Annotated in this window: 846 protein-coding genes, 18 tRNA genes, 3 rRNA genes and 7 pseudogenes (1 of these 874 running past the window's edge); 361 read left to right on the forward strand and 513 right to left on the reverse strand. The window is 59.9% G+C overall.

The features are described from left to right. From AC1RBR_RS15515 to AC1RBR_RS15525, 3 genes and pseudogenes are all read right to left on the reverse strand, one after another. A pseudogene (locus AC1RBR_RS15515) lies at window positions 1-10144 on the reverse strand (two-partner secretion domain-containing protein); its annotated part reaches 579 nt to the left of the window's first position; the annotation flags it as partial. 194 nt (window positions 10145-10338) lie between these two features. Beyond that, window positions 10339-12045: a ShlB/FhaC/HecB family hemolysin secretion/activation protein gene (locus tag AC1RBR_RS15520; protein WP_492565363.1), complete on the reverse strand. Its 1707-nt coding sequence runs from the start codon at window positions 12043-12045 to the stop codon at window positions 10339-10341. Window positions 12046-12199: 154 nt separating this feature from the next. Next, window positions 12200-12649: a winged helix-turn-helix transcriptional regulator gene (locus AC1RBR_RS15525; protein WP_492565364.1), complete on the reverse strand. Its 450-nt coding sequence runs from the start codon at window positions 12647-12649 to the stop codon at window positions 12200-12202. A 187-nt stretch (window positions 12650-12836) separates the two neighbouring features. Here AC1RBR_RS15525 and AC1RBR_RS15530 point away from each other — a divergent pair, with 187 nt between their 5' ends. After that, window positions 12837-13655 carry an alpha/beta fold hydrolase gene (locus AC1RBR_RS15530; protein WP_492565366.1) on the forward strand — a complete coding sequence of 273 codons (819 nt, stop codon included), beginning with the start codon at window positions 12837-12839 and terminating at the stop codon, window positions 13653-13655. 45 nt (window positions 13656-13700) lie between these two features. On the opposite strand, the gene AC1RBR_RS15535 is transcribed toward AC1RBR_RS15530, so the two are convergent. From AC1RBR_RS15535 to AC1RBR_RS15545, 3 genes are all read right to left on the reverse strand, one after another. Beyond that, entirely contained in the window at window positions 13701-14414 is a 714-nt protein-coding gene (locus AC1RBR_RS15535; protein ID WP_492565368.1) for a DUF72 domain-containing protein, read from the reverse strand. A gap of 478 nt (window positions 14415-14892) precedes the next feature. Next, window positions 14893-16680, reverse strand: a complete 1788-nt coding sequence (locus AC1RBR_RS15540; protein ID WP_492565369.1) for a thiamine pyrophosphate-requiring protein — start codon at window positions 16678-16680, stop codon at window positions 14893-14895. Window positions 16681-16878: 198 nt separating this feature from the next. Further along, on the reverse strand, window positions 16879-17154 hold the full coding sequence (locus AC1RBR_RS15545) for a DUF2798 domain-containing protein (protein WP_492565371.1): 276 nt from the start codon (window positions 17152-17154) through the stop codon (window positions 16879-16881). 125 nt (window positions 17155-17279) lie between these two features. Here AC1RBR_RS15545 and AC1RBR_RS15550 point away from each other — a divergent pair, with 125 nt between their 5' ends. Further along, window positions 17280-18209, forward strand: a complete 930-nt coding sequence (locus AC1RBR_RS15550) for a LysR family transcriptional regulator (protein ID WP_492565373.1) — start codon at window positions 17280-17282, stop codon at window positions 18207-18209. A 21-nt stretch (window positions 18210-18230) separates the two neighbouring features. Here the strand turns inward: AC1RBR_RS15550 and AC1RBR_RS15555 are convergent, their stop codons facing one another. Further along, window positions 18231-19124: a LysR substrate-binding domain-containing protein gene (locus AC1RBR_RS15555; protein ID WP_492565374.1), complete on the reverse strand. Its 894-nt coding sequence runs from the start codon at window positions 19122-19124 to the stop codon at window positions 18231-18233. A gap of 177 nt (window positions 19125-19301) precedes the next feature. Here AC1RBR_RS15555 and AC1RBR_RS15560 point away from each other — a divergent pair, with 177 nt between their 5' ends. The 3 genes from AC1RBR_RS15560 to AC1RBR_RS15570 all read left to right on the forward strand — a co-directional run bounded on the left by AC1RBR_RS15560 (window position 19302) and on the right by AC1RBR_RS15570 (window position 21614). Then, a complete protein-coding gene (locus tag AC1RBR_RS15560; RefSeq protein ID WP_492565376.1) occupies window positions 19302-19922 on the forward strand; it encodes a LysE family translocator in 621 nt (206 codons plus the stop codon). A gap of 73 nt (window positions 19923-19995) precedes the next feature. Further along, on the forward strand, window positions 19996-20835 hold the full coding sequence (gene yghU, locus AC1RBR_RS15565; RefSeq protein WP_492565377.1) for a glutathione-dependent disulfide-bond oxidoreductase: 840 nt from the start codon (window positions 19996-19998) through the stop codon (window positions 20833-20835). A 422-nt stretch (window positions 20836-21257) separates the two neighbouring features. Then, a complete protein-coding gene (locus AC1RBR_RS15570; protein ID WP_492565379.1) occupies window positions 21258-21614 on the forward strand; it encodes a hypothetical protein in 357 nt (118 codons plus the stop codon). Window positions 21615-21709: 95 nt separating this feature from the next. Here AC1RBR_RS15570 and AC1RBR_RS15575 read toward each other — a convergent pair whose 3' ends face one another. Then, window positions 21710-22336, reverse strand: coding sequence for a TetR/AcrR family transcriptional regulator (locus AC1RBR_RS15575; RefSeq protein ID WP_492565380.1), 627 nt, complete (start codon window positions 22334-22336; stop codon window positions 21710-21712). Window positions 22337-22440: 104 nt separating this feature from the next. Here AC1RBR_RS15575 and AC1RBR_RS15580 point away from each other — a divergent pair, with 104 nt between their 5' ends. The 4 genes from AC1RBR_RS15580 (at window position 22441) to AC1RBR_RS15595 (ending at window position 26387) form a co-directional block, all read left to right on the forward strand. Further along, the gene (locus AC1RBR_RS15580; protein ID WP_492565382.1) at window positions 22441-23541 is read left to right on the forward strand and encodes an alkene reductase; all 1101 of its coding nucleotides are present in this window, start codon (window positions 22441-22443) and stop codon (window positions 23539-23541) included. A 39-nt stretch (window positions 23542-23580) separates the two neighbouring features. After that, entirely contained in the window at window positions 23581-24369 is a 789-nt protein-coding gene (locus AC1RBR_RS15585) for an SDR family NAD(P)-dependent oxidoreductase (protein ID WP_492565384.1), read from the forward strand. Between the two features lie 82 nt (window positions 24370-24451). Then, the gene (locus tag AC1RBR_RS15590) at window positions 24452-25321 is read left to right on the forward strand and encodes an alpha/beta fold hydrolase (RefSeq protein ID WP_492565386.1); all 870 of its coding nucleotides are present in this window, start codon (window positions 24452-24454) and stop codon (window positions 25319-25321) included. Between the two features lie 67 nt (window positions 25322-25388). Next, window positions 25389-26387 (forward strand): NADP-dependent oxidoreductase, encoded by a 999-nt coding sequence (locus AC1RBR_RS15595; RefSeq protein ID WP_492565388.1) that lies wholly within the window; start codon window positions 25389-25391, stop codon window positions 26385-26387. Window positions 26388-26417: 30 nt separating this feature from the next. Here AC1RBR_RS15595 and AC1RBR_RS15600 read toward each other — a convergent pair whose 3' ends face one another. Next, window positions 26418-27614, reverse strand: coding sequence for an MFS transporter (locus tag AC1RBR_RS15600; protein WP_492565390.1), 1197 nt, complete (start codon window positions 27612-27614; stop codon window positions 26418-26420). 243 nt (window positions 27615-27857) lie between these two features. Between AC1RBR_RS15600 and AC1RBR_RS15605 the strand changes: the two genes are divergently transcribed. The 5 genes from AC1RBR_RS15605 to AC1RBR_RS15625 all read left to right on the forward strand — a co-directional run bounded on the left by AC1RBR_RS15605 (window position 27858) and on the right by AC1RBR_RS15625 (window position 33973). Further along, complete coding sequence (locus AC1RBR_RS15605; RefSeq protein ID WP_492565392.1) at window positions 27858-28766, forward strand: AraC family transcriptional regulator; 909 nt, start codon at window positions 27858-27860, stop codon at window positions 28764-28766. Window positions 28767-28880: 114 nt separating this feature from the next. Beyond that, window positions 28881-29336, forward strand: coding sequence for a (2Fe-2S)-binding protein (locus AC1RBR_RS15610; protein ID WP_011333895.1), 456 nt, complete (start codon window positions 28881-28883; stop codon window positions 29334-29336). After that, a complete protein-coding gene (locus AC1RBR_RS15615) occupies window positions 29336-31588 on the forward strand; it encodes a xanthine dehydrogenase family protein molybdopterin-binding subunit (protein ID WP_492565394.1) in 2253 nt (750 codons plus the stop codon). The genes AC1RBR_RS15610 and AC1RBR_RS15615 overlap by 1 nt, the downstream gene beginning before the upstream one ends. A 17-nt stretch (window positions 31589-31605) precedes the next feature. Beyond that, a complete protein-coding gene (locus AC1RBR_RS15620; protein ID WP_492565396.1) occupies window positions 31606-32958 on the forward strand; it encodes a c-type cytochrome in 1353 nt (450 codons plus the stop codon). A gap of 10 nt (window positions 32959-32968) precedes the next feature. After that, entirely contained in the window at window positions 32969-33973 is a 1005-nt protein-coding gene (locus AC1RBR_RS15625; protein WP_492565398.1) for an XdhC family protein, read from the forward strand. 31 nt (window positions 33974-34004) lie between these two features. Here the strand turns inward: AC1RBR_RS15625 and AC1RBR_RS15630 are convergent, their stop codons facing one another. The 3 genes from AC1RBR_RS15630 to AC1RBR_RS15640 all read right to left on the reverse strand — a co-directional run bounded on the left by AC1RBR_RS15630 (window position 34005) and on the right by AC1RBR_RS15640 (window position 36248). Next, a complete protein-coding gene (locus AC1RBR_RS15630) occupies window positions 34005-34958 on the reverse strand; it encodes a bifunctional helix-turn-helix transcriptional regulator/GNAT family N-acetyltransferase (RefSeq protein WP_492565399.1) in 954 nt (317 codons plus the stop codon). A gap of 217 nt (window positions 34959-35175) precedes the next feature. Then, the gene (locus AC1RBR_RS15635; RefSeq protein WP_492565400.1) at window positions 35176-35517 is read right to left on the reverse strand and encodes a hypothetical protein; all 342 of its coding nucleotides are present in this window, start codon (window positions 35515-35517) and stop codon (window positions 35176-35178) included. Between the two features lie 86 nt (window positions 35518-35603). Then, the gene (locus tag AC1RBR_RS15640; protein ID WP_492565401.1) at window positions 35604-36248 is read right to left on the reverse strand and encodes an ATPase; all 645 of its coding nucleotides are present in this window, start codon (window positions 36246-36248) and stop codon (window positions 35604-35606) included. A 170-nt stretch (window positions 36249-36418) separates the two neighbouring features. Here AC1RBR_RS15640 and AC1RBR_RS15645 point away from each other — a divergent pair, with 170 nt between their 5' ends. From AC1RBR_RS15645 to AC1RBR_RS15665, 5 genes are all read left to right on the forward strand, one after another. Next, window positions 36419-36667: a hypothetical protein gene (locus tag AC1RBR_RS15645; protein ID WP_492565403.1), complete on the forward strand. Its 249-nt coding sequence runs from the start codon at window positions 36419-36421 to the stop codon at window positions 36665-36667. A 103-nt stretch (window positions 36668-36770) separates the two neighbouring features. Further along, window positions 36771-37928: a GGDEF domain-containing protein gene (locus AC1RBR_RS15650; protein WP_492565404.1), complete on the forward strand. Its 1158-nt coding sequence runs from the start codon at window positions 36771-36773 to the stop codon at window positions 37926-37928. Between the two features lie 8 nt (window positions 37929-37936). Next, window positions 37937-38431: a PaaI family thioesterase gene (locus AC1RBR_RS15655; protein ID WP_492565405.1), complete on the forward strand. Its 495-nt coding sequence runs from the start codon at window positions 37937-37939 to the stop codon at window positions 38429-38431. A 290-nt stretch (window positions 38432-38721) separates the two neighbouring features. After that, complete coding sequence (locus tag AC1RBR_RS15660; protein ID WP_492565406.1) at window positions 38722-40266, forward strand: methyltransferase regulatory domain-containing protein; 1545 nt, start codon at window positions 38722-38724, stop codon at window positions 40264-40266. Window positions 40267-40469: 203 nt separating this feature from the next. Then, entirely contained in the window at window positions 40470-42599 is a 2130-nt protein-coding gene (locus tag AC1RBR_RS15665) for a TonB-dependent receptor family protein (protein ID WP_492565407.1), read from the forward strand. Between the two features lie 31 nt (window positions 42600-42630). Here the strand turns inward: AC1RBR_RS15665 and AC1RBR_RS15670 are convergent, their stop codons facing one another. The 3 genes from AC1RBR_RS15670 to AC1RBR_RS15680 form a co-directional block, all read right to left on the reverse strand. Further along, the gene (locus AC1RBR_RS15670) at window positions 42631-43011 is read right to left on the reverse strand and encodes a hypothetical protein (protein WP_492565409.1); all 381 of its coding nucleotides are present in this window, start codon (window positions 43009-43011) and stop codon (window positions 42631-42633) included. Window positions 43012-43061: 50 nt separating this feature from the next. Next, window positions 43062-43358, reverse strand: a complete 297-nt coding sequence (locus AC1RBR_RS15675) for a DUF7660 family protein (RefSeq protein ID WP_097090373.1) — start codon at window positions 43356-43358, stop codon at window positions 43062-43064. Between the two features lie 73 nt (window positions 43359-43431). After that, a complete protein-coding gene (locus AC1RBR_RS15680) occupies window positions 43432-43800 on the reverse strand; it encodes a lysozyme inhibitor LprI family protein (protein ID WP_492565411.1) in 369 nt (122 codons plus the stop codon). A gap of 41 nt (window positions 43801-43841) precedes the next feature. Here AC1RBR_RS15680 and AC1RBR_RS15685 point away from each other — a divergent pair, with 41 nt between their 5' ends. The 5 genes from AC1RBR_RS15685 (at window position 43842) to argE (ending at window position 48062) form a co-directional block, all read left to right on the forward strand. After that, window positions 43842-44072 (forward strand): hypothetical protein, encoded by a 231-nt coding sequence (locus AC1RBR_RS15685; protein ID WP_492565413.1) that lies wholly within the window; start codon window positions 43842-43844, stop codon window positions 44070-44072. Window positions 44073-44323: 251 nt separating this feature from the next. After that, window positions 44324-45643: a flavin-containing monooxygenase gene (locus AC1RBR_RS15690; RefSeq protein ID WP_492565415.1), complete on the forward strand. Its 1320-nt coding sequence runs from the start codon at window positions 44324-44326 to the stop codon at window positions 45641-45643. 58 nt (window positions 45644-45701) lie between these two features. After that, window positions 45702-46118: a RidA family protein gene (locus AC1RBR_RS15695; protein ID WP_003225869.1), complete on the forward strand. Its 417-nt coding sequence runs from the start codon at window positions 45702-45704 to the stop codon at window positions 46116-46118. A 118-nt stretch (window positions 46119-46236) separates the two neighbouring features. Further along, window positions 46237-46914 (forward strand): DUF1028 domain-containing protein, encoded by a 678-nt coding sequence (locus AC1RBR_RS15700; protein ID WP_492565418.1) that lies wholly within the window; start codon window positions 46237-46239, stop codon window positions 46912-46914. Next, the gene (argE, locus tag AC1RBR_RS15705; RefSeq protein WP_492565420.1) at window positions 46911-48062 is read left to right on the forward strand and encodes an acetylornithine deacetylase; all 1152 of its coding nucleotides are present in this window, start codon (window positions 46911-46913) and stop codon (window positions 48060-48062) included. The genes AC1RBR_RS15700 and argE overlap by 4 nt, the downstream gene beginning before the upstream one ends. 24 nt (window positions 48063-48086) lie before the next feature. On the opposite strand, the gene AC1RBR_RS15710 is transcribed toward argE, so the two are convergent. Then, window positions 48087-48998: a LysR family transcriptional regulator gene (locus AC1RBR_RS15710; protein WP_095136462.1), complete on the reverse strand. Its 912-nt coding sequence runs from the start codon at window positions 48996-48998 to the stop codon at window positions 48087-48089. Between the two features lie 360 nt (window positions 48999-49358). Here AC1RBR_RS15710 and AC1RBR_RS15715 point away from each other — a divergent pair, with 360 nt between their 5' ends. After that, window positions 49359-50774 (forward strand): purine-cytosine permease family protein, encoded by a 1416-nt coding sequence (locus tag AC1RBR_RS15715; protein ID WP_492565422.1) that lies wholly within the window; start codon window positions 49359-49361, stop codon window positions 50772-50774. 104 nt (window positions 50775-50878) lie between these two features. Then, a complete protein-coding gene (locus tag AC1RBR_RS15720) occupies window positions 50879-51502 on the forward strand; it encodes a glutathione S-transferase family protein (protein ID WP_492565424.1) in 624 nt (207 codons plus the stop codon). A gap of 47 nt (window positions 51503-51549) precedes the next feature. Here AC1RBR_RS15720 and ptrR read toward each other — a convergent pair whose 3' ends face one another. After that, window positions 51550-52428 carry a putrescine utilization regulator PtrR gene (gene ptrR / locus AC1RBR_RS15725; RefSeq protein ID WP_456020383.1) on the reverse strand — a complete coding sequence of 293 codons (879 nt, stop codon included), beginning with the start codon at window positions 52426-52428 and terminating at the stop codon, window positions 51550-51552. A gap of 103 nt (window positions 52429-52531) precedes the next feature. Between ptrR and AC1RBR_RS15730 the strand changes: the two genes are divergently transcribed. After that, a complete protein-coding gene (locus AC1RBR_RS15730) occupies window positions 52532-53923 on the forward strand; it encodes an aldehyde dehydrogenase family protein (RefSeq protein ID WP_492565425.1) in 1392 nt (463 codons plus the stop codon). Between the two features lie 164 nt (window positions 53924-54087). Here AC1RBR_RS15730 and AC1RBR_RS15735 read toward each other — a convergent pair whose 3' ends face one another. Beyond that, complete coding sequence (locus AC1RBR_RS15735) at window positions 54088-55257, reverse strand: acetyltransferase domain-containing protein (protein WP_492565426.1); 1170 nt, start codon at window positions 55255-55257, stop codon at window positions 54088-54090. Window positions 55258-55436: 179 nt separating this feature from the next. On the opposite strand from AC1RBR_RS15735, the gene AC1RBR_RS15740 reads away from it, so the two are divergent. Both AC1RBR_RS15740 and AC1RBR_RS15745 read left to right on the forward strand, forming a co-directional pair. Further along, window positions 55437-56033, forward strand: a complete 597-nt coding sequence (locus AC1RBR_RS15740) for a paraquat-inducible protein A (protein WP_095136467.1) — start codon at window positions 55437-55439, stop codon at window positions 56031-56033. Beyond that, a complete protein-coding gene (locus tag AC1RBR_RS15745; RefSeq protein WP_247268950.1) occupies window positions 56030-56719 on the forward strand; it encodes a paraquat-inducible protein A in 690 nt (229 codons plus the stop codon). Before AC1RBR_RS15740 ends, AC1RBR_RS15745 begins: the two co-directional genes overlap by 4 nt. On the opposite strand, the gene ydiJ is transcribed toward AC1RBR_RS15745, so the two are convergent. Continuing rightward, window positions 56652-59678, reverse strand: coding sequence for a D-2-hydroxyglutarate dehydrogenase YdiJ (gene ydiJ / locus AC1RBR_RS15750; protein ID WP_492567248.1), 3027 nt, complete (start codon window positions 59676-59678; stop codon window positions 56652-56654). The two genes, AC1RBR_RS15745 and ydiJ, sit on opposite strands and share 68 nt — an antisense overlap. A gap of 158 nt (window positions 59679-59836) precedes the next feature. On the opposite strand from ydiJ, the gene AC1RBR_RS15755 reads away from it, so the two are divergent. Further along, window positions 59837-60721 carry a LysR substrate-binding domain-containing protein gene (locus AC1RBR_RS15755; RefSeq protein WP_492565429.1) on the forward strand — a complete coding sequence of 295 codons (885 nt, stop codon included), beginning with the start codon at window positions 59837-59839 and terminating at the stop codon, window positions 60719-60721. Between the two features lie 191 nt (window positions 60722-60912). On the opposite strand, the gene AC1RBR_RS15760 is transcribed toward AC1RBR_RS15755, so the two are convergent. Together AC1RBR_RS15760 and AC1RBR_RS15765 are read right to left on the reverse strand one after the other, a co-directional pair. Continuing rightward, a complete protein-coding gene (locus tag AC1RBR_RS15760; protein WP_145596858.1) occupies window positions 60913-61518 on the reverse strand; it encodes a DUF6338 family protein in 606 nt (201 codons plus the stop codon). A gap of 184 nt (window positions 61519-61702) precedes the next feature. Next, window positions 61703-62038 carry a hypothetical protein gene (locus AC1RBR_RS15765; RefSeq protein ID WP_047598287.1) on the reverse strand — a complete coding sequence of 112 codons (336 nt, stop codon included), beginning with the start codon at window positions 62036-62038 and terminating at the stop codon, window positions 61703-61705. A gap of 185 nt (window positions 62039-62223) precedes the next feature. Here AC1RBR_RS15765 and AC1RBR_RS15770 point away from each other — a divergent pair, with 185 nt between their 5' ends. Further along, window positions 62224-62463 (forward strand): hypothetical protein, encoded by a 240-nt coding sequence (locus tag AC1RBR_RS15770; RefSeq protein WP_095136471.1) that lies wholly within the window; start codon window positions 62224-62226, stop codon window positions 62461-62463. A 62-nt stretch (window positions 62464-62525) separates the two neighbouring features. On the opposite strand, the gene AC1RBR_RS15775 is transcribed toward AC1RBR_RS15770, so the two are convergent. Further along, window positions 62526-62723, reverse strand: coding sequence for a DUF2188 domain-containing protein (locus tag AC1RBR_RS15775; protein ID WP_096796397.1), 198 nt, complete (start codon window positions 62721-62723; stop codon window positions 62526-62528). 222 nt (window positions 62724-62945) lie between these two features. On the opposite strand from AC1RBR_RS15775, the gene AC1RBR_RS15780 reads away from it, so the two are divergent. Continuing rightward, window positions 62946-63308 (forward strand): NUDIX hydrolase, encoded by a 363-nt coding sequence (locus tag AC1RBR_RS15780; RefSeq protein WP_492565432.1) that lies wholly within the window; start codon window positions 62946-62948, stop codon window positions 63306-63308. A 4-nt stretch (window positions 63309-63312) separates the two neighbouring features. Here the strand turns inward: AC1RBR_RS15780 and AC1RBR_RS15785 are convergent, their stop codons facing one another. From AC1RBR_RS15785 to AC1RBR_RS15795, 3 genes are all read right to left on the reverse strand, one after another. Further along, the gene (locus tag AC1RBR_RS15785; protein WP_095136473.1) at window positions 63313-63555 is read right to left on the reverse strand and encodes a DUF1652 domain-containing protein; all 243 of its coding nucleotides are present in this window, start codon (window positions 63553-63555) and stop codon (window positions 63313-63315) included. Window positions 63556-63664: 109 nt separating this feature from the next. Continuing rightward, a complete protein-coding gene (locus tag AC1RBR_RS15790; RefSeq protein ID WP_492565434.1) occupies window positions 63665-64564 on the reverse strand; it encodes a polysaccharide deacetylase family protein in 900 nt (299 codons plus the stop codon). 131 nt (window positions 64565-64695) lie between these two features. After that, window positions 64696-65643, reverse strand: a complete 948-nt coding sequence (locus AC1RBR_RS15795; RefSeq protein ID WP_492565436.1) for an ABC transporter substrate-binding protein — start codon at window positions 65641-65643, stop codon at window positions 64696-64698. 292 nt (window positions 65644-65935) lie between these two features. On the opposite strand from AC1RBR_RS15795, the gene AC1RBR_RS15800 reads away from it, so the two are divergent. The 4 genes from AC1RBR_RS15800 (at window position 65936) to AC1RBR_RS15815 (ending at window position 69083) form a co-directional block, all read left to right on the forward strand. Further along, window positions 65936-66919, forward strand: a complete 984-nt coding sequence (locus AC1RBR_RS15800; protein WP_492565438.1) for an aliphatic sulfonate ABC transporter substrate-binding protein — start codon at window positions 65936-65938, stop codon at window positions 66917-66919. A gap of 60 nt (window positions 66920-66979) precedes the next feature. After that, window positions 66980-67825 (forward strand): ABC transporter permease, encoded by an 846-nt coding sequence (locus AC1RBR_RS15805; protein WP_492565439.1) that lies wholly within the window; start codon window positions 66980-66982, stop codon window positions 67823-67825. A gap of 48 nt (window positions 67826-67873) precedes the next feature. After that, complete coding sequence (locus AC1RBR_RS15810; RefSeq protein WP_492565441.1) at window positions 67874-68554, forward strand: SOS response-associated peptidase; 681 nt, start codon at window positions 67874-67876, stop codon at window positions 68552-68554. Between the two features lie 256 nt (window positions 68555-68810). Beyond that, window positions 68811-69083 carry a hypothetical protein gene (locus AC1RBR_RS15815; protein ID WP_095136479.1) on the forward strand — a complete coding sequence of 91 codons (273 nt, stop codon included), beginning with the start codon at window positions 68811-68813 and terminating at the stop codon, window positions 69081-69083. Window positions 69084-69126: 43 nt separating this feature from the next. On the opposite strand, the gene AC1RBR_RS15820 is transcribed toward AC1RBR_RS15815, so the two are convergent. From AC1RBR_RS15820 to AC1RBR_RS15830, 3 genes are all read right to left on the reverse strand, one after another. Continuing rightward, window positions 69127-69270, reverse strand: coding sequence for a hypothetical protein (locus AC1RBR_RS15820; RefSeq protein WP_166497409.1), 144 nt, complete (start codon window positions 69268-69270; stop codon window positions 69127-69129). Between the two features lie 62 nt (window positions 69271-69332). Next, window positions 69333-69644, reverse strand: a complete 312-nt coding sequence (locus AC1RBR_RS15825; protein WP_166497451.1) for an AzlD domain-containing protein — start codon at window positions 69642-69644, stop codon at window positions 69333-69335. Continuing rightward, window positions 69644-70342 carry an AzlC family ABC transporter permease gene (locus AC1RBR_RS15830; protein WP_183780536.1) on the reverse strand — a complete coding sequence of 233 codons (699 nt, stop codon included), beginning with the start codon at window positions 70340-70342 and terminating at the stop codon, window positions 69644-69646. The genes AC1RBR_RS15825 and AC1RBR_RS15830 overlap by 1 nt, the downstream gene beginning before the upstream one ends. A gap of 152 nt (window positions 70343-70494) precedes the next feature. Between AC1RBR_RS15830 and AC1RBR_RS15835 the strand changes: the two genes are divergently transcribed. Continuing rightward, a complete protein-coding gene (locus tag AC1RBR_RS15835; RefSeq protein ID WP_166497411.1) occupies window positions 70495-70881 on the forward strand; it encodes a DUF2784 domain-containing protein in 387 nt (128 codons plus the stop codon). Here the strand turns inward: AC1RBR_RS15835 and AC1RBR_RS15840 are convergent. Then, window positions 70878-71405 (reverse strand): DUF3087 domain-containing protein, encoded by a 528-nt coding sequence (locus AC1RBR_RS15840; RefSeq protein ID WP_492565444.1) that lies wholly within the window; start codon window positions 71403-71405, stop codon window positions 70878-70880. The two genes, AC1RBR_RS15835 and AC1RBR_RS15840, sit on opposite strands and share 4 nt — an antisense overlap. Window positions 71406-71627: 222 nt before the next feature. On the opposite strand from AC1RBR_RS15840, the gene ppnN reads away from it, so the two are divergent. Further along, entirely contained in the window at window positions 71628-73001 is a 1374-nt protein-coding gene (gene ppnN, locus AC1RBR_RS15845; RefSeq protein ID WP_027612974.1) for a nucleotide 5'-monophosphate nucleosidase PpnN, read from the forward strand. 190 nt (window positions 73002-73191) lie between these two features. Here ppnN and AC1RBR_RS15850 read toward each other — a convergent pair whose 3' ends face one another. Both AC1RBR_RS15850 and AC1RBR_RS15855 read right to left on the reverse strand, forming a co-directional pair. Further along, window positions 73192-74586, reverse strand: a complete 1395-nt coding sequence (locus AC1RBR_RS15850; RefSeq protein ID WP_492565445.1) for an FAD/NAD(P)-binding protein — start codon at window positions 74584-74586, stop codon at window positions 73192-73194. Continuing rightward, window positions 74587-75150 (reverse strand): helix-turn-helix domain-containing protein, encoded by a 564-nt coding sequence (locus tag AC1RBR_RS15855; RefSeq protein WP_150368875.1) that lies wholly within the window; start codon window positions 75148-75150, stop codon window positions 74587-74589. 85 nt (window positions 75151-75235) lie between these two features. Between AC1RBR_RS15855 and AC1RBR_RS15860 the strand changes: the two genes are divergently transcribed. The 7 genes from AC1RBR_RS15860 (at window position 75236) to AC1RBR_RS15890 (ending at window position 82476) form a co-directional block, all read left to right on the forward strand. Next, the gene (locus tag AC1RBR_RS15860; RefSeq protein ID WP_095136486.1) at window positions 75236-76171 is read left to right on the forward strand and encodes a DMT family transporter; all 936 of its coding nucleotides are present in this window, start codon (window positions 75236-75238) and stop codon (window positions 76169-76171) included. A 247-nt stretch (window positions 76172-76418) separates the two neighbouring features. Further along, window positions 76419-79337, forward strand: a complete 2919-nt coding sequence (locus tag AC1RBR_RS15865; RefSeq protein ID WP_123586729.1) for a monovalent cation/H+ antiporter subunit A — start codon at window positions 76419-76421, stop codon at window positions 79335-79337. Next, entirely contained in the window at window positions 79337-79681 is a 345-nt protein-coding gene (locus AC1RBR_RS15870; protein WP_003225953.1) for a Na+/H+ antiporter subunit C, read from the forward strand. Before AC1RBR_RS15865 ends, AC1RBR_RS15870 begins: the two co-directional genes overlap by 1 nt. Continuing rightward, complete coding sequence (locus tag AC1RBR_RS15875) at window positions 79678-81357, forward strand: monovalent cation/H+ antiporter subunit D (protein ID WP_492565447.1); 1680 nt, start codon at window positions 79678-79680, stop codon at window positions 81355-81357. The genes AC1RBR_RS15870 and AC1RBR_RS15875 overlap by 4 nt, the downstream gene beginning before the upstream one ends. After that, window positions 81354-81842, forward strand: a complete 489-nt coding sequence (locus AC1RBR_RS15880; RefSeq protein WP_492565449.1) for a Na+/H+ antiporter subunit E — start codon at window positions 81354-81356, stop codon at window positions 81840-81842. The genes AC1RBR_RS15875 and AC1RBR_RS15880 overlap by 4 nt, the downstream gene beginning before the upstream one ends. Further along, on the forward strand, window positions 81839-82117 hold the full coding sequence (locus tag AC1RBR_RS15885) for a K+/H+ antiporter subunit F (protein WP_003225959.1): 279 nt from the start codon (window positions 81839-81841) through the stop codon (window positions 82115-82117). Before AC1RBR_RS15880 ends, AC1RBR_RS15885 begins: the two co-directional genes overlap by 4 nt. Further along, on the forward strand, window positions 82114-82476 hold the full coding sequence (locus AC1RBR_RS15890; protein WP_492565451.1) for a Na+/H+ antiporter subunit G: 363 nt from the start codon (window positions 82114-82116) through the stop codon (window positions 82474-82476). Before AC1RBR_RS15885 ends, AC1RBR_RS15890 begins: the two co-directional genes overlap by 4 nt. A 123-nt stretch (window positions 82477-82599) precedes the next feature. Here AC1RBR_RS15890 and AC1RBR_RS15895 read toward each other — a convergent pair whose 3' ends face one another. Beyond that, window positions 82600-83040: a DUF3995 domain-containing protein gene (locus AC1RBR_RS15895; protein WP_098964385.1), complete on the reverse strand. Its 441-nt coding sequence runs from the start codon at window positions 83038-83040 to the stop codon at window positions 82600-82602. A gap of 94 nt (window positions 83041-83134) precedes the next feature. Between AC1RBR_RS15895 and AC1RBR_RS15900 the strand changes: the two genes are divergently transcribed. Both AC1RBR_RS15900 and AC1RBR_RS15905 read left to right on the forward strand, forming a co-directional pair. Beyond that, window positions 83135-83524, forward strand: coding sequence for a DUF2946 domain-containing protein (locus tag AC1RBR_RS15900; RefSeq protein WP_097090306.1), 390 nt, complete (start codon window positions 83135-83137; stop codon window positions 83522-83524). A gap of 92 nt (window positions 83525-83616) precedes the next feature. Beyond that, window positions 83617-85749, forward strand: a complete 2133-nt coding sequence (locus AC1RBR_RS15905) for a TonB-dependent receptor (protein ID WP_492565453.1) — start codon at window positions 83617-83619, stop codon at window positions 85747-85749. Window positions 85750-85928: 179 nt separating this feature from the next. Here the strand turns inward: AC1RBR_RS15905 and AC1RBR_RS15910 are convergent, their stop codons facing one another. From AC1RBR_RS15910 to AC1RBR_RS15920, 3 genes are all read right to left on the reverse strand, one after another. Beyond that, complete coding sequence (locus AC1RBR_RS15910; RefSeq protein WP_253150194.1) at window positions 85929-86945, reverse strand: ABC transporter substrate-binding protein; 1017 nt, start codon at window positions 86943-86945, stop codon at window positions 85929-85931. A gap of 127 nt (window positions 86946-87072) precedes the next feature. Then, complete coding sequence (locus AC1RBR_RS15915) at window positions 87073-87270, reverse strand: hypothetical protein (RefSeq protein WP_492565455.1); 198 nt, start codon at window positions 87268-87270, stop codon at window positions 87073-87075. Between the two features lie 8 nt (window positions 87271-87278). Then, a complete protein-coding gene (locus AC1RBR_RS15920; RefSeq protein WP_007966910.1) occupies window positions 87279-87749 on the reverse strand; it encodes a hypothetical protein in 471 nt (156 codons plus the stop codon). Between the two features lie 402 nt (window positions 87750-88151). Between AC1RBR_RS15920 and AC1RBR_RS15925 the strand changes: the two genes are divergently transcribed. Then, on the forward strand, window positions 88152-88427 hold the full coding sequence (locus tag AC1RBR_RS15925; protein WP_492565456.1) for a hypothetical protein: 276 nt from the start codon (window positions 88152-88154) through the stop codon (window positions 88425-88427). A 46-nt stretch (window positions 88428-88473) separates the two neighbouring features. Continuing rightward, complete coding sequence (locus AC1RBR_RS15930; RefSeq protein ID WP_492565458.1) at window positions 88474-88713, forward strand: DUF2789 family protein; 240 nt, start codon at window positions 88474-88476, stop codon at window positions 88711-88713. Between the two features lie 3 nt (window positions 88714-88716). Here AC1RBR_RS15930 and AC1RBR_RS15935 read toward each other — a convergent pair whose 3' ends face one another. The 3 genes from AC1RBR_RS15935 to AC1RBR_RS15945 all read right to left on the reverse strand — a co-directional run bounded on the left by AC1RBR_RS15935 (window position 88717) and on the right by AC1RBR_RS15945 (window position 91264). Next, window positions 88717-88917, reverse strand: coding sequence for a hypothetical protein (locus tag AC1RBR_RS15935; protein ID WP_003225978.1), 201 nt, complete (start codon window positions 88915-88917; stop codon window positions 88717-88719). A gap of 112 nt (window positions 88918-89029) precedes the next feature. Further along, the gene (locus AC1RBR_RS15940; protein WP_492565460.1) at window positions 89030-90634 is read right to left on the reverse strand and encodes a methyl-accepting chemotaxis protein; all 1605 of its coding nucleotides are present in this window, start codon (window positions 90632-90634) and stop codon (window positions 89030-89032) included. A gap of 225 nt (window positions 90635-90859) precedes the next feature. Continuing rightward, the gene (locus tag AC1RBR_RS15945; RefSeq protein ID WP_003225981.1) at window positions 90860-91264 is read right to left on the reverse strand and encodes a TraR/DksA family transcriptional regulator; all 405 of its coding nucleotides are present in this window, start codon (window positions 91262-91264) and stop codon (window positions 90860-90862) included. 506 nt (window positions 91265-91770) lie between these two features. Between AC1RBR_RS15945 and AC1RBR_RS15950 the strand changes: the two genes are divergently transcribed. The 6 genes from AC1RBR_RS15950 to AC1RBR_RS15975 all read left to right on the forward strand — a co-directional run bounded on the left by AC1RBR_RS15950 (window position 91771) and on the right by AC1RBR_RS15975 (window position 99073). Further along, a complete protein-coding gene (locus AC1RBR_RS15950) occupies window positions 91771-92679 on the forward strand; it encodes a MurR/RpiR family transcriptional regulator (protein WP_492565461.1) in 909 nt (302 codons plus the stop codon). Between the two features lie 61 nt (window positions 92680-92740). Beyond that, complete coding sequence (locus AC1RBR_RS15955) at window positions 92741-93346, forward strand: glutathione S-transferase (RefSeq protein WP_492565462.1); 606 nt, start codon at window positions 92741-92743, stop codon at window positions 93344-93346. A gap of 2 nt (window positions 93347-93348) precedes the next feature. Further along, window positions 93349-94455 (forward strand): DNA alkylation repair protein, encoded by a 1107-nt coding sequence (locus tag AC1RBR_RS15960; protein ID WP_492565464.1) that lies wholly within the window; start codon window positions 93349-93351, stop codon window positions 94453-94455. Window positions 94456-94963: 508 nt separating this feature from the next. Beyond that, window positions 94964-97777: a TrlF family AAA-like ATPase gene (locus AC1RBR_RS15965; RefSeq protein ID WP_492565466.1), complete on the forward strand. Its 2814-nt coding sequence runs from the start codon at window positions 94964-94966 to the stop codon at window positions 97775-97777. Window positions 97778-98178: 401 nt separating this feature from the next. Beyond that, the gene (locus AC1RBR_RS15970; protein ID WP_492565468.1) at window positions 98179-98478 is read left to right on the forward strand and encodes a hypothetical protein; all 300 of its coding nucleotides are present in this window, start codon (window positions 98179-98181) and stop codon (window positions 98476-98478) included. A gap of 154 nt (window positions 98479-98632) precedes the next feature. Beyond that, entirely contained in the window at window positions 98633-99073 is a 441-nt protein-coding gene (locus tag AC1RBR_RS15975; RefSeq protein WP_492565469.1) for a GNAT family N-acetyltransferase, read from the forward strand. A gap of 220 nt (window positions 99074-99293) precedes the next feature. Here the strand turns inward: AC1RBR_RS15975 and AC1RBR_RS15980 are convergent, their stop codons facing one another. The 6 genes from AC1RBR_RS15980 to AC1RBR_RS16005 all read right to left on the reverse strand — a co-directional run bounded on the left by AC1RBR_RS15980 (window position 99294) and on the right by AC1RBR_RS16005 (window position 104017). Beyond that, window positions 99294-99950 (reverse strand): DUF2931 family protein, encoded by a 657-nt coding sequence (locus AC1RBR_RS15980; protein WP_492565470.1) that lies wholly within the window; start codon window positions 99948-99950, stop codon window positions 99294-99296. Between the two features lie 31 nt (window positions 99951-99981). Next, window positions 99982-100641 (reverse strand): DUF2931 family protein, encoded by a 660-nt coding sequence (locus tag AC1RBR_RS15985; protein WP_098964397.1) that lies wholly within the window; start codon window positions 100639-100641, stop codon window positions 99982-99984. 11 nt (window positions 100642-100652) lie between these two features. Next, the gene (locus tag AC1RBR_RS15990) at window positions 100653-101309 is read right to left on the reverse strand and encodes a DUF2931 family protein (protein WP_492565471.1); all 657 of its coding nucleotides are present in this window, start codon (window positions 101307-101309) and stop codon (window positions 100653-100655) included. An 11-nt stretch (window positions 101310-101320) separates the two neighbouring features. Further along, window positions 101321-101974 (reverse strand): DUF2931 family protein, encoded by a 654-nt coding sequence (locus tag AC1RBR_RS15995; protein WP_481394705.1) that lies wholly within the window; start codon window positions 101972-101974, stop codon window positions 101321-101323. Further along, window positions 101974-103515, reverse strand: coding sequence for a T6SS phospholipase effector Tle1-like catalytic domain-containing protein (locus tag AC1RBR_RS16000; protein ID WP_492565473.1), 1542 nt, complete (start codon window positions 103513-103515; stop codon window positions 101974-101976). Before AC1RBR_RS16000 ends, AC1RBR_RS15995 begins: the two co-directional genes overlap by 1 nt. Window positions 103516-103654: 139 nt before the next feature. Then, window positions 103655-104017 carry a DUF6124 family protein gene (locus AC1RBR_RS16005; RefSeq protein WP_098964401.1) on the reverse strand — a complete coding sequence of 121 codons (363 nt, stop codon included), beginning with the start codon at window positions 104015-104017 and terminating at the stop codon, window positions 103655-103657. Window positions 104018-104520: 503 nt separating this feature from the next. Here AC1RBR_RS16005 and AC1RBR_RS16010 point away from each other — a divergent pair. After that, window positions 104521-105060 (forward strand): thioesterase family protein, encoded by a 540-nt coding sequence (locus AC1RBR_RS16010; RefSeq protein WP_095136509.1) that lies wholly within the window; start codon window positions 104521-104523, stop codon window positions 105058-105060. Between the two features lie 111 nt (window positions 105061-105171). On the opposite strand, the gene AC1RBR_RS16015 is transcribed toward AC1RBR_RS16010, so the two are convergent. The 5 genes from AC1RBR_RS16015 to AC1RBR_RS16035 form a co-directional block, all read right to left on the reverse strand. Continuing rightward, a complete protein-coding gene (locus tag AC1RBR_RS16015) occupies window positions 105172-105693 on the reverse strand; it encodes a GNAT family N-acetyltransferase (RefSeq protein ID WP_253150202.1) in 522 nt (173 codons plus the stop codon). Window positions 105694-105744: 51 nt separating this feature from the next. Further along, complete coding sequence (locus AC1RBR_RS16020) at window positions 105745-106344, reverse strand: GIY-YIG nuclease family protein (protein ID WP_095136510.1); 600 nt, start codon at window positions 106342-106344, stop codon at window positions 105745-105747. A 175-nt stretch (window positions 106345-106519) separates the two neighbouring features. Beyond that, window positions 106520-106999: a GNAT family N-acetyltransferase gene (locus AC1RBR_RS16025; protein ID WP_492565476.1), complete on the reverse strand. Its 480-nt coding sequence runs from the start codon at window positions 106997-106999 to the stop codon at window positions 106520-106522. Between the two features lie 13 nt (window positions 107000-107012). Beyond that, complete coding sequence (locus AC1RBR_RS16030; RefSeq protein ID WP_492565478.1) at window positions 107013-107228, reverse strand: DUF4287 domain-containing protein; 216 nt, start codon at window positions 107226-107228, stop codon at window positions 107013-107015. Between the two features lie 228 nt (window positions 107229-107456). Then, window positions 107457-108011, reverse strand: a complete 555-nt coding sequence (locus tag AC1RBR_RS16035; protein WP_492565479.1) for a cytochrome b — start codon at window positions 108009-108011, stop codon at window positions 107457-107459. A gap of 208 nt (window positions 108012-108219) precedes the next feature. Between AC1RBR_RS16035 and AC1RBR_RS16040 the strand changes: the two genes are divergently transcribed. From AC1RBR_RS16040 to AC1RBR_RS16070, 7 genes are read left to right on the forward strand one after another with little or no spacing between them, the layout of a single operon-like run. Further along, entirely contained in the window at window positions 108220-108897 is a 678-nt protein-coding gene (locus AC1RBR_RS16040; protein ID WP_095136515.1) for a thermostable hemolysin, read from the forward strand. Beyond that, window positions 108887-110368, forward strand: coding sequence for an AMP-binding protein (locus AC1RBR_RS16045; RefSeq protein ID WP_492565481.1), 1482 nt, complete (start codon window positions 108887-108889; stop codon window positions 110366-110368). Before AC1RBR_RS16040 ends, AC1RBR_RS16045 begins: the two co-directional genes overlap by 11 nt. Next, a complete protein-coding gene (locus AC1RBR_RS16050) occupies window positions 110365-111039 on the forward strand; it encodes an iron-containing redox enzyme family protein (RefSeq protein ID WP_047597654.1) in 675 nt (224 codons plus the stop codon). Before AC1RBR_RS16045 ends, AC1RBR_RS16050 begins: the two co-directional genes overlap by 4 nt. Beyond that, window positions 111026-111835 (forward strand): SDR family oxidoreductase, encoded by an 810-nt coding sequence (locus tag AC1RBR_RS16055; protein WP_492565483.1) that lies wholly within the window; start codon window positions 111026-111028, stop codon window positions 111833-111835. The genes AC1RBR_RS16050 and AC1RBR_RS16055 overlap by 14 nt, the downstream gene beginning before the upstream one ends. Next, window positions 111832-112476, forward strand: a complete 645-nt coding sequence (locus AC1RBR_RS16060; protein ID WP_492565485.1) for a tetratricopeptide repeat protein — start codon at window positions 111832-111834, stop codon at window positions 112474-112476. The genes AC1RBR_RS16055 and AC1RBR_RS16060 overlap by 4 nt, the downstream gene beginning before the upstream one ends. Before the next feature lie 11 nt (window positions 112477-112487). Further along, complete coding sequence (locus AC1RBR_RS16065; protein WP_492565487.1) at window positions 112488-113150, forward strand: response regulator; 663 nt, start codon at window positions 112488-112490, stop codon at window positions 113148-113150. Next, window positions 113147-114541: a sensor histidine kinase gene (locus AC1RBR_RS16070; protein ID WP_492565488.1), complete on the forward strand. Its 1395-nt coding sequence runs from the start codon at window positions 113147-113149 to the stop codon at window positions 114539-114541. The genes AC1RBR_RS16065 and AC1RBR_RS16070 overlap by 4 nt, the downstream gene beginning before the upstream one ends. Here the strand turns inward: AC1RBR_RS16070 and AC1RBR_RS16075 are convergent. The 6 genes from AC1RBR_RS16075 to AC1RBR_RS16100 form a co-directional block, all read right to left on the reverse strand. Then, window positions 114512-115090 (reverse strand): LysE family translocator, encoded by a 579-nt coding sequence (locus AC1RBR_RS16075; RefSeq protein WP_492565490.1) that lies wholly within the window; start codon window positions 115088-115090, stop codon window positions 114512-114514. The two genes, AC1RBR_RS16070 and AC1RBR_RS16075, sit on opposite strands and share 30 nt — an antisense overlap. Before the next feature lie 68 nt (window positions 115091-115158). Further along, a complete protein-coding gene (locus tag AC1RBR_RS16080) occupies window positions 115159-115998 on the reverse strand; it encodes a helix-turn-helix domain-containing protein (protein WP_492565491.1) in 840 nt (279 codons plus the stop codon). A gap of 72 nt (window positions 115999-116070) precedes the next feature. Beyond that, a complete protein-coding gene (arsH, locus tag AC1RBR_RS16085) occupies window positions 116071-116769 on the reverse strand; it encodes an arsenical resistance protein ArsH (RefSeq protein WP_007966871.1) in 699 nt (232 codons plus the stop codon). A 12-nt stretch (window positions 116770-116781) separates the two neighbouring features. Continuing rightward, window positions 116782-117252 (reverse strand): arsenate reductase ArsC, encoded by a 471-nt coding sequence (locus AC1RBR_RS16090; protein WP_492565493.1) that lies wholly within the window; start codon window positions 117250-117252, stop codon window positions 116782-116784. Between the two features lie 25 nt (window positions 117253-117277). Continuing rightward, window positions 117278-117625, reverse strand: coding sequence for a metalloregulator ArsR/SmtB family transcription factor (locus tag AC1RBR_RS16095; protein ID WP_492565494.1), 348 nt, complete (start codon window positions 117623-117625; stop codon window positions 117278-117280). A 184-nt stretch (window positions 117626-117809) separates the two neighbouring features. Continuing rightward, window positions 117810-118694 carry a LysR family transcriptional regulator gene (locus AC1RBR_RS16100; RefSeq protein ID WP_492565495.1) on the reverse strand — a complete coding sequence of 295 codons (885 nt, stop codon included), beginning with the start codon at window positions 118692-118694 and terminating at the stop codon, window positions 117810-117812. A 133-nt stretch (window positions 118695-118827) separates the two neighbouring features. On the opposite strand from AC1RBR_RS16100, the gene AC1RBR_RS16105 reads away from it, so the two are divergent. After that, complete coding sequence (locus AC1RBR_RS16105; protein WP_492565497.1) at window positions 118828-120480, forward strand: GMC family oxidoreductase; 1653 nt, start codon at window positions 118828-118830, stop codon at window positions 120478-120480. Between the two features lie 136 nt (window positions 120481-120616). Next, window positions 120617-122239: an MFS transporter gene (locus AC1RBR_RS16110; RefSeq protein ID WP_492565499.1), complete on the forward strand. Its 1623-nt coding sequence runs from the start codon at window positions 120617-120619 to the stop codon at window positions 122237-122239. 149 nt (window positions 122240-122388) lie between these two features. Here the strand turns inward: AC1RBR_RS16110 and AC1RBR_RS16115 are convergent, their stop codons facing one another. Together AC1RBR_RS16115 and AC1RBR_RS16120 are read right to left on the reverse strand one after the other, a co-directional pair. Beyond that, complete coding sequence (locus tag AC1RBR_RS16115; RefSeq protein ID WP_103368892.1) at window positions 122389-122757, reverse strand: DUF427 domain-containing protein; 369 nt, start codon at window positions 122755-122757, stop codon at window positions 122389-122391. Window positions 122758-122985: 228 nt separating this feature from the next. After that, the gene (locus AC1RBR_RS16120) at window positions 122986-124392 is read right to left on the reverse strand and encodes a serralysin family metalloprotease (RefSeq protein ID WP_492565501.1); all 1407 of its coding nucleotides are present in this window, start codon (window positions 124390-124392) and stop codon (window positions 122986-122988) included. Between the two features lie 279 nt (window positions 124393-124671). On the opposite strand from AC1RBR_RS16120, the gene AC1RBR_RS16125 reads away from it, so the two are divergent. The 3 genes from AC1RBR_RS16125 to AC1RBR_RS16135 all read left to right on the forward strand — a co-directional run bounded on the left by AC1RBR_RS16125 (window position 124672) and on the right by AC1RBR_RS16135 (window position 128121). Further along, window positions 124672-126603: a DNA topoisomerase III gene (locus tag AC1RBR_RS16125; protein ID WP_492565502.1), complete on the forward strand. Its 1932-nt coding sequence runs from the start codon at window positions 124672-124674 to the stop codon at window positions 126601-126603. 173 nt (window positions 126604-126776) lie between these two features. Then, window positions 126777-127280, forward strand: a complete 504-nt coding sequence (locus AC1RBR_RS16130) for a GNAT family N-acetyltransferase (RefSeq protein WP_443535249.1) — start codon at window positions 126777-126779, stop codon at window positions 127278-127280. Between the two features lie 511 nt (window positions 127281-127791). After that, window positions 127792-128121 carry a hypothetical protein gene (locus AC1RBR_RS16135; protein WP_041073389.1) on the forward strand — a complete coding sequence of 110 codons (330 nt, stop codon included), beginning with the start codon at window positions 127792-127794 and terminating at the stop codon, window positions 128119-128121. 59 nt (window positions 128122-128180) lie between these two features. On the opposite strand, the gene cynR is transcribed toward AC1RBR_RS16135, so the two are convergent. Then, complete coding sequence (cynR, locus tag AC1RBR_RS16140; protein WP_492565505.1) at window positions 128181-129152, reverse strand: transcriptional regulator CynR; 972 nt, start codon at window positions 129150-129152, stop codon at window positions 128181-128183. A 120-nt stretch (window positions 129153-129272) separates the two neighbouring features. Between cynR and cynS the strand changes: the two genes are divergently transcribed. The 3 genes from cynS to AC1RBR_RS16155 all read left to right on the forward strand — a co-directional run bounded on the left by cynS (window position 129273) and on the right by AC1RBR_RS16155 (window position 130731). After that, entirely contained in the window at window positions 129273-129740 is a 468-nt protein-coding gene (gene cynS, locus AC1RBR_RS16145) for a cyanase (protein ID WP_007966850.1), read from the forward strand. An 82-nt stretch (window positions 129741-129822) separates the two neighbouring features. Continuing rightward, window positions 129823-130059: a DUF2790 domain-containing protein gene (locus AC1RBR_RS16150; protein WP_492565507.1), complete on the forward strand. Its 237-nt coding sequence runs from the start codon at window positions 129823-129825 to the stop codon at window positions 130057-130059. Window positions 130060-130071: 12 nt separating this feature from the next. Then, complete coding sequence (locus AC1RBR_RS16155) at window positions 130072-130731, forward strand: carbonic anhydrase (RefSeq protein ID WP_492565509.1); 660 nt, start codon at window positions 130072-130074, stop codon at window positions 130729-130731. A gap of 128 nt (window positions 130732-130859) precedes the next feature. Here AC1RBR_RS16155 and AC1RBR_RS16160 read toward each other — a convergent pair whose 3' ends face one another. From AC1RBR_RS16160 to AC1RBR_RS16170, 3 genes are all read right to left on the reverse strand, one after another. Next, window positions 130860-132362, reverse strand: coding sequence for an aldehyde dehydrogenase family protein (locus AC1RBR_RS16160; protein ID WP_492565511.1), 1503 nt, complete (start codon window positions 132360-132362; stop codon window positions 130860-130862). 179 nt (window positions 132363-132541) lie between these two features. After that, window positions 132542-133450 (reverse strand): glutaminase B, encoded by a 909-nt coding sequence (glsB, locus tag AC1RBR_RS16165; protein WP_492565512.1) that lies wholly within the window; start codon window positions 133448-133450, stop codon window positions 132542-132544. A gap of 196 nt (window positions 133451-133646) precedes the next feature. Further along, window positions 133647-135263, reverse strand: coding sequence for a L,D-transpeptidase family protein (locus AC1RBR_RS16170; protein ID WP_492565514.1), 1617 nt, complete (start codon window positions 135261-135263; stop codon window positions 133647-133649). Window positions 135264-135412: 149 nt separating this feature from the next. On the opposite strand from AC1RBR_RS16170, the gene AC1RBR_RS16175 reads away from it, so the two are divergent. Next, window positions 135413-136126, forward strand: coding sequence for a murein L,D-transpeptidase catalytic domain family protein (locus AC1RBR_RS16175; protein ID WP_492565516.1), 714 nt, complete (start codon window positions 135413-135415; stop codon window positions 136124-136126). Here the strand turns inward: AC1RBR_RS16175 and AC1RBR_RS16180 are convergent. Further along, window positions 136023-137462: an MFS transporter gene (locus AC1RBR_RS16180; protein ID WP_492565517.1), complete on the reverse strand. Its 1440-nt coding sequence runs from the start codon at window positions 137460-137462 to the stop codon at window positions 136023-136025. The genes AC1RBR_RS16175 and AC1RBR_RS16180 overlap by 104 nt on opposite strands. A gap of 103 nt (window positions 137463-137565) precedes the next feature. Between AC1RBR_RS16180 and AC1RBR_RS16185 the strand changes: the two genes are divergently transcribed. Beyond that, the gene (locus AC1RBR_RS16185) at window positions 137566-138453 is read left to right on the forward strand and encodes a LysR family transcriptional regulator (protein WP_166497784.1); all 888 of its coding nucleotides are present in this window, start codon (window positions 137566-137568) and stop codon (window positions 138451-138453) included. Here the strand turns inward: AC1RBR_RS16185 and AC1RBR_RS16190 are convergent. Continuing rightward, window positions 138450-139070 carry a cell wall hydrolase gene (locus AC1RBR_RS16190; protein ID WP_492565519.1) on the reverse strand — a complete coding sequence of 207 codons (621 nt, stop codon included), beginning with the start codon at window positions 139068-139070 and terminating at the stop codon, window positions 138450-138452. The two genes, AC1RBR_RS16185 and AC1RBR_RS16190, sit on opposite strands and share 4 nt — an antisense overlap. Window positions 139071-139269: 199 nt before the next feature. On the opposite strand from AC1RBR_RS16190, the gene AC1RBR_RS16195 reads away from it, so the two are divergent. Continuing rightward, window positions 139270-140121, forward strand: coding sequence for a CAP domain-containing protein (locus AC1RBR_RS16195; protein WP_492565521.1), 852 nt, complete (start codon window positions 139270-139272; stop codon window positions 140119-140121). A gap of 226 nt (window positions 140122-140347) precedes the next feature. Continuing rightward, window positions 140348-140563 carry a hypothetical protein gene (locus AC1RBR_RS16200; RefSeq protein ID WP_492565522.1) on the forward strand — a complete coding sequence of 72 codons (216 nt, stop codon included), beginning with the start codon at window positions 140348-140350 and terminating at the stop codon, window positions 140561-140563. Window positions 140564-140643: 80 nt separating this feature from the next. On the opposite strand, the gene AC1RBR_RS16205 is transcribed toward AC1RBR_RS16200, so the two are convergent. The 5 genes from AC1RBR_RS16205 to AC1RBR_RS16225 form a co-directional block, all read right to left on the reverse strand. Beyond that, the gene (locus tag AC1RBR_RS16205) at window positions 140644-141102 is read right to left on the reverse strand and encodes an REP-associated tyrosine transposase (protein ID WP_204896027.1); all 459 of its coding nucleotides are present in this window, start codon (window positions 141100-141102) and stop codon (window positions 140644-140646) included. A gap of 442 nt (window positions 141103-141544) precedes the next feature. Then, entirely contained in the window at window positions 141545-141700 is a 156-nt protein-coding gene (locus AC1RBR_RS16210; protein WP_081730198.1) for a DUF2474 family protein, read from the reverse strand. After that, a complete protein-coding gene (cydB, locus tag AC1RBR_RS16215) occupies window positions 141687-142703 on the reverse strand; it encodes a cytochrome d ubiquinol oxidase subunit II (RefSeq protein ID WP_492565524.1) in 1017 nt (338 codons plus the stop codon). The genes AC1RBR_RS16210 and cydB overlap by 14 nt, the downstream gene beginning before the upstream one ends. A 3-nt stretch (window positions 142704-142706) precedes the next feature. Further along, on the reverse strand, window positions 142707-144110 hold the full coding sequence (locus AC1RBR_RS16220; RefSeq protein ID WP_183781329.1) for a cytochrome ubiquinol oxidase subunit I: 1404 nt from the start codon (window positions 144108-144110) through the stop codon (window positions 142707-142709). 106 nt (window positions 144111-144216) lie between these two features. Further along, window positions 144217-146541, reverse strand: coding sequence for an FdhF/YdeP family oxidoreductase (locus AC1RBR_RS16225; RefSeq protein ID WP_492565526.1), 2325 nt, complete (start codon window positions 146539-146541; stop codon window positions 144217-144219). Window positions 146542-146898: 357 nt separating this feature from the next. Between AC1RBR_RS16225 and moaA the strand changes: the two genes are divergently transcribed. Further along, window positions 146899-147897: a GTP 3',8-cyclase MoaA gene (gene moaA / locus AC1RBR_RS16230; protein WP_492565528.1), complete on the forward strand. Its 999-nt coding sequence runs from the start codon at window positions 146899-146901 to the stop codon at window positions 147895-147897. Window positions 147898-147932: 35 nt separating this feature from the next. Continuing rightward, entirely contained in the window at window positions 147933-148832 is a 900-nt protein-coding gene (locus AC1RBR_RS16235) for a bestrophin family protein (protein ID WP_492565530.1), read from the forward strand. Window positions 148833-149000: 168 nt separating this feature from the next. Here AC1RBR_RS16235 and AC1RBR_RS16240 read toward each other — a convergent pair whose 3' ends face one another. Further along, window positions 149001-150206, reverse strand: coding sequence for a molybdopterin molybdotransferase MoeA (locus AC1RBR_RS16240; protein WP_492567249.1), 1206 nt, complete (start codon window positions 150204-150206; stop codon window positions 149001-149003). Then, window positions 150203-150742 carry a molybdenum cofactor biosynthesis protein B gene (gene moaB / locus AC1RBR_RS16245; RefSeq protein ID WP_145595369.1) on the reverse strand — a complete coding sequence of 180 codons (540 nt, stop codon included), beginning with the start codon at window positions 150740-150742 and terminating at the stop codon, window positions 150203-150205. Before moaB (AC1RBR_RS16245) ends, AC1RBR_RS16240 begins: the two co-directional genes overlap by 4 nt. A gap of 285 nt (window positions 150743-151027) precedes the next feature. Between moaB (AC1RBR_RS16245) and AC1RBR_RS16250 the strand changes: the two genes are divergently transcribed. The 8 genes from AC1RBR_RS16250 to AC1RBR_RS16285 all read left to right on the forward strand — a co-directional run bounded on the left by AC1RBR_RS16250 (window position 151028) and on the right by AC1RBR_RS16285 (window position 159108). Next, window positions 151028-151927: a LysR family transcriptional regulator gene (locus AC1RBR_RS16250; protein ID WP_095136550.1), complete on the forward strand. Its 900-nt coding sequence runs from the start codon at window positions 151028-151030 to the stop codon at window positions 151925-151927. A gap of 244 nt (window positions 151928-152171) precedes the next feature. Beyond that, on the forward strand, window positions 152172-153005 hold the full coding sequence (fdhD, locus tag AC1RBR_RS16255; protein ID WP_492565533.1) for a formate dehydrogenase accessory sulfurtransferase FdhD: 834 nt from the start codon (window positions 152172-152174) through the stop codon (window positions 153003-153005). Then, window positions 153002-153487, forward strand: a complete 486-nt coding sequence (gene moaC, locus AC1RBR_RS16260; RefSeq protein ID WP_145595365.1) for a cyclic pyranopterin monophosphate synthase MoaC — start codon at window positions 153002-153004, stop codon at window positions 153485-153487. The genes fdhD and moaC overlap by 4 nt, the downstream gene beginning before the upstream one ends. Next, entirely contained in the window at window positions 153484-153735 is a 252-nt protein-coding gene (locus AC1RBR_RS16265; protein WP_095136553.1) for a MoaD/ThiS family protein, read from the forward strand. Before moaC ends, AC1RBR_RS16265 begins: the two co-directional genes overlap by 4 nt. A 2-nt stretch (window positions 153736-153737) precedes the next feature. Beyond that, the gene (moaE, locus tag AC1RBR_RS16270; RefSeq protein ID WP_047601716.1) at window positions 153738-154199 is read left to right on the forward strand and encodes a molybdopterin synthase catalytic subunit MoaE; all 462 of its coding nucleotides are present in this window, start codon (window positions 153738-153740) and stop codon (window positions 154197-154199) included. A 240-nt stretch (window positions 154200-154439) separates the two neighbouring features. Beyond that, on the forward strand, window positions 154440-155783 hold the full coding sequence (chrA, locus tag AC1RBR_RS16275; protein WP_492565535.1) for a chromate efflux transporter: 1344 nt from the start codon (window positions 154440-154442) through the stop codon (window positions 155781-155783). Window positions 155784-156311: 528 nt separating this feature from the next. Further along, window positions 156312-157676 carry a glutamine synthetase family protein gene (locus AC1RBR_RS16280; protein WP_492565536.1) on the forward strand — a complete coding sequence of 455 codons (1365 nt, stop codon included), beginning with the start codon at window positions 156312-156314 and terminating at the stop codon, window positions 157674-157676. A 148-nt stretch (window positions 157677-157824) separates the two neighbouring features. After that, window positions 157825-159108, forward strand: coding sequence for an NAD(P)/FAD-dependent oxidoreductase (locus tag AC1RBR_RS16285; RefSeq protein WP_481394674.1), 1284 nt, complete (start codon window positions 157825-157827; stop codon window positions 159106-159108). Window positions 159109-159213: 105 nt separating this feature from the next. Here the strand turns inward: AC1RBR_RS16285 and AC1RBR_RS16290 are convergent, their stop codons facing one another. Continuing rightward, entirely contained in the window at window positions 159214-159999 is a 786-nt protein-coding gene (locus tag AC1RBR_RS16290; RefSeq protein WP_346651401.1) for a DeoR/GlpR family DNA-binding transcription regulator, read from the reverse strand. 251 nt (window positions 160000-160250) lie between these two features. Continuing rightward, on the reverse strand, window positions 160251-161144 hold the full coding sequence (locus AC1RBR_RS16295; protein ID WP_492565539.1) for a LysR family transcriptional regulator: 894 nt from the start codon (window positions 161142-161144) through the stop codon (window positions 160251-160253). A gap of 84 nt (window positions 161145-161228) precedes the next feature. On the opposite strand from AC1RBR_RS16295, the gene AC1RBR_RS16300 reads away from it, so the two are divergent. Next, window positions 161229-162005 carry an NAD(P)H-dependent oxidoreductase gene (locus tag AC1RBR_RS16300; protein ID WP_115985058.1) on the forward strand — a complete coding sequence of 259 codons (777 nt, stop codon included), beginning with the start codon at window positions 161229-161231 and terminating at the stop codon, window positions 162003-162005. An 89-nt stretch (window positions 162006-162094) separates the two neighbouring features. Here the strand turns inward: AC1RBR_RS16300 and AC1RBR_RS16305 are convergent, their stop codons facing one another. After that, a complete protein-coding gene (locus tag AC1RBR_RS16305; protein WP_095136561.1) occupies window positions 162095-162613 on the reverse strand; it encodes a transporter suffix domain-containing protein in 519 nt (172 codons plus the stop codon). Window positions 162614-162743: 130 nt separating this feature from the next. Between AC1RBR_RS16305 and AC1RBR_RS16310 the strand changes: the two genes are divergently transcribed. From AC1RBR_RS16310 to AC1RBR_RS16320, 3 genes are read left to right on the forward strand one after another with little or no spacing between them, the layout of a single operon-like run. After that, entirely contained in the window at window positions 162744-164297 is a 1554-nt protein-coding gene (locus AC1RBR_RS16310; protein ID WP_492565541.1) for a TolC family protein, read from the forward strand. After that, window positions 164290-165405: an HlyD family secretion protein gene (locus tag AC1RBR_RS16315; protein WP_492565543.1), complete on the forward strand. Its 1116-nt coding sequence runs from the start codon at window positions 164290-164292 to the stop codon at window positions 165403-165405. Before AC1RBR_RS16310 ends, AC1RBR_RS16315 begins: the two co-directional genes overlap by 8 nt. Beyond that, window positions 165395-166414 (forward strand): DUF2955 domain-containing protein, encoded by a 1020-nt coding sequence (locus AC1RBR_RS16320; protein ID WP_492565544.1) that lies wholly within the window; start codon window positions 165395-165397, stop codon window positions 166412-166414. The genes AC1RBR_RS16315 and AC1RBR_RS16320 overlap by 11 nt, the downstream gene beginning before the upstream one ends. Here the strand turns inward: AC1RBR_RS16320 and AC1RBR_RS16325 are convergent, their stop codons facing one another. The 3 genes from AC1RBR_RS16325 to AC1RBR_RS16335 form a co-directional block, all read right to left on the reverse strand. After that, window positions 166415-167434 carry an AbrB family transcriptional regulator gene (locus AC1RBR_RS16325; protein WP_492565545.1) on the reverse strand — a complete coding sequence of 340 codons (1020 nt, stop codon included), beginning with the start codon at window positions 167432-167434 and terminating at the stop codon, window positions 166415-166417. A gap of 146 nt (window positions 167435-167580) precedes the next feature. Then, complete coding sequence (locus tag AC1RBR_RS16330; RefSeq protein ID WP_492565547.1) at window positions 167581-168003, reverse strand: HD domain-containing protein; 423 nt, start codon at window positions 168001-168003, stop codon at window positions 167581-167583. A 15-nt stretch (window positions 168004-168018) separates the two neighbouring features. Then, window positions 168019-168408, reverse strand: a complete 390-nt coding sequence (locus tag AC1RBR_RS16335; protein WP_492565548.1) for a hypothetical protein — start codon at window positions 168406-168408, stop codon at window positions 168019-168021. Between the two features lie 166 nt (window positions 168409-168574). Here AC1RBR_RS16335 and AC1RBR_RS16340 point away from each other — a divergent pair, with 166 nt between their 5' ends. Next, window positions 168575-169006 carry a hypothetical protein gene (locus AC1RBR_RS16340; protein ID WP_492565550.1) on the forward strand — a complete coding sequence of 144 codons (432 nt, stop codon included), beginning with the start codon at window positions 168575-168577 and terminating at the stop codon, window positions 169004-169006. Between the two features lie 67 nt (window positions 169007-169073). Here AC1RBR_RS16340 and AC1RBR_RS16345 read toward each other — a convergent pair whose 3' ends face one another. Further along, complete coding sequence (locus AC1RBR_RS16345; protein ID WP_095136569.1) at window positions 169074-169487, reverse strand: hypothetical protein; 414 nt, start codon at window positions 169485-169487, stop codon at window positions 169074-169076. Between the two features lie 593 nt (window positions 169488-170080). On the opposite strand from AC1RBR_RS16345, the gene AC1RBR_RS16350 reads away from it, so the two are divergent. After that, window positions 170081-170356, forward strand: coding sequence for a fructose-bisphosphate aldolase (locus AC1RBR_RS16350; RefSeq protein ID WP_492565552.1), 276 nt, complete (start codon window positions 170081-170083; stop codon window positions 170354-170356). Window positions 170357-170694: 338 nt separating this feature from the next. Beyond that, window positions 170695-171669, forward strand: a complete 975-nt coding sequence (locus AC1RBR_RS16355) for a DUF4393 domain-containing protein (protein WP_492565554.1) — start codon at window positions 170695-170697, stop codon at window positions 171667-171669. 81 nt (window positions 171670-171750) lie between these two features. On the opposite strand, the gene AC1RBR_RS16360 is transcribed toward AC1RBR_RS16355, so the two are convergent. The 5 genes from AC1RBR_RS16360 to AC1RBR_RS16380 form a co-directional block, all read right to left on the reverse strand. After that, window positions 171751-172179, reverse strand: coding sequence for a hypothetical protein (locus tag AC1RBR_RS16360; RefSeq protein WP_492565556.1), 429 nt, complete (start codon window positions 172177-172179; stop codon window positions 171751-171753). Between the two features lie 68 nt (window positions 172180-172247). Next, window positions 172248-172796: a cupin domain-containing protein gene (locus AC1RBR_RS16365; RefSeq protein WP_007957093.1), complete on the reverse strand. Its 549-nt coding sequence runs from the start codon at window positions 172794-172796 to the stop codon at window positions 172248-172250. A gap of 411 nt (window positions 172797-173207) precedes the next feature. Continuing rightward, window positions 173208-174491 (reverse strand): NAD(P)/FAD-dependent oxidoreductase, encoded by a 1284-nt coding sequence (locus AC1RBR_RS16370; RefSeq protein ID WP_103367713.1) that lies wholly within the window; start codon window positions 174489-174491, stop codon window positions 173208-173210. 51 nt (window positions 174492-174542) lie between these two features. Further along, window positions 174543-176033: an aldehyde dehydrogenase gene (locus AC1RBR_RS16375; RefSeq protein WP_492565558.1), complete on the reverse strand. Its 1491-nt coding sequence runs from the start codon at window positions 176031-176033 to the stop codon at window positions 174543-174545. Between the two features lie 181 nt (window positions 176034-176214). Beyond that, on the reverse strand, window positions 176215-177591 hold the full coding sequence (locus AC1RBR_RS16380; protein ID WP_027611689.1) for a glutamine synthetase family protein: 1377 nt from the start codon (window positions 177589-177591) through the stop codon (window positions 176215-176217). Between the two features lie 282 nt (window positions 177592-177873). Between AC1RBR_RS16380 and AC1RBR_RS16385 the strand changes: the two genes are divergently transcribed. From AC1RBR_RS16385 to AC1RBR_RS16405, 5 genes are all read left to right on the forward strand, one after another. Continuing rightward, window positions 177874-178635 (forward strand): gamma-glutamyl-gamma-aminobutyrate hydrolase family protein, encoded by a 762-nt coding sequence (locus AC1RBR_RS16385; RefSeq protein ID WP_027611688.1) that lies wholly within the window; start codon window positions 177874-177876, stop codon window positions 178633-178635. A gap of 370 nt (window positions 178636-179005) precedes the next feature. Continuing rightward, window positions 179006-180148 (forward strand): polyamine ABC transporter ATP-binding protein, encoded by a 1143-nt coding sequence (gene potA / locus AC1RBR_RS16390; protein WP_041073459.1) that lies wholly within the window; start codon window positions 179006-179008, stop codon window positions 180146-180148. Window positions 180149-180177: 29 nt separating this feature from the next. Beyond that, window positions 180178-181059, forward strand: coding sequence for an ABC transporter permease subunit (locus AC1RBR_RS16395; RefSeq protein WP_492567250.1), 882 nt, complete (start codon window positions 180178-180180; stop codon window positions 181057-181059). Then, on the forward strand, window positions 181056-181931 hold the full coding sequence (locus AC1RBR_RS16400; RefSeq protein ID WP_095136577.1) for an ABC transporter permease subunit: 876 nt from the start codon (window positions 181056-181058) through the stop codon (window positions 181929-181931). Before AC1RBR_RS16395 ends, AC1RBR_RS16400 begins: the two co-directional genes overlap by 4 nt. Before the next feature lie 180 nt (window positions 181932-182111). Beyond that, complete coding sequence (locus AC1RBR_RS16405) at window positions 182112-183209, forward strand: polyamine ABC transporter substrate-binding protein (RefSeq protein WP_027611685.1); 1098 nt, start codon at window positions 182112-182114, stop codon at window positions 183207-183209. A gap of 247 nt (window positions 183210-183456) precedes the next feature. On the opposite strand, the gene thpR is transcribed toward AC1RBR_RS16405, so the two are convergent. Then, window positions 183457-183996 (reverse strand): RNA 2',3'-cyclic phosphodiesterase, encoded by a 540-nt coding sequence (gene thpR, locus AC1RBR_RS16410; RefSeq protein WP_492565561.1) that lies wholly within the window; start codon window positions 183994-183996, stop codon window positions 183457-183459. Between the two features lie 105 nt (window positions 183997-184101). On the opposite strand from thpR, the gene AC1RBR_RS16415 reads away from it, so the two are divergent. Next, window positions 184102-184296, forward strand: coding sequence for a hypothetical protein (locus AC1RBR_RS16415; RefSeq protein WP_492565562.1), 195 nt, complete (start codon window positions 184102-184104; stop codon window positions 184294-184296). 118 nt (window positions 184297-184414) lie between these two features. On the opposite strand, the gene AC1RBR_RS16420 is transcribed toward AC1RBR_RS16415, so the two are convergent. Beyond that, the gene (locus AC1RBR_RS16420) at window positions 184415-184768 is read right to left on the reverse strand and encodes a DUF1428 domain-containing protein (RefSeq protein WP_492565564.1); all 354 of its coding nucleotides are present in this window, start codon (window positions 184766-184768) and stop codon (window positions 184415-184417) included. 2 nt (window positions 184769-184770) lie between these two features. Next, window positions 184771-185850 (reverse strand): hypothetical protein, encoded by a 1080-nt coding sequence (locus AC1RBR_RS16425; RefSeq protein ID WP_492565566.1) that lies wholly within the window; start codon window positions 185848-185850, stop codon window positions 184771-184773. Window positions 185851-186166: 316 nt separating this feature from the next. Between AC1RBR_RS16425 and AC1RBR_RS16430 the strand changes: the two genes are divergently transcribed. Continuing rightward, window positions 186167-186439 carry a hypothetical protein gene (locus AC1RBR_RS16430; protein WP_492565568.1) on the forward strand — a complete coding sequence of 91 codons (273 nt, stop codon included), beginning with the start codon at window positions 186167-186169 and terminating at the stop codon, window positions 186437-186439. Window positions 186440-186484: 45 nt separating this feature from the next. On the opposite strand, the gene AC1RBR_RS16435 is transcribed toward AC1RBR_RS16430, so the two are convergent. Beyond that, window positions 186485-186691, reverse strand: coding sequence for a hypothetical protein (locus AC1RBR_RS16435; protein ID WP_041073476.1), 207 nt, complete (start codon window positions 186689-186691; stop codon window positions 186485-186487). Between the two features lie 242 nt (window positions 186692-186933). Here AC1RBR_RS16435 and AC1RBR_RS16440 point away from each other — a divergent pair, with 242 nt between their 5' ends. The 4 genes from AC1RBR_RS16440 to paoC all read left to right on the forward strand — a co-directional run bounded on the left by AC1RBR_RS16440 (window position 186934) and on the right by paoC (window position 192883). Continuing rightward, window positions 186934-188688 (forward strand): L-lactate permease, encoded by a 1755-nt coding sequence (locus AC1RBR_RS16440; protein ID WP_492567251.1) that lies wholly within the window; start codon window positions 186934-186936, stop codon window positions 188686-188688. A 426-nt stretch (window positions 188689-189114) separates the two neighbouring features. Further along, a complete protein-coding gene (gene paoA, locus AC1RBR_RS16445) occupies window positions 189115-189738 on the forward strand; it encodes an aldehyde dehydrogenase iron-sulfur subunit PaoA (RefSeq protein WP_492565570.1) in 624 nt (207 codons plus the stop codon). After that, window positions 189735-190691, forward strand: a complete 957-nt coding sequence (locus tag AC1RBR_RS16450; RefSeq protein ID WP_492565572.1) for an FAD binding domain-containing protein — start codon at window positions 189735-189737, stop codon at window positions 190689-190691. Before paoA ends, AC1RBR_RS16450 begins: the two co-directional genes overlap by 4 nt. Then, window positions 190688-192883 carry an aldehyde oxidoreductase molybdenum-binding subunit PaoC gene (gene paoC / locus AC1RBR_RS16455; RefSeq protein ID WP_492565574.1) on the forward strand — a complete coding sequence of 732 codons (2196 nt, stop codon included), beginning with the start codon at window positions 190688-190690 and terminating at the stop codon, window positions 192881-192883. The genes AC1RBR_RS16450 and paoC overlap by 4 nt, the downstream gene beginning before the upstream one ends. Before the next feature lie 182 nt (window positions 192884-193065). Here the strand turns inward: paoC and AC1RBR_RS16460 are convergent, their stop codons facing one another. After that, a complete protein-coding gene (locus AC1RBR_RS16460; protein WP_492565575.1) occupies window positions 193066-193488 on the reverse strand; it encodes a (R)-mandelonitrile lyase in 423 nt (140 codons plus the stop codon). 195 nt (window positions 193489-193683) lie between these two features. Between AC1RBR_RS16460 and AC1RBR_RS16465 the strand changes: the two genes are divergently transcribed. Beyond that, window positions 193684-194577, forward strand: a complete 894-nt coding sequence (locus AC1RBR_RS16465; RefSeq protein ID WP_492565577.1) for a LysR family transcriptional regulator — start codon at window positions 193684-193686, stop codon at window positions 194575-194577. Window positions 194578-194581: 4 nt separating this feature from the next. Here the strand turns inward: AC1RBR_RS16465 and AC1RBR_RS16470 are convergent, their stop codons facing one another. Next, a complete protein-coding gene (locus tag AC1RBR_RS16470; protein ID WP_492565578.1) occupies window positions 194582-195541 on the reverse strand; it encodes an aldo/keto reductase in 960 nt (319 codons plus the stop codon). A gap of 112 nt (window positions 195542-195653) precedes the next feature. Here AC1RBR_RS16470 and AC1RBR_RS16475 point away from each other — a divergent pair, with 112 nt between their 5' ends. From AC1RBR_RS16475 to AC1RBR_RS16485, 3 genes are all read left to right on the forward strand, one after another. Continuing rightward, window positions 195654-196427, forward strand: a complete 774-nt coding sequence (locus tag AC1RBR_RS16475) for an alpha/beta hydrolase (RefSeq protein WP_492565580.1) — start codon at window positions 195654-195656, stop codon at window positions 196425-196427. 264 nt (window positions 196428-196691) lie between these two features. Beyond that, the gene (locus AC1RBR_RS16480; RefSeq protein WP_492565582.1) at window positions 196692-197558 is read left to right on the forward strand and encodes a CAP domain-containing protein; all 867 of its coding nucleotides are present in this window, start codon (window positions 196692-196694) and stop codon (window positions 197556-197558) included. 608 nt (window positions 197559-198166) lie between these two features. Further along, on the forward strand, window positions 198167-198598 hold the full coding sequence (locus AC1RBR_RS16485; RefSeq protein ID WP_492565584.1) for a nuclear transport factor 2 family protein: 432 nt from the start codon (window positions 198167-198169) through the stop codon (window positions 198596-198598). A 69-nt stretch (window positions 198599-198667) separates the two neighbouring features. On the opposite strand, the gene mqo is transcribed toward AC1RBR_RS16485, so the two are convergent. From mqo to AC1RBR_RS16500, 3 genes and pseudogenes are all read right to left on the reverse strand, one after another. After that, window positions 198668-200314, reverse strand: a complete 1647-nt coding sequence (gene mqo, locus AC1RBR_RS16490) for a malate dehydrogenase (quinone) (protein ID WP_166497826.1) — start codon at window positions 200312-200314, stop codon at window positions 198668-198670. Window positions 200315-200761: 447 nt separating this feature from the next. Next, window positions 200762-201625 carry a methyl-accepting chemotaxis protein gene (locus AC1RBR_RS16495; RefSeq protein WP_373558112.1) on the reverse strand — a complete coding sequence of 288 codons (864 nt, stop codon included), beginning with the start codon at window positions 201623-201625 and terminating at the stop codon, window positions 200762-200764. Continuing rightward, window positions 201620-202390, reverse strand: a pseudogene (locus tag AC1RBR_RS16500) (HAMP domain-containing protein); the annotation flags it as partial. The pseudogene AC1RBR_RS16500 and the gene AC1RBR_RS16495, both read right to left, overlap by 6 nt. A 171-nt stretch (window positions 202391-202561) precedes the next feature. On the opposite strand from AC1RBR_RS16500, the gene AC1RBR_RS16505 reads away from it, so the two are divergent. Next, the gene (locus AC1RBR_RS16505) at window positions 202562-202876 is read left to right on the forward strand and encodes a DUF2388 domain-containing protein (protein ID WP_492565585.1); all 315 of its coding nucleotides are present in this window, start codon (window positions 202562-202564) and stop codon (window positions 202874-202876) included. Between the two features lie 68 nt (window positions 202877-202944). Then, entirely contained in the window at window positions 202945-203367 is a 423-nt protein-coding gene (locus tag AC1RBR_RS16510) for a hypothetical protein (protein WP_492565587.1), read from the forward strand. Here the strand turns inward: AC1RBR_RS16510 and ligD are convergent, their stop codons facing one another. The 4 genes from ligD to AC1RBR_RS16530 form a co-directional block, all read right to left on the reverse strand. Beyond that, window positions 203368-205986 carry a DNA ligase D gene (ligD, locus tag AC1RBR_RS16515; protein ID WP_492565589.1) on the reverse strand — a complete coding sequence of 873 codons (2619 nt, stop codon included), beginning with the start codon at window positions 205984-205986 and terminating at the stop codon, window positions 203368-203370. Between the two features lie 17 nt (window positions 205987-206003). Further along, on the reverse strand, window positions 206004-206957 hold the full coding sequence (locus AC1RBR_RS16520; protein WP_492565591.1) for a methyltransferase: 954 nt from the start codon (window positions 206955-206957) through the stop codon (window positions 206004-206006). Between the two features lie 10 nt (window positions 206958-206967). Next, window positions 206968-208347 carry an iron-containing redox enzyme family protein gene (locus AC1RBR_RS16525; protein WP_492565593.1) on the reverse strand — a complete coding sequence of 460 codons (1380 nt, stop codon included), beginning with the start codon at window positions 208345-208347 and terminating at the stop codon, window positions 206968-206970. Between the two features lie 165 nt (window positions 208348-208512). Next, a complete protein-coding gene (locus AC1RBR_RS16530; RefSeq protein WP_492565595.1) occupies window positions 208513-209268 on the reverse strand; it encodes a tellurite resistance TerB family protein in 756 nt (251 codons plus the stop codon). Between the two features lie 250 nt (window positions 209269-209518). Here AC1RBR_RS16530 and pcsA point away from each other — a divergent pair, with 250 nt between their 5' ends. After that, window positions 209519-210241: a phosphatidylcholine synthase gene (gene pcsA / locus AC1RBR_RS16535; RefSeq protein WP_115985091.1), complete on the forward strand. Its 723-nt coding sequence runs from the start codon at window positions 209519-209521 to the stop codon at window positions 210239-210241. A gap of 137 nt (window positions 210242-210378) precedes the next feature. Here the strand turns inward: pcsA and AC1RBR_RS16540 are convergent, their stop codons facing one another. From AC1RBR_RS16540 to AC1RBR_RS16555, 4 genes are all read right to left on the reverse strand, one after another. After that, window positions 210379-211191, reverse strand: a complete 813-nt coding sequence (locus tag AC1RBR_RS16540) for a class I SAM-dependent methyltransferase (protein ID WP_492565597.1) — start codon at window positions 211189-211191, stop codon at window positions 210379-210381. 27 nt (window positions 211192-211218) lie between these two features. Further along, window positions 211219-211491: a DUF4242 domain-containing protein gene (locus AC1RBR_RS16545; protein ID WP_492565599.1), complete on the reverse strand. Its 273-nt coding sequence runs from the start codon at window positions 211489-211491 to the stop codon at window positions 211219-211221. A 250-nt stretch (window positions 211492-211741) separates the two neighbouring features. After that, complete coding sequence (locus AC1RBR_RS16550; protein WP_492565601.1) at window positions 211742-212953, reverse strand: cytochrome c biogenesis protein DipZ; 1212 nt, start codon at window positions 212951-212953, stop codon at window positions 211742-211744. Window positions 212954-212979: 26 nt separating this feature from the next. Then, window positions 212980-213243, reverse strand: a complete 264-nt coding sequence (locus AC1RBR_RS16555; RefSeq protein ID WP_204895863.1) for a DUF2790 domain-containing protein — start codon at window positions 213241-213243, stop codon at window positions 212980-212982. A 296-nt stretch (window positions 213244-213539) separates the two neighbouring features. On the opposite strand from AC1RBR_RS16555, the gene AC1RBR_RS16560 reads away from it, so the two are divergent. The 4 genes from AC1RBR_RS16560 to AC1RBR_RS16575 all read left to right on the forward strand — a co-directional run bounded on the left by AC1RBR_RS16560 (window position 213540) and on the right by AC1RBR_RS16575 (window position 217929). Continuing rightward, entirely contained in the window at window positions 213540-214280 is a 741-nt protein-coding gene (locus AC1RBR_RS16560) for a response regulator (protein ID WP_095136604.1), read from the forward strand. Then, window positions 214277-215578: an ATP-binding protein gene (locus AC1RBR_RS16565; RefSeq protein WP_492565603.1), complete on the forward strand. Its 1302-nt coding sequence runs from the start codon at window positions 214277-214279 to the stop codon at window positions 215576-215578. Before AC1RBR_RS16560 ends, AC1RBR_RS16565 begins: the two co-directional genes overlap by 4 nt. Before the next feature lie 310 nt (window positions 215579-215888). After that, on the forward strand, window positions 215889-216935 hold the full coding sequence (locus AC1RBR_RS16570; protein ID WP_492565605.1) for a class I SAM-dependent methyltransferase: 1047 nt from the start codon (window positions 215889-215891) through the stop codon (window positions 216933-216935). A 151-nt stretch (window positions 216936-217086) separates the two neighbouring features. Beyond that, complete coding sequence (locus tag AC1RBR_RS16575) at window positions 217087-217929, forward strand: NAD-dependent protein deacetylase (protein ID WP_492565607.1); 843 nt, start codon at window positions 217087-217089, stop codon at window positions 217927-217929. A gap of 107 nt (window positions 217930-218036) precedes the next feature. Here AC1RBR_RS16575 and AC1RBR_RS16580 read toward each other — a convergent pair whose 3' ends face one another. Beyond that, window positions 218037-218912 carry a LysR family transcriptional regulator gene (locus AC1RBR_RS16580; protein WP_456020077.1) on the reverse strand — a complete coding sequence of 292 codons (876 nt, stop codon included), beginning with the start codon at window positions 218910-218912 and terminating at the stop codon, window positions 218037-218039. Window positions 218913-219283: 371 nt separating this feature from the next. Between AC1RBR_RS16580 and AC1RBR_RS16585 the strand changes: the two genes are divergently transcribed. The 4 genes from AC1RBR_RS16585 (at window position 219284) to AC1RBR_RS16600 (ending at window position 222987) form a co-directional block, all read left to right on the forward strand. Then, a complete protein-coding gene (locus AC1RBR_RS16585) occupies window positions 219284-220255 on the forward strand; it encodes an IS110 family RNA-guided transposase (protein WP_492563214.1) in 972 nt (323 codons plus the stop codon). A gap of 150 nt (window positions 220256-220405) precedes the next feature. Beyond that, entirely contained in the window at window positions 220406-221104 is a 699-nt protein-coding gene (locus AC1RBR_RS16590; protein WP_253151160.1) for a CoA transferase subunit A, read from the forward strand. 24 nt (window positions 221105-221128) lie between these two features. Continuing rightward, window positions 221129-221794 (forward strand): CoA transferase subunit B, encoded by a 666-nt coding sequence (locus tag AC1RBR_RS16595; RefSeq protein WP_003226176.1) that lies wholly within the window; start codon window positions 221129-221131, stop codon window positions 221792-221794. Window positions 221795-221805: 11 nt separating this feature from the next. Beyond that, window positions 221806-222987, forward strand: coding sequence for an acetyl-CoA C-acetyltransferase (locus AC1RBR_RS16600; RefSeq protein WP_481394636.1), 1182 nt, complete (start codon window positions 221806-221808; stop codon window positions 222985-222987). 226 nt (window positions 222988-223213) lie between these two features. Here AC1RBR_RS16600 and AC1RBR_RS16605 read toward each other — a convergent pair whose 3' ends face one another. Together AC1RBR_RS16605 and AC1RBR_RS16610 are read right to left on the reverse strand one after the other, a co-directional pair. Next, window positions 223214-224512 carry an Nramp family divalent metal transporter gene (locus tag AC1RBR_RS16605; RefSeq protein WP_492567252.1) on the reverse strand — a complete coding sequence of 433 codons (1299 nt, stop codon included), beginning with the start codon at window positions 224510-224512 and terminating at the stop codon, window positions 223214-223216. Between the two features lie 164 nt (window positions 224513-224676). Further along, window positions 224677-225213, reverse strand: coding sequence for a chalcone isomerase family protein (locus AC1RBR_RS16610; RefSeq protein ID WP_492565609.1), 537 nt, complete (start codon window positions 225211-225213; stop codon window positions 224677-224679). Between the two features lie 131 nt (window positions 225214-225344). Between AC1RBR_RS16610 and AC1RBR_RS16615 the strand changes: the two genes are divergently transcribed. Together AC1RBR_RS16615 and AC1RBR_RS16620 are read left to right on the forward strand one after the other, a co-directional pair. Further along, window positions 225345-226139: a hypothetical protein gene (locus AC1RBR_RS16615; protein ID WP_492565611.1), complete on the forward strand. Its 795-nt coding sequence runs from the start codon at window positions 225345-225347 to the stop codon at window positions 226137-226139. Between the two features lie 75 nt (window positions 226140-226214). Next, a complete protein-coding gene (locus AC1RBR_RS16620; RefSeq protein ID WP_481394633.1) occupies window positions 226215-226781 on the forward strand; it encodes a DcrB/PsbP domain-containing protein in 567 nt (188 codons plus the stop codon). A 3-nt stretch (window positions 226782-226784) separates the two neighbouring features. On the opposite strand, the gene AC1RBR_RS16625 is transcribed toward AC1RBR_RS16620, so the two are convergent. The 4 genes from AC1RBR_RS16625 to AC1RBR_RS16640 all read right to left on the reverse strand — a co-directional run bounded on the left by AC1RBR_RS16625 (window position 226785) and on the right by AC1RBR_RS16640 (window position 230509). Continuing rightward, window positions 226785-227501 (reverse strand): alpha/beta hydrolase, encoded by a 717-nt coding sequence (locus AC1RBR_RS16625; protein WP_492565613.1) that lies wholly within the window; start codon window positions 227499-227501, stop codon window positions 226785-226787. Between the two features lie 170 nt (window positions 227502-227671). Next, the gene (locus AC1RBR_RS16630; RefSeq protein WP_492565615.1) at window positions 227672-228784 is read right to left on the reverse strand and encodes a succinylglutamate desuccinylase/aspartoacylase family protein; all 1113 of its coding nucleotides are present in this window, start codon (window positions 228782-228784) and stop codon (window positions 227672-227674) included. A 198-nt stretch (window positions 228785-228982) separates the two neighbouring features. Next, complete coding sequence (locus AC1RBR_RS16635; protein ID WP_095136615.1) at window positions 228983-229762, reverse strand: ABC transporter substrate-binding protein; 780 nt, start codon at window positions 229760-229762, stop codon at window positions 228983-228985. A 318-nt stretch (window positions 229763-230080) separates the two neighbouring features. Next, a complete protein-coding gene (locus tag AC1RBR_RS16640; protein WP_247842448.1) occupies window positions 230081-230509 on the reverse strand; it encodes a rhodanese-like domain-containing protein in 429 nt (142 codons plus the stop codon). Window positions 230510-230611: 102 nt separating this feature from the next. On the opposite strand from AC1RBR_RS16640, the gene ftrA reads away from it, so the two are divergent. Then, window positions 230612-231586: a transcriptional regulator FtrA gene (gene ftrA / locus AC1RBR_RS16645; protein ID WP_492565617.1), complete on the forward strand. Its 975-nt coding sequence runs from the start codon at window positions 230612-230614 to the stop codon at window positions 231584-231586. A 108-nt stretch (window positions 231587-231694) separates the two neighbouring features. On the opposite strand, the gene cobF is transcribed toward ftrA, so the two are convergent. Together cobF and AC1RBR_RS16655 are read right to left on the reverse strand one after the other, a co-directional pair. Further along, entirely contained in the window at window positions 231695-232450 is a 756-nt protein-coding gene (cobF, locus tag AC1RBR_RS16650) for a precorrin-6A synthase (deacetylating) (protein WP_492565619.1), read from the reverse strand. Next, complete coding sequence (locus AC1RBR_RS16655) at window positions 232450-233019, reverse strand: histidine phosphatase family protein (protein WP_492565621.1); 570 nt, start codon at window positions 233017-233019, stop codon at window positions 232450-232452. The genes cobF and AC1RBR_RS16655 overlap by 1 nt, the downstream gene beginning before the upstream one ends. 336 nt (window positions 233020-233355) lie before the next feature. On the opposite strand from AC1RBR_RS16655, the gene AC1RBR_RS16660 reads away from it, so the two are divergent. The 8 genes from AC1RBR_RS16660 to AC1RBR_RS16695 all read left to right on the forward strand — a co-directional run bounded on the left by AC1RBR_RS16660 (window position 233356) and on the right by AC1RBR_RS16695 (window position 241644). Continuing rightward, the gene (locus AC1RBR_RS16660) at window positions 233356-234210 is read left to right on the forward strand and encodes a MurR/RpiR family transcriptional regulator (RefSeq protein ID WP_095136620.1); all 855 of its coding nucleotides are present in this window, start codon (window positions 233356-233358) and stop codon (window positions 234208-234210) included. 2 nt (window positions 234211-234212) lie between these two features. After that, entirely contained in the window at window positions 234213-234857 is a 645-nt protein-coding gene (locus AC1RBR_RS16665) for a cysteine hydrolase family protein (protein WP_047601825.1), read from the forward strand. Then, window positions 234854-236185 (forward strand): type I glutamate--ammonia ligase, encoded by a 1332-nt coding sequence (locus AC1RBR_RS16670; RefSeq protein ID WP_492565623.1) that lies wholly within the window; start codon window positions 234854-234856, stop codon window positions 236183-236185. The genes AC1RBR_RS16665 and AC1RBR_RS16670 overlap by 4 nt, the downstream gene beginning before the upstream one ends. Beyond that, window positions 236169-236921 (forward strand): N-formylglutamate amidohydrolase, encoded by a 753-nt coding sequence (locus tag AC1RBR_RS16675; protein ID WP_492565624.1) that lies wholly within the window; start codon window positions 236169-236171, stop codon window positions 236919-236921. Before AC1RBR_RS16670 ends, AC1RBR_RS16675 begins: the two co-directional genes overlap by 17 nt. Window positions 236922-237007: 86 nt before the next feature. Further along, window positions 237008-238357, forward strand: coding sequence for an APC family permease (locus AC1RBR_RS16680; RefSeq protein WP_095136623.1), 1350 nt, complete (start codon window positions 237008-237010; stop codon window positions 238355-238357). A 119-nt stretch (window positions 238358-238476) separates the two neighbouring features. Next, window positions 238477-239493, forward strand: coding sequence for an arginine N-succinyltransferase (locus AC1RBR_RS16685; protein WP_492565626.1), 1017 nt, complete (start codon window positions 238477-238479; stop codon window positions 239491-239493). Between the two features lie 61 nt (window positions 239494-239554). Then, a complete protein-coding gene (gene astA / locus AC1RBR_RS16690) occupies window positions 239555-240589 on the forward strand; it encodes an arginine N-succinyltransferase (protein WP_492565627.1) in 1035 nt (344 codons plus the stop codon). A gap of 185 nt (window positions 240590-240774) precedes the next feature. Continuing rightward, the gene (locus tag AC1RBR_RS16695; RefSeq protein ID WP_007968750.1) at window positions 240775-241644 is read left to right on the forward strand and encodes an isocitrate lyase/PEP mutase family protein; all 870 of its coding nucleotides are present in this window, start codon (window positions 240775-240777) and stop codon (window positions 241642-241644) included. A gap of 553 nt (window positions 241645-242197) precedes the next feature. Here AC1RBR_RS16695 and AC1RBR_RS16700 read toward each other — a convergent pair. Together AC1RBR_RS16700 and AC1RBR_RS16705 are read right to left on the reverse strand one after the other, a co-directional pair. After that, window positions 242198-243433 (reverse strand): M20/M25/M40 family metallo-hydrolase, encoded by a 1236-nt coding sequence (locus tag AC1RBR_RS16700; protein WP_492565628.1) that lies wholly within the window; start codon window positions 243431-243433, stop codon window positions 242198-242200. Window positions 243434-243643: 210 nt separating this feature from the next. After that, window positions 243644-244717, reverse strand: a complete 1074-nt coding sequence (locus tag AC1RBR_RS16705; RefSeq protein ID WP_492565629.1) for a diguanylate cyclase — start codon at window positions 244715-244717, stop codon at window positions 243644-243646. Window positions 244718-244907: 190 nt separating this feature from the next. Here AC1RBR_RS16705 and AC1RBR_RS16710 point away from each other — a divergent pair, with 190 nt between their 5' ends. From AC1RBR_RS16710 to AC1RBR_RS16780, 15 genes and pseudogenes are all read left to right on the forward strand, one after another. Beyond that, window positions 244908-246359 carry a flavin-containing monooxygenase gene (locus AC1RBR_RS16710; RefSeq protein WP_492565630.1) on the forward strand — a complete coding sequence of 484 codons (1452 nt, stop codon included), beginning with the start codon at window positions 244908-244910 and terminating at the stop codon, window positions 246357-246359. 22 nt (window positions 246360-246381) lie between these two features. After that, window positions 246382-247308 (forward strand): alpha/beta fold hydrolase, encoded by a 927-nt coding sequence (locus AC1RBR_RS16715; protein ID WP_456020095.1) that lies wholly within the window; start codon window positions 246382-246384, stop codon window positions 247306-247308. Between the two features lie 184 nt (window positions 247309-247492). Then, entirely contained in the window at window positions 247493-248992 is a 1500-nt protein-coding gene (gene glcD, locus AC1RBR_RS16720) for a glycolate oxidase subunit GlcD (RefSeq protein WP_492565632.1), read from the forward strand. Then, window positions 248992-250041 carry a glycolate oxidase subunit GlcE gene (gene glcE / locus AC1RBR_RS16725; RefSeq protein ID WP_492565633.1) on the forward strand — a complete coding sequence of 350 codons (1050 nt, stop codon included), beginning with the start codon at window positions 248992-248994 and terminating at the stop codon, window positions 250039-250041. Before glcD ends, glcE begins: the two co-directional genes overlap by 1 nt. A gap of 2 nt (window positions 250042-250043) precedes the next feature. Further along, on the forward strand, window positions 250044-251264 hold the full coding sequence (glcF, locus tag AC1RBR_RS16730) for a glycolate oxidase subunit GlcF (RefSeq protein WP_492565634.1): 1221 nt from the start codon (window positions 250044-250046) through the stop codon (window positions 251262-251264). Window positions 251265-251352: 88 nt separating this feature from the next. Then, window positions 251353-252741 carry a 2-oxoadipate dioxygenase/decarboxylase HglS gene (gene hglS / locus AC1RBR_RS16735; RefSeq protein WP_492565636.1) on the forward strand — a complete coding sequence of 463 codons (1389 nt, stop codon included), beginning with the start codon at window positions 251353-251355 and terminating at the stop codon, window positions 252739-252741. Window positions 252742-253198: 457 nt separating this feature from the next. Then, entirely contained in the window at window positions 253199-253714 is a 516-nt protein-coding gene (locus tag AC1RBR_RS16740) for an Hcp family type VI secretion system effector (protein WP_003226246.1), read from the forward strand. A 133-nt stretch (window positions 253715-253847) separates the two neighbouring features. Next, a complete protein-coding gene (locus AC1RBR_RS16745) occupies window positions 253848-255890 on the forward strand; it encodes a type VI secretion system Vgr family protein (protein ID WP_492565638.1) in 2043 nt (680 codons plus the stop codon). Beyond that, complete coding sequence (locus tag AC1RBR_RS16750; protein WP_492565640.1) at window positions 255880-256617, forward strand: DUF4123 domain-containing protein; 738 nt, start codon at window positions 255880-255882, stop codon at window positions 256615-256617. The genes AC1RBR_RS16745 and AC1RBR_RS16750 overlap by 11 nt, the downstream gene beginning before the upstream one ends. Then, window positions 256617-261278, forward strand: a complete 4662-nt coding sequence (locus AC1RBR_RS16755; protein WP_492565641.1) for an RHS repeat-associated core domain-containing protein — start codon at window positions 256617-256619, stop codon at window positions 261276-261278. The genes AC1RBR_RS16750 and AC1RBR_RS16755 overlap by 1 nt, the downstream gene beginning before the upstream one ends. A gap of 3 nt (window positions 261279-261281) precedes the next feature. Continuing rightward, entirely contained in the window at window positions 261282-261590 is a 309-nt protein-coding gene (locus AC1RBR_RS16760; RefSeq protein WP_115987054.1) for a hypothetical protein, read from the forward strand. Window positions 261591-261754: 164 nt separating this feature from the next. Continuing rightward, window positions 261755-263558 (forward strand): annotated as a pseudogene (locus tag AC1RBR_RS16765) (RHS repeat-associated core domain-containing protein); the annotation flags it as partial. A 404-nt stretch (window positions 263559-263962) separates the two neighbouring features. Beyond that, entirely contained in the window at window positions 263963-264349 is a 387-nt protein-coding gene (locus tag AC1RBR_RS16770; RefSeq protein ID WP_492565644.1) for a hypothetical protein, read from the forward strand. A gap of 150 nt (window positions 264350-264499) precedes the next feature. Next, entirely contained in the window at window positions 264500-264784 is a 285-nt protein-coding gene (locus AC1RBR_RS16775) for a barstar family protein (RefSeq protein ID WP_492565646.1), read from the forward strand. Between the two features lie 353 nt (window positions 264785-265137). Then, entirely contained in the window at window positions 265138-265569 is a 432-nt protein-coding gene (locus AC1RBR_RS16780) for a hypothetical protein (RefSeq protein WP_492565648.1), read from the forward strand. Between the two features lie 140 nt (window positions 265570-265709). On the opposite strand, the gene AC1RBR_RS16785 is transcribed toward AC1RBR_RS16780, so the two are convergent. Further along, window positions 265710-266525, reverse strand: coding sequence for a VanW family protein (locus tag AC1RBR_RS16785; protein WP_492565649.1), 816 nt, complete (start codon window positions 266523-266525; stop codon window positions 265710-265712). Window positions 266526-266740: 215 nt separating this feature from the next. On the opposite strand from AC1RBR_RS16785, the gene AC1RBR_RS16790 reads away from it, so the two are divergent. Continuing rightward, the gene (locus tag AC1RBR_RS16790; RefSeq protein ID WP_095136645.1) at window positions 266741-267547 is read left to right on the forward strand and encodes a glycosyltransferase family 2 protein; all 807 of its coding nucleotides are present in this window, start codon (window positions 266741-266743) and stop codon (window positions 267545-267547) included. A gap of 329 nt (window positions 267548-267876) precedes the next feature. On the opposite strand, the gene AC1RBR_RS16795 is transcribed toward AC1RBR_RS16790, so the two are convergent. The 6 genes from AC1RBR_RS16795 to AC1RBR_RS16820 form a co-directional block, all read right to left on the reverse strand. After that, window positions 267877-268461: a hypothetical protein gene (locus AC1RBR_RS16795; RefSeq protein ID WP_492567253.1), complete on the reverse strand. Its 585-nt coding sequence runs from the start codon at window positions 268459-268461 to the stop codon at window positions 267877-267879. 85 nt (window positions 268462-268546) lie between these two features. After that, complete coding sequence (locus AC1RBR_RS16800; RefSeq protein WP_492565651.1) at window positions 268547-268729, reverse strand: hypothetical protein; 183 nt, start codon at window positions 268727-268729, stop codon at window positions 268547-268549. An 11-nt stretch (window positions 268730-268740) separates the two neighbouring features. Further along, a complete protein-coding gene (locus tag AC1RBR_RS16805) occupies window positions 268741-268983 on the reverse strand; it encodes a hypothetical protein (protein WP_095136648.1) in 243 nt (80 codons plus the stop codon). Window positions 268984-269133: 150 nt separating this feature from the next. Then, on the reverse strand, window positions 269134-270204 hold the full coding sequence (locus AC1RBR_RS16810) for a lipocalin-like domain-containing protein (RefSeq protein WP_492565653.1): 1071 nt from the start codon (window positions 270202-270204) through the stop codon (window positions 269134-269136). Beyond that, window positions 270194-272665 carry an ABC transporter permease gene (locus AC1RBR_RS16815; RefSeq protein ID WP_492565654.1) on the reverse strand — a complete coding sequence of 824 codons (2472 nt, stop codon included), beginning with the start codon at window positions 272663-272665 and terminating at the stop codon, window positions 270194-270196. Before AC1RBR_RS16815 ends, AC1RBR_RS16810 begins: the two co-directional genes overlap by 11 nt. Then, the gene (locus AC1RBR_RS16820; protein ID WP_115987044.1) at window positions 272662-273315 is read right to left on the reverse strand and encodes an ABC transporter ATP-binding protein; all 654 of its coding nucleotides are present in this window, start codon (window positions 273313-273315) and stop codon (window positions 272662-272664) included. The genes AC1RBR_RS16815 and AC1RBR_RS16820 overlap by 4 nt, the downstream gene beginning before the upstream one ends. 138 nt (window positions 273316-273453) lie before the next feature. Here AC1RBR_RS16820 and AC1RBR_RS16825 point away from each other — a divergent pair, with 138 nt between their 5' ends. Further along, window positions 273454-275427, forward strand: coding sequence for an alkyl/aryl-sulfatase (locus tag AC1RBR_RS16825; RefSeq protein ID WP_492565656.1), 1974 nt, complete (start codon window positions 273454-273456; stop codon window positions 275425-275427). A 92-nt stretch (window positions 275428-275519) separates the two neighbouring features. On the opposite strand, the gene AC1RBR_RS16830 is transcribed toward AC1RBR_RS16825, so the two are convergent. From AC1RBR_RS16830 to AC1RBR_RS16850, 5 genes are all read right to left on the reverse strand, one after another. After that, window positions 275520-276911, reverse strand: coding sequence for a DUF1254 domain-containing protein (locus AC1RBR_RS16830; protein ID WP_492565658.1), 1392 nt, complete (start codon window positions 276909-276911; stop codon window positions 275520-275522). Then, on the reverse strand, window positions 276908-278257 hold the full coding sequence (locus AC1RBR_RS16835) for a DUF1254 domain-containing protein (protein WP_492565660.1): 1350 nt from the start codon (window positions 278255-278257) through the stop codon (window positions 276908-276910). Before AC1RBR_RS16835 ends, AC1RBR_RS16830 begins: the two co-directional genes overlap by 4 nt. Before the next feature lie 145 nt (window positions 278258-278402). Next, on the reverse strand, window positions 278403-279740 hold the full coding sequence (locus tag AC1RBR_RS16840) for a DUF1329 domain-containing protein (RefSeq protein WP_492565662.1): 1338 nt from the start codon (window positions 279738-279740) through the stop codon (window positions 278403-278405). A gap of 11 nt (window positions 279741-279751) precedes the next feature. After that, the gene (locus AC1RBR_RS16845) at window positions 279752-281578 is read right to left on the reverse strand and encodes a DUF1302 domain-containing protein (protein ID WP_492565664.1); all 1827 of its coding nucleotides are present in this window, start codon (window positions 281576-281578) and stop codon (window positions 279752-279754) included. Between the two features lie 98 nt (window positions 281579-281676). After that, window positions 281677-282519 carry an AraC family transcriptional regulator gene (locus AC1RBR_RS16850; protein ID WP_492565666.1) on the reverse strand — a complete coding sequence of 281 codons (843 nt, stop codon included), beginning with the start codon at window positions 282517-282519 and terminating at the stop codon, window positions 281677-281679. A gap of 98 nt (window positions 282520-282617) precedes the next feature. Between AC1RBR_RS16850 and AC1RBR_RS16855 the strand changes: the two genes are divergently transcribed. Continuing rightward, on the forward strand, window positions 282618-283538 hold the full coding sequence (locus AC1RBR_RS16855) for a LysR family transcriptional regulator (RefSeq protein ID WP_492565668.1): 921 nt from the start codon (window positions 282618-282620) through the stop codon (window positions 283536-283538). 188 nt (window positions 283539-283726) lie between these two features. Here AC1RBR_RS16855 and AC1RBR_RS16860 read toward each other — a convergent pair whose 3' ends face one another. Further along, a complete protein-coding gene (locus AC1RBR_RS16860) occupies window positions 283727-284659 on the reverse strand; it encodes a LysR family transcriptional regulator (RefSeq protein ID WP_492565670.1) in 933 nt (310 codons plus the stop codon). A gap of 71 nt (window positions 284660-284730) precedes the next feature. On the opposite strand from AC1RBR_RS16860, the gene AC1RBR_RS16865 reads away from it, so the two are divergent. Beyond that, window positions 284731-285825 carry a helix-turn-helix transcriptional regulator gene (locus tag AC1RBR_RS16865; RefSeq protein WP_492565671.1) on the forward strand — a complete coding sequence of 365 codons (1095 nt, stop codon included), beginning with the start codon at window positions 284731-284733 and terminating at the stop codon, window positions 285823-285825. On the opposite strand, the gene AC1RBR_RS16870 is transcribed toward AC1RBR_RS16865, so the two are convergent. Then, the gene (locus AC1RBR_RS16870) at window positions 285782-287479 is read right to left on the reverse strand and encodes a sulfatase-like hydrolase/transferase (protein WP_492565673.1); all 1698 of its coding nucleotides are present in this window, start codon (window positions 287477-287479) and stop codon (window positions 285782-285784) included. The genes AC1RBR_RS16865 and AC1RBR_RS16870 overlap by 44 nt on opposite strands. Window positions 287480-287867: 388 nt before the next feature. Between AC1RBR_RS16870 and AC1RBR_RS16875 the strand changes: the two genes are divergently transcribed. The 16 genes from AC1RBR_RS16875 to AC1RBR_RS16950 all read left to right on the forward strand — a co-directional run bounded on the left by AC1RBR_RS16875 (window position 287868) and on the right by AC1RBR_RS16950 (window position 305735). Then, complete coding sequence (locus AC1RBR_RS16875; RefSeq protein ID WP_492565674.1) at window positions 287868-289220, forward strand: UDP-glucose dehydrogenase family protein; 1353 nt, start codon at window positions 287868-287870, stop codon at window positions 289218-289220. After that, window positions 289217-290254 (forward strand): NAD-dependent epimerase, encoded by a 1038-nt coding sequence (locus AC1RBR_RS16880; protein WP_492565676.1) that lies wholly within the window; start codon window positions 289217-289219, stop codon window positions 290252-290254. The genes AC1RBR_RS16875 and AC1RBR_RS16880 overlap by 4 nt, the downstream gene beginning before the upstream one ends. An 18-nt stretch (window positions 290255-290272) precedes the next feature. Next, a complete protein-coding gene (locus AC1RBR_RS16885) occupies window positions 290273-291019 on the forward strand; it encodes a sugar transferase (protein WP_115987032.1) in 747 nt (248 codons plus the stop codon). Beyond that, window positions 291019-291666 (forward strand): CpsD/CapB family tyrosine-protein kinase, encoded by a 648-nt coding sequence (locus AC1RBR_RS16890; RefSeq protein ID WP_047601869.1) that lies wholly within the window; start codon window positions 291019-291021, stop codon window positions 291664-291666. The genes AC1RBR_RS16885 and AC1RBR_RS16890 overlap by 1 nt, the downstream gene beginning before the upstream one ends. A 21-nt stretch (window positions 291667-291687) precedes the next feature. Continuing rightward, window positions 291688-292710 (forward strand): polysaccharide biosynthesis/export family protein, encoded by a 1023-nt coding sequence (locus tag AC1RBR_RS16895; RefSeq protein ID WP_095136665.1) that lies wholly within the window; start codon window positions 291688-291690, stop codon window positions 292708-292710. 16 nt (window positions 292711-292726) lie between these two features. Beyond that, a complete protein-coding gene (locus AC1RBR_RS16900) occupies window positions 292727-294319 on the forward strand; it encodes a GumC family protein (RefSeq protein ID WP_492565678.1) in 1593 nt (530 codons plus the stop codon). Further along, on the forward strand, window positions 294316-295407 hold the full coding sequence (locus AC1RBR_RS16905) for a glycosyltransferase family 4 protein (RefSeq protein WP_456020122.1): 1092 nt from the start codon (window positions 294316-294318) through the stop codon (window positions 295405-295407). The genes AC1RBR_RS16900 and AC1RBR_RS16905 overlap by 4 nt, the downstream gene beginning before the upstream one ends. Next, entirely contained in the window at window positions 295404-296771 is a 1368-nt protein-coding gene (locus tag AC1RBR_RS16910) for an O-antigen ligase family protein (RefSeq protein WP_492565680.1), read from the forward strand. Before AC1RBR_RS16905 ends, AC1RBR_RS16910 begins: the two co-directional genes overlap by 4 nt. Next, the gene (locus AC1RBR_RS16915; RefSeq protein WP_492565681.1) at window positions 296768-297736 is read left to right on the forward strand and encodes a glycosyltransferase family 2 protein; all 969 of its coding nucleotides are present in this window, start codon (window positions 296768-296770) and stop codon (window positions 297734-297736) included. Before AC1RBR_RS16910 ends, AC1RBR_RS16915 begins: the two co-directional genes overlap by 4 nt. Continuing rightward, entirely contained in the window at window positions 297729-298865 is a 1137-nt protein-coding gene (locus tag AC1RBR_RS16920) for a glycosyltransferase (protein ID WP_253150034.1), read from the forward strand. The genes AC1RBR_RS16915 and AC1RBR_RS16920 overlap by 8 nt, the downstream gene beginning before the upstream one ends. A gap of 13 nt (window positions 298866-298878) precedes the next feature. Then, window positions 298879-299880, forward strand: a complete 1002-nt coding sequence (locus AC1RBR_RS16925) for a polysaccharide deacetylase family protein (RefSeq protein ID WP_492565683.1) — start codon at window positions 298879-298881, stop codon at window positions 299878-299880. Beyond that, the gene (locus AC1RBR_RS16930) at window positions 299877-301184 is read left to right on the forward strand and encodes a lipopolysaccharide biosynthesis protein (protein ID WP_492565685.1); all 1308 of its coding nucleotides are present in this window, start codon (window positions 299877-299879) and stop codon (window positions 301182-301184) included. The genes AC1RBR_RS16925 and AC1RBR_RS16930 overlap by 4 nt, the downstream gene beginning before the upstream one ends. Continuing rightward, a complete protein-coding gene (locus AC1RBR_RS16935) occupies window positions 301181-303100 on the forward strand; it encodes a hypothetical protein (protein WP_492565686.1) in 1920 nt (639 codons plus the stop codon). Before AC1RBR_RS16930 ends, AC1RBR_RS16935 begins: the two co-directional genes overlap by 4 nt. Window positions 303101-303161: 61 nt before the next feature. Next, window positions 303162-303851 (forward strand): GNAT family N-acetyltransferase, encoded by a 690-nt coding sequence (locus AC1RBR_RS16940; protein WP_492565688.1) that lies wholly within the window; start codon window positions 303162-303164, stop codon window positions 303849-303851. Between the two features lie 4 nt (window positions 303852-303855). Beyond that, window positions 303856-305046: a GNAT family N-acetyltransferase gene (locus tag AC1RBR_RS16945; protein WP_492565690.1), complete on the forward strand. Its 1191-nt coding sequence runs from the start codon at window positions 303856-303858 to the stop codon at window positions 305044-305046. After that, a complete protein-coding gene (locus AC1RBR_RS16950; RefSeq protein ID WP_095136676.1) occupies window positions 305043-305735 on the forward strand; it encodes a GNAT family N-acetyltransferase in 693 nt (230 codons plus the stop codon). The genes AC1RBR_RS16945 and AC1RBR_RS16950 overlap by 4 nt, the downstream gene beginning before the upstream one ends. A gap of 137 nt (window positions 305736-305872) precedes the next feature. Here AC1RBR_RS16950 and AC1RBR_RS16955 read toward each other — a convergent pair whose 3' ends face one another. Then, complete coding sequence (locus AC1RBR_RS16955; RefSeq protein ID WP_492565692.1) at window positions 305873-306679, reverse strand: class I SAM-dependent methyltransferase; 807 nt, start codon at window positions 306677-306679, stop codon at window positions 305873-305875. A gap of 286 nt (window positions 306680-306965) precedes the next feature. Further along, window positions 306966-307853, reverse strand: coding sequence for a LysR family transcriptional regulator (locus AC1RBR_RS16960; protein WP_492565694.1), 888 nt, complete (start codon window positions 307851-307853; stop codon window positions 306966-306968). Window positions 307854-307982: 129 nt separating this feature from the next. Between AC1RBR_RS16960 and AC1RBR_RS16965 the strand changes: the two genes are divergently transcribed. Beyond that, entirely contained in the window at window positions 307983-308999 is a 1017-nt protein-coding gene (locus AC1RBR_RS16965; protein ID WP_492565695.1) for an alpha/beta hydrolase, read from the forward strand. 177 nt (window positions 309000-309176) lie between these two features. Then, a complete protein-coding gene (locus tag AC1RBR_RS16970) occupies window positions 309177-310604 on the forward strand; it encodes a mechanosensitive ion channel domain-containing protein (protein ID WP_492565697.1) in 1428 nt (475 codons plus the stop codon). A gap of 199 nt (window positions 310605-310803) precedes the next feature. On the opposite strand, the gene ycaC is transcribed toward AC1RBR_RS16970, so the two are convergent. The 5 genes from ycaC to AC1RBR_RS16995 all read right to left on the reverse strand — a co-directional run bounded on the left by ycaC (window position 310804) and on the right by AC1RBR_RS16995 (window position 315524). Then, window positions 310804-311427 carry an isochorismate family cysteine hydrolase YcaC gene (gene ycaC / locus AC1RBR_RS16975; RefSeq protein ID WP_007961287.1) on the reverse strand — a complete coding sequence of 208 codons (624 nt, stop codon included), beginning with the start codon at window positions 311425-311427 and terminating at the stop codon, window positions 310804-310806. Between the two features lie 68 nt (window positions 311428-311495). Beyond that, window positions 311496-313334, reverse strand: a complete 1839-nt coding sequence (locus tag AC1RBR_RS16980; RefSeq protein WP_492565698.1) for an amidohydrolase — start codon at window positions 313332-313334, stop codon at window positions 311496-311498. A gap of 30 nt (window positions 313335-313364) precedes the next feature. Next, window positions 313365-313991, reverse strand: coding sequence for an antibiotic biosynthesis monooxygenase (locus tag AC1RBR_RS16985; RefSeq protein WP_095136682.1), 627 nt, complete (start codon window positions 313989-313991; stop codon window positions 313365-313367). Continuing rightward, window positions 313984-314400, reverse strand: coding sequence for a DoxX family protein (locus AC1RBR_RS16990; RefSeq protein ID WP_443535013.1), 417 nt, complete (start codon window positions 314398-314400; stop codon window positions 313984-313986). The genes AC1RBR_RS16985 and AC1RBR_RS16990 overlap by 8 nt, the downstream gene beginning before the upstream one ends. 200 nt (window positions 314401-314600) lie before the next feature. Next, the gene (locus tag AC1RBR_RS16995; RefSeq protein ID WP_492565700.1) at window positions 314601-315524 is read right to left on the reverse strand and encodes a LysR family transcriptional regulator; all 924 of its coding nucleotides are present in this window, start codon (window positions 315522-315524) and stop codon (window positions 314601-314603) included. A gap of 309 nt (window positions 315525-315833) precedes the next feature. Here AC1RBR_RS16995 and AC1RBR_RS17000 point away from each other — a divergent pair, with 309 nt between their 5' ends. Continuing rightward, window positions 315834-316289 (forward strand): helix-turn-helix domain-containing protein, encoded by a 456-nt coding sequence (locus AC1RBR_RS17000; RefSeq protein ID WP_166497491.1) that lies wholly within the window; start codon window positions 315834-315836, stop codon window positions 316287-316289. A 34-nt stretch (window positions 316290-316323) separates the two neighbouring features. Here the strand turns inward: AC1RBR_RS17000 and AC1RBR_RS17005 are convergent, their stop codons facing one another. Further along, window positions 316324-316893: a flavodoxin family protein gene (locus AC1RBR_RS17005; protein ID WP_166497492.1), complete on the reverse strand. Its 570-nt coding sequence runs from the start codon at window positions 316891-316893 to the stop codon at window positions 316324-316326. 355 nt (window positions 316894-317248) lie between these two features. On the opposite strand from AC1RBR_RS17005, the gene AC1RBR_RS17010 reads away from it, so the two are divergent. Next, window positions 317249-320056, forward strand: a complete 2808-nt coding sequence (locus tag AC1RBR_RS17010) for an ATP-binding protein (protein WP_492565702.1) — start codon at window positions 317249-317251, stop codon at window positions 320054-320056. Here AC1RBR_RS17010 and AC1RBR_RS17015 read toward each other — a convergent pair. Continuing rightward, entirely contained in the window at window positions 320021-321490 is a 1470-nt protein-coding gene (locus AC1RBR_RS17015) for an ATP-binding protein (RefSeq protein WP_492565704.1), read from the reverse strand. The two genes, AC1RBR_RS17010 and AC1RBR_RS17015, sit on opposite strands and share 36 nt — an antisense overlap. Window positions 321491-321580: 90 nt before the next feature. Next, the gene (locus AC1RBR_RS17020) at window positions 321581-322531 is read right to left on the reverse strand and encodes a GlxA family transcriptional regulator (RefSeq protein WP_253149237.1); all 951 of its coding nucleotides are present in this window, start codon (window positions 322529-322531) and stop codon (window positions 321581-321583) included. A 220-nt stretch (window positions 322532-322751) separates the two neighbouring features. On the opposite strand from AC1RBR_RS17020, the gene AC1RBR_RS17025 reads away from it, so the two are divergent. Beyond that, window positions 322752-323474 carry a pirin family protein gene (locus AC1RBR_RS17025; RefSeq protein WP_095136690.1) on the forward strand — a complete coding sequence of 241 codons (723 nt, stop codon included), beginning with the start codon at window positions 322752-322754 and terminating at the stop codon, window positions 323472-323474. A gap of 76 nt (window positions 323475-323550) precedes the next feature. Here AC1RBR_RS17025 and AC1RBR_RS17030 read toward each other — a convergent pair whose 3' ends face one another. Beyond that, a complete protein-coding gene (locus AC1RBR_RS17030; protein ID WP_492565705.1) occupies window positions 323551-324039 on the reverse strand; it encodes a hypothetical protein in 489 nt (162 codons plus the stop codon). A 171-nt stretch (window positions 324040-324210) separates the two neighbouring features. Next, window positions 324211-325086: a LysR family transcriptional regulator gene (locus AC1RBR_RS17035; RefSeq protein WP_492565707.1), complete on the reverse strand. Its 876-nt coding sequence runs from the start codon at window positions 325084-325086 to the stop codon at window positions 324211-324213. Between the two features lie 109 nt (window positions 325087-325195). Here AC1RBR_RS17035 and AC1RBR_RS17040 point away from each other — a divergent pair, with 109 nt between their 5' ends. From AC1RBR_RS17040 to AC1RBR_RS17050, 3 genes are all read left to right on the forward strand, one after another. Further along, complete coding sequence (locus AC1RBR_RS17040; RefSeq protein WP_492565709.1) at window positions 325196-326386, forward strand: YbfB/YjiJ family MFS transporter; 1191 nt, start codon at window positions 325196-325198, stop codon at window positions 326384-326386. Window positions 326387-326447: 61 nt separating this feature from the next. Beyond that, on the forward strand, window positions 326448-327446 hold the full coding sequence (locus AC1RBR_RS17045) for an NAD(P)H-quinone oxidoreductase (RefSeq protein WP_166497499.1): 999 nt from the start codon (window positions 326448-326450) through the stop codon (window positions 327444-327446). Window positions 327447-327555: 109 nt separating this feature from the next. After that, window positions 327556-328500, forward strand: coding sequence for an alpha/beta hydrolase (locus tag AC1RBR_RS17050; protein WP_204896304.1), 945 nt, complete (start codon window positions 327556-327558; stop codon window positions 328498-328500). Here AC1RBR_RS17050 and AC1RBR_RS17055 read toward each other — a convergent pair. The 6 genes from AC1RBR_RS17055 to AC1RBR_RS17080 form a co-directional block, all read right to left on the reverse strand. After that, window positions 328497-330308 (reverse strand): ABC transporter ATP-binding protein, encoded by a 1812-nt coding sequence (locus AC1RBR_RS17055; protein WP_492565710.1) that lies wholly within the window; start codon window positions 330306-330308, stop codon window positions 328497-328499. The genes AC1RBR_RS17050 and AC1RBR_RS17055 overlap by 4 nt on opposite strands. Before the next feature lie 331 nt (window positions 330309-330639). Further along, window positions 330640-330969 (reverse strand): hypothetical protein, encoded by a 330-nt coding sequence (locus AC1RBR_RS17060; protein WP_041066178.1) that lies wholly within the window; start codon window positions 330967-330969, stop codon window positions 330640-330642. Window positions 330970-331075: 106 nt separating this feature from the next. Further along, the gene (gene rtcA / locus AC1RBR_RS17065) at window positions 331076-332104 is read right to left on the reverse strand and encodes an RNA 3'-terminal phosphate cyclase (RefSeq protein ID WP_492565713.1); all 1029 of its coding nucleotides are present in this window, start codon (window positions 332102-332104) and stop codon (window positions 331076-331078) included. A gap of 9 nt (window positions 332105-332113) precedes the next feature. After that, window positions 332114-332902 (reverse strand): nucleotidyltransferase domain-containing protein, encoded by a 789-nt coding sequence (locus AC1RBR_RS17070; RefSeq protein ID WP_123588426.1) that lies wholly within the window; start codon window positions 332900-332902, stop codon window positions 332114-332116. 14 nt (window positions 332903-332916) lie between these two features. After that, window positions 332917-334143: an RtcB family protein gene (locus AC1RBR_RS17075; RefSeq protein ID WP_492565716.1), complete on the reverse strand. Its 1227-nt coding sequence runs from the start codon at window positions 334141-334143 to the stop codon at window positions 332917-332919. 335 nt (window positions 334144-334478) lie between these two features. Further along, window positions 334479-336026, reverse strand: a complete 1548-nt coding sequence (locus tag AC1RBR_RS17080) for an RNA-binding protein (protein WP_492565718.1) — start codon at window positions 336024-336026, stop codon at window positions 334479-334481. Between the two features lie 203 nt (window positions 336027-336229). On the opposite strand from AC1RBR_RS17080, the gene rtcR reads away from it, so the two are divergent. Both rtcR and AC1RBR_RS17090 read left to right on the forward strand, forming a co-directional pair. Continuing rightward, window positions 336230-337837, forward strand: coding sequence for an RNA repair transcriptional activator RtcR (rtcR, locus tag AC1RBR_RS17085; RefSeq protein WP_492565720.1), 1608 nt, complete (start codon window positions 336230-336232; stop codon window positions 337835-337837). A gap of 352 nt (window positions 337838-338189) precedes the next feature. Further along, window positions 338190-338450: a hypothetical protein gene (locus AC1RBR_RS17090; protein WP_115987003.1), complete on the forward strand. Its 261-nt coding sequence runs from the start codon at window positions 338190-338192 to the stop codon at window positions 338448-338450. A gap of 31 nt (window positions 338451-338481) precedes the next feature. On the opposite strand, the gene AC1RBR_RS17095 is transcribed toward AC1RBR_RS17090, so the two are convergent. The 12 genes from AC1RBR_RS17095 to thrS all read right to left on the reverse strand — a co-directional run bounded on the left by AC1RBR_RS17095 (window position 338482) and on the right by thrS (window position 347650). Next, complete coding sequence (locus AC1RBR_RS17095; protein WP_166497506.1) at window positions 338482-338904, reverse strand: RDD family protein; 423 nt, start codon at window positions 338902-338904, stop codon at window positions 338482-338484. Window positions 338905-339003: 99 nt separating this feature from the next. Beyond that, the gene (locus AC1RBR_RS17100; RefSeq protein ID WP_492565722.1) at window positions 339004-339348 is read right to left on the reverse strand and encodes a hypothetical protein; all 345 of its coding nucleotides are present in this window, start codon (window positions 339346-339348) and stop codon (window positions 339004-339006) included. Window positions 339349-339444: 96 nt separating this feature from the next. After that, window positions 339445-340107 carry a DUF2625 domain-containing protein gene (locus AC1RBR_RS17105; RefSeq protein ID WP_492565724.1) on the reverse strand — a complete coding sequence of 221 codons (663 nt, stop codon included), beginning with the start codon at window positions 340105-340107 and terminating at the stop codon, window positions 339445-339447. A gap of 90 nt (window positions 340108-340197) precedes the next feature. Next, window positions 340198-340274: transfer RNA gene (locus tag AC1RBR_RS17110), tRNA-Pro, on the reverse strand. An 88-nt stretch (window positions 340275-340362) separates the two neighbouring features. Then, a complete protein-coding gene (locus AC1RBR_RS17115) occupies window positions 340363-340719 on the reverse strand; it encodes a MerR family transcriptional regulator (RefSeq protein WP_003179985.1) in 357 nt (118 codons plus the stop codon). Continuing rightward, window positions 340700-341002: an integration host factor subunit alpha gene (gene ihfA, locus AC1RBR_RS17120; protein WP_002553164.1), complete on the reverse strand. Its 303-nt coding sequence runs from the start codon at window positions 341000-341002 to the stop codon at window positions 340700-340702. The genes AC1RBR_RS17115 and ihfA overlap by 20 nt, the downstream gene beginning before the upstream one ends. 3 nt (window positions 341003-341005) lie before the next feature. Further along, window positions 341006-343384, reverse strand: coding sequence for a phenylalanine--tRNA ligase subunit beta (gene pheT, locus AC1RBR_RS17125; RefSeq protein ID WP_492565726.1), 2379 nt, complete (start codon window positions 343382-343384; stop codon window positions 341006-341008). A gap of 26 nt (window positions 343385-343410) precedes the next feature. Further along, the gene (pheS, locus tag AC1RBR_RS17130; protein WP_492565727.1) at window positions 343411-344427 is read right to left on the reverse strand and encodes a phenylalanine--tRNA ligase subunit alpha; all 1017 of its coding nucleotides are present in this window, start codon (window positions 344425-344427) and stop codon (window positions 343411-343413) included. Window positions 344428-344536: 109 nt separating this feature from the next. Beyond that, the gene (gene rplT, locus AC1RBR_RS17135; protein WP_002553161.1) at window positions 344537-344893 is read right to left on the reverse strand and encodes a 50S ribosomal protein L20; all 357 of its coding nucleotides are present in this window, start codon (window positions 344891-344893) and stop codon (window positions 344537-344539) included. Between the two features lie 28 nt (window positions 344894-344921). Continuing rightward, a complete protein-coding gene (gene rpmI / locus AC1RBR_RS17140) occupies window positions 344922-345116 on the reverse strand; it encodes a 50S ribosomal protein L35 (RefSeq protein WP_002553160.1) in 195 nt (64 codons plus the stop codon). A gap of 60 nt (window positions 345117-345176) precedes the next feature. Continuing rightward, a complete protein-coding gene (gene infC, locus AC1RBR_RS17145; RefSeq protein WP_170929410.1) occupies window positions 345177-345728 on the reverse strand; it encodes a translation initiation factor IF-3 in 552 nt (183 codons plus the stop codon). After that, window positions 345728-347650: a threonine--tRNA ligase gene (gene thrS, locus AC1RBR_RS17150; protein ID WP_492565728.1), complete on the reverse strand. Its 1923-nt coding sequence runs from the start codon at window positions 347648-347650 to the stop codon at window positions 345728-345730. Before thrS ends, infC begins: the two co-directional genes overlap by 1 nt. Before the next feature lie 372 nt (window positions 347651-348022). Here thrS and AC1RBR_RS17155 point away from each other — a divergent pair, with 372 nt between their 5' ends. Both AC1RBR_RS17155 and AC1RBR_RS17160 read left to right on the forward strand, forming a co-directional pair. Next, complete coding sequence (locus tag AC1RBR_RS17155) at window positions 348023-348325, forward strand: hypothetical protein (protein WP_095136705.1); 303 nt, start codon at window positions 348023-348025, stop codon at window positions 348323-348325. Window positions 348326-348615: 290 nt separating this feature from the next. Beyond that, window positions 348616-348828 (forward strand): cold-shock protein, encoded by a 213-nt coding sequence (locus tag AC1RBR_RS17160; protein ID WP_003179963.1) that lies wholly within the window; start codon window positions 348616-348618, stop codon window positions 348826-348828. A gap of 72 nt (window positions 348829-348900) precedes the next feature. On the opposite strand, the gene AC1RBR_RS17165 is transcribed toward AC1RBR_RS17160, so the two are convergent. Together AC1RBR_RS17165 and AC1RBR_RS17170 are read right to left on the reverse strand one after the other, a co-directional pair. Next, window positions 348901-349218, reverse strand: coding sequence for an I78 family peptidase inhibitor (locus AC1RBR_RS17165; RefSeq protein WP_115986996.1), 318 nt, complete (start codon window positions 349216-349218; stop codon window positions 348901-348903). A 168-nt stretch (window positions 349219-349386) separates the two neighbouring features. Then, entirely contained in the window at window positions 349387-349692 is a 306-nt protein-coding gene (locus AC1RBR_RS17170; protein WP_095136707.1) for a hypothetical protein, read from the reverse strand. 132 nt (window positions 349693-349824) lie between these two features. On the opposite strand from AC1RBR_RS17170, the gene AC1RBR_RS17175 reads away from it, so the two are divergent. Next, window positions 349825-350037, forward strand: a complete 213-nt coding sequence (locus AC1RBR_RS17175) for a hypothetical protein (RefSeq protein ID WP_492565730.1) — start codon at window positions 349825-349827, stop codon at window positions 350035-350037. Window positions 350038-350070: 33 nt separating this feature from the next. Here AC1RBR_RS17175 and AC1RBR_RS17180 read toward each other — a convergent pair whose 3' ends face one another. The 8 genes from AC1RBR_RS17180 to AC1RBR_RS17215 form a co-directional block, all read right to left on the reverse strand. Beyond that, on the reverse strand, window positions 350071-351099 hold the full coding sequence (locus AC1RBR_RS17180) for a nucleoside hydrolase (RefSeq protein WP_003226378.1): 1029 nt from the start codon (window positions 351097-351099) through the stop codon (window positions 350071-350073). Window positions 351100-351144: 45 nt separating this feature from the next. Next, the gene (gene rbsD, locus AC1RBR_RS17185; RefSeq protein ID WP_027611553.1) at window positions 351145-351549 is read right to left on the reverse strand and encodes a D-ribose pyranase; all 405 of its coding nucleotides are present in this window, start codon (window positions 351547-351549) and stop codon (window positions 351145-351147) included. Further along, complete coding sequence (gene rbsK, locus AC1RBR_RS17190; RefSeq protein WP_204896293.1) at window positions 351546-352463, reverse strand: ribokinase; 918 nt, start codon at window positions 352461-352463, stop codon at window positions 351546-351548. The genes rbsD and rbsK overlap by 4 nt, the downstream gene beginning before the upstream one ends. Before the next feature lie 24 nt (window positions 352464-352487). Continuing rightward, complete coding sequence (locus tag AC1RBR_RS17195) at window positions 352488-353507, reverse strand: LacI family DNA-binding transcriptional regulator (RefSeq protein ID WP_443534982.1); 1020 nt, start codon at window positions 353505-353507, stop codon at window positions 352488-352490. Window positions 353508-353510: 3 nt separating this feature from the next. Next, window positions 353511-354488 carry an ABC transporter permease gene (locus tag AC1RBR_RS17200; RefSeq protein WP_095136712.1) on the reverse strand — a complete coding sequence of 326 codons (978 nt, stop codon included), beginning with the start codon at window positions 354486-354488 and terminating at the stop codon, window positions 353511-353513. Beyond that, on the reverse strand, window positions 354485-356038 hold the full coding sequence (locus AC1RBR_RS17205) for a sugar ABC transporter ATP-binding protein (RefSeq protein ID WP_492565733.1): 1554 nt from the start codon (window positions 356036-356038) through the stop codon (window positions 354485-354487). The genes AC1RBR_RS17200 and AC1RBR_RS17205 overlap by 4 nt, the downstream gene beginning before the upstream one ends. A gap of 57 nt (window positions 356039-356095) precedes the next feature. Beyond that, window positions 356096-357052, reverse strand: coding sequence for a sugar ABC transporter substrate-binding protein (locus AC1RBR_RS17210; RefSeq protein WP_115986989.1), 957 nt, complete (start codon window positions 357050-357052; stop codon window positions 356096-356098). A 203-nt stretch (window positions 357053-357255) separates the two neighbouring features. Continuing rightward, complete coding sequence (locus AC1RBR_RS17215; protein ID WP_095136715.1) at window positions 357256-357711, reverse strand: hypothetical protein; 456 nt, start codon at window positions 357709-357711, stop codon at window positions 357256-357258. A gap of 350 nt (window positions 357712-358061) precedes the next feature. On the opposite strand from AC1RBR_RS17215, the gene AC1RBR_RS17220 reads away from it, so the two are divergent. The 3 genes from AC1RBR_RS17220 (at window position 358062) to AC1RBR_RS17230 (ending at window position 360311) form a co-directional block, all read left to right on the forward strand. Beyond that, a complete protein-coding gene (locus tag AC1RBR_RS17220) occupies window positions 358062-359150 on the forward strand; it encodes an asparaginase (protein WP_095136716.1) in 1089 nt (362 codons plus the stop codon). A gap of 197 nt (window positions 359151-359347) precedes the next feature. After that, on the forward strand, window positions 359348-359617 hold the full coding sequence (locus AC1RBR_RS17225) for a DUF1654 domain-containing protein (RefSeq protein WP_492567254.1): 270 nt from the start codon (window positions 359348-359350) through the stop codon (window positions 359615-359617). A gap of 4 nt (window positions 359618-359621) precedes the next feature. Further along, window positions 359622-360311 (forward strand): endonuclease, encoded by a 690-nt coding sequence (locus tag AC1RBR_RS17230; protein ID WP_003226397.1) that lies wholly within the window; start codon window positions 359622-359624, stop codon window positions 360309-360311. A gap of 55 nt (window positions 360312-360366) precedes the next feature. Here the strand turns inward: AC1RBR_RS17230 and AC1RBR_RS17235 are convergent, their stop codons facing one another. Continuing rightward, complete coding sequence (locus AC1RBR_RS17235; RefSeq protein ID WP_492565736.1) at window positions 360367-361278, reverse strand: siderophore-interacting protein; 912 nt, start codon at window positions 361276-361278, stop codon at window positions 360367-360369. A gap of 86 nt (window positions 361279-361364) precedes the next feature. Continuing rightward, complete coding sequence (locus AC1RBR_RS17240; protein WP_492565737.1) at window positions 361365-361733, reverse strand: SPOR domain-containing protein; 369 nt, start codon at window positions 361731-361733, stop codon at window positions 361365-361367. 250 nt (window positions 361734-361983) lie between these two features. On the opposite strand from AC1RBR_RS17240, the gene csrA (AC1RBR_RS17245) reads away from it, so the two are divergent. Continuing rightward, a complete protein-coding gene (gene csrA, locus AC1RBR_RS17245; protein ID WP_003179932.1) occupies window positions 361984-362178 on the forward strand; it encodes a carbon storage regulator CsrA in 195 nt (64 codons plus the stop codon). A 213-nt stretch (window positions 362179-362391) separates the two neighbouring features. Here csrA (AC1RBR_RS17245) and AC1RBR_RS17250 read toward each other — a convergent pair whose 3' ends face one another. From AC1RBR_RS17250 to AC1RBR_RS17260, 3 genes are all read right to left on the reverse strand, one after another. Continuing rightward, window positions 362392-362847, reverse strand: coding sequence for a DUF2214 family protein (locus tag AC1RBR_RS17250; protein WP_492565739.1), 456 nt, complete (start codon window positions 362845-362847; stop codon window positions 362392-362394). A 37-nt stretch (window positions 362848-362884) separates the two neighbouring features. Then, complete coding sequence (locus AC1RBR_RS17255; RefSeq protein ID WP_492565741.1) at window positions 362885-363148, reverse strand: hypothetical protein; 264 nt, start codon at window positions 363146-363148, stop codon at window positions 362885-362887. Window positions 363149-363379: 231 nt separating this feature from the next. Beyond that, window positions 363380-363456, reverse strand: a tRNA-Val gene (locus AC1RBR_RS17260). A 184-nt stretch (window positions 363457-363640) separates the two neighbouring features. On the opposite strand from AC1RBR_RS17260, the gene AC1RBR_RS17265 reads away from it, so the two are divergent. Beyond that, a complete protein-coding gene (locus tag AC1RBR_RS17265) occupies window positions 363641-364924 on the forward strand; it encodes an NAD(P)/FAD-dependent oxidoreductase (RefSeq protein ID WP_492565743.1) in 1284 nt (427 codons plus the stop codon). A 147-nt stretch (window positions 364925-365071) separates the two neighbouring features. On the opposite strand, the gene AC1RBR_RS17270 is transcribed toward AC1RBR_RS17265, so the two are convergent. The 23 genes from AC1RBR_RS17270 to leuC (AC1RBR_RS17380) all read right to left on the reverse strand — a co-directional run bounded on the left by AC1RBR_RS17270 (window position 365072) and on the right by leuC (AC1RBR_RS17380) (window position 390291). Then, window positions 365072-366043, reverse strand: coding sequence for an XdhC family protein (locus AC1RBR_RS17270; RefSeq protein WP_492565745.1), 972 nt, complete (start codon window positions 366041-366043; stop codon window positions 365072-365074). A 1-nt stretch (window position 366044) separates the two neighbouring features. Then, window positions 366045-367280 (reverse strand): c-type cytochrome, encoded by a 1236-nt coding sequence (locus AC1RBR_RS17275; RefSeq protein WP_492565746.1) that lies wholly within the window; start codon window positions 367278-367280, stop codon window positions 366045-366047. A 2-nt stretch (window positions 367281-367282) separates the two neighbouring features. Then, the gene (locus tag AC1RBR_RS17280) at window positions 367283-367822 is read right to left on the reverse strand and encodes a (2Fe-2S)-binding protein (RefSeq protein ID WP_166497523.1); all 540 of its coding nucleotides are present in this window, start codon (window positions 367820-367822) and stop codon (window positions 367283-367285) included. Beyond that, window positions 367815-370646, reverse strand: coding sequence for a xanthine dehydrogenase family protein molybdopterin-binding subunit (locus AC1RBR_RS17285; protein ID WP_492565747.1), 2832 nt, complete (start codon window positions 370644-370646; stop codon window positions 367815-367817). Before AC1RBR_RS17285 ends, AC1RBR_RS17280 begins: the two co-directional genes overlap by 8 nt. 499 nt (window positions 370647-371145) lie before the next feature. Continuing rightward, a tRNA-Asp gene (locus AC1RBR_RS17290) sits at window positions 371146-371222 on the reverse strand. 94 nt (window positions 371223-371316) lie between these two features. Then, window positions 371317-371393, reverse strand: a tRNA-Asp gene (locus tag AC1RBR_RS17295). A 55-nt stretch (window positions 371394-371448) separates the two neighbouring features. Further along, a tRNA-Val gene (locus AC1RBR_RS17300) sits at window positions 371449-371524 on the reverse strand. A gap of 217 nt (window positions 371525-371741) precedes the next feature. After that, the gene (locus tag AC1RBR_RS17305) at window positions 371742-372518 is read right to left on the reverse strand and encodes an SDR family oxidoreductase (protein WP_492565749.1); all 777 of its coding nucleotides are present in this window, start codon (window positions 372516-372518) and stop codon (window positions 371742-371744) included. After that, complete coding sequence (locus AC1RBR_RS17310; protein ID WP_492565751.1) at window positions 372515-373726, reverse strand: O-succinylhomoserine sulfhydrylase; 1212 nt, start codon at window positions 373724-373726, stop codon at window positions 372515-372517. The genes AC1RBR_RS17305 and AC1RBR_RS17310 overlap by 4 nt, the downstream gene beginning before the upstream one ends. 73 nt (window positions 373727-373799) lie before the next feature. Then, window positions 373800-375305 (reverse strand): amidophosphoribosyltransferase, encoded by a 1506-nt coding sequence (gene purF / locus AC1RBR_RS17315; protein ID WP_003226416.1) that lies wholly within the window; start codon window positions 375303-375305, stop codon window positions 373800-373802. A gap of 41 nt (window positions 375306-375346) precedes the next feature. Further along, the gene (locus AC1RBR_RS17320; protein WP_045122548.1) at window positions 375347-375907 is read right to left on the reverse strand and encodes a CvpA family protein; all 561 of its coding nucleotides are present in this window, start codon (window positions 375905-375907) and stop codon (window positions 375347-375349) included. A gap of 98 nt (window positions 375908-376005) precedes the next feature. After that, on the reverse strand, window positions 376006-376659 hold the full coding sequence (locus AC1RBR_RS17325) for an SPOR domain-containing protein (RefSeq protein ID WP_492565754.1): 654 nt from the start codon (window positions 376657-376659) through the stop codon (window positions 376006-376008). Next, window positions 376643-377950, reverse strand: a complete 1308-nt coding sequence (folC, locus tag AC1RBR_RS17330) for a bifunctional tetrahydrofolate synthase/dihydrofolate synthase (RefSeq protein ID WP_492565756.1) — start codon at window positions 377948-377950, stop codon at window positions 376643-376645. Before folC ends, AC1RBR_RS17325 begins: the two co-directional genes overlap by 17 nt. Then, window positions 377947-378867: an acetyl-CoA carboxylase, carboxyltransferase subunit beta gene (accD, locus tag AC1RBR_RS17335; protein WP_027611535.1), complete on the reverse strand. Its 921-nt coding sequence runs from the start codon at window positions 378865-378867 to the stop codon at window positions 377947-377949. The genes folC and accD overlap by 4 nt, the downstream gene beginning before the upstream one ends. Before the next feature lie 200 nt (window positions 378868-379067). Further along, window positions 379068-379712: a phosphoribosylanthranilate isomerase gene (locus AC1RBR_RS17340; RefSeq protein ID WP_456020168.1), complete on the reverse strand. Its 645-nt coding sequence runs from the start codon at window positions 379710-379712 to the stop codon at window positions 379068-379070. Window positions 379713-379776: 64 nt separating this feature from the next. Then, window positions 379777-380601: a tRNA pseudouridine(38-40) synthase TruA gene (gene truA / locus AC1RBR_RS17345; protein ID WP_177439981.1), complete on the reverse strand. Its 825-nt coding sequence runs from the start codon at window positions 380599-380601 to the stop codon at window positions 379777-379779. Window positions 380602-380865: 264 nt separating this feature from the next. Beyond that, window positions 380866-383502 carry a motility hub landmark protein FimV gene (locus AC1RBR_RS17350; RefSeq protein ID WP_492565758.1) on the reverse strand — a complete coding sequence of 879 codons (2637 nt, stop codon included), beginning with the start codon at window positions 383500-383502 and terminating at the stop codon, window positions 380866-380868. 209 nt (window positions 383503-383711) lie between these two features. Beyond that, window positions 383712-384722, reverse strand: coding sequence for an aspartate-semialdehyde dehydrogenase (locus AC1RBR_RS17355; RefSeq protein ID WP_115986976.1), 1011 nt, complete (start codon window positions 384720-384722; stop codon window positions 383712-383714). Window positions 384723-384993: 271 nt separating this feature from the next. Then, window positions 384994-386106: an aspartate-semialdehyde dehydrogenase gene (gene asd, locus AC1RBR_RS17360; RefSeq protein ID WP_003226428.1), complete on the reverse strand. Its 1113-nt coding sequence runs from the start codon at window positions 386104-386106 to the stop codon at window positions 384994-384996. Between the two features lie 66 nt (window positions 386107-386172). Next, window positions 386173-387255, reverse strand: a complete 1083-nt coding sequence (gene leuB / locus AC1RBR_RS17365; RefSeq protein WP_003226430.1) for a 3-isopropylmalate dehydrogenase — start codon at window positions 387253-387255, stop codon at window positions 386173-386175. Between the two features lie 54 nt (window positions 387256-387309). Next, on the reverse strand, window positions 387310-388077 hold the full coding sequence (locus AC1RBR_RS17370) for a class I SAM-dependent methyltransferase (RefSeq protein WP_492565761.1): 768 nt from the start codon (window positions 388075-388077) through the stop codon (window positions 387310-387312). 139 nt (window positions 388078-388216) lie between these two features. Further along, complete coding sequence (gene leuD, locus AC1RBR_RS17375; RefSeq protein WP_274657576.1) at window positions 388217-388861, reverse strand: 3-isopropylmalate dehydratase small subunit; 645 nt, start codon at window positions 388859-388861, stop codon at window positions 388217-388219. A gap of 11 nt (window positions 388862-388872) precedes the next feature. Further along, a complete protein-coding gene (gene leuC, locus AC1RBR_RS17380) occupies window positions 388873-390291 on the reverse strand; it encodes a 3-isopropylmalate dehydratase large subunit (RefSeq protein ID WP_492565763.1) in 1419 nt (472 codons plus the stop codon). 141 nt (window positions 390292-390432) lie between these two features. Here leuC (AC1RBR_RS17380) and AC1RBR_RS17385 point away from each other — a divergent pair, with 141 nt between their 5' ends. Further along, window positions 390433-391323 (forward strand): LysR family transcriptional regulator, encoded by an 891-nt coding sequence (locus tag AC1RBR_RS17385; protein WP_007969232.1) that lies wholly within the window; start codon window positions 390433-390435, stop codon window positions 391321-391323. Window positions 391324-391391: 68 nt separating this feature from the next. Further along, a complete protein-coding gene (locus tag AC1RBR_RS17390; protein WP_166497903.1) occupies window positions 391392-394670 on the forward strand; it encodes a sensor domain-containing protein in 3279 nt (1092 codons plus the stop codon). Window positions 394671-394717: 47 nt separating this feature from the next. On the opposite strand, the gene AC1RBR_RS17395 is transcribed toward AC1RBR_RS17390, so the two are convergent. From AC1RBR_RS17395 to gltX, 10 genes are all read right to left on the reverse strand, one after another. Then, window positions 394718-395161 (reverse strand): Hsp20 family protein, encoded by a 444-nt coding sequence (locus tag AC1RBR_RS17395; RefSeq protein ID WP_492565766.1) that lies wholly within the window; start codon window positions 395159-395161, stop codon window positions 394718-394720. A 121-nt stretch (window positions 395162-395282) separates the two neighbouring features. Continuing rightward, the gene (locus tag AC1RBR_RS17400; RefSeq protein WP_223007821.1) at window positions 395283-396242 is read right to left on the reverse strand and encodes a tRNA dihydrouridine synthase; all 960 of its coding nucleotides are present in this window, start codon (window positions 396240-396242) and stop codon (window positions 395283-395285) included. A 231-nt stretch (window positions 396243-396473) separates the two neighbouring features. Further along, window positions 396474-396923, reverse strand: coding sequence for an acyl-CoA thioesterase (locus AC1RBR_RS17405; protein ID WP_096796150.1), 450 nt, complete (start codon window positions 396921-396923; stop codon window positions 396474-396476). A gap of 46 nt (window positions 396924-396969) precedes the next feature. Beyond that, complete coding sequence (locus tag AC1RBR_RS17410) at window positions 396970-397803, reverse strand: alpha/beta fold hydrolase (protein WP_492565768.1); 834 nt, start codon at window positions 397801-397803, stop codon at window positions 396970-396972. A gap of 30 nt (window positions 397804-397833) precedes the next feature. Continuing rightward, window positions 397834-398373: a TetR/AcrR family transcriptional regulator gene (locus tag AC1RBR_RS17415; RefSeq protein WP_007969225.1), complete on the reverse strand. Its 540-nt coding sequence runs from the start codon at window positions 398371-398373 to the stop codon at window positions 397834-397836. A gap of 181 nt (window positions 398374-398554) precedes the next feature. Continuing rightward, a tRNA-Glu gene (locus AC1RBR_RS17420) sits at window positions 398555-398630 on the reverse strand. A gap of 81 nt (window positions 398631-398711) precedes the next feature. Then, window positions 398712-398787 (reverse strand) — tRNA-Ala (locus AC1RBR_RS17425). Window positions 398788-398840: 53 nt separating this feature from the next. After that, a tRNA-Glu gene (locus AC1RBR_RS17430) sits at window positions 398841-398916 on the reverse strand. 79 nt (window positions 398917-398995) lie between these two features. Further along, window positions 398996-399071, reverse strand: a tRNA-Ala gene (locus AC1RBR_RS17435). A gap of 203 nt (window positions 399072-399274) precedes the next feature. Continuing rightward, entirely contained in the window at window positions 399275-400756 is a 1482-nt protein-coding gene (gltX, locus tag AC1RBR_RS17440; RefSeq protein ID WP_492565770.1) for a glutamate--tRNA ligase, read from the reverse strand. Window positions 400757-400984: 228 nt separating this feature from the next. Between gltX and AC1RBR_RS17445 the strand changes: the two genes are divergently transcribed. Both AC1RBR_RS17445 and AC1RBR_RS17450 read left to right on the forward strand, forming a co-directional pair. Further along, entirely contained in the window at window positions 400985-402034 is a 1050-nt protein-coding gene (locus AC1RBR_RS17445) for an HlyD family secretion protein (protein ID WP_492565772.1), read from the forward strand. Then, window positions 402024-403574, forward strand: a complete 1551-nt coding sequence (locus AC1RBR_RS17450) for an MDR family MFS transporter (RefSeq protein WP_492565774.1) — start codon at window positions 402024-402026, stop codon at window positions 403572-403574. Before AC1RBR_RS17445 ends, AC1RBR_RS17450 begins: the two co-directional genes overlap by 11 nt. Before the next feature lie 123 nt (window positions 403575-403697). On the opposite strand, the gene uvrB is transcribed toward AC1RBR_RS17450, so the two are convergent. Next, entirely contained in the window at window positions 403698-405713 is a 2016-nt protein-coding gene (gene uvrB, locus AC1RBR_RS17455) for an excinuclease ABC subunit UvrB (protein WP_492565775.1), read from the reverse strand. Between the two features lie 337 nt (window positions 405714-406050). On the opposite strand from uvrB, the gene AC1RBR_RS17460 reads away from it, so the two are divergent. Beyond that, window positions 406051-407247: an amino acid aminotransferase gene (locus tag AC1RBR_RS17460; RefSeq protein WP_492565777.1), complete on the forward strand. Its 1197-nt coding sequence runs from the start codon at window positions 406051-406053 to the stop codon at window positions 407245-407247. 225 nt (window positions 407248-407472) lie between these two features. Continuing rightward, window positions 407473-407673 (forward strand): hypothetical protein, encoded by a 201-nt coding sequence (locus tag AC1RBR_RS17465; RefSeq protein ID WP_003226457.1) that lies wholly within the window; start codon window positions 407473-407475, stop codon window positions 407671-407673. On the opposite strand, the gene AC1RBR_RS17470 is transcribed toward AC1RBR_RS17465, so the two are convergent. Further along, window positions 407670-407900 (reverse strand): hypothetical protein, encoded by a 231-nt coding sequence (locus AC1RBR_RS17470; RefSeq protein WP_003226459.1) that lies wholly within the window; start codon window positions 407898-407900, stop codon window positions 407670-407672. The genes AC1RBR_RS17465 and AC1RBR_RS17470 overlap by 4 nt on opposite strands. Window positions 407901-408128: 228 nt before the next feature. Here AC1RBR_RS17470 and AC1RBR_RS17475 point away from each other — a divergent pair. Both AC1RBR_RS17475 and AC1RBR_RS17480 read left to right on the forward strand, forming a co-directional pair. Continuing rightward, window positions 408129-408204, forward strand: a tRNA-Asn gene (locus tag AC1RBR_RS17475). Window positions 408205-408335: 131 nt separating this feature from the next. Next, a complete protein-coding gene (locus AC1RBR_RS17480; protein ID WP_481394558.1) occupies window positions 408336-408695 on the forward strand; it encodes a DUF6124 family protein in 360 nt (119 codons plus the stop codon). A gap of 183 nt (window positions 408696-408878) precedes the next feature. Here the strand turns inward: AC1RBR_RS17480 and AC1RBR_RS17485 are convergent, their stop codons facing one another. The 5 genes from AC1RBR_RS17485 to xth all read right to left on the reverse strand — a co-directional run bounded on the left by AC1RBR_RS17485 (window position 408879) and on the right by xth (window position 416734). Then, window positions 408879-412082 carry a hypothetical protein gene (locus tag AC1RBR_RS17485; protein WP_492565779.1) on the reverse strand — a complete coding sequence of 1068 codons (3204 nt, stop codon included), beginning with the start codon at window positions 412080-412082 and terminating at the stop codon, window positions 408879-408881. Window positions 412083-412436: 354 nt separating this feature from the next. Further along, on the reverse strand, window positions 412437-412955 hold the full coding sequence (locus tag AC1RBR_RS17490) for a hypothetical protein (RefSeq protein ID WP_492565780.1): 519 nt from the start codon (window positions 412953-412955) through the stop codon (window positions 412437-412439). Between the two features lie 293 nt (window positions 412956-413248). Next, complete coding sequence (locus AC1RBR_RS17495) at window positions 413249-414772, reverse strand: nucleobase:cation symporter-2 family protein (RefSeq protein WP_492565782.1); 1524 nt, start codon at window positions 414770-414772, stop codon at window positions 413249-413251. Between the two features lie 239 nt (window positions 414773-415011). Next, on the reverse strand, window positions 415012-415839 hold the full coding sequence (locus tag AC1RBR_RS17500) for an arylamine N-acetyltransferase family protein (protein ID WP_492565784.1): 828 nt from the start codon (window positions 415837-415839) through the stop codon (window positions 415012-415014). 100 nt (window positions 415840-415939) lie between these two features. Further along, entirely contained in the window at window positions 415940-416734 is a 795-nt protein-coding gene (gene xth / locus AC1RBR_RS17505; protein WP_492565786.1) for an exodeoxyribonuclease III, read from the reverse strand. A gap of 127 nt (window positions 416735-416861) precedes the next feature. Between xth and AC1RBR_RS17510 the strand changes: the two genes are divergently transcribed. Both AC1RBR_RS17510 and AC1RBR_RS17515 read left to right on the forward strand, forming a co-directional pair. After that, window positions 416862-417446 carry a GNAT family N-acetyltransferase gene (locus tag AC1RBR_RS17510; protein WP_492565788.1) on the forward strand — a complete coding sequence of 195 codons (585 nt, stop codon included), beginning with the start codon at window positions 416862-416864 and terminating at the stop codon, window positions 417444-417446. Between the two features lie 89 nt (window positions 417447-417535). Beyond that, a complete protein-coding gene (locus AC1RBR_RS17515) occupies window positions 417536-417835 on the forward strand; it encodes a hypothetical protein (protein ID WP_492565790.1) in 300 nt (99 codons plus the stop codon). Window positions 417836-417927: 92 nt separating this feature from the next. Here the strand turns inward: AC1RBR_RS17515 and AC1RBR_RS17520 are convergent, their stop codons facing one another. From AC1RBR_RS17520 to AC1RBR_RS17540, 5 genes are all read right to left on the reverse strand, one after another. After that, window positions 417928-419496, reverse strand: a complete 1569-nt coding sequence (locus AC1RBR_RS17520; protein ID WP_492565791.1) for a sensor domain-containing diguanylate cyclase — start codon at window positions 419494-419496, stop codon at window positions 417928-417930. Between the two features lie 236 nt (window positions 419497-419732). Next, a complete protein-coding gene (locus tag AC1RBR_RS17525) occupies window positions 419733-420257 on the reverse strand; it encodes a hypothetical protein (protein WP_095139954.1) in 525 nt (174 codons plus the stop codon). Continuing rightward, window positions 420254-420982: an alpha/beta hydrolase gene (locus AC1RBR_RS17530; protein ID WP_492565793.1), complete on the reverse strand. Its 729-nt coding sequence runs from the start codon at window positions 420980-420982 to the stop codon at window positions 420254-420256. Before AC1RBR_RS17530 ends, AC1RBR_RS17525 begins: the two co-directional genes overlap by 4 nt. Before the next feature lie 3 nt (window positions 420983-420985). After that, on the reverse strand, window positions 420986-421483 hold the full coding sequence (locus AC1RBR_RS17535) for a PAAR domain-containing protein (RefSeq protein WP_003226482.1): 498 nt from the start codon (window positions 421481-421483) through the stop codon (window positions 420986-420988). A 136-nt stretch (window positions 421484-421619) separates the two neighbouring features. Further along, entirely contained in the window at window positions 421620-422285 is a 666-nt protein-coding gene (locus AC1RBR_RS17540) for a ribonuclease T2 (protein ID WP_492565796.1), read from the reverse strand. 165 nt (window positions 422286-422450) lie between these two features. Between AC1RBR_RS17540 and AC1RBR_RS17545 the strand changes: the two genes are divergently transcribed. From AC1RBR_RS17545 to AC1RBR_RS17575, 7 genes are all read left to right on the forward strand, one after another. Further along, on the forward strand, window positions 422451-422921 hold the full coding sequence (locus tag AC1RBR_RS17545; RefSeq protein ID WP_492565798.1) for a hypothetical protein: 471 nt from the start codon (window positions 422451-422453) through the stop codon (window positions 422919-422921). Between the two features lie 102 nt (window positions 422922-423023). Next, window positions 423024-424730 carry a copper resistance system multicopper oxidase gene (locus AC1RBR_RS17550; RefSeq protein WP_492565800.1) on the forward strand — a complete coding sequence of 569 codons (1707 nt, stop codon included), beginning with the start codon at window positions 423024-423026 and terminating at the stop codon, window positions 424728-424730. A gap of 11 nt (window positions 424731-424741) precedes the next feature. After that, entirely contained in the window at window positions 424742-425608 is an 867-nt protein-coding gene (locus AC1RBR_RS17555) for a copper resistance protein B (RefSeq protein ID WP_492565802.1), read from the forward strand. A gap of 32 nt (window positions 425609-425640) precedes the next feature. After that, window positions 425641-426015, forward strand: a complete 375-nt coding sequence (copC, locus tag AC1RBR_RS17560) for a copper homeostasis periplasmic binding protein CopC (protein ID WP_492565804.1) — start codon at window positions 425641-425643, stop codon at window positions 426013-426015. Window positions 426016-426018: 3 nt separating this feature from the next. Then, window positions 426019-426888: a copper homeostasis membrane protein CopD gene (gene copD / locus AC1RBR_RS17565; RefSeq protein ID WP_492565806.1), complete on the forward strand. Its 870-nt coding sequence runs from the start codon at window positions 426019-426021 to the stop codon at window positions 426886-426888. A gap of 58 nt (window positions 426889-426946) precedes the next feature. Continuing rightward, a complete protein-coding gene (locus AC1RBR_RS17570) occupies window positions 426947-427732 on the forward strand; it encodes a transporter substrate-binding domain-containing protein (protein WP_492565808.1) in 786 nt (261 codons plus the stop codon). A gap of 358 nt (window positions 427733-428090) precedes the next feature. After that, a complete protein-coding gene (locus AC1RBR_RS17575) occupies window positions 428091-428756 on the forward strand; it encodes a TIGR02466 family protein (protein WP_166497887.1) in 666 nt (221 codons plus the stop codon). Window positions 428757-428769: 13 nt separating this feature from the next. Here the strand turns inward: AC1RBR_RS17575 and AC1RBR_RS17580 are convergent, their stop codons facing one another. Continuing rightward, window positions 428770-429270, reverse strand: a complete 501-nt coding sequence (locus tag AC1RBR_RS17580; protein WP_492565810.1) for an Lrp/AsnC family transcriptional regulator — start codon at window positions 429268-429270, stop codon at window positions 428770-428772. A gap of 119 nt (window positions 429271-429389) precedes the next feature. On the opposite strand from AC1RBR_RS17580, the gene AC1RBR_RS17585 reads away from it, so the two are divergent. From AC1RBR_RS17585 to AC1RBR_RS17595, 3 genes are all read left to right on the forward strand, one after another. Beyond that, entirely contained in the window at window positions 429390-430424 is a 1035-nt protein-coding gene (locus AC1RBR_RS17585; RefSeq protein ID WP_492565812.1) for a histone deacetylase family protein, read from the forward strand. Window positions 430425-430474: 50 nt separating this feature from the next. Continuing rightward, window positions 430475-431527 carry an ornithine cyclodeaminase gene (gene ocd, locus AC1RBR_RS17590; RefSeq protein ID WP_492565814.1) on the forward strand — a complete coding sequence of 351 codons (1053 nt, stop codon included), beginning with the start codon at window positions 430475-430477 and terminating at the stop codon, window positions 431525-431527. A gap of 146 nt (window positions 431528-431673) precedes the next feature. Then, the gene (locus tag AC1RBR_RS17595) at window positions 431674-433089 is read left to right on the forward strand and encodes an amino acid permease (RefSeq protein ID WP_095139943.1); all 1416 of its coding nucleotides are present in this window, start codon (window positions 431674-431676) and stop codon (window positions 433087-433089) included. Between the two features lie 59 nt (window positions 433090-433148). On the opposite strand, the gene rimA is transcribed toward AC1RBR_RS17595, so the two are convergent. The 4 genes and pseudogenes from rimA to AC1RBR_RS17615 all read right to left on the reverse strand — a co-directional run bounded on the left by rimA (window position 433149) and on the right by AC1RBR_RS17615 (window position 436808). Beyond that, a complete protein-coding gene (gene rimA, locus AC1RBR_RS17600) occupies window positions 433149-433928 on the reverse strand; it encodes a S6 modification regulatory phosphodiesterase RimA (RefSeq protein WP_492565816.1) in 780 nt (259 codons plus the stop codon). Between the two features lie 135 nt (window positions 433929-434063). Further along, entirely contained in the window at window positions 434064-434936 is an 873-nt protein-coding gene (locus tag AC1RBR_RS17605) for a methyl-accepting chemotaxis protein (RefSeq protein WP_410477721.1), read from the reverse strand. Then, window positions 434922-435998: pseudogene (locus AC1RBR_RS17610) on the reverse strand (methyl-accepting chemotaxis protein); the annotation flags it as partial. The gene AC1RBR_RS17605 and the pseudogene AC1RBR_RS17610, both read right to left, overlap by 15 nt. Window positions 435999-436445: 447 nt before the next feature. Further along, window positions 436446-436808: a DUF6124 family protein gene (locus AC1RBR_RS17615; protein WP_041065943.1), complete on the reverse strand. Its 363-nt coding sequence runs from the start codon at window positions 436806-436808 to the stop codon at window positions 436446-436448. Between the two features lie 578 nt (window positions 436809-437386). On the opposite strand from AC1RBR_RS17615, the pseudogene AC1RBR_RS17620 reads away from it, so the two are divergent. Continuing rightward, a pseudogene (locus AC1RBR_RS17620) lies at window positions 437387-437652 on the forward strand (phage late control D family protein); the annotation flags it as partial. Here AC1RBR_RS17620 and AC1RBR_RS17625 read toward each other — a convergent pair. Next, on the reverse strand, window positions 437630-438220 hold the full coding sequence (locus AC1RBR_RS17625) for an HNH endonuclease (protein WP_492565818.1): 591 nt from the start codon (window positions 438218-438220) through the stop codon (window positions 437630-437632). The pseudogene AC1RBR_RS17620 and the gene AC1RBR_RS17625 sit on opposite strands and share 23 nt — an antisense overlap. Before the next feature lie 655 nt (window positions 438221-438875). Then, window positions 438876-439073: pseudogene (locus tag AC1RBR_RS17630) on the reverse strand (site-specific integrase); the annotation flags it as partial. A 334-nt stretch (window positions 439074-439407) separates the two neighbouring features. Here AC1RBR_RS17630 and AC1RBR_RS17635 point away from each other — a divergent pair. Continuing rightward, window positions 439408-439626 (forward strand): hypothetical protein, encoded by a 219-nt coding sequence (locus AC1RBR_RS17635; protein ID WP_492565820.1) that lies wholly within the window; start codon window positions 439408-439410, stop codon window positions 439624-439626. Between the two features lie 124 nt (window positions 439627-439750). Here the strand turns inward: AC1RBR_RS17635 and AC1RBR_RS17640 are convergent, their stop codons facing one another. The 7 genes from AC1RBR_RS17640 to AC1RBR_RS17670 form a co-directional block, all read right to left on the reverse strand. Continuing rightward, window positions 439751-440182: a hypothetical protein gene (locus AC1RBR_RS17640; RefSeq protein WP_492565821.1), complete on the reverse strand. Its 432-nt coding sequence runs from the start codon at window positions 440180-440182 to the stop codon at window positions 439751-439753. Beyond that, window positions 440175-441488 carry an AAA family ATPase gene (locus AC1RBR_RS17645; RefSeq protein WP_492565823.1) on the reverse strand — a complete coding sequence of 438 codons (1314 nt, stop codon included), beginning with the start codon at window positions 441486-441488 and terminating at the stop codon, window positions 440175-440177. Before AC1RBR_RS17645 ends, AC1RBR_RS17640 begins: the two co-directional genes overlap by 8 nt. 694 nt (window positions 441489-442182) lie before the next feature. Next, window positions 442183-442341 carry a hypothetical protein gene (locus tag AC1RBR_RS17650; RefSeq protein ID WP_492565825.1) on the reverse strand — a complete coding sequence of 53 codons (159 nt, stop codon included), beginning with the start codon at window positions 442339-442341 and terminating at the stop codon, window positions 442183-442185. Window positions 442342-442343: 2 nt separating this feature from the next. Beyond that, a complete protein-coding gene (locus AC1RBR_RS17655; RefSeq protein ID WP_492565826.1) occupies window positions 442344-442865 on the reverse strand; it encodes a hypothetical protein in 522 nt (173 codons plus the stop codon). A 702-nt stretch (window positions 442866-443567) separates the two neighbouring features. Beyond that, window positions 443568-443783: a hypothetical protein gene (locus AC1RBR_RS17660; protein WP_226500362.1), complete on the reverse strand. Its 216-nt coding sequence runs from the start codon at window positions 443781-443783 to the stop codon at window positions 443568-443570. 299 nt (window positions 443784-444082) lie between these two features. Further along, window positions 444083-445360 carry a translesion error-prone DNA polymerase V subunit UmuC gene (gene umuC / locus AC1RBR_RS17665; RefSeq protein ID WP_492565829.1) on the reverse strand — a complete coding sequence of 426 codons (1278 nt, stop codon included), beginning with the start codon at window positions 445358-445360 and terminating at the stop codon, window positions 444083-444085. Then, the gene (locus AC1RBR_RS17670) at window positions 445353-445778 is read right to left on the reverse strand and encodes a LexA family protein (protein WP_083366702.1); all 426 of its coding nucleotides are present in this window, start codon (window positions 445776-445778) and stop codon (window positions 445353-445355) included. Before AC1RBR_RS17670 ends, umuC begins: the two co-directional genes overlap by 8 nt. Window positions 445779-445871: 93 nt before the next feature. On the opposite strand from AC1RBR_RS17670, the gene AC1RBR_RS17675 reads away from it, so the two are divergent. After that, window positions 445872-446555, forward strand: coding sequence for an SOS response-associated peptidase family protein (locus tag AC1RBR_RS17675; protein ID WP_492565831.1), 684 nt, complete (start codon window positions 445872-445874; stop codon window positions 446553-446555). Window positions 446556-447078: 523 nt separating this feature from the next. Here AC1RBR_RS17675 and AC1RBR_RS17680 read toward each other — a convergent pair. The 33 genes from AC1RBR_RS17680 to AC1RBR_RS17840 all read right to left on the reverse strand — a co-directional run bounded on the left by AC1RBR_RS17680 (window position 447079) and on the right by AC1RBR_RS17840 (window position 473739). Continuing rightward, window positions 447079-447873 carry a DNA adenine methylase gene (locus tag AC1RBR_RS17680; RefSeq protein ID WP_492565833.1) on the reverse strand — a complete coding sequence of 265 codons (795 nt, stop codon included), beginning with the start codon at window positions 447871-447873 and terminating at the stop codon, window positions 447079-447081. 150 nt (window positions 447874-448023) lie between these two features. Then, window positions 448024-448566: a lysis system spanin subunit gene (locus AC1RBR_RS17685; protein WP_492565835.1), complete on the reverse strand. Its 543-nt coding sequence runs from the start codon at window positions 448564-448566 to the stop codon at window positions 448024-448026. After that, window positions 448548-449111 carry a glycoside hydrolase family 19 protein gene (locus AC1RBR_RS17690; RefSeq protein WP_492565836.1) on the reverse strand — a complete coding sequence of 188 codons (564 nt, stop codon included), beginning with the start codon at window positions 449109-449111 and terminating at the stop codon, window positions 448548-448550. The genes AC1RBR_RS17685 and AC1RBR_RS17690 overlap by 19 nt, the downstream gene beginning before the upstream one ends. Window positions 449112-449145: 34 nt before the next feature. Beyond that, window positions 449146-450192, reverse strand: a complete 1047-nt coding sequence (locus AC1RBR_RS17695) for a phage late control D family protein (protein ID WP_492567255.1) — start codon at window positions 450190-450192, stop codon at window positions 449146-449148. 70 nt (window positions 450193-450262) lie between these two features. Then, window positions 450263-450469, reverse strand: a complete 207-nt coding sequence (locus AC1RBR_RS17700) for a tail protein X (protein ID WP_096796963.1) — start codon at window positions 450467-450469, stop codon at window positions 450263-450265. Then, on the reverse strand, window positions 450444-451289 hold the full coding sequence (locus AC1RBR_RS17705) for a phage tail protein (RefSeq protein ID WP_492565838.1): 846 nt from the start codon (window positions 451287-451289) through the stop codon (window positions 450444-450446). The genes AC1RBR_RS17700 and AC1RBR_RS17705 overlap by 26 nt, the downstream gene beginning before the upstream one ends. Window positions 451290-451298: 9 nt before the next feature. Beyond that, window positions 451299-453746, reverse strand: coding sequence for a phage tail tape measure protein (locus AC1RBR_RS17710; protein WP_492565840.1), 2448 nt, complete (start codon window positions 453744-453746; stop codon window positions 451299-451301). A gap of 155 nt (window positions 453747-453901) precedes the next feature. Then, entirely contained in the window at window positions 453902-454216 is a 315-nt protein-coding gene (locus AC1RBR_RS17715) for a phage tail assembly protein (protein WP_443526375.1), read from the reverse strand. A gap of 11 nt (window positions 454217-454227) precedes the next feature. Next, window positions 454228-454731 carry a phage major tail tube protein gene (locus AC1RBR_RS17720; protein WP_103368783.1) on the reverse strand — a complete coding sequence of 168 codons (504 nt, stop codon included), beginning with the start codon at window positions 454729-454731 and terminating at the stop codon, window positions 454228-454230. Window positions 454732-454743: 12 nt separating this feature from the next. After that, on the reverse strand, window positions 454744-455910 hold the full coding sequence (locus AC1RBR_RS17725) for a phage tail sheath subtilisin-like domain-containing protein (RefSeq protein WP_492565842.1): 1167 nt from the start codon (window positions 455908-455910) through the stop codon (window positions 454744-454746). A 104-nt stretch (window positions 455911-456014) separates the two neighbouring features. After that, window positions 456015-456410 carry a phage tail assembly chaperone gene (locus tag AC1RBR_RS17730; protein WP_492565844.1) on the reverse strand — a complete coding sequence of 132 codons (396 nt, stop codon included), beginning with the start codon at window positions 456408-456410 and terminating at the stop codon, window positions 456015-456017. An 11-nt stretch (window positions 456411-456421) separates the two neighbouring features. Continuing rightward, complete coding sequence (locus tag AC1RBR_RS17735; RefSeq protein WP_492565846.1) at window positions 456422-457819, reverse strand: phage tail protein; 1398 nt, start codon at window positions 457817-457819, stop codon at window positions 456422-456424. Then, window positions 457812-458423, reverse strand: a complete 612-nt coding sequence (locus AC1RBR_RS17740; protein WP_492565848.1) for a phage tail protein I — start codon at window positions 458421-458423, stop codon at window positions 457812-457814. The genes AC1RBR_RS17735 and AC1RBR_RS17740 overlap by 8 nt, the downstream gene beginning before the upstream one ends. Before the next feature lies 1 nt (window position 458424). Further along, complete coding sequence (locus AC1RBR_RS17745) at window positions 458425-459309, reverse strand: baseplate assembly protein (protein WP_492565850.1); 885 nt, start codon at window positions 459307-459309, stop codon at window positions 458425-458427. Next, window positions 459306-459632, reverse strand: a complete 327-nt coding sequence (locus AC1RBR_RS17750; protein WP_103368789.1) for a GPW/gp25 family protein — start codon at window positions 459630-459632, stop codon at window positions 459306-459308. Before AC1RBR_RS17750 ends, AC1RBR_RS17745 begins: the two co-directional genes overlap by 4 nt. 5 nt (window positions 459633-459637) lie before the next feature. Continuing rightward, a complete protein-coding gene (locus AC1RBR_RS17755) occupies window positions 459638-459868 on the reverse strand; it encodes a hypothetical protein (protein WP_492565851.1) in 231 nt (76 codons plus the stop codon). A 53-nt stretch (window positions 459869-459921) separates the two neighbouring features. Further along, window positions 459922-460509 carry a phage baseplate assembly protein V gene (locus AC1RBR_RS17760; protein ID WP_492565852.1) on the reverse strand — a complete coding sequence of 196 codons (588 nt, stop codon included), beginning with the start codon at window positions 460507-460509 and terminating at the stop codon, window positions 459922-459924. Further along, window positions 460506-461027 (reverse strand): hypothetical protein, encoded by a 522-nt coding sequence (locus AC1RBR_RS17765; protein ID WP_492565853.1) that lies wholly within the window; start codon window positions 461025-461027, stop codon window positions 460506-460508. The genes AC1RBR_RS17760 and AC1RBR_RS17765 overlap by 4 nt, the downstream gene beginning before the upstream one ends. 1 nt (window position 461028) lies before the next feature. Then, window positions 461029-461685, reverse strand: coding sequence for a hypothetical protein (locus AC1RBR_RS17770; RefSeq protein WP_492565855.1), 657 nt, complete (start codon window positions 461683-461685; stop codon window positions 461029-461031). Further along, window positions 461682-462002, reverse strand: a complete 321-nt coding sequence (locus tag AC1RBR_RS17775) for a head-tail joining protein (protein ID WP_103520676.1) — start codon at window positions 462000-462002, stop codon at window positions 461682-461684. The genes AC1RBR_RS17770 and AC1RBR_RS17775 overlap by 4 nt, the downstream gene beginning before the upstream one ends. Before the next feature lie 2 nt (window positions 462003-462004). Beyond that, on the reverse strand, window positions 462005-463000 hold the full coding sequence (locus AC1RBR_RS17780) for a major capsid protein (RefSeq protein ID WP_492565857.1): 996 nt from the start codon (window positions 462998-463000) through the stop codon (window positions 462005-462007). A gap of 62 nt (window positions 463001-463062) precedes the next feature. After that, the gene (locus tag AC1RBR_RS17785) at window positions 463063-463407 is read right to left on the reverse strand and encodes a head decoration protein (RefSeq protein WP_492565859.1); all 345 of its coding nucleotides are present in this window, start codon (window positions 463405-463407) and stop codon (window positions 463063-463065) included. Next, window positions 463404-464546 carry a head maturation protease, ClpP-related gene (locus AC1RBR_RS17790; protein ID WP_492565860.1) on the reverse strand — a complete coding sequence of 381 codons (1143 nt, stop codon included), beginning with the start codon at window positions 464544-464546 and terminating at the stop codon, window positions 463404-463406. Before AC1RBR_RS17790 ends, AC1RBR_RS17785 begins: the two co-directional genes overlap by 4 nt. Further along, window positions 464543-466027 (reverse strand): phage portal protein, encoded by a 1485-nt coding sequence (locus tag AC1RBR_RS17795; RefSeq protein ID WP_492565862.1) that lies wholly within the window; start codon window positions 466025-466027, stop codon window positions 464543-464545. The genes AC1RBR_RS17790 and AC1RBR_RS17795 overlap by 4 nt, the downstream gene beginning before the upstream one ends. Further along, on the reverse strand, window positions 466027-466233 hold the full coding sequence (locus AC1RBR_RS17800; protein WP_098964730.1) for a phage head-tail joining protein: 207 nt from the start codon (window positions 466231-466233) through the stop codon (window positions 466027-466029). The genes AC1RBR_RS17795 and AC1RBR_RS17800 overlap by 1 nt, the downstream gene beginning before the upstream one ends. 1 nt (window position 466234) lies before the next feature. Then, window positions 466235-468259: a phage terminase large subunit family protein gene (locus AC1RBR_RS17805; protein WP_492565864.1), complete on the reverse strand. Its 2025-nt coding sequence runs from the start codon at window positions 468257-468259 to the stop codon at window positions 466235-466237. Between the two features lie 4 nt (window positions 468260-468263). Beyond that, entirely contained in the window at window positions 468264-468866 is a 603-nt protein-coding gene (locus AC1RBR_RS17810; protein WP_492565866.1) for a terminase small subunit, read from the reverse strand. 144 nt (window positions 468867-469010) lie between these two features. After that, window positions 469011-469355 (reverse strand): phage holin family protein, encoded by a 345-nt coding sequence (locus AC1RBR_RS17815; protein ID WP_034156347.1) that lies wholly within the window; start codon window positions 469353-469355, stop codon window positions 469011-469013. A 190-nt stretch (window positions 469356-469545) separates the two neighbouring features. After that, the gene (locus AC1RBR_RS17820) at window positions 469546-470028 is read right to left on the reverse strand and encodes a hypothetical protein (RefSeq protein WP_492565869.1); all 483 of its coding nucleotides are present in this window, start codon (window positions 470026-470028) and stop codon (window positions 469546-469548) included. Beyond that, window positions 470021-470359: a hypothetical protein gene (locus AC1RBR_RS17825; RefSeq protein ID WP_492565871.1), complete on the reverse strand. Its 339-nt coding sequence runs from the start codon at window positions 470357-470359 to the stop codon at window positions 470021-470023. Before AC1RBR_RS17825 ends, AC1RBR_RS17820 begins: the two co-directional genes overlap by 8 nt. Further along, window positions 470356-473055, reverse strand: a complete 2700-nt coding sequence (locus AC1RBR_RS17830) for a DUF5906 domain-containing protein (RefSeq protein ID WP_492565873.1) — start codon at window positions 473053-473055, stop codon at window positions 470356-470358. Before AC1RBR_RS17830 ends, AC1RBR_RS17825 begins: the two co-directional genes overlap by 4 nt. Beyond that, window positions 473052-473258, reverse strand: a complete 207-nt coding sequence (locus AC1RBR_RS17835) for a TraR/DksA C4-type zinc finger protein (RefSeq protein WP_134785633.1) — start codon at window positions 473256-473258, stop codon at window positions 473052-473054. Before AC1RBR_RS17835 ends, AC1RBR_RS17830 begins: the two co-directional genes overlap by 4 nt. Beyond that, entirely contained in the window at window positions 473251-473739 is a 489-nt protein-coding gene (locus AC1RBR_RS17840; protein ID WP_492565875.1) for a phage regulatory CII family protein, read from the reverse strand. The genes AC1RBR_RS17835 and AC1RBR_RS17840 overlap by 8 nt, the downstream gene beginning before the upstream one ends. 418 nt (window positions 473740-474157) lie before the next feature. Between AC1RBR_RS17840 and AC1RBR_RS17845 the strand changes: the two genes are divergently transcribed. From AC1RBR_RS17845 to AC1RBR_RS17870, 6 genes are all read left to right on the forward strand, one after another. Next, the gene (locus AC1RBR_RS17845; protein ID WP_492565876.1) at window positions 474158-474856 is read left to right on the forward strand and encodes a LexA family protein; all 699 of its coding nucleotides are present in this window, start codon (window positions 474158-474160) and stop codon (window positions 474854-474856) included. 331 nt (window positions 474857-475187) lie between these two features. Continuing rightward, window positions 475188-475754, forward strand: coding sequence for a deoxynucleotide monophosphate kinase family protein (locus tag AC1RBR_RS17850; RefSeq protein WP_492565878.1), 567 nt, complete (start codon window positions 475188-475190; stop codon window positions 475752-475754). Window positions 475755-475764: 10 nt separating this feature from the next. Further along, on the forward strand, window positions 475765-476043 hold the full coding sequence (locus tag AC1RBR_RS17855; RefSeq protein ID WP_492565880.1) for a hypothetical protein: 279 nt from the start codon (window positions 475765-475767) through the stop codon (window positions 476041-476043). Beyond that, on the forward strand, window positions 476040-476423 hold the full coding sequence (locus AC1RBR_RS17860; RefSeq protein ID WP_492565882.1) for a hypothetical protein: 384 nt from the start codon (window positions 476040-476042) through the stop codon (window positions 476421-476423). The genes AC1RBR_RS17855 and AC1RBR_RS17860 overlap by 4 nt, the downstream gene beginning before the upstream one ends. Then, window positions 476420-476662 carry a pyocin activator PrtN family protein gene (locus AC1RBR_RS17865; RefSeq protein ID WP_492565884.1) on the forward strand — a complete coding sequence of 81 codons (243 nt, stop codon included), beginning with the start codon at window positions 476420-476422 and terminating at the stop codon, window positions 476660-476662. The genes AC1RBR_RS17860 and AC1RBR_RS17865 overlap by 4 nt, the downstream gene beginning before the upstream one ends. A 95-nt stretch (window positions 476663-476757) precedes the next feature. Beyond that, window positions 476758-477084, forward strand: a complete 327-nt coding sequence (locus tag AC1RBR_RS17870) for a pyocin activator PrtN family protein (protein WP_492565885.1) — start codon at window positions 476758-476760, stop codon at window positions 477082-477084. Window positions 477085-477111: 27 nt separating this feature from the next. On the opposite strand, the gene AC1RBR_RS17875 is transcribed toward AC1RBR_RS17870, so the two are convergent. The 5 genes from AC1RBR_RS17875 to AC1RBR_RS17895 all read right to left on the reverse strand — a co-directional run bounded on the left by AC1RBR_RS17875 (window position 477112) and on the right by AC1RBR_RS17895 (window position 483383). Continuing rightward, on the reverse strand, window positions 477112-478326 hold the full coding sequence (locus AC1RBR_RS17875; protein WP_492565887.1) for a phosphorylase family protein: 1215 nt from the start codon (window positions 478324-478326) through the stop codon (window positions 477112-477114). Window positions 478327-478330: 4 nt separating this feature from the next. Next, window positions 478331-478792: a response regulator gene (locus AC1RBR_RS17880; protein ID WP_492565889.1), complete on the reverse strand. Its 462-nt coding sequence runs from the start codon at window positions 478790-478792 to the stop codon at window positions 478331-478333. Then, a complete protein-coding gene (locus tag AC1RBR_RS17885) occupies window positions 478789-481053 on the reverse strand; it encodes a hypothetical protein (RefSeq protein ID WP_492565890.1) in 2265 nt (754 codons plus the stop codon). The genes AC1RBR_RS17880 and AC1RBR_RS17885 overlap by 4 nt, the downstream gene beginning before the upstream one ends. Window positions 481054-481191: 138 nt before the next feature. After that, on the reverse strand, window positions 481192-482190 hold the full coding sequence (locus AC1RBR_RS17890) for a hypothetical protein (protein WP_492565892.1): 999 nt from the start codon (window positions 482188-482190) through the stop codon (window positions 481192-481194). Window positions 482191-482285: 95 nt separating this feature from the next. After that, entirely contained in the window at window positions 482286-483383 is a 1098-nt protein-coding gene (locus AC1RBR_RS17895; RefSeq protein WP_492565894.1) for a site-specific integrase, read from the reverse strand. A 102-nt stretch (window positions 483384-483485) separates the two neighbouring features. Here AC1RBR_RS17895 and dusA point away from each other — a divergent pair, with 102 nt between their 5' ends. Next, complete coding sequence (gene dusA, locus AC1RBR_RS17900; RefSeq protein ID WP_492565895.1) at window positions 483486-484505, forward strand: tRNA dihydrouridine(20/20a) synthase DusA; 1020 nt, start codon at window positions 483486-483488, stop codon at window positions 484503-484505. A 52-nt stretch (window positions 484506-484557) separates the two neighbouring features. Here the strand turns inward: dusA and AC1RBR_RS17905 are convergent, their stop codons facing one another. After that, on the reverse strand, window positions 484558-485391 hold the full coding sequence (locus AC1RBR_RS17905; RefSeq protein WP_204895928.1) for an undecaprenyl-diphosphate phosphatase: 834 nt from the start codon (window positions 485389-485391) through the stop codon (window positions 484558-484560). Window positions 485392-485898: 507 nt separating this feature from the next. Here AC1RBR_RS17905 and AC1RBR_RS17910 point away from each other — a divergent pair. The 3 genes from AC1RBR_RS17910 (at window position 485899) to AC1RBR_RS17920 (ending at window position 489362) form a co-directional block, all read left to right on the forward strand. After that, entirely contained in the window at window positions 485899-486639 is a 741-nt protein-coding gene (locus AC1RBR_RS17910; RefSeq protein ID WP_492565897.1) for a winged helix-turn-helix domain-containing protein, read from the forward strand. Between the two features lie 278 nt (window positions 486640-486917). Continuing rightward, window positions 486918-487577 (forward strand): winged helix-turn-helix domain-containing protein, encoded by a 660-nt coding sequence (locus tag AC1RBR_RS17915; RefSeq protein ID WP_253149643.1) that lies wholly within the window; start codon window positions 486918-486920, stop codon window positions 487575-487577. 390 nt (window positions 487578-487967) lie between these two features. Then, the gene (locus tag AC1RBR_RS17920; protein ID WP_095139888.1) at window positions 487968-489362 is read left to right on the forward strand and encodes an undecaprenyl-phosphate glucose phosphotransferase; all 1395 of its coding nucleotides are present in this window, start codon (window positions 487968-487970) and stop codon (window positions 489360-489362) included. A 725-nt stretch (window positions 489363-490087) separates the two neighbouring features. Here the strand turns inward: AC1RBR_RS17920 and AC1RBR_RS17925 are convergent. The 6 genes from AC1RBR_RS17925 to galE form a co-directional block, all read right to left on the reverse strand. Continuing rightward, window positions 490088-492166, reverse strand: coding sequence for a YjbH domain-containing protein (locus AC1RBR_RS17925; RefSeq protein WP_027611486.1), 2079 nt, complete (start codon window positions 492164-492166; stop codon window positions 490088-490090). Next, window positions 492163-492909, reverse strand: coding sequence for a capsule biosynthesis GfcC family protein (locus AC1RBR_RS17930; protein ID WP_115989300.1), 747 nt, complete (start codon window positions 492907-492909; stop codon window positions 492163-492165). The genes AC1RBR_RS17925 and AC1RBR_RS17930 overlap by 4 nt, the downstream gene beginning before the upstream one ends. Window positions 492910-492920: 11 nt before the next feature. Further along, entirely contained in the window at window positions 492921-493586 is a 666-nt protein-coding gene (locus AC1RBR_RS17935) for a YjbF family lipoprotein (protein ID WP_492565899.1), read from the reverse strand. Between the two features lie 8 nt (window positions 493587-493594). Beyond that, a complete protein-coding gene (locus tag AC1RBR_RS17940; protein ID WP_178083338.1) occupies window positions 493595-494710 on the reverse strand; it encodes a polysaccharide biosynthesis/export family protein in 1116 nt (371 codons plus the stop codon). A 90-nt stretch (window positions 494711-494800) separates the two neighbouring features. Next, entirely contained in the window at window positions 494801-495037 is a 237-nt protein-coding gene (locus AC1RBR_RS17945; protein ID WP_003226528.1) for a hypothetical protein, read from the reverse strand. Window positions 495038-495268: 231 nt separating this feature from the next. Continuing rightward, the gene (gene galE, locus AC1RBR_RS17950) at window positions 495269-496285 is read right to left on the reverse strand and encodes a UDP-glucose 4-epimerase GalE (protein WP_492565901.1); all 1017 of its coding nucleotides are present in this window, start codon (window positions 496283-496285) and stop codon (window positions 495269-495271) included. A gap of 389 nt (window positions 496286-496674) precedes the next feature. On the opposite strand from galE, the gene galU reads away from it, so the two are divergent. Then, entirely contained in the window at window positions 496675-497508 is an 834-nt protein-coding gene (galU, locus tag AC1RBR_RS17955) for a UTP--glucose-1-phosphate uridylyltransferase GalU (RefSeq protein WP_047600100.1), read from the forward strand. Window positions 497509-497546: 38 nt separating this feature from the next. Then, the gene (locus tag AC1RBR_RS17960; RefSeq protein ID WP_492565902.1) at window positions 497547-497951 is read left to right on the forward strand and encodes a mannose-1-phosphate guanylyltransferase; all 405 of its coding nucleotides are present in this window, start codon (window positions 497547-497549) and stop codon (window positions 497949-497951) included. A gap of 90 nt (window positions 497952-498041) precedes the next feature. Here the strand turns inward: AC1RBR_RS17960 and AC1RBR_RS17965 are convergent, their stop codons facing one another. The 8 genes from AC1RBR_RS17965 to AC1RBR_RS18000 form a co-directional block, all read right to left on the reverse strand. Then, window positions 498042-499169 (reverse strand): SGNH/GDSL hydrolase family protein, encoded by a 1128-nt coding sequence (locus AC1RBR_RS17965; protein ID WP_492565903.1) that lies wholly within the window; start codon window positions 499167-499169, stop codon window positions 498042-498044. Between the two features lie 214 nt (window positions 499170-499383). Beyond that, the gene (locus AC1RBR_RS17970; protein WP_492565905.1) at window positions 499384-500427 is read right to left on the reverse strand and encodes an acyltransferase family protein; all 1044 of its coding nucleotides are present in this window, start codon (window positions 500425-500427) and stop codon (window positions 499384-499386) included. A 12-nt stretch (window positions 500428-500439) separates the two neighbouring features. Beyond that, entirely contained in the window at window positions 500440-501543 is a 1104-nt protein-coding gene (locus AC1RBR_RS17975) for a hypothetical protein (RefSeq protein ID WP_492565906.1), read from the reverse strand. Next, the gene (locus AC1RBR_RS17980; protein ID WP_492565908.1) at window positions 501534-502763 is read right to left on the reverse strand and encodes an MATE family efflux transporter; all 1230 of its coding nucleotides are present in this window, start codon (window positions 502761-502763) and stop codon (window positions 501534-501536) included. The genes AC1RBR_RS17975 and AC1RBR_RS17980 overlap by 10 nt, the downstream gene beginning before the upstream one ends. Beyond that, a complete protein-coding gene (locus AC1RBR_RS17985; protein WP_166497674.1) occupies window positions 502760-503872 on the reverse strand; it encodes a polysaccharide pyruvyl transferase family protein in 1113 nt (370 codons plus the stop codon). The genes AC1RBR_RS17980 and AC1RBR_RS17985 overlap by 4 nt, the downstream gene beginning before the upstream one ends. 14 nt (window positions 503873-503886) lie before the next feature. Next, the gene (locus AC1RBR_RS17990; protein WP_492565910.1) at window positions 503887-504969 is read right to left on the reverse strand and encodes a glycosyltransferase; all 1083 of its coding nucleotides are present in this window, start codon (window positions 504967-504969) and stop codon (window positions 503887-503889) included. A gap of 40 nt (window positions 504970-505009) precedes the next feature. Next, the gene (locus AC1RBR_RS17995; protein ID WP_492565911.1) at window positions 505010-507238 is read right to left on the reverse strand and encodes a polysaccharide biosynthesis tyrosine autokinase; all 2229 of its coding nucleotides are present in this window, start codon (window positions 507236-507238) and stop codon (window positions 505010-505012) included. Between the two features lie 38 nt (window positions 507239-507276). Beyond that, window positions 507277-507717: a low molecular weight protein-tyrosine-phosphatase gene (locus AC1RBR_RS18000; RefSeq protein ID WP_003226547.1), complete on the reverse strand. Its 441-nt coding sequence runs from the start codon at window positions 507715-507717 to the stop codon at window positions 507277-507279. 290 nt (window positions 507718-508007) lie between these two features. Here AC1RBR_RS18000 and AC1RBR_RS18005 point away from each other — a divergent pair, with 290 nt between their 5' ends. Next, window positions 508008-508970, forward strand: coding sequence for a cellulase family glycosylhydrolase (locus AC1RBR_RS18005; RefSeq protein ID WP_095139873.1), 963 nt, complete (start codon window positions 508008-508010; stop codon window positions 508968-508970). A 202-nt stretch (window positions 508971-509172) separates the two neighbouring features. Then, window positions 509173-510099: a transaldolase gene (gene tal, locus AC1RBR_RS18010; protein WP_115986927.1), complete on the forward strand. Its 927-nt coding sequence runs from the start codon at window positions 509173-509175 to the stop codon at window positions 510097-510099. A 215-nt stretch (window positions 510100-510314) separates the two neighbouring features. On the opposite strand, the gene rssC is transcribed toward tal, so the two are convergent. Beyond that, on the reverse strand, window positions 510315-510797 hold the full coding sequence (gene rssC / locus AC1RBR_RS18015) for an anti-sigma factor antagonist RssC (RefSeq protein WP_003226553.1): 483 nt from the start codon (window positions 510795-510797) through the stop codon (window positions 510315-510317). Then, window positions 510794-511978, reverse strand: coding sequence for a two-component system response regulator RssB (gene rssB / locus AC1RBR_RS18020; protein ID WP_492565913.1), 1185 nt, complete (start codon window positions 511976-511978; stop codon window positions 510794-510796). Before rssB ends, rssC begins: the two co-directional genes overlap by 4 nt. Window positions 511979-512252: 274 nt before the next feature. Here rssB and AC1RBR_RS18025 point away from each other — a divergent pair, with 274 nt between their 5' ends. Beyond that, a complete protein-coding gene (locus AC1RBR_RS18025) occupies window positions 512253-512552 on the forward strand; it encodes a PilZ domain-containing protein (RefSeq protein ID WP_492565915.1) in 300 nt (99 codons plus the stop codon). A 52-nt stretch (window positions 512553-512604) separates the two neighbouring features. Here the strand turns inward: AC1RBR_RS18025 and AC1RBR_RS18030 are convergent, their stop codons facing one another. Continuing rightward, the gene (locus tag AC1RBR_RS18030) at window positions 512605-513294 is read right to left on the reverse strand and encodes an MlaA family lipoprotein (RefSeq protein WP_166497676.1); all 690 of its coding nucleotides are present in this window, start codon (window positions 513292-513294) and stop codon (window positions 512605-512607) included. A gap of 198 nt (window positions 513295-513492) precedes the next feature. On the opposite strand from AC1RBR_RS18030, the gene pcrP reads away from it, so the two are divergent. Both pcrP and AC1RBR_RS18040 read left to right on the forward strand, forming a co-directional pair. After that, window positions 513493-514113: an HAD superfamily inactivated hydrolase PcrP gene (pcrP, locus tag AC1RBR_RS18035; RefSeq protein ID WP_492565916.1), complete on the forward strand. Its 621-nt coding sequence runs from the start codon at window positions 513493-513495 to the stop codon at window positions 514111-514113. A gap of 109 nt (window positions 514114-514222) precedes the next feature. Further along, window positions 514223-514486 (forward strand): DUF4404 family protein, encoded by a 264-nt coding sequence (locus AC1RBR_RS18040; RefSeq protein WP_103368827.1) that lies wholly within the window; start codon window positions 514223-514225, stop codon window positions 514484-514486. Between the two features lie 177 nt (window positions 514487-514663). Here AC1RBR_RS18040 and queF read toward each other — a convergent pair whose 3' ends face one another. Both queF and copI read right to left on the reverse strand, forming a co-directional pair. Then, window positions 514664-515494, reverse strand: a complete 831-nt coding sequence (queF, locus tag AC1RBR_RS18045; protein WP_253149813.1) for an NADPH-dependent 7-cyano-7-deazaguanine reductase QueF — start codon at window positions 515492-515494, stop codon at window positions 514664-514666. Window positions 515495-515555: 61 nt separating this feature from the next. Next, window positions 515556-516089 carry a copper-resistant cuproprotein CopI gene (gene copI, locus AC1RBR_RS18050; protein ID WP_492565918.1) on the reverse strand — a complete coding sequence of 178 codons (534 nt, stop codon included), beginning with the start codon at window positions 516087-516089 and terminating at the stop codon, window positions 515556-515558. A gap of 154 nt (window positions 516090-516243) precedes the next feature. On the opposite strand from copI, the gene AC1RBR_RS18055 reads away from it, so the two are divergent. Next, a complete protein-coding gene (locus AC1RBR_RS18055; protein ID WP_095140045.1) occupies window positions 516244-516924 on the forward strand; it encodes a heavy metal response regulator transcription factor in 681 nt (226 codons plus the stop codon). Further along, window positions 516924-518273, forward strand: a complete 1350-nt coding sequence (locus AC1RBR_RS18060; protein ID WP_492565920.1) for a heavy metal sensor histidine kinase — start codon at window positions 516924-516926, stop codon at window positions 518271-518273. Before AC1RBR_RS18055 ends, AC1RBR_RS18060 begins: the two co-directional genes overlap by 1 nt. 98 nt (window positions 518274-518371) lie before the next feature. On the opposite strand, the gene AC1RBR_RS18065 is transcribed toward AC1RBR_RS18060, so the two are convergent. The 3 genes from AC1RBR_RS18065 to AC1RBR_RS18075 form a co-directional block, all read right to left on the reverse strand. Then, window positions 518372-519616 (reverse strand): lipoprotein-releasing ABC transporter permease subunit, encoded by a 1245-nt coding sequence (locus AC1RBR_RS18065; RefSeq protein WP_041068958.1) that lies wholly within the window; start codon window positions 519614-519616, stop codon window positions 518372-518374. A 64-nt stretch (window positions 519617-519680) separates the two neighbouring features. Continuing rightward, entirely contained in the window at window positions 519681-520364 is a 684-nt protein-coding gene (gene lolD, locus AC1RBR_RS18070; protein WP_177327499.1) for a lipoprotein-releasing ABC transporter ATP-binding protein LolD, read from the reverse strand. A 7-nt stretch (window positions 520365-520371) separates the two neighbouring features. Then, window positions 520372-521622: a lipoprotein-releasing ABC transporter permease subunit gene (locus tag AC1RBR_RS18075; protein ID WP_095140043.1), complete on the reverse strand. Its 1251-nt coding sequence runs from the start codon at window positions 521620-521622 to the stop codon at window positions 520372-520374. Between the two features lie 94 nt (window positions 521623-521716). On the opposite strand from AC1RBR_RS18075, the gene AC1RBR_RS18080 reads away from it, so the two are divergent. Together AC1RBR_RS18080 and AC1RBR_RS18085 are read left to right on the forward strand one after the other, a co-directional pair. Then, on the forward strand, window positions 521717-522298 hold the full coding sequence (locus tag AC1RBR_RS18080) for a PilZ domain-containing protein (RefSeq protein ID WP_039772787.1): 582 nt from the start codon (window positions 521717-521719) through the stop codon (window positions 522296-522298). Between the two features lie 14 nt (window positions 522299-522312). Beyond that, window positions 522313-523035 (forward strand): glycerophosphodiester phosphodiesterase, encoded by a 723-nt coding sequence (locus tag AC1RBR_RS18085; RefSeq protein WP_047600122.1) that lies wholly within the window; start codon window positions 522313-522315, stop codon window positions 523033-523035. A 42-nt stretch (window positions 523036-523077) separates the two neighbouring features. On the opposite strand, the gene sthA is transcribed toward AC1RBR_RS18085, so the two are convergent. Both sthA and AC1RBR_RS18095 read right to left on the reverse strand, forming a co-directional pair. Beyond that, window positions 523078-524472, reverse strand: coding sequence for a Si-specific NAD(P)(+) transhydrogenase (sthA, locus tag AC1RBR_RS18090; RefSeq protein ID WP_003226580.1), 1395 nt, complete (start codon window positions 524470-524472; stop codon window positions 523078-523080). 197 nt (window positions 524473-524669) lie between these two features. Continuing rightward, window positions 524670-525719 (reverse strand): FAD:protein FMN transferase, encoded by a 1050-nt coding sequence (locus tag AC1RBR_RS18095; protein WP_492565923.1) that lies wholly within the window; start codon window positions 525717-525719, stop codon window positions 524670-524672. Between the two features lie 72 nt (window positions 525720-525791). Here AC1RBR_RS18095 and AC1RBR_RS18100 point away from each other — a divergent pair, with 72 nt between their 5' ends. After that, window positions 525792-527093, forward strand: coding sequence for an MFS transporter (locus AC1RBR_RS18100; protein WP_047295263.1), 1302 nt, complete (start codon window positions 525792-525794; stop codon window positions 527091-527093). A gap of 181 nt (window positions 527094-527274) precedes the next feature. Here the strand turns inward: AC1RBR_RS18100 and AC1RBR_RS18105 are convergent, their stop codons facing one another. Further along, a complete protein-coding gene (locus tag AC1RBR_RS18105; RefSeq protein WP_095140040.1) occupies window positions 527275-528738 on the reverse strand; it encodes a glyceraldehyde-3-phosphate dehydrogenase in 1464 nt (487 codons plus the stop codon). Between the two features lie 354 nt (window positions 528739-529092). Between AC1RBR_RS18105 and mfd the strand changes: the two genes are divergently transcribed. Genes mfd through AC1RBR_RS18120 form a run of 3 tightly spaced genes read left to right on the forward strand, consistent with a single transcriptional unit; the run spans window position 529093 to window position 535821 of the window. Next, complete coding sequence (gene mfd, locus AC1RBR_RS18110; protein WP_095140039.1) at window positions 529093-532542, forward strand: transcription-repair coupling factor; 3450 nt, start codon at window positions 529093-529095, stop codon at window positions 532540-532542. A 10-nt stretch (window positions 532543-532552) separates the two neighbouring features. Next, complete coding sequence (locus AC1RBR_RS18115; RefSeq protein WP_481395450.1) at window positions 532553-533119, forward strand: CsiV family protein; 567 nt, start codon at window positions 532553-532555, stop codon at window positions 533117-533119. 11 nt (window positions 533120-533130) lie between these two features. Further along, window positions 533131-535821, forward strand: coding sequence for a DEAD/DEAH box helicase (locus tag AC1RBR_RS18120; protein WP_492565925.1), 2691 nt, complete (start codon window positions 533131-533133; stop codon window positions 535819-535821). A 125-nt stretch (window positions 535822-535946) separates the two neighbouring features. Here AC1RBR_RS18120 and AC1RBR_RS18125 read toward each other — a convergent pair whose 3' ends face one another. The 4 genes from AC1RBR_RS18125 to AC1RBR_RS18140 all read right to left on the reverse strand — a co-directional run bounded on the left by AC1RBR_RS18125 (window position 535947) and on the right by AC1RBR_RS18140 (window position 541881). Then, window positions 535947-539240 carry a DEAD/DEAH box helicase gene (locus tag AC1RBR_RS18125; protein WP_492565927.1) on the reverse strand — a complete coding sequence of 1098 codons (3294 nt, stop codon included), beginning with the start codon at window positions 539238-539240 and terminating at the stop codon, window positions 535947-535949. A 15-nt stretch (window positions 539241-539255) separates the two neighbouring features. After that, a complete protein-coding gene (locus tag AC1RBR_RS18130) occupies window positions 539256-539993 on the reverse strand; it encodes an S-methyl-5'-thioinosine phosphorylase (RefSeq protein ID WP_492565929.1) in 738 nt (245 codons plus the stop codon). Between the two features lie 11 nt (window positions 539994-540004). After that, window positions 540005-541015: a beta-N-acetylhexosaminidase gene (gene nagZ / locus AC1RBR_RS18135; RefSeq protein WP_492565931.1), complete on the reverse strand. Its 1011-nt coding sequence runs from the start codon at window positions 541013-541015 to the stop codon at window positions 540005-540007. A gap of 158 nt (window positions 541016-541173) precedes the next feature. After that, on the reverse strand, window positions 541174-541881 hold the full coding sequence (locus tag AC1RBR_RS18140) for a TetR/AcrR family transcriptional regulator (RefSeq protein WP_007961819.1): 708 nt from the start codon (window positions 541879-541881) through the stop codon (window positions 541174-541176). 229 nt (window positions 541882-542110) lie between these two features. On the opposite strand from AC1RBR_RS18140, the gene lexA reads away from it, so the two are divergent. Both lexA and sulA read left to right on the forward strand, forming a co-directional pair. Next, on the forward strand, window positions 542111-542719 hold the full coding sequence (lexA, locus tag AC1RBR_RS18145; RefSeq protein WP_003226590.1) for a transcriptional repressor LexA: 609 nt from the start codon (window positions 542111-542113) through the stop codon (window positions 542717-542719). A 10-nt stretch (window positions 542720-542729) separates the two neighbouring features. Further along, on the forward strand, window positions 542730-543203 hold the full coding sequence (gene sulA, locus AC1RBR_RS18150; RefSeq protein ID WP_095140033.1) for an SOS-induced cell division inhibitor SulA: 474 nt from the start codon (window positions 542730-542732) through the stop codon (window positions 543201-543203). Window positions 543204-543297: 94 nt separating this feature from the next. Here the strand turns inward: sulA and AC1RBR_RS18155 are convergent, their stop codons facing one another. The 7 genes from AC1RBR_RS18155 to AC1RBR_RS18185 all read right to left on the reverse strand — a co-directional run bounded on the left by AC1RBR_RS18155 (window position 543298) and on the right by AC1RBR_RS18185 (window position 551706). Continuing rightward, window positions 543298-543531 carry a hypothetical protein gene (locus tag AC1RBR_RS18155; protein WP_003226592.1) on the reverse strand — a complete coding sequence of 78 codons (234 nt, stop codon included), beginning with the start codon at window positions 543529-543531 and terminating at the stop codon, window positions 543298-543300. 106 nt (window positions 543532-543637) lie between these two features. Further along, window positions 543638-544162: a DUF6586 family protein gene (locus AC1RBR_RS18160; protein WP_166497689.1), complete on the reverse strand. Its 525-nt coding sequence runs from the start codon at window positions 544160-544162 to the stop codon at window positions 543638-543640. 143 nt (window positions 544163-544305) lie between these two features. Then, complete coding sequence (topA, locus tag AC1RBR_RS18165) at window positions 544306-546936, reverse strand: type I DNA topoisomerase (RefSeq protein WP_027611447.1); 2631 nt, start codon at window positions 546934-546936, stop codon at window positions 544306-544308. 114 nt (window positions 546937-547050) lie between these two features. Continuing rightward, a complete protein-coding gene (locus AC1RBR_RS18170) occupies window positions 547051-547287 on the reverse strand; it encodes a DUF1653 domain-containing protein (protein ID WP_041069004.1) in 237 nt (78 codons plus the stop codon). A 99-nt stretch (window positions 547288-547386) separates the two neighbouring features. Continuing rightward, window positions 547387-548562: an acetyl-CoA C-acyltransferase FadA gene (gene fadA, locus AC1RBR_RS18175; protein ID WP_492565934.1), complete on the reverse strand. Its 1176-nt coding sequence runs from the start codon at window positions 548560-548562 to the stop codon at window positions 547387-547389. A gap of 29 nt (window positions 548563-548591) precedes the next feature. Then, window positions 548592-550739, reverse strand: coding sequence for a fatty acid oxidation complex subunit alpha FadB (gene fadB / locus AC1RBR_RS18180; protein ID WP_115986908.1), 2148 nt, complete (start codon window positions 550737-550739; stop codon window positions 548592-548594). 529 nt (window positions 550740-551268) lie between these two features. Further along, complete coding sequence (locus AC1RBR_RS18185) at window positions 551269-551706, reverse strand: hypothetical protein (protein WP_123588514.1); 438 nt, start codon at window positions 551704-551706, stop codon at window positions 551269-551271. Window positions 551707-551809: 103 nt separating this feature from the next. On the opposite strand from AC1RBR_RS18185, the gene AC1RBR_RS18190 reads away from it, so the two are divergent. Then, window positions 551810-552247, forward strand: coding sequence for a universal stress protein (locus tag AC1RBR_RS18190; protein ID WP_096797178.1), 438 nt, complete (start codon window positions 551810-551812; stop codon window positions 552245-552247). A gap of 179 nt (window positions 552248-552426) precedes the next feature. On the opposite strand, the gene AC1RBR_RS18195 is transcribed toward AC1RBR_RS18190, so the two are convergent. Further along, a complete protein-coding gene (locus AC1RBR_RS18195) occupies window positions 552427-554349 on the reverse strand; it encodes an ATP-binding cassette domain-containing protein (protein WP_492565936.1) in 1923 nt (640 codons plus the stop codon). A 214-nt stretch (window positions 554350-554563) separates the two neighbouring features. Between AC1RBR_RS18195 and AC1RBR_RS18200 the strand changes: the two genes are divergently transcribed. Next, the gene (locus AC1RBR_RS18200; protein ID WP_492565938.1) at window positions 554564-556492 is read left to right on the forward strand and encodes a transglycosylase SLT domain-containing protein; all 1929 of its coding nucleotides are present in this window, start codon (window positions 554564-554566) and stop codon (window positions 556490-556492) included. An 84-nt stretch (window positions 556493-556576) separates the two neighbouring features. On the opposite strand, the gene AC1RBR_RS18205 is transcribed toward AC1RBR_RS18200, so the two are convergent. Next, on the reverse strand, window positions 556577-558355 hold the full coding sequence (locus tag AC1RBR_RS18205; protein ID WP_492565939.1) for an ABC transporter transmembrane domain-containing protein: 1779 nt from the start codon (window positions 558353-558355) through the stop codon (window positions 556577-556579). A 257-nt stretch (window positions 558356-558612) separates the two neighbouring features. Between AC1RBR_RS18205 and AC1RBR_RS18210 the strand changes: the two genes are divergently transcribed. Further along, complete coding sequence (locus AC1RBR_RS18210; RefSeq protein ID WP_095140025.1) at window positions 558613-558792, forward strand: PA1571 family protein; 180 nt, start codon at window positions 558613-558615, stop codon at window positions 558790-558792. Window positions 558793-558950: 158 nt separating this feature from the next. Here the strand turns inward: AC1RBR_RS18210 and pdxB are convergent, their stop codons facing one another. Beyond that, window positions 558951-560093, reverse strand: coding sequence for a 4-phosphoerythronate dehydrogenase PdxB (gene pdxB, locus AC1RBR_RS18215; protein WP_492565941.1), 1143 nt, complete (start codon window positions 560091-560093; stop codon window positions 558951-558953). Window positions 560094-560402: 309 nt separating this feature from the next. Between pdxB and AC1RBR_RS18220 the strand changes: the two genes are divergently transcribed. Next, window positions 560403-561812: an MATE family efflux transporter gene (locus AC1RBR_RS18220; RefSeq protein WP_166497694.1), complete on the forward strand. Its 1410-nt coding sequence runs from the start codon at window positions 560403-560405 to the stop codon at window positions 561810-561812. Between the two features lie 136 nt (window positions 561813-561948). Here the strand turns inward: AC1RBR_RS18220 and tusA are convergent, their stop codons facing one another. Then, window positions 561949-562200, reverse strand: coding sequence for a sulfurtransferase TusA (gene tusA, locus AC1RBR_RS18225; RefSeq protein ID WP_003226616.1), 252 nt, complete (start codon window positions 562198-562200; stop codon window positions 561949-561951). Window positions 562201-562378: 178 nt separating this feature from the next. Then, window positions 562379-563452 carry a 23S rRNA (cytidine(2498)-2'-O)-methyltransferase RlmM gene (rlmM, locus tag AC1RBR_RS18230; RefSeq protein ID WP_492565943.1) on the reverse strand — a complete coding sequence of 358 codons (1074 nt, stop codon included), beginning with the start codon at window positions 563450-563452 and terminating at the stop codon, window positions 562379-562381. Between the two features lie 222 nt (window positions 563453-563674). On the opposite strand from rlmM, the gene acnA reads away from it, so the two are divergent. Continuing rightward, window positions 563675-566416: an aconitate hydratase AcnA gene (gene acnA / locus AC1RBR_RS18235; RefSeq protein ID WP_492565945.1), complete on the forward strand. Its 2742-nt coding sequence runs from the start codon at window positions 563675-563677 to the stop codon at window positions 566414-566416. A 341-nt stretch (window positions 566417-566757) separates the two neighbouring features. Here acnA and AC1RBR_RS18240 read toward each other — a convergent pair whose 3' ends face one another. Beyond that, entirely contained in the window at window positions 566758-567576 is an 819-nt protein-coding gene (locus AC1RBR_RS18240) for an aminoglycoside phosphotransferase family protein (protein WP_492567256.1), read from the reverse strand. Beyond that, window positions 567566-568054: an SRPBCC family protein gene (locus AC1RBR_RS18245; RefSeq protein ID WP_492565947.1), complete on the reverse strand. Its 489-nt coding sequence runs from the start codon at window positions 568052-568054 to the stop codon at window positions 567566-567568. Before AC1RBR_RS18245 ends, AC1RBR_RS18240 begins: the two co-directional genes overlap by 11 nt. 197 nt (window positions 568055-568251) lie before the next feature. On the opposite strand from AC1RBR_RS18245, the gene AC1RBR_RS18250 reads away from it, so the two are divergent. The 5 genes from AC1RBR_RS18250 (at window position 568252) to AC1RBR_RS18270 (ending at window position 571425) form a co-directional block, all read left to right on the forward strand. Beyond that, the gene (locus AC1RBR_RS18250) at window positions 568252-569172 is read left to right on the forward strand and encodes an ADP-ribosylglycohydrolase family protein (RefSeq protein ID WP_492565948.1); all 921 of its coding nucleotides are present in this window, start codon (window positions 568252-568254) and stop codon (window positions 569170-569172) included. A gap of 56 nt (window positions 569173-569228) precedes the next feature. After that, window positions 569229-569633, forward strand: a complete 405-nt coding sequence (locus AC1RBR_RS18255) for a lysozyme inhibitor LprI family protein (RefSeq protein ID WP_492565950.1) — start codon at window positions 569229-569231, stop codon at window positions 569631-569633. Between the two features lie 220 nt (window positions 569634-569853). Then, on the forward strand, window positions 569854-570459 hold the full coding sequence (locus AC1RBR_RS18260; RefSeq protein ID WP_095140016.1) for a DUF2975 domain-containing protein: 606 nt from the start codon (window positions 569854-569856) through the stop codon (window positions 570457-570459). Window positions 570460-570468: 9 nt separating this feature from the next. Continuing rightward, entirely contained in the window at window positions 570469-570675 is a 207-nt protein-coding gene (locus AC1RBR_RS18265; protein ID WP_003226632.1) for a helix-turn-helix domain-containing protein, read from the forward strand. Between the two features lie 78 nt (window positions 570676-570753). Continuing rightward, the gene (locus tag AC1RBR_RS18270) at window positions 570754-571425 is read left to right on the forward strand and encodes a hypothetical protein (protein WP_492565952.1); all 672 of its coding nucleotides are present in this window, start codon (window positions 570754-570756) and stop codon (window positions 571423-571425) included. Window positions 571426-571493: 68 nt separating this feature from the next. Here AC1RBR_RS18270 and mrdA read toward each other — a convergent pair whose 3' ends face one another. The 6 genes from mrdA to AC1RBR_RS18300 form a co-directional block, all read right to left on the reverse strand. After that, complete coding sequence (gene mrdA / locus AC1RBR_RS18275) at window positions 571494-573386, reverse strand: penicillin-binding protein 2 (RefSeq protein ID WP_492565953.1); 1893 nt, start codon at window positions 573384-573386, stop codon at window positions 571494-571496. A 236-nt stretch (window positions 573387-573622) separates the two neighbouring features. Further along, window positions 573623-573738 (reverse strand): 5S ribosomal RNA (gene rrf, locus AC1RBR_RS18280). A 153-nt stretch (window positions 573739-573891) separates the two neighbouring features. Next, window positions 573892-576783, reverse strand: a 23S ribosomal RNA gene (locus AC1RBR_RS18285). Between the two features lie 247 nt (window positions 576784-577030). After that, a tRNA-Ala gene (locus AC1RBR_RS18290) sits at window positions 577031-577106 on the reverse strand. A 29-nt stretch (window positions 577107-577135) separates the two neighbouring features. Then, window positions 577136-577212, reverse strand: a tRNA-Ile gene (locus AC1RBR_RS18295). Window positions 577213-577293: 81 nt separating this feature from the next. Then, window positions 577294-578830 (reverse strand): 16S ribosomal RNA (locus AC1RBR_RS18300). The 16S, 23S and 5S rRNA genes sit together here with 2 tRNA genes alongside, the layout of an rRNA operon. A gap of 671 nt (window positions 578831-579501) precedes the next feature. Between AC1RBR_RS18300 and rhtA the strand changes: the two genes are divergently transcribed. After that, a complete protein-coding gene (gene rhtA, locus AC1RBR_RS18305; RefSeq protein WP_095137377.1) occupies window positions 579502-580389 on the forward strand; it encodes a threonine/homoserine exporter RhtA in 888 nt (295 codons plus the stop codon). 169 nt (window positions 580390-580558) lie between these two features. Continuing rightward, the gene (locus AC1RBR_RS18310; RefSeq protein ID WP_095137376.1) at window positions 580559-580840 is read left to right on the forward strand and encodes a hypothetical protein; all 282 of its coding nucleotides are present in this window, start codon (window positions 580559-580561) and stop codon (window positions 580838-580840) included. Between the two features lies 1 nt (window position 580841). Here AC1RBR_RS18310 and AC1RBR_RS18315 read toward each other — a convergent pair whose 3' ends face one another. Further along, on the reverse strand, window positions 580842-581420 hold the full coding sequence (locus AC1RBR_RS18315; RefSeq protein WP_492565955.1) for a TetR/AcrR family transcriptional regulator: 579 nt from the start codon (window positions 581418-581420) through the stop codon (window positions 580842-580844). A gap of 92 nt (window positions 581421-581512) precedes the next feature. Here AC1RBR_RS18315 and AC1RBR_RS18320 point away from each other — a divergent pair, with 92 nt between their 5' ends. Beyond that, window positions 581513-582241, forward strand: coding sequence for an SDR family oxidoreductase (locus AC1RBR_RS18320; protein WP_223009459.1), 729 nt, complete (start codon window positions 581513-581515; stop codon window positions 582239-582241). Window positions 582242-582281: 40 nt separating this feature from the next. Beyond that, window positions 582282-582878, forward strand: coding sequence for a 2-hydroxychromene-2-carboxylate isomerase (locus AC1RBR_RS18325; protein ID WP_492565957.1), 597 nt, complete (start codon window positions 582282-582284; stop codon window positions 582876-582878). A 49-nt stretch (window positions 582879-582927) separates the two neighbouring features. Here the strand turns inward: AC1RBR_RS18325 and AC1RBR_RS18330 are convergent, their stop codons facing one another. The 4 genes from AC1RBR_RS18330 to AC1RBR_RS18345 form a co-directional block, all read right to left on the reverse strand. Beyond that, window positions 582928-584736, reverse strand: coding sequence for an aminopeptidase P family protein (locus AC1RBR_RS18330; protein ID WP_492565959.1), 1809 nt, complete (start codon window positions 584734-584736; stop codon window positions 582928-582930). Window positions 584737-584791: 55 nt separating this feature from the next. Next, window positions 584792-585958, reverse strand: a complete 1167-nt coding sequence (locus tag AC1RBR_RS18335; RefSeq protein WP_166497953.1) for an aminotransferase class V-fold PLP-dependent enzyme — start codon at window positions 585956-585958, stop codon at window positions 584792-584794. A gap of 205 nt (window positions 585959-586163) precedes the next feature. Beyond that, window positions 586164-586778 (reverse strand): LysE family translocator, encoded by a 615-nt coding sequence (locus AC1RBR_RS18340; RefSeq protein ID WP_492565961.1) that lies wholly within the window; start codon window positions 586776-586778, stop codon window positions 586164-586166. Window positions 586779-586877: 99 nt separating this feature from the next. Further along, window positions 586878-587135 carry a hypothetical protein gene (locus AC1RBR_RS18345; protein WP_492565963.1) on the reverse strand — a complete coding sequence of 86 codons (258 nt, stop codon included), beginning with the start codon at window positions 587133-587135 and terminating at the stop codon, window positions 586878-586880. Between the two features lie 392 nt (window positions 587136-587527). Between AC1RBR_RS18345 and msuE the strand changes: the two genes are divergently transcribed. The 4 genes from msuE to AC1RBR_RS18365 all read left to right on the forward strand — a co-directional run bounded on the left by msuE (window position 587528) and on the right by AC1RBR_RS18365 (window position 591694). Further along, a complete protein-coding gene (gene msuE, locus AC1RBR_RS18350) occupies window positions 587528-588091 on the forward strand; it encodes an FMN reductase (RefSeq protein WP_492565965.1) in 564 nt (187 codons plus the stop codon). Between the two features lie 10 nt (window positions 588092-588101). Beyond that, the gene (gene ssuD, locus AC1RBR_RS18355) at window positions 588102-589247 is read left to right on the forward strand and encodes an FMNH2-dependent alkanesulfonate monooxygenase (protein WP_083368361.1); all 1146 of its coding nucleotides are present in this window, start codon (window positions 588102-588104) and stop codon (window positions 589245-589247) included. 130 nt (window positions 589248-589377) lie between these two features. Beyond that, window positions 589378-590565 (forward strand): acyl-CoA dehydrogenase family protein, encoded by a 1188-nt coding sequence (locus tag AC1RBR_RS18360; RefSeq protein ID WP_492565967.1) that lies wholly within the window; start codon window positions 589378-589380, stop codon window positions 590563-590565. 25 nt (window positions 590566-590590) lie between these two features. After that, complete coding sequence (locus AC1RBR_RS18365; protein ID WP_492565969.1) at window positions 590591-591694, forward strand: sigma-54 interaction domain-containing protein; 1104 nt, start codon at window positions 590591-590593, stop codon at window positions 591692-591694. Here the strand turns inward: AC1RBR_RS18365 and AC1RBR_RS18370 are convergent. Beyond that, window positions 591691-592056, reverse strand: coding sequence for an antibiotic biosynthesis monooxygenase (locus AC1RBR_RS18370; protein WP_443536330.1), 366 nt, complete (start codon window positions 592054-592056; stop codon window positions 591691-591693). The genes AC1RBR_RS18365 and AC1RBR_RS18370 overlap by 4 nt on opposite strands. A 95-nt stretch (window positions 592057-592151) precedes the next feature. Between AC1RBR_RS18370 and soxR the strand changes: the two genes are divergently transcribed. The 4 genes from soxR to AC1RBR_RS18390 all read left to right on the forward strand — a co-directional run bounded on the left by soxR (window position 592152) and on the right by AC1RBR_RS18390 (window position 595253). After that, window positions 592152-592601 carry a redox-sensitive transcriptional activator SoxR gene (soxR, locus tag AC1RBR_RS18375; protein ID WP_253150021.1) on the forward strand — a complete coding sequence of 150 codons (450 nt, stop codon included), beginning with the start codon at window positions 592152-592154 and terminating at the stop codon, window positions 592599-592601. Window positions 592602-592704: 103 nt separating this feature from the next. Further along, window positions 592705-593163 (forward strand): VOC family protein, encoded by a 459-nt coding sequence (locus AC1RBR_RS18380; RefSeq protein ID WP_492565971.1) that lies wholly within the window; start codon window positions 592705-592707, stop codon window positions 593161-593163. 239 nt (window positions 593164-593402) lie between these two features. Further along, on the forward strand, window positions 593403-594278 hold the full coding sequence (locus AC1RBR_RS18385) for an alpha/beta fold hydrolase (protein ID WP_492565973.1): 876 nt from the start codon (window positions 593403-593405) through the stop codon (window positions 594276-594278). Window positions 594279-594302: 24 nt separating this feature from the next. Beyond that, window positions 594303-595253, forward strand: coding sequence for a LysR substrate-binding domain-containing protein (locus AC1RBR_RS18390; RefSeq protein ID WP_492565975.1), 951 nt, complete (start codon window positions 594303-594305; stop codon window positions 595251-595253). A gap of 127 nt (window positions 595254-595380) precedes the next feature. Here the strand turns inward: AC1RBR_RS18390 and leuD (AC1RBR_RS18395) are convergent, their stop codons facing one another. Beyond that, complete coding sequence (gene leuD, locus AC1RBR_RS18395) at window positions 595381-595995, reverse strand: 3-isopropylmalate dehydratase small subunit (protein WP_492565977.1); 615 nt, start codon at window positions 595993-595995, stop codon at window positions 595381-595383. Then, window positions 595992-597410, reverse strand: coding sequence for a 3-isopropylmalate dehydratase large subunit (gene leuC, locus AC1RBR_RS18400; RefSeq protein WP_492565979.1), 1419 nt, complete (start codon window positions 597408-597410; stop codon window positions 595992-595994). Before leuC (AC1RBR_RS18400) ends, leuD (AC1RBR_RS18395) begins: the two co-directional genes overlap by 4 nt. 408 nt (window positions 597411-597818) lie before the next feature. Here leuC (AC1RBR_RS18400) and AC1RBR_RS18405 point away from each other — a divergent pair, with 408 nt between their 5' ends. From AC1RBR_RS18405 to AC1RBR_RS18440, 8 genes are read left to right on the forward strand one after another with little or no spacing between them, the layout of a single operon-like run. Further along, entirely contained in the window at window positions 597819-599009 is a 1191-nt protein-coding gene (locus tag AC1RBR_RS18405; RefSeq protein ID WP_492565981.1) for a PepSY-associated TM helix domain-containing protein, read from the forward strand. Then, the gene (locus AC1RBR_RS18410) at window positions 599006-599548 is read left to right on the forward strand and encodes a PA2404 family protein (RefSeq protein WP_492565982.1); all 543 of its coding nucleotides are present in this window, start codon (window positions 599006-599008) and stop codon (window positions 599546-599548) included. The genes AC1RBR_RS18405 and AC1RBR_RS18410 overlap by 4 nt, the downstream gene beginning before the upstream one ends. Further along, window positions 599545-599886: a hypothetical protein gene (locus AC1RBR_RS18415; protein ID WP_492565984.1), complete on the forward strand. Its 342-nt coding sequence runs from the start codon at window positions 599545-599547 to the stop codon at window positions 599884-599886. Before AC1RBR_RS18410 ends, AC1RBR_RS18415 begins: the two co-directional genes overlap by 4 nt. After that, window positions 599883-600458 carry a DUF6162 family protein gene (locus tag AC1RBR_RS18420; protein WP_492565986.1) on the forward strand — a complete coding sequence of 192 codons (576 nt, stop codon included), beginning with the start codon at window positions 599883-599885 and terminating at the stop codon, window positions 600456-600458. The genes AC1RBR_RS18415 and AC1RBR_RS18420 overlap by 4 nt, the downstream gene beginning before the upstream one ends. A gap of 35 nt (window positions 600459-600493) precedes the next feature. Next, entirely contained in the window at window positions 600494-601423 is a 930-nt protein-coding gene (locus AC1RBR_RS18425; protein WP_095137354.1) for a metal ABC transporter substrate-binding protein, read from the forward strand. Then, entirely contained in the window at window positions 601420-602268 is an 849-nt protein-coding gene (locus AC1RBR_RS18430; protein ID WP_492565988.1) for a metal ABC transporter ATP-binding protein, read from the forward strand. The genes AC1RBR_RS18425 and AC1RBR_RS18430 overlap by 4 nt, the downstream gene beginning before the upstream one ends. Next, the gene (locus AC1RBR_RS18435) at window positions 602268-603167 is read left to right on the forward strand and encodes a metal ABC transporter permease (protein WP_492565990.1); all 900 of its coding nucleotides are present in this window, start codon (window positions 602268-602270) and stop codon (window positions 603165-603167) included. Before AC1RBR_RS18430 ends, AC1RBR_RS18435 begins: the two co-directional genes overlap by 1 nt. Next, window positions 603168-604073 carry a metal ABC transporter substrate-binding protein gene (locus tag AC1RBR_RS18440; protein ID WP_492565992.1) on the forward strand — a complete coding sequence of 302 codons (906 nt, stop codon included), beginning with the start codon at window positions 603168-603170 and terminating at the stop codon, window positions 604071-604073. Between the two features lie 185 nt (window positions 604074-604258). Here the strand turns inward: AC1RBR_RS18440 and AC1RBR_RS18445 are convergent, their stop codons facing one another. The 5 genes from AC1RBR_RS18445 to AC1RBR_RS18465 all read right to left on the reverse strand — a co-directional run bounded on the left by AC1RBR_RS18445 (window position 604259) and on the right by AC1RBR_RS18465 (window position 608825). Next, window positions 604259-604483, reverse strand: coding sequence for an MbtH family protein (locus tag AC1RBR_RS18445; RefSeq protein WP_183785470.1), 225 nt, complete (start codon window positions 604481-604483; stop codon window positions 604259-604261). A gap of 83 nt (window positions 604484-604566) precedes the next feature. Then, window positions 604567-605979: an aspartate aminotransferase family protein gene (locus AC1RBR_RS18450; protein ID WP_492565994.1), complete on the reverse strand. Its 1413-nt coding sequence runs from the start codon at window positions 605977-605979 to the stop codon at window positions 604567-604569. Window positions 605980-606122: 143 nt separating this feature from the next. Further along, the gene (locus AC1RBR_RS18455) at window positions 606123-606608 is read right to left on the reverse strand and encodes a GNAT family N-acetyltransferase (protein WP_492565995.1); all 486 of its coding nucleotides are present in this window, start codon (window positions 606606-606608) and stop codon (window positions 606123-606125) included. Window positions 606609-606822: 214 nt separating this feature from the next. Next, entirely contained in the window at window positions 606823-608145 is a 1323-nt protein-coding gene (locus tag AC1RBR_RS18460) for an ATP-binding protein (RefSeq protein WP_098964858.1), read from the reverse strand. Then, on the reverse strand, window positions 608145-608825 hold the full coding sequence (locus AC1RBR_RS18465; protein WP_007969056.1) for a response regulator: 681 nt from the start codon (window positions 608823-608825) through the stop codon (window positions 608145-608147). The genes AC1RBR_RS18460 and AC1RBR_RS18465 overlap by 1 nt, the downstream gene beginning before the upstream one ends. Before the next feature lie 153 nt (window positions 608826-608978). Here AC1RBR_RS18465 and dsbD point away from each other — a divergent pair, with 153 nt between their 5' ends. The 3 genes from dsbD to dsbG are packed head-to-tail and all read left to right on the forward strand — an operon-like array spanning window position 608979 to window position 612328. Beyond that, window positions 608979-610712: a protein-disulfide reductase DsbD gene (gene dsbD, locus AC1RBR_RS18470; RefSeq protein WP_492565997.1), complete on the forward strand. Its 1734-nt coding sequence runs from the start codon at window positions 608979-608981 to the stop codon at window positions 610710-610712. Next, complete coding sequence (locus AC1RBR_RS18475; RefSeq protein WP_492565999.1) at window positions 610713-611582, forward strand: TlpA family protein disulfide reductase; 870 nt, start codon at window positions 610713-610715, stop codon at window positions 611580-611582. It begins immediately after the preceding gene. Next, the gene (gene dsbG / locus AC1RBR_RS18480; protein ID WP_253150010.1) at window positions 611558-612328 is read left to right on the forward strand and encodes a thiol:disulfide interchange protein DsbG; all 771 of its coding nucleotides are present in this window, start codon (window positions 611558-611560) and stop codon (window positions 612326-612328) included. Before AC1RBR_RS18475 ends, dsbG begins: the two co-directional genes overlap by 25 nt. Before the next feature lie 113 nt (window positions 612329-612441). On the opposite strand, the gene AC1RBR_RS18485 is transcribed toward dsbG, so the two are convergent. Then, window positions 612442-613257 (reverse strand): alpha/beta fold hydrolase, encoded by an 816-nt coding sequence (locus AC1RBR_RS18485; RefSeq protein ID WP_492566001.1) that lies wholly within the window; start codon window positions 613255-613257, stop codon window positions 612442-612444. 182 nt (window positions 613258-613439) lie between these two features. Continuing rightward, window positions 613440-626438, reverse strand: coding sequence for a non-ribosomal peptide synthetase (locus AC1RBR_RS18490; RefSeq protein WP_492566003.1), 12999 nt, complete (start codon window positions 626436-626438; stop codon window positions 613440-613442). Window positions 626439-626807: 369 nt separating this feature from the next. Here AC1RBR_RS18490 and AC1RBR_RS18495 point away from each other — a divergent pair, with 369 nt between their 5' ends. Next, window positions 626808-627362 (forward strand): RNA polymerase factor sigma-70, encoded by a 555-nt coding sequence (locus AC1RBR_RS18495; RefSeq protein ID WP_027613402.1) that lies wholly within the window; start codon window positions 626808-626810, stop codon window positions 627360-627362. Window positions 627363-627496: 134 nt separating this feature from the next. Here AC1RBR_RS18495 and AC1RBR_RS18500 read toward each other — a convergent pair whose 3' ends face one another. From AC1RBR_RS18500 to AC1RBR_RS18510, 3 genes are all read right to left on the reverse strand, one after another. Continuing rightward, on the reverse strand, window positions 627497-628510 hold the full coding sequence (locus AC1RBR_RS18500; RefSeq protein WP_492566005.1) for a GNAT family N-acetyltransferase: 1014 nt from the start codon (window positions 628508-628510) through the stop codon (window positions 627497-627499). Window positions 628511-628594: 84 nt separating this feature from the next. Continuing rightward, window positions 628595-629392, reverse strand: coding sequence for a substrate-binding periplasmic protein (locus AC1RBR_RS18505; RefSeq protein ID WP_492566006.1), 798 nt, complete (start codon window positions 629390-629392; stop codon window positions 628595-628597). A gap of 92 nt (window positions 629393-629484) precedes the next feature. After that, complete coding sequence (locus AC1RBR_RS18510; RefSeq protein ID WP_492566008.1) at window positions 629485-630108, reverse strand: TetR/AcrR family transcriptional regulator; 624 nt, start codon at window positions 630106-630108, stop codon at window positions 629485-629487. Between the two features lie 183 nt (window positions 630109-630291). Here AC1RBR_RS18510 and AC1RBR_RS18515 point away from each other — a divergent pair, with 183 nt between their 5' ends. The 8 genes from AC1RBR_RS18515 (at window position 630292) to ppnP (ending at window position 639649) form a co-directional block, all read left to right on the forward strand. Beyond that, a complete protein-coding gene (locus AC1RBR_RS18515; RefSeq protein ID WP_492566009.1) occupies window positions 630292-632082 on the forward strand; it encodes an acyclic terpene utilization AtuA family protein in 1791 nt (596 codons plus the stop codon). A gap of 12 nt (window positions 632083-632094) precedes the next feature. After that, entirely contained in the window at window positions 632095-632964 is an 870-nt protein-coding gene (locus tag AC1RBR_RS18520) for an SDR family oxidoreductase (RefSeq protein ID WP_492566011.1), read from the forward strand. A 3-nt stretch (window positions 632965-632967) separates the two neighbouring features. Further along, window positions 632968-634584, forward strand: coding sequence for a geranyl-CoA carboxylase subunit beta (gene atuC / locus AC1RBR_RS18525; RefSeq protein WP_492566013.1), 1617 nt, complete (start codon window positions 632968-632970; stop codon window positions 634582-634584). A 30-nt stretch (window positions 634585-634614) separates the two neighbouring features. Next, complete coding sequence (gene atuD, locus AC1RBR_RS18530; protein WP_492566015.1) at window positions 634615-635772, forward strand: citronellyl-CoA dehydrogenase; 1158 nt, start codon at window positions 634615-634617, stop codon at window positions 635770-635772. Then, the gene (locus AC1RBR_RS18535; protein ID WP_492566017.1) at window positions 635769-636566 is read left to right on the forward strand and encodes an enoyl-CoA hydratase/isomerase family protein; all 798 of its coding nucleotides are present in this window, start codon (window positions 635769-635771) and stop codon (window positions 636564-636566) included. Before atuD ends, AC1RBR_RS18535 begins: the two co-directional genes overlap by 4 nt. Window positions 636567-636675: 109 nt before the next feature. Then, the gene (locus AC1RBR_RS18540; protein ID WP_492566019.1) at window positions 636676-638637 is read left to right on the forward strand and encodes an acetyl/propionyl/methylcrotonyl-CoA carboxylase subunit alpha; all 1962 of its coding nucleotides are present in this window, start codon (window positions 636676-636678) and stop codon (window positions 638635-638637) included. A 70-nt stretch (window positions 638638-638707) separates the two neighbouring features. Next, window positions 638708-639250 (forward strand): 3'-5' exonuclease, encoded by a 543-nt coding sequence (locus AC1RBR_RS18545; protein ID WP_492566020.1) that lies wholly within the window; start codon window positions 638708-638710, stop codon window positions 639248-639250. Between the two features lie 114 nt (window positions 639251-639364). Next, window positions 639365-639649, forward strand: a complete 285-nt coding sequence (gene ppnP / locus AC1RBR_RS18550; protein ID WP_115983980.1) for a pyrimidine/purine nucleoside phosphorylase — start codon at window positions 639365-639367, stop codon at window positions 639647-639649. A 70-nt stretch (window positions 639650-639719) separates the two neighbouring features. Here the strand turns inward: ppnP and AC1RBR_RS18555 are convergent, their stop codons facing one another. Then, the gene (locus AC1RBR_RS18555; RefSeq protein ID WP_492566022.1) at window positions 639720-640526 is read right to left on the reverse strand and encodes an MOSC domain-containing protein; all 807 of its coding nucleotides are present in this window, start codon (window positions 640524-640526) and stop codon (window positions 639720-639722) included. 198 nt (window positions 640527-640724) lie between these two features. Further along, complete coding sequence (locus AC1RBR_RS18560; RefSeq protein WP_095137331.1) at window positions 640725-641660, reverse strand: chemotaxis protein CheV; 936 nt, start codon at window positions 641658-641660, stop codon at window positions 640725-640727. Between the two features lie 456 nt (window positions 641661-642116). Between AC1RBR_RS18560 and AC1RBR_RS18565 the strand changes: the two genes are divergently transcribed. The 3 genes from AC1RBR_RS18565 (at window position 642117) to AC1RBR_RS18575 (ending at window position 644628) form a co-directional block, all read left to right on the forward strand. Continuing rightward, complete coding sequence (locus AC1RBR_RS18565) at window positions 642117-642587, forward strand: hypothetical protein (protein WP_456020301.1); 471 nt, start codon at window positions 642117-642119, stop codon at window positions 642585-642587. A 491-nt stretch (window positions 642588-643078) separates the two neighbouring features. Beyond that, complete coding sequence (locus AC1RBR_RS18570) at window positions 643079-643972, forward strand: sensor histidine kinase (RefSeq protein ID WP_115983982.1); 894 nt, start codon at window positions 643079-643081, stop codon at window positions 643970-643972. Beyond that, on the forward strand, window positions 643969-644628 hold the full coding sequence (locus tag AC1RBR_RS18575) for a response regulator (protein WP_095137328.1): 660 nt from the start codon (window positions 643969-643971) through the stop codon (window positions 644626-644628). Before AC1RBR_RS18570 ends, AC1RBR_RS18575 begins: the two co-directional genes overlap by 4 nt. Here the strand turns inward: AC1RBR_RS18575 and yegS are convergent. Further along, window positions 644612-645529: a lipid kinase YegS gene (gene yegS / locus AC1RBR_RS18580; RefSeq protein ID WP_492566025.1), complete on the reverse strand. Its 918-nt coding sequence runs from the start codon at window positions 645527-645529 to the stop codon at window positions 644612-644614. The two genes, AC1RBR_RS18575 and yegS, sit on opposite strands and share 17 nt — an antisense overlap. Window positions 645530-645847: 318 nt before the next feature. On the opposite strand from yegS, the gene AC1RBR_RS18585 reads away from it, so the two are divergent. Then, window positions 645848-646156, forward strand: coding sequence for a hypothetical protein (locus AC1RBR_RS18585; protein WP_492567257.1), 309 nt, complete (start codon window positions 645848-645850; stop codon window positions 646154-646156). 57 nt (window positions 646157-646213) lie between these two features. Here the strand turns inward: AC1RBR_RS18585 and AC1RBR_RS18590 are convergent, their stop codons facing one another. Continuing rightward, window positions 646214-647440 (reverse strand): molybdopterin molybdotransferase MoeA, encoded by a 1227-nt coding sequence (locus tag AC1RBR_RS18590; RefSeq protein WP_492566027.1) that lies wholly within the window; start codon window positions 647438-647440, stop codon window positions 646214-646216. After that, window positions 647424-647963, reverse strand: a complete 540-nt coding sequence (gene moaB, locus AC1RBR_RS18595; protein ID WP_003226719.1) for a molybdenum cofactor biosynthesis protein B — start codon at window positions 647961-647963, stop codon at window positions 647424-647426. The genes AC1RBR_RS18590 and moaB (AC1RBR_RS18595) overlap by 17 nt, the downstream gene beginning before the upstream one ends. Before the next feature lie 82 nt (window positions 647964-648045). Between moaB (AC1RBR_RS18595) and mobA the strand changes: the two genes are divergently transcribed. After that, window positions 648046-648648 carry a molybdenum cofactor guanylyltransferase MobA gene (mobA, locus tag AC1RBR_RS18600; RefSeq protein WP_492566029.1) on the forward strand — a complete coding sequence of 201 codons (603 nt, stop codon included), beginning with the start codon at window positions 648046-648048 and terminating at the stop codon, window positions 648646-648648. 78 nt (window positions 648649-648726) lie between these two features. After that, window positions 648727-648948 carry a YgdI/YgdR family lipoprotein gene (locus AC1RBR_RS18605; protein WP_027613420.1) on the forward strand — a complete coding sequence of 74 codons (222 nt, stop codon included), beginning with the start codon at window positions 648727-648729 and terminating at the stop codon, window positions 648946-648948. Window positions 648949-649024: 76 nt separating this feature from the next. Here the strand turns inward: AC1RBR_RS18605 and AC1RBR_RS18610 are convergent, their stop codons facing one another. The 3 genes from AC1RBR_RS18610 to AC1RBR_RS18620 form a co-directional block, all read right to left on the reverse strand. Then, window positions 649025-649915 carry a pseudouridine synthase gene (locus AC1RBR_RS18610; protein WP_166496822.1) on the reverse strand — a complete coding sequence of 297 codons (891 nt, stop codon included), beginning with the start codon at window positions 649913-649915 and terminating at the stop codon, window positions 649025-649027. An 81-nt stretch (window positions 649916-649996) separates the two neighbouring features. Next, a complete protein-coding gene (locus AC1RBR_RS18615; RefSeq protein WP_003226726.1) occupies window positions 649997-650314 on the reverse strand; it encodes a transcriptional regulator in 318 nt (105 codons plus the stop codon). A 164-nt stretch (window positions 650315-650478) separates the two neighbouring features. Further along, on the reverse strand, window positions 650479-650715 hold the full coding sequence (locus AC1RBR_RS18620) for a glutaredoxin family protein (protein ID WP_492566031.1): 237 nt from the start codon (window positions 650713-650715) through the stop codon (window positions 650479-650481). A gap of 201 nt (window positions 650716-650916) precedes the next feature. Between AC1RBR_RS18620 and AC1RBR_RS18625 the strand changes: the two genes are divergently transcribed. After that, window positions 650917-652629: a cation:proton antiporter gene (locus AC1RBR_RS18625; RefSeq protein WP_492566033.1), complete on the forward strand. Its 1713-nt coding sequence runs from the start codon at window positions 650917-650919 to the stop codon at window positions 652627-652629. On the opposite strand, the gene AC1RBR_RS18630 is transcribed toward AC1RBR_RS18625, so the two are convergent. Continuing rightward, window positions 652626-653834 (reverse strand): ammonium transporter, encoded by a 1209-nt coding sequence (locus AC1RBR_RS18630; protein ID WP_492566035.1) that lies wholly within the window; start codon window positions 653832-653834, stop codon window positions 652626-652628. The two genes, AC1RBR_RS18625 and AC1RBR_RS18630, sit on opposite strands and share 4 nt — an antisense overlap. A 305-nt stretch (window positions 653835-654139) precedes the next feature. Between AC1RBR_RS18630 and AC1RBR_RS18635 the strand changes: the two genes are divergently transcribed. The 8 genes from AC1RBR_RS18635 to AC1RBR_RS18670 all read left to right on the forward strand — a co-directional run bounded on the left by AC1RBR_RS18635 (window position 654140) and on the right by AC1RBR_RS18670 (window position 665489). Continuing rightward, window positions 654140-654454, forward strand: coding sequence for an ElaB/YgaM/YqjD family protein (locus AC1RBR_RS18635; protein WP_025113166.1), 315 nt, complete (start codon window positions 654140-654142; stop codon window positions 654452-654454). A gap of 2 nt (window positions 654455-654456) precedes the next feature. Next, window positions 654457-654843 carry a phage holin family protein gene (locus AC1RBR_RS18640; RefSeq protein ID WP_041069617.1) on the forward strand — a complete coding sequence of 129 codons (387 nt, stop codon included), beginning with the start codon at window positions 654457-654459 and terminating at the stop codon, window positions 654841-654843. After that, on the forward strand, window positions 654840-655178 hold the full coding sequence (locus AC1RBR_RS18645) for a hypothetical protein (protein WP_047599863.1): 339 nt from the start codon (window positions 654840-654842) through the stop codon (window positions 655176-655178). Before AC1RBR_RS18640 ends, AC1RBR_RS18645 begins: the two co-directional genes overlap by 4 nt. A gap of 124 nt (window positions 655179-655302) precedes the next feature. After that, complete coding sequence (locus AC1RBR_RS18650; RefSeq protein WP_166496825.1) at window positions 655303-656466, forward strand: EAL domain-containing protein; 1164 nt, start codon at window positions 655303-655305, stop codon at window positions 656464-656466. Between the two features lie 76 nt (window positions 656467-656542). Beyond that, entirely contained in the window at window positions 656543-657871 is a 1329-nt protein-coding gene (locus AC1RBR_RS18655; RefSeq protein WP_492566038.1) for a deoxyguanosinetriphosphate triphosphohydrolase, read from the forward strand. Window positions 657872-658218: 347 nt separating this feature from the next. Further along, complete coding sequence (locus AC1RBR_RS18660) at window positions 658219-658845, forward strand: response regulator transcription factor (protein WP_115983993.1); 627 nt, start codon at window positions 658219-658221, stop codon at window positions 658843-658845. A gap of 8 nt (window positions 658846-658853) precedes the next feature. After that, window positions 658854-662495, forward strand: coding sequence for a transporter substrate-binding domain-containing protein (locus AC1RBR_RS18665; protein ID WP_492566040.1), 3642 nt, complete (start codon window positions 658854-658856; stop codon window positions 662493-662495). 48 nt (window positions 662496-662543) lie between these two features. Further along, entirely contained in the window at window positions 662544-665489 is a 2946-nt protein-coding gene (locus AC1RBR_RS18670; protein WP_492566042.1) for an HD domain-containing phosphohydrolase, read from the forward strand. On the opposite strand, the gene AC1RBR_RS18675 is transcribed toward AC1RBR_RS18670, so the two are convergent. Then, on the reverse strand, window positions 665490-665972 hold the full coding sequence (locus tag AC1RBR_RS18675) for a GAF domain-containing protein (RefSeq protein ID WP_007969095.1): 483 nt from the start codon (window positions 665970-665972) through the stop codon (window positions 665490-665492). It lies immediately after the preceding gene. Beyond that, window positions 665969-666859, reverse strand: a complete 891-nt coding sequence (locus AC1RBR_RS18680; RefSeq protein ID WP_115983997.1) for a DUF815 domain-containing protein — start codon at window positions 666857-666859, stop codon at window positions 665969-665971. The genes AC1RBR_RS18675 and AC1RBR_RS18680 overlap by 4 nt, the downstream gene beginning before the upstream one ends. A 165-nt stretch (window positions 666860-667024) precedes the next feature. Between AC1RBR_RS18680 and AC1RBR_RS18685 the strand changes: the two genes are divergently transcribed. Beyond that, a complete protein-coding gene (locus AC1RBR_RS18685; RefSeq protein WP_492566044.1) occupies window positions 667025-669346 on the forward strand; it encodes a hybrid sensor histidine kinase/response regulator in 2322 nt (773 codons plus the stop codon). Here the strand turns inward: AC1RBR_RS18685 and AC1RBR_RS18690 are convergent. The 3 genes from AC1RBR_RS18690 to msrB all read right to left on the reverse strand — a co-directional run bounded on the left by AC1RBR_RS18690 (window position 669330) and on the right by msrB (window position 670770). Then, complete coding sequence (locus AC1RBR_RS18690; protein WP_253149444.1) at window positions 669330-669791, reverse strand: MarR family winged helix-turn-helix transcriptional regulator; 462 nt, start codon at window positions 669789-669791, stop codon at window positions 669330-669332. The genes AC1RBR_RS18685 and AC1RBR_RS18690 overlap by 17 nt on opposite strands. Beyond that, window positions 669788-670273, reverse strand: a complete 486-nt coding sequence (locus AC1RBR_RS18695) for a glutathione peroxidase (protein WP_095137311.1) — start codon at window positions 670271-670273, stop codon at window positions 669788-669790. Before AC1RBR_RS18695 ends, AC1RBR_RS18690 begins: the two co-directional genes overlap by 4 nt. Before the next feature lie 101 nt (window positions 670274-670374). Next, on the reverse strand, window positions 670375-670770 hold the full coding sequence (msrB, locus tag AC1RBR_RS18700) for a peptide-methionine (R)-S-oxide reductase MsrB (protein WP_115984000.1): 396 nt from the start codon (window positions 670768-670770) through the stop codon (window positions 670375-670377). Between the two features lie 223 nt (window positions 670771-670993). Between msrB and AC1RBR_RS18705 the strand changes: the two genes are divergently transcribed. Further along, entirely contained in the window at window positions 670994-672205 is a 1212-nt protein-coding gene (locus tag AC1RBR_RS18705; RefSeq protein WP_003226761.1) for a pyridoxal phosphate-dependent aminotransferase, read from the forward strand. Between the two features lie 304 nt (window positions 672206-672509). Beyond that, window positions 672510-673397 carry a protease HtpX gene (gene htpX / locus AC1RBR_RS18710; protein WP_007964827.1) on the forward strand — a complete coding sequence of 296 codons (888 nt, stop codon included), beginning with the start codon at window positions 672510-672512 and terminating at the stop codon, window positions 673395-673397. A 200-nt stretch (window positions 673398-673597) separates the two neighbouring features. On the opposite strand, the gene AC1RBR_RS18715 is transcribed toward htpX, so the two are convergent. Then, window positions 673598-674245, reverse strand: a complete 648-nt coding sequence (locus AC1RBR_RS18715) for a thiopurine S-methyltransferase (protein ID WP_492566047.1) — start codon at window positions 674243-674245, stop codon at window positions 673598-673600. A gap of 104 nt (window positions 674246-674349) precedes the next feature. On the opposite strand from AC1RBR_RS18715, the gene AC1RBR_RS18720 reads away from it, so the two are divergent. Then, entirely contained in the window at window positions 674350-675117 is a 768-nt protein-coding gene (locus AC1RBR_RS18720) for a DODA-type extradiol aromatic ring-opening family dioxygenase (protein WP_492566048.1), read from the forward strand. 105 nt (window positions 675118-675222) lie between these two features. On the opposite strand, the gene AC1RBR_RS18725 is transcribed toward AC1RBR_RS18720, so the two are convergent. Continuing rightward, a complete protein-coding gene (locus AC1RBR_RS18725) occupies window positions 675223-676896 on the reverse strand; it encodes a DEAD/DEAH box helicase (RefSeq protein WP_027613439.1) in 1674 nt (557 codons plus the stop codon). A gap of 421 nt (window positions 676897-677317) precedes the next feature. On the opposite strand from AC1RBR_RS18725, the gene AC1RBR_RS18730 reads away from it, so the two are divergent. Next, on the forward strand, window positions 677318-678109 hold the full coding sequence (locus tag AC1RBR_RS18730; RefSeq protein ID WP_492566049.1) for a crotonase/enoyl-CoA hydratase family protein: 792 nt from the start codon (window positions 677318-677320) through the stop codon (window positions 678107-678109). A gap of 126 nt (window positions 678110-678235) precedes the next feature. On the opposite strand, the gene AC1RBR_RS18735 is transcribed toward AC1RBR_RS18730, so the two are convergent. After that, window positions 678236-678991, reverse strand: coding sequence for a spermidine synthase (locus tag AC1RBR_RS18735; protein WP_027613441.1), 756 nt, complete (start codon window positions 678989-678991; stop codon window positions 678236-678238). 153 nt (window positions 678992-679144) lie between these two features. Here AC1RBR_RS18735 and AC1RBR_RS18740 point away from each other — a divergent pair, with 153 nt between their 5' ends. After that, a complete protein-coding gene (locus tag AC1RBR_RS18740; protein WP_492566051.1) occupies window positions 679145-680491 on the forward strand; it encodes a class II 3-deoxy-7-phosphoheptulonate synthase in 1347 nt (448 codons plus the stop codon). Window positions 680492-680608: 117 nt separating this feature from the next. Here AC1RBR_RS18740 and AC1RBR_RS18745 read toward each other — a convergent pair whose 3' ends face one another. Then, on the reverse strand, window positions 680609-681835 hold the full coding sequence (locus AC1RBR_RS18745; RefSeq protein ID WP_492566053.1) for a winged helix-turn-helix domain-containing protein: 1227 nt from the start codon (window positions 681833-681835) through the stop codon (window positions 680609-680611). A 64-nt stretch (window positions 681836-681899) separates the two neighbouring features. Beyond that, entirely contained in the window at window positions 681900-682121 is a 222-nt protein-coding gene (locus AC1RBR_RS18750; RefSeq protein WP_095137304.1) for a DUF1127 domain-containing protein, read from the reverse strand. A gap of 96 nt (window positions 682122-682217) precedes the next feature. Between AC1RBR_RS18750 and AC1RBR_RS18755 the strand changes: the two genes are divergently transcribed. Next, complete coding sequence (locus tag AC1RBR_RS18755) at window positions 682218-683072, forward strand: LysR substrate-binding domain-containing protein (protein WP_025113145.1); 855 nt, start codon at window positions 682218-682220, stop codon at window positions 683070-683072. Here the strand turns inward: AC1RBR_RS18755 and AC1RBR_RS18760 are convergent. After that, a complete protein-coding gene (locus tag AC1RBR_RS18760; RefSeq protein WP_027613445.1) occupies window positions 683062-683811 on the reverse strand; it encodes a sulfite exporter TauE/SafE family protein in 750 nt (249 codons plus the stop codon). The two genes, AC1RBR_RS18755 and AC1RBR_RS18760, sit on opposite strands and share 11 nt — an antisense overlap. A gap of 109 nt (window positions 683812-683920) precedes the next feature. On the opposite strand from AC1RBR_RS18760, the gene AC1RBR_RS18765 reads away from it, so the two are divergent. The 4 genes from AC1RBR_RS18765 to AC1RBR_RS18780 all read left to right on the forward strand — a co-directional run bounded on the left by AC1RBR_RS18765 (window position 683921) and on the right by AC1RBR_RS18780 (window position 687199). Further along, window positions 683921-684877 (forward strand): LysR family transcriptional regulator, encoded by a 957-nt coding sequence (locus tag AC1RBR_RS18765; RefSeq protein ID WP_492566055.1) that lies wholly within the window; start codon window positions 683921-683923, stop codon window positions 684875-684877. Between the two features lie 73 nt (window positions 684878-684950). After that, a complete protein-coding gene (locus tag AC1RBR_RS18770; protein ID WP_443533827.1) occupies window positions 684951-685406 on the forward strand; it encodes a MarR family winged helix-turn-helix transcriptional regulator in 456 nt (151 codons plus the stop codon). A gap of 328 nt (window positions 685407-685734) precedes the next feature. Beyond that, on the forward strand, window positions 685735-686154 hold the full coding sequence (locus AC1RBR_RS18775) for an organic hydroperoxide resistance protein (RefSeq protein ID WP_027613448.1): 420 nt from the start codon (window positions 685735-685737) through the stop codon (window positions 686152-686154). Window positions 686155-686188: 34 nt separating this feature from the next. Beyond that, a complete protein-coding gene (locus AC1RBR_RS18780; protein ID WP_492566057.1) occupies window positions 686189-687199 on the forward strand; it encodes an alpha/beta hydrolase in 1011 nt (336 codons plus the stop codon). A 242-nt stretch (window positions 687200-687441) separates the two neighbouring features. Here the strand turns inward: AC1RBR_RS18780 and AC1RBR_RS18785 are convergent, their stop codons facing one another. Both AC1RBR_RS18785 and earP read right to left on the reverse strand, forming a co-directional pair. Continuing rightward, window positions 687442-688011 carry an elongation factor P gene (locus AC1RBR_RS18785; protein ID WP_003226785.1) on the reverse strand — a complete coding sequence of 190 codons (570 nt, stop codon included), beginning with the start codon at window positions 688009-688011 and terminating at the stop codon, window positions 687442-687444. A gap of 48 nt (window positions 688012-688059) precedes the next feature. Beyond that, entirely contained in the window at window positions 688060-689202 is a 1143-nt protein-coding gene (earP, locus tag AC1RBR_RS18790) for an elongation factor P maturation arginine rhamnosyltransferase EarP (RefSeq protein WP_492566059.1), read from the reverse strand. A gap of 125 nt (window positions 689203-689327) precedes the next feature. Between earP and AC1RBR_RS18795 the strand changes: the two genes are divergently transcribed. Beyond that, a complete protein-coding gene (locus AC1RBR_RS18795) occupies window positions 689328-689738 on the forward strand; it encodes a hypothetical protein (RefSeq protein ID WP_115984010.1) in 411 nt (136 codons plus the stop codon). A 2-nt stretch (window positions 689739-689740) separates the two neighbouring features. Then, entirely contained in the window at window positions 689741-690223 is a 483-nt protein-coding gene (locus tag AC1RBR_RS18800) for a GreA/GreB family elongation factor (RefSeq protein ID WP_492566061.1), read from the forward strand. 9 nt (window positions 690224-690232) lie between these two features. Here AC1RBR_RS18800 and cysB read toward each other — a convergent pair whose 3' ends face one another. The 5 genes from cysB to AC1RBR_RS18825 all read right to left on the reverse strand — a co-directional run bounded on the left by cysB (window position 690233) and on the right by AC1RBR_RS18825 (window position 694201). Then, the gene (cysB, locus tag AC1RBR_RS18805; protein ID WP_007908591.1) at window positions 690233-691207 is read right to left on the reverse strand and encodes an HTH-type transcriptional regulator CysB; all 975 of its coding nucleotides are present in this window, start codon (window positions 691205-691207) and stop codon (window positions 690233-690235) included. 113 nt (window positions 691208-691320) lie between these two features. After that, window positions 691321-691824 (reverse strand): universal stress protein, encoded by a 504-nt coding sequence (locus AC1RBR_RS18810; protein WP_492566063.1) that lies wholly within the window; start codon window positions 691822-691824, stop codon window positions 691321-691323. Between the two features lie 98 nt (window positions 691825-691922). Then, window positions 691923-692828: a 5'-nucleotidase gene (locus AC1RBR_RS18815; RefSeq protein ID WP_027613454.1), complete on the reverse strand. Its 906-nt coding sequence runs from the start codon at window positions 692826-692828 to the stop codon at window positions 691923-691925. A 29-nt stretch (window positions 692829-692857) separates the two neighbouring features. Beyond that, window positions 692858-693814 (reverse strand): putative 2-dehydropantoate 2-reductase, encoded by a 957-nt coding sequence (locus AC1RBR_RS18820; protein ID WP_492566065.1) that lies wholly within the window; start codon window positions 693812-693814, stop codon window positions 692858-692860. Next, window positions 693815-694201 (reverse strand): thioredoxin family protein, encoded by a 387-nt coding sequence (locus AC1RBR_RS18825; protein WP_492566066.1) that lies wholly within the window; start codon window positions 694199-694201, stop codon window positions 693815-693817. Between AC1RBR_RS18825 and AC1RBR_RS18830 the strand changes: the two genes are divergently transcribed. Beyond that, window positions 694200-694643 (forward strand): PilZ domain-containing protein, encoded by a 444-nt coding sequence (locus tag AC1RBR_RS18830; RefSeq protein WP_115984012.1) that lies wholly within the window; start codon window positions 694200-694202, stop codon window positions 694641-694643. The two genes, AC1RBR_RS18825 and AC1RBR_RS18830, sit on opposite strands and share 2 nt — an antisense overlap. 129 nt (window positions 694644-694772) lie before the next feature. Then, window positions 694773-695849 carry a 3-deoxy-7-phosphoheptulonate synthase gene (locus AC1RBR_RS18835; protein ID WP_007908583.1) on the forward strand — a complete coding sequence of 359 codons (1077 nt, stop codon included), beginning with the start codon at window positions 694773-694775 and terminating at the stop codon, window positions 695847-695849. Window positions 695850-695909: 60 nt separating this feature from the next. Here AC1RBR_RS18835 and AC1RBR_RS18840 read toward each other — a convergent pair whose 3' ends face one another. Beyond that, entirely contained in the window at window positions 695910-696191 is a 282-nt protein-coding gene (locus AC1RBR_RS18840; RefSeq protein WP_003226804.1) for a GNAT family N-acetyltransferase, read from the reverse strand. 635 nt (window positions 696192-696826) lie between these two features. On the opposite strand from AC1RBR_RS18840, the gene oprI reads away from it, so the two are divergent. After that, window positions 696827-697078 carry an outer membrane lipoprotei OprI gene (oprI, locus tag AC1RBR_RS18845; protein ID WP_025113130.1) on the forward strand — a complete coding sequence of 84 codons (252 nt, stop codon included), beginning with the start codon at window positions 696827-696829 and terminating at the stop codon, window positions 697076-697078. Between the two features lie 122 nt (window positions 697079-697200). Here the strand turns inward: oprI and AC1RBR_RS18850 are convergent, their stop codons facing one another. From AC1RBR_RS18850 to AC1RBR_RS18860, 3 genes are all read right to left on the reverse strand, one after another. Next, window positions 697201-698172, reverse strand: a complete 972-nt coding sequence (locus AC1RBR_RS18850; RefSeq protein ID WP_095137294.1) for a L,D-transpeptidase family protein — start codon at window positions 698170-698172, stop codon at window positions 697201-697203. 226 nt (window positions 698173-698398) lie between these two features. Beyond that, window positions 698399-698692: a hypothetical protein gene (locus tag AC1RBR_RS18855; RefSeq protein ID WP_003226812.1), complete on the reverse strand. Its 294-nt coding sequence runs from the start codon at window positions 698690-698692 to the stop codon at window positions 698399-698401. 57 nt (window positions 698693-698749) lie between these two features. Further along, window positions 698750-699355, reverse strand: coding sequence for an arylesterase (locus AC1RBR_RS18860; protein ID WP_492566068.1), 606 nt, complete (start codon window positions 699353-699355; stop codon window positions 698750-698752). 10 nt (window positions 699356-699365) lie between these two features. Here AC1RBR_RS18860 and AC1RBR_RS18865 point away from each other — a divergent pair, with 10 nt between their 5' ends. The 3 genes from AC1RBR_RS18865 to greB are packed head-to-tail and all read left to right on the forward strand — an operon-like array spanning window position 699366 to window position 703085. Next, the gene (locus AC1RBR_RS18865; RefSeq protein ID WP_003226816.1) at window positions 699366-700049 is read left to right on the forward strand and encodes an ABC transporter ATP-binding protein; all 684 of its coding nucleotides are present in this window, start codon (window positions 699366-699368) and stop codon (window positions 700047-700049) included. Next, window positions 700049-702553, forward strand: coding sequence for an ABC transporter permease (locus tag AC1RBR_RS18870; RefSeq protein ID WP_492566070.1), 2505 nt, complete (start codon window positions 700049-700051; stop codon window positions 702551-702553). The genes AC1RBR_RS18865 and AC1RBR_RS18870 overlap by 1 nt, the downstream gene beginning before the upstream one ends. Window positions 702554-702587: 34 nt before the next feature. Beyond that, the gene (gene greB / locus AC1RBR_RS18875) at window positions 702588-703085 is read left to right on the forward strand and encodes a transcription elongation factor GreB (RefSeq protein WP_016770885.1); all 498 of its coding nucleotides are present in this window, start codon (window positions 702588-702590) and stop codon (window positions 703083-703085) included. Window positions 703086-703090: 5 nt separating this feature from the next. Here the strand turns inward: greB and AC1RBR_RS18880 are convergent, their stop codons facing one another. The 3 genes from AC1RBR_RS18880 to AC1RBR_RS18890 all read right to left on the reverse strand — a co-directional run bounded on the left by AC1RBR_RS18880 (window position 703091) and on the right by AC1RBR_RS18890 (window position 705612). Then, window positions 703091-703399, reverse strand: coding sequence for a hypothetical protein (locus AC1RBR_RS18880; RefSeq protein WP_016985510.1), 309 nt, complete (start codon window positions 703397-703399; stop codon window positions 703091-703093). 248 nt (window positions 703400-703647) lie between these two features. Further along, complete coding sequence (locus AC1RBR_RS18885) at window positions 703648-704082, reverse strand: DoxX family protein (RefSeq protein ID WP_492566072.1); 435 nt, start codon at window positions 704080-704082, stop codon at window positions 703648-703650. Between the two features lie 108 nt (window positions 704083-704190). Next, window positions 704191-705612 (reverse strand): MltF family protein, encoded by a 1422-nt coding sequence (locus AC1RBR_RS18890; RefSeq protein WP_492566074.1) that lies wholly within the window; start codon window positions 705610-705612, stop codon window positions 704191-704193. 235 nt (window positions 705613-705847) lie between these two features. Here AC1RBR_RS18890 and AC1RBR_RS18895 point away from each other — a divergent pair, with 235 nt between their 5' ends. The 3 genes from AC1RBR_RS18895 (at window position 705848) to AC1RBR_RS18905 (ending at window position 708930) form a co-directional block, all read left to right on the forward strand. After that, window positions 705848-706654 carry a TatD family hydrolase gene (locus AC1RBR_RS18895; RefSeq protein ID WP_492566076.1) on the forward strand — a complete coding sequence of 269 codons (807 nt, stop codon included), beginning with the start codon at window positions 705848-705850 and terminating at the stop codon, window positions 706652-706654. Window positions 706655-706869: 215 nt separating this feature from the next. Continuing rightward, window positions 706870-708351, forward strand: a complete 1482-nt coding sequence (locus AC1RBR_RS18900; RefSeq protein WP_492566077.1) for a methyl-accepting chemotaxis protein — start codon at window positions 706870-706872, stop codon at window positions 708349-708351. A gap of 213 nt (window positions 708352-708564) precedes the next feature. Beyond that, window positions 708565-708930, forward strand: a complete 366-nt coding sequence (locus AC1RBR_RS18905; RefSeq protein ID WP_047295495.1) for an Mpo1-like protein — start codon at window positions 708565-708567, stop codon at window positions 708928-708930. Window positions 708931-708935: 5 nt separating this feature from the next. Here AC1RBR_RS18905 and AC1RBR_RS18910 read toward each other — a convergent pair whose 3' ends face one another. The 3 genes from AC1RBR_RS18910 to AC1RBR_RS18920 all read right to left on the reverse strand — a co-directional run bounded on the left by AC1RBR_RS18910 (window position 708936) and on the right by AC1RBR_RS18920 (window position 711081). Continuing rightward, entirely contained in the window at window positions 708936-709730 is a 795-nt protein-coding gene (locus AC1RBR_RS18910) for an acyl-CoA thioesterase (RefSeq protein ID WP_456020321.1), read from the reverse strand. 225 nt (window positions 709731-709955) lie between these two features. Next, on the reverse strand, window positions 709956-710723 hold the full coding sequence (locus AC1RBR_RS18915) for a CHAD domain-containing protein (RefSeq protein WP_492566079.1): 768 nt from the start codon (window positions 710721-710723) through the stop codon (window positions 709956-709958). A 79-nt stretch (window positions 710724-710802) separates the two neighbouring features. Then, on the reverse strand, window positions 710803-711081 hold the full coding sequence (locus AC1RBR_RS18920) for a hypothetical protein (protein WP_438299317.1): 279 nt from the start codon (window positions 711079-711081) through the stop codon (window positions 710803-710805). Between the two features lie 216 nt (window positions 711082-711297). Here AC1RBR_RS18920 and AC1RBR_RS18925 point away from each other — a divergent pair, with 216 nt between their 5' ends. Beyond that, complete coding sequence (locus AC1RBR_RS18925; RefSeq protein WP_027612455.1) at window positions 711298-712344, forward strand: patatin-like phospholipase family protein; 1047 nt, start codon at window positions 711298-711300, stop codon at window positions 712342-712344. A gap of 142 nt (window positions 712345-712486) precedes the next feature. Here the strand turns inward: AC1RBR_RS18925 and AC1RBR_RS18930 are convergent, their stop codons facing one another. From AC1RBR_RS18930 to kdpF, 6 genes are all read right to left on the reverse strand, one after another. Further along, the gene (locus AC1RBR_RS18930) at window positions 712487-713185 is read right to left on the reverse strand and encodes a response regulator (RefSeq protein ID WP_007963684.1); all 699 of its coding nucleotides are present in this window, start codon (window positions 713183-713185) and stop codon (window positions 712487-712489) included. 48 nt (window positions 713186-713233) lie between these two features. Beyond that, window positions 713234-715885, reverse strand: coding sequence for a DUF4118 domain-containing protein (locus AC1RBR_RS18935; protein ID WP_492566082.1), 2652 nt, complete (start codon window positions 715883-715885; stop codon window positions 713234-713236). 127 nt (window positions 715886-716012) lie between these two features. Next, window positions 716013-716558, reverse strand: coding sequence for a potassium-transporting ATPase subunit KdpC (gene kdpC / locus AC1RBR_RS18940; protein WP_095137285.1), 546 nt, complete (start codon window positions 716556-716558; stop codon window positions 716013-716015). Window positions 716559-716689: 131 nt separating this feature from the next. Next, window positions 716690-718753 carry a potassium-transporting ATPase subunit KdpB gene (gene kdpB / locus AC1RBR_RS18945; RefSeq protein ID WP_492566084.1) on the reverse strand — a complete coding sequence of 688 codons (2064 nt, stop codon included), beginning with the start codon at window positions 718751-718753 and terminating at the stop codon, window positions 716690-716692. 10 nt (window positions 718754-718763) lie between these two features. Continuing rightward, the gene (gene kdpA / locus AC1RBR_RS18950; protein WP_492566086.1) at window positions 718764-720458 is read right to left on the reverse strand and encodes a potassium-transporting ATPase subunit KdpA; all 1695 of its coding nucleotides are present in this window, start codon (window positions 720456-720458) and stop codon (window positions 718764-718766) included. Between the two features lie 8 nt (window positions 720459-720466). After that, window positions 720467-720556, reverse strand: a complete 90-nt coding sequence (gene kdpF / locus AC1RBR_RS18955; RefSeq protein ID WP_007963673.1) for a K(+)-transporting ATPase subunit F — start codon at window positions 720554-720556, stop codon at window positions 720467-720469. 408 nt (window positions 720557-720964) lie between these two features. On the opposite strand from kdpF, the gene eat reads away from it, so the two are divergent. From eat to AC1RBR_RS18970, 3 genes are all read left to right on the forward strand, one after another. Beyond that, complete coding sequence (gene eat, locus AC1RBR_RS18960; protein WP_253150465.1) at window positions 720965-722329, forward strand: ethanolamine permease; 1365 nt, start codon at window positions 720965-720967, stop codon at window positions 722327-722329. A gap of 221 nt (window positions 722330-722550) precedes the next feature. Continuing rightward, window positions 722551-722718 (forward strand): DUF2897 family protein, encoded by a 168-nt coding sequence (locus AC1RBR_RS18965; protein WP_003226857.1) that lies wholly within the window; start codon window positions 722551-722553, stop codon window positions 722716-722718. A gap of 137 nt (window positions 722719-722855) precedes the next feature. Beyond that, entirely contained in the window at window positions 722856-723413 is a 558-nt protein-coding gene (locus AC1RBR_RS18970; protein ID WP_253150463.1) for a TetR/AcrR family transcriptional regulator, read from the forward strand. On the opposite strand, the gene fabF (AC1RBR_RS18975) is transcribed toward AC1RBR_RS18970, so the two are convergent. The 5 genes from fabF (AC1RBR_RS18975) to AC1RBR_RS18995 form a co-directional block, all read right to left on the reverse strand. Continuing rightward, window positions 723410-724684, reverse strand: coding sequence for a beta-ketoacyl-ACP synthase II (gene fabF, locus AC1RBR_RS18975; RefSeq protein WP_492566088.1), 1275 nt, complete (start codon window positions 724682-724684; stop codon window positions 723410-723412). The two genes, AC1RBR_RS18970 and fabF (AC1RBR_RS18975), sit on opposite strands and share 4 nt — an antisense overlap. A 17-nt stretch (window positions 724685-724701) precedes the next feature. Continuing rightward, window positions 724702-725499 (reverse strand): SDR family NAD(P)-dependent oxidoreductase, encoded by a 798-nt coding sequence (locus tag AC1RBR_RS18980; RefSeq protein WP_492566090.1) that lies wholly within the window; start codon window positions 725497-725499, stop codon window positions 724702-724704. 209 nt (window positions 725500-725708) lie between these two features. Beyond that, a complete protein-coding gene (locus AC1RBR_RS18985) occupies window positions 725709-726044 on the reverse strand; it encodes a ComEA family DNA-binding protein (protein WP_492566091.1) in 336 nt (111 codons plus the stop codon). A 110-nt stretch (window positions 726045-726154) separates the two neighbouring features. Further along, window positions 726155-728152, reverse strand: a complete 1998-nt coding sequence (locus AC1RBR_RS18990) for a polysaccharide biosynthesis protein (RefSeq protein WP_492567258.1) — start codon at window positions 728150-728152, stop codon at window positions 726155-726157. A 54-nt stretch (window positions 728153-728206) separates the two neighbouring features. Then, window positions 728207-729223, reverse strand: coding sequence for an MraY family glycosyltransferase (locus AC1RBR_RS18995; RefSeq protein WP_492566093.1), 1017 nt, complete (start codon window positions 729221-729223; stop codon window positions 728207-728209). A 471-nt stretch (window positions 729224-729694) separates the two neighbouring features. Here AC1RBR_RS18995 and AC1RBR_RS19000 point away from each other — a divergent pair, with 471 nt between their 5' ends. Next, window positions 729695-730366: an aspartyl/asparaginyl beta-hydroxylase domain-containing protein gene (locus tag AC1RBR_RS19000; protein WP_492566095.1), complete on the forward strand. Its 672-nt coding sequence runs from the start codon at window positions 729695-729697 to the stop codon at window positions 730364-730366. A 196-nt stretch (window positions 730367-730562) separates the two neighbouring features. Here AC1RBR_RS19000 and AC1RBR_RS19005 read toward each other — a convergent pair whose 3' ends face one another. From AC1RBR_RS19005 to mtnA, 22 genes are all read right to left on the reverse strand, one after another. Further along, complete coding sequence (locus AC1RBR_RS19005) at window positions 730563-731417, reverse strand: 3-hydroxyacyl-CoA dehydrogenase family protein (protein WP_492566097.1); 855 nt, start codon at window positions 731415-731417, stop codon at window positions 730563-730565. Window positions 731418-731432: 15 nt separating this feature from the next. Further along, complete coding sequence (locus AC1RBR_RS19010) at window positions 731433-732089, reverse strand: acetyltransferase (protein WP_492566099.1); 657 nt, start codon at window positions 732087-732089, stop codon at window positions 731433-731435. Between the two features lie 524 nt (window positions 732090-732613). Further along, entirely contained in the window at window positions 732614-733792 is a 1179-nt protein-coding gene (locus AC1RBR_RS19015; RefSeq protein ID WP_492566101.1) for a DegT/DnrJ/EryC1/StrS family aminotransferase, read from the reverse strand. A 261-nt stretch (window positions 733793-734053) separates the two neighbouring features. Beyond that, complete coding sequence (locus tag AC1RBR_RS19020) at window positions 734054-734650, reverse strand: sugar transferase (RefSeq protein ID WP_492566103.1); 597 nt, start codon at window positions 734648-734650, stop codon at window positions 734054-734056. Between the two features lie 49 nt (window positions 734651-734699). After that, on the reverse strand, window positions 734700-735920 hold the full coding sequence (locus tag AC1RBR_RS19025) for a glycosyltransferase family 4 protein (protein WP_492566105.1): 1221 nt from the start codon (window positions 735918-735920) through the stop codon (window positions 734700-734702). A 5-nt stretch (window positions 735921-735925) separates the two neighbouring features. After that, window positions 735926-737056, reverse strand: a complete 1131-nt coding sequence (wecB, locus tag AC1RBR_RS19030; protein WP_492566107.1) for a non-hydrolyzing UDP-N-acetylglucosamine 2-epimerase — start codon at window positions 737054-737056, stop codon at window positions 735926-735928. Between the two features lie 27 nt (window positions 737057-737083). Next, window positions 737084-738196: a UDP-2-acetamido-2,6-beta-L-arabino-hexul-4-ose reductase gene (wbjC, locus tag AC1RBR_RS19035; protein ID WP_492566109.1), complete on the reverse strand. Its 1113-nt coding sequence runs from the start codon at window positions 738194-738196 to the stop codon at window positions 737084-737086. Window positions 738197-738199: 3 nt separating this feature from the next. Next, window positions 738200-739234 carry a polysaccharide biosynthesis protein gene (locus AC1RBR_RS19040; RefSeq protein ID WP_492566110.1) on the reverse strand — a complete coding sequence of 345 codons (1035 nt, stop codon included), beginning with the start codon at window positions 739232-739234 and terminating at the stop codon, window positions 738200-738202. Window positions 739235-739334: 100 nt separating this feature from the next. Then, window positions 739335-740537: a glycosyltransferase family 4 protein gene (locus AC1RBR_RS19045; RefSeq protein WP_492566112.1), complete on the reverse strand. Its 1203-nt coding sequence runs from the start codon at window positions 740535-740537 to the stop codon at window positions 739335-739337. Continuing rightward, complete coding sequence (locus AC1RBR_RS19050; protein ID WP_492566114.1) at window positions 740512-741765, reverse strand: MATE family efflux transporter; 1254 nt, start codon at window positions 741763-741765, stop codon at window positions 740512-740514. Before AC1RBR_RS19050 ends, AC1RBR_RS19045 begins: the two co-directional genes overlap by 26 nt. Then, on the reverse strand, window positions 741762-742949 hold the full coding sequence (locus tag AC1RBR_RS19055) for an EpsG family protein (protein ID WP_492566116.1): 1188 nt from the start codon (window positions 742947-742949) through the stop codon (window positions 741762-741764). Before AC1RBR_RS19055 ends, AC1RBR_RS19050 begins: the two co-directional genes overlap by 4 nt. A 467-nt stretch (window positions 742950-743416) precedes the next feature. Continuing rightward, window positions 743417-744466 carry an LPS O-antigen chain length determinant protein WzzB gene (locus AC1RBR_RS19060; protein WP_492566117.1) on the reverse strand — a complete coding sequence of 350 codons (1050 nt, stop codon included), beginning with the start codon at window positions 744464-744466 and terminating at the stop codon, window positions 743417-743419. Between the two features lie 438 nt (window positions 744467-744904). Continuing rightward, window positions 744905-745195: an integration host factor subunit beta gene (gene ihfB / locus AC1RBR_RS19065; RefSeq protein ID WP_492566119.1), complete on the reverse strand. Its 291-nt coding sequence runs from the start codon at window positions 745193-745195 to the stop codon at window positions 744905-744907. Window positions 745196-745347: 152 nt separating this feature from the next. Continuing rightward, entirely contained in the window at window positions 745348-745626 is a 279-nt protein-coding gene (locus tag AC1RBR_RS19070; RefSeq protein ID WP_492566121.1) for a hypothetical protein, read from the reverse strand. Between the two features lie 202 nt (window positions 745627-745828). After that, window positions 745829-747514: a 30S ribosomal protein S1 gene (rpsA, locus tag AC1RBR_RS19075; protein ID WP_027612422.1), complete on the reverse strand. Its 1686-nt coding sequence runs from the start codon at window positions 747512-747514 to the stop codon at window positions 745829-745831. A 119-nt stretch (window positions 747515-747633) separates the two neighbouring features. Beyond that, window positions 747634-748323 carry a (d)CMP kinase gene (gene cmk / locus AC1RBR_RS19080; protein ID WP_007963625.1) on the reverse strand — a complete coding sequence of 230 codons (690 nt, stop codon included), beginning with the start codon at window positions 748321-748323 and terminating at the stop codon, window positions 747634-747636. Beyond that, entirely contained in the window at window positions 748320-750527 is a 2208-nt protein-coding gene (locus tag AC1RBR_RS19085; protein WP_492566123.1) for a bifunctional prephenate dehydrogenase/3-phosphoshikimate 1-carboxyvinyltransferase, read from the reverse strand. Before AC1RBR_RS19085 ends, cmk begins: the two co-directional genes overlap by 4 nt. 28 nt (window positions 750528-750555) lie before the next feature. Next, window positions 750556-751668, reverse strand: coding sequence for a histidinol-phosphate transaminase (hisC, locus tag AC1RBR_RS19090; protein WP_492566125.1), 1113 nt, complete (start codon window positions 751666-751668; stop codon window positions 750556-750558). Window positions 751669-751681: 13 nt separating this feature from the next. Further along, entirely contained in the window at window positions 751682-752776 is a 1095-nt protein-coding gene (pheA, locus tag AC1RBR_RS19095; RefSeq protein WP_003226907.1) for a prephenate dehydratase, read from the reverse strand. Then, window positions 752776-753861, reverse strand: coding sequence for a 3-phosphoserine/phosphohydroxythreonine transaminase (gene serC, locus AC1RBR_RS19100; protein WP_095137262.1), 1086 nt, complete (start codon window positions 753859-753861; stop codon window positions 752776-752778). The genes pheA and serC overlap by 1 nt, the downstream gene beginning before the upstream one ends. A gap of 232 nt (window positions 753862-754093) precedes the next feature. Continuing rightward, entirely contained in the window at window positions 754094-756748 is a 2655-nt protein-coding gene (gyrA, locus tag AC1RBR_RS19105) for a DNA gyrase subunit A (RefSeq protein WP_115989181.1), read from the reverse strand. A gap of 425 nt (window positions 756749-757173) precedes the next feature. Beyond that, a complete protein-coding gene (mtnA, locus tag AC1RBR_RS19110) occupies window positions 757174-758250 on the reverse strand; it encodes an S-methyl-5-thioribose-1-phosphate isomerase (protein WP_096794920.1) in 1077 nt (358 codons plus the stop codon). Between the two features lie 108 nt (window positions 758251-758358). Here mtnA and AC1RBR_RS19115 point away from each other — a divergent pair, with 108 nt between their 5' ends. The 5 genes from AC1RBR_RS19115 (at window position 758359) to AC1RBR_RS19135 (ending at window position 763323) form a co-directional block, all read left to right on the forward strand. Further along, a complete protein-coding gene (locus AC1RBR_RS19115) occupies window positions 758359-759693 on the forward strand; it encodes a TRZ/ATZ family hydrolase (protein ID WP_492566126.1) in 1335 nt (444 codons plus the stop codon). 58 nt (window positions 759694-759751) lie between these two features. Beyond that, window positions 759752-760450 carry a bifunctional 2-polyprenyl-6-hydroxyphenol methylase/3-demethylubiquinol 3-O-methyltransferase UbiG gene (ubiG, locus tag AC1RBR_RS19120; protein WP_047598712.1) on the forward strand — a complete coding sequence of 233 codons (699 nt, stop codon included), beginning with the start codon at window positions 759752-759754 and terminating at the stop codon, window positions 760448-760450. A gap of 4 nt (window positions 760451-760454) precedes the next feature. Beyond that, on the forward strand, window positions 760455-761126 hold the full coding sequence (gene mupP / locus AC1RBR_RS19125; RefSeq protein ID WP_492566128.1) for an N-acetylmuramic acid 6-phosphate phosphatase MupP: 672 nt from the start codon (window positions 760455-760457) through the stop codon (window positions 761124-761126). A 167-nt stretch (window positions 761127-761293) separates the two neighbouring features. Further along, window positions 761294-762034 carry a YciK family oxidoreductase gene (locus AC1RBR_RS19130; protein ID WP_003226924.1) on the forward strand — a complete coding sequence of 247 codons (741 nt, stop codon included), beginning with the start codon at window positions 761294-761296 and terminating at the stop codon, window positions 762032-762034. Window positions 762035-762396: 362 nt separating this feature from the next. Beyond that, a complete protein-coding gene (locus AC1RBR_RS19135) occupies window positions 762397-763323 on the forward strand; it encodes a GGDEF domain-containing protein (RefSeq protein ID WP_492566131.1) in 927 nt (308 codons plus the stop codon). Between the two features lie 138 nt (window positions 763324-763461). Here AC1RBR_RS19135 and AC1RBR_RS19140 read toward each other — a convergent pair whose 3' ends face one another. Then, on the reverse strand, window positions 763462-764223 hold the full coding sequence (locus AC1RBR_RS19140) for an iron-containing redox enzyme family protein (protein ID WP_492566132.1): 762 nt from the start codon (window positions 764221-764223) through the stop codon (window positions 763462-763464). Between the two features lie 79 nt (window positions 764224-764302). Continuing rightward, window positions 764303-766762: an EAL domain-containing protein gene (locus AC1RBR_RS19145; protein ID WP_492566134.1), complete on the reverse strand. Its 2460-nt coding sequence runs from the start codon at window positions 766760-766762 to the stop codon at window positions 764303-764305. Between the two features lie 173 nt (window positions 766763-766935). On the opposite strand from AC1RBR_RS19145, the gene AC1RBR_RS19150 reads away from it, so the two are divergent. Next, complete coding sequence (locus AC1RBR_RS19150; protein ID WP_492566136.1) at window positions 766936-771552, forward strand: hypothetical protein; 4617 nt, start codon at window positions 766936-766938, stop codon at window positions 771550-771552. Here AC1RBR_RS19150 and AC1RBR_RS19155 read toward each other — a convergent pair whose 3' ends face one another. The 5 genes from AC1RBR_RS19155 to AC1RBR_RS19175 form a co-directional block, all read right to left on the reverse strand. Further along, on the reverse strand, window positions 771553-773370 hold the full coding sequence (locus AC1RBR_RS19155) for an ABC transporter ATP-binding protein (protein WP_492566138.1): 1818 nt from the start codon (window positions 773368-773370) through the stop codon (window positions 771553-771555). After that, entirely contained in the window at window positions 773363-773965 is a 603-nt protein-coding gene (locus tag AC1RBR_RS19160; RefSeq protein ID WP_178083274.1) for a DsbA family protein, read from the reverse strand. The genes AC1RBR_RS19155 and AC1RBR_RS19160 overlap by 8 nt, the downstream gene beginning before the upstream one ends. A gap of 35 nt (window positions 773966-774000) precedes the next feature. Then, window positions 774001-774942 (reverse strand): oxygen-dependent tRNA uridine(34) hydroxylase TrhO, encoded by a 942-nt coding sequence (gene trhO / locus AC1RBR_RS19165; RefSeq protein WP_492566139.1) that lies wholly within the window; start codon window positions 774940-774942, stop codon window positions 774001-774003. A 238-nt stretch (window positions 774943-775180) separates the two neighbouring features. Then, a complete protein-coding gene (locus tag AC1RBR_RS19170; RefSeq protein WP_003226935.1) occupies window positions 775181-775480 on the reverse strand; it encodes a BolA family protein in 300 nt (99 codons plus the stop codon). Between the two features lie 12 nt (window positions 775481-775492). Next, window positions 775493-776008 (reverse strand): DUF2059 domain-containing protein, encoded by a 516-nt coding sequence (locus tag AC1RBR_RS19175; RefSeq protein ID WP_047598727.1) that lies wholly within the window; start codon window positions 776006-776008, stop codon window positions 775493-775495. A gap of 193 nt (window positions 776009-776201) precedes the next feature. On the opposite strand from AC1RBR_RS19175, the gene AC1RBR_RS19180 reads away from it, so the two are divergent. After that, window positions 776202-777596, forward strand: a complete 1395-nt coding sequence (locus AC1RBR_RS19180) for a class II fumarate hydratase (RefSeq protein WP_492566141.1) — start codon at window positions 776202-776204, stop codon at window positions 777594-777596. Window positions 777597-777709: 113 nt separating this feature from the next. Here AC1RBR_RS19180 and AC1RBR_RS19185 read toward each other — a convergent pair whose 3' ends face one another. Beyond that, window positions 777710-778669 (reverse strand): DMT family transporter, encoded by a 960-nt coding sequence (locus AC1RBR_RS19185; protein ID WP_492566143.1) that lies wholly within the window; start codon window positions 778667-778669, stop codon window positions 777710-777712. A 209-nt stretch (window positions 778670-778878) separates the two neighbouring features. Here AC1RBR_RS19185 and AC1RBR_RS19190 point away from each other — a divergent pair, with 209 nt between their 5' ends. After that, window positions 778879-779067, forward strand: coding sequence for a DUF6316 family protein (locus AC1RBR_RS19190; RefSeq protein ID WP_456020352.1), 189 nt, complete (start codon window positions 778879-778881; stop codon window positions 779065-779067). A 132-nt stretch (window positions 779068-779199) separates the two neighbouring features. Here the strand turns inward: AC1RBR_RS19190 and AC1RBR_RS19195 are convergent, their stop codons facing one another. Together AC1RBR_RS19195 and pap are read right to left on the reverse strand one after the other, a co-directional pair. Then, window positions 779200-780384 carry a thiolase family protein gene (locus AC1RBR_RS19195; protein WP_492566145.1) on the reverse strand — a complete coding sequence of 395 codons (1185 nt, stop codon included), beginning with the start codon at window positions 780382-780384 and terminating at the stop codon, window positions 779200-779202. Between the two features lie 103 nt (window positions 780385-780487). Next, a complete protein-coding gene (pap, locus tag AC1RBR_RS19200) occupies window positions 780488-782002 on the reverse strand; it encodes a polyphosphate:AMP phosphotransferase (RefSeq protein ID WP_247268167.1) in 1515 nt (504 codons plus the stop codon). A 337-nt stretch (window positions 782003-782339) separates the two neighbouring features. Between pap and mnmC the strand changes: the two genes are divergently transcribed. The 5 genes from mnmC to AC1RBR_RS19225 all read left to right on the forward strand — a co-directional run bounded on the left by mnmC (window position 782340) and on the right by AC1RBR_RS19225 (window position 789747). Then, complete coding sequence (mnmC, locus tag AC1RBR_RS19205; protein ID WP_492566148.1) at window positions 782340-784319, forward strand: bifunctional tRNA (5-methylaminomethyl-2-thiouridine)(34)-methyltransferase MnmC2/FAD-dependent 5-carboxymethylaminomethyl-2-thiouridine(34) oxidoreductase MnmC1; 1980 nt, start codon at window positions 782340-782342, stop codon at window positions 784317-784319. Between the two features lie 150 nt (window positions 784320-784469). Then, window positions 784470-786242: an N-acetylglutaminylglutamine amidotransferase gene (locus tag AC1RBR_RS19210; protein WP_492566149.1), complete on the forward strand. Its 1773-nt coding sequence runs from the start codon at window positions 784470-784472 to the stop codon at window positions 786240-786242. Window positions 786243-786245: 3 nt separating this feature from the next. Continuing rightward, complete coding sequence (gene ngg, locus AC1RBR_RS19215) at window positions 786246-787994, forward strand: N-acetylglutaminylglutamine synthetase (protein WP_492566151.1); 1749 nt, start codon at window positions 786246-786248, stop codon at window positions 787992-787994. A 164-nt stretch (window positions 787995-788158) separates the two neighbouring features. Next, window positions 788159-789349 carry an osmoprotectant NAGGN system M42 family peptidase gene (locus tag AC1RBR_RS19220; protein WP_150368286.1) on the forward strand — a complete coding sequence of 397 codons (1191 nt, stop codon included), beginning with the start codon at window positions 788159-788161 and terminating at the stop codon, window positions 789347-789349. A gap of 170 nt (window positions 789350-789519) precedes the next feature. Next, window positions 789520-789747 carry a YheU family protein gene (locus tag AC1RBR_RS19225; protein ID WP_003192759.1) on the forward strand — a complete coding sequence of 76 codons (228 nt, stop codon included), beginning with the start codon at window positions 789520-789522 and terminating at the stop codon, window positions 789745-789747. Here AC1RBR_RS19225 and csrA (AC1RBR_RS19230) read toward each other — a convergent pair. The 3 genes from csrA (AC1RBR_RS19230) to AC1RBR_RS19240 form a co-directional block, all read right to left on the reverse strand. Continuing rightward, entirely contained in the window at window positions 789744-789929 is a 186-nt protein-coding gene (gene csrA, locus AC1RBR_RS19230) for a carbon storage regulator CsrA (RefSeq protein ID WP_253149893.1), read from the reverse strand. The genes AC1RBR_RS19225 and csrA (AC1RBR_RS19230) overlap by 4 nt on opposite strands. Before the next feature lie 146 nt (window positions 789930-790075). Further along, window positions 790076-790408, reverse strand: coding sequence for a YnfA family protein (locus AC1RBR_RS19235; protein ID WP_003226957.1), 333 nt, complete (start codon window positions 790406-790408; stop codon window positions 790076-790078). Window positions 790409-790471: 63 nt separating this feature from the next. Beyond that, window positions 790472-791287: an SDR family oxidoreductase gene (locus AC1RBR_RS19240; protein WP_095137244.1), complete on the reverse strand. Its 816-nt coding sequence runs from the start codon at window positions 791285-791287 to the stop codon at window positions 790472-790474. Window positions 791288-791610: 323 nt separating this feature from the next. Here AC1RBR_RS19240 and AC1RBR_RS19245 point away from each other — a divergent pair, with 323 nt between their 5' ends. Beyond that, a complete protein-coding gene (locus AC1RBR_RS19245; protein ID WP_169432680.1) occupies window positions 791611-791769 on the forward strand; it encodes a DUF3309 family protein in 159 nt (52 codons plus the stop codon). A 57-nt stretch (window positions 791770-791826) separates the two neighbouring features. On the opposite strand, the gene AC1RBR_RS19250 is transcribed toward AC1RBR_RS19245, so the two are convergent. The 10 genes from AC1RBR_RS19250 to AC1RBR_RS19295 form a co-directional block, all read right to left on the reverse strand. Further along, window positions 791827-793920, reverse strand: a complete 2094-nt coding sequence (locus tag AC1RBR_RS19250) for an LTA synthase family protein (protein ID WP_095137243.1) — start codon at window positions 793918-793920, stop codon at window positions 791827-791829. A 311-nt stretch (window positions 793921-794231) separates the two neighbouring features. Then, window positions 794232-794837 carry an START domain-containing protein gene (locus AC1RBR_RS19255; protein ID WP_095137242.1) on the reverse strand — a complete coding sequence of 202 codons (606 nt, stop codon included), beginning with the start codon at window positions 794835-794837 and terminating at the stop codon, window positions 794232-794234. 41 nt (window positions 794838-794878) lie between these two features. Continuing rightward, window positions 794879-795133: a YkgJ family cysteine cluster protein gene (locus AC1RBR_RS19260; protein ID WP_027612393.1), complete on the reverse strand. Its 255-nt coding sequence runs from the start codon at window positions 795131-795133 to the stop codon at window positions 794879-794881. A gap of 165 nt (window positions 795134-795298) precedes the next feature. Then, window positions 795299-795790 (reverse strand): translation initiation factor 2, encoded by a 492-nt coding sequence (locus AC1RBR_RS19265; protein ID WP_456017680.1) that lies wholly within the window; start codon window positions 795788-795790, stop codon window positions 795299-795301. 78 nt (window positions 795791-795868) lie between these two features. Then, entirely contained in the window at window positions 795869-797308 is a 1440-nt protein-coding gene (locus tag AC1RBR_RS19270) for an aminotransferase-like domain-containing protein (RefSeq protein WP_064588649.1), read from the reverse strand. A 201-nt stretch (window positions 797309-797509) separates the two neighbouring features. After that, a complete protein-coding gene (locus AC1RBR_RS19275) occupies window positions 797510-798322 on the reverse strand; it encodes an OmpA family protein (protein ID WP_492566155.1) in 813 nt (270 codons plus the stop codon). Then, on the reverse strand, window positions 798319-798675 hold the full coding sequence (locus tag AC1RBR_RS19280) for a DUF4398 domain-containing protein (protein WP_178083262.1): 357 nt from the start codon (window positions 798673-798675) through the stop codon (window positions 798319-798321). Before AC1RBR_RS19280 ends, AC1RBR_RS19275 begins: the two co-directional genes overlap by 4 nt. Before the next feature lie 9 nt (window positions 798676-798684). Further along, complete coding sequence (locus AC1RBR_RS19285; RefSeq protein WP_443535703.1) at window positions 798685-799506, reverse strand: substrate-binding periplasmic protein; 822 nt, start codon at window positions 799504-799506, stop codon at window positions 798685-798687. Window positions 799507-799586: 80 nt separating this feature from the next. Beyond that, window positions 799587-800516 carry an electron transfer flavoprotein subunit alpha/FixB family protein gene (locus AC1RBR_RS19290; RefSeq protein ID WP_041069267.1) on the reverse strand — a complete coding sequence of 310 codons (930 nt, stop codon included), beginning with the start codon at window positions 800514-800516 and terminating at the stop codon, window positions 799587-799589. A gap of 2 nt (window positions 800517-800518) precedes the next feature. Then, the gene (locus tag AC1RBR_RS19295) at window positions 800519-801268 is read right to left on the reverse strand and encodes an electron transfer flavoprotein subunit beta/FixA family protein (protein WP_003226982.1); all 750 of its coding nucleotides are present in this window, start codon (window positions 801266-801268) and stop codon (window positions 800519-800521) included. A gap of 525 nt (window positions 801269-801793) precedes the next feature. On the opposite strand from AC1RBR_RS19295, the gene AC1RBR_RS19300 reads away from it, so the two are divergent. Further along, window positions 801794-803458: an electron transfer flavoprotein-ubiquinone oxidoreductase gene (locus AC1RBR_RS19300; RefSeq protein WP_223007749.1), complete on the forward strand. Its 1665-nt coding sequence runs from the start codon at window positions 801794-801796 to the stop codon at window positions 803456-803458. Between the two features lie 185 nt (window positions 803459-803643). Here AC1RBR_RS19300 and AC1RBR_RS19305 read toward each other — a convergent pair whose 3' ends face one another. Then, complete coding sequence (locus AC1RBR_RS19305; protein ID WP_007961974.1) at window positions 803644-804534, reverse strand: AraC family transcriptional regulator; 891 nt, start codon at window positions 804532-804534, stop codon at window positions 803644-803646. Between the two features lie 190 nt (window positions 804535-804724). Here AC1RBR_RS19305 and AC1RBR_RS19310 point away from each other — a divergent pair, with 190 nt between their 5' ends. Then, window positions 804725-805777: an NAD(P)-dependent alcohol dehydrogenase gene (locus tag AC1RBR_RS19310; RefSeq protein WP_492566158.1), complete on the forward strand. Its 1053-nt coding sequence runs from the start codon at window positions 804725-804727 to the stop codon at window positions 805775-805777. Window positions 805778-805781: 4 nt separating this feature from the next. Here the strand turns inward: AC1RBR_RS19310 and AC1RBR_RS19315 are convergent, their stop codons facing one another. The 5 genes from AC1RBR_RS19315 to AC1RBR_RS19335 form a co-directional block, all read right to left on the reverse strand. Continuing rightward, on the reverse strand, window positions 805782-806585 hold the full coding sequence (locus AC1RBR_RS19315) for an IclR family transcriptional regulator (RefSeq protein ID WP_492566160.1): 804 nt from the start codon (window positions 806583-806585) through the stop codon (window positions 805782-805784). 60 nt (window positions 806586-806645) lie between these two features. Next, window positions 806646-807950, reverse strand: a complete 1305-nt coding sequence (locus tag AC1RBR_RS19320) for an MFS transporter (RefSeq protein ID WP_166496881.1) — start codon at window positions 807948-807950, stop codon at window positions 806646-806648. Between the two features lie 180 nt (window positions 807951-808130). Next, the gene (dgoD, locus tag AC1RBR_RS19325) at window positions 808131-809279 is read right to left on the reverse strand and encodes a galactonate dehydratase (RefSeq protein ID WP_007961968.1); all 1149 of its coding nucleotides are present in this window, start codon (window positions 809277-809279) and stop codon (window positions 808131-808133) included. Window positions 809280-809327: 48 nt separating this feature from the next. Further along, window positions 809328-809948 carry a 2-dehydro-3-deoxy-6-phosphogalactonate aldolase gene (locus AC1RBR_RS19330; protein WP_115984075.1) on the reverse strand — a complete coding sequence of 207 codons (621 nt, stop codon included), beginning with the start codon at window positions 809946-809948 and terminating at the stop codon, window positions 809328-809330. Window positions 809949-809967: 19 nt separating this feature from the next. Beyond that, complete coding sequence (locus AC1RBR_RS19335) at window positions 809968-810957, reverse strand: 2-dehydro-3-deoxygalactonokinase (protein ID WP_492566161.1); 990 nt, start codon at window positions 810955-810957, stop codon at window positions 809968-809970. Between the two features lie 190 nt (window positions 810958-811147). Here AC1RBR_RS19335 and AC1RBR_RS19340 point away from each other — a divergent pair, with 190 nt between their 5' ends. Further along, window positions 811148-811594 (forward strand): hypothetical protein, encoded by a 447-nt coding sequence (locus AC1RBR_RS19340; RefSeq protein WP_492566163.1) that lies wholly within the window; start codon window positions 811148-811150, stop codon window positions 811592-811594. 43 nt (window positions 811595-811637) lie between these two features. On the opposite strand, the gene AC1RBR_RS19345 is transcribed toward AC1RBR_RS19340, so the two are convergent. The 5 genes from AC1RBR_RS19345 to AC1RBR_RS19365 form a co-directional block, all read right to left on the reverse strand. Beyond that, complete coding sequence (locus AC1RBR_RS19345) at window positions 811638-812132, reverse strand: hypothetical protein (RefSeq protein ID WP_095137229.1); 495 nt, start codon at window positions 812130-812132, stop codon at window positions 811638-811640. Continuing rightward, complete coding sequence (locus AC1RBR_RS19350) at window positions 812125-812865, reverse strand: alpha/beta hydrolase (protein WP_492566165.1); 741 nt, start codon at window positions 812863-812865, stop codon at window positions 812125-812127. The genes AC1RBR_RS19345 and AC1RBR_RS19350 overlap by 8 nt, the downstream gene beginning before the upstream one ends. 5 nt (window positions 812866-812870) lie before the next feature. Beyond that, a complete protein-coding gene (locus tag AC1RBR_RS19355; protein WP_108588821.1) occupies window positions 812871-813365 on the reverse strand; it encodes a PAAR domain-containing protein in 495 nt (164 codons plus the stop codon). Beyond that, a complete protein-coding gene (locus AC1RBR_RS19360) occupies window positions 813362-814024 on the reverse strand; it encodes a hypothetical protein (protein WP_492566167.1) in 663 nt (220 codons plus the stop codon). The genes AC1RBR_RS19355 and AC1RBR_RS19360 overlap by 4 nt, the downstream gene beginning before the upstream one ends. A gap of 158 nt (window positions 814025-814182) precedes the next feature. After that, window positions 814183-814662 (reverse strand): GNAT family N-acetyltransferase, encoded by a 480-nt coding sequence (locus tag AC1RBR_RS19365; protein WP_007961964.1) that lies wholly within the window; start codon window positions 814660-814662, stop codon window positions 814183-814185. Between the two features lie 217 nt (window positions 814663-814879). On the opposite strand from AC1RBR_RS19365, the gene AC1RBR_RS19370 reads away from it, so the two are divergent. The 4 genes from AC1RBR_RS19370 (at window position 814880) to AC1RBR_RS19385 (ending at window position 816790) form a co-directional block, all read left to right on the forward strand. Beyond that, window positions 814880-815533, forward strand: a complete 654-nt coding sequence (locus tag AC1RBR_RS19370) for an HD domain-containing protein (protein WP_492566170.1) — start codon at window positions 814880-814882, stop codon at window positions 815531-815533. 97 nt (window positions 815534-815630) lie between these two features. Next, window positions 815631-815975 carry a hypothetical protein gene (locus tag AC1RBR_RS19375; protein WP_047598772.1) on the forward strand — a complete coding sequence of 115 codons (345 nt, stop codon included), beginning with the start codon at window positions 815631-815633 and terminating at the stop codon, window positions 815973-815975. Window positions 815976-816019: 44 nt separating this feature from the next. Next, window positions 816020-816274, forward strand: coding sequence for a hypothetical protein (locus AC1RBR_RS19380; RefSeq protein ID WP_095137223.1), 255 nt, complete (start codon window positions 816020-816022; stop codon window positions 816272-816274). A 135-nt stretch (window positions 816275-816409) separates the two neighbouring features. Next, window positions 816410-816790, forward strand: coding sequence for a Rho termination factor N-terminal domain-containing protein (locus AC1RBR_RS19385; protein ID WP_492566172.1), 381 nt, complete (start codon window positions 816410-816412; stop codon window positions 816788-816790). A gap of 106 nt (window positions 816791-816896) precedes the next feature. Here the strand turns inward: AC1RBR_RS19385 and AC1RBR_RS19390 are convergent, their stop codons facing one another. The 27 genes from AC1RBR_RS19390 to AC1RBR_RS19520 form a co-directional block, all read right to left on the reverse strand. Beyond that, the gene (locus AC1RBR_RS19390) at window positions 816897-817826 is read right to left on the reverse strand and encodes a PfkB family carbohydrate kinase (RefSeq protein WP_492566174.1); all 930 of its coding nucleotides are present in this window, start codon (window positions 817824-817826) and stop codon (window positions 816897-816899) included. Next, window positions 817819-819285, reverse strand: a complete 1467-nt coding sequence (locus tag AC1RBR_RS19395) for a purine-cytosine permease family protein (RefSeq protein ID WP_095137220.1) — start codon at window positions 819283-819285, stop codon at window positions 817819-817821. Before AC1RBR_RS19395 ends, AC1RBR_RS19390 begins: the two co-directional genes overlap by 8 nt. A 202-nt stretch (window positions 819286-819487) precedes the next feature. Continuing rightward, window positions 819488-820486, reverse strand: coding sequence for an ADP-ribosylglycohydrolase family protein (locus AC1RBR_RS19400; protein WP_492566176.1), 999 nt, complete (start codon window positions 820484-820486; stop codon window positions 819488-819490). Next, window positions 820483-821196: a GntR family transcriptional regulator gene (locus tag AC1RBR_RS19405; protein WP_492566178.1), complete on the reverse strand. Its 714-nt coding sequence runs from the start codon at window positions 821194-821196 to the stop codon at window positions 820483-820485. The genes AC1RBR_RS19400 and AC1RBR_RS19405 overlap by 4 nt, the downstream gene beginning before the upstream one ends. 186 nt (window positions 821197-821382) lie before the next feature. Continuing rightward, on the reverse strand, window positions 821383-822351 hold the full coding sequence (gene araH, locus AC1RBR_RS19410) for an L-arabinose ABC transporter permease AraH (RefSeq protein WP_027612371.1): 969 nt from the start codon (window positions 822349-822351) through the stop codon (window positions 821383-821385). A gap of 12 nt (window positions 822352-822363) precedes the next feature. Next, window positions 822364-823908, reverse strand: a complete 1545-nt coding sequence (gene araG / locus AC1RBR_RS19415) for an L-arabinose ABC transporter ATP-binding protein AraG (protein WP_492566180.1) — start codon at window positions 823906-823908, stop codon at window positions 822364-822366. A gap of 33 nt (window positions 823909-823941) precedes the next feature. Then, on the reverse strand, window positions 823942-824946 hold the full coding sequence (locus tag AC1RBR_RS19420) for a substrate-binding domain-containing protein (protein ID WP_027612369.1): 1005 nt from the start codon (window positions 824944-824946) through the stop codon (window positions 823942-823944). Window positions 824947-825082: 136 nt separating this feature from the next. Continuing rightward, entirely contained in the window at window positions 825083-825901 is an 819-nt protein-coding gene (locus tag AC1RBR_RS19425; RefSeq protein ID WP_492566181.1) for an SDR family oxidoreductase, read from the reverse strand. Window positions 825902-826171: 270 nt separating this feature from the next. Continuing rightward, the gene (locus AC1RBR_RS19430) at window positions 826172-827047 is read right to left on the reverse strand and encodes an SMP-30/gluconolactonase/LRE family protein (protein WP_492566183.1); all 876 of its coding nucleotides are present in this window, start codon (window positions 827045-827047) and stop codon (window positions 826172-826174) included. Window positions 827048-827179: 132 nt separating this feature from the next. After that, complete coding sequence (locus AC1RBR_RS19435; protein ID WP_115984084.1) at window positions 827180-827896, reverse strand: FadR/GntR family transcriptional regulator; 717 nt, start codon at window positions 827894-827896, stop codon at window positions 827180-827182. A gap of 101 nt (window positions 827897-827997) precedes the next feature. Next, window positions 827998-828558: a DUF1285 domain-containing protein gene (locus AC1RBR_RS19440; RefSeq protein WP_247840470.1), complete on the reverse strand. Its 561-nt coding sequence runs from the start codon at window positions 828556-828558 to the stop codon at window positions 827998-828000. Between the two features lie 15 nt (window positions 828559-828573). Beyond that, window positions 828574-829179, reverse strand: a complete 606-nt coding sequence (locus AC1RBR_RS19445) for a DUF4823 domain-containing protein (RefSeq protein ID WP_115984085.1) — start codon at window positions 829177-829179, stop codon at window positions 828574-828576. Window positions 829180-829348: 169 nt separating this feature from the next. After that, entirely contained in the window at window positions 829349-830317 is a 969-nt protein-coding gene (locus tag AC1RBR_RS19450; protein ID WP_103484729.1) for a GTP 3',8-cyclase MoaA, read from the reverse strand. 137 nt (window positions 830318-830454) lie between these two features. Next, window positions 830455-831093 carry a TetR/AcrR family transcriptional regulator gene (locus tag AC1RBR_RS19455; RefSeq protein ID WP_007950805.1) on the reverse strand — a complete coding sequence of 213 codons (639 nt, stop codon included), beginning with the start codon at window positions 831091-831093 and terminating at the stop codon, window positions 830455-830457. 352 nt (window positions 831094-831445) lie between these two features. Beyond that, on the reverse strand, window positions 831446-832237 hold the full coding sequence (locus AC1RBR_RS19460; protein ID WP_481395551.1) for a TatD family hydrolase: 792 nt from the start codon (window positions 832235-832237) through the stop codon (window positions 831446-831448). 14 nt (window positions 832238-832251) lie between these two features. Next, entirely contained in the window at window positions 832252-832608 is a 357-nt protein-coding gene (locus AC1RBR_RS19465; protein WP_492566185.1) for a PilZ domain-containing protein, read from the reverse strand. 42 nt (window positions 832609-832650) lie between these two features. After that, window positions 832651-833634, reverse strand: a complete 984-nt coding sequence (locus tag AC1RBR_RS19470) for a DNA polymerase III subunit delta' (protein WP_115984088.1) — start codon at window positions 833632-833634, stop codon at window positions 832651-832653. Continuing rightward, a complete protein-coding gene (gene tmk, locus AC1RBR_RS19475) occupies window positions 833627-834259 on the reverse strand; it encodes a dTMP kinase (RefSeq protein WP_492566187.1) in 633 nt (210 codons plus the stop codon). The genes AC1RBR_RS19470 and tmk overlap by 8 nt, the downstream gene beginning before the upstream one ends. 19 nt (window positions 834260-834278) lie before the next feature. After that, window positions 834279-835466, reverse strand: coding sequence for an endolytic transglycosylase MltG (gene mltG / locus AC1RBR_RS19480; RefSeq protein ID WP_492566189.1), 1188 nt, complete (start codon window positions 835464-835466; stop codon window positions 834279-834281). A 3-nt stretch (window positions 835467-835469) separates the two neighbouring features. Beyond that, complete coding sequence (gene pabC / locus AC1RBR_RS19485; protein ID WP_492566191.1) at window positions 835470-836285, reverse strand: aminodeoxychorismate lyase; 816 nt, start codon at window positions 836283-836285, stop codon at window positions 835470-835472. Then, complete coding sequence (fabF, locus tag AC1RBR_RS19490) at window positions 836285-837529, reverse strand: beta-ketoacyl-ACP synthase II (protein WP_430289922.1); 1245 nt, start codon at window positions 837527-837529, stop codon at window positions 836285-836287. Before fabF (AC1RBR_RS19490) ends, pabC begins: the two co-directional genes overlap by 1 nt. Before the next feature lie 108 nt (window positions 837530-837637). Continuing rightward, window positions 837638-837874, reverse strand: coding sequence for an acyl carrier protein (gene acpP / locus AC1RBR_RS19495; RefSeq protein WP_003175607.1), 237 nt, complete (start codon window positions 837872-837874; stop codon window positions 837638-837640). 196 nt (window positions 837875-838070) lie between these two features. Beyond that, complete coding sequence (gene fabG / locus AC1RBR_RS19500; protein ID WP_027612356.1) at window positions 838071-838811, reverse strand: 3-oxoacyl-ACP reductase FabG; 741 nt, start codon at window positions 838809-838811, stop codon at window positions 838071-838073. A 16-nt stretch (window positions 838812-838827) separates the two neighbouring features. Next, window positions 838828-839766: an ACP S-malonyltransferase gene (gene fabD, locus AC1RBR_RS19505; RefSeq protein ID WP_492566193.1), complete on the reverse strand. Its 939-nt coding sequence runs from the start codon at window positions 839764-839766 to the stop codon at window positions 838828-838830. A gap of 125 nt (window positions 839767-839891) precedes the next feature. Continuing rightward, window positions 839892-840902 carry a phosphate acyltransferase PlsX gene (plsX, locus tag AC1RBR_RS19510; protein ID WP_492566195.1) on the reverse strand — a complete coding sequence of 337 codons (1011 nt, stop codon included), beginning with the start codon at window positions 840900-840902 and terminating at the stop codon, window positions 839892-839894. A 4-nt stretch (window positions 840903-840906) separates the two neighbouring features. Beyond that, entirely contained in the window at window positions 840907-841089 is a 183-nt protein-coding gene (rpmF, locus tag AC1RBR_RS19515) for a 50S ribosomal protein L32 (protein ID WP_003179396.1), read from the reverse strand. Window positions 841090-841102: 13 nt separating this feature from the next. Then, entirely contained in the window at window positions 841103-841630 is a 528-nt protein-coding gene (locus AC1RBR_RS19520) for a YceD family protein (protein WP_003204262.1), read from the reverse strand. 105 nt (window positions 841631-841735) lie between these two features. Here AC1RBR_RS19520 and AC1RBR_RS19525 point away from each other — a divergent pair, with 105 nt between their 5' ends. Then, on the forward strand, window positions 841736-842314 hold the full coding sequence (locus AC1RBR_RS19525) for a Maf family protein (protein ID WP_095137204.1): 579 nt from the start codon (window positions 841736-841738) through the stop codon (window positions 842312-842314). 86 nt (window positions 842315-842400) lie between these two features. Here AC1RBR_RS19525 and sppA read toward each other — a convergent pair whose 3' ends face one another. Genes sppA through rluC form a run of 3 tightly spaced genes read right to left on the reverse strand, consistent with a single transcriptional unit; the run spans window position 842401 to window position 845026 of the window. After that, entirely contained in the window at window positions 842401-843390 is a 990-nt protein-coding gene (gene sppA / locus AC1RBR_RS19530) for a signal peptide peptidase SppA (protein WP_492566197.1), read from the reverse strand. A 24-nt stretch (window positions 843391-843414) separates the two neighbouring features. Beyond that, complete coding sequence (locus tag AC1RBR_RS19535) at window positions 843415-844077, reverse strand: HAD-IA family hydrolase (protein ID WP_095137202.1); 663 nt, start codon at window positions 844075-844077, stop codon at window positions 843415-843417. Then, window positions 844064-845026, reverse strand: coding sequence for a 23S rRNA pseudouridine(955/2504/2580) synthase RluC (gene rluC, locus AC1RBR_RS19540; RefSeq protein ID WP_007950779.1), 963 nt, complete (start codon window positions 845024-845026; stop codon window positions 844064-844066). The genes AC1RBR_RS19535 and rluC overlap by 14 nt, the downstream gene beginning before the upstream one ends. Window positions 845027-845725: 699 nt before the next feature. Here rluC and rne point away from each other — a divergent pair. After that, window positions 845726-848962 carry a ribonuclease E gene (rne, locus tag AC1RBR_RS19545; RefSeq protein ID WP_492566199.1) on the forward strand — a complete coding sequence of 1079 codons (3237 nt, stop codon included), beginning with the start codon at window positions 845726-845728 and terminating at the stop codon, window positions 848960-848962. A gap of 189 nt (window positions 848963-849151) precedes the next feature. Here the strand turns inward: rne and AC1RBR_RS19550 are convergent, their stop codons facing one another. The 12 genes from AC1RBR_RS19550 to AC1RBR_RS19605 all read right to left on the reverse strand — a co-directional run bounded on the left by AC1RBR_RS19550 (window position 849152) and on the right by AC1RBR_RS19605 (window position 860751). After that, window positions 849152-849748 (reverse strand): nucleotidyltransferase family protein, encoded by a 597-nt coding sequence (locus AC1RBR_RS19550; protein WP_492566201.1) that lies wholly within the window; start codon window positions 849746-849748, stop codon window positions 849152-849154. Next, entirely contained in the window at window positions 849745-850725 is a 981-nt protein-coding gene (locus tag AC1RBR_RS19555) for an XdhC family protein (RefSeq protein WP_492566203.1), read from the reverse strand. The genes AC1RBR_RS19550 and AC1RBR_RS19555 overlap by 4 nt, the downstream gene beginning before the upstream one ends. Then, window positions 850725-853046 carry a xanthine dehydrogenase family protein molybdopterin-binding subunit gene (locus tag AC1RBR_RS19560; protein ID WP_492566205.1) on the reverse strand — a complete coding sequence of 774 codons (2322 nt, stop codon included), beginning with the start codon at window positions 853044-853046 and terminating at the stop codon, window positions 850725-850727. Before AC1RBR_RS19560 ends, AC1RBR_RS19555 begins: the two co-directional genes overlap by 1 nt. Next, window positions 853043-853513, reverse strand: coding sequence for a (2Fe-2S)-binding protein (locus AC1RBR_RS19565; RefSeq protein ID WP_095137197.1), 471 nt, complete (start codon window positions 853511-853513; stop codon window positions 853043-853045). Before AC1RBR_RS19565 ends, AC1RBR_RS19560 begins: the two co-directional genes overlap by 4 nt. Before the next feature lie 394 nt (window positions 853514-853907). Continuing rightward, window positions 853908-854927, reverse strand: a complete 1020-nt coding sequence (murB, locus tag AC1RBR_RS19570; RefSeq protein WP_166496909.1) for a UDP-N-acetylmuramate dehydrogenase — start codon at window positions 854925-854927, stop codon at window positions 853908-853910. Next, window positions 854924-855388, reverse strand: a complete 465-nt coding sequence (locus AC1RBR_RS19575) for a low molecular weight protein-tyrosine-phosphatase (RefSeq protein WP_456017705.1) — start codon at window positions 855386-855388, stop codon at window positions 854924-854926. Before AC1RBR_RS19575 ends, murB begins: the two co-directional genes overlap by 4 nt. After that, the gene (kdsB, locus tag AC1RBR_RS19580) at window positions 855388-856152 is read right to left on the reverse strand and encodes a 3-deoxy-manno-octulosonate cytidylyltransferase (RefSeq protein ID WP_095137195.1); all 765 of its coding nucleotides are present in this window, start codon (window positions 856150-856152) and stop codon (window positions 855388-855390) included. The genes AC1RBR_RS19575 and kdsB overlap by 1 nt, the downstream gene beginning before the upstream one ends. Beyond that, complete coding sequence (locus AC1RBR_RS19585) at window positions 856149-856334, reverse strand: Trm112 family protein (RefSeq protein WP_003174668.1); 186 nt, start codon at window positions 856332-856334, stop codon at window positions 856149-856151. The genes kdsB and AC1RBR_RS19585 overlap by 4 nt, the downstream gene beginning before the upstream one ends. A gap of 21 nt (window positions 856335-856355) precedes the next feature. Then, a complete protein-coding gene (gene lpxK / locus AC1RBR_RS19590) occupies window positions 856356-857366 on the reverse strand; it encodes a tetraacyldisaccharide 4'-kinase (protein WP_492566208.1) in 1011 nt (336 codons plus the stop codon). After that, entirely contained in the window at window positions 857366-857794 is a 429-nt protein-coding gene (locus tag AC1RBR_RS19595) for an ExbD/TolR family protein (RefSeq protein ID WP_027612340.1), read from the reverse strand. The genes lpxK and AC1RBR_RS19595 overlap by 1 nt, the downstream gene beginning before the upstream one ends. Further along, on the reverse strand, window positions 857791-858426 hold the full coding sequence (locus tag AC1RBR_RS19600) for a MotA/TolQ/ExbB proton channel family protein (protein WP_095137193.1): 636 nt from the start codon (window positions 858424-858426) through the stop codon (window positions 857791-857793). Before AC1RBR_RS19600 ends, AC1RBR_RS19595 begins: the two co-directional genes overlap by 4 nt. A 111-nt stretch (window positions 858427-858537) precedes the next feature. Next, window positions 858538-860751 carry a DNA internalization-related competence protein ComEC/Rec2 gene (locus AC1RBR_RS19605; protein ID WP_492566209.1) on the reverse strand — a complete coding sequence of 738 codons (2214 nt, stop codon included), beginning with the start codon at window positions 860749-860751 and terminating at the stop codon, window positions 858538-858540. A gap of 136 nt (window positions 860752-860887) precedes the next feature. On the opposite strand from AC1RBR_RS19605, the gene AC1RBR_RS19610 reads away from it, so the two are divergent. Further along, complete coding sequence (locus AC1RBR_RS19610; RefSeq protein WP_183784414.1) at window positions 860888-861406, forward strand: DUF2062 domain-containing protein; 519 nt, start codon at window positions 860888-860890, stop codon at window positions 861404-861406. A 140-nt stretch (window positions 861407-861546) separates the two neighbouring features. Here AC1RBR_RS19610 and AC1RBR_RS19615 read toward each other — a convergent pair whose 3' ends face one another. From AC1RBR_RS19615 to AC1RBR_RS19630, 4 genes are all read right to left on the reverse strand, one after another. Next, entirely contained in the window at window positions 861547-862326 is a 780-nt protein-coding gene (locus AC1RBR_RS19615) for an ABC transporter permease (protein WP_007908200.1), read from the reverse strand. Beyond that, window positions 862323-863255 carry an ABC transporter ATP-binding protein gene (locus AC1RBR_RS19620; protein ID WP_027612335.1) on the reverse strand — a complete coding sequence of 311 codons (933 nt, stop codon included), beginning with the start codon at window positions 863253-863255 and terminating at the stop codon, window positions 862323-862325. The genes AC1RBR_RS19615 and AC1RBR_RS19620 overlap by 4 nt, the downstream gene beginning before the upstream one ends. 133 nt (window positions 863256-863388) lie before the next feature. Next, window positions 863389-864012, reverse strand: a complete 624-nt coding sequence (locus AC1RBR_RS19625; RefSeq protein WP_443535730.1) for a glutathione S-transferase family protein — start codon at window positions 864010-864012, stop codon at window positions 863389-863391. 43 nt (window positions 864013-864055) lie between these two features. Then, entirely contained in the window at window positions 864056-864715 is a 660-nt protein-coding gene (locus AC1RBR_RS19630) for a transglutaminase-like domain-containing protein (RefSeq protein WP_492566212.1), read from the reverse strand. Window positions 864716-864963: 248 nt separating this feature from the next. On the opposite strand from AC1RBR_RS19630, the gene AC1RBR_RS19635 reads away from it, so the two are divergent. Next, complete coding sequence (locus AC1RBR_RS19635) at window positions 864964-867411, forward strand: acyl-CoA dehydrogenase (protein ID WP_492566214.1); 2448 nt, start codon at window positions 864964-864966, stop codon at window positions 867409-867411. An 89-nt stretch (window positions 867412-867500) separates the two neighbouring features. Then, window positions 867501-867908, forward strand: a complete 408-nt coding sequence (locus AC1RBR_RS19640) for a PA2817 family protein (RefSeq protein ID WP_007967565.1) — start codon at window positions 867501-867503, stop codon at window positions 867906-867908. A gap of 100 nt (window positions 867909-868008) precedes the next feature. Here AC1RBR_RS19640 and AC1RBR_RS19645 read toward each other — a convergent pair whose 3' ends face one another. Continuing rightward, on the reverse strand, window positions 868009-869007 hold the full coding sequence (locus AC1RBR_RS19645; RefSeq protein WP_025112989.1) for a LysR family transcriptional regulator: 999 nt from the start codon (window positions 869005-869007) through the stop codon (window positions 868009-868011). A 90-nt stretch (window positions 869008-869097) separates the two neighbouring features. Here AC1RBR_RS19645 and AC1RBR_RS19650 point away from each other — a divergent pair, with 90 nt between their 5' ends. The 4 genes from AC1RBR_RS19650 (at window position 869098) to AC1RBR_RS19665 (ending at window position 873166) form a co-directional block, all read left to right on the forward strand. Further along, window positions 869098-869724 (forward strand): alanyl-tRNA editing protein, encoded by a 627-nt coding sequence (locus tag AC1RBR_RS19650; protein WP_492566216.1) that lies wholly within the window; start codon window positions 869098-869100, stop codon window positions 869722-869724. Window positions 869725-869816: 92 nt separating this feature from the next. Then, window positions 869817-870587 (forward strand): 2OG-Fe(II) oxygenase, encoded by a 771-nt coding sequence (locus tag AC1RBR_RS19655; protein ID WP_095137186.1) that lies wholly within the window; start codon window positions 869817-869819, stop codon window positions 870585-870587. A gap of 1 nt (window position 870588) precedes the next feature. After that, the gene (locus tag AC1RBR_RS19660; protein WP_492566218.1) at window positions 870589-871227 is read left to right on the forward strand and encodes a LysE family translocator; all 639 of its coding nucleotides are present in this window, start codon (window positions 870589-870591) and stop codon (window positions 871225-871227) included. 199 nt (window positions 871228-871426) lie between these two features. Continuing rightward, window positions 871427-873166: a dipeptidase gene (locus tag AC1RBR_RS19665; RefSeq protein WP_481395572.1), complete on the forward strand. Its 1740-nt coding sequence runs from the start codon at window positions 871427-871429 to the stop codon at window positions 873164-873166. 131 nt (window positions 873167-873297) lie between these two features. Here AC1RBR_RS19665 and AC1RBR_RS19670 read toward each other — a convergent pair. The 6 genes from AC1RBR_RS19670 to AC1RBR_RS19695 all read right to left on the reverse strand — a co-directional run bounded on the left by AC1RBR_RS19670 (window position 873298) and on the right by AC1RBR_RS19695 (window position 873919). Beyond that, window positions 873298-873373 (reverse strand) — tRNA-Gly (locus tag AC1RBR_RS19670). A gap of 2 nt (window positions 873374-873375) precedes the next feature. Then, a tRNA-Glu gene (locus tag AC1RBR_RS19675) sits at window positions 873376-873451 on the reverse strand. 55 nt (window positions 873452-873506) lie between these two features. Next, window positions 873507-873582: transfer RNA gene (locus AC1RBR_RS19680), tRNA-Gly, on the reverse strand. A 3-nt stretch (window positions 873583-873585) separates the two neighbouring features. Next, window positions 873586-873661, reverse strand: a tRNA-Glu gene (locus tag AC1RBR_RS19685). A 104-nt stretch (window positions 873662-873765) separates the two neighbouring features. Then, window positions 873766-873841 (reverse strand) — tRNA-Gly (locus AC1RBR_RS19690). Window positions 873842-873843: 2 nt separating this feature from the next. Then, window positions 873844-873919 (reverse strand) — tRNA-Glu (locus AC1RBR_RS19695). A gap of 384 nt (window positions 873920-874303) precedes the next feature. Between AC1RBR_RS19695 and AC1RBR_RS19700 the strand changes: the two genes are divergently transcribed. Continuing rightward, window positions 874304-875062, forward strand: a complete 759-nt coding sequence (locus tag AC1RBR_RS19700) for a hypothetical protein (RefSeq protein ID WP_253151367.1) — start codon at window positions 874304-874306, stop codon at window positions 875060-875062. A gap of 667 nt (window positions 875063-875729) precedes the next feature. Here AC1RBR_RS19700 and AC1RBR_RS19705 read toward each other — a convergent pair. The 4 genes and pseudogenes from AC1RBR_RS19705 to AC1RBR_RS19720 all read right to left on the reverse strand — a co-directional run bounded on the left by AC1RBR_RS19705 (window position 875730) and on the right by AC1RBR_RS19720 (window position 880112). After that, entirely contained in the window at window positions 875730-876611 is an 882-nt protein-coding gene (locus AC1RBR_RS19705; RefSeq protein ID WP_492567259.1) for a methyl-accepting chemotaxis protein, read from the reverse strand. A gap of 27 nt (window positions 876612-876638) precedes the next feature. Then, a pseudogene (locus tag AC1RBR_RS19710) lies at window positions 876639-877697 on the reverse strand (methyl-accepting chemotaxis protein); the annotation flags it as partial. A gap of 108 nt (window positions 877698-877805) precedes the next feature. After that, a complete protein-coding gene (locus tag AC1RBR_RS19715; protein ID WP_492566220.1) occupies window positions 877806-879158 on the reverse strand; it encodes an aminotransferase-like domain-containing protein in 1353 nt (450 codons plus the stop codon). A gap of 192 nt (window positions 879159-879350) precedes the next feature. Continuing rightward, the gene (locus AC1RBR_RS19720) at window positions 879351-880112 is read right to left on the reverse strand and encodes an SDR family oxidoreductase (protein WP_041073750.1); all 762 of its coding nucleotides are present in this window, start codon (window positions 880110-880112) and stop codon (window positions 879351-879353) included. 238 nt (window positions 880113-880350) lie between these two features. On the opposite strand from AC1RBR_RS19720, the gene AC1RBR_RS19725 reads away from it, so the two are divergent. Then, window positions 880351-881355, forward strand: a complete 1005-nt coding sequence (locus tag AC1RBR_RS19725) for an NADP-dependent oxidoreductase (protein WP_492566222.1) — start codon at window positions 880351-880353, stop codon at window positions 881353-881355. A gap of 121 nt (window positions 881356-881476) precedes the next feature. Here the strand turns inward: AC1RBR_RS19725 and pyrF are convergent, their stop codons facing one another. Continuing rightward, complete coding sequence (gene pyrF, locus AC1RBR_RS19730) at window positions 881477-882175, reverse strand: orotidine-5'-phosphate decarboxylase (protein WP_204895128.1); 699 nt, start codon at window positions 882173-882175, stop codon at window positions 881477-881479. A gap of 295 nt (window positions 882176-882470) precedes the next feature. On the opposite strand from pyrF, the gene AC1RBR_RS19735 reads away from it, so the two are divergent. From AC1RBR_RS19735 to xopAW, 3 genes are all read left to right on the forward strand, one after another. Further along, window positions 882471-883220 carry a response regulator gene (locus AC1RBR_RS19735; protein ID WP_041073744.1) on the forward strand — a complete coding sequence of 250 codons (750 nt, stop codon included), beginning with the start codon at window positions 882471-882473 and terminating at the stop codon, window positions 883218-883220. Then, window positions 883220-884269: a sensor histidine kinase gene (locus tag AC1RBR_RS19740; protein ID WP_166497969.1), complete on the forward strand. Its 1050-nt coding sequence runs from the start codon at window positions 883220-883222 to the stop codon at window positions 884267-884269. Before AC1RBR_RS19735 ends, AC1RBR_RS19740 begins: the two co-directional genes overlap by 1 nt. Before the next feature lie 234 nt (window positions 884270-884503). Continuing rightward, window positions 884504-885355: a XopAW family type III secretion system calcium-binding effector gene (gene xopAW / locus AC1RBR_RS19745; RefSeq protein WP_492566224.1), complete on the forward strand. Its 852-nt coding sequence runs from the start codon at window positions 884504-884506 to the stop codon at window positions 885353-885355. Between the two features lie 1001 nt (window positions 885356-886356). On the opposite strand, the gene AC1RBR_RS19750 is transcribed toward xopAW, so the two are convergent. The 9 genes from AC1RBR_RS19750 to AC1RBR_RS19790 form a co-directional block, all read right to left on the reverse strand. After that, window positions 886357-887397 carry an AI-2E family transporter gene (locus AC1RBR_RS19750; protein ID WP_492566225.1) on the reverse strand — a complete coding sequence of 347 codons (1041 nt, stop codon included), beginning with the start codon at window positions 887395-887397 and terminating at the stop codon, window positions 886357-886359. Between the two features lie 69 nt (window positions 887398-887466). After that, window positions 887467-888273 (reverse strand): DUF4892 domain-containing protein, encoded by an 807-nt coding sequence (locus AC1RBR_RS19755; RefSeq protein ID WP_115984147.1) that lies wholly within the window; start codon window positions 888271-888273, stop codon window positions 887467-887469. A gap of 115 nt (window positions 888274-888388) precedes the next feature. Further along, the gene (locus AC1RBR_RS19760; protein WP_204895124.1) at window positions 888389-889243 is read right to left on the reverse strand and encodes an alpha/beta fold hydrolase; all 855 of its coding nucleotides are present in this window, start codon (window positions 889241-889243) and stop codon (window positions 888389-888391) included. Next, window positions 889240-890046 carry an alpha/beta fold hydrolase gene (locus AC1RBR_RS19765; protein ID WP_115984148.1) on the reverse strand — a complete coding sequence of 269 codons (807 nt, stop codon included), beginning with the start codon at window positions 890044-890046 and terminating at the stop codon, window positions 889240-889242. Before AC1RBR_RS19765 ends, AC1RBR_RS19760 begins: the two co-directional genes overlap by 4 nt. 118 nt (window positions 890047-890164) lie before the next feature. Continuing rightward, window positions 890165-890608 carry a hotdog fold thioesterase gene (locus tag AC1RBR_RS19770; RefSeq protein ID WP_007957810.1) on the reverse strand — a complete coding sequence of 148 codons (444 nt, stop codon included), beginning with the start codon at window positions 890606-890608 and terminating at the stop codon, window positions 890165-890167. 31 nt (window positions 890609-890639) lie between these two features. Then, a complete protein-coding gene (locus AC1RBR_RS19775; protein WP_492566228.1) occupies window positions 890640-892295 on the reverse strand; it encodes an AMP-binding protein in 1656 nt (551 codons plus the stop codon). 202 nt (window positions 892296-892497) lie between these two features. Then, window positions 892498-892950 carry a phosphohistidine phosphatase SixA gene (gene sixA, locus AC1RBR_RS19780; protein WP_492566229.1) on the reverse strand — a complete coding sequence of 151 codons (453 nt, stop codon included), beginning with the start codon at window positions 892948-892950 and terminating at the stop codon, window positions 892498-892500. Beyond that, entirely contained in the window at window positions 892947-893294 is a 348-nt protein-coding gene (locus AC1RBR_RS19785; RefSeq protein WP_095137170.1) for a DUF4389 domain-containing protein, read from the reverse strand. The genes sixA and AC1RBR_RS19785 overlap by 4 nt, the downstream gene beginning before the upstream one ends. 18 nt (window positions 893295-893312) lie before the next feature. Continuing rightward, window positions 893313-894338, reverse strand: a complete 1026-nt coding sequence (locus AC1RBR_RS19790) for an NAD(P)H-dependent glycerol-3-phosphate dehydrogenase (protein ID WP_166497762.1) — start codon at window positions 894336-894338, stop codon at window positions 893313-893315. Between the two features lie 196 nt (window positions 894339-894534). On the opposite strand from AC1RBR_RS19790, the gene AC1RBR_RS19795 reads away from it, so the two are divergent. The 6 genes from AC1RBR_RS19795 to AC1RBR_RS19820 all read left to right on the forward strand — a co-directional run bounded on the left by AC1RBR_RS19795 (window position 894535) and on the right by AC1RBR_RS19820 (window position 902069). Further along, a complete protein-coding gene (locus AC1RBR_RS19795; RefSeq protein ID WP_492566231.1) occupies window positions 894535-896658 on the forward strand; it encodes a TonB-dependent receptor plug domain-containing protein in 2124 nt (707 codons plus the stop codon). Window position 896659: 1 nt separating this feature from the next. Then, complete coding sequence (locus tag AC1RBR_RS19800) at window positions 896660-897592, forward strand: ABC transporter substrate-binding protein (protein WP_115984154.1); 933 nt, start codon at window positions 896660-896662, stop codon at window positions 897590-897592. Then, window positions 897589-899493 carry a response regulator gene (locus AC1RBR_RS19805; RefSeq protein ID WP_095137167.1) on the forward strand — a complete coding sequence of 635 codons (1905 nt, stop codon included), beginning with the start codon at window positions 897589-897591 and terminating at the stop codon, window positions 899491-899493. Before AC1RBR_RS19800 ends, AC1RBR_RS19805 begins: the two co-directional genes overlap by 4 nt. A gap of 247 nt (window positions 899494-899740) precedes the next feature. Continuing rightward, window positions 899741-900256 (forward strand): 3-hydroxyacyl-[acyl-carrier-protein] dehydratase FabA, encoded by a 516-nt coding sequence (gene fabA, locus AC1RBR_RS19810; protein ID WP_003227150.1) that lies wholly within the window; start codon window positions 899741-899743, stop codon window positions 900254-900256. Window positions 900257-900267: 11 nt separating this feature from the next. Continuing rightward, window positions 900268-901488, forward strand: a complete 1221-nt coding sequence (gene fabB / locus AC1RBR_RS19815; protein WP_007957797.1) for a beta-ketoacyl-ACP synthase I — start codon at window positions 900268-900270, stop codon at window positions 901486-901488. A 392-nt stretch (window positions 901489-901880) separates the two neighbouring features. Next, on the forward strand, window positions 901881-902069 hold the full coding sequence (locus AC1RBR_RS19820) for a hypothetical protein (RefSeq protein ID WP_095137166.1): 189 nt from the start codon (window positions 901881-901883) through the stop codon (window positions 902067-902069). Between the two features lie 137 nt (window positions 902070-902206). On the opposite strand, the gene AC1RBR_RS19825 is transcribed toward AC1RBR_RS19820, so the two are convergent. From AC1RBR_RS19825 to AC1RBR_RS19855, 7 genes are all read right to left on the reverse strand, one after another. Continuing rightward, entirely contained in the window at window positions 902207-902749 is a 543-nt protein-coding gene (locus AC1RBR_RS19825) for a DUF2058 domain-containing protein (RefSeq protein WP_007968960.1), read from the reverse strand. 26 nt (window positions 902750-902775) lie between these two features. Then, entirely contained in the window at window positions 902776-903609 is an 834-nt protein-coding gene (gene mazG, locus AC1RBR_RS19830) for a nucleoside triphosphate pyrophosphohydrolase (RefSeq protein WP_492566233.1), read from the reverse strand. Window positions 903610-903741: 132 nt separating this feature from the next. After that, window positions 903742-905985 (reverse strand): GTP diphosphokinase, encoded by a 2244-nt coding sequence (gene relA, locus AC1RBR_RS19835; protein ID WP_095137164.1) that lies wholly within the window; start codon window positions 905983-905985, stop codon window positions 903742-903744. A 101-nt stretch (window positions 905986-906086) separates the two neighbouring features. Further along, a complete protein-coding gene (gene rlmD, locus AC1RBR_RS19840) occupies window positions 906087-907463 on the reverse strand; it encodes a 23S rRNA (uracil(1939)-C(5))-methyltransferase RlmD (protein WP_492566235.1) in 1377 nt (458 codons plus the stop codon). Then, complete coding sequence (gene cysM, locus AC1RBR_RS19845) at window positions 907463-908365, reverse strand: cysteine synthase CysM (RefSeq protein WP_026000780.1); 903 nt, start codon at window positions 908363-908365, stop codon at window positions 907463-907465. The genes rlmD and cysM overlap by 1 nt, the downstream gene beginning before the upstream one ends. A 193-nt stretch (window positions 908366-908558) precedes the next feature. Then, the gene (locus tag AC1RBR_RS19850) at window positions 908559-909983 is read right to left on the reverse strand and encodes a histidine kinase sensor domain-containing protein (protein WP_492566237.1); all 1425 of its coding nucleotides are present in this window, start codon (window positions 909981-909983) and stop codon (window positions 908559-908561) included. Continuing rightward, window positions 909970-910692, reverse strand: a complete 723-nt coding sequence (locus AC1RBR_RS19855) for a response regulator transcription factor (RefSeq protein WP_443535784.1) — start codon at window positions 910690-910692, stop codon at window positions 909970-909972. Before AC1RBR_RS19855 ends, AC1RBR_RS19850 begins: the two co-directional genes overlap by 14 nt. A 217-nt stretch (window positions 910693-910909) precedes the next feature. On the opposite strand from AC1RBR_RS19855, the gene AC1RBR_RS19860 reads away from it, so the two are divergent. Both AC1RBR_RS19860 and AC1RBR_RS19865 read left to right on the forward strand, forming a co-directional pair. After that, window positions 910910-913663, forward strand: a complete 2754-nt coding sequence (locus AC1RBR_RS19860; protein WP_492567260.1) for a response regulator — start codon at window positions 910910-910912, stop codon at window positions 913661-913663. 84 nt (window positions 913664-913747) lie between these two features. Then, window positions 913748-914737, forward strand: coding sequence for a 2-hydroxyacid dehydrogenase (locus tag AC1RBR_RS19865; protein ID WP_492566238.1), 990 nt, complete (start codon window positions 913748-913750; stop codon window positions 914735-914737). A 12-nt stretch (window positions 914738-914749) separates the two neighbouring features. Here AC1RBR_RS19865 and AC1RBR_RS19870 read toward each other — a convergent pair whose 3' ends face one another. Continuing rightward, window positions 914750-915190: a hypothetical protein gene (locus AC1RBR_RS19870; RefSeq protein ID WP_095137159.1), complete on the reverse strand. Its 441-nt coding sequence runs from the start codon at window positions 915188-915190 to the stop codon at window positions 914750-914752. A gap of 133 nt (window positions 915191-915323) precedes the next feature. Between AC1RBR_RS19870 and AC1RBR_RS19875 the strand changes: the two genes are divergently transcribed. Both AC1RBR_RS19875 and AC1RBR_RS19880 read left to right on the forward strand, forming a co-directional pair. Then, complete coding sequence (locus AC1RBR_RS19875) at window positions 915324-915758, forward strand: hypothetical protein (protein WP_096796795.1); 435 nt, start codon at window positions 915324-915326, stop codon at window positions 915756-915758. Beyond that, window positions 915758-916162, forward strand: coding sequence for an META domain-containing protein (locus tag AC1RBR_RS19880; protein ID WP_492566241.1), 405 nt, complete (start codon window positions 915758-915760; stop codon window positions 916160-916162). Before AC1RBR_RS19875 ends, AC1RBR_RS19880 begins: the two co-directional genes overlap by 1 nt. Window positions 916163-916169 lie beyond the last annotated feature (7 nt).

The following is a 916169-nucleotide window of genomic DNA, read 5'->3' on the forward strand; positions in this document are numbered from 1 at the left end:
TGCGGTGACACCGGCGAGCACATAACCTTTGAGGTTTTCAGAAGAGAGGACGTCTTTAAAGGCTGCTCCCACATTGCCTTTATTGTTGATCGTGCTGACGGCCGCAGTGCTGGCCATGGAGGTCAACACGGCGGAGGCCATCATGTTCCCCAAACCCGCCCCCACAGTTGAACCGACTGCAGCGCCGCCGGCCACTGCCGAGGCGGATGCCGTACCCGCTGCTGCCATAGCAGTCCCTGAACCCGCCGTCGCGCTGGCTGCGGTCCCCACAGCCGCACTCGCAGCTCCGGCCGTCAGCACAGTGACAATAATGATCACCGCCAGCATGGCTGCCGGCCCCATGCCGGAGTTGCTGTACTTGAACGACTCGTGAGTTTCCTTCACAAGGCGCCAATCCACATCACCGCGCTTCTCGGCGTCCTTGAGCCATGCCAGCCCAGGGTCGGCCTTGACCATGGCATCGATGGTCTGGCTGATCGAACTCTTGTTTATATCCCTGAGGTCGATATTCAAGCCTTCAACCGCATTGATCACGAGATTCCCGTTTGCAACCAGTTCGGTCTGACGCAAGGTCTCGTCGGTATTGCCGCGGCCTTTCGATGAACTCCAGACTGAGCTGGATTTGCTCTTCTCGTGGCTCTCCTGATGCAGGTCTTTGACACCTTCAAACGTAACAGAACCACCACTGGTGATGGTCAGGTCATTGCCACTATCCAGTTTGGCGGCCTGGTAATGTTGATCGCCATTACTCACCAGTACCATGTCACCACCCGAGGTGATCACACTGCCAATGTTGTCGACCTTGGTCACCTCATCACGCTTGGTCTTACTGGAGCCGAAAGAGCCCTTTTTCTTCTTGTCGTACAGCGAGTAATCAGTGTCCTGGGCCGCGAGAATATTTAGGTTGTTACCCGCTACCAGATACGCCTCGTCGCCCGCCGTGACCCGGCTGGAGACAACGGTCAGATCTTCGCCAGAACTAAGCGCCACACTGCCGCCTGCCGTCACCCCCGACATGACCTGGCTGACATGATCTTCCTGAACGGTAAGTTTCTTGCTCTTGGACAAAGAGTGCTGTTCGTCCGCCGCAGAACTGATGATCAAGTTTTCGGCAGCGCTCATCGAGACATCGCGCTTAGCATCAATCTGGCTGGCGATCACTGCCAGGTCGCGACCGGCCTCAGCAGTGAAATCGCGCCCCGCATTGACGTTCGCACCCAGTTGAGTGACATCACTGTTGTTGTGTTTGCTGTCGTGAAATACGCTGTTAGTGACTTGTGTCGCTGCGATATTGAGATCGCGCTCGGCATCGAGATCCATGTCTCGACCGCTTTGCAGCACACCACCGGAAATATTTATGTCGCGGCCGGACATGATGCTCAGGTCATTGGTGGCTTCGATACGTGCAGCGGTATCGGCGAAATCGTGATGCTGAGTACCGAAACGCGTGCTGCTGTCGGATGAAGTAATGCTGCGCTCGTTGATTACATCCCCATTGAGTGTGTTCAGCGACACTTCACGCCCGGTGATGATGCCCCCGGACTTATTGATAATGTCGTTGGTCGCCAACAGATCCAGACGATTCCCAGCCTGAATAAGTCCACTATTTATCAAATTATTACCCGCCGTCGCCGACAGATTATTCGTCGCCTTCAAAGTCCCGACGTTGTCCAGGTTCTCACCGGCAATCAGCGTCACATCATTACCAGCAATCAGCGCCCCGGTAGGACCCAGGCGGCCATTGGCCTGCGCCAGATACACCACCGGCACCAGGACTTTTTCGCCGTTCACTTCGTGCTCCTCGAGCCAGACGATGTCGTGGGTCAGCGCCGCGACTTGCTGCGAGGTGAGGCCGACGCCTACCGACAGGTTGAGGGCGTCCTTGCTGGCGATGGCGTTGTTCATCAGGTACTTGAACATGCCCTCGTTGGAGGTCTGGCCGTCGATGAACGCCTGGCCGGTGCGGGCGGTGACGGCTTGCTGGATCAGGCGTTGCTCGTAGAGGCCGTCGCCGAGACGCTTGGCGCTCTGGTCGGGGTCGTAGCCGAGTTTTTCCAGCAGGTAGTCGGAGCTCATGAACGACTTGAGGTCGGTCAGCACCGGGTTGGTTTCGATCAGGTATTTGTGCGCTTTGGACGGCGCCTTGGTGTCCGGCAGACCGGTGACGCGGGTCACCGGACGGGTGTCGATCGACTCCCTGGCGTCGTTGCCGCGGTCTTTCATGCCCGGGCCGGCGGGTTTGACCGGCACGTTGACGTCGACCGTGCTGGCCACGGCCTGCACGATGCTTGGGGTGCGGTGGAACGTATCCACTGCGCGCGTGCTGTCGGAGACCGCGGGCGGCGCGTCAATGAAAAGGTTACGCGGGCCGCCGCTGCTGCCAGCCACGACGTGAGCTTCCGTGGCCACGGCTTGCCCGCCCACGGTCCAGGTCGGCGCCGGGCCGGTCGCGGCGACTGGCGCGGTATCAGCGGCGCCCTGGCCGCTCAGGCGGAACAGACCGTTATCCCCGGTTGGCAGGGAGAAGCCTGGCAGGGACAGCGGGTTGACCTGCTGCTGGGCGAGGTCCGGTGGCAGTTGGCTGTTGGCTGTTGACGCGGATGATGGCGGTGCTGTTGCTGACTTTGGTATCGGCAACTTTATTAGTGCCACCAGTGGAACCGTAGTCCTGATGGATAACGCTGTTTTCCAGGGTTTTGGCGGCCGTGATCGAGACATTGCCGCCTGCCTGGATAACTGCGTTGCGACCGGTAACGGTGCTTGTGGCACCCGTGCTGTCGAGGGCGACCTCTGTTGTTCTGTCCGGTGTTCGCTGACTCAGTTGGCTCGGCAGTGCTACCAGGTTATTCGGGTCGTATAGCGAATGCGTTGTTTTTTCGAAGCCATACTTGAGCCCCGACAGGCCTGCCCCATACTTGCGCGCACTGACGTCTTCGCCCGTTACGGAGTCTAAAAGCGCGACCCATTCGAAGTATTGTCCAAGTTCTCCACCCTGGGAGAACTCGGTCGATTCGGGTTTCGCTTTGCGGATCTCGTCCTGTGGAGCAACGTAATAAACAGTTGGAAAATCCGGATTGTTCCGTTGGTTGTAAGGCATCACAACGTTGTTGAAAAACCGCTCGGTTCCTCCATCGGTCAAGCCGAAGGAGTAATAGCGGGTAACTTCGATGGTTCCGGTTTTTGCACCAATGTTCTTGAGACTGTCAGCGGTGATATTGATATTGCCACCCGCTGCCACCGTGCTTTTGCTGTTGAGAAACGTACCGCCCTGGAACACGAAGTCCTTACCTGCGTTGATCACCGCAGATTGGGTGCTATCGCTGTCAGTGCTTTGATAGGTCTCGCGAGCAGCGATCAATATGCTGTAGTTATCCCCGACGCAGTCGCCACAGCTGCCGGCGATGAAACCCGAGATCAATTTGCGATCGCCCGACATCACCGGACCTTCAGTACGGTTCTCGAAAACATCGGCGTTGATCGCGAACCCACCACCGCTCTCCATCGAACCGGAGATGTTGTAGACCCCTGCAGCCCGCGCGGCGCCGCCGTAACCCTTGATGGTCACATTCCCCAACCCGTAGAAATCACCATGCTGGTTGGTCAGATTGCCGACACTGAGCGTCATGTCGTTGCCGCTGAAAATCAGCCCGCGATCATTGAGCAACGAAGGCGTGTTGATGCTCAGGTTTTGCGCCGCACCCAAGGTGCCGTAGTTGGTCACACTACCGGCATTGACGGTCAGGTCTTCACTGGAAGTGATGCGCCCGGCGTTGATGAGTGCCCCACCCACACTGATGGTCGAGGTCGCACCCGCAGCAAAACTGCCGCCCGCGCCGATGTTCATCTGTGCTGCAGAGAGGTAAGTGCCGCGCTGACTCGACAGCCGGCCATTGCCGCTGTAGCCGCCGCTCAACTGCATATCGATCAAGCCATCACTGGCGATCAAGCCGTCGTTGCTCCAGTTGCCGCCACGCACCTGCAAAAGATCCGAGGCCAGCAACTTGCCACTGGCAGTCTGGCTGAACTGCCGAACATTGACGTTCAAACGTCCAGCCTGGATGACACTGCTGTTGTTCCAGGTATCAGCATTGAGTTCCAGCAACCCACCGGTGGTGATGCTGCCACCCGCACCGATCACATTGGCCGTGGAAATTTCGAACTTGCCGCGACCGACGTGGTTGAGTTGCCCGCCGTCATTGAGGAAGTTTCCGACGTTGACAGTCATGTCGGTGTTGGCGGTTTCCAGCACGCCGTTACGGTTGTCGAGTTGGCCGCCGATCCGCAAATCGGTCTTGCCCCAGTTGCCCAGCGAACGCAGACGACCAGTCTGGTTGTTGACGCTGGCCGCCCTGACGGCGAGTTGCGTGTTGCTTTCAATGACACCCGCAACGTTGCTCAGTGCGCCGCTGAGGCCGAAGTCGATGCGCTCACCGGCAATCTGCCCGGCACCGTTGTCCAGATTGGTGCCGCTGACGCTCACCAGACCTTTGGCATAAAGCACACCGTTGCGGTTATCGAATCCGGCCGTGGTGATGTTCGCGTCCGTTGCTTGCGCGGAGATGCGTCCGCCATTGTTGTCCAGCCCCGCCAGTGCCGTCAGCTTCAGACCCTGCGCCTGAATGATGCCGCCCTGGCGGTTGTTGTTGAGGTCGTAGCCATTACGCAGCACACCCACCGTCCGCGCTTCGAGTGCGCCTTTGATGCTGGACAGAGTCCCGCCGCGGTTATCGATGTTGGCGGCGTTGACGCTGACATCACCGTTTTGTGCGATGACCTTGCCGCTCTGGTTGTCGAGGTCGCCGCTGACATCCAGGGTCAGGCCGTTTTCGCTTTGCAGCGCACCCTTGCCGTTGTTCAGGCTCGCCGCCTTCAGTTGCAGCGCGGAGTTCTGGCTGTAGATCAAACCATCAGCGTTGTTGCGCACTGCGCCGCTGGCGGTGATCTGTAGCAGATCATTGGCGGCGATGGTGCCCTTGTTGCTGTTGTCCAGCGTGCCGGTCGACAGGTTCAGATTCTTCTGGCTGGCGAGTTGGCCGTTCTGGTTACTCAGGTCGGTCACGCCCTTGATCAGCACGGGGCCCGCGCCAGCCAGTCGGCCACCGTTGTTGTTGAGGTCGCCGCTGAGGTTGAGGGTGATCGCGTCGTTGCTGGCGATCTGGCCGCCACTGTTGTCCAGTCGCGAAACCGTGGCGGTGATCGCTTGCTGCGTATTGATCGCGCCGCCGACGTTGGTCAGCGCCCCGTTCAGCGTGAGAACCTGCCCTGCTCCGCTGCTCAGAATGCCTTTGTTGCTGTTATCGAGGCCGCCGGCCTTGACGGTCAGGCTGCCCTCGGCGACCAGCGCACCGGCACCGCTGTTGAGCAACGCGTCTTTGAGATCGACCGCGACATCGCCGAGCTTGCTGGAGAGTGTGCCGCTGTCGCGGTTGTCGAGGCTGTCGCCGCTGACGCTCAACCCCTGCCAACCGGACAACAAGCCCTTCTGGTTGGTCAGTGTGGTGCCGCGCAGCAAGAGTTTTTCGCCGCTGATCAACTTGCCGGCGTTGTTATTCACGGCACGAGCGATGACGTCGAAACCCAGGTTGCTGGAGATCTCACCGCGCTGGTTGTTCAGGTCGCGTAGACGCTTGAGGGTCAGCGGGCCTTTGGCGGTGAGCAGGCCGTTCTGGTTATCGAGGTCACCGTTGGCCAGGTCCAGCGTGATGGCTTGGTCGCCCAACAGGCGGCCGCCGTTCTGGGTCAACGAAGTCAGGGTCAGACCGACGTCACCCGCGGCGGAGACTTCACCGCCATTGCTGGAGTCGAGACTGGTCGCGGTCAGCTTCAGATCGCCCTTGCTGTTGATCAAACCACTGTCACGGTTGTTCAGCGCCATCGCATTGAGCGTGACCGCGCTGACACCCAGCAACGTGCCACTCTGGTTGTTCAGATCGGCGCTGCCGATGTTCAGCGCCTGCGCGGCACTGATCAGGCCGCTGGCATCGTTGCGCAGCAGGCCATCGACCGTGAGTTCAAGATCGCCACGGCTGACCAGACTGCCACCGCTGTTGTTCAGGCTGCCTGCCCGCGCATCAATCGACGCCGCGCCGATCAGCCCCTTGAAGTTGTCCAGCGCGTTGGCAATGCGCAGGGTCAGGCCCTGATTGCTCAGGAGTTTGCCGTTGCTGTTGTCCAGGCTTTGCGCGGTCAGGGTGAACGCTTCAGTGCTGGAGATCGTGCCGCCCTGGTTGTTGACACCGTTGAGTTGCTTGAGCAGCAGAGTGCCGGGCGCGCTGATCACGCCGTTGATGTTGTTCAACTGGCCGTGGTTCAGGTCCAGGCTCAGGCGCGTGTTGCTGAGCAGCTTGCCGCCCTGTTGATCGAAGCCTGTCACCGACGCGGTGAGTGCGCCCTGGCTGCCGATACTGCCGGCATCGCTGTTGGTGACCTGGCCGGCGACGAGATCGAGCGTGTCGGCGCTGCTCAGCGAACCGCTGCTGTTATCGAAATCACCGGTCGTGACCGTGACCGCGCCTTTGCCGCTGACGGTGCCCTTCTGCCGGTTATCCAGGCCGGTACTTTTCAGCACGAGGAGGCCATCGGTGACGATCCGTCCGCCGTGGTTATCGACCTTGCCAGTGCTGTCGAGAGTGAGGTCTGCAGCGCTGGACAGGCTGCCCTGAGTGTTGCTCAGTTGCGCGGAATTGACGGTCAGCGCACCTTCGCTGCTGACTTTACCGAGGTGGTTGGTGAAGTCGCCGCTGAGGTTCAGCAGTGTGTCCTGCTGGCTGAGCAATTCACCGCCGCTGTTGTCCAGCGTACGACCTTGCAGCTTCAGCAGCGTGCCCGTATCGATCAGGCCTTTGTTGCGGTTGAGCAACTGATCGACCGTGAGCGTCAGTGCGTTGCTGGTGAAGATCTTGCCGCCATCGCTGTTATCGAGTTTTTTACCGGTCAGCAGCAGATCGCTGTTGGTGGTGATTTCGCCGCCACGGTTGTCCAGCTCAGCGACCGTCAGGGTCATCGCCTTGGTCGAACCGAGCAAGCCACCCTGGCGGTTGTCGAGGGTCTCGGCGCTCAGTTTGAGCACACCGGTGGCGATCAGTTGAGCGTCCTGGTTGTTCAGGCTTTTTACCTGAATGGAAGCATCGGACTTGCCGGCAATGCTGCCCTGCTGGTTGACCAGCGTATCGGCGGTCAGCGTCAGTTCACCGTCGGCAATGAGAGTGCCGGACTGGTTGTTCAAGGTCTTGTCGGTGGTCAGCACCAGGGGGCCACGACTGCTGATCAAGCCATCCTGGTTGTCGAGGCTCACGGAATGGCTGTCGAGTGCCGCCGCCGAAATTACGCCTTTGAGGTTATTCAGCGCTGCCGCAATGCGCAGCGTCAGCCCTTGCTGGTTGATCAGCTTGCCGTTGCTGTTGTCCAGGTCATTGGCGGCGAGGGTGAATGCTTGCTGGCTGGAGATCTCGCCGCTCTGGTTGTTCACGCCATTGAGGTTTTTCAGCAGCAGGGTGCCGGGCGCGTTGATCAGACCGGTCTGGTTGTTCAATTGCCCATGGTTCAAATCAAGGCTCAGGTCGGATTTGCTGAACAGTTCGCCACCCTGCTGATCCAGCCCGGTGACCGATACGTTCAACGCTTGCTGGCTGGCAATCCGGCCAGTAGCGTTGTTGACCTGAGCGGCCTTGAGCGTCAGAGACGCTTCACTGGTGAGTTTGCCGCCCAGGCTGTTATCGAAGTCGCCGGTATCGACATGGCTGGCGCCTTTGGCGCTGATCAAACCTTTCTGGCTGTTATCGAGGCTGACACTGGTCAGGGTCAAGGAGCCGTCGGTGCTGATCGAACCCGCCCGATTGAGCACCGCGCCACGACTGGTTACCGACAATACGCCGGCGGTGCTCAGGCTACCGGCGCTGTTGTCGATCCGGCCGACATTAGCCGTCAGCGTGCCCTCGCTGCTGATAGTGCCCTGTGCGTTGATCAAGGCATCGTCGAGGGTAATCACCAGACCGTTGAGACTGTTGAAGCGACCGCCGCTGTTATCCAGGCTGCTGCCGGTCAGCGTGGTTGCGCCCTTGGCGCTGATCAGGCCTTGATTCAGGTTGATCAGTTTCGCCACGGCGAGGCTCAGATCGGTGCCGGCCAGCAGCTTGCCGCCGTCGCTGTTGTCCAGGCGCTGGCCTTTGATGTTGAGCAGCAGACTGCTGGAGATTTCGCCGTTGCGGTTGTCGATGTCGTCGACAGTCAGGGTCAGCGCTTTTGTAGTACCGACCAGACCGCCATTGCGGTTGTCGAGCGTCTTGCCGGTCAGGCTCAGATTGCCCTGAGCGACCAGCGCACCGCCCTGTTGTTGCAACAGGCCGATGGTCGCTGTCAGATCGTTCTGGCTGGAAATTCGGCCTGCGGCGTTTTGCACTTCGCCCGCGTTGAGGCTGACCGGACCGACCGCACTGATGAGTCCGCCGCGGTTGTCCAGACGGTCGACGTTGAGCGTCAGTTGCTGATCAGCCTGGATCACGCCAGCACGGTTATCCGCGCTATCGCTGCGCAGTGCCAGCGTAGTTTTGCCGATGACTTTTCCGTCGCGGTTGTCGAGGCTGCCGGTTTGCGCATCGATGGCGCCCTTGGCGGTGATCTCGCCTTTGTTGCGGTTGTCGAGTGCGCCGCGCAGACGCACGGTCAGGCTGCCGTCGCTGACCAGCACACCGCCATCGCGGTTGTCCAGGCTGGCCGCCTGCAGACTTACCAACTGGCCGGAGCCGAGCACGCCGTCACGGTTGTCCAGCGCGCCGCTGAGGTCGATATTCAGCCCCAGATCGCCGAGGATCTGACCGCTGCGGTTGTTCACCACTGCCGCGTTAAGCCGGGTGACGCCGCTGCTGGAAAACTCGTCGTTGCTGTTGTCCAACTGACCGAAACTACCGGTCAGATTGCCCGAGCTATGGATCACCCCTTGAGTGTTGAATAGCTGATTGGCGGTGACGTTCAGCGTCGCATTGCCGAGCACGCGGCCGCTGTTGCGGTTGTCCAGCGTGCCGGCGCTGATCGTGGTGCTTTGACCGCTCAACGTACCGCCCTGGTTGCTCAGGGTTTGCGCAGTGCTGACGGTGAGATTGTGGCTGGCCACCAGGCTCTTGCCAGTGTTGTCGAGACTCTGCGCACTCAGGTTCAGATCACCGTTGGCGTTACGGATGCCGTCGGCGTTGACCCCGGCTTCGATGACACCGCCGTTGGTCAATTGCCCACCGGCACTCAGAGCAATACTGTCGCGGGCCGCGAGGGTTTGCCGGTTGGTCAGATTGCCTTGGGTCTGCACGTTCAATGTCGTGCCGGCATACACCGGCCCGCGCGCATCGAGGCTGGCCGCCTTGACGTTGACCGCACCGGTCGCCGAGGTATCGGCCAGACTCAACTGCCCGTTGGCATCGAGCTGAATATCGCCACCACTGGCGATCAGTTTGCCGTCGAGTTTCACCCCGACCCCGGCCTCGGTGCCAACCAGTTTGATCGCCCCGGCGTACATCCCGCCGAGTGCCGAGGAGTCGATTGCCAGTTGCGGTTTGGCGCTGCCGTCGTCGGCGCGGGCCGTGGCGTTCAAGGTCTGCGCGTTGACGTCGTTGCGCCCGGCAACAATCGTCAGATTTTGCGCCTGGAGCTCAGCGTTGATTTTGGCGCTGCGGGTGATGATTTCGAAGCGATCGACGTTTGTCGCGTTAAGGCCGGCGCCTTCGATCGCTACAGAGCCCTGATCAACCTGAAAACGATCCAGCCGGCCCGCGCCATCCAGCACCGGTTTGCCAGTCGTCAGCGTTACGCGCGGCGCGTTGATGAAGCCGCAACCGTTGCAAGTGATGCCATACGGGTTGGCCACGATCACTCGCGCCGACTGCCCCGCCACTTCGGTGTAACCGCGCAACTGGCTCGGGTTGCCGCTGATGACTTCGTTGAGAATGGCTTGCGCCGAACCGCTGTTTTTCAGGTGCGGGTTACCGATGATGTGCCCGGCCAACTGGGTGTTCGAGGTTTGCGCCGAGCCGTTGTTGAGGATGACGCCCTGCGCGCCGACGTTGTAATCGTGGAACTGGTTATGCGAGAGGCCGCTGCCGTTGGGCGTGGCGATGTTGATGATCGGCACGCCATTGCCGGCCCGATCCAGCGCGGTGTTCGGGTTGGCCACGACTATGCCGTCGGCCTGCGCCCACATCGGTTGCCAGAACATGACGTTCGCCAGCAGGAACGCCAGCCCGCGCTTGGGCATACCCAGGAACGACTCACGGTTTTTTACGGCCGCAGAAGGCTGGCCCGCAAGAAGGCGAACTGACGAACATCCATGTCGATGGTCTCGAAGAATTTGAATTAGATGAAAAAGTCGAGGCGGAAATAGATCGGCGCTTCACGCTCGGTCAGCACATCCGGGCGTTCGAGGGAATGCGCAAAAGTCACGCTGGCAGCCACATGTTCACCACGGGCGAACAGTTCCAGCGAGTTGCTCGACATGCGCCCGTGCTGATCGCCGTTGTAGCGGTCGCCGCGAATCACGCCCTGGTCGTAACCGAGGCTGGTGCCGTATTCAGCGAACACCGGGCGCAGCCATTCGGCCGTCACCGGTCGGCTCCAGCGCAGGTCGTTGCGCCAGTAGCCGCCGCTGTCGCCGGACAGCGATTGATCCTTGTAGCCACGGATCGATGCTGACCCGCCGAGGCTGGTGCGCTGCGGACTGAACAGCACGTCCTCGCTGCGCTGGCCGGTCATCAGGCTGCTGAAGCTGAAGGATTCGCCCCACACCTTGAACGGCTGCAGGTAGCTCAGGGTCGCGGTGTATTTGCGGTAGCGTGCATCCGGTTCGCCGGGGCCTGGATCGTGGCTGCCCTGCGCATCGAAGGCGCCGATGCCCTCCTGCATGCCGGCGTCGAAGTTGACGAAGGCGCTGCCGATGCGGCGACCGTGGTTGAAGCCGAACTGCGCTTCGCTGATGCGGTTGCTGCTCAGCTTGAGCTTGCTGTCTTCGATGTAGTTGTTGGTGCGCAGGTAGGACAGCCCGGCGCTGAGCGAGGTCTTGCTCACCGAGTCGCGATGGATCACCCGCTCGGCGCGCAGCTGATGGTTTTCGCTGTCGCCGGTCTGCTTGAAGTTGTAGCCGTTGGCGGCGATCTGCGAGCGGTAGTCGCTCTGGCTGTAGGTGTAGCTGAAGTTCCACCAGCCCCACGGCAAGTTGTAATTGAGCATGGCGTTGCTGGAGGTGTGCTGGTGATCGGTCATTGCATCGTGACCGCCGCGCAGGCTCAGCTGATCAGCCAGGCCCAGCGGGCTGTCCCAATCGAAGGTGGTGCCCCACTGCTGTTCGCCGGTGCTGCGCTGGCCGTCGTTGCTGCGCGACAGTCCGGCACGCCATGGCTTCTGCGGCGTGTTGGTGACCAGCACTTCACTGCCGCCGACGTTCTTGCCCGGCGCCAGCTCCATCTTGGCCTGATTGGACGGCAGGCGATTGAGCTGATCGACCATCTGCTCGATCTCGCGCAGGTTGACCAGTTCGCCGGACTTGCCGGGAAATGCCATCGCCAGTTCACGCTGCGAAAGCTTGCTGTTCTCGGCGCCCTTCATGCCTTCGAGTTTGCCTTCGACCACCAGCACTTTCAGGTGCCCGCCGGACAGATCCTGCTGCGGCAGGTAGGCACGGCTGGTGACCAGACCTTTCTCGATGTAATGGTCGGTGATGACCTTGAGCAGCTCGTTAAGTTGCGGCACCCCGAGGCACTGGTCGATGTAGGGCTTGAGCAGGCGGGTCTTGTCGCTGTCGGACAGACTGTCGGCGCCCTTGAGCTCGATGTCCTTGATCGGGAAACAGCGGGTATCGGTGGGCGCTACCGGTTGCGCAGGCTTGGCATCTTTGCCGGGCAAGTCCTTGAGTTCTTCAAGACGCCGCTGCTGCTCTTCGAGCAGGCGATTCTGGCGCTCGCGGATCAGGTCGGTTTCACCGGGGGTGGGTGCAGCGAAGGCAATCTGAAGCGGAGACAGGCACAGCAAAGCTACGCACAACCTCGCCGCGAGGGCGGGTGGGTACATGTTCGATCCCTCGATACGGAATGACATCAAAATAGTGGCGCGATATTAGATGGCCATCATTTTGACGTCAAACAATCGTTTCAACCTTTTGTCGGGTTTGTAACAGGGATTGAACAATCGACGCGGCTGCGGTTTTCCGGGGGGAATCCTGGGTTCAGTGCGCAACACCCAACTTCGTCGTCACGTCCTGAGGTCCCAGTAAGCGGCCATTCGCTGAACGCAATTCCAGCTTCCTGAGCGGCTGGCGCTGCTGCGCATCAACCATCACCGAGCCCGGCTCACCCGGCGCATACATGTGCTCGCCGCCCCACTGCGACAGCGCCACGATCACCGTTTGCAAGGCCTTGCCGCGCTCGGTCAGCACGTATTCCTTGTAGGCTCCGCCATCGGCGGCCGGCACGGTTTGCAGGATCCCCTGTTCGACCAGGGCCTTGAGCCGGGCGCTGAGCATGTTCTTGGCGATGTCCAGATTCTTCTGAAAATCACTGAAGCGGCGGATGCCCTCCAGTGCATCGCGGATGATCAGCAGCGACCACCAGTCGCCGATCAAGTCCAGCGTACGGGCGACCGGGCAGGCGTTGCCGTGCAGGCTTTTGCGCTTCACAGGGTGTTTCTCCATCAAAACCGGCGTGTGGTTGCATCTTACAACTGTGACGCTGGAAAAGAACCACACCCCGCCTTGGCAATTGAGCACTTGCGTACAAGTGACTTCAGCGGTTTGCGTCGATAGTGATGGGCGGCCATTGCGGCATCCGGCCTTCCTGAACGATCGCCCACAGCAAGGAGTTTCCATGAGCACATTCACTACCGATGACGGCACACAGATCTATTTCAAGGATTGGGGCAGCGGCAAACCCGTGCTGTTCAGCCATGGCTGGCCGCTGGATGCCGACATGTGGGAATACCAGATGGAATACCTGAGCAGTCGCGGCTACCGCACGATTGCTTTCGACCGCCGTGGTTTCGGGCGCTCCGATCAACCATGGACCGGCTACGACTACGACACCTTTGCCGATGACATCGCGCAACTGATCAACCACCTCGACCTGCGCGACGTGACGCTGGTGGGCTTCTCCATGGGTGGCGGCGACGTCAGCCGCTACATCGCCCGCCATGGCAGCGAGCGCGTTGCCGGGCTGGTACTGCTCGGTGCGGTGACGCCACTGTTCGGCAAGAAAGCCGACTATCCGCAAGGTGTCGACACCTCGGTGTTCGACGGGATCAAGGCCGGCCTGCTCAAGGATCGCGCGCAATTCATCGCTGATTTCGCCGCGCCGTTCTACGGCACCAATCAGGGCCAGAAAGTCTCCGACGGCGTGCTCACGCAAACCCTGAACGTCGCCCTGCTCGCCTCGCTGAAAGGCACCGTGGATTGCGTTACCGCGTTCTCCGAAACCGACTTCCGCCCGGACATGGCGACGATCGACGTGCCGACCCTGGTGATCCACGGTGACGGCGATCAGATCGTGCCATTCGAAACCACCGGAAAGCAGGCGGCGGCACTGATCAAAGGCGCCGAGTTGAAGGTCTACGCCGGAGCACCGCACGGTTTTGCCGTGACCCACGCCCAGGCGCTGAACGAAGACCTGTTGGGTTTCCTGAACCGCTGATGATCGTCGGCGCGACAAACTTCTGCGACTATTTGTCCGCCTGACTCAATCCGCCATCAACGCTGCCAGTGCCAACGCGTTACCCAGCGCGGCACCACTGGCAGTGTTGTCGAAGATGCACCAGACGGCGGCCCCCTCTGCTGCCGCAGCTTTCAGTTGCTCTGCCAGCGCGTGCAGATAACGCTCATCGTAGGCGCTGTGGTAGATGCGTGGCGAACCGTGTAATCGCCAATAGCGCAAACCCGCCCAGCCCTGCGCCGAACCATCGGTAGTGATCCGCGACGGATCGACCACGACCTGGGCAATCCGATACGCCTGCAACATCGGCGCCGCTGCCACCCATGATTCATGCCGTGGCTCAAGCACCACGGCACCGGCAAAGCGTTGGCGCAACGCCACGAAAAACGCTTCGACAATTTCAGGTGTGAATGTCAGCGACGGTGGCAGTTGCACCAGCAGACAGCCCAACCGGTCAGTCAAGCCCTCGCATTGTCCGAGGAACTCGTCCAGTGCTTGATCACAGTTCTGTAAACGCAATTCATGCGTGATCTGCCTTGGCACCTTCACCGAAAAACGAAAACCCGGCGGTACCGAGTCCGCCCAGCGCGCATAGGTCTGACGCCGATGCGGGCGATAGAACGAGCTGTTGATCTCCACACAGTTGAACTGAGCAGCATAGCGCTGCAGGTGCGTGCCCTCGGGCGGAAACTGCGGCCAATACTCACGCCCCAGACTCCAGCCTGCGCAACCGATGAACATCAGAAAAACACCTTCGTCGCTTCACGCATGAAAATCTCCATGGTCTTCGTTCACAGATTTCGGGGATGGCGAAATGCCTGTGGGAGCTGGCCTGCCAGCGAAGGCGTCGGCACATCTACAATCGCTGCGCCTGACACAGCGCCTTCGCGAGCAAGCCCGCTCCCACAGGGTTCTGCGGCGTTCACAGATTGGGGGCACGACAAAGGACCTGTGGGAGCTGGCTTGCCAGCGAAGGCGTCGGCACATCCACAATCGATGCGCCTGACACAGCGCTTTCGCGAGCAAGCCCGCTCCCACAGTTTCGGCGACGCTCCCAGACCTGGAGCACGACAAAGGACCTGTGGGAGCTGGCTTGCCAGCGAAGGCGTCGGCACATCCACAATCCACTGCGCCTGACACAGCGCTTTCGCGAGCAAGCCCGCTCCCACAGTTTCGGCGGCGTTCACAGATTGGGGGCACGACGAAGCTCCTTCAGGGGTTATTTTTTGCCGGGCAGGACGCTGGCCAGCACCTGCTTGGCGGCTTGCACGATCACGCCCGCTTCGTCGGGGTCGCCCTTGAGCAAGGTCGTGGCAAATTTCTTTGCCTGTTCGAGCTTGATGTGCGGCGGCAATGGCGGCACGTTGGGGTCGGTCTTGAACTCGATCAGCACCGGCACGTCCGAGGCCAATGCCTGCTCCCAAGCGGCGGCGACGTCCTCTTCGCGGTCGACGAAAATCCCTTTCAGGCCGATGGAAATGGCGAACAGGTGATACGGCACATCAGGAATGCTTTGCGAGGCTTCGAACTTCGGATCGCCCTCCATCACCCGCTGCTCCCAGGTGACCTGATTCAGATCCTCGTTGTTGAACACCGCGCAGATCCACTTCGGGCTGTCCCACTGGCGCCAGTATTTGGCGACGGTGATCAGTTCGGCCATGTTGTTCATCTGCATCGCGCCGTCACCCACCAGCGCAATCACCGCGCGCTCCGGATGGGCGAACTTGGCGGCAATCGCATACGGCACGGCAGCGCCCATCGAGGCCAGGCCACCGGACAGTGAACACTGCATGCCCCGGCGAATTTTCAGGTCACGGGCGTACCAGTTGGCGCAGGAACCCGAATCGCTGGTGATGATCGCTTGATCCGGCAGGCGCGGTGACAGTTCATACACCACCCGCTGTGGATTGATCGGATCGGCTTTGGACATCGCGCGTTTTTCCAGGGTTTTCTCCCAGCTGTCGCGCCAGCCTTCAATTTTCTTGCGCCACTTGTGCGAAGTTTTCTGTTCGAGCAACGGTAGCAGTGCAGCGAGGGTTTCGGCGGAGTCGCCGACCAGATTGACCTCCATCGGATACCGCAGGCTCAGCATGTCGGGCTGCAGGTCGATCTGCACGCCACGCGCCTGACCTTCCTTAGGCAGGAACTCGGCATAGGGGAAACCCGAGCCGATCATCAGCAAGGTGTCGCACTCGTGCATCATCTTGTAGCTCGGCTCGGTGCCCAGCAGGCCGATGCTGCCGGTGACCCACGGCAAATCGTCCGGCAACGCAGCCTTGCCGAGTAACGCCTTGGCGACGCCAGCACCGAGCTTTTCCGCAACTGCAATCACTTCATCCGTTGCCTGCAGTGCGCCGGCGCCCACCAGAATCGCGACTTTTTCACCGCTGTTCAGCACATCAGCGGCGCGCTGCAGATCGGCCTCGTAGGGCAGCACTTTCGGCTTGGTGTAACCGACGCCGGAATGCGCGGTGCCGTGTGCCCGCGCCGGAGGTTCATACTCAAGATCCTGCAAATCATTGGGCAGGATGATCGCCGTCACCCGCCGCTCGCCAACCGCCGTACGCACGGCGCGGTCGAGCAAATGCCGAACCTGCGACGGTGCCGACGCCTGCTGCACAAACGCTCCGGCGACATCCTTGAACATCGAGACCAGGTCCAGCTCCTGCTGGTAATGACTGCCGAGCGCCGTCCGCGCCTGCTGGCCGACAATCGCCAGCACCGGTTGGTGATCCATGCGGGCGTCGTATAACCCAGTGATCAGGTGCGAAGCACCCGGCCCCGAAGTGGCAATGCACACGCCCAACTCGCCCGTGAACTTGGCGTGGGCCGACGCCATGAACGCGGCCATTTCTTCGTGCCGGGCCTGAACGAACTCGATCTTGCCATTGGCTCGGGCGAGCGCGCCGAACACGCCGTTGATGCCGTCTCCCGGATAACCAAAAATCCGCGTGACGCCCCATTGGCTGAGCCGCTCAACCAGAAAATCTCCCACTGTTGTCGTCATCTCGTTCCTCGCCTGTCACCGGTGCATGAAGCTCACCCGGCGAGATATCCGCCGGGCGGTACATGGGTCTGGACAGTCGGGTCGCCCGCGAAGTTTCGATTGTTTTTACCTGACGGCATCGCCGAACCGCCCCTGTAGGAGCTGCCGCAGGCTGCGATCTTTTGATGTTGTTTTGAAGACCAAGAGATCGGGGGCTCATCAGCGATGCGGGTGCACCGTCATCGCCACCAGTTTGATCACGATCGGTCGCACCACGAGGATGCAAAGGAAAGCCACCGGCATCGCCAGTTTGTAGGCGTGCAGCGCATTACTCAGGTAGTCGTTATCAATCCCGGAGTTGGCCGCAGTGATCACCAGCGACATCAGGAACGCCATGATCGTCGCCATGTACAACGCAAACACGTAGGGCGTCGCCCGTGACGACAACTTTCGACGCGGTGTATACAAGGCTTCGGTAGTGGTTCTTTGATTCATATGGCTTTTCCATCCATTGACAGGGAGCCGGCACCTTAGCAAAGCCCCCTGCCCTCAACTAGACGGCCCGCCACAGGTACTTTATAAAGCAAAGCTTACGAATCAAACCACGCGGCGGGACACGGATGAATCTGTTGGCGGCGATTGCCAGTTTTATCAAAGTGGTCGAGGCCGGCTCGATTGTCGGCGCCGCCAAGGCTTTGGGCGTCAGTGCGGCAGCGGTCAGCCAGACCCTCAATCGCCTGGAAACGCACCTCGGCGTGCGCCTGCTGCAGCGCACCACCCGCCGCATGGCCCTGACCGAAAATGGCGCGCTTTATTACGAGAAGGTCAGACGTATCGCGGCGGATCTGGAGTCGGCGCAAAGCGCGATCATCGGCGACGAAGGCGAACTGCAAGGCCGCTTGAGCATCGCCTCCACCAGCGCATTCGGCCGCCACGTATTGGCGCCGTTACTCGCCAGTTTCGCCGCACTGCATCCGCGCCTGCTGGTCGAGCTGTCGACCACCAACGGCAAAATCAATCACATCCAGAACGGCATTGATCTGAGTCTGCGGATCAAACCACAACTGGAAGACGGCATCGTTGCGCGCCGGATCGTTTCCCTGCCCTTCATCTTCTGCGCCGCCCCCGCCTACCTTGCGCGCGCCGGCGTGCCGCAATCACCGCAGGACTTGCAACACCACGCCTGCCTGGCGTTCCGCTACCCGTTGGATGGACGTTTTCTGCGTTGGGGTTTCGTCCGTGACGGCCAGCATTACGACGCCCCGATCAACGCCACCGCCATCAGCGACGACATCGATGCCTTGGCGCAAATGGCAGTCAACGGCGCAGGTGTAACGCGCCTGGCCGAATTTGTCGCTGCGCCCTACCTTGAGAGCGGTCAACTGGTGCAACTGTTCGAAGATCTTCAGGGTGAAACCCACGGGTATGTCGAACCGATGGACATTTATGCGTGCGTGCAGGAACGTGCGGCGATAACGCCGAAGGTCAGAGCCTTCATGGATTATTTGACGGAGCACCTGAATAGGCGCTGGCCCGTGCAAGCTGGTTGATCCACAGCAGCTCTTGCACTTTCAGGGCTGCAGATCACCCTCGAGCCATTGGCTGCACGCACTCATCTGCTGGGCAATCCACTCGCGAAAAATCATGGCGTTGGCACTCTGTTCGAAGGGTCGCGGTGACAGCAGGCAATAACTCGAACCGTCGCGAACGAAGCCGAACGGCGCGATCAATTGTCCGGAATTGAGTTCGTCCTGCACCATCAGAAACGACGCCATACCGACGCCCAGCCCGGCCAACGCGGCCTGAATGCACAGGTAGAAATGCTCGTAATCGACCCGACTGACACCCGGCGCGTTCATCCCGGCCAGTCGCATCCAGTTATCCCACGCCTGCGGGCGCGTCTTGCTGTGCAGCAGACAGGCGCCGCGCAAATGGTCGCCGTCAGGACGACTGGACGGCACGCAAACCGGGCCGATCCACTCCTCGCAAATAGTCACGCCGTGCACGGTCTCGTCCCAATGGAAATCGTCGCGGCGGATCGCCAGATCCACGCCTGAACGAGCGAAATCGATCGGCCCTCCGGCCGTCAGCAATTGCACCTGCAACTGCGGATGTGCGCTGTGGAAGTCGGGCAAACGCGGGATCAACCACTTCATGGCGATGGTCGGCTCGCAGGACACCACCAGCACATCGTCGTGGACTTCACGTTGCAGGCGATAAACCGTGCTCTGCAACTGCTCGAACATCGGCGCGGTGACATTGAACAGCATGCGTCCCGCGTGATTGAGAAAAATCGCGCGGTTGCGCCGCTCGAACAATTCGACGCCGATCGCCTCCTCCAGCAAGCGCACCTGGCGGCTGACCGCGCCGTGGGTGACGTGCAGCAGCTCAGCGGCCTTGACGAAACTCTGGGTCTGGGCGGCGGTGTTGAAGAAGCGAAAGGCAGCCAGCGGGGGCACGTTCATATAGGCGATGATTTCTCACAGATTTTCGCGACTATAAATCGTTTTTTTTGCCAAAGACACTTCTCCATCATGTCGCTACTCAGGGCCTGTTACTTCCATCCACGCTGTTGGCGGCGATACCTGCAGGCGCTGTATCTGTGAATTCAAGTAGCGCAAATAACGCGATGGAGCGTATGGATGAATGAATTGTTTTTGATGATCGCCATCACCCTTCTGGCGGTGATCAGTCCCGGCCCGGACTTTGCCATGGTCACTCGCAACAGCTATGCATACGGGCGGCGCAGTGGTTTGCTGGCTGCGCTGGGCATCGCCTGTGGCGTGCAGGTTCATGTGTTCTACACGGTGTTCGGGGTGGCGCTGATCATCACTCAGTCACCGATGCTGTTCTGGATGATGAAGCTGCTGGGCGCCGGCTACCTGGTCTATCTGGGCATCAAATCCTTTACCAATAAATCTGTGCTGACATTTGCCGATGCGAGTGCTTTGGTACCCCGCGCGTGGAAGGTGTTCTGCTCGGGCTTTCTGACCAATGCACTGAATCCGAAAACCATGTTGTTCGTGGTAGCGGCGTACAGTCAGGTGGTGGAGCCAGGCAGTTCGCTGACGATGAACTTCGCCTATGGCCTGTTCATGTCGGTCATTCATTGGCTGTGGTTCAGCCTGGTCGCGCTGTTTTTCTCAACTGAACGGCTACGCCGGCGCCTGCTGGAAAAACAGCGGCTCCTCGACAAGGCCATCGGGATCGCGCTGATGGGTCTGGCGGCGTGTTTGATCATTCCGGGGGTTGCGCAGTCTTGAGCTAGAGCGTTTATGCTGTCATGTCTGATACCCGTAAGATCATTCTCGGCAAGTTCACCATGAGGCCCATTTCATGAGTAAAGCGCCATACGTTCCACCCGCGGTCTGGAAACACGAAGCCCCGTCCGGCGGCCAGTTCGCCAGCATCAACCGCCCGATTGCCGGGCCGACGCATGAAAAGACCCTGCCCGTGGGCAAACACCCGCTGCAGCTGTATTCACTGGCAACACCCAATGGCGTCAAGGTGACCATCCTGCTGGAAGAATTGCTCGCACTAGGCCACACCGAGGCCGAGTACGACGCGTGGCTGATCCGCATCAACGAGGGCGATCAGTTCTCCAGCGGTTTTGTCGAGATCAATCCGAACTCGAAGATTCCGGCGCTGCTCGACCGCAGCGTACAGCCGCCGATCCGGGTGTTCGAATCCGGTTCGATCCTGCTGTATCTGGCAGAGAAATTCGGCGCTTTCCTGCCGAAAGATCCCGCCGGCCGCACGGAAACCCTGAACTGGCTGTTCTGGCAGATGGGCGCCGCGCCTTATCTGGGCGGCGGCTTCGGGCACTTCTACGCGTATGCGCCGGAGAAGCTCGAATACCCGATCAACCGCTTCACCATGGAAGCCAAGCGTCAGCTCGACGTGCTTGATCGACGCCTCAAGGAAAGCCGCTACCTGGCCGGCGACAGTTACACCATCGCCGACATCGCAGTGTGGCCGTGGTACGGCCAACTGGTGCGCAACAACGTGTATGCGGCCGCCGAATTTCTAGCGGCCCACGAATACACCCACGTGCAGCGCTGGGCAGAAGACATCGCCCAACGCCCTGCGGTGATTCGTGGCCAACGCGTCAATCGCACCTGGGGTGACGAGGCGAGCCAGGTTGCGGAGCGGCATCAGGCCAGCGATCTGGACTGAGGCCACATTCCCACAAAGATTTGTGTTGGGCAGGGGCATCCCGGTTCACAGCAACCTCTGTGGGAGCGAGCTTGCTCGCGAAGGCGCCAAGTCAGTCAACACTGACATAACAGACCTACCGCTTTCGCGAGCAAGCTCGCTCCCACGGAGGGTTCGGGTTGGACATGAGGATTTGTGAGCCCCAGAAATTACAGTGGGATTTGTGCTGGACAGGGGCTTTCGCAATCACCACCAATCATTGTGGGAGCGGGCTTGCTCGCGAATACGCCAGGCCTGCGACGTCAGTGTTGACTGACCCGGCGCTTTCGCGAGCAAGCCCGCTCCCACAGCAACACGAGTGCGCGACGCGCAAATGCCCTGCTTCGCCAAGACCCACCGGATAAACCCGTCTCCACACCACCACTGTCGCCAAAGGATGTGCAATGCCCCCTGGAAAACGTGAACTGGCACGGATCGAGCGGCGCTTGATTGCCACGCTCACCGACGCATGTGAAACCGCAAAAGCTGAAATCCAGGGCTTCACCTGGCTGACTCACACCGCTGACCTGAACGCATTGGCGGCGACCCTGAATGTCATTTGGGTGTTCGACACCGAAGCCGACAAAAACCTCGCCCTGACTGACGCCAAGGCACGCCTCTTCGAACTGACGGCCACTGCGCTGAGGGAAGCCGATATCAACCTGTCCCCTTCAGAGCGCAACGTGCGTTTCGACTCCGAGGAGGAATGCCAGCGTACTCACGGTGGCAACTGGCGTGAGCGTCTGAAACGGTACTCCTGACCTTTGCGTTGCCGCTGAGACTGCGGCCCATCTGCTCATAGGCGCTGGTACGCAGCACAACCGGCTGATGAACGAAACGACGAGCGACCGCCGCCTCAGACCACCTCTTCGTCAGCCGGAAACGAAGCCAGCATCTCCGCGCGGCACACCTCAAGGATCTCGTCGGCCAGCGCGGAATCATCCGGACAGGCACGCGACAGCACAATCGCGCCGACAGCCCGCGACAGCAGGTCGATCATTTTCTTTCTCCCCTCGCCCGCCACGGCGTCCGGCCTGGTCGGGTATTTGTCTCCCAGGGTCTGCAAGGTGCGCTCGATCCCTTCGGCAAACGTCGTTTTCACCTCATCCGATTGACGCGCCGCGTCGCCACACAGCGCGGCCATGGTGCAACCGCTGCCACGTCCGTCGCGATGCTCTCTCGTCACATAGACATCGATGAAGCCAGGCACGTCGAGCGCTTCGGCACCTGCCAGCGACTTGGCAAGACTGCAGGACGCGGCTTCAGTCATCAGGTCGGCCTTGGAGCCGAAATGCTTGTAAAAACCACCGTGGGTGAAACCGGCAGCCGCCATGAGATCCGCCACACCGACGCCGTCAAAGCCCCGCTCACGGAACAGCTCGGAAGCGGTCTCGACGATGTGTTCTCGATTGGCCTGCGCCTGGGCCTTGGTCACTCGCACGTGCAGTACCTCGTGTTCATTGGGAATGCTTGCGCCAATCATACATAGATGCCGGTCATAATCAAAACCGTTGACAGTTTAGATTTCGATCATCATCCTAATTGCAGGCACAGCGACTTCTCCAACGGGCACGGAAGAAATACCAGATGAGCAACCAGATTCTGTTCACCCCTTACACACTTGGCGACCTGACGTTGTCGAACCGCGTCGTCCTCGCACCGCTGACTCGCAACCGTGCAGGCGCAGGTTTTGTACCCAGCGAGTTCGCAGCCACCTATTACAGCCAACGGGCCAGCGCTGGCTTGCTGATCAGTGAAGCCACGCAGATTTCCCGACAAGGTCAGGGCTATCAGGACACCCCGGGAATCTACACGCCGGCGCAGATTGACGGCTGGCGCCAGGTGACCGATGCAGTCCATGCCAAGGGCGGAAAAATCTTTCTGCAACTGTGGCATGTCGGCCGCGTGTCGCACGTTGATCTGCAAGAAAACGGCGCCGCCCCCGTGGCCCCTTCTGCGCTGCGCGCCGCCACCAAAGTCTTCGTCAACAATCGCTTTGAAGATGTCTCGGCGCCGCGCGCGCTGGAGACCAGTGAACTGCCGGGCATCATCAACGGTTTTCGCCAAGCTGCGGCAAACGCGATTACCGCCGGGTTTGATGGCGTGGAAATTCACGGTGCGAACGGCTATTTGCTCGATCAATTCCTCAGGGACAGCGCCAATCTGCGAACCGATGCGTATGGCGGCTCGATTGAAAACCGGGCGCGTCTGTTGCTTGAAGTGACGGCGGCCGTGGTTGATGAAATCGGCGCCAATCGCACCGGTGTGCGCCTGTCTCCGGTGTCGCCGGCCAACGGCGTATCGAGCAGCGATCCGCAGGCGCAATTCGATTACGTCGCCGAGCAACTCGATGCCCTCGGCGTGGTTTATCTGCACGTGGTCGAAGGCGCGACCGGTGGCCCGCGCGACGTGGCGCCCTTCGATTTCGGCGCACTGCGCCAGCGCTTCAAAAACACCTACATCGCCAACAACGGCTATGACCTGGAGCTGGCGACTTCGCAGCTCGCCGAAGACCACGCCGACCTGATCGCCTTCGGTCGCCCGTTCATTGGCAATCCGGATCTGGTGGAGCGCCTCAAGCAGGGCGCGCCCTTGTCCGCGTTCGATCCCGCCACCCTCTATGGCGGCGGTGCGGCAGGCTACATCGACTACCCGACGCTGGCTGAATCAAGCGTCAGCGCCAACTGAGCGCGTTCCGTTTCTCACACCCTGAAAGAGAGATCCCCCATGAGCACCCGCCCTACTGTTCTGATCACTGGCGCCTCCACCGGCATTGGTGCGGTCTACGCCGAGCGCTTCGCGCAACGCGGCCATGATCTGGTTCTGGTCGCCCGCGACCAGGCACGCCTGGACGCACTTGCAGCCCGCTTGCGCAGCGAACACGACGTCTCCGTCGATGTGATCCCGGCGGACCTGACCCAACTCGCTGATCTGAGCACCGTTGAAAACCGCCTGCGCGACGACGCCCGTATCGGCATCCTCGTCAACAACGCCGGCGCTGCCCTCTCCGGTAACTTCATCGACCAAAGCACCGACAGCGTTGCGCAACTCGTTGCCCTCAACACTACCGCGCTGGTGCGCCTGGCCAGCGCCATCGCTCCACGTCTGGTCAAGGCCGGTGACGGCGCGATCATCAACGTCGGTTCGGTGGTGGGCCTGGCGCCGGAGTTCGGCATGACCGTCTACGGTGCGACCAAGGCCTTCGTCCTGTTCCTGTCCCAGGGACTGAGCCTGGAGCTGTCACCTCAGGGCGTCTACGTGCAAGCCGTACTCCCCGCCGCCACCCGCACGGAAATCTGGGATCGCTCCGGCATCGACATCAACACCTTGAGCGACATCATGGAAGTCGGCGATCTGGTGGACGCCGCACTGGTCGGTTTCGATCGTCGCGAACCGGTGACCATCCCGCCGCTGCACGAAGCGCAACGCTGGGATGATCTGCAAGGCGCACGTCAGGGCCTGATCGGGCAAATCCGTCAGTCTGCGGTTGCCCAGCGCTACCTGAACCCACAGTGATTGTCTGGTAGCGAGCACGCGCGGCGGATTCGATGCAGGCGCAAGTCACTGCATCGAATCCGGCCCGCGATCCGGAGCAGAAATGAATCAAACCCTGGCAAATAACCACACTGGCGCGTCGACGCCATTCAGCAACGCGGCGAACCAGTCGATCATGGTCAACGGCGTTCGTTTCGCTTACCGCGACATCGGCCCCGCGATCGGCGTGCCGCTGGTGCTGTTCAACCATTGGGGCGCCGTGCTGGACAACTTCGATCCCGCGATCATTGATGGCCTGGCACGAACCCGACGCGTCATTACCACTGACTATCGCGGTATTGGCGGCTCTGGTGGAACCGCGCCACTGACTGTCGGTGAAATGGCAGACGATGCCATTCAACTGATTCGCGCGCTGGGCTTGGAAACCGTTGATGTACTGGGATTCTCGCTCGGCGGCTTCGTTGCTCAGGACATCGCCCTGAAGGCGCCTGATCGGGTGCGTCGCTTGATTCTGACCGGTACCGGTCCGGCTGGTGGCGTCGGCATCGACAGAGTCGGTGCGGTCACCTGGCCATTGATCCTCAAAGGCTTGCTGACCTTGCGCGATCCCAAGGTCTACCTGTTCTTCACCTCGTCAGCCAATGGCCGTCGATCTGCGTCGCAGTATCTGCAACGCCTGAAAGCACGCAAAAACAATCGCGACAAAAGCCCGACACCGAGCGCTTTTCTGCGCCAGTTGAAAGCGATCACCGCGTGGGGCCAACAGCCGCCGCAAGACCTCGGGCGCTTGCGCATACCCACACTGATCGTTAACGGCGACAGCGACATCATGGTGCCCAGCGTCAACTCGATGGTGCTGGCCAAGCGTATTCCCAACGCACAACTGGTGATTTATGAGGATGCCGGCCACGGCGGGATTTTCCAGCACTGCGTTGATTTTGTCGCCAAGGCCCAGGCATTCCTCGACGCCTGACGACACGGCGCAGCAACACCGCAACGCGCCAGCTACCCTCCTTACAACCGCCAAGAGCAGCACTACGATGAAAGCATTTCTGATTGATCGCTATGGAAAGAACAGCGGGCGCATTGGCGAAGCGCCTGTCCCTGTGGTGGGTGTCCGTGATGTCTTGATCGAGGTACATGCCAGCAGCGTCAATGTGCTGGATTCGAAGATCAGCAGTGGCGAGTTCAAGCTGATTCTGCCCTATGCATTACCGCTGATACTGGGCAATGATCTGGCGGGTGTGGTGGTGGAGGTTGGCTCACAGGTGACGCAGTTCAAACCGGGAGACGAGGTCTACGCTCGCCCGCCGGAAACGCGGATCGGAACGTTTGCCGAATTGATCGCCGTGGACGAAAACGCGGTCGCCCGAAAACCCGTCAATACCAGCATGGCGCAAGCCGCATCCCTGCCCTTGGTCGCGTTGACGGCGTGGCAAGTACTGGTCGAAACCGCACAGCTGAAAAAGGGTCAGAAAGTACTGATTCACGCGGGCTCAGGTGGTGTTGGCAGCATTGCCATCCAGTTGGCCAGACACCTCGGCGCCTTCGTCGCCACGACCACCAGCACCGCGAATGTCGAATGGGTCAAGGCACTGGGGGCCGATCTGGTCATCGACTACAAGCAGCAAGACTTCGAAAGCGTCCTGCACGACTACGACGTGGTGTTGAACAGCCTCGGCGCGGACGTATTGCAAAAATCACTCACGGTCCTGAAGCCCGGCGGCCAGCTCATTTCCATCTCGGGACCGCCCACTGCACAGTTCGCACAAGAACAAGGCTTGTCCTGGCCACTGCAACAGGTCATGCGCCTGTTGAGCTTCGGTATCCGGCGCAAGGCGCGCAAGCAGGCGGTCAGCTATACGTTCGTCTTCATGCGGGCCAATGGTGCACAACTGCAAAAAATCGCCACGCTGGTCGAGGAGGCAATCATCAGACCGGTGACTGACCGCAGCTTCTCGTTTGCCTCGACGGCAGAGGCGTTGAAGTACGTCGAGCAGGGGCGCGCCAAGGGCAAGGTCGTCGTTACGCTCAAATGACAACGTTCCCCCGGCGGCCGGCTGACCCCGTCAACCGGCCGCGTTCGACTCGACCAGATGAACTTCAGTTGCACTTCGACCGGCGCACCAGGCGAGCACCGACGCAATCACCAACACCGCCGCGCTGAGTTCGAAGGTGGCTTTATAACCGCTCAGATCAAACGCCAGGCCACCGACGATGGCCCCTGCGGCGATTGCCAGTTGCACGATGGCCACGAGCAAGCCTCCGCCGGCTTCGGCATCCTCCGGAAGCGTCTGCGCCAGCCATGTCCACCAGCCAACGGGAGCCGCCGTGGCGACCAGTCCCCAGAGTCCGAGCAGCACCGCAGTCAACAGCGGCGATGCGCCGAAGTTCACCAGCGCCAGTGCAATGACCGCCATTATCAGCGGGATAACTGTCAGCGTGCGGTACAGGCCGGTGCCGAGGAATCTTTCGATCACAAAGGTCCCGATAAAACCGGCAAGCCCCAGCCCCAGCAGCATCAAGGACAGGGTTGCAACGCTGACCCCGGTGACCCCCTCCAGAAAGGGCCGCAGGTAGGTGAACAGCATGAACTGCCCCATGAAGAAGACGCTGACAGCGACCATCCCCAAGGCGACCGGCCATTGCTTCATCAGCCGTAAGGCGTTGCCGCTACCGGCCTGACGCTCAAGTTTGAAGGACGGCAGGCTGATCAGCAGCCACACGGCCGCCAGCACGGCGACCGGAACCACACAGAAGAACGCGCCGCGCCAGCCTATCAACGCGCCGAGGAAACTCCCCGCCGGAGCGGCGATTACCGTCGCCAGCGCGTTGCCGCCGTTGACGATCGCCAGTGCCCGGGACACTTGGTCAGGCTGCACCAGACGCATCGCGGTTGCCGCCGACAACGACCAGAAACCGCCAATGGCGATGCCGATCAGGGCCCGCCCGAACATGAACGACGGATAGCCCGGCGCGAACGCGACCACCGTACCCGAAACGATCATCAGCAAGGTCAGACCCAGCAACAGCTTCTTGCGCTCGACACGAGCGGCGACCGCTGCAATCACCAGGCTGGTCACCAGGGCGAATGCTCCGGACACGGAAATCCCCTGCCCGGCCTGGCCCTCGGTGATGTGCAGTTCGGCGGCAATCGGCGTCAGCAGGCTGACCGGCATGAATTCTGAAGCGACCAGGGCGAAGGCGGCCAGCGACATGGCCAGCACCGCGCTCCAGCCGCGTTGTTCTGTAGAGAGAGAAGTCATTGAAACTACCTGTATTGCGAGAGGCGTCCGGGCGATTGCCCGGACGCACTGTTTTTCACAGTGCCAGGATCGCATCGTCGAATCGCGTCAATCCCGTAATGGTTTGACACATTCTCCCGGTCGATTTGCCTCTGCCCTAGTGCATTCCTCTTGAATGCTTGCCTGATCCTCTGAGGTTGCAGGGTGGTGTATAGGAAACGCCTGTGCAGCGGATTAGAGTTCGTTCAACAGGAGTTGCCCGACATGATCCCTACCCCGCTGCGCCACGAATCACCTTTGGCGTTGAACATTGACTCGCGCGTGAGCGTAGCGGGCGACTTCGCCACGTCGATAGCCGGCCTGTCGCTGTTTCGTCGCGATCAGCCGGCGCCACCGACCGTGTGCATGATCGAGCCGAGCCTGATTCTGGTGGGCCGTGGGGAAAAGCGCTTGTGGGTCGGCGGTGAGGGTTACCGCTACGACCCTTCGCGGTTTCTGGTCACCTCGCTGGATCTACCCGCCAATTCCGAAGTGCTTGCAGCCAGCCCCGAACAGCCCTGTGTCGGGCTGGTGCTGAAGCTGGACGTTGGCATGCTTGCCGAGATCCTCAGCAAAGGTGGCTTGCCTGCGAAACGGCAGCCGTCGACGAATACCGGCGCTGGTATTGGCAACATGTCTTCCGCTCTGGAAGGCGCGCTCGAACGCCTGCTGGCATTGCTCGACGAGCCTGAGGCGATCCCGGTGTTGGCGCCGCTGATCCTGCGGGAAATCCACTATCGGCTGCTCCATACCGATCAAGGCGCGCGGCTGCGGCAGATCACGGCCGTCGATGGCCAGGGTTATCGCATCGCCAAAGCCATCGACTGGCTCAAGGTCAACTACACCGAGGCGCTGCGCATCGATGAACTGGCGGCGCGGGTGCAGATGAGCGCGCCGACCTTTCACCACCACTTCCGCCAACTCACCGGCATGAGCCCGCTGCAGTACCAGAAATGGCTGCGACTGAACGAGGCCCGTCGGCTGATGTTGATGGAGCGTCTGGACGTTTCGCGAGCGGCGTTTGCGGTCGGTTATGAAAGTCCCTCGCAGTTCAGCCGCGAATACGCGCGCCTGTACGGCACCGCACCCAGTCGTGACATCGCGTTGCTACGTGGCGAACCCTTCACCCCGTAGCAACGCTGGGCAACGCGGCCAGTTGAGCAAAGAACACGCTTTACCGGTGAGGCGCCACGCAGCGTTTCACCGCTTATAAAAATGCACGTCAACCGATGATCGAGCGGGTGAACCATGGAACTACGAATCAACCAGAAAACCTATCAGGTCGATGCCGACGCCGATACGCCCCTGCTGTGGGTGATCCGCGATGATCTGGGCATGACCGGCACCAAGTACGGCTGTGGACTGGCGCAGTGCGGCGCCTGCTCCGTGCTGGTGGACGGCAACGTGGTGCGCTCGTGCGTCACGCCAGTGGCCGGTGTGGTCGGCCGCGAGGTCACCACCATTGAAGCGATCGAGGCCGATGAAGTGGGCAAACGGGTGGTCTCGACCTGGGTTGATCTGCAGGTCGCCCAGTGCGGCTACTGCCAGTCCGGGCAGGTGATGGCGGCCACGGCGCTGCTCAAGCAAAACCCCAAGCCGAGTGACGCGCAAATCGAGGCGGCGATGGTCAACCTGTGCCGCTGCGGCACGTACAACGCCATTCATGCCGCCGTGCATGAGCTGGCCGGCAAGGGAGATGCCTGATGAACGTGCGTATCGATCCTGCTCAGGAAGCATCAGCACTGGCTCTGCATGAACCGATCAATGTGTCGCGCAGACGTTTTCTGACCGGCACCGCCGTCGGCGCACTGGTGCTCGGTTTCGGCCTGCCGCTGGGCACGACGCGCGTGCAAGCGGCAGTGGCGGCCGCGACTGCCGAGCGCGGCACGCAGGTGCCGGCGTTTCTGGAAATTCGCCCGGACAACCGCGTGCGCCTGCTCTGCCCGTTCATGGAAGGCGGGCAAGGTACGTTCACCGCGATGGCGCAGATCGTCGGTGAAGAACTGGATGCCGACCCGTCGACGTTCCTGGTCGAAGCCGCACCGCCCGGCGAAGCCTATGTAGTAATGGAAAACGGCATGCGCATCACCGGCGGCAGCATGTCGGTGCGCATGAGTTACCCGGTGATGCGCCGCCTCGGCGCCCTTGCCCGCGCCATGCTGCTGCAGGCCGGTGCGCAGAAGCTGGGGGTGCCGGTGGGTGAACTGAGCACCGAACCCGGCAAAGTCGTGCACGCCAAATCCGGGCGTTCGGTGGCCTACGGTGAACTGGCCGAGCACGCTATGGATCTGCCGATTCCCGATCCGGCCTCGGTGCAGTTGCGTGATCCGAGCCAGTTCCGCTGGATCGGCAAACCGGTGAAGCGCGTCGATGCCTACGACAAGTCCACGGGCAAAGCGCTGTACAGCATCGACCTGAAGGTCGACGACATGCTGCATGCTGCCGTTCAACATGCCCCGCGTTTGGGCATGACCGTGGGCAACCTGCGCAACGAAGAGCAGGTCAAGGCGATGAAAGGCGTGCATTCCGTGCATCGTCTGCCGGGTGCCGTGGCCGTGGTCGCCGAACGCTGGTGGCACGCCAAACGTGCAGTGGAAGCGATTCAGGTCGACTGGCAGGAACCCACAGCCGACAGCCAGGTACGCTCGATGCCTGCGGACTTTTCCAGTGACGCCTGGCTCAAGCGACTGGCTGACGACAAAGGCCCGGCCAGGGATGATGAAAATGAGGGCGACGTGGCTGCAGTTCTGGCCAGCGCCAAGACCCGGATTGACGCCACTTACCACAACCAGTACCTGAACCATGGCCAGTTGGAGCCGCCGTCGGCGCTGGCCCGGTTCAATCCCGACGGTTCGCTGGAAGTCTGGCTGCCGAATCAGGCGCCGGACATGTTCCGAGCGGACATCGCCAAACGCACCGGGCTGGATCCGTCGCGCATCACCTTGCATTCGCCGTTGCTGGGGGGCTTCTTCGGTCGGCATTTCCTCTACGACGCCGCCAGCCCCTACCCGCAGGCGATCGAGTTGTCCAAGGCGGTTGGCCGCCCGGTCAAACTGATCTGGAGCCGCGAGGAAGAGTTCCTGCGTGACGTGCTGCGTCCGGTGGCAGCGGTGAATTTCCGTGCCGCGCTGGACAATGACGGCTGGCCGCTGGCAATTGAAGCGATCAGCGCCACCGAAGGCCCGACCGAGGCGCTGGCCGGCAAACAGGGTGAGAAGCTCGACCCGACGGCGCTTGAAGGCTTGTCAGGCAAGTCCTATGCGATCCCCAACAAGCGCATCGCGCAGATCTATGCCAAAGGGCCGGCGATGCTGGGTTACTGGCGTTCGGTGGGCAATTCGCTCAACGACTTCTTCTATGAGTCGTTCCTTGACGAACTGGCCGACAAGGGCGGCAAGGACCCGTTCGAATTGCGCCTGCATCTGCTGCGCGACAACCAGCGACTGACCACGTTGCTGCAAGCCGTGGGCGAGCTGTCGGGTGGCTGGAAGCGTGGGCCGTTTACCGCGGCGGACGGCAGCAAACGTGCCCGAGGCGTGGCGATGGCGTCGCCGTTCGGCACCCAGACGGCGGTGATCGCCGAGGTTTCCATCGAGAACGGTCAGGTCAAGGTGCACGACATCTGGCAGGCAATCGACCCCGGCAGCATCGTCAACCCGGCGATTGTCGAAGCGCAGGTCAATGGCGCGGTGGCGCTGGGCCTCTCGCAGACGCTGGTGGAGGAAGCCGTGTGGATTGATGGCAAACCGCGCGCGCGCAACTACGACTTGTATCCGATCCTGCCGCCTGCGCGAATGGCTCGGGTTCACGTGCGTGTTGTCGAGAGCGGGGAAAAAATGGGCGGCATCGGCGAACCACCGTTGCCCGCTGTCGCGCCCGCCGTCGCCAATGCGGTGGCAACGCTGACCGGGCAACGGGTGCGCAGCCTGCCCATGAGCCGCCACACCTTCACTTGATTAGCGCCGGAGCGTCCATGAATAACAGCCGATTCGCAAGAACCGCAGGCTGGCTGGCAGTGCCGTGCCTGGTCGCGGCAGGCCTGCTGGCCTGGTATGTCACCCGCGAGCCTGTCTCGCACCTTGAAAACAACCACACCGCCGTGGCCGATATCGACCCGGCGCTGGTGGCTCGTGGCGAATACGTCGCCCGACTCAGCGATTGCGTGGCATGCCACAGCGTGCCGGGCGGTGCGCCGTTCGCTGGCGGCCTGGAAATGGCCACGCCACTTGGCGCGATCCACGCGACCAACATCACCCCGGAGCCGGAAACCGGCATCGGTCGCTACAGCCTCGCGGACTTTGACCGTGCGGTGCGCCACGGCGTGGCACCTGAAAGCCGTCGTCTGTACCCGGCGATGCCCTACCCGTCCTACGCCAAGCTCAGTGACGACGATGTGCGAGCGCTGTACGCGTTCTTCATGAAAGGCGTGGCACCGGTCAAGCAAGCGAATATCCCGAGTGCGATTCCTTTCCCGTTGAACCTGCGCTGGCCGATTGCGTTGTGGAACGGTGTGTTTGCCGACACCGAACCTTACGTGGCCAAACCGTCGCAGGATGCCGTGTGGAATCGCGGCGCTTATCTCGTTCAAGGCGCCGGGCACTGCGGCAGTTGCCACACGCCGCGCGGTCTGGCGTTCAACGAGAAGGCTCTGGATGAATCCGCCACGCCGTATCTCGCTGGCGCCTTGCTCGATGGCTGGTACGCGCCAAGTCTGCGTGATGATCACAACACCGGTCTGGGCCGCTGGAGCGAGCCGGAGATCGTGCAGTTCCTCAAGACCGGGCGTAACAAACATGCAGTGGTTTACGGTTCGATGACAGAGGCGTTCAACAACTCGACGCAGTTCATGAGCGATGACGATCTGACCGCGATCGCCCGTTATCTCAAGTCATTGCCGGGGGATCCTCAGCGCGACGGCCAGCCCTGGCAGTACCAAGCGGTTTCGGCGACGGAACGTCTGGACGCGCCCGGTGCTCATACCTACGTCACGCGCTGTGCTTCGTGCCACGGCCTCGACGGCAAGGGCCAGTCGGAATGGATGCCGCCGTTGGCCGGCGCCACCTCGGCACTGGCCAAGGAAAGCGCCTCGGCGATCAACATCACCCTCAACGGTTCGCAGCGGGTGGTGGCCGCCGGAGTACCGGACGCCTATCGCATGCCAGCCTTCCGCGAGCAGTTGTCGGATCAAGAGATCGCCGAAGTGCTGACCTTCATGCGCAGCACCTGGGGCAATCAGGGCAGTGCCGTTGAAGCGCAGGCCGTCAACAAGCTGCGTGAACGTACGGATCCGGCCAGCAGCAGCCCGATCATCCTGCAAATGCGTTAGAGGAACTTTGATGGAAAGCATCGACTTGCTGGTCCTGCGCACCGCGCGGGACTGGCTCGCCGCCGGCGAGCGAGTGTTGCTCGCCACGGTGGCGCGCACATGGGGCTCTTCGCCGCGCCCGACAGGCTCGATGATGGCCTTGCGTAACGACGGGCGTGTGGTTGGCAGCGTGTCCGGCGGCTGCATCGAGGACGACCTGATCCATCGCTATACCACCGCGCATGGCGGCAGCGGCCTCAAGGACAGTGCGCCCGAGGTGGTGCGCTACGGCGTCAGCGCCGACGAGGCGCATCGTTTCGGTTTGCCCTGTGGCGGCACGCTTGAGCTGATTCTTGAGTTCAATCCCTCATGGCAGGTGCTGGACGAACTGCTGGTGCAACTGGATGCCGGGCAACTGGTGCGCCGCTGCCTGGCACTGGATAGCGGTCGCGTCACACTGCAAGCCACGGCAACTCCTGAGCAATTCAGTTTCGACGGCCAACAGATGCTCAATACCCTCGGGCCGGGGTATCGGCTGCTGATGATCGGTGCCGGCGCGCTGGCCGAGTATCTGGCGACCATGGCCCTGTTCAACGGCTTCAAGGTCGCGGTGTGCGACCCACGTGCCGAATACATCGAAACCTGGGCGGTGAACGGTGTGGAGCGGATCATCGGCATGCCGGATGACGTGGTGCGCGACTTCGCGGTCGATCTGCGCACCTGCATCGTCGCCTTGAGTCATGATCCGCGACTCGACGATCTGGCACTGCTCGAAGCCCTTCACAGCCCGGCGTTTTACATCGGCGCCATCGGTTCGCGGCGCAACAGCCAACTGCGCCGCGAACGTTTGATCGAGCATTTTGGTGAGACCCAGGCGTCACTCGAACGCCTGCACGGGCCGATCGGCATCTACATTGGCAGCAAGACACCGGCGGAGATCGCCGTCAGCGTGATGGCCGAGATCCTGGCCGCGAAGAATGGCGCCAGCCTGCCGAAGGCGTTTTCAATCGCCAGAGCCAAGGCGCAGGAAGCCTGACTGGCTGGCGGACATGTTAAGCGCTCAACCTTCAACGTGAGGCGGCGGCACGGGTGAACTGCTGTTCCGTCACCACGCTGCCCCACTGACTGCCCTGATCTTCCATGGTCAATTCGAACCCGGCCGCTTCGTACAGTCGGCGCGCGGCGTCGAGGCCTTTGAGGGTCCAGAGCTGGATCGCATCAAAACCCTGCTGATCGCAAAACTCCACCGCCGCGCTCAGCAGTTGCCGGCCGACGCCACTGCCGCGGCAGCCGTCGTCGAGGATGAACCAGCGCAAATGCGCCTGATTGTTGCCCAGATCCTGGCCGTCGATCGCGATCGAGCCGACGATGCGCTCATCAAGCGTGGCTACCCAGATCTGGTTGCAGGGCTGATCGAGGCGTCCGACAAACTCCGCCGTTTCACGGGCGACACGGCTTTCAAAGATCGCGCCGAAACCGGAATGCCGCGAATAATAATCCGCATGCATTTGCGCCACGCGGCCGATCAGCCCGGGGCGATAGCCGGCGCTGATCTGCAGGTTCGGCGTGAGTGGCTGGTCGGCGCCCAGACGGATGGTCTTGAGCGCATGCGCGTAGGTTGAAAGGCCCTGCGCCACGCTCTGTTGCTGCGACGGATTGAGCGTGTTCAATGCGTTGCTGACCTGGGCCTGGCCGTAGGCATGAATATCGGCGACGGTCTGCCGGCCCTTCGCCGTCAGGTGCAGATGCTTGACCCGGGCGTCCTCGGCGGCACGCTCCTCGATCTCCCCGGTCTTGATCAGTTTGCCGACCATGCGGCTGACACTGGATTTTTCCAGGCCAAGGCTTTGCGCCAGTTGCGCAGCGCTGACGCCGTCCCCGGCTTCGATTTCCAGCAAGGCGTGCACGCCGGAGGCGGAATAGTCGGTCGCCGCCAGGGTGGCGCGCAGGAAACCGAATTCACGCACCATAGTGCGCGACGCTGTACGGATTTCTTCGATCAAGGCTGTAGGGATACTCATGACACATCACCGCTGAATTTTAGTTGTACTATACAACCATGTTCCCCTTCGCGGACGCAAGCAGCCGACCACGCCGGGCAAACGTCAGCGAGCCGACATCAACACCGCAGCAAACGTCAGACAAAAAAAGCCCCGCAACCGAATGAGGTGCGGGGCAAAGTATTGGCTGGTTGCGGCCAACCAAAGGAGCTCGGTCAGAACGGTTCGCGCAGCCGGGTCAGATGCAGTCCTGGGCGGCGCGTTCAAAACTGGAAGGCAGGAAATTCGAGGCCAGCAAGTGACGCTCGTAGATGAACACCTTGCCGCCGTTGCCGGCCTTGTAGGCTTCCAGCACGTTGTCGGCCGACACCTTGCTTGGCACCACGATCCGATAGCTGCGCTGGGTCTGCGAGACGGTCGGGTTCAGCGCACTGCCCTGCAGCTTCGGCACCACGCAATCGGCGTATTGCGCCGGAGTCTTGCTGGTCTGCAAGGTCAGCGTCGGGTCGTTCGGTGCGGAGGCGCAACCGGCGAGCAGCAAGGAGGCAACGGCCAGGGTCGGGGCAAACAAAGCATGCATCGGGGTCATCCTGAAAATAAAGGTTCGGTTCAACCGGCAGCGGTTCAGCGTCACGGCACCGCCGCTGCCCTTTTGGTTTTGAATGTTCAGCTGGACGCCACCAGCGCCTTGAGCGATACATCAAACTGCTTCAAGGCATTGAGTTGCAGGTCACGTTGTTGCTCGATCTGCGCGGCAATCTCATGCGCCGCTTTGTCGTGTACCCAGACCGCCGGGATCTGTTTCTCCACCGAGCCTTCAGCCTTGCCGATGTACTGCAGGTCGGCATCGTAGAAACGCGCGATGAAGTGCGCTTCATACAGACTGTTCTGCTGGGTCAGCAGGCGGTTGAAGGTGTCCAGTTTCACCACGATGTCCGGATGCGCCAGAATCAGCGCATCGAGGTTGTCGTAAACGGTCACCGACATGAACTGGCGTTGCAGCGAGCTGAGCAACCAGTCGATCGCCAGTTCCGGGTCGGAGCTGCTGACGAAGGCGGCGCGGATTCGCGAATCCAGGGCATCCTTGGCACCGTGCAGCGCCATGTCGTGGTAACGCGTCAGGTATTGCAGGTTTTCCCGGGTGTTTTCGCTGTACAACACCCCCACGGTCTGTGAATGCTGCAAAGTCGCGCTGCTGCCGGCGATGGGCTGAAGACGACACGCACAGGCACCGTCGGCGTAAGACGGTGCCGTGGCTACCATGCCGCTCATCAGCAGAGCGGTCAGCACCAGTCGGGTCAGGGTCTTCATCGCGCAATTTCCTTGAGCTGCGTTTTCAATGAAGGCAATTTTCCGCCTGTTGCCTGCAAAGCTGAACTTGCGTTTCGTGATGGTCACTATTACTTCTAGCGATAGTTGCGCACGATAAAGACAGGTACACACTCATCCCCAATGACTAAAACAACAGTGAGGAAGCCGATTTGAGAACCTTTGACCTGATCCGCGACGCGGTTTTGCCCGACTTTCGCGAGCGGGTGGCGGAATACCTGGTGCAGTACGAAAAGGTGTTGCTGGACAAGGCCATCACCGATGCGCGGCTCAAGCGCGATACCGCCAATCAGTTGCGCGGCTATCTGCGTGGGTTGAACACTACGCGGGTGCTGGGCATGGCTTATTGGGAAGAACTGGATCGACGGGTCGTCGACACTTGGCTCACGCCTCACGAATGAGCGTGGACGCCGGTCGGTGACGATCGTATGCGGTGCCTGCCAAAACGGCCCCGAACGCTTACAATCGGCGGCCTTACCGACCTTCTGACAGGCTCCCTCGGAAATGCCGCTCGACCCACCAACGATGCTGACCATCTCGATCGCTCTCGCAGCCGCTGCCGCGCTGTATCTGGCGGTCGAGTGGCGCAGCATTCGTGAGCCTTCGCTGCTGTTCTGGAGCGCCGGTTTCGCCACCATCACCATCGGTTCCACCCTGGCCCTGCTGCGCAGCAACGGCTTTTTGCTGATCGGCATCTGGTTCGCCAACGGCTTGCTGGTGACCGCGCACTTCCTGTTTCTGCTGGGGGTGGCGCGCTTCACCCAGATCCGCCTGTCACGCGCCTGGTACCTGATCTTCCTCTGCTGGCTGGTGATGCTGTTGCTGCCGGACGGGCCTCTGTGGTCGAAAGTCATGCTCGCCGCCAACTCGTTGCTGGTCGCCGCCTCGACGCTCAAGGCCAGCCTGCTGCTGCGCCCGCATGGCAAATCGCTGAGCGTCGGTGCGGTGCAATTGCGCTATGTGCTGCTCGGTCACGGCATCTTCTATGTGGCCAAGGCCCTGACCGTGGTGATCCCCGGCACGCTGATCGATCTGGCCGCATTCCGTGGCGTAATCATCCAGATCTCGCTGGTCGAGGGTGCGATGGCGATCATGTTGATCGCGCTGTCGATGACCGGCACCGAACGCTACCGGCGCGAGGAGCAGATCGCCCGACTGGCCGCCCGTGACCCGCTGACCGCCCTCTACAACCGTCGCGCCCTCGACATGCGCGCGCCGGGCCTGCTGCGGGGCGTGTCTGCGGCGCATCCCGGCGCCCTGCTATTGATCGATATCGACAACTTCAAGTCGGTCAACGATCAGTACGGCCACAGCGCCGGCGACCGTTTACTGGTGGCCTTGAGCGAAATGATCCGCGCTGAGACCACCGATGAGGCACTGGCCGCCCGTTTGGGCGGCGACGAGTTCGTGATTTTGCTGAGCAACGCGCCCAGTGATCACATCGTCAGACTGGGCGATGCCCTGCGCGATCAATTTCAGCGCAGCGCCGCGCAAGCCTTCCCGACACCAGAGCCGGTGACACTGAGCATCGGCGCCACGCTGTTCAACCAGCCACCGGCCAGCCTCGCGGCGCTGATCGAGCAAGGCGACGCCGCGCTGTATGAATCCAAGCGCGGCGGCCGCAACCGCTTGCGCCTGACCGGGCTCACCACTTCAGGATGACCAGACCCATGACCCGTTCCCAGACTCCTCTACAAGACCTCGCCGCCCCCGAAGGCGTCTGCTACGGCTGCGGCGGCCGCAACCCCCATGGCTTGCACGTCAAAAGCTACTGGCACGAGGACGGCGTGCACGTCATGGCCGAACACCTGCCGGACGACAAATATTGCGGCTGGCCGGATCTAGTCTATGGCGGACTGCTGGCGATGCTGGTCGACTGCCATTCCAACTGGACCGCGATGGCTTATCACTACCGTGACGAACAACGTGAACCGGGCAGCCTGCCGCGCATCGACTGCGTCACCGGCAACCTCGGCCTCAAGTTCATCAAACCCACACCGATGGGCGTCATCCTGACCTTGCGCGCCAGGGTCGAAGGCGAGGTCGGGCGCAAGACGCGGGTGATCTGCGAGGTGTACGCCGGGGAAGTGCTGACGGCGGTGGGCGATTCGGTGTTCGTGCGGGTCGATACCGGGCAACTGGCGGACGCGGCACACGGCCGCTGACTCCACACGCGCCCCTGTAGGAGCTGCCGCAGGCTGCGATCTTTTGACTTTAAAGATCAACATCAAAAGATCGCAGCCTGCGGCAGCTCCTACAGGGCATGGTGCTCGAATTAACCCGGGCGCAGGCCCGAAAGACTGCATAACCGATTTGCGGCCCACAGCAGCGATGGCAGACAGACGTCTAAACGCCTCGGCAATCGTAAGATTCACTTACATGTTTTTCCGCTTGTGGTGCACGTTGCCAACCCCTTATAAGAGCGGCTCTCACTCGCGAATTGAAGGATGCACCCATGAGCAATGCCTGGAACGAAGGGTATTTTACCGACGAGGGTTACACCTATTCGTACAGCCGGGAAATCAACCCGGTGTTCCAGCGTTTTTGTTTGTTGTTGCGCGGTTTTGCCACCCTGGAAGGCAGCGGCGGCTACCACTGCGAACTGGGCTTTGGTCAGGGTGTGTCGATCAACATCCACGCCGCCGCCAACCCGGGCAACTACGTCGGCACCGACTTCACGCCGTCCCAGGCCGCACATGCCATGGCGCTGGCGAACGACTGGAACAGCCAGGCCCGTCTATATGACGACAGCTTCGAGCAACTGCTGGCCCGCGATGATCTACCGGCCTTCGACAGCATCAGCCTGCATGGCATCTGGTCCTGGGTCAGCCGCGACAATCAGCAACTGATCGTCGAGTTCGCCCGTCGCCACCTCAAGCCCGGCGGCATGTTGTACGTCAGCTACAACTGTTTCCCGGGCTGGTCGCCTTCGGCGCCACTGCGCAATCTGTTCAGCCTGCACAACCGCTTTGCCAGCCAGGCCTCGACCAGCCCGGCCAAACGCATCGATGCCGCGATGGAGTTTTCCGAAGCGCTGTTGGCGGCCAATCCGAAGTACGCCAGAGCGGCGCCGGCCCTGGGTGCCCAGTTGCAGAGCATCAAGGGTCAGAACCGTCAGTACGTGGCCCATGAGTATTTCAATCGCAACTGGGACTGCATGTATTTCATCGACGTGGTTGACGCCATGACCGTGGCCAAACTCGACTACGCCACCACGGCCGTACCGCTGGACACCGTGGCCGCGCTGAACCTGAGCGCAGAAGGCATGGACTTTCTGGAAGGTATCGAGCACCCGATCATGCGCGAACAGGCGCGCGACTACTTCATCAATCAGAATTTCCGCCGGGATCTGTACGTACGCGGCGCCAATCGGCTGTCTGCCGCCGAGCAACGCGATGGCCTGCTGAGAAGCCGTTTTGTCCTGTTGCAAGCCATCGACAGCATTCCCGGCACGGTCTCAGGCCCTGCGGGCGAGGCGTCCTTACAGGCGGACATTTACCGCCCGGTGCTCGCAGCGCTCGCCGCCAATGCCTACGAAGCGAAAACCTTGCAGCAGTTGTCGATGGCCGTCGGCGCCGTGTCTTATGACGACCTGGTGCAGGCTGTTACCGTGCTGATCGGTATGGGCGTCGCCGCGCCGTGCCAGAGTGAATCCGCCGAAAGGCAGGTGCAGGAACGTTGCGACACCCTCAACCTGCAACTGTGCAAGCGCGCCCTGTTCAACAACAACATTCAGGTGCTGGCCAGCCCGGTCACCGGCGGCGGCGTGCCGATCAGCCGCGTGCAGCAGCTGTTCCTGATTTCGATCAAGCAAGGCATGACCGACCCGCAAGACTGGGCGCAGTTGGCGTGGGCCGTCATCGGTGAGCAGGGCGAAGTGCTGCACAAGGGCGACCAGCCGCTGCTCACGGCTGAAGAAAACCTTGCCGAGATGACCGAACAGGCCCGGGCATTTGCCCAGACACCGCTGGACATTCTTATAGCGCTGAAAATTGCTTGATCCAGATATACGCCGGACGACTGGCCGCGATAGAACGCGGCCAGTCACGCGCGTGTATGGCCCTGACGGCCGCCTCCTGAGCCATCCTGCCCCCGCCTGCCACGCAGCGCCCCGTTAAAAAAGCAAAATCGCCATGTGTTTCCGTCGTTCCTTCTTGCGTCGCACTGTTCATTGCCCGTTCCTGTCTGCCTGGAGTTTCTTCGATGCCGTCGCCCAAATCCCTGCCCTCTGCCCTGCTGGGCCTGGCCCTCGCCTGCCCGGTCATGGCCGAGGAACCCAAAAGCATGGAGTTGGGACAGGTGCTGATTTCGGCTGAAGAACAAAGCGGCGCCGATGCCTCCGTCGCCGAGGCCCAAGCGCGTCTGGCGCAGGTGCCCGGCGGCAGCAACGTGGTCGACATGCGCCAGCCGTCGCAGGGCCGAGTGGCGAGTAATCAGGATGTGCTGGCGTATCAGCCCGGGGTCTACGCGCAGTCGGCGGGTAATGAAGGGGTGAAAATCTCGATCCGTGGTTCGGGGATCAACCGCGCACCGGGCGCCCACGCTTCGGGGCTGTACACGATGCTCGACGGCCTGCCGCTGACTGGCCCCGGCGGCACACCCTACGAATTGCTCGAACCGCTGTGGCTCGACCATGTGGAGGTGCTGCGCGGCGCCAACGGCTTTGATCGCGGCGCCCTGGCGCTGGGCGGCGCTGTCGATTACGTCAGCCACACCGGCTACGACGCGCCGAAATTGCAGGTGCGCTATGCCACCGGCAGCCACGGTTATCAGCAGCGTCAGGTGAGTTCCGGGCAGGTGCTGGGCGACTTCGATTACTACGTGTCGCTGACCGACTCGAACGCCGACGGCTACCAGGATCACACCGCCAGCGAGAGCAAAGGCGTGATCGCCAACTTCGGTTATCGCTTCAACCCGAACCTGGAAACCCGCTTCTACTTCCGCTATCGCGAGACAGACAACGACCTCGCCGGCCGCGTGACCAAGCATTCGATCGAGCACACTCCGCGAGCGGCAAACCCGGCCTATGTGGCGCGCGATGACAGCCGCAAACAACCGGGCAGCACCTTCATCGGCAACAAGACCACTTACTACATCGACGACGATTCGAGCATCCAGACCGGGCTGGTCTATCACGACTACCCGATGGACCTGCGCGAAGGTCCGAACCGTCTGAAAGTGGCCTACACCGACGTCAGCGGCACCTTCGACTACAAGCGCCGCGACACCCTGTTCGGCATGGAAAGCCGCAGCACCCTCGGCCTGCGCACCACCAAACACCTGCCCAACGACGGCGCGAGTGAATTCGTGCGCATCCCGTCCGGCAACACCGCCGCGTATGCACCGGGCACCCGCATGCGCAACTTCACCTATCAGGGTTCGGACACCGTCCTGCATGTGGGCAACGATCTGGAAATTGCCGACGACCTGTGGCTGACCACCGGCCTCGCCGCCATCTACACCCGCCGCGAAAGCGCCGTCACCTACCCGCAAAGCGGCGGCAAGACCAGCCTGAACGACTGGGATTACGCGCCACGTCTGGGCCTGCGCTATCAGGTCACGCCGGACCTGCAACTGTTCGGCAACCTCAGCCGTTCGGTCGAAGCACCGCACCCATGGTCGCTGATCTACAGCTCGAACATCCGCTTCCCGGCCGGCAACGGTGCGGCGACCGGCACCCAGAGCGACCCGATCAAACTGCAGAACCAGACCGCGACCACCCTCGAACTCGGCGGTCGCGGCGACAGCGCGCTCGGCCAATGGAGCCTGGCGTGGTACTACGCCCAGGTGCACCACGAATTGCTGTCGGTACTGCCGGACGCCAACGCCGTCACCCCGTACGAACTCAACGCCAGCCCCACCGTGCACCAAGGCGTGGAAGCCAGTCTGCAGAGCACGCTGTGGTCAGCCGAAGACGGACGTAAATTGAGCCTGCGTCAGGCCTACACCTTCAGCGACTTCCACTACCGCGACGACCAGCGTTTCGGCGACAACCGCCTGCCCGGCCTGCCGATGCACTTCTACCAGGGCGAACTGCGCCACGACTGGCCGCAGGGCTTCTTCGCGGCGTTCAACACGCAACTGGTGTCCAAGGTCGCGGTGGATTACGCCAACAGCTACTACGCCGATCCCTACGCACTGTTCGGCGCCACCGTCGGCTACAACGCGCCGAAAAACGACTGGCAAACCTGGCTCGACCTGCGCAACCTGACCAACAAACACTACGCCGCGACGGTCACGCCGGGGTATGACGACAAGGGCCTGGATGCGGCGCGGTCTACGCCGGGTGAAGGGCTGGGGGTTTATGTCGGGGTGTCGTGGAGTCTGCTCTGACGGTTTGCATACTCGGCAACCCGCCGGGTTACTACTCCAACGTAGGCAAATGATTACGCAAAATATGCTCCAGCCCCGGCCGCGTATGTTTTTCCCAAGGGCAAACATCCTGCGCATCGCCTGTGTGCAGATACTCGCCGGCATCAAATGCCTGGTAGATGTCAAAGGCTGGCTGGGGCATTTCTGCGTGCATCGACACATCAACGATGGGGTTGATAAGTGCATTCATCACTTCATCGCCAAACTCAAAATCACGCGTGTTTGACAGGAAATCTCTGGCTACGGCGATCGAGACTTGATTAAGCAGATCGCGACGGTCGACCTGCAGCCGCTCACAAAAGGGTTGCAGATCGATGGTCAAACCTTCTTCAATCGCTTCCAGCATGACCAGATAAAGATCGGCTTCACTCAACGGCCTACTCATCACACATTTTCCTGCTCTGTTCTTGATGCTCGCCCGGTTCATTCATAAAACTTGCCGGCCAGCAAAATGCTCGCGCAGCGCTGCCATACGTTGGCCGAAGATTCCTCTGCTGCCACCTGCCTGGAACTGTCGATTGCCCAGGCACCTGCTGCCTCAAGAAACGCATCCACAGATCCATTTTCCCAACCCAACGCGCCCCGACCATAGGGTAACAGCGGTTCGTTCATCGTCCGCTCACGGGCGAAATCGGCACCCAGTGCCTGAATAAATGTGATGAACGATCGCTCGTCGTTCACACGCTCTAGCAACTCATCAAGATCATCAGAGCCAGACATCGTGGCAATTTCCTGTTGGCGAATGGTTTGCCCGGGATGCTGCTATGCATCGCCCGGAGGGTCAACCAGTCCGTCAAAACGGCCCCTGCGTCATCACCCGCGTCTCGATGATGCTGCGCAGCGCGTTAACCCGCTTCTGATACAAACCAGTCAAACACCCAACCTTCGCGCCACAGGCCTGACGGCTTTTGAGGAAGTCCTGCTGCTCACCGATCAACGCATCGCGCCCGCCCATCGGCAGCAAGCGTTTGTCGAGGCTGAACAGCTCGCCCATGGTGACGTCCAGATCGTTCAGCGTGCGGTTGGCGCAGACGGCTTTTTCGTCTGCGGCTTTGGCCTTGGCGCAGTCGAAACTGGCCGCGTGTGCCGAATTGGCAGCGATCAGCAGCGCACAGCCTAGGGCGGCAGCGGTCACCCGTGAAATTTCTCGAACTCGTGTCATGTCGTCGTATCCAACGTTGTAAGTCAATGGAGGTATGAGAAATGAAAAGCACCGACGACAGCAAGCCTGCAACCCCGCATAACGCGCCACCACTCGATTCCTCGGGCAAACCGGTGGATGTGGTGCGCCGCGATCTGGAGGACCGCGACGACGACACCCGCGCCGTGGATGAGGTCATTACACCGACGTCCATTCGCGAAAAGGAACAGGACGCCGAGGAACTCAAGCGCAAGACCGATGAAATCGAACGCAAGGTCGCCGACGGCAACTGAGGCGACGCTCCCCGTCCTGAAGTAGAGTTTTCTCCTCTCTGTCCCGGGTTTTCCTGCCCGGGACAACTCTCCCCCCTACCCTGAAACCCTCGGTTTTACTGGGCTTTTCCTGTCTGCTTCAGCAATTTGTATTCACAGCCCAGCTTAATAATATTTTACCGATACACCCCTCCTGCCTAGTCTGAACGCAAGCAAAACGGACAAGCCTGAAGCGATCCGAATCCACTTGCCTTGCCAGGAAGGATGTAGAAATGACCACTGAAATAATAAAAACAGACACGCTTGTCGTGGGGGCCGGACAGGCGGGTGTGGCGATGAGCGAGCACCTGAGCAAACTCGGTGTGCCGCACCTGGTGCTGGAGCGCAGCCGCATTGCCGAACGCTGGCGCACCGGGCGCTGGGACTCGTTGGTAGCCAATGGTCCGGCGTGGCACGACCGCTTTCCGGGGCTGGAATTCGATGATGTCGATCCCGATGGTTTCGCCCCCAAGGAGCGCGTCGCGGACTATTTCGAAGCCTATGCGAAGAAATTCAACGCGCCGATCCGCACCGGGGTCGAGGTCAAAAGCGTGGTGCGCAATCTCGGGCGTCCGGGCTTCACCGTCGAGACCTCCGAAGGCGTGATCGAGGCCAGCCGTTTAGTGGCGGCAACCGGCCCGTTCCAGCGCCCGGTGATCCCGCCGATCGCGCCGCAAGACCCACGTCTGTTGCAGATTCACTCCGCCGACTATCGCAACCCGCAGCAACTGCCCGACGGCGCGGTGCTGGTGGTCGGTGCCGGATCGTCCGGCGTGCAGATCGCCGATGAACTGCAGCGTTCCGGCAAGCAGGTTTACCTGTCGGTCGGCGCCCATGACCGTCCGCCGCGTGCCTATCGCAACCGTGATTTCTGCTGGTGGCTGGGGGTGCTCGGCGAGTGGGATCAGGCAGCGATGAAACCCGGCCGCGAGCACGTGACCATTGCGGTCAGCGGTGCGCATGGCGGGCGCACCATCGATTTTCGTGGTCTGGCCCATCGCGGCATGACCCTGGTCGGCGTGACCGAGGCGTTCAACAACGGCGTGGTGACCTTCAAGCAGGACCTGCGTGACAACCTCAAGCGTGGCGATGAGAACTATCTGGCGCTGCTGGATGCCGCAGACGCTTACGTCGAGCGCAATGGGCTCGACTTGCCGCAAGAACCTGAAGCACGCGAAACCTATCCGGATCCCGATTGCGTGAAAAATCCGCTGCTCGATCTGGATCTGGCCAAGGCCGGGATCACCTCGATCATCTGGGCCACCGGGTTCGCCGTGGATTATTCCTGGCTACAGGTCGCGGCGTTTGACGACAAGGGCAAACCGCAGCATCAGCGCGGCGTGTCCACTGAGCCGGGGGTGTATTTCCTCGGGCTGCCATGGCAGTCGCGGCGCGGCTCGTCGTTTATCTGGGGCGTGTGGCACGACGCCAAACACGTGGCCGATCACATCGCCACCCAGCGTAAATACCTTGAATACCAGGATGCCGAGCAGCGTGAAGCCGCCCTGCATGCGCCGAACCACAGCAAAGCCGCCGACCCCGTCGACGCTTGATTTCCCTCTTTCGCAGCGGTGCCCGGTGCGCCGCTGAACACCTAGTCTGGAGCTGTACATGAGCAAGCCAACCCACACTCGCATCCGTATGTTCAACACCAAGGACACCTACCCGAACCAGACCCTGGACAACGATTTGTGCCAGGCCGTGCGCGCCGGCAACACCGTGTATGTCCGGGGTCAGGTCGGCACTGATTTCGACGGCAATCTGGTGGGCCTCGGTGATCCGCGCGCACAGGCCGAACAGGCGATGCGCAACGTCAAACAGTTGCTGGAAGAAGCCGGCAGCGACATGAGCCACATCGTCAAGACCACCACCTACCTGATCGACCCGCGCTACCGCGAGCCGGTGTATCAGGAAGTCGGCAAGTGGCTCAAAGGCGTGTTCCCGATTTCCACCGGACTGGTGGTGTCGGCATTGGGGCAGCCGCAGTGGCTGATGGAGATTGATGTGGTGGCGGTGATTCCCGAGTAAGTCGGCAGACCGAGTCGCGGCTATCGCGAGCAGGCTCACTCCTACAAGGGAACGCATTTCAAGGTAGGAGTGAGCCTGCTCGCGAAGAGGCCGGCCCAGACACACAAGGAGTTAGACCATGACCTTTTCAATCGCAGCCCGTTGCCCCGAAACCGGCCAGTTCGGTGTCGCCATCAGTTCCTCCAGCATCGCCGTCGGCGCACGCTGCCCGTGGCTGCTACCAGGCGTCGGCGCGGTGTCGAGCCAGAACATCACCCTGCCGTCCCTCGGCCCGGAAGTGCTGGCGCTGATGGAACAGGGCCAGGCGCCCGACGCGGCGCTGGACCAGGTGCTGACCCGCAACGGCTACAGCCAGTACCGGCAGATCACCGCGATCAACCACCTCGGCCAGACCGCGCATTTCAGCGGTGCGCAGACCCTCGGCGTGCACAACGCAGTCTGCGGCGAGCAATGCGTGGCCGCCGGCAACATGCTCGCCGGGCGTGCGGTAATCGAGGCGATGGTCCGCGCCTTTGAAGACGGCGAAGGCCAATTGGCCGATCGCCTGCTCAAGGCCCTACATGCCGCACAGGCCCTCGGTGGTGAAGCCGGGCCGGTGCATTCGGCAGCCGTGGTGGTGGTCGGCGAACAGACCTGGCCGATCGTCAATTTGCGCGTCGACTGGGCGGACGCAGACCCGATCGGCCAACTGCAACAGCTCTGGGACGCTTATCAGCCGCAGTTGCAGGACTACATCGACCGCGCGCTCGATCCGGCCAAGGCGCCGGGCTATGGCGTTGCCGGAGACGATCGATGAGCAGCAGCGTCGCGTTGCTCAAGACGCTGGTGGGCTTCGACACCACCAGCCGCGAATCCAACCTGCAGCTGATCGAGTTCGTGCGCGACTACCTCGCTGGCTTCGATGTGCCGTGCGAGCTGATCTACAACGCCGAGCGTAGCAAGGCCAATCTGTTCGCGACGATTGGCCCGGCCGAGCAACCGGGCATCGTGCTCTCGGGGCACACCGATGTGGTGCCGGTCGATGGTCAACCATGGACAGTAGCGCCGTTCGAACTCAGCGAGCGTGACGGCAAGCTGTTCGGGCGCGGCACCGCCGACATGAAGGGCTATATCGCCTGCGTGCTGGCCTTGGTGCCGGCGCTGGTCGCTGCAGACCTGCGCATGCCGGTGCACATCGCCCTGTCCTACGACGAAGAAGTCGGTTGCTTGGGGGTGCGCTCGCTGCTCGCCGAGCTGCGGCAACGCCCGGTCAAACCGCTGCTGTGCATCATCGGTGAACCCACGGAACTGAAACCAGTGCTCGGCCATAAAGGCAAACTGGCGATGCGCTGCGACGTGCACGGGCATCCGTGCCATTCGGCCTACGCACCGCTGGGGGTGAACGCCATCGAGTACGCTGCCGAGCTGATCGGCGAGCTCGGGCGCATCGGCCAACAACTGAAGGCGCCCGAGCAGCACGACGCGCGTTTCGATCCGCCCTACAGCACGGTGCAGACCGGTGTGATCAGCGGCGGCAAGGCCTTGAACATCGTGCCCGCCGATTGCCGCTTCGACTTCGAAATCCGCGCCCTGCCCTCGCAGGATCCAACCCTGGTCGCGCAGCAGTTGCAGGCCTACGCCGAGCAGCAAGTACTGCCGCGCATGCGTGCGGTGAGCGAGCACAGCGCGATTCGTTTCAGTGAGCTGTCGGCCTATCCGGGCCTGGCCACCGATGCGCAGAGTCAGGCCGCGGAGTTGATCGCGGCGTTCTGCGGTTCACGGGAATTCGGCACCGTGGCGTTCGGCACCGAGGGTGGGCTGTTCGATGCAGCGGGTATTCCCACGGTGGTTTGCGGCCCCGGCAGCATGGATCAGGGGCACAAACCCGACGAGTTTGTCAGTCGCGAACAACTCGATGCCTGCGATGCGATGCTGCAACGGATGCTGGCCTCGATTCGCACCTGATCCTTTCGGCCTGACTGCCTGCCTTCAGGCGTGCAGTCGGGCCAATTCCTCGCGGCAATGATCAACGAATAACTGCACCGGTTTGGTCAGTTGCACCCGGCGCAGCCAGGCTGCCGACAAGCCCGAGCCGGTCACGGTTTCCGCCAGCGGCACGCACACCACTTTCTGCCCGTCGTAGGTGTATTCGCCGAACGGCCGGGTCACCAGAATCGAAAAGCCAAAACCGCGCCCGACCATGCCGCGCACCATCTCGATCGACGGTGAGCTGAAGACGATGTGCGGGGTCAGTCCGCGCTCTTCGAAGATGCTCACGAAGTAGGTGCGGCTGGGCACCACGTCGAGCAGGATCATCGGTTCCAGCACCAGATCGTGCAGCGAGACTTTCGCCTGTTGCGCAAAACGGTGGTCGGCCGGCAGCAACGCGTAAGGCTGCTGCGGCGGCATCAGCGGCGTGGTGTCGATGGTGGTGTCGAGGTCATGTTCGAAGAGCATCGCCACATCGATGCTGCCGGCGGTCAGCGCCTGCACCAGTTCCTGTTGTTCGCCATCGCGAATGCGGATTTCCACCCCTGGCCAGCGCTGCTTGAACCCGGCAATCAGGCGCGGCAGGTACAGCGGTGCGACGGTTTCGAAACAGCCGATATCGATCTGTCCGGAGACCACATCGTTGTCCGCCAGGGCGTTCTGCTCGAACTCATGCGCCACCCGCAGCAACTCCAGCGCCTTGCGATAAAACCGCGATCCACTGGGCGTCAGCGACACACCCTGGGCGTGATGGCGGATAAACAGCTGCACACCGAAGCTCTCTTCCAGATGCTTGATCGCGGTGGAAACCGACGGCTGGGCGATATAGAGCTTGCGCGAGGCTTCGGCGACGCTGCCGCAATCGGCGGTGGTGACGAAGTATTTGAGCTGGCGCAGGTTGTAGGCGGCCATATGAACCTCTGCAAGTGAGACGACGCTTTTGTGGTGAGGGAGCTTGCTCCCGCTTGAGTGCGCAGCACTCACAATATCAGGGGACGTGGCGCAATATTTGGGGCCGCTTCGCTGCCCAGCGGGAGCAAGCTCCCTCGCCACAGGAAAGGGTTCGCCCCTGAAAGTTTTGTTGTTGATCACGGTTGAACATACCGGACAGCCCCCAACCCGCGGCATATATTTTTTAAGGTCTGAAGCAACAAACTTACTAATTTATCTATCCCGAGCCTTTGCACATGATCGCTTCAACAAGAAATGCGTCGTCCGTGTCGGCGCTTACCGAAGTACGTCCACGTACTCATCCTTGCCTTGGAGTTCGTCATGTCCACCTCTGCAACAACATCCGCGCCGCTCATTGAAAAACACACGATAGGATACGTGCCCCCCGAAGATCGCCACGGAAAGGTCAGGGATCTGTTCACGCTGTGGTTCGGCGGCAACATCGCGCCGTTGCCCATCGTCACCGGCGCGCTGGGCGTGCAGTTGTTCCACTTGAATCTGGTCTGGGGCATCGTCGCGATTCTGGTCGGCCATCTGATCGGCGGCGTGCTGATGGCGCTGCACTCGGCGCAAGGCCCGCAGATGGGCATTCCGCAGATGATCCAGAGCCGCGCGCAGTTCGGCTCCCTCGGCGCGTTGCTGGTGGTGCTGATTGCCGGGGTCATGTACATCGGCTTCTTCGCCTCCAACATCGTGCTGGCCGGCAAGTCGCTGCACGGCGTGGTCGACAGCGTGCCGGTGCCGGTCGGCATCGTCATCGGTGCCCTCGGCTCGGGGATCATCGGCATCATCGGCTACCGCTTCATCCACGTGCTCAACCGCATCGGCACTTGGGTGCTGGGGATCGGCATCGTCGTCGGGTTCGGCTACATCTTCACCCATATTCAAACCGATGACTTCCTCACCCGCGGCAGCTTCAACCTCTCCGGCTGGCTCGCCACCGTGTCGCTCGCCGCGCTGTGGCAGATCGCGTTTGCGCCTTACGTGTCCGACTATTCGCGTTATTTGCCGGCCGACGTCAAAGTCTCGTCGACGTTCTGGACCACGTATCTGGGGTCGGCGCTGGGTTCGAGTCTGGCGTTCATCTTCGGTGCCGTCGCCGTGCTCGCGACACCCGTGGGCATGGACACCATGGATGCGGTCAAACTCGCCACCGGCTCGATCGGCCCGCTGATGCTGGTGCTGTTCCTGCTCAGTGTGATCAGCCACAACGCCCTCAACCTGTATGGCGCGGTGCTGTCGCTGATCACCCTGGTGCAGACCTTTGCCTATCGCTGGATCCCGACCGCCAAGAGCCGTGCGGTGATCTCGATCATCGTGCTGCTGGCCTGCTGCTTCGCCGCCGTCGGCGCGTCGAAGGACTTCATCGGTCACTTTGTCGACATGGTGCTGGTGCTGTTGGTGGTCCTGGTACCTTGGACCGCGATCAACCTGATCGACTTCTACGCCATCCACAAGGGCCAGTACGACATCCAGTCGATCTTCCAGGTCGACGGCGGTATCTACGGACGCTACAACCCTCAGGCGCTGCTGGCCTACGCGATCGGCATCGCGGTGCAGATCCCGTTCATGAACACCCCGCTGTACGTCGGCCCGGTGTCGGCGCACATCAACGGCGCGGATCTGTCGTGGCTGGTTGGGCTGCTGGTGACGTCGCCGCTGTACTTCTGGCTGGCCAATCGTGACAGCGCTTATCGGCGGCGGATGATGGGCGGGAAACTGGCGGGCAGTCTGTGACGGTGTCCGTATGATAAAAGAAGGCCCGCCATGCGCGGGCCTTCTGCGTTGTTGTGTGGTATTTCTTGATGCCCCGACAGGCACCCACGAGACAGGGAAAACTCATGCTGCGAATTCTGGGCAAGGCGTCATCGATCAACGTGCGCAAAGTGCTGTGGACCTGCGCCGAACTGCAGATCCCGTTCGAGCGTGAGGATTGGGGCTCGGGCTTCAAACCCACCGACACCCCGGAGTTTCTCGCCCTCAACCCCTGCGCCATGGTGCCGGTGCTTCAGGACGGCGATTTCACCCTGTGGGAATCGAACACCATCATTCGTTACCTGGCGGGCAACTATGGCGGCGCAGACCTTTACCCCACCGAGCCGCGAAGCCGGGCGCGGGTCGATCAGTGGATCGACTGGCAGGCGTCGGAGCTAAACCGCTCGTGGTCGTATGCGTTCATGTCGCTGGTGCGCCAGTCAGCGAATTATCAGGACAGCGCCGCGTTAGCCAACGGCGTCGAGCAATGGTCGCAGACCATGGGCATCCTCGATCAACAGTTGCAGAAGACTGGCGCCTACGTCAGCGGCGAGCAGTTTTCCCTCGCCGATATCCCCATCGGGCTGTCGGTCAACCGCTGGTTCGAAACGCCGCTCGCGCATCCGGACTATCCCGCCGTCAAGGCGTATTACGAGCATCTGAGTCAACGCGAAGGCTTCCGTCTCTACGGCAGAAACGGTACGCCGTGAAGCATGACCGTTGCTGCGTTGCGGCATGAGTGAAGTCGTCGACGCAGCTACTCTTCTGCACGCACCACCCCGCGCTCTTCCAGCAAACGCACGAACATGCTCAAGCTGCGCGACACCGTACCCCGGCGCCACACCAGCCAGGTGGTCAGGTAGCGAAAATCCGCCGTCAGCGGCCAGACACTGACCGTGGCGCTGCCGGGCATGCTCTGCAACATTTTGCGCGGCATCAGCGCCAGTCCAGCCCCGGCGCTGACGCAGGCGAGCATGCCGTGGTAGGACTCCATCTCGAAAATCTTGCCCGGCACGGCGGCGTCGGTGCTGAACCATTTTTCGAAGTGATGACGATAGGAGCAGTTGGAGCGAAACGCGTAGATGTTCTCGCCGTTCACATCTGCCGCGCGCTGCACCGGGGCATGATTGAGTGGCGCGATGATGACCATTTCTTCCTCGAACGCCGGCACGCCTTCCAGCGTCGGGTGCAGCACCGGGCCATCGACGAATGCCGCCGCCAAGCGCCCGGCGAGTACGCCGTCGATCATTGTCCCGGACGGGCCGGTGGACAGATCCAGATCGACCTTGGGATGCAACTGGTTGTACGCCGCGAGCAGTTCAGGAATCCGCACCGCTGCGGTGCTTTCCAGTGAACCAAGAGGAAACGCGCCCTGCGGCTCTTCTCCCGCGACCGTGGCTCGCGCCTCCTGCACCAGATCGAGAATGCGCCGCGCATATTCGAGAAAACTCCAGCCGGCGGGCGATAAGCGCAGACGGCTTTTCTCGCGAATGAACAGGTCGACGCCCAAGTCCTGCTCCAGCTGTTTGATCCGCGTGGTCAGGTTCGATGGCACGCGATGAATCTGCGCCGCCGCAGCGCTGATGCTGCCGTGCTCGGCAACGGCCTTGAAGATTTCCAGCTGCACCAGATCCACAGTCATTCTCCAATCGTGAAAGAAACGATCTTTATTATTCAGTTTCCAGAAAACAAACGCCACCCTACTCTAGGCCCATCCACTGAACTCGCAGGAGCCAGCCATGAGCCAGATTTCCAGCCAGACCCACGCCATCTCGATCAACCCCGCCAACGGCGAGCAGATCGCTCACTACGCCTTTGAATCCGCCGAAGCCCTCGACGCCGCGCTGACCCGCGCCGCATTCGGTTTCTCGAAATGGAAACGCAAGCCGCTGCAGGATCGCTCCCGCGCCCTCACCGCCCTCGCTGGCGCCCTACGCGAAACCGCCGAAGCCATGGCCAGCATGATCACCCTGGAAATGGGTAAGCCGATCGCCCAGGCCCGTGGCGAAATCGAGAAATGCGCCAAGCTCTGCGAGTGGTATGCCGAACATGGCCCGGCGATGCTCGACGCCGAACCGACTCAGGTCGAAGGCGGCAAGGCCCGCATCGAGTACCGGCCGCTCGGCCCGATCCTCGCGGTGATGCCGTGGAACTTCCCGATCTGGCAAGTGCTGCGCGGTGCCGTTCCGGCGCTGATCGCCGGCAACACTTACGTGCTCAAGCATGCGCCGAACGTGATGGGCAGCGCCTACCTGCTGCGCGACGCCTTTAAACGCGCCGGTTTTGCCGATGGCGTGTTTGAAGTGATCAACGTCACCCCGGAAGGCGTTTCCACCGCCATCGCCGACCCGCGCATCGCCGCCGTAACCCTGACCGGCAGCGTGCGCGCCGGTATGGCCATCGGTGCTCAGGCCGGTGCCGCGCTGAAGAAATGCGTGCTGGAATTGGGCGGTTCCGACCCGTTCATCGTGCTCAATGACGCTGATCTCGACGAAGCCGTGCAGGCTGCCGTGATTGGCCGCTACCAGAACTCCGGCCAGGTCTGCGCCGCCGCCAAGCGCCTGATCATTGAAGAAGGTGTGGTCGAGGAGTTCACCCGTAAATTCGTCGAGGCCACGCGTCAATTGAAAGTCGGCGATCCGCTGTCCGCCGACACCTACATCGGCCCGATGGCGCGTTTCGATCTGCGTGATGAACTTGATCAGCAAGTGCGTGACACCCTCGAAGAAGGCGCGACCCTGCTGCTCGGCGGTGGCAAGGCCCAAGGCCCGGGCAACTACTACGAGCCGACCGTGCTGGCCGACGTCACCGACCGCATGACCTCGTTCAAACAGGAACTGTTCGGCCCGGTGGCGTCGATCATCACCGCCCGCGATTGCGCCCACGCCCTGGCCCTGGCCAACGACAGCGACTTCGGCCTGACCGCGACGATCTACACCGCCAACGTGCAACTGGCCCAGCAACTGACCAGCGAACTGGACACCGGCGGCGTGTTCATCAACGGCTACTCCGCCAGCGACCCGCGCGTGACCTTCGGTGGCGTGAAGAAAAGCGGTTTCGGTCGCGAACTGTCGCACTTCGGCGTGCGTGAGTTCTGCAATGCGCAGACCGTGTGGCTGGATCGCAAATAACCCGGGACAACATCGTCCCCTGTAGGAGCTGCGGCACGCTGCGATCTTTCGATTTTGATTTTTGAAGATCAAGATCAAAAGATCGCAGCCTCGTTTCACTCGACAGCTCCTACAGCGTGTTAAGTCGCGCATTGATTACGCGCGAGCGCAGTTGCCTTCAGGGCTTACAGATACTTCAGCCAGGCGATGTCGCGACGCCGCGATTTCAGTGCGGAAAACCAGCGTACCGCCGGGTACAGTGCCAGCGCCAACAGCAGTGACACCAGCCAGATCGCCGCGACTGAATCGAAGCCGAAATAGCTACCCTGGTTAAGGCCGAACAGCGACACGGCAATCAGATACAGCACCTTCAGCACGTACAGGTGCAGCAGATAGAAGAACATCGGCGCTGAACCGAAGACCGTCAGCCAGCGAATCCAGCGCCGGGTCTGCAGCCGTTCAAACGCCAGCAACAAGAGCAATCCAATACTCACCGTCAGGGTGATGAACAGCAGCGACGGCGGGTACTTGGTGATGTTGAAAAACGCCATCAGCGTTTGCACGGTCGTGTCTTCAACCGCCCAGGGCTTTTCGCCATAAGCGTTGATCAGCCGCAGTCCCACAAAGCCCAGCAAACCGGCAACACCGCCCAGCAACAGGCCCTGCAGGCGGCTCAAGGCATCAGCCCCGCGGGCGAACCACGGGCCCAGCGCATAACCCAGACCGATCACGCCGATCCACGGCAACAGCGGATACGAAGTGCGCAAACGCAGACTGTCACCGACGTCGATCCAGCCCCGGTCATGCAGGATCGCCCATGGCACATGCAGTGCCGACTCCGGTGCGAAATGCAGGCCATCCAGCAGGTTATGCCCGGCAATGATCACCAGGCTCAGCGTCAGCAGCAGCCAGCGCGGTAACCAGACCAGCAGCGACAAGGCGATCATGCTCAGGCCAATCGCCCAGATCACCTGCAGATAGATCACGCTCGGCGGCAACTGAAACGTCCACGCGAAGTTGACCAAGGTGAATTCCAGCACCACCAGAAACAGTCCACGCTTGAACAGGAAGGCACTGACATCGGCCTTGCCCGCGTACTTCTCGCCAAACAGCCACGCGGACAATCCGGTCAGCAACACGAATACCGGTGCGCACAAGTGCGCCAGGGTGCGACTGAAAAACAACGCCGGCTCGGTGCTGGCGATGTCCATCGGGTCGGACACCTGACGGTGCAGCAGAAACGTCTCGCGCACGTGATCCAGCAACATGAACAGGATCACCAGACCTCGTAGCGCATCAATGGACAGCAAACGGCCGGTCGGCGGCGGGTTGGAACGGGCACACGTAATCGTCATGGACATTTCGCCATCGAGTCAATGAATCGGGGTCGCAACTGCACGTCCCGCCAAAAAATGTCGTTACTCTATAACATAAAAAGTCGTTTCCCAAGCCAAACGACATTTGCCCAATCACGTCAGGCTTCTATAGTGATCAGGCGCCCCCTGCCCTTTGCGCCTGCTGTCGAGCGTTGGCCATGACCTCAACCGAACACCTGATCATCTGCGAGCACTGCGATTGCGTGTACGAAAAAGTCGTGCTCGGCAAACACCAGAAAACCCTCTGCGTGCGGTGCGGCGGCGTGCTGCAGCGCTATAACGGCCTGACCGTCGAGCAGCGGCTGGCCCTGACGTTCACCGCCGCCATGCTGTGGCTGTTCGCCAATTTCTACCCGGTGATGAGCATCAGCATGAAGGGCCTGAAAAACAGCGCGACGCTGTGGGATTCAGTGCTGGCGCTAAGTCAGGGGCCGATCACCTTCATGGCGATGGTCGCGGCGATTTCGATCATCATCGCCCCGGCGTTTCAACTGGTACTGCTGATCTGGGTGCTGGGTTTCGCCCTGTCATCGCGCCGGGCGCCGGGCTTCAAGCTGTGCATGCGCTGGCTGGAAACGCTGCGCCCGTGGAGCATGCTCGAAGTGTGTCTGCTGGGGGCGATGGTCGCGGTGTTCAAACTCGCCGGGCTGCTCGATGTGTTGCCAGGCATCGGCCTGTTCGCCCTGGCGGTGCTGAGCCTGATGATGATCCGCATTGCCGGCCGCGACATTCGTGATCTGTGGGACATTCTATGAAGCGACCCGCGACCGCCAGCGAACTGAATCTGTGCCTGTGCCACAGCTGTGGGCTGGCTTGTGACATGACCGACGAGCCGCACCAGTGCCCGCGCTGCGATGCACCGCTGCATCGGCGCAAGACCAATTCTCTGACGCGCACCTGGGCCTATCTGTTCGCCGCGCTGGCGTTCTACGTGCCGGCCAATCTACTGCCGGTGATGAACACGGTGATGCTCGGCAACGGCGCCGACAGCACGATCATGAGCGGCGTGCTGGAGTTCTGGGAGGGCGGCGCATGGGACATCGCGCTGATCATTTTCATCGCCAGCATCGCGGTGCCGGGGATCAAGTTCGTCGCCCTGTCGCTGCTGCTGATCACCGTGCAACGGGGCAGCGACTGGGCGCGTCGCGAGCGTTCGAAGCTGTACCGTTTCGTCGAGCTGATCGGCTACTGGTCGATGCTCGACGTGCTGGTGGTTGCACTGGTCGCGGCGCTGGTGAAATTCCAGGCGTTGGGCGATATCGAACCACGCCCGGGCATCCTGTTTTTCGGCATGGTGGTGGTGTTCACCATGCTCTCGGCGATGAGTTTCGACCCACGGCTGATCTGGGACAACGCCCCGGACGACGAACCGCTCAGCGACGCACCACCTCAAGCAGCACCTGCAACGGATGGCGCAGCGCCCGATCCGACTGGCGCTTGACCTGACTGCGGCACGAATACCCGGTGGCCAGTGCTTCGCCCTGCTCCGCCGGAGCCTCGACCTGCCGCGCCCACGATTGCTCGTAGATCACTGCCGAAGTTTCGCGGTTGCGCGCTTCATGGCCGTAGGTGCCGGACATGCCGCAGCAACCGGTGGCCTGCGTCGCCAGTTTCAGCCCGACTCGCTCGAACACTTGCTCCCACTGGCGGGTGGCGGCCGGCGCGTTGGTTTTCTCGGTGCAGTGTGCCAGCAGACGGAATGACCGGGACGCGTCGGCAGCGGCCTGCTCCGGCATCACCTTGAGCAACCATTCCTGAACCAGCGCGACTTCCGGGCATTGGTCCATGCCGGGCACTTTCAGGTATTCCTGGCGATAGACCAGCGTCATCGCCGGATCCAGCCCCAGCAGCGGCACGCCAACGTCGGCCAGCTCGCGCAGTTGCCGGGCATTGCGCAATGCCGCGCGGTTGAACGCAGAGAGGAAGCCCTGCACATGCAACGGCTTGCCGTTGGCACTGAATGGCGCCAGATACACCTGATAGCCGAGCCGCGAAATCAGCTCCAGCAGATCCGCCAGCAGCGGCGCCTCGAAGTAACGGGTAAAGGCGTCCTGCACCAACACCACGCTGCGCTCGCGCTGGGTCGGGGTCAGCGCCGACAGATTGGTTACCGTCGCCGGCTGCACGTTCCAGCGGCGCAGCGCAGCGTGGAAATCAAAGCGGCTGAGCAACGGCACATCGACCATGCCACCGAGACGTTCCAACTGTTTGCGCACAAATGTTGCGCCCATCAAACCGTTGTACAGCGCCGGAATCCGCGCCATGTACGGAATGCTGTACTCCAGCGAAGCAATCAGATAATCCCGCGCCGGGCGCAGATAACGACTGTGATACAGCTCAAGAAACCGCGAACGAAACTCCGGCACGTTGACCTTGACCGGGCACTGCCCCGCACAGGACTTGCACGCCAGGCAACCGGCCATGGCGTCATACACCTCGTGGGAAAAGTCTGCGCTCTGCCCACGGCTGTTGCGCCAGCGCGTCCACAGGTTGCGGAAAAACGCCGGACGCCGGATCGCATCGGACAGCACATCAACCCCCGCCTCGCCCTGCAAGCGCAGCCATTCGCGAATCAACGATGCGCGCCCTTTGGGCGATTGCGCACGCTCGCGGGTGGCCTTCCACGACGGGCACATGGCGTCGTCGGGATCGAAGTTGTAGCAGGCGCCGTTGCCGTTGCAATGCAGGGCCGCGCCGTAGCTTTGCCAGACTTTTTCGTCGATCTGCCGATCAAGTTCGCCGCGCAGGGTCACTTCGTCGATCTTCAACAGCTGCGCATCGGTATTGGCCGGGGTGGCGATCTTGCCCGGGTTGAACTGGTTGAACGGGTCGAACGCGGCTTTGAGTGCCTGCAACGCCGGATACAACTCACCGAAAAATGCCGGCGCGTATTCCGAGCGCAGGCCTTTGCCGTGTTCACCCCACAACAGGCCGCCGTAGCGTTGGGTCAGCGCGGCGACACCGTCGGACACCGGACGCACCAACGCCGCTTGCTGCGGATCCTTCATGTCGAGAATCGGCCGTACGTGCAAGACGCCGGCATCGACGTGGCCGAACATGCCGTACTGCAAACCGTGGCTGTCGAGCAGTTCACGCAGTTCAGCGATGTACTCGGCCAGGTGCTGCGGCGGCACCGCGGTGTCTTCGACAAACGGCTGCGGCCGCGCTTCGCCGGCAACGTTACCGAGCAGGCCGACTGCGCGCTTGCGCATGCCATAGACCTTGTTCACTGCCGCTTGGCCGACCGCCAGCGTATGGCCGAGGCGTTCGACGGTGGTGTCGCTGCTCAAGTGTTCGAGGAAAGCTTGAACCCGGCGCTGCAGATCCTCGGGATCATCACCGCAGAATTCCACCAGGTTGATCCCCAGTGTTGGCCGCTCGGCGCTTTCCGGGAAGTACTCGGCGACGCCGTGCCAGACGATGTCCTGCATCGCCAGCAGCAACACCTTGGAGTCCACGGTTTCAATCGACAGCGGCTTGAGCGCCATCAACGCCCGGGCATCGCGCAACGCATCCATGAAACCGGCGTAGCGGATGTTCACCAGCATCGCGTGCTTGGGGATCGGCAGCACGTTGAGCTTCGCCTCGACTACAAACCCCAGCGAGCCTTCAGCGCCGCAGAGCACGCTATTGAGGTTGAAGCGATTGTCGGCCTCGCGCAGGTGCGCCAGGTCGTAGCCGGTCAGGCAGCGATTGAGATCAGGGAACCGTTGTTTGATCAGCTCGCCCTGCTCATCAAAGATCTGCCGCGCGCAGCGATAGACTTCACCCACCCGATCTTCACGGGCACACAACGCTGTCAGGTCGTCTTCCGCCAACGCGGCACCGTGCAGGCGTTCGCCGCCGCGCAGGATCATGTCGAGTTCCAGCACATGGTCGCGCGTCTTGCCATAGGTACAACTGCCCTGGCCGCTGGCGTCGGTGTTGATCATGCCGCCGACGGTGGCGCGGTTGGAGGTCGACAGTTCCGGAGCGAAAAACAGTCCGGCGGATTTCAGTGCGGCATTGAGCTGATCCTTGACCACCCCGGCCTGCACCCGCACCCAGCGCTGCTCGACGTTGATTTCCAGAATACGGTTCATGTGCCGCGACAGGTCAACGACGATGCCATCGGTCAGCGACTGGCCGTTGGTGCCGGTGCCGCCGCCACGCGGAGTGATCACCACTTGCTGATAAGCCGGCTCGGCGATCAGCCGTGCGACCCGCGCCACATCCTCCGCATCCATTGGAAATACCGCTGCTTGCGGCAGACGCTGATAGATCGAGTTATCGGTGGCGAGCACTACGCGACTGGCGTAATCGGCACTGATCTCGCCACGAAAACCACTGGCTTTCAGGGCTTTGAGAAACTGCTGGTAATCGGCGGTCAATGCAGTGGCGGGCGACAGCTGGGCAATCATCGGTCGGGAAATCTCGGTCAAAATCGGGCATGTGGCGGTGAACAGTTGTGCGCAATGAATGATTGCGTCACGCTCCCGCCATCTCATGGTGCTTATGTTCATTGCTTGGCGCCGTCGGGACAAACGTAAAATCGACCCGCAATCCATGACTAAAACGAATGAATCCGCGAACCCTCACCCCTTCCATGTCGCTGTTGCTGGCCTTCGAGGCCGCCGCACGCCATGAAAGCTACACCCGCGCCGCCCACGAACTGTCGCTGACGCAGAGCGCGGTCAGCCGTCAGGTGCAGATTCTGGAAAAGATGCTCGGCATGCGCCTGTTCAGCCGCGAAGGCCGGCAAGTGGTGCTCACCGATGTCGGGCGCATGTATCAGCGCGAACTGGCCGAAGCCCTCGGACAGATTCGCAGCGCGACGTTGCAGGCCATGGCGTTCGGTTCGGGCATCCACAGTTTGCGCCTGGCGACGCTGCCGACCTTCGGCTCGAAATGGCTGCTGCCGCGACTCAAGGACTTCTACACCGCGCACCCGGGCATGACCGTGCACTTGCATTCGCGTATCGAAGCGATCGACTTCGACACCAGCGAAATCGATGCGGCGATCTGTGTCGGTGCGGGGGACTGGCCGGGCCTGAGCGCCCTGCCCCTGCACACTGAAGAACTGGTGGTGATCGCCAGTGCGCAGTTGTCGTTGGCCGAACGCGATGAAGCGGAACAGCACATCGCCGGGCAGTTACTGCTCAATGTCAGCAGCAATGCCCAGGCCTGGGCGGAATGGTTCACCCATCATGGTTTGCCACACCGCAGCATGCGCATCGGGCCGAGCTTTGAAATGACCTCGCACCTGATTCAGGCGGTGCGAGCGAATATTGGCGTGGGTCTGGTGCCGCGGATTCTGGTGGAGGATGAATTGCTTAACGGCGAGCTGCTGCAACTGGGGAAGCCGATCACCAGCCGGCGCAGCTATTACCTGGTGTATCCGCCGCGTAATGAGGCGTTGCCGTCACTGAAAGCGTTCAGGGACTGGTTGTTGGATACGCTCTGACCGCAGCCCCCACAAATGCAAAACATAACGAAACGTCGCTCGATGAGCGGCGTTCAGTCAATCTCGGTACTGGCGCTTTAGCGGTGGCGGCGCACTCGGCCCCTTGACGAGGGGTTTGGCCAGCAGCTTGCCATCCGGGCCATAAAACAGGCGCCTGACGCTGGGCGGCATGGGAGTAGGCTCTTTTGCGCTCATGATGAAACCTCTTCGACAGAACTGAATTCGACCCACTGGACTTTCGAGGAATCTATCACCAATAGTTCGGCGCCAAAAGGCAACGCCACGCCATCCTCCCCCAGCCAGCCTGGATTCAGCATGATGAACTGTCCTTCCAGAGGGCCTGAAGGCCACTCGACGGGCCAGCCGAACAATCGCCTTTCATCCGTCAAATGCAGCGTTACCAGGCGATTATGCCGGGCAAAGGTGCTGTACCACTCGCTGGGGTATGAGTTTTTATTCGTTACATTTTTACTTCGTAACCATTTGTGCAGTTTGTCATTCGAGGCCAGAGCACACGACAACAAGCCGAGCCCCATGGAAACCATGAACGCCCACACAGCCTGGGCTTTGCCATCCCACTTTCCGACAGAAAAGCCTTTCGAGCCTACCCATAGACCAATAGCCCCGATCCCCAAAACCACCCCATGAATCACAAACGTGAAAATCAACGCCTGCACAATCTGCCCAAACGTATCAGGCCGCTTGAATGAAGTGAGCGTGTAGAAAATCCAGGTAGAAACAAATCCGGGAATCAGATACTGCAACAACGGAATAACTTCTTTGACCAGATCATCCATGATCCGTGGCTCCTTGAAAGGCATGCCCCTCCGGTTACCGGGCGACACTCAAAAGCCTAGCGCACAATGAAATACGCCTCGCGCCGATCTGTCACAGCGCATTTCGCAAAGCAAAAAAAAAGCAGAAACCATTGATCCGGTTTCTGCTTTTTTTACGGCTGACTTTTGCTGCTGAGGCTGGGTTTTACAGGCAGTCACGCACCGATTTGCGCAACGACCCGGATTTGGCCCATGGCGGCCCCTGATACAGGGAAACTCGGCTGCCGTCCTTGTATTTGATGATGTCGAGGATCTCGTCGGCGGTGACGAGGCTCGGCGCCTTGATCCGGTAGCCGTTGGAAATGGACGTCTGCGTGGTCTTCGGAACGTCCTGCTGCCACAAAGGCAACAAGCACGCGGCATAGTCTTTAGGCGCTTTGGTGGTGGTTTTGCTGAGATTTGGCTCGCCCGGCACCAGCGACGCTGGCAATGAGCAACCCGCCAGCAATGCCAACGCCAAACTCCCGATCCATATCCGCATGGTGTTTCCCTGATCTGAAAAAACGCGAATGTAACGTGTAACCGGGTGTACATCCAGCGCGGCACGTCGCCCACACGGCAGATTGGACAAATATTTACAGGCATGCGGCCGGTGGCAGACGAGCTGCACATCACCGAAGAAAAATGCGACTACTCTGTTCTACCGAGAATGTTCCGGAGGTGATCATGCGGCTCAATGAATACGAACACGAACTTCAGCGCGACCTGCAAGCCGTTGCATCGGATCTGAGATGGTCGGCGGTCGACCTCAAGCGCATCGCCGAACAGCTGCGCAAGAGCGGCAATGAAGCGGATGCCCAGGCGGTACTCAGGTCCTGCGAGGTGCTGCAAAGTGATGAAGAACGCCTGCAGCTCTATGCCAAGGAAGTGAAGACGCGCTCCATCAGCCGGACAAAGGTCCACTGATACCACCCCCTGCCCTCAACAAAAGCCCCGGTAATCACCGGGGCTCTTTCGTTACATTTGCTTCAACTTGCAGTGTGACTTCGCGCTCGCACCGAGCGTTTTCTGTAACCCGGCAACGCAGCGGCATAGGCCAGCGCTTCCTCTCTGCTACCAAACGACGCAAGCCGGTCGCCTTGAGTACAAACCCGCCATGGGCCGTTGTTCACGCTGAGTACGTCGTAGCCGTTCATGTGCATTTTGTTCAAAACCGGAATGCTCATGGGCACCTCCTTTTTGCTGACAATGGATTCAGCTCTGCCGTTTTAACTTACACCCGGATGCCGCAGTTGTGCCGACCGGATGTCGCCATCGCGAGGCGCCAAGGCTCTGGCACTTTCAGCCACGCCAAACACTCAAAACCCCAAGGGAACCTTTGAATCCGGGCCCGGCTCGAATATTGCAGTTTTATTTCATTTATGTGACAGGCAGTAAACAGGTAACAGATGAAAGTACGCGCAACCGTTATTTGCGAGCAGGATCGACACGTTCTCCTGGTGCGCAAACCCCGCTGCCGCTGGACATTGCCCGGCGGCAAGGTCGAGCCCGGGGAAACCAAAGCCGGAGCGGCGACGCGCGAGCTGCAGGAAGAAACGGCACTGGATGCCGAGCAGATGTTGTATCTGATGGAACTGCACAGTGGCGGCACCCAGCATCATGTCTACGAGGCCTCGGTGCTCGACCTAGAGCAGTTGCGTCCGCAAAACGAGATCATCGAATGCATCTGGCATCCGCTGGACGCGGTGCAGAATCTGCCCACCAGCGACGCGACCTTGCGCATCGTGCAGGCGTTTCAGCGACGCTTGTAAGGAATCAGCCGGCGAATGCCCGGCGCCCGGCGCTCATTTCCGTGCGCAATTCACCGATGAAGTTGGAAATATCGCGGATCGTCACCAGATGTTCCGGCGACACACCATTGAGCAACAACTCGACTCGCCCGGACTGCGGCTCGTACACCTTGATCCGCAGCAGCCCCTGCTCCACTTGAGTGCATTCGCATTCAAGCGACGGAAAGCCGGATTCGACAATCCGGCAGATGTCGGCAATGGCTAGCATGGGCGCACGCCTCGCAGGCGATGAGTCGGTCGACCGATTCAGCATAGATGAGCGATCAATAATCTGCCGCCCCGGCAAGTGCCAACCCGATCACATTTCCAGCGCGGCCTCAGTGGTCGTCATGATCCCAGATCCAGTTCCACATCCCCGGCAACTGCACCGGCTCCGAACTCTGCTGAACCGTGCGCGCCAGCGCCGCTTTCTGCAGCGCCGCGTGATCATCGTAGAAGGGTTTGTCGGCCAGTCTCACGCCCGTGGCGGCGGCGCTGTCGAGCAGGATCTGCAGGTACTCGCGGGTATGCCGCGCGGTGTAGCGGTTGAGATCATGAAAGGTCACCACCACCGGAATCACTCCGTCCACAGTCGGAAATTCGCCGAGGGCAATGCGCTCGCGGACTTCCGATAGCTGGCGCAGCATATTCGCCCGACGTCGGGGACTGGCGTTGAAGCCCCAGATCTTGCCGTCATTGGCGCTCAAATCGGTCAACAACACGTGCAAGCCATGCTGCTGATACGCGGCGAAGGTGCGCTTGTCGTAATTCCAGAATGGCGGGCGCAGCAGGGTCGGCGCAACTCCGGTGATCGCGGCGATATCCGCCGTGCCATTGCTCAACGACTGCTCCAGTGCTTGCGGATCGAGCGAGCGATGGTTGGTGTGCCAATGGGTGGCGGTGTGGAATCCGAGGATGTGCCCTTCGGCGTGCTCGCGCCGCATGATGCCGCGCCCAATGTCACTGTTACCGGCGCGAGGGGCGCGGGTCTGGACGAAGAACACCGCTTTGATGTTCGCTTGCACCGGGTTGACCTTGAGGCTGTCGAGCACTGTCGCCGAAGGGTTCCAGAAACTCGAGGCGCTGGGGCCGTCATCGAAGGTCAGCAGAAAACGCACCGGTGCCTGGGCCTTGAGCCGGGTTTCGGTTTGCGCGGTCATCTCGATCGGCGCGGCAATGCAGCCGGCCAGCCCTAACGCGATGGCCGCTGCACAAAGAAGGTTGAAAGCGTATTTCATGTTTTGCCTTGCGCCTGACCGTTGCGGCCCTGTTTTCGACTGGCAAAACTCCCTCGCCCTGATCCATCCCTGCGCCCGGCTTCGCGAGCCAGGTCTGGATAGGGTACACAGGCTTTGGTTCCGGCGCTCGCTCAGTTAGCCAGTGCCTGTTGAAACGAGGTATCGATGACCCCGGCGGTGGCCAGCGGCGCCGGCAGTGCCTTGACCTTGAACAGGAAGTCCGCGGTGCCTTGCAGGTCGGCTGCCGCCTGTTGGTCCACCGGCCCGACAGTCATGTGCGCCTGACGCAACCAGTGCCGTGAAACCTGCTGATCGAGATTGGCTTTCTTCGCCCATAGATCCGCGTATTCGTCGGTGTGGCTGTCGACCCAGGCCCGCGCCTGTTTCAAACGCCCGAGAAAATCGGCAATCGCTGCACGCTTGCTGTCGATCGACGGCGCCGACGCGGCAATCGCGCTGAGGCCCGGCATCAGGTTTTTCGCGGTGAGAATCGGCCGCGCCCCGGAGAACACGATTTGCTGGGAAATGTACGGCTCCCACACCGGGAAGGCGTCGATGCTGCCCTGTGGCAATGCCGCCGCCGCATCAATCGGCATCAGTTTGACGAAGTCGACGTAGTTTTCCGGCAGACCGCCCTGCTCCAGGGCGCGCAAGGTCAACTGCTGGCTCCAGGCGCCGGGCCAGTAGGCGACTTTCTTGCCCTTCAGATCCGCGATGGTTTTCACCGGCGAATCTTTCGGCACCAGCAAGGCGATGGTGTCCGGGTTCTGCCGCGACACACCGATCAGTTTCACCGGCGCCTGTTTGGCGGCGAGAAACAGAAAACCCGAATCGCCGAGAAAGCCCAGATCCAGCGAGCCGGTCTGCAACGCCTCGGCCAATGGCGCGGCGGCCTGGAAATGCTTCCAGTCGACGCTGTAAGGCGCGTCTTTCAACACGCCGGACGCTTCGATCGAGGCGCGGATGTTGTAGTAGTTCTGATCACCGATGTGCAGGACCAACGGATCCGTAGCGTAGGCAAACGGAGCGGCGAACAATGCGGTCATCAGTGTGTTGCGGAGCAAACGGGAAAGCTTCATGGAAGATCCTGCGACGGGATTTTGCATAGACCATAACGCTGTTGATAAACCGATTTTAAATTCGATTAATGCATAAGCTCAGCGCTCGGAATGCTCACTGTCCGCTGCGCAACAGTGCCTTGCCACAATGTTTCCCGAGCAACAGTTGAAAGGCACTAAAACCGGCGAAAACCCCGTAAACATGGGTCCGCACGTACATGGCACAGAGCCTGCAATATTCCATTCACGCAGGATGCCGTCGATAAAAATATATTTTTGGACATAACAACCAGTGCCTTTGCCGGAGCTCCCCATGACATCGTTACCCTTTACTCGCCTCAAAACACTGCTGCTCGCCAGCGCCATGGCATTGAGCCTGCAACCTCTGGCTCAGGCCGCCGAAGCGCCACCTGCGGAAGTCCATCTGGATTACGCCTACTACTCACCGGTGAGCCTGGTGCTCAAGCATTTCGGTTTTCTTGAAAAGGCCCTGCCACAAACCAAAGTCAGTTGGGTGCTGAGTCAGGGCAGTAACCGTTCGCTGGAATACCTGAACAGTGGCGGCGTCGATTTCGCCTCCAGCGCCAGCCTCGCTGCCGTGCTGAGCCGGGCCAACGGCAGCCCGATCAAATCGGTTTACGTCTACAGCCGTGCCGAATGGACCGCGCTGGTAGTGCGCAAGGATTCGCCGTACCAGAGCGTCGCCGACCTCAAGGGCAAGAAAATCGCCGCCACCAAAGGCACCGATCCGTACCTGTTCACCCTGCGCAGCCTGCAACAGGCCGGGTTGAAGAAAGACGACGTGGAACTGGTGCACCTGCAACATCCGGACGGTCGCACCGCACTGGAAAAAGGCGATGTCGATGCCTGGGCCGGACTCGATCCGCACATGGCTGCCAGCCAGGTGCAGGCCGGTTCGCGTCTGCTGTATCGCAACCCGGCGTTCAACAGCTACGGCGTGGTCAGCGTCACCGAGCAGTACGCCAAGGAGCATCCGCAAACCATCGACACCGTGATCAAAGCCTACGAGCAGGCGCGGGACTGGGCGCAGAAAAATCCCGACGAGTTCGCCGCGCTGCTTGCCAAGGAATCCGGTTTGCCGCTGGACGTGGCCAAACTGCAGTTGTCGCGCACCGACCTGAGCAGCCCGCAACTGACCGCCAACGACGTGCAAGCGTCGAAATCCGCGGCACCGATTCTGGTCTCCGAGGAGTTGGTGCGGCGTGGAGTGAATGTCGATCAAGTCATCGATCAGTTGCTCGACAGCGGAGTGCAGCAAGCCGTCGCCCGCCAGTAATCGACCAGACTCACAGCCCATCCGCGCCCGACGCGGATTCGCTGTGAGCGGAGCCCGCGTATGAGCACTCGCAGTAACGAATTGCCCGCGCCGCCTCGCAGCTTGTCGAGGCCGCGCCCTTCCACCCTCACCCCGACATGGCGCCGGCGCCTGAAAGGTCTGGCCCTGCCACTGCTGATCGTGGTCGCCCTGGAATTCATCGTGCGTCTCGGCTGGCTGCCGTCCTATCAAATGCCGGCGCCCAGCGAGATCGCCCTGACCCTCACCGACCTCGCCGAAGGCGCACTGTGGAAACACATCGGCGCCAGTCTGCTGCGGGTATTGCTCGGGTTTGCAATTGGCGCCAGCCTCGCGCTGGTGTTCGCCGCCTGGGTCGGTTTGAGCCGCGAGGCCGAGGCGTATCTGGAGCCGACGTTCGCCGCCCTGCGCTCAATTCCGAGTCTGGCCTGGGTACCGCTGTTGCTGCTGTGGCTGGGCATCGATGAAACCTCGAAGATCGTGCTGATCGCCATCGGTGCGTTCTTTCCGGTGTACGTCAACGTGGTCGCGGCGATTCGCAACATCGATCGCAAACTGGTCGAGGTCGGGCGCATCTACGGCTTCAGTCGCCTGCAACTGGTGCGGCGGATTCTGCTGCCCGCCGCCCTGCCCGGCCTGTTCACCGGGCTGCGCAGCGGCATGAGTCTGGCGTGGATGTTTCTGGTGGCCGCCGAGCTGATCGCCGCGACCAAGGGCCTGGGTTATCTGCTCAGCGACGGCCGCGAAACCTCGCGACCGGACATCGTGCTGGCGGCGATCATTGTGCTCGCCGTGCTCGGCAAACTCAGCGACGGTTTGCTCGCAGTGCTGGAACGCCGCTGGCTGGTCTGGCGCGACACGTTCACCGGTCAGGAGGCGCAGGATTGATTGGCCAGAGCCAACTATGCTGAAAGCGTCCAACCGGAGATTCGGCGCATGTGCGGAAGACTCTCGCAATACCGCGGCATTCACGACTTTGTCGCGGTGCTGAGCATTCCCGATGCGCTGATCAATCACGTCGGCGACGCCGCGCTGGAACGCTACAACGCGGCGCCGACCACTTCACTCGCAGTCCTTCATCAACATGATCAACGTCTGTATGCCGACAATCTGCGCTGGGGCTGGCGCCCGCACTGGGCCAAGGATCGCGCGGCGCCAATTAACGCCCGCGTGGAGAAAGTCGCCCATGGGCCGTTCTTCCGGGCGATCTGGCGTCATCGGCTGATCGTGCCGGTCGACAACTGGTTCGAATGGGTCGACGGCCCGGATAAAACCCGACAGCCGTGGCTGATCCGGCGTGCCGATCACGGGCCGGTTTTCTGTGCGGCCATCGGACAGTTTCCGACACCCGGCAGCGATGGCCGGGAGGACGATGGATTCGTGATCATCACCGCCGACAGCGTCGGCGGCCTGCTCGATATTCATGATCGAAGACCCGTGGTCTTTCGCGCTGACATGGCTGCCGAGTGGCTCGACAGCGCCACGCCTGTTGAACGCGCCGAACAGATGCTCCTGTTTGAAGGCGAACCCAGTGATGCCTTCGCCTGGCACAAAGTCGGCAAGGCAGTCGGCAATTCACGCAATCAGGGTGCAGGGCTGATTGAAGAAGTGGCTTAAAGATCCACGTTCTCACGCGTCTACCTTGTAGGTGACGCATGATCTTTACAGCTGGTGTTTCATTGTTGAGACAGCCCGAAAAAAACAGTCGTTTGAGCGAACTAACCGCCTGTCTGACATTTCAACCGTCATACATACATTTAGATGCGCTACGGATAGCATGCGCGCCGCATTTCCATTTGGCATACCAGTTGACCAAAGAGTCAGCAAAACCAGGAATCCCCTACAACTTTAACAAGCCTTGCAGAGAACTAAGTTGCGCGACGATTTTGCAATCAAACAGGCCAACGGCCTGGAGTGTATTTATCTGTCCATGACAGAACGCTTTCAACTCGACTGTTTTATCGGCCACTACATCAAGACCCGAAACCTGCGTTCGGTGCCGGACATCGAACGCGTCTTGCGCACGACCCTCCAGAGCTATCCCGGGCACCCACCGGTGATGGTCAACGAACTCAATGCGTGGCTCGACAAGACCCTGGGCTATCGGGCATCACACCCGGACTTCCCGCACCTGGAAGACCTCTGAAAAAAAGAAGCCCCGCTGCTGCGGGGCTTCTTGCAGATGGCTCTCAGAGTTTCACGTCAGGCCCGGTGAGCTCCTTGCCATCGTCGTGCTTCCACGTCTGTTCCTTGCGTTTCTCACGCTCGATTTCTTCTTCGCTGGGCTCGTCTACTTCTTCATCTTCATCCGCACGCTGTTGCTCGGTCGTCATGTGCACCTCGCTTTGTCGCAACTAGTCATCCAACAAGCGTAGAACAGTTTTTTCCCGACAACTTACAACCACCAGCGCAGCAAAAAGAAAAACGCCATGCTCAAGAGCATGCTGAGCAAGGTATTGCGGGTGTACAGCACCAGTCCGATCGCCACCAGCGAACTGAGCAAATACGGATTATCCCACTGCAAATTCAGCTGTTTGTCCGGCATGAACACGATCGGCCCACAGATCGCCGTGAGCATTCCCGGCACGGCAAACCCGAGAAACTGCCGTGCATTGCTGCTCAAGCGCAGCGGCAGGCGCGGTTCGAGAAACACGTAACGGTTGAGGAACACCAGAATCCCCATGCCGAAAATCACTGCCCAGACCATCATGCACGCCCCCGATACAACTTGTTGCAGACAAATCCTGCGGTCATCCCGGCCAGGCCCGACAACACCAGTGCCGAACCCCACTGCCAATAACTGAACAGCACCGAGCAGAACAGCGACACCGCCACACACACCACGGTCGGCACGTTACGCACCACCGGGGTGATCAATGCTATGAAAGTGGCGGCAATCGAGAAATCCAGCCCCAAGTGCTCAAGCCCCGGAATGCTGCTGCCCAAGACAATGCCGGCCAGGGTGAACAGGTTCCAGGCGATATAGAACGTCAGGCCGACGCCCAAGGCGTACCAGCGGTTGAACTGCTGACGATCATGCTGACTGGTCAGGGCGAACAGTTCATCTGTGAGCAAAAAGCCCAGGCCGATGCGCCAGCGCCCGGGCAGCGGCGAAATCACCGAACGCATGCTCATCCCGTACAACAAGTGCTGCGAGGTCAGCAGCAGCGTGGTCAACAGGATCGAGAAAATCCCGGCACCGCCCTTGAGCATGCCGATCGCCACCAGTTGCGCGGCCCCTGCGAACACGATGCTCGACAGGCCCTGCCCCTGTAACGGCGTGAGATTGGCCTCGATCGCCATGGAGCCGGCCAGCAGCCCCCACGGCGCCGTCGCCAGTGATAACGGCATGATCGCCGCAGCGCCGCGAAGAAACGCACGGCGCGGCATAAGTGAGTCAGACATAACGCTCTTCAACCGAGGAAACGGTCGCAGACTCTGCCAGCAAATGCCCCTTCGCGGCTTGAACAATCTTGCGCACTTACACTAAATCGCCGCGCCCGGGGTCCGCTGTCGGCGTACCATGGAGGCCTTCACAACCGCGTCAGGGAGACGACATGCTGTACCGAATCGCAGCCGACGGGCTGGTGCTGTTTCATCTGTGCTTCATTCTGTTCGTGCTGTTCGGCGGGCTGCTGGTGCTCAAATGGCCACGCGTGATGTGGCTGCATTTGCCGGCGGCTGCATGGGGCGTGGCAGTCGAGGTGTTGCACCTGACCTGTCCGCTGACCTACTGGGAAAACCTGATGCGCCACGCCGCCGGGCAGACCGAATACGCCGGCGGCTTCATTGAGCACTACATCTGGCCGATCATCTACCCCGCCGGGCTGACGCCGCAGATCCAGTTGGCGCTGGGCAGCGTAGTGCTGGCGATCAACCTGCTGGTTTATGCACGCCTGATCCGCGCGTGGAAACTGCGCCGCGCCAGCCGTATTCCGTTTTAACGCGCGGCGGGTTTCAAGGCTTGCAGCCAGGCCGGATCCAGGCGTTTCTGGTCGATCTCCAGACCCAACGCCTGCATCCGCGCCTTGTGCGCTTCGACTTCCCGGTGCAATTGCGCGTGATCGCTGGAGTTGCCGTCCAGTTCGTGCATCTGGGTCAGCCCCAGATGATAGAAGCGCAAAACCTTCATCGCCGTCGGATCGCCCTGTTCCACCGCAGCGGTCACCTGATGCATCACGTTGGTCACGCTCATCAGGCTGCGCTTGAGCCGCCAGCTATAAACCGCCGGGGCCATCCACGCCTGCTGCCAGAACTGCCCGCGCATCAGCGCCGCTGTCAGCAGGAAAGCCACGAACACTCCGCCGACATTGAACCGCAGATTATCGCCGCCGGGCTCGCCGAACAGCGCCACTGCCGCCGTCGAAAGCGCCATCGCCAGCACCAGGAACAGCACGGCAATGATCAACGTGCTGCGGCGGGTCTGCTGGCGAAACGTTGCTGGGTCCATCGGCTGGATCTCGAACATCAGGCATGACTTCCTTGAGCGATAAAAAGGGCAACGGAAAAAACTCGCTGCGCATTATCGCCTCTCTCTGCGATTTAGCTATGCTGGGGGCCCTTTTCATCTTTTCAGCGTCCAACGGGGACATGGCGGTACAGCGCAGATCGTGCCATCTTCATTCATGGATACACACTATTCGGATGCCATTTGCTTTCATTGGAATGACATCGTTTTAAGGATCATTGCATGACCCAACGACACGTAATCAACGCCTCGGTCAGCCCGAAAGGCAGCCTGGAAACCCTTTCTCAACGTGAAGTTCAGCAACTGAGCGAAGCCGGCTCCGGCAGCACCTACACCCTCTTCCGCCAGTGCGCCCTGGCCATCCTCAACACCGGCGCGCATGTCGACAACGCCAAGACCATCCTCGAAGCCTACAAGGACTTCGAAATCCGCATTCACCAGCAGGATCGCGGCGTGCGCCTCGAACTGCTGAACGCCCCGGCCGACGCCTTCGTCGACGGCGAAATGATCGCCAGCACCCGCGAGATGCTGTTCAGCGCCCTGCGTGACATCGTCTACACCGAAAACGAACTCGACAGCCAACGCATCGACCTCAGCACCTCGCAAGGCATCAGCGACTACGTGTTCCACCTGCTGCGCAACGCGCGCACCCTGCGTCCGGGTGTGGAGCCGAAAATCGTCGTGTGCTGGGGCGGTCACTCGATCAACACCGAAGAATACAAATACACCAAGAAAGTCGGCCACGAACTGGGCCTGCGCAGCCTCGACATTTGCACCGGTTGCGGCCCCGGCGTGATGAAAGGCCCGATGAAAGGCGCGACCATCGCCCACGCCAAGCAGCGCATCCATGGCGGGCGCTACCTCGGCCTGACCGAGCCGGGGATCATCGCCGCCGAAGCGCCGAACCCGATCGTCAATGAGCTGGTGATCCTGCCGGACATCGAAAAACGTCTGGAAGCGTTCGTGCGTGTCGGCCACGGCATCATCATCTTCCCGGGCGGTGCCGGTACCGCCGAAGAGTTCCTGTACCTGCTGGGCATCCTGATGCACCCGGACAACGCCGGCCTGCCGTTCCCGGTGATCCTGACCGGGCCGAAACATGCCGCGCCGTATCTGGAGCAACTCGATGCGTTCGTCACCGCCACCCTCGGCGATGCGGCGAAACAGCACTACGAGATCATCATCGACGACCCGGCCGAAGTCGCGCGGCAGATGACCGCCGGCCTCAAAGCGGTGAAGCAGTTCCGCCGCGAGCGCAACGACGCGTTCCACTTCAACTGGCTGCTGAAGATCGACGAAAGCTTCCAGCGCCCGTTCGATCCGACCCACGAAAACATGGCCAACCTCAAACTGCACCGCGACCAGCCGCCCCACGAACTGGCGGCCAACCTGCGCCGCGCGTTCTCCGGGATCGTCGCCGGCAACGTCAAGGACAAGGGTATTCGCCTGATCGAAGAACACGGGCCGTACCAGATCCGTGGTGACGCGGCGATCATGCAACCGCTCGATGCGCTGCTCAAAGCCTTCGTCGCCCAGCACCGGATGAAACTGCCGGGCGGCGCGGCGTATGTGCCGTGCTATCGCGTGGTGGCGTAACTCTTCCGGCCCCCTAATGTGGGAGCGGGCTTGCTCGCGAAAGCGCTGTGTCAGGCAACATTGATGTTGACTGACACGGCCTCTTCGCGAGCAAGCCCGCTCCCACAGGATCTGGTGTGTGGCGCGCAGGGTATTTCCAAGCGGAGTCCCCTGTGGGAGCGAACCTGCTCGCGAAAAACCAGCATCAACCTTATCCCACCAATCGCGCCGCCAACGCCTTGGCCTGCAACGCCACATCCGTCACCGCCGTGCTCTCCCACCACATCCCGCGCAACGGTGGCCCCATCGCGAACAATCGGCTGCCGGCCTGCCCTTCAGCGTCCAGCACCGCACCGTCCACCGCCGCTGCAATCCCCAACGCCAACGGCCCCGGCCGCACCAGCCCACGCGCCAGCAACTGCTGCGGCAGCGGTCGCGCGACGCGGCGCCAGTCGTATTCGATGCCGCTGGAATTGATCAGCGCCGCCCCCTGCAGCACACAGCTTTCTGCCTCGCCGCGACGCCGAATGCAAATGCTCACACCCTCGCCCTCCACCGGCTCAAGCCCCTGGAATGACGCCGCCTGAATCCGCAACCGTCCCTCGCTGTGCAAGCGCTCAACCAGCGCCGCACTCAACGGCGGTGACCGGTGATGATGACTCTCCCACCACGGCCGCACATGGCGTACGAATTGTCGACGCTGCAGGTCAGTCGCCTGACTCCACAGCCGTCCGATATGGGCCCGCACCGTGTCCAGCGGCGCCTGCCAATCGATGCCCTGAGCGATCGCCTCGCGGCAATGCCTGCGCAGCTCGCGCAACAACTGTCGAGGTGTGCGAATGCTCTGATCTTCGGCAAGAAAATCCACCCACGCCGGCGGTTGCCGACGCACATGGGGCAACAGTCCGTGACGGGAAAACACTTCGATCGGCCCGCGATGACCGGCCTGCTCCAGTGAAACCACGGCATCGACCATGGTCAGGCCGGAGCCGATGATCAGCACAGTCGACTGCGGATCGAGCTGACGCATGGCGGCGACATCCCACGGATCAAGCGCAGCAGCATTCAGACCGCTGGACTCTTTCTGCGGCGTGCGGGCGGCGGGGAACATGCCCGTAGCGAGCACGGCATAGGCGCCACGCAACCGTCGACCGTCGTTCAAACTCACTTGCACCGAATCGGCCTCGCTTTGCAGATCGACGACTTCGGCACAGATGTGCTCGACGGTCGAACCGTGCCGCGCACCAACGACTCGCGCCTCGGCCAGACGCTGCTGCACATACACGCCAAACAGCCCGCGCGGCGGGAACAGCTCACTGATCGGCACATTCTGCTCGGCAGATTCCGGCCAGCCACCGGCAGCGATGTGCGCGGTGAGCCATTGAGTCAGGTCATCGGGGTTATCGGGGTCGACACTCATGCGCGCCGCATTGCCGTTGAGCGTGTGGCCCAGTTCGACGGCGCTGTAAGCTTCACCGCGACCGAGTTCGGCGCGCGGTTCGATGATCAGGATCCGACGCTGGCCGGGCAGTCGCAGCAATTGCACGGCCAGCATCGTGCCGCTGAGGCCACCGCCGATGATCAGGATGTCTGCGTTCTGACTCATTCAAATCACCACATTGCGCACAAAACGCACCGCTACCGGCCCGTCATTGCGATAGCCATGCGGCTGGTTGCTGGCAAACATGAAAAACTCGCCGGTCGCAATGGTATTGGTCACCTCACCCACCGTTAGCGTCAGGCAACCTTCGAACACATAAATCTGCTCGCTCCAGCCATCGGCATCCGGTTGCGACGGATAGACCTCGCCCGGTTGCAGGCACCATTCCCACTGTTCGACTTCGCGGGTGGCGGTGGCCTTGGACAGCAGCACCGCTTTGCTTCCGGGAATGGAGCCAGCCCATGCTACTTCGTTGATGCGGCTCGGGTCGCGCGCGTCGGGGGCCTGGATCAGGTCACTGAATGCCACATCGAGCGCTTCGGCGACGCGGTCGAGAGTGGTCAGGCTGACATTCTTTTCCCCGGCCTCGATCGCCACCAGCATGCGCCGACTGACGCCGGACTTTTCGGCCAGCGCGGTCTGGCTCATGTCAGCGGCGTGGCGCAGGCGCCGGACGTTGTGGCTGACGTGTTGCAGGACGGACGCCCGTTGGCTGGAATCTTTGTGCACTATATTGCTCACTCGGTGGGGTTGGGCAGTATACTGCGCAACGTTGGACGCATTGTGCGTCCTGCCTTTTATAGTGCGCAAGGACATGACGTCAGTGAACAGCTCCCCCACGCCTCTTCGCTTCTCCCGTTTCAGCAAGGCCGAGTGCGTGCTGGTGCTGATCACCATGGTCTGGGGCGGTACGTTCCTGCTGGTGCAACACGCAATGACCGTCAGCGGCCCGATGTTCTTTGTCGGCCTGCGCTTTGCCGCTGCGGCCGCCATTGTCGCGCTGTTCTCCTGGCGCCACTTGCGTGAACTGACCCTGTTCGAGCTCAAGGCCGGATCCTTCATCGGCGTGGCGATCATGCTCGGTTACGGCTTGCAGACGGTTGGTCTGCAAACGATCCCGAGCAGTCAGTCGGCATTCATCACCGCGCTGTACGTGCCCTTCGTGCCGTTGTTGCAATGGCTGGTGCTGGGCCGTCGACCAGGGTTGATGCCGAGCATTGGCATCATGCTGGCGTTTACCGGTTTGATGTTGTTGTCCGGGCCGTCCGGGGCTGCGCTGAATTTCAGCCCCGGCGAAATCGCCACGCTGATCAGCGCCATCGCGATAGCCGCCGAGATCATTTTGATCAGCACCTATGCCGGTCAAGTCGATGTACGCCGGGTGACCGTGGTGCAACTGGCGGCGACCTCGGTGCTGTCGTTTCTGCTGGTGGTGCCGACCGGCGAAGCGCTTCCGGATTTTTCCTGGACCTTGCTGGTGACCGCATTGGGTCTCGGCGCGGCGAGTGCGGCGATTCAGGTGGCGATGAACTGGGCGCAGAAAAGCGTTTCGCCGACCCGGGCGACCTTGATCTACGCCGGTGAACCAGTGTGGGCCGGGATCGTCGGGCGGATCGCCGGGGAGCGTTTGCCGGCGATTGCCTTGGTTGGCGCCGGGTTGATTGTGGCGGCGGTGATTGTCAGTGAGTTGAAGACCAAGGGGAAGGTTGTCGAAGAAGACGCTGAGCTGGAGCGGGAGACCCAAGGTTAATCCGCAATATCTTTAGTGCCTGAACCGTAGCTATCGCGAGCAGGCTCACTCCTACAATTGAAATGCGTTTCCCCTGTAGGAGTGAGCCTGCTCGCGATGAGGCCATTCCAAGCAATATCCATCTACCTGAAACAATGCCAAACCAAATTTTTCAGACTACTTTGTAGGATTCTGAGACATCCTCGGGTTTGGTAATCAGGGAGCTGGCACGTATGATGCTTCACAAACTTCCGCAGATTAGAAGCCTATGTCCCTGATAGTTCTACTGCTTCTGCCATTCATTGGCAGCTGTCTGGCAGCGGTGCTGCCACACAACGCGCGTAATACCGAATCCCTGTTGGCAGGTCTGGTCGCTCTGATCGGCACCGTGCAGGTCGCGCTGTTGTACCCGCAAATCGCCCATGGCGGGGTGATCCGCGAAGAATTCATGTGGCTGCCCAGCCTCGGTTTGAACTTCGTCCTGCGCATGGACGGCTTCGCCTGGCTGTTCTCGTTGCTGGTGCTGGGCATCGGCGCGCTGGTCTCTTTATATGCGCGTTACTACATGTCGCCGGACGACCCGGTACCGCGCTTCTTCGCCTTCTTCCTGGCGTTCATGGGCGCCATGCTCGGGCTGGTGATCTCCGGCAACCTGATCCAGATCGTGTTCTTCTGGGAGCTGACCAGCCTCTTCTCGTTCCTGTTGATCGGCTACTGGCACCACCGCTCTGATGCCCGACGTGGCGCCTATATGGCGCTGATGGTCACCGGTGCCGGGGGACTATGCCTGCTGGCAGGGGTCATGATCCTCGGCCATGTCGTCGGCAGCTATGACCTGGACAAGGTCCTGGCCGCCGGCGATCAGATTCGCGCACATGCCCTCTACCCTATCCTGCTTCCCCTCATCCTTATCGGCGCCCTCAGCAAAAGCGCGCAGTTTCCCTTCCATTTCTGGCTGCCGCACGCAATGGCGGCGCCCACCCCGGTTTCGGCTTATCTGCACTCGGCGACCATGGTCAAGGCCGGGGTGTTCCTGCTTGCGCGCCTGTGGCCGTCGCTGTCCGGCAGTGAAGAATGGTTTTACATCGTCAGCGGCGCCGGTGCGTGTACGTTGTTGCTCGGCGCCTACTGCGCAATGTTCCAGAACGATCTCAAGGGTCTGCTGGCCTACTCGACCATCAGCCATCTGGGCCTGATCACCCTGCTGCTGGGCCTGAACAGTCCGCTGGCAGCCGTTGCCGCGGTGTTCCACATTCTCAACCACGCGACCTTCAAGGCCTCGCTGTTCATGGCCGCGGGCATCATCGACCACGAAAGCGGTACCCGTGACATCCGCAAACTCAGCGGTCTGATCAAACTGATTCCGTTCACCGCGACATTGGCCATGGTCGCCAGCGCGTCGATGGCCGGCGTGCCGCTGCTCAACGGCTTCCTGTCGAAAGAAATGTTCTTCGCGGAAACCGTGTTCATCAACGCCACTGCGTGGGTCGAAGCAGCGTTGCCGATTGTCGCGACCATCGCCGGTACCTTCAGCGTCGCCTACTCGTTGCGCTTTACCGTCGACGTGTTCTTCGGCCCGACCGCTACCGATCTGCCACACACCCCGCACGAACCGCCGCGCTGGATGCGTGCACCGGTCGAGCTGCTGGTGTTCACCTGTCTGGTCGTCGGGATCTTTCCGGCCCAAGTGGTCGGCCCGCTGCTCGCAGCCGCCGCGCTGCCGGTGGTGGGCGGGACCTTGCCGGAATACAGCCTGGCGATCTGGCATGGGCTGAACGCGCCGATGATCATGAGTCTGATCGCCATGTCCGGTGGCATCGTGGTCTATCTGCTGCTGCGCAATCAGCTCAAGCGTGGTCGCTTCAAATATCCGCCGCTGGTGGGCCGCTTCAACGGCAAGCGCCTGTTCGAGCGCAGCCTGGTGCTGATGATGCGCATGGCCCGTCGGGTCGAACGCCGCCTCGGCACCCGCCGCCTGCAAATGCAACTGTTCCTGATGGTCCTGGCGGCAGTGCTCGCCGGCCTGATCCCGATGTTGCACAGCAGCCTGAGCTGGGGCGACCGGCCGAAGATTCCGGGTTCCATCGTGTTCGTCACCCTGTGGCTGCTGGCGATTGCCTGCGCCCTCGGCGCCGCGTGGCAGGCCAAGTATCACCGTCTCGCCGCCCTGACCATGGTCAGCGTCTGCGGGTTGATGACCTGCGTGACCTTCGTCTGGTTCTCGGCGCCGGATCTGGCCCTGACGCAACTGGCGGTGGAAGTGGTGACCACGGTGCTGATCCTGCTCGGCCTGCGCTGGTTGCCACGGCGGATCGAAGAAGTCTCGCCACTGCCGTCGAGCCTGCGCAAGGCCCGCGTGCGCCGCTTGCGCGACTTGCTGCTGTCGATTGCCGTCGGCGCCGGCATGGCGCTGCTGTCCTACGCGATGCTGACACGGCAGACGCCCAACGACATTTCCTCGTTCTACCTCAGCCGGGCCATGCCCGAGGGCGGTGGCAGCAACGTGGTCAACGTGATGCTGGTGGACTTCCGCGGCTTCGACACCCTCGGTGAAATCACCGTGCTGGTGGCGGTGGCGCTGACCGTGTTCGCCCTGCTGCGCCGCTTCCGCCCGCCGAAAGAAAGCCTGCAGTTGCCGGCCCAGCAACGTCTGCTCGCGCCGGACGTGGTCACCGATCTGGTCAACCCGCGCAGCGCCAGCGACACCGCGCTCGGTTTCATGATGGTGCCGGCGGTGCTGGTGCGCTTGTTGCTGCCGATTGCGCTGGTGGTGTCGTGCTACCTGTTCATGCGCGGTCACAACCAGCCGGGCGGCGGTTTCGTCGCCGGACTGGTGATGTCGGTGGCGTTCATCCTGCAATACATGGTCGCCGGTACGCAGTGGGTCGAAGCGCAAATGAGCCTGCGACCGCTGCGCTGGATGGGCACTGGCCTGCTGTTCGCCACCGCCACCGGTCTCGGCGCGATGGCGGTCGGTTATCCGTTCCTGACCACCCACACCTGGCATTTCGCCTTGCCGCTGCTGGGCGAGATCCATATCGCCAGCGCGCTGTTCTTCGATATCGGCGTGTACGCCGTGGTGGTCGGCTCGACGCTGCTGATCCTCACCGCCCTCGCCCACCAATCGGTGCGTGGTCACAAGACCGCGTCGCTGCCCAAGGCCGTCGCCAGCAAAGGAGCCGTCTGATGGAAGAAGTCATCGCAATCGCCATCGGCGTGCTCGCCGCGTCCGGCGTGTGGCTGGTATTGCGGCCACGGACATTTCAGGTGGTCATGGGCCTGTGCCTGCTGTCCTACGCGGTCAACCTGTTCATCTTCAGCATGGGCAGCCTGTTCATCGGTAAAGAACCGGTGATCAAGGACGGCGTGACACAGGATTTGCTGCACTACACCGATCCGCTGCCGCAGGCACTGGTGCTGACGGCGATCGTCATCAGCTTCGCCATGACTGCGCTGTTCCTGGTGGTGTTGCTGGCGTCGCGGGGCCTGACCGGCACCGACCACGTCGACGGCCGGGAGCCCAAGGAATGATGGCGATGACTCACCTGATCGCGGCACCGATCCTGCTGCCGCTGCTGACCGCCGCCATCATGTTGATGCTCGGCGAAAAGCACCGACCGCTGAAGGCGAAAATCAATCTGTTCTCAAGCCTCGTCGGCCTGTTCATTTCGGTGATGCTGCTGCAGTGGACGCAAACCACTGGTGTACCCGGTTCCATCGGCGTGTACCTGCCGGGCAACTGGCAGGCGCCGTTCGGCATCGTGCTGGTGGTCGATCGCCTGTCGGCATTGATGCTGGTGCTGACCGGGATCATCGGCGTCAGCGCCCTGCTGTTCGCCATGGCGCGTTGGGATGGCGCCGGGTCGAGCTTCCACGCGCTGTTCCAGATTCAACTGATGGGCCTGTACGGCGCCTTCCTTACCGCCGACCTGTTCAACCTGTTCGTGTTCTTCGAAGTGCTGCTCGCGGCCTCTTATGGTCTGTTGCTGCACGGTTCGGGTCGGGCGCGGGTATCGTCGGGGCTGCATTACATCTCGATCAACCTGCTGGCCTCGTCGCTGTTCCTGATTGGCGCGGCGCTGATCTATGGCGTCACCGGTACGCTGAACATGGCCGATCTGGCGCTGAAGATTCCGCTGGTGCCGGAAGCCGACCGGGGCTTGCTGCACGCCGGCGCGGGGATTCTTGCGGTGGCATTCCTGGCCAAGGCCGGCATGTGGCCGCTGAACTTCTGGCTGGTGCCGGCCTATTCTTCGGCCAGCGCACCGGTAGCGGCGATGTTCGCGATCATGACCAAGGTCGGCGTCTACACCCTGCTGCGTCTGTGGACGCTGCTGTTTTCCGGGCAGGCCGGGGGCTCGGCCTTCTTCGGTGGCGAATGGCTGATCTACGGCGGCATGGCGACCATCGCCTGCGCCGCGCTGGCGATTCTGGCCGCGCAACGCCTGGAGCGCATGGCCAGCCTGAGCATTCTGGTGTCGGCCGGGATTCTGCTGTCGGCGGTGGGTTTCGCCCAGCCAAACCTGATCGGCGCGGCGCTGTTCTACCTGGTCAGCTCGACCCTGGCACTGAGTGCGCTGTTCCTGCTGGCGGAGTTGATCGAGCGTTCGCGTTCGGCCAACGAAATCCCGCTGGAGGATGAAAGCGAGTTGCTGCCGCGTCCGCAGGAATCGCTGCAACCGCCCAAAGGTATCAACCTCGATGACGAGCAGAAAGCCGTGGTCGGTCAGGTCATTCCGTGGACCATGGCGTTTCTCGGCCTGAGCTTCATCGCCTGCGCGCTGCTGATCATCGGCATGCCGCCGCTGTCCGGATTCATCGGCAAGCTCAACCTGATCGGTGCGCTGCTCAATCCGTTGGGTCTGGGTACTGATGCGCCGATCTCGAACGCTGCATGGGCGTTGCTGGCGCTGCTGATCCTGTCCGGGCTGGCCTCGTTGATGGCATTCTCGCGCATGGGCATCCAGCGTTTCTGGACGCCCGAGGAGCGCCCTTCGCCGCTGCTGCGCAAGCTCGAATGCGCACCGATCTTCCTGTTGCTGGGACTGAGTATCGCGCTGACCTTCAAGGCCGAACCGCTGCTGCGTTACACCGAGGCCACCGCCGACGCGCTGAACAACCCGCAGCAATACGTGATGGCGGTGCTCGGCACCCGCGCCGTGCCCAGCCCTGAAGCCAAAGCGGCGATGCTGGAGGTGCAGCCATGAAGCGCGTATTTCCGGCACCGTTGCTGTCACTGGCGTTGTGGGTTTTGTGGCTGACGCTGAACCTGTCTGTCAGCCCGGGCAACCTGCTGCTCGGTGCAATCCTCGGGTTCGCCGCACCATTGATGATGCGCAAGCTGCGCCCGAAACAGGTGCGCATCCGCCGTCCGCTGAAGATTTTGCGCCTGTTCGTGATGGTCGGTCGTGACGTGATCCTCTCCAACCTGATCGTCGCCTGGGGCGTGATCAACGCCGGTCGCCGCCCGCCGCGCTCGCGCTTCGTCAAAGTCCCGCTGGACCTGCGCGACGCCAACGGTCTGGCGGCGCTGGCGATGATCTGCACCGTGGTGCCGGGCACCGTGTGGTCGGAGCTGGCGCTGGATCGCAGCATTCTGCTGCTGCATGTTTGGGATCTGGATGACGAGGCGCACTTCATCCACCACTTCAAGACTGCCTACGAGCAGCCGTTGATGGAGATTTTCGAATGAGCCCGTTGCTGTCGAACGCGATTCTGCTGACGCTGTTCCTGTTCTCGCTGGCGATGGTCCTGACCCTGATTCGCCTGTTCAAGGGGCCGTCGGCACAGGATCGGGTACTCGCTCTGGATTACCTGTACATCGTCGCCATGCTGATGATGCTGACGCTGGGCATTCGTTATTCCAGTGACACTTATTTCGAGGCAGCGCTACTGATCGCGCTGTTCGGCTTCGTCGGCTCGTTTGCCCTGGCGAAATTCCTGCTGCGTGGCGAGGTGATCGAATGACTGCTGAATTGTCGCTGTGGGTGGAGATTCCGGTGGCGGTCCTGCTGGTGCTCAGCGGGGTGTTTGCGCTGATTGGCGCGACCGGATTGCTGCGCATGAAGGATTACTTCCAGCGCATGCATCCGCCGGCGCTGGCCTCGACGCTGGGCGCGTGGTGTGTGGCACTGGCGTCGATCATCTGTTTTTCGGCACTCAAGTCCGGGCCGGTGATGCATGCCTGGCTGATTCCGATTCTGCTGGCGATCACCGTGCCGGTGACCACGTTGCTGCTGGCGCGGGCGGCGTTGTTCCGCAAGCGCATGGCGGGGGATGATGTGCCGGCTGAGGTGAGTAGTCGCAGGACCGAGAGTGGTAGCTGAGGTTTTATATTGTCTGCAATGACGCCATCGCGAGCAGGCTCACTCCTACAGGGGAACGCATTCCAAATGTAGGAGTGAGCCTGCTCGCGATAGCAATCTCCAGATCACCTCAAACCTCAAACCTCAGACCCAGGCCACCGCCAACAACCCCGCCCCCAACACCAGACACAGCGGCGAATACACCCAGGTATCCAGCCGCGCAAACCGCGACCCCTTCACTTCCTTGAAAAACCCCACCAGATTCGAATCGCCGATCGCCCGGGCGAACATCAATAACGCAATCGCACTGATCACCCATTGCAACGCCTTGTGATGCACCGCCGGCATGCCCCAGCCGACCCGCATGCACACAAGCGCGGCGATCACCAATAATGCCGCCGCCACCAGCAAGGTGATCCAGCCTGACGGTTTGAATGCCGGTCGCACCGTCGCCACCAATCCTCGCACCGGCACTTGCGGTACCGCCGCCACCGCCGCCCACTGCCCACCCAGCGCCCAATACACGTGTACCAGGGCAATTGCCGCAAATATCGTCACCAGCCATTGAGCCAACACAAAGGTCATGGTCAAGAATCCTTTCGGGGGATTTGAACAAAACATCCTAGTTGGCATTTTTTGAAGTGCACGACCGATCAGCGGTACGGTAAAGTGCCGCCCCATGAAATTCACCCGTTCCGATCGCTCACTGCTGGCCTGGATGCTTTATTGCTGCGTCCTGTTCAACGTGTTCGCCTGCAGCATCGGTCACGGGCAAATGGTCGGGATGCAGCTCAACGGCATCGGCGGGCAGTTCTGTACGGTCGACCCGGCCACCCAAGCGCCACTGACCAGCAATCCCGGCGAAGAACAATTGCCGACCCTGTCCAAGGCGTTCGGCTGCCCGCTGTGCTCGGTCGGCGGCGGCATGGGCCCGGCGTTCAACTCCAGCCTGACCCTCGCGGTTCTGCCCGAGCAACACAGTCCGCCACTGGCGCCCATCGTCAGTGCCGACCTCCCTGCCCGCTTCACCTGGCCTTCGGCCAATCCTCGCGCCCCACCGCTCGCCTGATTGTCCTTGCCTTTTTGATTTTTCAGCTCACTGCGCCAACGCGCGGCGTTCGCCTGTGCGCTGATTCCTAGACAAGCATTCAGGATTCAACGATGAAACATATTCCTTTGCTGGCGAGCCTGTGCGGCTGCCTGTCCCTTAACGCCTGGGCGCAATCCACCGTGGATCTGGCGCCGATCACCATCGACGGCGAATCCACCAGCGAACCGGGCCTGAGCCTCGACCAATCCAGCGGTATGGCTTCGCGCCTCGGCTTGAGCGTGCGCGACACGCCGGCCTCGGTGGCCGTCGCCAACCGCAACGACATCGAACGCCACGGCGCACAGAACTTCCAGGATGCCGCCAACACCCTGCCCGGGGTCAATGCCAGCGCGCCGCCGGGCTTTGGCGGATTCGTCTCCTATCGCGGTTTCACCAGTAGCCAGATTACCCAGATGTTCAACGGCGTCACCGTCTCCGGCGGCCTCGCCCGGCCAGTGGATTCATGGATCTATGATCGAGTCGAACTGGTGGGCGGCCCGTCGTCGCTGATCAACGGCGCCGGCTCTGTCGGCGGCTCGTTGAACTACGTGACCAAACTGGCGACCCGCGAAGAACAAGCCGTCGAAGGTCGGGTCAGCTACGGCAGCTACGACACCACCGAAACCGCGTTCGACCTCAACCACGCGCTGACCGACCCGAGCGCCGACGTGCAGCACTACGCGCGGCTCGATGTCAGCCACAACACCAGCAACGGTTACATCGACCGTCAGGAGCGCGATGCCTGGAGCGTGGCGTTCTCGTTGCTCAGCGACCTCACGCCGGATCTGTCGCACACCCTTGCCCTGGAATATCAGGACGAACACGAAGACAGCCCGTACTGGGGCACGCCGGTACTCAACCCCAAGGCTGGCGAGTTGAAAATCGACAAACACAACCGCTTCAACAACTACAACGTCGAGGACGGGCGCTACGAACAGCGCACGATCTGGGTGCGCTCGATCATCGACTACCGGATCAACGACAGCACCACCCTGCGCAACACGCTGTATCACCTCGACAGCCAACGCGATTACCGCAACCTCGAAACCTATCAGTACAACGCCGACAACACGGCGGTGAACCGCTCCACCGCCTATCAAGTGCGGCATCAGGGCGAGCAGAACGGCGACCAGTTCGAACTGCGTCACGACAACACCTTGTTCGGCCTCGACACCACGTGGTCCGGCGGTTTCGAGTACAAGGTCAACCAGACCACCAACTCGCCGCTGAATATCAAAGGCGCGAGCACGGTCGATCCGAACCACTACCGGCCAGGGCACTTCTACGACATTCCCGGCACCAACCCGGCGCTGATCAGCGACAAGACCAACGAGGTCACCACCAAGGCGCTGTTCGTGGAAAACCGCCTGGCACTGACCGACAAACTGGCGTTGCTCACTGGCCTGCGTTACGACGACATCGACCTCGACGTGACCAACCATCGCACCGTGACGGCCGCCAATCCCAAGCACCTCAAGCGCAGCTGGGAGCCGGTCACCGGGCGCGTCGGTCTGACTTACCAGTTCATTCCATCCGCCAACGTCTACGTGCAGTACAGCACCGCCGCTGAACAACCGAACGGCACGCAGGACTTCGATGTTTCGACCGGCAAGCAATGGGAAATCGGCAGCAAGTTCGACTACCTGAATGGCCGTGGCTCGGCGACAGTTGCCGCGTACACCATCGAGCGCAAGGACTTCGCCGTGACTGACCCGCTGGACCCTACCAGCAGCATTCCGGTAGGTCAGCAAACCTCGAAAGGCATCGAGATCGCCAGCTCCCTGCGGATCACCGACAAGCTGTTGGCCGAAGGCAACTTCGCCTGGGTCGATGCGCAATACGATGACTTCACCGAAAAGAACGCCGCCGGCGTGGTGGTTTCGCGCAAGGGCAACACGCCAACCAACGTTCCGGACCGGGTGGGCAATCTATGGCTGACGTATGATTTTTCGCCGCAATGGCAAGGTGGGGTCGATGCGCGGTATGTGGCGTCGGTGTATGCAGACACAGCGAACACCATGACCGTGCCGTCGTACACGCTGTTCGGCAGCTTCCTCAGCTACAAGGTCGACTCGCACACCACCGTCACCGGCCGGGTGCGCAACCTGACCAACGAGGTATATGCCGAGTTTGCGCATGTTTCGCCGGCTTACTATCTGGGTACGCCGCGTACCTTTGAATTGGCGGTACAGACCAAGTTCTAAAAGCCTGAAAGCTTCGCGAGCAAGCCCGCTCCCACAGGAGAACGCGTTCCAATTGTGGGAGTGAGCCTGCTCCCACAGGAGCGCGCGTTCCAATTGTGGGAGTGAGCCTGCTCCCACAGGAGAGCGCGTTCCAATTGTGGGAGCGGGCTTGCTCGCGAAGGGGCCAGCAGTCTCAACGTTTATTTCAGATCAGCCGCCACCTTCTCCGCCACATCCTTCGGCACCCACGCCTGCCACACCTGCGGATGCGCCTTCATGAAGGCCTCAGCCGCCTGCCGTGGTGCGGTGTGTTTCTCGCTCATCTCGGCCAACGCCTTGTTCAGCGGCTCGATCGGGAAATCCACCTTGCTGAAGAAATCCGCGATCTGCGGATATTGCTTCTGGAACGGCGTAGACACCCCGATCGACAGCTTCGATGCCAGCGAACGGGTCGGTTTCGGATTGGGGTTATCGGCATCGGTCAGGGTCTTCCACGCCTCGGCATCGAACGGTGGCTCTTCCAGCTGCACCAGTTTGAATTTGCCCAGCAATGGCGTCGGCGACCAGTAATAGAACAGCACCGGTTTGCCCCGACGGATCGAAGAGCTGATCTCGGCATCCAGCGCCGCGCCCGAGCCACTGCGGAAATTGGTGTAATCGTCCTGCAGGCCGTAAGCGGTCAGTTTCTGCTTGTTCACCACTTCCGAGGTCCAGCCGATCGGGCTGTTGAGGAACCGACCCTTGCTCGGGTTTTCCGGGTCCTTGAACACGTCCTTGTATTTCTTCAGGTCGCTGACACTGCGCAAGTCCGGCGCCAGTGGCTTGATACCCTTGGCCGGGTCACCCTTGATCACGTACTCCGGCACCCACCAGCCTTCAGTGGCACCCTTGACCGTATCGCCGAGACTGACGACCTTGCCCTCCGCTTCAGCCTTGACCCACACCGGACTGCGCCCGGCCCACTCTTCGCCAATGACCTGAATGTCATTGTTGGCCAGCGCGGTCTCAAGCGTGATGGTGGTGCCCGGCAGCGTATCGGTCGGCAGGCCATAGCCCTTCTCGACGATGATCCGCAGAACATCGGTGATCAGGCTGCCGCTTTCCCAGTTCAGGTCGGCAAAATGAATCGGTGCCTGTGCCGCCGCTGCCGGCTGCGCGGCCGTCAGCACACCGAACGAAACCACGCTGGCGGCCAATAGCCGTCGAATTCCTTTCATGCTTTGCACCTCGTGCTGTTCACAGCAATAACAGGATGGCCTGGCAGAAGACCGCAAGCCTCTGAATACTCAGTCAACTGACTGTAGCCGAGGTTCCTGCTTTTTCCGGGCAGCAGTCCCGGCGAGGTTACGTTTCAGACTTTTCCTGCAAGCTTTGCAGCTCGCGTCTGACCATGCTGGCGTATTCCGCAGGCCGCAAGGTGTAGAGCTGCGCTGCCACCCAGTTCAGCCACGCGCCCTGCAATTCGGCTTTGGCGTTGAACAGGCGCAATGCCTCCTCACGCGCACGGTCGAGGTTCTGCGAATGGAAGTCGGCGCGACTCACACCACCGATCACTCGCTGGCCTTGAACGTGATCAGTTCGCCCTTGCGCCACTTCGCCGCTTTACCGGTAACGGCTTTCAGGGTCTTGGTCAGGCCTTCCTGCAGTTGCTGGTGCGCGGCAAACACCGTCACCACGCTGTGGCCTTCCTTGAACAGGATCGCGTGACCATCCGCTGTATCGACAAAGGCATAGTCGCCGAGGCCGTACACCGTCAGTTTGATTTCGCGAAAGCGGATGTCCATCTTGCCGCCTTCACGGCTGGGCAGAACGGCCGCGCTGAAATGATCGCCGACCTTGAGCTTGAGCCCCGGTTTGTCATCGACCACCAACGCACTTTCGGTGTCGATCTCGGCCACGTAAATGCCTTCGGCGTTCTGTTCGGTGATGTAAACAAAACGCGACTGGAACAGCTTGACCAGCTTTGCACGCAAATCACCCAACACGAACAAAGCATGCATATCGAGGTTACTGACTGCCAAAGAAACATCCCCACATCTGAAAAAGTACCCGGCGCCAAAACGCGCACGGCAAAAAAACGGCCAGGCCGATGCTGTTACCGAATGACTTCAGTACACCTGAAACAAGCGGAGCGCCCATACATCACAAGTTCGCAAGACTACTGGAAAGTCAGGCGAGAAACTTGCCTCGACGTTCGCCAGGCCTTGAAGGAAAAATCTTCATTGAAGCGCAACGAAGACGGACTACAAACTTTAGGGAAAAAACTGACGAAAAAAAGCCCTTTTCCGACATATCGCCGGTAAAAAATTGCTTTAGATAGGCACCTGTCGCCAGCAGACACTGGCGATTCTAGAGCAGCGATGCTCCTTCCGACTACCCGAACCGGCCCTTAAACGTCGGTCAACTCATGAAAAGGACTTCATATGTGCACTCTGACCCACTTTGCCCAGCCTTCCAACCCAGGTCTCGACAAGCCGTTCGTATTGCAAGGCACCCATCTGGCAGAACTTGCGGAGCACGGAGCAGGCAATCACAGACCGCGATTTCAGGTCGTTCCGGCGGGTACCGCGTTCTTTCATATCAAGGAATCTTCCACCGGTCGTGTAAGAGGTTTCCGCGAAGACCACAACGAAGCGTGCGCCCTCGCCCGTTTGCTTGAATCACGGATCGAACTCTTGTCCAACGGCTGCCTCAGATAAAGAGCGAGCGACAGCGCCATTCCGGCACACGCAAAAGGAGTACACGATGGAACTGCCTGCATATGATCTGAAAACCCTGTTCGACCAACTGGGCCTGCCGTCGGAAAACGGGGCAATCGACGATTTCATCGAAGCGCATCCGCTGGATGCCAACACCAAGTTGATCGATGCCGAGTTCTGGACACCGCAACAGGCGCAACTGCTGAAGGAGTGGCTGCGCGCCGACGGCGAAGAAGCGGTGATGGTTGATGAATTGAACCTGCGCCTGCACAAAAAAGATCAATAAATGTCAGTGCAGGCTGTCGCCCGGCTCGGCCATCAATTGCGCGAGCCAGGCAGCCTTGCACTCCTCCGCCTCGTCGCGACTGGCGAACGCGGTGCCACGCCGCTCACCGTTGAGCAATACCACCCAGCACACGCTCCGGCCCATTGCGCGCAATCCGGCGGGCACGCCACTGCCAATCATCACCGCGACATCGACTCTGCACATACTGACCTCTCGATTTCATTAGCTACCTAACTAACGGCCATGTTAATGACTTCGTCGCAGAGGAAACAGCAACGCCCGTGCACAGATTCATTGCGCGAGCGGTAACAATCGATCAGCGCGGATTCTCTGGTTTATAACCCAGGCGCAAACCGCCCCAATGCCGGCCCTTGACCATGATCGGCACCGACAAGTCGTGCATCAGCTCCCCGGTATCGCGGGTGTAAGTCTGCAACAACACCGCCTGTTGATGGCTGCCGCAGCGGATCCCGGTGCGGTCGGCGAATTTGCGTTTGGTGCGGTTGCCCACCGCGTCCACCTGCTGGTCACCGGTCAATGGCTGACTGAACGCCAGGTTGTGCGTCGGCACATAACCCTGCTGCGTGCAGGCGATGGCGAACACCAACCCTTCATGACGCGGCAGCAGGGGCTCCTGAATCGCCGGCAATACCTGATCGGTGTAGCGATCGAAACGGGTCTGAAACTTCGCCGGTTGGGTGCCGGGAATCGGTTGATATTGACGGTCGAACAAATCCTCAAGGCTGATCCGCCCCTGCTCGACATCCGCCTCGAACCGCGCCGCAATCTGACTCGCGCCCTCACGCGCCAGGTCATAGACGCGCTGGTGATAGTCATCCAGACCGACTTCGGCCAGACGCTCGCTGATGGTTTCCGCCTGCCCCTCCATCTGCACAGCGGCCTCGGCCAGACGCCGGGTTTGTTGATCGCTGATCGCCAGATCGCTGCGCATCTGCTCGATGGCCTTGAACAGACTGTCGAGCTGCTCGCGATTGGTTTCCGCGCCACGGGCGATTTCGCCGACCTGACTTTCCACCCCCGCTGCCAGCCGCGCGATGTTTTCCAGATGCTGGCCGGTGTTTTCAACTTGTTCGACACCGATCTGCAGATCGCTGGACAGCTCGCGGATCTGCTCCACCACTTGCGCCGTGCGCTGCTGAATATCGGCGACCATTTCTCCGACCTCGCCGGTCGCGGAGGCCGTGCGGGCTGCCAGACCCCGCACCTCATCCGCCACCACCGCAAAACCACGGCCATGCTCGCCAGCCCGCGCCGCCTCAATCGCGGCGTTGAGGGCCAGCAGATTGGTCTGGCTAGCGATGGACTGAATCACCAGCGTCACCCGTTGAATGTCATCGCTGCGCAGGCTCAGGGCTTCGATCAGCTCACGACTGGCGTTGGCGCGTTGACTGAGTTGATGCATGCGTGCAATCGAATCCACCAGCTCGGTGCGCCCCGCCGCGCTGCTGTGATGCGCCTCGCTGGCGGCGTCCAGCGCTTCACGGCTGAGCTGCGAAGTGGCGTGTTCGGTGGCGATCATCACTTCGGCGTTACTGACAATCTGCGCCGCCGCGTCGAGTTGCGATTCAAGTTTGCTCGCCAGTTGCTTGACGGAAAACGCCACACCGGCGGCTGACAGCGCGTTATGACTGGTGGTGTAGGAAAGATCGCGGGTGAGTTCGGAAATCGCGCTGCCGGCATCGACAGGCGCAGCATCGGGGATGGCACGCGAGCGCAGGCGCGGCAGCCAGACAATCAGCACCACCAGCGGCAGGCCGATGTACAGCGACCATCCACCCAGGGTCATGCCGGCGAGCAACAGCATCAGGGCGATGCTTTGCAGGGTCGGAGCGATCCAGCGGTTTTTCGGCAACAGCACTGGTGCGGGCAAAGCCCCAACCAGAGATCCATCTCTCGTCATATCAACACCCCACGCTTGTTCTCATTGTTGTGACTGCATTAAACGCCACTAGAACGCCATTATCCATGGTCCGTTAGTCGTGGAGTCTGCAGCAGGTCAATGGAACGACGCGCAAAATATCGCAGACGAGCAAAAGCAAAGATCGCAGCCCCGTCAGCTCGTGTAGGAGCTGCCGAAGGCTGCGATCTTTTGCAGGCGCCCCCCATTCAGGGGGCAGCCATGGAATCAGGCCTGACGCTGGTGCTTGTCGATCTGCTCGTGACGCTCTTGAGCTTCGATGCAGTACTTGGTGGTCGGGCTGATCAGCAGGCGTTTCAGGCCGATGGCCTCGCCGCTGTCGTCGCACCAGCCAAAACTGTCTTCCTTGATGCGCTCAAGGGCTTGTTCCAGTTGCGGCAGCATGCGCTGGTCGCGATCGATCGCGTTCACCAGCCAAGTGCGCTCTTCTTCAACCGAAGCCGCGTCCGCCGGGTCGGCCGGAGTGTCCAGGCTTTCGATGGCGATACGGTTTTGCTCAATGCGCTCGTGGGTTTCGACTTTCATGTTCTGCAACAGCTCAGTGAAGAAAGCGTGTTGCTCGGCATTCATGTAGTCATCTGCCGGCATGGCCAGCAACTTGTCCTTTGTCATTGATATCTCTATAAAAAAACGTGCATTAAGGCGAAATAGGGAGCGTTCCGGCGAACCGTGTCCGGTCGACGAAAAGGCATCGTTTATTGCAAACGCCACCCGGCACTCAATTTACGAAGGGGCGGCAGTCTAAGGCCGGTTTGAGGCCTCAGCAACTGTAAATACCGGGAATTTGTCCGACAACAGCCGTAAACAGCTCTGACACAGGCTTCATGGCGGTCATCGGAGTGCGTTTATAGCAAGAAATTCAGTCGAGCGGCTGGATATAGAAGACAAACGGCTAACCGCTGGTGCCTCATCGCGAATTTTTCTTCGCCCGGTGCATCGTTTCAGCCAAGCAGAACCCCAAAAGCCCTCCTAACATCAGCCACTACCCAGCACTTTGTGGCGAGGGAGCTTGCTCCCGCTGGACTGCGCAGCAGGCCCAATAATAGGGGGCCGCTTCGCGACCCAGCGGGAGCAAGCTCCCTCGCCACAGGTTGAACGATCAGCCCGAAGGATAACTTATGCCCCGCCCCGATCTGCCGGCCAACGACGAGCGCCCCCTCGCCAGCCCCCCGATCAATGCCGAGCGTCTGCTGCAACTGATCACCGACGAATACGACACCCTGCCGCGCCAACTCAAACGCATCGCCAGCTACATGAGCCAGCAAAGCGACCGGATCATGGTCGACCGCATCAGCGACATCGCCCGGGAATGCGAGGTGCATCCGTCCGCCATCGTGCGTTTCTCGCAGCGTTTCGGTTTCAGCGGCTTCAGCGAAATGCAGGCGCTGTTCCGCGCCGCCTACACCCACAAAGCCTCGCCGGTGCACAACTACCAGCAACGCATCCGCAGCATGATCGCCAACCAGTCGCAGCAAGCCAGCGACGGCGACCTCGCCCGCGAATGCATCGACGCCACCCGCTCCGGCATCGAACGTCTGGGCCGCGAACTCGACGACGTCGCGTTCGAAAAAGCCGTCGACCTGATCGTCAACGCCGACAACATCTATGTGGTCGGCGTACGTCGCTCCTTTGCCGTCGCCGACTACCTTGTTTACAACTTGCAACACACTCACAAGCGCATTCACCTGGTTTCCGGGCTGGGCGGCAGTTATCGCGAGCAGATGCGCAGCGTGCGTAGCGGTGATTTGGTGATCGCCATCAGCTTCACCCCCTACGCCAAGGAAACCCAACACTGCCTGCGCTACGCCCGCCAGCAACAGGCCAACACCCTGATCCTCACCGACAGCCACCTCTCGCCCTTGGCCAAAAACGCCAACAGCCTGCTGCTGGTGAATGAGGGCAGCGCACTGGCGTTTCGTTCGCTGAGTGCGACCTTGTGTTTGTGTCAGGCGTTGTTCGTGGCGGTGGCGTATCGGCTGGAATTGAATGTGGACGAGATTCACGAACAAGCCGAGTTTGACGACTGACATTTGCCTCAGGCTCGGCTAGGTTATGCCTTCCCACCGGTTCGACTTGAAGGAACGCGTCATGAAACTGATCGGCATGCTGGACTCCCCTTACGTGCGCCGCGTGGCGATCTCCGCCAAACGCCTCGGCATCGACCTCGAACATGAATCGGTCTCGGTGTTCCGCCACTTCGAGCAATTCCAGCAGATCAACCCGGTGGTCAAGGCGCCCACGCTGATCCTCGATGACGGCGTGGTCCTGATGGACTCCACCCTCATCCTCGACTACCTCGAAGCCGCCAGCGGCAAAAGCCTGCTGCCGAGCGACCTCCAACAACGCGCCCACGCCCTGCGCCTGATCGGCCTCAGCCTCGCCGCCTGCGAAAAAGCCGTGCAGCTCTACTACGAACGCAACCTGCGCCCGGCCGACATTCAATACCAGCCGTGGGTCGAACGCGTCGAAGGCCAACTCGCCGCCGCGTTCACCGCCCTCGAACAGGAACTGGAAAAAACCGGCGTGCCCACCGACGGCACCCTCACCCAGGCCGGCATCAGCCTCGCCGTGGCGTGGAGCTTCACCGGCCTCGTCGTCCCCGACCAGATCGACACCCGCCGCTACCCGCACATCGCCCAATACACCGCGTACGCCGAAACCCTCGAAGCGTTCGTCAGCACCCCGATGACCTGACCATGAGCAGCACCGACACTGCCGCCCCGGCGTTAAAGGAAATCTTCAACGCCGAACGCCTGCAACATATCGCCAGCGAGATGAGCGCCGTGTACCCGGCGTTCAAGGCCAAGGCGTTTCTCAAGCACGCCAACCAAGGGCTGGCCGAACTCTCTGTGATGCAACGCATGGCCCGCGTCAGCGAAAGCCTGCACGCCGTGCTGCCACTGGACTACGAAGATTCCCTCGAAGTCCTGCGCGAACTCGCCCCCCGCCTCAACAGCGGATTCGTCAGCATGTGCCTGCCGCACTACGTCGCCAGCTACGGCAGCCACGCCTTCGATACCTCGATGCAAGCACTGAAATACTTCACCACCTTCGGCTCCTCCGAATTCGCCATCCGCCACTTCCTGCGCAGCGACCTCGAACGCGCGCTGGAACTCATGCACGACTGGACCCAAGACCAAAACCACCACGTCCGCCGCCTCGCCAGCGAAGGCACCCGCCCTCGCCTGCCCTGGTCATTTCGCCTGGAAGCCGTGCAAGCCAACCCGCAACTGGCTGCCGGAATCCTCGATCGGTTGAAAGCCGACGAGATTCTGTACGTGCGCAAGTCCGTGGCGAACCATCTGAACGACGTGACCAAAGAGCATCCGGAATGGGTGCTGGACACGATTGAAGGCTGGCCACTGGAGAACAAACACACGGCGTGGATTGCCAAGCATGCGCTGCGCAGCTTGATCAAACAGGCCGATCTGCGTGCGCTGACGGTGATTGGTGCGGGGGCCAAGGCTGAGGTTGAGTTGCTGGATGTGCGGGTTGAGCCGGCGGTGGTGAGGTTGGGTGAGGCGATTACGTTGTCGTTTACGGTGAAGTCGACGGTGACGCATGAACAGCGGTTGGTGATTGATTATGCAATTGACTATGTGAAGGCGAATGGCGGGGTTTCGGGGAAGGTTTTCAAGTTGAAGACAGTGGTGTTGGCGGGGTTTGGGGAAGTGGTTGTGGGGAGGCGGCAGGTGATTCGGGATTTTACGACGCGGAAGCATTTTTTGGGGCGGCATGGGGTGAGGGTTTTGGTGAATGGGGAGGTTTTGGGGAGTGCTGCGTTTGAGATTGTTGCTGATTGATACCACCAACAGATTCCGTTGATCTGGCGGGACTAGGGCTGATAGAGAATTACGGATGGGGGCTGCTTTCGGCCAGAAGCAGACTGTCAGTTACCTCTAAAAAGGGGGGCTTGGTAAAGTTACTCACCAGAGCAGCGTTTCCCAAGGGCAAGCTCCAACAGAGGATGCACGAGAGTCATGAATAGGCGATTTTTCACGGTGAGTACACATCGCTTGCATGCTGCGTGCCTATGCATCATCTGCAATTCAATATCCTTTGTGGATGAGGCTTCGATATGGAAACAGGCCTTAAATCGATAATCACATCGCAACTCTCTCGAATGGCGCAATCATCGCCATGACTGTAGCTATTAATCTGATCGGTGCTGTAAGAAACGAAGGTTTGTCTTAAGCAACCTGTCTATTCCATCCTCGCCTCTCGTTTCAGTCGCACTCGCAGAAATTGAATGATGCCAATAGGCTGCCATACTGAGTTGTCCAACAACAAGGTAATGGTCTTGGGGCGACGATGGGCGACTATAAGGGCATGCGTTGGTTCAAAACGGACTTTCAGGTTCAAACCCCGGAAGATAATCGCCATTGGGTTGACGACGATATGCGTCTGCATGATCGACGCCCATTAGTTGAAGGAAAGGCCTGTGAACTAGGCATCCAGGAAAAAGCCAAGCGCTTTCTGCAACGCTGCCATGAGCTTGAACTTCAGATGGTCGGCATCACTGACCATAATTTTTCAGAGCGATCAGAGCCGCGGGACTGGTTTCTCACCCACCTCGTGGAACAAAACAGATCGGTGGCTAAGGACCTGGAACGCGAACCTCTCGCAATTTTCCCAGGTTTTGAAGTCGACATCGGCTATCACGTTCTTTGCCTGTTCCAGCCGGCAAAAAAACAGCGGGATATTCAACGTCTCAACATGATCCTCAGCAAGCTGGGGCTGGCAGAGCATGAGCGCTTCCGGGCTGGGGCTCCTATGCAGCTGCGCCGTGATGGGCGGACTCTCAGCCTGAAAGAACTGATTGACGTTGTTCAACATCATGATGGAATTGTGATTGCCGCCCATGCAGATCAGGCCGATGGCATTTTGTCCTCCCCTAACAATATCGCGGACTACCAGATACCCCAACTGCTTGCGGTTGAGGTCACCACCTACCCAATGCCGCCAAAGATTCGGTCGATTTTGGATGGAAGTAATCGGGAATGGTCCAGGCGCGGACGCCAGCCGGCCTACGTCCAATCCTCGGACGCCAAATCGTTGAAGTTGGGCGAAGACGGACTACCACTGCCTAATTCACTGGGTTACCGATCGACCTGGGTGAAAGCCTCAAAACCCTCTATCGCGGCGCTTCGTCAAGCCTTTCTAGATGGCGCCTCTCGGCTCCGAATTCAGGACACCCGTCCTTCGGATGAACAGACGCATCCACGCATCGTTTTTTTGAAGTGCTACGGACTAACGTTCCTCGCTGACCAAGACGTGTATTTCTCGCCCAATCTCAATACGATCATTGGTGGCCGCGGTACAGGAAAATCGACGTTGATGGAGTTACTTCGCTTCGCGTTTGCAAGGGATAGCGGCGACCATTTCTCTGCGTCTATTAAGGCGAAGTTTGATCGCCTCCGTCAGACCTTTACCGGTGATGCCGAAATTCAGATCGGTTGGGAAGCGGTCCCAGGTCAAGTGGATGTCATTTCGTTACGTCCTGATGGCCCTCATCAAGTCTTGCAAGGCGAAGTTCTGGACGTCGCAGCGTATCTCAAGCAGATACCCATCCAGTTCTATAGCCAACAACAACTGAGCGATCTCACCAGTGTTGGTGGAGAAAACAGCTTACTGAGTATGCTCGATGAAGCCTGTAGTGCGGAGCTGCAAGCACTCAAAGCCCGCGAAAATACTCTACGAGCTGAAATCGTGCAGGTCTTTGCCGCTTCCGACCAATTAGCCGAGTTGCAAAATGCTGAGAAAGACGTAGCGCAACAGCTGAGCGAGCTCAATCGTCAGTGGCAAGCGCGTAAAGAGATCCAGGCAGAAGCGCTGCAGTTCCAGCGGGCCGAGGCCGGGCGTCAGTACTTTGAAAAGGCGAAGGCTCAATCTGTAAACGATGCTGAAGCAATTAGTGCGCTTGCCGAAACGCTTGCACAGCCCGGGGTATTAAACGATGGCAAGATCGAAATTTGGCCGAAGGCGGTTTGGTTCAATGCCTATACCGAGGGTGCATCATCGTTACGTCTGAGATACTCAGAAAAACTGGCCGCGCTTGCGGATTCCATGCGACGGGAAGCCTCTGAACTAGAACCGCAAATGCAGGGCTGGGAGGCGGTATCCGCTGAGCTGACGGCTATTAAAGACGGCTTCATGCGGGCCTGCCAAGATAGGGGATTGCAGCCTCAGGATGTCGCGCGGCTTCAGGAAATTGACAAGACGCGGCAGATCAAGCAGGGGAATTTGGAGCAGTTGCGCATACAGATCCAAGCCCTAGAGCCTGTTGTGGAAAAGCTCTCCGCTCTAGTAGATGAGCTGCACGTATTGTGGGCAACGCAATTGTCAGTTCGCAGTCAAACCGCTTTGGAGATCTCCGAGAAAGCCAACCATTCGATCAACATCCTCGTGCAGGCCATGGGTGATAAAGCTCACTTTCACCGTGTTTGGGAAGGACTCGCTCCGGACGGACGCGCCCGCATCGGTAGGGCATGGACACAGATTGGCGAGGTGCTGTTTGAAGATTTTCATAGCTACATGGCCGCTAATCGGCCGCCCGCTTACTCGCCTTGGCTGCATATCAAAACTGTCTTGATGGAACAAATTCCTGTGCCACAGCAGTTGGAGGGCCTCACCGGCGATGTTCGTAAGCATCTAGTCGACCATAAGGATAAATGGCGCGCTGCACGGTTAGTTCGCATTGAAGATCAAATTGATCTTGAGCTGTACCGCGCCGATGGCAGTCTTGTCGGAAGCATTCAAAGCCAGGCGCTGTCAGAGGGGCAACGAAATACCGCGGTACTGAAGCTGCTACTGGCGCAAGGTGATGGCCCTATCGTCATCGACCAACCAGAAGACGAGCTTGACTCCAATTTTATCTACCATGAACTAGTGCCTTTGCTACGTAAGATCAAGAATCGTCGGCAACTGATTTTGGCTACTCATAACGCCAACCTTCCTGTCAACGCCGACACCGACTTGGTGTTTGCATTGGATGTTAAAAAGGGCCGCGGAGAGCGACTAGCCGTAGGTGGGCTTGACCAATCAGATACAGCAAATGCGGTACTGAATATCATGGAAGGCTCAGCGGAGGCATTCAAACGGCGGTTCGACAAATACCATTTTTAGATTGAAATCTATTACACATGCACGTGGAATATAAATCTATATAGGAGCGAGACGCGTGTCGCCTAGACTAGCAACAATGATTGAGATCGCCCATTAGGTCTCTTCAGACCAATTCAGGACGCGGTTTAGTTGTGAGAAGCAAGTGTAAAAAAAACAATCCAGATGCTGTGTCTGCGTGCTCTCTGCGGTTGACTGTTAGCTATCGGCACGTGAATGCTAACGGCTAGCAACTTCAGTGCGTCAAAAGCAGCTTTTTGTGAGTGGCTGCTTTTGGCCGTTTTCTGCCTGTCGCGACTGGCTGAAGTCGACACGAAGCAGTCTTTTGCTTTTGCCTGTCTATGAGTTTATATAGCCTCGCGATATTCGTTTCGCACACTCATTGCAATATCCAGGATCCTTATATGCATACTGACCAGACTAGGCTACTCGCCCTCGCCTTCCTTGAGATCAGGGCATTACTTGCTGATTATCTGGGCAGCGATGTCGATGCTCCAATGAGCGTCCGTGTCGCGGCGCATATGGCCTACGCACTCCACAATGAAGCGGAGACTGCATACAGCAACGCTGACTTTCAGCTCGACCAAGCAACCCGGAAAATCGCCGCGATCGATCAGATTCTTGGTGTAACGGATGGTGCCGCCCTGTTACGCAGATTTGAAATCGAGGCCAAAGTCATTCTGGATAGCGCTCAACCTGGATGACCGCTTCTGGCCGGAAGCAGCCACTCATGACGTACTGCTATAACCACTTGCCGTTTGTGACCTTCCGCAAGTGGTTATACCAGACAGCCCATGGCGCTAGAAACGGCACTCGACTTGCATGTCACTCTGTTTCAACGCGACATAAGGGAATGAAATGAGGAAGGAGTGGCGTACAACCGGCAGCATTCAAGAGAAGGATCTGCGTGCTGTATCTGATGGCGTCATACAACACGGGCAGAACTTGTCGCGCGGACATGGCGGAAATGCCGATCCCATAGCCTGCACGCTGATGGATGATGAGACCTTAGTTGGCGGTGTCACAGGCCGAACTGAGTTTGGCCGTCTTTTTATCAATTACCTATGGGTAGATGCTCCATGGCGTGGGAAAGGCATCGGAACCGAGCTATTGCACAGGCTTGAGGCACTTGCTCTGGAGCATGGATGCCATGAAGCGCTCATTGAGACCCTCGATGACAGCGTGGCGCACTGGTACAAGCGGTGCGGCTACCGACTTGTCGCACATCTTCCTCAGTACTGCGGACCTTGGAATCGCCACACGCTTTTGAAAGACTTGAAACCGGATCGCGATTACTGACTAAGGGCTTTCAAGATGTATGAGCCGTCTCAATCCTGCTTTTGGCCGGTAGCGGTCGTTTGTGAGCGTCCGCTAATGGCCGGAAGCAGTCGTTCCCGGTTGAATCCACACCCGAAAGCGCCCCTTCGTTGAGCTCAGCATTGACTCTGTGGCTGTCAAATGTGATTCACTCCAGACAACGCCACTGGAAGCAGGCAAGAGAAGTGACTATTACCTCTCCCTACCAACTTCCATACGGAATGCCGTACTTTTCGACGTATCGTTTAGCCTTCTCACTTACCGGATAGGCGTAACGACCACCATGCTTCCCCTGTTCCGGCCCCAGAGGCTCTATCTCTCCTTGACCGCGAGAAATCTCAACCGGTTTTCGACATGAATCTCTAACCCATGTTTTGAGCACGCCGCCCGGAGCCACCCCCACGTAAAGTGACGCCATAAAGCGAGCAGTTTTCTCCGGTGTTTCCGGGCAACGCTGGTGTGTTGACTTCACCATCAATTGCCTGCCCTCTTCCGGAATCTCGATGAAACCTTTGTAGGTTTTTTGCTCTGTTATGGATTGCCAGCGGACAAAGATCAGTTTTGGAAGATCGGCGCCTGTCACAGGCATCCCGCTCCCCGACACCGTCCCCCAGCCACGGGCAGACTCTGTGCTGATATCGGGTTCTCCGCTGGCTGCAGTGCTCTTGCCAGCTCTAAAGAAGACTCTGTTATTGATGTCTTGGACGGAGCTGTCCTCTACCCAGACCTTCATGTAGTTCGGCTGAACGAACACTAATTCCCACCATGGATATTTGGGGTCATTTTCGCCGGTCTCTGAGCCACTGCTTTGGCAGCCGGACAACAACAATGCGCCCAGCAGTGCAATCGTTGCTTTCATTACAAATGATCCATTCAAGTATTTGTCACGACTACCAACTTCCATATGGAATGCCGTACTTGTCGATATACCGCTTAGCCTTTTCACTCACAGGATAGGCGTACCGTCCTTCGTTCTTACCTTGGCTCGGCCCCAGTGGTTCAATTTCCGCCTGTGCTCGCGCGACCTTGACTGGGTGATGACATGAGTCTCTTACCCAAACCTGCACGACACCGCCGGGAGCCAGGCCGAGATAAACCGATGCCATGAATCTTGCTTGCCGATCGGGAGTTCGCGGGCAGCGCTGATTGACGGACGTCACCATCAACTGCCTGGCCTCTTCCGGAATATCTACCCATGCTTGCCAGGTTTTCTGTTCGACGATTGATTGCCAACGGACCCAGATTCGAACGGGCAGGTCTGCTCCTATCACCCTCCTCCCGCTGCCGCCAACTCCACCAGCCCACCCCCGGGCTGACTCTGTTCCATCTTCAGGCTCTCCCCCGGCAGCGGTGCCGCCGCCGGTTTTGTAGAAAATCCGGTTGTTAACGTCTTGAACAGAACTGTTTTCAACCCAGACCTTCATGTAGTCCGGCTCAATAAACGCTAGCTCCCACCATTCGGACTTCGGGTCATTTTTGGCTGAGAGAGGATCAGTTTCTTGGCACCCTGAGATCAGCAAAACGCAAAGTATCGTTATGAGTTGTTTCATTGGCTTAAGGATTACCAACTCCCGTACGGGATGCCGAATTTATCGATATACCGCCTGGACTTTTCGCTGACGGGATACGCATAGCGCCCTTGGTTCTTTCCTTGGCTAGGCCCCAGCGGCTCAACCTCTGCCTGCGCTCTGGCGACTTTGACAGGACGGTGGCACTCGTCTCGAACGAAAACTTGTACAACGCCCCCTGGGGCCAATCCCAGATAAATAGAGGCGCTGTAGCTGGCCTGTTCCTCGGGTGTTTCCGGGCACCGCTGACTGACCGATTGCACCATCAGTTGCCTCGCCTCTTCAGGCACATCCACCCATCCCTTATAGGTCTGTGGCTCGACAATGGATTGCCAGCGCACGTAAATGCGTTTGGGCAAGCCTGCGCTAATCACTGGTTTCGCAGCTGCGCCTACCGCATGCCAACCGCGCGCGGACTCTTTGCCATTCTCTGGTTCGCCACCAGCGGCTGTGCCTCCTCCCGTCCGCGTGAATAGCTTGCCGTTTATGTCTTCGACGGCACTGTCCTCAACCCAAACCTTCATGTAATAGGGTTCGGTGAACGCAAGCTCCCATGAATCGGCTTTCGGGTCGTTTTTTACGGAAAGCGGAGAGGCAGACTGGCAGCCGCTCAGTAACAACACGCATACCGCCACAATGCATTGCTTCATGGGTTTACCGCTTACCAACTCCCGTAAGGGATGCCGAATTTCTCGATATATCGCTTGGACTTTTCACTGACAGGATAAGCGTAACGCCCTTGGGTTTTACCTTGGCTTGGTCCTAGCGGTTCGATTTCAGCTTGGGCTTTAGCCACTTTGATTGGATGGTGGCAGGAGTCTCTAACCCACACTTGTACGACACCTCCGGGAGCCAATCCCAGGTAGACCGAAGATATATAGGTAGATTTCTGGTCCGGGGTTTTCGCACAGCGCTGGTTGACCGAGGTCAGCATCAATTGTCTGGCTTCTTCGGGTATGTCCACCCATGCGCGATAGGTCTGAGGCTCCACGATGGACTGCCAGCGAACAAAAATTCGTTTTGGGAGATCAGCGCCTACTACTGCTTTGGCAGATGCACCCACTCCGTCCCAACCTCGGGCCGATTCTGTACCGTCTTCAGGCTGCCCGCCCGATGCGATTCCACCGCCAGTGCGTAGAAACGTCTTGCCCTTTATGTCTTCCACGGCGCTGTCTTCAACCCAGACCTTCATGTAGTTAGGTTCGGTAAAACCGAGTTCCCACCATGGAGATTTAGGGTCGTTCTTTGCTGAAAGCGGATCGGCATTACAACCGGCCACAAAAAGCGTGCACAGCAGGGCTGCAAATAACTTCATTACCAAAGCGTCCAGTCAGGTACGTGAGGGTGTTTTACCCGGATTGCATCTTCCGTGGGGGCATTAATGTAAACAGCTCTGAGACCACTTCCATCTCTCCTGCCAAGCGGATGATTCCAGTTGGCAGATGTGTGAATGTACTTGAGCTTGAGCATTTGCTCCTCCTCGGGGGTGGTGCGGTAGTCGCCGGAGACGAAACGATCGCACATAGGCTGGAGTTCTTCAGGAACGAAGAAGCCAGGCGTCTCGGGAATATCTTCGAAGCGAACGCCTTTAGCTTTGGCGAGTTGATGCATCACGCGCAGGCTCACTCTCGACAGCAATCCACTCACCGGACGTTTGAGTTGAACGGCGGCATAGACTCGTTTGACTCGAGGACTCAGTCGATCCTGAGGACTGATCGGCATCAGCAATGGAGCTGGAGTAACTATTTCCAGCATTTCGGAAGGCCAGCCGTTGGCTAACCACTGATTTCTCACATTGACCGCATCCTGATAGATCGATGTGGTGGTGACATCCGCGTAATTGCCGACTTCTAGCGTTTGCATTGGGCTAACGAGCACGCATTCTTCAGCCTCCTCGAGGTAACCCCCGCCCACATCAGAATGCACTCCTGGCAAGACAATTTCCGGATGATCCATCGCTACTCGATTGAGAGCAAAGTTAGCCCTGCATTCGTCCCGCGCAGCCAACTGCACAACGTCGGTGAAATAACGTCGGTCGAGGTAGAGTTTGATCCCCGTTGCGACTGCACTTTTGATGTTGCCTAAATTGGACCATCCAGCAATCGACGGTACAGTGTCGAACAACCCGATGAAGCCCATGTTGATGTCGCTGTTGTATTGATCGACAAAGGTCGAACTGAAGGCATCGGACTTACTGCGGAGAATCTCGCCCAAAGGGCCTTGTTTACCACGCACGATTTCATTGGCGAAATGTCTGGCGGCTGCCGCACCGCGACTGAAGCCAAAAGTGTCGAAGGTCAACGAAGTAATTTCACTATCGGGATTTTTATCCAATACCTCAGTGATACGCTGCTCGATCAACGCGAAAGAAGATTGGACGCGCCCGGCAACACCGGTTTCGCCACGTCCTGTACCGGCGCCGAATTTACTGTCCTCTTCACCTGAAAGGGTGCCTATGCCTTCGACGTAGACCATACCGGAAGCTTTCTTTCGTGGCCCCTCCCCTTCAGCGCGTCGCGGCGCCTCATACAGTTCGCTCAGCTTTTTCACGTTGCTTACATCGTTGCCGTAACTGCTATCCGGATCACTCATATAAGGCATGCAACTCGCAGGAATATCCTGCGGCGCAATCGGATGCTGCGCACCACACAGCAACCCTGCTGCCGTGTTATTCGCATTGTTGCCAGTACCATCAAAGAAAACCCCAATCCTCAACGCAATGCCGATTTTCTCAGGCTCGCGCGCAGGCTCTTTCCCGTGTTTCTCGTACTCAGCCCAACGCTGGGCATGAATGTCGACGGGTTTGGCTTCTTCGTAGCGGTAGTTTTTCGGGGGGTTGGGAACGTAGCCACTCAATCCTTGATTCCTTGTTCTGATCCTTGAAGAACGGGCCGAAGGGTGCCAGCCGAGGCTTGGGTGCGCAAGGCGTGGCCCTGTGCCAGCGCGGTTGAGACCGTGTGGTGCGACGAGGGTTCGGGCTCGTCGCACCGGGTGGTCAGTGGGCGATTTCGACGTTGTCGAGGGCCTGGTTTACGGCGAGTTCGCCGAGCATGACGACCTGGGCGATGCCCAGTGCGGTTTTACGGTGGGAGGTGTCGAGCATGGCGGCGAAGTTGTTGAGCATTTCGCTGGCGGAGCCGAGGGTTTCGCTGGCGTTGGCGAGCAGGGATTCGGTGTCGCACTTCGGGTTGGCGAGGTACATGGGTTCGGGTTTGTGCGGGCTGGCCATGATTTGGCTGGCCGGGGACAGGTAATGGTCGAGGGCGCGTTCGGCGGCTTCGTGGAGTTTTTTCGAATCGAGGGATTCGTAGGGCGATGCGAGGTCGGTTTCTGGCGGGTTGGGTGTTGGTTTGATCATGGTGAAACTCCTAGTTATTGAAGAGGAGCCTTCACCTTCGCTACCAAACGAAGGGTGGCGGCCACACGCGGGTTGGTAGACCGGTAACTAGGACCCGGCACACCCGAAGGTGTCCTGCGCATGGCCACCATTGAGCAGCGACCTGATGAGGTCTGCGAACGGTGCGCGATGCGACTAGTTATGGCGGGCTACCAAACCCGATCACTGTTTTTCAGTGACCGACAGACGATAGAACCCGCGCCCTAGACGCACAAGCCGGCGGATTCTGGCGTACTCGTAGGTGATGGCGCAAGGCGTTGTAGGGCTTCGGTGGTAACCGCAGGCTTCATATAAACATCCCGAATATTTCCTGTTTATCCACCGGTTGAACGGGCTACCGATCCAGCACCCACCCGGCAATGATCGGAATGCACTGTTCCTTTCAAAAAAGTCATTTACGCACCTACCTCGCCGTCGCTCGGGTCGCTAGAGTGCAGCGCTCTTTTCAACTGGCTGACGTACTGATGAATCTGTGGTTTCGATTGCTCTGCATGCTTTTCCGCCGACCGTGGCGCAAGCCGGTCAATGCGCTGGAATCCACCGTTATCCGCATGCGCGTGTGGCCGCTGGATCTCGATTTGAATCGGCACGTCACCAATGGTCGCTACTTCACCATGGCTGACGTCGGGCGCATGGATTTTGTGCTGCGCAGTGGCGCGTTTCGGGTGGCGCTGCGCGCTAAAGCGTTGCCGATCGTTGGCGATACCTGGGGTAAATTTCGGCGTGAGCTGAAGCTGTTTGAAGCGTTTGAAATTCACAGTCGGATGCTTGGCTGGGACGACAAATGGAGCTTCATGGAGCACCGCTTCGTGAGCAAGGGCCGGGTGATCGGCGTGGTGGTCATGCGTGGGCTGTTTCGTTCGGCGAAAGGCACGATTGCGCCGGGTGAGTTCGTCAGGGAGTTGGGGTTGCCTGAACAGTCGCCGGAGATGCCGGAGTGGTTGACGTCGTGGTCGGCGAGTTGTGATCTGATGAGCCGTCAACTTAGAGGTGAGGAGGTTTGAGTGATTGGGTGGTTGATGGCTTTTATGGATAGAGTGCGGTGTCGCTTGTGCGGGCGCCATCGCGAGCAGGCTCACTCCTACAGGGGACGCGTTTCGAATGACGTGCCTTGTTCAAATGTCGTCCCGCTGGATGCGGAATATCAGACTTGGTGCTTTGCCCGGTACGTCGTCTAACTCATCGATACGGCGCATGCCGATTTTCTCAAGAACGCGGATCGAGGCCACATGATCCGGCCTGACCAAGCCGAACACTTCAGGCAACCCGAGATGGTCGAAGGCGTGGGTTAGCGCGGTTTGTGCGGCCTCTGTTGCATAGCCGTGGCCCCATGCTTCGACAGCGAAACGATAGCCGAGATTGGTCACCGTTTTCCTCAGGTAGTCATGAGCGGCGATGCCGGCGAATCCGAGAATTTGCTCAGGGGCTTGTGCGCTGCTGATTGCCCACCATCCGTAGCCGTGGGTTTCCCAGTGTTGCAGCCAGCGATCGAGCAGTGCTTCGGCTTGAGCGATGTCGGTCATAGGGCCGGCGGGGTTGAACAGGTTGGTTTGTGGGTCGCTGAAAATAGCGAATACGGTGGGCAGGTCTGCCGGCTGTGGGGGTCGGTAGGTCAAGCGTGAGGTTGCTTCTGACATCATCAAACCCTTTGAAAAGTCCCAAAAGGGGCAAAAGCCCCTCATCGCAGATTACCGCTCCGAATCAATGTTGAACCAGGGCCGAAGATGCCCGACAAGTTTGTCTTCGGCAAAGAAACGCTCAGCGACCGCGTTATCCGGAAAGTCATCGCACCAGGAAAACCCGATGTTGTCATTTATCAATGTCAGGGGATCAGCTTCCTCGGGAAAAACATGTTCGATGCCAAACCGCAACTGGCAGGAGGTTGTTCGAGGCGTGGCCTTATTGTTTCGGGTTAACGGTGGGTGCGCGCGGCCAGGTGTACCAGGTAAACGGTGTTCCCTCAGCCGACGCTTTAAATCAGTCGCCTTACCGACATACAAACACGGGTACGGTGCGTCTTCCGGCCACCAGTCGTGGTAACGCACATCGACATCAGAGCCTCCCGGGCCCTTCAAAATAATATGCCGATTAGCGCTCATGAGCTGCTTTCGGCACCCCATCCACCAAAATGCATACACTCCTGCACTCGACGGTACGTTGACAGGGTGACTTCTGGAAACCAGATGCTCGATCCGGTGTACCGCTTGCGCGTTGAGCATCTGGTTGGTAAGCGACTGCCAGGCCGCCGCCACCTTAACTGCTCGCGGCTCTTCTTTCAGTGTGTCCATTCTTGTTCGCTTTGTTGTTGATTCATTTACGAGGCCCGGATTAGCACAGCCCTCAACAATTGATGCGTCGCCTGGAGTGCTAGCTCCCACAGGTTCGCGGTCAGGCTCGGGAGGGCGTTTGGCCGGGCGGACGCCATCGCGGGCAAGCCCGGCTCCCACAAGGATTGGGGGATGGCTATTGTCGGTGGCGGGTCATGTTGATCAGCGCCACGCGTCTTCCACCCGGCGCCGCGCGTTCTTCGATGGAGAACGGCACGAAGCCGAGTTTCGGGTAGAGCAGCAACCCAGCGGTGTTTTCGTTGAAGCAGGACAGCTGCACTTCCCTGGCCTGATACTTTTCGAAGCCGACGGCGGTCATGGTTTCGACAATGTAGCGAGCGACACCCTGGCCCCGGGCGTATGGCGCGACGATGACGTTGCCGATACAGCAGACGCCGTCGTGCTCGGCACGGTAGAAGTTGGCGAAGCCGACGAACTCGCCGTTGGCCAGAAAAGCCGTGGAGTCGAAGCGCTGCCTGATCGCGGTGTGCATTTGTTCTTCCGTCAGCGGGTACTGCGCTTTCGGGAACATGAAGTACAACTCTTGAACGCCCTGGGGAAAGCCGCACAGAGTTATGACGTCGTCGGCCGTCACGGGCCGGTGGGAAAAGTTCATCGCTGCCCTGCCCTCACTGTTTGCCTGCGGCCAAATGGTGCGCGACCAGCGCGTTGGCATGGCCGTGGCCCATGCCGTGTTCATCCTTGAGCCACGCCACCAGTTCCATGTGCTTCTTGTCGGTGATGCCGGCGAGCAGGTTCAGCCAGTGATCGATGGGCTGGCCGTACTTTTTTTCGATGGAGGGAAAGTACGACGCCGGGCCTTTTACCTTGTTTTCTTCGCTCATGCTGCAAGCTCCCTTGGGTCACGACGGAGGGTCGGCGACGCTCCTTGTCGGCATGCCATAGAGTGGACGCGAAGTACGATTGCGGCAACTTTCCCGTCCTGTCAGACGCCACAAAAAACTGTGGGAGCGGGCTTGCTCGCGAAGGGGCCGTGTCAGCCGACATCATCCGTGGCTGATACTCCGCCTTCGCGAGCAAGCCCGCTCCCACAGGGATTGAGGTGAATGGGCTTACTGTGAATCGGTGCGGCCCGGCAACATCCGCACCAGCGTGTTATCCCGCACCCAGTAGTGGTGAAACAGCCCCGCCGCCGCGTGCAAGCCGATCAGCCAGTAGCCGGTGCTGCCCAGCGTTTCATGCCAGTACTTGAGTTGTTTGGCGAAGTCCGGGTCGATCGCCACCGGCGCCGGGACGTGGAAGCCGAAGTACGGGAACGGTTTGTCGGCGGCGGCGAGCATCAGCCAGGCGAGGATCGGCGTGGCGATCATCAGCACGTACAGCGCCAGGTGCATCAGGTGCGAGATGCCGGTCTGCCAGGCTGGCGGCTTCGGAGTGATCGGCGGGCGTGGGCTCAGGCGGCCGAACAGGCGCACCCAGACCAGCACGAAAATGCTCGCGCCGAACAGGCCGTGGAAGCCCATCAGCAGGCCGCGCGCTTCGCTGCCCTTGGGCATGAAGCCTTTGATTTCGACACAGGCATACACGCCGACGAACAGCGCCAGCATCAGCCAGTGCAGCGTAATTGACAGTTTTCCATAACGGGTGACGGCGGTGTCGCGGGTCATAAGAAGCGCCTCGTGATTGTCGTGAGCGACGGTCGATTCGTTCGACAGTCTCGATCCGGTAGCAGCGCGAACCGACGGTGCCACCCTGCCCTTGCAGTCTTAAGACAATCTGAAGATTGCCCGTTTGATTAACCTTTTTTCACCTTCAGACTTCGTTAAGAAATGCCTCCGATACTGCGCTCAAATCATTGAGGGAGGCGTTCTGCCCATGCCCGAATTCGACTGGAACATCCCCCTTCCCCTGCGCTTCGGTCAAGCCGAAACGCAGCCGATGACCTTGACCGGCGCCCTGCCCGACGACGCGCAGCGCGAGACCTTCGAAGCCTTCATCCAGCAGCGTTTTCGCAAAGCCCATGGCGCCGACATTCGACACTTTATGCCCGAGCTGTTCGGCATGCACAACGGCGACGGTGAGCTGTGTGCGGTGGCCGGGGTGCGCCGAGCGCATCTGGAGCCACTGTTTCTGGAGCGCTATCTGGATGACCCGATCGAACCGCTGATCAGCGCAGCGGCCGATCGCCCGGTGGATCGCACCGGCATCGTCGAAGTCGGCAATCTTGCCGCCAGCGACACCGGCAGCGCCCGCATGAGCATCATCGCCATCACTTACCTGCTGGCCATGGGCGGCCTGGAATGGGTGACGTTCACCGGCAACATCGGACTGGTCAACAGCTTCCATCGGCTCGGTCTGAAGCCAGTGACATTATGCGCCGCCGACCCGGAGCGCCTGGGTGACGAGCGTCAACACTGGGGCAGTTATTACGAAAGCAAGCCTTGGGTGCACGTCGGCAACATCCGCGCCGGCTTCATCCATTTGCGCAATATCGGCCTGTTCAATCGATTGGGACTGCCGACCTCGATTGAAGGAGCCTGCCATGTCGCTTGAACTGCAACGCTTCCAGGAAACCCTGCGCAACCATGCGCGGCGCAATGACAACAGCACCGCGCTGTGGGGCGATACGCTGAAACTCGATTACGCCACTGTTTACGCGGAGGTGCTGTATCGCCAGGAGCGCCTGCGCGATGAACAGGCGCAGGTGATCGCCTTGGCCCTGGATAACGGCGTCGACGCGATGCTATGGGATCTGGCCGCGCTGTTCGAGGGCTTGACCTGCGTGACGCTGCCGCCGTTTTTCAGCCCCGCGCAACGGGCGCATTGTCTGGAACAGAGCCAGGCCGAACGGGTGATTGCCGAACCGGAGCTGGACGCCGAACTGCTCGCCGCCGGTTACGAGAAGCGCGGCGAGTTCTGGTGCCGCACGTTCGATGGCCCGAGTCGCCTGCCAGCCGGCACCGCCAAACTGACTTTCACCTCCGGCACCACCGGCACACCGAAAGGCGTGTGCCTGAGTGCCGAGAGTCTGCTGCGTGTGGCGCGCGAGCTGGATCAAGCGAGTAAATCCACCGATCCGCAGCATCATCTGGCGTTGTTGCCGCTGGCGATTCTGCTGGAAAACCTCGGTTGCTACGCCGCGCTGTACGCCGGTGCGACGCTGAGTCTGCCGAGCCAGAAAACCCTGGGCATTCAGGGCGCCAGCGGCGTCGATGTGCCGCATCTGCTGGGCTATCTGGCCAGCCGTGCGCCGGAGAGTCTGATTTTGGTGCCGCAACTGTTGCTGATGCTGGTCAGCGCCGCCGAACAGAAAGCCTTCGATCCACAAAAACTGCGTTTCGCCGCCGTCGGCGGTGCGCGGGTCTCGGAGGACTTGCTGCACCGCGCACAGCGTGTCGGCCTGCCGGTTTTCGAAGGTTATGGTTTGTCCGAATGCGCCTCGGTGGTGTGCCTCAATCGCCCCGGCGCACGGCGTCCGGGCAGCGTCGGCCAGCCGCTGCCGCACGTTGAAGTGCGCTTGGCCGAAGACGGCGAAGTACTGATCAAGGGCTCGGCGCTGCTCGGTTATCTGGGGGACGCGCCATACGCTGACGAGTGGTGGCCGAGCGGCGATCTGGGCGAGTTCGACCCCGAAGGTTTCCTCTACCTCAAGGGCCGCAAGAAGCACCAGTTCGTCACCAGTTTCGGGCGCAACGTCAACCCGGAATGGGTCGAGTCCGAACTGACCCAGCGCCGCCATATCGCCCAGGCCTTCGTCTACGGCGAGGCCCTGCCGCACAACCACGCCTTGCTCTGGCCGCACCGTGCCGATTGCAGCGACGCGGAGCTGGCGGCAGCGGTCGCCGAAGCCAACGAAGCCTTGCCCGATTACGCCCAGGTGCACCGCTGGACGCGCCTGCCGCAACCCTTCACCGCCGCCAATGGCCTGCTGACTGCCAATGGTCGCCCGCGCCGCGAGGCGATTGTCGCGCTGTACCACGCCCAGTTGACTGAATCCGCTGTTTCCGAGGAGTCCGCATCATGAGTTTTTTCGACACCCTGCAAGAAGCCACGCAGCAGGAACGTCACGAGCTGTTCAACCTGCCGATCATCCTCGATGCCCTGCAAGGCAAGGTCAGCCTGCAAAGTTATCGGGCATTTCTGGCGCAGGCGTATTACCACGTACGCCACACCGTGCCGTTGATGATGGCCTGCGGCGCGCGCCTGCCGACACGGCTGGAGTGGCTGCGCAAAGCCGTCTGCGAATACATCGAAGACGAATACGGCCATGAACAGTGGGTGCTCAACGATATTGCCGCGTGTGGCGGTGATCGCGACGCCGTGCGCGATGGTCAACCGTCGCTGCCGATCGAATTGATGGTCAGTTTCCTCTACGACCTGATCGCCCGAGGCAATCCGGTGGGCCTGTTCGGCATGGTCAACGTGCTCGAAGGCACCAGCATCGCCCTGGCCACTCATGCGGCGGGCAGTATTCGCGAGCGTCTGGCGTTGCCGGAAACCGCGTTCAGCTACCTGAGCTCCCACGGTTCGCTGGACATCGAGCACATGCAAACCTATCGCCGCTTGATGAATCAGCTGGAAGATCCAGAGGATCAGGCAGCGGTGATCCACGCCTCGAAAGTCGTCTATCGCCTATACACCGACATGTTCCGTGGCCTGCCGCGTGACGCGGAGGCTCACCATGCAGCTGCGTGATGCACGGGTGGTGTTGACCGGTGCCAGTGGCGGCATCGGTATGGCCATCACCGAGGCCTTGTGCGCCGCCGGCGCCCAGGTGTTGGCGGTGGCGCGGCATGAGCAGGCGCTGACGCCGTTGCTTGAGCGCTACCCGAATTCTCTGTGCTGGGTCGCCGCCGACCTGACCTTCCTCAGCGACCGGCGCAAGGTGCTGGCCGCTGCCGAAGCCATCGGCGGCATCAACCTGCTGATCAACGCGGCCGGGGTCAATCATTTCGCCATGCTTGAACAGCTGGATGACAGCGACATCAACGCGATGCTCGCGGTGAACATCAACGCGCCGATGTGCCTGACCAAACTGCTGCTGCCCCTGCTCAAGCGGGCTGACAGTGCGATGGTGGTCAACGTCGGTTCGACCTACGGCTCGATCGGCTACCCCGGTTACGCCAGTTATTGCGCGACCAAGTTCGCCTTGCGCGGATTCTCCGAAGCGCTGCGCCGCGAGCTGGCCGACACCCGGGTCAACGTGCTGTACGTCGCGCCCCGGGCCACGCGCACTTCGATGAACAGCGCCGCGGCGCAAGCCTTGAACGATGCGCTCAAGGCCAACGTCGATGACCCGCAAACCGTCGCCTCGGCGGTGATCCACGCGATCGCCGGCGACCGCCGCGACCTGTATCTGGGCTGGCCGGAGCGCTTCTTCGTACGCCTGAACAATCTGCTGCCACATCTGGTGGATCGAGGCCTGCGCAAACAGTTGCCGCTGATTCGCCGCCTCAGTGAAAAACCTGACAACGAGCCGCCAAAACCATGAAAAGACTTTCCGTATGCCTGTTGCTCGCCGCCCTCAGCCAAAGCGTCTGGGCGCTGGAGCCTGCCGATCAGCAACGCCTCAACGGCATCCAGCAGAGCTGGGCGCACATCCAATATGAAGTGGCAGAAAAACAGCGCGCCGCCGCGTTCGAGCAGCTGTCGTCCGAAGCCACTGCCTTTACCACCCAGCGTCCGGCAGTGGCCGAAGCGTGGATCTGGAAAGGTATCGTCACCAGCAGTTGGGCCGGCGCTCAGGGCGGACTCGGTGCCTTGGGCAAGGCCAAGGACGCCAAGGCCGATCTGGAAAAAGCCCTGACGCTCGACCCCAAAGCCCTGCAAGGCTCGGCCTACACCAGCCTCGCCGCGCTGTATGATCGCGTCCCGGGCTGGCCGATCGGTTTCGGCGACAGCGACAAGGCCGAGCAACTGCTCAAGCAAGCGCTGCAACTGAATCCGGAGGGCATCGACAGTCTGTACTTCTGGGGCGATCACCTCTACCGTCAGAAGCGCTACGCTGAAGCCAGGGTCGCGCTGCTCAAGGCCCAGCAGGCCGCGCCGCGCCCGGGCCGGGAAACCGCTGACGCCGGGCGCCGCAAAGAGATCGCCGCCCTGTTGGTGGACGTGAACCAGAAACTCGACTGACAGGAGTTCGCGTGCGTTTATTACTGATTGAGGATGACGTCGCCCTCGGTGAAGGCATTCATCAGGCATTGGGGCGCGAGGGCTACACCGTCGATTGGTTGAAGGATGGCAGCAGCGCGTTGCATGCGCTGCTCAGTGAAACCTTTGACGTTGCCGTACTCGATCTGGGCCTGCCGCGCATGGACGGCCTCGAAGTGCTGCGCCGCCTGCGCGACAACGGCTCGAACCTGCCGGTGCTGATCCTCACCGCGCGCGATGCCACTGAAGACCGCATCGCCGGGCTGGATGCCGGCGCCGACGACTATCTGGTCAAACCGTTCGATCTCGCCGAACTCAAGGCACGCCTGCGCGCCCTGTTGCGTCGCAGTGCCGGCCGCGCCCAGGCGCTGATCGAACACGCCGGGATCAGCCTCAACCCCGGCACCCAGCAGGTCAGCTATCAGGGTAACCCGGTAGCGCTGACGCCCAAGGAATATCAGTTGCTGCATGAATTGCTTTCGCCGCCGGGCCGGGTGATGACCCGCGATCAACTGATCCAGTTGCTTTATGGCTGGAACGAAGAAGCCGAGAGCAACACCCTGGAAGTACACATCCATCACCTGCGCAAAAAATTCTCCACCGACCTGATCCGCACCATTCGCGGTGTGGGCTATCTGGTGGAGGAGCGTCGATGACCTCGATTCGTCGCCGCACGCTGACGCTGATCATCGGCCTGTTGCTCGCTGGTCTTGCGGTGCTCAGCGTGTTCAACGTGCATGACAGCAACCACGAAATCGCTGAAGTCTACGACGCACAACTGGCGCAAAACGCTCGCCTGCTGCAAGGCGTGATGCGCATGCCGATGGCGAGCAAGGATCACTCGCAGTTGTATCAGGCGTTCAATCAGGCGCTCAGCGAAGCCAAGCCACGCGTCGACGGTCATCCTTACGAAAGCAAGATTGCCTTCCAGGTGTGGAACCCGAAAAACGAGGTGCTGGTGCACACCGCCAGTGCTCCGTCGTTCACCGCGCCGCCAACGAAGCCGGGCTTCAGCGATGTGGTCGACTTGAACAACCGTCACTGGCGCGCCTTCATGCTCGAAGACCCGCAGAACGGTCTGCGCATCTGGGTTGGCGAACGCGATGATGTGCGCGCCGATCTGGTTGATCGCATCGTGCGTCACACGCTGTGGCCGAACGTGCTCGGCAGCCTGATACTCGCGGCGATGGTCTGGCTGGCGATCGGTTGGGGACTCAGGCCGCTGGCGAACATGGCAGAAACCCTGCGCGCCCGGCACAGCGGCTCGCTGGAGCCACTGCAACTGACGCCGCTGCCCAGCGAGCTGGAGCCGATGCAAGCGGCGCTCAACCGCATGCTCACGCAGATTCAGGAGGTACTCGGGCGCGAACGGCGCTTTATCGCCGACGCCGCCCACGAGATGCGCACGCCACTGGCGGTGCTGCGGGTGCATGCGCAGAACCTGCTGGAGGCCGGTACCGAACAGGAGCGCCGCGAGTCGTTGCAGTTTCTGATTTCCGGCGTCGACCGCACCAGCCGTCTGGTCAACCAGTTGCTGACCATGGCCCGCCTCGAACCCAAATCCAACCCGCCGCCGTTGCAGCGCATCGACCTCAGCGAAACCGTGCGCAACAGCCTCGTGCAACTGACGCCGTGGCTGTTGAGCAAACACCTGGAACTGGCCTTCGAGGACGGCGAACAACCGTTCCACGTCATGGCCAGCACCGCCGCGATCGACATTGCCTTGAGCAACCTGATCACCAACGCCGCCAACTTCTCGCCGGAGCACGGCGTGATCACGGTCAAACTGAGCCACGCCGAGGGCTGGTGCCTGCTGAGCGTGGAGGATCAGGGTCCGGGGATAGACGAAGCGGATCGGGCGCGTCTGTTCGAACGCTTTTACAGCCGCGGCAACACACAAGGTGCTGGCCTGGGGCTGACCATCGTCAACACCATCGCATTGCGTCTGGGCGGACGGATCACCTTGGTCAACCGGCCCGAGGGTGGCTTGCGCGCCACCTTGTCGATGCCGCTCAGCTCAGTTGTGCAGCAACGCAGCGGCGGATGAGACCACCAGCAGCACGGCCAGAATCCGGTTCAGCCACTGCAACTGCGTCGGATTACTCAGCCAGCGCGCTGCACCGCGACCGAGCAGCGCCCACAGCGCCAGACACGGCAACGACACCAGAAAGAACGCCAGGCACAACGCGTTCAAGCCCTGCCCTTGCGCGGTAAATACGCTGATCACGGCGATCGCCATCATCCACGACTTGGGGTTGACCCATTGCAACAGCGCGGCGCCGAGCAGGCCCAGTTCGGCTTTTTCCTCGCCGGCGGCGGGATCGATGGCGGTGGCCGGCGCCGTGAAAATCTGCCACGCCAACCACAGCATCCAGCCCATCCCCAGCGCACTGATCACCGGGCGCACGCCGGGCAGCATCAGCGTACTGGCACCAGCGCCGGCCACCCACACCAACGAAGCGGCACCCGCCCCCGCACCGAGAATGATCGGCAGGCACGGCCGCCAGCCGCGTCGGGCGCTGGTGCTGAGCACGATCAGGTTGGTCGGCCCCGGGGTGATCGAGGCAACGAAGGCAAAGAGGATGAACGCAAGCATGGCACGGCCCTGTAGAAAGTCAGGGCCTACTGTGATGGCTGAGCAGCGTGGTGGTCTTGAACGTTTGTTCAGCGTCGAAACGTGCCAATGGCGCGTTGCTGATAGGCGCCCGGGGTGATGCCGTAGGCGCGCACGAACCAGCGGCCCAGATGGCTCTGGTCGGCGAAGCCGAGGCGGCTGGCTACGTCCACTGGCTGCATGCCGGCGGCGAGCATCTGCCGGCCACGGCTCAGACGCAGCTGGATCAGCCACGCGTGTGGCGCCAGACCATAGGCAGCCTTGAACGCGCGCGTCAGGCGAAAGCGGTCGGTGCCGCAGACGTCGGCCAGGGTTTGCAGGCTGATGTCCTGCTCGTGGTAGGCCACCAGGTAATCGCGTGCCTGCCGGGCGATCAATGGCGCGCGGTTGGCAGCGGTCGGTTGCGGTCGCCGGTACAGATGAATCGCCAGTCGTTCGAGCAAGGCATCCAGCGCCACATCGCGCACCATGCGCACGTCCTGCTTATGCAGCGCATTGAAGGCAAACAAGGTGGCGCGAGCCAGTTCGGGATCATCGTTGAGCACACTGCCGATCCCCGGCAAGCCGCTGCCGTAACTGCCCAGATGCAAACCGTCCAGCGCTTGCTCCAGCCACGAAGGTTGCAGGTAGAGCATGCGATAGGTGAAGCCATCCGGGCTCGGCGCATCGCCGTCATGGATGTCGCCGGGCTCAAGCATGAAGACCTTGCCCGGCGTGCTGTCGTGCCGCGCGCGGCGGCTGTTGAAACGCTGCACGCCTTGCTCGGTGAAGCCGATCAGGTAGGTTTCGTGCCAGTGCGGATCGTAGGCGTGCGCGTGCCCGGCGAAATGCGCGTGCAGGGTTTCGATGCCGGTTTCCCGGTCGCGGGCAAGGTCGATCCAGTTGCTCATGGCGTGCGTACAGTGGTGGGCTGGGGCCAGTAATCCACAATTGGCGCGTTGAGGCTAGAACGTTTGTGCATTTCAGATCGAGCGCTGATTGACCCGCGCCATCAACTGCTCGGCGCTTTCCTTGCGCTCGGAATAGCGATCCACCAGAAAATCCTGGCGCTCGCGCAGCAGCACGGTGAACTTCACCAGCTCTTCCATCACATCAACCACGCGGTCATAAAACGCTGACGGTTTCATCCGCCCCGCCTCGTCGAATTCCGTGAACGCCTTGGGCACCGAAGACTGATTGGGGATGGTGAACATGCGCATCCAGCGCCCCAGTACGCGCAGTTGATTGACCACGTTGAACGACTGCGAACCGCCGCAGACCTGCATCACCGCGAGGGTTTTGCCCTGAGTCGGACGCACCGCGCCGAGCTCCAGCGGAATCCAGTCGATCTGCGCCTTGAACACCGCCGACATCGCGCCGTGACGTTCCGGCGAACACCAGACCTGACCTTCCGACCACAGCACCAGCTCGCGCAGTTCCTGGACTTTGGGATGGTCGACCGGGGCGTCATCCGGCAACGGCAAACCGGACGGATTGAAGATGCGCGTCTCGGCGCCAAAGTGCTCCAGCAAGCGCGCTGCTTCCTCCACCAGCAGACGGCTGAAGGAGCGTTCGCGGGTCGAGCCGTAGAGCAGCAGGATGCGTGGTTTGTGTTCGTGCGAAGGTGATGTGATCCGGCCTTCGAACAGCGTGTGATCAAGATTGGGCAGATGCTCTGACATACGTCCTCCGGCTCAGAGGGAGCCGATGCGATCCAGTTCGCGCTGAAGCTCAACGCGGCTGAGTGATTTGAAAGGAAGACCGAGGAAGGTTGCGCAGCGGCGCTCGATGATCGCCAGCGTGGTACGGAACGCCGCATCCACTGCGGCCTCGTCACCCGTCACATCGGAGGGATCTTCCAGCCCCCAATGGCATTTGATCGCCGGGCCGAAGTACACCGGGCAGGTTTCGCCCGCTGCCTTGTCGCAGACAGTGATGACGATGTCCGGCGGGTTGCCTTCAAAGGCGTCGTTGCCTTTGCTGTACAAACCGTCGATCGCGATACCGGCCTGTTGCAGCGTCGTCAGGCTGCGTGGCAACACCTGGCCCTTGGGGAAACTGCCGGCGCTCACCGCCTCGAAGCCCTCGCGCGCCAGATGATTGAACATGGCTTCGGAAAGGATGCTGCGGCAACTGTTGGCCGTGCACATGAACAGGACACGCATGGATAGCTCCGGGGATAGTTGAAATTCAGCAGCACGCGGTCTCGCGGGCGGGACGGCCGTCCATGTTGTGCAGGCGACAGGCATTGTCCTTGAGCCAATCGGCATTGGCCGTCGCGGTAATCTTGAGGACCTGGTGAACCCAATCCGGCAGCTCCGGGTTGAGCCGGTAATAGACCCACTGGCCCTGACGGCGATCGAGCAACAACCCATTGCTGCGCAGTTGCGCGAGGTGGCGGCTGATTTTCGGCTGGCTGTCGTCGAGGGCGCACATCAGCTCGCAGACACACAGCTCACCCTGCTCGGCAATCAGCAAGGTGGCGCGGGCACGGGTTTCATCGGCCAGGCTTTTGAACAGTTCGGTGGGGGTGAGCATGGAGGGCGGGCTCGAACATACGGAAAACCGAATATACGGATATCCATATATTATTCAACCCCAGATGCGATCCCTTGTAGGAGTGAGCCTGCTCGCGATAGCGGTGTATCAGGCGACTTCTGCTTCACAGGCATACCGCTATCGCGAGCAGGCTCACTCCTACAAGGGAATTGTGTGGGCAGGATCAGCCGCGTAACAGGCCTTGCCCCGCCTCGCAAAGGCCGACGACATAATCCCAGACCACCCGCAGCCGCACCGATTTGTGCAACTCGCGCCGGGTGCTGATCCAGTAGCTGCGCTCGATGCTGTCATCCGGCAGCAACGCCACCAGATCCGGGTCCGACGCGGCCATGTAGCAAGGCAGCACGGCAATGCCCAATCCCGAGCGCGCCGCTTCCTGCTGGGCGATGACGCTGGTGCTGTGGAACACCACGCGCGGGCTGCGGCAGAAGCTGTTGAGGAACATCAGTTCCTGACTGAACAGCAGGTCATCGACATACCCGATCCATGCATGCCGCCCGAGGTCTTCGCGGCTGCGCAACGGCGGTGCGTTGTCGAGGTAGCGTTGGCTGGCATAGAGCGCCAACCGATAGTCGGTGAGCTTGCGCGTGACCAGCATGTCGGCCGCCGGGCGCTCCAGATGAATGCTGATTTCCGCCTCGCGGTTGAGGATGCTGACGAAGCGCGGCACGGCGACCAGTTCCACTTCCAGCCCCGGATAGCGTTCGAACAGGCCGATCATCCGGCTGGCGAGAAACTTGATGCCCAGCCCTTCAGTGACGCCAACGCGGATCTTGCCCAGCGGTGCGGTGGACTGGGTGATTTCTTCCTGGGCCAGCAGCGCGACGTTCTCCATGGCTTCGGCGTGCTTGAGCAGCGCCTCCCCCGCCGGGGTCATTTCATAGCCTTGGGCGTGCTGGACGAACAGCGCGGTGCCGAGGCTTTTTTCGATGGCCTCGATGTGTCGGGCCACGGTGGCGTGAGTAGTGTTCAAGCGCCGGGCAGCGGTGAGCAGGCGGCCGCTGCGTTGCAACTCCAGAAAGAACCGCAGGTCATTCCAGTCGAACATGGGGTGTCCTTGTCAGCTATGGTCAATCCGGGCTGTTTGAAAACGCACAGCGGCTGCGCAAAAACTAACATTCTTTTAACGAAAGCTAACAACTAGAGTGTCCGACAATAAAAACAAAAAGCGAGGTCAGGGAATGCAGACTTCCCTTGAAGAATACGACTACATCGTGGTCGGCGCCGGCCCTGCCGGGTGCTTGCTGGCCAATCGACTGTCGGCGGATAAACAGCAGCGGGTGTTGCTGCTCGAAGCCGGCGGACGCGACAACTACGCATGGATTCACATCCCCGTGGGTTACCTGTTCTGCATCGGCAACCCGCGCACTGACTGGTGCTTCAAGACCGAAGCGCAGCCCGGCCTGCAAGGCCGCAGCCTGAGCTACCCACGCGGCAAAGTGCTCGGCGGCTGCTCCTCGATCAACGGCATGATCTACATGCGCGGCCAGGCCGGCGACTATGACGGCTGGGCGGCCGAGGGCAATCCGGGCTGGGCCTGGAACGACGTGCTGCCGCTGTTCAAAAAAAGCGAAAACCATTTTGCCGGCGCCGCTGAATTTCATGGTGCCAAGGGTGAATGGCGGGTCGAGCAACAGCGGCTGTCATGGCCGATTCTCGACGCGTTTCGTAGCGCCGCCGAACAGAGCGGCATCGCCAGCATCGACGACTTCAATGAGGGCGACAACGAGGGTTGCGGCTACTTCCAGGTCAACCAGAAAGCCGGGGTGCGCTGGAACGCGGCCAAGGCTTTTCTCAAACCGATTCGCGAGCGGGCCAATCTGACGGTGCTGACCGGGGTGGAAGTGGATCGCGTGCTGCTGGAAAACGGTCGTGCGTCGAAGGTCAGCGCACGTCACGAAGGCCAGGTGAAAAGCTTCAAGGCGCGCAAGGAAATCATCCTCTGCGCCGGTGCCGTCGGCTCGCCGAGCATTCTGCAGCGCTCCGGAATCGGCCCGCGTCCGTTGCTCGAGCGTCTTGGCATCGGGGTGATTCATGAGCTGCCGGGGGTCGGCGGCAACCTGCAGGATCACCTGCAACTGCGCCTGATCTACAAACTGCAGAACGCCCGCACCCTGAATCAGATCGCAGGCAGCGTGTGGGGCAAGATGGGCATGGGCCTGCGTTATCTGTATGACCGCAGCGGGCCGCTGTCGATGGCGCCGAGTCAGCTCGGAGCGTTTGCCCGATCCGGGCCGGAGCAGACTTCGGCGAACCTTGAGTATCACGTGCAGCCGCTGTCGCTGGAGCGTTTTGGCGAGCCGCTGCACAGCTTTCCGGCGTTCACCGCGTCGGTGTGTGATCTGCGTCCGCAGAGCCGTGGCCGCATCGACATTCGTTCGGCAGACCCGCAGGAAGCACCGCTGATTCAACCCAATTACCTCAGCCACCCCGAAGACCTGCGCGTGGCCGCCGACGCCATTCGCCTGACCCGCCGCATCGTCAGCGCCCCGGCCCTGCAAGCGTTCAAACCGGTCGAGTATTTGCCCGGCGACAGCCTGCAAAGCGAAGAACAACTGCATGAAGCAGCGGCGCGAATCGGCACGACGATTTTCCATCCGGTCGGCACCTGCCGCATGGGCAATGACGCTGAAGCGGTGGTCGATGCGCAACTGCGCGTGCATGGCGTGCCCGGCCTGCGCATCGCCGACGCCTCGATCATGCCGCGCATCACCTCGGGCAACACCTGTTCGCCTACGCTGATGATTGCCGAGAAAGCGGCGCAGCTGATCCTCAACCCAACCGCTCCGAACTCAACCCTTGTAGGAGTGAGCCTGCTCGCGATGACGGAATAAAATTCAACATTTTCGTTGGCTGATACACCGCCATCGCGAGCAGGCTCACTCCTACAGGAACTGCGTCAATTCAAGACTCACCCGGACACGCAACACCAGTGGAACAACAAAAACAATCACTGTGAGGGATACCGATATGTCAGAACACGTTCAGCCGCTGGACGCCGTGCGCAGCGCGGAGACCAGCCCGGATACACGCAAAGTCATCTTCGCCTCGTCCCTGGGGACGGTGTTCGAGTGGTATGACTTTTTCCTCTACGGCGCACTCGCGGCGGTGATCAGCAAGCAGTTTTTCGCCGGGGTCAACGACACCACGGCGTTCATCTTCGCGCTGATGGCCTTCGCCGCCGGGTTTATCGTGCGGCCGTTCGGGGCGCTGGTGTTCGGTCGGTTGGGGGACATGATCGGGCGCAAATACACCTTCCTCGCGACCATCATCCTGATGGGCGTCGCCACGTTCTGCGTCGGCCTGTTGCCGACCTACGCCAGCATCGGCATCGCCGCGCCGATCATTCTGGTGGTGCTGCGCATGCTTCAGGGCCTGGCGCTGGGCGGTGAATACGGCGGCGCCGCGACCTATGTGGCGGAACACGCGCCAATCGGCAAACGCGGTTTCCACACCAGCTGGATTCAGTCCACCGCCACCCTCGGCTTGCTGCTATCGCTGTTGGTGGTGCTCGGTTGCCGCTACTTCACCGGCGATCAGTTTGAAGTCTGGGGCTGGCGTATTCCGTTCCTGCTGTCGATCGTGCTGCTGGGCATTTCCACCTGGATCCGCCTGAGCCTGCACGAGTCGCCGGCGTATCTGAAAATGAAAGAGGAAGGCAAAACGTCCAAGGCGCCGATCCGCGAATCCTTCGGCAAATGGGAGAACCTCAAGGTCGTGCTGATCGCGCTGTTCAGCATCAACGCCGGGCAAGCGGTGACCTTTTACGCTGCGCAGTTCTATGTGCTGTTCTTCCTCACCCAGTTCCTGAAAATGGACCCGGCGGTGGCCAACAGCCTGCTGATCATCAGCGTGGTGATCGGCGCGCCGTTCTTCATCATTTTCGGCTGGCTGTCGGACAAGGTCGGACGCAAACCGGTGCTGATGCTCGGGCTGCTGCTGGCGACCGCGCTGTACTTCCCGATCTTCAAATCCCTGGCGCATTACGCCAACCCGGCAATCGATCAGGCCAGCCGCCAGGCGCCGATCACCGTATTGGCCGATCCGGCCACCTGCACCTTCCAGTTCGACCCGGTGGGCAAGGCCAAATTCGACAGCCCGTGCGACAAGGTCAAGACCTTCCTGGTCAAGCAAGGCCTGCCCTACACCAGCGTCGCCGCCCCGGCCGGCAGCGGCGTGCAGGTGAGCATCGGCGACGTGAAAATCGACGGCTATGACGAATCTGCCCTGCGCGGCGCGGTGACCCTCGCCGGCTACCCGCAACAGGCCGACCTGCAGCAGATCAACAAACCGATGATCGTCGCCCTGATTGTCGCACTGATCATCATCTCGGCCATGTGCTACGGCCCGCTGGCGGCGCTGATGGTCGAACTGTTCCCGACGCGCATCCGCTACACCTCGATGTCCCTGCCGTATCACATCGGCAACGGCTGGTTCGGCGGTTTCCTGCCAACGGTGTCGTTCGCGCTGGTGGTGTACACCGGGGATATTTTCTATGGGCTGTGGTACCCGGTGCTGATTACCGGGGTCAGCCTGGTGGTGGGGATGATTTGTCTGCGTGAGACGAAGAACATCGATCTCGATAAGAACTGAATCTGAAACATGATCCTTTGGTAAAAAAACCTGTGGCGAGGGGATTTATCCCCGATGGGGTGCGTAGCGCCCCCCGTGAAAAAGGGGACTACTACGTAGTCCATCGGGGATGAATCCCCTCGCCACAATTAAATCTCTTCCTCCAGTAACTAAGCGTCAGCCTTGATCACCTCAAACTTCACCTGATCCGGATAAAACGCCACGTAGTCACGAATCGGCGCGACCGAGACTTTCGGATTTTCGTAAGTCCACACCGCATTCGCCCCCTCATGCCCCGGCACTTGCAAGCTGAAGTAATTGGCATCGCCCTTGTACGGGCAGTAACTGGTGTGGTCGGTGCGGGCGAAGTATTTCTCGTCGATGTCTTCGCGGGGCACGTAGTACACCGGCGGGTAGTTGGCTTCATGGAGAACCAGCACGTGAGAGGACGCCGCGACCTGGATGCCGTGGAATTTCACCAGCAGGCAACCGGGGAGTTCTTCGAGGGTGATGACGGGATTGAGGCCGGTGGTGCTCATGGGGGGTTCTCCAGGGACAAATGAACTGTGGCGAGGGAGCTTGTCGAATCGTCGCACCGTCCCGCTGGGCTGCGTAGCAGCCCTAAATCCAGGAATCGCGTGTGTCAGGTATAACGCGATTTCCGAGTTAGCGACGGCTTCGCCGCCGAGCGGGACGGTGCGACGATTCGACAAGCTCCCTCGCCACAGGACGATAGTTGCCCTGAATCGGTGTCAGTCAGGATCAGCTCAAACCACGATATCCGTCGCCAGCGCCTGCCCCACCACACCTACGGCAAAGTCCACCGCACCCTGCCCCGTCAGATCAATCAGCAGCCCGGTCTGACCACTCTGCGCGTAATACGTCAGGATTGCATCGCCCGCATGGCCGGTGAAACTGCTGACGAAGTTCAGCGTGGCCGCACCCGTGGCGAAACCGGCGATGCCCGAGAGGTCGATCTTGTCCAGGCCGCTTTTGAAATCCATGATCCAGTCCGGCTGGTTGTTGGTCGAGTCGCTGGCCGCACCGAACACGAAGGTGTCTGCGCCCTCGCCGCCCCACAGCACATCCGCGCCGCCACCGCCGTAAAGGATGTCGTTGCCAGCTCCGCCGAACAGATGGTTGACGGCCGAGTTGCCGATCAGCAGGTCATTGCCTGAACCGCCAACCGCGTTCTCCACGGTCACGCCATAGGCAATCGACACGTTGCCGACCAGACCGCCAACGTCGGAGAACGAACCTTCATTGAGGTTGATCTTCTGATTCTGGGTGAAACCGGAGAAGTTCAGCGTATCGTTACCGCCACCGTCCCACACTGAGAACACAACTTTCGACGCCGCCGATGTCGCGCTGTAGAAATCGCGGCCGGCGTTGGAGCCGAAACCGTAGGTGGTGTCATCGGCGCGGGTTGCATAGTTGGCGCCGTAGAGTTTCTGCACCGCGACGATATCGTCGAGCAACGGTGCCGAGGCGTAAGCGCCGCTGCCGTCCTTGCTGAAGTTCTGGTCGGTGTTGGCTTCGCTCCAGTAGCTCATCAGGCTGTAGCCACGGGTGTCTTCGGCGTACTTGGCGTCGTTGTAGGTCGGGTTGCCGTTGCCCGCGTTGTAGGCGCCCGGGTGCGACAGGCCGAGGGTGTGGCCGATTTCGTGAGTCAGGGTCTGACGCCCGTAGTTGTTGGTGTCCGGGGTCTTGTTGACCTGATATTGATTGTTGATCAGGTACCACGACTGACCGTCATAGCTGCCGCCGCTCGGCAGGTAGGCGAACGCTGCGCCGCCGGTGCTGACGTCGTAGTTGCCGAAGGTCATGTGGCCGTCGCCGCCCTTGCCCTCGGTGAAGGTCACCTTGGCCACGTCAGCCCAGGATTGCATGGCCAGCACGGCTTGAGCCTTCTGCTGCGCGCTGAACTGGCTGAAGTTGCCGAGGTTGGGGTTGTAGTTCGCCGGTTTCTCGGTGAGGAAGGTGTAGGTCAGGGAAATTTTGCCGTCGCCGTTCTTGTCGTGCCACGACAGGTTTTTGCGCAGGATTTCGTCGGCTGCCTGATCGGCGGTGAACGACGGTTTGCCGTTGACCAGGCCGACGCCACGGTCGTACAAGTGGCTGAAGGCGTTCACTTCGTCATAGGCGCTGCTGGATTTTGCATTGGCTTGAGCCATGGTGGGACTTCCTTGTTTCAGAGTTGGCAGTACGCGTCGAGCACGGCGATCCACTAGCGAGATCGTCCGGTCACTCGCGTTTCTAAGAAGCCCGGTGAACCTGACACGGGCGTCAACTGGCCTGCCAATCGATTTCTCGATAGCCGCTCGCGACGTCCCGGTAATGCCGGTCATCCCCGGCAACGTTTTGATCTGTATATCCATACAGATAAAAGTTGCTCCGGGCGCCAACTGCGGCCATTCTGTGCGCCTCCAGTGAACTGAACGACGACGGTGGTTATGCGGCTGTACCTCTGTGAAAAACCTTCCCAGGCCAAAGACATTGCGGCCGTGCTCGGCGCAAAGCGTCGGGGCGACGGCTGCTGGCTGGGAACGGACGTCACAGTGACCTGGTGCATTGGCCACCTGCTGGAAACCGCGCCGCCGGATGCCTACGACGCCCGCTACAAGCGCTGGGTGCTGGCGGATCTGCCGATCATCCCCGACAAATGGAAAATGACCGTCAAGCCGCGCACCGCCAGCCAGTACAAAGCGGTCAAGCGCCTGCTGGGCGAGGCCAGCGAACTGATCATCGCCACCGACGCCGACCGTGAGGGCGAAATGATCGCCCGGGAACTGGTCGAGCACTGCCGCTATCGCGGGCCGATCCGTCGCTTGTGGCTGTCGGCGCTGGACGAAGCGTCGATTCGCAAGGCTCTGGCCGCGCTGAAGCCGGGGGCGGAAACCTTCAGCCTGTATCACTCGGCGCTGGGGCGCTCGCGGGCGGACTGGCTGATCGGCATGAACATGAGTCGCCTGTTTACGCTATTGGGCCGGCAGTCCGGTTATCAGGGCGTCCTGCCGGTTGGCCGGGTGCAGACGCCGACACTGCGGCTGGTGGTGGATCGCGACCGCAGCATCGCCGATTTCGTGCCGGTGCCGTACTGGGCGATCGATGTGCAACTGCTGCACGACGGCACGCCGTTCACCGCGCAATGGCGTGCACCCTCCGACGTTTGCGACGATCAGGATCGCTGCCTGAATCAGGCGCTGGCCCAGCAGGCAGCCGCCGCTCTGGACAGCGCCGCCAGTGCGCGGGTGGTCAAACTGCGCACTGAACGCATGCGTGAAGTGGCACCGCTGCCATTCGATCTGGGCACCCTGCAGGAGGTCTGCTCGAAGAAACTCGGTCTCGGCGCCCAGGAAACTCTCGACATCGCCCAGGCCCTTTACGAAACCTACAAGGTCATCACCTACCCGCGCAGCGATTGCGGCTTCCTGCCGCTGAGCCAGCACAGCGAAGCCCCGGGAATACTCGCAGCACTGCGTCAGGCCGACCCCAACCTCGACGCGCTGAACGGTCACCTCGACCCGCAGCGCCGCTCACGGGCGTGGAACGACGCCAAGGTCAGCGCCCACCACGGCATCATCCCCACGGCGGCAGCAAAAAATCTCGAGCGTCTGAGCGGCAAGCACCGGGCGGTCTACACCCTGATTCGCGCGCGTTATCTGGCGCAGTTTCTGCCCAACCACGAATACGATCGCACCCAGGCCGATTTCGATTGCGCCGGCGAAGCGTTGCGTGCCGTCGGCAAGCAGATCATCGAACCGGGCTGGAAGCGCGCCTTGCCCGAAGCCCTCGCCCCGGCCAAGGGCCGTGAAGCGCCAGCACCGCAAACCCTCCCGGTGCTGAGCCAGGGTATTGATTGCACCGTGGCCGCTGTGAACCTCAAGGATCTGTGGACCCAGCCGCCGAAGCCCTACACCGAGGGCGATCTGATCAAGGCGATGAAGAACGTCGCCAAACTGGTGGAAGATCCGCTGCTCAAACAGAAGCTCAAGGACACCACCGGCATCGGCACCGAAGCGACACGCGCCTCGATCATTCAGGGCCTGCTTGATCGTGGTTATCTGGTGAAAAACGGCAAGGCGCTGGCCGCGACGCCGGCGGCCTTCAGCCTGATCGACGCCGTACCCCGGGCGATTGCCGACCCCGGCACCACCGCCATCTGGGAACAGGCGCTGGACATGGTGCAGAGCGGCGAGATGAGCCTGGAAGAGTTCGTCACCAAACAGGCGGCGTGGATGAGCAAGCAGGTCACCCGCTGTTCGGCGCTGAGCCTGACCATCAGCGGCCCGCCACCGGCCGGCAAGGCTGCGGCGCCGTGGAAGAAGAAACGCAAATCGACCCGAAGCAAAACTTCTGGCACCACACAACGCAAAACAAAATAGGCTTTTGTGGCGAGGGAGCTTGCTCCCGCTCGGCTGCGTAGCAGTCGCAAAACCTGCAACTATGGTCCATCTGAAACATCGCGATTGCAGGTTTTAGGGCCGCTTCGCGCCCCAGCGGGAGCAAGCTCCCTCGCCACAGGGTTCTTAAGTCTCCCTTTTGGAGTTCATTGACCATGCCCACCATCGAACTGCACCCCGCCCACCGCGACGAACTGCAAACCATCGAAAACCTCATGCAGTTCTACATGTACGACTTCAGCCAATGGCTACCACTGAAACTCGGCGAACATGGCTTCTTCAGCATTCAGCAGAAAGACGATTACTGGCGCAATCCCGCTACCCAACCGTTCCTGATCCGCGTCGACGGTGAACTGGCCGGCTTCGTGACCGTGGATGACGACACCCACACTGAAGGCGCGCAACACAACATCGGCTACTTCTTCCTCACTCGGCGCTTTCGTGGCAAAGGCGTCGCGCAGTTTGTCATCTCTGCCCTCTTGAGCCGTCTGCCCGGTCAATGGCAGATTTTCCACATCGACGCCAACCTGCCTGCGCAGCGCTTCTGGGCCAGGTTGATCCCGCAATTAAGCGGTGGTGAGTTCACTCGCCAGCAGCGCTCGGTAGACGGCTACCCCTGCACCTTCTACGTCTTGCGCGCCCCCACATCCGTTGCCTGAACGGATCTTTTCTCATTCCAAAACCGCTTTGTCCGACAATATGTAGTGAACAAAAATAATCACTACAAAACCGTTGACGGCACCGTTTTGCTTTTGCATGATGAAGACGTTCCCCGATCGGGAACATCGGTAACACGCTTGAGCAAACTCGTCTGACCGCCGAGTTGTTTTTTCCGGATACACGCTGCCCACAAGGCAGATTGAAGAAGCTGACCTGGCCTGAACGTCCAGTACAAGGACGAGAAGCGCTGGCGAAAATTCTCAAGACGCTTGTGGTCGACCCTGAAAACGTCGTCAAGGAGCCTCCCGGTTTTCGCTGCTTCTCCTCGTTGTGACGCTATTGCGTAGCAGTTATTCAACACGACTACATGCAACAGACGCATGACCCCGTACTTCACACGGGCGACCGCTGACGTCCTGGTTTCGGTGCCAGGGATCAACTAACCGATGGGCTACCTGTATTAGCGAATCAACTTTGAAAGATCACCAGACTGGTCAAGGGGCAAACATCATGAATCTGAACAATCAACCTACTATCGAAGAACTGGCTCGTATGTTCGCTGCGCAAAAAGACAGCCACGACAGCCACATTCTCTGGATCAGCAAGTCGGGTCAGGTGCATATCGACTGCCTGTCGCCCCACGCTGGTGAAGAAGAATTCGACCGCAGCAACCAGAACCTGCTGGCCCGCCTGAAGATGTACCGCCGCGGCCACGGTTATGTCGGCAAGAAAGCTGCGGCCGATAAAGACTTCATCGGCAATGTGCTGCAGACGCTGAAGCAGGCGTGGGATTCGATGCAGAACAAGAATGAAGTTCGGGTGATTGACCGGTTCTGCTGATTTACAACTTCAATAAATAAAAGGGCCTGCTTCCAACAGAAGCAGGCCCTTTTTATTTATCAGACATACAACAACCTCTGTAGGAGTGAGCCTGCTCGCGATAGCGGTAGATCAGACACTTCAGTATTGAATGGACTACCGTTATCGCGAGCAGGCGTGGGATTCGATGCAGAACAAGAATGAAGTTCCACCGCCGCCGCACTGTGGTAATTATTCCGGCGCCGCAACAATGCCGCCCCACGCTGCGGGGCTTCGTTCTCGACCCGCAGTCGGCGCAACGCCCGGTCTTCGCTGGCAATCGCCTCGGGCAACATCGTCGCCATCGGCGAGTGCCGCACCACCTCCAGCAACGTACTCACCGAGTTCACCTCGATCCGCACCTGCGGCGTGATCCCCTGCTGACGGAAATATTCATCGATCGATAACCGCGTGATGAAATCCGGTGCCAGCAAGGCGAAATCCAGTTGCGCAAGATCACTCGATGTCAGCACCGCGCTGCTGTCGTACAGCGGATGCTCGCGCCCGACCATGATCCCCAGGGTTTCGGTAAACGCCGGGATGCACTCGATGTCCGGGTGGCGCACCGGAGTAAAGGCAATCGCGATATCCAGCGAATCGTCCGCCAGCCCCGCCTCGATGTCGTCCATCGACAGCTCGAAAATCTGCAGATGGATCCCCGGGTAGCGCGCCGCAAAATCACGCACCAACGGCCCGACCAGATAGGCCATGAAGGTCGGCGTCATGGCCAGGCGCAGGCTGCCACGGGACAGATCCTTCACGTCATGCAACGCCCGCTTGCCCGCCTCCAGCTCCACCAGCACGCGCCGCGCGCATTCGATGTAGGCCTCGCCGGCATCGGTGGGTTTAACGGTGCGCGAGGTGCGGTCGAACAGGTTCACCCCTAGGGATTCTTCCAGCTGGCGGATCTGTTGCGACAGGGTCGGCTGTGACACGTGCAACGCCTCCGCTGCCCGGGTGAAGCCGCCGTGATCGGCCACGGCCAGCAGATATCGCAAATGTCGCAGCAACATGGGATTCACCATCTATAGGCAGGACTTATGCGAAGCATTGTATATCGGTCTTGGACGCTATGGATCAATCGGCAGAAGATGACTCCCACACAGCAAGCCAACCTTGAAAGGAGTGACACCATGCAACAGTCCCACGCCTACAACGATGCCAGCCTGGCCCTGACCACGCGCATTCTCGACATCAAGGCCCGCAAGAATTTGTCCTGGCAGGATCTCGCCGATGGCACCGGCCTGAGCCTGGCCTACGTCACCGCGGCCCTGCTCGGCCAGCACCCGTTGCCGCAAGACGCCGCGCAAGTGGTCGGCGACAAGCTTGAGCTGGACGCCGACGCCATCGCCGCCCTGCAGATCATCCCGCTGCGCGGCAGCCTCAGCGGTGTGCCGACCGACCCGACCATCTACCGCTTCCACGAGATGATCCAGATCTACGGCACCACCCTCAAAGCCCTAGTTCATGAGCAGTTCGGCGACGGCATCATCAGCGCCATCAACTTCAAACTCGACATCAAGAAAGTCGAAGACCCGGAAGGCGGCTCCCGCGCCGTGGTCACCCTCGACGGCAAGTTCCTGCCGCTGCGTCCGTTCTGATCCACCCCGGCCCGCACCCCGCGTGCGGGCCCATCCAAACTGAATTGCCAAGTCGTCACCACATCTGCCTGGAGGCTGCCCCATGCACAAAATTCTGTTGACCCTGGCCCTGCTCGCCGGCCTTGCCGCCCAGGCCCAGGCTGATGAAGAGGCCATTGCCTACCGCTACGGCATGACTCTGGATATTGCTGAAATCGTGAACATCACCCCGGTCGCCGACGTCTGCGGCGTTGTACCGGTCGAGATGACCTACCTCGACAGCCACGGCGCAAAACACATTCTTCAATACAGCGAATTCGGCACCGGCTGTTCGAACTGAGAGGACAACACCATGAAAAACCTGATCGAAGGCTTCCTGAAGTTCCAGAACGAGGCGTTCCCGCAACGCACCGAGCTGTTCAAGCACTTGGCGACCACTCAAACCCCGGGCACCTTGTTTATCACCTGTTCCGACAGCCGCGTGGTGCCGGAACTGCTGACCCAGCAAGAACCCGGCGAGCTGTTCGTGATCCGTAACGCAGGCAATATCGTGCCGTCCTACAGCCCGCATCTGGGCGGGGTGTCGGCAACGGTGGAATACGCGGTGGCGGTGCTTGGAGTGACTGACATCGTGATCTGCGGCCATTCGGATTGCGGCGCGATGACCGCGATTGCCCAGTGCAAATGCATGGATCACCTGCCTGCCGTCAGCGGCTGGCTGCAACATGCCGAGTCGGCAAAAGTGGTTAACGAAGCGCGACAGCATGCCAATGACGCGGCGAAGTTGAGTTCGATGGTGCGGGAAAATGTGATCGCGCAACTGGCGAACATTCAGACCCACCCGAGCGTGCGCCTGGCCCAGGAGAAAGGCCTGCTGAACCTGCATGGCTGGGTGTATGACATCGAGACCGGCTCGATCAATGCGCTGGCGGCGGATCGCCAGACGTTTGTGCCGCTGGCCGAGCAGCCGGCGACGTGCGCCATTCAGGCAAACACCAGTGCAGCCGCCTGAAGGAGAACAGTGCAACCCTGTGGCGAGGGAGCTTGCTCCCGCTGGGGCGCGCAGCGGCCCTCGCTTATTTGGGTCTGCTGCGCAGACCAGCGGGAGCAAGCTCCCTCGCCACAGGTTTGGTGTTCAGATCAGCGCTTTACGCTGAGGTCGATCTGGGTCATGCGACTACGAACCGTGAACACGCCATCCCCCGAAAGAATCGCACTGCGCGCAAACAAGCGCCCGCTTTCCCAGTTCGAAAGCCCCAGCTCCGGCTTGTTCAGTGCGTACTGACCATCGACCCAACGGGTAATCCCGTTGCCCACAAACGGCGCGTTCACCGCGTTGTAAAAACGCTCTTGCGCAGCAGCATCCTCGCTGATCAGCGACACCGTGAACTGTGGGCTGTAACGGTTGAACAGCGCGATCGCCTGATCCAGACCGTCGACGATCATCAGGCTGACTTCCGGGGTTTCTTCCCATTCCCACTCGCGGCCCAGCTCGGATTCCGCCAGCGTTTCGGCCAGGGCTTCGGTCTGATAACCCTCGGCGCGATAGACCTCGACCGTCGCGTTCTGCCACTCGGCCGGCAGGTAACTTTCACTGCAGGCGACGATGTGCAATTTGCAGCCCTGCCCGCGTGCGGTACCGGCCTGCTGCAGCGCATCGAGGAACAGCGGCACCAGCTCGACGGCACGATCACGTTGAATCAGGCAGACGTTCAGCGTGTTGCAGACTTTGCGATCCAGCGAGTTGCGCACCACGGCGGCGAAGCGCGTGGCGTCGGCGTCACGATCCGCAATCAGCCACGCGCCGCCGGTGCCGTGCAGGCTGACCGCCGTGCCCGCCTGCTGGGCGATGCTACCCAACTGGCTGACCGCACGCCCCGAACCCCGGGCCACCGCCAGCGACAGACGCCGGTCGGCGAACATCGCCCAACCGGCGGCGTGATTGACGCTTTCCACCAGCGACACCGCACCCGCCGGCAGACCGGCCTCAGCCAGCGCCGGGTTAAGGGCGTGAGTGACGATTGCTTGCGCGGTGCCCAACGCGTCGCTGCCGATGCGCAGCACTGCGGTGTTGCCGGTGCGCAGTACGCCGGCGGCATCGGCGAACACGTTCGGCCGTCCTTCGAACACGAACGCCACAATGCCCAGCGGCGACACCACTTGCTCGACCTTCCAGCCATCGTGTTCGACGCTGCTGATGACCTTGCCGCGCGTGGCCGGCGCATCCCGCCAGGCGCGCAGACCGGCGATCATGTCGCGGCGCATGCGTTCGTCGGCGAGCAGTCGAGTGGTCGAGCGACCACGGGCCTTGGCGCGTTCGATGTCGGCCAGGTTCGCGGCTTCGATCAGAGTCCAGCATTCCGCGGTTTCGAGACGTTGCGCGAACAGATCGAAGAAGCGGCTGATGGCTTCGTCGCTCACCGCAGACAATGCGCTGAACGCGGTTTCTGCCCGTTCGATCGCCACCGCAGCCGCTTGTTGATCGACCACCGGAATCAGCAACAGCTCGCCACTCACCTGCTCGACCAGCAGGTGGTCACCGGGCTGAAACCGCGCCGCCAGTTCGGGGCTGACCACGGTCACGCGGTTACCAGCGAAAGGGATCGGCGTGCCAGCGACTAGACGTTCGAGCGCAAGAGACATGAAGCGGATTCACCATATGAGGGGCGGCCGGAAAATGTATAGGAACTGCGCTCTCCGAGGCAACACAAAACCCTTGTAGGAGTGAGCCTGCTCGCGATAGCGGAGTGTCAGACGCAGTCATATTGAATGACACACCGCTATCGCGAGCAGGCTCACTCCTACAGTTACTGCGGTGCTTTTTAGAACACCGACCAGCCAATCCGCGAACTGAGCATCTCCAGCGCCGCCATCCCCGCCAGCGAGTTGCCGGCAGCGTTGAGTTCAGGCGACCACACGCACACGCTGAACTGCCCGGGCACCACCGCGACAATCCCGCCACCGACCCCGCTCTTGCCCGGCAGGCCGACGCGATAGGCGAAGTTGCCTGCCTCGTCGTACAGACCGCTGGTGGCCATGATCGAGTTGACCTGCTGGGTCTGGCGTCGGGTCAGGATCTGTTCGCCGCTGTGTTTGCAGAAACCATCGTTGGCAAGAAAGCAGAACGCGCGGGCCAGATCGATGCAGTTCATGCGCAACGCGCAGTGGCTGAAGTAGCTGCGCAGTACCGCTTCGACGTCGTTGTGGAAGTTGCCGAACGATTGCATCAGGTACGCCATGGCCGCGTTGCGGGCGCGATGCTGGTATTCGGATTCGGCGACCTTGCCGTCGACGATCACCTGCGGATTGCCCGAGAGGCGCCGCACGAAGTCACGCATCGACAGGGCCGGCGCGGCGAAGCGCGACTGGTTGATGTCGCAGATCACCAGCGCCCCGGCATTGATGAACGGGTTGCGCGGACGCCCGCGTTCGAACTCCAATTGCACCAGCGAGTTGAACGGCTGGCCGGACGGCTCGTGACCCAGGCGCTCCCAGATCGCCTCGCCGGAATGCTCGATGGCCTGCACCAGGCTGAACACCTTGGAAATACTCTGCACCGAGAACGGCGTCTCGGCGTCGCCGGCGCAATACATTTCGCCGTCGTTGCCAAACACCGCGATGCCCAACTGATTGGCCGGCACAGTGCCGAGGGCGGGAATGTAATCAGCCACTTTGCCCTGCCCGATCAGGGGCCGGACAGCGTCAAGAATCTCGTTCAACAGCGCTTGCATGCCGGGTTCCGAAGTCTCGCCCCATGGGATTGCGGGGACACTGGGGCTAGACGCCGCGCAAGCTTCCCGAATCACACAAACCCCTTTGTAGGAGTGAGCCTGCTCGCGATAGCGGTGTGTTTGTGAAGTTGATTTTTCTGATACACCGCTATCGCGAGCAGGCTCACTCCTACAGGGTTGTATGTATGACTGGGATTCAGTGTGCCCCGTCGAGCCCGGCGAGCAGCGCGCTGTCGCGGCTGTAGATATCCGGCGCATAACGCACCTGCCCATCCTTGCCGACCTGCGCTGTCCAGTAGGTCATCAGGATCGGCACCGGTGCCGACAGGCGGAATTCGTGGGTGCTGCCGGTGGCGAGCAAGGTGTCGGTGCGGGTGCGTTCCGCCGGGGTCAGCAACAGGTCGCGCAGTTGCATCGGGTGCTCGACACGCACACAACCGGAGCTGAAGGCGCGCGGGCCTTTGTCGAACAGAGCCTTGCTCGGCGTATCGTGCAGGTACACGGCGAACGGGTTGGGGAAGCGGATCACCAGTTGCCCCAGCGGGTTACGCGGCCCGGCTTCCTGGCGCAGCATGATGTTGCCGGGGTTATCCCAGTCGATGTCCGCCGCGGCCAACGGCTGGCCATGGGCGTCGAGCACTTGCAGGTTCTGCCGGCTGAGGAAGGTCTGATCCTTGCGGATCGCCGGCAGCTTGTCTTCTTTCCAGATGGTCGGCGGCACGGTCCAGGTCGGATTCAGGGTCAGACGGGTGACTCGGGATTTCAGCAGCGGGGTCTGCCGCTCGGCGCGACCGACCTGAGTACGGGTCTGCCAGACCGGCACGCCGCCCTGATACAAGGTCAGTTCGGCGGCGGCAACGTTGACCAGCAAACCGTCGGGTTCCATGTCCTGCGCCAGCCAGCGGAAACGCTCAAGGTTGACCCGCAACTGCTCGCGACGGGTCAGCGGGCTGATGTTGAGCTCGGCAATCGTCCCCGGCCCGACCACCCCGTCGGCCTGCAACGAATGGTTGGCCTGAAAGCTTTTCACCGCGTCCACCAGCACCCCCTCATAGGCATTGCCGGGCGTGCCGATGGCGTCAGTCAGATAGCCTTCGTTGTACAGCCGCTGGGCCAGTTCCGGCACGCGCTTGTCTTCCATCGCCGGGCGCAGCAACGGGCCGTTGCCCACCGACTGCCAGTGCGGCAAGGCTTGCAATCGTTGGCTGGCGTAGAGGTGGCGCAGGCTCTGGTATTGCGCCAGACGTGGCCGCGCCAGATCGAACGCGGTCTTGATGTCCTGCAGACCGGGCACAGCGATCGCCAGCAATTCCGCCTGACGATCACGCGGGGTGTCATCGGAATGCCACAGCGGCTCGAAATGCGACTGCAACAGGCGCCCGTAATGCAAGTCCTGCAGAGCTTGCAGGTAGTAGCGAGTGATATCGATATCGGCACACAACTCGCCGTCCTGCGGCGGATTAGTGGCGACCGGATAACGTTTGGGATTGAGGCCATCGTCGGCCAACAGCTGCAATTGCCCTTGCAATGCGGGCAATCGCCCGGACTCACTGGCCCACACTGGGAGCCAGTCCTGTTGCTGATAAAACGCTTGCAGTTGCGCCAGCGCCGGGCCACTCAAGTGCCCAGCAATCGCCGGGCACGCCTGGGGTAAACCGATCAGCACCGCTTGCAGCGGACTTTGCGGTTCGACAGGCATTTGCGCCGGCGGCGTCGGCAGGGTCTGCAACGGCGGCAATGGTTCATCGGCGCAAGCGACAAACGGCGCAGCGAGCAAACAAATGCTCAAGTAGCATGCGTACTTTTTGAACAACTGCTTTACTCCAATCCATGGCCGTCTGAATGACGGTCAACCTTACAACAGGTGCGCTGAACAGTCAGGCCCGAATCTGGGGTCTGAGGGTATGACTGGAAGTCAGGAGCCAAAGTGCCAAATAAGTAGCAAGTGAGGACACTTTATAAATGTTGACGTTTTTGCGCCGACTTCTGCTGACCACCACGACCCTCGTCGTCGTGAGCAGCCCAGCTTTCGCCGCCGGCAAACCATCGCCGGTGCTCTTCACCAGCCTCGCGCACGCCGCGCCGGAACTCAATCCCCAAGCGCTGAAAGGTGCCCTGAGCGCCATGCAATGTGCGGTCAACAATGGCGCCAAACCGTCCCGACACCTGGCGATCATCGATTATTCGCAACCCTCCACCGCCCGCCGGCTGTGGATCTTCGACTTGAGCAGACAGAAACTGGTGCTGCGCGACCTGGTCGCCCACGGCTCCAATTCCGGGGAAAATTTCGCCACGCAGTTCTCCAACCGCGAAGGCAGTTACCAGTCCAGCCTCGGTCTGTTCCGCACCCAGGAAAGTTACAAGGGCACTCACGGATATTCGCTGCGCATGGACGGTCTGGAGCCGGGCTTCAATGACCTGGCCCGCGACCGCGCCATCGTGATCCACGCTGCCGACTACGTGAATCCGGTGTGGAGCAAACGCCAGGGCCGCATCGGGCGCAGCCAGGGTTGCCCGGCAGTCCGCCCGCAGGTGGCCAAGCAGGTGATCGACAAACTCAAGGACGGCCAGTTCATGTTCTCCTGGTACCCGGATCAGCGCTGGCTGAAGTCCTCGCCGTATCTAAACTGTCAGCCGCAGCAAGTGGCGAGCATCTTGAATACTCACGCCAGTTGATGATCAGGGCCACGACCATCAACGCCGCGGCAACCCCGAACGTGCTGTGCAAGCCGCTGCCGATGACCTCGGCCGGGGCTTGCGTCGGGTCGCCCGTCGCGAAGGCGAACACCGCGCCCATGACCGCCGCGCCGGTGATCAGTCCGAGATTGCGTGACAGCCCGAGCAGGGCCGACACCACACCGCGCTGATCCTGACTGACCGTGGCCATCAACCCGCTATTGTTGGCCGCCTGAAACAACGCGTAACTGCTGGCAACCACAGCCATCGGCAGCAGATACGCCACCAGTCCGAAACTCATCGGCAACAACGCCAGCAAGCTGCAACCGCCGGCCATCCCGAGCAACGCCCCCGGCACCACCCGCCACGCACCGAAGCGATCCACCAGACGCCCGGCCGGCACCCCGCCGCACGCGGCCAGCAGCGGCCCGACCGACAATGCCAGACCGACCACGCTGCTACCCAGCCCCAAGCCCCGACTCAGGTAAAACGGCCCGACCACCAGCGTGGTCATCATCACCGTCGTCACCAGCAACGTCAGCGCGAGGCTGCTGCTCAGTCGCGCATCGGCAAACAATGACAGGCGAATCAGCGGCGCCGTGGCTTTCATCTCGACCGCGACAAACACCCCTGCCCCGCACAGGCTGACCAGCAGCAACATCAGCGTGTAACCATCGAGCGTCATCGCCAGCGCATAAGCGGCCAGCGTCAACACCAGCACCACGGTGCCGAGGTAATCAAACGCGACTGCCGGTTTCGCCGGGCGATCGGCCGGCAGATAACGATAAACCAGCCACGCATTGAGCAGGCCCAATGGCACGTTGAGGACAAAGATCGACGGCCAGCCGACATGCGCGATCAGCAGACCACCCAGCGATGGCCCGAGGCTGGTGCCGGTGGCCGACATCGTCGCCAGCAAGCCCATCGCACTGCCCGCCCGCGCCTTGGGCACCGCATCGGCCACCAGCGCCACCGTCAAAGCAAACATGATCGCCGCGCCAAGACCTTGCACGGCCCGCGCGCCGATCAACCAGCCAAGCCCCGGAGCCAGTGCGCAACACAACGAAGCGCTGGTAAAAATGCCGATCCCGATCAGCAGCAATCGCCGCCGCCCGAACACATCGCCCAGACGTCCGACGCTGACAATCAACGTGGTGACCGCCAGCAGGTACGCCAGCACGATCCACTGCACCTGTTGAAACGTCGCCTCGAATGCCGTGGCCAACGTCGGCAACCCGGCATTGGCGATGCTGGTGTCCAGCGACGGCATCAGCATCGACAGCGCCAGACTGGTCAGCGCCCAGCGGGCTTGAGGGGGCAAGGGGGATCCGGGCATCGGGCGCTCCTGGTGCAAAGGTCAGACGGCATAGCCTGAGTCTCGACACGGCAAGGCGCAAGACGCATGCTTTGCACTTGATACCTGCATGGAACGCCATGTCATGAGCACACCGGATCTGAACCTGCTGATAACCCTCGACGTGTTGTTGCGCGAAGGCAGCGTCGCCCGCGCCGCACAAATTCTGCGCCTGAGCCCGTCGGCCATGAGCCGTGCCCTGGCGCGTCTGCGCGAAACCACCGGCGATCCGTTGCTGGTGCGCGCCGGGCGTGGCCTGGTGCCGACCCCGCGTGCGCTGGAGTTGCGCGAGCGGGTCAGTGGTCTGGTGCAGGCAGCCGAAGCCGCCTTGCGTCCCGCCGAGATCCTCGACCCCGGTCAATTGCAGCGCACCTTCACCCTGCGCAACACCGACGGCTTTGTTGAAACCTTCGCCGCCGCACTGCTCGCGCGCATCGCAGAAGAAGCGCCCGGCGTGCGCCTGCGTTTTGTGCAGAAAGCCGACAAGGACAGCACCCTGCTACGCGAAGGCCGGGTAGATCTGGAGACCGGTGTGGTCGATGACAGCACCGACCCGGCGCTGCACAGCCGCATCCTGTTTCAGGATCACTGGATCGGTGTGGTTCGTGAGGGCCATCCGTTGAGCTCGGGCAAGATCAGCAGCAAACGCTTTGCCGGCGGCCAGCACATTCTCATCTCACGCCGTGGGCGCAGCAGCGGCCCGGTCGATGAAGCGCTGCTCGCCGCAGGGCTGACGCGGGATATCGTCACGTCATTCGGCGGCTTTTCGGCGGCGCTGACGCTGGTCCGCGAATCGGACCTGATCGCCACGGTTCCGGAGCGTCACACCAGCAAGCTGCGCATGGGCCTGCACAGCTTCGCCCTGCCCTTCAGGATGCCGCCGATCAGCGTATCGATGCTCTGGCACCCGCGCATGGACGCCGACCCGGCACACCGCTGGTTGCGCAATTGCGTACGGGAAGTCTGCGTCTAACGCGCATCGCCACCGGCCGGTCTGTAGAACAGGAATTTGCCGACCGCGGCAGTCTTTCGGTATTCCCTGGCCCAGCTCGGATGCACGTTGCGATCATGGAAGTACAGTGCGCCATCGGTGCGATCCGGCAACTGGCGGTTGAGCGCCTTGCCGGCGATGTCCTTGGCCAGAGTGTATTCGGCGTCTTCCTTGACCTGATCGGGCTTGCCATCGCACCACCAGGAAAACTGGCAGCTCTTGGTTTCCGAGCCTTGCTTGACCACTGCGCACACGGTGTCGGGGAAGCCGTCATGGCCGAGGCGGTTCATCACCACGTTGGCCACCGCCTCCATTTCCAGCGTGTCGCGGCCCTTGGCTTCCCAGTAGATACTGCGCGCCAGGCAGGTGATCGGATCGTCCAGCGGCGCGGTGCCGGCGGGGTCAACCGCCTGCACTTCAGTGGGGGTGATCGCTTCGGATTTGGGTGCTGGCGCCGCGCTGACTTTGTCGGCGGCCTTCTCTTCCAGCACCTGGGCTTTCTCTTCGGCCTTGGCCTTGATCGGCGCCTGTTCAGTGGCGCTTACAACACCGACCATCAGGGTTAATGCGAAACAGCCAGCCAACCATTTCAATCCCATGTCAGTTCTTCCGGCAACGCCCGTTCCGGGCAAGGTGTTTCGTGGGGGAGACGCCCGGTTCCCGGGGCCTTCGGAGAGTGTAGACGGCAAATTTCGGCGCATTGTTCCGCAGAAAAATCCGCACGATGAAGAAAAAGACATTGCACTGACCGGGGGCCTTTCGCGCATCATGAGCGCACTCAGCTCAAGGGAGATTTCCATGCGCTTCATGCCATCCGTTTTGCGTTTTGCCGCGCTGGCCGTAGGGCTGGCCGTGGCCGCCTCGGCCATGGCTGCCGACGAGTCGCAACTGATCGAGTCGATCAATGCCTACCGCAGCCAACCGCAGCGTTGCGGCAGCCAGGCGTCCAGCGAACTGCCACCGCTGTCGGCCGACCCACGGCTGAGACTGCCGGCCGCCGGTGCGGTCGATCTGCAACAGGCCATGGCCAGCGCCAGCTACCCGATGGTCAACGTGCAGGCGATCACCCTCAACGGCCCACGGGATGCGGCGTCGGCGATGAAGGCGATTCAGGAGAGCTTCTGTCAGGTGGTGCTGGATCCGCAGTTCGTCGATGTCGGTGTCAGCCGCGCCGATCGTGACTGGCGAATTGTGCTGGCGCGACCACTGCTGTCGGCGAAGCTCGGCGATGCGCAGAGCGAAGGCCAGAAGTTGCTCGAACAACTCAACGCGGCCCGCGCCCAGCCACGTCAATGCGGCGGCCAGCCCTTCGCCGCCGCCGGGCCACTGACCTGGAACGCCATATTGGGCAGCATTTCCCAGGATCACAGCCGCGACATGGCCAACAACAACTACTTAGATCATAAGGACCGCGACGGCCGCACACCCGGTGACCGCGCCGAACTGGCCGGCTACAGCGGGCAACTGGTCGGCGAAAACATCGCCGCCGGGCAAGACAGCGTGGGCAAGGTCGTCGACGGCTGGCTCGCCAGTCCCGGCCACTGCGCCAACCTGATGAACCCGCAATACAAAGAACTCGGCGCCGCCTACGCGACCGATCCAAAGAGCAGCGCCGGGATTTACTGGACCGCGATGTTTGGGGCGCAGTAACGCCCCTTCAGAAAACACCGCAGATCCAATGTGGGGATTGGTGGTGGATGGAGAATTCAGGGCTGGCCGCGATCAAGGGTGGGAGTGGGCTTGCTCACGAAGAGGTCGGCACATTCAACATCGATGTCGACTGAGCGGACGCCTTCGCGAGCAAGCCCGCTCCCACAAGAGTAGTCAGTGCATCAGGGATTTACGGCTGGCCGAAATCACGGGGGATAGGTGGTGGATGAAGGATTTGCGGCTGGTCGAAATCCAGGGTGGGAGTGGGCTTGCTCACGAAGAGGTCGGCACATTCAACATCGATGTCGACTGGCCTGACGCCTTCGCGAGCAAGCCCGCTCCCACTGGGTGCTGGGTGAAGGATTCGGGGCTGACCGCGATCAAGGGTGGGAGTGGGCTTGCTCACGAAGGGGCCGGCACATTCAACATCGATGGCGACTGAACTGATGCCTTCGCGAGCAAGCCCGCTCCCACAGTAATCGCGTTTATTCTGATGTAACGCGGTGAATGCGCATCCTGAGTTCAAACCCAGACCGCGTCCCATAGTGGGTAGTCACCGAGTTTTTCCACCAGTCCGGCCCGCAGTGGATTAGCCACTACATAGCGGGCCAGTTTCACCAGATCCTCCTCTCGACGTAACGCATGATCATGAAAACCTTGCTGCCAAAGGCCTCCAGATCTACCGCTCGCTGTGTTGACTGAACGAGTACTCAGGGATTTGACCTGGCACATCAATTGGCCAAGTGTTCCTTTTTGCAATTGGATCAGCCAATGAAAATGATCGGGCATAACCACCCATGCCAATGTGTCGGCAAATCCCTCTTCCTGCGCCTGCCTGAACTGATGCACAACCAATCGACCGAGCCCGTAATCCTTGAACACTGGTTCTCGCCCCAAGGTATTGGCGGTTAGTAGGTAGATCTGATTTTCTTCGCAATGACGGCCGGTTCGCAGACGATGTGATGAATAACGTTTGGGCATTCCTTTGCCTTGTCCATGGTTGAATTCAGAAAAAGGCTAGATCAGCCATCACAGTGCGCCGAACATGTTTGTTGGCAGGATGTGTCTGTGCACCAGATCGAGGGTGGGAGTGGGCTTGCTCGCGAAGAGGCCGGCACATTCAGCATCGATGTCGACTGAACGGACGCCTTCGCGAGCAAGCCCGCTCCCACAGGGGATTGCTGCTGGATGAAGAATTTGCGGCTAGCCGAAATCCAGGGTGGGATTGGTGGTGGATGAAGGATTGGGGGCTGGCCGCAATCCAGGGTGGGAGTGGGCTTGCTCACGAAGGGGCCGGCACATTCAGCATCGATGTCGACTGAGCGGACGCCTTCGCGAGCAAGCCCGCTCCCACAGGGGACATCAGTGATGTTCAGAATGCGGGCACAAAAAAACCGGAGTCATGGCTCCGGTTTTTCTGTTGTCAGTGGGTTCTCATCCCCGCTGCATACATCGCCAGTTTCAGCACACTCGCCACCACGGCGAGTGACACGACACTGCCGAACCAGATCAGCAACAACCAGCCCAGGCGCTTGTACCAGCGGCTGGTTTTGACCTCGCGCGAATCAATGGTAGCCATCGCCAATCCTCACTTTGCCGCGGAATACGTAGTAGCTCCAGAAGGTGTACATCAGGATCACCGGCAGGATGAACAGTGCGCCGATCAGGGCGAACAACTGGCTTGAGGGCGGTGATGCCGCCGCCCACAGGCTCACCGAGGGCGGGATGATGTTCGGCCAGATGCTCAGCGCCAGGCCGATGTAACCGAGCAGCATCAACACCAGAGTGAACACGAACGGCCAGTGGGTATGACGCTGACGCAAGGTGCGCAGCAGCCCGAACAACGCCAGCAGCGCCAACACCGTCAACCCGGCGAACACCATCAAGTGCCCGCTGGTCGACCAGCGAGTGGCCAGCTCCGGGTGCAACTTCAGTGTCCACGCACCAATCACCACCACCATCGCCGTCAGCAACCACGCCAGCGGACGGGTGAAAAGACGCATCCGCGACTCAAGCATGCCTTCGGTCTTGACCAGCAACCAGGTGCTGCCCAGCAGCGCATAAGCCACCACCAGACCGACGCCGCACACCAGCGGAAACGGCGCCAGCCAGTCCAGGCCGCCACCGGCAAACTGCCGATCCACCACGGGAATGCCCGATACGTACGCGCCGATCACCACACCCTGGGAGAACGTCGCCAGCAGCGAACCGCCGATAAACGCCTTGTCCCACCAGTGACGCTTTTGCGGCGACGACTTGAAGCGAAACTCGAACGCCACGCCACGGAAAATCAGCCCGCAGAGCATCAGGATCAGCGGCAGGTACAGCGCCTCCAGAATCACCCCGTAGGCCAGTGGAAACGCGCCATACAACGCCGCACCACCGAGCACCAGCCAGGTTTCATTGCCGTCCCAGACCGGGGCGACGGTGTTCATCATCACGTCGCGCTCCTGCTCATCCGGGATCAGCGGAAACAGGATCCCCAGGCCCAGATCGAAGCCGTCCATGATCACGTACATCATCACCCCGAAGGCGATGATCACACCCCAGATCAACGAGAGATCGATACCTTGAATACCCATGACTCAATGCTCCTTCATCGGCGCGGTAGCCGCCGAAATAGGCCGGCGCGGGGTCTGCAACTGATCGCCCTCCGGCGGATGTTCGTGATGGGGCTGCGGGCCCTTCTTCACCAGTTTCATCATGTAGCCGATGCCCACGGTGAACACCGAGCAGTAGATCACCACGAACAGCAACAGCGAGGTGCTCATCTGCGCCACCGAGTGGTGCGACGCGGCGTCATGGGTGCGCATCAAGCCGTAAACCACCCACGGCTGACGCCCGACTTCGGTAGTGATCCAGCCGGCCAGCAACGCGATCAACCCGCTCGGCCCCATCAGCAATACCAGACGCTGGAAGCCGCGATGCTGATAGAGCTTGCCGCCACGGCGCAGGGCCAGACCGAGTACACCGACGAGGATCATCAACATGCCCAGCCCGGCCATCACGCGAAAGCTCCAGAAGATGATGGTCGAGTTCGGCCGATCCTCTTTCGGGAAGCTCTTGAGCGCCGGAATCTGCTTGTCGAGGCTGTGGGTCAGGATCAGGCTGCCGAGGTAAGGGATTTCCAGCGCATATTTGGTCTTCTCCGCCTGCATGTCGGGGATGCCGAACAGCACCAGCGGCGTCGGGCCGTTGTCGGCGTTTTCCCAGTGGCCTTCGATGGCGGCGATTTTTGCCGGTTGATGCTCCAGGGTGTTCAAACCATGGGCGTCACCGACCACTGCCTGGATTGGTGCCACGATCAGCGCCATCCACAACGCCATGGAAAACATCCTGCGCACCGGCGCGGTATTGTTGCCGCGCAGCAAATGCCAGGCCGCCGACGAGCCCACGAAGAAGGCCGTGGCGACGAACGCGGCGATCGCCATGTGCGCCAGACGGAACGGAAACGACGGGTTGAACACGATCGCCAGCCAGTCCAGCGGCATCACCCGCCCATCGACGATTTCAAAGCCCTGCGGCGTCTGCATCCAGCTGTTGGAGGCGAGAATCCAGAAGGTTGAAATCAACGTGCCGATAGCGACCATCACCGTGGCGAAGAAGTGCAAGCCACGACCGACGCGGTTCCAGCCGAACAGCATGACCCCGAGGAAACCCGCCTCAAGGAAGAACGCCGTCAGCACCTCATAGGTCAGCAACGGCCCGGTGATGCTCCCGGCAAAGTCGGAAAACCCGCTCCAGTTGGTGCCGAACTGGTACGCCATGACCAGCCCCGAGACCACGCCCATGCCGAAGTTGACGGCGAAGATCTTCGACCAGAAGTGGTAGAGATCGCGGTAGGTGTCGTCACGGGTTTTCAGCCACAGGCCTTCGAGTACCGCGAGGAAACTCGCCAGGCCGATGGTGATCGCCGGGAAGATAATGTGGAACGAAACCGTGAACGCGAATTGAATTCGCGCCAGGTCCAGTGCCTCCATGTTGAGCATGATGATGTCCTCATCCAGGCTGAAAAGCGGCAGCACGTCGCCGGGCCACCGCCAGGCGCGAACGCCTGCAGCCAGTGAAATTGCCAGTGTTTTTATAAGTTGCGGGTCAGGCCAGCGATGACGGGATCAGATTGCTGACCTTGGCCGCTTCGAGGCGAATCGCGACGAATTTCGAGGTCGGCGTGTAGGTCCGGTCGCCGTAGCTTTCCAGCGGTACCAGCGGGTTGGTTTCCGGGTAGTACGCCGCTGCCTGACCGGGCGGAATGTCGTAGGCGATCAGGGTGAAACCGCTGACCCGACGCTCGCGCTCGTCATCCCACAGCGCCACCAGATCGACCTTCTGCCCCGGTTCGAAACCGAGGCGCTGGATGTCCTGTTCGTTGGCGAAGATCACGTCGCGCATGCCGTAGACCCCGCGATAACGGTCGTCGAGGCCGTACAGCGTGGTGTTGTACTGATCGTGGGAACGCATGGTCTGCAGGATCAGATCCGGTTTGACCGGCAGGTTGCGCACGCCTTCGCTGATCAGGTGTTCCGGCAGCACGCACGGGGTGAACTGGGCTTTGCCCGACTCAGTGTTCCAGACCCGATCCGAGGCATCGTTGCCGAGGTGGAAGCCGCCCGGAGTCAGCAGTTTTTCGTTGAAGTTCTCGAAACCCGGAATCACATCGCCGATCAGGTTGCGGATGCGCCCGTAATCGCCCACGACCCACTCCCAGTCGATTGGATGCTTGCCCAACGTGGCCGCAGCAATCCCGGCAATGATCGCCGGCTCGGACTTCAAATGCGCCGACTTCGGCTTCAGTTGGCCGAACGACAAGTGCACCATGCTGAAGGTGTCTTCCACGGTCACGCCTTGCGGGCCTTCGGCCTGGATGTCGATGTCGGTGCGACCGAGGCACGGCAGGATCAATGCGTCGCGACCGGTGACCAGATGGCTGCGGTTGAGCTTGGTCGAGATGTGCACGGTCAGGTCGAGTTTGCGCATCGCGTCGTGGGTTCGCGGGGTGTCCGGCGTGGCTTGGGCGAAGTTGCCACCCAGACCGATAAACACCTTGGCCTCGCCCCGCTCCATCGCACCGATCGCCATCACCGTGTTGTGGCCGTGCATGCGCGGCACTTTGAAGTTGAAGCGTTTTTCCAGGGCGTCCATCAGCTCCTTCGGCGCCAGTTCATTGATGCCCATGGTGCGGTCGCCCTGCACGTTACTGTGACCACGCACCGGCGACAGACCGGCGCCGGGACGGCCAACGTTGCCGCGCAGCAGTTGCAGGTTGATGACTTCCTGCAGGGTCGGCACCGAGTGCACATGTTGGGTCAGGCCCATGGCCCAGCACATGATCACGCTTTTCGCGCGGCCATACATGCGCGCGGCCAGTTCGATGTCGTGCAGCGGCACGCCGGACTGTTCGAGGATGTGCTCCCAAGTCGTGGCGTCGACTTCTGCCAGGTAGCTGTCCAGACCCGAAGTGTGCTCGGCAATGAACGCATGGTCGAACACCGGTTCGCCACCGCTGGCCTGGGCTTCACGTTCCCACTGCAGAAGGAATTTGACCATGCCGCGAATCATCGCCATGTCGCCACCCAGGGCCGGGCGGAAGTACGCGGTGTTGGTCGCTTCCCAGCCGTTGCTGAGCATCTCGATCGGGTTCTGCGGGTTCTGGAAACGTTCCAGGCCACGCTCTTTCAGCGGGTTGATGCACACCACTTGCGCACCGCGCTTCACCGCCTCACGCAGCGGTTCGAGCATGCGTGGATGGTTGGTGCCGGGGTTCTGGCCGATGACGAAGATCGCGTCGGCGTGGTGCAGATCCTCATAGACCACAGTGCCCTTGCCCACACCCAGCGTCTCGCCCATGCTCACCGCACTGGCTTCGTGGCACATGTTCGAACAGTCGGGGAAGTTGTTGGTGCCATAGGCGCGGACGAACAACTGATAGAGAAACGCCGCTTCATTGCTGGCCCGGCCCGAGGTGTAAAACTCGGCTTCGTGCGGCGATTTCAGGCCCTTGAGGTGTTCGGCGATCAGCGCGAAGGCGTCTTCCCAAGTGGTTTCCACATAGCGGTCGACCCGCGCGTCGTAACGCATCGGGTGGGTCAGGCGGCCCTGATATTCCAGCCAGTAGTCGCTCTGCTCGGCCAGGCTCGATACCGTGTACTTGTTGAAGAACGCCGGGTCGACCAAACGCCCGGTCGCCTCCCAGTTCACCGCTTTGGCGCCGTTCTCGCAGAACTTGAGCATGCTCGCACCGGGCGCTTCACCCCACGCACAGCCCGGGCAGTCGAAGCCGCCGTTCTGGTTGGTCTTGAGCATGGCGCGGATGTTTTTCAGGGCGTTTTCACTGCCCAGCCAGCTTTTGGTCAGGCTGATCACAGCCCCCCAACCGGCAGCGGCACCCTTGTAAGGTTTGTAACGGTCGACTTGTGACATGGGACATCTCCATGACGATGCACACAGGCATGAACCTGATCTTGGTTAAACAGCGACGGCCGACTTTGCACAGCAATAAAGCGGTCGTTTCAGTTGCCGGAGCAAGGATATGAACCGTTACAAAACATTGTCTAATCGCTATTTATGACCACACTATCGAAACCCTCTATCACGGTGAAAAACCCTTTATTTACGGGGCGTTGCGAAACTAAAGCGGTAACTTTCGAGCGAAAATAATTGATCATCGACGCGCTCAATCAAGCGTTCATAAACAGTGATTGGACGAGATCTGAAGTTGCCCATAATCTGCGCTAACCGGTTCCGTCAATGCGGACTTCCCACTCCTGCGAGGCTGTCATGTCAGAGCGTGTCTTGATCGATGGTTACAACCGCCGCGTCGACTATCTGCGCATGTCGGTCACCGACCGCTGCGACTTTCGCTGCGTGTATTGCATGGCCGAGGACATGCAGTTTCTGCCGCGTCAGCAGGTGCTGACCCTGGAAGAGATCTATCAACTGGCGCAGAGCTTCGTGGCGCTGGGCACGCGCAAGATTCGCCTGACCGGCGGCGAGCCGCTGATTCGTCCGGGCGTGGTCAAGCTGTGCGAGCAGATCGCCGCCCTGCCCGGCCTGCGTGAACTGTGCATGACCACCAATGGCTCGCAGCTGGGCAAACTCGCCGCGCCGCTGTTCGACGCCGGGGTCAAGCGACTGAACATCAGCCTCGACAGCCTCGACCCGGTTCGTTTCAAGCAAATGACCCGCACCGGTGATCTGGCACAGGTGATCAGCGGCATCGATGCGGCGCGCAAGGCCGGTTTCACCCGAACCAAACTCAACGTGGTGGTGATGCAGGGGCGCAACGATCAGGAGATCAACGATCTGGTGAGCTTTGCCATCGACCGCCAGCTCGACGTCTCCTTCATCGAGGAAATGCCGCTGGGGATCATCAGCGAACACAGCCGCGCCGAGTCGTTTTTCTCCAGCGCCCAGGTGCGCGAAAAAATCGCCGAGCGCTACACCCTGATCGACTCCGCCGAGTCGACCCAGGGCCCGTCGCGCTACTGGCGGCTGGCCGACGCGCCGGACATTCGTCTGGGCTTTATCTCGCCGCACAGCCACAATTTCTGCGGTACTTGCAACCGGGTGCGGCTGACTGTCGAGGGGCGCCTGCTACTGTGTCTGGGTAACGAGCATTCGATGGATCTCAAAGCCGTGCTGCGCGCTCATCCGGGGCAACCAGAGCGGCTGGAGAAGGCCATTATCGAGGCGATGAAGCTCAAGCCGTATCGACACAATTTCGAAGTGAACGACGACGTTCAGGTCGTGCGCTTCATGAACATGACCGGCGGTTGAGCCGCCCTCACCCTGCGTAACCGGGATCGCCCAGCATGATCATCAGACCCAAGGTCAACCAATTCGCCATCCTCTTCACCCTCAAGGGTTCGATTGCCAAACGCATCGCCCTGCGCACCCTGATGGTCACCCTGCTGGCTTCTGCCATCGTGCTGATTGAAATGCTCCATCCGAGCAACTTCACCAAGGTCAACGCCACGCCGTTTACCTTGCTCGGGCTGTCACTGTCGATCTTCATGAATTTTCGCAACAACGCCTGCTACGACCGCTGGTATGAGGCGCGCAAGGCCTGGGGCGATGTGCTGGTACACATTCGTTCGGTGATTCGCGAAACCCATGTCATCCGTGAATCGGCGCAGCGCAAGCCGTTGCTGCTCAACCTCTGCGGGTTCGCCCATGCGCTGAATGCGCGGTTGCGCCGGGAAAGCGAAGCGGCGGCCAGCACCAAGTGGATCACCCCGCAACACGATGCGCAGGTGCCGGACTACAGCGGACGGATTCTGCAGCAGGTCGGCCAGCAGTGTTCCGACCTGCACCAGAATGGCGAACTGAGCGAGTGGCGCTACATGCTACTGGCCAATCACCTGACCAGCCTGACCCAGGCGCAAGCGGTGTGCGAGCGAATCAAGAACACCCCGCTGCCCTTCCCCTACACCCTGCTGCTGCACCGCACGATCTACCTGTTTTGCATTCTGCTGCCGTTTGCCATGGCCGAACCGCTGGGATGGCTGACACCGCTTTTCACGGCGATTGTCAGCTACACGTTTTTTGGCCTGGATGCGATTGCCGATGAGCTTGAAGACCCGTTCGGCCGCGACGAAAACGATTTGGCGACCGATTCATTGGTGCGCACCATCGAGCGTGACATTCTCAGCGAACTGGGCGTGACCGACCTGCCACCGATGTTGTTGCCGGTGGACTATGTGCTGAGCTGAGCTCGCTCTCCTGACCACACAAATACCCTCTGTAGGAGTGAGCCTGCTCGCGATAGCGGTCTTCCAGTCAGTGAAGATGTTGACTGTGCCGCCGTCATCGCGAGCAGGCTCACTCCTACAGGTTTGAAGTACACCTGCAGAATGGATGAACATCACGGGCTTGATTTGTCAGAACAGTTCACTGAAGGGAATGAAACGCAGCGGATCGCCAATGCCGTGGGTGCTGTTTTCCGACACCTCCACCAGCCCATCGGCCCAGGTCGCACCGAGCAAAACGCCGGAACTCTGGTTCGGATACAACACCGCACTGCCAGCCTCCAGCCGCACCCGCAGATACTCTCGACGGCTGCCAGCCTTGTTCCAGGCGAACCCGGCACTCACCGTAAAGCTCAACGGCATGACCTCTTCCACGCCTTGAATGCGCAGCAGATACGGCCGCGCCAGCAGGCCGAAAGTCACCAGCGCCGAGGTCGGATTGCCCGGCAGGCCAATCACCGGCACGCTGCCGAAATGCCCCACGGTCAGCGGCTTGCCAGGCTTGATCGCCAGTTTCCACAGCAGCGGTTTTCCATTGTCGCGCAGCACCTGCCCGAGGCAATCGGCATCGCCGGCAGACACACCACCAGTGGTGAGAATCAAGTCGGCCGCCACTTGCAGTTGCTCAAGTTTGAGCCGCGTCTGCGCCGGACGATCCGGCAGGATCCCGGCGTCGATCACCTCGCAGCCCAGCTCGCGCAGCCAATGGCCGAGCAACACGCGGTTGCTGTTGTAGATGCTGCCGGGACGCAGCGGCAAGCCCGGCTCGACCAGTTCGTCACCGGTCGACAACAGCGCCACACGCGGGCGTCGCACCACGTGCAACTGTGCCAACCCCTGCCCGGCGGCGACCGCCAGTTCGAACGGCCCGAGGCGCTTGCCGGCACGCAGCAGGATGTCGCCGACGCGGTTTTCCTGACCCTGCGCACGAATGTTCTGCCCTGCTTTCAGCGGCTGTAAAAAGCGTACGCGGCCGTCCTCCAGCACTTCGACGTTCTCCTGCATCTCGACGCAGGTAGCGCCAGGTGGCAACGGTGCGCCGGTAAAGATCCGCGCGCAGGTGCCGGGCAATAGCGCGTCCGGTGCCAGACCGGCGTAGACCCTCTGCGACACCTTCAGCGGCTGACGATGCAGATCGGCCAGGTTCAACGCATAACCGTCCATGGCACTGTTCGGCCATGGCGGCAGGTCGAGTGTCGCCACCAGATCACTGGCCAGCACCCGCCCGCGCGCCTCGTCCAGCGGCAGAGTTTCGCTGTCGGCCAGACGTTGCTCACCGGCCATACCCAGCAATTGGTCGAGGGCGTCCTCGACCGGCATCAACGCTGCCTTGCTCATCCGCGCGGCCCACAGGCGGCGACTGGTTTGAGGTGCGGTACGAAGTTGCATGGGCGATGGCGATTATCCAGTTGCTCGGCGAGGATGCCTTCCCACGCGGTACGGCAGGCACCGGTGGAGCCCGGCAGGCAGCACACCAGCGTGCCGTTGGACAGCCCGGCCAGCGCGCGGCTTTGCACGGTGGAGGTGCCGATATCGAGAATCGAAATGGCGCGGAACAACTCGCCAAACCCGTCGATCTGCTTGTCGAGCAGACAGGCCACCGCTTCCGGCGTGCTGTCGCGCCCGGTGAAACCAGTGCCGCCGGTGATCAGCACCACCTGAATGCTGTCGTCGGCAATCCACTGCGCGACCTGGGCGCGAATCTTGTACAGGTCATCCTTGAGCAGGTTGCGCTCACTCAAGGTGTGCCCGGCCTCCAGCAGACGGCTGACCAGCAATTGGCCGGACGTGTCGCTCGCATAATCGCGGGTATCGCTGACCGTCAATACGGCTATGTTCAGGGGGACAAACAGGGCATCCGCTTTCGCACTCATGGGAATCTCCGGCAGTAGTCAATCAGATTGCCAAGCAGCCTAAGTGCCACTTATGAGTACTGTCTAATCACTCTGGCCAACCACATTATCGAGCTGCTCTATCGGTGCCGTTGACCTTGGCCAACGCCTTTGAAACCATGGGCGATAGAGCTGATCGATAGGCTTTTCAATTCTTCCGATTGGACGCAGATACAGGCAGGTGAGATCGTCGCACCTCGCGTTTTTCGTGCGCTGCGCGCATCTGCGTCAATACTCAATCCAATTTCTCAACGAGCAGGTGCCTGCGTGGACATCAAACAACTCAAGTTCCTGATCGCACTGGACGAAACCCGACACTTCGGCCAGGCCGCCGCCCGCTGCCACATCACCCAGCCGACCCTGTCGATGCGTCTGCGCAATCTGGAAGATGAGCTGGATCTGGTGCTGGTCAATCGCGGTCAGCGCTTCGAGGGTTTCACCCAGGCCGGCGAACGGGTACTGGCCTGGGCGCGCACCCTGCTGGCCGCGCATGACGGCCTGTTCGCCGAAGCGGCGGCCTGCCGCGGGCAACTGGTCGGCAGCTTGCGCCTGGGTCTGGTGCCGCTGAGCAATTTCAACCCGGTCAATTACATTCAGAGTTTGTCCGGGACCTATCCCGAGCTGAAATTCAGCCTGTCGTCGGGGAGTTCCGACGAGATCATCGCCGGTTTGGGCAACAACCAATTGGATCTGGGCGTGTGCTACCTCGACCACGTCAACCCGAACTATTTCGATTTTTTCGAGATCGGCGAAACCCGCGTCGGCCTGCTTTACGACAACCGCCACTTCCATTTCGAAGGCTCGGAAATGAGCTGGGAAGACGCCGCCGAGCTGCCGCTGGGGATGATCACCACCGGCATGCATTACCGCAAATCCATCGACCTGAGCTTCCGCAGTCGCGGGCTCAATCCGCAGCCGATCCTGGAAAGCGATTCGACGTATCAATTGCTGCAGGCGATTCACCAGGGTTTCTGCTGCTCGATCATGCCACTGGACAGCGGGCTGGAAGAGCCGATCGAACACCTGTCGTTCATGCAATTGCCGGATGCCAGCGTGCTGGCGCCGCTGGGGCTGGTGATGCGCAAGACCGAGCCGCGTTCGGCGATTGCGGAAAAGTGTTTTGCCGAGGCGCGCAAGTTGTTCGGGGTTGAGTTGCCGGTTGCTTGAGTGACCTCTCCAGACATTGATGCTGGCTGTCAGACCGTCTTCGCGAGCAAGCCCGCTCCCACAGGTTGAATGCATTTCAAAGGTGGGAGCGGGCTTGCTCGCGAAGAGGCCCGTCCGACCAACACAAAATCCCGAGGTGAATCGGTCATCGACCAGCCCGATCACCAGATCAGAACAAGCGATTGGACGCACTTTTAACACCCCCGTAGCCTGAACCCACTTCAGCGCTTCGGGACTTTTCAAGATGCTCTGCCACGTCGAATCCACCACCGAACCCAACGCCCCCGCACCGCAACCGTCACAGGTGGCGTTTCGCGAATACCTGCCGAACGCCCCGCTTTCGCACGTCGCCCTGGCCGCGGAAATCGCCCTGGCGATCACCTTCAACGGCCTGAGCCAGGCGGTGATGATGGTCTCGCCCGGCAACCTTGAAGACTTTATCCGGGGCTTCAGCCTGAGCAACGCGATCATCGACAGCGTCGACGAGATCTACGACATCCGCCTGAGCCATTTCGATCAGGCCTGCCAGGCCGAGGTGCAGATTTCCAGCCGGGCCTTCTGGGCACTGAAAGATCATCGTCGGCAAATGGCCGGCACCAGCGGCTGCGGCATCTGCGGCGTCGAGGCGCTGGAGCAGGCGTTGCCGCAACTGGACATTCTGCAACCCTGCGCCCTGCCGCCGGCCGCGCATTTCGACGGCATCCGCCAACGCATCGAACAGGCCCAGCAACTGGCCCGCAGCAGCGGCGCCCTGCACGCGGCGCTGTACTTCGATGCCAGCGGTGAGGCGCTGTTGTGTCGTGAAGACATTGGCCGGCACAACGCCCTCGACAAGCTGATCGGCGCGATGCAAATCGCTGACGTCGATGCGCGCCAGGGTTTCGTGATGGTCACCAGCCGTTGCAGCCTGGAGCTGATCCACAAAGCCGTGCGCGCCCGCCTCGGCACCCTCGTCAGCCTGTCCGCCCCCACCGCGTTGACCGTGCGCTGGGCGCTCAAGCATCGGCTCAATCTGATCCACGTGCCGCACCGCAACGCCCCCCGAATCTACAGCCCGATCCAGGAGCTTATGCCATGAGCAACACCCTCACCCACCTCGACGATCAGGGCCGCGCCAACATGGTCGACGTCAGCGACAAAGCCGCGACTCGCCGCGAAGCCACGGCGCAAGCCTGGGTGCAGATGCGCCCGGAAACGCTGCAGATGATCCAGGCCAACGGTCACCCCAAGGGCGACGTCTTCGCCGTGGCGCGCATCGCCGGAATCCAGGCGGCCAAGCGCACCCACGAACTGATCCCGTTGTGCCACGCGCTGTTGCTCAGCTCGATTCACGTTGAACTCAAGGCCTGCGAACCGGACCGCGTGCAGATCACCAGCACCTGCCGCCTGACCGGCCAGACCGGCGTTGAACTCGAGGCCCTGACCGCCGCCAGTGTCGCGGCGCTGACCATCTACGACATGTGCAAAGCGGTGGACCGGGCCATGGTCATCGGCGACATCCGCCTGCTCAGCAAACAGGGCGGCCGCTCCGGACACTTTCACTGGGAGGACGCGCAATGATCCTGATCAACTACTTCGCCAGCTACCGTGATCGCCTCAATCTGGGCGGGGAAAAAATCCCTCTGAGCGACGACCTGACCTGCATCGAGGACGTACGGCAAATGCTCATGGCTCGCGGCGAGGAATGGCGCGAAGTGCTCGGCGCCGGCAACCTGATGTGCGCGTTGAATCAGGAGCTGTGCCAACCGAGCGCGGCCATCGAAGACTTCGACGAGATCGCGTTTTTCCCACCGGTCACCGGGGGCTGAGCATGACGGTTCGAGTCCAGTACAAAAGCTTCGACGTCGGCCAGTTGACCGCCGACCTGCATGCGCGCAATCCAAGGGTCGGCGCAGTGGTGAATTTCATCGGCTATGTGCGCGATCTGAACATCGGGCAGAGCGTGAACGAGCTGTTCCTCGAACATTATCCGGGCATGACCGAAAAGGCCCTCGAACAGATCGCCGACGAGGCGCGCGAGCGCTGGCCGCTGCTGGGGGTGGAGATTGTGCATCGGGTCGGCGCACTGGCGGTCAGCGAGCCGATCGTGTTTGTTGGCGTCAGCAGCAAGCACCGGCACATGGCGTTCGAAGCCTGTGCGTTCATCATGGATGTGCTCAAGACTCGTGCACCGTTCTGGAAGCGTGAGAGCACGGCGCAGGGTTCGCACTGGGTCGAGGCGCGGGAGAGTGACCAGAATGCGGCGCTTCGCTGGAGTCTGGCGCATGCCTGAAGATCAAGAGCCCCTCACCCTAGCCCTCTCCCCGAGGGAGAGGGGACTGATTGGGGGATATTGAAGAAATTCACCGAATTGAAAGATTGGTTCTGAATCCATAATCGACTCGATCTCTCAGGTCGATGGATAACGCCAGACACCTCGGTCGGCCCCCTCTCCCTCTGGGAGAGGGCTGGGGTGAGGGTTGAAAGTCTGATTAGATAGCCACTCCGCCAGGATTAAACTCCGGAGTTTCGTTTGAGCACAGCGCCCAACAACCTGCCCCGCCCCGCTCCCGTCACCCTGCGCCAGGCCTGGCGCTTCTGGTTCAAGCTTGGCTGCATCGGTTTCGGCGGTCCGGCCGGACAGATCGCGATCATGCATCAGGAACTGGTCGAGCGCCGGCGCTGGATCTCCGAGCGGCGCTTTCTGCACGCGCTCAACTACTGCATGTTGCTGCCCGGCCCCGAGGCGCAGCAACTGGCGACCTACATTGGCTGGCTGCTGCATCGTACCTGGGGCGGGGTGATTGCCGGGGCGCTGTTCGTGCTGCCGTCGCTGTTCATCCTGATTGCGCTGTCATGGCTGTACATCGCGTTCGGTGACGTGCCGGTGGTGGCCGGAATTTTCTACGGAATCAAACCGGCGGTGACCGCGATCGTCTTGCACGCGGCGCATCGCATCGGTTCGCGGGCGCTGAAAAACAGTTGGCTGTGGGCGATCGCCGGGGCGTCATTCGTGGCGATTTTTGCCTTCAATCTGCCGTTCCCGCTGATCGTCCTCGGCGCCGCATTGCTCGGCTATTTCGGCGGACGCCTGGCGCCGCAGCGCTTCGACAATGGCGGGCAGCGCGGCAGTGCCAAATCCTTCGGCCCGGCGCTGATCGATGACGACACGCCGACACCTGACCATGCGCGATTCAGCTTGCCCAAGCTCTGGCGTTTGCTGTTGGTTGGCGCGGCGCTGTGGTGTTTGCCGATGGGCCTGCTGACCGCGTTGTTCGGCTGGGACGGTACGTTCACGCAAATGGGCTGGTTCTTCACCAAGGCCGCATTGCTGACCTTCGGCGGTGCTTACGCAGTGTTGCCATACGTCTATCAGGGCGCGGTCGGGCACTATGGCTGGCTGACGCCGACGCAGATGATCGATGGCCTGGCTCTCGGCGAAACCACGCCCGGGCCGCTGATCATGGTGGTGGCGTTTGTCGGTTTCATCGGCGGTTATGTGCAGCCGGCGTTCGGTGCGGAACATGCATTCGCCGCCGGTGCACTGGCGGCGACGCTGGTGACCTGGTTCACCTTCCTGCCCTCGTTCCTGTTCATCCTCGCCGGCGGGCCGCTGGTGGAATCAACGCACAACGAACTGAAGTTCACCGCACCGTTGACTGCGATCACCGCAGCGGTGGTCGGGGTGATTCTGAACTTGGCGTGTTTCTTCGCTTATCACGTGTTCTGGCCCAACGGTTTTGCCGGGCACGCGGATCTGTTTTTGATCGGGCTGGCACTGCTGGCCGCACTGGCGCTGTTTATTTTCAAGCGTGGAGTAATCGAAGTGTTGATCGTTTGCGCCCTTGCCGGGCTGGGCTTGCACCTGCTGCGCTGAGCGGCGGCCAAAGATGCAGGGGCGCAATCAGCGGTTTACACGCCCGCGGATTGCCCCTTACTATCCGGGCACACCGGTCGGCGGGCCTGCCCCGCCACCGACGTTTTCCGCCAACGGAAACACGCGTTATGAGTACGTCACCACAACAACCAGAAAGGTTGAACGTCTCCGCTGTGTGCGCCCTCTGTCACAGGGGCCGCGCATGAATCGCATCGTCAATCTCCCCATGGCCCTGCGCCGCTCCAAGCTGCGTCACTCCGCACGCCCGCCGGATATCGCCTGCTGATTTCTATCAGTCAGAAAAGATCCATTGTGGTGAGGGAGCTTGCTCCCGCTGGGTTGCGTAGTAGTCCCCTGCCTTTGAATCAAAAAGCGAGAGCCGCTTCGCGCCTCAGCGGGAGCAAGCTCCCTCGCCACAGGTTCTGTGTCACGTCTGACTGATCTCCATTTGATATCCCTGCCGGGACGCCTTCAATGCGCCCGGCCCGAATCTGCGCGCCTGTGCGGCGCCATCGTGAGTGATTGACCATGAAATTCGCAGCCATCGAAGACGCACGCCTGTTCCTGGAACAGAACCCCGATATCGACATGATCGAGCTGTTCATCCTCGACGCCAACGGCGTGCCGCGCGGCAAGCTGCTGCACCGCGAAGAACTGCTCGCTGTATACGAAAGCGGTCGCCCACTGCCCAGCACCATTCTCGGTCTGACCGTGCAGGGCGAAGACGTGGAAAACTCGGGGCTGGTGTGGGACGTCGGCGACATCGACTGCCGCGCCTACCCGCTCGAAGGCAGTCTGGTGCGCCTGCCGTGGCGGCAGATTCCGACCGCGGCGGTGCAGGTCAGCATGCACCCGACCGAGGGCCTGCCGGCGAGCATCGCCGACCCTCGTCATCTGTTGATCAAGGTGATCAACGGCCTCAAGGCCGAGGGTTATCACCCGGTGATGGCGTGCGAGCTGGAGTTTTACCTGCTCGACGCCAAACGCGATCACAACGGCCGTCCGCAACCGGCGCTGGACGCCGACGGGGGCCGACCGCGACACACCCAGGTCTACGGTTTGCGTGAACTGGAGCAGATCGAACCGTTCCTCGCCGACCTCTACGGCGCCTGCAAACTGCACGGCATTCCGGCGCGCACGGCGATCTCGGAATATGCGCCAGGCCAGGTGGAAATCACCCTCGAACATGGCGACGCACTGGTCGCGATGGATCAGGCGGTGCGCTACAAACGTCTGGTCAAAGCGGTGGCGCACAAGCACGGCATGCAAGCGACGTTCATGGCCAAGCCGTTCGATGATCTGGCCGGCACCGGCATGCACATGCACGTCAGCCTTGCTGATGGCGAGGGGCGCAATCTGTTCGCCGCCGAGGATCCGGCCGGCACTCCGCTGCTGCGCACCGCGATTGGCGGCATGCTCGCCTCGCTGCTCGATACGCTGCTGCTGTTCTGTCCCAATGCCAACTCCTACCGCCGCTTTCAGGCCAACAGCTATGCGCCATTGGCGCCGACCTGGGGCGTCGACAACCGCACCGTCAGCCTGCGCGTACCGGGCGGTCCGGCCAATACCCGGCATATCGAACACCGCATCTGCGGCGCCGACGCCAACCCGTATCTGGCGGCGGCAGCGATCCTCGCCGGGATCCATCGCGGGATTCGTGAAAACCTCGATCCGGGCGCGCCGGTCGAGGGCAACGGCTATGCGCAGGCCAAGGAACTGCTGCCTACCGACTGGCTGACGTCGCTGCAAGCACTGGAGAATTCGGTGTGGGCACGGGATGCCCTGGGGCAGGAATTTCTCGGGGTGTATCTGGCGGTGAAGCGTGCCGAGTACCGGCAGTTCATGGCCGAGGTGGGTGAGCAGGATTGGCGTTGGTATCTGACCGAAGCCTGAAGCCTCACCACTAACCCCTGTAGGAGTGAGCCTGCTCGCGATAGCGGTGTGTCATTCAGCAATAATGTGTCTGACATGGCCTCATCGCGAGCAGGCTCACTCCTACAGGGGACCGCGTACAACCGAAGAATTTTGTGTGGACACCGACATGACCCAACGCTGCAATTCCTACTACACCGCCACCCTCAACCAGGACACCGACTACCCGACCCTGCAGGGCCGGCACCAGGTTGATGTGGTGATCATCGGCGGCGGTTTCACTGGCGTCGCCACCGCCGTCGAACTCGCCGAAAAAGGCCTGAAAGTCGCCATCGTCGAGAGCCACAAGATCGGCTGGGGCGCCACCGGACGCAATGGCGGACAAGTCACCGGCAGCCTCTCTGGCGACGGCGCGATGCGCAAACAGATGCGCCCGAAGCTCGGCGATGAAGTCGACGATTTCATCTGGCACCTGCGCTGGCGCGGGCATGAAATTATCCAGCAGCGGGTCGAGAAGTACGGCATCCAGTGCGACCTCAAACACGGCCATCTGCACGCCGCCTATAAGCCGAGCCACATGGACGGTTTGCGCAACGATTACGACGAAGCCGTGCGTCGCGGCCTGGGCGATGAAGTCAGTCTGCTCGACCGCAGCCAAGTGCGCGACCTGCTGCAAAGCGACCTCTACCACGGCGCGATCAAGAACACCCGCAACATGCACCTGCACCCGCTCAACCTGTGCATCGGCGAAGCGCGGGCGGCGCAAAGCCTCGGCGCCTTGATCTTCGAAAACAGTGAAGTGCTGGAGATCATTCACGGCAAGAGCCCGGGTGTGCGCACCGCACACGGCCAGATCGATGCCAATCAGGTGATGCTCGCCGGTGACGTTTATCACAAACTCGAACCGGGCCAGCTCAAAGGCAAGATTTTCCCGGCCATGGGTGGCATCGTCACCACCGCGCCGCTGGGTGATCTGGCGCGGCAGATCAACCCCGAAGACCTCGCGGTGTACGACTGCCGTTTCGTTCTCGACTACTACCGCCTCACGGCTGACGGTCGCCTGCTATTCGGTGGCGGCGCCAACTACAGCGGCAAGGATTCACGGGACATCGCCGCCGAACTGCGCCCATGTATCGAGCAGACCTTCCCGGCGCTCAAAGGGGTGCAGATCGACTACCAGTGGAGTTGCGCGATGGGCATCGTGATCAACCGCATCCCGCAACTGGGCAAGCTCTCGGACAATGTCTGGTATTGCCAGGGCTACTCGGGCCACGGCATCGCGACGACGCACATCATGGGTGAAATCATGAGCCGCGCGATCACCGGGCAGATGGAACAGTTCGACACCTTTGCGCAGTGCCAACACATCCGGGTACCGATGGGGGATTGGCTGGGCAATCCGTTGTTGGCGGCGGGGATGTGGTATTACCAGATGCTTGAAAAGTTGCGTTGATCGGACTGGCCCCTTCGCGAGCAAGCTCACTCCTACAAGGGAAACGCGTTCCAACTGTAGGAGTGAGCCTGCTCGCGATGAGGCCATCAGCCTCAGCACAAAATCTCAGTCCGGCAACTGCTCCACCACAATCCCCAGCCGCCGATAATCCTCGACACTCCCCGACGCCAGATGCCGCTCGGTTATCAGCGTATGCAGGCGCGTGCACGACGCCACCACAAACGGCTCCACCGCCCCCAGCTTGTCCGCGGTGGTCACCGCAATCACCCGCGCCGCGCTGTCGAGCAGCGCCTGCTTCACCGGCACTTCGTCGAAGTGCAACGAGGTGATACCCACCTCCGGGTGAATCGCACAGACCCCGGTAAACGCCAGATCGGCCTTGATCCCGGCCAGCATGCGCACCGCCTCGTGTCCACTGGCCGACATCGTGCGCGGGTTCAGTTGCCCACCGGCCAGAATCACTTTCACGCCCTTGTATTCGGACAAGGCAATCGCTGTCATCGGCGCGGCGGTTACCGCAGTGATCTGGATGTCCGCGCGCAACGAGCGCGCCACCTGCAACGCGGTCGAGCCGGAATCGAACAGCACAATCTGCCCATCCTCGACCTTTTGCGCCGCCAACTGCGCCAGACGCACCTTCACCTCATCAGTCTCATCCAGCCGGGTGAAGTAATCCTTGCCGCTGTCCTTGGGCCTTGGCAGCGCCCCGCCATGCACGCGCTGCACCAGCCCGGCGTGGTCCAGCTCGGCGAGGTCGCGGCGAATGGTGTCTTCGGACACGGCGAAGTGCTGGCTCAACTCCGAGGCCATGACCTTGCCGTCGCGTTCGAGGATCAGGAGGATTTTCTGCCGGCGCAGGGACGGGAGTTCGGTGACCGAATGATCATGCATGTTTTTGCCTGTTTGTGCTTGTAGTTGCAGGTTTGCCGAGACTAGCGAAAGCCTCGGGCAAACACAAACCGGCGGCTATCAATTGTTTCGATCATTGGAATCAACATGCCGAATTTTTTCTTTGCATTCAGCCTGTTCAGAATGGCCTCACTTTAAAAAGGCTCAGGATGAACAGCTGATGAATCTCAATTTTGCGTTTGCGTGCATGATCGTGGTGTCTTTTGCGATTGCGCTGGGCCACGCCTGATACGTCACACCGACGCCGCCAGATGCTCGCGAAGCCATTTGTGTGCCGGGTCGCGGTGCGCGCGCTCGCCCCAGAACATCGCCATTTCGTAGCCCGGCACTTGCAACGGCGCATCGACCACCTGCAACGCCGGGTTGTCGCGAACCAAGCGTGACGGCAGCATCGCCACCAGATCGGTACTCGCCAGCACCGACATCACCATCAGAAAGTGCGGCACCGACAGCACCACTTTGCGTGACAAGCCGACGTCGGCCAGCGCCTTGTCGGTCACCCCGAAAAAGCCCCCGCCCTCGCGCGATACCATCACGTGTTCCAGCGCGCAGAACTGTTCGCGCGTCGGTCTACGCTTCAACCCCGGATGCCCGACACGCCCGGCCAACACGTAATGCTCGGTGAACAGCACCCGTTGATGCAGATCCAGCGGCGCCTCTTCGGTGATGTGCAGCGCCAGGTCAAACACGCCCTGCTCCGCTTGCCTGGCCAACTGCGCCGGCATCAGATCGAGCACTGCCAACCGCGTGCCCGGCGCCTGAAGGCGCAAACCACTAAGGGCTGGCAGCACCACCGTCGATTCGCCGTAATCCGTCGCCGCGACTTTCCAGACATGCCTGGCCTGCGCCGGATCGAAGGCACTGGCCGGGGCCACCGCGCGTTCCAGTGCTTCCAGCGCCTCGCGCAACGGCTCGCGCAGTTCATCGGCTCGCGCAGTCGGGCGCATGCCCCGTGGCCCGGGCAGCAACAGCGGATCGCCGAAGATCTCACGCAGCTTGGCCAAGTGCACGCTCACCGACGGCTGCGACAGGCTCAACCGCTCTGCGGCGCGGGTTACGTTGTGTTCTGCCAACAACACGTCTAGGGTCAACAGCAAGTTGATATCCAGACGTCTTAAATTATTCATGGCTATACCTGACATATCAGACATTCATTTCCAATATACCGATCAAGGATTGATCCTGCCTGCATTCAACCAAGGAGTTGCCACATGAATGTGCTACTGGTCTACGCCCACCCCGAACCCACTTCGCTCAACGGCTCGCTCAGGGACTTCACCGTCCAGCGTCTGCAAGCCGCCGGCCACACCGTGCAGGTCTCCGACCTGTATGCGATGAACTGGAAAACCACGATCGACGCCGATGACGCCCCCGGTCGCGATGAAAGCCGGCCATTCCATGCCTCCATTGATTCAAAACTGGCTTACCAACAGGGCCGGCAGTCGGCCGACATCGCCCGCGAGCAGGAAAAACTATTGTGGGCCGACGCGCTGATCCTGCAGTTCCCGCTGTGGTGGTTCACCATGCCGGCCATCCTCAAGGGCTGGGTCGAGCGCGTGTATGCCTACGGGTTTGCCTACGGTGTCGGCGAGCACTCCGATGCGCGCTGGGGCGAGCGCTACGGCGAAGGCAAGATGAAAGGCAAACGCGCGATGCTGCTGGTCACCACCGGAGGCTGGGATTCGCACTACAGCCCGCGCGGAATCAACGGGCCGATTGATGATCTGCTGTTTCCGATTCAGCACGGCGTGCTGTTTTACCCCGGTTTCGACGTGGTGCCGCCCTTCCTGGTGTATCGCGCCAGCCGCATGGATCAAGCGCGGTTTGCCGAGACCTGCGAGGCACTAGGCACGCGTCTGGATGAGTTGTGGAGTACGCGGCCGCTTGCGTATCGGCAGCAGAATGCCGGGGATTACGAGATCCCGGCGTTGACGCTCAAGGATGATATCGCTCCGGGTGAGGAAGGCTTCGCCGCGCATTTGCGTTGATGCCTGGAAAAGATCGCAGCCTTCGGCAGCTCCTACGCAGGAATCAGGCTTTCCCTGTAGGAGCTGCCGAAGGCTGCGATCTTTTGCTTTTAGACAGACACCACCCGTGCCGTGCGCACGAACAGCGCATGCGCCTTGTCCCAGAAATTGCCGCCGAGCACAAAGAAACTGCCGATGAACATCAGGTCGCCAAGCAGTTGCAGCTGCCAAAGATTGGGGCGCAATCCCGGCCAGAAATTATCGAAATACGGTTCCAGAAACGCCGTCACCAGCGGCAGCCAGAACATCACCACGCCGATCCGGTGCCGCATCGGCCCGACCTGATCGACCGGTGTCGGAATGATTCCCGACACATAACTGCCGATCTTGCGCTTGAGTTCGGCAAACCCGGCCTTGCCCATCACCGCGATCACCAACAGCAACAGCACCTTGTTGCTGATAAACAGCACCCCGGTCAGCGCCGCGACTTTCGAGCCGGGTACATCGAGGCTGGCCGCCAGTGGCACCATCAGCCACGAGCCGAGCATCACGCAAATGATTGCCACGCCGGCCTTGAAGCGCCAGGTGGCAGGGGTGCTCGGTACAACCGAATCCTGTGAGGTGTCCATGGTTTCGTACCTTTTGATCGAGGGCGCGGGGGGTTGAGGAGCGCTTGAAAAGCGTAGCAGCAGAATCGCCCGATCAACCCGCCATCTGCCGTCTATGCTCCAGTGATATTTGCGACCCGGGACACGCGCAATGCCTGCAACCACCGCCCTGCTGACGCGGCCCGGCCACCTGTTGTTGCTCGGCGCCTTGAGTTTGAGCGGTTGCGTACGTCTGGGGCCGGACTTCCAGCCGCCGGGCGAGGCCTGGAGCAAGCAGTGGAACAGCGCCGCGCTGGAGCCGGCCAGTGAACGCGCCGACCAACCGGACCTGCGCCAGTGGTGGCACGTGTTCGCCGACCCGGTGCTCGACCGCCTGATCGCCGAAGCCGATGCGCACAACAGCAGCCTGAAAATCGCCGGGCTGCGGGTGCTCGAGGCCCGCGCACAACTGGGCATCGCCGAAAGCGCCCGCTATCCGCAACTGCAGCAGCTGGGCGTCGACAGCCTTTACGTCGACCGACATCAGTCCGGTGGCAACAACCCGCAGAACCGCCAATTCTGGCAACACAGCGCAGCGTTCGATGTCGGCTGGGAGCTGGATTTCTGGGGCCGTTTCAGCCGCGCCATCGAGTCGTCCGATGCCAGTTACTTCGCCGCCCAGGCCAACTACGAAGACGCTCTGGTGTTGCTGCGCGCGCAAGTCGCCGACACCTATTTTCTGTTGCGTACCACCGAAGCGCGGCTGCGGGTCGCCCGGGAAAACGCCGCCCAGCAGAAACGCAATTTCGAGATCACCGAAAAACTGTTCAACAGCGGCCAGACCGCCGAACTCGATCTGCAACAGGCGAAAACCCAGTACCTGGGCACGCTGAGCAGCATTCCGGTGTTCGAAGATCAGGTGCTGCGCACGCGCAACGCGCTGGCGGTGCTGGTCGGTCAGCCGCCCGGTGGCGCGGCGCTGCTGGCTGAGCAAACGGGGTTGATTCCGCTGGTTGATCGCGCGGTGTTGCAAGACGTCCCGGCCAACCTGTTGCTGCGCCGCCCCGATGTACGGGCGGCAGAACTGAACGTGGCTGCGCAATCAGCGCTGGTCGGGGTCGCCGAAACCGATCTGTACCCGTCGCTGACCTTGCTCGGCAGCATCGTCTGGTCCACCGACACCCTCAGCGCCACCCCGCGCAGCCTCGACCTGATCGGCGGCCCGAGCTTGCGCTGGAACCTCTTCGATTACGGGCGGATCCGCAACAACATCCGCGTGCAGGACGCGCGTCTGCAGCAACTGATCGAAGCCTACCGCGACAAGGTGCGCCAAGCCGCGCGCGAGGCCGACGATGCCGCCAGCGGGCTGAGCAAAGCGCTGCAGCGCGAACGCATTCTGCGCGAGGCCGAAGGCGCGGCGCGGCGTTCGCTGGTGCTGGCCAACACGCAATACCGCGAAGGCTATTCGGACTTTCAACGGGTGCTCGACGCCCAGCGTGCGCTGCTGGAGCTGCAAGACAACTATCTGGTCAGCCGCAGCGACGCGGTGAGCAACCTGATCGCCCTGTACAAGGCCCTCGGTGGCGGCTGGCAAAGCAATGCACCCCAAGTCGATGAGCCCACCCGACACCAGATGCAGCAGCGCACCCACTGGGGCGACTTGCTTACCGCACCGCCCGCCCCACCGGCGTATTCCCTTCCACCGCAGGTAAGCCGCCATGACTGACGCCACGCCTCCCGCGCCCGCCCCGGTTCAACCTGACCCGGCAAAAAAAGGCATCCGCTGGGTGCTGCTGTTGATCGTGCTGAGCCTGGCGTGGTACCTGCTGGCCGACCGCTACACGCCCTACACCCAGCAGGCGCGGGTCGGTGCATTCGTGATTCCGGTGGCGGCGGAAGTCGCGGGACGGGTGATCAAGGTCAACGTGCGCAACAATCAGGACGTGAAGGCTGGCGACATCCTGTTTGAACTCGATCCGCAGCCGCTGCAGATTGCCGTCGACCGCGCCCGCGCCGATCTGGAAAACACCCGTCGCACAGTTGGCGCCAGCACCGCAGGCATCGCTTCGGCCCAGGCGTCGCTGCGCGCAGCCCAAGCCGATGAACTCAAGGCGCGCCAGGACAATCGCCGGCTTGAAGGCTTGTACAAAGAAGATCCGGGCACGGTGTCCGTACGACTTCTTGAAGTGTCCCGGGCCAACCATACAGCGGCGGTCAGCAAGGTCGCCGCCGCCCGGGCCGAAGTGCTGCGTGCCCAGGAACAGGAAGGCGGCAATACCGACACCAACGCCAAACTGCTCAGCGCCGCCGCCACGCTGGCCAAGGCTGAACTCGATCTGGCCAACACCCGCATCGGTGCGCGGGCGGGACTGATCACCGACCTGCGCACCGACGTCGGCCAGTTCGCGGCTGCCGGCAGTCCGGTGATGACACTGATCACGATCCAGGACGTCTGGGTCAGCGCCGACCTCACCGAGAACAACCTCGGCCGCGTGCAACCCGGCACCCCGGTGGCGATCGTCCTCGACGCGCTGCCCGGCGAAGTCCTCGACGGCCGCGTGCGCAGCGTCGGCTATGGCGTGAGCGTCGGCCACACGCCTGCGCCCGGCACCTTGCCAAGCATTCAGAACAGTCGCGACTGGCTGCGCCCGGCGCAACGTTTTCCGGTGATCATCGAGTTCAGCGACGAGGCGAAAAAGCGTCTGATCGACAGTCGCGCGATCCGCGCCGGTGGGCAGGCGGAAGTCATGGCCTTCCCCACCGAGGGCAATCTGCTCAACCCACTCGGGCGGGTGTTTGTCTGGTTGATGAGCTGGCTGTCGTATGCCTACTGAGCGCAGCGTGCCGGCGCAACGGGCCTTGCGTCTGGCGTTCGGCACGGCGCTGTGCACCGCTGCCAGTTACGGTTTCGCCTTGCCACTATCGTTTCTGTCGCCGGTGCTCGCGGTGTTGCTGCTCGCCAGCATGCCGCGGCCGTTGCCAGTCAAAATGGCGCTGGTACTGACTTTGGTCGCCGCGTTTACCACCAGTCTCGGACTGTTGCTGGTGCCGTTGCTGCGGTATTACCCGGTGTGCGGCGTGCTGCTGATCGGTGTTGGGCTGTTTCTGGTGTTCACCTACGGTTTGCGCGGCGGCAACGTGCTGATCATGACGTTCCTGGTGATCGGCATGACCATGATCTCTGCCGCCGGCTTCGCCTCATTCGAGCTGGCGATGGCGGTGATCGGCGCACTGGTCAAAGGCCTGTTACTGGCCGTCGTCATCGTTGGCCTGAGCCACGTCCTGTTCCCGGAACCGGCCAACAGCCCCGCGCCCCCACCCGCCCCCGCCCTGCCCGCCGAAGACGTGCCCCGCGTAGCGTTGCGCGCAACGCTGATCGTGCTGCCTACCTTCCTGCTGGTGCTGATCGACCCCGCCAGCTACCTGCCGATCATCCTCAAAGCCGTCAGCCTCGGCCAGCAAAGCACCACCACCCGCACCCACCATGCCGGGCGCGAACTGCTCGGCTCGACCTTGCTCGGCGGACTGCTGGCGGTGCTGTTCTGGTGTGCGTTGAGCCTGTTCGTACACCTGTGGATGTTCTTTTTGTGGATGCTGCTGTTCGGGCTGTTGGTGGCGCGCAAACTCTATCGGATGCACCCGACACAACTCACCCCGGGGTTCTGGCTCAACACCCTGATCACCATGATTATCCTGCTCGGCCAATCGGTGGAAGATAGCGCAGCGGGCAAGGACGTCTACAGCGCATTTGCGGTGCGCATGGGGTTGTTCATTCTGGTGACGCTGTACGGCACGTTGATGATGCATGTGCTGGTCGCGCACCGGTCCGGCGTCAACGCGTAATCAGCTTTGTTCCCGTACTCGCCGCATCTGCACCAACAACGCCGGCGCAAAGTGCAGCAGCACCATCCGCGCCAAGTGGTGAGTGAGGATGAACACCACATTCAGCGCGCCGGCAAACGCGACAATCGCAATCGTCTCGATCGCCCCCGGCATGTACGCCAGCCACAGCGACAGCGGATCACTGCCCAGCCAGCGCGCCGCCACTTCGGCAAATGCCGCCGCCACCACGATCATCAGCCCCACCGACACCAACGCCGTCCGCCCGTGCCGCCCCAGCTCCGCAAGGCCGAGTCCCTGAAAGCGCGAGCCGATCCGCACGCCGAGAATCAGCGCCGCCAGGTTCAGGCTCCAGTCCGGCATGTGAAAGCCGTGCAGCCATCCCGATTTCACAAACACGGCAGTGAGCAGAATCGCCGTCAACATGAATGGCGCAGGCACGCCGATCACCAGCAGCAAGCGCCCGAGCACCACGCTCAGGCCAATCAGAACGAATACGGTCAACGCCATACCCGTGCTCAACGGAGCGCTTTCAACCACTGTCAACGAGGCTTGCCCGGGAATCAAAAAGCTCACCAGCACCGTGATCAGCAACAAGCGCATCAGGTGCACGATGATGACCTTGCTCGAGGCCTTTTCCGACTCCAGCAAATCGAACACTGCCGCCAGTGCGCCGGGGTACACCGCGAGTAGCGCATCGGTGCGATTCCATCCCGCGCCGCGAGTCAGCCACCATCCGGCGAGGGCGATCTGCACCGTCAGACACAGTAGCAACACGCCAAGGCTTGGCAACATCGCCGACGCCGTCGCACTGTCCCACGCTTCAAACATCAACCCGGTGGCAATGCCCAGTGTGACCTGGATGTAGCCCAGACCATAAGGGGTTGCGGGGGCAAAACCGCTGCGCGTGGTGACCAATGCGGTGACGAGGATCGCCCCCAGCAAGAGGCCATGAGGAACACCGCTGACCTGCAGCGCAACACCAACAGCGGCCGCGATCAACAAACACAGAATCGATTTCATATTCTTCGCCTTCCTGGCTATTCAACTGACCCGACATCAATCCCCTGTAGGAGCTGCCGCAGGCTGCGATCTTTTGATCTTGCCTTTAAAGAATCAAAGTCAAAAGATCGCAGCCTTCGGCAGCTCCTACAGGGGGGTATTCGTTCTTACGTGCGCAACCGCCCGATCGCCCGCCGATACTTCTCGACCCGTTCCAGATCTTCCCAACTTGGCGAGGCAATCCGCGACAGGTCGCTGTTCTCTTCCAGATCCGCCAGCTTGACCACCCGACCGATTGGGTTCTGCGCGGCGCGCTCGACAAAATCCTCGTAGGACTCGCCGGGCACTTTGGTCACGGATTCAATAGCGCACAAAACGTCTTCGCTGAAGCCTTCCTTACGCAAATCCTCAAGGCTGATGCCGCAGTCCTCGACCACATCGTGCAGCACGGCGACGATGCGTTCTTCCAGCGTGGTCATGCGCAACATGACTTTCAGCGGATGCAGAATGTACGGCGCACCGCCCTTGTCGACCTGCCCGGCATGGGCGGTGGCAGCGATGGCGATAGCGCGTTCGAGGGTCTGGGTCATGGAAGTCTCCGTGGTTTAAACGCCATAGCGGCCGCCAACGTGGATGTTGCGTCTGAGCCAGTTGCGGATCGCTTTCAGGCGCCCGACTGGCTTTGCTGATCCGGAATGACGCTGAAGGATGATCGACACAAGTGTTGCTTGATCGGCTTTCGGATGGGCATCGATCAACTCGGCAACCCACGCACAATCAGCTTTTCTCAGGTGCTCACGCCACTCGCCCGGCCAAGCGTCCAGCTCATTCAGCGCCAACCACCGCGCACCGCCATGCTCCATATGCCCGCCGGACATCGACTGCTCGAAACAGAAAGGCGAGTCTGGCTTTGCAGGGTCAATGTGAAACAGATAGATGTCGTGGAATGGATGCTGCGAGGGGAGCGCGTTATTGCGGCTGCCAATTTCGATCATGGGCAATGTTCCAATCCTTGGGCGCTGAATGTTTCCGATTGTTTCGCAGTGTACGCCACGGGAGCAAATCAAAAACCCGATGGAACCTCCCTCCTCCACGCCGTCTCGAAACTATAAAGCGCCAACATCATCGATCAGACCCGGCGCCGTTGAAGAGGAAACCCCGATGAACACTCGCTTCCTGCTTCTGATCGCCACCTTCGCCGTCATCCCCACCTGCGTCATGGCCGAAGGCTGCGACGTCCAGACCCAATCCTCCAGCGCCTCGGTCCCCGCCGTGGAAACCCACAGCTGCTACGAATACGAAGGCATGCCCGTCAACTCAATCGACTGGTCGTGCAGCAACGAAAGCAAAGACATGCTCAGCAGCACTAAAACCAAGGTCGAACACTGCGCCGATCACTATCAGGCCACCTGTATCGCCACCCTCACCCAGGAATCCCTGGCCAACCCGCACTCCACCAGCAAAGACAAAAACGCTAAGGCGCTGAACATCCCCGACAACGCCCAAGTGACCACCTATTACTACGACGTGGAGCATCTGCCGCAGGCGCGGATTGATTGCGAGAACGGGGGTGGGCATTGGAAGGCGAAATAACGGCGTTCAAGCGCGCATGAAAAAGGGACACCGATGGGTGTCCCTTTTTGCTCTAAATGGTGGGAAATCAATGCTTCATGGCTTCACACTGATTGCGCAAGTCCGAATTCCGGATGCTCGAACAAGTGCTGCCCTTCTTCGCCTCACAAAATGCACGCTGATCGCTGTCATGGATGCTGGAGCAAGTACTGCCTTTTTCAGCCTCACACGTAGCGCGCAAATCCGAATCACGAATGCTCGAACAGGTGCTGCCCTTTTTCGCCTCGCAGTAAGCGCGCTGGTCGCTGTCGCGAATGCTCGAACAAGTACTGCCCTTCTCCGCTTCGCAGGACGCACGCAAATCACTGTCCCGGATTGAGGAGCAAGTACTGCCTTCCTGCGTGGCCTGGCAATAATTGCGCTGATCGCTGTCACTGATGCTGGAACAACTGGCAAACGTGTAACCGCTGAACATCAACAACATCGCAAAAATCAGTTTCATCTCACACTTCCTTGGCTTGCCAGGAAACAGCCTGGCACTGGTTTATCCGTTTCAAATGAGCGTCGCGACACGCCATCAAATTGACATCGTTTTTGAAGAAAGTTCCGGGGCGGGGATGGGTACTGGATTTTGGGATCTGAAAACCGCGTAGGAAATGACTGCGCGTGGTGAGGGAGCTTGTTCTTACGGGGCTGCGAAGCGGTTCCATACCCTGCGAGTCATTTTCCCCTGACACTCCGCAACCCTTGATTAACGACGGTTGCGCCGCTGACCGGGAGCGAAAGCGCTGGCCACACCTGGTGATTTCACGTCCTACAGGCTGATTGCGACGGTGGGGATCGATGCCTAGAGTGGGTCTGTCGCTAAACGAATTTGGCGATAGGGTTTCGCAGCCCTAAGGAAAATTGACCAACACCGTCGAACTACAATTCTGGCAAAATTCGCCGGCGTTACGTTTTACGGCAGTTGTGTGCGGGAGACTTTCGGGTCTGCCGGGTTTGGTCTCTTCCTCGGTCTGCGAACCCGCATACATCTGCCACCCATTTTGTTTCGCAGCAGAAAGGTGGCTCGCCTTTACCAAGAGACCTTTCCATATGACGACCAAAACACCGCTCCACCGTTACGCGAAAATGTCCCACCCCGCGGCTGACCGCCCTGTCCTTCTCATCGACGCCGACGCCCCACTGAGCGATCTACACGCCTGCCTCAGGGAACGGCTCGATTCTGTACTGAAATACTTGGATTTGATGGCCTGCATCCACCTGCCCGATCATGCCGAACAGGACATCAACACCGTTACCACCATCGCCAGAATCTTGGTTCAGGACGTGAGTGATGTGTTTGGGGTGATAGAGAAGCGGGAGATTTGATGTCCTTAGTTAGGACTCGCTACGTTTCAGCAACAGAGATCGCGCCTCTTTTTTTCGAATTGCTCGCGGCGAATTCCCGGTACGAGTCAGAACCACCTTCTCTTCCAAGAAATGGCTATGGATTTCGCGACATCAATTTGATAGCTTCAACGCCAGCCATTGGCCATCAGCAGTTCGGCTAGCAACAGATGCCGAGTATTTAGTGAATCAAGGCTGTGATTTTTCTAACGAACCTTCAAAAAGTAAGGAAGAAAAAATGACAGATAGACGACCGATTAACCCAAACGTGAATGTCCCTAAGCCAGGTGGCGGTGAACAACCTCGCTCTAGGAATAATGATGGCCAAATCCGCGACAAACGCAGTGACGCGGGCAAGCCAAAGAAAAAATAAAATTAAAGGTGACAGGATCATAAAAAACCTGTCACCTTTTTTTGGACAAAATTTCTGTCGTTTTACTGTCAGAATATTTAAAGCAGAAAGTAACTCGCAAAACAATCTTGGAGCCTTCATGACCGAGCCTGCCAACAGTAAAGACATACTAGATGCAGTTTCCAACCTTGCTAAAGCGGTTCCAATTTACCAAGACGCAATTCAGCCCGCAGCCAAAGAAGTGGGAAAAGGTTTACAAACTATAGCTAAAACCGTAAACCTCGCACTAGAGCCTTTCAACGGGCTCGTTTGGGGTTACGATCAAATCAAAGAATTTATTTCCGCAAAACTAGCCGAAAAGCTAAAAGACACTGATCAAGAAAATATATCCCCACCAAAAGCCAGTATTGCTGGGCCACTACTGGAATCACTCCGATATATTGGTAGTGAAAGCAGCCTTAGCGAACTGTACGCAAACTTGTTAGCAACTGCCATGGACAAATCGACTGCACCTGAAGCGCACCCTGCCTTTGTTGAGCTGATACGACAAATGACTTCAGACGAAGCAAAAATAATGGAATTGTTTCTTAGTAGGGATGCATACCCTTTGATTTCGATCCGAGCAGAACTCAAAAACCAAAGTGGCGGATATGATCACACTGTCTTAATTAACGACTTAGGAGAGTCAGCCCAGTGTGAGCGCCCTGAAATGAGTCCATTCTACATTGACAATCTACGAAGACTTGGGCTCGTCGAATTGCCAAGCAGCTACTTCCTGCACGACGAGAGTGGCTTCAACAAACTTGAAAGCAGCGCAGAAACAAACGAAATATTAGAAAGCATAAAGCTTAACCCAGAGTTCAACCCAAGAATAATTCGTGGAGGTGTAAAGCTTTCACCACTTGGCCATCTATTTATAAAAGCCTGCATAAAAACCAAATAAAGCACTCAGCTCACCTGCCCCTCCAGAAAAATGGCAGATCTATTTAAATGGCCTGCCATTTCCATCGACAATTTCAATTTATCAAGAACCAATACACTGGACACCCTCAGTTCGCTCGAGCATTCTACGAAACTCGTCCGAATATGTTTTGCAGTTTAATGGCTCACCTGAAAGAAACGGCTGCTGGAGTTCCAACATCCAACTAATGGTCTCCTGCCAATTCAAGTTTCCCAGCGTAAGATTTGCTATAGATTCGGTTATACTAAGAAGAGAATTATTACGCCAATAAATCGCCTCTGATCTCAAGTCCAATTTACCCGCCACTTCCGATTCTTTCAGCTCATTAAACTTTATATACAACTCAACAGCCTTAGCCTCTCGCTCCATCTGCAAGGTTTCTTGCGCCAGTGCTTGTGTCTTCTGAAACTGACATGATCCTAATATCAAGGTTGTCACTGTCCCGATAGAGGCAATGACTGTAAAAATATGGGCGAGCGAATCAAGCTTCATCGGAGTACCTTTACCTAAATACTACTTTAATTACGTCAGAGCCTTTAAAAAGAAAAATATTTAAGCTTTCAAAAATTCGCCGGCGTATTCGCACTAATAATTTCCGCCTCATCCGCCCCGATATTCCGAAACTTGTGCGGCAGCGTCGTCGGAAAGTAATACCCATCCCCCGCACTCAACACGCTCACCTGCCCGTCCACCGTCAACTCGACCGTGCCACGGGTGACCAACCCACACTCCTCGCCTTCCGAGTGAACAATCGGCTCTTCCCCCGAACTCGCGCCCGGTGCGTATTGCTCACGCAGCAGGCGCATCTGACGACTCGGCACCGAGGCGCCGATCAGCAGCAGACGCAGGCCGTGACGGCCGAGGTCGGGTTGTTCGTTGGCGCGGAAGACGTATTGGTGTTCGCGCGGGGGTTGGTCGAAGGTGAAGAAGTCGGCCAGGGACATCGGGATGCCTTCGAGCAGCTTTTTCAGCGAGCTGACGGAAGGACTGACACGATTCTGTTCGATCAGGGAGATGGTGGCATTGGTCACGCCGCTACGCCGGGCCAGCTCGCGCTGGGAGAGTTTGTAGCTTTCGCGTACTAGTTTGAGTCGAGAACCCGTATCCATGACAGCCTTATGTGAGAACGACTTAAGGGCGATGGGGGTGGGTGGCGGGTGACGCGCTGAGGGCGCGGATCACGTTGCTCCCGTGTCCCGGAACCGTGAAAGGCGGCTATTAAATCACGTTTGCCGGTGTTGCTCAGCAGGTTCGATGGACGGTGCGGTAAAAGTCCTTCTGGCCTTGGTAATACGGCAACTGTGGGAAGCGGGCTTGCTCGCGAAAGCGGTGTGTCAGGCGACGTGTGTGTTGGCTGACAGGGCCCATTCGCGAGCAAGCCCGCTCCCACAGTTGGATCTCTTTTGTGTCAGTCAACTTGGTAGCGGTTGTCAGGCCGGCTCCCACGTTTGGACATCGGCGGTGTTGCTACAGCATTAAAAAACCGGCGGGGTCCTGGGGACCGCCGCCGGGGAGGTAACTCAGATGCCGAAGCGGTCGCGCAGCGAGTAGTACACGGCGCCGAGGGCGGTCAAGGGGGCGGAGAAGGTGCGGCCGCCGATCATTGGCATGTGCGGCAGCGAGGCGAAGGCGTCGAAGCGTTCGGCGTCGCCACGGATCATTTCCGAGATCAGTTTGCCGGCCAGGTGCGAGCAGGTGACGCCGTGGCCGCTGTAGCCTTGCATGTAATAGGCGTTTTTCTCGATGCGGCCGAATTGCGGCATGCGTGACATGGTCAGCAGGAAGTTGCCGGTCCAGCGATAGTCGATTTTCACGTCCTTGAGCTGCGGGAAGGTCTTGAGGATCTTCGGCCGGATCAGTTGTTCGATGTCATCCGGTTCCCGCGCGCCGTAGACCACGCCGCCGCCGTACAGCAGACGGTTATCGGCCGTCAGGCGGTAGTAATCCAGCAGGTAGTTGCAGTCTTCGACGCAGTAGTTGTTGGTGATCAGGCTGCGTGCCTGCTTCTCGGTCAGCGGTTCGGTGACGACGATCTGCGAGCCGCACGGCATGCTCTTCGCGGTCACGCGGTTGTCCAGACCTTGCGGCAGGTAGGCGTTGCCGGCGATCAGCAGGTACTTGGCGCGCACCTGGCCTTTGGCGGTGCGCACAACGTTCGGCTCGCCGTACTTGATTTCCACGGCAGCCGATTGCTCGTAGATCTTGCCGCCCAGGCGCACGATGGCCGCTGCTTCACCGAGGGCCAGATTCAGCGGATGAACGTGACCGCCCTGCAGGTCCAGCAGGCCGCCAACGTAGGCGTCGGAGCCGATTTCGCGACGAATGTCAGCGGCGTCGAGCATCTTCAGGTTCTTGTTGCCGTAGCGTTCCCAACTGCGCTTCTGCTCGGCCAGACCGTTGAGCTGTTTCTTGTTCATCGCCGCGAAAATGCCGCCCGGGCGGTAGTCGCATTGGATGTCGTAGTCCTTGATCCGCGAACGGATGATGTCGGCGCCTTCGAAGATCATGCTGCCGAGGATTTCCGCCGTCTTGTCGCCGTAGCGCTCTTCGATCACATCGACGTCGCGGCTGTAGGAGTTGACCAGTTGTCCGCCATTGCGGCCACTGGCGCCGTAGCCGACTTTCGCCGCTTCGAGCACAGTGACTTTATAGCCGGCCTCGGTGAGGAACAGCGCCGAGGACAGGCCGGTGTAGCCGGCGCCAATGATGCAGACATCGCACTCGACCGACTCTTCAAGGGTCGGGAAGTCGATGACTTCGTTGCGGGTGGCGGCGTAGTAGCTGTTGACGTGTTGTTGCTTCATTTTATTGTTCTCCGAGGGTCGCTCATCAGAAGCGACCACCGCTGTAGAAAATCAGAGCTTGATCCAGGTCGCTTTCAGCTCGGTGTACTTGTCGAACGCGTGCAGCGATTTGTCGCGACCGTTGCCCGACTGTTTGAAACCACCGAACGGCGCGGTCATGTCGCCGCCGTCGTACTGGTTGACCCAGACGCTGCCGGCACGCAGGCCACGGGCGAAGGTATGCGCCTTGCTCAGGTTGCTGGTCCAGACACCGGCGGCGAGGCCAAAGATGCTGTCGTTGGCGATCTGCAGCGCTTCTTCAACGGTGTCGAAGGTGATCAGCGACAGCACCGGGCCAAAGATTTCTTCGCGGGCGATAGTCATCGCATTGGTCACGCCATCGAAGATCGCCGGTTGCACGTAGAGGCCACCGGTTTCTTCGAGGGTGCGCTGACCGCCGGCAATCAGCTCGGCGCCCTGCTCCCGGCCGATGCGGATGTAGCGCAGCACGTTCTCCAGTTGACCCTGATCGACCACCGCACCGACGGTGGTGGCCGGGTCGAGGGCGTGCCCCGGTTTCCACGCTTGCAGCGCTTCCACCAGCAGCGGGATGAATTGCTCGCGGATCGAACGCTCGACTAGCAAACGCGAACCGGCGGTGCACACTTCGCCCTGATTAAAGGCAATCGCGCCGGCCGCAGCCTGGGCTGCCGCGCGCAAGTCCGGAGCGTCGGCAAACACCACGTTCGGGCTCTTGCCACCGGCTTCGAGCCAGACGCGTTTCATGTTGCTTTGCCCAGCATAAATCATCAGCTGTTTGGCAATCGCCGTGGAGCCGGTGAAGGCCAGCACGTCGACGTCCATGTGCAACGCCAGCGCCTTGCCGACGGTGTGGCCGAAGCCTGGCAGGACGTTGAACACGCCTTTCGGAATGCCAGCGTCCAGCGCCAGTTGCGCGATGCGGATCGCGGTCAGCGGAGATTTTTCCGATGGCTTGAGGATGAACGAGTTACCCGCTGCCAACGCCGGGGCGAATTTCCAGCTGGCCATGATCAGCGGGAAGTTCCACGGCACGATCGCGGCGACTACGCCGGATGGCTCGCGGGTGATGAGGCCGAGTTGGTCGTGTGGGGTGGCGGCGACTTCGTCGTAGATCTTGTCGATGGCTTCGGCACTCCAGCGGATCGCGTTGGCGGTCGCCGGAATGTCGATGCTCATGGAGTCGCTGATCGGTTTGCCCATGTCGAGGGTTTCCAGCAGCGCCAGTTCTTCCTGGTGTTGCAGGATCAGATCAGCGAAGCGGATCAAAATGCGTTTGCGCTCGGCCGGGGCCTTGTGCGCCCACACACCGGAGTTGAACGACTGACGGGCGACTTCGACGGCGAGGTTGGCATCGGCTTCATCGGTGCTGGCCACGGAGGCGAGAAAACGGCCGTCGACGGGGCTCAGGCATTCGAAGGTGGCGCCGCTGATCGCGGGGCGGTATTCACCGTTGATGAACGCGCGGGATTCGATGGTCAGGGACTGGAAGCGTTGTTCCCAGTCGTTGCGGGTGCTGGTCATGGTTGTGGCTCGACAAGGGGTGGATGACGGGCGAACACCCGTCAATCGAATTGGGTAGCCGAATCCCCTGTGGGAGCGGGCTTGCTCGCGAAGGCGTCGTGTCAGCCAACATTAACTTTGAATGACACACCGCATTCGCGAGCAAGCCCGCTCCCACATTGGGTCGGTGTTGGTCTGCAAATCACACCGTATGCAGATACCAGTTGTACTCAAGGTCGGAAATCGAGTTCTCGAACTCGGCCAGCTCGCTTTCCTTGCACGCGACGAACACGTCGATGTACATCGGGTCGATGTATTTGGCCATGACTTCGCTGTCGTCCAGCTCACGCAATGCGTCGCGCAGATTGTTCGGCAGGCTTTGTTCGTTCTGCTCGTAGCTGTTGCCTTCAACCGGCGCGCCTGGCTCGATCTGGTTGGTCAGGCCGTGGTGAATGCCGGCCAGCACCGAAGCCATCAGCAGGTACGGGTTGGCGTCGGCACCGGCCACGCGATGCTCGATGCGCACGGCGTCGGCCGAACCGGTCGGCACACGGACTGCAACGGTGCGGTTGTCGATGCCCCAGCTCGGCGAGTTCGGCACGTAGAACTGCGCGCCGAATCGGCGGTACGAGTTGACGTTCGGGCAGAGGAACGCCATTTGCGCCGGCAGGGTCTCCAGCACACCGCCGATCGCGTGGCGCAGCGCGGCGTTCTGCTCGGGATCCTCGCTGGCGAAGATGTTGTTGCCTTCTTTGTCCAGGATCGAAATGTGCACGTGCAGACCGTTGCCCGCCTGGCCCGGATACGGCTTGGCCATGAAAGTGGTGTCCATCTCGTGGTCGTAGGCGATGTTCTTCACCAGACGCTTGAGCAGCACCGCATAGTCGCAGGCCTTGATCGGGTCGGAGACGTGATGCAGGTTGACTTCGAACTGCGCCGGGGCGCTTTCCTTGACGATGGCGTCAGCCGGGATGCCCTGCTCTTTCGCGCCTTCGAGGATGTCTTGCAGGCAGTCGACGTATTCGTCGAGATCGTCGATCAGGTAGACCTGAGTCGACACCGGGCGCTTGCCGGAGACCGGCGAACGTGGCGACTGCGGACGGCCGTTCACGTTGTCCTGGTCGATCAGATAGAACTCCAGTTCGAACGCGGCGCAGATGGTCAGGCCCAGTTCATCGAACTTGCGCACGACGTTGGCCAGTACTTCACGCGGGTCGGCGAAGAACGGCTCGCCCTCGATCTCGTGCATGGTCATCAGCAACTGTGCGGTTGGGCGCTTCTGCCACGGCTCGATGCTCAGGGTGCCCGGGATCGGGTAGCAGATGCGGTCGGCGTCGCCGATGTCCAGGCCCAGGCCGGTGCTTTCCACCGTGGAGCCATTGATGTCGAGAGCGAAGAGCGAGGCCGGCAGGTTGATGCCTTTCTCGTAAACCTTGTGAAGACTGGTGCGCTCGATGCGCTTGCCGCGCACCACACCGTTCATATCCGCAATCAGAAGGTCGACGTACAAAACCTCAGGATGTTTCTTAAGGAATGCGTTTGCTTCGTTGAGTTGAACGGCACGCAGAGGGACCGACATGATGCACCTATTTAGCTGTTAATTATTATGTTCACCGCTGTTTCGCCGAGCCAGTCAATCCGAAAGGCAAAGTGAAGTCAATAGCGAACACCTGGCCGCTCAGCGTTTATTTTTCGGGCTTTTTTTAACACTCTCGTGCCAATGCAGGCGCCGCAAGGCCTGGAATCGTGAAGATTGGTTGAGCGGCGTTTAGAATTTTTTACATGGCAGTTGTTAATTAAAATCAACGAGGCTAAGCTCCGGAAAAGCTCGTTCAAGTGTCAAACTTCGAGGTGAATAAAAATGGCATTCAAGCCATTGATCGGCGTTACTGCGTGCGTCAAACAGATTGGCCTGCACCCCTATCACATCAGCGGCGACAAGTACGTACGTGCTGTCAGCGTTGGCGCTCAGGGTCTTCCAGTGGTCATTCCTTCCCTTGGCAAACTGACTGAGATCGAAGACCTGCTCGGTCAACTCGACGGTCTGTTGCTGACCGGCTCCCCCTCGAATGTGGAGCCCTTCCACTATCAAGGCCCGGCCAGCGAACCCGGCACGGATCACGATCCGGCGCGGGACGCCACTACCCTTCCTTTATTGCGTGCAGCCATTGCGGCGGGCGTTCCGGTGCTCGGCATTTGCCGTGGCTTCCAGGAAATGAACGTGGCCTTCGGCGGCAGCCTGCACCAAAAGGTGCATGAGCTGCCGGGCATGCTCGATCACCGTGAAGCCGACAGCCCGGACGTGGCCGTGCAATACGCACCGGCGCATGCCGTGAGCGTGTTGGCGGGCGGTGTGTTCGAAGCGCTGGCGTTGCCGGGTGAGTTCCAGGTCAACTCGATTCACAGCCAGGGCATCGACCGCCTCGCGCCCGGCCTGCGTGCCGAAGCGGTGGCGCCGGATGGCCTGATCGAGGCGATCTCGGTCGAGCACAGCCCGACCTTCGCCCTCGGCGTGCAGTGGCACCCGGAATGGCAGGTGCTGGACAACCCGAACTACCTGAAGATTTTCCAGGCGTTCGGCGAGGCCTGTCGGCAACGGGCGGCGCGACGCAACCAGCGCTGACACCACCCAGGATTTCAAAACTGTTTACTGCCCCCATGGGGTCGGCGGCGGCGCGTGTGCGCATCCGTCATCCGTGAAAACAACACACCGTAATAACAACAAGTACGACCCAGGCAGCCAGGACGGCGGCGCCGAACAAGCCGGATCGGTATGAGCAGTGCCCGTCAGGACAACGCAAAACCCTGTGGGAGCGGGCTTGCTCGCGAAAGCGGTGCGTCAGGCAACAACGATGTCGACTGACACGACGCCTTCGCGAGCAAGCCCGCTCCCACAGGGGACTGTGATCCGACAGGCAATGCGCTTACAGGCTTGCAATCCACTTAAGCCCGGCCACGTTGGCCGAGCAAACGAAACCTGTTGGGAGTTTCACATGGCAAACGCCTCCAGCACTTACCGGAAGGCACTTGAAGGCCACCAGCAACCGAAAAAGGTTCTGGTGAAAGTCGATCGTGTCACCAAGAAGTTCGACGAAACCACGGCCGTGGACGATGTGTCCCTGGAGATCCATCAGGGCGAAATCTTTGCCCTGCTCGGTGGCTCCGGTTCGGGCAAATCGACCCTGCTGCGCATGCTCGCCGGTTTCGAGCGGCCGACTGAAGGGCGGATTCTGCTCGACGGTGTGGACATCACTGACATGCCGCCGTACGAGCGGCCGATCAACATGATGTTCCAGTCCTACGCGCTGTTCCCGCACATGACCGTGGCGCAGAACATTGCCTTCGGCCTCAAGCAGGACCGTTTGCCGGCCAGCGAAATCGACGCCCGCGTCGAAGAGATGCTGCGTCTGGTGCACATGACTCAATATGCCAAACGCAAACCCCATCAGTTGTCCGGCGGTCAGCGCCAGCGTGTCGCCCTCGCCCGCTCCCTGGCGAAACGTCCAAAGCTGTTGCTGCTCGACGAGCCGATGGGCGCGCTGGATAAAAAACTGCGTTCGCAGATGCAACTGGAACTGGTGGAGATCATCGAGCGCGTCGGCGTGACCTGCGTGATGGTGACCCACGACCAGGAAGAAGCCATGACCATGGCCGAGCGCATCGCGATCATGCACCTCGGCTGGATCGCCCAGATCGGCAGCCCGGTGGACATTTACGAAGCCCCGGTCAGCCGCATGGTCTGCGAGTTCATCGGCAACGTGAATGCCTTCGACGGCACCGTGGTGGAAGACCTTGAAGGTCACGCGATCATCCACAGCCCGGATCTGCAGCAAAAGATTTACGTCGGCCACGGCGTCAGCACTTCGGTGCAGGACAAGTCGATCACCTACGCAATCCGCCCGGAAAAAATGCTCGTCAGCACGCTCAAGCCAGAGACCCGCTACAACTGGTCCGAAGGCAAGGTGCACGACATCGCCTACCTCGGCGGCCACTCGGTGTTCTACGTCGAACTGCCCGGCGGCAAGATCGTCCAGTCGTTCATGGCCAACGCCGAACGCCGTGGCGCGCGTCCGACCTGGGACGACAAGGTCTACGTGTGGTGGGAAGACGACAGCGGCGTGGTATTGCGCTCATGAGAACCTTCAATCAGCAATTCCTGCGCCTGGTGCCCAGCGGGCGAAAACTGGTGATCGGCATCCCGTTCATCTGGCTGTTCCTGTTCTTCATGCTGCCGTTCTTCCTGGTGATGAAGATCAGCTTCTCGGAGGCCGCGCTGTCGATCCCGCCGTACTCGGAGATCTACACCTACGCCGAACAGAAATTCCAGCTGATGCTCAATATCGGCAACTACACCATGCTCGGCGAAGACGAGCTGTACCTGTCGGCCTACCTCGGTTCGCTGAAAGTCGCAGCGCTGAGCACGCTGATGTGCCTGGTGATCGGTTTCCCGATGGCCTACGCAATCACCAAGGCGAGCAAGGAAGCGCAAAACGTCCTGCTGCTGTTGATCATGATGCCGACCTGGACCGCGATCCTGATCCGTGTTTACGCGTGGATGGGCATCCTCAGCAACAACGGTCTGCTCAACGCGTTTCTGATGTGGACCGGGCTCACTGATCACCCGATCGAGATCCTCAACACCAACACCGCGGTGTATATCGGCGTGGTTTATGCGTACCTGCCATTCATGGTGCTGCCGCTGTACGCCAACCTGGTGAAGCACGATGGAAGCCTGCTGGAAGCCGCGTCGGATCTGGGTTCGAGCAACTTCAACAACTTCTGGAAAATCACCGTACCGCTGGCCAAGAACGGCATCATCGCCGGTTGCATGCTGGTGTTCATTCCGGTGGTCGGCGAGTTCGTGATTCCGGAACTTCTGGGTGGCCCGGAGACACTGATGATCGGTCGCGTGCTGTGGCAAGAGTTCTTCAATAACCGCGACTGGCCGGTGGCGTCTGCGCTGGCGGTGGTGATGCTGTTGATCCTGATTGTGCCGATTCTGCTGTTCAACCGCAGCCAGGCCAAAGAGATGGAGGCACGGGGATGAAACGCTTCGGTTTTTCCAAGTTCATGTTGATCTTCGGCCTGATGTTCATTTATCTGCCGATGCTGATTCTGGTGATCTACTCGTTCAACGCCTCGAAACTGGTGACGGTATGGGGAGGCTGGTCAGTGAAGTGGTACGTCGGCCTGCTCGACAACACGCAACTGATGGGCTCGGTGGTGCGCTCGCTGGAAATCGCCTGCTACACCGCGATTGCCGCAGTGGCGTTGGGCACCCTCGCCGCCTTCGTGCTGACGCGAGTGACGCGCTTCAAGGGTCGCACGCTGTTTGGCGGTCTGGTGACGGCGCCACTGGTGATGCCTGAGGTGATCACCGGTCTGTCGCTGTTGCTGCTGTTCGTGGCGATGGCGCAGTTGATCGGCTGGCCGCAGGAGCGTGGCATCGTCACGATCTGGATCGCCCACACCACGTTTTGTGCCGCCTATGTGGCGGTGGTAGTCTCCGCCCGCCTGCGGGAGCTGGATCTGTCGATCGAAGAAGCCGCGATGGATCTGGGAGCCAAGCCGTTCAAGGTGTTTTTCCTGATCACAATTCCGATGATCGCGCCGTCGCTGGCAGCGGGCGGGATGATGTCGTTCGCCCTGTCGCTGGACGATCTGGTGCTGGCAAGCTTCGTTTCCGGCCCGGGCTCGACCACGCTGCCGATGGAAGTGTTCTCGGCGGTACGTCTGGGCGTGAAGCCGGAGATCAACGCCGTGGCCAGTCTGATTCTGCTGGCGGTGTCGTTGGTGACGTTCCTCGTCTGGTACTTCAGCCGCAAGGCAGAAGCCAACCGCAAGAAAGCGATTCAGGAAGCGATGGATCAAACGGCGAATGAGGCGTGGCAGCAGCCGCAACGCGCCGTCACCGCCTAAGCAACACCGATGAACAACTGTGATGAACAACTGTGGCGAGGGAGCTTGCTCCCGCTTGAGTGCGCAGCGCTCACAAGATTTTTGGGGCTGCTTCGCAGCCCAGCGGGAGCAAGCTCCCTCGCCACAGGTTTTACGTACACCCTGGTTGTGTTTTTGAATAAAAAAAATGGAGTTTCACCGATGAAAATGTTTGGCAGGACTCTGCTGACACTGTCCTTAATGGGCGCAATTGCCACCGGCGTCCAGGCCAACGACAAGGTGCTGCGTGTTTACAACTGGTCCGATTACATCGCGCCGGACACCGTAAAGAAGTTCGAAGACGAGACCGGCATCCAGGTGACCTACGACGTGTTCGACAGTAACGAGACCCTCGAGGCGCGTTTGCTGGCGGGCAAATCCGGTTACGACATCGTCGTGCCGTCCAACAGTTTCCTGGCCAAGCAGATCAAGGCCGGGGTCTATCAGCCGCTCGACAAATCGAAACTGTCGAACTGGAAGAATCTCAACCCGGTGCTGCTGAAAAACGCCTCCGCCAGTGATCCGGACAACGCCCACGCGTTCCCGTACATGTGGGGCTCGATCGGCATCGGCTACAACCCGGACAAGGTCAAGGAAGTGCTCGGCGCCAAGGCCCCGACCAACTCCTGGGACTTGCTGTTCAAGCCGGAAAACGCTGAAAAGCTGAAAGCCTGCGGCATCAGCTTCCTCGACTCGCCGACCGAAATGATCCCGGCCGCCCTGCACTACCTGGGCTACCCGGTGAACGACAAGGACAAGGCGCACATCCTCGAAGCCGAAGCGCTGTTCATGAAGATCCGCCCGTACGTGGCGTACTTCCATTCCTCGAAGTACATCTCCGACCTGGCCAACGGCAACATCTGCGTGGCGGTCGGTTACTCCGGTGATGTGCTGCAGGCCAAGGCCCGTGCGGTGGAAGCCGGCAACAAGGTGCAGATCGACTACAGCATTCCGAAGGAAGGCGCCGGCAGTTTCTACGACATGGTCGCCATCCCGCGCGATGCGGCGAACGTAGAGAACGCCTACCTGTTCATGAACTTCCTGATGCGCCCGGACATCATCGCCGAGATCACCAACAGCAACGGCTATAGCAACGCCAACTCGGCGGCGACGCCACTGGTGGACGAAGCGATCCGCAACGACCCGGGTTCGTATCCGTCGCAGGCGGTAATGGCGACGTTGTATGCGGTGCCGGATCAGCCGATTGCCACCCAGCGGATCATGACCCGCGGCTGGACCCGGGTGAAACTCGGTAAATAACCGGAATAACCCTGTAGGAGTGAGCCTGCTCGCGATGGCGGTATGTCAGGCAGCAATGATGCTGAATGTGCCGACGTCATCGCGAGCAGGCTCACTCCTACAGTGGGTCTGTGTTGTGACACAAAGAACTGATGATTTCCCGTTCACGCAGCGCCTTACCACCGCTGCACCCTGCAATGAACGGCCTCACCTGGCTCCCTCGGCTCAGGTGAATTTCAGGCGCCCTCGGGCGCCTTTTTTTCTGCGCTCAATTCAATGGCCAATCCTGCAGGATTCGATAGCGACCCTTGTGCGATTCGAACAAGGCAAAGCGCTCGGCGCGCAGGAAAAACTCCGGCGGCGTAGTGGCCTCCGGCGCTTCTGCCCGATAGTCCCGAGCCAGGGTCAGGTGCGGGCGAAACTCGCGTGGCGATTCTTCGAAGCCGAACGGCAGCATCGCCTGTTCCAGCGCATACACCAGACGCAACAGGGCCGGCGGCGCCTGTTCCGGCGCCAGAGACAGAATCCCCGCCCGATGCCAGACCTGCAGACGATCCAGCACGATCTTCAATGGTTCACCCGGCGTGCGCACCTTGCCGGCGGCCTCGCAGACTTCATGGATCTGCGCCAGCGGCACGGCACCGAGGAACAGCAGCGTCAGGTGAAAATTATCCGCCGGCACCGGTTTGCCGGTGCGCAACCCCAGCTCGCCGCGCCACTGAGCGATGGCTTTGCGTTGCGCTGGTGGGCAGTCGAGGGCAAAAAACAGTCGCTTGAACGGTTCATCCCTGCGCGCATCATCAGTCATGGCCCTGCTCCTTCACTCATCGATCGGCCGATTCTACACAGCCTTCTCTGACGACTTGCGACACCCGGCTATAGTTCAAGGATTGCCATCGAACCGGAGGCCGCCATGCGCGAGATCCTCAGCAAAGAACCGTGGTGGGCCAAGCCACCCAACCCCGGGCAGGATGAAAGCGAGCTGGAATGGGGCTGGCTGGTGCATTACAGCGAAGGTGAACCGCGTTTCGAATTCGTTCGCGAGCGGCCGACGGAAGAAGAAATCCGCCACCGCAAAAGCTGTCGGATTACCCCCTCTGCAGAGTGACCACAGGCCATTGTGGGAGCGGGCTTGCTCGCGAAAGCGGTGGGTCAGCCATGAAGCTATTGGCTGTGCCGGCCTCTTCGCGGGCAAGCCCGCTCCCACAATGGATTAGCGCTGGTCTTCAGGCTTCAAGAATGTTCGTGAAGCCACCAAAGATCATGCGCTGCCCATCAAATCCCATCGGGTTGACGTCCGGTTGCATGCGCGGGTCTTCCATCATTTTCGCCATACCGGCATCGCGGATGGCTTTGTCGGGCCAGATCAGCCAGCCGGACGACACCGTTTCGCCGTCCTTGAGTTTTACCGCCATCGGAAATGACGTGACTTTGCCGTCCGGCACGTCATCGCCCCAGCACTGAACCACCTCCTTCGCTCCGTATTCCTTGAACAGTTTCGCGGCGATCTCACAGTGTTTTTTATACTGGTCGCGATTGGCATTCGGCACGGGTGCTACAAAAATATCGATGTAAGCCATGATCACTCTCCTTGCACGTTGGGTTCGATCTGTCGGGTAGTCGATTGCGGCGGCTGCCATTCGACACGATTCGCACCCAGCCCGACCGACGGTTGCTCACCCCCACCAAGGCTGCCTTCGACCTGTCCGGCGATATGCAGTGTTCCGGCCATGACCCCGGTGGTCGGGTTCTGCAGCAATTTCGCCCAGGCCTTGTCGAACGTGCTGCCCAGGCTGCTGCGAATCAGCGCTTCGCTGTCGGGCCGGTCGTTGGCCTGGATGATCGCGCGAATGCCCGCGACACCAATCGAAATCACCCCGCCAACCAACTTGCCCGCCGCAGCCGCCACGGCGCTGGCGGCACCGCGCGGAGCCATTTCCGCCTCCATTCGCTGGCTCGCGCGTTTGGCCACGGGCGCCATGCCGGCGTCGGTCGAGCCGATGCCTTTGGCCCCACCGTCGGTGTGAATCCTGTCGATCAACGCGGCGTAGGCCGGCAAAGTGTTCAGCGGCTCGGTGCTGATGACCTTGTACAACGAGGCATCCCGCGCCGGCGGCGGGCCAAGGGCAATCGCCGGGACTTTCTGCAGACGCCCGTTGAGCTGCGCCACCGGCACGCCATAACGCTGGGCGATGAGCGGCATCTGCTGGGCCATCAGTTGCGCGTAGAACGCCGTGGCCTGGCCGAGGATCGCATCCGGATCAATCTCCACCGCGACCGGCGCCAGCACCCTTTCCTGATATTGCTCAAGCAGATAGCGCGCCAGCCGCTTGGCCGAAGCGTCCTGCTCGCCGCCGGCACTGATCGTGTACCAACTGACCTTCATCGACAGCCATTCCTGGGTCCAGTAGCTGCTGAACCACGGAATGAAATTTTCTTCAGTTTGCTGATAGACGCGAGTGCGCCAATGTTCCATCGAGCCACGGGCAAATACTTTGACTTGCTCGGTCGATTGCTGCGAGGCACTGACGATGTCGCGGTCGATCTGCTGCCAGGTCGCCGGTGATACCGCCACAGCCGGCGGCGCCACCGGGGCACGGGCCGAGGTGGCGCAGCCAGCCAGCAGACACAGTGCGGCGAGGCTCAGCGCACGCAGGTTCACGGTGGCGGAGTCCTTGAATGGAGGGAGACAGATTTGAGTATAGGTGCGGGGCTCAGGCCGTTTGTCGGTTATGGCCGGACGGGCGCTCCCACTTTGAAATGCATTCAACCTGTGGGAGCGGGCTTGCTCGCGAAAGCGCTGTGTCAGGCAACAACGGAGTCGACTGAAACGACGCATTCGCGAGCAAGCCCGCTCCCACAGGGGGAGGCATCAACCATCAACGCCGTCGATATTCACCATCGCCACGATTGCCTTCCGCCCGCCGCCCGGCGAAGGCACGATTCACCCATCCGAGACGCAACGAGGAGTACACATCATGATTCGCACCATCACCCTCTCCGTGAGTTTCCCGGTGTTCGGCAGCAACTACTACGAGCAGCATGTTGTCTCGCGCAAGACCCAAGCGCTGCTGTTCAACGAAGATTTCGACGATGTGCTGATGCCCGCCGCGAGCAATCATTTCAGCAATGAAGTGGTCGGCATCAACGATCAGTTCCGCTTTCTGAGCGACATACTCGCCACCCATTTGCTGGATCTCGAGGCCACCGCGCCTGCGCATTCCAGCGTCCGGGCGAGCGCTCATTTTTAATCGCCGAGGGCGTTCCCGTTGCGGGAACGCCCTCTTGGCATTCACTCAGTCATCATCACGATCACGGTAGTAACGGCGTCCGTCGCGGCGCCCGTCATCACGGTCATCCCAGCGCCGGTCATGGTCGTAATAACGCCCGTGATCGCGGTCGTAATGCCGCCCGTGTCGGTGGTCATCATCAAAGTCCGCCACACAGCCTGCCAGCAATACGGCGGCGGTCACGGTCAGCAGCATCGTTGTAGCGCGCTTCATTCAACACTTCCCTGAAACCAAGGTCTTGACGACGGAACGGCTGTCGCTGCCCGCGCCTTCAGGACGCAGTGCGCGCAGCCGCTGATACGACAGGTCAAAAAGACTTTGATTCACTGACCGGGCACGACCGTTGATCGGCCCGCCGCCTGCATCCGGGCAGCGGCGAAATGCCACCTATACTGCTGCTTACCGACTCCCACGCAATGGATCTGCGCCTCGATAACAACAAGCAGAGGTGGATCATGGTCTGGCAGCAAATTTACGACCCGTTCGGCAACACGCTGATCTCCACGCTCATGGCCGCGGTGCCGGTGGTGGTGATGCTCGCGGCGCTGGCGTTCTTTCACGTCAAGGCGCATCTGGCCGCGCTGTTGGCGTTGGCTTCAGCCCTGCTCATCTCGATCTTCGCCTTCGGCATGCCGGCGAGCATGGCCGGTTCAGCGGCGCTGTTCGGTGCGGCCAATGGTTTGCTGCCGATCGGCTGGATCGTGCTCAACATCATCTTTCTGCATCGCCTGACCACCGAGAACGGCTCGTTCAAAGTGCTGCAGGATTCCCTTGCGCGAATCACCGATGACCGGCGTTTGCAGTTGCTGCTGATCGCCTTCTGCTTCGGCGCGTTTTTCGAAGGCGCGGCCGGGTTCGGTACGCCGGTGGCGGTGACCGGGGCGATACTGATCGGCCTCGGTTTTTCACCCTTGGCCGCCTCGGGGCTGGCGCTGATTGCCAACACCGCACCGGTGGCGTTCGGCGCGCTCGGTACGCCAATCATCACCCTGGCCAAGGTCACCGGACTGGAGGAAATGGAGCTGTCGATGATGGTCGGTCGGCAACTGCCGTTTTTCTCGGTGCTGGTGCCGTTCTGGCTGATCTGGGCGTTTGCCGGGTGGCGCAAGATGCTGGAGATCTGGCCGGCGATTCTGGTGGCCGGGGTCAGCTTCGCGGTGCCGCAATTCCTCGTGTCCAACTACCACGGGCCGATGCTGGTGGATGTGATCGCCGCGCTGATTTCCATGGCCTGTCTGACGTTGTTCCTGAAAGTCTGGAAACCGGCGACCGTTCACACCTCGGCAGCACTGTCCGGGCGAGTCGACAACTCGAAAGTCGAGGAAGAGAAAGTCACCGCCAGCGCAGCGTTCAGCGATCAGGCGCGCCCGGCGGTGATGCGTGCGTGGATGCCATGGATCATCCTCACCGTGTTCGTGTTTGCTTGGGGCACTCAGGGCTTTAAAAACATGTTCGACACCCGTCCGGCGATTGATCCGGTCACGCAATCGGCCAAGCTCGATCCACAGGGCAAACCGCTGCGCGAGGCCAACCCGATTTTCGCTCCGGCCGTGACCTTCACCAATCTGCACCTGCAAATCGAAAAAGTCCCGCCGGTGGTGGCGGCGCCGAAAGCTGAAGAAGCGGTCTACAAGTTCACCTGGCTCACCTCCACCGGAAGCGGCATTCTGCTGGCGGCGATTGTCGGCGGGTTGCTGATGGGCTATTCGATCCCGCAACTGATCAAGCAATACCTGCGCACGTTGTGGGTGGTGCGCTTTTCGCTGATCACCATCGCCGCGATGCTGGCGCTGGGGTTTCTCACGCGTTATTCCGGACTGGACGCCACCATGGGTCTGGCGTTCGCCGCGACCGGGGTGTTCTACCCGATGTTCGGCACCCTGCTCGGCTGGCTTGGCGTCGCGTTGACTGGCTCGGACACGGCCTCGAACGTGCTGTTCGGCGGACTGCAACGGGTGACCTCGGAACAGCTGGGCATCAGCCCGGTGCTGATGGCAGCGGCCAACAGCTCCGGCGGCGTGATGGGCAAGATGGTCGATGCGCAATCGATCGTGGTCGCCTCCACCGCGACCCGCTGGTATGGGCATGAGGGCGAGATTCTGCGCTACGTGTTCTTCCACTCGATCGTGCTGGCCATCCTGGTGGGTGGGCTGGTGACGTTGCAGGCGTATGTGGCGCCGTTCACGTATATGGTGGTTGGCGGGCACTGATGTCGTTTGGGAGGGCCTCTTCGCGAGCAAGCCCGCTCCCACATTGAAATGCACTTCTGTGGGAATAAACCCTTTCCACATTTGGAATGCATTCACCGTGGGACAAACCCATTCCCACATTTGGAATGCATTCAATGTGGGAGCGGGCTTGCTCGCGAAAGCGGTGTGTCATTCAACCCATAGGCGAACTGTTGCGACGCCTTCGGGAGCAAGCCCCCTCCCACATTGATAGGCATGCCCCCAAATTTGGCTATGCGTCGATCAGAAGATTGATGAGCCATGCGCATAACTCTATAGCGCAAATCCGCAAAAACCTTTTCCCCTCCGCGCAGGTCATTCCAAGAACGAGACCGGCAAACATGCCGGCGCGCCCGATTGGGCCCTTCAATCCCTGCCGTCCTGATTAAGCCAGAGAGGAATCTAAGCATGACGATTTCCCGACGAAGATTCCTGATCCTCGGCGCGGTGACCGCCACCGCGTTTGCAATGCCCCCCTTCATTAGCCTCAAGGCCTACGCGGCCAGTCTGGAGCAACCCGCCATGGCCAAACTGACGATCAACGTCAACGGTAAACCCCAAGCCCTTGAGATCGACAACCGCACCACCCTGCTCGACGCCCTGCGCGAACATCTGCACCTGACCGGCAGCAAGAAAGGCTGCGACCACGGCCAGTGCGGCGCCTGTACGGTGATCGCCGACGGCCGCCGAATCAATGCCTGCCTGACCCTGGCGGTGATGCACGAAGGCAGCGAGATCACCACCATCGAAGGGCTCGGCATGCCCGACAATTTGCACCCGATGCAGGCCGCGTTCATCAAGCACGACGGCTACCAGTGCGGCTATTGCACGCCGGGGCAGATCTGCTCGGCGGTGGCGGTGCTCAAGGAAATCCGCGAGGGCATTCCCAGCCACGTCAGCCCCAGCCTGACCGAAGCCCCGCAACTGATTGCCAGCGAATTCCAGGAACGCATGAGCGGCAACATCTGCCGCTGCGGCGCCTACTCGAACATCATCGAAGCCATCACTGAAGTCGCGCAGGTGCCAGCATGAGAGCGTTCAATTACAGCCGCGCCGAATCCCCTGCCGCAGCCGCAGCGCTGGCGGCACAGGTCGAAGGCGCGAAGTTCATCGCCGGCGGCACCAACCTGCTGGACCTGATGAAACTCGACATCGAAACCCCGCTGCACCTGATCGACGTCAACCACCTGGGCCTCGATCAGATCGAAGCCACGCCTGAAGGCGGATTGCGCATCGGCGCGCTGGTGCGCAACACCGACCTGGCCGCTGACAGCCGCGTGCGCAAAGACTACGGACTGCTTTCCCGCGCCCTGCTCGCCGGGGCCTCGGGCCAGTTGCGCAACATGGCGAGCACCGCCGGCAACCTGCTGCAACGCACCCGCTGCCCGTACTTCTATGACGTCAATCAGGCCTGCAACAAACGCCAGCCCGGTAGCGGCTGCGCGGCGATTGGCGGGGTCAGCCGGCAATTGGGGCTGATCGGTGTCAGTGACGCCTGCATCGCCACCCACCCGAGTGACATGGCAATTGCCATGCGCGCCCTCGACGCGCAGGTTGAAACGGTGAAGCCGGACGGCAGCACACGCAGCATCGCCATCGCCGATTTCCATCAACTGCCGGGCAACACGCCGAACATCGAAACCAGCCTCACAGCAGGCGAGTTCATTACCGCAGTGACCCTGCCGGCGCCGGTCGGCGGCACGCACATTTATCACAAGGTGCGCGATCGTTCGTCGTACGCTTTCGCGCTGGTATCGGTCGGTCTGATCCTGCAAAAGGACGGCAGTGGCCGCGTGGCGGTCGGCGGTATTGCGCCGAAACCGTGGCGGATCGAAGACGCCGACGCGTTGCTGCCCAAAGGTGCAAAAGCCGTCAGCGAGCGCCTGCTCGACGGTGCCACGCCAACCCACGACAACCAATTCAAACTGACCCTGGTCGAGCGCACGCTCGGCTCGGTGTTGGCGCAAGCGAGGGATCAAGCATGAAGTTCGACACGCCCGCCACCACCAATCCGATCGACCAGCTCAAGGTCGTCGGCAAACCCACCGACCGCATTGAAGGCCCGCTGAAAACCAGCGGACAGGCGCCATATGCCTACGAGCAGCACGAGGCCGTGGCGAATCAGGCCTACGGCTTCATGGTCGGCTCGGCCATCGCCAAGGGCCGCATCAGCCACATCGATCTCGACGCCGCCGAAGCCGCGCCCGGCGTGCTGGCGATCGTCACTGCCGCCAATGCCGGCAAACTCGGCAAGGGCCAATACAACGCGGCGCCGCTGCTCGCCGGGCCCGAGGTACAGCACTATCATCAGGCCGTGGCGCTGGTGGTCGCCGAGACCTTCGAACAGGCCCGCGCCGCAGCGCAACTGGTCAAGGTCGATTACGTCGCGGCCAAAGGCGAGTTCGAGTTGGCCAATGTGCGCGACCAGGGTGTCGAAGACGACGAGTTGCCCGACGTGACCCACGGCGATTTCGACTCGGCCTTCGCCGCTGCACCGGTGCAGTTCGACCAGACCTACACCACTCCCGATCAGTCCCACGCGATGATGGAACCGCACGCGACCCTGGCCGCGTGGAAAGGTGATCATCTGACCTTGTGGACCTCCAATCAGATGATCGCCTGGAGCGTCGGCGATGTCGCCACCACCCTTGGCCTGCCCAAGGAGAACGTGCGCCTGATCTCGCCATACATTGGCGGCGGCTTCGGCGGCAAACTGTTCATCCGCGCCGACGCGATCCTCGCCGCCCTCGGTGCGCGCCTGGCCAACCGCCCGGTGAAAGTCGCCCTCGCCCGCCCGCAAATGGCCAACAACACCACCCACCGCCCGGCCACGATCCAGCGCATTCGGATGGGCGCCACGGCGGACGGCAAGCTCAGCGCCATCGCTCACGAAGGATGGTCGGGCAACCTCAAGGACGGCAAGGTCGAAGTCGCCGCGCAGCCTAGCCAGTTGCTTTATGCCGGGGAACACCGCCGGGTGACCATGCGCCGGGCGCCGCTGGATCTGCCCGAAGGCAATTCCATGCGTGCGCCGGGTGAAGCGCCGGGGCTCATGGCGCTGGAAATCGCCATGGACGAAATGGCCGAGCAGCTCAAGCTCGATCCGGTGCAGTTCCGCATCCTCAACGACACCCAGGTCGATCCGGTGAAAACCGAGCGTCCGTTCTCCCAGCGGCGCCTGATCGAATGCCTGCAGACCGGCGCCGAGAAATTCGGCTGGAACCAGCGCAACGCAACACCCGGCAGTCGTCGCGAAGGCCGCTGGCTGATCGGCATGGGCGTCGCCGCCGCGTTTCGCAACAACCTGCTGCTGAAGTCCGGCGCCCGAGTGCGGCTGGAGCGCGACGGCAAGGTCACGGTGGAAACCGACATGACCGACATCGGCACCGGCAGCTACACGATCATCGCTCAGACAGCGGCCGAGATGATGGGCGTGGGGCTGGCGGATGTCAGCGTGCATCTGGGGGATTCGACCTTCCCGGTGTCGTCCGGCTCCGGTGGCCAGTTCGGCGGCAATTGCTCGACTGCCGGGGTGTATGCGGCGTGCATGAAACTGCGCGAAGCCGTGGCCGGGAAACTGGGCCTGAGTGGCAGCGATGTCGAGTTCGCCGACGGTCAGGTGCGCGCCGGTGGCAAGACCCTGCCGCTGCGTGATGCGGCAAAAGATGGCGTGGTCGAGGCCGAGGACAGCATCGAATTCGGCGATCTCGCCAAGCAGTATCAGCAGTCGACTTTCGGCGCGCATTTCGTTGAAGTTGCGGTGGATGCAGCGACCGGCGAAGTCCGCGTGCGGCGCATGCTCGCGGTGTGCGCGGCGGGACGGATTCTCAACCCGAAAGCCGCGCGCAGCCAGGTGATCGGCGCGATGACCATGGGCGTCGGTGCGGCGTTGATGGAAGAGCTGGCGGTGGACAAGCGGCTGGGCTTTTTCGTCAATCATGACCTCGCCGGATACGAGGTGCCGGTGCATGCCGACATTCCGCATCAGGAAGTGATTTTCCTCGACGAAACCGATCCGATTTCATCGCCGATGAAAGCCAAGGGTGTGGGTGAACTGGGGATTTGCGGCGTGAGCGCGGCGGTAGCGAATGCAATCTACAACGCCACCGGGGCGCGGGTGCGTGAGTATCCGATTACGCTGGACAAGATCCTCGATTCGTTGCCAGAGATGACCTGAGCAACCTGGAAAAGCCCCTCACCCTAACCCTCTCCCAAAGGGAGAGGGGACTGACCGAGTTGTCTTATGCGATGCGCCGACATGAGAGATCGTGTCGATTATGGATTCAGCGTAGGTGCTCACAGACGTCCCCCAATCGGCCCCCTCTCCCTCCGGGAGAGGGCTGGGGTGAGGGAACCGCGTCACTCGGATCGCAAATACTGCTCAGCACTCACCTGCTCCATCCACTCCACCACTTCACCCTCCAGCACCTCGGCAATCGCGATGTGCGTCATCGCCGTGGTCAGCGCGGCGCCATGCCAGTGCTTCACCTGCGGCGCGATCCACACCGTATCGCCGGGACGGATCTGCCGAACTGGCTGACCCCACTCCTGCACAAAACCTGAACCGGCGGTGACGATCAGCGTCTGACCCAACGGATGGGTATGCCACGCCGTGCGTGCGCCGGGCTCGAAGGTCACCGTGGCGCCGCTGACGCGCGCGGCGTCGCTGCCTTTGAACGGCGCGTCAACACGCACAGTGCCAGTGAACCAGTCTGCCGGGCCTTTGGCTGAGGGTTGTGAACCGTTGGGGGTAACGGTGACGCCTGAGATATGTGCATTCATCACAAGACTCCAAATCTGCAAGAAACCTCCCTGTAGGAGCTGCCGCAGGCTGCGATCTTTTGATCTTGATCCTGAAAACAACTCAATAGATCGCAGCCTTCGGCAGCTCCTACAGGGAACTTGCGGCACTTTACCGAGCCGTACTCTTCAGATAATCGACTAGAATTCGAAAAAACTTATGCAGGACACTCATCAATGCTTCGAGAAAACGCCAGTGACCTGCTCGCCTTCCTCGCCGTGGCCCGCGAGCGCAGTTTCACCAAAGCGGCAGCCAGACTCGGCGTCTCGCAATCGGCGCTCAGCCATACCATTCGCGCCCTTGAAGCGCGTCTGGGCCTGCGCCTGCTGACCCGCACCACCCGCAGCGTCTCCCCTACCGAGGCCGGCGAACATTTACTGCAAACCATCGGCCCGCGCTTCGAAGAGATCGAACAGGAACTGGCGGCCCTGAGCAACCTGCGCGAAACCCCGGCCGGCCGGATCCGTATCAGCGCCACCGATCATTCGCTGAACTGGCTGCTGCGTCCGGTGCTCAAGGAATTCCTGCCGCAGTACCCCGATATCGCCGTCGAGGTGATCTGCGATTACGGTTTCGTCGACATCGCCGGACAAGGCTTCGACGCCGGCATACGCCTGGGCGAAGACGTGGCCCAAGGCATGATCGCCACGCGCATCGGCCCGGACATGCGCATGGCGGTGGTCGGCTCGCCGGCCTATTTCGCCAACCGTGCACGCCCGCAAACACCAAGAGACTTGACTGACCACGCCTGCAACAACCTGCGTCTGCCCACCAACGGCGGGCTGTACACCTGGGAATTCGAGAAGGGTGACGAAAGCCTCAAGGTACGAGTGTCCGGGCAAGTCACGCTGAATGGCGTCTACCCGCTACTCGACGCCGCAGTCGACGGTTTCGGCCTCAGCTACATTCCGGAAAACATCGTCGCGCCGCATCTGGCCGACGGGAGCCTGCTGCAAGTGTTGGCAGACTGGTGCCCGACGTTTGCCGGTTACCACCTGTACTACCCGAGCCGACGGCAGGCGGCGCCGGCGTTTGCGTTGTTGGTGGAGGCGTTGCGGTATCGCGGGTGAACGCCTACCCCAACAGCGCAATCAACTGGTGGCGCTGCGCATCGGTGAGCATCGGCCCGAACCCGGCGCCGGCGTTGTCAGCCATATAGCGTGGGTTGCCGGTACCGGGAATCACGCAGGTCACCGCCGGGTGCGACAGCAGGAACTTCAGCGCCAGTTGCGGCCAGCTGTTGACCTGCACGTCCGAGACCCAGGCCGGCAAGGGCTTGCCCTTGAGTCGGGCGAGCAAGTCGCCGCCACCGAACGGCCGATTGCAGATCACCGCCACCCCGCGTTCACGGCACAACGGCAGAATGCGTTTCTCCACACCGCGATCATCGAGGGCGTAGTTGATTTGCAGGAAGTCGAGTTGTTCGGCCTTGAGCAGCGCTTCGACTTCATCGTAGGCCGACGGCGTGTAATGGGTGATGCCGATGTAGCGAATGCGCCCCTGTTCTTTCCATTCGCGCAGGATTGGCAGATGGCTCTGCCAGTCCAGCAGATTGTGGATCTGCATCAGGTCGATGCGTTCGGTGCGCAGCAGACGGAAGGATTCCTCCATCTGCGCGATACCTTCCTTGCGCCCTCGGGTCCAGACCTTTGTCGCCAGAAACGCGGGTGAACGCGGTTCGTGAATCGATAGCAGCTCGCCAGTAGTTTGCTCGGCGCGGCCATACATCGGCGAGCTGTCGATCAACGTGCCACCCTTTTTGAACAGCTCGTCGAGCACTGCTGGCAATAGCTTATAAGCCGGATCGCCGGGGGCAACGTCAAAGCCGCGATAAGTGCCCACGCCCACTATGGGCAACAGCTCGGAGCTGGAAGGGATGGCGCGGGTCTGCATGGTCTGGTCTCCTGCCTGGCTCGGCGAAGTGGCAGTCGGCGTGATGGCAGTGGCCAACGCCCGGTCAAAGGTCAGGACCGCCGAAACCCCGGCAGCCAGCGTGAGCAAGCGGCGACGGGAGCAACCCTCAGTGTGGCTCATGCGGGTTCCCCTGCTGCGTGAATCTGTTGCACGTTGTGTGCGACGACGGCCAGCCGGATTCGCTGGACTACACTGCGACTGCGAACACCCGCGCCCCGTTAAAGTTAGTCGAATGTCCAGAAAACTGATGTCACTCGTCGCCTTGCTCATCGCCCTCTACCTGTTGCTGTGCGGGGCGCTGTTCATTTTTCAGCGCTCGCTGATCTATTTCCCCCAGCCTGACAACGCCGTGACTACGGAAGATTCGCGGCTGAAACTGGCGATGCCGGAGGCCGATGTGTGGGTGACCACGCGCGCGCATGCCGGGCCAAAAGCGCTGATCTACTTTGGCGGCAATGCCGAAGATGTGTCGCGCAATCTGCCGTCGTTCAGCGAGGCTTTTCCCGACTACGCGGTGTTTTTGCTGAACTACCGGGGCTTCGGTGGCAGCGGCGGCTCACCTTCGGAAGAAGCGATTGCCGAAGATGCGCTGGCGCTGTTTGATCAGGTGTACGCCAGCCATCCGCAGATTGCCGTGATCGGCCGCAGCCTGGGATCGGGGGTGGCGGTGCGGCTGGCGAGTCAGCGTCCGGCGACCAGATTGATTCTGGTGACGCCGTACAACAGCCTCGAAGAAATTGCCGTCCGCCAATACCCGTGGTTTCCGGTCAAATGGTTGCTCAAGGATCGCTTCGAGTCGGGCCGCTATGCCGCGCACATTCAAGTGCCGACCCTGCTGCTGGCGGCCAGCGATGACGAGGTGATTCCACGGAACAGCACGCAGCGGCTGCTGGCGCATTTCCCCAAAGGCGTGGCGACGCTGCGGGTGGTGCCGGACTCGGGGCACAACTCGATTTCCGAGCGGGTGCAGTATCTGCAGTGGATGCAGGAAGTACTTGATCGCTGATAGCCGATTATTGCGTAGGCTGAACTGGCCCCTTCGCGAGCAAGCCCGCTCCCACAGAGGTACGCATTGCCAAGGTGGGAGCGGGCTTGCTCGCGAAGGCGCCAGTGCGGACAACACAAAATCCAATGATCGCCACCCCCTGAATCAACCCACAAAAAAGCCAGGTGGCCAGCATGAACCAAGTGCAAAAAGCCCAGTCCTAGTGGCGCCGTATTCCGCGGCCGCCCACTTCAGCACTGTCTTTTTCCCTGAGTCTGCCGTCCCATGCGCCATGTCGTTCGCTCATCACGCTTCGTTTCGCTGTGCCTGCTGATCCTTGCCTCACTATTCACCGAGACCTCCCACGCCAGCGAAGAGCGGCAACTGGCCGCCGCGATCAACGACTATCGCGCCCATCCGCAACGTTGCGACCGCCGCCCTGCCCAGCGCCTGGCGCCACTGTCGCTGAAATCGAATCTGGCGTTGCCGATCGGCTATGGCTACGGCGGTGGCTTGCGCGAGAGGTTGAAATCTTCCGGTTATTCGGCGGTAGCGGTGCGCAGTATCCGCATTGTCGGTGCCGGGGATGCTGAGGAAGCCTTCGAACAGCTGCAAGACAGCCACTGCTCCGCCCTGCTTGACGCGCAGTACGCCGATATCGGCGTCAGCCGCTCCCGCGGTGAATGGCAAGTGGTGCTGGCGCGACCGGTGCTCGACAGTCGTGTCGGCGACAACCGCAGCGTCGGCAAGGCCTTGCTTGCGGAGGTCAACGCCGCCCGGGCACGCCCACGGATGTGCGGGCGCCAACGCTTCGCCGCCGCCCGCCCCCTGAGCTGGAACGCCGCGCTGGGAGCCGCCGCACAAGGCCACAGCAAAGCCATGGCCTACGGCAACTACTTCGCCCATCGCGACCCGGACGGCGATATGCCGGCAGATCGCGCCCGGGCGGCGGGTTATCGAGGTCGGCAGATCGGCGAGAATATCGCCGCCGGCCAGAGTTCACCAGGCAAGGCGATGGCCGGATGGCTGGCCAGCCCCGGGCACTGCGCCAACCTGATGAATCCGATGTTCACCCAGGTCGGCGCCGGGTTCGCCAGTGAGGCGCGCAGTGATGAAGGCGTGTACTGGACGATGGTGTTTGGTGCGCCTTGATTGGCTTGAGAGATTTTCAGAGAGGCTACTGACCCCTTCGCGAGCAAGCCCGCTCCCACACTGGATCTGTGTTGTTCACAAATCCATGTGGGAGCGGGCTTGCTCGCGAAGGGGCCGGTACATACACCCTCAATCGCTTGCGCCGCCTCCCGGTTCAGTCCAGTTCGGTTTGATGCGAGAAATTACAGCGCAGTAGAAACAATCGCGCCCTTCGACAAAAAAGGGCGCTGGAGTCTGGTGTAAAACGGCCGGGGTTCAGACCGGAGAAATCGTCGCGAGCATTCCGATCAGAATGGTCAACGTCAGAAACCCACCGAGGAAAATCGCCATCTTGTTCATGCTGCTCTCCTTAATGTTGAGCTTGCGGTGCACCGGGCGCTTCAGGATGAAGGGCTGCCGCGGGTGACCGAAATGCCGGGCTATTCTGAGCGCCTGACTGAACCGGTTACAGAGGCAGATCCAGCAGAAAAATACGGATCAGATGCCAATCTGATCCGCTCCGCCCATGCTCTGGTATTCAGATCGGCACACAACGGTTCGTGATCCGCCGCTTTGAACTAGAGTGATTGCCGTCGCGCGAAGAACAACAACAATTCCAGGAGTGGTCAATGTCCGAACTGAACCTGCACCCCAACGCCGCCGAATCCCTGAAACGCTGGCACGAGATAATCCGCACCGGCAACCTCAAGGCCTTGCCCGAACTGCTCGACCCGAACGCGGTATTCCGCTCGCCCATGGCCCACTCGCCTTACCCCGGCGCGCAAGTGGTGACGATGATCCTCAGCACCGTATGCAACGTGTTTGAAGACTTCAAATACCACCGCGAACTGGCGACTGCCGATGGCTTGAATGTGGTGCTGGAGTTCAGTGCCAAGGTGGGGGCAAAAGAGTTGAAGGGGATCGACATGATTCGCTTTGATGAAAGCGGGAAAATTGTCGAGTTCGAGGTGATGGTGCGGCCGTTGAGCGGCTTGCAGGCCCTCGGCGAAGAAATGGGGCGGCGGCTTGGTGCGTATCTGGCAAGCGCGAAACCAAAGTAGGATCAGGCGCCACAAAAAAGCCCACTGACCGTTACCGGTTCAGTGGGCTTTTGTGCATCAGGCGTCTAGTTACAGCGCCATGTCACGTGCAGCATTTTCCTTCGGCGCTTCAGCTTTTTCAGCTGCAGGTGCGGCCGGAGCAGCAGCCTGACCGATCACCGGTGGAGTCGGCAGTTCGAGAATCTTGGCGGTGTACGCCCACTCTTGTGCCACTTTGGCCGGATCGTTGTTCAGTTGAGTGCCGTAGCTTGGAACGATCTGGTGCAGCTTGGCCTGCCACTCAGGGGTGGCGACTTTGTCTTTGAAGACTTTCTGCAGCACGCTCAGCATGATCGGTGCAGCGGTCGACGCGCCTGGCGATGCGCCCAGCAGGCCGGCGATGGAGCCGTCTTGCGCAGCAACGATTTCGGTGCCCAGTTTCAGCACGCCGCCAGCGGCTTCATCACGCTTGATGATTTGCACGCGCTGGCCGGCTTGCCACAGGCGCCAGTCTTCGGCTTTGGCGTTCGGGAAGTATTCCTTCAGCGCGTTCAGACGGTCTTCATCCGACAGCATCAGTTGACCGGCCAGGTACTCGACCAGCGGGTATTCCTTGATGCCGACCTTGGTCATCGGCCAGATGTTGTGGGTGGTGGTGCTGGTCAGCAGGTCCAGGTACGAGCCTTCTTTGAGAAACTTGGTGCTGAAGGTCGCGAATGGGCCAAACAGGATGACGCGCTTGCCGTCCAGAACACGGGTATCCAGGTGCGGGACCGACATCGGTGGTGCGCCAACCGAAGCTTTACCGTAGGCCTTGGCCAGGTGCTGCTCGGCGATGGCCGGGTTATCGGTCACCAGGAACGAGCCGCCGACCGGGAAGCCAGCGTATTCCTTGGCTTCAGGAATGCCCGACTTCTGCAGCAGGTGCAGAGCGCCGCCACCAGCGCCGATGAACACGAACTTGGCGTCGGTTTCGGTTTTGGTGCCGTCTTTCAGGTTTTTGTAGCTGACGCGCCAGGTGCCGTCTTCGTTCTTGGTGATGTCCTGCACTTCGCTGGACAGTTTCAGATCGAAGTTAGGCTTGGTCTGCAGGTAAGCGGCGAACTGGCGGGTGATTTCGCCGAAGTTCATGTCGGTACCCAGCGGGCTCCAGGTGGCCGCGATTTTCTGGTTCGGGTCACGCCCTTCCATCATCAGCGGGACCCACTTCTTGATCACAGCCGGGTCTTCGGAGTACTGCATGCCGGCGAACAGCGGGCTCGCTTGCAGGGCTTCGTAGCGCTTTTTCAGGAACTTGATGTTGTCATCGCCCCACACGAAGCTCATGTGCGGAGTGGTGTTGATGAACGAGCGAGGGTTCTTCAGAACGCCTTGCTGAACCTGCCAGGCCCAGAACTGACGGGACACCTGGAACGCTTCGTTGATCTCGACAGCTTTCGGGATCGTCACGTTGCCTTTGTCGTCTTCCGGGGTGTAGTTCAGCTCAGCCAGCGCCGAGTGACCGGTACCGGCGTTGTTCCAGCCGTTGGAGCTTTCCAGGGCGACGCCATCGAGGCGCTCGACCATTTCCATCGACCAGCTTGGCTCCAGCTCATTGATCCACACACCCAGAGTGGTGCTCATGATGCCGCCGCCGATCAGCAGAACGTCGACTTTCTTTGCTTCTGCAGCATTGGCGGACGACATCCCCATCGCCAAAGCCAGCCCTAGCAAGGCTGTGTTCACTTTCTTAAACATCCGTTGCACCTATGATAAAACGCCTTCCGCCCGCCGCTGTTATCTGTATGCGATCCGCTTTGATGACGCTCAGGCTCGCGTCGCAGATTCCGGCACACTTCAATTTAGACGGGTGGGCACACAAGGCCGACGTACCGCATCGACCTCAGTTAATGTCCCTTCTGAACTGACTTCTTATCATTATTGGCTTCAGCTACTTGAGCGACAGGGATTCCGTCAGCCCGCCCCAAAGGCAGGCAAACCGAATAAGGTCAAACCAAGTTGGCGCGAAGAATATCACGTCAGGGCAAACCCGCGCGTCTGTTCCCGACTTGAGAGTCTTTTTCCGCTGTGGACGTTATCGGCCGGTTTGGGCTGAACATGATCCCGAAACCTGTGATGGCTGGGCTGGCCCCATCGCGAGCAGGCTCACTCCTACAGGGAATGGGGCTGCTCGCGATAGCGGCACTACAAGCGAAACCGATCCACCGACAACGCCAACGCCCCCGCGAGACTCGACAACTCATCGGTAGTATTGGCCGTCTGCCCGATCACCTTGCTGTTGCCCTCGGACATCCCGGCGATCATCTCCACCTGATGGGCGATTTCGTTGCTGGCATGACTCTGTTCGCCGATGGTGCGAGTGATGTCGTTGACCAGTTGCGTGGTGCTGAGGGTGGCATCGAGGATTTCGCGGATCGCCCGTTCGACTTCGGCCGTCACCGCCATGCCCTTGTCGACCTGGGCCACGCCGGCCTCCATGCTGCTGACCGCCTCGCGGGTGCTGTGCTGGATGCGTGCGACCATCGCGGCGATTTCCTGGGTCGAAGCACTGGTGCGGGCGGCCAGGCTGCGCACCTCGTCGGCAACCACGGCAAAACCCCTCCCCTGCTCGCCAGCCCGCGCGGCTTCGATGGCCGCGTTGAGCGCCAGCAGGTTGGTCTGGTCGGCAATGCTCTTGATCACCTGAATGATATTGAAGATGCCTTCGGATTCCTGATCCAGCGTGCGGATGACCTGCGCCGACTGTTGCGCCGAGCGGGCGATGTCGTCCATGTCGCTGACCACCTGATGGATCACCTGCCCGCCGCTCTTGGCCAGCGACTCGGCCTGATTGGCCATGCCCAGCGCGCGTTCGGCATGACGAGTGATTTCCTCGATGCTGGCGGTCATCTGGCTGGCGGCAGCGGCCATGGTGCCGGCGGCGGCGCTTTGCTGCTGACTGCTGTCGGCGACCTGATGGCAACCGTGACTCAACTGCTCGCTCATGCCGCTGACGCCATGGGCGTTGCGCCGCACGACGTCGATCATGTTGCGCAGGTCGCGCTGCATGGTCGCCAGACTGCGGATCAGCGTGCTGGCCTCGTCCTTGCCGGGCGGTTCGCTGATCGGCTCGCTGAGGTTGCCGTGGGCGATGCTTTGCGCGATGTGGTTGGCGGACTTCAGGGGCCCCATGATGCTGCGAGTCACCCAGCGCCCCTGCGCCAGCAACAGCAGCAGACCGGCGAGCAACACCACACCGAGGGCAATGTTGGCATTGCGAATGGCGCTTTCGGTGGCCTGACTGGTGTCGCGGGTATTGCTTTCGATCAGTTCGCTGAGCGCGGCCATCTGCTCTTCAAGCGCAGTGAAAGCAGTGTTGAACGTGCCCAGCTCCCGTTGCGCGCTGTCCGGGTTGTCCAGTGCCAGGCCGACAATGCGCTCGGCCGCCGCAATGTAGGTGTCCAGGCTGGGTTTTATGTGTTCCAGCGCAGACTTGATCGTCGGGTTGACTGGCAATTTGAGGTTTTCTTCCAGCACTTCGCGAAAATGCGTGGCGTGCTCGCTGATCGAATCACGCACCTCGGCGGCCGTGCCTGTACTTTTGCCCAAGCCGACCAGCATCGCCGAGTACACGTCGGCCCTCAGCGCGTCGTGCATCATGTCGGCTTCCATGTGATTGCGCAGCGCGGTCATGCTCACCGCGTTGTCGTTCACCGCCGCGGACATGCGCGTATTCCCCACATAGCTGACCAGACTCACGATCAGCGCCGTCAGCAGGCTGGTTGCTATCAGCAACAGCAAACGCAATTTGATCGACACCGTGAGTTCCTCCATGAGGCGCGCCGAATGCGCCTGTCAGGATTTCAGTTAAGCTTATTTGTGCAGAAGTGCCGCTTCAGAGCGTTTCAGCAAGTATCCGCGCGTTCGACGGAACTCCGGCAAAGGTCGCACCTCTGAGATTATGTAGTCTTCCTTTTTGCTTCGCGCTTGTGGAGGAACACCGTCATGCGCAAGTTAGTGCTCGTTTCTTCTCTCCTGCTCTGCCTCCCTGTCGGCTCGGCGCTGGCCCGTGTCGATGCCGGCGATGTCGCCACCTCGGCGGGTGTTTCCGCCTCGCTGTACTCGACCTTCAAGGATCACAAAATGGTGATCCCGGCGCGCGACGACCTGTCAGCGTTCGTCGCCAGCGGCGGAGCCATCCGTGGGGTTTATCTGGAATCGGTGCTGCAACAGGTGCGTCACGACAATCCCGGCCTCAATGCCAGCGATGAAGATCTCGCCAACGCGATTCTGGCGCATTACGAAGGCCTGAATCAGTAATTGCCAGGGACGCAGCGGCCGATGGACGGCAGCTGAAGGCGCATAGGCAAAACTGTCCGACGGCCTCTATGATGGAGGCCATGACGACTCTTGCGCCTGCTGCGCCTTTGCGCTCACCCTGCCCGCCCGGCGCCTGCGATTGCGGGCGCGAATCGTTGCTGGAAACGCCCGGCACTGATCTGCGCATTCTGCGCCTGACCCGCGAGCAGGAAAAAATCCTCCTCGCTCGCCTGGAACAACTCAAAGACCTCGCGGACTTGCGGCATCTGCAACAGCGCATGCACGAGCAGTTGGGCCTGCGCGTGGAAGTCGCTCCGGGGTTTCATGAGGTGCGCAGCATGCTCGGCATCGAGATTCAGATCAATGCACTGCCGGGGCTGTGCCGCAAGACGCGCAAGTCCATCCCGGCCGCGATTCGCCGGGGCCTGAACAACCACCCCGAAATCGCCTTCGAACTGCTCAACGCCCACGACTTGCTGCGCGACACCTGATCAGCGTTTCATCCCGACCCGCTTACGCATCTCGGCAGTGATGCTCTGGCGGACTTTCTTCATGTCGGCCCACGGCTCATCGCCGACATCGTTCAGGCGCTCATGGACATTGCTGATGTTCCACTGATTGCCGCCCTTGATTTCACCCACCTCTTCGCGAAACAGCGGTACCGACACCGGCAGGCCCTCACGGGTACGCGCGGCATAGGTACAAATAGTGGTGGCCCCCAGACCGTTGCGCAGGTAATCGATAAAGATCCGCCCGACACGATTTTTCGGCCCGGACACCGCTGAGAAACGTTCCGGCAACAGCTTGGCCATGTGACTGACGATCGCATGGCTGAAATCCTTGACCTCGTCCCAGCCATGCTTGCGGGTCAACGGCACCACCAGGTGAATGCCCTTGCCGCCACTGGTCTTGAGAAAGGCCTTGAGCCCCAGTTCATCCAGCACGGTGAGGGTCAGTGCGGTGGCTTCGACCATGCTTTTCCACGGCAGCGCAGGGTCAGGGTCGAGATCGAGGACGAAGCGGTCAGGCTTGTCCAGATCGACGGTGGTGGCGTTCCAGGTGTGCAACTCGACCGTGCTCATCTGCACTGCGCCGATCAAGGCCTCGGCATTGTTGATCAACATCACCGGTTGCCCGGTAACGTCCTTGTCCAGCGTGGTGATGCCGGGAATCGCCAGGCGCTCGGCGTTTTTCTGGAAGAACAGCTCGCCGGCAATGCCGTCCGGCGCCCGCACCAGCGCGACCGGGCGATCCTTGAGCTGCGGCAGGATCCACTCGGCGACGCTGGCGTAATACTCGGCCAGTTGCATCTTCGTGGTGCCGCTGACCGCATCGATCACCCGGTCGGGGTGGGTGATGCGCACTTTGCCGCTGGCGAGGCCGAGCTGTGATGGCGCAGCTTCGGCTTTCTTCGGCTCAGTGGCTTTCTTTGATTCTGCAGTTTTCTTCGACGAGGCAGCTTTTTTCGACGGGGTAGCTTTCGCTGAAGTCTTCACGGGTTTCGCGCGCTCCTCGGTAATTGACTTGGCCGGTTTGTCATTGCGCAGCCCATGGAACACAGCGTGGCGCACCGAACCGTCCTTGGTCATTTCGGCGAATGCCACTTCTGCCAACAGATTGGGTTTGAGCCAGTGCACACCTTTGGCCTCGAAGCCGCTGGGCGGATTGACCACGGCAGCCTTCTTCACCTGCAATGGCTTGAGCTGGGCGAGGATGCTTTTCAGTGTGGTTTCGTTGAAACCGGTGCCGACCTTGCCGGCATAGCGCAACTCGCCGCTGTCGCGATCATGCAGGCCCAGCAACAGCGCGCCGAAGGCACTGCGCGCACCTTTCGGATCGGTGTAGCCGACAACCACGAATTCCTGCCGATGCTTGCACTTGAGCTTGATCCAGTCGCTGCTGCGCCGTGACACGTAGGGCGAGCCGAGGCGTTTGCCGATCAGCCCTTCCATCTGCATCTGGCAGGCGCTGTTAAGCAACGCGTCCGGAGTTTCATCGAAGGCTTCGGAGAAGCGCAGCAACGGCTGCTCATGCCCACCGAGTACCGTGGACAACGCCGCGCGGCGTTCCTCGACCGGCACCTCACGCAGGTCGACGCCGTTGAGATAGGGCATGTCGAACAGGTAGTACATGATGCTGGCGCTGCGCCCAGCTTCGAAGGCATTTTGCAGCGCCTGGAAATCCGGTACACCATGTTCGTTGGCGACCACCATTTCGCCATCCAGCCATGCCGATTCCAGGCCCAAGGCCGCGAGAGCCTGCGCCTGTTGCGGCAGTTTGTGCGTCCAGTCGTGGCCGTTGCGGGTGAACAGTTGCACCTGATCGTGATCGATGCGCGCCATGATCCGGTAGCCGTCGAACTTGATCTCGTAACTCCACTGTCCTTCGGGTGCGCTGTCGACCAGAGTCGCCAGCTCCGGTTTGAGCTGCGCCGGCAGTTTGGCCTTGCGCGCACCGGTGAGCGTCCCGGACGCCGCCTTGCGCGGTTTGGCCGGGGACTTCTTCACTGGCTTGGCTTGCTCGGCGGCGAGCTTGGGTTTGCTGATCAGGGTGCGTTCGCTGAGCACGCTGTCCGGCTCGGCGCTGAGCACGTCGTAGTCGTCTTGCGGGCGCGCGGCGCTGTCCTGATGTTTGATCAGAAACCAGTTCTCCTTCTTGCCCGGCATGTGCGTGCGCACCAGGTTCCAGATCCCCGAGAGCTTTTCGCCCTGCAGCTCGAACTTGAGTTTGCCCTTGGCGTAAGCCTTGGCCGGATCCTCCAGCGGAATCCACACGCCACGATCCCAGACAATCACATCGCCGGCGCCGTAATGCCCCTCGGGGATGCTGCCCTCGAACGTCGCGTAATCCAATGGATGGTCTTCGACGTGCACCGCCAGGCGCTTGACCTTGGGGTCGAGCGATGGGCCCTTGGGCACCGCCCAGCTCTTCAGTGCGCCATCGAGTTCCAGGCGAAAGTCGTAATGCAGGTGCGAAGCATCGTGCTTCTGGATGCAGAATTGCAGCGCATGTTCAGTGGCCTTGCTGCGGCCACGGCGTTTGACGGCGGCGGGCTCCGAGGTCGCCGAGAAATCGCGCATGCGGTTGTAATCGTCGAGGTTCCTGTTCATGGCGCACCTGCCTTGTGTCAGCCAATGCGGGTCACGGTCAGCGCGACCACGGCGATCCGGTCCACGCGCTGGTAACCGGGGTTCAACAACTCTTCACCGAACACGTCAGGATCCAGTTCGCGATAGGTCCAGCCGAATCGCGTCGAATCCAGGCGTGGCACCACAGTGTCGAAAAACGGATCACGACCATCGACCATCGCTACCCCTGTGTACAACAGCAACGAGCCACCGGGCGCCAGTCGATTGAGCGCCTGCTCGACGATACGCAGCGACAACCCCGCACCGAGCGAGCCACCGCCATGCCGATAAGCACGCCCGGCCGGGTCAGCCATATACGGCGGGTTGGCGACGATCAGATCGAAGTTGCTTTCAGTGCCCTGCAGTACATCACTGGCCAGCACCTCGACATTGGCGACCTCGGCCAATGCGGCATTGATCGCGGTCAGGCGCAGCGCGGCGGGATTGATGTCCACCGCCAGCACCTCGGCTTCGCGGCGCGCGCGGGCAATCAGGATTGCGCCGACGCCGGCGCCGCAGCCAATGTCCACCGCACGCTGAATCGGCGCGAAGCTGTGTTGCAGATGCGCGTGAATCAGCTGCGCGAAACGGTAGGTATCCGGGCCGAAAAACACCGAATCGGCGGCATCGGTGGGAAAGCCGGAATGCACGAACAACAAGTCATCCAGGCTCGACCAGCGCACCCGGCTCTTCAAGCGGCCGTCGTAGGCGTCAATCACTTGTGCCTCCTGCAATTGCCGCTGTTCGTCAGCGGACAACAGCCCCGGTTCGAACGGGCGCGACCAGCCGAAGACGTCGCGCAGGGTATCGGCCACCTGCCCTTCGTCACGCTGGTTGACCCGCTGATGGGTCAATGGCGTTGGCGTGATGAAACGGTAGCCGTCGGCCTGCAAGCGCCGGCCGAGTTGCAGCAGCGTCAGGTCGTTGGCGGACAGTTGTTCTTCCTGATTCATGGAGATTTCCTTAGCGCAGACTGGATTTGAGTTCGATAAACCGACGTGTCGCCAGCAGCCCCGCCGGGTGGGCATGGCGGGCCGGTGCCAACCAAGGGATCAGCGTCGCCATTTGCGCGTGTCCGTCCTGCCCTTGCAGGGCAGACATCAGGCGCTGCACATCGGGATCGTGTTCGGGCACGGCGGCGTCCGGGGTGGCCACCTGACGGCTGCGTCGTGGTGCTTTGCGTTGGTCGGATGGCGTCCAGTCGCCGGCAATCCAGTCGTGCAGCAGCTGCTTTTCATACGGACTGAACACGCCGAACATCGCCGCACCGTCGCCGTCAATCAGTTGCCAGAAACGGCTGGCTTGCGGATCTTCGTTGCGTTTGATCCAGCCCTTGTCCTGCATCGCCTGAAGAAATCCGGGCAGTTGCTCGGGCGTGGCCAGCCATTGATTGACGGTTTTGCCTTCGAAACGGCAGTAGTCGGAGTGCATGTGCTGACCGAACGGGCGTTTGCGCTCAAGCATCGCCAGCACTTCCTGCTCCAGATCAAAACCTTCGATGATCGCGCGACTGCCCTTCCCCAGATCGTTGAGTCGATAGCCCAGCGATACCCGGCGCAGAAATTCGTCGCGATCGGCTTCCAGCGGCAGCAGGTCGAGCACCGACTGCACGGCTTTTTGCGCATGGCCGGTGCTGGCGTTGTCGATGGTCACATGCAGGGTGAAGTAGTACGGATCGATGCCCAACTCGCTGAGTTCATAGGCACTGATCAGCAAGTGCAGCGGCAATTGTTCGTAGCCGAGGTTGTAGCCGATCACCTCCGGCAGCAAGCTTTCGCCACAGGCGCCGAGTGCCAGTTGCAGGGCACCTTGCAGGTAGCGTTCATCGGCGATCGCGCTGGCGTCCTGCAAACCGTGCTCAGCGAGCAGTTTGCGGTAGATCACCACGTGGTTTTGCGCTGGATTGCCGTCGCCGAGTTCCTCCAGATAGGTACACAGCAACCCGTCGAAACGCGGGTCGCGCCACTGCGCCAACAAACCGTACAGCCACGCGCCATCGACCAGTTTGGTCGGCGCCACTGCTTGCAGAAAGTACAGCGCATGGGCTTTGTTGCTGAAGAACTGGCGCGGTCCGCCGGCCTGGCGCTGTTGCAGGTAATCGGCGTACTGCCGGGCAACTTCTGTGCAGTGCCCGGCGACCCAGCCTTGCCACGCCGACGGATCCTGCGGAAGTTCTTCGGGCAACAGCGCGGCACGTTGCAACTGCTCGGCGAGAAAATCCTGCGCGAGGGTTTCAGGCGCATCCTCAAGCAGCAGTGCCTCATAAATACGCCGCAGATCGCCGTCGGTAGTGATGGGCTGTTGCTGCGCGCTCGGCGCCTGCAGAGGGGTCAGGGCAGTCATGTCAGTGTTCTCGTTCGGTTGGCCGGTCAGGGCGTTGTTTCACGCCTCTACATCAGCAGAGCAACCGCTACGGAGAAAAATTCAATCGACATGAAAATTGCCCTGACGGACGGAGCATCGCGGTCTCGGCACGGGCTGCCCGAGACCGCGATTTTTGACGGTACTTCAGGCCTGACCTTTGGCCTGATCCTCCAGATGCACCTTTAAATCCGGGTCGATCTGCAGCGCAGCGGCGAGTTCGTCCAGATAGTTGCGTTCGGCTTTTTGTTGGTCGTCGACGAGGATCACGCTGACCAGGTACATTTCGGCGGCCATGGCCAGGTCGCCGTTGGCAACCGTGGCGACTTCGTTGGCGTCCAGCGGTTTGGCAACTTCAGCGTTAAACCATTGCTGCAATTGTGGATCGTCGGTGTGTTTGCCAATCTCTTCATCGATCATCTGCCGTTCCCGGGCGTCAATCTCACCGTCAGCCTTGGCTGCGGCGATCAGCGCCCGCAGCACAGCATGACTGTGTTCTTCGACTTCGGGCCCGGCCAGCAGATTTGCGGTTGGCGGGATCTGTTGTGGTGCGGCTGAGGCCTGACTGCGTTGCCAGGCCTGATACGCCTGGAACGCCATCATCCCCAGTGAGGCCAGCGCCGCGTAATTGGTGCCGCCGGAACGGTTTTGCGTACCGCCACCGAGTGCTCCGCCAAGTGCACCGCCCAGGCCACCACCGCTACCGCCGCCGAGCAGGCCACCGAGCAAACCGCCCAGCCCACCGGACTGCGCCGCTCTACCGCCGGAGCCTGCACCGCCATCCAGCAGACCGCCAAGCAAGCCGCCCAATCCACCCAGCCCACCGGCGGCCGGGCCAGCACCTTGTTGTCCCACCGAGGCCTGGCCCCGCAGCAGTTGTTCGAGCAAATCGCTGGTGTTCATGATCTCGTCCTCAGCCATTGGCAATACATGCGTCAGGCAACAATAGACTGCCGACGCTGGCGCGCCAGCACCGTTTGGCTGACGCTGGCAGATTTCGCCGAGGTATTTTTCGAGCGGCCAGCTAAGATTCAAAGGTGGTGAACCTTATCCCGGCCAAACCGGTCGATAGCTGCAACCCCGACCCGGTTTGCCGGCGCCCTTTGCCCGAGGGTGATACCCGGCATGCTTCATTTTTCTGGAGAACGCCCCTGTGATATCGACCGTACACATCGCCAGGCTCAAAGCATGGGGCGCCCATGGTTTTACCGCGACCGGCGTGGTCACTGCCTTTCTGGCGACCCTCGCCTTGCTGGAGAACCAGCCGACCCACTGTCTGATGTGGCTGGGCGTGGCGCTGATCGTCGACGGTCTCGACGGGGCACTCGCGCGCAAGGTCAATGTGCAGTCGGTGCTGCCGAGTTTCGACGGCTCGATCCTCGATCTGGTGATCGATTATCTGACCTACGTGTTCATTCCGGCGCTGTTCATCTATCGCTACATTCCCCTGCCCGACTACACCCTGCTGCTGAGCGTATCGCTGATTCTGGTGTCGTCGCTGTTCTGTTTCTGCAACGTCAACATGAAAAGCAAGGACAACTATTTCGTCGGCTTCCCCGCCGCGTGGAACGTGGTTGCCCTGTGCCTGTACATCATCGACCCGGGGCCGTGGATCACCTTTCTGACCATCATCGGTCTGGCGCTGCTGACCGTAACCCGCATGAAATTCCTGCACCCGTTCCGCGTACGCCGGTTCATGCCGATCAACATCGCGGTGACGGCCATCTGGCTGCTATGCAGCCTGTCGCTGGTGCTCAACCACCCGGTGATCAATCCGCTGGTGATGGGTTTGTGGCTGCTGGCGTCGGCGTACTTTCTGGGGATCTGTATCTGGCGTACGGCGCTGGAATGGGTTGATGGGGCGCACCTCAAATAGGCCCGATCACCATACCCAAAACCTGTGGGAGCGGGCTTGCTCGCGAATGAGTCTGTCCAGTCGATAACTCTGTCTGCTGACCCACCGCATTCGCGAGCAAGCCCGCTCCCACAGAGGTTTGGCATGATTCTGAACATTCAGCGTTTGGTGATGACCACCTCCAGATACTCGCTCGGCACCACCAGCGACTTCTCTCCCACCCGGTTCGAGCGGGTCAGCAGATCCGCCAGATCACTCTCCAGCGCCTGCCCGCTTTCCGGTGGCAATGCCGCGAAGGCCTTGTGCACTGGCCCGTACCAGTGGCGGAAAATGTCGATGAAGTGCGCCGCCGAGCGATAGCGGAAATTGAAGGTGCGGCGGGTCACTTGCAGCAGAAATTCACGCTCATCGAAGTGGCTGTGCAGCCACGCTTCGGTGCCCCAGTTCGACGGCGGCTGGGCCACGGCGGGGGGCGGGACGTGGCGACCTAGAACCTTGAACATCTGGCCGACGAAGCCTTCCGGCGTCCAGTTCGCCAGACCGATGCGTCCGCCCCTTCGGCAGACCCGCGCCAGTTCCGCCGCCGAAGTCGCCTGATCCGGGGCAAACATCACGCCGAAGGTCGACAGCACCGCGTCGTAACTCTCATCGGCGAACGGCAACGCTTCGGCATCGGCGACCTGAAAAATCACATCCAGATGCTCGGCCCGTGCCCGATCCTGTCCCCGCTCCAGCAGCGCCGCCACATAGTCGGTGGAGGTCACCTGACAACCACGTCGCGCCGCCGCCAGTGTGGCATTGCCGTTGCCGGCGGCAACGTCCAGCACCTGCTCGTCACAGCGCAGGTCGCAAGCCTCGGCGAGATTTTCGCCGACGATTTGCAAGGTGGTGCCGATCACGGCGTAATCGCCGCTGGCCCAGGCGACTTTCTGGCGCTCTTTCAAAGCCGTCAGATCAATGGGAGTACTCATCAATCGTGCTCCGCAGGTTGGAGAAATTCACTCGGCCGTGGTCGGGTCGATGACCGTCGTCACCCGCGCCACGCTGTTGGCCGGAAACCCGCCCAGCCTGGCGTGCTCGCGCACCTGTTCTTCGTCAGGGGCGATGTAGACGCAATAGATTTTGTCGGCCGTGACGTAACTCTGCAGCCACTGCACCTCTGGCCCGAGTTCACGCAACACTTGGCAGGAGGTTTGCGACACGGCTTTGAGTTCTTGCTCCGACAGCTTTCCGGCCCCTGGAATCTCGCGCTCAATCACGAATTTCGGCATGGCAACCTCGCGCTCTTTTTATCAGCGACAGGGTCGGCAGTGGCCCTGCTTGTGCACTATCGCGCCGAGGGGCGATGGCGTCCCTGCCAATCGTCCGAAGAGCCCGGAAAACCGCGGCCGGGCCGATGAATGGCGGCTTTTTGTAAAGGCCTCGAAACACTTTCGGGATTGCCATGGCACGCGGGCAATCAGGTCGGACGAACAATGGCTCACGAATCGCGACCTGTGAGCCGTTGTCGGGTTTCGACACTTACGCCGCCGGTGCCTTGGCCTCCTCCAGCAACTGACGGATCATCTGCTCCTGCGTCTGGTAGCCGCCCTCGCCGAAATGGCTGTAACGCACCTGCCCTTTGGCATCGATCAGGTAATGCGCCGGCCAGTACTGATTGTCGAAATGGCGCCAGATCGCATAGTTGTTGTCGATCGCCACCGGGTAAGTGATGCCGAGTTTCTGCACCTGCTCCCTGACGTTTTCGATGATCCGTTCGTAGCCGTATTCCGGGGCGTGCACGCCGATCACCAGCAAACCGTCTTTGGCGTATTTTTTCTCCCACTCTTTAACGTACGGCAGGGTGTGCTGGCAGTTGATGCAGTCGTAAGTCCAGAAATCCACCAGCACCACTTTGCCGCGCAGATCCTCAGCGTTCAACGCGGGTGAGTTGAGCCATTGCACCGCTCCGGACAGCGACGGCATGCTGCCCTGGCCTGTCTCCATCGGCGAGTCCGCGCGGACTTTGCTGACCAGGTAATCGAGCACTTTCGGTACGTTCTGCAGCACGCGGGTCTCGACGCCAGCAAGGCCTTCGGACGAGGTGCCGGCCAACAGGGTTTTGTCGGTGCCGGTCGCAATCAGCGCCGCTGCACCGAGCACCGCAACCCCGGCGCCACGGCGCAGCCAGCCGGTGAAGGGAATCGACGGCTTGAGCCGGTTGACCAGCCCGCGCCCGGCAAAAATCAAAATCCCCAGCGACAATGCACTGCCGGCGCCATAAGCCAGCAACAGCAGGCTGGTCTGCGCGTTGGCACCTTGCAGCATGGCGCCGGTGAGGATCACTCCGAGAATCGGCCCCGCACACGGTGCCCACAACAAACCTGTGGCCACGCCGAGCATGATCGAGGTGAGCGGCCCGGACTTCTTGCGCATGTCGGGGTCGAGGCGATTGCCGAGCCAAACAAACGGTCGCGCCAGCCAGTCGCCGACCCGCGCCGAGATCAGCGACAGGGCGAACAGCGCCATCACCCCCAACGCGACGTGGCGTCCGGAATTACTGGCCTGAATCACCCATTCGCTGCTGACCACCGCCAGGCTGGAAATCAGCGCAAAGGTCAGCGCCATGCCAACCAGAGTCAGCAGGATCGACGAGCGCTGGCGCTGCGCACCGGCAAACAGGAACGGCACCACCGGCAGGATGCACGGGCTGAGGACGGTCAGCAGACCGCCGACAAATGCGATCAAGTACATAAGCTTCACTCCGAAAAAGGGCTCACTCAGTTCTCGTTGTTGCAGCCATCGGCGAATTTGCGGTAATCCAGCACCTGGGTTTTTCCGGCCGAATCCAGGTACGTCATGCGCGCATCGATAATGCCGCAGGTCACCGAGTTGTCCTCGGTCATCGACAGCACTTTCTGGATGTCCAGGTGCGTGCCGTAGGTGTAGGTGTGCGGGCTGACATCGGCTTCGGCGCGGGCCGACAGGGTGCAGATGTTCAGGGCGGCGAACAGGCAGGCGGCGACTACGGTTTTGTGCGTCATGATGGTTTCCTCAGGGCTTGTATGGGTTGAGCCGAGGCAAGCTGTGTGGGCCTCGATGGAGCCTATTTGAAGCGCTTGAGGTATCGCGTCTGTGTCAGGAAACGGTCGCTATCAATCGCTGTGTATCTCTGCCGCCCGGAGATACACAGCGATACAAAACCCTGAAAAAATCGCGCTTTTGCGTGTGTATGTATCCGTCACGGCGCCAGATACACTGCAATACAAACCCGGGCAGGCAAGCCGGCGCAGGCTCGATAGACTGCACCGCATTGCCCTTTGATAGAGGTTCTGCACCGATGGAACATGTCGATCACATTCTCATCGTCGACGACGACCGCGAGATTCGCGAGCTGGTCGGCAATTACCTGAAGAAGAACGGTCTGCGCACCACTGTGGTCGCCGATGGCCGGCAGATGCGCAGTTTTCTCGAAGCCAACACCGTTGACCTGATTGTGCTCGACATCATGATGCCCGGCGACGATGGCCTGCAGCTGTGTCGCGAATTGCGCGTGGGCAAACACAAGGCCACGCCGGTGCTGATGCTTACGGCGCGCAACGATGAAACCGACCGCATCATCGGCCTGGAAATGGGCGCCGACGATTACCTGACCAAGCCGTTCGCCGCTCGCGAACTGCTGGCGCGAATCAACGCGGTGCTGCGGCGCACACGGATGCTGCCGCCGAATCTGGTGGTCAGCGAAAGCGGCCGGCTGCTGGCCTTCGGCCGTTGGCAACTGGACACCTCGGCCCGGCATCTGCTGGACAATGACGGCACGCTGGTCGCCCTCAGTGGCGCCGAATATCGCTTGCTGCGGGTGTTTCTCGATCATCCGCAGCGGGTGCTCAGCCGTGATCAATTGCTCAACCTGACCCAAGGCCGCGAAGCCGATCTGTTCGACCGTTCGATTGATCTGCTGGTCAGCCGTTTGCGCCAACGCCTGCTCGATGATGCACGTGAGCCGGCCTACATCAAGACCGTGCGCAGCGAGGGTTATGTGTTCTCGCTGCCGGTGGAGATCCTCGGGGCCTCGGCATGAGCCTCAAGCTGCATTGGCCGCGCACCCTGGCTTCGCGGTTGTCGCTGATCTTTCTGGTCGGGCTGATCCTCGCCCAGGGCCTGTCGTTTGGCGCGCAGTATTACGAGCGCTATCAAAGCGCCCGCAGCACCATGCTCAACAATCTGCAAAACGACGTCTCGACGTCGATTGCGATTCTCGACCGCTTGCCCGCAGAGGAACGTCCCGCCTGGCTCACCCGGCTGGCTCGGGCCAATTACAATTATCTGCTGAGCGAGGGTGAACCGGGGGAGCCGCTGGACGCGGGCGAGATGCCGGTAGCCGGTACCTCGATCAGCGCCGCGATCGGTGATGCCTACCCGCTGACCTTCACCCGGTTCCGCGAGGAGAAAAAACACTTTCAGGGGCATTTGCGCCTCAGCGACGGCAGCCCGCTGACCATCGATGTGCGCCCGGCCATGCCTCCCCTGTCGCCGTGGCTGCCGGGGGTATTGCTCGGGCAACTGGCGCTGCTGATCGCCTGTACCTGGCTGGCGGTGCGCATCGCGATCCGCCCCCTCGTCCGCCTCGCCAACGCCGTGGAAAGCCTCGACCCCAATGCCCATCCAGTGATGCTCGACGAACACGGCCCGACCGAGGTGGCCTACGCCGCCCGGGCCTTCAACGCGATGCAGGCGCGCATCGCCGCGTATCTGAAGGAGCGCATGCAACTGCTGGCGGCGATTTCCCATGACCTGCAAACCCCGATCACCCGCATGAAGCTGCGCGCAGAGTTCATGGACGACTCGGTCGAGAAAGACAAACTGTGGAACGACCTCGGCGAGATGGAACATCTGGTGCGCGAGGGCGTGGCGTATGCTCGCAGCATCCACGGCTCGACCGAGGAAAGCCGGCGTACCGACCTCGACTCGTTCCTCGACAGTCTGGTGTTCGACTATCAGGACATGGGCAAGGACGTGCAGCTGAGCGGCAAGAGCGCCGCGGTGATCGATACCCGCCCTCAGGCCCTGCGCCGGGTGCTGGTGAATCTGACCGATAACGCACTGAAATTCGCCGGCGCGGCGCAGTTGCAGGTCGACACCGACGACGGTCTCTGCATCAGAATCCTCGATCGCGGGCCCGGTATTGCCGAAGCCGAGTTGCAACAGGTCATGCAACCGTTCTACCGGGTGGAAAACTCGCGTAACCGCAGCACTGGCGGCACCGGCCTGGGCCTGGCGATCGCCCAGCAACTGGCCATGGCCCTCGGTGGCTCGCTGACCCTGAGCAACCGCGAGGGCGGAGGCCTGTGCGCGGAGTTGAAATTGCCCCTGCGCTGACCCCCACACCAATCCCCTGTGGGAGCGGGCTTGCTCGCGAAAGCGGTGTATCAGCCCCTGATGCATCGACTGTCACACCGCGTTCGCGAGCAAGTCGAATCTTCGTACCGCCGCTCCCACATTGAAATTTGCACAGGGCACAAACACTGCATCTTGCCCCAGCCCGGCTAGACTGACTCATAACCCAGTCGAGGGGGAATGCAGGACGACGTCTGCTGTGCCCTGCCCACTTCTGTGACCACCGCCCTGCGGCCCATGCCTCGACAACGTTTTGCCACCGGACGGTGATCCTGTATCAGGAGCACTCGTGATGGACGAAACAAGACTCAACGCTTTCATGGGCAAGCTGGTCAACGACATGGGCGGCGCCGCGATGCTGGCGAATGTCATCGTTGGCGAAGAGCTAGGGCTGTACCGGGCGATGGCCGACAGTCAACCGGTCACCCCGCAAGCCCTCGCCGAAAAAACCACCTGCAACCCGCGTCTGGTGCGCGAATGGCTCAGCGCGCATGTCGCGTCCGGCTACATGGAACATCACGATGGTCAGTTTCGGTTGCCGGAAGAGCAAGCGCTGGCACTGGCCGTGGAAGACTCGCCGGTGTACGTCGCCGGCGGACTCGGTGTGGTGGCCTCGTTTTTCCACGACAAGGACAAACTGGTCAAAGCCATGCGCGGCAACGGCGCCCTGCCCTGGGGCGATCATCATCCGTGCATGTTCAGCGGCACCGAACGTTTCTTTCGCCCCGGCTACAAAGGTCACTTGATCGCGGAATGGCTGCCGGCGCTGGACGGCGTGGTGGCCAAACTCGAAAGAGGCGCCAAAGTCGCCGACATCGGCTGCGGCCACGGCGCCTCGACGGTGATCATGGCCCAGGCCTATCCCAACTCGCGCTTCGTCGGTTTCGACTACCACGCACCGTCGATCAGCGTCGCCACCCAGCGCGCCGAAGAGGGTGGCGTCAGCAGCCGGGCGAAATTCTTCCAGAACACCGCCAAAAGCTACCCCGGTGACGACTATGATTTGATCTGTTACTTCGACTGCCTGCACGACATGGGCGACCCGGTCGGCGCGGCCCGGCATGCGTTCGAATCATTGAAGGACGACGGCACGGTGCTGCTGGTCGAGCCGTTTGCCAATGATGCGCTGGACGACAACATCACCCCGGTCGGACGCCTGTTCTACGCGGCCTCGACCTTTATCTGCACGCCGAATTCGCTGTCGCAGGAAGTTGGCCTGGGGCTGGGTGCGCAGGCTGGTGAAATGCGCTTGCGCAAGGTGTTTACCGAGGCCGGGTTCAAGCATTTTCGCCGGGCGACGCAGACGCCGTTCAATCTGATACTGGAGGCGCGCAAGTAAATTACCGCTATCACCTGTGGCGAGGGAGCTTGCTCCCGTCGGTTTGTGTAGCGACCCTGAAAACAGGCCTGCTGCGCAGTCCAGCGGGAGCAAGCTCCCTCCACACGGTTAATGCTAACCTGCGGGCATCGTCCTCCCCGGAGTGCTGACCATGCTCGACAGCCCGACCCGCGAACACCTCGACACCCTGCACCAGGCTATCGCCGATGGCGGCTTTGTGGTGCTGACCGGCGCGGGCATCAGCACGCCGTCGGGCATCCCGGATTACCGCGACAGTGAGGGTGTACGCCGGGGCCGGCAGCCGATGATGTATCAGGAATTTCTCGCCGCTCCGGAATCCCGTCGCCGCTACTGGGCGCGGGCCATGCTTGGCTGGCCGCGGGTGCGTCAGGCGCGGCCCAATGCCGCGCATACAGCACTGGCCGAGTTGCAGCGCCAGGGGCGAATCAGCGACTTGATCACGCAGAACGTCGACACCCTGCACGATCAGGCCGGCAGTCAGAACGTGATCGAACTGCATGGCAGCCTGCACTGGGTGCTGTGCCTGGATTGCGGCCAGCGCAGCGCGCGCGATGACATTCAGCAGCGGATGGTCGAGCAGAATCCGTACCTGGCCGGGGTCGACGCGGTGCAGGCGCCGGACGGCGATACCCTGCTCGACCCGGCCTTCGAAGCGCGCTTTCAGACACCGCAATGCCCTTATTGCGCAGGCGAGCGGATGAAGCCGGACGTGGTGTTTTTCGGTGAGAACGTGGCGCAGCCAACGGCAGCACGGGCCATGGCGGCGGCAGAAAATGCTGCGGGATTGCTGGTGGTGGGGTCGTCGCTGATGGCGTATTCGGCATTTCGTCTGTGCCGGGTGATCGCCGATCGCGGCAAGCCGTTGCTGGCGATCAATCTGGGCAAGACTCGCGCCGATGATCTGCTGGATCTGAAGATCGAGGCGTCATGCGAACAGCTGCTGCCGTTGCTGGTGCAACGCCTGACGTCCTGAACCGCTGATTCCCCTGTAGGAGCGAGCCTGCTCGCGAAAGCGTCCTTTCAGCCAAGACTTTCCTCGAATGATACCCCGCCTTCGCGAGCAAGCCCGCTCCCACAGGATCAGTGTTCGGCTTTGAGGATGTCGAACAGTGCCTGCGCCGCTGCCGACAGCTCATTGCCCGGCTCCGTGAGCACACCAATCGCCCGCTCCACCGAATCATTCAAGGTCAGGCAACAGGCGCCCAGCTCCTGCATCTGCTCGGCACACAACGCCGGCACCGCACTCACCCCCAGTCCGCTGGCGACCATGCGCCCGACGGTTGCCAGTTGATGACTCTCGAACTCCACCGGCAGTTTCATGCCCCGGGCCTGCAAGTGCTCTTCGAGCATTACCCGCACCGTCGACGGCCGTTGCAGGGTGATGAACGGTTCCTGCAGCAGGGTCTGCCAGTCGATCTCCATGCGCTCGGCCAACGTGGAATCCTGCGGCACCACTGCGACGAAGCGATCGATGTACAGCGGAGTGAACGTCAGCGAGGTGTTCTGCATCGGTTCGAACGCCACACCCAGCTCAACGTGCCGGTCGCGGACCATTTCCAGCACTTGCTCGTTGATCACATCGTTGACCGTCACGTTGACGTTCGGATAGCGCGCGCGAAAGGTCTTGAGAATCGGCGGCAGCAGGTTGCCGGCAAACGACGGCATCGCCGCCAGCGTCACCCGCCCGCGTTGCAGGCTGAAGCGCTGACGCATTTCGTCTTCGGCGTTGTCCCAGTCGGCAATCAGACGCCGGGCCAGCGGCAGCAGCGATTCGCCCTCGGCGGTCAGCGCCACATTACGAGTATTGCGACTGAACAACCGCCCGCCCAGCCCCTCCTCCAGCGCCTTGATGGTCAGGCTCAGCGCCGATTGCGACAGGTGCAGACGCTCGCAGGCCACGGCGAAGCTCAGGCTCTGGGCCACAGCGAGGAAAGCACGGATCTGTTTGATGGTCATACTGGATACCTTACCGTTCTTGCTACTGCCTCGGATCAACGCCGTTCCCACTGTAGGAGCTGCCGCAGGCTGCGATCTTTTGATCTTGATCTTTAAAAAACAAAATCAAAAGATCGCAGCCTGCGGCAGCTCCTTGTATCTCGACTATCGCTCCGTCAGGAGCGATAGTTCTCGACTGATCATCGAGGGAGGGACTTGGAAGCCGTGCAGCTCCTTAGGCTTTTTGCCTGTGATGTAGATCGTGCTCCAGCCCTCCACACTCACTCATATAGTTCGAACGGTATCTTGGGCCCGTCTCTGGCGAGAGCTCGCATTCGCAAGGTTGGACAGAGTGCAGTGATGATCGAAAACGGATCAATGGAGAGACAGTCATGTCCAGTTTCGTCGGTGTCGATGTCGCTAAAAATACCTTTGATATCGCCACGCACTTGCCGAACGGCAAGCACAAAACCAAGGCCAAGCTGCCTAATAACTCGAAGGGTTTCAAAGAATTTGAAGCTTGGTTGAACAAGCAGGTCGAGCCTACAGCCTTGATCGTGATGGAAGCCACCAGCATCTATCACCTGGAACTTGCCGAGTTCGTCTACAGCAAGGGTTACCGGGTCTGTGTCGTCAATCCGGCCACGACCCATGCTTACGCCGACAGCGAGTTACGCCGGATCAAAACCGATAAAAGCGACGCCAAACTGATCGCTGATTTTGCTCGGGAAAAGGCTGAAAAGCTTCAGCTTTGGGCACCGGAGCCACTGAAATACCGCCAACTGAAGGCGATGGTGCGTCGGCTGGATGATCTTCAGGAAATGGAACAGATGGAGCTCAATCGTCTGGATGTGTCCGACGAAAAGGTCAAAGACTCGATCAACTCCGTTCTGCGCCACATCGAAAAAGAGATCGCTGAAACGCACAAAGCGATCAAGAAACACATCGACGATGATCCGGACATGCGCCAGATGCGCGACTTGATCGTGACCATCGACGGTATCGGGCAGAAAACCCTTGAGCGGCTGCTGGCCGAACTGGGCGACCTGCGCAAATATGACGACCCTCGCAAACTGGTCGCTGCTGCGGGGTTGAACCCAAAGCTGCAGGACTCGGGAAAGCTCAAAGGCAGAACAGTGATTTCCAGGATCGGATCGGCTCGCGTCCGCGCGGGTCTGTACATGCCAGGCCTGGTAGCGCTGAAGCACAACGAGGCGATCATCGCCATGAAGGAACGCTTGAAGGCCAATGGCAAGGCGCCCAAACAGATCATCTGTGCAGCCATGCGCAAGTTGCTGCACTTCGTTTACGGAGTGCTCAAATCGGGCCAACCATTTGACCCGAAATTGGCACTTGCCCGGTAAGGGGCAAGACGGTATCTACAGGGAAAACACCAGCTATTGAGTTTTATCTATTAATCAACCTTAAAAATCAACTTAACAAATATATCCTCCAGCGAGACACTCCAGTCATTCGGCTAGCCAGCCGCCCGACAAACAATAAAAGAGGTGCATATGGCAGGTTTCGACAAGCGCGTGAGTTCCTACGAGGAAGCCATGGCGGGTCTTGAAGACGGCATGACTGTGATCGCCGGCGGCTTCGGCCTGTGCGGTATCCCGGAAAACCTGATCGCCGAGATCAAGCGCAAGGGCACCCGCGACCTCACCGTGGTTTCCAACAACTGCGGCGTCGACGGTTTCGGCCTCGGTGTGCTGCTGACCGACCGCCAGATCAGCAAGGTCATCGCCTCCTACGTCGGCGAAAACAAACTGTTCGAAGAGCAACTGCTCAAGGGCGACATCGAAGTCATCCTGACCCCGCAAGGCACCCTCGCGGAAAAAATGCGCGCAGGCGGCGCCGGCATCCCGGCCTTTTTCACCGCCACCGGCGTCGGCACCCCGGTCGCCGAAGGCAAGGAAGTGCGTGAATTCAAAGGGCGCAAGTACCTGATGGAAGAGTCCATCACCGGCGACTTCGCCATCGTCAAAGGCTGGAAAGCCGACCATTTCGGTAACGTCGTCTACCGTCACACCGCGCAGAACTTCAACCCGCTGGCGGCCACCGCCGGCAAGATCACCGTGGTCGAAGTCGAAGAAATCGTCGAGCCCGGCGAGCTGGATCCGTCGCAGATCCACACCCCCGGCATCTACGTCGATCGGGTCATTTGCGGCACGTTCGAAAAGCGCATCGAACAGCGCACCATCCGCAAATAATTCAGGCTGACGGAGAATAAAAACATGGCACTTACCCGCGAACAAATGGCTCAGCGCGTCGCCCGCGAAATGCAGGACGGCTACTACGTGAACCTCGGCATCGGCATTCCGACCCTGGTCGCCAACTACATTCCCGAAGGCATGGAAGTCATGCTGCAATCGGAAAACGGTCTGCTCGGCATGGGTCCGTTTCCGACTGAAGACACCATCGATGCCGACATGATCAACGCCGGCAAACAGACCGTGACCGCGCGCATCGGCGCATCGATTTTCAACTCCGCCGAATCCTTCGCGATGATCCGTGGCGGACATGTCGACCTGACCGTGCTAGGCGCGTTCGAAGTCGACGTCGAAGGCAACATCGCCTCGTGGATGATTCCCGGCAAACTGGTCAAGGGCATGGGCGGCGCGATGGATCTGGTGGCGGGCGCCGACAACATCATCGTGATCATGACCCACGCCTCCAAGGACGGTGAGTCCAAACTGTTGGCCAAGTGCAGCCTGCCGCTGACCGGCGCCGGCTGCATCAAGCGGGTGCTGACCGACCTCGCCTACCTGGAAATCGAAAATGGCGCTTTTGTCCTCAAGGAACGCGCACCTGGCGTCAGCGTCGAGGAAATCGTCGCCAAAACCGCTGGTAAACTGATCGTCCCGGATCACGTACCGGAAATGCAGTTCGCTGCCCAGTGAGGAATTCGAAAATGCAAGACGTCGTAATTGTTGCCGCCACCCGCACCGCGATCGGCAGTTTCCAGGGTTCGCTGGCCAGCGTGTCCGCGGTGGATCTGGGTGCTGCGGTGATCCGCCAGTTGCTCGAACAGACCGGTCTGGACGGTGCGCAGGTCGATGAAGTGATCATGGGCCAGGTGCTGACCGCCGGCGCCGGCCAGAACCCTGCGCGTCAGGCCGCGATCAAGGCCGGCCTGCCCCACGCCGTGCCGGCCATGACCCTGAACAAGGTCTGCGGCTCGGGCCTGAAAGCCCTGCACCTGGGCGCACAAGCGATCCGTTGCGGCGATGCCGAGGTGATCATCGCCGGCGGTCAGGAGAACATGAGCCTGTCCAACTATGTGATGCCGGGCGCACGCACCGGTCTGCGCATGGGTCACGCGCAAATCGTCGACACCATGATCAGCGATGGCCTGTGGGATGCGTTCAACGATTACCACATGGGCATCACTGCCGAGAATCTGGTCGATAAATATGAGATCAGCCGCGAACAGCAGGACGCCTTCGCCGCCGCCTCGCAACGCAAAGCCGCTGCGGCCATCGAAGCCGGGCGCTTTGTCGATGAGATCACCCCGATCCTGATCCCGCAGCGCAAAGGTGATCCGGTGGCGTTCAAGGTTGATGAGCAACCACGTGGCGACACCACCGCCGAATCGCTGGCGAAACTGCGTCCGGCGTTCAAGAAGGACGGCAGCGTCACCGCCGGTAATGCTTCGTCGCTGAACGACGGCGCCGCCGCAGTCATCCTGATGAGCGCCGAAAAGGCCAAGGCCCTTGGCCTGCCGGTGCTGGCGAAAATCGCCGCGTATGCCAACGCCGGCGTTGACCCGGCAATCATGGGCATCGGCCCGGTCTCGGCCACTCGCCGCTGCCTGGACAAGGCTGGCTGGAACATCGGCCAACTGGACCTGATCGAAGCCAACGAAGCCTTCGCTGCGCAATCGCTGGCAGTGGCCAAGGATCTGCAATGGGATATGGACAAGGTCAACGTCAACGGCGGCGCCATCGCCCTCGGTCACCCGATCGGTGCGTCGGGCTGCCGCGTGCTGGTGACGCTGCTGCACGAAATGATCAAGCGTGATGCGAAAAAAGGTCTGGCGACCCTGTGCATCGGCGGCGGTCAGGGTGTGGCGCTGGCGCTGGAACGCGCTTAACCCAAGAGTTCACAGCGGGCGGCGGATCCACGACATCCGCTGCTCGCTGGCAACAAAAAACCCGGTGCGACTTACGCTGCACCGGGTGTTTTTTTGCCCATTCAAAATCTTCTTTGAATGGGCCTCCCTCTTCGCGAGCAAGCCCGCTCCCACAGGGGAATGCTTTCCAGGGTGGGAGCGGGCTTGCTCGCGAAGGGGCCAGCTCAGGCAACAGAAAAACCAGGGCTCACACCGCCATCTGCAAAATCAACCACGCATTCGCCCCACTGATCACCGCAAACAGCCCCCACGCCAGCACCCGGGTCGGCAGCCGATTCACAAACGGCCCCATCAGTTGCTTGTCGCTGGTCATGCGGATCAGCGGGTACAGCGCAAATGGCAGTTGCAGGCTAAGTACCACCTGACTCAGCACCAGCAGTTTGCCCACCGCGTTATCGCCCATCAGCCACACGCCGATGAACGCCGGAATCAACGCCAGCCCCCGGGTGATCAAGCGCCGCTGCCAGCAGGGAATCCGCAGGTTCAGATACCCCTCCATGATCACTTGCCCGGCGATGGTCCCGGTGAACGTCGAGCTCTGCCCCGACGCCAGCAACGCCACGCCGAACAGCACACTGGCCAGCGCGCCGCCGACCAGCGGGTCGAGCAGGTGGTAGGCGTCCTGGATGTCGACCACGTCGGTATGCCCGGACTGGTGAAACGCGGCGGCCGCCAGAATCAGAATCGCCGCGTTGACCAGCAGCGCCAGCGCCAGCGAACCGATGGTGTCGATGCGCGCCAGGCGCACCGCGTCTTGCTTGCTGGCCAGATCCTTGCCGATCATCCGCGTCTGCACGATCGAAGTGTGCAGGTAGAGATTGTGCGGCATCACCGTGGCGCCGAGGATGCCGATTGCCAGGTACAACGGCGCGGCATCGCTGATCGCCGATAGCGACGGTTTGAACCCGGCGAACACGTCCGGCCAGTAAGGTTTGATCAGCACCAGTTCGACGAAGAAACACACGCCGATGGTCGCCACCAGCACCAGCATGATCGCCTCCAGCCGACGGAAGCCACGGTTCTGCAGGGCCAGCACCAGCAGCGTGTCGAAGGCGGTCAGGGCAATGCCGAAGGTCAGCGAACAGCCGAGCAACAAGTGAAATGCCAGGGCGCAGCCGAGCACTTCCGCCAGATCAGTGGCGATGATCGAGATTTCCGCCAGCACCCATTGCAGGCGTGCGGTCGGGGTGCTGTAGCGCTCGCGGGACAATTGCGCCAGATCGCGGCCGGTGGCGATGCCCAGCCGCGAGCACAGGCACTGCACGACCATCCCCGCCAGACTCGCCAGCAACACCACAAACAGCAGGCTGTAACCAAAACGCGAACCGGCTTCGATGGCAGTCGCCCAGTTGCCCGGGTCCATGTAGCCGATCGACACCAGCAGGCCTGGCCCGGCAAAACGCAGCACGCGTTTGAAGAACGAAGCGCTCGGATCCACCGCGACGCTGCCGGCCACTTCCGGCGGGCAGAACGGCGCGGTGGCGATTTTGGGTAAGCTGAATTTCACGCACACATCCAGAAACAAGTTCGAAAGACGCAGCTTAGAGGTTTCAGCTTCAGGCTTGAAGAGCAAAAGATCGCAGCCTGCGGCAGCTCCTACATTGGAACGCGTAGCCTGTAGGAGCTGCCGCAGGCTGCGATCTTTTGCTCTTACCGACTCACACCCAGTAACTGCTGACGCAACTCGGGGTTACGGGTACGCGGATCCAGCCAGATATCGAAAAACGCCCGGGCAAACTGCGGATCATCGATTTCATGCTGCAACTGCTGGCCGACAAAAAAACGCGCCCCCTGCCCCGGCAGATACACGCCAGTAATCCGCGTGCCGGCCTGCACATCGACGAACGATTGCTGCATTTGTTCTCGCCACTTGGCCAGTTGCGCAGGACTGACGCCTGCGCCTGCCAGCCGTTTGATTTCATCGACACTGGCCTGCACCAGATCATCACGGGAGATCTTGCGTTGGTAGATCAGCTCCAGAGCGAACGGCTGTTCGGTGGACAACGGACGTGCCGCGCTCCACAACCGCGCGTTGTAGACGTCGAAGCCGAACACACTGAAATCGCCGGTGCCGATGATTTGCGCGCCGGGCACGGCGTCCTGCCAGTTGGCCCAGGTCGGCGTCAGCAACAGCGCCCACAAGCCAATGCCACACACCCCACGCATCACTTTTGATGGTTTGCTCATCGCGGCATCGACTCCGGTAAACCCTGATTTTCAGAGCATAGCGGATATCACACGCACACTTTGTATACAAAAATTGTCGATCAATGCAGCAATCGGTTACCTTGGCCATCCCATCCCCGGAGGCCTCCCGCGTGCTGATCCTCAAATTACTGCTGATCCCCGGTTTTCTGCTGCTGATTTCTCTCGCCGGCAAGCGCTGGGGGCCGAGCGTGGCCGGGTGGCTGTCGGGGTTGCCGGTGGTGGTCGGGCCGATTCTGTTTTTCCTCGCCATCGAACAGGGGCCGCTGTTTGCCGCGCATTCGGCGGTTGCGGCGCTGTCGGCGATGTTCGCCATGATCGCCTTCTGCATTACCTACGCGCAGGTGGCACAGCGGGCGAACTGGCCGTGGGCGCTGACGATTTCCCTCACGGTGTGGGCGCTGCTGGCGCTGGGGTTGTCGCTGATTCCGTCGTCACTGACGTTCTCGGTCGCGGCGGCAGCCATTGCCCTGCTCGCCGCGCCGTACCTGTTCCCCGACGTGCAACCGGTGCTGAACGGCCCGGCACCGAAGTCGGACAAACTGCTCTGGCGGATGATTGCCGGCGCGGCGCTGACGCTGCTGGTGACGATGCTCGCGAGTACCGTGGGCGAGCGCTGGAGCGGCCTGCTCGCGGTGTTCCCGGTGCTTGGCAGTGTGATGGCGGTGTTCTCTCAGCAGACTCGTGGCCCAGCGTTTACCGCGGCATTGCTGCGGGCGACGGCGACCGGCATGTACTCGTTTTCAGCGTTTTGCCTGGTGTCGGCGCTGGCCCTGCCGAGCTTGGGCCTCAAAGGGTTCATCGCCGGTGTCGCAGTGTCGGTGGCGATGCTCGGGGTCACCCGCAAACTGCTGGCCCGGCCGGTCCCGGCAAAGGCCGACCAGCCCAAGGCTGACGCAAACGCCTGACAAACCGTGCTGGAATGCCGGGCATGCTCCGTGGGATCATCGCCGCCCTGGCGCGACCATCCCTCGGAGATTCACATGTCATTGCTCAGCAAGAAAGCCGTCGTCCTGTTGCTGGCGGCGGTCGCCGCTCTCGGTGCCCTCAATGCCCAGGCAGCCAAGCCCAAGGAAAAGGCCTCGACCAACAACGTGTCGATGCTCGACGGCAAGTTCACCTTCGTTCTGCCCAAAGGCTTCACCGCCGACCCGCTGCCAGCCGGGCCGACCGGTGCCAAGGGCACGATGTACACCAATCAGGCGACCAAGACCGTGGTCATCGCCGCGGAAAACCAGATCGCCGGTGGCGCCAGCGTCAAGGATAACGACAACGAATTTCTCGATGGCAGCCTGGCGAGTTTCATCGATGACCAGCGCAAGGCCCTGCCGGACTTCAACAAGCTCACAGAAAAGAGTCTGACCCAGAAAAGCAGCGGCCTCGGCGTGCGTCAGGTCGACAGCACCGCCACTCAGGGCGGCGGCCAGACACTGAATACCACCCTGCTCGCCGCCTCCGGCAAACGCATGGCGCTGGTCCAGGTGATTTCCCGGGCCAGCGACAAGAGCGGTCACGATGCGCTGGTGAAAACCATCCTCAAGGACAAGTGATCCTTACGGATTGAGTTGCTGCAGCCAGGCATTCAGATCCAGCAGCTCGGCCGCACTGATGCTGTGGCCGACACCGGGATAGGCGTGAAACTCGGGGCTGTAGGCGAGTTTCTGCAGCAGCGCATTGGCCTCGGTGCCGTCGCGGTACGGCACTCGATCATCGGCGGTGCCGTGACCGATGAAAATGTGCAGCGGCAACGGTTGCTGCTCGGCCTTGAGCTCGGCTTTCAACACCGGCAACAGGCGTCCGCTCAACGCTGCGATGCCGCCGACCGCCACGGGCGGACGCAGGCCCACTTCGTAGGTCATCATCGCGCCCTGACTGAAACCGATCAGGTACACCTTGTCCGGGCTGGCGTGATATTTCTGCGCCGCCTGCGCGACAAACTCCCGCAACTTCTGGCCGCTGGCGTGCAGATCCTCGGTTTCACCGTTGTAGGCCCCTTCGCCTTTCTTGCGAAACCACTGGAAACGCCCTTCGCCCAACGCCAGCGGCGCCTGCACCGACAGGTAGTTGTACTGCGCCGGCAACTGGAACTTCATGCCGATCAGATCGGCTTCGTTACTGCCGTAGCCGTGCAGAAAAATCACCAGCGGCCGGGTGTTCGCGTCCGGGTGGACCTGTTCGATGTATTTCAGTGGCAAGTCGCTTTGCAGCGTGATTTGCGCGTGGACGGCGCTGGACGCCAGGAGGGTTAACAGGGCAAACGCCTTCAACATAAAGCCTTCCTTCACAGAGTGTCGGGTTCGTCGGTGAGCCTAACACTCTCTGAAGAGTGTGGTGCTGGCGAGACCGCTATCGCGAGCAGGCTCACTCCTACAGGGACAACGCATTCCAAATGTAGGAGTGAGCCTGCTCGCGATGTGGCCGGAAAATCCAAGGAAATCTGTCAGTCGTTGATCAGCTTGCCCACCCGAATCGGCTCGCGCCCCGCCACCTTGGCCTGCCAGATCCCCGGCTGGGTGTAACGCCCACGATCGATCGCAAACAACACGCCGCTGGTGCCGGCACAAACAGTGGTGAGGCGGTCATTCAACGGGTCCACCACCTCGAACAGCGCGTCGCCCCGCTCGACCCACTCCCCGGCATTGCGCAGGAAACTGACCACGCCATGGTGCGGGGCGAACAGATATTCGGTGCCTTCGAACGGCATGCCTTCGCAGCACTCGCTCGGTGCCGCCGGCCATTCGCCGCTGATGAAACCCTGTTCGGCGAGAAACCCCAGAATCGCCTCGCAATTGGCCTGCGCCTGATCAACCCGGGTGTCGCCCATGCTGCCCAGTTCCAGGGTGGTGGCGAGGTTGGCCGGGGGAATCGCCGCGTTTGGAAACGCTCGCGCCAGACGCAGCCACGGTGACGAACACGATTCGTCGAACGAACTGCCACCGGAGTCTTCGCACAGCAAGGCCACGCCGGCCTTCAGTCGTGCCGCCAGCGATTGCCAGCGCGGCCAGTGTTGCGGCAATGCGTAAATGTGAATAGCCGCGTCGAAATCGCAATGCAGGTCGAGGGTGATGTCGGCATCGCAGGCGTGGCGCAGCAGCAAGCGGTGCAGCGCTTCGAGTTGCGAGGCCGGGGCTGGCAGCTCATCAAGCACCTGACCCATGGTCTGGCGGATCAAGGCGATGTTGGCCTCGGCATCGCTGCCCAGTTGCTCGCCGATGCGCGCCGCGACGGGCGCGCTGAGTTCGACAAACGAGCGGTTGAAATTCTTGCCGCTGCCCAGCTCGAAGCGCCCCATGTGACTGCCTTGCAGGTGCTGGTCGAGGCCGATCGGATTGGCCACCGGCACCAGCTCGATCACACCTTGCAGACGGCCCTGCTGTTCCAGCGCGTTGAGGCGTTGCTTGAGTTCCCACGCCGTGCGCATGCCCGGCAGCTCGTCGGCGTGCAGGCTGGCCTGGATGTACACCTTGCGGCTGCCGGCGCCGTAACGGAAAACGCTGAGGGAACGTTCGCTGCCAAGATGGCTCCAGGGCAGGACATGGTCGATGCGTTGCATGGGAAAACTCCTGAATGGCTGGATCACGCAGATCCCCTGTAGGAGTGAGCCTGCTCGCGATAGCGGTGTGCCAGGCACTAGAGCGGCTGAATGTTAAACCGCTATCGCGAGCAGGCTCACTCCTACAGGGTTCTCCTATGAATCAGAGCACAAAAAAAGTGGCCACCGCGCAAACGGGGCCACTTTTTCTACGGCGTATTAATGGCCGTACACGTCAAAGTCGAAGTACTTGTCCTGGACTTTCTTGTACTCGCCATTGGCGCGGATTTCGGTGATGGCCTTGTTGAATTTCTCGGCCAGCTCGGTATCGCCCTTGCGCACCGCGATGCCCGCGCCGCCGCCGAAGTACTTGGCGTCTTCGTAGGTCGGGCCGACGAATTCGAAGCCTTTGCCGGCGTCGGTCTTCAGGAAACCGTCGCTGAGGTTGACCGAGTCGGCCAGCATCGCGTCGATACGACCGGAGACCATGTCAAGGTTAGCTTCCTGTTGCGAGCCGTAACGCACCAGATCGATCCCGGCCGGAACCAGCACTTCAGTGGCATAACGGTCGTGGGTACTGGCGCGCAGCACGCCGACTTTCTTACCCTTGAGCTCGGTCAGCGGGTCTTTGACACCCGAGCCTTCCTTCATCACGAAACGTGCCGGGGTGTGATAGTACTTGATGGTGAAATCGACGTTTTTCTTGCGGTCATCCGTAATGGTCATCGAGGACAGGATCGCATCGATCTTCTTCACTTTGAGTGCCGGAATCAGGCCATCGAACTCTTGCTCAACCCAAGTACATTTGACTTTCATCTGCGCGCACAGGGCATCGCCGATATCGACGTCGAAACCGGCGAGTTTGCCGTCAGGGGTTTTCATCGAGAATGGAGGGTAACCGGCTTCAATACCAATGCGGATCGGCTTGGCGTCTTCGGCCACAGCGGTGAGGGACAACATCGACAGTGCCAGGGCACCGAACATCACTAGCTTCTTCATTTATTACTCCTGTGTGCGGAGGTTTTTATTGGCAGCTTTCGATTGGCATTCGGTCATGGCCATTGAGCAGCAAAAACCGAAGTGGACGGCAGTCTATGGCGGCGCGCACAGGGCAAATTGTGTTTAGGCGACAAATACTTACAGAAAATCGGCGCGCGCGTTGACCGGGATCAACGGTGCGCCGACATGGTGCAAATGCTGTAGGACAAATCCTCAAAAAGAGTATCTATTGCTCATGTAGGAGCTGCCGCAGGCTGCGATCTTTTGACTTTAAAGAGCAAAAGATCGCAGCCTGCGGCAGATCCTACAAAAGCATTTTCAGCATTCGCACGCGATGGGGGTTTTGGCGGGCTGTTCGACGCTCAGCGAAAAACCCTCATCCAGCCACCCGGTCACGCCGCCGATCATCTCCTTGACCGGGTAACCCAACGCCGCCAATTTCACCGCAGCCTTGTTGGCGCCGTTGCAGTGCGGGCCAGCGCAATAGACCACGAACAACGTGCTCGTCGAATACTCCGCCAAGCCCTCGGCGGTCAGCAAGCGCGTCGGAATGTTGATCGCGCCCGGCACGTGACCGCGCTCGAACGCCAAAGGGCCGCGCACATCGACCAGGACAAAATCGACTTCACCGGCCTCCTGGCTGCTGTACACGTCAGAACAATCGGTTTCAAACGTCAGACGGTTGCTGAAATGCATCAGGGCAATGGCCGACGGTGCGGCAGGAATGTCGCGAACCAGGCTGGTCATGTTGTGTGGCTCCTTCATCTGTTGGGGTGTGAGCAGACTTTATCGGGCCGGCACTTGGCGCTACAGTGGCGCGCAAGACACTCACCGGGAATTTTCCGCCAAATGCCTGACTCACCTGGATTGGTCGCGATTCTGGCCTACGACGGTCTCTGTACCTTCGAATTCGGCATTGCCGTGGAGATTTTCGGCCTGCCCCGGCCGGAGTTCGATTTCCCGTGGTACGAGCACCGCATCGTCGCCGTCGATCAAGGGCCGATGCGCGCCATGGGCGGGATTCACGTATTGGCCGATGGTGGCCTGGAGCTGCTGGCACAGGCGCGCACCATCATCATTCCCGGTTGGCGCGACCGCGAGGCCCCGGTGCCACCGGCACTGATCGACGCCTTGCGACAGGCCCACGCACAGGGTGCGCGGTTGCTGTCGATCTGCTCCGGGGTGTTTGTGCTGGCCGCCAGTGGCTTGCTCGACGGTCACGGTGCGACCACGCACTGGCGCTACACCGATGAACTGGCGCGACGCTTTCCGGCGATTGCGGTTGATCCGGATGTGCTTTACGTCGACTCCGGCCAGTTGATCACCTCGGCGGGCAGCGCCGCCGGGATCGATGCCTGCCTGCATCTGCTGGCACGGGACTTCGGCACTCAGGTCGCCAATTCAGTAGCCCGGCGCTTGGTGATGTCGCCGCAACGCACTGGTGGTCAGGCGCAGTTCATCCCGACGCCGGTCAGCGCGACACCCCGTAACGACTTGTCGCGGGTGATGCAGTGGGCCCGCGAGCGTCTGCATCAACCGCTGGAAGTGCGCGATCTGGCCAGCGAAGCGGCGATGAGCGAGCGCACCTTTCTGCGCCGTTTCACCGAGGCCAGCGGGCAATCGCCCAAAGCGTGGCTGCAACACGAGCGGCTGGCCCGGGCGCGGGAATTACTGGAGAGCAGCGTGCATAACACCGAGCAGATCGCCCAGCGCTGCGGTTATCGCTCGGTGGAAAGTTTTCGCGTGGCGTTTCGCAGCGTGGTCGGGGTGCCGCCGTCGGTGTATCGGGAGCGGTTTGGGCGTGGGGTCAAGGCTATTTCTTGAGTTGACTGTGATGACCCCCTTCGCGAGCAAGCTCGCTCCCACATTTGAAATGGGCCCCCCTGTGGGAGCGAGCTTGCTCGCGAAGAGGCCAGTCCAGCCACAAAAAACCTACGGCTTGCGCAACAGATAGGTATCCATGATCCACCCATGCTCGGCCCGGGCAGCCTTGCGCACCCGCTCGATCTCAGCTGCCACATCCTTGAGCTTGCCGCTGATCAGAATCTCATCCGGCGTGCCCAGATAGGCCCCCCAGTAAATCTCGGTCTGCGGATCCGCCACATGGCGGTAGGAATCTTCCGCATCGAGCATCACCACCAGGCTGTCCGTGTCACTCACCTGCCCTGCCGCCAGACGCCGGCCAGTGGTGATTTCAATTGACCGGCCAATGCTGTTCAACGGCACTTTATGCTGCGCCGCCAACGCCTGAACGCTGGTTATCCCGGGGATCACTTCAAACTCGAAAGCACAGCGGCCCGACGCGAGAATCGCCTGCAGGATACGAACGGTGCTGTCGTACAGCGCCGGGTCGCCCCACACGAGGAATCCGCCGCACTGCTCGTCAGCCAATTCTTCTTTGATCAGTTGTTCGAAGGTTTCCTGCTTGGCGCGGTTCAGATCATCGACCGCGCGGGTGTAATCCACTTCGCCGCGCTCGCGCTCCGGGCTGTGGGCTTCGACGAAGCGATACCCAGGGTCGGTGATGTAGCGCGCACAGATGTCGCGCCGCAGATCGATCAGTTTGTCCTTGCTCGGGCCTTTGTCCATCAGAAAGAACACGTCGACCTGATTCAGCGCCTTCACCGCCTGCATGGTGATGTAGTCGGGATTTCCGGCGCCGATGCCGATGACCAACAGTCGTTTCATCACAGTGCTCCCGCAAGATCGATACCCGCCAAGCGTAGCCGCCAGATGCCGTTGAACCGCAGTTCAACCACTGACAGCGGTTCAACATCAATCGCGTTGAACGCCGCGCCCTGTACCACCTCCATCAGCGCCGCACGCACCACAAACGGATGGGTGACGGCGACGATGTGCCCCGGAACGCCTTGCAGACTGGTCAGCCATGCCGCCACGCGTTCGCTCAACTGCATTACCGACTCGCCACCATGGGGTGCCGCCTGCGGATCACTGATCCACGCTTGCAAAGCCTCGGCCTCGCGCACCTGCAGATCCTTGATTGCTTGCCCGTGCCAGCGCCCCCAATCGCAGTCGCGCAGCGCTTCGTCCACTTGTGGCGCCGCACCGAACCATTCGGCGGTCTGGCGCGTACGCAATTCCGGCCCGCACAACAAACGGCTGGCACCGCTGAATTTCGCGGCGAACGCGCCGGCCGCCAATGGCGAATTTTCAACAGGCTCGTTCGTAGGAAAGCGCGACAATTTCTGTGCGACGGTTCGCGCGTGGCAAATCAAAGTCAAACGGGTGGACTGCACAGGATTTCACTCGATGAGCATCAACTGAATCGGCGGCAAATCGCCGGTCTTGTGGCAATTGTGCCGTAACCCGGGTGTTTCAGGGGATCTCGTCAGCTTCCAGCTCAGTACTCTGCAGTAGAAAAAGCGGCAATGTCTGACACGTCTAGAGGCAATGGCCTACAAGAGCCACAGACTAAGGTGTAGCCCCTGTTACACAGGACTCTGACCTTATTTAAACGTCGAATCGCCCACGCTAAAAATTCACTAGACATGTAACCTGAGTTACATAAATACTGTTTTAACGGATTGTGAAACGAATTCAACACCCCCCCCCTTCATCCAGCAGGAGCCCGGATGCCCCCTCTCAGAGACTTGATCACCGACCCCGGCCTGGAACTGACGCCGTCGGAGCGCAAAGTGATTCGCGCCCTGCTCGATCAGTATCCACGCAACGGACTGGGTCCGATGGCGCGTCTGGCCGAACACGCCGGCGTCAGCGATCCGACCATCGTGCGGCTGGTGAAGAAGCTCGGATTTGGCGGTTATGCCGAATTTCAGGACGCCCTGCTCAGCGACATGGATCACCGCCTGCGTTCGCCGCGCACCCTGTTGCAGCCACGCTCGCACCTCAATAAAGACGATGCCTGGGGCCATTATCTGGCTGACAGCCAACGCCTGCTGGTGGAAACCCAGGTTCTGACGCAACCCGAAGACGTGCGCATTCTGCTCGACTGGCTGCTCGATACACGGCACCAGATCTACTGCTTCGGCGGGCGCTTCAGCAGCCTGATGGCCAACTACCTGCTCAATCACTTGCGCCTGCTGCGACCCGGCTGCTTTGCCCTGGAAGACAACGCGCAACTGCCGGATCGCCTGTTCGATCTGCAACGCCAGGACGTGGTGCTGCTGTTCGACTATCGGCGCTATCAGTCCCAGGCCCTGCGGGTGGCCTCGGCGGCAAAAAGTAACAGCGCGCGGGTGGTGTTGTTCACCGACATCTACGCCTCGCCGCTGCGCGAACTGGCTGACCTGATCATCAGCGCCCCGGTGGAATCGGCCTCGCCGTTCGACACCATGGTGCCGGCGCTGGCCCAGGTCGAGGCGCTGATTGCCTGCCTGACCCTGCGCAGCCCCGATCTGGCCGATCGCCTGGAAGGCATCGACGCCCTGCGCAACGACTTCAACACCCATCTGCTGGAGGATAAATAAGGATGTTCAGTCTTCCCCACCGCTCGCCGCGGGACTTGCCATTTGTCACCGGCCACACCGCGCTGTTGCTGGTAGACATGCAGCGTGCCTGGCTCGAACCGCAGTTCGACCCGCACCTGAACGGCCCGGACGCCGAGTATTTCCTGACCCGCGCGCACATGCAGGTGGTGCCCAACCAGCGCCGTTTGCTCAGTGCCTTTCGCGAAACGCGGCAGAACGTGCTGCACACCATCATCGAAAGCCTGACCGCCGACGGTCGCGACCGCTCGCTGGATCACAAACTGTCGGACATGCACCTGCCCAAGGGCAGTCAACAGGCGCGGATCATCGACGACCTGACGCCGGTGGAAAACGAGATCGTGTTGCCGAAAACCTCGTCCGGGGTGTTCAACTCGACCAACATCGATTACGTGCTGCGCAACCTCGAAACCCGCCACCTGATCATCGCCGGCATCGTCACCGACCAGTGCGTCGACATGGCCGTACGGGATGCCGCCGACCGTGGCTATCTGGTGACACTGGTCGAAGACGCCTGCGCTACTTACACCCCGGCGCGGCATGACGCCTGCCTCAACGCGATCAAGGGCTACTGCTGGATCAGCGACACGCAAACCGTGCTCGGCCGCTTGCAGGAGATGCGCCCATGAGCGAGCGCCTGACGCCGTTGCCGATGACCACCATCGTCACCACCGACCTGATCGGCATCACCCGTGGCCGCTCGTTTCCCACCGATCAGCTGGATCATTATCAAGCGGCCGGGTGCGGCTGGGTGCCGGCCAATAGCGCGTTGACCCCGCAGGACATCATTGCCTCGACCAACCCGTGGGGCGCCTATGGTGATTTGCGGCTGATTCCGGATTTGAGCAGCCGCGTCACGGTCGGTAATGGCCCGGACGCCGCAGCACCGGCGCTGGACTTTATCCACGGCGACATCCGCGAGACCGATGGCCGGCCGTGGAGCGCTTGCCCGCGCACGTTGTTGCGCGATGAAATCGAACGCTACCGCGACGACCTCGGCTTGCAGGTCAACGCGGCGTTCGAACACGAATTCAATCTGCATGCCGGTTTTGCCGAGCATCTGGCGTTTTCCCTCGAAGCCCAGCGTCAGGGGGCCGAGTTCGGCGGCTGGCTGCTCAGCGCGCTGCGCGCGGGTGGCGTTGAGCCGGAAATGTTCCTGCCCGAGTACGGCAAGCACCAATACGAAATTACCTGCCGGCCGACCCTCGGCGTGGCGGCGGCGGATCGTGCGGTCAACGTGCGCGAGATCACCCGCGAAATCGCCCGGCAAATGGGCGTCGACGTCAGCTTCGCGCCGAAAACCAAGGCTGACGCAGTGTGCAACGGCGTGCACCTGCACGTCAGCCTGCTCGACCTGCAAGGTCTGCCGCTGCTTTACGACGCCGGCACCAGCAACGGTCTGTCGACGCTCGGCCAGCATTGGGCTGCGGGGATCCTGCATTACTTGCCGGCGCTGTGTGCGTTCACCGCGCCGACACCGGTGTCGTACGAGCGTTTGCAGCCGCACCACTGGAGCGCGTCCTACGCGTGTCTGGGGCAGCAGAACCGCGAAGCAGCGCTGCGCATCTGCCCGACCGTCAGCCTCGGCGGCAAATCCGTGGCGGCGCAGTACAACCTGGAGTTCCGCGCCATGGACGCCACCGCCTCGCCGCATCTGGCGATGGCCGCGCTGCTGATCGCCGGACGGCTGGGTATCGAGCAGCGTCTGGCGCTGAACGCGATCACCGATGAAATTCCCGATTCTCTCAACGACGAGCAACGCAAGGCCCGGGGCATTGTGGCCCTGCCCGCCTCGCTGGCCCAGGCGCTGGATTGCCTGCGTGACAGTGCAGCCTTCAATCAATGGCTGCCCAAGCCGTTGCTCGACACTTACCACGCCCTTAAAACCGAGGAACTGGCGCTGACGGAACAGCTCTCGCCCGCTGACCTGTGTGAGCACTATGCACGCCTGTACTGAATCCGCCGAGCTGGGGTTGTACACCCGCCCGGTCTACAACCTGAGTCGCGAAGATTCATCGCATCCGTTGATCCTGGTGTGCGAGCACGCCAGCCGCTATATCCCCGAGGCCCTGAAGAATCTGGGCCTGGACGATGCAGCCGCGCGCGAGCACATCGCTTGGGACATCGGCGCACTGCAACTGGCCGAAAAGCTCTCGGAGACACTCGGCGCGACACTGTTGAGCGCCAACTATTCACGGCTGCTGATCGACCTCAATCGGCCACGGCATGCCCCCGACAGCATTCCGGCGCAGAGCGAGATTTATCAGGTGCCGGGCAACCGCGAGCTGGACGAAGCCACTCGCGAATACCGGCGCCAGACCCTGTTCAAACCGTTTCACGCCCGGCTGCAGACCCTGATCGACCAGCGCGTCGCACAAGGCCAGGCGGTGCGGGTAGTGGGGATTCACAGTTTTACCCCGGTGTACTACGGCCAGCCACGACCACTGGAAATCGGCGTGCTGTTCGGTCAGTCCAAAGCGTACGCCCAGCGCCTGCTCGACGGTTTGGCCGAGCACTCGCTGCAGGTCGCGGGCAACCAGCCGTATCGGGTTGATCCGCTGGGCGACATGACGGTGCCGGTGCACGGCGATGCCCGGGGACTGGAATCGGTGCTGATCGAGGTGCGCAACGATCTGCTGCGCAACCCCGAAGCGGTATCGCTGTGGGCCGAGCGCCTGGCGCCGCTGCTGTAAACAATGCTGCAAGACTGCTGACGCGGTAACGATGGATCGACATAACAACTAAAAATGCTGGATAGGCTGACAAGGAGTTGAGCTTCATGGAAATAGAAGAGTTCGGCTACAAACAGGAGTTGAAACGTAGCCTGACACTGACCGATCTGGTGGTGTACGGGATGATCTTCATGATCCCCATCGCCCCGTTTGGCGTGTATGGCTACGTGAATGCCGAGGCGCCCGGGATGGTGCCGCTGGCCTACATCATCGGCATGGTCGCGATGCTGTTCACCGCGCTGAGCTACGGCAGCATGGCCAAGGCGTTTCCGGTCGCAGGCTCGGTTTACTCCTATGCGCAACGCGGCCTCAATCAACACGTTGGCTTCATCGCCGGCTGGCTGATGCTGCTCGACTACCTGCTGATTCCGCCGCTGCTGTACGTCTACGCGGCGATGGCTCTGAACCATTTGTACCCGGACATTCCGAAGGTCGGTTTCATTCTGGCGTTCCTGGTCAGTGCAACCTTCGTCAACCTGCGCGGCATCACCTTCACCGCACGGATGAACATCATCTTTCTGCTGGCACAGCTGGTGGTGTTGGGGATTTTCCTGTTCTACGCCTGGAACGCCCTGCACAACGGCGGCGGCAACGGCGAGCTGACCCTGGCGCCGCTGTATCACCCGGAAACGTTCAACTTCGCCCTGCTGATGCAAGCGGTGTCGATTGCCGTGCTGTCGTTCCTTGGCTTCGATGCAATCTCGACCCTCGCCGAAGAAATCAAGGGCGATCCGGGCAAAAGCGTCGGCCGCGCAGCGCTGATCACTCTGGTGGTGATGGGCGTGATTTTCGTCGTACAGACCTGGATCGCCACCGATCTGGCCGCCGGCATGGGCTTCAAGTCCGCCGACACCGCGTTCTATGAAATTGCCGAAATCGCGGCTGGCAGCTGGCTGGCGACCCTGACCGGTGTCGCCACGGCGTTGGCCTGGGGCGTCGCCGTGGCGATCACCTCGCAAGCCGCCGTGTCGCGCCTGCTGTTCGGCATGGCCCGCGATGGCAAGTTGCCAAAAGTGCTGGCCAAGGTGCACCCGAAGCACAACACCCCGTACCTGAGCATTTATCTGGTGGCGGTGCTGTCGCTGGTGATCTGCTACCTGTTCATCAATTCGGTCGACACCCTGACCTCGCTGGTCAACTTCGGTGCCCTCAGCGGTTTCATGCTGCTGCACCTGACAGTGATCAACTACTACTGGCGTCGGCAGAAGTCCGGTCAGGTCGTACGCCATCTGATCTGCCCGGTGATCGGCTTCATCATCGTCGCCGCCATCATGTACAACATGGGCGTCGATGCGCAGAAACTCGGCCTGATCTGGATCGCGCTGGGTCTGGTGTACCTGTTCTTCCTGAACAAGCTCGGCGCCAGCACCGCGCTGCCTGACCCGAGCAATGGCTGACAAGAAAAAGAGCGGCGTCTGACATCAAATCAGGCGACCGCCGCTTTAAAGCGTGGCAACCGACAGTGATAGTCAGGTTCGGTGGGGAACACCGGACCCTTTGATACAGGAGTGCATCCATGCTGGTCTTACGCCCAGTCGAGACAACCGACCTGCCGCAATTGCAGCAACTGGCCCGCGACAGCCTGGTCGGCGTCACGTCGTTGCCGGACGACAGCGAGCGCCTGCGCGAAAAAATCGCCGGGTCCTGTGCCTCGTTCGACAACGACATTCAGGCGCAAGGCCCGGAGAACTACTTCTTCGTCCTGGAAGATCTCGACACTCAGCGGCTGGTCGGCTGCTCGGAGATCCTCGCCACAGCCGGTTTCAACGAACCGTTCTACAGCCTGCGCAACCGCCACTTCACCAGTGCCTCGCGGGAACTGAATATCGAACACGGGGTACCGGCGCTGTCGCTGTGTCACGACCTCAGCGGACACACGCTGTTGCGCGGGTTTCACATCGACAACGCGCTGGTGCGCAGCGCCTTTTCCGAATTGCTGTCGCGGGCGCGACTGCTGTTCATCGCCGCCCACGCAGCACGTTTCGCCGATGCGGTGATCACCGAAATCGTCGGCTACAGCGACGAGAACGGTCATTCGCCGTTCTGGGACGCTCTGGGCAAGCACTTCTTCGACCTGCCCTACGTCGAGGCCGAGCGCCTGTGCGGCCTGCAAAGCCGCACCTTCCTCGCCGAACTGATGCCGCAATACCCGATTTACGTGCCGATGCTGCCCCCGGCAGCACAGGAATGCATCGGCCGGATTCATCCGGACGGTCAGGAAGCGTTCGACATCCTCGAACGCGAAGGCTTTGAAACCAACAGCTACATCGACCTGTTCGACGCCGGCCCGACCCTGTATGCGCGCACCGCGAATATTCGTTCGATTGCCCACAGCCAGACCGCCACAGTGCGCCAGCAAGCGCAAATCGACGCCCGTGGCCGTTACCTGCTGAGCAACGACGCACTGCACGGTTTCCGGGCCATCGTCGCCGAACTGGATTACCAGCCCGATCAACCGCTGTCGCTGACGCCGAACCTGTGCGCGGCGCTGAAGGTCACCGATGGCAGTACGATCAGGCTGACCGCCCTGTGAATCGCGCCCGGTTGCATACCCAACGACAGTGCCCGAACCGGCGCGTACAAGGAGTTACCGCATGATCGTCCGTCCGGTCAAAGTCAGCGACCTGCCAGCGCTGATGACCCTGGTGCAACAGGCCGGCCCGGGGTTCACCACCCTGCCGGCCAATGAAGATCGCCTCGCCCACCGGGTGCGTTGGGCCCAGCGCGCGTTCTCCGGCCAAGTGGAACGGGCCGACGCCGATTATCTGTTCGTGCTTGAAGATGATGACCTGCGAGTGGTCGGCGTCAGCGCCCTGACCGGGGCGGTGGGCCTGCGCGAGCCGTGGTACAACTACCGGGTCGTCCTGACCGTGAGTTCGGCACCGGATCTCGGTATTTCGCGGCAGATCCCCACACTGTTTCTCAATAACGAGCTGACCGGCCAGTCGGAACTGTGTTCACTGTTCCTCCAGCATGAGCAACGCCATGGCAACAATGGCCGGCTGCTGTCGCTCGGGCGGCTGCTGTTCGTGGCCGAATTTCCGCAACTGTTTGGCGAGAAGATGATCGCCGAGCTGCGCGGCAGTGCCGATGAACTCGGCTGCTCGCCGTTCTGGGACAGTCTGGGCCGGCATTTCTTCCAGATGGACTTCAGCCATGCCGACCACTTGTCGGGGCTGGGCAACAAGTCGTTCATCGCCGAACTGATGCCGCGCCAGCCGTTGTACACCTGCATGCTTACCGAACAGGCACAGGCGGCCATCGGCCAGCCGCACCCCAATACCGAGCCGGCGCTGAAGATCCTGCGTGAAGAAGGGTTTGTACATAAGGGCTACATCGACATCTTCGACGGCGGCCCGGTGATCGAAGCACCGATCGGCAGCATTCGTACTGTACGCGACAGCCTGGCGCTGACCCTGAGTCTCGGCACGCCGGACGATCAGGCACCGTTGTGGTTGATCCACAACCGGCGCCTGGAGAACTGCCGCATCACCGTGGCGCCTGGTCGTCTGGTCGGCAATGCCCTGGTGGTCGACCGCCTGACCGCCAAGCGCCTGCAACTGCAGCCGGGCAATTCGGTACGCGCCGTGCTGCTGCCCAGGCAACAGCAACAGGCGGTAGCGGCCTGATCTGCGGTTTTGCCACTGAACATCCGCTGACTGCCGATGAAACCTTTCAGCCATTGGATCCGTCATCAACGCCTCACGCGCAAATTCGTCATGAACCTTGACCCATTCGCGTGATAGCCTTTTCATTCTTCGGCGTTGACACCTTTGCTCAAGCCGTTCCATTCCTTTGTATTGGTGGAACTCGTATGACCAGGCTTTCCCATCAAGATTTGCGCCGTAACTTCCGTCAATTGCTGGCTTCCGACACCTGCTACCACACCGCCTCGGTGTTCGACCCGATGTCCGCGCGCATTGCCGCCGACCTGGGTTTTGAGGTGGGGATCCTCGGCGGCTCCGTGGCCTCGTTGCAGGTGCTGGGCGCCCCCGACTTTGCCCTGATCACCCTCAGCGAATTCGCTGAACAGGCCACCCGCATCGGCCGCGTCGCTCAGCTGCCAGTGATCGCCGACGCCGACCACGGCTACGGCAACGCCCTCAACGTGATGCGCACCATCGTCGAACTGGAGCGCGCCGGCGTCGCCGCCCTGACCATCGAAGACACCCTGCTGCCAGCACAATTCGGTCGCAAATCCACCGACCTGATCTCGGTCGCCGAAGGCGTCGGCAAGATCCGCGCGGCGCTGGAAGCCCGGGTCGATTCGGAAATGGCGATCATCGCCCGCACCAACGCGGGGATTCTGCCGAATCAGGAAATCATCAGCCGCACCAAGCAATACCAGGCCGCCGGTGCCGACGGCATCTGCATGGTCGGGGTGCAGGACTTCGATCAGCTTGAGCAAATTGCCGAACACCTGACGGTGCCGCTGATGCTGGTAACCTATGGCAACCCGGCACTGCGCGACGACAAGCGCCTGGCCGAACTCGGCGTACGCGTGACCATCGATGGCCACGGTGCGTACTTCGCCGCGATCAAGGCCACCTACGACAGCCTGCGCGAACAACGCCAGATCTTCACCCAGGCCTCGGACCTGAGCGCCACCGAACTGACGCACACCTACACCCAGCCTGAGGATTACATCCTGTGGGCGAAGGAATACATGAGCGTCAAGGAATAATCTGCGGTCAGGTCTGGCCCCTTCGCGAGCAAGCCCGCTCCCACAGTGGATCTTTCAGTGAACACAGCATTGGTGTTCGACACAGATCCCATGTAGGAGTGAGCCTGCTCGCGATGACGTCGGCACATTCAACACCCATTTAGCCTGACCCGCCGCCTTCGCGAGCAAGCCCGCTCCCACAGTGGATCTTCAGTGAACACAGCTTTGGTGTTCGACACAGATCCCATGTAGGAGTGAGCCTGCTCGCGATGACGTCGGCACATTCAACACCCATTTAGCCTGACCCGCCGCCTTCGCGAGCAAGCCCGCTCCCACAGTGGATCTTCAGTGAACACAGCATGGGTGTTGAACACAGAACCCATGTAGGGGTGAGCCTGCTCGCGATGACGTCGGCACATTCAACACCCATTTAGCCTGACCCGCCGCCTTCGCGAGCAAGCCCGCTCCCACAGTGGATCTTCAGTGAACACAGCATTGATGTTCGGCACAAATCCACTGTGGGAGCGGGCTTGCTCGCGAAGGCGTCAGTTGCAGCTCCGCCAAACCGAGGGAGTCAGCGTTTGGCCAACTCCATGATCATCCGCGACAACAGATAGATCCGCGGCGTCACGCTCGCCACTTCGGCGTATTCCTCCGGCGTATGAATATTGCCGCCGACAATTCCGAAGCCGTCCAGCGTCGGGGTGCCCACGCCGGCAGACAGGCTGGCATCCGCCGCACCACCGCTGCCCTCTTCGGTCAGCTTGCGGCCGATCTCGCCGTAAATCCCTTGCGCCATGGCCATCAAGCGATCCGACTCCGCCGTCTGCGGCATCGGTGGCAGCCCGCGTTTGAGGCTGGTGGTAACTTCGGATTCAGCGATCAGCTTGTCCTGCGACACTCGCGCCAGATCTTTCTCGATCCGGTCGAACTCTTCCGGCACCGCCGCACGCACGTCAGCCTTGGCCGTGGCGTGATCCGGGATCACGTTGGTGCGATCACCGGCCTGGAGCACGGTGAAGTTGATCGTGGTTTTCTTCGCTTCGTCGCCGAGTTTGCCCAGTTGCAGAATCTGGTGCGCCGCTTCCATCGCCGCGTTCCGCCCCAATTCCGGCGCGACCCCGGCATGCGCCGCCTTGCCTTTAACCTCGACCAATGCCGTCGCGCTGCCTTTGCGCCACACCACCAGCCCATCGGCCGGACGCCCAGGTTCGAGGTTGAGGGTCACGTCATGAGCCTTGGCGGTTTTCTTGATCAGGTCAGTGGCGACGTCGGAGCCGGTTTCCTCGCTGGCGTCGAGCAGGAAGGTGATCTGCGCGTAGTCCTTGAAGTCGAGGTTCTTCAGAATTTTCAACGCGTAGATCCCGGCGACGATGCCGCCCTTGTCGTCCATCACCCCAGGCCCGTAGGCGCGGCCGTCCTTGATGTGGAACGGGCGCTCGGCGGCGGAGCCTTCCTTGAACACCGTGTCCATGTGCGCCATCAAGAGGATTTTCGCCTTGCCGGTGCCTTTGAAAGTGGCCAGCACGTGATTGGATTTTTCCGGGGTGTTGGGCACCAGTTCGATGGTTGCGCCGAGTTTTTTCAACTCGTCGATGGCGATCTCGCTGACTTGCTTGAGGCCGGGTTCATAACCGGAACCAGAGTCGATGTTGACCAGCCTTTCCAGCAGTTTCAGGGCTTCGGGCTGATACTGCTCGGCATCCGCCAGCACTTGCTTGTGCGGTTCGGCGAAGGCGCTGGAGGAGCTGAGGACGAGGGACAGGCCGAGACTGGCGGCCAGCAGCGAGCGGGAAAATGAGAACGTCATGAATCGATCCTTGTTTCGCGTCGGGGGGAATTGAACCGTACCTGACATCGACGCAAGGCTCTATACCGGATGCGACATCTCTGCGGCCGACACCGAACACCTGTAGGAGCGAGCCTGCTCGCGATAGCAATCTATCAGTACCGCGGGTGTTGACCGATATAACGCTATCGCGAGCAGGCTCACTCCTACAGAGGAAATTGTGCTGGGCGGTCAGACCGAATCGAGCACTTCCTGCTTCGGCAGATCATCACTGTTGCAGATCACCCGATTGCGCCCGGTGGCCTTGGCCTCGTACAGCGCCTGATCCGCATCATTGAGCCAACGGGTCGCGTCGCCATGCGCCGGATCGTATGCCGCCAGACCGATACTCAGGCTGACCTTGAGCGCCGGGTTCTGTTCGTAACCGAGGGTGGCGAAACGTTCGCGCAAGGCTTCCATCGCCTGCGCGGCGTTGAACAGCGGCAGGTCCGGTAAAATCACGCAGAACTCGTCACCACCGTAACGCCCGGCCACGTCTGCGGCGCGCAGGTTTTGCTTGAGCATCTTGCTCAACTGGCGCAGCACGATGTCGCCAGCCACGTGGCCGTAGGTGTCGTTGATTGCTTTGAAGTGGTCGATGTCGATCAACGCAATCGCTGCGCCCTGCTTCTGTCGGCGACAACGCTGAAACTCGACTTCCAGTTGATCCTTCCAGGCACCGTGATTGAGCAGACCGGTGAGGCTGTCGGTGCGGCTCAGCGCCAGTAGCTCACGTTTGTGCAGGCCAAGCGTGTAGGCCTGGCGAAAGCAGATCCAGCCCAGCGCCAACGGGTACAGCATCAGCAACGGCAGGCACGCATAGAGCTGCAACGGTGAGGTCTGCGGGATGAACGCCGGGGCGAACACCACCAGGCCGAAGCCAATGCCGAGGATCTGCGCGGCCAGGCCCGCCGCGAGAAAACGCATACCGCCGATGGCGACGTTGTTCATCGCCATCATCGAGACGGTGGTGGCACTGGGCAGCGGATTGAAATGCATGGCGGCGACCCAGAAGCCGCCCATAAACGCGTCGATCAACAGATTGCGGTGTTCCGCATGATAGGGAACCCTGGAGCGACGGGCCCATTGAAACGCCAGGTGCGGCCAGACCAAGCCGTTGACCAGCATCAGCGCCCAGGCCCACAACGGCGGGTCGAGCGGGTACATCGCCGCGCTCACACACAACAGCCCCAGCACCAGCCCGAGGGTTCGCGATGTATAAAGCCTCCTGGCCAATGAAAGTCCCTTTCCCCCCTTGTTTCGCATAAGGGCCTCGACCACTCAACGGAACCTGCGCACACCGTCAGACCGATGTGCTGGAAGTCTAACAGGCAGCCGTTAAATAGCCATCACCGGTCAGCCGCTGAATACCGCGCCATCGCCGTCGCGCACAGTGCAAATATTTAGCTATACCTGAAAGGACGAAAACGGAAAAACGACTATAAGAAGGAAGCCCATGCAGACGTACCGAGTGTTGATCATCGGCAGCGGATTTGGCGGCCAATGTGCGGCGGTCAATTTGCTCAAGGCCGGTATCGACGATTTTCGCCTGCTGGAAAGACGCGACTTCCTCGGCGGCACCTGGTGCCAGAACACCTACCCCGGCGCGGCGGTGGATGTGCCGTCGCCGCTGTACTCGCTGTCCTTCGCGCCGTACCGCTGGACGCAGATGTTCGCCGCCCAGGCTGAACTGCACCAATACACCGAACATGTCATCGAGCGCTTTGGCCTGCGCGAGCGCGTGGAGCTGCAAACCAACGTCGAACGCATCGAATGGGACGACGCCGAACAGCGCTGGGCGGTGCATACCAGCAAGGGGATTTTCTACGCTCAGTTCGTGATCAACGCCTCCGGCCCATTGAGCCAACCGGTGATCCCACCCTTCCCCGGCCTGGATCGCTTTCAGGGCAAGACTTTTCATACCAACAACTGGGATCACAGCTACGACTACCGCGGTAAACGTGTGGCCATCGTCGGCAGCGGCGCCAGTGCCGCGCAGGTGATTCCGACGATTGCTCCAGAAGTCGAGCGATTGCACGTGTTCCAGCGCACACCACATTGGGTGCTGCCGCGCGCCGATCGCAGGTTCGGGCCGTTCCAGCGCTGGTTGCTGGGGGTGAAACCGGCCTACAAGCTGCTGCGCTGGCTGCTCTACTGGCAATTCGAAACCCGGGTCATCGCCTTCAAATATTCGAAACCGGCGATTCATCTGGTCCAGCGTCAGGCCCTGCGCTTTCTCAAACAGCAGGTGCCGGACCCGGTTCTACGCGCAAAACTCACTCCGGACTTCACTATCGGCTGCAAGCGCGTCCTGCTTTCCAGCACCTATTACCCGGCGCTGACCCGGCCCAACGTCACGCTGCACAGCCGCGAACAAGGCATCGCCGAAATCGACGAAACCGGCATCACCACCACCGACGGCCAGCACATTGAGGTCGACCTGATTGTCTGGTCGACCGGCTACGACGCCACCGACGGCGTGGTCTCCTACCCGGTCACCGGCCGTCAGGGCGTGCAGCTCAAGGATGTCTGGAGCGAGTACCCACGCGCCTATCTGGGCACCAGCCTGCCGGACTTTCCCAACCTGTTTATCGTCACCGGCCCCAACACCGGCATCGGGCATACCTCGGCGCTGTTCATCATCGAAGCGCAGATGAACTACATCCTCGACTGCATCCACACGCTGCAGTCAAAAGGCCGGCGCAGCATCGAAGTGCGCCCCGACGCGGAACGTACCTACACTGCAATGATCCACCGTGAGATGGAACGCACGGTGTGGAAGTCCGGCGGCTGTCACAGTTGGTATCAGAGCAAGAGCGGTCATGTGATCGCGATATTTCCCGGCTTCAGTTTCAGCTACTACCGGTTGACCCGGGCGCTGAAACCGGCTGACCACATTCTGTCCTGAACAACGTAAAAGGAAGACGTCGATGCTTGTGCTGTTTGTCGCTCTCGCGGTTTTCGTGGCCTGGAGCTGGTTGAGTTACCCGGCGGTCGGCCATTTGCTGTACGACCTGAGCACGGCGCTCGAGGCCAAGTTGTACAAGTTGCACAAAATCGAGGTACCGATTGCCGAAATGACCGTCTCGACCTGGCAGGGAGGCCCCTATGAGGCGGCCAGCGCGATCCTGATGCTGCACGGCTACAGCGCCGAGAAAAATCTGTGGCTGCGCTTCGCCAGGCACTTTGTCCGCCAGTACCGGGTGATCATTCCGGACATCGCCGGCCATGGGGAAACCGGCTTCAAGGCCGGTGGCGGCTACGACATTGCGTTGCAGGCCAAGCGCATGATCCAGCTGCTCGACGTCTGCGGCGTGGAGAAAGTCCATGTGATCGGCAACTCGATGGGCGGCTACATCGCGGCGTGGCTGGCAGCGACCTATCCGGAGCGGATTGCCTCGGTGGCACTGATCGACCCGGCCGGCGTCACCGCGCCGCAGGCCAGCGACATGGAACGCCATCTGGCCCGTGGACATAACCCGTTTCTGATCAACTCCCGGGAAGAGTTTCGCCAGTTTTATGCGATGACCATGGCCTCGCCACCCTGGGTGCCCGGACTGGTGCTGGACGCCATCGCCCAGCGATACGAACGCCAGCGCGATGAGCTGGAAGAGATCTTCCGCGACTTTCGCGCCAGCCCGCCGATGGAGCCGAAACTCGCAGACATCAAGTGCCCGGCGCTGCTGCTGTGGGGCCGCAAGGACCGCTTGATCGACGTCAGCAGCGTGCCGATCTGGAGCAAGGGCATCGCCAATCTGCGGGTCGAGGTGTGGGATGGCGTCGGGCACATGCCGATGGTTGAACAACCGGGGAGCACCGCGCGGTTGTATCGGGAGTTTCTGGGCAATCAGCGATGAAACCCACCGCTGGCACTGTGGCGAGGGAGCTTGCTCCCGCTGGGGCGCGAAGCGGCCCTGCTCCAGCGCATGCGACTAGCCTGCCTCGCCACAGTATCGATCTCAGGTCTGCTGCGCAGCCCAGCGGGAGCAAGCTCCCTCGCCACAAAAAGCCCTCTTGGCGATAAAGATTCGGAAGGTCGAAATGAACATTCTCTACGACGAACGCCTCGATGGCCCGCTACCGGAGGTGAACAAGGCCGAGTTGCTGAAAACCCTGCAGCGCGCCCTCCCGGATCTCGACCTGCTCTGGCGTGAAGACGAACTCAAGCCTTACGAATGCGACGGCCTCTCGGCCTATCGCACCACGCCGATGCTGGTCGCCCTGCCCCGGCGACTCGATCAGGTGCAGACCCTGCTCAAGCTCTGCCATCAACACAACGTGCCGGTGGTTGCCCGGGGTGCTGGCACCGGGTTGTCGGGCGGTGCGCTGCCGCTGGAAAAAGGTCTGCTGCTGGTGATGGCGCGCTTCAACAACATCCTGCACATCGACCCGGCGGCCCGTACCGCGCGGGTCCAGCCCGGGGTGCGTAATCTGGCGATCTCCCAGGCGGCCGCGCCGTTCGGTCTGTATTACGCGCCGGATCCGTCGTCGCAGATTGCCTGCTCGATCGGCGGCAACGTCGCGGAAAACGCCGGTGGCGTGCATTGCCTCAAGTACGGCCTGACCGTGCACAACCTGCTGAAAATCGAAGTGCTGAGCATCGAGGGCGAACGTCTGACGCTGGGCAGCGACGCCCTCGATGCGCCGGGTTTCGATTTGCTGGCGCTGTTCACCGGCTCCGAAGGATTGCTCGGGATCATCACCGAAGTCACGGTCAAATTGCTGCCCAAACCGCAGGTCGCCAAGGTCTTGCTGGCCAGTTTCGACTCGGTGGAAAAGGCTGGCCGCGCCGTGGCCGATATCATTGCCGCCGGGATCATTCCCGGCGGCCTGGAGATGATGGACAACCTGGCGATTCGCGCCGCCGAAGACTTTATTCACGCCGGTTACCCGGTCGATGCCGAGGCGATTCTGTTGTGCGAACTCGATGGCGTGGAAGCCGATGTCCACGACGATTGCCTGCGGGTGCGCGACGTCATGCTCCAGGCCGGCGCCAGCGAAGTGCGGCAGGCCCGCGACGAAGCCGAGCGCGTGCGCTTCTGGGCCGGACGCAAAAATGCCTTTCCGGCGATCGGCCGTCTGTCGCCGGACTACTACTGCATGGACGGCACCATCCCGCGCCGCGAGTTGCCCGGCGTGTTGCAAGGCATCGCCCGCCTCGGCGCCGAATACGGCTTGCGCGTGGCCAACGTGTTCCATGCCGGCGACGGCAATATGCATCCGTTGATCCTGTTCGACGCCAACCAGCCCGGAGAACTGCAGCGCGCCGAAGCGTTAGGCGGGAAGATTCTCGAATTGTGCGTGCAGGTCGGCGGTAGCATTACCGGTGAACACGGGGTCGGCCGCGAGAAAATCAATCAGATGTGCGCGCAGTTCAACAGCGCTGAGCTGAGCCTGTTCAACGCGGTCAAAGCCGCGTTCGACCCGCAAGGCCTGCTCAACCCCGGCAAGAACATCCCGACGCTGCATCGCTGCGCCGAATTCGGTGCGATGCACATTCATGCCGGACAACTGCCATTCCCCGAACTGGAGCGCTTCTGATGGCTGATTTCGACGCCAGCGGCGCGCTGCTCGATCAGGTCAACGCGGCCCGCGCCAACGCCACGCCGCTGAAGATTCAGGGCGGCAACAGCAAGGCGTTTCTCGGCCGCGAGGTGGCCGGTGAAGTGCTCGACGTCCGCGCGCATCGCGGCATCGTGCGCTATGAACCGACCGAGCTGGTAGTCAGCGTGCGTGCCGGTACGCCGTTGCGCGAGCTGCTCGCGGCGCTCGACGCGGCCGGGCAGATGCTGCCCTGCGAGCCGCCGGCCTTCGGCGACAGCGCCACGGTGGGCGGGATGATCGCCTGCGGTTTGTCCGGGCCACGGCGGCCCTGGTCAGGTTCGGTGCGCGATTTTGTCCTCGGCACCCGGGTCATCACTGGCCTCGGCGAGCACTTGCGGTTCGGTGGCGAGGTGATGAAAAACGTTGCCGGCTACGACCTCTCACGCCTGTTGACCGGCAGTTACGGCTGCCTCGGCGTGCTGACCGAAGTCTCATTGAAAGTCCTGCCGAAACCGCGCCAGTGCCTGAGCATCCGCCTCGATATCGACTGCGCGCGGGCGCTGACCAGACTGGCCGAATGGGGCCAGCAACCGTTGCCGATCAGCGGCGCCTGCCATGACGGGCAAAGCCTGTATCTGCGCCTTGAGGGCGGCGAAGGCTCGGTCACCGCCGCGCATCAACGACTCGGCGGCGAGCCGCTGGATTCGACGTTCTGGCGCGACTTGAACGAGCAACGCCTGAGCTTTTTCGACGAAGGCCTGCCGCTGTGGCGCCTGTCGCTGCCGAACAATCTCGGGCCGCAGGACTTGCCCGGCCAGCAACTGATTGACTGGGCCGGTGCGCAACGCTGGCTGAAATCCGATCACGAGCACATTCAGATTCTCGCCCAGGAACTCGGCGGGCACGCCACCTGCTTTACCCATGGCGCCAGCGACACACCGTTCCAGCCGCTGCCGCGCACACTGATGCGCTATCACCAGCAACTCAAGGCGCAACTCGACCCGCAAGGGCTGTTCAACCCTGGCCGGATGTACGCGGAGTTCTAGCCATGCAAACCACCCTCAGCGAACAAGCCCGACAACTGCCGCGTGCTGCCGAGGCGGAAAAAATCCTGCGTACCTGCGTGCATTGCGGGTTCTGCAACGCGACCTGCCCGACCTATCAGTTACTCGGCGATGAACTCGACGGGCCGCGCGGGCGCATTTATCTGATCAAGCAAGTGCTCGAAGGCGCAGCGGCCACCGAGCAGACACAATTGCATCTGGATCGCTGCCTGTCCTGCCGCAACTGCGAAACCACCTGCCCTTCCGGCGTCGACTATCACAACCTGCTGGATATCGGGCGGGCCGTGGTCGATCAAGGGGTGCCGCGCCCCGCCGCCCAGCGCTTGTTGCGCGAGGGTTTGCGCGCACTGGCGCCGAATCCCGGGGTGTTCAAGGGACTGCTGCGGGTCGGCACGACGTTCCGGCCTTTGCTGCCGCGCCTGTTCGAAAGCAAATTGCCGCAACGCGCATCTTTATCCGGCACACGCCCAGCCCCGCGCCATGCACGGCGGGTGTTGCTGCTCGAAGGCTGTGTACAACCGGGCCTGTCGCCGAACACCAACGATGCGACGGCGCGGGTGCTTGATCGGTTGGGAATCAGCGTCACCCCGGTGACCGAGGCCGGTTGCTGCGGCGCGCTGGACTATCACCTCGACGCCCAGGCCAAGGGCCTCGATCGCGCCCGACAGAACATCGACGCGTGGTGGCCGCACCTGGAAAACGGCGCGGAAGCCATCGTGCAGACCGCCAGCGGTTGCGGCGCGTTCATCAAGGATTACGGGCATCTGCTGGCGCAGGATCCGCGCTACGCCGACAAGGCGCGGCAGATCAGCGAGCGGACGCTGGATCTGGTGCAGATCCTCGCGCAGGAACCTTTGGAGAAAGTGTGTGCCGCCGCCCAACGCCGGATCGCCGTGCATTGCCCCTGCACCCTGCAACACGCGCTGAAACTCGGCGGCGCGGTAGAGGCGCTGCTGATCCGGCTGGGCTTCAACCTCACGGCGGTACCGGACGGACATCTGTGTTGTGGTTCGGCCGGCACCTATTCGCTCACGCAACCGACCCTTGCCCGGCAACTGCGCGACAACCGCCTCAACGCCTTGGAGAGCGATCGCCCGGACCTTATCGTCACTTCCAACATCGGTTGCCAGAATCATCTGGGCGGCGCCGGGCGCACGCAAGTCTTGCACTGGATCGAACTGGTGGATCAGTCGTTGGCAGAATGAAGTTCGTAGGATTCTTCGTTTGCCGCCGCCGGCGAAGGCTGCGATCTTTTCCTCCATCCTTTACGTGACCGTGGCAGGAATTTTTTTCATGACCGTGCAGCCTTTCGTCAGCCCCGACCTGATCCGCCAACGCTTCTCCAAAGCGATGTCCGATATGTACCGCGAAGAAGTGCCGTTGTACGGCGCGCTGATGGAACTGGTGGAGCAGACCAACCGCGAAGTGCTCACGGCTCAGCCGGACATCGCACGGCAGCTCGACAGCACAGGTGAAATCGAACGACTGGACATGGAGCGCCACGGCGCCATCCGCGTCGGTACCGCCAAGGAGCTGGCAACCCTCGCGCGCCTGTTCGCAGTGATGGGCATGCAACCGGTGGGTTATTACGATCTGACCCCGGCGGGCGTGCCGGTGCACTCCACGGCGTTTCGCGCGGTGCATGAAGCAGCGCTGCAGGTCAGTCCGTTTCGAGTGTTCACTTCGTTGCTGCGTCTGGAACTGATCGAGGATCCCGAGCTGCGCACGTTTGCCGAATCGGTGTTGAACCAGCGCTCGATTTTTACCCCTGCTGTCTTGCACCTGATCGAGCAGGCTGAGTCAGCGGGTGGGCTGAATGAGGATGAAGCGGAGGAATTTGTCCTGCAGGCACTGGAGACCTTTCGCTGGCATCACAGCGCAACTGTCACTGCCGCGCAGTACCAGACCCTCAGCGCCCAGCACCGTTTGATCGCCGATGTGGTGGCGTTCAAAGGCCCGCACATCAATCACCTGACCCCGCGCACGCTGGACATCGACAGGGTTCAGGCGCAAATGCCGGTGCACGGCATCACCCCGAAAGCGGTGATAGAAGGGCCACCGCGCCGGAAATGTCCGATCCTGCTGCGCCAGACCAGTTTCAAGGCGCTGGATGAGCCGATCACTTTTACCGACCAGCACGACACCCGTGGCAGCCACAGCGCGCGTTTCGGCGAGATCGAACAACGTGGTGCGGCGCTGACGCCCAAAGGCCGGGCGCTGTATGACCGCTTGCTGAATGCTGCGCGCGATGAACTCGGTGACTTCCCCAACGAAGGCAACGCCGCACGCTACAACGCGCTGATGACCCAATACTTTGGCGAATTTCCTGACAGCGTCGACGGCATGCGCGAGCAGGAGCTGGCGTATTTTCGCTACTTCCCTACGGAAAAAGGCTTGGCGGCGGGTACCCTTACGTCCGGATCGTTGGAGGACTTGCTCCGCGAGGGCCATGTGAAAGCTGAACCCTTGGTGTACGAAGATTTCCTGCCAGTGAGTGCGGCGGGGATTTTTCAGTCGAACCTTGGGGATGCTGCACAGACGCACTATGGCGAACACTCGAACCGCCAGACATTCGAACAAGCGCTGGGGCGTGCGACCATTGATGAATTGGAGTTGTATGCCGAGACGCAGCGGCGTTCGATTGAGGAGTGTGCCCAGGCTTTGGGCCTGAAACCGCTCTGACTGTGGCGAGGGAGCTTGCTCCCGCTGGGTCGCGAAGCGGCCCTCGTTTTGGGAGCGTCGCGCACTCCAGCGGGAGCAAGCTCCCTCGCCACAGAATCGAATGTTGCTTCTAGCGCAACCTCAACAACAAGGCGAAACGCCCGATGCTAGCCCTTGGCCTTACTGCGCAACTTCTTGCGCACCTGCTCGGCAAAAAAACCTGATCATCTCGCTGCAGGCCTTGACTGGCGTGGCCTACAGCCAAGTGCGCAACTTCTTGCGCAGTACTGCGCAAGAAGTTGCGCACTTTCCCTCTCGATTCAGCAAAAAACATCGGTCATAACGCAGGCTAGAGCCGCTTCACCCCCGGCTGCCGGGACCTTCGACAAACCTGGCACGCTCCTTGATAACAATCAGGCACCCACCGGGCGATTTCGCCTCCCGGGCACCCTAAATTTATCCGCAAGGAGAGCACCCCATGGCAACACCAGCGTACATGTCGGTTACCGGCGAAAAACAAGGCCTGATCACTGCCGGCGCCTTCACCGCCGACTCCGTTGGCAACACCTACCAGGAAGGCCACGAAGACCAGGTCATGGTTCAGGCTTTCAGCCACGACGTGATCATCCCGCGTGACCCACAATCCGGTCAGCCAACCGGTCAGCGCGTTCACAAGCCAGTGATCATCACCAAGGTCTACGACAAGGCTTCGCCTCTGCTGCAAGCTGCTCTGACCTCCGGCGAGCGCATGAGCGAAATCGTTATCCAGTGGTACCGTACTTCTGCTCAAGGTACTCAAGAGCACTACTACACCACCAAACTGGAAGACGCGATCATCGTCGCCATCAACAACAAAATGCACAACTGCCAGGATCCAGGCAACTCGCACTTCACCCACCTGGAAGAAGTGCAGTTCACCTACCGCAAAATCACCTGGACCCACGAAGTATCCGGTACTTCGGGTTCCGATGACTGGCGTGCTCCAGTCGTTTAATTACGGCTGATCGTTACAAGCATCGACCAGCCCTGCTGGTCGATGTTGTTTACGCCCCTCCAGAATTTCGCGTACGTTGAGCCGTTTTTTGCGGCCGTCGACGAGCGCCGCTGTACAGCACGAGGAACAAGGGATGTTCGCGCCGGCCAATGAAACCCACTTTGCCCTGACCATCGAAGGGCTCTCCGCCGATTTTCAGGTATTCACCCTGACCGGCCGGGAAGCCATCAGCCAGCCTTTTGTCTTTGAGGTGGAGCTGGTCAGTGAGCAGCCGTCGCTGGACCTCGAAACCCTGCTGCACAAACCGGCCTTTCTGCAGTTGTCGCCCGATGGCAGCGGCATCCACGGCCAGATCTACCGCGCCGCGCAAGGTGACTCGGGCAAACGCCTGACCCGTTATTCGGTGACCCTGCGTCCGCAACTGTCGTACCTGGCGCACCGCGTCAACCAACGGATCTTCCAAAACCTCACGGTGCCGAAAATCATCGGCATGGTCCTCGAAGAGCACGGCATTCAAAGCAACGCCTACGAATTCAAGACCGGTTCGATCTATCCCGAGCGCATCTACTGCGTGCAATACGATGAATCGGATCTGCATTTCATCCAGCGCCTGTGCGAGGAAGAAGGTATTCACTACCACTTCCAGCACAGCGCTACAGCGCACAAGCTGGTGTTCGGCGATGACCAGACGGTGTTCCCGAAACTCAAGCCAGTGGCCTACCAGCAAGATTCCGGCATGGTCGCCAGCAATCCGGTGATCAAGCGTTTCGACCTGCGTCTGGAAACCCGCACCAGTCGCACCACCCGCCGCGATTACGACTTCGAAAAACCACGCCTGACCCTGGAAAGCGAAAACCGTGGCGACGCCCTGCCCGACCTCGAAGACTACGACTACCCGGGCCGCTTCATCGACCGCGAGCGCGGCAAGCACCTGGCCAAACGCGCCCTCGAACGTCACCGCAGCGACTTTCAGCTCGCCGAAGGCAGGAGCGATCAGCCGCTGCTGGTCAGCGGCCATTTCCTCGCCCTGACCGAGCACCCGAAAGCCAAATGGAATGACCTGTGGCTGCTCACCGAAGTCCTGCACGAAGGCAAGCAGCCGCAAGTGCTCGAAGAGTCGGTGACCAGCGACACCACCGCATTGAAGGACGATTTCCATCAGGGCTATCGCAACCGTTTCCAGGCGACCCCTTGGGACGTGCCGAACCGTCCACCGCTGCGCCACCCGAAACCGCGCATCCTCGGCAGCCAGAGCGCCGTGGTCACCGGCCCCAAAGGTGAAGAGATCCACTGCGACCAGTACGGCCGCGTCAAAGTGCAATTCCACTGGGACCGCGAAGGCCAGGCTGACGACAAGACCAGTTGCTGGCTACGCGTCTCCAGCGCCTGGGCCGGCGCCCAGTACGGCGGCATCGCCATCCCGCGCATCGGCATGGAAGTGCTGGTCACCTTCCTTGAGGGCGATCCCGATCAACCGCTGATCAGCGGCTGCCTGTATCACAAGGAAAACACCGTCCCGTATGAGCTGCCGGCAAACAAGACCCGCAGCACCTTCAAGACCCTGAGTTCGATGGGTGGCGGTGGCTACAACGAACTGCGCATCGAAGACAAAAAAGGTCAGGAGCAGATCTTCCTCCATGCCCAGCGCGACTGGGACGAGAACATCGAGCACGACCAGAAGATCCGCGTCGGTAACGAACGCCACGACACCGTCGAGCAAAACAGCTACACCGAATTCAAGGCTGAAGAGCACCACACCGTCTACGAAGACCGCAAAGTCGAAGCCCGCGCCAACGACCACCTGACCGTGGGCGTCAACCAGCACATCAAGATCGGCACCGGTCAGTTCATCGACGCCGGCCAGGAAATCCACCTGAGCAGCGGCATGAAAGTCGTGCTCGAAGCCGGCGCCGAACTGACCCTGGTCGGCGGCGGCAGCTTCATCAAGATCGACGCCGGCGGCGTGACCATGAGTGGCCCGACGATCAACATGAACTCCGGCGGCAGCCCCGGCAGCGGCACCGGCGCCGCCCCGCTGATGCCCGGCATCCTCAAACAGGCCGATGCCGACAAGGCCGGCCAGGTCCTGACCCCGGCCCAGATCAACACCCTCAAACGCAACGCGCCGTTCTGCGAAGAATGCGAAAAATGCAAGGCAGGTGCCTGTGCCATCTGATCGACTGACACCCAAGGACTGGCTGGCACAACAGCCGCTGCAGAGTGGCGAGCGCCTGTACCTGATCATCAGTGCAGCGAGCGATGCCGACGCGCTGAAAACCCTGTACCTGTCCGAACCCACCGCCCAGCTCCTGCCAATCTGGGGCGGCACGCCCTACTCCACCTGGCAACCGGTGATGCCCTACGTCACCGAACTCAAACCGAACTCGGCATTCCTGCCCTGGATCGCCGAAACCGACGCGCTCGATTGGGGTTGGCTGGCAGTATCGCGTTCGGAGCCGAACGAAGTGTTCGAGCATTTGCGCAGCCTGACGCAGGTAAAGATGCCGGATGGGACCGAGGTGTTTTTCCGCTTCTGGGATGGGCGGCATATCTACCCGATTCTGAAGGGGCTTGGGGAGAAGGCTGGGGAAGTAATGCCGATGTTTGAGCGGTATTTGATTAACGGGCAGACGCTGGAGGTTGGGACGCGGGTGTTGCCGAAGGTGAAGGATTGGCCGTGGTGGGAGGTGCCGAAGGATTTGCTGGATGGCTTAGCCAAGGAGAACCCGACGACACTAATCAGCAACCTGATGCAGTGGCTGGAAGAAGAACGCCCGGACATTTACAACGCTTGGCCAGAGAACAACCTGAAGCTGAAAGTCAGCCGTTTCGTGCGCCGCCCGGATGCGCCGAAAAACCTTAAAGAAGCACTGTTAAATCACCTGATTCTGGAGCAAGGCTGATGATCGCAAAGGAACGCATTGAGTTCATTGATGAGCAACTTAAAGTTTTTCCCGATAGCTTGAAACAATACCGAAGCCTTACTGAATCTTCATTTGCCGAATGGCTTGGCAGAGGGAGAGAATTTTTCGATAGACCTGCACTCTTCGGAATGAACAGGTCCATAAAGCTTGGAAATGCCAATAAAACCGTCAGTGTGACCGACAATGCGTTCGAGTCTACAGTTGCGCAGTGCCCGAAAGACGGCAGATTGCTTATTGAGAGTAAGTTTGTCTCAGTTCACGACATTCCAGTAGGAAACATCACTGTTGAGGTAACCCCTGAGGAAGGTGGTAACCCTGTACCTGTCACACTAGACGATCAAGGCAAAGGAGTTTTCAAAGGCACTCCTGGAAAAAAATACTATGTCCGCGTGCAGAGTAGTGTCACCGAGCGTCAGCTTAGCGACCTGTTCAATTCATATGACAAATTCACAAAAGAACTGAATAGCTGGCTTGACAACGAGTGGAAAACCTACAGACCTCTCTGGTCAAAAGAAACATTAGTATCAGCATACTTCGCGCAACTAAAAGGAACATTAGAGGGTGGCTGGAATGCAGTCAAATCGGCATTTGATGGCGTTAAGCATTTTTTTGAAATATTAAAAGACCCCGGGAAATTTGCAAACGAAATTGGCCAGAGCGCTGCTGACTTACTCAAGCTCGCAAAAGAAACGCCCCAAGCAATGGAAAAGTTGATGCTGCTGGCGAGTGACCAAGCAGTTCTTTTTCTGCTTATTAAAACCACCGCCTTATGGCTACTTCAACTACCACCCAGCATCATTTCTGGAAAATTCTCTGAGCAACTGTCCAGCATAGCAGTAACAATTCTTATCGATATCGTTTTCGCCATCGTACTGACATTCGCTGCCGAGGGTACTGGCATTGCATATTTAGGCGCCCGACTAATCAACTATGGCGCAAAAATTGTCGAGGCTGTCACTGGCTTCATAAAATCCATCATCCGCATATTGAAAACCTTTGCGGATATGATTGATCAATTTAAACGTGTTGCTACCCGCACAATCGCAGGCACCTTTGAAAAAGGCAAGGTAAGAGTAAACTGGGATAGGCAGGATCACGCAAAGATCAGTCGTTCCGAGCATGTCGATGACAAATCAAAACAATCGACCAGCCATGACGACAAGAATGTCGCGTGCACCAGAGAAACCTGCGTAAACGGTTGCCCTGTTTCAATGGTCACCGGTGAGGAACTGTTAACGCTCACTGATGGACAACTGAATGGACTGTTCCCTTTTGAATGGACTCGTCTTTATCGAACCAGCGCAGTAGAAATCGACTGTGGCCTAGGTCATGGTTGGAGTCATGCACTGTCGCAGCGTGTCGAGGTTCTTTCGGAAGATGTGATATGGACTGACCATGAAAACCGCATAACGACTTTCCCCCTGCCTAACGCCCAGCGACCGGCAATCACCAATAGTCTGGCCAAAGCGGCGGTATTTATAGGCGATGATCCATCTGAGCTTGTACTCACACAAGCTGGGGATCGCCCGCTGTTTTATCACTTCCGATATGACAGTAAAGGCGCCACGCTGGTTGCTATTAGTGACCGATACCGTAACCGTTTGCACATCAACCGAGATATACATGGTCGTATCAAGCGCATCGACAATGGTGCAGGTCGTGCCTTGCTGCTGCGTTATGACCGAAAACACATTATTGCCGTTGACTATCAACAATTCCGTCCGGCAGATAACTTAGAAGAGAGTTGGAGCACTATCCAAACTCTCGTCACTTATCGTTACGATGAAAAAAATCGTCTAATAGAAGCAAAAAATGCTGCGGGCGAGAGCGAGCGTTATGCCTATAACGATCTGCATGTGATCCTCGAGCGTCAGTTAGCCGGCGGTGCGAGTTTCTTTTGGGAATGGGAAAACGAAGGCAAATCATCGCGCTGCACGCACCACTGGGCAAACTTCACTCAGATGGATGCTTACTACGCGTGGGATGACAAAGGAAGCGTCACCGTTACCAATGCTGATGGCAGTGAAGAAGTCTACACTCACGATGACCAAGCCAGGTTGATTAGCCAAATCGATGCAGATGGCGCTGAGCACCTGAAGGCGTACGACGAAAAAGGCCGCCTAGTCGCTGAAAAAGATCCGCTTGGTGCAATTACTGAATACCAATACAACGAGGCTGGACGTTTGGAGGCGCTTATCCCACCTGAGGATACGCCTACAGTGTATGACTACACTAACGGCTTTGTTTCAGAGGTTCGTCGCGGCGACTCAACCTGGTATTACCACCGAAATGTTCAAGGCGACATTACTCAACAAGTAGACCCGAATGGTCATATCACCGAATACATCTATGATGCTCAGGGCCGTTTGCTGGAAATCCGACACCCGGACGGTGGCCGCCATAAGTTTGGTTGGAACGATCTCGGTGAACTGCTTGAGGAACATCTGCCGGATGGAGGCAAACGCAAATATCGCTACGATTCTCTAAGTCGGCAAATTACTCGACAGGACGAAACTGGGGCAATTACTCAGTTCGTTTGGGATGCCGCTAACCGACTCGCCCAAGTCTCTTTGCCTGGCGGTGCGGTTCGCGCCTACACCTACAACCCCTATGGGCGTGTCACTGCCGAACGCGACGAACTGGGCCGCATCACCCGCTACGAGTACGCCGACAATCTGCACCTGGTCAGCCGCCGCATCAATCCAGACGGCAGCCAATTGCGCTACCGCTACGACAACTCGCGCTTGCTGCTCACCGACATCGAAAACGAACGCGGCGAGCACTACCACCTCGACTACTACAGTAACGGCCTGATCCAGCAGGAAACCGGCTTCGATGGTCGCCGTACTGCCTACGAATACGACCTCAACGGCCAACTGCTGAAGAAAACCGAGTTCGGCGACGACGACAGCGAGCTGGTGACCGAGTACAAGCGCGACGCCGCCGGCCGCCTGTTGGTGAAAACCCTGCCCGACGGCGAGGAAATCCGCTACAGCTACGACGCCCTCGGCCGCCTGGTGAACGTCGACGACGGCCATTGGCCCCTCACATATGAGTACGACGTTCAGGATCGCCTGATTACCGAACACCAAGGTTGGGGTACCACGCGCTACGAGTACGATAGTGTCGGTCAGCTCAAGCATTGCCGCCTGCCCGACGGCAGCAAGCTCGACTACCGCCACCTGCCTGGCGGCGAGCTCAGCGGCATCGACCTCAACGGCTCGCGCCTGACCCGCCACCAGTTCAGCGCCGGTCGCGAACAGCAGCGCCAGCAAGGCCTGCTGCTCAGCCAATACCAATACGACGAGCAGGGCCGGCTGCAATCCCACAGCGTCAGCCAGCGCGACAGGAATCTGTTCCAGCGCCGCTACGCCTACGACGCCAACGGCAACCTCGCCGGTATCGACGACAGCCGCAAGGGCAACCGCAGCTTCCACTACGACCCGCTCGACCGCCTCATTAGCGTGCGCGGGGCCACCCCGGAAAGCTTCGCTCACGACCCGGCCGGCAACCTCCTCGGCCAGAACGACCTGCCCGTCGCCAACCTCGCCAACGTCAAGGGCAACCGCCTGCTGATGCAAGGCGACCGCCACTATGACTACGATGTCCATGGCAACCTGATCCGCGAACGCCGCGGCGCCGGGCAGAAGCTCGTCACCGAGTACCGCTACGACGCCCAGCACCGCCTGGTCGGCGTCACCCTGCCCAGCGGCAGCACAGCCAGCTACAGGTACGACGCTTTCGGCCGCCGGATCGAGAAGACCGTCGACGGCCACACCACCGAGTTCCTCTGGCAAGGCGAACGCCTGATCGCCGAAAGCGCGGGCAACCGTTATCGCACTTACATCTACGAAACCGGCAGCTTCCGCCCGCTGGCCGTGCTCGACGGCGAAGGGCCGCTTAAAGCGACACCGTTCTACTACCAGCTCGATCAGCTTGGTACGCCGCAGGAACTCACGGACTACAGTGGCGAGATCATGTGGTCCGCGAAGTACCGCGCCTACGGCAACCTTGCCGCGTTGGACGTCAGCGAAGTCGACAACCCATTGCGATTCCAGGGTCAATATTTCGATGCGGAGACGGGGTTACATTACAACCGGCACCGCTACTACAATCCGGGAACTGGACGGTTTCTGACGCCGGATCCAATAAAGCTTGCGGGTGGACTGAATAACTATCAGTACGTGCCTAACCCTACTGGCTGGATCGACCCACTGGGTTTGAACTCCGATTGCCCCGGAGGACCAAACTGCAAACCCGGAAAGGTAGAAGATCCCTCACGTAAAGCAAAGGTGGAAGACGGAGAACCAAAATCTCCAGATGTTCAATGGACCAACCACGGAAATAAACACGTTGCTCCCAAGGCTCCTTGGCCATCGGTTGTAAAATCAACAGCAAATGGCGGAGCAGCCAAGTACGCACCGGGTACCGACATTGAGGCTTTAGAACGACATGCTTTTGAGCATGGCCAAGAGGTTAACAACGGAAAACCTTGGAAAGTTATTGACATGGGACGAATCATTGGCGCAAACGATGGAAAAGAAACTCGATTCATGAGGGTTGAGCTCAGTGCGAATACAATTCATGGACATCCAATTTCCGAAGATGCATTTAAAAAACTCACGAAAAAGAAGAAATAAAACATGCTCACTACAGAAATAGAAAAGCTAGGCGGAACTGTTACATTCGACGACATTTCTCAGCTGGATCAGTCCGCTGAGATTTCCATCATAGTGGATGAACTCAAAGAAGATTTATTTCAAGCCGCTCTTCCGTTCCAGCAAATAATTGATATTGGTTGGTATCCGGAGTTTAGCGAACACGGCGCATTCAAAGTATCATTAATCTCAAATTTCAACTGGGAAAAACCCATCTATAGCGAAAAAGCAAAAAACTGGACCGAGCTAAAAAATGCAATAAAGAACACTTTGAAAAAAGTACAAACAGAATAACGGATAGAAGTTAACTCTTCAAAATCTTAAAAATCCCGATAGAAAAAAGCACAAAGGGGACAGACTCATTTCCGGTTTGCCCCCAATTTTTGATTCAAAAGGGAGTGAAAATTCCCCCCTGTTCTAGCCGCCTTTTTCAGAAACAAGTCCGTGCCCTTTTTCCGGAAGAACGCCTGCCGGACGGCGGCCAGCGTAAATATCGCTACGATGCACTGGGTCGGCAGATTACCCGTCAGGAAGAATCCGGCGCCATCACCCACTACCAATGGGATGCGGCCAACCGCCTGGCACAAGTCACGCTGCCGGGCGGCGCAACACGTGCCTTCACCTACAACGCCTATGGCAACGTCACCGCCGAACGCGACGAACTCGGTCGCGTCACGCGATATGAGTATGCGGAAAACCTGCACCTGGTCAGCCGCCGCATCAATCCGGACGGCAGCCAACTGCGCTATCGCTACGACAACTCGCGTCTGTTACTCACCGACATCGAAAACGAGCGCGGCGAACATTACCAGCTCGATTACTACTCGAGCGGCCTGATCCAACAGGAAACCGGCTTCGAAGGTCGTCGCGCGGCCTACGAATACGACCTCAACGGCCAGTTGCTGAAGAAAACCGAATTCGGCGATGACGGCAGCGAACTCGTTACCGAATACCAGCGCGATACCGCTGGCCGTCTGCTGGTAAAAACCCTCGCCGATGGCGAGGAAATTCACTACAGCTACGACGCTCTCGGCCGCCTGGTAAACGTCGACGACGGTCACTGGCCGCTCGCCTACAAATACGACCTGCAAGACCGCCTCATCGAGGAACACCAAGGCTGGGGCAACTTGCGTTACGAGTACGACAGCGTTGGCCAGCTTAGCCACTGCCGCCTTCCGGATGGCAGCAAACTCGACTACCGTCACCTGTCCGGCGGACGCCTGAGCAGCATCGACCTCAACGGCTCACGCCTGACCAGCCACCAGTTCAGCGCCGGTCGCGAACAACAGCGCCAGCAAGGCCTGTTGCTCAGCCAATACCAATACGACGAACAAGGCCGCCTGCAAGCACACACCGTCGGCCAGCGTGATAAAAACCTGTTCCAGCGGCGCTACAACTACGACGCCAACGGCAATCTCGCCGGCATTGACGACAGCCGCAAAGGCAATCGCAGCTACCATTACGACCCGCTCGATCGCTTGGTCAGCGTACGCGGCACGACACCGGAAAGCTTCGCCCACGACCCGGCGGGCAACCTGCTCGGTCAGAACAACGAAGGCACGGCCAACCTCGCCAACGTCAAAGGCAACCGCTTGCTGATGCAGGGCGACCGTCATTACGACTATGACGCCTATGGCAACCTGATCCGCGAACGCCGTGGCGCCGGCCAGAAACTCGTTACCGAATACAGATACGACTGCCAGCACCGTCTCATCGGCGTCAGCCTGCCGGGCGGCAGCACCGCGTCCTACAAATACGACGCCTTCGGTCGACGCATCGAGAAGACCGTTGACGGCCAGACCACCGAGTTTCTGTGGCAAGGTGAACGACTGATCGCCGAAAGCGCGGAAAACCGGTACCGCAGCTACATCTACGAACCCGGTAGCTTCCGCCCACTGGCGATGCTCGATGGCGAAGGCCCGCGCAAAGCCACGCCGTTTTACTACCAACTCGACCACCTCGGCACACCGCAGGAACTCACCGACTACAGTGGCGAGATCATGTGGTCGGCCAAGTACCGCGCCTACGGTAACCTCGCGGCGCTGGACGTCAGCGAGATCGATAACCCGTTGCGCTTCCAGGGTCAGTATTTCGACGCCGAGACGGGGTTACATTACAACCGCCACCGCTACTACAATCCGGGCACTGGGCGGTTTTTGACGCCGGACCCGACCAAGCTCGCGGGTGGGTTAAACAACTACCAGTACGTGCCTAATCCTACGGGATGGGTGGATCCGTTGGGCTTGAGCGGTAACTGTCCCGATGCGGATAAGAAACTACCGCAAGGTGCAACCCCTGGGTCTACTTCAGGGAATACAGTCAAAGACGCAGGACCTTCCGCTCCCCCAGAACCACCCCCTATCGGTCAGGGATATCACAATGAGGTTTATGGAAGTAAACCAGTAAAACCACAAGATGCTGTAAAACGATGGGAAGATTTCTTAGGTGAGGGGCCGTATACAAATATTCATCCTAGGACTGGGTTAACAGACAACGATAGAATTGTGTCTGCCGACGGCAAGAGAAGTATTCGGTATGGTAACCACGAAATGAGTAGCAAACCGAATAAGCATCACTACCATGAAGAGACTTGGACACTAGATCTAATAAACAATGTAATGAACGTCGACAACACCGTAATACGAGTACCACTAGGAACAAAATAAATGAATATTACGATAGCAAGCATAGTTAAAAGTACGCACAATAAAATACTTGTCGAGTATTCAACACCCTATGGAAAAGGCTTATCAGTATTTACAGGTTCGACCCCTACCGCAAATCAAACACTTGATGTCGAAATCAATATAGACGATGAGTTCATTTGGGGAGAAAATTTGACCCCCTCCTCAAAAAACACGCCTTCCATATCCTTCGACCTAGGATTCACATACATCACAGGAGAGTTAATCGTTATTGAGGACGACGGTTGCGGTGTATTAAAAATTGGGGATGCGATAATACTAATTTCTCTTGAGCAAAAAAAACATACCCTACCCATATACGTAGATATTATTGCAAAAGAAATCTCCATCCACCCAACCAACATATGAGCAAGCAACCCCAAAAGCTTTTATCTGATATTAGTTCCCTCCCTTTGAAGATCTCTGCTCTGCGGCTCTCTAAAAAGGGTCGTTTCGAAAAAGGAAAAAGAGAAAAATGGCACAGATTTATTTTCCAGCTAAAAGTTGAAGTAAATCAAAATGATAATTGAGCTTGATGGATTATCCATCTCATCCGAGCAAGAATTCCATAAGCGAATAGCATCTGCTTTTTCCGTTACCCAATTTTATGGAAACAACCTCAATGCTCTTTGGGACCTGCTCACCGACGTAGAACGTCCAATTGAATTAATTTGGACGAACTCAAAACATTCAGAAGAACGAATGGGTGATGCATATAAAAAAATCTTAACCATTCTTGATCGAGTAAAAAGTCAAGATGAAAGCTTTGGACTGGATGAGAAATTCAGCTACCAACTGAAATAGAGAAAGCAAACTATAAAAAAATTGGCAGTTTCGTCTTTTATCGCTGAAAAATAAACTGCCTTTTTTCCGAATAAATGGCGAACAACAAAGGACAACCTGAACCACTCATTTAGCATGACTAAATACAGTGGCACGTTTTGGCGTCGAGGGCACCTGCAACAAAGGTGACAGATTTATTATTAATAGATGACCCAAAAGGCATTAAAAATGGATTCGTCATTTTGCTTACTAAAAGAGGGTGAAAACTCACTTACGCACTTGCTTTGAGACCCCTGCAGATCACGACTTCGGCACAGCTGATGATGAACATTTGAGGATGGTATGATCACGTTAATACCAACGGGGAAATTTCCATGAAATTTAAATCAGCCGGCACGGAAATCAATTTAAACACGGTCTCTTACAGGAGCCTTGGCTTCGGAGAGAAATCTATTCTTGAAACAAAAAAATACGCGATAACGATAAAAAACGATGAGTTTCCGGAGCAATTCATCAAACACGCAAACTCATTTATTATCGAATGCAAAGTTGATGACTCTAAGCAAGGCCACGCGGACATTCCAGAGCTTGAAAAGATAAATTACCCAACCTTTGATAAAATTTTAAAAAACCATCACTATTTAGCGGCCAGCCTTATAAAAGATTATCTTTATTTCGAGCTTTTTTATTTTCTATTTCAAAAATCAGAAAAACCTGAACTAGTTATAAATAGCATAAAAGATGTAAAATCAGATGAAATGTCAATTACGATCATGGGTGATACGTATCCAGCTCAGAAAAGTTGATGAACGAAAGGTGACAGATTTATTTTCCAACTCTAATCTAAAGAGATTGAAATAAACCCGTCTCCTTTTACACGACCACACTTCGCATACGGAGTCTCGCCGCCCATTAAATGATTTTTTCACCATCTACAATATAGCAATCATCTCTCCACCATTTCTTCCGCCACCTCATACTTAACCACCACCCGATTCCGATACAACCTCACCCGCTCCACCAATTCCCCCACCTGCCCCTTCTCACGCACTTCCCGCCAGATCTCATTCTCCCGATACACCCGCTCCCCCTCCCGCACAAACCGGTGCCCTTCCTGAAACACGTGATACCGATACTCCCGCACCCGATCGCACAACAACTCCCCTTCCAGCTGCGTGTCCCCCACATTCAACTTCAACTGAAAAGTCCGATCCGTCGGGTTGTGCAGTACCAGGTCAACGTAGTTGTAGAAAATCGCCGCGCCGGAACCGAATGGCAGGACACGTCCTTCGTCCGGGAAGGGATCGAAGCTGTGGTTGGAGCGTTCAACGACTATCAGTGGCGAGTGAATCGCCATCCAGTGGATCAGGTTGCTCAGTTGGCAGATTCCGCCGCCGATACCGCTGCGCGCTTCGCCGAAGGACAGTTCCATGCCTTCGACGTAGCCGCGTTTGCGGGTTGGGCGGCCGACGAGGCGGCAGAAGGAGAAGTGTTCGCCTGGGGCGATGATGAGGCCGTCGATGGCGGCGACGGCGAGTTTGAGGTTGATGACTTTGTTGTGTTGCAGGGCGAGGTCGGAGTCGCCGAGTTTGCGGATGAGTTTTGAGGTGTGTTTGAGGTAGCGGAAAGGCAAACGTTCAGCGCCGGCAACCAGGCGTGCGTAGCGTTTGCTGGAGCAACGCCAGGCGATCTGGCGGAATAGTCTTTTTTGCCACACGCGCAGCCGGTACAGGGCCGGGTGGTACAGGGAAAGTGGTTTCATCCGTGAGGCAACGGCAGGCGCCGTTTTGTCCTTGAAGCGTGTTAGGGGCGCGCAGTTTAGCCTGTGGGACGGCTTGCGTCGTGCGCGAGATGTCGTGTCTCGACACACTTCGAATGGCTTGCTGAACGGCGAATTAAGCTTCAACTAAGCTTGCGTCGCTAGCATCCCGGCCAGAGAGATACCTGTCGCCGATCAACCGCGGATGAGCTTCCAGAATGAGCCAGTTTGATTTACCAGCCGTTACGCAGCCGAATTTCAGTCTTGTATTGGTAAATTACAAAACCCCGGACATCACCCGGATGTGCCTGGAGTTGTTGCGCCAGCATGTTCAGGAGCAGCGCATTCCGGTTTGGGTGGTGGACAATGATTCGGCGGACGCCAGCCTGGATTACTTGCGTTCGCTGGACTGGATCAATCTGATCGAACGTCCCTCCCCCGGCAAAGAAGCCGGGCATATTGCACATGGCAAGGCGCTGGATCTGGCGCTGGAAAAAGTTGAAACCGACTATCTGTTTCTGCTGCACACCGACACCTTTGTCTACGACAAGGAAGTCTTCTCGATGATGTTGCGTGAGTGCATGAGGACTTCGGATATCGCCGCAGTCGGGTGTGTCGAGCAAATCAATCGAGGAATTGTCAGAGACACCTGGCGACTAACTTCGCGCTTTTGCAAACATTATATTCGCCGGGCGAAAACCTCATTGGGTCTGCACAGTAAAGAGCCAAAACCTTATCGGGAAACTCATCTCAAAAGTTTTTGCACCTTGTGGAACGCCAAGTTGATGAAATCCCAGGGACTGCACTTTTGCATGGATGACCGAGTGCCCGGTTATACGCTGCAGGATCGAATGGTCGGTTTGGGCTACGGCATCAAGCTGTTGTCACCGCGCAAGATTTTCCGCTACCTGGATCACATCCAGGCAGGAACCGTCGCCGCTGCCGGCACCTACGGCAAAAACCACCGCCGCACCAAAATGTATGAAGCCACCCTCAAACGCTTTGAGGGGCAGGCATCGGTATAATCGCGAACACAAAAAAGGGCGACTGCAAAGTCGCCCTTTTTTTATCTGAAATTGTATACATCCGCTCCGAAGAGGTGTTCGCCCAGTGTAATGGCCTGGCAATCCATGCACCGGTAAAGAGCCCTGACACTGGGCGAACGGGAAGGATTTTAATAGAAGTTGGCGGATATGTCGTCATACCTAAAGGTAAATTTAATGTACGAAGAAGTTAATAGATATTTATCGACGAAATCCTTTCATGAAACTTTCAACGCACGGCTCAAATCGTTTCAGATGATTGTTCTCATACAATAATCTGTACAAGAACAATCATCTTGTAGAGTTATTGCTCAGCTTTCATGCTGACTGGTCACTTTTAATACATCGGTATAAGTCACAACTACGCTTTGCCCGACTTTCAGATCTTTCAGCCTGGCTTGAATTTCAGGCTTTTTCACGTCGAGTGTTTTCGACTGGCCTTGGGGGTTTTCCAGGGTCACCTGATTATTCTTCAAATCAATTTTGGTGATTTTCAGTTGCACCTGAATCTGGCGATATGCCTCCCCGCCCGGGTTTTCAGTGCCCGGAGCGTTGCGCAGCTCGCCGCTGCGCTCGACGGTGCCAGGCAGACCTTTATCCACATCGGTATCGAGGTAAGCCGCCACCGAGCGTTCCACTTTGACTTTTACCTGGTCGCCAACCCTTAGATTGGCGAGGTTTTTCGCTTGGTCGCTCAGTTGAACGTGGACCTGTTGACCTTCGGCACCTTCAAGCACGACCTGATGCTTGGCCGCATCGACAGCCAGCACTTTGGTGGTGACCTGATCGGCCTGGACAGTGGCAGACAGCGGAATATCGGTCGCCATTGCGCCGAAGCTGGTGGCGGACAGAACGGTTGCGAGGGTGATGGCCTTGGCCAGAGCGTGGAGCTTCATAAGCGGTACTTTCCCTGTAATGAATGGCAGCAACCGGCACCCACGCGTGGCAGGCGCCGACTGTGCCACTGAGCATAGACGCTGTTCAGGGCTTGGCTTTCGTTTCAGCCGCAGCGGTCTCCTGTGCGGTGGATTCGCCACTCGCGGTGCCCTTGCCGCTGTCTTTGCGCTGTTTGGGGTCGGTTGGGCGCAGGGCGTCGTTGTCGCGCTCGGTTTCTCCCGGTGGACGGGGATCGTCGGGGTGTTCGCTGGGGGACACGGGTTTCATGGAATTGCTCCTCAGGCTTCAGGGTCATCCAGTTCATTGGTAACGTTCACGGCTGGCGAATCCTTGTGCAAATCGTCGGCCTCGGCGCGCAGGATCTGCCACTGCTCCAGATCGATCGCGCCCTGGCCGAGCAGATCGTCGGCGATGCGCTGCAGGTCGAAGTAGTGAGCGTCGGGGGACTGCTGCCAGTAGGTCTGGTCGTCGAACAGGCGCTGCCAGGTGGTGAGGTCTGGGGGTTGCAGGTCGTCGCTCATGGGCGGGTTCCTCGCCGGGGTCTCGGAAATGGGCCGGGATTGATCGGTAGAGGGTGGTAGACAAGGCGGAGTTCCGGGCAATTGCTCTGTGGGTGACTGTACCGGCGCCTTCGCGAGCAAGCCCGCTCCCACAGGTTTTGCGTGTGAGCGTCAGTACCCGGTCATTTCCAGATAGCCACGCCCGCCATGGCTGCCGCTGATCCGCACCGGTCCTTCCCAATAAGGAATGCGCAGGTTCATCCAGGCGGCGGGATTGAGCGCGTAGAGGCTGATGTCCAGGTGTTTGTCGGGAATGCTGATCGACCAGCGCACCGGCATCTTGCGTCCGGCGATTTTGGCGGTGTCCTGAGGGGTGAGTTTGATCTGCGCGCCGTACAGGGTTTCGGTCTGGCCGTCGGCGCTGATCCAGGTACCGGTCAGATAGGGTGCGCCATCGGTTTGCCGGGTGCGGAACAGCATCAGCGACTCACCACTGTCCAGGTGCAGGGAAAACCAGTCCCACCCGGTCTGATTGGCCGCCAGCGGCTGACTGCTCCATTCACGATCCAGCCACGCCGGGCCGCTGACGGTGTAGGTCTGGCCGTCGATTTGCAGGGTGCCGCTGGCCTGAAAGAACGGTTGACTGTAATAGTACGAAGCCTGGCCTTGTTCGGATTTGCGGCTGAAACCGTTGTCACCCTGCAACACCAGCGGCCGACTGGAGGTGAGGTGCAGTTGATAGCTGAAGGCTTTATCGCTGGCGCTGAGTTGCAGATCGGTCAGCGGATCCTGCGCCTGACTGGCGAAGCGCCAATCATCGATCCACGCCTCGAACGGCGCGACGTTCACCCCGGCCTGCCCCACTCCGCCTCGGGCATAGCGCTCGGCGGCATGGTGCGCGGTGGCTGAAGTCACCGCGGCATGCCCGAGCCAGATCGTCTGGTTGGCCCAGCCCGGCTGTTCTGCCGCAGGTTTTAACGCACTGCGAAACAGCGTCCATTGCACGCCGAAATCGTGGCCCTGCTGATCCTTGAGATTGGCGGTGACATACCACCACTCGATACGAAAACCATCATGTGCGCCGTGATCTGCCGGGAAGCTGAACACCCGCCCCGGCACCACCGGTGTGAACTGCGCTGCCTGATCGCCAAGCCCGGCGAAGCCCTTTTGCTCAGGCACAGACTGATCGCAACCGCCCAAGAGCAGCAGCGTGAGCAGCAGTGCAACCCGGTTAATCCTCATGGGCAAACGTCCTCAGCAGATCCGCCGGTTGCGTGCGGTACAACGAATACAGCGGCCACGCCGAGGCCAACAGCGTCGCCAGCAACGCCAGCCCGAGCAATTGCAAAAGTTGCAGCGGAAAGATCCGCAACGGCAAACGCCAGCCGAACGCCTGCACGTTGATCACCGCATCCAGACACCACGCCAACGCGATCCCCAACGGCAACGCCAGCACCAGCGTCAACACCGCCAGCAGCCAGGTCTGGCCAAGGTTGAGCAGCATCAATTGGCGGCGCGTCACGCCCAAGGCCCACAGCGGCGCCAGTTGCCCGAGGCGGCTCTGGCTCTGGGTCAGCAGGCTGATGAACAGCGCCACACCGGCCACCGCCAAAGTCAGGCTGTTCAGCGCGGCAGTGGCGGCGAAGGTGCGCTCGAACACTTGCACCGACCACCCCTTGAGCCGCGCCTGATCGACGATGCGGCTGTCATCGAGTTGAAAGTGCGTTTGCAGTGCGCGCAAAAACGGCGGGATGTCGGGCGGTGCGATGCGCAAGTTGAATCGGTTCGGTGTCAGTGATGGCCACAACCGCAGCAGATGATTGCTGTGGATCAGCACGTGGCCCTTGGGATTGCCGTAGTCGGCGTAGATCCCGACGATCCGCGGCGACCACGCTCCACTTGGGGTCGGCAGACTCAGATGTTCACCCGCGCGCACCTTCAAGCGCCGCGCCAGTTGTTCGCTGAGCATCACCGCGTCGTCATTTGCCAGATGCGCCCACGGATCTCCGGCAATCGCCTCGAGCAACGGCCAGTGCTGCCGGTAATACGGATGATCGATCACCCCGAAGACATCCGCCGGCCAGCCCTGCAGGGTGACCGCGACTTGCCAGTTGGGCAGCACCGCGCTGACGTTCGGTTGTTGCTTGAGCCAGGCGTACATCTCGCGCGATTGCGCCGGATTGACCGGGTTGAGGTACAGCTCGGCACTGAGGCGTTGTTCGAGCCAGTCGTCGAAGGTCTGGCGAAAACCGGCGGTCATGCTGCCCGCGCCGATATTGGCCGACAGCGCCAGCAGCAACGCCATCAGCGCCAGACTGAGTGCCGGCAGTTGCTGGCGGCAGTCGGCGAGAAACCACTGACCGAGCACCAAGCGACTACGCCCGAGCAACGGATTGAGCACCGCGCTGAGCACTACCGGCAACGCCAGCGCGGCGCCGAGCAGCAACCCGGCCATCAACACAAAACCACTTCCGAGGCTGTCACCAAACAGCAACGCCAGCAGCGCAATCAAGCCCAGCACCGCCGCCAGCCAACCCTGACGGCGCAACCAGCGCGCATGTTGCTGATGCCAGGCCTGCGGATCCGCCACCGCCAACAGCGGCAAGCGTGCTGCACGCAACAGACTGTTGGCACCAGCCAGCAACGCGCCGAACAGGCTCAAACCGATTCCGCTGAACCACCACCACGGACTCAGGCGCAACTGCCCCGCCACTTCCGCGCCGTACAGACCGCGCAGGCTGGCGGCGACATCCGGCAGCAACACGCTCGCCAGCCAGTAACCGCTGATGACTCCGAACACCCCGCCAACCAACGCCAGCACACCGAGCTCGACGACCAGACAGCCGATCAACATCCGCGCACTGACCCCGCAGGCGCGCAATGTGCGCAGCAGACCACGACGCTGTTCCAGCGCCAGACCGATGGCCGCGTGCACGATGAACAGCCCGACCAGAAACGAGAGAAAGCCCAAGGCATCCAGGTTGAGGTGAAAGCTCTCGGTCAGGCGCGTCAGATTGTTTTCCTCGGCGCTGCTTTTGAGCTGCAGCCGGCCATTGAACGCGGCCGGCAGCTCGCCATGAAAATCCTTCGGCAGTAACAAGCGCGATATTTGCCCGGGCTGTTCGAGCAGGGTTTGTGCGACACCGATGTCCACCAGCAACACGCCCGGCGCCATGTCCTGTTGCGCGTGCAGCGGCGGCAGTGTCTGGCCGTTGACGGTTTGCGGCGTGGCGCCTTCGGTCAAGCCAAGGGCCTGCAGGGTTTCCGGTGAAATCCAGGTGCTGCCCGGCGGTGAGAAGAACTCGACGATGCGCTCGATCGGCATCGCCTGTCCGGCCACCGCAGCGTCCGTCGGCAGCGACACCGGTTCGATGCCCATCAGTTGCAACCGCTGGTCCCGGTGATCCTTGAGCAGCAGCCGGCCTTGCAGCAGCGGCGACACCGGCCAGCCTGCGCGGCGCAGATCGACAAACCACTGCTGGGTGAACGTCGCACCGCTCGGTGTGGCCAGACTGGCTTGGGGTTCACCGCCGATCATCTGACTGGCCCGGGCGTAACTGTCGCGGGCCTGACTGTTCAGCGCCTCGACCCCGGTCAGCAGACTGGTCGCCAGCCACAACCCGGTCAGCACACTGAAAAACTGCACCGGATGTCGCCGCCAGTGGCTGAGCAGCGCGCGCAGGGTTTGCCAGAACACGTTCACGTCAGGCGACCGTTGGACAACACCACCCGTTGCGCCAGCCGCGCCGCCACGCGTGGGCTGTGCGTGACCATCAGCAGCGTGGTCGGCGTGTCGTCGAGCAGCTCCAGCAACAGGCGCAGCACTTCATCACTGGTGGCTTCGTCGAGGCTGCCGGTGGGTTCGTCGGCGAGCAGCAATTTCGGCCGTGAGGCCAAGGCCCGGGCCAGCGCGACCCGCTGCTGCTGGCCGCCAGAAAGTTGTTCGGGATAACGCTTGAGCAAATCGCCCAACCCCAGACGCTGCACCAGATGCGCCTGCCAGCGCGGTTCATGGCGCCCGGCCAGACGCGCCTGAAACGCCAGATTATCCTCGACCCGCAGGCTGCCGATCAGGTTGAACTGCTGGAACACCAGACCGATTTCAGTGCGGCGCCAGTCGGCCAGTTGCGCTTCGTTCATCCGCTCCAGCCGATGCTCGCCGCTGTGGATGCTGCCGCGATCAACCTTGTCGAGGCCGGCGATCAGGTGCAGCAAGGTGCTTTTGCCGCTGCCGGATTCGCCCATCAGCGCCAGACTGCTACCGGCTTCGAGCGTCAGGTCGACGCCTTGCAGCACCGGGAGCGGGCCTTGGGGTGTGAGGTAACTTTTGAACACGCCTTGAACCTGAAGCATGAGCCAACCTGATCGATGAACCTGGCCCCAAGGATAGCGGCCCTGAATGGTTTTTGTCCGTTGACGATCATCGCCGCGCCAGACCAGCGCCCTACCCTCCGGGACGGATCCCCCATAACGATAAAAACCGGAGACACCATGCCCCGTTTCATATTGAGCCCCCGTGGCCTGCTCGCCTGCCTGATCACCGCATGCCTGAGCCAATCGGCAATGGCCGCCAACGCGCCTGTTGCCCCCAGCGCCCAGACCATCGCCAGTAATGCTGCCGTCCTGCAACAGCTGCCCTTCAGCGATCGCACCGATTATGAGTCAGTCAGCAAAGGCCTGATTGCGCCATTCAAGGGCCAGATCAAGGACGCTGCCGGCAAGGTGATCTGGGACGTGCAGGCCTACGATTTCCTCGATAAGGATCAGGCGCCGGAGTCGGTCAACCCGAGCCTGTGGCGCCTGGCCCAACTGAGTGCCCACGCCGGTCTGTTCGAGGTCAGCCCCAGGCTCTATCAGGTGCGCGGTCTGGACCTGGCGAACATGACCATCATCGAAGGTGATGACGGGCTGATCATCATCGACCCGCTGACCATGGCTGAAACCGCCAGGGCGGCGCTGGATCTGTACTACGCCAACCGCCCGCGCAAGCCAGTGGTGGCGGTGATTTACAGCCATACCCACGTCGACCATTTTGGTGGCGTGCGCGGAGTCATCGACGAGGCCGACGTCAAGGCCGGCAAAGTCAAGGTGTTCGCCCCGGCCGGGTTCATGGAACACGTGATGAGCGAGAACGTCTACGCCGGCAACGCCATGAGCCGCCGTGCGCAGTACCAGTTCGGCAGCCTGTTGCCGCGCGGTGAACAGGGTCAGGTCGACGCCGGGCTGGGCAAGAGCACGCCTTCTGGCGGTACGATTACCTTGATCGCGCCCACCGATCTGATCGCCAAGGAACTGGAAACCCGTACCATCGCCGGCGTGCAAGTCGAATTTCAGCTGACGCCCGGCACCGAAGCCCCGGCGGAAATGAACCTGTATCTGCCCGAGCTGAAAGCCTTGTGCATGGCCGAAAACGCCACGCAAATGATGCACAACATCCTTACGCCACGTGGCGCGCAGGTGCGCGATGCCAAAGCCTGGTCGCAATACCTGGACGACAGCCTGGCGCGCTATGGCGACAAGACAGATGTGCTGTTCGCCCAGCACAATTGGCCGACCTGGGGTGGCGAACGGATCCGCACATTCCTCGCCGATCAGCGCGATATGTATGCATTTCTCAACGACCGGACCCTGCATCTGCTGAATCAGGGCCTGACCCCGCTGGAAATTGCCGACGCCATCAAGCAACTGCCGGGTTCGCTGGATCAGAAGTGGTACACCCGCGGTTACTACGGCTCGCTGAGCTTCAACACCCGCGCGGTGTATCAGCGCTACATGGGGTTCTATGACGGCAACCCGGCCAACCTCAATCCGCTGCCACCGGCGGACACCGCCAAACGTACCGTCGAGGCCATGGGTGGCGGCGCGGCAGTGCTGGACAAAATGCGCACGGCGATGGCCGCCGGCGACTATCGCTGGGCCGCACAATTGGGCAATCAGTTGCTGTTCGCCGAACCGGACAACGCCGACGCGCGAAAGGCTCAGGCCGAGTCCCTGGAGCAGTTGGGTTACCAGAGCGAGAACGCCACCTGGCGCAACATGTACCTGACCGGGGCCATGGAATTGCGCAACGGCGTGCCGGCACACGCCGGGACTTCGGTGTCGGTGGACATGGTCCGCGCGATGAGCCCGGAGATGTTCTTCGATTATCTGGCAGTTCGCCTGGACAGCGACAAGGCCGTCGGCCATGACCTGACGCTGAACTGGACATTCGAGGATCAGAAGAAGGACTTCAATCTGACGTTGCGCAATGGTGTCCTGACGCACCGCGCCGGTCTCAATCCGGCGGCAGATGCGGGCATCAGTCTGAGCAAAGACACGCTGGAGAAGATCAGCCTCAAGCAACTGGATTTCCCGACCGCAATGCAGAAAGGCCTGATCAAGTTGCAGGGTAACGGCAAGAAGTTCGCCGAGTTGATGGGCAGCCTCGATACGTTCGGGCCACAGTTCAACATCGTCACCCCTTAAACCGCGTCACGCCCTTCGCGAGCAAGCTCGCTCCCACAGAGTTGCGCGGCACCCTGTGGGAGCAAGCTTGCTCGCGAAGGCGTCGGTCCAGACTACACAGAAACCACTTCAACCACCGGCATCCGCCAGCGCTGTTCAATCACATCCCGCGTCGGCCCATACAACCGCAAGATCAGCGTAAACGCCCCGCTCTGTGGCGTCGGCAACCAATTGCTCGACACGCTCTGTTCAGGCGCCCCACTCTGCATCATTAACGTCAGGCCGCCATCGTTATCCGCCTGCAATACATCGCGACTGCTCAGGCAATAACGATCAATCGCGTTCGCCACCAGTTGCCGATCGGGCAAGTCATACAACGTCAGCGACCAGAACTCACTGGCTGGCGGCAACTGTCCCGGGGCGAAGCGCAGACGATAACGCCGTCCGCCCTGCAACGGTTGTCCCTGATTATCCAGACGGGCGCCGGTGTAGAACGCCTCCTCGACGCTGTTGCCGTAGATCCCGATGCTGGCGGCCACCGCCCGATTGAGGTAATTGCCGTGCATCGCTTCACGGTTGCCGAACAACCCGAGCGTGGTGCGGGTCTTGCCCACCGCCTCCTGCAGTTGAGCTTGCGCCTGCCGGATACCGGCGAGCAGCGCCTGCTGCGCCTCGGCAGGCAGCGCGGCGAAATCGAACGCCTGTCCCGGGACGATGCCGATTCGCGCAAAACGCTCGCGCAACCCTTGCTCCGCAGACGGCGTCGGACACAGCGTCAGGATCTGGTTGAGCACGCTGATGAACGCTGGCCCCAGCCCGGTCTTGCTATCCCACGCCGGCCAGGCAATCGCCGGCGCCGCGACAGGTGCAGCGCTGCCGGTGTATTCATGCAAACCACGCAAGCGGTACTGCGCCTGCAACGCACGCACGGCGGGCATGTCATCAGCGTTCTTCAGACCCGTGCGGCCGAGGATCATGACGATCTCGGTTTCGCTGCGCAGCACCGCTTTGATTCCGTCCGGCACCACGCCCTGCCAGTGCGGCCCGGCGATCAGATAATCGCCCGCTGCGCGACCGGTACTGAGCACACCGACGTAGCCAAAATTGTGGGTGTACTGATCGACCAGTTGATGCACGTAGTAGCGGTCCCGGGCTACCGCCGGAACGCTCAATACCTGCGGTTCGCTGCGCAGATCGAGCCAGGCCCAGGAGTACGGCGTGTCGTTGTTCGGTGTGACGATTTCGCGATTGGCCGGAGTGTAGAGCTGGCTGTAATGACGAAAGCGATTGAAGCCGCCGACGTATTCCGGCGCACTCGGATTGAACAGCTGTTTTTCCAGGGTCTGGTAGTGCATGAGCATCGGGTAGGCGTAAATCCATGCCTGCTGCGCAATCGCTTGCAACTCAGAGGGCTCGCTGGCCAGCAAGCAGCGCGGAACCATCAGACTGGCGCCCAGCAGCCCCATGCCACCGAGTACCGTGCGGCGGCTGTAAACAAAGCTCATGGCTCGACCCTCGCAATGCTCGGCAACTGATAACGGCCATCCAGCGCCGGTTGTTTGGGCAGGTACAGCCGCAACAGCAGATTGAACGGACCCTGCGGAGTCGGCAGCCAATTGCCTTGTTGCGCCTGCGCCGGAGCATTCGGTTGCAGCAGCAGGGTCAAACCGCCATCGGCGTCGTATTGCAGATTTGCGCTGCGATCACCCAAGGCGTAACGCTGGATCGGATTGGCCGCGAGCAACTGGGTCTTGCCGTCGTACAGGGTCAGCGACCAGAACGCATTCACCGGCGGCAACTGCCCGGCCGGGAAGTGCAGGCGATAAGCCTGGCGTCCGTCGAGCAACTGACCTTCGGCATCGCGCAGGGCCATCGGGTAAACCGCTTCGGCTGCATCATTGGCATAGATGTAGCGCCAGGCCACGGCAGCGCGCGTCAGGTCATCATCGCCGAACTTGCCGACATTGGTTGGCGACGGCAACCAGCCTTGCTGCTCGCGAGCCAACTGACTGGACGCCACACGCACTTGCTCACGCCCCGCCTCAGCACCGGCCGCCACCGTGTCACGCAGTGTGTCCGCCGGGGTAAACGGCGCTCCGGGGATCACACCAATGGCGGCGAAACGCGCCAGTCTGGCCTGCTCGCGGGTCGTCCATTCATGCAACGGCGCCAAGGCGTTGAACGTTTCGAACAGCGTCTGCGCCGCGCCCTGTTTGGTGTCGTGATACGCCGGCAACTGCAGCGGCGGCAGTGGCGCCGGCGCGGTGCTGTCCAGCACTCGCGACAGAGGTTGCAAGGCGTAACCCGTGAGGACTTTTGCCGCTTGTTTCTGATCGCTCTCACCTTTGACTTCAGTGCGGCCGAGCAAAAACACCAGGCGGCTGGGCGAACGGATCACGCCGTTGAAGCCGGCCGGGACTGCGCCTTTCCAGTCCGGCCCGGCAATCAGGTAGCGCCCGGCCTGATTGCCGGTGGCGCGCGTGCCAATGTAGTCAAGGTTGTCGGTGCGCAAGTCGACCAGTTGAAAGCTGTAGTAGCGCTCTTCAACCGCTGGCACCTCAAGCACCATCGGCTCGGCGCGCAGGTCGAGCAAGGCGCGGGAATAGAACGTGTCGTTGTTCGGCGACACCACTTTGTTGTCTTGCGGGCCGAGCAGACGCGGTTCGCTGTAGAGCCGGTTGAACGGCAGTTTGGCATTGATCGCGGTCAGCACCTTGTCGTGTTCGACGGTGGCATAAGCGAACACATACGCCTCTTGTGCCAGGGCTTTGGCCTGGTTTGCATCAAGGTCGGCGGCGTGCACGGTGCCCAGGCTGGTGCCGAGGGCAAGCGCGGAAATCCAGTGGCGCATAAAGATTCTCCTGAAGCAATAAATCCCCTGTGGGAGCGGGCTTGCTCGCGAAAGCGCTGTTTCAGGCGATGAATACCGCTGAACGTGGCGACGCCTTCGCGAGCAAGCCCGCTCCCACATCGGGTTTTGCATGGCTGTTGAAAAATTACTTGGCCCAGCGCCGCAGATCCGACGGGGTGTAATCGTCGGTCTTCGCGGCAAACCCGACCCGCATCGGCTCGGTCTCTTCGTTGGCCAGACCGCCGGCGTAATAACGCCCCGCGATCAGGTCGTAGGAGGTCTCGAGCACGTTGTAGGTAAAGCCATGGTCGTATTGGGCAATCGCGTGCAGCTCACCGCTGCGCCACAGTTCGCCGCGGCTGTCGTACTGGTCGGACTGGGCGATCTGCCAACTGTCCTCGTCCACATAAAACCGCCGTTTGGCGTAGATGTGCCGGGCATTGGGTTTGAGCGTGGCTTCCACCACCCACACCCGATGCTTCTCGTAGCGCGCCAGACCCTGGTTGATGTGGTTGGGCTTGATCACCTCGTCGTACTTGAGCGAATGGCTGCCGATTTTGTAGCTGTTGTAGGGAATGAACAGCTCCTGCTTGCCGATCAGTTTCCAGTCGAAACGATCCGGCGCGCCGTTGTAGCCATCAATGTTGTCGGCGGTAATCAGGCCGTTGCTGTATCGCGCGCTGTTGTCATAGGCGAGCATCGGCGCACGCCGTACCCGGCGTTGGCCCGGCAAGTATTGCCAGGCCGAACGCGGCTCGGCGACCTGGTCGATCGGCTCGTGCACCAGCACCGCTTCGCCGGACAACCGCGCCGGTTCCAGTACCCGGCTCTTGAACAGAAACAGCGTGTTGGCATTGGGCTCAAGCCCGGAAACGGTCTCGGCAAAGTTGATCAGCGACTGATTGCGCACGTAACTGGTGGCACCGTTTTCGCGCACCAGCGCCGCGCTGCTGATGCGCTCGTAACTGCCGCCGCGATAGCGGGTCATGTGGTTCCACATCACCTCCAGCCCTTCGGTCGGCAATGGAAACGGAATGCCCCGCGCATAGTCATGCAAACCGTTGCCACCGTCGGCCAGGCTGGTTTTCGCGACGTTGGTGCGGCTCTGCTCCAGGACATCCTTGGGCAGGTTGGCGCTGCGGTGTGTGGGGTAGATGTTCATCTTGTAGCTGTCGGGATAGCGCTTGAACAAGGCGATCTGCCCGGGGCTGAGAAACTTCTGGTACTGCGCGACGTTCTGCGCGGTGATGGTGAACAGCGGTTTTTCCGCCGCATACGGATCGCTGTAACTGCCCTTGCTATCGACCGTGCCGGCATTGCTCGCCAGGCCGCCGGTCCAGGCCGGAATGGAACCGTCAGCGTTGGCCGCCATCTCCGACCCCATCGGCGTCAGCGTCTTGCCCAGCGGCGCCGGATCGTTACCTTTGGCCTGCGCCAGACCGACACTGCACGCCAGTGCGAGCACACACATTTGCATACGCATGATGATTCTCCTTAGAAGTCTGCCTTGAAGCTGACGGATGCGAAGTCGCGGTCGTCGAGGGTGCTGTAATCGTTGGAACCGAAGAACGCGTTGTAAGCCAGCTCCACGCTGTAATCGTTCATGTAGACGCCGGTCAGGCTCAGGCCGAGGGCCTGCTGGCCTTCCTGAAACGGCCCTTGCGGGTCGTAGGAATAGCCCGAAACGTCGTGCCGCCAATTGATCGCCGGAATCAGGTTGATCCCCGGCAACACGTCGCTGTATTCAAGGCTGGCGCGCAGGCGATAACCCCACGACCATTCCGTGGCAAAGCCCTTGTCGGTGCAGTACTGATTGGTGACGCCGGAAGCGACCGTGTTGCACGCCGTGCCGTTGCGCGGTGCGCTGCGCCCGAATGCCGAGTTGCGCCCCAGACGCTCGTCGCCGAGGTCATCGATGTGCACGACCCCCGCCTCACCGAACAGACTCAAGCGTGTGGCGCCGAGGATGTTGTCGAAGGCCTGGGTCGCGGAGCCGGTCATCTGCCACACGCCTTTGCGCACCCAGCCGTCATAGCGACTGCCACCATTGGTGTTGAAACCCGGCGGCAGGTCGAGCCAGGAACTGCCGCCCGCGCCGGAGATCACTGCGACGTTGATGTCCGGTGCGTTGATCGCCAACGGCATGTTCGGCCGATAGCTCAGTTCACCGGCGAGCGAGATGCCGCTGACCGGTTCCACGCCGTTGAGGCTGATGCCATACAGGTGAATGTTTTCCGGAAACGCCGCGGCGTAGCTCGGTGCCTGAATGCCCCCGGGAAAGGTTCCGGGCAGCGCCGAGTTGCGTGCATCGAGGCTGAAGTACGGCAGCCGCGAGTGATAGTTGATGTAGTAGAACGCCGCCTCGGCATCGTTCAGCGCCGCAATGATGTTGCGCAGGGCGAAGCCGAACTGGCCGTTGTCCGACGGCGACTCGTTGCCGCGCGAATAGGCGTACAGCCCCGCGGCCTGCATCTGTTGATCGGTCTGCACCTGGCTCAGATAGAGCGGCCCGCAGCCCTTCTGGATCGCATCGCTGGAAGCGAAAAATGTCCCGCAACCATCCAGCACGCTGGGACGCCAGTTGTACTGGTAAAAACCTTCGAGGTTGAGGCTGTCGGAAATGCCGAAGCTGAACGAGACCATCTCCACCGGCAACTGGCCTTCCTTGATTTCCACGCCGGGCCGGTTGAAAGCGGAAATATCCAGCGGGTTGATCACGTTGATGCCGTTCTGGATCAGCAACGATTCGCCCCACGACAACACCTGATTGCCCACCTTGACATTGAGCGGATGATCGTCGATCTGGAAGTCCTTCCAGACGTACGCGTCGAGAGCCTTGAAGCCTTTGAATTTCGACAGGTCATCCCAGCCCGAATCATCGAATTTCTTGAAGCGGCCGTTGCCATCCTCGTACGCCGCGTCATACCAGTATTTGAAGCGGATGAACGCGCCCTGCCCCTGACCGTCGAGGCTGAAGTCGGTCAGGCCTTTGAAGTTCTGCGAGATCGGATCCCCCCTCTCGAAATTCAGCCGATTATCGTCGGCGCTGACGCTCGTGCCATTGGCGCGTACGCCCTGGGCCTGCAAGGCGTTGGCGCGGGTCATCAGGCTTTTGTCAGGGTTTTGCGTCGACCAGCTGCTGCCCAGGGTCAGGGTGGTTTTGGTCGACAGGCTCCAGTCTTCGTCGAGTTCGAAACTGGTGGCGTAGGCGGGACTCGACAGTGCGGCGAGGATCGCCAGAGTCAGGGGTTGCGTACGGCTGTGGCCACGCCGGAAAAGTCGCGGACGGACTTGGGGCGTGACCGAGCATATTCTTGTCATTATTGGGCTCCGGTCAGGTTTGCTCAGCACTGACACGGTGCCCAACCCTCACCCGCTACACGCAAGCGATGGCCGACAAAAAACAATCATCGGCGCGCTTATGTCGGGTTGAGGCGAAACTGCTTGGGCGTAATGCCGAACTGTTTGCGGAATGCGCGGATGAAGTTGCTCGGCTGGCGGTAACCGAGGCGCTCGGCGATACGTTCGATCGGCTGATCACCGGCAGTGAGCCAGTGCCGCGCCAGTTCCAGGCTGTCATTGCGACTGGGCGCACAAAGGTCGGCCTGCCAATGCCGGAGCATGCTCTGGTGCAGAAACGGATTGGCGCCGAGCAGCGTTTCGTCGAGTAACGAGCGATGCAGCGTCAGCCGTGGATATTCACTCTGCGCGACGTCGATTCCGGCGTCACACAGCCAGGCGCCGGCAGCTTGCGGGGGGCATAGACCGACGCTGGCAAACACTTGCCCGGGCGGCTTGCCGAGCCGCCGGGCGATGTTGCGCACCAAGGTGAGCGTCGCCGCATCCAGGCCAAAGTGATGCGCCTGACCTTGCACCGGGCGCAGCTGCAAATGGGCGAACGCGCCGCTCTCCTGCAACTCGGCGGCCACGTAATTGGTGACCTTGGGCACGAACGTCACGAAGCAATCGAGGCTGGCGCGCAGGGTCGCTGCCGAGTCGAGCAGAATATTCAGCCCTTGCAGGCACGTTGTCGCCAAACCGTTGACCAGTTCGCAGCCAAAAGTCGACGCAGCACCCGCCTGCTCACATTCGCGCCACAGTTGCTCGACTGCCTGCGCAGGAATCTGCCGACCCTGATCGTCAAGCGCTGTCGGGCAGATCCCGGCCCGAACCAGCAAGGTCTGCGGGCACAGGCCGGACTGCTCGGCATGGCCAAGAATGGTGCGGGTGAAAGCGCTGGAAGCGAACAGGGGTTGAGGCATGACGACAAGCTTTGCGAAGGACAGGCGTGTACTTATGCCAGCCAACGTGGTATCGATCCAATGCATTAAAAGTATCCGCAGAATGCAGGAGACGCATGATGGATTTGCGCCAGCTTCGCCACCTCGTGGCCCTCGCCGATTACCGCAACTTTGGCCGCGCCGCCGAGGCAATCAACCTCAGCCAACCGGCGTTCAGTCGCAGCATCCAGACCCTGGAGCGCGATCTCGGCTGCGCGTTGGTCGAGCGCAGCAGCCGCGAGTTCCGTCTGACCGGCCAGGGTGAATTGGTGCTGCAACACGCGCGGCGCCTGCTGGCTGGCAGTCAGGCGTTGCACAACGAGTTGACGCAATACAACGGCCTGACCGGCGGCGAACTGCAATTCGGCTGTGGCCCCTACCCGGCGCAAGTGCTGGTCCCTGAGGCATTGGCCGAATTCATCCAGGCGCACCCGGCGATTCGCACGCGTTTTCATCAGGGCGACTGGCAGCAACTGTCACTGTGGCTGCGCGAACAGCAGATCGAATTCCTTGTGGCGGACGCACGCTACTTCATCGGCGACCCGCAGTATCAGGTGCAATTGCTGCGCACCCGGTCCGGGCGTTTTTTCTGCCGCGCCGGACACCCGCTCGCCGGGCAGAAGAACCTCAAACTGCGGGCGTTGCTCGACTATCCGGTGGTGGGTACGCGGATCCCGCCGATGATCCGCAAGATTCTTGCCGACGTACTCGGCGAGCCGGATTTCAATCCCAGCGTCGAGTGCGCCCAATTCGACGCGATCCAGCGCGTGGTGCTGCGCTCGGACGCCGTGGGCCTGGCCACCCTGGAAGCCCTGCGTGAACAGGTTGATCAGGGCTTGATTCACCTGCTCGAATTCATCGACGTGCCCCGCGACGATCCGGCCCTGCATCTGAGTTACGGCATTGTCACCCGCGTCGGCTATTCCATGACCCCGGCCGCGCGGGCGATGGTCGAAGCAATCCTGAACGTCGATCAGCGCCTGCTGGCGGCCAACCAATAACCCGGAAGGTTTCGCAACTTCAAAATCCGCAACCTGACCTCACGCTTTCGCGAGCAGGCTCGCTTGTATGTTCAGACTTGAAGGGGTGGGGTCGATTGCTCCGTGCTGATCGAACGCGGTCAAGTGTGGGAGCGGGCTTGCTCGCGAAGAGGCCGGTACGCACAACCCGTCCCTAGGCTGACACACCGCTATCGCGAGCAGGCTCGCTCCCAAAGTGTCGGGGAAATGGCCGGGGTCTGTGGATCGCCCAAGGCGCACAGCAGGCAGTGCATGGCTTCTTCGCGACTGCGTTCGAAGCGATAGCGCGCCTCGATGTACAGCGCCAGTTTCAGTTCCACCGGATCCTCCAGCGGCAACGGAGCCTGGTGCAAGCCCAGCACACTGGCGACGCGACTCGGCAGACTCAGGCCGAAGGGCTGACGATCGGCAATCAACTTCGCCGCCAGAGTACTTTGCGTGGCCAGGCTAATCGTGCGACGCATCCCCTTGAGGCCCAGCTGCAGATCCACCGGGCTCAGGCCGTCGCGGCGGCTGGACACCTGAATCTGCGGTTGCTGCAAATACGCCTGCAAGGTACGCGGCGGCTCTTTCAATGCCGAGCCATAGGCGAACACATAGTGATCCGCCGCAAGGCTGCGCTTGTGCAAGCCACTGAGCCCGGCCAGCGGTTGATCGATGTCGATGAGGATGTCGAGCTTGCCGCTGGCCAGTTCCTGCAAGGCATCGCGCCGGCGTGGCTGAAAGTAGCGTACCTGCCAGTCGGCATGCGGCACTTGCAGCAAGGCATCGAGCAATACCGGCTGCAGACAATCCAGGCAACTGATGCGCAGCAACGGGTTGTTCTGCCGCGCCGCCGGAATCATCCGCAAGCCGTCACGCAATGATTCCAGCGCGTTACGCACGTAATCCGCCAACCGGTGCGCCACCAGTGTCGGTGTCACCCCCAGACGACTCTTGATGAACAACGGATCCCCGCACAATTCGCGCAGACGCCGCAGCGCATTGCTCATGGCCGGCTGCGACAGACACATGACTTCGGCGGCGCGGGTGACACTGCGCTGCTGATAGATCGCATCAAAGGCAAGCAGCAGGTTGAGGTCGAGCTGGCGTAAATCAAGCATGGTCTTGCTCCGGCAAATCGCTTAACGTCGGGCAGCCTAACCAGTGTCCCGGAACAAGCGGTGAGCCCTACATGACAAAAATCAATCAGCCGCCCGCCAACGCCTTTTACGCCCCGACCTTGCTGCCGGCGATCGAGGAATTGCTCGCGCGCGGCGTTGCCCGAGAAGCGATCGAAGCGCAGTTTCATCGCAGCCTGTTCGACTTGCGCACACCGTTCATGCGCATTCCACTGATGCTCTCGCGACGCTTCTGGGCCTTCGCCCAAGCGCAGACGAACGATCCACTTTTTGGCCTCGCCGCTGGACGCCGATTCGTTTCAACGGCGACCAACGGCCTGACTTATCTGTTCGACATCGCGGTGTCGCTGGAGAGTGCCTGCGCTTACTTCGTGCGTTTCTTTCCGTTTTTCAACGGGCACTTTCAGGCGCAGATCGTGCGCGAAAACGGTGAGGTCCAATTGCGCCTGATCGAGTCCGGCAGCCTGCGTGCCGCTCCCGCCACCGCTGATTACATCCTGATCAGCCTGTGCAGCATGTTGCGGCGCAAATTGCTCGCCAGCGGTCTGGGGCGCGATCCGGTGCTGGGTGTGCAGCTGACTGCGCCGGGCAGCGAAGAACACGCGCGCGCCTTTCGTGCTCCGGTGCAAGGCTCGCGGCAATACCTGGCGATCCACCTCGATCCGCAGTTGTTCATCGCGCCACTGACGCCGGGCAGCCAGGCACTGGAACAGACCCTGGTGGAGCTGCTTGAGCAGACCCGCCACAACAGCGAAGCGACCTTGCTCGAACAGCTCAGCGACTACCTGATCGAGGATCTGGCGACGGCAGACTGGAAGCAGTTCTGCGCAGACCGGCATCTGCTGGAGCGCACGGCTGCGCGGCGCTTGAAGGCACTGGGCTGGCGTTTTTCTGAATTGCTCGATGAATACCGGCGTTATCGGGCCGAGGATTTGTTGCGGGCGGGCGAGTTGGAGCTGGTGCACATTTCCGATCGGTTGGGCTACAGCGATGTGCAGAGTTTCAACCGTGCGTGTCTACGCTGGCTGGGCTGCGCGCCGGGGGTTTATCGAGGTCGGTGGCTGTCGGTTGCCAGCGATGAGGCCAGTGAACCCCGCGCAAATCTCACTGCCCGGTTGCCACACTGGTCGCCGCCGCCCCTGGCGTGACGATGGTATTCAGATCAATATGCTTCCATTCAGGCTTGGCCCCCAACCGCGCATTGAAGCGGTAGTTGAAGGTGAAGTCGTCCGCCGTCGGCAGCGTCAATGGTTTGCCGTACAGCGCCTCGACTCCCGCCAGGTCATAACCCATCAACTGCAGCAGCGTCGGAAAAATGTTGTAGTGGCTGGAGCGATCCTTGTTCGCCGATAACGATTGCGCCCAGTCCGGGCCGTGCACCTGATCGCCCTGAATCACCACCAGCGGCACCAGCCCTTCTTCCTCCACCGGATTACCGCCGCAATGGGTATTGAGCCCGGGGTTGCCGCGTTCATGCAGGTCCTGGCCGTGATCGGAGGTGTAGATCAGCAGCGCATTGTTCAACCTGGCCTGGGCGAATACCCGGGCGAAGAACTCGCCGACGTTCCATAGCACCGTGTTCTTGTAGGCGTTGCGGTACAGCACCCAGTCATCTGACTGGCCGTTGAAACCGTCGCGTTTGCCGGTGTCGGCCACTTCAGTGAATTGCCCGCGCGGCAAGGTCGGCCGATAGGCCATGAAAGCGTCGGGGTATTTGTCGTGCACCGGGAAATGCGCGCCGACCTTGTTGATCACCACCAGCTCCGGCTGATCGTCGTTGAGCAACTCGATCAGCTTCGCGGCGGCAGCCATGTCGCGGTCACGCACGCTGGTCTGGTCAAACTGGACGAATTCGTCGATGTCTTTTTTCTCGGTGTCGGTCATCAGGTTCTGCAGATTGCCGGCAGTGCGCTGAGCGTCGATGTACACCGTGCGCAACCCGGCCTTTTTCGCGTACTGCCAGATCGACGGCAGCGTGCTGTTGATCCGTATGTAGTCGGCACGGGTGCCGCCGTAGCGCAGGGTGACGTTGGTGTCGGCGCTGCAATTGGCGATGGACGCGGCGTAGCCGTAGTTGAAAATGTCGACGCCCGGATGCGCCTGCTTGAGGTTGCTGTGCACGCCGAACGGCGCATTGATGTCCAGGTAATTGCCGGAGATGCTCTCGTCGATGATCAGCACGATGTCGTGATTGACCGTCACTGCGTTGCGCACCAGCGTCACCGGCTCTCGCGGGCCGACCGTATTGTGCAGCGCTTCATAGGCGAACAGGTTCAGATAGGCCAGCGGCGTGTACATGATCGGCAAACCGCGTGCGCCCTCGCCCGCCCGCAGGAACAACACTGCGCTCAACAGCAGCACGCCACACACCGGCGCCGCCACGCGCAGCGCGTTGGGCACCGCCAGTGCATGACGCGGTTTCAGGCCGATGCCGAACAGCAACAACAGCCCGCTGAGCGCGCCATGAATGATCGCGTCGCGATACTGGTAGGCGGCTTCCTGGATGAAACCACCGGAGTACACCAGCGAGACAAAATTGCTGTAGCTCAGGTAATCCGCGGTGACCCGGGTATAGACATCGAAAAACACCGCCGAGACAAACAGTGTTATTGCGAACAAGTGGCGAATGAGAGCCTGAGTTATATAAGCCGTCAGATATAATGCCAAAGTAAGCGCCAAAAACATCGCGCCAAAAAGAAGTACAGCAAAACCGACGCCGATAGCATTTAACCGATCAATGTAATATTCGGAATAAAGCAGCAGATAAACAATTAAAAATACTTCTTTGGCATATCTGAACATGGCGATACCGATCGTTCAAATGGCAGGGAGTCAAAGGTTTGTCGGTCAGAACCTGACACTAGCACCCAGCCCTCAAAGCGCAAGAATTGACTGTTTTCTTCAGAAAGCGTCAAAAAACCGGTGACTCAAATCTGACACACAGCAGACGCTACAAGCCTTTAGATTAGCGGCTTACAACCGTTTATCGCTTATTTTAAATCTGAACAAATCTGCAACTAAACAACAAATTCAATCGCAGCAATGACTTGATGGCCAATCGCCAAAAAACGCTCAAGTGTTATACAGGTGCAACATGTCATTTTGCTGACACGCTTTTCAAACCCTGCGCTATACCCCTTTTACAGTCTTCTTCCGAACTTCTTCTTTTCGCTCTATCGAGGGTGCGCAGATGGACGTGAGCGTATTTGGCACCGGCTATGTCGGATTAATTCAAGCCGCCGCACTTGCAGATGTAGGGCATCGGGTTTTATGTGTCGATATTGACCCAAACAAGATCAGACAACTGCAACAAGCCGTGCCGCCTATTAGCGAGCCGGGGTTATCCGCCGCACTGGAAGAAAACATCAAGGCCGGGCGCTTGCTGTTCAGCACCCAGGCCAGCGACGCCGTGGAACATGCCGAGCTGATCTTCATCGCCGTGGGCACCCCGGCCGATGAGGACGGTTCCGCCGACCTGACCCACGTGCTCAACGTCGCCCGGGAGATCGCCTCCCACATGGAGGCTGATCGCACCCTGATCATCAAGTCCACGGTGCCGGTCGGTACGGCGGACCAAGTGGCCGCCAAGGCCAACGAAGAATTGCTCCGTCGTGGCAAAAGTGGCCTCAAGGTGCGAGTGGTGTCCAACCCCGAGTTCCTCAAGGAAGGCAGCGCCCTCGCCGATTGCATGCGTCCGGACCGGATCATCGTCGGCACCCGCGATGAGACAGCCCGCGAGCAGATGAGCGAGTTGTACGCGCCGTTCTGCCGCAACCGCGAAAAACTGATGTTCATGGACAACCGCAGCGCCGAGCTGACCAAATACGCGGCCAACGCGATGCTCGCCACGCGCATCAGTTTCATGAACGAGTTGGCCAACCTCACTGAACTGCTCGACGCCGACATCGAAGCGGTGCGCAAAGGCATCGGCTCCGATCCGCGCATCGGCTACCACTTCATTTATCCCGGCTGCGGCTTCGGCGGCTCGTGCTTCCCCAAGGATCTGCGCGCGCTGCTGCACACCGCCGAACACAACGGCATGCCGCTGAAACTGCTGCGCAGCGTCACTGATGTCAACGACCTGCAGCGGCACATCCTCTTCAGCAAACTCAAGGCGCAGTTTCCGCAAGGTCTGGTCGGCAAGTCGATCGCGATCTGGGGGCTGGCGTTCAAACCCAACACCGACGACATGCGCGAAGCCCCCAGCCGCTATCTGATGGACGCGCTGTGGGCCGAAGGCGCCAGCGTGCAGGCCTACGATCCGGAAGCCATGTCCGAGTGCCGGCGCCTCTACGGTTACCGCAACGACCTGCACCTGTGCGCCACCCGCGACGACACCCTGGAAGATGCCGATGCGCTGGTGATCTGCACCGAGTGGAAGAATTTTCGCGTAGTGGATTTCGAGCTGCTGGCGAGCAAGCTGCGCTCGAAAGTGATTGTCGACGGACGCAACCTCTACAACCCGGAACACGTGGCCGCTGCCGGTCTGCATTACAGCGGCATCGGCCTGCGCCACATCGCTCCGGAAGGACTGCGCCCATGAAAATTCTGGTCACTGGCGCAGCCGGCTTCATTGGTGCCCATTGCGTGTTGCGGCTGATGCGCGACGGGCATGCGGTGGTCGGCCTGGATAACTTCAACGGCTACTACGACCCGCAGCTCAAGCATGATCGGGTGCAATGGGTGCGCGATCAGGCGGGGAATTTCCCGCTTGCACGGATTGATCTGACCGATGCCGCGGCGATTGAAGCGCTGTTTGTCCGCGAACAACCGCAAGTGGTGATCCACCTCGCGGCGCAGGCCGGGGTGCGCTACTCGCTGGAAAACCCACGGGCCTATCTGGACAGCAACCTCAGCGGCTTCCTGAATATTCTGGAAAGCTGCCGGCACCATCCGGTCGAGCACCTGATCTATGCCTCGTCGAGCTCGGTGTATGGCGCCAACCAGCACACCCCGTACTCGGTGCACGACGGCGTCAATCACCCGCTGTCGCTGTACGCCGCGACCAAGAAAGCCAACGAGCTGATGGCCCACAGTTACAGCCACCTGTTCGGCATTCCCAGCACCGGCCTGCGCTTTTTCACCGTGTACGGGCCATGGGGTCGGCCGGACATGTCGCCGATCCAGTTCGCCCGGGCGATCAGCGAAGGCACACCGCTGAAGCTGTTCAACTACGGCGAGCACCAGCGCGATTTCACCTACATCGATGACATCGTCGAAAGCATCGCGCGCCTCACCGACCATCCGCCGCACAGCCAGCCGGAGTGGGATCGTAAACATCCCGACGCCGGCAGCAGCATGGCCCCGTGGCGCCTGTTCAACATCGGCGGCCACCACCCCGTGGCGCTGAACAATTATCTGGCGCTGATGGAAAAACACCTCGGCCAGAAAGCCATTGTCGAGCTCTTGCCCCTGCAACCGGGCGATGTGCTCAACACCTGTGCCGAGACCGACGATCTGGCCCAGGCCACCGGGTTCCAGCCCCGGATCGAGCTGGATGAAGGACTGGGGCGTTTCATCGCCTGGTTTCGCGACTACTACCCCACTGCCTATCGCCCACGCGCCGCTCGCGGCTGAACATCAGCGGAGGACCCCATGACTGGACATGAACAAGGTGTACCGATCACTCAGATGCGCCGCGACAAGCGCATGGATCCCGAGCACCGAATGCGCCTCGATAGCGCCATCCACAGGCAGGGCCGTGGCTGGCTGACCGGCCGCGACGGTGGCCGGCCATGGACCCTGTCGCGCACCAATCGCGTGCTCGCCTGCATCGGTGCATTGCTGATTCTGCTGGTGTTTTCGCCGCTGCTGCTGGGCCTGGCACTGGCCATCAAATTCACCAGCCCGGGACCGGTGATGTTCGTGCAGAAACGCACCGGTTATCGCGGCCGCACCTTCGGCATGTACAAGTTCCGCACCATGGTGTGCAACGCCGAAGAACTCAAGGAATCGCTGCGCCACCTCAACAAGCACGGGGTCGACGCCATCGATTTCAAGATCGACAAGGATCCACGCATCACCGGCATCGGCGGTTTCCTGCGGCGTACCAGCCTCGACGAACTGCCCAACCTGTTCAACGTGGTCAGCGGCGACATGCGCCTGGTCGGCCCGCGGCCGACCTCGTTCAATGCCTACCGCTACAAGGACAATCACCTCGCGCGCCTGAGCATCTATCCCGGCATGACCGGCCTCTGGCAGATCTCCGGGCGCAGCAACATCGACTTCGACCAGCGCGTTGAGTTGGACCTCAGCTATATCGCCGAGCAAAGCCTTTTGCTTGATCTGAAGATCTTGTTGAAAACCCCCTTCAAAGTATTCAGCGGCCACGGAGCAAGCTAATGGACGGTTCAACCAGCAAAAGCCTGAGCATTGCCAACCCCAGCGAATCGAACCTGATTTCGACCGTGCTGGATCTGGATCTGCGGATCCTGTTCCTGACCGCCGCCAATCCCGGCGCGGGCACCACCACCAGCGCCCTGGCGCTGGCCAGCCAACTGGCGCAGATGAGCAGCGGCCAGGTGCTGGTGGTCGATGCCAGCCATTCGGCAGGCAACCTCACGCAGCAATTGAACCTGGGCAAGGAGCGCGGCCTGCGCGACCTGCTGTTCAACCCGGACAACCCGCCGCTGTTGCAGGACTGCGTGGTGCAGGTGTCGAGCCTGCCCTTCCACGTACTGCCCAACGGCCGGCCGATCCGCACCCTGGAGCACCTGACCGCCGAGCGCCTGAGCCCGTTGCTCGATCGCCTGGGCACGCAGTACCGCTTCGTGGTGATCGACGGCGACGCGGTGTATTCCGCCGCCGACACGCTGGTGCTCGCCACTCAGGTCGATGGTGTGGTGTTCGTGGTGCGCGCCGAGGACACCCGCTGGGAAGTCGCCCAGGCTGCCGTGCAACGCCTGACCCAGGCTGGAGCAAAAGTGGTCGGCAGCGTGTTCAACCGGCGCAAGTACTACATGCCCAAGTGGCTCTACAAAAACCTGTAAGCGAACGCAAAGGATGACGCCATGAACGCCAAGATACTTGTTCTGCTGATGCTGCCGCTTGCAGGCTGCTCCAGCAATTCCGAAACCCGCAACATGCCGGTGAATATCCTCACCGCCACACCGGCCAATGCCCAGGCCACTGACATGCCGAGGGTCGAACAGACCCTGCGCCCGAAAGACGTGCTGGATGTGATTTTCCACATCAGTACCAGCGGCTCGGACGCTTATCGCGTGCAGTCGGGTGACCAGATCGGCCTGAACTTCACCGCCGCCAGTCAGCTCAACGGCACGCAACTGGTGCTGCCCGACGGCACCATCGAACTGCCGGGCGCCAACACCTCGGTGAAAATCGCCGGTTTGACCAGCGACGAGGCCCGTCAGGAAATCCAGCGTGCCTATCAGCGCAAGCAGCTGTTCCAGCCCAACCGCAACCAGCTCTCGGTGCAGATTCTCAGCCCGCTGAGCAACGAGCAGAACCTCAAAAGTGCGCTGAACCACCCGGCCACCGGCATGAGCCGCGAGATCACCGTCGGCACTGACGGCTACGCGAGTTTCCCGGAAATCGGCGCCGTGCCGCTGCAAGGCATGACCGTCAATCAACTGGAAACCTTCCTCAACCAGAAGTACGCGCAACTGCCGGGGCGGATGACTGTGGATGTGCTGCTCAAATCCACCGCCGGCAATGAGATTTACGTGCTCGGCGAAGTCGCGCAACCGGGCTCCTACCCGATCCGCCGGCCGGTGTCGGTGCTTGAAGCGTTGACTCTGGCGCGCGGCACCAACGTCAAGGCGCGGCTCGATTCGGTAGTGATCATGCGGCGCAACGGCAATCAGGTGCAGGCCATGAACTACGACGTGGAGAAAGCCCTGTCGGGCGATGCGCCACAGATCGCCTACCTGCAACCGGACGACATGCTCTACGTGCCAAAAACCAAACTGGCCAGCGCCGGCGAACTCGCCCGCCAACTGGCCGACGTGGTGCTGTTCCAGGGCGTGGGTTTCAGCTTCGGCTACCGCGTCGACAACAAAGGCAGTGACAACTGACTCTCAGGTGAACGACATGAACCCAAAAGAAAATTACCTGCACGAGTTCTTCAGGATTTTCTTCGCCAACAAGCAACTGGTGAAGCGCATCTTCCTGATCTTTGCAGTGATCGCGTTGTTGCTGCCGCTGTTGCTCAAACAGAGCTTCGATATCACCGCGCAGGTGATCGTGCAGTCGAAAAAACTGTCTCAGGGCGATGCGACCACCTCGCTCACCCAGGACAACGCCACCTTCATTCCGCCATCGCTGGCGGACATGGAGACCGAAAGCAATATCCTCCGTTCGCCGGCGCTGATTCGTCAGACCATCAGCGAGCTGCGCGATCAGGGTCAATACAACCCGCCGCCGGGGATGCTCAGCAAGCTGGCCGGCGAACCGTTCAAGCGTTACGTCAGCACGCCGCTGCGCGAATATGTGATCAATCCGCTGCGTGATGGATTGGGCATGGAAACCGATCCGGTGCGCGACACGGTACTGGATGGATTGACCCAGGACGCCATCGACAATCTGAAAATTGAAACCCTGCCGGGTTCCAATGTCATCTCGATCGTCTACAGCTTCCCTGATCCCGCCCAGGGCACGGTGTTCGTGTCCACGCTGCTGCGAAACTATCTGGTCGATCGTCAGGCGTTGCAGTCGATCGAACTGCCGCACTCGTTCTACGAGACCAAGAAGCATCAGTATCAGGTCCGGCTCGATGGCCTGGAAGGCGCGCGGCTGAGCCTGCTGGAAAGCGTCGGCTCGTCCGATCCGAAAGAGGAAATCACCTTTCGCCTCAACGCGATCAACACCGAAGAGCAGGCACTCAACCTGTATCGCGATCGCCTGTTGCAAAGCCAGCGCTGGCTCGATTACCTGAAATCCAGCCTGGCCGCTGCCAACACCAACAAGCTTAACGACTACACCTTCCCGTTCACCTTCACCACTACGGTCGACAACATCGCGTTCGAGGATCGCGAGATCCGGCAAATGGGCGAGGCGCTGACCACTCAGGTCAGCCGTTACATGAATGACCTCGCGGTCTTTCAGCCCGGTAGCGAACCGATGTTGCTGGCCCGCGAGCAAATTGCCCGCACCCGCCAGCAGTTCCTCAAAGTGGTCAACAACCGCATCCAGGAACGCACGATCGACCTGTCGGTGGTCAGCCAGGTGATCGAGCAGAAAACCGCACGCATCGCCGAGTTCAAGAATCGCATCCATCAATTGCAGCAGACCCAAAGCAAGCTGCGTCAGATGGACACCGAGATCGGCGCGTTGCACGCAGCGTTTTCAACCTATGCGCAACGCTTTGCCGAAAGCAGCACGACACGCGCGCTGGATAACGACCTGTCCAATGCCCGGGTCTTGAGCCCGCCGTATGAACCGACAGAGGCGGCTTTTCCGAAACCGATGCTGATCATTCCGTTCGGTCTGCTCACCGGTCTGCTGCTGGCCATTGCCTTTGTCTATGTGCGTGAGTTCTTCGATCACCGCTTCAAGCATCCTGCGCAGATCAGCCATGAACTCGGCCTGCCAGTGCTGATGGTGCTCAACGAAGAAACCTCGCAGCCTGGCAATCCGCACAAGAACTGGACCATGCCGAGCCTGGTTCACTGGGTGCGCAATTGAACGCGGCGTCCACCCCGTGCGTCGCGCTGCCGATCATTCATTTGCTCAGCAGCGGCGGCTTCTACGGAGCCGAGCGGATGTTGCTGGATCATTGCCTGGCGACGCCGGGGCAGCATCAGGTGCTGTTCCTCGACGCGCCACCAGAACTGATCGAGCGTTTTCGCCAGGCCGGGGTGGATGCTCGCGGCTGTGCCGGGCTCGGCGGACTGCTGCGCCACTTGCGTCAGCGCCGAGGCGATCAACCGTTGCTCAACACGCACAATTTCAAGGGGCTGCTGTTCGGCTGGGTTGGCGCAACGCTGTTGCGCCTGCCGCTGGTGATCACTCAGCACGGCTTCACGCCGCGCAGTCGCAAGCAGAAGTTTTACACCTGGCTGAGCCTGCAACTGTGCCGCACGGCATCGGTGAAACAGGTGGTCTGCGTGGCACAAAGCATCGCCTCGCTGCACCTTGACGCCAGCGTGCAGGCGGAGAAGTTGCAGGTGATCCCCAACGGTTTGCCAGCGGCACCCGCAATGCCGCCGGCGCTGGAACGCCAACGCTGGCTGGCCGGTTACGTCGGTCGGTTGAGCAGCGAGAAAGGCCCGGATCTGTTTCTCGATGCACTGATTGCGTTGTGTCACCAGCATCCGCAACTGGACGCCGTGATGCTCGGTGACGGCCCGGAACGTGAGGCTTTGCAGGCGCGCATCGACGCTGCCGGTTTACAACAGCGGATTCGCTTGCCGGGCTATCAGACGGCGATGCAAGGCTGGTGGCAGCAACTCGATGCGCTGGTGATCAGCTCGCGCACCGAGGGTACGCCGATGATTCTGCTCGAAGCGATGCAGGCCGGTGTGCCGGTGGTGGCGTTCGCGGTCGGTGGCATTCCCGATGTGTTGCAGGACCGCCACAACGGCCTGCTCGCCGCACCGACCGATACCGTCACCCTTGCCCGTCAGCTCGACACATTGCTGGCCGAACCGAAGCTGGCCGCGCAACTGCGCGACAACGCCAGACGCACACAACAGGAACGCTACGACCTCAAGGCTTTGGCTGAACGCTGGTCGCAGCTGTACATCCACACGGCACGGGAGGCACGCGCATGATTTTCCCGCTCTCGATCGTCAGCCTGCTGGCACTGGTCTGCATGGCTTTGCTGGTCAGTCCTTATCCGTATCTGGCGCCGGGGGCGGTGCTGGGGCTGCTGGGTTTCACGGTGCTGTACCGCAAACCGTCCTGGGGCCTGCTGGGCATTGCCGCGCTGGTGCCGTTTGAAGGGTTCTTCAAGGACAGCCTGGTGTCCGGGAGCAAATTGCTCGGTGTTTCGCTGGCGCTGATTCTGATGTTGCAACTGGCATTGCATCAGATTCCAGCGCAGCGCCTGCGCAGCAATCTGTGGCGCTACCTGATCGGTTTCATGGCGCTGTACTTTCTCAGCCTGCTCGCCTCCGACAACCTGGGCATGTCACAGAGTCATCTGCGGGAACTGAGCGTGGGGCTGATTCTGTTCGTGATCACCTTGTTGATCGGCCGCGAGCTGAACCTCGATCTGTTCGCCCGACTGGTCACGCTCAGCGTCAGCACGACCTGCGCGATGGCGATGTTTTCCAGCCGGTTCCAGGACAAGGGCCGCGCCGCCGGCCTGCTCGAAGACCCGAATGCCTTTGCTCTGCTGATCGCCTTCGCCGTGCCGCTGGGCCTGCTGCTGGTGATTCGCAGCCCGAACCTGCTGCACCGTTTGTTCTGGGCTGGCTGCTGCCTTCTGCTGCTCGGCGGCATGACCAAAACCGAGTCACGCTCAGGCCTGGTGGTACTGGCCTTGAGTCTGGCGATCGGGGTCTGGCATTACCGCCAGCACCTCAATCGCATCCGTCCGCGGCATTTCGGATTCGCCATGCTCGGTGCCGCCATCGTGCTGCCATTGGCGATTTATGCGATGCCTGCCGGTTATCTGGCGCGCATCCAGTCGCTGAGTATCTTGAGCGCCGGGGCCAAGGCGCAGGATGAATCCCTTGGCCGTCGCGCCTCCTACATTGTTGTCGGCAGCCAGATCATCCGCGAACATCCGCTGCTCGGTTCCGGCCCCGGGACCTTCCCGTTGCACTACGCAACCACCGGGTATGCCAAGGCGTTTTCGGCCAACCGCAAGATCGGCGATCTGTATCGCCGGGCGCATAACACGTATCTGGAGATTTTCAGCGAACTGGGCATTCCTGCCGGCCTGTTGTTTGTCGGCATGCTCGTGCAGGGTTTCTACAACCTGATCCGCGCACGACGCGCGTGGCTGCAACGGCGCGAGTGGCAGCACGCGGACGTGGTGACTCATCTTGGAATGAGTTTTCTCTCGCTGACGCTGTTTCTGATGTTTCTCAGCGCGCCGAACCTGAAGTACCTGTGGATCATGCTGGCGCTGACCTGGGTGCTGCGCCTGAAAGCCGAGCAGGCACCGCTGACGGAGGCCAGGGCATGAGCCGGATCAGCATCGTCATTCCGATGTACAACGAGGCCCGGCACATCGGCCGCACCCTCCTGGCCGCGCGCAAAGCCGCTAACGTCGCCGACATCGACTGCGAACTGATTGTCGTCGACAACGGCTCCACCGATGACGGCCCACGGATCGCCCGCGCATTCGGCGCACAGGTTCTGGTGCTGCCCGGGCTGCTGATCGGCGCGTTGCGCAATCGTGGCGCAACGGTTGCCAGCGGTGAATGGCTGGCGTTCATCGATGCCGATATCGAAATGCCCGAAGACTGGCTGACCCCGTTGTTTGCCCTGGCTGCGAGCGGTCAGGGCGACGTCTTCGGTCTGGACCTGCACACCCCGGCCGCCGCGCCATGGTACGCCGACGCGTGGCAGCGCCGCTCTTTGCGTCCGTCGACCCGCGCCGCTCGCGCCGTGCAATGGCTGCCCAGTGCCAACCTGCTGATGCGCAAGCAGTGGTTCGACAGTGTCGGCGGTTTCAACGAAACCCTGCGCACCGGTGAGGACAAGGAGTACACCCTGCGTCTGAGCGGACACGGCGCGCGCTTGCTGTCGGTCAACTCCAGCGTAGCCCTGCATTGGGGCTATGAAATGACCTGGCGCGAATGGATCGGCAAGGAACTGTGGCGCCAGGGCAGCCACCTGCAATTACTGCGCGCCCACGGCATGAGCCTGCGGCTGCTGCGTTTTCCGTTGCTGTCATTGCTGGTGTGGGTGCTCGATGCGCTGGCGGTGTTTGCAGTGCTTGCGGGCCATGCGCAGCAAGCATTGCTGCTGCTGTTGCTGGGCCTGCTGCCGAGCCTGTTGCTCAGCGTGCGGCAAAGCATTCGCCAGCATAACGTCAACCTGACCTTGCAACTCTGGGGCCTGCACTGGGTACGTCTGCACCTGGCCAGCGCGGCGTTGCTTCTCGGTCTGTGTCATTGGAACGCCAGGAGGCCCGCCCGTGGCTGAATTCATTTTTTGCCTGTGCCTTGCGCTGCCGGCGTACGCCTACATCGGCTATCCGCTGCTGCTGACCTTGCTCGCGCCGCTGTTCCCGGCCTGGCGGCACGCACCGGCACCGCCGCTGAACGTCAGCATCGTCATCGCCGCGCACAACGAGGCGCGCCACATCGAGCACAAGCTGCGCACGCTGCTGGCGCAGGATTATCAGCCGGCGACGCTGCAGATCATTCTCGCCAGCGACGGTTCGAGCGATGACACCGTGGCCTGCGCGCACAAAGTGCTTGATCCGCGCATCACCGTCCTCGACCTGCCGCGGCAGGGCAAGGCCGCCACACTGAATGCCGGCGTCGCCGTGAGCAGCGGCGACATTCTGGTGTTCACCGACGCCGACAACCAATGGTCGCGCGACACCCTCGGCCATTTGCTCGCGCCGTTGAGCGATCCGCAGGTCGGTGCCTGCGCCGGGCACATGGTGATCCCGGTCACCGGTGGCGGCCTGAGCATCGGCGACAGCCTCTATCGGCATTATGAAGGCTGGTTGCGCCGGGTCGAGAATCGCACCGGCTGTATGGTCTCCGCCGACGGCGCCCTGCTCGCCTTGCGCCGCGAGCTGTTCCAGAACGTGCCGGCCGAGGTCAACGACGATTTCTTCATCAGTACCTGCGCGCCGGTCGCGCACAAACGCATCGTTTACGTCCCCCAGGCGCAGGTGATCGACCAGGGCGTCGACGCAGCGGACAAGCAATGGCGGCGCCGCCAGCGGGTCACCGTCGGCGGCCTGCAGAGCCTGGCGCAACGCAGCGAACTGCTCAATCCATTCAAGCACGGCCTGTATTCGATCGCCTTGATCAGCCACAAACTGATCCGTCGACTGGCGCCGGTGCTCTTGCTGCCGCTGCTGCTGAGCAATTTCTGGCTGTGGAACGAACACGGTTTCTATCGCCTGAGCCTGATCGCGCAACTGATCGGCTACGGGCTGGCCATCGTCGGTCTGCTGGATTCGCAACACCGTTTGCCCAAACCGTTCCGCCTCGCGGCGTTTCTGCTGGTGACGCTGGCAGGCATGAGCGTCGGCCTGTGGCAGTTCTTGCGCGGGCAACGTTACGCACAGTGGAATCCTGACCAGAATCGTTGAGAGGACTCAAGCCATGGCGATCAAACAACTGATAAAACGCACCAGCGGCTGGCTCTATCTCAACTCGCCAGTGGGGCGCAACCAGTTGCACGGGGCCGGGGTCATTCTGATGCTCCACCGGGTGCTGGCCAACGATCGCGCGGCCAGCCTGCCGCACCGCAATGAACTGTGCGTCGGCCCGCAAGCGTTCGAACACCTGCTGATTTGGCTGCGCAAGCATTTCGATTGCGTGCCGCTGATGGAGTTGCTGCAGCCCAGCGCCCTGCGCACCGAACGCCCTCGCGTGGCGCTGACGTTCGATGACGGCTGGCGTGACAACGCGGTCAACGCCTATCCGCTGTTGCAGAAACATCAGGTGCCGGCGAGCATTTTTCTCTCCACGGATTTCATTGGCAGCCGGCAACGCTTCTGGTGGGAAAGCGTGGGCGAAACACTGTGGGGCAGCCATGGCGAAAAGGCGCGTATGCATCTGATCGAGTACCTGCGGATCACCGGTCATCCACTGCCGGTGCTGCTTGACGATATCGATGTCGACCGGCGCAGCCTGGCGCTGCTGCATTACTTGCAAGGCTTGAAGCGTCTCGAACCGCAGGCACTTGAACGGCTGACCGATGAATGTCCGCCGGAATCCTTGCCGCAAGCCCTGGACTGGCACCAGGTGCGCGCCATGGAAGCGTCCGGGCTGGTGCGTTTCGGCCCACACGGCGCCAGCCACGCGATCCTTACCGAACTCGATGCAGTGCGTCTGCGCGAAGAAATCAGCCGCAGCCGCGATGCCTTGCACAACGGCTGCAATCGGCCACTGCCGGTGTATTGCTACCCCAACGGCGACAACGATGAGCAGGTGCGCGAACAGGTCGCCAATCACGATTATCCGTTTGCCCTTGGCACGACCAGTGGCCTTTATCGCGGCGTCGGCGACCCGTTGAACCTGCCGCGCTTCGGCGTCAGCCAACGTACCGCACGCAACCCTGAACTGCTGTCATTACGGATCTTTCGCGGGGCACGGCCATGAGTCGCGGTAGCTACCTCAAGCATCTGGCCCTGAGCATGGGCACCAAACTGGCGATGATCGCCTTGCGCCTGCTGCGCAACGTGTTGCTGGCGCGGATTCTCGGCCCGAGTGAACGCGGCTTGTTCGCCCTGCTCAGTACCCTGCCGGATCTGATCAGCGCGGCGACCAGCGGCGGCCTGAATTCGGCAGTCGGGTATCAAGCGGCCAATCAGCGGCCGATGGGCTTGCTGCTCGCCCAGGTATTGGTGTTCGGTTGTTTCCTGGCCGGGCTGCTGACCTTGCTGGTGGTCGCGCTGGCGCGAGAATTTGGCAGCGAACTCGATGTCACGATGCAGCTCGGCCTGCTCGCGTGGCTGTTGCTGCTGGCGGTGCCGCTGACCGTGCTCAAGAGCGGACTGCTGACCTTGCACAACGCGTCGGGCGGCGTGGTCGCTTTCAATGTTCTGCGTCTGATCGAATCCCTGGCGCCGCTGCTGCTGTTTCTTGCGCTGTTCTGGATGTGGAAACAGGCAGCACTTGAAGCGGCGCTGATCAGTTGGCTGGCCGGCATCAGCCTGGTGGTGCTGGTGGGCTGGATGTGGCTCAAACGCGCACAGCCGCTGCAACTGCAATGGGATCGTGCGAGCCAGAACGAGCTGCTGCGCTTCAGTGCGCGCAGCCATCCGGATCTGCTGTTTCAACAGATCATTCTGCGCTCCGACTACTTGTTTATCGGCGCCCTGCTGGGCAGTACCGCGCTCGGCCACTACGCCATGGCCAGCGCCGCCGCCGAACTGTTGCTGATCGTTCCGGAAGCGGTCACCACACCGCTGATGAAGCGGCTGCTGCAACAGGACAAAGACATGGACAAAGTCACGCCGCTGGCGCTGCGCCTGACCGCCACGGTGATGCTCGGCGCCTGCCTGGCCATGGCAGTGATCGGCGAATGGTTGATCGTCACGCTGTTCGGCGCGGCGTATCAACCGGCGTATCCGGCGCTGCTCGCGTTGCTGCCCGGCCTGCTGGGCCTGTGCTATGCGAGCATTCTGCGCCTGGATCTGATCGGCAAGGATCGCCCCGGCACGGTGTCGTTGCTGATGGGCATCGGCGCGGTGCTCAACCTGGCGCTGAATCTGCTGTTGATTCCGGCCTTCGGCATTGTCGGTGCAGCGGCGGCTTCATCAATCGCCTATCTGGCGGTGACGGTAGCGATGCTGGTGCTTTATTGCCGCTTGAGCAACGTGCCGTTCTGGCAAACCTTGATCATCCTGCCCGGCGACATCAGCCCGATGTGGTTGATGTTGCAACGTCGGAAGGCAGCATGAAACGCCTGGCCCTGCTGTTCGGACTCGGCCTGACGCTGAACGGCTTCGCGGCGCCGATGCACTGGGGCGATATCCGTGACGGCAGTCTGTATCTGCAAACGGATCGCCCGGACACCGTGACAGTGCGATGGGTGCCGGCATGGCAGGCCGAGGCCAATGAAGAGCGTATTTATCTGCTCGATGGTCAGGGCAAGCTGCAGGGCGAACGGCTGATCAAAGCCAGCGAAACCCGCGGTTCGCAGAGCTGGACTTTGCGGCCCGGGGCTGCCAGCAGTCGCCTGGAAATTCCCGGCTATAGCTTTCGTGGTTATCGGATTGAACATGACGAAAAAACCGTGGCGCTGTTCGCCCCGGCCAAAGTGCATTTCAGCGCCGAAGCGCGTAACGGCGACGAGTTGTACTTCAAAGTAGCCGCCGGCGAGCGCGCGGTGCTGGCCGGCAAGTTTCATGGTGGCGTCAGCGGTTTGCAGGCACAGCGGGTCGGCGATCAGCAAACGCTGACGCTGGCACTGAAACCCTATCGTGCCTATTGGCAGTTCGATCAGGTCGCCCTGCCGGTCAGCCAGCAGGAACAAGTCTGGCGCCTGCGTCTGCGCGGCACTGGCAAAGCGGCCTTCTGGCTCGACGGCACGGCCAATCTGTTTGCGCAAAATCCGCAGCAGTTGCAGCCCGTGCGCGAAGATCCGGGGCAAACGCATTTGACCCTGCACGACAAAATTCTCGGCCGTACGCCGGATCTGGGCATTGCGCTGCCGTACCTCGTGCCGCCACCCGCCAGTCATGCGTTGCTGGATGCACTGAAGCCGGGGGCAGCCAGTTACTACAGCTTCGTTGACGTCACCTCGAAGAATCCGCATTTCGAAGACGCGTTCCGTGAGCTTTATCAAAATCGCTTCGGCATTCGCCAGGACATCACCCTGCTGGCCGGCACCGGGCGTCAGGCCGATCTGCGCGCCGATGTACAGAGCAACAGCGGCCTCGACGCCTGGCTCGCCGGCACCCGCGCCCTGGGCGGCAAAGGCACGCATTACATCGGTTTCGCCGACGAGCCCAACCTCAACTATTCAAGCTACGAACAATACCGGGCGATCTTCAGCAGCATGGCGCGGCAGGTGCGCAGCGACCCGGCCAACGCCAAGGCAGGCGTGCGCATCGCAATGCCGGCCAGCTCACGGCTGGTCAACGGGCCGTTCACCGACAATGCAGCGGACAAGCGCGGCATTGACTGGGCCCGGCGACTGCTCGGCGAGTCCGCCGATCAAGTCGACGCATTGGCTTGGCACGAATGGATGATCCGCGACCTGCTCGCAACCAGGGTCTACCGCGACAGCGTGCGCCGCGCCGCCGATCTGGTGGGGCTGGACGCCAAAGGTCAGCCACGCAAAGCGTTGCTGCTGGATCAGACCAATCTGTCCAGTGGCTCAGCCCTGAGCCCCTACGATCAGGAAACCCATTACGCCGCACTGTGGTGGGCCTCGGTGGTGATCAACGCCTCTCAGGATGGCCTGCTGAGCATGCTCAACTGGTTTCAGGCCGCCGACGAACCGCCCTACGGCAAGGGCATGGTGCGCATCCATGACGATGGTCGCTTCGAGCTCAAACCCGTGGGCCTTGCCCAGCAATTCATCGCCGGGCATTGGCTGCCGCAAGTGCTGCAACTGGATAACGACGCTTTTGAGGTGGATGTCCTGGCGATGGCCGGCGACGAGCAGCGCGCCTTGCTCGGGGTGAACAAAGGCACGCGTCTGCAACGCGTTGAGCTGAGCGGTGCCAGGTGCCCGCCAAACCCCGGTGCCCTGCGTTTCTTTGACGCCGACAATCGCAGCCGCGACGCACCGTTTGCCTGCGAAAACGGGCGCGTGCGTTTCGAATTACCGGGGCAAACCCTGTTCGCCCTGAACTGGAGCGCGTCATGAACCGCCCTTCTGCCCTGCGCACGTCAGGTTGCGCATGGCATCTTCATCAGGAGAAGAAACCATGGATATTTTACGAAAACTCAGCGGACATATCCGTCGTAAAGGCCTGCGAGCGACCTTGGCGAAGATCCGCAGAATGTACATTTTCAGCCATCAGGAATTGTTGTGGATGGAGCGCGATCTGGTCAGCCCCGTGCCGCCGCACAGCCTCAAACCCTACCCGCCGCTGCGCGTCATGAAGATTACTGCAGACAACGCCAGCGCCTTCACCCGTCATTTCGGCGACCGTGTCGGCGTCATGGCCGAGCTGGCCAGTGAAGGTCACACCGGGCACATGCATATCGACGAGCAAGGCGATGCGGTGGCGTTTATCTGGGGCACACCGCGCGATTATGTCGATCGGCACTACTACGGTTGCCGGTTCCCGGTGAAACCCGGCGAGTTCTTCGAATTCGGTGGCGAAATGACCCGCACCTACTGGGGCAGCGAATTGTCAGTCGATGTGCAAGTGCGCCTGTGGAAAGCTATGGCCGCCCAAGGCTGCCGCAAAGTGGTCGATGTCTGTGACGCAAGCAACATCCCGGCGCTCAAGCTGCACCTGCGCATGGGCTATACCGAACAACAGCGGATCATGAATATCTACACGCTGTTCGGCCGCTGGCGCTTTTACCGCGAAACCCGCTACAGCGGCTCACGCCTGGAAGCCCTGCGGAAAACTTCCCGTCCATCTGTCCCAGCAACGGCGGCCTGAACCCATGGTGATGCGATTCGAATGGCGCACGTCCCTGTGCGCTGCCGACTTCCCGGCAACAGCCTACGAGGCACTGCGCCTGCGTGTGGCCGACCACACGCCGTTCAACAGCCTTGGCTGGCTGTGCGCAGCAGAGCAGGCACTGGACGAAAATCAGCGTCTGCAGATTCTGCTCGGCTGGGAAGCCGGCCAATTGCTGCTGTGCCTGCCACTGGTGGCCAGCCGCGAACGCTTCGCTGGCGTGCCGTTTCGCGTTTTGCATCACTTGGGTTATCCAATGGCCGATCGCCTCGCGCTGCTGTCGTTGCTCGGCAGCGAAGACATGCACAAGGCACTGCTGCTGATCCGTGAACATCTGCCCCATGCGCTGCTGCAACTCAACGAACTGTCGGAACCTGCCGGTGAAGAAAGTGCGCTCACCGAATGGATGGCACGCAGTTCCACGGCTGAACGACGCCTGAGCTGCCGGGTGCCGGTGCATCTGATCAGCGACGCCGATCATCAGGAAGTCTCTGGCGACCCGCGCTACAAGTTGCGTCGGGCGCGCAAACGGATTGCCGCCTGCGGCGCGCAGATACGCCGGATCACTCCGGATGCGCTGAACATGGGCGCCTTGCTGCAGACCCTCGGCGAAGTCGAAGCGGTGAGCTGGAAAGGCGATGAAGGCGTGGGGATTTTCGCCACGCCGCGCACTCGCCAATGGATCGAACACGCCTTCACCGCGCTCGCCGGCCAAGGCCTGGTACGCGTGGTGATGCTCGAACTGGACGGCCGCTGCATCAGCTATCGCCTCGGTCTGCTCGAACAGGGCCGGCTCTACGATTACAACCTGGCGTTTGTGCCGCAGTACGCCGACCTCGGTAGCGGCCGGGTGTTGCTGGAGGAATGGATTCGCTGGGGGCTGGATGAGCACTGGCGCTGGATCGATGCGTCGCGGGTCAGCCTGGAAAACTCCAGCCATCAACTGCACGAACGCATGACCGGGCAACTGGAGCACTGGCGCTGGAGTTTCTACTCGTGGCGCCCGAGCGGCTTGCTGCTGGGCCTGGGGCTACGCCTATGGCACCACGTCAAACCGCTCCTGCAAAAACGGCGCGCCCAGCGTGCCGGCAACTCGCCAGCGGCGAACACTTCCGACATTCAACCGGCAACACCACCCACCACACCTGGGCTAGCGCCTCGGAGGGCATCATGAGCATCATCGATAGTCTGCTTCTGCGCATCAAACAAAAAGGCCTGCGCCGCACCTTGGGCGCGCTGTGGAAACGTTACGTCTTCGCTCACCGTGAATTGCTGTGGATGGACCGCGACCTGGTCACGCCGATTGCCCCAAACAAACTGCGCCCCTGTGAAGGTTTGCGCAGAGTCGACATCACCGCGCAAAACGCCAAGGCTTTCAGCAAGTACTTCGGTGACCGCGTGCAGACCATGGCCGAGTTGGCCACTGAAGGGCATACGGGGCACATGTACCTGGATCAGGACGATGACACCGTCGGGTTCGTCTGGGCCAGCACTCGCGACTATTACGACCGCCACTTCTACCGCTGCACATTCCCGGTCAAGCCCGGTGAATACTTCCAGTTCGGTGCCGAAATTACCCGGCACTATTTCGGCAGTAGCCTGACCGTCGATGCACAGACCGCACTGTGGCAAGTCATGGCTGCCCGAGGCTACAAAAAAGTGGTGGATATCTGCGACGGCGCCAATATTCAGGCCCTGAAGATGCATATACGCCTGGGCTATCAGGAACAAGGGCGGATCACGCATGTTTACGACCTGTTCGGGCACTGGCGGTTCTTCCGCGAAACCCGCTACGACGGCTCCCGCCTGGAACTGCTGCGCAAACCGGAACGGCCGGCAGTGAGTGCGGCGGCGCAGGCGTGATTCACATTTGAAAGGTTGTGGTGTCAATGATGCAGCCTTCGCGAGCAAGCCCGCTCCCACAATGGATTTATGTATGACGCAGATCCAATGTGGGAGCGGGCTTGCTCGCGAAGAGGCTGGTTGTCGCGATCAACCATTCAGGCCTTGCTGGCGACCAGGGTAAAGCACAGCGGCATCTGCGCTGGCTGATTCAGGTACTGGTCGTACACCTCTTCCCGGTTCGAATGCGCATATTCCTTGAAGTGCGCGATGTTCAGGCCGGCCGCGATGGCGCCGCTGAAAATGGCGCCGAGGGTGTGCACAAACCAGTAGGACTTTGCCGCCTGCTGCTCAACCTTGCCGACGTAGACAATCGGCTCTTCCTGCACAAACGGCTCGGCGCGGAAGTAGGAGCTGGCGAGCCGGTACGGATCTTCGCCTTCAGGGTCGACCATTTCCAGAAACGGATGGGTTTCGTAGATCACCAGTTTGCCGCCCGGTTTGAGGGTCAACGCCACGTGGCGGAAGAACTCGCCGATGTCGGGCATCCAGTTCAGCACGCCGATGGTGATCAGCGCCACGTCGAAGCGGCTGTGCAATGACGCTGGCAGGTGATGGATATCGCTTTCGATGAATTCGGCGTTGTGTGGCGAGCGCTGGTTCAACTCGCGGGCCTGTCCGAGAAATGCCTCCGATTGATCGACGCCGACCACACTGCGCGCACCTAGGGCGAACAGCGACAGGCTTTCGCGACCATTGTTGCAACCGAGTTGAATCAGCTCTTTGCCGTCGACGCCGACCTGCTCCAGCACGCCACGCAAGGTGTCGTCGAGACAGGAGAAATCAGCCTTCGACACGTCGTTCAACAGCGCTTGCCATTCCGCTGATTCACGGTGATGGCGAGCGGAATCGTTCCACGCCTGTCGATTGCTGTCGATGGCGGTTTTATTGTTGGGCACTTCCATGGCGCACTCCGGGCGATGCTCGTGATTGAGCGGCCCCGAGTCTAGAACAGCCCGGCAGTTCGGGTTGTTGCAAACTTGTAAGCCAACCCACAGGGGTAATGCGGCGGCTTCGTAGAGCTTTTTGCGACCCGGCCTCATCGCTGCAAAAAGCTCCCACAAGGTTTCATGCACACGCCACAAAACCTGTGGGAGCGGGCTTGCTCGCGAAGGCGGTGTATCCGTCAGCATGGATATCGACTGACACGACCTCTTCGCGAGCAAGCCCGCTCCCACACTTTTGGCGTGGTCACATCTGATTCAGGCGTTCGCGCAGGAATTCCACCAGTGCCTGCACCGGGCGCGAAGCCTGGCGGTGCTGTGGGTACACCGCCGACAGAGTCAGCGGCTCAGGGCGGTAGTCGTCGAGCACTGACAGCAGTCGCCCGTCCTTCAGCGCCGCGCCAACGATGAACGTCGGCAGATAGGTAATCCCCATCCCCTGCACCGCCGCATCGCGCAGCAACTCGCCATTGTTCACCCGCATGCGTCCGGTGACGTTGACCAGCAGCGGCTTGCCCTGACCTGCGTTGAAGCGCCACTGCACCGAACGACCGTGGCCGTACGGCAGACAGTCGTGGCTGTGCAGGTCTTCGGGATTGAGCGGTGTGCCACGTTCGGCCAGATACGCCGGGCTGGCGCAGTACACCCGTTCGATGGCGGCGATGCGCCGCGCAATCAACGTCGAGTCTTCCAGCACACCGATGCGCAGCGCCAGGTCGTAGCCTTCGCCGAGCAGGTCCACCGGGCGGTCGCTCAAATCCACCTCCACGGTGACATCGCGATAGCGCTGCAGGAACAGCGGCAGCAGACAGCCCAGATGCGCCACGGCAAACGACAGCGGTGCACTGACGCGAATGGTTCCGCGTGGCTCGGCGGTCTGCCCGGCGATGCCCTGCTCGACCTGTTCCACTTCGCCCAGCAGACGCAGCGCCGATTCGTAGTAGCTCTGGCCCTGTGGCGTGACGTCGAGGCGTCGGGTGGAACGGTTCAACAGCCGCACACCGAGGCGCTCTTCGAGCTGCATCAAACGGCGGCTGACGAACTGCTTGGACAGGCCCAACTGATCGGCCGCGGCGGTGAAGCTGCCGGAGTCCATGACCTGACAAAAAATACGCATGTCTTCGAACGGGTTCATTGTCACTCTCTGGTAGACAGTCAAACGCTTTATAGCCGCTTTTTCACTTTTCGACAGCTCATTAATCTGTGTTCACGGTTTGAAAACAGCCCGACACAACACCAATAACTTTCGAAAATGGAATTGAGCATGAACATCAAAAAGACCCTGACCGCCTCCCTCCTCGCCCTGTCCATCGGCAACGCATTCGCCGCCGGCAGCCCGGGTGTCGAACACCAGACCCAGGCCTTCCTCGAAGCCCTCGCCGCGGGCGGTGGCAAACCGCTGGAGCAACTGAGCCCGAAGGATGCGCGTGCAGTGCTGACCGGCGCTCAGGCCTCGGTGAAGGTTGATCTGTCCGGAGTTGAAGTCAGTGACAAGGCAATCAAGGTCGATGGCCAGACGATCAACCTCAAAGTGGTGCGGCCGGCGAAGGTCAAAGGCGAATTGCCGGTGTTCATGTTCTTCCACGGTGGCGGTTGGGTGTTGGGTGATTACCCGACTCACCAGCGCCTGATTCGCGATCTGGTGGTCGGTTCTGGTGCAGTGGCGGTGTACGTCGATTACACGCCGTCGCCGGAAGCGCAGTACCCGACGGCGATCAATCAGGCCTACGCCGCGACCCAATGGGTCGCGGAAAACGGCAAGCAGATCGGGGTCGACGGCAAGCGTCTGGCGGTGGCCGGCAACAGCGTCGGCGGCAACATGGCGGCGGTCGTGGCGCTGATGGCCAAGGAGCAGCAAACCCCGGCCCTGCGCTTCCAGCTGCTGATGTGGCCGGTGACCAACGCGCAGTTCGACGACGGCTCGTACCAGCAGTTTGCCGAGGGACATTTCCTCACCAAGGGCATGATGCAATGGTTCTGGGACAACTACACCACCAACCCGGCCGAGCGCGCACAGATCCACGCCTCGCCGCTCAACGCCAGCAGCGAACAGCTCAAGGGCCTGCCCGCCGCGCTGGTGCAAACCGCTGAGTTCGACGTGTTGCGTGATGAAGGCGAAGGCTACGCGCGGCATCTGGATGCGGCCGGTGTGCCGGTGACCTCGGTGCGCTACAACGGGATGATTCATGACTTTGGTTTGCTCAATCCGCTGAGTCAGATTCCAGAAGTGAAAGCGGCTGTGCGCCAGGCCGCGGCTGAGCTGAAAACACATCTGAACTGAAGCCCCCTTACTCGCCACACCTGACGGTGTGGCGAGTATTTCGCCTGACCACATTTTGTGGCGAGGGAGCTTGCTCCCGCTGGGCTGCGCAGCAGCCCCAAAATTGAGTGAGCGCTGCGCACTCAAGCGGGAGCAAGCTCCCTCGCCACAACAGCGCTCATCATCGTGGAGCACATCATGTCCATCATCCTCACCCACCCACTGTCCTGGAGCGCCGCCCTGCTGCTGCTCGACGCGCTGCTCTGGCACCTCGCGCCGTTCAGGCACCGCGCACCGAGAGTCGGTATTCGCCTGGCGCTGTTTCTGGCGTTCAGCGCATTGATCATCAACGCCGAGATCAGCCCGTTGCAGGCGCCGCTGTTCGCCGATGACCGGGTAATGCAACTGGGCGCGACGGCACTGGGAATTGTCTGGTGGCTGTACGCCGCGCGGGTGCTGACCGAAGTGATCGGTCTGGCGCTGATGCGGCGCATCGGCCACAGCGGTCGGCTGTTGCAGGATGTGATCGGCGCGCTGGTGTTTCTGGCGGCGATCGTCGCGGCCGCCGGCTACGTGCTGGAGCTGCCGGTCAAAGGCTTGCTGGCGACTTCCGGGGTGGTGGCGATCGTCGTCGGTCTGGCGCTGCAAAGCACCTTGAGCGACGTGTTCTCGGGGATCGTGCTCAACACCACCAAGCCGTATCAGGTCGACGATTTCGTGGTGATCGACGGCGTCGAAGGCAAAGTCATCGACATCGACTGGCGCGCCACGCATCTGCTGACCAGCACTGGCACCCTGGCCGTGGTGCCGAACTCGGTGGCGGCCAAGGCGAAGATCGTCAATCTCAGTCGCCCGACCAACCTGCACGGCGTCTCGATCAGCATCAAGGTGCCGAATCACATTCGCCCACGACGGGTACTCGACGCCCTCGACCGCACGCTGCAGGGCAGCAGCAGTCTGCTGCTCAATCCGCCGCCCAAAGCCGTGTTGAAAGAGGCCGGTGAGGAGATGTCGGAGTATGTCGCCAGCGGTTTCATCAGTGAACTGAGCAAGAAAGGCGAAGTGCGCAATCAACTGTTCGACCTCGCCCATCGGCATCTCGAAGCCGCAGGAATTTCCCGGCATCCGGATGGCGTGATCGAGCCTTCGACCCGCGCCCGGGCACTGCTTGATGAAGTGAAAGTTTTCCGCTCGTTGAGCCATGAGGAACGCGATCGCCTCGCCGAATCGATGGTCGCGCAGCAATACGCGGCCGGTCAGGTGGTGTTGGGTCTGGATGAGGTGCCAGACAGTCTGTTTGTCATCGCCACTGGCGTGGTCAGTGCGACCGTGTCCGATGGCAGCGGCCAGACCGAAGCCGGACGCATGGGGCCGAGCGAGGTCATGGGCGAACAGAGCATCCTCGCCGATACCCCGTCGCAGGCCACGTTTACCGCGCTGACGTCGAGCATCATCTACCGCCTCGACAAAGCCCTGACCCGCCAATGCATGGAGCAGCGCAGCGAAGTCGGCCAGGCACTGAACAAATTGCAGGCGGTGCGACAGCAGAACAGCCGGCTGGCGTTGATGGCCAAACCGGTGGCGGTGCGCAAGGGTGGTTTTCTCGGTTGGCTGCAAAAGCGCTAGCCCTGTCAAACAGTTGAACGCCAAACCTTGTGGCGAGGGAGCTTGCTCCCGCTTGAGTGCGCAGCGCTCACAAGATTTCGGGGACTGCTGCGCAGCCCAGCGGGAGCAAGCTCCCTCGCCACAGGAGGTGGTGGATTGCGCCACTTTTTACTGCACATGAAAATGCCCGCAATCAAGCGGGCACTTTCAGTTCAAGCAATTACTTGGCAGTGAACTTGGTGTAGCTGTTGATCAGGTTGCGATAGTTCGGCAGGCGTTCGGACAGCAGATGCGCCAGGCCTTCCATGTCGTTGCGCCAGTCACCTTGCAGCTCGCACGCCACCGAGAACCAGTTCAGCAGGTGTGCGCCGGCCGCCGACATGCGCGCCCACGCCGCTTGTTGCACGGTGGTGTTGAAGGTGCCGGAAGAATCGGTGACCACAAACACTTCGAAACCTTCAGCAATGGCCGACAGGGTCGGGAATGCTACGCAAACGTCCGTCACCACACCGGCGATGATGAGTTGCTTGCGGCCGGTGGCCTTGATTGCCTTGACGAAGTCTTCGTTGTCCCAGGCATTGATCTGGCCAGGGCGCTGAATGAACGGTGCATCGGGGAATTGCTCGCGCAACTCAGGCACGATCGGGCCGTTCGGGCCGGCGTCGAAACTGGTGGTGAGGATGGTTGGCAGCTTGAAGAACTTGGCGATGTCACCCAGCGCCAGCACGTTGTTCTTGAATTCGTTAGGGGTGAAATCCTGTACCAGCGAGATCAGACCGGTCTGGTGGTCGACCAGCAGCACGACCGCATCATCTTTGTTCAGACGCTTGTAGGGAACGCTCATGGGAAACTCCTCGGTGGATGGTTGTTGCGTGAGGCGCCGACCGGTTAGCCGGCGCTTTTTTGTAGTGATCAGAAAGCGAAGCAGGAACAGCCGAACGCGCCCCAGAACCCGGCAAAGTCGCTGACCGGTGCGTTCGACAGTCGGGCTTTTTCATGGCTGTGCGCGTGCACTGCGCAGGCACCGACGCACTGGTGCACTTGCGCCTGCAAAGGCGAGTTCGGGCGCCAGTGGCCCGGCACCTTGACCACCGGCGACCAGTCCGGCAGCACGGGGATCGAGCGTGGGCCGAGGTCTTCGAAGTCGCCGGCGGCGTAAACGATCTTGCCGCCGACCACGGTCAGCACCGACTCGATCCACTTGATCGCCTCTTCTTCGACGTGGAAGAAGTCCGCGCTCAGCGCCGCCAGATCCGCCAGTTGCCCGACCTTGATCTGGCCCTTCTTGCCCTGTTCCGACGAGAACCAGGCGCTGCCGTGGGTGAACAGTTCCAGCGCGGTGGTGCGCGGCAGACCTTCTTCGTACAAGGCCAGACCACCGACGGTGCGACCGCTGACCATCCAGTACAGCGATGTCCACGGGTTATAGCTGGAAACCCGCGTGGCATCGGTCCCGGCGCCGACCGGCACGCCTTCGGCGAGCATGCGTTTGATCGGCGGCGTGGCTTCGGCGGCTTTCGCGCCGTAACGGTCAACGAAGTATTCGCCCTGGAACGCCATGCGATCCTGAATCGCGATGCCACCGCCCAGCGCCCTCACCCGCTCGATGTTCTGCGGGGTGATGGTTTCAGCGTGGTCGAAGAACCACGGCAGACCGTTGAACGGAATGTCGCGATTGACCTTCTCGAACACGTCGAGCATGCGGCTGATCGACTCGTTGTACGTGGCGTGCAAGCGGAACGGCCAGCGCTGCTCGACCAGGTGGCGCACCACCGGTTCCAGCTCCTGCTCCATGGTCTGCGGCAGGTCCGGGCGCGGTTCGAGGAAGTCTTCGAAATCGGCGGCGGAGAACACCAGCATCTCGCCGGCGCCGTTGTGCCGCAGGTAATCGTCGCCCTGGTGCAACTTGACGCTGCCGGTCCAGTTCTGGAAATCGGTCAGCTCTTCTTTCGGCTTCTGGGTGAACAGGTTGTAGGCGATGCGCACGGTCAACTGGTCGTCCTTGGCCAGTTGCTCGATCACCTGATAGTCGTCGGGATAGTTCTGGAAACCACCGCCGGCATCGATCGCGCTGGTGAGGCCGAGGCGATTGAGTTCGCGCATGAACTGCCGGGTCGAGTTGACCTGATAGTCCAGCGGCAGCTTCGGCCCCTTGGCCAGCGTCGAGTACAGAATCATCGCGTTGGGTTTTGCCACCAGCATCCCGGTCGGATTGCCATTGGCATCGCGCACGATCTCGCCGCCCGGCGGGTTCGGCGTGTCGCGGGTGTAACCGGCGACGCGCAGTGCGGCACGGTTGAGCAGCGCGCGGTCGTACAGATGCAGAACGAACACCGGGGTGTCCGGTGCCGCCTGGTTGAGTTCTTCGAGGGTCGGCATGCGTTTTTCGGCGAACTGGAATTCGTTCCAGCCACCAACCACGCGCACCCATTGCGGGGTCGGCGTACGGTCGGCCTGCTCCTTGAGCATGCGCAGCGCATCGGCCAGCGACGGCACGCCTTCCCAGCGCAGTTCGAGGTTGTAGTTGAGGCCGCCACGGATCAGGTGCAAGTGCGAGTCGTTGAGACCGGGGATCACGCAGCGCCCGTGCATGTCGATCACTTGCGTGGCCGCACCACGCAGGGCCATGGCCTGAGTGTCGTTACCAACGACGACAAAGCGGCCGTCCTTGATCGCCACCGCGCTGGCCAGCGGCTTGCTGCGGTCTACGGTATGAAATTGGCCATTGAACAGAATCAGATCGGCGTTCATCGCAGTTCCTTTCGAGTAGATGAATGGGTGTCAGCGTGACGGCTGTTTCGCGGGCTCGACGTGAGCATGGGCCTGACCGGCTTCCAGCCACGGCGCGAACAACCGGGTCACGCGGGGCATGAACACGTACACCACCGATAGGACGATGGTCAGGGTGATCAGAAACGTGGCGACCACGTAGTTGGAAAGCAGCGGATGCAGCTTGAGCAGCGGCCCCCAGATCAGTGGCACCAGCAGCGTGTGCGGCAGGATCACCAGCAGGGTGATCACCGCTTGCTTCCAGCGCGGCGGCGGCTTCGCGGCATCGGCCAGCGGCGCGAACCAGAATTCGTTGACCGGCGCGACTTCGGTCTGGTCGCCATCGGCGAGCATCGGCGCTGCTTCATCCACCAGCGCCTGACGCTGCGGCGACTCCAGCCACAGTTGCATGGCCTCGGTGGAGGAAAAGCGCAGGACGCAGGTGTACGTGTCGAGGCCGGCCAACTTGCCGCGCACCACGTCGACCCCGAGGTGGCCGTCGCGCTGCCCGGCGACCCGGACAATGTTGCGCAACCACGCCTCGTAAGGCTGTTCAAACCCGGCCTTGACCCGGTGCTTGACGATCAGGGTCACGGTTTCACCGACCCCCGGTGCTTTTGGACTCAGGGCTTCAGGCATAACGCAGCACTCCGGGCAGACGAATATTGAGCGCCAGGCGTCCCGGCCCGGCGATAAACACAGTGGCGAACAGGATCAACAGCAACCAGCCGAACTGCCCCTCGGCCACACTCCATTGCGGGTGCACGACCAGCAGCGCCACCAGCAGAACAAAAAGAATAGGCAAGCAGGCCAATCGCGCCAGCACCCCGGCGACGATCAGTAGCGGGCAGAGGACTTCAGCGAAAATCGCCAGGCAGAGTGTGAGGTGCGCGCCGAGGTGGAACGGGTCTTCGATCTGCTGCAATTGCGCATTGAAATCCAGCAGCTTGGGCAAACCGTGCACCCACAGCAGAAACAATCCGCCGCTGACCCGCAGAAACAGCAGACCGACATCCTGTGCCTGTTCATCGCGTTGTGATGCGCTCATGCCCCTACCCTTTAATCCTTATCGGGTTGAATCATGCTCGGTGCGAGCGAGGGAAAATTGAATGGATGTGCTCTCTTTCAAGCCATCCGGGCTTCTGTAGGAGTGAGCCCGCTCGCGATGCGGTGTGTCAGGCGCCAACAATGGTGGCTGTGGGAATGTCTTCGCGAGCAGGCTCGCTCCTACAGGGGGTTGCGGTGTCTTCAGGCAGGCGGGATATCCAGCGGCGCCGCCATGAACTGGCTGATCCGCGAACGCAGCCAGCGCTCGGCCGGGTCGTTGTCGTGCACCCCGCTCCAGGCCATCGACAGCTGTGCGGCATCGATCGGGAACGGTGGATCTTCAGCGCGCAGTTTGCAGCCTTCGACCAGTGCACACGCGGCATAGTCCGGCACGGTGGCAATCATTTCAGTGCCGGCGAGCAACGCACGCAAACCGCTGAATTGCGGCACGCCGAGCACCACGCGCCGACGCCGGCCAACCTTGGCCAGGTCCAGGTCGATGTTGCCGCTCAGGTCACCGGAGAACGACACCATTGCGTGCGGGCGCTCGCAGTATTCGTCCAGCGTCAGCGGCCCCGGGCGATCATCGCCGCGTAGCACTTTGCAGGGAATGTCGCGCAGTTTCTTGCGCTTGGCATTGGCCGGCAGATCAGTGGTGTAGCTCACGCCGACGGAGATTTCCCCGGACGCCAGCAGCGCCGGCATCAACAGATAGTTGGCGCGGCGCACCACCACGACAATCCCCGGGGCTTCCTGCTGAAGCTGTCGCAGCAGCGGCGGAAACAGACCGAACTCGGCGTCGTCCGACAGGCCGATGCGGAACACGTCGCAACTGCTCGCCGGGTCGAACTCCTTGGCCCGGCTGACCGCGCCGGAGATCACATCCATCGCCGGTTGCAGCTCCTGCAGAATCGCCAGCGCACGCGCCGTCGGCTCCATGCTGCGGCCGTTGCGCAGCAGCAACGGATCATCGAACAGGTCGCGCAAACGCCCCAGCGCGGCACTGACTGCCGGTTGGCCCATGAACAGTTTTTCGGCGACGCGGGTCAGGTTCTTTTCGAACATCAGCGCTTCGAAAATTACCAGCAGGTTCATGTCGACGCGACGCAGATCGTTACGGTTCATGGGCTCGTGTTCCTTGCTTGAGAAGTCGTGTTCAGTCAGGTGCGATAGCGCCGTACTTTACTCGATCAACGGTACGTTGGCCGCGCGTTTGTATGGGCCGTATTTCACCGGCACCCATTGGAAGTGTTTGTCGAGGGCAGCGACTTGCAGTGATGTGCTGAGTTCAACGTTTTGCGGCGCAATTAACAACGTTTAACTCGTCAGTCTTCCGGCCCCGTCCAACAATGAAACCCTCTGCGAAACATTGTTTTTTTGACCAGAGGGAAACGTGCCGAGCGTGCGTTGCCCCCCCCGACACGGACATTGGCCATGGCTCACTTACAACAAACAGTCGCCCTCGCCCCCTCCAGCGAATTCCGCACACCGCGCATCGGCGGCCTCAGTCCGCAACGCGAACGACGGGCTAAACAATTGATCCTTGAACGCCTGGGCGAAAGCCTGGAAGTCACCGAACTGGCAGAGGCCTGTTCGTTGTCACGCAGTCATTTTTCCCGGGCGTTCAAATGCAGTACCGGACTCTCGCCACAGGACTGGATCCGCACCCAGCGCATCGCTCGCGCCAAGCAGTTGATCCGGCTCACCCACTTGAGCCTGACGCAGATCAGCCTGGAGTGTGGTTTCTGTGATCAGGCGCACTTCTGCCATATCTTCACCCGCAGCGAAGGGATCAGTCCGTTCGCCTGGCGGTGTCGTGAGGTGCCGGGCATGAAGTCCGAAAAACCGCGAGCGTCGGCCGCGCCTGTCGACATACGCCTGGCGGTGTAGACGCTGTCGCAGGCTACGCGCATTTCCCCGTGCTTCACTTCTGCCTCAACCGCTGCGCCACTTGCGCCACCCGCTCGCCCAGATGTGCCGCCGTGCGCCGGTCTTCGAGCGGCGGCGCCTGCTCGGGGGGCTGTTCGACATTGGATTGGGACATGGCCCCGAGCGAGCTGCCCAGACGATTCAACTGACCATCGAAGCAGCCCGCCACCGAGCGCGCCGGGAGCAGGTCGAGCCCCACCCAGATCATCGAATGCTGCGCGGCGAACACCGCCATTTGCAGCAATGTATTGAGCTTGTCGCCGCACAGGCTTCCGGAATTGGTGAACCCGGCCGCAACCTTGTTGCGCCACGGTTTTGCCAGATAGAACGCCGCGCTGGCCTCCATGAAATGCTTGAAGCCCGCCGACGCGCTGCCCATGTAAGTCGGCGCACCGAAAATGATCGCGTCGGCGCGGTGCAACTCATCCCAATAGAACTCAACTTCTTCTACCGCCACCAACCGACAGGTACTGCCCAAGTGCCGTTCGACGCCCTGCGCCACGGCTTCTGCCATGACGCGAGTGTGGCCATAGCCGCTGTGATAGACCACCACCACGTTGCTCATTACGCCGTCCTCCGCACGCGTGCACTCCATTGCAGCCGTCAGGTCCTGGCCTGAGGGCAGGCTCGATTCAGCGGATTTTTGGGCTTGAAGCGGACACAGACGAGTTAATCGTTGTTAATTGTCCGCGAGACACAGCGCTGGTCTGAACATTGCAGCGGGCAAAAATGCCAATCGCTGCATCGCTTTCGAGCATTGCCGGCAATCTGCACGTTGCACTGACGCCAGAACCTGCGGAATATGTCGGCAAAACTGCGGATTAGAAGGCTTGCGTGCCGCTGACGCTGATCCGCGCTGCCCTTCACGGAGGCTTCACACGCCGTGGGCAGGATGATAAAAATTTCGCAGGAGTGAGCTGTTGAGTCTTCCCCCGAATCAGGCCCTCGGTTTCGGCCCCTATCGGATCCAGCCCGGCAAACGGCTGCTGCTTGAGGGCGAGCAGCCGTTACGCCTGGGCCGACGTGCCATGGATATTCTGCTGATCCTGCTGGCGCATGCCGGCGATGTCGTGAGCAAGCAGCAACTGATTGCCGGCGTGTGGCCGGACAGTATCGTGGAAGACATCAATCTGCGGGTGCACATGGCGGCTTTGCGCAAAGCCCTGGGCGACGGTCAGGGCGGGCAGCGATACATCGTCACGGTGGCGCAGCGCGGCTACAGTTTTGTCGCACCGATCAGGCTGCAATCGATCGAACAGCACACCTGCGCCGAAACCGGCACCCGGCATAACCTGCCACTGCGCCGCACGCGAATGATCGGCCGCCAGCCGCTGGTCGACAGCCTGATCAGGCAGTTGCCGCGCCAGCGCTGCATCACACTGGTCGGCCCCGGCGGCATCGGCAAAACCACCGTGGCCCTGCGCGTTGCCGAACAGATGATCGGCCACTATCGGGACGGTATCCGGCTGCTGGATCTGTCGCCGATCAACGACGCGCGAATGATCTGCTCGCACCTGGCGGCCCTGCTGGATGTGGTGCTGCATGACAACGATCCGCTGACCCACCTCGTCAACGCGCTGCGCGAGCGCCAGATGCTGCTGGTGATCGACAATTGCGAACACCTGATCGACGCCATGGCACTGCTCAGCGAGAGCATTTTGCGCGGTGCGCCGCAGGTTCACATTCTGGCCACCAGCCGCGAGAGCCTGCGTGCCGAAGGCGAGTATGTGCAACGTCTCGAATCCCTCGATTACCCGCCGCCGATTGCCGTGCTTGATCGTGCGCAGGCGTTGAGTTTTTCGGCACTGCAACTGTTTGCCGAACGCGCCCTGGCTGCGCACGAGGGCTTCGAGTTGAGCGACGCCGAGTTGCCCGACGCGATTGAAATCTGTCGGCGTCTGGACGGCATTCCACTGGCGCTGGAGCTGGCGGCGGCGCAGGTCGGAGAACTCGGCCTGCAGGGTTTGCTCAGCCAGTTGCAAGGGCGTCTGCCGGTAGTGGCGGCCGGCAATCAGAGCAGCGTGGAGCGCCATCAGACGCTGCGTGCCACGCTGGACTGGAGCTTCAACCTGCTCACCGATTGCGAACAGAACTGCCTGCGTCGACTCGGTGTGTTTCGGGGTGGCTTCACGCTGGAGTCCGCCGCTGCGGTGATCGGTGGACAGCACATTCAGCCCGGCGAGGTGTTCGGTTCGATCACACAACTGGTCGCCAAGTCGTTGCTCAACGTCGAAGTCGGTGACGAAGAAGTGTTCTATCGTTTGCTCGACACCACGCGCCGCTATGCCCTGGAAAAACTCGAGCAAGGCGCCGAACTCGCCGCAACCCGCGAACGCCACGCTGAACGCTGCCTGACGCTGATGTACCAGGGGCAGACCGATTGGGAGACCACCTCAACCGCCCTGTGGATCGAACGCTACGCACGCGGTCTGGAAGACCTGCGCGCGGCGCTCGACTGGAGCCTGAACGGTGCAGGCCCCAACGATGTGGGGATTTATCTGGCCGCGACCTCGGCGCCCCTGTGGCAAGAGTTGTCGCTGCTCAAGGAATACGGCGGTTACGTGCGTCAGGCGCTGGCCCTGCTGGAAAACGCTGCCGAACCTTGCCCTCGGGTGAAGATCGCGCTGAAACTGGCGCTCGGCAGCGCCTGCTACCACACCTGGGGTGGCACCCCGGAAACCATCGCGGCGTTCGTCGATGCCCATGCGCTGGCGCAAGAGTACGACGACGTGGCCGGCCAACTGCGTGCAGTGTCCGGGCACATGGCGGTCAACCTCAGCTGTGGCCATTATCAGTCGGCGCTGGAACAGAGCGAGCAGTTTGATCGACTCGGCCTGCACGGCGACCCGCAGTTGTCGCTGAGTACACATCGCCTGCGGGTGTTGGCGCTGCATTACGCCGGCGACCAGCAGCAGGCACGCCTGCATGCCGAGCAAGTGATTCAGCACATGGCGCAAAACGGCAATCCCAACCGTTTCACCCATGGCTTCGGCGTGCAGTACGACCAGAGCGTCGCCTCGCTGACGGTGCTGGCCCGGGTATTGTGGCTGCAAGGTTTCCCTGAACAGGCCTGGCGGACGGCCAGGCAGGCGCTGGACATCGCCGTGCAGATCAACCACGGCACCTCGATCTGCTACACCCTGGCATTGGCCAGTTGCCTGATTGCTCATTACAACGGTGACCCGCAAAACGCCCGTGCGTTGCTGCAGCAGTTGCTGGAACAGGCGCAGAAGCACTCCGTATTGCTGTTCTATCGCTGGGCATGCCAGTACGCGCAGGTTCTCGACGCCGATGCCGCCGTGCCGATAGCGACCGAAGACAGCGGCCTGATCAGGGAAATCATGGTCACACTGGACAGCAGTTTTGTTGATGACGCGTTGCTTGAGCGGGCACACAGCGGAGCGGCAGGCTGGAGCACGGCGGAGATTCTGCGGGCTCGGGCCGATCGGATGTTGATTGAAGATTCGGCTTGCCCCGACAGCAACACCCGGCAGGCCGAAAAGGTCTTGCTCCAGGCACTGTCGATCGCGCAAACCCAGGGCGCGCTGGCCTGGGAACTGCGCAGCGCCACTTCGCTGGCGCAGTTGTGGCAACGGCAGAACCGCTGCCGCGAAGCGCTGGAATTATTGAGCCCGATCTATCAACGCTTCACTGAGGGCTACACCACCCCGGACTTGCGCAAGGTGCGCTGGTTACTCGACGAGTTGGGCCGCCAGCTGCGTGCCTGAGACCCAACGACTGCGGCTGACGAAGCGCGCATGCCGGCGCTCGTACTCGTTGGATTCACCGTTGCGTTCCAGTTGTTCGCGGGCGTAACGACGGGTGGTGTTGAGCATGCGATAGCGCAACCCGGCACTGCCCCGCTCCACCGCCAGCAAAGACTTCTGCGCCAACCGATCAATCATCAGGGCCAACGTCGACGGGGGTAATTGCGCGCAGCTGATGACGCCCATCGCCGCATCAATGGCAAACGCCGTTTTGAAAACCGACAGGCGTTGCAGCACCCGCTGCTCCTGCTCATTCAGCCGTTGATAGCTCCAGTCCAGCGCGGCTTTCAGGGTTTGATGGCGTGGCACGGCAGTACGCCGACCATGGCTGAGCAGCTGTAAACAATTGTCGAGTTGTGACTGCAAGCCGACCATCGCCAGCGCATCAATGTGCGCCGCCGCCAGTTCAATCGCCAGTGGCAGTCCATCGAGCCGCCGACAGATGTCGCGCACAGCATTGAGATCCTGTTCGCGCAGGGTAAAACCCTGCTGCCGGGCCCGGGCACGACTGACAAACAATTGCACGGCCGAATAGCTCATGGTCTCTTCGACACTGCCCAACGCTGAGGACTTGGGAATGGCCAGTGGCGGCAGGGTTTGCACGGTCTCCAGACTGGCCTGCAATGCTTCGCGACTGGTCGCAAGAATCGACAACCGTGGCGCGGCCTCCAGTAAACGTTCCACCAGAGCCTTGCAGGCTTCACGCAGATGCTCGCAGTTATCCAGCACCAGCAAGCTGTGACGCGCCGCCAGCGTGACGAGATCGGTATCGAGGGTTTGCAACAGATAATCGAGCAGTGGCGTGGCGTCGTTGACTACCGCCAGGTCCACCAGCCAGATCCCGTCGCGAAAATGCTGTAACAGCAACTCTGCAGCACGCAACGCCACCGTGGTTTTGCCGACCCCCGCAGGCCCCGTCACGGTCATCAATCGGCACAGTGGCAATTGCCGCACCATCGAGCCCACCACTGAGTCGCGACCGGTCACCGGCGTCAGCCGCACAGGCAGGTTGTGTTGGGGTGCTTGCAGATTTTCCAGAGCCACGTGCTCGAAATTGTCGCCGTGCACCGGAGCAACGAAGCTGTAGCCACATTGCGGGACATTGACGATATAGCGTTGGCCGTTCTCACCGTCACCGAGCGCCCGGCGCAGGGCGGCAATGTGGACGCGAAGATTGATCTCTTCGACCACTGAAGTGGGCCAGACCCGTGCAATCAACTCTTCCTTTCCGACCACTCGGCCTGCGCGCTCGACCAACACCTGCAGAATGTCCAGTGCACGCCCGCCCATACGCAGTTGCCGATCCCCGTCGAGGATCAGCCGTTGGCGCAAATGAAAGGCATAAGGCCCGAAATACAGGACTGACGCCGAGTGCAAATCGTTGAGGCTGTTCATGCCAACTATCTTGGCAGCCTGCTATGACGGCACAACCTTCACACAGGGCGCAGCACGGACATCCGGGTGCGCACAACGGACAGAACCGCTCTAGCTGAACTGTTCGCGGTATTGCACAGGAGTAAGACCGAGTTTTTCCGCGAACAACAGGCGCATGTGCCGAACACTGCCAAAACCACTCTTGTAGGCCACGGTTTTCAAAGGCAGGTCAGTGGTTTCCAGAAGATTTCGTGCGCAGTCGATACGCGCACTTTGCAGGAACTCCATCGGCGTCATATTGATGTCGCGTACAAACGTCCGCGCGAAGTGCCGTGCACTCATGTTGGCCAATCCAGCCATGCGCTCGACACTGAACGCTTCGTCGAGATGGTCCAGGACGTAATTCTGTACTCGGGTGATCGGTGTTTCCTGAGGCGCCACTGCCGCCATCAATGGACTGAATTGCGCCTGCCCACCTTGACGCTTCATCACCACCAGCAGCACCTTGGCGACGTCCTGGGCCAACTTCTTGCCGTGATCCTGCGCCACCAGCGCCAGCGCCAGGTCGATGCCGGCCGTGACCCCGCCAGAGGTGATCAGATTGCGATCCTCAATGAAAATCTGGTCGGTCGCCACGCTCGCCTTTGGAAATGCCTTGATCAGGCGCTCGGTGTAATTCCAGTGAGTGGTCACCCGATAGCCATCGAGCAACCCGGCATGGCCGAGTACGAAGGCGCCGGTGCAGATAGAACCATACCGCTCGGCACAGGGTACGGCCGCTTTCAGCCAGGCCAGCAACCCCGGGTGTTTTTCGTTGTAGGCCCCCGGCCCTCCTGGCACCAGCAGCAAGTCGTAGCGCTCAGTGGCTTGTTCGATATGCCGGTCGGTGTGTACCAGCACACCGTTGGACGCACGTAACGGCCCGCGCTCGGTGCCAAGCGTGGTCAGCTGATAGTGCAACTCCGGTTTCAAATAGCGATTGGCCACCGAAAACACCTCCAGCGGCCCGGCCATGTCGAGCAGCAGAAAGTCGGGGAACAACACCATTGCCACGGTTTTCATGGGGAACACATCACTGATAATCAAAAGTAAGCGGACAGGACAGGCTGAGCATTATGGCCAACTGCGGCACAGTCGTCGGAAAAAAATACGTGATCGAGCGCACACAACTGTCAACCAGAAACGGACAGTATTTCAATTTCCATCTACTTATTACCCCGCAGAGTAAACAGTAATCTTCTCCTCACTCGGACGAATTCACGTCCCCCAAGGAGATTCCATCATGCTGACTCTTCGCAAAGCCTCCGATCGTGGCCTCGCCAATCATGGCTGGTTGAAGTCGTTCCACACCTTTTCCTTTGCCAGCTACCGCGACCCGCGTGAACAAGGTTTTTCCGACCTGCTGGTGATCAACGATGACCGCGTTGCCGCCGGTAAAGGTTTCGGCCAGCACCCGCATCGTGACATGGAGATCTTTTCCTACGTGCTCGAAGGCGCACTGGAACATAAAGACACGTTGGGCACCGGCTCGGTGATCCGCCCTGGCGACGTACAACTAATGAGCGCCGGCAGCGGCGTGGCGCACAGCGAGTTCAACCATTCGGCCACCAAACCCGTGCACTTTTTGCAAATCTGGATTGTGCCGGAGATCAGCGGCGCCAAACCGCGCTATCAGCAGGAGCACTTCAGCGCGCAGAAAAAACGCGGTCGTCTGCAACTGATCATCTCGCCGGACGGCAGCGATGGTTCGCTGACAGTGCGCCAGGATGCGCGGGTTTACGCCGGGTTGTTCGACGGCAAGGAAAGCGCCACCCTGAAACTGTCGGCCAACCGTTACGCCTACGTGCATGTCGCTCGCGGCAGTGTTGAACTCAATGGCCAGTTGCTGCAGGAAGGTGACGGCGTGCGGGTTCGCGAGGAACAGGCGTTGACTCTGAGCAATGGCGTGGATGCCGAAGTACTGGTGTTTGACCTGCGTCCGCAAGAGCTGCCGCAAATGCCATGAGGCATGGGTTTCCAAATGCCATGAGGCACGGGTTTCCAAATGCCAACAAAAACGGCCTTCAATTGAAGGCCGTTTTTTATTTTGGCAACACCGATGATGGCTGCTCGGAAGGCTTCGCTGCACCGACATCTTTGCCTGCCTGAACCGCCGCCAATGTTGTTTGTATCGCTGCATACAGGTTGGCCTGACTGGCGAAATAGCCACCGACGACAATGCTGACCACACCAAACAGATGCACAGCCGTTGCCATCCAGACGTTGGCATTCACGGTACCCGCCTTTTTGAGCGCCTCTCTGGACTCGATGGCAATGCCTTGAATCACCGAGTCGTAGCGTTTATCCCGCTCGAACTGAATGCGCTCGTTCGCCTTGTCTCGCTCTGCCTGGGAGCAAAGGAACTCTCGAATATCGGCGTGCACTCGCTCTACCCGAGCATCCATCCTTGCCTCGATGGTCTCGATCCTGGCGTTGAATTCTTCACGGCTGATAGCGTTCATGATTTGTGCGTTACGACCTTTGCTCAATGTGTCGAAGCTTTGATATTGCTCGAATTCCCTGGCTTTCAATCCGATCCCCTTCCCTGGGTTAGCGATACCTTCTCTGGCGCACCGATTTCCTGGCGCTGCGAGTTGCATCAACCTTAGGACTGGCGCTCCAAGCCCACAAGCCGGCAGATTCTGCTGTGGATGTAGGGCGTTTCGTCAGACGCTGTAGCTTGTCCAAAACGCTTTGAGCCGTCACTCATTCTCCAGTGCAAACGCCTCGACAATCTGCTCAATCACCGCCCTGACCCGTGCGGTGTGGCGCAAGTCCGCGTGGGTCACCAGCCACACCTCATACGGTTGCGGGCGATTGCGCTCAGGCCAAAGCCTGACCAGGCCATCGCGTTCGCCCATGTACACCGGGATTTCTCCTACACCCAGGCCAGCCGCGATCGAGCGGCGTACCAACAGACTGGAACTCAGGCTGGCGACAATCCGCCCGCGATGCAGGGGTTCGCAAACCAGCGTCATGTCTTTGTGCGCCTGCAAATACGGCTGGTAGACCACCAGGTCATGGCCTTCGAACGCCGTACCCTGCGGCGGGATGCCATGGGCGTCGATATACGCCTGTGAAGCGAACAATCCCACGGGCCAGCGTGCAATCCGCCGCGCGATCAGGTCGGGATTGTCAGGCCGGGTATTGCGCACAGCGATGTCCGCCTCGCGCTTGGCCAGGCTAAGGATCTGCGTGGAGGCGTCCAGTTGCACACGCACGTCCGGGTGCAGCGCGTGCAGGCGACTAATGGCCGGAATCAGAAAGTCGATGGCCAGCGAGTCGGTGGTGCTGACGCGTACGGTGCCGGTCAGACGATCATCCAGGCCCTGAATCTGCCGCTCAAGTTCCAGCGCCGACTGCTCCATTTTTTCCACGCTTTTGAGCGCGGCTTCGCCGACTGCGGTCAGTGCGTAGCCGTCGGAGGTGCGCAGGAACAAGGTCGCGCTCAGGGACTTTTCCAGCGCCGTGATCCGTCGTCCGACGGTCGCTTGATCCACCCCCAGAACCCGCGCTGCGCCGCGTAATGTCGACTCCCTGCATACCGCGAGAAATACCCGCGCATCATCCCAGTTCATGCTGCCCACCCCATGCAAATTTGCATCACTATAAAGCCAATTCGCTGCATTACCGCAGCAAAGATAGCCGATATTCTGAGCGCCATAGACCTTCCTCAGGATCGCTGTCATGCGTACATCAACCTCAGCCTTACCGATTTTCTCGGGACTCTGCGCCAGCCTGGTCGGCATTGGGCTGGCGCGTTTTGCCTACACACCGCTTATTCCCTCGCTGATTCAGGCGCAGTGGTTTTCTGCCAATGACGTGGTCTACCTCGGCGCAGCCAATCTGGTCGGCTATCTGATCGGCGCCCTGCTCGGCCGACCGATCGCGCGGCAACTGGGCAATAAAAACGCCCTGCGACTGATGATGCTGCTGGTCACCGCAGCGTTTTTTGCCTGCGCATTTCCATTGTCGGTGAGCTGGTTCTTTGGCTGGCGATTGCTGTCGGGGATTACCGGCGGCGCGATTATGGTGCTGGTGGCGGCGACTGTACTGCCCCACGTGCCGGCATCCCGCAAAGGACTGGCCAGCGGTGCGATTTTCCTCGGTATCGGCTTGGGCATCGCCGCCTCCGGAACCATCGTCCCGCCCTTGTTGAATATGGGCCTGCACGCTACCTGGATGGGGCTGGGCGGATTGTCCTTGTTGCTGACCGCTATGAGCTGGTTTGGCTGGCCTGTTGATCTACCGCACCCGACCGCCGCTCACACAGGCGCGGCGGTTGAGCCAACGCCCTCCGCCGTCTATTTGCTGTTTGGCCAATACGCATTCATGGCCGCAGGTCTGGTGCCGGCCATGGTGTTTCTGGTGGATTACGTGGCTCGCGGGCTCGGTGCCGGGGCGCAGATTGGCGCACTGGTTTGGGTGATGTATGGCCTGGGCGCAATTGTCGGCCCGGTAAGTTACGGCTTTCTTGCGGATCGGCTTGGCGCGCGGATGGGCATTCGGCTGGTATTGGTGGTTCAGGCGATTGCGCTGGGATTGTTGGCGGTTTCCCACTCTTTCATGGCGTTGGCCGTGCTGGCAGTGATCATCGGTTCATTCCCGCCCGGCATCGTCCCGCTGGCCTTGGCCCGCGTGCATGAACTGGTGCCGGATCACCATCGCCAGCAAATCGCCTGGAGCCGTGCCACCGTATCGTTTGCCACGTTTCAGGCGCTGGCCGGATTTGCCTATTCGGCGCTGTTCAATGCCACGGGCGGTCAGCACGCAATGCTCTTCGTGATCGCCGCAGGGGCGATTGTCGTGGCGATTTTGTTGGAGCACGCCCTGAAATGGCTGCCCTCAGCGACTGAACCACGTGTCTGTGAAAATTGAAGGGAATCATTGCCTGCGGGCTGCGCTCCCATCTTCAGAACCTCAAGCAACAGGAATCGACATGACTTTGCCCAACGAAATGACCCGGATCGAAATCACTCAACCCGGTGGCCCGGACGTCTTGCAAGCCAAACGTGTGCCCCTGCCCGTCGCTGCAGCCGGTGAAGTGCTGATCCGCGTGCATGCCGCAGGGATCAATCGTCCCGACGCCCTGCAACGGGCCGGCAAGTATCCAATGAAGCCGGGGATGAATCCGATCCCCGGTCTGGAAGTGGCCGGCGAAGTGGTGGCGCTGGGTGCCGGTGTCAGTCAGTTTGCCGTCGGGGACAAGGTCTGCGCGCTGACCAACGGTGGCGGTTACGCCGAATACTGCAACGTCCCGGCCGGACAAACCCTGCCGATCCCCGATGGACTGGATTGGGTGCAGGCCGCCGCTATCCCGGAAACCTTCTTTACCGTGTGGGCCAACCTGTTCGGCCTCGGCGACGCCCAGCGTGGTCAGCGCGTGCTGATCCACGGCGGCACCAGCGGCATCGGCACCACCGCACTGATGCTGTGCCGCGAATTCGGCATCGAAGCATTCGCCACCGCCGGCAGCGCCGATAAATGCGCAGCGATCAGCAAACTGGGTGGGCAGCCGATCAATTATCGCGAGCAGGATTTCGCCACGGTCATCGCCGAAAAAACTGCTGGCCAAGGCGTTAACGCGATTCTCGACATCATGGGCGCTTCGTACCTCAACGGTAATGTCAGCGCGCTGGCGATGGATGGCCGGCTGGTGATGCTGGGCTTTCTCGGTGGCGGCAAGGCCAACGACATCGACCTGCTGGCGATCATGGCCAAGCGTGCGGTGATCACTGGCTCATTGCTGCGTGCGCGAACCGCTGAGGAAAAGGCCGAAATTGCCGAGCAACTGCGCGAACACGTGTGGCCGGCGCTGGCCGCCGGACGCTGCCTGCCGATCATCGACAAGGTTTATTCGCTGAACGATGCGGCCCAGGCGCATGCGCGCATGGAAGGTGGCGACCACATTGGCAAAATCGTTCTGCGCGTGGGCTGAGCCGCAGCATTTTGTAATCGTTGCGAGTAGACGATGGTCGAAAAAGTCACGCGCAGACCGACCCTTCTGGTAAAAAGCCTTCTTTGTCTGCGCTGTGGTGAACCGTTTAATGTTCCTGTCCTTCATGACCCGTTTGCGTCGTCGCCGTCTGGCGTTCGCCTGCATGGCTGCGCTGATCATTGGCGTGCCGACGAGTTGTGCGGTGCTCGAACACACCGAGCGCAAACTGCTGTTTCGCATCGAACCGGGCACGGCCGGCTGGTATCACGGCTTGCCGGGCAGCGTGCAGGAACTCGACTTGCAGCCCAAGAGCTTCAAGGCCGGGCAGAATATTCATGCCTGGTGGTGGCCCGCAGAACGACCGAACGCTCCGGCGATTCTCTATCTGCATGGCGTGCGCTGGAACCTCACCGGACAGCTGTTCCGCATCGAGCAGTTGCGCGCAGCCGGCTACTCGGTACTGGCCATCGACTACCGTGGTTTCGGCCAGAGCAAGGGCGATCTGCCTTCGGAAAGCAGCGTGTATGAAGACGCCCGTGTGGCGTGGGAGCGCTTCAAACTGCTGCAGCCCGACCCGAGCAAGCGCCTGATCTACGGCCACTCACTGGGTGGCGCCGTGGCTATTGATCTGGCCGCCGAACTCGGCCAGGACGCCGCACGGGACAAGACACCGCTGCCAGTCAAAGGTCTGGTGATCGAATCGACCTTCACCTCTCTCGCCGACGTGGCTGCCGCCGTGGCCAACACCTCGCTACCAGTGCGCTGGCTGCTGTCGCAGAAATTCGACTCCATCGACAAGATCGCCGAGATTCACATGCCATTGCTGGTGGTGCACGGCATGGCCGACGCGTTCGTGCCGCCGCGCTTCAGCGAACAGCTGTTCAACGCCGCCCAACAACCGAAACGACTGCTGCTGGTGCCGGGTGCCACCCATAACAACAGCATGGCGCTGGGCGGGCAAAATTATCGCAAGGCGCTCGATGCGCTGATGCAATCCAAACCCGCGCCGCGCGTGGCCGGCCCCGCACTGGTGCGCAGCGCGCAGGATTCCTAGCGATAGCCGCGAGCCTGCAGATCGAACAGCTTGGCGTAGTGCCCATTGGCGGCGATCAGGCTGTCGTGATCGCCCTGCTCCAGTATCCGTCCAGCCTCCAGCACCATGATCTGATCGGCGTTGCGCACACTGGAAAAGCGGTGGGAGATCAGCAAGGTCATGCGACCTTCGGTGTGCTGGCTGAAATGCTCGAACACTGCCGCTTCCGCTGCCGGATCCAGCGCCGAGGTCGGTTCGTCGAGAATCAGGATGTCGGCATCGCGACGCATGTACGCCCGTGACAAGGCAATCTTCTGCCATTGCCCACCGGACAACTCCTGACCGCCAGCGAACCATCGGCCTAGTTGCGTTGCATAGCCACGGTCGAGGTTTTCAATGAACGGCGCGGCCATGCCTTCGGCCGCTGCGGCCTGCCAGCGCGATTCATCGTTGAACGCCGAGGTATCGCCCACGCCGATGTTCTCGCCCACGGTGAACTGGTAGCGAATGTAGTCCTGAAAAATCACCCCGATACGCCGCCGCAAGGTGTTCTCTTCCCAATCCTGTAAATCACTGCCATCGAGCAGAATGCGTCCCTGATCGGGCCGATACAGGCGCGTCAGCAATTTGATCAGAGTGGTTTTGCCTGAGCCGTTCTCCCCCACCAGCGCCACGCTCTTGCCAGGCACCAGGTGCAGGTCGATGCCTTCCAGCGCCGCACGGTGGGCGCCCGGATACCGAAAACCGACGTTTTCAAAGCGCAGGCCATCGCCCGGTTGCGCGCCGACGGTGAGATGACCGGAATCGGCGAGCACCGGTTCGGCCAGATATTCATACAGGTTGGACAGATACAGACCGTCTTCGTACAAGCCACTGATCGCGCTCAGACTGCTGCTGACCGCACTCTGCCCCTGCTTGAACAACACCAGGTACATGGTCATCTGACCAAGACTGATATTGCCGTGCACGGCATCGATCACCACCCAGGCATAAGCCAGATAGAACGCCCCGGTGCCGAGCAAGCCGAGACCGAAACCCCAGCCATCACGACGCAATGTCAGACGCCGATCCTCGGCGTAGAGCTTGGCAAAAGTGTCCCGATAACGCTGCAGCAGCAACGGCGCAAAGCCGAACAGCTTGACCTCTTTGATATAGGCCTCATGGGACAGCAAGGTTTCGATGTAATTTTGCTGCCGACTCTCCGGAGCACGGCGGGTGAACAGGCGGAAAGCGTCGCCGGAGAAATGCGCCTCGGCAAAGAACACCGGCAACGCGCCAATCACCAGCAACACCAGCGCCCACGGCGAAAAATGCACCAGCAGCACACCGAAGCTGATCAGCATGATCAGGTTCTGGATCAGCCCCAGCGACTTCATCACCAACGCCAGCGGCCGGGTCGAGGCTTCGCGGCGCACGCGCACAAGCTTGTCGTAGAACTCGGAGTTCTCGAACTGCACCAGCGACAGGGTCTGCGCTTTCTCCAGAATCAGCGTGTTGACCTTCTGCCCCAACTGCACCCGCAACAACGACTGCTGCACCGAGAGCGCCCGCTGCGTACCGGACAACAACGCCAACACCCCCGCCTCCATCAGCACATAACGCAACACCGGCCACAGCGGTGCAGCGCCCTGCTGCGCGTGCAACTGCATCGCCGCCACCACCGCATCGACAATCCGCTGACCCAGCCATGCGGCCAGCGCCGGCAGCACACCGGCAATCAGAGTGGCCAGCACCAGGCCCAGAAACAAACCGCGAGATGTCGCCCAAACCAGTAGCAAGGCGCGCCGGGCCTGATCGAACAAAGCGTGGAAGCGGGAAATCAAAGGCATGGAACACAGAGCTCGACGGCGGATGGAGCGTGCCATGGTACTCCGCAGGTTTGATCCGTGCTGAAACTGCGCTTTTTCATGAGAAAAACATCTGGAAAAACACTGGCCTTTGCAGCGTCCAAAGCTCTGCTCTGTTTTAGCCGCCCTTCGCGGAACCTGGCGAAAATCGCCTCTCTCCGCGCCTACTGTCAGGAACCCCGCCATGCGAATCAATCCCTGCCTGATCTTCAACGGCAACTGCCGTGAGGCTTTCAATTGCGAGACTGACAAGTGACGCTGACTTTTCGTCAGGCATGAAAAAGCCCAACCTCTTCAGGTTGGGCTTTTTGGTTTATCGCTGGGCCAGCTCATGCCGCACGCATTGTTCGTAATAGGTCTGCTTGACCGCTGCAGGTTTGAGCTTCGACGTGCTGTTGTAGGTCTGCTCGGTAATCCCCATCGCTGTCATGCGCATCCACGGTTGCTGGAACTTGCGCACCTGCAACTGCTTGCGCGCGCCATACAACGAGATCCCCGACAGCTTCGACTGTTGTGCGCCGGCGGCGATGTCCGAGCCCCAAGTACAGGCAAAACGATGACTCTTGCTCAACTCCTTCGCCTCAATGGCCGAAGCGAAAGCAGCCAGGGAAAGCGTTGCAACGGTTATGACAATCGTCCGCATATAGCCAACCTAACCTTTTGAAAAAAGGCGAGTTTGCCGGGGAAGCCCAAGCCTGGGGGCCAGCAAATTGCCGCATTTGCGAGATTGATCCGGGCCTGCGACGCGATCAGCGACAGCTGCGGACCTCAACCCGCAGACGCTCGGCGCCCTCCTCCGAGCATTCGATAGTGACCGGCAAGAAGCGCTCGATCACCGCGATATTGCTGTGCAGATGCTCGGTCATCCTTGGGGTGGTAAATGATCCACCGCCGGCCAGCGCCATCGGCAGCAGCAACTGATCGGCGAGGTGTTCTGCCACCGCTGCGTCACTGCGCAACCAGTCTGCCGCCTGATTGATTGCGCTATCAGCGACCTTCTCCGCCCGTAACAACACTTGGCCAAAGGCACTGAAAACTTCGGTGACGTGCTCGAACGCGTACTCCAGCAACAACACATTACCGGGGCCACGCGCCGGATCGAGCGTGATCGGATGCAACGTTTCCGCTGCCCAGCGCAAGCATTTCGCCACCTGATTCAGTTCACGCTCGGCGACGCTCGGTGCGAGACCGGCCGTCAGCGCCAAGGCTTGCTGCGACAGCAGCGCCCCGCGTTCACACAGGTCCAGCGGCGTCAGTTGCGACGGCTGCACCGTGACGTCGATCTCACCACCACCGGCCGGGACAAAGCCGTGACGCAGCAGATCCAGCTCAATGCCGGCCCCCATGCGCCGCATCAACGGCAACCAGCTGCGCGTAAGGAAATCGACAGGCGGCGCCAACGGATTATGCGTACCGCCGCTGATCCGTACGCGACTTGTGCCCGGCGCCTGCAACAGCGCCGGCAGCAATGTCTGCAACACCAACGTGCAACTGCCGGCCGTGCCGATCGCAAACCGGTAATCACCCGAACGAATCGCTCCCGGCTCGAAAAACAGCGCCTGCGAGCCCAGTTCCGCTCCCGCGATCCGTGCGCCGCAGACTTCGGCAGCCGCCATCACTGCCGTCAAATGCTGACGCAACAATCCCGGCCGACAGCGGCGGGCACGGATCTGTTTAATGCGAAACGCCTGGCCTGTCACCATCGACAGGCTCAGCGCGCTGCGCAATACCTGACCGCCGCCAATCGCGCCGTCCAGTTCAATCACTTGCGGTTCCATTTCCAATCCTTACGCATACAACCCGACGATGTCCCTGAGGTAGTCATCCAGTCGTCGCGAGTCTTCCTGAGTTCTGAGTAATGTGGGCACATCGCGTTCGAGTTCGGCAGTGATGAACCTGTGCAGTGCCGGACGACGCGGGCCGTAGGCGCGCTCGTCGGCATTGCGTTTAAGTGCCAGAAGTTCATCAACTTCAGCGAGCAGTGCGCGATCGTCGACCGTGGTCAGCAGGTCGGCGAAGGTCATCGGTGGACGTCCACGCCCCTGGTCGATCCAGCGTACCGCCAGCAACGGCCGCAGCACGTAGAAGTACTTCTTGAACCGCACGCTGTCGCCTTGCAGGTACTGGCGAAAGTTGTTTTTCGCCATCGACAGATAGTGGTTGCGGGCTGCCGGCGGGCTGTAGAACGCTTCGGCCAGCTCCCGCAGTTGCGCAACCTGCGCGCTTTCGCTGCGGTACACCAATGGCGAGTCGAGCCACTCCAGCAACGTCGGATTGGACTTGCGCAACAACCCGAGGGTCTTGCGCAGTTCCCAGCCGCTGACGTCCAGTTCATCGTCCAATGGCCGCTCGATCACAGCGCGCGGCGTGTCGACCTGAACGAACCACTGCGGTTTTTCCACGTACACGAACCGTACGTCGTAGTCGCTGTCGGTCGAGGCAAAGCCCCAGGCCCGACTGCCGGACTCACAGGCGTACAACACCGTGACATTGCGCTCGCGCTCTATACGCGCTAACTCTTCCAGGACCCGCGCACGCATCGTGGCGCACAGCGGGTGGCGTTCTGCAAATTCCATGACTGCTGATCCTTTTATCCTTTGACGCACACCACTTGCCGCAGGGTGTGCAGCACTTCCACCAAATCGCGCTGGGCGTGCATGACTTTGTCGATGTCCTTGTAGGCCATCGGAATTTCGTCGATCACCGCTTCATCCTTGCGGCACTCGACATGCGCCGTGGCGCGGATCTGGTCTTCGACGGTGAATGTATTCTTTGCCTTCGTTCGGCTCATGGTGCGGCCGGCGCCGTGGCTGCAGGAGCTGAACGACTCTTCGTTGCCCAGGCCGCGCACAATGAAACTCTTGGCGCCCATCGAACCCGGAATGATCCCGAGTTCACCTTTCTTCGCCGACACCGCGCCTTTGCGGGTGACCAGGATTTCTTCGTCGAAATGCCGCTCTTTCTGCACGTAGTTGTGGTGGCAGTTGACCGCTTCCAGCGCCACCTCGAACGGTTTGCGAATGATCTGGCGCGTGGCCTGAATCACCGCGCGCATCATCAATTCGCGGTTCTGTCTGGCGAAGTCCTGCGCCCAGCTCACCGCTTCCACGTAATCATCGAAGTGCTGGCTGCCTTCTTCGAAGTACGCCAGGTCACGATCCGGCAAGTTGGCGATGTGTTGCCGCATATCCGCCTGAGCCATCTGAATGAAGAGGTTGCCAATGGCGTTGCCGACACCGCGAGAACCACTGTGCAACATGAACCAGACCCGGTTGGCTTCATCCAGGCACACTTCGATGAAGTGGTTGCCGCTGCCGAGCGTGCCCAGATGCCCACGGTTGTTGGTGTTGGTCAGTTTCGGGTACTTGTCGGTGATCAGTTTGAAACGTGGCTGAAGCCCCGCCCAGGCCTGATCGGCTTGCTGCGGAATCTCGTCCCACGCGCCCTTGTCGCGCCGCGAACGGTTCGAACTGCGGCCATGGGGCACCGCTTGCTCGATGGCGCTGCGCAGACCTTGCAGGTTGTCCGGCAAGTCGGCTGCGGTCAGCGACGTGCGTGCGGCGATCATGCCGCAACCGATGTCCACGCCGACGGCCGCCGGGATGATCGCGCCCACCGTCGGAATCACGCTGCCAATAGTCGAGCCCTTGCCCAGATGCACATCCGGCATCACCGCCAGATGCTTGAAGATGAATGGCATCTTTGCCGTGTTCATCAGCTGCTCGCGGGCCTCGTTTTCCACCGGGACGCCTTCGGTCCAGAGTTTGATCGGCTTGCCGTTGGCGACTTCGAGCAGTTGGTAAGTGTGTGCTTTCATTTCTCTATTCTTTATTCGTTGGCCGATGATTCGGCGTTGTTCCGTCATGTGCAGCGACAAAAAAACAGACACTGTGGCTCTGCCAGTCGAGCCCCCGTTGCCGGGGCGGGATTCGAACCCGCGTTCCGATGGAGTACCTGTTGCATTCGCTGCCTTCTTTTTCAATAAGGTGGCACGACAAAAGTTGATGACTGTTGCGCGTCGCCGCGCACCGGGGTTAACCGGCCTCAGATGTACAGCCATCAGGCATTCGTGCCGTCACACACGCTGACAAGGGTTTGATGAGACGTCTTGGATGTAGTCCCACCGGCATTCAGCGCCTGCGACAAATCAATTCATTGCATGTTCTCGATCGCTTCGACCCAGTGCTGCGCGCCGTAACGACCGCAGGTGAACTGCTCGACCACATCGAACACCGCATCGCTGAAACCGCCGACATTCAGAATGTCATCGCGATCCGCTGCCTGCGTTGCATAACCCGGCTGGATATCGATGCACACCAGCCGCGCCTGCGGGTTGATCTGCTTGATTCGTTCCCATTGGCGCATGGTCTCGCTTGCTCCATGGCGTCGCGTATCGATCCAGGACTCGTTGTCCGATACCAGAATCAGCGTATCGACCCTGGCCTTGCTGTCCGCCAGTTTCTTCAACGGCGCCGAGCAGTTGGTGCCTCCACCAAAGGCCTTGGCCAGTTTCTCCGCGTTGCTGATCACGCTGTCCCGTGGGTTGAGCTTGATATCCACCACCGTCACTTCGAACGGCATCACCCGCGCCGCCGGCTGTTTGCGCAACACCGCTGCCGCGACCAGTGCCGCCACATCAATGCAACGCACTGCGGTGGTTGCACCCTGACGATAACCGGTCGCCGGGCTGCCCATCGAACCCGATACGTCCGGGCAAACCACCACCGCGCCTTCCAGCTTCGGCACGTTGGCCAGCGACAGCTCAAGTGCATCCTGCAATGCCTCGCGAATCTGCAGCGGAACGTTATCGCCAACCATCCGGTAGGCCGCCAGCAACTGGTACGGATAAACCCGCGCCTTGGCCACTTCTTGCGGATCTGCAAGTCGCGCTGCCACGTACTCGACGCAACCCGGTACCTCGAACGCGCCATGCCGCGCCAAGGTGTTGAGGTTGATGCGCAACCCCTGCCAGCCCATGTTGCAAGCCTGCGCCGCCCATTGCTCTTTGCTCAGAATTTCGTTGCCGAGCAGTTGAAACGGTACCGCGGGGACTTCCCGACTCGCACCGCTGCGAAATGCCAGCAAATCGCGGGTCAACTCAGGCAATGCCTGCACATCCACCGGTTTGCCGATCAGCCAGGCGAAGAACGCTTCGCGCCAGGCCTCAGCCGGCTTTGGGTGAACCATCTTCACCACGTCCGCCAGCGATGGCTGGTTGCCAACCGACGCTTGCAGCAGTTGACGTTCGGTCGCGCCGTTCAGCCAGTTCTGCACCAGACGCTTGGGTTGCGAACCAAGGGATTTGCGCCCGGTGGCGCCACTGCGCAGGATCTGCACGTAGTTGCGCAACATCTTGCCGCTGTCGATCACTTGTTCAAACACCTCAGGCACCAGCGTCGAACGGTTCGCCGTCAACGCCGCGAGCAACAACGCCGGCATGTCTTTCATGTGGCCCTTTTGGCGAGCGTAGACAGCGGCCTTCGCCACGAAACGGCTGTCGAGTTCAGCCACCAGCTTCAACACTTGATCCAGCTGGCTTTCAGCGCTGGCGTAAAACGTCTGGTTAAGGCAACCGGTGACCGCCAGTTGGGCCAGTTGATGCTTCGGGGTGTAGGCATACGCCGAGGCACCGGAGGCATTCAAAGTGTCGCAGGCTGGCAGCTGTTTCGATTGCGTGTTGAAGAGTTTGAAGTTGGCCATCGTGGCGTCTCGCTCTGTTGTCCTGTTTGTTGCGATAGGTATTGCAGCGCCTGTGCCAGTTTTTGAAAGGTGGAGAATTTATTCTCTATCTTATTGATTTATATAGTTTTTTATTTTTTATCGATTTTTTTGAGCTGAACCGAAGACAAACCCCGCGTGAGAAACCTATCATTTGATATCGTCATTTATCTTTTGAGATAGGCATGTCCAATAAACGTACTGTCGCGATCGGTTTTATCGGCGCCACGCTGGATCGCGTTGGCAAGGGCGCCAATCGCTGGAGCCACTGGCGACCGAGCGTTGGCCTGTGCCAGCAACCGGACGTGCTGATCCATCGTCTGGAACTGATTCACGGTATCGACGCACGCGACATCAGCCTCGCTGAACGGGTTCGCGCTGATATCCAGCAGGTCTCGCCGGAAACCGAAGTCCACCTGCACCCCATGGCACTGCGCAATCCGTGGGATTTCGAAGAGGTCTACGGCGCGCTGCATGACTTCACGACGGCCTACAGCTTCGATACCGAGCACGAGGACTATCTGGTTCACATCACCACCGGCACTCACGTCGCGCAGATTTGCTGGTTCCTGCTGACCGAAGCACGCTATTTGCCGGCACGCCTGATCCAGACTTCCCCCGCCCGACGCAAAAGCGAAGATGAACAAGCCACCGGCACCCACGCCCTGATCGACCTCGACCTGTCGCGCTATGACCGCATCGCCTCGCGCTTCGCCAACAAACGCCTCGAAGGCCTGGAGTTCTTGAAGTCCGGCATCGCCACACGCAACGCGGCGTTCAACCGCTCCATCGAACAGATTGAACGGGTGGCTGTGCGTTCCAAGGCGCCTATGCTGCTGATCGGTCCGACCGGCGCCGGCAAATCATTCCTCGCCCGACGCATCTACGAACTCAAGCGCAGCCGCCATCAAATGCAGGGCCGGTTTGTTGAGGTCAACTGCGCCACCCTGCGGGGCGACGGCGCGATGTCGGCTTTGTTTGGTCACGTCAAAGGCGCTTTCACCGGCGCGCAGAACGCCCGCGACGGCCTGCTGCGCGCCGCGGACGGCGGCATGTTGTTTCTCGATGAAATCGGTGAACTGGGCGCGGACGAACAGGCGATGCTGCTCAAGGCGATCGAAGAAAAGCGCTTCTTTCCGCTCGGTTCCGACAAGGAGGTCGATAGCGACTTCCTGATCATCGCCGGTACTCACCGCGATCTGCGCAGCCGCGTCGCCGAAGGCCTGTTCCGCGAGGATCTGTACGCGCGCATCAACCTCTGGACATTTGATTTGCCCGGCCTGGCCGGCCGCCGCGAAGACATCGAGCCCAACATCGATTTCGAGCTCGAACGTCACGCTCGCGATCACGGCCAACTGGTGCGCTTCAACCTCGAAGCGCGGCGGCGCTACCTCGCCTTCGCCAGCTCTCGCGAAGCGGCATGGCTGGGCAACTTTCGCGAACTGTCAGCGTCGATTACCCGGATGGCCACACTGGCGGACAGCGGGCGAATTGATGAGGCGCAAGTGCAGGAAGAAATTGATCGGCTGCGTTATGCGTGGGGGCTGGTGCAAGCGGACGGCGTGTCGGATGACCTCCCGGGAGACGCCGATAGCCTCGACCTGTTTGATCGACTGCAATTGAAGGCGGTAATTGAAGTATGTCGGCAAGCGGACAGCCTGTCGGATGCCGGACGCAGACTGTTCGGCGTATCGCGCCAGGCCAAGGCGCAGCCGAATGATGCAGATCGCTTGAGAAAATACCTGAGCCGCTTCGGGATTGAATGGGCCGACTTGCAAGGCCGCAAAACATAGCGCCCTCGACTGGGGCACACAGCTTGCACGAAAGCAGATGCATTCATAAGCTCGACATTCATTGCCGGCCACCCGAAAAACAATGCCCCATGAGAGCCACTACAACTTGAGCGAGCTTTTTGATTTCCTGGCAGCACTCGTCGCTTACGATGACTTCAGATCAAGGCGGCGCAGTAATCGTGTGTTTTCGCGCCGCTTTGTCGCGGTCATGTTTGTGGTCGGCTTGGTAGAAATCCTTCTACTTTCACATTGGGCCGGGTATCTGTGACTTTACCGCTCGTCCAACGGCCAGCACCTTAAGCCTGTTCATGCCTCCAATGAGTTACCCCCCATCGCGCGGAAGACTCAGATTATGAACAAGTCGATTGCAACCCTGACGCTTGCAAGCCTGCTGTTGACTGGCTCGTTCCTCACGCAGACCAGTTCGGCAGCAACACCGACGGCCTCCTCCGAGACAAATCAAGCGCACAGCTCCGAGTCCAACGAGGAAAAAGCCAATAAAAAGGGCGAAGAAGCGTCAGGTTCAAACTCCGGCGCCGAACCGCAAGAAACGCAGAAAGACGCCGCAACCTCCAGTGACTCGGAGGACATTAAGCAAGGTTCGAAACCTTAGTACCTGGGCGGCTGCCGCCGCCCCACTTGACTCACCTGACACGAATCACAATTGTCGACGCGAGCATGTCGCCCAGGCGTTTGCGCGAGCCAAAGAAGATGAAAATCCAGTCGAGGATGTTCAGAAACGGCGTTGTGATGTTGCGTATGAACGATTGATACAGATTGCAGTTCAAGTAACTACGCTCATCAATCACCGACATCCCCAGCAGCTTTTTACCCAGGCTTTGCCCATTGGGCATTGCATCGGAAAACAGGTAATACGACACACCCGTACCAAGAGCCAAGACAGCCACCACATTTGGCGGCAAACCAATAAACTCCGCCAGCCGTCCTATAAAGAGGATCAAAAAGTAGGTGATCAACGTATCGATGATCTGCCCGCCCCAGCGACGACCTAGCCCTGCGAGATTTTTCGGCTTTTGATATTCACTGCTGGTATTGCTGATGTCCATGCGGCTTCGCTCGATCAGAATTTAGATGACTGAGTATCGGCAACCGTCAGCCAATATTTAGTGGAGCTTCAGAGGCGAGCGCACTGACAGTACGGTCTATCAAACCCCGCAATACTGCTGCGCATGGCTCGGCTCGCTGAAGGTAAAGAAGTAGAAGGAAATTTTTTCGTCCTCTACGTCTCTTAATTCATATCTGATTCTGTCGAGCCCACGATCGATTCGGGTAACGACGAGCTCAATGAACTGAGTCAATCCGCCGCCAAATCCACTTAGATCAAGCGCACTGACATCCTGAAAAATCACGGTGATAGCGCTTTCTGCCGCGTCATCGAACGACGACATCGTCAAGGCCAGGTTGTACTTGAAATCCTGAATTTCGATATTCAGCGAAACGACCGCATTGTGCTGAATCAAAAGTGAATTCAACCGAGATAACTTATCCATTTTCTTATGGACCAATGACGGAAAAGATGTGGCCTGCAACATTCGTGTATTTGAGCGAGCATCTTCAGCCCTGGCAGGCAGAGTATCAACCCGACATCAGAGTAACTGCGCAGAACCTTTGCCGAGCTTGCGTGCCAACTCGACATTCATTTCGAACTGTTCGCTGACATCAATCGCCGTACGGCGACTCTTTTCGACTGAGCCTTCCCGAGTCCAGAGAAACGGGAAAAACGAAAAGCACTGATCCGCTTCCAGCGCCTGCAGGTCAAGAATCCAGCCGTTCCAGCGCAAACCGTCGTAGAAGGTCGCGAGCCGATCACTCAACGCCCAACCCAGAAAGTCGGTGTAAGCAATGTGCAATGGCTCCCACAACAGCGTGTCAGGCGCCCAGTAATACATCGCCCCAACCTCTTCACCCAAACCACCGCCATTGAGAGCAAAAAAACCTCCAGCGGCATCGTCGGCGACCAACATATAAGCATCAGCACGGCCGCTATTCCAATCCAGAAGATTTCGCGGTAATTGCGGATGCCCGGAGCCGAGCAGGCGTAACCAGCCGTGATCAATCAGCAGCCCACCCGTTTCGAAGGCGATCGCACCCAAAGTCGATTTAGTCGTGACCTGAAGACCTGAAAGAACTCTGTCATTTTCGGCGGAGGGGGGGAGTAACTGATAGTTGAGTACGGCTTCCCCCAGCATTTTTTCAATGATGGGCAGCGCCGGATCCCGCTTGTCTATCAAGTGATCCAAACTTTTCATCCAGCGACCTTTTTTTGCGCGAGCTTTGCGCAGGCACAAAAAAGCCGATCTAGATGATCGGCTTAAGTGTCTGATTTTACTCAGGAATAATGGTCGGGACGGAGTGATTCGAACACTCGACCCCTAGCACCCCATGCTAGTGCGCTACCGGACTGCGCTACGCCCCGACTGGTTTGAAACCGGCCCTTCATCTCGAAGAGCGCTCAAGAATATAGCGCAAGCTTTTGAAAACTGGAAGTATTCAAACGCAGCTTTTTATTTCTTGAGAACCACCAGCACATCTTCAAGCTCAGCGATCATCTGGCGGATCATTTGCTTGTACTGGGTGGTGTCGTCTTTGGCTTCATCGCCGGACAGACGCAGGCGTGCGCCGCCGATGGTGAACCCCTGATCATAAAGGAGCGCGCGGATCTGCCGGATCATCAGCACGTCCTGGCGCTGATAATACCGGCGGTTTCCGCGGCGTTTGACGGGGTTGAGTTGAGGAAACTCCTGCTCCCAGTAGCGCAGCACGTGTGGTTTTACCGCACACAGCTCGCTGACTTCACCAATGGTGAAGTAGCGTTTGCCCGGGATGACGGGTAGTTCGTCGTTATGACTTGGTTCCAGCATAAGCCTCAACTCGGGCCTTCAACTTCTGCCCTGGACGAAAGGTGACCACACGGCGAGCCGTGATCGGGATTTCTTCCCCCGTTTTCGGGTTGCGGCCAGGCCGCTGGCGCTTGTCCCGAAGGTCGAAATTGCCGAAACCGGACAATTTGACCTGCTCGTTGTCTTCAAGAGCGTGCCTGATTTCCTCGAAAAACAGTTCTACCAATTCCTTGGCTTCCCGCTTGTTCAGGCCCAGCTCTTCATACAGACGTTCCGCCATCTCAGCTTTCGTCAAAGCCCCCATACGTCACTTCCTTAACGTGGCGTTCAACCTTTGTTCGAGCGAGGTGAGGATATTTTGCGTCGTCGAATTCACCTCATCGTCATTAAGAGTGCGCGATGGATGCTGCCAGGTCAAGCCGACTGCAAGGCTTTTTCTATCAGGATCAATACCTTTACCCTGATACACGTCAAACAGCCTGAGATCCGTGAGCCATTCGCCTGCATTTTCACGGATTACGTCCAATACAGCCGAGGCCGCGACGTCTTTGTGCGCGATCAGTGCAAGGTCACGACGCACTTCAGGAAAACGCGACAACTCGTGGAATTGCGGCATTTTTCCGGAGGCGACTTCAGCCAGAACCAGCTCGAAGACGAAGACCGGACGATCCAGGCCCAAGGCTTTGGACAGCTCGGGGTGAATCGCACCGATAAAGCCGACTTCACGCCCGTCACGTTCGATGCGCGCGGTTTGACCCGGGTGCAGCGCCGGGTGTTTACCCGGAGTGAAAGTGAAGGTATCCAGTGCACCGGCAAAGCCCAGCACCGCTTCGACGTCAGCTTTCACGTCGAAGAAATCGACGGTGTCGCGACCCTGCGCCCAACCTTCCGGCAGACGGCTGCCGCAAACGACACCCGACAGCATCGGCTCTTGCTTCAGACCTTCCAGCTGACCGACGAAACGCAGACCACTTTCGAACAGACGCACGCGATCCTGCTGACGGTTCAGGTTGTGCTGCAACGCCTTGACCAGACCTGGCCACAGCGAGGAACGCATGGCCGCCATGTCATTGGAAATCGGGTTGGCCAGCAACAGCGGCTCAACGCCCGGGTTGAACAGCTCGAATTGTTTCGGATCGATGAAGCTGTAAGTGATCGCTTCCTGATAACCACGGGCCACCAGCAGACGACGCAGTTCAGGCAACTCGCTGCGTGCTTCAGCCTTGGCTTGTGGCGCCAGACGCGCTTGCGGATAACGAACCGGCAGCCGGTTGTAGCCGTACAGACGCGCCAGCTCTTCGATCAGATCGACTTCCAGGCTGATGTCGAAGCGATGACTTGGCACTTCTACGCGCCACTGCCCTGCGCCGTCAGCGGAAATCTTCAGACCCAAGGCGCTGAGCAGACGCTCGACCTGAGCCGAATCCATTTCCATCCCCAGCATCTGGGTGATGCGCTGAGCACGCAGGGTGATCGGCGCGATCGACGGCAGGTGTTGCTCGCTGACGGTCTCGATGATCGGACCGGCTTCACCACCGGTGATTTCCAGCAGCAGGCCAGTGGCGCGCTCCATGGCTTCACGGGCCAGTTGCCAGTCCACACCACGTTCGTAACGATGCGAAGCGTCGGTGTGCAGGCCGTAGGAGCGAGCCTTGCCAGCCACAGCGATCTGATCGAAGAACGCACTTTCCAGGAAAACGTCGCGAGTGGTCGCGGACACACCGCTGTGCTCGCCACCCATCACACCGGCAATCGCCAGAGCGCGGGTATGGTCGGCAATCACCAGCGTATCGCTACGCAGGCTGACTTCCTGACCGTCGAGCAGAACCAGCTTCTCGCCCTCTTCCGCCATGCGCACGCGGATGCCGCCATTGATTTCGGCGAGATCGAAAGCGTGCAGCGGCTGACCCAGCTCGAGCATCACGTAGTTGGTGATGTCGACGGCAGCGTCGATGCTGCGCACGTCGGCGCGGCGTAGACGTTCAACCATCCACAGCGGGGTCGGTTTGGACAGATCTACATTGCGAATGACGCGACCCAGGTAACGCGGGCAGGCGGCAGGCGCCAGCACTTCTACCGGACGCACTTCGTCGTGCACAGCCGGAATGGTCATGACCACCGGGCGAGTGACCGGCGTGTCGTACAGCGCACCCACTTCACGGGCCAGACCGGCCAGCGACAGGCAGTCGCCACGGTTCGGGGTCAGGTCGACCTCGATGCTGGCGTCTTCCAGATCCAGGTACACGCGGAAATCTTCGCCCACTGGCGCATCGGCCGGCAGCTCCATCAGACCGTCGTTGCCTTCACCGACCTGCAGCTCGGATTGCGAGCACAGCATGCCGTTGGACTCAACGCCGCGCAGCTTGGCCTTCTTGATCTTGAAGTCGCCCGGCAGTTCGGCACCGATCATGGCGAACGGAATCTTCAGGCCCGGACGCACGTTTGGCGCACCGCACACGACCTGGAAGGTTTCCGCGCCATTGCTGACCTGGCACACACGCAACTTGTCGGCATCAGGGTGCTGCTCGGTGCTCAGCACCTCGCCCACTACCACGCCGCTGAATACACCGGCGGCCGGGGTCACGCTATCGACCTCCAGACCCGCCATCGACAGACGAGCAACCAGCTCGTCGCGACTTACCTGCGGGCTAACCCAGCCACGCAGCCATTGTTCACTGAATTTCATCCTGCTCTCCTAAGAATTCGTTACGACTAGCGAAATTGCGCGAGGAACCGCAAGTCGTTGTCGAAGAACAGACGCAAGTCGTTCACGCCGTAACGGAGCATTGCCAGACGCTCGACGCCCATGCCGAAAGCAAAGCCGGAGAACTCTTCCGGATCGATGCCGGACATGCGCAGCACGTTCGGGTGGACCATGCCGCAGCCCATGACTTCCAGCCAGCCGGTCTGCTTGCAGACGCGGCAGCCTTTACCGCTGCACATCACGCATTCCATGTCGACTTCAGCGGATGGCTCGGTGAACGGGAAGTACGAAGGACGGAAACGTACGGCCAGCTCTTTTTCGAAGAACACCCGCAGGAATTCTTCGATGGTGCCTTTGAGATCGGCGAAATTGATGTCGCGATCGACCAGCAGGCCTTCGACCTGGTGGAACATCGGCGAGTGGGTGATATCGGAGTCGCTGCGATACACACGGCCTGGGCAGACGATGCGGATCGGCGGCTGCTTGGACTCCATGGTGCGGACCTGTACCGGCGAGGTATGGGTGCGCAGCAACATGTTCGCATTGAAGTAGAAGGTGTCATGCATCGACCGGGCCGGGTGATGGCCTGGGATGTTGAGCGCTTCGAAGTTGTGATAGTCGTCTTCGACCTCAGGGCCTTCGGCGATGCCGTAGCCGATGCGGGTGAAGAACTGCTCGACTCGTTCCAGAGTCCGGGTCACCGGATGCAGACCACCAGAGGCCTGGCCGCGGCCCGGCAACGTCACGTCAATGGATTCGGCAGACAGTTTGGCAGCCAGTTCGGCTTCTTCAAACAGAGCCATGCGCGCATTGAGAACGCCTGTAACACGCTCCTTGGCAACGTTGATCAGGGCGCCGACTTGCGGACGCTCTTCTGCCGGCAAATTCCCCAGGGTCTTCATCACCTGAGTCAATTCACCCTTTTTGCCAAGGTATTGAACCCGGATTTGCTCCAGGGCATTGATATCTTCAGCGCTTTGCACAGCCTCTAGTGCTTGAGAGACCAGCGCATCCAGGTTTTCCATGTACAGACTCCAGATACAAAATAGGGGAAGAGCTTGAAGGCTCTTCCCCTATTTATGACGTTTAACACCTGGCCCCACAGAGGTGAGGTCGGGTGACTGTCGGGGGTACTTAAGCCAAGGTGGCTTTAGCTTTCTCGACAATCGCAGCAAACGCCGCTTTTTCGTTCACTGCCAGATCAGCCAGAACCTTACGGTCGATCTCGATGGACGCTTTTTTCAGGCCAGCGATGAAACGGCTGTAGGACAGACCGTTAACACGAGCACCAGCGTTGATACGAGCGATCCACAGAGCGCGGAACTGACGTTTTTTCTGACGACGGTCACGGTAGGCGTATTGGCCTGCCTTGATTACCGCTTGCTTGGCAACACGGAATACGCGGGAGCGTGCGCCGTAGTAGCCTTTAGCAAGTTTCAGAATTTTTTTGTGACGCTTACGGGCAATGACGCCACGCTTTACACGAGCCATGAGTTACTTCCTCTATTCTTGACTAAAATTAACGAAGGCGCAGCATGCGCTCGACTTTTGCCACGTCAGACGGATGCAGCAAGCTGCTACCGCGCAGTTGACGCTTACGCTTGGTCGACATTTTGGTCAGGATGTGGCTCTTGAAAGCGTGCTTGTGCTTGATACCGTTAGCAGTTTTCAGAAACCGCTTAGCAGCACCACTTTTGGTTTTCATTTTTGGCATGTTCGGATACTCCGCATTCAGTTGATAAACATAATCAGAAGGCCTGCCGTGCCCTGTTGATTACTTCTTCTTTTTCGGGGCGATGACCATGATCAGCTGGCGTCCTTCCATCTTAGGATGCTGTTCGACCGAACCGTACTCGAGCAGGTCAGCTTCAACCCGCTTGAGGAGTTCCATCCCCAGCTCCTGGTGGGCCATCTCACGGCCGCGGAATCGCAAGGATACCTTGGCCCTGTCCCCGTCACTCAGGAAACGTACCAGGTTGCGCAGTTTTACCTGGTAATCCCCTTCCTCCGTCCCTGGACGAAACTTGATTTCTTTTACCTGAATCTGCTTCTGGTTTTTCTTCGCTGCTGCAATCTGCTTCTTCTTCTCGAAGATCGATTTGCCGTAGTCCATCACCCGGCAAACCGGTGGGACTGCGTCAGCAGAGATTTCTACCAGATCAAGCTTTGCTTCTTCAGCAATACGAAGCGCTTCATCAATCGAGACGATGCCAATCTGCTCGCCATCAGCGCCAATTAACCGAACCTCGCGTGCCGAGATATTCTCGTTGATCGGGGCTTTCGGTGCAGCTCGTTTATCTTGTCTCATTTCACGCTTAATAATAATTACTCCGAATCTGGGCGACCACGCCGGGAAACCGCTTGCGCGAGAAACTCAGCGAACTGGGCGACGGGCATCGAGCCCAGGTCAGCACCTTCACGAGTACGCACAGCGACAGTCTGCATCTCGACTTCCTTATCTCCGATAACCAAAAGATAGGGAACCTTGAGCAAAGTATGCTCGCGGATTTTAAAGCCGATCTTTTCATTTCTCAAGTCGGACTTGGCACGAAATCCGCTTTCGTTGAGAGTTTTTTCTACTTCTGCAACAAAATCTGCCTGTTTATCAGTGATATTCATGATCACTGCCTGGGTTGGCGCCAGCCACGCAGGGAATGCACCTTCGTAATGCTCGATCAGAATCCCGACGAAACGCTCGAAGGAACCGAGGATCGCCCGGTGCAACATCACTGGGTGTTTGCGGCTGTTGTCTTCGGAGACGTATTCAGCACCGAGACGGACAGGCAGGTTGAAATCGAGCTGCAAGGTACCACACTGCCAGACGCGACCGAGGCAATCTTTCAGCGAGAACTCGATTTTCGGACCGTAGAACGCACCCTCGCCCGGCTGCAGATCATACGGCAGACCCGCGGAATCAAGGGCTGCAGCCAGTGCCGCTTCGGCGCGATCCCACAGCTCATCGGAACCTACGCGTTTTTCCGGACGAGTGGACAGTTTCATCTCGACATCGGTGAAGCCGAAATCGCGGTAAACGTCCATGGTCAGCTTGATGAACGCCGCGGATTCGGCCTGCATCTGCTCTTCAGTGCAGAAAATGTGGGCGTCGTCCTGAGTGAACGCACGCACACGCATGATGCCGTGCAACGCACCTGATGGCTCGTTACGGTGGCAGGCACCGAACTCGGCCAGTCGCATCGGCAGCTCGCGGTAGCTCTTCAGGCCCTGGTTGAACACCTGCACGTGACACGGGCAGTTCATCGGCTTGATGGCGTAGTCGCGGCTTTCCGACTCGGTGGTGAACATGTTGTCGGCGTAGTTGGCCCAGTGCCCGGATTTCTCCCAGAGGCTGCGGTCAACCACTTGCGGGGTCTTGATCTCAAGGTAGCCGTTGTCACGCTGCACTTTGCGCATGTACTGCTCGAGCACTTGATACAGGGTCCAGCCGTTCGGGTGCCAGAACACCATGCCCGGCGCTTCTTCCTGGGTGTGGAACAGGCCCAGGCGCTTGCCGATCTTGCGGTGGTCGCGCTTTTCAGCTTCTTCGATGCGCTGGATGTAAGCCGCCAGCTGCTTCTTGTCTGCCCAGGCAGTACCGTAAACGCGCTGCAGTTGCTCGTTCTTGGCATCACCGCGCCAGTAGGCGCCGGACAACTTGGTCAGCTTGAAAGATTTCAGGAAGCGCGTGTTCGGCACGTGCGGGCCGCGGCACATGTCGACGTATTCTTCGTGATAGTACAGGCCCATGGCCAGCTCGTTCGGCATGTCCTCGACCAGGCGCAGCTTGTAGTCTTCGCCACGAGCCTTGAACACTTCGATCACTTCGGCACGCGGAGTGACTTTCTTGATGACGTCGTAATCTTTGTCGATCAGCTGATGCATGCGCTGTTCGATGGCGGCCATGTCGTCCGGAGTGAAAGGACGTTCGAAGGCGATGTCGTAATAGAAGCCTTCGTCGATGACCGGCCCGATGACCATTTTCGCAGTCGGGTACAGCTGCTTGACCGCATGGCCAACCAGGTGCGCGCAAGAGTGGCGAATGATCTCCAGCCCCTCTTCATCCTTTGGCGTGATGATTTGCAGCGTCGCGTCGCTGTCGATGATGTCGCAGGCGTCGACCAGCTTGCCGTTGACCTTGCCGGCCACGGTGGCCTTGGCCAGACCGGCACCAATGGATGCGGCGACCTCGGCTACGGAAACCGGGTGATCGAATGAACGTTGACTGCCGTCGGGAAGAGTAATAGTTGGCATGGCGCCTCCTCTCCTAGTGGTGACCCCTACCAAAGGTCACGTGGGTTGGGATGAGCCAGTACAAGATCCGATCCAGGCCATTCAATGACGAACGCCTGCCTTACAGCGGCAGGAGCCTTGCGGCCAACCGGAAAACCGAACCAGAGTGACTGGGATTCAAATCAGAATTTTTCGCACGCTGACCGCTGCCGGGGCTGAAGGCCGTCCGGAGCCTGAGAACGCTTGAGCCGGGCATGCTAGCACAGATGAGCGGTCATTTATGCCTCTGTTTGATCACAAGGCAAATCGTCTGTTTTTATGCCAGAGTGCTGAACTTGATTGGCCTTTCAGCCCTCAGATAACAAGACATTGACCCAAAAGGAGCATCCTCGCATGCGTCTGAATACCCTGTTCGCCGTAGTCGCCCCTATCGTTTTGCTGCTGCCGCTGAGCGCCCACGCCGACTGGCCGAAGGGCGAGCGCGAGAAGTATATGGCGCAGTGCACTCAAGCGGCGACTCCGCAAATTGGCGCAGCTGCGGCCAAGTCGCACTGTGCTTGTGGTGCTGATGCCATCAAGTCGTATCCTGCCGCCGACATTCAGGCACTGATGGACAACAAGGCCACCCCTGAACTGCAGCAGAAAGCGCTAGGCCAAATCGCCAAATGCAAGGCAAATACACCGGCGAAAAAGTGATTGAAAAGGTCTTCTGAGCGGGTTCAGCGCTCTTGAAAAGGGCTGAATTTGCGCCTTTTCAGACGATTTATGCAGGTTTTACAGGTTTTTTTATTGTCTTTACGTTCTGCTAAAAGCCTTGTAAACCGGGGCTTTCAGTCGAATAAGGCGGCAAAGAAAACACGACTGATTGGCAAACAGCACGTCCGGGGGGCTACCAAAGCGAACATTTCGACTATGATACCCGGGTGTGCCCAGTTGGCCTGAGCAGCACAGTACTACTGAAAATATATGTTTCTTGGAGATACACCATGTCTAATCGCCAAACCGGCACCGTTAAATGGTTCAACGATGAAAAAGGCTTCGGCTTCATCACTCCTCAAGGTGGCGGTGACGACCTGTTCGTACACTTCAAAGCTATCGAATCCGACGGTTTCAAAAGCCTGAAAGAAGGCCAGACCGTCTCTTTCGTGGCTGAGAAAGGCCAAAAGGGTATGCAAGCTGCACAAGTTCGCCCAGAGTAATTTCCTGGCGCACTAAAAAAACCCCGTCCATGTGACGGGGTTTTTTATGCCTGCAACAAAAGCGCTCTGTGATCAGCCGCAGTTGACGCGGGTGACCACCAGGTTGTTGTCGGTGTTCAGATTCAAGCGATCGGAACGGTACTCCAGCGTGATCATGTCGGTTGGCTTGAGGAAGCGAGCGTTTTGCGCGCCAGCCTTTGCACGAGCCTGATCGAGCAGTTCCGGCGACGCCTTTTTACCGATGGCAAATTCCGCTGCCTTTGCTTCACAGCGGCTGTGACCGGCATCGGTCGCCACGGGATCCTTTGCCGACTCGCTAGAGGTTGTGCTGCAGCCGGCCAACATGGCAACGGTCATAAGTGCACCCAGAGACGCGAACTTCAAAGGCATGAAGCCTCCTTTTTTCAAATGGTTAAGCTGAGATCGTGCGACCGCCAATCCGGCGTTTGGTTTCACAGCCGGTGCCATCACCCTGCCCCACGACCCGGAAAAATGCCGAGTCTGCCTGAAGAGCGGGCATCGCATCTTCAGACAATCGTCACCGAATATTAACGCAGCTCAATAGACGTCGATGTAATCGAGCGGCGGATTCGGCCAGTTGGCTTTCAGCGCATTGAAAATCTGCATCACCCAGACTTCATCGCTGGCCGCGACGTTGCCGACATACCCCGAACCCTTGGCCCAGGTCTCCAGGCGAAACAGTAGGCCATCTATGTCCTGGCCACCCGTCACGCCGGAAGAAATATAGGCAATCCCGCCCTTGGTCACGCGCAGCTGCGTGTGCACATCATCGCTGGCCGACGCCAGTAACTGGCGCACAGCGTCGAGTGTCAGGCCGTCGGGGGTGTTCAAATCGATCTGCACAGCACATTCCTTGGATCAACCGGAAAAAACCAAGTGTCGCATAGCGCCGCGCTCATGCCTAAGTCGCAGTGCCAAACGCCCGCCAAAGTGGTTAACTCGCTTTCAGACATTCCCGACTTTTCGAGCGCACTCATGAGCACCGTAAACATCAACGCCGATATCAGGGCCACCTGGCCACAGGGGCACAGCTCGTACAGCCCGAGCAGTCCGGAAGAGTTGGCTTTGATCAGTATCGACTTGCTGGTCAAGACCTTGGGGACACAAGGCGCACAAACGTTTGTCGCCCAGATATTCGAGAAGTACCCCAGCGACGACAAAGGGACGCAGGACACCGAGAGAAAATGAAAACCCGCAGGCTGGCACCTGCGGGTTCAGGCCTTACTTCAAGCGCTTCAGACGCTCGGTCAGCAGATCGAAGAAGCCCTGGGCATCGCCGTTCTCGACCCAGAATGCATTCTTCGGTTGCTTCAGGCCGTCGTACCAGTCGACGACGGTCTGGCCGAAGGTAATCCCTTCGCGGCTGTCGATGGCCACGTTCACCGAGCGACCGGTAAACAGCTCAGGCTTGAGCAGGTAAGCGATGACGGTAGCGTCATGCACCGGGCCGCCCGGGATGCCGTAATGCTCCATGTCACCCTTGATGTACTCGTTGAGAATGTCGCCAACGATCTTGCTCGCGTTGTTGTTCAGCGCGGCAATCTGCTTCAGGCGTGCGTCGCTGGTGAGGATCTTGTGGGTCACGTCCAGCGGCAGGTAGGTCAGTTTCACGCCGCTCTTGAGCACCACTTCCGCCGCTTGCGGGTCGGCAAACAGGTTGAACTCGGCCACCGGGGTGATATTGCCGCCATTGAAGTGCGCGCCGCCCATGATCACCACTTCCTTGATGCCATTGACGATCTCCGGCTCCTGGATCAGCGCCAGCGCCAGGTTGGTCTGCGGACCAAGCATGGCGATGGTGATGCTGTGCGGCTTGGCTTTTTTCAGGGTATCGATCAGGTAGTTGACCGCATTGCCTTCGGCCAGGCCTTTTTTCGGCTCATGAACGGTGACACCCGACAGGCCTTCCTTGCCATGGATGTTCTCGGCGTAGATCGGCGTACGCATCAGTGGCTTTGGCGCACCGGCATAGACCGGAACATCCTCGCGCCCTGCCCACTCGCGGGCCAGGCGCGCGTTGCGCGAAGTCTTGTCGAGGCGCACATTGCCGGCCACAGTGGTCAAGGCGCGGATGTTCAGTTCATCCGGCGATGCCAGGGCGAACAACAAGGCGACCACGTCGTCGGCACCCGGGTCGGTGTCGATGATCAGGTCGATCTTTTCAGCAGCCTGAGCGCCGGTGGCGGTAATAAAAGACAAAAGAAGCAGACTCCGAAGCAATTGGTGGAGTTTTTGAGCATAGCGGTGCATGGCGCATTCCTTGTGCGGATGAAAATGAAAGGGTCGAAACCCCGATTAGAACGTTACCCCGGCCACCAGCACGATGTTGCAGTACGGCTGACATTCGCCTGTACGAACAATCGCCCGCGCCTGTCGGCTGAGAACCTTGAATTGCTCATGCGTCAGCAGATCGCGCCGACCGAGGGCGCCCTCTTCTTGCAACTCGTCCAGCGCGACCAGCGCGGTCGGCTGCTTGTCGAGGATTTCGTTGGCCAGCACATGGCTTTCCACCTGCATCTCGCTGAGCACGACTTTCAGGGTACTGACGAAATCCGGAACGCCGTGGGTCAGCGCCAGATCAATCAATTCAACGCCAGGCGGAACCGGCAGTCCGGCGTCACCGATGACCACCATGTCACCATGGCCCAGGGAGGCGATCAGCCGCGACAACGCGACGTTGAGCAGAGGTGTCTTTTTCATGCGGGTTTGAACGCCTGTACGTCAGACATGGTTGGAATGGAAGGTTGTGCGCCGGCCCGGGTCACAGACAGCGCTGCTGCGACTTGCCCGTAACGGATCGCCTCGGCCTCGGATTTGCCACTGGCCAGCGCCGCGGCAAAACCGCCGACGAAGGTATCGCCCGCAGCAGTGGTATCGACTGCCTGCACCTTTGGCGCCGGAAAATGCTCGAAACCTTTGCCATTGGCAAACAGTGAACCTTGCGCACCGAGGGTAATGATGACCTTGCCCGCGCCCATTGCGATCAACTGGCTGGCCGCGCTTTCTGCGCTTTGTAGCGAATCGACCGGCAGTCCGCTCAACGCGGCCGCTTCACTTTCGTTGGGGATCAGATAGTCGATGGCGACAAACCAGTCCGCCGGCAGCGGACGACTGGCCGGCGCCGGATTGAGGATGACCGTCTTGCCCAGCGCACGTGCGCGTTTAAGCGCATGCCCCACCGTTGCATCGGGGATCTCGAGTTGGCAGATAATCACATCGGCCGCCTGCAGCACCGCATCAAAGCGGTCGATTACCGCCGGGGTCATCGCACCGTTGGCGCCGGCAACGATCACGATGGCGTTCTGACTGTTGTCATCGACCACGATCAGCGCCACGCCACTGGAATCTTCAACCGTGCTCACCGCCTGACAATCGATCTGCTCGGCCAGCAATGCCTCACGCAATTGCACGCCGTAGTCATCGTTGCCAACACAGCCGACCATCGCGACCTGTGCACCCAGGCGCGCAGCAGCGACTGCCTGATTGGCGCCCTTGCCGCCGGACACGGTGGCAAAGGAATGACCGATCAGCGTTTCACCACCCTTGGGCAGCCGTGGCGCCCGGGTGACCAGATCCATGTTCAGGCTGCCTATTACCACTACATTTGCTGGCATACATCACTACTCGTCAATTCGGTTTCAGCGGTACTCGGTGAACACGCCGGACAGCGGCGCAGTCGATTCGCGCAAGACAATACTCGGGGTCACGATCCGTTGATCGGTAACCAGACTCGGGGTAGCAATCCTTCGCAGCAACACTTCGGCAGCCATTTCGCCCAACTGCAGGATCGACTGGCCAACGGTGGTCAGCGCCGGGTACACGTAGCGACTCATCTGGATATCGTCGAAGCCGATCACCGACAGCTCGCTTGGCACGCGGACATTGCGTTCGGCCGCCGCGCGCAGCACACCGATACCGATCATGTCGTTACCGGCGAAGATCGCGCTCGGAGGATTGCTTTCAAGCAGGATCGCCGCCGCGTTGTAACCGCCAGTGCTGGTGAAATCGCTTTCCAGCATGCGCTCGGGGCGCACCGTGATGCCCGCCTCTTTCAGCGCCCGGCAAAAACCGGCCTGACGCATTTGCGCCACGCTGGTGCTCGACGGACCACCGATGGTGGCGATGTCACGATGGCCCAGCTCCAGAAGATGCCTGGTCGCCAGATAAGCGCCATATTCATGGTCGATGCGCACCAGATCGGCATCCACGCCATCCAGCCCGCGGTCGACAATGACCATCGGCGTTTTCACCCCGGCCAGCCCTTGCGCAAGTCCGATGTCGCCACCGGCGGAGGCGACGATCAGGCCGTCGATGCGTTTCTCCAGCAGCACACGCAAATAACTGCGTTGTTTATCCGGGTTGTCGTCAGAGTTACAGAGAATCACGCAGTAGCCATTACGCTCGCAGTAATCCTCGATGCCCCGAGCCAACTCGGCAAAATACGGGTTGAGGCTGTTCGGCACCAATAAGCCAATGGTCGCAGTGGTCTTGGCTTTCAGCGAACGCGCCACCGCACTCGGTACATAGTCGAGGCTTTTGATGGCGGCCTCGACCTTCAGCCGCACTTCCTGGCTGACCGGGCGCGTCTTGTTCACCACATGCGAGACGGTCGTGTAGGAAATCCCCGCGAGCGCCGCCACATCCTTGATCGTTGCCATCTCTTAGCCCCGTCGACTGGCGCGGTGGCTGCGATAGGTATCGAGCACCACCGCGATGACAATAACCGCGCCGGTGATGATGCGCTTGGTCGGCTCAGTCGCACCGATCTGCGCCAGACCGGCGGCCAGTACCGAAATGATCAACACACCGAAAAAGGTGCTGATCACCGAACCACGGCCACCCATCAGACTGGTGCCGCCGATGACCACGGCGGCAATCACTTGCAGCTCCAGGCCGGAGCCGGCATTCGGGTCTGCCGCTTCCAGTCGGGAAATCTGGAACAGTGCGGCGATCCCGGCCAGCAGGCCCATCAGGCTGAACACCAGAATCTTGTAAGGCTTGGGATTGATCCCGGCCAGCCGTACCGCTTCCTCATTGGTGCCGATACCGATCAGATAGCGGCCGAACACCGTGCGGGTCAGCACAGCTTGCGCGATGAAGATCACCAGCAAGGCAATGATGAACGATGGCGAAATGCCGAACGCGATCGGATTCGACAGCCAGGCAAACGAATCACCAATGTAAGCGGTACGCGAACCGGTCATCTGATACGCCAGGCCTCGGGCCATTTCCAGCACGCCGAGCGAAACGATGAACGACGGAATACGCCACGCCACGGTGATCGAACCGGTCACCGTACCCGCCAGTGCCGCCACCGCCATACCCAGCAACGCGGCTGGCAACACACTCCAGCCCCAACCGAGAATCGCCACGCTGACTGTCGAGGCGGCAAGCGCCAGCACCGAACCCACCGACAGGTCGATGCCGCCGATGATCAGTACAAAGGTCATGCCCACCGCCAGCACCATCAGATCGGGAATCTGGTTGGCCAGCGTGCTGAAAGTGTCATAGGACAGAAAGTGGCTGCTCATCATCGAGAACAGCGCCACCATCGCCAACAGGGCCCCGGCCAGGCCCAGATAAGTGCCCAGACCATAGAAATTGCCACTACGTTTGCCGGCGGAAGATGCAGTTTTCATGGGAGATCCCTAGGCGCCGCTTCATTGAGCAACGCATCACGTTTTTGATAGCCGGCGAACGCGGCGGCAAGCAAATCATCCTGGGTCCAGCTGTCGCGCTCGAAGGTATCGATCAGACGCCCTGCCGACAGCACACCGATCCGGTCGCAGATCAGCATCAGTTCGCGCAGGTCACTGGATACCACCACCAGCGCCTTGCCCTGGCGCGTCAACTCGCCCAGCAAGGCATAGATATCGAACTTGGCACCGACATCGATGCCGCGGGTCGGCTCGTCGAACAACAGCACCGAGCAATCACGCTCCAGCCAGCGGCCGATCACCACTTTCTGCTGGTTGCCGCCGGACAACTCCGACACCAGTTGTGTCGGGCTGGAACTGCGGATGCGCATGGCGTCAATCTGACGCTGCGCCAGGGAAATTTCGTCGCTGTTATTGACGATCCCGGCCCTGGAAATCTCCGGCATGTTGCCCAAGGCGATGTTGGCGCTGATCGACTGACTGAGCAGCAGGCCTTCGCCCTTTCGGTCTTCAGTAATCAAGGCAATTCCATGGTTCACTGCATCAACCGGCGAACGCACACTGACCACCTGCGCCGGCGAACCCAGCGCGATCGTGCCGCTGTCGGCCAGGTCGGCGCCGAAAATCAGCCGCAGCAATTCCGTGCGCCCTGCCCCGATCAGCCCGGAAATCCCGAAGATCTCGCCGGCACGCACTTCGAAGGAAACATCGCGCACCTTGTCGGAACGGGTCAGGCCCTTGACCGTCAGTGCCGAGGCGCCGATCTTGCGTGGGCCCATGTCGATGTGTTCGCCCAGTTCGCGACCAACCATCAAGGTGACCAGTTGCTCGCTGTTGTAGTTGGCCATCGGTTCGACGCAGACCAGATTGCCGTCGCGCAGCACGGCAATGCGTTGCGCGACTCGCGCCAGTTCTTCTAGACGGTGCGAGATATAAATGATCGAGACACCACGTGCCTGCAAGCGAGTGATCTGCTCGAAGAGCATTTCCACTTCACGCGCGGTGAGCATCGCGGTCGGCTCATCGAGGATCAGCACGTGGCAATCGCCGATCAGGTTGCGCGCGATCTCGACCATCTGTTGATGGCCTATACCCAACTCGCCGACCAGGGTGTCCGGATCGATGGCATCGAGGCCAACCTGCGCCATGGCTTCGATGGCAGCTTTGCGCAATTGCTTGCGACTGATCCAGCCGCCGTTGCTGGGCAGGTTGTCGAGAAACAGGTTTTCCGCCACCGACAGGGTCGGCAACAGATTGAGTTCTTGCATGACCATGCGCACGCCAAGCTCTTCGGCCTGGGTACGACTACCCGGACGGTAGTCCTTGCCCTGGAATTGCATCTGACCGGTGGTGGGCGTAACCAGACCACCAATGATCTTCGAAAGGGTGCTTTTACCGGCGCCATTCTCACCGGTCAGCGCCAGCACTTCACCGCGCATCAGCGTCAAGTCGATGCCTGTGAGCACCGGTTGCGCATAGGTCTTACCGATACCGCTGACCGAGAGGACAGCGTTCGGGGCGGAAACTGACATAAAAAACTCTCCATGCGCTCGTCCGCACGGACGAGCGCCGTTGTGTCGCCGGAAGACTTACTGGGTGACCAGCTCGACTGGCGTTTCGATCACGCCATTGGCGCCGCTGTCGACTTTCTCGCCCTTGAGGATTTTCAGCGCGGTCTCGATACCGAACACGGCCTGTTTGGCAGCGAACTGATCAGCCGTCGCCAGCACACGACCGTCCTTGAGCATCGGCTTGATCGCATTGATATTGTCGTAGCCGACCACTTGTACCTTGCCTGCCTTGCCGGCAGCACGCACAGCGGAAACCGCGCCAACGGCCATGCTGTCGTTACCCGCCAGCAGCGCCTTTACATTCGGGTATTCGCTGAGAATCGAAGCAGCAACCTTGTTGCCCTTGTCGATCTCCCAGTCACCGGATTGCAAGGAGACCACCTTGATCTGCGCCGCCTCCATCGCATCCTTGAAGCCTGCGGTGCGTTGCTGGGCGTTGGTGGTGGTGGACACGCCTTCGATGATGCCGACTTCGTCACCGGCCTTCAGTTGCTTGGCCAGGTATTCGCCGACCAGACGCGCACCTTTGCGGTTGTCCGGACCTACGAATGGCACGCTGATGTTTTTGCTTTTGACGATCTGCGGATCGAGCTGGTTGTCGATGTTGATCACAGTGATGCCGGCATCGACGGCTTTTTTGATCACCGGCACCATGGCTTTGGAATCGGACGGTGCGATGACCAGCGCGTTGACCTTGGCCAGAATCATCTGCTCGACGATACGGGTCTGCCCGGCGGTATCGGTCTCGTCCTTGATGCCGTTGGAGATCAGGTCGAAATCGGCTGAGTGTTCTTTCTGATAGGCCTTGGCGCCATCTTCCATGGTCAGGAAGAATTCGTTGGCCAGGGATTTCATGACCAGTGCGACTTTGGGTTTTTCCGGGGACTCGGCGAAAGCCGAAGAGACAGGTAGTGCGGCGGCTGCAGCAGCCAGCATAGCGACAGCAAGAAGACGTCCAGCGAATGGCAGCTTCATGGGTTCACTCCGATCTTATGATTATTGTGAGCAACGCTCGCGCTGGCGTAAGCTTCAGCGCTCTCTTCCGGATAATGATGCACCGGGGAAGCCGCGCAAACGTTTGCGTAGACCGAACTATGCGAATCCCGCCGACATTTGTCAACAATCAGAAATCGTCGTTTATGGCAGGAGGACGAGTCTTGTGACTCGCCTCTCATTGCTTAGGCCGTGGTGCTGACCAGGTTGCCGCTGGTGGAATCCTTGGACATTTCCTTGACCAGTGCCGCGGCGACTTCCATCAGCGCACCGCTGGTTTGCGCGATCTGCCCCTGAACGGACATGACGGCCTGCGACTTGGCCTCGGGTGTCGGATAGCTCGCAGCCTGGGCCGCCGCCAGTTGCTGTTGCTGCTCCTGCAGTTGCTTCTGCAATTCCTGCATGCGCTTGAGCAGCATTTTCACCGTGACGCTCAAGTTATTGCCGCTGTCAGCGCTGTCCGCCTTTTCGGCTTCCTGTGCCGGACCACCGGTGCGGACTTGATTGCTCTGGTCTTTTTCAACGCCCAGCGCTTCGGCAGAAGCGTCCTCTTCCGCCTGACTCATTGCATTGATTGTCGCTGCGGTTTTACCGCCGATGGTGACTGCACCAGGGTTTGAAAAACCGATCGTCAGTGACATGTGAACTCCATAGGTTTTCAGTTTCCTTGAACACCCATCGGCCTGCTCGCAGGTTTCTTTAACAACAAATCCACAAACGGCATGCGGATTTGTTCGCCAGAAGCCGTCGCCCCTTTCGGAGAGCCGAACACGAGAGCCTCCATTGTTCGGAAACCCGGATAAACGATTCACCCTGAAATTAATCACTCCACAAAATCTTGATGTAAATCATCAAGTTAAACATTTTTCTCACGCAAAGTACGGCTGGTACAGATCCTGCTCCGTTCACCGCACCCCGAGTCTCCAGATCGACCTGGGGCGCATCTAGATGAACCTGCATCAGCACCGTCTCACTACTAGAGAGAAAAATAATGAAATCTGCTTTCAACACCTTGGTTCCGGGCGCTTTGGCCCTCCTCCTGCTCCTGCCCACCGCCCTCCAGGCAAAAGAAGTCGAAACCCAGACCAAACTCGCCAACGTCGTGGTGCTTGCCACTGGCGGCACCATTGCCGGTGCCGGCGCCAGCGCAGCCAACAGCGCCACCTATCAGGCGGCCAAGGTCGGCATTGAACAACTGATCGCCGGTATCCCCGAGCTGAGCAAACTGGCAAACGTGCGTGGCGAACAAGTCATGCAGATCGCCTCGGAAAGCATCACCAACGACAACTTGCTGCAACTGGGTCGCCGCGTATCCGAACTGGCCGACAGCAAAGACGTCGATGGCATCGTCATCACCCACGGCACCGATACTCTGGAAGAAACCGCGTACTTCCTGAACCTGGTGGAAAAAACCGACAAGCCGATCATCGTGGTCGGCTCGATGCGTCCGGGCACCGCCATGTCGGCGGACGGCATGCTCAACCTGTACAACGCCGTCGCCGTGGCCAGCAGCAAAGAAGCGCACGGCAAAGGCGTGCTGGTGACCATGAACGACGAAATCCAGTCCGGTCGTGACGTCAGCAAAATGATCAACATCAAGACCGAAGCGTTCAAAAGCCCTTGGGGCCCGTTGGGCATGGTGGTCGAAGGCAAATCCTACTGGTTCCGCCTGCCAGCCAAGCGCCACACCATGGATTCGGAATTCGACATCAAGAACATCAAGAGCCTGCCTGACGTAGAAATCGCCTACTCCTACGGCAACGTCGACGACACCGCCTACAAGGCTCTGGCCCAGGCCGGCGCCAAAGCGATCATCCATGCCGGTACCGGTAATGGTTCAGTGTCTTCGCGCGTAGTGCCGAGCCTGCAAGCCTTGCGTAAAGATGGCGTGCAGATCATCCGCTCGTCCCACGCCAACGCCGGTGGTTTCGTCCTGCGTAACGCCGAACAGCCTGACGACAAGTACGATTGGGTGGTCGCACACGACCTGAACCCGCAAAAAGCCCGCATCCTGGCCATGGTCGCCCTGACCAAAACCAACGACAGCAAAGAGCTGCAACGGATGTTCTGGGAATATTGATTGCCCCTCGCCTGAGCCTTTCCGGCTCGGGCAGCATGCTCACCACTCGCCTGCGGCGGGTGGTGCCGCCATCTACGCCAAGCGCGACTTTTTCGTACAAATTAATCGACCCGACCTACACCAAAACCGGAAAAGCGCTGTCAGAGGATTTTCTTGAATTTTAAGCAGTTGCGAAAATGCCTACAGTTAAATACTGTATGCCCGTACAGCTTAATAAGGATAACCTCGTGGCCACCTCTCCTGATGCTCCTGACGCTTACGCACGCATGGGTATGCGCGTTCAGAAAATCATCAATTCCCCTACCGCACAAAAAGCCAAAGCCGCACTGATCTTCCGCCTGCCGGACGAGCCTGTGGATGCATGGGAGCAACTGCTCGAGGAAATCGACGAGAACGACAACGTCACACTCGCCTATCGCGACGATGGCGGCGTGCAGATTTTTTGGGTTGTGCCGAAGGAAGATTGATTCAATGAGTGTCCGCTGTTTTGCTTTGCTGTTGCTGTTCATCGCTTTTGGCGCCCAGGCTGGCGCACCCCGCACCTTTACCGAGGCTAAAAAGGCCGCCTGGAAACTGTATGCACCGCAGTCCACCGAGTTTTACTGCGGGTGCAAATACACCGGCAACAAGGTGGATCTGAAGGCTTGCGGTTATGTGCCACGCAAAAATGCCAAGCGTGCTTCGCGCATCGAATGGGAGCACATCGTCCCGGCGTGGGAATTCGGCCACCAGCGCCAATGCTGGCAATCGGGGGGACGCAAGAACTGCACCCGCTATGACCCGAGTTATCAGAAAGCCGAAGCCGACCTGCACAACCTGGTGCCGAGCATTGGCGAGGTCAACGGTGATCGCAGCAATTTCAGTTATGGCTGGCTACCGGTGCAATCCGGGCAGTACGGCTCGTGCCTGACCCAGGTCGATTTCAAGGCCAAGAAGGTCATGCCGCGTCCGTCGATTCGCGGCATGATCGCGCGCACCTATTTCTACATGAGCAAGCAGTACGGCTTGCGCCTGTCGAAACAGGATCGGCAGTTGTACGAAGCATGGGACAAAACTTATCCCGTGCAGGACTGGGAACGTCAGCGCAATCAGAGCGTGGCGTGCGTGATGGGACGCGGCAATGAATTTGTCGGCCCGGTAAACCTGAAAGCCTGCGGCTGATCCTCCAGCGCAAAGGAAAAGGCCTCGAACGTGATGTTCGAGGCCTTTTTTGCTTTTAGCTTCCAGCCTTGTTGTAGCGCCAGTAACCCATCAGATTGAGTGACTCGCGGGGAATACCGCATTCCTTGATCAGGTATTTGCGCAGGCGCATGACCGCAGCGCTTTCTCCGGCGATCCAGCCATAGAATCCTTGAGGGGCCGTGTTGGCGATCTCCCAGAGTATGTCTTTGTCGATATCGACTTCAGCGAGTTCGGCGGCTTTCCCTGCTGATGGATCATCTGTGGGCAGGAAGGCTTGCTGCACCGCCTCCACCATCAGCGTCCCAGCCACTGTGGCCAGCGCCTGATCGCGAATCAGCCACTGCACCGACAGCCCGGGCCAATCCGGTACCGGGAGCATGTCTGGCGCACTGTCCACCTCAAAGTACGCATGAGTCTGAGGCGGTTCAGGCATGGCAGCCAACTCGTCAAGAATGCCCATGGCGGCCGGCAATGCCGTGGCATCCGCCACCAGCAAAACCTCCTTGAGCAACTGCGGCGGTTTCCATTCGAACCCTCCGGCGTCCTGTGCCGAAAAATTACTGTCGGGAGCGAGAATCTGCATCGACGCTCCCGGCTGCGCACGCAGCGCCCAGCGCGACGCGGGGCCGGTCTCGCCGTGCAGAACAAAGTCGATGTCGACCTCGCCCTGATCGGCGCGCAAATGACGAATGGTGTAGGTGCGCATTGCTGGTCGCCGGCTCGCCAGCATCGAACGAAAACGGGTGTACCAGCCCTCCTCCTGCGCAAGCCTTGCAGGCGATCCATCCTCAGCAGGAAAGAACAGTTTGACGCGCTGATCAGGCGCCCAGGTGGCCATGTCACCTATCGAAGGGTCGGCGAGCGTGATCCGCATCATGTGCGGACTCACCAGCGTCTTGCGGTGCAGAACCGCATTGAAGAGTTTGTAGGGAGCGGCGGAAGCCATGCGGAGCTCCTTCAAGAAATCGTGGTTGACTCGTATAAGACGAATCGCCCGCGATGTCCTTTAGGCCGCTCCGCTGAATGCGCTGCTTAAGGCGCGAGCGGATGCTCGACGATTACCGACTCGATATTCTGCTTCTTGGCCTTCACCAATGCTGCATCCACTTGCACCTTGCGCGCTTCAGCTTCGGCCTGCGAGTTGAATGGGCCAATCAGGATCCGCGTCTTGCCGCTGCTGTCCTTGATCACGGTCGGCACGAACGCATGCTCGATCAACCAGCCACTCAGGTCACTGACAGCCTGAGGTGTTTCGCCACGCACTTCGAGGTCCCATTGCGGGGCGGACGCTGCCGCAGGTGCGGTCGCAACTGCCGTTTTCGGCTTCTGCACGTCTACACTCTTGCCTTCACCACATCCTGCCAATGCCAGGGCCGCGACCATCCAGACCAATTTGCGCACAACGCTTTCCTCGAAAATCACAAAGCGGCGATCTTAACATTCATAAATACTTCGCGAGGCCCGCAAAATGGGCACAAAACAACGAGATTGATGATTGCAGCCTCTGTATAGTTACGCCCTGGGAATTAATGCCGCATCTGCGCGTCAGAAAGAGGCACCCAAACCGTGAGACTTCGCACTAATCTATACGTACCACCGACCTCTGCACTGTCTGAATCAGGTGCCCTACAAAGCAATCAAGGAGAAGACCATGCTGATACTCACCCGCAAAGTCGGTGAAAGCATAAACATTGGTGATGACATTACGATCACCATCCTCGGCGTAAGCGGTCAGCAAGTCCGTATCGGCATCAACGCCCCGAAAAACGTTGCCGTGCACCGTGAAGAGATCTATCAGCGCATTCAGGCTGGCCTGACCGCCCCGGACAAGCCACAAACGCCCTGAGCCACCCCGCAGTCAGTAGCCAGTCCGTTTGCCTTCGCGTAAGACTGGCTAAAGATTCACGCGCCGTACTGCCATCCGCGCCCCACTCCGCTGGGCACGGCGCCTGACACTCTCCTCGCCTTTACCCCCTCTTCTGCTGCAGCGCGATACTACCTGCGACTACCCAGGCTGGCTGTCAGACGTTTCCGAGAGAACACAGGGAATTGCTCCTTGTTAGCCGAACGTCACGCCGCGCGCCATGCCGCTAGCTGCAATCACCATCAGCACCAACAGCAGCGCCTCGACATGGCTGATCCGCGCGAACAGCTTTGCACGTCCGGTATCGAGCGCCTTGCCCCGCGCCAATGCGATTCGCCATTTGACCAGCGTGATCATCGGCGCCAGCTCTGCCAGCAGAATCAGCACGAACAACGTCATCTTCAAATGAAACAGCGGCTGGTGCAGATAGTAGTCAGTGCCCTTTTCAAAGCCACCGAAGGCGCGCATGCCACCGGTCACCAGCAGCACCAGCGCAGCAATCCCCCACAGATTATCAGCGAGCAAAACCCGCTTGGCCTCGCCGACGCCAGCGGCCAAACGACTGAGTGCCGCGCCTCGGGTCAACACTGCCCAGAAGCCCAGTGCAAAAGCCAAGAGATGAATCGCGGCGAGAAACCAGTGAACCAGCATCGACGAACTCCTTTGAGAAAGCCCTGGAAAACGCCAGTCAGTAGTAGTCGAAAAAAACCGGTTTCGCCCGCGCGCGATCGTGGGGTTGGAAAGCTTCGCACTGGAAGCCGGGAGACAGAAAGCGTGATTCACCAAATCGCAGGCAAAAAAAATCCCAAGCAGCTGATGGAAGCTTGGGATTTAAAAATGCATAAACCGTGGTGGTGAACGCGGGGCAGATGTTACTGAAGTTCACGAACAGCAACAACATTTTTTTGATAACCGGTCGGTTAAAAATACCGGTAACCCCTTCAATATCCACACTTTTTCGACGGATCCAAAAAAGCACAGAACGCCATATCAGCACGTCGTGTTATTTCGAAACACGCTAAGCGCATGGGTAACGGAAGAGGTGAGGTGAGGTGTCGAGGGGAGCGCCTTGAGCGGCGTTCTGAGGCGGGAGTTTTGCAAAAGTTTTGCAAATCGCAGACAACAAAAAAGGGCCCACCTTTCGGTGAGCCCTTCCAGACCGCCCAGCAGAGCGGATTTTGTTTGGTAGGCGCGATTGGACTCGAACCAACGACCCCCACCATGTCAAGGTGGTGCTCTAACCAACTGAGCTACGTGCCTGCTGTGAGGCGGCATTCTACGGAATTCCGGAGGGGTGTCAACACCTTTTTTTCACCTAACCCTATGAATATGCAAAATATTTAATTTCGGGCCGGTGAAGAAGATTTTTCCGGTGGCTGGCGGAGGTTTTTCAACTCGGGTAGGATCGGCGCACTCGTAAAATATATTAAACAGAGGCTGCAGGATGGCGAACACCCCTTACCCAGAGTCTTATTACGCTGCGTCGGCCAATGCCGTACCGCCACGTCCGGCCCTGCAGGATGATGTGGAGACGGATGTCTGTGTGATCGGCGCCGGGTACACCGGGCTGTCCTCGGCCTTGTTTCTGCTGGAGAACGGTTTTCGCGTCACGGTCCTGGAAGCAGCCAAGGTCGGCTTCGGTGCGTCGGGGCGTAATGGCGGGCAGATCGTCAACAGCTATAGCCGCGACATCGATGTCATCGAACGCACGGTTGGCCCGAAGCAGGCGCAACTGCTCGGGCAGATGGCCTTCGAAGGCGGCCGGATCATTCGTGAGCGCGTGGCCAAGTACAACATCCAGTGCGACCTGAAGGACGGCGGCGTATTCGCCGCCCTCTCCGCCAAACAGATGGGTCACCTGGAATCGCAGAAGCGCCTGTGGGAGCGCTTCGGCCACACCCAACTGGAACTGCTCGATCAGCGCCGTATTCGCGAAGTGGTGGTGTGCGATCAATACGTCGGCGGCATGCTCGACATGAGCGGCGGCCATATTCATCCGCTGAACCTGGCGATCGGCGAAGCCGCTGCGGTCGAGTCCCTCGGCGGCACCATCTATGAGCAATCGCCAGCCGTGCGCATCGAGCGCGGCGCCAACCCGGTGGTGCACACGCCGCAAGGCAAGGTCAGGGCCAAGTTCATCATCGTCGCCGGCAATGCCTACCTCGGCAATCTGGTACCGGAACTGGCGGCCAAATCGATGCCGTGCGGCACCCAGGTGATCACCACCGAACCGCTGGGCGATGAGCTGGCGAAAACTCTGTTGCCGCAGGATTACTGCGTCGAAGACTGCAACTACCTGCTCGACTACTACCGACTGACCGGCGACAAGCGCCTGATCTTCGGCGGCGGCGTGGTTTATGGTGCGCGAGATCCGGCGAACATCGAAGCGATCATCCGCCCGAAAATGCTCAAGGCGTTCCCGCAACTGAAAGACGTGAAGATCGACTACGCCTGGACCGGCAATTTCCTGCTGACCCTGTCGCGCCTGCCGCAGGTCGGACGCTTGGGCGACAACATTTATTACTCGCAAGGCTGCAGCGGCCACGGCGTGACGTACACGCATCTGGCCGGCAAAGTGCTGGCCGAGGCATTGCGGGGTCAGGCGGAGCGTTTTGATGCGTTTGCCGATCTGCCGCACTATCCGTTCCCGGGCGGGCAGTTACTGCGCACGCCGTTTGCGGCGTTGGGTGCGTGGTATTACGGGTTGCGTGACAAATTGGGTTTCTGATCAGTTTTCTTGACTGACAAACAACTGTGGCGAGGGAGCTTGCTCCCGCCGGGTCGCGCAGCGGCCCCTCTTTTATCTAGAAAGAAGGCATGCTGCGCAGTCCAGCGGGAGCAAGCTCCCTCGCCACAAGTATTTGCAGAATTCAGATCAGAGCTGGTCTCGGGTCATTCCGCTACGGATCCGCAAGATATCCGCCAGCACCGCCAAGGCGATCTCAGCAGGCGTCTTGCTGCCCAGGTTAAGCCCGATCGGCGCATGAATCCGCGCCAGCTCGACCTCCCCTAGCCCACCAATCCTGCGCAAGCGCTCGAAGCGTTTCTGCGAAGTCTGCTGCGAGCCCATGACGCCGATGTAAAACGCCTCAGTGCGCACCGCCTCCATCATCGCCAGATCGTCGATGCGCGGATCGTGAGTCAACGCCACCACCGCGGTATCGCGATGACAGCCGCCATCAGCGATGAACACCGAAGGCAGTTGCCGACGAATCTCCACGCCATTCAGCACCACGCCTTCGAGCACTCCATCACGTGGATCGCAGAGAATCACTTCGAAACCCAGACCCACCGCGAACTCGGCACAGGCCTGCGCCACGCTGGAGTATCCCGCCAGCAACAGACGCTGAGCAGCACCCACGCGAATCCGCACCCGATCAATCTCGCGCTCGATGCGCGCACCCTGCTCGCGATCAACGAACAGACTGCGCGCACCGCTGGCCAGATCGACCTCGCGAATCAAACGGCGCTGACCGAGCAGCGCCGATTCAAGCTCACGCAGATGCGCCTGCACCTCACAGTCAGCGTCAAATTTCTCTACCAGTACATCGAGGATGCCGCCACAAGGCAGGCTGACCCGCGAGCGCGGATCATCACCTTCGCCGTAACGCACCACGTTGACCGCATCGAGAAACGCCCCTTCAGCGACGCGCTCGAGAAAGTCTTCCTCGACGCAGCCACCGGACAGCGACCCGATCCACTGGCCGTTGTCGTTCACCGCCAGCAGCGAACCCGGCGCACGCGGCGCCGAGCCGTAAGTGGTCAGCACCGTGCAGAGCCAGATGCGCTGCCCCGCCACCGACCACTCCAGTGCCCGCCGCACAACCTGTAGATCGAGATGCTGCATGTCAGTGCGCCTTGTGCTCGACCGCCGGAACTTCCGCTTGCAGCTTCTGCACGTCGCTCACCGCCAGCTCTGCCGATTGACCGCCCCAGCCTTGACGCAGGTAGTTGAGCAGATCGGTCAGTTGCTCAGGCTTGAGCTTGTCGGCGAAACCCGGCATCGGTTGCATATGTTCGAACCCGGCGAATTTCTGCTCACCGATACCGTCCTCGATCACCCGCAGCAGGTTGCGCGGATCTTCCAGGCGCAGCGTGGTATTGCCACGCATGGCCACGGCGATGTGCGGTTTGCCTTCACCACCAGCGGCATGGCAACCGGCGCAGACGTTCAAATAATCCTGACGACCGCGCTGAGCGCTCGGGCTGAGTTTGTCCAGCGACACTTCAGTCAGCTCTTTGGCTGCAGGTGGTTTGTCACCGAGGAGGAACGTCGCCATCGCCGCCAGATCCTGATCGTTCAGGCCCTGGGTGCTGTTGTGGAACACCGGGAACATCTCGTTGAACATCGTGCCCTGGGCGCTCATGCCGTGCTTGAGGAACGTGCTCAGGTCCTGCTGATTCCAGCCGCGCGCCGCCAGATCGGTGGCGAGCAGGCTCGGCGCCAGATAACCGTTGAGGATGCCGCCGGTAAGGCGCTTATCCAGCTGCATCGCACCCGGCAGGCCACGTGGTGTGTGGCATTCGCCGCAGTGACCGAGCACCTCGACCATGTACTGGCCGCGTTTCCAGGCTTCGCTTTTGCCTTCGCCAGACTCCAGCTTCAAGGCTTTGCCGTACAGCATGTTCCAGCCGATCAAGCCCGGACGCACATTGAACGGAAAGCTCAGACTCGTGACCGGCGCGGCGCGCTCGATCGGCTCGATGGTTTTCAAGTACGCGTGGATTGCATCCGAATCTTCTCGAGGCACCAGGTGATACGAGGTGTACGGCATCGCCGGATACAGATTCGCCCCGTCGCGACGCTTGCCTTCGGTCAGCGCAGCGAAGAATTCGTCATCGTTGTACAGGCCGATGCCGTGCTCTTTGCTCGGGGTGATGTTGGTGCCGTAGATCGTGCCGAACGGCGAAACGATCGGCAGGCCGCCGGCAAACGGCGCGCCGCCCGGTGCGGTGTGGCACGCCATGCAATCGGCAGCGCGAGCAAGGTATTCGCCGCGCTTGACCTGATCATCAGCGTGAGCAAACAACACCGGCGCAGCCAGCCCGACCGCCAGGGTCAGGCGGGTCAATAGATGCTTCATGCTCAACCCTCCTTGACCAGGCCGAGATCGGTCAGCACGTTGCGCGTGGCGTTGTAGTAACGCACGTACCCGGTGCAACGGCAGATGTGATGACCGAGGCTGTCCTCGATGACTTTTTCCAGCTGGCTTTTGACGATTGGCTGGCGCTGCAGCTTCTCCACCAATACCGTCGCGGCGTTGACGAAACCCGGCGCGCAGTAGCTGCACTGGAAGGCGAATTCGTCGACGAAACGTTGCTGGATCGGATTCAGCTCAGTGACCTGCCCTTGCTCGTCGCGCTTGGCGTGAGCTTCGATGGTGCGGACTTTCTTGCCTTCGAAATAATGCGCGCCAGTGATGCAGGTGCGCACTTCTTCGCTGGTGCCGTCCGGGTTGTCGACGATCACCACGCAGGCGTGGCAGATGCCCTGGCCGCAGCCCAGGCGCGAACCGGTGAGGTTCTTGTATTCGTGCAGGTAGTCGATCATCGGCAGGTCATCAGGGATGTCCACCGGGCCGACGGATTGACCATTGAGGGTCAGTTGAAGCGGACGGTTAGCCATTGAGGGCCTCCTTGATGCGCGCAGCAGTGATTGGCAGATCGCGAACACGTTTACCGATGGCGTGCGCCACGGCGTTACCGATGGCACCGACCACCGGGATCATCACCACTTCGGCGATGCCTTTGGACGGATCGCTTGGTGACAGCGGCGGCAGAATCTCCGCAGTCTGCTTCCACACCGCCACGTGGCGGGCCATCGGCAGGCGATAACGGTTGAAGTTCCAGTCACCCTCCCCCGGTCCGCCTTCGTACAGCGGCATCTCTTCCATCAGCGCGTGACCGATGCCCATGGCGATCCCGCCTTCGAGCTGGCCCTTGACCAATTCTTCGACCAGCACCCGACCGCACTCGACCCACGAATGGTGGTTGAGCACCTCGACTTCCGCCGAGCCTTTGTTGACCTTCAGCTCGACCAGCGTGGCCACCGGGCTGTAGTAAGTCACAGCGGCGTTGTTCAACTGGACCACCGGGTAATTGATGTTCTGGCGATCCAGCAGGTGGAAACCCGCCGTGCTCATCAGCGCTTTCTTCGCCTTCGGCGCGCCATCACCGTACTTCACTGCCAGACCGTCGAGCGGCAGACGCTCGCGCACGCCGTCGATGCTGTATTCGGCCTCGGCCCAGCTCCAGCGGTTGAACGCGTGAACGGTGGCGCCGGTGACCAGACCACGTTCGTGAGCGCGCTTGGCCAGCTCTTCGAAGCTCAACGGCTGCATGCCATTGGCGGTGAGTTTGCCGTCGACCCAATGCGCATCTTCGCGACGTACCACGTAAGGGTTGGCTTGTCCGCCGTAAGGGCCCTGACGCCAGATTTCCATGGCCGCCGGCCACAAGCCATTGTTGAACAGCACGCGCGCCGCTTCGCGGGTGGCGTGGCTGAAGTAGTAGGCCGAGTTAGTTGCGGACGACGCCGAGGCCAGCTTGCCAACCCAGCGCGGGTTGCGCAGCAGGTTGTCCTGCTCGGCCTGGCTCATGATGTAAGGGTTGCCGCTGGTGATCAGCTGCATTTCCTGCCATTCGGTTTCGCCGGTCTTCACGTCGTGCGCCGGGCTGCCGAGGAAATCGGCAACGACCAGTGCTTGCGAAGTGGACATGCCGGTGCCGATTTCGATACCGATGTGGCGCAGGGTGATGCGACCTTCAGCAGTGAATTCGATACTGGCCATCGGCGCTTCGGACCCGGTGCCGAAGTCTTTCTGGCAAATGGCGAAACCGACGCCGTACCAGTTGTCCGGGTCGGCGGCTTCGCGCTGTTTCTTGATCGCGTCGCGGTTTTTCCAGACTTCGTGCACCGAGGCCTTGTCGAGAATCTCGTGCAGGCGCAAGGCGCCCGCCGGGATCGCGCCCTGGGTGTTTTTCATGCCCGAACGCAAGGCGTTCTTGCGACGCAGATCAATCGCGTCAACACCAAGGCGATTGGCGATTTCGTCGACCATCATTTCGGTCGCCGCCATGCTTTGCAGGGTGCCGTAACCGCGCATCGAACCCGCTTCAACACCACGCGAGTGGTAAGCGGTGACCTGCAGATCGTTCTGCGGCATGTAGTAGATCGACTGCGCTGCCGTGGCGCCGACTGCCGCTACCGATGGGCTGTAGTTGATGCGACCGCCACCGTCGACGCTCATCTCGGCGCGGAAAATCTTGAAGCTGTAGTCGTTCTTGTCCACTGCCAACTGGTAGCGGATATCGAACGGGTGGCGCTTGATGCCGCTTTGGAACTGCTCGTAGCGGTCATTCGCCAGACGCACCGGCACACCGGCGCCATACAGCGCAGCGAGGGCCGCGTAGTAGACGAAGATGTTGTGGTCTTTGGAACCGTAACCCACGGTGTAACCCGGGTGCATGTTCAGGTTGTCCAGACCGAAGCGCGACGGCGCGATCATTTTCGCGGTCTCGGTCGCGGCTTCCAGCGGGCACTGAGTAGCGACCACGAAGTGCAGGGTCTTGGTTTTCGGGTCGTACCAGCCGTTACCGTTGTCCGGCTCCATCGCAGCCGGTTCGATCGACGGGGTCTTGTAGCGCTCGTCGAACACTAGCCAGTTGTCCGGCGGCGTGTCGATCTGCTGCTTCATGCGGTCAGCGTAGAACAGGCCGCGCTCGGTCAGGTTGCCGTGCAAATTCGGTTGGGAATTCCACACCGGACGCCGGTTCTTCAGCATCGGGAACAGGATCGAATCCTTGAGGCTGGCGAATTCGTCTTCGTCAGCCGAGGTCGGGCCACCCACGCGCACGTAGCGGAAGCTGCCATAAGGGTCGCCTTCGTAGTACGGCACTTGTGCACCGTAACGAATCGCCTTGTCATTGAATTTGAGTTTGTTCTTGGCCTGGCGGAAACGCTCGAAATCGTTCCAGATCAGGATCGCCACCGGGTGGCCGATGAACATCGGCACCTTGCCTTCCGGCAGCAATGGGTCCGGCGCGTGTTCTTCAGGGAATACAATGCCGTCCTTGTCCAGATCGGCCGCAGTGACGATGCGGTCAGGTTGCAAGTTGGCGCCCAGCCACGACAGGTCGAAGCCTTCGTAGATTCGGTCGGCCTTGATGGTTTTCAGCAGCATGGCGTGGCCTTGCTGCTCAGGCCAGCCCGGCATGTCCTTGGAGCGAATGTCGCGGGCAAACACTTTGTTGCCGCAGACCTTGGACAAGGCATCGTTACGTTGGCGTGCCTTGCCGTTGTTGCCGAGCCACTTCTCAGACGGCACGGTGACGCTGTTTTCCATCAAGGCAGCCAGCGCCTGACTGCTGAGCGGCGTGAGCGTGACGCTCACACCCGCCACCAGCCCGCCCTGGAGGAACGAGCGCCGGGATATATCACGGTTGGACATGGATCATCCTCTGGGCGGTTATGTGTCCGCCCTTCTGGTTATCTACTGGGAATCTCGAGTCTTGCAGAAGCCCTTCTTGGCGAAACAAAGGGCGTGTTGACAGTGCAAAGCTGACCGAAAGGTTAACTTTAAAGGTTTCCGGGCTCGCAGCAAACAACCAGTTACAAAAATTTGACTAAAGAATCAAAAAATCAATGCGACGTGGCACCGCAGCAGATCGCTGGGCAATTCGACAACCCCCTGTGGGAGCGGGCTTGCTCGCGAAGGCGTGGTGTCAGGCAGCCCTTTTTCAACTGACATACCGCTTTCGCGAGCAAGCCCGCTCCCACAAGGGAATTTGTATTGGATTCAGGGTGTGGGCAGGAGGAAAAGGAGGGAAATACCAAATTTCAGACACAAAAAAACCCGGCCTTTCGACCAGGGTCTTTGCTATCGATTCCGAAACAACCAACGGTTGCTTTCGGTGTTTCAAGGCGTTCAGTGGTCCTTGAAACAGATATGGCGCAGCGGACGGGACTCGAACCCGCGACCCCCGGCGTGACAGGCCGGTATTCTAACCGACTGAACTACCGCTGCGTATCGCTTTGAGCTTGCGCTCAAGTAACTCGTTTTGACTGAAAGCTTCGGTGCTTTGCAATCGCGAACCAGACAATGTCTGACTCGTAAAATATGGCGCAGCGGACGGGACTCGAACCCGCGACCCCCGGCGTGACAGGCCGGTATTCTAACCGACTGAACTACCGCTGCGCGTCGGTGGAGGCACTTTCAGCCTACCTCTTGCTTTCGCAAGTTTCTCGGGGAGTGGTGGGTGATGACGGGATCGAACCGCCGACATTCTGCTTGTAAGGCAGACGCTCTCCCAGCTGAGCTAATCACCCGTTTGCATCTCCGAGGCCGCGAAATTTACGCAGGTAGCGAACCTAAGTCAATAGCAGGATTGAAGTTTTTCTGAAAAAGACAAAATTGTTTCCACCCTGCAAGACCGCATTCGCGAGCAAGCCCGCTCCCACAGGGGGATTGCATTCCAAATGTGGGAGCGAGCTTGCTCGCGAAGACGGCAGCCCATTTGACGCAAATTCAGGAGAAGAACGCGATCTACTCGCTATAGATCATCTTCTTGGTCATGCCACCATCCACGACGAATTCCTGCCCGGTGACAAACCCGGCATTGCGCGACAACAGCCACGCGACCATCGCCGCCACATCCTCGACCGTCCCCACCCTGCCCGCCGGATGCTGAGCATGATCGGCATCAGCCAAAGGCTCGGCTCGACGCGCAGAAGGATCCCGCGCATCGATCCAGCCCGGGCTGACCGCATTCACGCGAATCTCCGGCCCAAGGCTGATCGCCAGCGCATGGGTCAACGCCAACAATCCGCCCTTGCTCGCCGCATAAGCCTCGGTATCCGGCTCCGACTGCGCCGCACGGGTCGAGGCCAGATTGACGATCGAGCCATTGTGCGCCCGCAGATACGGCGCACAGTGCTTGGCCAGCAGCATCGGCCCACTGAGATTCACCGCCAGCACCCGATTCCAATAGGCCAGATCAAGACTTTCCAGGGTGATGTTGTGCGGGTCGGCCACCGCCGCGTTGCACACCAACGCATCGAGACGACCGAATTGCCCGAGCACTTCGGCAACGCCGAGCGCCACCTGACTTTCATCCGCCACGTCCATGGCGATGAACCAGGCATTCTCGCCCAGCACCTTCGCCACTTTCGAACCGCGCACCCGATCGAGATCAGTCAACACCACTTGCCAGCCTTCGCTGATCAGCCAGGCCGCGATACCCAAACCGATGCCGCGCGCAGCACCGGTAACCAGCGCCACACGGCCATGGGTGCCCGCCGTCGGAGTAGACAACTCGATCACAACGCCGCCAGACCGCGCGACAGATCGGCCTGCAGGTCCGCCACGTCTTCCAGACCGACCGCGATGCGGATCAGGCTGTCACGAATCCCCGCCGCTTCCCGCTCCTGTGGCGCCAGGCGGCCGTGGGAGGTGGTGCTTGGATGGGTGATGGTGGTTTTGCTGTCACCAAGATTGGCGGTGATCGAGATCAAACGGGTGGCATCGATAAAGCGCCACGCACCCTCCTTGCCGCCCTTGACTTCGAAACTCACCACCGCACCGAAGCCCTTCTGCTGACGCTGGGCCAGTTCGTGCTGCGGATGGCTCTTGAGACCGGCGTAATGGACTTTCTCGATACCGTCCTGCTGCTCCAGCCATTCAGCCAGTTGCTGGGCGTTGGCGCAGTGCGCCTTCATCCGCAGGTTCAGGGTTTCCAGGCCTTTGAGGAAGATCCACGCGTTGAACGGGCTCAAAGTTGGCCCGGCGGTGCGCAGGAAGCCGACAACTTCTTTCATCTGTTCGCTGCGACCGGCCACAACACCGCCCATGCAGCGGCCCTGGCCGTCGATGAACTTGGTTGCCGAGTGCACGACAATGTCCGCACCGAGTTTCAGCGGCTGCTGCAAGGCAGGCGTGCAGAAGCAGTTGTCGACCACCAGCATTGCGCCCTTGGCGTGAGCGATTTCCGCCAGTGCGGTGATATCCACCAGCTCGGCCAGCGGATTGGACGGCGACTCGACGAACAGCAGCTTGGTGTTCTGCTTGATCGCCGCATCCCAACCCGACAGATCGGCCAGCGGCACATAGTCGACTTGCACACCGAAACGCTTGAAGTACTTCTCGAACAGGCTGATGGTCGAACCGAACACGCTGCGCGACACCAGCACGTGATCGCCGGCACTGCACAGGCTCATCACCACCGCCAAGATCGCGGCCATGCCCGTGGCGGTGGCGACCGCTTGCTCGGCACCCTCCAGCGCAGCGATGCGCTCTTCGAACGCGCGCACGGTCGGGTTGGTGTAGCGCGAGTAAACGTTGCCCGGCACTTCGCCGGCAAAGCGCGCGGCCGCATCGGCAGCGGTGCGGAACACATAGCTGGAGGTGAAGAACATCGGATCACCGTGCTCGCCTTCCGGCGTACGGTGCTGACCGGCACGTACGGCCAGGGTATCGAACGCTACGCCTTCGAGGTCGCTGTCCAGCCGACCGGCATCCCATTCCTGACTCATGCTGTCACTCCTTGCCCTGTTCTTGAAAATTAAAAGTCAGATACAAAACCGGCCCCTCAGGGCCGGTAGAAACTCAGTTGTTGTACAGATCGATGATCGCACTGACCGCCTGGGTCTTGACCTTGGAGGCATCGTTGCGTGCCTGCTCGATCTTGTCCAGGTAGGCCTCATCGACGTCGCCGGTGACGTACTTGCCGTCGAACACCGCGCAATCGAAGTTTTCGATCTTGATCTTGCCGCCACCGACCGCTTCGATCAAGTCAGGCAGGTCCTGATAAATCAGCCAGTCTGCGCCGATCAGATCCGCCACATCCTGAGTCGAACGATTGTGTGCGATCAGTTCGTGAGCGCTCGGCATGTCGATGCCGTAAACGTTCGGGAAGCGCACGGCCGGGGCCGCCGAGCAGAAGTAGACGTTTTTCGCGCCGGCTTCGCGGGCCATCTGGATGATCTGCTTGCAGGTGGTGCCGCGTACGATCGAGTCGTCGACCAGCATCACGTTCTTGCCGCGGAATTCCAGCTCGATGGCGTTGAGCTTCTGGCGAACCGACTTCTTGCGCGCCGCCTGGCCCGGCATGATGAAGGTCCGGCCGATGTAACGGTTCTTGACGAAGCCTTCGCGGAATTTCACACCCAGGTGGTTCGCCAGCTCCAGCGCGGCGGTGCGGCTGGTGTCCGGAATCGGAATGACCACGTCGATGTCGTGCTCCGGACGCTCGCGCAGGATCTTCTCGGCGAGTTTCTCCCCCATGCGCAGACGCGCCTTGTACACCGACACGCCGTCGATGATCGAATCCGGACGCGCCAGGTAAACGTGTTCGAAGATGCAGGGGGTCAGGGACGGGTTGGTCGCGCACTGACGGGTGTGCAGCTTGCCGTCTTCAGTGATGTAGACCGCTTCGCCCGGGGCCAGGTCGCGGATCAGGGTGAAACCGAGCACGTCCAGCGAAACGCTTTCGGAAGCAATCATGTACTCGACGCCTTCGTCGGTGTGACGCTGGCCGAACACGATCGGACGGATGCCGTGCGGGTCACGGAAACCGACGATGCCGTAACCGGTGATCATCGCCACCACCGCGTAACCGCCGACGCAACGGTTGTGCACGTCGGTCACGGCGGCAAACACGTCTTCTTCAGTCGGCTGCAGCTTGCCGCGCTGGGCCAGCTCGTGGGCGAACACGTTAAGCAGCACTTCCGAGTCGGAACTGGTGTTGACGTGACGCAGGTCGGATTCGTAGATTTCCTTGGCCAACTGTTCAACGTTGGTCAGGTTGCCGTTGTGCGCCAAGGTGATGCCGTAAGGCGAGTTGACGTAAAACGGCTGCGCTTCGGCCGAGGTCGAGCTGCCGGCAGTCGGGTAACGGACGTGGCCGATCCCCATGTGGCCGACCAGGCGCTGCATGTGACGCTGCTGAAATACGTCACGCACCAGACCATTGTCCTTGCGCAAGAACAACCGGCCATCATGGCTGGTCACGATACCGGCAGCGTCCTGGCCGCGGTGCTGGAGCACGGTTAGCGCGTCATACAGCGCCTGATTGACGTTCGACTTACCGACGATACCGACGATGCCACACATGCGACGCAACCCCTACTTAATGGATCTGAACTGAACAACACTCACTGAGGCGTTTTGGCCGACGGCAAGAGTTGCTCCTTGAACGGAATATCAGCGGGTACGCTGATTCCGCTGGCAAGCCACTGACTGCTCCACCCGAGAATCAGGTTTTTGGACCAGTCGGCGACCAATAGAAACTTTGGCACGAGCTGTGATTCTTTCCACCACCCGTCCTGCTGTACCGGCCCCAGGCTCAACAGCCCGACTGCCACGACCACCAGCAACACGCCACGCGCCGCGCCGAAGGCCATGCCCAGGAATCGGTCGGTGCCGGACAACCCGGTCACGCGCACCAACTCGCCGATAAGATAATTGATCATTGCGCCCACGATCAGTGTGGCGACGAACATGATGGCACAGCCCGCGATCACGCGAGCCGATGGGGTTTCGATGTATCCGGCGAGGTACTCGGACAGTGAGCCACCGAACATCCAGGCAACCGCTCCTGCGATGATCCAGGTCACCAGCGATAATGCTTCCTTGACGAAGCCGCGGCTCAAACTGATCAAAGCGGAGATGGCGATGATTGCAACGATCGCCCAGTCAACCATGGTAAATGGCACAGTGCAGCCTACAGACGGATAAGGCGGCGCATTTTAGCAGAGCGCACCGCTGTCGGTAAGCTGCGATTTTCAGTGCATTTCAATCGAATCGATAGATCCTAGCCGCGCTCGGGCTGGAAGCGCACGACAAAACCCTTGAGGTTCTGCTGGCGGCTCAACAGATCACGCAGACGATCGGCCTCGGCACGCTCGATCAGCGGCCCGACGAACACCCGATTCTTGCCGTCGGCAGAACGGATATAGGCGTTATAGCCTTGGCTGCGCAGGGTCTTCTGCAGGCTTTCGGCGCTGGCGCGACTCGACAGGCTGGCCAGTTGCACCGACCAGCTGACCGACAGACCATTAGCATCGACGCGACTTTGCGTGGTGTCAGGTTTCGACGCAGCAGCAATAGGCTGAGCAGGCGCCGGAATCGGCTTGGCCACCGCAGGCGGCGCAGCCGGTTTGGCGATTGCTATGGGCGCCGTTGGGGCCGGGGCCGCCGCGGCTGGAGCAGCAGACGCAGTATCTTCTGCGACTTCTTCATCCGCTGGCACCGGCTCTTGCGGCAAAGCCTGCGGCTCAGGCACGGCCACCGATTCCATTTGCACCTGCGGCATAGAAGAGGCTTGCGGCGCGGCGGGCGCCTCGACCGTCACTTGACGTTGCTCGTCCTGGCGGGAAAACAGCATCGGCAGGAAAATCACCGCCAGTGCCACCAGCACCAGGGCGCCAACCATGCGCTGCTTGTACGCTTTATCCAGCAAAGCCATTTGCCGCTTCCTCCGTGGAGCGCCGGGCCAGCCATTCAAGGGCCTCGGCGACACAATAAAATGATCCGAACAACAGAATCTCGTCGTCGCTGGTGGCCACTGCGCACTGCCCTTCCAGCGCCGCCGCGACACTGTCATAGGACGTGACGGACGCGCCAAGGCTCTGCAACCCGGCGTGCAATTCACTGGCCGGACGCGAACGCGGCGAATCCAGCGGCGCGACCGCCCAATGCTGGACACTAGCATTCAATTCACCGACAACACCATCCAGATCCTTGTCGGCAAGCAAGCCGAACACCGCCAGACGCTTGCCCACCGGTGGCCGGCTGGCCAGCCGCCGCGCCAGATACTCCGCCGCGTGCGGGTTGTGCCCCACATCCAACAGCAGGCTCAGGCGCTTGCCATCGAATTCGAACGAGCGGCGATCCAGCCGCCCGACCACGCGAGTGGCCTGCAAGGCTGCCACAATTTGCGACGGATTCCACGGCAAACCGAGCAGCAGATACGCCTGCAAGGCCAGCGCGGCGTTTTCCATCGGCAGATCGAGCAGCGGCAAGTCGCGCAGCTCGACCGGCCGGCCTTGCGCATCGGTGCCGCGCCACTGCCAGTGCTGGACTGTGATGCCGAGGTCGAAATCACGCCCGCGCAGGAAAAACGGACACGCCAGTTCGCGCGCCTTGTCGAGCAGCGGTTGCGGAGGATTCAGATCGCCGCACAGGGCAGGTTTGCCCTGACGGAAAATCCCGGCCTTCTCGAAGGCCACGGATTCGCGGGTATTGCCCAGGTACTCGGCATGATCGACGCCAATGCTGGTGACCAGCGCGATATCGGCGTCCACCACATTGACCGTGTCCAGACGCCCGCCCAGCCCGACCTCCAGCACCACAGCGTCAAGTTTTGCCTGTTGAAACAGCCAGAACGCCGCCAGGGTGCCCATTTCGAAGTACGTCAGAGAAGTGTCGCCACGCCCGGCCTCGACCGCAGCGAAGGCTTCGCACAGCTGCGCGTCAGTAGCTTCGACGCCATTGAGCTGCACCCGCTCGTTGTAACGCAGCAAGTGCGGAGAATTGTAGACACCCACGCTCAGGCCCTGCGCTCGCAGCAATGCAGCCACGAAAGCGCAGGTCGAACCCTTGCCGTTGGTGCCGGTGACCGTAATCACCCGAGGCGCCGGCTGACCCAGTCCCATGCGGGACGCTACCTGTTGCGAACGCTCCAGCCCCATGTCGATGGCCGATGGATGCAACTGCTCAAGGTAGGCGAGCCACTCGCCAAGGGTACGCTCGGTCATACGTTGGCAGGCACCGGTGGAACGACGATTGGCTCGACAGGAGCGGCGACGTAGGTCGGTGTCGGCTGGCCGGTCAGTTGCGCCAGCAGATTGCCCAGGCGTGGACGCAGTTCACGACGATCAATGATCAGATCGATCGCGCCATGCTCCAGCAGGAACTCGCTGCGCTGGAAGCCTTCCGGCAGCTTTTCCCGCACGGTCTGCTCGATCACGCGCGGACCGGCGAAGCCGATCAGTGCCTTCGGCTCACCGACGATCACGTCGCCGAGCATTGCCAGGCTGGCGGAAACGCCGCCGTAGACCGGATCGGTCAGCACCGAGATGAACGGAATGCCTTCTTCACGCAGGCGCGCCAGTACGGCCGACGTCTTGGCCATCTGCATCAGCGAGATCAGCGCTTCCTGCATGCGCGCACCACCGGAGGCGGCGAAGCAGATCATCGGGCAACGGTTTTCCAGGGCGTAGTTGGCGGCGCGCACGAAGCGCTCACCAACAATGGCGCCCATAGAACCGCCCATGAAGCTGAATTCGAACGCCGAAACCACCACCGGCATACCCAGCAGGGTGCCGCTGACGGAGATCAGCGCGTCTTTTTCGCCGGTCTGCTTCTGTGCAGCGACCAGACGATCCTTGTACTTCTTGCCGTCGCGGAATTTCAGACGGTCAACCGGCTCCAGGTCTGCACCCAGCTCGTTGCGGCCTTCGGCATCCAGGAAGATGTCGATACGCGCCCGTGCGCCGATGCGCATGTGGTGGTTGCACTTGGGGCAAACGTCCAGGGTCTTTTCCAGCTCAGGGCGATACAGCACAGCCTCGCAGGACGGGCATTTGTGCCACAGACCTTCAGGCACCGAGCTCTTCTTGACCTCCGAACGCATGATCGAAGGGATCAGTTTGTCTACCAACCAGTTGCTCATGCTTTCTTTCTCCAGTACCGGCGGCCCGAACGCTCTGGTTCGCAGCCCCGCGTATGCCCTTCAGCTAAATTCATGTGTGTGGCGATGATTGATGGAACGCCGCGGTCAGCGCGAAACATGACCTGCGTGCAACTCCAGAAACCCTCAGCCTCGCCTGCTTTGTGCAAGTGCATTGATGGACGGCGGCAGTTCGCCAGCCGTCACATCGAAGTAGACGCTCCCTGCGAGCGGCTACGTACGGCATTGATGAACGCGCGGATCTTCGCATGATCCTTGATGCCCTTGCTCGCCTCTACCCCACCGCTGACATCGACCGCGTACGGTTTGACTCGCGCCACGGCGTCGGCGACGTTTTCCGGGGTGAGACCACCGGCCAGGATCAGTGGCTTGCTCAACGCTTGCGGAATCAAAGACCAGTCGAACGCCTCGCCGGTTCCGCCCGGCACGCCTTCGACGTAAGTGTCGAGCAGCACGCCACTGGCACTCGGATAGGCATCGACGGCAGCCGCGATGTCATCGCCAGCCTTGACCCGCAACGCCTTGATGTATGGACGATGCCAGCCTTCGCACTCTTCAGCGGTCTCGTCGCCATGAAACTGCAACAGGTCCAGCGGCACGGCATCGAGGATTTCCCCCAACTCGCAGCGGCTGGCGTTGACGAACAGGCCCACCGTCGTCACGAACGGCGGCAAAGCCTGGATGATCGCCCTTGCCTGCTGCACGCTCACTGCACGCGGGCTCTTGGCGTAGAACACGAAACCGATCGCATCCGCACCGGCCTCGACGGCGGCCAACGCATCTTCCATGCGGGTAATCCCGCAGATCTTGCTGCGAACGGCTGACATATCGAGAAAAACTCCGCGTCAAATTCGGGAAAGTCCCGGATGGTAACAAAAGCGTTCGAGGGCGTCAGCCGTCAAGTTCCGAGAAACCCGTAAGGAAATGTGGTCCGATAAAACGCTCGGGCAACGGGAATTCGTCGTGATACTCGACCTGCACCAGATACAGCCCGTACGGATGCGCGGTCACCCCCCCAGAGCGGCGCTCGCGACTTTCCAGAACTTCCTTCATCCACTCCACCGGACGCTCGCCGGCACCGATGGTCATCAGCACTCCAGCAATGTTGCGCACCATGTGGTGCAAAAAGGCGTTGGCGCGGATATCGAGCACGATCATCTTGCCGTGACGGGTCACGCGCAGATGATGCATCTTCTTGATTGGCGACTTGGCCTGGCACTGGCCGGCGCGGAATGCACTGAAATCGTGAGTGCCGATCAGGTATTGCGCCGCTTCAGCCATGCGCTCGACGTCGAGTGGGCGGTGGTTCCAGGTGATCTCTTCGTTGAGATGCGCCGGACGGATCTGATCGTTGTAGATCACATAGCGATAACGCCGGGCGATGGCTTTGAACCGCGCATGGAAATGCGCCGGCATCACCCGCGCCCAGCTGACACTGATGTCGTGGGGCAGATTGATATTGGCGCCCATCACCCAGGCTTTCAGCGAACGATCGACTGGCGTGTCGAAATGCACCACTTGGCCGCAGGCATGCACCCCGGCGTCGGTACGCCCGGCGCACTGCAGCGAAATCGGCGAATTGGCGACTTTCGACAAGGCTTTTTCGAGCTCTTCCTGCACCGTGGCCACGCCGGTCAACTGACGCTGCCAGCCGCTGTAGCGCGAGCCTTTGTACTCGACGCCCAGTGCCACACGGTAAAAGCCTTCGGGTGCCATTTCGGCGACCGGGTTATCTATGTTTGCCAAGGTGGGACAGCCTGCTGATGTACAAAGGCGGGCATTATAAGGCTGTGAGTCGGGGATGCCAGAATTCTCTATGGGTAGTTCCGGCCCAATCGCGAGCAGGCTCACTCCTACAGGAGAACGCATTCCAACTGTAGGAGTGAGCCTGCTCGCGATGGCGATAGCACTGCCGCTACAAAACCCAGCCCAAACAAAAACGGCAGCCTCAATGGGCTGCCGTTTTTATTTACCGCTGACTCACGCCAGGTGCGAGAGCATTTCCTTGGCCTCGCCACGCTGCTTCTCGTCGCCCTCGGTCAACACTTCGTTGAGGATGTCGCGCGCGCCGTCGTTGTCGCCCATGTCGATGTAGGCTTGGGCCAGATCGAGTTTGGTGGCCGCTTCGTCGGTGCCGGCGAGGAAGTCGAAATCGTCTTCGCCCAGATCATCACCCAATGCCGCATCGGCTTCGGTGAAGGTCGGCTCGGCAATGCTCTGCGACAGGCGATCCAGCTCGGCGTTGACGTCATTCAGTTCCGCTGCGAATGCGTCAGGCTCGGCCGCCGGGTTGCTGTCCATTTCGTCAGCCAGCGACAGATCGAAATCCGCCGGCAGCTCCAGATCGTCCTGTGGTACTTCGTTGGCGACCACAGGCTCGGCCGGCGACAGATCTTTCACGCCTTCGTCCAGATCCAGCAGGAAGTCATCGTCCGCCAGATCCGCCGCCGGGGCTGGCGCAGGCTCGGCACCCAGATCCAGATCGAGGTCGAAATCCGACAGGTCGTCGAGGTTCTCTTTGATCTCGGTCTGCTGTTGCAGCACTGATTCAAAGCTCAGATCGTCGTCGGCCGGGAACTCGTCCAGCTCCACCGCAGCTTCAGGCTCAACAACAGGCGCAGGCTCAACCGGAGTGATGTTATCGAGATCGTCCAGGCTCAGGTCGAACGCGCTGTCGAGGTCGTCTGCCGCAGGCTCAGGTGCAGGCGCCTCAGGCTCGTCGAGCAGCAGCTCCTTGACGTATTGCGCATCGAGCTCGGCGGCGGCGGCCGCTGCGGCCAGACCGGCGACAGCGACTACTGCCATGGCCGGGAAGCGTTTTTTCAGCTCTTCGACCTTGGCGAAGTTATCACCGTTGGCCACCAACTGACGCTCCTGACCCACGAACGCATCGCGGTCACCTTGCTGACCGTAGACTTCCATCAGCTTCAGACGCAGATCACTGCGTTGCGGCTCGAGGCTGACACCCTCTTCCAGCAGCGCCGCAGCCTGATTCAAGCGGCCGGCATTGATGTGCGACTGGGCCTTGTCCAGCACGTCATCGGAACGCTCGGCGGACGGCGCAACCAATGGCGCGGCAATCGGCTCAGCCATCACCACCGGAGCCACGACCGCAGCAGGCGCTGGCGCAGGTGCCGGGGTGTTGAGCTTGACGCTGGCAGCAGGCGTTTCCAGACCTTCGAAGCTGCTTTCAGGCAGGTCCTGCTCAGCAGAGAACTCCTGCTCTTCGGCCAGAGCGCGGGCCATACGCAGGTGTTTCTCGGCTTCCTGCTGGGCTTTGCGGCGACGCGCCAGCAGCAACAGCAGGAGCAGCAGCACCACCGCACCGCCGCCGATCAGACCCAGCAGGATCGGATTGGTCAGCAGTTCATTGAAGGTTTTGTCTTCATCGACTACCGGTTTTGGCGCAACCACTGGCGTCTCGGCAGGCGTGTCGACCGGTGGCGCAATTGCCGATTCCGGGGTGGGTGCAGCTTCTGCCGGGGTTGCTGGCGGAGTGGCGGCCAGCTCAGCAGTGATCGCCGGCACGGCGGCGTTGGCCGCCGACGCAGCGCCGGTACCGTCAGCCTGCATCTTCGCCAGTTGATTGTTCTTCAGCTCGATCAGGCGTTGCAGCTTGTCCAGCTGACTCTGCAGATCGGCCATGCGGCTTTTCAGTTCCTCGTTGTCACGACGGGTCGTGTCGAGGCTTTCCTGAGTCACCGCCAGTTTGTTGCTCAAGGCCTTGGCATCGCCTGCCGGGCCTTTGCCACGACCCTTGGCGTTTTCGGCAGAGACCAGACTCAGGTTGTCCTTGGCATTCTGGCCGGCACCGACATTGCTGCTGCCACGCTTGGTGGCATCGAGTTGCTGCTGACCGGTACCCGGCTTGGCCACATAACGACGGCCCTGACGCCAGGCTTCGTTCTGCGCGGCGACTTCAGCAATCGCTTTGGACTGTGGCAGCGCGGTGCTTTCCACCGAGTCCGGCAGACGCAGCACCTGACCGGTTTTCAGCCGGTTGATGTTGCCGTCGATGAACGCGTCCGGGTTCAACGCCTGAATCGCCAGCATGGTCTGCTGCACCGAACCGCCGGTGCGCGCCTTCGCGGCGATTTCCCACAGGGTGTCGCGCGGTGTGGTGGTGTATTGCGACGGGTGCGTGGCGCCAGTGGTCGGTGCGGTGATGGTCTGCGACGGTGCCGGTTGTGCGGCGGCATCAGCAGTCTGCGGCGAGAACTTCGACGGATCCAGCAGCACGCTGTAATCGCGCAGCAGACGGCCGTTGGGCCACATCACCTGCACGAGGAATTTCACCATCGGTTCCGACAGCGGCTTGCTCGAAGTCACGCGCAGCACGCTTTTGCCGCTGGCGTTGAGCACCGGGGTGAACGTCAGGTCGTTGAGGAAGGCCTGGCGATCGACGCCGGCCTTGGCAAAATCTTCGGGTGAAGCCAGGCTCGGCACCACTTCGGCAGCGGTGAGATCCTTGACGTCGAGCAACTCGATCTCGGCCACCAGCGGCTGGTTCAGGGTCGACTTCAGGGTCAGCTCCCCGAGCCCGAGGGCATGCGCCATACCGGAGGACAGCGCCGAGGCGGCCGCTATTGCTAACACCAGTTTGCGAACTTGAACCATAGCCTCATCCTTTGTTTGAACGTTCCTCGGCCAGCGAGAAGATGTTGATTGCCGCTGCCGTAAGGCATTGCGCGCGACGACGACAGACTGCCGCGCGCGATCATTTCTTTGATGCCCCGGAAAGTCCCGGAGGGTGACACGTTATCAAGTGCTCCGGGCAAGCATAGCGCTCACCTAGAATCAGTCGACAAATTGTTGCCAAGTATCTTTTACAGCAGGTCTTTTATCAACAATTCAGCGACCTGCACAGCATTCAGGGCCGCGCCTTTGCGTACGTTATCTGACGTCAGCCACAGATTAAGTTCCGCCGGGTCGTCGACACCGCTGCGTACACGGCCAACATAGACAACGTCCTGCCCTACCGCGTCACCCACCGCGGTCGGATAATCGCCGGCCTCAACCAGCTCGATGCCAGGCGCGTCCTCAAGCGCAGCGTTGACCTTTGCCAGGTCGACCGCGTTCGCTGACTGCAAGGTCACGCTATAGCTATCGCCAAAAAACACCGGGGCTTGAACGCAAGTGGCGGAAATCTTTAATAAAGGCTGCTTCAGCACCTGACGTAACTCGCGCACCAGACGTTTTTCCAGCAGCGTGTGGCCTTGAGCGTCGGGCGTGCCGACCTGGGCCAGCAGGTTGAAGGCCATCTGCCGGTCGAAGAAGGTCGGCTCCAGCGGACGCATGTTCAGCAGCTCGGCGGTCTGCCGGGCCAGCTCGGTCACGGCTTCGCGACCTTGGGCGGACACGGCCAGATTGGCAGTCACGTTGACGTATTGCAGCTCGAGCAAATCGAGCAGCGGTGCCAGCACCACGGCCAGCGTCGTCGCCGACGGACTTGGGCTGCTGACCTGGAACGGCGCTTTCAGACCGGCAATCACCTCAGCGTTGGCCTCCGGCACCACTTGCGGCGCCTGCTCGGCCGGCAACGCACCGGACAGGTCAATCAACGAGCAACCGGCCGCATGAGCACGCGCCGCGTAGCTCAGGGAAACGGCAGCGCCAGCGGCGAAGAACACCAGTTTGACCTTGCTGAAATCGAACTCGTCGACTTCACGCACGCGCACGTTCTTGTTGCGGAACAGCACCGAACTGCCAGCGGATTCGCTGCTCGCCAGCAGGTGCAGGTTGCCGACCGGGAAGTCGCGCTCTTCGAGAATCTGTACGAGGGTTTCGCCGACAGTACCGGTGGCGCCGACGACGGCAATATCAAGGGTCTGGGTCATGGTTCTACCTCTGGCGAAACGGGGGGAGCGGCACTTTACCGGGTGACTGGCGTACAGGCAATTTCTGTCGGGCATTTGCGCTGTCAGTTCCGGCCTCATCGCGAGCAGGCTCACTCCTACAGGGGTGGTTGCACACAAAAGTTCGCCTCACACCGAACATTGTAGGAGTGAGCCTGCTCGCGAAGAGGCCAGACCCGGCAACCGAGAACCATCAGGCATAAAAAAACCCGCACCTCTCACAAGGCACGGGTTCTCTCATTGCATCAAGCGATCAACGCTCCAGCAAAATCCGCAGCATGCGACGCAGCGGTTCGGCCGCGCCCCACAGCAGTTGGTCGCCGACGGTAAACGCACCAACGAACTGCGAACCCATGTTCAGCTTGCGCAGACGACCCACCGGTACGTTCAGGGTGCCGGTGACCTTGGTCGGGCTCAGCTCCTGCATGCTGATGTCGCGGTTGTTCGGCACCAGTTTGACCCAAGGGTTGTGCTGGCTGATCAGCCCTTCGATATCAGCGATCGGCACGTCTTTGTTCAGCTTGATGGTCAGCGCCTGGCTGTGGCAACGCATGGCGCCGATGCGCACGCAGATGCCGTCGACCGGGATCGGGCTCTTGAAACGGCCGAGGATCTTGTTGGTCTCGGCCTGGGCCTTCCACTCTTCACGGCTCTGGCCGTTCGGCAGTTCCTTGTCGATCCACGGGATCAGGCTGCCGGCCAGCGGTACACCGAAGTTCTCGGTCGGGTACGCGTCGCTGCGCATGGCTTCGGCCACGCGGCGGTCAATGTCGAGGATCGCGCTGGCCGGATCGGCCAGTTGATCGGCCACCGCAGCATGGGTCGCGCCCATCTGCTTGATCAGTTCACGCATGTTCTGCGCGCCGGCGCCGGAGGCCGCCTGATACGTCATGGCGCTCATCCACTCGACCAGACCAGCCTCGAACAGACCGCCCAGGCCCATCAGCATCAGGCTGACGGTGCAGTTGCCGCCGATGTAGTTCTTGGTGCCCGCGTCCAGTTGCTGGTCGATGACCTTGCGGTTGACCGGGTCGAGAATGATGACGGCGTCATCGTTCATCCGCAGGCTGGAAGCCGCGTCGATCCAGTAACCCTGCCAGCCGGCTTCGCGCAGCTTCGGGAACACTTCGCTGGTGTAGTCGCCGCCCTGGCAGGTCAGAATCACGTCGAGGGTTTTCAGCTCTTCAATGCTGTAAGCGTCCTTGAGCGGAGCAATGTCCTTGCCCACGGACGGGCCTTGGCCACCGACATTGGAAGTGGTGAAAAACACCGGCTCGATAAGATCGAAATCCTGCTCTTCCAGCATCCGCTGCATGAGCACGGAACCGACCATGCCGCGCCAACCGATCAGACCTACACGTTTCATCGCAACTACACCTTCTTGAAAAGTGGGCCGCTGCTTTGTATTGAATTTCGCAGCGGGCCCGAGAGATTACAGATTCCGCAGCGCGGCGACTACTGCGTCACCCATTTCCTGCGTTCCGACTTTGGTGCAACCGGCCGAATAAATGTCACCGGTGCGCAAGCCTTGATCCAGCACCACGCTGACGGCTTTCTCGATGGCATCGGCCGCATCGTGCAGATTGAAGCTGTAACGCAGCATCATCGACACCGACAGAATGGTCGCCAGCGGGTTGGCAATGCCTTTGCCGGCGATGTCCGGGGCCGAACCGTGGCAAGGCTCGTACATGCCCTTGTTGTTCGAATCCAGCGAGGCCGACGGCAGCATGCCGATCGATCCGGTAAGCATCGAGGCTTCGTCGGACAGGATGTCGCCGAACATGTTGTCGGTCACGATCACGTCGAACTGCTTCGGTGCGCGCACCAACTGCATGGCGGCGTTGTCGACGTACATGTGGCTCAGCTCGACTTCAGGGTAATCCTTGGCGACCTGCTCGACCACTTCACGCCACAGTTGGCTGGACGCCAGCACGTTGGCCTTGTCCACCGAACACAGTTTCTTGCCGCGAACCATGGCCATGTCGAAACCGACGCGGGCGATGCGGCGGATTTCGCTTTCGCTGTACGGCAGGGTGTCGTAAGACTGACGCTCGCCGTTTTCCAGGGTGCGGGTGCCGCGCGGCGCGCCGAAGTAGATGCCGCCGGTCAGCTCACGGACGATCAGGATGTCCAGACCGGCAACGATTTCCGGCTTCAGGCTCGAAGCGTCGGCCAGTTGCGGGTAGAGGATCGCCGGACGCAGGTTGCCGAACAGGCCCAGCTGCGCACGGATTTTCAGCAGACCGCGCTCGGGGCGGATGTCACGCTCGATGGTGTCCCATTTCGGGCCGCCCACGGCGCCCAGCAGGACGGCGTCGGCAGCACGGGCACGATCAAGGGTTTCGTCGGCCAGCGGCACGCCATGCTTGTCGATGGCGGCGCCACCGATCACGTCATGGCTCAGCTCGAAGCCCAGGCTGTACTTGTCGTTGGCCAGTTCCAGCACCTTGACCGCTTCGGCCATGATTTCCGGACCAATACCGTCACCTGGGAGAATCAGAATCTGCTTGCTCATGCTTTCCTCGTGTCTTCAATCGGTGCGCCACTCAGGGCGCGCCCGGAAAAATTCTTAGCGCTCAGCCATCAATACGATTACATCTGTACTGAACGAGCCGTCGGCATCAATTTCAAAATATTCGCGCACTTCGTTGCCCATCGACTGCTGCAGCTGGCGGATCGCGGCGCGCATCACCTCGGGTGTGCGCATGCGCTCGACCCAACTGCTGTACTCCAGACGCAGGCGCTGACGGGTGGTGCTGCGGGTATGCAGCCCGGCCTCGCTGACCTGACGCAACCACTCGCCGGCGGAATAATCGCGCACATGGCTGGTGTCGCGCAGCACTTCGACGCTTTGCAGGTAAGTGTCGAACAACGGACTGCCCGGTGACAACACGTCGACGAACGCCGCCACGCCACCCGGTTTCAGCACCCGGCGCACTTCGCGCAGGGCCACCCCGAGGTCGCTCCAATGGTGCGCCGAATAACGGCTGAACACGTAATCGAATTCGCCATCGGCAAACGGCAGGCGCTCGGCGGCGCCGTTGACCGTGGCAATGTTGTTCATGCCGCGATCAACCGCCGCAGCGGCCACCACATCGAGCATCTGCTGCGACAGGTCGTAGGCCACCACTTCCTTGACCAGTGGCGCCACATGAAAACTCACATGACCGGCGCCGCACCCCAGGTCCAGCACCCGGGCTTCGCCCTGCCCGGCCAGTTCAGCCTGTAGCAGCGCGAACTCGGCGCCTTGAGCGTGAACGGCGCTGCTCAGGTAGGCGGCGGCCTGTTCACCGAATTGCTTTTGTACAACCTGACTGTGCTGGGCGGTGCTGGTCATAGTCACTTCCTGGTATTTGTGTTGTTTGGGCCGGCCTCTTCGCGAGCAAGCCCGCTCCCACAGGGGAATGCATTTCAAATGTGGGAGCGGGCTTGCTCGCGAAGAGGACAGCCCTGACGACATCAATCTCAAATCTGGCTTATGCGTCGCGGAACAACCACGGCTGGCTCACACGATGCCTGGCCTCGAACGCCGCAATCGCATCACCGTCCTGCAAGGTCAGGCCGATATCGTCCAGACCATTGAGCAGGCAATGCTTGCGGAACGCGTCGATCTCGAAGCTGTACACCTTGCCATCCGGGCGAGTCACGGTCTGCGCCTGCAGATCGATCTGCAATTGATAGCCCGGCTCGGCCTCGACCTGCTTGAACAATTCATCGACTTCAGCGTCGCTCAGGATGATCGGCAGCAAGCCGTTCTTGAAGCTGTTGTTGAAGAAGATGTCGGCGTAGCTCGGCGCGATGATGCTGCGGAAACCGTATTCTTCCAGGGCCCATGGCGCGTGTTCACGGCTGGAGCCGCAACCGAAGTTCTCGCGGGCCAGCAACACACTGGCGCCTTGATAACGCTCGGCGTTAAGCACGAACTCCTTGTTCAACGGGCGCTTGGAGTTGTCCTGATACGGCTGGCCGACATCCAGGTAACGCCACTCGTCGAACAGGTTCGGGCCGAAACCGGTGCGCTTGATCGACTTCAAAAACTGCTTGGGAATGATCTGGTCGGTGTCGACGTTGGCACGATCCAGAGGCGCGACAAGACCAGTGTGCTGGGTAAAAGCTTTCATGCTGCGCTCCTTTAGATCAATTCACGAACGTCGATGAAACGACCGTTCACCGCCGCCGCAGCGGCCATGGCCGGGCTCACGAGGTGGGTACGGCCACCGGCTCCCTGACGGCCTTCGAAGTTACGGTTGGAGGTCGAGGCGCAATGCTCGCCGGACTCCAAACGATCCGGGTTCATCGCCAGGCACATCGAGCATCCCGGCTCACGCCATTCGAAACCGGCTTCGAGGAAGATCTTGTCGAGACCTTCGGCTTCCGCCTGCGCCTTCACCAGACCCGAGCCCGGTACGACGATTGCCTGCTTGATCGTCGAAGCGACTTTGCGACCCTTGGCGATCACGGCCGCAGCGCGCAAGTCTTCGATGCGCGAGTTGGTGCAGGAGCCGATGAACACGCGATCCAGTTGAATGTCGGTGATCGCCTGATTGGCGGTCAAACCCATGTATTTCAGGGCGCGGACGATCGAGTCGCGCTTGACCAGATCCATTTCCTTCGCCGGATCCGGCACGTTCTGATCAACGGCCAGCACCATTTCCGGGGAAGTGCCCCAGCTGACTTGCGGCTTGATCTGCGCAGCGTCGAGCTCAACTACGGTGTCGAACCTGGCATCAGCGTCGGAGACCAGGTCTTTCCAGGCTTCAACCGCCTGATCCCACTGCGCGCCTTTCGGCGCGAAAGGACGGCCCTTGACGTACTCGACGGTTTTTTCGTCCGCAGCCACCAGACCCACACGGGCGCCGGCTTCGATGGACATGTTGCAGATGGTCATGCGGCCTTCGACGGACAAATCGCGGATCGCGCTGCCGGCGAATTCGATGGCGTGGCCGTTACCGCCGGCGGTACCGATCTTGCCGATTACCGCGAGGACGATGTCTTTGGCGGTCACACCGAATGGCAACTGGCCTTCGACGCGCACCAGCATGTTCTTCATTTTCTTCGCGACCAGGCACTGGGTGGCGAGCACGTGCTCGACCTCGGAAGTGCCGATCCCGTGTGCCAAGGCACCGAAAGCGCCGTGGGTCGAGGTGTGCGAGTCGCCGCAGACCACGGTCATGCCCGGCAAGGTCGCGCCCTGCTCCGGGCTGATCACGTGGACGATGCCCTGACGGATGTCGTTCATCTTGAACTCGACAATCCCGTACTCATCACAGTTGTCATCGAGGGTCTGAACCTGCAAACGCGAGACCTGATCGGCAATGGCTTCAATGCCGCCCTTGCGCTCCGGTGTGGTCGGTACGTTGTGGTCCGGGGTCGCGATGTTGGCATCGATGCGCCAAGGCTTGCGCCCGGCCAGACGCAGGCCTTCGAAGGCTTGCGGCGAGGTCACTTCGTGGATGATGTGACGATCGATATAGATCAGCGCCGAGCCATCGTCGCGCTGTTTGACCAAATGCGAATCCCAGAGCTTGTCGTAGAGCGTTTTGCCGGCCATCAGACGGTTCCTCATCAGCTTGTTTCTATGCCCTGGGCTTATCAATAACCCTTTGGCTTGTGAGGCCGATCCTATGGGGTTACATTAAATAACTCAAATTCATATTTTTTATGCTTTGGATAACCAACTGGAATACAAACCGTGGATCTGGCCAACCTTAATGCTTTTATCGCCATCGCCGAGACCGGCAGCTTCTCCGGCGCCGGGGAACGCCTGCATCTGACGCAACCGGCGATCAGCAAACGCATCGCCGGGCTAGAGCAACAATTGAAGGTGCGGCTGTTCGACCGACTCGGTCGTGAAGTCGGCCTGACCGAGGCCGGCCGCGCCCTGTTGCCCCGGGCTTACCAGATTCTCAACGTGCTGGACGACACCCGCCGTGCCCTGACCAATCTGACCGGCGAAGTCAGCGGCCGGCTGACTCTGGCCACCAGTCACCACATCGGCCTGCACCGCCTGCCGCCACTCTTGAGGGAATTCACCCGTCGCTACCCACAGGTGGCGCTGGATATTCAGTTCCTCGATTCGGAAGTGGCCTACGAAGAAATTCTCCATGGCCGTGCAGAACTGGCCGTGATCACCCTGGCGCCGGAGCCGCACACGCTGGTCAAAGCCACGCCGGTGTGGGACGACCCGCTGGATTTCGTGGTGGCGCCAGAACATTCGCTGATCAGCAATGGCGCGGTGAGCCTGGCGGACATTGCCGGTCATCCGGCGGTTTTTCCCGGAGGCAACACCTTTACTCATCACATTGTCCAACGCTTGTTCGAAGCCCAAGGACTGACGCCGAACATCGCCATGAGCACCAACTACCTGGAAACCATCAAAATGATGGTCTCCATTGGTCTGGCCTGGAGTGTTCTGCCCCGCACCATGCTTGATGAACAGGTGGCGCGCATACCTTTGCCGGGCATACAGCTCAGTCGCCAGCTAGGCTATATCGTGCACACCGAACGGACGCTGTCGAATGCGGCAAGGGCTTTCATGGCCTTGCTGGATGCGCAAATCGATCTGCCAGGGACTCCAGGCTAACTTGTGCTACTCCTATAGAGCCGCTGTCCCTGTGCCTAACGCCACCATCAGCTCAAGGCCCGTTAACAATGCCGAAATCTGTTGACCGAATTCCGCCGATGCCGCGTATTCAGGCCATTGATCCGCGACGTTCCGAGCAGAGCTGGGAGAGTGCGCCGCAATTGCTCGCCGCGCTCAATGGCGCCCGGCTCGGCGCCTGGTATTGGGACATCGAGCGCGGGCAGATCAGTTGGTCACGGGGCACTCAGGCGCTGTTCGGCTTCGATCCACGGCAACCGCTGCCGCGGGATCTGGAATATCTGGACCTGCTGCCGCCCGAAGACCGGGCGAAAACCGTGCGCGCCTTCCATGCGGTGATTGCCGGCGCCCCGCTGGAACAGGCGATGCACCACCGCATCCGCTGGCCCGACGGCAGCCTGCACTGGCTGGAGATCAGCGGCAGCCTGCTGCCGGATAAAAACGGCCGTCCCCGAATGATCGGGGTGATTCGCGAAATCACCCACCAACGGCAACGCGAACAGGCCCTCAGCAGCTCGGAGAAACGTTTCGCCACACTCTTTCACCTGTGCCCGAACATGGTGCTGCTGACGCGCCAGGAAGACGGCCTGATCACCGAAGCCAACCAGTATTTCGAAAGCCTGTTCGGCTGGCCGGTCCAGGACGCCATCGGTCGCACCACCCTTGAACTGGGCCTGTGGGTGCACCCGGAGCAACGCGCCGAACTGGTGAAAAAGACCAAAGCCAAAGGCGAATTGATCAGCATGGAAGTGCAGTTCCGCGCCAGCAACGGGCAGATTCATGACGGCATCCTCAGCGCGCAGAAGGTCGAACTCGAAGGCCAGCCGTATCTGCTCAGCACTTTTCTCGACACCACCGAACGCAAGGCCGCCGAACACGCCTTGAAAGACAGCCAGGAACGCCTCGATCTGGCGCTGGACTCGGCGCAGCTCGGCACCTGGGACTGGCACATTCCCAGCGGCATGCTCTACGGCTCGGCGCGGGCCGCGCAATTGCACGGGCTGGAACCGATCCCGTTTCACGAGTCGTTCGAGGAGTTCTTCGAAGGCGTACCCGGCGAGGAGCGCGACAGCATGCGCGACGCCTACCGCAGCCTGCGCGAAGGCCCGGCCGGCAACTATCAACTGACCTATCGCGTGCAACTGCCCGACGGCAGCTCGCGCTATCTGGAAAGTCGCGCCCGCCTGTATCGCGACGAAAACGGCGCGCCGCTGCGCATGGCCGGGACGCTGCTGGACATCACCGATCAGGTCGAGCGCGAGCAACGTCTGGTCGCTTCGGAAGAAAAATTCGCCACGCTGTTCCAGGTCAGCCCCGACCCGATCTGCGTCACCCGTCAGGACAGCGGCGAGTTCATCGAGATCAACAACAGCTTTACCCAGACCTTCGGCTGGAGCGCCGCCGACGTGATCGGGCGCACCGCCGAAGACATCGGCCTGTGGGACGCTTCGGCGAAAAGCCTGCAACGCATCGAGCGGGTGATCCGCGAACAGGGCCTGAGCAATGTCGCAATCATCGTCCAGCACAAGGACGGCCAGTCGTTGACGTGCGTGATTTCCAGCCGGCAGATCAGCGTTGGCAATCAGCCGTGCATCGTCACCACCCTGCGCGACATCACCCAACAACAGCGCTCCGAAGCCGCTCTCAAAGCCAGTGAAGAGAAATTCGCCAAGGCGTTCCACTCCAGCCCCGACGCCATCACCATCACCGAACGTGACACCGGGCGCTATCTGGAGGTCAACGACGGTTTCTGCCGCCTCACCGGTTATCGTGCCGACGAGGTGGTGGGCAAAACCGTGTACCAGATCGGCATCTGGGCCGAAGAGAAACAACGCTCGGCGCTGCTCGCCGAACTGCAGATCAAGGGCCGCGTGCATCATCAGGAAATGCTCGGGCGCAACAAGCGCGGTGAGTTGCTGACGGTGGAGGTGTCGATCGAACCGATCACCCTCAACGAAACGGCGTGCCTGCTGCTGACCGCCCGGGACGTCAGCCTGTTGAAAAACGCTGAAGCGCAGATCCGCCATCTGGCCTATCACGATCCGCTGACCAATCTGCCCAACCGCGCCCTGCTGATGGATCGCCTGAGCCAGCAGATCGCCCTGCTCAAGCGCCACAACCTGCGCGGCGCGCTGCTGTTCCTCGACCTTGACCACTTCAAGCACATCAACGACTCGCTGGGCCACCCGGTCGGCGACACGGTGCTGAAAATCATCACCGCGCGACTCGAAGCCAGTGTGCGCATGGAGGATACGGTGGCGCGTCTCGGCGGCGATGAGTTCGTGGTGCTGCTCAGCGGCCTCGAAGGCACGCGCAACGAGGTCAGTGCACAAGTGCGGGAACTGGCCGACACCATTCGCGAGCTGCTGTCGGAGCCGATGTTCCTCGACGGCCAGCGCCTGCAAGTGACACCGAGTATCGGCGTGGCGCTGATTCCCGATCACGGCTCGACCCCGACCGACCTGCTCAAGCGCGCCGACATCGCCCTGTACCGGGCCAAGGACTCCGGGCGTAACACCACGCAGATGTACCACAACACCATGCAGAAGGCGGCCAGCGAACGGCTGCGCATGGAGACCGATCTGCGCCTGGCACTGTCGCGCGGCGAGTTCAACGTGCACTACCAGCCGCAGGTCGATGCGCAGGACAACCGCATCATCGGCGCCGAAGCGCTGGTGCGCTGGAACCACCCGGAACTCGGCGCGCAATCGCCCACCGAATTCATCAAGGTGCTGGAGGACAGCGGACTGATTCTGGAAGTCGGCACCTGGATCCTCGACGAGGCGTGCGGGGCGTTCAAACAACTGATCGCGCTGAAACTGGTCGATCCGCTCAACTTCAGCCTGTGCGTGAACATCAGCCCACGGCAGTTCCGCCAGAACGACTTCGTCGAACGCATCGAACACAGCATGAGCAGCCACGGCCTGCCCTGCTCGCTGCTGAAACTGGAGATCACCGAAGGCATCGTCATCCAGAATCTGGATGACACCATCATCAAGATGCGCCGCCTGAAAAAACTCGGCGTGAGCTTCGCCATGGACGATTTCGGCACCGGCTATTCATCGCTGACCTACCTCAAGCGCCTGCCGGTGGACACCCTGAAAATCGACCAGTCGTTCATCCGCGACGCAACCACCGATCCCAACGACGCCGAGATCATCCGCGCCATCGTCGCCATGGCCCGCAGCCTGGAACTGGAGGTGATTGCCGAAGGCGTGGAGACGCCGGAGCAACTGGCGTTCCTGCAGGGGCTGGGCTGCCATTTGTATCAGGGCTATCTGCACAGTCGGCCAGTGGCGTTGGAGGAGTTGAAAAAGATGCTCGAATGACGAGCACAAAAAAGGGCGCCAGTGGCGCCCTTCTTTTTTGCTCGGCCTTATTGCAGAACCGGCTTCTGCGCCCCGTTGATCGGGATGCGCTTGGCTTTCGCTTCTTCCGGGATCACCCGCAACAGGTCGATGCTCAGCAGACCGTTGCTCAGATCGGCGGCCTTGATCTCGATGTGATCGGCCAGGCGGAAGGACAGCTTGAAAGCCCGCTGGGCAATGCCTTGATGCAGGAAGGTCACGCCTTCGCTGGCATCACGCTTGCCGCCACTGATGGTCAGCACACCCTTCTCGACTTGCAGCTCCAGGTCTTCTTCCTGGAAACCGGCGGCCGCTACGACGATGCGATATTGATCGTCACCGTGTTTTTCCACGTTGTAGGGTGGGTAGGTGCTGCCTGGCTCGTTGCGCAGCGCGGTTTCGAACAGATCGTTGAAACGGTCGAAGCCCACCGAGGAACGGAACAGTGGTGCCAGGGAAAATGCAGTACTCATGGTTCAAATCTCCTGAAAACAATCAGCAAGTTTTTGTGTCTCCGCGACCCGAATTCGGCATCGCGTAACCCTTAGATAGGGACCGCCAAAATGATTTCAAGAGCGTATTTGCAGATTTTTTTCAGGCTGCGGCCACGACCGGCAAACCCAGCAAACGCGAGACCTGGTCCGGCTCCGTCTCGCGACGCAGCACGGTAAACAGCTCGGTGGCCTCGGGATAATTGCGCGTCAGCATCGCCAGCCACTGCTTCAAGCGACCCGGCGATTGGCGAGCGGTCATCTGCGCCTTGGCTTGCAGCCAGAAGTCCTGAATCAGCGGCAGCAGCTCGGCCCAGCTCATCTCGACCACTTCTTCACCGGCGCGCGCGGCAGCGATCTGCCGGGCCAGATCCGGGCGCGATACCAGACCGCGACCGAGCATGATGTCTTCGACGCCGCTGATCTCGCGGCAACGACGCCAGTCCTCGACGCTCCAGATATCACCGTTGGCGAACACCGGCACCTTGACCACGTCCTGCACCCGCGGAATCCACTCCCAATGCGCCGGCGGCTTGTAGCCATCAACCTTAGTCCGGGCATGCACCACGATGTGTTCGGCGCCGCCCTCGGCCAGCGCAGTGGCGCAGACCAGCGAGCCGTCCGGACTGTCGAAACCCAGGCGCATCTTCGCGGTGACCGGGATATGTGCCGGCACGGCGCGACGCACGTGTTCGACGATGCTGTTGAGCAGTTCCGGCTCCTTGAGCAGCACTGCCCCGCCCCGCGATTTGTTGACGGTCTTGGCCGGGCAGCCGAAGTTCAGGTCGATCACTTCCGAGCCGAGCTCGCAGGCCAGCGCCGCGTTTTCCGCCAGGCACACCGGGTCGGAACCCAACAATTGCACACGCAGCGGCACGCCGGAACGGGTGCGGGCGCCGTTGAGCAGCTCCGGGCCGAACTTGTGGAAGTAGGCCGGGGTGAGCAACTGATCGTTGATCCGAATGAATTCGGTCACGCACCAGTCGATGCCGCCAACGCGGGTCAGCACGTCGCGCAGGATGTCGTCGACCAACCCCTCCATGGGCGCCAGGGCAATTTGCATGGGGAAAACACTACTCAGGAAGAAAAAACGTGCGGCAGTTTACTGGATATCGCAAGAAACCGCAGATCCCTTGCAGGAGTGAGCCTGCTCCCACAGGTATTGGGGTCTGCAGCAGGTTTTGTGGTTTATCGCGGGATCATTGTGGGAGCGGGCTTGCTCGCGAAGGCGGTGAGCCAGTCAAATGAATGCTGACTGACACGACGCCTTCACGAGCAAGCCCGCTCCCACAGGTTAGATTTTCGCTACCCCTGAAGTCTGGATCGCCGGGCCGTAACCCTCGATGAACTCCGCCGGCATGCGCTTGGGTTTGCCGCTGGACAGTTCGATGCAGACGAAAGTGGTCTGAGCGCGCAGCAGCGTGGCGTTGTCGCTCGGGCGGATCAGCTGGAAGTGCCGGGTCATTTTCAGGCGCTGATCCCAATCGACGATCCAGGTCGCCAGTTGCAGTTCGTCGCCTTCGTAGGCCGCCGCCAGATAATCGATTTCGTGACGCACCACGGCCATCGCCCGATCCAGGCGCCGGTACTCGACCAGGTCCAGCCCCAGACGCTGCGAGTGGCGCCAGGCGCAGCGTTCGAGCCAGGTCACGTACACCGCGTTGTTCGCGTGGCCCAGCCCGTCGATGTCCTCGGCGCCTACTTGCAGATCAATGGTGAACGGCGTTGCCCGATCCCAGCCCATGCCCCACTCCCGGTCAGATTATTCAACCGGGGCAGTGTAACGGATGTCAGGCCGATTGCCGCGCTTGAAGGCTGCGCCCCGCCAACAGTGATAACACGCCATCAATCACCCGAGGGTCGGCCAGCACGCGCTGGTGGCCGCCGCTTTCCAGGCGCAGCAGGCGACTGTCGAACCAGGATTCGTGGATCAATTGCGATTCCTTGACCGAGACGAAGGTGTCGTCCTCGGCATGCACGATCAGGCCCGGCATATCCAGTTGATAGTGCGCGACATCGAGGGTCGCGGCGCGCATGCCGACCTCCTGCTCGACTTGGCGGATGAACGCCGAGCGTGCTCTGGGCGGCATGCCGACATAGCGAGCAAAACCGCGCAGCACGCCGAGAATTCGTGCGGGAGCTGCGATGCTGACCAGGGTTTCGGTGCGCAAGCCCAGTTGCACCGCGAGCATGGCACTGGCGCCGCCCATGGAGTGGCCGATGACGGCTTGAAGAGGTGGCAATTCGGCGGCCGCTTCGAGCATGGCGCGGGCGAACAGTACGACGTTGGCTTCACGCCCCGGCGAACGACCATGGGCCGGGCCATCAAGGGCAACAACGGTGTAACCGGCCTCGACCAGCGCCGTGATCAACGCCGCAAACTGGGTGGGCCGCCCTTCCCAACCATGCATTAACAGCACCGCCGGTCCCTGCCCCCAGCGCAGCGCCGACAGGCCGAAGCGCAGCGTGATGCGTTCGGAGCTCGCCAGCAGCGGCAATTCCCAATCGCGCAGTGGCAACGTGCGCGGCGTCATGAACGCCTGACGCATTTTGTTTGCTACTCGTTGCGGTGCAATCCAGCCCAAGGTGCCATTAACGCCACGAACCCACTTCAACGTGTTCATCGCTCTCTCCTCAGGCGTGTTGCCTTCAGGTCAACGCACCGCCGACTTGGCAGCGCGCAGCAATCGATCGGATAAATCGCCCGGACCCAGCGCGCGTGCCAGCGCCAGACCACCCACCATCAACGCCACATCGGCCAACGCCTTGTCGGTGTCCTCGGGGCTGGACGCCAACTGCGCAATCATCAATTCCAGGTGTTCGTTCAGCGCGATGCGGAACGACTCCGGCAGACGTCCCAGCTCACCGATGGAAGCCGGAATCGGACACGCGGCGTCGCTGGAATCCCGATGCTTGCGTGACAGGTAGAACGCTGCGACCAGGGCGCGACGCTCTTCGCCGGTCAGCTCGGAATCCATGTCGGCAATCAGGTCACGCCGCCGGCTGAGCAGTTGTTTGAACGCCTCGAGCATCATGGCGTCCTTGCTTTCGAAGTGCGCGTAGAAACCACCAACGGTCAGGCCGGCGGCGCCCATCACTTCGCCGACGCTGGGATCCGCCGGGCCACGCTGCATCAGTGCGGCGCTGGCAGCCTTGAGGATGCGTTCGCGGGTTTGAGCTTTTTTATCGTTCATCGTTGCCTCCGAATATTACGACTAGAATATTATTCGCATAATAATATTCCGCAAGTCGAGGATATGACCGCTGGTCTGAAGCACAGTGTAAGGAAAAAGGAGAATTGGCCAAACGCCAGACAAACAAAAGGGCCATTCAATAATTGAATGACCCTTATAAATCCCGCAGAGCGGGTAATCGTGGCGTCCCCTAGGGGACTCGAACCCCTGTTACCGCCGTGAAAGGGCGGTGTCCTAGGCCACTAGACGAAGGGGACACAAACCCTTCTATACAGCTGATCAGCGCTGAGATCTGATCTGATTCAAGGCCGGTGTGGCCAGACCTTGAACTGTAAAATTGGTGGAGCTAAGCGGGATCGAACCGCTGACCTCCTGCATGCCATGCAGGCGCTCTCCCAGCTGAGCTATAGCCCCGGATTTTTCGCCTCGCGGCGGAGCGACATCTTGCAACATCGCTTCTGTAAAACTGGCGTCCCCTAGGGGACTCGAACCCCTGTTACCGCCGTGAAAGGGCGGTGTCCTAGGCCACTAGACGAAGGGGACGCAAACCCTTCTATACAACTGACCAACGCTGAGTGTTGATCGCTTCGGAGCCGGTGTGGCCAGGCTTCGAAGTGTAAATTGGTGGAGCTAGACGGGATCGAACCGTCGACCTCTTGCATGCCATGCAAGCGCTCTCCCAGCTGAGCTATAGCCCCTCATCGTTGATGTCATCGCTGAGGACGGGGCGAATCTTAAGGGCGTATCGAAAGCCTGTCAAACTTATTTTTGAAAAATTTCAAAGTTTTTTGTCGGCATAACAATCACTTACCGCCCTCCCCCCGAAAATCCGGGGGAAAAACGCCGAAGGCCGGAATCAAACGATCCCGGCCTTCGGCGGTTACCGCAGAGTCAGACGTGCTTAAGCAATCGCGCCCAGCAGCTTTTCCCACTCTTTGTTTTCTTTCTTCGACACACCGCCCAGCAGGTCAATCGCCTGGCGCAGACGGAAACGGGTCAGGTCCGGGCCGAGGATTTCCATCGCATCGAGCACCGATACCGAACTGGCCTGCCCGGTAATCGCGGCAAACATCAGCGGCATCGCATCGCGCAGCTTCAGCTCGAGGGATTCGACCACCGCCTGAATCGTTGCGGTGATGCTGTCCTTCTCCCAATGACGCAGGCTTTCCAGCTTCCACAAGATCAATTGCATCAACTGACGCACCTGATCACCGGAAAGCTTTTTCGATTCGAACAGCTTGGCATCCGGGTTCACGCCACCGGCAAAGAAGAAGCCGCCCAGCGGTGCAACCTGGCTGAAGGTTTCCACGCGCCCCTGAACCAGCGGTGCGATCTTCATCATGTACTCAGAATTGAACGCCCACTTCTGCACGCGTGCGGCGAACTCTTCCACCGGCAGGTCACGCAGCCACTGGCCGTTGAGCCACGACAGTTTCTCGATGTCGAAGATCGGCCCGCCGAGCGACACGCGCTTGAGGTCGAAGTTGTCGACCATTTCCTGCAGCGAGAACTTCTCGCGCTCGTCGGGCATAGACCAGCCCATGCGACCGAGGTAGTTGAGCATCGCCTCCGGCATGAAGCCCATGCGCTCGTAGAAGGTTACCGAGGTCGGGTTCTTGCGTTTGGACAGCTTGCTCTTGTCCGGGTTACGCAGCAGCGGCATGTAGCACAGCTCCGGCTGTTCCCAGCCGAAATATTCGTAAAGCAGAATCAGTTTTGGCGCCGATGGCAGCCATTCTTCGCCGCGCAGCACGTGGGTGATGCCCATCAGGTGGTCGTCGACCACGTTGGCGAGGAAGTACGTCGGCAAGCCGTCGGTCTTCATCAGCACTTGCATGTCCATGCGATCCCACGGGATCTCGACATCGCCACGCAGCATGTCCGGCACCACGCAGACGCCTTCGGTCGGCACTTTCATGCGGATCACGTGCGGTTCGCCGGCGGCCAGACGGGCGGCGACTTCTTCCTTCGACAGCAGCAGCGCGCGGCCGTCGTAGCGCGGGGTCTCGCCGCGCGCCATTTGTTCGGCGCGCATCTGGTCCAGTTCTTCTGCGGTGCAGAAGCATGGGAACGCATGGCCCATGTCGACCAGTTGCTGGCAATACTTCTGATAGATATCGCCACGCTCACTTTGCCGGTACGGACCGTGCGGGCCGCCGACGTCCGGGCCTTCGCTCCAGTCGATACCCAGCCAGCGCAGGGCGTCGAAGATCTGCTGTTCGGACTCGCGGGTCGAGCGCAACTGGTCAGTGTCTTCGATGCGCAGGATGAACTCACCGCCATGCTGCTTGGCAAAGCAGTAGTTGAACAATGCGATGTAAGCGGTACCTACGTGGGGGTCCCCGGTAGGCGATGGCGCGATGCGAGTGCGGACGGTGGTCATGGCATGTCTCGAAAAGAATGAAAAGCAGAACAATCAAGCGGCGAATGGTAACAGGCGACACCCGCCCCGCTCCAGCGGGCAGGGCATTTAAGCCAAGTTTGCGGCTGGAACGCCCATAGACCGTGGTGAAGGGCCGAATCTCAGCCATCGGCATTTACCGTTTATCGGCGGTATGCCAGATTCAGCCCCTGATAACTTTCCTTACAATTCCTTGACTACAGTTTGCCCATGCCTGCCCAACTCAAGCGTCGTCTGTTGATTTTCCTGCTGCTGGTTCTGTTGATTGCCGGGGGCTTCTTCGCCCACTGGTTTTTCAAGGGGCGCTTTTATGAAAGCACCGATAACGCCTATGTCCAGGGCGAAATCACCCGCGTCTCCAGCCAGTTGAGCGCACGCATCGACGAAGTGCTGGTGCAGGACAACCAGCATGTGGAAAAAGGCCAGTTGCTGATACGCCTTGAACCCAATGATTTCCACCTCGCCGTCGATCGCGCCAATGCCGCCCTCGCCACCCGCGAAGCCGAACGTTTGCAGGCGCAGAGCAAACTGACTCAGCAATCGAGCCTGATCGCCGCCAGCGACGCGCAAGTGGCCACCACTCAAGCCACGCTGGGCCGCTCGCAGATGGATTTGTCGCGGGCTGAAACCCTGCGCAAACCCGGATACGTTTCCGAAGAACGCGTGACCACCCTCTCCGCTGACGCGCATATCGCCCGTTCGCAAGTGGCCAAGGCCCAGGCCGATGCGCAGAGCCAGCGCCAGCAGGTCAACGCGCTGACTGCCGAGATCAAACGCCTCGACGCACAGATCGCCAACGCCCGCGCCGATCTGACGCAAGCCGAACTCAACCTGACCCGCAGCGAAATCCACGCGCCGATCAGCGGCATGGTCGGCCAGCGCGCCGCACGCAATGGCCAGGTGGTGCAGGCCGGCGCGTATTTGCTGTCGATTGTCCCGGACGAAGACATCTGGGTGCAGGCCAACTTCAAGGAAACCCAGATCGGCCACATGCAGCCCGGACAGAAAGCCGAGCTGACCTTCGATGCCTACAGCGACACGCCGATCGAAGCGCGGGTCGACAGCCTGTTTGCCGCCTCGGGTGCGCAGTTCAGCCTGCTGCCGCCGGACAACGCCACCGGCAACTTCACCAAAGTCGTGCAGCGGATTCCGGTGAAGCTGACATTCAAGGCCGATAACCCGCTGCACGGCAAGATCCGACCGGGCATGTCGGTCACCGCCACCGTGAACATCAAAGACATCCCAGACGATGGCCGGTGATCCGCTGATCCGCCCGGTCGGCGAACCGACCCGGCGGGACTGGATCGCCGTGATGAGCGTGATGCTCGGCGCGTTCATGGCGGTGCTCGATATTCAGATCACCAACTCTTCGCTCAAGGATATTCAGGGCGCGCTGTCGGCGACGCTGGAAGAAGGCTCGTGGATTTCCACCTCGTATCTGGTCGCGGAAATCATCATGATCCCGCTGACCGCGTGGCTGGTGCAGTTGCTTTCGGCGCGACGCCTGGCGGTGTGGGTGTCGCTGGGTTTTCTGGTGTCATCGCTGCTGTGCTCGATGGCCTGGAGCCTGGAAAGCATGATCGTCTTTCGCGCCATGCAGGGTTTCACCGGCGGCGCGCTGATCCCGCTGGCGTTCACCCTAACCCTGATCAAACTCCCCGAACACCACCGCGCCAAAGGCATGGCAATGTTCGCCATGACCGCCACCTTCGCCCCGTCCATCGGCCCGACCCTTGGCGGCTGGCTCACGGAAAACTGGGGCTGGGAATACATCTTCTACATCAACATTCCGCCGGGGCTGATCATGATCGCCGGGCTGATGTACGGGCTGGAGAAGAAGGACGCGCACTGGGAACTGCTGAAAAGCACCGACTACACCGGGATTCTCACGCTGGGTGTCGGCCTCGGCTGCCTGCAGGTGTTTCTTGAAGAGGGCCATCGCAAGGACTGGCTCGAATCGAACCTGATCGTGGCCCTGGGCAGCATTGCCCTGCTGAGCCTGATCACCTTCGTCATCGTGCAGATCTCCAAACCCAATCCACTGATCAACCTCGGCATCCTGCGCAATCGCAACTTCGGTTTGTCGAGCATTTCCAGCCTCGGCATGGGCGTCGGGTTGTATGGCTCGATCTATCTGCTGCCGCTGTACCTGGCGCAGATCCAGAATTACAACGCCCTGCAGATCGGCGAAGTGATCATGTGGATGGGCGTGCCGCAGCTGTTCCTGATTCCGCTGGTGCCGAAGCTGATGAAGTTCGTTTCGCCGAAGTGGCTGTGCACCCTGGGTTTCGGACTGTTCGGCCTGGCGAGTTTTTCGTCGGGGGTGCTCAACCCGGACTTCGCCGGGCCGCAGTTCAATCAGATCCAGATCATCCGGGCACTGGGTCAGCCGCTGATCATGGTGACCATTTCGCTGATCGCCACCGCGTACATCCTGCCGCAGGACGCGGGATCGGCGTCGAGCCTGTTCAACATCCTGCGTAACCTCGGCGGTGCGATCGGCATCGCCCTGCTCGCCACGCTATTGGATGCGCGCACCAAGACCTACTTCGATTATTTGCGTGAAGCGGTGGTGCCGACCAATCCGCAAGTGGCCGAGCGGCTGGCGTCGATGACCGACCGCTTTGGCAGTGACACGGCGGCGCTCGGCAAGTTGAGTGAGATCGTGCATCAGCAGGCGCTGATCATGGCTTACAACGATGCGTTTCATTTTGTCGGGATTGCGTTGGGGGTCAGCATGTTGGCGATCTTGTTGACCAGGAAATTGCCGCAAGGGTTGAAGGCTGGGGAGTCTCACTGATTTTTGTGGTGACTGGGCCGGCCCTTTCGCGAGCAAGCCCGCTCCCACAGGGGATTTGTGAACGACACAGATCCAATGTGGGAGCGGGCTTGCTCGCGAAGAGGCCCGGTCAGACGATGAAGCTCAAACCGCCAAAAGCCGCTCGCGCAGTTTGGCAATCTCATCGCGCATCTGCGCCGCCGCTTCGAACTCCAGATCCCGCGCCAGCTGATACATCTTCTCTTCCAGCGCGCGGATGCGTTTGGTGATTTCGCTCGGTGAGCGCAGTTCGGCTTCGTACTTGGCGTTTTCTTCGGCCGCCTTGGCCATGCCCTTGCGCTTCTTGCTGCGCGAGCCGGGCACGGTGGCGCCTTCCATGATGTCGGCGACGTCCTTGAACACGCCTTTCGGGGTGATGCCGTTTTCCAGGTTGAAGGCGATCTGCTTGTCGCGACGACGCTCGGTCTCGCCAATCGCCCGCTCCATCGAACCGGTAATCCGGTCGGCGTAGAGAATCGCCCGGCCATTGAGGTTCCGCGCGGCCCGGCCGATGGTCTGGATCAGCGAGCGCTCGGAACGCAAGAAGCCCTCCTTGTCCGCATCGAGAATCGCCACCAGCGACACTTCCGGCATGTCCAGACCTTCACGCAGCAGGTTGATCCCCACCAGCACATCGAAGGTGCCCAGACGCAGGTCGCGGATGATCTCGACCCGTTCGACGGTGTCGATGTCCGAGTGCAAGTAACGCACGCGCACGCCGTGGTCGGCGAGGTAATCGGTGAGGTCTTCGGCCATGCGTTTGGTCAGCGTGGTGACCAGCACCCGCTCCTCGACCGCCACGCGCTTGGTGATTTCCGAGAGCAAATCGTCGACCTGAGTCAGCGCCGGACGCACTTCAACCTGCGGGTCGACCAGACCGGTCGGACGCACCACTTGTTCGACCACGCGCCCGGCATGCTCGGCCTCGTAGTTGCCCGGTGTTGCCGAGACAAAAATCGTCTGCGGGCTGACCCCTTCCCACTCGTCAAAACGCATCGGCCGGTTGTCCAGCGCCGACGGCAGGCGGAAGCCGTATTCGACCAGGGTTTCTTTACGCGAACGGTCGCCCTTATACATCGCGCCGACTTGCGGCACGCTGACGTGGGATTCGTCGATCACCAGCAAGGCGTCGGCTGGCAGATAGTCGTACAGCGTCGGCGGCGCGGCACCGGCCGGACGTCCGGACAGGTAGCGCGAGTAGTTTTCGATGCCGTTGCAGTAACCCAGTTCGAGGATCATTTCCAGGTCGAAACGGGTGCGCTGTTCGAGGCGCTGGGCCTCGACCAGTTTGTTGTTGCTGCGCAGGTATTCGAGGCGCTCCTGCAATTCGACTTTGATGTGCTCGATGGCGTCGAGCAGGGTTTCGCGAGGTGTCACGTAGTGACTCTTCGGGTAGAAGGTGAAGCGCGGCATCTTGCGGATGACTTCGCCGGTCAGCGGATCGAACGCGGAAATGCTCTCGACCTCGTCATCGAACAGTTCGATGCGGATCGCTTCCAGATCGGATTCCGCCGGATAGATGTCGATCACGTCGCCGCGTACCCGGAAAGTCGCCCGGGCAAAATCAATGTCGTTGCGGGTGTACTGCAGGTCGGCCAGGCGCCGCAGCAAGGCGCGCTGATCGAGTTTGTCGCCGCGATCGACGTGCAGCACCATCTTCAGATAGGTTTCCGGGCTACCGAGACCGTAGATGCACGACACCGTGGTGACGATGATCGCGTCCTTGCGCTCGAGCAACGCCTTGGTTGCGGACAGACGCATCTGTTCGATGTGATCGTTGATCGACGCATCCTTCTCGATGAAGGTGTCGGACGACGGCACATAGGCTTCGGGCTGGTAGTAGTCGTAGTAGGAAACGAAATACTCGACCGCGTTGTTCGGAAAGAACGCCTTGAACTCGCCATACAGCTGCGCGGCGAGGGTCTTGTTCGGCGCCAGCACCAGCGTCGGGCGCTGCACCTGCGAGATGACGTTGGCGATGCTGAAGGTCTTGCCCGAGCCGGTCACACCGAGCAGCGTCTGGTGCGCCAGCCCGGCTTCGATGCCCTCGACCAATTGGCGGATCGCTTCTGGCTGATCGCCGGCGGGCTCGAAGCGGGTGACTAGCTGGAATTCGGACATACACACCTCTGGGATCGCGGCTCGCGCAGAAAACAGCCGAGCCGCGGGGATGACCGCAAACGACCGTTGTCGCCCAAGGAAAAACGAAGATTGTGCTCAATGTGGAGCCGATTGCCTCGCCTTTCAAGGCAAACGTCCTACATCCGGTAAAGTCTCTGACAGAGTCAATCGACTAACGGTCAAGAAATAATCGGAAAAACTTGCCTTAAAAGCTGAATCGCCTGTCGCCATTGCTCAGTGATGGCCTCTATACTAGCTCCCCGTTTGTGCACCGCTCTAGTGCATTCGGCTGGAGCGCGACACGTCCCTCCACTCTCCATTCAGAGCCGCCGTAATAATGAGCCTGTTCTCCGCTGTCGAAATGGCACCCCGCGATCCAATCCTGGGCCTCAACGAAGCATTCAACGCCGATACCCGGACCACCAAGGTCAACCTGGGTGTAGGTGTTTACTGCAACGAAGAGGGGCGAATTCCCCTGCTGCGCGCGGTGATCGAAGCCGAAACCATTCGCGCTGCTCAGCACGCCTCCCGTGGCTACCTGCCGATCGACGGCATCGCGGCCTACGACCAGGCGGTGCAAAAGCTGCTGTTCGGTAACGACTCGCCGCTGATCGCTGCCGGTCGCATCGTCACCACTCAAGCTGTCGGCGGTACCGGCGCGCTGAAAATCGGTGCCGACTTCCTCAAGCAACTGCTGCCGAACGCCGTCGTGGCCATCAGCGACCCGAGCTGGGAAAACCACCGCGCGCTGTTCGAAACCGCTGGCTTCCCGGTGCAGAACTACCGTTACTACGACGCTGCCACCCACGACGTGAACCGTGCCGGCATGCTCGACGACCTCAACGCCCTGCCGAACGGCTCGATCGTTGTACTGCACGCCTGCTGCCATAACCCGACCGGCGTCGACCTGACCCCGGCTGACTGGAAGAACGTGCTGGACGTGGTCAAGGCCAAAGGTCACGTACCGTTCCTCGACATGGCTTACCAGGGTTTCGGCGACGGCATCGACGAAGACGCCGCGGCTGTGCGTATGTTCGCTGAATCAGGCCTGACTTTCTTCGTTTCGAGCTCGTTCTCCAAGTCGTTCTCGCTGTACGGCGAGCGCGTTGGCGCCCTGTCGATCGTCAGCGAATCGAAAGAAGAAAGCGCGCGCGTGCTGTCGCAGGTCAAGCGTGTGATCCGCACCAACTACTCCAACCCGCCGACCCACGGTGCAAGCATCGTCGCCGCCGTGTTGAACAGCCCGGAACTGCGCGCCCAGTGGGAAGCCGAACTGGCAGAAATGCGTCTGCGCATTCGCGGCATGCGCGAGCAGATGGTTGCCCTGCTGGCCGCAAAAGCCCCGCAGCGTGACTTCAGCTTCGTCGGTCGTCAGCGCGGCATGTTCTCCTACTCCGGCCTGACCACCGAACAGGTGCACCGCCTGCGCAACGAGTTCGGCATCTATGCCCTGGACACCGGCCGCATCTGCGTGGCTGCGTTGAACCAGAGCAACATCAAGGCTGTTACGGATGCGATCGTTCAGGTCATCTGATTTCGCTTTGCCATGAAAAACGGGAAGCTTTAGGGCTTCCCGTTTTTTATTTGTCCCGGAAAACTATCCGAACCCTCTAGACTGCACACTGGTTCCATTGTGGGAGCGGGCTTGCTCGCGAAAGCGGTGCATCAGGCGACAAAAATACTGGCTGGGCCGACGCCTTCGCGAGCAAGCCCGCTCCCACAGGTTTTGTGTACACCTCAGAGTTTTGCGAGAACACCTATGAAAAACGACAACCTGCGCGCCGACCGAGACGACCTGGATGACTTCATCCCCCGCACCACGGCCAAACGCGACAAAAGCCTGGTGCTGCAAGTCGCAGCGGGCGTCTTCCTCGGCGGCCTGGCCCTGTGGCTGGTGCAACTGGCCGCCACCGCCGCTTACGCCAAACTGATGCTCGGCACGATCACCTTCGGCGGTTAAGCCAACTCCGTCGCCCGTTGACTGGCCGCATCGTCATACGCGACGTACAGCGATTCGGCGATCTGGCTTTTGATCGCCTTGGTGCTTTCCAGACCGAGCACGAACCCTTCGGCCTTGCCGCCAGCACGGTTCAGCTCTTCAGCGGTGCTGGCCTGGGTGATCGCGTCGAAGAGTTTCTCGGCGTGCGGGCCAACGCCCTTGGGCAGACTGATTTGCGTGACGCTCATACGAGCACCTCGCGTGAAAGGGAAACAACAACGGTTCGAGTCATGGCGCGTACCTTTTCGGCGAATGGCCGGCAGCGCGTGTGACCACTTCCGGGCGACCATGGTAGACCTGTGAGGCGATTCTGGTAATCGCTAATCACTGACAAATCGCCGTCTGTCCTGCTGACAGCAGAAAATTTACACTCGATGCTTGACTTCTCTTTTTGAATCAGTAACATACGCACCAATTCCGCAATAGCTCAGTTGGTAGAGCAAATGACTGTTAATCATTGGGTCCCTGGTTCGAGTCCAGGTTGTGGAGCCAAATAGCAAAGCCCCTGAATCGAAAGATTCAGGGGCTTTTTTGTGGGCGCTCGAAAAGTCAAAAGATCGCAGCCTGCGGCAGCTCCTACAGGTCATCATTCTTCCAAAGTGCCTCGATCGGAGTTCCATCTGATGCCCGAACCCCAGCCCAACCCGCCGGCCACAGACCCGCTATCACCCTACGAATCCCTCAACTCAAGAAAACTCCACGAGGCCGCCGAACGCGCCCTCGACCATTACCTCGCACCCGCGCAAATCATGGCAACGCCATACACCCCCAGCAGCATGTTCCTCGTCAATCCACAAACCGACACCGAATCCCTGCTGGCCAACGCCTGCGAATCACTGGCCTCGGCCACGGTCATGCTCGGCGATTTCGCCGGCACGCTGGAGGGGCCGAGTCGTAATACGGTGTTGGGCATTGCGCAGGTGGTGATGCTGGGGGAGTTGGCGGTGAATCAGGCGCTGGATAATGTGGTGCCCAAGGAATAGGCGCTGACAGTTCTGGCCTTTTCGCGAGCAAGCTCGCTCTCACAGTGGATCTGCGTTGGTCACAGGTTAAGTGCCCGGCAAAGATCCCTTGCAGAAGTGAGCCTGCTCGCGATTGCCATTAAATAAATCCGTCCCCTTATCACTTCTCAGCAACTAGGGTTTAAGGCGAGCAAACCCTTCTTATCAATTGAATGTGACGGTGAAGGGCGGAGTTATCTGCTTTCCTGTGGGGCCGAAGAAGTTCAGCGTATATAGTCCCGGCCCGTTGAGTTTGATACCCCATAATCCGATCTGACGGGAACCAGGAGATTTAATGTCTAAAGTCCTGCTTTGAAGCTCAACCATGGGGCTACTTAGCGTTACTACATGAGTTCCTATGGCGAGGGATACGACTTGAAAACCCAAGCTCAAGCCGACGTAATTCGAAAATAACAATACGCTACCGTTTTGAGGAAGATACCCGGCGCCTCCTGACGGCAATTGCATCCAAAAACTGAGAACATCTTTTGCATCTATGACAACGATGAGGTACGGGGCAGAAGTCTGATCACTGCCATCTAGAACCTTCGCTGTGAAGATGTGAGTCAACGCGTCAAGCCCCATCAAGGTGTACGACCATTCTCCGTTTTGCGAGTCTGCCAAGACCTCGCCTATGGCTGTCACGTTATCCAGAATTTCGACTCTTTGGCCCCTGCTTGCTACCCCGGTCAGAACTATCGTTCTGTCAGCAGTATCACCGCCAGACAGAATCATCTGGCCCACAGAGTCTCTTGCCGAAATGATGGTGGGTCGCACATCCTCAATCGCTTTGATCGTATAAGTGCGCACTGGGAACTCCACCGCCTCACTCTCCACCGTGCTCTGACCAAGCGCCGCTTTAAACGTCAATTCCAGGCCGCTGCCATCCTGCAGAGCTTTGAGCTCATCGGCTGGAAGCGGAGCAGTGAAGAAGCGGTCAGCAATCCAGTCGGGGTTGGTGAAGGCCGTCGGCGCGCTCCAGATCTCGCGCAGGTAGGCGCTGCCGTCGGTATTGGTCCCGCACAGGCGCAACCAGACGTACTGGTTGAGGGCGATCAGCGGCCAGTCACCCATGCGTACGGACGCTTGGGTCAGGTTGCCGGTATGCAGTTCCGGGCCGGCGCCGTCGTTGTCGGCCTGCTCGATGGTGGGGCTGGCCAGCGCGCTCTGCGGCATTGCTTGCACCGTCAGGTCAAATACCCGGGACGGTGTTGGATGACCATCAATGATGACGACGTAGGAGACTTTTACCCGCTTACCCAGATTGAACGCCACCACGCTGTTGGGGATCGCAAACTCAAGCCCTTCGCTTACCGCACGCGGCACTGAGGTATGCGACCCGCCGGCCGGCGTGCCGTCAGCGCCAGTCCAGGTGACGCAGATTGCATGGTTTGGCAGCAACGCGCTGTTGTCCGGCACCACGATGGTCAAGGTGTCCCTGACCAGCAGCGGGTTGAGTGCGCTGTCGCCGTTGTTCTCCTTGATCGAGGGGGCGAGCAGTTCCAGCGCGACGCCCACGGTGAACACCAATGGATTCGAAAGGCTGGTCTCATCTGTGGCATGGCGCCAGAGCTGGTAGCGGACGGTGATCTTGCTGCCGCGGTTCGGTTCGATGTGTTGGGCGACGAAGGCGGCGTCCAGGTTGATGATCCAGTCTTGTTGGGCGGTTACGGCATTGAATGTGCGGGACCCGGGTTCCTCGCCGGAGATGTCGCCCACCCACTTCCAGGTGGCCTCGTCGTTGGCTACCCATGGCTTCACCACAGGCCTGGGGATGGTCAGTTTACTGGTACCGCCGGGCAGTGTGGCCGGGTCGAGGACGCCGTTCGCCACCCCGAGGACAATCGGGGCGTCCAGCTCGAATTTCGGTTCACCCACATTGAGCAATTTCGTGTGCAGCGATTCGCGTCTGAGGATCTCGTCGCCTTCGGCTATCAGCAGGTCGTACCACCCCTTCAGGGTTCCGCCGTCAAGGAGCTTGAGGTTGTAGTCATCGACGGTGATGACGAAACCTTCGGGATTCTCGACTTCATCCTCCTCCGGAATGTGCCACTCCAACTCAGGCAGGAAGGTGCTGCCATCCGGGCTTTTACCCAACAGGAACAGCTCGATGCCCATGCCGTACTCGATGGCCGGATCGAACGGAATGCGGACGTTGATTTGAGTTTCGGTGGGATCGATGAACTCTCCCTCGGCTTCTTCGATGATCGGTGCGGCCAGGCGATGGGCTGCGCCGGTGACTTGTACAAACTGCCCTTTTGAGCGTAACGGGTCACTGCTGCCGCTGCGTTCCAGCCGATAGAAGAAACTGACCTGGGTATTGACCAGTTTGCGCACGGCCGCAATGGGCAGCTTGAACTCGTAGTTATGCGGAATATTGTCGACGGTCTGGGGCAGGGCGGTGACTTCGACTTTTTCGCCCTCCAGGGTGGTGCCGAGCATGGTCAAGTGAATGATGTCATCCATCTCGAAGTCTGGCTGGGTGGCCGTGACATGCACCGTGATGTCGTTATCGCCCTGTTTATCGGCGTCGAGTTCATTATTGACAGCCTCCTGAACAATCGGCGCGGCCAGCAGGTCGATGCTGGTGGTGACGACGATGCGGGTTGCCTTGCACCAGTCTTCCGATTCATTGCCGACGATGTCGCGCACTTTGAAGGTGACCGCCAGACCGAAGAGGTCGGTGTCACCAGCCCGTTCAATAGTGGCTTTGGAGACCGTGATCAATATCGGGTTTGCCGCTGGATCGTTGATCTGCTCCAGGGTCACCGGTGTGGAATACTCAAAAAAGCCACCCCAACTGAGATGAATGACGTCGCCCTCCGCAATGTCGGGGTAAGGCAAGCCGCTGCCGGACTCGGACCTGATGACAATCGGCACCCCCGCTTCGGCAATGTCTTTGTCCACGCCGCCGTTGACGATTTCCGGGGGAATGTACATGTACAGGTTGGAGTGACCAGGGCCCGGGTCGATGTCCTGGCCAGCGGGGAGTTCCAGTTTGACGAAGAGGTTGAGGGGCTTGTCCGGACGCTCTTCTTTTTGATTGGGCTGTTTGATTTCGTAGGTGAGTTGGTAAGGACCTGTCTGCAGATGACGGGGGGCCACCCACAAGAGGGTCGGTTGCTTGAGCTCGGCCGCGTCAATGATGGGACGTCCGTCGACTTCACGGTCATTGAGCAGCAGCTTGACGGTGTCGCCGACAGCCTTGCTGGCCCAGACGGGGATCACGACCAGCAGTCCGAGGTCGGGAAAAGTGAACACCGCCGCCCGGTTGATCCCCCACTGACCGGAAGGCAGGAGGCGCCCGAGCACTATCGGGTCCAGCAATGAATGGGGGGCAGAGATTTTCATCTTGGGCTGAACGAGCATGGACGGAACTCCGTGCGAACTGTCGGGAGACAAAGGGCGTGGAGTTATTCAGCGCTGAAGATGACGGCTGTGGCTACTGTCAGAAATTACAGGTGAGGAGGTATTTGCGATGAACGGTCGCACGATCCCATAGCCTCAATGCTGCGTCGCCACCATTGAAAGCAACGAATCGCTCGACAGGCCAGCTACTTGTCTTTTCGAACCCGTGGAGAATGCATGAGCAGTTGCTGGTGGCGGGAGAAATGCGTCAATCATGAGCGCCATGCGTAGAAATAAGGCGCCAGTTTGAGCAGCGCCTCCCCATCAAGAAGAGGCACTAGGGCGTGGATTACCGGTTTTCACGTCGGTGATGCTTTATGAAGGGTGATTGTCTTTGAGTGTGAAGGCGATTGTACGTAACGTGAAACTGTAGGTCTTCACACCTGCAATCGTAGTCGTCATCCGAAATCTTACTTCATCAAACTCTTTGCCGTTTTTTGGGGTGATACTTTCTTTAAATTGAAAATTGCCTTCGCCTTCGAACAGTTTTAGGAATTCTCCTTCCAATTTCTTCCCTTCCAATAGTAAATCCCTATAGATAATCATTCTGGATGGGAACGACACGTGGCCGATGATTTTTGCACTCGTGGCACTCTCCTCTTTAAGTGTCAAACCGTACCCAAAGTAGTCCTCACTCCCTTGGCCATGCAGTTCGGCCTTCAGGCTCGGCTCAGGGGTTACTGTACAATTACTATCAGACAATCCCGGGGTAATAAAAACCGCCGCTTCGGTGTGTTTCCCCTCGAGTGATCCAACAAAGGGCTCTGATATTTTTCCGCCCACCGGATATGACTGAAAGTTTTCATCGCGGGAATTTAGCGATGTAGATGACATAGGTGGAACTCCTATCGATTGGTTGGACGACGGAGTTATTAAGGGAGTATTAGAAGGCGCTGGCTACTGTCAGAACTATCAGGTCGGAGTGGGTTTCCGATGAATGGTCACAAGTCGCAACAGCCTCGATACACAGCTTTTATCGAGCCTGGCGCGCCAATTCGATTGTCCTGAGCTATCAGAGTGGAAGCCAGACAACGCCATGCTCGACCCGAGTGAGCATATTCAGCATCACTCAAACGAAAAGGCCGATCTGTCTCACAACAGATCGGCCTTTTTCATGCCGTCAGCGCTCAGACATGCTCACCACTTTTCGCCTGCACCTTCGCCGCGCCATGCCCATGATCGTGTTCATCAGGCTCGATCACCGGCACTTCCTTGCCATCGCAATCGTGCAGCTTGCCGTCGCTGAAGTAATCGCCCTCACGCAGCGCCGCCAGGTCGCGATAACGCAGGGTGCGTTCTTCCGCTGCGGCAAACACCGACTGCTGATCCGAGTTGCCGGCAGTGAAGTGGTTGAAGGTCAGGTTGAGCACGATCGCCATGATCGCCGACGAGCTGATGCCCGAGTGGAAAATGGTCGCGAACCAGCTCGGGAAATGATCGTAGAAGTTCGGTGCGGCAATCGGGATCATGCCGAAGCCGATCGAGGTGGCGACGATGATCAGGTTGACATTGTTGCGGTAATCGACCTTCGACAGTGTGCGAATCCCGCTCGCCGCCACCGTACCGAACAGCACGATACCGGCGCCGCCCAGCACCGAAGTCGGCACTGCAGCGATCACCCGGCCCATGAACGGCAGCAGCCCGAGAATCACCAGAAAGATGCCCCCGGTGGCCACCACAAAACGGCTCTTGATTCCGGTCACCGCCACCAGCCCGACGTTCTGCGCGAAGGCGCTCTGGGTGAATGAACCGAAGATCGGCGCAAACATGCTCGACAGCATGTCCGCGCGCAAACCGTTGCCCAGGCGCTTGGAGTCGACCTTGGTACCGATGATCTCACCGACCGCGAGGATGTCCGCCGAGGTTTCCACCAGTGTCACCATGACCACGATGCACATCGACAGGATCGCGGCGAAGTGGAAGGTCGGCATGCCGAAGTGGAACGGCGTCGGAAAGCCGAACATTGGCCCTTGGGTGACACCGGAGAAATCCGCCATGCCGAGAATTACCGCCAGCACCGTGCCGATCACCATGGCCAACAGGATCGACAGACGCGAGATGGTCGAGCTACCGACTTTGCTCAGCAGCAACACCAGCACCAGCGTCACCGCCGCCAGACCGATGTTCTGCATGCTGCCGAAGTCCGGCGCGTGGCTATTGCCCCCCATGGCCCAGCGCGCAGCCACCGGCATCAGCGTCAGGCCGATGGTAGTGATCACGATGCCGGTGACCAGTGGAGGGAAAAACTTGGTGATTCGCGAGAACACCGGGGTGATCAGCAAGCCGATCAACGACGCGGCAATCACCGCGCCCAGCACCGACTGGAAGCCGCCCTCCCCGCCACTGCTGACGATGGCGACCATGGTCGCCACACCGGAGAACGACACGCCCTGCACCAGCGGCAACTGACAGCCAAAAAACGGTAGACCCAGGGTTTGCAGCAGCGTCGCCAGCCCCCCCGCAAACAATGAAGCAGCAATCAACAGACCAATGTCCGCCGGCGACAGCCCGCCCGCCTGGCCGATGATCAGTGGCACCGCAACGATACCGCCGTACATGGTCAGAACATGTTGCAGGCCGTAAGCCATATTCGCGCCGACCCCGAGATTTTCGTCCTCGGGCCGTTGGTGTGAAACATGGGGCGTTTTCATGTGGGGGGTTCCCTGGTTTTTGTTATGCGCACACTGTATTCAATACTCGTGACAAATGTCCATAGAGTTGTATACAACTTGTCAGTCACATAATGGATAGGTAGCCACCCAAGCTTCTACTCCGGCGCTTCGATCCCCCACAAATCCGGCAACGCCCCCCTCGTGTCCCCGGTTTTTATCGCACTAGGCTGAAGTGTTCATGGCGACCAGCGGTGCCAAATTGAACCAGTGACGCATGGTCAGGCTGGCAGAATGATCCGCGCCAGCGACTGGCGCACATGCGGCTGGTCAGGCAAGCTCAGGCCGAACTCCTGCTCCAGCACCTTGATCAACTCATCGACATCCGCCACCTCGCGTCGCTCGCTGTCGGCGCCCATGTGGTGAATCGCGAAACTGCCGTTGTTCAGCGTCCGTCGCCAGCCATCGCCAGTGCGCGCAACCATCAGCCGGTTGGCGAACGGGGACTCGGGATGGGTCGAGACGTACCAGTTGCCGAGCGTGTAATCGATGTCTTCCTGGCGTTGCAGATCAAACAGGTACATCGCGCGCCACTCCCCCGCAACACTGGCACGCAGCATGTAGCCGTCCGCCTGTTTATCGATGCGATAGGACTCGTGCGGTGTCGACTGTGCGGCCTCGGTATCGAGCAGCAGCGGCGCGGTCGGCACCATGCCGCCAAAACCGACGTCGGTGATGTAGCGCTCGTCATCAATGATCACCAGGCTCAGGCGATGGGTACGCGCCGTCCACGTGCCTTCGGGCTGCGCCAATACCACGCGGCCGGAAATGCCTCGGGCCTTGAAGCCCAATTCCTGCAGCAACGCCAGAAACAGATTGTTCAGTTCGTAGCAGTAACCACCCCGGCCACCGTGGAGAATTTTTTGTTCGATGGACGGCAGATCGATCAGCACCGGCGCGCCAGTGATCGTCGACAGGTTCTCGAAGGGAAAGACGCCGGTATGGCGCAACTGCAGTTGCCGCAGGGTTGCCAGTGTAGGGGCCGGTGGGGTGTCGAACCCCAGGTGTTGCAGATACAACGTCGGATTCGCCAGACGTGGCTCGCTCATTGCTCAGTCCTTTTGCATGTGGCCGCGGCTCGCTGCGCCGCTGGCCGACAGGTATACGGGATCGGGCCCCGACTCCGACAATTGATTTCGCCAATCAGCGCTACCGACGCTTGCGCGAACCGATGCGAATCCAGGTCGGCGCGTGGTCGCTGGCGTGCGGTTCGTTACGCACCCAGGCGTCTACCCCGGCCTCGTGCAGATACGGACTGAGTGCCGGGTTGAGCAGCAGATGATCGATGCGCAGACCAGAGTTGGTTTGCCAATGCTGGCGGAAGTAATCCCAGAAGGTGTAGAGGCGATCCTCGGGATACAGATGGCGTAGCGAATCAGTCCAGCCCTGATCCAGCAGCCGTTGATAGCACTCGCGACTTTCGGGTTGCAGCAGCGCATCCTTGAGCCAGGAACGGGTGTTGTAGATGTCCATATCGGTGGGCACCACGTTGTAATCGCCGGCCAGCACCACCGGATGATCACTGCTTTGCAGATCCTTTGCATAGCGGATCAGGCGTTCGAACCAGGCCAGTTTGTAGTCGAATTTCGGCCCCGGCTGCGGGTTGCCGTTGGGCAGGTACAGGCAGCCGACCAGTACACCGTGCACCGCCGCCTCCAGATAACGGCTGTGCTTGTCGTCGGGATCGCCCGGCAGACCGCGACGGCTCTCCAGCGGCTCCGCATCGCGAGCGAGGATCGCCACGCCGTTCCACGACGCCTGCCCGTGCCAGATCGCGCCGTAACCGGCGGCTTCCAGTTCAGCTACCGGGAACGCACTGTCGACCGACTTGAGCTCCTGCAGGCAGGCGATGTCCGGTTGCTCGCGCTTGAGCCACGCCAGCAGGTTCGGCAAGCGCGCGCGCAGGCCGTTGACGTTGAACGTGGCAATCCGCAGGTTTTTCATCGTCCAGGCTCCGGCGAACAAGGTGTGAAATTTGTGACCCTGTGCTAACGGCGGTGGTTGCATCGGATCAACCGGCTGCGGCGTAATAGGCGCTCGCCACTGCCCCGAACTGCCGAGACTCGATTCCATGCTCACCACGCTGCAAGGCCCGCGCATCCTCCTGCGTCCGCTTCAGTACAGCGACGCCGACGCCCTGCTCCGCGCTGCCGCCGACGGCGAACTGTGGAACCTCACCGTCACCGTGGTGCCTTCGGCGAGCACCATCGACAGCTATCTGAAAAAAGCCCTCGACGGCCGCGACGCCGGCACGGTCATGCCGTTTGTGATCGTGTTGAAGGATAGCGGCGAAGTGATCGGCTCGACCCGGTTCTGGAAGATCGACCCGCTCAATCGCAAGCTGGAAATCGGCAGTAGCTGGATCGCGGCACGCTGGCAGAAATCCTTCGTCAACACCGAAGCCAAATACCTGATGTTGCGCCATGCCTTCGAGGTGCTCGACTGCGTGCGAGTGCAGTTCACCACCGACGAGAACAACCAGAAGTCGCGCAACGCGATTCTGCGCCTCGGTGCGCAACAGGAAGGCATCGTGCGCCACGAGCGGATCATGCCCGACGGCCGCAAGCGTAACTCGGTGCGTTTCAGCATCATCGATGACGAGTGGCCGCAGGTGCGGCAGGTGCTGGAGCAGAAACTGGCTGAGGATCGAGGCTGAGGCTCGACAACCGCTCGTCAGCCAATCGGCACCAACAGCTGCGGCCGTCAGACCAAAGTCAGGTAACCGAGCCTTTCTGGAGACGTACCATGACAACGCGCAAACTGACTTCCCTGTTGCTCGCCGGGCTGCTGGCCACCGCCTCGGCCGGCGCCTTTGCCGCCAATGACGGGGCAGATGCCTCAGGCACCAAATCCGGTGCTACAAGCGGCACCAACATGCCCCCCAACACCAACCCCGGCGCACCAAAAAACGGTGACAGTACCGATGGCGCCGGCAAGGGTACCGGCACTAACAGCGGCACCATGGGTTCTGGATCGGGAGCGGGGGGCGGCACCGGTTCGGCCGGCGGCGGAACTGGCGGTGCCGGTGGTGGCACAGGCAGCTGAACGAACAAGCGTGACCGCTGGTGATCCGGCATAAAAGCTTGAATCTGTGGCGCGGGAATCTGATTCCTCGCCACAGATCCAGCGCGGAGGCTTTAGCGATCCGACCGCATCAGCTCGGCAACACCCTCCTCCAGCGACAACACTGCCGCGCGATTGCGCCCGGCATTTTTTGCCTGGTACAGCGCCGCATCAGCACGCTGGATAAACACTTCAAGGCTGTCATTGCCGCTCGGAATAAATGAGTAGCAGCCCAGACTCACCGTCAGGTAACCGGTGGGCGAACCGCTGTGAGTAATGCGTTTATCCATCACGCTGCGACGGATCTGCCCGGCAATCGCCAGCGTGCCGTTGATATCGTTGCCCGGCAGCAACACCGCGAATTCCTCGCCACCGTAGCGCACCGCCAGGTCAGACTTGCGTTGCGAGCAATTCTTCAGCACTTGGGCCACCTGAGTCAGGCAGTGATCCCCTGCCACATGCCCGTAGGCATCGTTGTAGCGTTTGAAGAAATCGATATCGAGCATGATCAGGCCGACCGGACTCGACTGCCGTGCACCGCGGGCAAATTCGACTTCCAGTGAGCGTTCGAACAGCCGCCGATTCGCCAGCCCCGTCAGGCTGTCATGGGTAGCGATCTGCTCCAGTGTGCGCTGTGCCTTACGCAGGTTTTTCTCGATTCGCTCGCCGTCGCGGACCTGATGAATGAACACCCAGCCGAACAGTCCGACGCCAAGAATCACCAGCGCCACAATCACGCTGGACTGAAAGGCTCGCTCGTACCAACCCTTGAGAATCGTGTCGCGCGATGATGCCGCCGCGACCACCAGCGGATACGAGCCCAACTGGCGGTAGCCATACAAACGCACCACGCCGTCGACCACCGACTTGATCATCGCGGTGCCGGCCGGGGCTTCGGGCAGCAGCTTCTGATAAATCCGGCCTTGCGCCAGCGACGAACCGATCAGTCCTTCGTCGAACGGCCGCCGCGCCAGCAACGTGCCGTCCTTGAGTCCGAGAAACATGATGCCGTTGTCATCAAGGCTGAAGCTTTTGAAGAACCGGTCGAAGTACGCCATCTTGATCCCGGCCATCAGCACGCCCTGGAAATTGCCGGCGCGATCGTTGATGCGTTTCGAGATCGGGATGACCCACTCGCCATTCTCGCGGCTGCGAATCGCCGGGCCGATATGCGCCACGCTGGAAGCATTCTCCTGGTGAAACTTGAAGTACTCGCGGTCGGCGACACCGTTGCCACGGGGCAGATCAGCGAACGAAGTGATCACCCACTGGCCCTCGCGATCGAACAGAAACATGCCGTGTAACTGCTCCAGTTGCTGCACTCGGCGCGCGAAGGTTTTTTGCAGGCGTGGTCGCTGCGCGGCGCCGTACCCATCGTCCTCGACCCAGTCGGCCAGACTGGTAAGCACCAGGTCGGCGGCCAGAAACGTGTCTTCGGCCTGCTGCGCCATGGCTCGGGTCAGGTTGGTGGAGGCGATTTGCGCATTTGCCAGATCCTGGCGTCGTGTCTGTTCCAGCTGCAGATAAAGCAATCCGCACAGACACAGGCACACCGCAACGATGAACAGCGCTGCCGCCTTGCGCAGTGGCAGGCGTTTAAGCGTGCCGGGAGTCTGATGCGGGTCGTGAATGGGGATTGGCAAAAACGTGTCCTGGGCAGGTACGACAGGGGCCGCAGCCCGAAACCCTTACTTTTCATGAGCGTAGCCCAGCGGGGTGCGCACAGCAAACCCGCCCCGCCAACACACGCCTGCCCCGCTGTATCGGCGCGCAAGGGATTTGGATGACCTCCGCACGTCGATTTATTTTCAGTTGTGGTTTTGCGGGTGATCGCCCTCGCGTATCTGCGCAGGGCAATCGCGCAGGGCACCGATGACGGCTATCGGGGTTTGTTGATTTCGCGCAGCAGATCCGCGACCGGCAGGTTCATGGTGTTTGAGTAGTAGGGTTTGTAGCCGTACGCGGTGACGACGACTTTGCAGGGGATTTGTTGTTTGTTGGCGAGGAGGTTGTTCAGTTCTGCCACCGAGAGATTTCTTTCAGAACTCCGGTTGCTTGAAGTTTCACTCAAGAATGCGCGGGTGAGATAGGAAAACTTGGCCTTGTTGTTTTCATTTTTTTCCGAGCGTATCAAACCGGTGGCGGAAAACTGTATGGCTTTGCCTACTGAGAAATCATGATCATCCGCCAATGCGCAATGAAGCATGCCCGAAATCATCCCAACTCGCTCCCCGCGATCAAAAAGATCCAACACATCAACGTCCGACTGATACCGGATGATGTATAGCAGCGACTTTTCTCTTTCCACAGATTCGAAGCTCAGGTTTGCGGGAGGCTTTGTGTGATCCTTCGCACAACCAGAGCAGAAAGCGAGCAAGCCGCAAAGTAGTAACCTGTACATCATGGAAAATCCTTCATGATTGAGTCAAAAAGCATATCGGCTGCCGATTTGCTCCCCGCGATACGGGCAGTAAACAACCCCCATGAATTTGCATGATTAGTGTCTACATTGACGTTCAATGAAGGGCCACATGAGATAAGCCACTTTTCACCAAAATCAGCGACTCCATCTGACGAATCTCTTTTAGTTGGCATTGCTTTGATATTGATCCAATCGGCAGCAATTGGATCAGGACGTTCGCGATAAATATCAGAACCCAACCAGACCAGGGCCCCTTCACCCACGGGATCAAGGGTAATCAGCATCTGAATCCGGTAACCCCATTCCGACATGATCTTTGTCAGATGCGCACCATTCCAACCGCCAAGGCTATGACCCACGATATAGACAGGACAGCTCTTGTAGGGAATCAGACTCAGGACATGACGCTGAATATCCTGTTTTCCTCTGACTTCGTTGTAGCCCAGCCACTCAGACTTGTATTTACCCTCCTTAGCCAAGCTTGTCGTGCGCTCATCAAAATCCTTCCGTGCCTCTTGGATGTTTCCATAAGGCCCCGAAAAATAATAACTTTCCTTATCCCCGGCGCCTCCGACAAAAACAACAATCGCCTTGGTACTCTCCACCGGCACAGGCTTGTCACTGACATCCTTCTTATCCGTCAGCGTATGTTCCTTGTGCAGCTTGTAATTGTTGCCTTTCGCGCACGTTACTGTTTCAGCCGCCATGCCTCACTCCTCCAGAAACAACTTGATGGTTTCAGGCAGGTGCGAGCTGACTTCGTGGGTGAACCCGTTAGCGTCAGACACTCCGTGTTCCAGACGCCCGTCTGCGCGCTGGATCACGTAGGGATGATTGATCATGGGCTCACCGGTCACGTCATTGACCAGTTTCAACTTGTCCGTGAAATGCACCGGCATCGGCAGCAAACCACTGAAAGGCGCCGCTGTTACCGTGTCACCAATGATGACCGTGCCCGACCCGCCAATGACCACGTTGCCGTGCCCACCGGTGCTGTCCAGGGTCGCGGCGTTTAAGCCATTGATAAACACCGTCGAAGAAACGCCACCAGTAATGGGGCTACCGCACGCGGATTTATCAGTCATTCGCGCAGCCGCCAAGCCGTCGAAATTCACGTTCGGGGAGCCACTGGCAATCGGATTGGTGCCATGTCCCGGGAGTGGGCAGGCGGTTGGATCGGTGACGCGGGCGGCGGGTTTTCCGCTCATGAACAGCTCCTTGCAGTGTGGCGGGTCATCCTTTTGGGGGGCGCAAGCATGCGTGAATTTTCCGGGTGCTTCAAACCTTCAGGCAAAAAAAAGGCGCCCGCTCGGGCGCCCTTTCCTGTTCGTGGAACCGCTCACATCACCGCGACGGCGGCACCCGAATATCCCCCGCCCGGCACTGGGTCTTCACGCCCTTGCCGCACGCGCCGAACTGCAGATCCTTGCCCATGCACACCCGCACTTCCGAGAGTTCCGGGCCGCTGCAGATCACCGCGATGCCATTGGCCGGGATCCCCGGATTGGCCTTGCGGAACAGGTCGGCGATTTCCTGGGCTTCGAAGTAATACGAGCTGCTGAACGGTTGCAGCTCCTGCGGGATTTTCACCGCGCCAACCGCTTTGTCCGCTTCATCCAGATAGCCCATCGCGCCCAGACCGCTGCAGGTGCCGTGTTTGGACCATTCGTGATCGAGCAGTTTCCTGGTCGGGAACAGTGTCAGGCCTTTGGTGGTTTCCGCCGTCGACAGCGTGGTGAGTGGTGGGCAGGATTCCGGCCAGCCGCCGTTGGCGTATTGCGGCCACAAGCCGTGCAACACGAAGCCGTAGCCCTTGCCGGAACATTGCGCGTCATCTTTGTGCGTCAGGCAAAACGTTGGCGACCAGGACAAGCTCAGCAGGTAGTAATCGAACTGCCCCGCCACCGCTTCCGTTTGCACCTTGCTGGCGTTCGACTGACGCGCCGAACTCAGGCCGACGCTACCGGCCGTCAGCGCGATCAGCGCCAGAATTGTAAACAGCTTTTTCATGGACCCGCTCCTTGGGACGCCTGCGTCCGTGGTTTTTGATGCTGACCAGACTTGGCCAGCGCTGATTTCGCCATGCTTGTGTTGCAAGCGCATGACGCAAGGCAAGGCCGTACGCCGTTGAACGGTCTACGATTAACAGGCAGACATCAAACCAAGGGATCCGAAATGAGTAAAGCAGACGAACTCGCCGCCAAACTCAAGCAAAACCGGCACACCCATGCGGATGCCGCGCTGGAGATCGATTGCTGGCCGGCGCAGGTCTACGATCTGTACCACCGCATCGAGGCCTGGTTGCAACCCGTCACCGAAGTCGGCCTGAAAATCCGCCGCAATCCGACCCACGTTTGCGAGAGCTCACCGGATGGCGAAAGCCACGATTACGCGATCGACCAACTGGTGATCGAAGCCAATCAACAAACCCTGACCTTTGATCCCATCGCCCGGTTTACCGAGGACGGCGCCGGCCGCGTGCAGATCACCCTGCCCGAGCGCAACACCTACCTGCTGCGCACCGTCGATGAACACCACGAAAGCCATTGGTGGCTGCAAACGGTGGAAACCGGTCAGGAACTGGATGCGATTGCGCTGACGGAGAACAATCTGTTGCAGGTGGTGCAGGAAGGGCTCGGCCTGTAACGCAAGCGGCGAAGCTGTCAAAACTGTAATCCCCCTCTCAGCCAACTGAAAGCCAGCGCTGGTTAGCCTCTCCGTCATGTATCAAACGGGGACCTCCAGCGCATGCCTTCCAACACCTCAAGACGCACCTTCGTCAAAGGCCTGGCCGCCAGCGGCCTGCTCGGCAGCCTCGGTCTGTGGCGCGCGCCGGTCTGGGCGCTGAACCCGCCTGGGCAGATCAACGAACTGAGCGGCAGCGAATTCGAGCTGTTCATCGGCGAAACTCCGGTCAACTTTACCGGCAGCCCGCGCACCGCGCTGACCATCAACGGCAGTCTGCCCGGCCCGCTCTTGCGCTGGCGCGAGGGTGACACGGTGACGTTGCGCGTGCGCAACCGGCTCAAGGACAGCACTTCGATTCACTGGCACGGGATCCTCCTGCCGGCCAACATGGACGGCGTGCCGGGTCTGAGTTTTCACGGCATCGAACCCGGCGGCGTATACGTCTACCAGCTCAAGGTGCGGCAGCACGGCACTTACTGGTATCACAGCCATTCAGGCTTGCAGGAGCAGGCCGGGGTCTACGGGCCGCTGGTGATCGACGCGAAAGAGCCGGAGCCGTTCCAGTACGACCGCGACTACGTGGTGATGCTCAGCGACTGGACCGACGAAGACCCGGCCAGCCTGATGAAGACCCTGAAAAAGCAGTCCGACTACTACAACTACCACAAGCGCACCCTTGGCGATTTCATCGACGACGTCAGCGACAAAGGCTGGGGCGCCACCGTCGCCGACCGCACGATGTGGGCGCAAATGAAGATGAACCCCACCGACATCGCCGACGTCAGTGGCGCCACCTATACCTTCCTGATCAACGGCCACACCCCCGACAGCAACTGGACCGGGCTGTTTCGCCCCGGCGAGAAACTGCGTCTGCGGCTGATCAACGGCTCGGCCATGACTTACTTCGACGTGCGCATTCCGGGGCTGAAAATGACCGTGGTCGCGGCAGACGGTTTGCACGTCAAACCGGTCAGCGTCGACGAGCTGCGCATCGCCGTGGCGGAGACCTACGACGTGATCGTCGAGCCTGACAGCGAGGCCTGCACCCTGTTTGCCCAGGCCATGGATCGCAGTGGTTACGCCCGCGCCACCCTCGCCACCCGCGCCGGTCTGGCAGCACCGGTGCCTGCGCTGGACCCGCGCCCGCTGGTGACCATGGACGACATGGGCATGGCCGGGATGGATCACGGCTCGATGGACATGAGCGCCATGGCGGGCATGGATCACTCGGCCATGGGCCCGATGCAATCGCACCCCGCCAGCGAACAGGACAATCCGCTGGTGGACATGCAAGCCATGAGCACCGCGCCGAAACTCGACGACCCTGGCCTCGGCCTGCGCAACAACGGCCGTCGCGTGCTGACCTACGCCGACCTGCGCAGCACCTTCGAAGACCCCGACGGCCGCGATCCCGGGCGCACGATCGAGCTGCACCTGACCGGGCACATGGAGAAGTTCGCCTGGTCGTTCAACGGCATCAAGTTCTCCGACGCCGAGCCGCTGCGCCTCAAGTACGGCGAGCGCATCCGTCTGGTGCTGGTCAACGACACGATGATGACCCACCCCATCCACCTGCACGGCATGTGGAGCGATCTGGAAGACGAGAACGGCAACTTTCAGGTGCGCAAACACACCATCGACATGCCCCCCGGTACCCGTCGCAGCTATCGGGTGACGGCCGATGCATTGGGCCGCTGGGCCTATCACTGCCATCTGCTTTATCACATGGAAACCGGCATGTTCCGCGAAGTGCGGGTGGAAGAATGAAGGGGCCGAACATGACTCAATTCGCAGCGTTCTCCTTGTTAATCATCGGCAGCTCCGTCATGGCCGCCGACGACATGCAAGGCATGGATCACAGTCAGATGCCCGGCATGGATCACTCGATGCAGAGCATGGACGACGGCATGATGCAGCCCGCCGCGCCGACTGAAAGTCGCACGCCGATCCCGGTGCTGACCGACGCCGACCGCGCCGCCGTGTTCGTCAGCCCCGCCGGCCATCAGGTGCACGACAGCGTGATCAACAGCTACTTCCTCGCCGACAAACTCGAATGGCAAAACGCCGATGACGGCAGCGCTTTGGCCTGGGATCTGTCCGGCTGGATTGGCGGCGACATTGATCGCCTGTGGCTGCGCTCCGAAGGCGAACGCAGCAACGGCAAGGCCGAGGACGCCGAGCTCCAGGCATTGTGGGGCCACGCGATTTCGCCGTGGTGGGACGTGGTCAGCGGCGTGCGTCAGGACTTCAAACCCGGCGCCCCACAAACCTGGGCCGCGTTCGGTGTGCAGGGCATGGCGCTGTACAACTTCGAAGCCGAGGCCACGGCGTTTCTCGGCGAAGGCGGACAAAGCGCACTGCGGCTGGAGGGCGATTACGACATTCTGCTGACCAACCGGCTGATCCTGCAACCCACCGCCGAACTCAACGTCTACGGCAAAAACGACCCGCAGCGGGGCCTCGGCTCCGGCCTGTCAAACACTGAAGCCGGCCTGCGCCTGCGCTACGAAATCCGCCGCGAATTTGCGCCGTACCTCGGCGTGACGTGGAACCGCACCTACGGCAACACCGCCGATTACGCCCGCGAGGAAGGCGAGAATCGCAGCGAAGCACGGCTCGTGCTCGGTGTGCGGCTGTGGTTCTGAATTCCCACTGAAAAACACCCCGGAGGTCTTGCATGCGCACGTTGAATATCACCCTTGTACTCGCCAGCGGATTGCTTCTGAGCAGCCTCGCTCAGGCTCACCCGAAACTGCTGTCATCAACCCCGGCCGAAGGTGCCGACGGCGCGGCACCCGACAAGATCGAACTGCACTTTTCCGAAAACCTGCTGACCCGGTTCTCAGGCGCCAAACTGGTGATGACCGAGATGCCCGGCATGGCCCATTCGCCGATGCCGATGAAGGCCAGAGTCAGCGCCGGCAGCGACCCGAAATCGATGCTCGTCACCCCGCTCGCGCCATTGCCCGCCGGCACCTACAAAGTCGAGTGGCGCGCGGTGTCGTCCGACACGCACCCGATCACCGGCAACGTCACGTTCAAAGTGAAGTGAGCGATGGCTGAGCTGATCAACATCATTCTGCGCCTGGCGTTGTATGTGGATTTGTTGCTGTTGTTCGGGGTGGCGCTGTTTGCGCTATACAGCGTTAACGCGCCGCTGCGTTTCAAGCCGCTGTTGCGTGGATTAGCGTTGATCGGGGCCCTGCTGTCGGTGGCTGGGCTGCTGCTGATGACGAGCGCCATGAGTGGCGAAACCGAACTCGCCGCACTCTGGCCGCATCTGCAGATGATGCTGCTGGAAACGGACGTCGGGCTGGCGTGGGCACTGCGCATGATTGCGCTGATCGTGGTGCTGGTTCAGCCGGGGAAGTGGCTCGCGTCAATGGCCGGCGCGGTCGCCCTCAGCTCCCTCGCCTGGAGTGGGCACGGGGCAATGGACGAAGGCTGGCTGCGACTCTGGCATTTCCTCAGCGACATCCTGCATTTACTGGCGGCGGGGGCATGGTTGGGCGGCATGCTGGCGCTGGTGCTGCTGACGCGGGATGGTGTGGATGAAGCGCGGACTCGCCTGCTGGCTGCGGCGGTGAAACGCTTCGAGTGGATCGGCGCGGCGATTGTGCTGACGCTGTCGGTGAGCGGCGTAGTGAATTACCTGTTCATCGTCGGCCCGAGGCTGGACGACGTGCTGCTCGGCACCTATGGGATGTTGCTGGCGATCAAGGTTTTGCTGTTTGCCGCAATGCTGGTGCTGGCGGCGCTGAACCGCTTTCACCTTGGGCCTGCGCTGGAGCGATCCATACGCGATGGACAGCACGTGATCGCGGCGAATGCACTCAGGCGCAGCGTGCTGCTGGAACTGGGCCTGGCCCTGCTGATCGTGGCGTTGGTGGCGTGGCTCGGCACGTTGAGTCCGGACTCGGGATGACACCCGCGAAGGCCTTTCACTACACTGGCTTACCGTCCTCTGCAGAAGCCCGATGTCCATGACCATTCTAAAAAGCACGATGATCCTTTGCGGCGCGCTGACCCTGGCCGCCGGCGTTCAGGCGCAGGAAAGCCCTTCGCACCTCGACAGCATCCAGCAACAAGGCCAACTGCGCGTCTGCACCACCGGCGACTACAAGCCCTACACTTTCAAGCGCCCCGACGGCGACTTCGAGGGCATCGACATCGCCATGGCGCGCTCGCTGGCCGACAGCCTCGGGGTCAAGGTCGAATGGGTGCAGACCACCTGGAAAACCCTGATGCCGGACATGCAGGCCGGCAAGTGCGACATCGGCATGGGCGGCATTTCGGTGACGCTGGAGCGGCAGAAAAAAGCCTACTTCAGCAACACCCTCGACAGCGACGGCAAGATCCCGCTGGTGCGCTGCGCCGATGTCAGCAAGTACCAGACCGTCGAGCAGATCAACCAGCCCAACGTGCGTCTGGTCGAACCCGCCGGCGGCACCAACGAAGCCTTCGTCCACGCCTTCCTGCCCAAGGCGCAACTGGCGCTGCACGACAACGTGACGATCTTCCAGCAACTGCTCGACAACAAAGCCGACGTAATGATCACCGACGCGTCGGAAGCGCTGTATCAGCAGAAACTCAAACCGGGGTTGTGCGCGGTGAATCCGCACCAGTACATGCAGTACGGCGAGAAGGCGTACCTGCTGCCGCGCGATGACATCAGCTGGAAACTGTACGTCGATCAGTGGCTGCATTTGAACAAAGTGACTGGCAAATATCAGCAGGTCCTTGGCGAGTGGCTTGCGCTGCCGCAGTAATCTCCCAGGCACAAACACTTGTGGCGAGGGAGCTTGCTCCCGCTGGACTGCGCAGCAGGCCTTCTTTTGAGGGGCCGCTTCGCGCCCCGGCGGGAGCAAGCTCCCTCGCCACATTGATTCTCAGCCAGGAAATCTATCAATCGTCATGCAGCATCCCGGAACTGTCAAAGACGAATGGCGGAACAAGCGCCCTGCACTGGCGCCGGCAATCGAACGGATCAACGCCGCTTGATTGACACCAAAATCGCGTCAATTCCGACATTTACAATAACCCCATCGGGTTTAACAAAGGTTTACATCAACTGGTTTTTTCATTCGGTATCGTTATTGCAACTCACCGAAAGGAATCAAACGTCAAATGCAGTCGGGCACCCAACTGGTCAATCCAGAACTGATAAAAATTCGACGACTGTTCGCAACCCCATTGGCGAGTATCCAGTACCCGGGTGCAGAAAAACTCAACGCTGAGTTGAAAGCCATCATCTCCAATCACATGGCTCAAGATCGCAACGGTACCCAACGCAGCAACGACGGCGGTTGGCAGTCCGCCAATGACTTCGCAAATTGGGAAGGAGATGCCTGCAAAGCGCTGGTTAAATTCGCCAAAGCATTCGCCGGCCAACTCACCGCCGTTCATAGCGACCTGTATGGACTGACCGAGCCGCACTTCGAATGGAAGCTCAACGCCTGGGTCAATGTAAATGAAGCTGGCCACAGCAACTCACTTCATGGCCACCCCGGCGCGTTCTGGTCCGGCGTTTACTGGGTAGATGCCGGCGGACGAGAAGATGACCCGATCGTCGACGGTGACCTGGAATTCATCGACCCGCGCGGAATGGTTGCCTCGACCTACAACCCGGCCTTGCGTATGAGAGTCGAAGACTGTCTGACTGCCGGCTTCAGCACGGTCTGCGCCGCCAAAAGCGGAACCTTCATCATGTTTCCCTCATGGCTGATGCATTCGGTAAGACGTTTCGAAGGGAAGAGGCCACGAATATCCATCGCGTTCAATTTTGGAACTTGAGACGCCCGCCCCCTCAGTCCTTTACCGGCCTGGGTATCGCAATACGGCTACTGGTCTTGACCTCGCGCAATGCCAGGCTGGACTGGATCGACGCAATACCCACCTGGCGCCTGAGCACTTGCTCGATGAAATCGCTGTAGCTATCCAGATCCTCGGCCAGCACCTGCAACACATAATCGGCATCGCCGGTGATCTTGTGACAGGACAGCACCTGGGGCAGTTGCGCAATCACCGTCTCAAAGGCGTCCGGCGCATGATCGGCGTGGGTGGAAAAACGGATGTGCACGAACGCCATGATATCCAGCCCGAGCATGCGCCGATCAAGGTTGGCCTGATAGCCCTTGATCACCCCGGCCTCCTCCATTCGCTTGCGCCGTCGCCAGCACGGCGTAAGGCTCAGTGAAAGCCGCTCACTGAGTTCAGCGTTGGAAATACTGGCGTCTTCCTGCAGCAACTCAAGAATCGCCAGGTCGGTCTCGTCGAGACTGATGCGTTTGGATATTTTTTTCTGCATGACGTCGATCCTGAGTAAAAACGCCCGAATAATTTACTGAATCAAGAAAACAAAGCAAAGAAAGCGCAGGTCAGCCGGAACAGAATATTTGCACTGGCCCACATTAACGGATGCGCAGAATGTTTACAGTTTTCAGTGATTCCCATCGGTTGCACCACGGCACCGAATTGAAAGATGGCGTGCTCAAACCGTCGTTCGAACAACCGAGTCGGGCCGATACCGTGCATAACCGCGTCAAACAGGTCGGCCTGGGGCAAATCGTCGAACCACGCGCGTTTGACCGCTCGTGCTACGTCAACGCGCACAGCGAGCGCTACGTCAGTTTTCTGGAAAATGCCTGGAGCGAATGGTGCGCAACCGGGCGCACGCACGATGCTTTGCCGCTGGTCTGGCCGGTGCGCGATCTGGGCAACGAGCAAGTGCCGACGTTCATCGATGGCAAGCTCGGTTTCTATGCCATGGATGCCGGTTCGCCGATCACCGCCACGACCTGGCAAGCGGTGAAAACCAGCGCCGATATCGCCCTCACCGGCCTCGCACTGATCGATGAAGGCCATGACAGCGCCTTTGCCCTCTGCCGCCCGCCCGGCCATCACGCCGCGCGCGAATACATGGGCGGTTATTGCTACCTCAATAACGCCGCGATTGCCGCGCAACAGGCCATCACCCAAGGCGCCAAACGTGTCGCGGTGCTGGACGTCGACTTCCACCACGGCAACGGCACCCAGAACATTTTCTACCAGCGCAGCGATGTCATGTTCGTGTCGCTGCACGGTGAGCCCGCGGTGTCCTACCCGTACTTTTCAGGTTACAGCCACGAAGTCGGCGCGGGTGTCGGCGAGGGTTACAACCTCAACTACCCGTTGCCGAAAAACACCACCTGGGAGAGCTACCGCAACGCCCTGATCCACGCCTGCAAAAAACTCCAGCAGTTCGCACCTGAAGTGCTGGTGATTTCCCTGGGTGTCGACACGTTCAAGGACGACCCCATCAGCCACTTCCTGCTGGAAAGTGAGGACTTCATCGGCATCGGAACGCTGATCGCCAGTGTCGGCTGCCCCACCCTGTTCGTGATGGAAGGCGGCTACATGGTCGATGAAATCGGCATCAATGCGGTGAACGTGCTGCATGGTTTCGAGAGCAAACGCAGCTGAACCATCCCGCGCTCTACAGCCTTTCAATGTCTGAACCGGAGAAAAAGAACATGACGCTTTTTATAGATGTCGATGACGCTACACGCCTGTTCACCCAAGTCGGTATCCGCCGCGCCATTCGCGAAATGGCAAGCTACATCGAAGCGGACTACGCACGCTGGGCGCAGTTTGATAAATCGCCGCGCACGGCCAATCATTCGGCAGACGGCGTGATCGAGCTGATGCCCACCGACGACGGCCAGCAGTACTCGTTCAAATACGTCAACGGCCACCCGAACAACGGTCAACAGAATTTGCTGACGGTCATGGCCTTCGGTCTGCTGGCGGATGTGCAGAGTGGCTATCCGACCCTGCTCAGCGAACTGACCTTGACCACCGCCGTGCGCACCGCTGCCACCTCCGCGCTGGTCGCTCAATCGCTGGCTCGCCCGGGCTCGACATCGATGGCCCTCATCGGCAACGGAGCCCAGAGTGAGTTTCAGGCACTGGCCTTTCATGAAATGTTGGGCATCAGCGAAATCCGCATCTTCGACATTGATCGCGACGCCTCACTCAAGCTGAAGCACAACCTCGCCGCGTTCCCGCAGATCGACGTGATTCTGGCCAGCTCGGTGAAGGACGCGGTCAAGGGTGCGGACATCGTCACCACGGTCACCGCCGACAAAACCTACGCAACGATTCTGACACCCGAGATGATCGAGCCCGGCATGCACATCAACGCGGTCGGCGGCGACTGCCCGGGTAAAACCGAACTGCATGCGGAGATCCTGCGCAACGCTCGGGTCATCGTGGAATTCGAGCCGCAAACGCGCATTGAAGGCGACATTCAGCAGTTGGAAGCCGACTCTCCAGTGGTCGAATTTTTCCGGATCGTGCAGGGCGAAGTTCCCGGCCGCGAGAGCGATACGCAGGTGACAGTCTTCGACTCTGTGGGTTTTGCCTTGGAAGATTTTTCGTCACTGCGCTACCTCAACGACCTGGCTCAGCAACAGCAAATCGGCCAGCGTATCCACCTGGTACCGACGCCCGCCAACATCAAAAACCTCTTCCAGTTGCTGGAGCTGCAACCGGCACCCGCCTCGCGTCTGCGCACCGTCAGTTGATTCGGTAATGGCCGCCCCCCCGGCGACTTGGCGGGGGGCCATTCACCGTTCCGGCATCGCCGTGATTAGCCGCTGCCGCTCTAACAAGAACGCTCGACACCTACTTTCTGCCAAAACTCAAAAACATAAAATCAAGAGGTTTTGCAATGAAATCGAACCCTTCCGGGCTGCTTGAACAGCCCGCGCTGCAGCGCACGCTCAGCAATCGTCACATCCAGTTAATGGCCATGGGCGGTGCCATCGGTACGGGTCTGTTCATGGGTTCCGGGAAGATCATCGCCCTCTCCGGGACGTCGATCATCCTCATCTACATGATCATCGGCCTGTTCGTTTTTTTCGTCATGCGAGCCATGGGCGAGATGCTCCTGTCCAACCTGAACTTCAAAACCTTTGCCGATTTTGCCGGCGCCTACCTTGGCCCGCGCGCGGCCTTCTTCCTCGGCTGGTCGTATTGGTTGAGCTGGAGCGTGGCAGTAATCGGCGATGCGGTTGTGGTCGGCGGATTCTTCCAGTACTGGTTTCCCGATGTCCCGGCGTGGATACCCGCCGTCGGCATGCTGGCGACATTGTTCGCGCTCAACGTGCTGACGGTCAGGCTGTTCGGTGAGGTGGAGTTCTGGTTCGCGATCATCAAGATCATTGCCGTCGTGACCTTGATCGGCGTCAGCACCGTGCTGATTGCCAGCTCGTTCGTGTCCCCCAGTGGTGTCACCGCGTCCCTGAGTCACCTGGTGGATAAACAGGCAGCTTTCCCTAACGGCCTGTTCGGCTTCTTTGCCGGATTTCAAATGGCGATTTTCTCCTTCGCCGGCACCGAGTTGATCGGCACCGCTGCCGCCGAAACCCGCTCTCCGGAGAGGACCTTGCCCAAGGCCATCAACTCGATTCCGCTGCGGATCATCCTGTTCTACGTGCTGGCATTGACCTGCATTATCGCCGTGACGTCGTGGCAGCAGGTTTCTCCGGTCAAGAGCCCCTTTGTCGAACTGTTTCTCGTGGCAGGGTTTCCCGCGGCCGCCGGTATCGTCAACTTCGTAGTACTGACATCGGCGGCATCATCGGCCAACAGTGGCGTGTTTTCATCGAGCCGCATGCTGTTCGGCCTGGCCAACCAGCACAACGCTCCGGGCCTGTTCCGGCGACTGTCGGGCAACAGCGTGCCGCTGCTGAGCCTGACGTTCACCACGCTGCTGATGCTGATTGGGGTGCTGGTGCTGTTCATCGTTCCGGAAGTCATGACCGCCTTCACCATCGTCTCCACCGTGTCGGCAATTCTGGTGATTTTCACTTGGTCGACCATCCTCGCGTCTTACATTGCCTATCGCAAAAAACGCCCGGACCTGCATACGAAGTCGGCTTACAAAATGCCCGGTGGCGTACCGATGGCGTGGTTCTCCCTGGCGTTTCTGGGCTTTGTGCTGTGCTTGCTGGCATTGCGACCTGACACCCGGATTGCCCTGATGGTCATGCCGGGATGGTTCGTATGGCTGGCGATTGCTTACCAGTTGACCCGCTCAAGGCAGACGAAATCTGCAGTTGAGTCGGCGAGCCAGTTTGGCTGACCCTGCACGCCTGAGCCGTCACCTGAACCTGACGGCTCAGGCTCAACAACGTGCCCCCGTCAAATCGGCTGCCACGCCTGCGCAGGAATCTGCGCCATTGCCTCGAACGCCGGTTTGGCGAACCAGAATCCCTGCATCAGATAAATCCCGCAATCGGCCAAAAAGTCCCGTTCCTCCGGGTGCTCGATGCCCTCGGCAATCACCTCGATCCCCAGTTCAGTACACATGCCCACCACGCCCCGCACAATCGCCTGACGCACGCGATCACGGTGGATATCGCGGATCAGCGCCATGTCCAGTTTGATCAGATCCGGCTGAAAGTCCGCCAGCAGATTCAACCCGGAATACCCCGCACCGAAGTCATCAATGGCCGTCTTGAAACCAAACTCGCGATACTCCCGCAGGATGTTCATCAAGTGCTTGTTGCTTTCGACGTGCTCGCCCTCGACCGCTTCGAAGATCAACCGATCGAGCGGGAACGCATGCGCGCGGGCCGCCTCCAACGTGCTGCGGATGCACAGGTCCGGACGATAAACGGCGTTGGGCAGGAAGTTGATCGAGAGGAACCCGGTGAGCCCCAACTGCGCGGCTGTGGAGATCGCCCGCACGCGGCACAGTTGATCGAAGCGATAGCGGTTCTGGTCATCGACCTGCTGCAGAACCGATAGCGCCCCTTCGCCCTGCACGCCCCGGACCAGCGCCTCGTGGGCGAAGGTCGATTGATCACGCACATCGACAATCGGCTGGAACGCGAAGGAGAACGCCATATCGGCCTCGCCTTTTTGCCGGCATCCTTGGCATCCCCCGCTGGGCTGGGGGAAAATTGGTGTATTGGTCATGACGCCCCCTGAGAGCGGGTTGCAACCATCCATGGCCCAGAAAAAATAAATGCACGGACCGGGTGGCGCCGCTTGGCGGCCCCCGCTTATACAGGCTGACCGGTCAATTCCGGCCAAGTTCATTGCGAAATGCCATCAGGTGCGGAAATGCGCCGTCATGCGTTGCAAGTCCTGCCCGAGCGACGCCAGTTCAATGGTCGCGGCAGCGCTTTCTTCGCTGGCGACGGCCGACTGATCGGCCACATCGCGCACACTGACGATGCTGCGATTGATCTCATCGGCCACCGCACTTTGCTGCTCGGCGGCGGCGGAAATCTGCAGGCTCATTTGCTGGATCGTGCCGATCGAATGGTTGATCTCGGTGATCGCCTGCTCGGCCTTCTGCGCCAGCACCACGGTGTCCAGCGTGCGCTCGCGGCTGGATGTCATCAGCGTAGATGCCGCTTGCGTGCCCTGCTGCAACGTGACAATCAGCGCTTCGATTTCCTTGGTCGAATCCTGGGTGCGCTGCGCCAGCGAGCGCACTTCATCGGCAACCACCGCGAAACCACGGCCCTGCTCCCCCGCCCGCGCCGCTTCAATCGCCGCGTTCAGCGCCAGCAAATTGGTCTGCTCAGCGACTGCCTTGATCACATCGATGACCTTGCCGATCTGCTCGCTGTCCTGGGACAGCACGTTCATCGCCGCGCCTAAGTCTTCGATCGCCACCGACAATTCACTGATCTGCACGGTCGCCTGCTTGACCACCGCACTGCCGTGACGCGCCTGCTGATCGGCCAGGGTCGCGGCGGCGGATGCGTCGGTGGTGTTGCGCGCTACCTCCTGCACGGTCGAGGCCATTTCGTGCATCGCCGTGGCGACCTGATCCACCTCGACTTTCTGCTGGCGCACACCGGCGCTGGTCTGCTCGCTCATCGCCGAAAGCTTCTCGGCCGACGTCGAAATATGTGTCACGCCGTTACCGATCCCCTGCACCAACGTGTTCAGGCTTTGCGCCATGTCCTGCATCGCGTTTTGCAGATCGCCCAACTCATCCTTGCGGCTGGATTTGGCTTGCACCGTCAGATCGCCCTTGGCAATCCGTCGCGCCAGCTCCACCGTCAGCGCCAGCGGCCCGGTGATCTGCCGCGAGATCAGCACCGCAGCCAACAGACCGACCACCAGCGCCAGCACCGTCAGCACGGCAATCTGGATAAACGCACGCTGTTGATCGTCCCGCGCCAGACGCTGCTGCGTGTCCATCAGGCCGGTCATGATGCTGTCCATCGCCTGGCTCTGTTGATCGACCTGCTGACGCAGGCTCTGCTTCTGCTCGAACAGCGCGGCGACCTGCACCAGCACCTCGCGATAACGGCGCATCCCGGCCTGCGCCTCTTCAAGTTGACTCGACAGAGCCGCCGGCAACCCGCTGCGCGCCTTGCTCATGTCGGCCAGGAAGGCATCGGTGGTGTCCAGCAGCACCTGCTTGTTGGCCTCGCTCGGCACGGCGATATAACGCCGCAACATCAGACGAAACATCGTCATGCCATTGCGCAGATCCGCCACCGTGCGCAAATCCGCCACCCGCGCGCTATCAGCAGACGCCAACGCGCTGGCCGTGGTGCTCTCGAACATGCTGTTGAAGGTCTCGGCGTACTTGTCCGACATCGCCCCCAACGGTTTCAGCGCATCGCTGGTTGCCTTGTCCGCCTCGACCAAGCGCTTGACCTGCTGATCGTAAGCCAGCGTGGTGTCCTGCAAACGCTTCAACGCCTGCTGGTTCTCCGCCCGCGTCAGGGTCTGCAACGCCTTGGCGATCAGCCCTTGCAACACATTCAGCTGCGACTGATAAGCCTCGGCATAAGCGACATCCGCCGCCGCTTCGTACTGCTTCTCCGACAGCCGCATGTCCTGCGTCGCATCGTTGAGCGTGCCGATCAGACGCGTGGTGCCCAAGCGATCAACCAGCACATTGCTGCTGCTATAGCCAATGAACGCCACCGCCCCCACCGCCAGCAAAAGAACGCCAAACCCGGCCCCCAACTTTCGGGAAACCTTGATGTTGCCCAGGAAATTCGATGCTTCTGCCATGTTCAGCCTCTAACGCTCTGACGCGATTCAGCGTCAGGCACAAAAAGTAGATCTCTGATAACCGGAGTTACCGCTCATATTCGGGGTCGTCGTCCTGGGCGAAATACGGGCAGCTTCCACTGACCCGGCTGCAACAACCTGACGCGAAAAGCCGTACCGACGGCCCACGCACCAGCGGACAAATCCAGGACTCACACTGGATTTATCGTTTCAGCAAAGGTGTTGGAACGGATGCTATAAACTTTGGGAAAAGTTGTACAACTTTATATTTTTGTACAATCGTTGAACTTTTTTGAGCGCGTGATGACGCATTGCCATCATTTTTTGTGGCACATCGCTATTGCTGCGGAAACAGGCTGAAACCCGCCATTTTGGACGGTTGTTTTGCGCATCGAATGAACGCCCTCCGCGACCACGACCTGGCCGCTCGCCACGGAGGGCAGCGCTCTACGCCTTCAACTCGACGTTATCCAGCGCCTGATTCACCGCCAACTCCCCCAACATCACCACCTGCGCAATGCCCAGCAGCGTCTTGCGGTGCGAGACATCCAGCAACGCGGCGAAATCGTTGAGCATGGTCGTGGCGGAACCCAGGGATTCGCTGGCGTTGGCGAGCAGAGATTCGGTGTCGTAGGCCGGGTTGGCGAGGAACATCGGTTTGGATTGATCACCGCTGGCCATGATCTGGCTGGCCGGGGTGAGGTAGTGATCGAGGGCGCGCTCGGCGGCTTCGTGGAGTTTGCGGGAATCGAGGGATTCGTAGGGGGATGCGGGGTTGGTTTCTGGGGGATTCGGTGTTGGTTTGAACATAGATGGAGCCTCTAGTGCGAATACTAAAAGGAGCCATCACCCTCGCTACCAAACGATAGGTGGCGGCCATACGCGGGTTGGTAGACCGGTCGCACTAGAACCCGGCGCCCACGAATGAGCCCCACGCATGACCACCATGAAATCGGAGTCCTGGGAAGGACTGCACACGGTGACGCCATGAGTCTAGAAACGAAACGGGCTACCAAACCCGATCACTGTTCTGCAGTGACACAGGGACGATAGAACCCGCGAGCTAGACGCACAAGCCGGCGGATTCTGTCTTAGGTGTAGGGGGAGGCGCAAGGTGGTGTAGGAGCGGAACTGCGACAATAGTCTTCATTTAAACAGCTACAATTTTTTTGGTTGGAACGAACTCGACTAGCACAATGTTTCAACCTGACACCATTATCCTGTGCAGGAAAAGGCTTGTGCATTTTCTTCAAGCACTGATCGCGGCTCTCCGAAAATGAATTGGATGGATTAACAACAAGCAGCTCTAGAATAACGGCTTAGAGCAACGCCTTTTCCCTATCGTACCAATCTGGTCCCCACATCCTCTCACTGACCTCACGTAGCGGGATAGCGGGCAAACGGCTAGCACACAGCTCCCCGATCTGTGCCGGAGGATACCGTTGAGGATCTGGGGGAAGAGAGCAAAGGGAACTTCACGGGTATCATCGCGTACTACCGCGACAACAAGACCGGGAGGGAAAAGACGGTGACGGCTGGAGATCAGAGCAAGCCGAGGCGGTTGCGGTGGTTGTACTCAAGTGAGAGGACGGCAAAGCGTGCTGTCGATCAAGAGTGGTCAAAACTCCAATCTAAAAGAACTCCGGCAAATTAGCTTTCAAAATAGCCAGCGACATCGCCTCCGGTGCACGAAACCAGATGTTGTAAGCCATCAGCAACCCTGTTATTTCCTTGTCTTGGACTTTCCAATAAAGATGTTCAAAGCCTTGGACCCTGACGAAAAACCTCAGCATCTCATTGCTGAAGGCATAAAACTCGTCGTGATCTAGGCCGAAAGCTTCTGCTGACTCAAGCAGTTTTAGGTAGTAAAACGCGACCTCGTCTTGATCATCACCACCTTGCGCCCCTATTGGCAAACTCAAATCAGGTCGCCCATTGAATCCCTCATGTGCGATCTTGTGACATTGATAGCAAAGCGTGACCCCATTGCCGGTTTCGTATCTAGCATGTGGAAGCAAGGTCCTTCTGAAAACATGATGCGCCTGAATCCGATCATCAGAGCTGCACACTACACATTGCTGGCCGTCTCTAGCCCTAATGAATCGACTCCAAAGCGACAAACACCACCTGTCAGATCGCTTGTTTAAGACCGCGATATGTAATCTTTCCCTGAGCCTCCTCAACTGCTCCTGATCAATTACAGGTCCTCCAGAACAACTCATCCTTCACTCCTTGGTCATCAAACGCTCGTTACTCCGGCCACCTTAACGAAATGTCCTCCCAATCAAAAAAATATTTCCAATTGAAAAAACCTCAAAGGTGGCGAGTTTGGCAAGTGGCTATGACTCGAATCCATCCAATGAGAGGAAAAATTTTGGAAAGTCAAAAAGCCCCACTCTCTACTTTTGAGCCTAAAAAGAAAAAACGAAATCCTCCATGGACACGGGACGAGTTGGTTCTCGCCCTTGACCTCTATCTCCGACATCGACTGTCATCGCCCCAAGATCCTCATCAAGAGGTTGCTGAACTCTCCACTTTCCTAGGCCGAATGGGAAAATTACTCGGCATCGCTAGTCAGGAGACGTTTCGAAATGAGAATGGCGTGACCATGACAATGAGTAACTTGAGTCGACTTTATCCAGCGTACACCGCTGACGGTAGAGTCGGCCTGCAGGACGAAACCCAAGTGGCAGCGGCACAGAGGCTACCACGGACGCCTTCAACGTCGGCGATGACGTGACTTTCGTCCCTGCCACAGCACCGGACAGAGCGTCAGTCTCAGCTTTCGCGAAGGGAAGATCACCGAGATCGATAGCGGTATTGCGACCGTCAAGCTTCGCAATGGCCACACCAGTAAGAAGCCATTGAAAAAACTCACCCTTGCGGCCTCGCCCGCTCGATCGCACCTGGTTCATCCAGTTCCGATTCACGCTTACGCGCCCAAACCTGCGCAGCCTGTTTCCGGGCGAAGGTCTGGCTCTCTTGGTAGACTTGCACTCCATCACGCTTGATGCGGATCTGAGCGGTGTAGCTCACAGACCCATCCGCCAGTTTTCTTGCCCTGATAGCTGCCATATCGAAAGTGGTACGCGTCAGTTTTGAAGTGGTACATCGTACCACCGAGACCTGAAAAACGCCTGAAAACGCCCTAAAACACGCCGACAACACGTTGAGTAAAATGTTACAGAATCAGAGCCTTAGCCCAGTAAAACCAATGCCTACGCTGTCTCGGCGCTTTAGTGTTGCACCCATGATGGATTGGGCGTAGCACCTCGCCTGCCCCCCGGCCAGCCTCGTTAATTCTTTGAAAACCCACTGCTTTGTAGCAATTTCTAAGCATGCAGCAATTAGTACCCACAAAAGGCACTACCAGTACTATGCTTTTTCTTTTTCGAAAGAGATCAATTCGATGGCAGACGAATATTCGTTAGCGGATGTGCTGGAGAGGTTGTACCAGAATCAGCTCGGTCTAGAAGCGGCCTTGATGGAGCTTACGCTTCGTGCTGAACAGCAAGGCTTGGCCGAAGTCGGCGACAATGTTCGGGGCGCCTTGTGGGTGATTGGCGAAAATTCTGGATACATTAAGCAGGGACTGGCCAAACTGAAGGGGAAATACAAGGATCTTTAATGCTTACATTACTTGAGTATTAAGAGCCTATGCACCGCCTAGTGCGATCAATTTTATCGTAAGTTTTGATGAGAATTTTATGCTTCGCATATCGCCTGTCACACGATATGCGAGGCTCTAAATATTAGTTTTGTGATGGCCAGAATTTATGATCGCGATCTAGGAAAACTATATAGAAGATATTATCTCTCAAGAATCCTGCTACACGTTGCTTTTGTCCACCAATATTCCTAATCACACCCCAGTTTTCATCTTTGGATAAGTCTGCCGGGCAGGAAAAGTGCGTATTTTCAGCAGGAGGAAAATTTCTGTAGTTCGTTACAGATTTCTGTGTCTGCAGCTCGGTTATATTAACCGTACTTATATGATGTAGTTTCGCAAAAAATGGACCTAGTAGACTTTCATTTGCCCATGTTGCTAATGACTGACCAACATCATCACAGTCCTTAAAATACTTGAAACTAAAACTCAAATACTGGTCGCGCTTCAAAGGTTGAGCATCGCGGGTATTTTCGCGCCTTGTAGCGCCCTTTAATGGGCTAGACCTCTTATTCATGGTCGGCCCCCATAAGTTGATCAATACTTTCAAAGGAGTTGAATAGAGGGATTGCTCCGAATGCCCCCTCTAAATAATCGTCACCATAGTTACTCTTAAGAGTGCGGGATTTTTCCTTGTATTCCACAAGAGAATAAAGTTCGCTTGCTCCCTCTTCGTCCTTATCCACAAACCAAACCTGGTCGCGTCTAAAGCACTCGGTATCCATGAGATTGACATCTTGTACAGCTGCAATTATTTGGGAGCCTTGAATGCTCTCGGCGTGAAATATTTTAAAAAGATGCTTGGATAATAGAGTATGAAACTTTGAGTCAAACTCATCAATTATGAGGCGTTCACCCGTCATCATCGCATCATATATTGGGCCAAGGATATTTATGAGCTTACGAGTCCCTTCAGACTCTAAAGATAAAGGGAACTCAACTTCATGACTATCCACTTTTTTTACTACAACCAAATCCGTTCTGCTGATTTTTTTTATTTTTTGAAACTCTTTGAAACTATCTACCAATTTTCGCATGGAGTCATCGGTAGTATCGATGTTATCTAGACGCGAGTCAGATGCTTCATCAACAACCTTTATATCCGATATCTGGAAGGCTTTCAGAATTTTGAGGAGCCACGTTCGAAATTTCGGATCGCTTTTGATTTGAGAGTGCGTGAAGGTACTGTAACGCGAGTCTGTAATTCCGTTTAAAACATGCGTCTTTTTAAACCAATCAGTGATGAGAGTTGCGTGTTCACCGTCGAAACCAGAAACAACCGAGATAAATGGCACATCAACTCGGGTCTTTTCAAGAACACCTTTTTTTACAAATATATCAGCTTCGGAGAAGCTAGACTTATTGTAGTCAATAGACATTCCATTGCGTTCAAAGAGCATCGTCTCTCTTGTCTGAGGCGTATAGTAAAGCCACTCCTCGATTATCTCGCCGCTTCGAACACTGAGGCCGTATCTGTATTTTACACTTTTAACGAAAAACACCATTTCAATTTCAGAGGGTGCTTCGAAGTTTTCCTCTCGCAAAAGATACGGAATAACACTTCTTGTTACGCTAGTCTCAATGTTTGGTATAGAACTTAGAACAATCTCCTTCATTATGTTGATTGCTTTAATTAAATTGGATTTACCACTCGCGTTAGCGCCGAAGATAAGAGCAGATTTCAATACTCTGTCTTCTGAATTCTCAATTTTTTGGATGTTTAATTGGTTGATATCGTCCTTCTTGGAATCTGAAGCCAGCATGCTCAGATTCTGGGTATCACGAAATGACAATATGTTAGACAAAGAGATGTTGGCGAGCATTAAGTCCTCGATTTTTTTGATTCTTAACGACAGAAATCGCTCAAAAAAAGCTTTTTCCCGTATTAGGTTTCAGATTATCAGCTTCTTCAGGGAACGCAAGGGTTCATGAGCCGGGCACAGAAACGGAGTATCGCGGTGCCTGATCACGCCTATGTTTCGTTTCGGAGAATTGTTTTGAAAAAAAAACAAAGCGTACTCAGCTGAGGATGCCCATCCGTGACCGATTGCCGACTTTCGAAAACGCTATAGAGATCCACCCTAGGTTCAATCGGCCTCCACACCTGACCCTGGTGTGGAAGCTGTTCTTGGCAATCTTGGTGCGAGGACTGAACCGGTGCGTCTTCATTGGACACAACAGACAGCGACATTAGAAGGTTTCTTTCACCTGCAATCATTGACTGCCGGAATAGGGATTCGAACCCCTGCCTAAGTCCGCACAGACCGCTTCAGGCCAGCAAATCAGGAGTGAAACCCGTTAACTGATGGCATGTCGCGGCCTATTCCGGCCCACGATCTGCCCTAAATTTGCCCTAAAACAATCCGCGCCTACAGATACTCGACCATGACGCGCAGCTCCACCAGAGTGCGCAACACTGCTTCGTGAATGCCTTCGCCGATCACTGTTCGTGCTCCTGACGCCGCGCCGTGGCCGCTGCCTCGAAGATCCTATACAAACCTTCGATACTGGCCGCGTTCAGTACCTTGACCGTCTCCAGGCCCAGCACAAAACCTTCGGCGCACTGGCGCGAAACAGATCGTCCGCCGTGTGCGCCAGGGCAATTTGGTGCAGCAGTTTCAGGGTTTGCACCTCCACCGCGTTCGGCAGGTTCAGTGCCGCCAATGTATCGGCCATGCTCACTCCCATTTCCAACCGTTGGTGTTCGCCGACGACTCTGGCGTCAGCTCGAATTGCCCGACCTGAATCAGCAGCCAGCCGCTGGCCGGTTCGTTGCAGCCGTCAATCATTTGCCCCTGCACAAGGTGCCCGTCAGGCAGGATCATCCGCAGCAGGTTGGCCGCCTTGGGTCCTTGTAGATACTGCTGCAGTTCAATACGAACGCACCCACTACCGGCATCGCTCAAGCGCACCGGACATTCGAGCGTCGTCCGCTCAATCGGTGTCTGCCCTAGGTGATGGGCGATCACGGCGACGGTAGCCAAGCCTTCATAGACGTACAACATGAACGGTGTTCCCTGTTCGAAGAAGTGGCTGAATGCATCGACCAGACAGTGAGGGAATGGTAGACCAGCAAGGTAGGAAGTGGTTTCCACGCTGCCATAAAAAGGCCCCCACACCCGTGTCAGGTGTGGGGGCCGATTGAACATAGGCTGGAATTCAATGTATCGGTCATCACGCCCGTGATCGACCACAACCATCCAAAAAGTCTCACTTAGAAAGAAGGGCAATTTGCCCTTATCAACTTTAGCTGAGCAACTCAGCATGGCGGTTGGTCGGTTGTGTTCCTTGGATGTGCCGGTCTGGCTGCCATCTGGCTGGCCTTTGCTGATACCATGCGATCTGTCTCAGACAAAACATAATTGAGCAGATTTTGTTGCTTGGCTTTATCGCCAAGCACAAAAAACCCCGTCCCGCGAGGGACAGGGTCTGGCGTTGTTGTAGGGGGAAGACTTGCCGGTACTAGCCCTACAACGACTAAACCGATGCCATAGGCAGTGGTCGTGAGCGAAGTGTGGGCTATCGGGTATAGTATTACAATACCGTAATAGCTGTTGCCGGATATCTGGCACTCGCTCTCGTCGCTCTTGCCTTGGCGTTCTTTTAAGGAATCAGCCATGAGCGAGTCAAAAAAACGCCGTGTTCGGCGTCGCACACCGCAGCACCTAAGGACAGTCCACGTCAGCGCCTATAGCCGCAATCGCTTTGGGCACCGGGAGAGCGTGTGTGAGCATTATCGTAGCCCCCCTTGGACCCAGTTGATATTTGAGTTCTAGGTGGTAGAGGGGTAGGAAACTACCCCTTCCCCACGGAGAGCCAAGACTTTGATCGTCCGTTTTTCCCCAAAAAATGGGTTGCGTGTCCATCAGTGGACCACTGCTGTCTAACAGCGTTATTCCCTACTACTGTCGCAGCCGCATAATCGCATCTGTAATCGCTTTTGCGTTTGCATCCAGGGTTTCCAAAGCCCCGACAGCATTATCCGCAACAGTCCCTACGCCATTAGCTGCAAGCCATGCGGTGACCTCCTCTATTGCGGCCGCCAAGGCATGTTGGTTATGCAGAAGCAATGTCAGAGCATCTGCCGCGGCAACGTTTGATTGTGAGTCAGATGGCATGGAAGTCGTCCTTGAGGGTGGGCTCGAAAAAGCCTAGCTCATCGCGTCGGCGGCGAAGGTCATTTAACCATTCGGCGGTCTCTATTTACGCACCAAAACAGTGCCCCAGTCCCATCTCAGTCCCATATGGCCTTTTTTCAGGCACCAAAAACCACAAACCCCCGACTTTCTCTAGGAAAATCAGGGGTTTGCGTTTACTGAATATGGCGGTGAAGGAGAGATTCGAACACTCAATACGTGTGCGGCAATGGCAAACACTAAGACACGTATTCGGTAAACCGCCGCCAAGCGGCCGCTCATTATCGACAGTTTACTGTCCACAATTGGTCCAAGCGCGTTGTATAGCTTTGACTCATCATCTCCCGTCGCATGCACCAATCTGGATTGATTGGCACACTGGCAGTCCGAAGGGTTCCCCTCCCCCATCGCTCATTGATTTCGTCCAGTACCGCCATCACTTTTGTGGCATCAGTAGGCTGAGAAATGGCGAACAGATCATCCGTGTACTCACCCGGTTGGCAGAGATTCAGTAGCAAGACTTCCGCTTTGCTGTAACTGAAACCAGGGCGGAACACACGGTCAAGTGCATCGACGGCCGCCTTCGTTAGTAGCCGCACGTCATCCGTTGGGTAGGGCAGATCGATCACTACACCGTTTGCGTATTTAGCCTCATCGGGATTGAACATTCCGGTGCGGATGCTGACCCGGATTTTCTTGCAAAGCGACTTTTGTGCCCGGAGTTTTTCCGATGCCCGCATCATGTAGGTCGCCACTGCCTCCTTCATCGGTGGCAGCTCCTTCAGTCTTTTGCCGAACATCCGGCTGCAGCAGATCTCCTGCTTGGGCGGATCTGGCTCATCCAGCTCCAGGCACGGTGTGCCGGCCAATTCCCGGGCGGTTTTCTCGATCACTACACTGAAGTTTTTTCTCAACGTCCACGGGTCTGCTTTGGCCAGATCCATGGCGGTCTTGATACCCATGCCGTCGAGGTGCACTTTCATGCGCCGCCCTACTCCCCACACCTCCGCTACGGCTGTGTTACGCAGCACCCAGTCGCGCTTGATTGGGTCGCAGATGTTCACGACGCCACCGGTTTGCGCCTGCAGGCGTTTTGCGGTGTGGTTGGCCAACTTGGCCAAGGTCTTGGTATGCGCGATACCGACACCGACAGGTATACCCGTGCAGCGCAGTACTTGGCTGCGGATCTTGCGGCCGAGACTGTCCAAGTCACTGATGCCAGTAACGTCGACGAAGGCTTCGTCGATGCTGTACACCTCAACGTCCGGTACCATCGACTCGATCAGGGTCATAACGCGTTCGCTCATGTCGCCGTACAGCGCGTAGTTCGATGAGAAAGGGATAATGCCGTGCTGCTTGAGCTTGTGCTTGATCTGGAAGTACGGCTCGCCCATTTTCACGTAGGGCTTGGCATCGTAGCTCCGAGCGATGACGCAGCCATCGTTGTTCGACAGCACCACGATGGGCACCTTGGCCAGGTCAGGTCGGAACACGCGTTCGCAACTGGCGTAGAAGCTGTTGCAATCGATTAGGCCGAATACCGGCGTTACTTTAGACATGGCTACGTACGCTGCCGATGATTACGCCCCATATGGCCAGCTCATCACCTTCCAACACATAGCGTGGCGGATACTTGGGGTTCTCAGACAATAGGATCACTTCCTTTCCGCGGACGCACAGTCGTTTACACAGTGGATCATTGTTCAGCAGCGCCACGACGATATGGCCATGGGCTGGCTCCAGCGAACGATCCACTACCGCCAGATCTCCGTCAAAAATGCCCGCACCCTGCATACTTTCCCCGGTGATTTTCACTAGGTAGACATGCGGGGCGCGGATGTTGAGCACCTCATCTAAGGAGATGTGTGCCTCAATGTGATCAGCCGCCGGCGAAGGGAAACCAGCGGGCACCTGGAACAAACAAAGAGGCAGCTTCAGGCCTACCTCGGCAATTGGGCCTAAAATTGAATAACTCATGACGCACGACTTCCAACACTGTACGAACATACAGTTAACTTTCAGAAGCGCTCGCGGTCAATTTCTGTAGGAAATATCTGATAGGCGGGCGATATGTGCGGGCGACTCTCACAGTACGACGGTATCCACGACTTTGTAGCGGCGTTAAGCATGCCCAACGCGCTAGTCAATCACACCGGCGACCAACCCTTCGAGCGCTACAACGCGGCACCTACCACCCAGCTGGCGATTTTCCATCAGGAGGGTCAGCACCTGCACGCTGACATGGTCCGCTGGGGGTGGCGTCCACACTGGGCGAAGGACCGCGCCGCACCGATCAACGCCCGAGTAGAGAAAGTCGCCCATGGCCCCTTCTTCCGTGCGATCTGGCCGCACCGGGCGATAATTGCAATCAACAACTGGTTTGAATGGGTGGATGAAGGGGAACCCAAGAAGCAGCCCTACTTAATTCGTCGACGAGACCGGGTGCCTATCCTTTGCGCCGCAATTGGACAGTATCCCAATGCAGAGCGTCCACCTGGCGAGCACGACGGCTTTGTGATCATCACCGCGGACAGTGTTGGGGGAATGGTAGATATTCACGACCGACGTCCAGTGACGCTTTCGCCAGAATTGGCCCAGGAATGGCTAGACCCTGCCACCCCCAAAGAACGCGCCGAACAAATGGTCTTACAACAGGGCGAACCGACAGAGGCCTTCGAGTGGTTCAAAGTTGACCGAGCCATCGGCAATGTGCGCAATCAAGGGAAGGAATTGCTACAACCCAGAGAGGAATAACGCCAAAAAGAGAACTCTCACCTCTGGCGACTTAAAGACTTTATTTCTTTATTTCTTTATTTCGTTAATTCGTCATTTCGTTATTTCGCCAATTCGTCATTTCGCTAATTCGCTAATCCACCGCCATATCAATATCCCTCCGATATCCTTTGAATACTAAAATTTGCAATTCTCTAGCATCAAGCGCGAAGATGACGCCTCTCTATACACCCATTGCCCTATGACAGGGCGCTCCTATACACCCATGACCCTAGTACAAAGCTCTCCTACACACCCATTGCCCTATACGCGTTACACGGCCGTCTTAACGAGCTGAGACTTGACGAGACGTTACTATTAAAATTAAGGTACCACCCCAGCAACTTACTACTGCATTATCAAACGGCGCATTCCAGCGCCGCGACTTTACTTACTTTACGAGAAGCCAATGAAACACATTAGCTATGCGCGTCTGTGCCTAATTTTCGCAATTGAGTTAATTCGACTGCTTCAGCTTCTCGTTAAGAAAATCCCATGGTGATAGTTAAAACAATCCTCCTAATGCAGAGGGCAGCCAGTTCATGATCACCAGTTCTCCACTGATCTCAGCTTTCCCTTGCCTCTGATTGGTATTGGAGTAACGAATATCCAGTGTCTCGAAGTGGAAGCCTTCGAATACACGGCGAATATCCGGATGGTCGTTGATGCTGACCATCACTTTGCCTTTGCAGCGGCGCATGAAGTCGGCCATCCGTTCGTAGTTCACGAACGGAAAGTCCACGCCATAACCAGCGGTCTGCCAGTACGGCGGATCCATGTAGTGGAAGGTGTGGGCACGATCGTAGCGTTCGGCACATTCAAGCCAGGGAAGGTTTTCGACGTAGGTGCCGGACAGGCGCTGCCACGCGGCGGAGAGGTTCTCTTCGATGCGTAGCAGGTTGATGGCCGGTGCGGTGGTCGCCGTACCAAATGTCTGGCCCGAGACCTTGCCGGCGAAGGCATGGTGCTGCAGGTAGAAGAATCGGGCGGCGCGCTGGATGTCGGTGAGGGTTTCAGGGCGGGTCATCTTCTGCCATTCGAACACCTGGCGCGAACTGAGCGCCCATTTGATCTGGCGCACGAACTCTTCGAGGTGGTTCTGCACGACGCGGTAAAGCGTGACCAGGTCGCCGTTGATGTCATTGAGGACTTCGACCGGCGATGGCTGGGGCTTCATGAAGTAGAGCGCGGCACCGCCGGCAAAGACTTCAACGTAGCATTCGTGTGGCGGAAAAAGCGGAATGAGGCGGTCGGCCAGGCGGCGTTTGCCGCCCATCCAAGGGATGATGGGTGTAGACATTGATAGCAAGACCTTTACTGTATAGATAAACAGGTGCTAGGCTCGCCGCGCTTTGTGCACGGAGCAAGAGCCTTGGCTGGACTTGCAGGGACCATCTGCAGGGACGGCGGTCGATCCGGATGTTGACGCATCCGGACCGGCCGCTCTTTTTCACTTCGGTGTTGAGACTTCTTTGGCGTATGCCTGACAGGCCGCGAGGGCAATCAGCCCCCGGTCGCCGTCATCGGTGACGCCGATAATTCGTTGAGCATGCGCTGGGTCAAGTTCGGCTCTTGTGGAACCATGAACCACGCCGCCGGTGGCGGTGGAGGCTGACACCGATCCGTTGCCGGCGCCGCTGGTGGCGTCGAGTAGGACTGACAGGCGCAGATCAGCAGTGGCAAGGCGGTCGCGCAGGCGACTTTGATCACGTTGGACATCGCTCAAGGCTCGGTAATGGGTTTGTTCGCTGGCGGCCAGACGCTGCTCGAGCGCGAGGCGCTTGTCCTGCTCGGCACGCTGTTGCGCGGCCGTGGCCTGGGCCAACTGATTGAGGGTTTCGGTGTGTAGTCGGGACTGCTCGCTGAGGCGACTACCGTAGCGCCAGTCCTGCACCTGCCAGGTAATGACGGCGGACGTGCCGACCAAGCCGATCAGCAGCACCACCTTGCCCAGCAGCCGATAGGGCGCAGGTGTCAGGTCGCTGAGACGCATAAAACAGCCCTCGCCCGCCCCCAAAGTTCCAGCCGATCCTGCAGGCCATTGAGACCACCGTTGATCTTGCGGGTGATCGCATTGAATTCGTTCTGATCCGCGAGCGTGTTCAACCCATTCACCGACCAGAACCATGCCGCCGATTCAGCAGCCCACTGCGGCAACTCCAGCAGCTCTGGGGTACGCAGCAATCGCTCGTCGCCGAACAGTGCCAGGCTGCAGCGCAGGTAGTTGTCGTGGCCGGTCACCTGAATCAGCCCACGACCGCGATAACGCTGGCCATCGCCGTCCGCTGCCGGGGTGTTGCCCAGTTTTGCGGCCAGGGCACCGGTGTCGTATTTGCTCAGGTATTGATCGCCGCCCAGCTCCCGGACGTACTGCAACTGACCGGACTCGTGTCCGATTTGAGCCAGGAACGCGGCTTGGCGTTTCGGTGTGTTGATCTGTCGGTGCGCCATGGCAGCGTTGAGTGCAGATACAAAAACGCCCGCTTGGCGGCGGGCGTTGGGCATGATGCGTTGCAGTTGCTGTTCTGTCAGTGACATCGATGTCTCCTTGAGGTGTTGGGATGCGACGCGATTAGTTGAGCTGAACGACCTTCAGATCCTTCGCCGCTTTTTTCTTCTTGCCTTTGGCTTTCGCCTTGCCCTTCTTGCCCCCGTTACACTCGACTGTTGTGCTCCAGCCGGACTGGGTAAACACCTGCTCCACCGAATCGACCAGGTATTCGCCATCAAGCCCAACCTTGAAGCCTTGGGCGTTGATCGATCGTTCGGCAAACAGATCGGTGCGCCCAGGCATTTCCAGCCGGACGCCGGCAGTGGAGCGGTTGAACGCAGTGAGACGTGCCTGGGCTGCCGCTTCGGCGGCTGACTTGTTCGGGTAAATGTGGCGGTCGGCATGCACTGGCGGTAAGCCGTCCGGCGATTCGTCGTTGTCTAAAGTGACCACTGCGAGCTTTCCGGTCTTTTTATCCTGGTGTTTGGTCGATACCGCCTTGTGCGTGTTCCGATCACCGAGCCGAAACTGGAATCGACTCACGTCACCCCGTTGAATTGGTACTACACCGAAGCTCTTACCCGAGGCGCTCTGCCCGGCCTGGCGCGGCATGACCAGCAGCTTGCCGTCGGCGACCTTGGCCGTGCAGTCGTACTGCTTGGCCAGGCGCGTGATGAAATTGAAATCCGATTCGCTGAGTTGGTCAGCGCGAGGCACTTTGGTCTGCACCGGGCAGACCGCATGCCAGCCGTTGCGAGCGGCAACATCGGCAACGATCCGCGACAACGGCACATTTTCCCAACTGCCGCTACGGGTGGTCTTGCCACTGCCGCGCATGTCGCTGGCCTTACCGGTGATTACCAGCGTATCCGGCGGGCCAGATAGCTCAATCTCATCGACGACGTAACGGCCGATGCGGGTCAGTTTGGTTTCTGCATAGCCGAGGAAGATCTCGATGTTAGCTCCGCGTGGAGGCAGCACCACAGCGCCGTCGCGGTCGTCGATGCGCAACTCGAACTCGTCGGATTCCATGCCGGGCTTGTCGGTGGTCTTGAGCTGCAGCAGCCGATCATTGATCCGCTGGGTGATGTCGGCGCCGTCGGCCACGACGCAAAAGATTGGGGTCATCATTCCATCCAAATAGAAAGCCCGCACTGGGCGGGCCGATTGAATCATTGCGCTGCATACCGGAGGGGCATTAGCCCCACAGCATCACCTCGCTGTCATCGGGTGCCGGCAGATCCGGCAGCTCGATCACGATGCCGGCGCGATACGGTTGCGGCTCGTCGGCCAGGCCCTGATTGGCGTCCAGCACCGCCTCGACCGAACCGCTCAAATGCCCATAGGCGTGATAACACAGGGTATCCAGCAGATCCCCGTCAGACGTTCTGCATGTCATCGCCATAACGCGTGAACTCCAAAGTAAATGCCTGCTTGCGCGGGATGCCGCCCTGCAGCAGCGCGCTTTGCTCTTCTTCGACGTTCTTCAAGCACCAGGTGCCGAGCACGTCGCCATAGCCGGTGGTCAGGGTCAGAGGCAGGAGCTGGGCACCGAGACTGCGCAGGGTGTCCAACTGCTTGATTCCGCCCTTGAAGCCCGGGAAGATCGCGCCCTTGAGGGTGATTTTTTCCTCGCCGATGCCCACCGCTTGCTGCGCCGGACGGCGGGTCAACCGTTCTTGCGACGCCCAGCGGTACTCCGTCGAGCGCCGCAGCTCGTCGAAGGCGGCGGTGTCAAGGTTGAAGTAGTACGGGACCGCCTTGGGATCCAGCGGCTGTACGATTAACAGGTGCGGAAACGGCTTCACCGCTTCCGGCATCGGTGTCGCGTCACCCGCCAGTGAGCCGGTCGGCAGAATGTTCCCCAGTGATGGACTGAGCTTGCCGGCGATCTTGTTGATCGCGGTGGACGCCCGCGCTGCCTGCTCCTTGAGTTCGCCCATCCGCTCATCGATCTGCGACACGGCGCGGGTGGCCTTGTTGTAGGTGGCCACCACCTGGCCGACCTTGGCCTGCGCGGCGTTGACGCTGCGCATGACGCGTTGCAGCTTTGCCCCGACCGCCGGCCCCACGATTGGAATACCTTCCAGCTCCGAGGCCGCGCCGCTGATCTCGCTGATGGCACCGTTGACCGGCCCCATCATTCCGTCGAGGCTACGTCGTCCAGTCTCCCCCGCTGCAGCCAGATTCTTCAGACCGGACTGCAGCTGTTCCATATAGGCCATTAGCCCTCCTTACACATGCGGTTCGTCATACAGCTTGCGGTTCTGCAACTGCTGCGTGGCCTGCTGCATCTGCTGCGCGATGAAGGGCTGCAGCTCACGCGCCATTTTCGCCGGATCCTTGGCATCGCCCTGCACGGTGATGTGCAGCGGCGCCGAGATTTGGACCTGCTGATCGATTTTCGGCGACTCGGCTTTTGCCACCGGGACGGTTGAAGCCAGCAGCGCTGGTGGAACTGGCGCACTGGCAGGCGCAGCAAGTGAACGGGCCACATCGCCCATCGCTGCAGGTGCCAACGGGCCAGAGGCCGGCTTCGGTCCGAATGATCGAGCAATGTCACCCATCACCGGCGGAAGGTTCTGCCCGGCGTTGGCCATCATCAACGGCCCGGCATCCGGTACTTTCTTCAGCGACTCATCAGCGCCGAACAATTTTTTACCCATTACTCCACCGAGCGCATCGCCGCCCATGTAACCGAGATAGCCGCCAATCAGGCCGCCGACGATGTTGCCGATAATGGGCACTGCCGAGCCAATGGCGGCTCCCGCAGCCGCGCCGGCCAGGGTACCTGCCAAACCGCCAGCCGCTTGTCCGTAGCCTTCCGCCTTTTCATCCTGGGTCTCGGCATTTTCATAGGTGTCGTAGGCTTTAAAACCAGCATCCACCACCGCCAGCAGCGCTGGACCTTTCATGCCGCCAACAATCTTGGCACCACGACCACCACCTCCTCTCCCGCCGCCTTTCCCCCCTTTGCCTTTCTTGCCCTCGCCGCCGGCATCGAGATCACCGCCACTCAGCCCGCCACCAGCACCCGGAAGGTTGGTAACGATCACCTTTTGCGGGATGTTCGGATTGCCCATCAGCGTGCCGCGCCCGAGGTTCATCAGCCCCTTGCCAACCTTGAAGGCGCTGACGGCCCCCTTGAGCGCAACCAGTCCAGCCACGGCCGTGCCGATGCCGAGCGTGACCCGCGGGAACTCGTCGGCAAAGCCCGACAGCTTGCGACTAACATTGTTGATGCCGTCGGCTACGGAATCGGTGACCGGCCGGATCGCATCGCCGATGCTGCGCATGGCATCGTCCATCGACTGGGCCATTTCGGACCATTTCTGCGCCGAGGTTTGCCGGCGCTCGGCTAGGTTCTTATCGAGGATCCCGGTCGCCCCGGCGGAATCCTTTTTCAGTTGCTCATACAGATCCTTGTTCTGCATGTACGCGGTCAGCGCGGCCTTGACCTGCATATCGGCGAACAGGTCACCGGTGCGCAAAGCCTCCTCCAGAGACTTCATCATGGCCTTGGCTTTCTCGGGGTCAGCCTCCTTACTGATCGCCGCTGTGGCCTTGGCCATCTCGGCGGCTCGCTTCGGATCAGTCGCTTCGATGTACTTCTGGGCCAGGGCAAAACTGGATTCCAGTGTGGATTTGCCATTCTGCAAACCGGTCTGCATCGACCCCTTATAGTCGATCCCGGCCTTCTGGTAGGCCTTGACCGTTTCACCGGAGCCTATTTTCTCCATCCAGTTTTTGAGGTTGTTCGCCGCTTCGTCCGATCCACCAGCGGTCTTCATTTGCACCTGCAACATCGCGCCCAGCTGTGTCACCGAGTCCATGCCAGTGATACCCAGTTTGCCCATGCCGGCCAGCAACTCAGGAAACCACTTGGCCATGTCGACCGCTTCAAAACTGCCCGCCTGGCCCTGGTAGGCGATGGCCTCCAGCGCCTGCTGCATCACCTTGGGGTCCGTGATCTTGGCGTTCTGCCCCAAGGCGTTGATCATCTTCGCCGTTTCAGTGCCTTCCGATCCTTGGCCCACCGCGAACTTGGCAGCGGTCGGCGCATAGGACAGCGCCTTGTCCAACTCCATACCGGCGCCGACCAAGGCGTTGACCACTTCGGCCACCTGATTGCGCGCCATGCCCGTATCGCGTGAGGTGTCGATCACAGTCTTGGACAGCTGTGCCTCTCCCGGCGTGTTGGCAATGTTGGCCTTGATCGCAATGTCCCGGATGATCGCGCCATAGTCCGCACTGACCTTCGTCGGGATGGCAGCTGCGGCGGTCAGCGCCCCTGCTTGACCGAGGGTGCCTTTCAGTCCTGCCCGGCCCTCCTCGATCTGTCGATGACCGAGTGCCTTCAATTCGGCTCCAGCTGCCACGCGGCCCATCGTGGCGTAGGCCTTGCTCAGCCGCCCGACCTCAACGCCTTGTTTCTTCAGCAGTTCGAGGTTCTTCTCGTACTTGCTCATTAGTTTGTCCGCGCCGGCGGCACCGGTCATGTGCGCCTTGCGCCATTCATCGCGCAGACGCATGGTGTCGCCGATGGTGTTCTGCAACACGCGGGCCTTGCTGCCCACGGTGTCCAAATGTTTGATCTTGCTTTCGACGTCCTTGAACGCTTTGCCTACCGTCGGATCGACGGCGCCGCCAATGACAAAGCCGAGTGCGAGGTTCTTCGCCATGTGCGGACCTTATGCGCAAGGTTGGTTAGGCGGTGGCTCAGTCAGAGAGCCACCACACCAGTTCGTTGAAGGACATGGCCAGGATCTCGGCTGCCGAGAACCCGGTCTCTTTCGCCATACGCTTGGCCAGGATCTTCAACGTAGAACCGTCGCACTTAGTCGTCCGTGACCAGACGAAAGTAGCCGGCCTGCAAGCGCATGTAATCCACCATCTTCAGGCTCATCAGATCCGCTTCAGGGGTCTGGGTCAGCGAAGCGAAAAGCGACATTTCGCGCTGCTCGGCGTCACCGTTGGAGGCCGCTTGCGCGGCCCGCACATCCCGCACGCAAGGTGCGCGCATAGTCAGGCGGTCGACTTGCACACCATTGAGTTCGGTCGGGTATTTGAGGCTGATACGAAACCCTTCCTCGGTCAGTTCCATCCACTTAGGGAGCGACTGTTCGGGTGTAACTTGAATTGCTTGAGTCATTGCGTATGTCCTTAAAGGCCCAGGGCCGAGCGTTCTTCTGCCAGTTGATCAACGCCGTCGACCACCAGCACCATGCCGACCATGTCGATCTCGTAGATCAACCGACCGCCGACTTCGAGCTTGTAGTAGGTCAACGCCATGTTGTGTTTACTTTCGGCTTTTTCACCGGCCTTCCAGTCGCCCATGTCGACCTCTTTGAGGCCGCCGCGCATGGTCACGATGACCGGAGTCACCTTGCCCTTGAGACCTTTGAACGTGGCTCGGAACACCGCCGTACACGCGGTGCGGTCGGACAGGCCGAACCATTTCAATGCCTCGCGGCGCACACCGTTGGTGGTAAACCCGGCTTCAAGTTTCTCGACACCGGTCGGGATCTCGATCTCGCCGGCCATGCCGCCGCCCCGGTAGGTTTCGGTTTTCAGCACGACCTTGGGCAGGGTCAGGCTCGGCATCTCGCCGGCAAAACTCACGCCGTCAATAAACCCGGCGCAGTTGGACAGAACTTCAGGAATCATCAGGTGGCCTCCTTAGGCGGCTTCAAGCACTTCGGTCATCCACTCGTTGGTGACTTCGAAGAGGAAATTCGGGTTCTCGGCCGGCGGCACGTCGGTGAAGCGGATTCGCCAGTACACTTTGCCCTGCTCGATCTGGCTGGCCGTGTTCAGCTCCTGGTCGGCGTACACCTCGAAGTTGATCACCGCTCCCTGATTTTTCAGGTCGCGCATGAATGCTTCCAAGCCATCGGTGACGTCCTTGACGTAGGTCTTGGTGATCGAGCGGTCGACCGCCCATTTGTGCCCGGCCTGCACCGCGTCCATCAGAATGAACAGCGTGCGCACGCGGGTGACGAATGCCCACTTCGGATCGCTGGATAGCGTGCGGTTACCCCAGAGGCGGTATCCATCGTCGCGAATGATCGTGGTGATGTTCGCGTTGTTGAGCAGGTTGGCCCGGCAGGTTTCGTCGCCGTCCAAGTACTCGACGGCGCGAGTGGTCCCGGTGATGCCGGTGAGTTCCTTGTTTGACGGCGAGGCCCAGAACCCGTAGGTCGCATCCGTCCAAGCGAAGAGGCCGGCAGTCCATGCGGAGCCAGGCGCATCCACCGTCTTGCTTTCACCGGTATCCCAGTACTGCACGCCCGGGTCGACCATGAACAGGTTGCGACTGCCGAAGTTTTTCGCGTAGGCCATCGCGGCCTCGTCGGTGGTGCATGGCCCGTCGATGATGCCGATGGCCCGCAGCTTCTGCGCCAGGCTATCCATCTCTGTGGCCACCGCTTGCGTGGCCGAATGACCGGGCGCGATCAGCAATCGCGGCTGGGCGTTGAACAGGCTTTTGCCATCAAGGAGCGCCTGCAGGCCGGTACGCTGACCGGACGCCAGAACACCGCCGATGATGGCTGATATCTGCAGCGCCGGGTCGTCCATCTTCGGTACGCCGATGGCGACGATGACCGCCTTGGCCTTGGCGTAGATCGCCTGGCAGGCTTTGGTGATCGCCGACTCGGCGCCGAACGCGGCAATGGCTTCACGCTCGGTAGTGATCAGTTTGAGTTCGCCGGCCTTGGCGGTACCGCCACCGAGCAGCCCGGGACTGAAGGTGTCGCACAAGCCGATGATCGACGAGGACGGCAACGAGATAGTGCGTGCGCCGGTATCGACCGAGGTGGTCGTGACGCCGTGAAAGAAACTCATAAGGCTCGTTCTCCAGAAACGAAAAAGCCCCGCTTATGCGAGGCTGTGAGGTGTGTTCGTGTTACGCGCAACGGAAAAGAAAACGCCCCGTCAGTGCGAGGCGTTTATTGAGTTTGACTAGCTACCCATTCAGGCACGACTGGACGGGACGCTTCGGTGGGAAATTCCGCCGTCGCCGGCCAGTCACGCAGAGCTTTGATATACGCCAACAGCTCGGCGTATTGCGCGGTAGTGAGCGTGGTTTCGACACCGACTTCAACCTCGTCGCGGTGTCGATCGCGTAGCCAGCTCACCCGAACAATTTCAGCATCGCGCCAAACGCGAGCCAAATCGAAAGAGTCGTTCTCCACCTGCTGCCGAACGGCCGGATGACTCAAGTAGCGCGGATCATCAATATCTACTACGCCCTGATTCGGCCACACCGCCGGGTCTTGAGGGCAATCGAATATCGAAATAATCCGCTCCTCCTTTTCGTCCTCGAATTGGACAAAGATACCCATCCGCACTCTCCTCAGAATGTATAACCGGAAATGCTAACGCCCAGGGACGGCGTACCGTTAGACCCAGTCAGCGAGTAAAAAAGCGTCTGCTCGGATGTAATCGGCATATCAGAAAACGCCGCTTGCAAACCCGCATTGCCTGCCGTGGAAGGGTTGGCACAAAACGACTGGACCCCCACCCCGCCACGACCAGAAACAGCCCCATAACTGTTGTTGCCCGCCGTTACGTTGAACACCGACGCATGCCCTTGGCAGCGCTTGGCGTTTCGAGGCACGACCGAAGCGATACTGAAAGGCGTGAACCCACCGGAAATAAGGACGGTGCTAAGAATCGATTGCCCCACGATGAAGACGTTTCGACCTTCCTGCTCAACCTGTTTAAAAAACCGGTTAGCGTCCGTTGGTAGTACGCTAACCAGTGACGAAACGGTGTAGCCCACTGGCATATTCAGCCCGGTATAAACCTCCGCGCCGGCGGCGGCAGTCACGTCTTTGGCAAGTAATCCCCAGAGGTTCGCATCCGGGTTGTAGACCGCATAAATCGCCACGTAGCCAGAGACAGGCGCCTGCCCAACATCCATCCCACCGACACCGTTTCGTGCAAGGTTGATGGTCTTGTTAAACCCCAGCGTTCGATAAGCAATACCGCTGACCTGATGCGCCGCGACTACCTCATCAGCAGTTAGCACTGCGGAGCTGGAGGCGGTCTGGACGCTCACCCTCACGCCGCGACAGGTGCCCATAACAGATCCACTTGTAGCGATCTGCTGAACCTGAGTAATCAGCGAATCAACTTCTGTTTTGGTGTAGGTGTCCTTGATTCCAAATCCGGCCAGGGTGGTCGGGTTCGACCCTGATACAAAGACGCCGCGATCATTCACCGTGACCTTGGTGTAAGTCCCTGCGGCCTTGTCTGCCGGCAGCAGACCGTTGACCAAATCGTCTACATACCCGCGCGTCGCCAGCACTACCGACGGATCGATCTTCAACTGAATGTTCGACGTCCCGCTAGTGATGATGTGCATCCGCACCACCTGATTGCGACCTGACCCTTGCGACAGCAAAGGCTTGTAGCTCGGCGCGGCGTTGGCCACCGCCGAGAACACGCCGTCCTTGTCCTCAAGTGCCAGCTCACGAATCCACCAACCGCCGACATCGGGCGGCAGCACCAGCTCTGCAATCAATACGTTGCTGTCGGTTGGAGACACGCGCAACTGATTGAGCTGCGCCCGGTAAACCTGATTCACCAGTTTGGTTTGCGAGGCGCTGGGGACGGGGTCGGTGCCGTTTGCATCACCGATGAGCATGTAGCGCGGTTCCCAAGGGATGCCCAGCGCGTCGCAGTTGGTTTTCTTGGCGGCACCCTGCGTGGTGAGCATGCCGCCAAAAATAGAGTTTTTATCAACCATGGGGATATACGTCCAATTCGTCGAGGGTGTATTCGCTGACGCCATGGTTCCCCTGAACCATTACGTCCATGTCCGGGTTGCTCCATGGGTAAACGTCGATTTCATCACCGTCGTAAACGGCAAAACCGACATAGGCGTCCAAGTGAGTTTCAAGTGTGATGTCGAGTCCGGTCAGTTTCCGGCTGACGGGTTTGGCGTCGTCGATCAGGCGTTCGAGTTCGAGGTACATCTCCTCGGTGATGCCGGTGTCCAGCACGCCGACCTTCAACGCGAAGGTGCCCGGCACGCCTTCCGGTATGGTCTGCCACCATTCCGAGATCTCGATCAGATAGCCCAGCGGTTCGACGACCCGGCGCAATGCACCGATGGTGCCCTTGTGCTTGTGGATGTAGAACGAGGCCTTGATCGCGGCGCGCTTGACCGCTTCCGGCCACGCCGGATCCCAGCGGTCGACTGACCAGGCCCACGCCAGATGTGGCAGCAGGTGCACAGGACAGGTGTCGGGGTTATACAGCGTGCGTAGCGGAATGAGCGTGGTCTCGGCAAAGGTCGCCTCGATAGCCCGTTCCAGGGGAGTGCTGTTGAGCGGTAGAAGACTGCGCATATCAGCCTCCCAACACGACGGTGTACCCGGTGCAGTACGCCGCCTGTGCCTTGGTGGGTTTCAGATCCTGCCAGTCCTTGAGTTCAACGCGGGCCACACCAGCAACGTGCAACTGCGCATCGACACCCGAGCGCGCTGCCTCGACGCCCAAGCGACGGCGCGGATTGATCCAGGCCTCAAGACGCTTGATCGCCTCGGCGAGCGCGGCATCGTTTTCCGGTCCGGTGCCTTTCATGTGCAGCACCGCATCGATCCGGTACCGCAGGATCTCGGCGCCGCGTACCGTGACCCGGTCACCGACCGGGCGCACATCGTCGTCATTGACAGCTTCGGCGACCAAGGCCAGCAGCTCCGGCCCAACAGCGCCGTCCCCTTCCAGGCCCAGCACCGTCACGTCGACACAGGCCGGCGCCGGGCTTTCGGCTGTTGCGTCAGCAACCAGCGCCGAGGCGTTACGGGCATGCAAGATGTAGCTGTTGCGTGGCCCCGCCGTGGTCAACCCTTCGTAGGCCATCTGCACCCGCTCACGCAGGGCATCGTAGGATTCCAACACCGCCTCGACCGGCGGCACCGCCAGCGGATCCGCTGCCTGAATTACCAGGCGCTTGAGGTTGACGTTGGCGGCGAGTTGCTCCAGATCGGCGCCGATGGCATACGCCAGCAGTTGCGCCTTGGCGGCGTCGTTAACCCTCGCCCGGTTGCCGAGTTTGATGTAACTGCCGACTTCCAGCAGCTTGGTCACCGGATCGCTCTCCAGCGCCGCTGTCCAGTTGTCGCCCATGTAACCACGGAACACGTTCAACGCTTCGCCGTACACCTCTTCGAAGTCCAGCGGCTCCAGCACATCCGGTGCGGGCAGTTCCGTCAGATCCACCAGCGTACTCATACCCACACCTCCAACGTGCCGCGCTCACCGAGATACTCGCCGCTGATTCTGAAATTGATTTTCCCCCCCAACACCGAGATGGCGACGACGCGCTCAAGCTTGAGTCGCGGCTCCCACTGGCGCAGCGCCCGAGCCGCTTCCGCTTGAGCGGCGCTTTTCCAACCTTCGTTGATGGGCAGGTCGACCATGCGCCGCAGCTTGCTGCCGTATTCCGGACGCTCGCGGCGGCTCAGCAGCGGCGTGCCGAGGATGTCCGCCACCGACTGACGTAAATGCTCGATGCCGGAGATGGGTTGCCCGGTGTGGCGATCCATTCCGATCATCGGGTTTACTCCTTGAGTTGCTCGAACTCGGTGTTGGTTTTAAGGCACTGCAGCGCTACATCGTCCGTGCCATCAACCGACACCTGGGCTTTCGCTACGGCCAGGGTGCGGCCGTCAGGCAGGATGACCGTGCGCGAGGTGTAAAGGGTGTCGCGAAAAGTCACGGTCGAGGTCATCTGCACCGCGCTGATCGGGACAGGCTCAGGCACAGTCGAATCATCTTGATGTTTGGCCATGGTTTCTCCAGGCATAAAAAAGCCCGCTCGAGGCGGGCTGGATGAGTGATGAGTTAGTGCTTGTGGTGGTTGTCACTTTGGCCGGTGGCCAGAATGTCGGCATCGCTGGTGATGCTCTGTGTCGCGTGCAGCGGGCCGTCGATATTGACCGGCCCCTTGATGTTCACGGCGCCCTCCAGATCGATCGTTCCGGACTTCACGCTGACAGCGTTGTCGGTGACTTCGGCCTGGGTCGATCCGACCTTGATGGTGACCGTACCGCTCGGCAGGATGATGGTGTAACTATTGGCCTGCCAGTCGTAGACCAGTGAGCCTCCATCATCGAAACGCCAGACCTCGACGTGGTCGCGGTTATCTGGTGGCGGGCCACCATTGCCGTACAGACCAGGAATGAACGTGCCTTGCGCGACATCGCCGCTGGCACTGATCAAAGTGCCCTGCTCATTGATGCTCGGTGCCCGCCAGTGCCGCGCCTTGCCAGCTGCAACGCTATGCCAGCGAACCCAGCCGCTGACCCACTCCCCGTCCGAGACTCGGCACACTGGGGGTGATGCGGCCAGATCCACCGCCACCACGTAGCAATCCTTGACCAGGCCAGCGAGCATGCGGTCGTGCTGGGCCGCGACGTAACCGGAGCTCATCTCACGTCCTCCGGACGGAATGGGCCGTCGCCTGGCTCAATATTCAACACCAGGGTGCCCGGCGGCTGATCCGGCCAAGGCCATTCGGCATCGCCGAGGTAGATCTGCTGCGTCCATTCCACAACCCAGACGGTGTAGCCGTCCAGTTCGGGTTTGGTCCAGTCCTGCATGGCCTGCACGAACTCGGCTGGCTCGACCTCAACGCCCCAGCACTGCATGCGCAGCAACGCGGCAAGATGGCCCGCCAGGAACACTGCCTGTTGATGATGATCCGGCTGAATCGGATCGGTGATCACTCGCGCCTCGAACTTGCAGGCCAAACCTGTTTCACCGGTTCCCGGATCGAGACCCGGCTCCATCTCGGCCAATTCGATCAGCACCGCAGGCAGCGGTAAGCGATCCAAATCATCCGGCCACATGCACACCGTCTGCATGCACGGAAAGTGTTGCTGAATGCGCCGCTCGATGGCGTGATACAGCTGTTCAAGACTGAACGGCTCGTCCGATTGATCCGTCACGTCATTTCCCCTTTAAGTGCTTCTGCACTTCGAAATTGAGTTCCTGCTGCAGGACATGCACCAAGTGTTCGTCAGCCTTACGTACCCAACTCTCGAAGTGCGGGCGGGCCTGTTGCAATGACACCTTGGCCTTGGCCAGCGGGAAGCGATTGTCGTGCTCGGCGATCCAGCCCGAACTCGCGCCGACCGCACCGCTGACATCGCTGTCGGGATAATCGCTCGCCCTGAAGTGCTTGCTGCCGGTACGGATCCAGACGTCTGCGCTGTTGCCGTAGACCTTCTTGAAGAACGCACCCTGAAAGCGCCGGCCGGCCACCGAGACACCGGAGCGACTCTGCCGAGGGCGACCGATGCGGCTGGCCTCCATGGCGTTGAGACCGAACCACAATTTGCCGCTGTTCGCTCCTCCGCTGACCGGATAGGCCCGCAGTCGCTGACGCACAGCAGCGACCGCAATGCGCTCCTGCCGGCCGACGGCGCGGGCAATTTGTGTGGCAAGCCAGCGCAGGGTTTTGTTGATGGCTCGGCGCTGGGCGTTGGCCGCTGCTTTTGGCACTACGGCGGCAAAGTCCTGAAAGGCTGTCAGGTCTGCCGCCGATGTCTGCAACGAGATCATCCCGCCGCCGGCCGAGGGCTTGAAGTGGCTGCCAACACTCATGGGCGTTTCCTCAGTATCAAGGCGACAAGTCCATCACCGCCCGGCTCCAGCTGCAGCAGGTCGTAGTCGCCGCCGCCGTCCAGCTCCGGCAGATCCACACTGACGAGCAGCCCCTTTCTCAGGCCATGCGAATCTCGGACGCGAATCTCAAACTTCGGTTCACGCAACGCCGTCCTTGTATTGCCCATCTTGGGTTGCAACCACGGAGCGGCGAACATGCCCAGTACCGGCTCGTCGTAGCCCTCGATCCGAGCCGAGTCGCCCAACGTTTCAAACACCGTGTCGTCGACGTCTTCCAGCAATTCGCGGAAGGACATGGTCAAAGTTCCAGCAGGATCTGCGCCCGAGGTCGCGTGCACAGGTGCAGCGGGTTGGACTGGGCTTCACCGGCCACGCCCTTGTTAAATGGCAGCGGTTCGAGTTTGCTGTAGTACGGCAGGCCTTCGGTGTTGACTGTCTCCATGTAGTCAGCCGGGGCGAAGGTGGAGATGTAGAGATCCGGCACGCCTTCCGGTACCAGCAGTGCCTTGTCATCGTGGACGAACGACACGCCCGCCACTTTGCCGCGATAGCGCTCCCAAACAATTCCACCGAATTCGAAACTCTCGCGGGCATCACCGCGTAATGCGGCCGCTTGCAGGGTATTGAGATAGGTGTCCGTGACCGATTTGTGGGAGATCAGTTTGCCCCAGAAGTTCTTACCGCAGAATGCGCGGGATCCGGAGCTAGTCACGCTGCCCAGGGCGTCTTCCTGCATGTCCAGTGCTTCGCCGGCACGCTCGCGCACATTCGTATCGGGATTGTTCAGGCCCATCGACATCTTCTGGCGGTTGACGCCGAAGGACTTGTAGATGTCCAGCAGCACCGTCTTACCATCGGCATCCAGCACCTGGCCGTTCAATGCGCCCATCCGCTGGAATTCATGAGTGGCATCCAACTGGCGGCGCGCCTTGGCCAGACGCTTGTTGACCACATCCTGTACCGACTGCAGTTCGGTGCGCGTCCCGAATGCACGAATGCCTTGAATTTCATCGGCCTTGATGGTGAAGCGTTCCGGCAAGTGCACTGTGTTGAACGGGATCAGCGTGCGCTTGCTTGCGCCGACCACCAGGCCAGAGGTACCGCGCTCGCCCGCTGGGACCAGCGCCAGAGTGTCACCGTCTTTCTCGATCTGCACGGTCAGGCTGGTAGTGCCTTCCTCGCGGAACAAACCGAGACTGCTGATGCGGCCCGGCAGGTATTCCTGCTCGTTGATTGCAGCGGTCAACGAGGGGACGCTGAAAGCGTCGTCTTCAAAAATGGCGATATCGGCCATGGGTGCTCTCCAGAAACAAAAAATCCCGCACGCGGCGGGATGCATATAAAGGAAGGATCGACTTAGCGGACGATCACGAAGTGCGCAGCGAGGGCTTTCTCGGCGGCCGGATCGAGACCGGTCAAATGGGCTTCGCTGACCTCGGCCAGCCGCACCACGGCGCGACCGCGACGCACTACATCCGACTCGCCGAGCGGGCCGTAGAGGATCGCAACGGCGTTTTCGGTACCGTCTTCGGCGGTCGGGCTGTACGGGGCGAATTCGCTGGTCGCGGTCACCAGGCCGAGGATCTGACCCGGCTCCAATGCGTGGCCGGCGGCGACGTTGATCGCTTCACGCGAGATGTTGCCGGCGCCCTCGGACAGCAGGAACTCACCCGCGTGCATCGGCTCCAGTTTAGAGGTCATGGTTTTGCTCCTTTCGAGGTTGGTGATTGTGCAGCCTGACGGGCTGCCCAGATCGTGGACGGATCGGGTTGTTTGGCTTGCACTTTGGGGTCAGGGTCTTGCGCTTGGGGCAAGCTGTTGTCGATCTCAAAGCCCCCGCCTTTCCCTACGACTTTGTCGAAGAGCCGCGCACGCACTGCATTGGTATCCAGTCCGGCCTGCACAAACTCCACCGCGAATTCCGGTAAGCGCGCTGCCACACACAGATCGCGGATGGCTTTGGCTTGAGTCAGCCCAGCCTGCACCGTGGCTTCGTCTACCAGCTTGGTCGAGGCAATCAACGGCTCGATCAGATTGCTGATACCGGCCTGGTTGCAAGACTGTGTGATCAACAGCGCAAGCTTGGCAGAGTCAACGACCGGGACCGGCGGCTCGGGCTTTACCACGACCGGCTCGCTGGGTTTCTCGGGTTCAATCAACTGATCCAGCAGCGCCTTTGGCGTGTGCTGATATTTCTGCATCACACCGCCCTGCCCCAGACAAGCCTTGACCTTCACACCGTCGCCGACCTCGTCGGCCAGCCCGAGGGCGACCGCTTCGCGAGCCGTCAACCAGGTCTCGGCATTCACCAATCGCCGCAGCTCGACTTCGTCGATGTCCGGTGCCTTGGCCTTGTAGGCTGCAATGATGACCTCAAGCGCCTGGTCGAGCGCAGCGGCGACCTTGCGCAAATCCTCGGCATCGCCCGAGGCGAATGTCCACGGGTTGTGGATCATCAACATGGCGTTTTCAGCGACAACAACCCGGTGCGCGCCGCAGACCGCGACACTCGCTGCACTGGCGGCCAGGGCATCGACCCGGCCGGTGCAACGCTCACCCAAACGCGACAAGGCGTTGTGAATGGCCAAGCCGTCGAACAGGTCACCGCCGATGCTGTTGAAGGCCGCAACGACCGGCGACACGCCGTCGTCCAGCGCAGCGAGGTCACGCACAAACTGATTGGCGGTGATGCCCCATGCGCCGATCTCGCCATAGACGTAGATCTCGATGATGCGTTGCTCGGCTTCGCCGCTGGCCTGGAGGCTGTACCAGTGCTGATCCTTGATCGGCGGCTGACCTTCCAGCTTGTTGATGATCTGCAAGGGTGAAAGCAGTTTCATGGTTTCTCCTGGTCGTCGTGTTCAGTATCAATCTCGACGAGCGTTCGGTAATTGAGGCCCAAGTCGCGGGCACGTTGAGCGTCGGCAGCGTTTTCCGCGTCGACCGTTTCGGAGTCGTAACCGGTGCGCAGACACATCTCACTGCGCGAACCGAACCCTGCATTGACCTCAAGCATTCGCGCCTGCACGTCCTGCACTGGCTGGATGTAGGCCCAGCCTTGGGGCACCCAGCGCGTGCGAAGAAATTCGCGACGACGCTTGGCGTATTCCGGCAACTCGATCACACCGCTCAATACCGCCATGTCCAGCCAAGCGGCTCGGACCGGTCGACAGAGCTGGTGGATGTAGACGTTGAACTGCAGTTGTTCGAGGCGACGCCGGAACTCGTTGAGCACGACGCGCAACGCTCGGTCGTTGATGCCTTTCATATCGCCGGTGAGGATCTCGTAGGGGGTGTCGGTACCCGCTGCCGCTGCCATCAGTTGCTGACGCATGAAGTCCGGGTAGTTGTTGCCGGCGTCGGGTGGTTTGGAGAACTCGACCTCCTCACCTGCGCCCAGCTCCTGCATCGTGCCGGGTTCGAGTGCCACCATCGGTGTGAAGCCGTCGCGGTCAGCGGTGATCAGTTGGCCGGTGACGGGGTCGCGTGGCACCTGCCCCATTTCCGGCGACGGGCGCTTGATGAAGCCGGCGAACAGGTTGGAAACCTCCTGCCGGAACAGCACCGCATCGTCGTAGTTGTCGAGACTGCGCAGGCGCTTGAGTACCGGCGACATGCGCGGCACGCCGCGCAACTGCCCCGGTTCCAGCGGTTCGAAGATGTGCAGCACCTGGCTGGCCGGTACGCGCACCAGTTGGTTGTAGCCGCTGTTGAGCGACGACGCATCACGCGGGTGCGAGCGATACATCCAGTAAGCCACGCGCTTGCCGTTCGGGTTGAACTCGATCCCGGCGCGGATGATGTTGCCGGTCTTGGTCATCTCGAACTTGTCGTGCGGCACGAATTCCGGTGCCAGGGTCTGCAGCTGCAGCGGCACCACCAGACCTTCGTCCAGACTGCGCGGACGCAACCGCACAAAACACTCGCCCGCCGTTTCCACGGTGCGAGCCACCAGCGCCTGCTGGCCGTAGAAGTCGCAGAGACCGTCGGCGTCAGACTCGTCGGCAAAGTCGTCCCAAAGCTCCTGCAGCAGGTTGCGCAGCTCCTCATCTTTGACCTTGGGCCGTGGCGTGATGCCGGTGCCGATCAGGTTGCTGACCCGTTTGTTGATGGCGTTGGCCGCATACGGGTCATTGCGCACCGCCGCCCGTGAACGGGCACGCAGGTTGCGTAGCGCCGGGGTGTTGATGCTGTTGATACCATCGTCGGTGGCGTCCCAGCTAGCAGATCGGCGACCCTCCCCGGCACCTTCGTAACTGGCCTTAATGTTCGATGGCAGCAAGAATCCGCTACGTGAGAGCGCCGGGAATTGTCGAGCCATCAGATTCCCTTGCCTCCATGACTGAGCCGCACAACCCGCGAGCGCGGGCCGGCAGTGCTGGTGAGCGAACTGCGGATTTCTTCACGGGCGCGGAGCAGTTCGTCGACATCGCGGTATTCCACCGTTCTGTCGCTGTAGCGCACGGTCTTTTCGCCACGCGCAATGGCGCGCTCGATGGCGTCGAGGTGTTTTTGAGTAAAGGACATATCAGCGTCTCTTCAGGTAACCGCTGGTGGAGCTACGGCGTTGAGGGGGAGCTGCCGGTCGCGATTGCGCAGCCGGTGCAGAGGGTGGTGGTGCGGGATGAGCTTGGCGCACAGCTGGAGGCGCTGGTGTTTGCTCGCTATCAAGTCGCTCACCCTGAACAGGCTTGATGCCCAAGGCGTCGTCGAACAATCCGGACTGGGCCAGCGCTTGGCGCACCCGATCCCAGTCGTGTTCCTGGTAGCGATTGATGCCGAGGTAGTGCGCCATCGCGAGGCAGTACACCATCAGATCGAGCGCTTCGTTGCGCTCGGCCTTACCCTTCACCCATTCGATGCGCTTGTGTCCGCGCACGTAGCGAACGACTTTGCGTTCGGCGACGCACTGGGCGAAGAACTCGTCCGGCAGGTCGTTGGCAAAGTGCAGCGAACCCGGACCATCCGGAAACGGGTAGCGGTTGTAGATCCAGTCTTTCGCAGTGTCTGTACCGACGAACCACAGCTCGGCGCCGTTGCGTTCGGTCTGCCCCTTCCACGTCACGTCAACCATGGACGGGCGCTGTGCAATCACCGGTCGGCCCGGCTTGCTTGCGCCCTTGATAGCGAAGATGTTGCGCCAGCGGCGCACGCGACAGAACTGGTAGACCTCATCGGTGTGGTGACCGCCGGAGTCGACGCCGACGGCGAGAATCGCTAGCCCGACACCGCAAGGATGCCGGTAACGCGCCTTGAGTTTCTCGTCCAGCACAGCCCAGGTGCGGTCGTCTGCTGGATCGCCCCAGATAACCTGGTGATCGACCACCCAGCGTTCCATGCCGACGCCGAAGCCCATCACCATCAGCTCCAGGCGATTGGCCTGAACGTCGACGGCGCCGGTCAGCATCAGCACGCCGGCCGGCATCGCGCCGAGGGTGTAGGTCTCCAGCCGCGCCCGGGCGATTAGCACTTCAGCCTTGGTCTGTTCGAGTGCGCTGTCCCAGACCTTGGCCAGACGTGTGTTGTAGAACACCTGCATCAGGCTCGTGTCGCCTTGGGCCTGAGCTTTTTTGGCGTCTTCAAATTCCACAGCCAGGCCGGCCCAATCCATCCAGCCGGTCGGCGAGTACAGTGCATTGAGGTGAAAACCAACGGTTTTGCCGTCGCCACCGGCATGAGCGCGCCACTCGCCTCGGGCAAGCATGTCGCTCTTGTGGTGCTCCTCGATCAGCACGTCGCACTCAGGTGCTGCACACTCGTAATGCACAGTGCTGAAGTCCTTGCTGTAGTGCAGCCGTTCCCATTCCAGCACTTGCATATGACCGCAGGTAGGGCATGGCACGTAGTAGTAGCGCTGGTCGCTAGACTCGAACAGATCGGCGATCCGCGAGGCGCCTTTGATCGTCGGCGAGCTGGAGAAGTAAATCTTGGCGTTGCGACCGAAGTTGGTCGCCCGCGTCTCTGCCAGCTTGATGGGGTCACCCTCCTGGCCGACATCGTTCTCCCAGCGGTCGACTTCGTCGCCGTAGATGTAGCGGGCCGAAAGCTCCGACAGGTTGGCCGCAGAACCGGCGGTGGTGACATACAGCGAGCCACCCTCGAATTCCTTGGTATCCATCGTGTTGCGTGCGTCCCGCGAGCGGGTGGCCGCGACCCGCCCGCGCAGAACGGGGGTGGCCTTGATGGTCTTGCTGATCCGTCCCGACACCCGCTTGGACAGGCCAAGGCTGGGGAGCAGCGCCAGGATGTTCGATGGTGCCATGTGGATCAGGCCACCCATCCAGTTCAGGGCGATTTGGGTTTTCATCAACTGCGAGGCCACCATGGTGACCACGCGTCTGCAAGGGTGAGCCGGCGACAGGCAGCGCATTGGCTCGCGGGCATAAGGTGTCCGTGAGGTGCGGTACTGGCCGGGTTCAGGAGCACCGGTGTCACGCGGGATTCGCATGTACTCGTCGGCCCATTCGTCGATCCAAAGATCTGGATCGGGGCGCAGTCCACGGAAATAAGCCTCACGGTACACCTCTGCACCGTCAGGAAATTCCGTGTGCATAGATTCAGTCCGTTGTCATGGCGTGTTCAAGATCGGCTGAAGAGAGCCGCTCGGCTTCCTCCAGCGTTCGACGGAAGGTGGCTGTCAGGTGTTTCTCGATCAGCCAGGGATCGGTCATGGCCGCAAGGTCGTGTGACAGTTGCGGCAATGGCCCGAACAGCTGGTCACGCAGCAATCGGCCGGCATTGTAGGCACCGGTTTCGACAGCCTCCTTGGAGACCAAGGAGCCTTGGGCTTTGCCCAGTTCGATCTCCGCCAGCTTGGCCATGTTGTGTTCACGCAGAGCGCGGGCCTTCTGGAAGTCGGGGAGCTTGCCGTCGCCGGTAGGCACCTGCGGCGGCGCAGCCGTGGAAGTCGGCTCGGTTCGGGTCGACAGTTGGCTGTAAACGTCACGCTGTATCCGGTCTTGTTGGTGCCGATCAGCGACGGCGGCTTTGCTCGGGTCAGCGGTGTCGCGAATCAACGCTTCGCTGGCCTGAACGTCCACCAGTTTTCCGTCCGGTGACAGCACCAGGCGGTTGTTGTTTTTCAACCAGGTGATGTAGCTAGGTGCCCTGCCGATCCGCGCCGCGAAGGCGCTTTTCGACAGGTAAGTTGGTTCTGTCATAAGCCCTCCTTTCAACGGCTTTTCAATGCAGACCTTTCAATTTCAATGGATTGAATTTCAGTAAGCTGGGGGCGCTCCCGCTAACACTTTCCCGCGGGTTTCCGACCCCGTACCCTCCGAACAACCCTAGGGTCCCCGGCGGTTTCAGGCTGGTCCGCCGCCATTCGGCGGGACATCGCACACGCCAAGCCGCTTGGCAGCCCAGCGTTCGTACAAACCGATGGCAACATCTGCACCGGCCATTGCCGTGAGACAACCCAAGGCGCCCGCCGTCCAGAGCGACATGCCCGCCGCGATCATCAGCATCATTGCCGAGACTCCGCAGACAATGCAGGCACCGGATCGAAGCGCAAGCCGACGCATCAGCGCCCAGCCACGGGCACCATCCTTGTCTGCTCGCCACATCTCACCGGATACGCCGCCGACCAGAGCCAGGACGATCACCAACCAGATCGGCATTTCTGCCAGCGCTTGCTGCTCATTTGTCATTTTGTGCCTCAAGTGAAGGAGCATGCCGAACACAAAAAGAAAACCCCGCCGGAGGGCAGGGTTTTCAATGTCGCGGCATAAGCCAGGACGAAGTGCACAGCACGTGCTCGGGGAAGCGCCAAGGCGCAGAATCCATATCGTGGGGACTTTTTACCCCCTGAGTACGGAACCGAAAAGGGGGTATTTTCGGTTATCCAACTTGACGCAACTTTGACGCAACTTTGAGGAGACTTTGAGGTAAAGCGCCCCGACCAACGGTAAGCCACTTACGTGCGTCCTTGCGCTCGGCCAGCACCTCAAAGAGTCGGACATGAAGACGGTGCACAAGATCGTAGTAGGTTTGCTTCGCCTTTGAGACGTAGCCCAGTTCGTGCATCTGCGCTGCCCATGTCGGTGCAGGGTCAAAGCCGTAACGCATAACTGCCAACTGTTGCAGCCTTTCACCACGACCATCTTGCCGGGCAATCTCGGAAAGGGCGGCACCAATTTCCTGCGCAATTGCATCTGGACCCGCACCACCGCCAAGAAGGATCCGAGAACCGGGTGTGCCCCGCGGCGCACAACCGCCCCACTCCATGATCGTCGCCATCGGGCTACCCATGCCTCCCGCTTCACCGGCGTGTTGGCATTGCTCACCCCAATGTTTCAGCAACAACTCCATCGCCTCAATCATTGCCCTGCCCCCGTAAAACCCAACCCAACACGGAAAAACCGCAACCCGACACAAACCCAACACACATAAATCCCTTTAAATTCAATGCTTCAATCAAATTTGAGTTGAGTGTGGTGGGTTTGTTGGGTTTATTAGTCTTCGCATAGGAAAAAAATCCTTCCGTTGAATTCGTTGTAAAGAACGTCATGTATGCGCGTGCGCGACACAAAACCCAACACACCCCACACAACCCCCGCAAAGGCATGTGATTCGGGCACTCAAATTGTGTGGAGTATTTAAAATCAACCCGACACACACTCAACACACCCAACACACTTTTGAAAATAGTCATGCTGCAAGCGCCTTGATGTGATCCCAGCTGTCCACGTGCCAGCCCGCCAGCCTGGCCTTGGCCCGCCAGTTTTCCACCTGCTTGCCCAGCTCGGCCGCCTTGAGTGATGGGGGCGGGGAAGCATCCAGGTCCGCGGGAAAGAAAAACGCGCCGAAACGACGGTTATTGCCGTCAGTCCAAGGTATTGCTCGCGATTTATCCACCTCGGAACTGATGAACAAAGAGAACTTCGTCTGACTCATCACATGCTCTTTGTTGCGCTGACACCATTCGAGAAACAACGAATAGAGGTCGGTCGATAGACAAGGCCCCCATAGCCCATGGCCCAGCTCGCTGTACTTCCACAAATGCAAGAATGTTTGCCAGCCGGCCCGACTCAAGGCCACCAAACGCTCACGCGCCTCGGTCGATGGCGGCCGCGTGCGCTGGTTGAAGTCCCCTAGATCGACCGACAGTAACCAACCGTAGAGCGCCGCCACCCCACCATGCTCCAGTTCACGACCAATCGCCTTTTGCCGAGCGACTGGTAGGGTCTCCATAGGCCACATGACCAGCATTCGTCGATCACTGTCGCTGATTGGCCACGGAAGAATCTCGTTGCTGAGAAATACCGCATTCATATGGTTGGCTTCTTCCCAGCCATTAATGAACTTCGACTCCATCCGCACCGTTTTACCAGTGATCAAGTGCTTGATCTTGCCCACCTGGTTGTAACGTTGATCGCGACTGACCACCTCTTCAAAGACGGACCACAATTTGCGGCTTTGCCACGCGTTGAAACTGCTTTCCAACTGCGTCTGACCAACAGTCGCCGCGTATTGGCCGTAAAGCATGCCGAGTGCGTCAGCGAACAAAAGGCTCTTGCCTGAACCTTCCATGATCGAATGCATTAATACAGCGGTGTCCATCTTGGCGCCCAAGTGCTGCAGCGGATACGCCAGCCAGCGAGTTAACCAATCGGTCGCGGCTTCATCATGATTACAAAGAAATGAGATCAGCCAACGCAGGTTGGCACATGCTGCGTCATCCCTGACTGGCTCAAGCGGCAACCCGTCAAAGGTATTGATGTAAACCGCAGGATCCTTGGTCATGGTCGGATCAAACACGATGTGCTCAACATCGACGGTCCGGCGCTCGCTGCTGTTCAGCCACAACGTGTAAGTGTCACCAAGCGCCATCTTCACCGCGCCCTCGGCTATGCGCCGCTTCTTTTCCCGATCCCAAACGTCTTTGGTGCCATCGATGTAAACGTAACGATCGGTCGGAGACATCCCGAATGCACCGCCTTTCTTCCCAGCCATGCGACGCGCCTGCTCGATCTCGTGTACATGGTCGTCAGAAATCAGCCTCTTTCCGGTGTCGTCCAACCAGGCTTTGGCCAGTGGCTTGCCCACACGAGCTTCGAAGGCGGACTTCTTCATTACCTTCGATTGGTCGCAATCCCACACGTGCGTGGTGCCCTCTACCAGCGCAAAACGACGCAGAATGTGGTCCAACGTTATGACCTCCCCCGCCCCCCCGTCAGGAGCAGGAGCGGCCTCGCTGGACGGGCGTGTTTCGTCGGAGGTCGGCCCATTCAATTCAACGGATGGGGTGGGGGGAAGATCATTAGGATCTGGACGGGCGGCGTGTTGCATGCCCAACATTCGCGCAGCATCCTTCACAGCCTTCGACTGGTCGCCGCCGTGCTCGAGTAAGCAGAAGACTTCAAAGGCGTCATTCTGATGTCCGTTCGCGAGAGGGTCAGCACCGTGGTGCGAATAAACCTTGCCCTCACTGATCGTCACCCCTGGCAGACCGGTGCTGCTTTGAGGGTACAGCCACTTATTGCCTCGCTTGATGTACCCGTGGGCGCGAAGAAGCTCCGCAACATCGTGACAACGGTTGAATTCATCAATTACCGAGGGCCGTTTGCCGCCGCCGGGTGCAGGACGCGTTTGGGCTTTGACCGGTGGCTTCGGTGGCGCAACCGCCCATGGACACGCAGCTTCAGCATCTCGCTTAAAAAACTCCCAATTTTGCCAAATTGTAAGCAGCTCGTTGGTCAGCGTGGGCAGCCCGTCAGTAGCACTTGGAGCGGTTTTCCAGATGTAAGGTTTGCCGGTACCGGGATGAATTGATGGTGGGAATACGTCTTGCACCAGTCCCGCACGTAGCTCAAAGACCGTGAAGCGTTTGAACGGCTCGGCTTCGATTCGTGCAGCAGCTTCTGCGGCAAGATTGCCCTGCTCTTTCGCAGCCTTGGCCTTGTCCATCAACCCTTTGAAAATCGAACCATCCGGGTCTTTTTCATTCGGCCATGAAAGCGAGTGACGCGTGAGTTCGATGCCCTCCGGGACCTTGAACACCACCCGGAATCGCAGCGGATTCCCGACGATAGTCGGGAACACCACTGCCATCGCATCAAGGTTCAGGCCCAACAGTTCATACAGAACATGTCGCGTCCATTGAACGTCATCAACATCCAATGAACAAACGCGGCTCGGCCCCAGCACGACGCCAAGGTTGTGATTTGGGTTTCGTTGCCAGAACACCTCGGCCGCGTCGGCGTCGGTGATATAGCCTCCGGGCTTATTCCACCCTAGGCCTTTTGGAGCCTTTTCACCCGGATCAATCGATACTAGTGCCAAGTCAAAAGTACTGATGTAACGCTTTGCCCATGTAGCGATGGCTGTTCCTTTGCCCGATTCAATCATCGCCGGGCCTCCCGCAGCTCCTGACAAGAAACGCAGGTCTCGCAACCTTCAACCTTCTGCTGTCGTAGCAACGGGATTGGTTCGTCGCAGTCGTCACAGAACTGCGCGCTGACGCGGCTCGATGGCACGCGGCGATTACGATGAATAGCAACATCAAGCAGGTATTGCGCCTGCTCGTTTGCGCGATCGATATCATCAGCCATTGATGCGATCCTCCATCGCCTGACGAGCACCCGCCATGATGCCGAGGACTTCGCGAATCACATCCATTCCGTACTTTTCGAGATCCACGACTTCATGAAGCTCCCAGATGTTGTCCGCCGCGCCATCATGCATCTTGGCCACGAATTCACCGGTTTCCCCGAGTAGCTTACCGACCGCTCTCAAGGCGTCACGGGTTGCCGGTACGGGCACGGGCCGGTACCAAACCGCACCTGCTGGTCGCATCAATGCGTCCAGCAGGCGTGGATCAGCGGTCAGCCTGATCACTTCCTCAAGCTCATCTGGATTCAGCCAGCGGCGTTCTTCATCGAGCTTGAGTTTCTTCTGGAGGGTGTCGTTGTCCAACACCATTTCAAAGGCAAGGGCGGTAATTCCGCCCTTGTAGTCACGACCAGCGCGATAGATCGCTTGGCGTAGTGGCAGGACCGGACCAGCATCCGGCAAAAGATCTGTGCGACTCATAACCGTAAATCCCCTATTTACGGTGTAGCCATAGCCCAGGGTAAACCCTATCCTATGACCACGACCGATGTGCATGTGCTGTGTATCGTCGTAGCTGGGCTGGGGGATTCTTTGGTGAGAGGCCCCAGCTCAGCACCTTTTAAGCTGCCGACTTAAGATCGGCCGCTTCTTTCTCTTGGGTGTATAGGCATTCAATTGCCTTACCCGTTACGTACCGAACATCTGCACCTTTCGCGGCGCGATTGATAGTCGGCTGTGTTGTTCCTACGCGATCTGCAATAACTCTCTGGGACAAACCAGACCGCAGCAGCTCTGCAAGCATTTCTTGGATAGTCATATCGTTCACCGATGCGCTTTCGCATTGGCCGCCACAATACACAAACGTATTGAATGATTCAATACACTCGCCGATACGTTTTTGAATCAAGGCAGAGAAAAAGTGATCGGAGACCGCATCGCCCAACGCATGCAGGAATTGGGGCTGTCAGAGGGCGAACTCGGCCGACGCTCCGGCGTTCCGCAACCGACGATTCATAGAATTGTGACGAATGCGGTAGCCAGCCCACGCCATGAAAATATCGAAAAGATCAGCAGAGCCTTGAAGGTCAGTAGCAACTGGCTCTGGAAGGGAGGCGAACACAAAGACCCGATGATTGATCAGGGCGCTACATCTGCGAATGAATCCAACGTCGAAACTGGGCCAGCAATTAAAGGCTATGTCCCTCTAATTTCATGGGTTCAGGCCGGAGCTTGGTGTGAGATTGCGGACGTTAGGACCCTTGATGATGCAGAAATATGGCTGCCATGCGCCGCTTCCCACAGCAGCCAAAGCTATGCCCTTCGAGTACGCGGACTATCCATGTTCAATCAATATGAACGGAGGTCCTTCCGAGACGGAGACATCATTTTTGTTGATCCCGCGAAAGACGCGGAAAATGGTTCTCTCGTGATTGCAAAACTCATGGATAGCCAAGAAGCAACTTTCAAGCAGTTAGTAATGGAGGGCAGCCGCCGATTTCTAAAAGCGCTGAATCCAGCATGGCCGGAGCCAATAATTGAGTTAGGGACCGACGCCATAATTTGCGGCGTAGTATTCTCGAAGCTCGAAATTTTCTAATACGTTGCCCAAAAAAGACCCGCAGAGATGCGGGTTTTTTGGCACAAGCAAAAAATCAATTCAAATATGTATTGACTGAATCAATACGTATTTGTATCGTTTGCATCGTAAATCTCTCACCAAAGAGTACGAGCATGCAAACCACACAGCACAGCAACACTCGCTGCCCGGTGTACCTACACCCAGCAGCTTGCACTAACCCAGCAGCCGTTGAAGCAATTCAAAAGCACACCGGCCTACTGGTAATTGTCACCCCGCCTGGCACTCGCTTGGCACCTTCGAAAGCAAATGTCGTCGCTCACAAACCCGAACCATTCGGGGGTGATGCAGCATGAAGCCTCTATTAATCGGCCTCGCTGGCGTTGCTCGTTCTGGCAAAGACACAGCCGCGCAGCATCTGGTCAACCATCATGGATTCCAGTCCTACGCATTCGCCGACCCGCTGCGTGACGGCCTGATGCATATCCTCAACTTGAGTCCGTGCGACTTCGAAGGAGAGCAAAAGGAACGAGTTCTATCGTGGCTGGGTCGCTCTCCACGCTACCTGATGCAGACCCTCGGCACCGAGTGGGGCCGTGACAAAGTGCACCCCGAGTTATGGCTGCTACTGGCTTCGCAAAATCTTGACCTAATGGCTCGTACCCACGATACCGCTAGCGGCTTCGTAGTCAGCGACCTGCGATTCGAGAATGAAGCGTCATTCATCCGCCAGCGCGGCGGAATTGTGATCCATATCCAGCGCACCGCAGCAGAAGCCGTGGCGCCGCATCGTAGCGAAGGCGGCATCCGGGGTACCGAGGGCGACTGGTTCCTACCGAATGACGGGACCATTGAAGCCCTTCAAATCAATCTCAACGAGATTGTGGACACGCTGCACACACGCGCAGCAGTCGTCTGAGGATCGCGCAATGACGAACCGCACCCTGGACGAAACAGCCGCATTGCTCGGACTCAAGCCCCGCGCCTTCCGCACCAGGTTGCGCGAGCTGGGCATTCTCAACAGTAGTGGCGATCTAGCCAGCCAGCACCGTGATCGCGGCTATCTGTATTCGGATCCGCGCAGCACCCTGATCCCATCCCTCAACAAGCGCCGTCATTACTCCGTGGTGATGGTGAAGGAAGAAGGGGTTGAATGGCTGGCCAAGAAGCTGGGAATCGCCATCACTAAAAAGGACGCCGCTGCATGAAAACCAACAACCTCAATGCCTACACGCAAGCCCTAGGCGCCCTGAAGCTGATCCCGATCTACTTGAACTGCCCGGGGGTAGTCAGTCGCGCAACGCTCGTTGGCGCCTCGACGGAAGCCATTCAATTACTGGAAAGCATGCCCGTACTAAGCACCGAGCTGGCCGAGGTATTTCGCTGCGTCAACAACGTGATCCTTGACGGGCAAGTCGCCTACGTTACGCCGACCAACTCGCCTGAGTTCCCATTCGGCGCCGTGGTGGCTGACGCCAAGGGCAACATCTGCGCGGCTGCCATGGGCAAAAGTAAAGAAGGCCTAGCCGAGCTGATTCGCCTCAAGTTGCAGCCCCCATCGAAGGGGTGCGGGGAGAACGCAGCGTGAGCAATACACTTGAACAATTGCGACGTCAGTTCGCTAGTCCTTGCCCGACCCTGGCGGCAGTTCGGGAACAGTACTTCGCGCACATTCGCACCGACCGCTACCTACTGGCCGAGATCAAGGCAGGTCGTATCGCGCTGGTCGTGAAACGTCTGCATAGCTCAGCTCGCGCCCAGCGAGTGGTGTACCTACACGACCTGGCTGAGTTCCTAGACGCCCAGGCTACAAGGCGCGTGGCATAAGTTAGTCAGCCATCTTTACACGCATTAAAAACGCGTAGAAGCCATATAAGTCGTTATCGTAAATCTAGAGAAAAATTTAGCAAGGAAAACCATCAATGACAAACAAGAAAATTAATTCAAGGACAATTGGATTTATCGAAGAGGAACTGAAGTTAAACACACTATTCTTTTTGATGGCTCAATACGGAGGTCAATCTGTTATTCCCATAAGTAAAGTCTGCAAAGACTACATGAACCTCACAGTAGAAAAATTCAAGCAGAAACAGCTATCCGGCGAAATCGACATCCCCGTTTTGAGGTTGGGGCCAAACAGTCAAAAAGCAGCCTTGGGAATTTACATCCAAGACTTGGCAACATATATAGACAATCAAAGAGATAAAGCAATCACTGAACTCAAAAAACTTTCAGCGAAGCATTCATAAAATTTGGGGGGGGGCTCCCCCCATTATTTATATAAACTTTCCAAGAAACAACCTAAAGGCAGCTGCACTGGTATATGCTGCATAATCTTGCATACTATCATCTTTATCAATATCCGCAAAATCACAAACCGATTTCATAACAAAGACTGACGGTTTTGGCAAAGACGCCTCCTGAGCAGCAGCAAAGACGGCGTAAGCTTCCATTTCAACACCTAATACTTTTCTGTGTTGTTCTCTGATACCGGCAGTGATATTCGGATCTTCCAGCACTGCTGCTCCAGATGCTAGTGGCCCCAAATGCAAATTAAGGAGCGGCGGACATTTAGTTGGCCATTTAGCGCGGATAGATGCAAGAGCCCCAGAATCCTGACTTAAGCGCAATAACTTCGCCTTTAAAAAACCTTCCAAATTTATCTGATGAGGAGCCGCATAAAATACCGGCTCACTATCAGATAATGTGCGTTTTCCGTTACCATAGTCCCAGCTAGGATCGGCAACGATTACATCTCCCATTTCAACTTGACCACTTATTCCAGCGGTAATTCCCAACATCACAAGATAGCGAGGACGGAATGTCGTGATCATTTTCATAGCAAGTACAGCAGCAGCAGGCATTCCCATTCGCGAAGCTGCGGCGGCAACAACGCTTAAGGATTTCTCATGAGACTTTACTTGGCATTGGTGATACTGGGTAGCGTCATTATCGACAGGAAGATCACGCCAATCCCAAGGTATATTAAGAACCGCAGAAAGCTCAGGCTTTTGAAGAGCAGTGATTACACATACGTCCGTCTCATACGAACCCACAGCCTTCCCTAACTTTTTTGTTGCTAGAATATGACGTAACTTTCTCTGAATTTGCTCACCCCAATCGCTGGAGGAGATATCATAATGCAAAACTCGCCAAAGCTCACCCTCAAACTTTTTTGAGGCTTGGGCCTCAATATCAGGATAGGCTGTTAGACCAATAACTTCACGAGGGCTTATATAGATATCCCTCTCAATTATTTCGTCCAGTAAAACTAAACCTCCATCTGGAACTGGGTCTTTGTCAGAGGTAGCAGGCAGGGAAATATCAAGTATCATTAAATCATAATTATTTTCCAACAGATACTGCTTAGCACTACGTGCGTCCCTGGCGATATCAATATCGTCAAGAAGACACCCTTCAACTGCGGTGAGTTCGGACAATACGCGCCTTAGCTTATCCTGACCATCTTCCACAACCAAAACTTTAATCATAGGTTTACTCTGCGCAAACAAATCCATTGAAAATCAACTTATCCCTCAACTCATCTTTCCAACTATTCAATGACGCATGATAATACACAGCACCTTGATAGTTTATATACTCTTCAGACAATTCTCGATCAAGATCTTCAAGCCTCATTTCATTAGGAGGCTTACCAAAGACCTCAAATTGCGTAAATACTATCACAGGAATATTTATGTCAAATCTATCCATTTGACTGAGAAATTCTCTTCCACCAAATATGTGAGTATCATCGCTAGGCTCATCAGGACTCACATCATACATAGGCAGAGTCATATCTAATATAACCAAGTCGAACAATTCATTTTTAATACGCCGGACGCCACTCTGCAGCGAACGCTCAAGCAATACGACCTCATCTGCTATAATTAGCTTAAGATAGTCAGAGAGCTGTACTCTTTTATTCTCGTCATCCTCAACGATTAGGATTTTCATAAAGTTATCTCTCTTAGCGTCAAGGTAAATTCTACAAAAAACTTAGACTCATCAGAGTATCCAAAATCCATATAGCGACCTGGTCCAATTATCTTCTTAAGCTTAATCAAACCAGTCCCACCTTCAGACTTAACTGAATTTTGATAACTACCATTTTCAATAATTTTTTTGATTGACTCAACACGCCCCACATCACATCCTGACCCAACAGAAAAATCGACCTCATTCTCCACCACCAATTTTATTACACCACCAAACTCCTTTATTATTTTTATGGATATATTTGGAGAGTTACCAACGGCTGAATACTTTCTAATATTATCAAAGATAATAAAGAAAATATCTGAGAAAGTAGTAAGAGCGTCGGCAAGCGGTGGCAATGACGATATTTCAGTCTTAATGATCGGATTAAAGTCCCGATGTATACGCTGAACACACTGCAAGCCTATATCAATCAGCTCTTGCATTTCAAATGGGGGCTCAACTCTTGGCGTCGGGAGCTTAAACCAATCCTTTATTTGCTCTAGCGCTTGCTGCGCATTAGTTTGAGCAGTCCTAATCGATCTATCTAACTCAGCGGTAGAATGCCCTGCCGAAACAGCCGTAACATTCTCTTGAAGCTTATTGAATGCAATATTCAATGAAGGCTTCAATACTCCATCAATATAGTGATGCACTCTTTGCAGGCAAGCACCGACACTTCTCCAAAACAAATCTATGCACTGATCAAAAAACACATCGAAAGTTGATTCGCCATCGATGAACGTTGCTACAAATCGAATATCAGCATAAGTAAAGGTAACATTAAATAGCCCATCAGGCTTTTCTTTCGTGTAAATCTGAATCTGCTGATTCGTGACTTCTTCGATAATATTATCGTAACTAGCAGAGAACATGCATAGATTTATGTCGACATTTTCTCTAATAGCCTGAGGGAGAGTTGAAAGCTTTTCCTTCCAAAATTCATTGGAGGCGTAGCTTTCCTGATCACTTTTCTTCTGAGTAATAATTCTCTCTGATTCTAAAGGCCCGCGAAGTTGTCCTGATAATGCACCATGACGTATCCGCATGCTCAGATAACAATCCAAACCATGCATTGGGTTGATCGTACACTCCTGAATAATTGAGTACACGATATCTTTGAGCAAAGAGCTCGCCTCATCTGTGGGGACCTCGAAGAACTCCCTGGGCATAGGACGGCCAGCGGATAATGAATCAAGTAATGCCTCCTTGAATCCAGCCGCTGGATTGAAACCTGCTTTTATAAGAGCTTGATAACGAAGAAAACTTTCCTTCAATTTTTTATCAGCCCACTTTCTTAATGCGGCTACATCTATTGACATCTTACTTTGCTCTACATGTCGAACTCCCTTTCTTATGGCTTGAGCCCTTGTAATTTCACGGATTTCAAACTCATAATCTTTAGCATTACATTCATCGTACTTAAGTAGCAGATAGCAGACAGCTAGCCTCTCATTTTGTAGCTCTGCAGTCCCATTGAAAGCTGTGGACACCTTCATAATATCCGGAATGCAAATGTACTTCAGATAGTAGACCAATTCATCTTTATCTAGATCAGTAGCAAGACCGTGCAATTCAGATGGCTTCGAAAGACCTTTTCGTATTAGAAAATCTTCGTAGGCGTACGAAAGCTCCTTATCGTAACTATCATCAAAGTTTTTCGAGTAAAGAGACAAAACGATTGGAGTAGAGAGTTTACCAGCCAACTCTTTGCGAGCTTTTTTATCCAGCCTCTCTGCACAACTTTGGATTGGCATCATATTCACAATGCCGCCATCCTGAACACAGGAGCTTGATACAAAATCAACCAAAGGCCCCAATTTGGCATTTAATCCTAAAGCATGCGCTATTAGGCGTGCAGCAACACGTCGCATGCGTACATTTCGGGATTGCAGAAGCGGTGAACAGATTTCCATGACATCATCGTAGGCCTCCTTAGAGAAAGCCAGCTCAGCCTGCAGCAACATGATGGACTCGCCATCATCACCTTCTGCTTTTTGAAAAGTTGAAAAATCCTTATTAGCTAAAGAGACATTCGCACGCAAAACGAATGAATCTCCTCCTTCCTCGATAAGTCTTTGATGGTAAGTATCTCTGGAACCATCTGGTAAGTACCTTAAAAGTTCCGGATCCAGATATTTTGTATTCACAAAGCGGATTAAAGCTGGACGACTATCCGCAATACCGTCGGATGAGAACTCCCGCCACAATTGTTCTTCCAAAATATTACTGAACGACATCCAACGATAATTTAAACAGTCCTTTAATTTTCTACCAATGTCTTCATCTGCAAGACTACCCTCTCTATATATATGCAGAAGATCCGAAGCAATAGAAAGCTTGAGGACTGGAAAGGCGATAAATGTCGATGGGAGCTTTCAGAAGGATATTGCTTCATCACGCCAGAGGATTGGCCAATCTGAATAAATTGAAGGTACTGATGCTGGCTCAAGCGAACTCCCAACTTCAGACATCGTATACTGACGCTGACGAGGATCCGAAGACAGCCCGGCAATAAATAATAATCGATCAATTCTTGGGTCATTGATTTTTGGAGCCAAAACCTCAAGACACTGAAGAACACTCTCTTTCAATTCTGCAATATCGCCGGCAACTACTACCTGAGCTACAAACATGAAAGCCGTAAAAATATCTATCAGAGGAGAGTTTGATTCGTAATGTAAAATATCACCTATACTTTCAATTTCAGGTGGAAATATACTTAAAGCCCTGAATAAAAGCGATGACTTAAGCGCAGAATCTTCTAACTCGCTTAAAAAATCAATGGTCTGAGAAACAAATCTAAAATATGTAGTAGTTTCTTCATTGCGTCGGCTGATTGTATACGCTAACCAAGGAATATTTGACGTGCCCTTAGTCTTTATCTCCTGGACATACTTCTTTTGCGACTCAATCCCTTCAGCTTTTTGAAGAACTGCAATTTTATTCTCAATTAACCACTGCGAAACCCCGAACTCAGCCTCTATAACCCCAAGCACATCCATACATTTTTCATAGTTACTCTCTAAAAAATATTTTTCAAAATCACCTGAAAGACTGACAAATCTAACAATGCGGTTAGAGTTTGCCAAGACTAATGCTGCAGACCAAAACACTTCTTTAACAGCGCCTACTTTACTGAATACCGGAGTACTTTTTAGCAGCTCGATTTTTTTTGGAAACAAGCTCTGAATGTATTTTTGAAGTACGAGTTGGCCGCGCTTCCTAGCACTCATTACCCATGCAGCTAAATTAGAATAATCGGAAGTAGAAACTAAAACTCTCCCTCGATTAAGGTAGTAACTTGGATGCCCTCTTGTCAGAATTTCGGTTTGAACCACACGATAACTATTATTCTTCGTTCTTTTTATATTCAAATCGAAATTCCTTCTTCATCCTACGTATTAAACAGGGCAACAATTCCTCACGAATGAAAAGCAAAGACCGCGCCTTCATTTTGCCACCACCCAATCTACGGAATGCCTTTGAGTCTGTCTATCCAACACCAACCAAAATATGCATCTCCTCTCCCACGGAGATGCGTGTATCGACGCAAAGAATTCCAGTCTCTGTGCCCCGATACACTCGATACCCTGGGAATGTCCCAGTCCATCTCGAACAGGCGACTCACGCCTTCATGCCTTAGATCATGGAAGTGCAGATCCTCAATACCCAACAGCGGACACGCCCGCGTGAACGACGCGGACACCGATCTGGAGTTGTACGGAAATATCTCCCGCTCTCTCCTTGGCATGCTCTGCAGGATCGCCCAGGCCTCATCGGGCAGATGGCACCACACGTCGTTGCCGATCTTCTGTCCGGGGTTCTTCATATCACGCACCAGGACGGCCTGGCGGGACTCGTCGAGATCATCCCAGCGAATCCGAGTAATCTCCTCCTGCCGGCGCGTCGAGAAGAGAGCAAATGCAATCATCTTCGGCATGTTGATCGACTCAGGTCGACGAACCTGCATTTCGAAAAAGTGCTTCATCAACCTGTCCAACTCGTCGAGCGTCGGCCGACGGTTACGCTCCTTGCTCTTGCTCACCATACCGAGCTTTCGCAACACCTTGCGTGCGTCAGGCATCGCCAGCGGATCTACCTCGTAGCCCCACGCCGGTCGCGCCACGGACAGAACCGCGCCCAGGTGCGAGAGATCATTACCGACTGTCTGCGCCTGAACACCGCCACCCTCTTTACTCATCCGCCACTGTGCGAATTCCACTAGCTTTTGACTGGTCAGGGCCGAGTCATCGAGGTCGCCCAGCCAAGTATCCTTGATCGCCTTCAACGTCGCGTTCTTGGTCTTGCCCAGCGGCCGGATTTTCTCGTACTCGTCCAGGTACTGCTCGATCATCTTTCTGATCGTCACACCCTTACGATTTGCGCGCTCAATCGCACCAGGCTCAGCCAGCTCAGTCTCACGCCGTTTGATCCAAGCCTGGGCGACCTGCTTTCGGTCGAAGGTTTGGCTTTCCTGATAAACTGTGCGCCCGTCCCGATTGATCCGTATCTGCGCCGTGTAGGCCGTCGAGTTGTCCTTGCGCTTGCGTGATGTGATCGTGCCCATTTCCAGTTGCTACATTGCCGAATTCGGTTGCTACATTGTAGCAACCGACTTCAGAAAACAAGGAAAAATGGGTAAAAACCGCTGTATAAAAGATCAGTATCAATGAAATTCGAAAAACCTGAAGCGCCCGTAAACACTAGTCATGCCCGTTCCGAGCCGTCTCGCCGCTTCAGTGTGGCCCCGATGATGGATTGGACTGATAGGCATTGCAGATACTTCCTACGCCTCCTGTCGAAGAACGCTCTGCTCTACACCGAAATGGTCACCACCGGCGCCCTCCTCAACGGCGATCACGAGCGCTTCCTCCGTCACAACGAAGCCGAGCACCCGCTGGCATTGCAGTTGGGTGGCAGCGTCCCGCTCGATCTGGCCGCCTGCGCGCGCATGGCGCAGGAGCATGGTTACGACGAGGTGAACCTTAATGTTGGCTGCCCGAGTGATCGCGTGCAAAACAATATGATCGGTGCGTGCCTGATGGGGCATCCGCAGTTGGTGGCGGATTGTGTGAAGGCGATGCGCGATGCGGTGTCGATTCCGGTGACGGTGAAGCATCGGATCGGGATCAATGGGCGGGACAGTTACGCCGAGTTGTGTGATTTCGTCGGGACGGTGCGGGACGCCGGGTGTACCAGTTTTACCGTGCATGCGCGGATTGCGATTCTGGAGGGGTTGTCGCCGAAGGAGAATCGCGACATTCCGCCGTTGCGCTATGACGTGGCGGCGCAGTTGAAGGCGGATTTTCCGGAGCTGGAGATTGTGCTGAACGGCGGGATCAAGACGATGGAGGCCTGCCATGAGCATTTGCAGACCTTTGACGGTGTGATGCTTGGGCGTGAGGCTTATCACAATCCGTATTTGCTGGCGGAGGTCGATCAGCAGTTGTTCGGCAGCAGCGCGCCGGTGATCAGCCGGGCCGAGGCGCTGGCGCAGTTGCGGCCTTATATTGCCGAGCATTTGCAGGCGGGCGGTGCGATGCACCACATCACCCGGCATGTGCTGGGGCTGGGCACCGGGTTCCCGGGGGCGCGTAAATTCCGTCAGTTGTTGTCGGTGGATATTCACAAGGCCAAGGATCCGCTGGCGTTGCTGGATCAGGCTGGCGAGTTGCTGCAAGGGCGTTGATGCCCTCCTTCCGTAAAACGCGCCAGGCGGGTTGATCCGCCTGGCGTGCGCATCACCCCGCCGCCGCTTCCGTCCAGTTCACCCAGCCAAACACCCACGTCGCCAGAATCAACAAGCCAAACGCGATCCGATACCAGGCGAACGCCGCATAACTGTGGTTGGCGATGAATTTGAGCAGACCGCGCACGGCGATCATGGCGAAGATGAAGGCGATGACAAAACCGAGTGCGAACACTGGCAGGTCGCCGGCCTGGAACAGGTCGCGGTATTTGTAGCCGGAGTACACCGCAGCGCCGACCATGGTCGGCATGGCGAGGAAAAACGAGAACTCTGTGGCGGCTTTCCGGGACAAGCCGAACAATAAACCGCCGATGATGGTCGAGCCGGAGCGCGACGTGCCGGGAATCATTGCCAGACATTGCACGAAACCGATTTTCAACGCGTCTGACCAGCGCATGTCGTCGACGTGATCGACGCTCACCACGTGGCTGCGCTGTTCGGCCCACAACATGACAATACCGCCCACTACCAAGGCCATGGCTACGGTGATCGGGTTAAACAGGTATTGATGGATTTTGTCAGCGAACAGCACGCCGAGGATCACCGCCGGCAGGAAGGCGATCAGCAGGTTGAGGGTGAAACGTTGCGCATTGCGTTGGGTGGGCAGGCCTTTGACGATGTCGAAGATCTTCGGGCGAAACTCCCAGACCACAGCCAGGATCGCCCCCAGTTGAATAATGATGTTGAACGCCATTGCGCGTTCGCCGCCGAACTCCAGCAGGTCGGCGACGATGATCTGGTGGCCGGTACTGGAGATCGGCAAAAACTCGGTCAGGCCTTCTACCGCGCCCAAAATCAACACCTGGATAAAGGTCCAGAAATCCATTAATCCTCCGTCAGAGCGCTCGTGATGAGCGACCGGTCAACTGTATTCAGGAATTGAGTATCTGAAGTTAAACAATCGGTATAAAGCGACACCCATTGCCTGATCAGGCGACGGAGAATATGTCTTATCAAAAGACACACTCAAGCCATGTTAATAAACGTCCGCCTACGAACTACACGAAAAATATTTAGGGCTATAGTAGAAAAAAGTTCGATTGGCCAATAAATTGTGATCCAGCTCACATTGTCTCAGGATCGTCGACAGTGGCAATTGGACATGAATAAAGCCGTGGCCATAGATTCAAAATAGTGGCACAATTCCACATCGCCATCATGTAACGACTAGTTCACAACCCCGAGAAAATCAACTAAAAGCTTGAAATGCTTAATTATTGTTAGAAAACTCGGGAGCCACGTCTAAAAATCGCGTGAATGTTACCAATTGTCAGTCACAGATGAGAACCGGTGCTTTAACATCCCGATGTCAGCACCTAATTCGAGTCAAAGCATGATGCTCTCAGGGAACTTGGCGACTAGAAGTCCGCGCCCGACAAACGACGTACCCGGTGTTCTTACTCTGGGTCGTACCCGTGGCGTGGCCGAACATTTCAGGGCGCTGATCGCAAAGCACGTACGCACTGATATGGTACTTGAGGCGGGTTCGTACACTAGTTCCTATAACGATGAACTTTCCGGTTCGTATCGTGCCATCTTCGTCGTTATCGACAGTCCGCAAGCTCTGGAAGAAAATCTTGCGCTGATCGAAAACCTGCGCAGCGACAACTTGAAGCCAATCATCTGCGCAGTCATTACCGGTCGTGGCGCGTTCAACAAGATCAAGTACTTCCTGGCCGGGGCCGACTTCTGTATCAAACTCAATACCCTTTCCGACGAGGGCGACGAGTTGCTCGGTGAGTTCTTCAACAGTGAAGAATGGCAGCGGGATATCAATCTGACACTCGACCCGACGCGCATCTGCCTGCTGGGCGGCGCCAGCCAGAAACTCGACATCTCGTTTGCCGAAATGAAGATCCTGGAAGCCTTTGCGCAGACCAGCAATCACATTCTCAGCCATGATGAAATCGCCAGCATCATGGGGCTCAATACCAATTTCTACGATCCGAGGGCGCTGGAAAAATCCATCAGCCGCTTGCGTGGAAAAATCAAGGACATGTATGGTACCAATGCGATTCAGAGCATCCGCGGCTACGGCTATCGCCTGATGCGGGGTCTGATATCGACTGCCTGACTCTCGGGCAGCCATCCTCTTTGCATAATCACGAAGGATCGTCATATGCAACCATACAGCTCAAGTTGTACTTCAAATCTACTAATAATCAAGCCATTGAATGAGCACGGCTACACCGAACCATAACAATAAACTTAACAACATAGCAGCAGAACGAGTGGAACTTATCGAGGCCATTTTGGGCCCAGACCCTGCCTGTCGGTTACTTCCAAGGAAGTCATTGCTCGCCTGCCGATTTACCTTTTCGCCCATTTTGGTGCAAATTTTAGGAGAGAGACATGGAAACTAGTACAACCCTCCCAAGAAAATATTTTGTCGTCGTGACCAACAGTACAACGTCGCAGCGTGAACTTGAGAGCATTCTGTCCAGCGAGCGCTTCAATTCGTTTGGCACGTCTCAGGCACAAATGTTTATTGAAGGTGCTACTTCGCCCTCTTCCGCTCCCATGCTGATGGAGTTCTCTTACCCAAGCGGCGCCCGGAAAAACGTCGCCCGTACGATTGAACACGATACCCAGCGCATACTGGCCACCCTCGAGTCGGAATGGCTCGCAGCACAATCGGCCAATCCGTTTCACCAAGTACCGACGATGAGCGCGGACGCCAGCCACCAGACTTCAGCCAATGAAGACGGCGCTCCCTGCAGCGAGACCTGGCATCTGGACAACGATCAAGGCGCGCTGGTGAAGGAAGGCGTCGAAATCAGTCTTACCGGGCTTGAAACCGCGCTGGTGCGCAAAATGCTCCATCACGAAGAACGCGTGGTCAGTCGAGATGACCTGATCCTCAGCATCGGCCGCGAGCCGGAGCAGTATCGTGGCCTGGAAATGTGCCTGAGTCGCCTGCAGGACAAGTTCAAAAACGCGAGTAATGGTGAGCGATTGTTCCGTGCCGTAAGAAACCGCGGTTATTGCCTCATTCAGGAAATCGTTGCGTAAATACCGCCGATATCCGCGAACAAAACAAACAGAAACAGTGCGATTACAAAAACAACAAGAGCACTCTGTTTGGTTTCACCTCTCCTGGTAAGTTCAAGCTCCCTGCCTCCACCCCTCCTACAGTAACAAACACAACATAATTTATTCACCCCCTGCTCTGCGACCTTTTCTAACAGCCTTGTATTTGATTATTAAAAAGTTGGCACTGTGCCATCTTGTTAGAACTCGTCAGACACCCTCTCCAGCAATAACTTAGTCTATTGATTGACGACAGTTCGGCCTATCGACGTTGTTACCTCAGGACACTCGTCCAATAACAACAACAAGCCTATCTAGCAACTCGGACTTCAACTGTCGAAACCTGAATGGACGTATTTCTGGGGATATCTCATGGAACTTTCTCTACGGATCAATCGAAATAACGGCCTCAAGGGACTTACCTTCTGGGGCCAATGGGCATTGGCGCAGGCTTTCATTGTTGCGTTGTTATTCATACTCGCTGAACGGCAGACGGGCACCGTCGAGTTCTATTACCGCATGTGCGCGACACTGGCGGTACTGGCCTCGGTGCCGGCGTATACGTTCAGCGGCGTGTATCGCAAGCAGGACAATTACCTGACCGGTCTCGGACGTTTGTTCATGGGCTGGTCGATGACTATGGTGGCGCTGGCCGGCATCGCGTTCGTGTGCAAGGCTGACGAGCTGTTCTCCCGCGAGGTGACGCTGAGCTGGGCGGTCTACGGCTTCCTCGGCCAGGCATTGATGTATGCGCCGCTGCATGCCTTTTCCAAGTACTACCAGCGTTCGCGCACCAGTGCACAGAAGACGTTGATCGTCGGTACCGGCGAGCTGGCTCTGGGTCTGGCGAAGAAGATCAGTCAGGTGGAAAACCTGCCGCTGGTGGGTTTGGTCAGCAATGGCGCGAAGCCGAACCTGGATTCGGATGCGCCACGTGTGGTCGGTGATCAGGAAGATTTGCTCAAGCTGATCAAAGACCATGACATCCGCCGGTTGTACATCACCCTGCCGCTGGCCGAAGCCGCGAAAATCGAAGCGATGTACGTCGATTTGCTCGGCGCCAACGTCGATGTGGTCTGGGTGCCGGACTTGAACAGTCTGACCCTGCTCAACCACTCGGTGAAGGTGGTGGATGGTCTGCCGGCGATCTGCCTCAACGAAAGCCCGCTGACCAGCCGCCCTACTGCTGCGCTGAGCAAGAGTCTGGTGGAAAAAGGCGTGGCGCTGCTGGCGATTATCCTGTTGAGCCCGGTGCTGCTGCTGATTGCGTTGGCGGTGAAGATCAATTCGCCGGGGCCGGTTTTCTTCAAGCAGGATCGTCACGGCTGGAACGGCAAGGTGATTCAGGTCTGGAAATTCCGCTCGATGCGCGTGCACGATGACCGCGAAGTGGTTCAGGCCAGCCGTAATGACTCGCGCATTACTGCGGTTGGACGCTTCATCCGCCGCACGTCGCTGGATGAGTTGCCGCAGTTGTTCAACGTGCTGCAGGGGCAAATGGCCCTGGTCGGCCCACGCCCGCACGCGGTGGCGCACAACCACTACTACTCGGGGAAAATCCTCGCGTACATGGCCCGCCACCGAATCAAACCGGGCATCACCGGGCTGGCGCAAATCAGCGGCTGCCGTGGCGAGACCGACACCATCGACAAGATGCAGCGGCGTGTGGAGATGGACCTGCATTACATCAACAACTGGTCGTTGTGGCTGGATCTGAAGATCCTGGTGAAGACGCCGTTTACGTTGTTGTCGAAAGATATTTATTGATGGGCTGGTGACAAGCCAGGCGATACCGCAAGGGGACGAAAGTCCCCTTTTTTGTGAGCGGGATTTGCTGGTGGGTCAGGCTGTTGCGAGGGTGACAGTGCCGACGCCTTCGCGGGCAAGCCCGCTCCCACAGGGGATCTTGGTATGGATCGGGATTTGTGCTTCGCCACAAAACACAGTGGGAGCGTGGCTTGCCCGCGAAAGCGGTGGGTCAGGCGACAGAGATGTTGAATGGGCCGACGCCTTCGCGAGCAGGCTCGCTCCCACAGGGATCGGGGGCGTTCACTCAAATCGGGCACACCACAAAATCACTGTGGGAGCTTGCCTGCAAGCGATAGCGGTGGGTCAGGCAACATGGATTTTGAATGGACTGGAGTCTTCGCGAGCAGGCTCGCTCCCACAGGGATCGGGAGGGGGATCAAGATATCCAGTTCACCCCGTACCAAAGTGGGAGCGTGGCTTGCCCGCGAAAGCGGTGGATCTGGCAGCTCAGATGTTGAATGTGCCGACGCCTTCGCGGGCAAGCCCGCTCCCACGGGGGATCTCGGTATGGATCGGGATATGTGCCTCACCACAAAACACTGTGGGAGAGTGGCTTGCCCGCGAAAGCGGTGGGTCAGGCAGCACATGTGTAGAAAGTGCCGACGCCTTCGCGAGCAAGCCCGCTCCCACGGGGGATCTCGGTATCGATCAGGATTTGTGGTCTCCCACAGATCCTTGGGAGGTTACTCGGTAATCTTCGAGAAGTTGCGATAGAACATGTCGCCCTCGCGGCTATCGGTCATTGAGTGCAGCTGGAAGCTGCGATTGAGCCTTGCGCCGCCGTCACGGGTCAGCGGAGCCCAGACCAGGTTGGCGCGGCGCATGGTTGACATGCTCATCATTTCGTCGAACGGGATCGACAGGTAGATGCCCTTGTCGAAACTACCCTCCCCGTACTCGGCGCTGCCGGCGGTAGTGATTGTCGCCCAGGCGCCGAAACGCACGCCATTGAAGAACTCGCGGGAGATGTCGAGTGTGCCGCCCCAGTCGCCGGCCAGATAACGACCGACGCTGACCGCAGCCAGTGTGTCGTACGGCAAATCGGTGTAACCGGTGATGTGCCCGGTCCAGACCGAGTAGTCGCGCAGGCCGAAACCCTGGTCGAACTCGCGCTGACGCACGTAGTTCAGATCCGCCCCGACCGACCAGCGCTCGCCGGTCGGCCGGAACAGCACCTCACCGCCGACGCCGGCAAACATCGACTCCAGATAGCCGCCGTAGACCATGCCATACAAGTCCTTGTCCAACTGCTCGGCATGACTGACCTGGAACAACGGCATGGTGACTTCCGAGGTGGTCAGGTACTGACGCAAATCGGTGCGCACCCGCGGCAGACCGCTCGGCGCATCGTAGGTGAACTTGTCGAAGTTGTTCACCAGGTTGGCACTGAGCAGGCCGTTCCACCAGGTGTTGCGGTTGAAGCGGTACTCCGCGTCCGCGTCGGCACTGAACTGATAGAGCAAGCCATCCGGGCCGCCGACGTTCTGTTTGAAGCCCAGGCCGACGCCATAATTGAAGTGCTGCGGCGCTTCGCTGTAGAGGGTTTTCTCGTTGTGCGGCATCGCCGGGTTGATCTCGGTGGTGCGGTGCAATGACTCCAGCGGCTCCTCGTTGTTGATCACTTCGCGGAAGGTCTGGCGTGGCACGCTGGTCTCTTCCAGCGGCAGGTCGTAGCGCTTGTTGACCACGGTGAACCAGTTGATGTCGTCGTTCACACTGTTGTCGAGAATCCGGCTCGCGCGACCAACGGCCTTCGACGAATGGAAGTAGCGCTGCTGCTCGCCATACACGATCAGCTCGGAATCGCGCTGACTGATGCGCTCGACCTTGTACCCGGCATTCTGCTGCAAGCGTTGCGACACGTCGGCCCAGTTGACCTGTTCCATCGGTGTGGTCGGCATCTTCGCCGGCAGCGGTTCAGGCGTCGGGTCGTAGGTCTTGGCCGGCGCCTTGCGGCTGACGAAATTGGTGTGGAAGGTGATGCCGAACATCGCCGTGTTACCCCGCTCCCACGCCGCGCTGACGTCCACCGAATCGGCCACTTTGAATACCGCACCGAAGTTGATCGGCGAGTCTTGCTTGATCACGTTGTCCTTGGGCTCGTGCTTGTAGTCGTTGCCTTCGTATTCGAGCTTCAGGCTGAGTCGATCCCATGGCGTCTGATAGCTCACACCACCGAAGAACGAAGGCCGACCGCGAAAGTACGAGCCCGAGTTGACGTCACCGGTACCTTCGAGAGCCGGTCGAGTGTCGAAGCGATCACTGACGTAGCCCAACGGGTTGTCGAGATCACCGCGATTACCGAGATAACCCCAGGCAATACCGGCGCTGAAATCGAAGTTGTCGAAGCGTTTGTTAGCGACGAAAAACTCACTGGAGAACAGGCCCGTACCACCGATGTCTCGGAAGCCCAGCGCGACTTCCGGCGCCCAGTGGCTTTCCTGCCACAGCCGGACTTTGGCGTCGACCGCCTTGTCCTTATAGGACTGGCTGCCGCTCAGCGCCTCGGAGCCGTACGGCCGGTTGGTGATCGCAGTGTAACGGAACGAACCTTCGAGCCAGTCCAGTGGCTGCAGCGACACGCTGTAGCGGCTGTAAGGCTCGGTGCGGTTGGCGTTGACGCTCAGCTCGCCGGCCGGAGCCATGCGCGCGGTCGGGGTCTGCAACAGACCGGTGCCGCCGAAATCATTTTGGGTAATACGCGGCTCGGCATGCACCAGACCGCACGGCAATAACAACACAGCTGCAAAACGTAACTTCAACGAACCACCTCAGCCAGCTGCGTGGCAATCAATTCGGCCAACTGCTGATTCAGTTCAGGAACAGGCGGATCCAGATCATCATTTTTCACCGGCACCAGAATCTTGCTGCCGGCCACGGGGAACTGCCCGCTCTCGCGATTCCAATGCGCAATGCCCACACGTCGCACCGCCCCATTGGGCTGAATCAGCCACAGGTAATCGGCCTCGGCATCATCCAGCGGCGTGCAGCTTTCCAGATACTCACGCGCCTCCAGCAAGGGCTGATAAGGCAGGTGGCAGGTCTCGGCAACCGCGCCCAACACTTGCACCTCGTCGACCCGTTTCGGGTAGATCAGCCGATCGCCATCGTCGAGACGAATGTTGCGCGCGAAACCGACTTCCACCGCGACCGGATCGAGGTCCGCCACCTGGCGCCCGGTGACCGGCATCTGCCGCACCTGCTCGGCCAGGCGCAGCGCCAGCGCCGCGCGGCTCGGGCGGTCAAACAAAGACGCCATGCGCTGCAACACATCGAGATCAAACAACACCCCGGCCTTGAGCCGCGCCTGCTCCTCCAGCAACGACTGGCGCAGCAACACGCCGGCCAGCCAGTAACCTTCGGCATTGGGTACGGCCACGCTGATCACGTCGAGCAAGCGCCCGCCCGGCGGCAACTCCACCGGCCCTGGGTTGGCGACATCGCCGCTGACGGTGACCGCTGCCTGACTGATGCCGCTGAGCAACAGCAAGCCCGCCGATAACATCCACCGGCGCTTCAAGGCAGATGCCTGCGATCAGGGGTCAGTTGCACGATGCGCACGCGCATTTGCGTGGTCAGTTGCTGCTCGCTCTGCAGGATGAAACCGTCCAGCGGATCGACCCAGTAATGGTTGGTCGCGTGCAGGCCGATGGCCGGGACGTCGATGCGTTCGTCGACACGCAGCACGGTGTATTCCTTGTCGAGAATCTGCAGAGTTTGCGTGGATCGGCGGGAGAACCGGCTGTTAACGATCAAGCCGATTTCCTGCCCCTTGTACAGGTCGATCCAGCGCTGACTGGTGAAGCCATCGGCGACTTGATGCAGGCCGCGTTTGAACGGTGCGTTGTCAGCCAGCCGCGTGCCGTCCAGGTCGCCCTCCACACCGAGGCCGATGGTGCGCACGGCGAGGCCGTCACGCAGCAGCAACACCTGTTTGCCGGAAGCGACCCAGAACTGCAGGTCTTCACGCTCGCGCACCAGCGCCAGCACCCCGGAGCCGGACGGCGTGGTCAGTTTGACTTGCGGGTACTTGACCTCGGCCACCTGGGCCGCGCTCACGTCCAGCTCATCCGGGCCGAGCACCGCCGACTTGAGGTTGCGCACCGAGGCGGTCATCAGCGGGTTACAGCCACACAACATCAAGGCCGCCATCAGGCAGACGCCAACTTTCAAGGTTTTCACAGTCGGCCTTATTTGCTGTTGTTACTGTATTCGCTCCAGTTCTTCGCAGCGGAAGCCCCGGTCCCGACAATCGATGCCGACGGCACCAGTTGGCTGATGAAGCGGTTCCAGCGCGTGACGTTGGCCGGGCCGACGTACACCACATCCTGCGGACGCACTTCAAAGTGCGAAGCGAGTGCCATGGCGGTCGGCGACTGGGCTTCCAGTTGATAGATCTTCGCCGGCTCGACATCGAGGTTTTCCACCCCGCGAATCACGTACACCGCGTTGCCGTTGGAGGTGGTCTGACTCAGACCGCCGACCGAACCGAGCACGTCGGACAGGTTCATGGTCGAGGTCTTGAAGCTCAGCGCACGCGGCTGATTGACCTCACCCATGACGTAGATGCGCTTGTTGTCGTTGTACGGCAGATACAGCTGATCGCCGCCCTTGAGGAAGACGTGCTGCAACTCGGAATCCTGCTGGTTGAGCGAGTCGAGATTGAGCGGATACACCCGGCCATTGCGCGTCAGCAGCAGGCCCGACAGGTCGGCGTTATTGGTGTCGATGCCGGCAGTGCCGAGGGCCTCGACCACGCTCAGCGGGTTGGTGGAAATCGGCTGCGGACCAGCCTTGGCCACGGCGCCGGAAACCACCACTTTCTGACTGGCGAAACGCAGCACCGCGACATCCACCTGCGGCTCGGCGATGAACGCCGACAGGCGGGACTCGATGTCCGAGCGCAGTTGTTGAATAGTCTTGCCGGCCGCCTGCACTTCCTTGATGAACGGGTAGTACAGCGTGCCATCGGAGCGCACCAGTCGACCGTTGGCGTCGATCTGCTGTTGTGCCCCCGATGGTGCGGTCAGCTCCGGGTGATCCCAGACCGTGATGTACAGCACATCGTTGCTGCCGATGCGGTATTCGGCAGGCGTGGCCAACAGCTCCGCCGGCACCGTCTCACGCTTCTGCGTGGCGCGGGTCATCGAGATCAGCTTGGGCGTGATCGGGATCAGCTCGACCCGACTGCTTTCACTGGCGCCCTGGCGCGTGATGTCGACGGTGCTCAGGTACTGGCCGGGGGAAAACATGCAACCTTGCAAAGCGATACTTGCCAACAGCAAAAGAGAAAAACTACGAGTCATAATGGCACTACGCTATTCAAGGGCGAATCTAAAAATAAAGTCACCCGACTTGCGTCGGGCGACCCTGTACTGCACTAACAAATGTTCCTGTTAGTTGTGCGTGCCGGTGGTGCCGGTAGTACCGGTGGTGCCAGTGGTACCGCCGTTGGCACTTCCGCCGCTGTTGGACGCCGCGACTGCACTGGCAACCATTGCAGTACTGGCAGCAGGCGCTGTAGAAGCCGCAACACTGCCAGATACATTGGTCACCGCAGTAAGCGGCGCTTCAGCGGCGGACGCCCAGTTGCTCAACATCGTCAACAGGGCAATCGCCATCACTTTTTTCATATCAACTCCTTTCTAACATTCGACCTGTTAAAAACCGGCCTGAGTTAGCGGTGGTAGCGTTCAAGTCCGCGAAAAGCGCGAACAAGATCCGTCGTTCTTTCACAGTCTTACCCAACTGATAAAAGTCGAACGGCAGGTTTATATCTACGGACTTGCAAAAGGCATTTCCAGCGTATTTTCCCGACGATATCTAACAGCTGACCGAAACTAACATTCAGTATTAGAACGACATCATTCGAGATAACCGCGCGGATGATTCGATTGCCAGCGCCAGGTGTCGGTGACCATGTCCTGCAGACTGCGCGTGGCTTTCCAGCCGAGTTCTTTTTGCGCTTTCGAGGCGTCGGCCCAGCTCTCGGCGATATCCCCGCTGCGCCGCGGCATCACCCGGTACGGCACGGGTCGCCCGCTGGCCTGTTCGAAGGCGTGCAGCACTTGCATCACGCTGTAGCCGTCGCCGGTGCCGAGGTTCCAGGTATGAATGCCCGGGCGGTCGGCAATTGATTGCAAGGCTTTGAGATGGCCATCGGCGAGGTCGACGACGTGGATGTAATCGCGCACCCCGGTGCCATCGATCGTCGGGTAATCGTCGCCGAAAATCGACAGTTCCTGCAGGCTGCCAACCGCGACCTGGCTGATGTAAGGCAGCAGGTTGTTGGGGATGCCGCTGGGGTCTTCGCCCATATGCCCGCTGTGATGCGCGCCGATCGGGTTGAAGTAACGCAGCAAGGCGATGCTCCAGCGCGGCTCGGCCTGGCTCAGGTCGCGCAGCACGTTCTCGACGATCAGCTTGGATTGACCGTAAGGATTGGTCGGAATGCCGGTGGGGAAATCCTCGCGGATCGGCATCTGCTCAGGCTCGCCGTACACCGTGGCCGAAGAGCTGAACACCAGCCGGAACACCCCGGCTGCGGCCATTGCCTGACACAGCGTGATGCTGCCGCCGACGTTGTTCTCGTAGTAATCCAGCGGCTTGCGCACACTCTCGCCGACGGCCTTGAGCCCGGCAAAATGCAGCACCGCGTCGATCGCATGCTCGCGAAAAATCCGGTCCAGCAACGCCCGGTCGCAGACATCGCCGCGAATCATCAGCGCGCTTTTGCCGCAGATACCTTCTATAGCGTGCAATGCCGCATCGCTGCTGTTGCAAAGATTATCCAGTACAACAACTTCATAACCTGTTTCAAGCAGCGCAAGTGTGGTGTGCGAGCCGATATAGCCGGCGCCACCCGTTACCAGAATCTTCATAGCGCGGTCCGTCATTGGATAAGTGACTAGTAGCCTGTCAAGTCCCTTTCATTGAATCTGTGGCGCACCACACAAATAAGGACGACAACAGCCTCAAACAAAATTAGTTCAACCACTGGCAATAAATATTTTTGCAGGTCAAACTGTATTGCTTGGTACTTATTAGCACCCCAAGTACACTCATCACTATCAACAGATACCGACTAAAAATAACTAATAACGTTGTTACCGACATCTCATAACATTGTCATGTTTTACCCCCTGCGCTAATTGCCATTAACAACCTGACTCAGGTATTAAAGTACTCGTTCAATAATCATTGAAACTTGTGCGCTTTGATAAGTGCGCGCATCCGTTGCCTGTGTTCCATGACTGTCCAGGATACTTTTATGATTCGTAAATGTTTGTTCCCCGCTGCCGGTTACGGCACGCGTTTCTTGCCGGCAACCAAAGCCATGCCCAAAGAAATGCTGCCGATCGTCAACAAGCCGTTGATCGAATACGCCGTTGAAGAAGCACGGGACGCCGGCCTGCAACACATGGCCATCGTCACCGGTCGGGGCAAGCGTGCGCTGGAAGACCACTTCGATATCAGCTACGAACTCGAACACCAGATCCGCGGCACCGAGAAAGAGAAATTCCTCGCCGGCACCCGCGAGCTGATCGACACCTGCACCTTCTCCTACACCCGTCAGGTGGAAATGAAGGGCCTCGGTCACGCGATTCTCAGCGGCCGCCCGCTGATCGGCGATGAACCCTTCGCCGTGGTGCTGGCCGATGACCTGTGCCTGAACCTGGAAGGTGACGGCGTGCTGTCGCAGATGATTCAGCTGTACAAGAAATTCCGCTGCTCGATCGTCGCGATCCAGGAAGTCCCGGCCGACCAGACCCACAAGTACGGGGTGATCGCCGGGGAGCTGATCTCCGACGGCATCTACCGGGTCAATAACATGGTGGAAAAACCGGCGCCGCAGGACGCGCCGTCGAACCTGGCGATCATCGGCCGCTACATCCTTACCCCGGACATCTTCGACCTGATCGCCGACACCCAACCGGGCAAGGGCGGCGAGATCCAGATCACTGACGCGCTGATGAAACAGGCGCAGAACGGTTGCGTGCTGGCCTACAAGTTCAAGGGCCTGCGCTTCGACTGCGGCGACGCCGAGGGTTACCTGCAGGCGACCAACTTCTGCTACGACAACGTCTACCTCAAGGGCCGCTGAGACGGCCCCCGCCCACTTCTCTTTTCAGGAGGCAACCCATGAACATGGCACAGCATGCAGCAGAGATTGAACGGGAGGTGGGCAACCTCGGAGCGGTGAGTTGGCTGGCACGCCATCAGCCATTGCCCAGCGCCAACGAGTCGTGGCTGGGCAGTATTTTGCTGGTGGAGCGCATCGGCATGTTTCCGGCGTCCGGCGACATTCGCCGGACGCTGGCGGATCCCTATCCCCTGCTCGCCCATCTGAAACAACTGTATGCCGAGCAGGCGCTGGAAATGGACGATCGTGATGGGCTGAAGGTGATCTTCAGCGACTGGCGCTTCCGCGTACGCCTGTGCTGCAACGAGCCGGCGATCATCATCAATGTCGAGACCCGGTGTGCCACGCAACTGATGCCGCAGAAGACTGCTGAGCTCCTGAGCCAGATAGATAACTTCAAATAAAAACACTTTCCTGTAGGAGCTGCGGCACGCTGCGATCTTTTGATTTTGTTTTCAAGAGCAAGATCAAAAGATCGCAGCGTGCCGCAGCTCCTACAAGTCGCAACTGTCCGCGTTGATGCCACTGACGATCCAGCGATAGAAGTAATCGGCAATCACTTTCCCGCCCGTTGCCGGCTGCGGATGAATCTTGTCCGGGCCGATCATCGCCGCCGCATAGCGTTTGACGTCAGGGCCGAACGCGCATTGCAGATTGGCAAAACCCAGCTGCTGCTCATGCGCCCACGGCTGCAGCACCTGCGCATACGCCGACATCGGATAGGCACTGGAACGTGTGGTGTCCTGACGCATGATCAGGTTGATGCTCGCCGCCGGTTGAATCTCGCGGATCATCGTTACCAGGCCCTGAACGTTCTGCAGATACTCCGCAGGTTTGACGCCGAAGCCTTGGTCGTTACCGCCGAGCATGATCAGATAAACGTCGGCGGGGATCTTCGACACGGCGGCTTTCCACTGCACCTGCCATTGCGGGTCGCGGTGATAGAAATCCGCCGAGGCCGCGCCCGAAGCTGCCAGTTTCGAAACCCGCACACCGTTCTGTTCGTTGCTCATCCACAAGCCAAACAAGGTCGGTGCGCCCTTCACCACTTCCAGTTTGAATGACCAGTCTGCCGCTGAAGAGAGACCTGCGAGCGGTACTTCCTGTACGCCCGCACCCTTGAGCGTCAACGGTTGCCAGTCTTCCGAGGGTGTCCAGCGGTAGCGCAGCTCACTGGCTTCGCCGTTGCCCAGATAGAGCAATTTCGCCTGGGTGACTTGGGTGGCGATGGCCGGTGTCGGGCTGGCATCGATTTGCAGCCAGGCACCGGGCTTGCCGGTGACCGTGCGGCTGTCGGGGCTGGCCTGACCGAGACCGGACACCTGCCAGCCACCACCGAAGTACTTTTCGCTGCTGCGGGTGTATTTGAAATGCGTGCCGCCCAGCGCCGCGCCGTGGTTGAAGCCGACATAACCGGGGCCGGCAAAACCGACCTCGCCGGCCACGCGCTGCACCAGTTTGTTCAGGTAGAAATCCTGCCCGGCGCTGTAGCTGTCGCCGATCACCGAGACCGACAAGACCTTCCCGGCCTTGCCTTCGCGCCACTGCGCAAAGCGCTCGCGGGCATCGCCCACTTCCACCACCGACGCTGCGACGGGCTGAGCGTCATTTACTGCCAACATGCATTATTTCCTTCAGTCTGGAATGCGGGGACTGGAGTACGACCCAAATCCATTGTAGGAGTGAGCCTGCTCGCGATGGCGTTGGTTCAGACGGTGCAACTCTGATTGACAAACCGCTATCGCGAGCAGGCTCACTCCTACAGAGATTGCGGTCATCTGCTGAATCTGTGTCCAGCACCGAAAACTGTGAGAGCGGGCTTGCTCGCGAAGCTTTTCAGCTATTGGCCGGCACCACCGGAGTAACGCTCGCCAGCGGTTTTTTCTTCGCCGCACGCTCGCCCAAAAACAGCACCGAGGTGACATTGAAGCGACTGAAAATCATCGACAGCAGCACCGGCCCCAACAGACCCGACAGCAGTCCGCTGAGCACCAGAATGCTTTCGTCTTTCACCCCCAGCCGTCCCATGACAAACCGCGAAGTCGCCGCGAACAGCACATGGAACAGGAAGATCGCGTAAGAGTAGCCGCCCAGCCAGGTCAGCCACTTCGAGCGCATGTCACTCGACAGCAAAGCAATGCAGGACACGCAACCCACGGTCAAGCCGATCAGGCTGCGGCGGTCGACGATCAACTCACGGTCAATCGCCGCTACATACAGCAGCGTCAGCGAAATCAGCACAAACACTAGCGGCCCGATCACCTTGAACCGTTGCTTCAACGCCTCGACATTTTCCTGGCCGATCATCCCCGCCACAAAAAACGGCAGCAGGTAAATCGCACCATTGATGCCGAACGCATCGAGTTTGAACGGCGGCAACAGAAACACTGCCGCGGCGAAGGCGAACAGCAGATACAAGCGCGTCATCGAGCGCAGCATCCCGCGCCATTCCAGCAGACCGACGAACATGAAAATGATGAACACCGCCTGCAGGAACCAGAAGTGATTGACCGGCACCCAGAACGACAGCAACGCATCGATTACGCCGACGTCTTTGTTCACCCCCGGCCCCACCGCCTGCAATACCGAGAACGGCACGCCGACGCAAAACAGCGGCACGATCAGCCGTCGCACCTTGCCGCTGAAGAACACGGAAAAGTCATTGCCACGGATTTTGTAGATCGAATAGATGTAGCCGGAAATAAAGGTGAACAGCGGCATGCGCACGTACACCATCGAGTCGGCGATCACTCGGAACGGCGAGCCGATATCGATTTTCAGCCCCCCGCCCAACGGGCCGATGACGTGATAGAGCACCAGCAGCAGGCACGCCAGACCACGCAGGGTTTCGATCTCCAGCGATTTTTTCTTGCTCGACATACAGCACCTGCCTCAATTCAGAACTCGTGATTCAACCCGCACCGGTTTGTTCGCGCGCAACATCAGGCCCAGACCGACAAACAGCACCGGCACCACCATGGAAAAGTGCCGGGCGAAGGAACCGAAGTCCGGCTCGAACAAGCCTTGCACCAGCAGAAACGCCAGCGGAATCGCGATCAGTTCCTTGGGTTTGGTTTCGATCGGCGCGCCTTTGTAATCGGTGGAGGTGATGACTTTGAACAGCAGCAGCGCGGTCATGATCATCAGCGCCACAAAGATCACCTGGCCCGGCCCGGACAACAGAATCAGCTCCACCGGGAACGACAACCGGAAGAAAATGATCATCGAGTCCAGCGCCTGCGAGACGAAGTCACTGCCGCTGAGCCACGAGACGATCAGCGATTTCGAGCCCTCCTCCCCCGCCGTGCGCAACTCGTTATTGCTGGCGCGAATCGATGACACCGGAAACCCCAGCGCCAGCTGAATCGCCATGGCCACCGCCAGGTAAAACAGGAACAGCATCAGGAAGAAAGTGAAGCGCGACACGTACTTTTTCATCACGCAAACGCCGACCCACGACAGCGAAAACAGAATCCAGTAAGGCCGGATCAGCACGCCATAGATCACCGCCGACAGAAAAAATCCGCCGCGGTACTTACGCGTCAATGCGCTGAGCAAAATGCTCAGCACCGCCACCGAAACGATGATTTCCTTGGTCAGGTTTTCCAGAAAGAACGAACGCACAATCCCCCACAGGCACAGGGTGCCGAAGATCGCCAGCGGCATGCGCCGGAACACCACCACCGGAATCGCCGTGAGGAAAAAATTGCAGAACATTCCGTAGGCCCAGGCGTTGGTCAGGTTGATTCCGGTGGGCCGCAGCAGGAACGCCGAACACTCGTAGGAGGAACGATCCGGTGAGAACGGGTTCCAGAAATTGCAGTTGTCGGCGCGGGCGTAGGACGACCACAAGGTCATGGCATCCGGGCCCGGAGCACGCGGGATCAACAGCGGCATCGCCACCGACAGAAACAACCCGGTGAACAGAATCAGGAACGACAGCGAAGAATCGAGTCTGCGGCCGCGAAACTCGATGCACGGCAACTTCAACCCCATGCCAGCGCCCCTTTGGCACGGGTCGCCCGAGTCAACACGGCGATCACCCCGAGCTGCACGATAATCGCGAAGACATTGCCCCACGCCGCGCCATAAATCGAATAATGCTTGATCAGCAGGTAGCTGACCGGCACCGACACCAGCAAGCAAATCGCCGCGCTGGCGAATGACACCCGACTGTTTTTCGACGCGATCAGACCACCCCAGACGATGTCGCCGATGGCCCGAAGGGCAAAGGAAAAGATCAGCACGCCAAGGATCGCGTTGTCCGGACGCGGCACGCTGCTGGCGACGTAATCGAGCGCCACGTTGAAGAACAGATAGATCAGCACCGCCACCGCCGCCGACACCACTAACGAGCGCATCACCCATTTGTTGACGAACAATTGCCGGACGGTGAACGCCTGCTGATCCGCCTGAAACCGCTTGGCCAACACCGGAATACCGACCACCGCCACCACTGCGTAAGACAACGCCTGCAAGGTGTTCGCCGCCGACCACGCGTACACGTATTTACCGAGGCTGGCGTAGGGTTCGAGGTCGGCAATCAGAAAGCGCTCGGCGTACTGACTGAGTGCGATCAACCCCGTGCCGAAATAGAACGGCAGGCCGGCCTTCCACACGGTCGCCGTCGTCAACGCCGCGCTGACCCGGCCCTTGTGCACGTTCACCACAATCAGGTAACCGGCGACGATCACCAACACGTTGGCGGCCACCCACAGCCACAGCACACTGGCGATGCCGGAGACCCAGCCAAGCATCATCCCGCCCACCGCCAGCAGCGCCCAGAGACCGGTCTTGATGAAGAACAGCAGCGCACCCGCCGTGGCTTTCTGTGCAGAAAACACGAACGAGTTGATCTCGAACGACAGGTGTTCGGTGAGCAGCACCAGCGTCACGCAGAGGATCAACGCGGTGCTTGCCTCGACCTGCTGGAACAGCGAGTAAATCCCCACCGTTACCAGCGACAGCAGCAGCCCCACCGCCAGATACAGCAGCAGGACTTTGTCGACCACCCGCCGCGAGCTGCCGCCAACGCTGATCAACCGATTGATCTCGGAACTGAAACCGACGCTGTAGAACTTCGAGGCGATCAGCGACGCGGCGACCACCACGCCATAAAACCCCAGCGCTTCGTAGCCCAGGTAATGGGTGATGGCCAACACCAGCAAGAACTTCGCGCCCAAAGCTCCGCCGCGCAGCAGCAAGCGAAATATCATCGAACGACGCCTTTGATGATCTCGTCCATCATCACTGTCTTGGCTTCGATTTCGCGGCAAGTGTCGGTCAGGCGCTTGCCGAAATTCGACAGGGCGTTCGGCGCGTACACGGTGTCGATGATCTGCTCGACATTGATGTCGCCGCCATTGATCACCCAGTCTTCCACGCCCATGTCCTGATAGGCGCCAAAGCCTTTGCGCTCATAGCTGATGTGGTACGCCGGGACACCGGACAGCAGCGACTCAATGGCGCCGTGCAGACGCACCGAGATCACCAGGTCCGGCTGATATTTGGCAATCGTCGCTTTCAACGACAGCAGGTCTTCGCTGATGCCCAGCTCGCGATAGAACGCACCGTCATCGTTGCCGCGAACGGCACTTTGCACCGCGCAGACCACTTTGCTTTTGTTCTTCAGGCGCTGCAGCAGCAGCTTCAGGTTGGCGACGTAGGCGACCTTCTTGTCCTTGCTCCACTCCGGCGGCTTGCGCAGCACCACGCACACCGTGGCCGGCGATGCGGCGCAGCGGGTGAACTTCGGTTGCTGAAGGATCTTGCTGGCCAGTGACTGCACCGCCAGATCCGGCGCGCGGTAGACGTTTTCGCAGGCATCGAACATCGCCGAGGAACGGTTATCGCGCACGAACACCGCGTCGGCGCTGGCGTAGTGATCGACGATCTTGCGGCTCTCGCCATGGAACGGGCCGATGCTTTGCGGCAGGTACACCGACGGCACCTTGCTGAGGATTGCCGTTTCAAGTTGCTTGGCGTGGCCGAGTTTCAGCTTGATGTGTTCGAAGGCACTTTTCGAACGCATGTAGCCGCCACCGACGCCGACGATCAGATCGGTCTTGCGCAACAGATCCGCCAGCCCGGCATACGACTGATTGAGGAACACCGCCTGCTTGACCCGACCCAGGCCCTTGGCCGCCATCACCGGCGCGTCGAAACGCGGGTGCGGCAGGTAGGCGAAAGACTGCGGGTCGGACGCCACGACATTGATCGCGGTGTCTTCGCCAAAGTTGCGCTGCACCAACGCGATGGCCAGATCGACGAGCAGGCCGTCACCGGAGTTGGACGCACTGTAGCCATGCAAAATCGTTACGTTCATAAGCTGAGTTCTACTTAATAAGTGGGAGCGCAATACACGTCGTAGGTCTGGCGGATCATCAGCGCGGCGCTGAAGCGCTCGCGCACGATGTTCCGGCCTTCGCTGCCGAGGTCGAGCAACCGCGGCTTCTGGATTCGCGCCAGCACATCGGCCAGCGCCTGGTGATCACCGGTGGGAAAGACGTAGCCGGACACTTCATGGGTGACCAGTTCGGGCAGTGACGTGCAGTTACTGGCGATCACCGGCAAACCCATGGCCATGCCTTCCAGCGGCACCATGGCAAAACCTTCCCAGCGGCTCGGAACGATCAACGCGTCGGCCTGTTGATACAGCGCCTGCACTTCGGCTGGCGTGACCCACGGCAGGTACTCGACGGCGTCCATCTCGGGGCACTCGACCTTGTCTTCGTTGACCGCACTGCCGACCACTGTCAGTTTCAGATCGCTGCGCTGCACCTTGGCGAAGGCCTTGAGCAACACGTCGAAGCCTTTCTGGTAGTCGAGGCGGCCGACGAACAGCAGATGAATCGGCGCGGGGCTCTCGGCCTTCGGTGCTTCATCGCGTTGGTGGATGCCGTTGTAGATCAGCTTCATGCGCTTGCGCTGAATGCCGAACCGCGCGGCCTTGTCCATTTCGTAGCGACTGACGCAGATGATCACGTCGGTGACTCTTTGCAGGACCCGCTCGATCCACGCGTAGAGCTTCTGCTTGGTCGGCGAGCTTTCCATCAGGAACGAAAAGGCGTGCGGGCAGTAGACGATTTTGGGTCGACGCCATGGTTTGAGAAGCACGCACACGCAACGGCCGATCACCCCGGAAAAGGTACTGTGCAGATGCACCACATCGGGTTTTTCCTTGAGCATCACTCGGGTCAGTTGCCAGGCAAAACGTAGCAACGAACGCACATCCCGCCCGCTGCGTTCGAACGTGCGAATCTGCTGTGCATCGATGCCGTGCAGCTCTTTTTTCTGATCGAGCGGCACCAGATAGACCAGCTCGTAGTTCGAGTCATGGCCTTCGGGCGACGCCGAGATGGTGCGGATAACGGTGGCGACTCCACCTTTTATCGTTTCAGCCACGTGCAGTATTTTCTTCACAACCCACCCACTTTCATGCCTGTTGGAACGTCCCTGAATCTCAGGATTTGTCCGACGCGTATTCGTAGTTGTAATAGCCGTAGCTGCCATTGCCGTAATAGCTGGCAGCGCGCTTCTCGACGCCGTTGAACACCGCGCCCTTGAGCTCGATGCCGTTCTGCGCGAAGCGGCGAATGGTCGCTTCAATTTCCTTGGCCGGGTTTACCGCAAACCGGGTGACGATCAGGCTGATGCCGGCTTCACGCCCGACAATCGCCGCGTCGGTCACCGCGAGCAATGGCGGCGTATCGATGATCACCACGTCGTAGCGTTCACTGAGTTCGGCCAGCAGATCGCGGAAATTGGCATGCATCAGCAGCTCGGAGGGATTGGGTGGAACCTGGCCACGGCTGATGAAGTGCAGGTTGTCGATTTCCACCGTGTTGACCGCCTGCTCGATGCTGCAGCGCTTGACCAGCAGATCCGACAGGCCATTGGCGATCGGCACATTCAGCGTCTTGTGCAGGTGGCCCTTGCGCATGTCGGCGTCGATCAGCAGCACGCGCTGACCGCTTTGTGCCATGACCGCCGCGAGGTTGGACGAGACGAAGGTCTTGCCGACCTGTGGGCTGGGGCCGGAGATCATGATGCGGTTGTTGGTCGAGTCCAGCGCGGCAAAGTGCAGGCAGGTGCGCAGGCTGCGGATCGATTCGATGGACAGATCGGTCGGGTTGCGCAGGGCCAGCAGATAGGCCGGCGTCTCGGCGGTGCTTTTGACCCGGCCCTTTTTCGTGTCCTCGTCACGCTGCAAGGCGCTGTAAGGAATCGAGGCGTACACCGGCAGCCCGAGCTGTTCGATGGCTTCCGGGCCTTCCAGACCTTTGCTCAACGATTTGCGCAACAGCACCAGGGCCACTCCGACAAAGGCGCCGAGGAACGTTGCGATCAGCACGATCAGGGCTTTTTTCGGTTTGACCGGGCTGCTCAGGTCAACATCCGCCGGATCGATCAGGCGCACGTTGCCCACCGCCCCGGCACGGACGATGTCCAGTTCCTGGGACTTGTTCAGCAACTGCGTGTAGATCTGCGAAGCCACTTCCACGTCGCGGGTCAGGTTGAGCAATTCCTGCTGGGTGGCCGGCAGATCGCCGACCTTGCCTTCCAGCGACTTCTGCTGCTGGGTCAATTCACCGATCTGCGACATCAGCGCGCGATATGCCGGATGCTGTTTGGTGAACTTGCGATCCATTTCCGCCTGCTGCATTTTCAGCTCGGAAATCCGCGTTTCCAGCGCCACGGACTGGCCGAGCACCGATTGCGTTTCCATGGAAATGTTCACGGTCTTGCCGTGGGTCTGATAGGCGTTGAGCGCATCGCTGGCCTTGGCCAGATCACGCTTGACCTGCGGCAACTGGCTTTGCAGGAACGCCAGGCTCTGCGCCGCTTCCGCCGAGGTGCGGCGCACGTTCTGATCGACGTAGAGCGCGGCGATCTTGTTGAGGATCTTCACCGCCTCGGCGGCGTCGGCACTGGCCAGTGCCAGGCGGATAATCCCCGACTCTTTACCTTGCTCGGAAATATCCAGCGCATCCTGGTAACCCTGAATGGTCACGATCCGTGGATTGCGCACCACTTCGAAACGGGCACCCGGATTGGCTTGCAGGCGCTCGATCAAACCCTCGACGCCATCCTGGGCGAAGGCTTCGCCGGCGACGCCCTCGACCAGCAGGTTGTCGTTGTCATCGAGCAACTGAAAATGCTGTTGTTCGCCAGCAATCAGGGTGAGCTTCTTGCCCAACAGTTCTTTGGGCAGATTGAGCCGGGCGAACTCCAGACGCTCACCGCCCCAGGCGTAGCTGTTGAAGCCAAAACGCGGCGGCGCCACGCTGAACTCGGTTTCACCGCGATAACGCCGGGCGAGAAAACCGCCGATGACCGGGAAGGTGTTGGGGGTGACGTCAATGTCCAGGCGCAGGTCATCGACAGTTTTGCCGATCACCGCGCGGGACTTGATGATGCCGATTTCGGTCACCGACGGCGATTGCCCGCCGAGCATGCTGCTGAGGTCGGAAAAGCCGAGCATGTCGTTCTTTTTCGGTTCGACCTGCACCAGCGCGTTCGCCAGGTACACCGGCGTCGCCAATACCGCATAGGCAACACCGGCGGCCATGAATGCACCGGTGAATGCACCGATCAACCATTTCTGGTCGATCAAACTGCCGAATATGCCGAGAAGATCAATACTGTCTTGATCGTTATCACGGTTGGCGATTACTGACGGTAACTGCATAAGTCTTTCTTACCATTCACTGATCTGAAGAATATTCATCAATGTCCGAGGCGCTGCGCCCACGAGCTAACAGCATCTTCAATCAATGCATGGGCATGAATAAAAGCGGCCTTACCTTGACGATACGGATCCTGTATTTCTCGTTCGCTCTGCCACTTGCCGAGAAGAAACACTTTGCCCCGGGCGTGCGAGGCAATCTTCAGCACCTGATTCACATGTTGTTTTTCCATGACCAGAATCAGGTCTGATTCATTGACGATATCGGCGGTCAATTGCCGGGCCTGGAAACCTTCGGCGCTGTGCCCGTGGTCTTCCAGCACCTGACGTGCCGACGCCTCCATGCCTTCGCCAACCCGCGCAGCGAGGCCTGCGGAAGTCACCGAGATGGTTGAAGGGGTCAGCGCGTTACGCAGCAGAAGTTCTGCTGTCGGACTTCGGCAAATATTGCCAACGCACACGACAAGGATCTTTTTGAACAAGGTTTACATTCCTGTGTAATATCATTCTGCCAACATCTAGAGCGGATCTTAATGAACCCACTAGATCATTCTGCACTCAGAAATAGATTCGCCCTGTTAGTACCAGCGTATTAAGTACCACAGGGTCAAAAGCCGCCAAAACACAATTACCGGACTAAAAATAACTGTGATTTTCAGGTTGGATTTTCCTGACAAAAAATAACATTCATGCACTAAGCACTCTTGTCAGTTTCGAAACTGGAGTAAGGGGATAACTATTCGTCGTTGTCATTCTCATCCGGAGAGCAGACATGAAATCAGCCCATCTCAAACAGCTCGGCGCCTCGGCGCTGCTGGCACTCAGTGTTGCCACTCATGTTCACGCCAGTGAACTGTTTCCCAATCTTCCCGCCAGAACCATCGGCGTTCAGGTGAAGATCCAGAACTTTACCGCCGACGACGCCGCCAACATCAAGGCTGCCGGCTTCAGCTTCGTACGTTTCGGGGTATGGAGCGACAGCCTCAGCGCCAAGGCCTATCAGAAACAGGTCAGCGACGCATTCGCCGCCGCCCGGGCCGCTGGCCTGCCGGTGCTCCTGACCGTGCGCGCGATCAAGCCATTGACTGCAACGCCAGCCAATACAAATGAACTGGCGACGGCGGGCGAAGCATTTGCCAACGCCCTGACCAACCTTGAAACCACCTACAGTTCGCAGCTGGTCGCCATCGAGATCTGGAACGAGCCGGATCTGGAAACCTACTGGCCAACGCGCAATTTCGACACAACGTTTGTGCCGTTCATGAGTGCTGTGTGCAAAACACTTCAGGACAAACCGCAGTCCGCACCGCGAATCGGCTACGGTTTCGCGCGGCCGCCAACCGCCGGTTCGGCCTCCACCGTAGCGTTGAACCGCATCGTCAGTGAGCACCCCAAATGCCTGAATGCGATTTCCTACCACCCCTATGGCATGACGGCCACGCAGATCAGCAACGCGCAATCGTTCATCCAGCAGAACTTCCATCTGCCGGGGGTCATCAGTGAATGGGGAATTTCGGCGCTCGGTTCCAACGGCGGGATTGAAGGGCAAGCCAGCAAAGTCGGCGCGTTCATAGCCGACGTCAAAAGACTGAACATTCCGCTGACCTCGATCTATGAATGGAAAAACAGCGACTCGGGCAGCAATGAACGGGAGAAGAACTTCGGCTTGCTGACCTCGGACGGCCAGCCAAAACCCGCGAGAGCGGCGGCCGAATTGCAGCTCAACGCCCAATAAGTCAGCGGCAACTGGCCTGGTCACAGGTCAGTTGCTTTGAACCTGCGGCCGATTTTGGCATCGTATTCATCGATACCGCGCCCCACCGTTCAAACAGCCGTTCTCAGGTTGTTGCCCCCGGGGAACCCGTTACGCCTTGATGCCCTTGAGTGGCCGTCAGCGCTCGGGTAATGTCGTCAAACCCACAGGACAGAGCACACCCATGACTTCCAAGCTGGAACAACTCAAACAGATGACCACCGTGGTTGCCGACACCGGCGACTTCGAAGCAATCGCCCGGGTCAAGCCGGTCGATGCCACTACCAACCCTTCCCTGCTGCTCAAGGCAGCCGCCATCCCGGCCTACGCCGAGCTGCTGAACGCCTGCGTCAGCGACTGCAAGGGTGACGTGGGCCTTGCCAGCGACCGCTTCGGCGTCGCCGTGGGCCAGGAAATTCTCAAAGTGATTCCGGGCCGGATTTCCACCGAAGTGGATGCGCGTCTGTCGTTCGACCAGGACGCCGTGCTCAAGCGCGCGCATCGCCTGATCGAGCTGTACGACAAGGCCGGCGTCGGTCGTGACCGTGTACTGATCAAGATCGCTTCGACCTGGGAAGGTATCCGCGCTGCCGAGATCCTCGAGAAGGAAGGCATCCAGACCAACCTGACCCTGCTGTTCTCCTTCGCTCAGGCTGCCGCTTGCGCTGACGCCGGGGTATTCCTGATCTCGCCGTTCGTGGGCCGCATCTACGACTGGTACAAAAAGGCCAACGGCAACGACTACACCGGCGCCGATGATCCGGGCGTGCAGTCGGTCACGCGCATCTACAACTACTACAAGGCCAATGACTACAAGACTGTGGTCATGGGCGCCAGCTTCCGCAATCTGAGCCAGATCGAGCAACTGGCCGGCTGCGATCGCCTGACCATCAGCCCGGACCTGATCGACAAGCTCGCGGCAGACACCGGCAAACTGGAGCGCAAACTCGCCCCGGGCCACGCCGGCGAAGCGCGCCTGAGCCTCAACGAAGCACAATTCCGCTGGCTGTCCAACGAAGATGCGATGGCTACCGAGAAACTGGCCGAGGGCATCCGTCAGTTTGCCCGTGACCAGGAGAAGCTTGAGGCGCTGTTGCAGGCCAAGCTGTGATCTGAATCGCTGAAATGCAAAAAGGGCGAACCCGGTTGGGTTCGCCCTTTTTTTGTGCCTGCTGGATTATTAGTGTTTTGGCGAGAGCTATCGCGAGCAGGCTCACTCCTACAGTGGATCTGTGGATTACTCAAGATTATGCGTCAAATGAGAACCCCTGTAGGAGTGAGCCTGCTCGCGATAGGGCCAGCAGGCCCTACCCACATTTCAGGCCATCAATGCCGCTCGAGGGCATTCACAAGGTCATGAAAGGCTTCACGATTGGAGTCGTTCAGGCCCATGAGGATCTTGTGCGCTTCGAGCACCTTGATCCGCACCACTTCTTCGGACTGGTCCTGATCCGGCAGGTCATCCAGGCACTCGGGGCACGGCACCGGGTGGTTGACGATGTTGAATACCTGCTCGAAGCCCATCGACTGCAGCAGACGGGTGATGTCTTCGTGGGTGGTGACGACGGTCGGCAGCAGGCCGACCTTTTGCCGCGACAGGATCGACAGCTTGGCCAGCAGGCCCAGGGTGGTGCTGTCGATGCTGCGGGTTTCGGTCAAATCGATCACGATCGCGTTGAAATTCAACGCGGTGAAGATTTTCTCAATAGTCGCATCCAACGCCGAACACAGGGTCAGGCGAACTTCACCGACGAACTTCAGGACGAAGGTGCCGTCCTGCTCGGCGAACTGGATTCTACCGGTACTCATTGAAGGTTCCTGCTCAACACCAACAGGGCGATATCATCCGGCATCTCCCCTAGCGTGGCCAATCCAAACACTTGCCGCAGACCATCCAGGCTGCCGCCCGCCGCCTTCACCAGTTGGGGCAAAGCGGCTTCTTTATCTTTGAGCGTAGGTTCTGGCAATAGATCCAGAATACCGTCAGACATCAGCGTCAGGCTGAACGTCGGTGGCAGCTCAAGCACGTGATCTTCGTAGGTGGCCTCGTTGAAAAGGCCCACCGGCAAACCGCGGCCTTCGAGGTAACGAACACTGTCAGGCGTGTACAACACAGGCAACGGCAGATGGCCGCCGATGCTATAGGTCAACAAACCGGTCTCCTCGTCGATGACTCCACCGACCATTGTGACGTGTTTGCCCAGCTTACAACTGATCAGCCCCCGGTTGATATGACCAAGGACTTCCGAAGGCTTGAATTCCGGCAACGTGCCGTTGCGCTTGGACTCGAACAGCAGGCGCGTGGTCATGAACTTCAGCAGCACCGTGACGAACGCTGAAGAGGCGCCATGCCCCGATACGTCGGCCAGGTAGAACGCCACCCGACGCTCGTCGACACGGAAGTAGTCGACAAAATCACCCGACAGGTACAACGACGGGATGATCTGGTGGGCAAACTGGAACTCGTCGATGCGCCACGGGCTTTCCGGCAGCATGTTCATCTGCACCTGACGACCGGCGTTCTGGTCTTCCTGGAGCAGGTTCAGGCTGGCTTCGAGCTCGCGGTTGGCCTTCTCCAGCTTCTCGCGGTAGCGCTGGTTCTCCAGCAACAGGCGCGCACGATCCAGCGCGCGACGCACCGAATGCTCGAGCACGGCCAGGTCTTCGAGAGGCTTGATCAGGTAGTCCGCCGCACCCAGGCGCAGCGCCTCGACCGCGTCGTTCATCACGCCGGCACCCGAAACGACGATCATCGGCGTTTGCGGTGAGCGCTCGGTGACCTGACGGATGAGTTCGAGACCGCCCATCTGCGGCATGCGCAGATCGCAGATGACCAAGTCGGGCTTGTCTTGCTCGAATACCTGAAGACCCTGTTGGCCGTTGCTGGCCTGCAGGACGCTGAAACCACTGTCTTCCAAATAGGCCGCGAGGCTCGCGCGCACTACTTCGTCATCATCGATTATCAGCAGCGTGGCACTGGTTTTTGGCATGTGGGCAAACGGCGCCAGAATTAGGTTGGCGTAGCAGGCGGGGCATTGGCCCGGCTCAGACTACTGGATTCGCTTTCTAGCCTCTCTGCTGCACCGCTTTCGAGCATTGAGCCGGAACGCGATTGCACCAGAGGTGCCCTTCTAAGGCGCAGACGGTACTCCCATCCGCGGGGCGTTTCAAGCATGCGCCGATGGTCGCTTGACGACTTTACTTGTCAAATCACCGAGAGTTATAAGAACAGCTCAAACCGTAACCCAATGGAAGGTCGAAGCCATGAGTCAAACCGGTCGGGACTACAGCGAAAAGCGCGATTTCATCCGCATGCGGGTCGATGCCGATGTGGTGTTGATTCATGAAGGTGATGAGATCGCCGGCGTGTGCATCGACCTCTCCAGCAGCGGCATGCAGGTCGAGGCACCGCGCCAGTTCGCGGTCGGTGACCGTTTGAGCGTGCGCATCGATTCCGATCATGCAGCGCTGAGCGGGCTAGAGGCGGAGACCGAAGTGGTCTGGGTCAAGGCACAGGATGGCGCCAGCCAGAAGCTCGGCCTGACCATTTTGAAGATGAAATAAGCGCACACAAAAAAGGCGGCCTCATGGGCCGCCTCCTTGTCATCGGTCGAGATTAAAAATCGTCTTCGACCTGGCCATCCTTCACTTTGAACTCGCGGTTCTGCAAGTAAGCGTTGCGGATGAAGGTGTACTTGTCGCCGCTGATCAGCTTCTCGCTCGACAGCAGGCTGGCGCGGGTGTCGACGATGTTCAGGCCGAAGATCGAGTTACGCGTCGGCACGTCGTCGATGTAGCGGTACATCCCGGTGAAGCTGTCGACGTATTTCGACGGCGCGTCACGCAGGGTGCTTGGGCCCATCAGCGGCAGCATCACATAAGGACCGCTGCCGACGCCCCAGTAGCCGAGGGTCTGGCCGAAGTCTTCGTCGCTGCGGTTCAAGCCCATCTTGGTGCCGACGTCGAAGAAACCGAGCAGGCCGAAAGTGGTGTTGAAGATCAGGCGAGCGGTGTCGACGCCAGCGGCAGCGGGCTTGGCCTGCAGGATGTTGTTGGCAAGGTTGGTGACATCACCGACGTTGCGGAACATGTTGTGGATGCCGTCTTCGAGGAACTGCGGCGTCACGAACTCATAGCCCTGCGCCAGAGGCTTCAGCGCATAGGTGTCAACGAAATCGTTGAACTGGAAGATCGGGCGGTTGACGCTTTCCCAAGGGTCTTCTTCCGTTGCCGCCTGAGTGGCGAACGGCGCCAGCAACAGACCGGCACATACACTTAGCTGAGCGAGCGGATAGCTCCAGCGCATAGAAAAACTCCTTGGATTTGTACTGTCGCGGACATCGGAGCCCGGGCATTAAGGCCGCTAGTATAAGCGCAAAAGCCTGTTTGGACAGTCGGCCAATTGTGCAAAGTTGTAGGAGGCTTCCCACACCGCGCGTCACATAGCAGTCACGCAACTGTCACCTGGAATGACTAGCCTAATCGCTATTTCAGGGACGTAGCCATGTCACATGCCGAAACCTTGCCCCTCGCCGCGCCCGGCCTGACAGCCGTACTGTTCGGACTCAGCGGCTGTCTGGTGGATTTCGGTGCGCGCGCCCGGCAACAGACGATCGCCTTGCCCGAACATACCGAGGCCACGCCAGGTGCGCTTGACAGTCTGCACAGCTTGCAGCACCAGCAAATTCCCTGCGCCTGGCTGGATGACCTGCCCCCTGCCCTCGCCCAATCGTTGTCGGCCGCACTGCCGGCGTCAATCAAACCTGCGCAACATTCGGCAACAATCAATCCATGGCCCGCGCCGAATGCCTGCTGGCAAGCCCTGATGGATTTAAATGTCAGTAGCCTGGACGGTTGCATTCTGGTCAGCGGCGAGCCGCGCCTGCTGCAATCGGGCCTCAACGCCGGGCTATGGACCATCGGCCTGGCGTCCTGCGGTTCGCTTTGCGGCCTGTCGCCGAGCGAGTGGCAAGCGCTGAGCCAGAACGAACGCGACCAACGACGCGGCAAGGCAACCCTGCAATTGTTCGGGCTGGGCGTGCATTCGGTTATCGATCATCTGGGCGAACTCGACACCTGCCTGGCCGACATCACCCTGCGCCGCCTCAAGGGCGAAAAGCCCTGACCGGGATCATGCAGGTTGCAGCAGAGTGGATTAATCTAAAGGTCAGCCATAGACCTTTGGCGCGCGGCTGCGGTCAATGCCAGTGCCTCTTGATAAAAGGAACCCCACCATGCCCGCCCAAGAACTGCAAAAACAACTCGACACCCTGCGCGAGCAACTGGAGCAGAATCCGCCGCTAACCGAAGCCGAGCGTGAAGATCTGCATGCGCTGATGGCGCAGATCGAATCGGAAATCGAACTGGAAAGCGTCACGCAGGAAACCAGCATCGCAGACGGTGTGAACCTGGCGGTGGAACGCTTTGAAGTTGAACACCCGGCCATTGCCGGCACCCTGCGCAATATCGTTAATGCGCTGGGTAGCATGGGCATTTGACTGCCCTGCGCTGAAACGCAAAAAGCCCTGCCAGCGATGGCAGGGCTTTTTCATTTCCACAACTTGAAACGCGATCCCTTGTAGGAGTGAGCCTGCTCGCGATAACGGTGTATCAGTCGACATCAATGTTGAATGTCAGTCCGCTATCGCGAGCAGGCTCACTCCTACAGGGGTTATTCATTGGCGCACAAGGCGATGGTTCGGCAGTTGCGCAGTCCCGGTGCTGCGATACGGGTTGATGTCGAGCCCGCCACGACGCACATACCGTGCAAACACCGTGAGTTTCTCCGGCTTCAGCAAACGCTGCAGGTCGAGGAAGATCCGCTCCACGCACTGTTCGTGGAAGTCCGAGTGCTGGCGAAAGCTGACGATGTATTCCAGCAGACTGGCGTGATCCAGCGCCGCACCGCGATATTCCACCACCACGCTGCCCCAGTCCGGCTGACTGGTCACCGGGCAGTTGGATTTGAGCAGATGGCTGTGCACGCTTTCTTCGACAATCCGCGAATCATCGCAACGCAGCAGCTCCGGACGCGGATGCTCATAGTTGCTGACGCTGATGTCCAGATCATCAATGCACACGCCCGGCAACGCCACGACGCCTTCGGCTTCGACGTCCTTCAGGCTGCGTACCCGTACGCCGACCGGTTTGCCGGCAGCCGCCGACAGGTCCTTGACCAGCGTCGCTTCCAGGCTGGCGGTGTCGGCAAACGAAGTCTGGTTCAGCGAGTTCAGGTACAGCTTGAACGACTTCGATTCGATGATGTTCGGCGAATCGGCCGGAATACTGAATTCACCGATCGCCACCACCGGTTTGCCCGAGGGCAACAGCCACGACAGCTCAAAACAGTTCCAGAAATCCACACCTTTATACGGCAGGGTTTCGGCGGTCAGCCCCAGTTCGGCCCATTTCGCGGTGCGCGGAATCGGGAACAGCAAGGACGGCGTGTACGTGGCGATGTATTCGCTGGATTTGCCCAGCGGCGAATGTTCGGCTGCGGGATGCATGGCGGAAACCTGACTGAATAATCAGCGGATTCTATCAGCCTTTGCGCCCGCCTTTGAGTGCTTACTGACTGACTGTCAGTTTGCCGACCATGCCCGCCTGGTAGTGACCGGGAATATTGCAGGCAAATTCCAGACTGGTAGCTTTGTTGAAAGTCCAGGTCAGCTCGGCGCTCTTGCCCGGCTCGACCAGCACGCTGTTGGGGTCGTCGTGCTTCATGCCGTGGCCCATGCTGCCGTGATCCATACCGGCCATGTCGTGGGACATTTCTTTCATGCCGGTAGGCGTGAGCATGCCGCTTTGCTGCATCTGCAACATTTCCTGCTGGTGTCGGGCATGCATCGCCGCGTCACCGAGGTTGAATTCGTGCAGCAACTGACCTTTATTCACCAGCACAAAGCGAACCGTCTCACCGGCCTTTACCTGAATCGCCTTGGGCTCAAACGACATGTCGTTCAGCACCACCTCGATGCTACGGGTGGCCTTGGCCGCCGGGGCCGGCTGGCCGAAGTCATAGCTGTGCGCGGGCGCGGCCCAGACAGGTGAACTCAGCGCCAGCAAACAGGCGGCGACGGCCAGAGGGTTGCGCAAAAACATAGTCATACTCCAACAAGATAAGGTTCAGCCTGTGGGAAACTCTAGCCCGCGTGCGCTGGCAGCTACCTGACAGGCAGATTACAACTTTGTCAGGTTGGCGCGTGTCGCCTGCTCCCACGGTATAACGCTTTTGTTCCTACAATCCGAGCCGCCCATGAAACTGCTGATCGTCGAAGACCAACCGAAAACCGGCCACTACCTGCGCCAAGGCCTGACCGAGGCCGGCTTCAACACGGAACTGGTGGCCGACGGCGTCAGCGGTCAGCAACTGGCGTTGAGCGGTGATTATGCGCTGTTGATTCTCGACGTGATGCTGCCCGGGCGCAGTGGCTGGCAGATTCTGCAGGCGGTGCGCAGCGCCGGCCTCGACACGCCGGTGCTGTTTCTCACCGCCAAAGACGCCGTGGAAGACCGGGTGCACGGCCTCGAACTCGGCGCCGACGATTATCTGGTCAAACCCTTCGCCTTTTCCGAATTGCTGGCCCGGGTGCGCAGCCTGCTGCGCCGGGGCAGCGCGACGCCGCAGGAAACCAGCCTGCAACTGGCCGACCTGCGTCTGGACCTGATTCGCCGCCGGGTCGAACGCAACGGCCAGCGCATCGACCTGACCGCCAAGGAATTCGCCCTGCTGGAAATGCTCCTGCGCCGCCAAGGTGAAGTGCTGCCGAAATCGCTGATTGCCTCGCAAGTCTGGGACATGAACTTCGACAGCGACACCAATGTGATCGAAGTCGCGATCCGCCGCCTGCGCCTGAAGATCGACGATGACTTCCCCAACAAACTGATCCACACCGTGCGCGGCATGGGTTATGTGCTTGAGGAGCGTCCTGCCTGATGCGTCGCCTGTCCTTGAGTTCTCGTCTGGCCTTGCTGTTTGCCGCCTGCACTGCCGTGGTCTCGCTGTTCGCCGGGGTGCTGTTCAACCGTGCCAGCGAGGCGCATTTCATTGAGCTCGATCAGCAATTGCTCGATGGCAAGCTGATCGGTCTGCGCCGGGCCTTGCAGGATGTGCAACCCGCTCAGCGTGAGGCGCGGCTGGCGGATGAGCTGAGCCGTCAGGCCGATCTGGCGCTGCGCATTACCGGCAGTGACGGCCAGCGCTGGTACGACAGTTCGACGCAGATCCCCACGGATTTGCCGAAACAATCCGGCCTCGCGACCGTGAGTCAGCAAGGCACTGACTACCGCGTGCTCAACGCCCCGCTCCACCCGGATCAACCCGATTCGCCGCAACTGACGCTGCTGCTGGACATCACTCATCACCAGCACTTCCTGCAACGCATGCAGCATCTGATCTGGCTGACCATCGGGCTGTCGGCCCTGGCCACCGCGCTGCTCGGCGCCTGGGCCGCACGCAGCGGTTTGCGTCCACTGCGGCGCATGAGTGCGATCGCCCGTGGGATTTCCGCACAATCACTGAATGCCCGACTGCCGGAAGCGCAAATGCCGCCGGAGCTCGCGGAAATGGCCCACAGCTTCAACGCCATGCTCGGACGCCTCGATGACTCGTTTCAACGGCTGTCAGCGTTCTCTGCCGACATCGCCCATGAACTGCGCACACCGCTGTCGAACTTGCTGACCCACACCCAAGTCACCCTCACCCGCCCACGACCGCTCGAGGATTACCGCGAAGCCCTGCACAGCAACCTCGAAGAACTGCAATGGATGGCACAACTGGTCAACGACATGCTTTATCTGGCCAAGGCTGACCATGGTTTGCTGATGCCTAAGCGTGAGGTGCTGGAGCTGGCGGATGAGAGCGATGTGTTGCTGGAGTTTTTCGCGCCACTGGCCGAGGACGCAGGGGTGACGCTGAGCCGCGAAGGTCATGCGCGTATAGAGGGCGATCGCAGCATGCTGCGCCGGGCCTTGTCGAATCTGCTGGATAACGCGCTGCGCTTCACTCCGGCGGCGGGCAGCGTGAGGCTGTCGATTGTCGATCAGCTGGATGCCGTGCAGGTGTCGGTGGAGAACAGTGGCGAGGGCATTTCAGCAGAATTGTTGCCGCGGCTGTTTGACCGATTTTATCGGGCGGATCCGGCTCGGCAGGAAGGCAGCAGTGAGCATGCGGGGTTGGGGCTGGCGATTACGCAGTCGATCGTCCGCGCGCATGGTGGGCAGATTCATTGCGAATCGGCTGCGGGGTGGACGCGGTTTGTGATCGAGTTGCCCAAGGGGAATTGAGGCCGGCAGGTCCGCCCCCATCGCGAGCAGGCTCACTCCTACAGTTGAAATGCATTCCCCTGTAGGAGTGAGCCTGCTCGCGATAGCGGTATTTGAGCTTACGAATATCTCAGCGCATGCGCCGGCTCGATCTTCGCCGCCCGCAACGCCGGATACACCGTCGCCAGGAAGCTCAGAATAAAGCCCGCCGAGCAGATCAACAGCACATCCCCGCCCTGCAATTCCGACGGCAGGTTGCTGACGAAATACACGTCGGAACTGAAGATGTGCTGTCCGGTAACGCGCTCGACCCAGCCAACCATTTCACTGACGTTCAGCGCCGCGATCACGCCGAGCACGCCGCCAATCAGCGTGCCGACAATCCCGATCACGGTGCCCTGCACCATGAAGATCGCCATGATCTGCCGTGGCGTGGCGCCGATGGTGCGCAGGATCGCGATGTCCGCGCCCTTGTCGTTCACCACCATGATCAGCGTGGCGATGATGTTGAACGCCGCCACGGCGACGATCATCAGCAACAGCAGGCCGATCATGGTTTTTTCCATTTTCATCGCGCTGAACAGGCTGCCCTGGGTGTGAGTCCAGTCGTCAGCCTTGAACTCGGCACCGAGGCCTGCGGCGATGTCCGAGGAGACTTTCGGCGCGGCGTACAGATCCTTCACCGCGAGGCGCACGCTCTGCACCTGATTCGGTTGCCAATGCTGCATGGTCGCGGCATCGGCCACGTGGATCAGGCCCATCGAACCGTCCAGCTCGGCGCCGACCTTGAACACACCGACCACGTTCAGGCGCTGCATGCGCGGGGTGATGCCACCCGGTGCGGTGCTGACTTCCGGGACGATCAGGGTGATCTTGTCGCCGACATTGAGTCGGAAGCGGCGCGCGGTGATTTCACCGATCACCACGCCGAACTCGCCCGGTTTCAGGTCATCGAGACGCCCCTGGACAATGTGCTGGGCAACGATCGACACCTTGCCTTCCTGGGCCGGATCGACACCGCTGATCTGGATCGGCTGCATCAAACCCTTGTAGGACAGCATGCCTTCCATCTCGGTGAACGGCACGGCGGCGGTCACTTCAGGATTTTTCAGCGCGGCGGCGGCGACCGGCTGCCAGTCATCGATCGGCTTGACGCCAACGATGGTCGCGTGCGGCACCATGCCGAGGATGCGCGAGCTCATTTCACGCTGGAAGCCGTTCATCACCGACAGCACCACAATCATCGCCAGCACGCCGAGGGCGAGCCCGATCATCGAAGTCATCGAGATGAACGAAACAAAGCGATTGCGGCGCTTGGCGCGGGTATAGCGCGTGCCGATAAAGATCGATAACGGTCTGAACATTCGCTGGGGCACCGTATAAAAATAAAAGACCCGATGCCTTACACAGGCACCGGGTTTCGGTCGGTCAGATGGTGGTCAAGCAGCCTTCCTGCAATTGCAGGACGCGGTCCATCTGGCGGGCCAGGTTCATGTCGTGAGTCACCACCAGGAACGCCGTGCGCATTGAAGTGCTGAGTTCCAGCATCAAGTCCTGGATGCCTTCGGCGGTGTGCGAATCAAGGTTGCCGGTTGGCTCGTCGAGCATCACCAGGCCTGGATTGTTCACCAGCGCCCGGGCGATGGCCACACGCTGGCGTTCGCCACCGGACAGCTCGGCCGGTTTGTGCTCCAGACGATGGCCCAGCCCCACGCGCTCCAGCAACGCGGTAGCGCGCTGGCGTGCTTCCGGGATCGCGGTCTTGCCGATCAGCAGCGGCATGCAGACGTTTTCCAGCGCGGTGAATTCCGGCAGCAAGTGGTGGAACTGGTACACGAACCCCAAGGCACGGTTACGCAGCAGGCCACGCTTCTTCTCGCTCAGCGCCGACAGCTCTTCGCCGTCGAGCCAGACGCTGCCCTCGGTTGGCGTGTCGAGACCGCCCAGCAGGTTGAGCAAGGTACTTTTACCCGAACCGGACTTGCCGACGATCGCCACACGCTCGCCGGGGTGCAACTCCAGTTGCAGACCGGCCAACACTTGCACCGACTCCGGGCCTTCCTCGTAGGATTTGCCCAGGTTGCGGCAGCTCAAGATTGCTTTATCACTCATGCCCGACTCACTCATAACGTAGCGCCTCCGCCGGCTGGGTGCGCGCGGCACGCCAGGCGGGATACAGGGTGGCGAGGAAACTCAGGACCAACGCAGCGGCGCAGACCATGACCACGTCCTGGCTCTGCACCTGCGACGGCAGGTAATCGATGAAATACACGTCGGCGTTGAGGAACTTGTGGCCGATCAGCCCTTCGAGGGCGGAAATCGCCGCACTGACGTTGAGCGCGGCGAGAATACCGAGCACCGCACCAATCGCCGTACCGACCACGCCAATCACGGTGCCCTGCACCATGAACGTGCGCATGATCGTCCCTGGTGTGGCGCCGAGCGTACGCAGAATGGCGATGTCGCTCTTCTTGTCATTCACTACCATTACCAGCGTGGAAATGATGTTGAACGCAGCCACCGCAACGATCAGCAGCAACAGCAGGCCGATCATGGCTTTTTCCATGCGGATCGCCTGATACAGGTTGCCGTGGGTGCGGGTCCAGTCGCGGGCGTAGTAATGGTCTTCGCCCAGCTGCTGGGCGATGGTCCAGGCCACGCGTGGCGCCTGGAACAGATCATCGAACTTCAACCGGATGCCCTGCACCTGATCAGGCTTCCAGCGGTGCATCTTCGCCAGATCCTGCAGGTTGGTGACGCCCAGGTAGCCGTCCAGCTCACCTGCGCCGACATGGAAGATGCCGACCACGGTAAAGCGCTTCATGCGGGGAAACATCCCGGCCGGGGTCACACTGACCTCCGGCGCAACGAAGGTGACCTTGTCACCCAGGCCTACGCCGAGCTTGGTCGCGGCCTTGTCGCCGATGACGATGCCGAAGCTGCCCGGCGTCAGGTCGTCGAGTTTGCCCTGCTTCATGAAGTTGTCGATGATCGACACATTGCGTTCGAGCGCGGGGTCGATGGCGTTGAGCAACACCTTGGACACCTGGCCGTTGTTGGTCAGCAAACCCTGCATCTGGGTGAACGGCGCAACGGCCGTCACCTGCGGGTTCTGCTTGACCTTGGTCGCCAGGCTTTGCCAATCGTTGATCGGTTCGCCGGTTTCAAGAGTCGCGTGGGGCACCATGCCCAGCACGCGGGTGCGCATTTCATGATCGAAGCCGTTCATCACCGATAGCACCACGATCATCACGACCACGCCAAGGGCGAGCCCGATCATCGAAGTCAGGGAAATGAATGACACAAAATGATTGCGACGCTTTGCACGGGTATAACGCGTGCCGATAAATACGAAGAGAGGTCTGAACATGTCGGGGCTTGTTCGGAGGGAAAAGGAACGTCCTTGTGGCGGGGGTCGATAACCAGCTTTACACTCAGACCACCGCCGCTACCATGGGTTCGCCATGTCGACATTAGATGAAGAAGATCGCCGCGAATACTACCGTATCGAGGACACGATCGCACTGGAAATTCGGCCCCTGTCCGCTCCCGAAGCCGCAGGCCAAGAAGTGTTGCAGGATGCTTCCCCGCTGTTCAACCTGCTCAGCGAACTGCACCTGAGCGAATTCGAGTCGCAGCACCTGTTGCGCCAGATCAGCGAGCGCGACCGGGCGATCGCTGCGTTCCTCAAATCCCAGAACAAACGCATCGACCTGCTCAGCCAGGTGGTCGCCCTGACCGTGCTCGGCCATATCGGCGAGCCACAACCGGTGATCATCTCCGAGGGCGGGATCGACTTTCAGCACCCGACCCCGATTGCCACCGGCGCGCACCTGTCGGTGAAACTGGTGCTGATGCCGCAAGCGCTGGGCCTGCTGCTGCGCGCCCGGGTCACCCATTGCGATCGCAAGGGCGACGGCTACGACGTCGGCACCGAGTTCGAACACTTGACCGACGCCCAGCGTCAGTTGCTCGCCCGCTATATCTTGCAGAAACAGGCCCAGGAACGACGCCTGGCCCGTGAACAGAACGAATCCGGCATTTAAATTAAGGAAGCACCGTGACCCTCATCTACGGCCACCGCGGCGCCAAGGGCGAAGCACCGGAAAATACCCTGACCAGTTTTCAGGAATGTCTCAAGCACGGCGTGCGCCGTTGCGAACTGGATCTGCACCTGTCCAAGGACGGCGAGCTGATGGTGATCCACGACCCGACCCTCAAGCGCACCACCGACCGGCGCGGCAAGGTGGTCGAACACACCGCCGCCGAACTGGTGACCTACGACGCGCGCAAGGGCGGCCCGGGCTGGATCAAACCGTGCCCGATTCCGACCCTGGAAGAATTGTTCGAGCAGTGTGATTTCGAGCACTGGCAACTGGAAGTCAAAAGCGCTTCACGCACCCGCGCCGCGACTACCGTACTGGCGATTCGCGAAATGGCCCAGCGTCATGGCCTGCTGGACAAGGTCACCATCACTTCGAGCTCGCGGGAAGTGCTGAAAGCGGCGCTGGACCTGGTACCGGACGTGTCGCGTGGACTGGTGGCCGAATACGCCTGGCTCGACCCGCTAAAGGTCGCGGCCAGCTATGGCTGTGAGATTCTGGCGTTGAACTGGACGCTGTGTACGCCGGAACGCCTGCAGAAGGCGCAGCGTCAGGGGCTGCATGTCTCGGTGTGGACCGTCAACGAGCCTGCGCTGATGCGCAGACTCGCCGACTTCGGCGTTGACAGCCTGATTACAGACTTTCCCGGTTTGGCCACTGCCACCCTCGAGAATTGCTGAAATCGGTCTCCCCGGCCGGCTCAGGCCACCGGCCGGAGCCCGTCAAAAAAGCCGGTTGAGGCCGTCGTACGCCGCTACCCGATAGGCTTCGGCCATGGTCGGGTAGTTGAACGTGGTGTTGACGAAGTACTTCAGGGTGTTCAACTCGCCCGGCTGGCTCATGATCGCCTGACCGATGTGCACGATCTCCGACGCCTGATAACCGAAGCAGTGAACGCCCAGCACTTCCAGGGTTTCACGGTGGAACAGGATCTTCAGCATGCCTTGCGGCTCGCCGGCGATCTGCGCACGCGCCATGCTCTTGAAGAACGCCTTGCCGACTTCGTACGGCACCTTGGCCTGGGTCAGCTCCTGCTCGTTCTTGCCGATCGAACTGATCTCCGGAATGGTGTAGATACCGGTCGGCACGTCATTCACAAAGCGCCAGCTGCCGTTATCGACGATGCTGCCGGCAGCCGAACGACCCTGGTCGTGGGCGGCACTGGCCAGGCTCGGCCAGCCGATCACGTCGCCGGCGCCATAGATGTTCGGCACGCAGGTGCGGTAGGCCTCGTCGACTTCGATCTGGCCACGGCTGTTGACCTTGACCCCGATGTTTTCCAGACCGAGCTGGTCGGTGTTACCGGTACGGCCGTTGCACCAGAGCAAGGCATCGGCCTTGATCTTCTTGCCGGACTTCAGGTGCAGGATAACCCCGTTATCGACGCCCTCAACGCGATCGTAATCCTCGTTGTGGCGCACGGTGATGTTGTTGTTGCTGAAGTGATAGCTCAACGCCTGGGAAATTTCCGAATCGAGGAAGCTCAGCAACTGACCACGGTTGTCCACCAATTCAACCAATACACCCAGACCGCTGAAGATCGAGGCGTATTCACAGCCGATCACGCCGGCGCCGTAAACGATCAGTTTGCGCGGGGTGTGGCCGAGGCTGAGGATGGTATCGCTATCGTAGATACGCGGGTGATTGAAATCGATGTCCGCCGGGCGGTACGGGCGCGAACCGGTGGCGATGATGATGTGCTTGGCCACCAGCTTCTCGACCACACCGTTGGCGCAGACCACTTCGATGGTTTGCTCGTCGGCGAAGCTGCCGGTGCCGAAGAACACGTCGACGCGGTTACGGGCGTAGTAGCCAGTGCGCGAAGCGACTTGTTTGGAGATAACCTTTTCAGCGCTTTTCAACACGTCCGGGAAGGAGAACCAGCGCGGCTCGCCGATCGCCCGGAACATTGGGTTGGTGTTGAACTGCATGATCTGCCGCACCGAGTGACGCAGGGCCTTGGACGGGATGGTACCGAGGTGGGTGCAGTTACCGCCGACCTGGCGACGGCTGTCGACCATCGCCACCTTGCGCCCTGCTTTGGCGGCGTTCATTGCCGCGCCTTCTCCCGCCGGGCCGGAACCCAACACCACCACGTCGTAGTTGTAGACAGCCATGCGTACTCCTCAGAACAGGCCGCGGTGCCAGCAGCACCGGCGGCTAAATCACGCCGAATCGTGGCGCGAAGGAACAATTGGGGGTCAGTAAAGAACCCGGACACAGTCTATAGAAGCGTCAACGCCGCGCACATTAACCCTTGGTCGCGTCGTAGGCTACTTTTGCCTGCACTACAACGCCAGCTTTCGTACTGTTTTCAGTCAACTTTTGCGCCACTGAGGCGCTCGAAAGCTGCACTGGTGCGGATAACAAAACCTGTATCGGCACGAATCACGAAGAATGCACCAATGTCGTGTTTTTCGGCATAGTCCCAAGCCCTTTCAGGCCCGAGAATCAGCAACAGCGTCGATAGTCCATCGGCCATCAACGCTGAAGGATGAATCACCGTGACTGACGCCAGGTTGTGTAGGACTGGCGCCCCGCTCCGCGCATCGAAGGTGTGGGAATAACGCCGGCCGTCCTGCAGGAAATAGTTGCGGTAATCCCCGGAGGTGGACACGCCGTAGCCATCGACCTGAATGATTCGCTCGGCCACCTGTTGGTCATCACGCGGCTCCTCCAGCGCAATGCGCCAGGACGAGCCGTCGAGCTTTCTGCCTTTGGCCTTGAGTTCTCCGGTGGCTTCGGCGAGATATTCATGGATGCCCATCGATTCGAGACGGGCGGCGATGGTGTCGACGGCGTAACCGGCGGCGATGCTGTTGAAGTCGACTTCGATAGCGGCGTCCTTGCACAAACGGTCGCCGTCGATATGCAAATGGTGGTAGCCGACCCGCTGCAGGGTTTCGGCCAGTGCGGCGGGACTGGGGACTTTCTCCTCACGCCCTTGCGGGCCGAACCCCCAAAGATTCATCAGCGGCTCGACGGTCAGGTCGTAGGAACCTTCACTTTGCGCTGACAGCTGTTCGCCGACGCGAACCAGTTCGAGCACCGAGGCCGGCATGGTCTGACAGTTGTTCGCCGGCAAGGCATTGAAGCGTTCGATTTCGGAGTCGTTGCGGTAGGTCGACATCTGCCGATCCACTTCCGCGAGGATGCTCTCTACTTCCCGGCGCACGTGCGCCGGTTCGGCAACACCGGCGTGTCGCACGTACTTGATCGAATACGTGCTGCCCATGGTCGGCCCCCCAAAGCTTTCCATGGACTCACCGTTGCCACAGGCAGCGAGGACAACCGCCACACTCACAAGCCAAACCCACCGTCCAGTGAACAATTCTTCATCTCCCCATAAAAGCGCGCCAGCCATTATGGATCAAAGGCCCGCACGCTCCCCAACGGATGCAACGCGTCATAAGAAACCAATAATGAGTAACTGAAAATGTCCTCGACCACGGGCAAAGGCAAAGCGATTTTTCGCGTTGTCAGCGGCAATTTTCTCGAGATGTTCGACTTTATGGTCTATGGCTTCTACGCCACGGCCATCGCCAAAACCTTCTTCCCGGCCGACAGCGCCTTCGCTTCCCTGATGCTGTCCCTGGCCACCTTCGGTGCCGGTTTCCTGATGCGTCCGCTGGGCGCGATCTTCCTTGGTGCCTACATTGACCGTCACGGTCGTCGCCAGGGCCTGATCATTACCCTTGCGTTGATGGCCGCCGGTACGATCCTGATCGCCTGCGTGCCGGGCTATGCCACTCTGGGTGTCGCAGCGCCGTTGATCGTGCTGTTCGGTCGCTTGCTGCAAGGCTTCTCGGCCGGCGTCGAGCTGGGCGGTGTTTCGGTGTATCTGGCGGAAATCGCCACGCCGGGCCGCAAGGGCTTTTTCGTCAGTTGGCAGTCCGCCAGCCAGCAAGCGGCGGTGGTGTTTGCCGGCCTGCTCGGGGTGGGCCTCAATCACTGGCTAAGCCCGGAACAGATGGGTGACTGGGGCTGGCGTGTGCCATTCCTGATCGGCTGCATGATCGTTCCGGTGATCTTCGTCATTCGTCGTTCGCTGGAGGAAACTCCGGAATTCCAGGCGCGTAAACATCGCCCTACCCTGCGGGAAATCGTCCGCTCGATCGGTCAGAACTTTGGCATCGTCATCGCCGGCATGGCGCTGGTGGTGATGACCACGGTTTCGTTCTACCTGATCACCGCCTACACCCCGACCTTCGGCAAAGCCGAACTGCATCTGTCGGACTTCGACGCGCTGCTGGTGACGGTGTGCATCGGTCTGTCGAACTTCTTCTGGCTGCCGGTGATGGGCGCGGTGTCCGACAAGATCGGGCGCAAACCCCTACTGCTGGCGGCGACCCTTCTGGCGATTCTGACCGCTTACCCGGCACTGTCGTGGCTGGTGGCGAACCCGAGCTTCAGTCATTTGCTGATCGTCGAACTGTGGCTGTCATTCCTGTACGGCTCGTACAACGGCGCGATGGTGGTGGCGCTGACCGAAATCATGCCGGTGGAAGTGCGCACCACCGGCTTCTCGCTGGCTTACAGCCTGGCGACGGCGACCTTTGGCGGCTTTACACCGGCAGCCTGTACTTACCTGATTCATGTGCTGGACAACAAGGCTGCGCCGGGGATCTGGCTCAGCGGCGCGGCGGTACTGGGGTTGATTGCGACGCTGGTGCTGTTCCGCGGCAACAAGCATGAACTGCGGACAGCGCAAGCGGCTGTGGCTGGTGGCGCCCGATAAGAAGCCTTCGGGAGCAAGCCCCCTCCCACAGGGTCCGGTGGTGCCAACACGATTGTTTGAACACCGCCAGACCTGTGGGAGGGGGCTTGCTCCCGAAGAGGCCGGCACAGGCAATAGAGATTCAGCAGGCATAAAAAAACGCCCCGACCTAAGTCGGGGCGTTTTCATTTGCAGTCAAGGCTTAGCGCGGGAACGCTGGCGGATTTACATCAGCCATGTCTTCCATCACGCGAACCACCTGGCAGCTGTAGCCGAACTCGTTGTCGTACCAGACGTACAGCACAACGCGGTTGTCCTGAACGATGGTCGCTTCAGCGTCGACCACACCGGCGTGACGCGAACCCACGAAGTCCGTGGACACCACTTCCTGCGAGTTGACGAAGTCGATTTGCTTGTGCAGATCGGAGTGCAGCGCCATGTAGCGCAGGTACTCGTTCATCTCTTCACGGCTGGCGGCTTTCTCAAGGTTCAGGTTGAGAATGGCCATCGACACGTTTGGCGTCGGAACGCGGATCGCGTTACCGGTCAGCTTGCCGGCCAATTCAGGCAGAGCCTTGGCAGCAGCAGTGGCAGCACCGGTCTCGGTGATGACCATGTTCAGCGCGGCGGAACGGCCACGGCGATCGCCCTTGTGGAAGTTGTCGATCAGGTTCTGGTCGTTGGTGTACGAGTGAACGGTTTCGACGTGACCGTTGATGATGCCGAACTTGTCATTCACAGCCTTCAGCACCGGCACGATGGCGTTGGTGGTGCAGGAAGCGGCAGACACGATCTTGTCGTCAGCGGTGATTTCGTTGTGGTTGATACCGTGAACGATGTTCTTCAGCTTGCCTTTACCAGGCGCGGTCAGCACAACGCGAGCGACACCCGGGCATTGCAGGTGCTGGCCCAGGCCATCGGCGTCACGCCATACACCGGTGTTGTCTACCAGCAGCGCGTCTTTGATGCCGTACTGGGTGTAATCCACCTCGGTCGGGTTCTTCGCGTAGATCACCTGGATCAGGTTACCGTTGGCGGTGATGGTGTTGTTTTCTTCGTCGATGACGATGGTGCCGTTGAACGGACCGTGTACCGAATCGCGACGCAGCAGGCTGGCGCGCTTGGTCAGGTCGTTTTCGGCGCCTTTGCGCACGACGATGGCACGCAGACGCAGACCGTCGCCACCACCGGTTTTCTCGATCAGGATGCGCGCCAGCAGACGCCCGATACGACCGAAGCCGTACAGCACAACGTCAGTGCCTTTGCGGGCCGAAGCGTTTTGCTGGCCAACCACGTCAGCCAGTTCTTCACGCACGAACTGCTCGGCGCTGCGGCCATTGCCTTCGCTGCGGAATTTGAACGCCAACTTGCCCAGGTCTACCGAAGCCGCGCCGAGCTTGAGCTCGCTCATGGCTTTCAGCAGAGGGAATGTTTCGTGGACGGAGAGTTCGCTATCGTCGGAGGAACGGTGGCGAGCAAAGCGGTGAGCTTTGAGAATCGCGATGACAGACTGGTTGATCAGGCTGCGGCCATAGATCGAGCTCACCACGTTGTTATTGCGGTAGAGCTGACCGATAAGCGGAATCATCGCTTCTGCGAGTGCTTCACGGTCGATCCATTCACCAAGACACTGGTCGGGCTTCTGAGTCACGGGAACCTTCCACATGTAGGGGCAGAAAAAAGGGGCTACATTATGCCGCCGAGAACCTCTTGTAGCAATGCGCGCTTGTCGCGCAATCGGTAACAAAATTCCGTTCAAAAAAATTACGCCCCGCGCCAGCCCAGTAAAACCGGGGCTTCCAGCGCAGTCAATTTTTCGACGACTGTTAGACGATGTCTGTAACCCTCCGTAACACGAGTCGATTTCGGCACTACATAACCACTAAAAAAGTGCTCGTTTTTATGGTTACCACTACATTTCGCGCAAACCGCGAAGATAGACGCAGTCTGCAACTGACAGCCGGCACCTGACGCCGCTACAATTACCGACTTTGTCGCAACGCCTGGAGCTCAACCTTCCGTGCCTGTTCTGCGTCTACCGCTTCTCCCTGCCGAGGCAGGTAAACAGCACTGGGGCAACCTGCCCGGTGCCGCCCTGAGCCTGGCGATTGCCGAGGCTGCCAGCGCTGCCAAGCGCTTCACCCTGCTACTGACCGCCGACAGCCAGAGTGCCGAACGGCTGGAACAGGAGCTGAGTTTCTTCGCCCCGGATTTGCCCGTGCTGCATTTTCCCGACTGGGAAACCCTGCCGTACGATCTGTTCTCGCCGCACCAGGACATCATTTCCCAGCGTATCGCCAGCCTTTATAGACTGCCGGAACTGGCGCACGGCGTGCTGGTGGTGCCAATCACCACCGCCCTGCACCGTCTGGCGCCGACCAAATTCCTGCTCGGCAGCAGTCTGGTGCTGGATGTCGGGCAGAAGCTCGATGTCGAACAGATGCGCTCGCGCCTGGAAGCCAGCGGCTATCGCTACGTCGATACGGTCTACGAGCACGGCGAGTTCACCGTACGCGGTGCTCTGATCGACCTGTTCCCGATGGGCAGCAAACTGCCCTATCGCATCGACCTGTTCGACGACGAAATCGAAACCCTGCGCACCTTCGACCCGGAAAACCAGCGCTCCATCGACAAGGTCGAATCGGTCAAGCTGCTGCCGGCGCGAGAATTTCCGCTGCAGAAAGATGCGGTGACCCGCTTCAAGGCGCGGTTTCGCGAGCGCTTCGACGTCGACTTCCGGCGCTGCCCGATCTTCCAGGACTTGAGCAGCGGCATCACGCCCGCCGGTATCGAGTACTACCTGCCGCTGTTCTTTGATGAAACTTCGACGCTGTTTGATTACCTGCCGCAGGACACCCAGGTGTTCTCGCTGCCCGGCATCGAACAAGCAGCGGAAAATTTCTGGAACGACGTGCGCAATCGCTACGAAGAGCGCCGCGTCGATCCATCGCGTCCTTTATTGCCGCCCGCAGAATTGTTCTTGCCGGTAGAAGACTGCTTCGCCCGCCTCAAGAGCTGGCCGCGGGTAGTCGCCAGTCAGCAGGACGTCGAGTCCGGTGCCGGCCGCGAGCGCTTCCCGGCGCAAGCGCTGCCGAACCTGGCGATCGAAGCCAAGGCCACACAACCGCTGGCGGCGCTCTCGACATTCCTCGACGAATTCCCCGGACGCGTGCTGTTCACCGCCGAATCCGCGGGCCGGCGTGAAGTCCTGCTGGAGCTGCTGGAACGTCTGAAGCTGCGGCCGAAAACCGTCGACAGCTGGCCGGATTTCGTTTCAAGCAAGGATCGTCTGGCAATCACCATTGCCCCGCTCGACGAAGGCTTGATGCTCGACGACCCGGCGCTGGCGCTGGTGGCGGAAAGTCCGCTGTTCGGTCAGCGCGTCATGCAGCGCCGCCGTCGCGAAAAACGCGCCGACGCCAACAACGATGCGGTGATCAAGAACCTCACCGAACTGCGCGAAGGCGCGCCGGTGGTGCACATCGATCACGGTGTCGGGCGTTATCTGGGCCTGACGATTCTGGAAATCGACAATCAGGCGGCCGAATTCCTCACCCTGGAATATGCGGAGAACGCCAAGCTCTACGTGCCGGTGGCCAACCTGCACCTGATCGCCCGTTACACCGGCAGCGACGACTCACTGGCGCCGCTGCACCGCCTCGGCTCCGAGACCTGGCAGAAAGCCAAGCGCAAGGCGGCCGAACAGGTTCGCGATGTCGCTGCTGAGCTGCTCGACATCTATGCCCGTCGCGCCGCGCGCGAAGGCTATGCATTTGCCGACCCGAAAGCTGATTACGCAACCTTCAGTGCCGGCTTCCCGTTCGAAGAAACCCCGGATCAGCAAGCGACCATCGAAGCCGTGCGCGAAGACATGCTCGCGCCGAAACCAATGGATCGCCTGGTCTGCGGCGACGTCGGTTTCGGCAAGACCGAAGTGGCGATGCGCGCCGCGTTCATCGCCGTGCACGGCGGGCGTCAGGTAGCGATTCTGGTGCCGACCACCCTGCTCGCCCAGCAACACTACAACAGCTTCCGCGACCGCTTCGCCGACTGGCCGGTGACCGTGGAAGTGATGAGTCGCTTCAAGTCGGCCAAGGAAGTCAACGCGGCGATTGCCGATCTGGCGGAAGGCAAGATCGACATCGTCATCGGTACGCACAAGCTGCTGTCCGACGATGTGAAGATCAAAAACCTTGGTCTGGTGATCATCGACGAAGAACACCGCTTCGGTGTCCGGCAGAAAGAACAGCTCAAGGCCCTGCGCAGCGAAGTCGACATTCTCACCCTGACCGCCACGCCGATTCCGCGCACGCTGAACATGGCGGTGTCGGGCATGCGCGACCTGTCGATCATCGCCACCCCGCCGGCGCGACGCCTGTCGGTGCGCACCTTCGTCATGGAGCAGAACAAGAGCACGGTCAAAGAGGCCTTGCTGCGTGAGCTGCTGCGCGGTGGTCAGGTTTACTACCTGCACAACGACGTGAAGACCATCGAGAAATGCGCGGCGGATCTCGCCGAACTGGTGCCGGAAGCACGGATCGGCATCGGTCACGGGCAGATGCGCGAACGCGAACTCGAACAGGTGATGAGCGACTTCTATCACAAGCGCTTCAACGTGCTGATCGCCTCGACCATCATCGAGACCGGCATCGACGTGCCAAGCGCCAACACCATCATCATCGAGCGCGCCGACAAGTTCGGCCTGGCGCAGTTGCACCAGTTGCGCGGACGCGTCGGCCGCAGTCACCACCAGGCCTATGCTTACCTGCTGACGCCGCCGCGTCAGCAAATCACTTCGGACGCGGAAAAGCGTCTGGAAGCGATTGCCAACACTCAGGATCTGGGCGCCGGTTTCGTGCTGGCAACCAACGACCTGGAGATCCGTGGCGCCGGCGAACTGCTCGGCGATGGCCAGAGCGGGCAGATTCAGGCCGTGGGCTTCACGCTGTACATGGAAATGCTCGAACGCGCGGTGAAGTCGATCCGCAAGGGCGAACAGCCGAACCTCGATCAACCGCTCGGCGGTGGCCCGGAGGTCAACCTGCGGGTGCCGGCGCTGATTCCGGAAGACTATCTGCCGGACGTTCACGCCCGCCTGATTTTGTACAAGCGCATCGCTTCGGCCACCGACGAGGAAGGCCTGAAGGATCTGCAAGTGGAGATGATCGATCGTTTCGGCCTGCTGCCGGAGCCGACCAAGAATCTGGTGCGCATCACTGCGCTGAAGTTGCAGGCCGAACAGCTGGGTATCAAGAAAGTCGACGGTGGCCCGCAGGGTGGACGCATCGAGTTCGCCGCGCAGACGCCAGTCGATCCGATGACCTTGATCAAACTGATCCAGACTCAGCCAAAACGCTACAAATTCGAAGGCGCCACGATGTTCAAGTTCCAGGTGCCGATGGAACGCCCGGAAGAGCGCTTTAATACTGTAGAGGCGCTGTTCGAGCGCCTCCTCCCGAAAACTGTTTGAAGGACGCCGCATGCGCCTGTTTCGCTCACTGACTTTGCTACTCACTTTCGTAGCACCGATGGCGTTTGCCGATGACACCTACATGGTCGAAATGATTCTGGTGCGCCAGAACGCGGTGCCGGCTATCGTCAGCCGCGCTGCGCCGGAAGACTGGGCCGCTGGCGCCCAGCGCTTGGGCGATGACAGCCTGCGCACGCCTGCACTCGGCGACGTTGCCAGTAAACTCAGCGCCAGCGGGGATTACAGCGTGCTGATGCATAAGGCCTGGCAGCAGACTCTGGGCGAAGCGCCGACCAAGGTCGCCGTCAGCGACGGCAAAGAACAGTTCGGTCAGTTCCCGATCGAGGGCACCCTGGAAATGAAACTCGGGCGCTTCACCGACGTGAATGCCGACTTCTGGGTCAACCAGATCGACGCCAACGGCATGGTCACCGCCAGCGAACGCCTGAAGCAGGACAGCCACACCAAAAACGGCCAGCTCAACTATCTCGACAACGGGCACCTGGCGCTGCTGATCAAGATCACTTCCCTGACGGCGCCCGCCCCACGGCAAGCCCCTGAAGCGATTCCGGACTGATCGAAGTCCTTATGCCCCCGCCCCTGAGTAAACCGTTGGCACCCTCCTGGGTCAGCCGATTCAAGGAACAGAGCCTGGAGCGTGGCCGCCGCTACGCCCTGGAGAACCGGGTACGCATCGCGCAGGTGGGCGATGCGACCATCACCGCCAGTTGCGAAGGCTCTGGCGGTAACGTCTACCGTCAGACTATTCACCTGCGCGAGTCAGCCAAAGACACCCTGCTGCTGGTTGACGCCACCTGTACCTGCCCGGTGCGCAACAACTGCAAGCACTGCGCTGCGGTGCTGCTGCAAGTGCAGGAAACCCTCGAATACCCTGCCGCCGCCAAAGACGCCGAACTGCTGGAAAAGCTCCAGGCCGTATTGGAGAACCGTAGCCCCAAAGCACCGCCACAAGTGCTGGTGGACAACGTGCAACCGCTGCCGCGCCTGTGGCTGGCCAGCGTCGAGTTCAGCGCGTTCGAACCGCGCAACGGCAAGATGCAGCGCTACATCCAGCATCGCGCGGCGTTGTCGTTCAGCTATCTGGATGAGTACGTCAGCGGGCAGAAAAACAGCGACATTCTGATTCGTCAGGAAACCCAGACCCTGCGGATAAAACGCCACCCTGAAGTGGAACAGTCCTACCGCGAGCAGTTAAGAATCCTCGGCTTTCGCATCGCCACGCGCCAGAGTAAAGCGCTGCCGGAAAGCGCCGGTGAGCTGTACGAGATGGTCAACGACAGCGCGTGGCTGACGTTCACCCTCAACGAACTGCCGAAGCTGCGCACCCAAGGCTGGGAATTGCAGATCGACGAGGAATTCGGTTTCGACCTGACCGCCGTCGACGACTGGTACGCCACCGTCGAACAGGCGCCGGAGCGCGACTGGTTCGATCTGGAATTGGGGATCATCGTCAATGGCGAACGCCTGAGCCTGCTGCCGATCCTGCTCAACCTGATGCGCTCGCACGCGGAAATCCTCAATCCGGAACGCCTGGCGCGGCGACGCGATGACGAGCTGATTCTGGTCAATATTGCGCAACGCAACAGTGAGCACGGGCCACTGCAAGTGGCGCTGCCCCTGGGCCGACTGAAACCGGTACTGGCGACGCTGGGCGAGTTCTACTTGCAGGAACCGGGCGAGACTACTCTGCGCCTGAGCAAGGCCGACGCCACGCGCCTGAACTCGCTGGAAGGCCTTCCCCTGTTGTGGGAAGGCGGCGAACAGATTCGCAGCTTCGCCCAACGCTTGCGCGACATTCGCGACTTCAGCGCCAAAGCGCCGAAGGGCTTGAACGCGACGTTGCGGCCTTATCAGCTCGAAGGCTTGAGCTGGATGCAGTCCCTGCGTCAGCTTGAGGTCGGCGGGATTCTGGCGGACGACATGGGTCTGGGTAAAACCCTACAGACCCTGGCGCATATTCTCAGTGAGAAAAACGCTGGGCGCCTGGATCGCCCGTGCATGGTGGTAATGCCCACCAGCCTGATCCCGAACTGGCTCGATGAGGCTGCGCACTTCACGCCGCAACTGAAAGTGGTCGCGCTGTACGGAGCCGGCCGTAAAAAGCATTTCGAGCATCTGGCCGACTACGACCTGATCCTGACCACTTACGCACTGCTGCCCAAGGACATCGAACGCCTGACGCAACAGCCGTTGCACGTGCTGGTGCTCGACGAAGCCCAGTACATCAAGAACCCCAACAGCAAGGCCGCGCAGGCCGCTCGCGAACTCAACGCGCGTCAACGCCTGTGCCTGAGTGGCACACCGCTGGAAAACCATCTCGGTGAATTGTGGTCGCTGTTCCACTTTCTACTGCCGGGCTGGCTCGGCGACGTGAAAAGCTTCAATGCCGACTACCGCGTGCCGATCGAAAAACGCGCCAGCGAAGTCAGACTGCAGCACCTAAACGGCCGGATAAAACCGTTTCTGCTGCGCCGCACCAAGGAACAGGTGGCTACCGAACTGCCGCCCAAAACCGAGATCATCCACTGGGTCGATCTCAACGAAGCTCAACGCGACGTGTACGAAACCATGCGTCTGGCGATGGACAAGAAAGTCCGCGACGAGATCACTCGCAAGGGCGTGGCGCGCAGCCAGATCATCATTCTCGAAGCCCTGCTCAAGCTGCGTCAGGTCTGCTGCGATCTGCGCCTGGTCAACGACGCCACCCTGCCCGCGCGCGGCAGCACCTCGGGCAAGCTCGACAGCCTGATGGAAATGCTCGAAGAGCTGTTTGAGGAAGGCCGGCGGATTCTGTTGTTCTCGCAGTTCACCTCGATGTTGACGCTGATTGAGGAGGAACTGAAAAAACGCAACGTGGCCTACGCCGTGCTGACCGGCCAGACCCGCGATCGGCGCACGCCGGTGAAGGAATTCCAGAGCGGCAAGCGTCAGATCTTTCTGATCAGCCTGAAGGCCGGCGGCGTCGGCCTGAACCTGACCGAAGCGGACACGGTGATCCATTACGATCCATGGTGGAACCCGGCCACCGAGAACCAGGCAACCGACCGCGCCTATCGAATCGGCCAGGAAAAACCGGTGTTCGTCTACAAGATGATTGCCCGGGGCACGGTGGAAGAGAAGATTCAGCACCTGCAGAAGGAAAAATCAGACTTGGCGGCAGGCGTGCTGGATGGGCGCAAGGCCGGGGACTGGAAGTTGCAGAGCGATGATATTGAAGCGTTGTTTGCGCCGTTGCCGGACAAGTTCGACAAGCGTTGAGATTTGCAGTTTTTGCCAGATCGCTTTCGCGAGCAAGCCCGCTCCCACAATTGGATCGCATTTCCCCTTGTGGGAGCGAGCCTGCTCGCGAACGGATCACCTCGGTTGAAGGTTCAAACTGAAGCTTACTGCCTGGAAGCGGGCAACGGCGCAAACAGCGCTTCGATATCACTCTGTTCCAGTTTGAATCCACCCGTCGTACCACCTTCAAGCACCGCCCCGGCCAACGCTGCTTTCTCCTGCTGCAACGCCTGGATTTTCTCCTCTACTGTGCCGCGAGCGATCAGCTTGTAAACGAACACCGGATTGTTTTGCCCGATTCGATACGCACGATCCGTCGCCTGATTCTCCACTGCGGGGTTCCACCAAGGGTCGAAGTGGATCACGGTGTCCGCTGCGGTCAGATTCAAACCAGTACCCCCGGCCTTGAGACTGATCAGAAACAGAGGCACCTTGCCACCCTGAAAATCCTTCACCGGTGTTCGACGATCCGTGGTGTCACCGGTCAGCAGCGAAAAGGCAATGCCACGTTGCTGCAGTTCCTCCTCAATCAAGGCGAGCATTGAGGTGAACTGCGAGAACAGCAGGATCCTGCGACCTTCGCCGAGCAGTTCTTCGAGCATCTCCATCAAACTGAGCAGCTTGCCACTGCCGGAGCGCAGTGCCTTTGCCGTCAGCGGCATCTTGATCAGGCGCAAGTCGCAACAGACCTGACGCAGCTTGAGCAAGGCATCCAGAATGATGATCTGACTGCGCGCCACACCACTGCGGGCAATTTCGTCGCGCACTTTCTTGTCCATCGCCACGCGAACGGTTTCATAGACATCGCGCTGGCCGTCACTGAGATCAACCCAATGGACTATTTCGGTTTTCGGTGGCAATTCGGTCGCTACCTGGTCCTTTTTACGACGCAGCAAAAACGGCTTTATCCGCGCCGCCAAATGCTGCATGCGCTCGGCATTACCATGTTTTTCGATCGGGGTGCGGTAATCACGATTGAATGCTTTACTGTCCCCCAGCCAACCGGGCATCAAGAAGTGGAACTGCGACCAAAGCTCGCCCAAGTGGTTTTCCAGTGGAGTGCCGCTCAAGCACAGGCGCTGCCGGGCTTGCAGGTCACGCGCAGCTTGCGCAGCCTTGCTGACCGGGTTCTTGATGTTCTGCGCCTCATCGAGAATCAGCACACTCCACAGCTGCGGCTGCAGAACCTCAAGGTCTCTGGGCAGCAAGGCATAAGTGGTCAACACCAGATCATATTCGGCAAAACTGGCGAAGTCTTTTTTGCGCCCCGTGCCATGTAGCGCCAGCACCCTCAACTGCGGGGTAAAACGCAAAGCCTCGTCCAGCCAGTTGGGAATCAGACTGGTTGGCATCACCGCCAACGCAGGACGATCAAGCCGCCCCGCGTGTTTTTCCGTCAACAGGTGCGCCAGGGTTTGCAGCGTTTTGCCCAGCCCCATGTCGTCGCCAAGAATGCCACCGACCTCCAGCTCACGCAGGGTCTGCATCCAGTTCAGGCCTTCGAGCTGATAGGGCCGCATCTGCGCGTTGAGCCCGTCCGGCGCGCCGACTTGCGTGTGAGAGGAGTCACGCAGGCGCCGGGCAAAATTGCGCAGCCGCTCGCCGCCCTGCCATTCGAGCGATACGCCTTCCAGCGAACTCAAGCGTGCAGCATCAGGCGCACTCAAACGCAATTTGTCGCCGAGATGATTGCCTAGATACAACTCGCTAAGCGTGGCCATCAGCGGTTTGACCCGACCAAAAGGTAACGCGACTTTGCCACTGTTTTTATTGCTGAAGCGCCCGGCACCCAGCTCGACCAACAGCAGCTCATCATCACCTCGCTGAGCGAGTTTCGCTGGATCGAGAAGAAGCGGCTGAGTGCGTAGCAGATGCAGAAAAATCGGTAACAGGCTATGGCGCTCGCCGTTAACGACGATGCCTAATTGCAGATCAAACCACTGCCGTCCCGATTCTTCCTCAACCTCGGCGAACCAGAGCTCGACCGGCTGCACGTTGAAATGAAAGTTATGGCTGACGTCAATCTGCCAACCTGCCTCACGTAGCGCGGGAACACCGCTCTGGGCAAATGTGAGCCAGGTTGAATCATCGGGCAGATCAAACCGCTCACCCGGATGATCAACGCTGCTTTTTCGCGTTGCCTTTTTGAAACCGTATTTCTGCAACTGCTGACGCAGAGCTTTCTCGGCGGCGGGCTGCCGCTGAATACGCTGAGTTTCAACGCCCGAAAGAACCATCACCTCCGGGTTGCGATCTTGTGCGGGATGACCGTCGTAGGTGAACAGCAAGGCCGCGCGGTGTTCGGGTTCGTACTGCCAGCGCGTGTAGCGCTTGCCGCTGGCGAGGGTCAGATGAGCCTTGGGCAAAACATCGTCGATGATCCGTTCCGTCAACTTGTGCGGCGGGACTACCTGAGTAACCACACTCATCCGATGACTGAACTGCATGGCCTGACGTGCCGGAATTTCTGGTGCCAACGCCAGATGACAGGCGAGCTTTTCATCGAGCTCGCTGAACAACTGGCCGATCTGTTGCCGCTCTCGATCCAGATAATAGAGAGGTTCCAGCGCAAGCACCGTTTCCACGGACGCTTCATCGCTAATCCATTGCGGGCGAAAACTGCCGTTGGCTTGTTCGGCCCAGGCAAACTGCGCGCTTCTTCTGGCGCCCGCGATCAGCGGCTGCAACGCTTCAAAATCCAGAAACAGTCGGGATGTTCGCAACAGCATTTCAAGCAACTCGGCGCCGCTACTGCCGTCCAGTGGATAACCGCTGTAATAGGCATGATGAGAGTGAATACCCACCAGCAATCGGGCAATCCGCAGATCGAGCTCGGTCAGATAACCTGGCTGGCGCATCAACATGTCCGATAGCGAGAACAACGGCTTGACGTCGCGCAACTCGCCACTCTTGAGCTGATAGACCTTGAATATTTCGACCAGCCATTTCCCCGAAACCGACGTTGCCTTGAGTTTGTAAAACAGCCGCGTACTGGCCGCTTGCGAGGCCTCTTCAACAGACTGGGTCGCCACAGGAATATTGGCGAGCCAATGCTCCAGTGTTCGACTCAACTGAACCGGGGTATCACGGTCAGACTTTTCATCTGCGCGATCCTGCAAGTGAAAGAGCACCGCAGCGCTGTGCTTGCAGTTGATCTCCACCGGGCAGGAGCAAAAGCATCGCAGGCCGAATCGCCCCTGCTCGTCTTTAACCAGAGAGATGAGCTGTCGATAAACGTAACTTTCAGAGCCGGTGCAAGCCGCCTCAATCATCTCGTCATCGACCGTATGGATTTCTATCCGGTCCTCGACGGCGTAAACACGGGCCTTGGCCAAGGCATTACGGCTGAAGGCCTCCGTCCACGGCAGCGAGTGAAGCTGACTGATAATTGTCGTCATGGCGCTGCCAGCCCTTCACCCGGCCAACACGCGCGCCAGCGTCGATTTCACCTTGCCCATGCCGTCATGCAACGCCTGCTCGATCTCGGCCATGGTGATCACCGCCGTGGTCTTGCCCGCTGCCGGATTCACCACCAGCGCCAGGCAGGCGTAATCCAGTTCCAGCTCACGGGCCAGTGCCGCTTCCGGCATGCCGGTCATGCCAACGATATCGCAGCCATCGCGCTCCAGACGCACAATCTCGGCCACGGTTTCCAGACGCGGGCCCTGAGTGCAGGCATACACGCCTTGATCGCTGTATTCACAGCCTTCGGCCGCCAGTGCGGCGATCAGTTGCTGACGCAGCGGCTCGCTGTAAGGGAAACTGAAATCGATGTGGGTGACGTGCTCCAGATCATCAGCGAAAAACGTGTGTTCGCGACCGCTGGTGTAATCGACGATCTGGTGCGGCACGCAGAAATGCCCGGTGCCCATGGCCGAATGAATCCCGCCCACCGCGTTGACCGCAATGATCGCCTCGGCGCCGGCCTGCTTCAGCGCCCACAGGTTGGCGCGGTAGTTGACCTTGTGCGGGGGAAAGCGATGCGGATGGCCGTGACGGGCGAGGAACAGCACTTCCTGGCCGGCGTATTCGCCGATCTGCACGTCGGCCGATGGCGCGCCGTAGGGCGTGTCCACAGCCAGCGACTGGCGAATGGTCAAGCCTTCGAGTTGTGTCAGGCCGGTGCCACCGATGATTGCGTAAACCGTCATAGCAAAAATCCTTAATCGATCAGTTGAGCGTCTTTGAGCGCGCCGATGGCGGTGAGCCAGCGCGGGTCCTGACGGTAGTCGGTGCTGGCGAATGCCTGCCCGCGCATCCGCGCGATGCGCGCGGACGGCTTGACCTTCATCTGTTGCGCAGCGCTCAAGGCCAGTTCGGCTGCCGCGCGGTCGTTGCACACCAGACCCATGTCGCAGCCGGCCGTCAACGCGGCTTCGATACGGCTGGCGGCATCGCCGACCACATGGGCGCCGGCCATCGACAGATCGTCGCTGAAGATCACGCCATCGAACTGCAACTCGCCGCGTAAAATGTCCTGCAACCAGCGGCGGGAGAACCCGGCCGGCTGCGAATCGACTTGCGGATAGATAACGTGAGCGGGCATCACAGCGGCCAGTTGTTTGCTGAGCCTGGCGAACGGTACGAGGTCGTTGGCGCGGATCTCGTCGAGGCTGCGCTCGTCATTCGGAATCGCGACGTGGGAGTCCGCCTCCGCCCAGCCATGACCTGGGAAATGCTTGCCGGTCGCAGCCATGCCCGCGCTGTTCATGCCGCGAATGAAGGCGCCGGCGAGCAACGCGGCGCGCTCGGGATCGCCTTCGAATGAACGGGTGCCGACTACGGCGCTGCGCTGGTAATCCAGATCCAGCACCGGGGCGAAACTCAGGTCGAGGCCGACCGCCAGCACTTCGGTGGCCATGATCCAGCCGCACTGCTCGGCGAGGTATTCAGCGTTGGGGTTGTCGGCGATGGCACGCATGGCCGGCAGGCGCACAAAGCCCTGACGCAAGCGCTGCACGCGACCGCCCTCCTGATCGACCGCCAGCAGCAGATCCGGGCGAATCGCTCGAATCGCTGCGCTGAGCTCACGCACTTGGCGCGGATGCTCGATATTGCGCGCGAAAATGATCAGGCCGCCCACTTCGGGCTGACGCAACAGTTGGCGATCTTCGGCCGTCAGCCAGGTACCGGCGACGTCCACCATCAACGAGCCTTGCAGGCCAGCAGTCATAGAGATTCCTTGAAAACGAAAAACCCGATCCGCCAGAAATCGCTACCGTGAGCAGGGCTCGGCAGGTCAGTAATTTCTATAGAGATCGGGTTCAGAACGAGAGTCGGCATGGGCGGCTAGCTTAGCGGATACAAGCAGCCGCGCCCACCCGTGCGCGGTTAAACCTTGGCGGCCACCGGGGTCGATTTGCTGCGCGGGCGAAGTTGCGCAGTCGCCATCGCCGGGTCGGTGACACCGGTTTCGGCACGCATGCCAGCGGCGAGGAACGGCACCATCAGACGCATCACCTGTTCGATCGAGGTGTTGACGCCGAAATCGGTCTCGGCAATCGCGCGCAAGGCCTTGATCCCGGACATGCTGAACGCCGCAGCGCCGAGCATGAAGTGCACACGCCAGAACAGCTCGATGGGAGGAATGCGCGGCGCGGCTTCGTTGACCAGCAGCATGTAGCGGCGGAACACCTTGCCGTACATGTCTTCCAGATAACGACGCAGGTGGCCCTGGCTCTGGCTGAACGCGAGGCCGAGCAAGCGCATGAAGATCGACAGGTCGTTACCGCTGCGTGGCTGTACCACCAGCGCCTGTTCAACGAGGATTTCAAGCAGTTCTTCAAGCGTCGGCTTGTTTTCCGGCTTGGCCTGACGACGCTCCAGCTCTTTATCGAGGCTGATGCAGAACGGCCCGAGGAAGCGCGAGAAAACCGCCTGAATCAGGGCTTTCTTGGAGCCGAAATGATAGTTCACAGCCGCCAGGTTTACCCCGGCCTTGCTGGTGATCAAACGCAATGAGGTTTCAGCGAAACCTTTCTCCGCGAACAACTGCTCGGCAGCATCAAGAATGCGTTCAACGGTTTCCGACTGGGCCATGGCTACTCCGCCTGACAAACACTTGTTTGAAACATACGTTTCAGCCTGTGCCTTGTCAAGCCTGCCAGTCCGTTTTGGGAATGGTCGGTCAGCTATTTAACCACACTCGCCCAGCGCATTAATAAGCACAGCAACCGACCGTCCGGCGGGCTGCAAAAAAACGGGCATTGCCAAGACGGTTTCACTGTATATAATCCCAGTCACTGTATAAAAAGACAGAGCGATCAATATGCTAAAGCTGACGCCACGCCAAGCCGAGATTCTGGCCTTTATCAAACGCTGCCTCGAAGACAACGGCTACCCGCCAACCCGCGCGGAAATCGCTCAGGAACTGGGTTTCAAGTCGCCCAACGCGGCGGAAGAACACCTCAAGGCCCTCGCCCGCAAAGGTGCAATCGAAATGACCCCGGGCGCCTCCCGCGGTATTCGCATCCCGGGCTTCGAAGCCAAGGCTGACGACTCTACCCTGCCGATCATTGGCCGGGTCGCTGCCGGCGCACCGATCCTCGCCCAGCAGCACATCGAAGAGTCCTGCAACATCAATCCTGCGTTCTTTCACCCACGGGCCGATTACCTGTTGCGCGTACACGGCATGAGCATGAAGGACATCGGCATTTTCGACGGTGACCTGCTGGCGGTGCATACCACCCGCGAGGCCCGCAACGGCCAAGTGGTGGTAGCACGCATCGGCGATGAAGTGACGGTCAAACGCTTCAAGCGCGAAGGCAGCAAAGTCTGGCTGATTGCCGAAAACCCTGAGTTCGCCCCTATCGAAGTCGACCTGAAAGATCAGGAACTGGTGATCGAAGGCTTGAGTGTCGGCGTAATCCGCCGCTAAAGGAGGTTTTATGCAGTTCCCACACGCACCTCAGCAAACACAACTGCCTTTATTCGAAGCGTTTCTGGCACAACCGATGGCGCCGATCCTGAAGGATGTGGTCGAGCGCCCATGGATTGCCGAACCGGAAGTATTCAGTGAGCTGTCACTGCGCGGTGCGGCCGGGAACTGCCTGAACCTGCTCGCCCCGATTCTTCGCGAACTGAGCGAGGATCAGGATGCACGCTGGCTGACGCTGATCGCCCCGCCAGCCAGCCTGACCCAAACCTGGCTGCGAGAGGCCGGCCTGAACCGTGAACGCATTCTGCTGCTGCAACCACGTGGCGCGCAAAGCGCTCAGCAACTGGCCTGCGAAGCACTGCGCCTGGGTCGTAGCCACACGGTGGTAACCTGGCTCAACCCGCTGAATACAAGTTCACGGCAACAACTGATCAGCGCAGCCCGCACGGGCGACGCTCAGAGCCTGAACATTCGACTGGGTTGATTCACTTGTAACGCGCGCTGTGTGAAGCGCATGGCTTCTCCAGGGACAGAGAAGCCGACTTGATGCGGTAGCGGCAAGCGCCTACAGGCGGGGTTCAGTGAAGAACCCGCGGCCCTTCTTCCTTATCAAATTCGCCCTCGACCATACGACCGGCCATCTGAACGCCGACGCTCAACATCGCCTTGGCGATTTCCACGTGCTGGCCTTGCAGGAACGCCTTGGCATCCTCGGAGAAATCCAGCGTCACCAGAGAACCCTCGTCCTCAGCCCTGCGCAGCTCGATTCGGCCATCTGGTAACTCGACAATTTCTAGAAAGGACGTTGGCATATAGGTCTGTTCTCCACGAAAGGCAGGGATTATATAGACATCATTCAGGCTTCGCTCGGGATCTTGACCAGCAGCATGTTTCAGATTGCCACCGCGCCAATTGCCGTCAGCATTCGTTCAAGCCTTCGCGAAAGCGGATGGCCAGACCTTTGAGATTCTGCCGCCAGCTCTCCAGCTCCTCGCGACTCAACTCCTGCGGCGCCTCTTCTTCATCCAGATTAACCGCCTGAATCAGTGGCTGCGTCACATCACCCTTGGGCTTGCGTGGTGCCCGTGGCGGCTGGAACAACGCCGAGTGCTCCGCCAACAATTTCGCCAGCCAGGTTTCAGGGTTGCCGGCCAGCTCCACCATCTCGGCCAGCTCAGGGATCGCAATCGATTCCAGGACTTCGCCAGTCAGTAACGCTTCGGCCCGCGACGCATTGGCCTGAGGCAGACGATAGAAACCGGCGATCTCATGGCACAGCCCCAACAGCGCGCCGTAGAGGTGAAACAACGCCGACTCACGTCCAGCCTGAATCAACGCCAACGAATTCATCGCCCGCCCCTCTTCGGCGCGAGCCAGAGCTTCCAGCGACAGACCGGCGAAATAGATCTTCTGATTGGTGCGGGTATAGAGTTCGTGCGCCATGCCGGCAGTCTCCACAGCGAAATAATTGCGTCACACAGACCCGACAGTGTCATGGATCAGCCGATCCCACCGCAAGCACAAAACAAAAAGGCCGCATGAAAACCCTAGGGGCATCATGCGGCCTTTGTGGATCAGGCTAACGCTTACTCAGCCTTGGCTTTTGTGCGCTTGTCTTCAACAGTCCACTTGCCACCATCGTAGAACGCTTTCCAGCCGGTAGGCTTGCCGTCGACCTCGGTCTGCACGTATTGCTCCTTGGTCTTGCGGCTGTAGCGGATGACCGCTGGCAGACCATCAGGATCCTTCTGTGGCGCTTCGCAGAGGAAGTGGTACTTCGGATCGATCTCGTCCTTGTGCGGCAAAATCTCGATCACCAGCGGAGCACGGGTCTCACGGTTTTTCGGGAACTGGCTGGCCGCCAGGAACAGACCGGAAGCACCGTCGCGCAGGATGTAGGTGTCGTTGACCTTTTCGCATTTCAGCTCAGGCATCTTCACCGGGTCCATCTTCGGCGGCGCCGCATCACCGCTCTTCAGCAGCTTGCGGGTGTTCTTGCAGGTCGGGTTGGTGCAACCGAAGAACTTGCCGAAACGACCGGTCTTGAGCTGCATCTCGCTGCCGCACTTGTCGCATTCCAGGCTCGGACCTTCGTAGCCCTTGATGCGGTAGTTGCCCTCTTCGATTTCGTAGCCGGCGCAATCCGGATTGTTACCGCAGATGTGAAGCTTGCGCTTTTCATCGAGCAGGTAAGCATCCATCGCCGTGCTGCAGATCGGGCAGCGATGCTTGCCGCGCAGTACCAGCGATTCCGACTCACCCTCGTCGTCCGCTGCGATTTCGTCGCCCGGTACCAGGTTGACGGTAGCCTTGCAGCGCTCTTTCGGCGGCAGGCTGTAACCCGAGCAACCGAGGAACACGCCGGTCGATGCAGTACGGATCTGCATCGGACGACCGCACGTGGTGCACGGAATATCGGTCATGACCGGCTGGTTGGCACGCATGCCGCTTTCCGGGTTCTCGGCCACTTCGAGCTTCTTCTTGAAGTCGCCGTAGAACTCGTCCAGCACGTTTTTCCAGTCGCGCTCGCCCTGAGCCACATCATCGAGGTTCTCTTCCATGCCGGCGGTGAAGCCGTAGTCCATGAGGTTCGAGAAGCTCTCCGACAGACGCTCGGTGACGATGTCGCCCATCTTTTCCGAATAGAAACGACGGTTGTGCAGAGTCACATAACCGCGATCCTGAATGGTCGAAATGATCGCCGCATAGGTCGAAGGACGACCGATGCCGCGTTTTTCCATTTCTTTCACCAGACTGGCTTCCGAGTAACGGGCCGGTGGTTTGGTGAAGTGCTGCGACGGATCGAGCTTGATCAGCTTCATCGCGTCGCCCTGCGCCATGTCCGGCAGAACATCGTCGTCGCCAGGCTTGGTGATTTGCGGCAGAACGCGGGTGTAACCGTCGAATTTGAGGATGCGGCCCTTGGCACGCAGCTCAAAGTCGCCAGCGGCAACGCTGACGGTGGTCGACAGGTATTGCGCCGGCAGCATCTGGCAAGCGAGGAACTGGCGCCAGATCAGCTCGTAGAGGCGCTCCGCATCACGCTCCATGCCTGCAAGCTTGCTTGGCGTGGTGTTGGCATCGGAAGGACGAATCGCTTCGTGAGCCTCTTGTGCGCCTTCTTTGCTGCTGTAGACGTTCGGCGTTTCCGGCAGGTACTTCTTGCCGAACTCGTCTTCGATGTAAGTGCGCGCCATCGCCACGGCATCGGCCGAAAGGTTGGTCGAGTCGGTACGCATATAAGTGATGTAGCCAGCTTCGTACAGACGCTGGGCCATCATCATGGTTTTCTTCACGCCGAAGCCCAGGCGGTTGCTCGCGGCCTGTTGCAGGGTGGACGTGATGAACGGCGCCGACGGCTTGCTGCTGGTCGGCTTGTCTTCGCGCTTGACGATGCTGTAGCTGGAGGATTTGAGCTTCTCCAGCGCGGCCGTAGCCTGGGCTTCGTTCAGCGGTTTGAAGGCTTCACCCTTCTCGCGCGCCACTTCGAAACGTACGGTCGAGCCCTTGGCGGTGCCGAGGTCGGCGTGCACTTCCCAGTACTCTTCCGGGTTGAACGCACGGATCTCGCGCTCACGCTCGACCACCAGCTTCACCGCAACCGATTGTACGCGACCAGCCGACAGGCCACGGGCGATCTTGGCCCACAGCAACGGCGAGACCATGTAGCCCACAACGCGGTCGAGGAAACGACGCGCCTGTTGGGCATTTACACGATCGATGTCCAGCTCGCCCGGCTCGGAGAAGGCTTCCTGAATCGCCTTCTTGGTGATTTCGTTGAACACCACGCGCTTGTAGCGGCTGTCGTCACCACCGATGGCTTCGCGCAGGTGCCAGGCAATGGCTTCCCCCTCGCGATCCAAGTCGGTTGCGAGATAGATGGTGTCAGCATCCTTGGCGAGCCGGCGCAGCTCTTCGATGACCTTCTCTTTACCCGGGAGGATCTCGTACTGGGCTTTCCAGCCATGATCGGGATCGACACCCATGCGCGAGACCAGTTGCTTGCGCGCTTTCTCTTTCGGTGTGAGCACCGGCCCTTCGCCCGCGGCAGCCTTGCCGCGTTTGGCGGCTGGCTCTTTGCTGGCGCTAGCCGAACCGCTGGTGGGCAGGTCTCGGATATGGCCGATACTCGACTTCACCACGTATTGGTTGCCCAGATACTTGTTGATGGTCTTGGCCTTAGCCGGGGATTCCACAATGACCAGCGATTTGCCCATGGATCAGAAAATTCCTGAATTCTAGAAGTGAAAGGCGGTTGGCGCCTGACGCGGCACCGCTATATATAGTGGCTACAAGGTGAGGTCAAGCACAGGGTTGCGTGCGCACTCGCCTCATGGCTTGGAAAAAAGGCTCGGTTCGGCTTGCACCAAAGCAAAGCGTGGCACCTGCTCGCCGTCAACCTCGACCGACTCGACGAACATGCTCAATGGGCGTACCCAAAAGCCGTAATCGCCATACAGGGCTTGGTAAAAGACCACTTCTTCTTCGGTCTCGGAGTGCCGCGCAACACTGAATACGCGGTACTGCGGACCTTTGTAATGTTGGTAGAGCCCAGGTTGTATCGGCATGCTTCGGCCCTCACTCAAATTTTTTCAAAATAAATACAAAAATAAATCCGCAAAAACAAAAACCGGGGCACTGGGCCCCGGCTTCCATCGACGAGACGCTTAAACGCGTTCGAAGACGGTGGAGATGCCTTGGCCGAGACCAATGCACATAGTGGCCACCCCGAAGGTGCCGCTATTCTGCTTCATCACGTTCAGCAAGGTGCCGGAAATACGGGCACCGGAGCAACCGAACGGGTGACCCAGGGCGATCGCGCCGCCGTGCAGGTTAACCTTCTCGTTCATCTTGTCGAGTACTTTCAGATCTTTCAGCACTGGCAGGGCCTGTGCAGCGAAAGCTTCGTTGAGCTCGAAGAAGTCGATATCGTTGATGCCAAGGCCCGCACGCTTCAGGGCTTTTTGTGTCGCCGGCACTGGACCATAGCCCATGATCGCCGGATCCACACCCGCCACTGCCATCGAGCGGATCACGGCCATCGGCTGGATCCCCAGATCCTGTGCACGCTGCGCCGACATCACGATCATGCACGAAGCACCATCGGTGATCTGCGACGAAGTACCGGCAGTCACGGTACCGCCCTTTGGATTGAAGGCAGGCTTGAGGGCCGCCAGACTTTCCAGGGTGGTTTCCGGACGAATGGTTTCGTCGTAATCGAACAGCTTCAGGAAGCCATTTTCGTCGTAGCCCTGCATCGGGATGATTTCGTCTTTGAACTTGCCTTCCACCGTCGCGTTATGGGCGAGCTGGTGGGAGCGCACGCCAAAGGCGTCCTGCTGTTCGCGAGTGATGCCGTGCATCTTGCCGAGCATTTCAGCGGTGAGGCCCATCATGCCCGAGGCTTTCGCCGCGTACAGCGACATGTGCGGGTTCGGATCGACACCGTGCATCATGCTCACGTGGCCCATATGCTCGACGCCGCCAACCACGAATACGTCACCGTTGCCGGTCATGATCGCTTGCGCTGCAGTGTGCAGGGCACTCATCGACGAGCCGCACAGACGGCTGACGGTCTGGCCGGCCGAGGTGTGCGGAATCTGGGTCATCAGCGACGCCATGCGCGCGATGTTCCAGCCCTGCTCCAGGGTCTGGTTCACACAGCCCCAGATCACGTCCTCGACTTCAGCAGGATCGACCTTGGTGTTGCGTTCCAGCAGTTTGCTGATCAGGTGCGCCGACATGTCTTCGGCGCGGGTGTTGCGGTGCATGCCGCCCTTGGAGCGGCCCATCGGAGTACGACCGAAGTCGACAATCACGACGTCTCTAGGATTCAAGCTCATAAGTTCACTCTCACTCTAGTTGGGGGCGCTTAACCGAAGAAGCTCTGGCCGTTTTTGGCCATTTCGCGCAGCTTCGCGGTCGGGTGGTACAGCGCGCCCAAATCAGCGTACTGGTCAGCCAGGGCAACGAACTCGGCAACACCGATCGAATCGATGTAGCGCAGCGCACCGCCACGGAATGGAGGGAAACCGATACCGTAAACCAGACCCATGTCGGCTTCGGCCGCGGTTTCAACGATGCCGTCTTCCAGGCAACGCACGGTTTCCAGGCACAGCGGGATCATCATCCAGTTGATGATGTCTTCGTCGGTGACTTCGCGCTGCTCGTAAACGATCGGCTTGAGCACTTCCAGCACCGACGGATCGGCCACCTTCTTCTGCTTGCCTTTCTTGTCGGCCTCGTAGGCGTAGAAGCCCTTGCCGTTCTTCTGGCCCAGACGCTTGGCTTCGTAGAGCACGTCGATGGCCGAGCGACGGTCATCCTTCATGCGATCCGGGAAGCCTTCAGCCATCACGTCACGACCGTGGTGACCGGTGTCGATGCCGACCACGTCCATCAGGTACGCCGGGCCCATCGGCCAGCCGAATTTTTCCATGACCTTGTCGATGCGGACGAAATCCACACCGGCGCTGACCAGTTTGGCGAAACCGCCGAAGTACGGGAACAGAACGCGGTTGACCAGGAAGCCCGGGCAGTCATTGACGACGATCGGGTTCTTGCCCATTTTCTTGGCGTAGGCAACGGTGGTGGCAATCGCCAGCTCGCTGGACTTCTCGCCACGGATCACTTCCACCAGCGGCATCATGTGCACCGGGTTGAAGAAGTGCATGCCGACGAAGTTTTCCGGACGCTTGAGGGCCTTGGCCAGCAGGCTGATGGAAATGGTCGAGGTGTTGGACGCGAGGATGGTGTCCTCTTTGACCTTGTCTTCGACTTCAGCCAGTACCGCTTGCTTGACCTTCGGGTTCTCGACCACGGCTTCAACAACCAGATCGACGTGACCGAAGTCGCCGTAGGACAGGGTCGGACGAATGCCGTTGAGCACTTCAGCCATTTTCGCGGCGGTCATGCGGCCTTTGTCAACGCGGCCAACCAGCAGTTTGGCGGCTTCGGCCAGACCCTGCTCGATACCGTGCTCGTTGATGTCCTTCATCAGGATCGGCGTGCCTTTGGAGGCCGACTGATAGGCGATACCGCCACCCATGATGCCGGCGCCGAGTACGGCTGCCTGCTTCACGTCCTGGGCGATTTCGTCGTAGGCCTTGGCCTTTTTCTTCAGCTCCTGATCGTTCAGGAACAGACCGATCAAGCTCTGCGCGGCAGAGGTTTTGGCCAGTTTGACGAAACCGGCGGCTTCGACTTCCAGCGCCTTGTCACGACCGAAGTTCGCGGCTTTCTGGATGGTCTTGATGGCTTCGACCGGCGCCGGATAATTCGGGCCAGCCTGCCCTGCCACAAAACCTTTGGCAGTTTCGAAAGCCATCATCTGCTCAATGGCGTTCAACTTGAGCTTTTCAAGTTTTGGCTGACGCTTGGCCTTGTAATCAAACTCGCCGGAGATGGCGCGTTTGATCAGCTCAAGGGCAGCTTCCTGCAGCTTCTCTGGAGCAACCACGGCGTCGACGGCGCTGACTTTCAGCGCGTCTTCAGGACGGTTTTCCTTGCCAGCGGCAATCCACTCAATGGCGTTATCGACGCCGATCAGACGTGGCAGACGCACGGTACCGCCGAAGCCTGGGTAGATGCCCAGTTTGACTTCCGGCAGACCGATCTTGGCTTTGGTCGACATGACGCGGTAATCCGCTGCCAGGCACATTTCCAGACCGCCACCCAGGGCGATGCCGTTGATCGCGGCCACGGTCGGAACGTTGAGGTCTTCGAAATCGCTGAAGATCTTGTTGGCTTCGAGATTGCCAGCAACCAGCTCGGCATCCGGCAGCTTGAAGTTGTCGACAAATTCGGTGATGTCGGCGCCGACGATGAACACGTCCTTGCCACTGCTGACGATCACGCCCTTGATCGAAGCATCTGCCTTGATGGTGTCCACGGCCTGACGCAGTTCGTTCAGGGTAAGACGGTTGAACTTGTTGACGGACTCACCCTTGAGGTCGAATTTCAATTCGACGATGCCACTTTCAAGAGCTTTAACCGTGATGGCTTTACCTTCGTAAATCATCAACTGATCTCCACGATATGGAAGCTGAACAGTACACGTCGGACGCAGGTAAATGGCTCGGCAGGACGCTTTTTCGTCGATGCTGACGCCAATCCACCCGGCACACCCGCCAACGCGATAGTCGGGATTCTGTAGGAGCAGTCTGTAAGACAAACGCTCAATTCATACGCCCGTTTGATTTGGGTACGTCACCTTCACGGAATTTCCAACAATTGTCAATCGCCCAAAATACGGGTTGAAATGCGACTTTGTGGTCATTTCCGTTGCACACAGATCCGCAACACGCAGGTGCATGCAAAGCCATTCATAGAATCAATAGTTAGAAAAGTCGCCCTAATTCCTGACGAGCCCTGTTTAAAAGGCTACGCTGGCGGGACTACAGGGAAAGTCGCTGACCGTAAAGAGCCGAGTCAGCGATAAAAAACAGTTACCGGCCTGCCTGGCCAACCCCGCCCGATGAATCATGTCGGGCTTTTTATTGTTCGTCTGCCGGACGCTCCCCACCCTTGCAGTGGGAAAAGTCCGCGGGTCAAGCCAGCGCTTTCAGAGTCGCGTCGATATCCTGCAAAACCGTGGCTTCGCCCTTCTCGCCCCAGTACAAGGCGATCATCTGCTTGTCGGCCTCGACCTTGAATACGTTGCCCGGCAACTTTTCGAAATGATCGAGCAGCAGGCGGTCCTCGCAGACCTCCTGCCACTGATTGACCCACACACCCGGCGATTTCTGCCAGTAGGTCCAGCACGCCGGCTGACTGCCACGCCGTGGTCGATGATATTGCGCGCACGGGCTCGGCGGCTCCTGAGACAGCCAGTGCGGCCACTCTTGAGGCGCCAGCTGCATGGCCAGCCCGATGCGTCTCGCCTCCATGCGCAAGGCCATCCGGCCACTCTGCACGCGCGACGGGCGCAACCATGCCAGTGGACTCAAAACCACCAGCAGGATTGACACCACCAACCAGACCGTCATATCTCTACTCCCGACTTAAGGTGAGCGCATTGTGTCACTTTGGAACCAATGCGCTTGAAACCAGCCATACTTAACAATATCGAACCGTCACGAGGAGCACCTCATGCCCTACAACCATATCCTGGTCGCCGTAGACCTGACCGAAGAGTGCGACCCTGTGATTCACCGCGCCCGAGAGCTGTCGGCGAGCAATGGCGCCAAGCTGTCGCTGGTGCATATCGTCGAACCGATGGCCATGGCGTTCGGCGGCGATGTGCCGATGGATCTGTCACAACTGCAACAGCAGCAGTTCGATCAGGCCAAGGAGCGTCTTGAGCGCCTGAAAGCCAAATATGCCGAGCTCGAAGGCGCCAATTGCCACCTGACCTATGGCCAGCCACGTCAGGAGATCCATCATTTCGCCAAGGAAAACTCGTGCGATCTTATCGTGGTCGGCAGCCATGGCCGTCACGGTCTGGCACTGTTGCTGGGCTCCACCGCCAACGACGTGCTGCACGGCGCACCTTGCGATGTGCTGGCGGTGCACCTGATCAAACGCTGAAACACAAAAACCTGTGGGAGCGAGCTTGCTCGCGAAGGCGTCGGCACATTCAACATTGATGCTACCTGACATACCGCTTTCGCGAGCAAGCCCGCTCCCACATTGAATCTTCACCGATACCCGAATATGAAAAGCCCGGCGCTCATCACGAGCGTCGGGCTTTTTTGTTACCGGATCAATCAGGCATCCAGCTCGGCCCAACGCTCCACCAGAGCGTCCAGCTCAGCCTGCAATTGCTCCAGCGAAGCAATGACCTTGGCCGTTTCTGCCGGCGGACGCTGATAGAAACCGGCCTCGGCCATCTCAGCCTCGACGGCCGCGATCTGCTGCTCCTTGGCATCGATATCACCCGGCAACGCTTCCAGCTCGCGCTGCAGCTTGTAGCTCAGCTTCTTCTTGGCTGCCGGTGCGGCAGCGGCAGGTGCGGCAACTACGACAGGTTCAGCAGTGACCACCGCCGAATTCAGGTCAGCCTTGCCCGACTTGCTCTCGGTCACGCCCAGCAGGCGTGGCGAGCCGCCCTGACGAATCCAGTCCTGATAGCCACCGACGTATTCCCGCACCTTGCCTTCACCTTCGAAGACCAGGGTGCTGGTGACCACGTTGTCGAGGAACGCCCGGTCGTGACTGACCATCAGCACAGTGCCGTTGAAGGTCAGCAGCACTTCTTCGAGCAGCTCGAGGGTTTCCACGTCGAGGTCGTTGGTCGGTTCGTCGAGAACCAGCAGGTTCGCCGGTTTGCTGAACAGCTTGGCCAGCAGCAAACGCGCACGCTCGCCACCGGACAGCGCCTTGACCGGCGTGCGCGCACGCTGCGGGCTGAACAGGAAGTCACCGAGGTAGCTGAGGACGTGGCGGCTCTGGCCGTCGATATCGATGAAATCGCGACCTTCGGCGACGTTGTCGATCACGGTCTTTTCCAGATCCAGCTGATGGCGCAACTGGTCGAAGTAGGCCACATCGATGCGCGTGCCCTCTTCCACTTTGCCGCTGGTCGGTTGCAGACCATTGAGCATCAGCTTCAGCAGGGTGGTCTTGCCGGTACCGTTGGCACCGAGCAGGCCGATACGGTCGCCGCGCTGCAGGACCATCGAGAAGTCCTTGATCAGGTACGGGCCATCCGTGTGATGGAAGCTGACATTCTCCAACACCATCACTTGCTTGCCGGACTTGTCGGCGGTTTCCAGCTGGATGTTCGCCTTACCGGTACGCTCGCGACGCTCGCTGCGCTCGACACGCAGGGCTTTCAGGGCGCGAACGCGACCTTCGTTACGGGTACGACGGGCCTTGATGCCCTGACGGATCCACACTTCTTCCTGAGCCAGACGCTTGTCGAACAGCGCGTTGGCAGTTTCTTCCGCGGCCAGCGCAGCTTCTTTGTGCACCAGGAAGCTGGCGTAGTCGCCGTTCCAGTCGATCAGGCCGCCGCGATCCAGTTCAAGGATGCGCGTGGCGAGGTTCTGCAGGAAGGAACGGTCGTGCGTGATGAACAGCACGGCGCCCTGGAAATCCTTCAGGGCTTCTTCGAGCCAGGCAATCGCACCGATGTCCAGGTGGTTGGTCGGCTCGTCGAGCAGCAACAGATCCGGTTCGGACACCAATGCCTGCGCCAGCAGCACGCGACGACGCCAGCCGCCGGACAACTCGGCGAGGGTTTTGTCGGCCGGCAGTTGCAGGCGGCTCAGAGTGCTGTCGACCAGGGTCTGCAAGCGCCAGCCGTCACGGGCTTCGAGGTCGTGCTGGACGTGCATCAGCTTGTCCAGATCGGCGTCGGTGACGATGTTCTGGCTCAGGTGATGGTATTCGGCGAGCAAGGCGCCAACGCCGTCGAGGCCTTCGGCAACCACGTCGAATACGGTCCGCCCGTCGGCCACTGGCAACTCTTGCGGCAATTCGCCGATTTTCAGACCGGGGGCACGCCACACCGAGCCGTCATCGGGCTTCTGGTCGCCCTTGACCAGTTTCATCATGCTGGATTTGCCAGTGCCGTTGCGGCCGATGATGCACACCCGCTCACCACGGGCGATCTGCCAGGACACCTTGTCCAACAACGGCATCGCGCCGAATGCAAGGGACACATCGCTGAATTTGAGCAGGGTCATGAGCTTCTCCAAAAACCGGGCGCGCATTCTACCTGATTCAGGCTCTCAGCAGGCCGGCAATTTGTCTGCCGAAGCACTCTGCACAACATTTGTTGCGAACTTGTGCTGCGGGACCGGCAAAGCTTTCGCCCGTTGCTGGCAAAAGGCTAAGCTACAGACAATTCAGTGCTGGCTGCGGCCGGTGCTTGTCATGATTTCTCTGCCCGGATGTCTCATGCGCAGTCGCCTTTTCAGTGTCTTGTCCTGTTTGCTACTTACCGCCGCTGCCGCTCAATCCGCCCAGGCGGTGGACCTGTCCACCCAACGCCAGTATTACGATGAAGCCAAACGCGCCCTGGCCAAGGGCGATACCGGCCCGTACTTCCGTTACAGCCAGGCCCTCGCCGATTACCCGCTGGAACCGTATCTGGCCTACGACGAACTGACCGCGCGTCTGAAAACCGCGAGCAACGTCGAAATCGAGAAGTTCCTCGCCGAGCACGGCGACCTGCCCCAGGCCAACTGGATGAAGCTGCGCTGGTTGCGCTGGCTCGCCGACCGTGGCGATTGGGCGACCTTCACCAAGTATTACGATCCGAAACTCAACTTCACCGAACTGGACTGCCTCAATGCGCAGTACCAGATCAGCAGCGGCCACAAGGCCGAGGGCTATGCCAACGCCGACAAACTGTGGCTGACCGGCAAATCGCAACCGGCCGCCTGTGACGGGCTGTTCGGGATCTGGGCCGCCGACGGCCAGTTGACCGAACAGAAACGCTGGGAACGCACCAAACTCGCCGCCCAGGCGCGTAACTATCCACTGGCCAACAGCCTGGTCAACGGCCTGACCACCCTCGCCCCGCGCGGTCGGCTGCTGGTGGATGTCGCGCAAAAACCCGAGCTGCTCAATCAACCATCGCGCTTCACCCCAGCCGACGAGCCGATGTCCGACGTGGTCAGCCTCGGCCTGCGCCGCCTCGCCCGTCAGGATCCGGACAAGGCCATGGCGCTGCTCGACGGATACGCCAGCAGCATGCATTTCTCCCGGGACGAGAAAGTCGCGATCGCCCGGGAAATCGGCCTGACCCTGGCCCGGCGTTTCGACAGCCGCGCGCTGGAGGTGATGACCAAGTACGACCCGGAACTGCGCGACAACACCGTGTCCGAATGGCGCCTGCGTCTGCTGCTGCGCCTGGCACGCTGGGACGATGCGTATCAGTTGACCCGACGCCTGCCGCAGGATCTGGCGACCACCAACCGCTGGCGCTACTGGCAGGCGCGCAGTCTGGAACTGGCGCAACCGCAGAACCCGGAAGCACAGACCCTTTACAAAAACCTTGCGCGCGAACGTGACTTCTACGGTTTCCTCGCCGCCGACCGCTCGCAATCGCCGTACTCGCTGAACAACAAGCCGCTGGTCCTCAGCCAGGCGCTGATCAACAAGGTGCGCAACACCCCGGGCGTACGCCGCGCGCTGGAATTCCATGCGCGCGGACAGATCGTCGACGGGCGCCGCGAGTGGTATCACGTCAGTCGCCATTTCAATCGTGACGAAATGGTCGCCCAGGCCAAATTGGCCTACGACCTGAAATGGTACTTCCCGGCCATCCGCACCATCAGTCAGGCGCAATACTGGGATGATCTGGATATCCGCTTCCCGATGGCCCACCGCGACACCCTGGTGCGTGAAGCCAAGACGCGTGGCCTGCATTCGAGCTGGGTGTTCGCCATCACTCGCCAGGAAAGCGCCTTCATGGACGACGCCCGCTCCGGCGTCGGCGCCAGCGGTCTGATGCAATTGATGCCCGCCACTGCCAAGGAAACCGCGCGCAAGTTCAGCATCCCGCTGGCCTCGCCGCAGCAAGTGCTCGATCCGGACAAGAACATCCAGCTCGGCGCCGCTTACCTGAGCCAGGTGCACAGCCAGTTCAACGGCAACCGCGTGCTCGCCTCCGCCGCCTACAACGCCGGCCCTGGCCGTGTGCGCCAGTGGCTGCGCGGTGCCGATCACCTGAGCTTCGATGTGTGGGTGGAAAGCATCCCGTTCGACGAAACCCGCCAGTACGTGCAGAACGTGCTGTCGTACTCGGTGATCTACGGGCAGAAGCTCAATTCGCCGCAGCCGCTGGTGGATTGGCATGAGCGGTATTTCGACGATCAATGACAGGTGCTGAATGCCTGAAATGAAAAATGCCCGCATCAATCGATGCGGGCATTTTTTTGTCTTCAGCAAACGCCTGCGGCAGTTCTACACCGCCACCGCATGCCCATCATTGAACTGCAGCGACGCCAGCCGCGCATACAACGGATTGCTTACGATCAACTCCTGATGCGTACCGATCGCCACCAGGCTGCCCTGATCCATCACCGCGATCCGGTCGGCGTTCTTGACCGTGGCCAGGCGATGCGCGATCACCAGTGTGGTGCGGTTCTGCATCAGGCTGGGCAAGGCTTCCTGGATCAGGTGCTCGCTCTGCGCATCGAGGGCGCTGGTGGCTTCGTCCAGCAGCAGAATCGGCGCATCCACCAGCAACGCGCGGGCGATCGCCAAGCGTTGACGCTGGCCGCCGGAAAGTCCGAGGCCAGCGTCACCCAAATGGGTCTGATAGCCGTTGGGCATTTTCTCGATGAAGTCATGGGCGTGGGCAATTCTTGCCGCTTCCTTGACCTGCTCCAGTGTCGCGCCCGCATTGCCGTAACGAATATTCTCTTCGACGCTGCCGAAAAACAGCGCAGGCGATTGCGAGACCAGAGCGAAATTGCGGCGCAGATCCAGCGGATCAAGGCTGGTCAGCGGCACACCGTCGATCAGAATCCGCCCTTCAAGCGGGTCGTAGAAGCGCAACAGCAAGTCATACACCGTGGACTTGCCGGCACCGGATGGCCCGACAAGGGCCAGGGTCTCGCCGGCCCTGATGGTCAGGCTGAGGCCGTTGACCGCGTAGCTGTCCGGACGTGACGGGTAGGAAAAGCGCACATTCTGCAATTGCAGCTCGCCCTTGATCCGTTCTGGCAACGTCACCAGTCCGATAGTCGGTGGCTGGATGATGTTCTGCGAACTGAGCAGTTCCGCGATGCGCTCGGCGGCACCCGCCGCACGCTGCAATTCGCCAATGACCTCGCTCAACGTGCCGATCGCGCTGCCGACGATCAGGCTGTAGAAAACGAACGCCGCCAGTTCACCACCGGTAATGCGCCCGGCAATCACGTCCATGCCGCCGACCCACAACATCACCGCTACCGCGCCGAGCACCAGCACGATCACCACGGTGATCATCCAGGAACGCTGAAAAATCCTTTTGCGCGCGGTGTCGAACGCGTCCTCGACCGTCGTGGCGAAACGCCGCTCGTCCTGCACTTGATGGTTGTAAGCCTGCACGGTTTTGATCTGGCCGAGGGTCTCGGAAACATAGCTGCCGATGTCGGCGACCCGATCCTGGCTCAGCCGCGACAGATTGCGCACGCGCCGACCGAATATCAGAATCGGCGCGACCACGAACGGCAAGGCAATCACCACGATGCTGGTGAGTTTCGGGTTGGTCACGAACAGCAGCACCACCCCGCCGATCACCATCAACAGGTTGCGCAGAAACATCGACAGTGACGAGCCGATCACCGATTGCAGCAACGTAGTGTCGGCGGTCAGTCGTGACTGAATCTCCGAACTGCGGTTGTTTTCATAGAACCCGGGATGCAGGTACACCAGATGGTTGAAGACCACGCGCCGAATATCCGCCACACAGCGCTCACCGATCCACGACACCCAGTAAAACCGTGCAAACGTGCCGATCGCCAGGCCCAGCACCATCAGCATGAAGATGCCGATGCTCTGGTTCAGTTGGTGCGGCGACTGAGTCATGAAGCCCCGATCAACCAGCAATTTGATCCCCTGCCCCATCGACAAAGTGACCGCCGCGGTGACGATCAGCGCCAGCAGCGCAGCGCCGACTTGCCAACGATAAGGCGCCAGAAACCGGCTGGTCAGACTCAGCGCTCGACGGTGCCGGGAAGAAAGCTTCGAGATCATTCAGGTACACATCCGTGTTGGTGAAAGGGCTAGCCTAAACCTTCTATGGGGCGGAACTCTGTAAATCACAATGAGTCAGGTTAAATATGCCCCCAAAGACTAGGCCATAGTTGCTATTGGTCTAATGTCCCGGTTGAGACGAGCGGTCATTTCTGTTGGACTGGAGATGCCGCTTTTGACAGACCCTGAGGGTGTTGTCACAGCCTGGTCACGTGGCGGTTTTAATCTACGTGCACAACCTGATGAGGAGACAGGCCATGTCCTTGCAACACAGCAGCGAAGACAAAATTGAAGTGATCCGCACCAAACCCGGCCAACCTCTGGGTTGCTCGATTATTGACAAGGATGGGCGTGAGGTACCGATCACCGAAGACATGATCCAGGACGCATGCCGCGAACTGGACAAGCGATTGGTCAAGCCTGCCGAACAAAAGTGATATAGCCACCGTCTTCCTGACCCGGCCTCTGTTTGGCCGGGTTTTTTCTGCCTGCCATTCTCTCCTGTGTAGGAACTGCCGAAGGCTGCGATCCTTTGATTTTGTTTCTCAGAGGCAAGATCAAAAGATCGCAGCCTTCGGCAGCTCCTACAGGATTTTCAGACAGCCACCGCCCCCAGCGCCGCCACAATCTTGCGCAACACCGGCGAATCACCGTCGATCCGCACCTTCAGCCCCTCGATCTCGCGTCGTACCGGATACTGCTTGCGCAACACGTCGAACGCTGCACGTTGTTCAGCGACATTGCCTACAAGACTGCGGCGAAAATCCGCGTCATCGCGGCGCGGGTCGTACACGCCACGGCACAACATCGCCAGCGCCCGGGCCGGATCGCTGTCGGCGTGCAGGGTCACTTCTGACAGCCAGGGTGCCGGCAGCAGGTCACTGAGCTGAATGCTCGGTGGTTGACCGATAAATTCGCAATAGGCCTGATAAATCTGCGCCGTCCCGCGCTGTTTGCCATCGAGGCTGTAGCCGGCAATGTGCGGCGTGGCCAGCACGCAGAGTTCGGCGAGGGCGACATCGACTTCAGGCTCGGCTTCCCAAACATCAAGCACCGCTTGCAGGTCTTCGCGCTGCAGCAGCACTTTGCGCAATGCAGCGTTATCCACCACCGGGCCACGGGCGGCATTGATCAGCCAGGTGCCATGTTTGAGCTGTTGCAGACGCTGTTCGTTGAACAGGTGCCAGGTCGCGCCTTCGCCGGTGCGCGTCAGCGGCGTGTGCAGGCTGATCACGTCGCACTGCTCGATGATCTGCTCGAGGCTTACATAATCGCCGCCCTCGGCCGCCTGACGCGGCGGATCGCAGACTTTGACATTCCAGCCCAGCCCTTTGAGCACCTTGATCAGCCGCCCGCCAACTTCACCGGCGCCGATCACACCGTACGTTCGTTGCGGTAAATCAACACCTTCGATTTCCGCCAGGGTCATCAGGCTGCCCAGCACGTAGTCGACCACGCCCCGTGCATTGCAACCGGGCGCACTGGACCAGTTGATGCCGGCCTCGTTGAAATAATCGAGATCGAGGTGATCGGTACCGATGGTGCACGTGCCGACGAAACGCACTTTGCTGCCTTCAAGCAACGCGCGGTTGACGTTGGTCACCGAACGTACCAGCAACACATCGGCCTGCTCGACCGTCGCACGGTCGATGGAACGGCCCGGCACCCGGCGGATCTCGCCGAAACCGGCAAAAAAGGCATCGAGCAGCGGGATATTTTCGTCGGCAACAATCAGCATGGCGGGCTCCTTGGGGGGATCGGCAGTTTAGGTGCAGATCCACCGTTGAGCCAGCGCAGACTGCACTGTGGCGAGGGAGCTTGCTCCCGCTCGACTGCGCAGCAGGCGGAAAGTCTGCAATCGGGATTTTCCTGATCCACCACGCCGGATGGTTTTGGGGCCGCTTCGCACCCCAGCGGGAGCAAGCTCCCTCGCCACAGTGGATGGCATCGATGATTACAAATCCGCAACAGAGGATTTTTCCTGACTGTCACGTCAGCGGCGTAGAATGCGGCGCCTTGCGCATCAACACCTGTGGACGCTTTGCCTGTGAATTCTGTTACTGATCAACCTCTCGCTGCCTCACTCACCCGCCCCGCGCGAATTCGCCTGGAGTTCAGGAACCTGCTCGCCCTGGCCTTGCCGATCATCATCGCGCAACTGGCGACTACCGCGATGGGCTTCGTCGATGCGGTGATGGCCGGCCGCGTCGGGCCGAAAGATTTGGCGGCGGTAGCGCTGGGCAACTCGATCTGGGTCCCGGTGTTTCTGCTGATGACCGGCACCCTGCTGGCCACCACGCCGAAAGTCGCTCAGCGTTTCGGCGCCGGCACCCACAGCGAGATCGGCCCGATCGTGCGTCAGGCGCTGTGGCTGGCGCTGGTGGTCGGCCTGATCGCCACGTGCATGCTGGTCGCCGCCGAACCGGTACTGCACCTGATGAAGGTCGATCCCGAGCTGATCGGCCCGTGCATGCAATACCTGCACGGCATTGCCAGCGGCCTGCCGGCGGTGGCGTTCTATCACGTGCTGCGCTGCACCAGTGACGGCATTGGCCGTACCCGCCCGGCGATGGTGCTGGGCCTGTGCGGTCTGGCGCTGAACATTCCACTGAACTACATCTTCATCTATGGTCACTTCGGTGTGCCAGCCATGGGCGGCGTTGGCTGCGGCTGGGCCACGGCCATCGTGATGTGGGTCATGGCGCTGGGGCTGGCCGGTTACGAGCGCTGGGCGCCGGCCTATCGTTCGAGTGAAATCTTCAGCCGCTTCGACTGGCCACAATGGGCGGTGATCAAGCGTCTGCTGGCGATCGGTCTGCCGATTGGCATCGCGGTGTTTGCCGAGTCGAGCATCTTCGCGGTGATCGCCCTGCTGATCGGCAGCCTCGGCGCCACCGTGGTGGCCGGGCACCAGATCGCGCTGAACGTCAGCTCGCTGGTGTTCATGATTCCGTATTCGCTGGGCATGGCGGTGACCGTACGCGTCGGCCAGGCACTGGGTCGTGAAGAGCCGCGTGAAGCACGCTTTGCCGCCGGTGTCGGCATGGGCACTGCGCTGGCCTACGCCTGTATTTCGGCGAGCATGATGCTGTTGCTGCGCGAGCCGATTGCATCGATCTATACCGCCGATCCGACGGTGATCCACATCGCGGCGATGTTGATTGTGTACTCGGCGCTGTTCCAGTTTTCCGACGCAATCCAGGTCACCGCCGCCGGCGCGCTGCGCGGTTATCAGGACACCCGGGTAACGATGATTCTGACCCTGTTCGCCTACTGGGGCATCGGCCTGCCGGTGGGTTACGCGCTCGGTCTGACCGACTGGCTCGGCGAACCGCGTGGCCCGAGCGGCTTGTGGCAGGGTTTGATCGTTGGTTTGAGCTGTGCCGCGCTGATGCTGTCGATCCGCCTGACCCGCAGTGCGCGCAAACGTATTCGGATCAGTCGCAGCGCCGGCTAAACCCCTTACGCAGCACAAAAAATGTGGGAGCGGGCTTGCTCGCGAAAGCGGTGTTTCAGTCGACATCTTCAGTGACTGACACACCGCCTTCGCGAGCAAGCCCGCTCCCACATTGGGATTTGCGTTTGCCTGAGGGTCAGGCTTGTTTTTTGCGGATCCAGTACAGATAAGTACCGGCCTCTTCGTGCTGGCCCACCAGTTCATGGTCGAGAAACACGCAGAACTTGGGAATGTCGCGACGGGTCGAGGGATCGGTGGCGATCACCTTGAGCAGGCCGCCAGGCACCAGGTCACGGATGTGCTGATGCAGCATCATCACCGGCTCCGGACAATTGAGACCGGTGGCATCGAGGGTGCCGTCGACCGGGGTATCGATCATTTCACTCATGATTCACTCCTGAAACTGGCCGGCATTGTCGCGCAATGCCGGGTGCTCAGTCATCTGTAGCGAGGGGATTTATCCCCGAAGGGTCGCGAAGCGGCCCCAAAGGCTGGGGATGCGCTGCATCCCATCGGGGATAAATCCCCTCACCACAGAGATCATTCCCACAGGGTTTAGTGGTGACTTAGCGGGATTTGGCTTTCTTGATGTCATGCCGACGCAAGTGGCAGGTCACTTCCTCGCGGTCGTGATACAGCTGCTTGCAACCAATATCGACCTTGATCCCGCGCACCTTGAAGCCATCGGCGATGCGTTCGAGCAAGCGCTTCACTTCGGCATAACGCTGCTTCATCGGCAGCTTGAGGTTGACCACGGCTTCGCGGCAGTGGCCGTCGCCGATCCACTCTTCAAGCATCGCCGCGTTACGCGCCGGCTTCTCGACGATGTCGCAGACCATCCAGTCCACCGGCTGCTTGGGCTTGAAGGTGAAGCCGTCGGCCATCAAGTGCTGCACCAGCCCGGTGTCCATCAGGCTTTCAGCCATCGGGCCGTTGTCGATGGCAGTCACCAGCATGCCGCGGTTGACCAGTTGCCAGGTCCAGCCACCCGGTGCGGCGCCGAGGTCGACACCGGTCATGTCGCTGTGCAGGCGCTCGTCCCACTGATCCCGCGGGATGAAGTGGTGCCAGGCCTCCTCCAGTTTCAACGTCGAACGGCTGGGTGCCTCGCGCGGAAACTTCAGGCGCGGAATACCCATCGGCCACATCGCCGAGTTGCCGGCATCGGCCATGCCGAGGAACACTTCGCGGCCACTTTTGAAGGTCAGCAGCAGGCGCGGCTTGTTTTCGTCTTCCACCAGTTTGCCGGCGCCGGTCAGCGCCTTGCGCAGCGGGCCTTCGAATTTCTTGCAGAAGTTCGACAGCTCTTTGCCGTCGTTGGTGTCGACCACTTCCAGCCACAGGCTGCCGCAGACCGGGAAGTCCGCCATGTGCTCGAGGATCACGCTGATGCGGTCGGCTTCCGGCAGATTGATGAAAACGCCCCGCGCCCATTGCCGCGGGAAAATCAATTCGGCGAATCGTTGGCCGCGCATCAGGCGTTCGGCACCATCGGCTTCGCTGCAGACAAACTCGGCGTACGCGGTGGCCGGTTTGGCCTTGGCGTAACCGGCGACGTTGAGTTGGGCGGCGAGGTCGGAAATCTCCGAACAGACTTCGCCTTCGAAGCCTGGCCGGCAATGCATGAATAGGGTGTTCATTCTTACTCCTGGGCAGAGGGCGGACATTCGGCCCCTGCACGCTGCTCAAGCCTTGCGGTGAAGCAAAGCCTGTCACGAAAACCGGCGCATGATAGCCGATGTCGGAACCTTGGACTTGCCCATAGAGTCCAGTTATTAGCCAGCTACTGAAAACAGGGCTACGTTGATAGCTCTGCCCGTCCCCTCCGTCCGTAGCCGTGCGGACTCAAAGGAGTGATCGTAATGCCGTCCCTCGATAGTCTGAAGACCCTTAAAACTCTACAAATCGACGATAAGACCTACCACTATTTCAGCCTGCCCGATGCCGCCAAGAGCCTGGGCAATATCGACCAGCTACCGATGTCGCTGAAAGTTCTGCTGGAAAACCTGCTGCGCTGGGAAGATGAAAAAACTGTCACCGGCGCCGACCTCAAGGCCATCGCTGCCTGGCTCAAGGAGCGTCGCTCCGACCGGGAAATCCAGTACCGCCCCGCCCGGGTATTGATGCAAGATTTTACCGGCGTACCCGCCGTGGTCGACCTCGCTGCAATGCGCGCCGCCATGGCCAAGGCCGGCGGAGACCCACAGCGAATCAACCCGCTGTCGCCGGTGGATCTGGTGATCGACCACTCGGTAATGGTCGACAAATTCGCCACCCCGAGCGCCTTCGAACAGAACGTCGACATCGAGATGCAGCGCAACGGCGAGCGCTACGCGTTCCTGCGCTGGGGCCAGAGTGCCTTCGACAACTTCAGCGTGGTGCCGCCGGGCACCGGGATCTGCCACCAGGTCAACCTCGAATACCTCGGGCGCACCGTGTGGACCAAGGATGAGGACGGACGCACCTACGCCTTCCCCGACACCCTGGTCGGCACCGACTCCCACACCACCATGATCAACGGCCTCGGCGTACTCGGCTGGGGCGTCGGCGGCATCGAGGCGGAAGCCGCGATGCTCGGCCAACCGGTGTCGATGCTGATTCCGGAAGTGATCGGTTTCAAACTCACCGGCAAACTCAAGGAAGGCATCACCGCCACCGACCTGGTGCTGACCGTCACGCAGATGCTGCGCAAGAAAGGTGTGGTCGGCAAATTCGTCGAATTCTACGGTGACGGTCTCGCCGACCTGCCACTGGCCGACCGCGCGACCATTGCCAACATGGCCCCGGAATACGGCGCGACCTGCGGCTTTTTCCCGGTCGATGACGTAACCCTCGAATACCTGCGCCTGTCTGGTCGCCCTGCCGAAGTGGTGAAACTGGTCGAGGCCTACACCAAGGCTCAGGGCCTGTGGCGCCGGCCCGGTCAGGAACCGGTGTTCACCGACAGCCTGGCGCTGGACATGGGCAGCGTCGAAGCCAGCCTGGCCGGACCAAAGCGCCCGCAGGATCGGGTCTCGCTGCCGAACGTCGCGCAAGCCTTCAGTGACTTCATGGACCTGCAATTCAAACCTACCAGCAAGGAAGAAGGCCGTCTGGAAAGCGAGGGCGGCGGGGGCGTGGCCGTGGGCAACGCCGATCTGGTCGGCGAAACCGAGTACGAATACGAGGGCCAGACCTATCGCCTGAAAAACGGTGCGGTGGTGATCGCAGCGATTACCTCGTGCACCAACACCTCCAACCCGAGCGTGATGATGGCGGCCGGTCTGCTGGCGAAAAAAGCCGTGGAGAAAGGCCTGACCCGCAAGCCGTGGGTCAAGAGTTCGCTGGCGCCCGGCTCGAAAGTGGTCACCGACTACTACAAGGCGGCGGGGCTGACGCAATACCTCGATCAACTGGGCTTTTCGTTGGTCGGCTATGGCTGTACCACGTGCATCGGCAACTCCGGGCCACTGCCGGAACCGATCGAGAAAGCCATTCAGAAAGCTGACCTCACCGTGGCGTCGGTGCTCTCCGGCAACCGTAACTTCGAGGGCCGTGTGCATCCGCTGGTCAAAACCAACTGGCTGGCCTCGCCACCGCTGGTGGTCGCCTACGCCTTGGCCGGCAGCGTGCGCACCGACATCAGCAGCGAACCACTGGGCAACGACCAGCAAGGCAATCCGGTGTACCTGCGCGACATCTGGCCGAGCAGCAGGGAAATCGCCGAGGCGGTGAATCAGGTGAACACCGCGATGTTCCACAAGGAATACGCCGAAGTGTTTGCCGGCGACGAGCAATGGCAAGCGATCCAGGTGCCGCAGGCCGCCACCTATGTGTGGCAGGACGATTCGACCTACATCCAGCATCCACCGTTCTTCGACGACATTTCCGGCCCGTTGCCGGTGATCACCGACGTCAAAGGCGCGCGGGTTCTGGCGCTGCTGGGCGATTCCGTGACCACTGACCACATCTCCCCTGCCGGCAACATCAAGGCTGACAGCCCGGCCGGGCGCTATCTGCGCGAGAAAGGCGTGGAGCCGCGGGACTTCAACTCCTACGGCTCACGGCGTGGCAACCATGAAGTGATGATGCGCGGGACGTTTGCCAACATCCGCATTCGTAACGAAATGCTCGGCGGCGAAGAAGGCGGCAACACGATCTACATCCCAAGCGGCGAGAAAATGCCGATTTACGATGCCGCCATGCTGTATCAGGCCTCGGGCACGCCGCTGGTAGTGATTGCAGGTCAGGAATACGGCACCGGCTCCAGCCGTGACTGGGCGGCCAAAGGCACCAACCTGCTGGGCGTCAAAGCGGTGATCGCTGAAAGCTTCGAGCGTATCCACCGTTCCAACCTGGTGGGCATGGGCGTGTTGCCGCTGCAGTTCAAGCTCGATCAGAACCGCAAGAGCCTGAACCTCACCGGCAAGGAAACCCTGGATATTCAGGGCCTGACCGGTGTCGATCTGACGCCGCGCATGAACCTGAATCTGGTGATCTCCCGTGAAGACGGGCGCCAAGAGAAAATCGAGGTGCTGTGCCGCATTGATACGTTGAATGAGGTGGAGTACTTCAAGTCGGGCGGGATTCTGCATTACGTCCTGCGCCAACTGATTGCTTCCTGAAAACACGTTTCCCTGTAGGAGCTGCCGCAGGCTGCGATCTTTTGATTTTGGCTTTCAAAAGCAAGATCAAAAGATCGCAGCCTGCGGCAGCTCCTACAGGGTGATGTACTTTTCTGCAGGCGAAAAAAAACCCGCCGAAGCGGGTTTTTCCCAAGACCATTATCGACTCCCTGTCGGCAGCGATCCTTGCTATGGTCGATCATCCGTGATCCTGAAACACTCCCTGTGTCTCAGTTGATGGGTGTAGATTACGCGGTGGATCCAATCGGCAATAGTCGCAAAAGCTACCACCGCGTGTAAGACATTCGCTATACCAGCCCTTCCGAAAACCCTTAGCCCTCTCAGTCATCCAGCAGGCAAGCGGCGATTTGCGCGACCTGCAGCTGTTCGGCAGCCTGTTGTTGCGAATCATCTTCCAGGAACCAGGCGGCCGACAATCCGGCAAACGCCAGCACCCATTGCAGCAAACGTCGGCGATCAAGCCCGGACGCCTCGACGATCACCTCAACCTGCCGGCGCAATCGCTGTGAATCGCCAGCCGTCGGCAAGTCCGGGTTGCAGATCAGGTTGGCGTAGTCATAACCGCGCTCGCCGCGTACTCGTTTGGGATCAATAGCGAGCCAGCCGTGTGCAGCGAAATCGAGAACATTGTCGTGGTGCATGTCACCGTGCAGCACCACCACGTCCTGCGGATCTGCGAGCAAAGCTTCAGCCGCTTGCAGGCTCAGGGCATAGGTCCCGCCATGTTCGGCCGCGGCCACGCGCAGCGAGGCGAACCACGGTGCCAGCTCCACCAGCGGCGGTGGCGGCGTCGGGCGCGGCGCATGCAAGTGCGATAGTGTCGTGCACATGATCTGCGTGGCTTCGTCGTCTTCACCGTTGAGCGCCATGTGCATCAACGAACGCCGGCCTATAGCCCGTTCCAGTAACAAACCTTCCTCGTGATGGGCCAGCACCTGCGCTGCGCCCTCACCGTCCCACCAAGTCATCAGTCGATTGCCGAATTGCTCGTCGGTATCCAGCGCAACCTTGAGCATGGCCGGCGTGTCGCCAAAACGCACCGGCAACAGACGGCTGCCGGGGGTGATGATCGGCTCACCGTCCGGTACCAGCGCCCAGCGTTGCAACCAGGGTTCGAAGATTGCGCAGTCAGTCACCATCACGCTCGCGGGTCTTGGCGCTTTCGGCGAGAAACTGTTCAAGTCGACTCAGCTGTTCCTCCCAGCCACGGCTGTCCATGTAATACGCCTCCTTCTGCCGCACGTCGGGAATGTGCGCGAAGCCGGACTCAGACACTTTGAGCAAAGTGCCACCCTCGTAATCCTGCAGCTCGAACTTGACCAGCGTCGTCGGCTCCTGTGAATAGTCGATCTTTGGATTGACCGCGTAGGGGTGCCAGCGAAACGAAAACAACTGCTGTGGCTCGACCCGCTCGACGAGCACGTTCCACAACACATGCTCATAACCTGGATAGGTGACCTGCCCTTGCGTCCATTCCCCGGCAATGAACCGCCTGCCCTCCAGCGCTACACCAAACCACTGGCCAAACGCCTCGGCATCGACCAATGCGCGCCAGACATAAGAACGCGATGCCTTGAGCATGATTTTGCGTTCGAAACTATTGGGTACCGGTTTCATAAGTCACCTCCTGTTTTGAACAGTAGGCTTGTATGACCACATGTCCAACCTGAAGTTGTATCAAAGAGCTGCACCCGTTCAGTCCAAAGGAAACATTCGGCGGCATTTCCGATCGTTGAATAAGTGAATGACTGAGGCAACCGTCCCGCTGAACCTGTTACCTTTTCCAGCGAAATAGAAACAAACAAGGACGAAGCATGCAGCCATCTCTATCCGAACGTTATCGCGGCGCCCTGCTCGGTCTCGCTTGCGGCGACGCCGTCGGCACCACGGTGGAGTTCAAGCCGCGAGGTTCATTCCAGCCGCTGACGGACATGGTCGGCGGTGGCCCCTTTCACTTGAAGCCCGGGCAATGGACGGATGACACCTCGATGGCGCTGTGCCTGGCCGAGAGTCTTCTGAGCAAAAACACATTCGATGCGGCGGACCAGATGGGACGCTATCTGAACTGGTGGCGATGGGGGTATCTGAGCTCGACGGGGGATTGTTTCGATATTGGCATGACCGTCAGTCAGGCACTGTCGCAGTATCAGCAAACCGGTCAGCCGTTTGCCGGGTCAACCGACCCGTTTACCGCCGGCAACGGCTCACTCATGCGTTTGGCGCCGGTGGTGCTGTTTTTCTTCCCTGACATCCAGCAGATCCGCCAGTTCGCCAGCGACAGTTCGCGGACAACCCACGCTGCCCCTGAAGCCATCGAATGCTGTCAATTGTTTGCCGAACTGATCGCCAACGCGCTGTTCGGTACCTGCAAAAGCGAACTGTGCAGGCTGCCGCGCTCAGCTTTCACTGAGCCTAAAGTTGCCGCGATTGCTCGAGGAGATTATCTGGCCAAATCAGTCAATGATATCCGTGGCAGCGGTTACAGCGTCGAGTCATTGGAAGCCGCGCTGTGGTGTTTTCATCACACCGACAGTTTTACAGCGGCGATCCTGCAAGCCGCCAACCTCGGCGATGATGCGGACACCACTGCCGCGATCGTCGGTCAATTGGCCGGGGCCTATTATGGCGTTCGGGCGATTCCTGCCCACTGGCTGGAAATACTTCATTGCGGCGAGGAAATTGCAGCCGCCGCGGATCGCCTGCTCGAAGCCTCCCGACTGCGAGTTCCTGAATAGCCGCACCACAGCCGCTAAACTGCTCTGCACTTTCATCCGACACAGTGAGATTAACCATGCTCCCACGCCTGCTCCTGGCCCTGACCCCCTTCCTGTTAACACCTTTCGCCCACGCCGCCGTCGACTGCGCCAACGCCAGCGATCAGGCCACCATGAATCAGTGTGCCGGGCAGGAATTCAAGACGGCGGACAAGGAATTGAACGCGGTATATCAGCAGATCACCGGTCGTTTGAAGGACAACGCCGACGCCAAAAAGCTGCTGGTGAGCGCGCAGCGGGCGTGGATCGGCTTTCGTGATGCCGAGTGCAAGTTTTCCGCGTCCGGTGTGGACGGCGGGAGTGTTTATCCATTGATTTACAGCAACTGCCTGACCGAGGTGACCAAGGTGCGGGTTGCGGCGCTGAAGCAGTATTTGAAGTGTCAGGAAGGAGACATGAGTTGCCCGGTGCCAGGGGCCTGATGTTGCAGGGGTTTCAGTCTCGCCGACAGGTTTGTTGATTCCCCACTCGGAGCACCTGTCGGCGCGCTGGCCAGCCTACCGACTCCCCGCACCATTGCGAGCGACCATGCGGAGCCGGATCAGAAGAGGATACTCAAACAACAAAATCAAAATTAATTATTGTTATTAGATAATTTATCATCGAGAATTCGCTACCAAATTGTAGCAACCAGGAATTTTCATGAGTACTCACATCAACGGATTGGCGCTGCAGCGCATGCATTGGATCGGGCTGCTGGCAGCAATTCTCGTCTGGGTTCTGGGGGTAACGGAGGTCGGCGGCAACGCAACGATCTGGTTCTTCAAAAAGGATGAAATGCTGGCGGGCCTGCTCTATGCCTTTGCTGAGGGCTCGCCGCAATTGCTTGACCCGTTTGTCGAAGGTGCACTGCTTGATCCCGACACTTGGCTGTCATCAACGGTCACGGCGCTGATCGTCTTTCTGGATTTCCTGCCCGTGGTCCTGTCGGCTTACGCGTTATGGCTGACTGGTTTGTTTTTTCTGCGCTTGTCGCGCGGCGAAACCTGGACCGACCGCAACATCAGGGTCCTCTGGCGAGTAGGCGTACTCTGCATCGTTTCTCCGGCAACCTACCCGTTAATAGAGACCTTGCAAGGTCTGGCGTTGTCGATAGATCTACCGCCGGGGGATCGGATTTTCCAGTTCTCTATCGGAATGTCTTCCGCTTCTGCCTACGAAATAATCAAAGGCGTATTACTCTGTATTTTTTCAATTATCATGCGTGACGCAAAAGTACTCAGCGATGAGCAAAGCCAATACATATAGAACAATATAATGACCATTATTGTCCGCCTTGACGTAGTCATGGCCACGCAAAAAATTCGTTCAAAAGAGTTAGCCGCCCTGCTCGGGATCACCGAGGCGAATCTGTCATTGCTCAAAAACGGCAAAGTCAAAGGCGTGAAGATGGCAACTCTGGACAAGCTCTGCGCTGCGCTCGATTGCCAGCCGGGCGATCTGCTGGAATACCAGAAAGACTAGCCCGCTGGCGGCGGTTTATTTATCGCCCCCTCATCCGTTTAACTTTTATTCAATCCTTAGTTGCAAGGCGTCTTTGTCATGTCCCGTTATTTGTTCTGCGTCCTATTAATGCTGACCGCGTTGCTTAGCGGCTGCGCCACGCAAATAGACGTAGCACTCAACGCAATACCTGATCCGGACTATCAGTTCGATCGAAAGGCAACCGTGCTGGTGACCTCGGCCAACGGCGTCGATGAGAACGCACTGAATGCCCGCTACTATCTTCGCGACATGGTCAACGCACTGAAAGACAGCGGCTTTCAGGAGGTTTATACCGACGCCAGCCTGCCCAGGAATCACGCGCCGATCAAAATGATCATTACTCTCGATATCGGCAGCCGGCAAGTGTCTTATCGCTATACCGCCACCGACTATGGGCAAGTGCCAACCAGCACTACGACCGTGTGCAAGAACGCGAAGAAGAAAGATGACCGACTGACTTGCACCAGTAAGCCCAATACGACCTATGGCCCGGTGGGAACTTCAGAGCGTATCGGCTACACCACCCTCAGTACGTTCATTGCCACCGCCCGGGATGAAGCGAGCAAGCGCACGGTGTATCTGCTGCGGGCGTCGTCTTATAACGAGGACTGTCAGGCCGCCAAGGTCGAAGCGTTTCTGGTCGAGCAGGGCCTGCAGAATTTGAACTTCCAGGATCGCATGCAACGCAACTACAGCGTCACGATGCCCGAGGGTTACAGCTGCAAGTAGTCAGTTGCCCAAACGTGAGAGCTTCACAGCTCAGCCGGCGTGAGGCGGTGCTGTGAAGCTGGCTCGGGTTAGACGTGGGGATCACCCGGCGGCTTGGCCGGCGCCGCGTATTGCGGCTTGAGGTGGCCGTCCTGGTCAAGTAACCAGGCGTCCATGATCTGCCGCACCACAGGCCCGGCCACTCGACCACCGGCCTCACCGTTTTCGATCATCACCGAGATGGCGATCTTCGGGTGCTCCGCCGGAGCGAAACCAACAAACAAGGCGTTGTCGCGATGACGTTCGAGGGTTTTCTCCCGGTTGTAGCGCTCGCCTTGCTTGATCGCTACCACTTGCGCGGTACCACTCTTACCGGCAATGCGATACTGCGCACCTGCCGCTGCGGCGCGCGCGATACCCCGGGCATCGTGCATCACCATCTGCATGCCGTGGTTGACCTGATCCCAGTCCCGCGGGTTTTTCAGCAGGATATTCGGCATCGGATGCTCGTCGACCGGTGCCACGCCATCGACCGTTTTCGCCAGGTGCGGGCGATTCCATACGCCCTTGTTGGCAATCAGCGCGGTGGCCTGAGCCAGTTGTAGCGGCGTAACCTGCATATAACCCTGGCCGATACCCAGAATCACCGTTTCCCCCGGGAACCACGCCTGACGACGTGTGGCACGTTTCCAGGCCTGAGATGGCATCAAACCGGGCGACTCTTCGAACATGTCCAGCGAGACTTTTTCGCCGAGGCCGAACATCGCCATATAGTCGTGCAGACGATCGATGCCGAGCTTGTGTGCCAGGTCGTAGAAGTAGGTGTCGTTGGAGCGCATGATCGCCGCGTCCATGTCCACCCAGCCATCGCCACTGTGGTTCCAGTTGCGGTACTTGTGATCGAAATCCGGGAGTTGGTAGTAGCCTGGGTCGAAGACGCGGGTCTGCGGCGTCACGACACCGGCATCGAGGCCGGCGATTGCCACTTCCGGCTTGATGGTCGAACCCGGCGCATAAAGGCCGCGCAACACACGGTTGAACAGCGGGCGGTCGATGGAATCGCGTAGCGCCGAGTACTCCTTGGAGCTGATACCGGTCACGAACAGGTTCGGGTCGAAACTCGGATTGCTGACCATGGCCAGCACTTCACCCGTGGATGGATCAAGCGCGACCACCGACCCACGACGATCGCCCAGCGCGGCTTCGGCAGCCTCCTGCAGTTTGACATCGAGACTCAGAACAATGTTTTTGCCAGGCACTGGATCGGTGTGCTTGAGCACTCGCAGCACCCGGCCTTGGGCGTTGGTCTCAACCTCTTCATAACCGACATGGCCGTGCAGCTGCGCTTCGTAGAAGCGTTCGATACCGGTTTTACCGATGGATTGCGTGCCACGGTATTCAACCGAATCGAGCATCTTGGATTCTTTTTCGTTGATCCGGCCAACGTAGCCGATCGAATGCGCGAAGTGCGCCCCCAACGGGTAATGCCGAACGAACTGCGGCTCGACATCGAGGCCCGGCAAACGGAACTCGTTCACCGCCAACACGGCGATTTGTTCCTCCGTCAGCTCGTAGAACAGTGTCACCGGGGTAAATGGGTGACGGGACTGCTTCATGGCCTTATCGAAAACCGTACGATCTTCGGCGGGCAAATGCAGCAGATTGATTACCTCGTCCAGCTCCTGATTAACATTAGTGGCGCGCTCGCGGGTAATGATCAGGTTGTAACTGGGACGGTTATCGGCGAGCAGCACGCCATTGCGATCGTAGATCAGGCCTCTTGTCGGCGGAATCGGCAGGACGTGCACGCGGTTGTTTTCAGAGATGGTCGAGTGGTAGTCGTATTCAACCACTTGCAGGATGTACAGGCGTACCACCAGCGCGCAACTGATGGCAAAGACGAACAGAGCACAAGCGATCAACCGCTTGTTGACCAGACGCGTCTCTTTTTCGTGATCCTTGATCGGGATGGGTTCAGGCATTTCTACAGCAACTCTTTGACATAATTTGAGTGCCGATCCGTGGGCATGACATCAGTCCGTTAAAAAACGAGCTGCACCATACCAAAAACCGAGTGGTCAGTTCAGATGGTTTTTCCCCAATGGCAGTCCTTGGTGACAGCTGGGACGCTCATACCGCATGTATTGGCAGGCAAACCACTTTCCTGCGGGCAAAACAAAACCCCAACTGCTTTCGCAATTGGGGTTTCGGAATTTAATCTTGACGATGACCTACTCTCACATGGGGAAACCCCACACTACCATCGGCGATGCATCGTTTCACTTCTGAGTTCGGGATGGGATCAGGTGGTTCCAACGCTCTATGGTCGTCAAGAAATTCGGGTACTGACTCGTGGCACGTTGGCCTCGCTTCAGCAAATCGGGTATGTGATACAGGTGTTTGTGAGCATCGCGAACTTTCGGTTCATTGCGTCTTCACACACCGCAATCTGGTCTCTTTCGAGCATTCAGATTGCTTGGGTGTTATATGGTCAAGCCTCACGGGCAATTAGTATTGGTTAGCTCAACGCCTCACAGCGCTTACACACCCAACCTATCAACGTCGTAGTCTTCGACGGCCCTTCAGGGAACTCAAGGTTCCAGTGAGATCTCATCTTGAGGCAAGTTTCCCGCTTAGATGCTTTCAGCGGTTATCTTTCCCGAACATAGCTACCCGGCAATGCCACTGGCGTGACAACCGGAACACCAGAGGTTCGTCCACTCCGGTCCTCTCGTACTAGGAGCAGCCCCTCTCAAATCTCAAACGTCCACGGCAGATAGGGACCGAACTGTCTCACGACGTTCTAAACCCAGCTCGCGTACCACTTTAAATGGCGAACAGCCATACCCTTGGGACCGGCTTCAGCCCCAGGATGTGATGAGCCGACATCGAGGTGCCAAACACCGCCGTCGATATGAACTCTTGGGCGGTATCAGCCTGTTATCCCCGGAGTACCTTTTATCCGTTGAGCGATGGCCCTTCCATACAGAACCACCGGATCACTAAGACCTACTTTCGTACCTGCTCGACGTGTCTGTCTCGCAGTCAAGCGCGCTTTTGCCTTTATACTCTACGACCGATTTCCGACCGGTCTGAGCGCACCTTCGTACTCCTCCGTTACTCTTTAGGAGGAGACCGCCCCAGTCAAACTACCCACCATACACTGTCCTCGATCCGGATAACGGACCTGAGTTAGAACCTCAAAGTTGCCAGGGTGGTATTTCAAGGATGGCTCCACGCGAACTGGCGTCCACGCTTCAAAGCCTCCCACCTATCCTACACAAGCAAATTCAAAGTCCAGTGCAAAGCTATAGTAAAGGTTCACGGGGTCTTTCCGTCTAGCCGCGGATACACTGCATCTTCACAGCGATTTCAATTTCACTGAGTCTCGGGTGGAGACAGCGCCGCCATCGTTACGCCATTCGTGCAGGTCGGAACTTACCCGACAAGGAATTTCGCTACCTTAGGACCGTTATAGTTACGGCCGCCGTTTACCGGGGCTTCGATCAAGAGCTTCGCGTTAGCTAACCCCATCAATTAACCTTCCGGCACCGGGCAGGCGTCACACCCTATACGTCCACTTTCGTGTTTGCAGAGTGCTGTGTTTTTAATAAACAGTCGCAGCGGCCTGGTATCTTCGACCGGCATGAGCTTACGGAGCAAGTCCTTCACCCTCACCGGCGCACCTTCTCCCGAAGTTACGGTGCCATTTTGCCTAGTTCCTTCACCCGAGTTCTCTCAAGCGCCTTGGTATTCTCTACCCAACCACCTGTGTCGGTTTGGGGTACGGTTCCTGGTTATCTGAAGCTTAGAAGCTTTTCTTGGAAGCATGGCATCAACCACTTCGTCACCCAAAGGGTAACTCGTCATCAGCTCTCGGCCTTAAGATCCCGGATTTACCTAAGATCTCAGCCTACCACCTTAAACTTGGACAACCAACGCCAAGCTGGCCTAGCCTTCTCCGTCCCTCCATCGCAATAACCAGAAGTACAGGAATATTAACCTGTTTTCCATCGACTACGCTTTTCAGCCTCGCCTTAGGGACCGACTAACCCTGCGTCGATTAACGTTGCGCAGGAAACCTTGGTCTTTCGGCGTGGGTGTTTTTCACACCCATTGTCGTTACTCATGTCAGCATTCGCACTTCTGATACCTCCAGCAAGCTTCTCAACTCACCTTCACAGGCTTACAGAACGCTCCTCTACCGCATCACTTGCGTGATACCCGTAGCTTCGGTGTATGGTTTGAGCCCCGTTACATCTTCCGCGCAGGCCGACTCGACTAGTGAGCTATTACGCTTTCTTTAAAGGGTGGCTGCTTCTAAGCCAACCTCCTAGCTGTCTAAGCCTTCCCACATCGTTTCCCACTTAACCATAACTTTGGGACCTTAGCTGACGGTCTGGGTTGTTTCCCTTTTCACGACGGACGTTAGCACCCGCCGTGTGTCTCCCATGCTCGGCACTTGTAGGTATTCGGAGTTTGCATCGGTTTGGTAAGTCGGGATGACCCCCTAGCCGAAACAGTGCTCTACCCCCTACAGTGATACATGAGGCGCTACCTAAATAGCTTTCGAGGAGAACCAGCTATCTCCGAGCTTGATTAGCCTTTCACTCCGATCCACAGGTCATCCGCTAACTTTTCAACGGTAGTCGGTTCGGTCCTCCAGTCAGTGTTACCTAACCTTCAACCTGCCCATGGATAGATCGCCCGGTTTCGGGTCTATTCCCAGCGACTAGACGCCCTATTAAGACTCGCTTTCGCTACGCCTCCCCTATTCGGTTAAGCTCGCCACTGAAAATAAGTCGCTGACCCATTATACAAAAGGTACGCAGTCACCCAACAAAGTGGGCTCCCACTGCTTGTACGCATACGGTTTCAGGATCTATTTCACTCCCCTCTCCGGGGTTCTTTTCGCCTTTCCCTCACGGTACTAGTTCACTATCGGTCAGTCAGTAGTATTTAGCCTTGGAGGATGGTCCCCCCATATTCAGACAAAGTTTCTCGTGCTCCGTCCTACTCGATTTCATGACTAAGAGATTTTCGCGTACAGGGCTATCACCCACTATGGCCGCACTTTCCAGAGCGTTCCGCTAATCTCAAAGCCACTTAAGGGCTAGTCCCCGTTCGCTCGCCACTACTAAGGGAATCTCGGTTGATTTCTTTTCCTCAGGGTACTTAGATGTTTCAGTTCCCCTGGTTCGCCTCTTGCACCTATGTATTCAGTACAAGATAACCATCTTATGATGGCTGGGTTCCCCCATTCAGACATCTCCGGATCAAAGTCTGTTTGCCGACTCCCCGAAGCTTTTCGCAGGCTACCACGTCTTTCATCGCCTCTGACTGCCAAGGCATCCACCGTATGCGCTTCTTCACTTGACCATATAACCCCAAGCAATCTGGTTATACTGTGAAGACGACATTCGCCGAAAATTCGCAAAACTCTTAAGAGTCACTCACAAATTTTACCTTAGCCTGATCCGTTACCAGTGAAAGTAACGTTCAGTCTATCTTTCTATCACATACCCAAATTTTTAAAGAACGATCTAATCAAAAGACTAGAAATCAGCATTCACCATCACAGCGATGGAATGCTCATTTCTAAGCTTTCAAACTTCAGAAGCAGTGGTGGTGGAGCCAAGCGGGATCGAACCGCTGACCTCCTGCGTGCAAGGCAGGCGCTCTCCCAGCTGAGCTATGGCCCCGTATTTCTACAGGTTTCCCACACAAAAATTGGTGGGTCTGGGCAGATTCGAACTGCCGACCTCACCCTTATCAGGGGTGCGCTCTAACCAACTGAGCTACAGACCCAATTTCGGGCTGCTTCTATCGTCTTCTTCAATGAATCAAGCAATTCGTGTGGGAACTTATGGAGCAGCTGATGTCGTCGATTAAGGAGGTGATCCAGCCGCAGGTTCCCCTACGGCTACCTTGTTACGACTTCACCCCAGTCATGAATCACACCGTGGTAACCGTCCTCCCGAAGGTTAGACTAGCTACTTCTGGTGCAACCCACTCCCATGGTGTGACGGGCGGTGTGTACAAGGCCCGGGAACGTATTCACCGCGACATTCTGATTCGCGATTACTAGCGATTCCGACTTCACGCAGTCGAGTTGCAGACTGCGATCCGGACTACGATCGGTTTTGTGGGATTAGCTCCACCTCGCGGCTTGGCAACCCTCTGTACCGACCATTGTAGCACGTGTGTAGCCCAGGCCGTAAGGGCCATGATGACTTGACGTCATCCCCACCTTCCTCCGGTTTGTCACCGGCAGTCTCCTTAGAGTGCCCACCATTACGTGCTGGTAACTAAGGACAAGGGTTGCGCTCGTTACGGGACTTAACCCAACATCTCACGACACGAGCTGACGACAGCCATGCAGCACCTGTCTCAATGCTCCCGAAGGCACCAATCCATCTCTGGAAAGTTCATTGGATGTCAAGGCCTGGTAAGGTTCTTCGCGTTGCTTCGAATTAAACCACATGCTCCACCGCTTGTGCGGGCCCCCGTCAATTCATTTGAGTTTTAACCTTGCGGCCGTACTCCCCAGGCGGTCAACTTAATGCGTTAGCTGCGCCACTAAGAGCTCAAGGCTCCCAACGGCTAGTTGACATCGTTTACGGCGTGGACTACCAGGGTATCTAATCCTGTTTGCTCCCCACGCTTTCGCACCTCAGTGTCAGTATCAGTCCAGGTGGTCGCCTTCGCCACTGGTGTTCCTTCCTATATCTACGCATTTCACCGCTACACAGGAAATTCCACCACCCTCTACCATACTCTAGCTTGCCAGTTTTGGATGCAGTTCCCAGGTTGAGCCCGGGGATTTCACATCCAACTTAACAAACCACCTACGCGCGCTTTACGCCCAGTAATTCCGATTAACGCTTGCACCCTCTGTATTACCGCGGCTGCTGGCACAGAGTTAGCCGGTGCTTATTCTGTCGGTAACGTCAAAATTGCAGAGTATTAATCTACAACCCTTCCTCCCAACTTAAAGTGCTTTACAATCCGAAGACCTTCTTCACACACGCGGCATGGCTGGATCAGGCTTTCGCCCATTGTCCAATATTCCCCACTGCTGCCTCCCGTAGGAGTCTGGACCGTGTCTCAGTTCCAGTGTGACTGATCATCCTCTCAGACCAGTTACGGATCGTCGCCTTGGTGAGCCATTACCTCACCAACTAGCTAATCCGACCTAGGCTCATCTGATAGCGCAAGGCCCGAAGGTCCCCTGCTTTCTCCCGTAGGACGTATGCGGTATTAGCGTTCCTTTCGAAACGTTGTCCCCCACTACCAGGCAGATTCCTAGGCATTACTCACCCGTCCGCCGCTGAATCCAGGAGCAAGCTCCCTTCATCCGCTCGACTTGCATGTGTTAGGCCTGCCGCCAGCGTTCAATCTGAGCCATGATCAAACTCTTCAGTTCAAACATCTTTGGGTTTTTAAGAAACCCTAAACTTGGCTCAGCAATCGTTGGTTACATCTTTGATTTCTCGCGGAGTAACTTGTGATGCTGATAATCTTGTTGACTATCAGTCTGACTCCACAAGCACCCACACGAATTGCTTGATTCAGTTGTTAAAGAGCGGTTGGTTAAGATCTTTCGTCTCAACCGAGGCGCGCATTCTACAGCAGCCTCATTTGCTGTCAAGTGATTATTTTCAGAAGTTTTCGAAGAATTCTTCAACAACTTCAACCACTTGCGCTTCCGATCTCTCGTCAGCGGGAGGCGAATTCTACAGCGTTACACGCTGCTGTCAACACCTCTTTTTCACCGCTTTCGACCGAGAAGATCGAACCGTCAAAAGAGCCAAACATCACCGCCCTTTCAACTCCTTCCAGGCTTCGATGAACTGAAGCAACTCGCTGTCGAAACCTACATAACTCATTGAATCTCAAGGAGTTTTCCGTTTCGACTGCGCCGGAAGTGGGGCGAATTATAGACCTCCTGAATCTGCCGTCAACCGTTAATTTTACTTTTCTATCAAGTCATCGAAAAAGCCTGCTTATATATAGACGCAACGTCAGCGAATGCGCAGTATATTGCCCAACACTTAAAACAACACCCCCGCTCTCACCTTCGGATGATGCCTCGCAATGACTGACCAACCTCGCTCCCTGGCCTCAACGCTGTTCCCGGTTGGCCTCTTGTTAATAGCCATGGCATCCATCCAGTCTGGCGCCTCTCTGGCCAAGAGCATGTTTCCGGTGGTTGGCGCTCAAGGGACGACTACTCTGCGCCTGGTTTTCGCCAGCGTAATCATGCTGCTGTTATTGCGCCCGTGGCGCGCAAGGCTGACAGCTCAGTCCCTGCGCACGGTGATCGTTTACGGAATGGCGCTGGGCGGGATGAATTTCCTCTTTTATATGTCACTGCGCACCGTGCCACTTGGCATTGCAGTCGCGCTTGAATTCACGGGTCCGCTGGCCGTCGCCATCTACGCCTCTCGCCGCGCGATCGATTTCCTCTGGATTGCTCTGGCGGCAGTTGGCCTGCTGCTGTTGATCCCGACCGGAGCGACATCCACGGGGATTGATCTGGTCGGTGCCGGTTATGCCTTGGGGGCCGGCGTGTGCTGGGCACTGTACATTCTGTTCGGCCAAAAGGCCGGTGCCGACAACGGCGTGACGACTGCGGCCCTGGGCGTGATGATTGCCGCACTGTTTGTCGCCCCGATCGGCATCGTGCATGCCGGCGCGGCATTACTCACCCCGTCGCTGATCCCGGTGGCCATCGGCGTCGCCATCCTCTCAACCGCTTTGCCCTACACGCTGGAGATGGTCGCCCTTACCCGCATACCGGCCCGCACCTTCGGGACTTTGATGAGCATCGAACCGGCCTTTGGCGCGTTGTCCGGGCTGCTATTCCTGCAGGAGTACCTCACGCTGTCACAATGGATGGCGATTCTGTGCATTATTCTGGCCTCCGTCGGGGCAACGATGACCATGGGCAGTAACGCCAAACCCGTTGTTGCTGCAGATTGAAACAGTATTTGACGAAGGTCTGGCAATTGACGTTCATTTAGGCCATGTTTAAGCCCCTTAACTCAGTGCCAGGCATGGATTTTTTCGGACAGGGATATCAAACCGCTTAAAGCGCAGGCGAATACAGGCAGACCCGAGCGCCAGACTCGTGGCTACCATAAGGACGGTAATGAAACGAATTTTGATACTGATCGCTGTATTGGCAGTAGCGGGGTGCGCAGCCACCTCCAAGACCCAAGTGAAGCACGGTAAAAAAGGGCTGCACATCAACTGTTCCGGGCTGTCGTCCTCTTGGGACAAGTGCTACACCAGCGCCGCCAATGCTTGCGCTCCAAAGGGCTATAAGGTCATCGCCAAATCAGGGGACACCGTGGAAGAGCCCGGCGACTACCCGTTCGGTCTCAATCCGGCCGGCTACACCAGCCGCAGCATGATCGTCATCTGTAAATGAATCATTCTGGCTGCTCACCTTGTCGAGCAGCCAGTTGACGCCCGATTTCCGCATGACTGGATTTCAATACCGTCCGTTGAATGTCCGGCGTCACCAGCATCCGCGCCACTACCAGCGCCCCGACACATTGCGACAGAATCGACCATGCCAGGCTGTCGCTCTGCAGAGTCTGCGCCCAACTGGCTTGCAGCCGACAAATCCACAGTTCTGCCTGCTCGCGAACCTGATCATCTGAACGGGCAATTTCCGCGCCCAGCGTCGGCAAGGCACAGCCCGATTCTGGCTGCTCCACGTGAGCCATGCTCAGGTACTGTTTAAGACAGCGTTCCAGCCGCTCGCGATCCTGCCCTCCTCCACCACCGAGTCGCTCCAGGCTTTGACACAGCTCGCGCTCGACGATGGCCGTGAACAGCTCGTTTTTTGACGAAAAGTGGCTATAGAACGCCGCGCCACTCAGACCGATAGCCTTCATCAATCCATCGACACCGACCGTAGAAAAGCCTGAACGCTTGGCTGATAGAGCGCTGCTATTGAGCAATTTTTCTCGGGTTTCCAGCTTGTGACCGGTGGAGTACCGCATGTGCTTGCCCTCTTGATCGACCGCCTTGACGTTGTCCGGATCCTAGCATAACGTTCGTTCACTTAACGATCGTTTACTAACGGGATCTACCCATGAATAACAAGAAGGTCGTGTTGGTGGTGGGTGCTGGCGATGCCACCGGCGGAGCGATTGCCAAGCGCTTTGCCAGAGAAGGTTTTATCGCTTGCGTCACCCGGCGCAGTGCCGACAAATTGCAGCCGCTGGTCGAGGCGATTCAGGCCGAGGGTGGAGAGGCACACGGCTTCGCCTGCGATGCGCGAAAAGAAGAAGACGTCATTGCGTTGATTGAAGAGATCGAAACTCGCCTTGGTCCGATCGAAGCGTTCGTTTTCAACATCGGCGCCAATGTGCCTTGCAGCATTCTTGAAGAAACTGCGCGCAAGTATTTCAAGATCTGGGAGATGGCCTGTTTCTCCGGTTTCCTCAATGCCCGCGAAGTGGCCAAGCGCATGGTCACCCGCAAACGCGGCACCATTCTGTTCACTGGCGCCACCGCCGGGCTGCGCGGTGCTTCCGGATTTGCCGCGTTTGCCGGGGCCAAACACGGCATCCGTGCACTGGCGCAAAGCATGGCGCGCGAGTTGGGGCCGATGAACATCCACGTCGCCCATGTAGTGGTCGATGGCGCGATCGATACCGACTTCATCCGCAACAGTTTCCCCGAGAAGTACGCGACCAAGGATCAGGACGGTATTCTCAATCCCGAGCACATCGCCGAAAACTACTGGTATCTGCACAGTCAGCCACGGGACGCCTGGACGTTCGAGCTGGATCTGCGCCCGTGGAACGAACGCTGGTAAGCCCCGCCTCCTCCATAACAATAAATAGAGAGCAGCGAATATGACGAAAACCGTAGAGTTCTATTTCGATCTCGGCAGCCCTGCCACCTATCTGGCCTATACCCAGTTGCCGAAAATCTGTGCCGACACCGGCAGCCAACTGATCTACATCCCGATGCTGCTGGGCGGCGTGTTCAAAGCGACCGGCAACGCTTCGCCGGCGATGATTCCGGCGAAGGGCCGCTACATGTTTCAGGATCTGGATCGCTACGCCAAACGCTATGGCGTACCGCTGAAATTCAATCCGCATTTTCCGATCAACACGTTGATGTTGATGCGTGCCGTCACTGGCATACAACTGCGCCAACCGGAACGCTTTCAGACGTTTATCGATTGCCTGTTCAAGGCATTGTGGGTGGAGGGACGCCCGCTCGATGAGCCGGTAACTGTCGCTGCGGTTTTGAGCGAACAGGGCTTCGATCCCAATGAAGTCCTGGCCTTGACCAACGACGAGACAGTCAAGGCAGCCCTGAAGGACAACACCGAGACAGCCATTAAACGCGGTGTATTTGGCGCGCCGAGCATGTTTATCGGCAATCAGTTGTTCTTCGGCCAGGATCGCCTCGACTTCGTCGAAGAAGCCCTGCGTCAGGCTTAGAAAAACCACAGAACCCGGGCGCTGCCAGCAGCGCCCGGATTTCAGCCATTCAGATCGCTGTTGTGCGCGTGTTCAGCCACTCCAGCGCGGCCCCCTCCAGCAACGGACTCAGACGCTCACGCACTTCAGCATGGTAGGCGTTGAACCACTGCTTCTCTTCCTGCGTCAGCAAGGATGGCTTCAGGCAGCGCGTATCGATCGGGCACAGGGTCAAGGTTTCAAACTTGAGGAACTCACCGAACTCGCTGCTTCCCGCCTCGCGGTTCATCGCCAGGTTCTCGATGCGCACGCCCCAACGACCCGGACGATAGGTGCCCGGTTCGATCGAGGTGATCATCCCCGCTTGCATCGCCGTTTGCGGTGCCGGTGCTGCCTGATAGGCGATCACCTGTGGGCCTTCATGCACGTTGAGGAAATAGCCGACCCCATGACCAGTGCCGTGACCGTAATCCACGCTTTCCGCCCAGATCGGTGCGCGGGCGATGGCATCGAGCAACGGCGAGAGAATGCCTTTCGGGAACTGCGCCCGCGACAGGGCAATCACGCCTTTGAGTACGCGAGTGCAATCACGCTTCTGCTCGTCCGTCGGGGTTCCGACCGGGACCATTCGCGTGATGTCGGTGGTGCCGCCCAGGTACTGGCCGCCCGAGTCGATCAGCAGCAAGCCGTCACCCTCGATCACCGCGTGTTCTTCTTCGGTGGCGTGATAGTGCGGCATCGCGCCATTGGCGTTAAACGCGGCAATCGTGTTGAAGCTCAGCGACACGTAATCCGGACGGCGCTCACGGGCAGCGGTGAGTTTTTCGTCGATGGTCAGTTCGGTGATGCGTTCACGGCCCCAGGCCGATTCCAGCCAGGCGAAGAATTCGCACAACGCCGCGCCATCCTGCTCCATGGCCTTGCGGATATGTTGCGCATCAGCTTCGCTCTTTTGCGATTTGGCGAGAGTAGTCGGGTTCAGGCCTTCGACCAGTTTCACCGCGCTGTCGAGGTTATCCAGCAAACCGCTGGTCACCCGCGCCGGATCCACCAACAGGCTGGCGCCGCCTGGCACGGCGCGCAGGGCGTCAGCGACTTCGCGGTAATCGCGCAGGGTCACGCCGTCCTGCTCCAGCACCGCACGCAACTCGGCATCAACTTTGCTCAAAGCCACAAACAGCGTTGCTTGCTGTTGATTGATCAACGCAAAAGAAACAAACACCGGGTTGAACGACACGTCGCCGCCGCGCAGGTTGAACAACCAGGCGATGTCATCGAGAGTGGCGATGAAATGCCAATCGGCGCCACGTTCTTGCAGGGTCTCACGCAGTTTGGCGAGCTTCTCGCCACGGCTGACCGTCGCTTGCGGTGGCAGATGTTGGTAGATCGGCGCGTTCGGCAGGCTCGGGCGATCGGCCCAGACTTCATTCAACAGGTCGATGTCCGTGCGCAGACACGCGCCACGCGCTTCAAGCTTGCTGCTCAGGGTCCGCGCCGAAGCGACGGCCATCACCGCACCGTCGACCGCCACCACGCCACCTTCCGGCGTCTGCTCCGCCAGCCAGTCCAGCGGGCTCGGCTGACCCGGTTGCAGCTTGACCAGTTCGATGCCGCTGCCCTTGAGTTCCTTGGTCGCCTGTTCCCAGTAACGACTGTCGGCCCAGACTCCGGCGAAATCAGCAGTCACGATCAAAGTGCCGACCGACCCATGAAAGCCCGACAGCCATTGCCGCCCTTGCCAGTAGCCCGGCAGGTATTCCGACAGATGTGGGTCGGCCGATGGCACCAGCAACGCATGAATGCCTTCGCGGCGCATCAGTTCACGGGTGTGCGCCAGGCGCTGGGGAACCGTTCCTTCGGTCAAAGTCTGGGTACTCATCATGTCTCCTGCCAATCACTTCATCGTTATTGTTCGTAGCCGTGAAACCGGCTGGTTAAAGCCCTGTCGCCCAGAATGCCGGGGCACTGGCGCAGGCGCCTTTGATCAGTTCTGCCGCCTGATCGACATCGGCGGCGGTGGTGAAACGGCCGAGGCTCAGGCGAATGGTGCGCCCGGCCAGCCGGGCGTCGTGCCCCAGCGCCAGCAGCACGTGAGAAGGCGTGTTGCTCGCCGAGTTACAGGCCGAGGTAGCGGAAAAGGCGATCGACTGGCTCAAGGCCGCACTGTTGAATTCACCTTCGCTGAAGGTCAGGCTCAACGTGTGCGCGATGCGCTGGCTGGCGCTGCCGTTGAGGCGTACGCCCGGCAGACTCAGCAACTGTTCGAGCAGCCGTTCACGCAGCGCCACGATGGACTTTTTCTCGGCATCGAATTCCGCTGCCGCCAAAGCGAAGGCCGCACCCATGCCGGCGATCTGATGCGTCGCCAGGGTCCCGGAGCGCAGCCCGCCTTCGTGGCCGCCGCCATGAATCTGCGCCTGCAAACGCTGCTGCGCCCGTGGACCGACATACAACGCGCCGATCCCCTTGGGGCCGTAGAGCTTGTGCGCCGAAAACGACATCAGGTCCACCGGCCACTGCTGCAGATCGATCGCCACTTTGCCGGCGCCCTGCGCGGCATCGACATGGAACAACGCGCCACGGCCACGCACGACTTCACCGATGGCCGGGATGTCATTAAGGGTGCCGAGCTCGTTGTTGACCAGCATCAGCGATACCAGAAAGGTGTCGTCGCGCATGGCTTCGCTGACCGCCTGCGGGGTGATCAGGCCTTCGGCGTCCGGCACCAGATAGGTCACCGCGACGCCGGCATCCTGCAATTGCCGGGCAGTATCGAGAATGGCTTTGTGTTCGATCTGACTGGTAATGATGTGGCCGCCGGCAACGCCGCGCGCCTGGGCCACGCCCTTGAGGGCGAGGTTGTTGGACTCGGTGGCGCCGGAAGTCCAGACGATCTGCGTGGCCTCGGCGCCGACCAGTTCGGCGACTTGCCGACGGGCCTGCTCGACCGTGTGCCGGGCCTGCTGGCCGAAGGCATGGGAGCTGGACGCCGGGTTGCCGAAATTACCGTGAAACCCCAGACAATCGATCATCACCTGGATGACCCGCTCGTCCACCGGGGTGGTGGCGGCGTAATCGAAATACAACGGACGTTTATTCATAAAAGACTCGCAGAGCGTGTTCCGGGATCAGGAGGCTCGTGTCTGCAAACGGCACAGCGCAGCCTTGTGAGCTGCGCTTGGGTTCGAGACCGTCATCAATACCTGATCGGATGCCGTTAAAGAAGAACAACTTCATTTAAAAGTGCGTAGGAACGCTCCTGAAGCCGAGCTTAACAGGCATCGGGCCGGCGGTTGATGCAATGCGTCAGTGAAAGCTTTCGAGAAGTAACGGGTACAGCGAAATCACCAATAGCGCCGCCATGCCCCAGTTGAACACGCGCAACCAGCGCGGATCCTTCAGCACGTTGCGCAACAACGTGCCGCACGCAGCCCAGACACCGACGCTGGGCAGGTTGATGATGGCGAACACCGCGGCGATCACCACCACGTTGGTGAAGTAACCCTGCATCGGCGTGTAAGTACTGATGGCGCCGATGGCCATGATCCAGGCCTTGGGATTGAACCACTGAAACGCGGCGGCACCCAGATAGCTGATCGGTTTGGCCTCGCCATCCACGCCATCACCCACCGGGCCCGAATGAGCGATTTTCCACGCCAGGTACAACAGATACGCGGCGCCGACATAGCGCAGCACCGTGTAGAGAATCGGATAAGTCTGGAACACAGCGCCCAGGCCAAAGCCCACCGCGACCACCAAAACGAAGAAGCCGCAGGTGATGCCGAGCATGTGAGGAATGGTGCGGTTGAAGCCGAAGTTCACGCCCGACGCCAGCAACATGGTGTTGTTCGGCCCCGGTGTAATCGAGGTGACAAGGGCAAACAGGGCAAAGCCCAACAGCAGATCAAGCGAGAGGGTCATGGGGCAATCCGTCAGGGTCATTCAGGTGTTGACCCTATCGCACGGCAGCGCGCAAACCCACGGACAGTTACGCGAAAATTCGAGCAGTACAGTTTTCGATTAACTTGGACGACCGTGTAGCTGTATGGCTCGACCGGCGCTCATTTCAGCTTTCTTGTCGAATGGCGACTCGCCCAGCAGTGCGGCTTTCTTCGCGTGATATTCGTCGAAAGACAAGCCGCTGCGGTTCAGCGCTTCCATCGCCAGTTCGCGGGATTCTTCGGTGGTGTACGGCCGTTGTTCGGGGGAAACGTGGGTCGCGCAACCGGCGAGTAAGGAGACAGCGAGCAGCAGCGAAACAGTCAGTAAACGATTCATGGGGAGCGTCCTGGCGAGCAGTAGTAGTCGATGGACAAAGGCTACGCCCGCGCCCGCCCGGGCAAAAATCAACGCTCTCGATAGTGGCTATCAGGATTTCAGCTTGATCGGCGTTATATCTCCTAATGATCTATAAATATCGATTAACGTTCTTTTACGGAATAACCCGCAGCCGCTATAAATCCCTGCACACGGCGAACAACTGCTGCTCCAGCAACTGTTGCCCAGGCAACAGCAGATCAACAAACCCGCCTGATATCCGCACAACCGACTCACGCCAGAACGCTCAAGCCCAGGTAAACCGGGCCTCTCAGGAATTGGTACAGCACTTGCTCAAGCCTTGGCACTTACTCACTGCTCGCTGAGCAACTGTTGATAAAAAGGAACTCATCATGTCGCGTCCCCTGAAAGTCGTCGCCCTCTCCGGTGGCACCTGGCGTCCATCGCGCACGCTGGTGCTGACCCAAGCGCTGCTGACCGAACTGGCCGGGCACTTGCCGGTCGAGAGTCATCTGATCGAACTCGGTGACATCGCCCGCCCGCTCGGCGCCGCGCTGTCGCGTCAGGAGCTGAGCGCCGAGGTCGAAGCCGAACTGCAAGCCATCGAACAGGCGGATCTGCTGATCGTCGCGGCGCCGGTGTATCGCGGTTCCTACCCGGGCCTGCTCAAGCATCTGTTCGACCTGATCGACCTCAACGCGCTGATCGACACCCCAGTACTGCTCGCCGCCACCGGTGGCAGCGAGCGCCATGCGCTGGTGCTCGATCACCAGTTGCGCCCGCTGTTCAGTTTCTTCCAGGCCGTGACCCTGCCGATCGGGGTGTACGCCACCGAAGCCGATTTCGCCGACTACCAGATCACCAGCGAACCGCTGAAAGCGCGGATCCGTCTGGCCGCCGAACGTGCCGCGCCACTGTTCGGCACACAAATCAAACCGTTGCTGAAAATCGCTTAAGGAGCTGGTCATGGATGTTTTCTGGTTCCTGCCGACCCACGGCGACGGCCATTACCTGGGCACCACCCAAGGCGCGCGCCCGGTCACCCTGAATTATCTGAAACAAGTGGCGCAAGCCGCCGACAGCCTCGGCTACCACGGCGTGCTGATTCCCACCGGGCGCTCCTGCGAAGACTCGTGGGTGATCGCTTCGGCGCTGGTGCCGCTGACCGAACGCCTGCGTTATCTGGTAGCGATTCGCCCGGGAATCATTTCGCCAACCGTTTCGGCGCGCATGGCGGCGACGCTCGATCGACTGTCCAACGGCCGTCTGCTGATCAACGTGGTGACCGGCGGCGATCCCGACGAAAACCGTGGCGACGGCAGCTTCCTCAGCCACAGCGAACGCTACGAAGTCACCGACGAATTCCTCAAGATCTGGCGCCGGGTGTTGCAAGGCGAATCGGTGGATTTCGAAGGCAAACACCTGAAAGTACAGAACGCCAAAGCCCTTTATCCGCCAGTGCAGAAACCGTATCCGCCGCTGTATTTCGGTGGCTCGTCCGATGCCGCGCATGACCTCGCTGCCGAGCAAGTCGACGTGTACCTGACTTGGGGCGAACCACCCGCCGCCGTCGCCGAAAAACTCGCCGATGTCCGTGAACGTGCCGCACGCCATGGACGCAAGGTGAAGTTCGGAATTCGCCTGCACGTCATCGTCCGAGAGACCGCCGAAGACGCGTGGAAGGCTGCGGACAAACTGATCGAGCACATCAGCGACGAGACCATAGAGGCCGCGCAGAAATCCTTCTCGCGCTTCGACTCCGAAGGCCAGCGGCGCATGGCGGCGTTGCACGACGGGCGTCGCGACAACCTGGAAATCGCTCCCAACCTGTGGGCCGGCGTCGGCCTGGTACGCGGCGGTGCCGGTACCGCGCTGGTGGGCGACCCGCAGCAAGTGGCCGCGCGGATCAAGGAGTACGCCGACCTCGGCATCGAGAGCTTCATTTTTTCCGGTTATCCGCATCTGGAAGAGGCTTATCGCTTTGCCGAACTGGTGTTCCCGCTGCTGCCGGAACCCTACGCGAGCCTGGCCGGACGCGGCGTGACCAACCTCACCGGGCCGTTTGGCGAAATGATTGCCAACGATGTGTTGCCCGCCCAAGCCAAGGCCTAAAACGCCCCCTGTAGGAGTGAGCCTGCTCGCGAAAGCGGTGTGTCTGCGACGGTGATGTCGACTGTGCTGACCACATCGCGAGCAGGCTCACTCCTACAGAGAATCGCGTCGATTTGATGAGGAACACCGCGTGACCGCCAAACCACAAAGCACTCTGCTCTCCCCGCTGCAGACCGCGCGCCAACTGGCCGCCGAATTCGCCCTCACCGCCGTCGAGCGTGACGAGCGCGGCGGTACGCCGAAGGCCGAGCGCGATGCCCTGCGCGACAGCGGCCTGCTGGCCCTGAGCATTCCCACCCGTTACGGCGGCCTCGGCGCAACATGGAGCGAAACCCTGCAAGTCGTGCGCGAGTTCGCCAAGGTCGACAGTTCCATCGCCCACGTCTTCGGCTTTCATCACCTGATGCTCGCCACCGTGCGCCTGTTTTCGCGGCCGGAACAATGGCAGCCGTGGTTCGAACAGACCGCGCGGCAGAACTGGTTCTGGGGCAACGCCCTCAACCCGCTCGACACCCGCACCGTGGTCAAGGACTTCGGCGGCTGGCGCGAGTTTTCCGGGAAGAAAAGCTTCTGCTCCGGCGCCAGCGATTCGCAGATGCTGATCGCCTCGGCCGTCGACGAAAGTGCCGGTGGCAAATTGCTGATCGCGGCGATCCCCAGCGGTCGCAGCGGCATCACCCTGCACGACGACTGGAACAACATCGGCCAGCGCCAGACCGACAGCGGCAGCGCTACGTTCGAACGGGTGCGGGTCGAGGAATCCGAGCTGCTGCTCGATCCCGGCCCGTTGAGCACACCGTTCGCTTGCCTGCGTCCGCTGATCGCGCAACTGACCTTCACCCACATGTTCCTCGGCATCGCCGAAGGTGCGTTTGAGGAAGCGCGCCAGTACACGCTGAGCGAAACCCGGCTCTGGCACAAATCCGCCGCCCGCAATGTGCGTGAAGACCCGTACGTGCTCGCGCATTACGGCGAGTTCTGGGTCGCGCTGGAAGGCATCCGCCTGCTGGTCGAACGGGCTGCCGCGCTGCTCGACGACGCCTGGGTCCAAGGCCCGAACCTGACGGCAGAAGAACGTGGACATCTGGCCACGGCGATTGCCACCGCCAAGGTCGCCGCCAGTCGTCAGGGACTGGAAATTTGCAGCCGTTTATTCGAAGTCACCGGCGCGCGTTCGACCCACGCTTCGCTGCGCCTCGATCGGCACTGGCGCAACCTGCGCACGCAGACCCTGCACGATCCGCTCGATTACAAACTCCACGAGCTGGGCGACTGGGCGCTGAACCAGGCGCTGCCGGTGCCGACGTTCTATTCCTGATCTTGCCTTTAATGGAGCGAGCCCCATGCAACTGCTGACCCTTCCGCCCTCACCCGCGCTGGCGACGTCGATCCGCGCCACCGCGCAAGTCTTCGAAGACCCGAAATCCCAGGCCCTGCTGGCGCATCTGCAACAAGTCGCGCCGAGCGAAGCCAGCGTGCTGATCATCGGCGAGACCGGCACCGGCAAGGAACTGGTGGCGCGGCACATCCACAATCTGAGCCACCGCCGGCATCGGCCGTTTGTCGCGGTCAACTGCGGTGCGTTCTCCGAATCGCTGGTGGAAGCCGAGCTGTTCGGCCATGAAAAAGGCGCCTTCACTGGCGCCTTGAGTGCCAAGGCCGGCTGGTTCGAAGAGGCGGATGGCGGCACCCTGTTCCTCGACGAAATCGGCGATTTGCCGATGGCGATTCAGGTCAAGTTGCTGCGCGTGTTGCAGGAACGCGAAGTGGTGCGCCTCGGCTCGCGCAAGAGCATTCCGATCGATGTGCGCGTGCTGGCCGCGACCAACGTGCAACTGGAGAAAGCGATAAATGCCGGCAACTTCCGCGAAGACCTGTTCTACCGGTTGAACGTGGTCAATCTGGAACTTAGCCCCCTGCGCGAACGGCCCGGCGATATCCTGCCGCTGACCCGGCATTTCATCGAGGCCTACAGCCAGCGCCTCGGTTACGGACGGGTCAGCATCAGCCCCGGGGCCGAACAGAAACTGCGCAGCTACAGTTGGCCGGGGAACATCCGCGAACTGGAAAACGTCATCCATCACACCCTGTTGATCTGCCGCAACGGCGTGATCGAGCGCGACGACCTGCGCCTGTCGAACCTGCGCATCGAGCGCCCGGACGATCAGCAGTCGAGCGCCGACGATTCACCGGAAGCGCTGCTGGAGCGAGCCTTCCAGAAGCTCTTCGAACAACAGGCCGGCGCGCTCCACGAAAAGGTCGAAGACGCCCTGCTGCGCGCCGCCTATCGCTTCTGCCATTACAACCAGGTGCACACCGCCGCGCTGCTCGGTCTGAGCCGCAACGTCACGCGCACGCGGCTGATCAAGATCGGCGAACTGGCGGTGAACAAGCGGCGACTCACGGAAAACCTGCGCGGCGAGCGCCTGATCCAGTTATCGATCTAGCCGACCAGGTTGCAATGCAGCGCATCGTCATGACTGCGGGCGATGCTGCTCAACACCTGGAATGAATTGAAGGTCACGGTTCTCGCCTGATGGGCGCGGATCAACTGCCAGAAATCCTGCTCGCCGCTCTCAAAGCTACAGAACGCCGCCTCCCCGGCCTCGCGGCTCTGCCACTGCAGCAGGCTCAGCACCCGCCGGCCGTCGTCGCTGACCTGGACGCTGGCGCTGACAAAGCCTGCGTAGCGCTGCGCCAGATGTTCGCTCTGCTGCGCCAGCGCACAGACCAATGCCGGCTGCTGGCGCGGCTCGATCTCGAATTCGATCAATTGGGTAAAACTGCGATTTTTCGCTGAGGTTTGCATGAGAAGTCCCCACTCATCGTAAGCCGAGTCTTGCGACTCGAAGGCCTGCAGGGTAAAACCTCTAGTTAAGTCAAGGTCAAGTGTCCTTTTGCAAAATGATCACCCAGGAAAACCTGCACAAACAGCTCACCGTCGGTGAAGTCGCCGCGCGCAGCGGTGTGGCGGTGACTGCCCTGCACTTCTATGAATCGAAAGGCCTGATCAGCAGCCAGCGCAATGCCGGCAATCAGCGCCGTTACCCACGGGCGGTCTTGCGCCGGGTGGCGTTGATCAAGGTCGCACAACGCCTGGGCATTCCGCTGGCGGAAATTGGTGAGGCGCTGAAAATCCTCCCGGACGACCGCGCTCCGACAGCGGCGGACTGGAAAGTCCTGTCCGAGCAATGGCGGCGCGAACTGGACGAGCGGATCAATCAACTGACCTTGTTGCGCGACCGCCTCACCGGTTGCATCGGTTGCGGGTGTCTGTCGATGGAGGCCTGCCCGTTGCGCAACCAAGGCGATGTGCTCGGTGATCAGGGACCCGGGGCGCATTTCCTCGGCTGACTGCTCGTCGGGGAAAAATGCTGGCCGCGCGGACAGTTCTATAGTGAATCTTCCACAAATCCGGTGGAGCCACACCCCGAAAACAAAGAACAGGGAGAACGTCATGAGCGTCAAACCCATTCCCGAGGGGTATCACAGCATTACCCCGTACCTCGGCATCCTCAAGGCTGCCGAAGCCATCGAGTTCTACAAGAAAGCCTTCGGCGCGACCCAGGTCATGCGCCTGGACATGCCCGACGGGCGCGTCGGCCACGCCGAACTACGGATTGGCGACAGCGCGATCATGCTCGGCACACCGTGCGATCAAGGGCCGTTGAGCGATCCGGACAATGCCGTGTCGGTCGGTCTGCATCTGTATGTCACCGATGTCGACAAGTCCTTTCGGCGGGCGCTGGATGCCGGGGCGAGTGCGGTGTCGGAGGTCAAGGATCAATTTTATGGTGATCGCAGCGGGACGCTGAAGGATCCCTATGGTCACCTGTGGTTTCTGGCGACGCGCAAGGAGGATCTGACGGAAGAGCAGATCAAGCAGCGGGCGATGGAGATGTTCAGCCAAGGTTGAGATCTTCAGGGGCTGGGCTGGCCTCTTCGCGGGCAAGCCCGCTCCCACAGTGTTTTTCTGTGTGACACAAATCGTATAAACACCAGAGTTCCCTGTGGGAGCGGGCTTGCTCGCGAAGGGGCCGGCCCTGACGACACACATTACACTTCATGAACCACCACACCACGCTTCAACCCTTGCCCCGAATGTCGAACACTTTCAGGATGCATCCCACCCGCACCTGAACAAGGATCAGCCCGATGTTTGCCGGATTCGTCAAAGACCAGCGCCACGTCAACGGCGTCGACATCGCCTATCGCCTCGGCGGCAGCGGCCCGGGGCTGTTGCTGTTGCACGGACACCCGCAGACCCACGTGATCTGGCACAAGATTGCCGAGCAGTTGGCGGAGCATTTCACCGTGGTCGCCGCCGACCTGCGCGGCTATGGCGACAGCGCCCGACCGGCTGCCGATGAACAACATCGTAATTACTCGAAACGCGAAATGGCCAGGGACAACCTCGAGTTGATGCAGGCGCTGGGCTTCGAACAATTTTCGATTCTGGCCCACGACCGTGGCGCCCGGGTCGGCCATCGCCTGGCCCTCGACCACCGCGCTGCGGTGCAACGGATGATGCTGCTGGACATCGCTCCGACCCTGGCGATGTACACGCAGACCAACGAAGCCTTTGCCCGCGCCTATTGGCACTGGTTCTTCCTGATCCGCCCGGCGCCGTTGCCGGAAACCCTGATCGAAGCCGATCCTGAAGCCTATCTGCGCAGCGTGATGGGCTGCCGCAGCGCCGGACTTACACCGTTCACCGAGCCAGCATTCAGCGAATACCTGCGCTGCCTGCAACGTCCCGGCAGCGCCCGGGGCATTTGCGAGGACTACCGCGCCAGCGCCAGCATCGATCTGGAACATGACCGGGCCGACATCGCTGCCGGCCATCATCTTGATCTGCCGGTGCGGGTGTTGTGGGGCGCGCAAGGCACGGTCGGGCGCTGTTTTGACCCGCTCAAGGAATGGCAGCAAGTGGCGACCAACGTCAGTGGCAAGGCGCTGCCGGCCGGGCATTATCTGGCCGAAGAAGTGCCCGAACTGTTGCTCGCCGAAGCGCTGGATTTCCTGCGCTGAATCGAGCCCTGTACGGCCGATGCTATGCTGGCGGCTTGTGCCGCCAGTGCTCGTTCCCACATGTCCCAGAACCAAGACCCCGTGCCCCTGCCCGAAGACCTGCGTGTGCTGCTGACCGTGATCCGCAAGAACGGTTTCGCCGCCGCCGCTGATGAACTGGGCCTGTCCCCGGCCTACGTCAGCAAACGCATCCAGATTCTCGAATCGACCCTCGGCACCCGCCTGCTGCACCGCACCAGTCGCCGCGTGTCGTTGACCGAGGACGGTGAACGGGTGCAGCGCTGGGCCTTGCGCATCCTCGATGATTTCCAGCAACTGCACGACGATCTCGCCGACGCTCACGACAGCCCACGCGGGCGCTTGCACATCTGCAGCAGCTTCGGTTTCGGCCGCAACCATGTGGCGCCTGCGGTTTCACTGCTGGCCGAACGGCACCCGCAATTGCAGATTCGCCTCGACCTGTTCGACCGCGCGGTGGACATCGTCAACGAGGGCTTCGATCTGGAAATCCGCGTCGGCGACGACCTGCCCGGTCAGCACATCGGCCGGCAACTGGTGAGCAACCGCCGAGTGCTGTGCGCTGCGCCCGAATACCTCGAACGCCGCGGCACACCGCAGACCTTGGACGATCTGCAACAACATGACTGCCTGGTGATCAAGGAGCGCGACAACGCCTTCGGCATCTGGCATCTGGATCGCGACGGCACGCAGGAAAGCGTGCGGGTCAGTGGGCCGCTGTCGTCCAACAACGGCGAGATCGTCCTGCAATGGGCGCTCGACGGACGCGGCGTGCTGCTGCGTTCATTGTGGGATGTGAAACCGTTGCTGGATCAGGGCCGACTGCTGCCGGTGCTGGCCGATTACAGCCAGAGCGCCAACGTCTGGGCGGTGTACCCGACGCGGCTGGCCAACTCCGGGAAGCTGCGGGCGTGTGTGGAGTTTTTGCAGGGGCATTTCAAGGATCTTTCTCTGTAACCCAAACAACACAAAACCCTTTGTAGGAGTGAGCCTGCTCGCGATGGCGTCGTGTCAGTCGACATCATCATCGGCTGAATGACAGCTATCGCGAGCAGGCTCACTCCTACAAGGGTTAGTGGGGGTGTCAGGTCAGCCATGGGTTGGCGGCCAGATGTTCGCGCTCGAACGCCTCGATCTGCTCACGCCGCTGCAAAGTACTGCCTATCGCATCCAGCCCCAGCAACAGCGCGGTCTTGCGCAAGTCATCAATCTGGAAATCCACTATTTCACCGTCCGCCAGATGAATCTGCTGCGTCTCTAGATCCACATGGATCTGCGCCGTTTCAGGCTGACTCACCAACCGGCCAATGCGCTGCACCTGCGCTTCATCCAGCGTGATCAGCAACACCCCGTTGCGCTGGCAGTTGTCGTAGAAGATCCCGGCAAAACTGCTGCCGATCAGCGCGCGAATGCCCATTTGCTGCAACCCCCACACCGCGTGTTCGCGGCTGGAACCGCAACCGAAATTCGCCCCGACCACCAGAAAACTCGCGCCCTGCCAGGGCGGCTGGTTCAGCACGAATTCAGGGTTGGGCGTACCGTCGGCAAGAAAGCGCAGATCGAAAAACAGCCCACGATCCAGCCCCTGACGGTCGATGCCCTTGAGAAACTGCTTGGGCATGATCACGTCGGTGTCGACGTTGGCCGCGAGCAGCGGCGCGGCCTGGCCGCTGACTTGCGTGAAGGGTTGCAGGCTCATGGGCGTTCTCCAAAGTGGCGGATATCGGTGAGGTGACCGCTGATCGCCGCGGCAGCCACCATCGCCGGGCTCATCAGATGCGTACGCGCCCCGGCACCCTGGCGGCCTTCGAAATTGCGGTTGGTGCTGGAGGCGCAACGGTCACCGGGCGCAAGTACGTCATCGTTCATCGCCAGGCACATCGAGCAGCCGGACTGACGCCATTCAAACCCGGCGTCGATGAAGATCTGCGCCAGCCCTTCGGCTTCAGCCTGAGCGCGGACCTCACTGGAGCCGGGCACGATCATCGCCCGCACATGCCCGGCCACCCGCCGCCCGCGCACCACGCTGGCGGCGTCACGTAAATCTTCGATCCGCGCGTTGGTGCAGGAGCCGATAAAAGCGTGACTGATGACGATATCGCGCAGCGCCATTCCCGGCTCCAGGCCCATATAATGCAGGGCGCGGCGCATGTCCTGACGCAGGATCGGATCGTCGATGGCCTGCGGATCCGGCACCTGCGCACCGATCGGCGCCACTTGATCCGGGCTGGTGCCCCAAGTAACCATCGGTTCCAGCAGGCTGGCGTCGAGGTGGATTTCGCGGTCGAACACGGCGCCGGGATCGCTGCGCAATTCACGCCATTTTTCCACGCCGCGCACCCACCGTTCGCCTTGTGGTGCGCGGGGTTTGCCGTTGAGATAAGCAAAAACTTTATCGTCCGGTGCCATGAACGCACCGCGTGCGCCCGCCTCTACGGCCATGTTGCAAATGGTCATCCGCGCTTCGACGCTAAGTGCATCGATGGTCGAACCGCAGAATTCAATCGCATAGCCAGTGGCACCCGATGCACCGATGCGGGCGATCAGCGCCATAATCACATCCTTGGACGTCAGCCCCGCCGCCAACTCGCCATCCACCGTCACGCGCATGCTTTTCAGGCGTTTGTAGACCAGCGTCTGCGAGGCCAGCAGATGCTCGATTTCCGAGGTGCCAACGCCAAATCCGAACGCACCCAGCGCACCGTACGTGGTGGTGTGGCTGTCACCGGCAGCGATGACCATGCCCGGCAGAACGAAGCCCTGCTCCGGGGCGATTACATGCTCGATGCCCTGACGCTTGTCGAGAATGTCCAGCAGTTCGATGCCGAAATCCCGGCAGTTCTCCGTCAGATACGACACCTGCCGCGCACCGCCGGCATCAGGCATCGCCGCTACCCGTTTGGGGGTGGTCGGGTTGACGTGATCGACCACCGCCAACGCCGTACCCGGCCGCCAGACCTTGCGCCCGGCGGCGCGCAGACCGCTGAACGCCTGAGGGCTGGTGTATTCGTTGATCACCTGGCGATCGATATACAGCAGCACATGGCCCTGATCGTCGAGGCGGCACACGGTGTGCGAATCGATGTGTTTGTCGTAGAGGGTTCTGGGGCTCATCAGGGCGCTCGCTCAAGGGAATGCGGTGCTTTCCATCATAGGGAGCACCTTGATGGCATCAATTGGCAGGCAGTGAGAGCGGCGTTCATGAATCGTGTTTGATCGGCTGATCAATGACTGCCCCTGTGGGAGCGGGCTTGCTCGCGAAGGCGTCGTGTCAGTCGACATCAATGTTGAATGATCTACCGCATTCGCGAGCAAGCCCGCTCCCACAGGGGGGTGGTGGCGACTGGGGGGAATTGCGAAACATTTGCTTTCATATCGTCTTTCGGGATTTGCCCGGCTCATCCGTCCTATATAGATGCAGGCCGTTCGCACAGGCAACAGCCACGACCGCGCCTTTCACGGACACCCGCGCTGCGAAGCCCGTAGCCACGTGTCCTTTCATCGAAATCAAGACGCGCAATCATGTCGAAGAAATCCCGTTCCAAACTGTGGTTCCTGGTGCATAGCTGGCTCGCGCTGCCGATCTGGTTTTTTGTCCTGATCGTGTGTGTCACCGGCACGCTAGCGGTGGTCAGCCAGGAAATCGTCTGGCTGGCCAACCCGCAGATGCGCGCCAGCCAGCCATCGGATGACGCTCCACGGCTCAGTTACGATCAGGTGCTGGCCGCGATCAAACGGGCCGAACCGCAGACGCTGGTGGAAAGCATCAGCCGTCCCGACGAGTCGCACTTCGCCCTCGATGCCGAAGTCAGCTACCCCGACGGCCGCTCGCAGACGGTCTACGTCAACCCGTACACCGGGGTGATCCAGGGCCCGGCGCCGGACTTCAACTTCAAGGCGTTCACCCGCGCCCTGCACGGCTGGTGGCTGGTGCCGTTCACCAACGGTTTCAGCTGGGGCTGGTACCTGGTGTCGTTCCTCGGTCTGCCAATGCTCGCTTCGCTGGTGACCGGGCTGGTGGTGTACAAGCGCTTCTGGAAAGGCTTCTTCAAGCCCACCCTGCGTTTTCGCCACGGCGCGCGGATCTTCTGGGGCGACTTCCATCGACTGAGCGGCATCTGGTCGATCTGGTTCATCGCGGTGATCTCGATCACTGGCACCTGGTTTCTGATCCAGGCCATTCTGGCCGACAACCAGGTATCGATCAGCAGCGAACCGATCATTCCTGCCATGTCCCGGGAAAGCGTACCGATGTCGAGCGACGCGAGTCCTCCCCCACGGATCAGCCTCGATCGCGCGGTGCAGATCGCCGAACAGCACATCCCCGGGCTGGAAGTCAGTTTCGTCAGCCTGCCGGGCAATGCCTACAGCCACTTGAGCCTTGGCGGGCGCGGCTGGTATCCGCTGATGTTCCAGACCGCCACGCTCAACCCGTACAACGGCGACATGGCCGCCACGCGACTGCTGACCGACCGTTCCTCGCTGGAGTTTGTCACCGAGTCGATGCGCCCACTGCACACCGGCGATTTCGGCGGTCTGTGGATCAAACTGATCTGGTTCTTCTTCGGCCTGCTGCTGAGCATGATGGTGCTCAGCGGCCTGTTGATCTGGACCAAGCGCACCGCGCTGGCCACCGCCAACGCCCTCAAGCGCGAGAATAAAAAGGCCCGCAGCCCCCGCGTCAGCCGGGAACCGGCGGAGGTCAGCCTGTGAGCCAGTCCAATCGCCCCGCCAAACCGTCCGCCCTGCGCCGCTTCTGGCACAAATGGCGCTTTCATCTGAACGCCCTGTTGCTGCTGATTCCGTTGGGCTTCATGCCCAAGTACTTCGCCGACGCCGCGCTGTTTCGCGGTGACGTCGGCCTCGGTGAGCATGAGGTCGGCGAAATCCAGGTCGGCCCGTGGAGCCTGCGCCTGGCCGAACTGCGCAACGAAGCGCCGCGCCTGAGTGGCCCCGCCGGCTACATGAAGGACTTCAATGCCGCCCTGTGCGACGCCTGTGTCGAACAGGTCAAGGCCACCTACCTGCGCATCGGTAAGCCGCGCAGCCTGCGCGCCGCCGGGGTGATTTTCTTCGGCACCCCGTACCGCATGGGGGCGCAATTGCCAGTGGCGGAAAAAACCAAAGCCGATGCCGAACTGTGGATCACCATGGAAGGCTGGGACGGCAGCATGCACCAGGCGTCGATTCCCCTGAGCCAGGCCTCCCCCGCGACCCTCGCCTGGCTGAACCAACAAGGAGCCAAACCATGAACCGCGTTCAACGCCCTTCCCGCCTGCGGTTGCGCGCCGCGTTGCTGATGCTGTGCACAGGTTTCAGCACCGGCGCCCTGGCCCATAACCCGATGTGCGAATGCAAGGCCGTCGATGCCGAGCAGATCAAATGCACCGGCGGCTTCTCCGACGGCAGCGGCGCGCCGGGGGTGACCCTCGATGTGATCGGTTACGACGAAACCATCCTGCTGCCGGGCAAGCTCGGCGCCGACTCAAGCCTGACCTTCAAGAAACCGGCGGCCGAGTTTTACGTGCTGTTCGACGCCGGCCCCGGCCACGTTGTAGAAATCGACCAAGCCGACATCGAGGCCCCATGAGCACACCCACCACCCAAGTCGTCCGCCCGGCCGGTGCCGGGCATGAAACCCTTAACGTTCTGCTGTTGTGCTTGCTGATCCTCGCGGTCGCCGGCTCGGTGGTGGCATGGCGCGGGGTGTCCCATGAACCGGAACCGGTCGCCAGTCATCAGCTCGATGCGCGGCGCGATCTCAGCGCTGCCGAGCAAGGCATCTATGCCGATCTGCGGGTGACCCTCGATGAAATTCGCTTGCTGCGTGAGGAACAGCAAAGCCTGCCGACGGCACAGACCCTGGCTGAAGAAGGTTTCGCCCCGTTCGCCCAGGACGCCAGTTCGGTCAGCCGTGGCGGGCATGCCTGGCAATTGCTGGCGGACACGGCCTACTTCGGTCACAGCCAGGCGCCCGCCGTTGCCGGTTCGTTCGTGATGCGGCTGAGCGCCGACGCCACTGCCGCACCGGACATCTGGCTCAACCGCGCCGCCGATCTGCGGACACCCGCCGAACTGACCGACGCCGCGCTTTCCGCCGCTGGCTGGAAACAGATCGTCGCGCAGTTCGATGCCGGCGTGACCCGCGAGCATCGCCACTGAACCTTCGCCTTCACCCGAGAGAAGACCGCTTGCCCATGCTTATTTCACTGACTCGCCGTCCCCTCCTGCGCACCCTGCTGTTTGGCTTGTGCGCGTGCCTGCTGAGCCCGCTGGCCAGCGCCGAACCGGGCAAACGCCTGCGCATCGGCATCACCCTGCACCCGTATTACAGCTATGTGGCGAACATCGTCGGCGACAAGGCCGAGGTAGTGCCGCTGATTCCCGCCGGTTTCAACCCGCACGCCTACGAGCCACGCGCCGAAGACATCAAGCGCATCAGCGGGCTGGATGTGATCGTGCTCAACGGGGTCGGTCATGACGACTTCGCCGACCGGATGATCGCCGCTAGCGAAACGCCGAACATCAAGACCATCGAAGCCAACGAAAATGTGCCGCTGCTGGCCGCCACCGGCACCGCCGCGCGCGGCGCCGGCAAAGTGGTCAACCCGCACACCTTCCTGTCGATCAGCGCTTCAATTGCCCAGGTCAACAACATCGCCCGCGAGCTGGGCAAGCTCGACCCGGACAACGCCAAGACCTATACCCAGAACGCCCGCGCCTACGGCAAACGCCTGCGGCAGATGCGCGCCGATGCGCTGGCCAAACTGACCCAGGCACCGAACGCCGAACTGCGCGTGGCCACGGTGCATGCGGCTTATGACTATCTGCTGCGCGAATTCGGCCTGGAAGTGACGGCCGTGGTCGAACCGGCCCACGGCATCGAACCGAGCCCGAGCCAGTTGAAAAAGACCATCGACCAACTGCGCGAACTCGACGTGAAGGTGATTTTCTCGGAGATGGATTTCCCCTCGACCTACGTCGAAACCATCCAGCGTGAGTCGGGCGTGAAGCTGTACCCGCTGTCGCACATTTCCTATGGCGAATACAGCGCCGACAAGTACGAAAAGGAAATGACCGGCAACCTCGACACCGTGGTGCGGGCGATTCAGGAGTCCGGGGCATGACAGCAAAAGAATCCCTCTCAGATGACTCCACCTCCCCTGTAGGAGTGAGCCTGCTCGCGAAAGCGTCCGGCCAGTCAACCACATCGTTGAATGACACACCGCTATCGCAAGCAGGCTCACTCCTACAGAGGGTAAGCGGGCCGACTCTGGATTTTGCAGAAGTCTCTCTGACCCTCGGGCGCACCACGATTCTCGACAATGTCACCTTCCAGGTGCAACCCGGCCACGTGCACGCCCTGGTCGGCCCCAACGGCGGCGGCAAGAGTTCGCTGATCAAGACCCTGCTCGGGCAGATGCCGCATCAAGGTCAACTGAGCCTGCACTGGCCCGCCGAGCCCGGCACCATCGGCTACGTGCCGCAGGCGCTGGAGTTCGATCGTGGCCTGCCGATGACCGTCGACGACTTCATGGCCGCGATGTGCCAGCGTCGGCCGGCGTTTCTCGGCCTGAGCAAGCACTACGCCAAGGCCATCGGCGAGGCGCTGGAACGGGTCGGCATGCAGGACAAACGCAAGCGGCGCATGGGCGCGTTATCCGGTGGCGAACGGCAGCGCGTACTGCTCGCTCAAGGCCTGATCCCGGCCCCGCAATTGCTGGTGCTGGATGAGCCGATGTCGGCCCTCGACGAAGCCGGGATCCAGGTGTTCGAACGCCTGCTCGGCGACTGGCGCGCCGCCGGCATCACCGTGCTGTGGATCGAGCACGATCTGGAAGCGGTCAAGCGTCTGGCCGACCGGGTCACCGGTCTCAACCGCCGCGTGCTATTCGACGCCACGCCGCAACAGGCACTGACCCCGGAACGTCTGCTGAGTCTGTTTTCCACCCATCCACGGAGCGCGGTCTGATGAGTTACGAAGCCTTTCGTTTGATGGTTCAGGGCTGGGCGTCGTCCGGGTACCTGCCGGAAGCGCTGGCCTACGGCTTTGTGGTCAACGCATTGCTCGCCGGCCTGTTGATCGGTCCGGTGCTCGGTGGCCTCGGCGCGCTGGTGGTGGTCAAGCGCTTTGCGTTTTTCTCCGAAGCGGTCGGGCACGCGGCGCTGACCGGCGTGGCCATCGGCATTCTGCTCGGCGAACCCTACACCGGGCCGTACGGCAGCCTGTTCGGTTACTGCCTGTTGTTCGGCATCCTGCTCAACTACCTGCGCAACCGCACCGGCCTGGCGCCCGACACCCTGATCGGCGTGTTTCTCTCGGTGTCGCTGGCGCTTGGCGCGAGCCTGCTGTTGATTCTGGCGGGCAAGATCAACGTGCACATTCTGGAGAACGTGCTGTTCGGTTCGGTGCTCACCGTCAATGGCAACGACCTGCTGGTGCTGGCCATCGTCGGTTCGCTGGTCATGGCCCTGGCACTGCCTTTGTACAACCGGATCATGCTCGCCAGTTTCAACCCGCAACTGGCGGCGGTGCGCGGCGTGGCGGTGAAGACCCTGGATTACCTGTTCGTGATTCTGGTGACGCTGATCACCGTCGCGGCGGTAAAGGTCATCGGCGCGATTCTGGTCGGCGCATTGCTGGTGATTCCGGCGGCGGCCGCGCGGTTGCTCAGCCAGTCGCTCAAGGGCTTCTTCTGGTGTTCGGTACTGATTGCCACCGTCAGCACGCTGTGCGGGATTCTCGCGCCGATCGTCTTCGATCTGCCGATCCCGTCCGGCGCCGCGATCATTCTGGTCGCCGGCATCGCCTTCGCCCTCGCCGCCATTGCGCGCGGGGTTGTCCCGAGTCTGAAAGGGAACCTTGGATAAATGACTTTCTCACTGCGAAAACTGACCCTGGCCATGGCCCTGTGCGGCGTGGTCGGCAGCCCGTTGCTAGCGGCTGAAAACCCTCAACCGCTGCGCGTACTGGCCTCGTTGCCCATCACCTATGGCCTGGGCGAAGTGCTGCTCAAAGGCACCGACGTCAGCCTGGAGCGCGCGGCCCCGGCGAATTTGCCGGGCAGCCGTCAGACCGCGTATTTCACCGGTCGCGGTGCGCCGGCGCTGGGCAAACTGGCAACCGATGCCGACGCGGTGATCGGCATACGTTCGCTGTGGGCGGATGATCCGCTGTACCCGATCGCACGGCGCAGCAACATTCGCATTGTCGAGGTCGACGCGGCGCGCCCGGTGGACGGCGCCCTGCCAGGGATCGCCGTACAACCAGGGCTGAAGGTCGATGGCTTGAACAGTCAGCCATGGCTGGCGAGCAACAACATGGGGCGCATGGCTGACGTAATCGCCGCGGATCTGGTGCGCCTGGCGCCGTCGGCCAAACCGAAGATCGAGACCAATCTGGCGGCGCTGAAACAGCGCCTGCTCAAGCTCAGCGCCGACAGCGAAGCGCGCCTGGCCGAGGCTGACAACCTCAGTGTGCTGAGCCTCAGCGATCACTTCGGTTATCTGATCGGCAGCCTGAATCTGGAGCTGATCGGTCAGGATCCTCGGCCTGATAGCGAGTGGACGGTGCAAGAGCTGAAGCAACTCACGGCGACGCTCAAGGACAACGACGTGGCGCTGGTGCTGCATCATCGTCAGCCGTCGGAAGCGGTGAAAGCGGCGATTGCCGAGTCGGGGAGTCATTTGCTGGTGTTGAGTACCGATGCCGAAGATCCGGTGGCGGAGCTGGAGGGGAATGTCGATTTACTGCTCAAGGGCTTGAGCGGGGCGTAGTTTCAGTTACACCGCGTTATCGTTCTTCGCGAGCAAGCCCGCTCCCACAGGGGAGTTGTGTGCACCACAGATCCAATGTGGGAGCGGGCTTGCTCGCGAAGAGGCCCGCCAGAACAACACCATTGCCAGCCATGAAAAAACCCGCAGCCTGTCACCAGTCCAGCGGGTTTGTTTTGTCTGTCAGATTACTGAGCAGCCGTTTGCCCTTCCATCTTCTGGCGCAGGCTCAGCGGACGCATGTCGGTCCAGACCTCTTCGATGTAGGCCAGGCATTCCTTCTTCAGGCCGCTCTTGCCCACGGTGCGCCAGCCTTCCGGCACGGCTTTGTAATCCGGCCAGATCGAGTATTGCTCTTCGTGGTTGACCACGACCTGAAAGAGGATGTCCTCGCGGTCGAATACTGACGTCATGCTGGTTCTCCATCGTTGTAAGGGTGGGCTGCACCTGGGGTGCAGCCGGGTATGTAGAAAGAACGTTCGGCGCTGCGAAAAATTTACTCGGCGGCGGTGGCGGCGGCCAAGGCCCGGCCGAAGATCTCGGCGACGCGGTCGATTTCGGCGGCGGTGATCACCAGCGGCGGCAGGAAGCGCACCACCGCGCCATGCCGGCCGCCCAGTTCGAGAATCAGTCCGCGCTTGAGGCATTCACGCTGCACCAGCGGTGCCAGACGCGCGAACGCGGGTGGATGACCGAGGGCGTCCGGCGCGCCGTTCGGGTCAACCAGTTCGACACCGAGCATCAAGCCACGACCACGAATGTCGCCCAGTTGCGGGAAGTCGCGTTGCAGGATGCGCAGGTGTTCGCTCAGGCGTTCGCCCATGGCGGCGGCGTGTTCGCAGACCTTGTGCTCAAGCAGATAACGCATCACCGCGGAACCGGCGGCCATCGCCATCTGATTGCCACGGAACGTGCCCGCATGGGCGCCCGGTTGCCAGGTGTCGAGCCAGTCGCGATAAACCACCACCGCCAATGGCAGGCTGCCGCCGATGGCTTTGGACAACACCACCACGTCCGGGACGATGCCGGCGTGTTCGAAGGCAAACATTTTGCCGGTGCGGGCGAAACCGCTCTGGATCTCATCGACGATCAGCGCCACACCGGCCTTCTCGGTGATCCGACGCAAGCCGCGCAGCCACTCGATATCGGCCGGGATCACCCCGCCCTCGCCCTGCACCGCTTCGACGATCACCGCTGCCGGTAACTGCACGCCGGCTTCGGGGTCGTTGAGCAGGTTTTCCAGGTAACTCAGGTTGGCTTTGACCCCGGCCGCGCCGCCGAGACCGAACGGGCAACGGTAGTCGTAAGGGAACGGCATGAATTGCACGCCATGGCTGAGCAAGGCGCCCAGCGGCTTTTTCGGCCCCAGGCTGCCCATCAGGCTCAAGGCGCCCTGGCTCATGCCGTGATAACCGCCGGAGAACGACAGCACGGTGCTGCGCCCGGTGGCGGTGCGCACCAGTTTCAACGCGGCCTCCACCGCATCGGTGCCGGTCGGGCCGCAGAACTGGATTTTCGCCTCGGCCGCCAGTGCCGGCGGCAGCAAACCGAACAGGTCCTGGACGAACTGATCCTTCACTGGCGTGGTCAGGTCGAGGGTGTGCAGCGGCAGCTCATCCGCCAGCACTTGCTGGATCGCCTCGATTACCACCGGGTGATTGTGCCCCAGCGCGAGAGTGCCGGCGCCAGCCAGGCAGTCGATAAACGTACGACCTTCAACGTCCTCGACATACAGGCCTTTGGCACGCTTGAGTGCCAATGGAATGCGTCGCGGGTAGCTACGGGCATTGGACTCCTGCTGGCTCTGCCGGGCCAGCAGCGGTGATTCGTTGAACTGATACAGGGTTTCCGCCGGCGCGGAGATGATCCGGGCCGATGACTCTTCGATAAGGCTGGTGGCGACTGACATCTCTCGACCCCTCAATACGCTATGGATAGTGACCAAAACAGCACACCGCACAGGTGCGCGTTCCGGACGCGGGGCGCACATGCAGGTTTTCCTGTTCTGGAAACGCTTAAGCGGGGCGAGGATTTAGACCCTTGATCGAGATGTCAGCCAGGCAATGGCAACAGCTTGTGCAGCGTAACGCGGTGCAAGCCCTGATCGCTGGCCGGTAGCGCCGAGTCGCAGTAGCCCAGATGTCGATAAAAAGCCGCGCCGGTGCGTGTGCTGGCGATGCACGCCCGCGCCACACCGCGAATCCGCAGCCAGCCTTCCAGGTCAGTCATCAGGGCGCGGCCTGCGCCACGGCGAAACCATTCCGGCTGCACATGGCAAAAGCCGATGTCGCCGCTGGCCGTGGCCATGCCGACACCCACCGGTTTGTCCTGCAACAAGGCGATGTTCAGGTAGCAATGCGGGTCGGCAAGGCGCGCGCTGATGATGTCGGCGGATTGCCGGTCAATCCAGTGGCTGACCAGTTGCGGATCGTTGCGGTGATCAAGCACACAACCGACGCGAATCGAACGCTCGATGATGCGACTGATGAGGCCGGCGTCGGCAGGTTTCGCCGGACGAATGCAGATCGTTGCTTCCATGGCGCGTTCCCTCAATCCATTGAGTCAGAGCAGCCCAGACCTTAACGCCGCCATTGCCAAATCACCAACGCACAGACGTTACATTTGATGTGCCACACCACGGATCCCCTGTGGGAGCGGGCTTGCTCGCGAAGGCGTCCGGTCAGTCGATACGTCGCTGACTGGCACGCCGCCTTCGCGAGCAAGCCCGCTCCCACAAAGGATTTTTGCTGGTTCAGACAGGTTGCAGCGGCATAGTCAACTCGACGCGCAAGCCATCCGGACGGCTGTCGAAATGCAGGGTGCAGGCGCAGCGCTGGACGATGGCTTGCACAATGGCCAGGCCGAGACCGCAGCCGGTACTCTGGCCGTTGCGCCAGAAGCGTTGGGTCAGGTGCTGCAGATCTTCCGCCGCAATCCCCGGCCCGTGGTCGCGCACCACAAAACGGGCGCGCTGGCCGACGGTTTCCAGACTCAGCTCCACCTCAGCGTCCGCCGGGGTATGGCGCAGGGCGTTGTCGAGCAGATTGCGCAACGCGGCAATCGACAGCACCGCCGGCATTTGCACCGGTGCGCTGGAGAGCTGCTTGGGCAATTGCAGCTTGATGCGCTGACGCTCGCCGCCGGCCGCATCCTGCATCGCCAGTTTCGCCACCTGTTCGGCGCTGCACTGCACGCCGTCATCGAACGACAGACTGCCCTCGACCCGCGCCAGCAACAGCAGTTGCTCCAACGTGCGATGCATGCGGTCGGCGCCCTCTTCGGCCCGTGCCAGCGACTGATCGCGGGCACTGCCTTCGGTCATGCGTGCCACTTGCAGGTGGGTCTTGATCGCCGTCAACGGGCTGCGCAGTTCGTGGGCGGCGTCGCCGGTCAGGCGGCGTTCACGCTCAATAGTCTTGCCGATGCGCTGGAACAGCTGGTTCTGCGTATCGAGCAACGGTTTCAGTTCGCTGGGAAAAGATTGCAATTGCAACGGTTCCAGCGAGTCGGCATTGCGTCGCATCAGCGCCTCGCGCAGTCGATTGAGCGGCGCCAGGCCCTGGCCGATGCCCAGCCACAACAGGCACAGACAACCGAGCAATGCCACGCCGACCGGCACCGAGGCCGCCAGCAGGATCGACATGTTCAGCGCTTCGCGTTCGATCTGCCGGTCGGCCGTGGTGATCCGCACGTCGCCCCGCGCGAGAGTGAAACTGCGCCACGGCGCGCCATCGATCATCTGATCGTGGAAGCCCATTTTTTCCGCTTCCAGGGTTTGCTCGGGGCTGCTGTGGCTGCGGGCCAGAATCTCCCCGCGCAACGAACTGACCTGACAGGCCATGCCACCGGGAATGTTCAATTGTTCGGCGCTGAAATGGGTGCCCTCGCCCTTGCTCGGCAGCGCCGGCAATTGCTCCAGCAGCCCGGCGACCATGCGCGCCGAGGCCACCAGCCGCTGGTCAAGGGAAAACATCATCTGATTGCGCAAGTCGCTGAGCATCCAGGCCGCGGCCAGCGCCCAGATCAGTGCGAACGCGGCGCCGAGGGTCAGACTCAGGCGCAGACGCAGACTCATCACTTCTGTTGTTCTCCACCATCGGCCGGCCCGAGGCGATAACCCAGACCGCGCACGGTTTCGACGATGCCCTTGCCGAGTTTGCTGCGCAGGTGATGGATATGCACGTTCAGCGCGTTGCTCTCCAACTCGTCATTGAAACCGTAGACGCTGTCCTTCAACTGCTCGGTGGACAGCACCCGGCCACGGTTGTGCAACAACGCCTGCAACAGCGATTGCTCGCGGCGCGACAAGTCCACCGGTTGCCCGGCCAACGTGGTTTCGCGGCTGCTTGGATCGTAGGTCAGCGCGCCGTGTTCGATCAGGTTGACGCTGCGCCCGGCGACCCGGCGCAGCAAGGTTTGCAGACGCGCGAACAGTTCACGCAGATCGAAGGGTTTGAGCAGGTAATCGTCAGCCCCGGCCTGCAAGCCATCGACCCGGTCGGTGACCGAGTCGCGTGCGGTCAGGATCAACACCGGAATTTCCAGGCCCTGCTGACGCAGTTGTTGCAGCAACTTGAGGCCATCTTCGTCGGGCAGGCCGAGATCGAGCACCATCACGTCGAATTCGGCGACCTTGAGCATCGCCCGCGCTTTAGAGGCGGTGTTGACGTGCTCGACCGTCAGGCCCTGCGCCGTGAGACCGGCAACGATACCGCTGGCGATCAGTTCATCGTCTTCGCAAACCAGTACGTGCATGATCAGTCCCGTAGAAAAAAGCCGATTAGGCCGTTGGCCGATTAAGCTGACATTATGGCGCCCAACGCCACAGCGACAAGGGCGTGACGGTTAATCATCGGTTAATCGCCATCCACCATTGTGCCCACACTTGCACAGGGACAAGGCTCCTCCATGCGTCATTTTTTTCTTTTGTTTGCACTGCTGATCTCCGGCCTGGCCCAGGCGGGAAACAATCCATTCGAGACCAAACCGGAGTTTCTGCCGGTCGACAAAGCCTTCGTGCTGACTTCCGAACGCCTTGAATCGGGGGAAACCCAGCTGTTCTGGCAAATCACCGACGGCTATTACCTGTACCAGAAACGCCTGAAATTCGACGGTTTGACGGCCGACCAACAGCCGGCGTTGCCCGAGGGTGAGTCACACAGCGACGAGTTCTTCGGTGAACAACCGGTGTATCGCCAAGGGCTGGAGGTAAAAATTCCGGCCGCGGCCAGCGGTCAGATCAAGGTCAGTTACCAAGGCTGCGCCGATGCCGGCCTGTGTTATCCGCCACAGACCCGGGTCATCGATCTGGGCGGCAAAGCCACGCCAATAACCAGCGCTGAAGCACCGGATCAGGCCTTGGCCAGCAGCCTGCAACAACGGGCGCTGGGCTGGAGCCTGCTGGTGTTCTTCGGCCTCGGCCTGTTGCTGGCGTTCACCCCGTGTTCGTTGCCGATGCTGCCGATTCTGGCGGGCATGATTGTCGGCAGCGGCGCCACCCCGCGCCGTGGGTTCGCCCTGGCCAGCAGCTATGTGATCTGCATGGCGCTGGTGTATGCGGCGATGGGGGTGATCGCCGCGCTGCTCGGCGCCAACCTGCAGGCGTGGCTGCAAAATCCATGGCTGCTCGGTGCATTTGCAGCAGTGTTCGTGGTGCTGGCGCTGCCGATGTTCGGCTTCTTTGAATTGCAATTGCCGGTGGCCCTGCGTGACCGCCTCGAACACGCTTCGCGCAGTCGCAGCGGCGGCAGCCTGATCGGTGCCGGGGTGCTCGGCGCGTTGTCCGGTCTGTTGGTCGGCCCGTGCATGACCGCGCCACTGGCCGGCGCTTTGCTGTACATCGCGCAGAGCGGCAATGCGCTGCACGGTGGCTTGATTCTGTTCGCGTTGGGCATCGGTATCGGGGTGCCGCTGTTGCTGTTGGTGACCGTCGGCAATCGCTTCCTGCCGAAACCTGGCGCGTGGATGAACCTGCTCAAGGGCATCTTCGGTTTCCTGTTCCTCGCGACCGCACTGCTGATGTTGCGCCCGGTGCTGGACTCGTCGCTGTGGCTGGGCCTGTGTGGCGCGCTGCTGCTGATCGCCGCGTTCTGCGCCTGGAAGCAATCGGACGGCTTCGGCCGGGTTGCCCAGGTGTTCGGCGCCAGTTCGTTGTTGCTTGGTCTGTGGGGCAGTCTGTTGCTGATCGGTGCTGCCGGTGGCAGTGACGACCCGTATCAGCCGTTGCAGGTGTACAGCGCCGGGCGGGTCGCCAGCACCACGCCGAGCGGGCATGACGCGTTCACCGCAATCAAGGACCCGGCCGCCCTGCAGCGCGAACTGGATAGCGCCAAAGCCCAGCGCCAGTGGGTGTTGCTCGATTACTACGCCGACTGGTGTGTGTCGTGCAAAGTCATGGAAAAACAGGTGTTCGGCAAGGACAAGGTCATGCAGGCGCTGAGCGATGTACGCCTGCTGCGCCTCGACGTCACTGCCGACAATGCCGCCAGCCGCGAGCTGCTCGGCCGCTACAAAGTCCCGGGCCCACCGAGTTTTGTCTGGATCGGCACCGACGGCGAAGAACGACGTAGCCAGCGCATCACCGGTGAGGTGGATGCCGAGACGTTCCTGCAACGCTGGGCCACTACCCGAGACGCCAATTAAATGCTGACGTTCACCCTCGGCACCTTTGCCATCGCGCTTAACCATCTGCTGCTGATCAGTGCCCTGGCGCTGGCGACCTTTGTCGGCTGGCAGGTGGCCAAGCGCGGCGGCGATAACCCCGAGTCGGCGCTGTTCAGCCTGTTCCTGCTGGGCATGCTCGCGGCACGCGTGGCGTTTGTCGCCCTGTACTGGGGCCACTATCGCAACGATCCGTGGCAGATCATCGACCTGCGCGACGGCGGCTTCCTCGCCTGGCCGGGGGTGGTCGTGCTGCTGCTCGCCGCTCTCTATCGCGGCTGGCGCCGTCCGGGTCTGCGTCGGCCACTGGGCTTTGGCGTGGCCAGCGGTGTGCTGTTCTGGTTGTTGGCGACCCTGTCACTGAACATCTACGAACAAGGCACGCGCCTGCCGGAAATCACCCTGCGCAACGCCGCAGGCGAGACCATCCAGCTCAGCGACTATCAGGGCGGCCCATTGGTGATCAACCTGTGGGCAACCTGGTGCCCGCCGTGCCGGCGCGAGATGCCGGTGCTGGAAAATGCTCAACAACAACGCCCGGACCTGACCTTTCTGTTCGTCAATCAGGCCGAAAGCATGCAAAGCGTTGCCACCTTTCTTGAAACCCAGGGCCTGAGCCTGAACAACGTGCTGTTCGACCGCAGCGGCCGACTGGGTCAGGCCGTGGGTTCCATGGCGCTGCCGACTACGCTGTTCTATAGCCCTGACGGTCGCTTGCTGAGCAGCCACCTGGGCGAACTGTCGAACGCCAGTCTGGCCCGCGCCCTGGAAAACTTTGATATCCCGAATCCAACCGCCGCCCCGGCGACCTCTGCAAGGAAACTGCCATGCCCCGCCTCCGCCACCTGCTGACGCTGACTCTGGGCACTGCCCTGCTGCACCTGCCGTCGGTGCAGGCCGCCGAAGAATTGCCCGCCGCGATCAAGCAGATCGAGGCCAAGGGCGCAAAAATCGTCGGCCAGTTCGACGCCCCGGACGGCCTGCGGGGCTATGCGGCGCAGTACCAGAACCGTGGCATGGCGCTGTACCTGACGCCGGACGGGAAACACGTGTTGCTCGGCAATCTGTACGACGCCGACGGCAAGGATCTGAGCAGCGAGCCGTTGCAGAAACTGGTCTATGCGCCGATGGCCAAGGAAATCTGGGGCAAGTTCGAAGCCAGCAACTGGATTCAGGACGGCAACAAGGATGCGCCGCGCACCGTGTACCTGTTCAGCGATCCGAACTGCCCGTACTGCAACATGTTCTGGGAACAGGCGCGACCATGGGTCAAGGCCGGCAAAGTGCAACTGCGGCACATCATGGTCGGGATCATCCGCGAAGACAGCCCGGCGAAATCCGCCGCGCTGCTGGCGGCAAAAGATCCGGCCAAGGCCCTGGAAGATCACGAGAAGGCCGGCAAGGCCAGCACCCTCAAGCCATTAAAAGACATTCCAAAAGCGGTGCAGACCAAACTGGCCGCCAACATGCAGTTGATGGAAGACCTGGAGCTGCAGGCGACTCCGGCGATTTTCTACATGGATGACAAGGGCGAGCTGCAACAGCAGCAAGGGGCGCCTTCGCCGGAGAAACTGACGAAGATTCTCGGGCCGAAGTAAGCCCGGATTCGTTGTTGCCTGATCTGGCCTCTTCGCGGGCAAGCCCGCTCCCACAGGGAGCACCGCGGTCACTGTGGGAGCGGGCTTGCTCGCGAAAAGAACGATGACTCGGTTTAACGATTGCGCTCGTTCAGGAAGGTAAACAGTACCTCGTTTACAAACTGGGGATTCTCCAGACTGGAGATATGCCCCGCCTCCGGCACCAGCACCCACGGACACCCGATCAATTCAGCCATTTCCTGTGCCTCCGACGGCGGTCGAGGTTTGTCCTGATCGCCGCACAGCACAAGGGTGGTCGCGGCATTCAATTCGCCCAGACGCGGCAACAGGTCATCACGGCTGAACGTAATCCGCCCCATCGGCACGATGCTTTCGCGCAGGCGATCCGCGGTGTACGCCGCCAGTTTGGCGCGGAAGTCCTGATACAGCGCCGACTGCGGATCGATGCCCGGGCGGAAGAAGATCGGTACCACGATGTCGAGCAATTGTTCGGAGATCTCGCCGCTTTCCTCGATCTGCTTGAACAGCGAGAAGTAGTACTGACGGGTCGGCTCAGGCTCCACGCCGACGTAGGTGTCGAGCAGCACCAGCCCGTTGATCCGCTGCGGTGCCGACAACGCCAGACGCACGCCCCACATGCCACCGACCGACAGCCCCGCCAGCGTTATCTGCTCGATCTGCAGGTGATCGAGCAAGGCCGCGACCTGGCGTGCGATGTCATCCAGCGAGGTGGTGCCTGGCGGCAAGCGCCCGGATTCGCCATGGCCCCACAGGTCCAGCGCAATCACCCGGTAGTGCGGCGACAGTGCAGCGATCTGCGGCGCCCACATGGCCGTGTCCCACAGATAACTGCCCGCCAGCAACACGGCCGGGCCGGTGCCTTGATCAATGTAGTGCAGCGCTTGTCCGTCAACCGTGAAGAAAGGCATCGACCACCCCCGAGACAAAAAAGAGAACCGGCAGACTGAGCTGCCGGTTCATGATCGTCAACCGTGTAAATGTCTGAAAAATGTGCCGCCCCCAATCGCGAGCAGGCTCACTCCTACAAGGGAACGCATACCCAATGTAGGAGTGAGCCTGCTCGCGAAGGGGCCGGTACAGACACCGAAGATTACAAGCCCTCCAGCTCCGCCATCAGATCATTCAAGCGATCCACCTTGTCCTCGGTCATGTCACCGGCCGCCAGGCCTTCGATGTACTCGGCCAGTTCCTGCACCGTGCTGCACTCGAACATCGCCCGCAGCGGCACATCGCGTTGCAGGGTTTTCTGCACCCGCGAGGCGATCTGCGTGGCCAGCAACGAATGCCCGCCCAGCTCGAAGAAGTTGTCGCGCACGCCGACCTTGTCGACCTTGAGCACCTCGGCCCAGATGTCGGCCAGGGTCTGCTCCAGCTCGTTGCGCGGGGCCAGGTAATCCTCGCTCTGCAACTGGCCGATCTCCAGCGCCGGCAAGGCCTTGCGGTCGAGTTTGCCGTTGGCGTTGTGCGGCAGCTGATCGAGCCACAACCAGTGCAGCGGCACCATGTATTCCGGCAATTCGCTACGCAGGCGCTGCTTGATCCGCTCCAGACGTTCGCTCGGGTTGAGTGCCGAATCCGCCGCGACCAGATAGCCGACCAGATGTTTGCCATTCACGCCTTCCTGCACGCCGACCGCCGCATCGCGGACTTCCGGCTGTTCATGCAGACGCGCCTCGATTTCACCCAGTTCGATCCGGTAACCGCGAATCTTCACCTGATGGTCGACCCGGCCGACGTACTCCAGCACCCCGTCGCTGCGCCGCCGCGCGAGGTCACCGGTGCGATACAGACGCTCGCCCGGCGCGCCGAACGGGTTCGGTACAAACACTGGCGCAGTGCGCAGCGGATCGCTGACGTAACCGCGACCGACGCCGGTTCCGGCCACGCACAACTCACCCACCGCGCCCAACGGCACCAGTTCCAGCGCGCCATCGACCAAGTACAGCAAGTTGTTGTCGGTCGGCGTACCGATCGGCAAATAGCTGCCGCGAGTCGAAGCCATGTCCACACGGAAGAACGCCACGTCATCGGAGCATTCCGCCGGGCCATAAGCGTTGACCAGACCGATCTGCGGATAACGCAGCAGCCATTGGTGCGCCAGTTCCGGCGGCATGGCTTCACCGGTCGGCAGCATCCAGCGCAGACCGTCGAGGCTCAGGCGTTCCGAGGCGAGCATGCCCTGAATCAGCGACGGCACGCTCTCCAGCACGGTAATACCCTGGGCCTGCACATGCACCAGCAAACCCTGCGGATCGTGGGCAATGGTGTTCGGCACAATGTCCACCCGCGCGCCGAACAACGGTGCGGCGAGGAACTGCCAGACCGAAATATCGAAGCTTTGCGAAGCGGTCTGCGCGATTACATCGGCGTCCGTCAGTTGCAGGTACGGCACCTTGCTCAACTGGTTGTTGAGCATGCCGCGCTGCTCGACCATTACGCCTTTCGGCAGACCGGTCGAACCCGAGGTATAGATCACGTAGGCCAGGTTGTCCGGGGCACTGTAGATTCCCGGGTTCTGCAGCGATGTCGCCAGCGCCTGCACCTCTTCCCAGACCAACAGCCGTGGACGGTTGGCGCAGCTGAACTCATCGAGCAAGGTCTGCGCCTGGTCGCGGCAGGCTTCGCTGCACACCAGCACTGGCGTGCGGCTCAGCTCGATGATCCGTTGCAGACGCTGGCTCGGCAGGCCCGGATCCAGCGGCAGGTAACCGGCACCGGCCTTGAAGCTGCCGATGATCATCCCCAGCAGATCCAGATTGCGCTCGGCCAGCAGCGCCACCGGTTGATCCATCTGCACCCCGGCCGCGACCAGTGCATGGCCGAGGCGGTTGGCATTGTGGTTGAGCGCGGCATAGCTCAATTGCTGATCAAGGCAAGTGGCGGCGATGCGCTGCGGATGCGCCGCGACCTGCGCTTCGAATAGCGCCACGTAGCTCTGCTCCAGCGGATAGTCGTGCGCGCTCTGATTGCAGCCGTGCAGCAGGAAGTCCTGCTCATCAAAGCCCAGCAGCGGCAGGTCAGCCATGTCGCCATGGAAGCCATCGACCAGTGCCAGCAGCAGGCGCTTGAACTCGCCGAGCATTCGCTCGATGCTCGACTCGTCAAAGTAACGCTGGTCATAGGACAGGTGCAGGCCGAGGTCATCGCCCGGGTAGCACACCGCCGTCAGCGGGAAGTTGGTGTGGGTACGGCCGGAGTCCGAGGTCGCGTTAAGACTCTGCGCTCGGTCCAGCACCGAGACTTCCACTGGCGCGTTCTCGAACACGAACAGACTGTCGAACAGCGGTTGGCCTTTCGGCAGTTCGCTCTGCTCCTGGATATTCACCAGCGGCAGGTATTCGTACTCGCGCAACTGCATGTTGCTGTCGAGCAGCCCGCTCAACCACTGGCGCACACTGGCATGCTGATCGTCCGCCGGGATCTGTACCCGCAGCGCAATGCTGTTGATGAACAGGCCGACGGTGCGTTGCATCTCCGGCATTTCCACCGGGCGCCCGGCCACGGTGACGCCGAACAGCACGTCGCGATCACCGCTCAGGCGGCGCAGCACCAAGGCCCATGCCGCTTGAGCGAAGGTGTTGATGGTCAGTTGATGAGCCTGGGCCAGCTCGCGCAACCGGACGCCATCTTCAACGTTGAGACGGGTGTAGCGGTCACCGACGATCATGCCACCGCTTTCGCCGGCGTGTTCGCGCAGGAACGGTCGGTCGCTCGGGATCGGTGTGGTGCGCTCGAAACCTTGCAGGTTCTGCTGCCACCACTGGCGCGCCTCGGCCAGGCTCTGGCGTTGCAGCCAGCCGATGTAGTCGCGGTAACGCGGCGGCAGCGACAACTGTGCTTCGCGCCCCTCACCGAGGGCGGTGTAGATCTCGAAGAAATCGTTCATCAGCAGCGAGCGGCACCAGGCATCGATGAGGATGTGGTGGTTGCTCATCATGAACCAGTAACGCGCCGCGCCGACCTTGATCAAACGCAAGTGGAACGGTGCCTGATTGAGCAGATCGAACCCGGCCTCGCGCTCGTTTTTCAGCAGCGCTTGCAGCTTCGGTTCTTGCTCGTCCTCGGCAATGTCACACCAGTCCAGATACTCGATCGGCGTGCGCCCCGGAGTGTGGATCACTTGCAGCATGTCTTCGCCGACGTTCCAGCAGAACGACGCACGCAACGCTTCATGACGGGCGACTACCGCTTGCCAGGCCTGGGCGAAACGCTCGGGATCCAGCTCGCTGTTGATGCGGTAGCGATCCTGCATGTAGTACAGACCGGTGCCCGGTTCGAGCAAGGTGTGCAGCAACATGCCTTCCTGCATCGGCGTCAGCGGATAGACGTCTTCGATCTGCGCCGCCGGCACCGGCAGTGCATCAAGTTGCGCCTGGGTCAGTTTCGCCAGCGGGAAGTCCGACGGTGTGAGGCCTCCGGCTGTGTCTTGCAGGCAATGTTCGATCAGACTTTGCAGCTCGCCGAGGTAAGCGTCGGCCAGATCGTTGATGGTTTGCGCCTCGTAGCGCTCGGCACTGAAGGTCCAGCGCAGCAGCAATTCGCCGCCGTACACCTGACTGTCGATGCTCAACTCGTTGGGCAATGGCGCCTGCGGATCGTGGGCCGCACCGACCGATTCATCCAGCGGACGGAACAGCGCATCGCTGGCGAAACTCTGGTCGAACTGGCCGAGGTAGTTGAAGGTCACCGGGGCGTTCGGCAACGCCGCCATGCTGCGCTGGCTGAGGTCATCGGCCAGATAACGCAGCACGCCATAGCCGAGGCCTTTGTGCGGTACCGCGCGCAGTTGCTCCTTGATCGCTTTGATCGAAGCACCCTGCCCGGCAGCCTCTTCGATGTTGTGCGGGGTCAGGCGTAATGGATAGGCGCTGGTGAACCAGCCGACGGTGCGAGTCAGGTCGATCTCGTCGAACAGGGTTTCGCGGCCGTGGCCTTCCAGTTGAATCAGCGCCGACGGCTGCCCGCTCCAGCGGCACAGCACGCGGGCCAGCGCAGTCAGCAGCAGATCGTTGACCTGCGTGCGGTAGGCGCGCGGTGCCTGTTGCAGCAGTTGTTGGGTACGCTCGGCATCCAGGCGCACGCTGACGGTGTGCGCGTGACGATTCTGCTGTCCGCCCTGCGGGTTTTCGCACGGCAGCTCGGCGTTCTGCCCGGCCAGTTGCGTCTGCCACCAGTTCAGTTCTTCACGCAACGATTCGCTGCCGGCATAGGCCTGCAAACGTGCCGCCCAATCCTTGAAGGCACTGGTTTTCGCCGGCAGTTTTACCGACTGTTCGGCTTCGAGCTGGCGGTACACGGTTTGCAGATCGTCGAGCAAAACGCGCCACGACACGCCGTCGACCACCAAGTGATGAATCGCAATGAACAGGCGTTGCTGCCCTTCGGGACCATCGACCAGCAAGGCGCGCAGCAGCGGGCCGTTTTGCAGATCGAGACTGCGCTGGGCATCGGCGAACAGCGCTGCGCACTTGTCCATCGCCGCCACCCGCACTTGCCACAACACCTCGGCGTCGGACACCGGTTGATGCGTTGCCTGCCATTGATCGTTGGCCTGAGTGAAGCGCAGACGCAAGGCGTCGTGCTGCTCGATCACCGCCAACAGCGCCTGCTCCAGACGATGCGGTTCCAGCGCCACTGTCGGCTCCAGCAGCAACGCCTGGTTCCAGTGCTGACGCTCAGGAATATCAGTGTCGAAGAACCAGTGTTGAATCGGCGTCATCGCCGACTCACCGAGCACCAGTCCCTGCTCGGCAGTGACTTGCTCGCTGCGGCTGGCGACAGCGGCGAGGGTCTGCACCGTCTGATGCTGGAACAGATCCCGTGGACTGAAATGAATGCCCTGCTGCCGCGCCCGGCTGACCACTTGGATCGACAGAATCGAGTCGCCGCCAAGTTCAAAGAAATTGTCGTTGAGCCCGACCTGCTCGACGTTGAGCACCTCGCACCAGATCTGCGCCAGGGTCTGCTCCAACTCGCTGCTCGGCGCGACGTAGTCCTGACGGTTCAGCTCAGGGTCCGGCGCCGGCAAGGCGCGGCGGTCGAGTTTGCCGTTGGCGGTCAGCGGCATGCTCGCCAGCAGAATCAGGTGCGTCGGCACCATGTAGTCCGGCAATTGCGCCTTGAGGTGCGACTTCAGTGCTTCACGCAGTTCGGCCTGTTGCGCTTCGCCCTGCTCGGCAACTTCGCTGACCAGGTAGCCCACCAGTTGCTTGCCACTCGGCGCATCCAGCGCCAGCACCACCGCTTCGCGGATCGAAGCATGATCGAGCAGGCGGGTTTCGATTTCGCCCAACTCGATACGGAAACCGCGAATCTTCACCTGATGGTCGATCCGCCCCAGGTACTCCACCAGCCCATCGGCACGCTGGCGCACCAGATCGCCGGTGCGGTACATGCGCCCGCCATCGGCGGCAAACGGGTCGGCCACGAAACGCTCGGCGCTGATGCCCGCACGGTCGTGATACCCCTGGGCCAGACCGGCGCCGCCGACGAACAACTCACCGGTCGCGCCTTGCGGTACCAACGCCAGATCGGCATCGAGAATGTACGCCACACGGTCACCGATCACGCTGCCGATCGGCACGCTGCCGGCGCCCTCTTCCAAGACCTCTGGCGCAAGACTGGCGAGCGGCATGACCACGGTTTCAGTCGGGCCATAGGCGTTGAAGAACAGACTCGGTTTGAACGCGGCGCGAATCCGTTGCAAGTGTTCGCCAGTCAGCGCTTCGCCGCCGGTGATGATCATCCGCACCGGCAGAACCTGGTTTTGCGTGGCCAGAAACTGCGCCAACTGACTGCCGTAGCTCGGGGTGAAACCGAGCACGTTGATTTTATGCGTACGGATCAACGCGCAGATTTCTTCCGCGTCCCACTGCCCTTGCGCCCGCAGCACCACTTGCGCGCCACTGAGCAGCGGCACCAGCAGACGCTCGGTGGCGGCGTCGAAGTTGATCGAATAGAAGTGCAGTTCGCAGTCGTCCGGACGCATGCCGAAACGCTTGATCACTGCCTGGCAATGCATGGCGATTTCACCGTGCGACACCACCACGCCTTTCGGCTTGCCGGTCGAGCCCGAGGTGTAAATCAGATAGGCCTGATGCTGCGGCAGGCTGATAAATGGCAACTCGCTGACCGGGTAATCCGCCAGCGCCGCGCTGTCATCTTCCAGGCACCAGCGCGCCACGCTCGACGGCAAATCGCCGAGGGCATTGAACATCGCCCGGTCGCTGAGCAGCAGACCGATGCGGCTGTCTTCGATCATGTAGTGCAGGCGATCGAGCGGGTATTCCGGGTCCAGCGGCACATAAGCGCCGCCCGCCTTGAGGATCGCCAGCAGGCCGACGACCATTTCCAGCGAGCGCTCCAGCGCCAGACCGACCCGCACCTGCGGGCCGACCCCACGCTCGCGCAGGGCCCAGGCCAGGCGATTGGCGCGGGCATCGAGTTCGGCGTAGCTCAGAGTCTGTCCGGCGAAAGTCAGAGCCGGCGCGTCTTTGCGCGCCAGGGCCTGCTCGGCGAACAGATGATGGATGCATTGATCGAGACGACGTTCGCCCGGTTCAACGCCGAGGCTGTCGAGCAACTGCTGTTGTTCAGTCGGGTCGAGCAGCGGCAATTGGCTCAGACGCTGCTGCGGATCGGCGATCAACGCTTCCAGCAAGTTGCGCCAATGTTTGGCCATGCGCGCAATGGTCGGCTCATCGAACAGATCGGTGCTGTAGGTCAGGCAGCAACCGAGGCGATGGTCGAGGTCGGTGACTTCCAGGTTGAGGTCGAACTTGGTCGCCCGCGCATCGTTGGCCAGGTACTCGACGGTCATCCCGGCGAGCATGCGACTCTGCTGGAATTCCCAGCGCTGCACGTTGCACATCACCTGGAACAACGGGTTGTACGCCGCACTGCGTGGCGGTTGCAGCGCTTCGACCAGCTGATCGAACGGCAGATCCTGATGCGACTGGCCTTCGATCACCGTGTGGCGCACTTGCTCGAACAATTCGCCCACCGACATCTGCCCGTCGAGCTGGCAACGCAGTACCTGAGTGTTGAGGAATGCACCGATCAACCCTTCGCTTTCCGGGCGAATCCGGTTGGCCACCGGCGCGCCGATGCGCAGGTCGGTCTGGCCGCTGTAGCGGTAGAGCAAGGTGGCGAGCGCAGCGGTCATGGTCATGAACAGGGTCAGACCGTTCTGCGCATTGAACGCCCGGACGCGGGCGGCGAGATCATCACTGAGGTCGAAACGGAACAGCTCACCCTGGTGGCTTTGCACCGGCGGACGCGGACGGTCGCCGGGCAGTTCCAGCAACGGATGTTCGCGACCCAGTTGCGCAGTCCAGTAGTCGAGCTGGCGCTGACGCTCACCGGACTCCAGCCACTGTCGTTGCCAGACGCTGTAATCGAGGTACTGAACCGGCAGCGGTTCCAGCGGCGAATCGCGCTCATCGACGAACGCCTCATACAGCGCGCTGAGTTCGCGGGCAAAAATATCCATCGCCCAGCCTTCAGTGACGATGTGGTGCAATGTCAGCACGAAGTAATGCTCGTGCTCGGCGGTCTTCACCAGACAGGCGCGCAGCAGCGGGCCGCTTTCCAGATCGAACGGCAGATGCGCTTCGTCATCGGCCAGTTGCTGGACGTTCTGTTCACGCTGGTCAGCCGGCAGTTTCGAGAAATCCTTCCAGCCCATGCGCACGCCGGTCTCGGCATGCACCTGTTGACGGGCCACGCCATCGACGCTCGGGAACGTGGTGCGCAGGGTTTCGTGGCGCAGGATCAACGCCTGCAAGGCTGCCTCGAAATGCTCGACGTGCAACACGCCGCGCAGGCGCGCCATGCCGCCGACGTTGTACGCCGGGCTGTCCGGCTCCATCTGCCAGAGGAACCACATGCGCTGTTGCGAGTACGACAACGGCACCGCTTGGCTGCGATCGACTTTGGCAATCGGCGGCTGTTTGTTGGTCTGGCCGCTGGCCTGGATCAGGCGGATCTGCTCAGCGAAATCGCCGAGTTCGCTATGCTCGAACAGGGCGCGCAACGGCAGCTCGACGTCACAGGCCTGACGGCTGCGCGAGATGATTTGTGTGGCCAGCAACGAGTGCCCGCCGAGGGCGAAGAAGTCGTCGCGCAGACCGATCCGTGGCAGACCCAGCACTTCGCGCCAGATCGCGGCGATCTGTTGTTCCAGCTCGGTGACCGGTTCGACGTGTTCACGCACTTGCCACTGCGGCTCGGGCAAGGCGCGACGGTCGAGTTTGCCGCTCGGGCTCAGGGGCATTACGTCCAGGCGCATCAGTTGCGCCGGGACCATGTATTCCGGCAGTTCGGCGGCCAGCGCAGTTTTCAGATGGGCGATCTGCGCGTGCTGATCTTCGCTGGCATCGACAGCGGTGAAGTAGCCGATCAGTTGCGCGCCGGCTGCGGTTTCACGCACCAGCACCACCGCTTGGGCGACGCCGTCCTGAGCCAGCAGCCGCGCTTCGATTTCTTCCGGTTCAACGCGGAAACCCCGCAGTTTGACTTGCTGATCGAGGCGCCCGAGGTATTCGATCACACCGTCAGCGGTCCAGCGAGCCCGGTCACCGGTGCGATACAGCCGTGCGCCCTGCTCGCCCAGTGGATCGACCACGAAACGTTCGGCAGTCAGTGCCGGACGACCAAGGTAACCCCGGGCCAGACCGATGCCGCTGATGCACAGCTCACCGGGCACACCGGCCGGCACGGGGTTGAGATCAGCATCGAGAATGCGGCAGATCACGTTGCCCAGCGGCCGGCCAATCGGCGAGCGCTCGACATCGGCCGTGGTGCAGTGCCAATGGGTGACGTTGATCGCGGTTTCGGTCGGGCCGTAACGGTTGTGCAGTTGCACCGCCGGCAGTTGCGCCAACACGCGGTTGCGCAGTTCCGCCGGCAACGCTTCACCGCCGGAGAACACCCGGCGCAAACTGGTGCATTCGGCGCTCAGCGGCTCGTCGATGAACAGCGCGAGCAGCGGCGGCACAAAGTGCAGCGTGGTCACGCCGTATTCCTGCACCAGTTGCGCGATGCGATGCGGATCGCGGTGTTCACCGGGGCCGGCGATCAACAGACGCGCGCCAGTGATCAGCGGCCAGAAGCACTCCCACACCGACACGTCGAAACTGATCGGCGCCTTTTGCATCAGCACGTCGCTGTCGTTCAGGCGATAGCTGTTCTGCATCCATTGCAGACGTTCGGCCAACGCAGCGTGGGTGTTGCCGACGCCTTTCGGTTGGCCGGTGGAGCCGGAGGTGTAAATCACATAGGCAAGGTTGTCGCCGTGCAGGTGCAGACCCGGTGCCTGACTCGGCCAGTTTTCCAGGTGCAACGCGTCCATGGCGATCACGCTGACGCCGTCACTGGCCGGCAGTCGGTCGAGCAATGCAGTCTGAGTCAGCAGCAATTCGACACCGCTGTCGCTGAGCATGTAGGCCAGACGTTCTGCCGGGTAATCCGGGTCCAGCGGCACATAAGCGCCACCGGCCTTGATGATCGCCAGCAGGCCGATCAGCAGTTGCGGCGAACGCTCGGCGGCAATCGCCACGCACACATCCGGGCCGACGCCTTTATCGCGCAGATAGTGCGCGAGGCGGTTGGCCTGGGCGTGCAATTCGGCGAAGTCGAGACTGCCGCCGTCCCACAACAGCGCAGTGCGTTCCGGCGTCTGCCGAGCCTGTTCGTTGAGCAGTTCCGGCAGCCATTGTTGCGCCGGGGTACACGGGGCAACGCTCCATGTCTGTTGGTGTTCGTGCTCGCACGGAGTCAGCAATGGCAGGTCGCCGATCGCCTGTTGCGGCTGCTCGCAGACCGCGCGCAGCAGGTTGCTGAAATGTTCGGCCAGATGCTCGATGGTCGCTGCTTCGAACAGTTCATCGGCGTAGTCGAAGGACAGGGTCAGGCGCCCGTTGCGATCTTCTTCGCTGTGCAGTTGCAGATCGAACTTGGCTTCGCGGCTGTGCCACGGCAGCTCTTCGGCGAGCAGCCCCGGCAGGCGCTTGAGCGCACTCAAGTCGCGTTGCTGGTGGTTGAACATGACCTGGAACAGCCCCTGTTCGCGAGCCTGCGGGAACGCTTCGAGCAGTTGTTCGAACGGCAGGTCCTGATGGGCCTGCGCCCCCAGTGCAGCCTCGCGGGTCTGCGTCAGCAACTCGATAAACGACAGCCGCGAATCAACCTCGGCACGCAGCACCTGAGTGTTGATGAAGAAGCCGATCAAGCCCTGGGTTTCCAGACGCGGACGGTTGGCGTTGGGAATGCCGATGCGGATGTCGCGCTGGCCACTGTAGCGGTGCAGCAGGCTCTGGAACGCCGAGAGCAACAGCATGAACGGCGTCGATTGATGCGCTTGCGCGGTCTGCCTGATCGCGTCGCTGAGGCTGACACCGAGGCGCACGCTGTGGCGCGCGGCGCTGTGCAATTGTCTGGCCGAACGCGGATGGTCGGTGGCCAGTTCCAGCCCCGGATGTTCGTCGCCCAGCTGGGTTTTCCAGTAGGCCAGTTGCCGCTCGCCCTCGCCTTGCGCCAGCCATTGACGCTGCCAGCTGCCGTAGTCGGCATATTGAGTGGGCAGCGGCGCAAGTTCGGCGCGCTGGCCTTGAGATGCCGCAGCGTACAGGCGCGAGAATTCGTCGATCAGCACGTTCAGCGACCAGCCGTCGGCGATGATGTGATGCAGGGTCACCAGAAGCTGATGATCTTCGTCGTCGAGACGCACCAGCGTTACCCACAGCAGCGGGCCTTTTTCCAGATCGAACTGGGTGCGCGCCTCGTCCTCGCGGATCTGTTGCGCGCGGGCTTCACGCTCGTGCGCGGGCAGGTCGCTGATGTCGATCAGTTGCAGGTTGAATTCAGGTGCGGCGTCGACTTGTTGCAGCGCCACACCGTCACGCTCGAAGAAGCGTGTGCGCAGCGATTCGTGGCGCTCGATCAGTTGCTGGAAGCTGGCGCGCAACGCGTCCTCGTCCAGTTCGCCACGCAGGCGCAGGGCGCCGGGGATGTTGTAGGCGCTGCTGTGCGGGTCGAGTTGCCAGGTGATCCACAGTCGGTTCTGCGCCAGCGATTGCGGCAGTGCTTCGCTGCGCGACAAGGCGTTGATTGCGCCTTGGGCGTTGCCGCCATCCTGTTGCTGCTGCGCCACGGCAGCGGCGAATGCGGACAGGGTCGGCGCTTCGAACAGCAGGCGCAGGTTCAACTCCAGCGCCAGTTCTTCGCGGACCCGGGCGATCACTTGCGTGGCGGCAATCGAGTTGCCACCGAGCAGGAAGAAGTGGTCGTCGGCGTTGACCTGTTTGACGTTGAGTTGCTCGGCCCAGATCTTGCCGATCAGGGCTTCCAGCTCGGAAGCCGCCAGGGTCGATTCGGTATTTTGCACCTCGGCGGACGGGAACACCGCGTAGCTGTCGAGGCTGCCGTCGACCAGACGATTGCGGCACGCCGAGCGTTGCAGCTTGCCGCTGGACGTCTTCGGCAGCGCGCCCGGGTTGAGCAGCACCACCACGTTCGGTGCTTCCTGATACGCCTCGGCCACTGCCTGGCGAATGGCTTTGATCAGTGCTTCTGGCGGCAGGATTTTTTGCACGCTGCGGCTGATTTCTGCCGCGATGCCAATACCTTCTTCACCGTCCTGAGTGACCGCGAATGCCGCGACGCGACCTTTGCGCACCACCTCCACTTCGTTCTCGACAGTCTTCTCGATGTCCTGCGGATAGAGGTTGTGGCCACGCACGATCAGCATGTCTTTCAGGCGACCGGTGATGAACAGTTCACCGTCGCGAATGAAGCCCAGATCACCGGTACGCAGCCAGGTGCGACCGGCGTGCTGAACGAAAGTCTTGGCGCTGGCCTCGGGGTTGCGCCAGTAGCCGTGGGCGATGCTCGGGCCGGCGGCCCAGACTTCACCGACGAGATTGTCAGCCAGTTCGTTCAGCGTGACCGGCTCGACGATCAGCACCGCATGTTCCGGCTGGCTGATGCCGCAACTCATGATCGGGCTGCCGTTGCCCGGCTCGGCACGGTTTTGCGCCAGCGCCTGATCATCGACACGCAGAGCAGGAATACCGGTGCCACGCGGTGTGCCGGCGACGAACAGGGTCGCCTCGGCCAGACCATAGGACGCCATGAAGCTGTCTTCGCTGAAGCCGCACGGGGTGAACTTCTCGGCGAAGCGCCCAAGGGTGTCGAGACGGATCGGTTCGGAGCCGGAATAGGCCACGCGCCAGCGGCTCAGGTCGAGGCGCTCCAGTGCTGATTCGCTGACCCGCTCGCTGCACAGACGGTAGGCGAAATCCGGCCCGCCGCTGATGGTGCCGCCGTATTGGCTGATCGCTTCAAGCCAGCGCAACGGGCGACCGAGGAAGTACGCGGGCGACATCAGGATGCACGGCACGCCGCTGAAAATCGGCTGCAACAATCCGCCGATCAGGCCCATGTCGTGGTACAGCGGCAACCAGCTGACGATCACGTCGTCGGGGTTCACGTCGATGCCGAAACCGTGGCGAATCAGCAGCTCGTTGGCCACCAGATTGCCGTGGCTGACCTGCACGCCTTTGGGCAGCGCAGTAGAACCGGAGGTGTATTGCAGGAAGGCGATGTGGTCTTGCGGCAGAGCCGGTTCGCTCCAGCGCTCGGCCAGGGAGTTGTCGAGGGTATCGACGCACAGCAACGGCGGCGCGCCGTCGATTTGCTGCAAGGCATCGCGCAGGTCGGCGCTGGTCAGCAGCAGACGCGGTTCGGCGTCGGCGATGATCGACAACAGGCGTTCCTGGTGATGCCGACGGGCGGACTCCGGCGGATAGGCCGGCACTGCGATCACCCCGGCGTACAGGCAACCGAAAAACGCCGCGACGTAATCCGCGCCGCTGGGAAACAGCAGCACCGCACGATCGCCGAATTCAGTCTGACTCTGCAACGCGGCAGCAATGGTGCGCGCACGTTGATCCAGTTCGCGGTAACTGAGCACCACGCCCTGCTCCTCGGTTTCGGCGAGAAAGCGCAGGGCCAGGCGATCCGGCGTCTGTGCCGCACGGCGCTGGAGGGCTTGGACCAGAGTGCTGGGGAGTTCGAACGCGTCGGTCATGAGGTTTCCTGCCTGAATTCGGCTTGCTAAGTGGAATCGGGTTGCTGCGTCACGCCGGTCGAGGGCGTGCAGGGCGCGGTCTGTGCCGACCGCGCAAGGCATCGGAATGCTGTCTGGCCGGGGCTCGGTACCCGGAACCATTCACCAATGAGAACGGATGACGTCTTGAAATAATTAGTCGGCAGGCTGGATCGCCAATGGGGCTGGGGTGTGGCGGTGTGTCGCAGTTCTCGATTCGCACCTTTACGGAGCATTAGTTCTCTTTCTCAATTGACAATCATTATCATTCAACATAATTTGTCGCTCGATGTGTAGGACGGCCCCGTCCCCCAGGCGTCCCACTAACCTATTGGCAGCAAGGTGATTTCCATGACGGAACAAGTATCCACAAGCAGGTGCGATTCACCGCTACTTCAGGCCTTCGTCGACAATCGACTGATTCTGGTGAAGATTGCAGCACGCATTACCGGCTGCCGTTCACGCGCCGAAGACGTGGTGCAGGATGCGTTCTTCCGCTTGCAGTCGGCCCCGCCGATCACGTCGTCGATCAAGGCGCAATTGAGTTACCTGTTCCAGATCGTGCGCAACCTCGCCATCGATCACTACCGTAAACAGGCGCTGGAACAGAAGTACTCGGGTCCCGAAGAGGAAGGGTTGAATGTGGTCATTCAAGGCGCTTCGCCGGAAACCTCGCATATCAACTTCTCGACGCTGGAACACATCGCCGACGCGCTGACCGAACTGCCCAGCCGCACCCGCTACGCCTTCGAGATGTACCGTCTGCACGGCGTGCCGCAAAAGGACATCGCCAAGGAACTCGGCGTCTCGCCGACGCTGGTCAACTTCATGATTCGCGATGCGCTGGTGCACTGCCGCAAGGTGTCGGGCAGTCGTGGAGACGCGGCCTCGATGGGACGTCGTTAAGCCCTGAATTCGGCGTCAAGCCATTCGCGAGCAAGCCCGCTCCCACATTTGACCGGCGTACATCGGTCGATGTGGGAGCGGGCTTGCTCGCAAAGGCAGACCTGAGACCGCAATAGATCCCAGGCCTTGTCACCTCAGGCCAACTTGCACCGATCAAAAAACCGCTCACGCCCCAGAATCATCAACGCCGCACGCTTGTGCGGAAAGTCGAACTCCTTCTCGCAGTGGAAGCACTGGTTGTGCATGTGTCCGATCATCTTCGCGTTGTCGGCACGCGGTTCGGCGACCACACGCTGGGTCCGCGGATCATCCAGAAACAGGTAGTGCACCAACGCCGACAACCAGCTCGCGACCTTGTGCGGGCCACGGTGATTCTCTTCCCCCACCAGCATGTGAATGCCACGGTCGTAATTGTCGGCGTCGTAGAACGGCGCGATGCGATCTTCCTTGGCCCAGTAGGCTTCGAAATAAGCGAACGGCTGATCGTCGAAACAGCCGATCAGCGTCAGGGTGTGCGGATCGGCGTCGAGCTTGCTCAGGTATTCGCGATGCTGTTCAAGACTGCCCTCCTCCTGCCAGAAACTGGCGACTCGCGGACTGTTCTGCCAGCGATTGAAACGTGCCAGATCCTGCTCGATCTCCACCGTGCGCAGGGAAATCCACGCACCGAGACGCGCATCGAAGCGTCGATAGACTTCACCGCGCGGCTTGACCGGACGCAGCGGATGGCGCTTGCCCTGGCTGATCACCATTTGTTGCGGGTAGCTGCCCGTCAGCGAGGTGCCCAGCCAGGGTTGTGGCAACTGCCAGAACAGGGTGCGTTCGCAGCGGTACTCGCCAGCCACCTCGGTGTTGACCAGCAGGCCGCTGAGCAACGCTTCGGTGGGTGGCTGATCGAGTTGCCAGATCAATTGCTGGCAGTCCGGATCACGGGCGAACAGCCAGTAACAGGCCGCCCACAGCGCCTGGCCCACAGGCAGCGCATAACGCTCGTCGAGCTGGATCGGGCCTTTGGCCTGGCGATCCAGGCGCAGGCGAATCAGCGGTTGCCCATCCAGGCTCAGGCACAGACGGCTTTCAGTGGCATCGGCTACCAATTGGCTGCCCGAAGGCAAGGCCAGGGCAGTCAGGTCATTCAGATTGGACATGGGTCGGGCTCACGATAATCGTCGACAGTTCAACGATGGGACGTGAGCCGAGGGGGGAAATTTAGCCGCCCGGGTGAAAATCGCTCAGTCAGGCGACACCGGCACCACGGCAATTTTGTACGGATCGAAGATCTTCAGCATCTGGCCGTTGTCGCGCAAACCCTGCAGCAACTTGCCGAACGCCTCGCCGGTGATCGGTGCAGCCTCACGCAAAATGGCGTAGTGGTGGTAGATCTGATCGATGCGCTGCGACACCAGCAAATCGTCACCCACTTTCTCGTTGCGCAGCAGGTAATCGGACAGGTAGGAACGGGTCACCAGCGCGATGTCGGCTCGTCCGCGCAGGACCATCAACAGGTTGCTGTCATGGGAATAGGTCAGCGAGGCATTGAACGTATCCGCAAGGAATTTGGGATCGGCGTTGAAGTTGGCGAACTCATAGTGATAACCGCTGTACAACGCCAGGCGCTTGCCCTTGAGGTCAGTGAAATAACTCTCCTGACGACCGTCTTTGCGTTGCGCGACGAAAATTTCCGCATCTTCCAGGCCCATATCGACCGTGGTGTGGGGAGTGTCCTTCCAGCCCCACTCCGGGTTCTCGAAAATCGCCATGTCGGTGCGCCCTTCCTTCAAGTCGCCGAAGCGCCGGGGAATCGAGGTGGGCACCAGCACGAACTGATAGTCCTTTTGCAGCGTATTGAGCGCCTCGACCAATTGCGGCAGCAGGCCAGTGTCGGCACCACTCTCCGGACGCACGGTGTAAGGCGGAAAATGCGCCGCGCCGACCCGAACCAGTTGCGCTGCCTGCGCGGGCAACACCCAAGATACCGCCAGCGCTACGAGCAAAAGCCCTGCGGTCGTCCGAATTGGCGAAGACTTCAAAACACCCCACTCCCCGAAAAAATAACGATCAATGCATTCAAGCTAGGCGGTTTCGCCCAGTTAGCCAGTTTCCCGACCTGTCAGAAAGTGGACTAGCGCTCTTCGAGCACCAGAATCAGCGCTTCATCAGCCAACTGATCGAGACTCAGGCTGCCGCCGGCACGAAACCAGGTGGTGGTCCAGGACAGCGCGCCAGTGAGAAAACGTCGGGTAACAAATACATCGCCACGGATAAACCCCGCCTCCTTGGCTTCGCCCAGCACCTGCAACCAGATGTCTTCGTAGACATCGCGCAACGCCAGCACTCGGGCCTGACCTTCTTCGGACAGCGAACGCCATTCATAGACCAGCACCGCCATGGCTTCGCCGCTGCCGCCCATGATCGACTGCAATTCGCAGCGGATCAGCGCCAGCACCCGCTCGCGCACGTTACTGGCTTCGGCCAGTGCGGCGCGCATCAACGCGGTGTTGTAACGGATGGTTTCTTCCATCACTGCCCGGAGGATTTCATCCTTGCTTTTGAAATGATGAAAAATGCTCCCGGACTGGATCCCCACCGCCCCGGCCAGATCGCGCACGGTGGTGCGTTCATAACCCTTGTTGCGGAACAGGTGAGCGGCCACTTGCAGCAGTTTGCCGCGGGCGCTGTCAGGGTCGGTCAACTGGCCCTGGTCGACCAGTTCGCGCATGACCCTCAGGGCTTTTTGCTCGTCCACCCGTTCTCTCCTACAGTCGATCAGTCTGTTGCCCCCTGAACACGCAGGGTTGCGCGCAATTTAAGCCGCAGGCGGCAACCAAGCAAGCGCTTGGGCAGAAGATATTTGAGTGGTTTACAAACCAAGCGCTTGCTTGGTAGCCTCCAGACACTTCTGTCGCAGGTTCCTGAGTCGGAGATAATAATGCCAACTACCGTTCGGATCGGATGCGCCAGCGCATTCTGGGGTGACACCAGTACCGCCGCCGCACAACTTGTGGCCGGCGGGCAGCTGGATTATCTGGTGTTCGATTACCTCGCCGAAATCACCATGTCGATCATGGCCGGCGCGCGCATGAAGGACCCGCAGGTCGGATTCGCCGGGGACTTCGTCGAGGTGCTCACGCCACTGCTGCCGCAACTGGCCGAACAGAAGATCCGCGTCATCAGCAATGCCGGCGGAGTCAATCCACAGGCCTGTGCCGCGGCCCTGCAAACCGCCTGCGACAAGGCCGGGGTCAGCCTGAAAATCGCCGTGCTGCTCGGCGACGATCTGCAACCGCAATTCAAGCAACTCGCCGCCCAAGGCATCCACGAAATGTTCAACGGCGCGCCGCTGCCGCCGATGTGCGTCTCCACCAACGCCTACCTCGGCGCACCGGGCATCGTTGAGGCTCTGCGCCTGGGCGCCGACATCGTCATCACCGGGCGCGTGGTCGACAGCGCGGTGGTCAGCGCGGCGCTGGTGCATGAGTTCGGCTGGGCCTGGCACGACTACGACAAACTGGCCCAGGCCGCGCTCGCCGGGCACATCATCGAATGCGGCGCGCAATGCACCGGGGGCAATTTCACCGACTGGCGCGACGTGCCGGACTACGAACACATCGGTTTTCCCATCGTTGAAGTCAGCGCCGACGGCCAGTTCATCGTCAGCAAACCCGAAGGTTCCGGCGGCCTGGTGACACCGCTGACGGTTGGCGAGCAGATGCTTTATGAAATCGGTGATCCACAGGCCTATCTGTTGCCGGATGTGGTCTGCGATTTCACTCAGGTCAAACTGCAGCAACAGGGCAAAAACGCCGTGCATGTCCACGGTGCCAGAGGCTTGCCTGCGAGTGACAAATACAAGGTCAGCGCAACCTACCCGGACGGTTTCCGCTGCACCGCCAGTTGCCTGATCGCCGGCATCGATGCCGTGGACAAGGCGCGCCGCGTCAGTCAGGCAATCATCGACAAGACCGCGGAAATGTTCAGCCAACGCGGCTGGCCACCCTACAGCGAAGTCGACATCGAACTGCTCGGCAGCGAAGCCACCTACGGCCCGCACGGCCAGCGTCGGGACAGCCGCGAGGTGGTGATCAAACTCGCCGTGCGCCATCCGCTCAAACAGGCGCTGGTGCTGTTCTCTCGGGAAATCGCCCAGGCGGCCACCGGCATGGCACCGGGACTGACGGGAATCGTCGGCGGACGGCCGACGGTATACCCGCTGATCCGTCTGTTCTCGTTCCTGATCGATAAAACCGCCTGCACCCTGCACGTCGACATGGCCGGTGAACAGCATCCCTGCGCCCTCCCCGCGCAGACACCGCTCGACAGCCACGATCTGCCAATTCCCGACCAGCCACCCAAACCCCAGGGCCGCGCCGACGCGAGTGTGCTGTTGGTGAAACTGGCAGTGGCGCGCTCCGGCGACAAGGGCAATCACAGCAACATCGGCGTCCTGCCGCGCCGGCCGGAATACCTGCCGTGGATCGCCGAAGCGCTGACGCCGGCGGTGATCGTCGACTGGATGCGCCACGTGCTCGACCCGATTCACGGCCGGGTCGAACGCTGGTACCTGCCCGGCACCCACAGCCTGAATTTTCTGCTGGAGAACGCGCTTGGCGGCGGTGGCGTGGCGAGTCTGCGCATCGACCCACAGGGCAAGGCCTTCGCCCAGCAGTTGCTGGAAATCCAGATCCCGGTGCCGCAGAGCATCGCCGAACAACTCGACTAGAGGTTGGGCTTCATGGCTTACGCATCGATTTTCAAAGCCGATCTGTTCAGCGGCCAGACCATTATCGTCACCGGTGGCGGTAGTGGCATCGGGCGCTGCACCGCGCATGAACTGGCGGCGCTCGGGGCCAATGTGCTGCTGGTCGGACGCAAGCCGGAAAAACTGCAAAAGGTCGCCGCCGAAATCGCCGAAGACGGCGGCCGCGCCCATTGGCAGGCCTGCGACATCCGTGACGAAGACGCGGTGAAGCAACTGGTCGCCGGGCTGATCGCCGAACACGGGCCGATCCACGGTCTGGTCAACAATGCCGGCGGCCAGTACCCGTCGTCACTGGCCTCGATCAATCAGAAAGGTTTCGAAACCGTACTGCGCACCAATCTGGTCGGCGGCTTCCTGATGGCCCGGGAAGTGTTCAACCAATCGATGAGCAAACACGGCGGCAACATCGTCAACATGCTTGCCGACATGTGGGGCGGCATGCCCGGCATGGGCCACTCGGGCGCGGCACGTTCGGGGATGGACAACTTCACCAAAACCGCCGCGTTCGAGTGGGGGTACGCCGGGGTGCGGGTCAACGCGGTGGCGCCGGGTTGGATTGCGTCCAGCGGCATGGACACTTATGAGGGCGCGTTCAAAGCGGTGATCCCGACCCTGCGCGAACACGTGCCACTCAAACGCATCGGTACCGAATCGGAGGTCAGTGCAGCGATCGTTTTCCTGCTCAGTCCGGCGGCGGCGTTCATCAGCGGCAGCACCTTGAAAATCGATGGCGCGGCCAGTCTCGGCAGCCGCGCGTGGCCGTTGCACAAGGCAAGCCACAGCGAGTCGTTCAACGGTTTCCATCGGGCGTACCTGCCCGACGTGCTCAAGGACAAGGAGTAAGCCATGCCGCAGATCCAGTCCCGACTCGATCCGCACAGTGAAGCTTTCGCGCGCAACTGCGCGGCGATGCTCACGGCCATCGAGCAAGTCCAGCAACTGGAACAGAACCTGCTGAACAAGGCTGCCGAAGCCAAGGGCAAATTCGACAAACGCGGGCAACTGCTGCCCCGCGAACGCCTGAATCTGCTACTCGATCCCGGTGCGCCGTTCCTCGAACTGGCCAGCCTGGCCGGCTACAAGCTGCACGACGACAAGGACGGCAGCGCGGCCGGTGGCGGTCTGATCGCCGGCATCGGTTACGTGTCCGGCATCCGGGCGATGGTGGTGGCCAACAACAGCGCGATCAAGGGCGGCACGATCTCCCCCACCGGCCTGAAAAAATCCCTGCGCCTGCAACAGATCGCCCTGGAAAACAAACTGCCGGTGATCACCCTCGCCGAAAGCGGCGGCGCCAACCTCAATTATGCGGCGGAGATATTCGTCGAAGGCGCACGCAGTTTTGCCAATCAGGCGCGGATGTCGGCCATGGGCCTGCCGCAGATCACCGTGGTGCACGGCTCGGCCACGGCCGGTGGCGCCTATCAGCCGGGGCTGTCGGATTACGTGGTGGTGGTGCGCGGCAAGGCCAAGTTGTTTCTTGCCGGGCCGCCACTGCTCAAAGCCGCAACCGGCGAAGTCGCCACCGATGAAGAGCTGGGCGGCGCCGAGATGCACGCGCAGGTCGCCGGCACCGCCGAGTACCTGGCCGAGAACGATGCCGATGGCGTGCGCCTGGTCCGCGAGATCTTGCGCATGCTGCCGTGGAACGAGCAACTGCCGTGGCTGCCCGAGCCGCAATACAAGGCGCCGCTGTACCCGATCGACGAACTGCTCGGACTGATCCCCGACGACCCGAAGAAGCCCTACGACGTGCGCGAAATCGTTGCGCGGATTGCCGATGAATCGGAGTTTCTCGAATTCAAGGGCGAGTTCGATCAGCAAACCATCTGCGGCCAGTTGAAAATCCAGGGCCGTGCTTGCGGCTTGATCGGCAACAACGGCCCGATCACGCCGGCAGGCGCGAGCAAGGCCGCGCAGTTCATTCAACTGTGCGATCAGAGCCAGACGCCACTGCTGTTTTTCCACAACACCACCGGGTTCATGGTCGGCACCGAGTCCGAGCAGCAAGGCGTGATCAAACACGGCTCGAAACTGATTCAAGCGGTGGCCAATGCCCGAGTGCCTAAACTGACGATTGTCGTCGGTGGCTCCTACGGTGCCGGCAACTATGCGATGTGCGGACGCGGTCTCGATCCACGTTTCATCTTCGCCTGGCCCAACAGCCGCACCGCGGTGATGGGCGGCGCGCAGGCCGGCAAGGTGCTGCGCATCGTCACCGAGGCCAAACAGCTCAAGGAGGGACTGGTGCCGGATCCGAAAATGCTCGACATGCTCGAACAGGTCACCGCGCAGAAACTCGACAGCCAGTCCACCGCGCTCTACGGCAGCGCCAACCTGTGGGACGACGGCCTGATCGACCCGCGCGATACGCGCACCCTGCTCGGTTACCTGCTGGATATCTGCCACGAAGCCGACATCCGCGCGCTGCAACCCAACAGCTTCGGCGTCAGCCGCTTCTGACTGCCTCGGATCACAAGGAGAACAATAAAAATGATCTTCACCCCGGAACACGAAGCACTGCGCCGCACCGTCCGCCAATTCGTCGAACACGAGATCAATCCGCACGTCGATGAATGGGAAAAGGCCGGACGCTTTCCGATCCACGAGATTTTCCGCAAGGCCGGCGACCTCGGTCTGCTGGGGATTTCCAAACCGGAAAAATTCGGCGGCATGGGCCTCGACTACAGCTACTCGATTGTCGCCGCCGAAGAGTTCGGCACCATTCATTGTGGCGGCATTCCGATGTCGATCGGCGTGCAGACCGACATGTGCACCCCGGCGCTGGCCCGCTTCGGCTCCGATGAATTGCGCGACGAATTCCTGCGTCCGGCGATCACCGGCGAGCAGGTCGGTTGCATTGGGGTCTCGGAGGTCGGTGCCGGTTCCGACGTCGCCGGGCTCAAGACCAGCGCGCGCAAGGACGGCGACGACTACGTGATCAACGGCAGCAAGATGTGGATCACCAACTCGCCCAGCGCCGACTTCATCTGCCTGCTGACCAACACCTCGGACGACAAGCCGCACATCAACAAGTCGCTGATCATGGTGCCGATGAACACCCCGGGGATCAGCCTCAGCTCGCACCTGGACAAGCTCGGCATGCGCAGTTCGGAAACCGCCCAGGTGTTTTTCGACAACGTGCGTGTGCCGCAGCGCAACCGCATCGGCCACGAAGGCGCCGGGTTCATGATGCAGATGCTGCAGTTCCAGGAAGAACGCCTGTTCGGCGCGGCGAACATGATCAAGGGTCTGGAATATTGCGTCGACAGCACCATCGAGTACTGCAAGGAACGCAAGACCTTCGGCAACGCGCTGATCGACAATCAGGTGATCCACTTCCGCCTCGCCGAACTGCAGACCGAAATCGAATGCCTGCGGGCACTGGTCTATCAGGCCACCGAGCAATATGTGAAGGGTCAGGACGTCACGCGCCTGGCGTCGATGGCCAAACTCAAGGCCGGGCGTCTCGGCCGTGAGGTCAGCGACAGCTGCCTGCAATATTGGGGCGGCATGGGCTTCATGTGGGACAACCCGGTGGCCCGCGCCTATCGCGACGTGCGGCTGGTTTCGATCGGCGGCGGCGCCGACGAAATCATGCTGGGGATCATCTGCAAACTGATGGGCATCCTGCCGGGGAAAAAGAAATGAGCCCCCTGCCCGACTGCCAGACTCTGCTGCTGGAACAGCACGGCGGCGTGCTGCACATCACCCTCAATCGCCCGGACAGCCGCAATGCAATGAGCCTGCAGATGGTCGCCGAACTGCGCGCGGTGCTGGCGGCAGTGCGTGATGACCGCGGGGTTCGCGCTCTGGTCCTCAGCGGTGCCGGCGGACATTTCTGTGCCGGTGGCGATATCAAGGACATGGCCAATGCCCGTGCCCAAGGGGCCGACGCTTACCGCGAGTTGAACCGTGCCTTCGGTGCCCTGCTGCAAGAAGCTCAGGACGCACCACAAGTGCTGATCACCGTTTTACAGGGCGCAGTGCTCGGTGGTGGTTTCGGACTGGCTTGTGTCAGCGACATCGCCATGGCCGACCATCAGGCGCAGTTCGGTCTGCCGGAAACCAGCCTCGGTCTGCTGCCGGCGCAGATTGCGCCGTTCGTGGTGCAGCGCATCGGCCTGACCGAAACCCGCCGCCTGGCACTGACCGCTGCGCGCTTCGATGGCCATCAGGCTCGGCGGTTAGGGCTGGTGCATTTCGTCGAGCAGGATCCGCAGGCCCTGGCAGAACGCCTCGACGAAGTGCTCGCTCATGTTTTGTGCTGCGCACCCGAGGCGAATGCGGCGACGAAAAAACTACTGTTGGCCAGTGCCGGACAACCGTCGAGTGAATTGCTGGATGAAGCAGCGCGGTGGTTCAGCGAAGCGGTGACCGGGGCCGAAGGGATCGAGGGCACCATGGCTTTTGTGCAAAAACGTAAACCTGGGTGGGCCCCTTAAAAGCTTCGCGAGCAAGCCCGCTCCCACAGACGAAACGCATTCCAAATGTGGGAGCGGGCTTGCTCGCGAAGAGGCCAGCACCGACACCGCAAATTCCGAGGGAACAGCCATGCCCACCATCCACAAAATCCTGATCGCCAACCGCGGTGAAATCGCCTGCCGCATCCAGCGCACCGCACAGTCCCTCGGCTATCGCACCGTCGCCGTATTCAGCGATGCCGACGCCGATGCCCTGCACGTGCAGATGGCCGACCAAGCGGTAAACATCGGCCCGGCAGCGGTGCAACAGTCCTACCTGAACATCCCGGCGATCCTCGACGCCGCACGCCGCAGCGGTGCCGATGCGATCCATCCCGGCTACGGTTTTCTCTCGGAAAACGCCGGATTCGCCCGCGCCTGCGCAGAGGTCGGCCTGACCTTTATCGGCCCCAGCGCCGACGCCATCGAGCTGATGGGCAGCAAGCGTCTGTCGAAAATCGCCATGCTCGACGCCGGTGTTCCCTGCATTGCTGGCTATCAAGGCGCAGCGCAAGACGACGCCACCTTGCTGCGCGAAGCCGAGCGCATCGGCTACCCGCTGATGATCAAGGCCAGCGCTGGCGGTGGTGGGCGCGGCATGCGTCTGGTGCACAGCAGCGACGAATTACCTGCGCAACTGCGCACCGCCCGCTCCGAGGCGCTGAACGGTTTCGGCAGCGACGAACTGATCCTCGAACAGGCGCTGATCGAACCACGGCACGTCGAGGTGCAACTGTTCGGCGACCGCCATGGCAACCTGATCTACCTCGGCGAGCGCGATTGCTCGGTGCAGCGCCGCCATCAGAAAGTCATCGAGGAAGCACCCTGCCCGGTGATGACCCGCGAGTTGCGCCAGGCCATGGGCGAAGCGGCATTGAAGGCTGGTCGGGCAGTGAATTACGTCGGTGCTGGCACGGTCGAGTTTCTGCTCGATGCCGGTGGGCAGTTCTACTTTCTGGAAATGAACACTCGTCTGCAAGTCGAGCATCCGGTGACCGAGTTGATCACCGGGCAGGATCTGGTCGCCTGGCAATTGGCCGTCGCCGAAGGCCAGCCGCTGCCGTTGACGCAGGATCAGATCACGCTGAACGGCCACGCCATGGAAGTGCGTCTGTATGCCGAGGATCCGACGCAGAACTTCCTGCCGCAGACCGGTCGTGTGCAGGCCTGGGAACCGGCGCTGAGTCCGGGGGCGCGGATCGATCACGGCTTGCGCGAAGGTCAGTCGATCAGCCCTTTCTATGATCCGATGCTCGGCAAACTGATCGCCCACGGCGCCACCCGCGAGGAGGCACGCCGCAAGCTGCTGCGCGCGGTGCAGGACAGTGTGCTGCTCGGCGTCCAGAGTAATCAGCGTTTGCTGGTCAGCCTGCTGCAACATCCGCAGTTCATCAGCGGCGAGTTCAGCACCGCGTTCATTGCTCAGCACTTCACTGACCACCCGTCTCTGCATCCTTACGCCCCCACCGCTGAGGAACTGGCCATCGCCGCCGTGCTGTTTTATCAGTCTGGCGCGCAGGCGCATCGTGCGCCGCTCAAGGGCTGGCGCAACAATGTCGGCGCGCCACTTGATTACCGCGTCGGGCTTGAACAGCAGGACTGGATCGTGCAACTGCTCGCTGGCAGCGATGATCGCTTCACCGTGAACGTGATGCAGCGCGCACTGGCGCTGACCGTCATCGATTGCGACGAGCGCGCGGTGACACTGGAAGTCGACGGCCTGCGCCAACGTCACGCCTACCGGATCGATGGCGAAGAACTCTGGCTGTTCACCTACCCCGGCAACCTGCGCCTGGAGGATCGAACTCATGCGCTGATCAGCAGTCAGAGCAGCGTCAGCTCCGGCACACTGAAAGCGCCGATGGACGGTGCCATCGTCGACGTGCTGGTCAGCGAGGGCAGCCCGGTCAGCAAGGGTCAGTTGCTGGTGGTGCTGGAGGCAATGAAAATGGAGCACCCGCTCAAGGCCGGCATCGACGGCGTGCTCAAGCGGGTGCAGGTCAAGGTCGGCGATCAGGTAAAAAATCGTCAGGTTCTGTTGCAGGTCGAGTGAGTCGCCAGGCGCAAACGCAAGGTTTGACTACGCTCTGATCTATCAGGACGCTTAAATCAGGAAACCTGCGATGCCCCATTGGCTGGTCATTGATCTGGAAGCCACCACAGATGAAGGTGGCTGGCCGGTTACGGAAATGGAAATCATCGAAATCGGCGCGACGCTGGTCGACCGTGCCGGTCGCGAGCAGGATCACTTTCAGCGCTTCGTCAAACCGACCCGGCGGCCGTTGCTGACGCCGTTCTGCCGTGAGCTCACGCACATCACCCAGGCCAACATCGACGCCGCGCAGCCGTTGGACGAGGTCTGGCCGGCCTTCGAACGCTGGCTCGGCCAACACCAGACGCGCCTCGAAGGCTGGGCCAGTTGGGGCGATTACGACCGCAAGCAGTTGCTCCAGGAATGGCAGCGCCTGCAACTCGACAGCCTGCTGAGCCGGGTGCCGCACATGAACCTCAAGCAGCGCTTCGCCAAGGCCCGGCGCCTGGAGCGACCATTGGGGTTGAACGGCGCGCTGCAACTGGCCGGCTTGCAGTTCAGCGGGCAACAGCACCGGGCGCTGGAAGATGCGCGCAATACCGCGCGGTTGTTGCCATTGGTCTTGCCACTCTGAAGTCAGGTCGAGAACCCGCCGGACACGCTCCGGGCAGGTGACGGCGCCGGGAGCCTTGTGCATACTGACCGGCCCTTTTTAACCCCTGTTTGCCCTTTTCGAGAGGAATCGCCCATGTTCAAAGTCAACGAGTACTTCGACGGCACCGTCAAGTCGATCGCTTTTGGCACCGCTGAAGGTCCGGCGACCATCGGCGTCATGGCCCCGGGCGAATACGAATTCGGCACCGCTCAGCGTGAAATCATGCACGTGGTCTCCGGCGCGCTGACCGTCAAACTGCCAGACAGCAGCGACTGGGAAACCTTCGCCGCCGGCAGCCAGTTCAACGTTCCGGCCAACAGCAAGTTCCAGCTGAAGGTCGCCGTTGATAGCGCTTACCTGTGCGAATACCGCGGCTAAGTCCACGGCTTTTCCCGGTACAAAAATGCCCGTGTCCATGAACACGGGCATTTTTCATTTCGGGCATCGGTTACTCGAGGATTTCCACCGCCATTCCGACTTCCAGTTGACCATTGCTGTCATTGACCAGGTTCTGCCCGAACATCGCCCCATCGGCCTGCGCACGGTATTTCTGCAGGGTTGCCAGTGGTTCGCGATCAGCACTGCGTTCGCCGGTCTGCGGATCGATGGTGGTCAGAATGCAGCGCGAGCAAGGCTTCACCACGCGGAACTCGACATCACCGATGCGAATGCGCTTCCAGCCATCCTCGGCGAACGCCGCGCTGCCTTCGATCACCAGATTCGGCCGAAAGCGCAGCATCTCCAGCGGCCGTCCGACCTTTTGCACCAGATCCTCAAGTGACGCTTCGCCAATCAGCAATAGCGGGAAACCGTCGGCGAACGCGACCTGATCGTCCTCGCGGCCATAACCGGCCTGCGTCATGCGCGCGCGATCAAGTGGCACCTGCACCAGACGGGTCGGCTTGCCGATGAAATCGCTGACCCAACTGGCCGCTGCATCTCCGGCATCCGGAACCCGCAGGGTGTCACGCCAGATGGTCACACCGCGCAGGTCGGAATCGGCCTCGGGCAATGGCACGTCCAGCGCGGCAAGCCCGGGCGCACTGAGAGTCAGACCGCCCTGCGCGTTCCACAACGCCGACAGCTGACTCATTTTCGCTTCGGCCCGCTGGGTCAGAAAGCGCCCGCTGGCCTCGTCCACGAGCATCCAGCGTCGGTCCCCTGCAAGGCCCAGTTTGTCCAAGCCAATCGATTGCAGAATCTCGGGTTTGCCGGATTTCAACGGGTAACGATAAAGCGCGCTCAGACGCAGCATGGCCAGCTCCCTGGTGGGCAAAAACGCCACCCTATACGAGCTTTATCGGCGAATCAAAGCCTGATGCACGCACCCGCAAAGATAGTTTGTGGCGAGGGGATTTATCCCCGATGGGGCGCGAAGCGGCCCCACTTGAATCAAGAAAGCGGGACTGCTGCACAGTCCATCGGGGATAAATCCCCTCGCTACAGGTTTTCGTCAGGCTGGCACTTCATCGAGCATCAGACGCTGACGCACCACGTCGACCAGTTTGTCCGGCTGGAACTTGGAGAGGAAGTTGTCGCAACCGACCTTCTTCACCATCGAGTCGTTGAAGCTGCCGGACAGCGAGGTGTGCAACACCACGTAAAGACCGCGCAGACGCGGATCGTTGCGGATCTCGGTGGTCAGACGATAGCCGTCCATTTCCGGCATTTCCGCGTCGGTGAACACCATCAGCAGCTTGTCGGTCATGTTCACGCCGGTATCGGCCCAGCCCTTGAGCATGTTCAGCGCCTTCAGACCATCACTGGCGATGTGCATCTTCACCCCGAGCTGGCCGAGGGTGTCACGCAATTGAGAGAGCGCGACGTTGGAGTCGTCCACCAGCAGCACTTCGCGACCACGGGCACGCTCCAGTACCGGATCGTCGAGCTTGTCGCGCGAAACCTTGGCGTTGTACGGGACGATTTCAGCGAGCACTTTCTCGACGTCGATGATTTCCACCAGTTGATCGTCAACCTTGCTGATCGCGGTCAGGTAGTGCTGGCGGCCAGCACTGGTCGGCGGCGGCAGAATGGCTTCCCAGTTCATGTTGACGATGCGATCCACACCACCGACGAGGAAAGCCTGCACCGAACGGTTGTACTCGGTGACGATGATGGTGCTGTTCGGGCCCGGCACCAGCGGGCGCATGCCGATCGCCTGAGACAGGTCGATCACCGGCAGCGTCTGGCCGCGCAGGTTGACTACGCCGCAGACAAACGGATGACGCTGCGGCATCAGGGTCAGCTTCGGCAGTTGCAGAACTTCCTGAACCTTGAACACGTTGATCGCGAACAATTGGCGTCCGGCCAGTCGAAACATGAGAATTTCCAGGCGATTCTCACCCACCAGTTGCGTGCGTTGGTCTACCGTGTCGAGAATGCCGGCCATCAATGACTCCTGGGCTTGTTCTGATGAATTCACTACTAAGTGGGGTTATCGGCTGTTTATGGCGATTCTTGATCCCCACAAAATTCACCATCAAAATGCCACACACGGGCATTGATGTCACATTAACATCATGGTTTACTGACCCGGTGTTTTCATCTGCTGCATTCTCTTCTGGCGCGACCACAGTTTGCGCCACAGGTTCCCGTGTGTAAGGGAATCCCCTAGGAACAATCAGGCCCAACCTGATGTTCGCAATATCCAATAGCCATTAATGTGACGCCATTCTCATTGCATGAACGGAGTCAGGCTATTGTGTGCGATCGCAGGTCAGTGGAACCCCACCCTCTGGAAAACCTCAGCCAGTGCACTTGCACGGTGGGGCGCGATCTCCCGACGATCCACGAACGTCGACACACACGGCATTCCCTCATCAGACAAGACGCTGTGGAGATAAGCATGCCAATCGACCGTAAAGACTGGGCGCAACGCTTTCCCGAATTTCTCGTCGAAGCTGAAACACTCCTGGCCAAGTCCGAAGAGTGCCTGAGCCACCTGCAATTGATCAGCAACGACAAGGACGCCATCGACTGCATGCGCAACACCCTGCTCAAGCTGGCGAGCCGGGCTGAAGCGCTGGCACTGGAAGCGATTTCCGAGTTTTCCCTGCATATTCACAGCCTGCTCGACGCTGCGCCGGATCACATCGATCTACACGCACAGGCGCTGAATGCACTGCAGGACTGTTTCACCTTGATGGCCTGGCAGATCGAACTGGTCGATCACAACACCGGCCAGTTGAGCCTGGATGGCAGCGAACAAACTTCACTGATCGAAGCCTTCGCGTTTCAGGTCGGTCAAAGCCAGTTCAAGCCACCACTCCCGACCCGGCCGCTTCCGCTTTTGTCTTACTCCGAGCGTCAGGCCTGATCCGCCGCATTCAACGCGTAAATCCAGGCTGAACATCGGAATCGCTGAATGTCGCAATTGAATAGTTCATACCTGCCAGCGACAATTCGAATTAAATAATCACACCTGACCCCAGCGGATATTTTGCCGCGGCCTCAGGGTTTGCCTGTGTCTGTGTAACGATCAACTTCGCACCGCACGGATCTCTATCAAGCACAATAAAGCGACATTTTCCATAATGGAACTCACGTCCAACATGGCGTATTTCCTGACTCGTTGGACATATATGGCAAACGCGACCAACGGTATCTTAAGTGGTATTATGCCGACCGTTAGTTGCTTTCAACTAATGGCACAGTGATTCAGCGACTGTCATCCATCGAACTTGATGGTCGAATATCGTTCACTGTACTTCGTTAAAATCAATAACATAATTGACAGCATTTTCAGACAGAGATCCGCCAGCCACCGGCCGGTCTGCCCGTAGCGAACATCCATTGGCTCCATCCGTTATGTACGCCAGCCTCAAGTCAATCATCAAATGGCCACCGTCCCGGGAAAATGCACGCCGGTTCACACTCATATTGAGTGTGGTCGCCGCCATTGGCAGCCTGCTGACTTACGGATTGTCTGCTCCGCTCTCCCTGGGCCTGCTGCTGTTGAATATTGCCGCCACTGCTTGTGTCTGGGTGCAATACCGGCTGTCACGCAAATCGATCAAGTTTCAGCCTCAGGAACTCGCCGACCGTTTGCTGGAAGTCCAGGAAAACGAACGCCACCGTCTCAGCCGTGAACTTCACGACGACATCGGTCAGTTACTGACAGCGGCCAAGCTGCAAAGTGAATGGCTGAAAAGACGTCTGCCACCCGACTTGCAAGAGCAATGCTCGACACTCTGCGACACCCTTGAAGAAACCCTCAACAAGGTGCGCGATGTCTCGGCCATTCTCAACCCGCGCCAACTGACCAGCCTCGGCCTGGAAGCCAGCCTGCGTGCGCATTTGCTCAAGACGCTGGCCAACACCTCGGTGCACTGGAGCCTCGATTGCCAGCAGCGGCTCAACGGCATTCCGGAAGAAATGGCGGTCGCCGCTTTCCGCATTACTCAGGAAGCGGTGACCAACATTCTGCGTCACGCGCAGGCCAGCAACCTGTTGATCCGCGTGCAACGCCTGCCACAAGGGCTGACGCTGCTGATCAGCGACGATGGCCAAGGCTTTGCGCCTGCCGCGGATCCGGGTCGGGAAGGACAACGCGGCATGGCCGGGATGGCCGAAAGGATCGAACAGTTGGGCGGTACGCTGAACGTCATCAGCGAACCGGGCAAAGGCACTCAAATCGAAGCACTGTTCCCCTGGGCGCCCCGTGCACTCGAACGGGCCAGTACGAATAAGGTTATGCGTTGACTTGTAACTTACTTCTGGTGGATGACCACTCGCTGATCAGGGCCGGCGTGCGCGCTCTGGTGCTCGACATTCCCGGTTACGCAGTCGTTGGCGAAGCCAGCGATGGCTCGCAACTGCTCGAAATGGTCGAGCAACTGGCACCCGATATCGTATTGCTGGATATCTCGATGAGGGAAACCGGTGGCCTGGAAGCCCTGCAACGGCTCAAGCGCGTAAGGCCACATAGCAAGGTGCTGATTCTGTCGATGCATACCGATCCGGCGCTGATCATGCAGGCGCTGGAATGCGGCGCGCACGGCTATCTGCTCAAGGACACCACGGCCACCGAGCTTGAACATGCCCTCGAAGCCCTGCGCAACAACGAGCGCTACCTGAGCCCGGCGATCGCCCATACCGTAATCAATCAGGCGCTGACCCGCACCCAGAAAAACCAGCCCGAGGTGGCCGACTCGCACAACCTGACGGCACGTCAGCTGGAAATCCTGCGGTTGATCGTACGCGGCAAATCCACCCGGGAGATCGCCAACGGTCTGGGGTTGAGCATCAAGACCGTCGAAACCCACCGCTCGCAGATCATGAAGCGCCTGCAGATCTACGACGTGGCGGGTCTGGTGCTGTTCGCGGTGCGCGAACAGATCATCAGTCTGGACGACTGATCAAGCCCGCGCCGCCCAACAGCGGCGAATGCTCCGGCAAATGCACCAGCAAGGCGGCGGGGCGCGCCTCGAAACGCAGGCTGTCGCCCTCCAGCGGCTCGCCGTCAAGGTTGATGCTCAGCCCCTCGGCGACCTTGATTTCAACCCAGGGCAAACGGGCCCGGACAAACATACTGTCGAGGCCGAAGCCGTCGCTGAGCAGATTCTTCAGCGTGCCCACCAACTCCTGTGGCGCCGGCAGAATACTGATGTCCAATAGACCATCGTCCGCCAGTGCCTGCGGGCACAGGACGTGTCCGCCGCCCGCCTGACGACCGTTACCGATGCCCAATGCGAGCAGCTCGCCACTCCAGTGAAAGTCCGGCCCTTGCAGTTCGCCGTAGGCCGCGTGCAGCTCACTGAAGCGCGACAAACCAGTGAACAGATAAGCGGCCCCGCCGAGCACTTTTTTCAGATCTTCAGAGGTATTGGCCGTGACCTGACTGCCGAAACCACCCGTCGCCATGTTCAGGAAAATCTGCCCCCCGACTTCGCCCAGGTCAATCTTGCGCGGTGGCACGTCGAGCATTTCCAGCGCCTCGGCCGGTTCCAGCGGGATCCCCGCCGCGCGGGAAAAATCGTTAGCCGTTCCTAGCGGCAACAGCACCAGACTGGCCTCATCCGGATGCGCGGCAAGCGCTTCGGCGATATCGCGCAACGTGCCATCTCCGCCGCCGGCAATGATCTTCCGATAGCCGCCCGCCAGTGCTTCTTCCACCAGACGCTGAGCGTCACCGGCCTCCCAAGTCAGCCGTACAGCCAACTCCCAGCCCTGCTTGCGTTTGCTTTCGACGGCGGCGCGCACCGCCTCATTGAGTGCCTGCTTGCCATGCAGAATCAACAGCGCCCTGCGTTCACTCATTACGGTCACTCCCCACGATTGAATCGGTATGAAACATCTTGACCACTGGCGCAGGCAAAAAAGCCATGGCAGCACCATTTAATTCAAGCGAATGACCTGTCGCGTCCTACGCGACGGTATTTTTTCTTACAACATGTGAGGAATCGGCTCAATTGACCGGACACGCTCCTTGATTCACCTTGTGCAGGTGGTATCAATTTTCGAATTAACAACACAAGGATGTGCAGGTAATGATTGGATACACCCTCGGAACTGATGACAGTCTGGATGACGGCAAGGCCAGTGTGCTTGCGATTGGAACAGCCGATGGACATTTCCATGCCAAGCCATGAAGCCAGAATTGCAAATAGCCCGGTTGCCCCTCTGGACGAAAGTCGCGCCAGTCACAAATCCGATTTCAGAAAGAACGCCAGAACCGCTGGAGAAGTAGATATGGAACCGCGCGTGACCGAGCTGGAAACCCACCTCAAATACATTCGTCGGGATATGGACGAAGTCCGCGCGGATGTTAAGACCATCAAGCACCGTCTCGCCTATTCGGCGGGTGCAACGGCGGTGATCCTGGGACTGCTGGGATGGGTTGCCAACAGCCGGTTCGATCAGTTGGTCACACTGATGAGCCATTGACAGGGACATGCAGGCATCGACGCAGTATCGGTCGAGCCTGCAATGACCAGGCGCGAATCAGCCGAGCAGGTCGCTCAGGGGGATGAACCCTACCTCATCGCCCTCCACCAGCGTGCGGCCTTCCAGCACTTCTACCAAACCATCCGCCCAGGCCGCGCTGCGCAGCACACCGGAGCTTTGATTGCGGTAGATGATCGCCCGCCCTTGCTCCAGGCGACCGCGCAGATATTCGCGACGATTGCCGGCCACAGGCCAGACAAAACCTGCCGGAACCGTAAACTTCAGAGGTTCGACATCTTGGACGCCCTGACGACGCAACAAGTAGGGCCGCGTGAGCAGAGCGAAGGTCACCAGCGTCGAAGCGGGGTTGCCCGGCAGGCCGATCACCGGCACCTTGCGAAAATGGCCAACTGTCAGCGGTTTGCCCGGTTTGATTGCCAGTTTCCACAGCGCCAGCTCGCCCTCTTCCCGCAATGCGATGCCAAGAAAATCCGCCTCGCCGACCGACACGCCTCCGGTCGAGAGAATCAGGTCGACATCCTGCATGTCGCCCAGGCGCGCCCGCGTGGTCGCCAGATCATCCGGAAGAATACCGGCATCGAACACTTCACAACCCAGGCGCTGCAGCCAGCTGCACAACACCACCCGATTACTGTTGTAGATCTGCCCCGGCCCCAGCGGCTGGCCCGGCTCGACCAGTTCATCGCCGGTGGACAGCACCGCCACTCGGACCTTGCGTACCACATTCAACCCGGCACACCCCAGCGACGCCGCCAGACCTTGCTCAATCGGTCCCAGCCGGGTACCTGCCGCCAGAATCAACTCACCCACGGTGGTTTCTTGCCCCTTCGGACGAATGTTCTGGCCGACGCTCATGGTTTCGATGAAACGCACGCTGCCGTCGTCCTGAACCTCGGCATTCTCCTGCATTTCCACGCAATCGGCCCCGGCAGGCACTGGCGCACCGGTGAAGATCCGCGCGCAGGTACCGGGCTTCAACGGCTCAGGCGCCTGCCCGGCAAAGACTTTCTGGCTGACCGGCAGCGGTGCGCCGGTCCAGTCGGCCAGATTCAGGGCGTAACCATCCATGGCGCTATTTGGCCAGGGTGGCAGGTCCAGGGTCGAAACCAGGTCCTCGGCGAGCACCCGCCCCTCGACTTCGGCCAAGGGCAGAAACTCGCGTTCGACAATCGGCGAGGCTTCAGCCATCTCCAGCAGGCGGGCCAACGCTTGCTCGACAGGCATCAGGCTGCCGGTCTTGCCCGGCTTACCCACGGGATTCACAGGGCGCCGCTTGTTTCAGGTGAGGGACGAAGTTGCACGGACGGTGCCGCGAATCCAGCTGTTCGGCGAGAATGCCGTCCCAACCGGTGCGCACCGCATTGGTCGAACCTGGCAGGCAGCACACCAGTGTGCCATTGGCCAGGCCGGCCAGTGCCCGCGACTGCACGGTCGAAGTACCGATATCGGCCACCGATATCTGGCGGAACAGTTCACCGAAGCCGTCAACCTGCTTGTCGAGCAGACAAGCCACGGCTTCAGGCGTGCTGTCACGCCCGGTGAAACCAGTGCCGCCGGTAATCAACACGACCTGCACGACGTCCTCGGCAATCCAGTGGGCAACTTGCGCGCGGATCTTGTACAGGTCATCTTTGAGCAAGACCCGCTCGGCCAAGCGGTGGCCCGCAGCAGTCAGGCGGTCAACAAAGACCTGGCCTGAGGTGTCGGTTTCCAGGGTTCGGGTATCGCTGACAGTCAGCACCGCAATGTTCAGCGGCGCAAAAGGTACATCGGCCTTGGCTTTCATTAGGCTCGTCCAGTTGTAGGAGAAACAGCCCGGTGTTATATCACAGCGCCTGAATTTTTCGCCGCCCCGCTGGAGAGCTGCCATGACCTCGAATACGCCATTGCCCCCCTGCTCCATTCTGCTCCTGGCAGGCGGACGCGGCCAGCGCATGGGCGGCCAGGACAAAGGCCTGGTCGAATGGCAGGGTGAGCCGCTGATTGCGCATCTGCAGCGCAAGGTGCGAGCGCTGACCGACGATCTGATCATCTCCTGCAATCGCAATCACGAGCGTTATGCCGCTTACGCCGATCAGTTGGTCAGCGATGAGGTAGGCGATTTTCCTGGTCCGCTGGCCGGCATCCTCGCCGGACTCAAGGTCGCCCGCCGCCCACACCTGCTGGTCTTGCCCTGCGATGTCCCGCGAATCGACGCCGCGCTCTTGCAGGACATGTGTGAGACCGCCGGCCAGTTTCCTGAAAAACCTTTAATGTTGCGTCACGACGACCATTGGGAACCCCTGCTGTGTGTGATTCCCGTCACCCTGTTCCCCGCCTTCGAAACCGCGTGGAACGCCGGTGAACGCAGCCCCGGCCGGGTCATGCGCAATCTCGGCGCGACTGCCCTGCAATGCCCGGACAATGACCCGCGACTGGCCAACCTGAACACCCCCGAACTGTTAAATACGCATAACACTGTGTCAGACTGACAGCATTCAAGGAACTCTCACGCCTTGTATACGTCTCAAGCTCAGTAACCAAAAGTATTCCCATTCGGAGACACACCCATGACTCAACGGACCCTCGCCACTTTCATGCTCGCACTGGGCCTGGCTACCCTCGCTGGTTGCTCCTCGCCAACAGTGCTCACCTTGAATGACGGTCGCGAAATCCAGGCCGTCGACACCCCGAAATACGATGAAGATTCGGGCTTCTACGAGTTCAAGCAACTGGACGGCAAAGAGACCCGCATCAACAAGGATCAGGTTCGCACCGTTAAAGAGCTGTAAGCTTTACGTCGATACCGGATACAGAAAAGCCCGCATCAATGCGGGCTTTTTCATGGGCGCGGAAAAGTGCCTGGCGTCACCACTGCAGGGTGATCCGGCTCTCGAATTCACGATCCTCACCGGTCACCGGGTCGACAAACCGCAGCCCCTGCGCCAGCAGCTTGAGCGGATTGGCGTAATCATCCTCAACGTCTTTCAGCACATCCGGGTAAAACGGATCATTGCAGATACTCGCTCCCAGCGCGGTCATGTGTACCCGCAACTGATGCTTCTTGCCGGTCACCGGGTACAGGCCGTAGCGCCACAGATCGCCGTTCTTTTCCCGGACTTCCACCGCAGTTTCCGTATTGGCGACGCCTGGCCCTTCCTGCATGCGGAAAAACGGTTCGCCATCGATCAGGCGACTTTTGTGCACGAGGGGAAATTCCAGCTCCGGCAGCGCACGGGCAATCGCCTCATAGCGCTTGTCGATCTGCCGGGTCGGGAACAACGACTGATAGGCCGAACGGGTCTGCGGATTGGCCGAGAAGATCACCAGCCCCGCCGTATGCCGGTCAATGCGGTGCAGTGGAACCAGATGCGGGTTGTCGAGGCGGCGGATCAGACGACGCAGCAACGTCTGCTCGACGTACTCGCCGGCCGGCGTCACCGGCAGGAAGTGCGGCTTGTCCGCCACCACCAGATGCTCGTCCGCATACAGGATCGACTCGAGCACCGGGATCGGCTTTTCATCCGGCACTTCACGGAAGTAGTGAATGCGCAGCCCTTCCTTGTACGGCAGATCCAGCGCAATCGGCTGTCCCTGCCCATCCAGCACCCGGCCCCGGGCGATCCGGTCCAGCCATTGCTCGCGACTGATCGCACTGAAATGCTCACACAGGCAATCAAGGACGGTAGGCCAACTCCCCGGAGGAAGGTAAAGGGTGCTGGCCTGATTCTGCGCAGCGCAAAACGTTGGTGTGGACATACGGAAATTCGAACCCTCAATGCAGGTCGGCATTATCCAACACTGAGCGATACGAACCTAGCGCCGATTCCACCACCCGCCTCAGGCCGGAATCGACTTGAGCGCGGCGGCTTCGGTGAATTCCTTGAGCCAGCGCAGCACATCGACCGCCTCCCAGCGTCCCGGGTCATACAACGCATAGAGCAGGCCCTGGTAACCGACCACATCCAGTTGCTTGTGATAACCGGCACGCTGGAACAGCGCCTCGATCTCGGCAAAACAGGTGTTGAAATGCAATTTGTTGAAAGGCGTCTTGCCCTCCGTGACCAGCCCGTCCAGGCGCAGCTCGAGGACCGCCTCGCGCACCACGTCAACCGACATCCGGTTCACGCTGTTCTTCAACTGTTCGACATTGACCACGGTTCGTCCCTCTGACTGCCGGATTCACCTGCTCAAGTGATGAAAAGCAGCAGGCCTATCCAATTACTGTATGCACATACAGTAACCGAATAATCCGCAAAGTGCCAAGGGATGGATAACGGTCGCGACCGGCGGACGACAGTGGCATGCCACCGGGAAATAACTCAGCGCAGGAAGGCCACCACCTGATCGGCACTGAAAGGCCAGCTCAGCTCCGCGCCGGTGTCAGTTCGGCGCAGTACCGGAATCCGCAGGCTGTAAGCCTCGAACAAGGATTCATCGTCAGCAATATCCACCAGTTCGACCAGCAGACCGTGCTCGACAAAAGGCATCAACTCGGCCTCTGCCACCTCACACAAATGGCATCCCAAGGTGCCGAACAACTGACATTCAGGAGGCATGATCGCTCAACCGGAAAAATGAGCGTTCATTCTAGGCCTGCCTCGAAAACCCGTCGAGCCGCTGTCGCCCAAAGGTCCGAACACGACAACCCGTACGCAAAACCCTGACGCAAATCAGTCCACAGAAAAGCCAATCAGGCCATGCTCCCGCGCTTTTTGCCTCTACGCTTGAGAGGCCTGAACCTGATATCGGAGCGTCTTGTGTTTGCCAACCTGCTGATCATCCTCGCCTCATCCCTGGTGATGATTGCCCTGTTTCGCCGTCTGCGCTTGCCGCCGGTGCTGGGCTACCTGTGCGTAGGCTTGTTGGTAGGACCAACTGCATTCGACTGGATCAACGAGAGCGAGCACCTGCCGGACGTGGCCGAACTGGGCGTAGTGTTTCTGCTGTTTTCGCTGGGCCTGGAGTTTTCCCTGTCGAAAATGATCGCGCTGCGCCAGGTCGTTTTTCGCCTAGGCAGTCAGCAGGTGTTGCTCAGTACGGCGTTACTGGGATTGGTGCTGATCCTGCTGGGCATGCCGGTGACGCCGGCCCTGCTGCTTGGCGCAGGGCTGTCGCTGTCATCGACGGCGATTGTCACCAAGGAGTTGAGCAGCCTGGGCGAAGTGTTCAGCAGTCACGGGCAGAACGCTGTCGGGGTTCTGCTGTTTCAGGACGTGGTCGCAGTGTTGTTGCTGACCCTGGTGCCGGTGTTCGCCGGCAGCAGCGAACAGGCCTGGTACTGGGCGCTGCCGCTGACATTGGTGAAGACCGTGGTGCTGTTTTTCGGTCTGTTGCTGGCCAGCCGCTGGTTGCTGCCACGGCTGTTTCATGAAGTGGCGGCCTCGCGCTCGGCGGAATTGTTCGTGCTGCTGGCGCTGGTGATTGTGCTGTTGACCGCTTGGCTGACGCACCTGCTCGGCCTGTCCCCTGCCCTTGGCGCATTTCTGGCCGGGATGCTGCTCGGCGAAAGCCACTATCGCCATCAGATCGAAGCTGACATCCGGCCGTTTCGCGACATTCTGCTCGGGGTGTTTTTCGTCAGCATCGGCATGCTGATCGACCTGCAACTGTTCGTCAGTCACAGTGTGTTGATTCTCGGCCTGACGCTCGGCCTGATGCTGATCAAGGGCACGGTCGTCGCGCTCTTGGTGAAATGGCGCGGCAGTGATCACGAAACCGCCTGGCGCAGCGGCCTGGCCCTGGCGCAGGGTGGGGAATTCTGCTTTGCGTTGATGGCGCAGATGCAGCAAAACCGCATGGTGCCTGACGAGCTGGGCGGTCTGCTGCTGGCAGCGACGTTCTGCTCGATGTTGCTGACCCCGCTGTTGCTGCGCGGGGCACCGAAAATTGCCCTGCGCCTGCATCGCAAGCCGAATCAGGAGGCGCAGCTCGAGGAGATCAGTGCGCTCAACGCCGACCTCGACCAGCATGTGGTGATTTGCGGCTACGGGCGAGTTGGCCAGTCCATCGGCCGTTTCATGCGCAATGCCAATCAACCTTACATCGCACTGGACAACGACCCGGTGCGAATCCAGGAAGCCTCCGTCAGTGAAAGCAACGTGCATTACGGCGACTCGTCTCGCGCCGACCTGCTGATTGCCGTCGGATTGTTGCGCGCGCGGCTGGTGGTGATCGCAGTGGATCAAAGCGAGGTTACCCTGCGAATCCTTGAGGAGGCACGCCGCCACAATGATCAGGTGCCGATTCTGGTGCGCACCCGCGACGATAGCCAACTGACGGAACTCAAGGCTGCCGGCGCCACCGAAGTGGTGCCGGAGCTATTGGAATCAAGCCTGATGCTCGGCTCTCACGCCTTGATCATGCTCGGTCTGCCGGCACGTCAGGTACAAGAGCGAGTCGATCAGGTGCGCAGTGACCGTTATCGTCTGCTGCACGGTTTGTACCGCGGCGCCGACGATGAGGAAACCTAATCCTGACTCACCGCGCCGATCTTGTGCAGCGACAGATCGGCGCCGTAATACTCCTGTTCCTGACTCAGGCGCAGGCCGTGCAAGGCCTTGATCACGCCGTAGACGACAAGTCCGCCGATCAGCGCGACCACTACACCCAGCGCAGTGCCGATCAACTGACTGATCACGCTGACACCCCCAAGACCGCCGAGCGCAGTCTGGCCGAAGATGCCGCAAGCAATCCCGCCCCACACCCCGCACAAACCGTGCAACGGCCACACACCGAGCACATCGTCGATGCGCCACTTGACCTGCGCGGCGGTAAAGCACCAGACAAACAGTGCACCGGCAATCGCGCCAGTCACCAGAGCACCCACCGGGTGCATCAGGTCGGAACCGGCACAGATCGCCACCAGCCCGGCCAGCGGGCCGTTGTGCAGGAAGCCCGGGTCGTTACGTCCGACAATCAACGCCGCCACCGTGCCGCCGACCACGGCCATCAGCGAGTTGACCGCCACCAGACCGCTGACGCCCTGCAAGGTCTGCGCGCTCATCACGTTGAAGCCGAACCAGCCGACAATCAGAATCCACGAGCCCAGCGCCAGAAACGGAATGCTCGACGGCGCGAACGCCACCAGCCGCCCTTCGCGGTAACGGCCGTTGCGCGGGCCGAGCAGCAACACCGCCGCCAGCGCCAGCCAGCCGCCCATGGCGTGCACCACCACCGATCCGGCGAAATCATGGAACGCTGCGCCAAAACGTGCCGTCAGCCAGGCCTGCAGACCGTAGTTGCCATTCCAGATCATGCCCTCGAAAAACGGGTAGATGAACGCCACGATCAGCGCCGTCGCACACAACTGCGGAACGAAGCGCGCGCGCTCGGCAATGCCGCCGGAGATGATCGCCGGAATCGCCGCAGCAAACGTCAGCAGGAAGAAAAACTTCACCAGACCGTAACCGTGATCGGCACTCAGCATCGCAGCCGGCTGCATGAAGGTCACCCCATAGGAGATCCAATAGCCTATAAAGAAATAGGCCAGCGTCGAAACGGCAAAGTCGCTGAGGATCTTCGACAGTGCGTTGACCTGGTTTTTCTGGCGCACCGTGCCGACTTCAAGGAAGGCGAAACCGGCGTGCATCGCCAGCACCATCACCGCACCGATCAGAATGAACAACGTGTTGGAGCTGTGAACCAGCGTGTCCACAGCGCTTTGCAGATTTTCCATAAAGAGGCAGACCTGAAGGCTAAAAAGGCACCAAAGCGGTTCGCGCGGACAATTCATGCACCAAGTTGCGACCTGATGGCCTGCGCAGTGAAGCTGCGATGAACCGCTTTGGCGCACAAGGCTGATGTCCTGACACGAACCATGATTATTTGAGGTAAGGTTTTGCTGCATGTACGCCCGCCAACAGCGCACGACGGCAGCAGGACGCACCACGACATAGCAAAAGCTGTACCAGTCATTTGTACTGAACCTTCGCGCAAGGCTCATACTCGAACGCTTCAGACGTCACTTACGGAGATCCACCCATGGCCAGCATCAAGGCAAAGACTGCTCAAGAAATCCTGATGAACGACTTCCAGACCCTGGTCGCCGACACCGAACGGTTGCTCGAGCACACCGCGACTCTGGCGGGCGATCAGGCCGATGAGCTGCGCGAACAGATCCACGACAGCCTGCTGCGCGCCCGGGAAACCCTGAAACTGACCGAAGACACGCTGCGTGATCGTGGCCAGGCGGCGGTCACCGCCACCGAAGATTACGTATCGGCCAACCCTTGGCAGTCAGTGGGCATCGCCGCCGGCGTGGGCTTTCTGATTGGCCTGCTGGCCACTCGGCGCTGATCATGTCGATCGGCGAATCCGGCCTGGGGTCGGGCACCTCCTCTTCCACGCGGCGTCTGGGCGCCGCTGTTCTCGGCTTGCTACACAGCCATGTCGAACTGTTCGGCATCGAATTGCAGGAACAGAAAGCACGCACCGTCAGCCTGTTGCTGTTCGCAGGCCTGGCACTGGTGTTTGCCCTGCTGTTGCTGGTTGGTCTGTCGACGCTGGTGCTGATCGTGTTCTGGGATACCTATCGTCTGGCAGCGATCATCGGCCTTTGCGTGTTCTACACCCTGGCCGCCGCTTTCTGCGGTTTACGTCTCAAGGCAGCAGTCTTCGATGAATCCTCGCCCTTCCACGGTACGCTGGAAGAATTGGCCAATGATCGGGAGCGCCTGCTGCCATGAGCCTGCCTGAACTGCCACACAACAGCTCGCGCCGGGAAATGCGCAAGGCGTTGATCCGCCTGCGCATGGAAATGCATCGCCAGGAAATCCGCCACGAAGCCGGGCAAGTGCTGCAACCCTTGCAGCGCATGCGCGGCATGACGCAAAGCCTGCAAGGCGGCTTCGGCATCAAGCACGCGCCGCTTTGGGGCGTTGCCGCCGTCACCCTGCTGGGCTTCATCACCGGCAAAGGCGCGAAAAGCGGCGGCGTCGGTGGGCTGACCCGGCTGATACGTCTGGGGACCAGCCTCGGGCCACTGATCAAACTGGTCATGCAGAGTTCGGGCAAACGCTAAGCCGGCGCATCTGGCTGCATTCTTGCAACATCCGCGGGATTGAACCTCTCCAACACGAGGTTCAATCCCGCGTGCCTACCCGGTCGGCGGGTTCATCCAGAACAAGAACGACTAAGGAGGCCCCGTGATTGACGGGCAACCGCTCGCCTGCTTTCAACCTTTCATCGATACCGCCACCGGGCGTATTGCAGGCGTCGAAGCACTGGGTCGCCTGCGCCAGCCTGACGGCCAACTGGCCTCGGTCGGGCCGTTGTTCGCCGACCCACGCACACCCGCCATCGCCCTGCGCCGCCTCGACCGGCAGATCCGCGACAACGCCCTGAGCCGACTGCATGAAGCCCCCGCCGAGTGGTTTCTCAGCCTGAACATGTCGCCGCGCTGGATCAGTCGCCTGCGCGCCGATCAACCGCTGCCCAGCCTCAAGCAGATGCTGCGCCACGGCGTCGATCCGCAACGCATCGTATTCGAGATCACTGAACTGGGCGGCAATGGTCAGCGCCTGGCCGAAGTGGTCGCGCGCTATCGCGAGGCCGGTGCACGCATCGCTATCGATGACTTCGGCGCCGGTTACTCGCAGCTCGATCGGGTGCTGGCCTTGCAGCCGGACATTCTCAAACTCGACATGCGCCTGTTTCAGGCTGCCGCACTGGGCGGGCCGAGCAGTGACGTGGTCAAGGCACTGGCGCAAATGGCCGAGAAGACCGGCTGCTGGATTATTGCCGAAGGCGTGGAAACCGAGGCCCAGCTCAATTTCGCCCTGGAATGCGGTTCGCGCTACGTTCAGGGTTTCCTGTTCGCCCGGGCGCAGGAAGCGTTCTATCCGACCGACGCCTTCGTGCAGCGCTTCGCCGAATTGCGCCAGCGTTACGTGCGGCAGAAACTGGCCGAACGCGGGCGCCTGATGCAGATGCGCCAGCAACTCGGCGAACTGATGGCGATCCTCCAGGCCTGGGCTCAGGCTCACGCCCCGCTCAGTGCGCTGCCGCAACTCGAAGCCTTTCCGTGGTTGCTGCGGTTCTACCAATGCGACCGTCACGGCACCCAACTCACGCCCAACCTCGAATGGCGCAACAACGGCTGGGTCGCCGATAACCGCTATCTGGGCCACAACTGGTCATGGCGTCCGTACTTTTATCATTTGCTCGCCGAGGGCTGGGAAGAGCGACGCCTGACCCTGTCCAGCACCTATCGCGATGCCACCAGCAACCAGTATTGCCTGACCGCCGGGCAGTTCTTCGATAACGGCGAGCGCCTGCTGCTGATCGATATCGATGCCGCAGGCCTGTAGTTCCGCTTGCAGGTGCGGGCCTGAACCGGGAAGCTAGGGCAACAGTCATCCCAGTCACCGACGGAGAGAACCAGCCTTGGATTGGCAGACCCTGCTCAACCGCGAACGCCTTGGAAAACCGCTGCACAGCCCGCAAGAACTGGGCCGCAGCCCGTTCCACAAAGACCATGACCGCATCATCTTCTCCGGCGCCTTCCGCCGATTGGGGCGCAAGACCCAGGTGCATCCGGTATCGAGTAACGACCACATCCACACCCGTCTGACCCACTCGCTGGAAGTCAGCTGCGTCGGGCGCTCGCTGGGCATGCGCGTCGGGGAAACCTTGCGCAGCGCCCTGCCCGACTGGTGCGAACCGAGCGATCTGGGCATGGTCGTGCAGTCGGCCTGCCTGGCCCATGACATCGGCAATCCGCCGTTCGGCCACTCAGGTGAGGACGCGATTCGTCACTGGTTCCAGCAAGCAGCCGGGCGCGGCTGGCTCGACGCAATGAGCGAAGCCGAGCGCGCTGACTTCCTCAATTTCGAGGGCAATGCGCAAGGTTTCCGCGTGCTGACTCAGCTTGAGTATCACCAGTTCGACGGTGGCACCCGCCTCACTTACGCGACCCTCGGCACCTATCTGAAGTATCCGTGGACCGCGCGCCACGCCGACTCGCTGGGCTACAAGAAACACAAGTTCGGCTGCTATCAGAGTGAACTGCCGCTGCTGGAGCAGATCGCCCACAAGCTCGGCCTGCCGCAACTGGAAGACCAGCGCTGGGCGCGCCACCCATTGGTGTACCTGATGGAGGCCGCCGACGACATCTGCTATGCGCTGATCGACCTCGAAGACGGCCTGGAAATGGAGTTGCTGGAGTACGCGGAAGTCGAATCGCTGCTGCTCGGTCTGGTGGGAGACGATCTGCCGGAAACCTATCGCCAGCTCGGCCCGCTGGATTCGCGTCGACGCAAACTGGCGATCCTGCGCGGCAAGGCCATCGAGCACCTGACCAACGCCGCCGCCCGGGCATTCGTCGAGCAACAGGATGCGCTGCTGGCCGGCACCCTGCACGGCGACCTGGTGGAACACATGCACGGCCCGGCCAAACGCTGCGTACTGAACGCCAAGGACATCGCCCGCAAGAAGATCTTCCAGGACAAGCGCAAGACGCTGCATGAAATCGGCGCCTATACCACGCTGGAAATCCTCCTCAACGCATTCTGCGGCGCAGCGCTGGAGCAACATGGCGGTCGCACGCCATCGTTCAAGAGCCGCCGTATCCTCGACCTGCTGGGCAACAACGCGCCGGATCCCCATGGCCCGTTGCACACCTCGTTTCTGCGCATGATCGACTTTATCGCCGGGATGACCGACAGCTACGCCAGTGACATGGCGCTGGAAATGACCGGACGTTCCAGCCACTGACAGCAAACGTTGCTCAACCGGGTCGGGCAACTGCCCGGCTGAGCGAGGCTCGATTGAACCGGTTCTTTGGTCTAAGGCGAATGGATCGACTGAAAGGTAAATCCATTTAACAACCAACTGCGCAAACAAGAGCTTGTTTATTCAAGGTTCTACAAGCAACTTAAAACATTCAGATAAACAAAACAGCTCAACACTTCCTTACGCGACACAGAGTTTGATCGTAGTCAGTTTCCTTTTAGTGCGTAGGACTAATCCTATATTGCCGCAACAGCCACGGGAGTTCATGCGGCAGCTCATTTATCTGAGCTAAGGTGCGCCCTTTATTCGCGCACGTATGGGATTTGATTATGAACTCCGTTTTTATTGTCGATGATCACCCCGTCATCCGGCTTGCCGTTCGAATGCTGCTCGAGCATGAAGGTTACAAGGTCGTCGGCGAAACCGATAACGGGGTCGATGCCATGCAGATGGTCCGCGAATGCATGCCCGACCTGATCATCCTCGATATCAGCATACCCAAGCTCGACGGCCTGGAAGTTCTCGCCCGTTTCAACGCCATGGGCACCCCGCTCAAGACCCTGGTATTGACGGCGCAATGCCCGACGCTGTTCGGCATTCGCTGCATGCAGTCCGGCGCATCCGGTTATGTCTGCAAAGAGGAAGACTTGAGTGAACTGGTCAGTGCGATCAAGGCGGTACTTTCCGGTTACAACTATTTCCCCAGCCAGGCATTGAATCCGGTACGCATCGATGACGTACGTTATGCCGAACTGGAGTTATTCAAATCCGTCAATGACCGCGAGCTGATGGTCTTGCAATTATTTGCCCAGGGACGCACCAACAAGGAAATAGCCAAGGGCATGTTTCTCAGTAACAAGACAGTCAGTACCTACAAGAAGCGCCTGATGCAAAAACTCAAGGCCAGATCTCTGGTGGAACTGATCGAGATGGCCAAACGCAACGCGCTAGTGTGAGAGCCTGAATGCCCAGTCGTTTAAAGATCTATCTCGCCATATGTTGCGTCAGCCTGTGCCTGACGACTCAGGTGTCTGCCAGCTCCGTCACCGAGCAAGATTATGTGCTGCGCAGCCGCTCGGGCCACGAAGCGCCGTCCGTGTCCCTTGAACCCGCACAACGGCAATGGCTTGAGGCTCGCGGCGAACTGGTACTGGGCACTTCCGCACCGGACTATCCGCCGTTCGACATGACCGCCAGCGGTCGTGATTACGAAGGGTTCACTGCCGACTACGCCGGTCTGCTCGAACAGGCTGTCGGGTTGCCAATACGGGTCAAGCGCTTTGCCTCGCGGGAAGCCGCCTTGCACGCGTTGATTGCAGGTCAGGTCGACATGCTCGGGACGGCCAACGGTTTCGAGGCCAGTAACGCGAACATCCTGCTTTCAACGCCTTACGCCATCGATCAGCCGGTCCTGGTTACCCGCGAAGGCGAGACCCGCTCACTGACTGAAGGCCTGGCCGGTCTGCGGCTGAGTATGGTCTATCACTATCTGCCCCAGGATGAGGTCAAGGCGCAGTATCCCAAAGCCATCCTGACGTCCTATCCCTCCTATCAAAACGCAATCAACGCGGTAGCTTTCGATCAGGCTGACGTGTTTCTGGGCGACACCATTTCCACCCACTACATGATCAACAAGGGCTATCTGAACAACATTCGCATGGCCAATTTCGGCAAACAGGAAGCCCACGGTTTCAGCTTTGCCGTTCACGCCGACAACCGGCAGTTGCTGGCGATCATCAACACCGTGCTGCAAGCCATACCGGCCAGCGAACGGGACAACATCGCCAAGCGCTGGAGCGCCGGCAGCGACATTCTGCTGACCGACCAGAAGCTGCAATTGACCCACCATGAAGAACAGTGGCTCAAACAGCACCCGGTGCTGCGCGTCGTCGTCAACGAGGCGTTCGCGCCGCTGACATTCTTCGACAGCGACGGCAACCTGCGAGGCATCACCGCCGACCTGCTCGAACTGCTGCGCCTGCGCACCGGCCTGCGCTTCGAACTGGTCCGCAGCCGCAGTGACGGTGAAATGATCGAGCAGATCAATCAGCATCGGGCGGATCTGATCGCCGCGTTGCTACCCAGTCCCCAACGGGAAAAGACCCTGCAATTCAGCCGTCCCTATCTGGAAAACTCCTTCGTCCTGCTGACGCGCAAATCCGCTGACAGCCCGACACATCCCACCCAGCTCAAGGACCGATACCTGGCGATTGCCCAAGGCAGTCCCATGGCCGATTACCTGCGCCGCGAATTCCCCAACATCCACCTGATCGAAACCTCCGACACTTTCGGTGCCGCAACCTTGCTCGCCGAAGGCAAGGCCGATGGCGCCGTCGCCTCGCTGGTGATTGCCAATTATCTGATTTCGTCGCGGATCTTCGAACATCAGTTGCAGATCACCACCACCCTGGGCACACGTCAGGCGGCCTTTTCGCTGGCCAGCGCCCGTGACAATGCCGAGTTGGGGTCGATCATCGACAAGGCACTGCTGAGCATCACACCGGAGGAACTGGGAGTCATCAACAGCCGCTGGCGCGGTTTCTCCAATGCGGCACAAAGCAACTGGCATCACTACAAACGCCTGTTTTACCAATTGATCGGCGCGGCCTGCCTGCTGCTGTTGCTGTCGCTGTTGTGGAACGCCTACATGCGTCGCCAGATCAAGCAACGCCAGGCCGCCGAACGGGCACTCAATGATCAGTTCGAATTCATGCGCTCACTGGTCAACGGCACCCCTCACCCGATCTACGTGCGCGACCGCCAGGGTCTGCTGCAAAGCTGCAATGACAGCTACCTCGAGGCCTTCAACGCCAAACGCGAAGACGTGATCGGCAAAAGTGTCATGCAGGGCACCCTGAGCAACGCGTTCGAAGCCCAGGCATACCAGGCGGATTACCAGCGGGTGGTGGCCGAAGGCACGCCTCTGCTGCTCGATCGACCGCTGCACATCGGTGGCCGGCGTTTGACGATCTACCACTGGATCCTGCCGTACCGCGATTCCAGCGGCGATGTACAAGGGATCATCGGCGGCTGGATCGACATCAGTGAACGTCGCCAGTTGTTCGATGAACTGCGCAGGGCCAAGGAGCAGGCGGACAACGCCAACCGCGCCAAAAGTACCTTTCTGGCCACCATGAGCCACGAAATCCGCACGCCGATGAATGCCATCATCGGCATGCTCGAACTGACGCTCGAACGCATGAATGATCAGGCTCCGGATCGCTCCTCCATCGAAACCGCCTACTGCTCGGCCAAGGACCTGCTGGGCCTGATCGGCGACATTCTCGATATCGCGCGGATCGAGTCCGGGCACCTGAGCCTGAGCCCCGAACGGGTCAATCTGGTCGAAACAGTGGCATCGGTGGTCAGAATCTTTGACGGCCTCGCCCGCCAGAAAAACCTCCTCCTGCCGCTGATCATCAATCCGCCCGGGCTGCAGGTCGACGTGGAACTGGATCCGTTGCGCTTCAAGCAGATCCTGTCGAACCTGATCAGCAATGCCATCAAATTCACTGAGTCCGGGCAGGTGCGGATCAATCTGGATGTGCTGCCCAACGGGCCGGGCCAACGCTCGCTCGTTCAGTTGACGATCCAGGACACCGGGGTCGGCATCAGCATCGAAGATCAACAACGCCTGTTCGAGCCGTTCGCCCAGACCGACAGTGGCCGGCAGCAAGCTCGCAGCGGCGCAGGCCTGGGGCTGGTGATCTGCCGCAACCTGTGTGAAATGATGGGTGGGCAACTGCAGTTGAGCAGCCAGCCGGGGATCGGCACCCAGGTCTGCCTGTCGCTGCCGCTGCAAACGCTGCCGTGCCTGGTGACCACGGCAAAAACCCAGCCTGTGCTGCAAACCTCTGCACCACTGAACATTCTGGTGGTCGACGATCATCCGGCCAATCGCCTGCTGATGTGCCAGCAACTGGAGTTCCTCGGGCACCGTTTTACCCTCGCCGAAGAGGGTCGAAGTGGATTCGAGAAATGGCAGACCGGTGCATTCGACCTGGTTATTGCTGACTGCAACATGCCGTTGATGAACGGCTACGAACTGACCGAGGCAATCCGCCAGCAGGAACAACGCACTGGTCGCCCTCCGTGCACCGTGCTGGGTTTCACGGCCAACGCGCAGCCTGAAGAAGTACAGCGCTGCAAACAAGCCGGCATGAATGACTGCCTGTTCAAACCGTTGAGCCTCAGCGCACTGAGCCACTGGATCAATGGTTTGCAGCCCGCAGTGCTTGAGCCGGCATTCAATCTTGACGGGTTGAGTCAGTTGACTGGCGGCAACCCGCTGCAAGTCCGGCGTCTGCTCACACAATTGCTCAAGAGCAGCCGTCTCGATCGCGAGGAATTATTAGCCCTGGCCACCTGCAATGATCGGCAGGCAGTGGCGCTGGTCGCCCACAAGATCAAGGGCGCGGCCCGGATCGCCCAGGCCTCGCGCCTGATCGCCTGCTGCGACGCGCTCGAACAGGCCTGCATGCAGACAACGCCCGCAGCGACCATCGTGCGCTGCGTCGAGGCCACCGACGCAGCCATGATCGAACTGGAACAGGCGTTGCGGCAACAACTGGAACCGTTCGAAGAAAGCACAATGACCGAGCCTTAACTATGCTTGGACGCTGAGCAGTGTGTTTACTTCAATGGAGAGTCAGCAATGCCCAGCCCACTGCGCCCGGATCGACGCCGGTTCCCGTTGCACGTGCACATCAGCGTCATGTTCACCTTTCTGCTGTTGCTGACGGGCGTTGTGCTGGGGTTGTTCAACTATCGCCAGACTACCCGGATCATTCTGTCGAGCAGCGAAAACCTGTTTAATCGCATCGAGCAGGACGTGCGCCTGGATCTGCATTCGACTTACGAACCGATCCGGCATCTGCTGAGCCTGCTGGCCCACAACCAGGCGGCCGGGGCGCCGAACCTGCAACAGCGTCTGGCGCTGCTCAAGCCGTTCAGTCAGGCGCTCAAGGACAACACCGATCTCGCCTCGCTGTATCTGGGCTACGGCAACGGCGACTTCTTCATGGTTCGGCCCTTGCGCACCAGCGCGCTGAAAACCTTGCTCAAGGCGCCACCAACAGCGGCCTATCAGGTCTGGAGCATCGAACACGATGCCGGCGGCGCTGCTTCGTCGCAGTCACTGTTTTTCGACCAGGCGCTGAGCCCCATCGGGCGTCAGGACAACCCCGACGACCGCTACGACCCGCGCACTCGCGCCTGGTATATCAACGCCCTGCAACAGGGCGACCAGATCACCACCGAACCCTATGTATTTTTTTCCACGCACAATGTGGGCACCACCCTGGCCCGACGCAGCAGCGCAACCAGCGTGATCGGTGCCGATCTGACTTTGGAGGCACTTTCGGCCACCTTGACCAAGCATGTGGTCACCCCGTCGACCGAAATCGTGCTGTTCGATGCCGATGGCAATGCGGTGGCCTATCCGGACAGCAGCCGGCTGATTGTCGACGGCAGCAGCGCACGCCTGGCCAAAGCGGCCGACCTCAGCCCGAATCTGCACGCGTTGCTGACCACGCAGCATAAGGACAAACGGCTCGATGTTGATGGGCGCCACTGGATCGTCGCCCGCAGCACCCTGCAGGAAGGCGGGCCGAAAGGTTTGCAGATGGCCCTGCTGGTGCCGGAGGACGAATTGCTCGCCGATGCCTACCGCATGCGCTGGCAAGGCGCGTTGATCACCCTGGCGACGCTGTTGCTGTGTCTGCCGCTGGGCTGGCTGATCTCGCGGATTCTGGTCAAACCACTGCATGCGCTGGTCAAGGAAGCCGACGCGATCCGCAGTTTCGATTTCAACTTTCCGGTCACCCGTCGCTCGCCGGTGCTGGAGGTTGACCAGTTGAGCCTGTCGATGGCGCGCATGAAGGACACGCTCGCCAGTTTCTTCCGCATCACCGACAGCCTCTGCGCCGAAACCCGCTTCGCCCCGCTGCTGCAACGGGTGCTGTTCGAAACGGTGCAGATCGCCCAGGCCCAGGCAGGCTTGATCTATCTGCGCGAAAGCGATGGCAACCGAATGGAGCCTTACGGACTGGTCATTGATGGCGCCTCGCACGAGCCGGGCGAGTTCGCTGTGCTGGGCCGGGATCTTCTGGCCGATCAAGGGCCAGCGTGGTTTCAGCAACTGATCAACGCTGACAATGTGGTCAGCAGCCTTGGCTTCGAGCAGGCCGGGGACTTGCAGAAAGTCCTGTTGGCCATGCAGTCGCCGCGCATCCACCTGATCGGGATCCGCCTGCGTAATCGGCACAACGAAACCATCGGCCTGTTGATTCTGCTGATCAACGACAGCGGCAGCGCTCAGGATCTGGAAAAGCTGCGCCCGGACCGCATCGCCTTCCTGCAAGCCGTGTCCGGCGCGGCGGCGGTGAGTATCGAAAGTCAGCGCCTGCAAGCAAAGCAGAAGCAGTTGCTCGACGCGTTCATTCAGTTGCTGGCCGGCGCCATCGACGCCAAGAGCCCCTACACCGGCGGCCACTGCCAGCGCGTGCCGGAACTGACCCTGATGCTCGCGCAGGCCGCGGCCGCCAGCCAGGCGCCGGCGTTCCAGAGCTATCAGCCCACTGAAGACGAATGGGAAGCCCTGCACATTGCGGCCTGGCTGCACGATTGCGGCAAGGTCACGACGCCGGAATATGTCGTCGACAAAGCGACCAAACTGGAAACCCTCAACGATCGCATCCACGAAATCCGCACCCGTTTCGAAGTGCTCAAGCGCGATGCCTGGATCAGCTACTGGCAGGCACTGGCGCTGGGCGGCAACGAGGCGCAATTGAGCGAACTGCGTGACGCCACACTGACGCAACTGGATGACGACTTTGCCTTTGTCGCCCGCTGCAATCTGGGCGGTGAGGCCATGGCGCCCGCCGATCTGCAGCGCCTTGAGCGCATTGCCGAGCGGCGCTGGACGCGCACCCTCGATGATCGCCTGGGGGTGTCATGGGAGGAAAACCGCCGCCAGGCGCAAACGCCGGCGGCGAATCTGCCGGTCAGCGAGCCACTGCTGGCGGACAAGCCCGAACATCTGATCGAACGCGCCGACAGCGAATTGATTCCGGAAGACAATCCGTGGGGGTTCAAACTGGATGTGCCACGTTATAAATACAATCGCGGCGAACTGTACAACCTGAGCATTGCCCGGGGCACGCTGACCCGCGAGGAGCGCTACATCATCAATCACCACATGGTGCAGACGATCCTGATGCTCAGCCACCTGCCCTTCCCCGGGCACCTGGACAGCGTTGCGGAAATCGCCGGTGGGCATCACGAAAAAATGGACGGCAGCGGCTATCCCAAACGCCTGAAGCGCGAAGACATGAGCCTGCCGGCGAGGATGATGGCGATTGCCGATATTTTCGAGGCGCTGACAGCGGCGGATCGGCCGTACAAGAAGGCCAAATCCTTGAACGAAGCCCTGGGAATCATGGCCACCATGTCCCGCGAGGCGCACATCGACCCCGAGCTGTTTGCGCTGTTCATCAACGATGGGGTGTACATGCAGTACGCCGCGCGGTTTCTCGATCCGCGCCAGATCGATGCGGTGGATCCGGCCAGCCTGTTGCGCAAGGCTGGCCTGAGTGCCTGATCAGCAGTCGGTCAGACGCAGGAAGATCGCCGCCAGTTGTTCAATGCCGGCCTGATCGTCGGTGCCGAAACGCGCGAGTTTCGGGCTGTCGAGATCAAGTACGCCGATCAACCGACCGTCCTTGACCAGTGGCACCACCAGCTCGCTGTTCGAGGCGCTGTCGCAAGCGATGTGCCCGGGAAAGGCATGCACGTCTTCAACCCGCTGGGTCTGCCGACTGGCCGCTGCCGCACCGCACACACCGCGGCCGAACGGAATGCGCACGCAGGCGATCTGGCCCTGGAACGGGCCAAGCACCAGTTCTTCGTTGCGATTGAGGTAGAAACCGGCCCAGTTCAAATCGTCGAGCTGGTTGAACAGGAACGCCGAAAACTGCGCGGCGTTGGCGATGAAATCGCGCTCGTCCGCCAGCAGCGATTCCAGTTGTGCGGCCAACATGCCATAGCCTTCGAGGCCCTGGCCGCTTTGTTGCAAATCAATCATGCCTTGTGCTCCAGCAATTTCAGTCCCACCCAGTAACGGGCGAATTGGTACGCGCAACGTCCGTTGCGATTGCCGCGCCCGGTTGCCCAGCGCACGGCGAGGATCTCCAGCTCTTCATCGCGTTGCCAGCTCAAGCCGGCCTTGGCCGCCAACTGGCCGATCCAGTGTTCGACGACGTTGAGGAAGTGTTCCTGGGTAAACGGATAAAACGACAGCCACAGGCCGAAACGGTCCGACAAGGCAATCTTGTCTTCCACCGCTTCACTCGGATGCAGCTCGCCGTCGACGCGTTTCCAGTTTTCGTTGTCGCTTTCCTTTTCCGGCACCAGATGGCGGCGGTTGGACGTGGCGTACAGCAAAACGTTGTCCGGGGCTTGTTCGAGCGAGCCGTCGAGCACACTTTTCAGCACGCGGTAATCGCCTTCGCCGGATTCGAACGACAGGTCATCGCAGAACAGCACGAAGCGTTGCGGCAGTTTGGCGATCTGCTCGACCACACGTGGCAGGTCGGCCAGATGGTCGCGTTCGATCTCGATCAAACGCAGGCCGGCCTTGGCGTGTTCGGCCAGCAACGCGCGCACCAGCGAGGATTTGCCGGTGCCGCGCGAGCCCCAGAGCAGCGCATGGTTGGCCGGCATGCCGTCGAGAAACTGTTGCGTGTTGCGGCCCAGCTGCTCCAACTGACGGTCGACACCGATCAGATCGGACAGGCGCATGTCGAGGCTGACTTCCAGCGGCAGCAAATAGCCGCTGCGCCCGTCACGCTGCCAGCGCGCGGCCAGGCAGGTTTCCCAGTCGATCAGGGGACGCGGCGCCGGCAGTAAGGGTTCGATCCGCGCCAGAACCGACTCGGCGCGTTCAAGAAAAGCATTCAATCGGGAATCCACGTCTTCTCCTCGGGCACGTTCACAGTGATGATGTCGATCCAGCGACGACAGACAGATCGCAATCCCCGTTCAAGCCTTGTTACAAGGCGCTTCGGGAACCTCGGTATCCATACATGATCGACTATGCTTGAGCAGCGAAGGGAAACGGAAGTGGTTCAACACCCCATGGATATCAAATTCACCCACCGGCTGTCATACAAGCAAGCCAGATTCACGGTGCTGGTCGGGTTCGTTCTGGGCACGCTGCTCAGCCTGCTGCAAATCGGCATCGATTATGCCAGCGAAGACGCCTCCATCAACCGTGAAATCCTGTCTTTGCTGGAAATCAGCCACAATCCGGCGTCGCGAATCGCCTACAACATCGATGCGGAACTGGCGCAGGAGCTGACCCTGGGCCTGTTGCGTTCGCCGGCGATCATCTCGGCGCAACTGACCGACAACAACGGCAACGTCCTGGCCAACGTCAGGCGCCCGGAGCTGCAAAGCGGTTATCGGGTGATCAGCGACTTCCTGTTCGGTGCCAAGCGCCAGTTCGAAGACCGTCTGTACCTCGACCACCTGCCCGAAGAATCACTGGGTACGCTGAGCCTGGAGGTCGATACCTACGCGTTCGGCAGCCGGTTTCTGCGCCGCGCCGAAGTCACCCTGCTCAACGGCTTTGCCCGCAGCCTGATTCTCACCGGGATCCTGTTGGCGCTGTTCTACGTGATGCTGACCAAGCCACTGGTGCGCCTGATCCGGGAACTCAGCGCACGTGACGCACGCAGTGCAGAGCCGACGACCCTGGAATGCCCGGCCGGCCACGCCAACGACGAGATCGGCGTACTGGTCAAAGTCGCCAACCAGCAGTTCGACAATATCGCCACGGAAATCCAGCAACGGCGCAACGCGGAAAACCGCCTCACCGATTACCTCGGGCAACTGGAGCACATCGTCTCGGCCCGCACCGCCGAGCTCAAGGCCATCAATACCCGGCTCAGCCAGTCCAACGAAGAACTGGAAGTCGCCCGCAGCACCGCACTGGACATGGCCGAAGCGCGCTCGGCATTTCTCGCCAACATGAGCCACGAGATCCGCACCCCGCTCAACGGCCTGCTGGGGATGATCGCCCTGTCCCTCGACGGGCCGCTGAATGCCGAGCAGCAGCAACAGCTGTCGATTGCCCATGACTCGGGCAAGGTGCTGGTGGAGCTGCTCAACGACATTCTCGACCTGTCCAAATTCGATGCGGGGCAACTGGAGCTGGAACACATCCCGTTCGATCTCGGCTCACTGATCGAAGACACCGCCAACCTGCTGTCGCAGAACGCCGCGCCGAGCGTCGAGCTGACCTGCCTGATCGACCCGCACTTCCCCGCGCTGGTGCTTGGGGATCCGACCCGGGTACGGCAGATCGTCAGCAACCTGTTGTCCAATGCCCTGAAGTTCACCCGTTTCGGCCGGGTCGATGTGCGCCTATCCGCCCACAAGGACGGGGTGCGCATCGGAGTCTGCGATACCGGCATCGGCATCGCTCAGGATGCCCAGGTGAAAATTTTCCAGCCGTTCACCCAGGCCGGCGCCGGCATCACCCGGCAGTACGGCGGCACCGGCCTCGGTCTGGCGTTGACCTACAACCTGTGCGAGGCCATGCAAGGCCGGCTGACCATCAGTTCCGAGGCCGGTTTCGGCAGTCAGTTCTGTGCCGATCTGCCACTGCCGTGTCACACCCGGGCGGTCATGCCGCCGCCACTGCACGGCAAGGTACTGGCGATCACGGCCGCCAGCAGCGGGCTGGCGGAACTGCTCAAGACATTATTGCCGGTGTGGGGCGTGAGCTATGAGCAGCGCACCATGGATGACCCGTTGCTGGGCCTGTCACCCGATCTGCTGATCACCGATTGCCCGGAATGTCTGTTCAGTCTGCGCCCGACCATCAGCGCACCGATCCTCGTCGTAACCGCTTACGGCAGTTTCATGCCCGGCGAAGAAGCCGCCGCGCTGGCGCCATTGCAGCAACAAGCCCGACCGCTGGCACGCAACGCGCTGTATCAGATCCTGCGGCGCATCCTGCTGTCCGATATCGCCACAATCAACGATGCACGCCTCGAGAGCCTGCCCGTCCAGCGCCGTGGACGGGTGCTGCTGGTGGAGGACAATCCGGTCAACCAGTTGGTGGCCAAAGGCATGCTCGGCAAGCTCGGTTGCGACGTGGTGGTCGCTGCCCACGGTGCCGAGGCGCTGGATCAACTGGAGCACGATGAGTTCGATCTGGTACTGATGGACTGCAACATGCCGGTAATGGACGGCTACGAAGCGAGCCGGCAGATCCGCCAGAGCGGGCGCTGGCCGAATTTGCCAATCGTCGCGCTCACCGCCAACGCCATGTCCGAGGAGCGCGAGCGCTGTCGCGCCGCCGGCATGAGCGATTACCTGGCCAAGCCATTCCGCCGCGAAGAGCTGGCGGCCCTGCTCGACCAGTGGATGCCGGCTACGTCAGCGCTTTGATCTGTCCCAGCAAATGATCGAGGCCATTACGCAAATCGTTGAGCCGATCGAGATCCACCCCGCTGTCGCACAACAAGCGGGCCTTGAGCGGCCCGACCTGCTCGCGCAGCGCTCGGCCTTGCGCGGTAAGGCTCAGATGCACTTCACGCTCGTCGCGCGCCGAACGCTGGCGTTGCACCAACTGCAATTGTTCAAGACGCTTGAGCAAAGGCGTCAGGGTGCCGGAGTCCAGCGCCAGGCGCTCGCCCAAAGCCTTGACCGTCGGTTGCTCCGGCGCACTGTCCTGCCATTCCCAGAGCACCAGCATCGCCAGGTACTGCGGGTAGGTCAGGCCGAGCTGATCGAGCATCGGCTTGTAAGCGCGAATCACCGCCCGGGACGCGGCGTACAACTTGAAGCACAACTGACTGTCGAGCTTCAGCGAATCGACGGGCAGGCTGTTCATTTGAGCAGGGCTTCGATCTCGCCGCTCAGCTCCTGCGGTTTGGTGGTCGGGGCGAAACGCTTGACCAACTGACCATCCTTGCCGATCAGGAACTTGGTGAAGTTCCACTTGATGCCTTGGGAACCGAGCAAACCCGGAGCGCGCTTTTTCAACTGCACGAACAGCGGATGTGCATCGCTGCCGTTGACGTCAATCTTCTTGAACAGCGGGAAACTCACGCCGTAGTTCAACTCACAAAACTCGCTGATCGCCCCCTCGTTGCCCGGCTCCTGCTTGCCGAACTGATTGCACGGGAATCCCAATACCACCAGGCCCTGATCCTTGTAGGTCTGCCACAGCTCTTCCAGGCCTTTGTATTGCGGGGTGAAGCCGCATTTGCTGGCGGTGTTGACCACCAACACCGCTTTGCCGGCGAAATCGGCCAGGGTCTTTTGCTCACCCTTGATGGTGGTGACGGGGATATTCAGCAGGTTGTCGCTCATGGGTCGGCTCCGCGGGTTATCGGAAAAGGCCAAACATAGCGAGCAATTAAATTGTGTGCAATTTAATTATCCGAATGGCGACCCGCAGGTCGCCTGTCCGCTTACTCGCGCGGCTCGAGATTCAGGCACACCGAGTTGATGCAATAACGCAGGCCGGTCGGTGGCGGGCCATCGGGGAACACGTGGCCCAGATGCGCATCACAGCGGGCGCATTTGACCTCGGTGCGGATCATGCCGTGGCTGGTATCGCGGATCTCGGTCATGGCGCTTTCGCCGATCGGCGCATAGAAGCTTGGCCAGCCGCAGCCGGAATCGAATTTGGTCTTGGAGTCGAACAGAGGCTCATTGCAGCAGACGCAGTGATAGACACCGTCGGTTTTGGTGTCGTTGTATTTGCCGGAAAACGGCCGTTCGGTCGCACTGAGACGGCATACGTTGTACTGCTCGGGGTCGAGCATCGCCCGCCATTCTTCAAGGGTTTTTTCCAACTTTTCCATCATCACACCTCAGCGGCTGAAAAAGCCCGATCTGTACCTTTTCCACGGATCGGGTGGCACGTATGATTGCGCCTCGTCACACGCCAGTCTGGCAGCCAGACCGGGCGCATTCAAACGGATTCTCGGCGCCATGGCGCAAGACTCCGCCTGTGCGAAGACGCAGGAATCCCAGTACGGTTGGCCATCCGCCGTCTGGATCGTTCATTTTCGGGATCACATCGCCATGCAGTTCAGCAAATCGAACAAGCTCGCCAACGTCTGCTACGACATTCGCGGCCCGGTGCTCAAGCACGCCAAACGTCTGGAGGAGGAAGGCCAGCGCATCCTCAAGCTGAACATCGGCAACCCGGCGCCGTTTGGTTTCGAAGCGCCGGACGAAATTCTTCAGGATGTGATCCGCAACCTGCCGACCGCCCAAGGCTACAGCGACTCCAAAGGCCTGTTCAGTGCCCGTAAGGCAGTGATGCAGTACTACCAGCAGAAGAATGTCGAAGGTGTCGGCATCGAAGACATTTACCTGGGCAACGGCGTGTCCGAGCTGATCGTGATGTCACTGCAGGCGCTGCTCAACAACGGCGACGAAGTCCTGGTGCCGGCCCCAGACTACCCGCTGTGGACCGCCGCCGTGAGCCTGGCCGGCGGTAACGCCGTGCATTATCTGTGCGACGAGGGCGCCGACTGGTTCCCTGATCTGGCCGACATCAAGGCCAAGATCACCCCGAACACCAAGGCCATGGTGATCATCAATCCGAACAACCCGACTGGCGCGGTGTATTCGAAAGAAGTGTTGCTGGGCATGCTGGAAATCGCCCGCGCGCACAATCTGGTGGTGTTCTCCGACGAGATCTACGACAAGATCCTCTACGACGACGCCGTACACATCTGCACCGCTTCGCTGGCCCCGGACCTGCTGTGCCTGACCTTCAACGGTCTGTCAAAGTCCTACCGCGTGGCGGGTTTCCGCTCCGGCTGGATCGCCATCTCCGGGCCGAAACACAATGCCCAGAGCTACATCGAAGGCATCGACATGCTGGCCAACATGCGCCTGTGTGCCAACGTGCCGAGTCAGCATGCGATCCAGACCGCCCTCGGCGGCTATCAGAGCATCAATGACCTAGTGCTGCCGCAAGGTCGCCTGCTGGAGCAGCGCAACCGTACCTGGGAATTGCTCAACGACATTCCGGGCGTCAGTTGCGTCAAGCCGATGGGCGCGCTGTATGCGTTCCCGCGGATCGACCCGAAAGTCTGCCCGATCCACAACGACGAGAAATTCGTTCTCGACCTGCTGCTCTCCGAGAAGCTGCTGGTGGTGCAAGGTACGGCCTTCAACTGGCCGTGGCCGGATCACTTCCGCGTGGTGACCCTGCCCCGCGTCGACGATCTCGAGATGGCCATCGGACGCATCGGCAACTTCCTCAAGTCCTACCGCCAGTAACCGGTCGACGGTGCGCAACGGCCCGAACGTTGCGCACTGTCTGATTCAGCAACACTTCTGCTCTCCCCGCCTCGCTGCGCCTTCTACACTTGCGATTCATAGGGCCCACCCGCCTCTGGCGCAGTGGCGGCGGGTAGCGGCTGGCTGTAATCCCTTTCGGTTCTGGCCGTGGGCAATGACCTGCAGACTCGGGAATTCGCTGTAGGACACAGTTTGAAATAGTCACTCGGTTGAATCACCCGGTGCCGCACCTTATATACCCCGCAGTACGCTACATCTTTAGCTTGAGGAGATTTCTACAACCATGATGCGCATCCTGCTGTTTTTGGCCACTAACCTGGCGGTCGTGCTGATAGCCAGCATCACCCTGAGCCTGTTCGGCTTCAACGGGTTCATGGCGGCCAACGGGGTTGATCTCAACCTCAGTCAGCTGCTGGTTTTCTGTGCGGTCTTTGGTTTCGCCGGTTCGCTGTTCTCGCTGTTCATCTCCAAGTGGATGGCGAAGATGAGCACCAGCACCCAGATCATCAGCCAGCCACGTACCCGGCATGAGCAATGGCTGCTGCAAACCGTCGAGCAACTGTCCCGCGAAGCCGGGATCAAGATGCCCGAAGTCGGTATTTTCCCGGCCTACGAAGCAAACGCCTTCGCCACCGGCTGGAACAAGAACGACGCGCTGGTCGCGGTCAGTCAGGGCCTGCTCGAGCGCTTTTCGCCAGATGAAGTGAAAGCCGTTCTGGCCCACGAAATCGGTCACGTAGCCAACGGTGACATGGTCACCCTGGCGCTGATCCAGGGCGTGGTGAACACCTTCGTGATGTTCTTCGCGCGGATCATCGGCAACTTCGTCGACAAGGTGATCTTCAAGAACGAAGAAGGCCAGGGCATCGCCTACTACGTGGCAACGATCTTCGCCGAGCTGGTACTGGGCATCCTCGCCAGCGCCATCGTCATGTGGTTCTCGCGCAAACGCGAATTCCGTGCCGACGAAGCCGGCGCACGTCTGGCGGGTACCAACGCGATGATCGGCGCCCTGCAACGCCTGCGCGCCGAACAGGGCCTGCCGGTGCACATGCCGGACACCCTGAACGCCTTCGGCATCAACGGTGGCATCAAGCAGGGCTTTGCCCGCATGTTCATGAGCCACCCGCCGCTGGAAGAGCGTATCGACGCGCTGCGTCGTCGCGGTTGATCGGTTTGGCGCAGTAACGAAAAGGCCCGCAGCGATGCGGGCCTTTTTTTGTGCGCGGGATTATGGGTCGGCTGTTCTGGCCTCTTCGGGAGCAAGCCCCCTCCCACAGGGTTCTGTGGTGTTCTCTGGATTTCTGATTCAACACGGATCACTGTGGGAGCGGGCTTGCTCCCGAAGAGGCCGTTAATGCCGATACAAAACTATCGGCCAGAAACCCGATACACCCGCTCCTCCAACCGCGTTACCCCCGCCTGCAGGAACCTGACACTCTCCGCCAGCACATCCTGCTCCTCAAGCACCTGCACCTGCCAGACTTCGCCCAGCAAGCGCTGCACCTCATCATCGCTCACCGCAAACGGTGGTCCGGACATCTGCGCCTGATCGTAATCCAGGGTAATCAACAACCCTTGCACACTGTGCGGCAGGATCTGCTGCAAATGCGCCGCATAGCGTTCACGCATCGGAGCCGGCAAGGCAATCAGCGCTGCCCGGTCGTACAACGCCGCGCAATCCGCTACATCGTCGGCTGTCAGCGCAAAGAAATCACCGCACCACAACTCGATGGAATCGGCGCGATAGACCTTGAACGGCCCCTTGGCGCTGACGTGCGGCGTTACCTGATGCTCACTGAAAAAATCCTCGATGGCCTTCTGCGACAGCTCGACCCCGAGCACCTGATGACCGTGCCCGGCCAGCCACGCCAAATCCAGACTTTTCCCACACAACGGCACGAGCACTCGCGCCGTTGCCGGTACCGCCCAGTGACGCTGCAGATACGGGTTCACCTCAGGCAGGTGAAAGCCGATCTGATTGGATTCCCACTTCTTGTGCCAAAACTCAGGCTGCATGCATCCCCCCAATAAATTCGATCAAAAGGCGTTAAAACTTATATTAGATTTAGATCAATGATCTGACTGAAGATGAGGTCATCTTACCGCTCAGGAACCTTTCCATGTTTCCCAGCCTGTTTATCTCCCACGGCTCACCGATGCTGGCCCTGGAGCCCGGTGCCAGTGGCCCGGCGCTGGCGCGTCTGGCGGCCGAACTGCCGCGGCCGAAAGCCATCGTGATCGTCTCTGCTCACTGGGAAAGCCAGGAGCTGCTGGTCAGCAGCAATCCTCGTCCGGAAACCTGGCACGACTTCGGCGGCTTCCCGCGCGCCCTTTTCGAAGTGCAGTACCCTGCACCGGGCGATCCGCAACTGGCAGCCGAAGTAGCTGAATTGCTTGACGCCGCGCATCTGCCGGCACGTCTTGATTCGCAACGCCCGTTCGATCACGGCGTGTGGGTGCCGCTGTCGCTGATGTATCCACAGGCGGATATACCGGTGGTGCAGGTATCACTGCCGAGTCGCGATGGCCCGGTGCTGCAAACTCGTGTCGGGCAGGCGCTGGCGAGTCTGCGCGAGCAGGGTATTTTGCTGATCGGCTCCGGCAGCATCACCCACAACCTGCGCGAACTGGACTGGCATGCCGGCCCGGAAAGCGTCGAGCCGTGGGCACAGGACTTCCGCGACTGGATGATCGACAAGCTGGCGGCCGACGATGAGGCGGCACTGCATGATTATCGTCAGCACGCGCCCAATGCGGTACGCAGCCATCCGAGTGATGAGCATTTGTTGCCGCTGTATTTTGCGCGGGGTGCGGGAGGTGAGTTCCGCGTAGCGCATAAAGGCTTCACGATGGGTGCACTGGGTATGGATATCTATCGTTTCGGGTGACGTCTTCGCGAGCAAGCTCGCTCCCACAAAGGCAAAAAGCAGGCAAAAAAAATCCCCGAACCAGTCGGGGATTTTTTATGTTCGATCAATCAGCCCAAGGGCGGATCAATCTTCGCGATAGCGACGCAGTTTCAGCTGCTTGCCAGCGACGCGAGTGTCCTTCAGTTTGGTCAGGAGTTTGTCCAGACCATCTTCCGGCAGCTCGACGAGGCTGAAGCTGTCACGCACCTGGATGCGACCAATTGCTTCGCGAGCCAGACCACCTTCGTTGAGGATGGCGCCCAGCAGGTTCTTGGCGGCGATACCGTCACGCGCACCCAGCGCGGTACGGCAACGGGCACGACCTTCGCCCAGAGGCATTGGCGCGCGACGCTCGCGGTCACCACGCTCAGGACGATCACCGGAACGCTCAGGACGGTCGCCACGCGGTGCGTTGTTCGGCACCAGTGGACGCTCCTTCTCGATCGCCGCCAAGTTCAGCGCTTGACCGTTGGTCGCCTTGCGCAGCAGGGCTGCAGCCAGAGCACGCGGCGTGCAACCGATGTCGGCAGTCAGGCGATCCAGCAGTTCGCCGTGAGTCGACTCGGCATCAGCAACCAGCGGCGACAGGCTGTTGGTCAGTTTCTTGATGCGTGCATCGAGAACAGCCTGAGCGTCCGGCAGACGCACTTCGGCAACCTTCTGACCGGTGACACGCTCGATCACTTGCAGCATGCGGCGCTCACGTGGAGTCACCAGCAGCAGCGCACGACCTTCGCGACCGGCACGGCCAGTACGGCCGATACGGTGCACGTAGGATTCCGGGTCGTACGGCATGTCCACGTTGAATACGTGGGTGATGCGCGGAACGTCCAGACCACGGGCAGCCACGTCGGTCGCGACAACGATGTCCAGGCGGCCATCTTTCAGCGAGTCGATGACGCGCTCACGCTGGTTCTGGGCGATGTCACCGTTCAGCGCAGCGGCCTTGTAGCCTTTGGCGTCGAGGGCACTGGCCAGATCCAGGGTCGCTTGTTTGGTGCGCACGAACATGATCAGCGCGTCGAAGTCTTCCACTTCCAGCAAGCTGAGGACGGCGGAGGTCTTCTGGTCAGCGTGAACCAACAGGTGAGCCTGTTCGATCGCGGTAACGGTCTGGGTCTTGCTCTGGATCTTCACGTGCTTCGGATCGCGCAGGTGACGCTCGGCGATGGCACGGATCGACTGCGGCAGGGTTGCCGAGAACAATACGGTCTGACGGGTTTCCGGCATGGCCTTGAAGATCACTTCCAGGTCATCCATGAAACCGAGTTTGAGCATTTCGTCTGCTTCGTCCAGAACCAGGTGGTTCACGGTAGCGAGGACTTTTTCGTCGCGACGCAGGTGGTCGCACAGACGGCCCGGAGTGGCGACAACGATCTGTGCGCCATTACGGATTGCTTTCAATTGTGGGCCCATCGGCGCGCCGCCGTAGACAGCCACAACAGTTACGCCCGGCATTTGCTTGGCGTAGGTTTCGAAAGCGGTTGCAACTTGTAGCGCCAACTCACGAGTTGGGGCCAGGATCAGAGCTTGCGGCTCGCGCTTGGACGGATCAATGCGGTGCAGGATAGGCAGGGCAAAGGCAGCGGTTTTACCGGTACCGGTTTGCGCCTGACCAATCATATCGTGACCGGCGAGGATGATCGGGATCGACTGCTGCTGAATGGCCGAAGGCTCTTCATAGCCGGTAGCGACTACTGCAGCGACAATATTGGGATGAAGTTCAAGAGCGGCGAAGCCGCCGATTTCCTGGGTCATGGGTCTGCCTCTAAGTGCATCCGCAAAGACCCATGCTCCAAAGCTGCACATGCCGTGTTGAGACTCAAGAGTCGCCCTGGCAGCTTTGTCGGCGGGGATTTGCGAAAACGTATGAATGAAAAAGAATCGTCAAGGAAGAGCCCGCAGTGCGGACGTGCAGCCGAAGCTGACTTCGGGGAATTGCGCTACCTAAACGCGGCCCGGTTAAAGGCCGGCGCGCACTATACCGGAATTTGCCCAAAAAGGGAGCTTTTTTTATCGCCTGAATCGGTGTGTCACCGCTGTGTAACGGGGTTTTGCGGATAATCGTGCAAAGGTCTATTTTGCAAAGGCCCGGCCCTGCGGGTGATGACGCTTAAACGATTCATCGATGTGCGGCATACCGTCGCTGCACCCGCCCTTCCCGCCCGAGGATTTCTTCATGAATCAGCCCTGCCCCGGCCGCGTCAGCCGTGAACGTCGAGGTCATATCCACTTGATCGGCCTCGACCGGGCCGCCAAACGCAACGCCTTCGACCTCGATCTGCTCAACGATTTGAGCCTGGCCTACGGCGAGTTCGAGGCCGACAGCGAGGCGCGGGTGGCGGTGGTGTTCGGGCATGGCGAGCACTTTACCGCCGGTCTGGATCTGCTCAACGCCAGCGCCGCCCTCGCCGAAGGCTGGCAGGTTCCGACCGGCGGTTACGACCCATGGGGTGTTTTTGTCGGGCCGCGAGTGAGCAAACCGGTGATTGTTGCCGCGCAGGGCTACTGCCTGACCATCGGTATCGAGTTGATGCTGGCCGCCGATATCAACCTGTGCGCGAGCAATACCCGCTTCGCGCAAATGGAAGTGCAGCGGGGGATCTTTCCGTTTGGTGGCGCGACGTTACGTTTTCATCAGGTGGCCGGCTGGGGTAACGCGATGCGCTGGTTGCTGACCGGCGATGAGTTTGATGCCCACGATGCGTTGCATCTGGGTTTGGTGCAGGAAGTGATGGCCAGTGAGGACCTGCTGCCGCGGGCTATTGAGTTGGCCGAACGGATCGCCCGGCAGGCACCGTTGGGGGTGCAGGCGACACTGATGTCGGCGCGCCAGGCGCGCTATGAAGGTGAGACGGCGGCGGCGCAGGGGTTGCCGGCGCTGGTGAAAAAGTTACTGGGGAGTGAGGATGCCAAGGAGGGGATCAGGTCGCTGGTGGAGCGGCGGCCGGGCATCTTCAAAGGGGTCTGAGCATTATGGCGCCTGCCAGGGCGCCATCGCGAGCAGGCTCACTCCTACAGGGAAAACGCATTCCAATGTAGGAGTGAGCCTGCTCGCGATAGGGCTAGATCGGCGAACAAGGCCATCACTGACCACTCAAGTCGCCGGGCGAATCGCCTTGATCAACGACTGCAACGAATACCCCAGCCGTGGCGCCAGCACTTCGGCGCGGGCGGTCAGCGCCTGCATGTCCAGCTCCTGATCGAGATCTGCAGGCACAATCAGAATCACATTGCCCTCTTTCACCGGCAACTCCCAGTAATGCCGGTGATACAGCCCGCGCAACAACGCCGCGCCCAACGGTTTGCCATCATCGGTGGCCCACTGATTGATCACCAGCCAGCCGCCTGGATTCAGACGCTTCTGACAGTCGCCGAGGAAACTCCAGGCCAGATGCCCGACACCCGGGCCGACGTCGGTGTACAGGTCGACGAAGATCAGATCCGCAGGCTCGGCCGTCGGCAGCAACTCCAGCGCATCGCCGACCCGAATATACAAACGTGGATCATCATCCAGCCCCAGGTATTCGATCGCCAGACGCGGCACGTCCGGGCGCAGTTCGATAGCTTCGACGTCTTCCAGCGGCAGGAACTTGAGGCAAGCCTGGGTCAACGTGCCGGCACCGAGACCGAGAAACAGCGCGCTCTCCGGTTGCTCATGGCACAACGCACCAATCAGCATCGCCCGGGTGTAGTCGTATTCCAGCCAGCTCGGATCGGCGGTGAACACGCAGCTCTGCTCGATGGCATCGCCGAATTCCAGAAAGCGGTAATCGGCCACTTCCAGCACGCGAATCACGCCGAACTCATCCTGTACCTCGGCGAGCAACAGCTCGACGCGCTCCTCAGTCATTTCGTCTCCTGATGGTCACCGGGCGCGGTGACGCGATGGCACCGCTCCGGCGCCGTGGCAAAGCGGCGATTGTCGGTGATGGGGCGGGAGCAGGTCACGCACTAATTGCTGCTACCATGGGCTTCCCGTGCGTAGAACCAATTAGAGACCGTGATGAGCCAACCCTGGAGCCCTGACAGCTGGCGCGCCTTGCCGATCCAGCAACAACCCCAATACCCTGACGCGGCGCATCTGCGCCAGGTCGAGCAGACCCTGGCCAGCTATCCGCCGCTGGTGTTTGCCGGCGAAGCGCGCGAGCTGCGCCGGCAGTTTGCCGAAGTGACTCAGGGCCGGGCGTTCCTGCTGCAGGGCGGCGATTGCGCGGAAAGCTTCGCCGAATTCTCCGCCGCAAAGATTCGCGACACTTTTAAAGTGCTGCTGCAAATGGCGATCGTCATGACTTTCGCCGCCGGTTGCCCGGTGGTCAAGGTCGGGCGCATGGCCGGCCAGTTCGCCAAACCGCGCTCGGCCAACGATGAAACCATCGACGGCGTGACCCTGCCGGCCTACCGGGGCGACATCGTCAACGGCATCGGTTTCGACGAAAAGAGCCGCGTGCCGGATCCGGAGCGCCTGCTGCAGTCCTATCACCAGTCCACCGCCACCCTGAACCTGTTGCGCGCCTTCGCCCAGGGCGGTTTTGCCGACCTGCATCAGGTGCACAAGTGGAACCTGGACTTCATCGCCAACTCGGCACTGGCCGAAAGATACAGCCACCTCGCCGACCGCATCGATGAAACCCTGGCGTTCATGCGCGCCTGTGGCATGGACAGTTCACCGCAACTGCGCGAAACCAGTTTCTTCACCGCCCACGAGGCACTGCTGCTGAACTACGAAGAAGCCTTCGTGCGTCGCGACAGCCTGACCAACGATTACTACGATTGCTCGGCGCACATGCTGTGGATCGGCGACCGCACCCGTCAGCTCGACGGCGCTCACGTCGAATTCCTGCGTGGGGTGAACAACCCGATCGGGGTGAAAGTCGGCCCGAGCATGAACCCGGACGACCTGATCCGCCTGATCGACGTGCTCAACCCGGACAACGATCCGGGCCGTCTGAACCTGATTGCGCGGATGGGCGCGAACAAGGTCGGCGATCACCTGCCGGCGCTGATCCGCGCGGTGCAGCGTGAAGGCAAGCAGGTGCTGTGGAGCTCCGACCCGATGCACGGCAACACCATCAAGGCCAGCAGCGGCTACAAGACCCGCGACTTCGCGCAGATCCTTGGCGAAGTGAAGCAGTTTTTCCAGGTGCACGAAGCCGAAGGCACTTATGCCGGCGGGATTCACATCGAGATGACCGGGCAGAACGTCACCGAGTGCATCGGTGGCGCGCGGCCGATCACTGAAGATGGGCTGTCGGATCGTTATCACACCCACTGTGATCCGCGGATGAATGCCGATCAGTCGCTGGAACTGGCGTTTCTGATTGCCGAAACTCTGAAACAGGTTCGCCGCTGAATCAGTCAGATTTTTAGCGTCGGGCAGGCCGCCTTCGCGAGCAAGCCCGCTTCCACATGGGTTTTGTGTACGACACAGATCCAGTGTGGGAGCGGGCTTGCTCGCGAAGAGGCCCGCTCAGTCACAGCCGATCTGCGCCAATGCCACCCGCAACCGCCCCGCACTCTCACGCTGACAATTCAGTTGCACCCGCCCAAGCCCCAGCCAATCGGCCATCTGCCGCAAATTCAACGCCAGCGCCAACATCCCCTCGTCATCCAGCCCCGGCTCTTCCTCGTGCACTGCATGCACCGCCAACCGCCCCGACGCTCGCTCGGCGCGCAAATCGACCCGCGCGGCAATCCGCTCGTTGTGCAGAAACGGCAACACGTAATAGCCGTAGACCCGCTTGTCCTGCGGCGTATAGATCTCCAGCCGATAGCGAAAATCGAACAAGCGCTCGGTGCGACTGCGCTCCCAGATCAGCGAGTCGAACGGTGACAACAGCGCACTGGCGATGACTTTACGTGGGACTTTCGGCTGCGGCAGGCAGTAGGCGATCTGTCGCCAGCCAGCGACTTCGCAGGTCTGCAATTGCCCGTCCTCGACCAGCTCCGCCAGACGCGGTCGCGCATCGGCCGGGCTCAAGCGGAAATAATCGCGCAGATCCTTTTCCGTGCCGACGCCGAGCGCCTGAGCCGCGTGCAGCAGCAAACCGCGTTGCGCTTCGGCCTCATCCGGCAGCGGCTGCTGCAGAATCGACTTCGGGATCACCCGCTCCGGCAAATCATACAAACGCTCAAAACCGCGGCGTCCGGCGACGGTCACTTCACCGGCAGCGAACAACCATTCCAGCGCGTGCTTTTCTGCGCTCCAGTCCCACCATTGCCCGGCCTTGTCCTCGCGGGTCGACAGGCTGCCGGCGCCCAATGCGCCCCGCTCCTCAACCGCGCTTAAAACGCGGCGCACAACGTCCTGCTGCTCAAGACCAAACTTCGCCAGTTGCTGATAAATGTCTCTGCCATTTCTGGCGCGCTGCATCCGCCAGCCCATCAGCGGATACATCGCCAGCGGCAGCAACGACGCTTCATGGCCCCAGTATTCGAACAGCGTGCGCCGGCGCCCCGAACTCCAGGCAGCCTGGTCGAGCAGATCAGAAGAATAGGAACCCAGACGGGAAAACAGCGGCAGGTAGTGCGAGCGCACCACGGCATTGACAGAATCGATCTGCAACAGGCCCAGCCGTTCGATCAGCCGGTTGAGCTGCGGCGCGCGGACGGTTGGCGGCTGGCGCCCGTTGAACCCTTGGGCAGCCAGCGCCAGACGTCGCGCCTGTTTGAGGGAAAAGGCCAGAGTCGCGGGCATGAGCATCTCCTTGTCTGCTCGCAACCTACCTCACCTGAAAGTGGTTTGTGTAGTAAGGCCCTGATCATTTATGCATCGGATCGTCCCAGAACGGCCGAATGGCCTCGTGTTCGACATCGGCACGGCTGACCCCGATGTCCTTCAACGCTTCGTCGCTCAGACTGGCGAGCATCTCGCGTTCACGGTGCAGTTCATACCAGCGGCTAAACTTGTGCAGCAGATCGGAAACGATATGGCCGTGGCCGGAAAATCTTGTGTCGTCTACATACTCTCTTTGACCTTTCATCGTGTTGCCCTCCTTGTGGATGGCTCAAGTCTCGCGCTGGCGCTAAGATCAATCCAACGAATGTTTCTGATGGCATTCATCACGGAGATTCATCAATTGTCGGCCTACCCCAGTATCGATACCGATGTCCTGCGCACCTTCGTCGCGATTGCCGATCAGGGCGGGTTCACTCGCGCCGGCGAGATGGTCAATCGCACGCAATCGGCCGTAAGCATGCAGATGAAGCGGCTGGAAGAAGATGTGCTGCAACGCCAACTGTTCGAACGTGACGGCCGCCAGGTACGCCTGACCGCCGAGGGCCAAGTGCTGCTGGGTTATGCGCGGCGCATCCTGAAATTGCACAGCGAAGTGTTCAACACCCTGCGCGAGCCGCACATGGTCGGCACCGTGCGTATCGGTACGCCGGACGATTACGTGATGCGGTTTCTGCCGGGGATCCTGTCGCGGTTCGCCCAGTTCTACCCGTTGATCCAGATCGAAGTGCATTGCGAGTCCAGCAAACAGTTGTTGCAGCGCACCGATCTGGACTTGTCGATCGTCACCCGCGAGCCGGGCAACGAGATCGGCCAGTTGCTGCGCAAGGAACGTTTCGTCTGGGCCGAAGCGCAGAACTTCAGCGCCCACGAGCAGACGCCGTTACCGCTGGCGATGTTCAACAGTGATTGTTTCTGCCGTTTGTGGGCGTGCAATGCGCTGGACGCGATGGGCCGCGACTACCGCATCGCCTACAACAGCACCAGCCTGTCGGCGCTGATGGCGGTGGTGAGCGCGGGTCTGGCGATCACCGCGCAACTGGAAAGCCTGATCACCCCGGACATGCGCATTCTCGGCGCCGCCGAGGATCTGCCGCTGTTGCCCGAGGCCAGCATTATGCTGATCCGCAACCTGAACAATCCGTCGCCGATCACCGAATGCCTGGCCGAGCACATCGTCGAAGGCTTCAAACTTTAAACGCGAGCATCACCGCGCACAGCACCAGAAAGCCGCAAAACAGCCCGCGCAAGAGCCTTTCCGGCATAGCGTGGGCGACCTTCACGCCCCAACTGATGCTGGCCAGACCGCCAATGGCCAGCGGCAGGCCGATCATCCAGTCCACTTCGTGATGTACGGCGTAGGTCACCAGGGTCACGCCAGTGCTGGGCAACGCCAGCGCCAGCGACAGGCCCTGGGCAACCACTTGGCTGGTACCGAACAGGCTGGTCAGCACCGGCGTTGCCACCACGGCCCCGCCGACACCGAACAGACCACCCATGGTTCCGGACGCTGCGCCCAGCACACCGAGCCATGGCCATGAGTAACGCATCTCGGAGGTCACGGCGGTTTTCTTGCCGAACATCTTCAGCAGGTTGTACGCCGAGAGCACCACGAGGAACGCGACAAAGCCGATACGCATGGTTTGCGCATCGATGCCCACCGCCCAGATCGAACCGATCCACGCAAAGCAAAAACCCATCACAGCCAACGGCAGCGCATGACGCAGCTCGATGCGATTACGCTGGTGATAGCGCCACAGCGCCAGCATCACGTTGGGCACCACCATCACCAGCGCCGTGCCTTGGGCGATCTGCTGATCGAGGCCGAACCACACGCCCAGCAGCGGAATGGCGATCAAACCGCCGCCAATGCCGAAGATCCCGCCCAGGGTTCCAAGGGCGGCGCCAAACAGCAGGTACAACAAAAACTCGATCACAGCGATGTCCTCATCTGTCAGGCGACTCATCCTACGCAGTCGAGGCTGGCGGGGAAACGCACAGCAACGCACAATGGCTATGCCAAGTTCGCACAAGCATTGAACACTTATGAACCCCAATCAATTGACCGATCAGCTCGGACTGTTTCTCGATGTGCTGGAAAGCGGCAGTTTTTCTGCGGCGTCCCGTCGTCATCCGCTGACGCCATCTGCCGTGGCGCGGCGCATTGACAGCCTGGAAAGTGCGGTCGGCAGCCAGTTGTTTATTCGCAGCACCCACGCGGTGCGGGCCACCCCGGCAGGTCTGGCGTTTGCCGAGCGGGCACGGCGCATCGTCAACGAGTTGCAATTGGCCCGTGCCGAAGCGGTGTCGTTGAGCAGTGCGCCGGAAGGCTTGATCCGCATCGATGCCCCCGCCGCTTTTGGTCGCCGGCATCTCGCGCCAGTCATCGCTGACTTTCTGGTGCTGTACCCGGGCCTCGACGTGCAGTTGCACCTGATCGACAGCTTCATCGATATGCACGGCTCGAATCTGGGCAAAGTCGATCTGGTGCTGCGCGCCGGGCAAATGGCCGATACGCGGCTGGTCGCCACGCCGCTGGCGAGCATGGTGCGCATTGCCTGTGCCAGCCCCGACTATCTCAAGCGCCGTGGCGCACCGAGCCATCCTGCGCAGTTGAGTGAACATGACGGGCTGGATTGGGAAGGCCTCGCCCCGCCCTTCGCCTGGCGCTTCGAACTGGACGGGCAAATGCAACTGCATCGCCCCGCGCGCATCCGCATGAGCGCCAACAATGCCGAAGCGCTGGTGTGCGGGGCACTGGCAGGTCTGGGCATCGCGCATTTGCCGACCTGGCTGGCCAGTGAGTACCTGCTGCGTGGCGAGCTGTTGCCGCTGTTCTGCGAGAGCGGTCTGCCACAACCGGAGAGCACTGGCATTTATGCATTGCGCATGGAACAGCAAACCAATTCGCGCAGCCGCTTGCTCCTGGAATACCTCAACACCCGCTTCAGCCCGGTTCCGCCGTGGGATCTGGCGCTACAGCGCGAGCTGGGCCGGCACTAGATTCTGGATAATTATCTGGCGCATTAAACATTCGGGCGCTAGATTCAAGCCGATCACTGAACAAGGCTTTGCCATGACTACCGAACGCGATACCTGCGACGACCTGCTGCTCGACAATCAGGCGTGCTTCGCCCTGCATTCCACTTCACTGATGATGACCAAGGTCTACAAGCCACTGCTGCAAGCGCTGGGCCTGACCTATCCGCAGTATCTGGCGATGATGGTGCTGTGGGAAAAGGATGGTTTGACCGTCGGCGAAATCAGTACGCGGTTGCTTACCGACCCTGGCTCGCTGACACCCCTGCTCAAACGGCTGGAAGGTGAAGGCTTGCTCAGCCGCACGCGCAGTCGTGAAGATGAGCGTGTGGTGATTGTCGAGTTGACCGAGCAAGGTCGAGCACTGCGCGACAAGGCGCAAACCATTCCACAATGCATCCTCGGCGCCAGTGGTTTCACCCTCGAACGCCTGCAGAATCTTCAATCTGAGTTGCAAGCCCTGCGCAACCATCTGCAAAACAGTTTGGCCTGAGCCCGCCACTGTTCCACTGTAGGAGTGAGCCCGCTCGCGATAGCGGTGAACGCGCCGCCATCGTGTTGACTGCTGCACCGCTATCGCGAGCAGGCTCACTCCTACAGGTAATCTAGTTGTCTGAAAAATATTTTTCCACGCCTGACTTTCCCGCCATCCTCTCTAAACCGCGCCTTCCAGGCTAACCAAACGAACCAGTCCTTCGTCGAAGCGCATATTTTTCAGATAATTATCTTGCGCACTAAATATTTGCGAGCTACATTCACCTCGCACTTACTTAGCGCGCAAACAATTAGCGCAAAAACAGAAACTCAACGAGGCTCACACCATGCAAACTCTCTACACCGCAATCGCAACCTCCACTGGCGGCCGTGACGGTCGTGCGATCTCCAGCGACAACATCCTCGACGTCAAACTCGCCACCCCGAAAGAACTCGGCGGTGCCGGCGGCGCAGCGACCAACCCTGAGCAACTGTTCGCTGCCGGTTACTCCGCCTGCTTCATCGGCGCACTGAAATTCGTCGCCAGCCAGACCAAACGCAAAATCCCCGACGACGCATCGATCACCGCTCATGTCGGTATCGGCCAGATCCCTGGCGGCTTCGGTCTGGACATTGACCTGCACATCAGCCTGCCGGGTCTGGAACAAGCCGACGCGCAGACACTGGTCGACGCGGCGCACCAGGTCTGCCCGTACTCCAACGCCACCCGTGGCAACGTCGACGTACGTCTGCACGTCACCGTTTAAGCACTGACGCCCCAGGCCCGAACAGGAAATGAACATGAACACTTTCAGCAAAGTCTTGACCGGTACCCTTCTCGCCCTGTCCATCCACAGTGCGTTCGCCGGTGATGTCGAACACAACACTCAGGCCTTTCTCGATGTGTTGAATGCCGGCACCGGCAAGCCGATAGAACAGCTGACACCCAAAGACGCCCGCGCCGTGCTGGTCGGCGCGCAGTCGGGGGTCAAGCTGACGCTGCCCAAAGCAGACGTCAGCGAGAAGACCATTCAGGTCAATGGCCAACCGTTGCAGCTGACCATCGTCCGGCCGGCCGGGGTCAAGGGCGAGCTGCCGGTGTTCATGTTCTTCCATGGCGGCGGCTGGGTGCTGGGCGATTTCCCGACCCACGAACGGCTGGTGCGCGATCTGGTGGTCGGTTCGGGCGCGGCGGCAGTCTTCGTCAATTACACGCCGTCTCCGGAAGCGCATTACCCGGTGGCGATCAACCAGGCCTACGCCGCGACAAAGTGGGTCGCCGAGCACGGTAAAGAGATCAATGTCGACGGCCAGCGTCTGGCCGTGGCGGGCAACAGTGTCGGCGGTAACATGGCGGCCGTGGTGGCGCTGATGGCCAAAGACCAAGGCACCCCGGCGATCAGACTCCAGGTACTGCTGTGGCCTGTGACGGACGCCAGTTTCGACACGGGCTCGTATAACCAGTACGCCGAAGGGCACTTCCTCACACGCAACATGATGAAGTGGTTCTGGGACAACTACACCACCGATGCAAAACAGCGTGACGAGATCTACGCCTCGCCGCTGCGAGCAACCACCGCGCAATTAAAGGGCCTGCCACCAGCGCTGGTGCAGACCGCCAGCGCCGATGTATTGCGTGATGAAGGTGAAGCGTACGCACGCAAACTCGACGAGGCGGGTGTAGCGGTAACGGCGGTACGGTACAACGGCATGATTCACGATTACGGCTTGCTCAACGTGGTCAGCCAAGTGCCGGCGGTGCGTTCGGCGATGTTGCAGGCGTCTGAGGAACTCAAGCAACACTTGAAGTAACCACCATCCCATTGTGGGAGCGAGCCTGCTCGCGAAAGCGGTGTGTCATCCGGTTATGTGCTGACTGACAGAACGCATTCGCGAGCAGGCGCGCTCCCACAGGGGACAGGCGTGAAGCGCAAAACGCAGACACAAAAAAGCCCGACTCGATGGTCGGGCTTTTTCTTGTGTGAAGCGCAAAACGCAGACACAAAAAAGCCCGACTCGATGGTCGGGCTTTTTCTTTCCGTAAAAAGCAGTGCTTATTTGGCACGGCCTTTGTAGGAACCGCCTTCGCGGGTATCGATCTCGATCATGTCGCCGATTTCGATGAAGTCAGCAACCGACAGCTCGGTACCGTTCTTCAGTTTGGCAGGCTTCATCACCTTGCCGGAAGTGTCACCGCGAGCGGAACCTTCGGTGTAGTCAACCTGACGCACGATGGTGGTCGGCAGTTCTACGGAAACCAGACGCTCTTCGAAGAACACGGCTTCGCAAACGTCGGTCATGCCTTCTTCAACGAAAGGTAGAACGCTTTCGATGTCTTCGGCGTTCAGTTCGTACATGGTGTAGTCAGTGGTGTCCATGAACGTGTAGGTGTCGCCGCTGATGAAGGACAGGGTCGCTTCTTTGCGGTCGAGGATCACGTCGTCCAGCTTGTCGTCCGCACCGTAAACGGTTTCGGTCTTGTAACCGGTCAGCAGGTTCTTCAGCTTGGTCTTCATGATCGCGCTGTTACGGCCCGACTTGGTGAATTCAGCTTTCTGAACCAGCCAAGGATCGTTGTCGATACGGATCACGGTACCGGGTTTGAGTTCTTTACCAGTTTTCATTGCGAATATCCGAATTTGGATGGGATTTACAAAAATCTAGGCCGCGTATCATATCCAATTTAGGTAAAACTGTACCAGCGCCGTGGCAAGATCCGCCTGCAAGCCTTGTTCCAGACACCATTGCTCGGCGTTTTCCTGCAGTTCTGGCCAATGTTTACGGGCCTGGCGCCAGTGCTCACCGATCGGTTGCCCGGCACTCCAGGCCCGCCACAGACCGTTCATCGCCTCGGCAGCGGCCGGTGAAAGCCCTTTCGTGTAGAGGGCGAGAAAGGCATCGAGCTTGTCGAGGTGGATGTTTTCGTCCTGCTGATAGATGTGCCAGAGCATCGGTCGCCCGGCCCACTGCGCCCGGACGAACGAGTCTTCACCGCGCACCGCGTTGAAATCGCAGCACCACAGCAACTGATCGTATTGATCCTGACGGACGAACGGCAGCACCTGCACCGTCAGTGCCTGACGCACATCCAGATCGCCGACAGCCAATGCATCGACCCCGAGCCAACGCGCAACATCACCGAGAATCCGCCCCTCCGGCACCAGTAGATGGGTCGGCGTGCTATCGGCCGCCAACACATCCAGCCAACTGGCCAGCCCGGCATTTTCGTAGGCAAACAACGAGATCAGCTGTGCGTCCGCTGCTCGATCGACGCCCAGGCCTTGCAGGAACTGTCGCTGCGCAACTGCATCCTGCTGAAATTGCCGACGCCGCTCAAGCAGACCGCTTTCACGCAGCAAGCCGCCCGTCCCCGGCTGAAATCCGGGAAAGAAAAAGAATTTCTGTACCGACTTGTATTTCACCGACGGTAAACCGTGACAGCCAGTGACCCAGTCTTCGGCGCTGAGGTAATCGAGATTCATCCACAGCGGCGGCTGTTGCCGCTCGGTCATGGCATCCATGTACGCCGTTGGCAGTTGGCAGGCAAATGCGGCGATCACCACGTCCGCCGCCTCCGTCTGCGGCCAGTCGCTCGGCCAGTGCCGCACCTCGACGCCCTGCTGCGATTGTTGCGCAAGGTTGATGTCGATCTCGGGGCAGATACGTTCGAAGGCGCGCAGGTCATCGACCCACAGGCGCACCGCCAGCCCGTGTTCGGCCACCAGTTGCCGGGCCAGACGCCAGGTCACGCCGATGTCGCCATAATTGTCGACCACGGTGCAAAAAATATCCCAGCGGGTTTTCGATACCGGCATGCAAAGACTCCCGTTGGCAAAAGCGCTGATTGTCCGCATAAATGACCTCGCGCAGAAGAGCCGACGGCGATTAATCTTCGTGCGACAATCGCCACTTGCCCGCAATCATCCGCCAGGAGGCAGCCATGCCCTATCGTCCCAACCCGCGTCGTCCGTTGCCTGTTCAGCTTAGCGCGCTGCAACTGACCGGCAGCATTGCCCTGGGCATGTGGCTGGGCTTTCTGGCCATCGCCCTGACCTGCTGGCTGCTCTCGCGCCTGGTGTTCACCGAACAACTGGCGCCTGTCGCTCAGGCGGTGCAGCAACTGGCCAAGCCGCCAGCGGCCGTCCAGGTACAACCGGACATTCCGCCACAGAGCCCGCTGTTTGAGCAGTACGAAGAAAACCTGCGCAAGAACGAGCAGCAGGCACGTCTGGATCAGGCTCGCGGCAGCAGTCGCAACCAGTCGAATCCCAAGTGCCAGTTCTGGCTGCAACAGGACCAGACCGCGCCGAGCGAGAAGAGCCGCGCCAACGTTTTGCAATTCTGCGATTGATCATGAACAAGCACACCGTCCACCAACTGATCCTCGACAAACTGCGCGGCGACCTCGACATCGCCGAGCGCGCCGCGCAGACCGCTTACGAAACCGCGACCCACGAAGAGAACATCGCCGAGAACAAGTACGACACGCTCGGGCTTGAGGCGTCTTATCTGGCAGCGGGTCAGGCGAAACGGGTCGAGGAAATCCGTCAGTCACTGGCGCTGTGCCAGAACCTGACGCTGCGCGCCTACGACGAAAATCGCGGCATCGAGATCGGCGCCCTGCTCGGTCTGGAAGACGAAAAGGGGCGCGAGCAATGGCTGTTTCTTGCGCCGGATGCGGCGGGCCTGAGAGTCGATGTGGTGGGTCAGCCGATTACCGTCATCACCCCGCGCTCGCCGCTGGGCAAAAGCCTGCTGGGCAAGTTCGAAGGCGATGAGGTAGAGATTCTGGTGGCGGGCACCCGGCAACAGTTTGCTGTCACCGAGGTGCTTTGAGGCCGGGTTTTAGTGAACCGGCAGTTCGACACCGTCGAACAGCTCTTCCAGTTCCTGCTTGTTGTGGCACTGGATGGCCTTGGCCATCACTTCGCGGGTCAGGTGCGGGGCGAACTTCTCGATGAAGTCGCACATGAAACCACGCAGGAAAGTGCCGCGACGGAAACCGATCTTGGTGATGCTCGACTCGAACAGCTCGCTGGCATCCAGCACCACCAGGTCGTTATCGAGTTTGGTGTCGACCGCCATCTTGGCGACGATGCCCACCCCCAGGCCCAGACGCACATAGGTTTTGATCACGTCGGCGTCGGCGGCGGTGAACACCACTTTCGGCGTCAGGCCACGATGGCTGAACGCTTCGTCGAGCTTCGAACGGCCGGTGAAACCGAACACGTAAGTCACGATCGGGTATTCGGCCAGTGCTTCGAGGGTCAGCTTCGGCAGCTTGGTCAGCGGGTGGCCCTGGGGCACGACCACGCAGCGGTTCCAGCGATAGCACGGCATCATCACCAGATCACCGAACAGCTCCAGCGCTTCGGTGGCGATGGCGAAATCGACGGTGCCGTCAGCGGCCATCTCGGCGATCTGCATCGGCGAACCCTGGTGCATGTGCAGCGCCACGTCCGGGTATTGCTTGATGAAATTGCTGATCACCGGCGGCAATGCATAACGCGCCTGGGTGTGGGTAGTGGCGATCGACAGGGTGCCTTTTTTCTCGTTGGAGAATTCCTGGGCGATCTGCTTGATGCTTTCGACCTTGCGCAGGATTTCACCAGCGGTGGTGATGATGCGCTCGCCGGCCGGGGTGACGCGGGTCAGGTGCTTGCCGCTGCGGGCAAACACTTCAACGCCAAGTTCGTCTTCCAGCAGGCGGATCTGTTTACTGATACCCGGTTGCGAGGTGTAAAGGCTTTGGGCGGTAGCGGAAACGTTGAGGTCGTGGTGCGCCACTTCCCAGATGTAGCGCAGTTGTTGAAGCTTCATATGTATCCCTCAAAGCAGGTAGACGCCACGGGCATCAGCGACGGTATATAACTATATTAATGGTTTGATGAATAAATCTAGAACTTTTTTATCAAAAGGCCATTATTCCCGCTTCAGCGATCCCCCCGGCGCCGACGCTCCACCAATGGCACCAGATAAACCGGCACCTTGGCCAATTGCAGGACCCGGGTCGCCGTGCGCCCCAACGGTGTTTCCGCCCCTACGCCGTGGCTGTGAGTGCCTACGATCAGCAAATCCACAGAGAGTTTCTGCACCTGGTCGAGAATCACCTGCGCCGGATCGCCCTGCACTACCCGAACCGCGCAAATCCGCTGCAGATCCTGCTCGCCGTCATCGCCCAGCTCTTCGCGAAAACTGTCCAGTACCCGTTGCTCGATATTGGCGATGACTGTTTTCAGACCCTGACTGTGAAATTCGTTCAATGCCTGCTCGTCGAGATAACTCTGCAACACCGATTCGGCAAACAGCCCCATGGGTTCCACTGCATGCACCACATACAAGTCGGCATTGAATGTCCGCGCCAGCGCCAGGGCATGCTGCATCACTAAAGGTGCGTACAGACCGAGGTCAGTGGCATACAGCATCGAACGAATCATATGACCTCCTCGCGTGCCAACATGGCGGAGATTTGATTCAGCTTAGCAGTGCCTTGGCGAGTACGACGTGCGACGCAACGTCTTGAAGCACTGGGGCTTTAGATCGACGGTTCGTTACTGATGCCATGCGGTACGTGACCGGTGGCGACCACTTCGCGGGCGGCCTCGCAGTGGCCGGTCTGATCGTCAAAGAACACATCGGCAGCGAAGGCTTCGAGAAACGCCGATTTGGTCAGCCCGCCGAGAAACAGCGACTCGTCGAGACGGATATCCCACTCACGCAAGGTACGGATCACCCGCTCATGGGCCGGCGCCGAACGCGCGGTGACCAGCGCCGTGCGGATCGGGCAGTCGTCTTCGGGGAACTCGCGTTGCAGCGCATTGAGTGCCGCCAGAAAACCCTTGAACGGACCACCGCGCAATGGCTCGCGCGCCGACTCACGTTCCTTGGCCTGAAACGCCAGCAGCCCGCCGGCCTGATAAACGCGCTCGGATTCATCGGAAAACAGCACCGCGTCGCCGTCGAAGGCGATGCGCAACTCATCACTGGCGGCACGACTGGCGCCGCCGGAGAGAATCGTCGCCGCGGCAAACCCGGCGTCCAGCGCGGCGCGCACATCCTCGGCATGGGTGGACAGAAACAAGTCACAGCCAAACGCTTTGAGATAGGGATACGGACTGCGCCCGCCGACGAAGGCCGCCCGCGAGATGTCCAGCCCATAATGATCGATCGAGTTGAACGCGCGCAGACCGGTGTCGGCGCTGTTGCGCGAGACCAGAATCACCTCGACCCGGGCGCGGTCGAGACGACTGTTGAGGCTCAGGAGTTTTTCCACCAGCGGGAACGCATCGCCGGGCGCGAGAATCTCGTCTTCGTGTTCGATCTGGTATTGCCGGTAGGCTTCGACGCCGCTCGCCAGATAGACCTTGTGGCTTTCGCTCAGGTCGAACAAGGCGCGAGACGAAATCGCCAGTACCAGTTTGTCATCGATGTTCTTGGCCATGCCTTCCCCCACTCCCCCAGAAAACCGACTCAGGTGTTGCGTCGGTCGATGAAACTCAAGGTGCGATAAAGCGCTTCGATACGCGGCAGTTCGCACCCTGCCGCTTTGGCTGCGGCCAAGGGCCGAGCGTAAATCGCTTCCAGTTCCAGCGGCCGCTTGTGCAGGAAATCGTGGTACATGCTCGGCCAGTAGTCGGGCATTTTCTCGGTCATCATGAACAGGTACTCGGCATATCCGGGCGGTATAGCGTGACCACAGGCCCTGGCGCCCTGCACCACTTCGGCCATCAACGCCTTGATCAGCGCGCGACTGTCCGCGTCGGCCATCAGCGGCGTGGTGCCGGCGCCGAGCAACACCGAGAGACCGTTGTAGGGAATATTCCACACCAGTTTCTGCCAGCGTGCCTGATGCAGATTGGGCATCGCCTGCGAATCGATGCCAGCGGCGCGGAACAGACCGGCGCCCTCCTCGACAATCGCCATGCGCCCCGCGTCGTCCGCTGTCGGGCCACTGTGATAGCCGACATTCACCGCCCCCAAGGCCTGATGGGTGATGTGTCCAGGACCTTGGCGATGCACGCAGATCAGGCACAGACCACCAAGCAAATGCAGGGAATCGGGCAGCCACTCACGCAAGCTGTCTTCAACGTCCAGACCGTTTTGCAGCACCAGCACTTTCGCGCCGGGCCTGGCCGCGGCAATGATCGCCGGGGCCAGACCTGCGCTGCTGGTGGTCTTGGCGCCGACCAGTAACCAGTCGCAGGCCGGCATGTCCTCGGCCTTCGCATACGCCTGCACCGGGTTCAGCGTCAGCGTGCCATGCACGGCACTGTCCACCTGCAAACCACGTTCGGCCACTGCGGCGAATTCACTGCGCAGTAAAAAGTGCACATCGAAACCGGCGCGCGCCAGCATCAACCCGTAAAACCCGCCAATGGCCCCAGTGCCGATAATCCCGATCACCGGTTTGCTGTCTGCTCCCACCATCTATGGCAACTCCTCTGCAATTCGACCCAGCGCCTGCGCCACGGCCGCGCTCAGCGCAGCGGCGGTCAGGCGCGTGTGCAATGCCCCAAAGAACTCGCCGTCGCGCACCACGAACAGCGCCGGCAAATGAAAAACCTGATAACGCTCCACCAGCCCGCCGTTGTTGCCGGCATCGATCCAGCAAAGGCGATCGACCGCCAGCTCGAACCCGGGCAAAACCTCTCTGGCATAGCGGCAGCTGGAGCAGCCGACGCTGGTGAAAATCACCAGCGAAACGCCGCTCATCGCCAGCAGCCGCTGGTCGGCGTCGAAATCGGTCAGCTCGGATTCGACCACTATACTGGGGGAAACAATGTCAAATGGCCGACACAGGGAGTCTGTGCTCATGGGACGTTTCATTCCTCATCCGGACGAAGTGCCGGTTGAATTAACCTTGCTCAAGCCCGAGTGTATTTCCAGGCAACAGCTGCACACTATCAGCCTCGGCGGGATCGCTTGCAATTACCACCGCGCGTGGCGCCACGGCACGGCGTTGCAAGTGCGCATGCCGACACTCAACGCCGATATCTGTTATCCGGGCTATGTGGCGTGGTGCCTGCGGCGCAAAAAGGGCTATCTGCTGGGGATCGCATTCACCGATGAGCAGACACTGTTCATCGCCCGGATGGGCGAACAGGTGTGCCAGATCGAACGTTATTGCCGCATGAACGAGGCCCACGACGATCTGCACGATATTCAGGCGCTGGCCCTGCAATGGGTCGAACAACACGCCGACGAGTTCTCCCACGACAGCGTGCGCAAGGCTTTTGCCCAGCCAGTGCTGGATTAAAGCCGCGTTTGCCCATTGTCGAGCCGCGTCTGACGCGCTAAGGTTCGGCTCCCCGACGCGCTTAAATCTGCTGTGCTCCGCCGCGCGGGGATCGCTGGCGGCCGGCACCCGTGACCTGACGAGTAAACGATGGCTGATTTACCGATCAACGACCTAAACGTCGCCTCTAACGAGACCCTGATCACTCCCGATCAGCTCAAGCGTGATATCCCTTTGAGCGATGCTGCGCTGCGCACCGTCACCAAGGGCCGCGAAGTCATTCGCAACATTCTTGATGGCACCGACCACCGTCTGTTCGTAGTGATCGGCCCGTGCTCGATCCACGATATCAAGGCTGCCCACGAATACGCCGATCGCCTCAAGGTGCTGGCGGCGGAAGTCTCCGACACCCTGTATCTGGTCATGCGCGTGTATTTCGAGAAGCCACGGACCACCGTCGGCTGGAAAGGCCTGATCAACGATCCGTATCTGGATGACTCGTTCAAGATTCAGGACGGCCTGCACATCGGTCGCCAGTTGCTGCTGGACCTGGCTGAAAAAGGCCTGCCGACGGCTACTGAAGCCCTCGACCCGATCTCCCCGCAGTATCTGCAGGATCTGATCAGCTGGTCGGCCATCGGCGCACGTACCACCGAATCCCAGACCCACCGTGAAATGGCGTCCGGCCTGTCCTCGGCGGTCGGCTTCAAGAACGGCACCGACGGTGGCCTGACCGTGGCGATCAACGCCTTGCAGTCGGTGTCCAGCCCGCACCGTTTCCTCGGTATCAACCAGGAAGGTGGCGTGTCGATCGTCACCACCAAGGGCAACGCCTACGGTCACGTGGTGCTGCGTGGCGGCAACGGCAAGCCGAACTACGATTCGGTCAGCGTCGCCCTGTGCGAGCAGGCGCTGAACAAGGCGAAGATCAAGCCGAACATCATGGTCGATTGCAGCCACGCCAACTCCAACAAGGATCCGGCCCTGCAACCGCTGGTGATGGAGAACGTCGCCAACCAGATCCTCGAAGGCAACCAGTCGATCATCGGCCTGATGGTCGAGAGCCATCTGAACTGGGGCTGCCAGGCCATCCCGAAAGACCTCGCCGACCTGCAATACGGCGTGTCGATCACCGATGCCTGCATCGACTGGTCCGCCACCGAGAATACCCTGCGCAGCATGCACGCCAAGCTCAAGGATGTTCTGCCGAAACGTCAGCGCAGCTGATCAACGTTTCACAGGCATAAAAAAACGCCGGGCAATGCCCGGCGTTTTTGTGTGTGCGATTCAGATCTTGGCGGCGCGGCGCTGATGACGTTCCATGTAGCGCTCGACGTAGGAGCACGACGGGATCACCGTATAACCCATTTCTTCGGCGTATTGCAGCGCGCTTTCGGTCAGCGCTGCGGCAATGCCACGGCCGCGCAGGGCGTTAGGCACGAAGGTGCGATAGATATCCAGGGTCTGTTTCCCCAGATCCATATAAGTCAGGTAGGCACGATGACCGTCCACATTGGTCTCGAACTGATGACCAGCCTGGTCATGGTGGATGGACAACGCCTCGCTCATCACTACTCCTCGCGGGTCTCGAATTCTGACCCCTACCTTACCGATGTTTTTCCGGCGAAGGAACATCTACGCCACCCTGTGCCTGATGGACACCGAGAAAAACCACACCGGTCTCGCGCAATCGAGCACGTCATAAATAGTAGGCACCATTGGCGAAAATGCTCAAGGTGCGCTCGTCATCATGCTCGTTGAACGGGTAACTCCGATGGGCGTAGTGGCAGGCGCGGGGACGATATTTCCCAGGCGCTCGCCTGAACATTGCCGGATGTCGAGACTTAAGACGCAGCCTCTTCTTTAAAGTCACCTCAAGAGCGACAAAGATATGTGAGGTGTCATGCAAAATCGGAACAAAAGTGTAGACGAATGCATCTAGGCAGACTTGGTGCAAGACGCAGAAACAGCACGGGACAGCGGGAACTTTTTCTCATTAACACGCTCAAGCCGGGGCCTGTAGCTGGATATTTTTTATACAGCCCGGTTAAAAGTTGCTCGAAAAAGAATCAACGCCTACAATTTTTTTTGCTTCTTGCGCTCCGTCAGTTTACTTACTACAAGTAATGGGTAGTATGTACGCCGGCTATTTCCTCAATCGGAGGAGAAAGCCACTTAATTGAAAGTCCTTGAAGGGGAACACGATGAACAACGTTCTGAAATTCTCTGCTCTGGCTCTGGCCGCAGTTCTGGCTACCGGTTGCAGCAGCGCATCGAAAGAAACCGAAGCACGTCTGACCGCTACTGAAGACGCAGCTGCTCGCGCTCAAGCTCGTGCAGACGAAGCATACCGTAAAGCTGATGAAGCTCTGGCTGCTGCTCAAAAAGCACAACAGACTGCTGACGAAGCTAACGAGCGTGCTCTGCGTATGCTGGACAAAGCTAGCCGCAAGTAATAATCCCTCGGGATTGTTATCAAGCCGACCCGGTTTCTGGGTCGGCTTTTTTGTGCCCGACGCTTTTTCCCGGGCCATAAAAACCCGCCGATGCTTCACACATCGGCGGGTCCGGATCGATCTTATTGCTGCAAGTCGATCGGCGCACTCGAGACAATCGGTGCCGAAGTGCTCGGCGTGCCGATTTCAGTTGGCAAGCCATCTTCGGCCGCAACCACATCACGCACAACATCCCAGTTCACGCGCAGATTGTTGGTGACATCTTCGCGTTTGAGCATCGCATTGATCACTGCCGTGTGCTTGTCGACCACCGACGGGTTGCCCTTGTCGTCGATCGGCGTGTGCGCTTCCAGATAGACCTTGCCGCCACTGCTGCCGAACTTGTACGCGTCGTTGAGGATGCGCACCGAAGTGCCGACCGGCACCATGGCCGCCATTTCCAGCACGTTGTTGTTGAACATGCGGAAGCAGCCGTGGCTGGTGCGCATGCCGATGCCGAACTTCTTGTTCGAACCATGGATCAGGTAGCCCGGCGTGCCCAGAGTGAACTTGAACGGCCCCAGCGGGTTGTCCGGGCCGGCCGGCACCACGTTCGGCAACGGATCACCGTCGGCGGCGTGCTCGGCCTTGATCGACGCTGGAGGGGTCCAGGTCGGGTTCGGGGTCTTGGCGATGATTGAGGTATGCGCGATTGGCGAACCCCAGCCTTCACGCCCGATACCCAGCGGGAAGGTGTACACCACGTTCCGGCCTTTCGGGAAATAGTAGAGACGGTACTCGGCAAGGTTGATCACGATGCCTTCACGCGGACCCGGCGGCAGAATGAACCGGGTCGGCAGGACGATTTCAGTACCGGCGCCCGGCAGCCAGGCATCGACACCCGGGTTGGCCGCGACCATTTCCGAATAGCCCAGGTCGTACTTGGTTCCCAGGTCAGCGAAGGTGTCTTCGTATTTGGCCTTGATCACCTGCACCTGGCCGATGATGTCCTCACCAGGTGGTGGCAGGGGAAACTCCAATGCAGCAACGGGACCGGCCACACACAGGGCGGCAAGTGACAGGCAGCGGGTGACGGCAGGAAAGCGCGGCAACATCCGGAAAATCCTTCGCATGATCAACAAGGGGTATAAGGGCGCGATTGTACACCGCACCTCGGGAATTCGGGGAGATCACCCTGTTCCAGGCGACAAGGTGCTTTATGTGGGAGCGGCGGTGCGACGATTCGACTTGCTCGCGAATGCGGTGTCTCAGTCTCCAAATTTTTGACTGACACGGCCTTTCGCGAGCAAGTCGAATCGTCGCACCGCCGCGCCCACAAAATCAGAGTTCGAATCGCAACTCGGGCCAGATCGGCGAGGTGCCGCGCTTCTGCGACTCAAGGATCGCCCGGCACAACGAACACAGACGCTGATCCTGGAACACCCGGCGATCCACACTCGACCAGCGCGGTTGTGCCGGCAGCAGGCTGCCACACAACGTGCGGTCTGCCGAGCCACCGAGTTCGAGCTGACGGGTCACCAGATGCACCCGCACTTCCTGGCAGGCGAACAGATCCAGCTGTTCGTCAGGCTCGATCAGTTGGTAGGCGAACAGGGACCAGGCAGGACGCGGCATCGGGGGCTCCAAATAAGGGGGCGCCACATTAGCCGAAAGCCTGCCACTAGAAAAGCCTCATAACAGCGGTTTTAGCGTCGGCCAGACATTTTCCAGCAACTTGCCCTGAGCCCCGGCTGCCGGGTGCAGACCATCGGCCTGCATCAGATCGGGATGCCCGCCCACGCCGTCGAGGAAAAACGGCACCAGCGGAATCTTTTTCTCGTCCGCAAGCTTGCCGTAGACCTCGGCGAAGGCATCGGTGTAACGCTTGCCATAGTTGGGCGGCAGTTGCATGCCGAGCAACAGGACCTTGGCGCCACTCTGGCGGGAGCTGTCGATCATCGCCGCAAGGTTTTGTTGCAATTGCGTTGGCGGCATTCCGCGCAGGCCATCATTGCCCCCAAGCTCGAGGATCACCAGTTCCGGCTTGTGCTCTGCAAGCAGCGCCGGCAGGCGCGCCTGGCCTCCGGCACTGGTGTCGCCGCTGATCGAGGCATTGACCACTTTGTCGTCAAAACCCTCCTGTTTGAGCCGTTGCTCGAGCAGCGATACCCACCCCAGGCGGGTATCCAGTCCGAAACCGGCGCTGATACTATCGCCAACGATCAGGACGGTACCCGCCGCTGCGTTCTGGGCCATGCAAATCAAGGCCAGGCCAGCACTCAAAAACCACACACGCATCGGATTCTCCATGGGCGCAAGCATTCTCACCGCGAAGAACCTCAGCAAAGTGGTTCCCAGCGCGGAAGGTGAACTGACTATCCTGCACGAACTCAGCCTGGAACTGAACCAGGGCGACAGCCTGGCCATCGTCGGCGCGTCCGGTTCCGGCAAATCCACCCTGCTCGGCCTGCTCGCCGGCCTTGACCTGCCGAGCAGCGGCGAAGTCATCCTCGCCGGGCAATCTTTAGGTAATCTCGACGAAGACCAGCGCGCGCGCATCCGTGCCGAACACGTGGGTTTCGTCTTTCAATCCTTCCAGTTGCTCGACAGCCTCAATGCGCTGGAAAACGTCATGCTGCCGCTGGAACTCGATGGCCGCAAAGACGCTCGCGAACGCGCCACCGAACTGCTGCAACGAGTCGGTCTCGGTCAGCGCCTGACGCACTCGCCGCGCCAGCTCTCCGGCGGCGAACAACAGCGCGTGGCGATTGCCCGGGCCTTCGCTGCCGAGCCGGACGTGCTGTTCGCCGACGAACCCACCGGCAACCTCGACAGCCACACCGGCGAGCGCATCAGTGACTTGCTGTTCGAACTGAACAAGGAACGCGGCACCACCCTGGTGCTGGTGACTCACGACGAACGTCTGGCCCATCGCTGCCGGCGCCTGATCCGACTTGAAGCCGGGCTGCTGGTCGCCCCTCTGGAGCCTTGATGGCACGTCTGCCGCTGTTGCGCCTGTTCAGTCTCGCCATCCGCCAGTTACTGCGCGATGCCCGCGCCGGTGAATTGCGCGTGCTGTTCTTCGCCTTACTGGTGGCGGTGGCCGCGAGTACCGCCATCGGCTACTTTGGCGCCCGCCTCAACGGCGCGATGATGCTGCGTGCCACCGAGTTCCTCGGCGCCGACCTGGTGCTTGAAGGCAGTTCACCGGCGCGGGAGGAACAGATCAGGAGCGGCACCGAGTTGCGCCTGAATCATGCGCAGGTGGTGGAGTTTTCCAGCGTCATTGCCACCGACAACGGCATTCAGTTATCGAGCATCAAAGCCGTCGACCGCGCCTACCCGCTGCGCGGCGAGCTGAAAAGTGCCCCGGCCCCGTTTGCCGCTGAAACCTCGGGCGGCGAGCCGCAACCCGGTGAAGCGTGGGTTGAAGCACGTCTGCTGACTGCGCTGGATCTGAAGATCGGCGACAGCATCGACGTCGGCATGAAAACCCTGAAGCTGACCCGCGTGCTGACTTACGAGCCGGATCGCGCCGGCAACTTCTACAGCCTCACGCCTCGGGTGATGATCAACCTCGAGGACCTCGCCGCCACTGGCGTGGTCCAGCCCGGCAGCCGCGTGAGTTATCGCGAGTTGTGGCGCGGCGAACCGCAGGCGCTGGAAACCTACCGACAACTGCTCAAACCCGGTCTGGCCGCCAATCAGCGCATTCAGGATGCGCGCGACGGTAACCGGCAGATCGGCGGCGCGCTGGGCAAGGCCGAGCGCTACCTGAACATGGCCAGTCTGGTCGCGGTGCTGTTGGCCGGTGTGGCCGTGGCGCTGTCGGCCAACCGCTTCGCCAGTCGCCGTTTCGATGCCAGTGCCTTGCTGCGCTGCCTCGGTTTGTCGCGTCGGGAAACCATGCTGTTGTTCAGCATTCAACTGACAGTGCTCGGCCTGTTCGCTGCCCTCAGCGGCGCAGTGCTCGGCTGGCTGGCGCAACTGGGCCTGTTTGCCCTGCTGCATGATCTGCTGCCAGCGGACGTCCCGCCCGGCGGTCTGTTTCCGGCACTCGCCGGGATCGGCACCGGGCTGGTGGCGCTGGCCGGCTTCGCCCTGCCGCCACTTGCCGCGCTGGGTCGGGTGCCACCGCTGCGGGTACTGCGCCGTGACATGCTGCCGATTCCGTCGAGCACCTGGATGGTCTATGGCGCGGCGCTGGGCGCTCTCGGGTTGATCATGTGGCGCCTGAGTCTGGATCTGCTGCTGACCTTCGCCCTGCTGGGCGGGGGTGTGGTCGCGGCGCTGGTGCTGGGTGGCTTGCTGCTGTTGTTGCTCAACAGCCTGCGGCGGATGCTCGCCCGCGCGCCGCTGCCGTGGCGTCTCGGCCTGGGGCAGCTGCTGCGTCATCCACTGGCCGCTGCCGGTCAGGCGCTGGCGTTCGGTTTGATCCTGCTGTCGATGGCGCTGATCGCCCTGCTGCGTGGCGAGCTGCTCGACACCTGGCAAAACCAGTTGCCGAAAAATGCTCCGAACTACTTTGCCCTGAACATCCTGCCGGGGGACAAACAAGCCTTCACCGATCATTTGATCAAGGTGTCCGCACAAGCGGCGCCCCTGTACCCGGTAGTACCAGGGCGGCTGATCAGCATCAACGGTGACCCGGTGCAGCAGATCGTCAGCAAGGATTCGGCCGGCGACCGCGCGGTGCAACGCGACTTGAGCCTGACCTGGGCCGCCGACCTCCCGGCTGGCAACAAGCTCACTGCCGGTTCGTGGTGGGCCGGGCAACCCTCGGATGACGTACCGGGCGTGTCGGTTGAAGGCAAAGTCGCCGAAAGCCTCAAGCTCAAACTCGGCGATCACATGGTGTTCAGCGTGGGCGGGGTCAATCGTGAAGCCAAGGTCACCAGCCTGCGCGAGATCAACTGGGATAACTTCCAGCCGAACTTCTTCATGATCTTCCAGCCCGGCACCCTCAAGGATCTGCCGGCCACCTACCTGACCAGTTTCTATCTGGCCCCCGGTCACGATCAGCAGATCGTCGAGCTGTCGCGAGCCTTCCCGGCGGTGACCATCCTTCAGGTCGAAGCCTTGCTCGAACAACTGCGCAGCATCCTCGCCCAGGTCACCCTGGCGGTGGAATACGTGTTGTTGTTCGTGTTGGCGGCGGGGATGGCGGTGCTGTTCTCCGGCTTGCAGGCAACCCTGGACGAACGCATTCGCCAAGGCGCGCTGTTACGCGCGCTGGGCGCGCAACGGCAATTGCTGGTCAAGGCCCGGCGCATCGAGTTTGGCTTGCTCGGTGCGGTCAGCGGTTTGCTCGCGGCCATCGGTTCGGAAGTAGTGAGTCTGGTGTTGTATCGCTACGCGTTCGATCTGCCATGGCATCCGCATCCGTGGTTGCTGGTGCTGCCATTGATTGGTGCCGCACTGATTGGTGGTGCCGGCGTGTTCGGCACACGTCGAGCGCTGAATGCGAGTCCGCTGACAGTCTTGCGCGAGGGTTGATAGACTCCAGCCTTCGTCACCACAAGAAGTTGCCATGAGCCGTTATCGCCCTCCCCGCACCGCCGGCACCGCGCTGATCACCCCTGAAGGTGAAGCGCGGATGCGCGCCGAATTCCATGAGCTGTGGCATGTACGCCGCCCGCAAGTGACGCAAGCGGTCAGCGAGGCAGCGGCACAGGGTGATCGCTCGGAAAACGCCGAGTACACCTATGGCAAGAAAATGCTGCGCGAGATCGACAGCCGCGTGCGTTTTCTCACCAAGCGTCTCGAAGCACTGAAGGTCGTCAGCGAAAAACCCAGCGATCCGAACAAGGTCTACTTCGGCGCTTGGGTAACCATTGAGGACGAAGACGGCAAGCAGTCGCGCTACCGCATCGTCGGCCCGGATGAACTGGATCTGAAGCTGGGTCTGATCAGCATCGACTCACCGCTGGCCCGCGCCTTGATCGGCAAGGCGCTGGACGCCGAAGTCCGGGTACAGACGCCAACCGGTGAGCAGTTTGTCTATATCGTGGCGATCGAATATCCCTGAGCGTTTCAGCGGCGGGTGATCAAACCCTGCCGCGCAACACGCACCAATTGCTTGATCATTTCCGGGGCGTCTTCAGCGCTCGGCGCCTGAATCACCGCCAGGTCAAAACTGTCACTGGCAAACCGCGCCAGCGACTCGCCGTCTTCAACGAACTGGATCAGGAACGCGGCAGGACCGCCGCTGCGACGTGGCCAGCCATCGAGATAACGCAACAGCGTCGGCTGATGTTTGCCGCCAAGCAGGATTTTCGGGTTGCGCTGGGTGATATGTGCCGTGATCGGCGCGGGACGTGCTGGAGGGCGTAGTGCATTCATCGTGTCGTGTCTCTGCCTCAAAAGTCTGCATGGCAGGTGAGAGGCAACACCGAACCAGCGCTTTAGCGGTATTTCGAAGCCCTGTTCCGGCTTCTGACGGCAACTGTCTGAGTCACCTGGCGCCCCGCAAGTAGCTGTTTAAATCGGCGCATGAACAACATCCTAGATAACGTGACCGATGAGTGTCAAGAATCGGCCGCAACAAAAAAGGCCCGCACAATGCGGGCCTTTTGCTTGATCCAGAGCGTTCAACCGGCGATGGCGCGATCCACCGACAGCTTGCCGGCGCCTTCGATCATCACCGCGAGGCTGCCGCCGAGCAGCGCCAGAGCGAACTCGTAACCGTTGTTGGCCATGAACAGACCGTTGCTGATGTGCACGGTGAAGATCGCCACCAGCGACAGAAAGGTCAGCCCCAGCGCCGCCGGGCGCGCCAGCAGGCCGATGATCAGCGCCAGACCGGCGAAGAACTCAGTACCGCCGGCCAGCGTGGCCATCAGGTAACCCGGGTGCAGACCGATGCTGTCCATGTACTGCGCGGTGCCCGCCAGACCGTAACCACCGAACATACCGAAGAGCTTTTGCGAACCGTGGGCAGCGAAGATCACGCCGACCGCGATACGCAGAACAGTCAGGCCATAACCGGCGCGGGTGAACAGAACCTTGTTGATCAGAGAGCTCATGGGGCATTCCTTGTTTTGCGAGAAGTGTGTTGGGATTGGCCGCTATATTAATCAGTTAAATTCATGTTAAAAGCGCAATTATTCCGCCATAACAATCAATTTATTAGATCATTTCCGTGAGGCGACTTTCTGGCTCCGGGGCTCCAGTGACTCCCGCTCCCGGTCGAACGCCAGGTAGTACTTGTTCACGCTATTAACATAGCTGACGGGCCCCATGCCCACCTGCTCCATGGCGATGCGCTCGACCTGAAAGAACCACTGGTTCGGATTCAGCCCGCGCCGCCGTGCCTCGGCGCGCATGCCCTGCACACGCTCCGGGCCGATGTTGTAGGCCGCCAGGGTGAACGCCATGCGCTCGCGCTCATTGAGTTTCGGACTGTTGAAAAACTTGCGTCGGATCATCGCCAGGTACTTGGCCCCGGCCTGCACATTCGCATCGAGATTCTGAATGTTGTTCACCCCGACCCGCTGCGCCGCAGACGGGGTGATCTGCATCAGCCCGGTCGGGCCGCTACCGCTGCGCGCATTGGGTTGCAGCGCCGATTCCTTGAACGCCAGCGCCGCCAGATTCAGCCAGTCCATGCTTTGCGCGTCGGCGTGTTTTTGCAGGGTCGGGCGCAGTTTCTCCAGACGCTGACGGTCAGCCTTGGCCAACGGATAATGCACTTTGTAGAGCCGTCGATAGATCCGCAGAAACTCCGCATCCTCGTTCGACGGTTTCTTGTAGCCGACCAGGAAGCGATCGATGCTCGCCCGCAGCATCGAGGCATCCCGGCGTACAAACCAGTACTCCTCACCCGGCTCGCTGATCACCAATTGCCGGTCGAAACGCAGCTTGGGCAGGATCTTGCCCCAGCGCTCGGCGATCGGTTGCTCAACGATAGTCAGGTGGAAAATCCCGCCTTGCACCATCTCCAGCACGTCCTCGACCGCCAGCGTCGGATCGACCCATTCGATCTTGATCGGCGCCAGTTTGTGCAACGCCAGTTTCTGATTGAGCTGGTTGACCGCCTCCCCCGCCGCACTGCCGGTCGGCAACGCCAGGGTCTTGCCGGAAAGCTGTTCTACTTTGGTGTAACGGCGCTCGCCCTTGATGCCGACGAGCACCAGCGGCACGTTGCTGGCGATCGGCTCGCTACTGGCCACCGCGCGGCCGGGTTGCAGCTCAAGCAATTCGCCCGGCGCGACCAGATCACCTTCGCCGCGCTGCAAGGCACCGAGCAGTTGATCTTTGGCTTTGGGAATAATCTTGAGGGTGATTTCCTGACCATCGCGGGCGTGGCCATTGAGGTATTGCTCGAAGGCGCGCAGGCGATGGTATTCGACGCCGATGGCCTGACCCTGGACTTCACCGGAGCTGTTGCGGCTCTGGTTGACCAGCACGCGCAACACGCGACTGCTGCGAATCTCCGACAGGTCGCGAACCTTGGCGGCCGGCACCGCTTGCTGTGGCCCGGGCAGGCGCGCAACCGCCGTTATCGGCAGCAGCAGCGACGCGCACAACAGGAGCAAAACCGAGGGACGATGCATCCACTCTCCGGAAAGAATACGGGGTGATTTCACCGCTGAACGGTCGAAATCACCGACGAAAACAGAGCGCCTGGAGCGCTGGCAAAGTGCGAGAGACTGGCACAGTGATGGCTTTTCTGCCAACCCGGGCTGCGTCGCGGCATCAAAAGACAGCTATAACTCGTTGTAGTTCTTGGCTTTTCTTATAAATCTACAGCTCTGGTATGCTTTCCGGCCTTCGGCCCGAGGTAGAACCATGCAACTCATCGATATCGGCGTCAACCTGACCAACCCCAGTTTCGCCGAAAAACATCAGGCCGTACTCGACCGCGCCTACGCGGCCGGGGTCTGCCAACTGGTGCTGACCGGCACCAGCGTCGAGGGTAGCGAACAGGCACTGGAGCTGTGCCGGCAACTGGATGAAAGCGGCCAGCAGCTGTTTGCCACCGCTGGTATTCACCCGCATTCGGCCAGTGACTGGAACGCTGACAGCGCACGTCGTTTACGCAGCCTGCTGCAAGAGCCAAACGTGGTCGCCGTGGGCGAATGCGGGCTGGATTTCAACCGTGATTTCTCGCCACGCCCGCAACAGGAAAAAGTCCTCGAAGAACATCTGGCGCTGGCGGTAGAACTGCAGTTGCCGGTGTTCCTGCACGAACGTGATGCCAGTCAGCGTCTGCTGGAAATCCTCAGGGACTTCCGCGATCAACTGCCCGCCGCCGTGGTGCACTGCTTTACCGGCGAGCAAAAAGCCCTGTTCAGTTACCTCGATCTGGACCTGCACATCGGCATCACCGGCTGGATCTGCGACGAGCGCCGGGGCACACACCTGCATCCACTGGTCAAGGAGATCAAGCGCGGCCGGCTGATGCTCGAAAGCGACGCGCCCTATCTGCTGCCTCGCACCCTGCGACCGAAACCCAAAAACGGCCGTAATGAACCCGCGTATCTGACCGAGGTGCTGCGCGAAGTGGCATTGCATCGCGGCGAGACCGAGGAAGATCTGGCTACGCACACAACGGCATGCGCCCGCGCGTTCTTCAACCTCCCCGCCCTGTCCTGACACGCCAGAATCCCCCTGTGGGAGCGGGCTTGCTCGCAAAAGCAGTGTGTCAGGCAGAAATGAGCTTGGATGACACAGCGCATTCGCGAGCAAGCCCGCTCCCACAAAGGGGCTCAGCGTAGAACCTGTTGACCTGTATCAAGATCTTCAGATCTGCATAGCGGCACAATGCTGGCACCTTGCCAAAACTGTTTCCGCTATCAGAGAAGACCTCCATGGGTGCCTGGCTTAGCAATATCTCGCTGAAATACAAATTCTGGGCGGTCAATGCGGTCGCTTTCGTCACCACCCTGTTGCTGGTGCTGTACGCCGTGCAACTTGAGCAGCAGGCCCGCAGTCACGCGTCGAAAACCGCCGCGCAAGCCCAGGCACAATTGCTCAAGGCCTGGCCGACCGGGCAGGCGCTGCCCAAGGCCGATCAGGTGCTGACCTTCAAACGCGGAGAAGCACCGCGCCTCAACGATCAACCGGTGCTGGAGATCAGCGATAGCAACGGCTGGAACGAGATCAATCATCTGCCGCTGTTCGGCAACAACCCGCTGCTGGGCGCCGAAGTGTTCAGTCGTGGCGACGGCGAGCAAGTCGCGGTCATCACCTATGGCCCGAGCCTGGCGCAAGTGTTCAGTGAACGCTTTGCCAACTACGCGGTGGCGGTGTTCATCCTGATGCTGGCGATGCTCGGCGCTTCGCAGTTGCTGATCCGCTTCCTGCTCAGTCAGCTCAACACGTTGAAGGACGTGATGCTGCACGTCGAGAAAAGCGGTGACCTCTCGGCCCGTGTGCCGCTGGCCTGCAAGGACGAAGTCGGGCAAATGGCCAATGCGTTCAACGCGATGCAGGCCGGTTATCAGAGGGTGGTCACCACCGTTGCCAACACCGCGCGGCAACTCGACGTCGGCGCCGCACGTCTGGCGGCGAGCATGAACGAAGTGCGCCACGGCATGCTCGGTCAACAGAGCGAGACCGATCAGGCCGCCACCGCGATTAATGAAATGACCGCCACGGTTTATCACATCGCCCAGCACGCCGGCGCCACCCGCGACCTGTCGCAGACCGCCGATGGTCTGGCCGGCAGTGGCCAGCAAGTGGTCAGCCGCGTGCAACAGTCGATTGCCGGGCTCTCCAGCGGTGTGCAGCAGACCGCCGAGATGATCCAGCGTCTGGCCGAGGACAGTCAGAAGATCAACGGCGTGGTCAGTGTGATCCACAGCATTGCCGAGCAGACCAACCTGCTGGCGCTCAACGCCGCCATCGAAGCAGCGCGTGCCGGCGAGATGGGCCGCGGTTTTGCGGTGGTCGCTGATGAGGTGCGCAACCTCGCCAAGCGTGTGCAGACCTCCACCGATGAAATCACCACCATGGTCTCGGCACTGCAGGCCGGGACCCGCGATGCGGTGGACTTCATGCAGGAGAGTTCGTACAAGGCCGACGACTGCGTGCAGCAGGCGCAGGAGGCTGGCGAGGCGCTGGCGGAAATCACTGGCGCCGTGGCGCAGATGCGCGAGAGCAACACGCAGATTGCGGTGGCGGCCGAGCAGCAGAGTCAGGTCGCGGAAGAGATGAATCGGGCGGTGGTGAGCATTCGTGATGTGACCGAAAACACCGTGCAGCAGACCGTGGATTCAGCGACCACCAGCAATGAGTTGGCGACGTTGGCCGGGGAATTGAGCAAGGCCATCGGTCAACTCAAACTTTAAGGGACTCATCGCGAGCAGGCTCACTCCTACAGGGGATTTGTGTGCGCAGCAGATCCTTTGTAGGAGTGAGCCTGCTCGCGATGGCGTCAATTGCAACACCATCGAATCCAGCCATTGCACCTATCACCGCCATAGCCAACCTTGATTCGCCGCCCTATCCGCCCCGGCCTATTCTTCAACCATGTGTTCAACATGGATCGAGGAGTAGTCAACATGGGCAAACGTCACCCCAATCTTCCCGCGTGGCAATGGCGCGCGTACCCGAACAATCACCAGCACCCGACCAATCTGGTGTTGCACCTGATTGCCGTGCCGCTGTTCATCGTTGCATTTCTGTTGATCGTGTCCGGCGTGTTCAGCCTGAGTCTGGCGAGTGTGGCGATCGGTGTGATCGGGATTGTCGCGGCGCTGGGTTTGCAGCGCCACGGCCACAGCCTGGAGGCGCAAGCCTCCGAGCCGTTCAGCGATCGCAAAGATGCCGTGTCACGCTTGCTGGTCGAGCAGTTCCTGACCTTTCCACGGTTCTTTCTCAGTGGCGGCTGGTGGCGCGCCTGGCGGGAGCGCCACCGTCGGCATTGAGTGATTCAGGCAAAAATCGTCACAGTCTGCCGACTCATGGCGATCAACTCCCCCTCCGCGCTCCACAGCTTGGCGGCGACATGGCCGTAGCCGTCTGCGGCGTATTCGATGTCTGCCAGGTATTTGCACCAGTCCAGCGTGCTCAGGTCGCGTAGCGGTTGCACGAATTCGATGGTCCAGGTCAGCGTGCTGCCCGGTGCCGGTTTCTTCAGATACGGCAACAAGGCCGGTGGCCACGCATCCACCAGCGCCAGCAGATGTGCCTCATTGACCGGTTCTTCCTTCACATCGCCACGCAAGCGCACCCAGCCGCCCATCTGCCGCGATGTGTTGCCGGTGAACGGCATGCCGCCGACACTCCAGCGCATCGCCAGATGCCGCATGAATTCGGGGGTCACGCCCTTGATGTAGGGCAACTCCTGGCATTCATCCCAGTGTTTCATTTCGGCTGCCGGATAGGCGGCAACGGCCACTTCCGAAGGCCGCGAAGCGCCAAAGCTGCCCTGCACGATCGTCACTACCTGACCGTTCTGCACAGCCCGGCCCAGCACCTGGCTGACTGCCTTGCCTTCACGCAACACGTCGACTTCAAAACTCACGGGCACTTGCGGCTCGACCGGGCCGACAAAGGTGATCGCCAACGAACGCACCGGGCGATCAGCAGGCACTTTCGCGCGCATGGTCTCGTATTGCAGCGCCGCCACCAGGCCACCAAAACTGGCTCGCCCCTGACCCCACTCGGCGGGAATGGTCACTTCTGGCTGGCGACGGACCGCCTCGATCAGATCGGAAAAGCGCATGACAACCTCGGCAAGCGAAAAAAGGAATGCAGCGATCTTAACCAGCATGGCAGAGCGCCGCAGCGTCTATTCCGGTCAAATGGACTGACAGAAAGGCCTTAAGGTCAGGAAGATATTCGAATGTGGGAGCGGGCTTGCTCGCGAAAGCGGTGTATCAGTAGACACATCTGTGACTGACACACCGCTTTCGCGAGCAAGCCCGCTCCCACAGGGATCTGAGTGGATTCAGGATTTGAAGCAGGCAGCGCTGAGTTTTTCCAGCACCCAATCCGCCTTGGCTTCAGCCTTGATCAGGCCCGCCTGCCAGGTCGCGACGCAGGGTTGCAGATCGCTTTCCAGTTCGGCCCGCGCCAGCCACTGCCAGCAATCGTGCCAATCACCCAGCGCGCCCTGCGCCGACTTCAACCGCGCCAGCGCCGGCTCAGGCAGGCGATCGAGTTCCGGATAGGCTTCGATGCCATAGCGCACGCGTTTGATCAGCAAGCGCAGACGATGGCGGTCGTGGGCCGGATCGTGCAGCGCCTCGTCGAGTTTCTTCCATTGTTTGTGCAGACGTTTTTCGATGCGTTTGCCCAGGCCCTTGAGCAGGCCCTGGCGCTCGGAAGCACGCAGGAATCGCGGGAAGGCATCGAGGATAATCAGCAGCGAAGCCACTTCGGTGCTCGCCGCCAATGTTGGATAGGCTTCGTCCATTTGCGCCACGCGCCGCTGCGCCGCCTGCGGTTGATCATGCTTGAGCAGATACGCCGCCAACACCTCGCGATCACGCCACGGTGTGGTCAATTGACCGACTGCCGACGCCGCGCCCTCCAGTTGTTCCACTCCCGGCAAACCACGCAAGGGTCGCAACAGGCTGCGCAAGCGCCGTACCGTGGTGCGCAAGTCGTGCAGCGCCTCGGGGTCGGTCCGCGCGGTCAGGCGCGCCTGACAGGCCAGCAGTCGCACTTCCAGGCTCAGGACATGAGCCACCAACCGATCCACCAACGCAGACATCGCTTGCTCCTGATTCACATGGCTTGAAGGATGAGTCTGCCGTGAGAAGGCAGGCGCATCCTTGCGTCAAGTCAGCAGCTTAGCGGCCGGCGCGGGATTCGCGAATATAGAAGCGGGCTTTCTCGGCCTTTTTGCTGCAGCCTTCAAAGCCTTCGAATTGCTGCTGAGTCTTGGCCGCCGTCAGCAACGACAGCGCCTTGGAGTAGCTGACCGTGCCGGCGAAACCCTCGGCCTTGGCCAAGTCCAGTTCATGCCACGCCGCATCCAGCTGACTGCCACAGCTGTCCCGATAAGCAGTCTTGCCCGCGCAACCGGCCAATGCCAGCACGATCAACGGCACACAGATCCAGGCTTTCATCACTCACACCTCAAAGTAGGTCAACAGTCGTGCAGGTAAGACGTTGCGGCGCGGGAAAAGTGCCTTGGCGCCCCATGAATCTGCGGCGACCAAAGCATAGCGCCGAGCGGTCACGGAGTATCGAAAAAACGACGCCCCTGCCGTCTCCAGCGACCCTGCCGATTGTCGCCCGCCCCCCGAAGGGTGCATTGTGGAGCCTTGTCGGGAGGAAGTTTGATGAAAAAGCGTGTCGCACTGGTGCTGGGCTCCGGTGGCGCCCGGGGCTATGCCCATATCGGGGTCATTGAGGAGATCGAAAGACGCGGTTACGACATTGCCTGCATTGCCGGTTGTTCGATGGGCGCGGTGGTCGGCGGGATCTATGCGGCGGGCAAACTTGACGAGTACCGCACCTGGATCGAAACCCTCGACTATCTGGATGTGCTGCGGCTGGTAGACGTGAGTTTTCGCCTCGGTGCAATTCGCGGCGAAAAAGTCTTCGGGCAGATCCGCAAGATCGTCGGCGAGATCAACATCGAAGACCTGCGCATCCCCTACACCGCGGTCGCTGCCGACCTGACCAACCAGCAGGAGATCTGGTTTCAGGAAGGCTGCCTGCATCAGGCAATGCGCGCCTCGGCGGCGATTCCCAGTCTGTTCACCCCGGTGATGCAGGGCAACCGGATGCTGGTGGACGGCGGCATTCTCAACCCGTTGCCGATCGTGCCGGTGGTCTCCAGCCACTGCGACCTGATCATCGCGGTCAACCTCAACGCGACCAACCAGCGCCACTACAAATTGCCGGTGATCCAGCGTCCGCCAGCGTTTCGTTCGCGCTTCGACAGCCTGCTCAGCTCGCTGGGTTCGAAGATGCCGTTCCGCCGCAAACAGGCCGAACAATTGTTGTTGCTCGAACAGGAAGCCTTGCGCGCCGAGGCGGCAGACATCAACCCGTGGCTGGAAGGCAGCGAGCCGGAAAGTCAGCAACCGGCAGCGGCTCCCGAGCGCGAAGGCGCACCGAAATCCGCCACCGGTTCGTTCATCATCGACAACGTCGGGCCGGCGTCGCTGCTGGACCTGATCAACCAGAGTTTCGAGGTGATGCAGACCTCGCTGGCGCAGTACAAGATCGCCGGCTATCCGCCGGACATTCTGATCAACGTGCCGAAGCGCGTGTGCCGGTTTTTCGAGTTCTACAAGGCGCCGGAGCTGATCGCGCTGGGACGGGAAATTGCGCGGGATACGCTGGATCGGTATGAGAGTGAGCAGAGTAGAGAGCCCTGAAGTTCTCGGCTGGCTGTCAGGGCCTCTTCGCGAGCAAGCCCGCTCCCACAGGGTTCAAGGGTACTACTGAGATTTGTGTATCACACCAACCACTGTGGGAGCGGGCTTGCTCGCGAAGGCGTCAGCTCAACCAACCCAAAACCTACAGGCTGTTCTCACTCAACAACCGATACCCAACCCCCGCCTCAGTCACGATAAACCGCGGCCGCGTCGGATCATCCGCCAGCTTCTGGCGCAGATGCCCAACGACAATCCGCAGATAATGACTGTCCTCGGTATGCGTCGGCCCCCAGATGTCCTTGAGCAATTGCTGCTGGGTAATCACCCGCCCCGGATGCCGCGCCAGTTGCGCCAGCACCGCGTATTCCTTGCGGGTCAGCGCCACTTCGGCACCGTCGAGCAGCACCCGCCGATACGCCAGATCCACGGTCAACGGGCCAAACGTCAGCGCCGCTTGCTGGGCCTCGCCGGCCGGCGCCTGGCGCAACAAGGCGCGGACCCGGGCGAGGAATTCCTGAATGCCGAACGGCTTGGTCACGTAGTCGTTGGCACCGCCATCCAGCGCCTGGACTTTCTGCCCTTCGCTGGCCCGCACCGACAGCACCAGCACCGGCGCGGTGGCCCATTCGCGAAACTCGCGCAGCACCTGCTGACCGTCCATGTCCGGCAGGCCGAGGTCGAGCACCAGCAGGTCGGGCTTGTTCAGCGCCGCCTGCGCGAGGCCCTCGGCACCGGTGCCGGCCTCCAGCACTTTGTAGCCTTGAGAGGCAAGGCTGATGCGCAGAAATTTGCGGATCTGCGGTTCGTCATCGATGACCAAAATGGTCGCGGTCTGGCTCATGAATTCACATCAACACAAAAGATTGGCAAGAGAGTAGCGCAGCCGGGCTCAGGCTTCATTGTCCATCCCCGGTTGCGCCTGCAATGGCAGGTGCAAGGTGATGCTGGTGCCACGCCCGTCGATGCCCTCGGCGACGCTGATCCGCCCGCCATGCGCACCGACCATGCCCTGACAGATCGCCAGCCCCAGACCGGTGCCCTGCCCGCCGCGATCACCGCGCGCGGCGGTGTAGAACATGTCGAAAATCTTCGCTCGCTCGTCCTCGGGAATCCCTGGGCCTTCGTCGCTGACCGTGAAGAAAATCTCTTCGTCATTCGCCCCGGCACTCAATTGCAAACGTCCGTGTGGCGGCGAGAAACGTGCAGCGTTTTCCAGCACATTGACCAGCGCCTGCTCGATCAGCGCCGCATGCACGAACAGCAGCGGCAACTCGGACGGCACGTCGGTGCTGACCTGCAACGGCGCAAGCACCGCACGCAGGCGATTGAGCGAACTGCCGACGATGTCCGCCGGCGCTACCCAGTCGCGCGCGAGCTTCAATGCACCGTGGCCGAGGCGGGTCATGTCCAGCAGATTCTGGATGTAACGGTCGAGGCGTTCGGCTTCGTCGCGGGTACCTTCGAGCAACTCGCGGCGATCCTCCAGCGGAATGGCTTCGCCGAGCGCCAGCAGGCTGTCGATGCTGCCGCGCATGGCGGTCAGCGGTGTGCGTAAATCATGCGACACCGAGGCCAGCAACGCGCTGCGCAATTGCTCGGTTTCGCCGTGCAGGCGCGCAGCTTCCAGATCGTCCGCCAGTTGCGCACGGGCCAGTGCCTGAGCCAGTGGCTGACTCAACGCAGTGAGCAAGCGTCGACGCTGGCCACTCAAGGTCTGGCCTTCTTTGGCGCAGACCCCGAGCAGCGCCAGCGGCCCGTCCTCCACTGACAGCGGCCACCACCACCAGCGACCGAACGGCAACGTGCCGGTGCCCATGCCGGCCGGCTGATCGTGCTGCCAGGCCCAGTCGGCAGCGGCGCGTTCGGATTCGCTGAACTCCAATGGCCCGCCGGTCTCGACTTTCCAGCCGCCCTGGCCGTCGCGGTTGAGCAGGCACAATTGCAGATCGCTCCAGCCGTTGAGGTGCTGCGCCGCAGCGCTGATCACCGCCTGACGATCCGTCGCGGCAGTGAGTTTGCGCGACAGGTCGAGCAGCTCCGTGGTCTCTTCTTGCGTATCGCGCAATGCCTGCAACTGCCGCCGCTGACGCGCCGCGAGGTTGCCAGTGAGCGCCGCCATCAGCAGGAAGAACAGCAAGGTCAGAACGTCTTCTTCGCGCTGGATGGCGAAGGAAAAATTTGGCGGAATGAACAGGAAGTCGTAGGTCAGAAACGACAACGCCGCGCAGGCCAGCGCCGGGCCCAGGCTGCTGCGCACCGCCACCAGCAGCACCGCCGCGAGGAACACCAGCGAGATGTTCGGCAGCGGCAAAATACTCGATACCGCCCACGCCAGGGCACTGGCCAGCAGCGTGGCAACCAGCGCCAACAGATAGTCAAACCAGACCAGCGTCGGCGTCGTTCGCAGGCGCTGTTGCGGGTGTTCATGATCGTTATCGAGTACGTTGATTTCCAGGCCGTGGGCCTGGCGCAGCAAACGCGCGGCGAGCCCACCACCGAACAGGCGACGCCGCAGACTCGGCCGCGACTGGCCGACCAGCAGCAGACTCGCACGGCGTTCGGCGGCATGCTGGATCAGGGTTTTCGCCACTTCGCCGGCGCGCAACAACACCACTTCGCCGCCGAGGCGTTCGGCCAGTTGCTGGGCATTTTGCAGGCGCAGGCGCGATTGCTCGTCGCGCACCGTGCCATTGTCGACGTGCACCAGACTCCACGGTAGATGCCGACGTTGGGCCACCCGGCTGGCGTGACGCACCAGGCGTTCGGCATGCGCATCGCCATCGACGCCGACCAGCAAACGCCCACGCACCGCCGGAGCCGCCTGACCGAGTTGGCGATAGCCTTGAGCGAGGTCGTTGTCGACCTGCGCCGCCGCCGTTTGCATCGCCAGCTCGCGCAACGCGGTGAGGTTGGTCTGGGTGAAAAACGCATCGATTGCCGCCCGCGCCTGCTCCGGCACGTAGACCTTGCCTTCACGCAGACGCTCCAGCAATTCACGCGGCGGCAGGTCGATCAGCAGCAGTTCGTAGGCTTCCTGCAGCACCCAGTCCGGCAGGGTTTCGCGCACCTGCACACCGGTGATGCCGCGCACCTGATCGTTGAGGCTTTCCAGGTGCTGGACGTTGACCGTGGTGTAGACATCAATGCCGGCGGCAAGCAGTTCCTGAATATCCTGCCAGCGCTTGGCGTGACGACTGCCGGGGGCGTTGGTGTGCGCCAGCTCATCAACCAGCACCAGCTTGGGTTGGGCTGCGAGCAGGCCGTCGAGGTCCATTTCTTCGAGCATCACGCCACGGTATTCCGAGCGCACCAGCGGCTGCTGCGGCAAACCGCCGAGCAGCGCTTCAGTCTCCGCGCGGCCATGGGTTTCGACGACGCCGGCGATGATTTTCACGCCCTGGCGCAATTGCGTGTGCGCGGCCTGGAGCATGGCGTAGGTCTTGCCGACCCCGGGGGCGGCACCGAGGAAAATCTTCAGCCGGCCACGGCCGTCGCGGGGCAGGTCTGCTAACAGCGCGTCGGCGCGGCCGGAGTCGCTCATGCTTGATCTCTTCAGTCAGATGTTTATGCGTTGCCAGTTATGGCCTCTTCGCGAGCAAGCTCGCTCCCACAGGTTCAGTGTTGCTCTTGTGGGAGCGAGCTTGCTCGCGAATGGCAGCGCCGCAGAATTACAGCTTTTCCAGCGCCATGTTCAGCTCCAGCACATTCACCACCGGCGGGCCCACCAGCGGCTGTTCGATGTGCGCATCGAGCAGTTGCTGCAAGGTCGCCACCGGCAGGTTGCGCGCTTGCGCGACACGCGCCAGTTGATAGGCAATTGCCGCCGGAGGCAAGTGCGGATCGAGGCCACTGCCGGAGGTGGTCAGTAACGCCAGGGGCACAGGCCCCTGGCCTGGCACCTGCAACTTGTTGGCGTCGTCGATTACCCGAGTGGCCAGCGCCGGATTGCTCGGCGCGAGGTTGCTGGCGCTGCTCGATACGGTAGCAAACGCGCCCGCCGAAGGACGCGGATGGAACCACGCATCACCGACAAAATCCTGGGCGATCAGCGACGAGCCGCGCACCTTGCCGTCGGCATCGTGCACCAGGCTGCCGTTGGCCTGCTCAGGGAAAGCGACCTGCGCAACGCCGGTCACCACCAGTGGATAGGCCACGCCGGTGATCAGGGTCATCAGCACCACCAGGCTCAGGGCCGGACGTATCATTGTGGACATTGCAAAATCCTCGAATTCAGAAAGCGGATACCGCGTTAATTCAGGTTGACCGAGTCGACTTCATCGCCAGCAGGCTGGCTCCCACAGGAGGTCGCATTGCAAATGTGGGAGCGAGCCTGCTCGCGAATGGATCACACCAAATGCAAAGCCGTGAGCAGCATGTCGATCGCCTTGATCCCCACGAACGGCACCAGAATCCCGCCCAGTCCGTAGATCAGCAGGTTGCGGCGCAGCAGTGCCGCGGCGCTCGCTGCCTGTACGCGCACGCCACGCAGTGCCAGTGGAATCAGCACCACGATGATCAAGGCGTTGAAGACGATCGCCGAGAGGATCGCGCTCTGCGGACTGGTCAGCTGCATGATGTTCAGCACGCCCAGTTGCGGATAAATCGCGGCGAACAATGCCGGCAGAATCGCGAAGTATTTGGCGACGTCGTTGGCGATGGAAAAGGTTGTCAGCGCGCCACGGGTCACCAGCAATTCCTTGCCGATCTGCACCACATCCAGCAGCTTGGTCGGGTCGCTGTCGAGGTCGACCATGTTGGCTGCTTCGCGTGCGGCTTGCGTGCCGTCGTTCATCGCCATGCCGACGTCAGCCTGGGCCAGCGCCGGGGCGTCGTTGGCGCCGTCGCCGCACATGGCGACCAGACGACCGTCGTTCTGCTCGAGGCGGATGCGCGCCAGTTTTTTCTCCGGGGTGGCTTCGGCGAGCACGTCATCGACGCCCGCTTCTGCCGCGATGGCCGCAGCGGTCAACGGGTTGTCGCCGGTGACCATCACCGTGCGAATCCCCAGTTTGCGCAGCTCGGCAAAACGCTCGCGAATGCCTGGCTTGACCACGTCCTTGAGATGGATCGCACCGAGCAGCTTGCCGTCGGCGCAGACCAGCAACGGCGTGCCGCCGCTCTGCGCGATCTTGTCGATTTCCCGGGACAGTGCCGGGGCCAGATCAGAGCGCTGTTGACCGAGGAAAGACAGCAGCGAATCGACGGCGCCTTTGCGATAAACGCGGCCTTGATAGTCGACACCGGACAAGCGGGTTTCCGCGCTGAACGGTACGGCCGTCAACGTATCCAGTGCCGGCTCGGTTTGCGGGTGCAGACCGCGCAGGTACTCGACGATGGATTTGCCTTCGGCGGTTTCGTCCGCCAGCGAGGCAAACAACGCGCCTTCGGCCAACTCGCGACCACTCACGCCCGGCGCGGCATACACCGCGCTGCAACGACGGTTACCGAAGGTGATGGTGCCGGTCTTGTCCAGCAGCAGCACGTGCACGTCACCGGCCGCTTCCACAGCGCGCCCGGATTTGGCGATCACGTTCAGCCGTACCAGACGATCCATCCCGGCAATACCGATGGCTGACAACAGGCCACCAATGGTGGTCGGAATCAGCGTGACCAGCAGCGCCACCAGGAACACCAGCGGCAGGCTGCCGTTGGCGAAATGGGCGAACGGCTGCAGGGTCACCACCACCAGCAGGAAGATCAGGGTCAGGCCGATCAGCAGGATATCCAGCGCGACTTCGTTCGGGGTCTTCTGGCGTTTGGCGCCTTCGACCAACGCGATCATGCGGTCGAGGGTCGATTCACCCGGGTTGGCGGTGATCTTCACCAGCAGCCAGTCGGACACCAGGCGCGTGTTGCCGGTGACCGCCGAGCGATCGCCGCCGGACTCGCGAATCACCGGCGCCGATTCACCGGTGATCGCCGCTTCGTTGACCGCGGCGATACCTTCGATGACTTCGCCGTCACCGGGGATCATCTCCCCCGCTTCGACGCGCACCACGTCACCTTTGCGCAGACTGGCGGCAGGCACCACCTGAAAGCTGCCGTTGGCCAGTTTGCGCCGCGCGCTGAGGCCTTCGCTACCGGCCTTGAGGCTGTCGGCGCGAGCCTTGCCGCGACCTTCGGCCAAGGCTTCGGCGAAGTTGGCGAACAACACGGTGAACCACAGCCACAGAGCAATCTGCGCGGCGACGAAAGTCGGCACGACGTTGTCCGGGATGAAGCACAGCACGGTGGTGAAGATCGCCGTCAGTTCGACCACCAGCATCACGGGCGAACGCACCAGTTGACGCGGGTCAAGCTTGACGAAGGCTTGCACCAGCGCCGGACGCCACAGGGCCGAGATCGCGGTTTTCGGTGCATCTGCCGACTGGGTCGGCACCGCAGGTTTTGCAGGAACATGCATATTCATGATGGATTCCTTAGAAGCCCAAGCTCAGGTGTTCAGCAATCGGACCGAGCGCCAGAGTCGGCAGGAAGGTCAGGCCGCCCACCAGCAAAATGGTCACGGTCAGCAGGGTCACGAACAGCGGGCCGTGGGTCGGGAAGCTGTTCTGGCCGATCGGTGCGGTTTTCTTCATTGCCAGGCTACCGGCCAGGGCCAGTACCGGCAGGATGTAGCCGAAGCGACCGATCAACATGCCCAGACCGAGCATCAGGTTGTGGAACGGCGTGTTGGCGCTCAGGCCACCGAAAGCCGAGCCGTTGTTGGCGCTGGCCGAGGTGTAGGCGTACAGCAACTGGCTGAAACCGTGCGGGCCGGGGTTGCTGATGGTCGCCGCCGGGCCAGGCAGAGTGGCGGCAATCGCACCAAGCACCAGCACGCCGATCGGCATGACCAGCAGAGTCACGACCAGCAATTGCACTTCCCGCGCCTGCAGTTTCTTGCCGAGGTATTCCGGGGTGCGGCCAATCATCAGACCGGCGAGGAACACCGCGATCAACACGTTGAGCAACATGCCGTAGAGCCCGGCACCGACGCCGCCGAAGATCACTTCGCCGACCATCATGTTGACCAGCGCTACCATGCCGCTAAGCGGGTTGAGGCTGTCGTGCATGCCGTTGACCGAACCGTTCGACGCGGCGGTGGTGGTCACCGACCACAGCACAGTGGCGGTGGTGCCGAAGCGCGCTTCCTTGCCTTCCAGCGGCGCGGTCTGCTCGACAGCGGCGTTGTTCAGGGTCGGGTTCGGCTGATATTCGGCCCACAGCGAAGTCGCGCCGCCGATCAGGAACAGTGCGAGCATGCAGGCGATGATCGCGCGGCTCTGACGCAGGTCTTTCACGTAATGACCGAAGGTGAACACCAGCGCCACCGGGATCAGGATGATCGAAGTGACTTCGAACAGGTTGCTCCACGCGGTCGGGTTCTCGAACGGATGCGCCGAGTTCACACCGAAGAAGCCACCGCCGTTGGTACCCAGTTGCTTGATCGCAATCTGGCTGGCGGCCGGGCCGAGCGGGATCACTTGATCGACGCCCTGCATGGTTACGGCATTGACGTATTGCGCGAAGGTCTGCGGTACGCCCTGCCACACCAGGTACAGCGCCAGCAGCAGGCACAGCGGCAGCAGGCCGTAGAGGGTGGCGCGGGTCATATCGACCCAGAAGTTGCCCAGGGTCTTGGCCGACTTGCGACCGATGCCACGGCACAACGCAACGAGCACCGCGAGACCGGTGGCGGCACTGACGAAGTTCTGCACAGTGAGGCCGACCATCTGGCTCAGATAGCTGAGGGTCGCTTCACCGCTGTAGGACTGCCAGTTGGTGTTGGTCATGAAGCTGACCGCGGTGTTGAACGCCTGTGTCCATTCCTGGCCCGGCAGGTTTTGCGGGTTCAGCGGCAGGTGATCCTGAAACAACAGGATCGCGAACAGCAGCAGGAAACCGGCAAGGTTGAACGCCAGCAAGGCCAGCGTGTATTTCTGCCAGCTCTGCTCGGCCTGCGGATCAACCCCGGAAATCCGATAGCAACCGCGCTCGACCGGGCCGAGAATCGGCGTCAGCCAAGTGCGCTGACCTTCCATAACCTTGTAGTAAAAGCGCCCGAGGAACGGCGCCGGCAGCAAGACCACCGCAAAAAACGCGAAGATCAGCCAATAGTCATAACTGTGCATAGCCGCTCCTAGTTCCGGTCCGCGCGCAACAGCGCAACCAACAGATAAATGAACAGCCCGGCTGCCAACAGCAGGGACACCCCGTCCAGAACGCTCATGGAAGATCTCCGTATTACGGCGTATTGCCGCGTGTGGAGGCATTGTCGGAAAGGAGGCTGTAAAGGAACGAGACCGAGGGGTGCGGCGGCGCATAAAGAAAGCGTAAAAGGTGGGTTTATGCGTTCGTTACAGCAGGGTTTTGCGTCGTGTTGGCGGGCCCCTTCGCGAGCAAGCCCGCTCCCACAGGGGATTTGTGAACGCCACAGATCCAATGTGGGAGCGGGCTTGCTCGCGAAGACGGCATAACCGACAACATCGCACCCAACTGGCGCACAAAAAATGCTCATCCAACCGCGAACATCCCCGATACGACAGCTTTCATCGCATTACGACCTGACTCACGGCAATGGCACGCCCACTGCACACGCCCTCCCCCGAGCTTTCCAAACCGTTCCGGGAGCAAGCGCATGAACACACAACTCAAACCCACACTCGGCACCTTGCACCTGTGGGGCATCGCCGTCGGGCTGGTGATTTCCGGCGAGTACTTCGGCTGGAGTTACGGCTGGGGCGTGGCTGGCACGCTGGGTTTTCTGGTGACCTCGTTCATGGTCGCGACCATGTACACCTGCTTCATCTTCAGCTTCACCGAACTGACCACGGCGATTCCGCATGCGGGCGGGCCGTTTGCCTATAGTCGCCGGGCCTTCGGAGAAAAAGGCGGGCTGATCGCCGGACTGGCGACGTTGATTGAATTTGTTTTCGCACCACCGGCGATTGCGCTGGCGATCGGCGCCTACCTGAACGTGCAATTTCCGGCGCTTGACCCGAAACACGCGGCAGTCGGCGCCTACATCGTCTTCATGGGGTTGAACATCCTCGGGGTGAAACTGGCGGCAACCTTCGAGTTGATCGTCTGCGTGCTCGCTGTCGCCGAATTGCTGGTGTTCATGGGCGTGGTCGCTCCGGCCTTCAGCTTCAGCAACTTTGCGCTCAATGGCTGGGCCGGTTCGGACATTTTTGGCGCACCAGCGATTGCCGGGATGTTCGCCGCAATTCCTTTCGCTATCTGGTTTTTTCTGGCCATCGAAGGTGCGGCCATGGCCGCCGAAGAAGCCAAGGATCCGAAGCGCACGATCCCCAAGGCCTACATCAGCGGCATCCTGACCCTGGTGTTGCTGGCGATGGGCGTGATGTTCTTTGCCGGTGGCGTCGGCGACTGGCGCACCTTGGCGAACATCAACGACCCGCTGCCGCAGGCGATGAAAACCGTGGTCGGCGATAACTCCGGCTGGCTGCACATGCTGGTCTGGATCGGTCTGTTCGGTCTGGTGGCGAGCTTCCACGGGATCATCCTCGGCTACTCGCGGCAGTTCTTCGCCCTCGCCCGCGCCGGTTACCTGCCGGCGTCGCTGGCGAAACTCTCGCGCTTCCAGACCCCACACCGGGCGATCATTGCCGGCGGCATCATTGGCATCGCCGCAATCTACAGCGACGGTCTGATCAATCTCGGTGGGATGACCCTTACCGCGGCGATGATCACCATGGCCGTGTTCGGTGCGATCGTGATGTACATCATGAGCATGCTCAGCCTGTTCAAATTGCGTAAATCCGAACCCAATCTTGAGCGGACTTTCCGTGCGCCATGCTATCCGCTGATTCCGTTGATCGCGCTGGTGCTGGCGGTGGTTTGCCTGATTGCCATGGCTTGGTTCAACACACTGATCGGGCTGATTTTCCTCGGCTTCATGGCAGTCGGCTTCGGTTACTTCCTGCTCACCGGGCAGTTGCGCGCTGACGCCCCGGCCGATGCGATGCTCACCGGCCGGTAAACCCCTCATGTAGGAGCTGCCGAAGGCTGCGATCTTTTGACTTTGCTTTATCAAAAACAAGATCAAAAGATCGCAGCCTTCGGCAGCTCCTACAGGGATTTCGGGTACACCGGGCATAACCGGCCTAGAATGGAACCACTGCGAACTCACTTCGCTCAAAGTGGTATGCAGCGTCGCTGGCGAAACCCTCGCCCGCCGAGCTGCCATTAAGGAGAGCCGTTATGCCCTGGTATGCCTGGTTGATTCTGGTCGTTGCAATCGGCTCGATCGTTGGCGGACTGATGATGTTGCGCGACACCGCCAACAAGGTTGAACTGACCGACGAAGAACGCAAACGCGTTGCACAGCGCAACGCCGAAGCGGACATCAAGGACGCACAGGATCGCTGAACGAAAAACCCCGCCGGATCAGGCGGGGTTTGTTTTTTATGGCTTTGGACTTATCCGCCGACTTTTTAGAAGTAGAAGTACAGTCACCATTTAATTTTCCTTGGTTAAGATGGGGGCCTTGTTGCGGAGAGCTCCACATGCGTTACTCGCAGAACCATAAAGCCCAGACTCATCAGCGCATCATCAAGGAAGCCTCGGCACGCTTTCGCAAGGACGGCATCGGTGCCACCGGTCTGCAACCGCTGATGAAAGCGCTGGGGCTGACCCACGGCGGCTTTTACTCGCACTTCAAATCCAAGGACGAACTGGTCGAAAAAGCCTTGCAGGAGGCGAGCGATCAAGTCGATGGTCTGTGCGCCGAGATCTTTGCCCAGGAACACCCGCTGCAGGCGTTTATCGACACCTACCTGTCCGAATGGCATCAGACCTCCCCGCACGAAGGCTGCCCGCTGCTGACCATTTCCTCAGAGCTGGGTCTGCGCGGCCAGCCCAGCCCTACCAGTGATGCGGTACTCAATGCCCGACTGAATCAAATCGAAGGCACCCTTGAGGGCGACAACAGCGCCGACCGGGCCATCGTCATCATGTCGACGCTGGTCGGCGCACTCTTGCTGTCGCGCAGTGTCGCTGACGCCGAGCTTGCCCAGCGCATCCTCGACGTCAATCGCGATCACCTCAAGCAATCGCAGGACTAAGCCTGCCAGCGCTTGAACAGCACACTGGCATTCACCCCGCCAAAACCGAAACCGTTGGACAGGGCATACTCGATCGGCATCGACCGCGCCTGACCGTGAACGATATCTACACCCGTACTCGCCGGATCCGGATTGTCGAAGTTGAGCGTCGGCGGGACTACCTGATCGCGGATGGCCAACAAGGTGAAGATCGCCTCAAGCCCCCCAGCAGCGCCGAGCAAATGCCCGGTGGCGGATTTGGTCGAAGTCACGGCAATTTTATTTTCCGTACCGAACAGCGCCTTGATCGCAGCCAATTCACCAAGATCGCCAACCGGCGTCGAGGTCGCATGCGCATTGAGATGCTGCACCTGCTCCGGCGCGACGCCCGCCTGAGCGAGCGCCAACTGCATCGCGCGTCGTGCACCGCTGCCGTCCTCCGGCCCGGCGGTGAGGTGATAGGCATCGGCAGTGGTGCCGTAACCGACCAGCTCAGCCAAAGGCTGCGCGCCACGTGCAAGCGCATGCTCCAGCGATTCGATCACCAGCAGACCGGCGCCCTCGCCCATCACGAAACCATCGCGACCGCTGTCGAACGGGCGCGAAGCGCGCTCGGGGGTGTCGTTGTAACCACTGGACAACGCTCGCGCCGCGGCAAAACCGGCCAGGCTGACCCGATCGATACAGGCTTCCGCCCCGCCGCAAACCGCGATATCCGCTTCACCGGCACGAATCATCCGCGCAGCATCGCCAATCGCCTGGACCCCGGCAGCACACGCAGTCACAGGTGCGCCGAGCGGGCCTTTCAAAGCGTGCTGGATCGACACATGTCCAGCCGCCAGATTGACGAGAAACGATGGGATGGTGAACGGCGACAGACGACGCGGGCCACGACTGTCGGTGGTGCGTACGGCGTCGGCTATTGCACCGAACCCGCCAACACCGGAGCCGATGATGGTCGCAGTGCGTTCCTGATCCTTGGCCTCGGACGGCTGCCATCCGGCTTGCGCCAACGCTTGGCGCGCCGCTTCCATGGCGAACATGATGAAGCGGTCCATCTTCTTCTGCTCTTTGGGCGGCGTGGCAAGATCCGGATCGAAACCGGCCTCGACGTCCTCTGCCGCCGTTGGCACCATCCCGGCGACCCGGGTCGGCAGATCTGCACTCACCGCGTCAGGCAAATTACGCAAGCCCGAGCGCCCGGCGAGCAAGCGCTGCCAGACAATCTCGAGATCACTCCCCAAGGGAGAAACCAGGCCCATACCGGTGACAACAATTCGACGTTCACTCATACCACAGTTACCTCTGATCAATTCTTGTAGCGTTGGGCCGCGGAGCTGCGCGACAGATTCGGCGCCATGACATGCCGCGCACGCACAAATTCCTGCCATTCCCCCTCGTCCGGTAGCGACGGGATGGTAATCAACTCGCCCTGATCCAGACCGACCAGCGCCGCATCGACCATCTCGCCAGCCTCCATCACCATCTCCGCCGGAATGCCGCTGGCGTCGATGCCGGAACGCTCCCAGATTTCAGTGCGGGTAACGCCGGGCAACACCGCTTGCACCTTCACGCCTGTATCTTCCAGCTCGGCGTTGAGCGATTGAGTCAGGCTCAACACGTAGGCTTTACTCGCGCTGTAGGTCGCATTGAAGCGCTCCGGAAACAGCGCCACTACCGAGGCGATGTTGATGATCGTGCCGCGTCCGGCCTTGGCGAAACTGGCGGCGGCTGCCGAGGCCAGCAACGTCACGGCGGTGACGTTCAACTGGATCAGACGCTCCAGTTGCTCGGCGTCGGAATTGGCCAGCAAACCATCGGCTGCGACCCCTGCGTTATTCACCAGCAGGGTGATGCTTGAATCACTGCGCAGGCGTTGCTGGAGTTTGAGGACATCGTCCTTTTGTGTCAGGTCTGCTTTGAGCACTTCGACCTTTACACCATGGGCCTCTCGCAACTGGTTCGCAGCGCTTTCCAGACGCTGTTGATCACGGGCTACCAGCAGCAAATCAAAACCTCGCGCTGCCAGTCGCTGCGCGTAGATGGCACCGATACCTGATGACGCCCCAGTGACGACGGCCGTACCTTGAGACTGGACTGAACTCATGAGAGCGCTCCTGAAATACTTTGGGATTGGCCCTCAGCGTTGTTTGCATGAAGGCGGCGTAAATTATTATAGGCATAATCTCACAGCAATATGATACCCATAATTTTCAGCTCACCGACAAACGCAACGCAGCTCCCTTTGGCGAATCTCTGACATCAGAAAACAGAAAGGCCGGTCAATGACCGGCCCCTTGGCGTTGAATTATCAGCTTAGTTCACTTCCAGCTTGTCGCGGTTGCGATCGAGGATCGCCTTGCCGATGCCCTTCACTTCCAGCAGCTCATCCACCGAGGCGAATGGCCCATTAACATCACGATACGCAACAATGGCTTTGGCTTTCGCCTCGCCTACCCCGAACAACTGTTTTTGCAGAGTCATCGCATCCGCACCGTTGAGATCGACCTTTTCACTGGAAGACGTCGTCACAGTGTCGCTCACCATTGTTGTGCCGTCCGTGTTCGGGACAACGGCGGGTGCCGCCACCACAGCGATTGAAGCACTGGTGAGCAAAGCAAAAACCAGAGAGTAGAAAAAACCGTTACGCATAAATGACGCTCCATCATCGTTTGAGAAAGCAGCTTTTCCGAAGCTGCTCTCCAAACTTAGGCGATGGTTGGCGGGTGTCAAAAATGTGTCTATTACAGGATGTGAAACAATCAGGGTTCGAGACGGCGTTGCTGATAGATCCAGTCGACGATTTCGCCGTCGGGGGTGTAGCCGCTTACCGTGTCGCGCAGAAGCTGGCGCACACGCGTGTAGTCGTCGTTTTCAACCGCCCAAAGCAACTCGGTCAGCTTTGACTTGAGAACATCCCAAGGCAAATGATCTTCGTTGGCGGTCATGATCATCGGATGCTGGGTGGCGGCGACGTTGTCGCCGATCAACAATTCTTCATAGAGTTTCTCACCTGGACGTAATCCGGAAAACTCGATGGATATGTCGCCGTGAGGGTTTTTCTCCGAACGCACGCTCAAGCCAGACAAATGAATCATTTTTTCGGCAAGTTCGACAATCTTTACCGGCTCTCCCATATCCAGAACGAATACATCTCCACCCTGCCCCATGGAACCCGCTTGGATGACCAGCAGCGCAGCTTCTGGAATTGTCATGAAATAGCGTGTGATTTTTGGATGGGTGACGGTCAAAGGGCCGCCTGATTTGATCTGACTATGAAACAGTGGGATGACTGATCCGGAGGAACCAAGAACATTACCAAAGCGCACCATGGTAAAGCGCGTTTTATTGACGCGAGAAACATTGGTAGTGTCGCCAAACAAAACAGGAGCGAGTTCTCTACTAAGCGCTTGAAGCGTCAATTCAGCAAGACGCTTGGTACTGCCCATTACATTGGTTGGGCGTACCGCTTTATCCGTCGAGATCAATACAAAATTCGCTACACCTGCCTGCAGCGCTGCCTGGGCAGTATTTAAAGTACCTATGACATTATTCAATACGCCTTCGGCGATATTATGCTCGACCATCGGTACGTGTTTATAGGCAGCCGCGTGATAAACAGTATCGACATGCCAGGTTTTCATCACATCCAGCAATCTTTCGGGATTACGTACTGATCCCAGTATCGGTAGAAGGCGAACGGGTAAAGACTCCCGCGCTACACGACGTTCAAGTTCGGAAAGAATACTATAAAGGTTGAATTCACTATGCTCGAAAAGCAGGAGGGTCGTAGGCTGCAGCGCCAGGATCTGCCGGCACAATTCGGATCCTATAGATCCGCCCGCCCCAGTTACTAGAATAGATTGGCCCTTGATACAACGTTCCAGTAGTTCCCCTTGAGCCGGAACGGAGTCACGTCCAAGCAGGTCGGCTATATCCACTTCCTGAATATCATCCACCTTGACTCTTCCACTCGCCAGATCCATAAATCCGGGAACGCTTCGGACGTGCAAAGGAAAACCTTCGAGATAGTCCAGAATTTCTCGCCGGCGACCTCGAGTAACCGAAGGTATGGCCAATAAAATTTCCTGGGCTCCCGTGACATCTATCATCTGTTGGATATGTTTCGGTTTATATACATGAAGCCCAGAGATGATTCGATTGGCGATGCTGTCATCGTCATCGATAAAAGCGACAGGGCGCATGATTCGCCCCATCCTTAGCGCAGCAACCAGTTGATTTCCCGCAGAACCGGCACCAAATACAGCTACTTTAGGAAGACCGTCGTCACGATTCGCGAACGGCACGTGCTGGGTAGTAGTAAACCAATCGCCCATAAAATACTGGCGCATAGCCAAGCGTAATCCACCGACCATGATCAGACTCAACCACCAGTAGTTGAAAATGATCGAGCGCGGCACTGCATGCTGATGATTACTGTACCAATAAACAACTAAACCCAGCACCAACGCGGATAGGCTTACAGCCTTGATAATTGCGATAAGTGCGTCATTACCGAAATAACGCATTACCGCACGATACATACCAAAACGCACGAAGAGAGGAATAGATAGCGCAGGCGCAGCTATGAACAGCCAAAAATGCTGTGACACCGGATTAATCATTTCATCAAGTCCCAATCGGACAACAAAAGACATCCAAAGCGCCAGCCAAACCAGCAAAACATCTGCAACAACTTGCAAAATACGCTTGCGTCGTCGCGGAAGTTTTAGCAAGTGAATTTTTATATTATCCATAATCCATTACTACCTTATACAAAACAAAAACAAAGCAATTCAACAGGATCGGCCCTGCTAATCAGCTTCCATGCTGCCTGCCTTGAGCTTCAGAGCAAGCGCCACTAATGGAGCATAAGCCAGCACAACAGCGGCTAACCCGTCCAAACCGAATTTCACCACACAAAAGGCGATCGGAAACAACCAAAAACAGTTGATTGCCAGCACCGCAAGAGTAACTGCAGAGTGCTTTCCAAAACGCCGGGACGCTACCTGGTATGCATGGCTACGATGAGCTTCATAGACCTTGGCTCCTCGCAGAAAACGAATTATCAACGTCAGGGTAGAATCCACAACAAAAACACCCAGAAGAATAACCCACATCCACAAAATGCTCGTGTCCCGCCAAGCGCCCTGAATCGAAAAAACACCTAGCATCATCCCCAGGAAGCCACTGCCCGCATCCCCCATGAAAATCCGCGCGGGTGGGAAGTTCCAGTACAGAAAGCCCATTACAGACATTGAGAGCAATATCGGTGCCCAGATGAGATCTTGATACCCGCTTTGCCAAAAAATAAGGCCCGCAGCCAGACAGACGGTGATCGCCTCAACGCTGGCGATACCATCAATGCCATCCATGAAATTATACAGATTCAGCATCCAGACCAGATAAAAAAGCGCGAGAAAATGGCCTAGCCAACCAAAATCCAACAGCACACCGAACGTATTGATTGGAGGCAAACCATCAAACCATACCAACACCCATACTGCCGCGATGAAATGCCCAAGCAGTCGCCAACGAACTGGAATATGTCCTCTGTCATCCAGCAAACCGAGGAGCGCGACTATTGAGCCTGCGCCCAGCATCGATATGATCAACGTGCGGCTTACCAAGCCCGCAGCCCCAAACAAAGGCAGCACACCCAAGAAACTCAATACAATTGCCACCCCGCCTCCTCTTGGAGTGGGAATCACATGAGAGCTTCGAAAATTTGGCATGTCGATCAGGCTACGTGCCAGCGCGAACCGGCGCATCGTGCCCGTGAGCGCTAATGAGATTGCTGCTACCACCAGTAATGACAACCATAGAGCCATCGAACAAACGCTTCCGCTAGTGAAAGGCAAGGGTTGAATTGCAATGCAGCAATCATACACGTCTCATCACACTTCTCTCGGGGAGATTAACGTTGCAATTGTTAGAACGGTGCTCTCGAAGGGTATGAACCAATTGACCGCAGTCCAAGGATAAAGTCGCAGCCCTTCGCGAGCCAGTTCGCGAGCCTGTCATCAGAGCGAGCCACCAAACGGCCGCTACACGAACCGAGCAGCTTCATATTTAAAAAAACGGTTACGGAGGCTTTAGTGGAGCATTGAAAATCTCGCAAATCCTGACCGCCGTCACTTGCTTTAATGTGATAACACAGTAGCCTTGTGCTACGTGTCCCTGGCAGGCTTTGCTCCGAGCCCCATGACAGAACCATTTACCTGCTCCCAGCGGTAAAAAATCAACCAGAATACCTCTGCTGGTAACCATTTTCGACCCGTAGAGAGCGCAAAGGAAAGAGCATGAACTCCGGAAGCTACCTATTAGCGAAAAACTTCTTCGGCGAAGAACGATTGTCAGAAATAAAGAAAATCGCTCAAGAGTTAGAGATCAACAAGTCAAACGTTCACGCGGAAGGAAAGTACGCTGGGATACAGTGGCATAAAATAGATCTGGACCCCAACGTTCATTCCTTTATGCGCGACATCTATGATTATCTAGGCGCAGATCAAAGTGGCGTATGTGTATTCTACTATCTATCGCCAGGAGCTATTTTGCATGCCCACCGGGATCTCACGGGTGCTTCGACAAATGCGAGAGTTCGATTTCATATTCCGGTTATAACTAACGACAAAATATTTTTCAATGTTTCGAAAAAGCGCGTGATCATGGCACCCGATGAGCTATGGGCATTAGACACTTCTTATCTGCATGAAGTAAGAAACGAGAGCGACCAGACGCGAGTACACATTGTTATTGAGTGCAACATCAACGAATCAGTAAAAGCAAAGCTGCCGCAAAAAAACATTCGAGGAAAACTGCACGATTTATACTTTCTCATGATATTGAGCATGAACCTGCTTAAATCCATTGCGATCAATATCTGGAAAGATCCAAAATATTTCATGGCACAGATGAGAATGTTGAAGAAATTCATCACCTGGCGTTTTCTTGGGAAGAAAAAAGTTGAGTAACCAAAAAGATCCGAACTTATAAAAAACCATATCCTTTATCAGCAGATAAAACTATCACCTATCAGAAAAAACACTCTCCAGAAATTAAATTATATCAACTAATTTCTGGAGAATTTTTAGACAGAGCAGCCGATAAAATATTCCCAACTACCCCGCCATCAGTACAGCGACTGAATACCGATTGTATATCTAATACTTAGTAGGCATAAAAACCAATACCGGTTTTCCTTCCAAGCCGATTAGCTCTAACCATTTTACGCAGCAACGGATGGGCTCGATATTTGGAATCCCCGGTCTCGTTGTGCAATGTTTCCATAATCGAAAGATTCACATCATTGCCAATCAAATCTGCCAGCGCCAGTGGTCCAATTGGATGATTGGCTCCCAACTTCATCGCTTTGTCGATTTCCTCAGCACTCGCCACGCCTTCAGCCAAAATACCAATGGCTTCATTAATCATGGGGATGAGCATTCTATTGACAATGAAGCCTGGGGCCTCATTGACCAATACTGGTTCCTTTCCTAGAACCTGAGCGAATTTACATGCCCAATCGGCTGTTTGACTTGAGGTCGATAGGCCAACAATCACTTCAACCAGCTTCATGACTGGAGCGGGATTGAAGAAATGCAAGCCGACTACATTTTCCGGATTTTTCGTAATGCTCGCCAACTCGGTGATCGACAACGAAGAGGTATTCGTTGCTATGACCGAACTAGGGGATGCATATTTTGCAATCTCTCGGAATACACCATGCTTGACAGACATATCCTCCGAAACGGCTTCCAGAACCAGATCACAACCCGCTACCTCCTCCATAGACAAAGCAATGGAAATTTTTTGAGAATAGCTTTCGGCACTGCCTGGCGAGAGCCGCTTTTTGGCTGTCATTCTTTCCCATTGGGAATTTAGATCGACAAGGGCAGAAGCGCAGCCTGATTCAGATCGACCAATCCACACCAATGAAGTAACCGAGTCCGACTGAGCGAGAATCTGGACAATTCCTTTACCCATCGTACCCGAGCCGATAACTGCGACTTTTATCTCGTTCATACAGCAAGAAAATCCTTAATTAGAACGCTTGCTCAAAGGCTTGGCAGGATTGCCAAACACGGTCGTATAGGGCACGACGCTCTTGGTAACAACAGACCCCATCCCCACAACAGCCCCTTCACCGATCACGATAGGCCTTTCCGGAGTGCCCTGTCGGATCATGGCTCCGGTTCCAATATAGGCATGATCCTCAATGACGACACTGCCGTTGCATTGAACATTTGGAGCGAACGTAACGTAATCACCAATCACACAATCATGTGCAATGTAGGAATAAATATTGGCATGGAAAAACTTACCGATCTTGGCGTTCGCCGTGACGGTAGTGAAAGGACAAAATACAGCACCGTCCGCGATAGTGTTATGACTCAAATTTACAGCATTAAATGCGACCACTGAAAAAGGTTTCACGCCAGATGCGATAAGACGCTCCGCGATTTCCTGCCTTACTTTGCTGTTTGCGATCGTGATATTGAAAAACTTTTCGCCCGTCATTTCGAGAAATTCGGCCGTTGCTACTACAGCGATTTCGTTGATTGTCTTGCCGGCATGATTGTCATCGACGAAAATCAAACTGAAATCATCTACATCGGACTGACGAAGCATTTCCCTTGCCAGAGGCACAACCTCGCGCCCGAAGCCGCCGGCACCAACGATTGCGTAAATTTTCATATTAAATCCTTTCAATTCCATACAGGCATTCGAGAGACGAAACGAGACGCTCGGCCGCTGCAAACTCAATAGGCGTAGGGGAATTCTACATACGAAACGGTTCGGTGTCAGGCTACAGCTTGAAGCACTTCCGCAGGGCTTGAGGTAGAGCGAGGGGTTTTCCAGGATCTCATGACAGAAGCCTCACCGGCGAAGCGAAATGCCGGTCTCTAAGCAAAATACCCGGCCACACCCTAAGCCCACGCGCGCCTTTCTACAGACGAGAACGGCTAGCTCACAAGTGAGCTTGTCTGATATGGCATTTAGCCACTCAATCCGGATTGAGCAGAAGAGCCTCGCGACTCTTCCGGGATTGCTTGCAACGGAACGAAAACCTCTCACCTTAAGTTCCTTTAAAGCCAACTTTCCTATAGATCGTGAAGTCAAGTACGAGGGTAAAAAATGAGCTTATAACTTAAGATGTTGCGGAGGGAGGCATCGACAATTCGATATTGAAGAGCCTCCACAGCAGCCAGCGCAGTGCCTCAGTCTTTAGTCGCTAACTGCATCACCGTTCTCAGCGCCTCGCAGGTCTTATCAATTTCAGACTGAGCGAGGGTAGGATGCACCAAAAACATCATACTGGTTTCACCCAACTCCTGTGCGGCAGGCAGCCTGGTCTCAGGTCGCCAATGGGTACCGTCGAAAGCCTTCTCAAGGTAAACCTCTGAACATGAGCCTGAATAGCAAGGTACTCCGAGGGCCGCAATCTCGTTGAGAATACGGTCGCGACTCCAGTCTGCCTTCAACAATTGCGGCTGAACGAACACATAGCATTTATAAGCTGCATGTGTGCAGTCAGCAGGAATAACCGGCACCCGCAATCCTTTCAATTCGCGAGCGCAGTTCCAGATACTTTCCGCGTAAGCAATTCTGCGAGCATGCCATTCAGGCATACGCCGCAGCTGGATTCGACCAATGGCTCCCTGTACTTCGAGCATGCGCCAATTGGTACCAAAGCTCTCATGCAACCAGCGGAAACCAGGTGCGTGCTCGCGCTCGTAGATGGCTTCCCAGCTTTTGCCGTGATCCTTATACGACCACATTGCCTGCCATAGTTCTCGATCATTGGTGGTGACCATCCCTCCCTCGCCACCAGTCGTCATGATCTTATCCTGGCAAAATGACCATGCACCCACATGACCAATGGAACCTACCGGGCGACCTTTATAAATGGCACCATGTGCCTGGGCACAATCTTCGATCACTTTAAGATCGTGAACCGCGGCAAGCGCCATGATCGGGTCCATATCACAGGGCCACCCTGCCAAATGGACACAGATAATTGCACGCGTACGGGGGGTCAAAACTGCGGCTATGGTCTCTGCCGTGATATTTTGAGTATCACGATCAATTTCGGCAAAAACAGGGGTTGCCCCAGCATTTACAATAGAGGAAACCGAAGCCAGGAAAGTACGCGGCGTAACGATGACTTCGTCTCCGGCGCCAATCCCCAAAGCAACCAAAGCGACATCGAGCGCGACGGTACCATTTGCCAAAGCGACGGAATATTCAGTGCCCGCCCACTCAGCAAACTCTTTTTCGAATTCGCGGCACTCTTGCCCGGTCCAATAGTTGACTTTATTGGAAAGCACGACGTTGCGAACGGCATCAGCCTCCTCATCAGTGAATGAAGGCCAAGGCGAAAATGGAGAATTCAACACGGTTTATACCTGCAATCCGTAATTAAAAAGAACAATTGAGTGCAAACGGCTGATCAATTGAAGGCTACCGAGATACAAAAGCTCGCCGCAGAGCAAACTATCCAGGCGCAAATCTTCTTGAGCTATGTTATCAGAGATCCAGCAATCCACTACGCATTGACCCTGCTCATGCAGCGCTTCCGCGCAAAACGCATGCCACCAATCGAGCAAATGCTTGACACCTTCCCCGGGAGCTCCCATGAGCGGTATTCAAGCTACCGCTCACTTCTTCGAACCAGTAAAGCGGGACATTGTCACTTCACCTTCCGCACTGATTCCATCCCGGACCAAGACCTTCTTGACGGTGAGGAAAATGATCTTGATGTCGAGCCAGAGTGACTGGTTATCGACGTACCATAAATCAAGCTTGAACTTTTCTTCCCAAGACAGAGCATTACGTCCGTTGACCTGAGCCCATCCGGTAACCCCTGGTCGCGCTTCGTGCCGGCGAATCTGCTCTTCATCGTAAAGCGGCAAGTACTCCATCAACAGGGGACGAGGTCCGACCAGACTCATATCCCCCTTGATGACATTCCACAACTCGGGCAATTCATCCACACTGCTGGAACGAAGGAATCTCCCAAAATCAGTCATCCGTTCAGAATCAGGCAGTTGCCTGCCGTCGCTATCCAAGGCGTCTCGCATGGTACGAAACTTCACCATTTCAAAAGGTTTTCCGTCAAGCCCAGGCCTTGTTTGACGAAAAAGTACCGGCCCCCCCAACCGTTTACGTATCAGATAAGCAACGATGAGGATGACAGGAGCCAACAAAATGAGTCCTACCGCTGCGGCGAAGATATCAAACAAGCGCTTAGCCATCACAATTCCTTGTAAACAAGTTTGGTTGTAAAAGTACGGCGTTTAAATATTATTTCGCCAGACGCTCGAAATGCCTACCAAAACGCTCGACGCCTACGCGCAAACTTAACTCAGTCTGATAATAAGCCTTGCCATTTTCGGCCATCTGATTGCGCTCCTCCGGGGACAGACTCATGATCGCCAGGACTGCATCGGCGAGCGCCTCGGGGTTATCCGACTCGCTGACAACACCACATCGCGCTTCTCGAACAAGATCCCCCGCGTCACCATCCACAGCCATCAAAATTGGTCGCCCTGCCGCCATATAGGCCTGAGTTTTCGAAGGAATGGTAATCTCGAAAAGCGGGTCTTTTTTCAAATGAACCAACAAGGCATCAGCATTGGATAAATATGCTCCGACCTCATGCATGGGAACAGCGGGTAAAAAAACGACATTTTCAAGGTTACGCGCCACAGCGAGCGCTTCCAACCTGGATACTTCTACTCCACCGCCAAGAAAGATAAGGACAACCGAGGCCGACTTCGCTCGAAGTAATTCTGCCGCCTCGATAACCGTATCCAGGGATTGCGCCTTTCCCATATTTCCGGCAAAAAGAACACGGAACCCTGCGGTCGCGGGGAAGTTTTTCGGCGGAGAAGAGGAGGTCGTACGAACAACATCTTCCGCACACCAGTTATAGATGACATCGATTTTATCTGAAGGTACCCCACGCTCGACCAGCAGCCGCTTGAAGCCAGGCGATAACACTACAATTTGGTCTACGCGTTTATAAACCCAATCGCAAACGCGAGAAACTATATTCAGAAGTTTATCATTCGAGAACATTCCCGTGGCCTTCAATGTATCTGGCCACATATCTTGGATATCGTAAACAACCGGTACTCGCCGAAATAACCGTACGAGTGCAGCTGCAATCCCCACAGTCAGGGGAGGATGATAGGCGTAAATGACATCCGGTTTTTTTGCACGCAACAGGCTATATGCCAACACACTAGCAGCAAAGCTTGCATAGTTAAGCAACCGTCCGACCCCACTTTGCCCATGACTTGGATAAAGCGGTACGCGCGTGACAGTTACTCCGTCGATGACTTCGCGCTGGAGCGCCTTAATCTTGTATCCCGGATAAATTTTTCCACCTGGATAGTTTGGGAAACCAGTGACGACTTCGACGTCGAACCCCTGCGCAATCAATTCGCGTACAAACACCAGACCTTTGAAGGTAGGCTCGGGATCAAACCATTGTGTTAGCACTAAAACACGGATAGCCATTCGCCTTAGTACCTTCTCCAAACAGTGCGCATAACATAGTCGCGATAGCTATGGATAATTCGCACAACCTTTTCAGACACATTGGGCATGCTGTAATCCGCAACCAGGCGCAGGCTACGCAGATCACCGCGAGCCTGACTTTCAATTAACTGCAACCCCTGAAGAACTCTATCCACCTCTAAGCCCACCATCATTACGGCAGCCTCTTCCATACCCTCAGGACGCTCATGCGCCTCACGAATATTCAACGCCGGGAAGTTAAGGATAGACGACTCTTCATTGATGGTCCCGCTGTCAGATAGAACCGCTTTAGACTCCAACTGCAACTTATTATAATCTTTGAAACCAAGCGGTTTAAGCAAACGAACATTAGGGTGAAATGTAATGCCTAACGCATCCACACGCTTCTGTGTGCGCGGATGCGTTGAAACAATCACTGGCAGATCATATCTTTCTGCAACAGAGTTTAAAACATCAACCAGTTTAAGAAAATTCTTGTCTGAGTCGATATTTTCTTCCCTGTGAGCGCTAACGACAAAGAACTGCCCAGCATTCACACCGAGTCGGTTCAACACTTCCGATTGTTCAATACCTTCTCGATAGTAGGTCAACACCTCAAACATCGGGCTGCCCGTTTTAATTACCATGTCAGGCGCCAGTCCTTCACGCAACAAGTAATCTCGGGCAATTGTGCTGTAAGTAAGGTTGATATCGGCCGTATGATCAACGATGCGACGATTTATTTCCTCAGGAACCCGCATGTCGAAACAACGATTTCCGGCCTCCATATGGAAACATGGAATCTTGCGTCGTTTCGCAGGAATGACAGCCATACAACTATTGGTATCGCCCAGAACCAGCAGCGCCTCGGGCATTACCTCCCCTAGCACTCGATCAACCGAAATGATCACATTGCCAATGGTTTCCGCACCCGTGGCACCTGCGGCATTCAAGAAATGATCCGGTTTGCGGATGCCGAGATCCTGAAAGAATATTTCGTTCAACTCATAATCATAATTCTGACCAGTGTGAACCAGAATATGATCACAATGATCGTCAAGTGCCGCAATAACACGTGACAAACGGATGATTTCGGGGCGCGTACCAACGACGGTAACGACTTTCAGCTTTTTCATCACAATTCTCTTTCTGATGGATCAGTGTCACTGCGCTAGCGGCAAGGCAAAAGTATCGGGATTCTCTCGATCAAAAATTTCATTAGCCCAAAGCATAACAATCATTTCATCTTCGCCGACGTTAGTGATGTCATGTGTCCATCCCGGAACTGTCTCAACGATTCTAGGATGCTCGCCAGTCGTTTGAAGCTCGTAAAATTCACCTGTCGCAATTTGACGAAATTTAAAACTCGCAGTGCCCTTGATTACCAGAAACTTTTCGGTCTTAGAGTGATGATAGTGCCCACCCCGCGTAATCCCTGGATGGGCCGTGAAATAAGAAAACTGCCCCGAGTCGCGAGTTTTCAACATTTCAACAAATACACCTCGCGGATCCCCATACTTAGGGACCTCATAATCAAAGGCCTCGGGACGCAAGTAACTCAAATATGTTGAATAAAGAGCTCTTGTCAACCCCAGCCCAACAGCCTCAGTGGTCAATGTTTCACGGCTGTCACGAAAAGCTGTTAACTGTTTTGCCAAACCGCCCACGGTAATGGAATAAACAGGCTCAACTTTCGGAAAATTAGACGCTGGCGCAACGCCATCCATGATATTAATAAAATGGCGTACAACATCATCGATATACACCAACGATATTTGCGCGTTTTCATCGTTAATCTGGATCGGCAGATTGTTAGCAATATTATGACAAAAGGTCGCAACAGCCGAGTTGTAATTTGGCCTCGCCCATTTTCCAAAGACATTTGGAAGTCGAAAGACATGGACATCAGCCGTATTATTTTCGGCCAAATCAATCAGGGCATTCTCTGCCGCCAGCTTGCTCTTCCCATACGGATTATCGAGGTCAGCCTGGATTGAGGAGGTATAAATGATCGTGAGCTTACGCCCGTTGCTCACGACCGCTTCACACAGCGCTTTTGTCAAACCGCTATTACCGCTCTCGAATTCAGCTGGATCTTCTGGTCGATTGACCCCGGCCAAATGAAAAATGCAATCTACTTCAGCCGCGCGTTCTCCCAATAACGAGGTATCCTCACCTCGCTCGAAGGTCAGCACCTCGATGTCTTTGCGCTCGCGCAAATGAACTACAAGGTTCTTGCCAACAAAGCCGTTAGCTCCGGTGATCAATACCTTCATCGGTCATTCCTCTGGAGTAACGTGTTCGCCACGCTGGATGGCCTTCATGAATTCAAGTTTAAGCAATAGCTTTTGCATACCAGCAACGTCCAGACGCTCTGTATTGTGCGAGTTATAATCTTCCATGTGAGAGATTTTCTCCTCACCCTGCTCAACAAACTTGCTGTAGTTCAGGTCGCGGAGATCAGGTGGAACACGGTAGTAATCTCCCATATCCTCAGCACAAGCCATCTCCTCACGACTTAGCAGAGCTTCGAACAGTTTTTCACCATGACGCGTGCCAATGACATTGATCGGATGGTCTGGCTTGCCTACCATATGAGTCAATGCTTGTGCTAGAACTTCCACCGTTGCAGCCGGTGCTTTTTGTACAAACAAATCACCGTTATTTCCGTGCTCGAATGCGTAAAGAACAAGCTCAACAGCATCCGCCAACGTCATCATGAAACGAGTCATGTTTGGATCAGTGATGGATAGCGGCTTACCGGCGCGAATCTGCTCGATAAAGAGTGGAATAACCGAGCCACGAGAAGCCATGACGTTACCGTAGCGAGTGCCACAGATCACAGTTTTTGTGTCATCTACGTTGCGCGACTTAGCAACCATAACCTTTTCCATCATTGCCTTCGAAATACCCATGGCGTTGATAGGATAGACGGCCTTGTCAGTGCTCAGACACACGACGCGCTGGACGCCATTCTGGATTGCGGCCTCCAGAACATTATCGGTGCCAACAACGTTGGTTTTCACTGCTTCCATAGGATGAAATTCACACGATGGAACCTGCTTCAGCGCCGCTGCGTGAAAGATGTAATCAACACCACGCGAAGCGTTCAAAACACTTTGATAATCGCGAACATCGCCAATATAGAATTTCAACTTGGGGCTCAGATAACGCTTGCGCATATCGTCTTGCTTTTTCTCATCGCGACTATATATGCGAATTTCCGCTATATCAGTATCCAGAAATTTCTTGAGAACCGCATTACCAAACGATCCAGTGCCGCCAGTAATCATCAGTGTTTTATTCTTAAACATATTTCACTCCAAACTAAAACCAATATAATCTGCGATTCTAAAATTTTTCTGAACGGCGCTGGGATTCGTCGCTCCATGACCCGCTATTTTACCAACAAATTCACATTTGACTACCCGTCAAATGGCGAGTCACTTCACTAACCTTAAGGTGTTCAGCATACCAATCCTGCCCAGCCCTACCAAACTCAAAGAGGTCAGCCCTGGGGAGCGCATATGCTTTCTCAAAATTCATAGATAATTTCGAATGAAATCTTGGCGAAGCGCTCCATCCAGCCTTGATCTCATCCTCTAGAATTTCGCCGAAATCTGTCGCATCCTCCACATAAGCGAGTACCGGAACCGCCGCCCTAAAATAATCAATAGCTTTGGAAGGAAATGTAGGCACCGTTACATGCCCGGAGTTGAAAACAAACCCCAAGTCTGCCCCTTTCAAAAACTCCATGTATTCTTCTCTCGGCTTAAATCCCTTGTAGATCACTATGTCCGACACACCGGAGCTATCCAGATCCCCAAGTATCGCTTCTCTTTCGGGGCCATCGCCAAATATGTAAAAGAGTGCATCGATGTTTTTTTCTTTGGAGAAAACGGCCAGCTCAACGAGTTTGTCAATACCTCGCCCTTTAATCAACTGTCCACCGAAGACACATACCAGTTGATCCCCCACTCCCTCTTTCTGCCGCGCAGCCAAATAAGCAGTTTGGTCTCGGACGAAAAACTCGTTAGGCCCCCATAGATAGAGAACCTCTGCCTGAGTGCCCGGCTTGAGGTCATAATTATCAACAAAGAATTCCAGGTTTTTTGGGGACATCAAACCTATTCGTTGATAATCGTTACACGCACGCGTCTCTATTCCTTTGAGGATCCCTCCTCCTAGTGAAGGAATCAATCCCAACTGAGAATGATAAATAGGAAAGAAATCCCATAGAATCAAATAAGAAGCGTCAACTCTCTTTTTGACAGATTTAAATATCGGGTGCATTACCATGGCAGGCGAAAAATTAACAACCAGATCATATTTTTCTTGAGTAAGATATTTTCTGACCGAGAAGAAATGCATATAGGATGCTAAAAGCCACTTCAGCACTTTGCCAATCTTACCTTTTAGGCCTGAAAAGCTCATGGGAAGAACGTGGACCTTCACCGAGTTACGCTCAACAAAAAAATACTTTTTATGCTGACCATGCCAATCCAGAAACAGGACCTCAACATGGTGTTGCTTGGCAAGCTCCTCAGCTAGACTATCCGTCAGCCAGGAATGCCCCTTTTGCAATGGATAGTTATTGCACAGCAGGAGTATTTTCAACTTCGCGCCCTCTAAAATACCGAATAACAAAAATACACATTATCAATGCACACAAAACATAGGAACTTACATAAGAGTAGCCGACGCTTTCAACTTTCCCGCCGGCTTGTAAAAGATGGTATGCAATAAGAAAAAGCACTCCCTGTGCTACTTCAAATAATAATGCTGGACCATACCGCCCAACTGAAATCAGTGTAAACGAGCAAAACAGGGCAACCCCTCGAAAATAATCGCCCAACAAATAATATGAAAAGTATTGCCGCGCAGACTCATAACCTGATCCAAATAATAGCGAAACAATCAGATCACGCATAAAATACACTGCCACTGCAACACCGACGTACCCAACCGACAGCAGAAGCAGTTTTTTTTGCCATTCCAAAAATTTGAGGTTGGACAAGTGCTTGGAAAAATATGGCAGTAGTATTGACGTACAGAACAAACCATAAAATTGCTGCATGGTATCGGAAAATTTGACAGCCACCTGCCAGTTACTTAGTTCCACCACGCCAAAGTGCTGCAGGAACTGATTACGTACCAAAATACCTATGAACGGCAAGGACACCAAACCAGCATAAACAATCAAACAGTATTTGAAGACCACTGAAATTTTGCTTTCCTGGAATAGCGCTGTGAAATCAATACGAATTCGTTCTGAAAACGCTTTTAACATAAATAGTGCAGGTAATACGTAAGACAGAGGCATAACCCAATAGATGTACTCTATTTGCCTCAGCTTTAAAGCTCCTAACACGAGGGCGAGATAAATCAACGACCCTACTATGTTCGAAAACGCAAAAAGCTTTAACTTCTTTTGGGCTAACGCAAGAGCAACTAAACATCCGTATATATTGGACACGAAAAACAATATTAGACAATACGGGGTGAACCACCACTGCAGGGGGCGAAAAAAAATGTAGGTTTCCAGCAGACCTCTGAAACCAAACATTACAATAGCCAGCAGTATCAAACAAAGAAAACCATATGAAAAAACTATGGAAATTTCTTTTTCCGAAATAATGATACTATCTGACTGTGAGAGCTTGTTGACTAGATAGTTTGAAGCTCCGCCCAGCGAAAGTCCGAATACGATCGCCAAGAAAGCCATATATTGGGTGATGTAACCAAACCCATCTCCCCCTAACCCACTGGCCAGCGCCCTAAGTACGACCAGCGCACAGAGCATTTTTACACCGAAGGAAAAGCCTACATAGAAGAAACCTTTCACTGGCTACCACCCAGCCACTGGGCATCAAATTCCTTGTAATATTTCAGCGTACGTTCTTCGCCGTCGTTGGCCTGACCGCCAAGCCATCTTTCACACATATTGTAATATGGAGCGTATGGATAGAATAATGAACCAGTAACTTCATGAATTAAAATCATAAAGCTCACTAAAAGAAAGCCCACGCCATAAACAAGTCGGTTCCCTGCATTCATTTTCGAAAGCACAGAAAAAAACAAATAAAAAATCGGCATCAGCGCAAAATATTTAATTCGATCATGAAATACCGGATACTTCCAAAAAAGCAGCAGCGCAGACACATACAGAAAACCCAGATTCAGCAATATTTTTTCGACCTTATCACTATCAACCTTAAAGGATAAAAAACATAACAAGCCAACTATGAGAACCTTATATAACAATTCCCCTGCACCGCGCTGGTAAGTTTCTCCCAGCGTGAGATATATATCCAGTTTCGCACTTACGAAGGATGGCATCATTCCAGAAACAGCGCGGACAACACCACCGGCAAAATCAAACCCTGCCAAATACAAAAGAGAAAGTGCAATCATCAAACTTATCATCAAACTTTTGGGCAAAGGTTTTTTTGCCAACCACATTGCAAATCCGATAATAATCGCAAACGTATGAAAAAATGCCGCAAACAAAACAAGAAAATAAAATTTCTTGTTATTTTCCTTTAACATACTTATTAGCGCTAGCGACAAGAAGGCTAGAGCTACAGACATTCTCAACACCCCCATCTGCAGCACTAAAAACAACCAGCAGTAATATACAAGCAAACCCGTAATAGCGCCCTTTGCCAAGAAATTATTTAGCCTAACAAAGGCATAACAATTAAAAATCCCAATAATTAACTGCACCCCCCAGAAGCTAAATCCAAGCGCAGACAAAAAATAGAGAAAAATTGAAAACCCTAACTCTGAACCGTTGTCTTTCCCAAAATCAATCGCAGCGAGCAAAGTACCGCTTTCAGATACACCCTTATATATATTTTTATAAACGAACCAATCGTAACCAGTATCATCCCGAAGGCCCGCGACAACACCAAAAAAAATAACAGCTAAGAGTACGGAGAGTCCGACTGCTTTGACACGGGATACATGAACCAATTCCAAAAGGTAGAAAGGCACCAATATCAGAGCCAACAATATATAAAAAATCACGAACACTCCCCAACATCACTGTTCTTGAGTTATCAATTCAATCTTTGATTAAGCTGCCCGCCCAGCAGATAAAGCGAGGAAGTCTTCCATTCGTGAGCGGGATAACCAGGATACGGAACCTGATGTTTGCTCGGCGCGATGACCAATACAGTTTTCTTCACGCTCGACCGCCTTGTCGCCAAAAAAATTCGGAATCCAAGCATTATCGCATTTCTGCGTGCGCTTCACGACTCCAAGCTGGAATTTTGGATATTATGCAGCGTGAGAAGGGTACGACAGGAGGCGAGCCTCGAGATAACCGAACAATCTCAGGTTCGCTTCAGGATGAAACGGCCATAGATATGGTCAATTTCGATGATAACCTTGAAAATTCGTGCCATGAATTCAGTCGTGATATCAAGGTGATGGCACGGAACCGCCTGAACGACGATCTCCGTGCTTTGTGTGAAACTCAAAAAGCCTACAATTCAAAGGCTATTAAAATCCAGCTTTCTGATGAAGCTACGCGTAAATGCGATCATAAAACCCGTCAATAGCCCACCAACGAATCCTAGAAAAATGATAAAAGTTTTTTTGGGCTTGATAGGGGAGTCTGGCTGATCAACCATTCCGTCCTGCCTATAAGTAGAAACCTTATAATCTCCCGCTTCAATTCCCATGTAGTAACTGTGATCAGCCTGCAACCCCCGCAATCCTTCGATAAACGGATCGTTAGACTGACGCCCTTCAAGATTTTTCAACTCTGCCTCAAGCGCCTTGCTACCACGCATATAGGCAAACTCACCTGACATGTTGCCAGCAAGTTCAGAAGACTTTTCACCCGTGAATACTACTGAATTCTCAAGACCACTAGCTTTTGCAACGGCAAGCGCTTCTCTAAGACGGCTGATAGAGTCCTCACGCACTTTCTTAGCAGACACTCGAAGAGAGTCGATTTGTAACTCAGTATTTCTAGCTAAAACTGAAGCTTCTTTTTTAACACTGTTGACAACTTCCGCCTCGGCTCGTTGCCCAGCATACTCAACATATTTAGTTACCCAGGCTGTGACCTTCTCCGGATCCACCCCCTGAATAGCAACTGACCAGCGCCCATTAGGTTCTTTGTCTACAGGACCAATGATTACGCCCTTGGAAAATTCGTCATATAAAGCTCCTGTCGCAGGCGCATCACCAGGATGATTTAAACTAGGAAAATAATCTTTTTGAAAGAAATACTGACGCAGATCCTCAGACTGGAGATTTTTTATAAACACCTTATAGACACTATCAACTGTAAGCGGTGCAAGTTCGGATTTTTTGTTTCGGCCATAATTCAAGTTAGCTATATTTTCAACTGACGGAGACAAGACGTAGTACCTTGCCTCATAAACAGGAGTGGAGAGATATGCGTAAAGAGCGGACAAAAATACAAAAACCGAGACAACAATGACAATCAGCCACTTTTGCTGCCAAAGATCCTTTAAGAGTTCCAGCAAATTCAAATCACTTGAGGATTCGGCAACACCATTTTTATACATATACTCTATCGCCCTTCGTTTTTCTATTTTTGAATAGGTATGCAACTTTTTACTTCGGCATTTTAAATTTATTTTCCCATCATCAGTCGAGGCCCGAAGCTGTAATGTGATACGCGGCGGCAGAATATCATAACAAAGCAAGGCTATGCGTCTGAAACGAGACAGCCTCTACCGCTTAACCGACACGGGGCTTTATTGACTTCCGCCTTTTCTTGAACAGCAAACCTATCAAAGGCCCCGTAACCCAACCAATCAGTAAGGCGAGCACGATATAGAGAGCTATCGGTAACGGAGGAGATAACCAACCTAAAAATAGCAATGCGTGTGGCTGATTATTCTCCAGCATGAATATCAAGATCGCCACAGATAAAACCAATAGCAATACGGAGAGCGCTATACGATTAATACTACCCATTACAAGCCCTCCGCCGCTCGCACTTACAATTCCTCATCTTCATTCACTCGATCCCGTAGCTCCTTGCCCGGCTTGAAATGCGGAACAAATTTACCGTCCAGACTGACTGACTGGCCAGTCTTCGGATTGCGACCGACACGCGGGGCACGATAGTGCAGAGAAAAGCTGCCAAACCCACGGATCTCGATGCGATCACCGGTGGCCAGGCATTGGGACATTTGTTCAAGCATGGTCTTGATGGCCAACTCCACATCCTTTGATGAGAGTAGCCCTTGATGGGTGACAATTCGTTCGATCAACTCCGACTTCGTCATATTTTTCCCTTCTTTTTCAAGCAGCTAGATCAGCGCTTGAAAGGTTTTAGCACGCCCGGAAGATTTTGAACAGCCCAGGGATTGACATATCTTCCTTGGCGCCGAAACGCCTGTTTTCAGTGCACAAAAGCACAAACCGAAGCAGTACACACTCAACGGCACATGACCAGCATGGTTCGAGTGACGTAGCCTGCGGGATTGAAGCCGAACGGATATTCATCTTCATCCTTGGCCTGATCAGATCGGGTGATTACCCTGTAACCCGCGCCCTTGCACTCCTTCGTTGCGCGCTTTTGGCATTTCTCCCACCCCGAACCCAGACCAGAGCAGTCGATCTCGATACCGCTGACGCCACGCACGGCATGCGTCTTGGCACTTGTGGTGCAGCCAGCCAATACCAACACCGCAATCAATACAATAAATCTGTTCATCCACTTCCTTATGCCAGGCTACGCCCGACTACTGCACGACTAATACCCAGCTTAGTCGCGAATAGGCGATTGATCCGATTAAAGAAACAGACAACCCGCTGAAGGGATTGGTTTCACCAAACTCCACCCCCAACCGTACCGCACAAATCGCAGGTACAAAAAAGGGCGACCGAAGTCGCCCTTTTTCATGATCAAGCAGAACTTAGTTCTGTTTGGCCATTGCTTGACGCAGCAGTGCCGCCATAGTGGTGTCAGCTGCTTCGCCTTCCGGAGCTGCTTTCAGGCTCTGGATGGCTTCTTTCTCTTCAGCATCGTCTTTCGACTTGATCGAGAGCTGGATTACGCGGCTCTTGCGGTCAACGCTGATGATCTTGGCTTCAACTTCCTGGCCTTCTTTCAGAACGTTGCGCGCGTCTTCAACGCGGTCACGGCTGATTTCGGAGGCTTTCAGGGTTGCTTCGATGTCGTCGGCCAGAACGATGATGGCGCCTTTGGCGTCAACTTCTTTCACGGTACCGGTCACGATAGCGCCCTTGTCGTTAACCGAGACGTACTCGGAGAACGGATCGCTTTCCAGTTGCTTGATGCCCAGGGAGATGCGCTCGCGCTCTGGGTCAACCGACAGGATGACGGTGTCCAGCTCGTCGCCCTTCTTGAAACGACGTACGGCTTCTTCGCCCACTTCGTTCCAGGAGATGTCGGACAGGTGAACCAGACCGTCGATGCCGCCGTCCAGACCAATGAAGATACCGAAATCGGTGATCGACTTGATGGTGCCGGAGATCTTGTCGCCCTTGTTGAACTGGCCAGAGAAGTCTTCCCATGGGTTCGACTTGCACTGCTTGATGCCCAGGGAGATACGACGACGCTCTTCGTCGATGTCCAGAACCATGACTTCCACTTCGTCGCCGACTTGTACGACTTTCGAAGGGTGGATGTTCTTGTTGGTCCAGTCCATTTCCGAAACGTGTACCAGACCTTCAACGCCTTCTTCCAGCTCAGCGAAGCAGCCGTAGTCGGTCAGGTTGGTTACACGAGCGGTAACGCGAGTGCCTTCTGGGTAACGGGCTTTGATAGCAACCCATGGATCTTCGCCCAGTTGCTTCAGGCCCAGGGAAACACGGTTGCGTTCGCGATCGTATTTCAGAACCTTGACGTCGATTTCGTCACCAACGTTGACGATTTCGGAAGGATGCTTGATACGCTTCCACGCCATGTCGGTGATGTGCAGCAGGCCGTCCACGCCACCCAGATCGACGAATGCGCCGTAATCGGTGAGGTTTTTGACGATACCTTTGACTTGCTGGCCTTCCTGCAGGGATTCCAGCAGAGCTTCACGCTCGGCGGAGTTCTCGGCTTCCAGGACGCTGCGACGGGAAACGACAACGTTGTTGCGCTTCTGGTCCAGCTTGATGACCTTGAATTCCAGCTCTTTGCCTTCCAGGTGCGTGGTGTCGCGCACTGGACGGACGTCAACCAGGGAACCTGGCAGGAACGCACGGATGCCGTTAACGTCGACAGTGAAGCCGCCTTTAACCTTACCGTTGATAACGCCCTTGACCACTTCCTCAGCTGCGAAGGCTGCTTCCAGAACGATCCAGCATTCAGCGCGCTTGGCTTTTTCACGGGACAGCTTGGTTTCACCGAAACCGTCTTCAACCGAATCCAGAGCAACGTGAACTTCGTCACCGACATTGATAGTCAGGTCACCAGCATCGTTGTAGAACTGTTCCAGCGGGATGAGTGCTTCAGACTTCAGGCCAGCGTGAACGGTTACCCAGCGAGCCTGGTAATCGATATCAACGATAACACCGGTGATGATGGAGCCTGCCTGAAGGTTCAGGGTCTTTAGGCTTTCTTCAAAGAGTTCCGCAAAGCTTTCGCTCATTTTAATTCCTGTAGATGAGGGCGAAGAATACGCCCATCTCCACACCCCAGACGGTGTGGGTTAGTTTCATTTAAAAGAAGCACTGCAGGACTATGACTGGTCCCCTGCGGCCTTCTTGGTCACCCGGCGATATCGCGAATGGCGATCTCGCTCATGATGCGTTCAAGCACCTGATCGATGGACAACTCCGTGGAATCCAGCTGGATCGCATCAGCCGCCGGCTTGAGCGGGGCTACTGCGCGCTGGGTATCACGCTCGTCGCGTGCACGGATCTCATCTAGCAGACTCGACAGACTAACATCCTCGCCTTTGCCCTTCAACTGCAAATATCGGCGGCGCGCCCGTTCCTCGGCGCTGGCGGTCAGGAAGATCTTCAATGGCGCATCAGGAAAAACCACCGTGCCCATGTCGCGACCATCAGCCACCAAGCCCGGCGCTTCCTGAAAAGCACGCTGGCGCTGCAGCAGCGCCTCGCGCACGGCCGGCAACGCAGCCACTTGGGACGCGCCGGCACCGACGCTTTCAGTACGGATAACATCGCTGACTTCATCACCCTCAAGGATTATGCGCTGCAGCTGACCTTCGGTCGCCGCGATGAATTGCACATCCAGATGAGCGGCCAGTTTCTTCAGCAACTCTTCATTGGTCAGGTCGACACCATGGTTGTGCGCAGCAAACGCCAGCAGGCGATACAGCGCACCGGAATCCAGCAGGTTCCAGCCCAGACGCTTGGCCAGAATACCGGCGACCGTGCCCTTGCCCGAACCGCTAGGCCCATCGATGGTGATGACCGGTGCAATGTTTTTCACGACTGAGCCTCTTGAGCCACACGAATGCCGACCTGCGCGCACAACGCGAGGAAGTTCGGGAACGACGTCGCGACGTTGGCGCAATCATGGATGCGGATCGGTGCAGTGGCGCGCAGCGAAGCCACGCTGAAAGCCATGGCGATACGGTGATCACCGTGACCATGCACTTCGCCGCCACCGATCTGGCCGCCATCGATGATAATGCCGTCCGCGGTCGGCTGGCATTTGACGCCCAGCGCCAGCAGGCCGTCCGCCATCACCTGAATGCGATCCGACTCCTTGACGCGCAGTTCTTCAGCACCGGTCAACACGGTGCGACCTTCGGCACAGGCCGCCGCCACGAACAGCACCGGGAATTCGTCGATGGCCAGTGGCACCAACGCTTCCGGAATCTCGATACCCTTGAGTTTAGCAGCGCGCACGCGCAGGTCAGCCACTGGCTCGCCGCCAACTTCACGCTGGTTTTCCAGAGTAATGTCCGCGCCCATCAGACGCAGTATATCGATAACGCCGGTACGGGTCGGGTTGATGCCAACGTGCTCCAGCACCAGCTCGGAACCTTCGGCGATCGACGCCGCCACCAGGAAGAACGCCGACGACGAGATGTCGCCCGGCACTTCGATGTGGGTAGCGGTCAGCTTGCCGCCGGAGTCGACCGACGCGGTGGCGCCATCGACGCTTACCGGGTAGCCAAAACCGCGCAGCATGCGCTCGGTATGGTCACGGGTCGGGGCCGGCTCGGTAACGGTGGTCTTGCCTTCCGCGTACAGACCCGCCAGCAGCAGGCAGGACTTCACCTGCGCACTGGCCATCGGCATGGTGTAGGTCAGACCCTTGAGCTTGTGCCCGCCACGAATGGTCATCGGCGGACGACCTTCGGCAGCGGTTTCGATCACGGCGCCCATTTCACGCAGTGGATTGGCCACGCGATTCATCGGACGCTTGGACAGCGACGCATCGCCGGTCAGGGTGCTGTCGAAGTTCTGCGCCGCCAGCAGGCCGGACAGCAGACGCATTGAGGTGCCGGAGTTGCCCAGATAGATCGGACCCGGCGCAGGCTTCAGACCGTGCAGGCCGACGCCGTGAATGGTCACACGACCGTGGTGCGGGCCTTCGATGACCACGCCCATGTCGCGAAATGCCTGCAAGGTCGCCAGGGCATCTTCGCCCTCGAGGAAACCTTCAACCTCGGTCACGCCTTCGGCCAGCGAGCCGAGCATGATCGAACGGTGGGAAATCGATTTGTCACCCGGTACGCGAATCCGACCGGACAGGCGGCCACCAGGTTGAGCCAGGAAAATCAGATCGTTGGAATTCATAGCGTCCACATAGGCCCTGCGGGCCAGGATTTTACTGAAATGCTCGCGGGCAACCCGGGCGCGCGTGAAGACGCCCAACAATTGGTGCCCATCCCCTGCATCGACCGCGTCGCGCAAGGCGTCGAGGTCGCTGCGAAATGTATCGAGTGTGCGCAGGACAGCCTCGCGGTTGGCGAGAAAGATGTCGTGCCACATCACCGGGTCGCTTCCGGCGATTCTTGTGAAATCGCGGAAACCGCCCGCAGCGTAACGGAAGATCTCAAGGTTTTCATTGCGTTTGGCCAACGAGTCAACCAGACCGAAGGCCAGCAGGTGCGGCAGATGACTGGTCGCGGCCAGCACTTCATCGTGGCGCTCGACCTGCATGTGCTCGACGTCGGCACCCAGTTCGCGCCACAAGCGATCGACCACCGCCAGCGCGGCCGGGTCGGTTTGCTCGAGCGGCGTCAGGATCACCTTGTGCCGACGGAACAGCTCGGCATTCGAGGCTTCCACCCCACTCTGCTCGGAACCCGCAATCGGATGGCCCGGGACGAAACGCGCCGGCATGCCGCCGAACGCCTCGGTCGCCGCACGCACCACATTGCCTTTGGCGCTGCCGACATCGGTCAGAATCGCCTGGCCCAGATCAACACTCGCCAGACGCGCGAGCACCTTCTCCATAGCAAGAATCGGCACTGCCAGTTGAATCACGTCGGCGCCCTGACACGCAGCGATCAGGTCATCTTCACAACGATCCACCACACCCAATTCGACCGCCAGCTTGCGCGATTGCGCGTCGAGATCGACCCCGACCACTTCGCGGCAGATACCGCTTTCACGCAAGCCTTTGGCAAACGAACCACCGATCAATCCCAGACCGACCACCACAAGGCGACCGATCATAGGCGCAGCAGATTGCAGAGCAGTGACATCACCCACGAGCCAGAACCTTACGCAGCGCTTCGAGGAAGCGGCTGTTTTCCGCCGGCAGACCGATGGTCACCCGCAGGTGGTTCGGCATGCCGTAATTGGCCACCGGACGCACGATCACGCCTTCGCGCAGCAGACCCTGGAAAATCGGCGCAGCTTCCTGACCGAGATCGACGCAGATGAAATTGCCCTTGGACTCGATCCAGCTCAGACCCAACTCACGGAAACCTGCCTGCAACTGCTGCATGCCGGATTCGTTGAGCTGACGGCTCTGCGCCAGATACTCGTCGTCCTTCAGCGCCGCACAGGCCGCGGCCAGGGCCAGGCTGTTGACGTTGAACGGCTGGCGTACACGGTTGAGCACGTCCGCGACTACCGCAGTAGACAGGCCATAACCGACGCGCAGCGCTGCCAGGCCATAGGCTTTGGAGAAGGTGCGCGATACCAGCAGATTCGGGTACGCCGCGAGGAAATCCAGACCGTCCGGCAGATCACTGCCTTCGGCGTACTCGATGTACGCCTCGTCCAGCACCACCAGCACGTGCTCCGGCACGTCCTGCAGGAACTCGTCCAGCGCTTCGGCGCCGAACCAGGTGCCGGTCGGGTTGTTCGGATTGGCGATGAATACCACGCGGGTATTGGCGTCGATGGCCGCGAGCATCGCAGGCAGGTCATGCCCCCAATCCTTGGCCGGAACCACTTTGGCCTGCGCGCCGACCGCCTGGGTGGCGATCGGGTAAACGGCGAACGCATGCTCGCTGAACACGGCGTTGAAGCCCGGCGCCAGATAGGCGCGCGCCACCAGCTCGAGGATGTCGTTGGAGCCGTTGCCCAGGGTCACCTGATTCAGCTCGACGCGGCACTGCTCGGCCAGCAGCGATTTCAGCGCAAAGCCGTTACCGTCCGGATAGCGGGTCAGCTCGGCCAGCTCTTCGCGGATCGCCGCCAGCGCTTTCGGACTGGCACCCAGCGGGTTTTCGTTACTTGCCAGTTTGACGATCTTTGCCGGATCCAGATCCAGCTCGCGCGCCAGTTCGTCCACAGGCTTGCCCGGAACGTACGGCGAAAGTTGTTGCACGCCCGGCTGTGCCAGAGCGAGGAAGTTGCCACTCATTTGCTACCGCCCCTTAGAGAACTGCTTTCGGGTAGGAACCCAGCACTTTGAGTGCTACTGCTTCCTGACTGATCTTTTCCAGCACACCTTTGATCAGCGGATCACGGTGGTGGCCGACGAAGTCGATGAAGAACACGTAGGTCCATTTGCCGCTGCGCGACGGACGGGTTTCGATCCGGGTCAGGTCGATCCCGTTGTCATGGAACGGCACCAGCAGCTCGTGAAGCGCGCCAGGCTTGTTGCTCATCGAGACGATGATCGAAGTCTTGTCGTCGCCGGTCGGCGGCACTTCCTGGTTACCGATCATCAGGAAGCGCGTCGAGTTGTCCGGACGATCTTCGATCTTCTCCGCCAGACGCGTCAGGCCATACAAGCCCGCAGCCATGTCGCCGGCGATCGCCGCCGAGTTCCACTCACCCTTGACCCGTTTCGCCGCTTCGGCATTGCTCGACACCGCCACGCGCTCGACATTCGGGTAATGCGCGTCCAACCACTTGCGGCACTGGGCCAGCGACTGGGCGTGGGAGTAGATACGGCTGATGCTGTCGGTCTTGGTGTTTTCACCGACCAACAGGTGATGGTGGATGCGCAGCTCGACTTCGCCGCAGATCACCATGTCGTGCTCGAGGAAGCTGTCGAGGGTGTGGTTGACCGCGCCTTCGGTGGAGTTCTCCACCGGCACCACGCCGAAGTTCACCGCACCCGCCGCCACTTCACGGAATACCTCATCGATCGCTGCCATCGGCTTGCTGATCACCGCGTGGCCGAAGTGCTTCATGGCCGCCGCCTGGGTGAAGGTGCCCTCAGGGCCGAGGTAAGCCACTTTCAGCGGCTGCTCGAGCGCCAGGCACGAGGACATGATTTCGCGGAACAACCGCGCCATCTCTTCGTTGCCCAGCGGCCCCTGGTTGCGCTCCATCACCCGCTTGAGCACCTGAGCTTCACGCTCGGGACGATAGAACACCGGCACTTCGCCTTCGGCCAGCGAGGCCATCTTTACTCGCGCAACTTCCTGGGCGCAGCGGGCACGCTCGCTGATCAGCTCCAGGACCTTGCTGTCCAGAGCGTCGATGCGAACGCGCAGTGCCTTGAGTTCTTGCTCGGACATCAGCCGTGTTCCTTCTCGAATTCAGCCATGTACGCCACCAGCGCGTTGACGGCGTTGATGTCGACGGCGTTGTAGATGGAGGCGCGCATCCCGCCCACGGAGCGGTGGCCCTTGAGGTTGAGCAGGCCGCGTTCGTCGGCACCGGCGAGGAACGGTTTGTCCAGACGATCGTCAGCCAGACGGAACGGCACGTTCATCCACGAGCGGTCCGACTTGTTGATCGGGTTGCTGTAGAGGCCGCTGGCGTCGATGAAGTCGTACAGCGTGCGCTGCTTGACGTCATTCAGTTTGGCGATCGCTTCAACGCCGCCCTGCTCTTTCAGCCACTGGAACACCAGACCGGAGAGGTACCAGGCCAGGGTCGGCGGGGTGTTGTACATCGAACCGTTATCGGCCGCGACCTTGTAATCGAGCATGGTCGGGCACAGTGCACGAGCCTTGCCCAGCAAGTCTTCGCGGATGATGTTGACGACGATGCCGCTCGGGCCGATGTTCTTCTGTGCGCCGGCGTAGATCATGCCGAAACGCGAGATATCGACCGGACGCGAGAGGATGTCCGAAGACATGTCGGCCACCAGCGGCACATCACCGGTTTCCGGGATCCACTGGAATTCCAGACCGCCGATGGTTTCGTTCGGCGCGTAGTGAACGTAAGCGGCGTCTTTCGACAGGTTCCACTCGTTCTGGCCAGGAATGGCGAAATAGTCGTAAGGCTTGGCGGTGGCAGCAACATTGACGTGGCCGTAGCGCGAAGCTTCTTCGATAGCTTTCTGCGACCAGATACCGGTGTCGATGTAGTCGGCGCTGCCGCCTTCAGGCATCAGGTTCAGCGGGATCTGCGCAAACTGCTGGCTGGCGCCGCCTTGCAGAAACAGCACTTTATAGTTCGACGGGATATTCAGCAGGTCACGCAGGTCCTGCTCGGCCTGGGTGGCGATGGACACGAACTCATCACTGCGATGACTCATTTCCATGACCGACAGACCCTTGCCGTGCCAATCAAGGAGTTCACCCTGGGCACGCTGCAGGACAGCTTCAGGAAGCGCCGCAGGACCGGCACAGAAGTTATAGGCTCGCTTGCTCACATCCAATCTCGCTCTGATTTGGTGGTATCACGCATTACATCATCAGCCGACACGAATCGAATGTGGGAGCGGGCTTGCTCGCGAAAGCGGCTGGACTGGCGACATCGTCATTGAATGTCAGTCCCTCTTCGCGAGCAAGCCCGCTCCCACACTGGATCTTCATGGGTGTCGAAATTTCATACCGGACAAATAACAAGGGGGCGAATTTTCATCCGCCCCCTCGCTTGTCCGCTTATTCCTGCGGCTCTTCGTCAGCTGCGGCGTCGAGTTGCTGGTCCTCGGCAACGTCGTCGTTCACGACATCCCCCTCGAACCCGGCACCCTCTTCACCTTCAAGCTCTTCGCCTTCGACTTCCGACGGCTCCTGAACCCGCTCCAGACCGACCAGGGTTTCATCCTTGGCCAGTTTGATCAGGGTCACGCCCTGGGTGTTACGGCCCAGGCTCGACACTTCGTCGACACGGGTACGTACCAAGGTGCCCTGATCGGAGATCAGCATGATTTCTTCGCCGTCGAGCACCTGAACCGCACCGACCAGACGGCCGTTACGCTCGTTGCTGACCATGGCGATCACGCCCTGGCCGCCACGCTTGTACTCAGGGAACTCGGTGATCGCGGTGCGCTTGCCATAACCACGCTCGGAAGCGGTGAGGATCTGGCTGCCTTCTTCCGGGATCAGCATCGAAATCAGCTTCTGCCCTTCCGGCAGACGCATGCCGCGCACACCGCGGGCAGTACGGCCCATGGCACGCACGTCGGACTCTTTGAAGCGCGTGACCTTGCCGCCGTCGGAGAACAGCATCACTTCGCGCTCGCCATCGGTGATGGCCGCGGAGATCAGCACGTCGCCTTCGTCCAGCTCCAGCGCGATCAGACCGACGCTGCGCTGACGGCTGAAGGATTCCAGCGGGGTTTTCTTCACGGTGCCGTTGGCGGTCGCCATGAAGATGTAGTGACCTTCGGTGTATTCCTCGACCGGCAGCATGGTGGTGATGTATTCACCGTCATCCAGCGGCAGCAGGTTGACCAGCGGACGACCACGGGCGGCGCGGGACGCTTCCGGAATTTCGTAAGTCTTCAGCCAGTACACCTTGCCCTTGCTGGAGAACAGCAGCAGCGTGGTGTGACTGTTGGCCACCAGCAGGTGAGCGATATAGTCCTCATCCTTGACGCCGGTCGCCGATTTGCCTTTGCCGCCACGACGCTGTGCCTGGTACGCAGCCAGCGGCTGAGTCTTGGCGTAGCCACCGTGGGAGATGGTCACGACGCGCTCTTCTTCCGGGATCATGTCGCCCAGGGTCAGGTCGAGACGCGCATCGAGAATCTCGGTGCGACGCACATCGCCGTATTCGGCGCGGATCACTTCCAGCTCTTCGCGGATCACTTCCATCAGGCGCACGGCGCTGTTGAGGATGCGGATCAGCTCGCCGATCTGGTTGAGGATCTCTTGATACTCCGCCAGCAGCTTCTCGTGCTCCAGACCGGTCAGACGGTGCAGACGCAGTTCCAGAATGGCTTGCGCCTGCTCTGGCGACAGGAAGTACTTGCCTTCACGCAGACCGTATTGCGGATCAAGGTTTTCCGGACGGCACGAATCGGCACCGGCACGTTCAACCATCGCGACTACGGCGCTGGATTCCCAAGGGGTGCTGACCAGTGCTTCTTTCGCTTCCGACGGAGTCGGCGACGCCTTGATCAGAGCGATCACCGGGTCGATGTTCGACAGGGCAACGGCCTGACCTTCGAGGATGTGACCACGCTCGCGGGCCTTGCGCAGCTCGAACACGGTACGGCGGGTAACCACTTCGCGACGGTGACGGACGAAGGCTTCCAGCAGATCCTTGAGGTTCAGAATCCGCGGACGGCCATCGATCAGCGCAACGATGTTGATGCCGAATACCGATTGCAGCTGGGTCTGGGCGTAGAGGTTGTTGAGGATCACCTCAGGCACTTCGCCGCGACGCAGTTCGATCACGACGCGCATACCGTCCTTGTCGGACTCGTCGCGCAGTTCGGTGATGCCTTCAAGCTTCTTCTCTTTGACCAGCTCGGCGATCTTCTCGATCAGACGCGCCTTGTTCAGCTGGTAAGGGAGTTCGGTAATGACGATCTGCTGACGGCCACCGACCTTGTCGATGTCTTCGATGATCGAGCGGGCACGCATGTAAATGCGGCCGCGACCGGTGCGGTAGGCTTCGATGATGCCGGCACGACCGTTGATGATCGCGGCCGTCGGGAAGTCCGGACCGGGAATGTATTGCATCAGCTCATCGACGGTCAGCTCGGGATTGTCGATGAGCGCCAGGCAACCGTCGATGACTTCACCGAGGTTGTGCGGCGGAATGTTGGTCGCCATGCCCACGGCGATACCGCTGGAACCGTTGACCAGCAGGTTGGGGATGCGCGTCGGCATCACCGCCGGGATCATTTCGGTGCCGTCGTAGTTCGGCACCCAGTCCACGGTTTCTTTATGCAGGTCAGCCAGCAGCTCGTGCGCCAGCTTGGTCATGCGCACTTCGGTGTATCGCATGGCCGCGGCGTTGTCGCCGTCCACCGAACCGAAGTTGCCCTGACCGTCAACCAGCAGGTAGCGCAGGGAGAAAGGCTGAGCCATGCGGACGATGGTGTCGTACACCGCGGTATCACCGTGCGGGTGATACTTACCGATCACGTCACCGACAACACGGGCAGATTTCTTGTACGGCTTGTTGAAGTCGTTGCCCAGCTCGCTCATCGCGAACAGTACGCGACGGTGCACGGGCTTGAGGCCATCGCGCGCATCCGGCAGTGCACGGCCGACGATTACGCTCATCGCGTAGTCGAGGTAGGACTGTTTCAGCTCGTCTTCGATATTGACCGGGAGGATTTCTTTGGCCAGTTCGCCCATGAGAAGCCTGATTCCTTTTTCTGGTGAAACTTCGTCATGTCCATATGGGATGAACGAAGCTCGTCGGGGCAGGCTGAGTGCCATGCGCCGACTTACGACAAATCAACAAATCGAACCGTGGATTTGCGCAGTAAAGACAGCTCCGTGAAGCTGCCTCGGAAAACGCCGGATGTTATCACAAGAGCCGCCACGCACCTATCCCCCAGATGCGCATGGAGCATAGTTAGTTGACCGATGACAGGCGTAAAGGGGACGAGAGAGGCTCAGAGCTTCTTTTAATGCAGTTTTGAGGTCAAGTTTTGCGATGTTTATTGACTTTGATGACCTCATCGCGAGCAGCTCGCTCCTACAGGGTTTGCGTTCGACACAAAACATTGTAGGAGTGAGCCTGCTCGCGATGGCGTCCTTACAGACGCCAAAGCCAATCAATGCAGGCGCTTGCGGCACATCAACTGGGCCATTTTCGCCGTATCCGGCCGCTCGACGATGCCCTTTTCAGTGACGATCGCGTCAATCAGATCCGCCGGCGTCACGTCGAACACCGGATTGAACGCCTCGACGTCCGCGCCCACGCGCTTGCCACCGACTTCCAGCAGCTCGGCGCCGTCACGTTCCTCGATCGGAATGTCGTCGCCACTGGCCAGATGCATGTCGATGGTCGAACTCGGCGCCACCACCATGAAACGCACGCCGTGGTGCATGGCATTGACCGCCAGTTGATAGGTGCCGATCTTGTTCGCCACGTCGCCATTGGCGGTGATGCGGTCAGCGCCGACGATCACCCAGGTCACGCCTTTGGTCTTCATGATGTGTGCAGCAGCCGAATCGGCATTGAGCGTCACCGGGATGCCTTCGTTCGCCAGCTCCCAGGCCGTCAGGCGTGAGCCCTGCAGCCACGGCCGGGTTTCATCTGCGTAAACCCGCTCGACCATGCCTTCCAGATACGCCGCACGAATCACCCCCAGCGCCGTACCGAAACCACCGGTCGCCAAAGCGCCGGTGTTGCAGTGAGTCAGGATTGCCTGGGCATTACCCTGATGCTTGCGGATCAGATCGACGCCGAGCTGGGCCATGGTCAGGTTGGCTTCGCGGTCGCTCTCATGAATCGCGATGGCTTCAGCTTCCAGCGCCACCAGCGGATCGGCATTGTCCTTCAGGCGATCGAGCCTATCGTGCATGCGATTCAGCGCCCAGAACAGGTTGACCGCTGTCGGCCGCGAGTCGGCCAGCAGGGCGAAATCCTCTTCCAGCGCCGCGTACCAGTCGCCGCCTTCGGCCACGCGGGCGCGGGCCGCCAGCACAATGCCATAGGCCGCGCTGATGCCGATCGCCGGTGCGCCACGCACTACCATCGAACGAATCGCCTCAGCTACACCGGCCGCGCTGGTGTAGGCAATCCAGGTTTCCTCGAACGGCAAAATACGCTGATCCAGCAGGTGGAGCGCGCCATCTCGCCAATCGATGGCCTTTACTTTCTCCGCAGCCAACAGTCGATCGCGCATCCCTCACCCCGCACTCATGAACAAAAGCCGCCGATTATAGCGATCCCCCCGCGAAGACGCTCGGGTATACTTCGCCATCCTTTACAAAAGCACTGGAACCGACCCTCGATGCCGAAACCTGCCATTGCGCTCGACTTATTATTGCTGCCGACCTGGCTGGTACCCGTCGAACCCGCAGGCGTTGTGCTCAAGGAGCATGGCCTGGGCATTCGCGACGGTCGCATCGTGTTTATCGGCCCGCGCGCCGAAGCATTGAAGTGTAACGCCACTGAAGTCCGCGAATTGCCGGACGTACTGCTCGCCCCAGGCCTGATCAACGCTCACGGGCACGCGGCGATGACCCTGTTCCGTGGCCTGGCCGACGATCTGCCGCTGATGACCTGGCTGGAAAACCACATCTGGCCGGCCGAAGCCAAATGGGTCGATGAAGAGTTCGTCCGTGATGGCACTGATCTGGCGATTGCCGAGCAGATCAAGGGCGGCATCAGCTGTTTCTCGGACATGTACTTTTTCCCCAAAGTCGCCAGCGAGCGCGTGCACAACAGCGGCATTCGCGCCCAGATCGCGATTCCGATCCTCGATTTCCCGATTCCTGGCGCCGCCAGTGCCGATGAGGCCATTCGTCAGGGCGTCGAGCTGTTCGGCGATCTGAAGCATCACGAACGGATCAAGATCACCTTCGGCCCGCATGCACCCTACACCGTGGGCGACGAGAACCTGGAAAAAATCCGCGTGATCGCCGAAGAGCTGGACGCGTCGATTCACATGCATGTCCACGAGACCGCCTTCGAAGTCCAGCAATCGCTGGAGCATCGCGGCGAGCGGCCACTGGCCCGCCTCGGTCGTCTCGGCCTGCTCGGCCCGCGCTTCCAGGCGGTGCACATGACCCAGATCAGCGATGACGATCTGGCATTGCTGGTAGAAAGCAACACCAGCGTGATCCACTGCCCGGAATCGAACCTGAAGCTGGCCAGCGGTTTCTGCCCGGTGGAGCGTCTGTGGCAGGCTGGCGTGAACGTTGCCATCGGCACCGATGGCGCAGCGAGCAACAACGACCTCGACCTGCTCGGCGAAACCCGCACTGCCGCGCTGCTGGCCAAAGCCGTCGCCGGCTCGGCCACCGCGCTGGACGCCCATCGCGCGCTGCGTATGGCCACGCTCAATGGCGCACGGGCTCTGGGCATCGAGGGGCAGGTCGGCTCGCTGGAAATAGGCAAGGCTGCGGACATCGTCGCTTTCGACCTGTCCGGCCTGGCCCAGCAACCGGTCTATGACCCGGTGTCGCAGCTTATTTATGCCACCGGCCGCGACTGCGTGAAACACCTGTGGGTCGCCGGCAAACAGTTACTCGACGACCGCCGTCTGACCCGTCTGGACGAACAACAGCTGGGCGCCACCGCCCGGGCCTGGGGCCAGCGCATCAGCGGCCACACCGAATCGTAAACACCGCGGAGCAGACTCCGCGGCTACATCCCTTTTCAAGTTTTTCGAGGAATAGATCATGAGCAACGTCGACCACGCCGAAATCGCCAAATTCGAAGCCCTGGCCCATCGCTGGTGGGACCGTGAAAGCGAATTCAAACCCTTGCACGATATCAACCCGCTGCGGGTGAACTGGATTGACGAACGGGTCAATCTGGCCGGCAAGAAAGTCCTCGATGTCGGCTGCGGCGGCGGCATCCTCAGCGAAGCCATGGCCCAGCGCGGCGCCACTGTCATGGGCATCGACATGGGCGAAGCGCCACTGGCGGTCGCGCAACTGCATCAGCTGGAGTCCGGGGTCAGCGTCGAATACCGGCAGATCACCGCCGAAGCCCTGGCTGAAGAAATGCCCGAGCAGTTCGACGTCGTCACCTGCCTGGAAATGCTTGAGCACGTACCGGACCCGTCGTCGGTGATCCGTGCCTGCTACCGCATGGTCAAGCCGGGCGGCCAGGTGTTCTTCTCGACCATCAACCGCAATCCGAAGGCTTACCTGTTCGCCATTATCGGCGCCGAATACATCATGAAGCTGCTGCCTCGCGGCACCCACGACTTCAAGAAATTCATCCGCCCGTCCGAGCTGGGCGCCTGGAGCCGCATCGCCGGCCTGACCGTCAAGGACATCATCGGCCTGACCTACAACCCGCTGACCAAGCACTACAAGCTGGCCAACGACGTTGACGTCAACTACATGATCCAGACCCTGCGCGAGGAGTAAGCCGATGGCCATCAGAGCAGTCCTTTTCGACATGGACGGCACCCTGCTCGACACCGCGCCGGACTTCATCGCCATCTGTCAGGCGATGCGCGCGGATCGCGGCTTGCCGCCGATGAACGACAAGCACATCCGCGACGAAATCTCCGGCGGCGCGAAAGCCATGGTCGCCGTGACGTTCTCGATTGACCCGGAATCGCCGGGCTTCGAGGAGCTGCGTCAGGAATTCCTCGAGCGCTATCTGGCTGGATGCGCGGTGCACAGCAAGCTCTTCGACGGCATGGGCGAACTGTTGGCCGATATCGAAAAGGCCAACCTGATCTGGGGTGTGGTCACCAACAAGCCGGTACGGTTTGCCGAGCCGATCATGCAGCAACTGGGGCTGGCCGAGCGCTCGGCGCTGCTGATCTGCCCGGATCACGTGAAAAACAGCAAACCGGATCCGGAGCCGCTGATCCTCGCGTGCAAGATGCTTGATCTGGATCCGTCGACGGTTTTGTTTGTAGGCGATGATCTGCGCGATATCGAGTCGGGCCGCGATGCCGGCACCAAAACCTGTGCCGTGACCTATGGCTACATCCACCCGGACGACAACCCCCGGCACTGGGGCGCGGACGTGGTGGTGGATCATCCACTGGAATTGCGCAAGGTGCTCGACAGCGCGCTGTGCAGCTGCTGAAAACGGCCTTTGTGGCGAGGGGATTTATCCCCGATGGGTTGCGAAGCAGCCCCCGCAATCTTTCAGGTCGATTCGATATGCAGGTTTACGACTGCTTCGCAGCCGGTCGGGGATAAATCCCCTCACCACAGGGAAGCAGGTCTTCATGAATGGATTGTGAGGTTTTTATGTTTGATTACACCGCCCGTCCCGAATTGCTCAAGGATCGGGTCATTCTGGTCACCGGTGCCGGTCGTGGCATCGGTGCGGCTGCCGCGAAAACCTACGCCGCCCATGGCGCCACGGTACTGTTGCTGGGCAAGACCGAAGCCAATCTGACCCAGGTCTACGACGAGATCGAAGCGGCGGGGCATCCACAACCGGCAGTGATCCCGTTCAACCTCGAGACCGCCCTGCCCCATCAATACGATGAGCTGGCGGCGATGATCGAAACCGAGTTCGGCCACCTCGACGGCCTGCTGCACAACGCCTCGATCATCGGGCCGCGCACGCCGATCGAACAGCTGTCGGGCGAAAACTTCATGCGTGTCATGCAAGTCAACGTCAACGCCATGTTCATGCTGACCAGCACCCTGCTGCCGCTGCTCAAGTTGTCGCAGGATGCCTCGGTGGTGTTCACTTCCAGCAGCGTCGGGCGCAAGGGCCGGGCCTACTGGGGCGCCTATGGCGTATCGAAGTTCGCCACCGAAGGCCTGATGCAAACCCTGGCCGATGAAGTCGACGGCGTAGCACCGGTTCGCTCCAACAGCATCAACCCGGGCGGCACGCGTACCAGCATGCGAGCACAGGCCTATCCGGGGGAAAACCCGCTGAACAATCCGACCCCGGAAGAGATCATGCCGGTGTACCTGTACCTGATGGGCCCGGACAGCACGGGCATCAATGGCCAGGCCTTCAACGCGCAATAACTGCCATACGTCGCTTTTGTTGCCGTGGCGGATTACCGTCGCGGCACACAATTGCCGCTTCCCACCGTCACACTTCAGTCAAATATCCGCCACCCACCCTCAAAGCAAAACGCCATCCTGTTGATTTCTAAAGGCTTTAATAAACCTGAACCGAATGGCACGACTTTCGCTCTAATTTTCCTCAAAGCATGCCGTGTGAAGGCACTGGGGCCAGACCGATTTCGATAGCTGACTAATCGTCATCAGGCAGACTAAACTTACGCCAAATGTCCTACGGGACTGATGGATCAGTATGACGCGCAGCCCATAGCCGCTCTCACCCAGCCTGTAAGACAGACTTACTGCTTAGGGGCTCACGCCATATGAAATCACCCTCCCAGACCAATGCAATTGACTTTGACAGTGCCAAATTGCAACGCCTGGGCTTTGGTCAGCTGCCTCCGCTTCTGGTACGCCCGGCCAGCCTGGCGCAATTGCGTCAGCAAATGAGCCTGCAACTGCAAACCAGTCTTGAGCCGCAACGAATCCTCGGTCTGTTTTTCCGCGAAGTTCAGCGTCTGGTGCCGCTGGATGCCTTGAGCTACGTTCATTCGGCCAGCGACCTGCGCCTGGAATTCGGCGCCCGCGGTCACCATTCGGTCAGCTACAGCCTCAGCCACGAAGGCGAGCACTTGGGCGAACTGGTCTTTCGCCGCAACCAGCGCTTCAGCGAGCAGGATCAGGGCAACCTCGAATCGCTGTTGTCGTCGCTGCTGTTTCCGATGCGCAATGCCCTGCTCTACCGCGCCGCAACGCAAAGTGCGCTGCGCGACCCGTTGACCGGAACCGGCAACCGGATCGCCATGGAGCAGACCCTGCAACGCGAGATCGACATGTCGCGCCGGCACCTGCAACCGTTGTCGGTGCTGATGCTCGACATCGACCACTTCAAGCGGGTCAACGACAGCCACGGCCACAGCGCCGGGGATGACGTACTCAAAGCGGTGGCAGCGTCAATCAAGGGCCAGCTGCGCAATGTCGACATGGTGTTTCGTTATGGCGGGGAAGAGTTTCTGATCTTGCTGTGCAACACCGGCCGGGAAGCAGCGGCGATGGTCGGCGAACGCCTGCGCCATGCCGCGCAGACTGCGGAATACTTCGCGGACGGTCAATTGATCGACCTGACTGTCAGCCTTGGCTGTTCGACGCTGTTGCCGGGGGAATCGGCTGACAGCCTGCTGCGTCGGGCCGACAGTGCGCTGTATGTGGCCAAACGCGAAGGGCGTAATCGGTTGGCGATGGCTGGCTGAGTCCTTCCAGACAACCACAAACCACTGTGGGAGCGGGCTTGCTCGCGAAAGCGGTGTGCCAGTCAAACAATTGCAGACTGACACACCGCCTTCGCGAGCAAGCCCGCTCCCACATTCGGTCTTGCGTACCGCCCTGAATCAGCTCTCTACAAGTGCCCGGCGTTCACGCCCGTGCAACACACGCTCGGCGGTTTCCAGTTGCATGCAGCGCTCCAGAAACAGATACATGTAGTCGTAGCTCTTGCACACCGCCTGACGCAGTTCGGTCTGCAACGCTTTGCTCGGATTCATGCCCGCCAGCGTGCAGATGATTTCCAGCGCTTCCCAGGGGTGGGCATCGTCATACTGGGCATGCATCTTCAGCCACTTCATCGCGCGCTTGCGTTCCTCTTCCGGGAACGCCGCCGCGTACACGCCAGTGGAGCAGACCAGCGCTGACCACTCCCCGGTCGCACCCTCAATGGCGTAGTTGGTCGCAGCGATGGCGACGATCAGCGAATCCGCCGAACTCGTATGCCAGCACCAGTGACTCAGCGCATGCAGTTCCGGCGGTACTTGCTGGGCCTGCAGATCCTCCAAGCTGACGCCATGCGCGCGACTCCAGTTCAGCCAGTAGTCGGCATGATTGAGTTCAACGCGGATGTTGCGCATCAGCCAGCGGCGCGCCATGTCCTCCCCAGGATGGCGGGCGAACTTGGTCTTGGTCAGGTTCTGCGCCATATACAACGCAAACTGTTCAACTACCGGCCAGCCCCCGATCAAGTACTGGCGCATGGTTTTGGCGCTGAGCTTGTTATCGCGCATGCGCAGGTACAGTTCATGTTCGACAACCCGGCGCTTGCTCTCGCTGCAATCTGCAATGAGCTGTTGTGCCCAGGCAGGATAACTTGCAGCTTCCATGAGTGGTCCGGTTCGGTTGAATGTGTCGATCACTGTTCGGCTCCTTTTGATTTGTGATTGTAAGGATCGGCAAGAGACTTCAACGGAACGTGCCAGGCGCCTTGAATAACAGCGGCTGCGGTCTGGCGGGCCGACTTTGCAAACTGTCGCAGGTAAACAACTGCGGGCGTTCGATGACATAACCCTGAGCGTAATCCACCCCGATTTCAAGCAATGCCTGCTCGATCTGGGTTGTTTCAACAAACTCGGCAATTGTCTGCTTACCCATGACATGCCCGATGTGATTGATCACCTCGACCATAGCGCGGTTAATCGGGTCGTCCAGCATATCCTTTACGAAACTCCCGTCGATCTTCAGGAAGTCTACAGGCAAATGTTTCAGATAAGCGAATGAAGACATTCCGGCACAAAAGTCATCAAGTGAGAAGTAACAACCTAAGCCTTTGAGTTCATTAATAAATCGAATTGCACTGCCAAGATTGGCAATGGCGCTGGTTTCAGTAATTTCAAAACAAATCATTTCAGGGGGTATAGCGTAATTAACAAACTGTTCACGCAGAAAGTGCAAGAACGCGTCATCTCCGATAGTAATGCCTGAAAGATTAATCGCACACATTGCCAACGGACCTTCATGTTGTTCGGCAATACATTGGGCAATCACTTTAAAAACATTCTCGACGACCCAACGATCCAGTTGACTCATCAGGCCATAACGTTCGGCCGCCGGAATGAAACTGTCCGGCAGGATCATCCGTCCGGCTTCGTCATGCAGACGCAAGAGTATTTCGATGTGCCCCCCGCCATGGGCTGTAGCGCCCAGCGGAGCAATTTCCTGGGCATAGAGGCAGAAGCGGTTTTCCTCCAGCGCCATGTGCAGGCGCTGCACCCAGGCCATTTCGCCGAAGCGCAGCGACAGTTCGGAATCGTCGGCATGATAGACCTGGACCCGGTTGCGGCCCTTTTCCTTGGCCATGTAGCAAGCCATGTCGGCGGCGCGCAATGAGGCTTCGAGGGTGGTCGGGGTCTGGGCGATGTGCACCAGGCCGATGCTCACAGTGGTCAAAAACGGCCGCCCCTTCCACACGAAGTGCAGGTTCTGCACGGTCTGGCGCAGGCTCTCGGCGATTTTCTCGGCGGCATCCGGGGCGCAGTTCTCCAGCAGAATGCCGAACTCGTCACCGCCCAGCCGGGCCAAGGTGTCGCTCTCGCGCAAGCCCGATTGCAACAGCGTGCAGATGTGCCGCAGCAACTCATCGCCAGCGGCGTGACCGCAAGTGTCGTTGACCAGTTTGAACTGGTCCAGATCGAGGAACATCAGCGCATGCCGAGCGGGCTGGCGCGTCAGATTGTGCAGGGCCTGCTCCAGGCGATATTCGAACTCGCGGCGGTTGGCCAGACCGGTCAGGGCATCGTGGGTCGCCTGCCACGACAGATTGGCGATGTATTGCCGTTCCTGAGTCATGTCATGCAGCACCAGCACCGTACCGATAACCTTCTCGGCGTTGCGGATCGGCGCGCCCACCAGCGTCACCGAGACCGTACTGCCATCCAGACGCTGAATCAGTTTGGAGTGCTCGCTGCCGCCGATCAGTTGCCCGCTGAGAATATGCTCGATCAGCGTCAGCCCTTCGGTCTGCGCATTGTCATCGAGCAGATTGAACAGCGCTGCCAATGGCAACCCCGCCGCGTGCTCGGACTTCCAGTGCGTCATGGCCTCCGCCGCAGGGTTCATGTAATCGATCGCGCCGTTGACGTCGGTGGTGATCACCCCGTCGCCAATCGATTGCAGGGTGATGTGCGCCCGATCCTTCTCCAACTGCAGCGCCTGGGCAAAGGCATGTCGCTGCTTGAGCAGTTTGTGGGTGCGCAACAGGGCCAGCACGATCAACCCCAGCGCCGTGGCCAGGTTGGTGAACAGCAGCAGGCGCAGGATCATCCGCGAACCTTCGCCCAAGGCATCGCTGAACGCCTTGGCCGCCGGCGTCACACCGTCATTGATGGCAAAGATCTGCGCTTTCCAGCGTTGAATGTCAGCCGGCGTCGCGATGTTTTCGCTGATGCCCTGATGCATCTCGCGCGCAACATTGTCCAGTTGCACCAGATAGGCGTCGCCGATGGTCCAGCGGTCGATCGCGGTTTCCAGATAGCTGAAATGACGGAAATTGAGGTACAGCCAGATCAGGCTCGACACATCATCGGGATGGTTGCCACCCTTGAGGATCCCCTCCCGTGCCGCCTGCAGATCCGGTGGCTGACGATCCAGCGCCAGACGCAACTGGTGACCGCCCTGAGGCACGGCAATCGCTTCCCTGTATTTGAGGAAGATCGCCTCGTCGCGGTTGTCGGCATACAGGTTCAGGTAATAGATGGCGTCCTTCTGGCCCTTGGACCAGAGACTCTCGCCGGCGACATAGCCGCGAACGGCCGACAGGACGTAAAGACTCACGCCCCCCAGTAAAGCCTGAAATAACACGACGGCAATAAATGGCCAGACGATGCCCAACAACCGTGGCGTTCCGAGAGTCCTTTTTTGCTTCATGAGGTCCTTTGCGCACGCACTGTCATCTTCAAGGGGAGACCGCCAGAGCCAGACCAGGGGGCGCCCCCTTCCAGCAAGCCAGGACATTTTCAACCGGCGATACGTATGTACCGCACCCGCTGTTCGCCATGCTTCGACACTGACGGCTTTCAATCATTCCAGAGCCGTTCTCCATGCAGTCATCTTCCGCCACGCTGCAACGCCATACTGCCCAACAGAGCGAATACCGCGCAATGATCTCTGCCCTGCGCGCCGTGCTCAGCGCATCGACCTCACTGCAGACCTACTACCTGGCGCCCCAGGCACATTCGCGACTGGGTGCAGCACACGCCCTGGCGCAAAAACTTCTGCAAGCCCTGTTCGAAGACAGCGCCGAACCACAATTGGCGGCGTACCTGCAAACGTCCAGAGGATCACTGCTGCAAGTCGACGCCGCAGCCGGTCAATGCAGCTTTTCCTTCAACCGTCCCGATGGCAGCTGCGCCCGCTACGCCATCGAGGATGTCACCCGGGCCTCCAGCACAATTCAAGAATTTCAGCGAGCGTTGCTGAGTATAGGCGCACACTTGCGTTCCGACAGGCTGCTGCCGTTGTCACAACTGCTGCGTGAGTCCGGGTTCACATTTGCCGACGTACAGGACGCCACAGCACTGACCCGGCTGATCGGCAAGGTCGAAGAACAACGCGCCAGTCATCGACTGAATCTGCGACACCAGCCGGCGCTGACGGTACTGATGAGCGACGATGACAAAGCCGCGATTCATGACCTGATTGGCGACTGGCTTACCGGCAAAACCCTGTCGGCCATCGACAGCCTGGCCAGCGAAGTAACGCCGGCCTTCACCCGCCAGCAACTGGAACAGCAGCCCGCCGCCTGCCTCGAACGCCTGCTCGACACGCCGAAGGCGCGTGCCCTTGGCCAGCGCATATTGCAAAAACTGCAATGGTACGGCGCACGGCCCGATGAGCCGACCGTCCCCGATATCCGCCTGCGTTTACTGCTTGAAGCGTTGTGCCTGTGGTACGAACTGCCCGGCGACAGCAACTCGACCGAAGTGGCCGGTTTTGCGCTGGAACAACGCGCTCACCACGGCTCAAGCTACGCCGCCATTCGCCGCGACTTTTTACAGCATCTGGAGGACTCTCACCGAACCTCGACCCCGACCGAAAAACATGTGCTGGGCTGGGTATGCCTGGCGCAGTTCGGACTGGATTTTCAAGTGCGCGATATTCCTGACGACCTGCCGTACGCCAGCTCGGTGGTCTGGGTCAATTTCGTGCATGGCGTGCACCTCGCCCATGCACTCGATCCACAGTTGCTGGAATATCTGAGCTTTCAGCAACTGGTCGATCTGCCGCTGCACAAAAGCGAAAACGCCAGCACCGACCTGCAAACCCTGATCGCCATGACCCGAGTGCCTGCCGCACAGACCTGGACACTGGCCTCCGGAGCGCCGGCTGCACCAAGCGAGACATCCGACGATCACCCGGCCCTGCTAGCGCTGGAAGATCACAAGAAAAAATTGAACGCGGCGATCCTCCAGCTGGACATCGAGCCGCCCCGGCGACTCGCCCTGGCAAAACAGCAACTGGACAAGGCGCTGGCCAACGAGCTGTACGATCACACGACGATTCGCCTCAAACGCCACCATCCTTCAGCGCCCAACCGTAGCCGACGCAGCATTATCGACACCCCGGATGTGCCATTGCCGACCTGGCCGTTGCTGGAGGTCTATGCCGCCGGCGGGCTGAGCAGCGACACACGCTGGTACGTCAGCGACGATGGCCGCAGCGCCAGCGAATGGATCAGCCTGAACGCAGACGGCCAACTGCAAAGCGGCTTCGTCAACACCCACCAACCTGGCCGCCGCCTCTCCCGGTTTCCGCGCAACCGCACCTTGCCCGATATCAAGGCCTTGTTCGACCAGCAGTTCGACGACTATCTGAGCGCGACCCGCAAAGCCTATGAATACCTGATCAAGTCGCTGCTGGTCACACTGCCGTGGGATGACCGCCGGGCACTGGAGCACGGCGACGTGCGGATCCACAGCCTCAGGGATCCGACACGGCACATCGAATCTCATCTGGAAACACTGAAAAACATCCTGCCGTACCGGGCTCGCATGGGCTTCGTGTTGCAGGCGACGTATCAGGGCCCGCCACAATTCTACGAATGCCTGCCTCGCGCCGGCATCCTTCGCAAACGCCCGGATCTGAATGGCACACATGTTGGCGGCCTGTTATTGCCACCCCTGCCGCCCAAACGTGGACGGACCAAGGGCCAGAGCATCAGCCGCATCGTCGCCCGCCGCCTGCCATTCGATCGAAAAGCACACTGGGACGGTTCGATACCCGCCCCCGACGCCGAGTGCATTGCCATCCTCGAACCGCTGGGCGACTCCCTCCCGGTATCGATGATCCCGGAGGCTCATCACGACATCTCGCCGAACCTGACCTTCAGCTCGCCGCGCACAGCGCAAATCGCCTCGTTCATCGCGACCCGGTTGTTCTATGTCGACGAGCAGGCGCTGCGCAGCGAAGCCTGGGGAAAAACCGGCTTTGAGCAAGACAACAGCAAAAAGCACTGGATTCATGCCCTCAAGGGCTTTGTCCCGTTCTGGGGCAGTCTCGAAGACCTGCAGTCGGACAGTCCGGGTAAACACGCACTGGGCGTACTCGGCCTGCTCCTCGATATCGTCTCGTTCGCGATTCCCTTGGGCAAGTTCGTCGCCGGCAGCATTCGCCTCGCTGCCGTGGCCGGGAAAATGGCGATTCGCGTCGCCCTGCCACGCATGGCGCAACTGTCGAAAACCCTGCTGGTTTCGAGCTTGAGAAACTTCAATCCGCTGGACGCTGCGCCTGCCTTGCTCAAGCTCGGTGGTCGAGGTGCGATCGGCGCAGTGCGGGCCGTGGCGCACTTGGAACACCGCGCGGTTGCACGTCTGAAAAGGCTGGCCGGCAGAGGCGCTGACTATGACCTGCTGCACAGTCTGCCCCAGGCACTGGATGCCGGGCGCTGGAAAGCGCTGAACCCTGCCAATCATCTGGCCGTGGTCAGGGGGATTGACGATGTGCCGGTGCGCAACGTCGGCGGCTCGCGGCATCACTTGCTCGATCCACTATCCGAGCGCCCTTATGGGCCGCAGTTGCTCGCACACGAGCATGATTTTTCGCTGGGGCGTTCGCACTACCGCACCGTGAAAAAAACCGACGATCAGATCGATATCGAACTGGCGCCGAACACCCGCATCGAGCTTGTCCCCGAGGCTGGCGGACGCACCACGGTATTGATCGATGATGTGCCCTATCGACTCGACGGCGATGAGCTGCGCCGCGTTGATCTGCTCGATGACAGCCAGCACTGGACGCTGCTGCCGTGCCGGATACGCCGCGCACCGGGCGCGGGCGACTGCCGCGTCAGTTACATCACCGCAGAACCCGCCCCGACGCCCGCCGTCGGCACCATCGACAAGGAAAAGGGTTACGCGCCATGGTTCGGCGAGCGGGTTTCGGAGCCCGCCATGCTGCCCCATCAAGACGGAATGTTCCTGGCGGTCGATGCCAGGCTTTATCAAATCATCGATAACCGCCCGAGGCTGTTCACCGGCGATCTGCAACTCCTTGGATTCCATCAAGGCAGGCTGGTACCAAGACAGCAGATTCAAGCCACGCTGCAGTTTCGCAAAGGCATTTATGCGCGGATAAAAACCGGCGGCAGCTATGACGGGATCAATGACTCACATCAGGTTGGTGCGGTGCTAATGCCGGCCATCGACGACTCGGCCTCCTACGTGTTCTTCCGAATCAACATCAAGGAGTACTACCTGGCCACCATCGCCAAGGGTAAAAAAGCGCCCGATCAATTGACCTTCAGGCGCCTGGCACCCGCCGAACTGGCCGACGGCACCCTCGGCGCAGAACTGCTGACCGTCTACACCGGCTCGCTGCACGCCAACAACATCGTGCGCATCCATGGCCTCGAATCGGTGCAGCGCGCGATGCAGACCATGGAGCAGATCGCGATCCCCATCGGCACCGCGGCCATGCCTGCAAACAATATGAAATGGCTGAAGGTCGACACCAGCCCGGGCGAAGCATTGATGTTCGATAATTCGACACGGATGATCGTCACCCGCCTGCCCGAAGGCGCCACCACCTGGACGCGCAGCAGCGAAGCGCCGGAGCTCTTCCGGCAGAAAACCGCAGAGATTTTCGACACGTTGTTTCTGTCACCGACGATCAACCCGGCCAACACCAACGCGCCCCTGCGTATCAACCGTGCCATGCAGAAACTGCACAAACGGTTGCCCGCGCATCAGCAGTCACACAATCCGCGCAACATTGCCTATGCAGAAGTCACCACGACCAGCGGCAATCGGGAGGTCTACGTCAGTGTCTCCGGCGCTCAGGGCAGCACCCAGTGCTTGCCGCTGTTTAGCCGCATCAACGCCGATCACGTGCGGATCGGCGACACCACTTACATAAACATCGACTACAACCCAAGCTTCCCGCGCACCTCGCTAGAGGTCACCGAGCAAGGGCAACTGCTGGCCGTGCCGCTGACCATCAAGGAGCTGAAAACCTATCAGCCGACGCAGACCAGCCGGCCGACCTCGCTGGACAGTGAAAGCAAACTGATCAGCGTGCTGCGCGAGAAATATCCCGACCCGACCGAAATTCGCTCGGTCGACATCGCCACGACCATGCGCCCGTGCGAATCCTGTTCGGTGGTGATGAAGCAGTTCGGCCATGACGGCGGCGAGGCGGCGTTGCAGGTGCTTTGGGGCTGATTACAGGCGCTGCAGATGGCCGTAGAGTTTGGCGTAGAGGCCGCCATCGGCGATCAGTTGCTGGTGGTCGCCATCCTCGGCCACTTGCCCGCCATCGAACACCAGCACCCGATCCGCCTGCTTCACCGCCGACAGGCGATGGGCAATGATCAGCGTGGTGCGGCCATTGAGGAAGCGCGCCATGGCCTGATGCAGGTTGTATTCGGTGGCAGCGTCGAGGGCCGAAGTGGCTTCGTCGAGAATCACCACTTTCGGCTCGGCGAGGATCATCCGTGCAATCGCCAGACGCTGGCGCTGACCACCGGACAGGCGCACGCCGGAGCGTCCGACGATACTGTCGAGACCGTCCGGCAGCGCCCGGATGGTCGTCTCCAACTGAGCGATTTCCAGTGCCTGCCAGCAGGCTTCGTCACTGCGGGTGCGGCCCATGGTCAGATTGGCGCGGACGGTGTCGTTGAACAGCGCCGGATGCTGCAGCACCACCGCGACGTTTTCACGAATCAGCTCCAGACCGATTTCCTGCTGGGTCGAACCGCCGAAACGAATGGTCCCGGCCGACGGCGTGTACAGCCCCAGCAGCAACTGCACCAGAGTACTTTTTCCGCCGCCACTGGCGCCGACAATCGCGACTTTTTCACCGGGGGCGATGGACAGGTTCATCTGATCCACCACCAATTCATCGCCGTAACCGAAGCTCAGTCCCTGCACCTCGATACCCACGGTTTCCCGCCCCTTGAACGGATCGACGCCGCCCGGGTATTGCGGCTCGTCAGCCCGCGCCAGCAGTTCGTTGATCCGCGCCAGTGCGCCACCCGCCGCGTAGTAGGCGTATTGCAGATTGAGCAGTTGTTCGACCGGGCCGATCATGAACCACAGGTAGCTGAACACCGCGAGCATCTGGCCGATCGACAGGTCGGAGAACAGCACCGTGAGCATCGCCGCCGCGCGGAAAATGTCGATGCCGAACTGGAACAGCAGACCACTGGCGCGGTTCGACGCATCGGTCTTCCACTGCGAGTTGACCGCGTAATTGCGCACTTCCTGCGCACGCAATCCGAGGCGCCCGAGGAAGAAGCCCTGACGGTTGCCAGCGCGCACTTCCTGGATCGCATCGAGGGTTTCACTCAAGGCCTGAGTGAAACGTGAGGTGCTGTCGTTCTCCAGCTTCTTCAGGTGCTTGACCCGTTTGCCCAATTGCACCGTGGCGTAGATCACCAGCGGGTTGAACAGCAGGATCAGCAGCGCCAGTTTCCAGTGCATCCACATCAGGATGCTCGCGGTGCCGACCAGCGTCAGCATCGCCACCAGAAACCGGCTGAGGGTTTCGCCGACAAACTTGTCGAGAGTGTCCAGATCGGTGACCAGATGGGTGGTCACGGTGCCGCTGCCGAGGCTTTCGTATTCGCCGAGGGAGATGCGTTTGAGGCGTTCGATCAGGCGCACGCGAATGCGGTAGACGATGTCTTTCGCCAGCCGGGCAAACAGCCGCGCCTGCAACACGCCAAAACACAGGGCGCTGCAACGCAGGGTCAGAGTGACCAGCAGCATCAGGCCGATGTAACCCGCCGCTTGTTGCCACATCGACGGCAGCACGTGGTTCATGACTTTCAGCGCGGCATCGCCATGGCCGAGCAGGACTTCGTCCACCAGCAAGGGCAACAGCAACGGAATCGGCACGCTGCACAGCGTCGCCAGCACGGCCACGCCGTTGGCGATCCACAGGGATTTTTTGTGATGCAGTGCCAGGCGCCGGACTTCTGCCCAGCTCAGCCGGTCGACACGCTTTACGGCTGGCGTGTCATCGGCCCGGTCAGGCACAGGCTGCGCGCTCCAGCCAGCGGCCGAGCAATGGTGAGAGTTCACTGAGTGGTTGATAGCCGTTGGTCAACAGCGCCAGTTGACCGTTACGCTCGGCAAGCAAGGTCGGGAACCCGGCGATGCCCAGATCCTGCACCCAGCTGAAATCAGCCTGAGTCGCCTTGTGCTGATCGGCATGATCGAACAGCGCGGCAAACTCGATACGCGGCACACCGGCCTGCTCGGCCAGCTCGACCAACACGCTGGCCTGGGTGACATCGCGGCCTTCAGCGTAAAACGCCTGCTGGATCAGGCCGACCAGTGTCCACGCGCAATCCGGCGCCAGACTACGCGCGGTGACAATTGCCCGGCAGGCCGGCTCAGTGTCATAGACGAAACCGTCGGGTAGCGCACCCTCGAACTTGAACGGCTGGCCGGTAGCCTCAGTGACCGCCTGCCAATGCTCAAGAATGTAACGCCGCGTGGTCGGCTCCAGCGCCGCACCGCTGCCGGTGCGCAAGCCGCCAACCACCAGATGCAACTCTACCCCGGCTGCCTGCGCCTGCTCGACCAATGCCTTGGCGACGGGAGCGAACCCCCAGCACCAGGAACACATCGGGTCCATCACATAGAGCAGGCGCGCAGTCATGATCAGGCCTCGGTGGACGCTTGTTTATAGTTGTAGCCGATCGGGTGCGGCATGTTGCGCGCCTTGGCCAGTTCGATCTGCTTCTGCCGATCGATGGCGCTGCGGCGGGTTTTCTCGCTCAGCTTGTCCCAGCAATGCGGGCAACTGATGCCAGCCACGTAGTGCTCGGAGGCGCGATCTTCAACGCTGACCGGTGTGCGGCAGGCATGACATTGATCGTAGTCGCCTTCGCTGAGGTCGTGACGCACGGTCACGCGGTTGTCGAACACGAAGCAGTCGCCCTGCCACTTTGTTTCTTCCTGCGGCACTTCTTCGAGGTACTTCAGGATGCCGCCCTTGAGGTGGTAAACCTCTTCGAAACCCTCACCCAGCATGTAGCTGGAGGCTTTCTCGCAGCGAATGCCGCCGGTGCAGAACATCGCGACCTTCTTGTGTACGGCCGGGTCGAAGTGTTCTTTGATGTAGTCGGGGAATTCGCGAAAACTGGTGGTTTTCGGATCGATGGCGCCTTCGAAGGTGCCGATCGCTACTTCGTAGTCGTTGCGGGTGTCGATCAGCAGCACTTCCGGATCGCTGATCAGCGCGTTCCAGTCCTGCGGGTCGACATAGGTGCCGACCTTTTTGTTCGGGTCCACGCCTTCTACGCCGAGGGTGACGATCTCTTTTTTCAGTTTGACCTTGGTGCGGTAGAACGGCTGCTCGTCGCAGTACGACTCTTTGTGGTCGATGTCGATCATGCGCGGGTCGTTCTTCAGCCAGGCGAGCAGGCCGTCGATGCCTTCGCGGCTGCCGGACACGGTGCCGTTGATGCCTTCCTCGGCGATCAGCAGGGTGCCTTTGATACCGTTGTCGACCATCGCTTGCAGCAGGGGCTCGCGCAGGTTGACGTAATCTTCGAGGGTGACGAACTTATACAGTGCCGCCACGACAATCGGTTGTGTCATGGGTATTTCTCCAGGTGGCTACCCTCGCAAAGGGTGAACCGGATTCAAAAAAAACGCGCCGGGTGAGCGGCGCGTTGCGGATTCTAGCAAAAACACGGTGGATTTAGGATCTGTCAAAACTCTGTGGCGAGGGAGCTTGCTCCCGCTCGGCTGCGAAGCAGTCGCAAAACTCGCATTTTGGGAGTGCTGCGCACTCCAGCGGGAGCAAGCTCCCTCGCCACAACAGCCCTCGCAATCCTCAGTGTTTGCTACCGCCGGCACAGGTCGGCGACGCCGGGGCGGCGCCGACTTCTGCCCATTCCTGCGGGGTGTAGGTGTGCAGCGCCAACGCATGGAACTCGCCCATCAGCTCGCCGAGCGTGCCGTAGACTTTCTGGTGGCGCTTGACCCGGTTCAGGCCTTCGAACTGCGCGCTGACCACCACTGCCTTGAAGTGGGTCTGTAACCCGCGACTGTGCATATGGCTTTCGTCCAGCACTTGCAGATGCTCAGGCTGCAGCAGGCCCAGCGTCGATTCGATGCGTTGTTGCATGGTCATCACGAACTCCGCTTACTTCTTCTTGGCCGCAGGGGCTGCCGGGGTCAGCTCTTTGGTCATGTCGTCGAGCAGCTTGTTGACGACAGGCACGGCGCTTTCCAGCTTGCCTTGGGTCATCTGGGCCGATTGCTGGGTCAGCTGCGGCATTTTTTCCAGGACTTTCTTGCCCAGTGGCGACTGGTAGAACGCGACCAGATCTTTCAGCTCGGATTCGCTGAAGTTGCTGGTGTAGAGCTTGACCATGTCAGGCTTGAGCTTGTTCCAGCCGATGGCCTGGTCCAGAGCGGCGTTGGCCTTGGCCTGGTAGGTTTCCAGTACGGCTTTCTTGGATTCCGGGGCTTTGGTCTGTTCAAAGCGCTGAGCGAACATTTGCTGCACTTGCATGTACACCGGAGTGCCCAGCTTGTCAGCGTGCGCCAGGGTCAGGAAAGCTTCAGCACTGGCGTTGTGGCTGGCGGTATCGGCAAGCACCTGGCCGCTGGCGCAAACCAGTGCAACCGCGGTGCAGATGGCACGAAGACGAGTCATCGAGTTTCCTTTTCAGCTAGGCGAGGTCAAACCCCAAGGGCGACCATTCTGCGCCTAAAAAACCTTATGGCTCAACCCCCGGCCCTTGCCGTGCTTGATTGGCCGGGTTTTACCGGTCAACAATCGGTTCGAGGGAACCACCTGGGCCTGACCGGGCCTAAACTGCGCAAACGAACCAACAGGAGTGTGCACGATGAGCCGTATCGAAACCGACAGCCTGGGCCAGATCGAAGTCCCGGACGACGCCTACTGGGGTGCTCAGACGCAACGCTCGCTGATCAACTTCGCCATTGGTCAGGAACGCATGCCGCTGCCGGTACTGCACGCCCTGGCCCTGATCAAGAAAGCCGCCGCCCGGGTCAACGACCGCAACGGCGACCTGCCCGCCGACATCGCCCGCCTGATCGAACAAGCCGCCGACGAAGTCCTCGACGGCCAGCACGACGACCAGTTTCCGCTGGTGGTCTGGCAGACCGGCAGCGGTACCCAGAGCAACATGAACGTCAACGAAGTGATCGCCGGTCGCGCCAACGAACTGGCCGGCAACCCGCGCGGCGGCAAGACGCCGGTGCACCCCAACGATCACGTCAACCGTTCGCAAAGCTCCAACGACTGCTTCCCTACCGCCATGAGCATCGCCACTGCCAAAGCCGTGCAGGAGCAATTGCTGCCGGCGATCGCCGAGCTGTCCGGTGGCCTGGCCGAATTGGCCGCGCGCCACATGAAACTGGTGAAGACCGGGCGCACGCACATGATGGACGCGACGCCGATCACCTTCGGTCAGGAATTGTCGGGTTTCATAGCGCAGCTGGATTACGCCGAACGAGCGATCCGCGCCGCGCTGCCGGCGGTGTGTGAGCTGGCGCAGGGCGGCACCGCGGTGGGCACCGGTCTGAATTCGCCGCACGGCTTTGGCGAAGCGATTGCCGCCGAACTCGCTGCCCTGTCCGGCCTGCCCTTCGTCACCGCGCCGAACAAGTTTGCCGCACTGGCCGGGCACGAGCCGCTGACCAGCCTGTCCGGCGCCCTGAAGACCCTCGCCGTGGCGCTGATGAAAATCGCCAACGATCTGCGCCTGCTCGGCTCCGGCCCTCGCGCAGGCTTTGCCGAAGTCAAATTGCCGGCCAATGAACCCGGCAGCTCGATCATGCCCGGCAAGGTCAACCCGACCCAGTGCGAAGCGCTGTCGATGCTGGCCTGCCAGGTGTTGGGCAACGACGTCACCATCGGCATCGCCGCCAGTCAGGGCCACCTGCAACTGAACGTGTACAAACCGGTGATCATCCACAACCTGCTGCAATCGATCCGCTTGCTTGCCGACGGTTGCAGCAACTTCCAGCAGCACTGCATTGCCGGCCTTGAGCCGGACGCGCAGGTCATGGCCCAGCACCTGGAACGTGGGCTGATGCTGGTGACGGCGCTGAATCCGCACATCGGTTACGACAAGTCGGCGGAAATCGCCAAGAAGGCTTACGGCGAGGGTCTGACCTTGCGCGAGGCGGCGATGCAGCTGGGGTATCTGACCGATGAAGAGTTCGATGCGTGGGTGCGGCCCGAAAACATGATCGAGGCTGGCGCCAAGGGCTGAGATTTATAGCGCCTGACAGGCCGCCTTCGCGAGCAAGCTCGCTCCCACATTTGGATCGGTGTACGCCGTACCCATGTGGGAGCGGGCTTGCTCGCGAAGAACGATAACGCGGTCTAACTGGCTGCAATCCGCATCCGCCGCGCCTTCAGCCCGGCAATCAACGACGGCCCCAACGCCACCAGCGCCGACCCCAGCACCACCAGCACCGCCCCGCCATAACCCAGCCCGTTGATCTGCTCGGCATGCACATACTCCGGCCACACCCCGGCGGCAATCGCCACCGCGCCAAACGTCACCAACGGCGTGATCGCCAACGTCGCACTTACACGCGAGGCTTCCCAGTGCGCCAATGCTTCAGCAAACGCGCCATAGGCAATCAATGTGTTCATGCAGCACGCCAGCAACAGCCAACCCTGCACCGGGCTCAGTTCCAGTGCTTCGAGCGGATGCACCCACGGCGTCAGCAACAGCGCGCAGAACAGGTAGATCACCATCATCACCTGCAACGAATTCCACACCGTGAGCAATTGCTTCTGCCCCAATGCGTAGAAGGTCCAGACCGTCGAGGCCAACAGCACCAGCAACACCCCGGCGGTGTAATCCGACAATGAGGTGAGCAGTTCAGCCAGACGCTGATTGAAGAACAGCACAAAACCGATCAGCAGCACCGCCAGGCCAATGCCCTGACCGATGCTGAAGCGCTCCTTGAACACAAACAGGCTGGCGATCAGCAACATGATCGGCCCCATCTGCACCACCAGTTGCGCGGTGCCGGGGCTGAGCAGGTTAAGGCCCATCAGGTACAGCACGTAGTTGCCCACCAGCCCGAGCACCGCCATCAGCACCAGCCAGCCGCCCCGGGGGCCGAGCACCTTGCGGCTCGGCAGGCGTCGGGTGGCCGCGAGGTAGACGAACAGACAACCGCCGGACACCAACAGGCGAAACCAGGTCACGGTGATCGGGTCCATCACCTGCAATACCTGTTTCAGCTTGATCGGCAAAATGCCCCACAAAAACGCCGTCAGCAGCGCCAGGAACAGACCGTAAACCCAGCGACCGGATGAAATGTGCATGCGAACCTCAATGCCTGCTGACAAGAGCGGTCATTCTAGGCCCGCCGTCAGACGCAACACAGGGACAGTTACGGCCAGGCCGCGAATGAAACTGTGCAGGTCGCAGCATTAAATTGACGCTTTGCCGTTGATCGGCTGACGAGGCGCGCCAAGTGCTTCAGGCATAAGCTGATTGGATCCCTGCAACGGATTAATCAAGGAGCCCGATCATGTACGGAATGCGCGCCGATGACAGCGCCCCCGCCACGCACTTTCGCAGTGACCGAGTGTGTCGGGTCAATGGCGAACTGTTTTTCAGCACGCGGGAGAACACCCTTGAGGGGCCGTTCGACAGCGCCGAGAAGGCAGAGCGGGAGATTCAGGCGTATATCGCGCGGATGCAGGCGCAGACAGCGTAAACCTGTGGCGAGGGAGCTTGCTCCCGCTGGGGCGCGCAGCGGCCCTCGTTTCAGGCTTTACCGGGAAATTTCAGGTCTGCTCCGCAGCCCAGCGGGAGCAAGCTCCCTCGCCACAAGGATTGTGTTGGCCCGTCAGCGCACCGCCTCAAACAACCCCGTCGCCCCCATCCCGCCCCCCACGCACATGGTCACGATGCCGTAACGCAGGTCACGCCGCTGCAACTCACGCACCAGATGCCCGACCTGCCGCGACCCGGTCATGCCGAACGGGTGGCCGATGGAAATCGAGCCGCCGTTGACGTTGTATTTTTCGTTGTCAATCTCCAATCGATCCCGGGCATACAGGCACTGCGAAGCAAACGCCTCGTTGAGCTCCCACAGATCAATGTCCGCCACCTGCAAGCCTTTGGCCTTGAGCAGTTTCGGCACCGAAAACACCGGGCCGATGCCCATCTCGTCCGGCTCGCAACCGGCGACGGTGAAACCACGGAAAAACGCCTTCGGCTTGAGCCCCAGTTGCAGGGCTTTTTCCAGGCTCATCACTAGGGTCATCGACGCGCCGTCGGACAGCTGCGACGAGTTGCCGGCCGTCACCGAACCGTCCTCGGCAAATACCGGCTTCAGTCCGGCGAGGCTTTCGTAAGTTGTTTCAGGGCGATTGCAATCGTCGTGATCGACGATGCCGTCGAGGATCGCCACCTCACCGCTGTTTTTGTCCTCGACCCGGTACTTGACCGCCATCGGCACTATTTCATCATTGAACAGCCCGGCCGCCTGCGCCTGAGCAGTGCGCAACTGGCTTTGCAGCGCGTAACGATCCTGCGCCTCGCGGCTGACGGCATAGCGCCGCGCAACCACTTCGGCGGTCTGGCCCATGGTGTAGTAGATGCCCGGGACCTGCTGCTTGAGCAGCGGGTTGATCAGGTGATCGGTGTTGACGCTTTTCAGGGTCAGGCTGATCGACTCGACGCCACCGGCAACAATGATGTCGCTGCAACCGGAGGCGATCTGGTTGGCGGCAATCGCAATCGCCTGCAACCCCGACGAGCAGAAACGGTTGAGGGTCATGCCGGCCACATTCGTGCCCAGGTGCGAGAGCACCGCCACGTTGCGGCCGATGTTGTAACCCTGCGCGCCCTCGTTGGAGCCGGCGCCGACAATGCAGTCCTCGACGCTGGCCGGGTCGATGTCGTTGCGCGACAGCAGCGCGTTGACGCAATGGGCCGCCATGTCGTCGGGACGGGTCTGATTGAACTTGCCGCGAAAGGACTTGGCCAGGCCGGTCCGCACGCTGTCGACGATCACCACTTCACGCATGGCATACCTCAATTGTTGTTGTCGGAGGAGAGTGAACCGAGCATAAGTCCACCCTGCCGCCGACCGCGACAATCATTCACCCCGCGTATGCGGGTCCATCGGCTCAGTCCTTGTGTTTTTTCGCGCGTTTGTCGGACTTCGCGAAAGCTTCCTCAAGCGCTCGGTTAATCGTGCGCAGCACCTTGACCCGGGCCCAGCGCTTGTCATTGGCCTCGACCAGCGTCCACGGCGAAATCTCGGTGCTGGTGCGGTCGACCATGTCGCCCACAGCGGCGCGGTAGGCGTCCCACTTGTCGCGGTTGCGCCAGTCATCCTCGGTGATCTTGAAGCGCTTGAACGGAATCTGCTCGCGGGCCTGGAAGCGCTCCATCTGCGTGTCCTTGTCGATCGCCAGCCAGAACTTGACGACGATGACTCCGGCGTCGGCGATCTGCTCTTCGAAATCATTGATCTCGCTGTAGGCGCGCAGCCAGTCGGCCGGGCTACAAAAGCCTTCGACCCGCTCCACCAGCACCCGGCCATACCAGGAGCGATCAAACACGGTGAACTTGCCCCGCGCCGGCAGGTGCCGCCAGAAGCGCCAGAGATACGGCTGCGCGCGCTCCTCTTCGGTCGGCGCGGCAATCGGCACGATGCTGTACTGACGCGGATCGAGCGCCGCAGCGACCCGGCGGATCGCCCCGCCCTTGCCCGCCGCATCGTTGCCTTCGAACACCGCCACCAGTGCGTGGCGGCGCATGCGTTTATCGCGCATCAGCCCGGACAGCCGCGCCTGCTCGGTGATCAGTTGTTCTTCGTAGTCTTTCTTTTCCAGCCGCTGGTTCAGGTCGAGGCTGTCGAGCAGGTTGAGTTGATCGACCGCCGTGCCCAACGGCGCCGCGTTGACCTCTTCGGTATGCACCTCGGGGCGCTTGAGCGCATTCTGCAGGCCTTCGAGCAGGATCTTGCCGACCGCCAGACTGCGGTAATTGGCGTCCATGCCTTCGATGACATGCCACGGCGCGTAGTCGCGGCTGGTGCGGCGCAACACGCGCTCGCCGTATTTGACGAACTTGTCGTAGGTCTGCGATTGCTGCCAGTCCAGCGGACTGATGCGCCAGCTGTGCAACGGGTCATCGGCCAACGCCTTGAGGCGGGCCTTCATCTGCTTCTTGGACAGGTGAAACCAGAACTTGAAGATCAGCGCGCCTTCATCGCAGAGCATCTTTTCCAGACGCTCGGCGGCGTTGATCGCCTGGTCCAGGCGTGGATCCTTGAATAGACCGTGGACCCGCCCTTGAAGCATCTGGCTGTACCAGTTGCCAAAGAAAACCCCCATCCGTCCCTTGGCCGGGAGCATCCGCCAGTAACGCCAGGCCGGTGGATGCGCCAGCTCTTCATCGGTCTGCTGATCGAAGGTGCGCACCTCGATCAGGCGCGGGTCCATCCACTCGTTGAGCAACTTGACGGTCTCGCCCTTGCCCGCGCCTTCGATGCCGTTGATCAAAATGATCACCGGGAAACGCTTCTGCTGCTGCAACTCGAACTGCGCTTCCAGCAGTGCTTCACGCAGTGCAGGCACAGCCGCGTCGTAAGTCTCTTTGTCGATGGCATGGCCGATTTCGGCGGATTCAAACATGGGGACGGCTCCTTCCAGGATTCAGCAAGACTAGCGGATTGGGCATGGGCACGACGGAGAAATTCCGCTCACCATGGCAAGTGGGACGAATGAACAAACTGTGGCGAGGGAGCTTGCTCCCGCTCGGCTGCGCAGCAGTCGCAAGATCTGCAACCACCATCCTCCAGACAAATTGTGGTCGCAGGTTTTGGGGCTGCTGCGCACCCCGGCGGGAGCAAGCTCCCTCGCCACAAAAGCCGGTGATGATCGTGCATTCGACACAAGGGTCACTTGCCATGGATCAAGCACCCTCCGCGCGATCAGCTAGAATGGCCGCCTTGTCGTTGCCGAGCCTGCCATGAAACCTGTATTGCCCCACGCCCAACTCGACTGGGATGACCAGGGACGCCCGCGCTCGCGGGTGTTCGATGACGTGTATTTTTCCGACCAGTCGGGGCTGGATGAAACCCGTTACGTGTTCCTCGAACAGAACCGTCTGGCCGAGCGTTTTGCCGCGCTGCCGGCGCACGGGCGGCTGGTGATCGGCGAAACCGGCTTCGGCACCGGGCTGAATTTTCTCTGCGCCTGGCAGCTGTTCGAACAGCATGCGGTGGCCGGGGCGCGGCTGCATTTCGTCAGCGTCGAAAAATACCCGCTGAGCCCGGCGGACCTGCAACGGGCCCTGGCCTTGTGGCCGCAGCTCAAGCCGCTGGCCGACCAGTTGCTGGCCCATTACGTGGCGATCCATCAGGGCTTTCAGCGGATCGTTCTCGGCAATGGCCGGGTCACGCTGACCCTGTTGATCGGCGATGCGCTGGAGCAATTGCCGCAACTCGATGCGCAAATCGACGCGTGGTTTCTCGACGGTTTCGCCCCGGCGAAAAACCCCGACATGTGGACCGCCGAGCTGTTCGTCGAACTGGCTCGCCTGGCGGCGCCCGGCTCAACCATCAGCACCTTCACCAGCACCGGTTGGGTGCGGCGTCTGCTCAACGCCGCCGGGTTCAAGATGAAGCGCACGCCGGGCATCGGTCACAAGTGGGAGATCCTGCGCGGCGAGTTTCTCGGCTGGCCGCAAGACGTCGCGCCACCGCTGCCGGACAAACCGTGGTTCGCCCGCCCTGCCCCGCTGACTGGCGAGCGTCGGGCGCTGGTGATCGGCGCCGGGCTGGCCGGTTGTGCGACCGCTGCCAGCCTCGCCGCGCGCGGTTGGCAAGTCAGTCTGCTGGAGCGTCACGAGGCGGTGGCGCAGGAGGCGTCGGGCAATCCGCAGGGCGTGCTGTACCTGAAGTTGTCGGCCCACGGCACCGCGTTGTCGCAACTGATCGTCAGCGGCTTCGGCTACACCCGCCGCCTGCTGGAAACCCTGCAACGCGGCACCGACTGGGATGATTGCGGTGTGCTGCAACTGGCCTTCAATGCCAAGGAAGCCGAGCGTCAGGCGCAACTGGCCGCGGCGTTCCCGGAAGATCTGGTGCACTGGCTCGATCAGCCGCAAGCCGCAACTCAGGCCGGGATCGCTGTGGCCCACGGCGGGCTGTTCTACCCCGAAGGGGGCTGGGTGCATCCACCCGCGCTGTGCCAGGCGCAAGCCGCGCAAGCGAACATCGAACTGCTCAAGCATCACGATGCGCTGGAACTGCGCAAGGTCGAGGGTCAGTGGCAAGCCCTCGACGGCGACCGCGTGCTCGCCAGCGCGCCGGTGGTGATATTGGCCGGCGCGGCGGAGATCAAACGCTTTGCGCAAAGTGCCGAGCTGCCACTCAAGCGCATTCGCGGGCAGATCACGCGCCTGCCACAAACCGCTGAGAGCCAGGCATTGCGCACCGTGGTCTGCGCCGAAGGTTATGTCGCCCCGGCACGCTTGGGCGAACACACGCTGGGCGCGAGTTTCGACTTCAACAGCGATGACCTGACACCGACCACCGCCGAACACCTGGGCAATCTGGCGATGCTCGAAGAAATCTCCAGCGATCTGGTGGCGCGTCTGCACATCAATGAGCTGCCCCCGGAAACCCTGGAAGGACGCGCCGCGTTCCGCTGCACCAGTCCCGATTATCTGCCGATCGTCGGCCCGCTCGCCGACCGCGCAGCCTTCGCTCAGGCCTATGCGGCGTTGAGCAAGGATGCACGACAAGTGCCGGACATCACCTGCCCGTGGCTCGATGGCCTGTACGTCAACAGCGGCCACGGTTCACGCGGGCTGATCACCGCGCCGCTGTCGGGCGAACTGCTCGCGGCATGGCTGGACAATGAGCCGCTGCCGCTGCCTCGAAGCGTCGCCGAGGCCTGCCATCCCAACCGTTTCGCCTTACGCACGTTGATTCGCGGCAAATGAAAAATCGCGACTGGCCGCTGGTCAGTCCCCCCCTCTTATAACTCATCGTTCTAAAACTCCCACATCTGCAGCGGGTCAGTTTCTGAGTACCGGCCATTTTGGCCGACCTCGGAATCACCCCTCCCCAACGGAAAAACCGGTAAGGACCTTATGTGCGGATTAGCTGGCGAGTTACGTTTTGATCATCAACCTGCAGACCTTGCAGCGGTAGAGCGAATCACCCATCACCTGGCCCCTCGCGGCCCCGACGCGTGGGGCTTCCATGCCCAAGGGCCGATTGCCCTGGGCCATCGTCGCCTGAAAATCATGGACCTGTCGGACGGCTCGGCGCAGCCGATGATCGACAGCCAACTCGGCTTGTCTCTGGCCTTCAATGGCGCGATCTACAACTTCCCGGAACTGCGCGCCGAACTCGAAGCGCTGGGCTACGCCTTCTATTCCGGTGGCGACACCGAAGTGCTGCTCAAGGGCTACCACGCCTGGGGCGAAGCGCTGCTGCCGAAACTCAACGGCATGTTCGCGTTTGCCATCTGGGAGCGCGACGCCCAGCGCCTGTTCATTGCCCGAGACCGTCTCGGCGTCAAGCCACTGTACCTGTCGCGTACCGGGCAGCGTTTGCGCTTTGCTTCGGCCCTGCCGGCGCTGCTCAAGGGCGGCGACATCAACCCGATCCTCGATCCGGTGGCGCTCAATCACTATCTGAATTTCCATGCGGTGGTGCCGGCTCCGCGCACTTTGCTCGCGGGCATTGAAAAGCTGCCGCCAGCGACCTGGATGCGCGTCGAAGCCGATGGCCGCACCGAGCAGAAAACCTGGTGGACCCTGCCCTACGGCCCACACGATGACGAGAAAAACCTGACCCTCGAAGACTGGCGCGACCGCGTGCTCGACAGTACCCGTGAAGCGGTGGCAATCCGTCAACGCGCGGCGGTGGATGTCGGCGTGCTGCTTTCCGGCGGTGTCGATTCGAGCATGCTCGTCGGCCTGCTGCGTGAAGTCGGCGTTGAGAACCTGTCGACCTTTTCCATCGGTTTCCAGGATGCTGGCGGCGAGCGTGGTGATGAATTCCAGTATTCCGATCTGATCGCCAAACACTACGGCACGCAGCATCATCAATTGCGTATCGATGAAAAAGAGATCATCGAGCAACTGCCTGCTGCTTTCCGCGCGATGAGCGAGCCGATGGTCAGCCACGACTGCATCGCCTTCTACCTGCTGTCGCGCGAAGTGGCCAAGCACTGCAAAGTGGTGCAAAGCGGCCAGGGTGCCGACGAGTTGTTCGCCGGTTATCACTGGTACCCGCAAGTCGATGGCGCGACCGATCCATACGCGGCCTATCGCGCGGCGTTTTTTGACCGCAGCTACGAGGACTACGCTGCCACCGTGCAACCGAAATGGTTGACCGCGAATGACGCCGCTGGCGACTTCGTGAAAGAACATTTCGCCCAGCCCGGCGCCGAGGCTGCGGTTGATAAAGCGCTGCGTCTGGACAGCACGGTGATGCTGGTGGATGACCCGGTCAAACGCGTCGACAACATGACCATGGCCTGGGGCCTGGAGGCGCGCACGCCGTTCCTCGACTATCGACTGGTGGAACTGTCGGCGCGAATTCCCGGCCAGTTCAAGCTGCCCGACGGCGGCAAACAGGTACTCAAAGAAGCTGCACGTCTGGTGATTCCAAGCGAAGTGATCGACCGCAAGAAAGGTTACTTCCCGGTGCCGGGCCTCAAGCACTTGCAAGGCGACACCCTGAACTGGGTGCGTGAACTGCTGCTGGATCCGAGCCAGGATCGTGGCCTGTTCAACCCGGCCATGCTCGACAAACTGCTGACTGATCCGCAAGGCCAACTGACGCCATTGCGCGGCTCGAAACTGTGGCAACTGGCGGCCCTGAACCTGTGGCTCAGTGAACAAGGAATCTGATTGATGAAACCTCACGCCACAGCGATCAATCAGCGCCTGTTACGCGGTCAGACACCGTCGTATGAACGCTTGCAGGCGCGCCTGGCCGAAGACGGCAGCGAACTCGGCGCCGACCCCATCGCCGTGCATTGCGGCTGGGGCCGGCTGCTGATCGGCCACACCTTCCCTGACCCGGCGACGCTGGCTCAGGAACTGCTCAACGAGCAGCCCGGCGAACGCGATATCGCCCTGTATGTCGCCGCCCCACAGCAGATTCTCGGTCTGGAACCGACGCAACTGTTTCTCGATCCGTCCGATACTTTGCGCCTGTGGTTCAGCGATTACCGCCAGGCCACCCGCGTGTTTCGTGGTTTCCGCATTCGCCGCGCGCAGAGCGAAGCGGACTGGCAGGCAATCAATCTGCTGTATCAGGCGCGCGGCATGTTGCCGATCGATGCAACACGATTGACCCCGCATCATCAGGGCGGTCCGGTGTACTGGCTCGCCGAAGATGAAGACAGCGGCGCGGTGATCGGTAGCGTCATGGGCCTCAATCACCAGAAAGCCTTCAACGATCCGGAACATGGCAGCAGCCTGTGGTGCCTGGCGGTGGATCCGCAGTGCTCGCGGCCGGGCGTCGGTGAAGTGCTGGTGCGGCATTTGATCGAGCACTTCATGAGTCGCGGCTTGAGTTATCTGGATCTGTCGGTGCTGCATGACAACCGCCAGGCAAAGAACCTCTACGCCAAGCTCGGTTTTCGCAACCTCTCGACCTTCGCCATCAAGCGCAAGAACGGCATCAATCAGACGCTGTTCCTCGGGCCCGGGCCGGAAGCCAACTTCAACCCTTACGCGCGGATCATCGTCGAGGAAGCGCATCGGCGCGGCATCGACGTGCAAGTGGATGATGCCGAAGCCGGGCTGTTCACCCTTAGCCATGGCGGGCGTCGGGTACGTTGCCGCGAATCGCTGAGCGACCTGACCAGCGCGATCAGCATGAGTCTGTGTCAGGACAAAAGCCTGACCCACAAAGTGTTGAAAGGCGCCGGCCTGAAGCTGCCTTCACAGCAACTGGCAGGCAACGCCGACGACAACCTGGCGTTTCTCGATGAGCATCAGCGCGTGGTGGTCAAACCGCTCGATGGCGAACAGGGCCAGGGGGTGGCGGTGGATCTGCAGAGCATCGAAGAGGTGCAGCAGGCCATCGAAGCTGCCAAGCGTTTTGACAGCCGCGTGCTGCTCGAAAGCTTCCACGAAGGTCTTGACCTGCGGATTCTGGTGATCGGTTTTGAAGTAGTGGCCGCAGCGATTCGTCGTCCTGCCGAAGTGGCCGGTGACGGGCATCATTCGATCGGTGCGCTGATCGAAGCTCAGAGTCGCCGTCGGCAAGCCGCCACCGGTGGCGAGAGCAAGATCCCGCTGGATCACGAAACCCAACGCACCCTGCACGCGGCCGGTTATGACTACAGCAGCATCCTGCCGGCGGGCGAACATCTGTTCGTGCGCCGCACGGCCAATCTGCACACCGGCGGCACGCTGGAAGATGTCACCGCAATCCTGCACCCGATGCTGGTCGATGCAGCGGTACGGGCGGCACGCGCGCTGGACATTCCGATGGTCGGCCTCGACTTGATGGTGCCGGCGGCGGATCAGCCGGAGTACGTGTTTATCGAAGCCAACGAACGTGCCGGTCTGGCCAACCATGAGCCGCAGCCGACGGCGGAGCGGTTTGTCGATTTGTTGTTTCCGCACAGTCAGCCGGCTGTTTCTTGATTCCGAGGCGTCTGGACTGACGCCTTCGCGAGCAAGCCCGCTCCCACAGGTTCAACGCATTCCAAATGTGGGAGCGGGCTTGCTCGCGAAGGGGCCGGATCAGGCACTACAAATCTTTCCCCTCATCGAAACCATCGATGCGCCTCAACTCATCAGGAGTTTCCATGACCACTCAAATCCCCGAACCGGATCTGAACTACCTGCAAAAAGTCCTCCTGGAAATGCTCGCCATTCCCAGCCCCACCGGGTTCACCGACACCATCGTGCGCTACGTCGCCGAGCGTCTGGAAGAACTTGGCATCCCTTTCGAAATGACCCGTCGCGGCACCATTCGCGCCACCCTCAAGGGCAAGAAAAACAGCCCTGACCGCGCCGTCTCCGCGCACCTCGACACCATCGGCGCCGCCGTGCGTGCGGTGAAAGACAACGGCCGTCTGACCCTGGCCCCGGTCGGTTGCTGGTCGAGCCGGTTCGCCGAGGGCAGCCGGGTCAGCCTGTTCACCGACAACGGCGTGATTCGTGGCAGTGTGCTGCCGCTGATGGCGTCCGGGCACGCATTCAACACCGCGGTGGACGAGATGCCGATCAGTTGGGATCACGTCGAACTGCGTCTGGATGCCTACTGCGCGACCAAGGCCGATTGCGACTCGCTGGGCATCAGCGTCGGTGACGTGGTGGCGTTCGACCCGCTGCCGGAGTTCACCGAGAGCGGTCACATCAGCGCCCGTCACCTCGACGACAAGGCCGGGGTTGCGGCGTTGCTCGCTGCGCTCAAAGCCATCGTCGAGAGCGGTCAGGAATTGATGATCGACTGTCACCCGCTGTTCACCATCACCGAGGAAACCGGCAGCGGTGCGGCGGCAGCCTTGCCGTGGGATGTCAGCGAGTTCGTCGGCATCGACATCGCGCCGGTCGCGCCGGGCCAGCACTCCAGCGAACACGCGGTGAGCGTGGCAATGCAGGATTCCGGCGGGCCTTACGACTATCACCTGTCGCGGCATTTGTTGCGCCTGGCCGGGGAAAACGAACTGCCGGTGCGCCGTGACCTGTTCCGCTATTACTTCAGCGACGCCCATTCGGCAGTCACCGCCGGGCACGACATCCGCACGGCCCTGCTGGCCTTCGGCTGCGATGCCACTCATGGTTATGAACGTACGCACATCGACAGCCTGGCAGCGCTCAGTCGTTTGCTCGGGGCGTACATTCTGAGTCCGCCGGTATTCGCCAGTGATGCGGCGCCGGCCAATGCTTCGCTGGATCGCTTCAGTCATCAGATCGAGCATGAGACGCAGATGGAAAGCGATACCCGGGTGCCGTCGGTGGACAGTCTGGTGGGGCAGCGTTCGGACAGCTGAATCCTTGTTGTCTGAACTATGGCTATCGCGAGCAGGCTCACTCCTACAGTTGAAATGCATTTCCCTGTAGGAGTGAGCCTGCTCGCGATGAGGCCGATACTGCCCACACAAAACTGGCAGCCAACCACCAATCGCCGTAGCATCCCGTCATTGATTTAGCCGAGGTGCCCATGCTGATTCCCTACGACGCTCTTGAAGTCGACACTCTCACCCGCCTGATCGAAGACTTCGTCACCCGCGACGGCACCGACAACGGTGATGACACACCGCTGGAAACTCGTGTGCTGCGCGTACGTCAGGCGTTGACCAAAGGTCAGGCGCTGATTGTTTTCGATCCGGAAAGCGAGCAATGCCAACTGATGCTCAAGCACGACGTGCCCAAGCACCTGTTCGACTAGCGAACCTTCTCGGTGACCTGTTTGCGCTGGATCCGTTTGTAGACTTCAGAACGGTGCACATTGACCTTCTGCGGCGCCTCGACACCAAAGCGCACACTGGAGCCGTTGACTGACAACACGCGCACGGAAATGTCGTCACCGATGGAAATCAACTCGCCCACTACACGGCTGAGTACAAGCATGGAATTTATCCTTCAGGGTTAGCCAGCCCTGAAGATGCGCGGTGGACGCCCGCTCGACAATGCGTGGTGAGCAATTCAGTCTTGCCCTACACCCGCAAGCGCTGTGCCCGTCAGACGTTTCCTGCAAATCGCTGAGCAGCCTCGCCTCACGCAGCGGAAAAGCGCGGACCGAACAGAATCACGCTGGCACCGATCACGCACAGCGCCACGCCGATCCAGTCCGAACCCAAAGGGCGAACCCGCTCGACCACCGCCAGCCAGCCGATCGACGCGACGATGTAGATCCCGCCATACGCGGCATACGCACGACCGGCGTAAGCCGCTTCGACGCGGGTGAGCAAAAGGGCGAACAGGGTCAGGCTGAGCAGCGCCGGGATCACCCACAAGGCACTTTTGCCCTGGCGCAACCACATGAAAAAGGCAAAACAACCGGCGATTTCAAACAGCGCCGCAAGGAAGAACCACAGATAGTTGAGCATTGATGCGTCTCGACAGGGTGACCATTGCGGCCACCCTAACCACGCGTCATCCTCGGGGCAAGTTCAGCCGTTGGTTTGTCTGGCCTTGGCACGCATTTTATCGGCCATGGTGGTCATCTCGTTGTAGAGCAGTTGCGGGTTCTTCTGCTTGATCGCCCAGGCCATGCGCCCCTGCTCGTGCGGCAGGATCATGAACTCGCCGGCGGCCACTTGCTGGTAGATATAGTCAGCAATGTCGGCAGCCGTGATCGGCGAACTTTCCAGCAACTTGCCGACCTGGGCTTTCATGGCCGGCGTCGGGCCACGGAACGAGTCGAGCAAGTTGGTCTGGAAGAACGACGGACAAACCACATGCACGCTGACTTCCTGCTGCGCCAGTTCGATCAGCAAACTTTCCGATAGCGCCACCACACCGGCCTTGGCCACGTTGTAGTTGCTCATCGCCGGGCCCTGCATCAATGCGGCCATCGAGGCGATGTTGATGATCTTGCCTTTACTCTGTTCCAGCAGCGGCAGGAACGCCTTGCAGCCTTTGACCACACCCATCAGGTTGATCGCGATCTGCCAGTCCCAATCCTCCAGCGACAACTCACTGAAGAAGCCACCCGACGCCACGCCAGCGTTGTTGACGATGACATCGATGCCGCCAAGCTTCTCCTCGCAGGCCTGGGCAAACGCCGTGAGCTGGCTGTAATCACGCACATCGCAACGCTGGATAAAACCGTCGCCGCCGGCTTCGCGCACCAGTTTCAGGGTTTCCTGCAGGCCCGGCTCGCTGACGTCGGACAAGGCCAGCTGCCAGCCTTCACGCGCCCAGCGCAACGCGATTTCGCGACCTAAACCTGAGCCCGCACCCGTGATCATCATGCGATTTTGCATAGCAGACAGCCTTGTTGTTCTGTAGGAGATGAGCGGAGTGTAGCGAAGGAATACTGGCCACCCACGCTCCATCAGATTGCTGAATACGGGATCAAAAGATCGCAGCCTTCGGCAGCTCCTAGATCAGTTCTCTGTAGTAGCTGCCGAAGGCTGCGATCTTCTGATCTTGCGCTTTAAAGGAAATAAGCGAGTAATCCAAATACATTAAAAAAACATTGAATTTTCTTTCATTCGCACCGGTCGGAATTTGTAAGCCGTCTGGAATTAGTTAGCCTCCAGTCGCCCTTGAACACCAAGTCTTCTCGAACGCTATAAACAAGGAAATCGACATGGGCACAATTCTTATCATTATCCTGATCCTGTTGCTGATCGGTGGTCTGCCGGTCTTCCCGCACTCCAGAAGTTGGGGTTACGGTCCTTCGGGCATTATTGGCGTGGTGTTGGTGGTGCTGCTGGTCTTGCTGTTACTCGGCAGGATATAAAACCCCAAGACAAAAAAAAGAGGCCCTCAGGGGCCTCTTTTTTATGCAGCGGTTTTATCAGTCCGGCTTGCCGTTGACGACACCGGCAGTGTTGTCCATCAGGCTCTTGGTCGCCGTTTGCAGGAACGCTTCAAGCTTGAGTTTCAGTTCCGCGGTACGCGGTGCGTCCGCAATGACCTCAGCAGAAGGGTTCGCGCCCAGTTGATACTGGTAGACCTTCGGCGCCATTTCCTTCTCTCTCGGCAGCACCAGAATCTGGTCGGCGGTGACGATGGCGGTGGTCTGCTCGCTGCCCGATGGCTTGATCACACCGAAACCGGTGTCGCCGGCCGGCAGGTTGAGCAGGTCGCGCCCCCAGCACTGGTGACGCACTTCGCCACCCAGACGACCCATGATGGTCGGCACGATGTCGATCTGCGTGCCAACGGTGTGGTCACGGGTACCGAACTTCTCCTGGATGCCCGGGGCGATCATCAGCATTGGCACGTTGAAGCGGCCCAGGTCCATTTCGGTGATCTGGCGCTCGTTGCCGAAACCGTGGTCACCGACGATCACGAACAGGGTTTCCTTGAAGTACGGCTCTTTGCGCGCCTTCTCGAAGAACTGACCCAGAGCCCAGTCGGAGTAACGCATGGCGGTCAAATGCTCGTTCAACGAACCGCGGTCGGTGACGCGCTCGACCGGTAATGGCGTCGGCAAGGCATACGGCGTGTGGTTGGACAGGGTTTGCAGCAGCGCGTAGAACGGCTTGCCGTTTTCCCGCGCCTTCAGCTCCTCCAGACCACGGTTGAACATGTCCTGGTCGGACACGCCCCAGGTCGGATCGGAGAACACCGGGTTGACGAAGTCGTTACGACCCACAAAGTTGGTCATACCCTGGTTGCTGAAGAAGCCCGACTGGTTGTCCCAGGCGAAGTCGCCGTTGTAGACGTACACGTCGTCATAGTCACGAGCGCTGAGCACCTGCGGCAGGCCGGACAGCTTGTGGCTACCTTCCGGAGTCTGCATCAGGTATTCGAAGCCAGGCAGGTTCGGGAAGCAGGCCATGGTCGCGAACATGCCCTGGTGGGTGTGCGTACCGTTGGAGAAGAAACGGTCGAACAGCAGGCCTTCCTTGGACAGCTTGTCCAGGTAAGGCGTGATATTGCCCGGCGCGCCCAAGGCGCCCACCGAGTGACCGGCCATGCTTTCCATGAGGATCACAACGACGTTCTTGATCGGCAGGGTCTTGTCGGCCGGTGGCATGTAATCACGGCGCACGGCGGCAATATCGGCATCGACCAGTTTGTCGTCAGGCATCAGCAGCATGTCACGCACGACTTTCTGTGCTTGCTCCTGCGGCAGCGTGGCTTTCCAGATGTTATCGCGATCCTCGCCCATGCGGGACTTGGCGGCCTCGATCAGCGACAGCGTGCCGTTGAGGCCGAGCTGGTTGGCGAAGTTGGAATCGGTGGTGTAGACGTCACCCCAGCGCATCGGTGGACCTTGGCGCAGCGTGCCACGGGCCGCCACCACGCAGATCAGCAGGCAGACCACGAACACCGCCAGGCGGGTGTACCACGGCGCTACCTGACGGGTGCCGACGTTGCCGCCGCTGAACGGGCCGCGTGGACGGGTCGCACGGTCGGCGCCCTTGAAGGCCAGAGTCAGGATCACGGTGCCGATGACCCACGCCAGCAGGTAACGCACTACCGGGAAACCGTACCAGAGCATGCTCATCACGGTTTTCGGGTCTTCCTTCACATACTGGAAGACCAGGCCGTTGAGGCGCTGGTGGAACTCGCGGTAGAAGTCCATCTCCATCAGGCCGAGGAACAGCGCGATGCTCGACGTCACGGTCAGCCAAAAGCGGAAGAAACCGCGCGCAGCCATTGCACGAGCGCTGAACAGTGCCAGCACCAGCGGAACGCAGATGTAGACCACCAGGCGCAAGTCGAAACGCAAGCCATTGGCGAAGGCTTCGAGGAAGGTCGAAGCGGGAGTGTCGAGGATCATCTCGCGGTTGTAGACCAGCAGCGCGAGGCGCAGCACGGAAAACATCACCATCATGACCAGGGCACACAGCAGCGTATAGGCCAGATGCGATTTGACGGTCGGTTGCAGCAGGCGAGCGGAAGATCGCTGCTGATTCAGGGCGTCCGGGTTTGCCATGTCGTTTTAGGACCCATTGGAAGTTGAAGTTGCAAAATACAGCGGCGCCATGCCCTCTATTGGCCATTCCAGGCCCCGGGGCGTGCGCGGTGCGCAAATGTTGCACGATCAACGGCAGCATTGCCATTGATTACTGCCCCATTGCCCGACTCTTTCATACAAGCATTCGGGCGGGGGACAAACTGAATTACGCGGGCGAATTGTCGGGAACACGTTGTGAAAATTTCGTCCAACGCATATCTGGAAACACAATATAACGACAAAACAAAACGCCCCGATTCGGTCGGGGCGTTTTGCTGTCAGCGCGAAAATTACTTCTCGGCGCGCTCCTTCAAGGCTTTAAGCGTATTGAATGGCGCATCGACCACGAACTTGTTGGCGATCATGCTCGGCACGCTGCCGCCGGGCTCGGTGTGCACCTGGTAGATCACTTCGACCTGATCACCCTTGGGTACGAACTTCCAGAAACCCTTGACCTGAGCGACACGGACAAAGCCTTTCTCTTCGGGAATGTACTTCGGTACGCCTTCGAGGTTGCGGGTCAGGCTGCCATCGGCGCCCTCCACCGTGGTGATATGCAACACCGAATCACGTGGGGTCACTGGCCACGGCGTATTGAACTGGGTGTAGGTCCAGCTCTGATCGCCCTCGTGCTTGAGCAGCTTCTGGGTTTTGCATTCGTGAATCCAGGCGCAGGCTCCGGCAACGTCTTCCTGCAAGGCACGCAGTTTGGCAATGGTGGTCTTCATCAGGGCAACACCCTGATAGGACTTGTAATCAGAACCCGGCACTTCAGCCAGCGAGACCTTGATTCCGTCTTCGTTCTTGGCAACCTTCCAGTCCTCAGCCTGAGCAACCGAAGTGGCCAGCACAGCGGTCAAACCACACAACACAGCGATACGATGCAGCGAACCCATAGTCTTATTCCTTATTGTTGAAGTTCCGTTCGTTTGACACATCACGCCGCCGTCATCTGCTCCCACCAGCCGATCAACCTGATCGCCTCTTCCGAGCTGCTGCCGCAGACTTCGACATCGGCGGCGAATCCTGAACAGACCGCCGGACGCTCCGGCTGGCCGAAAATGCTGCACAGGTTTTCGACCGAGAGTTGCACGCAACGTTCGCCGGCAGGTTTGCCGTTGGGCATGCCCGGAATGGCAGAGCTGATGGACGGGGCAATGCAGCAAGCGCCACAGCCTTCACGGCATTTCATGACGAGCAAGTCCTCGCGACGGGCAATGTGTTAAAGAGACACGGACAGAGTAACCGCTAAAACGGTTGTTTCAAATTCCCTGAACCGGGGTTTTTAGCGATAACTGAATGTGACTGACCAGTCTGCGACAAAGCGTCTGGTCTGCGGGTCACGGGTCGATTGAATTTACTGTTTGAACTCGAAATCCAGCGCGGCGCCTTCGACATCGCGGCGCTCTTCGTTGCGCAGCTGCAACTGCATTTCGTTGCTGAGCAGGCGGCCGTTGAGCTGAAAGCCGCTGTTCTTCTCGCCAAACATCTGCGGCAGGATCGCGTCGTTTTTTGGCATCGGCACGGTGCCGGCAGGTTTGAGTTGCTGAACCATGTCCTTGGGCAGACTCAGATCGAGCTTGGCCGGTGGCAGTCGGGTTTTCGCCACCTCACTGGCCGATTTCGACTTGGACGCGACCGGGGGGCGTTTCTTCACCGGGGCGGCCTTCTTCTGCGGGGCTTTTTTAGTCTGAGCTTTTTTATCCGCAACGGCTTTGTTGCTGGCCGTTTTGCTCGCCGGAGCTGAAGCCGCAGGCTTTTCCTGAACGGCGGCTGCCATGACACCGGGCGCAAGGCCCATCGTCAATACACCAAACAAAATCCAGGCAGTAGGCAAAATCGCTTTCATGAGCCCTACAACACTAACGGCAGAGGGCCATATGCTCGCCTGTTGAGCGTCACAAGACAAGCGCGGTGCGCCACTCGTTCAGAAACCGCCTGCGGTTTCCTGACACAACTGCGTCGCCAGCAAACCGAGGGTCATCAGCGCCCTTTCCGCCTCGCGATTCCACGGCGTGCCGCAGTTCAGGCGGATACAGTGGTTGAACTGCTCGGTATTACTGAAGATCAGCCCCGGTGCAATGCTGATCCCCTGCTGCAATGCGCGGACATGCAATTCCTGGGTATTGACCCTGCCCGGCAGACTCACCCAGAGGATGAAACCGCCCGTGGGCCGGGTCATTTGCGTGCCTTCAGGGAAGTACTGCTGCACCGCCAGCTGGAACGCGCTGAGGTTTTTTCGGTATTCCTGACGGATGTACCGTAAATGCCGGTCATAACCGCCATTTTCCAGATAAGCGGCAATCGCCATTTGCGTCACGCTGCACGCCGAATGCGTGGTGAAGGTCTGCAGACGCTGGATTTCCTGCTGATACTTGCCGGCGATCATCCAGCCGACACGCACACCCGGCGACAACGTCTTGGAGAAACTCGAGCAGTAGATCACCCGATCCAGCCGATCGTAGGCCTTGAGGGCTTTGGTGCGGCCCTGTTCGAACATCAACTCGCCATAGATGTCGTCTTCGACGATCTGGATATCGAAGTCAGAAGCCAGGCGCAGCAATTGTTTCTGCCGCTCTTCCGGCATGGTGCCGCCCAATGGATTGCTCAGGCGAGTGGTCAGAACCAGGGCCTTGATCGACCATTGATTCGCCGCCAGTTGCAGGGCTTCGAGGCTCATGCCGGTGGCCGGATCGCTGGGGATCTCGATCACTTTCAGGCCCAACAGGTCGGCGAGTTGCAGCAAGCCGTAATAGGTTGGCGATTCGGCGGCGATCAGGTCGCCCGGACGGGTCAGCACCCGCAGCGACATCTGCAACGCATCGACACAACCGTGGGTGATCACCACTTCCGAAGGATCGACGACGACCCCGGCATCGCGCATGCGGATCGCCACTTGCCGACGCAGCGGTTCGAAACCGGGGCTGAACATGTAACTGAACGCGCGTGGGCTATGGAATCGGGTGACCTTGGCCAGTTGCTGATGCAGCGCACGCACCGGGAGGTATTCGACACTCGGCACCGCAGCGCCCAACGGGAACACCCCTTCGCGACGGGATTCGACCAGCACTTGCTGAATGATGCTGGCGCGGGTGACCAGCCCTGGCCGTTCGACCCGAGCGATGTCTGGGGTCGGCGCTGTCAGTGCCGGGGTCTGGTGCACGTAGTAACCGGACTGCGGCCGTGCGCGGATCAGGCCCTGATCTTCGAGATTGGCGTAAGCCTGCAACACCGTTGCATGGCTGACATTGAGCTGCGAACTCATCTTGCGCACCGACGGCACGCGTTCTCCGGGCTGATAGACACCTCGCCGGATGTCTTCCGCCAGTTGTTGAGCAATACGTTGGTAGAGCAAGAGGTTGGTCATGACGCAGCACTCGATTTCACGGGCATTTTATTCTTGTGTGAAACAATACCGGAACAGTTTAGAAGTGTACTGGGACAGTTGCCACCATAGTCGACCGTACAGTGCAGTGTCAGCTACAACTGTACGGATTTGCGCGCTATTCGACAGACGTAAAAAAGCCCGGCACTGCATCACAGGCCGGGCTTTCCAGAGACGCAGCCCTCAACGGGCGGCGCCGAGCTGGCCTTTTTCGTCGGAGAACACAATTTCCACCCGACGGTTCTGTGCCCGCCCGCGCTCGGAAGCGTTGACGTCCACCGGGTATTCATCGCCGTAACCTTCGACCTGAATGCGCTTGTCCTCGATACCCAGGTCCATCAGCACATCGGCCACCGCCTGCGCGCGATCACGCGACAGCTTGAGGTTTTCCTGTTTGCCGCCGGTGCTGTCGGTGTAGCCCTCGATGCGCACCACGCGTTTCGGGTTGAGCTGCAGGAACTGCACGATCTTCAACACCACGCGGTTGGCCGAGTTTTTCAGCTCCGCTTCGCCGGTGTCGAACAGCACGTCGCCCAAGGTCATGACCAGACCGCGATCGGTTTGCGTGGTGGCCAGCGCAACGATCTGCTCCTCAAGCCACTTGCCCTGCTGCTGCACACTCAGCAGTTTGGACTCGCGCAGGGCCAGTTGCAGGCGTTGACGCTCCAGCTCAAGCTTCGCCGCGCGCTCTTCGTTGAGCACCAGATTGGTGTGTTCGCGGGCGATTTCGCTGTAGCGCTGACTCAGGTAGGCGTAATGCACCACGTCCGAGCCACTGCCCCAATAGGTCGACAGGCGATCGGCACGGGCCAGCGACTCACCGGCGCGGATCACATCCTTCGGCGCGATACGCAGCACGTTGGAATCTTCCTTGACCTTCTGGAAATCACTGCCGGCCTGTTGCAATGCCGCCTCACCGTGTTGACCGGCGCAGCCGTAGAGGCTCGCGCAACCGGCCAGAATCAACCCGCCGAGGGTTTTGGACTTGAGGCTCATTGGGCATCTCCCAGTTGCTTGCGCAGACGGATGATGCGGGTGTTGAGCACGTTGAGTTGCTCTTCGCTCTTTTGCGTCAGCACCCTGGCTTCGGCCAGACGAGCATCCAGTTCAGCCTGTTCGGCGCGCATGCGGGCGTTCTTGAAAGACTCGTCGGTCATGTTGCCTTTGGCCCGGTTGAACTTGTCTTCGGCCAGTTTCATTTCCGGCACTTCATCGGCGGTCGCACCGACAGCCCTGGCCTGGGTGATGGCCTGCTCGGTCAGACGCATTTGCTCGTTGGGTGCCGGGTCGTTGGCGCAGCCGGCCAGGGCCAGAACGGCCATGGCCGCGAAAAGAGGTCGAATACTCACTAAGAATCCCTACTGTTTTGGGGCACTGACAGGTGGCTGCGGCTGTTGCTGCTGCGCCTTCCAGCGCTCGATGTTGCGTTGCAGCGCGGCTTCGGTCAGTCCGGACGCGGGCAATTCTGTCATCTTTTTAGCGAGCTGTCCGCGCAACCACGGATCGTTGCAGGCCGAGTTGTGCGAAACCGCGAGGAACAGTCCCGGTCGGTCGATCGGTTGCTCGAACGCCAGCAGATCATTGGCCATGCCCAACGCCTGCGCGGCGGCCATGCCCGAGTAGCGCCCGGCGAGTACATATTCGACTTCGCCCAGCAGAAGTTTCTGAAAGGCCTGAGTGAGGTTTGCCGTCCGCGTCAGGGTCAGATTCTGCTCGGCGAAAGTGCCGAATGCCTGGGTCATTCGAGACTTTTCCGACAGCCCGCCGGTGTGCCCGTGCAGGTCTTTGGCTTCGCTGTAGGCCAGCGTCGAGCCTTTGCGCGTCCACACCAGATAGTCGTTTTCCAGCAACGGCGGATAGATGTAGTCGAGGTTTTCCAGCTCGTTGAACATCAGCGGTGTGTCGGCGAGCATGTCCATGCGTCCACTGCGCACTTCATCGAGGGCCTGCGCGCGTTTGCCGGCGTAGAGCAGCTCGACCTTGATCCCCAGATCCTTGGCCACTTGCTGCAACAGATCGGCACTGGCGCCGATCAGTTGCTTGGGGTTTTGCGGATCCTGCCACAGGTACGGCGGCGCATCCGGGCTGCCGGTGACGACGAGACGCTCGCATTTGCCGGCGGCCGCAGCCATCCCCGGCAACAGGATCAATCCCAGTAACAACCCGCGGCGCAGCTCCATGGCAAAACACTCCCACTCAAATTCGAGACAAAAAAAAGCCCGACCAGAAGGCCGGGCTCTTTATAAGTGAAGCCGCCGGATTAGACCAGCTTCTCCAGCTCAGGTACCGCTTCGAACAGATCCGCCACCAGGCCGTAATCGGCCACCTGGAAGATCGGCGCTTCTTCATCCTTGTTGATCGCAACGATCACTTTGGAGTCTTTCATGCCGGCCAGGTGCTGGATCGCGCCGGAGATACCGACGGCGATGTACAGCTGAGGCGCAACGATCTTGCCGGTCTGACCGACCTGCATGTCGTTCGGTACGAAACCTGCGTCGACTGCGGCACGCGAAGCACCGACGGCAGCGCCCAGCTTGTCGGCCAGGGCGTACAGGTGTTTGAAGTTGTCACCGTTCTGCATGCCGCGGCCGCCGGAAACGACGATCTTGGCAGCGGTCAGCTCAGGACGATCGGACTTGGCCAGTTCTTCGCTGACGAAGCTGGAAGTGCCGGCGTCGTGCGCAGCCGCTACGGCTTCAACAGCTGCCGAACCACCTTCAGCGGCAACCGGGTCGAAACCGGTGGCACGCACGGTGATCACTTTGATCGCGGCGGTCGATTGCACGGTAGCGATGGCGTTACCGGCGTAGATCGGACGCTTGAAGGTGTCGGCGCTTTCTACCGAGATGATCTCGGAGATCTGGTCAACGTCCAGCGCAGCGGCAACGCGCGGCAGGATGTTTTTGCCGTTGGACGTGGCGGCAGCCAGGATGTGGCTGTAACCAGCGCCCAGCTCTGCAACCAGCGGAGCAACGTTTTCCGGCAGCTGATGCGCGTAAGCGGCATTGTCAGCGTTCAGGACTTTGCTCACGCCAGCGATTTTCGCAGCGGCTTCAGCCACGGCGCCAGCGCCCTGACCTGCAACCAGCACGTGAATGTCGCCACCGATTTTGGCAGCAGCAGCCACGGTGTTCAGTGTGGCCGGGGCCAGCACCTTGTTGTCGTGTTCGGCGATTACCAAGATAGTCATGATTAGATTACCTTCGCTTCGTTTTTCAGTTTCTCGACCAGTTCAGCCACCGACTTGACCTTGATGCCTGCGCTGCGTGCAGCCGGCGCTTCGACTTTCAGGGTCTTGTTGGTGGAGGCGGTGGAAACGCCCAAAGCGTCCGGAGTCAGCACTTCGAGAGGCTTCTTCTTGGCTTTCATGATGTTTGGCAGGGACGCGTAGCGCGGCTCGTTCAAACGCAGGTCAGTGGTGACGATGGCCGGCAGTTTCAGGGAAACGGTCTGCGCGCCGCCGTCGATTTCGCGAGTCACGGCAACGCTGTCGCCGGAAACTTCGACTTTCGAGGCGAAAGTGCCCTGACCGTAGCCGCTCAGTGCAGCAAGCATCTGGCCGGTCTGGTTGTTGTCGCTGTCGATGGCCTGTTTGCCCAGGATCACCAACTGAGGCTGTTCCTTGTCGACCACAGCCTTGAGCAGCTTGGCCACGGCCAGCGAAGTCAGGTCTTCAGCGGATTCGACGAGGATGGCGCGGTCGGCACCCAGAGCCAGTGCGGTACGCAGCTGTTCCTGAGCGGTGGACGGGCCGATGGAGACGACGACGATTTCAGTCGCAACACCTTTCTCTTTCAGGCGTACGGCTTCTTCCACTGCGATTTCGCAGAACGGGTTCATCGACATCTTGACGTTGGCGAGGTCTACGCCGGAATTGTCCGCCTTGACGCGGACCTTGACGTTGTAATCCACAACGCGTTTGACAGCTACAAGAACCTTCATGGATTCCTCGTTACTCTCCGGTGAAAAGAAAGTCGCCTAGGCGAACCTGGCGGTTGATGCTCATCGGGCACAAGGGCACCTCTAAAAACGCCGGCTGGGGGCGATGACCGTTCGTCAGTGGTGACCAACAAGTCATTGAATCGCACGGTGTGTAAACTGCGCGCCGGACTTGCGCTGCGCATCACCCTGTACTGCCTGTGCCCTGTCTTTAGAGGTGCTCTTGAAACCGCCAGTCTGCCTACGGCGAGCGCAAAACCGCCCGTATCTTGACCGGAACGCCTATTCCGGTCAATACGGCAAAATGGCCGTTCATAAGCCGCGCTTCTTTGATTTCTCTGGGCTGGAGCCGATTCAAACAAACGTTTGTATTGGACGCTCGGAGTGGTGTAGATATAATGCGCCGCCTAGAGAGAAAGGTGGTTTGCCCATTATTACCCTTGACGTTAACGTAAAGGCAATAACGGATACGACACCGAACCTCCAAATTAGAAAAAAAACTGTTGAGCCTTGAGTAGGAGATAGCCTGTGGAACGCGAATACATGGAATTCGACGTGGTCATCGTCGGTGCCGGCCCCGCTGGCCTGTCCGCCGCCTGCCGTCTGAAGCAGAAGGCCGCCGAAGCCGGTAAGGAAATCAGCGTCTGCGTGGTCGAAAAAGGCTCCGAAGTCGGCGCGCACATCCTTTCCGGTGCCGTGTTCGAACCACGCGCTCTGAACGAACTGTTCCCGGACTGGAAAGAACTCGGCGCCCCGCTGAACACCCCGGTCACCCGCGATGACATTTTCGTGCTGAAAAACGCCGAAAGCGCGCAGAAAATTCCTGACTTCTTTGTGCCCAAAACCATGCACAACGAAGGCAACTATATTATTTCCCTCGGCAACCTGTGCCGCTGGCTGGCCCAGCAGGCCGAGAACCTCGGCGTGGAAATCTACCCGGGCTTCGCCGCTCAGGAAGCGCTGATCGACGAAAACGGCATCGTGCGCGGGATCATCACCGGTGATCTGGGCGTCGACCGCGAAGGCAACCCGAAAGAAGGCCTGTACACCCCGGGCATGGAACTGCGTGGCAAGTACACGCTGTTCGCCGAGGGCTGCCGTGGTCACATCGGCAAGCAGTTGATCAAGCGCTACAACCTCGACAGCGATGCCGACGCCCAGCACTACGGCATCGGCCTGAAGGAAATCTGGGAAATCGACCCGGCCAAACACCAGCCAGGCCTGGTGGTGCACACCGCCGGCTGGCCGCTGGACATCATGGGCACCGAAAATACCGGTGGCTCGTTCCTCTATCACCTGGAAAACAACCAGGTAGTGGTCGGTCTGATCGTTGACCTGTCCTACAGCAACACTTACCTTTCGCCGTTCGACGAATTTCAGCGCCTCAAGCACCACCCGGTGCTGGCTCAGTACCTCGAAGGCGGCAAGCGTGTCAGCTACGGCGCCCGCGCGATTTGCAAAGGTGGCCTGAACTCGCTGCCGAAAATGGTCTTCAAGGGCGGCGCGCTGATCGGTTGCGACCTCGGCACCCTGAACTTCGCCAAGATCAAGGGCAGCCACACCGCGATGAAGTCCGGCATGCTGGCCGCTGAATCGGTGGCCGACGCACTGTTCGCCGAAAAGGATGGCACTGAAGAGCTGACCACTTACGTCGACGCGTTCAAGAAGAGCTGGCTCTACGACGAACTGTTCGCCAGCCGTAACTTCGGCCCGGCGATCCACAAGTTCGGCGCGATCGTCGGCGGTGGTTTCAACTGGCTGGACCAGAACATCTTCGGCGGCAAACTGCCGTTCACCCTGCACGACACCAAGCCGGACTACGCTTGCCTGAAGCTCGCGGCCGACTGCAAGAAGATCGACTATCCGAAGCCGGACGGCAAACTCAGCTTCGACAAACTGAGCTCGGTGTTCATCTCCGGTACCAACCACGAAGAAGAACAGCCGTGCCACTTGAAGCTGACCGACCCGAGCATCCCGATCAGCAAGAACCTGCCGCTGTACGACGAACCGGCGCAGCGCTACTGCCCGGCCGGCGTGTATGAAGTGATCACCAAGGAAGACGGCGAAAAACGCTTCCAGATCAACGCCCAGAACTGCGTGCACTGCAAGACCTGTGACATCAAGGACCCTTCGCAGAACATCACCTGGGTCACGCCGGAAGGCGCTGGCGGCCCGACTTACCCGAACATGTAAGGCGTATCGCTGAACAACGAGGCTCCCGAAATGGGGGCCTTTTTGTTGCCCACCACTCCTTGTTGCACCACAAAATCACTGTAGGAGTGAGCCTGCTCGCGATAGCGGTGTATCAGTCAGCATCATCGTTGACTGACTCACCGCTATCGCGAGCAGGCTCACTCCTACAAGGGATTTGCGCAGAATCAGGCAACGCGCTCATCACCAGGGCTACGCTCGAAGTAGCGCTTGTACTCGCGACTGAACTGCGACGTACTCTGATACCCCACCCGATGCGCCACCTGCGCCACGCCCAGCCCTTCGGCGACCAGCAAGGTCTGCGCCTTGAGCAGGCGCAAGCGCTTCAGATACTGCACCGGCGACAACAACGTACTGCGCTTGAAGTGCTCGTGAAAGGACGACACGCTCATGTTCGCGCAACTGGCCAAAGTCTCGACGTTCAGTGGCTCGGTGTAGTGCGCATGCAGATGACTGATCGACGCCGCAACCCGGGCGAACTGTCCCTGCTGCTCGACCAGCGCGCGCAACACATCGGCCTGCGGTCCGCGCAACGCAGTGAACAACAATTCACGCACCCGCGCCGGCCCGAGAATCTGCCGCTCCAGCGGATCGTGCAGACAGCGCAACAAACGTTCGACGCAGCCACGCATGTCATCGTCGAGCACCACCGAGGTCATCGACTCCGGCGTTTGCGCCGGTATATGCCGCCCCGGCGCCAGTCCCATGGCCAGCACCAGCTCGCCGAGCAGCACCCGGTCGATGGCCACCGACACCCCCAGCAACGGCGCATCCGGCAAGGCAAAGGTTTCGCACTCGAACGGCACCGGCAGCGCCTGAATCAGGTAATGCCCGGCGCCATATTCCATGGTGCGCGGGCCGAGGAACGCCAGTTTGCTGCCCTGGGCGATGATCATCAGGCTCGGCTCATAAATGTGCGGGCCACGCGCCACGTCGCAACTGGCGCGCAACACCTGCACGCCGGGCAACCCGGTCTGGCTGTAACCATCGCAAAGCGCCAGCGGCTCGATCAGCGAAACCAGCGTGGCATTGGCATCAAGGTGACGGGTCAACTGCATCGGAGGGGTCTTCAAAAAAGTCACGGAAAAAGGCATGCAAGCATCATCGCAGATCCTTTTGCCAATGCGCTTGCCCAGACCTGCATGCCGGAGGATTAGGCATGAGACCCGGAGGAATCGTCATGGCCGCAGCGGCAGACGGCGCCCAAAATGCGCCACCTCACCTGTCACTGCTTCTGCGAGGTTTCTCATGTACACCGCTATCGGTTATGCCGCTCAATCGGCCACCACTCCCCTCGCCCCGATGAAATTCGAACGCCGCAGCCCACGCGCTGACGACGTGGCGATCGAGATCCTCTACTGCGGCGTCTGCCACTCCGACATCCACCAGGCGCGCAACGAATGGGGCATCGCCGTTTATCCGCTGATGCCCGGCCACGAGATCGTCGGTAAAGTCACCGCCGTCGGTGCGAACGTCACTCAACATAAAATCGGCGATCTGGTCGGCGTCGGCTGCATGGTCGACTCCTGCCGCACCTGCGCCGCCTGCCAGCAGAACCTCGAGCAATACTGCCTCGAAGGCCCGACCATGACCTACGCCACCCCGGACCGGGTCGATGGCAGTAACACCATGGGCGGCTATTCGGACAGCATCGTGGTCAGCGAGCACTTCGTCGTGCGCATCCCGGAGAAACTCGACCTGGCCAGCGCCGCGCCGATCCTCTGCGCCGGCATCACCACCTATTCGCCGCTCAAGCACTACGGCGTCAAGGCCGGCGACAAGGTCGGGATTCTCGGCATGGGCGGCCTCGGCCACATGGGCATCAAGTTCGCCAAGGCGATGGGCGCGGAGGTCACGCTGTTCACCCGCTCGGCGAGCAAGGCCGAAGAAGGTCGTCGTCAGGGCGCCGATCATGTGATCGTCTCCACCGATGCCGAGCAGATGGCTGCCGCTGCAGGCCGTTTCGATTTCCTGCTCGACACCATTCCGGTGCAGCATGATCTCAATCCGTACCTCGACACCCTGCGCTTCGACGGCGTGCACATCATCGTCGGTCTGATCGAACCGGTTGATCCGCCGGTACACGCCGGCAAATTGGTGATGAGCCGCCGCGTACTCGCCGGCTCGTTGATTGGCGGCATCGCCGAAACCCAGGAAGTGCTGGATTTCTGCGCCGAGCACAACATCACCTGCGACATCGAAATGCTCGACATCCGCCAGATCAACGAGGCTTACGCGCGGATGATTGCCGGTGACGTGAAGTATCGCTTCGTGATCGACATGGCGACGCTCAAGGTTTAAGGGCTCAGACCTTCAAGCCAAGCTCCGCCGACAGCCGGGCTGTGACTCCTTTGATCAGGGGGATCAGCTCGGCCATTTTTTCCAGCGGCATGTACGGCACGGTGCTGGCGATACTGATCGCCGCCACAATGCGCTTGCTCGCATCACGAATCGGCGCCGCCACGCAGCGGATCGACGGTTCGTTGTCTTCCAGATCGAAGGCGTAGCCACCGGCTACGTACTCGGCCATGCGCTGTTCGAGCTGTTCCCACGACTGCTGCGGATGCTGCGGCCAGAACTGACTTTTCCCACCCGCCGGCAGGCTGATGTCGTACAGGCGCTGCCAATCCTGCAGTGAATCATCGAGCATCAAGGCCTTGCCGATCCCGGTGCGTGCCAACGGCATCCGGTGGCCGACCCGCGAACGCATTTCCGGGCCGTTGCGCCCCGGATTTTTCAGCAGGTACAACACCTCGTCACCCTCACGAATGCCCAGGTGCACGGTGTCGCCGGTCAGCGCCGACAACTCGTCCAGATACGGCCCGGCCAGACTCACCAGCGGCAACTCTTCGCGCGCCTGGAACCCCAGTTCGATCAACTTCGGCCCCAGCAGATAGCCGATTTGTGGCACCACGCGCAGGTAGCGCTCGTCCACCAGGCAACTGGCCAGACGATGGGTGGTGCTGCGCGTGGTGCCGATCAGCCGGGCAATCTCTTTCAGATCGCGGGCGCCACTGGCCACCGCCTGCACCACACCCAGGCCGCGAAGCAGCGTCTGGGTGCCGGTGGGTGCGGCGTCCTTGGTTTTTTCCGGGGCGTCTTCCTGCATATCCAGCCTTTACCGTTGAGCGAGGGAACGGGCGGCATTATGGTCGCCCGACGCAGACCACTACAACTCGATACGTTCGACCTTGCCTACCAGCAGCACGTAGGACAATGCACCGATCAGCGCCAGCACCGCGATGTAGGTGATCGCCGGGGCGAACGAATCACCACTGGCGAGGAAACCGATGACAATCGGCGTGGCAATCGCCGACAGGTTGCCGATGAAGTTGAACACCCCGCCGGTCAGCCCCAGCAACCGCGCCGGAGCGAGGGTCGAGACCAGCGACCAGGTGATCGAGGCCAGCCCGTTGCCGAAAAACGCCAACGCCAGGAAGGCAATCACCAGCGGCGTCGATTCAACGAAATTGGCGCCGATAATCGACGTGGAAATCAGCAGCCCGCCAATGATCGGCAACTTGCGCGCGAAGCCCACGCTGCAGCCACGGCGGATCAACAGGTCGGAAAAGAATCCCGAGCACAGCACGCCGACAAAGGCCGCGAGAAACGGCAGCGACGCCAACAGGCCGGACTTGATGAAGTCCATGCCACGGTATTTCACCAGGTAAGTCGGGAACCACGTCAGGAAGAACCACAGCGTCGAGTTCAGGCAGAACTGGCCGAGGTAGATGCCCCACAATTTGCGTTTGCTCAGGACGATACCGAGGTCGGTCCAACTGAACGAGGTTTTGGCCGTCTGTGCTTGAATATCCACCAGTCCGCCCCCCTCGCGGATCAGGTCGATCTCCGCGTCGTTGGCGCCCTTGAAATCCCGCGGTTCGCGATACACCGCGTACCAGATTGCCGCCCAGATGATGCCCGCCGCACCGGTCGCGACAAACACCATGTGCCAACCAAATTCATGTTGCAGCCAGGCCAGCACCGGGGTCAGAAAGGCCAGGCCGACAAATTGCCCGGAAGTATAGAAACCAATCGCCGTGGCCCGCTCGCGCTCGGGAAACCAGGTGGTGACCACACGGCTGTTGATCGGATAGGCCGGTGCTTCCAGCGCGCCGACCGCCATGCGCAGTACGAACAGCGCAATGAAACTCGCGGCGAAGCCGAGCAGCACCGTGGCCAGCGACCACAGCAGCAGCGCGACGCTATAGAGAATGCGCGGCGGCACCCGATCCACCAGCCAGCCGCCGGGGATCTGCATCGCGGCGTAGGTCCAGCCGAATGCGGAGAAAATCAGCCCGACATGAACCGGGTCGATGCCCAGTTCACTGGTCAGCGCGGGCGCGGCAATCGACAGGTTGCTGCGGTCGAGGTAGTTGATGACCACGGTGATGAACAGCAGCACCATGATGAAAAAACGCTTGCGGCTGGGCGTGACTAAAGACGCCTGCCCGGTGAGGGTTTGCGTTGGCATGGGGGGTGCCTCTTCTTATGATTATTTGAGCTCATTGACGCCATCTCCCATCCATGGAGATCAATTGTGGGAGGGGGCTTGCTCCCGAATGCGGAGTGTCAGTCGACATCTCTTGAGCTGACATGCCGCATTCGGGAGCAAGCCCCCTCCCACAAGGATTTGTGGTGGGTCAGAAGAGACTCACCACTCGGCAAAACTGCCATCGGCATGGCGCCAGATCGGGTTGCGCCAGCGGTGGCCGACCGCCGCGCGCTCGATCACGTATTCCTCGTTGATCTCGATGCCCAGCCCCGGCCCGTTCGGTATTTTCACGAAGCCCTGGTCGTAGTCGAACACTCGCGGATCTTTCACGTAGTCGAGCAGATCGTTGCTCTCGTTGTAATGGATACCCAGACTCTGCTCCTGGATAAACGCGTTGTAACAAGCCGCATCCAGTTGCAGGCACGCCGCCAGCGCAATCGGCCCCAGCGGACAATGCAGCGCCAGCGCCACGTCGTAGGCTTCGGCCATGTTGGCGATCTTGCGGGTTTCGGTGATACCACCGGCATGCGAGGCATCCGGCTGGATGATGTCGACGTAGCCTTCGCTCAACACCCGCTTGAAATCCCAGCGCGAGAACAGCCGCTCACCGAGGGCAATCGGTGTGCTGGTCAATGGCGCCAGCTCTTTCAGCGCTTCATAGTTTTCGCTGAGCACCGGTTCTTCGATGAACATCAGTTTGTACGGGTCGAGTTCCTTCATCAGCACCTTGGCCATCGGCTTGTGTACCCGACCGTGGAAGTCGACGCCGATACCGACGTTCGGCCCGACGGCATCGCGCACGGCGGCAACGTTAGCCAGGGCCAGATCGACTTTCTCGAAGGAGTCGAGGAACTGCAGCTCTTCGGTGCCGTTCATTTTCACGGCAGTAAAACCACGGCTTACCGCCTCTTTCGCGGCACGCGCGGTGTCGGCGGGACGGTCGCCGCCGATCCACGAATACACGCGAATCTTGTCACGCACCTGACCGCCAAGCAGATCGCTGACCGACACACCGAGGGCCTTGCCCTTGATGTCCCACAGCGCCTGGTCGATACCGGCCAGCGCGCTCATGTGGATCGCGCCGCCGCGGTAGAAGCCGCCGCGATACAACACCGTCCAGATGTCCTCGATGTTGCGTGGGTCTTTGCCGATCAGGTAGTCGGACAATTCCTCAACGGCAGCAGCAACGGTGTGCGCGCGGCCTTCGACCACAGGCTCGCCCCAACCGGTCACGCCCTCATCGGTTTCGACCTTGAGGAAGCACCAGCGCGGCGGGACGATGAAGGTGGTGAGTTTGGTGATTTTCATCTGCTTGTCTCTCTTGTTAGATGCAGCGCACGCAGCGCCGGATAAATCTCAGCGAAGGGCTTTCCAGGCAGCCACGTAGGCCTTGGCATTGGCCGCCACTTGCTCAGTCGTCATGCCCGGTTTGAACAGGCCGGAACCGAGGCCGAAACCTTTCACGCCAGCGTCGATGAACGTTTGCATGTTGTCCGGGGTGATCCCGCCGACTGGCGCCAGCACCGTCCCGGAGGGCAACACCGCGAGCCACGCCTTGACCACCGCCGGGCCCATCTGCTCGGCCGGGAACAGCTTGAGAATGTCCGCGCCCTCCTCCAGCGCCGCGAACGCTTCGGTCGGCGTCGCTACTCCCGGCGACAGGTACAGCCCCGCCGCTTTCGCTGCGCGCAGCACCTTGGCGTCGCTGTGCGGCATGACGATCACCTGGCCGCCGGCTTCTTTCACTAACTCGACCTGCTCCGGCGTCAACACCGTGCCAGCACCGATCAGGCAATCGGCGGGCAAGGACTGACGCAGGATGCGAATACTTTCGTACGGCGACGGGGAATTGAGCGGCACTTCGATGACGCGAAATCCGGCTGCATACAGGACTTCTCCGACAGCAGCGGCTTCCTGCGGATGCAGGCCACGCAGGATTGCGATCAGACCGTTTTGTGCCAATGCTTGCTTGAGCATGTCAGGCCTCCAGTCAGGGTTAACGGGATGAGGAATCGAGCAGCCCGGCGGCCAGCGCCAGTTGCCACAGGCCACGCTCGGTGGCCTGCTCGGCCAGCGTGACGCGAGCGAAACCGCAGGCATCGAGGGCACGGCCGTAACGGGCGCAGAGTTGCGCGTTGCCGATGAGGATGATCGAGGGCAGATGCACGCTGTTGCGGCGGCGGTGCTGAACGGTGGCGAGTGCCGCCAGCTCATGGCCGATCATAAGCCCGGACAGGTAATCCGCTTGCGCCGTCGGCGCCAGTTCGCCGGTCAGGCCCAGGGTGCGGGCACTGAATATTGTGGAAAGCACGCCCAGTTCGCCGTCCGCCGACAGCGCCACTTGCACGCCACGGTCGAACGCCAGCCCGTCGAACGCCGCACCCTGTTGCTGGGTACGCCCGAGAATGCTGTGTTCACTGAGCACGGCGAACACTTCGCCGGTCATGAAAGTATCGAAATGAGTGATGCAGCCCTCGACCACTTCGACCCACTTGGAATGGCTGCCCGGCAGACCGATCAACAGATCGCCGCCCGCCTCGGCCGACAGGTTCTGCAGCACGCCGAGGACCTGGGTTTCTTCACCGCGCATCACGTTGGGCAGGCGTGAGCGTTGAATCACACCCGGCACGATGTGCACCCGCGTGCCGCGCAGACTGACAAGTGTTTGTAGGGAATTTCCGAGATTGGCGACGTTCGCCGGCGTCTCGCAGTAGGCCGCTTCGCGCCAGCCCTGGGCGCTACCGACCATACCGCAGGCGATCACTGGCAAATCCGGCTGCGCATCGAGCCAGTCGCCGCACGCCTCTTCGAAGGCCAGTTCAAAACCGTCGGTGCATTCACCACCGTTGATGACTCGCGGCGTCTTCGGTAACTGCATGATCCCGGACGACAGCGCACGCTGCTCCAGCACCACCCCGCCCGCCGCGAGTTTGTAAGCACGTAATGAGGTCGTCCCCCAGTCGAGCGCGATCAATTGCGCCTGCATCGCTTCACCTGTTTTGTTTTTGGCAGTGAGTGCGACGGACTATAAACCTTGGGGCAGGAAAATCTCAATATATAAATATCATTCCCATATTATGGGATTTACAAGTGTAACAGCCGTTTCTCTGCCAAATCTTTAAAATGCCGATCCCATTCACGCGACGACCGCTCTCGACAGGTTCAAGGAAGAAAAAATGAAAACCGCTTTAAAGGCGTTATTGCTCTGCAGCGCACTCTGCTTCGCGGCGATTGCCAGCGCCTTGCCCGCTATCAAGGAGGGCGACATCTGGGCCTACAAAACCCGGCCGGGTGAAGAAGCCTCGACCTTGACCATCCTCAAAATCGAAAGCTATCCGCACTACGGCAGCGTCGTGCATATCCGCGTTGATGGCATTCGGATGACCAATCCGGTCACCGGAGGCGAGTTCACCGCAATGCCCCACCTGCCTTTTCAAAGCGAGGCTTTGCAGCGCAGCCTGACTCGTCGCGTGGGAGAGACGGCGCAGATTCCGGATTTCAGTGAGGGCTACACTTACTGGAAAGCGGCCTTCGATGAAAAGAAGGCCGGGGCTTTCAAGATTTCCGTGCGAAAGACACTTGATGGATTGCTCAGCGGTCATTGGGAATCCGCAGAGAAGTGAGCATCAGAACAAGGCTTCCTGTGATCAGGCAAGAAGCCCGATCTCAATACTTGTCAATTTCCTTTAGCAGCTCAGCAACAGGAATATTCATCACTTCTGAATAGTAGATTTTGTAGGAGTAGGAGTTGATTCTGACTTTGCATGCGATTGTTTTTCGCCCCGCTAATACAGTGCTTAAGTCCTTGCTGCTCATCAGCGTTTCACTCGTTGAGTCTTTCACACGATAAAACATGAGATCCGCTTTGAAAGTTGATCCGTCTGCAGGCTTCAGAGGCTCAATCCATCCTTCACCATATTCATTCAGATTGCGCGACTGCGAAAAATCTCTACTCTCCCCCAAAGCACAAAGCAGCGACTGACTTATCTTGGACTTGAAGAGCTTGTCGACATCGACGTCGGACGAAAAACTGACTTGGTAAATGTTTCGATCCAAGTAGCGCTCCACCCCCAAATACTCGATTTTTGCAGTAGGTTTTCCGTGGCTGATCGCACATGAAGCACACATCGAAAACATCAAAATCAGAATTAACTTACGCACATTTCCTTCCTTTAAAATGCAACACCACCGATTCCATCAGAACATCTCTGGCTGACAGCCCGGCGCCAAGATCGGCAATATAAATGGCCCATGCATCAGCGTGGTTAACGTCAACCCTGCCATTCATGTTCGGACCACTCTTCATATCCCACTGTTCTCCGAAATCAGCCACCAGGTCGGAAAAATTCCAGTCCTTGGCATCGGCTCTCACATTCACCCAATATTCAGCCTTAGGCGCGGGCTCTTTCTGATAGATATTGGAAATACCCCATACGATCTGCCCTTCCCCGACCGGATCAAGAGTAACCAGTACCGGAATTCGGTACCCCTTGTCGGCGAGGACTTTTGATAAGTGAGCTCCGTTCCACCCTCCCAGGCTGTGTCCGATAATGTAGACCGGTGTCGTAAGGTCTGAAATTTTACCCAGTACGTTTGCCTTCAGCCCTTCTTCACTGACGAAAGAGTTGTAGCCAATATGGTGTGCGTCGTACGTATCCGCGCAAAGCCCCTCTGCATCCATATTCTTCACAAAAATCTTGAGGGCCTCCGCAACGTTATTATTAGGTCCGGTTCCGTAATAACTTTCTTTATCCCCCGCCCCACCCACAAAAAACAGGACGATCTTCTTCGGAGCAACTGTAGCCTGCTTAACAGTACCATCGGTTTTACAGGTCAAATCGTGCGTTACTACTAGCCTTTGACATCCCTTCAAATCAGGATTTTCAGCAGTCATCCAAACTACTCCACGAACAACTTGATGGATTCGGGAATGTGCGAGCTCACCGTATGAGTGAATCCCGCGTCATTGGTAATGCCATGCTCTACACGCCCATCGCCGCGTTGGATCGCGTAAGGATGATTAGCCATAGGCTCCCCCGTTATCTCGTTAATCACTTGCATCCGATCGTTGAAATGCACCGGCATCGGCAACAACCCACTAAACGCTGCCCCTCCGCCACTTTGTCCAATAATCACCGTGCCCGAACCACCGACCACGACATTGCCGTGGCCACCGGTGCTGTCGAGGGTTGCGGCATTCAGGCCGTTGATGAATACGGTGCCGGAAACAGCGCCGGTGATCGGGCTGCCACAGGCTGATTTGTCGGTCATGCGCGCGGCGGCGAGGCCGTCGAAGAAGACGTCGGGCGAGCCGGAAACGATCGGGTTGGTGCCATGGCCTGGCAATGGGCAGGCGGTCGGGTCGGTGACGCGGGCGGCAGGTTTACCACTCAATTCAAAGCTCCTTGCTTCAGAGGTTCCGGGGGCGGCTGATGGATGTCGATGTCGGTCGCGGCGAAGCGCCAGCAGTTGTCGACAGGGTCGAACAGTGCGTGGCAGTGCTCACGGCTGTCGGGGGATGTGGCAGTTTGCAGATGTCGCCAGGCTTGGTCGGTTTGCCAGGCCAGTTCGGCCGGCGCGGCGTCGTCGAGCTCGTTGAGCCAGGCGTTGTAATTGCGCAGTTGATTACGTTCGTAAGCCGTTTGCAGCAGATCGGCCATTTGCACGCCGAGGTCCAGATGATGTTCGGCGGTCCACTGGCCGATCTCGGAATAGACGTACCAGCCCATCGGCATCAACGCGCCGTCCTTGAGCAACGAACGGCTGGCGGGGGCGACGAAACCGCAACAGATGTGCAGCGTCAGCCAGCCCTGGTGCGCGTCGATAAACGCATTCGGCTCGAAGTGGCGTAACGCGATCACACGGTAGTCACCCAGGCCGGCGCTGCGTGTCATGAGTTCGGCGTCGAGCCGCGACACAAACGCACGAATGGCTTTGCCGCCCGTGCGATTGACGATGCACAGGATGTCTACCGGTTGACGCTGAGGGTTGTCAGAGCAGCCTGAGTTTTTCACCAGGCCATACAGGCGCATTGACGCCCGCAATCCGCTCATCGCCGGTCACTCACAGACACAGCGAAGGCCCCACGGGCGTGGAGAAGTTTTGCCAGAAGCATTGCAGGTGTCGTCCGTGAGCGCGCAAAAATGGCGCGTAGAATGCCGGACTAGAGCGGTGGCGGCAATCACTTCAGCATCGGATTGCCATCATCTCCTCAGCCTTCGGCAAATTCGCGCAACACCTTGCCATCCATGCGATAGCGCACCCACTCTTCTTGCGGCTGCGCACCGAGGGATTTGTAGAATTCGATGGCCGGGGTGTTCCAGTCCAGCACGCTCCATTCGAAGCGCCCGCAGTCGTTGTCGCAGGCGATTTTCGCCAGATGCCGCAACAGGGTTTTGCCGGCCCCACCGCCGCGTTGTTCGGGGGTGATGTAGAGGTCTTCGAGGTACAGGCAATTGCTGCCGAGCCACGTCGAATAGCTGAAGAAGAACACCGCAAAACCGATCGGCACACCGTCACGCAGGCAGATCAGGCCGTGGGCGGTCGCGCCTTCGCTGAACAGGCTGCGCTCGATGTCGGTGACGCTGGCGATCACTTCGTGGCGGGCCTTTTCGAAATCTGCCAGTTCGGTGATGAAGGCGAGGATTTGCGGCGCATCGCTGGGGGTCGCCGGGCGGATTTCGATCGTCATGAACGGGCCTTGTCGGAAAAGGGAAAGCGCCATACTAAGGCCGGATGCGGCGCTCGTCACATGGCAGCGCAGAGAATATCCTGCGCCGATATTGCAATGTGTGTGTGCGGGCTTGCTCGCGAAAGCGGTCTGACAAACAACAATGATGGTGACTGGATTGACGCCTTCGCGAGCAAGCCCGCTCCCACAGGAACTTCGCCAGTCTGAAAGGATGCTCATGAACACTGAGATTTTTATGCCCGTGGAGGCGCTTGCAGCAGTACTGCTGCCCCACGCCCTCGAACCCGGCGACGACGGCGCCCACGACCTCGCCCACCTGCAACGGGTCTGGCACAACGCGCGCACCTTGCAGGCCGAGGAAGGTGGCGACCTGGAAGTGTTGCTCGCCGCCGTGCTGCTGCACGATTGCGTATCCGTCGAGAAGAACTCGCCGCTGCGCTCGCAGGCTTCGCGTCTCGCCGCAGAAAAAGCCGCCAACGTGCTGGTCGATCTGGATTGGCCCGAAAGCAAAATCGCCGCCGTCACCCACGCCATCGAAGCCCACAGTTTTTCCGCCAACATCACCCCGCTGACCCTCGAAGCGAAACTGATCCAGGACGCCGACCGGCTCGACTCGCTGGGCATGCTCGGCGTTGCCCGCACCTTCTACGTCGCCGGGCGCATGGGCAGTGCGTTGTATGACCCGCTGGACCCTGAAGCCAAGGAGCGCGACTACGACGACACACGCTTCTGCCTCGACCACTTCCAGACCAAGCTGCTGCACCTCGCCGATGGTTTCCAGACTGGCGCCGGTCAGCGTCTGGCGCAGATCCGCCATCAGCGTCTGAAGGGCTTCATGGAGCAGTTCAAGGAAGAAATCGGCCTCGACTGATAGCGATGTGTCTCGACCGTTCGTCGTTCATCAGGCACCAATCCGATTCAAGGGCAGACCAAAGACAGGTAAGGATTCCAATCACTGGAGAAGCCCTATGATCCCGTCAAGGTTGACTGCCCTCGTTTTCGCCGCCCTGCTTAGTCCTGCGGTGTTCGCCGCCTCCACCACCGCAGCGGGCACAGGCCCCACCGACCCGGTTCCACCGCCACGCGCGCCCGCCATCAACAGTGCCCCCGGCATGAACACCGATGGCTCTGGCGTACCCTTGATCAATCAGCCACCCGCCACTGGCACCGACCCGCGCACCCAAGGCAGTGACCCCGGCCGCCAGGGTGGCATGAACACCCCTGACTCCCCCGCTACACCCGATAACGCCGGCCCCGGCATCGGCTCGAAAACCACCACCGGTGGCTCGGGCTCCGAGGGCGGCGGCCAGTAGTTCGCCGACGCGAGCGTCCTATTCACATCCATGAAGAGGTAACCATGAACGTCGATAAAAACCTGGAAAAAGAAGTCCTCACCCGCCTGCTGCACGCCCATCCAAGCGGACTGGGCAAAGAGGTGCTGGACAATTATCGCGGCGAGAAAGTGGTGGCCAGCGCCCTCGCCTCTCTGCAGGATCGCGGACTGATCCACCACGGTCATGTGACCTGCAACGAGGCCGGCGAACACTCGTTGAATCTGCCGATCAAGCTCAGTGCGGCGGGCGTCGAAGCGGCGCGCAAGCTGGATGTCTAGAAGCTGTGGTTGTGTGAACGCATGATCATGCAGGAGCTGCCGCAGGCGGCGATCTTTCGACTTCAAGATCAAAAGATCGCAGCCTTCGGCAGCTCCTACACATGAAACCCGTCTACTGATGCAAGGAGAAATCCCATGCCTCGTGGAAGCAAAGACAAATACACCGCCGAACAGAAGCGCAAGGCCGAACACATCGAAGACAGCTATGAGAAAAAAGGCTTGTCGAAGGATGCAGCCGAAGCGCGGGCCTGGGCGACGGTCAACAAACAGTCGGGCGGCGGCGAAAAGGCTGGTGGTTCCGGACGCAAGAAACCGGCGAGTGCCAAGTCCGAAGATCGCAAGGAATCGTCACGACGCGCAGTGGCCAGTCGCGAGGGACATGCGCGTGACAGCAAGGCCTCGCGGGATACTCAGACCGTAGACAGTTTGCGCAAGGAGGCGCGGGCGAAGAACATTGCCGGGCGTTCTTCGATGCGCAAGGATGAGTTGATTGCGGCGTTGCGCAAAGCGAGTTGATCCATTTTTTTTGTTGGCCCCTTCGCGAGCAAGCCCGCTCCCACATTGGAGTTGCGAACGACGCAAATCCCCCTGTGGGAGCGGGCTTGCTCGCGAAGGCGGTTGATCAATCGCCGCAGGATTCGCGGATAAAAATATCCACTTCAGCAGCCCACGGCGCAGTTGCCGGCCCCCACCGCGTCACCGCCAAAGCCGCCGCCGCATTCGCCCGCCGCGCCGCCTCATGCGCGTTCAAACCCTGCGCCAATCCGGCGACGAATACCCCGGCATGCGCATCCCCGGCACCATTGCTGTCCACGGCTTTTACCGCAAACCCCGGCACATGCCGACGCTCGCCACACTGCTGAATCCAGCAACCCTGCGGCCCATCGCGCACTACCATCAGCACATCCTTCGGCAGATGATCCGCCAGCCGATCCAGCGCTTGAGCAATGTCTGCAGCCTCGGTAAAGCGCAACGCCTCGACGCTGTTGCTGGTCCACACATCGATGCGCGGCAGCAGCGCCTGCATCAACGCCGAGTCCAGCGACTCCACCAGCGGACCCGGATCGAACACCACGTTGATCACCTCCGGCAGCGCCAGCGTCCAGTCCAGCAGCGCCTGCGCCTTGCCTGCGTGCAGCAGGCTGTAACCGCTCACATAAACGTAATCGCCCACCTCGGCCGTCACGCTGTTCAAGTCCTCTTCGGTGACCTCACCTTCAGCGCCGATGTAGGAAATGAAACTGCGCTCGGCCGATGAGTCGGTCAGCGCCACGCAAATCCCTGTATCGCGTTGCGCAGGCGTCTGGATGCCTATGTGAATGCCTTCATCCTTCATCGCCTGACGCGCCAGATCACCGAAACGCCCGCTGCCGTGGCGACCGAGATAGACCACCGGCAACCCGTTGCGCACGGCAGCCGCCATTACATTGAAGCCGCCGCCCGCCTCGAAAGCGGCAGACTGCGCCAGCACATCGCCGCCGATTTGCGGCAGTTGATCCACGGCCATGACCAGGTCGATGATGACCTGGCCGGTGTGCAACATCTTAGGCATGAGCATTCTCGACTTGCGCGGCGCGACGATCTTTCGCCCCGCCGAGAACCAGGTAAATGCCACCGGCCACCACGAAGGTCACGATCCAGCCCAGACCGTTGTGGCCCAGCCACGAGTCGGACAAAAAGCCCTTGAACCAGACGTTCTCGGCGGTGGTGCCGATGGTGGTGAAACTGAAGCCGAGCACGATGGCAATCGCCCACGCGCCGAACGCGCGCCACTCGATGCCGCCGCGATACCAGTAGGCGCTGCTCGGGCTGACATCGAGCAGATCTTTGGGGCTGTAGTAGTGACGGTGAATCAGGTCGACGACGAAGATCCCGACCCACGCGGTGATCGGCACTGCCAGCAGCGAAATGAAGGTGATGAACGGGCCGTAGAAGCTGTCGGCAATCAGCATGAAGTAGATCGAGCCGGCGAAGATCGCCACGATGTCCACCACCACCGCGTAGACGCGTTTGACCTTCAGACCGAGGGTCAGCGTGGTCAAACCGGCGGAGTACACCGAGAGGTTGTTCGACAGCAGCAGACCGCCGAACGCGGTGATCAGGTACGGCACAGCCATCCAGGTCGGCAGCATGTCGCGGATCGCCACGATCGGATCTGTCGCCGAGGCGAGATCGTTGTTGCCTACCGACAGCAGGCCGCCGAGGGTAATCAGCAGCACCAGCGGAATCCCCGCACCGAACGCCGCCGAAGCGACCAGCCGTACAGCCTTGACGCTGCGGTGCTGATAGCGCGACATGTCCGCACCGGCGTTGGCCCAGCCGATCCCGGTGCCGGCAGCCATGGTGCCGATGCCGATGATCATCGCGCTCAGCGGGGCCGGCGTGGCGTTGAACACCGCGCTCCAGTCGATGGTCGCGCAGAGGAAGCCGCCGACCAGAATGTTCAGCGCGCCGAACACGTAGGTCGCCCACTTCTGGATCACCAGCAAGGTGGCGTGACCGAGGCCGGAAACCGCCAAGGTCAGCAGCACGAAAATCGCGATGAAGATCAGCGTCAGCACGGGCGCACTCTTCGCTTCAACCGGCGAGCCAAACAGGATCGAACACAGCGACAGCAACACGAATGCCGCGGTGGTGGTGTTGACGGTTTCCCAGCCCAGACGCGACATCAGCGAGACCAGCGTCGGGCCGATATTGCCGCGTACGCCGAAGATCGCCCGCGACAAGGTCAGACTCGGTGCACGGCCTCGACGGCCGGCAATCGAGATGATCCCCACCACGGCGAACGAACCGGCGGCGCCGACGATGGCAACGATGATCGCCTGCCAGATCGCCAGTCCGCGAAACGCCACCAGCGTGGCGCCCAGCGGCAAACCGAGAATGGAAATGTTGGCGGCGAACCAGACCCAGAACAGTTGCAGCGGATGGCCATTGCACTCGGCTTCCGGCACCGGCTCGATGCCGCGGGTTTCCAGTTGCCCGGCGCTTGGCCCGGCGTTTGATGAACTCATGAACAGTGCTCCTGTTTGCCTTTATTGTGGTTGTGGCAATGACTCAATAAAACTTGCTTTTGTGGCGAGGGAGCTTGCTCCCGCTCGGCTGCGAAGCAGTCGTAAATCCAAACAATGGGGTATGTCTGACACAGTGTGTCGGCAGGGTTTGGGGCCGCTTCGCAGCCCAGCGGGAGCAAGCTCCCTCGCCACAGTTATGTGGTCAACGCAAGGCCAACAACCCCTGCACCAACGGCTCAAGCTCCAGATGATTGACAGCCTTCACCGTCTCGATCATCTCGGCAGGCCAACTCTCAAGACCCAGGCAGGCCCCAAGCATTGCCCCGAGTATCGCCGCGATGGTGTCAGTGTCGCCGCCAAGGCTGGCGGCCATGCACAACGCGTCGAACGCACTCATCTCGCCAACGGCCACTTGCTGCGCCAGGGCGAACGAGACCACCACCGATTCCTGCGACGCCACCGACGTGCCGATCACGTCGTACAGCAGATCCGCCAGCAGCGCCTTGTCGCTGTCGACGCTGATGGTTCGCGCCCAACTGATGCGCGAAGCAATACGCCCACCGGCCACCCAGTGACCATGTGCCTCGGCCTGTTGCGCAATCTGCTGGCCAAGGTTCAACGCCTCGCCCAGGTCCATGCCATTGATCCCGGCCGAAACCACCGCCGCCACCGCCGCCGCACTGGAAATCCCCAGCGTGGTGTTGTGGGTGACCTGACAGGCCTGCACCACGGCTGCGATGAAACGCTCGGGATCAGCGACGTCTGCCGCAATGCCCACCGGAGTGATGCGCATCGCCGCGCCGTTGGTGGTGCCGTAACGCCCGGCCTCCTCCGGCGAATGCCCGGCGAGGATCATTTCAATGGCGCGTTTGGTCGACGGGCCGAGCAGGTCCTGCGAACCCTTGGCCTGCATCTCGGCTTCCCACTCGATCAGCCGTTGAGCGAGGACTGCCGGTTCGATGCGGCCCTTGCCTTCGACCAGCAACTCACCGACCAGAATCGCCTGTTCGGTGTCGTCGGTGATCGAGCCTTTGGGCATGTTGGGGGCGATCGGTTGCAGAGGACCGGCGTCCTGCAGATCAGTGATTGTGCCAAAGCGGGTCTTGATCGTTTCGCGATTCAGCGACTGCGTCGGCATGCCCAGCGCGTCACCGAGAGCCAGGCCATAAAACGCACCGAGGGCACGGTTGAGCGCGGTCATTTCGATTCTCCAAATTGCAGGTGCAGGCGGAAATGCACCGGGTCGAGCAGGCTTTCGACCTGCTCCATGAAACGGTTCTGTCGGTCGTAGGTGGTGCGCAGGGCCTTGAGGAACACGGTCCCCACCGGGCGCCCGAGCAGTTCGGCGTCTTCGGCACTCAGCGGTTCGGCGCCGATCCACTGATCGCCGCGCTCGCCGATGTAGCCGTAGGCAGCGAGGGTGATGGTCAGGGAGTTGTCGATCAGACCGACGCGCGGCAGGCTTTCCAGGCCGCCGGTGGCCGGCATCAAAGAGCGTTCGAGGGAGACCAGCGTGCCATCGTTGGCGCGGCGACGGCGGTCGAGGGTGATGAATTGGTCGGTGCCGAAGCGCGAGAGCAGGTCAGGCCGCGTCACCGCTTCCAGACGAAGCACTTCGGTGTTGATCAGCGCCCCGCTGTCGGCCAAGGCCTGCGCCCAGCCGCTGCGCTGATCGAGCATCACACCGTCGAAGGTGACGATCGAGCCGACCCCGCTTTGTGTGGCGATGTAATTGCGCCGTTTCAGTTCGGCCAGCGCTTCACGCAACGTGCCACGGCTGACGTTGAATTCCTGAGCCAACTGATGCTCGCCGGGCAACAGAAAGCCGTCCTCCATGAGGCCGCTTTCGATGCGCCGGACGAGTTCGTCGACCACCCGTTGTTTCTTGTCAAATCGTACCTGTCTAATCATGTACAAAGTGATACCCGAAATGGGTGCGGGCAGGCAAGGAATATTTGGGGAGGGTGACGAGAGGCGGGAGAATGGCGCGATCTACTGTAGGAGTGAGCCTGCTCGCGATGACGTCGGTACATCCAGCAACGATGTGACTGAAAGGACGCTATCGCGAGCAGGCTCACTCCTACATGGGAATGCGGTTTACCGTTGTTTCAGGCGGTCGATGACGACGGCCAACAGCAGGATCGAACCACGAATCACATACTGATAAAACGTATCAATGTTCTTCAGGTTCATCGCGTTCTCGATGATCGCCAGAATCAGCACCCCGGCAATCACGTGGCGGATCATGCCGATCCCGCCGCTCAGCGACACCCCGCCAAGCACACACGCAGAGATCACGGTCAGCTCGAAACCCTGGCCAATCATTGGCTGCCCAGAGGTCATCCGCGACGCCAGAATCACCCCGGCCAGCGCACCGATCACGCCGTGCACGGCAAAGATAATGATCTTGGTCCGGTCAACGTTAACCCCGGCGAGCAACGCCGCTTCCTGGTTGCCGCCGATGGCCATGGTGTTGCGCCCGTAGGTGGTGTAGTTCAGCAGCCAGCCGAAGAACAGGAAACAGACAATGGTGATCAGGATCGGCACCGGCACACCGAACAACTGGCCGTTGCCGAAGACGAAGAACGATTCCTGCGACACGCCCACCGCTTTGCCGTTGGCAAAAATGTAGGCCAGACCGCGAACGATCTGCATGGTCGCCAGCGTGGTGATCAGCGCGTTGACCCGCAACTTGGCGATCACGATGCCGTTGATCAGCCCGACAATCAGGCCCATCACCAGCGCCGCGCTGACGCCGAGAAACACGCTGTTGGTATCGCGCATCACCACTGCCGCCACCACTCCGGCGCAGGCGATTACCGAGCCCACCGACAAGTCGAAGTGTCCCGACGCCAGGCAGTAGAGCATGGTGCACGCGGCAATGCCGGTGGTGGAAATCGCCAGGCCCAGCCCGCGCATGTTCAGCGGCGAGAGGAAGTTGTCGATCAGCAAGGTACAGGCGACGAAGATGCCGATGGCCGCCAGCAGCATGACCCAGTCGTCGAGGAAGCGCCGCAGGTCCAGCGGTTTGCGGGGAGTCGGCAGCGCCTTGTTTTGGATGGTCATCATGTTCACCTCTCAGTTCGCCACGCCGTCAGCGCGATGGCGCGGCAAAGCCAGTTGCAGCAGGTTGGATTCATTGGCCTGGTCGCGGCTGACTTCGCCGCGCAGCGCGCCTTCGCAGAGCACCAGAATGCGGTCGGAAATGCCCATCACCTCCATGAGGTCGCTGGACACCACGATCACCGAAATGCCGTCGGCGGCCAGGTTATGGATGATCTGGTAGATCTCGGCCTTGGCGCCGATGTCGATGCCGCGAGTGGGCTCGTCGAGCAGCAGGACCTTCATCGGCATCGACAGCCAGCGACCGAGAATCGCCTTCTGCTGATTGCCGCCGGACAGGAATTTGATCGGCTGACCGGCGTGCGGGGTTTTGACTTTCAGCGCCTTGATCTGCTTGTCGGCGTTGCCCTTCTCCCACAGCCCGCGCAGCAGGCAGCCGAGGCTGGCATTGGCGCCGCGCGCGCTGATGTTGATGTTCTCGGCAACGCTGGCCAGCGGGATGATCCCCTCTTTTTTACGGTCCTCGGGGCACAGCAGGATCCCGGCGGCAATCGCATCGCGTGGTGAGCGCAATTTCAATTCATGACCGCGCAATTCGAGGCGGCCGGCGGTGGTGCGTTCAAGCCCGCTGAGCAGCCGGAACAGCTCGGTGCGCCCGGCCCCGACCAGGCCGAACAGGCCGAGAATCTCGCCCTTGTGCGCCTCGAAACTCACCGGCTCACGCAGGCCCGGGCCAAGCAAACCGTCGACCTTCAACGCCACCGCGCCGCGCGGGCGACTGCGGTAATCGTAGATGTCCTGAATGTCGCGGCCGACCATGCAGGTCACCAGTTGATCGTGGGTCAACTGGCTCATGTCATCGAAGGTGCGCACATAACGGCCATCCTTGAACACCGTCACCGCGTCGCAAATGCGGAACACTTCTTCCATGCGATGCGAGACGTAGAGCACCACTTTGCCTTCGTCCCGCAGGCGACTGATGATCGCCATCAAACGGTCGATTTCGCGCGCCGAGAGGCTGCTGGTCGGCTCATCGAAGGCGATCACATGCGCGCCACGGGACAGCGCCTTGGCGATTTCCACCAGTTGCCGCTGACCGAGCGACAGGCGCCCGACCTTGGTCTGCGGATCGATTTCGTCGGCCAGGCCCTTGAGGCAGGCCAAGGCATTCTGGCGCAGGACGCCACGGTTGATCAGGCCGAAACTGGCCGGCAGATGGCCGAGAAACAGGTTCTCGGCGACGGTCATTTCCGGCACCAGATGCAGCTCCTGGTGAATCACCGCGACGCCGCTGCCGATGCTGTCGGCGGTCGACTTGAACGCCATGGTCTGCTCGCCGATCTGCAACTCGCCGCTGCTCGGGATGTAGGCCCCGCCGAGGATTTTCAGCAGGGTCGATTTGCCGGCGCCGTTCTCGCCCATCAAGGCGTGCACCTGCCCCGGGTGGGCGACGAAGCTGATGGCGTCCAGCGCCTTGACCCCGGGGAAGGTCTTGCCAATCCCGTTGAAGCGCAGGCTGCCGCCGGCGCTGTTTTCATGTGTGTGTACTTGCGCGTGCATCTGAGTCACCTCTTCACACCGATCGAGCAGCCATCAATTCCACAGGCCGATTTTTTCCAGCTCTTGCTTGAAGTTCTCGCGGGTGATCAGGGTGACGTCGTCCATCGCCGTGTACTTCGGCGGCTCTTTGCCGGTGGTGACCCACTCGTACATCATCTCGGCGGTCTTGTAGCCTTCGATGTGCGGGCTTGGCAGCATCGAACCGAAGAAACCACTGTTGGGCTTTTTCAGCTCGCCGATGGCGTCGGTGCCGTTGATGCCGATGCCAATCACGTTGGCCGCGGCAAACCCGGCGGCTTCGGTGGCGCGTACGCCGCCGAGCACGGTGTTGTCGTTCATGCCGCCGATGATCAGGTTCTTCGCCGCGCTGGGCAGCTTGACCAGCGCCGAGTTGGTGGCGTCCATGCTGCCCGGCACATCGAGGGTTTTCAGCGCTGCGGTCAGGATGTGGTCTTTCGGCAGGCCGGCGTCTTCGAGCGCCTTCATCGAACCGTCGGTGCGCTTCTTGCCGGTGTCGAGTTCGTTGTAGGTGTTGACCACCGCGTAAGTGTCTTTCCAGTCCCAGTTGCGTTTCTTCGCTTCGGCAACCATCGCGTTGCCCTGCTTCTGGCCGACTTCGAACGCGGCCATGCCGAGGTACGGCACGTCTTCCATGAACTTGCCGTTGGCGTCGACGAAACGGTCGTCCACGGCAATCACTTTGAGGTCGTTGAGTTTGGCTTTGGCCATGATCGCCGGGCCGAGCGAGACGTCCGGCGGGCAGATCACGAAGCCTTTGGCACCGTTGGCCGCGAGGCTGTCGATGGCCGAGAGGGTTTTCTCGCCGTCTGGCACGGCGATCTTGATCAGTTCGAAGCCTTTATCCTTGGCGGCTTTTTCAGCAAAAGCCCACTCGGTCTGGAACCACGGCTCTTCAGCCTGCTTGACCAGGAAACCGATTTTCACGGCATCGGCAGCGAGCAGCGTACTGCTCAGACTGAACGCGGTGACCGCCAGGGCGGCACTGCACAGGGTACGAATCCCGAAACGACGTTTCATAAGCTGACTCCTTGTTATTTTTTTTGAGCGTTATTTGAAAAGCGTTAAAGCCTGGTTTTGCAATGTAGGACAAAAATAGTCATATCGTATGATGATTGGATTTCACGCGGAGTTCACCGCCTGAAACACGATCCACTCAGTCGTGGTACATCACCGAGCGACCACCATCGATGGTGATGCACGAGGCGTTGATGAACGGCGCTTCATCACTGGCCAGGAACACTGCGGTCATCGCCACTTCGAGCGGCTGGCCGATGCGTTTTGGCGGGTGCAGATCGAACGCGCGCTGACGCTCGGCGTGCGGATCGGCAAAACCGTTCCAGTAATCGACGTTGAGTTGCGTCTCGATGTACCCCGGAGCGATGGCGTTGACCCGAACACCCTTCGCCGCGTATTCGATGCCCAGTGCTCGTGTCAGTCCGAGCAGGCCGTGCTTGGCCACCGGGTACGGGAAGCAGCCGGGAATGATGTGGCTGGAATGGGTCGAGGCAATGTTGATGATGCTGCCGACACCCTGCTCGATCATCTGCGGCAACACGGCTTTGCAACCGTACCAGGCACCGTCCAGATCAATGGCGAAGCAACGACGCCAGTCTTCTTCGGTCATTTGCAGCGGGTCGCGGAACACGTTGACCCCGGCGCAGTTGACCAGCACGTCGATGCGCCCGTGCAGCTCAACCGCCAGTTTGGCCATGGCATGCAAGTCTTGCTGGCGCGAGACATCGGCCTTGATCGCCTGCACGTCGTAGCCATTGTCGCGCCACTGGGCGGCAACCTTCTCGACCTTCTCTGCCTGAATATCGCTGATCACCAGTCTGGCCTGCTGCGAGGCGAAAGTGGCAACGATCGCCTCGCCGATGCCTTGCGCGGCGCCGGTGAGCAGCACCACTTTGTTTTTCAAACGCTCACCCTTCGGCGGCGCGGGCACCGGCGGCAAGGAAAGAGGTTCAGCCATTGATCAGGCCTCCTGTTCGTCAGCACAAAAAAACCGGGCATCTGTCGATGTCCGGTCTGGAAAACTGTGAAAACGAAACAGGCAGGCGCGGCGAGCGACGCCGGGCCGTTGCGAGACGCTGACTCCGCTAAGGAGTGCGATAGAGGTTCGCTGCATCACTTCACCTGTTTTGTTCTTTTTAAGTGTGAGTGCGTGTTACTGCTGGAGCCGACTATAAACCCGACTGCGGAATAATCTCAATATATAATTTTGCATCCCATATTCTGGGATTTAGCCAGCAAAGCGCGTGCAAAGTTTGCCCGGCACATCGACCCGCATCGACAGAACTGCGCCATCCAGCGGATGGTTGTGCGGACTCTGGGCGCTGGTGAGGTACAGGGTTTTCAGGTCTTCGCCGCCGAATACGCAACTGGTTGGCCGGCTGACGGGCAGGTCGAATCTGCGATCAACCTTGCCGTCCGGCGTCAGGCGCAACAGGCAGCTGCCGTCCCAACGCGCGTTCCACACATACCCTTCGGCGTCGACTGCCGAACCATCCGGGCCGCCGTTCTCGTCGGGGCCGTACCAGATTTCGGCGTTGCCGAGATTGCCGTCGGTGTGAATGAAATAGCGATTGAGCGCCCCTTCGAGGCTGTCGCCGAACAGCAGCGTGGTGCCGTCGTCGCTCCACAACAACGTGTTGGGAATGCCGAGACCGAGCAGCAATGGCGTGACACGCCGGTCGGGATCAATGCGGAACAAGCCACCGGAACGACGCTCGATCGACAGGTCTTCGCCGTTGTCGCCGATGTTGTTCTGCATGGTGCCGAGCCACAGTCGGCCCTGGGTGTCGCAGCGTGCCTCGTTGGGCCGATTGCCCGGTTGCGGGTCGGCGATGCACAACAGCGTGAGGCGTGGTTCGAGACCGGGGGAATCGAGGTCCAGGCGGTATACGCCGCTGCTCAAGGTCACCAACGCGTCGCCACTGGCACAAGGGATGAACGCGGAAACGTGCTCGGGCATCTGCCAGATCTGCACGTTGTTGCCGATCAGCCGCAACGCCTGCTTGCCGGCGATATCGACCCAGTACAGCGCCTGGGTCGGGGCGTCCCAGAATGGCCCTTCGCCGAGCTTGGCGCGGTGTTGGGTTACGGCGGTCAACGGCATATCGAATCCTTCATGTTGTTGTTTTAACTGTAGGAGTGAGCCTGCTCGCGATGGCGATGGGTCAGTGACGACGATTGTGACTGACCCACCGCCATCGCGAGCAGGCTCACTCCTACAGGGGGATTTGTGTTGTCAGCTGGCTTTTTTGTCGGCCATCACCTGCGGGTAAAAGCGTTTGATCGCCAGGTCGGCGTTGTCGATCAGTGTCATGCAGGCCCATACGCCGCGCGCCGCATCGCGGGCGGCGATGGCGTCGGCCATGTCTTTGTGGATCGGCAATGTGCGACGCAGTTCATCGGGGTCGGCAGCGGAGACTTCAAACGACACGGCGAGCAAGGCGCCGAGGGCCGGGACCATTTGTTCGATGAACTGATTGTGGCTGGCCGCCAGAATGCATTCGTGGAAGGCCTGGTCGGCACGGTTGTAATCGATGCCGCTGTCGACCGCCCGTTCCAGTGCGTTGTAGGCCAGTTGCACCGCGTGAATCTGCTCCAGGCTGGCGCGCTCGCAGGCCCAGCGCACGGCCATCGGTTCGATGGTGCGACGCAGGTCGAGCAGATCATCAACAAAGTTTTCCGGCAGGCCGTTGCGCGACAGCCAGCCAACCACTTGCGGATCGAACAGGTTCCAGCGCCGTACCGGTAACACGCGAGTGCCAACCTTAGGCCCGACTTCGAGCATGCCTTTGGCGACCAGGGTCTTGATCGCTTCGCGAATCACCGTGCGGCTGACACCTAACTGCTCGCCCAGATCCGCCTCGACCTTGATCGCCTGCCCCGGTTTGACCTGGCCAGCGGCAATCCAGCTGCCCAGCCAATCGACCGTTGATGCATGAAAGCTGCTGGACATGGACACCTCAAAGCGCTTGCCGATGGGTGTCCACGCTAATGATCATATGATTGGGTGTCAAATCAGATTTTCAGGTTGTCCCTCCCACATTTGATTCATTGTCAGGGTTCGAGGCCGATGCGGAAGAACTCGCCGCCACTCCATACGCCCAACCAGCGCTGCCCATCGATCTCACGACTGACCGCCAGTTCCACCAGTTGGTAAAACACATTGCGGTGAATCAACGCTTCGAGGTTGGTGCGCACATGCACGTAAGGCGCGGGTTCCTGGGTTGTTGGGTCGATCTCGACGCGGATCGGATGTTCCGGCCCGGCCTCGGCGGTCTCTTCAACGTTGGTGGTGAAACGCAGGACCTGCGCTTCGCCCTCGCCTTCGGCTTCCACGGCAATCGCCACGAACGGCGCATCGTCGACCTTGATCCCGACCTTTTCGACCGGGGTAATCAGGAAGTAATCATCGCCGTCGCGACGGATGATGGTGGAGAACAGCTTGACCATCGGCTTGCGCCCGATCGGCGTTCCCAGGTAATACCAGGTGCCATCGCGGGCGATACGCATGTCGATGTCGCCGCAGAAGTCCGGGTTCCACAAGTGCACCGGCGGCAGGCCTTTGGTTTTGGGGATCTGTCCCAACAGGTCATTGGCTTTTTGCGGGCCACTCATGGCGTACTCCTTGGTTTATTGGTCGCTGACTCCCAGCAGGCTGCGCGCGTACTGCGCCAGTGGCGGGCCGATCAGGTCTTCAGGCTTGTTGTCGTGGAACGTCAGTAAACCGCCACGACTCTTGATCCGTGCAGTATCAATCAAATACTGGGTGCTGGTCTCGATCAACATGATCTGAATCACCCCGCCGTCGATGCCGAGGCGATCCACGGCTTCCTGATCGAGCCACTCATCGGAGTTGCCGATGCGGTCGTCAGCCTTGGCAAAACGGGTGTACAGCAGGTAGTGGGCGCCGGCATCGCGCGCTTCGCCCATCGCCTGATCAAGGCCTTCCGGGGCACGGGCACGGCGGACCATCGGGAAGTATTCGACAAAGCCCTTGAAGGCTTCTTCGGCCACCACGTTCGGCCGTGGGTAAGAGCCACCCGGCGGCGCAAATGCGCCCTGAGCAATGTAGATGAACGAATCCGGCTGAATGCGGAAGTTGTTCACCCGACGGCTGTCGCTGTGATCCAGCAGCCCCGCGTCGCTCATCTGATAGCGAGTGCCTTCGGCCATATCGCTGACAGTCATACAGCCGCCAAGCGCCAAAACGGCCAGCAGCAAAACCAGGCTACGCATCCTCATCCTCCAGAAGCCGGTGACGGAAAACCGGCGAATGGCCGTTGGATGCAGCTTTTGCGCCAGCTCAGGATCTTCGTCGAATGATGAATCGCTTTCGCGAGCAAGCCCGCTCCCACAGGATTACGAAAAACCCTGTGGGAGCGGGCTTGCTCGCGAATGGGAGGGATCAGCCGCCGATAATCTTCATGACGGTCGCACCACCGGAGAACGCCACTTCCTGCTTGTCGCCCAACGCCTTGACCAGCAGACGCTGCAGAGCCGGCAACGCCTGATGACGCGGCTTGTCGAGCAGATCACCGACGTAGTGGCGATTGCTCGACGACAGGCAGCCATGCAGCCAGCCCGTCGATGACAGGCGCAGACGCGAACAGGTCCGGCAGAACGGCACACTTTCGTTGGCGATCACGCCGAAATGGCCGAGGCCCGGGATCGCATAGCGCACGGCCGTGGCATCCACCGGCGCATCGGCCTGGGCGTACTCGTAGCGCTCGCCGATCAGGCTCAGCAGTTGCTGCAGGCTGACGAACTGTTGCAGAAAGGCGTTGGAGTCGGTGGCGAGATGGCCCATGCGCATCAACTCGATGAAGCGCAACTCGTAGCCGCGCTCCAGGCAATAATCGAGCAGCGGCATCACCTGATCCAGGTTCTGCCCGCGCAACGGCACCATGTTGACTTTGATCTTCAGCCCGGCGGCTTTTGCCTGATCCATGCCATCGAGCACGGTCGCCAGATCGCCGCCACGGGCGATACTGCGGAACGCACCGGCATCCAGGGTATCGAGGGATACGTTGATCCGGCGCAGACCGGCGTCTACCAGCAGCGGCAGTTTTTTCGCCAGGAGTTGACCATTGGTGGTCAGGCTGATGTCTTCCAGGCCCATCTTGCCGACGGCGCTCATGAACGATTCGAGTTTGGGGCTGACCAGCGGCTCACCACCGGTGATACGCAAGCGCTCGATGCCAGCGGCTTCGATCAGATAAGCCACGCCGCGCGCCATAGCCTCGGCCGACAGCTCATCCTGCGCAGCCACCAGCCGCTTGCCGTTGGGCACGCAGTAGGTACAGGCGTAATTGCAGGCTGAAGTCAGGCTGATGCGCAAATTGCGAAAACGCCTGCCTTGACGGTCAACGATCATGATCACTCCGGCGATAGATTTTCGAGCCGCTAAAACTTGACTCACAAATCAAGTTTTAGCAAGCCCTATGCCTGAGTATATTCCTGCGGTACTGCGTCATGTAGCGAAATCATGGCGCAATAAGGCCGCTGAATGATTCAGCTGCTCGGCGTTTCCGGATCACGCTTGCGCTTGTTGCCCATGCGCACGCCGATGTCCATCAGGAACTGGAAGAAGCCTTCCTGATCTTCCAGCACATTGCTCCAGAACGGCGAGTGATACAGCGCCACCGCGCCGTGCACCAACGCCCAGGACGCGCAGTAGTGGAAGTACGGCGGCACGTCTTCGAGCTTGCCTTCGCTGATCCGGCCCTTGATGAGCAGGGTCAGGCGTTCGAAGTTCGAGGCACGGATCTTGTGCAGCTCCTCGACCATTTCCGGCACCTGATTGCCTTTTACGACCTTCTCTTCGAGACGGTCGAACAGGCGGTAGCGCTGCGGGTCGCGCATGCGGAATTCGAAGTAGGCACGGGACAGCGCTTCCTTGTCCTTGTCGACATCGGCCGAATGCAGCAGCTCATTCAGATCGCGCTCGTAATCGAGCATCAGCCGCAGATAGATCTCGGCCTTGGATTTGAAATGCTTGTAGATCGTGCCTTTGCCGATACCCACGGCATCAGCAATCATCTCGACGGTGACACTGTCTTCACCTTGTTCGAGGAACAGCTTGAGCGCGGTATCGAGAATTTCTTGCTCGCGGCGACGAAACTCACGGACCTTACGGGGTTCTTTGTGCATAAGAAAAGGTCTGTAGGGGTCAAAATTCGAAGCCGCGTATTATGCCTAACTTGCACAAAAATGCACGGATCATCCGACCATATCTGTGTTTCTTGTTCATTTTGCGAACGCGGAGGGCACAATGAGAACTCAACTGAAGCGCACGTATTCCAAATTTGTTTAAAAACCCCGACCGGCTAACTGGACTGAACGCCAGACTGATCAATACTTGAACTGTCGGGCGGCATCTCCCCCAAGTGCCGTGCCGGTAAAGGTACCAAGGGACCGTGTGCCTTTGTTTTACTCCTAATGGTCTTAACCCGGATTCACCCCCCAGAACCCGGGTTTTTTTTGCCTGCGATTTGCCGATGACCTACATGACAGATTTGACAGAGGCCAGCGGAAACAACCGCTTGAAGTTCTCGGTGGTCTGCTCGGCAAACCGCTCGTAACTCTCCCCACGCAGCATCGCCAGAAACTCCGCTACTTCACGCACGTACTGCGGCAGGTTCGGCTTGCCGCGATAAGGGATCGGCGCCAGATACGGCGAGTCGGTCTCCACCAGCAAGCGATCGGCCGGCACCTTGCTCGCCACGTCGCGCAGAGCGTCGGCATTGCGGAAGGTGACGATGCCCGACAGGGAAATGTAGTAGCCCATGTCCAGCGCGGCTTTGGCCATGTCCCAGTCTTCGGTGAAGCAATGCAGCACACCGGCCTGGGGCAACGCCGCTTCTCGCAGCAGCTCAAGGGTATCGGCACGGGCGCCACGGGTGTGGATGATCACCGGCTTACCGGTCTGCTGTGCGGCTTGCAGATGCAGGCGGAAGGATGCCTGCTGCAGCTCGGCGGCTTCCGGCTCGTAGTGATAATCCAGACCGGTTTCGCCGATCGCCACCACTTTCGGGTGATTGAGTTCGTGCAGCAGCCAGTCAAGTGCAGGCGCCGCGCCCGGTTGCACATCCAGCGGATGCACGCCGACCGAACAATCGACGTCGTCATAGCGCTCGGCGAGGGTTTTGACGTCGGCGGCGTTGTCGGCACTCACGCCGATACACAGGAAGTGCCCTACCCCGCGCTGGCGAGCCGCATCGAGTGCAGCATCCAGCGAACCGTCATGGGCGGCGAGGTCGAGGCGATCAAGGTGACAATGGGAATCTACGAGCATAAAAGGACTGCAACTTACATCGTATGAGTGGGACGGTCGGACTTCAGTGCTCCGGCCAGATGGGTTTCAATGCGACTGCGGGCGGTGTTGTCGCCTTCATTGAATTGCACGCCGACGCCGGCTGCGCGGTTGCCTTGCGCGCCTTTGGGGGTAATCCAGGCGACCTTGCCGGCCACCGGAATCTTCTCCGCTTCATCCATCAGGTTCAGCAACATGAACACCTCGTCGCCCAACTTGTAGCTCTTGTTGGTCGGGATGAACAGGCCACCGTTCTTGATGAACGGCATGTAGGCGGCGTAAAGCACCGATTTGTCCTTGATCGTCAGGGACAGGATGCCGTTGCGCGGCCCCGGGCTAATGGCTTCACTCATGTTGACCTCCACTGCTGATGTTCAGAGTCTAGGTACACATTCTTATCTTTGACCAGGCAATCCCGCCCATTGCACCAACAACGCCTCCAGCAGCAGTGCCGGATTGAGGTTGGCTTTGCTCAGGACTTTCTGCCGCTGGGCGAGAATCCAGTCCTGAATATCGAGGACTTTGCCTTGGGCGCTTTTCTGCGCCAGGTACTGCACAACTTTGCGCATGTCGCTCAGACCGAGGCCGGCTTCATCCTGGGTCAGTTGATAGCGCAGGATCAGGCTCGACCAGTCGCAAAACCAGTCGAACAGGCGCAGCATCGGAATGCTTTTCCACTCTTCGGCCAGTTGCGTCGGCGATTGCTGCTGCTTGAGCAGTTTCTTCACCCCTTCGACCACCTGTGCCCGCTGCTCGCGTACGCCCTGGGACTGCAGACTGACTGCCGCCAACGGCGAGCCTGCCGCCAGCGTCAGCAATTCGATGCGCTCCTCTTCGGAGCACTCCGGCAGCGCCTGCGCCAGCCATTGCAGGCTCATGGCCTCACCCGGCAGCGGACACGCCTGCTGCACGCAGCGGCTCTTGATTGTCGGCAGCAAACGGCTCGGCTGGTGGCTGACCAGCAACAGCACAGTATCGCCGGAAGGCTCCTCCAGGCTTTTTAGCAAGGCGTTGGCGGCGTTGATGTTCATCGACTCCACCGGCTCGATCAGCACCACCTTGCGCCCGCCCAACTGCGCGGTCTGCACCACGAAACTGACCAGATCGCGCACCTGATCGACCTTGATCGCCTTATCGGCTTCTTCCGGCTCAAGGATGTAATTGTCCGGGTGGCTGCCAGCCTTGAGCAGCAGGCAGGATTTGCACTCGCCGCACGCCTCGGGCGTCGGACGCTGACACAGCAGGCTGGCCATCAGGCGCTCGGCCAGCGCGCGCTTGCCGATCCCGGCCGGGCCGTGCAGCAAGTACGCGTGGGCGTGCTGGCTACGTCCGGCCAATTGCTGCCAGAGGCTGTCCTGCCATGGGTAGGCCTCAGCCACGAATCAGCTCCCGCAAGTTCGGAATCAAGGTATCCAGCGCTTGCTGAACCTTGACCAGTGGCTGCCCGGCATCGATGCGCACATAGCGCGCAGGATCGGCTTCGGCGCGCTGCAGAAACGCATTGCGTACCGCTTCGAAAAACGCGCGGCCTTCCAGTTCAAAGCGATCCAGCCGACCACGGGCAGTAGCGCGGGCCAGGCCGATTTCTACCGGCAGATCGAAAATCAGCGTCAGATCCGGCCGCAGGTCGCCCTGAACGAACGTCTCCAGCGCAGCAATGCGTTCCAGCGACAAACCGCGACCGCCGCCCTGATAGGCGTACGTCGAATCAGTGAAACGATCACACAGCACCACAGCGCCACGAGCCAGCGCCGGGCGGATCACTTCGGCCAGATGCTGGGCGCGCGCGGCGAACACCAGCAACAGCTCGGTGTCGGGGTTCATGACTTCATCGGCCGGGGCCAGCAGCACATCGCGAATGCGCTCGGCCAGTGGCGTACCGCCGGGCTCGCGGGTCAGCACCACTTCGATACCTTCAGCGCGCAGACGCTCGGCGAGGTATTCGCGGTTGGTGCTCTTACCGGCGCCTTCCGGGCCTTCCAGGGTAATAAACAAGCCAGTCACAGGCAGTCCTTAATTAAAGTCATTGCGCGTTTTGCGGTGCCGCTGTCTCAGGCTCGGCAGCAGGGGCCGGGGCTGGCGCAGGATCCTGAGGTGGAACCTGCGGCAGCACCTCAGGAGCGGTATCCGGGGACGCCGCGGGAATCGCCTCCTCCGTCGCCGAGGCAGGCGCATTCGCCGGGGCCGGGCTGGAGCGGTAATCGGCGCGGCGTTTGAGCTGGAACTCGCGCACCGCACTGTTGTGCGCATCCAGGTCATCGGAGAACACATGGCTGCCATCGCCGCGGGCGACAAAATACAGACTGTTGCCTTCCACCGGATTAAGCGCGGCGTGAATCGCCTCGCGGCCGACCATGGCAATCGGCGTCGGCGGCAATCCGGGAATCACATAGGTGTTGTACGGCGTCGGCTCCTTGAGATGAGCACGGGTCAACTTGCCGGTGTAGCGATCACCCAGGCCGTAGATCACGGTCGGGTCGGTCTGCAACTGCATACCCAGCGCCATACGGCGCACAAACACGCCGGCAATTTGCCCACGCTCCTGCGGCACACCGGTTTCCTTCTCTACCAGCGAGGCCATGATCAGCGCCTGATACGGCTCACTGTACGGGGCATCGGCCGAGCGGTTTTCCCACTCCTTGGCCAACACTTCATCGAGACGATCAAAAGCTTTCTTCAGCAATTCGACGTCGGAGACGCCCCGTACGAAACGGTAGGTATCCGGGAAGAATCGCCCTTCCGGGAACAGCCCACGATGGCCGATTTTCTCCATCACTTCGCTATCGTTCAAGCCCTTGAGGGTCTGCTCGATCTTTTCATCTTTGGCCAACGCGGCACGGACCTGGTGGAAATTCCAGCCCTCGACCAGCGTCAGGCTGTACTGCACCACTTCGCCACGCTTCCACAGGTCGATCAGACCGTTGACGGTCATCCCCGGCTGCATGCGGTATTCGCCGGTATGGATCGGTGTGCCGGCCAGATTGAAGCGCCAGTAGATGCGCAACCAGAAGGCGTCCTTGATGACCCCATCGGTTTCGAGTTCAAGAAAGGTACGGGTCGGCGTCGAGCCTTTTGGCACATCCAGCAGTTCTTCCTGCGTGATGTTCAGGGGCTGTTCCAGCGCCGAATGAATTTTCCAGGCGCTGGCGCCCATCAGCAGCCCTGCCAGAACCAGTCCGGTTTCCAGCAGCAGCAAGAGTTTACGTCTCACGAATCAAGCATCCAGTAGCGCGCGGGCAATGGTTTGCAGTTTACGGGTGAGCGGGCCAACCGGCCAGCTCAGTGCAGCGTAGGCACGTACCGGCCAGACGCCATACACGCTGTTGCAAACAAAGACTTCATCAGCCCATTGCAGCTGTTCGAGGCTGATGTCGGTGATTTGGGTGGGGATGGCCAATGACTCGGCCTGAAACAATATTTCAGCACGCATCACACCGGCCACGCCACAGCGCTTCAGATCCGGGGTGATCAGTACGCCGTCGCGCACCAGAAACAGGTTGCTGAATACGCCTTCGATGACGCGCCCGGCCTGATCAAGCATCAAGCCTTCGGCATGTTCGCCATCGTGCCATTCGGCGCGGGCGAGCACTTGCTCCAGACGATTCAGATGCTTGAGACCGGCCAGCAACGGCTGGTTGGATAATCGCGTGACGCAGGGAAACAGGCGCACGCCCTGCTCGCCATGCACGGCAGGATAAGCAGCAGGCGGATTGCCTTGCAGAATGCGTCGACCCTGTGCCGCAGGATCGGGTGCGTAGCCACGCAAGCCGTCACCACGGGTGAGAATGAGCTTGAGCACGCCCTCACCCATTGCCGCGGCATAAGCCAGTAGCTCGCTGCGAACCCACTCGATATCCGCGGCGATGGCCAGACGCGAGCAGCCCTCGGCCAAACGCGTCAGGTGACGATCCAGCAATATAGGCTGGCCGTCGTGCACGGCAATGGTCTCGAACAGACCATCACCGTAAGCCAGGCCGCGATCTTTCAGCGACAGAGCGTCAGCCGGTTGACCGTCGACCCAGCTTTCCATCAACCGGCGAACCGGCGGAACGCCAACGTACCGTTGGTGCCGCCAAACCCGAACGAGTTGGACAGTACGACGTCGATGTCCATGTTGCGCGCAGTGTGCGGCACGAAATCGAGATCGCAGCCTTCATCCGGCTCGTCGAGGTTGATGGTTGGCGGGGCCACCTGGCTGTTGATCGCCAGCACACTGAAGATCGCCTCGACCGCGCCCGCCGCACCCAGCAGGTGACCGGTCATGGACTTGGTGGAGCTGACCGCCAGGTTGTAGGCGTGATCACCGAACACGGTCTTGATCGCGTTGGCTTCGGCAAGGTCGCCGGCCGGGGTCGAAGTACCGTGGGCGTTGATGTACTGCACCTGTTCGATGTTGATCTTCGCATCGCGCAGCGCATTGGTGATGCAGCGCGCTGCACCGGCGCCATCAGCAGGCGGCGAGGTCATGTGGAACGCATCGCCGCTGGTGCCAAAGCCAATCAGCTCGGCGTAGATGGTGGCGCCACGGGCCTTGGCGTGCTCGAGTTCTTCGAGTACCAGCGCACCGGCACCGTCGGACAGCACGAAGCCATCACGACCCTTGTCCCATGGACGACTGGCGCGAGTCGGCTCGTCGTTGCGGGTCGACAGCGCACGGGACGCGCCGAAGCCGCCCATGCCCAGACCGCACGCGGCCATCTCGGCACCACCGGCGATCATCACGTCGGCTTCGTCGTACATGATGTTGCGCGCAGCCATGCCAATGCAGTGCGTACCGGTGGTACACGCAGTGGAAATGGCGTAGTTCGGCCCCTGTGCACCCAGGTGGATGGACAGAAAACCGGAAATCATATTGATGATCGAGCCTGGCACGAAGAATGGCGAGATTCGACGCGGGCCCGTCTCATGCAGGGTCCGGCTGGTTTCTTCGATGTTGGTCAGACCGCCGATGCCCGAGCCCATGGCCACGCCAATGCGCTCACGGTTGGCGTCGGTGACTTCCAGACCGGCGTTGCGAACAGCCTGAAAACCCGCGGCCAGACCGTACTGAATGAACAGGTCGAGCTTGCGTGCTTCCTTGACCGACAGGTATTCCTCGACATTGAAGCCCTTTACCGAGCCGCCAAAACGGGTGGAATAGGCAGAAAGGTCGGTGTGTTCGATCAGACCAATGCCACTGCGGCCAGCCAGAATGCCCTGCCAACTGCTCGGCACATCCGTGCCCAGTGGCGACAACATACCCATACCGGTGACTACGACGCGTCTACGCGACACAGCACTCTCCTTTTTCAAATGACGACTTTGCATCAGGCCTAAAGAAAAAACCGCACGCCATGATGGCAGTGCGGTTTTTCCATGACAGCAGACAACGATTACAAACTATTACGCCTGGTGGCTAGTAACGTAGTCGATTGCAGCTTGTACAGTAGTGATCTTCTCAGCTTCTTCGTCAGGGATTTCGGTCTCGAATTCCTCTTCCAGAGCCATCACCAGCTCAACGGTGTCAAGGGAGTCGGCACCCAGGTCTTCAACGAAGGAAGCAGTGTTGACCACTTCTTCTTCTTTAACGCCCAGTTGCTCGGCAACGATTTTCTTGACGCGCTCTTCGATGGTGCTCATACCTTGTTTTCACTCCTAATGGACAAATTCAGGCAGCTGGCCAGTGGGTAAGTGTATAGAAAGGCTTTTCAGCTTTTCAACTGAAAGCTTCACTCCTCAAACCCTGCGGCCCTCTGCCTATAAATAGATTGCAGCTTTATAACGGATTTTAGACAGCTCGTATGACATTTTTTTGAAGCAATCCGTCACATTTTACTTACATGTACATCCCACCGTTCACCGGGATTGTAGCCCCAGTAACGTATGCCGCACCGTCGGATGCAAGAAAAGCGACCACCGAGGCGATCTCTTGAGCTTGTCCCAGACGACCCAGCGGAATCTGCGTCTGCAAGGCTTCACGCTGTGCTTCCGGCAGTTCGCGGGTCATATCGGTGTCGATGAACCCTGGGGTTACCGAGTTGACCGTAATCGAACGCGAACCGACTTCACGCGCCATCGCACGGCTGAAACCTTCCAGACCGGCCTTGGCGGCTGCATAGTTTACTTGGCCTGCGTTGCCCATGGCACCCACCACCGAGCCAATACTGATAATTCGACCCCAGCGCGCCTTGGTCATGCCACGCAAAACGCCCTTGGACAGGCGATACAGACTGTTCAGGTTGGTATCGATCACGTCATACCATTCATCGTCTTTCATGCGCATCATCAGGTTATCGCGGGTGATGCCGGCATTATTGACCAGAATCGCCGGCGCGCCGAACTGCTCCTGAATGCTTGCGATCACGGCGGCAACGGATTCGTCGCTGGTGACGTTCAGTTCCAGACCAGTGCCCTGAATACCGTGCTCTTTCAGTGTCGCAGCAATCGCCTCGGCACCCTTGGCGGAGGTCGCAGTGCCAACAACGATGGCGCCCTGACGACCCAGCTCCAGTGCGATAGCCTGGCCGATACCGCGGCTTGCACCGGTGACCAGTGCAACTTTACCTTGCAGACTCATGCAAGTTTCTCCTGATTCAGGCCAACGCTGCGCGGGCGGCAGCGAAAGCGTCTGGGGTATTGAGGTTGGAAGTCGAAACGCCTTCGGCGCAACGCTTGTTCAGACCGGCCAGGACTTTGCCCGGGCCGCATTCGATCAGATTGGTCGCGCCTTTGGCAGCCAGCGTCTGAACCGATTCAACCCAGCGAACGGGCTTGTACAGTTGCTCAAGCAGATCACGCTTCAGGGTTTCCAGATCGGCCGGCACTTGCGCGCTGACGTTCTGTACTACCGGGATCTGCGGCGCCTGCCAGTCGATGGCGGCGATGGATTCGGCAAAGCGCTCGGCAGCCGGACGCATCAGTTCGCAATGCGACGGCACGCTCACCGGCAACGGCATGGCACGCTTGGCGCCACGGGCCTTGCAGCCTTCGATGGCACGCTCAACCGCAGCCTTGGCACCGGCAATCACTACCTGACCCGGCGAGTTGAAGTTCACCGCACTGACCACTTCGCCTTGCGCCGCTTCAGCGCAGGCTGCCAGCACGTCAGCGTCTTCCAGACCGAGGATCGCAGCCATGCCACCCTGACCGGCCGGAACGGCTTCCTGCATCAGCTGGCCACGGCGCTCAACGAGCTTCACCGCGTCAGCCAGGCTCAGACTGCCGGCAGCAACCAGGGCGCTGTATTCACCCAGGCTGTGACCGGCAACAAATGCCGGACGCGCGCCGCCTTCAGCCAGCCACAGACGCCACAGGGCGATCGAGGCGGTCAGAATGGCCGGCTGGGTTTTGTCGGTTTGATTGAGCAGTTCTTCCGGGCCCTGCTGGGTCAGTGCCCACAGGTCATAGCCCAGAGCCTCAGAGGCTTCTTTGAATGTTTCGAGGATCAGCGGATGTTCCGCGCCCAGCTCGGCGAGCATGCCGAGGGACTGCGAACCCTGTCCTGGAAAGACGAATGCGAGGGAAGCAGACATGTAACAAGCCCCTAATGATCTTGTCGTCGGAAAAATGGCATCCCGCTAGAGGGACGCAAGAAACTGACAGTTGGATGGCCCTTTGAACCGGGCGGTCACATTTAAGCATTGTCCGACGAAAACGCCTAAGACAACAAATCCTCCAGACGACCGTGGAGGCGCTCGGGCAGGTTCTCCTGAATCTCGATCAGCGCGCGCTGAATCGCGCTCTGAAAGCCCTGAACCCCGGCCGAACCGTGACTTTTCACCACGATGCCCTGCAAGCCGAGGAAGCTTGCGCCGTTATGTCGCGCCGGCGCCAGATCCGCCTGCAGGCGTTTCATCAATGGCAAGGCCAAAGCACCCACCACGCGGGAAGCAAAGTTTTTCCTGAACAAGGCTTCTATACGCGCGGCGATCATCGTCGCCAGGCCTTCGCTGGACTTGAGCAGAATATTGCCGACAAAACCGTCACAGACCACCACATCCGCCTCGCCACGATACAGGCCATCGCCCTCGACAAAACCGATGTAGTTGATGCCACGCGCGGCCTGCAGCAAGGTCGCCGCCAGCTTGACCTGCTGATTGCCCTTGATGTCTTCGGTGCCGATATTCAGCAAGGCGACACGCGGCCGGGCGATGCCCAGCGTCTGCGCCGCCACTGAGCCCATCACCGCGAACTGCAACAGATGCTCGGCGCTGCAATCGACGTTCGCACCCAGATCGAGCAACTGGCAGTAGCCCTTCTGCGTCGGAATCGCCGCCACCATCGCCGGCCGATCAATCCCCGGCAAGGTCTTGAGCACGAAACGCGACAACGCCATCAACGCCCCGGTATTGCCGGCGCTGACACAGGCCTGAGCCTTGCCGTCACGCACCAGTTCCAGGGCGATACGCATCGACGAGTCCAGCTTGCCACGCAAGGCCTGGGTCGGCTTTTCGTCCATGGTGATGACTTCAGACGCCGGAACAATCGTCAGGCGCGCGCGATCGGCAGCCGATTGGCCGTTGATCAGTTCTTCAAGTAGGGAGGGTTGACCGACAAGGGTCAGGTGCAGCGAGGGCGTAGCAGAAAGGCAAGCAAGGCTGGCCTGAACAATGCTGCGGGGACCGAAGTCCCCGCCCATTGCGTCAATCGCGATGACTTGAGCGGACAAGTGATTACTCGTCAGCGCCCTTGTCGATCACTTTACGGCCACGGTATACGCCTTCTGGCGATACGTGGTGACGCAGGTGAACTTCACCAGTGGTTTTTTCTACAGACAGGGTGCTAGCCTCGAGAGCGTCGTGCGAACGGCGCATGTCACGGGCAGAGCGGGATTTTTTGTTCTGCTGAACAGCCATAATTGATTAACTCCTAAACGTTTGGGTCACGCTTTAACTGCGCCAATACACTGAACGGGTTGGACCGCGTTACCTCGTCCTCGCTCGGTTCGGGTTCATCTGCTCCCGCCGGCTGCTGGCATTCTTCCGGATGATGAGCAGGCACAATGGGCAAGGCGAGCAGAAGCTCCTCCTCGATCAGTGACTGCAGATCCAATGGATCTTCGCCCAGTTCCAGCACGTCATAACCTTTCGGTAACGACTGGGTATTCGCACCCTCCTTCACTACAGCGTAACTGCATTCGCTGTGGATCGGCAGGGTGACCAGCTCAAGACAACGCTGGCAAACCATTTTGACTTCGGTGTCGATAAAGCTGTGGATCACCACAGATTTACGTTCATCTCGTTCAAAAACGAATTTGGCCTGCACCGTACCGACATCGTCGGAAAGCGGGTCGCAGAGTCTCTTCAAATCGGCCAGCAGCAGTTCACCTTGAAGGGTGGTGCCACGGTCAGCCAATTTGCGCGGGTCAACGTGAGGTGGAATCGGGTCATTCAACATAGGCGCAGCATTATAGGGATGCACCCACCCATGTCAAAGGAAATTGTGCCCTGTCCGTCACTTGCGTGCCTCCGCTAGAATTCGCACCTGCCTCAGGAGACGCCAATGCTGCCTTTATTACTTGCTTCCAGCTCGACCTATCGCCGGGAATTGCTCGCCCGCCTGCACCTGCCGTTCGTCTGCAGCTCGCCGGATATCGACGAAAGCCACCAACCGGGCGAATCCGCCATCGAACTGGTCAAGCGCCTCGCCGAACAGAAAGCTCGCGCACTGGCGGCCAGCCACCCTGCTCATCTGATTATCGGCTCAGACCAGGTCGCGGTACTCGGCGAACGGATCATCGGCAAGCCACACACCTTTGACAAGGCTCGCGAACAGCTACTGGCCGCCAGCGGCGCCAGCGTGACCTTCCTCACCGGCCTGGCCCTGCTCAACAGCCAGACCGGCCACTGCCAGGTCGACTGCGTGCCGTTTACCGTGCACATGCGCCAGCTCGACGAAGCGCGCATCGAGCGCTACCTGCGCCTGGAGCAGCCCTACGATTGCGCTGGCAGCTTCAAGGCCGAAGGCTTGGGCGTGAGTCTGTTCCAGTCCACCGAAGGACCTGACGCCACCAGCCTGATCGGCCTGCCACTGATTCGCCTGATCGACATGCTGCTGCTTGAGGACGTGCAAATCCCTTAACGCAAAAGATCGCAGCCTGCGGCAGCTCCTACATCGATCTCTGTAGGAGCTGCCGCAGGCTGCGATCTTTTGATCTTTACAACAAATCAGCGCAACGATGGCCCGTGGAAACCCATCCACATCGCCAACTGCTCAGCCACGCTGGCACCGAGCTTCTTCGAGAAGCGGTCGAACGGCGATTCCTGCACGGTGAAATCCACCAGCTCTTTTTCGCCAATCACATCCCGCGCCACCGAGCTGGCATTGCCCAGGCCATCGATCAAGCCCAACGGCAGCGCCTGCTCGCCCGACCAGACCAGTCCGGAAAACAACTCCGGATGCTCCTTATCCTTGAGACGATCGCCACGCCCCTTCTTGACACTGTTGATGAACTGCTTGTGCGTGGTATCCAGCACGGTCTGCCAGAACGCAGTCTCGTCAGGTTTCTGCGGCTGGAACGGATCCAGAAACGACTTGTGCTCGCCCGAGGTATAAGTGCGACGCTCGACGCCGAGCTTGTCCATGGTGCCGACAAACCCGTAACCGGCGGCCGTTACACCGATGGAGCCGACCAGACTGGCCTTGTCGGCATAGATCTGATCCGCCGCACTGGCGATGTAATAGGCACCGGACGCACCGAGATCGGAAATCACCGCGTACACCTTGGTATCCGGGTGCAGGCCGCGCAGACGCTTGATCTCGTCATACACATAACCCGACTGCACCGGACTGCCGCCAGGACTGTTGATCCGCAGGATGACGCCCTTGACCTTTTTGTCCTCGAAGGCCGCACGCAGGCTGCCGACAATGTTGTCAGCACTCGCAGGCTCCTTGTCGGCAATCATGCCGGTGACGTCGATCAGCGCGGTGTAGTTCGGCCCACGAGTGGCGCTCTTTTCCATGTCCATCAGCGGCGTGAACAGGATCAGCGCAACAAACAGATAAACAAACGTCAGCAGCTTGAAGAAAATCCCCCAGCGCCGTGAGCGACGCTGCTCCTGCACACTGGCCAGCAACGTCTTTTCCAGCAGCTTCCAGCTTTTCTCGTCACCGTCGTCGGCACTTGCCTTGGCCGGTGCTTTCCATTCGTCGGTCATGCGCGGCACCCCAGCAAAAACGTATTAAGCCTGCTGCCCAAGCCAGGCGTGCAATTCACTAAAACGGTCAATCGACAGACGCGGCTCGAACTGCTGCAGCGACTCGATCGACTGCGCGCCATAACTGACTGCCACCGACGCCATGCCCGCATTGCGCGCCATCAGCAGATCGAAGGACGAATCGCCGACCATCAGCGCCTGCTCGGGCCGCACGCCGCAATGGTCGAGAATCTGCTCGAGCATCAACGGATGCGGCTTGCTCGCAGTCTCGTCAGCGGCGCGGGTGATATCGAAATAATCTTCCCAGCCATTGGCCTTGAGCACCCGATCCAGTCCGCGACGATTCTTGCCGGTGGCGACAGCCAGGTGATAGCCCTGCTCGCGAAACGACGCCATCGACTCGACTACACCTTCGAACAACGGCGAAGGCACGGCTTCCGCCGCGATGTAGTGATCGGCGTAATACTCGCGAAACAAGGTCATCTCGGCATCGCTGATGTCCGGGTACAAGGTGCGGATCGCCTCGGGCAAGCCCAAGCCGATGATGCCCTTGACGGCAAAATCATCGCGCAACTCGAAACCGGAACGCGCGGACGCAGAATGCATCGCCTCGACAATCCGACCAATGGAATCGGCGAGGGTGCCGTCCCAATCGAAAATCAGCAGTTTGTAATCAGATGGGCGCACTCAATCGCTCCACGGTCTTGGCCCACATTTCATCCACCGGCGCCTGCAACTTGAGCTCACCGCCATCGGGCAGCGGCACGGTCAGCATGTAGGCGTGCAGGAACAGACGCTTGCCGCCCAGATCACGGATTTCCTTGCTGAAACCGTCATCGCCGTACTTGGTGTCGCCGGCAATGCAGTGCCCGGCGTGCAAGGTGTGGACGCGGATCTGGTGGGTGCGCCCGGTGATCGGCTTGGCTTCGATCAGGGTGGCAAAGTCGCCGAAACGCCGCAGGACCTTGAACACGGTCACCGATTCCTTGCCCTCCTCCTCGTCGACCTCGACCATGCGCTCACCGGAGCGCAGGTTGCTCTTGCCCAGCGCCGCACGGACTTGCTTGATCGAGGTCGCCCAGTTGCCGCGCACCAGCGCCATGTAGCGCTTGTCGACACCGTCACCGCGCAAGGCGGCGTGCAAGTGCCGCAACATGCTGCGCTTCTTGGCGATCATCAGCAGGCCGGAGGTGTCACGGTCGAGACGGTGAACCAGCTCGAGCTCCTTGGCGTCGGGACGCAACTGACGAAAGGCTTCGATCACGCCGTAATTCAAGCCACTGCCGCCGTGAACCGCAATGCCGGCGGGCTTGTTGATCACGATCAGGGCTTTGTCTTCGTAGACGATCGAGGCTTCCAGACGCTGCAACAGGCCCTGGGCCAGAGGCACCGGTTCGTCGCGCTCAGGCACACGAACTGGCGGCACGCGCACGATATCGCCGGCCTGCAGCTTGTATTCGGGCTTGATCCGACCCTTGTTCACGCGCACTTCGCCCTTACGCAAAATGCGGTAAATCAAGGTCTTGGGCACGCCTTTGAGCCGGGCTAGCAGGAAATTGTCGATTCGTTGGCCGGCATACTCCGGCGAGACTTCAAGCAGTTGAACGCCTGGAGTCGAAGGGGCAGTAGTTGTCATGCCGCGGATGATAACAATTTTTATGGAATTGAAGCACTTAATCATTGCTGCTATAGTCGCGAACGCCGCCAAAAGCGGCCTGGACAGCGGAACCACGGTCAAAAACCGGCCCTGACCAACGCAATTCACCAGGACGCGAGGCCGTCCTACGGGGCTTTCGCTACGTAACGGTGGAGTTTGCAGTTGTAACAAGCGCAGGTGACATGAGGCCTGAATTACACCGTCGAGCAGAGTTTTCACTCGCCTGACAGGCAAATATTCGAGGCCAGTTCACAAAGTGCAGTCAGCTGCAGATGACCCCGAGCGAAGGCTTCGGAAACATCGCCTGAATTAGCCATGATGCGTGACCTCCCCTTTCGGAGCTCACGGTAAATGCCAACCCGCTGCGGATTCTGCGCGCGGCAGCACCCGAATTATCAGGGATACGTGTAGGGTGGAGATGCACAACCGCCGGACTGTGTAGCAATAGGCTTTATCAAGACGCTTCATCTCGTCCACAGCCGCTGGTTGATTCCTCCTCCTGACTGAGTGCTTAAGTAGCCACAGCAAGCAGGACGCGTACGTCGCGATATCGGCCCAATTGGCCTGACATCGCTGGACACGGGAATGGCCAACCACTCCCGACGCACCTGACACCGACCGTGAGAAGTCGTGTGTGCCGAACGCCGTTTCCGGCAGCCCGGAAACCGACGGTACTACATGAAAAGAATGCTGATTAACGCAACTCAACCCGAAGAGTTGCGTGTTGCACTGGTAGATGGCCAACGCCTCTACGACCTGGACATCGAATCCGGTGCACGCGAGCAGAAGAAGGCCAACATCTACAAAGGCCGTATCACTCGCATCGAACCAAGCCTTGAGGCTGCCTTTGTCGATTTCGGCTCCGAGCGCCACGGCTTCCTGCCCCTCAAAGAAATCTCCCGCGAATACTTCAAGAAAGCCCCTGAAGGCCGCGTCAACATCAAGGACGTCCTGAGCGAAGGCCAGGAAGTCATCGTTCAGGTCGAAAAAGAAGAACGTGGCAACAAGGGCGCTGCCCTGACCACCTTCATCAGCCTGGCCGGTCGTTACCTCGTACTGATGCCGAACAACCCGCGTGCCGGCGGTATCTCCCGTCGCATCGAAGGCGAAGAGCGCAACGAACTGCGTGAAGCGCTGAACGGCCTGGTTGCACCCGCCGACATGGGGCTGATCGTGCGCACTGCCGGCCTGGGCCGCAGCAGCGAAGAAATGCAGTGGGACCTCGACTACCTGCTGCAACTGTGGACTGCCATCAAAGAAGCCTCGCTGGATCGCTCCGCGCCATTCCTGATCTATCAGGAAAGCAACGTGATCATCCGCGCCATCCGCGATTACCTGCGCCAGGACATCGGCGAAGTGCTGATCGACAGCGTTGAAGCCCAGGACGAAGCCCTGACCTTCATCCGCCAGGTGATGCCGCAGTACGCCAGCAAGATCAAGCTGTATGAAGACAGCGTGCCGCTGTTCAACCGTTTCCAGATCGAAAGCCAGATCGAGACCGCTTTCCAGCGCGTCGTCGAACTGCCTTCCGGCGGCTCCATCGTCATCGATCCGACCGAAGCCCTGGTGTCCATCGACATCAACTCGGCGCGCGCCACCAAAGGCAGCGACATCGAAGAAACCGCGCTGCAGACCAACCTTGAAGCCGCCGAAGAAATCGCCCGTCAGTTGCGCCTGCGCGACATCGGCGGCCTGATCGTCATCGACTTCATCGACATGACTCCTGCCAAGAACCAGCGCGCCGTGGAAGAGAAAGTCCGCGAATGCCTGGAAGCCGACCGCGCTCGCGTGCAGATCGGCCGCATTTCGCGCTTCGGCCTGCTGGAAATGTCCCGTCAGCGCCTGCGTCCATCGCTGGGCGAAAGCAGCGGCATCGTCTGCCCACGCTGCAACGGCACCGGCATCATCCGTGACGTCGAATCGCTGTCGCTGGCAATCCTGCGCCTGATCGAAGAAGAAGCCCTGAAAGATCGCACTGCCGAAGTGCGCGCTCAGGTGCCGATCCCGGTCGCCGCGTTCCTGCTCAACGAAAAACGCAACTCGATCACCAAGATCGAACTGCGCACCCGTGCCCGTATCGTCATTCTGCCGAACGATCACCTGGAAACCCCGCACTTCGAAGTTCAGCGTCTGCGTGACGACAGCCCGGAAGCCGCGACCAACCAGTCCAGCTATGAAATCGCTGCTGCCGCTGCCGAAGTCGAAGAAGTCCAGCCAGCCGCTGCGACCCGCACCCTGGTTCGCCAGGAAGCTGCGGTCAAGACTGCGCCGGCCCGTGCCAATGCGCCGGTGCCGACCGAAGTCGCCGCGCCTGCCGCTGCTGCACCGGCTCCGGTTGCCGCGCCAGAGCCAAGCCTGTTCAAGGGCCTGGTGAAGTCGCTGGTCAGCCTGTTCGCCACCAAAGAAGAGCCAGCCGCTCCGGTCGTCGTTGAAAAACCGGCTACCGAGCGTCCCGCCCGCAACGAAGAGCGTCGCAACGGTCGTCAGCAGAGCCGCAACCGTAACGGTCGCCGCGATGAAGAGCGCAAGCCGCGCGAAGAACGTGCACCGCGTGAAGAACGCGCCCCACGCGAACCGCGTGAAGAGCGTCAGCCACGTGAAGCCCGTGAGGTTCGCGAGCCGCGTGAAGCCCGCAGCGAAGCGCCAGCCGCCCGCGAAGAACGCGCACCACGCGCTCCGCGTGAAGAACGTGCACCACGTGCGCCACGTGAAGACCGCAAGCCACGTGGCGAGCGCGAAGAGCGTGTCCGTGAACTGCGCGAGCCTCTGGACGCCGCTCCGGCTGCACCCGTAGCAGCTGCCGCTGCCGCTGTGGTCGCAGAAGAGCGTCCAGCCCGTCAGCCACGCGAAGAGCGCGCACCGCGTCCGCCGCGTGAAGAGCGTCAACCGCGTGCCGAGCAGGCCGCTGCTGCCGTCGCCGAAGAAGAAGTGAACAGCAACGAAGAGCAACTGCCGGAAGACGGTCAGGACAACGCCGAAGGCGATCGTCCACGTCGTCGCTCCCGTGGTCAGCGTCGTCGCAGCAACCGTCGCGAGCGTCAGCGTGATGCCAACGGCAACGTGATCGAAGGTTCGGAAGAATCCGAGTCCGGCGAAAACGCTGAACCAGCACCAAGCGCTGCCGATCTGGCTGCCGGCCTGGCCGTGACCGCCGCTGTTGCCAGCAGCGTGATCAGCGCTCCAGCCGAAGCACAGGCTCACGAGCAAGCCGAACGCGCTACCGCCACTGTTCAGCAAACCGCTCCAGTGGAAGCGCCGGTTGTTGAGGCCACTACCCCAGTGGAAGTGGTTGCTGCTCCGGAAGTCGAAGTGGCACCGGTTCAAGAAACTCTGCCTCAGGTTGAAGCCGCTGCAGAACCTGCCATTGAAGCGCCAGTTATGGCCGCAGAACCGGCTGAAACTGTCGCTGAAACCGTGACCGAAACCGTGCGTGAAGTTCGCGAAGAACAGACCGCGTTCAACTGGGTTGCCGAGCCTGCCGTCGCTGAAACACCAGCGCCAGTCGTTGCGGCCCCAGTGGTTGAAGAAGCCAAGGCTGCCGAGCCAGTGGTTGAAGTGAGCGAACCTGCTCCAGCGCCTGTCGTTGAAGCACCGGTGGTCGAAGCGCCAGTCGTTGCTGAAGCCCCTGCTCCAGTGGTTGAAGCCGCTCCGGTCAGCGCCCTGACGCCAAACGGCCGTGCGCCAAACGACCCACGTGAAGTGCGTCGCCGCAAGCGTGAAGCCGAGCGCCTGCAAAAGGAAGCCGAACTGGCTGCCGCTGCTGCTCCGGCGGCTGAAGTGGTCGAGGTTGCTGCCGTAACTGAAGAGGCCGTGGTTGAATCGGTGATCGCCGAAGCGCCACGCTCCGTTCAGGACGCGGTCGAGCATCACCAGGCGACCGAGGAAAAACAGCACGAGCCTAAACCGCTCGTCTGATTCCGAAAGACAATAAAAAGCCCCGCCTGAGCAATCAGGCGGGGCTATTTCATGCCTCCAGTTCAAGCATCACCCCGACTCCTTGTAGGAGTGAGCCTGCTCGCGATAGCGGTGTATCAGCCACCACAAATGACACTGACCCAACGCTATCGCGAGCAGGCTCACTCCTACAGAGGATTTATGCAGGGCTCAGAATTGAGGAAATATCAGAGACTCAGGCACATCGATATCCCACAACACCCCGCGATCATCCACCGACACTTGAACTACCCGCCCCTGCTTGAACAACGGCCTGGCGCCGCGATCACCGCTCAACGCCTGCAACCCCGGCCCGAACGAACGCCCGAACCCCACCGGATGCCCAAATTCGCCGTCCTGCACCGGTACGCTCACGGCGTCCTCGGCCATCGCCGCCACCACCCACTCAATACTCGACGGCAAAATAAACGGCATATCCCCCAGCACAATCAACCAGCCATCTGCATCCGGACAAACCGCGACGCCAGCCGCAATACTGTCACCCATCCCGGTCGATTCAATCGAGACCACCTCACAACCATAGGCCTGCGCCATACGCATGGCCTGCGGTCGTGCTTCTGTGGTGACCAGCACCCGCTTGTCCAAGTCGGCCGGCAGATTCAGCAACACCTGCTCGATCACCGAGCGCACCGCGCCATCACGCCCGGTGCAATCGGCCAGCAGCTTGTCCTTGTCGGCACCGGCAACCTGACGAAAGCGGCTGCCCTCACCCGCTGCCAGCACAATCACTGCGATGGATCGACTCATGGCGCCTCCACAACTTTCTTCTGTTTCAACTCGACGCCGTTCTTGATCGCGACGATTTCCGCCAACAACGACAGGGCAATCTCCGCTGGCGAATGACTGCCAATGTGCAGACCGATCGGCCCGTGCAATCGCGCAATGGCTGCCTCTGACAAGCCTAGCTGAGCCAGATTGTCCCGGCGCTTCTGGCTGTTGACTCGCGAACCGAGCGCACCGACATAAAAGGCCGGCGAATCGAGCGCAGTGAGCAACGCCATATCATCCAGACGGGGATCGTGGGTCAGCGCGACGATAGCCGTGCGCTCATCCGTTTGAATGCTCAGCACTGCGTCATCCGGCATGCCCGGGACAAAGCGACCGTGATGCTCTTCCCAACCGTAGACGAACTCTGTGCGCGGATCGCAGATCAGCACTTCGAAATCCAGCAACCGGGCCATATCGGCCACATAGCGTGACAGCTGTCCGGCGCCGATCAACAGCAGCCGCCAGCGCGGGCCATAAATGGCGCGCAAGGTCTTGCCATCGAATACCAGCACATCGGATTTGCTCGCCGCTGACAGCAGCACTTCACCGGTTTCGATGTTCAGCTCGCGGGCGACAATCTCGTGCGCTTCACATCGCGCGAGCAACTCGGCGACCCACGCCGGATCAGCGATTCGTTCTTCGGTCAGGCGTAACGTGCCACCGCACGGCAAGCCGAACCGTGCGGCTTCTTCCCGGGTCACGCCGTAGGTAATCAGTTGCACCGGCGGGCCGTCGCTGGCGATGCGCCCGTCGTGCAAACGGGCGATCAAGTCATCCTCGACACAGCCGCCCGACACCGAACCGATCACCACGCCGTCCTCGCGCAACGCGAGCATCGCGCCGGGTGCCCGGGGCGCGGTGCCCCAGGTCTGCACCACACTGAACAGCACCACCCGCTGCCCGGCGCGGCGCCATTCGAGCACGCTGCGCAGGACGTTGAGATCGGCGCTGTCCATTACGCCTGCGCCTTCTGCCAGCCCTGCAACTGATAACGCACCGGCAAGTTACGGATGCGCTGGCCAGTGGCGGCGAAGATCGCATTGCACAGTGCCGGCGCAATTGGCGGCACGCCCGGCTCACCGACTCCGCCCAACGGCACATCACCCGGCGGCGTCACCAGATGCACGGCAACTTCCTTCGGCGCCAGCGACATGCGCGCCACTTCGTACATATGGAAGTTGTCCTGCTGAACCTTGCCGTCCTTGAAGCTGATTTCACCCAGCACCGCGTTGCCCAGGCCCATGACACAGGCGCCTTCGAACTGCGAGCGGATGCGCTCAGGGTTGATCTGCGGCCCGCAATCGACGGCGATGTCAGCCTTGTGCAGGATCAGCGTGCCGTCGTCCTTGACCTCGACTTCGATCACCGCCGCCACATAGGTGACGAAGCTGTAATGCACCGCCAGGCCGAGGCCGCGCCCTTTCGGCAATTGGCGTCCCCAACCGGCAGCCTTGGCCGCAGTTTCCAACACCGTGCGCATGCGCCCGGTATCGATCGGGTAGCGCTCGGGGGATTCGCCATAGTTCCACTCCTCACTCAAGGTGCGCGGGTCGATCTGGCGATCCGCGCCGAGCAACTTGATCTGATATTGGAGCGGATCGACGCCGGCCTTATGCGCCAATTCATCGACGAAACTCTGAATCGCAAAACCGTGAGGAATGTTCGACACCGAGCGATACCAGCCGACGCGGGTGTGCACCGTGGCTTCGGGGTTTTCCAGGCGCACGTTGGGAATCGCGTAAGCCATATTGGTGAAACCCATGCCCAGTTCGAACGCCGCTTCATGATTCATGCCCGGAGCGAACAGCGCAGTAATGCTCGGCGCCACTGTGCGATGCAACCAGCCGGACGGCATACCATCCTTGCCGACAGCAGCTTTCAAATACTCGGCGGACACCGTGTGGAAATACGAGTTGTGGATGTCGTCTTCGCGGGTCCATTGCACCCGCACGGCTTTACCGGGGAACTCCTTGGCAAGGATCGCCGCCTCGACGACGAAATCCGGTTTCGATTTACGGCCGAAACCGCCGCCCAGCAGCGTGACGTTGAAGGTTACATTGTCGAACGGCAGCCCCAGGCGCTCGGCGATGCGCTCGCGAGTCACCTGCGGCGCCTGACTCGGCGCCCACGCTTCACACACACCTTTGTCGTAGCGAGCGATGGCAACCATCGGCTCCATCGGTGCCTGGGCCAGATGCGGCAAATAGTAAGAGGCTTCGAGACTGCTCGCTGCGCCGCTCAGGGCTTTGTCGATATCGCCAGTGTTGCGCACCACTTTGCCGGGTTTGCGCGCCGCTGCTTCCAGTTCCTTGCGGTAAGCGATCGAGTCATAACTGGCGTTGGGGCCGTCGTCCCACTCGATCTTCAGCGCCTCGCGGCCCTTGATCGCCGCCCAGGTATTGCTGGCAATCACCGCTACGCCGCCCAGTGGCTGGAATTCGGAAGGCAGTGGACGGCTCTCGATCTGCATGACCTTCAGCACACCCGGAACCTTCAGCGCGGCGCTGTCATCCAGCGACTTGACCTTGCCGCCGTACACCGCCGGACGGGCGATGGTCGCGTAGAGCATGCCGTCGAAATGCACATCGGCGCCGTACACCGCGCGCCCGTTGACAATGTCGGCACCATCGATGGCTTTGGTGCCTTCCTTGCCGATGTAGCGAAACTCCGACGGTTGCTTGAGGCGCAGGCTGTCACGCGCCGGCACTGTCAGCGCACTGGCGGCAGCGGCAAGTTCGCCGTAACCCAGCTCGCGACCGGATGGTTTGTGAATGACTTTGTGCAACTGCGCATGGCACTCGCCCACCGGCACCTGCCACTGCGCGGCGGCGGCTTGCTCCAGCATGGTCCGGGCCGCCGCGCCGCAACGGCGCATCGGTTCATACCAGTGACGCATGCTGCGCGAACCGTCAGTGTCCTGGTTGCCGAAACGTACTTCGTCACCCGGCGCCTGCTGGACTTTGACCTTGGCCCAATCGGCGTCCAGTTCATCGGCAACCACCATGGTCAGGCTGGTGCGCACACCCTGGCCCATTTCCGAGCGGTTGCAGACCACGGTGACCGTGCCGTCTGCGGCAATGCTGACGTAAACCTTGGGATCGTCAATCCAGCCGTTGGGCATGCCATCAGCACCGAACTTCTTCGGCGCGTCTTCAGCCAGTGCATCCTGCCAGCCCCAGCTCGCGGCCAGCACCAATGCGCCCGTAGCGCCGACGCCTTTGAGAAAACCGCGGCGGCTGAGATTGCTCAGGGCGAAATCATTCGGCAAGCGGCTCATGCCTTGGCCTCCTTCAGGTGAGTGGAGGCCTGACGGATCGCGGTCTTGATCCGGTTGTAGGTGCCGCAACGGCAAATGTTGCCGACCATGGCCTCTTCGATCTGCTCGTCGCTCGGGTTCGGATTGGTTTTTAGCAACGCCGTGGCAGACATGATCTGCCCGCCCTGACAGAAACCGCACTGCGCCACAGCGCTGTCGAGCCAGGCTTGCTGCACCACTTGCCCGACCGGATCGGCGTGCAGATTGTCGATGGTGCTGACGTTTTGCCCGACCACCGAGCCGATCGGCGTGATGCAACTGCGCGCCGGCAGGCCGTCGATATGAATGGTGCAGGCACCGCACAGGCCCATGCCGCAGCCGAATTTGGTGCCGTTGTAACCGGCGACATCACGGATAGCCCACAGCAGCGGCATGTCTTCCGTGACATCGAGGGAATGGTCTTGACCGTTTAGTTTCAGGGTAATCATGGGCACGCCCGCATATTTTTAGTGGTTATGGGGTCGAGCAGAACTGGCGGTGGTTCACGCAGATCGACTCAGGCTAATGGGCCAATACACATCAGTGAAGCCGAACACTGAACCTGTGGCGAGGGAGCTTGCTCCCGCTGGACTGCGGAGCAGGCCCTTCTTGAAAGCGGGGCCGCTACGCGCCCCAGCGGGAGCAAGCTCCCTCGCCACAGGGTCATCGCTGACTGATATGTGGTTGGCACAGGCTCTCTTGTGCCGACGCGAACATCTGCACCGGGCCTTTGGTGGAACAAATGACGGTTATCGTTAGCTGGCTAAGTTAACCCACCGTTAACAAAAAAGCCCTGCACTTTTTATCAGTGCAGGGCTTTGGATACCGACCTGAAGCGTAGCCTCAATAGCGGTTCGGCTCCATTTCCAGCTCGACATTGAAACGTTCGGCAATATCTTTCTGGATGCGTTGCGCCAGATCGAGTAACTGCAGACCGGTCGCGGTGCCGTAGTTGACCAGCACCAGCGCCTGCAATTTATGCACGCCGGCATCGGCCTCGCGGAAACCTTTCCAGCCAGCGCGCTCGATCAGCCAGCCGGCAGCCAGTTTCATCTGCCCGTCCGCTTGCGCATAAGCCACCAGATCCGGGTGTTGCGCCTTGATCTGCTCAACCAGCGCCGCTGATACCAGCGGATTCTTGAAGAAACTGCCAGCATTGCCGAGCACCGCCGGATCCGGCAGTTTTTCGCTGCGAATACTGCAGATCGCGCGGCTGACGTCGCTAGGCGTCGGTTGGTCAATGCCTTGCTCGGTCAGGCGCTGACGCACCGGGCCGTATTCCAGATGCAGATGCGCGACACGATCAAGCTTGAAGCGCACCCGCAGGATCAGCCAACGCCCCGGCTGCTGCTTGAACAGACTGTCCCGGTAGGCGAAGTTGCATTCTTCCAGGCTGAAGTCGCGCAGCTCGCCGGTCTGGCGATCCAGCGCGGTCAGCCCGGCGAACACATCCTTGATCTCGACCCCGTAGGCGCCGATGTTCTGCATCGGCGCTGCACCCACGGTGCCGGGAATCAGGCTGAGGTTTTCCAGACCGGAAAAACCCTGCGCCAGCGTGTGCAGCACGAACGGGTGCCACGGCTCGCCGGCTTCAGCCTCGATCACCACGCGGTTGCCGTCGTCGCTGATCAACCGAATGCCTCGGGTCGCCATGCGCAGCACCAGTGCCGGGATGTCTGCGGTCAGCAGCAGGTTGCTGCCGCCGCCGATCACCAGCAACGGCAGGTCATGGGCAGTCGCATAGGCCAGCGCTTCGCGCACGTCGGCGTCGCTGTGGGCCTCGGCGAACAACTGCGCGCGAACGTCGACGCCGAAACTGTTGAACGGTTTCAGCGAAACCTGTGATTGAAGCTGCAAACTCATAACCGACCCTTCACTTCGATCAACAGTTGGTCACACGCCGCCTCGATCAGGTCCAGCACCTGTTCGAAGCCCTGATCGCCGTCGTAGTAAGGATCCGGCACTTCATCGACCACACCGGCATAACGGCGCAGGAACAGGTCCAGCTCGGCTTTGCCGGTGGATGGTTGCAGGGCCTTGAGGTTGCGCAGGTTGCTGTTGTCCATGGCCAGAATCAGGTCGTAACTGGCGAAATCGGCGCGGCTGACCTGCTGCGCGCGTTGCGCCGACAGGTCATAACCACGCACTTTGGCTGCTGCCTGGCTGCGCTTGTCCGGCGGATTGCCGACGTGCCAGTCACCAGTGCCGGCGGAGGCCACTTCGACCTGATCCGCCAACCCCGCTACACGCAATTTGTGGCGCAACACGCCTTCAGCGGTCGGCGAACGGCAGATGTTGCCCAGGCACACGAACAGAACGCGCATCAGGCCCCCAGCAGGCGACGAACGCGCTCGAGGTCTTCAACGGTGTCGACCCCGGTCGGCGGCGCGATCAACGCATCGGCGACATGAATCCGCACGCCGTGCCACAAGGCACGCAGTTGTTCGAGGGATTCGGTGTTTTCCAGCCAGCATGGGCCCCAGCTCACGAAGTCCTGGAGGAACCCGGCGCGGTAGGCATAAATGCCGATGTGGCGGCGATACGGCACACCTTCCGGCAACTGCTCGCGGCTCTTGGCGAACGCGTCGCGGGCCCATGGCAAGGTGGCGCGGCTGAAGGTCAGGGCCAGGCCATTAAGGTCGCTGACGACCTTGACCACGTTCGGGTTGAACAGGGTCTCCACGTCTTCGATCGGCTCGGCCAGGGTGGCCATACGCGCTTCGGTGTGGGCGGCGAGGTTAGCCGCGACCTGATCGATCACGCTTGGCGGAATCAGCGGCTCGTCACCCTGCACGTTGACCACGATCGCGTCCGGCGCAAGGCCCAGTTTGGCGGCGACCTCAGCCAGACGATCGGTGCCGGAATTGTGGTCTTCACGGGTCAGCACCACTTCCGCGCCGAACGCCTTGCAGGCCTCGACGATGCGCGCATCGTCAGTTGCCACCACCACACGGCTGGCGCTGCTTTTGCTCGCCTGTTCCCAGACATGCTGGATCATCGGCTTGCCGGCGATATCCAGCAGCGGTTTGCCCGGCAGGCGGGTCGAGGCGTAACGCGACGGAATGACAACGGTGAAAGCAGTGGTCATTTATCCAGACGCTCGTCAGTGGTCAGGGTGCGCGCTTCGCTTTCGAGCATCACCGGGATACCGTCGCGAATCGGATAGGCCAGACCGGCACCCTTGCTGATCAGTTCGGTCTTGTCGGCGCTGAGCTTGAGCGGGCCTTTGCAGATCGGGCACGCGAGGATGTCGAGCAATTTGGTGTCCATGAACATTCCCTGGATAAAGAGTTAAGGCAAAAGACGATCGGGCAACAGGCGTATCAGTTGGGTGTCGAACCAGGCCACAAAGGCCGGCGACGGCACGGCATCGACCGCCAGATACCACCAGTCGTCTGCTGCGAAGGCACGGCACTTCACCGCGTCTTTTTCGGTCATCACCAACGGCAATGACGGTGTGAAATTCAAGGCCTGCACGCTGTATTCGGCGTGGTCGGCAAACGCATGGGGGACTGCGCGCCAGTCTAGCGCTTCGAGGGTATTGAAGAAACGTTGCGGATTGCCGATCCCGGCCACCGCGTGCACCGATTGGCCGGGCGCAAAATGATCGAGCGGCTTGCGCTCGCCGCTGCGCAGATTGACCAGTGCGGTCGGTTGCAGGCGAAACGCGAAGCCATCGTCGCGGTCTGCCGTGGCACCGTTGAACAGCACACCGTCGACGCTTTGCAGGCGCTCGATCGGCTCGCGCAAAGGACCGGCGGGCAGGCAGCGTTTGTTGCCCAGGCCCCGGGCGGCGTCGATCAGCACCAGCTCCAGATCCCGCGCCAGACGGTAATGCTGCATGCCATCATCGGAGAGGATCAGATCCAGCGGCTCACTGGCGAGCAAGGCTTTGACCGCCGCGCTGCGATCAGGGTCGATCATCAGCGGCACGCCGGTGCGCTGCACAATCAACAGCGGCTCGTCGCCAGCGATGTCGGCGCTCTGCTCGGCGGTGACCCGCCACGGCAGTTGCGGTGGTTTGGCGCCGTAACCACGGCTGACTACACCAACCCGCAGGCCTGCGCGTCGGCAATGATCGATCAGCCACAAAATCATTGGCGTCTTGCCAGTGCCGCCAACGGTAATGTTGCCGACCACGATCAACGGCACCGGCGGTTGATAGATCTGGCCTTCGCCGTCAAGAAAACGCTGACGCTTGTTGACCACCACGCGGCGATAAAGCATTTCCAGCGGCCGCAGCAGCGTCAGGGCCGGATGCCCCTGATACCACGCGGCGAGCATACGATCGGACAGGCTCATCAGGATTTGGGCGCCGCCTCGACCGTGGTCATACGCAGATGGCTGAAACCGAGCTTGCCGGCCGCGTCCATGGCGGTGATCACCGATTGGTGTTGGGTCTTGCCGTCAGCGCTGATCGACAACGGCATGTTGGTGTCGCCGTTGGCTTCTTTCTGCATGGCTTCCATCAGCGTCGCCAGGTCGTTTTTCGGCAGAATCTTGTTGTTCACCGAAAACACGCCTTCGGCGCTGATCGCGACGTCCAGCTGCTTGAGTTGTTGATCTTCGGCCGGCGATCCGCTGACCGATTCCGGCAGATCGACGCGCAACTGAGTCTCGCGGGTGAAGGTGGTGGTCACCACGAAAAACAGCAACAGGATGAACACCACGTCGATCAGCGACGCGAGGTTGATGTCGATCGTTTCCCGGGGTTTGCGACGGAATTTCACGCTTTGTCCCCGGCCAGATCGACGTCACGGTCGCCCTGCACTACTTCGACCAGTTTGATCGCTTCCTGCTCCATGCCCACCACCAGCTCATCGATGCGGCGCTGCAGGAAACGGTGGAAGAACACCGCCGGAATACCGACCATCAGGCCCGCCGCGGTGGTGATCAACGCCTTGGAAATACCGCCGGCCAAGACCGAGGCGTTGGTGGTCATGCCGGAACCGGTGAAGGCGCTGAAAATGTCGATCATGCCCAGTACCGTGCCCAACAGACCCAGCAACGGCGACATGGCAGCAATGGTGCCCAGCGCGTTGACGTAGCGTTCGAGCTCGTGAATCACCCGCGCCGCGGCTTCTTCGATGCATTCCTTCATGATCTCGCGACCATGCTTGGAGTTGGCCAGGCCCGCGGCGAGAATTTCACCCAGCGGCGAGTTGGCGCGCAATTCCTTGAGCTTTTCTTTATTGAGCTGCTTGTCCTTGATCCAGACCCAGACCTGGCCCAGCAGATGCTCGGGGGTGACGCGGCTGGCGCGCAGGGTCCACAGGCGCTCGGCGACAATCGCCATGGCCGCGATGGAACTCAGAATGATCGGCAACATCATCCAGCCGCCGGATTTGACCAATTCCCACACAGTGACAGTCCCCTCGAAAAAGTGCGCCACTTTACCATACCGGTTGGCGATTAAGACCCGCTGCCCCGACGACCTGATGCCGCATTCGGCGATCCTGCGATCAATGGTGTTTCAACGCCAGAAGCGCCGCTGTTGACGCATCAGCCACGGTGCCTGAAAGCTGCCCAGACGCAGCTGAATGGCGCCGTGCTGCGCGCTGTCATAGATGCGCAGCCCTTGCTGGCGGTAACGCGCCAGCACCAGCGGGTGCGGATGACCAAAGGAATTGCCCTGCCCCCGGGAGATCAGCACCGAATGCGGGCGTAATGCCCGCAGCAAAGCCATCGAAGAGGAACTGCGGCTGCCGTGGTGCGGTGCTTGCAGCCAGTGCGTCGGCACTGCCAATGGACTCTCCAGCAACACCCGTTCGGCAGCCGTGTCGATATCGCCGGTCAGCAACAGACGCTCGCCATTGGCCTCGATCTGCAACACACAAGAGCGCTGATTGCTGTCATAGGCCGCCGCCCATTGCCACAGCTGAAAACGCACCCCGTCCCACTGCCATTGGCGCCCGCTTTCACAGGCTTCGGCGCGCAGTATGGCGGGCAACCCTGGCGGATCGCCGCTGATCACTCGCGTCACTCTCAGGCCCCGCGATACTGCCAGCGCCCCCCCGGCATGGTCGGCGTCGGCATGACTGAGCAGCATCAGGTCGATGCGGTTGATCCCCAGTTTGTACAGCGCTGGCAGCACCACCCGCTCCCCCAGATCGAAATCGCCGAAGCGTGGACCGGCGTCGTAGAGCAATGTGTGATGACGCGTGCGGATCAGGATCGCCAGGCCCTGACCGACATCGAGCTGCCAGATCTCGGCCAAACCCTCGGCCACTCGCTCGCGAGGCGGCGCCAGCAGAATCAACAGCAACGGCCAGCCCAACGGTCGCAACGGCACCCCACGCGGCAACAGCAACAACAAGGCGCCGAGACTGCCAATCAACAAGGCCCACCACGCCAGCGACGGCGAGATCCACGCCGGCCACACCCCGGCGATCAGCGACAAGCCACGAAACAGCCAGTCGATCAAACCACCGGCCAGCCACAACAAGCCTGCACCGACGTAAGGCACCGGCAACAACAGCGTGCCGAGCAGTGCCGGTGGCAGCACCAGCAGACTGACCCAAGGCACCGCCAGCAGATTCGCCAATGGCCCGCTGAGGCTGATCGGCAGGTTCAGCGCCAGCAACACCGGGCACAGGCCCAGCGCAATCAGCCATTGCGCCCGGGTCCAGGCCTGCCACCATCTCCACGCACCGAGTCGCCCGCCGAAGGTGAAGATCAAAATCCCTACCGCGGCGAACGACAGCCACAAACCCGGACGCAAACTGGCTAACGGGTCGAGCAACAGCAACGCATCGAATGCCAGCAACAGCGGCCACCACGCGCCAAGATGGCGAAAGCGTAGGCGCCACAGCAACACCAGCCCGACCATCACGCAGGCCCGTTGCACCGGCACATCAAATCCGGCGAGCAAGCCGTAACCGAGCGCCGCGGCAAACGCCAGCCCGCAGGCCCATGGCAGCCATGGCCAGCGCAGCGGCCACAGCCCAAAACGCGCCAGTCCGGCGACCAGCAGATACATTACCGCCGCCAACATCCCGATGTGTTGACCGGAAATCACCAGCAGATGCACGGTGCCGGTGTCCTGCAGGATCTGCCAATCCTCGCGGCTGAGCCCGGAGCCGTCGCCGAGCACCAGCGCCGCCAATGCACCGCCCCGGCCTTGCGCGTCCACTTCAAGCAAGCGCTGCCGAATGCTGTCGCGCCATGCCCAATTTGCCTCGGCCAGGCGCTGACCATCCTTGATCGTGCCGGTCGCACCGATGCGTTGCGCCAGCAGCCAGGCTTCGTAATCGAAGGCCTCGGGATTGAGCAAACCACCGGGGCGCCTGAGCTTTACCGCCAGGCGCCAGCGTTCGCCGCTGTTGAGCGGCGGCCCGGCGTACCATGCCAGACGCATCAATGACGGCAATTTTTCGTGTCGCGAGCGGGCATCGGCCAATTCGAACCGCACCACTCCCTCGCTGGTTTGCGGCAAACCGACCACCCGCCCCTCAACCCAACGGGTTTCGCCATCAAGCGCTGCGGGCAGGCGATCATTCAATGCCCACTGCGCACTGACGCACGCCCAAGTGAAACCGAACAGCAGAAACGCCAGGGGATAGCTGCGAAACGGCAGCAACATCAGCCCCACCAGCGGCAACAACATCATCAACCCGACCGGCGGTAACACCGGCAAAAAAACCGGAACCAGCAGACCGACTGCCAGCGCCATCATCCCTGTGCGCATAAGCCCGTCCTTGAGAGTTCCTGCATTAGGCGTAGCTGGTAGGAAGCCTGCTCGTCGTCAACAATTGTCACAAAGTCTGAATGGGCGCTTCGTAGAATCCAGACATACTTGCCGCCTTAACCGACCGAGAAGCCCTATGCCCCGGCGCTTATTCAAACGTTACATGCCCGACCCGACGAGCATCAGGGAACACAAATCCTTACGCTTTCTCGGCAAGTTGCTGCATGACCCGAACCTCTGGCACCTCAATCGTCACTCGGTGGCCCGGGCGATGGCCGTCGGGCTGTTCGCCGCATTCCTGCCGATTCCGGCGCAGATGCTGGTGGCGGCGGCACTGGCAGTTAGCGTGCGCGGCAACATGCCGATTGCCGTGAGCCTGGTGTGGCTGACCAACCCGATCACCATGCCGGCGGTGTTTTTCTGCACGTACCAGACCGGGGCCTGGCTGATGAATGTGCCCGCCCGCACCCTGCCCGACTCGTTGACCTGGGAATGGATCAGCGGAGAGTTGTCGACCATGTGGCAGCCGTTTCTGCTGGGATCGGTGGTATGCGGGCTGCTACTCGGCATCCTCGCCTACTTCACGGTGATGCTGTACTGGCGCTGGTGGGTGGCGCGGCAATGGGCGCGGCGCAAGAAAAGCCGCATGCGCTGAATGCAAAACGGCCTCCGCAGTGGAGGCCGTTTTTTTGTAGCGTCTGAATAGGCCCCATCGCGATCAGGCTCACTCCTACATAGGAACGCGCCCTTCTGTAGGAGTGAGCCTGCTCGCGATGGCAGCGACGCGGTTTCGGATCAGGTCCGCATCCCGCGCCCACTCACCAGCAACCGCGCACAACCGAGATACAACACCACCGTCGCCACCAGCATGAAGGTGATCGCGATACCGATGCGGATATCCGACACCCCGAGAATGCCGTAACGGAAGGCGTTGACCATGTGCAGCACCGGGTTGGCCAGCGACACGGTCTGCCAGAACGGCGGCAGCAAGGTGATCGAGTAGAACACGCCACCGAGGTAGGTCAGCGGCGTCAGCACAAACGTCGGGATGATCGAAATATCATCGAAGTTGCGCGCAAACACCGCGTTGATGAAGCCGAGCAGCGAGAAGATCGTCGCGGTCAGCACCACCACAAGGATGGTCACGCCGAGGTGATGCACCTGCAGATGGGTGAAGAACAGCGACAGAATGGTCACGATGACCCCAACCATCAGGCCACGCAACACGCCGCCGATGGTAAAGCCGATCAGAATCGTGTGCGGCGACACTGGCGAAACCATCAGTTCCTCAATGGAACGCTGGAACTTGCTGCCGAAGAAACTCGAGACCACGTTGCCGTAAGAGTTGGTGATCACCGACATCATGATCAGCCCCGGCACGATGTACTCCATGTAGGTGAAGCCACCCATGTCGCCGATCTGCCGCCCGATCAGATTACCGAAGATCACGAAATACAGAACCATGGTAATCGCCGGCGGCAGCAGGGTCTGCGGCCAGATCCGGGTGAAGCGTTTGACCTCGCGATAAACGATGGTCTGGAGGGCGACGAGGTTGGGGCGGAACTCGGAACTCATACCGCCACCTTCGACAGATTCTTCTCTACCAGAGACACGAACAGCTCCTCGAGGCGATTGGTTTTGTTACGCAGGCTCAGCACTTCAATATTCTGCTGCGCCAATTGAGTGAACAGCGCGGTGATGCCCATGGATTTGTCGACCTGGACTTCCAGGGTATGGCCGTCGAGCAACCGCGCGGGATAGCCGATCAATTGCGGCGCGGCGTGCAAGTCGTTTTTCAGATCCAGCAGGAAGGTCTCGACGTGCAACTGGCCCAGCAGCTGTTTCATGCTGGTGTTCTCGACAATGGTGCCGTGGTCGATGATGCCGATGTTGCGGCACAACTGCTCAGCCTCTTCCAGATAGTGCGTGGTGAGGATGATGGTGATGCCTTTCTGGTTCAGTTCGGTGAGGAACGTCCACATCGAGCGACGCAGTTCGATGTCGACGCCAGCGGTCGGCTCATCGAGGATTAGCAGGCGCGGCTCATGCACCAGTGCGCGGGCAATCATCAGACGCCGTTTCATGCCGCCGGACAGCGAACGCGACGGCACATCGCGCTTGTCCCACAGGCCGAGCTGGGTCAGGTACTGCTCGGCGCGTTCCTTGGCGATCTTCGCCGGGATGCCGTAGTAACCGGCCTGAGTCACGACGATGTCGAAGGTCTTTTCGAACTGGTTGAAGTTGAATTCCTGGGGCACCACACCGATCGAGCGCTTGAGCGCGGCGGGATTTTTGTCCAGGTCATGACCGAAGATATTCACCGTGCCGCTGGTCTTGTTGACCAGGGTCGAGAGAATGCCGATGGTCGTGGATTTGCCGGCGCCGTTGGGGCCGAGCAAGGCGAAAAAGTCACCTTCGGCGACGTCCAGATCGATACCACTCAAGGCCTGGAACCCGTTGCCGTAGGTTTTGGTTAGCTGCCGGATGGACAGAGCGGAACTCATATCGGATTTACGCACCAAGAAGGGAAGAAAAGGAAAGATTGGGCCGGGCGGCGAACAAAACAACCACGGCGCATGAGCGCAATGGTGCTTGCCGCCGCCACACAAGTACAGTCAAGAGTGTCGATAGTTATTATCAAGTCAACGCGGTCATGACCGCTTTCTGATAAGCCGGACGCTGCTTCAACCGTGCATACCACGCTTCCAGATGCGGCTGCGCGGCACGCTCGATGGGCATCTCGAACCAGGCATAAATGAAACTGCCCAGCGGAATATCGCCCATGCCGACTTCGCTGCCGGACAGGTATGGCTGGCTGGCGAGGGCCTGATCGGCCATGGCCAGCAGCGCCGTGCACTCCTTGATCGCTGCATTGATTGCGGGCCAGTCCTGCTTGTCCGCTGGGGTACGCAGCACGCCCCAGAACACGGTGCGGAACGGCCCGGCAAAACTTGAGGTGGTCCAGTCCATCCACTTGTCAGCAATGGCCCGGGCTTGCGGGTCTGACGGATACCAGGCGCTGTTCGGCGCATGCTTGGCCAGCAAGTAACGCACGATGGCATTCGATTCCCACAGCACGAAGCCGTCATCTTCGATCACCGGTACCCGGCCGTTCGGGTTCATCGCCCGGTATTCAGGCGTGTCGACCACACCGAAAGCGCCACCGGCGTCAATCGCCTCGTAGGCCAGGCCCAGCTCCTCGGCGGCCCACAATGGCTTCCTGACATTCGATGAGTTTTTCCGTCCCCAGATCTTCAGCATGACCGCCTCTTTTCCAATGCGTGGGCAGGCAGCATACGCCGGATCAGACCCGACTCAAATCACTCTGCATATCACCCAAGACCTTCGCCTGATGTTCGCCGAACAGATGCGGGTAGCACTTTTCCAGGTGCTCGAAAAAGAACTGCTCCGGCACATCGGCGAACTGGCCGTGATCGACCAGATACTCCATCAGCAGCGCGCCGTCACGATTGTATGGGTGGAAAACGCTGTCATTGATGCCGTCAAATTCCAACGGTGCGACGTTGAACAGCTCGCAGAGTTGCTGGTTGAAGGCCGGCGTGGCCTTGACCCAGCGCTCGTTGAGGAACAGTTCGGTGTAGCCGTGCATGGCGAACACATCACTGCGCAGCAATTCCAGCAGACGCGGCGTCGACAGGTGATTCCTCACGTCGGCCAGACCGATACGCGCGGGAATGCCGCAATGCCGCGCGCACCCGGCCAGCAACGTGGCCTTCGGCACGCAATAGCTTTCCGCCCTCGCCAAGGCAAAGCTGCCACGCAGGGTTTGCGGGTCACGGCTGAAGGTATACGGGTTGTAGCGCACCGCTTCGCGCACGGCGTGATAGAGACTGATCGCCTGCGCGAGCGGGTCGCGGCTGGCACCGCGGTGTTGTTCGGCGAACTCCACCACCGCCGGGTGGTCACTATCGATGAAGCGGCCGGGACTCAGATACTCGCGCATGACGATGTTCTCCTGGGTGAGCCCCGAGTCTAGCGACAGCTCAAGCACAGAGATAACGACGTTTCGGCCAAACATGCACGCGAAGACGCGGGAACGGCGAACGATTTCCCACGGGTGTTGCCCACCGAACCTACGAAAACCATCCGGGGTTTCCCACGAGTTCAATCACCATGTTCTGACCACCCCGTTTTACAGATGCCGTCTAAGCTCTGGAGGGTCGGTTGGCCTTGGTTCACGGAGGATTACATATGCTGTTGTTGTGGATACTGGTTCTGATCGTCGGTGTGGCGTATCTCGCCCACCGCCGCATCGCCCCCCTGCCCGCGTTGGGTATCGTCGCCGTATACCTGCTGGCGATGGGCATTTTCAGCCATGCCCCGGGCTGGTTGTTGCTGGTTTTGTGGGTGGTGCTCGCGGTGGTTGCCGCGCCGTTGCTGCTGCCTGACCTGCGCCGCAAACATTTCACCGCGCCGCTGTTCAACTGGTTCCAGAAAACCCTGCCGCCGATGTCGCAGACCGAACGCGATGCGATCGATGCCGGCACCGTGTGGTGGGACGGTGAGCTGTTCAGCGGCCGTCCGGACTGGGACAAGTTGTTGTCCTACCCGAAAGTGCAACTGACCGAAGAGGAACAGGCCTTTATCGACGGCCCCACCGAAGAACTCTGCGCGATGGTCACTGACTGGCAGATCGGCCAGTCGATGGACCTGCCGCCAGAAGCCTGGAGCCACATCAAGGAACACGGCTTCTTTGCCCTGATCATTCCCAAGGAATTCGGCGGCAAGGGTTTTTCCGCTTACGCCCACTCGCAAGTGGCGATGAAACTCGCGACCCGCAGCGGCGACCTCGCCTCCACCGTGATGGTGCCCAACTCCCTCGGCCCGGCCGAACTGCTGCTGCATTACGGCACCGACGAACAGCGCAATCACTACCTGCCGCGGCTGGCCCGTGGCGACGACATTCCGTGCTTCGCCCTCACCGGTCCGCTGGCCGGCTCCGATGCTGGCGCCATGCCGGACACCGGGATCATCTGCAAAGGTGAATGGGAAGGCCAGGAAGTCATCGGCCTGCGCCTGAACTGGGAAAAACGCTACATCACCCTCGGCCCGGTCGCGACCTTGCTCGGTCTGGCCTTCAAAGCCTATGACCCGGAGCATCTGCTGGGCGACAAGGAAGATCTCGGTATCAGTCTGGCGCTGATCCCCACCGATACACCGGGTGTGGAGATCGGCCGTCGTCACCTGCCACTGGGTGCCGCATTCATGAACGGCCCGAACTCGGGCAAAGACGTGTTCATCCCGCTGGACTACCTCATCGGCGGCCAGGAAATGCTCGGCAAGGGCTGGATGATGCTGATGAACTGCCTGTCGGTCGGGCGTTCGATTTCGCTGCCGGCAGTCGGCACCGGCGCGGCCAAATTCACCAGTCTGGTGACCGGTCAATACGCGCAGATTCGTGAACAGTTCAACGTCCCGCTGTCGGCCTTCGAAGGCATTCAGGAAGCCATGGCGCGCATCGGCGGCAATGCCTGGATGATGGACGCGGCGCGCATGCTCACCGCGAACGCGGTGGATCTGGGCGAGAAACCGTCGGTGCTGTCGGCGATCCTCAAGTATCACCTGACCGAACGCGGCCGCGAGTGCATCACCCACGCCATGGACGTGCACGGCGGCAAGGCGATCATCATGGGTCCGAACAACTACCTCGGACGCAGCTGGAACGGCGCACCGATCTTCATCACTGTGGAAGGCGCGAACATCCTCTCGCGCAACCTGATGATTTTCGGTCAGGGCGCCATTCGCTGCCATCCGTTCGTCCTCAAGGAAATGGCCCTCGCCGGCCGCGAAGACAAAGAACAGGCGCTGAAAGAATTCGATGGCCTGCTGCTCAAGCACATCGGTTTTGCCGTTGGCAACGCCGCCAGCACCCTGGTGCTGAACCTGGGCTTCGGCCACTTCGAACATGCCCCCGGGGACAGGATCAGTCAGGGCTACTTCCGCGCACTCAACCGTCAGGCAGCGGCGTTCGCCATGCTGGCCGACTTCAGCATGATGCTGCTGGGCGGTGAACTGAAACGCCGCGAACGCCTGTCCGCGCGTCTCGGCGATGTGTTGAGCAACCTGTATCTGGCCTCCGCTGCGCTCAAGCGTTATTACGACCTGGATTCACCGGCGCATATGGAGCCGCTGTTCCGTTGGGCCATGGAAGAAAGCCTCGGCCAGTCGGAACGGGCGCTGGATGAGCTGCTGAGCAACTTCCCGAACAAAGTGTTTGGCTGCCTGCTGCGAGTGATCGTGTTCCCGTTCGGCCGTCGTCACAAAGGCCCGTCGGACAAGCTCGGCGCCGAAGTCGCAGCGGTGATCGGTCGTGCCAAAGGCGATCCGACGCTTGAAGAACTGCTCGCCGGTTGCTATCGCCCGCAGTCCGCCGACGATGCCGTCGGTGCCCTGCAACACGCCAGCGATCTGCTGAATGCCGCACAACCGCTGCACAAGAAACTGCACACCTCGCTCAAGAGCGGTCAGGTCAAACCGGTCGCTGGCGAACACGCCATCGACGCCGCACTGGAGGCTGGGGTGTTGCAACCGCAGGAAGCACAGACCCTGCGCGATGCCGAAGCGGCACGGCGCAAGGTGATCGACGTCGATGATTTCGACAAGGAAGAGCTGAAGCAGGCGGAGGGTAAAGTCCGCTGATGCTGGCGACCGTGTAGCTGTTTATTTGTGAAAAAACGGCGCGAGAGCTTTATACTCCCGCGCCCGTTTTGCTCTTGAGGACTTATCTCGTGTCCAACGTCGTTGCCGATCATCTGGTTTTGCTCGACCACCTGCGCAGTATCCTGGTCGCCGTAGGTGAGGCCGAACAGGTTCCCGAAGAAAGCCATGCCTTGTTCCTGGAGCGCTTTGACGAACTGCTGGCGTCCCTGCCGATCGATCCGATCGAAAGCCAGTACCTGGGCCAGGACATCCTGACTCAAGTGATTACCCGCTATCCGCAGATCGCCCACCTGATCCCACGGGATCTGCTGTGGTTCTTCGCTGGTGACTGCCTGCACTACCTGTCTGATGAAGAAATCGATCTGTATCAGGCACTGGAAGAACGTCGCTACGAAGCCGAACAGAACGACGAACCGTTCGACTGGAATCAGGAAAAGCAGCTGCTGGCGATGTCGGCCCAGGACAGCAAGCACTGATTTAATGGTTTGAAGATCAAAAGATCGCAGCCTTCGGCAGCTCCTACAGGAATCACATGTATTCCCTGTAGGAGCTGCCGCAGGCTGCGATCTTTTGCTTTTAAAGCAGCCCCTCGCTCTCCGGCAATTCATACGCCATCGCCAGATTATTCGGCGCCCCCGCCTTCCCCGGCTTGCTCAACGTCGGCTCCTTCTCCAGACATTCCACCAGATAATCGATGAACACCCGCAGCTTCGGCGGCAGGTAGCGCGTCGGCGAATGCAGCAACCACAGCCCCCCGTGGTACGACGCGAGGAACGTCCACTCCGGCAACACCTGCACAATCAGCTTCTGCTCCAGCGCATAACGCGCGGTGAAGTACGGCAAGCTGCCAATACCAATGTGCTGCAACACTGCCCCGAGCCGCACCCCGGTATGGTTGGCGGCATAACGGCCACGAACGCCGACGGTCACCGCTTTACTGCCCTTCTTGAATTTCCAGCGCGCATCGCTCGGGGTTTCCCCCAGATAGATGCAACTGTGATTGAGCAGATCGTGCGGGTGAGTCGGCGTGCCGTGTTCGGCCAGGTATTGCGGGGTGGCGCAGAGCAAATGATCGATGGTCAGCAACTGCCGCCCGACGAGCCCCGCCGGCGGACGGTCAGTGATACGAATCGCCAGGTCGACATGATCGTCGATCAGATCAACCTGACGGTCTTCCAGCAGCAACTCGACATCGACTTTCGGATAACGCCGCAAAAACTCGGGCATGTGCGGATGAATCACGAAACGCCCGACCGCTTTTGGCACGCTGACCCGCACCAGCCCTTCCGCCTCGTGGGTGAACTGCCCACTGATCTCCATCACCGATTTGGCGGCGCTGACCATCTCCTGGCAGCGCTTGAACACTTCTTCGCCCCCGTCACTCAGACGCAGTTTGCGCGTAGTGCGCTGCAGCAAGCGCGTGGCCAGGGCCTTTTCCAGCCGGGAAATGCTGCGACTGATCGCCGACGGCGATGAGCCCAGTTGGCGGGCTGCCTCGGAAAAACTGCCGGTTTCCACGACCTTGACGAAGATCGCCATTTCACCGAGCAGTGGCAGCGGAAGATTGATGCTCACAGCGCACAAGTCCTTTGATGTTTGAACGGATTATCACGTTATTGCACGATTCATATAATAAAAAAAGACACTTTAATAAGGGCATGGAATATGACGCTTCGCCTCTTTTTCCATAGTGATGACCTCAAGGCTAATGTGGAAGTCCTCGACTGCACGCCCCACGAGAACGAATTTGCCGTGGTGCTGCGCGCCACGCTGTTTCATCCGCAAGGCGGTGGTCAGCCTTGTGACACCGGCATGATCGGCGAAAGCCAGGTGCTACGCGTGGTGCAGGAACCTGACCGGATCGTGCATTACGTCGATCGTCCGGTAAAACCCGGCATGACCTGTATTCAGGTGGATGAACAACGTCGCCGCTACAACACCCGCATGCATTCGGCCGGGCACTTGATCGGGCATTTCGTGCAGGCCATGGGCTGGACGCCGATCAAGGCGCACCACTGGCCGGACGAGGGCCGGGTGCAATTCAAGCCGGGCGATGCCGCCCAGGAAGTCGATGCGCCAACCGTTCAACACGGTATCAGTCAGTGGATCGAACACGATCTGCCGCGCCTGACCTCACTGCGCGAAGGCGCGCGGGAAATCGGCTTTGGCGAGCTGCCGGCCTACGGCTGCGGTGGCACCCATGTACGCAGCCTGAAGGATTTGGGCACAGTCACGATCGCCTCGCTTTCGCAGAAGAAAGGCACGTTATCCGTCCACTACAGCGTGGATTAAGCATCTCGGGCGCTGCTCCGCGCAACGCCTGACGCCGGGGGGAACCGCACTCGCAGGTTCCGTTGACTATCGATAGATGGACCTAAAAAACAATGATGCTAGACGTCGAGCGTCTCGATGAGACGTGCATAAAAAAACTGGCCAACGAAGAAGTCCTCGCCATCCGCGTCAGAGGCTTCTTGCCCGAGCCGCTGGCGATCGAGATTGGCGACAAGATTCTTGCTCCGGGCTTCGAGGGTTACATCAACGCGCCGAGCATCGGCCGCATCGGCATGGCGTTTTACGAGGCGGAAAACCAGCCGCTGCTGATCGAGGACTATTTCGAACGCGCCACCCGCAACATCGCCGAATTGCGCGAGCGCTGTGCGCCCTACTCTTCGCCGGTCGACACCCTGCGCTGCATGCTCGACGAGTCATGGCCGGCCGGCGCGCATCTGGAAAACCTCTACGGGCGCAAGATGTATGTCGGCCTGTCGCGGGTGGTCAAACCCGGCGTGTGCTTCCTTGCCCACCACGACATTTTCGCCAAGGACGCCCCGGACAGCTTTCAGGCCCGCAGCCTGGAGGCGCAGTTCGCCTGTAACGTCTACTTGAACATGCCGACCGAGGGCGGCGCTCTGCAGATGTGGGACGACGACATCACCCCGGATCAGTTCGACCAGATGCGTGGCGACAGTTACGGCATCGACCCCGCGCTGCTCGGCCCACCGGCCCTGGAAGTGCGGCCGGAGCCGGGCGATTTCATCATGTTCAATTCGCGCTGCATGCACTCGGTGACCCCGGGCGTGGCGGATCCGCGACTGAGCCTTTCGTTCTTTGTCGGCTATCGCGGCAATGCTTCACCCCTGACCTTCTGGAGCTGAGATGTTATCGAACTACCTGGGCGAGTTTCTGGCGCTGGCCACCATTCACTTTCTGGCCGTGGTCGCTCCCGGCCCGGACTTCGCCGTGACCATCCGCCAAAGCGTGCGCTTCGGCCGACTGGTGGGCATCTGCACCGCGCTGGGCATCGGCGCCGGCATTTCCGTGCACGTTCTCTACACCTTGCTCGGCGTTGGCGCCCTGATGCACACCACGCCGTGGTTGCTGACGGTGGCCAAGGTGATCGGTGGCGCGTACATCTTTTACCTCGGCATCAGCCTGATCCGCAGTAAACCGAAGACCACGTTCGAGGGCGAAAAAAACCCCGACGAGCCGCTGGTCGAGCAGTCGCTGTTCAAGGCGTTCAGCACCGGTTTTCTGACCAATGCCACCAATCCCAAGGCCACGCTGTTTTTCCTGGCGATCTTCACCACGATCATCAGCGCCAGCACCCCGCTGAATATCCAGGCGCTGTACGGGGTGTGGATGTGCTTCGTCAATGCGCTGTGGTTCGTGATCGTCGCGCTGTTTTTCTCCAGCAGCCGGATACGTAACCTGTTCATGCGCATGGGCCATTGGTTCGAGCGCAGCATGGGTGTGATCCTGATTCTGTTCGCCGGCAGGCTGGTGCTGTCGATGTAAAAACGACACCCAAAGACAAGGCCCGGTCAGTTGCACACCGATCGGGCCTTTTTCGTTTGTGCGCCGCTTTTGCGTTTCTGTGCGACGGATCCCACTTCAGGGGCTCCCCTTCACCACCTTCGCGGTGTTAGTTTGGAAAAGATTTGTTTCAACTTTCAAACACTTCCACTCAACTGCCTGCAAAGGAATGCCCACCGCAATGAATTTTTCTCTCAAGCGCCTGGCCGCTACCAGCCTGATCCTGGCCAGCTTTTCTGCGTTCACCCTGCCCGCGCAGGCCAACATCACTCCACAGCAAAGCGCGGCTATTCTCAAGAGCTTCGATGAGGCGAGCGTCACCGACTTCCGCCAGTTTTTGGGTGCCGTAGGCAAGAGCGACCTGGGTAAAACCGATAACCTCGGCCCGGCGATCAACGCCTTTCTCGACAACAAGACCCCGAGCGCTGAACAGCAGAACGAGATCTACCGCCTGCTGGGCATCTACACCCGCGTGAAGTACGGCAAGGCAGCGCTGGAAACCCTGCGCGAACTAGTGGAAATCCCGACTTTCCAGAAAGAAGGCGTGGCCCAGCATGACAATCCGGAGTTCATCAAGATCGCCGAAAAGATCAAGAACCTCGCCGAATCGTTCAACCTGAAGTTCCGCAACGTCGACAACCGCGTTTATGAAATCTCCCTCGACGGCAGCGGCGAAGAAGTCGTGGGCATCCACGCGCATGCCGACGTGGTTCCTGTCACCCCGGAAAACTGGGTGCTGAAAGACGGCACCAAACTCGATCCGTTCAAAGTCACGCTAATCGGCGACCGCATGTACGGTCGCGGCACCGAAGACGACAAGAACGGCATCGTCGTCGCGATGTACGCGATGAAAGTGATCAAGGAAGAAAAGCTGCCGCTGGCACGCAATTTCAAACTGCTGGTGGACACCACCGAAGAAACCACCGGCGACGCGATCCCGTACTACTTCGAACACAACCCGACGCCGAACTACAACATGGCGCTGGACGGTGGCTACCCGGTGGTCATCGCCGAGAAAGGCTACGGCACGGTCATGGCCAACTTCCCGCTGCGCAAGGCTGAAGGCAACGGCGCAGAAATCATCTCGATGACCGGCGGCCTGGCAACCAACCAGATTCCATCGGTTTCGGTTGCGACACTCGTCACCGAAAAGCCTGAGCAACTGGCCGCGAGTCTGCAGAAAGCCGGCAGCGAATACGCGAAAAAACACGGTGGTGACTTCGAAGTCGCGGCCAAGGTTGACGGCAAAGACGTCAAGCTGAGCGTCACCGGCGTGTCCGCGCACTCCTCCGAACCCGAGTCCGGCGTCAACCCGGTCGCGCGGATGCTCGACTTCATCAACAGCCTCGACGGCAAGGTGGCGCTCAAGCACAACCAGATCACCGATGCTGCACGCTATGCGTCGACCAACTGGGGCCTGGATTATTTGGGCAAAAAACTCGGCGTCGGTTTCTCCGATTCGTTCATGGGTCCGCTGACCACTTCGCTGACCTACGTCGGCGTGGACGACAAAGCCTTCAAACTGGCAGTCAACCTGCGCGTGCCCAAGGGCAAATCGCCAGAAGTGTTGAAGAAGGAAATCGCTGACAAGCTCGCCGCCTGGAGCAAGAAAAACCATGTTGCCGTGGACTTCACTTACTCGATCGCCGAACCGATGTACCGCAATCCGGAAGGCGAATGGGTCAAGGCACTGCTGGCGGTGGCCACCGAAAACCTCGGCATGAAGCATGAGTTCGGTACGTCTGCCGGCGCGACATCGGTGCATGAACTGCCGAACGGCGTGCAATTCGGCCTGGCCCGGCCTGAAGTCAAATACACCGGTCACACTGACGGTGAGTTCAAAACGGTTGACCAGTTCCTGCTGGATCTGCAGATCGTCACTGAGATGATCGGCCGTGTCGGCCAGCTACCGAAGCTCTGATAAGGCATGGGCCCGTGATTCAGCGGGCCTGACGTGAAAACAAAAAAGGACCCGAAGGTCCTTTTTTGTTGCGTGCAAAACGCTGCACAAACAAAAACGCCGATCATCACTGATCGGCGTTTTTGTGAAATTGGAGCGGGAAACGAGACTCGAACTCGCGACCCCGACCTTGGCAAGGTCGTGCTCTACCAACTGAGCTATTCCCGCAATGGCGTCCCCTAGGGGACTCGAACCCCTGTTACCGCCGTGAAAGGGCGGTGTCCTAGGCCACTAGACGAAGGGGACAGGCTACAACTTTCACTAATAAAAACGCCGCTCACTGAGCGGCGCTTTTAGAATTTGGAGCGGGAAACGAGACTCGAACTCGCGACCCCGACCTTGGCAAGGTCGTGCTCTACCAACTGAGCTATTCCCGCAAATGGCGTCCCCTAGGGGACTCGAACCCCTGTTACCGCCGTGAAAGGGCGGTGTCCTAGGCCACTAGACGAAGGGGACACGCTACCCGGAACACATGGTGTGTGTTTCGGTGTCCAGACCCGCATCAAAAGACTTGGTTCTGGTTTCACTCAGCCCCGCCCGAAAGCAGTGCTGTTTAAAATTGGAGCGGGAAACGAGACTCGAACTCGCGACCCCGACCTTGGCAAGGTCGTGCTCTACCAACTGAGCTATTCCCGCATTGGCGTCCCCTAGGGGACTCGAACCCCTGTTACCGCCGTGAAAGGGCGGTGTCCTAGGCCACTAGACGAAGGGGACACGCTACAACATTCACTCCCTGCCGCGTTTCGCTGTGTGCTTTACGCTGCAAGTGGCGCGCATTCTATGGATGGTTTGAGAGGTCGTCAACCCCCGAATATAAATTTATTTAAATCAATGACTTCGACCTGCTTTACGGAAGCATTCGGGCTTTTCCGTCGCCCGACGATTGACGCCTATATTCCGCCACTCGCCAAGGCGTTATAGTCCGCAACACAATGATGGCAATCTGCGCACCTTGCGCCAGCATTCATATAAGCAGTACGCAGCCGATATAAACAGAAGTTGCTGAATCAACTCGTCGAGCGGCGCTGGGCGCCTGAATGTCCAGCCACTACACTCGCATGCGAACCCTATAAAGAGGTCTTACCGGTGACACCACTCATGATCACCCTGCTAGTCATAGCCGGGATCGCAATTCTGATCGCCATTGGCTACATGAACCATGTGGTGGAAAACAACAAACTGGAGAAGGCCCGCACCAAAGTCGAACTCAACGACCGCTTGCGCCGCTGCGGCGAGCTGACCGAAACCTTCCCCGGCCAGTTCATGACCCCGGCACTCAAGCTGCTGCTGACCCGTCTGGAGCTGAACGTCTGCCAGCGTCTGCTGAACCTGGAAAAAACCAGCGCCACGACCAAGTCACGGATCACCGAACTCAGCGCACTGGTCGCCCAAGGCGAATCGATCCCGGTCAACAACCCGCCGGCACCGATCCTGACCGAAGCCAAAGCCAAAGACGTCCGCTTCCTGCTCGAAGCCCTGCACGGCCAGATCACACGCGCCGCCCATGACGGCTTCCTGCCACCGAACGAAGCCAAACACTGGATCAAGGAAGTCCGCCACATTCTGGTTCTGCTGCACATCGAATTCTTCAACAACCTCGGCCAACAATCCCTGCAACAAAACCAACCCGGCCAGGCCCGCCTCGCCTTCGAACGCGGCGTGCAATACCTGCGCAAACAGCAGGATCCACAGGTGTACTCGGAACAACTGCAATACCTGGAAAAACTCCTGGCACGCGCCAATGCCCAGGTCATGGACAAAATTGCTCCTGTTGAAGGCGAAGTGAACCAGTTGACCGAAGGCCTCAAGGAAGCCGAAGCCGATGCAGACTGGAAGAAGAAAGTGATTTACGACTGATGGTCGAAGGTTAAGAGAAGCCACCGAGAGGTGGCTTTTTTGTGGGGGTGGGCTGGTTGCCGTTGAGGGTATTCAGTTAGAGATTGGTTGACTGTCAGGCCGCTTTCGCGAGCAAGCCCGCTCCCACAGGGGGATTGGGGGAGTCAGTTGGAGACTGGTCGGCTGTCAGGCCGCCTTCGCTGGCAAGCCAGCTCCCACAGTGGGATTGGGTGAGTCAGTTAGAGACAGGTCGGCTGTCAGGCCGCCTTCGCGAGCAGGCTCACTCCTACAGAAAAGCAAAAGTCGACCACATGCTTTTCACCACTCAACAGGATGAGCGCAAGCTCGGCTGCAGCTCTTGATCTTGCCGTGCCGGCCCCTTCGGCAGGCTGAGTGGAGGGATTTATCCGGGGGTGGGAGCGCAGCGACCGTTTGGCGCAGCCAAACACATCGAGAGCAGGTGCAGCGAAGCAAACCGGAGGCGATGCGCCCGGATGAATCCCGCAACGAAGGAACCCGAGCCTAAGCGAGGGCCGAACGCTGGGGCCAAGCCTTTTGCTTACTTTTCGGCGTCTGGAAAAGTGAGCCGCTGTAAGAGCGGAACCATAAGAAGCCGTTAACGCAGCAACGGATATTCACCCAAACCCCCAAGAACCTGGTCGGCCCAGAGGCCGCCAAGTCAAAAGCGTCAAAGCCGAAAATGCCCAACCATCCCCTTGAGCTCCCCCCCCAACCGCGCCAGCTCAACACTCGAAACCGCATTCCCCCGCATCGCCATCGAAGACTGATCCGCACTCGCACGAATACTCGTCACACTGCGATTGATCTCCTCAGCCACCGAACTCTGCTCTTCAGCGGCCGCCGCAATCTGCTGATTCATCTGCTGAATCAACGAAACCGCCGCCGCGATACTGCCCAGCGCACTCTCGGTCTGCAGCGCATCACTGACCGCCAGCTTGACCAACTCACCACTGCTCTGAATCTGCTGCACCGACGAATGTGCCGCCGAACGCAAGGCACTGACCAGCCGCTCGATCTCCTCGGTCGATTGCTGCGTACGCCGCGCCAACGCGCGAACCTCATCAGCCACCACCGCAAAGCCCCTGCCCTGCTCCCCGGCCCGCGCCGCCTCGATTGCGGCGTTGAGCGCCAGCAGATTGGTCTGCTCGGCCACGCTCTTGATCACATCCAGCACCGTACCGATATTCTGGATCTGCGCACTGAGGCTTTCGATGCTTGAACTGGCCGATGTCGCCGAATCCGCCAGTTGCTCGATCCGCACCATGCTCTGGCGCACCACCTGTTGCCCGCTCTCGACCTTGGCATCCGCCGTTTGCGCGGCCAGCGCGGCCTCCTCGGCATTGCGCGCCACATCATGCACGGTGGCGGTCATCTGGTTCGTGGCCGTGGCCACTTGCTCGGTCTCTTCCTTCTGGCTGTTGACCTCAAGGTTGGTCTGCTCGGTTACCGCCGACAGCGATTGCGCGGAACTGGCCAACTGCTCGATTCCCGCCTGCAGACCGCTGACGATCGTGCTCAGCCCGGTGCCCATCTGCTGCATCGCCAGCATCAGTTGACCGATTTCATCACGCCGGGTGACCTCCACCCTCGCGCTCAAATCCCCGGCCGCAATCTGCTGCGCGACCCGCATCACACTGCGCAACGGCGCGACGATCAACCGGGTGATGACCCACGCGGCAATCAGCCCCACCAGCAACGCCAGCGCCGAGGAACCGATGATCAGCACCGAGTTCTTCTTCAATTCCGCCTGCATTGCGCCGTCCTCGGCGCCATACGCCTGATCCACGCGCTCCATCACCTGCGCCGCACGCTGGTGCAACTGTTCGTAGACGGTTTTCTCCTGGGCCAGCAGGCCGGTGTATTCGGCCAGTTTGTCGTTGAAACCGGCGATGTGCCCGGAAACCTCATTGAGTACCGTCAGATAGCCCTCATCCTTGACCGTGGTCTTCAACTGCTCGGCCTGAGCCTGTGCCTGAGCAGCCTGCTCGATGTTGCCCTTGCCGGCACTGTCGGCATCGCCCTTGCGGCTCTGATCCAGACGAATCCGCGCCTCGTTCATCGCCTGCAACATCAGCCGCGACACCTGGCTGACCTGGCTGGCCTGTTCGATGAACTGCGCGCCGTCCTTGCCTTCGGTGTCCTTCAAGGTATACGCGCCGTCATCAGCCAGCCCGGCCTGCAGCACGTCCAGGTTGTTGGCCACACTGGATACCGACCAACTGGCCATTTCCAGCGCCAGATCCTTGGCCTGGGTCAGCGAGACGAACTCATCGAAGGCCTTGCGATAGGCACTCAGGGCCTGCTCCACATCACTCATCACCGCCGCGTTCGCCGGGGATCGAGCCTTGAGTTGCGCGGCCCGGGCCAACAAGTCGTCGATGCCTTTGCGCAAGGCATCGACGGTTTTCGGGTTGTTGTGCAAGGCATAGTCCTGCTCCAGCAGCCGCACCTTGAGCAGTGCACTGTTGAGCGACGACATCTGCTTCAGCCCATCGAAGCGCTGACTGATGCTCTGCAGAGACCAGACCCCGATGGCGGCCACCAGCGCGGTCAACAGCAGCACCAGCACGAACCCGATACCCAGTTTCTTCGCCATACCGAGGTTGGCAAAACGTCCTTGCACGGCGGAAATCATTGCGCGTAGTCCCCTGCCAAAGTCTGTTGCCGAAGATTCGCAACGGCCATGGACCAGCACAAGTCTCTGGCGGCGGAATAATGGCAAAAAGCTACGCACGCGTCGTTTTCAGAACGCTTGAGGTCGATTCGCACCGGTACTGCGAAAAAACTGCCGGGCCCTCGGATCACAGGCATAGGCCACATTGATCCGCTGCCACTCACTGGGTTCGCCGCTCGGACTGAAGGCCCCCGGGTCGCAAAGGCTGACACCATTGCACTGCGCCTGACTGTGCAAGCGCGCAGTATCGCCCAGCGGGGCACGGGCCCAGATGAACAGGCCGCCACATGGCTTACCGAAGACCTCCCAGTCGGCATCTTCCAGCGCCTGCAACGCGGCGACCCGATCGGTATTCAGCCGTTGACGCTGGCGCTGGACCATTTTGCGATAGGCGCCATTGGCCAGAAGACTGGTCAGCACCGCCTCATTGAAACCCGAGGCGCCCATGCTACTGATCATCTTGACCCGCCCCAGCCGCGCAATCAGCGCTGGCTCGGCGTAGACAAACCCGACGCGCAGCGAACTGCTCAGTGTCTTGGAAAAACTGCCGACATAGATCACCCGTTCATCGAGTGCCGCCAGGCGAGTGCCGTTGCCATTGTGCAGGTCGGCGTAGACATCATCCTCGATCACTCGCACATCGTGAGCGTTGCACAAGCGCAGGATCTGTTGTGCAACGCCAAGGGTCAGGCAAGAGCCGGTGGGATTGTGGTGGTGACTGTTGATGAACATCGCCACCGGCCGGAACTGCCGCAACAGTGCTTCCAGCGCCTGGGGATCCGGCCCGCTCGGCGTGCGGCGCACTTCCAGCAACTGCACGCCGTACAGGCGCAACAGCTCGAACAGCGGCGCATAGCCCGGAGTTTCGACGACAACGCAGTCACCGGCCTTCAACAATGTGCGCGCGAGCAGATCAAGCGCCTGGCTCGCACCGGAGGTCGTCAGCACCTGTTCATCCAGAGCCTCGACGCCGATCAGTCTGAGGCGTTTGACGATCTGTTCGCGTAACGCCGGCAGCCCCAGCGGGCTGCTGTAATTGAACAGACTCGCCATGTCGGTACGGGCCACCTGACGGATCGCGTAACTCAGGTCATCGGATTCACGCCAGCTCTGCGGCAAGCCTCCCTCGCCGAGTTTCAACCCGCTGTGTGCCTGCCCGCAGTCAATCCCGATCAGCCCGCCGCCCTGCGCGGCCACCATGAATCCGGCGCCCTGACGCGGGGCCAGAACGCCTTGCGCCACCAGCCGTTCACAGGCCTCGGCCACACACGACTGACTCAGCAGATTGGAGCGCGCAATTTGCCTGATGGAGGGCAAACGCGTGCTCGGTGCCACACCGCTTCGCGAGATCCACTCAGTCATGCCATCAACAATCTGCTGTACGACCGGCACCATTGCCTGTCGGTCAATTCTCAATTCCATGAGCACGCAAACTCCTGTCCATTTTGCTGGCGGCAGTAAATCACAGCCGCGTCGCTCAGGCTGTGCGACAACGCCGTCAAAAGCAGCTGTTCTAACCGTTTGATACAAATTGTTTAGTGGTTTAACGGAACGGGCGCCCTGCAATAAGAAAACCCGCACTGAGGCGGGTTTTTCGAGTCTTGCCACCAGGATTCAGAAAGCCGTGACGCCACCATCCACCGCCAGGGAATGACCGGTGGTGAACGCCGCGCCATCACTGCACAGATACAGCACGGCGCTGGCGATTTCCTCGACCTTGCCAATGCGCCCCACCGGGTGCATCGCGTTGGCAAATTCGCCTTTCTTCGGATCGGCCTCGTAGGCGCGGCGGAACATGTCGGTGTCGATCACCGCCGGGCACACGGCGTTGACGCGGATTTTCTTCTTCGCGTATTCGATCGCCGCCGACTTGGTCAGGCCGATCACCGCATGCTTGGACGCCGCATAGATGCTCATCTTCGGTGCCGCGCCAAGGCCCGCCACCGAGGCGGTGTTGACGATCGCTCCGCCGCCCTGAGCGAGCAACAGCGGCAACTGATATTTCATGCACAACCACACGCCTTTGACGTTGACGCCCATGATCGCGTCGAACTCGTCCATCGAGCCGTCGGCCAACTTGCCCTGCTCGATTTCTATCCCGGCGTTGTTGAAGGCGTAGTCCAGGCGACCGTAGGTATTGATCACCTCGTCCATCAGATTTTTCACTTCGCTTTCGACGGTAACGTTGCAGCGCACGAAGGTCGCTTCGCCACCGGCTGTACGAATCAGCGCCACCGTGCCTTCGCCCCCTGCCGCGTCCAGATCGGCCACCACCACTTTCAGGCCTTCGGCGGCAAACGCCTGGGCGGTCGCACGGCCAATACCGTTGGCCGCGCCAGTGACTACGGCAACCTGACCGGAAAACGTCATGCTCATTGTTATGTCCTCGGAGGAGAGATGCAGGAGGGATTTGCAGAGTCGCAGCATAGTCACCGAGGCCCGTGCCGCGTCAGCACTATCAGAAGGCTGTTTATGCCTTCATGCGTCGCAGTGATAAAAGCCTTCGGGCGACTATCACTGCACTGGATCATTGCGCATTCGCCGCATCAGCCGACCTTGCAGCATTGGCCTCAAGGGTCTATCAACAAGGCTTCATTCAGTTCGAGTGCCTGCCATGACCAGCCAGACCAATCGCCAGTTCCTGCTCGCCAAACGCCCGGTGGGCGCCGCCACCCGTGAGACCTTTACCTACCAGGAAGTACCGGTCGGCGAACCGGCGACAGGGCAGATTCTGGTCAAGAACGAATACCTGTCCCTCGACCCGGCCATGCGCGGCTGGATGAACGAGGGCAAGTCCTACATCCCGCCGGTAGAAATCGGTGAAGTCATGCGCGCCTTGGGCGTCGGCAAAGTCATCGTCTCGAACAACCCGGGCTTTGCCGTCGGCGACTACGTCAACGGCGCCCTCGGTGTGCAGGATTATTTCCTTGGCGAGCCCAGAGGTTTCTACAAGGTCGATCCGAAACTGGCACCGCTGCCGGTGTATCTGTCCGCGCTGGGCATGACCGGCATGACCGCCTACTTCGCTTTGCTCGATGTGGGCGCACCGAAGGCCGGTGACACCGTGGTGCTGTCCGGGGCTGCCGGGGCGGTGGGCAGCATTGCCGGGCAGATCGCCAAGATCAAAGGCTGCCGGGTGGTGGGCATCGCCGGGGGCGCCGACAAGTGCAAATACCTGATCGATGAGCTGGGCTTCGACGGCGCCATCGATTACAAGCACGAAGACGTGATGGCCGGGCTCAAGCGTGAGTGCCCGAAAAGCGTTGACGTGTATTTCGATAACGTCGGCGGCGAGATCCTCGACGCCGTGCTCAGCCGTCTGGCGCCGAAAGCCCGGGTGGTGATCTGCGGCGCCATCAGCCAGTACAACAACAAGGAAGCGGTCAAAGGCCCGGCCAACTATCTGTCGCTGCTGGTCAACCGTGCACGCATGGAAGGCTTTGTGGTGATGGACTACGCCGCGCAGTACGCCAGTGCCGCGCAGGAAATGGCCGGCTGGATGGCCAAGGGGCAGCTCAAGAGCAAGGAAGACATCGTCGAAGGTCTGCAGACCTTTCCGGAGACGCTGATGAAATTGTTCAGCGGGGAGAATTTCGGCAAGTTGGTGCTGAAGGTGTAAGCCACCGAAACAATTGTAGGAGTGAGCCTGCTCGCGATAGCGGTGTATCAGTCACAATCAATGTCACTGATATACCGCTATCGCGAGCAGGCTCACTCCTACAGGGTTCGGCGGTGTTTGATCAGGCCAGTTCGGCCACCACCGAAGCCAGTGCCTTGGCCGGATCTGCCGCCTGGCTGATCGGACGGCCGATCACCAGATAATCGGAACCGGCATCCAGCGCCTGACGCGGAGTCAGAATGCGGCGCTGATCGTCCTGCGCGCTGCCCGCCGGACGAATCCCCGGAGTGACCAGTTGCAGCGATGGATGTGCGGTTTTCAGGGCCTGGGCTTCCAGCGCCGAGCACACCAGACCATCCATCCCGGCCTTCTCGGCCAGCGCAGCCAGACGCAGCACCTGCTCCTGCGGCTCGATGTCCAGACCGATACCGGCCAGATCCTCGCGCTCCATGCTGGTCAGCACGGTCACGCCGATCAGCAACGGTTGCGGGCCGCTGCGTTTGGAAAGCTCTTCACGGCAGGCCGCCATCATGCGCAGGCCGCCGGAGCAATGCACGTTGACCATCCACACACCCATCTCGGCAGCGGCTTTCACCGCCATCGCGGTGGTGTTGGGAATGTCGTGGAATTTCAGGTCGAGGAACACCTCGAAGCCTTTATCACGCAGGGTGCCGACGATTTCCGCGGCGCAACTGGTGAACAGTTCCTTGCCCACTTTGACCCGGCACAGTTTCGGGTCCAACTGGTCGGCCAGCTTCAGTGCGGCGTCACGGGTGGGGAAATCCAGGGCGACGATGATAGGAGTCTGGCAGGCGGACATGGATGGGCTCTCAGGCAAGTCGAAATCGGCGCGCATTGTAGCGGAAGCGGCGGCGGCGCGGCACCCGATGATCGGTAAATCGTCGCCGCAACCGTGATCAGCATAGCGCTCGCGGCTATTGTGTCGAACCCGATACACAACCGACACGCCGCCAACAAGCGCCCGCGCTAGCCTCGCCAGCCGCAACACGTCCTTACATCAGCACTTCCCGCCTCACGGCAGGACGCCTATGCTGAAACCACCACCTCGCAGCCCATCTTTGTGGTTGGCGGCCTACTGGCAGATGAACAGCCCCATGCACAACACCCAGACCACCGTGACTGATGAGCAGAAAGACGACAAACGCTGGAGCATCCGCGCGCTGATCGTCGATGACGATGTGCCGATCCGCGAGCTGATGATCGACTACCTCGCGCGCTTCAACATCCACGCCAGCGGCGTCACCGACGGCGCAGCCATGCGTCAGGCAATGCAGGCCGAGCATTTCGACGTGGTGGTGCTCGACCTGATGCTGCCCGGCGAAGACGGCCTGTCGCTGTGCCGCTGGCTGCGCGCCGAATCGGACATCCCGATCCTCATGCTCACCGCCCGCTGCGAACCCACCGATCGCATCATCGGCCTGGAACTGGGCGCTGACGACTACATGGCCAAACCGTTCGAGCCACGGGAACTGGTGGCGCGGATCCAGACCATCCTGCGTCGGGTTCGCGATGACCGCACTGAACAGCGCGCCAACATTCGCTTCGACAACTGGCGCCTGAACAGTGTGCTGCGGCAGTTGATCGCAGACGATGGCCTGGTGGTGCCGCTGTCCAACGCCGAATTCCGCCTGCTCTGGGTGTTCATCGAACGCCCGCGCCGGGTACTCAGCCGCGAACAACTGCTGGACGCCGCCCGTGGCCGTTCGATTGAAGCGTTCGACCGCAGCATCGATTTGCTGGTGTCGCGTCTGCGGCAAAAACTCGGCGACGACCCGAAAGCGCCGCAGTTGATCAAAACCGTGCGCGGTGAGGGTTACTTGTTCGACGCGCGAGACATCGGCTGATGCGAGCGCGCTTCGACACGCTGTTCGGCCGCCTGTTTGGCATGCTGTTCGTGGCGATCGTCCTCGCGCACCTGCTGGCCTTTGCCTGGTTTCACCACTACGGCCCGCCCCCGCCACCACCCCCGCCGGAGTTTGCCGAGAGTGTCGACGGTCAACGACCGCCGCCGGATCCGCGTTTCGCCCATCGCCCGCCGCGTCCGTGGTTCGGCGGACCGCTGGTGCCGCTGACCTTCCAGTTCATCTCGCTGATGATCGCTGCGTGGTACGGCGCCAAACTGCTCACCCGGCCCATCCAGCGCCTGAGCGACGCCGCCGAACGCCTCAGCGAGAACCTCGACAGCCCGCCGCTGGACGAGTCCGGCCCGCGTGAAGCCCGACAAGCGGCGCACACCTTCAACCTGATGCAACAACGCATCCGCGAACAGGTACAGCAACGGGCACGCATGCTCGGCGCCGTCTCGCACGACCTGCGCACGCCGCTGTCGCGATTGAAGCTGCGTCTGGAAAAAATCGACGACGACAAACTGCAAGGCCAGATGCGCCAAGACCTCAACGACATGATCGGCATGCTCGACGCCACCCTCACCTACCTGCACGAACAACGCACCAGCGAGGCCTTGCAGTTGATGGATGTGCAGGCGCTGGTCGAATCGCTGTGCGAGAACGCTCAGGATCAAGGCGCAGACGTTGAAGTCAGCGGCCATTGTGCGCCGCTGCAGGTGCAGCCGATGGCACTGCGCTCGTGCATCAACAACCTGATGGACAACGCCCTGCGCTACGCCGGACAGGCGCGCATCGAACTGCAGGATCAGCGCGAGCAATTGCTGATCCGCGTAATCGATCACGGCCCGGGCATTGCCGAAGACAAACGCGAGGCGGTGTTCGAACCGTTCTATCGCCTGGAAGGCTCACGCAACCGCAACTCCGGCGGCGTCGGCCTGGGCATGACCATCGCCCGCGAGGCGGCGCAGCGCCTGGGTGGCCAGTTGAATCTGGAACAAACCCCGGGCGGCGGCCTGACCGCAATCATCCGCCTGCCGCGCACTTGAGAAACACACCTATCCCCTGTGGGAGCGGGCTTGCTCGCGAAAGCGGTGTGTCAGTCGACTTCGGTATTGAATGATCGGCCGCCTTCGCGAGCAAGCCCGCTCCCACAGGTTTCAGTGGTGTTCACTCCATCGTGTATACCCACCGGTACAAAGCCAAAACACCCAGGACAACTTGCCCCTTGAGTCTGCACAAGCCGGTATACCCACCGGTTCTACAGTCCAAGGAGTGAGCCCATGATCGGTAGCGTCAGCAACTACACGAGCTATACCAGCACCAGCAGCACCACCCAGAACGCCCGCAGCCAGCAACTGCAAAAGCAGCTGTTCGCCAAACTCGACAGCAACGGCGACGGCGCGGTGGACCAGGACGAACTGAAAAGCGCGCTGTCGCAGAAGTCCGACGATGGCCTGCTGGTCAACCTGAGCAAGCAATTCGGCGATTTGGACAGCGACGCCAGCGGCAGCCTCAGCGCCGAAGAAATGACCGCGATGGCCCCTCCTCCGCCACCTCAGGATCAAGCACCGAACACCGACCTCGCCGACGCCCTGATCAGCGCCCTCGACGCCGATGGCGACGGCGCCATTAGCAGCGACGAATTGAGCAACGGCCTGACCAGCGCCGGCAGCAGCGCCGACGGCAACCAAATCTTCTCGGCCCTGGACAAGAACAAGGATGGCACCGTCAGCCAGGACGAACTCACCGCCAGCCTCACCCCACCACCGCCACCACCGCCGCAACAAGCCTCCAGCGACGAACTGTTCAGCCAACTGGATGCCAATGGCGACGGCAGCATCAGCACGACTGAACTGAGCAGCGCCCTGCATACCAGCGACAACACCTCGACAACCAGCACCGACACCAGCGCTGCACTGCTCAAGGTACTGGACAGCGACAGCAGTGGCGGCGTGAGCAGCGACGAACTGAAAGCGGCGCTACAGGCAGGCCGGGATCACCCGCCCGAAGATCAGACCACCGGTACCCAGACCACCAGCGAAGCGCTGAATCGGATGATTGCCAACTTGAGCAAACAGTACTCGCTGGACAATGCTGCGTCGGTGGGCAAGTACCTGAATGTCGCGACCTGACCTTATGTCGTGATGGGGTGATCGTTTCCGTGCAGAGCTGTGGAAACGGTCATTTGGGTGTGGCCGTGAGAGGCTGGTTGCCTGATATGCCTCTTCGCGAGCAGGCTCACTCCTACAATTGGATGGAGTGCATTCAGTTGGAGATTGTTCGGCTATAAGGCCGCCTTCGCGAGCAAGCTCGCTCCCACAGTGGGAATGGGTTTATTCAGCTGGAAATTGGTCGGCTATAAGGCCGCCTTCGCGAGCAAGCCCGCTCCCACAGTGGGAATGGGTTTATTCAGTTGGAAATTGGTCGGCTATAAGGCCGCCTTCGCGAGCAAGCCCGCTCCCACAGTGGGAATGGGTTTATTCAGTTGGAGATTGGTCGGCTATAAGGCCGCCTTCGCGAGCAAGCCCGCTCCCACAGTGGGAATGGGTTTATTCAGTTGGAAATTGGTCGGCTATAAGGCCGCCATCGCCAGCAGGCTGGCTCCTACAGTTGGATGGAGTGCATTCAGTTGGAGATTGTTCGGCTATAAGGCCGCCTTCGCGAGCAAGCCCGCTCCCACAGTTGGATTGGGGGTGGTCAGTTGGAAACTGGTCGGCTGTCAGGCCGCCATCGCCAACAGGCTGGCTCCCACAATTTTTAACTGTATGCACCGCACGCGGCGAAGCCGCCCCACTCAATGGCCGAGTGTCAGCTCGCCGAAAGCTCTTGATCTTGCCGTGCCGGCCCCGTCGGCAGGCTGAGTGGAGAGATTTATCCGGGGGTGGGAGCGCAGCGACCGTTCGACGAAGTCGAACACATCGAGAGGAGGTGCAGCGAAGCAAACCGGAGGCGATGCCCCCGGATGAATCACGGAGCGAAGGAACCCGAGCCCCGGCGAGGGCCGAACGTTGGGGCAAGACTTTTTGGTTACTTTTGAGGCGTTTGTCAAAAGTGACTCGCCGTAAGGGCGAAACCGCCAGCCGCCACACCCAAACCAACGGATATGCCCACAACCCCAAAAAAGCCAAGGCGCCTAAACCCGAGCCTGACTCTTACTCCAATCCGTCAACAAACTATAAGCCACCGCCAACAACGTAGGCCCGATAAACAACCCGATAAACCCAAACGCAATCAACCCGCCAAACACCCCGAGCAACACAATCACCAACGGCAGATTCCCACCGCGGCTGATCAGATAAGGCTTCAACACGTTATCCACGCCACTGATGATGAACGTCCCCCAGATCCCGAGAAACACCGCCATCCCGTAATCGCCCTTCCACGCCAGCCAGGCCGTCGCCGGAATCCACACCAGTGGCGGCCCCATCGGAATCAGACTCAACAGAAAGGTCACGATCCCCAGCACCAGCGCCCCCGGGACCCCGGCAATCAGGAACCCGACCAACGCCAGAACCGCCTGCGCCGCCGCCGTACCGATCACTCCGTTGACCACCCGCTGTACGGTGCCGGCCACCAGCTCGATGTAATACCCGGCTCGCTCGCCGATCAGGCGCTGCAGCAGACCGTGCACAAACGCCGCCAAGCGCGGCCCGTCGCGATAGAAAAAGAACACAAAGACAATGCTCAGGGTCAGCTCGAGAATCCCGCCGCCGATCTGCGCACTGCGCGCCAGCAACCAGTTACCGACCTGCCCCAGATACGGTTTGATCGACACCATCAACGCCGCGCCCTGCTGATCGATGCTGTTCCAGATACCCACCAGCCGCTCGCCCACCAATGGCACGCTGCCGAGCCAGACCGGCGCCTCCGGCAGACCATCGACCTGCACATCCTTGATGAACGCCGTGGCATCGCGCACGTGATCGGCCAGGTTGAACCCGAGCCACACCAGCGGCGCCGCCACCAGCAACATCCAGCCCAGGGTCAAAATGGCCGCGGCGAGTGATTCGCGGCCATTGAGCCAGCGGGTCAGCAGACGCATCAGCGGCCAACTGGCGAACGCCAGCACCGCGCCCCAGAACAGCGCCGACCAGAACGGCGCCATCACCCACAGGCTGGCACCGAACAGCACCAGCAGGAGGATTTGCACCAACAGCCGATCGTTATTGAGCATGTAAAGTCTCGAAGAAGTCAGTCGGTCAAAGAGTAGGCGAACACACCACGCGTGCACGCCCAATACAGCTTATCGCAACAGATCGATGCGCAGGCCAGAGCCATCGGCGCTGCCCGCCTCCATCCGCGCCGCCCGCACACCCTGACCGATCAATGCCTGACGCCAGGCCTCGGCCTTGGGTCCGGCAATCGTCACGCGTTGGGTGGTGTCGAGGTTCAAGCCACGGGAAATCAGTCGTAACCAAGTGTCATCCGGATCGCCGGTCAGCTTGGGAAAGTCCAGTTCGCCGGTACTTTTGAGCTGTCGCAACAGCGTCGCCGAGGTCGGCAGCAACTCGCCCAGCGGCGCGCCCGCTTCGAACTGCTCGACATGCAGGTAGGCTTTGCGATTGCCGCGGGTGATGCTGTAGAGCGCCACCAGGGTGTTGTCCTTCGGTGCGGCCAGACGCAACAGCAGATAGGCCTGTTGCTCATCGGCACCGTACAGCTTGGCGTTGCCGAACACTTCATTGGCCCACAGGCTGCTTTCGCCGCAATCGCGGGCCTGACACCAGAACAGCAACTCGGCGTCCTGCTTTTGCAGGGCTTCGCGGGCGGCGGTGAAGGCCTCGGTGGCGGAATGCTCAGGCGGCAACTCGTAGGTGACCGAAGTGGTCTGGCCGCGCGCCGTGACCTGGCCGTCAAAGCGCAACTGGCCGCTGATCTTGCGGATCGAGCCGAGCGGATAGATCCGCTCAAGCTCCACAGGAGGGCGATAGTCGACAATCTGCGCATCGGCCAGACGCGGCACGATCTGCAGATCCTGGCTGCCGGGCACATCGGCAGCGAATAGAACGGGACTGAAACAGCACAGCGCCAACAGACTGAGTGACCGCATAGTCAGGCTCATCGGATCGGCATGGCTTGGCGGGTCGGGGTCGCAGCGGTATAGAAATCCATCGTGTTTGTCTCCCATTTCAACCCGCCCAGCCTCGACAGTTGCCCGGTGCAAGTCAAGGAATGGCGAAGAACCGATTGAAACAGTCTGCGACAAGGTCGGCACCGGACTCATCGTTCAGGTGCAAATGATGCCCGCCCGCCAGCTGTTCCTGGCTAAAGGGTAGACGCTCCAGCAACTCCGGATGTTTGGCCAGCATGCCGTCGGCGGCGACCACCAGTTGCGCCGGACACGTGATGCGCTGGACGAAGGCCATCGCCTGCTCCTGAGTCAGGCGCAGCGGTGACGGCAGGGTCAGACGATTGTCGGTGCGCCAGGTATAACCACCAGGTACCGGCATCAGACCGCGTTGCGCCAACAGCTCGGCGGCTTCGCGACTGACCGCCACCAAGCCCTTCATCCGTGCTTCGATGGCACGATCGAGGGTGTTGTAGACCGGTTTGCGCTTCTCACGCAGATCCAGCTGCGCCTGCAGGGCCATGCCCATGCGCTCGGCGGCATTTTCGCCTTTGTCCGTAGGAGGAATCACCCCGTCGATCAACGCCAGGTGGCTGACGCGCTCCGGCAACGAACCGGCCAGCACCAGCGAAACGATCGCGCCCATCGAATGCCCGAGCAAGCCGAAGCGCTTCCAGCCCAGTTGCTCGGCAACCTGCAACACATCGTGTGCGTAGTCCCACAGCGCATAACCGGCGCCGTTGGGTCGATGCCCGGAATGCCCGTGCCCCGCCATGTCCAGGGCAATAATGCGCAGGCCTTTGAGCTTGGGTGCCAGGCGCGCAAAGCTGTTGGCGTTGTCGAGCCAGCCATGCAGGGCGATCACCGGCAGACCGTCCTCGGGGCCGAACAAGTGCGCCGCCAGTTCGATATGCGGCAGGCTCAGGCGCACTTCTTCGAAGGTCGGGTTCATGCGCAGTCCTTGTGTTGGCGGCGCTCCCAGCGCGTAAACAGCTCTTTGAGCAGGCGCGCCGTGTCTTGCGGACGTTCGAGCGGAAACATGTGCCCGCCAGGCATGCTCAGTGCTTCACCCTGCGGCAGGCGCCCGACGAATCGGGTGTGATGACGCATGACCACGCGGCTCTTGTGCCCGCGCACCACGGCCAGCGGCACCTGCAATTGGCGCGTGCGGCCCGGACTGGTGTGCGGCACGCCGCGATAGATGCTGATTTCGGTAGCCGGGTCGAAGCGCAGACGCAACTTGTCGCCGACCGTATGCAATCCGTGCTGCAGGTAGGCATCGAAACATTCCGGATCGAAACCGCGAAACAGGGACTTGCCGGCAAAGTAGCTGCGCGCCGTGTCGAGATCGGCGAATTCTTCGCGCCGCCCCAACGTACGTCCGGCCGGGGTCAGTTTGTCGATGAAGCCGAAGCGCTTGGCCGCGCGGATCACCCACTGGTCGGTGCGAGTCAGCACCGGTGAATCGAGCATGACCACGCCGCGATACAGCTCAGGGCAGCGCAATGCTGCGTGCAAGTGCAACACGCCGCCAAACGAATGGCCGACGCCCCACACCGGTTGATCCTGTTGCTGCAAATGGTGGATCAGTTCGTCGACCAGGTTGTACCAGTTGTCGTCCGCCGGGAAACGCGGGTCATGGGCATGCACGTCCAGATGCGCAACCCGGTACTCGGGCGCCAGCGCCGCGAACAACTTGCCATAGGTGCCCGAAGGAAAACCGTTGGCGTGGGTGAAAAAGATCGGTTGCGACATGCAGGTTTATCCATGAGCGGAAACATGCCGCTGATTGTCCGCAAGAGCGCGGCCCTGAGCAATGACCGTAACTGCCAGGAATGATGACAGTCCGGTCATGGCGATGGCGCATCTGACCTCAACGCGCCGGCGGTTGCTCACCCAATGGCACCACCGCCATGGTCAACCTCGACACACAACTGGCCTTACCTTCATCGCTGGTCAAACGGATGTCCCAGACGTGCGTGGTGCGACCAATGTGAATCGGTTTGGCCACCGCGGTCACCCGCCCGCTGCGCAAACCGCGCAAATGGTTGGCGTTGATCTCCAGCCCCACGCAGTAAAACTTGCTGGCATCGATGCACAGGTAGCTGGCCATCGAACCGACGGTTTCCGCCAGTACCACCGAGGCGCCGCCGTGCAGCAGACCGTAAGGCTGGTGGGTGCGGTGGTCGATGACCATGCTCGCTGTCAGCGATTCTTCGTCGAAGGACTCGAAGCGGATATCCAGCACTTCGCCGATGGTGTTTTTCTGGATTGCGTTCAACTGCTCGATGTTCGGAGTGGTGCGCCACAAGGTCATCGCAGGCTTCCTTTGTTGTTTTGATCGTCACTCAATCCTGCCACAGCACCGCCTCGCTGCGCGCGCTCCATTCTTCAAACCGCGCGCCGTAGGTGTCTTCGATGACATTGCGCTTGATCTTCAAGGTCGGCGTGAGAAAGCCGTTTTCCACCGCCCAGCTGTCCTTGACCACCACCAGCCGCCGCAGACGCTCGTGCTTGTCGAGCACGGCGTTGACCTCTTCCAGCAGTTTTTCCAGGCTCGAATGCAGACTGGCCCGCCCTTCTTCCTGATTGACCGTCGAGAGCACGCACAAGCCCAGCGGCGCGCTCAGACCATCGCCGACCACACAGACCTGCTCAATGCGCGAGTGCACCGCCAGCCGGTTTTCAATCGGCGCCGGGGCCACGTACTTACCTTTGCTGGTTTTGAAGATTTCCTTGAGCCGGCCGGTCAGGCGCAAGCGGCCCTCGGCATCCTGTTCGCCCTTGTCGCCGGTACGCAGAAAACCGTCCTCGGTGAGGGTCTCGGCGGTTTTCTGCGGCTCCTTGAAATAGCCGAGCATGTTCGCCTGACTGCGCACCTGCACCTCACCGGACTCGTCGATTCGCACTTCGACCTCCGGGCACGGTTTGCCGATCCAGCCCTGTTTGTATTGGCCCGGCAGGCAGATGTGCGAGTAGCCGCAACTCTCAGTCATGCCATAGACCTCCAGCACATCGAGGCCGAGTTTCTGATACCAACTGAGCAAGGTCTGCGGCACCGGCGCCGCGCCAGACAGGGCGACGCGCAAGGCATCAAGCCCCAGCCCGGCCAGCACCTTTTGCCCGACCCGCTTGCCAATGAATGGCAGGCCGAGCAGGAAATCCAGGCGCTTGGCCGGGATCTTGCCGTACACGCCCATCTGGAATTTGGTCCAGATCCGCGGCACGCCGAACATCGCCGTGGGCCGCGCCCGGCGCAGATCGGTGATGAAGGTGTCGAGGCTTTCGGCAAAGAACACCGTTTGCCCGGTGTAGATCGAGGCCAGCTCAACGAACATGCGTTCGGCGACATGGCACAGCGGCAGGTACGACAGCAGCCGGTCTTGCTCGTTAAGCCCGAACAGTTGCGTGCCGCGAGTCGTGGCGAACCCCAGATTGGCAAAACTGTGCATCACACCTTTAGGCAGCCCGGTGGTGCCGGAGGTGTAGATGATGGTTGCCAGTTGCTCGGCCGCAGGACGCGGGTCGTCCTGGATCGGCGAGCTTTTTTGCAGGTCATCCCAACTGAAATCGAACTCGCCGAGCGGGTGCAGCGGCAGGCTGATGGTCGGCAAATCCGCCGGCACACCGACGGACATGCCCGGCCAGTCATCAAGCTTGCCGATGAACGCCAGCACACTTTCCGAATGCGTCAGCACCTGATTCACCGAGTCGGCAGTGAGGTTGGGATACAGCGGCACCGAGACGTGCCCGGCCATCCAGATCGCCAGATCGGCAATGATCCAGTGCGCGCAGTTTTTCGAGATCAGCGCGATGTGGCTGCCTTGCGGCAATTCCCGTGCGCGCAGCCAGTGCGCGGCGCAACGCGCTTGATGGCCGACGTCGGCCCAGGTCAGGGTCTCGACCTGCCCGCCGCCGATGGGCTGCACCAGAAAACGCTGGCGCGGATGCCGGGCCTCACGCTCGTAAAACACGTCCAGCGGCAAACGGAAGGCGGCAGACATGCGACTCGCTCCTGTTTTTTGGGTCTGGAGCAAGCGTAGTCAACCAAGCAAGTGCTTGGTTGGAAAATTCAAACAAATAATTTCAACTGAAAATGAGGGCCCTGTGGGAGCGGGCTTGCTCGTGAATGCGCTCTATCAGTCACTGTAAATGTCACTGATAGACCGCATTCGCGAGCAAGCCCGCTCCCACAAGGAATCAGCGTCAGGGGTGCGTGAGGCTGTTGAGGGTCATCGAGCCGATCAGCAGTTCAGGACTTTCCAGCTCGGCCAACCCCGCCGTACCGACCTTCTCCGGCGGATGCCCGGCGCCGTGCTGCAGATAGCTCAGCAGGTTGCCCACCAACGGATTATGGCTGACCAGCAGCACATTGCTCACCGACACCAGTTGATCGGTGACCTTGTCCGGATCGCTCTCTGGCTTCAGCCAATCGACCGTGCGGATCTCCGGCTCGAAACCCAGCGCCTCGCGGACAATCTGTGCGGTCTGTTGCGCACGCAGATAAGGGCTGGCATAGATCGCCGTCAGCGGCTGACCGATCAACCGGGCTGCACTGCTCAACGCCTCTTGGCGACCCTGTTCGGTCAACGCCCGCTCGGAATCGGGGCACGAGCCATAAGGCACCGCCTCGCCGTGACGCAATACCCAGAGTTTCATAGCTTGGGTTCCTCATCACGGGCCGGGTGCGGCGCTGGCGGCACGGCGTGCGGCGCTTCGCCTTCCGGGGTACGCGGGGTCGGCCAGTCGGCGAACGGCCAGGGTTTCTGGTCGCTGTGAAAGCTGCCGAAACGGCCGATCTGCGCGAGGAACTGGCTCAGGCTGTCGCCGAAATTCATCAGGCTGGCGCTCGGCGCGCCGTAAATCAAACGATAGATCAGTTGCACCAGCACGACGGCGCCGAGGATGAACTGCGCCACTTGCCAGACCAGCACGTAGACGATCATCCACAGCACCCGCAGGAGAATGGATTCGTACTTGGCTTCGGTTTTCGGATCGTTCATGGCTCGCTTCCTGTTGAATCAGTTGAAACCGCTGGTGGAAATAAAGTCGACGTCGGTTTTCGGTTCGGCACGCATCAGTAGACCGATCACCTGCTCCAGCGTGCGTCCCTCAAACAGAATCGCGTGCAACCCGGCGACCAGCGGCATGTACACGCCAACCTCCTGGGACTTGGCCTTGAGCACCTTCAGGGTGTTCACACCTTCGGCGACTTCGCCCAGGCGCGACACCGCTTCATCAAGGCTCAAGCCCTGACCGAGGGCAAAGCCGACCTGGTAGTTACGGCTCTTCGGCGACGAGCAGGTGACGATCAGATCACCGACCCCGGCCAGACCGAGGAAGGTCATCGGGTTGGCGCCCTGATTCACCGCAAAGCGCGTCATCTCGGCCAACGCACGGGTGATCAGCATGCTCTTGGTGTTCTCGCCCATCTCCAGCGCCACCGCCATGCCGGCGATGATCGCGTAAACGTTTTTCAACGCCCCGCCCAGCTCGACGCCGAAACGGTCAGCACTGGCGTAAACGCGGAAGGTGCGACCATGCAGCGCAGCCTGCACCTGTTTGCACAATTCTTCGTCTTCGCTGGCGACCACGGTGGCGGTCAACGCATGCTCGGCGATCTCCCGCGCCAGATTCGGCCCGGACAGCACGCCAATACGCGCCTGCGGGGCGATCTCTTCGAGGATCTGGCTCATCAGTTTGAAGGTGTGCGCTTCGATGCCCTTGGTCAGGCTGACCAGCATCTTGCCGCTCAGGCGCTCGGCGTGGGTGGCCAGCACCGTGCGCAATGCGCTCGACGGCAGCGCGACGAAGCACAGCTCGCAGGCGTCGAGGGTGGCCTGCAGGTCAGTGACCGCAGTCACTCCCGGCAGAATCTTGATGCCTTTGAGGTAACGCGGGTTCTCGCGGTTGACCCGGATGGCCTCGGCCTGCTCGGGGTCACGCATCCACTGCCGGACTTGATGGCCGTTCTCGGCCAAAAGGTTGGCCACGGCGGTACCAAAACTTCCGCCTCCCAGGACCGCAATCGGGCGCTGTTCAGTCATATGCAATCCGTTAATCCATACCAGTGGCGATGCCGGCATTATACGGGGCGACCGGAGCGCGGCCAGCCCCTGCGTCAATTACCGACACTTGTAGGAAGAAGACCAATAAAGCCGAGGAAAATGCCCGCATCGTGACTGGAAAAGTCACTGTCCTCGGTTAACATGCGCGCCAATTCTTTGCGATCAAGGCTGTGCCGTGTCTTTTGGCTCTCCCCCCTCGCGTTCGTCACTGCTGCTGGCGCTGCTGTTCAGCCCGGTGTTGCAGGCGGACGATCTGTTTGTCGACAGCGAAACGCTGCCGCAGGTGCTGACGGCTACGCGCCTGAAACAGACACCGGCGGAAGTGCCGGGGAGCATGACCGTGCTCGACAGTGAGCTGATCAACGCCAGCGGTGCGCGAGATATCAGCGAGTTGCTGCGGCTGGTGCCGGGGATGATGGTCGGCAACATCAACGGCAATCAGGCTGCGGTCAATTATCACGGAACCAACGCCAGCGAAGCGCGGCGCATGCAGGTGCTGATCGATGGCCGCTCGGTGTACCGCGCGGGACTGGCCACGGTGGACTGGAGCGATATTCCGGTGGCCATGGAGGACATCGAACGGATCGAGGTTTTCCGTGGGCCGAACACCGTCAGCTACGGCGCCAACGCGCTGATGGCGGTGGTCAACATCATCACCCGCAACCCGGCGGACAGCCACGGCACGCGCCTGAAGTACACCCGTGGCCAGCGCGGCATCAACGATTTCTATGCCAGCCAGGGCACGGGGTGGATTGGTGGCGACCTGCGCCTGTCGCTGTCCGGCCAGGAAGACGATGGCTTCGACAGCGACCGCACGGGCGCCGATTATCGCGACAGCCGCCGCTTGAACCGCTTCAGCCTCGCCGTCAGCCAGACCCTGAGCGACAACCAGAGCCTCGACTGGCAGATCAACGCGAAGGACGGCAGCAACCAGCGTCCCTACACCTACCGCCCGGTGTTCTCGGGGATTACCGCTGCCGGGAACAATTCCGACGTGGTCGCCAAGGATTACGCCGGCTCGGTGCGCTGGAATCTCGACATCAATCCCGAACACAGCCTTTATATACAGGGCTCGGCCCAACACTGGGATCGCCAGCAAGTGTGGCGCGCCTGCGATGCCGAAGTGTCGTTCAGCCCGCAACTGACCCAACTGTGGCAACTCAACCCGAACTACACCGAACGCCTGGCGCGCAACATCACCCGCTTCACCGGCCCCGGTCCGGAAGCCGGCACCCCGCAGGAAATGGCCCTCGCCAATCAGGTGCTGAATCAGTGGCGCAACGGTGCCAGCCAGACCTTGTGCGGCGACATCGACCAAAGCGCCCGCGAGTCGCGCTACGACCTCGAATTGCAGGACACCCTCAGCCTGTCCGACAGTCTGCGGCTGGTCAGTGGCCTGAACTATCGTTACGACCGGGCCGACTCCGAGACCTACTTCAACGGCACGCTGGACGACACCACCTGGCGCGCGTTCGGCCAACTGGAGTGGCGCGCCAGTGAACACTGGCTGCTGCAGGGCGGCGCCATGTTCGAAGACACCCAACTGATCGGCAATTCGCTGACGCCCCGCTTCGCCGTCAACTACCTGATCACCCCACGCCATGGCCTGCGCGCGGTGTACTCGGAGGCGATCCGTTCGCCGGACATGTTCGAGAACAACGTCAACTGGAGCTATCAGGTAAGCAACCTGCGGCCGTCCGCCTATGGCCAGTCTTCGGCGCGCTACTTCGTCAAGACCCGTGGCCCGGGCAATCTCGATCAGGAACACATGCGCTCGCGCGAGTTGGGCTACAACGGCTATTTCGCCGAGCTGGGCCTGGCCGTGGACGTGAAGCTGTTCTACGACGAAATCACCGGGATGATCAGCGAGCCGCTGCGTAACAACCAGTACATCGCCAGCAACGCCAACAGCTCGCGCTTTCGCGGCACCGAAACCCAGCTCGACTGGCGCCTGAGCATGATTGATCGCCTGCGCTTCACCTACGCATTCGTCGACGCCGAGGCGAGCAACCCGCTGGATCAGCAATTCACTGCGCGCAACAGCGGTTCTGCCGGCTGGCTGCGCGATTGGGGCCACGGCTGGAACAGCGCCCTGTTCTATTACGGCGACAACGCGCTCAACGGCTACCGCTTCGAACGGGTCGACACGCGCATCGCCAAACGCATCCCGCTGGGCAAGGCCCAACTGCAACTGGCCGGCGTGCTGCAGCAGCGGCTCGACAATGAACCGACCACTTTCGTCGACAACAATTACGACGAACGCCGGGTGCTGTACTTCAGCGCCGAGCTGGAGTTCTAGGGTGCGCTACGCCACGCCAAACAAGACGCCAACCCTCGGCCACTGGCTGGCGGGTGTCTGTCTGTTTTTGACCGCGTGGCTGCACGGCGTGGCGGTGCAAGCCGCAGACATTCTGTTGACCGGCGCCGAAGAAAGCCCTGGGGTGCAAGCCTTCGTCCAGGCCCTGAGCGAGCTGCGTCCCACCGACAACGTGCGGTTCCAGCCGCTGGCCAGCCTGCCGGCGCCGGGAAAGTTGCCGAGCAATTTGCGGATGATTCTGCTCGATCTGCCCAGCCTCGACTGGCGCCTGCAGGAGCCCCAAGGCCCGGCGACGCTGGTGTTGCGCATCAGCCGACTGCAAGCGCGGCAACGCCTGGGTGGCGCACAACCGCCGCACTTGAGTCTGCTGTGGAGCGACCCGCCGCTGGGGCGGCAACTGCAACTGATTCGACGGATTCTGCCGCAGGTGCGGCGGGTCGGCGTGCTGTTCGACCAGCACAGCGAATTCCTGCTCAAGGAGCTGCACCAGGCCGCAGCGCCGCTGAATCTGCAAATCGTCAGCCAGCGTTGGGACAACACCCAGGACAGTCGCCCATTGCAAAGCGTGCTGAGAAACAGTGATGTGTTGCTGGGCCTCGACGATCCCGATCTGTACAACCCGAAAACCGCGAAAAACCTGCTGCTCAGCAGTTACTCCCGGCAAGTGGCGCTGGTCGGGCCGAACGCTGCGTTCGTGCGGGCCGGCAGCCTCGCCAGCACTTACAGCGATCAGCCCGACTGGCTGGCGATCCTCGATCAGTTGCTGGATCGCCCGCCGGCAACGTGGCCGCGCACGCTCTACCCCGATCGTTTCAAGGTCTCAAGTAATGTGCAGGTCGCTCGTTCCCTGGGTATCGAGCCAATCGATGAAGCGTCTGTTGCCCGCCAGTTGGCTGAAGGAGAAAGCCACCCATGAATCTGCGTCGCCGCTGGGACATCAACACCCGCACGCAATTGATCAGCCTCGGCCCGGCCCTGCTGCTCACGCTGCTGCTGATCAGCTTCTTTACCTTCGTGCGGATTCAGGATCTACGTCAGGAGCTCAATCACACCGGGCAATTGATCGCCAACCAACTGGCGCCCGCCACCGAGTACGGGGTGATTTCCGGCAACAACGAAGTGCTGGAAAGCCTGCTCAAAGCGACCCTGGCGACTCCGAATGTGCGCTTTCTGGAAGTGCAGGACAGCGCCAACCGGATTCTCGCCTATGTTGAGCAAGCCGCCGACGCGCACAACCGCCCGCATCAGGTCGAGGTGTTCCAGGCCCCGGTGCGCCTGCAACGGATCGCCCTCAACAGCGATTTTTTCCACGACGCCAAAGCCAGCAACAACGTGACCAGCGAGGACTATCTGGGCCGGGTGATCGTCGGCCTGTCCAACGATGCCTTCAGTCAGCGCCAGCAGGAAATTCTGCTCAAGGCCGGGATTCTGGCCTTGTTCGCCCTGCTCTTCACTTTTGTTCTGGCGCGGCGTCTGGCCGGCAGTTTGTCAGCGCCGATCCGCGATATCGGCAACGCGGTCAAGGCGATACAGCAAGGCGACTACAAGACCCCGCTGCCAATCGTCGACGACACTGAATTGGGCGCGCTGTCGCAGCACATCAACAACCTCGCCCAGGCACTGGAACAGGCCAGCCGCGAACAACATCAGGCGATGGCGCAACTGATCCAGACCCGCGAGGAAGCGGAAAAGGCCAACAACGCCAAATCCGATTTTCTGGCGATGATGAGCCACGAACTGCGCACCCCCATGAACGGTGTGCTGGGCATGTTGCAGTTGCTGGAAACCACGGACATGACCGAGGAGCAGATCGAGTACGCGGCGCTTGCTTCGGAGTCCACCGAACATCTGCTGAAAGTCATCAATGACATCCTCGACTTCTCGCGGATCGAACGCTCGGAGCTGGAACTGGAGCACATCCCGTTCAACCTCGCCGACCTGATCGGCGCTTGCGCCCAGTCGTTCCAGCACAGTGCGGTGCAGCGTGGCCTGGACCTGAATCTGCGGATCCCCGAGGACATGCGCGACTTGCAGGTGCAGGGCGACCCGACGCGGATCCGGCAGATTCTGGTCAACCTGGTGGGCAACGCGTTGAAGTTCACCGAGCGCGGCCGGGTCAGCATCGAGGCGCAGTGGCAGTCGCTGGATCACGAACTGCTGTGGTTCACCTGTTCGGTGCGCGACAGCGGCATCGGCATCTCCTCGGAAAGTCTGGAGTTGATGTTCAACGCCTTTCAGCAGGCCGACAGTTCGATTTCCCGGCGCTATGGCGGCACCGGCCTCGGCCTGCCGATCGCCCGCACCCTGGCCGAACGCATGGGCGGGACGTTGCGCGCGCAAAGTGAAGAAGGCCTGGGATCGGTGTTCACTCTGGAAATCCCGCTGGCCTTATATAAGCAGACGTTGCCGCAACTGGCGGCACCGCGCGCGGCCAATGGCAACGGGCATGGTGAAGGGCGCAATGTGTTGCTGGTGGAGGACAATCCGGTCAACCAGACAGTCATCGAAGCCATGCTGCGCAGTCTTGGGTTTACCGTCAGCGTCGCCAACGATGGCGCGCAAGCGGTGCGCAGCGCCGAAGGCAATGATTTCGAAGTGATTCTGATGGACTGCCGGTTGCCGATCATCGACGGTTACGAGGCGACCCGGCAGATCCGCCAACTGCCCGGACGCGGCGAGGTGCCGATCATCGCGCTGACCGCCAACGCCTTGCAGGGCGACCGTGAAACCTGCCTGTCGGCGGGCATGAACGATTACCTGGCGAAGCCGTTCAAACGCAATGACCTACAACAGATTCTGCAGCGCTGGGTGCAGTAGTGACGGTTTTTCGACCATCTGCGACTGGCGTGAAAAGCGAAAGTGCGGCAGTCTTAGGCACCCGAACAAGCCTCAAAAGAGGCTTGAATAAAAATTTCAGTGCACAAGTGTACATTCATGTCCTTGGTGCTGTGACTTTCACCACAACGCAATAGTCTATGAGTAGGCTGCCGGTACGAGGCATGAACGCGTCGATCGGCCGGGAAGATTTGCCCCACCTGCCGCATGGGATTATTGAGGAGCTCGCATGACCAAACAAAACGCCTTTACTCGGGAAGACCTGCTGCGCTGCAGTCGCGGTGAGCTGTTCGGCCCAGGTAACGCGCAACTGCCCGCCCCGAACATGCTGATGGTGGATCGCATCACCCTGATCAGCGAAGAAGGCGGCAAGTACGGCAAAGGTGAATTGGTCGCCGAGCTGGATATCAACCCTGACCTGTGGTTCTTCGCATGCCACTTCGAAGGCGATCCGGTAATGCCGGGCTGCCTGGGTCTGGACGCCATGTGGCAACTGGTCGGCTTCTTCCTGGGCTGGCAAGGCCTGCCGGGCCGTGGCCGTGCGCTGGGTTCGGGCGAAGTGAAATTCTTCGGCCAGGTCCTGCCGACCGCCAAGAAAGTCACCTATAACATTCATATCAAACGCGTCCTCAAAGGCAAGCTGAACCTGGCCATCGCCGATGGTTCGGTGACTGTCGACGGTCGCGAAATCTACACCGCCGAAGGCCTTCGCGTCGGCGTGTTCACCTCCACTGACAACTTCTAAGGGTTATTCGCATGCGCCGCGTCGTTATCACTGGTCTGGGCATTGTTTCGTGCCTGGGCAATGACAAAGAGACCGTCTCCGCTAACCTGCGTGCAAGCCGCCCTGGCATCCGGTTCAACCCGGAATATGCTGAAATGGGTCTGCGTAGCCAGGTTTCCGGCTCCATCGACCTCAACCTTGAAGAACTGATCGATCGCAAGATCTATCGTTTCGTCGGCCACGCAGCGGCTTACGCCTACCTGGCCATGAAAGACGCCATTGCTGACTCCGGTCTGACCGAAGAGCAAGTGTCCAACCCGCGTACCGGCCTGATCGCCGGCTCGGGCGGCGCGTCGACCCTGAACCAGATGGAAGCGCTGGACATCCTGCGCGAGAAAGGCGTGAAGCGCGTTGGCCCATACCGTGTAACGCGGACCATGAGCAGCACCGTTTCCGCGTGCCTGGCCACGCCGTTCAAGATCAAGGGCCTGAACTACTCCATCGCTTCCGCCTGCGCCACAAGTGCTCACTGCATCGGTACCGCCATGGAACAGATCCAGATGGGCAAGCAGGACATCGTCTTCGCCGGTGGCGGTGAAGAAGAGCACTGGAGCCAGTCGTTCCTGTTCGACGCGATGGGCGCCCTGTCCAGCAAGCGCAACGACACCCCGGAACAAGCCTCCCGCGCCTACGACGCCGACCGTGACGGTTTCGTCATCGCCGGCGGTGGCGGCATGGTCGTGGTTGAAGAGCTGGAACACGCTCTGGCCCGTGGCGCCAAGATCTACGCCGAAATCGTTGGCTACGGCGCAACGTCCGACGGCTATGACATGGTTGCCCCGAGCGGCGAAGGCGCAATCCGCTGCATGCAGCAGGCGCTGTCCACCGTCGACACCCCGATCGACTACCTGAACACCCACGGCACCTCGACTCCGGTCGGCGACGTCGCGGAAATGAAAGGTGTGCGTGAAGTGTTCGGCGACAAGGCTCCTGCGATCAGCTCAACCAAGAGCCTGTCCGGTCACTCGCTGGGCGCCGCCGGCGTTCACGAAGCGATCTACTGCATGCTGATGATGGAAGGCAACTTCATCGCCGGTTCCGCCAACATCGACGAACTGGACCCTGAAGTGGCCGATCTGCCGGTGCTGACCAAGACCCGCGAGAACGCCACCATCAACACCGTGATGAGCAACAGCTTCGGCTTCGGCGGCACCAACGCCACGCTGGTGCTGAAGCGCTGGGAAGGCAAGTAATTCCCCACTGCTGAGCCACACATGAAAACGCCCCGACTGGTTCGGGGCGTTTTTTTTCATCTGAAGAAAGTCGCCAGGCACACCACTATCCCTTGTGGGAGCGGGCTTGCTCGCGAAAGCGGTGAGTCAGGTATGAAGACGGCGACTGATACTCCGCATTCGCGAGCAAGCCCGCTCCCACAAGGGATATCAGTGCGCCTGAAAATGAAACTTCTGTCATGAAACCTTGCACCCTGCGACCGAATGTCGCGGATTACGCGGGCTGCAGCACTGTTGCAAAAACCGCAACAACACCTTGCGCAAATCAAGCGTTTACTTAGCAAGCTAACAAATCATATAAAAGAGTCCTGCACACGCCTTGCTGCAGATAACTTGAGATTTGGAGCTAGCAGATGACTGTAAAAGTAACTGAACGCGACGATTCACACATGTCCCACGAAGGCGTAGCCGCCGGTATCCGCATCTGGGATGTGCATCAACAAGACTTGCTGGTCGGCATGTTCCACAACGAGATCGACGCCCACAATTACAAGGCCGAACTGGAACTGCAGGAACAGCAGCGGGATCTGAAATCCGCTTAGGCAAATATTGAACCTGTGGCGAGGGAGCTTGCTCCCGCTGGACTGCGCGGCAGGCCCTGTTTTAAAACAAGGGCCGCTTCGCGCCCCGGCGGGAGCAAGCTCCCTCGCCACAGTTGTGTTGTTACAGCTTTATCGGTTTACCACATCAGGTCATCAGGGATCTGATAGGCCGCGTACGGATCGTCCTCGGCATTGACCTCTTCGGTCTGCACGTTGAGCTGCACGATACGCTGCGGGTCGCGCTCCTGGATCTTCAGGGCCGCTTCACGGGGGATCACTTCGTAGCCGCCGGCATGGTGCACGATCGCCAGCGAGCCGCTGCTGAGCTTGTTGCGCATCAGCGTGTTGACCGAGATGCGCTTGACCTTCTTGTCGTCGACGAAGTTGTAGTAGTCCTCGGTGGTCAGCTTCGGCAGACGCGAGACTTCGATCAACTGCTTGACCTGCGCGGCGCGTGCCTTGGCCTCGGCCTTCTCCTGCTGCTGACGGTTCAGCTCCTGGTCGCGCTTGACCTTCTCGGCCATGGCTTCCTGGGCGGCGCGCTGCTGCGAATCATCCAGCTCGGCCTGCCCTTTGTGGGCCAGACGCTGTTGCTTCTGCTTGTCTTTGCTGACCTGTTTGGCCTGCTTTTGGTTGACCAGGCCTGCTTTGAGCAACTGGTCGCGAAGGGAAAGGCTCATTAATGCTTACTCACTTGGGCAACGGCTCAGCCGCAGCTGGGCAAATTCTTTTCCTGACGTTTGGCTTCGCCCCACAGGGCGTCCAACTCTTCGAGGGTGCAATCTTCCATGGGACGACGGGTGTCGCGCAATGCCTGTTCGATAAAACGGAAACGTCTTTCAAACTTGGCGTTGGCGCCACGCAGCGTGGTTTCCGGATCGACCTTCAGGTGCCGGGCCAGATTGACCACGGAAAACAGCAGATCGCCGATCTCGTCGGCCACTGCTTGCGGATCGTTTTCGGACATGGCTTCGAGCACCTCATCGAGCTCTTCGCGCACCTTGTCCAGCACCGGCAACGCATCCGGCCAGTCGAAGCCGACCTGCGCAGCGCGCTTCTGCAATTTGGCCGAACGCGACAGCGCCGGCAACGCGACAGGCACGTCATCGAGCAGTGACAGCTGCTCGGGCGCGGCGGATTTCTCGGCGCGCTCTTCGGCCTTGATCTCTTCCCAGCGCTGCTTGACCTGCTCTTCGCTCAAGCGTGGTACGTCCAGCGGCGCATACAGATCGCCGGTGGGGAACACGTGCGGATGGCGGCGGATCAGCTTGCGGGTAATGCTGTCGATCACCCCGGCGAATTCGAAGCGCCCTTCTTCCTTGGCCAACTGGCTGTAATAAACCACCTGAAACAGCAGATCGCCCAGTTCGCCCTGCAAGTGATCGAAGTCGCCACGCTCGATGGCGTCGGCCACTTCGTAGGCTTCTTCGAGGGTGTGCGGGACGATGGTCGCGTAGGTTTGCTTGATGTCCCACGGGCAACCGTACTGCGGGTCGCGCAGGCGGTTCATCAGGTGGAGCAGGTCTTCAAGTGAATACATCTGTAATGCCTCTACACAAAACCAATGTGGGAGCGGGCTTGCTCGCGAATGCGGTGTGTCATTCAGCGTAAATATCGACTGACACGCCCTCTTCGCGAGCAAACCCGCTCCCACCTTCGAACGAAGCCATCTTCACGGGGTACGGTTACGCCGCGTCTCGATGATGTTCGGCAACTGCGAAATCCGTCCCAGCAAGCGCCCCAGCGCATCCAGCCCGGGGATCTCGATGGTCAGCGACATAAGCGCAGTGTTGTCTTCCTTGTTCGAGCGGGTATTGACCGCCAGCACGTTGATCCGCTCGTTGAGCAGCACCTGCGAGACGTCACGCAGCAGACCGGAACGGTCGTAGGCGCGGATGACGATGTCCACCGGATAGGTGAGCACCGGCACCGGACCCCAGCTGACCTGGATGATCCGCTCCGGCTCGCGCCCGCCCAGTTGCAGCACCGAGGCGCAGTCCTGCCGGTGAATGCTCACGCCGCGGCCCTGGGTGATGTAGCCGACAATCGCGTCGCCCGGCAGCGGCTGGCAGCAGCCGGCCATCTGCGTCATCAGGTTGCCGACACCCTGGATCTGAATGTCGCCGCGCTTGCCCGGCTTGTAACCGGTGGCCTTGCGCGGGATCAGCTCCAGCTGTTCGTTGCCGCGTTCCGGCTCGACCAGTTGCTGCGCGAGGTTGACCAGTTGCGCCAGACGCAAATCGCCGGCACCGAGGGCGGCGAACATGTCTTCGGCGGTTTTCATGTTGGCCTTTTCGGCCAGCTTGTCGAAATCCACCGCCGGCAGACCGAGGCGATTGAGTTCGCGCTCGATCAGGGTTTTACCGGCTGCGACGTTCTGGTCACGGGCCTGCAACTTGAACCAGTGAACGATCTTCGCCCGCGCCCGCGAGGTGGTGACGTAGCCCAGGTTCGGGTTCAGCCAGTCGCGGCTTGGCGTGCCGTGCTTGCTGGTGATGATCTCGACCTGCTCACCGGTCTGCAGGCTGTAGTTGAGCGGCACGATCCGCCCGTTGATCTTCGCACCCCGGCAGTTGTGACCGATTTCGGTGTGCACGCGGTAAGCGAAGTCCAGCGGGGTCGCGCCTTTCGGCAAGTCGATGGCATGACCGTCGGGGGTGAAGATGTAGACCCGATCCGGTTCGATATCGACCCGCAGCTGTTCGGCCAGACCACCGATATCGCCCAGTTCTTCGTGCCACTCGAGCACCTGCCGCAGCCAGGAGATTTTCTCTTCGTAGTGGTTGGAGCCGGATTTGACGTCGGTGCCCTTGTAGCGCCAGTGCGCGCAGACGCCGAGCTCGGCCTCTTCGTGCATCGAGTGCGTACGAATCTGTACTTCCAGCACCTTGCCTTCCGGACCGATTACCGCGGTGTGCAGCGAGCGGTAGCCGTTCTCTTTCGGGTTGGCGATGTAGTCGTCGAATTCTTTCGGGATGTGCCGCCACAGGGTGTGGACGATGCCGAGCGCGGTGTAGCAGTCGCGCATTTCCGGCACCAGCACACGCACCGCGCGCACGTCGTAGATCTGGCTGAATTCCAGACCCTTGCGCTGCATTTTGCGCCAGATCGAATAGATGTGTTTGGCCCGGCCGCTGATGTCGGCGTCGACGCCGGTGGCCTGCAATTCGTCCTTGAGCTGGGTCATCACATCGCTGATGAACCGCTCACGGTCCAGCCGCCGCTCGTGGAGCAGCTTGGCGATCTGTTTGTATTGATCAGGCTCCAGGTAACGGAAGGACAAGTCCTCCAGCTCCCACTTGATATGGCCGATGCCGAGCCGGTGCGCGAGCGGCGCATAGATGTCGAAGACTTCCCGGGCGACGCGGTTGCGCTTCTCGTCGTCAGCGGTTTTCACCGCGCGAATGGCGCAGGTTCGTTCGGCCAGTTTGATCAGCGCGACACGAACGTCATCGACCATCGCCACCAGCATCTTGCGCAGGTTTTCCACCTGGCCCTGGGTGCCCATCACCATCGACTGGCGCGGGCTGAGGCTGGCACTGATCGCCGCCATGCGCTGCACGCCGTCGATCAGCTTGGCCACCACCGGGCCGAAGCGCTGGCCGACCGCCGCGAGCTCGATCTGGCCTTCGCGCACGCCGCGGTACAGCACCGCCGCAACCAGCGAATCCTGATCGAGTTTGAGGTCGGCGAGGATCTCGGCGATCTCCAGTCCCGTGCTGAAACTGCCGGAGCCTTCGGCCCACAGATTCTTCTTGGCATTGGACTGCTGTTCGGCCTCGCGAGCGAACTCGCAGGCTTCTTTCAAGGCTTCGCGATCCAGTGCCATGTCGACACTGACCGCGTGATCGAGCCAAGCCTCGAGATTGATACTGCCGTCAGTGTTGATCGGCTGGTGTGCTCTCACCTGTACCATGCTGCTTTACCTTCCCTACGACGCAGATTCAATGCGTCAAATCGCTGACCCTCAACGCCCGTATGCGCTCGCGGGGCTAAAGCGAGCGCCGCCCGGACAGGTCAGACGGATTCAGACGAGCCATCCTGGCTCGCTTCAAATAACGCCATGGCCTCGACATGTGCCGTCTGAGGAAACATATCGAGAATCCCGGCACGTTTTAACCGGTAGCCCTGCTTGATCAATTCGACCGTATCGCGCGCCAGAGTTGCAGGGTTGCACGATACATACACCAACCGTTTGGCACCCAGGGTCGCGAGCTTGCGCACCACCTCGAAAGCACCGTCACGCGGTGGGTCCAAGAGTACCGCAGAAAAGCCGTTTCCGATCCACTGAGCATCGGTCAAAGGCTGGGATAAATCGGCTTGAAAAAACTTTGTGTTATGCAAATTGTTGCTGGCAGCATTTGCAGCGGCACGGTCGACCATGGTCTGAACGCCCTCCACCGCCACCACTTCACGCACGCTTTTGGCCAGCGGCAAGGCGAAGTTGCCCAGACCGCAGAACAGGTCCAGCACGCGTTCATCGGGGCGCGGCTTCAGCCAATCCAGCGCCTGCGCGACCATCGCCTCGTTGACCCCGGCGTTGACCTGAATGAAATCCCCCGGCCGCCAGGCCAGTTCCAGATCCCACTGCCCCAGGCGATAGCCCAGTGACTGCGTGGCATCCACCGGTTGCGGGTCGCCTTCGCCATGCAGCCACAGTTGTGCGTCATGGAACTGGCAGAATTCCTTGAGGATCGTCAGGTCGGCTTCGGACAGCGGCGCCATGTGTCGCAACAACACCGCCAACGATGAACCACTGAACAACTCGACATGCCCCAGCGCCTGCGGTTTGCTCAAACGACGGAGCATCTCCGGCAAACGGGTCATGATCGGTTGCAAGGGCTGTACCAGCACCGGGCATTCGTTGATGGCGACGATGTCCTGGCTGCCGGCGGCGCGGAAACCGACTTCAAGCTGCTTCGCCTTCATGTCCCAACGCACGGCGATCCGCGCGCGGCGGCGATAGCCAAATTCCGGGCCAGTCAATGGCGCAGCCCATTCGTCAGGCGCGACCCCGGCGACCTTCGACAGCTGCTCGGCGAGCATGCGCTGTTTCAGGGCAAGCTGTTCGGCGTGGGGCAAATGCTGCACGCTGCACCCGCCACAGCGTCCGGCATGCTGACAGGCTGCAGGGCGACGCAATTCGCTGGCCTTGAACACGCGCTCGGTGCGCGCCTCGACCACTTTGCCGCGGGCGCCGAGCACCCGTGCCTCGACCTCTTCACCGGCGAGGGCACCGAGAACGAACCAGGTTTTGCCTTCGAAAAACGCGATGCCGCGACCGTCATTGGCCAGGCGCTCGATGTTCAAGCGCTGTTTTTTGCCGGTCGGGATTTGCGCGGCCTTGCTGCCGCCAGCGGGCTGGAAGCGCAGGCCTCTCTCGTGCTTGGCCATCAGTTGGGCGCGTCGAAAATGCCGGTCGACAGATAACGGTCGCCACGGTCGCAGATGATCGCGACGATCACCGCGTTTTCAACTTCTTTGGACAGGCGCAGCATCGCTGCCACCGCACCGCCCGAAGACACGCCACAGAAGATGCCTTCTTCGCGTGCCAGTCGCCGGGTGACGTCCTCGGCTTCGCTTTGCGCCATGTCGACAATACGGTCGACGCGGTCGGCCTGATAGATCTTCGGCAGGTATTCCTGCGGCCAGCGGCGGATGCCGGGAATGGCTGAGCCTTCCATCGGCTGCAGACCGACGATCTGCACGCTGTCGCTCTGCTCTTTCAAGTAGCGCGAGACGCCCATGATGGTGCCGGTAGTGCCCATCGAGCTGACGAAATGGGTGATGGTGCCCTGGGTCTGACGCCAGATTTCCGGGCCGGTGGTGGTGTAATGCGCTTCCGGATTGTCGCCGTTGGCGAACTGATCGAGCACCTTGCCACGGCCTTCGGCTTCCATCCGCTGAGCGAGATCACGAGCGCCTTCCATGCCCTCTTCCTGACTGACCAGAATCAGCTCGGCACCGTAAGCGGTCATCGCCGCTTTACGTTCGGCACTGGAGTTGTCCGGCATGATCAGGATCATCTTGTAACCCTTGATCGCGGCGGCCATCGCCAGGGCGATCCCGGTGTTGCCCGAGGTCGCTTCGATCAGCGTGTCGCCAGCATGGATCTGCCCGCGCAGTTCGGCACGGGTGATCATCGACAGCGCCGGACGATCCTTGACCGAACCCGCCGGGTTGTTCCCTTCGAGCTTGAGCAATAGGGTGTTGCTGGTGGCACCGGGCAGGCGCTGCAAACGCACCAGCGGAGTGTTGCCGACGCAATCGGCGATGGTTGGGTACTGCAGGGTCATGGCGTATTCGCAATCCAGACGTGCGGGGGCGCCTATCATACCGGCAAACGTTCGCAGGCCATATCACGCAAAGTGCGGTGCTTATGGTTTATGGGAATAAGCAGTAATAGTCTCACCAGTGGTGAGACTATTAGTTGAATCGAAGGGCCCCTTCGCGAGCAAGCCCGCTCCCACAGGAGGGTGGCGGTGTTGGTTATACAATCTGCGGACGACACACATCCACTGTGGGAGCGGGCTTGCTCGCGAAGGCATCAGCCGTCACGCCGCCGTCATCGGCAATCAACCGCAAATTCAGGCGCAACCCTGCCCCACCATTCTCCGCCCACAACATCCCGCCCTGGCGCTGCACCGCATTCCTGGCAATGCTCAGCCCCAGGCCAAACCCGCCATCCCCCGGGCGTGAGCCGTCGAGGCGGATGAAGGGCGAGAAGATCCGTTGCAGATCGCCCTCGGCCACCCCGCCGCCCTGATCCTCCAGCCACAAATGCCAGTGATCACCATCACGCCGCCCATCGAGGCGCACGATGCCGCCATCAGGCGAATGCCGAATGGCGTTGCGCAGAATGTTTTCCAGCGCTTGCGCCAGGGTGTTGAGATTGCCGCGCACCCAGCACGACGCCGGCACCGCGCATTGCAATTGCAGGCTCGGCCAGCCGCTTTCATAACAGGCGTTGTCGGTGAGCATTTCCCACAGCGCCTGAATCTGGATCGCCTCGTCCGGCAGCGGCGCACGTTCGGTGTCGAGCCACGCCAGTTGCAGGGTGTCTTCGACCAGTCGTTGCATGCCGTCGACTTCACGGCCAATGCGCTCGCGCAGTTGCCGTAGATCCTGCTCGCTTTCACTGGCCACCCGCAGGCGACTCAGCGGCGTGCGCAGTTCATGGGACAGGTCGCGCAGCAATTGCTGTTGCAGGGCGACGGTGGATTGCAGGCGTTCGGACATCGAGTCGAAGGCCCGCGCCAGCTCGCCGAGTTCGTCCGGGCGCTGGGTAATGCCGCTCGACAGACGCACATTCAGTTGATCGGCGCGCCAGGCGTTGGCCTGCGCGCGCAAATTGTTCAGCGGCACCACCAGCAAGCGATACAGGCCGACACACAGCAACAGAGTGAACAGCCCCGGAATCACGCCATTGGTGATCACCCGCCAGAACACCCGGTATTTCCCCGGCAGGAATCGCTCGGGCAACTCGATCACCAGACTGCCGGCAGACGGGTCCTGGGGAAACGGCACCCGCAGCCACGGCCGGCCCTTCTTGTGGATCGGCCAGTCGAGGCCGCGCAAAAAGGTCAGGTGCTGGATTTCCTGTTCATTCAGCGGCTCGCTGCTCAACGACTGCAGATTGCGGTCGATCACCCCGACCCAGGCGGCCTCACGCAGCTCCATGCTCTGCAACCAGTTATCGACCCCGTCGCGCTCACCACGCTGCCACGCCCGCTCGGCTTCGCTGGCATAACGGCTCAGCGTGCCGCGCGCCTCGTCGGAGAGATACTGGTTGCGCTCCTCCATGTAGCGGCCCCATGACCAACTGAGCCAGATCATCAGCAGACAAAACGCTACCAGCAGACACGCCAGTTTCCAGAACAGCGAATGCCGCCCCGGCAACTCAGAGATTTTCATCGGTGGCACTCAGCACATAGCCTTTGCCCCACACCGTGCGCACCTCGCGCTCGGTGTAACCGATGGCCTTGAGTTTGCGGCGGATCTGGCTGATGTGCATGTCGAGGCTTCGGTCGTGGGCCGCGTAGCCGCGTTGCAGCACATGCTGATAAAGGAAGGCCTTGCTCAGCACTTCTTCGTCGTTGCGATGGAGAGTTTCCAGCAGACGGTATTCGCTGCGGGTCAGACCGGCAGCTTGCGCGTTATAGAAAACTTCGCACTGTTCTTCGTCGAAACGCAGCGCGCCGTGAATCGTAGCCGGTGCAATCGCTGCCGGGCGCCGATCCAGCGCCACCCGGCGCAGGATCGCCTCGATCCGCACATGCAACTCGGCGATGCTGAACGGCTTGGGCAGGTAATCATCGGCACCCAGACGAAAGCCGCTGATGCGGTCGGCCTCGGCGCCGAGCGCCGACATCAGCAGCACCGGCGTCGAATGGCTCTGACGCAATTGTGTCAGCACCTTCAGGCCGTCGAGCCCCGGCAGCAGAATGTCCATCAGCACCACGTCGAACGGCTGGTGACGCGCAATGTTCAGCCCTTCCTGACCGTTCTGGCACCAGGTCACCGCAAAGCCGCTGCGGCCCAGATGCTCGTGAACATAGGCGCCCAGCACCGGGTCGTCCTCGATGGCAAGAATGCGTGGCAGGTCGGCGGAGACAGGAGTCATGAGTATCTGCAAATAATTCTCAGTTGGCCGATTATTCAAGATTGCCCGCCATCGGGCAACCCAAGCTTGACCGGCCGGACACACGCACCAGGCCGCGCCGACCGATGGCGACATGATTTTTCCGAAGATTGCCTGCCTGCAAATCGCTACACTGCGCCAATGTCGCGTGCCGGACGCACGTGCGAGTCAACAGTTCAGCGGGATGCAGGAGATGGGTGTGCTCAAGAAACTGGGAATCAAAGGTCGCGTGTTGTTGCTGACCCTGTTGCCCACCAGCCTGATGGCGTTGGTGCTCGGGGGCTATTTCACCTGGATGCAACAGTCCGATTTGCAGACCCAGTTGATGCAGCGCGGTGAAATGATCGCCGAGCAACTGGCGCCGCTGGTGGCACCCGCGATGGGCCATGGCAATACCGATCTGCTGGAACGCATCGCCACCCAGTCCCTCGAACAACCTGACGTGCGCGCCGTTACTTTCCTCGCCCCCGACCGTACCCCGCTGGCGCACGCCGGCCCGACAATGCTCAATCAGGCACCCAGTGGCGACAGTGCGCAACTGCTACGGCGCAGCGGCAATGACGCCACGCGTTACCTGATGCCGGTGTTCGGCAAGCACCGCAATCTCGCCGGTGAGCTGATCCCCGCAGAATCCGACCGTCTGCTTGGCTGGGTTGAACTGGAGCTGTCGCACAACGGCATGCTGCTGCGCGGTTATCGCAGCCTGTTTGCCAGCCTGCTGTTCATTGCCGCCGGGCTGGCGGGAGCGGCCCTGCTCGCGTTGCGCATGGGCCGCACCATCAACCGCCCGCTGAGCCAGATCAAACAGGCGGTTGCCCAGCTCAAGGACGGTCATCTGGAAACCCGCCTGCCACCGCTCGGCAGCCAGGAACTGGACGAACTCGCCTCGGGCATCAACCGCATGGCCGGGACCCTGCAGAACGCCCGCGAAGAACTGCAGCACAGCGTCGATCAGGCCACCGAAGACGTGCGGCAGAATCTGGAAACCATCGAGATCCAGAACATCGAACTGGATCTGGCACGCAAAGAGGCGCTGGAGGCGAGCCGGATCAAATCCGAGTTCCTCGCCAACATGAGCCACGAGATCCGCACGCCGCTCAACGGCATTCTCGGTTTCACGCATCTGTTGCAGAAAAGCGAACTGACGCCGCGCCAGCTCGACTACCTGGGCACCATCGAAAAGTCCGCCGACAGCCTGCTGGGGATCATCAACGAGATCCTCGACTTCTCGAAGATCGAGGCCGGCAAACTGGTGCTCGACCATATCCCGTTCAACCTGCGCGACCTGTTGCAGGACACCCTGACCATCCTGGCCCCGGCAGCCCACGCCAAACAATTGGAGCTGGTGAGTCTGGTCTATCGCGACACGCCGCTGTCTCTGGTCGGTGACCCGCTGCGCCTCAAGCAGATTCTCACCAACCTGGTCAGCAACGCGATCAAGTTCACCCGCGAAGGCACCATCGTCGCCCGCGCCATGCTTGAAGAAGAACACGAAGACAGCGTGCAACTGCGCATCAGCATTCAGGACACCGGCATCGGCCTGTCGAGTCAGGACGTGCGCGCGTTGTTCCAGGCATTCAGTCAGGCCGACAACTCGCTGTCGCGCCAACCCGGCGGTACTGGTCTGGGTCTGGTGATCTCCAAGCGTCTGATCGAACAGATGGGTGGCGAAATCGGCGTCGACAGCACCCCGGGCGAAGGCTCGGAATTCTGGATCAGCCTGAGCCTGCCGAAAACCCGCGACGACAGCGAAGACCTGCCGGGCCCGCCACTGCTCGGGCGTCGCGTGGCGGTGCTGGAAAATCACGAACTGGCGCGTCAGGCGCTGCAGCATCAACTGGAAGACTGCGGCCTCGACGTCACGCCGTTCAATACGCTGGAGAGCCTGACCAACGGCGTCACTGGCGCGCACCAGACCGATCAGGCGATCGACCTTGCGGTGCTCGGCATCACCAGCAACGACATGCTTCCGGAGCGCCTGAACCAGCACATCTGGGATCTGGAACATCTGGGTTGCAAAGTGCTGGTGCTGTGCCCGACCACCGAACAGACGCTGTTCCATCTCTCGGTGCCCAACCCGCACAGCCAGCTGCAAGCCAAACCAGCCTGCACGCGCAAACTGCGTCGGGCGCTGGCTGATCTGGCCAATCCACGCCAGCCGCGCAACGAGCCGGGCGAACCGCTGTCGAGCCGTGCACCGAAAGTGCTGTGCGTCGACGACAACCCGGCCAACCTGTTGCTGGTGCAGACCCTGCTCGAAGACATGGGCGCCAAGGTACTCGCAGTCGAGAGCGGCTACGCAGCAGTCAAAGCGGTGCAGAGCGAATCCTTCGATCTGGTGCTGATGGACGTGCAGATGCCGGGGATGGACGGACGCCAGACCACCGAAACTATCCGCCAGTGGGAAAGCGAACGGCATTGCACGCCGCTGCCCATCGTCGCCCTCACCGCCCACGCCATGGCCAACGAAAAACGCGCCTTGCTGCAAAGCGGCATGGATGACTACCTGACCAAACCGATCAGTGAGCGGCAGCTGGCGCAAGTGGTGCTGAAGTGGACCGGTCTGGCCTTGCGCAATCAAGGAACGGAGCGTGCCAGCGACAGCGCGGCGGGCGCCAATGAGTTGCCGGTGCTCGACCACGAAGAAGGCCTGCGCCTGGCCGCCGGCAAGGCCGATCTGGCGGCGGACATGTTGGCGATGCTGCTCGCCTCGCTGGAGGCCGACCGCGAAGCCATTCGTGCCGCCAGTGAAGCTCGCGATCAGAACGCGCTGATCGAGCGCGTGCATCGTTTGCACGGTGCGACCCGATATTGTGGCGTGCCGCAGTTACGCGCGGCCTGCCAGCGCAGTGAAACCCTGCTCAAACAGGGCGATCCGAAAGCAGTGGTGGCGTTGGAGGAGCTGGATCGGGCGATCAATCGCCTCGCAACCCAAGCCCGAATCAGTGCCTGATCCACTGCAATGCCGCGTTCGCTGGCCCACGCTAAAGTGAGGTCGGGTCAACCCTGACTCGCCACCCCGTTCCAGGAGGAATTCATGCGCACGCTCGTTTTCAGCAGCCAGACCTACGACCGCGACAGTTTCCTCGCCGCCGCCTGCCCGGCCGGGCTGGAACTGTATTTTCAGCCGGCCCGGCTCAGTCTCGACACCGCCGCCCTGGCCGAACAGCATGAGGTGGTTTGCGCCTTCATCAATGACGACCTCAGTGCGCCGGTGCTGGAGCGCCTTGCCGCCGGCGGTACGCGACTGATCGCCCTGCGCTCGGCGGGCTACAACCATGTCGATCTGCTCGCGGCAAAACGCCTCGGGCTGGCCGTGGTGCGGGTACCGGCCTACTCGCCGCATGCGGTGGCCGAACACGCCGTGGCGCTGATTCTGGCACTCAACCGACGCCTGCACCGCGCCTACAACCGCACCCGCGAAGGTGATTTCACCCTGCACGGCCTGACGGGTTTCGATCTGGTGGGCAAGACGGTCGGGATTGTCGGCACCGGGCAGATCGGCGCGACGTTCGCGAAAATCATGCACGGTTTCGGTTGCCAATTGCTGGCCTACGACCCGTACCCAAACCCTGAGGTCGTGGCGCTGGGCGCACGTTACCTGAGCCTGCCGGAGCTGCTCGCGCAGTCGCGGATCATCAGCCTGCACTGCCCGCTCAACGCCCAGAGCAAACACTTGATCAACCGCGAATCACTGGCGCACCTGCAACCGGGGGCGATGCTGATCAACACCGGACGCGGCGGCCTGGTCGACACACCGGCGCTGATCGACGCCCTGAAGGACGGTCAATTGGGCTATCTGGGACTGGATGTGTATGAAGAAGAGGCGCAGCTGTTTTTCGAGGATCGCAGCGATTTGCCGTTGCAGGACGACGTGCTGGCGCGGCTGCTGACCTTCCCGAACGTGATCATCACCGCGCATCAGGCGTTTCTGACCCATGAGGCGCTGGGCGCGATTGCCGCGACCACCCTGCACAACATCGCGACCTGGGCCGCAGGCGCGCCGCAGAACCAGGTCGAAGGTTGAAGGCTTGCCGGTTTACTTCGGCGACAGCGACGAGGCCAGGATCAGCAACGCCAGCCAGCCAAAACCGAAAAAGCGCTGCTTCATCGAATGACCGTTACGCAGCAGAAACCAGACGAAGACCATCGGCAGCAGGAACACCATGATCTTCAACCAGCCTTCCACCGGCCGCGAACCGTCGGCGTTGGGCTGAAGTTGAGGTGCGGGTTCCGGTTGCCGACGGCGACGACCGACCGCCGCCGGTGAAACGCGCGGCGCGGGCTCAGGGGCTGCTGGCGGGATAAACGCCTCGGGCACGGATTTGTTGCGCGGCAGGCTGCCAAATGAAATCGTCGCGGCGGCGGCTTGCGCCGGTGTGTGCTCGTGCTGCTGCGCCATCGGAGCACCACAATGAATGCACGCCTTGGCTTCCGAGCTGATGCTCCGCTTGCATTCATAACATTCGATCAGCGCCATGTTCCGTTCCCTCAGAGTGAAGGGCGGCAGTTTGCCATGAGCGCCGGAGGATTTGAACCGGATCGAAGGTCGCACGCGTACGCCATCCTGCAATCCAGCCCGTGCTAGCATGTCGCGCAGATTTGGAGGACCCATGGTCGAACACGATTTCCGCTACACCCTGATGAACCCGCAACACACCCTCACCGAATGCCGCGCCCTCGTACCGGGACGCTATCAGGTCACCGGCAACGGTGGCTCGATCCGCAACGGTGACGTCCTGTTGGTCACCCTCAAAGGCAGCAAGGACTTGTCCATGCGCCTGACCGTCGACACCGTGCGCCACCTGATCAATCCGCCGGGCCAATGGACCGCGATGACCACCGGCCCGGTATTCGGCGAACTGGCGATCCACACCTGGCAGGTCAACTGCGACAGCTGCGCCAAAGAGCTGAACTTCGAGTTCGCCGTGGACGCCAAGCTGGGCAAGACCGCCGAGAAACCGGCTGCCACGGCGCGCATCGCCGAGCTGGGCTGGAAAACCGTCGGCGACAAGCACCTGTGCCCGAAATGCCAGGAGCCTGCGTGATGAAACGCCTTGCCCTACCGCTGCTGGTCGGTGCCGCTCTGGTGGGCTGCGCCGCAGAGCCTGTGCAATTGCAGCAGAACCGCAGCTACATTCTGGAGTGGATCGGCGAGCGGCCATTGATGGATTACAGCCATCTGACCGTGACCCTCGGTGACGATGGCCGCGCGTACGGCAATGGCGGCTGCAACCACTGGTTCGCGCCGTACACCCTCAACGGTGACAAGCTGAGCTTCGGCCCGATCGGCAAGACCCGCAAACTCTGCGCGCCGGCGCTGATGGAGCAGGAACAACGCTTCCTGCAGGCGCTGCAAGGCGTGGAACGCTGGGACATCTCGCCGATCGAGCAGATGCGCTTCTGGCCGGCGCAAGGCAAGCCGTTGCGCTGGTGGCTGGAAGAGGGCTGATCGTTCA

The sequence above is a fragment of the Pseudomonas sp. GW823-FHT01D03 genome (genome assembly GCF_058798255.1).

Bases quoted from the DNA above. Each gene is read 5' to 3' on its own strand.
- moaE (WP_047601716.1), top strand. From the start codon at position 153,738: ATGACGGTTCGAGTCCAGTACAAAAGCTTCGACGTCGGCCAGTTGACC.
- AC1RBR_RS16965 (WP_492565695.1), top strand. From the start codon at position 307,983: ATGAACATCAAAAAGACCCTGACCGCCTCCCTCCTCGCCCTGTCCATC.
- AC1RBR_RS18995 (WP_492566093.1), bottom strand. From the start codon at position 729,223: ATGGCTCTATGGTTGTCATTACTGGTGGTAGCAGCAATCTCATTAGCG.
- AC1RBR_RS15890 (WP_492565451.1), top strand. From the start codon at position 82,114: ATGACTGCTGAATTGTCGCTGTGGGTGGAGATTCCGGTGGCGGTCCTG.
- AC1RBR_RS15635 (WP_492565400.1), bottom strand. From the start codon at position 35,517: ATGCATGCTTTGTTTGCCCCGACCCTGGCCGTTGCCTCCTTGCTGCTC.
- AC1RBR_RS19660 (WP_492566218.1), top strand. From the start codon at position 870,589: ATGTTATCGAACTACCTGGGCGAGTTTCTGGCGCTGGCCACCATTCAC.
- mrdA (WP_492565953.1), bottom strand. From the start codon at position 573,386: ATGCCTGAACCCATCCCGATCAAGGATCACGAAAAAGAGACGCGTCTG.
- AC1RBR_RS19865 (WP_492566238.1), top strand. From the start codon at position 913,748: ATGCGCACGCTCGTTTTCAGCAGCCAGACCTACGACCGCGACAGTTTC.
- AC1RBR_RS17895 (WP_492565894.1), bottom strand. From the start codon at position 483,383: ATGGGCACGATCACATCACGCAAGCGCAAGGACAACTCGACGGCCTAC.
- AC1RBR_RS18405 (WP_492565981.1), top strand. From the start codon at position 597,819: ATGTCGAAGAAATCCCGTTCCAAACTGTGGTTCCTGGTGCATAGCTGG.
- AC1RBR_RS19365 (WP_007961964.1), bottom strand. From the start codon at position 814,662: ATGACGATCGAAATCCGCCCGGCGACCCCCAGCGATGCGCCGCAAATC.
- AC1RBR_RS16380 (WP_027611689.1), bottom strand. From the start codon at position 177,591: ATGTCGGTCCCTCTGCGTGCCGTTCAACTCAACGAAGCAAACGCATTC.
- AC1RBR_RS18810 (WP_492566063.1), bottom strand. From the start codon at position 691,824: ATGATTCGTTCGATGCTGTATGCCACTGACCTCGGTCTGTACGCACCT.
- AC1RBR_RS18465 (WP_007969056.1), bottom strand. From the start codon at position 608,825: ATGCACGTACTGGTTTGCGAAGACGATGAACTGATCGCCAGCGGTATC.
- pheA (WP_003226907.1), bottom strand. From the start codon at position 752,776: ATGTCCGAGCAAGAACTCAAGGCACTGCGCGTTCGCATCGACGCTCTG.
- AC1RBR_RS15785 (WP_095136473.1), bottom strand. From the start codon at position 63,555: ATGCTAGCCATTGCCGACATCTGCCGGATTGTCGAATCCGGCTTTCCG.
- AC1RBR_RS17645 (WP_492565823.1), bottom strand. From the start codon at position 441,488: ATGCTCGCCAACATCTCTTTGTCTAACATATTGTCATTTCGTGATACC.
- AC1RBR_RS19240 (WP_095137244.1), bottom strand. From the start codon at position 791,287: ATGCAAAATCGCATGATGATCACGGGTGCGGGCTCAGGTTTAGGTCGC.
- AC1RBR_RS15970 (WP_492565468.1), top strand. From the start codon at position 98,179: ATGCATACTGACCAGACTAGGCTACTCGCCCTCGCCTTCCTTGAGATC.
- AC1RBR_RS19750 (WP_492566225.1), bottom strand. From the start codon at position 887,397: ATGCTCAATAACGATCGGCTGTTGGTGCAAATCCTCCTGCTGGTGCTG.
- murB (WP_166496909.1), bottom strand. From the start codon at position 854,927: ATGAGTTTGCAGCTTCAATCACAGGTTTCGCTGAAACCGTTCAACAGT.
- AC1RBR_RS17650 (WP_492565825.1), bottom strand. From the start codon at position 442,341: ATGGCCGATACATTGGCGGCACTGAACCTGCCGAACGCGGTGGAGGTG.
- AC1RBR_RS15935 (WP_003225978.1), bottom strand. From the start codon at position 88,917: ATGTGCAGAGTCGATGTCGCGGTGATGATTGGCAGTGGCGTGCCCGCC.
- yegS (WP_492566025.1), bottom strand. From the start codon at position 645,529: ATGAGTGAACGCAGGGCGCTGTTGATTCTGCATGGCAAGCAGGCACTC.
- AC1RBR_RS16850 (WP_492565666.1), bottom strand. From the start codon at position 282,519: ATGCCTCAACCCCTGTTCGCTTCCAGCGCTTTCACCCGCACCATTCTT.
- AC1RBR_RS18860 (WP_492566068.1), bottom strand. From the start codon at position 699,355: ATGCGTGTGTGGTTTTTGAGTGCTGGCCTGGCCTTGATTTGCATGGCC.
- AC1RBR_RS18200 (WP_492565938.1), top strand. From the start codon at position 554,564: ATGCGCAGTCGCCTTTTCAGTGTCTTGTCCTGTTTGCTACTTACCGCC.
- AC1RBR_RS17350 (WP_492565758.1), bottom strand. From the start codon at position 383,502: ATGGTTCAAGTTCGCAAACTGGTGTTAGCAATAGCGGCCGCCTCGGCG.
- AC1RBR_RS16840 (WP_492565662.1), bottom strand. From the start codon at position 279,740: ATGCGTATGCAAATGTGTGTGCTCGCACTGGCGTGCAGTGTCGGTCTG.
- cydB (WP_492565524.1), bottom strand. From the start codon at position 142,703: ATGGGTATTCAAGGTATCGATCTCTCGTTGATCTGGGGTGTGATCATC.
- AC1RBR_RS17880 (WP_492565889.1), bottom strand. From the start codon at position 478,792: ATGAAAATCCTAATCGTTGAGGATGACGAGAATAAAAGAGTACAGCTC.
- pdxB (WP_492565941.1), bottom strand. From the start codon at position 560,093: ATGCTGATTGTTGCCGACGAAAATATCCCGCTGCTCGATGCCTTTTTT.
- AC1RBR_RS19070 (WP_492566121.1), bottom strand. From the start codon at position 745,626: ATGAACAGATTTATTGTATTGATTGCGGTGTTGGTATTGGCTGGCTGC.
- AC1RBR_RS19460 (WP_481395551.1), bottom strand. From the start codon at position 832,237: ATGCTCGTAGATTCCCATTGTCACCTTGATCGCCTCGACCTCGCCGCC.
- glsB (WP_492565512.1), bottom strand. From the start codon at position 133,450: ATGCAAGCGCTGTTGAACGAGATTCTTGACGCTGTCCGGCCCCTGATC.
- AC1RBR_RS17700 (WP_096796963.1), bottom strand. From the start codon at position 450,469: ATGGCGATGACATGCAGAACGTCTGACGGGGATCTGCTGGATACCCTG.
- moaB (WP_145595369.1), bottom strand. From the start codon at position 150,742: ATGAGTGCGAAAGCGGATGCCCTGTTTGTCCCCCTGAACATAGCCGTA.
- AC1RBR_RS16505 (WP_492565585.1), top strand. From the start codon at position 202,562: ATGCGCAAGTTAGTGCTCGTTTCTTCTCTCCTGCTCTGCCTCCCTGTC.
- AC1RBR_RS16890 (WP_047601869.1), top strand. From the start codon at position 291,019: ATGGACGGTTCAACCAGCAAAAGCCTGAGCATTGCCAACCCCAGCGAA.
- mobA (WP_492566029.1), top strand. From the start codon at position 648,046: ATGACCTCGAATACGCCATTGCCCCCCTGCTCCATTCTGCTCCTGGCA.
- AC1RBR_RS18390 (WP_492565975.1), top strand. From the start codon at position 594,303: ATGCTGGCGGCTTGTGCCGCCAGTGCTCGTTCCCACATGTCCCAGAAC.
- AC1RBR_RS18475 (WP_492565999.1), top strand. From the start codon at position 610,713: ATGCTGACGTTCACCCTCGGCACCTTTGCCATCGCGCTTAACCATCTG.
- AC1RBR_RS16285 (WP_481394674.1), top strand. From the start codon at position 157,825: ATGACCCAACGCTGCAATTCCTACTACACCGCCACCCTCAACCAGGAC.
- AC1RBR_RS19360 (WP_492566167.1), bottom strand. From the start codon at position 814,024: ATGAGCGGATTGCGGGCGTCAATGCGCCTGTATGGCCTGGTGAAAAAC.
- AC1RBR_RS15910 (WP_253150194.1), bottom strand. From the start codon at position 86,945: ATGAAAGGAATTCGACGGCTATTGGCCGCCAGCGTGGTTTCGTTCGGT.
- AC1RBR_RS16810 (WP_492565653.1), bottom strand. From the start codon at position 270,204: ATGAGGATTAACCGGGTTGCACTGCTGCTCACGCTGCTGCTCTTGGGC.
- AC1RBR_RS16440 (WP_492567251.1), top strand. From the start codon at position 186,934: ATGGTCTGGCAGCAAATTTACGACCCGTTCGGCAACACGCTGATCTCC.
- AC1RBR_RS15745 (WP_247268950.1), top strand. From the start codon at position 56,030: ATGAAGCGACCCGCGACCGCCAGCGAACTGAATCTGTGCCTGTGCCAC.
- AC1RBR_RS18075 (WP_095140043.1), bottom strand. From the start codon at position 521,622: ATGTTCAGACCTCTCTTCGTATTTATCGGCACGCGTTATACCCGTGCA.
- AC1RBR_RS17000 (WP_166497491.1), top strand. From the start codon at position 315,834: ATGGCTCACTTACAACAAACAGTCGCCCTCGCCCCCTCCAGCGAATTC.
- AC1RBR_RS18725 (WP_027613439.1), bottom strand. From the start codon at position 676,896: ATGACCCAGGAAATCGGCGGCTTCGCCGCTCTTGAACTTCATCCCAAT.
- AC1RBR_RS18820 (WP_492566065.1), bottom strand. From the start codon at position 693,814: ATGGTGGGAGCAGACAGCAAACCGGTGATCGGGATTATCGGCACTGGG.
- AC1RBR_RS18330 (WP_492565959.1), bottom strand. From the start codon at position 584,736: ATGAGTACCCAGACTTTGACCGAAGGAACGGTTCCCCAGCGCCTGGCG.
- AC1RBR_RS15880 (WP_492565449.1), top strand. From the start codon at position 81,354: ATGAAGCGCGTATTTCCGGCACCGTTGCTGTCACTGGCGTTGTGGGTT.
- sixA (WP_492566229.1), bottom strand. From the start codon at position 892,950: ATGAAACTCTGGGTATTGCGTCACGGCGAGGCGGTGCCTTATGGCTCG.
- AC1RBR_RS16790 (WP_095136645.1), top strand. From the start codon at position 266,741: ATGAGCCAGTTTGATTTACCAGCCGTTACGCAGCCGAATTTCAGTCTT.
- AC1RBR_RS17540 (WP_492565796.1), bottom strand. From the start codon at position 422,285: ATGAAAAAGCTGTTTACAATTCTGGCGCTGATCGCGCTGACGGCCGGT.
- AC1RBR_RS18385 (WP_492565973.1), top strand. From the start codon at position 593,403: ATGTTTGCCGGATTCGTCAAAGACCAGCGCCACGTCAACGGCGTCGAC.
- AC1RBR_RS16785 (WP_492565649.1), bottom strand. From the start codon at position 266,525: ATGAAACCACTTTCCCTGTACCACCCGGCCCTGTACCGGCTGCGCGTG.
- acnA (WP_492565945.1), top strand. From the start codon at position 563,675: ATGCCGTCCCTCGATAGTCTGAAGACCCTTAAAACTCTACAAATCGAC.
- AC1RBR_RS18205 (WP_492565939.1), bottom strand. From the start codon at position 558,355: ATGATCTCGAAGCTTTCTTCCCGGCACCGTCGAGCGCTGAGTCTGACC.
- AC1RBR_RS15530 (WP_492565366.1), top strand. From the start codon at position 12,837: ATGAGCACATTCACTACCGATGACGGCACACAGATCTATTTCAAGGAT.
- AC1RBR_RS17390 (WP_166497903.1), top strand. From the start codon at position 391,392: ATGCCGAAATCTGTTGACCGAATTCCGCCGATGCCGCGTATTCAGGCC.
- AC1RBR_RS16795 (WP_492567253.1), bottom strand. From the start codon at position 268,461: ATGAAGCTCCACGCTCTGGCCAAGGCCATCACCCTCGCAACCGTTCTG.
- AC1RBR_RS16055 (WP_492565483.1), top strand. From the start codon at position 111,026: ATGCAGCTGCGTGATGCACGGGTGGTGTTGACCGGTGCCAGTGGCGGC.
- AC1RBR_RS18265 (WP_003226632.1), top strand. From the start codon at position 570,469: ATGACCATTATTGTCCGCCTTGACGTAGTCATGGCCACGCAAAAAATT.
- AC1RBR_RS19025 (WP_492566105.1), bottom strand. From the start codon at position 735,920: ATGGCTATCCGTGTTTTAGTGCTAACACAATGGTTTGATCCCGAGCCT.
- AC1RBR_RS18270 (WP_492565952.1), top strand. From the start codon at position 570,754: ATGTCCCGTTATTTGTTCTGCGTCCTATTAATGCTGACCGCGTTGCTT.
- leuD (WP_274657576.1), bottom strand. From the start codon at position 388,861: ATGAAAGCTTTTACCCAGCACACTGGTCTTGTCGCGCCTCTGGATCGT.
- AC1RBR_RS16470 (WP_492565578.1), bottom strand. From the start codon at position 195,541: ATGAGCCACACTGAGGGTTGCTCCCGTCGCCGCTTGCTCACGCTGGCT.
- AC1RBR_RS17905 (WP_204895928.1), bottom strand. From the start codon at position 485,391: ATGGATTTCTGGACCTTTATCCAGGTGTTGATTTTGGGCGCGGTAGAA.
- fabF (WP_492566088.1), bottom strand. From the start codon at position 724,684: ATGAGTGAACGTCGAATTGTTGTCACCGGTATGGGCCTGGTTTCTCCC.
- AC1RBR_RS18765 (WP_492566055.1), top strand. From the start codon at position 683,921: ATGAACCCCAATCAATTGACCGATCAGCTCGGACTGTTTCTCGATGTG.
- AC1RBR_RS17355 (WP_115986976.1), bottom strand. From the start codon at position 384,722: ATGACCCAGACCCTTGATATTGCCGTCGTCGGCGCCACCGGTACTGTC.
- AC1RBR_RS19440 (WP_247840470.1), bottom strand. From the start codon at position 828,558: ATGAGTGGCCCGCAAAAAGCCAATGACCTGTTGGGACAGATCCCCAAA.
- AC1RBR_RS19555 (WP_492566203.1), bottom strand. From the start codon at position 850,725: ATGGACAGCGCCGATCTCAACGTCCTGCGCAGCGTGCTCGAATGGCGC.
- AC1RBR_RS17155 (WP_095136705.1), top strand. From the start codon at position 348,023: ATGCGTCTGAATACCCTGTTCGCCGTAGTCGCCCCTATCGTTTTGCTG.
- AC1RBR_RS16710 (WP_492565630.1), top strand. From the start codon at position 244,908: ATGCAGACGTACCGAGTGTTGATCATCGGCAGCGGATTTGGCGGCCAA.
- AC1RBR_RS17670 (WP_083366702.1), bottom strand. From the start codon at position 445,778: ATGAGTTATTCAATTTTAGGCCCAATTGCCGAGGTAGGCCTGAAGCTG.
- AC1RBR_RS18645 (WP_047599863.1), top strand. From the start codon at position 654,840: ATGAGCCTGCCTGAACTGCCACACAACAGCTCGCGCCGGGAAATGCGC.
- AC1RBR_RS19040 (WP_492566110.1), bottom strand. From the start codon at position 739,234: ATGTTTAAGAATAAAACACTGATGATTACTGGCGGCACTGGATCGTTT.
- AC1RBR_RS19615 (WP_007908200.1), bottom strand. From the start codon at position 862,326: ATGAGTTCCGAGTTCCGCCCCAACCTCGTCGCCCTCCAGACCATCGTT.
- ihfB (WP_492566119.1), bottom strand. From the start codon at position 745,195: ATGACGAAGTCGGAGTTGATCGAACGAATTGTCACCCATCAAGGGCTA.
- csrA (WP_003179932.1), top strand. From the start codon at position 361,984: ATGCTGATACTCACCCGCAAAGTCGGTGAAAGCATAAACATTGGTGAT.
- pheS (WP_492565727.1), bottom strand. From the start codon at position 344,427: ATGGAAAACCTGGATGCGCTGGTCTCTCAAGCACTAGAGGCTGTGCAA.
- dusA (WP_492565895.1), top strand. From the start codon at position 483,486: ATGAAATTCGAAAAACCTGAAGCGCCCGTAAACACTAGTCATGCCCGT.
- ycaC (WP_007961287.1), bottom strand. From the start codon at position 311,427: ATGAGCGTTCCCTACAAGCGTCTGAACAAAGATGATGCGGTCGTGCTG.
- AC1RBR_RS15615 (WP_492565394.1), top strand. From the start codon at position 29,336: ATGAACGTGCGTATCGATCCTGCTCAGGAAGCATCAGCACTGGCTCTG.
- AC1RBR_RS16820 (WP_115987044.1), bottom strand. From the start codon at position 273,315: ATGCTTCAGGTTCAAGGCGTGTTCAAAAGTTACCTCACACCCCAAGGC.
- AC1RBR_RS17775 (WP_103520676.1), bottom strand. From the start codon at position 462,002: ATGTCCTTCCGCGAATTGCTGGAAGACGTCGACGACACGGTGTTTGAA.
- AC1RBR_RS15900 (WP_097090306.1), top strand. From the start codon at position 83,135: ATGAAATTCACCCGTTCCGATCGCTCACTGCTGGCCTGGATGCTTTAT.
- AC1RBR_RS16475 (WP_492565580.1), top strand. From the start codon at position 195,654: ATGTCCAGAAAACTGATGTCACTCGTCGCCTTGCTCATCGCCCTCTAC.
- AC1RBR_RS19170 (WP_003226935.1), bottom strand. From the start codon at position 775,480: ATGACCATGCAACAACGCATCGAATCGACGCTGGGCCTGCTGCAGCCT.
- AC1RBR_RS17370 (WP_492565761.1), bottom strand. From the start codon at position 388,077: ATGACCAGCACCGCCCAGCACAGTCAGGTTGTACAAAAGCAATTCGGT.
- xopAW (WP_492566224.1), top strand. From the start codon at position 884,504: ATGATCGGTAGCGTCAGCAACTACACGAGCTATACCAGCACCAGCAGC.
- AC1RBR_RS15965 (WP_492565466.1), top strand. From the start codon at position 94,964: ATGGGCGACTATAAGGGCATGCGTTGGTTCAAAACGGACTTTCAGGTT.
- AC1RBR_RS16415 (WP_492565562.1), top strand. From the start codon at position 184,102: ATGCGCGAGATCCTCAGCAAAGAACCGTGGTGGGCCAAGCCACCCAAC.
- AC1RBR_RS19405 (WP_492566178.1), bottom strand. From the start codon at position 821,196: ATGATTAGACAGGTACGATTTGACAAGAAACAACGGGTGGTCGACGAA.
- trhO (WP_492566139.1), bottom strand. From the start codon at position 774,942: ATGACACAACCGATTGTCGTGGCGGCACTGTATAAGTTCGTCACCCTC.
- cynS (WP_007966850.1), top strand. From the start codon at position 129,273: ATGCAACAGTCCCACGCCTACAACGATGCCAGCCTGGCCCTGACCACG.
- AC1RBR_RS17915 (WP_253149643.1), top strand. From the start codon at position 486,918: ATGGAAACTAGTACAACCCTCCCAAGAAAATATTTTGTCGTCGTGACC.
- AC1RBR_RS16930 (WP_492565685.1), top strand. From the start codon at position 299,877: ATGAGTCGCGGTAGCTACCTCAAGCATCTGGCCCTGAGCATGGGCACC.
- AC1RBR_RS17220 (WP_095136716.1), top strand. From the start codon at position 358,062: ATGAAATCTGCTTTCAACACCTTGGTTCCGGGCGCTTTGGCCCTCCTC.
- AC1RBR_RS16400 (WP_095136577.1), top strand. From the start codon at position 181,056: ATGAAACGCTTCGGTTTTTCCAAGTTCATGTTGATCTTCGGCCTGATG.
- AC1RBR_RS16945 (WP_492565690.1), top strand. From the start codon at position 303,856: ATGGTGATGCGATTCGAATGGCGCACGTCCCTGTGCGCTGCCGACTTC.
- ftrA (WP_492565617.1), top strand. From the start codon at position 230,612: ATGCCTGACTCACCTGGATTGGTCGCGATTCTGGCCTACGACGGTCTC.
- AC1RBR_RS17280 (WP_166497523.1), bottom strand. From the start codon at position 367,822: ATGGCTAACCGTCCGCTTCAACTGACCCTCAATGGTCAATCCGTCGGC.
- AC1RBR_RS17020 (WP_253149237.1), bottom strand. From the start codon at position 322,531: ATGAAAACCGTGGCAATGGTGTTGTTCCCCGACTTTCTGCTGCTCGAC.
- AC1RBR_RS18500 (WP_492566005.1), bottom strand. From the start codon at position 628,510: ATGTCCAATCTGAATGACCTGACTGCCCTGGCCTTGCCTTCGGGCAGC.
- AC1RBR_RS15630 (WP_492565399.1), bottom strand. From the start codon at position 34,958: ATGAGTATCCCTACAGCCTTGATCGAAGAAATCCGTACAGCGTCGCGC.
- AC1RBR_RS18115 (WP_481395450.1), top strand. From the start codon at position 532,553: ATGCGCCTGTTTCGCTCACTGACTTTGCTACTCACTTTCGTAGCACCG.
- AC1RBR_RS17850 (WP_492565878.1), top strand. From the start codon at position 475,188: ATGAAGCCTCTATTAATCGGCCTCGCTGGCGTTGCTCGTTCTGGCAAA.
- AC1RBR_RS15550 (WP_492565373.1), top strand. From the start codon at position 17,280: ATGAATCTGTTGGCGGCGATTGCCAGTTTTATCAAAGTGGTCGAGGCC.
- AC1RBR_RS16685 (WP_492565626.1), top strand. From the start codon at position 238,477: ATGCTGGTCTTACGCCCAGTCGAGACAACCGACCTGCCGCAATTGCAG.
- thpR (WP_492565561.1), bottom strand. From the start codon at position 183,996: ATGACTGATGATGCGCGCAGGGATGAACCGTTCAAGCGACTGTTTTTT.
- AC1RBR_RS17810 (WP_492565866.1), bottom strand. From the start codon at position 468,866: ATGACAGAACCAACTTACCTGTCGAAAAGCGCCTTCGCGGCGCGGATC.
- AC1RBR_RS16855 (WP_492565668.1), top strand. From the start codon at position 282,618: ATGGATTTGCGCCAGCTTCGCCACCTCGTGGCCCTCGCCGATTACCGC.
- AC1RBR_RS18780 (WP_492566057.1), top strand. From the start codon at position 686,189: ATGAACACTTTCAGCAAAGTCTTGACCGGTACCCTTCTCGCCCTGTCC.
- fabA (WP_003227150.1), top strand. From the start codon at position 899,741: ATGACCAAACAAAACGCCTTTACTCGGGAAGACCTGCTGCGCTGCAGT.
- AC1RBR_RS17805 (WP_492565864.1), bottom strand. From the start codon at position 468,259: ATGCACACGGAATTTCCTGACGGTGCAGAGGTGTACCGTGAGGCTTAT.
- AC1RBR_RS16105 (WP_492565497.1), top strand. From the start codon at position 118,828: ATGCAGACTTCCCTTGAAGAATACGACTACATCGTGGTCGGCGCCGGC.
- AC1RBR_RS19175 (WP_047598727.1), bottom strand. From the start codon at position 776,008: ATGACTCGTCTTCGTGCCATCTGCACCGCGGTTGCACTGGTTTGCGCC.
- AC1RBR_RS19295 (WP_003226982.1), bottom strand. From the start codon at position 801,268: ATGAAGGTTCTTGTAGCTGTCAAACGCGTTGTGGATTACAACGTCAAG.
- AC1RBR_RS17005 (WP_166497492.1), bottom strand. From the start codon at position 316,893: ATGAGCAACGTGGTGGTGGTCTATCACAGCGGCTATGGCCACACTCGC.
- AC1RBR_RS16875 (WP_492565674.1), top strand. From the start codon at position 287,868: ATGGACGTGAGCGTATTTGGCACCGGCTATGTCGGATTAATTCAAGCC.
- AC1RBR_RS19425 (WP_492566181.1), bottom strand. From the start codon at position 825,901: ATGGCTGAACCTCTTTCCTTGCCGCCGGTGCCCGCGCCGCCGAAGGGT.
- AC1RBR_RS15690 (WP_492565415.1), top strand. From the start codon at position 44,324: ATGACCACTGAAATAATAAAAACAGACACGCTTGTCGTGGGGGCCGGA.
- AC1RBR_RS16100 (WP_492565495.1), bottom strand. From the start codon at position 118,694: ATGTTCGACTGGAATGACCTGCGGTTCTTTCTGGAGTTGCAACGCAGC.
- AC1RBR_RS15730 (WP_492565425.1), top strand. From the start codon at position 52,532: ATGAGCCAGATTTCCAGCCAGACCCACGCCATCTCGATCAACCCCGCC.
- AC1RBR_RS18425 (WP_095137354.1), top strand. From the start codon at position 600,494: ATGCTTATTTCACTGACTCGCCGTCCCCTCCTGCGCACCCTGCTGTTT.
- AC1RBR_RS15780 (WP_492565432.1), top strand. From the start codon at position 62,946: ATGAAAGTACGCGCAACCGTTATTTGCGAGCAGGATCGACACGTTCTC.
- AC1RBR_RS17470 (WP_003226459.1), bottom strand. From the start codon at position 407,900: ATGAGCGTCACGCAAATCAGTCTGCCCAAGGGCGTTGGCCCGCACGCC.
- oprI (WP_025113130.1), top strand. From the start codon at position 696,827: ATGAACAACGTTCTGAAATTCTCTGCTCTGGCTCTGGCCGCAGTTCTG.
- uvrB (WP_492565775.1), bottom strand. From the start codon at position 405,713: ATGTCCGAATTCCAGCTAGTCACCCGCTTCGAGCCCGCCGGCGATCAG.
- pcrP (WP_492565916.1), top strand. From the start codon at position 513,493: ATGTCACATGCCGAAACCTTGCCCCTCGCCGCGCCCGGCCTGACAGCC.
- AC1RBR_RS19135 (WP_492566131.1), top strand. From the start codon at position 762,397: ATGAAATCACCCTCCCAGACCAATGCAATTGACTTTGACAGTGCCAAA.
- AC1RBR_RS15820 (WP_166497409.1), bottom strand. From the start codon at position 69,270: ATGACGACCGAGCAACAGCGTGCGGATGAAGATGAAGAAGTAGACGAG.
- fdhD (WP_492565533.1), top strand. From the start codon at position 152,172: ATGCTCTGCCACGTCGAATCCACCACCGAACCCAACGCCCCCGCACCG.
- AC1RBR_RS17395 (WP_492565766.1), bottom strand. From the start codon at position 395,161: ATGAGTACTGCATTTTCCCTGGCACCACTGTTCCGTTCCTCGGTGGGC.
- AC1RBR_RS15685 (WP_492565413.1), top strand. From the start codon at position 43,842: ATGAAAAGCACCGACGACAGCAAGCCTGCAACCCCGCATAACGCGCCA.
- queF (WP_253149813.1), bottom strand. From the start codon at position 515,494: ATGCATCCCGCAGCCGAACATTCGCCGCTGGGCAAATCCAGCGAATAC.
- AC1RBR_RS19220 (WP_150368286.1), top strand. From the start codon at position 788,159: ATGACCACTCAAATCCCCGAACCGGATCTGAACTACCTGCAAAAAGTC.
- AC1RBR_RS16175 (WP_492565516.1), top strand. From the start codon at position 135,413: ATGTTGACGTTTTTGCGCCGACTTCTGCTGACCACCACGACCCTCGTC.
- AC1RBR_RS18835 (WP_007908583.1), top strand. From the start codon at position 694,773: ATGGCTGATTTACCGATCAACGACCTAAACGTCGCCTCTAACGAGACC.
- AC1RBR_RS18890 (WP_492566074.1), bottom strand. From the start codon at position 705,612: ATGCATCGTCCCTCGGTTTTGCTCCTGTTGTGCGCGTCGCTGCTGCTG.
- AC1RBR_RS17510 (WP_492565788.1), top strand. From the start codon at position 416,862: ATGCTCACCACGCTGCAAGGCCCGCGCATCCTCCTGCGTCCGCTTCAG.
- AC1RBR_RS15755 (WP_492565429.1), top strand. From the start codon at position 59,837: ATGAATCCGCGAACCCTCACCCCTTCCATGTCGCTGTTGCTGGCCTTC.
- AC1RBR_RS19605 (WP_492566209.1), bottom strand. From the start codon at position 860,751: ATGCGCACAGGGATGATGGCGCTGGCAGTCGGTCTGCTGGTTCCGGTT.
- AC1RBR_RS16300 (WP_115985058.1), top strand. From the start codon at position 161,229: ATGAATGTGCTACTGGTCTACGCCCACCCCGAACCCACTTCGCTCAAC.
- AC1RBR_RS16740 (WP_003226246.1), top strand. From the start codon at position 253,199: ATGGCAACACCAGCGTACATGTCGGTTACCGGCGAAAAACAAGGCCTG.
- AC1RBR_RS19785 (WP_095137170.1), bottom strand. From the start codon at position 893,294: ATGAACGATCCGAAAACCGAAGCCAAGTACGAATCCATTCTCCTGCGG.
- AC1RBR_RS18630 (WP_492566035.1), bottom strand. From the start codon at position 653,834: ATGGAAAATCTGCAAAGCGCTGTGGACACGCTGGTTCACAGCTCCAAC.
- ppnN (WP_027612974.1), top strand. From the start codon at position 71,628: ATGACCCAACGACACGTAATCAACGCCTCGGTCAGCCCGAAAGGCAGC.
- AC1RBR_RS16495 (WP_373558112.1), bottom strand. From the start codon at position 201,625: ATGCAGCGCGACCTGCGCAACATGATCGACGTCGTGCGGCGCAACGCC.
- AC1RBR_RS16180 (WP_492565517.1), bottom strand. From the start codon at position 137,462: ATGCCCGGATCCCCCTTGCCCCCTCAAGCCCGCTGGGCGCTGACCAGT.
- AC1RBR_RS16825 (WP_492565656.1), top strand. From the start codon at position 273,454: ATGCCCCGTTTCATATTGAGCCCCCGTGGCCTGCTCGCCTGCCTGATC.
- AC1RBR_RS19185 (WP_492566143.1), bottom strand. From the start codon at position 778,669: ATGCACATTTCATCCGGTCGCTGGGTTTACGGTCTGTTCCTGGCGCTG.
- AC1RBR_RS15840 (WP_492565444.1), bottom strand. From the start codon at position 71,405: ATGTTCGAGATCCAGCCGATGGACCCAGCAACGTTTCGCCAGCAGACC.
- AC1RBR_RS18640 (WP_041069617.1), top strand. From the start codon at position 654,457: ATGTCGATCGGCGAATCCGGCCTGGGGTCGGGCACCTCCTCTTCCACG.
- AC1RBR_RS17265 (WP_492565743.1), top strand. From the start codon at position 363,641: ATGGCGAACACCCCTTACCCAGAGTCTTATTACGCTGCGTCGGCCAAT.
- AC1RBR_RS19705 (WP_492567259.1), bottom strand. From the start codon at position 876,611: ATGCTGGCGATGCAGCAGATGGGCACCGGGCTGAGCACGATCGTCAGC.
- AC1RBR_RS16060 (WP_492565485.1), top strand. From the start codon at position 111,832: ATGAAAAGACTTTCCGTATGCCTGTTGCTCGCCGCCCTCAGCCAAAGC.
- AC1RBR_RS18905 (WP_047295495.1), top strand. From the start codon at position 708,565: ATGGGCAAACGTCACCCCAATCTTCCCGCGTGGCAATGGCGCGCGTAC.
- AC1RBR_RS16240 (WP_492567249.1), bottom strand. From the start codon at position 150,206: ATGAGCAAGGCAGCGTTGATGCCGGTCGAGGACGCCCTCGACCAATTG.
- AC1RBR_RS16990 (WP_443535013.1), bottom strand. From the start codon at position 314,400: ATGAGCGCATCACAACGCGATGAACAGGCACAGGATGTCGGTCTGCTG.
- AC1RBR_RS15990 (WP_492565471.1), bottom strand. From the start codon at position 101,309: ATGAAGCAATGCATTGTGGCGGTATGCGTGTTGTTACTGAGCGGCTGC.
- AC1RBR_RS18450 (WP_492565994.1), bottom strand. From the start codon at position 605,979: ATGTCAGTCGCCACCAGCCTTATCGAAGAGTCATCGGCCCGGATCATC.
- AC1RBR_RS19610 (WP_183784414.1), top strand. From the start codon at position 860,888: ATGCCCCGGCGCTTATTCAAACGTTACATGCCCGACCCGACGAGCATC.
- AC1RBR_RS18140 (WP_007961819.1), bottom strand. From the start codon at position 541,881: ATGGCCCAGTCGGAAACCGTTGAACGCATTCTTGATGCTGCCGAGCAG.
- AC1RBR_RS16775 (WP_492565646.1), top strand. From the start codon at position 264,500: ATGATAATTGAGCTTGATGGATTATCCATCTCATCCGAGCAAGAATTC.
- AC1RBR_RS17450 (WP_492565774.1), top strand. From the start codon at position 402,024: ATGGCCGGTGATCCGCTGATCCGCCCGGTCGGCGAACCGACCCGGCGG.
- AC1RBR_RS18900 (WP_492566077.1), top strand. From the start codon at position 706,870: ATGGGTGCCTGGCTTAGCAATATCTCGCTGAAATACAAATTCTGGGCG.
- ocd (WP_492565814.1), top strand. From the start codon at position 430,475: ATGACGCTTTTTATAGATGTCGATGACGCTACACGCCTGTTCACCCAA.
- AC1RBR_RS15950 (WP_492565461.1), top strand. From the start codon at position 91,771: ATGCCCCGCCCCGATCTGCCGGCCAACGACGAGCGCCCCCTCGCCAGC.
- leuB (WP_003226430.1), bottom strand. From the start codon at position 387,255: ATGAGCAAGCAGATTCTGATTCTCCCAGGTGACGGTATTGGTCCGGAA.
- AC1RBR_RS19465 (WP_492566185.1), bottom strand. From the start codon at position 832,608: ATGAGTGAAGCCATTAGCCCGGGGCCGCGCAACGGCATCCTGTCCCTG.
- AC1RBR_RS18160 (WP_166497689.1), bottom strand. From the start codon at position 544,162: ATGGCGCACGAACTCTATACCCGCACCAATCAGAAGATCTATTTCGCC.
- AC1RBR_RS19370 (WP_492566170.1), top strand. From the start codon at position 814,880: ATGAACACTGAGATTTTTATGCCCGTGGAGGCGCTTGCAGCAGTACTG.
- lolD (WP_177327499.1), bottom strand. From the start codon at position 520,364: ATGAGTGATAAAGCAATCTTGAGCTGCCGCAACCTGGGCAAATCCTAC.
- dsbG (WP_253150010.1), top strand. From the start codon at position 611,558: ATGCCCCGCCTCCGCCACCTGCTGACGCTGACTCTGGGCACTGCCCTG.
- eat (WP_253150465.1), top strand. From the start codon at position 720,965: ATGAACACACAACTCAAACCCACACTCGGCACCTTGCACCTGTGGGGC.
- AC1RBR_RS17690 (WP_492565836.1), bottom strand. From the start codon at position 449,111: ATGTCACTGACAGAACAGCAACTGCAACGCATCATGCCCAACGCCCGC.
- AC1RBR_RS19180 (WP_492566141.1), top strand. From the start codon at position 776,202: ATGAGCCGTATCGAAACCGACAGCCTGGGCCAGATCGAAGTCCCGGAC.
- AC1RBR_RS18030 (WP_166497676.1), bottom strand. From the start codon at position 513,294: ATGCGCTGGAGCTATCCGCTCGCTCAGCTAAGTGTATGTGCCGGTCTG.
- wbjC (WP_492566109.1), bottom strand. From the start codon at position 738,196: ATGAAGGTATTGATCACCGGAGCTAACGGCTTTGTTGGCAAGAACCTT.
- AC1RBR_RS18925 (WP_027612455.1), top strand. From the start codon at position 711,298: ATGAAAAAGCGTGTCGCACTGGTGCTGGGCTCCGGTGGCGCCCGGGGC.
- AC1RBR_RS17175 (WP_492565730.1), top strand. From the start codon at position 349,825: ATGAGCACCGTAAACATCAACGCCGATATCAGGGCCACCTGGCCACAG.
- paoC (WP_492565574.1), top strand. From the start codon at position 190,688: ATGAAGTTCGACACGCCCGCCACCACCAATCCGATCGACCAGCTCAAG.
- AC1RBR_RS18660 (WP_115983993.1), top strand. From the start codon at position 658,219: ATGAACTCCGTTTTTATTGTCGATGATCACCCCGTCATCCGGCTTGCC.
- AC1RBR_RS15710 (WP_095136462.1), bottom strand. From the start codon at position 48,998: ATGGCCGCCTACAACCTGCGCCAGCTCAAATACTTCGTCACCACCGCC.
- AC1RBR_RS18585 (WP_492567257.1), top strand. From the start codon at position 645,848: ATGCCAAGCCATGAAGCCAGAATTGCAAATAGCCCGGTTGCCCCTCTG.
- AC1RBR_RS18685 (WP_492566044.1), top strand. From the start codon at position 667,025: ATGGATATCAAATTCACCCACCGGCTGTCATACAAGCAAGCCAGATTC.
- AC1RBR_RS19305 (WP_007961974.1), bottom strand. From the start codon at position 804,534: ATGCAGTTGACCCGTCACCTTGATGCCAATGCCACGCTGGTTTCGCTG.
- astA (WP_492565627.1), top strand. From the start codon at position 239,555: ATGATCGTCCGTCCGGTCAAAGTCAGCGACCTGCCAGCGCTGATGACC.
- AC1RBR_RS19825 (WP_007968960.1), bottom strand. From the start codon at position 902,749: ATGAGCCTTTCCCTTCGCGACCAGTTGCTCAAAGCAGGCCTGGTCAAC.
- AC1RBR_RS19020 (WP_492566103.1), bottom strand. From the start codon at position 734,650: ATGGCTAAGCGCTTGTTTGATATCTTCGCCGCAGCGGTAGGACTCATT.
- AC1RBR_RS16080 (WP_492565491.1), bottom strand. From the start codon at position 115,998: ATGAGCAACTGGATCGACCTTGCCCGCGACCGGGAAACCGGCATCGAA.
- AC1RBR_RS17655 (WP_492565826.1), bottom strand. From the start codon at position 442,865: ATGGTTGTGGTCGATCACGGGCGTGATGACCGATACATTGAATTCCAG.
- AC1RBR_RS19330 (WP_115984075.1), bottom strand. From the start codon at position 809,948: ATGCTCAAGCAAGCATTGGCACAAAACGGTCTGATCGCAATCCTGCGT.
- AC1RBR_RS19255 (WP_095137242.1), bottom strand. From the start codon at position 794,837: ATGGGTTCGCTGCATCGTATCGCTGTGTTGTGTGGTTTGACCGCTGTG.
- purF (WP_003226416.1), bottom strand. From the start codon at position 375,305: ATGTGTGGCATCGTCGGTATCGTCGGTAAGTCGAACGTCAATCAGGCG.
- AC1RBR_RS15960 (WP_492565464.1), top strand. From the start codon at position 93,349: ATGAGCAGCACCGACACTGCCGCCCCGGCGTTAAAGGAAATCTTCAAC.
- AC1RBR_RS19335 (WP_492566161.1), bottom strand. From the start codon at position 810,957: ATGCAGGCGCAATTGATCGCGCTCGACTGGGGGACGACCTCATTACGT.
- AC1RBR_RS17340 (WP_456020168.1), bottom strand. From the start codon at position 379,712: ATGTCAGCCGTTCGCAGCAAGATCTGCGGGATTACCCGCATGGAAGAT.
- AC1RBR_RS15850 (WP_492565445.1), bottom strand. From the start codon at position 74,586: ATGAGTCAGAACGCAGACATCCTGATCATCGGCGGTGGCCTCAGCGGC.
- AC1RBR_RS18345 (WP_492565963.1), bottom strand. From the start codon at position 587,135: ATGAATCGTTTACTGACTGTTTCGCTGCTGCTCGCTGTCTCCTTACTC.
- AC1RBR_RS19755 (WP_115984147.1), bottom strand. From the start codon at position 888,273: ATGCGGTCACTCAGTCTGTTGGCGCTGTGCTGTTTCAGTCCCGTTCTA.
- AC1RBR_RS17310 (WP_492565751.1), bottom strand. From the start codon at position 373,726: ATGAGTCAGGAATGGGATGCCGGTCGGCTGGACAGCGACCTCGAAGGC.
- AC1RBR_RS15810 (WP_492565441.1), top strand. From the start codon at position 67,874: ATGTGCGGAAGACTCTCGCAATACCGCGGCATTCACGACTTTGTCGCG.
- AC1RBR_RS19320 (WP_166496881.1), bottom strand. From the start codon at position 807,950: ATGCCAACGCAAACCCTCACCGGGCAGGCGTCTTTAGTCACGCCCAGC.
- AC1RBR_RS15575 (WP_492565380.1), bottom strand. From the start codon at position 22,336: ATGATTGGCGCAAGCATTCCCAATGAACACGAGGTACTGCACGTGCGA.
- cysM (WP_026000780.1), bottom strand. From the start codon at position 908,365: ATGACCCTGCAGTACCCAACCATCGCCGATTGCGTCGGCAACACTCCG.
- AC1RBR_RS18430 (WP_492565988.1), top strand. From the start codon at position 601,420: ATGACAGCAAAAGAATCCCTCTCAGATGACTCCACCTCCCCTGTAGGA.
- AC1RBR_RS17460 (WP_492565777.1), top strand. From the start codon at position 406,051: ATGAGCCTGTTCTCCGCTGTCGAAATGGCACCCCGCGATCCAATCCTG.
- AC1RBR_RS19000 (WP_492566095.1), top strand. From the start codon at position 729,695: ATGAACTCCGGAAGCTACCTATTAGCGAAAAACTTCTTCGGCGAAGAA.
- AC1RBR_RS19130 (WP_003226924.1), top strand. From the start codon at position 761,294: ATGTTTGATTACACCGCCCGTCCCGAATTGCTCAAGGATCGGGTCATT.
- AC1RBR_RS15555 (WP_492565374.1), bottom strand. From the start codon at position 19,124: ATGAACGTGCCCCCGCTGGCTGCCTTTCGCTTCTTCAACACCGCCGCC.
- AC1RBR_RS15610 (WP_011333895.1), top strand. From the start codon at position 28,881: ATGGAACTACGAATCAACCAGAAAACCTATCAGGTCGATGCCGACGCC.
- AC1RBR_RS18715 (WP_492566047.1), bottom strand. From the start codon at position 674,245: ATGCAGCCTGAGTTTTGGCACAAGAAGTGGGAATCCAATCAGATCGGC.
- AC1RBR_RS16435 (WP_041073476.1), bottom strand. From the start codon at position 186,691: ATGAAGCGCGCTACAACGATGCTGCTGACCGTGACCGCCGCCGTATTG.
- AC1RBR_RS16640 (WP_247842448.1), bottom strand. From the start codon at position 230,509: ATGACCAGCCTGGTTCGCGACATTCCTGCCGCACCGTCGGCCATTGCC.
- AC1RBR_RS17995 (WP_492565911.1), bottom strand. From the start codon at position 507,238: ATGCAGTTACCGTCAGTAATCGCCAACCGTGATAACGATCAAGACAGT.
- AC1RBR_RS15695 (WP_003225869.1), top strand. From the start codon at position 45,702: ATGAGCAAGCCAACCCACACTCGCATCCGTATGTTCAACACCAAGGAC.
- AC1RBR_RS19550 (WP_492566201.1), bottom strand. From the start codon at position 849,748: ATGAGTCGATCCATCGCAGTGATTGTGCTGGCAGCGGGTGAGGGCAGC.
- AC1RBR_RS16095 (WP_492565494.1), bottom strand. From the start codon at position 117,625: ATGCTCACCCCCACCGAACTGTTCAAAAGCCTGGCCGATGAAACCCGT.
- AC1RBR_RS18800 (WP_492566061.1), top strand. From the start codon at position 689,741: ATGAACAAGCACACCGTCCACCAACTGATCCTCGACAAACTGCGCGGC.
- AC1RBR_RS18775 (WP_027613448.1), top strand. From the start codon at position 685,735: ATGCAAACTCTCTACACCGCAATCGCAACCTCCACTGGCGGCCGTGAC.
- AC1RBR_RS18025 (WP_492565915.1), top strand. From the start codon at position 512,253: ATGAGTCAAACCGGTCGGGACTACAGCGAAAAGCGCGATTTCATCCGC.
- AC1RBR_RS16295 (WP_492565539.1), bottom strand. From the start codon at position 161,144: ATGAATAATTTAAGACGTCTGGATATCAACTTGCTGTTGACCCTAGAC.
- AC1RBR_RS17660 (WP_226500362.1), bottom strand. From the start codon at position 443,783: ATGCCATCTGACTCACAATCAAACGTTGCCGCGGCAGATGCTCTGACA.
- AC1RBR_RS18935 (WP_492566082.1), bottom strand. From the start codon at position 715,885: ATGAGCGACTCCGGCCGCGCCGACGCGCTGTTAGCAGACCTGCCCCGC.
- AC1RBR_RS19520 (WP_003204262.1), bottom strand. From the start codon at position 841,630: ATGTTGAATGACCCGATTCCACCTCACGTTGACCCGCGCAAATTGGCT.
- leuC (WP_492565763.1), bottom strand. From the start codon at position 390,291: ATGGCCGGCAAAACGCTCTACGACAAGCTCTGGGATTCGCATTTGGTC.
- AC1RBR_RS16465 (WP_492565577.1), top strand. From the start codon at position 193,684: ATGCTTCGAGAAAACGCCAGTGACCTGCTCGCCTTCCTCGCCGTGGCC.
- AC1RBR_RS17605 (WP_410477721.1), bottom strand. From the start codon at position 434,936: ATGCAGGACATGGCGCAAAGCCTGAACACGTTGGTGCAGGGGATCGGT.
- AC1RBR_RS15805 (WP_492565439.1), top strand. From the start codon at position 66,980: ATGAGCACTCGCAGTAACGAATTGCCCGCGCCGCCTCGCAGCTTGTCG.
- AC1RBR_RS17720 (WP_103368783.1), bottom strand. From the start codon at position 454,731: ATGATTCCTGAAGTTCTGTCCAACTGCGCCGGGTTTATTGACGGCGTG.
- AC1RBR_RS17225 (WP_492567254.1), top strand. From the start codon at position 359,348: ATGCCCGTACAGCTTAATAAGGATAACCTCGTGGCCACCTCTCCTGAT.
- AC1RBR_RS19735 (WP_041073744.1), top strand. From the start codon at position 882,471: ATGCACAACACCCAGACCACCGTGACTGATGAGCAGAAAGACGACAAA.
- leuC (WP_492565979.1), bottom strand. From the start codon at position 597,410: ATGAGCCCCAGAACCCTCTACGACAAACACATCGATTCGCACACCGTG.
- ydiJ (WP_492567248.1), bottom strand. From the start codon at position 59,678: ATGATTGCCCAGCTGTCGCCCGCCACTGCATTGACCGCCGATTACCAG.
- AC1RBR_RS16630 (WP_492565615.1), bottom strand. From the start codon at position 228,784: ATGCAACGCATCGACCATGTCCTGCCCTGGAGCCATCTTGGCAGCGAA.
- hglS (WP_492565636.1), top strand. From the start codon at position 251,353: ATGACCGTGCAGCCTTTCGTCAGCCCCGACCTGATCCGCCAACGCTTC.
- AC1RBR_RS18080 (WP_039772787.1), top strand. From the start codon at position 521,717: ATGTCGACATTAGATGAAGAAGATCGCCGCGAATACTACCGTATCGAG.
- AC1RBR_RS18855 (WP_003226812.1), bottom strand. From the start codon at position 698,692: ATGCCGCGTCCTGCCTGGTCCCTGTTCGCCTACCAACTGATCGAGCCT.
- AC1RBR_RS15740 (WP_095136467.1), top strand. From the start codon at position 55,437: ATGACCTCAACCGAACACCTGATCATCTGCGAGCACTGCGATTGCGTG.
- AC1RBR_RS18565 (WP_456020301.1), top strand. From the start codon at position 642,117: ATGCCAATCGACCGTAAAGACTGGGCGCAACGCTTTCCCGAATTTCTC.
- AC1RBR_RS16960 (WP_492565694.1), bottom strand. From the start codon at position 307,853: ATGAACCCGTTCGAAGACATGCGTATTTTTTGTCAGGTCATGGACTCC.
- AC1RBR_RS17885 (WP_492565890.1), bottom strand. From the start codon at position 481,053: ATGTCGTTCAGTAATATTTTGGAAGAACAATTGTGGCGGGAGTTCTCA.
- AC1RBR_RS17750 (WP_103368789.1), bottom strand. From the start codon at position 459,632: ATGATCGGAATGGATCGCCACACCGGGCAACCCATCTCCGGCATCGAG.
- AC1RBR_RS18005 (WP_095139873.1), top strand. From the start codon at position 508,008: ATGAAATCAGCCCATCTCAAACAGCTCGGCGCCTCGGCGCTGCTGGCA.
- AC1RBR_RS16600 (WP_481394636.1), top strand. From the start codon at position 221,806: ATGCAAGACGTCGTAATTGTTGCCGCCACCCGCACCGCGATCGGCAGT.
- asd (WP_003226428.1), bottom strand. From the start codon at position 386,106: ATGAAACGTGTAGGTCTGATCGGTTGGCGCGGCATGGTCGGTTCCGTG.
- AC1RBR_RS19820 (WP_095137166.1), top strand. From the start codon at position 901,881: ATGACTGTAAAAGTAACTGAACGCGACGATTCACACATGTCCCACGAA.
- AC1RBR_RS17580 (WP_492565810.1), bottom strand. From the start codon at position 429,270: ATGCAGAAAAAAATATCCAAACGCATCAGTCTCGACGAGACCGACCTG.
- AC1RBR_RS17760 (WP_492565852.1), bottom strand. From the start codon at position 460,509: ATGAGCTCCGGTTACGTCGCGGCCCAGCACGACCGCATGCTCGCTGGC.
- AC1RBR_RS17710 (WP_492565840.1), bottom strand. From the start codon at position 453,746: ATGGCGAAGAACCTCGCACTCGGCTTTGTCATTGGCGGCGCCGTCGAT.
- AC1RBR_RS17055 (WP_492565710.1), bottom strand. From the start codon at position 330,308: ATGCCTTTGATTTCCCGCTTCCACGCTTTGTTCGATCAGGCCCGGCGC.
- kdsB (WP_095137195.1), bottom strand. From the start codon at position 856,152: ATGACCACTGCTTTCACCGTTGTCATTCCGTCGCGTTACGCCTCGACC.
- AC1RBR_RS17035 (WP_492565707.1), bottom strand. From the start codon at position 325,086: ATGAACTGGGATGATGCGCGGGTATTTCTCGCGGTATGCAGGGAGTCG.
- AC1RBR_RS16025 (WP_492565476.1), bottom strand. From the start codon at position 106,999: ATGAACTTTTCCCACCGGCCCGTGACGGCCGACGACGTCATAACTCTG.
- AC1RBR_RS18185 (WP_123588514.1), bottom strand. From the start codon at position 551,706: ATGACGGTCTGGTTGGTGGTGTCAATCCTGCTGGTGGTTTTGAGTCCA.
- sulA (WP_095140033.1), top strand. From the start codon at position 542,730: ATGCAGTTCCCACACGCACCTCAGCAAACACAACTGCCTTTATTCGAA.
- AC1RBR_RS18340 (WP_492565961.1), bottom strand. From the start codon at position 586,778: ATGACCCTCTCGCTTGATCTGCTGTTGGGCTTTGCCCTGTTTGCCCTT.
- AC1RBR_RS15790 (WP_492565434.1), bottom strand. From the start codon at position 64,564: ATGAAATACGCTTTCAACCTTCTTTGTGCAGCGGCCATCGCGTTAGGG.
- ihfA (WP_002553164.1), bottom strand. From the start codon at position 341,002: ATGGGGGCTTTGACGAAAGCTGAGATGGCGGAACGTCTGTATGAAGAG.
- AC1RBR_RS16745 (WP_492565638.1), top strand. From the start codon at position 253,848: ATGTTCGCGCCGGCCAATGAAACCCACTTTGCCCTGACCATCGAAGGG.
- AC1RBR_RS18570 (WP_115983982.1), top strand. From the start codon at position 643,079: ATGTACGCCAGCCTCAAGTCAATCATCAAATGGCCACCGTCCCGGGAA.
- AC1RBR_RS17830 (WP_492565873.1), bottom strand. From the start codon at position 473,055: ATGATTGAATCGGGCAAAGGAACAGCCATCGCTACATGGGCAAAGCGT.
- AC1RBR_RS17545 (WP_492565798.1), top strand. From the start codon at position 422,451: ATGAGTAAAGCAGACGAACTCGCCGCCAAACTCAAGCAAAACCGGCAC.
- rplT (WP_002553161.1), bottom strand. From the start codon at position 344,893: ATGGCTCGTGTAAAGCGTGGCGTCATTGCCCGTAAGCGTCACAAAAAA.
- AC1RBR_RS19700 (WP_253151367.1), top strand. From the start codon at position 874,304: ATGATCACCCTGCTAGTCATAGCCGGGATCGCAATTCTGATCGCCATT.
- mazG (WP_492566233.1), bottom strand. From the start codon at position 903,609: ATGTATTCACTTGAAGACCTGCTCCACCTGATGAACCGCCTGCGCGAC.
- copI (WP_492565918.1), bottom strand. From the start codon at position 516,089: ATGTTTTTGCGCAACCCTCTGGCCGTCGCCGCCTGTTTGCTGGCGCTG.
- AC1RBR_RS19445 (WP_115984085.1), bottom strand. From the start codon at position 829,179: ATGCGTAGCCTGGTTTTGCTGCTGGCCGTTTTGGCGCTTGGCGGCTGT.
- AC1RBR_RS18785 (WP_003226785.1), bottom strand. From the start codon at position 688,011: ATGAAAACTGGTAAAGAACTCAAACCCGGTACCGTGATCCGTATCGAC.
- AC1RBR_RS18495 (WP_027613402.1), top strand. From the start codon at position 626,808: ATGACGGAACAAGTATCCACAAGCAGGTGCGATTCACCGCTACTTCAG.
- AC1RBR_RS15795 (WP_492565436.1), bottom strand. From the start codon at position 65,643: ATGAAGCTTTCCCGTTTGCTCCGCAACACACTGATGACCGCATTGTTC.
- AC1RBR_RS17325 (WP_492565754.1), bottom strand. From the start codon at position 376,659: ATGGCTTTGCTGGATAAAGCGTACAAGCAGCGCATGGTTGGCGCCCTG.
- AC1RBR_RS16530 (WP_492565595.1), bottom strand. From the start codon at position 209,268: ATGAACACCAGCGATTTGCTCGAACAACTGCTGCGGGGCCAGGCCTCG.
- AC1RBR_RS16160 (WP_492565511.1), bottom strand. From the start codon at position 132,362: ATGTCTCTTGCGCTCGAACGTCTAGTCGCTGGCACGCCGATCCCTTTC.
- AC1RBR_RS18545 (WP_492566020.1), top strand. From the start codon at position 638,708: ATGCCCCATTGGCTGGTCATTGATCTGGAAGCCACCACAGATGAAGGT.
- AC1RBR_RS18865 (WP_003226816.1), top strand. From the start codon at position 699,366: ATGGGCGCAAGCATTCTCACCGCGAAGAACCTCAGCAAAGTGGTTCCC.
- AC1RBR_RS17910 (WP_492565897.1), top strand. From the start codon at position 485,899: ATGATGCTCTCAGGGAACTTGGCGACTAGAAGTCCGCGCCCGACAAAC.
- pap (WP_247268167.1), bottom strand. From the start codon at position 782,002: ATGTTTGAATCCGCCGAAATCGGCCATGCCATCGACAAAGAGACTTAC.
- AC1RBR_RS16130 (WP_443535249.1), top strand. From the start codon at position 126,777: ATGCCCACCATCGAACTGCACCCCGCCCACCGCGACGAACTGCAAACC.
- AC1RBR_RS18770 (WP_443533827.1), top strand. From the start codon at position 684,951: ATGACTACCGAACGCGATACCTGCGACGACCTGCTGCTCGACAATCAG.
- copD (WP_492565806.1), top strand. From the start codon at position 426,019: ATGGCTGAGCTGATCAACATCATTCTGCGCCTGGCGTTGTATGTGGAT.
- AC1RBR_RS19270 (WP_064588649.1), bottom strand. From the start codon at position 797,308: ATGACCAACCTCTTGCTCTACCAACGTATTGCTCAACAACTGGCGGAA.
- fabD (WP_492566193.1), bottom strand. From the start codon at position 839,766: ATGTCTGCTTCCCTCGCATTCGTCTTTCCAGGACAGGGTTCGCAGTCC.
- AC1RBR_RS18120 (WP_492565925.1), top strand. From the start codon at position 533,131: ATGCCCCCGCCCCTGAGTAAACCGTTGGCACCCTCCTGGGTCAGCCGA.
- pyrF (WP_204895128.1), bottom strand. From the start codon at position 882,175: ATGTCCGCCTGCCAGACTCCTATCATCGTCGCCCTGGATTTCCCCACC.
- AC1RBR_RS15520 (WP_492565363.1), bottom strand. From the start codon at position 12,045: ATGTACCCACCCGCCCTCGCGGCGAGGTTGTGCGTAGCTTTGCTGTGC.
- acpP (WP_003175607.1), bottom strand. From the start codon at position 837,874: ATGAGCACCATCGAAGAGCGCGTCAAGAAAATCGTTGCCGAGCAACTG.
- dsbD (WP_492565997.1), top strand. From the start codon at position 608,979: ATGCGTCATTTTTTTCTTTTGTTTGCACTGCTGATCTCCGGCCTGGCC.
- AC1RBR_RS17550 (WP_492565800.1), top strand. From the start codon at position 423,024: ATGCCTTCCAACACCTCAAGACGCACCTTCGTCAAAGGCCTGGCCGCC.
- AC1RBR_RS17680 (WP_492565833.1), bottom strand. From the start codon at position 447,873: ATGTCTACACCCATCATCCCTTGGATGGGCGGCAAACGCCGCCTGGCC.
- AC1RBR_RS15825 (WP_166497451.1), bottom strand. From the start codon at position 69,644: ATGGTCTGGGCAGTGATTTTCGGCATGGGGATTCTGGTGTTCCTCAAC.
- AC1RBR_RS15540 (WP_492565369.1), bottom strand. From the start codon at position 16,680: ATGACGACAACAGTGGGAGATTTTCTGGTTGAGCGGCTCAGCCAATGG.
- atuD (WP_492566015.1), top strand. From the start codon at position 634,615: ATGATCTTCACCCCGGAACACGAAGCACTGCGCCGCACCGTCCGCCAA.
- AC1RBR_RS16330 (WP_492565547.1), bottom strand. From the start codon at position 168,003: ATGACCCAGACCCTCGAACGCGCTATCGCCATCGCTGCCACCGCCCAT.
- AC1RBR_RS18520 (WP_492566011.1), top strand. From the start codon at position 632,095: ATGGCTTACGCATCGATTTTCAAAGCCGATCTGTTCAGCGGCCAGACC.
- lpxK (WP_492566208.1), bottom strand. From the start codon at position 857,366: ATGAGCCTGTCCGATCGTATGCTCGCCGCGTGGTATCAGGGGCATCCG.
- AC1RBR_RS19450 (WP_103484729.1), bottom strand. From the start codon at position 830,317: ATGATCGTTGACCGTCAAGGCAGGCGTTTTCGCAATTTGCGCATCAGC.
- AC1RBR_RS18440 (WP_492565992.1), top strand. From the start codon at position 603,168: ATGACTTTCTCACTGCGAAAACTGACCCTGGCCATGGCCCTGTGCGGC.
- AC1RBR_RS15570 (WP_492565379.1), top strand. From the start codon at position 21,258: ATGCCCCCTGGAAAACGTGAACTGGCACGGATCGAGCGGCGCTTGATT.
- AC1RBR_RS16370 (WP_103367713.1), bottom strand. From the start codon at position 174,491: ATGAAGCAACAACACGTCAACAGCTACTACGCCGCCACCCGCAACGAA.
- AC1RBR_RS16030 (WP_492565478.1), bottom strand. From the start codon at position 107,228: ATGAGCGAAGAAAACAAGGTAAAAGGCCCGGCGTCGTACTTTCCCTCC.
- AC1RBR_RS17445 (WP_492565772.1), top strand. From the start codon at position 400,985: ATGCCTGCCCAACTCAAGCGTCGTCTGTTGATTTTCCTGCTGCTGGTT.
- fabB (WP_007957797.1), top strand. From the start codon at position 900,268: ATGCGCCGCGTCGTTATCACTGGTCTGGGCATTGTTTCGTGCCTGGGC.
- AC1RBR_RS18740 (WP_492566051.1), top strand. From the start codon at position 679,145: ATGAGCCAACCCTGGAGCCCTGACAGCTGGCGCGCCTTGCCGATCCAG.
- fabG (WP_027612356.1), bottom strand. From the start codon at position 838,811: ATGAGTCTGCAAGGTAAAGTTGCACTGGTCACCGGTGCAAGCCGCGGT.
- AC1RBR_RS16545 (WP_492565599.1), bottom strand. From the start codon at position 211,491: ATGCCGAAATTCGTGATTGAGCGCGAGATTCCAGGGGCCGGAAAGCTG.
- AC1RBR_RS16670 (WP_492565623.1), top strand. From the start codon at position 234,854: ATGAGCGAGCGCCTGACGCCGTTGCCGATGACCACCATCGTCACCACC.
- AC1RBR_RS15865 (WP_123586729.1), top strand. From the start codon at position 76,419: ATGTCCCTGATAGTTCTACTGCTTCTGCCATTCATTGGCAGCTGTCTG.
- AC1RBR_RS18815 (WP_027613454.1), bottom strand. From the start codon at position 692,828: ATGGCCAAGAACATCGATGACAAACTGGTACTGGCGATTTCGTCTCGC.
- AC1RBR_RS17640 (WP_492565821.1), bottom strand. From the start codon at position 440,182: ATGAATAAGAGGTCTAGCCCATTAAAGGGCGCTACAAGGCGCGAAAAT.
- ppnP (WP_115983980.1), top strand. From the start codon at position 639,365: ATGTTCAAAGTCAACGAGTACTTCGACGGCACCGTCAAGTCGATCGCT.
- AC1RBR_RS19880 (WP_492566241.1), top strand. From the start codon at position 915,758: ATGAAACGCCTTGCCCTACCGCTGCTGGTCGGTGCCGCTCTGGTGGGC.
- AC1RBR_RS16995 (WP_492565700.1), bottom strand. From the start codon at position 315,524: ATGAACCGTAACGATCTGCGTCGCGTCGACATGAACCTGCTGGTAATT.
- AC1RBR_RS18560 (WP_095137331.1), bottom strand. From the start codon at position 641,660: ATGGCCGGCATTCTCGACACGGTAGACCAACGCACGCAACTGGTGGGT.
- rne (WP_492566199.1), top strand. From the start codon at position 845,726: ATGAAAAGAATGCTGATTAACGCAACTCAACCCGAAGAGTTGCGTGTT.
- AC1RBR_RS15885 (WP_003225959.1), top strand. From the start codon at position 81,839: ATGAGCCCGTTGCTGTCGAACGCGATTCTGCTGACGCTGTTCCTGTTC.
- AC1RBR_RS19560 (WP_492566205.1), bottom strand. From the start codon at position 853,046: ATGAGCCGCTTGCCGAATGATTTCGCCCTGAGCAATCTCAGCCGCCGC.
- AC1RBR_RS16220 (WP_183781329.1), bottom strand. From the start codon at position 144,110: ATGCTCAACATGGAGGCACTGGACCTGGCGCGAATTCAATTCGCGTTC.
- AC1RBR_RS19435 (WP_115984084.1), bottom strand. From the start codon at position 827,896: ATGTCCAGCAGCTTTCATGCATCAACGGTCGATTGGCTGGGCAGCTGG.
- htpX (WP_007964827.1), top strand. From the start codon at position 672,510: ATGATGCGCATCCTGCTGTTTTTGGCCACTAACCTGGCGGTCGTGCTG.
- AC1RBR_RS17965 (WP_492565903.1), bottom strand. From the start codon at position 499,169: ATGTTGGCAGTAAATGACGCTCAGCCCGTCGCAGCGTCGGTGGTGGAA.
- AC1RBR_RS18795 (WP_115984010.1), top strand. From the start codon at position 689,328: ATGCCCTATCGTCCCAACCCGCGTCGTCCGTTGCCTGTTCAGCTTAGC.
- AC1RBR_RS16780 (WP_492565648.1), top strand. From the start codon at position 265,138: ATGAAATTTAAATCAGCCGGCACGGAAATCAATTTAAACACGGTCTCT.
- msuE (WP_492565965.1), top strand. From the start codon at position 587,528: ATGTCGCGTCCCCTGAAAGTCGTCGCCCTCTCCGGTGGCACCTGGCGT.
- AC1RBR_RS18695 (WP_095137311.1), bottom strand. From the start codon at position 670,273: ATGAGCGACAACCTGCTGAATATCCCCGTCACCACCATCAAGGGTGAG.
- AC1RBR_RS18040 (WP_103368827.1), top strand. From the start codon at position 514,223: ATGCCCGCCCAAGAACTGCAAAAACAACTCGACACCCTGCGCGAGCAA.
- AC1RBR_RS17415 (WP_007969225.1), bottom strand. From the start codon at position 398,373: ATGAACGATAAAAAAGCTCAAACCCGCGAACGCATCCTCAAGGCTGCC.
- AC1RBR_RS15720 (WP_492565424.1), top strand. From the start codon at position 50,879: ATGCTGCGAATTCTGGGCAAGGCGTCATCGATCAACGTGCGCAAAGTG.
- thrS (WP_492565728.1), bottom strand. From the start codon at position 347,650: ATGCCAACTATTACTCTTCCCGACGGCAGTCAACGTTCATTCGATCAC.
- gyrA (WP_115989181.1), bottom strand. From the start codon at position 756,748: ATGGGCGAACTGGCCAAAGAAATCCTCCCGGTCAATATCGAAGACGAG.
- kdpC (WP_095137285.1), bottom strand. From the start codon at position 716,558: ATGTCCACAATGATACGTCCGGCCCTGAGCCTGGTGGTGCTGATGACC.
- AC1RBR_RS18730 (WP_492566049.1), top strand. From the start codon at position 677,318: ATGAATCAGCCCTGCCCCGGCCGCGTCAGCCGTGAACGTCGAGGTCAT.
- rtcA (WP_492565713.1), bottom strand. From the start codon at position 332,104: ATGGAACCGCAAGTGATTGAACTGGACGGCGCGATTGGCGGCGGTCAG.
- AC1RBR_RS16355 (WP_492565554.1), top strand. From the start codon at position 170,695: ATGGCCAAATCCGCGACAAACGCAGTGACGCGGGCAAGCCAAAGAAAA.
- AC1RBR_RS16895 (WP_095136665.1), top strand. From the start codon at position 291,688: ATGAACGCCAAGATACTTGTTCTGCTGATGCTGCCGCTTGCAGGCTGC.
- nagZ (WP_492565931.1), bottom strand. From the start codon at position 541,015: ATGACTGCTGGCCTGCAAGGCTCGTTGATGGTGGACGTCGCCGGTACC.
- AC1RBR_RS16510 (WP_492565587.1), top strand. From the start codon at position 202,945: ATGATGGAGGCCATGACGACTCTTGCGCCTGCTGCGCCTTTGCGCTCA.
- argE (WP_492565420.1), top strand. From the start codon at position 46,911: ATGAGCAGCAGCGTCGCGTTGCTCAAGACGCTGGTGGGCTTCGACACC.
- AC1RBR_RS16430 (WP_492565568.1), top strand. From the start codon at position 186,167: ATGATTCGCACCATCACCCTCTCCGTGAGTTTCCCGGTGTTCGGCAGC.
- AC1RBR_RS16635 (WP_095136615.1), bottom strand. From the start codon at position 229,762: ATGAAGAAGCTAGTGATGTTCGGTGCCCTGGCACTGTCGATGTTGTCC.
- mqo (WP_166497826.1), bottom strand. From the start codon at position 200,314: ATGTTTAAGAAAGTGAACACAGCCTTGCTAGGGCTGGCTTTGGCGATG.
- AC1RBR_RS16845 (WP_492565664.1), bottom strand. From the start codon at position 281,578: ATGACAAGAATATGCTCGGTCACGCCCCAAGTCCGTCCGCGACTTTTC.
- gltX (WP_492565770.1), bottom strand. From the start codon at position 400,756: ATGACCACCGTCCGCACTCGCATCGCGCCATCGCCTACCGGGGACCCC.
- AC1RBR_RS16900 (WP_492565678.1), top strand. From the start codon at position 292,727: ATGAACCCAAAAGAAAATTACCTGCACGAGTTCTTCAGGATTTTCTTC.
- AC1RBR_RS16115 (WP_103368892.1), bottom strand. From the start codon at position 122,757: ATGAGCACCACCGGCCTCAATCCCGTCATCACCCTCGAAGAACTCCCC.
- AC1RBR_RS16915 (WP_492565681.1), top strand. From the start codon at position 296,768: ATGAGCCGGATCAGCATCGTCATTCCGATGTACAACGAGGCCCGGCAC.
- AC1RBR_RS18335 (WP_166497953.1), bottom strand. From the start codon at position 585,958: ATGAATAAACGTCCGTTGTATTTCGATTACGCCGCCACCACCCCGGTG.
- AC1RBR_RS17495 (WP_492565782.1), bottom strand. From the start codon at position 414,772: ATGAAAACGCCCCATGTTTCACACCAACGGCCCGAGGACGAAAATCTC.
- AC1RBR_RS19210 (WP_492566149.1), top strand. From the start codon at position 784,470: ATGTGCGGATTAGCTGGCGAGTTACGTTTTGATCATCAACCTGCAGAC.
- AC1RBR_RS16575 (WP_492565607.1), top strand. From the start codon at position 217,087: ATGCTCGACAGCCCGACCCGCGAACACCTCGACACCCTGCACCAGGCT.
- AC1RBR_RS16595 (WP_003226176.1), top strand. From the start codon at position 221,129: ATGGCACTTACCCGCGAACAAATGGCTCAGCGCGTCGCCCGCGAAATG.
- cobF (WP_492565619.1), bottom strand. From the start codon at position 232,450: ATGAAACGACTGTTGGTCATCGGCATCGGCGCCGGAAATCCCGACTAC.
- AC1RBR_RS15930 (WP_492565458.1), top strand. From the start codon at position 88,474: ATGGAACTGCCTGCATATGATCTGAAAACCCTGTTCGACCAACTGGGC.
- AC1RBR_RS16860 (WP_492565670.1), bottom strand. From the start codon at position 284,659: ATGCTTGATTTACGCCAGCTCGACCTCAACCTGCTGCTTGCCTTTGAT.
- AC1RBR_RS19250 (WP_095137243.1), bottom strand. From the start codon at position 793,920: ATGGCAAACCCGGACGCCCTGAATCAGCAGCGATCTTCCGCTCGCCTG.
- AC1RBR_RS16585 (WP_492563214.1), top strand. From the start codon at position 219,284: ATGTCCAGTTTCGTCGGTGTCGATGTCGCTAAAAATACCTTTGATATC.
- AC1RBR_RS19285 (WP_443535703.1), bottom strand. From the start codon at position 799,506: ATGGAGCTGCGCCGCGGGTTGTTACTGGGATTGATCCTGTTGCCGGGG.
- AC1RBR_RS17980 (WP_492565908.1), bottom strand. From the start codon at position 502,763: ATGATATTTCGCTTGCTGCTGCGCGGCGGAGCTTTGGGCGCGAAGTTC.
- AC1RBR_RS16590 (WP_253151160.1), top strand. From the start codon at position 220,406: ATGGCAGGTTTCGACAAGCGCGTGAGTTCCTACGAGGAAGCCATGGCG.
- AC1RBR_RS17940 (WP_178083338.1), bottom strand. From the start codon at position 494,710: ATGACTCGTAGTTTTTCTCTTTTGCTGTTGGCAAGTATCGCTTTGCAA.
- AC1RBR_RS18705 (WP_003226761.1), top strand. From the start codon at position 670,994: ATGCAGTTCAGCAAATCGAACAAGCTCGCCAACGTCTGCTACGACATT.
- ubiG (WP_047598712.1), top strand. From the start codon at position 759,752: ATGAGCAACGTCGACCACGCCGAAATCGCCAAATTCGAAGCCCTGGCC.
- AC1RBR_RS16320 (WP_492565544.1), top strand. From the start codon at position 165,395: ATGCCTACTGAGCGCAGCGTGCCGGCGCAACGGGCCTTGCGTCTGGCG.
- AC1RBR_RS19115 (WP_492566126.1), top strand. From the start codon at position 758,359: ATGCCGAAACCTGCCATTGCGCTCGACTTATTATTGCTGCCGACCTGG.
- AC1RBR_RS15735 (WP_492565426.1), bottom strand. From the start codon at position 55,257: ATGACGATTACGTGTGCCCGTTCCAACCCGCCGCCGACCGGCCGTTTG.
- kdpB (WP_492566084.1), bottom strand. From the start codon at position 718,753: ATGAATATGCATGTTCCTGCAAAACCTGCGGTGCCGACCCAGTCGGCA.
- rssB (WP_492565913.1), bottom strand. From the start codon at position 511,978: ATGCCAAAAACCAGTGCCACGCTGCTGATAATCGATGATGACGAAGTA.
- AC1RBR_RS19650 (WP_492566216.1), top strand. From the start codon at position 869,098: ATGACGCTTCGCCTCTTTTTCCATAGTGATGACCTCAAGGCTAATGTG.
- AC1RBR_RS15640 (WP_492565401.1), bottom strand. From the start codon at position 36,248: ATGAAGACCCTGACCCGACTGGTGCTGACCGCTCTGCTGATGAGCGGC.
- AC1RBR_RS16360 (WP_492565556.1), bottom strand. From the start codon at position 172,179: ATGAAGCTTGATTCGCTCGCCCATATTTTTACAGTCATTGCCTCTATC.
- AC1RBR_RS18985 (WP_492566091.1), bottom strand. From the start codon at position 726,044: ATGCGTAACGGTTTTTTCTACTCTCTGGTTTTTGCTTTGCTCACCAGT.
- AC1RBR_RS18260 (WP_095140016.1), top strand. From the start codon at position 569,854: ATGAGTACTCACATCAACGGATTGGCGCTGCAGCGCATGCATTGGATC.
- truA (WP_177439981.1), bottom strand. From the start codon at position 380,601: ATGGCACCCGAAGGCTTTTACCGTGTGGCACTGGGCGTCGAGTACAAA.
- AC1RBR_RS16375 (WP_492565558.1), bottom strand. From the start codon at position 176,033: ATGACCAGCACCCGCAACGACTGGGAACAACGCTTCCAGTCCCTGACC.
- AC1RBR_RS18105 (WP_095140040.1), bottom strand. From the start codon at position 528,738: ATGTGGAAGGTTCCCGTGACTCAGAAGCCCGACCAGTGTCTTGGTGAA.
- AC1RBR_RS18245 (WP_492565947.1), bottom strand. From the start codon at position 568,054: ATGAAACCGGTACCCAATAGTTTCGAACGCAAAATCATGCTCAAGGCA.
- AC1RBR_RS19855 (WP_443535784.1), bottom strand. From the start codon at position 910,692: ATGACTCCTGTCTCCGCCGACCTGCCACGCATTCTTGCCATCGAGGAC.
- AC1RBR_RS15760 (WP_145596858.1), bottom strand. From the start codon at position 61,518: ATGGATGATCTGGTCAAAGAAGTTATTCCGTTGTTGCAGTATCTGATT.
- AC1RBR_RS18415 (WP_492565984.1), top strand. From the start codon at position 599,545: ATGAACCGCGTTCAACGCCCTTCCCGCCTGCGGTTGCGCGCCGCGTTG.
- AC1RBR_RS17695 (WP_492567255.1), bottom strand. From the start codon at position 450,192: ATGACCCCAATCTTTTGCGTCGTGGCCGACGGCGCCGACATCACCCAG.
- AC1RBR_RS16955 (WP_492565692.1), bottom strand. From the start codon at position 306,679: ATGGAAGTGCCCAACAATAAAACCGCCATCGACAGCAATCGACAGGCG.
- AC1RBR_RS18310 (WP_095137376.1), top strand. From the start codon at position 580,559: ATGAAACGAATTTTGATACTGATCGCTGTATTGGCAGTAGCGGGGTGC.
- AC1RBR_RS15860 (WP_095136486.1), top strand. From the start codon at position 75,236: ATGACGTCAGTGAACAGCTCCCCCACGCCTCTTCGCTTCTCCCGTTTC.
- AC1RBR_RS17725 (WP_492565842.1), bottom strand. From the start codon at position 455,910: ATGAGTTTCTTTCACGGCGTCACGACCACCTCGGTCGATACCGGCGCA.
- AC1RBR_RS17875 (WP_492565887.1), bottom strand. From the start codon at position 478,326: ATGATTAAAGTTTTGGTTGTGGAAGATGGTCAGGATAAGCTAAGGCGC.
- AC1RBR_RS19310 (WP_492566158.1), top strand. From the start codon at position 804,725: ATGTACACCGCTATCGGTTATGCCGCTCAATCGGCCACCACTCCCCTC.
- AC1RBR_RS16625 (WP_492565613.1), bottom strand. From the start codon at position 227,501: ATGTTGAAGGCGTTTGCCCTGTTAACCCTCCTGGCGTCCAGCGCCGTC.
- AC1RBR_RS16665 (WP_047601825.1), top strand. From the start codon at position 234,213: ATGTTCAGTCTTCCCCACCGCTCGCCGCGGGACTTGCCATTTGTCACC.
- AC1RBR_RS17555 (WP_492565802.1), top strand. From the start codon at position 424,742: ATGACTCAATTCGCAGCGTTCTCCTTGTTAATCATCGGCAGCTCCGTC.
- AC1RBR_RS18675 (WP_007969095.1), bottom strand. From the start codon at position 665,972: ATGATTGATTTGCAACAAAGCGGCCAGGGCCTCGAAGGCTATGGCATG.
- AC1RBR_RS16325 (WP_492565545.1), bottom strand. From the start codon at position 167,434: ATGAAATCGATTCTGTGTTTGTTGATCGCGGCCGCTGTTGGTGTTGCG.
- AC1RBR_RS15895 (WP_098964385.1), bottom strand. From the start codon at position 83,040: ATGACCTTTGTGTTGGCTCAATGGCTGGTGACGATATTTGCGGCAATT.
- AC1RBR_RS16365 (WP_007957093.1), bottom strand. From the start codon at position 172,796: ATGGATACGGGTTCTCGACTCAAACTAGTACGCGAAAGCTACAAACTC.
- soxR (WP_253150021.1), top strand. From the start codon at position 592,152: ATGATCACCCAGGAAAACCTGCACAAACAGCTCACCGTCGGTGAAGTC.
- rlmD (WP_492566235.1), bottom strand. From the start codon at position 907,463: ATGGCCAAGCACGAGAGAGGCCTGCGCTTCCAGCCCGCTGGCGGCAGC.
- AC1RBR_RS16005 (WP_098964401.1), bottom strand. From the start codon at position 104,017: ATGATCAAACCAACACCCAACCCGCCAGAAACCGACCTCGCATCGCCC.
- AC1RBR_RS19375 (WP_047598772.1), top strand. From the start codon at position 815,631: ATGATCCCGTCAAGGTTGACTGCCCTCGTTTTCGCCGCCCTGCTTAGT.
- AC1RBR_RS16940 (WP_492565688.1), top strand. From the start codon at position 303,162: ATGGATATTTTACGAAAACTCAGCGGACATATCCGTCGTAAAGGCCTG.
- AC1RBR_RS19225 (WP_003192759.1), top strand. From the start codon at position 789,520: ATGCTGATTCCCTACGACGCTCTTGAAGTCGACACTCTCACCCGCCTG.
- AC1RBR_RS16335 (WP_492565548.1), bottom strand. From the start codon at position 168,408: ATGATCGAAATTGGCAGCCGCAATAACGCGCTCCCCTCGCAGCATCCA.
- AC1RBR_RS18980 (WP_492566090.1), bottom strand. From the start codon at position 725,499: ATGAGTTCAGTCCAGTCTCAAGGTACGGCCGTCGTCACTGGGGCGTCA.
- AC1RBR_RS17575 (WP_166497887.1), top strand. From the start codon at position 428,091: ATGCAGTCGGGCACCCAACTGGTCAATCCAGAACTGATAAAAATTCGA.
- AC1RBR_RS15985 (WP_098964397.1), bottom strand. From the start codon at position 100,641: ATGAAACAACTCATAACGATACTTTGCGTTTTGCTGATCTCAGGGTGC.
- paoA (WP_492565570.1), top strand. From the start codon at position 189,115: ATGACGATTTCCCGACGAAGATTCCTGATCCTCGGCGCGGTGACCGCC.
- AC1RBR_RS19625 (WP_443535730.1), bottom strand. From the start codon at position 864,012: ATGCTGAAGATCTGGGGACGGAAAAACTCATCGAATGTCAGGAAGCCA.
- AC1RBR_RS16135 (WP_041073389.1), top strand. From the start codon at position 127,792: ATGAATCTGAACAATCAACCTACTATCGAAGAACTGGCTCGTATGTTC.
- AC1RBR_RS16830 (WP_492565658.1), bottom strand. From the start codon at position 276,911: ATGAGCTTTGTTTACAGCCGCCGCACGGTACTCGGTGGCATGGGGCTG.
- AC1RBR_RS19765 (WP_115984148.1), bottom strand. From the start codon at position 890,046: ATGTCGCAACCGATCTTTTTCACCCACGCCAACGGTTTTCCTTCGGGC.
- AC1RBR_RS15770 (WP_095136471.1), top strand. From the start codon at position 62,224: ATGCGGCTCAATGAATACGAACACGAACTTCAGCGCGACCTGCAAGCC.
- AC1RBR_RS19565 (WP_095137197.1), bottom strand. From the start codon at position 853,513: ATGATTACCCTGAAACTAAACGGTCAAGACCATTCCCTCGATGTCACG.
- wecB (WP_492566107.1), bottom strand. From the start codon at position 737,056: ATGAAAAAGCTGAAAGTCGTTACCGTCGTTGGTACGCGCCCCGAAATC.
- AC1RBR_RS17920 (WP_095139888.1), top strand. From the start codon at position 487,968: ATGGAACTTTCTCTACGGATCAATCGAAATAACGGCCTCAAGGGACTT.
- AC1RBR_RS16420 (WP_492565564.1), bottom strand. From the start codon at position 184,768: ATGGCTTACATCGATATTTTTGTAGCACCCGTGCCGAATGCCAATCGC.
- AC1RBR_RS17515 (WP_492565790.1), top strand. From the start codon at position 417,536: ATGACAACGCGCAAACTGACTTCCCTGTTGCTCGCCGGGCTGCTGGCC.
- AC1RBR_RS15605 (WP_492565392.1), top strand. From the start codon at position 27,858: ATGATCCCTACCCCGCTGCGCCACGAATCACCTTTGGCGTTGAACATT.
- kdpF (WP_007963673.1), bottom strand. From the start codon at position 720,556: ATGAGCGTTCTGGACGGGGTGTCCCTGCTGTTGGCAGCCGGGCTGTTC.
- AC1RBR_RS15590 (WP_492565386.1), top strand. From the start codon at position 24,452: ATGAATCAAACCCTGGCAAATAACCACACTGGCGCGTCGACGCCATTC.
- relA (WP_095137164.1), bottom strand. From the start codon at position 905,985: ATGGTACAGGTGAGAGCACACCAGCCGATCAACACTGACGGCAGTATC.
- AC1RBR_RS18195 (WP_492565936.1), bottom strand. From the start codon at position 554,349: ATGACCCTGCTCAAATTCAGCGATGTGTCCCTTGCATTCGGCGCGATG.
- AC1RBR_RS19010 (WP_492566099.1), bottom strand. From the start codon at position 732,089: ATGAAAATTTACGCAATCGTTGGTGCCGGCGGCTTCGGGCGCGAGGTT.
- AC1RBR_RS19850 (WP_492566237.1), bottom strand. From the start codon at position 909,983: ATGAAAATCTCTGAGTTGCCGGGGCGGCATTCGCTGTTCTGGAAACTG.
- AC1RBR_RS16075 (WP_492565490.1), bottom strand. From the start codon at position 115,090: ATGCTTGCGTTCATCCTCTTTGCCTTCGTTGCCTCGATCACCCCGGGG.
- AC1RBR_RS17855 (WP_492565880.1), top strand. From the start codon at position 475,765: ATGACGAACCGCACCCTGGACGAAACAGCCGCATTGCTCGGACTCAAG.
- AC1RBR_RS17530 (WP_492565793.1), bottom strand. From the start codon at position 420,982: ATGGCGGCTGAAACAGTAACGTGCGCGAAAGGCAACAATTACAAGCTG.
- AC1RBR_RS17525 (WP_095139954.1), bottom strand. From the start codon at position 420,257: ATGATGTACAGGTTACTACTTTGCGGCTTGCTCGCTTTCTGCTCTGGT.
- AC1RBR_RS18155 (WP_003226592.1), bottom strand. From the start codon at position 543,531: ATGCCAACGTCCTTTCTAGAAATTGTCGAGTTACCAGATGGCCGAATC.
- AC1RBR_RS19420 (WP_027612369.1), bottom strand. From the start codon at position 824,946: ATGAAACGTCGTTTCGGGATTCGTACCCTGTGCAGTGCCGCCCTGGCG.
- rimA (WP_492565816.1), bottom strand. From the start codon at position 433,928: ATGACCAATACACCAATTTTCCCCCAGCCCAGCGGGGGATGCCAAGGA.
- AC1RBR_RS19395 (WP_095137220.1), bottom strand. From the start codon at position 819,285: ATGAGTTCATCAAACGCCGGGCCAAGCGCCGGGCAACTGGAAACCCGC.
- AC1RBR_RS18970 (WP_253150463.1), top strand. From the start codon at position 722,856: ATGCGTTACTCGCAGAACCATAAAGCCCAGACTCATCAGCGCATCATC.
- AC1RBR_RS17015 (WP_492565704.1), bottom strand. From the start codon at position 321,490: ATGAACAGCCTCAACGATTTGCACTCGGCGTCAGTCCTGTATTTCGGG.
- AC1RBR_RS16570 (WP_492565605.1), top strand. From the start codon at position 215,889: ATGGACGAAACAAGACTCAACGCTTTCATGGGCAAGCTGGTCAACGAC.
- AC1RBR_RS17860 (WP_492565882.1), top strand. From the start codon at position 476,040: ATGAAAACCAACAACCTCAATGCCTACACGCAAGCCCTAGGCGCCCTG.
- AC1RBR_RS19145 (WP_492566134.1), bottom strand. From the start codon at position 766,762: ATGAAGCAAAAAAGGACTCTCGGAACGCCACGGTTGTTGGGCATCGTC.
- AC1RBR_RS17930 (WP_115989300.1), bottom strand. From the start codon at position 492,909: ATGTTATCGGCGGGCTTGCTGTTGCTCAGCGGCATCAGTCAGGCAGCG.
- AC1RBR_RS16280 (WP_492565536.1), top strand. From the start codon at position 156,312: ATGAAATTCGCAGCCATCGAAGACGCACGCCTGTTCCTGGAACAGAAC.
- AC1RBR_RS15535 (WP_492565368.1), bottom strand. From the start codon at position 14,414: ATGTTCATCGGTTGCGCAGGCTGGAGTCTGGGGCGTGAGTATTGGCCG.
- AC1RBR_RS17790 (WP_492565860.1), bottom strand. From the start codon at position 464,546: ATGAAACTGCTTTCACCCTTGCAGATCATCAACAAGCTGGAAGGTCAG.
- AC1RBR_RS19775 (WP_492566228.1), bottom strand. From the start codon at position 892,295: ATGTCTGCCGCCTTCCGTTTGCCGCTGGACGTGTTTTACGAGCGTGAG.
- AC1RBR_RS18210 (WP_095140025.1), top strand. From the start codon at position 558,613: ATGTCCTTGCAACACAGCAGCGAAGACAAAATTGAAGTGATCCGCACC.
- accD (WP_027611535.1), bottom strand. From the start codon at position 378,867: ATGAGCAACTGGTTGGTAGACAAACTGATCCCTTCGATCATGCGTTCG.
- AC1RBR_RS17050 (WP_204896304.1), top strand. From the start codon at position 327,556: ATGTTCCTGTCCTTCATGACCCGTTTGCGTCGTCGCCGTCTGGCGTTC.
- AC1RBR_RS17160 (WP_003179963.1), top strand. From the start codon at position 348,616: ATGTCTAATCGCCAAACCGGCACCGTTAAATGGTTCAACGATGAAAAA.
- AC1RBR_RS18750 (WP_095137304.1), bottom strand. From the start codon at position 682,121: ATGAAAGGTCAAAGAGAGTATGTAGACGACACAAGATTTTCCGGCCAC.
- AC1RBR_RS19290 (WP_041069267.1), bottom strand. From the start codon at position 800,516: ATGACTATCTTGGTAATCGCCGAACACGACAACAAGGTGCTGGCCCCG.
- ligD (WP_492565589.1), bottom strand. From the start codon at position 205,986: ATGAACAGGAACCTCGACGATTACAACCGCATGCGCGATTTCTCGGCG.
- AC1RBR_RS16265 (WP_095136553.1), top strand. From the start codon at position 153,484: ATGATCCTGATCAACTACTTCGCCAGCTACCGTGATCGCCTCAATCTG.
- AC1RBR_RS15875 (WP_492565447.1), top strand. From the start codon at position 79,678: ATGATGGCGATGACTCACCTGATCGCGGCACCGATCCTGCTGCCGCTG.
- AC1RBR_RS16560 (WP_095136604.1), top strand. From the start codon at position 213,540: ATGGAACATGTCGATCACATTCTCATCGTCGACGACGACCGCGAGATT.
- AC1RBR_RS15715 (WP_492565422.1), top strand. From the start codon at position 49,359: ATGTCCACCTCTGCAACAACATCCGCGCCGCTCATTGAAAAACACACG.
- leuD (WP_492565977.1), bottom strand. From the start codon at position 595,995: ATGAGCCTGCAACCCTTCACGCAAGTCAGCGGCCAGGCCGCGCCGCTG.
- AC1RBR_RS18420 (WP_492565986.1), top strand. From the start codon at position 599,883: ATGAGCACACCCACCACCCAAGTCGTCCGCCCGGCCGGTGCCGGGCAT.
- AC1RBR_RS15905 (WP_492565453.1), top strand. From the start codon at position 83,617: ATGAAACATATTCCTTTGCTGGCGAGCCTGTGCGGCTGCCTGTCCCTT.
- AC1RBR_RS18555 (WP_492566022.1), bottom strand. From the start codon at position 640,526: ATGCTGCGTCTGAGCGCGCTTTATCGTTACCCGTTGAAATCCGGCAAA.
- AC1RBR_RS18870 (WP_492566070.1), top strand. From the start codon at position 700,049: ATGGCACGTCTGCCGCTGTTGCGCCTGTTCAGTCTCGCCATCCGCCAG.
- AC1RBR_RS19790 (WP_166497762.1), bottom strand. From the start codon at position 894,338: ATGACTGAACAGCGCCCGATTGCGGTCCTGGGAGGCGGAAGTTTTGGT.
- mnmC (WP_492566148.1), top strand. From the start codon at position 782,340: ATGAAACCTGTATTGCCCCACGCCCAACTCGACTGGGATGACCAGGGA.
- AC1RBR_RS17740 (WP_492565848.1), bottom strand. From the start codon at position 458,423: ATGCGCAGTCTTCTACCGCTCAACAGCACTCCCCTGGAACGGGCTATC.
- AC1RBR_RS16580 (WP_456020077.1), bottom strand. From the start codon at position 218,912: ATGACCATCAAACAGATCCGTGCTTTCCTCGCTGTGGCCCAGAGCCTG.
- AC1RBR_RS18635 (WP_025113166.1), top strand. From the start codon at position 654,140: ATGGCCAGCATCAAGGCAAAGACTGCTCAAGAAATCCTGATGAACGAC.
- AC1RBR_RS16885 (WP_115987032.1), top strand. From the start codon at position 290,273: ATGACTGGACATGAACAAGGTGTACCGATCACTCAGATGCGCCGCGAC.
- AC1RBR_RS17180 (WP_003226378.1), bottom strand. From the start codon at position 351,099: ATGCACCGCTATGCTCAAAAACTCCACCAATTGCTTCGGAGTCTGCTT.
- AC1RBR_RS19725 (WP_492566222.1), top strand. From the start codon at position 880,351: ATGACCAGCCAGACCAATCGCCAGTTCCTGCTCGCCAAACGCCCGGTG.
- AC1RBR_RS17070 (WP_123588426.1), bottom strand. From the start codon at position 332,902: ATGGAATTTGCAGAACGCCACCCGCTGTGCGCCACGATGCGTGCGCGG.
- earP (WP_492566059.1), bottom strand. From the start codon at position 689,202: ATGCCGGTATCGAAAACCCGCTGGGATATTTTTTGCACCGTGGTCGAC.
- AC1RBR_RS16350 (WP_492565552.1), top strand. From the start codon at position 170,081: ATGACGACCAAAACACCGCTCCACCGTTACGCGAAAATGTCCCACCCC.
- AC1RBR_RS19635 (WP_492566214.1), top strand. From the start codon at position 864,964: ATGCTGTTGTTGTGGATACTGGTTCTGATCGTCGGTGTGGCGTATCTC.
- AC1RBR_RS15945 (WP_003225981.1), bottom strand. From the start codon at position 91,264: ATGACAAAGGACAAGTTGCTGGCCATGCCGGCAGATGACTACATGAAT.
- AC1RBR_RS16190 (WP_492565519.1), bottom strand. From the start codon at position 139,070: ATGGGATTGAAATGGTTGGCTGGCTGTTTCGCATTAACCCTGATGGTC.
- AC1RBR_RS17500 (WP_492565784.1), bottom strand. From the start codon at position 415,839: ATGAGCGAGCCACGTCTGGCGAATCCGACGTTGTATCTGCAACACCTG.
- AC1RBR_RS16050 (WP_047597654.1), top strand. From the start codon at position 110,365: ATGAGTTTTTTCGACACCCTGCAAGAAGCCACGCAGCAGGAACGTCAC.
- AC1RBR_RS16040 (WP_095136515.1), top strand. From the start codon at position 108,220: ATGCCCGAATTCGACTGGAACATCCCCCTTCCCCTGCGCTTCGGTCAA.
- AC1RBR_RS19655 (WP_095137186.1), top strand. From the start codon at position 869,817: ATGATGCTAGACGTCGAGCGTCTCGATGAGACGTGCATAAAAAAACTG.
- AC1RBR_RS16910 (WP_492565680.1), top strand. From the start codon at position 295,404: ATGATTTTCCCGCTCTCGATCGTCAGCCTGCTGGCACTGGTCTGCATG.
- AC1RBR_RS17960 (WP_492565902.1), top strand. From the start codon at position 497,547: ATGAACATGGCACAGCATGCAGCAGAGATTGAACGGGAGGTGGGCAAC.
- AC1RBR_RS19350 (WP_492566165.1), bottom strand. From the start codon at position 812,865: ATGACTGCTGAAAATCCTGATTTGAAGGGATGTCAAAGGCTAGTAGTA.
- pabC (WP_492566191.1), bottom strand. From the start codon at position 836,285: ATGGAAAGCTGGGTCGACGGTCAACCGGCTGACGCTCTGTCGCTGAAA.
- AC1RBR_RS15975 (WP_492565469.1), top strand. From the start codon at position 98,633: ATGAGGAAGGAGTGGCGTACAACCGGCAGCATTCAAGAGAAGGATCTG.
- AC1RBR_RS18250 (WP_492565948.1), top strand. From the start codon at position 568,252: ATGCAGCCATCTCTATCCGAACGTTATCGCGGCGCCCTGCTCGGTCTC.
- AC1RBR_RS19720 (WP_041073750.1), bottom strand. From the start codon at position 880,112: ATGAGCATGACGTTTTCCGGTCAGGTTGCCGTAGTCACTGGCGCGGCC.
- AC1RBR_RS17115 (WP_003179985.1), bottom strand. From the start codon at position 340,719: ATGCTGGAACCAAGTCATAACGACGAACTACCCGTCATCCCGGGCAAA.
- AC1RBR_RS17270 (WP_492565745.1), bottom strand. From the start codon at position 366,043: ATGCAGCATCTCGATCTACAGGTTGTGCGGCGGGCACTGGAGTGGTCG.
- AC1RBR_RS19585 (WP_003174668.1), bottom strand. From the start codon at position 856,334: ATGGACACCAAATTGCTCGACATCCTCGCGTGCCCGATCTGCAAAGGC.
- moaB (WP_003226719.1), bottom strand. From the start codon at position 647,963: ATGAAAGCCAAGGCCGATGTACCTTTTGCGCCGCTGAACATTGCGGTG.
- AC1RBR_RS19740 (WP_166497969.1), top strand. From the start codon at position 883,220: ATGCGAGCGCGCTTCGACACGCTGTTCGGCCGCCTGTTTGGCATGCTG.
- AC1RBR_RS17210 (WP_115986989.1), bottom strand. From the start codon at position 357,052: ATGAAGCTGCCATTCGCTGGACGTCTTCTTGCTGTCGCTATGCTGGCT.
- AC1RBR_RS16385 (WP_027611688.1), top strand. From the start codon at position 177,874: ATGGCATTCAAGCCATTGATCGGCGTTACTGCGTGCGTCAAACAGATT.
- AC1RBR_RS19400 (WP_492566176.1), bottom strand. From the start codon at position 820,486: ATGACCGCGCTCAACCGTGCCCTCGGTGCGTTTTATGGCCTGGCTCTC.
- AC1RBR_RS15765 (WP_047598287.1), bottom strand. From the start codon at position 62,038: ATGCGGATATGGATCGGGAGTTTGGCGTTGGCATTGCTGGCGGGTTGC.
- mupP (WP_492566128.1), top strand. From the start codon at position 760,455: ATGGCCATCAGAGCAGTCCTTTTCGACATGGACGGCACCCTGCTCGAC.
- AC1RBR_RS16550 (WP_492565601.1), bottom strand. From the start codon at position 212,953: ATGTACTTGATCGCATTTGTCGGCGGTCTGCTGACCGTCCTCAGCCCG.
- AC1RBR_RS19275 (WP_492566155.1), bottom strand. From the start codon at position 798,322: ATGAGCCTCAAGTCCAAAACCCTCGGCGGGTTGATTCTGGCCGGTTGC.
- AC1RBR_RS18325 (WP_492565957.1), top strand. From the start codon at position 582,282: ATGACGAAAACCGTAGAGTTCTATTTCGATCTCGGCAGCCCTGCCACC.
- AC1RBR_RS18380 (WP_492565971.1), top strand. From the start codon at position 592,705: ATGAGCGTCAAACCCATTCCCGAGGGGTATCACAGCATTACCCCGTAC.
- AC1RBR_RS18605 (WP_027613420.1), top strand. From the start codon at position 648,727: ATGACTCAACGGACCCTCGCCACTTTCATGCTCGCACTGGGCCTGGCT.
- AC1RBR_RS19455 (WP_007950805.1), bottom strand. From the start codon at position 831,093: ATGCACAAAGAACCCCGTAAGGTCCGTGAGTTTCGTCGCCGCGAGCAA.
- AC1RBR_RS16185 (WP_166497784.1), top strand. From the start codon at position 137,566: ATGAGCACACCGGATCTGAACCTGCTGATAACCCTCGACGTGTTGTTG.
- xth (WP_492565786.1), bottom strand. From the start codon at position 416,734: ATGAAAAACCTGCGGATTGCCACGTTCAACGTCAACGGCCTGCGCGCG.
- AC1RBR_RS18060 (WP_492565920.1), top strand. From the start codon at position 516,924: ATGCGTCGCCTGTCCTTGAGTTCTCGTCTGGCCTTGCTGTTTGCCGCC.
- AC1RBR_RS16150 (WP_492565507.1), top strand. From the start codon at position 129,823: ATGCACAAAATTCTGTTGACCCTGGCCCTGCTCGCCGGCCTTGCCGCC.
- glcF (WP_492565634.1), top strand. From the start codon at position 250,044: ATGCAAACCACCCTCAGCGAACAAGCCCGACAACTGCCGCGTGCTGCC.
- sthA (WP_003226580.1), bottom strand. From the start codon at position 524,472: ATGGCTGTCTACAACTACGACGTGGTGGTGTTGGGTTCCGGCCCGGCG.
- AC1RBR_RS17675 (WP_492565831.1), top strand. From the start codon at position 445,872: ATGTGCGGGCGACTCTCACAGTACGACGGTATCCACGACTTTGTAGCG.
- rssC (WP_003226553.1), bottom strand. From the start codon at position 510,797: ATGAGTACCGGTAGAATCCAGTTCGCCGAGCAGGACGGCACCTTCGTC.
- AC1RBR_RS17250 (WP_492565739.1), bottom strand. From the start codon at position 362,847: ATGCTGGTTCACTGGTTTCTCGCCGCGATTCATCTCTTGGCTTTTGCA.
- AC1RBR_RS15835 (WP_166497411.1), top strand. From the start codon at position 70,495: ATGCTGTACCGAATCGCAGCCGACGGGCTGGTGCTGTTTCATCTGTGC.
- AC1RBR_RS16805 (WP_095136648.1), bottom strand. From the start codon at position 268,983: ATGAGCGACGACCTGCAACCCCCAGACCTCACCACCTGGCAGCGCCTG.
- AC1RBR_RS18920 (WP_438299317.1), bottom strand. From the start codon at position 711,081: ATGAAAGCCTGGATCTGTGTGCCGTTGATCGTGCTGGCATTGGCCGGT.
- cynR (WP_492565505.1), bottom strand. From the start codon at position 129,152: ATGTTGCTGCGACATTTGCGATATCTGCTGGCCGTGGCCGATCACGGC.
- AC1RBR_RS16015 (WP_253150202.1), bottom strand. From the start codon at position 105,693: ATGTCAGAAGCAACCTCACGCTTGACCTACCGACCCCCACAGCCGGCA.
- AC1RBR_RS18885 (WP_492566072.1), bottom strand. From the start codon at position 704,082: ATGAGCTCTCTGATCAACAAGGTTCTGTTCACCCGCGCCGGTTATGGC.
- AC1RBR_RS15595 (WP_492565388.1), top strand. From the start codon at position 25,389: ATGAAAGCATTTCTGATTGATCGCTATGGAAAGAACAGCGGGCGCATT.
- AC1RBR_RS19525 (WP_095137204.1), top strand. From the start codon at position 841,736: ATGCTGCCTTTATTACTTGCTTCCAGCTCGACCTATCGCCGGGAATTG.
- AC1RBR_RS17490 (WP_492565780.1), bottom strand. From the start codon at position 412,955: ATGTCATCTACATCGCTAAATTCCCGCGATGAAAACTTTCAGTCATAT.
- AC1RBR_RS17405 (WP_096796150.1), bottom strand. From the start codon at position 396,923: ATGGGCTGGGATCGGGCAACGCCGTTCACCATTGATCTGCAAGTAGGC.
- glcD (WP_492565632.1), top strand. From the start codon at position 247,493: ATGAACATTCTCTACGACGAACGCCTCGATGGCCCGCTACCGGAGGTG.
- AC1RBR_RS18840 (WP_003226804.1), bottom strand. From the start codon at position 696,191: ATGAGCGAGGCGTTGTCCATCCACCATGACCAGGCTGGTCATCAGTTC.
- AC1RBR_RS16125 (WP_492565502.1), top strand. From the start codon at position 124,672: ATGCGGCTGTACCTCTGTGAAAAACCTTCCCAGGCCAAAGACATTGCG.
- AC1RBR_RS16700 (WP_492565628.1), bottom strand. From the start codon at position 243,433: ATGACGTTCTCATTTTCCCGCTCGCTGCTGGCCGCCAGTCTCGGCCTG.
- AC1RBR_RS18365 (WP_492565969.1), top strand. From the start codon at position 590,591: ATGCAACTGCTGACCCTTCCGCCCTCACCCGCGCTGGCGACGTCGATC.
- atuC (WP_492566013.1), top strand. From the start codon at position 632,968: ATGCCGCAGATCCAGTCCCGACTCGATCCGCACAGTGAAGCTTTCGCG.
- AC1RBR_RS19140 (WP_492566132.1), bottom strand. From the start codon at position 764,223: ATGGAAGCTGCAAGTTATCCTGCCTGGGCACAACAGCTCATTGCAGAT.
- AC1RBR_RS18455 (WP_492565995.1), bottom strand. From the start codon at position 606,608: ATGGAAGCAACGATCTGCATTCGTCCGGCGAAACCTGCCGACGCCGGC.
- rpmI (WP_002553160.1), bottom strand. From the start codon at position 345,116: ATGCCAAAAATGAAAACCAAAAGTGGTGCTGCTAAGCGGTTTCTGAAA.
- AC1RBR_RS18610 (WP_166496822.1), bottom strand. From the start codon at position 649,915: ATGTCCACACCAACGTTTTGCGCTGCGCAGAATCAGGCCAGCACCCTT.
- msrB (WP_115984000.1), bottom strand. From the start codon at position 670,770: ATGGAAAAGTTGGAAAAAACCCTTGAAGAATGGCGGGCGATGCTCGAC.
- AC1RBR_RS16835 (WP_492565660.1), bottom strand. From the start codon at position 278,257: ATGCGCCACTGGATTTCCGCGCTTGCCCTCGGCACCAGCCTGGGCACC.
- moaA (WP_492565528.1), top strand. From the start codon at position 146,899: ATGTCAGAGCGTGTCTTGATCGATGGTTACAACCGCCGCGTCGACTAT.
- AC1RBR_RS17235 (WP_492565736.1), bottom strand. From the start codon at position 361,278: ATGGCTTCCGCCGCTCCCTACAAACTCTTCAATGCGGTTCTGCACCGC.
- AC1RBR_RS16565 (WP_492565603.1), top strand. From the start codon at position 214,277: ATGAGCCTCAAGCTGCATTGGCCGCGCACCCTGGCTTCGCGGTTGTCG.
- AC1RBR_RS15680 (WP_492565411.1), bottom strand. From the start codon at position 43,800: ATGACACGAGTTCGAGAAATTTCACGGGTGACCGCTGCCGCCCTAGGC.
- AC1RBR_RS16315 (WP_492565543.1), top strand. From the start codon at position 164,290: ATGACTGACGCCACGCCTCCCGCGCCCGCCCCGGTTCAACCTGACCCG.
- AC1RBR_RS17080 (WP_492565718.1), bottom strand. From the start codon at position 336,026: ATGGCCAACTTCAAACTCTTCAACACGCAATCGAAACAGCTGCCAGCC.
- AC1RBR_RS18435 (WP_492565990.1), top strand. From the start codon at position 602,268: ATGAGTTACGAAGCCTTTCGTTTGATGGTTCAGGGCTGGGCGTCGTCC.
- AC1RBR_RS16970 (WP_492565697.1), top strand. From the start codon at position 309,177: ATGTCCATCATCCTCACCCACCCACTGTCCTGGAGCGCCGCCCTGCTG.
- AC1RBR_RS17945 (WP_003226528.1), bottom strand. From the start codon at position 495,037: ATGAAAAAAGTGATGGCGATTGCCCTGTTGACGATGTTGAGCAACTGG.
- AC1RBR_RS18850 (WP_095137294.1), bottom strand. From the start codon at position 698,172: ATGTTGCCGCGCTTTCCTGCCGTCACCCGCTGCCTGTCACTTGCCGCC.
- AC1RBR_RS19760 (WP_204895124.1), bottom strand. From the start codon at position 889,243: ATGAACCCGACCTTCGAAGAAGTGCGCCTGAGCCTGCCGCATATCGAA.
- AC1RBR_RS16070 (WP_492565488.1), top strand. From the start codon at position 113,147: ATGACCTCGATTCGTCGCCGCACGCTGACGCTGATCATCGGCCTGTTG.
- AC1RBR_RS17625 (WP_492565818.1), bottom strand. From the start codon at position 438,220: ATGAGTTGTTCTGGAGGACCTGTAATTGATCAGGAGCAGTTGAGGAGG.
- dgoD (WP_007961968.1), bottom strand. From the start codon at position 809,279: ATGAAAATCACCAAACTCACCACCTTCATCGTCCCGCCGCGCTGGTGC.
- AC1RBR_RS17820 (WP_492565869.1), bottom strand. From the start codon at position 470,028: ATGATTGAGGCGATGGAGTTGTTGCTGAAACATTGGGGTGAGCAATGC.
- AC1RBR_RS15980 (WP_492565470.1), bottom strand. From the start codon at position 99,950: ATGAAAGCAACGATTGCACTGCTGGGCGCATTGTTGTTGTCCGGCTGC.
- AC1RBR_RS15655 (WP_492565405.1), top strand. From the start codon at position 37,937: ATGACCCGTTCCCAGACTCCTCTACAAGACCTCGCCGCCCCCGAAGGC.
- rluC (WP_007950779.1), bottom strand. From the start codon at position 845,026: ATGACAACTACTGCCCCTTCGACTCCAGGCGTTCAACTGCTTGAAGTC.
- AC1RBR_RS16705 (WP_492565629.1), bottom strand. From the start codon at position 244,717: ATGCGAAACAAGGGGGGAAAGGGACTTTCATTGGCCAGGAGGCTTTAT.
- AC1RBR_RS17105 (WP_492565724.1), bottom strand. From the start codon at position 340,107: ATGAAAAGTTTGGATCACTTGATAGACAAGCGGGATCCGGCGCTGCCC.
- csrA (WP_253149893.1), bottom strand. From the start codon at position 789,929: ATGCTTGTACTCAGCCGTGTAGTGGGCGAGTTGATTTCCATCGGTGAC.
- copC (WP_492565804.1), top strand. From the start codon at position 425,641: ATGCGCACGTTGAATATCACCCTTGTACTCGCCAGCGGATTGCTTCTG.
- AC1RBR_RS15940 (WP_492565460.1), bottom strand. From the start codon at position 90,634: ATGACGAGAGATGGATCTCTGGTTGGGGCTTTGCCCGCACCAGTGCTG.
- AC1RBR_RS19060 (WP_492566117.1), bottom strand. From the start codon at position 744,466: ATGTATAAAAATGGTGTTGCCGAATCCTCAAGTGATTTGAATTTGCTG.
- AC1RBR_RS17205 (WP_492565733.1), bottom strand. From the start codon at position 356,038: ATGTCAGTTTCCGCCCCGAACGCTGTCCTCTCGGTCAGCGGTATCGGT.
- rpsA (WP_027612422.1), bottom strand. From the start codon at position 747,514: ATGAGCGAAAGCTTTGCGGAACTCTTTGAAGAAAGCCTAAAGACCCTG.
- AC1RBR_RS16865 (WP_492565671.1), top strand. From the start codon at position 284,731: ATGACAAAAATCAATCAGCCGCCCGCCAACGCCTTTTACGCCCCGACC.
- AC1RBR_RS17095 (WP_166497506.1), bottom strand. From the start codon at position 338,904: ATGGACATCAGCAATACCAGCAGTGAATATCAAAAGCCGAAAAATCTC.
- AC1RBR_RS18965 (WP_003226857.1), top strand. From the start codon at position 722,551: ATGCCCTGGTATGCCTGGTTGATTCTGGTCGTTGCAATCGGCTCGATC.
- yghU (WP_492565377.1), top strand. From the start codon at position 19,996: ATGAGTAAAGCGCCATACGTTCCACCCGCGGTCTGGAAACACGAAGCC.
- AC1RBR_RS18910 (WP_456020321.1), bottom strand. From the start codon at position 709,730: ATGCGCTTTTCCGATCTGATCGAGGCGGTCCGTCGCCAGCCAGAAGTG.
- AC1RBR_RS16305 (WP_095136561.1), bottom strand. From the start codon at position 162,613: ATGGACACCTCACAGGATTCGGTTGTACCGAGCACCCCTGCCACCTGG.
- AC1RBR_RS17040 (WP_492565709.1), top strand. From the start codon at position 325,196: ATGCGTACATCAACCTCAGCCTTACCGATTTTCTCGGGACTCTGCGCC.
- AC1RBR_RS17685 (WP_492565835.1), bottom strand. From the start codon at position 448,566: ATGCGTCTCAGCGACCTGACACCTGCGCCCTATCGGCTGCTGGGCAAG.
- AC1RBR_RS17970 (WP_492565905.1), bottom strand. From the start codon at position 500,427: ATGTCGAGCAAGAAAAAATCGCTGGAGATCGAAACCCTGCGTGGTCTG.
- AC1RBR_RS16950 (WP_095136676.1), top strand. From the start codon at position 305,043: ATGAGCATCATCGATAGTCTGCTTCTGCGCATCAAACAAAAAGGCCTG.
- AC1RBR_RS16480 (WP_492565582.1), top strand. From the start codon at position 196,692: ATGCGCCATGTCGTTCGCTCATCACGCTTCGTTTCGCTGTGCCTGCTG.
- AC1RBR_RS17410 (WP_492565768.1), bottom strand. From the start codon at position 397,803: ATGAACACGTTGAAGTGGGTTCGTGGCGTTAATGGCACCTTGGGCTGG.
- AC1RBR_RS17800 (WP_098964730.1), bottom strand. From the start codon at position 466,233: ATGTCCTTTACTCAAAAACACCTCGACGCCATCGAGCGCGCCATTGCG.
- AC1RBR_RS19085 (WP_492566123.1), bottom strand. From the start codon at position 750,527: ATGATCGGTCGCCTTGTGGTGGTCGGTCTGGGATTGATCGGTGGTTCG.
- AC1RBR_RS18665 (WP_492566040.1), top strand. From the start codon at position 658,854: ATGCCCAGTCGTTTAAAGATCTATCTCGCCATATGTTGCGTCAGCCTG.
- topA (WP_027611447.1), bottom strand. From the start codon at position 546,936: ATGGGCAAATCGCTGGTCATTGTGGAATCCCCGGCTAAGGCCAAGACC.
- AC1RBR_RS16460 (WP_492565575.1), bottom strand. From the start codon at position 193,488: ATGAATGCACATATCTCAGGCGTCACCGTTACCCCCAACGGTTCACAA.
- kdpA (WP_492566086.1), bottom strand. From the start codon at position 720,458: ATGCACAGTTATGACTATTGGCTGATCTTCGCGTTTTTTGCGGTGGTC.
- AC1RBR_RS15775 (WP_096796397.1), bottom strand. From the start codon at position 62,723: ATGAGCATTCCGGTTTTGAACAAAATGCACATGAACGGCTACGACGTA.
- AC1RBR_RS17745 (WP_492565850.1), bottom strand. From the start codon at position 459,309: ATGAGTACGCTGGTGGATCTGACGGAACTGCCCGCACCGGATGTGCTG.
- tusA (WP_003226616.1), bottom strand. From the start codon at position 562,200: ATGAGTGAAATGATCGATACCCCGGTCGACGGCACCCTCGATGCCACC.
- AC1RBR_RS16880 (WP_492565676.1), top strand. From the start codon at position 289,217: ATGAAAATTCTGGTCACTGGCGCAGCCGGCTTCATTGGTGCCCATTGC.
- AC1RBR_RS15925 (WP_492565456.1), top strand. From the start codon at position 88,152: ATGTGCACTCTGACCCACTTTGCCCAGCCTTCCAACCCAGGTCTCGAC.
- AC1RBR_RS16540 (WP_492565597.1), bottom strand. From the start codon at position 211,191: ATGAGTACTCCCATTGATCTGACGGCTTTGAAAGAGCGCCAGAAAGTC.
- AC1RBR_RS16010 (WP_095136509.1), top strand. From the start codon at position 104,521: ATGAATCTGTGGTTTCGATTGCTCTGCATGCTTTTCCGCCGACCGTGG.
- AC1RBR_RS15600 (WP_492565390.1), bottom strand. From the start codon at position 27,614: ATGACTTCTCTCTCTACAGAACAACGCGGCTGGAGCGCGGTGCTGGCC.
- galU (WP_047600100.1), top strand. From the start codon at position 496,675: ATGATTCGTAAATGTTTGTTCCCCGCTGCCGGTTACGGCACGCGTTTC.
- AC1RBR_RS17770 (WP_492565855.1), bottom strand. From the start codon at position 461,685: ATGAGTGTTGGCAGCCACTTCAAGCCCTCGGCCGGCGGCGGGATGATC.
- AC1RBR_RS16405 (WP_027611685.1), top strand. From the start codon at position 182,112: ATGAAAATGTTTGGCAGGACTCTGCTGACACTGTCCTTAATGGGCGCA.
- umuC (WP_492565829.1), bottom strand. From the start codon at position 445,360: ATGTCTAAAGTAACGCCGGTATTCGGCCTAATCGATTGCAACAGCTTC.
- AC1RBR_RS17730 (WP_492565844.1), bottom strand. From the start codon at position 456,410: ATGGGTATCTTTGTCCAATTCGAGGACGAAAAGGAGGAGCGGATTATT.
- AC1RBR_RS17715 (WP_443526375.1), bottom strand. From the start codon at position 454,216: ATGACTCAAGCAATTCAAGTTACACCCGAACAGTCGCTCCCTAAGTGG.
- AC1RBR_RS16225 (WP_492565526.1), bottom strand. From the start codon at position 146,541: ATGTCACAAGTCGACCGTTACAAACCTTACAAGGGTGCCGCTGCCGGT.
- arsH (WP_007966871.1), bottom strand. From the start codon at position 116,769: ATGTCAGAGCATCTGCCCAATCTTGATCACACGCTGTTCGAAGGCCGG.
- AC1RBR_RS15665 (WP_492565407.1), top strand. From the start codon at position 40,470: ATGCCGTCGCCCAAATCCCTGCCCTCTGCCCTGCTGGGCCTGGCCCTC.
- AC1RBR_RS17570 (WP_492565808.1), top strand. From the start codon at position 426,947: ATGACCATTCTAAAAAGCACGATGATCCTTTGCGGCGCGCTGACCCTG.
- AC1RBR_RS18460 (WP_098964858.1), bottom strand. From the start codon at position 608,145: ATGAGTCTGCGTCTGCGCCTGAGTCTGACCCTCGGCGCCGCGTTCGCA.
- AC1RBR_RS17230 (WP_003226397.1), top strand. From the start codon at position 359,622: ATGAGTGTCCGCTGTTTTGCTTTGCTGTTGCTGTTCATCGCTTTTGGC.
- AC1RBR_RS16020 (WP_095136510.1), bottom strand. From the start codon at position 106,344: ATGGACACACTGAAAGAAGAGCCGCGAGCAGTTAAGGTGGCGGCGGCC.
- AC1RBR_RS16035 (WP_492565479.1), bottom strand. From the start codon at position 108,011: ATGACCCGCGACACCGCCGTCACCCGTTATGGAAAACTGTCAATTACG.
- AC1RBR_RS19665 (WP_481395572.1), top strand. From the start codon at position 871,427: ATGAATTTTTCTCTCAAGCGCCTGGCCGCTACCAGCCTGATCCTGGCC.
- AC1RBR_RS17485 (WP_492565779.1), bottom strand. From the start codon at position 412,082: ATGCTCGTTCAGCCCAAGATGAAAATCTCTGCCCCCCATTCATTGCTG.
- AC1RBR_RS16980 (WP_492565698.1), bottom strand. From the start codon at position 313,334: ATGAACGCCGATCTGATTCTGTTCAATGGCCAATTTCATACCGTAGAC.
- AC1RBR_RS16345 (WP_095136569.1), bottom strand. From the start codon at position 169,487: ATGAAACTGATTTTTGCGATGTTGTTGATGTTCAGCGGTTACACGTTT.
- AC1RBR_RS16120 (WP_492565501.1), bottom strand. From the start codon at position 124,392: ATGGCTCAAGCCAATGCAAAATCCAGCAGCGCCTATGACGAAGTGAAC.
- AC1RBR_RS16310 (WP_492565541.1), top strand. From the start codon at position 162,744: ATGCCTGCAACCACCGCCCTGCTGACGCGGCCCGGCCACCTGTTGTTG.
- AC1RBR_RS15700 (WP_492565418.1), top strand. From the start codon at position 46,237: ATGACCTTTTCAATCGCAGCCCGTTGCCCCGAAACCGGCCAGTTCGGT.
- AC1RBR_RS17785 (WP_492565859.1), bottom strand. From the start codon at position 463,407: ATGACCTCTAAACTGGAGCCGATGCACGCGGGTGAGTTCCTGCTGTCC.
- AC1RBR_RS17595 (WP_095139943.1), top strand. From the start codon at position 431,674: ATGAAATCGAACCCTTCCGGGCTGCTTGAACAGCCCGCGCTGCAGCGC.
- AC1RBR_RS16195 (WP_492565521.1), top strand. From the start codon at position 139,270: ATGCGCTTCATGCCATCCGTTTTGCGTTTTGCCGCGCTGGCCGTAGGG.
- AC1RBR_RS16800 (WP_492565651.1), bottom strand. From the start codon at position 268,729: ATGAAACCCGTGTCCCCCAGCGAACACCCCGACGATCCCCGTCCACCG.
- tal (WP_115986927.1), top strand. From the start codon at position 509,173: ATGACTTCCAAGCTGGAACAACTCAAACAGATGACCACCGTGGTTGCC.
- AC1RBR_RS15585 (WP_492565384.1), top strand. From the start codon at position 23,581: ATGAGCACCCGCCCTACTGTTCTGATCACTGGCGCCTCCACCGGCATT.
- AC1RBR_RS19805 (WP_095137167.1), top strand. From the start codon at position 897,589: ATGAATCTGCGTCGCCGCTGGGACATCAACACCCGCACGCAATTGATC.
- AC1RBR_RS17780 (WP_492565857.1), bottom strand. From the start codon at position 463,000: ATGGCCGATATCGCCATTTTTGAAGACGACGCTTTCAGCGTCCCCTCG.
- AC1RBR_RS15660 (WP_492565406.1), top strand. From the start codon at position 38,722: ATGAGCAATGCCTGGAACGAAGGGTATTTTACCGACGAGGGTTACACC.
- pheT (WP_492565726.1), bottom strand. From the start codon at position 343,384: ATGAAATTCAGTGAACAATGGCTGCGTGGCTGGGTTAGCCCGCAGGTA.
- AC1RBR_RS17585 (WP_492565812.1), top strand. From the start codon at position 429,390: ATGTTTACAGTTTTCAGTGATTCCCATCGGTTGCACCACGGCACCGAA.
- cysB (WP_007908591.1), bottom strand. From the start codon at position 691,207: ATGAAGCTTCAACAACTGCGCTACATCTGGGAAGTGGCGCACCACGAC.
- rbsK (WP_204896293.1), bottom strand. From the start codon at position 352,463: ATGCCAGCAAATGTAGTGGTAATAGGCAGCCTGAACATGGATCTGGTC.
- AC1RBR_RS19430 (WP_492566183.1), bottom strand. From the start codon at position 827,047: ATGCCGTTGACCGCCGTAACCCAACACCGCGCCAAGCTCGGCGAAGGG.
- AC1RBR_RS16610 (WP_492565609.1), bottom strand. From the start codon at position 225,213: ATGAGCAAACCATCAAAAGTGATGCGTGGGGTGTGTGGCATTGGCTTG.
- AC1RBR_RS19195 (WP_492566145.1), bottom strand. From the start codon at position 780,384: ATGCGTGAAGTGGTGATCGTCGACAGCGTGCGGACCGGCCTGGCCAAG.
- AC1RBR_RS16485 (WP_492565584.1), top strand. From the start codon at position 198,167: ATGTCCGAACTGAACCTGCACCCCAACGCCGCCGAATCCCTGAAACGC.
- AC1RBR_RS17635 (WP_492565820.1), top strand. From the start codon at position 439,408: ATGGCAGACGAATATTCGTTAGCGGATGTGCTGGAGAGGTTGTACCAG.
- AC1RBR_RS16925 (WP_492565683.1), top strand. From the start codon at position 298,879: ATGGCGATCAAACAACTGATAAAACGCACCAGCGGCTGGCTCTATCTC.
- AC1RBR_RS19260 (WP_027612393.1), bottom strand. From the start codon at position 795,133: ATGAAATGCCGTGAAGGCTGTGGCGCTTGCTGCATTGCCCCGTCCATC.
- AC1RBR_RS18130 (WP_492565929.1), bottom strand. From the start codon at position 539,993: ATGACGGTTTACGCAATCATCGGTGGCACCGGCCTGACACAACTCGAA.
- AC1RBR_RS17615 (WP_041065943.1), bottom strand. From the start codon at position 436,808: ATGTTCAAACCAACACCGAATCCCCCAGAAACCAACCCCGCATCCCCC.
- AC1RBR_RS19380 (WP_095137223.1), top strand. From the start codon at position 816,020: ATGAACGTCGATAAAAACCTGGAAAAAGAAGTCCTCACCCGCCTGCTG.
- AC1RBR_RS17275 (WP_492565746.1), bottom strand. From the start codon at position 367,280: ATGAAGCATCTATTGACCCGCCTGACCCTGGCGGTCGGGCTGGCTGCG.
- AC1RBR_RS16695 (WP_007968750.1), top strand. From the start codon at position 240,775: ATGACCAGGCTTTCCCATCAAGATTTGCGCCGTAACTTCCGTCAATTG.
- AC1RBR_RS17535 (WP_003226482.1), bottom strand. From the start codon at position 421,483: ATGAGCGGAAAACCCGCCGCCCGCGTCACCGATCCAACCGCCTGCCCA.
- AC1RBR_RS16290 (WP_346651401.1), bottom strand. From the start codon at position 159,999: ATGCATGATCATTCGGTCACCGAACTCCCGTCCCTGCGCCGGCAGAAA.
- AC1RBR_RS15560 (WP_492565376.1), top strand. From the start codon at position 19,302: ATGAATGAATTGTTTTTGATGATCGCCATCACCCTTCTGGCGGTGATC.
- AC1RBR_RS17215 (WP_095136715.1), bottom strand. From the start codon at position 357,711: ATGTCACTGACGATCGGTTTTTCAAACCCTGGTGCAGTCACCATCGGC.
- AC1RBR_RS19235 (WP_003226957.1), bottom strand. From the start codon at position 790,408: ATGCTCAACTATCTGTGGTTCTTCCTTGCGGCGCTGTTTGAAATCGCC.
- AC1RBR_RS16450 (WP_492565572.1), top strand. From the start codon at position 189,735: ATGAGAGCGTTCAATTACAGCCGCGCCGAATCCCCTGCCGCAGCCGCA.
- moaC (WP_145595365.1), top strand. From the start codon at position 153,002: ATGAGCAACACCCTCACCCACCTCGACGATCAGGGCCGCGCCAACATG.
- ssuD (WP_083368361.1), top strand. From the start codon at position 588,102: ATGGATGTTTTCTGGTTCCTGCCGACCCACGGCGACGGCCATTACCTG.
- AC1RBR_RS18255 (WP_492565950.1), top strand. From the start codon at position 569,229: ATGCTCCCACGCCTGCTCCTGGCCCTGACCCCCTTCCTGTTAACACCT.
- araH (WP_027612371.1), bottom strand. From the start codon at position 822,351: ATGACCATCCAAAACAAGGCGCTGCCGACTCCCCGCAAACCGCTGGAC.
- AC1RBR_RS16755 (WP_492565641.1), top strand. From the start codon at position 256,617: ATGATCGCAAAGGAACGCATTGAGTTCATTGATGAGCAACTTAAAGTT.
- AC1RBR_RS18830 (WP_115984012.1), top strand. From the start codon at position 694,200: ATGGGACGTTTCATTCCTCATCCGGACGAAGTGCCGGTTGAATTAACC.
- AC1RBR_RS16210 (WP_081730198.1), bottom strand. From the start codon at position 141,700: ATGGCTACCATTGATTCGCGCGAGGTCAAAACCAGCCGCTGGTACAAG.
- AC1RBR_RS15800 (WP_492565438.1), top strand. From the start codon at position 65,936: ATGACATCGTTACCCTTTACTCGCCTCAAAACACTGCTGCTCGCCAGC.
- AC1RBR_RS16110 (WP_492565499.1), top strand. From the start codon at position 120,617: ATGTCAGAACACGTTCAGCCGCTGGACGCCGTGCGCAGCGCGGAGACC.
- araG (WP_492566180.1), bottom strand. From the start codon at position 823,908: ATGCACGCGCAAGTACACACACATGAAAACAGCGCCGGCGGCAGCCTG.
- AC1RBR_RS16555 (WP_204895863.1), bottom strand. From the start codon at position 213,243: ATGACGCACAAAACCGTAGTCGCCGCCTGCCTGTTCGCCGCCCTGAAC.
- AC1RBR_RS18825 (WP_492566066.1), bottom strand. From the start codon at position 694,201: ATGAGCACAGACTCCCTGTGTCGGCCATTTGACATTGTTTCCCCCAGT.
- AC1RBR_RS16870 (WP_492565673.1), bottom strand. From the start codon at position 287,479: ATGTTCAGATATGCCAAAGAAGTATTTTTAATTGTTTATCTGCTGCTT.
- AC1RBR_RS19870 (WP_095137159.1), bottom strand. From the start codon at position 915,190: ATGGCGCTGATCGAATGTTATGAATGCAAGCGGAGCATCAGCTCGGAA.
- AC1RBR_RS18320 (WP_223009459.1), top strand. From the start codon at position 581,513: ATGAATAACAAGAAGGTCGTGTTGGTGGTGGGTGCTGGCGATGCCACC.
- galE (WP_492565901.1), bottom strand. From the start codon at position 496,285: ATGAAGATTCTGGTAACGGGTGGCGCCGGCTATATCGGCTCGCACACC.
- AC1RBR_RS19190 (WP_456020352.1), top strand. From the start codon at position 778,879: ATGTACGGAATGCGCGCCGATGACAGCGCCCCCGCCACGCACTTTCGC.
- AC1RBR_RS18915 (WP_492566079.1), bottom strand. From the start codon at position 710,723: ATGTCTGCGTTGGTGGATCGGTTGGTGGCTCATGTCCTGAGCCTGGAA.
- AC1RBR_RS17825 (WP_492565871.1), bottom strand. From the start codon at position 470,359: ATGACTATTTTCAAAAGTGTGTTGGGTGTGTTGAGTGTGTGTCGGGTT.
- greB (WP_016770885.1), top strand. From the start codon at position 702,588: ATGAGCCGTTATCGCCCTCCCCGCACCGCCGGCACCGCGCTGATCACC.
- AC1RBR_RS16090 (WP_492565493.1), bottom strand. From the start codon at position 117,252: ATGCGTGTCCTGTTCATGTGCACGGCCAACAGTTGCCGCAGCATCCTT.
- AC1RBR_RS17200 (WP_095136712.1), bottom strand. From the start codon at position 354,488: ATGAAAACTGCATCTTCCGCCGGCAAACGTAGTGGCAATTTCTATGGT.
- AC1RBR_RS17870 (WP_492565885.1), top strand. From the start codon at position 476,758: ATGACAAACAAGAAAATTAATTCAAGGACAATTGGATTTATCGAAGAG.
- AC1RBR_RS18720 (WP_492566048.1), top strand. From the start codon at position 674,350: ATGTTTCCCAGCCTGTTTATCTCCCACGGCTCACCGATGCTGGCCCTG.
- AC1RBR_RS17985 (WP_166497674.1), bottom strand. From the start codon at position 503,872: ATGAACGTAACGATTTTGCATGGCTACAGTGCGTCCAACTCCGGTGAC.
- AC1RBR_RS16770 (WP_492565644.1), top strand. From the start codon at position 263,963: ATGAATATTACGATAGCAAGCATAGTTAAAAGTACGCACAATAAAATA.
- AC1RBR_RS17100 (WP_492565722.1), bottom strand. From the start codon at position 339,348: ATGGATAAGTTATCTCGGTTGAATTCACTTTTGATTCAGCACAATGCG.
- AC1RBR_RS16340 (WP_492565550.1), top strand. From the start codon at position 168,575: ATGAACACTCGCTTCCTGCTTCTGATCGCCACCTTCGCCGTCATCCCC.
- AC1RBR_RS19160 (WP_178083274.1), bottom strand. From the start codon at position 773,965: ATGTGTTCCTGGTGCTGGGGGTTCGCTCCCGTCGCCAAGGCATTGGTC.
- AC1RBR_RS19150 (WP_492566136.1), top strand. From the start codon at position 766,936: ATGCAGTCATCTTCCGCCACGCTGCAACGCCATACTGCCCAACAGAGC.
- AC1RBR_RS17025 (WP_095136690.1), top strand. From the start codon at position 322,752: ATGCTGACTCTTCGCAAAGCCTCCGATCGTGGCCTCGCCAATCATGGC.
- AC1RBR_RS19265 (WP_456017680.1), bottom strand. From the start codon at position 795,790: ATGAAAGCGATTTTGCCTACTGCCTGGATTTTGTTTGGTGTATTGACG.
- AC1RBR_RS17755 (WP_492565851.1), bottom strand. From the start codon at position 459,868: ATGGCCAAACATCAAGATGATTCGACTGTGCCTGAGCCTGTCCCGATC.
- AC1RBR_RS16200 (WP_492565522.1), top strand. From the start codon at position 140,348: ATGAAGGATTTGCGGCTGGTCGAAATCCAGGGTGGGAGTGGGCTTGCT.
- sppA (WP_492566197.1), bottom strand. From the start codon at position 843,390: ATGACCGACGAATGGAAAGCACCGGCCAAGGCAAGTGCCGACGACGGT.
- AC1RBR_RS19715 (WP_492566220.1), bottom strand. From the start codon at position 879,158: ATGGAATTGAGAATTGACCGACAGGCAATGGTGCCGGTCGTACAGCAG.
- AC1RBR_RS17835 (WP_134785633.1), bottom strand. From the start codon at position 473,258: ATGGCTGATGATATCGATCGCGCAAACGAGCAGGCGCAATACCTGCTT.
- AC1RBR_RS18895 (WP_492566076.1), top strand. From the start codon at position 705,848: ATGCAACTCATCGATATCGGCGTCAACCTGACCAACCCCAGTTTCGCC.
- AC1RBR_RS17165 (WP_115986996.1), bottom strand. From the start codon at position 349,218: ATGCCTTTGAAGTTCGCGTCTCTGGGTGCACTTATGACCGTTGCCATG.
- AC1RBR_RS19385 (WP_492566172.1), top strand. From the start codon at position 816,410: ATGCCTCGTGGAAGCAAAGACAAATACACCGCCGAACAGAAGCGCAAG.
- AC1RBR_RS17400 (WP_223007821.1), bottom strand. From the start codon at position 396,242: ATGCAAATTGCCCTGGCGCCCATGGAGGGGTTGGTCGACGACATCCTG.
- AC1RBR_RS16155 (WP_492565509.1), top strand. From the start codon at position 130,072: ATGAAAAACCTGATCGAAGGCTTCCTGAAGTTCCAGAACGAGGCGTTC.
- AC1RBR_RS18095 (WP_492565923.1), bottom strand. From the start codon at position 525,719: ATGGCTGGCGCGCTTTTATGGGGAGATGAAGAATTGTTCACTGGACGG.
- AC1RBR_RS19315 (WP_492566160.1), bottom strand. From the start codon at position 806,585: ATGCAGGAAGACGCCCCGGAAAAAACCAAGGACGCCGCACCCACCGGC.
- AC1RBR_RS15625 (WP_492565398.1), top strand. From the start codon at position 32,969: ATGGAAAGCATCGACTTGCTGGTCCTGCGCACCGCGCGGGACTGGCTC.
- AC1RBR_RS19340 (WP_492566163.1), top strand. From the start codon at position 811,148: ATGAAAACCGCTTTAAAGGCGTTATTGCTCTGCAGCGCACTCTGCTTC.
- mtnA (WP_096794920.1), bottom strand. From the start codon at position 758,250: ATGCGCGATCGACTGTTGGCTGCGGAGAAAGTAAAGGCCATCGATTGG.
- AC1RBR_RS15870 (WP_003225953.1), top strand. From the start codon at position 79,337: ATGGAAGAAGTCATCGCAATCGCCATCGGCGTGCTCGCCGCGTCCGGC.
- AC1RBR_RS18930 (WP_007963684.1), bottom strand. From the start codon at position 713,185: ATGAGCCAGACCGCGACCATTTTGGTCATCGATGACGAACCGCAGATC.
- AC1RBR_RS17045 (WP_166497499.1), top strand. From the start codon at position 326,448: ATGACTTTGCCCAACGAAATGACCCGGATCGAAATCACTCAACCCGGT.
- AC1RBR_RS17060 (WP_041066178.1), bottom strand. From the start codon at position 330,969: ATGCGGACGATTGTCATAACCGTTGCAACGCTTTCCCTGGCTGCTTTC.
- AC1RBR_RS17075 (WP_492565716.1), bottom strand. From the start codon at position 334,143: ATGAAAGCACACACTTACCAACTGCTCGAAGTCGCCAACGGCAAGCCG.
- fadA (WP_492565934.1), bottom strand. From the start codon at position 548,562: ATGAGCTTGAATCCTAGAGACGTCGTGATTGTCGACTTCGGTCGTACT.
- AC1RBR_RS19620 (WP_027612335.1), bottom strand. From the start codon at position 863,255: ATGAGTTCCGCTCTGTCCATCCGGCAGCTAACCAAAACCTACGGCAAC.
- rtcR (WP_492565720.1), top strand. From the start codon at position 336,230: ATGTCCAATAAACGTACTGTCGCGATCGGTTTTATCGGCGCCACGCTG.
- AC1RBR_RS19875 (WP_096796795.1), top strand. From the start codon at position 915,324: ATGGTCGAACACGATTTCCGCTACACCCTGATGAACCCGCAACACACC.
- AC1RBR_RS16520 (WP_492565591.1), bottom strand. From the start codon at position 206,957: ATGAATCAGGAAGAACAACTGTCCGCCAACGACCTGACGCTGCTGCAA.
- AC1RBR_RS16660 (WP_095136620.1), top strand. From the start codon at position 233,356: ATGCCCCCTCTCAGAGACTTGATCACCGACCCCGGCCTGGAACTGACG.
- AC1RBR_RS19005 (WP_492566097.1), bottom strand. From the start codon at position 731,417: ATGAACGAGATAAAAGTCGCAGTTATCGGCTCGGGTACGATGGGTAAA.
- AC1RBR_RS18125 (WP_492565927.1), bottom strand. From the start codon at position 539,240: ATGACGACAATTATCAGTCAGCTTCACTCGCTGCCGTGGACGGAGGCC.
- AC1RBR_RS17465 (WP_003226457.1), top strand. From the start codon at position 407,473: ATGAAAAACGACAACCTGCGCGCCGACCGAGACGACCTGGATGACTTC.
- AC1RBR_RS18880 (WP_016985510.1), bottom strand. From the start codon at position 703,399: ATGAATGCACTACGCCCTCCAGCACGTCCCGCGCCGATCACGGCACAT.
- AC1RBR_RS19390 (WP_492566174.1), bottom strand. From the start codon at position 817,826: ATGCCTAAGATGTTGCACACCGGCCAGGTCATCATCGACCTGGTCATG.
- AC1RBR_RS17090 (WP_115987003.1), top strand. From the start codon at position 338,190: ATGAACAAGTCGATTGCAACCCTGACGCTTGCAAGCCTGCTGTTGACT.
- AC1RBR_RS18485 (WP_492566001.1), bottom strand. From the start codon at position 613,257: ATGCCTTTCTTCACGGTTGACGGACAAGCGCTGCACTACATTGATCAA.
- AC1RBR_RS17705 (WP_492565838.1), bottom strand. From the start codon at position 451,289: ATGGCCTATATGGAACAGCTGCAGTCCGGTCTGAAGAATCTGGCTGCA.
- AC1RBR_RS19770 (WP_007957810.1), bottom strand. From the start codon at position 890,608: ATGACCTTGTGGCGCACCACTCCGAACATCGAGCAGTTGAACGCAATC.
- rlmM (WP_492565943.1), bottom strand. From the start codon at position 563,452: ATGAACACCCTATTCATGCATTGCCGGCCAGGCTTCGAAGGCGAAGTC.
- hisC (WP_492566125.1), bottom strand. From the start codon at position 751,668: ATGAGTGGCAACTTCCTCGCTCTGGCACAGCCGGGCGTGCAACAACTT.
- AC1RBR_RS18445 (WP_183785470.1), bottom strand. From the start codon at position 604,483: ATGACGTCAGTATTCGACCGCGAGGACATCCTCTTTCAGGTCGTGGTC.
- AC1RBR_RS17285 (WP_492565747.1), bottom strand. From the start codon at position 370,646: ATGTCCAACCGTGATATATCCCGGCGCTCGTTCCTCCAGGGCGGGCTG.
- AC1RBR_RS17840 (WP_492565875.1), bottom strand. From the start codon at position 473,739: ATGAGTCGCACAGATCTTTTGCCGGATGCTGGTCCGGTCCTGCCACTA.
- fadB (WP_115986908.1), bottom strand. From the start codon at position 550,739: ATGATTTACGAAGGTAAAGCCATCACGGTTAAAGCTCTTGAAAGTGGC.
- AC1RBR_RS17195 (WP_443534982.1), bottom strand. From the start codon at position 353,507: ATGGCAACGATCAAGGATGTGGCGGCGCTCGCGGGGATTTCCTACACG.
- folC (WP_492565756.1), bottom strand. From the start codon at position 377,950: ATGACCGAGCGTACCCTTGGCGAGTGGCTCGCCTACCTTGAGCAGTTG.
- rbsD (WP_027611553.1), bottom strand. From the start codon at position 351,549: ATGAAAAAGACACCTCTGCTCAACGTCGCGTTGTCGCGGCTGATCGCC.
- AC1RBR_RS17480 (WP_481394558.1), top strand. From the start codon at position 408,336: ATGCCCGAACCCCAGCCCAACCCGCCGGCCACAGACCCGCTATCACCC.
- glcE (WP_492565633.1), top strand. From the start codon at position 248,992: ATGGCTGATTTCGACGCCAGCGGCGCGCTGCTCGATCAGGTCAACGCG.
- AC1RBR_RS15545 (WP_492565371.1), bottom strand. From the start codon at position 17,154: ATGAATCAAAGAACCACTACCGAAGCCTTGTATACACCGCGTCGAAAG.
- AC1RBR_RS18515 (WP_492566009.1), top strand. From the start codon at position 630,292: ATGCCAACTACCGTTCGGATCGGATGCGCCAGCGCATTCTGGGGTGAC.
- potA (WP_041073459.1), top strand. From the start codon at position 179,006: ATGGCAAACGCCTCCAGCACTTACCGGAAGGCACTTGAAGGCCACCAG.
- AC1RBR_RS16675 (WP_492565624.1), top strand. From the start codon at position 236,169: ATGCACGCCTGTACTGAATCCGCCGAGCTGGGGTTGTACACCCGCCCG.
- AC1RBR_RS15675 (WP_097090373.1), bottom strand. From the start codon at position 43,358: ATGTCTGGCTCTGATGATCTTGATGAGTTGCTAGAGCGTGTGAACGAC.
- AC1RBR_RS19575 (WP_456017705.1), bottom strand. From the start codon at position 855,388: ATGCGCGTTCTGTTCGTGTGCCTGGGCAACATCTGCCGTTCGCCGACC.
- AC1RBR_RS18370 (WP_443536330.1), bottom strand. From the start codon at position 592,056: ATGCAAACCTCAGCGAAAAATCGCAGTTTTACCCAATTGATCGAATTC.
- AC1RBR_RS16985 (WP_095136682.1), bottom strand. From the start codon at position 313,991: ATGCCTGAAGCCCTGAGTCCAAAAGCACCGGGGGTCGGTGAAACCGTG.
- AC1RBR_RS16715 (WP_456020095.1), top strand. From the start codon at position 246,382: ATGCTTGTGCTGTTTGTCGCTCTCGCGGTTTTCGTGGCCTGGAGCTGG.
- ngg (WP_492566151.1), top strand. From the start codon at position 786,246: ATGAAACCTCACGCCACAGCGATCAATCAGCGCCTGTTACGCGGTCAG.
- AC1RBR_RS16935 (WP_492565686.1), top strand. From the start codon at position 301,181: ATGAAACGCCTGGCCCTGCTGTTCGGACTCGGCCTGACGCTGAACGGC.
- AC1RBR_RS18100 (WP_047295263.1), top strand. From the start codon at position 525,792: ATGTCCTCGACCACGGGCAAAGGCAAAGCGATTTTTCGCGTTGTCAGC.
- AC1RBR_RS15580 (WP_492565382.1), top strand. From the start codon at position 22,441: ATGAGCAACCAGATTCTGTTCACCCCTTACACACTTGGCGACCTGACG.
- AC1RBR_RS18065 (WP_041068958.1), bottom strand. From the start codon at position 519,616: ATGTTCAGACCGTTATCGATCTTTATCGGCACGCGCTATACCCGCGCC.
- AC1RBR_RS18240 (WP_492567256.1), bottom strand. From the start codon at position 567,576: ATGGTGACTGACTGCGCAATCTTCGAACCCTGGTTGCAACGCTGGGCG.
- AC1RBR_RS18745 (WP_492566053.1), bottom strand. From the start codon at position 681,835: ATGCCCGCGACTCTGGCCTTTTCCCTCAAACAGGCGCGACGTCTGGCG.
- AC1RBR_RS15995 (WP_481394705.1), bottom strand. From the start codon at position 101,974: ATGAAGTTATTTGCAGCCCTGCTGTGCACGCTTTTTGTGGCCGGTTGT.
- AC1RBR_RS18490 (WP_492566003.1), bottom strand. From the start codon at position 626,438: ATGACCGACGCGTTCGAACTCCCCAGCACTCTGGTCCAAGCCCTCCAG.
- AC1RBR_RS16045 (WP_492565481.1), top strand. From the start codon at position 108,887: ATGTCGCTTGAACTGCAACGCTTCCAGGAAACCCTGCGCAACCATGCG.
- AC1RBR_RS18735 (WP_027613441.1), bottom strand. From the start codon at position 678,991: ATGACTGAGGAGCGCGTCGAGCTGTTGCTCGCCGAGGTACAGGATGAG.
- rhtA (WP_095137377.1), top strand. From the start codon at position 579,502: ATGACTGACCAACCTCGCTCCCTGGCCTCAACGCTGTTCCCGGTTGGC.
- AC1RBR_RS18690 (WP_253149444.1), bottom strand. From the start codon at position 669,791: ATGAACAGCCTGCCCGTCGATTCGCTGAAGCTCGACAGTCAGTTGTGC.
- AC1RBR_RS18190 (WP_096797178.1), top strand. From the start codon at position 551,810: ATGCCCTACAACCATATCCTGGTCGCCGTAGACCTGACCGAAGAGTGC.
- AC1RBR_RS16680 (WP_095136623.1), top strand. From the start codon at position 237,008: ATGGAAATAGAAGAGTTCGGCTACAAACAGGAGTTGAAACGTAGCCTG.
- AC1RBR_RS18535 (WP_492566017.1), top strand. From the start codon at position 635,769: ATGAGCCCCCTGCCCGACTGCCAGACTCTGCTGCTGGAACAGCACGGC.
- AC1RBR_RS16760 (WP_115987054.1), top strand. From the start codon at position 261,282: ATGCTCACTACAGAAATAGAAAAGCTAGGCGGAACTGTTACATTCGAC.
- AC1RBR_RS16525 (WP_492565593.1), bottom strand. From the start codon at position 208,347: ATGACTGCCCTGACCCCTCTGCAGGCGCCGAGCGCGCAGCAACAGCCC.
- AC1RBR_RS17815 (WP_034156347.1), bottom strand. From the start codon at position 469,355: ATGACAAATGAGCAGCAAGCGCTGGCAGAAATGCCGATCTGGTTGGTG.
- AC1RBR_RS15620 (WP_492565396.1), top strand. From the start codon at position 31,606: ATGAATAACAGCCGATTCGCAAGAACCGCAGGCTGGCTGGCAGTGCCG.
- AC1RBR_RS15955 (WP_492565462.1), top strand. From the start codon at position 92,741: ATGAAACTGATCGGCATGCTGGACTCCCCTTACGTGCGCCGCGTGGCG.
- AC1RBR_RS18055 (WP_095140045.1), top strand. From the start codon at position 516,244: ATGAAACTGCTGATCGTCGAAGACCAACCGAAAACCGGCCACTACCTG.
- AC1RBR_RS17975 (WP_492565906.1), bottom strand. From the start codon at position 501,543: ATGGGGTTGAAGTTGCCGTGCATCGAGTTTCGCGGCCGCAGACTCGAT.
- AC1RBR_RS17735 (WP_492565846.1), bottom strand. From the start codon at position 457,819: ATGGTTGATAAAAACTCTATTTTTGGCGGCATGCTCACCACGCAGGGT.
- lexA (WP_003226590.1), top strand. From the start codon at position 542,111: ATGCTAAAGCTGACGCCACGCCAAGCCGAGATTCTGGCCTTTATCAAA.
- AC1RBR_RS16205 (WP_204896027.1), bottom strand. From the start codon at position 141,102: ATGCCCAAACGTTATTCATCACATCGTCTGCGAACCGGCCGTCATTGC.
- AC1RBR_RS17795 (WP_492565862.1), bottom strand. From the start codon at position 466,027: ATGGCTCGACAATTCCCGGCGCTCTCACGTAGCGGATTCTTGCTGCCA.
- AC1RBR_RS18170 (WP_041069004.1), bottom strand. From the start codon at position 547,287: ATGCCGATACAACCTGGGCTCTACCAACATTACAAAGGTCCGCAGTAC.
- AC1RBR_RS18620 (WP_492566031.1), bottom strand. From the start codon at position 650,715: ATGCCTCCTGAATGTCAGTTGTTCGGCACCTTGGGATGCCATTTGTGT.
- AC1RBR_RS15830 (WP_183780536.1), bottom strand. From the start codon at position 70,342: ATGTCTGACTCACTTATGCCGCGCCGTGCGTTTCTTCGCGGCGCTGCG.
- AC1RBR_RS16620 (WP_481394633.1), top strand. From the start codon at position 226,215: ATGTCATTGCTCAGCAAGAAAGCCGTCGTCCTGTTGCTGGCGGCGGTC.
- AC1RBR_RS18540 (WP_492566019.1), top strand. From the start codon at position 636,676: ATGCCCACCATCCACAAAATCCTGATCGCCAACCGCGGTGAAATCGCC.
- rpmF (WP_003179396.1), bottom strand. From the start codon at position 841,089: ATGGCTGTTCAGCAGAACAAAAAATCCCGCTCTGCCCGTGACATGCGC.
- AC1RBR_RS18315 (WP_492565955.1), bottom strand. From the start codon at position 581,420: ATGCGGTACTCCACCGGTCACAAGCTGGAAACCCGAGAAAAATTGCTC.
- AC1RBR_RS18670 (WP_492566042.1), top strand. From the start codon at position 662,544: ATGCCCAGCCCACTGCGCCCGGATCGACGCCGGTTCCCGTTGCACGTG.
- AC1RBR_RS19630 (WP_492566212.1), bottom strand. From the start codon at position 864,715: ATGCGCGAGTATCTGAGTCCCGGCCGCTTCATCGATAGTGACCACCCG.
- AC1RBR_RS15650 (WP_492565404.1), top strand. From the start codon at position 36,771: ATGCCGCTCGACCCACCAACGATGCTGACCATCTCGATCGCTCTCGCA.
- AC1RBR_RS16235 (WP_492565530.1), top strand. From the start codon at position 147,933: ATGATCATCAGACCCAAGGTCAACCAATTCGCCATCCTCTTCACCCTC.